Annotated in this window: 830 protein-coding genes, 21 tRNA genes, 6 rRNA genes, 11 pseudogenes, 11 riboswitches and 2 other annotated features (2 of these 881 running past the window's edge); of the genes and pseudogenes, 640 read left to right on the forward strand and 228 right to left on the reverse strand. The window is 44.6% G+C overall.

Annotated features, from left to right (window positions below):
• The 4 genes from NSS82_RS02605 to NSS82_RS02620 form a co-directional block, all read left to right on the forward strand.
• Window positions 1-1549, forward strand: partial view of a cache domain-containing sensor histidine kinase gene (locus NSS82_RS02605; RefSeq protein ID WP_081382612.1) — the 3' portion only. It extends 362 nt beyond the left edge of the window; the window shows 1549 of its 1911 coding nt (coding positions 363-1911); the start codon falls outside the window, past its left edge; it ends in the stop codon at window positions 1547-1549.
• Window positions 1546-3105 (forward strand): response regulator, encoded by a 1560-nt coding sequence (locus NSS82_RS02610; protein WP_076273096.1) that lies wholly within the window; start codon window positions 1546-1548, stop codon window positions 3103-3105. The genes NSS82_RS02605 and NSS82_RS02610 overlap by 4 nt, the downstream gene beginning before the upstream one ends.
• 73 nt (window positions 3106-3178) lie before the next feature.
• Window positions 3179-3982 carry an aminoglycoside N(3)-acetyltransferase gene (locus NSS82_RS02615; protein ID WP_076273095.1) on the forward strand — a complete coding sequence of 268 codons (804 nt, stop codon included), beginning with the start codon at window positions 3179-3181 and terminating at the stop codon, window positions 3980-3982.
• A gap of 37 nt (window positions 3983-4019) precedes the next feature.
• Entirely contained in the window at window positions 4020-4658 is a 639-nt protein-coding gene (locus tag NSS82_RS02620) for a histidine phosphatase family protein (protein ID WP_076273094.1), read from the forward strand.
• 104 nt (window positions 4659-4762) lie between these two features.
• Here NSS82_RS02620 and NSS82_RS02625 read toward each other — a convergent pair whose 3' ends face one another.
• Together NSS82_RS02625 and serS are read right to left on the reverse strand one after the other, a co-directional pair.
• Window positions 4763-11041: a 5'-nucleotidase C-terminal domain-containing protein gene (locus NSS82_RS02625; RefSeq protein ID WP_076273093.1), complete on the reverse strand. Its 6279-nt coding sequence runs from the start codon at window positions 11039-11041 to the stop codon at window positions 4763-4765.
• A 418-nt stretch (window positions 11042-11459) separates the two neighbouring features.
• A complete protein-coding gene (gene serS / locus NSS82_RS02630; protein ID WP_076101338.1) occupies window positions 11460-12746 on the reverse strand; it encodes a serine--tRNA ligase in 1287 nt (428 codons plus the stop codon).
• Between the two features lie 401 nt (window positions 12747-13147).
• On the opposite strand from serS, the gene ssuE reads away from it, so the two are divergent.
• Window positions 13148-13696, forward strand: coding sequence for an NADPH-dependent FMN reductase (gene ssuE, locus NSS82_RS02635; protein ID WP_036682586.1), 549 nt, complete (start codon window positions 13148-13150; stop codon window positions 13694-13696).
• A gap of 181 nt (window positions 13697-13877) precedes the next feature.
• Here ssuE and NSS82_RS02640 read toward each other — a convergent pair whose 3' ends face one another.
• The 4 genes from NSS82_RS02640 to NSS82_RS02655 all read right to left on the reverse strand — a co-directional run bounded on the left by NSS82_RS02640 (window position 13878) and on the right by NSS82_RS02655 (window position 20081).
• Window positions 13878-14909 carry a ribonucleotide-diphosphate reductase subunit beta gene (locus NSS82_RS02640; RefSeq protein ID WP_036682584.1) on the reverse strand — a complete coding sequence of 344 codons (1032 nt, stop codon included), beginning with the start codon at window positions 14907-14909 and terminating at the stop codon, window positions 13878-13880.
• A gap of 285 nt (window positions 14910-15194) precedes the next feature.
• Window positions 15195-17528, reverse strand: coding sequence for a ribonucleoside-diphosphate reductase subunit alpha (locus tag NSS82_RS02645; RefSeq protein WP_036682582.1), 2334 nt, complete (start codon window positions 17526-17528; stop codon window positions 15195-15197).
• Between the two features lie 55 nt (window positions 17529-17583).
• Window positions 17584-18099 (reverse strand): anaerobic ribonucleoside-triphosphate reductase activating protein, encoded by a 516-nt coding sequence (gene nrdG, locus NSS82_RS02650; RefSeq protein ID WP_036682580.1) that lies wholly within the window; start codon window positions 18097-18099, stop codon window positions 17584-17586.
• The gene (locus tag NSS82_RS02655; protein WP_036682578.1) at window positions 18096-20081 is read right to left on the reverse strand and encodes an anaerobic ribonucleoside triphosphate reductase; all 1986 of its coding nucleotides are present in this window, start codon (window positions 20079-20081) and stop codon (window positions 18096-18098) included. The genes nrdG and NSS82_RS02655 overlap by 4 nt, the downstream gene beginning before the upstream one ends.
• Window positions 20082-20323: 242 nt before the next feature.
• A riboswitch (cobalamin riboswitch) is annotated at window positions 20324-20558 on the reverse strand.
• Window positions 20559-20936: 378 nt separating this feature from the next.
• Here NSS82_RS02655 and NSS82_RS02660 point away from each other — a divergent pair.
• The 3 genes from NSS82_RS02660 to NSS82_RS02670 all read left to right on the forward strand — a co-directional run bounded on the left by NSS82_RS02660 (window position 20937) and on the right by NSS82_RS02670 (window position 22937).
• Complete coding sequence (locus NSS82_RS02660) at window positions 20937-21245, forward strand: MTH1187 family thiamine-binding protein (protein ID WP_036682575.1); 309 nt, start codon at window positions 20937-20939, stop codon at window positions 21243-21245.
• Window positions 21246-21339: 94 nt separating this feature from the next.
• Window positions 21340-21411: transfer RNA gene (locus NSS82_RS02665), tRNA-Thr, on the forward strand.
• Window positions 21412-22133: 722 nt separating this feature from the next.
• Window positions 22134-22937 (forward strand): undecaprenyl-diphosphate phosphatase, encoded by an 804-nt coding sequence (locus NSS82_RS02670; RefSeq protein WP_038568497.1) that lies wholly within the window; start codon window positions 22134-22136, stop codon window positions 22935-22937.
• A gap of 277 nt (window positions 22938-23214) precedes the next feature.
• Here the strand turns inward: NSS82_RS02670 and NSS82_RS02675 are convergent, their stop codons facing one another.
• The 4 genes from NSS82_RS02675 to NSS82_RS02690 form a co-directional block, all read right to left on the reverse strand.
• A complete protein-coding gene (locus tag NSS82_RS02675) occupies window positions 23215-23430 on the reverse strand; it encodes a hypothetical protein (RefSeq protein WP_036682571.1) in 216 nt (71 codons plus the stop codon).
• A 316-nt stretch (window positions 23431-23746) separates the two neighbouring features.
• The gene (locus tag NSS82_RS02680) at window positions 23747-24091 is read right to left on the reverse strand and encodes a DUF3221 domain-containing protein (protein WP_076147388.1); all 345 of its coding nucleotides are present in this window, start codon (window positions 24089-24091) and stop codon (window positions 23747-23749) included.
• A gap of 191 nt (window positions 24092-24282) precedes the next feature.
• On the reverse strand, window positions 24283-25104 hold the full coding sequence (locus tag NSS82_RS02685; protein ID WP_036682566.1) for an SDR family oxidoreductase: 822 nt from the start codon (window positions 25102-25104) through the stop codon (window positions 24283-24285).
• 13 nt (window positions 25105-25117) lie between these two features.
• Window positions 25118-25531, reverse strand: coding sequence for a MarR family winged helix-turn-helix transcriptional regulator (locus NSS82_RS02690; RefSeq protein ID WP_036682564.1), 414 nt, complete (start codon window positions 25529-25531; stop codon window positions 25118-25120).
• A 326-nt stretch (window positions 25532-25857) separates the two neighbouring features.
• Here NSS82_RS02690 and NSS82_RS02695 point away from each other — a divergent pair, with 326 nt between their 5' ends.
• Entirely contained in the window at window positions 25858-26271 is a 414-nt protein-coding gene (locus NSS82_RS02695) for an ASCH domain-containing protein (protein ID WP_076179467.1), read from the forward strand.
• A gap of 196 nt (window positions 26272-26467) precedes the next feature.
• On the opposite strand, the gene NSS82_RS02700 is transcribed toward NSS82_RS02695, so the two are convergent.
• On the reverse strand, window positions 26468-26860 hold the full coding sequence (locus NSS82_RS02700; RefSeq protein WP_081386753.1) for a hypothetical protein: 393 nt from the start codon (window positions 26858-26860) through the stop codon (window positions 26468-26470).
• 495 nt (window positions 26861-27355) lie between these two features.
• Window positions 27356-27446, forward strand: a riboswitch (cyclic di-GMP riboswitch).
• Window positions 27447-27545: 99 nt separating this feature from the next.
• Between NSS82_RS02700 and NSS82_RS32615 the strand changes: the two are divergent.
• The 11 genes and pseudogenes from NSS82_RS32615 to NSS82_RS02750 form a co-directional block, all read left to right on the forward strand.
• Window positions 27546-28397 (forward strand): annotated as a pseudogene (locus NSS82_RS32615) (choice-of-anchor A family protein); the annotation flags it as partial.
• A gap of 247 nt (window positions 28398-28644) precedes the next feature.
• Complete coding sequence (locus tag NSS82_RS02705) at window positions 28645-29853, forward strand: LPXTG cell wall anchor domain-containing protein (RefSeq protein WP_341109699.1); 1209 nt, start codon at window positions 28645-28647, stop codon at window positions 29851-29853.
• 148 nt (window positions 29854-30001) lie between these two features.
• Complete coding sequence (locus tag NSS82_RS02710) at window positions 30002-30937, forward strand: alpha/beta hydrolase (protein WP_305953821.1); 936 nt, start codon at window positions 30002-30004, stop codon at window positions 30935-30937.
• 819 nt (window positions 30938-31756) lie between these two features.
• Complete coding sequence (locus NSS82_RS02715) at window positions 31757-32146, forward strand: NusG domain II-containing protein (protein WP_036681022.1); 390 nt, start codon at window positions 31757-31759, stop codon at window positions 32144-32146.
• Entirely contained in the window at window positions 32130-32687 is a 558-nt protein-coding gene (locus NSS82_RS02720) for a Gx transporter family protein (RefSeq protein ID WP_076272720.1), read from the forward strand. Before NSS82_RS02715 ends, NSS82_RS02720 begins: the two co-directional genes overlap by 17 nt.
• Window positions 32688-32716: 29 nt before the next feature.
• Window positions 32717-33571 carry an ATP-binding cassette domain-containing protein gene (locus NSS82_RS02725; protein ID WP_051491165.1) on the forward strand — a complete coding sequence of 285 codons (855 nt, stop codon included), beginning with the start codon at window positions 32717-32719 and terminating at the stop codon, window positions 33569-33571.
• Window positions 33562-34464: an ATP-binding cassette domain-containing protein gene (locus NSS82_RS02730; protein WP_076215095.1), complete on the forward strand. Its 903-nt coding sequence runs from the start codon at window positions 33562-33564 to the stop codon at window positions 34462-34464. The genes NSS82_RS02725 and NSS82_RS02730 overlap by 10 nt, the downstream gene beginning before the upstream one ends.
• Window positions 34457-35248 (forward strand): energy-coupling factor transporter transmembrane component T family protein, encoded by a 792-nt coding sequence (locus NSS82_RS02735; RefSeq protein WP_036681014.1) that lies wholly within the window; start codon window positions 34457-34459, stop codon window positions 35246-35248. Before NSS82_RS02730 ends, NSS82_RS02735 begins: the two co-directional genes overlap by 8 nt.
• Window positions 35249-35291: 43 nt before the next feature.
• Complete coding sequence (locus NSS82_RS02740; protein ID WP_076272721.1) at window positions 35292-37217, forward strand: peptidase U32 family protein; 1926 nt, start codon at window positions 35292-35294, stop codon at window positions 37215-37217.
• Window positions 37218-37313: 96 nt separating this feature from the next.
• Window positions 37314-38600 (forward strand): aspartate aminotransferase family protein, encoded by a 1287-nt coding sequence (locus NSS82_RS02745; protein ID WP_076272722.1) that lies wholly within the window; start codon window positions 37314-37316, stop codon window positions 38598-38600.
• A 38-nt stretch (window positions 38601-38638) separates the two neighbouring features.
• On the forward strand, window positions 38639-39523 hold the full coding sequence (locus NSS82_RS02750) for a UbiA-like polyprenyltransferase (protein WP_036681005.1): 885 nt from the start codon (window positions 38639-38641) through the stop codon (window positions 39521-39523).
• A gap of 561 nt (window positions 39524-40084) precedes the next feature.
• Here NSS82_RS02750 and NSS82_RS02755 read toward each other — a convergent pair.
• The 4 genes from NSS82_RS02755 to NSS82_RS02770 form a co-directional block, all read right to left on the reverse strand.
• Complete coding sequence (locus NSS82_RS02755; protein WP_036682537.1) at window positions 40085-41065, reverse strand: polyprenyl synthetase family protein; 981 nt, start codon at window positions 41063-41065, stop codon at window positions 40085-40087.
• Between the two features lie 16 nt (window positions 41066-41081).
• Window positions 41082-41531: a hypothetical protein gene (locus NSS82_RS02760; RefSeq protein ID WP_036682535.1), complete on the reverse strand. Its 450-nt coding sequence runs from the start codon at window positions 41529-41531 to the stop codon at window positions 41082-41084.
• A gap of 245 nt (window positions 41532-41776) precedes the next feature.
• Window positions 41777-43657: an FAD-dependent oxidoreductase gene (locus NSS82_RS02765; protein ID WP_036682533.1), complete on the reverse strand. Its 1881-nt coding sequence runs from the start codon at window positions 43655-43657 to the stop codon at window positions 41777-41779.
• A 48-nt stretch (window positions 43658-43705) separates the two neighbouring features.
• Window positions 43706-44599, reverse strand: coding sequence for a hypothetical protein (locus NSS82_RS02770; protein ID WP_036682532.1), 894 nt, complete (start codon window positions 44597-44599; stop codon window positions 43706-43708).
• Between the two features lie 460 nt (window positions 44600-45059).
• Here NSS82_RS02770 and NSS82_RS02775 point away from each other — a divergent pair, with 460 nt between their 5' ends.
• The 5 genes from NSS82_RS02775 to NSS82_RS02795 all read left to right on the forward strand — a co-directional run bounded on the left by NSS82_RS02775 (window position 45060) and on the right by NSS82_RS02795 (window position 49372).
• Window positions 45060-45263 (forward strand): CsbD family protein, encoded by a 204-nt coding sequence (locus tag NSS82_RS02775; protein ID WP_036682530.1) that lies wholly within the window; start codon window positions 45060-45062, stop codon window positions 45261-45263.
• A gap of 167 nt (window positions 45264-45430) precedes the next feature.
• Entirely contained in the window at window positions 45431-46843 is a 1413-nt protein-coding gene (locus NSS82_RS02780; RefSeq protein WP_076223413.1) for an ATP-binding protein, read from the forward strand.
• Window positions 46844-46938: 95 nt separating this feature from the next.
• Window positions 46939-48213, forward strand: coding sequence for an MFS transporter (locus NSS82_RS02785; RefSeq protein ID WP_051491245.1), 1275 nt, complete (start codon window positions 46939-46941; stop codon window positions 48211-48213).
• A 19-nt stretch (window positions 48214-48232) separates the two neighbouring features.
• Window positions 48233-48898 (forward strand): oxidoreductase, encoded by a 666-nt coding sequence (locus NSS82_RS02790; RefSeq protein WP_076103876.1) that lies wholly within the window; start codon window positions 48233-48235, stop codon window positions 48896-48898.
• A 93-nt stretch (window positions 48899-48991) separates the two neighbouring features.
• Entirely contained in the window at window positions 48992-49372 is a 381-nt protein-coding gene (locus tag NSS82_RS02795) for a RidA family protein (protein WP_036682524.1), read from the forward strand.
• Window positions 49373-49465: 93 nt separating this feature from the next.
• Here NSS82_RS02795 and NSS82_RS02800 read toward each other — a convergent pair whose 3' ends face one another.
• On the reverse strand, window positions 49466-50230 hold the full coding sequence (locus NSS82_RS02800) for a TspO/MBR family protein (protein ID WP_076146867.1): 765 nt from the start codon (window positions 50228-50230) through the stop codon (window positions 49466-49468).
• Window positions 50231-50693: 463 nt separating this feature from the next.
• Between NSS82_RS02800 and NSS82_RS02805 the strand changes: the two genes are divergently transcribed.
• The 3 genes from NSS82_RS02805 (at window position 50694) to NSS82_RS02815 (ending at window position 55895) form a co-directional block, all read left to right on the forward strand.
• On the forward strand, window positions 50694-53780 hold the full coding sequence (locus NSS82_RS02805) for a DEAD/DEAH box helicase (protein WP_036682521.1): 3087 nt from the start codon (window positions 50694-50696) through the stop codon (window positions 53778-53780).
• Between the two features lie 33 nt (window positions 53781-53813).
• Window positions 53814-54605: a hypothetical protein gene (locus tag NSS82_RS02810; RefSeq protein ID WP_076223409.1), complete on the forward strand. Its 792-nt coding sequence runs from the start codon at window positions 53814-53816 to the stop codon at window positions 54603-54605.
• Between the two features lie 138 nt (window positions 54606-54743).
• Window positions 54744-55895: a WD40/YVTN/BNR-like repeat-containing protein gene (locus NSS82_RS02815; protein WP_076101351.1), complete on the forward strand. Its 1152-nt coding sequence runs from the start codon at window positions 54744-54746 to the stop codon at window positions 55893-55895.
• A 362-nt stretch (window positions 55896-56257) separates the two neighbouring features.
• Here the strand turns inward: NSS82_RS02815 and NSS82_RS02820 are convergent, their stop codons facing one another.
• Window positions 56258-56947, reverse strand: a complete 690-nt coding sequence (locus NSS82_RS02820; RefSeq protein ID WP_051491247.1) for a GTP pyrophosphokinase — start codon at window positions 56945-56947, stop codon at window positions 56258-56260.
• 243 nt (window positions 56948-57190) lie between these two features.
• Here NSS82_RS02820 and NSS82_RS02825 point away from each other — a divergent pair, with 243 nt between their 5' ends.
• Genes NSS82_RS02825 through NSS82_RS02840 form a run of 4 tightly spaced genes read left to right on the forward strand, consistent with a single transcriptional unit; the run spans window position 57191 to window position 59805 of the window.
• A complete protein-coding gene (locus NSS82_RS02825; RefSeq protein WP_036682517.1) occupies window positions 57191-57982 on the forward strand; it encodes a zinc ribbon domain-containing protein in 792 nt (263 codons plus the stop codon).
• Between the two features lie 40 nt (window positions 57983-58022).
• Window positions 58023-58841 carry a TrmB family transcriptional regulator gene (locus NSS82_RS02830; protein WP_036682516.1) on the forward strand — a complete coding sequence of 273 codons (819 nt, stop codon included), beginning with the start codon at window positions 58023-58025 and terminating at the stop codon, window positions 58839-58841.
• 25 nt (window positions 58842-58866) lie between these two features.
• Window positions 58867-59169, forward strand: a complete 303-nt coding sequence (locus NSS82_RS02835) for a hypothetical protein (RefSeq protein WP_038568522.1) — start codon at window positions 58867-58869, stop codon at window positions 59167-59169.
• A 42-nt stretch (window positions 59170-59211) separates the two neighbouring features.
• Entirely contained in the window at window positions 59212-59805 is a 594-nt protein-coding gene (locus NSS82_RS02840; RefSeq protein WP_036682513.1) for a xanthine phosphoribosyltransferase, read from the forward strand.
• A gap of 113 nt (window positions 59806-59918) precedes the next feature.
• On the opposite strand, the gene NSS82_RS02845 is transcribed toward NSS82_RS02840, so the two are convergent.
• The 3 genes from NSS82_RS02845 to NSS82_RS02855 form a co-directional block, all read right to left on the reverse strand.
• On the reverse strand, window positions 59919-60875 hold the full coding sequence (locus NSS82_RS02845; RefSeq protein WP_052096739.1) for a diacylglycerol/lipid kinase family protein: 957 nt from the start codon (window positions 60873-60875) through the stop codon (window positions 59919-59921).
• A gap of 111 nt (window positions 60876-60986) precedes the next feature.
• Entirely contained in the window at window positions 60987-61325 is a 339-nt protein-coding gene (locus NSS82_RS02850) for a DUF4870 domain-containing protein (RefSeq protein WP_076103881.1), read from the reverse strand.
• Between the two features lie 93 nt (window positions 61326-61418).
• Window positions 61419-62447 (reverse strand): serine hydrolase domain-containing protein, encoded by a 1029-nt coding sequence (locus NSS82_RS02855; protein ID WP_339815310.1) that lies wholly within the window; start codon window positions 62445-62447, stop codon window positions 61419-61421.
• Window positions 62448-62878: 431 nt separating this feature from the next.
• On the opposite strand from NSS82_RS02855, the gene NSS82_RS02860 reads away from it, so the two are divergent.
• The 7 genes from NSS82_RS02860 (at window position 62879) to NSS82_RS02890 (ending at window position 68942) form a co-directional block, all read left to right on the forward strand.
• Window positions 62879-63067 (forward strand): hypothetical protein, encoded by a 189-nt coding sequence (locus NSS82_RS02860; protein ID WP_019913840.1) that lies wholly within the window; start codon window positions 62879-62881, stop codon window positions 63065-63067.
• Window positions 63068-63469: 402 nt separating this feature from the next.
• Window positions 63470-64516: a cytochrome c oxidase subunit II gene (gene coxB / locus NSS82_RS02865; RefSeq protein WP_038568530.1), complete on the forward strand. Its 1047-nt coding sequence runs from the start codon at window positions 63470-63472 to the stop codon at window positions 64514-64516.
• A 126-nt stretch (window positions 64517-64642) separates the two neighbouring features.
• Window positions 64643-66490 (forward strand): cytochrome c oxidase subunit I, encoded by a 1848-nt coding sequence (ctaD, locus tag NSS82_RS02870; protein WP_051491246.1) that lies wholly within the window; start codon window positions 64643-64645, stop codon window positions 66488-66490.
• Window positions 66487-67113, forward strand: coding sequence for a cytochrome (ubi)quinol oxidase subunit III (locus NSS82_RS02875; protein ID WP_036682507.1), 627 nt, complete (start codon window positions 66487-66489; stop codon window positions 67111-67113). The genes ctaD and NSS82_RS02875 overlap by 4 nt, the downstream gene beginning before the upstream one ends.
• 5 nt (window positions 67114-67118) lie before the next feature.
• Window positions 67119-67445: a cytochrome C oxidase subunit IV family protein gene (locus NSS82_RS02880; RefSeq protein WP_036682505.1), complete on the forward strand. Its 327-nt coding sequence runs from the start codon at window positions 67119-67121 to the stop codon at window positions 67443-67445.
• Window positions 67446-67530: 85 nt separating this feature from the next.
• Window positions 67531-68451: a cytochrome c oxidase assembly factor CtaG gene (ctaG, locus tag NSS82_RS02885; RefSeq protein ID WP_076101359.1), complete on the forward strand. Its 921-nt coding sequence runs from the start codon at window positions 67531-67533 to the stop codon at window positions 68449-68451.
• A 26-nt stretch (window positions 68452-68477) separates the two neighbouring features.
• Window positions 68478-68942 carry a DUF420 domain-containing protein gene (locus NSS82_RS02890; protein ID WP_036682502.1) on the forward strand — a complete coding sequence of 155 codons (465 nt, stop codon included), beginning with the start codon at window positions 68478-68480 and terminating at the stop codon, window positions 68940-68942.
• 352 nt (window positions 68943-69294) lie between these two features.
• On the opposite strand, the gene NSS82_RS02895 is transcribed toward NSS82_RS02890, so the two are convergent.
• Window positions 69295-69471, reverse strand: coding sequence for a hypothetical protein (locus tag NSS82_RS02895; RefSeq protein WP_218641945.1), 177 nt, complete (start codon window positions 69469-69471; stop codon window positions 69295-69297).
• 443 nt (window positions 69472-69914) lie between these two features.
• Between NSS82_RS02895 and NSS82_RS02900 the strand changes: the two genes are divergently transcribed.
• The 6 genes from NSS82_RS02900 (at window position 69915) to NSS82_RS02925 (ending at window position 74455) form a co-directional block, all read left to right on the forward strand.
• Window positions 69915-70643, forward strand: coding sequence for a hypothetical protein (locus tag NSS82_RS02900; protein ID WP_051490929.1), 729 nt, complete (start codon window positions 69915-69917; stop codon window positions 70641-70643).
• 61 nt (window positions 70644-70704) lie between these two features.
• A complete protein-coding gene (locus tag NSS82_RS02905) occupies window positions 70705-71100 on the forward strand; it encodes a GntR family transcriptional regulator (protein WP_036676688.1) in 396 nt (131 codons plus the stop codon).
• 19 nt (window positions 71101-71119) lie between these two features.
• Window positions 71120-72049 carry an ATP-binding cassette domain-containing protein gene (locus NSS82_RS02910; RefSeq protein ID WP_036676691.1) on the forward strand — a complete coding sequence of 310 codons (930 nt, stop codon included), beginning with the start codon at window positions 71120-71122 and terminating at the stop codon, window positions 72047-72049.
• Between the two features lie 4 nt (window positions 72050-72053).
• Entirely contained in the window at window positions 72054-72956 is a 903-nt protein-coding gene (locus NSS82_RS02915; RefSeq protein WP_036676693.1) for an ABC transporter ATP-binding protein, read from the forward strand.
• Window positions 72949-74229 carry an ABC transporter permease gene (locus NSS82_RS02920; RefSeq protein ID WP_076141852.1) on the forward strand — a complete coding sequence of 427 codons (1281 nt, stop codon included), beginning with the start codon at window positions 72949-72951 and terminating at the stop codon, window positions 74227-74229. The genes NSS82_RS02915 and NSS82_RS02920 overlap by 8 nt, the downstream gene beginning before the upstream one ends.
• A gap of 31 nt (window positions 74230-74260) precedes the next feature.
• The gene (locus NSS82_RS02925) at window positions 74261-74455 is read left to right on the forward strand and encodes a hypothetical protein (protein WP_143761263.1); all 195 of its coding nucleotides are present in this window, start codon (window positions 74261-74263) and stop codon (window positions 74453-74455) included.
• A 461-nt stretch (window positions 74456-74916) separates the two neighbouring features.
• Here the strand turns inward: NSS82_RS02925 and NSS82_RS02930 are convergent, their stop codons facing one another.
• Genes NSS82_RS02930 through NSS82_RS02940 form a run of 3 tightly spaced genes read right to left on the reverse strand, consistent with a single transcriptional unit; the run spans window position 74917 to window position 76500 of the window.
• Window positions 74917-75369, reverse strand: coding sequence for a hypothetical protein (locus NSS82_RS02930; protein ID WP_076272723.1), 453 nt, complete (start codon window positions 75367-75369; stop codon window positions 74917-74919).
• Between the two features lie 40 nt (window positions 75370-75409).
• Window positions 75410-75931 (reverse strand): hypothetical protein, encoded by a 522-nt coding sequence (locus NSS82_RS02935; protein ID WP_051490930.1) that lies wholly within the window; start codon window positions 75929-75931, stop codon window positions 75410-75412.
• 14 nt (window positions 75932-75945) lie between these two features.
• Window positions 75946-76500, reverse strand: coding sequence for a hypothetical protein (locus NSS82_RS02940; protein ID WP_076272724.1), 555 nt, complete (start codon window positions 76498-76500; stop codon window positions 75946-75948).
• 68 nt (window positions 76501-76568) lie between these two features.
• Window positions 76569-76733, reverse strand: a riboswitch (cyclic di-AMP (ydaO/yuaA leader).
• Window positions 76734-77152: 419 nt separating this feature from the next.
• A riboswitch (cyclic di-AMP (ydaO/yuaA leader) is annotated at window positions 77153-77342 on the forward strand.
• 252 nt (window positions 77343-77594) lie between these two features.
• Here NSS82_RS02940 and NSS82_RS02945 point away from each other — a divergent pair.
• The 6 genes from NSS82_RS02945 (at window position 77595) to NSS82_RS02965 (ending at window position 85047) form a co-directional block, all read left to right on the forward strand.
• Complete coding sequence (locus NSS82_RS02945; protein WP_036676842.1) at window positions 77595-78011, forward strand: hypothetical protein; 417 nt, start codon at window positions 77595-77597, stop codon at window positions 78009-78011.
• A gap of 126 nt (window positions 78012-78137) precedes the next feature.
• Window positions 78138-78215 carry a K(+)-transporting ATPase subunit F gene (kdpF, locus tag NSS82_RS32620; protein ID WP_076101420.1) on the forward strand — a complete coding sequence of 26 codons (78 nt, stop codon included), beginning with the start codon at window positions 78138-78140 and terminating at the stop codon, window positions 78213-78215.
• 12 nt (window positions 78216-78227) lie between these two features.
• The gene (gene kdpA, locus NSS82_RS02950) at window positions 78228-79904 is read left to right on the forward strand and encodes a potassium-transporting ATPase subunit KdpA (protein ID WP_036676707.1); all 1677 of its coding nucleotides are present in this window, start codon (window positions 78228-78230) and stop codon (window positions 79902-79904) included.
• 16 nt (window positions 79905-79920) lie between these two features.
• The gene (gene kdpB, locus NSS82_RS02955; RefSeq protein ID WP_076138246.1) at window positions 79921-81954 is read left to right on the forward strand and encodes a potassium-transporting ATPase subunit KdpB; all 2034 of its coding nucleotides are present in this window, start codon (window positions 79921-79923) and stop codon (window positions 81952-81954) included.
• 55 nt (window positions 81955-82009) lie between these two features.
• Window positions 82010-82618 (forward strand): potassium-transporting ATPase subunit KdpC, encoded by a 609-nt coding sequence (gene kdpC / locus NSS82_RS02960; protein WP_076272731.1) that lies wholly within the window; start codon window positions 82010-82012, stop codon window positions 82616-82618.
• A 104-nt stretch (window positions 82619-82722) separates the two neighbouring features.
• Window positions 82723-85047 (forward strand): histidine kinase, encoded by a 2325-nt coding sequence (locus NSS82_RS02965; protein ID WP_036676712.1) that lies wholly within the window; start codon window positions 82723-82725, stop codon window positions 85045-85047.
• Window positions 85048-85147: 100 nt separating this feature from the next.
• On the opposite strand, the gene NSS82_RS02970 is transcribed toward NSS82_RS02965, so the two are convergent.
• Window positions 85148-85387, reverse strand: a complete 240-nt coding sequence (locus NSS82_RS02970; protein ID WP_036676715.1) for a glutaredoxin family protein — start codon at window positions 85385-85387, stop codon at window positions 85148-85150.
• Complete coding sequence (gene ytxJ, locus NSS82_RS02975; protein WP_038568551.1) at window positions 85384-85710, reverse strand: bacillithiol system redox-active protein YtxJ; 327 nt, start codon at window positions 85708-85710, stop codon at window positions 85384-85386. Before ytxJ ends, NSS82_RS02970 begins: the two co-directional genes overlap by 4 nt.
• Window positions 85711-85938: 228 nt before the next feature.
• On the opposite strand from ytxJ, the gene NSS82_RS02980 reads away from it, so the two are divergent.
• The 7 genes from NSS82_RS02980 (at window position 85939) to NSS82_RS03010 (ending at window position 92432) form a co-directional block, all read left to right on the forward strand.
• Window positions 85939-86661, forward strand: a complete 723-nt coding sequence (locus tag NSS82_RS02980; protein WP_076272725.1) for an SDR family NAD(P)-dependent oxidoreductase — start codon at window positions 85939-85941, stop codon at window positions 86659-86661.
• 49 nt (window positions 86662-86710) lie between these two features.
• Window positions 86711-87346 carry a ThuA domain-containing protein gene (locus tag NSS82_RS02985; RefSeq protein WP_076101367.1) on the forward strand — a complete coding sequence of 212 codons (636 nt, stop codon included), beginning with the start codon at window positions 86711-86713 and terminating at the stop codon, window positions 87344-87346.
• Between the two features lie 144 nt (window positions 87347-87490).
• Window positions 87491-87883 carry a MerR family transcriptional regulator gene (locus tag NSS82_RS02990; RefSeq protein ID WP_036676727.1) on the forward strand — a complete coding sequence of 131 codons (393 nt, stop codon included), beginning with the start codon at window positions 87491-87493 and terminating at the stop codon, window positions 87881-87883.
• A gap of 38 nt (window positions 87884-87921) precedes the next feature.
• On the forward strand, window positions 87922-88248 hold the full coding sequence (locus NSS82_RS02995) for a thioredoxin family protein (protein ID WP_036676728.1): 327 nt from the start codon (window positions 87922-87924) through the stop codon (window positions 88246-88248).
• A gap of 117 nt (window positions 88249-88365) precedes the next feature.
• Entirely contained in the window at window positions 88366-90105 is a 1740-nt protein-coding gene (locus tag NSS82_RS03000) for a spore germination protein (RefSeq protein ID WP_370510593.1), read from the forward strand.
• A 27-nt stretch (window positions 90106-90132) separates the two neighbouring features.
• Window positions 90133-91224, forward strand: coding sequence for a GerAB/ArcD/ProY family transporter (locus NSS82_RS03005; RefSeq protein WP_036676848.1), 1092 nt, complete (start codon window positions 90133-90135; stop codon window positions 91222-91224).
• A complete protein-coding gene (locus NSS82_RS03010) occupies window positions 91221-92432 on the forward strand; it encodes a Ger(x)C family spore germination protein (protein WP_036676729.1) in 1212 nt (403 codons plus the stop codon). Before NSS82_RS03005 ends, NSS82_RS03010 begins: the two co-directional genes overlap by 4 nt.
• Before the next feature lie 28 nt (window positions 92433-92460).
• On the opposite strand, the gene NSS82_RS03015 is transcribed toward NSS82_RS03010, so the two are convergent.
• Window positions 92461-93348, reverse strand: a complete 888-nt coding sequence (locus NSS82_RS03015; protein WP_036676731.1) for a CHAD domain-containing protein — start codon at window positions 93346-93348, stop codon at window positions 92461-92463.
• A 239-nt stretch (window positions 93349-93587) separates the two neighbouring features.
• Here NSS82_RS03015 and NSS82_RS03020 point away from each other — a divergent pair, with 239 nt between their 5' ends.
• Window positions 93588-94481, forward strand: coding sequence for a lipoate--protein ligase family protein (locus NSS82_RS03020; protein WP_081384020.1), 894 nt, complete (start codon window positions 93588-93590; stop codon window positions 94479-94481).
• Window positions 94482-94581: 100 nt separating this feature from the next.
• Here NSS82_RS03020 and NSS82_RS03025 read toward each other — a convergent pair whose 3' ends face one another.
• A complete protein-coding gene (locus NSS82_RS03025) occupies window positions 94582-95367 on the reverse strand; it encodes a carbon-nitrogen family hydrolase (protein WP_036676852.1) in 786 nt (261 codons plus the stop codon).
• A gap of 158 nt (window positions 95368-95525) precedes the next feature.
• Between NSS82_RS03025 and NSS82_RS03030 the strand changes: the two genes are divergently transcribed.
• The 8 genes from NSS82_RS03030 (at window position 95526) to NSS82_RS03065 (ending at window position 102278) form a co-directional block, all read left to right on the forward strand.
• Window positions 95526-95954: a MarR family winged helix-turn-helix transcriptional regulator gene (locus NSS82_RS03030; protein WP_036676732.1), complete on the forward strand. Its 429-nt coding sequence runs from the start codon at window positions 95526-95528 to the stop codon at window positions 95952-95954.
• A gap of 35 nt (window positions 95955-95989) precedes the next feature.
• Window positions 95990-96625, forward strand: a complete 636-nt coding sequence (locus tag NSS82_RS03035; protein ID WP_076101373.1) for a nitroreductase family protein — start codon at window positions 95990-95992, stop codon at window positions 96623-96625.
• A gap of 58 nt (window positions 96626-96683) precedes the next feature.
• Entirely contained in the window at window positions 96684-96977 is a 294-nt protein-coding gene (locus NSS82_RS03040) for a putative quinol monooxygenase (RefSeq protein WP_036676736.1), read from the forward strand.
• A 174-nt stretch (window positions 96978-97151) separates the two neighbouring features.
• Window positions 97152-98720: a phospholipase D-like domain-containing protein gene (locus tag NSS82_RS03045; RefSeq protein ID WP_076103900.1), complete on the forward strand. Its 1569-nt coding sequence runs from the start codon at window positions 97152-97154 to the stop codon at window positions 98718-98720.
• 62 nt (window positions 98721-98782) lie between these two features.
• On the forward strand, window positions 98783-99160 hold the full coding sequence (locus NSS82_RS03050; protein ID WP_076103903.1) for a hypothetical protein: 378 nt from the start codon (window positions 98783-98785) through the stop codon (window positions 99158-99160).
• Between the two features lie 74 nt (window positions 99161-99234).
• Window positions 99235-99561 carry an ArsR/SmtB family transcription factor gene (locus tag NSS82_RS03055; RefSeq protein WP_036676741.1) on the forward strand — a complete coding sequence of 109 codons (327 nt, stop codon included), beginning with the start codon at window positions 99235-99237 and terminating at the stop codon, window positions 99559-99561.
• Window positions 99562-99668: 107 nt separating this feature from the next.
• On the forward strand, window positions 99669-101432 hold the full coding sequence (locus tag NSS82_RS03060; RefSeq protein ID WP_076103906.1) for a SulP family inorganic anion transporter: 1764 nt from the start codon (window positions 99669-99671) through the stop codon (window positions 101430-101432).
• 150 nt (window positions 101433-101582) lie between these two features.
• A complete protein-coding gene (locus NSS82_RS03065; protein ID WP_076103907.1) occupies window positions 101583-102278 on the forward strand; it encodes a DUF1361 domain-containing protein in 696 nt (231 codons plus the stop codon).
• Here NSS82_RS03065 and NSS82_RS03070 read toward each other — a convergent pair.
• Window positions 102275-102592 carry an MGMT family protein gene (locus tag NSS82_RS03070; RefSeq protein ID WP_036676747.1) on the reverse strand — a complete coding sequence of 106 codons (318 nt, stop codon included), beginning with the start codon at window positions 102590-102592 and terminating at the stop codon, window positions 102275-102277. The two genes, NSS82_RS03065 and NSS82_RS03070, sit on opposite strands and share 4 nt — an antisense overlap.
• Window positions 102593-102806: 214 nt before the next feature.
• On the opposite strand from NSS82_RS03070, the gene NSS82_RS03075 reads away from it, so the two are divergent.
• The 18 genes from NSS82_RS03075 (at window position 102807) to galU (NSS82_RS03160) (ending at window position 129110) form a co-directional block, all read left to right on the forward strand.
• Window positions 102807-103859 carry a LacI family DNA-binding transcriptional regulator gene (locus NSS82_RS03075; RefSeq protein WP_036676749.1) on the forward strand — a complete coding sequence of 351 codons (1053 nt, stop codon included), beginning with the start codon at window positions 102807-102809 and terminating at the stop codon, window positions 103857-103859.
• 67 nt (window positions 103860-103926) lie between these two features.
• Window positions 103927-106338, forward strand: a complete 2412-nt coding sequence (locus NSS82_RS03080) for a hypothetical protein (protein WP_076103909.1) — start codon at window positions 103927-103929, stop codon at window positions 106336-106338.
• Window positions 106339-106430: 92 nt separating this feature from the next.
• Window positions 106431-107831 (forward strand): extracellular solute-binding protein, encoded by a 1401-nt coding sequence (locus NSS82_RS03085; RefSeq protein WP_076103911.1) that lies wholly within the window; start codon window positions 106431-106433, stop codon window positions 107829-107831.
• A 34-nt stretch (window positions 107832-107865) separates the two neighbouring features.
• Window positions 107866-108843: a carbohydrate ABC transporter permease gene (locus NSS82_RS03090; RefSeq protein WP_081384022.1), complete on the forward strand. Its 978-nt coding sequence runs from the start codon at window positions 107866-107868 to the stop codon at window positions 108841-108843.
• A complete protein-coding gene (locus NSS82_RS03095; RefSeq protein WP_081382617.1) occupies window positions 108843-109721 on the forward strand; it encodes a carbohydrate ABC transporter permease in 879 nt (292 codons plus the stop codon). Before NSS82_RS03090 ends, NSS82_RS03095 begins: the two co-directional genes overlap by 1 nt.
• A 19-nt stretch (window positions 109722-109740) precedes the next feature.
• Window positions 109741-116121, forward strand: coding sequence for an S-layer homology domain-containing protein (locus tag NSS82_RS03100; protein ID WP_076272726.1), 6381 nt, complete (start codon window positions 109741-109743; stop codon window positions 116119-116121).
• A gap of 1481 nt (window positions 116122-117602) precedes the next feature.
• A complete protein-coding gene (locus NSS82_RS03105; RefSeq protein ID WP_218641692.1) occupies window positions 117603-119153 on the forward strand; it encodes a spore germination protein in 1551 nt (516 codons plus the stop codon).
• Window positions 119150-120211, forward strand: coding sequence for a Ger(x)C family spore germination protein (locus NSS82_RS03110; RefSeq protein ID WP_081386618.1), 1062 nt, complete (start codon window positions 119150-119152; stop codon window positions 120209-120211). The genes NSS82_RS03105 and NSS82_RS03110 overlap by 4 nt, the downstream gene beginning before the upstream one ends.
• A 119-nt stretch (window positions 120212-120330) precedes the next feature.
• Window positions 120331-120519 (forward strand): hypothetical protein, encoded by a 189-nt coding sequence (locus NSS82_RS03115; protein WP_178944218.1) that lies wholly within the window; start codon window positions 120331-120333, stop codon window positions 120517-120519.
• A gap of 26 nt (window positions 120520-120545) precedes the next feature.
• On the forward strand, window positions 120546-121658 hold the full coding sequence (locus NSS82_RS03120; RefSeq protein ID WP_036676761.1) for a GerAB/ArcD/ProY family transporter: 1113 nt from the start codon (window positions 120546-120548) through the stop codon (window positions 121656-121658).
• A 225-nt stretch (window positions 121659-121883) separates the two neighbouring features.
• A complete protein-coding gene (locus tag NSS82_RS03125; protein ID WP_038568581.1) occupies window positions 121884-122402 on the forward strand; it encodes a DJ-1/PfpI family protein in 519 nt (172 codons plus the stop codon).
• Between the two features lie 23 nt (window positions 122403-122425).
• A complete protein-coding gene (locus tag NSS82_RS03130) occupies window positions 122426-123052 on the forward strand; it encodes a hypothetical protein (protein ID WP_076272727.1) in 627 nt (208 codons plus the stop codon).
• A gap of 18 nt (window positions 123053-123070) precedes the next feature.
• Window positions 123071-123367 carry an antibiotic biosynthesis monooxygenase family protein gene (locus NSS82_RS03135; protein WP_036676767.1) on the forward strand — a complete coding sequence of 99 codons (297 nt, stop codon included), beginning with the start codon at window positions 123071-123073 and terminating at the stop codon, window positions 123365-123367.
• 14 nt (window positions 123368-123381) lie between these two features.
• On the forward strand, window positions 123382-124200 hold the full coding sequence (locus NSS82_RS03140) for a phosphotransferase family protein (RefSeq protein ID WP_038568584.1): 819 nt from the start codon (window positions 123382-123384) through the stop codon (window positions 124198-124200).
• A 27-nt stretch (window positions 124201-124227) separates the two neighbouring features.
• On the forward strand, window positions 124228-124773 hold the full coding sequence (locus NSS82_RS03145) for a DUF1697 domain-containing protein (RefSeq protein WP_036676770.1): 546 nt from the start codon (window positions 124228-124230) through the stop codon (window positions 124771-124773).
• 206 nt (window positions 124774-124979) lie between these two features.
• Entirely contained in the window at window positions 124980-127106 is a 2127-nt protein-coding gene (locus NSS82_RS03150) for a glycosyltransferase family 39 protein (RefSeq protein WP_076272728.1), read from the forward strand.
• A 78-nt stretch (window positions 127107-127184) separates the two neighbouring features.
• Window positions 127185-128171 carry a glycosyltransferase family 2 protein gene (locus tag NSS82_RS03155; protein WP_036676773.1) on the forward strand — a complete coding sequence of 329 codons (987 nt, stop codon included), beginning with the start codon at window positions 127185-127187 and terminating at the stop codon, window positions 128169-128171.
• 18 nt (window positions 128172-128189) lie between these two features.
• On the forward strand, window positions 128190-129110 hold the full coding sequence (gene galU / locus NSS82_RS03160) for a UTP--glucose-1-phosphate uridylyltransferase GalU (RefSeq protein ID WP_218641946.1): 921 nt from the start codon (window positions 128190-128192) through the stop codon (window positions 129108-129110).
• Window positions 129111-129503: 393 nt separating this feature from the next.
• Here the strand turns inward: galU (NSS82_RS03160) and NSS82_RS03165 are convergent, their stop codons facing one another.
• The 3 genes from NSS82_RS03165 to NSS82_RS03175 all read right to left on the reverse strand — a co-directional run bounded on the left by NSS82_RS03165 (window position 129504) and on the right by NSS82_RS03175 (window position 132500).
• Window positions 129504-130070, reverse strand: a complete 567-nt coding sequence (locus NSS82_RS03165; protein WP_036676776.1) for an FAD-dependent oxidoreductase — start codon at window positions 130068-130070, stop codon at window positions 129504-129506.
• 166 nt (window positions 130071-130236) lie between these two features.
• Window positions 130237-131820, reverse strand: coding sequence for a sensor histidine kinase (locus tag NSS82_RS03170; protein WP_076105955.1), 1584 nt, complete (start codon window positions 131818-131820; stop codon window positions 130237-130239).
• Window positions 131817-132500: a response regulator transcription factor gene (locus NSS82_RS03175; protein WP_038568592.1), complete on the reverse strand. Its 684-nt coding sequence runs from the start codon at window positions 132498-132500 to the stop codon at window positions 131817-131819. Before NSS82_RS03175 ends, NSS82_RS03170 begins: the two co-directional genes overlap by 4 nt.
• Before the next feature lie 475 nt (window positions 132501-132975).
• Here NSS82_RS03175 and NSS82_RS03180 point away from each other — a divergent pair, with 475 nt between their 5' ends.
• From NSS82_RS03180 to NSS82_RS03190, 3 genes are all read left to right on the forward strand, one after another.
• The gene (locus NSS82_RS03180; protein WP_038568594.1) at window positions 132976-134139 is read left to right on the forward strand and encodes a glucose-1-phosphate adenylyltransferase; all 1164 of its coding nucleotides are present in this window, start codon (window positions 132976-132978) and stop codon (window positions 134137-134139) included.
• 122 nt (window positions 134140-134261) lie between these two features.
• Window positions 134262-135365 (forward strand): glucose-1-phosphate adenylyltransferase subunit GlgD, encoded by a 1104-nt coding sequence (gene glgD, locus NSS82_RS03185; protein ID WP_036676786.1) that lies wholly within the window; start codon window positions 134262-134264, stop codon window positions 135363-135365.
• Window positions 135366-135465: 100 nt separating this feature from the next.
• A complete protein-coding gene (locus tag NSS82_RS03190; protein WP_076105958.1) occupies window positions 135466-137898 on the forward strand; it encodes a glycogen/starch/alpha-glucan phosphorylase in 2433 nt (810 codons plus the stop codon).
• Window positions 137899-137984: 86 nt separating this feature from the next.
• On the opposite strand, the gene NSS82_RS03195 is transcribed toward NSS82_RS03190, so the two are convergent.
• Window positions 137985-138464, reverse strand: coding sequence for a GAF domain-containing protein (locus tag NSS82_RS03195; RefSeq protein WP_036676791.1), 480 nt, complete (start codon window positions 138462-138464; stop codon window positions 137985-137987).
• A gap of 228 nt (window positions 138465-138692) precedes the next feature.
• Between NSS82_RS03195 and NSS82_RS03200 the strand changes: the two genes are divergently transcribed.
• From NSS82_RS03200 to NSS82_RS03210, 3 genes are all read left to right on the forward strand, one after another.
• Complete coding sequence (locus NSS82_RS03200; protein ID WP_036676794.1) at window positions 138693-138974, forward strand: hypothetical protein; 282 nt, start codon at window positions 138693-138695, stop codon at window positions 138972-138974.
• Between the two features lie 184 nt (window positions 138975-139158).
• A complete protein-coding gene (locus tag NSS82_RS03205; protein WP_076105960.1) occupies window positions 139159-139713 on the forward strand; it encodes a GNAT family N-acetyltransferase in 555 nt (184 codons plus the stop codon).
• Window positions 139714-139743: 30 nt separating this feature from the next.
• Window positions 139744-141252: an MDR family MFS transporter gene (locus tag NSS82_RS03210; RefSeq protein WP_076101386.1), complete on the forward strand. Its 1509-nt coding sequence runs from the start codon at window positions 139744-139746 to the stop codon at window positions 141250-141252.
• Window positions 141253-142035: 783 nt separating this feature from the next.
• On the opposite strand, the gene NSS82_RS03215 is transcribed toward NSS82_RS03210, so the two are convergent.
• Window positions 142036-142503 carry a MarR family winged helix-turn-helix transcriptional regulator gene (locus tag NSS82_RS03215; RefSeq protein WP_036676802.1) on the reverse strand — a complete coding sequence of 156 codons (468 nt, stop codon included), beginning with the start codon at window positions 142501-142503 and terminating at the stop codon, window positions 142036-142038.
• Window positions 142504-142852: 349 nt separating this feature from the next.
• Here NSS82_RS03215 and NSS82_RS03220 point away from each other — a divergent pair, with 349 nt between their 5' ends.
• From NSS82_RS03220 to NSS82_RS03230, 3 genes are all read left to right on the forward strand, one after another.
• Window positions 142853-144196, forward strand: coding sequence for an MFS transporter (locus tag NSS82_RS03220; protein ID WP_076105963.1), 1344 nt, complete (start codon window positions 142853-142855; stop codon window positions 144194-144196).
• Window positions 144197-144355: 159 nt separating this feature from the next.
• The gene (locus NSS82_RS03225) at window positions 144356-145096 is read left to right on the forward strand and encodes an ABC transporter ATP-binding protein (RefSeq protein WP_036676805.1); all 741 of its coding nucleotides are present in this window, start codon (window positions 144356-144358) and stop codon (window positions 145094-145096) included.
• Window positions 145093-146352 (forward strand): ABC transporter permease, encoded by a 1260-nt coding sequence (locus NSS82_RS03230; RefSeq protein ID WP_076272729.1) that lies wholly within the window; start codon window positions 145093-145095, stop codon window positions 146350-146352. The genes NSS82_RS03225 and NSS82_RS03230 overlap by 4 nt, the downstream gene beginning before the upstream one ends.
• An 86-nt stretch (window positions 146353-146438) precedes the next feature.
• Here the strand turns inward: NSS82_RS03230 and NSS82_RS03235 are convergent.
• Together NSS82_RS03235 and NSS82_RS03240 are read right to left on the reverse strand one after the other, a co-directional pair.
• Window positions 146439-147997, reverse strand: a protein-coding gene (locus tag NSS82_RS03235; RefSeq protein ID WP_094903917.1) for an IS3 family transposase whose coding sequence is annotated in 2 segments (ribosomal slippage) — window positions 146439-147364 and window positions 147364-147997 — 1560 coding nt in all. Because the reading frame shifts where the segments join, the coding sequence is not laid out codon by codon here.
• A 474-nt stretch (window positions 147998-148471) separates the two neighbouring features.
• Entirely contained in the window at window positions 148472-149740 is a 1269-nt protein-coding gene (locus NSS82_RS03240) for a BaiN/RdsA family NAD(P)/FAD-dependent oxidoreductase (RefSeq protein ID WP_076105967.1), read from the reverse strand.
• A 280-nt stretch (window positions 149741-150020) separates the two neighbouring features.
• Between NSS82_RS03240 and NSS82_RS03245 the strand changes: the two genes are divergently transcribed.
• From NSS82_RS03245 to nadE, 3 genes are all read left to right on the forward strand, one after another.
• Window positions 150021-151637: a two-component system sensor histidine kinase NtrB gene (locus tag NSS82_RS03245; protein WP_081394564.1), complete on the forward strand. Its 1617-nt coding sequence runs from the start codon at window positions 150021-150023 to the stop codon at window positions 151635-151637.
• Window positions 151638-151757: 120 nt separating this feature from the next.
• Window positions 151758-152192 (forward strand): BrxA/BrxB family bacilliredoxin, encoded by a 435-nt coding sequence (locus NSS82_RS03250; RefSeq protein WP_036676813.1) that lies wholly within the window; start codon window positions 151758-151760, stop codon window positions 152190-152192.
• Between the two features lie 168 nt (window positions 152193-152360).
• Window positions 152361-153170 (forward strand): ammonia-dependent NAD(+) synthetase, encoded by an 810-nt coding sequence (gene nadE / locus NSS82_RS03255; RefSeq protein ID WP_036676815.1) that lies wholly within the window; start codon window positions 152361-152363, stop codon window positions 153168-153170.
• 95 nt (window positions 153171-153265) lie between these two features.
• Here nadE and NSS82_RS03260 read toward each other — a convergent pair whose 3' ends face one another.
• Complete coding sequence (locus tag NSS82_RS03260; RefSeq protein WP_036676817.1) at window positions 153266-154093, reverse strand: alpha/beta hydrolase; 828 nt, start codon at window positions 154091-154093, stop codon at window positions 153266-153268.
• A 209-nt stretch (window positions 154094-154302) separates the two neighbouring features.
• Between NSS82_RS03260 and acpS the strand changes: the two genes are divergently transcribed.
• Both acpS and mutY read left to right on the forward strand, forming a co-directional pair.
• On the forward strand, window positions 154303-154701 hold the full coding sequence (gene acpS, locus NSS82_RS03265) for a holo-ACP synthase (protein WP_076138411.1): 399 nt from the start codon (window positions 154303-154305) through the stop codon (window positions 154699-154701).
• 37 nt (window positions 154702-154738) lie between these two features.
• The gene (gene mutY, locus NSS82_RS03270) at window positions 154739-156022 is read left to right on the forward strand and encodes an A/G-specific adenine glycosylase (RefSeq protein WP_076273189.1); all 1284 of its coding nucleotides are present in this window, start codon (window positions 154739-154741) and stop codon (window positions 156020-156022) included.
• Between the two features lie 1144 nt (window positions 156023-157166).
• On the opposite strand, the gene NSS82_RS03275 is transcribed toward mutY, so the two are convergent.
• The gene (locus tag NSS82_RS03275; protein WP_036676820.1) at window positions 157167-157775 is read right to left on the reverse strand and encodes a superoxide dismutase; all 609 of its coding nucleotides are present in this window, start codon (window positions 157773-157775) and stop codon (window positions 157167-157169) included.
• 484 nt (window positions 157776-158259) lie between these two features.
• On the opposite strand from NSS82_RS03275, the gene NSS82_RS03280 reads away from it, so the two are divergent.
• The 5 genes and pseudogenes from NSS82_RS03280 to folE all read left to right on the forward strand — a co-directional run bounded on the left by NSS82_RS03280 (window position 158260) and on the right by folE (window position 161731).
• A complete protein-coding gene (locus NSS82_RS03280; RefSeq protein ID WP_036676822.1) occupies window positions 158260-158679 on the forward strand; it encodes a GNAT family N-acetyltransferase in 420 nt (139 codons plus the stop codon).
• 191 nt (window positions 158680-158870) lie between these two features.
• Window positions 158871-159479 carry a signal peptidase I gene (gene lepB / locus NSS82_RS03285; RefSeq protein ID WP_036676825.1) on the forward strand — a complete coding sequence of 203 codons (609 nt, stop codon included), beginning with the start codon at window positions 158871-158873 and terminating at the stop codon, window positions 159477-159479.
• A 35-nt stretch (window positions 159480-159514) separates the two neighbouring features.
• Window positions 159515-160711 (forward strand): annotated as a pseudogene (queG, locus tag NSS82_RS03290) (tRNA epoxyqueuosine(34) reductase QueG); the annotation flags it as partial.
• Window positions 160712-160840: 129 nt separating this feature from the next.
• A complete protein-coding gene (locus NSS82_RS03295) occupies window positions 160841-161092 on the forward strand; it encodes a YneF family protein (protein ID WP_036676828.1) in 252 nt (83 codons plus the stop codon).
• 45 nt (window positions 161093-161137) lie between these two features.
• The gene (gene folE / locus NSS82_RS03300; RefSeq protein WP_036676830.1) at window positions 161138-161731 is read left to right on the forward strand and encodes a GTP cyclohydrolase I FolE; all 594 of its coding nucleotides are present in this window, start codon (window positions 161138-161140) and stop codon (window positions 161729-161731) included.
• A gap of 118 nt (window positions 161732-161849) precedes the next feature.
• Here the strand turns inward: folE and NSS82_RS03305 are convergent, their stop codons facing one another.
• Complete coding sequence (locus NSS82_RS03305; protein WP_076105973.1) at window positions 161850-163028, reverse strand: Fe-Mn family superoxide dismutase; 1179 nt, start codon at window positions 163026-163028, stop codon at window positions 161850-161852.
• Window positions 163029-163283: 255 nt separating this feature from the next.
• Here NSS82_RS03305 and NSS82_RS03310 point away from each other — a divergent pair, with 255 nt between their 5' ends.
• Together NSS82_RS03310 and NSS82_RS03315 are read left to right on the forward strand one after the other, a co-directional pair.
• Window positions 163284-163451: a hypothetical protein gene (locus NSS82_RS03310; RefSeq protein ID WP_256715522.1), complete on the forward strand. Its 168-nt coding sequence runs from the start codon at window positions 163284-163286 to the stop codon at window positions 163449-163451.
• An 8-nt stretch (window positions 163452-163459) separates the two neighbouring features.
• Entirely contained in the window at window positions 163460-164551 is a 1092-nt protein-coding gene (locus NSS82_RS03315) for an MATE family efflux transporter (protein ID WP_256715524.1), read from the forward strand.
• Here the strand turns inward: NSS82_RS03315 and NSS82_RS03320 are convergent, their stop codons facing one another.
• Window positions 164552-165592: an alpha/beta hydrolase gene (locus NSS82_RS03320; protein ID WP_139329954.1), complete on the reverse strand. Its 1041-nt coding sequence runs from the start codon at window positions 165590-165592 to the stop codon at window positions 164552-164554.
• Window positions 165593-165888: 296 nt separating this feature from the next.
• On the opposite strand from NSS82_RS03320, the gene NSS82_RS03325 reads away from it, so the two are divergent.
• The gene (locus NSS82_RS03325; protein WP_036676839.1) at window positions 165889-166632 is read left to right on the forward strand and encodes an IclR family transcriptional regulator; all 744 of its coding nucleotides are present in this window, start codon (window positions 165889-165891) and stop codon (window positions 166630-166632) included.
• 592 nt (window positions 166633-167224) lie between these two features.
• Here NSS82_RS03325 and NSS82_RS03330 read toward each other — a convergent pair.
• Window positions 167225-167380: a hypothetical protein gene (locus NSS82_RS03330; protein ID WP_256718559.1), complete on the reverse strand. Its 156-nt coding sequence runs from the start codon at window positions 167378-167380 to the stop codon at window positions 167225-167227.
• A 1071-nt stretch (window positions 167381-168451) separates the two neighbouring features.
• A complete protein-coding gene (acnA, locus tag NSS82_RS03335; protein WP_076106042.1) occupies window positions 168452-171193 on the reverse strand; it encodes an aconitate hydratase AcnA in 2742 nt (913 codons plus the stop codon).
• A gap of 115 nt (window positions 171194-171308) precedes the next feature.
• Here acnA and NSS82_RS03340 point away from each other — a divergent pair, with 115 nt between their 5' ends.
• The 10 genes from NSS82_RS03340 (at window position 171309) to NSS82_RS03385 (ending at window position 179424) form a co-directional block, all read left to right on the forward strand.
• Window positions 171309-171485, forward strand: a complete 177-nt coding sequence (locus NSS82_RS03340) for a hypothetical protein (RefSeq protein WP_218918667.1) — start codon at window positions 171309-171311, stop codon at window positions 171483-171485.
• Between the two features lie 161 nt (window positions 171486-171646).
• Window positions 171647-172678 carry an amidase domain-containing protein gene (locus NSS82_RS03345; RefSeq protein WP_080742388.1) on the forward strand — a complete coding sequence of 344 codons (1032 nt, stop codon included), beginning with the start codon at window positions 171647-171649 and terminating at the stop codon, window positions 172676-172678.
• A 20-nt stretch (window positions 172679-172698) separates the two neighbouring features.
• On the forward strand, window positions 172699-173790 hold the full coding sequence (locus tag NSS82_RS03350; protein ID WP_036679852.1) for a D-alanine--D-alanine ligase: 1092 nt from the start codon (window positions 172699-172701) through the stop codon (window positions 173788-173790).
• 44 nt (window positions 173791-173834) lie between these two features.
• Window positions 173835-174152 (forward strand): hypothetical protein, encoded by a 318-nt coding sequence (locus tag NSS82_RS03355; protein ID WP_036679853.1) that lies wholly within the window; start codon window positions 173835-173837, stop codon window positions 174150-174152.
• Window positions 174149-175156, forward strand: coding sequence for a UV DNA damage repair endonuclease UvsE (gene uvsE, locus NSS82_RS03360; protein ID WP_076106044.1), 1008 nt, complete (start codon window positions 174149-174151; stop codon window positions 175154-175156). The genes NSS82_RS03355 and uvsE overlap by 4 nt, the downstream gene beginning before the upstream one ends.
• A 268-nt stretch (window positions 175157-175424) precedes the next feature.
• On the forward strand, window positions 175425-176309 hold the full coding sequence (locus tag NSS82_RS03365; RefSeq protein WP_036679857.1) for an inositol monophosphatase family protein: 885 nt from the start codon (window positions 175425-175427) through the stop codon (window positions 176307-176309).
• A 15-nt stretch (window positions 176310-176324) separates the two neighbouring features.
• Window positions 176325-176582 (forward strand): hypothetical protein, encoded by a 258-nt coding sequence (locus NSS82_RS03370; RefSeq protein WP_036679858.1) that lies wholly within the window; start codon window positions 176325-176327, stop codon window positions 176580-176582.
• Window positions 176583-176688: 106 nt separating this feature from the next.
• A complete protein-coding gene (locus NSS82_RS03375; protein ID WP_076106079.1) occupies window positions 176689-177981 on the forward strand; it encodes a stalk domain-containing protein in 1293 nt (430 codons plus the stop codon).
• 101 nt (window positions 177982-178082) lie between these two features.
• Window positions 178083-178634, forward strand: a complete 552-nt coding sequence (gene def, locus NSS82_RS03380; RefSeq protein ID WP_036679906.1) for a peptide deformylase — start codon at window positions 178083-178085, stop codon at window positions 178632-178634.
• A gap of 169 nt (window positions 178635-178803) precedes the next feature.
• Window positions 178804-179424: a hypothetical protein gene (locus NSS82_RS03385; protein WP_076106047.1), complete on the forward strand. Its 621-nt coding sequence runs from the start codon at window positions 178804-178806 to the stop codon at window positions 179422-179424.
• Between the two features lie 552 nt (window positions 179425-179976).
• On the opposite strand, the gene NSS82_RS03390 is transcribed toward NSS82_RS03385, so the two are convergent.
• Window positions 179977-181293, reverse strand: coding sequence for a glutamate-1-semialdehyde 2,1-aminomutase (locus NSS82_RS03390; RefSeq protein ID WP_038568626.1), 1317 nt, complete (start codon window positions 181291-181293; stop codon window positions 179977-179979).
• Window positions 181294-181417: 124 nt separating this feature from the next.
• Window positions 181418-182464, reverse strand: a complete 1047-nt coding sequence (locus tag NSS82_RS03395; RefSeq protein ID WP_076106049.1) for an LCP family protein — start codon at window positions 182462-182464, stop codon at window positions 181418-181420.
• A gap of 105 nt (window positions 182465-182569) precedes the next feature.
• Between NSS82_RS03395 and bcp the strand changes: the two genes are divergently transcribed.
• The 4 genes from bcp (at window position 182570) to NSS82_RS03415 (ending at window position 189620) form a co-directional block, all read left to right on the forward strand.
• Window positions 182570-183037, forward strand: a complete 468-nt coding sequence (bcp, locus tag NSS82_RS03400; protein WP_080742389.1) for a thioredoxin-dependent thiol peroxidase — start codon at window positions 182570-182572, stop codon at window positions 183035-183037.
• 123 nt (window positions 183038-183160) lie between these two features.
• Window positions 183161-187444 carry a 2-hydroxyacyl-CoA dehydratase gene (locus NSS82_RS03405; protein WP_081384003.1) on the forward strand — a complete coding sequence of 1428 codons (4284 nt, stop codon included), beginning with the start codon at window positions 183161-183163 and terminating at the stop codon, window positions 187442-187444.
• Between the two features lie 215 nt (window positions 187445-187659).
• The gene (locus tag NSS82_RS03410) at window positions 187660-188103 is read left to right on the forward strand and encodes a MarR family winged helix-turn-helix transcriptional regulator (RefSeq protein ID WP_036679864.1); all 444 of its coding nucleotides are present in this window, start codon (window positions 187660-187662) and stop codon (window positions 188101-188103) included.
• Window positions 188104-188108: 5 nt separating this feature from the next.
• Window positions 188109-189620 (forward strand): DHA2 family efflux MFS transporter permease subunit, encoded by a 1512-nt coding sequence (locus tag NSS82_RS03415; protein WP_076106051.1) that lies wholly within the window; start codon window positions 188109-188111, stop codon window positions 189618-189620.
• Window positions 189621-189705: 85 nt separating this feature from the next.
• On the opposite strand, the gene NSS82_RS03420 is transcribed toward NSS82_RS03415, so the two are convergent.
• Window positions 189706-190011, reverse strand: coding sequence for a zinc ribbon domain-containing protein (locus NSS82_RS03420; protein ID WP_051491091.1), 306 nt, complete (start codon window positions 190009-190011; stop codon window positions 189706-189708).
• Between the two features lie 95 nt (window positions 190012-190106).
• Window positions 190107-191048, reverse strand: a complete 942-nt coding sequence (locus NSS82_RS03425; RefSeq protein WP_076106054.1) for a helix-turn-helix transcriptional regulator — start codon at window positions 191046-191048, stop codon at window positions 190107-190109.
• A 150-nt stretch (window positions 191049-191198) separates the two neighbouring features.
• Here NSS82_RS03425 and NSS82_RS03430 point away from each other — a divergent pair, with 150 nt between their 5' ends.
• Entirely contained in the window at window positions 191199-192461 is a 1263-nt protein-coding gene (locus NSS82_RS03430) for an MFS transporter (RefSeq protein WP_076106056.1), read from the forward strand.
• Window positions 192462-192475: 14 nt separating this feature from the next.
• On the opposite strand, the gene NSS82_RS03435 is transcribed toward NSS82_RS03430, so the two are convergent.
• A complete protein-coding gene (locus tag NSS82_RS03435) occupies window positions 192476-193144 on the reverse strand; it encodes a DedA family protein (protein WP_076106058.1) in 669 nt (222 codons plus the stop codon).
• A gap of 107 nt (window positions 193145-193251) precedes the next feature.
• Here NSS82_RS03435 and NSS82_RS03440 point away from each other — a divergent pair, with 107 nt between their 5' ends.
• The 18 genes from NSS82_RS03440 to NSS82_RS03525 all read left to right on the forward strand — a co-directional run bounded on the left by NSS82_RS03440 (window position 193252) and on the right by NSS82_RS03525 (window position 218572).
• On the forward strand, window positions 193252-194625 hold the full coding sequence (locus tag NSS82_RS03440; RefSeq protein WP_076106061.1) for a polysaccharide deacetylase: 1374 nt from the start codon (window positions 193252-193254) through the stop codon (window positions 194623-194625).
• 128 nt (window positions 194626-194753) lie between these two features.
• Window positions 194754-196118, forward strand: a complete 1365-nt coding sequence (locus NSS82_RS03445) for a DUF58 domain-containing protein (RefSeq protein WP_076106064.1) — start codon at window positions 194754-194756, stop codon at window positions 196116-196118.
• On the forward strand, window positions 196087-198426 hold the full coding sequence (locus tag NSS82_RS03450; RefSeq protein ID WP_076273186.1) for a transglutaminase-like domain-containing protein: 2340 nt from the start codon (window positions 196087-196089) through the stop codon (window positions 198424-198426). Before NSS82_RS03445 ends, NSS82_RS03450 begins: the two co-directional genes overlap by 32 nt.
• Window positions 198427-198588: 162 nt before the next feature.
• On the forward strand, window positions 198589-200127 hold the full coding sequence (gene guaA / locus NSS82_RS03455; protein WP_036679874.1) for a glutamine-hydrolyzing GMP synthase: 1539 nt from the start codon (window positions 198589-198591) through the stop codon (window positions 200125-200127).
• Window positions 200128-200272: 145 nt separating this feature from the next.
• Window positions 200273-200737, forward strand: coding sequence for a hypothetical protein (locus tag NSS82_RS03460; RefSeq protein ID WP_076106071.1), 465 nt, complete (start codon window positions 200273-200275; stop codon window positions 200735-200737).
• A 202-nt stretch (window positions 200738-200939) separates the two neighbouring features.
• Window positions 200940-201039, forward strand: a riboswitch (purine riboswitch).
• A 122-nt stretch (window positions 201040-201161) separates the two neighbouring features.
• Complete coding sequence (locus NSS82_RS03465) at window positions 201162-202562, forward strand: NCS2 family permease (protein WP_036679893.1); 1401 nt, start codon at window positions 201162-201164, stop codon at window positions 202560-202562.
• 307 nt (window positions 202563-202869) lie between these two features.
• Entirely contained in the window at window positions 202870-205125 is a 2256-nt protein-coding gene (locus NSS82_RS03470; protein WP_076273185.1) for a glycosyltransferase 87 family protein, read from the forward strand.
• Window positions 205115-206893, forward strand: a complete 1779-nt coding sequence (locus tag NSS82_RS03475) for a phospholipid carrier-dependent glycosyltransferase (RefSeq protein WP_076273184.1) — start codon at window positions 205115-205117, stop codon at window positions 206891-206893. The genes NSS82_RS03470 and NSS82_RS03475 overlap by 11 nt, the downstream gene beginning before the upstream one ends.
• Window positions 206894-206990: 97 nt before the next feature.
• A complete protein-coding gene (locus tag NSS82_RS03480; RefSeq protein ID WP_038568643.1) occupies window positions 206991-207971 on the forward strand; it encodes a glycosyltransferase family 2 protein in 981 nt (326 codons plus the stop codon).
• Window positions 207958-208365, forward strand: coding sequence for a GtrA family protein (locus NSS82_RS03485; RefSeq protein ID WP_036679899.1), 408 nt, complete (start codon window positions 207958-207960; stop codon window positions 208363-208365). Before NSS82_RS03480 ends, NSS82_RS03485 begins: the two co-directional genes overlap by 14 nt.
• Window positions 208366-208467: 102 nt before the next feature.
• Window positions 208468-209127: a class D sortase gene (locus tag NSS82_RS03490; protein WP_254924609.1), complete on the forward strand. Its 660-nt coding sequence runs from the start codon at window positions 208468-208470 to the stop codon at window positions 209125-209127.
• Between the two features lie 119 nt (window positions 209128-209246).
• A riboswitch (cyclic di-GMP riboswitch) is annotated at window positions 209247-209329 on the forward strand.
• Between the two features lie 74 nt (window positions 209330-209403).
• Window positions 209404-209484, forward strand: a riboswitch (cyclic di-GMP riboswitch).
• A gap of 13 nt (window positions 209485-209497) precedes the next feature.
• On the forward strand, window positions 209498-210307 hold the full coding sequence (locus NSS82_RS03495) for a transglutaminase-like domain-containing protein (protein ID WP_038568647.1): 810 nt from the start codon (window positions 209498-209500) through the stop codon (window positions 210305-210307).
• Window positions 210308-210674: 367 nt separating this feature from the next.
• Window positions 210675-212232, forward strand: a 16S ribosomal RNA gene (locus NSS82_RS03500).
• A 232-nt stretch (window positions 212233-212464) separates the two neighbouring features.
• A 23S ribosomal RNA gene (locus NSS82_RS03505) occupies window positions 212465-215390 on the forward strand.
• 128 nt (window positions 215391-215518) lie between these two features.
• Window positions 215519-215635 (forward strand): 5S ribosomal RNA (gene rrf / locus NSS82_RS03510).
• The 16S, 23S and 5S rRNA genes sit together here, the layout of an rRNA operon.
• Before the next feature lie 238 nt (window positions 215636-215873).
• Window positions 215874-216638: an acyl-[acyl-carrier-protein] thioesterase gene (locus NSS82_RS03515; RefSeq protein ID WP_076273589.1), complete on the forward strand. Its 765-nt coding sequence runs from the start codon at window positions 215874-215876 to the stop codon at window positions 216636-216638.
• Window positions 216639-216822: 184 nt separating this feature from the next.
• Window positions 216823-217410, forward strand: a complete 588-nt coding sequence (locus NSS82_RS03520; RefSeq protein WP_340960766.1) for an RNA polymerase sigma factor — start codon at window positions 216823-216825, stop codon at window positions 217408-217410.
• Window positions 217385-218572: a DUF4179 domain-containing protein gene (locus tag NSS82_RS03525; RefSeq protein WP_076273587.1), complete on the forward strand. Its 1188-nt coding sequence runs from the start codon at window positions 217385-217387 to the stop codon at window positions 218570-218572. Before NSS82_RS03520 ends, NSS82_RS03525 begins: the two co-directional genes overlap by 26 nt.
• A gap of 107 nt (window positions 218573-218679) precedes the next feature.
• On the opposite strand, the gene NSS82_RS32625 is transcribed toward NSS82_RS03525, so the two are convergent.
• Together NSS82_RS32625 and tsaA are read right to left on the reverse strand one after the other, a co-directional pair.
• The gene (locus NSS82_RS32625; RefSeq protein WP_081386719.1) at window positions 218680-218973 is read right to left on the reverse strand and encodes a GyrI-like domain-containing protein; all 294 of its coding nucleotides are present in this window, start codon (window positions 218971-218973) and stop codon (window positions 218680-218682) included.
• Window positions 218933-219379 (reverse strand): tRNA (N6-threonylcarbamoyladenosine(37)-N6)-methyltransferase TrmO, encoded by a 447-nt coding sequence (gene tsaA / locus NSS82_RS03530; RefSeq protein ID WP_038568655.1) that lies wholly within the window; start codon window positions 219377-219379, stop codon window positions 218933-218935. Before tsaA ends, NSS82_RS32625 begins: the two co-directional genes overlap by 41 nt.
• Before the next feature lie 127 nt (window positions 219380-219506).
• Between tsaA and NSS82_RS03535 the strand changes: the two genes are divergently transcribed.
• The 18 genes from NSS82_RS03535 (at window position 219507) to ilvA (ending at window position 241848) form a co-directional block, all read left to right on the forward strand.
• Window positions 219507-221642, forward strand: coding sequence for a DNA topoisomerase III (locus NSS82_RS03535; RefSeq protein ID WP_076100599.1), 2136 nt, complete (start codon window positions 219507-219509; stop codon window positions 221640-221642).
• A gap of 161 nt (window positions 221643-221803) precedes the next feature.
• Complete coding sequence (locus NSS82_RS03540; RefSeq protein WP_081384473.1) at window positions 221804-223027, forward strand: MFS transporter; 1224 nt, start codon at window positions 221804-221806, stop codon at window positions 223025-223027.
• Between the two features lie 91 nt (window positions 223028-223118).
• On the forward strand, window positions 223119-223382 hold the full coding sequence (locus tag NSS82_RS03545) for a DUF1294 domain-containing protein (RefSeq protein ID WP_036680925.1): 264 nt from the start codon (window positions 223119-223121) through the stop codon (window positions 223380-223382).
• 40 nt (window positions 223383-223422) lie between these two features.
• Window positions 223423-223857, forward strand: a complete 435-nt coding sequence (locus NSS82_RS03550) for a universal stress protein (RefSeq protein WP_036680923.1) — start codon at window positions 223423-223425, stop codon at window positions 223855-223857.
• 233 nt (window positions 223858-224090) lie between these two features.
• Window positions 224091-224192, forward strand: a riboswitch (purine riboswitch).
• Window positions 224193-224497: 305 nt separating this feature from the next.
• The gene (gene purE / locus NSS82_RS03555) at window positions 224498-224983 is read left to right on the forward strand and encodes a 5-(carboxyamino)imidazole ribonucleotide mutase (protein WP_038568659.1); all 486 of its coding nucleotides are present in this window, start codon (window positions 224498-224500) and stop codon (window positions 224981-224983) included.
• Window positions 224980-226212 (forward strand): 5-(carboxyamino)imidazole ribonucleotide synthase, encoded by a 1233-nt coding sequence (purK, locus tag NSS82_RS03560; protein ID WP_051491162.1) that lies wholly within the window; start codon window positions 224980-224982, stop codon window positions 226210-226212. The genes purE and purK overlap by 4 nt, the downstream gene beginning before the upstream one ends.
• A gap of 5 nt (window positions 226213-226217) precedes the next feature.
• Window positions 226218-227513: an adenylosuccinate lyase gene (gene purB, locus NSS82_RS03565; RefSeq protein ID WP_036680917.1), complete on the forward strand. Its 1296-nt coding sequence runs from the start codon at window positions 226218-226220 to the stop codon at window positions 227511-227513.
• A 312-nt stretch (window positions 227514-227825) separates the two neighbouring features.
• On the forward strand, window positions 227826-228716 hold the full coding sequence (locus tag NSS82_RS03570; protein WP_036680914.1) for a phosphoribosylaminoimidazolesuccinocarboxamide synthase: 891 nt from the start codon (window positions 227826-227828) through the stop codon (window positions 228714-228716).
• A gap of 124 nt (window positions 228717-228840) precedes the next feature.
• Entirely contained in the window at window positions 228841-229086 is a 246-nt protein-coding gene (gene purS, locus NSS82_RS03575) for a phosphoribosylformylglycinamidine synthase subunit PurS (protein ID WP_036680912.1), read from the forward strand.
• Window positions 229087-229091: 5 nt separating this feature from the next.
• A complete protein-coding gene (gene purQ, locus NSS82_RS03580) occupies window positions 229092-229781 on the forward strand; it encodes a phosphoribosylformylglycinamidine synthase subunit PurQ (RefSeq protein WP_036680909.1) in 690 nt (229 codons plus the stop codon).
• Entirely contained in the window at window positions 229759-232005 is a 2247-nt protein-coding gene (gene purL / locus NSS82_RS03585) for a phosphoribosylformylglycinamidine synthase subunit PurL (protein WP_076273586.1), read from the forward strand. The genes purQ and purL overlap by 23 nt, the downstream gene beginning before the upstream one ends.
• Entirely contained in the window at window positions 231990-233486 is a 1497-nt protein-coding gene (gene purF / locus NSS82_RS03590; RefSeq protein ID WP_036680905.1) for an amidophosphoribosyltransferase, read from the forward strand. The genes purL and purF overlap by 16 nt, the downstream gene beginning before the upstream one ends.
• A 657-nt stretch (window positions 233487-234143) precedes the next feature.
• Window positions 234144-235184, forward strand: a complete 1041-nt coding sequence (gene purM, locus NSS82_RS03595) for a phosphoribosylformylglycinamidine cyclo-ligase (protein WP_076273585.1) — start codon at window positions 234144-234146, stop codon at window positions 235182-235184.
• On the forward strand, window positions 235184-235801 hold the full coding sequence (gene purN / locus NSS82_RS03600; RefSeq protein ID WP_076273584.1) for a phosphoribosylglycinamide formyltransferase: 618 nt from the start codon (window positions 235184-235186) through the stop codon (window positions 235799-235801). The genes purM and purN overlap by 1 nt, the downstream gene beginning before the upstream one ends.
• 206 nt (window positions 235802-236007) lie before the next feature.
• Window positions 236008-237555 (forward strand): bifunctional phosphoribosylaminoimidazolecarboxamide formyltransferase/IMP cyclohydrolase, encoded by a 1548-nt coding sequence (gene purH / locus NSS82_RS03605; protein WP_036680898.1) that lies wholly within the window; start codon window positions 236008-236010, stop codon window positions 237553-237555.
• Between the two features lie 23 nt (window positions 237556-237578).
• Window positions 237579-238844: a phosphoribosylamine--glycine ligase gene (purD, locus tag NSS82_RS03610; RefSeq protein ID WP_076273583.1), complete on the forward strand. Its 1266-nt coding sequence runs from the start codon at window positions 237579-237581 to the stop codon at window positions 238842-238844.
• Window positions 238845-239131: 287 nt separating this feature from the next.
• Window positions 239132-240427 carry an SEC-C metal-binding domain-containing protein gene (locus NSS82_RS03615; protein WP_076273582.1) on the forward strand — a complete coding sequence of 432 codons (1296 nt, stop codon included), beginning with the start codon at window positions 239132-239134 and terminating at the stop codon, window positions 240425-240427.
• 158 nt (window positions 240428-240585) lie between these two features.
• Window positions 240586-241848, forward strand: coding sequence for a threonine ammonia-lyase IlvA (ilvA, locus tag NSS82_RS03620; RefSeq protein WP_076104158.1), 1263 nt, complete (start codon window positions 240586-240588; stop codon window positions 241846-241848).
• An 85-nt stretch (window positions 241849-241933) separates the two neighbouring features.
• On the opposite strand, the gene NSS82_RS03625 is transcribed toward ilvA, so the two are convergent.
• Together NSS82_RS03625 and NSS82_RS03630 are read right to left on the reverse strand one after the other, a co-directional pair.
• Window positions 241934-242872 (reverse strand): hypothetical protein, encoded by a 939-nt coding sequence (locus tag NSS82_RS03625; RefSeq protein WP_081386717.1) that lies wholly within the window; start codon window positions 242870-242872, stop codon window positions 241934-241936.
• A 50-nt stretch (window positions 242873-242922) separates the two neighbouring features.
• Window positions 242923-243585 (reverse strand): DUF1129 family protein, encoded by a 663-nt coding sequence (locus tag NSS82_RS03630; RefSeq protein WP_036680887.1) that lies wholly within the window; start codon window positions 243583-243585, stop codon window positions 242923-242925.
• A 183-nt stretch (window positions 243586-243768) separates the two neighbouring features.
• On the opposite strand from NSS82_RS03630, the gene NSS82_RS03635 reads away from it, so the two are divergent.
• From NSS82_RS03635 to corA, 11 genes and pseudogenes are all read left to right on the forward strand, one after another.
• Window positions 243769-243969, forward strand: coding sequence for a hypothetical protein (locus tag NSS82_RS03635; protein ID WP_036680885.1), 201 nt, complete (start codon window positions 243769-243771; stop codon window positions 243967-243969).
• Between the two features lie 360 nt (window positions 243970-244329).
• On the forward strand, window positions 244330-244488 hold the full coding sequence (locus NSS82_RS03640) for a hypothetical protein (protein ID WP_178944331.1): 159 nt from the start codon (window positions 244330-244332) through the stop codon (window positions 244486-244488).
• A gap of 326 nt (window positions 244489-244814) precedes the next feature.
• Window positions 244815-244973: a hypothetical protein gene (locus NSS82_RS03645; RefSeq protein WP_218641967.1), complete on the forward strand. Its 159-nt coding sequence runs from the start codon at window positions 244815-244817 to the stop codon at window positions 244971-244973.
• A 251-nt stretch (window positions 244974-245224) separates the two neighbouring features.
• On the forward strand, window positions 245225-246055 hold the full coding sequence (locus tag NSS82_RS03650) for an alpha/beta hydrolase family protein (protein WP_341109700.1): 831 nt from the start codon (window positions 245225-245227) through the stop codon (window positions 246053-246055).
• 85 nt (window positions 246056-246140) lie between these two features.
• The gene (locus NSS82_RS03655; RefSeq protein ID WP_076273908.1) at window positions 246141-246917 is read left to right on the forward strand and encodes a DODA-type extradiol aromatic ring-opening family dioxygenase; all 777 of its coding nucleotides are present in this window, start codon (window positions 246141-246143) and stop codon (window positions 246915-246917) included.
• Between the two features lie 447 nt (window positions 246918-247364).
• Window positions 247365-247677, forward strand: a pseudogene (locus NSS82_RS03660) (DUF3048 N-terminal domain-containing protein); the annotation flags it as partial.
• A 75-nt stretch (window positions 247678-247752) separates the two neighbouring features.
• Window positions 247753-248217, forward strand: coding sequence for a DUF3048 C-terminal domain-containing protein (locus NSS82_RS03665; RefSeq protein ID WP_341109912.1), 465 nt, complete (start codon window positions 247753-247755; stop codon window positions 248215-248217).
• Window positions 248218-248419: 202 nt separating this feature from the next.
• Window positions 248420-249036, forward strand: a pseudogene (locus NSS82_RS03670) (DUF47 domain-containing protein).
• Between the two features lie 13 nt (window positions 249037-249049).
• Window positions 249050-250042, forward strand: a complete 993-nt coding sequence (locus tag NSS82_RS03675) for an inorganic phosphate transporter (RefSeq protein ID WP_036686873.1) — start codon at window positions 249050-249052, stop codon at window positions 250040-250042.
• A gap of 104 nt (window positions 250043-250146) precedes the next feature.
• Window positions 250147-250965, forward strand: a complete 819-nt coding sequence (locus NSS82_RS03680; protein WP_341109701.1) for a hypothetical protein — start codon at window positions 250147-250149, stop codon at window positions 250963-250965.
• 1194 nt (window positions 250966-252159) lie between these two features.
• Window positions 252160-253119 carry a magnesium/cobalt transporter CorA gene (gene corA, locus NSS82_RS03685; RefSeq protein WP_036680727.1) on the forward strand — a complete coding sequence of 320 codons (960 nt, stop codon included), beginning with the start codon at window positions 252160-252162 and terminating at the stop codon, window positions 253117-253119.
• Between the two features lie 83 nt (window positions 253120-253202).
• Here the strand turns inward: corA and NSS82_RS03690 are convergent, their stop codons facing one another.
• Window positions 253203-253763: a hypothetical protein gene (locus NSS82_RS03690; protein ID WP_038568686.1), complete on the reverse strand. Its 561-nt coding sequence runs from the start codon at window positions 253761-253763 to the stop codon at window positions 253203-253205.
• 429 nt (window positions 253764-254192) lie between these two features.
• On the opposite strand from NSS82_RS03690, the gene NSS82_RS03695 reads away from it, so the two are divergent.
• The 4 genes from NSS82_RS03695 to rlmD all read left to right on the forward strand — a co-directional run bounded on the left by NSS82_RS03695 (window position 254193) and on the right by rlmD (window position 257993).
• Complete coding sequence (locus NSS82_RS03695; protein WP_019913624.1) at window positions 254193-254483, forward strand: YerC/YecD family TrpR-related protein; 291 nt, start codon at window positions 254193-254195, stop codon at window positions 254481-254483.
• A gap of 3 nt (window positions 254484-254486) precedes the next feature.
• Window positions 254487-255257: a sirohydrochlorin chelatase gene (locus NSS82_RS03700; protein ID WP_076104152.1), complete on the forward strand. Its 771-nt coding sequence runs from the start codon at window positions 254487-254489 to the stop codon at window positions 255255-255257.
• 230 nt (window positions 255258-255487) lie between these two features.
• Window positions 255488-256378, forward strand: a complete 891-nt coding sequence (locus tag NSS82_RS03705) for a diacylglycerol kinase (RefSeq protein WP_036680719.1) — start codon at window positions 255488-255490, stop codon at window positions 256376-256378.
• Between the two features lie 64 nt (window positions 256379-256442).
• The gene (gene rlmD / locus NSS82_RS03710; protein ID WP_341109702.1) at window positions 256443-257993 is read left to right on the forward strand and encodes a 23S rRNA (uracil(1939)-C(5))-methyltransferase RlmD; all 1551 of its coding nucleotides are present in this window, start codon (window positions 256443-256445) and stop codon (window positions 257991-257993) included.
• 76 nt (window positions 257994-258069) lie between these two features.
• On the opposite strand, the gene NSS82_RS03715 is transcribed toward rlmD, so the two are convergent.
• The 7 genes from NSS82_RS03715 to NSS82_RS32635 form a co-directional block, all read right to left on the reverse strand.
• Window positions 258070-258771 (reverse strand): hypothetical protein, encoded by a 702-nt coding sequence (locus NSS82_RS03715; protein WP_341109703.1) that lies wholly within the window; start codon window positions 258769-258771, stop codon window positions 258070-258072.
• Window positions 258772-258790: 19 nt separating this feature from the next.
• Window positions 258791-259606, reverse strand: coding sequence for a hypothetical protein (locus tag NSS82_RS03720; RefSeq protein WP_341109705.1), 816 nt, complete (start codon window positions 259604-259606; stop codon window positions 258791-258793).
• Between the two features lie 1074 nt (window positions 259607-260680).
• Window positions 260681-261754 carry a hypothetical protein gene (locus tag NSS82_RS03725; RefSeq protein WP_341109706.1) on the reverse strand — a complete coding sequence of 358 codons (1074 nt, stop codon included), beginning with the start codon at window positions 261752-261754 and terminating at the stop codon, window positions 260681-260683.
• Entirely contained in the window at window positions 261754-261936 is a 183-nt protein-coding gene (locus tag NSS82_RS32630; protein ID WP_445668223.1) for a helix-turn-helix domain-containing protein, read from the reverse strand. The genes NSS82_RS03725 and NSS82_RS32630 overlap by 1 nt, the downstream gene beginning before the upstream one ends.
• A 193-nt stretch (window positions 261937-262129) precedes the next feature.
• Entirely contained in the window at window positions 262130-262372 is a 243-nt protein-coding gene (locus NSS82_RS03730) for a hypothetical protein (protein ID WP_341109707.1), read from the reverse strand.
• A gap of 2 nt (window positions 262373-262374) precedes the next feature.
• On the reverse strand, window positions 262375-262578 hold the full coding sequence (locus tag NSS82_RS03735) for a helix-turn-helix domain-containing protein (RefSeq protein WP_341109708.1): 204 nt from the start codon (window positions 262576-262578) through the stop codon (window positions 262375-262377).
• Window positions 262578-262757 carry a helix-turn-helix domain-containing protein gene (locus tag NSS82_RS32635; RefSeq protein ID WP_185134724.1) on the reverse strand — a complete coding sequence of 60 codons (180 nt, stop codon included), beginning with the start codon at window positions 262755-262757 and terminating at the stop codon, window positions 262578-262580. Before NSS82_RS32635 ends, NSS82_RS03735 begins: the two co-directional genes overlap by 1 nt.
• A 358-nt stretch (window positions 262758-263115) precedes the next feature.
• On the opposite strand from NSS82_RS32635, the gene NSS82_RS03740 reads away from it, so the two are divergent.
• Window positions 263116-263271, forward strand: a complete 156-nt coding sequence (locus tag NSS82_RS03740) for a hypothetical protein (protein WP_341109709.1) — start codon at window positions 263116-263118, stop codon at window positions 263269-263271.
• 2 nt (window positions 263272-263273) lie between these two features.
• On the forward strand, window positions 263274-264764 hold the full coding sequence (locus NSS82_RS03745) for a recombinase family protein (RefSeq protein WP_341109710.1): 1491 nt from the start codon (window positions 263274-263276) through the stop codon (window positions 264762-264764).
• Window positions 264765-264861: 97 nt separating this feature from the next.
• On the opposite strand, the gene NSS82_RS03750 is transcribed toward NSS82_RS03745, so the two are convergent.
• On the reverse strand, window positions 264862-265230 hold the full coding sequence (locus NSS82_RS03750; RefSeq protein WP_256718376.1) for a hypothetical protein: 369 nt from the start codon (window positions 265228-265230) through the stop codon (window positions 264862-264864).
• A 551-nt stretch (window positions 265231-265781) separates the two neighbouring features.
• Between NSS82_RS03750 and NSS82_RS03755 the strand changes: the two genes are divergently transcribed.
• The 8 genes and pseudogenes from NSS82_RS03755 to NSS82_RS03790 all read left to right on the forward strand — a co-directional run bounded on the left by NSS82_RS03755 (window position 265782) and on the right by NSS82_RS03790 (window position 274600).
• Window positions 265782-266732, forward strand: coding sequence for a phosphoribosyltransferase-like protein (locus NSS82_RS03755; protein WP_256718377.1), 951 nt, complete (start codon window positions 265782-265784; stop codon window positions 266730-266732).
• Entirely contained in the window at window positions 266722-267039 is a 318-nt protein-coding gene (locus tag NSS82_RS03760; protein WP_076272115.1) for a FaeA/PapI family transcriptional regulator, read from the forward strand. Before NSS82_RS03755 ends, NSS82_RS03760 begins: the two co-directional genes overlap by 11 nt.
• 258 nt (window positions 267040-267297) lie before the next feature.
• On the forward strand, window positions 267298-268293 hold the full coding sequence (locus NSS82_RS03765; RefSeq protein ID WP_178944172.1) for a retron St85 family RNA-directed DNA polymerase: 996 nt from the start codon (window positions 267298-267300) through the stop codon (window positions 268291-268293).
• A 446-nt stretch (window positions 268294-268739) separates the two neighbouring features.
• A complete protein-coding gene (locus tag NSS82_RS03770; protein WP_076272117.1) occupies window positions 268740-270767 on the forward strand; it encodes an NACHT domain-containing protein in 2028 nt (675 codons plus the stop codon).
• 342 nt (window positions 270768-271109) lie between these two features.
• Window positions 271110-271663, forward strand: a pseudogene (locus NSS82_RS03775) (SF0329 family protein); the annotation flags it as partial.
• Between the two features lie 528 nt (window positions 271664-272191).
• Complete coding sequence (scfA, locus tag NSS82_RS03780; protein ID WP_076098734.1) at window positions 272192-272341, forward strand: six-cysteine ranthipeptide SCIFF; 150 nt, start codon at window positions 272192-272194, stop codon at window positions 272339-272341.
• Between the two features lie 122 nt (window positions 272342-272463).
• Window positions 272464-273849 (forward strand): thioether cross-link-forming SCIFF peptide maturase, encoded by a 1386-nt coding sequence (scfB, locus tag NSS82_RS03785; protein WP_076272118.1) that lies wholly within the window; start codon window positions 272464-272466, stop codon window positions 273847-273849.
• 298 nt (window positions 273850-274147) lie between these two features.
• Window positions 274148-274600, forward strand: coding sequence for a hypothetical protein (locus NSS82_RS03790; protein WP_256718378.1), 453 nt, complete (start codon window positions 274148-274150; stop codon window positions 274598-274600).
• A 288-nt stretch (window positions 274601-274888) separates the two neighbouring features.
• On the opposite strand, the gene NSS82_RS03795 is transcribed toward NSS82_RS03790, so the two are convergent.
• The gene (locus tag NSS82_RS03795) at window positions 274889-276538 is read right to left on the reverse strand and encodes a DUF2075 domain-containing protein (protein WP_076272119.1); all 1650 of its coding nucleotides are present in this window, start codon (window positions 276536-276538) and stop codon (window positions 274889-274891) included.
• Between the two features lie 167 nt (window positions 276539-276705).
• The gene (locus NSS82_RS03800) at window positions 276706-277050 is read right to left on the reverse strand and encodes a helix-turn-helix domain-containing protein (protein ID WP_076128498.1); all 345 of its coding nucleotides are present in this window, start codon (window positions 277048-277050) and stop codon (window positions 276706-276708) included.
• A 178-nt stretch (window positions 277051-277228) separates the two neighbouring features.
• On the opposite strand from NSS82_RS03800, the gene NSS82_RS03805 reads away from it, so the two are divergent.
• From NSS82_RS03805 to NSS82_RS03860, 12 genes are all read left to right on the forward strand, one after another.
• Window positions 277229-277867: a hypothetical protein gene (locus tag NSS82_RS03805; RefSeq protein WP_076272120.1), complete on the forward strand. Its 639-nt coding sequence runs from the start codon at window positions 277229-277231 to the stop codon at window positions 277865-277867.
• Window positions 277868-278045: 178 nt separating this feature from the next.
• The gene (locus tag NSS82_RS03810) at window positions 278046-278378 is read left to right on the forward strand and encodes a nucleotide pyrophosphohydrolase (RefSeq protein ID WP_076128503.1); all 333 of its coding nucleotides are present in this window, start codon (window positions 278046-278048) and stop codon (window positions 278376-278378) included.
• A 219-nt stretch (window positions 278379-278597) separates the two neighbouring features.
• Complete coding sequence (locus NSS82_RS03815) at window positions 278598-279314, forward strand: restriction endonuclease (RefSeq protein WP_076272122.1); 717 nt, start codon at window positions 278598-278600, stop codon at window positions 279312-279314.
• Window positions 279315-279450: 136 nt separating this feature from the next.
• The gene (locus tag NSS82_RS03820) at window positions 279451-281688 is read left to right on the forward strand and encodes an MrcB family domain-containing protein (protein WP_076272123.1); all 2238 of its coding nucleotides are present in this window, start codon (window positions 279451-279453) and stop codon (window positions 281686-281688) included.
• On the forward strand, window positions 281660-284074 hold the full coding sequence (locus NSS82_RS03825) for a restriction endonuclease-like protein (RefSeq protein ID WP_076272124.1): 2415 nt from the start codon (window positions 281660-281662) through the stop codon (window positions 284072-284074). The genes NSS82_RS03820 and NSS82_RS03825 overlap by 29 nt, the downstream gene beginning before the upstream one ends.
• 859 nt (window positions 284075-284933) lie before the next feature.
• Window positions 284934-285512 (forward strand): sigma-70 family RNA polymerase sigma factor, encoded by a 579-nt coding sequence (locus NSS82_RS03830; RefSeq protein WP_081383426.1) that lies wholly within the window; start codon window positions 284934-284936, stop codon window positions 285510-285512.
• Window positions 285505-286356: a hypothetical protein gene (locus NSS82_RS03835; RefSeq protein WP_076272125.1), complete on the forward strand. Its 852-nt coding sequence runs from the start codon at window positions 285505-285507 to the stop codon at window positions 286354-286356. Before NSS82_RS03830 ends, NSS82_RS03835 begins: the two co-directional genes overlap by 8 nt.
• Before the next feature lie 214 nt (window positions 286357-286570).
• Window positions 286571-287683, forward strand: a complete 1113-nt coding sequence (locus tag NSS82_RS03840; RefSeq protein ID WP_076272126.1) for a helix-turn-helix domain-containing protein — start codon at window positions 286571-286573, stop codon at window positions 287681-287683.
• A gap of 112 nt (window positions 287684-287795) precedes the next feature.
• Entirely contained in the window at window positions 287796-288812 is a 1017-nt protein-coding gene (locus NSS82_RS03845) for an ABC transporter substrate-binding protein (RefSeq protein WP_076272127.1), read from the forward strand.
• Entirely contained in the window at window positions 288809-289630 is an 822-nt protein-coding gene (locus NSS82_RS03850) for an alpha/beta hydrolase (RefSeq protein WP_076272128.1), read from the forward strand. Before NSS82_RS03845 ends, NSS82_RS03850 begins: the two co-directional genes overlap by 4 nt.
• Before the next feature lie 146 nt (window positions 289631-289776).
• Entirely contained in the window at window positions 289777-290736 is a 960-nt protein-coding gene (locus NSS82_RS03855; RefSeq protein ID WP_081386545.1) for an iron chelate uptake ABC transporter family permease subunit, read from the forward strand.
• Window positions 290736-291722: a FecCD family ABC transporter permease gene (locus NSS82_RS03860; protein WP_170914305.1), complete on the forward strand. Its 987-nt coding sequence runs from the start codon at window positions 290736-290738 to the stop codon at window positions 291720-291722. Before NSS82_RS03855 ends, NSS82_RS03860 begins: the two co-directional genes overlap by 1 nt.
• Window positions 291723-291801: 79 nt before the next feature.
• Here the strand turns inward: NSS82_RS03860 and NSS82_RS03865 are convergent, their stop codons facing one another.
• Complete coding sequence (locus NSS82_RS03865; RefSeq protein WP_076272130.1) at window positions 291802-292341, reverse strand: PadR family transcriptional regulator; 540 nt, start codon at window positions 292339-292341, stop codon at window positions 291802-291804.
• Between the two features lie 46 nt (window positions 292342-292387).
• Window positions 292388-293575 carry a YhgE/Pip domain-containing protein gene (locus tag NSS82_RS03870; protein WP_076136862.1) on the reverse strand — a complete coding sequence of 396 codons (1188 nt, stop codon included), beginning with the start codon at window positions 293573-293575 and terminating at the stop codon, window positions 292388-292390.
• A 168-nt stretch (window positions 293576-293743) separates the two neighbouring features.
• Here NSS82_RS03870 and NSS82_RS03875 point away from each other — a divergent pair, with 168 nt between their 5' ends.
• Both NSS82_RS03875 and NSS82_RS03880 read left to right on the forward strand, forming a co-directional pair.
• Complete coding sequence (locus NSS82_RS03875) at window positions 293744-294865, forward strand: NAD(P)/FAD-dependent oxidoreductase (RefSeq protein ID WP_076136860.1); 1122 nt, start codon at window positions 293744-293746, stop codon at window positions 294863-294865.
• A 158-nt stretch (window positions 294866-295023) separates the two neighbouring features.
• Entirely contained in the window at window positions 295024-296190 is a 1167-nt protein-coding gene (locus tag NSS82_RS03880; protein ID WP_036684821.1) for a DUF4317 domain-containing protein, read from the forward strand.
• A gap of 73 nt (window positions 296191-296263) precedes the next feature.
• Here the strand turns inward: NSS82_RS03880 and NSS82_RS03885 are convergent, their stop codons facing one another.
• The gene (locus NSS82_RS03885) at window positions 296264-296797 is read right to left on the reverse strand and encodes an NAD(P)H-dependent oxidoreductase (RefSeq protein WP_076136859.1); all 534 of its coding nucleotides are present in this window, start codon (window positions 296795-296797) and stop codon (window positions 296264-296266) included.
• Between the two features lie 191 nt (window positions 296798-296988).
• Between NSS82_RS03885 and NSS82_RS03890 the strand changes: the two genes are divergently transcribed.
• From NSS82_RS03890 to NSS82_RS03905, 4 genes are all read left to right on the forward strand, one after another.
• Window positions 296989-297354, forward strand: a complete 366-nt coding sequence (locus tag NSS82_RS03890) for a winged helix-turn-helix transcriptional regulator (RefSeq protein WP_076128545.1) — start codon at window positions 296989-296991, stop codon at window positions 297352-297354.
• Window positions 297336-297905 (forward strand): SF0329 family protein, encoded by a 570-nt coding sequence (locus NSS82_RS03895; RefSeq protein ID WP_076136857.1) that lies wholly within the window; start codon window positions 297336-297338, stop codon window positions 297903-297905. Before NSS82_RS03890 ends, NSS82_RS03895 begins: the two co-directional genes overlap by 19 nt.
• A 113-nt stretch (window positions 297906-298018) precedes the next feature.
• Window positions 298019-298741 carry an MBL fold metallo-hydrolase gene (locus NSS82_RS03900; RefSeq protein ID WP_076272131.1) on the forward strand — a complete coding sequence of 241 codons (723 nt, stop codon included), beginning with the start codon at window positions 298019-298021 and terminating at the stop codon, window positions 298739-298741.
• A 253-nt stretch (window positions 298742-298994) separates the two neighbouring features.
• Window positions 298995-299753 carry a hypothetical protein gene (locus NSS82_RS03905; protein WP_076272132.1) on the forward strand — a complete coding sequence of 253 codons (759 nt, stop codon included), beginning with the start codon at window positions 298995-298997 and terminating at the stop codon, window positions 299751-299753.
• Between the two features lie 22 nt (window positions 299754-299775).
• Here NSS82_RS03905 and NSS82_RS03910 read toward each other — a convergent pair whose 3' ends face one another.
• Window positions 299776-300717 carry an AraC family transcriptional regulator gene (locus NSS82_RS03910; protein WP_076272133.1) on the reverse strand — a complete coding sequence of 314 codons (942 nt, stop codon included), beginning with the start codon at window positions 300715-300717 and terminating at the stop codon, window positions 299776-299778.
• Window positions 300718-301142: 425 nt separating this feature from the next.
• Between NSS82_RS03910 and NSS82_RS03915 the strand changes: the two genes are divergently transcribed.
• Together NSS82_RS03915 and gnpA are read left to right on the forward strand one after the other, a co-directional pair.
• Window positions 301143-302162, forward strand: coding sequence for a glycoside hydrolase family 88/105 protein (locus NSS82_RS03915; RefSeq protein WP_076136849.1), 1020 nt, complete (start codon window positions 301143-301145; stop codon window positions 302160-302162).
• Between the two features lie 12 nt (window positions 302163-302174).
• Window positions 302175-304337, forward strand: coding sequence for a 1,3-beta-galactosyl-N-acetylhexosamine phosphorylase (gene gnpA, locus NSS82_RS03920; protein ID WP_076272134.1), 2163 nt, complete (start codon window positions 302175-302177; stop codon window positions 304335-304337).
• 76 nt (window positions 304338-304413) lie between these two features.
• Here gnpA and NSS82_RS03925 read toward each other — a convergent pair whose 3' ends face one another.
• Window positions 304414-305937, reverse strand: a complete 1524-nt coding sequence (locus tag NSS82_RS03925; RefSeq protein WP_036684833.1) for a flavocytochrome c — start codon at window positions 305935-305937, stop codon at window positions 304414-304416.
• Between the two features lie 494 nt (window positions 305938-306431).
• On the opposite strand from NSS82_RS03925, the gene NSS82_RS03930 reads away from it, so the two are divergent.
• Window positions 306432-307319, forward strand: coding sequence for a spermine/spermidine synthase domain-containing protein (locus tag NSS82_RS03930; RefSeq protein WP_256718379.1), 888 nt, complete (start codon window positions 306432-306434; stop codon window positions 307317-307319).
• 51 nt (window positions 307320-307370) lie between these two features.
• Window positions 307371-308240: an aminoglycoside phosphotransferase family protein gene (locus NSS82_RS03935; RefSeq protein ID WP_076207624.1), complete on the forward strand. Its 870-nt coding sequence runs from the start codon at window positions 307371-307373 to the stop codon at window positions 308238-308240.
• Window positions 308241-308466: 226 nt separating this feature from the next.
• Here NSS82_RS03935 and NSS82_RS32640 read toward each other — a convergent pair whose 3' ends face one another.
• Window positions 308467-308547, reverse strand: coding sequence for a putative holin-like toxin (locus NSS82_RS32640; protein ID WP_367946913.1), 81 nt, complete (start codon window positions 308545-308547; stop codon window positions 308467-308469).
• 365 nt (window positions 308548-308912) lie between these two features.
• On the opposite strand from NSS82_RS32640, the gene NSS82_RS03940 reads away from it, so the two are divergent.
• The 4 genes from NSS82_RS03940 to NSS82_RS03955 all read left to right on the forward strand — a co-directional run bounded on the left by NSS82_RS03940 (window position 308913) and on the right by NSS82_RS03955 (window position 315138).
• Complete coding sequence (locus tag NSS82_RS03940) at window positions 308913-310469, forward strand: glycosyltransferase family 39 protein (RefSeq protein ID WP_076272136.1); 1557 nt, start codon at window positions 308913-308915, stop codon at window positions 310467-310469.
• 31 nt (window positions 310470-310500) lie between these two features.
• The gene (locus NSS82_RS03945) at window positions 310501-310749 is read left to right on the forward strand and encodes a hypothetical protein (protein ID WP_076272137.1); all 249 of its coding nucleotides are present in this window, start codon (window positions 310501-310503) and stop codon (window positions 310747-310749) included.
• 96 nt (window positions 310750-310845) lie between these two features.
• The gene (gene yaaA / locus NSS82_RS03950) at window positions 310846-311598 is read left to right on the forward strand and encodes a peroxide stress protein YaaA (protein ID WP_076272138.1); all 753 of its coding nucleotides are present in this window, start codon (window positions 310846-310848) and stop codon (window positions 311596-311598) included.
• Between the two features lie 174 nt (window positions 311599-311772).
• Entirely contained in the window at window positions 311773-315138 is a 3366-nt protein-coding gene (locus NSS82_RS03955) for a HEAT repeat domain-containing protein (protein WP_076098708.1), read from the forward strand.
• 81 nt (window positions 315139-315219) lie between these two features.
• Here NSS82_RS03955 and NSS82_RS03960 read toward each other — a convergent pair whose 3' ends face one another.
• Window positions 315220-316995 carry an ABC transporter ATP-binding protein gene (locus tag NSS82_RS03960; protein WP_076272139.1) on the reverse strand — a complete coding sequence of 592 codons (1776 nt, stop codon included), beginning with the start codon at window positions 316993-316995 and terminating at the stop codon, window positions 315220-315222.
• A complete protein-coding gene (locus NSS82_RS03965) occupies window positions 316982-318793 on the reverse strand; it encodes an ABC transporter ATP-binding protein (protein ID WP_256717556.1) in 1812 nt (603 codons plus the stop codon). Before NSS82_RS03965 ends, NSS82_RS03960 begins: the two co-directional genes overlap by 14 nt.
• 238 nt (window positions 318794-319031) lie before the next feature.
• On the opposite strand from NSS82_RS03965, the gene NSS82_RS03970 reads away from it, so the two are divergent.
• The 3 genes from NSS82_RS03970 (at window position 319032) to NSS82_RS03980 (ending at window position 323282) form a co-directional block, all read left to right on the forward strand.
• Window positions 319032-319733 carry an ABC transporter ATP-binding protein gene (locus NSS82_RS03970; RefSeq protein WP_036684849.1) on the forward strand — a complete coding sequence of 234 codons (702 nt, stop codon included), beginning with the start codon at window positions 319032-319034 and terminating at the stop codon, window positions 319731-319733.
• A gap of 13 nt (window positions 319734-319746) precedes the next feature.
• Window positions 319747-322392, forward strand: a complete 2646-nt coding sequence (locus NSS82_RS03975) for an FtsX-like permease family protein (protein ID WP_076272140.1) — start codon at window positions 319747-319749, stop codon at window positions 322390-322392.
• A 710-nt stretch (window positions 322393-323102) separates the two neighbouring features.
• Window positions 323103-323282, forward strand: a complete 180-nt coding sequence (locus NSS82_RS03980) for a hypothetical protein (protein WP_341109711.1) — start codon at window positions 323103-323105, stop codon at window positions 323280-323282.
• 209 nt (window positions 323283-323491) lie between these two features.
• On the opposite strand, the gene NSS82_RS03985 is transcribed toward NSS82_RS03980, so the two are convergent.
• A complete protein-coding gene (locus NSS82_RS03985) occupies window positions 323492-323938 on the reverse strand; it encodes a GNAT family N-acetyltransferase (protein WP_076272142.1) in 447 nt (148 codons plus the stop codon).
• A gap of 21 nt (window positions 323939-323959) precedes the next feature.
• Entirely contained in the window at window positions 323960-324949 is a 990-nt protein-coding gene (locus tag NSS82_RS03990) for a DUF4003 family protein (RefSeq protein ID WP_076272143.1), read from the reverse strand.
• A gap of 223 nt (window positions 324950-325172) precedes the next feature.
• On the opposite strand from NSS82_RS03990, the gene NSS82_RS03995 reads away from it, so the two are divergent.
• Entirely contained in the window at window positions 325173-326015 is an 843-nt protein-coding gene (locus NSS82_RS03995; protein WP_036684855.1) for an aldo/keto reductase, read from the forward strand.
• 96 nt (window positions 326016-326111) lie between these two features.
• Here the strand turns inward: NSS82_RS03995 and NSS82_RS04000 are convergent, their stop codons facing one another.
• Window positions 326112-326735: an NAD(P)H-dependent oxidoreductase gene (locus NSS82_RS04000; protein WP_076272144.1), complete on the reverse strand. Its 624-nt coding sequence runs from the start codon at window positions 326733-326735 to the stop codon at window positions 326112-326114.
• Window positions 326736-326903: 168 nt separating this feature from the next.
• On the opposite strand from NSS82_RS04000, the gene NSS82_RS04005 reads away from it, so the two are divergent.
• Window positions 326904-327575: a winged helix DNA-binding protein gene (locus NSS82_RS04005; protein ID WP_256718380.1), complete on the forward strand. Its 672-nt coding sequence runs from the start codon at window positions 326904-326906 to the stop codon at window positions 327573-327575.
• 6 nt (window positions 327576-327581) lie between these two features.
• On the opposite strand, the gene NSS82_RS04010 is transcribed toward NSS82_RS04005, so the two are convergent.
• Window positions 327582-328520, reverse strand: a complete 939-nt coding sequence (locus tag NSS82_RS04010) for a helix-turn-helix transcriptional regulator (protein ID WP_036684860.1) — start codon at window positions 328518-328520, stop codon at window positions 327582-327584.
• A gap of 96 nt (window positions 328521-328616) precedes the next feature.
• Here NSS82_RS04010 and NSS82_RS04015 point away from each other — a divergent pair, with 96 nt between their 5' ends.
• From NSS82_RS04015 to NSS82_RS04075, 13 genes are all read left to right on the forward strand, one after another.
• Window positions 328617-329066: a VOC family protein gene (locus tag NSS82_RS04015; RefSeq protein ID WP_076105333.1), complete on the forward strand. Its 450-nt coding sequence runs from the start codon at window positions 328617-328619 to the stop codon at window positions 329064-329066.
• A gap of 193 nt (window positions 329067-329259) precedes the next feature.
• Window positions 329260-329841: a TetR/AcrR family transcriptional regulator gene (locus NSS82_RS04020; protein WP_076272146.1), complete on the forward strand. Its 582-nt coding sequence runs from the start codon at window positions 329260-329262 to the stop codon at window positions 329839-329841.
• A gap of 37 nt (window positions 329842-329878) precedes the next feature.
• Window positions 329879-331189, forward strand: coding sequence for a cytosine permease (locus NSS82_RS04025; protein ID WP_042184919.1), 1311 nt, complete (start codon window positions 329879-329881; stop codon window positions 331187-331189).
• A 4-nt stretch (window positions 331190-331193) separates the two neighbouring features.
• Window positions 331194-332306, forward strand: coding sequence for a DUF917 domain-containing protein (locus tag NSS82_RS04030; RefSeq protein ID WP_076272147.1), 1113 nt, complete (start codon window positions 331194-331196; stop codon window positions 332304-332306).
• The gene (locus NSS82_RS04035; RefSeq protein ID WP_076272148.1) at window positions 332306-333886 is read left to right on the forward strand and encodes a hydantoinase/oxoprolinase N-terminal domain-containing protein; all 1581 of its coding nucleotides are present in this window, start codon (window positions 332306-332308) and stop codon (window positions 333884-333886) included. Before NSS82_RS04030 ends, NSS82_RS04035 begins: the two co-directional genes overlap by 1 nt.
• A 143-nt stretch (window positions 333887-334029) precedes the next feature.
• Window positions 334030-334881 carry a TolB family protein gene (locus NSS82_RS04040; protein ID WP_244886420.1) on the forward strand — a complete coding sequence of 284 codons (852 nt, stop codon included), beginning with the start codon at window positions 334030-334032 and terminating at the stop codon, window positions 334879-334881.
• Window positions 334882-334935: 54 nt separating this feature from the next.
• Window positions 334936-336633, forward strand: a complete 1698-nt coding sequence (locus tag NSS82_RS04045; RefSeq protein ID WP_076272149.1) for a hypothetical protein — start codon at window positions 334936-334938, stop codon at window positions 336631-336633.
• 112 nt (window positions 336634-336745) lie between these two features.
• Window positions 336746-338626: a PAS domain S-box protein gene (locus NSS82_RS04050; RefSeq protein WP_076098697.1), complete on the forward strand. Its 1881-nt coding sequence runs from the start codon at window positions 336746-336748 to the stop codon at window positions 338624-338626.
• Between the two features lie 233 nt (window positions 338627-338859).
• The gene (locus NSS82_RS04055; protein ID WP_036684865.1) at window positions 338860-339204 is read left to right on the forward strand and encodes a YojF family protein; all 345 of its coding nucleotides are present in this window, start codon (window positions 338860-338862) and stop codon (window positions 339202-339204) included.
• A gap of 23 nt (window positions 339205-339227) precedes the next feature.
• Entirely contained in the window at window positions 339228-339881 is a 654-nt protein-coding gene (gene bshB2, locus NSS82_RS04060; protein ID WP_038574105.1) for a bacillithiol biosynthesis deacetylase BshB2, read from the forward strand.
• Window positions 339882-340120: 239 nt separating this feature from the next.
• Window positions 340121-341992 (forward strand): flagellin N-terminal helical domain-containing protein, encoded by a 1872-nt coding sequence (locus NSS82_RS04065; protein ID WP_178944173.1) that lies wholly within the window; start codon window positions 340121-340123, stop codon window positions 341990-341992.
• A gap of 164 nt (window positions 341993-342156) precedes the next feature.
• Window positions 342157-343530 carry a hypothetical protein gene (locus tag NSS82_RS04070; protein ID WP_076272151.1) on the forward strand — a complete coding sequence of 458 codons (1374 nt, stop codon included), beginning with the start codon at window positions 342157-342159 and terminating at the stop codon, window positions 343528-343530.
• An 80-nt stretch (window positions 343531-343610) separates the two neighbouring features.
• Window positions 343611-344267, forward strand: a complete 657-nt coding sequence (locus tag NSS82_RS04075; RefSeq protein ID WP_038574107.1) for a M48 family metallopeptidase — start codon at window positions 343611-343613, stop codon at window positions 344265-344267.
• Between the two features lie 58 nt (window positions 344268-344325).
• On the opposite strand, the gene NSS82_RS04080 is transcribed toward NSS82_RS04075, so the two are convergent.
• Window positions 344326-346023, reverse strand: coding sequence for a PucR family transcriptional regulator (locus NSS82_RS04080; protein ID WP_076272152.1), 1698 nt, complete (start codon window positions 346021-346023; stop codon window positions 344326-344328).
• A gap of 541 nt (window positions 346024-346564) precedes the next feature.
• Between NSS82_RS04080 and NSS82_RS04085 the strand changes: the two genes are divergently transcribed.
• The 8 genes from NSS82_RS04085 (at window position 346565) to NSS82_RS04120 (ending at window position 355259) form a co-directional block, all read left to right on the forward strand.
• Window positions 346565-347275 carry a DUF2877 domain-containing protein gene (locus NSS82_RS04085; protein WP_081386538.1) on the forward strand — a complete coding sequence of 237 codons (711 nt, stop codon included), beginning with the start codon at window positions 346565-346567 and terminating at the stop codon, window positions 347273-347275.
• 3 nt (window positions 347276-347278) lie between these two features.
• Window positions 347279-348823 carry an acyl-CoA synthetase FdrA gene (gene fdrA, locus NSS82_RS04090; RefSeq protein WP_076272153.1) on the forward strand — a complete coding sequence of 515 codons (1545 nt, stop codon included), beginning with the start codon at window positions 347279-347281 and terminating at the stop codon, window positions 348821-348823.
• Window position 348824: 1 nt separating this feature from the next.
• Window positions 348825-350255 (forward strand): YlbE family protein, encoded by a 1431-nt coding sequence (locus NSS82_RS04095; RefSeq protein WP_076272154.1) that lies wholly within the window; start codon window positions 348825-348827, stop codon window positions 350253-350255.
• An 89-nt stretch (window positions 350256-350344) separates the two neighbouring features.
• Window positions 350345-351886 (forward strand): hypothetical protein, encoded by a 1542-nt coding sequence (locus tag NSS82_RS04100; protein ID WP_036684876.1) that lies wholly within the window; start codon window positions 350345-350347, stop codon window positions 351884-351886.
• 33 nt (window positions 351887-351919) lie between these two features.
• The gene (locus NSS82_RS04105; protein WP_076272155.1) at window positions 351920-353185 is read left to right on the forward strand and encodes a tetratricopeptide repeat protein; all 1266 of its coding nucleotides are present in this window, start codon (window positions 351920-351922) and stop codon (window positions 353183-353185) included.
• A 36-nt stretch (window positions 353186-353221) separates the two neighbouring features.
• Window positions 353222-354172: a carbamate kinase gene (arcC, locus tag NSS82_RS04110; protein WP_076105343.1), complete on the forward strand. Its 951-nt coding sequence runs from the start codon at window positions 353222-353224 to the stop codon at window positions 354170-354172.
• A gap of 192 nt (window positions 354173-354364) precedes the next feature.
• Window positions 354365-354946, forward strand: coding sequence for a hypothetical protein (locus NSS82_RS04115; RefSeq protein ID WP_038568773.1), 582 nt, complete (start codon window positions 354365-354367; stop codon window positions 354944-354946).
• A 19-nt stretch (window positions 354947-354965) separates the two neighbouring features.
• Complete coding sequence (locus NSS82_RS04120; RefSeq protein WP_038568774.1) at window positions 354966-355259, forward strand: hypothetical protein; 294 nt, start codon at window positions 354966-354968, stop codon at window positions 355257-355259.
• Window positions 355260-355329: 70 nt separating this feature from the next.
• Here NSS82_RS04120 and NSS82_RS04125 read toward each other — a convergent pair whose 3' ends face one another.
• Window positions 355330-357051: a cellulase family glycosylhydrolase gene (locus NSS82_RS04125; protein ID WP_076272156.1), complete on the reverse strand. Its 1722-nt coding sequence runs from the start codon at window positions 357049-357051 to the stop codon at window positions 355330-355332.
• A 342-nt stretch (window positions 357052-357393) separates the two neighbouring features.
• A riboswitch (cobalamin riboswitch) is annotated at window positions 357394-357594 on the forward strand.
• Window positions 357595-357758: 164 nt separating this feature from the next.
• Between NSS82_RS04125 and NSS82_RS04130 the strand changes: the two genes are divergently transcribed.
• From NSS82_RS04130 to NSS82_RS04155, 6 genes are all read left to right on the forward strand, one after another.
• Window positions 357759-362432: an S-layer homology domain-containing protein gene (locus NSS82_RS04130; RefSeq protein ID WP_076272157.1), complete on the forward strand. Its 4674-nt coding sequence runs from the start codon at window positions 357759-357761 to the stop codon at window positions 362430-362432.
• A 71-nt stretch (window positions 362433-362503) separates the two neighbouring features.
• Window positions 362504-363493 (forward strand): DUF4430 domain-containing protein, encoded by a 990-nt coding sequence (locus tag NSS82_RS04135; protein WP_036684886.1) that lies wholly within the window; start codon window positions 362504-362506, stop codon window positions 363491-363493.
• Window positions 363493-364383, forward strand: coding sequence for an energy-coupling factor transporter transmembrane component T (locus NSS82_RS04140; protein ID WP_076272158.1), 891 nt, complete (start codon window positions 363493-363495; stop codon window positions 364381-364383). Before NSS82_RS04135 ends, NSS82_RS04140 begins: the two co-directional genes overlap by 1 nt.
• Window positions 364356-366026 carry an ABC transporter ATP-binding protein gene (locus NSS82_RS04145; RefSeq protein ID WP_076272159.1) on the forward strand — a complete coding sequence of 557 codons (1671 nt, stop codon included), beginning with the start codon at window positions 364356-364358 and terminating at the stop codon, window positions 366024-366026. Before NSS82_RS04140 ends, NSS82_RS04145 begins: the two co-directional genes overlap by 28 nt.
• The gene (locus NSS82_RS04150; protein ID WP_076105347.1) at window positions 366008-366736 is read left to right on the forward strand and encodes an ECF transporter S component; all 729 of its coding nucleotides are present in this window, start codon (window positions 366008-366010) and stop codon (window positions 366734-366736) included. The genes NSS82_RS04145 and NSS82_RS04150 overlap by 19 nt, the downstream gene beginning before the upstream one ends.
• A 667-nt stretch (window positions 366737-367403) precedes the next feature.
• A complete protein-coding gene (locus tag NSS82_RS04155) occupies window positions 367404-368414 on the forward strand; it encodes an Abi family protein (RefSeq protein ID WP_076272160.1) in 1011 nt (336 codons plus the stop codon).
• A gap of 183 nt (window positions 368415-368597) precedes the next feature.
• On the opposite strand, the gene NSS82_RS04160 is transcribed toward NSS82_RS04155, so the two are convergent.
• The 3 genes from NSS82_RS04160 to NSS82_RS04170 form a co-directional block, all read right to left on the reverse strand.
• Window positions 368598-369872: an MFS transporter gene (locus NSS82_RS04160; RefSeq protein ID WP_076272161.1), complete on the reverse strand. Its 1275-nt coding sequence runs from the start codon at window positions 369870-369872 to the stop codon at window positions 368598-368600.
• A gap of 69 nt (window positions 369873-369941) precedes the next feature.
• A complete protein-coding gene (locus tag NSS82_RS04165) occupies window positions 369942-370853 on the reverse strand; it encodes an ArsR/SmtB family transcription factor (protein ID WP_076272162.1) in 912 nt (303 codons plus the stop codon).
• 260 nt (window positions 370854-371113) lie between these two features.
• The gene (locus NSS82_RS04170) at window positions 371114-371422 is read right to left on the reverse strand and encodes a hypothetical protein (protein WP_076272163.1); all 309 of its coding nucleotides are present in this window, start codon (window positions 371420-371422) and stop codon (window positions 371114-371116) included.
• 64 nt (window positions 371423-371486) lie between these two features.
• Between NSS82_RS04170 and NSS82_RS04175 the strand changes: the two genes are divergently transcribed.
• The 3 genes from NSS82_RS04175 to gshAB are packed head-to-tail and all read left to right on the forward strand — an operon-like array spanning window position 371487 to window position 375630.
• Window positions 371487-371858, forward strand: a complete 372-nt coding sequence (locus tag NSS82_RS04175) for a MerR family transcriptional regulator (protein WP_340960733.1) — start codon at window positions 371487-371489, stop codon at window positions 371856-371858.
• A 48-nt stretch (window positions 371859-371906) separates the two neighbouring features.
• Window positions 371907-373280 carry an MATE family efflux transporter gene (locus NSS82_RS04180; RefSeq protein WP_339204458.1) on the forward strand — a complete coding sequence of 458 codons (1374 nt, stop codon included), beginning with the start codon at window positions 371907-371909 and terminating at the stop codon, window positions 373278-373280.
• A gap of 19 nt (window positions 373281-373299) precedes the next feature.
• A complete protein-coding gene (gshAB, locus tag NSS82_RS04185; protein ID WP_076272165.1) occupies window positions 373300-375630 on the forward strand; it encodes a bifunctional glutamate--cysteine ligase GshA/glutathione synthetase GshB in 2331 nt (776 codons plus the stop codon).
• A 79-nt stretch (window positions 375631-375709) separates the two neighbouring features.
• On the opposite strand, the gene NSS82_RS04190 is transcribed toward gshAB, so the two are convergent.
• Window positions 375710-376153, reverse strand: a complete 444-nt coding sequence (locus NSS82_RS04190; protein WP_036684901.1) for a hypothetical protein — start codon at window positions 376151-376153, stop codon at window positions 375710-375712.
• 184 nt (window positions 376154-376337) lie between these two features.
• Between NSS82_RS04190 and NSS82_RS04195 the strand changes: the two genes are divergently transcribed.
• The 7 genes from NSS82_RS04195 (at window position 376338) to NSS82_RS04225 (ending at window position 383527) form a co-directional block, all read left to right on the forward strand.
• Window positions 376338-376892: a hypothetical protein gene (locus NSS82_RS04195; protein WP_076105351.1), complete on the forward strand. Its 555-nt coding sequence runs from the start codon at window positions 376338-376340 to the stop codon at window positions 376890-376892.
• A 240-nt stretch (window positions 376893-377132) separates the two neighbouring features.
• Window positions 377133-378506, forward strand: a complete 1374-nt coding sequence (locus NSS82_RS04200) for a Dyp-type peroxidase (protein ID WP_081386542.1) — start codon at window positions 377133-377135, stop codon at window positions 378504-378506.
• On the forward strand, window positions 378500-378994 hold the full coding sequence (locus NSS82_RS04205; protein WP_052096778.1) for a hypothetical protein: 495 nt from the start codon (window positions 378500-378502) through the stop codon (window positions 378992-378994). The genes NSS82_RS04200 and NSS82_RS04205 overlap by 7 nt, the downstream gene beginning before the upstream one ends.
• 64 nt (window positions 378995-379058) lie before the next feature.
• Window positions 379059-379994: a catalase family peroxidase gene (locus NSS82_RS04210; protein WP_038568789.1), complete on the forward strand. Its 936-nt coding sequence runs from the start codon at window positions 379059-379061 to the stop codon at window positions 379992-379994.
• 136 nt (window positions 379995-380130) lie between these two features.
• On the forward strand, window positions 380131-381402 hold the full coding sequence (locus NSS82_RS04215; protein ID WP_076272166.1) for a glycoside hydrolase family 5 protein: 1272 nt from the start codon (window positions 380131-380133) through the stop codon (window positions 381400-381402).
• A gap of 84 nt (window positions 381403-381486) precedes the next feature.
• On the forward strand, window positions 381487-382134 hold the full coding sequence (locus tag NSS82_RS04220; RefSeq protein ID WP_036684906.1) for a response regulator transcription factor: 648 nt from the start codon (window positions 381487-381489) through the stop codon (window positions 382132-382134).
• A complete protein-coding gene (locus tag NSS82_RS04225) occupies window positions 382118-383527 on the forward strand; it encodes a HAMP domain-containing sensor histidine kinase (RefSeq protein WP_081386543.1) in 1410 nt (469 codons plus the stop codon). Before NSS82_RS04220 ends, NSS82_RS04225 begins: the two co-directional genes overlap by 17 nt.
• Before the next feature lie 193 nt (window positions 383528-383720).
• On the opposite strand, the gene NSS82_RS04230 is transcribed toward NSS82_RS04225, so the two are convergent.
• From NSS82_RS04230 to NSS82_RS04240, 3 genes are read right to left on the reverse strand one after another with little or no spacing between them, the layout of a single operon-like run.
• Window positions 383721-384860, reverse strand: coding sequence for a DHHW family protein (locus NSS82_RS04230; protein ID WP_036684907.1), 1140 nt, complete (start codon window positions 384858-384860; stop codon window positions 383721-383723).
• Between the two features lie 20 nt (window positions 384861-384880).
• Window positions 384881-386266 carry an MBOAT family O-acyltransferase gene (locus tag NSS82_RS04235; RefSeq protein ID WP_036684909.1) on the reverse strand — a complete coding sequence of 462 codons (1386 nt, stop codon included), beginning with the start codon at window positions 386264-386266 and terminating at the stop codon, window positions 384881-384883.
• 6 nt (window positions 386267-386272) lie between these two features.
• Window positions 386273-386773, reverse strand: a complete 501-nt coding sequence (locus NSS82_RS04240; protein WP_036684911.1) for a DUF4358 domain-containing protein — start codon at window positions 386771-386773, stop codon at window positions 386273-386275.
• A 227-nt stretch (window positions 386774-387000) separates the two neighbouring features.
• Between NSS82_RS04240 and NSS82_RS04245 the strand changes: the two genes are divergently transcribed.
• Both NSS82_RS04245 and NSS82_RS04250 read left to right on the forward strand, forming a co-directional pair.
• Window positions 387001-387438, forward strand: a complete 438-nt coding sequence (locus NSS82_RS04245; RefSeq protein ID WP_036684913.1) for a HEAT repeat domain-containing protein — start codon at window positions 387001-387003, stop codon at window positions 387436-387438.
• A gap of 11 nt (window positions 387439-387449) precedes the next feature.
• A complete protein-coding gene (locus NSS82_RS04250) occupies window positions 387450-388028 on the forward strand; it encodes an SMI1/KNR4 family protein (RefSeq protein ID WP_038568794.1) in 579 nt (192 codons plus the stop codon).
• Between the two features lie 88 nt (window positions 388029-388116).
• Here the strand turns inward: NSS82_RS04250 and mbcS are convergent, their stop codons facing one another.
• Window positions 388117-389712, reverse strand: coding sequence for an acyl-CoA synthetase MbcS (gene mbcS, locus NSS82_RS04255; RefSeq protein ID WP_036684916.1), 1596 nt, complete (start codon window positions 389710-389712; stop codon window positions 388117-388119).
• 169 nt (window positions 389713-389881) lie between these two features.
• On the opposite strand from mbcS, the gene NSS82_RS04260 reads away from it, so the two are divergent.
• Window positions 389882-390403, forward strand: coding sequence for a GNAT family N-acetyltransferase (locus NSS82_RS04260; RefSeq protein ID WP_036684918.1), 522 nt, complete (start codon window positions 389882-389884; stop codon window positions 390401-390403).
• A gap of 186 nt (window positions 390404-390589) precedes the next feature.
• Window positions 390590-391294, forward strand: a complete 705-nt coding sequence (locus NSS82_RS04265; protein ID WP_038568796.1) for a hypothetical protein — start codon at window positions 390590-390592, stop codon at window positions 391292-391294.
• Between the two features lie 98 nt (window positions 391295-391392).
• Here NSS82_RS04265 and NSS82_RS04270 read toward each other — a convergent pair whose 3' ends face one another.
• Window positions 391393-391518 (reverse strand): DUF4023 domain-containing protein, encoded by a 126-nt coding sequence (locus NSS82_RS04270; protein ID WP_051491363.1) that lies wholly within the window; start codon window positions 391516-391518, stop codon window positions 391393-391395.
• 168 nt (window positions 391519-391686) lie between these two features.
• Here NSS82_RS04270 and NSS82_RS04275 point away from each other — a divergent pair, with 168 nt between their 5' ends.
• From NSS82_RS04275 to NSS82_RS04420, 30 genes are all read left to right on the forward strand, one after another.
• Window positions 391687-396033, forward strand: a complete 4347-nt coding sequence (locus tag NSS82_RS04275) for an S-layer homology domain-containing protein (RefSeq protein WP_076272167.1) — start codon at window positions 391687-391689, stop codon at window positions 396031-396033.
• A 560-nt stretch (window positions 396034-396593) separates the two neighbouring features.
• On the forward strand, window positions 396594-401648 hold the full coding sequence (locus NSS82_RS04280; RefSeq protein ID WP_081386544.1) for an endo-beta-N-acetylglucosaminidase: 5055 nt from the start codon (window positions 396594-396596) through the stop codon (window positions 401646-401648).
• 178 nt (window positions 401649-401826) lie between these two features.
• Window positions 401827-403650: a cache domain-containing sensor histidine kinase gene (locus tag NSS82_RS04285; protein WP_076272168.1), complete on the forward strand. Its 1824-nt coding sequence runs from the start codon at window positions 401827-401829 to the stop codon at window positions 403648-403650.
• Window positions 403643-405163 (forward strand): response regulator transcription factor, encoded by a 1521-nt coding sequence (locus NSS82_RS04290; RefSeq protein ID WP_076272169.1) that lies wholly within the window; start codon window positions 403643-403645, stop codon window positions 405161-405163. The genes NSS82_RS04285 and NSS82_RS04290 overlap by 8 nt, the downstream gene beginning before the upstream one ends.
• A 175-nt stretch (window positions 405164-405338) precedes the next feature.
• Window positions 405339-406841, forward strand: coding sequence for an ABC transporter substrate-binding protein (locus tag NSS82_RS04295; RefSeq protein WP_036684926.1), 1503 nt, complete (start codon window positions 405339-405341; stop codon window positions 406839-406841).
• A 124-nt stretch (window positions 406842-406965) separates the two neighbouring features.
• Window positions 406966-407871 (forward strand): ABC transporter permease, encoded by a 906-nt coding sequence (locus NSS82_RS04300; protein WP_282579979.1) that lies wholly within the window; start codon window positions 406966-406968, stop codon window positions 407869-407871.
• A 24-nt stretch (window positions 407872-407895) separates the two neighbouring features.
• A complete protein-coding gene (locus NSS82_RS04305) occupies window positions 407896-408819 on the forward strand; it encodes a carbohydrate ABC transporter permease (RefSeq protein ID WP_036684927.1) in 924 nt (307 codons plus the stop codon).
• Window positions 408816-411110 (forward strand): glycoside hydrolase family 3 N-terminal domain-containing protein, encoded by a 2295-nt coding sequence (locus NSS82_RS04310; protein ID WP_076272170.1) that lies wholly within the window; start codon window positions 408816-408818, stop codon window positions 411108-411110. Before NSS82_RS04305 ends, NSS82_RS04310 begins: the two co-directional genes overlap by 4 nt.
• Window positions 411111-411114: 4 nt before the next feature.
• Window positions 411115-414273 (forward strand): alpha-mannosidase, encoded by a 3159-nt coding sequence (locus NSS82_RS04315; protein WP_076272171.1) that lies wholly within the window; start codon window positions 411115-411117, stop codon window positions 414271-414273.
• 36 nt (window positions 414274-414309) lie between these two features.
• On the forward strand, window positions 414310-415629 hold the full coding sequence (locus tag NSS82_RS04320) for a glycoside hydrolase family 125 protein (protein ID WP_076098666.1): 1320 nt from the start codon (window positions 414310-414312) through the stop codon (window positions 415627-415629).
• Complete coding sequence (locus NSS82_RS04325) at window positions 415626-418787, forward strand: alpha-amylase family protein (RefSeq protein WP_370511298.1); 3162 nt, start codon at window positions 415626-415628, stop codon at window positions 418785-418787. The genes NSS82_RS04320 and NSS82_RS04325 overlap by 4 nt, the downstream gene beginning before the upstream one ends.
• A gap of 21 nt (window positions 418788-418808) precedes the next feature.
• Window positions 418809-421556 carry an alpha-mannosidase gene (locus tag NSS82_RS04330; RefSeq protein ID WP_076272173.1) on the forward strand — a complete coding sequence of 916 codons (2748 nt, stop codon included), beginning with the start codon at window positions 418809-418811 and terminating at the stop codon, window positions 421554-421556.
• Between the two features lie 807 nt (window positions 421557-422363).
• Window positions 422364-423921: ribosomal RNA gene (locus tag NSS82_RS04335) — 16S ribosomal RNA — on the forward strand.
• 262 nt (window positions 423922-424183) lie between these two features.
• Window positions 424184-427110, forward strand: a 23S ribosomal RNA gene (locus NSS82_RS04340).
• A gap of 74 nt (window positions 427111-427184) precedes the next feature.
• Window positions 427185-427301, forward strand: a 5S ribosomal RNA gene (gene rrf, locus NSS82_RS04345).
• Between the two features lie 57 nt (window positions 427302-427358).
• Window positions 427359-427435: transfer RNA gene (locus NSS82_RS04350), tRNA-Ile, on the forward strand.
• 3 nt (window positions 427436-427438) lie between these two features.
• A tRNA-Asn gene (locus tag NSS82_RS04355) sits at window positions 427439-427514 on the forward strand.
• 5 nt (window positions 427515-427519) lie between these two features.
• Window positions 427520-427612, forward strand: a tRNA-Ser gene (locus tag NSS82_RS04360).
• A 16-nt stretch (window positions 427613-427628) separates the two neighbouring features.
• Window positions 427629-427700, forward strand: a tRNA-Glu gene (locus NSS82_RS04365).
• Between the two features lie 6 nt (window positions 427701-427706).
• Window positions 427707-427782, forward strand: a tRNA-Val gene (locus NSS82_RS04370).
• A gap of 15 nt (window positions 427783-427797) precedes the next feature.
• A tRNA-Met gene (locus tag NSS82_RS04375) sits at window positions 427798-427874 on the forward strand.
• Window positions 427875-427945: 71 nt separating this feature from the next.
• Window positions 427946-428022, forward strand: a tRNA-Met gene (locus NSS82_RS04380).
• 25 nt (window positions 428023-428047) lie between these two features.
• Window positions 428048-428125, forward strand: a tRNA-Asp gene (locus NSS82_RS04385).
• Window positions 428126-428141: 16 nt separating this feature from the next.
• A tRNA-Gln gene (locus NSS82_RS04390) sits at window positions 428142-428216 on the forward strand.
• A 7-nt stretch (window positions 428217-428223) separates the two neighbouring features.
• Window positions 428224-428299: transfer RNA gene (locus NSS82_RS04395), tRNA-Lys, on the forward strand.
• 15 nt (window positions 428300-428314) lie between these two features.
• Window positions 428315-428399 (forward strand) — tRNA-Leu (locus tag NSS82_RS04400).
• 7 nt (window positions 428400-428406) lie between these two features.
• Window positions 428407-428481, forward strand: a tRNA-Gly gene (locus NSS82_RS04405).
• A gap of 10 nt (window positions 428482-428491) precedes the next feature.
• Window positions 428492-428568 (forward strand) — tRNA-Arg (locus NSS82_RS04410).
• 32 nt (window positions 428569-428600) lie between these two features.
• Window positions 428601-428674: transfer RNA gene (locus NSS82_RS04415), tRNA-Pro, on the forward strand.
• 12 nt (window positions 428675-428686) lie between these two features.
• A tRNA-Gly gene (locus NSS82_RS04420) sits at window positions 428687-428757 on the forward strand.
• A 139-nt stretch (window positions 428758-428896) separates the two neighbouring features.
• On the opposite strand, the gene NSS82_RS04425 is transcribed toward NSS82_RS04420, so the two are convergent.
• On the reverse strand, window positions 428897-429352 hold the full coding sequence (locus NSS82_RS04425; RefSeq protein WP_036686880.1) for a GreA/GreB family elongation factor: 456 nt from the start codon (window positions 429350-429352) through the stop codon (window positions 428897-428899).
• Window positions 429353-429748: 396 nt separating this feature from the next.
• Here NSS82_RS04425 and NSS82_RS04430 point away from each other — a divergent pair, with 396 nt between their 5' ends.
• Window positions 429749-429943 carry a sporulation protein Cse60 gene (locus tag NSS82_RS04430; protein ID WP_036686883.1) on the forward strand — a complete coding sequence of 65 codons (195 nt, stop codon included), beginning with the start codon at window positions 429749-429751 and terminating at the stop codon, window positions 429941-429943.
• A gap of 151 nt (window positions 429944-430094) precedes the next feature.
• On the opposite strand, the gene katA is transcribed toward NSS82_RS04430, so the two are convergent.
• Both katA and glgP read right to left on the reverse strand, forming a co-directional pair.
• A complete protein-coding gene (gene katA, locus NSS82_RS04435) occupies window positions 430095-431552 on the reverse strand; it encodes a catalase KatA (RefSeq protein WP_076105435.1) in 1458 nt (485 codons plus the stop codon).
• A 262-nt stretch (window positions 431553-431814) separates the two neighbouring features.
• The gene (glgP, locus tag NSS82_RS04440) at window positions 431815-433431 is read right to left on the reverse strand and encodes an alpha-glucan family phosphorylase (protein WP_076105434.1); all 1617 of its coding nucleotides are present in this window, start codon (window positions 433429-433431) and stop codon (window positions 431815-431817) included.
• Between the two features lie 255 nt (window positions 433432-433686).
• Here glgP and rbsK point away from each other — a divergent pair, with 255 nt between their 5' ends.
• Together rbsK and aroD are read left to right on the forward strand one after the other, a co-directional pair.
• On the forward strand, window positions 433687-434616 hold the full coding sequence (gene rbsK / locus NSS82_RS04445) for a ribokinase (protein ID WP_218641970.1): 930 nt from the start codon (window positions 433687-433689) through the stop codon (window positions 434614-434616).
• A gap of 61 nt (window positions 434617-434677) precedes the next feature.
• Complete coding sequence (gene aroD, locus NSS82_RS04450) at window positions 434678-435442, forward strand: type I 3-dehydroquinate dehydratase (RefSeq protein WP_076105432.1); 765 nt, start codon at window positions 434678-434680, stop codon at window positions 435440-435442.
• Window positions 435443-435525: 83 nt separating this feature from the next.
• Here aroD and NSS82_RS04455 read toward each other — a convergent pair whose 3' ends face one another.
• The 4 genes from NSS82_RS04455 to bglX all read right to left on the reverse strand — a co-directional run bounded on the left by NSS82_RS04455 (window position 435526) and on the right by bglX (window position 440638).
• On the reverse strand, window positions 435526-436278 hold the full coding sequence (locus tag NSS82_RS04455; RefSeq protein WP_235219544.1) for a MerR family transcriptional regulator: 753 nt from the start codon (window positions 436276-436278) through the stop codon (window positions 435526-435528).
• Window positions 436279-436454: 176 nt separating this feature from the next.
• The gene (locus NSS82_RS04460) at window positions 436455-437207 is read right to left on the reverse strand and encodes a 3'-5' exonuclease (RefSeq protein ID WP_036686897.1); all 753 of its coding nucleotides are present in this window, start codon (window positions 437205-437207) and stop codon (window positions 436455-436457) included.
• A gap of 186 nt (window positions 437208-437393) precedes the next feature.
• On the reverse strand, window positions 437394-438362 hold the full coding sequence (locus NSS82_RS04465; RefSeq protein WP_076105431.1) for a metallophosphoesterase family protein: 969 nt from the start codon (window positions 438360-438362) through the stop codon (window positions 437394-437396).
• A gap of 116 nt (window positions 438363-438478) precedes the next feature.
• The gene (gene bglX, locus NSS82_RS04470; protein ID WP_076105430.1) at window positions 438479-440638 is read right to left on the reverse strand and encodes a beta-glucosidase BglX; all 2160 of its coding nucleotides are present in this window, start codon (window positions 440636-440638) and stop codon (window positions 438479-438481) included.
• A 642-nt stretch (window positions 440639-441280) separates the two neighbouring features.
• On the opposite strand from bglX, the gene NSS82_RS04475 reads away from it, so the two are divergent.
• The 5 genes from NSS82_RS04475 (at window position 441281) to NSS82_RS04495 (ending at window position 446823) form a co-directional block, all read left to right on the forward strand.
• Window positions 441281-442225 carry an ABC transporter permease gene (locus NSS82_RS04475; protein ID WP_305953532.1) on the forward strand — a complete coding sequence of 315 codons (945 nt, stop codon included), beginning with the start codon at window positions 441281-441283 and terminating at the stop codon, window positions 442223-442225.
• A gap of 28 nt (window positions 442226-442253) precedes the next feature.
• Window positions 442254-443150: a carbohydrate ABC transporter permease gene (locus NSS82_RS04480; RefSeq protein WP_076105429.1), complete on the forward strand. Its 897-nt coding sequence runs from the start codon at window positions 442254-442256 to the stop codon at window positions 443148-443150.
• Window positions 443151-443230: 80 nt separating this feature from the next.
• Window positions 443231-444808 (forward strand): DUF3502 domain-containing protein, encoded by a 1578-nt coding sequence (locus NSS82_RS04485; RefSeq protein ID WP_076105428.1) that lies wholly within the window; start codon window positions 443231-443233, stop codon window positions 444806-444808.
• A gap of 68 nt (window positions 444809-444876) precedes the next feature.
• A complete protein-coding gene (locus tag NSS82_RS04490) occupies window positions 444877-445899 on the forward strand; it encodes a LacI family DNA-binding transcriptional regulator (RefSeq protein ID WP_076105427.1) in 1023 nt (340 codons plus the stop codon).
• 36 nt (window positions 445900-445935) lie between these two features.
• Entirely contained in the window at window positions 445936-446823 is an 888-nt protein-coding gene (locus tag NSS82_RS04495) for a sugar phosphate isomerase/epimerase family protein (protein ID WP_076105426.1), read from the forward strand.
• 87 nt (window positions 446824-446910) lie between these two features.
• Here NSS82_RS04495 and NSS82_RS04500 read toward each other — a convergent pair whose 3' ends face one another.
• The 6 genes from NSS82_RS04500 to NSS82_RS04525 form a co-directional block, all read right to left on the reverse strand.
• Window positions 446911-447690: a spermidine synthase gene (locus tag NSS82_RS04500; protein WP_081386788.1), complete on the reverse strand. Its 780-nt coding sequence runs from the start codon at window positions 447688-447690 to the stop codon at window positions 446911-446913.
• Window positions 447662-449161: a response regulator transcription factor gene (locus NSS82_RS04505; protein WP_076274012.1), complete on the reverse strand. Its 1500-nt coding sequence runs from the start codon at window positions 449159-449161 to the stop codon at window positions 447662-447664. Before NSS82_RS04505 ends, NSS82_RS04500 begins: the two co-directional genes overlap by 29 nt.
• A gap of 17 nt (window positions 449162-449178) precedes the next feature.
• Window positions 449179-451011: a cache domain-containing sensor histidine kinase gene (locus NSS82_RS04510; RefSeq protein WP_076105424.1), complete on the reverse strand. Its 1833-nt coding sequence runs from the start codon at window positions 451009-451011 to the stop codon at window positions 449179-449181.
• Between the two features lie 35 nt (window positions 451012-451046).
• Entirely contained in the window at window positions 451047-451880 is an 834-nt protein-coding gene (locus NSS82_RS04515) for a carbohydrate ABC transporter permease (RefSeq protein WP_076274013.1), read from the reverse strand.
• Window positions 451881-451882: 2 nt separating this feature from the next.
• Window positions 451883-452776, reverse strand: coding sequence for a carbohydrate ABC transporter permease (locus tag NSS82_RS04520; RefSeq protein WP_036686923.1), 894 nt, complete (start codon window positions 452774-452776; stop codon window positions 451883-451885).
• Between the two features lie 107 nt (window positions 452777-452883).
• Window positions 452884-454230: an ABC transporter substrate-binding protein gene (locus NSS82_RS04525; protein WP_038568815.1), complete on the reverse strand. Its 1347-nt coding sequence runs from the start codon at window positions 454228-454230 to the stop codon at window positions 452884-452886.
• 311 nt (window positions 454231-454541) lie between these two features.
• Here NSS82_RS04525 and NSS82_RS04530 point away from each other — a divergent pair, with 311 nt between their 5' ends.
• From NSS82_RS04530 to thrC, 6 genes are all read left to right on the forward strand, one after another.
• Window positions 454542-457094, forward strand: coding sequence for a beta-mannosidase (locus NSS82_RS04530; RefSeq protein WP_076274014.1), 2553 nt, complete (start codon window positions 454542-454544; stop codon window positions 457092-457094).
• 25 nt (window positions 457095-457119) lie between these two features.
• Window positions 457120-459273 carry an alpha-galactosidase gene (locus tag NSS82_RS04535; RefSeq protein WP_076274015.1) on the forward strand — a complete coding sequence of 718 codons (2154 nt, stop codon included), beginning with the start codon at window positions 457120-457122 and terminating at the stop codon, window positions 459271-459273.
• Window positions 459274-459465: 192 nt separating this feature from the next.
• Window positions 459466-459624, forward strand: coding sequence for a hypothetical protein (locus NSS82_RS04540; RefSeq protein ID WP_178944348.1), 159 nt, complete (start codon window positions 459466-459468; stop codon window positions 459622-459624).
• Window positions 459625-459845: 221 nt separating this feature from the next.
• The gene (locus NSS82_RS04545) at window positions 459846-460805 is read left to right on the forward strand and encodes an alpha/beta fold hydrolase (protein WP_370511246.1); all 960 of its coding nucleotides are present in this window, start codon (window positions 459846-459848) and stop codon (window positions 460803-460805) included.
• Window positions 460806-461991: 1186 nt separating this feature from the next.
• Window positions 461992-462495 (forward strand): CYTH domain-containing protein, encoded by a 504-nt coding sequence (locus NSS82_RS04550; RefSeq protein WP_036680734.1) that lies wholly within the window; start codon window positions 461992-461994, stop codon window positions 462493-462495.
• Window positions 462496-462743: 248 nt separating this feature from the next.
• Window positions 462744-464135: a threonine synthase gene (gene thrC, locus NSS82_RS04555; RefSeq protein ID WP_076274016.1), complete on the forward strand. Its 1392-nt coding sequence runs from the start codon at window positions 462744-462746 to the stop codon at window positions 464133-464135.
• 87 nt (window positions 464136-464222) lie between these two features.
• Here the strand turns inward: thrC and NSS82_RS04560 are convergent, their stop codons facing one another.
• The gene (locus NSS82_RS04560; RefSeq protein ID WP_076214923.1) at window positions 464223-465497 is read right to left on the reverse strand and encodes a PucR family transcriptional regulator; all 1275 of its coding nucleotides are present in this window, start codon (window positions 465495-465497) and stop codon (window positions 464223-464225) included.
• Window positions 465498-465618: 121 nt separating this feature from the next.
• Here NSS82_RS04560 and NSS82_RS04565 point away from each other — a divergent pair, with 121 nt between their 5' ends.
• From NSS82_RS04565 to NSS82_RS04590, 6 genes are all read left to right on the forward strand, one after another.
• Window positions 465619-467559: an NAD(P)/FAD-dependent oxidoreductase gene (locus NSS82_RS04565; RefSeq protein ID WP_076141751.1), complete on the forward strand. Its 1941-nt coding sequence runs from the start codon at window positions 465619-465621 to the stop codon at window positions 467557-467559.
• Between the two features lie 29 nt (window positions 467560-467588).
• On the forward strand, window positions 467589-468401 hold the full coding sequence (locus NSS82_RS04570) for an acetoacetate decarboxylase family protein (protein ID WP_081386789.1): 813 nt from the start codon (window positions 467589-467591) through the stop codon (window positions 468399-468401).
• 77 nt (window positions 468402-468478) lie between these two features.
• Complete coding sequence (locus tag NSS82_RS04575) at window positions 468479-469252, forward strand: SDR family NAD(P)-dependent oxidoreductase (RefSeq protein WP_036680744.1); 774 nt, start codon at window positions 468479-468481, stop codon at window positions 469250-469252.
• Window positions 469253-469503: 251 nt separating this feature from the next.
• On the forward strand, window positions 469504-470490 hold the full coding sequence (locus NSS82_RS04580; protein WP_036680747.1) for a Gfo/Idh/MocA family protein: 987 nt from the start codon (window positions 469504-469506) through the stop codon (window positions 470488-470490).
• A 22-nt stretch (window positions 470491-470512) separates the two neighbouring features.
• Window positions 470513-471388 carry a radical SAM/SPASM domain-containing protein gene (locus NSS82_RS04585; protein WP_036680750.1) on the forward strand — a complete coding sequence of 292 codons (876 nt, stop codon included), beginning with the start codon at window positions 470513-470515 and terminating at the stop codon, window positions 471386-471388.
• Window positions 471389-471517: 129 nt separating this feature from the next.
• Window positions 471518-473587: a class I SAM-dependent methyltransferase gene (locus NSS82_RS04590; protein ID WP_076274017.1), complete on the forward strand. Its 2070-nt coding sequence runs from the start codon at window positions 471518-471520 to the stop codon at window positions 473585-473587.
• A 98-nt stretch (window positions 473588-473685) separates the two neighbouring features.
• Here NSS82_RS04590 and NSS82_RS04595 read toward each other — a convergent pair whose 3' ends face one another.
• The 3 genes from NSS82_RS04595 to NSS82_RS04605 all read right to left on the reverse strand — a co-directional run bounded on the left by NSS82_RS04595 (window position 473686) and on the right by NSS82_RS04605 (window position 476552).
• Complete coding sequence (locus NSS82_RS04595; protein ID WP_076274018.1) at window positions 473686-474501, reverse strand: hypothetical protein; 816 nt, start codon at window positions 474499-474501, stop codon at window positions 473686-473688.
• Between the two features lie 199 nt (window positions 474502-474700).
• Window positions 474701-475588: a helix-turn-helix transcriptional regulator gene (locus NSS82_RS04600; RefSeq protein ID WP_076274019.1), complete on the reverse strand. Its 888-nt coding sequence runs from the start codon at window positions 475586-475588 to the stop codon at window positions 474701-474703.
• Between the two features lie 73 nt (window positions 475589-475661).
• Window positions 475662-476552 (reverse strand): AraC family transcriptional regulator, encoded by an 891-nt coding sequence (locus NSS82_RS04605; RefSeq protein ID WP_036680763.1) that lies wholly within the window; start codon window positions 476550-476552, stop codon window positions 475662-475664.
• Window positions 476553-476679: 127 nt separating this feature from the next.
• Between NSS82_RS04605 and yicI the strand changes: the two genes are divergently transcribed.
• Window positions 476680-479001 (forward strand): alpha-xylosidase, encoded by a 2322-nt coding sequence (yicI, locus tag NSS82_RS04610; RefSeq protein WP_076274020.1) that lies wholly within the window; start codon window positions 476680-476682, stop codon window positions 478999-479001.
• Between the two features lie 124 nt (window positions 479002-479125).
• Complete coding sequence (locus NSS82_RS04615) at window positions 479126-480295, forward strand: SGNH/GDSL hydrolase family protein (RefSeq protein WP_076274021.1); 1170 nt, start codon at window positions 479126-479128, stop codon at window positions 480293-480295.
• Here the strand turns inward: NSS82_RS04615 and NSS82_RS04620 are convergent, their stop codons facing one another.
• Both NSS82_RS04620 and NSS82_RS04625 read right to left on the reverse strand, forming a co-directional pair.
• Window positions 480296-481957: a response regulator transcription factor gene (locus NSS82_RS04620; protein WP_076274022.1), complete on the reverse strand. Its 1662-nt coding sequence runs from the start codon at window positions 481955-481957 to the stop codon at window positions 480296-480298.
• Window positions 481954-483774 (reverse strand): cache domain-containing sensor histidine kinase, encoded by a 1821-nt coding sequence (locus NSS82_RS04625; RefSeq protein ID WP_076274023.1) that lies wholly within the window; start codon window positions 483772-483774, stop codon window positions 481954-481956. Before NSS82_RS04625 ends, NSS82_RS04620 begins: the two co-directional genes overlap by 4 nt.
• Before the next feature lie 136 nt (window positions 483775-483910).
• Here NSS82_RS04625 and NSS82_RS04630 point away from each other — a divergent pair, with 136 nt between their 5' ends.
• The 4 genes from NSS82_RS04630 (at window position 483911) to NSS82_RS04645 (ending at window position 489118) form a co-directional block, all read left to right on the forward strand.
• Entirely contained in the window at window positions 483911-484792 is an 882-nt protein-coding gene (locus NSS82_RS04630; protein WP_036680772.1) for a carbohydrate ABC transporter permease, read from the forward strand.
• Complete coding sequence (locus tag NSS82_RS04635; protein ID WP_036680774.1) at window positions 484792-485625, forward strand: carbohydrate ABC transporter permease; 834 nt, start codon at window positions 484792-484794, stop codon at window positions 485623-485625. The genes NSS82_RS04630 and NSS82_RS04635 overlap by 1 nt, the downstream gene beginning before the upstream one ends.
• A gap of 61 nt (window positions 485626-485686) precedes the next feature.
• Complete coding sequence (locus NSS82_RS04640) at window positions 485687-486988, forward strand: ABC transporter substrate-binding protein (protein ID WP_094902687.1); 1302 nt, start codon at window positions 485687-485689, stop codon at window positions 486986-486988.
• Window positions 486989-487126: 138 nt separating this feature from the next.
• A complete protein-coding gene (locus tag NSS82_RS04645) occupies window positions 487127-489118 on the forward strand; it encodes a beta-galactosidase (RefSeq protein ID WP_076274024.1) in 1992 nt (663 codons plus the stop codon).
• A gap of 762 nt (window positions 489119-489880) precedes the next feature.
• Here NSS82_RS04645 and NSS82_RS04650 read toward each other — a convergent pair.
• Entirely contained in the window at window positions 489881-490714 is an 834-nt protein-coding gene (locus NSS82_RS04650; RefSeq protein ID WP_244886422.1) for an AraC family transcriptional regulator, read from the reverse strand.
• Window positions 490715-490833: 119 nt separating this feature from the next.
• Between NSS82_RS04650 and NSS82_RS04655 the strand changes: the two genes are divergently transcribed.
• Window positions 490834-492864 (forward strand): beta-galactosidase, encoded by a 2031-nt coding sequence (locus NSS82_RS04655; protein WP_076274025.1) that lies wholly within the window; start codon window positions 490834-490836, stop codon window positions 492862-492864.
• A 100-nt stretch (window positions 492865-492964) separates the two neighbouring features.
• Here the strand turns inward: NSS82_RS04655 and NSS82_RS04660 are convergent, their stop codons facing one another.
• Window positions 492965-493648, reverse strand: a complete 684-nt coding sequence (locus NSS82_RS04660; RefSeq protein ID WP_076274026.1) for a hypothetical protein — start codon at window positions 493646-493648, stop codon at window positions 492965-492967.
• A 199-nt stretch (window positions 493649-493847) separates the two neighbouring features.
• Here NSS82_RS04660 and NSS82_RS04665 point away from each other — a divergent pair, with 199 nt between their 5' ends.
• Window positions 493848-494405, forward strand: a complete 558-nt coding sequence (locus NSS82_RS04665) for a DUF1273 domain-containing protein (protein ID WP_038568847.1) — start codon at window positions 493848-493850, stop codon at window positions 494403-494405.
• Window positions 494406-494507: 102 nt separating this feature from the next.
• Window positions 494508-494831 (forward strand): YciI family protein, encoded by a 324-nt coding sequence (locus NSS82_RS04670; protein ID WP_052096790.1) that lies wholly within the window; start codon window positions 494508-494510, stop codon window positions 494829-494831.
• A gap of 6 nt (window positions 494832-494837) precedes the next feature.
• Here NSS82_RS04670 and NSS82_RS04675 read toward each other — a convergent pair whose 3' ends face one another.
• Window positions 494838-496295: an amidase family protein gene (locus tag NSS82_RS04675; RefSeq protein WP_076274027.1), complete on the reverse strand. Its 1458-nt coding sequence runs from the start codon at window positions 496293-496295 to the stop codon at window positions 494838-494840.
• A gap of 170 nt (window positions 496296-496465) precedes the next feature.
• On the opposite strand from NSS82_RS04675, the gene NSS82_RS04680 reads away from it, so the two are divergent.
• Window positions 496466-497593 carry a copper amine oxidase N-terminal domain-containing protein gene (locus NSS82_RS04680; RefSeq protein ID WP_076274028.1) on the forward strand — a complete coding sequence of 376 codons (1128 nt, stop codon included), beginning with the start codon at window positions 496466-496468 and terminating at the stop codon, window positions 497591-497593.
• A gap of 96 nt (window positions 497594-497689) precedes the next feature.
• Here NSS82_RS04680 and NSS82_RS04685 read toward each other — a convergent pair whose 3' ends face one another.
• The 3 genes from NSS82_RS04685 to NSS82_RS04695 form a co-directional block, all read right to left on the reverse strand.
• Window positions 497690-498184 carry a hypothetical protein gene (locus NSS82_RS04685; protein WP_076099543.1) on the reverse strand — a complete coding sequence of 165 codons (495 nt, stop codon included), beginning with the start codon at window positions 498182-498184 and terminating at the stop codon, window positions 497690-497692.
• Window positions 498185-498254: 70 nt separating this feature from the next.
• Window positions 498255-499670 carry a HAMP domain-containing sensor histidine kinase gene (locus tag NSS82_RS04690; protein ID WP_076274029.1) on the reverse strand — a complete coding sequence of 472 codons (1416 nt, stop codon included), beginning with the start codon at window positions 499668-499670 and terminating at the stop codon, window positions 498255-498257.
• Entirely contained in the window at window positions 499658-500341 is a 684-nt protein-coding gene (locus tag NSS82_RS04695; RefSeq protein ID WP_232061150.1) for a response regulator transcription factor, read from the reverse strand. The genes NSS82_RS04690 and NSS82_RS04695 overlap by 13 nt, the downstream gene beginning before the upstream one ends.
• A gap of 147 nt (window positions 500342-500488) precedes the next feature.
• Between NSS82_RS04695 and NSS82_RS04700 the strand changes: the two genes are divergently transcribed.
• The 5 genes from NSS82_RS04700 (at window position 500489) to NSS82_RS04720 (ending at window position 503563) form a co-directional block, all read left to right on the forward strand.
• On the forward strand, window positions 500489-501202 hold the full coding sequence (locus NSS82_RS04700) for a YceI family protein (RefSeq protein WP_038568856.1): 714 nt from the start codon (window positions 500489-500491) through the stop codon (window positions 501200-501202).
• A 167-nt stretch (window positions 501203-501369) separates the two neighbouring features.
• Window positions 501370-501765, forward strand: coding sequence for a (deoxy)nucleoside triphosphate pyrophosphohydrolase (locus NSS82_RS04705; RefSeq protein ID WP_036680800.1), 396 nt, complete (start codon window positions 501370-501372; stop codon window positions 501763-501765).
• Between the two features lie 40 nt (window positions 501766-501805).
• Window positions 501806-502132, forward strand: a complete 327-nt coding sequence (locus NSS82_RS04710) for a nucleoside triphosphate pyrophosphohydrolase (protein ID WP_076224966.1) — start codon at window positions 501806-501808, stop codon at window positions 502130-502132.
• Between the two features lie 37 nt (window positions 502133-502169).
• Complete coding sequence (locus NSS82_RS04715; RefSeq protein ID WP_081387265.1) at window positions 502170-502520, forward strand: DUF1648 domain-containing protein; 351 nt, start codon at window positions 502170-502172, stop codon at window positions 502518-502520.
• 44 nt (window positions 502521-502564) lie between these two features.
• Entirely contained in the window at window positions 502565-503563 is a 999-nt protein-coding gene (locus NSS82_RS04720; protein WP_081386790.1) for a Gfo/Idh/MocA family protein, read from the forward strand.
• 80 nt (window positions 503564-503643) lie between these two features.
• On the opposite strand, the gene wrbA is transcribed toward NSS82_RS04720, so the two are convergent.
• On the reverse strand, window positions 503644-504279 hold the full coding sequence (gene wrbA / locus NSS82_RS04725) for an NAD(P)H:quinone oxidoreductase type IV (RefSeq protein WP_036680804.1): 636 nt from the start codon (window positions 504277-504279) through the stop codon (window positions 503644-503646).
• A gap of 152 nt (window positions 504280-504431) precedes the next feature.
• Here wrbA and NSS82_RS04730 point away from each other — a divergent pair, with 152 nt between their 5' ends.
• The 3 genes from NSS82_RS04730 (at window position 504432) to NSS82_RS04740 (ending at window position 507273) form a co-directional block, all read left to right on the forward strand.
• Entirely contained in the window at window positions 504432-505142 is a 711-nt protein-coding gene (locus NSS82_RS04730; protein WP_339279586.1) for a GyrI-like domain-containing protein, read from the forward strand.
• 1347 nt (window positions 505143-506489) lie between these two features.
• A complete protein-coding gene (locus NSS82_RS04735; protein WP_256718633.1) occupies window positions 506490-506618 on the forward strand; it encodes a hypothetical protein in 129 nt (42 codons plus the stop codon).
• A gap of 76 nt (window positions 506619-506694) precedes the next feature.
• Complete coding sequence (locus NSS82_RS04740; protein ID WP_038568865.1) at window positions 506695-507273, forward strand: pyridoxamine 5'-phosphate oxidase family protein; 579 nt, start codon at window positions 506695-506697, stop codon at window positions 507271-507273.
• A gap of 608 nt (window positions 507274-507881) precedes the next feature.
• Here the strand turns inward: NSS82_RS04740 and NSS82_RS04745 are convergent.
• From NSS82_RS04745 to NSS82_RS04755, 3 genes are all read right to left on the reverse strand, one after another.
• Window positions 507882-509654, reverse strand: coding sequence for a hypothetical protein (locus tag NSS82_RS04745; protein WP_076274031.1), 1773 nt, complete (start codon window positions 509652-509654; stop codon window positions 507882-507884).
• Between the two features lie 150 nt (window positions 509655-509804).
• Window positions 509805-510731 carry a hypothetical protein gene (locus tag NSS82_RS04750; protein ID WP_076274032.1) on the reverse strand — a complete coding sequence of 309 codons (927 nt, stop codon included), beginning with the start codon at window positions 510729-510731 and terminating at the stop codon, window positions 509805-509807.
• The gene (locus NSS82_RS04755; RefSeq protein ID WP_155986556.1) at window positions 510724-510876 is read right to left on the reverse strand and encodes a hypothetical protein; all 153 of its coding nucleotides are present in this window, start codon (window positions 510874-510876) and stop codon (window positions 510724-510726) included. Before NSS82_RS04755 ends, NSS82_RS04750 begins: the two co-directional genes overlap by 8 nt.
• A gap of 205 nt (window positions 510877-511081) precedes the next feature.
• Here NSS82_RS04755 and NSS82_RS04760 point away from each other — a divergent pair, with 205 nt between their 5' ends.
• From NSS82_RS04760 to NSS82_RS04800, 9 genes are all read left to right on the forward strand, one after another.
• Complete coding sequence (locus NSS82_RS04760) at window positions 511082-512899, forward strand: vWA domain-containing protein (RefSeq protein ID WP_076274033.1); 1818 nt, start codon at window positions 511082-511084, stop codon at window positions 512897-512899.
• Between the two features lie 88 nt (window positions 512900-512987).
• Window positions 512988-516377 carry a tubulin-like doman-containing protein gene (locus NSS82_RS04765; protein ID WP_076274034.1) on the forward strand — a complete coding sequence of 1130 codons (3390 nt, stop codon included), beginning with the start codon at window positions 512988-512990 and terminating at the stop codon, window positions 516375-516377.
• A gap of 4 nt (window positions 516378-516381) precedes the next feature.
• Window positions 516382-518784 carry a transcription initiation factor TFIID gene (locus NSS82_RS04770; protein WP_081386791.1) on the forward strand — a complete coding sequence of 801 codons (2403 nt, stop codon included), beginning with the start codon at window positions 516382-516384 and terminating at the stop codon, window positions 518782-518784.
• 287 nt (window positions 518785-519071) lie between these two features.
• Window positions 519072-520346, forward strand: a complete 1275-nt coding sequence (locus NSS82_RS04775) for a vWA domain-containing protein (RefSeq protein WP_036680812.1) — start codon at window positions 519072-519074, stop codon at window positions 520344-520346.
• 24 nt (window positions 520347-520370) lie between these two features.
• Window positions 520371-521012: a beta-mannanase gene (locus NSS82_RS04780; RefSeq protein ID WP_076099551.1), complete on the forward strand. Its 642-nt coding sequence runs from the start codon at window positions 520371-520373 to the stop codon at window positions 521010-521012.
• An 82-nt stretch (window positions 521013-521094) separates the two neighbouring features.
• Window positions 521095-522357 (forward strand): hypothetical protein, encoded by a 1263-nt coding sequence (locus tag NSS82_RS04785; RefSeq protein ID WP_038568871.1) that lies wholly within the window; start codon window positions 521095-521097, stop codon window positions 522355-522357.
• Window positions 522354-525350, forward strand: coding sequence for a GAP1-N2 domain-containing protein (locus NSS82_RS04790; protein WP_076099552.1), 2997 nt, complete (start codon window positions 522354-522356; stop codon window positions 525348-525350). The genes NSS82_RS04785 and NSS82_RS04790 overlap by 4 nt, the downstream gene beginning before the upstream one ends.
• A 127-nt stretch (window positions 525351-525477) precedes the next feature.
• A riboswitch (cobalamin riboswitch) is annotated at window positions 525478-525680 on the forward strand.
• A 170-nt stretch (window positions 525681-525850) separates the two neighbouring features.
• Window positions 525851-528415, forward strand: a complete 2565-nt coding sequence (locus tag NSS82_RS04795; RefSeq protein WP_076274035.1) for a DUF4430 domain-containing protein — start codon at window positions 525851-525853, stop codon at window positions 528413-528415.
• A 200-nt stretch (window positions 528416-528615) separates the two neighbouring features.
• Entirely contained in the window at window positions 528616-530322 is a 1707-nt protein-coding gene (locus NSS82_RS04800; RefSeq protein WP_076099554.1) for a methyl-accepting chemotaxis protein, read from the forward strand.
• Window positions 530323-531363: 1041 nt separating this feature from the next.
• Here NSS82_RS04800 and NSS82_RS04805 read toward each other — a convergent pair.
• The gene (locus NSS82_RS04805) at window positions 531364-532500 is read right to left on the reverse strand and encodes a polysaccharide deacetylase (RefSeq protein ID WP_076104213.1); all 1137 of its coding nucleotides are present in this window, start codon (window positions 532498-532500) and stop codon (window positions 531364-531366) included.
• 486 nt (window positions 532501-532986) lie between these two features.
• On the opposite strand from NSS82_RS04805, the gene qoxA reads away from it, so the two are divergent.
• The 9 genes from qoxA (at window position 532987) to NSS82_RS04850 (ending at window position 542587) form a co-directional block, all read left to right on the forward strand.
• A complete protein-coding gene (gene qoxA, locus NSS82_RS04810; protein ID WP_036680822.1) occupies window positions 532987-534006 on the forward strand; it encodes a cytochrome aa3 quinol oxidase subunit II in 1020 nt (339 codons plus the stop codon).
• Between the two features lie 38 nt (window positions 534007-534044).
• Window positions 534045-535988: a cytochrome aa3 quinol oxidase subunit I gene (qoxB, locus tag NSS82_RS04815; RefSeq protein WP_036680823.1), complete on the forward strand. Its 1944-nt coding sequence runs from the start codon at window positions 534045-534047 to the stop codon at window positions 535986-535988.
• On the forward strand, window positions 535985-536581 hold the full coding sequence (gene qoxC / locus NSS82_RS04820) for a cytochrome aa3 quinol oxidase subunit III (RefSeq protein WP_036680826.1): 597 nt from the start codon (window positions 535985-535987) through the stop codon (window positions 536579-536581). The genes qoxB and qoxC overlap by 4 nt, the downstream gene beginning before the upstream one ends.
• 4 nt (window positions 536582-536585) lie before the next feature.
• On the forward strand, window positions 536586-536876 hold the full coding sequence (gene qoxD / locus NSS82_RS04825; RefSeq protein ID WP_036680878.1) for a cytochrome aa3 quinol oxidase subunit IV: 291 nt from the start codon (window positions 536586-536588) through the stop codon (window positions 536874-536876).
• 968 nt (window positions 536877-537844) lie between these two features.
• Entirely contained in the window at window positions 537845-538234 is a 390-nt protein-coding gene (locus NSS82_RS04830; RefSeq protein WP_036680827.1) for a GntR family transcriptional regulator, read from the forward strand.
• Window positions 538227-539129 (forward strand): ABC transporter ATP-binding protein, encoded by a 903-nt coding sequence (locus NSS82_RS04835; protein WP_076274036.1) that lies wholly within the window; start codon window positions 538227-538229, stop codon window positions 539127-539129. Before NSS82_RS04830 ends, NSS82_RS04835 begins: the two co-directional genes overlap by 8 nt.
• On the forward strand, window positions 539083-541125 hold the full coding sequence (locus NSS82_RS04840) for a hypothetical protein (RefSeq protein ID WP_143761419.1): 2043 nt from the start codon (window positions 539083-539085) through the stop codon (window positions 541123-541125). The genes NSS82_RS04835 and NSS82_RS04840 overlap by 47 nt, the downstream gene beginning before the upstream one ends.
• A gap of 346 nt (window positions 541126-541471) precedes the next feature.
• Window positions 541472-542026 (forward strand): RNA 2'-phosphotransferase, encoded by a 555-nt coding sequence (locus NSS82_RS04845; protein ID WP_076274038.1) that lies wholly within the window; start codon window positions 541472-541474, stop codon window positions 542024-542026.
• A 39-nt stretch (window positions 542027-542065) separates the two neighbouring features.
• Window positions 542066-542587 carry a mismatch-specific DNA-glycosylase gene (locus NSS82_RS04850; RefSeq protein WP_076179883.1) on the forward strand — a complete coding sequence of 174 codons (522 nt, stop codon included), beginning with the start codon at window positions 542066-542068 and terminating at the stop codon, window positions 542585-542587.
• A 435-nt stretch (window positions 542588-543022) separates the two neighbouring features.
• Here NSS82_RS04850 and NSS82_RS04855 read toward each other — a convergent pair whose 3' ends face one another.
• Window positions 543023-543958, reverse strand: a complete 936-nt coding sequence (locus tag NSS82_RS04855; RefSeq protein ID WP_038568881.1) for an MraY family glycosyltransferase — start codon at window positions 543956-543958, stop codon at window positions 543023-543025.
• 169 nt (window positions 543959-544127) lie between these two features.
• Here NSS82_RS04855 and NSS82_RS04860 point away from each other — a divergent pair, with 169 nt between their 5' ends.
• Entirely contained in the window at window positions 544128-544829 is a 702-nt protein-coding gene (locus tag NSS82_RS04860) for a YjjG family noncanonical pyrimidine nucleotidase (protein ID WP_036680840.1), read from the forward strand.
• A 60-nt stretch (window positions 544830-544889) separates the two neighbouring features.
• Here the strand turns inward: NSS82_RS04860 and NSS82_RS04865 are convergent, their stop codons facing one another.
• A complete protein-coding gene (locus NSS82_RS04865) occupies window positions 544890-545867 on the reverse strand; it encodes a ring-cleaving dioxygenase (protein WP_038568883.1) in 978 nt (325 codons plus the stop codon).
• A 168-nt stretch (window positions 545868-546035) separates the two neighbouring features.
• On the opposite strand from NSS82_RS04865, the gene NSS82_RS04870 reads away from it, so the two are divergent.
• From NSS82_RS04870 to NSS82_RS04880, 3 genes are all read left to right on the forward strand, one after another.
• A complete protein-coding gene (locus tag NSS82_RS04870; protein WP_051491157.1) occupies window positions 546036-546842 on the forward strand; it encodes an AAC(3) family N-acetyltransferase in 807 nt (268 codons plus the stop codon).
• A gap of 98 nt (window positions 546843-546940) precedes the next feature.
• A complete protein-coding gene (locus tag NSS82_RS04875; protein WP_076274039.1) occupies window positions 546941-547873 on the forward strand; it encodes a manganese-dependent inorganic pyrophosphatase in 933 nt (310 codons plus the stop codon).
• 210 nt (window positions 547874-548083) lie between these two features.
• Window positions 548084-549190 (forward strand): Glu/Leu/Phe/Val family dehydrogenase, encoded by a 1107-nt coding sequence (locus tag NSS82_RS04880; protein ID WP_038568887.1) that lies wholly within the window; start codon window positions 548084-548086, stop codon window positions 549188-549190.
• Between the two features lie 134 nt (window positions 549191-549324).
• Here the strand turns inward: NSS82_RS04880 and NSS82_RS04885 are convergent, their stop codons facing one another.
• Entirely contained in the window at window positions 549325-549984 is a 660-nt protein-coding gene (locus NSS82_RS04885; protein WP_051491160.1) for a peptidylprolyl isomerase, read from the reverse strand.
• 210 nt (window positions 549985-550194) lie between these two features.
• Here NSS82_RS04885 and NSS82_RS04890 point away from each other — a divergent pair, with 210 nt between their 5' ends.
• Window positions 550195-551421 (forward strand): MFS transporter, encoded by a 1227-nt coding sequence (locus NSS82_RS04890; protein WP_036680852.1) that lies wholly within the window; start codon window positions 550195-550197, stop codon window positions 551419-551421.
• An 86-nt stretch (window positions 551422-551507) separates the two neighbouring features.
• Here the strand turns inward: NSS82_RS04890 and NSS82_RS04895 are convergent, their stop codons facing one another.
• Window positions 551508-551912 carry a hypothetical protein gene (locus NSS82_RS04895; protein WP_051490926.1) on the reverse strand — a complete coding sequence of 135 codons (405 nt, stop codon included), beginning with the start codon at window positions 551910-551912 and terminating at the stop codon, window positions 551508-551510.
• A 257-nt stretch (window positions 551913-552169) separates the two neighbouring features.
• Here NSS82_RS04895 and NSS82_RS04900 point away from each other — a divergent pair, with 257 nt between their 5' ends.
• Window positions 552170-554068, forward strand: a complete 1899-nt coding sequence (locus tag NSS82_RS04900; protein WP_036676638.1) for a sensor histidine kinase — start codon at window positions 552170-552172, stop codon at window positions 554066-554068.
• 113 nt (window positions 554069-554181) lie between these two features.
• Complete coding sequence (locus NSS82_RS04905) at window positions 554182-556098, forward strand: ATP-binding protein (protein WP_340960805.1); 1917 nt, start codon at window positions 554182-554184, stop codon at window positions 556096-556098.
• 10 nt (window positions 556099-556108) lie between these two features.
• Here NSS82_RS04905 and NSS82_RS04910 read toward each other — a convergent pair whose 3' ends face one another.
• Together NSS82_RS04910 and NSS82_RS04915 are read right to left on the reverse strand one after the other, a co-directional pair.
• On the reverse strand, window positions 556109-556348 hold the full coding sequence (locus NSS82_RS04910) for an NHLP leader peptide family RiPP precursor (protein ID WP_170914256.1): 240 nt from the start codon (window positions 556346-556348) through the stop codon (window positions 556109-556111).
• A 94-nt stretch (window positions 556349-556442) separates the two neighbouring features.
• Window positions 556443-557378 carry a hypothetical protein gene (locus tag NSS82_RS04915; RefSeq protein ID WP_036676632.1) on the reverse strand — a complete coding sequence of 312 codons (936 nt, stop codon included), beginning with the start codon at window positions 557376-557378 and terminating at the stop codon, window positions 556443-556445.
• Window positions 557379-557479: 101 nt separating this feature from the next.
• Between NSS82_RS04915 and NSS82_RS04920 the strand changes: the two genes are divergently transcribed.
• Window positions 557480-557773 carry a hypothetical protein gene (locus tag NSS82_RS04920; protein WP_036676631.1) on the forward strand — a complete coding sequence of 98 codons (294 nt, stop codon included), beginning with the start codon at window positions 557480-557482 and terminating at the stop codon, window positions 557771-557773.
• A 53-nt stretch (window positions 557774-557826) separates the two neighbouring features.
• On the opposite strand, the gene NSS82_RS04925 is transcribed toward NSS82_RS04920, so the two are convergent.
• Complete coding sequence (locus tag NSS82_RS04925; RefSeq protein ID WP_076104219.1) at window positions 557827-559758, reverse strand: glycoside hydrolase family 20 zincin-like fold domain-containing protein; 1932 nt, start codon at window positions 559756-559758, stop codon at window positions 557827-557829.
• 84 nt (window positions 559759-559842) lie between these two features.
• Here NSS82_RS04925 and NSS82_RS04930 point away from each other — a divergent pair, with 84 nt between their 5' ends.
• The 21 genes from NSS82_RS04930 to NSS82_RS05030 all read left to right on the forward strand — a co-directional run bounded on the left by NSS82_RS04930 (window position 559843) and on the right by NSS82_RS05030 (window position 586612).
• Window positions 559843-560697: a helix-turn-helix transcriptional regulator gene (locus NSS82_RS04930; RefSeq protein WP_076104220.1), complete on the forward strand. Its 855-nt coding sequence runs from the start codon at window positions 559843-559845 to the stop codon at window positions 560695-560697.
• A gap of 317 nt (window positions 560698-561014) precedes the next feature.
• Window positions 561015-562661, forward strand: coding sequence for a sensor histidine kinase (locus NSS82_RS04935; protein WP_036676625.1), 1647 nt, complete (start codon window positions 561015-561017; stop codon window positions 562659-562661).
• Between the two features lie 23 nt (window positions 562662-562684).
• Window positions 562685-563320 carry a response regulator gene (locus NSS82_RS04940; RefSeq protein ID WP_036676623.1) on the forward strand — a complete coding sequence of 212 codons (636 nt, stop codon included), beginning with the start codon at window positions 562685-562687 and terminating at the stop codon, window positions 563318-563320.
• A gap of 265 nt (window positions 563321-563585) precedes the next feature.
• A complete protein-coding gene (locus NSS82_RS04945) occupies window positions 563586-564323 on the forward strand; it encodes a YveK family protein (RefSeq protein WP_036676620.1) in 738 nt (245 codons plus the stop codon).
• Complete coding sequence (locus NSS82_RS04950; RefSeq protein ID WP_036676617.1) at window positions 564307-564948, forward strand: CpsD/CapB family tyrosine-protein kinase; 642 nt, start codon at window positions 564307-564309, stop codon at window positions 564946-564948. The genes NSS82_RS04945 and NSS82_RS04950 overlap by 17 nt, the downstream gene beginning before the upstream one ends.
• 149 nt (window positions 564949-565097) lie before the next feature.
• Window positions 565098-565988, forward strand: coding sequence for a UTP--glucose-1-phosphate uridylyltransferase GalU (gene galU / locus NSS82_RS04955; RefSeq protein WP_036676615.1), 891 nt, complete (start codon window positions 565098-565100; stop codon window positions 565986-565988).
• A gap of 30 nt (window positions 565989-566018) precedes the next feature.
• On the forward strand, window positions 566019-566711 hold the full coding sequence (locus NSS82_RS04960) for a sugar transferase (RefSeq protein WP_036676612.1): 693 nt from the start codon (window positions 566019-566021) through the stop codon (window positions 566709-566711).
• 25 nt (window positions 566712-566736) lie between these two features.
• Window positions 566737-567672 (forward strand): glycosyltransferase, encoded by a 936-nt coding sequence (locus NSS82_RS04965; protein ID WP_036676610.1) that lies wholly within the window; start codon window positions 566737-566739, stop codon window positions 567670-567672.
• A gap of 9 nt (window positions 567673-567681) precedes the next feature.
• Window positions 567682-569028 carry an O-antigen ligase family protein gene (locus NSS82_RS04970; protein WP_036676609.1) on the forward strand — a complete coding sequence of 449 codons (1347 nt, stop codon included), beginning with the start codon at window positions 567682-567684 and terminating at the stop codon, window positions 569026-569028.
• Window positions 569025-569798, forward strand: a complete 774-nt coding sequence (locus NSS82_RS04975; RefSeq protein WP_036676606.1) for a WecB/TagA/CpsF family glycosyltransferase — start codon at window positions 569025-569027, stop codon at window positions 569796-569798. Before NSS82_RS04970 ends, NSS82_RS04975 begins: the two co-directional genes overlap by 4 nt.
• The gene (locus NSS82_RS04980) at window positions 569795-571273 is read left to right on the forward strand and encodes an O-antigen ligase family protein (RefSeq protein ID WP_036676604.1); all 1479 of its coding nucleotides are present in this window, start codon (window positions 569795-569797) and stop codon (window positions 571271-571273) included. The genes NSS82_RS04975 and NSS82_RS04980 overlap by 4 nt, the downstream gene beginning before the upstream one ends.
• Window positions 571239-572624 (forward strand): oligosaccharide flippase family protein, encoded by a 1386-nt coding sequence (locus NSS82_RS04985; protein WP_036676601.1) that lies wholly within the window; start codon window positions 571239-571241, stop codon window positions 572622-572624. The genes NSS82_RS04980 and NSS82_RS04985 overlap by 35 nt, the downstream gene beginning before the upstream one ends.
• A 26-nt stretch (window positions 572625-572650) precedes the next feature.
• Window positions 572651-573508 (forward strand): glycosyltransferase family 2 protein, encoded by an 858-nt coding sequence (locus tag NSS82_RS04990; protein ID WP_038568901.1) that lies wholly within the window; start codon window positions 572651-572653, stop codon window positions 573506-573508.
• On the forward strand, window positions 573495-574682 hold the full coding sequence (locus NSS82_RS04995; RefSeq protein ID WP_036676596.1) for a glycosyltransferase family 4 protein: 1188 nt from the start codon (window positions 573495-573497) through the stop codon (window positions 574680-574682). Before NSS82_RS04990 ends, NSS82_RS04995 begins: the two co-directional genes overlap by 14 nt.
• Window positions 574682-575821 carry a glycosyltransferase family 4 protein gene (locus NSS82_RS05000; RefSeq protein WP_076104221.1) on the forward strand — a complete coding sequence of 380 codons (1140 nt, stop codon included), beginning with the start codon at window positions 574682-574684 and terminating at the stop codon, window positions 575819-575821. Before NSS82_RS04995 ends, NSS82_RS05000 begins: the two co-directional genes overlap by 1 nt.
• A 61-nt stretch (window positions 575822-575882) precedes the next feature.
• Window positions 575883-576983, forward strand: coding sequence for a glycosyltransferase (locus NSS82_RS05005; RefSeq protein WP_036676592.1), 1101 nt, complete (start codon window positions 575883-575885; stop codon window positions 576981-576983).
• Window positions 576984-576987: 4 nt separating this feature from the next.
• The gene (locus NSS82_RS05010) at window positions 576988-578328 is read left to right on the forward strand and encodes a UDP-glucose dehydrogenase family protein (protein WP_076274041.1); all 1341 of its coding nucleotides are present in this window, start codon (window positions 576988-576990) and stop codon (window positions 578326-578328) included.
• A 700-nt stretch (window positions 578329-579028) separates the two neighbouring features.
• Window positions 579029-580402 (forward strand): sugar phosphate nucleotidyltransferase, encoded by a 1374-nt coding sequence (locus NSS82_RS05015; protein ID WP_036676586.1) that lies wholly within the window; start codon window positions 579029-579031, stop codon window positions 580400-580402.
• A 136-nt stretch (window positions 580403-580538) separates the two neighbouring features.
• Window positions 580539-580618, forward strand: a riboswitch (cyclic di-GMP riboswitch).
• 12 nt (window positions 580619-580630) lie between these two features.
• Window positions 580631-582181, forward strand: a complete 1551-nt coding sequence (locus tag NSS82_RS05020) for a glycosyl hydrolase (protein ID WP_051490925.1) — start codon at window positions 580631-580633, stop codon at window positions 582179-582181.
• A gap of 153 nt (window positions 582182-582334) precedes the next feature.
• A complete protein-coding gene (locus NSS82_RS05025; protein ID WP_036676584.1) occupies window positions 582335-583855 on the forward strand; it encodes a glycosyl hydrolase in 1521 nt (506 codons plus the stop codon).
• A gap of 51 nt (window positions 583856-583906) precedes the next feature.
• Complete coding sequence (locus NSS82_RS05030) at window positions 583907-586612, forward strand: discoidin domain-containing protein (protein WP_081386793.1); 2706 nt, start codon at window positions 583907-583909, stop codon at window positions 586610-586612.
• Window positions 586613-586699: 87 nt separating this feature from the next.
• Here NSS82_RS05030 and NSS82_RS05035 read toward each other — a convergent pair whose 3' ends face one another.
• On the reverse strand, window positions 586700-587764 hold the full coding sequence (locus NSS82_RS05035; protein ID WP_076274042.1) for a GNAT family N-acetyltransferase: 1065 nt from the start codon (window positions 587762-587764) through the stop codon (window positions 586700-586702).
• A gap of 194 nt (window positions 587765-587958) precedes the next feature.
• On the opposite strand from NSS82_RS05035, the gene NSS82_RS05040 reads away from it, so the two are divergent.
• Together NSS82_RS05040 and NSS82_RS05045 are read left to right on the forward strand one after the other, a co-directional pair.
• A complete protein-coding gene (locus tag NSS82_RS05040) occupies window positions 587959-589437 on the forward strand; it encodes a potassium/proton antiporter (protein ID WP_036676580.1) in 1479 nt (492 codons plus the stop codon).
• 187 nt (window positions 589438-589624) lie between these two features.
• On the forward strand, window positions 589625-590080 hold the full coding sequence (locus tag NSS82_RS05045; RefSeq protein ID WP_036676579.1) for a Dps family protein: 456 nt from the start codon (window positions 589625-589627) through the stop codon (window positions 590078-590080).
• A 94-nt stretch (window positions 590081-590174) separates the two neighbouring features.
• On the opposite strand, the gene NSS82_RS05050 is transcribed toward NSS82_RS05045, so the two are convergent.
• Entirely contained in the window at window positions 590175-590879 is a 705-nt protein-coding gene (locus NSS82_RS05050; protein ID WP_036676578.1) for an AIM24 family protein, read from the reverse strand.
• Between the two features lie 49 nt (window positions 590880-590928).
• Entirely contained in the window at window positions 590929-591396 is a 468-nt protein-coding gene (locus NSS82_RS05055) for a hypothetical protein (protein ID WP_036676577.1), read from the reverse strand.
• 225 nt (window positions 591397-591621) lie between these two features.
• Here NSS82_RS05055 and NSS82_RS05060 point away from each other — a divergent pair, with 225 nt between their 5' ends.
• The 7 genes and pseudogenes from NSS82_RS05060 to modB all read left to right on the forward strand — a co-directional run bounded on the left by NSS82_RS05060 (window position 591622) and on the right by modB (window position 596391).
• Window positions 591622-592308, forward strand: coding sequence for a M50 family metallopeptidase (locus NSS82_RS05060; RefSeq protein ID WP_036676576.1), 687 nt, complete (start codon window positions 591622-591624; stop codon window positions 592306-592308).
• 191 nt (window positions 592309-592499) lie between these two features.
• Window positions 592500-593186, forward strand: coding sequence for a hypothetical protein (locus NSS82_RS05065; protein WP_038568908.1), 687 nt, complete (start codon window positions 592500-592502; stop codon window positions 593184-593186).
• Between the two features lie 199 nt (window positions 593187-593385).
• A complete protein-coding gene (locus NSS82_RS05070; protein ID WP_341109712.1) occupies window positions 593386-594135 on the forward strand; it encodes a helix-turn-helix transcriptional regulator in 750 nt (249 codons plus the stop codon).
• Between the two features lie 3 nt (window positions 594136-594138).
• Window positions 594139-594351 (forward strand): hypothetical protein, encoded by a 213-nt coding sequence (locus tag NSS82_RS05075; protein ID WP_341109713.1) that lies wholly within the window; start codon window positions 594139-594141, stop codon window positions 594349-594351.
• Window positions 594352-594604: 253 nt separating this feature from the next.
• Window positions 594605-594691: pseudogene (locus tag NSS82_RS32645) on the forward strand (oligopeptide transporter permease oppC); the annotation flags it as partial.
• 208 nt (window positions 594692-594899) lie between these two features.
• Window positions 594900-595694, forward strand: a complete 795-nt coding sequence (modA, locus tag NSS82_RS05080) for a molybdate ABC transporter substrate-binding protein (protein WP_178944352.1) — start codon at window positions 594900-594902, stop codon at window positions 595692-595694.
• Window positions 595695-595734: 40 nt separating this feature from the next.
• The gene (gene modB, locus NSS82_RS05085; protein ID WP_172628881.1) at window positions 595735-596391 is read left to right on the forward strand and encodes a molybdate ABC transporter permease subunit; all 657 of its coding nucleotides are present in this window, start codon (window positions 595735-595737) and stop codon (window positions 596389-596391) included.
• A gap of 378 nt (window positions 596392-596769) precedes the next feature.
• Here the strand turns inward: modB and NSS82_RS05090 are convergent, their stop codons facing one another.
• Together NSS82_RS05090 and NSS82_RS05095 are read right to left on the reverse strand one after the other, a co-directional pair.
• Complete coding sequence (locus NSS82_RS05090; RefSeq protein ID WP_076274045.1) at window positions 596770-597765, reverse strand: substrate-binding domain-containing protein; 996 nt, start codon at window positions 597763-597765, stop codon at window positions 596770-596772.
• 66 nt (window positions 597766-597831) lie between these two features.
• Window positions 597832-598467: a polysaccharide deacetylase family protein gene (locus NSS82_RS05095; protein WP_305953520.1), complete on the reverse strand. Its 636-nt coding sequence runs from the start codon at window positions 598465-598467 to the stop codon at window positions 597832-597834.
• Window positions 598468-598861: 394 nt separating this feature from the next.
• On the opposite strand from NSS82_RS05095, the gene NSS82_RS05100 reads away from it, so the two are divergent.
• Complete coding sequence (locus NSS82_RS05100) at window positions 598862-600271, forward strand: deoxyguanosinetriphosphate triphosphohydrolase family protein (protein ID WP_036676565.1); 1410 nt, start codon at window positions 598862-598864, stop codon at window positions 600269-600271.
• Window positions 600272-600346: 75 nt separating this feature from the next.
• Here the strand turns inward: NSS82_RS05100 and NSS82_RS05105 are convergent, their stop codons facing one another.
• A complete protein-coding gene (locus tag NSS82_RS05105) occupies window positions 600347-600862 on the reverse strand; it encodes a GrpB family protein (protein WP_076274047.1) in 516 nt (171 codons plus the stop codon).
• A 78-nt stretch (window positions 600863-600940) separates the two neighbouring features.
• On the reverse strand, window positions 600941-601897 hold the full coding sequence (locus NSS82_RS05110) for a D-2-hydroxyacid dehydrogenase (protein WP_076274048.1): 957 nt from the start codon (window positions 601895-601897) through the stop codon (window positions 600941-600943).
• A gap of 89 nt (window positions 601898-601986) precedes the next feature.
• On the opposite strand from NSS82_RS05110, the gene thpR reads away from it, so the two are divergent.
• The 3 genes from thpR (at window position 601987) to NSS82_RS05125 (ending at window position 604350) form a co-directional block, all read left to right on the forward strand.
• Window positions 601987-602589, forward strand: coding sequence for an RNA 2',3'-cyclic phosphodiesterase (gene thpR / locus NSS82_RS05115; RefSeq protein ID WP_076274049.1), 603 nt, complete (start codon window positions 601987-601989; stop codon window positions 602587-602589).
• 77 nt (window positions 602590-602666) lie between these two features.
• Window positions 602667-603593, forward strand: a complete 927-nt coding sequence (locus NSS82_RS05120) for a cell wall hydrolase (protein WP_076141781.1) — start codon at window positions 602667-602669, stop codon at window positions 603591-603593.
• A gap of 73 nt (window positions 603594-603666) precedes the next feature.
• On the forward strand, window positions 603667-604350 hold the full coding sequence (locus NSS82_RS05125; protein ID WP_036676555.1) for a metal-dependent hydrolase: 684 nt from the start codon (window positions 603667-603669) through the stop codon (window positions 604348-604350).
• Between the two features lie 68 nt (window positions 604351-604418).
• Here NSS82_RS05125 and NSS82_RS05130 read toward each other — a convergent pair whose 3' ends face one another.
• The gene (locus NSS82_RS05130) at window positions 604419-605606 is read right to left on the reverse strand and encodes a UDP-N-acetylglucosamine--LPS N-acetylglucosamine transferase (protein ID WP_038568920.1); all 1188 of its coding nucleotides are present in this window, start codon (window positions 605604-605606) and stop codon (window positions 604419-604421) included.
• Between the two features lie 266 nt (window positions 605607-605872).
• Between NSS82_RS05130 and NSS82_RS05135 the strand changes: the two genes are divergently transcribed.
• The 5 genes from NSS82_RS05135 to NSS82_RS05155 all read left to right on the forward strand — a co-directional run bounded on the left by NSS82_RS05135 (window position 605873) and on the right by NSS82_RS05155 (window position 615866).
• Window positions 605873-606448 (forward strand): TetR/AcrR family transcriptional regulator, encoded by a 576-nt coding sequence (locus tag NSS82_RS05135; protein WP_036676550.1) that lies wholly within the window; start codon window positions 605873-605875, stop codon window positions 606446-606448.
• A gap of 213 nt (window positions 606449-606661) precedes the next feature.
• Complete coding sequence (locus tag NSS82_RS05140) at window positions 606662-609016, forward strand: YhgE/Pip domain-containing protein (protein WP_038568922.1); 2355 nt, start codon at window positions 606662-606664, stop codon at window positions 609014-609016.
• 376 nt (window positions 609017-609392) lie between these two features.
• On the forward strand, window positions 609393-613988 hold the full coding sequence (gltB, locus tag NSS82_RS05145) for a glutamate synthase large subunit (protein WP_076274050.1): 4596 nt from the start codon (window positions 609393-609395) through the stop codon (window positions 613986-613988).
• Between the two features lie 170 nt (window positions 613989-614158).
• Entirely contained in the window at window positions 614159-615085 is a 927-nt protein-coding gene (locus NSS82_RS05150) for an ABC transporter ATP-binding protein (protein ID WP_235219382.1), read from the forward strand.
• On the forward strand, window positions 615078-615866 hold the full coding sequence (locus NSS82_RS05155; RefSeq protein WP_038568926.1) for an ABC transporter permease: 789 nt from the start codon (window positions 615078-615080) through the stop codon (window positions 615864-615866). The genes NSS82_RS05150 and NSS82_RS05155 overlap by 8 nt, the downstream gene beginning before the upstream one ends.
• Before the next feature lie 8 nt (window positions 615867-615874).
• Here NSS82_RS05155 and NSS82_RS05160 read toward each other — a convergent pair whose 3' ends face one another.
• Window positions 615875-616324, reverse strand: a complete 450-nt coding sequence (locus NSS82_RS05160; RefSeq protein WP_038568928.1) for a bactofilin family protein — start codon at window positions 616322-616324, stop codon at window positions 615875-615877.
• A 37-nt stretch (window positions 616325-616361) separates the two neighbouring features.
• Complete coding sequence (locus tag NSS82_RS05165) at window positions 616362-617642, reverse strand: M23 family metallopeptidase (RefSeq protein WP_076274051.1); 1281 nt, start codon at window positions 617640-617642, stop codon at window positions 616362-616364.
• Window positions 617643-617803: 161 nt separating this feature from the next.
• Here NSS82_RS05165 and cls point away from each other — a divergent pair, with 161 nt between their 5' ends.
• Together cls and NSS82_RS05175 are read left to right on the forward strand one after the other, a co-directional pair.
• Window positions 617804-619234, forward strand: a complete 1431-nt coding sequence (gene cls / locus NSS82_RS05170) for a cardiolipin synthase (protein ID WP_076104236.1) — start codon at window positions 617804-617806, stop codon at window positions 619232-619234.
• Window positions 619235-619474: 240 nt separating this feature from the next.
• Window positions 619475-620314: a YitT family protein gene (locus NSS82_RS05175; RefSeq protein ID WP_235219386.1), complete on the forward strand. Its 840-nt coding sequence runs from the start codon at window positions 619475-619477 to the stop codon at window positions 620312-620314.
• 203 nt (window positions 620315-620517) lie between these two features.
• On the opposite strand, the gene ligD is transcribed toward NSS82_RS05175, so the two are convergent.
• Window positions 620518-621402 carry a non-homologous end-joining DNA ligase gene (gene ligD / locus NSS82_RS05180; RefSeq protein ID WP_036676536.1) on the reverse strand — a complete coding sequence of 295 codons (885 nt, stop codon included), beginning with the start codon at window positions 621400-621402 and terminating at the stop codon, window positions 620518-620520.
• A gap of 146 nt (window positions 621403-621548) precedes the next feature.
• Between ligD and NSS82_RS05185 the strand changes: the two genes are divergently transcribed.
• The 4 genes from NSS82_RS05185 to NSS82_RS05200 all read left to right on the forward strand — a co-directional run bounded on the left by NSS82_RS05185 (window position 621549) and on the right by NSS82_RS05200 (window position 625621).
• Window positions 621549-622127, forward strand: a complete 579-nt coding sequence (locus NSS82_RS05185) for an RNA polymerase sigma factor (RefSeq protein ID WP_052096798.1) — start codon at window positions 621549-621551, stop codon at window positions 622125-622127.
• Window positions 622091-623275, forward strand: coding sequence for a hypothetical protein (locus NSS82_RS05190; protein WP_076274052.1), 1185 nt, complete (start codon window positions 622091-622093; stop codon window positions 623273-623275). The genes NSS82_RS05185 and NSS82_RS05190 overlap by 37 nt, the downstream gene beginning before the upstream one ends.
• A gap of 698 nt (window positions 623276-623973) precedes the next feature.
• A complete protein-coding gene (locus NSS82_RS05195) occupies window positions 623974-624789 on the forward strand; it encodes a hypothetical protein (protein WP_076274053.1) in 816 nt (271 codons plus the stop codon).
• Window positions 624790-624814: 25 nt separating this feature from the next.
• Window positions 624815-625621 carry a hypothetical protein gene (locus NSS82_RS05200; RefSeq protein WP_341109714.1) on the forward strand — a complete coding sequence of 269 codons (807 nt, stop codon included), beginning with the start codon at window positions 624815-624817 and terminating at the stop codon, window positions 625619-625621.
• Between the two features lie 45 nt (window positions 625622-625666).
• Here NSS82_RS05200 and NSS82_RS05205 read toward each other — a convergent pair whose 3' ends face one another.
• Window positions 625667-626614: an ATP-dependent DNA ligase gene (locus tag NSS82_RS05205; RefSeq protein ID WP_038568937.1), complete on the reverse strand. Its 948-nt coding sequence runs from the start codon at window positions 626612-626614 to the stop codon at window positions 625667-625669.
• Between the two features lie 12 nt (window positions 626615-626626).
• Entirely contained in the window at window positions 626627-627598 is a 972-nt protein-coding gene (gene ku, locus NSS82_RS05210) for a non-homologous end joining protein Ku (protein WP_038568938.1), read from the reverse strand.
• A gap of 139 nt (window positions 627599-627737) precedes the next feature.
• Here ku and NSS82_RS05215 point away from each other — a divergent pair, with 139 nt between their 5' ends.
• The 8 genes and pseudogenes from NSS82_RS05215 (at window position 627738) to NSS82_RS05250 (ending at window position 633898) form a co-directional block, all read left to right on the forward strand.
• Complete coding sequence (locus tag NSS82_RS05215) at window positions 627738-627908, forward strand: hypothetical protein (protein ID WP_155288087.1); 171 nt, start codon at window positions 627738-627740, stop codon at window positions 627906-627908.
• A gap of 31 nt (window positions 627909-627939) precedes the next feature.
• Window positions 627940-628125, forward strand: a complete 186-nt coding sequence (locus NSS82_RS05220; RefSeq protein ID WP_036676525.1) for an H-type small acid-soluble spore protein — start codon at window positions 627940-627942, stop codon at window positions 628123-628125.
• A gap of 146 nt (window positions 628126-628271) precedes the next feature.
• Window positions 628272-628418: pseudogene (locus NSS82_RS05225) on the forward strand (multidrug resistance efflux transporter family protein); the annotation flags it as partial.
• A 154-nt stretch (window positions 628419-628572) separates the two neighbouring features.
• Entirely contained in the window at window positions 628573-629055 is a 483-nt protein-coding gene (tsaE, locus tag NSS82_RS05230; protein ID WP_076274055.1) for a tRNA (adenosine(37)-N6)-threonylcarbamoyltransferase complex ATPase subunit type 1 TsaE, read from the forward strand.
• Between the two features lie 5 nt (window positions 629056-629060).
• Window positions 629061-629891, forward strand: coding sequence for a tRNA (adenosine(37)-N6)-threonylcarbamoyltransferase complex dimerization subunit type 1 TsaB (gene tsaB / locus NSS82_RS05235; protein ID WP_036676654.1), 831 nt, complete (start codon window positions 629061-629063; stop codon window positions 629889-629891).
• Window positions 629888-630412 carry a ribosomal protein S18-alanine N-acetyltransferase gene (rimI, locus tag NSS82_RS05240; protein WP_036676521.1) on the forward strand — a complete coding sequence of 175 codons (525 nt, stop codon included), beginning with the start codon at window positions 629888-629890 and terminating at the stop codon, window positions 630410-630412. Before tsaB ends, rimI begins: the two co-directional genes overlap by 4 nt.
• Entirely contained in the window at window positions 630409-631458 is a 1050-nt protein-coding gene (gene tsaD, locus NSS82_RS05245; protein ID WP_076274056.1) for a tRNA (adenosine(37)-N6)-threonylcarbamoyltransferase complex transferase subunit TsaD, read from the forward strand. Before rimI ends, tsaD begins: the two co-directional genes overlap by 4 nt.
• Window positions 631459-631500: 42 nt before the next feature.
• Window positions 631501-631795: a binding site (T-box leader), on the forward strand.
• Window positions 631796-631847: 52 nt separating this feature from the next.
• Window positions 631848-632127, forward strand: a binding site (T-box leader).
• Between the two features lie 235 nt (window positions 632128-632362).
• Window positions 632363-633898, forward strand: coding sequence for a 2-isopropylmalate synthase (locus tag NSS82_RS05250; protein WP_036676518.1), 1536 nt, complete (start codon window positions 632363-632365; stop codon window positions 633896-633898).
• A gap of 407 nt (window positions 633899-634305) precedes the next feature.
• Here NSS82_RS05250 and NSS82_RS05255 read toward each other — a convergent pair whose 3' ends face one another.
• From NSS82_RS05255 to NSS82_RS05270, 4 genes are all read right to left on the reverse strand, one after another.
• On the reverse strand, window positions 634306-636246 hold the full coding sequence (locus tag NSS82_RS05255; RefSeq protein ID WP_036676516.1) for an ABC-F family ATP-binding cassette domain-containing protein: 1941 nt from the start codon (window positions 636244-636246) through the stop codon (window positions 634306-634308).
• A gap of 153 nt (window positions 636247-636399) precedes the next feature.
• Window positions 636400-637590, reverse strand: coding sequence for a site-specific integrase (locus NSS82_RS05260; RefSeq protein WP_076274057.1), 1191 nt, complete (start codon window positions 637588-637590; stop codon window positions 636400-636402).
• A gap of 65 nt (window positions 637591-637655) precedes the next feature.
• Window positions 637656-638711: an ImmA/IrrE family metallo-endopeptidase gene (locus tag NSS82_RS05265; protein ID WP_340960699.1), complete on the reverse strand. Its 1056-nt coding sequence runs from the start codon at window positions 638709-638711 to the stop codon at window positions 637656-637658.
• A 53-nt stretch (window positions 638712-638764) separates the two neighbouring features.
• A complete protein-coding gene (locus NSS82_RS05270; RefSeq protein ID WP_076274059.1) occupies window positions 638765-639142 on the reverse strand; it encodes a helix-turn-helix domain-containing protein in 378 nt (125 codons plus the stop codon).
• Window positions 639143-639315: 173 nt separating this feature from the next.
• Here NSS82_RS05270 and NSS82_RS05275 point away from each other — a divergent pair, with 173 nt between their 5' ends.
• From NSS82_RS05275 to NSS82_RS05365, 19 genes are all read left to right on the forward strand, one after another.
• Window positions 639316-639585 (forward strand): hypothetical protein, encoded by a 270-nt coding sequence (locus NSS82_RS05275; protein WP_081386795.1) that lies wholly within the window; start codon window positions 639316-639318, stop codon window positions 639583-639585.
• Complete coding sequence (locus tag NSS82_RS05280) at window positions 639582-639857, forward strand: helix-turn-helix domain-containing protein (RefSeq protein WP_256718636.1); 276 nt, start codon at window positions 639582-639584, stop codon at window positions 639855-639857. Before NSS82_RS05275 ends, NSS82_RS05280 begins: the two co-directional genes overlap by 4 nt.
• Window positions 639858-639876: 19 nt before the next feature.
• Window positions 639877-640077: a Rha family transcriptional regulator gene (locus tag NSS82_RS05285; protein ID WP_218641971.1), complete on the forward strand. Its 201-nt coding sequence runs from the start codon at window positions 639877-639879 to the stop codon at window positions 640075-640077.
• Window positions 640074-640514, forward strand: coding sequence for a Rha family transcriptional regulator (locus tag NSS82_RS05290; protein ID WP_256718637.1), 441 nt, complete (start codon window positions 640074-640076; stop codon window positions 640512-640514). The genes NSS82_RS05285 and NSS82_RS05290 overlap by 4 nt, the downstream gene beginning before the upstream one ends.
• Window positions 640515-640717: 203 nt before the next feature.
• A complete protein-coding gene (locus NSS82_RS05295) occupies window positions 640718-641392 on the forward strand; it encodes a Rha family transcriptional regulator (RefSeq protein WP_076274060.1) in 675 nt (224 codons plus the stop codon).
• Between the two features lie 118 nt (window positions 641393-641510).
• Window positions 641511-642200, forward strand: coding sequence for a hypothetical protein (locus tag NSS82_RS05300; protein ID WP_076274061.1), 690 nt, complete (start codon window positions 641511-641513; stop codon window positions 642198-642200).
• Entirely contained in the window at window positions 642193-642456 is a 264-nt protein-coding gene (locus NSS82_RS05305) for a hypothetical protein (protein ID WP_076274062.1), read from the forward strand. The genes NSS82_RS05300 and NSS82_RS05305 overlap by 8 nt, the downstream gene beginning before the upstream one ends.
• 99 nt (window positions 642457-642555) lie before the next feature.
• Window positions 642556-642855, forward strand: coding sequence for a hypothetical protein (locus NSS82_RS05310; protein ID WP_076274063.1), 300 nt, complete (start codon window positions 642556-642558; stop codon window positions 642853-642855).
• On the forward strand, window positions 642852-643247 hold the full coding sequence (locus tag NSS82_RS05315; RefSeq protein ID WP_076274064.1) for a hypothetical protein: 396 nt from the start codon (window positions 642852-642854) through the stop codon (window positions 643245-643247). The genes NSS82_RS05310 and NSS82_RS05315 overlap by 4 nt, the downstream gene beginning before the upstream one ends.
• A complete protein-coding gene (locus NSS82_RS05320) occupies window positions 643228-643521 on the forward strand; it encodes a hypothetical protein (protein WP_076274065.1) in 294 nt (97 codons plus the stop codon). The genes NSS82_RS05315 and NSS82_RS05320 overlap by 20 nt, the downstream gene beginning before the upstream one ends.
• Window positions 643522-643533: 12 nt before the next feature.
• A complete protein-coding gene (locus NSS82_RS05325) occupies window positions 643534-644466 on the forward strand; it encodes a DUF4373 domain-containing protein (RefSeq protein WP_340960694.1) in 933 nt (310 codons plus the stop codon).
• Window positions 644414-645169, forward strand: coding sequence for a DnaA ATPase domain-containing protein (locus tag NSS82_RS05330; protein WP_341109715.1), 756 nt, complete (start codon window positions 644414-644416; stop codon window positions 645167-645169). The genes NSS82_RS05325 and NSS82_RS05330 overlap by 53 nt, the downstream gene beginning before the upstream one ends.
• Window positions 645166-646314: a sigma-70 family RNA polymerase sigma factor gene (locus NSS82_RS05335; protein WP_076274068.1), complete on the forward strand. Its 1149-nt coding sequence runs from the start codon at window positions 645166-645168 to the stop codon at window positions 646312-646314. Before NSS82_RS05330 ends, NSS82_RS05335 begins: the two co-directional genes overlap by 4 nt.
• Window positions 646314-646781, forward strand: coding sequence for a hypothetical protein (locus NSS82_RS05340; protein ID WP_076274069.1), 468 nt, complete (start codon window positions 646314-646316; stop codon window positions 646779-646781). Before NSS82_RS05335 ends, NSS82_RS05340 begins: the two co-directional genes overlap by 1 nt.
• 444 nt (window positions 646782-647225) lie before the next feature.
• Window positions 647226-647504, forward strand: coding sequence for a hypothetical protein (locus tag NSS82_RS05345; RefSeq protein ID WP_076274070.1), 279 nt, complete (start codon window positions 647226-647228; stop codon window positions 647502-647504).
• Window positions 647505-647626: 122 nt separating this feature from the next.
• Complete coding sequence (locus tag NSS82_RS05350; protein WP_076274071.1) at window positions 647627-648121, forward strand: hypothetical protein; 495 nt, start codon at window positions 647627-647629, stop codon at window positions 648119-648121.
• A 360-nt stretch (window positions 648122-648481) separates the two neighbouring features.
• Window positions 648482-648652, forward strand: coding sequence for a DUF3797 domain-containing protein (locus tag NSS82_RS05355; protein ID WP_076274072.1), 171 nt, complete (start codon window positions 648482-648484; stop codon window positions 648650-648652).
• A 188-nt stretch (window positions 648653-648840) separates the two neighbouring features.
• Entirely contained in the window at window positions 648841-649053 is a 213-nt protein-coding gene (locus NSS82_RS05360; RefSeq protein ID WP_076274073.1) for a hypothetical protein, read from the forward strand.
• Between the two features lie 83 nt (window positions 649054-649136).
• Complete coding sequence (locus NSS82_RS05365; protein WP_218641973.1) at window positions 649137-649400, forward strand: PGDYG domain-containing protein; 264 nt, start codon at window positions 649137-649139, stop codon at window positions 649398-649400.
• Window positions 649401-649486: 86 nt separating this feature from the next.
• Here the strand turns inward: NSS82_RS05365 and NSS82_RS05370 are convergent, their stop codons facing one another.
• Window positions 649487-649756, reverse strand: coding sequence for a DUF3892 domain-containing protein (locus NSS82_RS05370; RefSeq protein WP_076274075.1), 270 nt, complete (start codon window positions 649754-649756; stop codon window positions 649487-649489).
• 86 nt (window positions 649757-649842) lie between these two features.
• Here NSS82_RS05370 and NSS82_RS05375 point away from each other — a divergent pair, with 86 nt between their 5' ends.
• From NSS82_RS05375 to NSS82_RS05485, 23 genes are all read left to right on the forward strand, one after another.
• On the forward strand, window positions 649843-650148 hold the full coding sequence (locus NSS82_RS05375) for a hypothetical protein (protein WP_076274076.1): 306 nt from the start codon (window positions 649843-649845) through the stop codon (window positions 650146-650148).
• Window positions 650149-650198: 50 nt separating this feature from the next.
• Window positions 650199-650798 carry a tyrosine-type recombinase/integrase gene (locus NSS82_RS05380; protein ID WP_076274077.1) on the forward strand — a complete coding sequence of 200 codons (600 nt, stop codon included), beginning with the start codon at window positions 650199-650201 and terminating at the stop codon, window positions 650796-650798.
• A gap of 510 nt (window positions 650799-651308) precedes the next feature.
• The gene (gene terS, locus NSS82_RS05385; protein ID WP_076274078.1) at window positions 651309-652088 is read left to right on the forward strand and encodes a phage terminase small subunit; all 780 of its coding nucleotides are present in this window, start codon (window positions 651309-651311) and stop codon (window positions 652086-652088) included.
• A complete protein-coding gene (locus tag NSS82_RS05390; RefSeq protein ID WP_341109716.1) occupies window positions 652075-653352 on the forward strand; it encodes a PBSX family phage terminase large subunit in 1278 nt (425 codons plus the stop codon). The genes terS and NSS82_RS05390 overlap by 14 nt, the downstream gene beginning before the upstream one ends.
• A 21-nt stretch (window positions 653353-653373) precedes the next feature.
• Window positions 653374-654831 (forward strand): phage portal protein, encoded by a 1458-nt coding sequence (locus NSS82_RS05395; protein ID WP_340960688.1) that lies wholly within the window; start codon window positions 653374-653376, stop codon window positions 654829-654831.
• On the forward strand, window positions 654828-656585 hold the full coding sequence (locus tag NSS82_RS05400; RefSeq protein WP_340960687.1) for a minor capsid protein: 1758 nt from the start codon (window positions 654828-654830) through the stop codon (window positions 656583-656585). The genes NSS82_RS05395 and NSS82_RS05400 overlap by 4 nt, the downstream gene beginning before the upstream one ends.
• Window positions 656582-656839 carry a hypothetical protein gene (locus NSS82_RS05405; RefSeq protein WP_340960685.1) on the forward strand — a complete coding sequence of 86 codons (258 nt, stop codon included), beginning with the start codon at window positions 656582-656584 and terminating at the stop codon, window positions 656837-656839. The genes NSS82_RS05400 and NSS82_RS05405 overlap by 4 nt, the downstream gene beginning before the upstream one ends.
• Window positions 656829-657599, forward strand: coding sequence for a phage scaffolding protein (locus NSS82_RS05410; protein ID WP_341109717.1), 771 nt, complete (start codon window positions 656829-656831; stop codon window positions 657597-657599). The genes NSS82_RS05405 and NSS82_RS05410 overlap by 11 nt, the downstream gene beginning before the upstream one ends.
• 3 nt (window positions 657600-657602) lie before the next feature.
• On the forward strand, window positions 657603-657941 hold the full coding sequence (locus NSS82_RS05415) for a hypothetical protein (protein ID WP_076273929.1): 339 nt from the start codon (window positions 657603-657605) through the stop codon (window positions 657939-657941).
• 4 nt (window positions 657942-657945) lie between these two features.
• Window positions 657946-658965, forward strand: a complete 1020-nt coding sequence (locus NSS82_RS05420) for a major capsid protein (protein WP_340960682.1) — start codon at window positions 657946-657948, stop codon at window positions 658963-658965.
• Between the two features lie 37 nt (window positions 658966-659002).
• On the forward strand, window positions 659003-659284 hold the full coding sequence (locus NSS82_RS05425) for a hypothetical protein (RefSeq protein ID WP_076273923.1): 282 nt from the start codon (window positions 659003-659005) through the stop codon (window positions 659282-659284).
• A complete protein-coding gene (locus NSS82_RS05430) occupies window positions 659268-659636 on the forward strand; it encodes a hypothetical protein (protein ID WP_076273922.1) in 369 nt (122 codons plus the stop codon). The genes NSS82_RS05425 and NSS82_RS05430 overlap by 17 nt, the downstream gene beginning before the upstream one ends.
• 2 nt (window positions 659637-659638) lie before the next feature.
• Window positions 659639-660010 carry an ABC transporter ATP-binding protein gene (locus tag NSS82_RS05435; protein ID WP_340960681.1) on the forward strand — a complete coding sequence of 124 codons (372 nt, stop codon included), beginning with the start codon at window positions 659639-659641 and terminating at the stop codon, window positions 660008-660010.
• Window positions 660007-660414 (forward strand): HK97 gp10 family phage protein, encoded by a 408-nt coding sequence (locus tag NSS82_RS05440; protein ID WP_340960680.1) that lies wholly within the window; start codon window positions 660007-660009, stop codon window positions 660412-660414. Before NSS82_RS05435 ends, NSS82_RS05440 begins: the two co-directional genes overlap by 4 nt.
• Window positions 660415-660416: 2 nt before the next feature.
• Window positions 660417-660839, forward strand: coding sequence for a phage tail terminator family protein (locus tag NSS82_RS05445; RefSeq protein WP_076104533.1), 423 nt, complete (start codon window positions 660417-660419; stop codon window positions 660837-660839).
• Complete coding sequence (locus NSS82_RS05450) at window positions 660836-661030, forward strand: hypothetical protein (RefSeq protein WP_076208588.1); 195 nt, start codon at window positions 660836-660838, stop codon at window positions 661028-661030. Before NSS82_RS05445 ends, NSS82_RS05450 begins: the two co-directional genes overlap by 4 nt.
• Before the next feature lie 3 nt (window positions 661031-661033).
• Window positions 661034-662350, forward strand: a complete 1317-nt coding sequence (locus NSS82_RS05455) for a phage tail sheath family protein (RefSeq protein ID WP_340960677.1) — start codon at window positions 661034-661036, stop codon at window positions 662348-662350.
• Between the two features lies 1 nt (window position 662351).
• Complete coding sequence (locus NSS82_RS05460; protein WP_076138680.1) at window positions 662352-662816, forward strand: phage tail tube protein; 465 nt, start codon at window positions 662352-662354, stop codon at window positions 662814-662816.
• Between the two features lie 21 nt (window positions 662817-662837).
• A complete protein-coding gene (locus NSS82_RS05465; RefSeq protein ID WP_076138681.1) occupies window positions 662838-663260 on the forward strand; it encodes a phage tail assembly chaperone in 423 nt (140 codons plus the stop codon).
• A gap of 213 nt (window positions 663261-663473) precedes the next feature.
• Window positions 663474-663869 (forward strand): hypothetical protein, encoded by a 396-nt coding sequence (locus tag NSS82_RS05470; protein WP_076273898.1) that lies wholly within the window; start codon window positions 663474-663476, stop codon window positions 663867-663869.
• A gap of 59 nt (window positions 663870-663928) precedes the next feature.
• On the forward strand, window positions 663929-666454 hold the full coding sequence (locus tag NSS82_RS05475; RefSeq protein ID WP_076273899.1) for a hypothetical protein: 2526 nt from the start codon (window positions 663929-663931) through the stop codon (window positions 666452-666454).
• Window positions 666455-666468: 14 nt separating this feature from the next.
• Window positions 666469-666831, forward strand: coding sequence for a hypothetical protein (locus tag NSS82_RS05480; protein WP_076273900.1), 363 nt, complete (start codon window positions 666469-666471; stop codon window positions 666829-666831).
• 14 nt (window positions 666832-666845) lie between these two features.
• On the forward strand, window positions 666846-667028 hold the full coding sequence (locus NSS82_RS05485; protein ID WP_076273901.1) for a hypothetical protein: 183 nt from the start codon (window positions 666846-666848) through the stop codon (window positions 667026-667028).
• On the opposite strand, the gene NSS82_RS05490 is transcribed toward NSS82_RS05485, so the two are convergent.
• The gene (locus NSS82_RS05490) at window positions 666990-667247 is read right to left on the reverse strand and encodes a hypothetical protein (RefSeq protein ID WP_076273902.1); all 258 of its coding nucleotides are present in this window, start codon (window positions 667245-667247) and stop codon (window positions 666990-666992) included. The genes NSS82_RS05485 and NSS82_RS05490 overlap by 39 nt on opposite strands.
• Window positions 667248-667344: 97 nt before the next feature.
• Here NSS82_RS05490 and NSS82_RS05495 point away from each other — a divergent pair, with 97 nt between their 5' ends.
• The 13 genes from NSS82_RS05495 to NSS82_RS05555 all read left to right on the forward strand — a co-directional run bounded on the left by NSS82_RS05495 (window position 667345) and on the right by NSS82_RS05555 (window position 677027).
• Entirely contained in the window at window positions 667345-668043 is a 699-nt protein-coding gene (locus NSS82_RS05495; protein WP_076273903.1) for a LysM peptidoglycan-binding domain-containing protein, read from the forward strand.
• A gap of 6 nt (window positions 668044-668049) precedes the next feature.
• Window positions 668050-669015 (forward strand): XkdQ/YqbQ family protein, encoded by a 966-nt coding sequence (locus NSS82_RS05500; RefSeq protein WP_341109718.1) that lies wholly within the window; start codon window positions 668050-668052, stop codon window positions 669013-669015.
• Window positions 669016-669017: 2 nt separating this feature from the next.
• The gene (locus tag NSS82_RS05505) at window positions 669018-669311 is read left to right on the forward strand and encodes a DUF2577 domain-containing protein (protein ID WP_076274088.1); all 294 of its coding nucleotides are present in this window, start codon (window positions 669018-669020) and stop codon (window positions 669309-669311) included.
• On the forward strand, window positions 669308-669721 hold the full coding sequence (locus NSS82_RS05510) for a DUF2634 domain-containing protein (RefSeq protein ID WP_036684205.1): 414 nt from the start codon (window positions 669308-669310) through the stop codon (window positions 669719-669721). The genes NSS82_RS05505 and NSS82_RS05510 overlap by 4 nt, the downstream gene beginning before the upstream one ends.
• On the forward strand, window positions 669708-670772 hold the full coding sequence (locus NSS82_RS05515; protein ID WP_341109719.1) for a baseplate J/gp47 family protein: 1065 nt from the start codon (window positions 669708-669710) through the stop codon (window positions 670770-670772). Before NSS82_RS05510 ends, NSS82_RS05515 begins: the two co-directional genes overlap by 14 nt.
• Window positions 670769-671326 carry a YmfQ family protein gene (locus NSS82_RS05520; RefSeq protein ID WP_076273413.1) on the forward strand — a complete coding sequence of 186 codons (558 nt, stop codon included), beginning with the start codon at window positions 670769-670771 and terminating at the stop codon, window positions 671324-671326. The genes NSS82_RS05515 and NSS82_RS05520 overlap by 4 nt, the downstream gene beginning before the upstream one ends.
• Window positions 671316-674231 carry a hypothetical protein gene (locus NSS82_RS05525; protein WP_076273414.1) on the forward strand — a complete coding sequence of 972 codons (2916 nt, stop codon included), beginning with the start codon at window positions 671316-671318 and terminating at the stop codon, window positions 674229-674231. Before NSS82_RS05520 ends, NSS82_RS05525 begins: the two co-directional genes overlap by 11 nt.
• Before the next feature lie 12 nt (window positions 674232-674243).
• Entirely contained in the window at window positions 674244-674822 is a 579-nt protein-coding gene (locus NSS82_RS05530) for a hypothetical protein (RefSeq protein WP_076273415.1), read from the forward strand.
• 47 nt (window positions 674823-674869) lie between these two features.
• On the forward strand, window positions 674870-675004 hold the full coding sequence (locus NSS82_RS05535) for a hypothetical protein (RefSeq protein ID WP_256718572.1): 135 nt from the start codon (window positions 674870-674872) through the stop codon (window positions 675002-675004).
• A gap of 78 nt (window positions 675005-675082) precedes the next feature.
• Window positions 675083-675361, forward strand: a complete 279-nt coding sequence (locus NSS82_RS05540; RefSeq protein ID WP_076138697.1) for a hypothetical protein — start codon at window positions 675083-675085, stop codon at window positions 675359-675361.
• 15 nt (window positions 675362-675376) lie between these two features.
• Window positions 675377-675643 carry a phage holin family protein gene (locus NSS82_RS05545; protein WP_076138698.1) on the forward strand — a complete coding sequence of 89 codons (267 nt, stop codon included), beginning with the start codon at window positions 675377-675379 and terminating at the stop codon, window positions 675641-675643.
• Window positions 675643-676314, forward strand: a complete 672-nt coding sequence (locus NSS82_RS05550; RefSeq protein ID WP_076138699.1) for an N-acetylmuramoyl-L-alanine amidase — start codon at window positions 675643-675645, stop codon at window positions 676312-676314. The genes NSS82_RS05545 and NSS82_RS05550 overlap by 1 nt, the downstream gene beginning before the upstream one ends.
• Before the next feature lie 101 nt (window positions 676315-676415).
• The gene (locus tag NSS82_RS05555; protein WP_143766797.1) at window positions 676416-677027 is read left to right on the forward strand and encodes a hypothetical protein; all 612 of its coding nucleotides are present in this window, start codon (window positions 676416-676418) and stop codon (window positions 677025-677027) included.
• Between the two features lie 511 nt (window positions 677028-677538).
• Here the strand turns inward: NSS82_RS05555 and NSS82_RS05560 are convergent.
• Window positions 677539-678426, reverse strand: a complete 888-nt coding sequence (locus tag NSS82_RS05560; RefSeq protein WP_076138702.1) for an alpha/beta hydrolase fold domain-containing protein — start codon at window positions 678424-678426, stop codon at window positions 677539-677541.
• Window positions 678427-678553: 127 nt separating this feature from the next.
• Here NSS82_RS05560 and NSS82_RS05565 point away from each other — a divergent pair, with 127 nt between their 5' ends.
• From NSS82_RS05565 to NSS82_RS05575, 3 genes are all read left to right on the forward strand, one after another.
• The gene (locus NSS82_RS05565; RefSeq protein WP_076273416.1) at window positions 678554-679480 is read left to right on the forward strand and encodes a LysR family transcriptional regulator; all 927 of its coding nucleotides are present in this window, start codon (window positions 678554-678556) and stop codon (window positions 679478-679480) included.
• A gap of 190 nt (window positions 679481-679670) precedes the next feature.
• A complete protein-coding gene (locus NSS82_RS05570) occupies window positions 679671-680300 on the forward strand; it encodes a restriction endonuclease (RefSeq protein ID WP_370511318.1) in 630 nt (209 codons plus the stop codon).
• Window positions 680301-680311: 11 nt separating this feature from the next.
• Window positions 680312-680527 (forward strand): hypothetical protein, encoded by a 216-nt coding sequence (locus NSS82_RS05575; protein ID WP_076208663.1) that lies wholly within the window; start codon window positions 680312-680314, stop codon window positions 680525-680527.
• 158 nt (window positions 680528-680685) lie between these two features.
• On the opposite strand, the gene NSS82_RS05580 is transcribed toward NSS82_RS05575, so the two are convergent.
• Window positions 680686-681177, reverse strand: a complete 492-nt coding sequence (locus NSS82_RS05580) for a hypothetical protein (protein WP_076139049.1) — start codon at window positions 681175-681177, stop codon at window positions 680686-680688.
• Between the two features lie 222 nt (window positions 681178-681399).
• On the opposite strand from NSS82_RS05580, the gene NSS82_RS05585 reads away from it, so the two are divergent.
• From NSS82_RS05585 to NSS82_RS05605, 5 genes are all read left to right on the forward strand, one after another.
• Window positions 681400-681726 (forward strand): hypothetical protein, encoded by a 327-nt coding sequence (locus NSS82_RS05585; protein WP_178944272.1) that lies wholly within the window; start codon window positions 681400-681402, stop codon window positions 681724-681726.
• A gap of 842 nt (window positions 681727-682568) precedes the next feature.
• A complete protein-coding gene (locus NSS82_RS05590; RefSeq protein WP_178944273.1) occupies window positions 682569-682739 on the forward strand; it encodes a hypothetical protein in 171 nt (56 codons plus the stop codon).
• 247 nt (window positions 682740-682986) lie between these two features.
• On the forward strand, window positions 682987-683184 hold the full coding sequence (locus tag NSS82_RS05595) for a hypothetical protein (protein ID WP_178944274.1): 198 nt from the start codon (window positions 682987-682989) through the stop codon (window positions 683182-683184).
• Window positions 683181-683426, forward strand: a complete 246-nt coding sequence (locus NSS82_RS05600) for a LexA family protein (protein ID WP_076273417.1) — start codon at window positions 683181-683183, stop codon at window positions 683424-683426. The genes NSS82_RS05595 and NSS82_RS05600 overlap by 4 nt, the downstream gene beginning before the upstream one ends.
• On the forward strand, window positions 683407-683751 hold the full coding sequence (locus NSS82_RS05605; RefSeq protein ID WP_076273418.1) for a YolD-like family protein: 345 nt from the start codon (window positions 683407-683409) through the stop codon (window positions 683749-683751). Before NSS82_RS05600 ends, NSS82_RS05605 begins: the two co-directional genes overlap by 20 nt.
• A gap of 62 nt (window positions 683752-683813) precedes the next feature.
• Here the strand turns inward: NSS82_RS05605 and NSS82_RS05610 are convergent, their stop codons facing one another.
• From NSS82_RS05610 to NSS82_RS05630, 5 genes are all read right to left on the reverse strand, one after another.
• Window positions 683814-684293: a hypothetical protein gene (locus tag NSS82_RS05610; protein WP_076273419.1), complete on the reverse strand. Its 480-nt coding sequence runs from the start codon at window positions 684291-684293 to the stop codon at window positions 683814-683816.
• Between the two features lie 121 nt (window positions 684294-684414).
• Window positions 684415-684816 carry a hypothetical protein gene (locus NSS82_RS05615; RefSeq protein WP_076273420.1) on the reverse strand — a complete coding sequence of 134 codons (402 nt, stop codon included), beginning with the start codon at window positions 684814-684816 and terminating at the stop codon, window positions 684415-684417.
• A 1-nt stretch (window position 684817) separates the two neighbouring features.
• Entirely contained in the window at window positions 684818-685378 is a 561-nt protein-coding gene (locus NSS82_RS05620) for a type II toxin-antitoxin system HicB family antitoxin (RefSeq protein ID WP_076273421.1), read from the reverse strand.
• Window position 685379: 1 nt separating this feature from the next.
• Entirely contained in the window at window positions 685380-685640 is a 261-nt protein-coding gene (locus NSS82_RS05625) for a hypothetical protein (RefSeq protein ID WP_076273422.1), read from the reverse strand.
• 136 nt (window positions 685641-685776) lie between these two features.
• On the reverse strand, window positions 685777-685983 hold the full coding sequence (locus NSS82_RS05630; RefSeq protein WP_076273423.1) for a hypothetical protein: 207 nt from the start codon (window positions 685981-685983) through the stop codon (window positions 685777-685779).
• A gap of 358 nt (window positions 685984-686341) precedes the next feature.
• Here NSS82_RS05630 and NSS82_RS05635 point away from each other — a divergent pair, with 358 nt between their 5' ends.
• The 7 genes from NSS82_RS05635 to groL all read left to right on the forward strand — a co-directional run bounded on the left by NSS82_RS05635 (window position 686342) and on the right by groL (window position 691820).
• Window positions 686342-686977, forward strand: coding sequence for a 5-formyltetrahydrofolate cyclo-ligase (locus tag NSS82_RS05635; RefSeq protein WP_076104243.1), 636 nt, complete (start codon window positions 686342-686344; stop codon window positions 686975-686977).
• Between the two features lie 3 nt (window positions 686978-686980).
• Window positions 686981-687451, forward strand: a complete 471-nt coding sequence (moaC, locus tag NSS82_RS05640) for a cyclic pyranopterin monophosphate synthase MoaC (protein ID WP_036676513.1) — start codon at window positions 686981-686983, stop codon at window positions 687449-687451.
• A gap of 85 nt (window positions 687452-687536) precedes the next feature.
• Window positions 687537-688022: a MogA/MoaB family molybdenum cofactor biosynthesis protein gene (locus NSS82_RS05645; protein WP_036676512.1), complete on the forward strand. Its 486-nt coding sequence runs from the start codon at window positions 687537-687539 to the stop codon at window positions 688020-688022.
• Window positions 688023-688161: 139 nt separating this feature from the next.
• Window positions 688162-688404: a twin-arginine translocase TatA/TatE family subunit gene (locus tag NSS82_RS05650; protein ID WP_036676510.1), complete on the forward strand. Its 243-nt coding sequence runs from the start codon at window positions 688162-688164 to the stop codon at window positions 688402-688404.
• 143 nt (window positions 688405-688547) lie between these two features.
• Window positions 688548-689315, forward strand: a complete 768-nt coding sequence (gene tatC, locus NSS82_RS05655; protein ID WP_036676508.1) for a twin-arginine translocase subunit TatC — start codon at window positions 688548-688550, stop codon at window positions 689313-689315.
• Between the two features lie 513 nt (window positions 689316-689828).
• The gene (gene groES / locus NSS82_RS05660; protein WP_036676506.1) at window positions 689829-690110 is read left to right on the forward strand and encodes a co-chaperone GroES; all 282 of its coding nucleotides are present in this window, start codon (window positions 689829-689831) and stop codon (window positions 690108-690110) included.
• A gap of 78 nt (window positions 690111-690188) precedes the next feature.
• A complete protein-coding gene (gene groL / locus NSS82_RS05665) occupies window positions 690189-691820 on the forward strand; it encodes a chaperonin GroEL (protein WP_036676504.1) in 1632 nt (543 codons plus the stop codon).
• Window positions 691821-691899: 79 nt separating this feature from the next.
• Here groL and NSS82_RS05670 read toward each other — a convergent pair whose 3' ends face one another.
• The 4 genes and pseudogenes from NSS82_RS05670 to NSS82_RS05685 form a co-directional block, all read right to left on the reverse strand.
• Window positions 691900-693117 (reverse strand): site-specific integrase, encoded by a 1218-nt coding sequence (locus tag NSS82_RS05670; protein WP_076273424.1) that lies wholly within the window; start codon window positions 693115-693117, stop codon window positions 691900-691902.
• A 78-nt stretch (window positions 693118-693195) separates the two neighbouring features.
• On the reverse strand, window positions 693196-693654 hold the full coding sequence (locus NSS82_RS05675; protein WP_076273425.1) for an ImmA/IrrE family metallo-endopeptidase: 459 nt from the start codon (window positions 693652-693654) through the stop codon (window positions 693196-693198).
• Between the two features lie 7 nt (window positions 693655-693661).
• A pseudogene (locus NSS82_RS05680) lies at window positions 693662-693778 on the reverse strand (helix-turn-helix domain-containing protein); the annotation flags it as partial.
• A gap of 315 nt (window positions 693779-694093) precedes the next feature.
• A pseudogene (locus NSS82_RS05685) lies at window positions 694094-694270 on the reverse strand (helix-turn-helix domain-containing protein); the annotation flags it as partial.
• A 231-nt stretch (window positions 694271-694501) separates the two neighbouring features.
• Here NSS82_RS05685 and NSS82_RS05690 point away from each other — a divergent pair.
• The 14 genes and pseudogenes from NSS82_RS05690 (at window position 694502) to NSS82_RS05755 (ending at window position 701944) form a co-directional block, all read left to right on the forward strand.
• Window positions 694502-694711, forward strand: coding sequence for a helix-turn-helix transcriptional regulator (locus NSS82_RS05690; protein ID WP_076273427.1), 210 nt, complete (start codon window positions 694502-694504; stop codon window positions 694709-694711).
• A complete protein-coding gene (locus tag NSS82_RS05695) occupies window positions 694708-694944 on the forward strand; it encodes a helix-turn-helix transcriptional regulator (protein WP_076273428.1) in 237 nt (78 codons plus the stop codon). The genes NSS82_RS05690 and NSS82_RS05695 overlap by 4 nt, the downstream gene beginning before the upstream one ends.
• A 3-nt stretch (window positions 694945-694947) precedes the next feature.
• Window positions 694948-695139, forward strand: a complete 192-nt coding sequence (locus NSS82_RS05700; RefSeq protein WP_076273429.1) for a hypothetical protein — start codon at window positions 694948-694950, stop codon at window positions 695137-695139.
• The gene (locus tag NSS82_RS05705) at window positions 695114-695272 is read left to right on the forward strand and encodes a hypothetical protein (protein ID WP_178944275.1); all 159 of its coding nucleotides are present in this window, start codon (window positions 695114-695116) and stop codon (window positions 695270-695272) included. Before NSS82_RS05700 ends, NSS82_RS05705 begins: the two co-directional genes overlap by 26 nt.
• Window positions 695269-695805 carry a spore protease YyaC gene (gene yyaC / locus NSS82_RS05710; RefSeq protein WP_076273430.1) on the forward strand — a complete coding sequence of 179 codons (537 nt, stop codon included), beginning with the start codon at window positions 695269-695271 and terminating at the stop codon, window positions 695803-695805. Before NSS82_RS05705 ends, yyaC begins: the two co-directional genes overlap by 4 nt.
• An 8-nt stretch (window positions 695806-695813) precedes the next feature.
• Complete coding sequence (locus NSS82_RS05715; protein WP_076273431.1) at window positions 695814-696101, forward strand: hypothetical protein; 288 nt, start codon at window positions 695814-695816, stop codon at window positions 696099-696101.
• 234 nt (window positions 696102-696335) lie between these two features.
• Window positions 696336-696590 carry an AbrB/MazE/SpoVT family DNA-binding domain-containing protein gene (locus NSS82_RS05720; RefSeq protein ID WP_076273432.1) on the forward strand — a complete coding sequence of 85 codons (255 nt, stop codon included), beginning with the start codon at window positions 696336-696338 and terminating at the stop codon, window positions 696588-696590.
• Complete coding sequence (locus NSS82_RS05725) at window positions 696590-696841, forward strand: DUF7667 family protein (RefSeq protein WP_076273433.1); 252 nt, start codon at window positions 696590-696592, stop codon at window positions 696839-696841. The genes NSS82_RS05720 and NSS82_RS05725 overlap by 1 nt, the downstream gene beginning before the upstream one ends.
• A gap of 150 nt (window positions 696842-696991) precedes the next feature.
• Window positions 696992-698302, forward strand: coding sequence for an AAA family ATPase (locus NSS82_RS05730; RefSeq protein WP_076273434.1), 1311 nt, complete (start codon window positions 696992-696994; stop codon window positions 698300-698302).
• Window positions 698302-699450, forward strand: a complete 1149-nt coding sequence (locus NSS82_RS05735) for an ATP-binding protein (RefSeq protein ID WP_076273435.1) — start codon at window positions 698302-698304, stop codon at window positions 699448-699450. Before NSS82_RS05730 ends, NSS82_RS05735 begins: the two co-directional genes overlap by 1 nt.
• 24 nt (window positions 699451-699474) lie before the next feature.
• Complete coding sequence (locus NSS82_RS05740; protein WP_076273436.1) at window positions 699475-700029, forward strand: hypothetical protein; 555 nt, start codon at window positions 699475-699477, stop codon at window positions 700027-700029.
• 12 nt (window positions 700030-700041) lie between these two features.
• Window positions 700042-701628: a DEAD/DEAH box helicase gene (locus NSS82_RS05745; protein ID WP_256718573.1), complete on the forward strand. Its 1587-nt coding sequence runs from the start codon at window positions 700042-700044 to the stop codon at window positions 701626-701628.
• Between the two features lie 51 nt (window positions 701629-701679).
• Window positions 701680-701781 (forward strand): annotated as a pseudogene (locus NSS82_RS05750) (DNA adenine methylase); the annotation flags it as partial.
• 19 nt (window positions 701782-701800) lie between these two features.
• On the forward strand, window positions 701801-701944 hold the full coding sequence (locus tag NSS82_RS05755; protein ID WP_178944276.1) for a hypothetical protein: 144 nt from the start codon (window positions 701801-701803) through the stop codon (window positions 701942-701944).
• A gap of 55 nt (window positions 701945-701999) precedes the next feature.
• Here NSS82_RS05755 and NSS82_RS05760 read toward each other — a convergent pair whose 3' ends face one another.
• Window positions 702000-702176 (reverse strand): hypothetical protein, encoded by a 177-nt coding sequence (locus NSS82_RS05760; RefSeq protein WP_178944277.1) that lies wholly within the window; start codon window positions 702174-702176, stop codon window positions 702000-702002.
• Between the two features lie 176 nt (window positions 702177-702352).
• Between NSS82_RS05760 and NSS82_RS05765 the strand changes: the two genes are divergently transcribed.
• From NSS82_RS05765 to NSS82_RS05805, 9 genes are all read left to right on the forward strand, one after another.
• Window positions 702353-704617, forward strand: coding sequence for an AAA family ATPase (locus tag NSS82_RS05765; protein ID WP_340960655.1), 2265 nt, complete (start codon window positions 702353-702355; stop codon window positions 704615-704617).
• 283 nt (window positions 704618-704900) lie between these two features.
• Complete coding sequence (locus tag NSS82_RS05770; protein ID WP_076273438.1) at window positions 704901-705296, forward strand: RusA family crossover junction endodeoxyribonuclease; 396 nt, start codon at window positions 704901-704903, stop codon at window positions 705294-705296.
• Window positions 705297-705299: 3 nt separating this feature from the next.
• On the forward strand, window positions 705300-705521 hold the full coding sequence (locus tag NSS82_RS05775) for a hypothetical protein (RefSeq protein WP_076273439.1): 222 nt from the start codon (window positions 705300-705302) through the stop codon (window positions 705519-705521).
• A complete protein-coding gene (locus NSS82_RS05780; RefSeq protein WP_076273440.1) occupies window positions 705518-706630 on the forward strand; it encodes a sigma-70 family RNA polymerase sigma factor in 1113 nt (370 codons plus the stop codon). The genes NSS82_RS05775 and NSS82_RS05780 overlap by 4 nt, the downstream gene beginning before the upstream one ends.
• A gap of 174 nt (window positions 706631-706804) precedes the next feature.
• Window positions 706805-707851: a hypothetical protein gene (locus tag NSS82_RS05785; RefSeq protein WP_076273441.1), complete on the forward strand. Its 1047-nt coding sequence runs from the start codon at window positions 706805-706807 to the stop codon at window positions 707849-707851.
• Between the two features lie 22 nt (window positions 707852-707873).
• Window positions 707874-708338, forward strand: a complete 465-nt coding sequence (locus NSS82_RS05790) for a sigma-70 family RNA polymerase sigma factor (protein WP_178944278.1) — start codon at window positions 707874-707876, stop codon at window positions 708336-708338.
• A 168-nt stretch (window positions 708339-708506) separates the two neighbouring features.
• Entirely contained in the window at window positions 708507-709685 is a 1179-nt protein-coding gene (locus NSS82_RS05795; RefSeq protein ID WP_076273443.1) for a hypothetical protein, read from the forward strand.
• Entirely contained in the window at window positions 709648-709950 is a 303-nt protein-coding gene (locus tag NSS82_RS05800) for a response regulator (RefSeq protein ID WP_256718574.1), read from the forward strand. Before NSS82_RS05795 ends, NSS82_RS05800 begins: the two co-directional genes overlap by 38 nt.
• Window positions 709943-710668 carry an acetylglutamate semialdehyde dehydrogenase gene (locus tag NSS82_RS05805; RefSeq protein ID WP_076273445.1) on the forward strand — a complete coding sequence of 242 codons (726 nt, stop codon included), beginning with the start codon at window positions 709943-709945 and terminating at the stop codon, window positions 710666-710668. Before NSS82_RS05800 ends, NSS82_RS05805 begins: the two co-directional genes overlap by 8 nt.
• A gap of 12 nt (window positions 710669-710680) precedes the next feature.
• On the opposite strand, the gene NSS82_RS05810 is transcribed toward NSS82_RS05805, so the two are convergent.
• Window positions 710681-710809, reverse strand: coding sequence for a hypothetical protein (locus NSS82_RS05810; protein WP_256718575.1), 129 nt, complete (start codon window positions 710807-710809; stop codon window positions 710681-710683).
• On the reverse strand, window positions 710802-711044 hold the full coding sequence (locus NSS82_RS05815; protein WP_076273446.1) for a hypothetical protein: 243 nt from the start codon (window positions 711042-711044) through the stop codon (window positions 710802-710804). Before NSS82_RS05815 ends, NSS82_RS05810 begins: the two co-directional genes overlap by 8 nt.
• Before the next feature lie 477 nt (window positions 711045-711521).
• Between NSS82_RS05815 and NSS82_RS05820 the strand changes: the two genes are divergently transcribed.
• The 34 genes from NSS82_RS05820 to NSS82_RS05985 all read left to right on the forward strand — a co-directional run bounded on the left by NSS82_RS05820 (window position 711522) and on the right by NSS82_RS05985 (window position 736207).
• On the forward strand, window positions 711522-711962 hold the full coding sequence (locus NSS82_RS05820; protein ID WP_076273447.1) for a terminase small subunit: 441 nt from the start codon (window positions 711522-711524) through the stop codon (window positions 711960-711962).
• Window positions 711949-713226 carry a PBSX family phage terminase large subunit gene (locus NSS82_RS05825; protein ID WP_340960804.1) on the forward strand — a complete coding sequence of 426 codons (1278 nt, stop codon included), beginning with the start codon at window positions 711949-711951 and terminating at the stop codon, window positions 713224-713226. Before NSS82_RS05820 ends, NSS82_RS05825 begins: the two co-directional genes overlap by 14 nt.
• Before the next feature lie 19 nt (window positions 713227-713245).
• Window positions 713246-714700: a phage portal protein gene (locus tag NSS82_RS05830; RefSeq protein ID WP_076274008.1), complete on the forward strand. Its 1455-nt coding sequence runs from the start codon at window positions 713246-713248 to the stop codon at window positions 714698-714700.
• Complete coding sequence (locus tag NSS82_RS05835; RefSeq protein ID WP_340960650.1) at window positions 714697-716454, forward strand: minor capsid protein; 1758 nt, start codon at window positions 714697-714699, stop codon at window positions 716452-716454. The genes NSS82_RS05830 and NSS82_RS05835 overlap by 4 nt, the downstream gene beginning before the upstream one ends.
• Complete coding sequence (locus NSS82_RS05840; RefSeq protein ID WP_340960648.1) at window positions 716451-716708, forward strand: hypothetical protein; 258 nt, start codon at window positions 716451-716453, stop codon at window positions 716706-716708. Before NSS82_RS05835 ends, NSS82_RS05840 begins: the two co-directional genes overlap by 4 nt.
• A complete protein-coding gene (locus NSS82_RS05845) occupies window positions 716698-717450 on the forward strand; it encodes a phage scaffolding protein (protein WP_341109720.1) in 753 nt (250 codons plus the stop codon). Before NSS82_RS05840 ends, NSS82_RS05845 begins: the two co-directional genes overlap by 11 nt.
• Window positions 717451-717470: 20 nt before the next feature.
• Window positions 717471-717809: a hypothetical protein gene (locus NSS82_RS05850; protein WP_076273929.1), complete on the forward strand. Its 339-nt coding sequence runs from the start codon at window positions 717471-717473 to the stop codon at window positions 717807-717809.
• Between the two features lie 4 nt (window positions 717810-717813).
• Window positions 717814-718833, forward strand: a complete 1020-nt coding sequence (locus NSS82_RS05855; protein ID WP_340960645.1) for a major capsid protein — start codon at window positions 717814-717816, stop codon at window positions 718831-718833.
• A gap of 37 nt (window positions 718834-718870) precedes the next feature.
• Complete coding sequence (locus NSS82_RS05860) at window positions 718871-719146, forward strand: DUF7210 family protein (RefSeq protein ID WP_076274084.1); 276 nt, start codon at window positions 718871-718873, stop codon at window positions 719144-719146.
• Window positions 719130-719498 carry a hypothetical protein gene (locus NSS82_RS05865; RefSeq protein ID WP_340960640.1) on the forward strand — a complete coding sequence of 123 codons (369 nt, stop codon included), beginning with the start codon at window positions 719130-719132 and terminating at the stop codon, window positions 719496-719498. The genes NSS82_RS05860 and NSS82_RS05865 overlap by 17 nt, the downstream gene beginning before the upstream one ends.
• 2 nt (window positions 719499-719500) lie before the next feature.
• Window positions 719501-719872, forward strand: a complete 372-nt coding sequence (locus NSS82_RS05870; RefSeq protein ID WP_076273921.1) for a hypothetical protein — start codon at window positions 719501-719503, stop codon at window positions 719870-719872.
• 2 nt (window positions 719873-719874) lie between these two features.
• Window positions 719875-720273 (forward strand): HK97 gp10 family phage protein, encoded by a 399-nt coding sequence (locus NSS82_RS05875; RefSeq protein WP_081386773.1) that lies wholly within the window; start codon window positions 719875-719877, stop codon window positions 720271-720273.
• 2 nt (window positions 720274-720275) lie between these two features.
• A complete protein-coding gene (locus NSS82_RS05880) occupies window positions 720276-720698 on the forward strand; it encodes a phage tail terminator family protein (protein ID WP_076273919.1) in 423 nt (140 codons plus the stop codon).
• Complete coding sequence (locus NSS82_RS05885) at window positions 720695-720889, forward strand: hypothetical protein (protein ID WP_256718621.1); 195 nt, start codon at window positions 720695-720697, stop codon at window positions 720887-720889. Before NSS82_RS05880 ends, NSS82_RS05885 begins: the two co-directional genes overlap by 4 nt.
• A 3-nt stretch (window positions 720890-720892) precedes the next feature.
• On the forward strand, window positions 720893-722209 hold the full coding sequence (locus tag NSS82_RS05890; protein WP_340960636.1) for a phage tail sheath family protein: 1317 nt from the start codon (window positions 720893-720895) through the stop codon (window positions 722207-722209).
• Window position 722210: 1 nt separating this feature from the next.
• Complete coding sequence (locus tag NSS82_RS05895; protein ID WP_076104535.1) at window positions 722211-722672, forward strand: phage tail tube protein; 462 nt, start codon at window positions 722211-722213, stop codon at window positions 722670-722672.
• Window positions 722673-722698: 26 nt separating this feature from the next.
• Entirely contained in the window at window positions 722699-723121 is a 423-nt protein-coding gene (locus NSS82_RS05900; protein ID WP_076273911.1) for a phage tail assembly chaperone, read from the forward strand.
• Window positions 723122-723366: 245 nt separating this feature from the next.
• Entirely contained in the window at window positions 723367-724011 is a 645-nt protein-coding gene (locus NSS82_RS05905) for a hypothetical protein (RefSeq protein WP_076273913.1), read from the forward strand.
• Between the two features lie 61 nt (window positions 724012-724072).
• On the forward strand, window positions 724073-726511 hold the full coding sequence (locus NSS82_RS05910; protein WP_178944332.1) for a tape measure protein: 2439 nt from the start codon (window positions 724073-724075) through the stop codon (window positions 726509-726511).
• The gene (locus NSS82_RS05915; RefSeq protein ID WP_340960633.1) at window positions 726511-727206 is read left to right on the forward strand and encodes a LysM peptidoglycan-binding domain-containing protein; all 696 of its coding nucleotides are present in this window, start codon (window positions 726511-726513) and stop codon (window positions 727204-727206) included. Before NSS82_RS05910 ends, NSS82_RS05915 begins: the two co-directional genes overlap by 1 nt.
• Window positions 727207-727212: 6 nt before the next feature.
• Window positions 727213-728178, forward strand: a complete 966-nt coding sequence (locus tag NSS82_RS05920; protein ID WP_076273904.1) for an XkdQ/YqbQ family protein — start codon at window positions 727213-727215, stop codon at window positions 728176-728178.
• A 2-nt stretch (window positions 728179-728180) separates the two neighbouring features.
• Window positions 728181-728474 carry a DUF2577 domain-containing protein gene (locus tag NSS82_RS05925; protein WP_076104542.1) on the forward strand — a complete coding sequence of 98 codons (294 nt, stop codon included), beginning with the start codon at window positions 728181-728183 and terminating at the stop codon, window positions 728472-728474.
• Window positions 728471-728884 (forward strand): DUF2634 domain-containing protein, encoded by a 414-nt coding sequence (locus tag NSS82_RS05930; RefSeq protein WP_076274087.1) that lies wholly within the window; start codon window positions 728471-728473, stop codon window positions 728882-728884. The genes NSS82_RS05925 and NSS82_RS05930 overlap by 4 nt, the downstream gene beginning before the upstream one ends.
• Window positions 728871-729935, forward strand: a complete 1065-nt coding sequence (locus NSS82_RS05935; RefSeq protein WP_340960629.1) for a baseplate J/gp47 family protein — start codon at window positions 728871-728873, stop codon at window positions 729933-729935. The genes NSS82_RS05930 and NSS82_RS05935 overlap by 14 nt, the downstream gene beginning before the upstream one ends.
• 1 nt (window position 729936) lies before the next feature.
• Window positions 729937-730350, forward strand: a complete 414-nt coding sequence (locus NSS82_RS05940) for a phosphoglucomutase (protein WP_076273753.1) — start codon at window positions 729937-729939, stop codon at window positions 730348-730350.
• A gap of 1 nt (window position 730351) precedes the next feature.
• Window positions 730352-731374, forward strand: coding sequence for a DUF2793 domain-containing protein (locus tag NSS82_RS05945; protein ID WP_076273754.1), 1023 nt, complete (start codon window positions 730352-730354; stop codon window positions 731372-731374).
• Window positions 731375-731385: 11 nt separating this feature from the next.
• Window positions 731386-731724, forward strand: coding sequence for a hyaluronate lyase N-terminal domain-containing protein (locus NSS82_RS05950; RefSeq protein ID WP_178944305.1), 339 nt, complete (start codon window positions 731386-731388; stop codon window positions 731722-731724).
• A 3-nt stretch (window positions 731725-731727) separates the two neighbouring features.
• Window positions 731728-732336, forward strand: coding sequence for a putative phage tail protein (locus NSS82_RS05955; protein WP_076273755.1), 609 nt, complete (start codon window positions 731728-731730; stop codon window positions 732334-732336).
• Between the two features lie 11 nt (window positions 732337-732347).
• Window positions 732348-733955 carry a hypothetical protein gene (locus NSS82_RS05960; protein WP_076273756.1) on the forward strand — a complete coding sequence of 536 codons (1608 nt, stop codon included), beginning with the start codon at window positions 732348-732350 and terminating at the stop codon, window positions 733953-733955.
• A gap of 12 nt (window positions 733956-733967) precedes the next feature.
• Window positions 733968-734453 carry an XkdW family protein gene (locus tag NSS82_RS05965; protein WP_076273757.1) on the forward strand — a complete coding sequence of 162 codons (486 nt, stop codon included), beginning with the start codon at window positions 733968-733970 and terminating at the stop codon, window positions 734451-734453.
• The gene (locus NSS82_RS05970) at window positions 734454-734585 is read left to right on the forward strand and encodes an XkdX family protein (RefSeq protein ID WP_076138696.1); all 132 of its coding nucleotides are present in this window, start codon (window positions 734454-734456) and stop codon (window positions 734583-734585) included.
• Between the two features lie 81 nt (window positions 734586-734666).
• Entirely contained in the window at window positions 734667-735068 is a 402-nt protein-coding gene (locus tag NSS82_RS05975) for a hypothetical protein (RefSeq protein WP_076273758.1), read from the forward strand.
• Window positions 735068-735925: a M15 family metallopeptidase gene (locus NSS82_RS05980; protein ID WP_076273759.1), complete on the forward strand. Its 858-nt coding sequence runs from the start codon at window positions 735068-735070 to the stop codon at window positions 735923-735925. Before NSS82_RS05975 ends, NSS82_RS05980 begins: the two co-directional genes overlap by 1 nt.
• 3 nt (window positions 735926-735928) lie before the next feature.
• On the forward strand, window positions 735929-736207 hold the full coding sequence (locus NSS82_RS05985) for a holin (RefSeq protein WP_076273760.1): 279 nt from the start codon (window positions 735929-735931) through the stop codon (window positions 736205-736207).
• 262 nt (window positions 736208-736469) lie between these two features.
• Here NSS82_RS05985 and NSS82_RS05990 read toward each other — a convergent pair whose 3' ends face one another.
• Complete coding sequence (locus NSS82_RS05990; protein WP_076273761.1) at window positions 736470-737447, reverse strand: NYN domain-containing protein; 978 nt, start codon at window positions 737445-737447, stop codon at window positions 736470-736472.
• A gap of 275 nt (window positions 737448-737722) precedes the next feature.
• Here NSS82_RS05990 and NSS82_RS05995 point away from each other — a divergent pair, with 275 nt between their 5' ends.
• The 4 genes from NSS82_RS05995 to NSS82_RS06010 all read left to right on the forward strand — a co-directional run bounded on the left by NSS82_RS05995 (window position 737723) and on the right by NSS82_RS06010 (window position 740136).
• Complete coding sequence (locus tag NSS82_RS05995; RefSeq protein WP_076273762.1) at window positions 737723-737938, forward strand: hypothetical protein; 216 nt, start codon at window positions 737723-737725, stop codon at window positions 737936-737938.
• Window positions 737939-738374: 436 nt separating this feature from the next.
• Complete coding sequence (locus tag NSS82_RS06000) at window positions 738375-738986, forward strand: hypothetical protein (RefSeq protein ID WP_076273764.1); 612 nt, start codon at window positions 738375-738377, stop codon at window positions 738984-738986.
• Window positions 738987-739440: 454 nt separating this feature from the next.
• Window positions 739441-739689, forward strand: a complete 249-nt coding sequence (locus NSS82_RS06005) for a LexA family protein (RefSeq protein WP_081386751.1) — start codon at window positions 739441-739443, stop codon at window positions 739687-739689.
• A gap of 111 nt (window positions 739690-739800) precedes the next feature.
• Window positions 739801-740136 (forward strand): YolD-like family protein, encoded by a 336-nt coding sequence (locus NSS82_RS06010; RefSeq protein ID WP_076273766.1) that lies wholly within the window; start codon window positions 739801-739803, stop codon window positions 740134-740136.
• Between the two features lie 49 nt (window positions 740137-740185).
• On the opposite strand, the gene NSS82_RS06015 is transcribed toward NSS82_RS06010, so the two are convergent.
• A complete protein-coding gene (locus NSS82_RS06015) occupies window positions 740186-740392 on the reverse strand; it encodes a hypothetical protein (RefSeq protein ID WP_076273767.1) in 207 nt (68 codons plus the stop codon).
• Between the two features lie 312 nt (window positions 740393-740704).
• On the reverse strand, window positions 740705-741682 hold the full coding sequence (locus NSS82_RS06020; RefSeq protein WP_036676503.1) for a tRNA dihydrouridine synthase: 978 nt from the start codon (window positions 741680-741682) through the stop codon (window positions 740705-740707).
• A 264-nt stretch (window positions 741683-741946) separates the two neighbouring features.
• On the opposite strand from NSS82_RS06020, the gene NSS82_RS06025 reads away from it, so the two are divergent.
• The 4 genes from NSS82_RS06025 (at window position 741947) to NSS82_RS06040 (ending at window position 748488) form a co-directional block, all read left to right on the forward strand.
• Window positions 741947-745237: an S-layer homology domain-containing protein gene (locus NSS82_RS06025; protein WP_340960620.1), complete on the forward strand. Its 3291-nt coding sequence runs from the start codon at window positions 741947-741949 to the stop codon at window positions 745235-745237.
• Between the two features lie 142 nt (window positions 745238-745379).
• Entirely contained in the window at window positions 745380-746588 is a 1209-nt protein-coding gene (locus NSS82_RS06030; RefSeq protein ID WP_076273489.1) for an MFS transporter, read from the forward strand.
• Window positions 746589-746887: 299 nt separating this feature from the next.
• The gene (locus NSS82_RS06035; RefSeq protein WP_076145545.1) at window positions 746888-747865 is read left to right on the forward strand and encodes a ring-cleaving dioxygenase; all 978 of its coding nucleotides are present in this window, start codon (window positions 746888-746890) and stop codon (window positions 747863-747865) included.
• Window positions 747866-747882: 17 nt separating this feature from the next.
• Window positions 747883-748488, forward strand: coding sequence for a flavin reductase family protein (locus tag NSS82_RS06040; protein WP_038568951.1), 606 nt, complete (start codon window positions 747883-747885; stop codon window positions 748486-748488).
• Between the two features lie 67 nt (window positions 748489-748555).
• Here the strand turns inward: NSS82_RS06040 and NSS82_RS06045 are convergent, their stop codons facing one another.
• Window positions 748556-749464 (reverse strand): EamA family transporter, encoded by a 909-nt coding sequence (locus NSS82_RS06045; protein WP_076145542.1) that lies wholly within the window; start codon window positions 749462-749464, stop codon window positions 748556-748558.
• Between the two features lie 188 nt (window positions 749465-749652).
• A complete protein-coding gene (locus NSS82_RS06050; protein WP_036676495.1) occupies window positions 749653-750192 on the reverse strand; it encodes an NADPH-dependent FMN reductase in 540 nt (179 codons plus the stop codon).
• A 281-nt stretch (window positions 750193-750473) separates the two neighbouring features.
• On the opposite strand from NSS82_RS06050, the gene NSS82_RS06055 reads away from it, so the two are divergent.
• The 3 genes from NSS82_RS06055 (at window position 750474) to NSS82_RS06065 (ending at window position 754143) form a co-directional block, all read left to right on the forward strand.
• The gene (locus NSS82_RS06055) at window positions 750474-750926 is read left to right on the forward strand and encodes a MarR family winged helix-turn-helix transcriptional regulator (protein ID WP_076145539.1); all 453 of its coding nucleotides are present in this window, start codon (window positions 750474-750476) and stop codon (window positions 750924-750926) included.
• 11 nt (window positions 750927-750937) lie between these two features.
• A complete protein-coding gene (locus NSS82_RS06060; RefSeq protein ID WP_076145537.1) occupies window positions 750938-752149 on the forward strand; it encodes an MFS transporter in 1212 nt (403 codons plus the stop codon).
• 224 nt (window positions 752150-752373) lie between these two features.
• Complete coding sequence (locus NSS82_RS06065; RefSeq protein WP_076273488.1) at window positions 752374-754143, forward strand: M3 family oligoendopeptidase; 1770 nt, start codon at window positions 752374-752376, stop codon at window positions 754141-754143.
• Here NSS82_RS06065 and NSS82_RS06070 read toward each other — a convergent pair.
• On the reverse strand, window positions 754140-755717 hold the full coding sequence (locus tag NSS82_RS06070) for a bifunctional metallophosphatase/5'-nucleotidase (RefSeq protein WP_076273487.1): 1578 nt from the start codon (window positions 755715-755717) through the stop codon (window positions 754140-754142). The two genes, NSS82_RS06065 and NSS82_RS06070, sit on opposite strands and share 4 nt — an antisense overlap.
• A 177-nt stretch (window positions 755718-755894) precedes the next feature.
• On the opposite strand from NSS82_RS06070, the gene NSS82_RS06075 reads away from it, so the two are divergent.
• The 4 genes from NSS82_RS06075 to phnE (NSS82_RS06090) all read left to right on the forward strand — a co-directional run bounded on the left by NSS82_RS06075 (window position 755895) and on the right by phnE (NSS82_RS06090) (window position 759377).
• A complete protein-coding gene (locus NSS82_RS06075; protein ID WP_038568963.1) occupies window positions 755895-756872 on the forward strand; it encodes a phosphate/phosphite/phosphonate ABC transporter substrate-binding protein in 978 nt (325 codons plus the stop codon).
• Window positions 756873-757001: 129 nt separating this feature from the next.
• A complete protein-coding gene (phnC, locus tag NSS82_RS06080) occupies window positions 757002-757784 on the forward strand; it encodes a phosphonate ABC transporter ATP-binding protein (RefSeq protein WP_038568965.1) in 783 nt (260 codons plus the stop codon).
• 1 nt (window position 757785) lies between these two features.
• Window positions 757786-758577: a phosphonate ABC transporter, permease protein PhnE gene (gene phnE / locus NSS82_RS06085; protein WP_036676482.1), complete on the forward strand. Its 792-nt coding sequence runs from the start codon at window positions 757786-757788 to the stop codon at window positions 758575-758577.
• Window positions 758574-759377 carry a phosphonate ABC transporter, permease protein PhnE gene (gene phnE / locus NSS82_RS06090; RefSeq protein ID WP_036676480.1) on the forward strand — a complete coding sequence of 268 codons (804 nt, stop codon included), beginning with the start codon at window positions 758574-758576 and terminating at the stop codon, window positions 759375-759377. Before phnE (NSS82_RS06085) ends, phnE (NSS82_RS06090) begins: the two co-directional genes overlap by 4 nt.
• Before the next feature lie 241 nt (window positions 759378-759618).
• On the opposite strand, the pseudogene NSS82_RS32650 reads toward phnE (NSS82_RS06090), so the two are convergent.
• The 3 genes and pseudogenes from NSS82_RS32650 to NSS82_RS06105 all read right to left on the reverse strand — a co-directional run.
• Window positions 759619-760149, reverse strand: a pseudogene (locus tag NSS82_RS32650) (IS30 family transposase); the annotation flags it as partial.
• A 249-nt stretch (window positions 760150-760398) separates the two neighbouring features.
• Window positions 760399-760776, reverse strand: coding sequence for a hypothetical protein (locus NSS82_RS06100; RefSeq protein ID WP_076145528.1), 378 nt, complete (start codon window positions 760774-760776; stop codon window positions 760399-760401).
• A gap of 16 nt (window positions 760777-760792) precedes the next feature.
• On the reverse strand, window positions 760793-761146 hold the full coding sequence (locus tag NSS82_RS06105) for a hypothetical protein (RefSeq protein WP_036676477.1): 354 nt from the start codon (window positions 761144-761146) through the stop codon (window positions 760793-760795).
• A 293-nt stretch (window positions 761147-761439) separates the two neighbouring features.
• Between NSS82_RS06105 and NSS82_RS06110 the strand changes: the two genes are divergently transcribed.
• The 4 genes from NSS82_RS06110 to NSS82_RS06125 all read left to right on the forward strand — a co-directional run bounded on the left by NSS82_RS06110 (window position 761440) and on the right by NSS82_RS06125 (window position 763476).
• Window positions 761440-761604: a hypothetical protein gene (locus NSS82_RS06110; RefSeq protein ID WP_178420344.1), complete on the forward strand. Its 165-nt coding sequence runs from the start codon at window positions 761440-761442 to the stop codon at window positions 761602-761604.
• Window positions 761580-761837, forward strand: a complete 258-nt coding sequence (locus NSS82_RS06115; RefSeq protein ID WP_235219389.1) for a hypothetical protein — start codon at window positions 761580-761582, stop codon at window positions 761835-761837. The genes NSS82_RS06110 and NSS82_RS06115 overlap by 25 nt, the downstream gene beginning before the upstream one ends.
• Window positions 761753-762589, forward strand: coding sequence for an IS3 family transposase (locus NSS82_RS06120; RefSeq protein ID WP_235219384.1), 837 nt, complete (start codon window positions 761753-761755; stop codon window positions 762587-762589). Before NSS82_RS06115 ends, NSS82_RS06120 begins: the two co-directional genes overlap by 85 nt.
• 155 nt (window positions 762590-762744) lie before the next feature.
• Window positions 762745-763476, forward strand: coding sequence for a ZIP family metal transporter (locus NSS82_RS06125; RefSeq protein WP_036676473.1), 732 nt, complete (start codon window positions 762745-762747; stop codon window positions 763474-763476).
• A 100-nt stretch (window positions 763477-763576) separates the two neighbouring features.
• Here NSS82_RS06125 and NSS82_RS06130 read toward each other — a convergent pair whose 3' ends face one another.
• Window positions 763577-764566: an aldo/keto reductase gene (locus NSS82_RS06130; protein WP_370510570.1), complete on the reverse strand. Its 990-nt coding sequence runs from the start codon at window positions 764564-764566 to the stop codon at window positions 763577-763579.
• 94 nt (window positions 764567-764660) lie between these two features.
• A complete protein-coding gene (locus tag NSS82_RS06135; protein ID WP_036676452.1) occupies window positions 764661-765509 on the reverse strand; it encodes an AraC family transcriptional regulator in 849 nt (282 codons plus the stop codon).
• 201 nt (window positions 765510-765710) lie between these two features.
• Between NSS82_RS06135 and NSS82_RS06140 the strand changes: the two genes are divergently transcribed.
• Window positions 765711-766262: a general stress protein gene (locus tag NSS82_RS06140; protein WP_036676448.1), complete on the forward strand. Its 552-nt coding sequence runs from the start codon at window positions 765711-765713 to the stop codon at window positions 766260-766262.
• A gap of 89 nt (window positions 766263-766351) precedes the next feature.
• Here the strand turns inward: NSS82_RS06140 and glpX are convergent, their stop codons facing one another.
• From glpX to NSS82_RS06160, 4 genes are all read right to left on the reverse strand, one after another.
• Window positions 766352-767347 carry a class II fructose-bisphosphatase gene (glpX, locus tag NSS82_RS06145; RefSeq protein WP_036676445.1) on the reverse strand — a complete coding sequence of 332 codons (996 nt, stop codon included), beginning with the start codon at window positions 767345-767347 and terminating at the stop codon, window positions 766352-766354.
• A 44-nt stretch (window positions 767348-767391) separates the two neighbouring features.
• A complete protein-coding gene (locus NSS82_RS06150; RefSeq protein WP_036676442.1) occupies window positions 767392-768198 on the reverse strand; it encodes a pyruvate, water dikinase regulatory protein in 807 nt (268 codons plus the stop codon).
• A gap of 12 nt (window positions 768199-768210) precedes the next feature.
• Window positions 768211-768855: a helix-turn-helix transcriptional regulator gene (locus NSS82_RS06155; RefSeq protein WP_081383827.1), complete on the reverse strand. Its 645-nt coding sequence runs from the start codon at window positions 768853-768855 to the stop codon at window positions 768211-768213.
• Window positions 768856-769009: 154 nt separating this feature from the next.
• Window positions 769010-769942, reverse strand: coding sequence for a DMT family transporter (locus NSS82_RS06160; protein ID WP_076138715.1), 933 nt, complete (start codon window positions 769940-769942; stop codon window positions 769010-769012).
• Between the two features lie 166 nt (window positions 769943-770108).
• On the opposite strand from NSS82_RS06160, the gene NSS82_RS06165 reads away from it, so the two are divergent.
• From NSS82_RS06165 to NSS82_RS06175, 3 genes are all read left to right on the forward strand, one after another.
• A complete protein-coding gene (locus NSS82_RS06165) occupies window positions 770109-771518 on the forward strand; it encodes an aminotransferase-like domain-containing protein (protein ID WP_076130628.1) in 1410 nt (469 codons plus the stop codon).
• Between the two features lie 201 nt (window positions 771519-771719).
• Window positions 771720-772430, forward strand: coding sequence for a hypothetical protein (locus NSS82_RS06170; protein ID WP_076224408.1), 711 nt, complete (start codon window positions 771720-771722; stop codon window positions 772428-772430).
• A 124-nt stretch (window positions 772431-772554) separates the two neighbouring features.
• A complete protein-coding gene (locus tag NSS82_RS06175) occupies window positions 772555-772701 on the forward strand; it encodes a hypothetical protein (RefSeq protein ID WP_341109721.1) in 147 nt (48 codons plus the stop codon).
• A 558-nt stretch (window positions 772702-773259) separates the two neighbouring features.
• Here the strand turns inward: NSS82_RS06175 and NSS82_RS06180 are convergent.
• The 10 genes from NSS82_RS06180 to NSS82_RS06225 form a co-directional block, all read right to left on the reverse strand.
• Window positions 773260-774669: a nucleoside recognition domain-containing protein gene (locus tag NSS82_RS06180; RefSeq protein ID WP_038568973.1), complete on the reverse strand. Its 1410-nt coding sequence runs from the start codon at window positions 774667-774669 to the stop codon at window positions 773260-773262.
• Window positions 774647-775378 (reverse strand): FeoB small GTPase domain-containing protein, encoded by a 732-nt coding sequence (locus tag NSS82_RS06185; RefSeq protein WP_038568974.1) that lies wholly within the window; start codon window positions 775376-775378, stop codon window positions 774647-774649. Before NSS82_RS06185 ends, NSS82_RS06180 begins: the two co-directional genes overlap by 23 nt.
• Entirely contained in the window at window positions 775375-775629 is a 255-nt protein-coding gene (locus NSS82_RS06190; RefSeq protein ID WP_036679839.1) for a FeoA family protein, read from the reverse strand. Before NSS82_RS06190 ends, NSS82_RS06185 begins: the two co-directional genes overlap by 4 nt.
• Window positions 775630-775855: 226 nt before the next feature.
• Window positions 775856-776314 (reverse strand): SRPBCC domain-containing protein, encoded by a 459-nt coding sequence (locus NSS82_RS06195; RefSeq protein ID WP_076208513.1) that lies wholly within the window; start codon window positions 776312-776314, stop codon window positions 775856-775858.
• A 105-nt stretch (window positions 776315-776419) separates the two neighbouring features.
• Window positions 776420-777376 (reverse strand): helix-turn-helix transcriptional regulator, encoded by a 957-nt coding sequence (locus NSS82_RS06200; protein WP_038568975.1) that lies wholly within the window; start codon window positions 777374-777376, stop codon window positions 776420-776422.
• Window positions 777377-777520: 144 nt separating this feature from the next.
• Window positions 777521-779467: an FtsX-like permease family protein gene (locus tag NSS82_RS06205; protein WP_076273485.1), complete on the reverse strand. Its 1947-nt coding sequence runs from the start codon at window positions 779465-779467 to the stop codon at window positions 777521-777523.
• Window positions 779442-780212, reverse strand: coding sequence for an ABC transporter ATP-binding protein (locus NSS82_RS06210; protein WP_036679832.1), 771 nt, complete (start codon window positions 780210-780212; stop codon window positions 779442-779444). The genes NSS82_RS06205 and NSS82_RS06210 overlap by 26 nt, the downstream gene beginning before the upstream one ends.
• 239 nt (window positions 780213-780451) lie before the next feature.
• Complete coding sequence (locus tag NSS82_RS06215; protein WP_036679831.1) at window positions 780452-781450, reverse strand: sensor histidine kinase; 999 nt, start codon at window positions 781448-781450, stop codon at window positions 780452-780454.
• Window positions 781447-782145, reverse strand: coding sequence for a response regulator transcription factor (locus tag NSS82_RS06220; protein WP_076100491.1), 699 nt, complete (start codon window positions 782143-782145; stop codon window positions 781447-781449). The genes NSS82_RS06215 and NSS82_RS06220 overlap by 4 nt, the downstream gene beginning before the upstream one ends.
• Before the next feature lie 299 nt (window positions 782146-782444).
• Entirely contained in the window at window positions 782445-782657 is a 213-nt protein-coding gene (locus NSS82_RS06225) for a hypothetical protein (protein WP_141118572.1), read from the reverse strand.
• A gap of 1423 nt (window positions 782658-784080) precedes the next feature.
• On the opposite strand from NSS82_RS06225, the gene NSS82_RS06230 reads away from it, so the two are divergent.
• Entirely contained in the window at window positions 784081-784986 is a 906-nt protein-coding gene (locus NSS82_RS06230; protein WP_076273319.1) for a GNAT family N-acetyltransferase, read from the forward strand.
• Window positions 784987-785238: 252 nt separating this feature from the next.
• Here NSS82_RS06230 and NSS82_RS06235 read toward each other — a convergent pair whose 3' ends face one another.
• Window positions 785239-786393: a phosphodiester glycosidase family protein gene (locus NSS82_RS06235; RefSeq protein ID WP_076273335.1), complete on the reverse strand. Its 1155-nt coding sequence runs from the start codon at window positions 786391-786393 to the stop codon at window positions 785239-785241.
• A 258-nt stretch (window positions 786394-786651) separates the two neighbouring features.
• Here NSS82_RS06235 and NSS82_RS06240 point away from each other — a divergent pair, with 258 nt between their 5' ends.
• Together NSS82_RS06240 and NSS82_RS06245 are read left to right on the forward strand one after the other, a co-directional pair.
• Window positions 786652-787239: a histidine phosphatase family protein gene (locus tag NSS82_RS06240; protein WP_076273320.1), complete on the forward strand. Its 588-nt coding sequence runs from the start codon at window positions 786652-786654 to the stop codon at window positions 787237-787239.
• A 77-nt stretch (window positions 787240-787316) separates the two neighbouring features.
• Complete coding sequence (locus tag NSS82_RS06245) at window positions 787317-788135, forward strand: GGDEF domain-containing protein (protein ID WP_081383651.1); 819 nt, start codon at window positions 787317-787319, stop codon at window positions 788133-788135.
• Between the two features lie 65 nt (window positions 788136-788200).
• Here NSS82_RS06245 and NSS82_RS06250 read toward each other — a convergent pair whose 3' ends face one another.
• The 7 genes from NSS82_RS06250 to NSS82_RS06280 form a co-directional block, all read right to left on the reverse strand.
• A complete protein-coding gene (locus NSS82_RS06250; protein ID WP_076273321.1) occupies window positions 788201-789433 on the reverse strand; it encodes an SLC45 family MFS transporter in 1233 nt (410 codons plus the stop codon).
• Between the two features lie 4 nt (window positions 789434-789437).
• Window positions 789438-790175 (reverse strand): glycerophosphodiester phosphodiesterase, encoded by a 738-nt coding sequence (locus tag NSS82_RS06255; protein WP_076104695.1) that lies wholly within the window; start codon window positions 790173-790175, stop codon window positions 789438-789440.
• A gap of 102 nt (window positions 790176-790277) precedes the next feature.
• Window positions 790278-791144: an STM4011 family radical SAM protein gene (locus tag NSS82_RS06260; RefSeq protein ID WP_076273322.1), complete on the reverse strand. Its 867-nt coding sequence runs from the start codon at window positions 791142-791144 to the stop codon at window positions 790278-790280.
• Window positions 791141-792490, reverse strand: coding sequence for an STM4012 family radical SAM protein (locus NSS82_RS06265; protein WP_076273323.1), 1350 nt, complete (start codon window positions 792488-792490; stop codon window positions 791141-791143). Before NSS82_RS06265 ends, NSS82_RS06260 begins: the two co-directional genes overlap by 4 nt.
• Before the next feature lie 32 nt (window positions 792491-792522).
• Entirely contained in the window at window positions 792523-793305 is a 783-nt protein-coding gene (locus NSS82_RS06270; RefSeq protein WP_076273324.1) for an STM4013/SEN3800 family hydrolase, read from the reverse strand.
• Window positions 793305-794642 carry an STM4014 family protein gene (locus tag NSS82_RS06275; protein ID WP_256718569.1) on the reverse strand — a complete coding sequence of 446 codons (1338 nt, stop codon included), beginning with the start codon at window positions 794640-794642 and terminating at the stop codon, window positions 793305-793307. The genes NSS82_RS06270 and NSS82_RS06275 overlap by 1 nt, the downstream gene beginning before the upstream one ends.
• Window positions 794602-795447 carry an STM4015 family protein gene (locus tag NSS82_RS06280; protein WP_038568990.1) on the reverse strand — a complete coding sequence of 282 codons (846 nt, stop codon included), beginning with the start codon at window positions 795445-795447 and terminating at the stop codon, window positions 794602-794604. Before NSS82_RS06280 ends, NSS82_RS06275 begins: the two co-directional genes overlap by 41 nt.
• 170 nt (window positions 795448-795617) lie before the next feature.
• On the opposite strand from NSS82_RS06280, the gene NSS82_RS06285 reads away from it, so the two are divergent.
• Both NSS82_RS06285 and NSS82_RS06290 read left to right on the forward strand, forming a co-directional pair.
• Window positions 795618-797093 carry an amidase family protein gene (locus NSS82_RS06285; RefSeq protein WP_076273326.1) on the forward strand — a complete coding sequence of 492 codons (1476 nt, stop codon included), beginning with the start codon at window positions 795618-795620 and terminating at the stop codon, window positions 797091-797093.
• Between the two features lie 36 nt (window positions 797094-797129).
• The gene (locus NSS82_RS06290; RefSeq protein ID WP_076104689.1) at window positions 797130-797660 is read left to right on the forward strand and encodes an NAD(+) diphosphatase; all 531 of its coding nucleotides are present in this window, start codon (window positions 797130-797132) and stop codon (window positions 797658-797660) included.
• 47 nt (window positions 797661-797707) lie between these two features.
• Here the strand turns inward: NSS82_RS06290 and NSS82_RS06295 are convergent, their stop codons facing one another.
• The 5 genes from NSS82_RS06295 to NSS82_RS06315 all read right to left on the reverse strand — a co-directional run bounded on the left by NSS82_RS06295 (window position 797708) and on the right by NSS82_RS06315 (window position 803618).
• Entirely contained in the window at window positions 797708-799396 is a 1689-nt protein-coding gene (locus NSS82_RS06295) for a glycoside hydrolase family 13 protein (RefSeq protein WP_076273327.1), read from the reverse strand.
• Window positions 799397-799430: 34 nt separating this feature from the next.
• On the reverse strand, window positions 799431-800252 hold the full coding sequence (locus NSS82_RS06300; RefSeq protein ID WP_178944256.1) for a carbohydrate ABC transporter permease: 822 nt from the start codon (window positions 800250-800252) through the stop codon (window positions 799431-799433).
• Entirely contained in the window at window positions 800249-801115 is an 867-nt protein-coding gene (locus NSS82_RS06305) for a carbohydrate ABC transporter permease (protein WP_076273328.1), read from the reverse strand. The genes NSS82_RS06300 and NSS82_RS06305 overlap by 4 nt, the downstream gene beginning before the upstream one ends.
• A 77-nt stretch (window positions 801116-801192) precedes the next feature.
• Window positions 801193-802458 (reverse strand): ABC transporter substrate-binding protein, encoded by a 1266-nt coding sequence (locus NSS82_RS06310; RefSeq protein WP_038569000.1) that lies wholly within the window; start codon window positions 802456-802458, stop codon window positions 801193-801195.
• Between the two features lie 155 nt (window positions 802459-802613).
• Window positions 802614-803618, reverse strand: coding sequence for a LacI family DNA-binding transcriptional regulator (locus NSS82_RS06315; protein ID WP_036680403.1), 1005 nt, complete (start codon window positions 803616-803618; stop codon window positions 802614-802616).
• 346 nt (window positions 803619-803964) lie between these two features.
• Here NSS82_RS06315 and NSS82_RS06320 point away from each other — a divergent pair, with 346 nt between their 5' ends.
• The 11 genes from NSS82_RS06320 (at window position 803965) to NSS82_RS06370 (ending at window position 814977) form a co-directional block, all read left to right on the forward strand.
• On the forward strand, window positions 803965-804918 hold the full coding sequence (locus tag NSS82_RS06320) for an AraC family transcriptional regulator (protein WP_052096809.1): 954 nt from the start codon (window positions 803965-803967) through the stop codon (window positions 804916-804918).
• Between the two features lie 6 nt (window positions 804919-804924).
• On the forward strand, window positions 804925-806004 hold the full coding sequence (locus NSS82_RS06325) for a Gfo/Idh/MocA family protein (RefSeq protein WP_036680405.1): 1080 nt from the start codon (window positions 804925-804927) through the stop codon (window positions 806002-806004).
• 47 nt (window positions 806005-806051) lie between these two features.
• Window positions 806052-806783, forward strand: coding sequence for a ThuA domain-containing protein (locus NSS82_RS06330; protein ID WP_036680406.1), 732 nt, complete (start codon window positions 806052-806054; stop codon window positions 806781-806783).
• Window positions 806784-807752, forward strand: a complete 969-nt coding sequence (locus NSS82_RS06335; RefSeq protein WP_076186757.1) for a sugar phosphate isomerase/epimerase family protein — start codon at window positions 806784-806786, stop codon at window positions 807750-807752.
• A 1219-nt stretch (window positions 807753-808971) separates the two neighbouring features.
• A complete protein-coding gene (locus NSS82_RS06340; protein WP_052096810.1) occupies window positions 808972-809883 on the forward strand; it encodes a L,D-transpeptidase family protein in 912 nt (303 codons plus the stop codon).
• Window positions 809884-810262: 379 nt separating this feature from the next.
• Entirely contained in the window at window positions 810263-812113 is a 1851-nt protein-coding gene (gene abc-f, locus NSS82_RS06345; protein ID WP_076104687.1) for a ribosomal protection-like ABC-F family protein, read from the forward strand.
• 146 nt (window positions 812114-812259) lie between these two features.
• Window positions 812260-812559 carry a hypothetical protein gene (locus tag NSS82_RS06350; protein ID WP_143759033.1) on the forward strand — a complete coding sequence of 100 codons (300 nt, stop codon included), beginning with the start codon at window positions 812260-812262 and terminating at the stop codon, window positions 812557-812559.
• Between the two features lie 4 nt (window positions 812560-812563).
• The gene (locus NSS82_RS06355) at window positions 812564-812887 is read left to right on the forward strand and encodes a hypothetical protein (RefSeq protein WP_076104685.1); all 324 of its coding nucleotides are present in this window, start codon (window positions 812564-812566) and stop codon (window positions 812885-812887) included.
• A gap of 142 nt (window positions 812888-813029) precedes the next feature.
• The gene (locus NSS82_RS06360; RefSeq protein WP_038569014.1) at window positions 813030-813569 is read left to right on the forward strand and encodes an RDD family protein; all 540 of its coding nucleotides are present in this window, start codon (window positions 813030-813032) and stop codon (window positions 813567-813569) included.
• Between the two features lie 117 nt (window positions 813570-813686).
• The gene (locus NSS82_RS06365; protein ID WP_036680418.1) at window positions 813687-814121 is read left to right on the forward strand and encodes a MarR family winged helix-turn-helix transcriptional regulator; all 435 of its coding nucleotides are present in this window, start codon (window positions 813687-813689) and stop codon (window positions 814119-814121) included.
• A gap of 46 nt (window positions 814122-814167) precedes the next feature.
• The gene (locus NSS82_RS06370; RefSeq protein WP_076104684.1) at window positions 814168-814977 is read left to right on the forward strand and encodes an SDR family NAD(P)-dependent oxidoreductase; all 810 of its coding nucleotides are present in this window, start codon (window positions 814168-814170) and stop codon (window positions 814975-814977) included.
• Between the two features lie 77 nt (window positions 814978-815054).
• Here the strand turns inward: NSS82_RS06370 and NSS82_RS06375 are convergent, their stop codons facing one another.
• Genes NSS82_RS06375 through NSS82_RS06385 form a run of 3 tightly spaced genes read right to left on the reverse strand, consistent with a single transcriptional unit; the run spans window position 815055 to window position 818378 of the window.
• Window positions 815055-817349 (reverse strand): carboxypeptidase-like regulatory domain-containing protein, encoded by a 2295-nt coding sequence (locus tag NSS82_RS06375; protein WP_076104683.1) that lies wholly within the window; start codon window positions 817347-817349, stop codon window positions 815055-815057.
• Window positions 817339-817677: a hypothetical protein gene (locus NSS82_RS06380; protein WP_076104682.1), complete on the reverse strand. Its 339-nt coding sequence runs from the start codon at window positions 817675-817677 to the stop codon at window positions 817339-817341. Before NSS82_RS06380 ends, NSS82_RS06375 begins: the two co-directional genes overlap by 11 nt.
• Entirely contained in the window at window positions 817674-818378 is a 705-nt protein-coding gene (locus NSS82_RS06385) for an RNA polymerase sigma factor (protein ID WP_305953530.1), read from the reverse strand. Before NSS82_RS06385 ends, NSS82_RS06380 begins: the two co-directional genes overlap by 4 nt.
• Window positions 818379-818723: 345 nt before the next feature.
• Here NSS82_RS06385 and NSS82_RS06390 point away from each other — a divergent pair, with 345 nt between their 5' ends.
• From NSS82_RS06390 to NSS82_RS06405, 4 genes are all read left to right on the forward strand, one after another.
• A complete protein-coding gene (locus NSS82_RS06390; RefSeq protein WP_076104681.1) occupies window positions 818724-819404 on the forward strand; it encodes a YjgB family protein in 681 nt (226 codons plus the stop codon).
• Window positions 819405-819552: 148 nt separating this feature from the next.
• On the forward strand, window positions 819553-820704 hold the full coding sequence (locus NSS82_RS06395; protein WP_081386678.1) for a winged helix-turn-helix domain-containing protein: 1152 nt from the start codon (window positions 819553-819555) through the stop codon (window positions 820702-820704).
• A 74-nt stretch (window positions 820705-820778) separates the two neighbouring features.
• Window positions 820779-822080 (forward strand): MFS transporter, encoded by a 1302-nt coding sequence (locus tag NSS82_RS06400; protein WP_036680431.1) that lies wholly within the window; start codon window positions 820779-820781, stop codon window positions 822078-822080.
• Window positions 822081-822987: 907 nt separating this feature from the next.
• A complete protein-coding gene (locus NSS82_RS06405) occupies window positions 822988-823554 on the forward strand; it encodes a histidine phosphatase family protein (RefSeq protein WP_076145553.1) in 567 nt (188 codons plus the stop codon).
• Between the two features lie 775 nt (window positions 823555-824329).
• Here NSS82_RS06405 and NSS82_RS06410 read toward each other — a convergent pair.
• The 5 genes from NSS82_RS06410 to NSS82_RS06430 all read right to left on the reverse strand — a co-directional run bounded on the left by NSS82_RS06410 (window position 824330) and on the right by NSS82_RS06430 (window position 827907).
• Complete coding sequence (locus NSS82_RS06410) at window positions 824330-825112, reverse strand: TatD family hydrolase (RefSeq protein ID WP_076273331.1); 783 nt, start codon at window positions 825110-825112, stop codon at window positions 824330-824332.
• Window positions 825109-826242, reverse strand: coding sequence for a copper amine oxidase N-terminal domain-containing protein (locus tag NSS82_RS06415; RefSeq protein WP_076273332.1), 1134 nt, complete (start codon window positions 826240-826242; stop codon window positions 825109-825111). The genes NSS82_RS06410 and NSS82_RS06415 overlap by 4 nt, the downstream gene beginning before the upstream one ends.
• Window positions 826243-826345: 103 nt before the next feature.
• On the reverse strand, window positions 826346-826657 hold the full coding sequence (locus NSS82_RS06420; RefSeq protein WP_036686758.1) for a hypothetical protein: 312 nt from the start codon (window positions 826655-826657) through the stop codon (window positions 826346-826348).
• Window positions 826658-826669: 12 nt separating this feature from the next.
• Window positions 826670-827317: a hypothetical protein gene (locus tag NSS82_RS06425; RefSeq protein ID WP_036686760.1), complete on the reverse strand. Its 648-nt coding sequence runs from the start codon at window positions 827315-827317 to the stop codon at window positions 826670-826672.
• Between the two features lie 170 nt (window positions 827318-827487).
• Window positions 827488-827907: a MarR family winged helix-turn-helix transcriptional regulator gene (locus tag NSS82_RS06430; protein ID WP_051491478.1), complete on the reverse strand. Its 420-nt coding sequence runs from the start codon at window positions 827905-827907 to the stop codon at window positions 827488-827490.
• Between the two features lie 218 nt (window positions 827908-828125).
• Here NSS82_RS06430 and NSS82_RS06435 point away from each other — a divergent pair, with 218 nt between their 5' ends.
• The 14 genes from NSS82_RS06435 (at window position 828126) to NSS82_RS06500 (ending at window position 842243) form a co-directional block, all read left to right on the forward strand.
• Entirely contained in the window at window positions 828126-828692 is a 567-nt protein-coding gene (locus tag NSS82_RS06435; RefSeq protein ID WP_076104676.1) for a sigma-70 family RNA polymerase sigma factor, read from the forward strand.
• Window positions 828689-829651, forward strand: a complete 963-nt coding sequence (locus NSS82_RS06440; RefSeq protein ID WP_076273334.1) for a DUF4367 domain-containing protein — start codon at window positions 828689-828691, stop codon at window positions 829649-829651. Before NSS82_RS06435 ends, NSS82_RS06440 begins: the two co-directional genes overlap by 4 nt.
• 723 nt (window positions 829652-830374) lie before the next feature.
• Window positions 830375-830962 carry a sigma-70 family RNA polymerase sigma factor gene (locus tag NSS82_RS06445; protein WP_036686766.1) on the forward strand — a complete coding sequence of 196 codons (588 nt, stop codon included), beginning with the start codon at window positions 830375-830377 and terminating at the stop codon, window positions 830960-830962.
• The gene (locus NSS82_RS06450; RefSeq protein ID WP_076145475.1) at window positions 830949-831707 is read left to right on the forward strand and encodes a DUF3600 domain-containing protein; all 759 of its coding nucleotides are present in this window, start codon (window positions 830949-830951) and stop codon (window positions 831705-831707) included. Before NSS82_RS06445 ends, NSS82_RS06450 begins: the two co-directional genes overlap by 14 nt.
• Window positions 831708-831963: 256 nt before the next feature.
• Window positions 831964-833349: a helix-turn-helix domain-containing protein gene (locus NSS82_RS06455; RefSeq protein WP_038569043.1), complete on the forward strand. Its 1386-nt coding sequence runs from the start codon at window positions 831964-831966 to the stop codon at window positions 833347-833349.
• 145 nt (window positions 833350-833494) lie between these two features.
• Window positions 833495-833668: an aspartyl-phosphate phosphatase Spo0E family protein gene (locus NSS82_RS06460; protein ID WP_094903681.1), complete on the forward strand. Its 174-nt coding sequence runs from the start codon at window positions 833495-833497 to the stop codon at window positions 833666-833668.
• A gap of 205 nt (window positions 833669-833873) precedes the next feature.
• Window positions 833874-834959 carry a LolA family protein gene (locus NSS82_RS06465; RefSeq protein WP_036686774.1) on the forward strand — a complete coding sequence of 362 codons (1086 nt, stop codon included), beginning with the start codon at window positions 833874-833876 and terminating at the stop codon, window positions 834957-834959.
• 188 nt (window positions 834960-835147) lie between these two features.
• The gene (gene alr / locus NSS82_RS06470; RefSeq protein WP_036686775.1) at window positions 835148-836329 is read left to right on the forward strand and encodes an alanine racemase; all 1182 of its coding nucleotides are present in this window, start codon (window positions 835148-835150) and stop codon (window positions 836327-836329) included.
• Between the two features lie 215 nt (window positions 836330-836544).
• Window positions 836545-836826, forward strand: a complete 282-nt coding sequence (locus tag NSS82_RS06475) for a CopG family ribbon-helix-helix protein (RefSeq protein WP_025698676.1) — start codon at window positions 836545-836547, stop codon at window positions 836824-836826.
• Between the two features lie 3 nt (window positions 836827-836829).
• The gene (locus tag NSS82_RS06480) at window positions 836830-837180 is read left to right on the forward strand and encodes a type II toxin-antitoxin system PemK/MazF family toxin (RefSeq protein WP_036686777.1); all 351 of its coding nucleotides are present in this window, start codon (window positions 836830-836832) and stop codon (window positions 837178-837180) included.
• 207 nt (window positions 837181-837387) lie between these two features.
• Window positions 837388-837945 (forward strand): TetR/AcrR family transcriptional regulator, encoded by a 558-nt coding sequence (locus tag NSS82_RS06485; RefSeq protein ID WP_051491479.1) that lies wholly within the window; start codon window positions 837388-837390, stop codon window positions 837943-837945.
• A 172-nt stretch (window positions 837946-838117) separates the two neighbouring features.
• A complete protein-coding gene (locus tag NSS82_RS06490; RefSeq protein WP_076100052.1) occupies window positions 838118-839317 on the forward strand; it encodes an MFS transporter in 1200 nt (399 codons plus the stop codon).
• 173 nt (window positions 839318-839490) lie between these two features.
• The gene (locus NSS82_RS06495) at window positions 839491-841719 is read left to right on the forward strand and encodes a Tex family protein (protein ID WP_076100050.1); all 2229 of its coding nucleotides are present in this window, start codon (window positions 839491-839493) and stop codon (window positions 841717-841719) included.
• 185 nt (window positions 841720-841904) lie between these two features.
• Window positions 841905-842243: a hypothetical protein gene (locus NSS82_RS06500; protein WP_076104672.1), complete on the forward strand. Its 339-nt coding sequence runs from the start codon at window positions 841905-841907 to the stop codon at window positions 842241-842243.
• Between the two features lie 45 nt (window positions 842244-842288).
• Here the strand turns inward: NSS82_RS06500 and NSS82_RS06505 are convergent, their stop codons facing one another.
• Window positions 842289-843344: a GIY-YIG nuclease family protein gene (locus tag NSS82_RS06505; protein WP_051491480.1), complete on the reverse strand. Its 1056-nt coding sequence runs from the start codon at window positions 843342-843344 to the stop codon at window positions 842289-842291.
• Window positions 843345-843513: 169 nt separating this feature from the next.
• Between NSS82_RS06505 and NSS82_RS06510 the strand changes: the two genes are divergently transcribed.
• From NSS82_RS06510 to NSS82_RS32655, 4 genes are all read left to right on the forward strand, one after another.
• The gene (locus tag NSS82_RS06510; RefSeq protein WP_036686786.1) at window positions 843514-844290 is read left to right on the forward strand and encodes a hypothetical protein; all 777 of its coding nucleotides are present in this window, start codon (window positions 843514-843516) and stop codon (window positions 844288-844290) included.
• A 250-nt stretch (window positions 844291-844540) separates the two neighbouring features.
• A complete protein-coding gene (locus tag NSS82_RS06515) occupies window positions 844541-844858 on the forward strand; it encodes a transposase (RefSeq protein WP_036683594.1) in 318 nt (105 codons plus the stop codon).
• A gap of 11 nt (window positions 844859-844869) precedes the next feature.
• Complete coding sequence (locus NSS82_RS06520) at window positions 844870-845733, forward strand: IS3 family transposase (RefSeq protein ID WP_235219498.1); 864 nt, start codon at window positions 844870-844872, stop codon at window positions 845731-845733.
• Window positions 845734-845880: 147 nt separating this feature from the next.
• Complete coding sequence (locus tag NSS82_RS32655) at window positions 845881-846156, forward strand: pentapeptide repeat-containing protein (protein ID WP_256717628.1); 276 nt, start codon at window positions 845881-845883, stop codon at window positions 846154-846156.
• 871 nt (window positions 846157-847027) lie between these two features.
• Here NSS82_RS32655 and NSS82_RS06530 read toward each other — a convergent pair.
• The 4 genes from NSS82_RS06530 to NSS82_RS06545 form a co-directional block, all read right to left on the reverse strand.
• Window positions 847028-848476: a DHA2 family efflux MFS transporter permease subunit gene (locus NSS82_RS06530; protein ID WP_081386716.1), complete on the reverse strand. Its 1449-nt coding sequence runs from the start codon at window positions 848474-848476 to the stop codon at window positions 847028-847030.
• The gene (gene trxA / locus NSS82_RS06535) at window positions 848445-848759 is read right to left on the reverse strand and encodes a thioredoxin (protein ID WP_038569055.1); all 315 of its coding nucleotides are present in this window, start codon (window positions 848757-848759) and stop codon (window positions 848445-848447) included. Before trxA ends, NSS82_RS06530 begins: the two co-directional genes overlap by 32 nt.
• Before the next feature lie 675 nt (window positions 848760-849434).
• A complete protein-coding gene (locus NSS82_RS06540; RefSeq protein ID WP_076104671.1) occupies window positions 849435-850409 on the reverse strand; it encodes an S-layer homology domain-containing protein in 975 nt (324 codons plus the stop codon).
• A gap of 85 nt (window positions 850410-850494) precedes the next feature.
• Window positions 850495-851286, reverse strand: coding sequence for an SDR family oxidoreductase (locus NSS82_RS06545; RefSeq protein WP_036686790.1), 792 nt, complete (start codon window positions 851284-851286; stop codon window positions 850495-850497).
• 175 nt (window positions 851287-851461) lie between these two features.
• Between NSS82_RS06545 and NSS82_RS06550 the strand changes: the two genes are divergently transcribed.
• The 3 genes from NSS82_RS06550 to NSS82_RS06560 all read left to right on the forward strand — a co-directional run bounded on the left by NSS82_RS06550 (window position 851462) and on the right by NSS82_RS06560 (window position 855071).
• The gene (locus tag NSS82_RS06550; RefSeq protein WP_076273581.1) at window positions 851462-853441 is read left to right on the forward strand and encodes a GTP-binding protein; all 1980 of its coding nucleotides are present in this window, start codon (window positions 851462-851464) and stop codon (window positions 853439-853441) included.
• A gap of 316 nt (window positions 853442-853757) precedes the next feature.
• On the forward strand, window positions 853758-854282 hold the full coding sequence (locus NSS82_RS06555; RefSeq protein WP_076273580.1) for a GNAT family N-acetyltransferase: 525 nt from the start codon (window positions 853758-853760) through the stop codon (window positions 854280-854282).
• A gap of 309 nt (window positions 854283-854591) precedes the next feature.
• Complete coding sequence (locus NSS82_RS06560; RefSeq protein ID WP_076273579.1) at window positions 854592-855071, forward strand: CDI toxin immunity protein; 480 nt, start codon at window positions 854592-854594, stop codon at window positions 855069-855071.
• Between the two features lie 141 nt (window positions 855072-855212).
• Here NSS82_RS06560 and NSS82_RS06565 read toward each other — a convergent pair whose 3' ends face one another.
• Window positions 855213-855776 (reverse strand): CGNR zinc finger domain-containing protein, encoded by a 564-nt coding sequence (locus tag NSS82_RS06565; RefSeq protein WP_038569066.1) that lies wholly within the window; start codon window positions 855774-855776, stop codon window positions 855213-855215.
• 220 nt (window positions 855777-855996) lie between these two features.
• Between NSS82_RS06565 and NSS82_RS06570 the strand changes: the two genes are divergently transcribed.
• From NSS82_RS06570 to NSS82_RS06600, 7 genes are all read left to right on the forward strand, one after another.
• Window positions 855997-856491, forward strand: a complete 495-nt coding sequence (locus NSS82_RS06570) for a DinB family protein (protein ID WP_036686798.1) — start codon at window positions 855997-855999, stop codon at window positions 856489-856491.
• 353 nt (window positions 856492-856844) lie between these two features.
• Window positions 856845-858551 carry a cache domain-containing sensor histidine kinase gene (locus NSS82_RS06575; RefSeq protein WP_370510724.1) on the forward strand — a complete coding sequence of 569 codons (1707 nt, stop codon included), beginning with the start codon at window positions 856845-856847 and terminating at the stop codon, window positions 858549-858551.
• The gene (locus tag NSS82_RS06580; RefSeq protein ID WP_036686801.1) at window positions 858548-859336 is read left to right on the forward strand and encodes a response regulator transcription factor; all 789 of its coding nucleotides are present in this window, start codon (window positions 858548-858550) and stop codon (window positions 859334-859336) included. The genes NSS82_RS06575 and NSS82_RS06580 overlap by 4 nt, the downstream gene beginning before the upstream one ends.
• Window positions 859337-859447: 111 nt before the next feature.
• The gene (locus NSS82_RS06585; protein ID WP_076100035.1) at window positions 859448-860770 is read left to right on the forward strand and encodes an extracellular solute-binding protein; all 1323 of its coding nucleotides are present in this window, start codon (window positions 859448-859450) and stop codon (window positions 860768-860770) included.
• Between the two features lie 101 nt (window positions 860771-860871).
• Complete coding sequence (locus NSS82_RS06590; protein ID WP_036686803.1) at window positions 860872-861753, forward strand: carbohydrate ABC transporter permease; 882 nt, start codon at window positions 860872-860874, stop codon at window positions 861751-861753.
• 13 nt (window positions 861754-861766) lie between these two features.
• A complete protein-coding gene (locus NSS82_RS06595; protein WP_036686804.1) occupies window positions 861767-862657 on the forward strand; it encodes a carbohydrate ABC transporter permease in 891 nt (296 codons plus the stop codon).
• 122 nt (window positions 862658-862779) lie between these two features.
• Window positions 862780-862974, forward strand: a complete 195-nt coding sequence (locus NSS82_RS06600) for a hypothetical protein (RefSeq protein WP_036686806.1) — start codon at window positions 862780-862782, stop codon at window positions 862972-862974.
• 26 nt (window positions 862975-863000) lie between these two features.
• Here NSS82_RS06600 and NSS82_RS06605 read toward each other — a convergent pair whose 3' ends face one another.
• The 3 genes from NSS82_RS06605 to NSS82_RS06615 form a co-directional block, all read right to left on the reverse strand.
• Window positions 863001-863486, reverse strand: a complete 486-nt coding sequence (locus NSS82_RS06605) for a hypothetical protein (protein WP_076273578.1) — start codon at window positions 863484-863486, stop codon at window positions 863001-863003.
• A gap of 96 nt (window positions 863487-863582) precedes the next feature.
• On the reverse strand, window positions 863583-863714 hold the full coding sequence (cmpA, locus tag NSS82_RS06610; protein ID WP_094903512.1) for a cortex morphogenetic protein CmpA: 132 nt from the start codon (window positions 863712-863714) through the stop codon (window positions 863583-863585).
• A gap of 64 nt (window positions 863715-863778) precedes the next feature.
• Window positions 863779-864141, reverse strand: a complete 363-nt coding sequence (locus NSS82_RS06615) for a hypothetical protein (RefSeq protein ID WP_036686808.1) — start codon at window positions 864139-864141, stop codon at window positions 863779-863781.
• Between the two features lie 120 nt (window positions 864142-864261).
• Here NSS82_RS06615 and NSS82_RS06620 point away from each other — a divergent pair, with 120 nt between their 5' ends.
• Entirely contained in the window at window positions 864262-864723 is a 462-nt protein-coding gene (locus NSS82_RS06620; protein WP_080742673.1) for a SprT family protein, read from the forward strand.
• Here the strand turns inward: NSS82_RS06620 and NSS82_RS06625 are convergent.
• Window positions 864713-865351, reverse strand: a complete 639-nt coding sequence (locus NSS82_RS06625) for a pentapeptide repeat-containing protein (protein WP_076145451.1) — start codon at window positions 865349-865351, stop codon at window positions 864713-864715. The two genes, NSS82_RS06620 and NSS82_RS06625, sit on opposite strands and share 11 nt — an antisense overlap.
• 203 nt (window positions 865352-865554) lie before the next feature.
• On the opposite strand from NSS82_RS06625, the gene NSS82_RS06630 reads away from it, so the two are divergent.
• On the forward strand, window positions 865555-872418 hold the full coding sequence (locus tag NSS82_RS06630) for an S-layer homology domain-containing protein (protein ID WP_076273577.1): 6864 nt from the start codon (window positions 865555-865557) through the stop codon (window positions 872416-872418).
• A gap of 422 nt (window positions 872419-872840) precedes the next feature.
• Here NSS82_RS06630 and NSS82_RS06635 read toward each other — a convergent pair whose 3' ends face one another.
• On the reverse strand, window positions 872841-873269 hold the full coding sequence (locus tag NSS82_RS06635) for an Lrp/AsnC family transcriptional regulator (protein ID WP_076273576.1): 429 nt from the start codon (window positions 873267-873269) through the stop codon (window positions 872841-872843).
• A 129-nt stretch (window positions 873270-873398) separates the two neighbouring features.
• On the opposite strand from NSS82_RS06635, the gene NSS82_RS06640 reads away from it, so the two are divergent.
• The 14 genes from NSS82_RS06640 (at window position 873399) to NSS82_RS06705 (ending at window position 882456) form a co-directional block, all read left to right on the forward strand.
• Entirely contained in the window at window positions 873399-874151 is a 753-nt protein-coding gene (locus tag NSS82_RS06640; protein ID WP_076273575.1) for an MBL fold metallo-hydrolase, read from the forward strand.
• A gap of 142 nt (window positions 874152-874293) precedes the next feature.
• Window positions 874294-874369: transfer RNA gene (locus NSS82_RS06645), tRNA-Asn, on the forward strand.
• 7 nt (window positions 874370-874376) lie between these two features.
• Window positions 874377-874465: transfer RNA gene (locus tag NSS82_RS06650), tRNA-Ser, on the forward strand.
• Window positions 874466-874640: 175 nt separating this feature from the next.
• Window positions 874641-875087, forward strand: coding sequence for an oxidoreductase (locus NSS82_RS06655; RefSeq protein WP_076106957.1), 447 nt, complete (start codon window positions 874641-874643; stop codon window positions 875085-875087).
• A gap of 102 nt (window positions 875088-875189) precedes the next feature.
• Window positions 875190-875795, forward strand: a complete 606-nt coding sequence (locus NSS82_RS06660; protein WP_036681653.1) for a class I SAM-dependent methyltransferase — start codon at window positions 875190-875192, stop codon at window positions 875793-875795.
• A 242-nt stretch (window positions 875796-876037) separates the two neighbouring features.
• Window positions 876038-876583, forward strand: a complete 546-nt coding sequence (locus NSS82_RS06665) for an O-acetyl-ADP-ribose deacetylase (protein ID WP_218641103.1) — start codon at window positions 876038-876040, stop codon at window positions 876581-876583.
• A gap of 34 nt (window positions 876584-876617) precedes the next feature.
• Window positions 876618-877079, forward strand: a complete 462-nt coding sequence (locus NSS82_RS06670) for a DinB family protein (RefSeq protein ID WP_076272109.1) — start codon at window positions 876618-876620, stop codon at window positions 877077-877079.
• 549 nt (window positions 877080-877628) lie between these two features.
• Window positions 877629-878456 (forward strand): branched-chain amino acid ABC transporter permease, encoded by an 828-nt coding sequence (locus NSS82_RS06675; RefSeq protein ID WP_370511630.1) that lies wholly within the window; start codon window positions 877629-877631, stop codon window positions 878454-878456.
• Between the two features lie 11 nt (window positions 878457-878467).
• Complete coding sequence (locus NSS82_RS06680) at window positions 878468-879436, forward strand: branched-chain amino acid ABC transporter permease (RefSeq protein WP_036681661.1); 969 nt, start codon at window positions 878468-878470, stop codon at window positions 879434-879436.
• Window positions 879405-880187, forward strand: coding sequence for an ABC transporter ATP-binding protein (locus NSS82_RS06685; protein ID WP_076106951.1), 783 nt, complete (start codon window positions 879405-879407; stop codon window positions 880185-880187). Before NSS82_RS06680 ends, NSS82_RS06685 begins: the two co-directional genes overlap by 32 nt.
• Before the next feature lie 6 nt (window positions 880188-880193).
• On the forward strand, window positions 880194-880895 hold the full coding sequence (locus NSS82_RS06690) for an ABC transporter ATP-binding protein (protein ID WP_076272108.1): 702 nt from the start codon (window positions 880194-880196) through the stop codon (window positions 880893-880895).
• Between the two features lie 71 nt (window positions 880896-880966).
• A complete protein-coding gene (locus tag NSS82_RS06695) occupies window positions 880967-882157 on the forward strand; it encodes an ABC transporter substrate-binding protein (RefSeq protein WP_076272107.1) in 1191 nt (396 codons plus the stop codon).
• Between the two features lie 138 nt (window positions 882158-882295).
• A tRNA-Glu gene (locus tag NSS82_RS06700) sits at window positions 882296-882367 on the forward strand.
• Window positions 882368-882373: 6 nt separating this feature from the next.
• Window positions 882374-882456: transfer RNA gene (locus NSS82_RS06705), tRNA-Leu, on the forward strand.
• Window positions 882457-882543: 87 nt separating this feature from the next.
• On the opposite strand, the gene NSS82_RS06710 is transcribed toward NSS82_RS06705, so the two are convergent.
• Complete coding sequence (locus NSS82_RS06710) at window positions 882544-883167, reverse strand: hypothetical protein (protein WP_051491199.1); 624 nt, start codon at window positions 883165-883167, stop codon at window positions 882544-882546.
• A 227-nt stretch (window positions 883168-883394) separates the two neighbouring features.
• Here NSS82_RS06710 and NSS82_RS06715 point away from each other — a divergent pair, with 227 nt between their 5' ends.
• On the forward strand, window positions 883395-883760 hold the full coding sequence (locus NSS82_RS06715; RefSeq protein WP_036681672.1) for a helix-turn-helix domain-containing protein: 366 nt from the start codon (window positions 883395-883397) through the stop codon (window positions 883758-883760).
• 88 nt (window positions 883761-883848) lie between these two features.
• Window positions 883849-883931 (forward strand) — tRNA-Leu (locus NSS82_RS06720).
• 68 nt (window positions 883932-883999) lie between these two features.
• On the opposite strand, the gene NSS82_RS06725 is transcribed toward NSS82_RS06720, so the two are convergent.
• Window positions 884000-884509 carry a GyrI-like domain-containing protein gene (locus tag NSS82_RS06725; RefSeq protein WP_076104853.1) on the reverse strand — a complete coding sequence of 170 codons (510 nt, stop codon included), beginning with the start codon at window positions 884507-884509 and terminating at the stop codon, window positions 884000-884002.
• Window positions 884510-884681: 172 nt separating this feature from the next.
• Window positions 884682-885161 (reverse strand): glutathione peroxidase, encoded by a 480-nt coding sequence (locus NSS82_RS06730; protein WP_036681674.1) that lies wholly within the window; start codon window positions 885159-885161, stop codon window positions 884682-884684.
• A gap of 180 nt (window positions 885162-885341) precedes the next feature.
• Here NSS82_RS06730 and NSS82_RS06735 point away from each other — a divergent pair, with 180 nt between their 5' ends.
• From NSS82_RS06735 to NSS82_RS06780, 10 genes are all read left to right on the forward strand, one after another.
• The gene (locus NSS82_RS06735; protein WP_036681676.1) at window positions 885342-885764 is read left to right on the forward strand and encodes an organic hydroperoxide resistance protein; all 423 of its coding nucleotides are present in this window, start codon (window positions 885342-885344) and stop codon (window positions 885762-885764) included.
• A 190-nt stretch (window positions 885765-885954) separates the two neighbouring features.
• On the forward strand, window positions 885955-886233 hold the full coding sequence (locus NSS82_RS06740) for a hypothetical protein (protein ID WP_036681678.1): 279 nt from the start codon (window positions 885955-885957) through the stop codon (window positions 886231-886233).
• Between the two features lie 94 nt (window positions 886234-886327).
• The gene (locus NSS82_RS06745; protein ID WP_038569098.1) at window positions 886328-886747 is read left to right on the forward strand and encodes a thiol-disulfide oxidoreductase DCC family protein; all 420 of its coding nucleotides are present in this window, start codon (window positions 886328-886330) and stop codon (window positions 886745-886747) included.
• A gap of 79 nt (window positions 886748-886826) precedes the next feature.
• Entirely contained in the window at window positions 886827-887738 is a 912-nt protein-coding gene (locus NSS82_RS06750) for a copper amine oxidase N-terminal domain-containing protein (RefSeq protein WP_076272106.1), read from the forward strand.
• Between the two features lie 31 nt (window positions 887739-887769).
• A complete protein-coding gene (locus NSS82_RS06755) occupies window positions 887770-888204 on the forward strand; it encodes a DUF6526 family protein (protein WP_036681683.1) in 435 nt (144 codons plus the stop codon).
• A gap of 185 nt (window positions 888205-888389) precedes the next feature.
• Complete coding sequence (locus NSS82_RS06760; protein WP_051491201.1) at window positions 888390-889553, forward strand: hypothetical protein; 1164 nt, start codon at window positions 888390-888392, stop codon at window positions 889551-889553.
• Window positions 889546-890778 (forward strand): CpaF family protein, encoded by a 1233-nt coding sequence (locus tag NSS82_RS06765; protein ID WP_076272105.1) that lies wholly within the window; start codon window positions 889546-889548, stop codon window positions 890776-890778. The genes NSS82_RS06760 and NSS82_RS06765 overlap by 8 nt, the downstream gene beginning before the upstream one ends.
• Before the next feature lie 29 nt (window positions 890779-890807).
• The gene (locus NSS82_RS06770) at window positions 890808-891611 is read left to right on the forward strand and encodes a type II secretion system F family protein (RefSeq protein ID WP_076224665.1); all 804 of its coding nucleotides are present in this window, start codon (window positions 890808-890810) and stop codon (window positions 891609-891611) included.
• Between the two features lie 13 nt (window positions 891612-891624).
• On the forward strand, window positions 891625-892149 hold the full coding sequence (locus tag NSS82_RS06775; protein ID WP_178944169.1) for a hypothetical protein: 525 nt from the start codon (window positions 891625-891627) through the stop codon (window positions 892147-892149).
• Window positions 892150-892475: 326 nt separating this feature from the next.
• Window positions 892476-892676 carry a hypothetical protein gene (locus tag NSS82_RS06780; protein ID WP_076272103.1) on the forward strand — a complete coding sequence of 67 codons (201 nt, stop codon included), beginning with the start codon at window positions 892476-892478 and terminating at the stop codon, window positions 892674-892676.
• Between the two features lie 255 nt (window positions 892677-892931).
• Here the strand turns inward: NSS82_RS06780 and NSS82_RS06785 are convergent, their stop codons facing one another.
• The 4 genes from NSS82_RS06785 to NSS82_RS06800 all read right to left on the reverse strand — a co-directional run bounded on the left by NSS82_RS06785 (window position 892932) and on the right by NSS82_RS06800 (window position 895700).
• Window positions 892932-893555 carry a hypothetical protein gene (locus tag NSS82_RS06785; protein ID WP_076272102.1) on the reverse strand — a complete coding sequence of 208 codons (624 nt, stop codon included), beginning with the start codon at window positions 893553-893555 and terminating at the stop codon, window positions 892932-892934.
• Window positions 893556-894035: 480 nt separating this feature from the next.
• A complete protein-coding gene (locus tag NSS82_RS06790) occupies window positions 894036-894245 on the reverse strand; it encodes a hypothetical protein (protein ID WP_076272101.1) in 210 nt (69 codons plus the stop codon).
• Between the two features lie 33 nt (window positions 894246-894278).
• Window positions 894279-894578: a hypothetical protein gene (locus NSS82_RS06795; protein ID WP_076272100.1), complete on the reverse strand. Its 300-nt coding sequence runs from the start codon at window positions 894576-894578 to the stop codon at window positions 894279-894281.
• 648 nt (window positions 894579-895226) lie between these two features.
• The gene (locus NSS82_RS06800) at window positions 895227-895700 is read right to left on the reverse strand and encodes a hypothetical protein (protein ID WP_036681919.1); all 474 of its coding nucleotides are present in this window, start codon (window positions 895698-895700) and stop codon (window positions 895227-895229) included.
• A gap of 530 nt (window positions 895701-896230) precedes the next feature.
• On the opposite strand from NSS82_RS06800, the gene NSS82_RS06805 reads away from it, so the two are divergent.
• Complete coding sequence (locus tag NSS82_RS06805) at window positions 896231-897187, forward strand: hypothetical protein (protein ID WP_076272099.1); 957 nt, start codon at window positions 896231-896233, stop codon at window positions 897185-897187.
• 777 nt (window positions 897188-897964) lie between these two features.
• On the opposite strand, the gene NSS82_RS06810 is transcribed toward NSS82_RS06805, so the two are convergent.
• From NSS82_RS06810 to NSS82_RS06825, 4 genes are all read right to left on the reverse strand, one after another.
• Window positions 897965-898561 carry a chloramphenicol phosphotransferase CPT family protein gene (locus tag NSS82_RS06810; protein WP_076272097.1) on the reverse strand — a complete coding sequence of 199 codons (597 nt, stop codon included), beginning with the start codon at window positions 898559-898561 and terminating at the stop codon, window positions 897965-897967.
• A 239-nt stretch (window positions 898562-898800) separates the two neighbouring features.
• Window positions 898801-900390 carry a protein kinase domain-containing protein gene (locus NSS82_RS06815; protein ID WP_076272096.1) on the reverse strand — a complete coding sequence of 530 codons (1590 nt, stop codon included), beginning with the start codon at window positions 900388-900390 and terminating at the stop codon, window positions 898801-898803.
• A gap of 649 nt (window positions 900391-901039) precedes the next feature.
• A complete protein-coding gene (locus NSS82_RS06820; RefSeq protein WP_340960593.1) occupies window positions 901040-901546 on the reverse strand; it encodes a hypothetical protein in 507 nt (168 codons plus the stop codon).
• Window positions 901547-901688: 142 nt separating this feature from the next.
• Window positions 901689-903011, reverse strand: a complete 1323-nt coding sequence (locus NSS82_RS06825) for a helix-turn-helix transcriptional regulator (RefSeq protein WP_143761224.1) — start codon at window positions 903009-903011, stop codon at window positions 901689-901691.
• 1251 nt (window positions 903012-904262) lie between these two features.
• Here NSS82_RS06825 and NSS82_RS06830 point away from each other — a divergent pair.
• Both NSS82_RS06830 and NSS82_RS06835 read left to right on the forward strand, forming a co-directional pair.
• Window positions 904263-905090 carry a hypothetical protein gene (locus NSS82_RS06830; RefSeq protein WP_340960590.1) on the forward strand — a complete coding sequence of 276 codons (828 nt, stop codon included), beginning with the start codon at window positions 904263-904265 and terminating at the stop codon, window positions 905088-905090.
• A gap of 1 nt (window position 905091) precedes the next feature.
• The gene (locus tag NSS82_RS06835; protein WP_076272092.1) at window positions 905092-905346 is read left to right on the forward strand and encodes a hypothetical protein; all 255 of its coding nucleotides are present in this window, start codon (window positions 905092-905094) and stop codon (window positions 905344-905346) included.
• Window positions 905347-905404: 58 nt separating this feature from the next.
• Here the strand turns inward: NSS82_RS06835 and NSS82_RS06840 are convergent, their stop codons facing one another.
• From NSS82_RS06840 to NSS82_RS06850, 3 genes are all read right to left on the reverse strand, one after another.
• Complete coding sequence (locus NSS82_RS06840; RefSeq protein ID WP_178944166.1) at window positions 905405-905590, reverse strand: hypothetical protein; 186 nt, start codon at window positions 905588-905590, stop codon at window positions 905405-905407.
• A 401-nt stretch (window positions 905591-905991) separates the two neighbouring features.
• Window positions 905992-907353, reverse strand: a complete 1362-nt coding sequence (locus NSS82_RS06845) for a PIN-like domain-containing protein (protein WP_076272091.1) — start codon at window positions 907351-907353, stop codon at window positions 905992-905994.
• Between the two features lie 159 nt (window positions 907354-907512).
• The gene (locus NSS82_RS06850; protein ID WP_076272090.1) at window positions 907513-907737 is read right to left on the reverse strand and encodes a hypothetical protein; all 225 of its coding nucleotides are present in this window, start codon (window positions 907735-907737) and stop codon (window positions 907513-907515) included.
• Window positions 907738-908384: 647 nt separating this feature from the next.
• Here NSS82_RS06850 and NSS82_RS06855 point away from each other — a divergent pair.
• Window positions 908385-908786, forward strand: coding sequence for a hypothetical protein (locus tag NSS82_RS06855; protein ID WP_076272089.1), 402 nt, complete (start codon window positions 908385-908387; stop codon window positions 908784-908786).
• Between the two features lie 67 nt (window positions 908787-908853).
• Window positions 908854-909384, forward strand: a complete 531-nt coding sequence (locus NSS82_RS06860; RefSeq protein ID WP_076272088.1) for a hypothetical protein — start codon at window positions 908854-908856, stop codon at window positions 909382-909384.
• 426 nt (window positions 909385-909810) lie between these two features.
• On the opposite strand, the gene NSS82_RS06865 is transcribed toward NSS82_RS06860, so the two are convergent.
• Complete coding sequence (locus tag NSS82_RS06865) at window positions 909811-910776, reverse strand: restriction endonuclease (protein WP_218641932.1); 966 nt, start codon at window positions 910774-910776, stop codon at window positions 909811-909813.
• Window positions 910777-911380: 604 nt separating this feature from the next.
• On the opposite strand from NSS82_RS06865, the gene NSS82_RS06870 reads away from it, so the two are divergent.
• The 5 genes from NSS82_RS06870 to NSS82_RS06890 all read left to right on the forward strand — a co-directional run bounded on the left by NSS82_RS06870 (window position 911381) and on the right by NSS82_RS06890 (window position 920803).
• Entirely contained in the window at window positions 911381-913396 is a 2016-nt protein-coding gene (locus NSS82_RS06870) for a hypothetical protein (RefSeq protein ID WP_076272087.1), read from the forward strand.
• A gap of 1600 nt (window positions 913397-914996) precedes the next feature.
• Window positions 914997-915806 carry a hypothetical protein gene (locus NSS82_RS06875; RefSeq protein WP_340960588.1) on the forward strand — a complete coding sequence of 270 codons (810 nt, stop codon included), beginning with the start codon at window positions 914997-914999 and terminating at the stop codon, window positions 915804-915806.
• Between the two features lie 16 nt (window positions 915807-915822).
• A complete protein-coding gene (locus tag NSS82_RS06880; protein WP_081386536.1) occupies window positions 915823-916455 on the forward strand; it encodes a hypothetical protein in 633 nt (210 codons plus the stop codon).
• Between the two features lie 201 nt (window positions 916456-916656).
• Window positions 916657-919596 (forward strand): UvrD-helicase domain-containing protein, encoded by a 2940-nt coding sequence (locus NSS82_RS06885; RefSeq protein ID WP_143761223.1) that lies wholly within the window; start codon window positions 916657-916659, stop codon window positions 919594-919596.
• A gap of 16 nt (window positions 919597-919612) precedes the next feature.
• Entirely contained in the window at window positions 919613-920803 is a 1191-nt protein-coding gene (locus NSS82_RS06890; RefSeq protein WP_076272084.1) for a DUF4062 domain-containing protein, read from the forward strand.
• Between the two features lie 371 nt (window positions 920804-921174).
• Here NSS82_RS06890 and NSS82_RS06895 read toward each other — a convergent pair whose 3' ends face one another.
• Window positions 921175-921402: a hypothetical protein gene (locus NSS82_RS06895; RefSeq protein WP_076272083.1), complete on the reverse strand. Its 228-nt coding sequence runs from the start codon at window positions 921400-921402 to the stop codon at window positions 921175-921177.
• 215 nt (window positions 921403-921617) lie between these two features.
• On the opposite strand from NSS82_RS06895, the gene NSS82_RS06900 reads away from it, so the two are divergent.
• Window positions 921618-922124 (forward strand): hypothetical protein, encoded by a 507-nt coding sequence (locus tag NSS82_RS06900; protein WP_178944165.1) that lies wholly within the window; start codon window positions 921618-921620, stop codon window positions 922122-922124.
• 14 nt (window positions 922125-922138) lie between these two features.
• Window positions 922139-922746 carry the 5' portion of an adenylate/guanylate cyclase domain-containing protein gene (locus tag NSS82_RS06905; RefSeq protein WP_076272081.1) on the forward strand. Its footprint extends 130 nt past the window's final position, so the window shows 608 of its 738 coding nt (coding positions 1-608); its start codon is at window positions 922139-922141; its stop codon lies off the right edge, out of view.

Consider the following 922746-nt stretch of genomic DNA (forward strand, 5'->3'; position numbering starts at 1 on the left):
TATGACTCGTATTCAATTTAATAATCCGAATATTGAGCATTTACGGCTGTATTCGAGAAGCAATAAGGTGCATGAAATTTGGCCGATTATCTTTCGCGAAGAGCGAGTTTCTTCCACCCCATGGTTTCAGAAAGCGCTTCAATTGAAGGGGCAGGAATACTGGTCTTTTCAGAAAAGTGATCCGGATTTGATGCAGAGATACTTGGGAGCACCGACGGAGAGTCTGCCAAAGGTTTCTTTGCTGCGTGAGAAGAGTCGGCCAGCAGACAATCATATCGGCATGGTGCAGGTGGATATGCTGCTGAGTCGGTTTACACCCAAGACGTATACAGATGTACGGGATAATCAGACCCAGATGTTCCTTGTGGATAGTGAGCTGCAGCTTTTCACCAGGCCGGACAATTCTTTTTTGCAGGATAATCTAGAGATGGCTGATATGATTGCAGAACGGTATAAGCAGTTCCGGGAAACTGGCGAATGGGACAGTAATTACTCGGAGAATGGTAAATCGTTTTTGTTAATTAACACTCCGCTAGAACGAATTGATGCTTATTTGTTAAATGTAGTGTCAATGGAGGGAGTGATGAAGGATATCTCCCGCACGCGCAACTTAATTATTGGAGCCAATGTTGGCTTTATTACTTTACTAACGCTGATCGCTTATGTGACAAATGCCTTTATTCTAAAAAATCTACGTAGATTGACCGAAACGATGAAAAAAGTGCGCAGAGGTGAAGCGTACACTGGAATAATGATTCGTGGTGGAGGGGAAGTCGGGGAGCTTGCCCATCATTTCTCCAAGCTGATGAACACCATCAATACGTTGGTGGCTCAGGCAGTGAGCAAGCAGGCGTTGTCTAAAGAGGCAGAGCTGCGTACGCTGCATAACCAGATTGACGCACATTTTTTATATAATACGCTGGAAAATATAAAAATGCTGGCTGAAATTGAGAACCAGCGAACGATCTCGGATGCACTGACTTCGCTGGGTGGGATGATGCGCTATAATTTTAAATGGTCCGGAGAGTATGTGAAGCTGCGGGATGAAGTCCGCCATATCGAAAATTACATTGAAGTGATGAATATTCGTTTTGAATATCCGGTTAAGTTAGTGCTTCATATTGAACCTCGATATTTGGAGCTGGAGGTGCTGAAAATGTCACTGCAGCCTATTGTAGAGAACAGTGTTAAGCATGCTTGGTGCGACGGGAAAGAGAATTTACAGGACCCGAACATTCATATTCATATTTCGGAAACGGAAGGTGATATTTGTATAGAGCTTCGTGATAATGGCATCGGCTTAAATCCAGAGCGTTTGGTTGCTTTGAACGAGGCGATTTATGCGAAAGATGAGCGCTGTGAGAGTGCCTCAGAACAGAGGGATGTTGACCGCCGAACAGGTGGTATTGGACTGAGGAATGTACATCAGCGACTGCAAATCTTTTATGGTGATGAATATGGGCTTGTAGTACAGAGTGAAGCAGGGAGTTGGACGATGGTACGTCTGACCTTGCCGAAAGTTCTTTTGACAGGAGAAAAACAACTATGAAGAAGCTACTGATCATTGATGATGAAAAGAATATCCGTTACGGTCTCAAGACTATGATAGAAAGAGAATTTCCGTCCGTGTATACCATCACAATGGCGAGTAATGGCGCAGAGGGTTTCGATATATTTAAGACCGAAGGTGCAGATATTATTATTACAGATATACGTATGCCAGTGATGGATGGAATTACGCTGTTGGAGCAGATATCTAAGGTAACAAGTGGTGAGAAAAGCCCGGCAGTGCTGATCTTAAGCGGGTATGATGATTTCGAATATGCCAAAAGCGCGATTCGTTATCGCGTAAAGGATTACTTGCTGAAGCCGATTCGCCGAGATGAGTTGTTCGAAATTTTGAAGAATATCGATAAGGAACAGGAAGAACAGGATCTCAGCGCAAGGCAGCTGGAACAGGAAACGGAACACTTCCGCAGGGAACTGCGGTCCAGTCGTTTACGGGGACTGCTAATGCAGCAGGAGGTTCCGCTGGAGCGTGAGCAGCAAGAGTGGCTAAGTGATCTGCAAGCACCTTTTACAGTTGGTGTGTTGAATTACTATTACAATGACGGAACAAGAATGAAGTCGGGGGATGTTCAGGGACTGGCGGAACGATTGATCGGACCGCTTGAAAAGTTTTTCTCGGAAATCACAACGGATTGGGATGGCAAATTAGTCTTGATCGGGAGTAGAAAACAGGATTTTATGGAGCTGTCCAGACAAGCTGAAGCTAAGGAAATAAAGGGATTATCGATTGGGATTAGCAGCGAAGGAGGAAGTCTTGAGGACCTCCGTTCCTGTTATAAGGAAGCATGCCGGGCACTGCAATATACTTTTTTATATCCGCAAGTGAGTTTATTGGATTATGGGGATGTTGGCCAGGGACGGTCTAACTTTCCGTTACCTAAGGAGGAGCTTCGCAAGCTGCTCAATATGCTGGGAACAGAACGCGAGAAGGAGATGAAGCATCTTCTATCTGTGATTTTTCAAACTGAGCATTTGAAGGAACTGGACCTAGCTTATCTGGAGTCCGTGGGACAGAATGTAAACGAGCTGGTGTTGGATGAAGTGTTTCGGGTGCATGGCGAAGCCTCGGTAGAGGTATTGAAGCTGTATCGTACGGTAGGCAATATGTACAACTATCGTCATTTCCACGAATATTATCGTGCGCTGGAGAACTTACTCTTGAGTGTGAATGAATACATTGTAGGTGTAAGGTCTGCGCATACCGAGCATGCGGATATGGAAGAGGCACTGAGCTATATTGAAGCCAACTACGCCCGTCCACTGAATATGGCTATGGTCAGCAATCATGTATCCTTGAATTATTCTTATTTTAGCGAAGCCTTTAAGGCATATACCGGTGAGAATTTTGTTATTTATTTAAAAAAGGTCCGTATCCGTCACGCTAAAGAGCTATTGGCAAAAGGCTGCAGTAAGCTCGCAACAGTCTCAGAAGAGGTAGGCTTCGAGAACAGTAAACAATTTGCCCGTGTTTTTAAAGAGCTGGAGGGGATTTCCCCAGGTGATTATAGAGCGAAAATAGTATCCGAAGAGTGTTGAGGCTATTGAAGATGCATTTAGAAGCGGCCCTCCTATATAATGGATTTGAGAAGATTCATTGGAGGAATGAAGGGTGGAAGAAATACAAGGCAATTTGATTACGGTTCAGACATTAGCAGCGGATTTTCGTCGACTGGGCGTTAAGGCGGGCATGACGATTTTATTGCATTCTTCTTTTAAATCGTTAGGCCAATGGGTAGCCGGGGGCCCGGTCGCTGTTATTTTGGCATTGGAGGAGGTCCTCGGAGAATCTGGCACGCTGGTAATGCCTACTCATTCAAGTGACCTGACTGATCCCGCAGGCTGGAGCAACCCACCGGTGCCGGAGGCGTGGTGGCAGAGTATCCGCGAGCAGATGCCGCCTTATGATCCAGACCTGACCCAGCTTAGAGGAATGGGGGTTATTCCGGACTGCTTCCGTAAACAAAACGGAGTAAAACGCAGTGACCATCCGATACATTCGTTTGCCGCTTGGGGCAAGCATAGAGATGAAGTTATGTATGGTCATGCGCTTGAAATGGGTCTGGGGGAAGATTCTCCGCTGGCTCGTATTTACGATCTGGGCGGACATGTACTGTTGCTGGGAGTAGGCAATCTTAATAATACTTCCCTGCATCTTGCCGAATGCCGCGCATCTTATGCTGGCAAGAAGGAAACCCTTGGCGGGGCGCCCATTATGGTGGATGGAGTTAGACAGTGGGTTGAATTTAAGGAGCTGGATTGGGATTCTGACGATTTCGTTCAGCTGGCAGATCAGTTTGGACAAGAGACGGGACTTATTACATATGGACAGGTTGCTTCGGCAACCGCTCAATTGATTCCGCAACGGGAAATCGTTGATTATGCAGTGAACTGGATGGAACAGAACAGGAAGTAAAACTCATTGGATAGGGGAAACGGAAGGAGAAGCTGGCATGAGTATAACAACGATATTTTTAACCCGGCATGGTCAAACGGAATGGAACGTGCAGCATCGGATGCAGGGACATATGGATTCTGAACTGACGGCTCTTGGTGTGCAACAGGCAGAATGGCTGAGCCGGGGAATGCGCACTGAACAGCTGGATGTCATCTATGCAAGCCCCAGCCCAAGGGCGCTGCGCACAGCTGAGATTATTCGTGGAGAGCGGAGTACTCCGCTTAAGACCTCTGAGGCGTTCAAAGAGATTGGTATGGGTGTGTGGGAAGGCCGTGATTCTAATGAGCTGGAGAGCGAGTATTCGGAGCAGCATCGCAATTTCTGGCAAGATCCTGAGCAGTTTAAAGTGGAGGGCAGTGAGACCTTCGCAGAGGTGCAGGCACGGGCGCTGGGCAAGCTTCAGGAAATTCTCGTTGACCATCAGGGTGAGACCATTCTTATCGTCACACATACAGTAGTGATTAAGCTGTTAATGGCCTATTTTGAGGGCAGAGCGCTGCCTAAGCTCTGGGATCTGCCTTACATTTATCCGACCTGCTTATGCAGGGTTGATTTTACGGATGGTGTGCCGGAAATCCTGCTGCACGGGGATACGAGCCATTACGAAGAGAGTGAAGCTGGGATGGAATCATAACACTTCCTACAGATCAGGTTGGTTTATTAAAAAAGGCGGTTCCTCGGGTGCGTTACGCACTCGGGAACCGCCTTTTTGTCTTCAGAGCTGGAGATCAGTTTTTGCTAGTTGATAAACTGGAGAGATTTCAATGTCTTCTCCAGCATCGTAACCGCTTCGGCACGAGTTGCCAGCTTCTGTGGAGCAAAGGAACCGTCCGTTGCTCCTTGGATAATGCCCTCAGCAGCGATTTCTGCTACTGCTGCTTGGGACCAAGCAGGAATGCTTGCTGCGTCACTGAATTTAGCCAGTGCTGCAGGATCGGCATTTAAGGTTTTACCTGTGTACTTGATGGCTTTTGCTAATACCGAGGCCATTTCCTGGCGAGTGATTGGGCTACCCGGCTTAAAGCTGCCATTGGTATAACCGGAAATCAAACCGGCTTCTGCTGCGGTGCGTATAGCATCAGCATACCAAGCACTTGGGTTTACATCTTTAAATGTGGTCTCACCATTAGCTGTCGCAAGTCCCAGAGAACGCGTAATTAATGCGGCGAACTCAGCACGTGTGATCGACTGTGAAGGAGAGAACGTATCGTTGCTTGTTCCGCTGACGATCAGCTTGGAAGCTAACAGATCAATGGATGATTTAGCCCAGTGTCCGTTAATATCTGCGAACGTTTTGGAAGACTTAACAACGGTGTAGTAGCTGTTGCTGTTCCGTTTAATCGTAACATCCGTTGTTCCATCTGCTTTAGGAACAAAGATAGCAGGTACGAAAGAGATCTTACCTGAAGCAGGATCAAAGACCACTGCCGTTGCATTATTTGAATTTAAGACGGCAGGTACATTGATCGTGCGCTTCACGTAAGTACTGCCGAAATTGTTCAGCGGCACACTCTTACTTCCGGCTTGCGCTGAAACGCTGAATTCGATTACTGGAGCAGCTAAAGTAGCATTACCTAGCTGTGATGCGATAGCTTGGTTTGTGCTGCTTAGTGTTCCCGAATTCGCTAGTAGAATAGATACCGTAATTGTAAAGTCGCTGGTGCCTAATTGAGCGGCAAGCGCTGCACTGTTTACAACACGGAGTGGCAAGGAATAAGAAGCGCCATCAGTAGTAAAGGTAAGAACTGTGTTAGGCTGTGCTGCTGCTTGTTTAACAAGCACACTGCCTGGAAGTACTACTTGAGCGCCGCCTGTAGTAGCTTTAACCGGAATAACCAGCTCTTGACTACCCGCTGGCAGTTCAGCAAGTTGTTTGGTTAGATCAGCAGCATCAATTGTTGTTACTTGTGCTGAAGCAATTGGTGCCGCAGTTGGAGCAACAGTTGGTGATGGTGTAGCTGTAGCGGTAGGTACTGTTGGAGCCGATGTTGGTACTGATGTAGGCACTGAAGTTGGATCTGGTGTTGGGTCTGGTGTCGGAGTTGGATTTGTCTCCGGCAGCGGTGCACCTTTCAGATCAACAATCCGGCCCTCAACGGCGGAAGTGTTCGCAGTGACCGTTCCAACCTTCTGCAGATACTTCGTAAATACATCAAAGTCCGGTAGGTACAGCAGATTCACGCGACCTTCTTTATAGGCCTTTTCAAGTGAAGTATAGAAATCTCCACCCTTAGCTGTGAAAGCATTCGTAGCTACTTCGTAGGATGCGTTCAGATCCAGAGGGACGTATTTATCCCCGTTTTTCACTTCAATACGCAGTACACGTTCGTTCACAGGTTTCGTAGAGTCGTAATAGAATTTCAACCCTGCAACGTGTGGGAAACGTCCGTCTGCTGCCGGCGTTTTGGAAACCCCGTTCTCCATGGCATCCTTAATTTCTTGTCCAGTCAAAGTGATCGTAACCAGATCGTTGTTGAATGGAAGTACGCCGAGTACTTCGCCTTGTGTGATCGGTCCTTCGTTGATGGATTCGCGAATACCGCCGCCGTTTTGCAGGGCGATTACGGCATTAGTGCCCGCTTTTTGAGCTGCATAAAGCATGCCATCGGCAATCAGGTTACCAAGATTAGTTTCCTTTGTGCGCACATTATCGCGAACGCCGTTTAGAACAACCTCTGAATTTCCTACTACCTCATTGGTTAGTTCTTGAATACCCGGCTTATACTCCGTATCCAGGATCTTTTTGGCTTCTGGGTCCTCGGCGATAACGTAGTTAGTGCCGTTTTTAGCATCGATGGAGATTAATTGATCTTTCCAATCGGTCAGTACGCCATCTTGGTTAAATTTAACTTCAAGTTGTCCAAGGAAAAGACCTTTTTCACCGGTCTGTACAATAAGCTTCGGTGCGTTAGGATCGCTGTTATCAACAACGGCTTGATTCAGTTGCGTGTGGCTGTGCCCCCCAACGATAATATCAATGCCGTTAACAGCTTTGGCTAACTTGAGATCTTCTTCGTAGCCAAGGTGTGAGAGAACAATGATCTTGTTAACATTCTCTTTTTCAAGCATAGCGACCGTTGCTTCCGCTTTAGCGAAGGCATTCTCAAAGGTCACTTTACCTGGTGAAGCAATGTTCGCCGTGTCTTCTGTCGTCAGACCCATGATGCCGACCTGTTGGCCGTCTACTTCTTTGATCAGCGCAGGGTAGATGGTTCCAGCATTACCTGACCGGGCGATTTCATTGGTGAACATTTTGCTAAGAATATCATCCGCTGAGAAGTTCACGTTGGAGGAGACGAATGGGAACTTAGCGTTGCCGATGAATTTGGATAATACATCAGAGTCTTTATCAAATTCATGATTACCGAAAGTCATAGCATCATATTTGACCAGATTCATAAAGGCCAGATCTGCTTGACCCAGATACTTATTGAAGTAAAGTGTTCCGGAGAACACATCACCTGCGTCTACAAGAATAGGATTCTCTGTAGTCGCCTTGGCATCTTGGATTGCTGTTACACGGCGCAAGATGTTGTTTGGCGAGCTGACAGTATCTAATCCTGCATGTGTATCATTGGTGTGCAGAATGGTTAGTGGGAAGTCTTCAGCAGTATTAAAATCAATCTGTGCCAAAACCGCATCATGATCGGATACCCGGCCATTCGATGGTGAGAAGTCGGCATTTAGATGAACGACATCTACTTTAGAAGAAGCCGTTAGATTTTTACTGACAAGAATATGATCTAGCACTTGAGAGTTTCCGTCATAGGTGTACGTATACTGCTCATTTAAAGGCAATGTATCGATCAAATTGTCTAGTTCTGTACCTTTTAAGAGGGTTGCAGTTTTAGTGAATTGGAAGTCATTCAAATCACCAAGAGCTACGATGTTGGCTTTAGGATTTGCAGTCAGAACCTCTTTGACAAATCCGTTTACGACCGCCGCGATTTTATGGCGCTGTGTTTCACTGGACAATACAGGGGGCTGAACGTTTCCGAAAGGACCGGTATCGCCGCCTTTTGAATTGAAATGGTTAGCGATCACAATTACTGTTTCGCCACCGAATACGAACTGTGCAGCAAGGGGTTTACGTGAACTTGCAAAGGCAGAGTTTGTTGGATCAATTCGGCCCGGATTGTAGGTCAATTGATCTGCCGCTGCATTATATCCAACGGGTTGTGTAGCTGTACCTTTTTGTCCGCTCACACTGTCTGCAAGCTGTACTCTTGCTGGATTGTACAGGAATCCTACGCGAATGTTTCCGCCTGGGGCACCGCCATCCATATTGTTCTCCGGAGCGATGTCTGTGTATTTATATACGGGACCGCCAGCGGTTTCAATGGCTTTAATCAGTTCGGCTGCACTTGCTTCAGTGATTCCATTATTGGTTTCACCATTGCTGTCCTGCATTTCGACAACACCGATAATGTCAGGTTTTTTCATATTGTTTGTGATGGAGTCGGCTAGTTTCTGGATTTTTGTTGCTCCGACACCGGGGTAGAAGTTTTCAATGTTATACGATGCAATCAACAACTTACTATCATTGACTTCAAGAGTAGTTGTTTCTTGCTTAAAGGTACTTGGAGTGATGGCTGGAAGCTTACCGTTTTCCGGAATTACTTTGAAGTTACCGTTGTTGTATCCGATGACACCAGTAACATCTCCAGCGAACTTATCTCCGGTGATGACTTCTTGCCCCGGATTTCCGTAAGCGATGATGAGGCGCTGAGGATTGTATTGGTTGTATTCTTTGAGAACTAATCCACCAGCTGGTGTGATGACATCAGGTGTATCATTTTCTACTCTTGTAGGGATGTTATAGAGCATAGAATTTCCGCTACCACTTGTCCAATAAGGACTGATAATCGTAGGGGTAGGGAGCTTGACTAGCATACCTTCTAACGATTCGTAGAAATCAATTGCATCTTCATTAGGCTCAAAATTAGCCATGCCGTCATTGTCAATTATGGTAGACGGAATTGCTCTCCCGCCTTTACCAAGTACAACAGGCACCGGCACAGTATAACTTGAAGAGGAGTCCACTTTTATTGAAGTCATAGTAATTTGAGTAGAGGTTAAATTACTTGCGTTACCTTCGTTGTATTCGGAAATAGCTCCACTAACTTGGACTAACTCTCCAATTTGAGGTTTAAGGGATGAATTAGTGCTGTATACAAAAATACCTTCCGAAGTGTTTACATTATCGTCTGGTTGAGGATCTTGCATAAAGAAACCTCTATAAGCGCCAGTTGCAAAGGTGTACCCGTATTGGGTAACGATGCCTTCTACATCAGAAACGTTCTGACCTGTATACTCAGAAGCATGAGATTCTCCTTGAATATCATGTATACGAGGGAGTTCAGACGCTTTATAAGCAAAGGTATAAACCTTACTTGTCTTGCCATCTGCTACGACAATTGCATTGACGGTAAGATCTTGATTAACTGTAATCGGATCTGAATAAAGTTTACTTGCTGTTGTTGGTTCAGTTCCGTTGGTCGTGTAGTAAATCTGTGCTCCAAGAGTAGGGCTGGAAAGGGTCACAGAACTTCCTTTGATGATGCGACCTGCGCCAGGGCTGGCCATAACGGAAAAAGTTTCTTCCACCAAAGCATTTTCGTTAAGTGGAATGAATTGATAAATCGTATTATATTGCTCGATAACCCCAGTGATATTGTCAAAGGTTTTACCCTTAACTAGTTTAGGCAGGGTTGAAAAAATTGTGAATTGTTGTCCACCTTGGCTAGCAGTCACCGTGCTGCCATTTACATTGTCTATGGTCACATTATTCATAGTTACCAGCTGAGCTTCGTGGCTTTCGCCGTTCGCGGCAGACAAGTCGGTTGCGGTGATCAATTTTGGTGCAGGCACCCCAACATTTTGTGCAGCTACATTGTATTGAAGTCCACTTTGGAATTTGATTTCTTGCAGATTGCTGTAGATATCCATTGTGCCGCTTACTTCAACACGATCTCCAACGTTTGCGAACTCTGGAAATCCATAAAGTACGATCCCGCCAGATTCATCCTGAATATACATTTTTGCTGCATTAATGTGAGTTACGATACCTTCTGTTAAAATATTCTGACCTTTACTAGCAAGGCGTGCTGTTGCAACATCTGTTTTGGCCAGAATCGTGTAATCAAAAGTCGATACAGGGCTGTCTGGCATATTTGGTTCTGAAGCATACGCTTTAATCGTAGTGTCCTCAGTTAAGGTAATAGGTCCTGTGTAAGGTTGAAAATTAGTTGAACCACCTGATCCATAAACAGCTGCGTAGACGGATGCTCCAACCGTTGGAGAATTTAAAGATATTTCTGTGCCTACCGGCCAGGCATTAGAGGCTGGTGAAGCTAATACGGAACTAGCAGTCTCCGGTAATTCAGGTAATGTACCGTAGCTGCTGTTTCGTGGACTTGGTGCTTGGACAACAAAATCCGTAGAGTTGTTATCCATATCTAGACCGCGGCTGTCTGCCGGTGCATTAGCCGCAGCTTTACGGATAGCGGCTGTCGTATTGGAGAGAGCAGCGGTCGCACTTCCCTCGACATTTGTGGCTGTTCCGTAGCCAACTAAATCAATCGTTGTACCTGATTTATCAACGAGGTCGACTTTGCCGTTTGTTCCACTCATAGCAAGGATTCCCTTGCTAACATCAGGAGCAGGCAAGTCGGTAGTTCCTCCAGCTCCAGCGGCCTCCTCAATAAGGAAGTATCCATTTGCCGGGATAGTTCCATTTAAGTCTGTTCCACTACTAAAGGTTCCGGCCGCTGAGGTATACCGAACTTTCCATCCAGTCAAATCTACTGGATGATTCGTAGGATTGTATAATTCAATAAAATCATTTTTAAACTCCGCTCCGCCGTTTCCACCACCACCATAGACCTGCGAGATAACAATGTTGCTATTATCCGGTGCTGCCTCGGCAGTCTGGACAGCTGGTAACACACTGCCGGCAACCATTAACATTGCCAGTCCAGTAGCGAACCATTTTCTTACTCTTGAAGAAATAATCATTTGGATAAGTCATTCTCCCCTCGAATCTTTTATTTACAACCTATTAAATCTTAGCATTCAAATGTAAAATGAAAGGTTGTCTTACATGAATATAAATTAAAGTTTGCATCAATTAAATCTAAAAATTGAAATGTTGTGATTTTAGTATAAAAACAGTGCATAAATACAATATTAATAATAAATCTAGTATTTTTATGGTTAATAGAGCACCAACATGTTAATTGCATGTTATGTATATTGTTGAATTCAGTATGGATTACGACAAATTTATTCTAGAGTTTTGTTAATTTTTACATAGGGAAAACAATAGAGATTAAAATTATATTGAATGTATCGGAACAAAAATAATGCCCCTCCAGCTTCTTATCGAGAAGTGGAAGGGCATTATTAATTTAAAATCTATTTGGACAACACAGTATTACTGGTGCGGAAGCTCAAGCCGTTCAATTCCATCCATATATTTACGCAGTGCCTGCGGAATGTAAATGGATCCATCCTCCAGTTGATGATTCTCCAGCAGCGGAATTAGGATCCTTGGTGTAGCCACTGCGGTGTTATTTAAGGTGTGGCAGTATTGCAGCTTACCGTCTGTATCCCGGTAACGAATGCCCGAGCGACGAGCCTGGAAATCGAGCAGGTTGGAAGCCGAGTGTGTCTCTCCGTATGCATCTCTGCTTGGCATCCAAGTCTCGATGTCATACTGCTTATGTGTCTTCAGGGACATATCTCCTGTGCAGACAGCCATGATCCGATAGGGGAGTTCCAAGAGCTGTAGAATATGCTCTGCATTCGCAAGAATCTCCTGCAGCATGCCCTCCGATACGCCCTCATCATTCCGACACACGATAACTTGTTCAATTTTTGAGAATTGATGAACACGGTACAGGCCACGCACGTCCCGTCCCGCCGATCCTACCTCACGGCGGAAGCAGGCCGACATTCCGGCGAGCCGCATTGGCGAATCCAGTTCGACAATCTCATCGCTATACAGCGAAACAAGCGACACCTCCGATGTGCCTACCAGCCAGCGATTGTCTCCGTTTAGCTCATAGGTCTGATCCATCCCGCCGGGGAAGAAGCCCGTACGTTCCAGCGCTTCCGGACGGACAATCACGGGAACATCCATCACCGTGAACCCGCGGGCCGTAAGTACATCAATGGCCAGCCGCTGTACAGCCAGATGTAACAACAAGCCTGCACCCTTCAGCACATAGCTGCGTGGACCGCCTGCTTTGACGCCACGGGGGATATCGATGATATTGTGGAGCTCGCCTAGCTCTACATGATCACGCGGTTTAAAGCCGAATTCCGGCAACGTTCCGGTTCGTCGCAGTTCTACATTATCTTTATCATCATGACCAATCGGTGTATCCTGCGATACAGGGTTTGGTGCGAGCAGCATGAGTTCTCCACAGCGCCGGTCTGCTTCAGTTAGATCTGCCTCATAGAGATTCAGGCGGTTGTTCAGTTCTCTTACTTGTTCTTTAACTGCTTCTCCTGCCACGCTGTCACCCTGTCGTAAAAGTCGTTCAACCTCTTTGGTCAGGCCGTTACGCTGGGCTCTCAACTGTTCCGTATCTTGGCGCAATTCGCGCCGTTTCTCATCCCATTCCAGCAGTTCATCCAGTGGGAAGTCGACTCTTTTCCAAGCCGTAATGTTTCTTACAAGTTCCTGATTGTCTTTGATCCAGTTCATATCCAGCATACCGTTTCGCTCCTTTTTGGTTAAAAAAACGCAAAAAACGCCCTCATCCATGGGACGAGGAGCGTCAGCTCGCGGTGCCACCCAGGTTGATCGAATCTCCTTAACTGCAGGAACAATCCGACCCTCTTTGGTCTTCGCGGTAACGGGCGAAACCCGGTGAACTTAGGGAGTTGTTGTAGACTCCGGTCGCAGACGCCTCACGGTTGGATGCCGATCATTGGCCTGATTGTTGGATTTAATATTGTTGCTTAGTATAACTTAAGAGCGGGAGGAGCGCAAGTGGTTATGGTTTGACAAAAATATCAATTCTACGTTAGGATTAGTATTAATTTAAAGTAATTTTGTCGGGATAATAAATAAAGCAGTGTGAGCTGCTTAAGTGGGATGGAAGAGGTGGAAAAGTGGCTAAAATTGTTGTGATTAACGGAACGCCTTCCCTGGTATCGCGTATCAATGCAGCTATAGAATATGCGGAGGCCAGCTTAACCAATCAGGGCTTCGAGGTTGAGCGTATTAACGTAGCAGAACTACCCGCGGAGGATTTGATTCACACTAAGTTTGAAAGTGAGTCTATCGTCAAAGCCAATGGCCTTGTAGCGGAAGCTGATGCGGTAATCGTGGTTAGCCCGGTTTATAAAGCTTCTTATACAGGTGTGCTGAAGACCTTTTTAGATCTGGTTCCACAAAAGGGATTGGCCGGAAAAGTTGTACTCCCGCTGTTCATGGGCGGCAGTCTTGCACATCTGCTCACAATTGATTACGCATTGAAACCTGTGTTGTCCGTACTGGGCGCACGTTACATTCTTGGCGGCGTTTATGCCGTGGATTCTCAAGTGGTTCGTAATGATCACGGAGTGGTAGAGCTTGCTGAGGAGCTGAAGCTGCGCCTGAACGATGCATTAGATGAGCTTGCTGAAGAAACTACACATCGTGTGGAACGCAAGGCATAAGACTAAGTAGCAAGCCTTCTGTGCTTAGTGCTAATAACAAATGTATAAGCGTCTCTTTCATCCCTGATACCAGGGGAGAGGGGCGCTTTTTGCATTATATAAGCTATAGCAAAAAGGCCATCTCACTGTGAAAGTAGAGAATGGCCTCTTTTTATATATAGGGCTCGTTATATATCCGGTCTTACAAATCGTCGAATCCGTTATCGTCGCCAACCTTACCGTAGTTGCGGGACTTGGCTTCGAAGAAGTCAGTTTTGGTAGCATTAAGCGCATCATCGGAGAAAGGTTTGATCCAAGGCATACAGTTAACGTCAACACCTTGGTAAGCTTTTTCCATACCCATCAAAGTCAGACGTTTGTTCGCTGTATATTTGATGTAGTCGCTAAGCTCGTTAAGATCAATGCCACGCACGTTAGTAAGTGTGTAGTAAGCCCAGTTGGTTTCGAGCTCTACCGCGCGGTCGATGGTACGGTATACGTAATCCATGTTTTCTTTGGTGTTCAGCTCAGGGAAGTCTACGAGCAGCTGCTTAAATACTTCTGCGAAGAAGTAGCAGTGCTGATTCTCGTCACGTTGAATATAAGAGATCATTTGGCTGGTCGCCATCATCTTCTGGTCACGGGCCAGATTGTAGAAGAAGGCGAAAGTGCTGTAGAAGAAAATCCCTTCCAAGATGAGATCTGCTACCAGCGCATGGAAAAAGGTCTGTCTCGTAGGGTTATCACGGAACTCTTGATAAATATCAGAGATAAACTGATTGCGTTCCAGCAGGACAGGGTCTTTTTTCCAATATTCAAAAATTTCCTTCTGCTCACTCTCCGACACGATAGAGGATAGAACATAGGAATAGGATTGGTTATGCACCACTTCTTGCTGCCCGATAATAGCGGAGATAGCTTCCAAAGAGGAATCGGTGAAATAACGCTTCACGTCGCTCACGAACATCGTCTGCATCGAATCCAGCACAGCGAGTAGGGAGATATTAATCTTAAATACGCGTTGTTCCTCGGCATCCAGCATCGGGAATTGTTGCGCATCCTTGGACATTGGAATTTCATCCGCGATCCAGTGATTAAGCAGCAGCACCTTATACAGCTTGTACATATGAGGCATGCGAATATCGTTCCAGTTCAGAATACCTGAGCATTCACCGTCGATAATGCGTGTGGATTGGTTAGGTGCTTCAGTATTAAAAATCTTTTGTAGTTGCATTTATTTTCCCTCCATTTTTTGCGCGGGTAATCTTTCTTTGGTGTCTTGTTCATAGAAAGACGGTGATGGAGTAACGGAGAGGAAGTTTGGAGCTGTAGGAGCGTCAGCGTTCGCCCGAAAGCTTTCCGTAGGAAAGCTCGCATCGAAAGCATATGCTGTCATCGGATGTCATCCGCTAATAGCGGTAAAGATCAAGACATCTGATGACAACAGCGGCCGGAAGCCCAAACATTCCTCGCAGTTACGAAATTCATCATCGTTTTTCTATTCAGGGCACTAAGATAATTAGCTAGCGCAAGATTCACACTCTTCTATAGTCAAAGCACGGCTACGCACATAATAAGTTGATTTCAAGCCGCCCTTCCAGGCATTCAGATGCAGTTCCAGGAACTCGGTAGCCTTGATGTCAGGACGAACATACAGGTTAAAGCTTTGGCCTTGATCGACGTGACGCTGGCGAGCAGAAGCCATGCGGATCGACCAGTTTTGGTCAATTGTAAATGCTGTCTTATAGTACCAGATCGTTTTGTCGGACAGATCCGGTGCTGGGTTAGCGATCTTATAAGTTGTTTTCTCTTCATAGGATAGCAGTTCATACAGCGGATCAATGCTGGCGGTGGAGCCGGCAATAATCGATGTAGATCCATTTGGCGCAATGGCGAACATCCAAGCGTTACGCACGCCGTCCTTAGCTACTTCTTCTTGCAGCTCGCGCCATTGCTCAGTCGTTACATATTTACCTTCTTGCTCACCGCTAACATACCCGCGGGAAGTGAAGTATGCGCCAGTCTCCCAATCGGAGCCAGCAAATTTCGGATAACGGCCTTTTTCACGGGCGAGCTCCATGCTCGAACGAACCAACAGGTAGTTGATATGTTCATATAAATGATTGTTATATTCTACGGCTTCATCGGATTCCCAACGAATGCCCTTGAGTGCCAATAGATGATGCAGGCCGAATGTGCCAAGACCTACTGCGCGGTACTGGCTGTTCGTGTATTGTGCCTGCAGAACTTCAATATTATTAATGTCGATTACGTTATCAAGCATACGGACTTGGATCGGAACAAGTCTTTCTAATACGCCAGCTGGAATCGCCCGTGCCAAGTGAATTGAATTCAGGTTGCAGACTACGAAGTCGCCAGGGATTTTGGAAATAACGATCCGGGTCTGGCCATCTTTAGTTACTAATTCTTCTTGTTCAATTACTGTTGCAGACTGATTCTGCATAATTTCTGTGCACAGGTTGGAGGAGAAAACCATACCTTGATGACGGTTTGGGTTGGTCCGGTTCACGGTATCACGGTAGAACATGTACGGTGTACCCGTCTCTAGCTGTGATTTCATAATCCGTTTCATGATGTCGATCGCAGGAACAGTGATCCGGGATAATTCCAGGTTCGCTGTAGCTTCAGCATATTTTTCACGGAAAGTACCTTTGCCAAGCTCTTCATCGTAGAAATCTTCCAATCCTAGTGGACGGCCATTTTTATCAGTCCAGCCCATGACCTTTTTCACTTCATGAGGGCAGAAGAGGTTCCAGTGGCTGCGCGATTCTACAGCTTCCATGAACAGGTCAGGCAGGGAGACCCCGTGGAACACGTCATGTGCACGCATACGCTCGTCACCGTTGTTCAGCTTAAGATCAAGGAAAGCGAGAATATCTTTATGGAATACATCAAGATAAACAGCTACAGCACCCTTACGTGTGCCCAGCTGGTCTACGCTGACTGCTGTATTGTTCAACTGGCGAATCCAAGGGATTACGCCGGAGCTTGTGTTCTTGTGGCCACGGATATCCGAACCACGTGCCCGTACTTTTCCAAGGTAAACGCCGATGCCGCCACCCATTTTGCTTAGACGTGCTACGTCTGTATTGGAGTCAAAGATACCCTCTAGGGAATCGTCTACAGTATCAATAAAGCAGCTGGATAGCTGTCCAGCGACCTTTTTGCCGGCATTAGACATTGTAGGTGTAGCAGCAGTCATGTAGATGTTGCTCATAGCCCAATAAGCTTCTTTTACAAGCTCAAGACGTTTCTCAGCTGGCTCACGGTGCATCAGGTACATGGCAATAATCATATAACGTTCTTGTGGAAGCTCCATCACACGGCCGTCAAAATCATGCGCCAAATAACGGTCGGATAGCGTAAGCAGACCGATATAGTCAAACAAAAGGTCGCGTGTATAATCGATACACCCACCTAGTTCGATAATTTGTTCTTTGGTGTAATGACTTAGAAGTTCTTCGCGATAGATTCCTTTTTTCACGAGATCCGTAATTAGTGGATACAATTCACCGTAAGGCTCTTCTGGATAAGCTTTGTAGCGGCGATGAACAGCAGCTTTTTTATAAAGGGTTGTCAGAAGGGCGCGGGCAGCTGCGAACTTCCAGGTAGGCTCTTCTTTTGTTACAAGCTCTAGAGCGCTCATGGTGAAGGCGTTGCTGATTTCTTCTCCGCTTACCGAGTCACGACGCAGTTTGGAATTCACTCCACGCAGCAAAGTTTCTTTATTTAGTTGATCGAGACCTTCCAGAATACGGTCAGCGTAGACGGAAAGACGGTTCTCATCAAAAGCCAGTTGGCGATTATCCGGTTTTACTACGAATTGCGGCATGGTTAGTTCATCCCTTCTTATTTCAAATTAATTTTCAATATCAAAAATTGATATATTATAGCGCAGCAGGCTGCCACAGAAAGACCTCCGAGCCGTTCATGCTGGCCGGAATGTCGATAATGCGTTGGTTGGAGCTTCCCCGGTAGAGAAGCGTAGTATCTTTCAGTTCTTCTACAAATCTTCCATCTATTAACACCTGACACTGCTTAAGTAGATCCCATTCCGGCGTACCGGGAAGGGCTGTAAGTTCTTCGTACGTATAACCACTGTAAATCCAGATTGAGAAGCCTGGCAGTACAGCGCGAAGCTCATGAATGAACCCCAGCAACTCTTCTGCTGAGAAAAAAGGATCGCCGCCTGCCAGTGTCAGACCATCCAGCAAAGGGTTAGCGGCGATTTCTGCAATAATTTCATGTTGTCGTTCTAAGGTGAAGACTTCTCCATATTTAAAGTTCCATGTCTCGGGATTAAAACATCCCGGGCAACGATGGCGGCAGCCGCTGAGAAAGAGGACGGCCCGCATGCCCTCTCCCTCGTTAATCGACTCCGGATAGTAACCGCAAATATTCATAGATGCTTAACGCGATCCCGTACTTCAGCTTGTTTGGCGGCATTAAAGCGGGTCTGATAGTCGCCGGTTAAATAACCTGTAACTCTGCGCAAACGGCGGATGTGCACGTCATTCTCATGTGCGTTGCAGGAAGGACAGTTTGTCCCAATTACGCCTTCGTATCCACAGCTGGAGCAGCGGTCAATCGGATGGTTAATGCTGAAATAGCTGACCTGTTGTTCGAGCGCATATTTAATGATTTTGATAAAAGCCGATGGGTTGTTGCGGGCATTGCCGTTTAATTCGACATAAGAAATAGCCCCGGCATTGCAATATTCATGGAAAGGAGCTTCCAAGCTGATCTTCTGAGCAGCACCCAGATCGAAGTATACAGGGATGTGAAAAGAGTTCGTATAATATTCACGGTCGGTTACGCCCGGAATGGAACCCAGTACCTTGCGGTCAACTTTTGTGAATTTACCGGACAAACCTTCTGCTGGAGTTGCGAACAGAGTGATGTTGAGATCCAGTTCCTCACTTTTCCGATCGCAATAGTCCCGCATATGACGCACAATAGCCAGCGCCTTGGCATGAACTTCCATATCCTCGCCATGGTGTTTGCCGTACATAGCTTTCATACATTCCGCCATACCGATGAAGCCAAGAGACAGACTGCCATGCTTTAGCAGATCGCCTACAGTGTCATCAGGTGCAAGATGCTCGCCGCCTTCCCAGACGCCTTCTCGCATCATGAAATCGGAAGCTTTAGCTTTTTGTGCGGTTTGAATGTGGAACCGATGAAGAAGTCCTTCCAGCGCAATATCCATATAATGATTTAGATCTTCATAGAAGCCAGCTTCGTCTGCGATGGTACGTCTGCCTGTTACTGTGCCGTGTGCCAGACCTAGCCGAACCAGATTCAGTGTATTAAAGGAAAGGTTGCCCTTTCCAGAGCAATGATTACGACCAAAACGGTCACCGAGCACTCGGGTTCGGCAGCCCATTGTAGCGAACTCCGTATCAGGATCACTTGGATCATAATACTGCAAGTTGAGCGGAGCGTCCAGATTAGCGAAGTTTGGATATAGTCTGCGCGCAGAACATTCAGCCGCTTTTAGGAACAGTTCATAGTTAGGATCGCCTTGTTGTTGATTGATTCCTTGCTTGCATTTGAAGATTTGAATCGGGAACACTGGTGTTTCTCCGCTGCCAAGTCCGTTCATAGTTGCTGTTAGCAGAGAACTGATCACAAGCTGACCTTCTGGTGAAGTACAAGTACCGTAGTTGATGCTGGTAAACGGTATTTGTCCACCGGATCGGCTGGACATGGTATTCAGATTATGTACCATACTTTCAGCCGCTTGCAGGGTTTCGATTTCGGTTTCCTTTAGTGCAAAACGGAACGCTCTTGGATATAACTCCGCCAGATCGGTCCGGCTCATCGTAATCTCGCCCAAAGATTCATCAGCTTGTCCTTCTTCAAAATAATCCAGACCCTTGCGGAACAGCTTGGCGAAGGATTTGGTTACATAAGGTGCCAGATCATAGTCGAGTTTATTGGCGGATACACCACCATATTGAGCATTTTGCTGGGATTGGAAAATAATCGCTACCAGAGACATAGCAGTCATTATTGAGTTCGGAGGACGAACGCTGCCGTTGCCGGTATTGAAACCTTCACGGAGAAGTTTATCAAACGGGATAAAAATACAGTTCGTCGTTCCAATCGCGTATTGATCCAGATCATGCACATAGACGACATTGTCATCAATAGCCTGCACTAGCTGCGGCGGCATCGTAAAATTGCGGGCGTACCATTTTGAATATTCACTGCCGAACTTGCTCATTTTACCGGAGAAACTCTCTCCATTCAAATTGGCATTCTCGCGCAATAGGTCCATATCCCGACTGTCGATAATATCCCGGCCTAAATCAATGAGCTCTTCTAAAAGAACTTCCCGTGCATTTTCTACTCCATTAAATTGTCTCTCCAACAACGTCATTGTACAGCTCTCCTCTCAGTATAAAAGAAAAACATCTATCATCAAATCCATATATCCATAGGAAGTTGGACTGCCATAAGCAGTCGTATATTTGTTCTGATTACATAAAAAAAGCATCCCCTACCCGAGGATGGCAGAAAATGCCCGATGCGTTATGTAAATATCCACACGGATATTTGCAGAGGTCTCTACGTAGATGACCGCATGCGGACACCATCCCTGTTCCTCGCAGGCATCAATAGTTGGTGTCGTCGAAACAGGTAGGTCTCCTGGCTTCCGTGGGATCTCTCGGCGCCTTCCCAAGGGTGTTCCTAACCCTCAGTGGCATCTGCCGGGAGATGTGGATTCTCAAGCTTCCCAGAAGCTTAAGAAGGCCATCCGGTTACAGTGGCGGGACCGCAGCGGATTCTCACCGCGCTTCCCTATTAAGCTCTAAATCCGGTTAAGGATCAAAGCGCCTGTCTCCACTATATTTTGTTGTCGTTAGATAAAAATAACCCAAGATGTTGTGTTTGTAAACAGTTTTTTAGAAAACCCGCGCGGGGAGCGGGTTCTTTAAAAGTACTCCACAAATGATCCACAGGCTGTCCATAAGTAATCCACAATTGATCCACAGGGAGATGCGAAATGATTCATAAATTGTCCGAAAAGATGCCACAAAGAGTCCATAAATATAGTGCAGATGACCCTAGAATTTGCGCATGAGAAAATACTCTTAGCCCAAAGTCATATTTTGGAGTAATCAGAAGAAATAGAAGAGATAAGGGAGGATAATCTTGCTTAGTTTGTGACAGAGCGGTGGAATTGTTACAATGGAAGAAGATAGGTACTATAAAATTTCGAGGAGGTATTCTCATGCCTATTGCTGAAGTTACAGTTATTCCAATTGGAACAGGCAGTACCAGTCTTAGCAGCTATGTTGCGGATATGCAGCGGGTGCTGAAGACAGTAGAAGGGATTACATATGAACTTACGTCCATGGGGACGATCATCGAAGGGCCTCTGCAACGCATTTTTGCCGCGGTAGAAGCTTTGCATGAGTCTCCTTTTGCCGCAGGTGCAGAACGTGTCTCTACCTCACTTAAAATAGACGACCGCCGCGATAAACCCTCCACTAGCCGTGGAAAGTTAGAGTCTGTGGAGCGTAAGCTACAGGTGGATTAGCAGTTTAGGAGGGCGGAAAACAGGGAGAAATAGGCTTGCGTTTCTGGCTGAAAGTTGTATAATATTTTTTGTTTGACAGAAAAATCAGCTTTAAGCTGGTGTAGCTCAGGGGTAGAGCAACGCACTCGTAATGCGTAGGCCGGGGGTTCAATTCCCTTCACCAGCATCCCAAAAAACCATATGTGGCGCGGATTTCCGAGGGTTCGGGACCGCGTCATTTTTCATTAAATCCCCTGGCTTCTAACATTCTTCTAAAAGATAAGACATGGCGAAATCGCTAATGAAAACGGTATGACTAGTGGTCACTGTCGAGCAGATGGAAGGCGTGTCGCAAGCTGACAGCAATCAGAATGAAGGATGGTGGAGGAGGAGCAGCATAAGCTGCTTTTTTCTTGCGGGGGCAGATTGGTTAGATGGTAATTACTATAAAAATAAAAAAGACACCACAAGGTGTCTTAGTACAGATACTTTTCGCTCGAATTTCACGAGCTCGTCAGTGAACTGAGTTCAAAAGCAAGACTGGCTACGGCTAACAGATGAAGAGATAAAGTAATATTAATGTTAAAATGTGCGGTAATATTAATTTTCATAGATAACCACGCTCCTAAAGTATAAATACACATAAAGAAAACTTTATAAAGCGCTTGGCCTGCCATCATCAGTGCCAGGTAGCCATCCTGTACAGACGCCTTAGCGTTTCGACAGTAACATTATACTTAATATTTTGTGTTTTGCAAACCAAAGCCCCCTTAAGACTGAAATAATGAGCAATGTGACAATTATGTCATTCTGAATTGAATATTGTTAGGTTAATCGATGGGGAAGTTTACGTGTCTCCCTTATACTGGAAATTAAATGATTTTATTTCCGAAAGGGGACAATCCACTGATGACTGACGTAATTAAAGCAATAATACTTGGCATAATAGAGGGCTTAACTGAATTTTTACCAGTATCATCTACTGGACACCTTATTTTAGCAGGCGATTTGCTTAGCTTTGAGGGAGATGCTGCAATAACTTTTAAAATTGTTATTCAGTTGGGTGCAGTGATGGCAGTTCTAATTCTTTATTGGAAAAGGTATTTGGAAATTGGGGTTAATATGATTAGAATGGATTTTTCCAAAAGCAAAGGATTAAATGTCATTCATATGATTTTGGCTATGTTACCAGCATTAATCCTATATCTTCTCTTCAAGGACACAATAAAAAGCCAATTATTTGGTCCAACCCCTGTTTTGATCGGTCTAGTTGTTGGTGGGGTGTTGATGATCATTGCAGCGCGGAATAGGCGGACTGAAACCGCTGATACTATCGATGGGATTAATTATAAACAGGCTTTCGGAATTGGTCTGTTCCAATGCTTGGCGTTATGGCCGGGATTTTCGAGATCAGGTTCGACAATTTCAGGTGGCCTGTTGCTTGGCACTAGCCAAAAAGCCGCCGCAGATTTTACATTCCTTATTTCCGTGCCAGTTATGTTTGGTGCAAGCTTGTTGGATTTGTACGATAGTCGTGATTTGCTGAGTTCTGACGATTTACTTCTAATGTTAATTGGCTTTGCGACATCCTTTCTTGTGGCAATGATTGCAGTAGTGACGTTCATCAAACTGATTAAGCGACTTCGATTGGAGTGGTTTGCTCTATACCGGTTTGTTTTAGCAGCTCTCTTCTATTTAATTGTCATACAGTAATTGGATTAGTCAATATGAACATCATGGGAAAGAAGCTTTTAAAAAGGGCTATACATCATATCCTGCACAGATTAAACTAGAGGTTCAAAACAAGGGGAAATCACCAAACAAGACAAAGCTCAAGTAGTCTATGAACTAAGGAATGAATTTTCGGTGAAAGCACTTCTACAGCTAGCCATTATCCCTCGTTTGTTTCTTCTACCATTAATATCACAAAGTGATTTTACAAGTGTTTGGGAATATGAAAAACCCCACCAGTTTAAGGTGGGGCTTTTGCTTACCAAGTATTATAGTTCGATTGATACTTAACTTGTTTATTCTCATAGCTCTCATTGGGGTAATCACGTCTGACAGACTGCAAGTAGCCTGAAATTGCAAATGCTGCAATAAGCCCTCCTATAATTCCTGTGATTAAGCTGAATGTTGAAAATCCGAATGTGGCAACTACTCCAATGGAAGACAATGCTACAAGCAATAGACTGAATATTTTCATCTTTATACACACCTCCATTTTGTATATGTAGTAATTTGAAAATTAAGATTGATACGTTACTATATTTGATCGGTTTCGATAAAAATAATAATATTTCAGCAAATCTTTAGACGGGCTTCATACTTATTTAAGCTAAGAGGATTATAGTAATCACATAACCCCCTTATAAAATAGATCTAGACCCTGCCGAAAGTGGTGGGGTCACTTTTTTGCACAGAGTGCATTTATAAATATGGATTTCTCCTTAAATCTACACAAAGAAGCGCCGCCCCTTTTGGAGACGCCGCTTCTTTATAGTAGATTCTATTCTTTTTGCTCAATTCTTGATTTTGGTGATTTTTTTGGCGGTAACTTGTGCAGGGAATGAATCATCACTTACTTCAAAAAATACTTTAATCTCATCGCTTTTTTTATATTTAGAAGGTGCAACTTTATTTACCCAAATGGCTTGAGAGTACTCATTAGATTCGAGAACCTCCTTGTATTCCTTGTTCAAGTCTTCTTCTTTTAATTCGGAAATTACTAAAATTCTTTTATTTTCTACATCTATTGTATGTACAATTCCTTTCAAAACTTCATCATTCTTACTACAGGCGGTGACTAATAACAAAAAAACAAAAATAAGAGTCCATTTAATAGTAGTACGTGGTTTTTGAATCATGGACCTTCCCCTCTAGTGGTTACGACATTAGTTTAAAATCGGTTGCACAGGCATAGCATTTTGTACATTACCAATATAAGAATAAACAGCAGCATATCCATTATGACGACCTTTATTGATTCCCCTCGCACGCGGCAGTAACAATGTATCCTGAAATGCTTCCTGATGGTTTAGCCAAAAAACCACCATGATTAAACTAATTCGTACTTATAGTCATGTGCAAATTCTTTGAATGTAATGGGTCTTTTACCAAGTAATATTTGTAAATCGGGCGTGATTTTTTTGGCTAATCCAATTTTTGCAGTGAAGTAAATTCCAATCATAACAGTCACAAATTCTTTTTGAATTCCTTTTGTTAACATTTTATCTCTAAACTGAAGAACTGATGGATTAACATATTTGATTGTTTCTCCTAGCTCTTCAGATAAAATTTCAGCTACTTCATAGTAATCTAGCGCTTCAGTTCCCGTTAACGAGTAACCTTTATTTTCATGACCATTCTCAGTTAGGATTCTAGCTGTTACAGTACCGATATCACGAACATCGATAAAGCTAGTCTTGCCTTTTCCTGCGGGTACATAGATCTCCTTTTCTTTACGAAGCTCTTCCCCATGTTGAGAAATTAAGTTTTGCATGAAGAAACTTGGGCGTAAAAAAGTATATGGAATTCCTGATTTTTTAATGATTTTTTCAATTTTATGGTGTGGAACAATTGGGTTTTTCTCTACGCCCAATAGAGATAGAAACACAATGTGTTCAACTCCGACTTCCTTTGCGATATCTATGAGGGGTTGGAAATATTTTTTTGCGTCAGCTATATGAGGAGGGCGCAGTAAAAATAATTTTTTCACTCCTGTTAACGCTGGACGAAAAGAATCAGCATTTTCAAAATCAAAATAAACATACTCACTGTCTTTTCGATGGGAGGCAATTTTAAAAGGTGTTTCACTTTTCCTTAGTTCGTTAACCACTTCACGTCCTACATTACCGGTTGCCCCTGTGATTAGAATCATAAGTCTCACTTCCCTAACTAATATTTAAATAGATCGTTTTAAGCACGTTCATAAACGTGGACATTTCTTGTTCAGAAATATTTTTAAGTGCGTTATCCATGATTTCGTCACTAAGAACTTCTATTTGACTCTTAATTATCATTCCCGAATCTGTAATGAATACAAGATTTGATCGTTTATCATTTGGATTATCTCTAATGTCCAGAAGTCCTTTTGCTTTAAGTCGCTCGAGTATACCCGTTATTGTAGGGCGATCCGAGTAAGTTCGCTCTGCAATCATAGCTGGAGTTGTTCCTTCTAAATGAATAGATATATCTTTTAATACTGCCCATTGAGGAGCTGTTACATTATAAAGTAAAAGTTTTTTTGTTAAGCTTTTTTTCATTTCAAGACTTACTCTTATTAATAACTGTCCTGGGTTGTCCATAAATTAATTCCCCTCTTTAAATAGTTTGCACACTAACTACTTGATTAGTATACAAACTATATTCTCCTTTATCAATTTTAATTGTTTTATTTGTTTAAATTGTGGGGAGTTACAGGTGAATGTCAATAATATTGATATTTAGAACTTTTGTTTGTATATAATAAAAATGAATGTTCTTAGTTTAGAGGCGATCATTGATGGAAATGAGTATCGACCAAACGGTTGGGATTATTTATCAGATCAAGGCGAGCAAGATTACACAACGCGAGATCGAGGCCCGTGGTATTCGTGACAAGCGTCCAACATAAACAAAGGGGATAGATATCATGCGGTGTATAACAATACGGCAGCCTTGGGCGACCTTAATTGCTCTTGGTGAAAAAGAGTTTGAAACTCGTTCATGGAGAACAGCCTACCGCGGCGAGTTAGGCATTCATGCCGGAATGAGGATTGACAAAAAGATTTGTGAACAGGAACCGTACAAATCAGTATTGGCGAAACATGGCTATACAGCAAATAATTTGCCGACAGGAGCTATTATTGCTACAGGTCAGCTCGCGGGATGTTATGTGGTTACTCCAGAGGTGGATTTAAGGGAATGGATCAATGGGAACGAATATGATTTTGGCGACTATAGCGAAGGACGGTTTGCTTGGAAGCTTGAAGGGGTTCATCCATTAAGCCATCCAATTCCAGCTAAAGGTCGGCTAAGCTTGTGGGAGCACTCTAATCACTTCTGAACGGCGAATGATATTTTTAATGTAATTTTTATGTGCCTATCAGCTTTTTTTCAGGTTCGAGGTATATATTGAAGACACCAAACACCCCCCAGTGTTTTGTGGTATATCTCTCTCAGGTCTTGCCAACTCCCATGGTAAGGCCTATTTTTTTGTTCACTAATTGATGGGGGGGGAGTAGAGCGGCTTCTATACAGCTTTATTTAATTTGAAACTGTTCTTCGTAACTCTTAAAAGAGGAAATATCCAGCCCTAGGTATCTGCGCATATGGATGGCAGCCTGAGCCGCAACAATGTCATTCAACAGCAGCATTCGTTCGTGATAGCCACGACATATATACTTGGCTTCAATTCCCGTATTAAGTCTGTTTTGCTCATACACCTTGATTCCCCGTCTTCTCATTTCTGCACGAACATCCCTTAGATCTGTTGTAGCTACTGCAGCAGCTGTTCCAAGCACCTCCAGATAAGGGGCGGGTGTTCGTAAGTGTGTAGATAAAATGGCGGAGTCCCGTTCGAAAGCTGATAAAATCATCGGAAGCAATAAATAAGATTTCACCAGCATGTTGTCCCTGCTTTCTGCTCTATGCATGAATCTCATCACCTCTAATAGGAACGTATATTCGTATTCTAACCCGATATTCCAAAAATAATCAATGGTATTTCTAAACAGCTTATCCAATGTGATTAAATTCACAACTAAATAACGAAGAATAAATTATATTAAAATTGTAATAATAAAAATTAATGTATAGGACGCACATAAGGGAGAATTATGATGGAAAAAGAGGGCAGCCTCCAGCGTGGATTGTTTTTTGGTTTAATTCTGAGTGTTCCCTTATGGATATCCATATTGGGCTATATACAGTTACTTTAAAATTTAATGAAAAACCTTATGCGAAGCGCCTTTAGGCGCTTTTTTTGTATGGTAATAATGAGGGGGATCATCGAAAGGAATTGATTGACAATTGTGGGTGTGGGGCGCTAAACTGTTATTAATTCAAAAAGTATTAAAAGTCATAGACGGTTATTGGAGAGAATGCTTCGGCTACCAGTTCTGGACTTGCAGTGTAATACATATATATAGTCATGATAATAGCAAACCGTCTGAAAGGGCGGGACGCAAAGTCCAGGAGTCTAAAGTGTCTTAAAGGCACAATGACCGTCCGACTGCCATGAGAAGGGAATTCCACTTCTTTTTGGCGGTCTTTTTTGTTGTTAGGTCCTTTAGAGTTTCTGGTAATTATTCTGATTAATATAAATCATAGTTTTAGGAGGTGTGCCATTTGAAAAGAAGAATAAGACCGTTACTCTCGCTTGTATTAGCTGGGATTTTGACGGTAGGTAGTGGGCTTTCCTCATTAGGAGCTGGAGTTGCTGGAGCTAGTAGTTCTTCTACATTGGGAATTGCAGGGGTCTACAACGTGTTTATTCTAGGGGATATAACAACGGTTTCGGATACGGAAGGAAGGTTTGCTGCTGGAGGTAACGTTAACTTAACCAACTATAGTGTTGGAGATAGGTTGACCGCTGCTGAGGTTTCCTTGACTGACACACTTGTTGTTGGAGGGAATCTTACTTTCAACGGAGGTACTGTTTATGGGAATATCGTGCACGGGGGAGATTTTTCAGGGAATGTAACGCTCCTCAAGGGAGGTACAAAAAGACAGGGGAGTACGATTGACTTTTCAGCCGTAGGTCAGTCTTTGAAGGACAAATCAGCAGAACTTGCAGCATTGCCGGCGAATGGAACAACAGTGTACCAATATGGCAGTCTTACCCTGACAGGTACAGATCCTGCGGTCAATGTTTTTAATGTTCCAGGAGATAACGTCTCTAATACCTATGGAATTACAATAAATGTTCCTTCAGGATCTACAGCAATTATTAATATTGATGGTTCTAACGTAAAAATGAAAAACTTCGGATTTCTACCTAATAACGTGTTGAACAGCAAGAAAATTTTGCTTAACTTTAGCCAAGCTGCGTATCTGGATATGGCAGGCATAGGTGTAATGGGAAGCATACTTGCCCCCTATGCTCATGTTGATTTTATTAATGGTCAGATTAACGGTACTTTAGTGGCGGCTTCACTCAAAGGGACTGGTGGTGGTGAATTTCACCACTATCCATACGATGGTGATGAACCTGGACCAACGCCGACACCAACGCCAACAGTGACACCAACGCCAACGCCAACAGTGACACCAACGCCAACGCCGACAGTGGCACCAACGCCAACGCCGACAGTGACGCCAACACCAACACCATGTCCGACACCAACGCCGACAGTGACGCCAACACCGACGCCAACGCCTACGTCAACACCAACAGTGACGCCGACACCGAACACCATGTCCGACACCAACGCCGACAGTGACGCCAACACCGACGCCAACGCCTACGTCAACACCAACAGTGACGCCGACACCGACGCCAACACCAACACCGACACCAACACCGACACCGACGCCGACAGTGACACCGACACCGACGCCGACACCAACACCGACGCCAATACCAACGCCGACGCCAACAGTGACACCGACGCCGACAGTGACACCAACACCGACGCCGACAGTGACACCAACGCCGACGCCAACACCAACACCAACGCCGACGCCAACAGTGACGCCGACGCCGACACCGACACCAACACCGACGCCAATACCAACGCCGACGCCAACAGTGACACCGACGCCGACAGTGACACCAACACCGACGCCGACAGTGACACCAACACCGACGCCGACAGTGACACCAACGCCGACGCCAACACCAACACCAACGCCGACGCCAACAGTGACGCCGACGCCGACACCGACACCAACACCGACGCCAATACCAACGCCGACGCCAACAGTGACACCGACGCCGACAGTGACACCAACACCGACGCCGACAGTGACACCAACGCCGACGTCAACAGTGACGACGACACCAACACCAACGCCGACGCCAACAGTGACGCCGACACCAACGCCAACGCCAGAAGCAACACCGACACCGACGGTAACACCAGAAGCAACACCGACACCGACGGTAACGCCTGAAGCAACACCGACACCGACGGTAACGCCAGAGGTAACACCGACACCGACGGTAACGCCTGAAGCAACACCGACACCGACAGTAACACCAGAAGCAACACCGACACCGACGGTAACGCCAGAGGTAACACCAACTCCAGAGGTAACACCAACGTCGACACCAGAGACTTCGGTGTTCCCGACACCAACGCCATCATCCGTAATTGGCACTATAGTTCTTGCAGAAGATCCTGTGCCGCTTGGGCCTGTAGCTTCGCCGACACCAGCGCCAGTACCAACACCGTCGAATAGCACAGAAGTACTTGTTGATGATGATGAGATCCCATTAGGTCCGGTACCGGCAGTGACACCAACGCCAACACCAACACCTGATGAAATCATCGTAGTGGACGATACGATCCCATTAGGTAAGCCGCCTGTGAAGGAATTGCCAAAAACGGGTGAATCAAGTCCTGCACCTTACTATGTAGCAGGTTTAGGTTTTGCACTTATCGGATTATTAATGAGAACCAAGTTCTCCAAAAAGAATAAATAATAAACGGTAGAGCACAACATAGAGTCGCTTTCGGGGGTGTCCTGATGGCGGCTCTATTTGTATGTCATGATTGCGATAGTTTGGTGCATTCTAAGTAGATGGTATACTCTTGTTGCAAAAGAAATGAAGAGGGGATGGCGAAGGCGAATTGATATGGTTCATTATTAGCGCTGTAATCATCATAGGGATTCTAATCTATGTGGGATTTTTCTTCTATGGTATTGCTATTAAACGAGCACCAAAGGTATTTCTAAGTAATAATCCTAATCTGAAGGCTGATCCTCCGGTTGCCGGAGCTTCTTGGGGGGAGGGGAAAGATTGGGTCTCTCGCCAGAGCTTCGAGAATATTGAGATCGTATCTGCAGATGGACTTAAACTAAGAGGTTTCTTACTCCAATCTAATCGTGCTGCGGGACGCACAGCCATTCTAGCCCACGGTTATTCAGGTAAAGCAAAGGATATGGGGGCGTACGCCAAAATCTACTACGAGAACTTAGGCTTTAACATCCTAATTCCCGATGCAAGGGGGCATGGAGATAGCGCAGGGGATTACATTGGTTTTGGTTGGCCGGAACGAAAAGATTATTTGCAATGGATTGAATACATGATTAAAAAGACTGGGTCTAGTGCTCAAATTGTGCTTCACGGTGTTTCTATGGGCGGTGCTACAGTGCTAATGACCTCAGGGGAAGATCTTCCACCGCAGGTAAAAGCTATTGTTGCGGACTGCGCTTATACCTCAGTAAAAGCACAATTATCTTACCAACTACGGCGCATGTATCGTTTGCCAAGTTTCCCTTTCGTTCAAAGTGCAAGTCTAATCACCCGCTTGAAGGCGGGGTATGGTTTTGGTGAAGCCTCTGCATTAAAACAAGTGCGGAAAGCGAAGGTTCCGATTCTTTTTATTCATGGGGATGCGGATAACTTTGTACCTTTTGCTATGATGAATGAATTGTATGAGGCATGCCAGAGTCCAAAAGAGAGGCTCATAGTGCCGCAAGCGGGGCATGGATTGTCTTATGATACGGATAAGGCGGGGTATATAGATGTAGTAACAGCTTTTGTAAGCCGATATGTAAAATAAGTCCTGAACGTAGACAGCGCCCGATATCCGCTAGGTAGCGGTTATCGGGCGCCTATATTTTTCCACACATGACGTAGTCCTTGAATAAGGATCGTACCGTCATGCTTTCTCGTTATATTCATCCCCCGCCGTTCGTGAGTAACGGGTGTCTTGATTCCTTGTTATTTCCAGCAGCCGTGTGGCGAGAATAATCCTTCCAATACGACAAAAGCCCTACCTCTCTTTTGCCCTTGCGGCTCCATTGACCGCGCCAGTGTGAATCGGAATGCTATATTTCGAATTTAATCTCATAAAAAGGAAGAGTACTGCAAGAAAACATAAAGCCTCTTTGTCCAAAATGCCGATGTGTATAATAGTCGGCCTGACATCTTCTTGGTGGGGATATTCAATATATCGAAAAACAAATACCATATAAATATAACACACTATTGTTTAAAAGGCAAATATAATAATGAATTCCAAGATAAGGTTTATTTGATTCTAGAGAGAAACAAACCTCGATAGGGAGCGCTTAGATTTCGAAAGTAACTTAAATTGGGTTAATTGTGAATTATTCCGGAAAAGCTAGTAAACCAGAGGAGATGGGCGATCTCGGTGCAAATGGGCTAAAATGTAAGTTGGATATTTTTGCAAACGCTACAAACTACAACTGAAAATGCCAGAGACGAAGGGCTTGTGTCTGCTGGGGTTATTTTGCGTGCCTATTTTGTGAACAGCTCTCTAAAACTGACAATAAACTCCAACATTGATTGAAGGATTGAGGGTAGACCGTTATAATTAATAAGTCTGGATTTTAATTAAAAAATAAGGGAGATTTTTATGAAACGCGCAGATGTGTGGCTGATTTCCATCGTATTGATTGCTGCGCTCGCTTTTCTCGTACCGAGATGGTTTTCGGACAATGATGACAAAGGTGGGGCCGGTAAAAATCTCATAGCCAATGTAACGGTGGACGGTGAGTTATTTAAAACGGTAAAGCTTACAAAAGAAGAACAAACCATTGAGGTCCGCACGGAACGCGGCTATAACATTTTGAAGGTGCATGATTACGGGATTGAAATGTACGATGCCGATTGCGCTGATAAAGTTTGCCTAGGTTTTGGTTTTATTACCCTGCCCAAACAGACGATTGTCTGTCTACCGCATAGAGTATTAGTCGAAATCACCAGTGCGTCGGGGGAGGATGATATAGATGCCTATGTCCAGTAGTGAATCTGCAACAGCTTTAAAAAGAACAGTGATTATTGCGATTTTCGCCGCAGTGGCAGTAGTGTTAAGTTTAATAGAGGCACAGATTCCGTTATCCGGGATGGGACTGGTGCCGGGTGCTAAGCTCGGACTGGCCAACATTATGATTTTGACTTGTATTTACTTTTTACGTGGACGGGATGCTTTCCTGCTTGTCATCCTCAAAACACTGCTTACTACATTTCTGCTAGGTACCTTCTCAAGCTTGCTGTTTAGTTTATTTGGTTCACTTTTTAGCTTTGTTGTTATGTTTGTGCTGATGCTGATTAGTGGCAAAGGTAAGAGTATAAGCTTGATCGGAATTAGTATAGCTGGTGGGATTGCACATAATATCGGTCAGCTGCTGGCAGCTTCTATGGTATTTGCATCACTTAGTATTTTTTATTATCTTCCCATGCTGCTGATCACTGGGGTAGTAACAGGAATTGCCGTGGGCTATGCAGTCCGTTATTTGGTGGCGTCATTGTCAAAAATATCGCTGTTTGAAGAATTTTTGGACTGATTAGTCACATCAGCGGAAGGATGACTAACATGAATGAATCATACGAAGGTCAAGACTTAGAGGGAGAAGGACAAGCAGTCATCTCTCTGGATGGGGTATCGTTTGGCTATGATCCCGAGCATCCGATTCTTCAAAATATAACGTTATCTATCTCACAAGGACAATGGGTCAGCTTGGTTGGTCCTAATGGCTGCGGGAAGTCTACGTTGGTCAAGCTGCTCAATGCTCTGCTGCCTAAGGGGGCTGGTGAGATTGAGGTTAGTGGCATGCTGCTTAGTGAGGAAACGATCGGAAGCATTCGGCAATGTATCGGAATGGTATTCCAAAATCCAGATAATCAGTTTATTGGAGCCACTGTAGAGGAAGATATCCTATTCGGCCTGGAAGGGCTTTGTTTGCCGTACGAAGAGATGGCTGAACGTTTGCACTCCTATACGACAAGACTAGGAATAAATCATCTGTTGTCCAAGCATCCGGGTGAGCTGTCGGGAGGCCAAAAGCAGCGTGTTGCTATCGCTTCCATTCTTGCTATGGAACCAGGCATCGTCATTTTTGACGAGGCCTCTTCTATGTTGGATGAAGGAAGCAGAAATGACCTTCTCGGCATTCTGCAGGATATGCGGGCAGAAGGGAAGTACACGATCCTCATGATTACGCATGATGCAGATGAGATTTTGGCATCGGATCGGGTGCTTGCGCTGCATGGAGGTAGTTTGGCTGCAGATGTTACACCGGCGGAGTTGTTCCGGAACGAGGAGCTTCTGGAAAAATGCCATCTGCGTGAACCTTATCCTTGGCGCCTTGCACGCGAGCTGCAGAACCAGGGTATTCATGTGGATGTTCCGATCAGTGAAAAGGAGCTTATAGACACGTTATGGCCATAGAATTACAGCAAGTAAGTTACACCTACGCTGACCGAAGCCTCTGGAAGCTGACGGCGCTCCGGGACATTAACCTCAGTGTACCCATTGGCTCGATGGTTGGTATTGCGGGGGCGACGGGCTCAGGTAAATCGACGCTGCTGCAAATGTTTAACGGGATACTGAAACCAACCGAGGGTACGGTAAAAGTGCTTGATGTAACCATTCAGGCTGGTGAGAAGTCACCTAAGCTAATGCCACTGCGCCGCCGAGTCGGATTGGTATTTCAATTTCCGGAGCAGCAGATGTTCGAAGATACGGTCGAAAAGGATCTCATTTTCGGTCCCCTTAATTTCGGTATGAGTCTCGATGAGGCAAAGTCACGTGCACGTCAGGCCATGTCAGATATGGGGCTGGATCTCGCGTTGCTGGAGCGGAATCCTTTCCAATTGAGCGGTGGACAAATGCGTAAGGCGGCTATCGCTTCCGTGCTAGCTATGGACCCGGAGGTCATCGTTCTGGATGAGCCCACGGCAACGCTTGATCCCATTAGCCGTGCAGAGCTAATCAGCTTGCTGGAGCGATTATGCCGTGAACAGGGCAGAACGATCATTATCGTTACGCATCGGATGGATGAGTTATTGCCTTATGCGGACAGCTGGGTTGTACTTAAAGAGGGCAGCACGGCGTTTCAGGGCAGTGTAAAGGCACTTGCAGATGATCCTTCGATTCTGGAACAGTGTGGTTTGACGGTTCCGCAGTCCCTTCGTTACTGGCGTGCAGTTGCTGATCATTTAGGTCTTGTGGATGAAGTCCCCCGCTTGACGGCTGAGAGTCTGGCAGAGCTTATAGCTTCGCTGCCAGCGGAATCAATAAGCACTGGTAAGCCCGATGGAAAGAGGGATGACCATGAATGAGAAACTGATCTTAGGTCGGAGTATTGAGACCGGTTCGTGGGTGCACAAGCTGGATGCTCGTGCCAAAATCACTGGCATGCTATTATACGTAGCTGTTATCCTGCTCTCACGTTCGTGGATGGCCATGGCTGTGTTGGCTATTTTTTCGATAGCCGTTATGGCTTCCACGCGGATTCCGCTTAAATACTTCCTGAAAGCAGCTAAGCCTTTACGTTATTTAATGTTATTTATCTTTATTGTGCAGGTGGTGTCTGTGAAGACAGGGGAGGTAGTGCTGACTCTTGGTTCCTGGTCTATCTATGAGGGAGGGCTAAGATTAGGGGCATTTTCGGTCATCCGCATGTTCTTTCTTATCACCTTTACAGCGCTTCTGACCTTCACAACAACGCCGGGGAAGCTGAATCAAGGGTTGGAGGGGATCTTGACACCCTTCAAAAAGCTTGGCTTATCCCCTGACCGTATCACGCTGATGATCAGCATTTCACTTCGTTTCATTCCTACGATTCTAGATGAATCGCAGATCATAATGAAAGCGCAGGCCTCAAGGGGAGCCGATCTAAAAGAGCTGCCTTTGAAGGAAAAGGGACGGATGTTAGTCTCCCTGCTGGTCCCGATTATCGCCAGTGCCTTTAGGCGTGCTCAGGATCTGGTGTATTCCATGGAAGCCCGCGGTTTTCGCATGGATGCTCCCCGCAGTCGGTATCACCGCCTTAGGTGGGGCAAATTCGATACTGTTTTTATTGGGATGTTTGTGGTCATGGGAATTGCAGTAGCTTTGTTATAATACTCATTCCCTATTAGTAGTATCAACTTGGGAGGGAACTTGAATGGCACGTTATTTTAACGGTAGAGAAGTTGAATTACTCGCACCCGCAGGAACGTTTGAGATTTTCAAGGAAGTGATCCAATCACGGTGTGATGCAGTTTATTTTGGTGGACCTGTATTGAATATGAGAATGATGCGTAAAGGTTATAATCTTACTCATGAAGAGATTGTAGAGGCACTTGATATCGCTCACCGTCTAGATAAAAAAGTGTATATCACTGTGAATAATCTTTTTAGTGAGGAAGATGTGGAAGAAGCTAGAGAATACCTGCGTTTTCTTGATAGTGCTCGGCCGGATGCCTTGATTGTTCAGGATATGGCAGTGTTGGAGCTTATTCGGGAGATGGAGCTTAACCTTCCTATTCACTCTTCAGTAATGATGAATGTTCACAACCTGGAGATGATCTATGCGCTGCGTGATCTGGGTGTAACTCGTGTAGTTACCTCGCGGGAAATGGACCTGCAGACAGCTAAGCTGCTTGGTCAGCGGAGTGGCATGGAGCTGGAATATTTTATTCATGGAGATATGTGCTCTGTGCATGGTGCAAATTGTTACTTTAGTTCCCATGTTTTTGGTATGAGCAGCAACCGGGGGAAATGTATGAAGCCTTGCCGCTGGGATTATCGGGTTAAAAAAGACGGATATGTATATCCTGCTGAATATCCACTGGCTGTCAAAGATATGTTTATGTATGAGCATCTTCCGGAATTGATTGAATCAGGCATTACTTCTTTTAAAATTGAGGGCCGTATGCGTGATAAGGAATTTATGGTGATGCTGGCGAATAGCTACGGCGAAGCCATTGACCGATATATCGATGATCCGATTGGTTTTGATCGTACGGTTGATACCAAAGAACTGTACAACAACCGCAAGCGCGACTTTTCGACAGCTTATGCTTTTGGTAAACCAGGGTTAGCTAATATCAACCGTCGTTATGAAGGTACGGGCAAATTCTATAGCACTGGAAAAGTATTTAGCACACCAACCGCAGAACGTGAGCTATCTGAAAAACGTGTAGAGGAATTGCGGGAACGTTTGGCGCAAGAAAAGAAGCCTAAGACAACAAAAGCGAAGCTGGCTGTACGTGTGAATAATATGGAACAGGCGCGCGTAGTATTGGAACTGGGTGTGGATAGTCTGTATTTGCCGGGCGATGTATTTGAACCGGACAGACCTTTTACAAAACGTGATATTAAGGAACTTGGTGAACTAAAAGGCGATAGCAAAATATATTTAGGGTTGCCACGCATGATGACCGAGCTGCATTTCGATCAATATGATCAATTGCTTGGTGGAGAACGCTTGCCGATCGACGGTATAATCGTTACTAATTTGGGAGCGATTCGCAGATACAGCTCTACAGGTTATCCGTTAATTGGAGATGGTAGTTTAAATGTCTACAATCATCTTTCAGCCCAATTATATGCAAAAATAGGTTTGACTCAGCTTTCGGTTTCACCGGAAATGACGCTGGAGCACTTTGCTACCTTTGCCTCACGTTGTGACACGCCTTTGGAAGTTGTTGTACATGGTACACCTGCACTAATGTATATGGAACATGACCTTTATGAGAATACTGAAGTAATGGAGCCTATCGCTGAAGAGGATAATCAATATGTGCACAATAATGTATTGGTTCTAAAAACAGACAAAGGTGAAAATCCGGTATATCGTGATCAGCACGGCCGTTGCCATCTTTTGTTCGCAAAAGAGCTCTGCTATTTACCGTTACTTGGTGAGATGATTGATCTAGGCATATCTAGCTTCCGTATTGAAGGAGCGACGTATAGTGCTCAGCAGTTGCGTGAAATTATAATTTCTTATCAACAAGCTATGAATCGTACTGAAGTGAAAGATGACATGCTAGGTGGTCTTGAGCCCATTTATGCGGGTTATACTCTAGGTTCGCTGCAATTTAACTAATTCTATTTTTCTGGACAAAATATCGTCTGCTAGTAAGAAGAATGCACAGTACTCTATCAATAAGTTACTATTTTCACAAGAAGAGAGGGAATAATCATGGAACAGCAAGAATTCATCGGAAGAGAAGCCGTAGCGGCGAAGCGTAAGCAATATTTCTATCCGTGTACACAGCATTTTTACCGCGATGCGCCTCAGCTTGTGCGAGGTTCGATGCAGTTTGTGTATGATGAAAATGGCAAACAATATACAGATTTCTTCGCAGGTGTATCTGTAGTCGCTTGTGGGCACTGCAATCCAGCCATAACTGGACGTACGATTGAGCAATTGCAGCAGCTGCAGCATACGTCTACGATCTATTTAACTCAGCCAAATGTGGATTTGGCTGAACGTCTGGAAGAGGTTATGCCAGGCAGTCTACGCCGAACCTTCTTCGTGAACAGCGGCTCAGAGGCTAATGAAGGGGCATTGCTGCTCGCCCGGATGTATACAGGACGTAAGGGGTTCATTGCATTGGAGAGTGGTCTACACGGCCGTACCAATCTAACTATGAGTGTGACAGGACTGCCGATGTGGCGTACCGATAAATACTTGGATCATGACGTTGAGTTTATTCCTCGCCCATATCATCCAGAGCTATCTCTGGAGGAAGCCGCTGCACTCTCCCTGGAATCTCTGGAGCGAGTGCTTGAGGAGAAGGGGAATACTATCGCCGCAATGATCGTAGAGCCAATCCAAGGCAATGGTGGTATGATTATGCCAACGCCAACCTATTTCAGTGAGGTCAAAATTTTGCTGGAGAGATACGGCGTACTTCTGATCGCTGATGAAATTCAAACTGGATTTGGTCGTACAGGCAAAATATTCGCTATGGAGCATTTTGACGTAGTGCCCGATATTATAAGTATGGCTAAGGCACTGGGGAATGGAATTCCGGTTGCGGCTTTTGCGACAACGGATGAGATTGCACTTGCGCTGAACCGTCCGTCGGCTTCAACCTTTGGAGGCAATCCGGTATCTGCTGCAACAGCACTGGCTGTGCTTGATTATATTCGCGATGAACGGCTTCCTGAACGCTCAGTGCTGCTCGGAGAACAATTGAAAGCAGGGATAAAGACCCTTCAAGAGCGTTATCCTTCGCTTATTGTGGATGTCCGGGGAATTGGGCTTATGTTGGGAGCGGAGCTTGCCGGTGAGAATGCTGAAGGCTCTGCGGCGCTTACAGATCAAGTACTGGAAGCGATGAAAGACAGAGGATACCTGATCGGCAAAAATGGCATAGGACGCAACGTACTAGCCTTTCAACCGCCGATGATTATTACGGAAGAGGATATCGACGGGCTGCTTAACAACCTGAATGAAGTCCTTGCGGAGCTTAATGTCTAATACAATGAATTTCAAGTAGCGAAGAAAGAGGAAAACGAATGGCTATTCTAAACATTTTTAAAACTGCAGGCCTAAAGCTGAAAATGTTCAGTGAACTGGTGATGTTCTCTCATACACTTTTTTCGCTGCCGTTTGCCATTATCTCTATGGTGTGGGCCGCTGGGGGCTGGCCATCAGGGCATGTAATGATCTGGGGTCTGATTGCATTGATCGGTGCCCGTAATGGCGCTAATGCATTCAATCGGCTGGCAGACCGTACGTTTGATGAACAGAATCCTCGTACGGCACATCGGCATTTGCCACAACGGTTACTGGCAGAAAAAGAAGTGGTTGTCTTTGTTATTGTCAATTATGCCATCTTTATTGTGGCTTCAGGCATGCTGAACTTGCTCTGCCTGCTCTTATCGCCGGTAGCAATCGTATTGATATCGACTTATTCTTATACAAAACGTTTCACCTTTCTCAGCCATTTATATTTAGGCTTTGTCATTGCTTCCGCGCCGATTGGTGCATGGTTTGCCGTAACTGGAAATATCGCATTTACACCGTTTGTGATCGGAACGGTAGTTATGCTCTGGATTGCCGGATTTGATATTATCTACGGCACTCAGGACATTGAATTTGACCGGCGGCATGGGTTATGGTCTATTCCGAGCTTCTTTGGATTAGAGAATGCGCTGCGTATCGCCAAAGGTCTACATTTCATTATGATTATGCTGCTATTATTCCTATACGTATGGCAGGATCTCGGCTGGATGTATCTGGTTGGGATTGGCATTGCTACATTGCTCCTGATGACCGAGCATAAGATAATAAAACCTTCGAATCGTAAGCTGATGAAGGTGGCTTCTTATAATCTAAATCAGGTAATCAGCATAGTGATATTATTGTGTACGCTGATTGATTTTTTCTATGTTAGTTAGAGAGCTGGCTTTGGTGAGCCGGCTGGCTGAGCATTGGCGCATTGCCCGCAAACTAACAACAAAAGACAATAGCCTACCCAAAAGGGGTAGGCAAAGGAATCGGAAAGCTGGCTACGCTAGCTTTCCTTTTTTGTGTTGACTCGCTCCCCGCTCTGTAAGGGGGAAGCTAAATGCAAAGATTAGGGAAAACCTCCCTAATCTTATTGCGTTTATTATCTTTAAACTCTGTTTTAGGGAATTTCTCCCTGAAATATAGCTGGTTACTCTTAAAAGCATGCTAAAGTGGACTTTATTAGGGAGGTTTTCCCTAATATCGTAGTTTTCGAGCGATTAGTAGCTAATTTTAGGGAGGTTTTCCCTAATTATATCCGATGGAGTAGAATGACTAAATTAGCTCATGTGCGCTACGCTGCGTTTGCGTGTTAGCTTGTCTTGTTGAAGCGGAAAAATATCGGTTTGAATTTGCGACAAGATCAATGAAATGATGTGTTTAAATCAAAAAAACGGATACCCCCAAGTGAATGGGAGGTATCCATTTTTATTTGTATTAGAACGTACGCTTTAGCGATCACGGTCCGCAAAATATTGCAGCAACGTTTCCAGATCAGCATGTGCCGGGTAGGAGGAGAGCTGCTGCACAATAGCTGCAGCTTTATCCAGATAGTTCTGGCTGACCCGTTCAGCGCGAGCGAGGGCATCGCTATTGTTAATTAGGGTGAGCACATGTGCTACTTCAGCGTCGGAAGAATCCGGGCCGATTGCACGGATCACAGGCGAGAGCTTAGGGTCCTGCAAGGCGTACAGCACTGGCAGGGTGACCTGACCATGTCGCAGGTCGCTACCGGCAGGTTTGCCTAGGACATCGGCGGACTGTGTGAAATCTAGCAAGTCATCTTGTATCTGAAAGGACATCCCTAAGGCTTCTCCAAAATTATAAAGGAGATTGGCAACTTCTTCGGTGCTTTCAGTGGACAAAGCACCAACCCGTAAGCAGGTTGCCATAAGAAGAGCGGTTTTGTTTAAGGATTTCTCCAAATACTGATCCATTGTAATTTCATAATCAAAAGCATGTTCCATTTGCTGATATTCACCCAGGCACAGCTGAGCGGTGGCTACAGAGGATAAGTCATGAACGTATCTGTTTTTATCTCCTGTATATTTGCTCAGCAGCTCGATGACCCGAGCGGACATGTAATTACCAACATGTACTGCTGACAATGTACCCGTCTTAATATGTAAGGCGGGTACGCCCCGCCGTAACTCTGAACGGTCAATGATATCATCATGAATTAATGAGGCGGCATGAATAAATTCAGCAGCAGCAGCTAATTGAAGCGCTCTGCGGCCGGTATCCTTACGGCCAAACCGACTGCCAACAATGACCATGAGGGGACGAAGGCGTTTACCACCGGAATTTATAAGCTCTAGAACACTTTGCGCGAGCTGAGATTTCTTAGGTACATCTTTATCACGCGCCACAAGGTTTACGATTTCGCGGTTGATTTCATTTATGTCTATATTTAAGGCCTCATGCAGCTTCATTTATGGATCCCACCTGTCAAATGGCTTTGCTTGTGCGATTACGCTGTCTGCACTCTTGGATCAAGAACTCTTCGATTCCAGTAGCTGGATCATGTTCCGCGAAGTCTCCATTTGACCGTCTAATCTGCATTTTTTTGATCGAAGGAGCTAGATAAGCAACTAAGTCGAGCTCACGGCATTTCACCGCAAACTGCAGGTAAAAGCTATACAAATAATCTCCATCCAAAATGTTGCGTGTAAGGTCGGGATGATGTGGGATACATTCCATATGGCGCTCTGCTGCCAAAGTGAGAATAGTGTAAATACCCAGCAAATTGACTTTGCGGCTGTATTCCAGATCATGGCGTTCCAGTACCGAGATTAACTGTTCACATGCAGCCGGAGAGGGCTGAAGCTCAATTCCGGCAATAGGTGACATTTCAGTATGCAACAACCGGAGGGTATCTTCTATGAGTTGTTTGTTCACAAGATTCTCTCCTTCTTGTCGGTTTTGCCGGAAGAAACCATACCCCGATCATCCCTACAAAACCATTCATTCAAGAAAAAACCACCATTTCCTAGGATTAGGAAGGTTATTTTCTTCTTGTAAATAAGGAGAGTAATGTGTCCTAGGGACACATTACTCTGAAGTATATCCATATTTAACCCTAATAAAATACAATTTGCACATATGTTCTATATGATAAATTACACTAATTCAGGGTTTTATTATCAGTCGGTGTATAGATACCATCGTCTGACGAGCGGAATTCTCTTCCACTGTTTCTTAAGCCAAGGAAGTACATAATAGTCTAGACCAAGTGTGCTTCCTGATCCGCCGATGCAGGCAATACCAGCAGCAACGTACCATAACATTTCTGTCGATGCCATTTTGGTTGACCAAATCATGACCGACATGGCGACAGTCGCTATAGAAGCGAGTGCAGTGAAGAGACCAACGATGAGCATAATACCGAAGACGATTTCTGCACATACCATACCGATTTGGAACCATTTCGCGAGGAAAGTGTAACTTCCGTCGTTGTTGTAGAACATCAAATCCATGAACCAGTTTGTAATGTTGTATACGAAGTTAGGTACAGGCAACGCTTCAACAGCTTCTTTTGCAGTGGATACTGCTGAAGCTGCAGATTGTGCATCTACGGTGTCTTTAACTGCATCTACTGCAACACTGGCTGCTGATGAAGCATCCGTTGCAAAAGGAGCAGCTGGAATCAAGAAAATCTTATCTGGATCTTTCCAAATTTTTTGGATCTTCTCAATACCTTCGTATAACCACATACCACCAAGTAGAACACGAAGTGGTACGAGCCAGAAATTAGGTGAACGTTTGGAGAAGTGACCACCCAAGAAGCTCTTGCGGTTCTCAACATGGAAGAACTCATGCATCATATATGTCCATACTTTATTGAATCCGACAACCTGAGACAGGTAGAACATATTAATAAAGTGTTTGGATAGCATTGCCATGAATCCAGTAAGCATAAAGAACTTACCTGGCAGACCAACGTTTGCTACACCGTAGCGGCTACCAATGGAGACCATTGTACCGTGGAAACCTGGTTTGTAAGCTTTTTTAGCAGTGTTCTGAATGTCAGCGGCAATGTTGCCAGCAACAATCGGAGCTGCTTGTTCAGCGTTCTCAACCATTTGTGGTACAGGACGAGTTTCACCTTCAGGAATGTAGAAAATGTTGTCCCCTACTACGTAAACGTTCTTATGATCTACACTTTCCAGGTTCTCATTCGTAACAATCCGTTTGCGGCCTTGTTGTTGTACTTCAAGTCCACCAACGATTTCGGAGCCTTCAACACCAGCAGTCCAAACAATTGTTTGGGAATCGACAACGTTTTTCTCACCAAGTGCAACACTACCATTGCCTACTTCGGTGATTTTAGCGCCAGTCACGATTTCTACGTTCAGCTTACGAAGGCGAGCTTCAGCTTTTTGAATCAGCTTATCTGGAAGGATTGGCAGAATCTTCGGAGCCATATCAGCCACAATCAGTCTTACTTCGGATGGGTCGATAAAGAACTCCTTGCATAATTCCTCGCGTTGTTCAGCCATTTCACCAACTAGCTCGACACCAGTAAAGCCGGCACCGATAATAACGAAGGTTAGCATAGCACGACGTACAGCTGGATTTTTCTCCATAGCCGCTTTGGTATACATATCGCGGATTTGACGTTTCAATGCTACCGCATCATCGTAAGACCAGAAGGAGAAGGTGTTTTCTTCTGCGCCTGGAATGCCGAAGAAGGTTGGTTTGCTACCTGTGCCGATTACAAGGTAATCGTAAGCGTAGGTAGCTTTATCCGATTTAAGTTTTCTGCTTTTGAAATCGATATTGCTGATCTCATCAAGAACAACATCTACTTTAAGGCCCGCAAAAATCTTCTTAAGATCGATCTTGATTGAATCCTCTGGAGCACGGTTCGCGGCAACCTCATGCAGCTCAGTCAATAGAGTGTGATATGGATTCCGGTCGATCAGTGTAATTTCAACATCTTTGTTTTTCTTAAATTTCTTTGCCAGTTTTTTAGCCGTGAGTACGCCGCCGTAGCCGCCGCCCAAAATGACTATTTTCTTCAAGAGAAATTCACCTCATTCGTCTGATTAGCTGCAGAAGGTCCTGCGAAATTATTTCGCGCCTTCGAGTGCTTTTTCTGCAAGTGTAAAATATTCACCAACATGAATACTCACGCCGGAAATTGCATCAGTTTTGCCTTCAGCATCAAGCGTTGGAGCAACACCTTTGTTTTCAAGGAAGTATTTTTCAGCCAAAGCGATTTCTTCATGCCATTCAGCAGAAGCGCCGCCAGCTTTCATACCATATTTACCATCAACGGAGAATTGCTTCTTGTCATCGCCAGCAGCATTCAAACCACTGAATTTAACAGCTACAACATTACCGTTAGCAACAGTCAGGTCAACAGTGGATTTCCAACCGGATTCAGCGTCCATTTCGCCTTCAGCATGGTAGCCTCCGTCTTTATATTGACCAGCTTCTACTGGACCAGCAGCAAGAGCAGCTTGAGCAGCTTTTACAAAGTCAGATACGTGTACGGATACACCAGAGATGGCATCAGTTTTCCCTTCAGCATCAAAAGTTATAGCTGCTGGATCTTGTTTTTCGATCAGGAATTCTTCAGCTTTAGCTGCTTGCTCGTGCCATTCAGAAGAAGCACCGCCAGCTTTCATGCCATATTTACCATCTTCGGAAACTTTTTTCTTCAGGTCGCCTGCAGTGTTAACGTTAAAGGCATCCCAGTCAGCTTTAGTGATCTTTCCACCTTCTACAGTTAAGAGTGCGAAATATTGCCAGCCAGTTTTAGCATCAACGTCAGCAGTACCGTAGTAAACTCCGTCTTTGTACTGTCCAGCTTCAGTTCCAGCGTTACCGGAATTTGTTGCAGGAGCAGTTGTTTCAGCTGGTGCGTTAGTAGGGGCTGCGGCGTTGTCTGTGTTGTTACCACAACCTGCGAGCAATCCAAGGATAAGTGCGCTCGACAAGATAACAGAAGCTTTTTTCATTTCAAATGACCTCCAAAAATATAGTTTAAAATATATATATTAAAATGTAAAACATTTTAATAGTCGAGCGAAGTGATAAAAATCACTTTATAAATGATATTTGTCACTTTAATCTCATACGTTATTACCCATTTGTAACAGTATCTTGACTTATATCGGCATACATTAGGAAAAAATTTAATGATGTTGTTTTATCTCCGATGGCATTCTAGCACATGGACTAGGAAAACCATTGTGAAATAAATCACTTAAAAAATTAAATATTTAATTTATATCTGGATTATATCAAATTTTAAAAGATTTGAATACATATATTTAAAAATATATGTGACAGAATACGACTTAATTTGCGAATGTCTTGAAATGTGGAAAGATTCATAGCGAATGGGGAAGGGTAAGTAAAGGTAACACGGGATAACAATCCTACCCTAATTAATTCAGCTAAGGAGATGAGCTTATAATGGACAACAATGTATTTAAAGGAAAATGGAAACAGCTCAAAGGCGAGGCCAAGAAGCAATGGGGCAAGCTTACAGATGATGATCTTGACGTAATTGACGGTGAAAAGGATAAATTAGTAGGTAAACTACAAGAACGTTATGGACATACGAAAGAAGACGCGGAGAAAGAGTACCAAACCTGGGGACGTTCCTACCGCGATTAATTCATTACTAATGACGTTAATATAAAATTCCAGAAGAAGAGCGCAAATCGCATCTGATTTGCGCTCTTCTTCTGCGTCCATGGGCGTTAGTTATCGAATGGGGCTTTAGTATGGTAGTATTATGAGATGAAAGTTGTAATTTATTTTGCCGAGGTGGGAGTGAATCTATGGGTTATCTTAAAATATTTTTTGGAAATACCGCAATGCTAATAGCTGTAGCCTATTTGGCTAATCTTATATATAAAAACACCATTTCAAATGCAAGTGTAGGAATAAAGAAGGTAAGCTGGGTATTACTGGCCATTTTTGCCGGGTGGATTAGTACTCTTTTTGGATATAGGCTGGGTGAGCATGTGATTTTTGATTTACGTTTTGTGCCACTTATTATATCAACGCTGGCTTATCCGCATCCTTTCATTCTTGTTTTGATCGGTATAGGAACAGGTCTTACACGGTTAACTTTTGGAGTAAATGAGGCGGCGATGGCCGGAACCATTAATCTGTCCATTCTAGGATTTGTTTGTGCTGCGCTTAGCTACTGGGTCAGACGATCTAACTTATGTATGGTGAACAAAGGTTTGATCGTGATTCTAGTCATAAATGTAATGAACGCAATCAACATTATGGTGTTTGGTGTGATCCCCGCCCCAGAGTACATAAAAGAGATTATGCCGATTACTTTCCCTGCCGGATTGATTCTAAGTGTTCTATTCTCCTTAATTATCCGTGACTTTCAATTGGGTCTCTTGCGGAATGGACAGATTGAGCGTGCTAATGAACAGCTGTCTGCTCAGACGGATGAGCTGCATAAGAATAAGATCGAGCTTGAAGAGCGTGCCGATCAGTTAATGATGGCTTCGCAATTTAAATCCGAATTTCTGGCAAATATGTCTCATGAGCTTAGAACGCCACTGAATAGCATTATTAATTTGTCGCAATTAATTGAAGACAATGATAATTCTCTTACGGAAGCAGAAATGAGGGAGTATGCAGCTATTATCCGCCGTTCTGGTGAAGAATTATTGATGATTATTGGCGATATATTAGATCTGTCCAAAGTGGAAGCAGGTCGATTAGATATTATTAATGAAGATTTAAGTGTTAGTGAGATTCCAGAGATTCTGGCTATGCAGTTCGCTGTGACAGCGAAACAAAAAGAACTGGAATTTAATATTGATATGGAAAAAAATGTTCCACAAATGATTCATTCCGACCCGCAGCGGATTCAGCAAATCCTGCGCAATTTGCTTTCTAATGCTTTTAAATTTACAAAGTCTGGCCATGTCGCACTCCGTATTCGTCAAGAGGAACGTGGGGAAAGAGCTATTGTGAAGCATTGGATTGTATTTGAGGTAGAAGATAGCGGTATTGGTATTGCACCAGAGAAGCATGCCATGATCTTTGAAGCCTTCCAACAGGCGGATCGAACAATTAGTCGAAAATATGGCGGAACAGGATTAGGGCTTTCTATTAGTAATGATTTGGCCAGACTGCTCGGAGGTTTCATTACTTTAGAAAGTGAGGAAGGTAAAGGGAGCCGTTTTTCGCTTTATTTACCCCTCGAAATCATAGAAGAGTAAGCTCCAATATTATTTGTTAATTTGGCGTATTGACAGTAGATTGATGCGGAGTAGAATGAAGCAAATGCCGCATCAAAGGAGTGTTACCCCTCTCTATGAACAACATGGAAACTAAGCACACAGTTACTAGTTCAAAGCGTGTCCGTAAAACCTCAGTGCATCGCAGAAATTTGCGCATTGCTACCTGGGAAGGTGTGCCATCGACCATTTTCCAGGTACTGCTGCAAGGGCAGTTTCTAACAGGATTCCTACTATATTTAGGAGCCACTTCAAGTCAAATTGGATTTGTGCTAGCGCTTACCACCTTGGTTAATGTGATGCAGATCGGGGTAGCTTTTTTGATTCAGAAGCTGCCAAGCCGCAAATGGGCTATGGTTACTTTTATCGGCCTGCATAGGATACTTTGGAGTTCTACGGGGCTAATTCCGTTTATTTTTCCTAAAGAGTATTGGGTCATGGCTTTTATAGCCTTATATACTACTGCATTTATTGCCAATACGGCGGGTGGTGTGCTGTGGAGCTCTGTGATCAGCGATCTTGTTCCAGCACGTGTACGCGGACGTTATTTTGGGATTCGTAATACGTTCCTGAATGCACTCGGTAGTCTGGTAATGTATGGTGGGGGTATCGTTTTGGATCGTTATCCCGGGAGCCATGGCTTTCTGATTCTTTATATTGTTGTGTGGATCTTCGCGATCTCTAACGTCGTTGTATTCTTTTTTTATCCCGACGTGCCTTTCGAGAAATCGGAAGAACATAAATTTTTGCCGATGTTTAAGAAACCGCTTAAAGATACTTTATTTATGAAGTCTACTTTGTTTCTGGCCGCCTGGTTGCTGCTGCAGAATCTAACTGTTCCGCTATACTCGTATGTCATGTTGCAGTTACTTCATATAAATTATGAAACGTTATCACTACTTAATGTGTCCCAGACTCTTTTTATGATGGCCAGTTTCTACGTTTGGGGCAATCTAAATGCAAAATATAGCAATAAACGTCTGTTGTTCTTTACGTTGCCGATTATTGCCTTGTCCTCTTTAATGTGGGGACTCTTGTCTGTGTTGCCGATGCTGTTGGTGTTGTTTGCCGCTCATATTGTTTTTGGTGTAGGTGTAGGCGGTTTCAACCAGCTGGCGTTTAATTTTATTATTGGAGACACGCCGAAAAAAGAACGGCCTATGTATATGGCGACCTATGCGGCGCTTACGGGTTTATCATCCTTTTTTGGTCCGCTTATCGGGGGACAGTTGTATGAAAAAATTGCGCACTGGCCGCAATGGACCCAAGTATACGGTATGCAGTTGGTAGTGGGAACGCTTATGATCGCTCTTGCATTCCTGCTGGGCCGTCGTATTCTAAAGGACGAATAGAAGTAAAGGGGACTATTCCATGTTAAGGATTGCGTTGGTATTAGGAGCTACTGGATTAGTAGGGAAAGCGGTTACGGAGGAATTGCTGAATCATGAAGGTTGGGGTGAGGTGAGAGTGCTTGTACGGACTCCATTAGCTTTAGAACATCCCAAGCTTAAGCAAATCGTTGTGGATTGGGAGAACCTGGCGGAGTATAGCGATTCGTTCGAAGGCGTTCATTCCATCTTCTGTTGCCTCGGGACTACGATCAAGAAGGCAGGCTCACAAGAGCAGTTCGAACGTGTCGATCTGGATTATCCGCTTGCAGCTGCTGCTATTGCGAGAGATCACGGTGTTAAACAGTTCTTGGTTGTTTCATCCATGGGGGCAGATGCCAAATCGCGCAATTTCTACAGTCGGACTAAGGGTAGAGCAGAGGAAGCGTTAAGCAATATCGGTTTTCAAGGGCTGCATTTGTTTCGGCCTTCCTTGCTGCTGGGTCATCGTGAGGAATTCAGACTGGGAGAACGCGTCGCGGCTAGATTGATGAAAGCACTGGAGTTTGTAATGGTTGGCAAAGCGGCTAAATATCGTGCCATACCTGGTGTAACTGTGGCGAGAGCTATGGTTAACATTGCCTCTGCTGACACGCATGGTTTGCATATCTACACGAATGAAGTAATACATGTGATTGGAAAACGATAAGTTTTTCGGGCTGCTAATAAATTTGCATTACGGTGAGAACAGGACTTACAATGGACAATAAATGATCAGCGTTTAATGGAGAGGGGTAACAAGATGAGTAAAAAACAAGTAGCTACTACAAAAGCACCTGGAGCCATTGGTCCTTATAGTCAAGCCATTACCACCGGTAGTTGGGTATACACTTCAGGACAGCTGGGCCTTAATCCAGAGACAGGGAATTTGGCTGAAGGCGTTCAGGAACAAGCTCGTCAAGCACTTAGCAATGTACAAGCTATTCTTGAGGAGGCTGGTGCATCACTGGATCATGTAGTGAAGACCACTGTATTCCTAAAGGATATGAATGATTTTGCAGCAGTTAATGAGGTTTACAGCACCTTCTTTAAAGAACCTTATCCTGCCCGCAGTGCCATTGAGGTTGCCCGTCTGCCAAAAGATGGCCTTGTTGAGATCGAAGCGGTAGCGCGTAAAAAATAAATATGATTTCGCACTTCTAAATTAATCTACAAAAAAGGCAGGCTCAGAAGGATCACCTTCTGAGCCTGCCTTTTAATAATATCAAAAGGACAATCAGTATCTGCTGTATCTTCTGCGGGGGGTGAGCAATAGCCAAATGCTGTAGAGCAGCAGAAGACCTGCCGTTATTGTGCCCGTCACAAAGACTGCATTAGCCTCTCTATGTTCCAGGGCAATCGCGATGAAAGCCCATACGAAGACCAGAGGATAGATGCTGTCTCGGTTAGGATAGCTGACTAACACCGCAAGCAGTGTCCCCACGCAGAGCATGATCACAGCCCAGGTTATCCCGCTAAGTCCAAATCCATCCCAATGATTTTTCTCTAGAACAACGCTAACATTCACGATAGTAGCCACAGAGATCCAGCCAAGGTATATACTAAAGGGTAGCTTGATCAACCATTTCTCACCTGAAGTAGGATTTGCGATCTGGCGCGATTTGCGATAGATAACAATGATTGAAATTAACATTAACACCATGGCAATCAATGAAAGCTCGATGTATAGATACTGCCAGAGGAAAAGCCAGCTCATATTAAAAACACAGCTCAGGATAAACCAGAACGAAATAACTCGTACAGAATCCCTAGAGCTTGTATAGGAGCGGAATTGATAAATAACGAAACCGGCTAACAATAAATAAATCAGCGACCAAATGGAGAAGGCATAGCCAGCAGGAGTCATGTAAGTCTTATATTTGTCAGAGATCTCTCCTGTACTGTTTCCGCCCAAAGGCAAGGTTACCGCCAGCACATTTACGATAATTACACCCACAAAGAATACGAGGTTCCACCATTTATAAGGATTATAACGTCTCAAATAATTCACTCCCTAGCTTTTTTAATAGGGTGTTGCTTATTTAGAATATACCCCTTTTTGGCACAATTAAGACTATAAAAAGAAAAGAAGTGACTAGTGAGTCATAACATTCTTGGATAGCAGGGCAGTAGTGCGGGGTATTTTAAATGAATCAAATTACTGGGTGTTTCTATATCCTTCAACTTTATTTCATAAAAATCTACAGAAAATATGCAGAAATGTTTTTAAATCAGCGCTTTTTCGTATAAGATGAAGAGATGAAGATTCAAGAAAATATAAGTTTTGTCCTAGTTCTTTATCCTTATATTTACCGCAGGAGCGCATCCCCTCTCTAAAAGAGGAAGAGGCGGCTTCTACTTGTATAGCTTCAAAATTTATTTCTCGCGGAAAAGGTTGCAGTTACCCTTCCTGATGGTGGGGGGCTGGTTCTTTTTTTGCTTGCTTAAAAGACAGGAGATCACCGATGACTAAGCATCTGTATGCAATATGGTTAGGGGACGTTTTATTTTGCTTCTCTGGCGAAACTTCGGAGCCGAAGGTTGACGCTTGGACTCGCGTAGTGAAGCGGATGGAGCTACAGGGAGGAGTGCGTCCTTTTGCAACTGCTGCTCTGCGTCTGGCAGAAGTGAAATATCCGGCTCCCCCTGTAGAGGGGAAGCCAGCCCGGCGCGGATTGCCCGGACGAACGTTCGAAGGGCTCGCCTTGGTTCCTAGCGATGCATTTCAACTGCTTCTGGCATGGGATGAGACGTTATGCCGAGATCAGGGAGTGGAGCCAGGCGGCGAACTGCGTTACTGGGCAGCAGCGGCACGTTTTGCGCTGGAGCTGATGGGTACAGGCGGGATTACGCCGGGAGCCTTGCCACCACGCCCCGTGGGCTCACGTCGCCGCGGCGGAGAACAGGCGGCGACAGTCTGCTGGTCGCCAGCTTTCCGAAAGCAGGAGGACAAAGAGATCTTTTTGCAGCTGGCAGCATCCATGCCTGTTCTTGCACTAGGAACGCATATCGCAGAGGCAGGGGATCTATCCTCTCGCGATGAGGCTGGAGCTTATGTGCTTTACTCCTTTATGCAGGCTGTAATGACTGCTGAGATAAAAAAGGTAATTGCGGGCATTGAAAGTGAGTTAACCCCTTATAAAGCAAATTATCGCCGGGGTTATTCTCCTTTAACTGAACTGTGGTGGAATAGCCTTCTCACTGGAAGCCGAGATATACCCGTGCAAGGAACTCCAGCAGAGGTGACGGACCTTTTGGTCACTGTGAACGAGACCGCTGGTAGCGATGTGCCACATTCAGAGCCAGAGGAAGCGCGGAGCGGGCAGCTGGGTCTTGGGCTACGGCTGGAGCCGCCAGAAGACAATAATGAAGTCTGGCGGTTAACCTTCTGGGCGGAGAATAAGGAAGAAGGGGAATTCTGGTTTCCCGCCAAATCGATCTGGAGCAGTAAGGAACGAGAGTTTACGTTATGGGGGAAACGCTATCGCAATATCCAGCAGCAGCTGCTTATAGCGCTGGGCCGGGCTGCGAAGATATCGCCGGATATCCAGCGCGCTCTTGCTAAGCCTGCGCCTACGGGGGCAGATTTGGAACCAGAACGTCTTTATTTCTTTTTGAAGGAGACGGTGCAGCAGCTGCGCGATCGGGGAATAACGGTGCAGATGCCTTCGCGCTGGAGCCGTGAAGGACGCCGCCGCATTGGCATGAAGATGAAAATGCAGCCAGGCGTGAACGGGGGCGATAGTCCTGCGCCCGCGGCTCTGGGTATGGAAGAGCTGATCTCGTTCCGTATTGAGGCCTCGCTTGGAGAAAGTGCGATTAGTGAGGAAGAACTAAACGCATTAGTAGAGGCTGGCGTACCTTTTGTACGTTTCCGCGGGGAATGGATCGAGATAGATCCTAAAGAAATCCGCCAGGTTCTTAGATATATGAAACGCCATGAAAACGGAGAAATGACTGCCGCGGATTGGATGCGCCTAGAAGCCGAGGATGGTGAAGATCGGCTCTGGAAAGGAATGTCCGTCACTGGGATGGAGACATCCGGGCTGTTGGCATCGCTTATGCGCGGAGATGTATTACGTAATCTTCCGGTGCGTCCCGTACCTGAAGGTCTGCATGGAACTTTAAGACCTTATCAAGAGCGGGGTTATCAGTGGCTGGCCGAGCTCAGTGGTCTGGGTTTTGGGGTATGTCTCGCCGATGATATGGGTCTAGGTAAAACGGTGCAGGTTATCACCTGCCTGCTGGACCGGGCGTTAAGTGCTCCCCCTGAAGAGAAGCAGGAGCCTGTGCTGATTCTCTGCCCAACTTCGCTTCTTGGCAACTGGCAGCGGGAGCTGCAGCGCTTTGCTCCTTCGCTTAATGTACACATACATCATGGTGGACGCCGTGTTCGGGGAGATAGCTTCTTAGAACTGGCAACCAGTCATGATATCGTACTGACGACCTATCACTTGGCAGGGCGTGACAGCGAGGATTTAGCTAATGTTCAGTGGTCAACAGTGGTGCTGGATGAAGCTCAATATATTAAAAATCACCGTACGAAGCAGGCGCAGAGTGTGATGAAGTTATCAGCGCCGCATCGCATAGCTATGACGGGTACTCCGGTAGAGAACAGACTTGGCGAGTTATGGTCTATTTTCCACTTTTTAAACCCGGGCTATTTAGGAACCTATCATTCCTTCCGGCAGCGTTATGTGTCTGGGGAGGGTGGGGAGCGTCTGCGGGAGCTGCATCGCTTGGTATCACCCTTCCTGTTGCGGCGTCTGAAGAGTGATCCGGATATTTCTAAGGATTTACCGGAGAAGCTGGAGTTGAAGTCTTATTGCCCGCTGACCGAGACCCAAGCTGCCCTGTATCAGGGTGTTGTGGATGAAATGCTCGGCGTGATCGGGGAGAGCAGTGGTATGGCTCGCCGTGGACTGGTGTTATCCTCTCTGACGAAGCTGAAGCAGATTTGCGATCATCCTCAGCTATTCCGGAAAGAAGAAGGTCGCAGTCCGCGTAATGAACATTCCGGTAAAATGGAGGTTATGTTCGAGGTGTTGGACAGTATTGCTGAAGTTGGCGAATCTGTGTTGATCTTTACGCAATACGTAGCGATGGGTGAGCTGCTGGTGAGCAAGCTTACTAAGCGTTATGGTACATCGCCATTGTTCCTTCACGGAGGGATTCCAAAACGAGAGCGTGACGAGATGGTGCATGATTTTCAAGAGGGCAAGGGTCCATCCTTCTTCGTGTTATCTCTTAAAGCGGGCGGAGTAGGTTTGAACTTAACCCGGGCCAATCATGTTATTCATTACGATCGCTGGTGGAATCCGGCAGTGGAGAATCAGGCGACAGACCGGGCTTTCCGAATTGGACAGGATAAGAATGTTCAAGTTCATAAGCTGATTTGCCAAGGAACGCTGGAGGAACGTATTGACGAATTAATTGAGCGGAAGAAAAGCCTTTCGGAGCAGGTTGTTGGTTCTGGTGAAACATGGTTGACCGAGATGTCTAATCATGAACTGAAGGAGCTTATTGAACTGCAGGATCAGGATTGGATGTAAGGAAAGATATGAGCAATACGGAGGGATCAAACAATGAGTGAACTGTTAGAGATGCGGCTGGAAGTTGTGCCTGGATTAGTAAAAGCAGCATGGACGACTTCGCCCGGGAAAGTGACGGGAGGGTCACGGGCAAAGGGTGAATGGAATGTCGGTACTTCTGCTGTTCCTCAGGGACAAAGACCGGAGCGACCTCTCTCTCTGAAGGTTCCAGTATGGCATGCTGCCCGTAGAAAAGAAATATTGCGGCGTCTGGCGCTAAGTCCGGATGAGGTATTTGCATTGTTGCAGGGGAGATTAACGGGTGGGCTGGCGGAACTGGATCTTCTGCCTACAGATACAGAGCTGGAGCAGGCCCTCTTTGAGGGTGAAGGGTTAGAGGATCAGGCGGAGACTCTGCAGCTTATAAAAGAACGACTTGCTGAAGAACCGCTGCTGGCGCTTTCTCTGAGAGGATTTACTAAGGGAGAACTCCTGGATGGAATATTTGCCCTTTGGGCTGAAAGTGATATAGCCGCCGATGATTCTGAGACAGAGGCAGCCCCCGTTAGTGAGCTTGCAACGGAATTAGCACGGCTAGAGCGCAAGGGCCCCGCAATTTCCTCTGGAGAATGGCTTGCAGAAGCGGCTGCTGAAGGTTCGCTTCACCAGCCGGGACCGCAGTTCCATGAGATTACGGCTAGGCCATTTCCTTCATCGCCGGTAGTAGCAGCGGTAACGGAAGACTGGGGAGCTTTGCTCCCTCAGACACCTAAGGCGCTAGAAGGCCTAACTTTGATTATGAATCGAGTAGCAGAAGCTGCTGCCCGTCGAGCAAGTAAGGCGTAATTAAACAGCAGTGGAGTGTAAAGAAGTCGCATCCTATCTGAGGAGGCGGCTTCTTTGTGTAAAGCTTCTGTAACCTTTTACTATTAAACTCTGTCTATGATTATAGAATAGAAGGAAATGGAAAAAGGAGGATTTCATTTGAGACTATATGCCGTTTTTGCCCCGATAATCATTGCCGGGTTATTTCTGCAATCCTGCATGGTAAACGATAAGCTTGGTTTAGATTCGAGTATGGGGACAAATACCGCTGAGCTGAAGACGGATATGAATTCTTTGCAGGGGTATCCTGCTAAATTTAGCATGAATGACATAAAGCATGGGTGGGGAATAGACGAGACTGGATTATGGACTACGAACGATGGAGGGAGTAGTTGGTACCATCCGGACAGCAATATCGTTCCTATTCCACAAGAAACAGGCATCTTTGCCGCAGCAAGCTTTTTCCTGAATGCCACAAATGGCTGGATTATAAGTAGTCATGGTATGGGTCAACCTGTCCTGATCTATCATACCTCTGATCAGGGCCAGACCTGGAAGGAGACAAAACTTCCCGTCACGGAGGATTGGGAGCAAGGATACAGTGGCGGATTTATTCATTTTATCGATGTGAATAACGGGTATGTGCTGCTGGATTCAGAACCTGGTCTCGGGATGATGGAGAAATCCTTGTATCGCACGACAGATGGCGGGAACAGCTGGAAGCGAATCGGAAATCTAACGGGGAGTATTAAAGCCTATCCAACAGGGATGACCTTTCAGGATTCCCGGAATGGCTGGATCACCTCCAGCAACCATGGGCAAGAATACATTTTAACGTTCAGAACTTCGGATGGCGGGAAGAGCTGGAAGCCGGAACAATTAAAGAAGCCGGCTGCTATGGCAGCATTTACTTACAGTAATAGTTATCCACCTAAATTCTCAGGCAAAGACAATATGAAAGGCATCCTGCCGCTGGAGATTGTTGACGATGGGATTCGAAGTATGGTGTTTTACACAAGTGATAACGGAGGTAGGACATGGAAGCCGGGCCCTCAATTGCTCGGTACTGAGGCGGTGAGAACAACATGGCTGAACGCTCGGGAAGGTTGGGCCTTGCAGGAGGGTGGTAAACTGGTGGCGACTGTCAACGGGGGTGTAAGCTGGAGGATAATTGCTACTTCGCAGCTATTCACAAAGGCAGAGAATATTCAGTTTGTTACGCCGAAAAACGGTTGGCTGGCGGGTCCTGAATTTCTACAGACCACTACAGATGGTGGCGTTACATGGAAGCCTTTGGTTGGCAAGCCTTGAGGCTGAATACAGCGGAATGCCGGATGTAATGATTAGCCGTTGAGGCTTAGGGACCCAGGGGGCGTTATTCACACATTTACCGCCTATCCAGCATGTTTTCGGACTCCAGTGCAGCTATTTCATATAAAAGGGCACAAATCTGGTGTTTTTTATGTCCATAGCGACTTTGGGGTCCGTTATTATGCAAAATGGAGGATTATTCTGTGAATAAGATCGGCTGTGTCCGATAACACCTTGCTTCGGCGGCGAAGGGTATCGATCAAACGGCCTAATCGATTAAAAAGAAGGGGGTGTCCCAGCAGCCATTGTCATGGCTTATGAGACATCCCCTTAATTTTTGAGAAATGTAGAAATATGAAAGCTTAAACCTGCCCGCCGGCAGGGGATTCCCCTTCTGCAAGTTCCAGAATCTCACGGCGCAGGCGCAACATTTTTTGATCCAGTTCATCGGCGGCGCGTGCGGCATCCTTCAATTCCTCAGCAACATGCGAAGGGAGCTGTTTATCGAATTTATAATACAGAATATGTTCCATACTTGCCCAGAAGTCCATGGCTAGGGTTCGCAGCTGTATTTCTGCTTTGACCCAGCGTGTTCCTTCCAGCAGGACGAGCGGAATGGCGACGATAAGATGCAGGCTTTGATACCCATTCGGCTTGGGATGGGCTATATAATCTTTGATCTCCAATACGCGAATGTCTTCGCGTGTGCTGAGGTGATCAACCAGACGGTAAATATCTTTAACAAAAGCACATACAATCCGCATACCTGCAATATCGTGAATGTGCTGCTCCATATTTTCCAAGTTGAACTCGAAACCTTTGCGCTCCATCTTTTGCAGGATGCTCTTGGGTTCTTTAATTCGGCATTTAACATGTTCGATGGGACTGAAGCCGTCACGGACCTGCCATTCCGTTTTGATCACATCGATTTTATTCTCAAGATCATTTAGTGCATGGCGATAGAGTGCTGGCAGAGACTTAAACTCATTGATAAGATTTGTGAAATCCTCGTTATCCTGCCAATGTTGCAGATCCTTAACGTGTACCTGCATCTGTTTTAGCGTAAGCTGTGTGCTGTCATGTTCTTCCACTGAAACTCTCCCAATTTCGTTATTTGTGATTAATTCTATTTTAACCGATGTAGAACCCCTGACGCAAAATAACGTCTGAAATCAGTGAAAATAAGAATTTATAGGAACATTCTCCGCTAAATCGCGTATTAAAGCACATTAATGAATCTGTTCGATACATTTGGTATGATAGAATCACGTATCGCTGGAGAGGGAGGAACTGTAATGAGTTTTATGAAACGAATCAAAGATAGTGCGAGCCGGGTTACTGAAAAAGCACAAAGCTCTGTTGAGATTGGCAAGCTGAACGGGCTTATTTCCGATATTGAACGTGAGATGGAAGTGGAATTCACGAAAATGGGCAGGCTTTTTTATGAAGGGTATCGCACTAAGGATATGTCGGTAGCTGAAGGCAAAATGGTAGAGCTGGCACGGACCTGTTCCAAACTTCAGGAAAAAATCGAAGTCCAACGCGCAAGGATTGCTGAACTGAAAAATGAACGGTTATGTTCTTGCGGCAATGTTGTGGCGCTCGATGCAAACTTTTGTCCAAAGTGTGGAAGTAAGCTGGAGGAGCTAACCACTTCAAGAAAGATTCCTTCACCGCCCGTATTCGTCAAAACTGTGGATGAGGACGAAGAGGATGAGGATCAATACTATGGTGCAGATGAGCTAACGGATGAAGAGAAGGAGATTGCAATGAAGCTCCATCCGCAAAGTATGGTGTATTCTGAGATCCTGCCTTCAGAGGATGATGAGCTGCCATTGGAGGAATATGCGGCGAACGAACATGACATTGAACGGGATCGCAGACATGCTGATCAGCTGGAACGGGAAAGACAAAGACAGCTTGAGCTGGATCGTCGCATCCGCGATTGGAATGCGAATGAACATCAGGAGGAGTCCGCAGTCACCCAGGACAGTGGTGTACGTGATATGATTAAGTGTCAAATCTGTCGGAATGAATTGCCAAAGGGCTCCTTATGGTGCCCGCGTTGTGGATCGGAGCAAATATAGTACAGATATCAGTCAGCTTAGGGCTTAGGGGGACAACAAGATGGAACAGCTGCTGCTGCATCTGCGCAATCTGGGCTTCACGGAGATGGAGTCCAAAATCATGGTCGAGCTTGCGACTAAAGGTCAGGCTTCTGGCTATGAGGTTGCCAAACAGCTCGGAGTTTCAAGATCAAATGTGTATGCGGCGCTTCAGCGCCTAACACAGCAGGGATATGTACGATGTGGTGAAGGAGAGCCTGCGCGGTATAGTGTTCTCAATCCAGAGGAGCTGGCGACGATGATCTCGGGAAGAGTTCAAGCTTCGCTGGCTTATATGGAAAGTGAGATGCCTCGCGGGGGGCCTGTTAGTCCTTCTTTTTATAATGTAGAGGGCGACCGCAATGTAATGGGGGCGCTGATTCGCCAGCTTAACATGGCAGAGCAGGAGATTGTAGTGGATATGTGGCGCGAGGAAGCGTCGCTTCTGCGGAGCGAACTTGAACAGGCCGAACTGCGTGGCGTTAGGCTTTTATGGGCTTTTGACGGTGGCAATGCTGCTGCTGCCTCTTACCCGGTATGGCCGTCATTCGGAAAAGATTCGCAGCGGGCGGATGGACGGAAGTTCTCATTTGTGATCGACCGGAGCTGGTGTATGCTGGGGATGCGTTATGATGATGGATCCGCACAAGCAGTGGTAACAGAGCACCCGGTGTTAGTGGAGCTGCTGTTGAATCATTTTACACAGGAAATGGTCTTATTCGAGCTGGAGCAGGATATGGGCGCAGAATTAGTAGAGCGTTATGGAGAACGTTACAGCAAAATTCATAGCAAATATGTTATGTATGATCAAGGCGATGATGGGGAAGAACAGGCGCAGTAGTTATTATCATAGGGAGGTGAGAAGCATGGAATGTATCGTTCATTTTGAAGTGGTGCACAATGATGGTCCTAAGAAATTGCGTGGACTATTGTTTCTGGATAAGGGAGCATCTCCTGGAGAAGCAGAACTGGTCGAAATGTTTAAGGATATGAATTTTAACGTGAGACTGGAAGACCGCGAGAAATTGATTTTTAAACCGGTAAATCCGGGAGATTTCTTGGAGATTCGAATTACGGGTTATGATAACGGTCAGGAAAAGAGCAAGGATGATCATAATTTAAAATCGATCGTTGGAAATTTATTGCCTCAGAAGCCGACAGGCCTGTAATGTGGGGAGAATGGATTTAATGATGGGAGAAGGAGGAGCACTATGGAGCTGTTGAGACAAAAGGTATTGAAAGAAGGTATTGTACTCGGGCAAGGAGTGCTCAAGGTGGATTCTTTTCTGAATCATCAGATGGACCCCTTCCTGATGCGCGAGGTTGGCCGTGAGTTTATCCGCCGGTTCGCTGGCGAAGAAATTACGAAGGTGCTGACTATAGAATCCTCGGGAATCGCTCCGGGGATTATGACAGCATTAGAGCTGGAGGTTCCATTGATTTTTGCCCGTAAGCAGAAATCGCTGACGCTGACAGAAGACATTTACGTGGAGAAGGTATACTCCTTCACGAAGAAAGAAACGAATGAAATTACCGTTTCGAAGAAATTCATTGCTCCCGGAGAACGGGTGCTGATTGTTGATGATTTCTTGGCGAATGGTGAAGCCGCCTTCGGACTTGCCCGTATTGTTGAGCAGGCGGGCGGAAGTGTGGTTGGAATTGGCATTGTGATCGAAAAAGCGTTCCAGCCAGGGAATCGGCTGCTGCAGGAAGCGGGATATCGCGTAGAATCACTCGTGCGTATCGCTTCGCTGGAGGACGGAAGAGTCACTTTCGTGGAAGACGAGGAAGAGCATCTTGTTTGAGTCTTTTGGAATGAATTCTCAGTCAAAAGCTATAGGATATACAAAACAGCAAGCGAACTGGTTACGAACCAGTCGCTTGCTGTTTTTTGTGTGTATGGTATGCACGGGTCAGGTTACCCGTTGCTGCCGCATGCCGCTGCAGTGTCGACGGGCAGCTGTACGCTGTCCGCCGCCAGCGGCGATAGCACCCGCAGCGCCCCCGGCTCGCAGCGAACGGCCAGCGGCCCTTTGCCCAGGCTCTCGCCGTCGCCGATCGCAGGCCGGGCCTCGGCAAAGCCTACGGCTACGCTACGTCCGCGCAGCATAGACACGAAGGGCAACGCCACATGCTTGCCCTTCAGTACCGTAGGGAACAGCCGCAGCAGCTGCCCGCGGCTGCACCCGTGCACGACGCAGACGTCGAGCTGGCCGTCATCGGCCTTTGCCTGCGGGCAGATCAAAAGCCCGCCGCCGTAGCTGGGCAGGTTGCAGATCGAGACCAGCCATGCCTTCTCGAAGGCATGCTCCGTGCCGTCGCAGACTACGCTTACCCGGCAGGGCTTGAACGTCATCAGCGTATGCAATATGCCGATGATATACGCCAGCTGGCCTGCTCCAATGGCATTGCACAGCCGTTTGTAACGGCTGGCATTCACATTCTCGGCCACCTGAGCATCAAAGCCGTTGGCAACGGCTGTTACGGTCAGTCCGTTTGCTCCTGAAAGCAGGTCTGCTTCGATATACCGCTCACTAAGGGCGGCCTCCAGCGCGGCTTCTATCGAAAGCGGGATGCCGAACCCCCGGGCGGTGTCGTTGCCGGAGCCGGCAGGAATTACGCCCATGGGGATATCTTTACCGCAAAGTGCACCCAAAATGCTATGGAGCGTGCCGTCACCACCGATTACAATCACAGCTTTCCAATCCTCGCGATGCTTTAGTGTATTTAAAACAAGGGCTTCTGCACCCTCTACGCTGTGCGTAAACAAGGACATGAAAGGCAGCGAACGCTCCTTCATGAGCGCCTCTACAGTATGCCAGGTCCGGCCGCCTGCTCCCCCGCCGGAACGCGGGTTTATGATAAATAGATACATATAATTTCCTCCAGCCTGTAGAATTCCATTGATGCCCTTTCTACATTGTAAGGAGTGGATGGGCAAAAGGGAATACTTTTCAGCGATCAGAAGGGGCTGCTTTTTGGGGGATTACAGATGGCGAATCTGACTTTCTGCGATATCACCTGCCCAAGGGAGTTTGTACCACCTGCCACTTAAGGCATGGTAGATCATTAATAGCCACAATCCAAAGCTGCAGAGAGAGACGAGGGCACTCATCAAGGGACCGAGGAAAGGGACCAATCCGGTTAGAACGTGGAGGATCATCAGCACTCCGAAGGTGATCAGTGATTGCAGTGAATGGAACAGCACAAAACGGCTGCGTTTCTCCAATGCGAGAAATACGACGCCGCCGAGAAAAGGGAAAAAGTAACACAACGCGCCCGCTATATTATCGGGCAATCCGGTAGATGATTTAAAAGGGGACAATAGGCTCACTCTCCTTCTGCTTGGAGAAGAAGGGGCTTGATTGTTCGAATCCTTCTTCCTTACAAGCCTATGACTTGTCAGGAAAAAGTATGTTTAGCTCATTGAAGGGAGAACATACTTTTCAAGCAGCTTGCGTGGGTTCTTCCAGTTGTTTGTCTTGCTCTCTGCTGTAAAGACCACGACAGTATCCAGATTGGGGAAGAGCAGAATCTGCTGCCCGCCATGCCCGTGGGCGAGTTTGTAGGGCTGCCCGCTCATCGTACCGATCCAAAACTGATATCCGTAATCACCAAACGCTGGATATCCCTTAGTTTGAGCGGTAAGTGCATCCTGCAACCAATGCTCTGGGATGATTTGCTGCTCTGCAAACACTCCATTATTCAGCAGGCAGATTCCGAATTTAGCCATATCCCGAGAGGTTAAGTGCAAGCCGATATGGCCCATGCTATGTCCTTCGGGACTAGGTAACCAAGCGGTATTAGCCATTCGGAGTGGAGTAAATAAATGCTGTGCTGCATAGGAAAATGCATCAAGACCTGTAGATTCACTAATCATCATCGAGATTAGATGTGAGTCGATGCTTCGATATTGGAACTGGCCGATATGTTCTGGAATAATGTTCAAGCTAAGGCCAAAGGAACCCCAGCGGCGGCTGCGATGGAGGTTCCGGACGAGAGGTTCACCGAGCTTCTTCCCTGTGATCCAGCTAAAGCCGGAAGTCATGGTAAGAAGATGACGGAGTGTGATTTTTGAGAGATGTGGGGAGTGAAGGTATGGAATATGCTTGTGAAGTACCTCAGATACAGAAATATGGAGATCAGGCATCTCGCCACGGTCGATAGCGATTCCCGTAAGGACACTGACAAAACTTTTGGTAGCAGAACGGAGATCATTTAATGCTCCAGCATGATGGTCGTTATAATAACGTTCGAAGATAAGGTTGCCATGGCGCACAATAAGTATGCTATGCATCTTGGGATATTCTTTTAGGATAGCTTGATGGGCTTGTTCAAGACCCTCCCGGCGTGTAGCTGTGTCCTCTGGCGTTGCGGTAGTCATTACGGGAATTACAGGCTGGGCCATAACGATCTCCTTCTCATTTGTTGATAAATGCAGTTTCACTTGCTGTATTGGTTATTGTATTTTAACCAGTTTGGAGACATATGACTTACGAAGAGAGTTGTAAAAAAATAATATTTTCCAAATAGTACATTTTACAAGGAAAGGTGGAAGTTAATCCGGAATATGATACAATATAACGATAAGGCCCGAAAGGAGTGATTCAGTAAGTGGCTCTTCGGGTAATAAAAGTGTCAAGGAGCTATCGTTCATCAGGCGTCCTTACTCTCAGCCCAAATCACGACGAACCTGCTTCACCGGCAAGGCGGTGTTTCAAAGGCTAGACATAGCTTTAGATTCCACGTTTTGACGGATAGTGCAAGCCACGTATGTGTAATGGATACTTCACTTGCATTCGAGGTTACGGCGTACTTTTCATCATGCATTCTCTACAACGGAGCATTCATTTTCAATGTTTTGGGAGGGAACTGATCATGGCAAGTAAAGGTCATAACGAAGTCAAGGAAAGTCTACGGGAAATGACACGCATTTTCCGGCCCAAAGATCCCAAGAAATTCGTAAAGGAGTACGTCCGAAAGTATCGGATTACAGGAGGCTATGAAGAGGAACTGACCATGGTCGTGGAACACGAGTTGGTACGGATGAATTCATCCGTCTCCTAGCTAACAGATACGTTTGTCACTTGCTTAACTTTAGACATCATTTTGAGTAATAACATCCACGAGGATTCTTATAAACCGTGCCCGAGCAACTTTTGTTGCTGGAATCGGTTTTTTTTGTATGCCCATTTACGAATAAGGAAAAGTCTTCCTCATAGAATAGTCAAATGAATTAATAGACACATTTTAAAGTGTATGCGCTTTCTTTATTATTTTTATTTGTTTGCGTTTTCATAAAATGCCATCAAATCCAGATGGGACAAGGGTTTATTGTGTCGAAAATTACAATGTGAACTAGTTGTGAACGATTGACAAAACTTTCCCTTAAACTTATATTAATAGTGATTGTTATAATTGACAGAAAAAAACAGGAATCTACGAAATCGGGAAAAGCGGGGTAGATCAATGATGAAAACGTGGCAGGCTGTAAAGCGACTCCTTCCCATGACCGCTATGTTTGGACTCTTTCTTGCCGGGTGCGGTCGTGAGGACTTGTCAGTACTCAGACCACAGGGACCTGCAGCAGACAGATCTTACGGATTAATGGAGCTGTCGATCAGCATTATGATCGTGGTGCTGCTGATTGTCTTTACGATTGCAGCTTATGTACTGATCCGCTTCCGCAGAAGACCGGGTCAGAATGAAATCCCTGAGCAGGTTGAGGGCAGCATTAAACTTGAGATTCTCTGGACAGTTATTCCGCTTATCCTTGTTGTAGTACTGGCCGTGCCAACGGTGAAAGCAGTGTTTGCCGCTGGAGATGATCATTCCAATGACAAGAATGCGATCAAGGTTAAAGTAACCGGCCACCAATACTGGTGGGAGTTTGAGTATACCGATTATAAGGTAACTACAGCACAGGATCTGATTATTCCGGTGGGCAAAGATATCGCCTTTGAACTGGAAACTAAAGATGTGCTGCACTCCTTCTGGGTCCCTTCTCTTTCCGGTAAAATCGATACCAACCCAGCTGGAACGATTAACCGCTTTAGCTTTAGTGCGCCTAATGAAGGCGTTTACCGTGGGAAATGTGCGGAGCTATGTGGGCCTTCTCATGGATTGATGGAATTTAAGGTGAAATCAGTTAGTGAACAGGAATTTCAGAAGTGGATTGATTCGATGAAAACGCCTGTCGCTGTGCTGCCGGAGGATCCTGCTTTAGCTGAGAAGTTCAAAGCGGCATGTCTGACTTGCCACGCTGTAGGCGATCAAGGGATTAATAATGCGCCGAACTTGACCGGAATTGGTTCTCGGGAGTCGATTGCTGGAATTCTGCTCAACGACGACACAAGGGAAGATGGTGCGCCGATTGAAGAGAATCTCAAAACCTGGCTGCACGACCCGCAATCCGTAAAACCAGGCAATCTGATGCCTAACCCCAAAGATCTGGGCCTGAGTGATGCTGAGATTGATGGCATTGCAGAGTATCTGGCCAACTATAAGCTGGACTAATGCCTTAGCCTAAAGGCGGGCGGAACTTTCGAAAAGGGGGGACGAACTTTGGCTCAAGCAGCGCATACCTTGAATTCATCCAAGCCTCTGGGGCACGGCCACAGTGTGAAGCGCCATACAGGACTTATGGATTGGCTAACAACCGTCGATCACAAAAAAATCGCGATTTTGTACCTATGGGCCGGAGGATTATTTTTTGGCATCGGGGGAATTGAAGCGCTTCTGATTCGCTGGCAGCTCATCAAGCCGATGAATAACTTTTTGGATGCACAAACGTTTAATGAACTCATAACCATGCATGGTACGACGATGATCTTCCTCGGCGTCATGCCAGTCATCTTCGCACTCATGAATGCCGTCATTCCGCTACAGATCGGTGCACGTGACGTAGCCTTTCCTTTTCTAAATGCACTTGGTTTCTGGACCTTCCTGTTCGGCGGGATTCTACTGAATCTTAGCTGGGTTATGGGTGGCGCTCCTGACGCCGGGTGGACCGCCTACACCCCACTATCTACGAGTACATACAGCACTACACACGGTGTAGACTTCTATACGATCGGCTTACAAATTGCCGGATTAGGGACCCTCATCGGGGGGATTAACTTTCTAGCCACGATCATTACGATGCGTGCACCGGGAATGACCTATATGCGGATGCCGATGTTCGCCTGGACCACATTTATCACTTCCGCCATTATTTTGTTTGCTTTTCCAGCAATAACAGTAGGTTTAGTACTGTTGACATTCGACCGGATTCTCGGAGCCAATTTCTTCGAAGTTGGAGCCGGAGGAAGTCCAGTGCTATGGCAGCATATCTTCTGGATATTTGGTCATCCGGAAGTTTACATTCTCATTCTGCCTGCCTTCGGGATTATTTCCGAGGTCATCCCAACCTTTTCGCGTAAAAGACTGTTCGGATATAGCTCCATGGTGTTTGCAACCATCTTGATCGCCTTTTTAGGCTTCATGGTCTGGGCTCACCACATGTTCACAACTGGACTTGGACCTGTAGCTAACGCGTTGTTCTCCGTATCAACGATGTTAATTGCGGTTCCTACCGGGATTAAAATTTTTAACTGGTTGTTCACGATGTGGGGCGGGCAAGTACGTTTCACAACCCCTAACCTGTTCGCTGTTGGATTTATTCCTACCTTCACTATGGGGGGAGTAACTGGAGTGATGCTGGCGTCCGCACCTGCTGACTTTCAGTTCCATGATACGTATTTTGTCGTAGCGCATTTCCACTATGTTATTGTTGGTGGCTTGGTGCTTGGCCTGTTCGCAGGTCTGCACTACTGGTGGCCGAAGATGTTCGGACGGATGCTGAGTGAGAAGCTGGGCAAGTGGACTTTCTGGACGTTTATCATCGGATTCCATCTGACCTTCTTTGTACAGCATTTCCTTGGGCTTATGGGGATGCAGCGCCGCGTATTTACTTATTTACCTAATCAGCAATTTGATTTCCTGAATCTAGTCAGTACCATCGGTGCAGGACTTATGGGTGTCGGTATGATTATTTTCTTGGTGAACATCTTCCTGACTTCCAGAAAACCAGCGGATGCAAGCAATGATCCGTGGGAGGATGGACGTACATTGGAATGGACCATTCCTTCACCGCCGCCAGAATATAACTTCAAGCAAACACCTCTTATTCGGGGGATTGATGCCTTCTGGAAAGAAAAAGTAGCAGGGAATAAAGGCATGACACCAGCAGAGCCGGTGGGCTCAATTCATATGCCGTCGGCAACGATTTTACCGTTTACGATGTCTATCGGAATTTTTATCGCTGGGCTTGGCTTTATGTTTAGCCGTGATGAATTCGGCAATGCTTTTATGAGCTTCCTGTTTAATAATTATATCGTTACAGCCATCGGTCTTATTATTACATTTGGATCCATGCTGATGCGTTCGCTGTATGATGATCACGGATGGCATATTGAACCTGAAGAGCTGGAAGGAAGTGAGCGGACATGACAACGGCACATGCAGAAGCTTCTAAGGATACCTTTCCGCACGAGCCGGAAAAAGCTACGCTCGAAGGACGCAACAAGGTTCTTGCCTTTTGGTTGTTTCTAGGCGGCGAAGCGGTATTGTTCGGCACGTTGTTCGCTACTTTCCTCGCACTGCGTAATCAGACGAATGAGGGGCCTTCGGCGAATGAGCTGTTTCACCTGCCGCTAGTAGCCGCTGCAACATTCATCCTGCTGGTTAGCAGTCTGACAAGTGTATTCGCTATTCAAGCGATGCACAGAAATCGGCCGGCTCTGCTACGAAATTGGCTTTTAGTGACTGTAGTCTTAGGTTTAGGTTTCCTGGTTTTGGAGATCTATGAGTTTACTCAATATGTAAGACACGAAGAATTCGGAATGACCACAAGTGCATTCAGCTCGGCATTCTACACACTGGTAGGATTTCATGGTGCGCACGTAGCCTTCGGGATCGCTTGGATCTCCATCTTGATCGGGCAGCTCGCCCGCAAGGGGTTAACGGTAATTACTGCACCAAAAGTGTATGTGTCAGCCATGTACTGGCATTTTATCGATGTGGTATGGGTCTTCATCTTTACGGTTGTATACCTACTCGGAAAGGTGGGCTAGGCACTATGACGACGGATCAGCATATGCCAGATAGCGGCGGGTATAAGCAACGTCATCGGCATGAAGGACCACAGAAACATATTGTTGTCTTTATTTTCTCCATTGTCTTAACATTGATTGCTTTCGCCGCTGTTGCGGCTGGGGGAGTAAATGCAACCTTTGCGATTATTTTGCTGCTGGTAATGGCTGTTCTTCAGGTGATTGTACAGATGGGCTTCTGGATGCACCTAAAAGATAAAGGGCATCTTCTGCCGATTCTCTTCATGCTGGGCGGCTTCTTTATCGCTGGGACCTGTATTGTTATGTCGCTGTATTGGGTTTGGTGGAACTAACGGACAATAATGAAAGAGGTGGGCTGCGATGCCCCCTCTTTTTGATGTTTAGATATAAGAATTCCTGCGCTAGGAGGTTGGGATTATGCTGGGATTAGAATACTTTAGCTTTGCTGAACTATGGAGTCCGCTTTTTCTAGCGGTAATGCTGCTGCTGACAGCAGGTTATTTTGTGTGGATTGGTCCGATTGCTGGGCGTTATGCCGATTCAGTTACGGTGCCATTTTGGCGTAGAGCGTTATTTGTCTGTGGGATGCTTGCCCTTTATCTGGCACAAGGAGGACCCATTAGCCTTTTAGGGCATATGATGTTTTCCTTCCACATGGTCAGTATGGCCTTGTCTTATCTGGTAGCGGTGCCGCTGATTATGCTTGGAATTCCAGATTTTATCTGGCGCAGGATACTAAAGGTGAATCCGCTTCGGCGGTTATCTTTTTTAGCTCATCCAGTGGTCGCTGCCCTATTGTTTAACGGACTTTTTTCCTTGTACCATATTCCTGTTATTCATGATTATGTGATGTTGCATTTTACTGTTCATCGTATTTATTACATTATTTTGTTCCTGACCTCTGCTTTAATGTGGTGGACGCTGATTAATCCGCTGCCGGAACATCGTATGGCTAGTGGGCTTGGGAAGATTGGGTTTATTTTTCTGAACATGGTATTGCTGACGCCAGCTTGCGGGCTGATTATATTTGCCGATCATCCGCTCTACGCCACTTACAGTGATCCAGAGACTTGGGCGCGTGCTATGGGCTATTGTATCTCGGGTGACCCCACTGTTTTACTTCAGAATTTTGGAGGTCCTGCATTCTTTGAAGTGATGTCGCCGAAGGTGGATCAACAGGTGGGAGGCATCGCGATGAAGTTCATTCAGGAATTTATTTTTGCCTCTATGCTTGCTTATGTGTTCTATCATTGGTATAAAAAAGAGAACGGACAAGACGACGATGAATTGTCGACGCCATCCTCAACACTTCAGGAGAGCAACTTGAACCGTGCATAACTGGTAGACTGCCGAGGGGGAGAATCATGGATATTTTCACAGTGTTCCCGACTATTAGTACGTCATTCATCGTGCTCAGCGCGGTGCTGGTGGCTATAGGTTGGTGGCTCATTATCAAGGGCAAACGCGAGGCGCATAAGAAAACGATGATTGCTGCCGCTATCGCTGCGCTGCTGTTTTTTATTGTTTACGTATCGAGAACGTTGTTTGTGGGGAATACCTCATGGGGCGGTCCGGATGAACTGAAGACGATTTATCAAGTGTTTCTGATCTTCCATATCGTCCTGGCAACCGTAGCTGCGGTATTCGGACTTACTACGTTAACTCTTGGTTTCAAGGCGAAGTATTCCAAGCACCGTAAGTGGGGCAGAGTGACATCGATAATTTGGTTTATCACAGCGATTACAGGCGTTATGGTGTACGTGCTGTTGTATGTTTTGTATCCAGGTGGACACACCAAGCCGGTGTGGGAAGTTATTTTGGGTGCGTAAAATAAGTGCTTGAATAGAGCACAGAGTTTAGTGCGTTGAGCGAATGAAGAGTATTAGAGAGTAGAACCGTAAATAGTTATGAAATAAGCCTATATATCTGTCTGTTCCTGAGTAGGGATTGCGGGTAATGGGCTTATTTTCATTTGTGGAGTTTCGGGGATCTGTCCTGAAATTGAACGAAGCTAGCTCGAAAAAGACGCAATCAGGGAAAACCTCCCTGAAAATGAACGAAATTAGCTAAAAAAGGCCATAATTAGGGAAATCCTCCCTAAAATTGAATGGAATTAACCCAATAACAGAGTAATAGCTGAATTTTTAGGGAGGAATTCCCTAAAAGCTCGTAATCTAAGCTCTATTTGGCTGATTTTAGGGAGTTTTTCCCTAATGTTTCTATTCCGTCCGGCAGTCGCCCATATCCCACACCTGAAACTGCACTAGCAGCCGAAACGGTATCCCGCACCCAAACCGCACCATCCGCCATACCCGCATCACACAATCGGAACTGCACCATTCGCCGCACACGCATCATACCCCCGAATCAGCACCACAGCCGCACTAGCACCCTAACCCGAACCAGTATCTGCTCCGCCACCCGCCTCTCTCAACGCACATCACACCAACACGTTGCATAGAAGCAGAGAGTGAGCTCTTACTAATTCATTCCACTGAATGAATTATCTAATAAACTCAATTATCCCAGTTACATTCGCCCCGTAGCATTCTGCCTCAATTCCCCCTCATTGTAGTTAATCTCAATAAATAAGCGGTACCTAACGTCTGAGAGTATCTCCATAAACTTGAAGTATGAGGTTGCCCAAACCTCCTATTTCTTTTGAATAATTTCCAGTTACAGGATTGACAATAAAAAACCAAGGTCATATACTGTGTATATAGATATATACAGTAAGCACAGGGATATGAACACCTGCTTCTGCTAGACGCTGAAGACATTGTAAAGCGAGGTTAGCATTAATGAGAACATTAAAAGATTCATGGTTTATGTTGCGCTCTGATTTTCGCGGAGACAAATTAAAAATATTAGGGACCCTCGTAATAACAGTTGTTTTTATGAGTTATCTTGGTGGACTGACTAGCCTGATAGCAAATGATGTACTAGGTGAGCAGGATCGGACGATGCTAGCGGATTTCTTATTTCTCTCCTTTATCCCCTTATTGGGATTAACATTCTCTCGCCGCTCCATGAAATATTGGAGTGAAGACTCTTACACAAAAATGTTGGTTTACTTACGGACTTTACCGATTCCAGCTGCAGTAATATTATCGCGGAGGAAACTTCAGGGTGTGGGCTCCTTTACACTAAATGGTACGTTATTCTTCGGTATTATTTACTTGTTAGGAGAGAATTTCCGGACAGAACTGGCGGTTCCTTCGTATATAGCTTTTGCGATTACTTGGCTCGGCTTCGGATTCATGGTCTCGGGTCTATATATTTTTATTGAATATCTTTTTAGCGGCAAAGCTTATCTATGGCTAACATTGCTTATCGTAGTTTTATCGTGGGCAACATCGTTCCTAGTTACACTGGGCGGAGGCAGTTTGTTCTTATACAGTATCTCCTATTCCAAGGAGTGGGGGTTGTTATCTCCGATCATGTGGGGGTCACTTCTGCTGGGGACAATATCTGTGCAATTATTCTCTAAATGGACTATACATCGGCTGAAAAGTCGCAATCTCGTATAAAAAATCGGAAATGGCAAGGACTGCGCTCTAGCACGCTAGAGTGGAAGGCGAGGTGTAAATAATGTGGATACCGGTACAAATCAACGAAAATAGTGCAGAGCCCCTCTATCATCAAATAGAGACTCAGCTTAGATCATTAATCATTAGCGGAGTCATTACAGAAGGTACGCTGCTGCCCTCAATTCGTGAGTTCGCAGGAGATCTGAAATGCAGTGTAATTACCGTGCGGCGGGTATATCAGGATCTGGAGAACGAAGGTTTGCTGCGAACGCGACAAGGAACAGGTACCTTTGTATCCCATGTAGGTGACGGAGCAATGGAAGAATATAAACGGGAAACGGTTGGCAAAGCACTTGAAAGTGCAGTGGATATCGGCCGATCGGTACATTGCAGCAAGGATGAACTTGAACAGATTTTTATGGAGATTGTAGAACGCAAGTATAGAGAAAAGGATTGAGAGGGGGGCGCTTACTCATATGGTACAGATGGCTATAGAATTGCGGAATGTACTTAAACGGCGGCGAAACAAGACGATAGGGCCGCTGACCCTGAATATGCCTAAAGGATATATTACAGCTTTGGTAGGTCAGAATGGTTCCGGCAAAAGCACACTGCTGAATCTGCTGATGCAGCTGACTAATCCAGAGGAAGGCGAGATATATTGGTTTGAGAACAGGTATGATAGCGGGTTGTCTCTGGAGCTTCGCCAGACCATTGCCTATGTTCCTGAAACGTCAATTACTGAGGAGAACCACTGGAATGCAGAGGAGGCAGCTCGATTTCGGAAGTATTGGTATCCAAATTGGGACGATCAATATTTTCAGGAGCTGATGGATCGCTTGGAGGTTCCGTATCATATGAGACTTTCGAAGATGTCTAAAGGGGAGCGTCGGAAATTCGAAATTGCTGCAGCACTTGCGGCGCGGCCAAGTCTGCTGCTATTGGATGAACCTTCATCAGGTCTTGATCCTTTTGCCTGGAAGATTATGATCGAGACACTTCGTAAATATATGGATGAGAACAACGCAACGATCATCATCTCCACACACATTGTGGATGAGGTGCGGCGGCTGGCGGATTATATCGTCCTTATGCATCGGGGAGAACTGCTGGGCATGGCTGAAAAAGACAGTCTGTTCGGTGCTTGGACCGAGGTTTGGGTGAATGCTGCGGATGAAGAGGAGCTTGCGGAGTTATCGGCTGAGTTGCCAGGAGGCTTGCACTTTACAATGGATACACCGGGTGTAGCTTCTTTTATCATAGAACAATTTTCTGAAAACGAGAAACGCATTCATAACTTGGGCGTAAAGGTTATCAAGAGCCGCAGTTTGGAACTGGACGAAATATTAAGTTTATGGACACAGGGTCATCGTCCTATTCTAATTGACCACAAGAGAGGGGACTAGAGAAATGGAAGCCTTAAAGCTGGAAAGTGTAGTTAAGCAATATGGAGAAAAAACCGCAGTAAACGGAATTAACCTAACTGTAGGTAAAGGGGAAATTTACGGATTACTGGGGGCGAACGGCGCGGGAAAAACAACCACGATGCGTATGGTACTCGGCCTAATCTACCCTGATGAGGGCAAAATTTTGTATAACGGGAAGCCTTTCAACAGTGAACTGCAGCAACTTATGGGTTATCTGCCCGAAGAACGCGGGCTATATCCTAAGGTGAAGATCAGCGATCAAATCGTTTACTTAGCCCGCCTGCGTGGGATGTCAGCTAGTGATGCAGATAAGAGCTTGCGCTATTGGCTGGATCGATTTGAGGTTCCGGATTATTACAATAAAAAGATAGAAGAGCTTTCCAAAGGAAATCAGCAAAAAATGGGCTTTATCGCCGCTGTCGTTCATAAACCGCAGATTCTGATTCTAGATGAAGCTTTCAGCGGGCTGGACCCAGTAAACGTGGAGCTGCTGAAAGATACGGTCAAAGAATTGCGTGATTCGGGAACAAGTATCCTTTTCTCTACGCACCGGATGGAGCATGTAGAAGAGCTGTGCCGTAACATTACGATTCTCGATCGTTCCAATACGGTCGTTCAAGGGGATATCCGCACGATTAAGAATGGCTACCCGCGGGAAGAAGTATTGCTGCGTACAGCTAATGAGGTAAAAGGTCTGGAGTCCATCGCAGGCGTTACAGCAGTGAAACGGCTGGAGCGTGGGTATCTGTTATCGATCAGTGAGATCGGTGCAGCACAGCGTATTTTACAGCAGGCGATAGCACAGGGTGAAGTGGAGCATTTTGAAATCAAGGAACCTACGTTAAACCAAATCTTTATCAGAGCGGTGGGTGAATCTAATGAATAAGATGGGGACAATTATCGGCTTTACCTTTAAAAATAAAGTTAGAACGAAATCATTTATGATTACTACTTTGATTCTAGTATTATTGCTCAGCATAGGGATGAATCTTCCCTATATCATCGATCAGTTTAAGGGTGATTCGGCCAAAAGTGAAGTTACTCAAATTGCTGTGATTGCTGAAGAGGGAAATCAGGTTGCAGAATTGTTGAAGGCTTATACTGCGCCAGAGGGCATGCCACAGGCTAAGATAGTACAATATGCTTCTGCGGATGATGCCGAGTTAAAGAAAGCATTAGATGAAGAGACAGTAGAAGGTTATGTTACTTTTGCAGAACCTACTGGTGAAGGGCTTCCACCCGTTACTTATCACAGTAATGATGGAGAACTAAACGGAGATGTTCAAGTTTATCTTCAAAATGCACTTCAGCAAGCAAACACACAATTCATCGTTGGCGACAAGCTGACCTCTGAACAGATTGCTGCAATGTCAACACCAGTGCAGATTACTACACAACAGCTTAAGGCAGGCGGTGGCAGTGAAAGCTCTCAGGAGGACACTCCGGCCATTAACTACATTATCGTATATGCCATGCTTATGTTGTTCTTTATGTCCATTATGATGACAGGCAACATGATTGCCGCTGAGATAACCTCTGAGAAAAGCTCGCGGATTATGGAGATTCTCATTACAAGTGCCTCACCTTTAGCGCAAATGTTCGGTAAAGTTATCGGTGTTTTCCTAGTAGGAATATTGCAAATTGGGATCTTTGTCGCAGCGATCGTCGTCAATTTGACGCTCCCGCATAATGCGACTGTATTGGCTGATTTTGATCTCGATTTAGGCCAGCTCAATATTAACTTGCTGCTCTATGGATTTGTCTTGTACGTATTAGGTTACTTCCTCTATGCCTTGATGTATGCGGCTGTAGGTTCGATTGTCAGCCGTACGGAGGATCTCGGTCAGGCGGTAATGCCAATCATGATGTTAGGCTTCGTAGCGTTCTATGTTCCACTGTTCAGTATCTCCAATGCAGATACTCTAGTGGTTAAGATAGCGAGTTATGTACCTTTCACTTCACCATTGACGATGCTGCTCCGAATTGGTGTCGGTGAGGTGGCGATCTGGCAAGTCATTGTATCGCTGCTGATCCTGCTTGTGACTACCTTCATCTTCGGATGGCTGGCAGCCAAGATCTATCGTACCGGCGTACTGATGTACGGCAAACGCCCAAGTATTAAAGAAATCAGAAAAGCAATGAAAGCATACAAGATCTAAGAAGGCCTCATATAACTTTTAGGGAGTGCTAATGATGTCTACAAGCGAACAATATACCATTATGCTTTTAATGAGTTCGGTATCACTGGCTTCGGTTAGTAGAATGCTTCCGGATGGCTCCACTTTTATGGATTTCGTTCAAGGCGTATTGACCGGTGTTGCTATAGTGGGGATGTTGGCAGGATTGTGGATGTACAGTAAGGCGCGTAAGAGTAAGGCACAATAGTAGGTACTGAATTTTCGGGGGGATCCTAACAGCCATTTATGGTTGCTGGGATATCCCCGTTTTTGAGTTGGCAATCTCTTTGTATACGAGCTGATATAGCTAACGGACCCAGCAACACTTAAATGCAACAATCATCGAGATTTGGCAAGATATCGGACACAATAGTCGCTATTGGCATGAAAAACAGTGAATTAGTAGCTCTTTTAACCAAATAGTTGCACTGGAGTCCGATACTATGCTCAAAAGGCGATAAACGTGCAAATAACGATATCTGGGTCCGTAAGCCTTGCCTTGGTGGAAGATGATTAGGGCCTGCTTGAAGACGATCCGAGACGCTCATCGCTCGGGATTTCTACTGGAGTCCGAACGCCGGCCAAATTTGAGGAAAAGCTTCAATTAAAGGCTCCTGAGTCCGTTAGATGCTTCATGCGCTTAAAGATCGTCTGAATTCTAGTCAGTGACTAAATTATAGAAAGATTTGCGCTCGTTAGTATATCCGCTTGGGCGGTCATCTGCTCCCGTACAGCTCTAAGCTGTGCTTTCAGTGCAGGAACACTTTTTTGCAGAATAACGCTTATTTGAGAAAGAGGCAGCTTTAAGCCGTACCACAATACCTTCACAAGCTGTTCCTCCCAAGGTATTCCCTTAGCCGATAGAAGAGAGCGCCGGGCAAAAGAATCAGCACACTGGCGAATACAAGTGCGGTAAGCGTGGATAGAGAATAACTGAGGGTCGAAGTTATCCTGACGATATATTTTATGAAGCTCTGTGAAGGTGCGGATAGTAACCTTGTCTGCCTCATTAGATTGTTCTAATAACATGGAACTGAGTACGTAGACTTCATTAGTATACTTTTGAACACACTCTGCAAATTTAGCACTGTAGGTGGACACGGGAGGTAAGGGGTCAGGCATGGTGAACACGATCCTTTCAGAATGAGAGATTTGCTTGAATCTATAATATAGAAAAGTAAGAGATGGATTTATTGATAAGATCGGCGGTGTCTGGTTCCGGGCAACTGTGTTTCTGCTGGGAGGCAGTGGATAAAGCTTTGGAAGGTTTGTAGTAGAGCCGTTCACTTCTGGAATTGCTCCCCCCAGCTGCAACACTGTACAGACGCCCTTGCTGAATATGCCCAGCCAAGGATTTACCCTGGAGCTTGGCCTTTAAATCCTGCAAAGCACCCTGAACTAGCTCAAGCTTAACCTGCTCCCAATCTGAACCTTCGCGGCGGACCTTATCCAGCGCTTCCTCAAGACGGCAATGACAGATAGCCCGTAAAAAAGAACTCCATTTAATGAGATCGAAATTTTTGGTGTTGGCAGAGATTAGACAAGCCCCCCAACTGCAACCTCCCTTACAGGTGAGCTTCAGAATACCATAACGGCAGCCTTCAGCCCCTTCCATTCCATAGTGAATAGGCTCGGGTTCATCCAATACAAATACTTCAATGCGGGATAGTCTGCGCTGGTCCATAGTAGGGTTCCTCCTTAGATTTCCAAAAGCTTTAAGTCTACATGATGAGTGACACTAGCCTTTTCTACACAAGCGAGCATTTCCATTTTATTCTCACAGACTGCGGTATGCTCTAGCCATAGTCGGAACTTCTCTTTCCGTATAACAGATAGATGTAAGGGAAAGGTGCTGCGGGATCTCAAGACATACCAACCGGCGCTTACATCTTTCCAAGGCTCCTTGAAGGCTGTAAACCACGGGAGTTTTTGATGCGATGACCAATCCTGCTGCTGTTGTTGTTCTCGAATTTTTTTATATATTTCATATACAATCTTAGAGTCTAAACAGTCTTTACAAGAAGAAGGTGTACTGAATTGGCGAAGGGCTTGGATCTGGTTCTGGCCAAATGCATAACCTACAATGTACTTGTGATTATTTTCTTCGAACCATAAGGCCCCGAAACAAACGTAATTTAGACTTATCGGCTCAAGCAGCCCTTGATGTATCCCTAAATAATAGTGCTTCAAAACATTCACCCCATCCAGCGTGCTATCACCTAATAGGCTCAGGTAACGCAAAAACCGCAGCAAGAGGAGGACCTCTGCTGCGGTTTTGGATTACAGGCAGATATACCTGGGCCAAAGCGTGGCGGATCAAGGGTCTCTCTCTTTACGCTTACGAGGTTAGCTGTCGGATTCGGACGGTGAGAGTCGCCCTACCTATTGAGACTTACGCAGTCTCCTTTGGATTCACCCCAAGTAGGCCAGGTGGCCTGATGGTTCCCCCGTTCCCTGCGAATGCAGGAACTCAGCGTTGATTGTTTTTCATGAATTAGATTCAACCCGAATCATACTCTTTTCAAGATTTTCTGTAAAAAACGGAAAATGTTCTTTTAGAGCGATTTTAACCATATCCTGCCGACTACGACTGAAAAACGAGGTAAATAGGTATTTATGGCGTGTTATCGCGCCTCTTTCTCGCTCAACCTCAGCTTCTTGCGTTTCTACCTATAAAGGGAATTTGCAGTATTTTCACCCTAAAAAGGTGAATAAAATCACATGGGTTATAGATAGCGATTAAACGCTCGAAACTCGAGTAAACAAGAGATATAGAGAGATTAGATATCAAGTAAGCGCTATCTAATGGGAAAATAGTTTTTAATTTGCATTATTTTGGCATCATTCAGGTTTTACAAGTCTTCGTGCATAAGAGTATGATTACTCCTGTTTCAACGACAATCGAATATTTGATCCGCTTAATTTCCGATAAGGAAAGCGGGGGAACCAACAATCGGCAGCCGATGTGAGAGTCGGAAGCTGATTATGGGGTGAATCCTGTAGAGGGTGCGAGTGAGCTCGCATCTATACAGGTAGGGCGACTCTCACCGCCCGAATCCGACAGCTAACCTCGTAAGCGTATGGAGAGAGGATGAGTGCAATGTGACCGCTAGCGAGCCACAGAGGAGATCCTTTGTGGCTTTTTGCTGTGCTCTTAGAAGCAAAGCATTTATGGAGGCCTCCCCCAAGAGGTCGCTAAATTCATCATTAGCGGTATTTGTAAGGCAGCGTCTAATGACGTGACACAACCGAGCTTTAGGTTGTGCCCGAAAATGACGATAGGTCAACATCCTTTCGGAGATTTTCGTTGCCTCCTTGTTGTAAATGAGCAGGAGGAGAAAAAAGAGATGACGGATCAGAATGAATATGTGCTTGTATGTGCGCCTACAAAGGCGGGAGAACATTTCATTAAACTTCTGAAGTTCAGGGGTATTAAGATGGCGGGATTAACCAACAATCTGGCTGAGAAAGCTTTACTAGAGGAGCTCGGAATCGAGCAGGTTATTCTAGTGGATACCCGCCATCAGAGCACTTGGTTTCGCCCATCGTTCCCGGTAGGCAGGGTATATCTGTTTGAGAGCAGCTTTCCGCTTTGCTGCCGCTATATTCAGATGTGCCGTACCTGGACGACACAGCCAATTTTTGTGATTACAAGTTCTATAAATCCTAGATTGGTCTATAAAAGACTTGGTGCGAGCTATGTAATCTATTCCCATAGTGGTGATGCTGATTTTCTAATCGATAGATCACCTCATCAAGGATAATGGAAGGAGTGCGGAAGATATGATGGATCTGTATATGGTGGCTTCGTTAGCTGTAATTTACGGGTTATTTTATGGCTTTATGCGCTGGTGCGCAGGTGTAGTTGAGGATACGGGGAGGGATAAGCTGTGATTCTAGTAATCGCTGTTACCCTACTGTTGTTTATATATCTGGTTTACGCGTTGATTCATCCTGAGAAATTTTAAGGAGGGGCATTCATGGGCATTTTGCAAATAGTCGTCGTAATTGTAATTCTCATCTTGTTGGTCAAGCCGATGGGGACGTATTTATATCATGTATTTTCTAACGAACCGAATCGTACGGATCGCTGGTTTGCAGGCACAGAGAAAGGTATTTATAAGCTGATCGGCCTGAAAAAACGGGACGGAATGTCCTGGAAGAAGTATGCACTCAGCTTTGTTTTAACTAATATCGTACTGGTTGCTTTCAGTTATATTTTTCTAAGATTACAGCGGGGATTGCCGCTGAACCCGAATGGAATTGCCGATATGGAACAGACGCTTTCATTTAATACGGTGATCAGCTTTATGACCAATACGAACCTGCAGCATTATAGCGGGGAGACGGGACTATCGTATTTTTCACAAATGGCAGTCATCACGATGATGATGTTCACGTCTGCAGCGAGCGGATTTTCTGTTGCGGTTGCTTTTGTCAGAGGGATTACAGGACAGAAATCAGTCGGGAATTTTTTTGAGGACTTCGTAAAAGCACATATTCGTGTATTCATTCCATTAGCTCTGCTAGTTTCATTGGTGCTGGTAGGATTGCATGTGCCACAAACGCTCAAGCCATCGCTTGAGGTCACTACACTCGAAGGGCAGACGCAACAAATCGCTATCGGTCCAGTCGCTTCTTTGGAGTCAATTAAACACTTAGGTACGAATGGTGGCGGCTTCTTCGGAGCCAATTCAGCGCATCCTTTTGAGAACCCTAATCCACTTACGAACGTTCTGGAGATTCTCTCTATGTGGATGTTGCCAGCCTCTTTGCCATATATGTACGGGTTGTTCGCTAAGAACAAACGTCAGGGCTGGGTGATTTTCACAGCAATGATGACCTTGTTCGTTCTGCTGCTGGGGCTGAATTATTATGCGGAAACTAAAGGGAATCCCGCTATTAATGCGCTGGGGATCGAGTCTTCGCAAGGCAGCATGGAAGGTAAAGAGGTACGTTTTGGGATCCCGCAATCTTCTCTGTTCACTTCGGTAACAACGGCAGCTACGACAGGTAGTGTTAACAATATGCATGATACGCTAACACCGCTGGGTGGCATTACCCCTCTGGCCCTAATGATGCTCAATAACGTCTTCGGGGGAAAAGGTGTAGGACTAATCAATATGCTGATGTATGCCATCATGGGCGTCTTCTTATGTGGACTAATGGTTGGCAGAACACCAGAGTTTCTCGGGCGAAAGATAGAAGCCAAGGAGATGAAGCTGATTGCGATTGCTATCCTTGTGCATCCGTTCATTATCCTTGTACCAACAGCAGGTGCGTTCTTAACGGGCTTGGGCAACGGTTCCATTACGAATCCCGGATTCCATGGACTTAGCCAAGTGTTATATGAATATGTCTCTTCTGCCGCGAACAATGGTTCAGGATTTGAAGGGCTTGCGGACAATACCACCTTTTGGAATGTTACAACCGGGATCGTAATGCTGCTTGGCCGTTATGTCTCTATAATCGCAATGCTGGCAGTTGCAGGTTCACTGATCCAGAAGAAGCCGGTTCCTGAGACGATTGGCACATTCCGCACAGACAATGGTCTGTTCACCGGAATTCTGATTGGTACGGTAGTGATTATCGGTGCGCTGACGTTTCTGCCGGTCATTGTGCTCGGCCCGATTGCAGAATATTTGACCTTACGGTAGGAAGAGGGAGAACAAGATGAGTACTGTAAAAAGAAAAAAGCTGCTGACGGGACCCATACTCCTAAGCGCTGTAAAGGATAGCTTTATTAAGCTTAACCCGGTGACGTTAATCAAAAATCCGGTCATGTTCGTAGTCGAAATCGGCACGATTATTGTATTGCTTATGGTACTGGCCCCCGGATATTTTAATGCAGAGAAATCGGTAGGCTTCAATATCACGGTGTTGTTCATTCTGTTATTCACAGTGCTGTTTGCCAACTTCGCTGAAGCGCTGGCTGAAGGCCGCGGGAAGGCACAGGCGGATTCGCTTAAGAAAACGAAACAGGATATCACAGCTAATAAGCTCGTTGGAGGGTCTGTGAAGACCGTTTCTTCCTCCGAGCTGCGGAAAGGAGATATCGTGATCGTCAGTCAGGGAGAACTTATCCCTGGCGATGGTGAAGTGATTGAAGGGCTGGCCTCCGTAGATGAATCGGCAATTACAGGTGAATCTGCACCTGTTATTAAGGAAGCCGGCGGAGATTTTGGCTCAGTCACAGGCGGCACCCGGGTAGTTAGTGATGAGATTAAAGTCAAAATTACCAGTGATCCCGGTGAGTCATTCTTGGATCGGATGATCTCCCTCGTTGAAGGGGCGAAACGTCAGAAGACACCCAATGAAATTGCACTAAATACACTCTTGATCAGTCTGACGTTGATTTTCCTGATTGTAGTAGTGACCTTGCGGCCAATTGCGACTTATCTGGGTGTTGATCTAGATATTCCTGTTATGATCGCCCTGTTGGTCTGTCTGATCCCGACCACAATCGGGGGACTGCTCTCCGCTATCGGGATAGCAGGGATGGACCGCGTCACACAGTTTAATGTCCTTGCTATGTCAGGGAAGGCCGTTGAAGCTGCCGGCGACATTAATACAATGATTCTAGATAAGACCGGTACGATTACTTTCGGAAACCGGATGGCGAGTGATTTTGTGCCAGTTGGAGATGAAACGGAAGCTGAGCTTACGGCTTGGGCAGCTATTAGTTCGCTAAAGGATGAGACTCCGGAAGGACGTTCTGTTATTGAGCTGGCTAAGAAGCTGGAACGCAGCTATGACAGCAAACTTGCTGAAGGCGGAGAGTTCGTGGAGTTTAAGGCTGAGACCCGGATGAGTGGTATAGATCTGCGGGATGGACGATCTGTTCGTAAAGGGGCAGTCGATTCCGTGAAGAAATGGGTACAGTCGAAGGGCGGAGTCATTCCCGCGAACCTCGACAGTAATTCCGATGCTATCGCCCGGATGGGGGGGACCCCGCTTGCTGTTGCGGTAGACAACCGGATTTATGGACTTATTTACTTAAAGGATACAGTTAAGCCAGGCATGAAAGAGCGGTTCGATGAGCTGCGAAAAATGGGAATCAAGACTATCATGTGTACAGGGGACAATCCGCTGACCGCAGCTACTATTGCCCGTGAAGCAGGGGTAGATGATTTTATTGCAGAGAGTACACCTGAGGATAAAATAGCGGTTATCCGCCGCGAGCAGAACGAAGGCAAGCTGGTGGCAATGACTGGTGATGGTACGAATGACGCACCTGCCCTCGCCCAAGCTGATGTGGGCTTAGCGATGAACAGCGGGACTACAGCCGCTAAGGAAGCAGCAAACATGGTTGATCTGGACTCCGATCCCTCGAAGATCATTGAGGTTGTAGCTATTGGTAAACAGCTACTGATGACGCGGGGCGCGTTGACAACGTTCAGTATTGCGAATGATATCGCTAAATACTTCGCGATTATTCCGGCAATGTTCATGCTAGCTATTCCTGAAATGGAAGCCCTGAATGTCATGGGATTGGGTTCACCTAGCTCGGCAATTATATCTGCATTAATATTTAATGCAATTATTATTCCGCTGCTGATCCCATTGGCGATGAAAGGTGTCTCATATAAAGCGATGAGTTCTACGAAGCTGCTGGGACGTAATATTTTTATCTATGGTTTAGGTGGGGTAGTCGTTCCTTTTGCGGGCATCAAACTTATTGATTTGCTCGTAAGTGTATGGATATAACAACGGATTAACTAATCATTGAAAGGGTGAGAGCATCGTGAATAACAGAAAATCGATTGCGGACGCTGAAGAACAGTTGTCACCATCGAAGGGTGCTAATTTCTTTATCATATTACGGCTATGTCTAGTGTTTGTTGTTCTCTGCGGAGTGATTTATCCTCTGACTACTACAGCGATTGCTCAAGTTCTGATGCCATCGCAAGCAAACGGCAGTCAGCTGAAGAATGACGCTGGAGTTGTTCTGGGTTCAGAACTCATCGGGCAGAGCTTTACGGACCCGGCGTTATTCCATGGCCGTGTATCCAGCATTGATTATAAAGCGGAAGCTTCAGGCTCCAATAACTACGGCCCATCCAACCCGGATATGCTGCAGCGGACGAAGGATTCCATCACACAGTGGCAGCTGGATAATCCGGATGTCCCTGTAAACAAGCTGCCGGTTGATTTAGTAACCAACTCGGGTTCAGGTCTTGATCCGCATATCACTCCTGCGTCGGCAATTGTGCAGATTCCCCGGATCAGTAATTTGACCGGGATTCCAGCCACGCAGCTGGAAGAGCTAGTGAGTAAGCAGACCGAAGGCCGCGATCTAGGGCTGTTTGGTGAAGAGCGGGTAAATGTTCTGAAGTTGAACATGGAGCTGCAGAAATTAACGAACAAATAAATATAGCTAATATCCCTGCCCGATTGTTCAAACTGGGTCAGGGATATCTTGCTTTCTGGCATAGAAGAGTGAATGGATGAACGGGTTATTAAGGAGTGGTCTTGATGGGAACATATCGGAGGAAGACGCCGGAGGAACTGCTGCTCTCTATTTATGAGCTGCATCGTGGACGCCTGAAGATCTATATTGGTCCGGTCAGCGGATCGGGCAAAACCTATCAGATGCTGCGTGAGGGTCAGGCGCTGAAAGCACAGGGCATCGATGTTGTAATCTGTGCGGTTTCAACCAACCAGAGTCCAGAAACAAGGGATCAGCTGGGTGACTTGGAACGGATTCCAAGTATTCATTGGTTTCAGAAGGAGATCGAGAAGAAGGATCTGGACGTGGAGGCTATTGTGGCACGTAATCCAGAGGTTGTACTGACCGATGGATTGGCTCATCATAATCGCGAGGGTGCGGAGAGATCAACTAGGCTGGAGGATATCAAATATTTATTGGGCTGTGGAATTAGTGTCATCACAACTGTAAACGTATACGAGCTGGAGGGCGCAGCAGATCTAGCGCGAAAGTGGACGGGGATTGAAGTGGAATATTCCTTGCCTGCGGAAGTGCTCACCCTTGCAGATGATATCGTTCTAATTGATGTGACTCCGGAAAAGATACTTCAACGTTTGTCCGAAGGACATTTGGGCAAGAAGCAGCGGACTTCGCTTTTTAACAAAGGGAATCTAAGCAAGCTGCGGGAGCTGGCGCTGAGAATGGTTGCGGAGGATGTTAATGGCTCGCTGGAGAAGCATCGGGAGGAGCAAGGATTGCTGGGGGCTTCGGGGATTGCCGAAAAAGTGTTGGTGTCCGCACAGTATTATTGGAATGGCTCGATTCATATCCGCCGTGGACAGCAAATCGCTAAACGGTTAAACGGAGATCTGGCGGTGGTATCCTTCTGGAAGCAGGGCCTGACGCCCTCTAAGGAAGCAGCAACCTTCAAGCGATCCCTATGGAAGCTGACTGAGAAGATTGGGGCCTCGATGGAGGAGATTTCTTTTCGCTCGAAGAGGGAGATTCCGGGACTTCTAGTGAAATACGCCATCCAGCATAATATTACCCGTATCGTTATGGGACACTCCAAGCAAACGGCGTGGCAGGAGCTGTGGAAGGGTTCGATTGCTAACTCATTGTTAAAACAAATCCGCGGAGTAGATGTGTTTTTCGTGGCTGATCGTGCTGAGCGTGAGGGAGAACGCGTTCTTCCTACCCGGCAGAGCCGAAATGAGCGGAAAGCCGATGCCTATCACAGATTAAGCAGTCAGGAAGTAAAGGATAAAATCGATGCCATTCGTGGGGGCACATTTAAAGTGTACATTGGTGCTGCTCCCGGAGTGGGCAAGACTTATAAGATGCTGCGAGAAGGAAATGATCTCCTAAAGAGAGGGATCGATGTTGTTATTGGACTACTAGAAACGCATGGACGTAAAGAAACCCTTGAACAGATCGGTGATCTGGAGATCCTTCCGCGACTGAGTATTGACTATCGGGGGACTGTCCTTGAGGAAATGGATACGGCAGCTATCATTAAGCGTAATCCGGAGGTCGTACTGGTAGATGAACTGGCACATACCAATATGCCGGGCAGCAAACATAAGAAGCGGTATATGGATGTTATGGAGCTATTGGATGCAGGGATCTCTGTAATCTCCACAGTGAATGTTCAGCACTTAGAAAGCTTGAATGATGCTGTAGAACAAATTACCGGAGTTAGAGTTAGAGAGACTTTCCCAGACAGCATTCTGCAACGGGCCGACGAGGTTGAACTTATCGATGTATCTCCTAAAACACTGCAAGAGCGGATGAAGGATGGGAAAATATATGCGATGACCAAAGTGGATCAGGCGCTGGGGGCTTTTTTCAAAATCGGCAATCTAATCGCCCTCCGTGAACTGGCGCTGCGGGAAATTGCTGATGATGTGGATGAACGTCTGGAGGCCTGGGAACGTGTCGGGTCGCTGCGGGGACCTTGGCGGCGGCAGGAAGTGATCTATGTGTGCATCACCTTAGGAGATCATGCGGAACGTCTGATTCGGCGAGGTTTTAGGATTGCCTATCGTCTAAAAGCTTGCTGGTATGTTACGTACGTACAGGAATATAAGCAGAGCGGGCCTTCTTACGATAAACGAATTAATGATTTGAAAGAATTGACGGAACGACTGGGTGGAACGTTTAAGATGATTCCTAACGTGCTCCCGGCACGAGTGTCTTCCTTGCTGCTTGAAAGGTCTCAAGCCTTACAGAGCACACAGATTATTATCGGCCAATCTCAACGCTCCTGGGTACGTAAATGGCTGCGTGGGGATGTCACTAAGCAGATTCTGCGTTCGGCCAGAAATGTAGATGTACTGGTCGTGGCAAATCTTATGCGTGAGGAACCTTAAGCTTTAGAACAATGAAAAAAGGGGATTCCTAGCCAAGTGGCTGTTGGAATACCCTTTTTTGGTATGCATATATCAAGTGCTAAATAATTAACCGGATGAATTACTGGGCCGCTTCGATGAGTGCTTTCAGCTCGGGAAGATTGAATCCTTTGGTGGCATGATCCCCTGCTACAGTAACAGGAACACCCATGAAACCAAGCTTTTCGACTTCCTCTTGATAGACTGTGCTAGTCATAACATCTCTTACTTCAAAAGGGATACCTTGCTCCGTAAGATATTGTTTGACCAGATTACAATCGCTGCAGCCTGCTGTTGAATAAACAATCACTTGCTGGCTCATTGGTTCACAGCCTCTTTGATAGCATCTCTTGTGATCTTCCAGTGGGAAGTGTTCCAGCGAACCTCATTATCCTCAAGCAGGAAGAGCTGTGGAGATTCATGCTTAATCCCGAAATCCTCGGCAATTTGATTGGAAACTGGACGATCCTCGATGACTAGAACTACTGCTGCTGCAGTATCCGCATCCTTTAGATAAGCCTGGAATTCTTCATTAGCTTTGGCGCTAATCGGGCAGGTAGTGCTGTGTTTGAACAGCAGTTTTTTGCCAGGTTTAGCCACATACTGCTTAAGATCTTCCAATGTATGAAGTTGTTGAATAGACATAGATATCACCCTCCTGGGATCGTTATTTTACTAACCATTGTGTTGTTAACAACCTGTAATCATGATTGTAACATATATTAAATTTAAAACAAAAAGGATTCTGGAGCCGCTAATCCAAGGATGACCAAACCCTCATTTTAGCGCGTTGAAAAAAAGGGGACGGCATGCTAAGGTGAAAGCAAGACAACTTGCTTCAATAATTCTTACTAGGTAGGAGTGTTGATAAGAATGAACAGAGTCGCATGTGTGACTGGAGCTGATCGGGGTCTTGGATTGTCTCTTGTACACTCTCTTTTAGAGAAACAGTTCTCAGTATTTGCTGGACAATACATGAGAGACGCAGATGAATTGAAAGCGCTTCAAGAAGAGTATCCGGAACAGCTGGAACTTATTCCACTCGATATTGGTAGTAAGGATAGTGTAAAGCAGGCAGCAAGGGCTATCGCCAGCAGAACTGGGCATGTTGATATTCTTATTAATAATGCCGGAATTATTCATTCCGCAGATGATGCTACGATGCTGGTGGATATGGATGATGAGGGCATGGCAGAGATTTATAATGTGAATACGCTAGGCGCGTTGAGAGTCAGCAATGCACTTATGGGCCTATTATTGCAAAGTAAGGATAAATTAATTGTTAATATTTCTTCGGAAGCGGGCAGCATTGGCAGAAATAAGCGTATTAATATGTACGGCTACTGCATGTCTAAAGCGGCACTGAATATGCAGTCCTCTCTGATGCACAATCATCTAAAGACGCTTGGGGGTCAAGTGATGGTGTTTCACCCCGGCTGGATGAAGACTTATATGCATGGCGAAAAAAATGAGCAAGCGGATATTTCACCTGATGTGTCCGCAGATCAGATTATAAGTCAGGTTATGGAGTATAAAAAATATCTAGGGGATGAGCCGGCCTATCTTGATGTGGATGGCTATACATGGCCTTGGTAGAGGGGTTTCCCGTAATCAAAAAAAGTACACGAAGAAAGGCGATGATAGGATGTCTATACTAAAAGCACTGGCACTCGGAAGTTATACGGAGGTTAAATATCATCCATTTGCGGGTGTAGACCGGGAGATTGAGCAGATACTGGCCAATGATCTACAGGTAATCTCCTCGGAAGATTACGGGCTGCTTAATAAAGAAACATTATCTGACTACAAGCTGGTAATCTCCTATACCGAATTCTCCGATGATAAAATACCGGCGGAACAAAGCAGCGCATTGCTCTCCTATGTGGCTAATGGTGGCGGATTACTAGTGGTACATAACGGAATCTCCTTACAGCGTAATCAGGAGCTAGGCGCCATGCTGGGAGCCCATTTCACTCATCATCCAGAATTCACTTCGCTCCAGATGTCCATACCGGCAGGGGAGCATCCCATTATGCAGGGAATCGAAGAATTTGTGATCGATGATGAGCCTTATTATTTTGAGCAGCATCCCTATTTCGAAACAACTGTGCTTATGGAATATCCTCATGATGGGGCAATGAGGCAGGCGGCTTGGTGCCATGAGTTTGGTCTAGGCCGGGTTGTTTATTTAATGCCTGGTCATCATTTGCCGTCATTTTCCGTAGAGCCTTTTCGCCAGATGATTCGTAGAGGTGGACTTTGGGCGGCGGGATTATTGTAGGATATAAGCGGATATACCTGTTGTAACATAAAACACGAGTCCAACTGCGGGTTAACTGCGGTTGGATTTTTTTGTTGACTCTAACATTGGTGTCAGGGTTTATACTGGTGTAGAACAATTCTCATGAACCCCGGGGAGAATGCTATGAAAATAGGTGAGCTTGCTAAACTGACGGGCGTAAGCGTCCGTTCACTTCGTTACTATGAGAGTCAGGGATTAATCTCGCCGATCCGTCAGGCCAACGGATATCGGGAGTACTCTTTACTTGCTGTAGAGACGGTAGAAACGATTAAACTATATTTGAACCTGGGTCTGTCGACAGAGCAGATCGCGGGCTTTCTACATTGTGTGTTGAAGAACAAAGAAGCCTTCTGCGCAGAAGTGATGCCACTATACCGCAGTAAACTGGAGGATATTGAACGTCAGCTTGTAGAGCTAAATCAGATCAAGAGGAATTTGGAAGAACGAATGGCATCTATCTTGCAGGAGCAGGATGAGAGCAAGTTGGGCGCGTGTACACTGGAGAACTTGGAATAGGTACTGCTGGTGCTGGAAAATATGAGGAGGAATGGCAAATGTCAATTATAAATGCCGATAGCGCGGATTGGGTGCGGGCAGAAATACGTGGTGGAGGAACCGTGCTGGTGGATTATGGTGCGCCATGGTGCCCCCCTTGTAAGGTGCTGTTGCCTCTTCTGGAAGATCTTCACCAGGAATATGGAGACGATGTTTCTATTGTAAAGGTGAATTGTGATGAACTTCCGGATCTTGCTGGGGAAGCTGGTGTTATGGGGATGCCTACTGTCATTGTATATAAAGAGGGACAGCCTATAGAAAAGCTGGTCGGTCTGCGTCCGAAAGCAGCCTACCAAGGCATACTGAACAAGGTTCTCCAAGCATAAGGCAATAAATATAAAGATGAAATTAGGGAGACTCCATATTGTGGGGTCTTCTTTTTGTGCATGAATTAACCATCTTCGGTAAAAAATACGAACACAGCTATAAAGGAGGTGATGAGGGTGTGGGGTAGTATTTTAGAGCTAATTCCTAAATGGAGCGTAATTTTCCAAGGTTTTATGATCTTTTTCGTTCCGTTTATTCTAATTCGTACGACGAGTTGGGCTAGGGCAAAGGAAGATACGATAAGTACTAGAGCAAAAAAAGCTGCCGGCAGCATAGGCGGGGGTGTTCCTTACGGAGAAACATCTATAGGTACTAGCGGCACGAAAAAGGTTGCTAAGCCAGATGGATCGGCTGATCTAAGTGAAGGTCCTACAGGAGCAAGCTATAGCGGTCAATTTCGGGAGGATTTGCAACGATTTAAAGAGATGAGCACAGATATGCATGATGTGAGTTTTCGGGAGTTGCGTATCGGAGGTATAAAGCTGCAAGCGGCCCTTATATTTGTAGATGGATTGACGGATAAAGATAAAATGGATCGCAATATTCTGAAGCCTTTAATGGATGCTTATCAGGTCTTTAAGGATCCCCATACGATACCGGAAGCAAAGGATCTAAAAGATATTCTCATTCATGAAATTGTGCTTATTTCGGAAGTTGAGTTTACGGATAATGTGAAGCTCTCGCTTCAAAAGGTGTTGTTCGGCTCTGTAGTGCTGCTAGTGGAAGGGATACCGGAGGCTATTGTGCTCAGCACCCCGAAGGGGAACACAAGAGGGATAGAGGAGCCTGAATCAGAGGCAGTCTTGCGGGGATCACGAAGCGGATTTAATGAGACGTTAAGTGACAACACAGCATTACTGCGCAGGCACGGGCAAAGCACAGAGCTAGCGATGATTTCGTTTACTGTAGGAAAGAGAATGAAGAAGGATTTGGTTCTAACTTATATCAAAGATATCGCGAATGATGAACTTGTCGAAGAAGTCAAACGAAGAATTAGGACGATTGATATAGATGATGTGCAAGAATCTGGTTATGTGGAGCAATTAATCGAAGATAATAGCTTCACGCCATTCCAGCAGATTCAGAATACGGAAAGACCTGACCGCGTAATGGCAGCGCTACTGGAAGGGAGAGTAGCTATTTTACTGGATGGCACTCCCTTTGCCCTGATTATGCCAGTTTCCTTCGGGATGCTGCTGCAATCACCTGAGGATTATTACGATCGGTGGATGGTGGGTTCGTTGGTGCGCTTACTGCGTTTTCTCGCGGCATTGATATCAATGTTTGCACCGGCACTATATATTTCCTTCCTCTCCTTTCAGCCAGGATTGATTCCGACAAAGTTGGCTATTTCAATCATCAGCTCCCGCCAAGGTGTACCTTTTTCGGTATTAATCGAAGCATTGATTATGGAGACCTCAATCGAAATATTACGGGAGGCTGGACTCCGGCTGCCTAAACCTATCGGTCCTGCAATGGGGATTGTTGGCGGTCTAATCATCGGTCAAGCCGCGGTAGAAGCCGGAATTGTGAGTCCAATTCTAGTCATCGTTGTTTCAGTTACAGCAATTTCTTCCTTCACCATCCCTATGTATAGTGCTGGAATGACACTTCGCACGCTCCGTTTTGTAGCTATGTTTTCTGCAGCAGTCTTTGGATTATATGGAGTTGTGTTATTTTTCCTTTTCCTGAGTGCCCATTTAATCAAGCTAAGAAGCTTTGGCATGCCCTATCTTGGCATGTTCATACCGTATAAGATTAAGGATTGGAAAGATTTTATATTCCGTATGCCACTGCAATTTCTAACAGGCCGCCCTACGCTGTTGAAGCCGAAGGACCCCCGACGCAAAGGGTGAGGGGTCTAGGTAAAGGAGGAAGAAATTATGAGTACCGAGGTTAAGGACCGAATTACTGCTGTTCAAGCAACGATCATATTAGCCAATTATACTATTGCGGCAGGGATACTTACACTTCCTCGGACGATTGTAGAGGCTAGTGAGACTCCAGACGTATGGATCTCCGTTTTTTTAGGGGGAGTGATTACCTTTTTTACAGGTTTAATTATAGTGAAGCTTAGTCAACGGTTTCCAGGTCAAACCATCTTTCAATTTAGCGGGAAAATCATTGGCAAGCCACTTGGAGTGATTCTCTCTATATTAGTGATTGTTTATTTTCTGTGCATAGCCAGTTTTGAAGCACGTTCCGTGCAGGAAGTGACCTCTTTTTTTCTGCTGGAGGGAACCCCTCCTTGGGCTATTGTTGCCGTGTTTATTTGGATAGCCTTCTATTTGTGCAGAGGAGGGCTTAATGCCATAACTAGCATGTGTAGGTTGATTGTTCCGATTGCATGGACAGTTTTTGTTGGGGTATGTTTGCTTAGTGTTGAAGTTTTTGATATCGATAATCTGCGGCCTTTTCTTGGAGATGGGTTAGGACCGGTATGGAAGGGCATCAGGCCAACCATTCTGACTTTTACTGCTGGTGAAGCGATGCTGTTCATTGTTGCTTTTATGGATAAGCCACAAAAAGCAGTAAAGGTAATTATTGCTGGATCATGTATATCAACGTTCTTTTATCTTTTAGCCGTTGTAATGACTATTGGTGCGTTTTCTATAGATGGAGTGGTCACAAGAACTTGGCCATTTCTTGATCTAGTGAGAAGCTTTGAGGTGAATTATCTTATTTTTGAGAGGTTTGAATCGCTGCTGCTGGTAATCTGGATTATGCAAATTTTCTGCACCTTCTGCATCACTATTTATGCTGCTGCTTTGGGAGTTTCTCAAATATTTCATAAACGATTTAATAGCTGCTTATTGGCTATACTTCCAGTAGCCTATGTAGTTTCCAGAACGCCTCCAAATGTGAATGCTCTGTTTGCATTAGGGACAGTTGTGGGGAATTGGATGATCGTTTTATTTGGATTAATTCCATTGCCGCTGTTAATCATCGCACATTTCCGGAGGGCGGCTTCATGAAAAAGTGGAGAGTGTCGATTACATTTCTTATATTATGTATTCTGTTGACCGGTTGCTGGAGCAGTACACCTGTTGAGGAGTTGAGTATGGAGATTGGTGTTGCCCTGGACAGTGCGGAGGAGACAGGGGATGAGGAGGCAACTCAGCAAGGAGGTGGGGGGAATCCCATGCCTGCCCAAATAATGAGTACCTATCAGTTTACGATTCCTCAAGGCTCAGGAGGGTCAGGTATGAAGTCTGGGGCTTCCCCATCCTCAACCAGAAATTACTATAACATGAGTGAAGTAAGTGATTCGATGTTTGAAGCATTACGGGCACTTTCACTGCGTACTAGACGTACTCCGATCGGACATCACCTTAAGGTCATTGTGATCGGTGAGAAGCTTGCACGCTCTACTAAGTTTTCTGAGTTAATTGATTTCTTTAGCAGGGATAACGATATTCGTCCCAGTGTTCTACTATATGTCAGCAAGGGAAAAGCCAGAGATGTATTGGAAAATGCGCTGCCGGGCCAAACCCCTTCATTTGTATTAGAGGGGATTTTTGTGAATAGAAGTCGGAGCACGAGGATATGGGAGCCAGTTTCAATAGCTAAAGTAGCGGGTCCTTTGCATGGTAAAAGAAGTTTCATGTTGCAGAATGTAATATCTTTAGAAAAAGAGAAGGAGACAAAGCTGGATGGAGCAGGCGTAATTAAAGGGAAAACGGGAAAACTCGTTGGTTTTTTTGATGCATCGGAGCTGGAAGGAATGGTCTGGCTGACTGGAAAGGGAGAGGGGGGTGCTCTCAAAGCATACGACCCGTCTAACAATAAGCTCATTACCTATGAAATCAAATCCCTGGGTAGCAAGTATAAGGCTATTGTGAAGGATGGGAAGATCTCCTTTCATGTGAAAATAGAATCTACGGGGAGATATGGTGAGGCTTTTGCTAAGAGTGCGAAGAAGTTACATGACGGCATTGTAAAGGAGGATAAAGCAGTGCTAGAGAAGCATGTCGTAGACATGCTTCAGGTCACTGTGAAAAAAATGCAGAAGGAGCTGCATACAGAGGTTGCAGGTTTCGGCAACGCTTTGCGTATTCAACATCCAGCCGTATGGCGGAGCGTAGAGGATAACTGGGATGAAACCTTTAGCGAGATTCCGATTACCTATGAAGTGAAACTGAATATTGAAGAGTATGGTGCATCAGATACATCGGCTGAATAGAAAGGGCTATTTGCAATGTTGTATGGAGCTACTTCGTTTGTGTCTGGATAGGAATGACATCATTCTGATGCAGTGCATCGAGCACTTCATCCTTTAATTGAGATGTGAAGGCATTCCATGTTTTTTTACCGATGTCCAGTTCTTCACGTCCAATAGCATTCAGTGTTTCTAGCCACAGACGTTTGTCGTTAATCAGCCCAAGTTGATCTTGAATCTCCTTATAGATCTCCTCATGCGCATGAAATTTCTGATTTAACGCAAAATCGGCTGCACTCGCGGTATAGCGCAGTTCCTTAGCGGCAATTCTTAGCTGGTGCAAAGCGTCGAAGGCTTCTTTAGATTCGGCATTGTCTTCATGAAAAATAGCTTTACAGGTTTTTTTCTTCTGCTCATAAGCGATCTCAAGCTCACGCATAACAACGTTAACATTCTTTTTTGCGACTAGGGCTTCAAGCTGCTCGCTTAGGAAGGTCTTCCACTTTTCCTCGAGGCCTTCATTGATTAGTTCAGGCAGCTCATTAGTGAGCTTCTTGCGGTAAGTTTTGCGCTTGTCCTTTTGGTAAGCAATCACTGCCTTTAACAGGTCTGCAGTTTTAGAATCTCCGTTCTCCTTCGCTTGCTTGCGCTTGTTCTTAAAAGATTCTATTAGAACATCTGCATCTCTCACTTTACCTAATCTCTTTTGCGCTTTTTTGAAAATAGGGTACAGGCCTGAAGTGTGCCGCGGATCAAGAATGGATAATAGACTTAGCAGCTTACGGCAGTTCACTCTTGCCTGGTGGATATCTTCATCAGCGAATTTATTTAATGCGTCATGGCTGTAATCCCAAAAGTTGATATAAAGGTGGTTAAGGGCTTGTTCCCATTGCTTTGTTTTGGTTAGCTGTCGTTCTTTGGTCAGCTTGTCTCCTGTCATGCAGCATCACTCCTTAACGTTTGGGATAGCATGAATTTAGGGCTTCCCCTATTATGCTCTGGGGCAAGTCCATTTACTATAAGAATAGCGTTATCATAACCTCATTTCAATTCTCTACTCACAGCATAGAGACAGATCGGTTACAATATTACTATCATTATTTATACGGATAGGCTTGGATCTTTAGCTGGTAGAGAATAGCAGGTCTCGTGGCTCATATTCGGGAAAGAGGGGCTTTGGTGGATACTCGTGAGTATGATTCAATAGTTAGTAAACTTCCTTCAGAAATGGGGCTCTTTCAACATCTGAGTGCAAAGGATGAGAGCAAAGATACAGAAGCAGGGAGCCTAGAAGATATGTTGGTTCCATTCGCTTTTGAGGAAACCTTATGCAGGGATGTTGGAGCGGGCATTATACCTCCTAGCTTACATCTGTGGAGTCATTCTGGTGGTGTGGCGCTTGGACTTCGGGACAGTAAGCTACCGTGTGCAGCTCAGGCGATGCTTATGCTTGAGGAGCAAGGGATTAGAACGGCGGTTAGGCATTCAGGCGGGGCTGCGGTGCCTCTGGATTCAGGGATCGTTAATGTTTCTCTAGTTCTGCCCAAAGGACGTGGAAAGCTGGACTTTCATGATGACTTTAAGCTCTTGGCTGCTTTGATCACGGAAGCGGTTGCTATAAGTCATCCACAGGCTGCGGCGCAAATTGAGGCTGGTGAGATTGTTGGTTCTTACTGCCCGGGTGATTTCGATCTGGCCATTAATGGTCGGAAGTTTTGTGGGATCGCTCAGCGTAGGCAGAATAATGCTTATTTTGTACATGCATTTGTTGTAGTTTCTGGCTCGGGACAAGAACGCGGTGAACAAATCCGCGATTTCTATGCGCAAGCCTCCGGAGGAGACTCCTCATTAGCTTATCCACGGGTTCGTCCAGAGACGATTGCTGGACTTGGTGAACTCGGTGGACCTGAAGTGGCGACAGTGTTTGTGGAGGGAATTATTCAGGCTTTAATTCACCGGGGAGTGTCTCTTAGACCATCCGGCATTTTGCAGCAAGAGACAGGATACAGCTTGGACTATGATGATCCACGTGTGCTCGATGCAACGCGGGTGCTTCGCGAGCGGTATTCCTGAGGGCTAAGCATGGGTTGGAGTCTGTTAAAAAAGGACGTAATGGAAAGCTGGCTAGAGCCAGCCTACGAAACGTCTTTTTTTAATATTCAATCACGCTCTTTTAATTATACAACTCAGGACGTCTGTCCGAAAAAATCGGAATTTGTTTCCTAATCTCACGCACCTGATGTAAATCGATATCTCCAGTTAGAATTTCTTCCTCTTCAGAAGCTTCACACACAATATCTCCCCAAGGATCAATAATCATAGAATGCCCAGCAAAGATATTGGCTGGATCGCTGCCTGCACGGTTGCAGGCTACAACATAACATTGATTCTCGATGGCCCGGCTGATCAACAGCGCCCGCCAGTGGGACAACCTGGGCAGTGGCCATTCAGCGCAGACGAACAGGATTTCCGCCCCTTGTGCGGTATGGGCGCGAACCCACTCCGGAAAACGGATATCGTAACAGATTAGCCCTGCACATAAGATGCCGTCCAATGTGAAGAGTCCTTTAGTTTCTCCCGGTTGGAGATACAAATGCTCCTCCATCAGCTGGAACAAATGCAGCTTGCTGTATTGTCCAACAAGCTCACCTGATCGATTAAATACATACATACGATTGGTGACCCCAGCATCATTACGGCTAGCCACTGAACCGGCGATGATATTGATGCTGTATTGTTTAGCCAAGCTGGAGATGAATTCCTTGGTAATTTCTCCTTCTAGATCGCCAATATCTTCTAAGCGAGTCAGATCATAGCCAGTGGTCCATAGCTCAGGGAGAATCAGACAATCAGGGGCTGCGGAAGCAGCTTCATTTATTTTCTGGGCAACAGCAGCATAATTCATAGCGGGATTGCCAAATGCTATATCCAGCTGAATCAGGGATATTCTCATAGGTATCCTCCTCTTTTGTTCAAGCGTATAGCACCGGATAAGGATAAGCAATGTTGATTTTTTAAAAATGATTTGATATATTAGTTGACGGGTCAATGATTATGCGTTAGTATAATTTTGTACAAAACAATTGCATGCAATTAAATTTAGAAAGGAGGCATATTTTGACGGAGCACTGTCCTGAGGAAGAGCATATATTTGAACTGCTGCAGGCTTTAAACAAAGGAATCTCTCCAAAATTCGAACGTTGTGCCGGGATTAGTCCCACACGGCTTCGCCTCCTGCACGAACTGTTTCGGGTAGACGAAGTCAGCCAAATCAGTCTGCAAAAGGAAATGGAGATTGATGGGGCAGCCGTCACACGTCATCTGAAGGGATTGGAAGAGAGTGGCATGATCGCCCGCCGCAATAACCCAGCCGATAACAGGGTCACATTGGTCTCATTAACCGATCAAGGTCGGGAAAGAATGGTTAAATATAGCGAAGAGAAAAGGCGGTTTATCGCTACTTTGCTAACAGGTTTTAACGATCAGGAGCGAGCAGTGCTCATTGATATGCTTAATCGTCTGCAATCTAATATCATTCTGTTGTAACTTACAAATCACACACTCAAAGGAGAATTACACATATGAACGCTACACAAACAAATGACTTTCAAGAAATTATTACAGGACGCCGCTCTATCCGCAAATATGATCCATCCGTTAAAATCAGCAAAGAAGAAATGACACAGATCCTTACCGAAGCTACACTTGCTCCATCTTCAGTGAACATGCAGCCTTGGCGTTTTCTGGTCATTGAAAGTGACGAAGCTAAAGCTACTTTAGCGCCTCTCGCTCGTTTTAATAACGTACAAGTAGAGACTTCTGCGGCTATGATTGCCATCTTTGGTGATCTGAACAACTTCGATTATGCTGAAGAAATTTACGGTACTGCTGTTGAACGTGGACTTATGCCTGCTGAAGTAAAAGAAAATCAATTAACCAGATTATCCGCTCATTTCGCTAACCTGCCACGGGAAATTAACAGAGACACCGTGCTTATCGATGGCGCACTTGTTGCTATGCAGCTGATGCTGGTTGCTCGTGCACATGGTTACGATACAAACCCAATTGGTGGATTTGAAAAAGACCAAATCGCTGAAGCGTTTGGTATGGAAAAAGATCGTTATGTTCCTGTAATGCTACTCTCCATTGGTAAAGCTGTTGATGCAGGTTACCCATCTGTTCGTCTGCCTATCGATAAAGTTGCTGAGTGGAAATAATTATAAAGTTAGTAAGCCAACGCGCTACCATAAACACTAATCTTAGGAGGAATATACAATGATCATTATTCATGCTGTACTTAAAGTTAATCCAGAGCGTCGTGAACAGTTTTTGACGGAGTCTAAAGCATTACTGGCTGCTACTCATGCTGAAGAGGGTAACCTTTCTTATGAGCTATATGAGAATGCTGGAGAAGCCAACTCATTTATCATGATTGAGCAATGGCGTGATGCTGAAGCAGTATCCAGCCACAATACGAGCGCTCATTTCACTGCTTTCTCAGCTAAAGCTGGCGAATTCTTGGCTGCTCCTCTAGATGTTAAAGTATTTAGCGCAGAACAGGTAAAATAAGCTGTCTCCATTCTTAGGAATTCTGTTTAAACCTAAACAGGGATGATCCATAGCCATAAAGGCTGTGGGGCATCCCTGTTTTGCATTACACCCCGTTTATAAAAAGGAGATCTAGGGTATCTATCCTTACCTTGATTCAAAGGCATGCAATATAAACGATGGGGGACTTTACATATGAAGACACAGAGAAATATGATTGATTTCTTGAATTATTATCTATCCGGTGGATCGCTTGCCCGTATTATGGGTGTAGCAGGAGAAGAGGTGGAGCGTAAGCTTGAGGGGATAGACCTAGAGGCTGCCAGAGCCTATCGTCAGACGCTTGGCGGAGTCATTACGACAAGTCAGCAGCTATTCCAGCTTCCTGGATTTAGCCCAAGCTTACTGGAACAACTTACTGAAGTATTGGGCAGACTAGACTCAGGCAAGCTAAAGGTTCTGGCTCCACAGACTACTTGGAATAATCAAGTAACACCTTACGTGAATGGTCCAGAGTGTCTAGGAATGATATTAGAGGAGATTAGAAAAACGCAGCATTATATCCACCTGTCTGTCATGCTTTTCTTTAATGATCGTTCGGGCAATCTGGTTGCAGATGAGCTATTTTATGCTCTTAAGCGTGGCGTTAAGGTAAGGGTTATGGTCAATTACACATTGACGGCATTGGGGTACGGTAATAATCTGGAGTACGGCCAGTTCTCCAAGATTGCTGATCGGCTTGAGAATGCAGGCGCCAAGCTGCTGAATACCTTCAATTCGTATTATACAGCCGTGGAATGGCGGGTGAAACGAAAGGCGCTGGAGCAAGAGGGAGTGCCGGAAAGTATTCTGTTTCTGCAGGATAAAGTGCAAGAGGATGTTGAGGTCACAGGACTAAATGTCATCGACCATCGGAAGTTTATGGTCATAGATGGGGTAACCTCGATTATAGGCAGTGTAAACATTGGTGACCAATATACGTATGAGACCCCAGTTCAGGCGTCCTCTGCAATGAGTATAGACGGACATCCACAGGGGATTCCTAGTAAAGAGGCTGAGTGGCATGATGGCTGCTTCCGGATTCGCGGCGCTGCAGCGCAGCCTTTGAATGCGATGTTCTATTCTCGCTGGCTGCTACTAGGCGGAGATCATTTTGACGTGAATGATGTCTTTTATTATCCTGATGTAGATTATCATTTTGGTGAGGAAGAATGTACGCTGTTAGCAAGCTTTCCAGGTAACCCGGTTAACCTGATTCAACAATATTATCTGGATTTAATTACTTACGCGGCTGAAGAGACTATCATCGTGAATCCTTATTTGATTGATCAGGATTTTTGGGATCGGCTCGGGCTGCTTGGTCCGGAATGCTCGTGTAATTTGAACATTTGCAACCCGCTGGAGGTCAATGATCATCCTACAAATCGCGCGGCGGTAAGAGGCAATATGTATATGCCGTTTATTAACGGTGTTTCCTTCTATGACTACAGTGCCACCGGTCGATTTTCCCATTGGAAAATTACCTATGATCATAGATCACAAGCCGTTTTTCATGGTTCATATAATATCAACGAAAGAAGTGCCTGCCACGATTTTGAGCTGGGAATGCTGGTAAAAGGGGAGGCCTTTGCAGAGCAGATAAAGTCTATGATCGATTATGACCTGAGTGTCTCGCGGAAGATTACCAGTAAAAGTGAGTTCTTTAAGCATCCTTGGCTACACCCTAGTACTTATCTGAATAAGGTAACCCAGAATTATACTTGATAAATTGGGCTAATTCTCATGATATAATGATCGTTATAAATCATTAGGGTGGAGTATTGGCTATGCAAATCAAAATTACAAAAAGTGGTTTGAAAAAGGACGAGGTATTCTTTCTCACAGAATTTGGGGAGGGCCGGGGAATCTGGTGTGGTGCTCCTGTGAATCCAGGGGCAGAAATGGATGTGGAATTCGAGCTTTCGGAGCTGCTTATGAGGTGGGTGGATATCCATCCTGTACCTGCAGGTGAGTTCAATATCAGGCTCGAGCAGGATAGGGTTATTTTTACGGGCGTGTTGGAGAATATTGAAGAAGATGGCACAGGATACTTACGAATAGGTGAAGGGTTAGTGATGTTCGAGTGTCTCGGTGAACCTATGGCACTGGGTGTGTTCGTAGAATTGCAGGTCCGTGATGTGCGAATCTATCCCTTCAGTATTTGACGCTTCTTAGGGACTAAGATAACATACAAAGATAACATTAGATTCAGAAAGTTAAGCAAGAGGAGTAGAAAGCTATGAACACCGAAATTCAGCAATTTAAGACCGAATTCTTCAAGGCGCTGGCTCATCCGATGCGTATTCGTATTCTGGAGCTGCTCAGCGAAGGTGAGAAGAATGTGAATGAACTGCAGGCTATTCTCGGCTCGGAAGGTTCTGCTGTATCCCAGCAGCTAGCTGTTTTACGCGCCAAAAATGTAGTAACCAGTGTGAAAGAAGGCACCACAGTCATTTATGCCTTACGTGATCCTCTGATCAAGGACCTTCTGGTAGTGGCCAAACAAATATTTGATAACCATCTCGTGAATACCATTTCATTGCTGGAAGGCATGCGCGGCGAGTGAAAATGGCATAGATTAACGTTATTTTGGCGTTGACAACAGTCGCGTCCTAGAGTAATGTTCTTCTTATATTCAAATAATCAGATATTTAAAGAAAAGAAGGTTTGAACATGACAGGGCGGGGTCGTTATAAAGGCTACAACATGAACGCTTTTCGCAAGGATTTGATATCGGGGACAATCGTCGGAGTTATTGCCATTCCTTTAGGGATGGCATTTGCTATTGCTTCTGGTGTAAAGCCGGAATATGGCATTTATACGACAATCGTTGCCGGCATATGTATTTCATTGTTCGGGGGATCGAAATTTCAGATTGGTGGACCGACAGGTGCATTTATTCCTATCTTGTTCGCCATTGGGATGCAGTATGGTTATGAGAACCTGCTGTTAGCAGGGATGATGGCGGGGGTTATTTTAGTCCTCATGGGATTGTTAAGGCTGGGTGTACTGATTAAATTTATTCCGAAGCCGGTCACGATTGGTTTCACAGCAGGAATAGCGGTTATTATCTTCACCGGACAGATTGCTAATTTCCTTGGGTTAAGGAATATTGAACGGCACGAGAGCTTTGTAGATAACATGAAAGAAATTGGACTTCATCTATCGACGATCAATGGATATAGTATCCTGACCGCCGCGATTTGTCTGGCCGTTGTTATCCTAGCGATTCGCTTCGCTCCGAAGGTGCCGGGCTCATTGGTTGGCCTTCTTTGTGCGACTGTCATAGCAGCGTTATTTTTTAGCGGTAAGGTGACTACGATTGGTTTGGCCTATGGGAATATCCCTAATACACTGCCAAGCTTCCGTTTTCCGACCATTACCTGGGAGCGGATTACAATGCTGATTCGTCCGGCCTTTATCATCGCGATGTTGGGTGCTATTGAATCCTTATTGTCAGCTGTCGTAGCTGATGGGATGACAGGCAGCCGCCATAACAGCAACCGTGAACTGATTGGTCAGGGAATCGCCAATATTGCAGCTCCATTGTTTGGAGGAATTCCAGCTACAGGTGCCATTGCCAGAACCGCCACAAATATCAAAAGCGGTGCAGTTTCTCCGATCTCAGGGATCGTTCATGGGGTAGTGGTATTCCTAATTCTTTTGTTGTTTGCACCCTATGCTTCTAGTATTCCGTTGGCAGCGATGGCTCCTATCTTGATGGTAGTAGCTTGGAATATGAGTGAACGCAAACAATTTCTTCATTTGCTTAAAATCAAAACAGGTGATTCTTTGGTATTATTCATCACCTTCTTGTTGACGATATTTGCAGATTTAACGCTGGCCGTAGAGGTGGGATTAATTCTTGCGGTGATTTTGTTTGTGAAACGGATGGGAGAGGTTCATCTGGTATCCAAAGTATTGCCTGATCCTAATTCCGTCAAGGTAGGGGCACATATGGTAACGGAGAGTCATGATTGTCCGCAGATTGGGATTTATACCGTGGAAGGGCCGCTGTTTTTTGGCGCTGCGTATAGATTTGATGACACCATGCCGGGTTATGGCTCCGATCAGCCGAAAATTATATTAATGCGGATGGGAAAAGTGCCATTCATGGATACTACGGGCGAATCCAATCTGGCGGAGCTGGTGCGGCATTTACATGCTGTTGGAGGGAAACTAATGATCTCTGGTGTTCAGCCACAGCCGCTTGAGCTACTTAAGAGAACCGGGCTATATGACAAAATAGGAGAAGCACAGTTTTATCATCATACCGGTGAAGCGATCAATGAAGCTCTTAGCAGTATTAATCACAACAAATGTATCGGATGCAGTCATGCGGCGTTTAGGGAGTGTACGGCATTATCCTGTCAGGAGGATGCAGGTGGACTACGGGGTCTGACAGGACGCAAGAAGCCAGCATTGCCTCTGAACTAATCAGCGGTACTTGAGCTTAATAAATAAAGTCGGCCTGGGCGCTATTCTTGCGTCTGGGCTTTTGTATTAAAATTGGACTTCGGAATTCTGAATTTGTACAATTGGGTATAAGTTTAATGTAATCAATATCGATAAGGAGAATATAAGCTCATGAAGGAATTGAATTATCCGAAGGTGTTTATGCTCTTGGCGGGATTGTCTGTCGCTACATTGGCGGTATATCGTGTAGTGTCACTTCAGACGGATTCGTTTTACGCTTTTTTAATTTGGAATTTGTTCTTAGCTTGGATTCCGTTTTTATTCTCCATGGCTGCTTATGAGCTAGACAAAAGGAAGATAGGCGGTTTATTACTTCTTCCTTTGGGTGTCGCGTGGCTGCTGTTCTTTCCAAACGCGCCTTATCTCATGACTGACCTGGTGCATTTAACGGTAAGAAAAAGTAGATATATCGTGGAGGGAGCCATTCAGAATCGCTACTGGTATGACTTGGTCACTCTTTTATTGTTCACCTGGAGTGGATGGTTGACCGGGTTCTTCTCATTGTATCAGTTCCAGACGGTCATTTATCGTAAAAGCAACCTGCTGTGGTCATGGGTATTTGTGCTTGCGGCATGTATGCTCGGGGGATATGGTGTACTGCTTGGCCGAGTCTACAGACTCAATAGCTGGGACGTCCTGACGGACAGGCATCAGTTGTATCAACTTGTTCTGGATAGCCTGAATCTCCAGTCCGTATTTTTCAGCTTGTTCATTGCCTTTGTCCTGCTGGTCATTTACGCGACGATGTATTGTCTACTCAATGCTCTTGGCACCGGAGAAAGACGAAGAGTTACCAGAGGGTACTAATCGGTACACTCCGGCTCAAACTGGAATTGCTTCAGATCTACCACACCTTTTTCATTAAAACTAACTCCCTCTCCCTGTAGATAGAGCCTCTGGAGGGAGTTAGACTCATCCTCAGTTAGTGCGATCATTCCCTTAGCATTAATGACCCGATGCCAGGGCAGCTTATATTTTTTGCTCATGGAGTGAAGGATGCGAACGACCTGCCTCGCTCCTCTTGGGCTACCTGCCGCGCGGGCAACTCCTCCGTAAGTCATCACTTTACCTTCTGGTATAGACTGTATGATATGAATAACTCTCTCAGTAAATGGTGTCATAGCAAGCTCAAGCTCCTATATCTTATTTTTATCCATTGCTCAACAGATAAATCAATTCTAAACGAAACGGGGGACGAACAGGAGGATTTTTTGAGGATAGCAAAAAAAGGGTTGCAAAGCAATAAATACGCGTGGTATATTCTAACTGTAAAAATAATCTAAACGTTTAACAATGTGATTGAAAGAGTTCCATAATAAGATAGGAGAAGGTGTAATGAGGAAAACCAGCATTAAAGACATAGCCGCAAAGGCTAATGTTTCGATTGCTACAGTCTCCTATGTGCTTAATGGTACCCGCAATGTACGTTCTGATACAAGGGAACGAGTTGTTGCCGCCATTGAGGAGTTGAATTATAAGCCGAATGCTATTGCGAAGAGTCTCAAACTCAACCGTACGAATACAATAGGTGTTATTGCAGAAGATGTGACGGTATTTAACACCCCCGATATTATCGATGGAATTAATGATTTTGGAGATCGAAACGATTTGCATATTTTACTGGTGAATCTTCGTTTAGACAAGCGTATCGGCCGTAACTTCTCGAATACGGAAGACTACCGAAAGTATGCCGCTAATGCGGTTGCCGAACTGCTCAGCAATCAAGTGGATGGGATTATTTATATCGGTGTTCATCCCCGTGATTTAACGGGTCTAATCGATACGGAGGGTAAGCCGATTGTGTATACCTACTCTTACACACAGGACGATATCTCTATCCAGTATAATGATGAGCAAGCTGCTTACCAAGCCATGTCCTACTTGGTTAACCAAGGACATAGCAGAATTGCTGTAATCAGTGGTTTGATGGATTCTATCCCTTCCAGATTAAGACTGAACGGTTATTACAAGGCAGTTACTGAATATCAATTACCGTTCGATCCACTGTTAATTAAGATGGGAGACTGGGAGAGGGAATCAGGGTATCGCCTTACCTCCGAGTTGCTCGCTTTGCCGGAGCCCCCAACCGCGATTCTTTCCATGAATGATGTAATGGTTGTAGGTATTTTGCAGGCGGCAGAGGAAAAAGGGGTTAAAATACCGGATGATCTGTCGGTTGTCGGTTTTGATAATCGTGAATTCAGTGATTACTTACGCCCGCGTATAACAACAATGGGACTTCCGCTACATGAGATGGGCTATCAAGCTATTGAGGTTTTGTTCAATTTAATCAAGGGGACGAAGATGGATTCACTGACCATGCCGGAGTGCCGGTTGATCGAACGTGATTCCGTGGCTACGTTAAAAAATGCTGTGAAACAAAAATAAGTTTCACAGCTCCTTTTTCCTCATAAATCTAAACGTTTAACTTAAAATATCGAAGAGGTGCTAGGCAATGACGATTCTAGGCAATGAAAACTTCACGATGGAGCTAAGCGACCGCGGAGCACTTCAGTCTCTGATATTACAGGGCGACCCTAGTGAAATGAATTGGGTAGTTGATCCGTCTTATTTGAAAGAGGCAGGTTATGCGGATACAGATAAGCTATTCGGAGAATGGACAATAGAGCTGGACGGGAATATCATAAAAAGCACTGATCTGTTGCCCAAAATTACGCCAGAAGGAAAACACCGTGTAATTGTGGATTTTGAAGGCGCACCGATTGCAATCAGACTTACATATTCTCTGGAAGATGAGCGACTAAGATGGACTATTGAAGCTACAAACCGCTCACCACAATCTGTAAGAATTAATGGACTTCATGTGTGGCTTTCGCTCGCGTATATCATGTACAGAGATGAAAATGTGCAGCGCAATATGAGCCAGTCCTGTGCAGTGTTCCCCCATCTTGGTGGGGATTTCGCTAAAATCGCTGCTATTCGACGGAGCAACAAAGCACCACATCTGGGTGTTTATGGGGTTCAGGGCAGAACAGTAAGCGTAGGTACTTATTGTAGTTATAAGAATCGTTTTCTTGAGCAGGTCTCCCCTTCTTTGGATGGTCTGCTGTATCATCGGCTATCGTTGGTGGAGGACGGATCATCTATGACCGAATCTGCAGCTGCCGACTGGATATATGGTGGCGCTTACAGTCCGCTGGATCTTGGCGCTGGGGAGACCTACAGCTGGGAATACATATTCCATCCCTGTCAGAATCGAGATGATTTCTATAGGCAGGGCATGGCCTATGGACATCCGCGCTGGAGCTATACGCCTGTATTAACCCGAGGAGGAAGGTTCGAAGCTGTTGTTGATCTGCCGCAGGGCCAGGTTCTACGTGAGCTGCGTTTGTATAGCACTTTACCGGGGACGGAGCTGATCCGCCAGGAGAATATTACGAACGAAGCTGTACGGTTGGAATCAGGCAGTAGCTATGCTATATCTTTACAGCGTTTGGAGCCGGGAGAACATAAGCTGGAGCTGGTGCTAGAAGATGGACGGAGCGATATCCTGGTCTGGAATGTACTGGAGTCGATTGACCGGATTCTGGAAAAGAGAGCCGAGTGGTTGGTAAATAATAACTTTGGAGGGACAGGGGAGGTCGAAAGGCCATATGCCTTCCGTCCGCTATCGAATCAGGGAGAATCGCTGGGTAAGGTTGCTTTTCTACTGATGAAGAATAGCATGGCCAAGGCTGTCCCAGAACAAGTAGCTAAGGCCGAGATTGCAGCAGTATTGGATGTGAAGGAGCATTGGTTTGAAGGCGGGGATTTTAATCATCCGCGTCCCTTGTACGGAGAATTCTACCGCATTTATGATCTGGATTATATTGGGCATGTCTTTTATCTATTGTCACGAATGGATGGTTCATTACTTAAAATTCATTCTCCTAGAGAATATCTACAATGGGCTGCCGAAATCATGTGTCTTCGCCTAGACCCTGATCGGCACAGTGGCCAGCGTGAGAAGGATGAGAGCCGTCTAAATGGGATATTTGTGCTCTATATTCTTGATTTATTAGAAGCACTGAAGCAGTGCGGTCTTTCAGAAGAGTATAAACGTCTACTTACCTTATGGGAGCGCTTTGGTAGAAATCTGGAGACAGGGATACAGCAGTATGAGGGAGCTATAACGGAGCATTTTTACGATAATGCAGGATTTGGCCCTACCTGTGAAACGTTGTGTCACCTTGGAAATAAAGAGGAGGCCCAGCGTTATGGACAACTAATTCTGGCAAATATCGGATTCAGCAATGATTACAGAGTGCAGAATCCGGATCGCTGGTGGGAAGCTTTGTCTTATATGATTCATTCCCTTTGGGGTGGATTGGTAGCAGGAGCATCCCGGGTTGCCTATGAATTCCTTGGAGACCCTGAATATTTGGAAGCCGCTTACCGTTCTACGATGGCAGTATTCAATTGTTACGATTGGAATGTACGCTCTACTCCACGCCGTTTGTTGCCTGGAGAGGCAGCTTCTACATATAGTGTGGCAGCTCCTAACCTGAATATGCCAGAATTGTCGCGAAACCGTTTTGGGCAATCCGTATTTGTGGGGGCAAGTGATTCCTTGTTTGCTTCGCTGTTCTCGGGTGTGACAGGAGATGATTGGGATATGGGGGAGGAGCTAGTGGCCTATCTAATGGGCTTCGGGACAACCACATATTTGTACAGGGATCCACGCGGAAAGATGCGCTGTATTAACGGTTATATTGAAGAAGACTCGGAGGGCTGGATCGTAACAAGTTACGCTGCATATCCGTCAAGATATGTGCTGCTTGAGGACAAGCTCGAATATCGCACAACTGAGGGGATGCTAGAGCCTCACGTAAGACTGGCAGGCGGAATGTTCAGCCCTTGTCTGTAATCGCTAAGAATGACAAACCATGATGATTTTAGGCTAAAGCTTTAAATGCTTGGCTTGAAATAAATAGATATGAAAAAAGGGAGGCAACAAACATGAAGTTTGGAAAACGTACTCTAGTTCTATCTTTAGCATCAATGATGGTTTTTTCCGCACTGGCAGGTTGTTCGGGCAATTCCAACAATGCGGCTCCAAAGGCATCTGAAGGGTCTGGAGCAGCCAACAAAGAAACTACGCCTGATAAAGATGTAACCTTGGAATTATTGTATTGGGGTGATGATGTACAGAAAAAGCTGGTAGAAGCGGCAGCAGAAAAATATACAGCCGACACCGGAGTAAAAATCAATGCACAAGTGCTTCCAGCGGATGGCTCCTTTGATACATTTATTCAGACCCGGCTCGAATCCGGCGAACTTCCAGATATCAGTTATATGGGCGAAGGCGATATCCAAAAGTACAATGAAATGGGAATTATCGAAGATATCAGCGATTTATTAGCGGACGGAAGTATTCCTGAAAAACTATCAGCGATAACAATCCATTCACCTGAGCAAAAAGTGATCGGAGTCGGTCTATCCAACCAGCTGGAGCTGCTTTACTATAGCAAGTCCAAATTTGATGCAGCAGGTCTTGAATATCCACCCTCCAAAGTTGAAAATGCGTGGGATTGGGATACATTCGTAACAAACGCGAAAAAGTTAACGACAGATACTAAAGGAAAAACAGCGGCAGATGAAGGCTTTGATGCTGCTCTGACCGAGAACTACGGGCTTGGTATGACAGCGGGACGGGAGTTCCACCATTTCTGGGCAGCTTATGCCAACGGTGGCGGGATTGTTTCCCCGGATGGAAAGGAGTTTCAATGGGATTCTCCCAAAACGGTTGATGCCATCCAGAAGCTAGCTGATCTCGTTAACAAAGATAAGGTTGCATCCGCTTTCAATTACACTTGGAATTCCGGAATTGGTTCTGCGGTAGACGCTTTGAGTGGTGGTTATGCCATGGCGATCAGCGGCTCTTGGGATCTAGCTAATATCAAAGGAAATGAAGATATCGGCGTTGGGGTTCTGCCTAAGATGGAAAAGGCAGTAACGGTGAACTGTGGTGCTCCGCTTGTTGTGTACAATACATCGAAGCACATTGAGGAAGCCAAGAAATTCTATGCCTACATGGTCAACCCTGAGAACAGTCTGGAGCTGCTGAAGAGTGGTGCGTGGTTGCCAAACCAGGCAGATTGGTATACCGATCCTACCTTGGTTGAAAAGTGGACCTCCGATCTTCCTGAAAGCGCAAAAGAAACTATCCTTAGTTATTCGACAACGAAAGATTCTATCGCACAATGGCCTGCATATTACGTTCCTGCCTACCTCAAGATGAATACTGAATATGAGAAATCTATTGATCAGGCATTGGCAGGTAAGAAAAGTGTTAAAGAAGTCTATGACGCGATCATGCCAGCGATCAAGCAGTTGTTCGAGAGCGGCAAGGTTTCCTAATTAGAGCTTATATTTGAAAAGAGGGCTATTGCTTATGAACCCAGAGAGCAAAACCGAAACGGCTGCGGTCTATGTTAAAAAGCATGCCAAAGGTGTCACCAAAGAGGCGGTGGCTGGATATATGTTTGCAGCACCGGCCATTATTGGATTTTTGGTATTGACGCTTTATCCGATGCTGGCCAGTTTGTTTTACAGCTTTCATAAAATAACGATTATGAGCGGAAGCCAAGTTATGGAATGGATTGGGCTGGATAATTTCCGGTACATATTCACCAATACCAGCTCCGAATTCAAGAAATCCATAACGGTGACCTTGATTTATGCCTTCATTAACGTGGCGCTTGTAATCACCTTTTGTCTGATTGTTGCACTCTTATTGAACCGTAAATTTATCGGCAGAAACTTGATGCGGGCTATATTCTTTCTGCCGTCTGTAGTTCCGATGCTGGCGACAACGATTGTGTGGCAGATGCTTCTACAGAACCAAGCCAAGGGTGGACTGCTTAACTGGATTTTATTGCAGATAGGAATAGCCCCTGTTGATTTCCTGACTGATCCCATCCGTATTTTTGAGACATTGTTTATCATGAGCTTGTGGACCTGTGGTGGGACGATTGTTGTGTTCATCGCTACGCTGCAGGATGTTCCGGGAGAATTGCTGGAAGCCATCGAGATGGACGGGGGAAATGCTTGGCACAAGTTCCTCAAAGTAACCTATCCGACGATCAAGCCTGTCCTCTTTTTCCAATTGATTATGTGCATGATGACCTCTATCCAGATTTATACGCAAAGTGTGGTGTTGTCCAGAAATGGTGCACCCGATCGGATGACTTATTTTATCAACGTTATGATCTATGACCATTCATTTGTTCAGGTAGGGATGCGCGGTTTGGCGTCTGCTGAGGCATGGGTCGTCTTCCTAATCACTATGGCCATTACTGGTGTGCTGTTCTACTTCCAGGGCGCATTTAAAAGGGACGATTCGATGGGCAAAAGAAAGAAGGTGAGATAATGGCGGCAACCGCAATTATGAATTATACAAGTATCCAGAAAAAAAAGAAAAGAGCTAAAGCCATCAATACCGGGCTGATTCTGTTCTCCTGTCTGCTCGCAGTGGTGTTTGCTTTTCCGCTCTATTGGCTGCTGCGAGGTGCCTTCGTGAGCCACACAGAAATACTGGCGCGGCCGCCTGTGTTTTTCCCCGAGTCACTAAATGTCGATAATTTTCGGCTTGGATTGGAACGTATTCAGTTCCTGCGGCAGCTCTGGAATTCAGTTTCGATTGTAGTTCCTTATGTGATTGGGACGGTGCTGACGACAAGCTTTGCCGGGTATGCCTTTGCTAAGCTGAACTTTCCGCTGCGCGGGATGTGGTTCGTGCTGGTCATCAGTACGATGATGCTGCCTAGTGCCGTAACCCTGCTGCCACAATATTCCCTGTACACTTCGCTGGGACTAGCTGGCAAACCTGCTCTTATTATTCCGGCCTTTTTCTGTGCAGGCGGCAACGCGTATTTTGTCTTTTTGCTCCGGCAATTTTTTATGACGATTCCGCTAGAACTCAGTGAAGCTGCCAAGATTGACGGCGCGGGTTACTTCCGTATCTACTCCCGCATCATGCTGCCGCTTATACGTCCCGCAATGATTGTTGTGGCGTTGTTCAGCTTTATTAACTGTTGGAATGAATTTTTCTATACCATGATTTATTTGAAGACTGAAGCAGATTATACGCTGCCTATGGGCTTGTATATTGTGAACGGGATGCGCATTCCGAACTATGAACAGGTCATGGCACTGGCGCTCGTCGTTACAGCTCCTTGTCTAGTATTTTTCTTGATCGGCAACAAATATTTTGTTGAGGGCATTACATTAACGGGAATCAAGGGATAAAAAGGAGGAATTCATCCAAATGACAAGTCATAAATGGCCCAGAAGAGCTTCTGTGGCGGCATTATGTGCGGCTGTTGTATTAAATGCAGGGATTGTTCCCGTATCGGCTAACTACACGACTGATTTCTATCATGAAGGCGTAGGCACCGATTACGGGCAGGCGAAGTGGAAGGATAATTCTATTGTTAAGGAAGGCGTTAATTTCAGCGATGTCACCGTCGGAGAAATGATGCAGGCGATTGAAGCTTTTGATTTTGAGGCTTTTGCAAAAGATAATTCCGATTTGCCTTGGCTTGATGCCTTGCTTGTTAACGAAGGTGTCATTCCGGATGATGTCAACGATGAAGTTAGCGCCAATACTCTGTTCAGCCGGGGAAGCGCTTTGTACATGAAGACTCAGGATAATACCAAGCTGGGTTTTGTGGGAACGGTGCATTACGCGGATACTTTGAACAAGGACACGATGTATAACATCACCCTTTCTACAGGAGACTTGGCGGAACAGAAAAATGTGCGGAAGAACTACCCGAGTCATGAGAATCAGACCTACACAAGCGGAGGCCTGGAGATTAACCAGCGGAAATTTATTTCCAGCTATAACAGTGCTGTAACGCTGCTTCAATTGAAGAATCCTACGGCCAGTGATATAACGTTGACGATGAAGGTTAAATCACCTTTCGTCTCAGCGGCTGAGGGTGATGAGCTGGTGGGTTACAGAGTGGCTGCTCCGCTAATGATAGGCAAAGCCGGGCAAAAGGTAGTTGAAGCGATGTCCTACGTGGATGTTCATCTGAGCGGAAACGGCATGAGTCCTTCCGGAAATGAACTGGTTAGAGAGATTACAGTGCCCGCCGGTGGCTCCGTTGACCAAAAGGTAGTCATGGGTTGGCTCGCGGATGAAATACCGGGCTCAAAGCTGCATTATGAGAGCTTTAAGGCTGCTGACAGCAATGACACGGCCTTCTCTGCACAGGTGCGGGAGTACAACGAGTGGTGGGCAGAGAACATTCCATATATCGATGTTCCCGATGAGAATGTGAAGAAGGTACTTTATTATCGTTGGTGGTGTAACCGCTTTAATTTGCTGGATGCCAACATTCCGGGCAATGACTGGCAGTTCCCAATGAACATGGAGGGCGTTCTCGGCTACAACAACGGGATTACGGTCAGTGTACCTTGGGCGATGCAGGATCTGAAATGGCTGCGTGATCCTTCCTACTTGTATGGAACCTGGCTGGCTCAAGGGGAATATTCCGAGAATAAGAATTATAAAAATAATCCCGGACGTCCTAACATCTGGACCTGGGATATGATGCAGAACACGTCGCAAGTAGGCTGGGACGCTTACAAGATTTACGGTGGTGGTCAGGAAATATTGAAGAAGTTCGCTGATTTTTCTGCGACTGATGTTACCGGCACACTTGAACATTTTAAAGGCACTAATCCAAATCTTGTTTATTATAACCATGGTCCGATTACAGGTAATGACGGAGATACCGTATCCATGCACTGGAATGGCAGTGGTAACTATGCCCGCCTGGATGGTTCTTCTACTACCTACGCCAATGCAGTGGCAACAGCGAAGATGTACGAGCAGCTTGGAGATACTGCGGGTGCAGCTAAAATGAACACTGTTGCGCAGAATATTAAGAATTCAATTCTGAATGAGATGTGGTACGACAAGGCTGACTTTGATGGTGACGGTGTGGCAGATACGAATGGTACAGGCAGCTTTTTGTATAAAAAAGTTGTGGGCGGTACCGATGTATTCAACCCTTGGCGGGATAATAACATGTTTGTCTTTAACTTTGGTGTAGTACCAACTGAAGGTGAAGAAGGATATGAGGCGAAATATTTATCTCAGTTGTCTGATTACGCAGATCCGAATTATTATCCGATCTTTCCTTTCTTTACAGCGGATCAGAACAGCATTATGAAGCGGGTAGAAGATTTCAAGAATGGCAAGACGGATGCCTTCGGTACAGACCAGTTCGCATGGTGTAACTTCGGCAACTATATTAATACCGTTCGTGCCTCTCTGCGCTATTATCCTATAGATAATATCAACAGTGACGTTTACAAAACACTGTTTGATTGGGGCGCTTGGTTGCATACAGTGGAACCGGGCAATACGGACCACCTGGACTCTAATGAATTTTTCTGGCTGGAGGATTACTTCTTCGGCACACCATGGACAAAAGACAATCCTCCTAACCCTAGTGGAGATATGGTACGGGCATGGATTCACCACGATACGCTTGGCATGATGAATTACACTGTGGTTGAAGATATGGCGGGTATTCAGCCACGGACAGATGACAAAATCGAGCTATGGCCGATTAATGTCGATTATGACTATTTTGCTGTAGATAACGTGCGTTACCATGATGCTAACTTATCTATCGTATGGCAGGATCCTGCTAAGTATAGTGACAATCCTCATTATCAAGGTATTCCAGCAGGTTATTCGCTCTTCATTAATGATGAACTCGTAATGACAACTAACGAAATGTCCCATCTGATTTATGATACAGCTACTGGCAAGGTGGAAAAACCTTCAGGGGATGTAACTGGGGCCGTTGGCGACAACTCGAAGACACAGGTGTTATATGAAAAAGGCAGTGCTACGACGCTTGCTGCGGCAGATCAAACATCCTTAGCCAGCAATGAGAAGACTGTCGACATGTTTAATAAAGCAGGCGTTGATATTGTTAATAACGGTACGAATCTGGCTGTTGCTTCAGGCACTACTGTTGAATCGACTTATATCAAGAGCGGTTCGAATATCCGCAACCTGGCGGACAATTCGACAATCGCATCAATTAATCATACGTCAAACACAGCTTTATTCGGCGGTTCGCCGAATTCTGTCGATACGGTTACGTTCAAATTTGATGGAGTCCAGGCTGTGGACAATGTAAAAGTCTATTTCTATAATGACCGGCTTCTGAACGGTTATGGTACACCACAGACATTTGGTGTCGAATATCAGGATGCTGATGGAAGCTGGAAACCAGTGGAGGGACAATTCCGCTATCCGGAATATATTGCTTCCAACTATAACAATGTGGAGTTCCAAAAGGTTAATACTGCAGCGATTCGCATTCATGTGACGCATCCGCTGGAACTTGCGACCGCCATCAAGGAGATTCAGATCTACAATAATAATCTGGAGGTTAAGGCGGCTGCCAATCAAGCACCAAAGGTTTATCTAGAAACACCATTGAAGGTTGAGCAAAATGTTCCTCTGACGATTATGCCGCAGATCGTTGATGATGGGTTGCCAAGTGGCAAGCTGACTTATACCTGGGAGAAGATTTCAGGTGAAGGAGAAGTAGAGGAGACAGGGCTTGATAAAGCCATGCTGCAAGCTACCTTTAAGACGACTGGTGAATACGAATACCGCCTGACTGTCAGCGATGGAGAACTGGAAACTGTCGTGAAGGTTCCAGTCACCGTATTTGTAGCTACTGCGGAACTGACAGAGATGATCGCGAAGTTTGCGGATCGGGATTCCGGCAGACTTGTCCGGAACAAGGATGATTTTACTGCGGCAACATGGCAAGAGCTGCAAGCTGCGCTGACTGCTGCCAAGGCATTGCTGGCTCAGGGAGAATATACGCTGGAAGAGATCAAGGTGGCAACGGATCAAATGCGGATGGCGGTGGATAACCTTAGATACAGAAATGCTGCCCTTTTGGCTGCCCCTAGTGCCTCATACACTTCGGCATGGGAGTCTGTGTATGGCATTAATGATGGTTATATCCCTTATACTTCAGCAAGTATTTACAATAGCGAAGCAGAAACTCAGTATGGGAACTGGGGCGGTCCCGGTGAAAGCCACTGGTTGCAACTGACCTGGAAAGAGCCCGTGACTTTGTCAGGCAGCTCCGTGTACTTCTATGATGATGAAGGCGGTGTGCAGGTACCGGGAGATTACAACTTCGAATATTGGGATAAGGATGCTGGAAAATATGTACCGGTAACGGGCTTGAGCGAGAAAGGCAAAGCAAGAAATGCATTTAACGAGGTAACCTTTGACGAGGTGAAGACGGATAAACTCCGTTTGATTCTTAATAAGCAGTCCACCAGTATTTGGACAGGCGTTAAGGAATGGCGGGCTATTTCGTCTAAGCCAGAAGGAGAAGTTCCTGCTCCCGGCGACCATGGTGCGATTGCGGGCATTGAACAGATTGCGGTGAGTACGACAGTTAACGTCGTGCCTACGCTTCCAGCTAAGGTTACGGTAACTTACGCCGATAAAACGACAGGCTTGGCAAGTGTGGTATGGGAGGGAATTCCCCTTAACAAACTCACCATTGCTACAGACTTCACTATATTTGGTAAAGTGGCGGGCACTGATATTGCTGCCAGCTGCCGCATCAGTGTGAGGTACGATAAATCTAAACTTAAAGCAGCCATTGATACAGCGGAAGATCCTTCGGTAAATGAAGAGAATTATACCGGAATGCCTGAGCAATGGGAGGCACTACGCATTGCACTAGAGGCTGCTAAAGCCACTTATGCAAATGACGGTGCTACCGATGGTGATATTAATGTGGCATATTCCAATTTAAAAAATGCCTTTGAAGCCTTACAGCCTGTCGAAGCTCATGATGCAACGATCAGCGGAATCACAATTCCGGGCGGATCTATTGATCAGGTAGCCAAAGAAATTATTTTACCGGATACGACTACGCTTGATGAGCTGAAGGAAGGACTTACTGTTCCGGTAGGGGTTACCTTCGCTGTGTACGAACCTGATAGCATTACTCTTGCGGGAGAAATCCAAACGGGTTACAAGGTCATTGTGACAGCACTGGATAAAACAACGACCAGAACGTATACCTTAACATTGGTTTCTGTAAATCCGCCTCTCATAACGGCACCTTTGGAAGAGAAGCTTAGAGCAATAGAAGCTTTGGATAAGAGCCTTTATGTAGAGGAGAGCTGGAATACTCTTGAGAAAGAAGTAGCACGAGCAGTGATATTGCTGGAGAGTGGGACTGCCACTCAGGCAGACATTGATGAGGCATTAAGTCAGCTTAATGCGGCGGTTGCGGGCCTGAAGTTGCTTTCAGAAGCTACGCCAACACCTACGCCAACATCAACACCTGTACCGACAGCGACACCAACGCCAACGTCAACACCAAAACCAACAGAGGCACCGGGTACTTATGTGCCGGTAGCCACGGCCAAACTGTCGCCTAGCGCGTCTGCGACAGCAACCCCTGCTGTAAGCAGTGGTAAAATCGTGGTCCAGACGGTCATCGGAGCAGATGGAAAAGCATTGGCTGAACTCACTGCCGCAGATGTTGAAAAGGCAGGAAAGGATGCAAAGGATGGTATTCTGTCCATTGTCGTGAATCCTGCCGGAAACGCGAAACAAATTGTAATTGAGCTGCCACTGCAGTCACTGGCAGCAGCGGGAAATGTTAAATCCCTCAAGATTGATACAGGAACAGCAAGCATAATGCTGCCGGAAAGTTTCTTGAAGACTTACACAGATGCTAAGAACGGCAAACTTAAGCTTATTGTGGGCACTGGAGATGTATCCGGATTGCCACTGTCGGTAAGCAGTCAGTTGAATGCTGGTACAATTAAAGACATCAGTCTTAGCGTAGACGGTGTGGTTATTCCGAGTGATGTTCTGAAGACATCGGGGGTCAAGCTGGCACTTCCTTATACGCTGAAGTCTGGTGAGAAAGCTCATAAAGTAGTGGTTTATTACTTGAACAGTAATCAGCAACTAGAGATCGTTAAGAACGGAAGATTTAATACAGGAACACAGATGCTTGAGTTAACTTTGCCGCAGCTTGGCAGTTATGTAGTGGTTCACTCGAATGTTTCATTCAAAGATATCGCTACAGCTAATTGGGCGTTAAACAGCATTGAAGCACTCGCAGCACGAGGTGCAATCGAAGGGATGGATGCTGAACACTTTAATCCAAGTGGAAATGTGACCCGTGCAGAATTCATCAAAATATTGATGAACGCTTTTGATTTACTAGATGAGACGGCTGTAAGCACATTTACAGACGTTAAGGATGGGGCATGGTATGCCAGTCCGATTGCGAGCGCTCAAAAGCTCGGCATTGTTAAAGGCAAAGCGGATGGCAACTTTGGTGCAAGCGAGGAGATTACTCGTCAGGAAATGGCAGTCATGATTTATCGTTTGGCTCAGACGATTAATATCCCATTGACTGCCGGAACAAATGCTTCTGGTGAAGCATTCTCTGATGTGAATCAGTTGTCTGCGGATGCAGCCAAAGCTGTAGAAGCGATGCGTATTAGTGGAATTATTAACGGTATGACATCCAACCAATTTGGACCAAACGGCAAGGCTACAAGAGCGCAAGCAGCGACAGTGATCTTCCGCCTGTTTGCGCAGCTTCAATAATCGTGCAGCAATACAAGATATAAAAAACACAGGTGTCCTAGTCATGCCAATGACTGGTGGGGTACCTGTGTTTTTTTGCTGCTGACCGTATGTCCCGAACGCCAGCTTTATTAGTTCAAAGCTGCTAGCTCAAAGGTGCCAGCCCCAAACGCCTAGAACAAGATGCCAACCCCAAACGCCTAGATCAAAGTTGCTAGCATAGAGATACCAGCCTCAAACGTCTAGATCGAAGTTGCTATCTCAGAGCTGACAACTCAAAAACACCTAATCACATGCTCGTATCCCCCATGCTCTTAAAACAAACTTTGCTTCATGGTATGTCATTTGAACGCAAGAGATCGCTAACGGACCCAGTAGCCCCTAAACACAGCATTTATCGACTTTTGGCTTGCTATCGGACTCCATAGTCACTATTGGCATGAAAACCGCCCAATATGAGCCTCTTTTGATAAAATAGCTGCACTGGAGTCCGAAAATGTGCCAAAAAGGAGATAAATGAGCAAATAACGCCTCCTGAGTCCGTAAGTGCCTGAGGATGCAAGTGGTGTTATCGCGGCTAAGTCCGTAAGTGTCTGAGGATGTGTTCGGTGTTATTGTGCTAGGTCCGTAAGCTCCCCGGGGAGAGGGTGTTTTGGCGCTAACGGACCCAGTAGCCCCTAAACGTAGCATTTATCGACTTTTGGCGTACTATCGGACCCCATAGTCACTATTGGCATGAAAAACGCCCGGTTTGAACCACTTTTGATGAGATAGCTGCACTGGAGTCCGAAACTGTTCGCAAAAGGCAATAATTGAGCAAATAACGCCTCCTGAGTCCGTAAGTGCCTGAGGATGCAAGTGGTGTTATCGCGGCTAAGTCCGTAAGTGTCTGATGATGTGTTGGGTGTTATTGTGCGAGGTCCGTAAACCCCAAGGGATGAGTGTGATTCGGCGGTAACGGACCCAGTAGCCCCTAAACGTTGCATTTATGGACTTTTGGCGTGCTATCGGTCCTCAGAGTCGCTATTGGCATGAAAACCGCCCAATATGAGCCACTTTTGATGAAATAGCTGCACTGGAGTCCAAAACTATGCCAAAAAGGCGATAAATGAGCAAATAACGCCTCCTGAGTCCGTAAGCGCCTTAGGATGTACTTGGTGTTATCTTCCCTAGGTTCATAAGCATTTGAGGATGTACTCGGTGTTGCGTGCCTGAGCCGAAAGCGTCTGAGGATGTACTCGGTGTTGCGTGCCTGAGCCGAAAGCGTCTGAGGATATATGCGGTGTTATCGTGCCTGAGCCGAAGCGTCTGAGGATGTTATGCGGTGAGTCACTATTGGCATGACCCCAAGGGCTGATTGGGTTACTTACCTGCCGAACCCGGCGTATGGAGTAGTCTCGTTTCTTTCTTGTTGATCCCTTTTCAGTATAATTTTGGCGGATAGGATTTGGAGAGACGGGGGATAATTTCTAGGAAACCTAATTCTGACAGGAGTGACTACTGTGGAGGAACGGCCAGCAGGTGGAAACAGCAATACGTCTCAAAAAAACACAAAATCTGAGCAGACTCTGAGTACGTCACTGGATGAAATGATGACTTTGTTTCGAAACATATTCAAGGACGATGAAACGCTTAGAATCAGAGTGTTTAGCAACATGTTTACTGATAGTCTTCGCTTTGGGTTAGTCTATGTTGACGGAATGGTTGACAAGCATTTGATCCAGGAAGGGATTATTAAGCCTGTTATGGCTTTTGATTTTACCAAAAAGAATTGTGACAATAAAGCCGAGCTGATGGAGAACATCCGGACGCAGGTCATTAGCATTAGTGATGTGGTCGCCTCTGAAGATTTTGATGAAATGATTTATTCGATTATAGCTGGCAAGACCTTACTGCTGATAGACGGCTTTGCGGGTGTTCTGAACATTGGGGCACAGGGTTGGGAGACGAAAGCTCTTGCGGAACCGGTGACCGAAAAAAGTGTCAAAGGTCCAAGGGAAGGATTTACGGAATCACTGTTAGTGAATCTCACTCTTATTCGTCGCAGGGTGCAAGACTCCGAGTTAAAGTTTGTTTTTAGTTCACTGGGAACACGTTCCAAAACACCGATATGTATCTGTTATATGGAGAGCTTGGCATCACCGGCTATTCTCAAAGAATTACAGAATCGAATTGAACAGATTGACATAGATCTTATTCTGGACACGGCATCTCTGGCGGAATTAATTAGAGACGAACCCTATTCGCCCTTTGAGATGACAGGAAGTACAGAGCGCCCGGATGCCGTAGTCAGTAACATGATGGAGGGCAGAGTTGCCGTGCTTATAGAAGGCAGCCCGTTTGCAATGACCGTTCCCTATCTATTTGTAGAGAATTTTCAAGCCAGCTCGGATTATTACATTAACTTTTATTTTGGTTCGTTCAATCGAATGTTAAGAGTTTTTGGAGCTTTTTTGTCGATCAGTATTCCTGCTCTTTATGTAGCTTTAGTTACCTATAGCCAGGAAATGATCCCCACCATGTTGTTGCTCAGTATTTCTACAGCAAGAGTAGCAGTCCCTTTTCCTACAATAGTAGAGGCGCTATTCATGTTAACTATTTTTGAAATATTAAGAGAGGCGGGCGAGCGGATACCTACCTATATAGGGCAGGCTATCAGTATCGTAGGCGCTCTCGTGTTAGGACAAGCGGCAGTGGAGGCCAGAATAGTGAGTGCTCCAATGATTATTGTAGTCGGTTTAACAGGGATCATGACGCTACTTAATCCTAGGTTGACCGGTCCTTTAATTATCGTAAGAACATTGCTGCTGGGTGCGAGTTTTTTCCTGGGGATATACGGATATTTTCTTGGAATGCTTGGTTTAGTAGTACATTTGATGAGTTTGCGCAGCTTTGGGGTTCCATACATGCTTGAAGTAGGCTCTATCCGTCCTCAGGACATTAAAGATACAGCGATCAGGGCGCCGTGGTGGCATATGTATCTGCGTCCGGCGTTGATTGGGGCACGAAATATGAGGAGAAAAGGTTCCAATAAAGTAAGGAGAAGACCATGAGCAAGCTGAAAAGGATACTTCTGATTGTTATATCCATGATGCTTCTGATCTGCAATACAGGCTGCTGGAACTACTTTGAAATTGACGATATGTCGATTGTTGCTGGGGTCGCAATTGATAAGGGGAAAAAAGACGGTCAGTTATTGGTAACGACAGAAATTGTAGATACGAAGGAAGGGTTGAAATCAAGTCAGGCTGGTTTCAAAATGATTACGCTCGCGGGCGAGACCATGTTTGATATTGTGCGGGGGATGATCTCGATTACTGGAAAAAAGTTATTTTGGAGCCATTCTAAGGCGATTATCCTCAGTGAGGAGATTGCAAGGGAGGGAGTCACCAAAGTAATTGATTGGTACAACAGGGATACGGAAACCCGATCAGATGTGTATATCTTTGTCGCTAAAGACAAACCGGCTCAAGAAATCATAAGCCTAAGTAGTTCAACTGAGAGCATTATGTCTTACGCACTTGCACAGCAGATGAGAACTGAGAAGAATGTCAGCACAGCGCCTGTTGTGGAAATCTGGGATTTCATTGACAAGCTTGAGGCTTCTGGAGAATATGCTATCGCTCCGTTAATTTATGTCCATGAACAAAATAAGATGAAGAATGCACGAGTTAGCGGAACAGCTATATTCAAAATGGATAAAATGATCGGTATGATCAGTGGCGAAGAAACGAAATACATGCTGTTTGCCAACAATCAAATCCAGGGAGGTGTGTTAATCGTAAAGGATGAAAGTGGAGAGCCTAACTTTTCGCTCGAAATTTTATCCAATCGCACAAAAATAAAACCTGTATGGGTAAATGGTAAGCTCCAAATAAAACTTAATACACTGACACATGCCGGATTGGACGAGGTCAAATCTTCGGGCGAATTCAATAGTCTGGACAGCAAGAAAACGATAGAAAGGTGGGCTGAAAAAGAACTAGAAGAGCAGATTTTCTCAGTTATTCATAAGGTTCAGAAGGATTACCATGCAGATATTTTTGGGTTTGGAGAGCTCCTTCATGAGAAAATGCCGCGGACCTGGGAGAAAATCAGAAAAACTGGGTGAAAGAATTTTCCAACGTCGAAGTAGTAGTGAATTCCAAGGTGATTATTGAGAACAGTGCACAAACGACAAGGTCTATCAAGATTCATCAAAAATAGGTGATAATATTGGTTGTGGTGGTCATGTTTATCTATGTAGTAATTGTTTTAATTGATCCTTATGGTCTGTGGAAGCAGGGGATGAAGAAGGATTTTTATGTTTCTTCTGCATTATGTCTAATTTCATTCTGTATTGCCTTTGCATTGGCAATGAGATGGTCGATTCCTAGTCCGTCACCATTCCTTGTGTATTGGATCAAGAAGCTATTCTAGGTATTAGCCTAAAGGGAGAATAGAGTATGAATAAAGAGATCATATCAACAGGGCATGCTATTAGTATTGCTGTCTTATTTATTATGGGGACTTCAATATTTATGGGCGTACCGGGACAATCCGGTAACAGTAACTGGATCGCCGTATTGTTAGCTATGGTGCTGGTTGCCCCACTTTTGCTGATATATGCCAGACTCCACGTCCTATTACCGGGTAAGGATCTATTTGATATGTTGATTACCGTGTTTGGCGGAATCCTGGGTCGAATCATCTCCACTCTCTATATATGGTATTCCTTTCATTTGGGGGCACTAATTATTAGAAACTTTGGAGAATTCAGTCGCACAATTACCTTAACGGATACCCCTATGTTAGCACCTATGATATGTCTGGGACTATTGTGTGTTTGGGTGGTTAAGGCGGGGATTGAAGTGATGGGGAGAAGCGCTAAGCTCCTGTTGCTGTTTGCTGTATTTGTTAATTTAGTACTGATAACACTCGCCTTTTCCAGACTGGAATATCATCATTTACTTCCTCTGTTGGACAAAGGCTGGCAGCCTTTATTAAGCGACACTCTGGGTACTTTTTCTTTTCCATTTGCGGAGATTGTAATATTTCTGGGAGCATTCAGTAATTTATCGGACAAGAGCTCAATACGGAAGATATTATTTGGTAGTCTAGTAATTTCAGGGGTGATTATCATTATGGCTACTTTGCGTAACCTGTTGATGCTGGGTCCTGAAGTTCTATCCAGTTTATATTTTCCCGCTTATGTGTCTGCTGGCCGTATTAATGTAGGTGATTTTCTGACCCGAATTGAAGGTTCATCGGCAGTTGCTTTTGTAATCACTACTTTTATCAAGACAAGTTTATGTCTGTATGTAGCGAGTAGTGGGATAGCAAAAGTACTCAAGCTCAAGAGTTACCGCTCTGTTGTGCTTCAGATGGGACTACTCATGATCTATTTTGCGGATTTTGTGTACAAGGATATTATGGAAATGTACTATTTTTCTTACCATATTTATAAAATATACGCCTTTCCTTTTCAGGTGATTATTCCACTGATGTTATGGATTTGCGCTGAAATTGTTGTGAGCCGGCGTAAAAATAAACAGCTAGCGCCGCAGTCGCAGCAATAGCTCTAATAGGAGGATACAGGTGTCTCGTAAGCCTTAAAGTGGCTGGTTGCCCGTGTCTTTTTTTATTTCGTTTTATTTGATCACATTTACGCTTTTAAAGCCGCGGGAAATGTGCAAATAGCGTCCTCTGAGTCCGTAAGTTTCAGGAGAAGGCGATGATGCTATAATGATAGATACATAGATAGAGTTTACTTTTTTATTGAGAACAGGGGAGCTGATCTATCATTGAATACATATATTCTTATATATGATAGCTTTGTGCAGTTTGAGGTTACATTGGCAGCTTATTTTATGAAAACAAAGGGCGAGGTCTATACCTTAAGCTTGGAAGATAAGGCGTTAATCTCCTGTGAGGGTTTTTCTGTGAATCCATCAGTATTGGTTGAAAATGTGGACGTTAGCACCATAGATTTATTGATTATCCCTGGTGGGGAAACAGATAATTTAATAGGGCAGGAGGCTCTATTAGATTTAATCAGAAGCCTAAATCGAGCAGGAAAAGTCATCGCGGGCATTTGCGGTGGGGTATCCATTCTTAAGGCTGCCGGAGTACTGGATGGTAAGGTTTATGTGGACAATGAATCTGGGGTATCTAACGTCTTTGTCGATGGAACAATCATTACCGCTAAACCGAATGGATATGTAGACTTTGCGCTTGAAATTGGGCGAATAATGAGTATCTATAAAGATGAGGCAGATTTGCAAGAAACGATAGATTTCTTTAAACATTTTAAATCCGTCTAAGGAGTAGAAGAGGGGAAACATGTATGAACGTTAGCAATATCATTATGTCCTCTTATTGGGGTAGAGAGGTTAAACATAAATATATCACCCAAGGGTCCAAAGCGCTGGCTGTTATTTTTCCGGGTAAAAATTATTCAGCTGATCGCTCTCTGCTAGATTATGCGGCTAAAGCTGCCCGGGAGCATAATTGTGATGTTCTGCTTTTAGAATATGGTTACCAGAGTGCAAGGGTGGATTTCAAACGTGAAGAAATGAGTATTATCATTGAGGAATGTAAAGCTGTGATCGCTTCTCTTCCGGATTATAAGAGATTTCTTTTTATAAGTAAAAGCATGGGCGCTGTTATTGCAGGTAGAATAGCTGAAGAGCTAGAAATACAGAAGAAGACGTCTCATCTATATATCACCCCGTTGCCTGAGGCGGTGCCGCTGATTCAGCGGAGTCGTGGTACTGTAATCTATGGCGGCAGTGACCCCGTATTTGGTCAAGAACATTCCGGTGAAATTAGTGGGCTGAATCATTTGAAGGTGTATAGAATCGATGATGCTAATCATTCGCTGGAGGTAGGCAGTGTCAATGAGTCACTAGCTATACTGTTGGTCATCATTAATTTCTATCATGAGTTTTTCCGTGATGCTTTAAATACATAACTTTAGGAGATGATGATTGTGATTTTGGAAGCTGCGATGCTGCAAGTAAAGCCTGGTTTGACTACTGAATTTGAGCAAAGCTTCAAGGAGGCGTCAAGTTTAATCTCCTCGATAGAGGGTTATATGGGCCATGAATTACAACATTGCTTGGAGGATGATCATAAGTATCTGTTGCTGGTGAAGTGGAGAACGCTTGAAGACCACACTGTTGGTTTTAGAGAATCCAGCCAATATCAGGAATGGAAAGCACTCCTTCACCATTACTACGACCCATTTCCGGTAGTTGAGCATTTTACCCGCATTAATCTGGACTAAATGGAGGATACCGAATGAAGGCGAAGCTTGTTGGGGAAGGCAGAACAGCGGAGATCTGGCAACATGACGATCAGAGGATTCTTAAATTGTACCGGGAGGATATAGCAGAGCAACACGTCAGCCGGGAATATAAAATCAGCCGGTTTGTACATGCGCGGGGTGTTCGGACCCCTCAGCCTTTTGAGCTTATTACTGAACAGAATCGACAAGGTATCGTTTTTCAACAAATTCAGGGTCCCTCTTTACTAAAGGTGATGGGTGAGAAGCCTTGGAAAGTTACCCAATATGCCAGGCTGATGGCGGGGCTTCATTGTGATTTGCATAAGCTTGAAACTACAGAGGAAATCGGCCAGCAAAAGGATATGCTGAAAAGTCAGATCATGGTTGCCCCTATGCTGAGCGAAGAGGAAAAATCCGTCATTTTGAAGTATCTGGAGAAGCTGCCGGAAGGCACTCGTTTATGTCATGGGGATTTTCATCCCGACAATGTGCTTATGGATGAACAGCTCTGGGTGATCGACTGGATGACGGGTGTAGTGGGAGAACCTGCTGGAGATGCTGCGCGTTCCGTAGTGATGTTCAGTTTGGGAGCTATGCCTCCGGGAGCTTCTGCCTTCTCCAAATTAATGTTAGGTTTTATAAGAAAAAGATTAACTAAGGGATACATTCAAGAGTATCTCAGATTATCAGGACACACTTATGAGGACGTAGACCGCTGGATTTTGCCGATCGCGGCCGCGCGTCTGGTGGAGGGGCTTTCGCCTCCAGAGAAGGAGCTGCTGGTAAAAGAAGTTCGTAAACGTCTACACACCTTAGCCGCAGAGGTAAGCTGATCATGGCACAAAACGGAGGCGTATTCTATGACTACCTATATAGCGCTGCTGCGTGGAATTAACGTCGGCGGGAACAAAATTATTAAAATGCTGGACCTGAAGGCGATGTTTCAAGCTCTTGGATTTGCAAATGTACGAACGTATATTCAGAGCGGAAATGTCGTATTTGAGAGTGATGAAGGTTCGGTGAGCCTGCTTAGCGGAGTCATTGAACGTCAGATTCATGAGGTTTTTGGATTCGAGGTCTCTGTTATTATCCGTACTTTAGCGGAGATGGAGAACGTGATCGCTAACGATCCCTTTCAGCTCTCCGAGCCAGAGGAATTCAAAAGATGGTATGTTACTTTTTTACCAGCCGAGCCTTCAGCGGAAGCATTGGATAAACTGCGCACTTATGAGAATGGACCGGATAAAGTACGTTTTGTCGGCAGAGAGATGTATATATTATATGAGGTCAGTGTGAGCCAATCGCCGCTTTTTAAAGTCCCTTTTGACAAAATACTCGGGATGCCCATTACCGCACGCAACTGGAACACGGTGAATAAGCTTGTTGCCATAGGCAAGATGGAATAACATAGTTTGGATTGAAAAGAGTACCGAAAGGCTCCACATTGTGGGGTCTTTTTTGCGTTCTGGCAGCCTCATTTATTCAGCAAACATTCAGCTTGCACTCATTGAGAGTTAAGGTATGGATGAAATAATACACCTACGGAAAGCTTGGGCCGGAGTTACAGAACTGCCGGCATATAGAATGATCAAGGGATAGGAGTGAAATGGAGATGAGTTTTGCTAGAAAAATAAGCTCGGATCTTATACTGTGGCTCATTTTAATACTCGCTGCTTTTTTGTACGGTTATGGAGTTTGGAATGACCACTATGTGAATACATACTACACCACTGCCGTGGGAAGTATGCTGCAAAACTTTCATAATTTCTTCTTCGCTTCACTCGACTCTGCAGGTTCAGTCACGGTGGATAAACCACCGGTCACCTTTTGGATTCAGACTCTTAGCGCACTCATTTTCGGGCTGCATGGCTGGAGTGTAATTTTACCTCAGGCGCTTGGGGGCGTGGGCTCCGTGTTGCTCGTATACCTTCTGGTTAAACCTACCTTTGGTAAAGCGGCAGCACGTTTAGCAGCGCTGGCCATGGCAACAACTCCAGTAGCGGCGGCTGTTAGCCGGACGAATAACATTGATGCTTTGTTAGTATTCACGTTACTGTTGGCGGTTTGGTTTTTATTTAAAGGAACGAAGAGTAATAAGCTGGGCAGTCTCCTTGCCGCATTCGCTTTAATCGGTGTTGGGTTTAATGAGAAGATGCTGCAGGCTTATATGGTTTTGCCGGCTTTTTATCTCTTTTATGTCTTGGCTGCGAAAGTGAACTGGAAGCGAAAAACTGGAGTATTAGCGGCCTCGACAGCTATATTACTCGTGGTCTCGTTATCCTGGGCAGTGATAGTGGATTCGATTCCCGCTAGTAAACGACCTTATATCGGTAGCAGCGGTACTAACTCCGTGCTCAATCTTGCCTTTGGTTATAATGGTGTCGCGCGGTTGACGGGTGATCGGGGGACAGGTGGCGGAGGTGGAATGCCTTCAATGAATGGTGGTGAGATGCCGAACATGAATGGCGAGATGCCAGCTATGAACGGTGAAAGACCCGCTATGAACGGGGCAGATGCTGAAAATGGTACGGATAGCGGACGTGGAGCATTTTCGGGTCGGCAAGGCATAAATTCAACCTCAGACGGTCAAAATGGCGCCGATGATGGAGGTTCACCAGGGCAACCACCCGGCGGTGGAACAGATAATCAAAACCGGCAATTTGGTGGTGAAGGTGGGGGCCAAGGACAACGCAGCGGCATGAATGGCGGCGGAGGTGGAATGTTCAATACTGGAACCGCAGGTCCACTGCGCCTGTTCCAATCAGAGCTGTCAGGTCAGGCAAGCTGGATGTTGCCTTTTGTATTGTTTGGTTGTATTGGATTATTCGCTAATCTGCGGAGAAGGAACTTTACGCAAGGGCATAAAGAAGCTCTATTCTGGTTAGCATGGCTGGTCCCGGTGATGGGATTCTTCAGTATTGCGGGATTCTTCCATCAATATTATCTGGTGATGATGGCTCCGCCGATAGCCGCGCTGGTCGGTGCAGGCTGGTCAAAGCTCTGGAGTCTGTATCGCGAGCACTCTGGTTGGCTGTCATGGCTATTGCCAGTTGCGACGCTGGTTACAGCAGTTTTTCAATGGTACATTATTCATCCTTATGACGATACGATTGGCAGGGGCTGGTCGATTGGCATTCTGGCTGCCGGTATAGTTGTTTCTCTGGTGCTGGTCGTACTTAAAGGCAAACAGAAGCCATTTGTTTACTCAGCAAGTACTGCTGCTGTACTAGTATTGTTAATTGGCCCGCTCTACTGGGCAGCTACCCCAATTACTTATGGCCTGAATAGCCAAACCCCTGAAGCAGGACCAGGGAGCAGTGAGGGCAGAGGAGGAATGGGCGGCAATTCTAGCAACTTTGGGCGTAATAGCGCCACAAGTGCGAATGAGAGTCTGTTGTCCTATCTGGAGGAAAATAATACTGGGGAGCCTTATCTGTTTGCCGTATTGGATTATGGCACAGCAGCTCCTTATATCGTCGATAAGGGGGCATCGGTTGTTATTCTGAACGGTTTTTCCAATTCGGACACAGTATATACCACAGATACCCTAAAGGCGTTAGTAGAGAGTGGCAAGGTGAAATACTTCCTGCTGAGCAGCGGCGGTATGGGTGGTGGACGTGGAGGGAATTCTACGCTATCTACCTGGATTACCGACAATGGCACAGAGGTTCCAGCAGCGGATTGGGCAGGAAACGACGCTGGCAACAGCGGAACGTTATACAAAGTTACAGTTAACTAGTTCAGTGTTTTAGGATACGAAGCGTGCTAATACATTTGCAGGCACGCTTCAGCATTCAAATTAAAGGAGGAGCTGCTCATGAGTATCAACGTGCGCTATTCCATTATTATACCGATGTTTAATGAAGAGGCAGTCATTCAGGAAACGTATCGTCGTATTAAAAAAGTGATGGCAATGACGGAGGAAGTATATGAGCTGATCTTCGTGAATGACGGCAGCACAGACAACTGTGCCCAGATGATCGAGGAATATAGCTATTGGGATGAGAGTGTGAAGCTGATCGATTTGTCACGTAACTTTGGACATCAGATCGCTATTACTGCCGGAATGGACTATGCCCTTGGGGATGCAGTTGTCATTATTGATGCTGATTTGCAAGACCCGCCTGAATTGATCTTGGACATGATTGCAGAATGGAAGAAGGGGTATGAAGTTGTATATGCTAAACGGGTGAAGCGAAACGGTGAATCCTTATTCAAAAAGTGGACGGCCAGCCTGTTTTATAGAATTCTGCGTTATTCAACCGATATTTCTATCCCTGTGGATACAGGTGATTTTCGGCTCATAGATCGTAGGGTTTGCGAAGAGCTCAAACGTCTACCGGAGAAAAACCGTTTCGTACGCGGACTGGTCAGCTGGGTTGGTTTCCGTCAGAAGGCGATTGAATATGAACGGGATGAACGTCTGGCGGGGGAAACAAAATATCCACTAAAACGTATGATCAAGCTCTCTTTGGACGGAATCACCTCCTTTTCTTATAAGCCGCTGAAGCTGGCAGGATATTTGGGCGCACTGCTGTCGGCTTCTGGTTTTCTGTACCTTATGTATGTATTGTACCTGGTAATTTTTACAGACTCAGTCGTTAAGGGCTGGGCTTCGATGATTGGAATTACGCTGACCTTTAATGGCTTCGTACTCATTATGCTAGGAATACTAGGTGAGTATATCGGCCGGATTTATGATGAAACTAAGGGACGTCCGCTTTATATTGTCCAAGAGTTCTATGAAGGTAAGGGGCAGCAAAAGAATGTTCGTGAGCACCCTGTGACCCATCTCCGTAAATAAACTGCAAGGGAGGGATTCCTGATGAAGATTAGAAAAGCTGTCATTCCCGCCGCGGGCTTAGGCACTCGTTTCCTGCCTGCAACTAAGGCTCAGCCAAAAGAAATGCTGCCCATTGTGGATAAACCAGCGATTCAATATATCGTAGAGGAAGCCGTTCGGTCTGGTATTGAAAGTATTATCATCGTGACCGGCCGTAATAAGAAGTCGATTGAAGATCATTTTGATAAATCGGTGGAGCTGGAGCAGACGCTTCTGGAAAAAGGGAAAGAGGATCTACTTCGTGAAGTCCAGCTAATTAGTGAGCTAGCGAGCATCCATTACATTAGGCAAAAGGAGCCGCTGGGACTAGGCCATGCCATCCTTTGTGCGGAACAATTTATCGGTGATGAACCTTTTGCTGTTCTGCTTGGTGACGATATCATGGTCTCGGAGGACCCGGCGCTGTTGCAGATGATGAGATTGTATGAGCAAGAGGAGCAGACCATCGTCGGTGTGCAGCATGTGCCACGGCAGGAGGTTAACAAATATGGGATTATCTCCTCCAGCGGCCCACTAAATGGAGTTCATGAAGTAAAAGGATTGGTAGAGAAGCCCTCGCCTGAAACAGCTCCTTCAGAGTATGCCATTATGGGGCGATATATTTTGGAGCCTTCGATATTCACAGTGCTGGCTAACCTCGAACGTGGAGCGGGCGGTGAATATCAACTGACGGATGCTTTGCACGAGGTATGCCGGCATGAAGGATTGCTGGCGCTCGATTTAATCGGCAAGCGTTATGATATTGGTGATAAATTCGGTTACATTAAGGCCACGCTGGAGGTAGGTTTGATGCGGGAGGATTTGCGCCCATTATTGGTTCCGTATTTGCAGGAGCTGGCTGCTAGTCTTAAGGGAAGAGAAGAAGAAGTGGACTCCTTGCATCGGAGTATACACAGTTGAGGGAGAGGAACTGTTTCAAATGATCATAACATCGGCTTCGGCGGTGGCATGAGGTTTTGAAGCAGTTTTTTTGCGTGTGGTGTTCAATGGGCAGGTGAGGGACGAGCAAATAGGTGTACTTTATACAATTAAAAGTATGGGGGGACAGCTGCAAATCGATTTAGTTGCACTTGATACATCTATATCTTCACATCTTAGCTATAATGCTCATTTAGCCTGTTTTTAGTTGCATAAAATACACTTAAAACAGCCGTGTGGGTGTTATTGTTTGAAATAGCTGCATCAAGTGCAGTTATTTTAAAATCTCGTAACTTGGTTCTCCTTGGTGACGAAAAAATCCGGAAGACCGATTCCTAAGAATCATCCTCCGGATTATGATTTGAGTACTGAAGATTAAGCTTTCAACACATCATGATCAACGTAACGCGCGCCATTTAACTCGCTAATTACATTAATAGCTACCTTCGCACCATCGCCTGCGGTAATAATGGCATGTACACTTACTCCAGCAACAGTACCAGCAGCCCAAATACCTGCGATATTCGTTTTGCCTTCAGCATCAACGGCTACTACAGTTTTGATTCTTGGCTCTGTACCATCCTTAGTCTCTACGCCAGCTTTGGCAGCTAGATCTGTAAGGGCGCCTGTGGCAAGAATAACATGTTTTGCTTCATAGATAATTCCATCTTCAGTTTCAATGACAAAACCGTTGCCGCTGGAGGTGAGGTTGATAGCCTGCTCGGAAACCAGCTCAGCGCCAAATTTAACGGCTTGCTTATGCCCAGTTTCGACCAGCTCAGGACCACCTACTTCGGAAATTCCATAAAAGTTCTCAAACCAACCTCTGCGGGTCATGCCCTTATCGTTGTCGATCAGCAGCGTTTTTTTGCCCGCCTTGGCGGCGAACAGGGCTGCGCTTGCACCGGCAGGACCGGCGCCAATTACGGCGATTTCGTACATGTATTTACCTCCTAAAAGTTTTGTGGAGCGATGCTCCTTAGAATGGACTACATAGCAAAACTGGCAACGAAAGCATACGCTTGGTTTTGTGGAGCAAAACTGGCAACGAAAGCATACGCTTGGTTTTGTGGAGCGATGCTCCAGTTCCTCTTAATTATAACGGTTGTTACTGTTCCTTGGCTAATCCTTCCTCACAAGGCAGGCTGACCGTAAATGTTGTCCCCTCGCCGACGGTGCTATTTACACTAATCTTGCCGTGATGCGCCTCGACAATAGATTTTGTGATAGAGAGGCCTAAACCTGATCCGCCATATTTACGTGTGCGAGAGGAGTCACTGCGGTAGAATCGATCAAAGATATGTGGGATATGCTCTGCGGGAATTCCGCAGCCATTATCCCGCACGCTTAAGAGAGTCTGATTTCCTGCGGCTTGTAAAGAGAGATGAATGCTGCCTGCCGCGGCATCGGTATGCTGAACTGCATTGTGGAACAGATTCAGAATCACCTGCTTGAGCTTATAGGGATCATATTTACCACGGATGCCATAGGAGATATCAAAAGTAACTTTACGTTGATCTGCGAGCAAAAGCAGATGCGGCTTCATTTCGTGAATTACCTCGCTGAGAATCAGGTCAGTCATCTGCAGCTGTGGAGCTCCATCCATTCGAGCGAGCAGTAGCAGATCCTCGACCAGCTTATTGATCCGTTTCGATTCACCATGCATGCTTCGCAACGAGTTATATAACTGTTCTTTATTATCGGCGGCGCCCCGCAGCAAGACCTCAAGAAAACCGTGTATTGAGGTAAGCGGAGTTCTAAGCTCGTGAGAAGCATCGGCAGCGAACCTGCGCATCTGCTCCTTGGCCTCCCGTTCATTATGAAAGGATATTTCGAGACGTTCGAGCATACCATTGAATGAATGAGCAAGCTTGTCGATCTCGGCCTGTCCTTGGTCAACTGGAAACCGAATGTCCAAATTACCGGCATTAATGATCTCAGCCGATTCTCCCATATTAGAAAGAGGAACTAACGTCTTTCGCAGGGCCGGCAAGTATAGGAATAATCCAGTCAATAAAGCAATCACTGACAAACCTGCGTAGATCAGCAGCTGCTGCATAATCACATCCGTTAATGGCCCCGTGCTCACACTCATTTGCAGCAGCAATCTAGTATTTCCAGGCCTATAAAGATTCATGAATATGGCTAGATGTTCAGTGCCGTCTTCAGCTTGGATGAGCTTGTAATTTCCTGTTGCCCTATCTGTGGTGTGAATCAGCAGCGCATCGTATTGCTCATTGGTCAGCCTGGGTGCTGCTATATCTGAGAGGGTTAATTGCTGTAAATCCCTGAAGGTGCCATCCGAGCTGTACATGGCGAGAGTTGTATGGGCATCAAGCAGAAGCGGGCGCCGGTTCTCGCCAGTTCGCAGCCCACTTGGCATTTTATTCATGTCTTCTCTTTCCAACGGGAAATTGCTGTTAAACTCATTGTTTGTGTCATTTATACCTGTGGTGTCCTCGTCATAGGAATTAAAAAAGTTAAAAAACATCTCACGGGGGACAGAACGTATTTGCGCTTCCATAGACTCCGCTCTATTGCTGTATATAAAATCTCGCATAAGGATATATTGTAAGACTCCAATTAGCAGCAGCAATCCTGATAGAATGAGCAGCGATGTGGCAAGCAGCTGTTTACGCAGGGAACGTGGTGCAGGTAGTCTGCGAAGCCATCTGAAGATGGGAGTGCTCATAGATCCACCCGGTAGCCTGCGCCCCGCAGGGTACGGATAATACGGTGCTCCTTATCTCCGAGCTTCTCACGAAGCGAACGGATATAGACCTCAACGATATTTTCCTCACCGCCAAAATCATAGCCCCACACTTTATCAAGAATCATAGGCTTGCTGAGTACAAGGCCGTGATTGATAACGAGATACTGCAATAACTCGTATTCCGTAGGGGAGAGCTCAAGTACTTCTTCCCTGAAGCGAATTTCCTTTCGCCGGCTGTCAATTCGGAAAGGACCGCAGCGGACCTCGCCTAGCAGCCCCGGAAACTGATTCCGCAGCCGCGCTTGGATCCGCGCTAGTAATTCATCAAAGCTGAAGGGCTTGACCATATAGTCGTCAGCACCAATAGATAGTCCTTTTACGCGATCATCCACTTCGTCTTTTGCAGTAAGCATGATGACAGCTACCTCTGTCTCTTCTGAGCGCAGATAGTGACATACCTCGAATCCATCCATACCCGGCATCATAACATCCAGGATAGCTACATGGGGCTTGAATTCAGCTGCAATCGAAATGGCGCTTAGCCCGTCCGACGCGGTTCGTACTTCAAAACCTTCGTTAAGGAGACCCAGCTCCAGGAACTGTAATATATGAGGCTCATCATCTACGAGCAGAAGTCGAACTCCTTGTACTGCTTTCATCATAGGTTCCTCCAAATCGGTGATAGATAGCTTCATTATGCCATATCCGGTTGAATGTTTGCTGAAGACCGGATGATTCTTTTTCTAGAATAAATGAGTGGATTTCTTTCACATGGCTTTAAATTGGTTAATCTAGTTATAAGGAATATTAACGTGTTTAATGACAAACAGGGTTAAAAATTCCGGATTTTCGGAATTGCGATAAAGGGTTTTGACGAAGAATATAGAACACTTTACAATAAGGATAATCTCCTGATTCAGGCTCCTGATTTTGGAGAATGCTCTCCCTATTTTAGGTTAGATCATCCGAACGTGTAAAATTTCCTTCCTCGTTTTTTCAACTTTGTCATCTTCCTATCAAGGCTCATTTCTTTCTGGTGTATTTCTTTTCTAATTCACTTCTTTCTGGAATTCTGTTCATTCATCCTAGGTTTGCTGAACTTTATATTACCCATAAGTCAAGGGAGGCTCTTCCATGAAGAAAAAAGAAATGGTAGCCATGCTATTGGCTGGAGGCCAAGGCAAAAGATTGAAAGGTTTAACCAAATCGCTTGCCAAGCCCGCTGTCTATTTTGGGGGCACTTATCGGATTATCGACTTTCCTTTAAGTAACTGCTCCAATTCGGGTATTGATACTGTCGGTGTATTGACACAGTATGAGCCACTTATACTACATTCTTACATCGGAGTAGGCAGTGATTGGGATTTGAACCGTAAGAATGGTGGAGTATTCGTATTGCCACCGCATGAACGTGAGAATGGAAGCAGCTGGTATCGGGGAACAGCCGATGCGATTTATCGAAATCTTAAATTTGTAGATCAGTTCGACCCCGAGCATGTCCTTATTCTATCCGGTGATCACATTTATAAAATGGATTATCATGCTATGCTGCAATACCACAAGGAGAGAAACGCAGATTGCACGATTTCTGTGATTGACGTTCCGCTGGAGGAAGCAAGTCGATTTGGAATCTTAAATACGGAGGACGATCTGAAAATTTACGAATTTGAGGAAAAGCCTGCACAGCCAAAAAGCACGCTAGCTTCTATGGGTGTGTACATCTTTAAATGGGAAATTCTCCGCAAGCATTTACTGGAGGACGGAGAGAATATAGGATCATCTCACGATTTTGGTAAAGATATCATTCCTTTGATGCTGGAAGACGGGAACTCTTTATTTGCGTACCCTTTTGAAGGGTATTGGAGAGACGTTGGTACGGTAGCAAGCCTGTGGGAAGCGAATATGGATTTACTGAGCGATAATCCACCGCTTAATCTAAATGATCCCAGCTGGCGCATATTTACACGCAATCCGAATCAACCCGCCCAATATGTCGCACCTGGGGCGAAAGTGTCAGGATGCATTATTAATGAAGGCTGCATTGTGCATGGTGAAGTGAAGCACTCGGTTCTTTTTTATGGCGTAGAAGTAGGTGAAGGCAGTGTGATTACGGACTCCGTAATTATGCCTAAGGTTAAGATTGGTAAGAACGTACGCATTCATAAAGCGATTATTAGTGAGAATACGGTAATCGACGATTATATGGAAATAGGCATCGAGCGGGAGAACGAGAACGAAATTCTGCTGATCGACAATAAAAGCAAGAAACGTAAATCAGCTGTGGCCAAAACCATATAATCAAGCTAAAACGCCTTCGGCGTCCTTCTAGGGACGGTAAGCGTTTATGCGAGATTTATAAGGATAAAGTATATAGTGAAACTTATACTTTCTTATAAATTATAAGAGGACGGTGGATTCCGATGAAGCAACTCATGGGTGTAATTAATCTGGATCATGAACTCGATAAACTAAATGAACTCACTTATTTCCGCTGTGGTGCAGCCGTACCTTTTGCCAGTCGTTATCGGTTGATAGATTTTGTGCTTTCCAATATGATGCGTGCGGATCTGGAGAGCGTGGGCCTGTTTGTTCGCCGTAAATATCGTTCTTTAATGGACCATTTGGGTGACGGGAAATCTTGGGATATGAATCGCAAGCATGGGGGACTATTTATTTTGCCTCCGGACTGGAATGATCCCACCGATACTTCTCTTGGCGACCTTCAGCATTATCATAATAATCTGGATCTTTTTAAACGGGGATCTGCTAAATATATTGTGTTTTCCGGTAGCCAGCATATTAATACTATCGATCTCCAGGACTTGTACAGCTATCATTTGGAGAAGGGTGCCGACGTTACAGTAGTATACAAAAAAATAGAGCAGTTGCAGCCAGAACATGAGTTATGCCAGCGTATTGAAGTGGACGAAGAGAATAATGTGACCAATATCCATCATGAGAAGGATCATCCCAATTTATATCTCGATATCTTCATTATGGAGAAAAAACTGTTCCTGGAGCAGGTGGAACATTGCATTGCACATGGTGAGAGTTATTTTTTCCGTGATGTGATTCAGAAAAACCGCCATAAATTCAAAATCGCTGCTTATGAATATCATGGCTATCATGCCGTAATTAATTCGTTGGAAAGCTATTATAAGAATAGTCTGGAGCTGCTTCAGCAGGAGAATTACTTTAGTCTGTTCAAAGAAAGTCCCGTGCAGACGAAGATTAAATATGAGGCTCCTACCCGATATTTAGAAAGCGCAAATGTCAGCAATTCACTGGTGGCTAACGGCTGCATTATAGCTGGAACGGTGGAGAACAGCGTGATCTTTCGTGGGGTTCAGGTACGTAAAGGAGCGAAGATCATCAATTCTGTAATTATGCAGAAGTGCATTATAGAGGAAGATGCTGTTATTGAGAATGTGATCATGGATAAGGACGTACATTTAAGTAAGAATCGAATTCTCGTCGGGGATAGTAAACGTCCATTTGTGATCGCCAAGAGCAGCAAAATATAAACCAACTGGATTAGATGAAACGAAACAGTATAACCTATCTGATCTACAGGCATAGTCTAATGCATCCCTAAAAAAAGCTTTTGTCAGGAGGAACCTGCTGTTGTTTAACGATAAAGAAACTTTCAAACAGGTGTTTCGCGAGACGCTCATCAGTAAATTGGGCAAACCTTTGGAGGAAGCCTCGAATGCTGATGTCTATAAAATATTAGGCAACATGATTCGCGAGAATGCCGGGAAAAATTGGGCGGATACCAATCAAAAGTACAAGACGGATAAGGATAAGCAGGTATACTATTTTTCTATGGAGTTTCTGATCGGAAGACTTCTGGGGAACAATCTGCTGAATATGGGCGTGCTGGAGGTCGTGCGTGAGGGATTGGCCGATCTTGGTTTCTCGCTGCAGGATATTGAGGAGGTAGAAGCCGACGCTGGGCTTGGCAATGGAGGACTTGGACGTCTAGCTGCTTGTTTCTTGGATTCACTGGCCTCCCTGCAATATGCGGGGCATGGTTGCGGTATACGTTATAAATACGGCTTGTTCGAGCAGAAAATCGTTGACGGGTATCAGGTGGAACTGCCCGATTACTGGCTGCAAAATGATAATGTATGGGAAGTGCGTCGTGAAGACAAGCAGGTAGAAGTAAGGTTCTGGGGCGTGATTGAGACTCGCGAGGAGAACGGGCGGCTTATCTTTGAGCATAGTCAATATGAGGCCGTTCGTGCAGTTCCGTATGATGTGCCTATCATTGGTGCAGATCGGCGGCATGTGAATACACTGCGCAACTGGAGTGCGGAGTCCATCACTCAGCCAGCGAGAACATTTGGCTCTTTTGCGGGTTCAGACTATCATAAATTCCTGGAATATAAGCGTTCCGTAGAATCCATCTCGGAGTTTCTGTATCCGGATGATTCACAATACGAAGGCAAGCTGTTGCGGTTGAAGCAGCAATACTTCCTCTGCAGTGCTGGCCTGCAAAGTATTCTGCGAACCTTTGGAAAGCTTGGACTCCCTATACAATCGTTGCCCGACAAGGTTGCACTTCATATCAATGATACACATCCGACGCTTGTAATCCCTGAATTGCTGCGGATTCTGATGGATGTACATGGATTAGGATGGGATGAGGCGTGGAGTATTACAACTCGTATGGTGTCCTATACTAATCATACGATCTTGAGCGAAGCGCTGGAGAAATGGCCTATTCAAATGGTCAGGGACTTGCTTCCACGTATTTTTCTTATTATTGAAGAGATCAATGCCCGCTTCTGCGGCGAGCTGATGAGCCGTTATCCCGGTGATCAGGACCGGATTTCACAGATGGCGATTATTCATGACGATCAGGTTCGCATGGCCCATCTGGCGATTGTGGCGAGCCATAGTGTCAATGGGGTAGCGGCGCTGCATACAGAAATATTGATGAAACGCGAAATGCGGCTTTTTAATGAAATGTACCCGCACCGCTTCAATAATAAGACGAATGGGATTACTCACCGGCGCTGGCTGATGCATGCCAATCCGGATCTGGCTAACCTTATCAATCAATCGATAGGAACCCGCTGGATGAGCCATCCGCAAGAAATGATTGGCTTGATTAAATATTGTGAGGATGCTTCCTTCCAAGAACAAGTGGCCAGCATTAAACGGCGGAATAAGCTCAAGTTGGCTGAATACATCTACAGCAAGCATTCAGTACATGTAGACCCCGACTCTATCTTTGATGTTCAGGTGAAGCGCCTGCATGCTTATAAGCGGCAGCTGCTTAATATTTTGCATATTCTGCATATGTACAACCAAATCAAAGATAATCCTTCGATGGATATGGTACCGCGCACGTTTATATTCGGAGCAAAGGCGGCACCAAGCTATCATTTGGCGAAGCGAATTATCAAGCTGATCAATACTGTGGCAGAGGCTGTCAACAACGATCCGGATGTTAGAGGCAAGATTCGTATCTTTTTCCTTGAGAATTATTCGGTATCTTTGGCCGAGAAAATCATTCCTGCTGCGGATATTAGTGAACAGATCTCTACAGCGAGTAAAGAGGCCTCCGGTACGGGGAATATGAAGTTTATGATGAACGGTGCATTGACCGTAGGTACGATGGACGGCGCTAACGTGGAAATGCATGAGATGGTAGGGGACAACAATATGTTCCTGTTCGGTCTTCGCGCTGAGCAGGTAATGGATTATTATCAGCATGGCGGCTATCACGCACGTGATATCTACAATGGGGATAGCCGTGTGAAGGAAGTATTGGATCAGTTGGTTAATCCGGGACCTATATGCTGTCATGGTGCGGAGTTTGAGACCATTTTCCATTCTCTTTTGGATAATAACGATGAATTCTTTGTGCTTAAGGATTTCGCAAGTTATGTCGAGACTCATGTCGAGATTGACCGGGCATACCGCAACCGTCAGGAATGGCTGAAGAAGTCTATTATAAATATTGGCCATTCCGGTAAATTCTCTAGCGATAATACGATTAGCCGCTACGCCGCGGAGATTTGGAATATCAGTCCGGTACGGCTATAGGCTCAACAAGATTAGGCTGTCTTATAAGTAGGAGATTCCTACAAATGAGACAGCCTATTTCTTATGCTTTATAAGGCAGAGCTGCTTTAGATAACTTCCGATACCAGGGCAGCGAACCGCTCTAGGAACCGGCGTTCCTCATCATCAAAACGATCTTTCAGCGGACTGTCGATATCGAGTACGCCAAGCAAACGATCATCCTTGATCAGCGGTACAACAATTTCGCTGTTTGAAGCGGCGTCACAGGCGATATGTCCCGGGAATGCATGGACATCTCCAACTACTAGCGTGCGTCGTTCCGCAGCAGCCGTTCCGCAGACTCCACGAGACAACGGGATGCGGATGCAGGCAGGAAGACCTTGGAAAGGTCCGAGCACAAGCTCCTTGCCATCAAATAAATAAAAACCGGCCCAATTCGTATCCGGCATAGCGTGTTTAAGCAGTGCCGAAGCATTGGCCAGGTTGGCCGTAGCACTTGGTTCGTCCTTTACTAATGCTTCTAGTTGGATTAGAACCGCTTCAAACTGCTCGTTGCGTGTTCCATCGTAAGGCATAGCTTGAAACATGAAGCATCACCTTCCTGTACTTTAAATTCAAATATGAACTCCTAACTGTAATTATCAACATAGTACAGCTAGACATGATACGTCAAGCGACAATACCAATCTGTAACAATATGGAATGTTCCTTGAAGTCCATGAAATGCGCAACAGCCACAATAATGTTTCCGAGGATCGGTCAGAGGGTAATGCTAGTATAAATACCGAAGGCTATATAGCCGGAAGAGGTGGAATATGCGCGCTGATGTACAGAACTTGTTCATAGGAATTCATATGCTTTATTGTGCACGGGATAAAGATGTGACGATCTCAGAGATGCTGCTCGGACTTGAAGATCTGGGGTATCGTGTAGGAGAACGCGAAGTGAAACAGGAATTGGAAAAGCTGACACTGGACAACTTTCTGACTGCCCATACCGAAGGGTACAGTATTACGGGGACTGGAATTGAAGAGTTCAAGGATATTCGAGCCAAACTTCAGGTGTTATGCAGTGAAGTTATTCATGAAGCGGAATGAAATCATTGTAGTTAAGTTTAATAAAAAGCGTCTGTATTAAGGGAGTGTATGCCCCCTGATGCAGACGTCTTTTTATGTTAACGCGTAGAATTTGTTCTTTTCAATGTTAAAGAATTTAGAACTTTTATCTTAAGGATATACTCTTGAATGATGTATAATTGATAAGTTGAAGGGGGGCAGAGATTTGTATATCTGCAATGGAGTGATACCCACACTGGTCGGCAGTAGATTGAAGCTGTGCGCTATGACTACTGAGCATGCTTCAGCATTATATCAGATCTGGTCTCATCCAGAGGTCACCCGCTGGCTGGGGGCTCCAGCATTATCCTCTATAGAAGAGACTAAGCAACTGATTGCTTTTTTATTACAGATGGCTCAGGAAGAGGAGAGCTTGCGCTGGAGTATTGTAGGACCCGAAGGTGAAGTTATAGGGAGCTGCGGTTATAACTATTGGCAGTTGCAGGGAGCTTACCGCGGGGAAATTGGCTGCGATCTGGCGCCTGCCTTTTGGGGACTTGGATATATGAAAGAAGCGCTTGGTTTAGTGCTCGACTTCGGCTTTAATAGGATGGGGCTGAATCGGATAGAAGCGCTGTGTCATCCTGATAATAATCGTGCGGAGAGGCTGGTTCAAACGCTCGGCTTTCAGAAGGAAGGTATACTGCGTCAATATCGCCAGACACCTTCCGGCTTTCAGGATGTGACCCTACATGCGCTTCTACGTGGGGAATGGGAATGATTTTATTACATAAAGAGAGGGTTTGGAACATTGAAGTCAACAGGGGATTTAGAACGTAAATTAATACTGATAGGGGTGCTGCTAGCTACCTTTCTAGCTGCGATTGAAGGAACGGTAACAGGACCAGCGGGTCCAGCTATCGTAGGTGAATTTCAGGGAATGCAGTGGCTTAGCTGGATATTCACTTCTTATTTGCTGGCAATGGCTATTACTACTCCTATTTTCGGCAAAATCAGTGATCTCTTTGGACGCAAGCCGGTGTTCATGTGGGGAGCAGCTGTTTTTTTATTAGGCTCGTTATTATGCGGTATTTCGCAAAGTATGGAGCAGCTGATCCTGTTCCGTGCAATACAGGGGATTGGCGCGGGTGCGCTCATTCCAATGACCTTTACCATCATCGGGGATATTTACAGTATCGAGGAGAGAGCGAAGACACAAGGATTACTTAGCTCTGTATGGGGGATTTCCTCTTTGGTAGGTCCTCTTCTTGGGGGATATGTAGTAGATTACCTAAGCTGGCGCTGGGTATTTGTTTTTAATCTGCCATTCGGTTTATTAGCAATGGTATTTATTGCCCGTTATCTGAAGGAAGAGAAGGTACGTCGGAAAGCACAAATTGATGTGGCAGGGGTGCTGCTGTTCGCTGCTGGTATGGGCGCATTGCTCTTCGGTCTCTCCACAGGAGGACAGAATCTGGAGTGGACATCCCCACTGCTAATCGCAACTCTAAGTGTGGCTGTTATCCTGCTAGTCTTATTTTTCTTTGTGGAGCGTCGTGCTCCTGAACCTATGTTGCCGCTGGGTCTATTCTCGAACCGCAACATAGCGGTATCTACTGGCGCTAACCTGCTGGTAAGCACATTAATTATTGGGCTTTCTACGTATGTGCCATTATGGGTGCAGGGTGTATCCGGAAAAAGCGCCGCCATCTCAGGTTTGCTATTGGCGCCGATGTCGGTAGGCTGGATGTTTGGTTCGATCGCCGGAGGGCGGATGATTCTAAAAGCAGGCTCGCGTCGAACCGCAATGCTTGGGTTGATTATGATCGCTGCCGGGGCTATTGGCCTGGCTTTCTTAACAGGTGAGTCTTCACAGCTGCTGCTTTTATGCTTGATGCTGGTCTGTGGAGTTGGCTTTGGGTATTCTTCTACAGTCTTTACGATTATTGCGCAGTCCTCTGTTGCGTATGAGCAACGGGGAGCATCTACAGCGCTTAATGCGTTCACGCGTTCTTTAGGACAGACTGTTGGGGTGGCTATTTTTGGTTCTTGGCTGAACTTGAATATTGATAAGCTGTTAAGAAAACAACCGGATTCGAACATCTCAGGAGATGATATTAATAAGCTGCTTGGATCGCATGCAGGAACTAACCTGTCTGGGGAAGTATCAAATAGTTTGCGTGATGCCCTTGAAGGTGGTCTTCATTCATTATTTATCGTAATGGCAGTTTTCGCTGTTTTGTCGCTGATAATATCCTGGGGTTTGCGCAAGGGTGTGCCTTCAGTAGAGGATGCTACATCGTCCTTGAAAAAGGCATAACTTATTAGGTAGATAGCGTGTTAAAGTGGTTGAACCATACGAATTGACTCTTGGAGTGGCGTACGGAGTGACACATAGAATGACGCATGGAGAGACACATGGACTAACGGACGGAGTAGCACATGGAATCACGCACGGAATAACGGACGGTGGCACGCCAGATTGATGTAACCTCTAGAGTAGAGAGTCGATGGAAGCAGTGGATAGACGCGTTTAGTTGTATTTCGTACAACTATAATCCTGCTGGTAACTTTTTCAATGGATATAGCTGTATTTAGTACACCTATTTTCTTGATTTACTCGCCTAGGGGTGGTTTGTCTGGTTTTTAATTGTACAGAATACACTTAAAGTTAGAATGAGCGGATTTGCATACGAAATAGCTGTATAGAATGCAGTTATTCCCTAAGTTACTGCTCAGGTTCATCAAGATCCGGCGCTGAAAATATAGCGGGTTACATCAAAAGTGAATTTTACCGAGAGCGATAGTAACGGTCAGCTGAAAGGGACGCCCAATCGGAAGCGTGCTCGCCAAGTCTAATCGGAATCGTGCTCGCAAGTCCCGCCTGCCGAATAAGGATGACTATGATCCGAGGGTTGCCAAAAGCGGACCTCAAAGTCCGTCTTCGGCATCGACTTACCGATCATCTGCTCAAGTAAGCCGGCGCAGAACAAAAAAACCAATAGGCGATTCTCAAATAAATCGGAGAATCGCCTATTGGTTTTCTTTTTACCATTAACAGAAATCAATAACAGCTTGTCTGTAACACATAAATAAGCGACTCTTACTTACGGGGAAGAGGGGACAGCTTCTCAGCTTGTAGACCCATCTTTTTGAGGAGAACAATCATTTGTTCCTTCTCATCATCATTCAGACCGCTGAAAGCAAGATGCAGGCGTTCTGAATATTTCGGATACATCTCATTCATGAGACGTTCACCTTCCGTAGTCAGCTCCGCAAAAATCACGCGGCGGTCGCTCGGACAAGGCTTACGCTGCAAATAGCCGCGTTCCTCAAGCTTATCGATTACGTAAGTAACGTTGCCGCTTTGCAGCAGCAGCTTGGCGCCAATTTGTTGAATGGGTTGTGGTCCCTTATAGTACAACACTTCCATAACGGCAAAGGCAGTCGGATTAAAACCTTCAATTTTGCTGCCGGTAACAGCATGTTCATTAATGCTCTTAAAAGACTTGGCAAATACCCGGTACAAATGTAGTGTTAATTGCGTATCACGTTCGTAAGATTGTATCATGCTTCTCCACCCTCTATCGTTAATCATGTGTGAACTCATCGCACAGTTTGCAATCAATAGTCATTAGTGCACGGGTTACCTGTGCAACGAACCTTGAGATAACCTTAGAATACGTGAAAGAGCGAATGAAGAACATGTGATTTGTCACAATGAGCACACTTTTAATTATTAAAAATCAAACAATTTTTTAAATACGATAAAAACGAAGGTTTTTTTGATTTCAGTCTTTGAAAGGATAAGAATTTCAGCCTTAGGTTCAAGCACTATTTACGCCTCCAGACGGATGATTGATGTTCTCCAATATTTTACTATTACTTCATCGAGAAATAGTAACGGGGAGTGAAGTAAGATGGAGGAACAGCTGGCTCATGATTCAAAAGAAGGAAAGCTGACGGCGAATAAGCCCTTTATGCTGCTTATTGCCGCACAGCTTGTATCGAATGTGGGAGACTGGTTGCATATACTAGCGCTACTGACAATGGTAGGTTTTAAATGGAATGCTACACCGTGGGAAATTACGGCTATATCTTTATGTATGGCTGTGCCGTTGCTCTTGGGAGGGCCGTTTGCAGGTTATTTAAGTGACCGGTTTAACCGCAAGGCGCTGATGATTGGTTCCGATCTTGCTCGTGCCGGAATCGTTGTTTGTTTGGTATTTGCAGGTTCTCTCTGGCAGGTATATGTCCTGTTGGTAGCTAAAGGGATCATGGATGTACTCTTTTCACCAGCCAAAAGCGGAAAGCTCAAGGAGCTTGTCCCTGCGGCCCAGATGGATAAAGCCATGGCGCTTAGCTCATCTATTGAACAAATAACTAAAATTGTAGGTCCTGCTCTCGGTGGACTGCTGGTTGCCGCATTTGGTATTGCTGCTTGTTATGTGATTGACTCGGCTACCTTCATTTTATCGGCGGTCATCTTAATAGGACTGCCGCGTACGGCTGCACTGAAGAAAGATGCAGCAGAGGATAGCACAGGGGAGAATGGTGCTCGGAAGTCTTTTCGCCAAGAAATGTCGGCGGGTCTGCAGGTGATCGTGGGAATGCCTGTAGTGCTTTGCGGGATTGCTATGCTGGTGCTAGTGCTGCTAATGCTGCAAATTGGTGATTCGCAGATTGTAACGTTATTCCGGGAAATTCCGGGTGTGAACGGAGATCTGCTGGGTTGGTGTGTGGCAGCCAGTGGTCTTGGCACCTTACTGTCAGCCCTGCTTGTAAGCCGTATAGGCAGTGGTAAACATACGCTCGTCTTCATGGGATTGGGAGCTGTAATTATGGGGGGTGTTTTCTCAAGTGCAGGAATTGTAACTGCCCACGGTCAGGCTGGACTCTGGATGAACATCGCTTTGTTTGGTTCTTTTATGTTTGCTGGTGTGGGGGCAGGCCTTGCGTTTATTCCCTTCAATTCTATGCTGCAACAGCGGACCCCTGCGGAATACACGGGCCGTGTATTTGGAACTATAGGCAGTCTAACAAGTGCGGCTGTTATCTTAGGACCTGTAGCCGGTGGGGCTTTAGTTACAGCGTCAGGACCTGTCCCGGCGTTCATTCTCTCTGGTACGCTTACAGCCCTGCTTGGAGTGTTGCTGTTAATGCTGCGTGGTAAAATCGAGCGGAGAGATGAAGCGGCAATTAAACGTGAGGAAGGAATTTCAGCAACAAATAACCTAGAGCTTCTCGGACAGACCTCTCTTTAATGGGAGGTTTCTTTTTAAATATAAGAGTAGTTCTCTTAGCTGTGAAAAAATCAGTATGCTTCCTTGGAGAAAGTATATATAGTACGATTAGAGAAGCTATCTTTCTGGATTGGAATTTCGATAATAATATTTATAAGAAATATTTAGGAGTTGGCGAATATGGAGAATGTAGAAATAACAGGGGATACCGAGAGCGACGAAGAGATTGTACTCGATGTTGAGATCGATGAAGCAGGCTATGAAGCAGGTGCCCCATGCATATTCGATATTTCATTTCAGGTGCGGCGTGGACAGCTGCTCGGACTGATCGGACCAAATGGTGCGGGAAAAAGTACTACAATCAAAACATTGCTCGGTTTGCTTAAGAATACCAAAGCTAAGGTCTCCTTTAATGGAGTTAATAAGTCCTATGCTTATGTACCGGAGCAGCCGGTGTTTTATGAGGATCTGACCTTATGGGAGCACTTAGATTTGGCTGCTGCTGCTTATGGACTAAAATATGAGCAGTTTCAAGAAACGGCGGAGAGATTACTGAAGCAGTTCGGTATGAATCATGTCCGTGATGATCTTCCAGCTGGCTTCTCTAAGGGTATGAAACAGAAAATGATGCTGATGCTGGGCTTTTTGGTACAGCCGGATGTTTATATTGTGGACGAGCCTTTTATCGGCTTGGATCCTCGGGCCACTAAAGATTTCCTGCGACTGCTGGAAGCGGAGCGGCAGCGCGGAGCTGGTGTATTAATGTCTACGCATGTATTGGATACTGCTGAGAAAATTTGCGATGATTTTGTGCTGATCTCGGGTGGCAGGGTTGCCGCTGCAGGAACGCTTGAAGATATACGTGATTATGCTGGGCTGCCGGAGGCGTCGTTGTTTGATTGCTTCGACGAACTGACATGAGTAAGCAGAAGCAGCGAGGGTTTGCTTTTCCTACCTCCAAAAAGCTATTCTGGCGGCGATTATTTTCTCATTGGCGTGAGCAATCTGCTATTATTCGTACGGCAGCCGATTGGACTGTGCTGTTATATATACTGATTCCCGGAGGATTTCTGGGAGGACGGTTATATTACGGGTTCTGGAATGAGGCACTGCCAGCTTGGAGTGCAGATTTGCCGTTTATGTTGATTCCTTCATTATTAGTGCTCCTGCTCTGTAGAGGTGGACTGGTGCTATTATTGCAGGAAGGGGATCTATTATTTCTAAGACAACGGCAGCGATGGATAAATACGATCATGTTTCGCGGGTTGCTGTACAGCCTGATCGTAACATCGTTGAAGTTCTGTGTAGCTTTTGTGCTGTTATTACCTTTCCTGGTTCGGGGATATGGAATGCTGTCATCCGAGGTATGGGCGCTGTTCGCTCTAACTCTGGCATGTAGCTGGTGCGTTAAATTACTTGGGCATATTGTAAAAGTACAAAAGCAAGGCTGGCGGCGCTGGCTGTGGCTGTTTCTGGCCATCTCCGTTCCCTGTGGGATTTATTTCCGTGCAGCTGCGTTTTGGAACAACCGTCCAGTTTTTATGCTGCTGATTGCAGCACTCTTTGCAGTCGTAGCGGTAATCGCTCTTCAGCGGCGTATAGTGATGCGTGGGACATTCATGAACGATGTGCGTGAAGATTATAAGCAGCGGATGAAAATAGCGGCCCTATTGCTCCGCGGCGTACTGGATAAGCCGCGTCCGACCCGCCATAAGCCGTGGATTTTCCGAAAATCACAGCCTTTGCTAAAATCAAAAACTGCCGAGAGCCGTTTCTCTGCGGCAGCGATTAAGGCACTTGTACGGAATCCGGCCCATTTAAAGCTCTACTTATCGTTTACTGCTGTGTCCCTTCTAGCGATATTTATCATTCCATCAGGGTTCAAATGGCTGGGCTTTATAGTTTTAGTTTCCCTCATGACCAATTGGCTGTTGTCGTTCTGGTCGTTATTCGTGGGAGATGATTACATCGGAATTCTGCCGTTTACGAAAGAACAAAAAGCCGAAGCGGGGCTGCGTGCGGTCCCTATCTTACTGTTTCCTTTTTCAATCATTTGTTCTGCGCTGATCTGTATTTCCTTATATGGATGGTTTGGGATTATCCTGTTCATCCCGCTAGGTTATATCGTTGCACTGTTTAGCTCTAGAATATTTGGAACATTTCGCTTAGCGAAATAAAGATATAAATAGAACGGAAGAGTGCCCCATAAGCCGTAAAATGAACTGCACCCCGTCAAGTAGACAGCACAAAAAATAAAAGTAGTTTAAGCGGCCTTAGTCCTAAATTCAATGGGACTGAGGCCGTTTAGTTTTGCCTGTAACCGTTCGTTATTATAAAAGTGAATGTAGGTATCAATATCTGTTTGGAGTTCTTCAAAGGTCTGGTAGGTATGTAAGTAGTACTTCTCACATTTCAATGTTCCCCAGAAGGATTCCATCGGCGAATTGTCAATGCAGCAGCCTACTCGGGACATGCTTTGCTTCAGTTCTGCATCGTCCAGCATCTTCTTAAAATGCAGAGAGGTATACTGGAAACCACGGTCGCTATGGAGTAAGGTTCGGCTCTCCGGTGCTGCCTGCAAAGCTAATTCCAGTGTGTTAAAAACTAGCGAATTATTATTGGAATGACCCAGAACGTAAGCAACAATGGACTTGTCATACAGATCTTTTATTGCACTTAAATACGCCTTCTTGCCGTTGCCGTATTTGAATTCCGTTACATCCGTTACCCATTTTTGGTTTGGAGCTTCAGCCTCAAAATTACGGTTCAGCACATTCTCTGCAACCTGCTGAGGCGTGGAGCCTACATACTTCTTTCTCTTTCTGCGGATGACTGACTGGATACCTTGGCATCTCATCAGCCGGTACACTCGCTTTGCGTTAATAGATTTATCCATTTGTCTGCGCAAATGCAGGGTCAATTGGCGATACCCAAAGGTTCGTTCCACCTTCTCATACAAGAGGAGCATGGCCTCTGTCAGTTTCTCGTTGTCAGCCTCTCGAAAACTGGGTTTGCGATTCAACCATTTGTAATAACTTGACCGTGAAATCCCTGCGATGTCACACAAAAGCCGAATGGAGCAAGACTGTTCCTGCTGAACAGCCTGAATGGCCAGGTAGATATTCACCTGGCGAATGGTTCTTAACGCCTCCTCTTTTCGAGTTCCTCTAACTTTTTTAGAAAAGCATTCTCCGCACGCAGGCGTGCATTCTCGTATTCCAGCTTTTGCATCGCGAGTTTGTGGCGATCTGCTTCCGTAAGTTCTTCAGGCGCTTTGGTGCGTCCTCTACCGTCTCGTAATGCCTCTTCACCACCTGCTTCGTACTTCTTTACCCAGCTATATACTTGTTGGTAAGACACGTGAAAATGGCTTGCCGCCTTCGCATAGTCTTCTCCGTTCGAAAGGCAGTACAGCACGATATTTATCCGTTCCTGCCAAGTGGTTACGCGTCCTTTGGTCATAGCTTTAGTTCCTCCTGAATGAGCTGTTAAGCTGTTGCTATGACCATTATACTTCCTAATCCAGTTGGCGAGTTGGGTTGCACTTGCAATCTTATACTTGCAGATGATTTGGTTTTGCGACAATCCTCCCTCGAGATAATCCTTAACGGCATAGAGTTTAAGTTCTGCAGAATACGTACGATTGTAGCTTCGGACTTCCAGCCCTTCGTATCCATACAATTGATAACGTTGCCGCCACTTCACTATAGAGTTTTTGGATATTCCATACTTCCGGGCCGCAGCTTTCAAACCAATGTCGCCCCGTTCAATTTCTTGGAGAATCGTTAACTTTTCCAGTGCTGTATACTTCTTTTGTTCCATAAAAATGCTCCCCATACAGCGACAGGTTTTTATTATTTCACCTGTCTACTATATGGGGAGCATATCAAAAAGGCTGCTGGGGCACTCTTCTTTTTTTGTCTTGATTCGATCTATTGCACGCACGTACGTATGAGGTACCTAGCTAGCCTATCGGACACAGCTGCCCCAAAACATACTATTTTTCCACTTTTGGGATGCTAACGGACTCCATAGTTGCTATTGCCATGAAAAACACCATATATGAGCCTCATTATAAGGAATAGCGTCGTTGGAGTCCGAAACCTTGCCAATAAGGTGAAAAATACGCAAATAACGTCATCTGGGTCCGAAGCCGCAGTAGCTGATTAGGCAGACGCTCCACATAGCTAACGAACCCAAAACAGAGGAGCGATTCTCCAATTAATGAGAGAATGGCGCGGTCCGCCATTTTCAAAGCAGTAAGCTGCTTGGAGGATATTCACGTTGCACTAGAGATTATCCCAGTCGAATGTCAGCGGCGTGTTTGCCTGCTGTATATCCTGTTGAGAAGGCCGCTGTTATATTGTAGCCTCCTGTATAGCCATGGATATCGAGTACCTCGCCGCAGAAGAATAACCCCGGCATAAGCTTCGATTCCATTCTTTTGGGATCGATCTCCTTCAGATTTACCCCACCGCCGGTAACAAAGGCCTCGGATAGGGAACGGGTGCCATGCACATAAACTGGCATGCGTTTCAAAATCCCAGCCAATAGAAGCAATCCATTCTTGGAGACGTGATGACCGGTTGTATCCCCATCTAATTCAGCTTTAGTCAGCAAGAGGGGGATGAGACGTTCTGGCAACAGTCCTTTCAGCGAATTGCGGATCGCTTTCTTTGGTTCCTGATCCAGCTTATCCTGCAACATAGATTCTACTTCCTGTGCGTTCAGATCAGGGAAGAGATCGATGGACATCTCCACCGTATCTGTGCCGGATTTACGTTGGACTTGTCTCAGAAATTGGCTGCACCGCAGTGCAATGGGTCCTGATAATCCAAAATGGGTGAATATCATATCCCCTCGATGAGAGATGACTTTCTTTCCTTTAGGATTCCACACAGTAAGGACCACATCACGTAACGACAGACCTTGCAGCTCGCCGGACTTAATCCATTCTTCCCGTGAAAGAATCGGCACCTCTGTCGGGAACAGCTCGGTGATCGTGTGCCCTGCGGCTTCTGCCCAAGGGTAACCATCTCCCGTGGAGCCGGTCTGTGGTACGGACTTGCCTCCGGTAGCGATGATAACAGCAGTGCAGGCGATCGTCTTGCCCGAGCTCAGCTGGACTCCCTTAACAGCCCCTTCGTTATAGATTATTCTTGAGACGGGACTGTCGGTCATAATCTGTACGCCTAGACTCCGTACTTTGCTAATTAAGGCAGAGACGACACTAGAGGCCTTATCGGAAACGGGAAACATCCGCCCGTTATCTTCTTCTTTTAATGCAATGCCTAAACCTTCAAAAAAGGCGATGATATCCTGGTTATTAAAATGGTCGAAGGCACTATACAAAAAACGCCCGTTTCCTGGAATATGGGCGATTAGCTCGTCTCTTTCCTTGATGTTGGTAACATTGCAGCGTCCGCCACCAGATATTCCGAGCTTTCGGCCTAGTTTTGCTCCCTTGTCGATTAGCAGAACGGATGCCCCGTGTTCTGCAGCGGCCACGCTTGCCATTAGACCCGAAGGGCCGCCCCCAATGACGATCACATCGTAATTGCTCATGAAATTTAACTCCTTTACATGTTAAGACACGGAAGCCTATTCCGCGGGTATTCCTAACGGAATCATACCATTCTGATTCACATGTAACCAGTCTTGTCCAATCATTAGGTGATTATCGTTGTCAGGAGAGTAATCCTGTGCTTTAATCTAAGCATGTAGGGTAATTTGTCCATTTTGGGGTGTGATTGTAATTATGGGTGCGGTTAAGGATATCTTATTGCAAATATCGGCAGCATGCTCCTTTCTTTTTCTTTTTCAATGGTGGGTGGACCGTAGATTTGTGACACGGAAAAAGGGGAAGCTTCCAAATGATCAGACCTTTTTGATTTTGGCGTGTACGTTTAGTCTTATCCTGTGCTCTCTTCTTTCGACAACTTTGTTTGGTGTAGCCTATTTAAATTTAGGATTAATCCCTGCGTATATTGGTATTTTATATGGAACTACTCGTTCGGGCATTTTGCTGTCCATTTTTTTGCTTATCTGCAATGTAATCATCGCGGAGCCTACAGGAATCAGTAATGTGATATTGAATTCAGGGATTTTATTATATCCGCTACTGTTTGGACTGGCCAAACCTTTTAAGAAAGGTACAGTAGTTGAGAAGATCGGTATGTTATGGATGATTCTTTGTCCAAGCATGCTATTTATTGCGTTAGTCCCTATTATAGGCGGGAAAAATATATATGAATCTAATTCCGTGCAAGCATTTCTGATTACGGTATATCTGTTTTTCACCATCGCTTTAGGTGGTATTTTTGTATATTATGTTGAGATGGTTAGAAGTAGATTGCAGGATAAAGTACAGATGGAGAATATCAGTGAAAGTTTCCAGTGGGAGTCCGAGAAGCTGCAGCAGATTACCAATGTAGTCCCTCTGAGTATTATGTCTCTGGATGAACACGGAGTTGTAACTGACCTTAACGATTGCATGTTAGGAATGATGCGGGCTCATTATCCCAATTTGCGAAAAGAGGATATTATTGACGAACCGGTAAAAAAGTTTTTTCACAGCTCAGTGGATACACAGGCATATATGCGGGTAAGTGATAATATCCGCTCTAAACGGCGTTCCAGTGAAAAAATGATTCATGAGTCGCGCATCTATCAGATTTATTCAGCGCCGTTAATGCATAAGAGCTCAGGGGTAACAAGTGGTGCTGTAATTATTGTGCAGGATATGACCAATGAGGAAAAACTACGTGTAGAGCTCGATCATGTGGAACGTTTGAGCTTGGTCGGGCAGATGGCTGCTGGAATTACCCATGAGATTCGTAATCCTATGGCGGTAGTTCGGGGTTTTTTGCAGCTGATGAGAGAAAAGAGTGCTCAAGAATTGGATTCTTATTATCAGATTGTGATGGAAGAGCTGGACCGCGCTAATAGTATTATTAATGATTTTTTATCCTTGGCACAGAGCCGGGTTTCTGATAAAGAGAAGGTGCTGCTGCACCATATTATAGAAGAAGTTAGTCCATTGCTGTGGGCTGATGCTAATCTTCGCGGTCAAAGTGTTGAACTGAAGCTGAGCCCATCACTGCATGAATTAGAGCTGAATGTCCGGGAAATCAAGCAGCTCATACTCAATTTAGGACGCAACGGCATGGAGGCTATGGGACCTAAGGGGGTGCTGACGCTGGAAACACGCAGTACTCATGATAAAGTGGAGTTGATTGTCACCGATAGCGGCGTTGGTATGTCAGAAAGTCAACGTGAGAAGCTGTTTCTTCCCTTTTTTACGACGAAAATCCAGGGAACAGGTCTAGGCTTATCCTTGTGCCTAAGTATTGTGGAGCGGCATAACGGTAAAATAAATGTAGAGTCTGTAGAAGGAGAGGGGACGGTATTTACGATCTCCTTCCCATTGGATAAGGAGGAACCCAGCGGGGTTCGCTCTTAGATTGAATCACCCTCTACAGCATCTCTTGCTTTCACAGAGTATGAATGTATAATAAAGTTAGTAAGTACTGCTGTAATATTATCTGACAAACAGTTGAAAAGTGAAGGAGAGTGCAGAGAAATGTCCATGTCTTTTAATCAATATATGAGAGATTCAATTCAGCCTATGCGTGATGACCTGACAAGTATCGGGTTTCAGGAGCTTATGACTCCAGAAGAGGTGGAAGCTACTCTTCCAACCGCAAAAGGAACATCGCTTGTAGTCGTAAATTCGGTCTGTGGTTGTGCTGCTGGACAATGTCGTCCAGGTGTAGCTCAGGCTTTGCAAAATGAAATCACTCCGGATCACTTGTTCACAGTGTTTGCAGGTCAAGAGAAAGAAGCTACTGCTAAAGCACGTGAATATTTTGCTCCTTATCCGCCATCCTCACCTTCCATCGCACTGATGAAGGATGGAGAACTCGTTCACTTTATTGAACGTCATGGCGTAGAAGATCGTTCGGCTGCTGAAATTGCTGCTGAATTGAAAGAGGTCTTCAATCGTTTGTGCCAGTAAAAACAGTTATTCCATATAATCTCGCATCAGCCGGCAAATCGGCTGCATGCGGGATTTTTCAAAATATAAGAGCAATAATGGGATAGAATATGCTTAGAAGCATGAGCTTCGTTTGGGTGGATATTTTGATGGATATGGAACCATTTCTGATGGAACGAGGTGTGTTTGGTGAGTTTACAGAAGGAAATTATTGCGGATCTTGGCGTGAAGCCAACGATTGATGTAGAGGTTGAGGCACGCAAACGGGTTGATTTCTTAAAGTCGTACGTGCTGAACGCAGGGGCTAAAGGATTATTGATCGCCATTAGTGGTGGAGTGGACAGTGCGGTAGCCGCGGGTCTTTGTAAACAGGCTACGGACGAGCTGTCGGCAGAAAAAGGCACAGAGTATATGACGCTTGGAGTATTCCAGCCTTATGGGGTTCAGGAAGATATCGAGCACAGCTATGATGTTGCCAAAGCTTTTAATCTGACTCATACTGTGGAGACCAACATTGAGGAAGCTGTAAATGAAATTGCCCTTGAAGTTGAGCATGGTCTGAAATCAATAGGCCAACACCGCCATATGACGCATCAAGGCAAAGGAAATGTTAAAGCCAGAACACGTATGGTTATGCAATATGCACTCGCTTTTGAGAACAATCTGATTGTAGTAGGAACGGATCATGCTTCTGAAGCAATTACCGGCTTCTACACGAAGTGGGGCGATGGCGCTGTAGATATTACACCACTATCCACACTTAATAAACGTCAGGTACGTCAGCTGGCTGCACATATTGGTGTGCCTGCGGATATTGTCACAAAAGCACCTACGGCGGGCTTATGGCCGGGTCAGACGGATGAAACCGAGCTGGGCATTACTTATGACGATAACAGCGACTATCTGGAAGGTAAACAGGTTAATCCTGAGGTAGCTGAGAAGCTTGAGAATTATTACCGGAGAACGGCACATAAGCGTAATGTTATTCCGGGGATTTAGAATAGGTTGAACTAGAAATCGCCACGGGTCTGCGTAGCAGCAGAGCTCGTGGCGGTTTTTGTGAGTTGGATAGCTGGATAGACTAAGAAGAATAATTATTCTGTAAGCGTAAGTGTCTGATCGATAAAATTAGTTGTCGCAGCAATCGCGAGCTCTAATTGCGGAGTCGTGCCAGCAAAAGGATGCACAGTGTTGAACGTATGATTACCCTCAGGAACCTGCACCCAGCTAATATCTGGCCGAAGTTTGATGAGATGCTCAGACCCTTGGCGGAGATGTACTCCATCTTGACTGCCTTGAATAAGAACAACTGGGAAGGACGCTTTCTGTATGCGTTCAAGGATGTTATAGCGTTCTTTGTTGTTCTCCATATCTTCTAAAATTACAGCATCCAGCGGCATTTGTTGGCCAGTACGTCCATTAAGGACATAGGTTCTTCCTGTTTCCTTCATCTGCTGCTTTTGTTCTTCCGTCAGCAAATCGAGTTTCGTAACCCCGTTCCAGGAGATTACTCCGCTGATCTCATTGGGATGATCAAGCGTGTAGACCAAACAAATTCCCCCTCCGAGACTGTGGCCGAGAAGGAATAAGGGCAGGCTGCCGAATTTCGGGTGTTGGCTAAGATAGGACAACAGGATTTCCATGTCCTTTAAGCTGCGGCGATAGGTGTTGCGGGCGAACTTCTCAAGCTCAGTGAAATGCAGCAGATCTTCCCCGATGCCAGCATGAGAGAAGTTAAAAGTAATTACTTCATGCTCTTGGCTGAGAGTTGTGGCTATGTAAGGAAACATTCCCCAATCTTTAAAACCTTTGTAGCCATGGGCTATAACTATAACGCTTTTGGCTTTGCCTTGGGCTGGGAAGTGTGAGCAGCGGAGAACAGCTCCGTCTCCGGCAGGTATTTCAAAATTACGATGATTCATAGGGTAATCCCCTCTCCATATATAAAAATGAAGTAAATCAGCTAGTCTATCGTGAAGTCGCTGGATAGTCTTATTAGACTTAAAGCGCATTTTCTTTTAAGATAGCAGAAAGAATCTTGCAGGACTATTACTTTTAATAATACTTCATATGATTGATCATACCATTATTGAAGCAAAATGGGATACACGTCCATAAGGAGCGTGAAGTGTTGATTTACGGAATCGGACATGATGTGTTAGAAATTGAACGAATCTCAGAGGTAATAAATAGAGGACTGGGTAAGAAATTTAACCAGCGGGTCTTAACAGAGCAAGAATATCAACTTGCTGAAGAGCGAAGCGGGAGGTTGGCTGAGTTCGTAGCCGGGCGTTTTGCTGCCAAGGAAGCAGTTGTGAAGGCTTTAGGCTGTGGCATCGGCAATGTAGTTGGGTTTCAGGATATTGAGATATTGCCTGATGTTAAAGGAAAACCAGAGGTAACTTTATCGTGTGAAGCCTGGAGCAGACTAGATCTGCCAGATGGACAGCGGTATACCATTCATCTTACGATAACACATGGCCGTGATTTGGCTTCGGCTTTTGCCGTCGTGGAAGGGCCAGGTTCATAAATTGAACCCTGATTATAGAAGGGCAAGGAGCGTTATAATGACACAACAAGATCTACAAGTTCAAGACGAACAGGAGCTGCAGGAGGCTAAGCAATATTTCAGCTATCATTTGCTGGAGTGGTATCAAGGGCAGAAACGGGATTTGCCTTGGCGTCGGCACCGCAATCCTTATTATATTTGGATTTCTGAAATAATGCTGCAGCAGACAAGGGTGGATACGGTAATCCCGTATTTCAATCGGTTTATCGAAAGGTTTCCTACCGTGGAGTCGCTCGCCGATGCACCAGAAGAGGACGTGCTTAAGTGCTGGGAAGGCTTAGGTTATTATTCTCGTGCTCGCAATATACAGCATGCGGCCAAACAGGTCAAAGAGCTGTATGGCGGGCAGGTGCCGAATGATCGCGAGGCTGTGTTCAGTTTAAAGGGAGTGGGACCTTATACGGCAGGGGCTATCCTTAGCATTGCGTTCAATCGGCCGGAGCCAGCGGTCGACGGCAATGTGATGCGGGTGTTGTCCCGATACTTCCTGATAGAGGATGATATCGCCAAGGGACCCACCCGCGTAAAAATGGAGCACTTGGCAGCTGAACTGATCCCGGAGGGGGAAGCGGCATCTTTTAATCAGGCCCTGATGGAGCTCGGGGCGCTCGTATGCACTCCTAAGTCACCGCGCTGTTTAACCTGCCCGGTGATGGAGCATTGCGCCGCGCGCCTGGCGGGCTGCGAGACCTCGCTGCCCGTCAAGACCAAGGCCAAGCCGCCGCGCCCTGAGGAGCGGCTGGCGGCCTTAATCGAGGGCCGCGGTGCCTACGCGGGCCAAGTGCTCATCCGGCAGCGGCCACAAAGCGGGCTGTTAGCCCGCATGTGGGAGCTGCCGCACTGGCCGGCGCCGCCTGTGGAAGGCGGCGCCAAAGGCGCGCGGCTGCCGGAAGCAGCGGCGCTGGACCGGCTGCGCCGGTCACTGCGGGAGGCCGGGATCTCTGCCCGGCCTGAAAAGCACTGGATGGCTGCTGAGCATATCTTCAGCCATATCGTGTGGACGCTGCAGGTGTACCGCTGCAGCGTAGAGGACGCCCTTCCGCTGCCGATAGCGGCAGAAGGACGGGCGGTGTACAACGCGGACGCGGACTTGTTCTCAGGGATCGACAGCAGCATGCCTATCGAGAGATTTGAGGACGGGAACGCTAGTCCAGAGGACGGCGGAGCAGTGCGCTGGATCAGCCGCGGAGACATGGCTAACTATGCGTTCCCTAACGTTTTTCTGAAGCTATTGAACCTTTATTTTGATGAGCAGGAAGAGCGGGCGAAGCTAGAGAAGTAGAAGATTCGCCGTGTTGTGTTGCTAAAGCACTAAATGTACAAAACCTCAGTTTGATGTATGCGCCTAAGTAGAATCGTATGCTCCTAAGTATGGTCGTATGCGCCTAAGCATGGTCGTATGCACCTAAGCATGGTCGTATGCACCTAAGCATGGTCGTATGCACCTAAGTAGGGTTGTATGCACCTAAGTATGGTCGTATGCACCAAAGTATGGTCGTATGCACCAAAGTATGGTCGTATGCACCAAAGTATGGTCGTATGCACCAAAGTATGGTCGTATGCACCTAAGCATGGTCGTATGCACCAAAGTATGGTCGTATGCACCTAAGTAGGGTCGTATGCACCTAAGTAGGATCGTATGCACCTAAGTAGGATCGTATGCACCAAAGTATGGTCGTATGCACCTAAGTAGGGTCGTATGCGCCTAAGTAGGGTCGTATGCACCTAAGTATGGTCGTATGCACCTAAGTATGGTCGTATGCTTCAGTCTCTTCGTAGCAAATCTTTGTTTATTTGGCTCAGACTAGTTCAGTCTTGTTCCAACTAAATTCTTCTGGTGTTCCTATGGCTACGAGAGTGAGTGAAATTTAATTAGGGAATTCTTCCCTAAAAAAAGGTCGATTTGGCTTGTAATTGATCACTTTAGGGAAAACCTCCCTAATAATTTGGCGAATATCGGTTTTATGCCCATAACGGATGATTTTTAGGGAGTATTTCCCTAATTACATGTGTTTATGGAGCCTATCGCAGATTTTCAGGGAGTTATTCCCTAATCTATTGCTCAGCGACTCCAAAAGCAGATTTTCGTAAGCCGAGTATAGATTTATTGCGATTTATTCCGATCCAGTGTATCCATTTAAGCGACGCAAGCGGCGTGAAATGCGGTGTCTGGGAGGATATCAAACAATCAATCAATCAATCAATCAATCAATCAATCTCTGTCTCTGTCTCTATCTCTATCTCTATCTGTATCTCTATCTGTATCTCTATCTGTATCTCTATCTCTATCTCTATCTCTATCTCTATCTGTATCTCTATCTGTATCTCTCTATATCTCCAACCTAAACAAAAAAGGTATCCCATAGCCAATTCGGCTCTGAGATACCTTCTTTTTTAGTTCAATGGCTTAAGCCAAATGTAATTTCTTATTTTGCGCTTTCGTAACGTTTGCCAACTTCTTCCCAGTTTACTACGTTCCAGAACGCTTTGATGTAATCAGGGCGTTTGTTTTGGTAGTTCAGGTAGTAAGCGTGCTCCCATACATCCAATCCGAGGATTGGAGTAGCGCCTTCGCTGATTGGGTTGTCTTGGTTAGGTGTGCTTGTTACTGCCAGTTTGCCATCTTTAACAACTAGCCAAGCCCAGCCGCTGCCGAAACGAGTAGTTGCTGCTGCTGCGAAATCTTCTTTGAATTTTTCGAATCCGCCCAGTTCCTTATCGATAGCTTCAGCCAATGCACCAGTTGGTGCGCCGCCGCCGTTTGGTCCGATAACTTCCCAGAACAGGGTGTGGTTAGCGTGTCCGCCACCATTGTTGCGAACAGCAGTACGGATAGCTTCAGGTACAGCGTTCAGATCTGTAAGAAGCTCTTCAATGCTTTTGCTTTGCAATTCAGGTGCTTTTTCCAAAGCTGCATTCAGATTAGTTACATATGTGTTATGGTGTCTGTCATGGTGAATTTCCATCGTCAATGCGTCGATGTGTGGTTCGAGTGCGTTGTTCGGATAAGGAAGTGCCGGTAATTGAAATGCCATGGAAAAATCCCTCCTGAGTTATATTAGAATTTTGTTATAGATAAAGAATTCTGGCGAACTAACGTCAAAATCCTTTATTGTAAATATGTACTATAGGGTATTCGCCCGATAGGATACCTTAATTAAACCGTATCTAGACCAATAATGCAACACTAAACAAACATAAATGTTTATAAAGTATAATTGGAGAGGGAAAGGGTTTTACAATTGTATTTGGAATGTTAAAATTAATAGTCCCCAATCCTATAGACATATATCCTTATAAATACCCTTTTAATGAAGAAATGAACCCCATCTAAAATGTAAACGCTTGATATTAAGCGCTTTCAAAAGAAAAATGATGATATCACGAGAAAAGTGTGCTTTAATAGATTTAAAAGCAGGTATTCCTCGGTATTTGATGCTTTTTTTTATTTTCTCTATGTTAAGGGAACCCCTTCTTTTTGTTAAATTCATAAGCCATAGACAAGGGAGATTTTAAAGAATGCACGTTCGTTCCTTTCAATTAAGCGACGTTAGCCCTGTGACTGATTTGCTGCAAACCGCATTATCGGAAGAGTGTTTCGAGAACACTATCGAGCCTTTCTCCAGGCAGCTTTCATGGGATTCAGATCTCATTGTAGTTGCGGAAGATGAAGAAGAAATTGTTGGAGCACTGATTGGTACGATTGAGAAAAACCACGGTTGTTATTTCCGGATTGCTGTACATCCTGATTATCGCCGCAGAGGAGTCGGCAGAAGTCTGGTATCGGCTATGGAATCCAGGTTTCAAGCTCGTAAAGTCAGTGGTATCTATGTAGCCGTCGATGAGCATAATTCTTTTGCTTTGCCATTGTATGAAGCTATGGGATATAGCGAGAATCAAATCTTCAAATCTGTCCGGAAGCTGAGCATTGTTGGGTAATTTTGATCACTCAGCTGCGAAAGCGGAAACATTTTCTAGAAAAAAGAACTATAGCTGACGATATAGTCTGTTTCATTCATACTCGAGCGTATTTCCCAGAAGTCCATTGCTAATGGCTGGGAGATATGCTTTTTTATTGTTATAATATCTGCAAGTATAATCTTCAATTATTGAGAACAAGAGGTGACATATTGAATCAGGAGCCCCAAGTAGATTACACGAGAAATAGGAAACAAAGACATAGATCCTCCAGATCCAAGACTACCCTGGGCGGTCGTTTGGTCTCGGAAATGAAGGATTGGCTGCTTACAGCTGTGATTGTTTTTGCTGTGATGTCTGTTCTTAATGTTTTTGTGTTCAATATATCAACAGTTAAAGGTCAGTCTATGCAGCCAACACTCTGGGAAGGAGAAAGGCTCTTCATTAATAAAATTTCATTGCTGTTCGTAAATCCAAAACATGGTGATGTTGTCATTCTTCATGATCCAAGTACCGGTCCTAGTCATAAGGAGTATTTAGTGAAGCGGGTGATTGGCATACCTGGAGATATCATAGAGGTACGGAATCATCAGTTATACGTAAATGGAAAAATAGTGAATGAGCCCTATATCGATACTGAGATTGAAGATCCGGATTTTGCAGCGTTAACCGTAGAAGGTGGCAATTATTTTGTAATGGGCGATAACCGTCATGCATCAGCCAGCAAGGACAGCCGTTACTTCGGCTCTATTTCACAGGATATGATTGTCGGCAGGGCTGATTATATATGGTGGCCTCTGTCAAAACTGAATAGATTATAAGAAAGTAAGCGAAGATATGAAAGGAGAAGGCGGAAATGACCAATACATTTCAGTCATCGTATGCTCCCCCGCCTTCCAAGTGGGCACAGCTTAAAGCAGAGATTCAGGAGGCTGCGACATCACTCGGTATTGATGATATCGGGTTTACAACAGCAGAACCTTTTTTATATTTAAAAAATATACTGCAAGACCATCGGGACAAAGGATATGAATCTGGCTTCGAGGAACCCGATCTGGATAAAAGGACAGTTCCAGCATTGTCTTCTGGAGACAAGCCGTTATCTATTATTTCGATTGCAGTAGCTTATCCATCTAAAATGGAGAAACCTCCTAAATCTGAGCCGGGTGCACGTAGGGGCATCCTCGCCCGGGCATCTTGGGGCAGGGATTATCACCATGTGCTGAGGGAAGCCTTAAGTAAGCTAGAGGAATTTATTCACGAGCGTGTACCGGAGGCTGTGCTGGAAAGCATGGTGGACACCGGTGTTCTAGTAGATAGAGCGGTAGCGGAAAGAGCGGGAATAGGCTTTAGCGGCAAAAATTGTTCTATCATCTCGCCCAAATGGGGATCATGGATTTATCTTGGGGAAATGGTTACGAACATTCCTTTTGCTCCGGATGAACCTGTTGAAGAAGGCTGCGGGGAGTGTACCAAGTGTATTGATGCTTGTCCGACCGGAGCGCTGGTGGGTCCGGGGCAGCTTAACGCACAGGCTTGTATTTCTTTTTTGACGCAGACTAAAGGGTTCCTTAGCGAGGAGTATATGACCAAGATCGGCAACCGTCTATACGGCTGTGATACTTGCCAGATTGTATGTCCCAAGAATAGAGGTAAGAACTGGAATCATCGCCCTCAGATGCAACCTGATCCTGAAATCGTGAAGCCGCTGCTGCTGCCGATTCTGGATCTTAGCAATCGTGAGTTCAAAGAGAGATTCGGCAATAGCTCAGCAGCCTGGAGAGGCAAAAAGCCGATGCAGCGAAATGCGATCATTGCCCTAGGCAATTTCAAGGAAGCCGGGGCTGTGCCAAAGCTATCAGAAATTGTTCTGAAAGAACCGCGGCCAGAGATGCGGGGCACTGCTGCTTGGGCGCTTGGACGTATTGGCGGTGATGAGGCTCTAGCGGCTGTAGAAGCGGGTTTAGAGCGCGAGGAGGATGGCACGGTGAGGGAAATGCTAAGCCGGGCGCAGGATGTGCTCCTTACTGGGAAGAAGGCACGGGAGGACAGCGATATTAATGGAGGAAAAAGTTCATAGACAGGTTGCATATTGCCAATTGCTGTCCAGTTCCTGAAATGCTATGATAGATTCGCGTGCCATATGGCGATGCAGACAATAGAGTGTAGAGGTGGGCTTTAGATGAGTATCGCATTACCTATTATTACATTGGTCGTAGGTCTCATCGGTGGTTTTTTCATCGGTGTATATTATCTGCGCAAACAAATGACAAACATGCAGAATGATCCTGAAATGCTGCAAAAGGTTGCAAAGCAAATGGGTTATAACCTGAACGGGAAGCAAATGCAGCGTGCCCAGCAAATGATGAAGACTCAGGGACAGCCAGGTGCGCGCCCTGGAGCAGCTAAAGGGAATAAACGTAGAAGTAAGTAACCGGGTCCGGATAACATGTATACGGGTGCGGAAGGGGGAGACATCATGGGGAACATCAAGGAATATGTGAACGGTAAAGTTGCAGAGAACCGTGAGCAAATCGAGTATCACGTTGAGAAAATATTAGAATTAATCGGTGAAGATACCGGCCGCGAGGGACTGCTGGAAACACCGGCACGTGTTACGCGGATGTACGAGGAGATATTCGGCGGTTATTCGATAGATCCCCGCGAAGCGCTCGGCGTTACTTTTGATGAGTCTCATGAAGAGCTAGTGATCGTTAAGGATATCGTCTATTACAGCCAATGTGAACACCACATGGCTCCTTTCTTTGGTAAAGTGCATATAGGATACATTCCGAGCGGACGTATTGCTGGGCTCAGCAAATTAGCTCGGCTTGTTGAAGCAGTAAGCCGGCGTCTACAGGTTCAAGAGCGCATTACGGCGCAAATTGCTGATATTATGACGGAGGTGTTAGGCCCCCACGGTGTTATGGTTGTTGTGGAGGGAGAGCATCTGTGTATGTGTGCACGCGGAGTGAAGAAGCCAGGCAGCAAAACGGTAACTATGGCTACTAGAGGGGTCTTCCGTGAGGATGCCGCCGCTCGTGCGGAGTTTCTAAGCTTGATTAAGGAATAAATATCGGGGTGCATACCTCGAAATTGGAAGGACCCATCGTTCACGTAATGTGAATGATGGGTCCTTTTTGGTCAGGCTGTGGGAATAAGAGTGATGTTCACTGTGAATTGAAATAATATCAAAAGGGCTTCCAGGCCAGTTTACTGGCAGCAGCATAACGTTCTGAGACGTAAGGCCAGTTAACGACCTTCCACCAATCCTCAATATAATCGGCCCGATTATTCTGATGTTTAAGGTAATAGGCATGCTCCCATACATCCAGAGCCAGTAACGGAACAACGTCCCATTGTGACAGGTTCTGATGTTTCTCCGCAGTCAAAATCTCCAGTCTATGACTGCGTGGACTCCAGACGAGAATAGCCCAGCCGCCACCTTCAACCTTATTCGCAGCTTCTGTGAACTGTTTCTTGAAGTTGTCATAGCTGCCGAAGCTTTGTTCAATGGCTTCCAGTAAGGCTCCAGTTGGACGCCCGCCACCTTGAGGTGACATTACGTTCCAGAAGATTGTATGGAGATAGTGGCCAGCCCCATTAAAGGCTAGCTCCCGTTCCCAATGCTTAACAAGATCGAAATCTCCTTTCTTGCGAGCCTCGGCTAGCTTGTTCTCCGCTTTGTTTAGTCCATCTACATAACTTTGATGGTGTTTATCATGATGAATCCGCATGGTTTTCTCATCGATGTATGGTTCCAGCGCATTATAAGCATAAGGCAATGGAGGCAGTGTATGCCCGCCAATTGGCACAGCACTCATTTCACGAATATCAAGGATAGTATCTGTAGAAGGAATAAGTCCCTCATTCCGCGTGACATTGTCCTCTTCTGTTCTTACGACATAGTCGGCTGCTGTATAATCTCTCATAATTTGCGTGAGCTGTCCGGGCGAGCTCAAAGTGTGTAGTACGGCAAGGAAATACTCTGATTCACGAATAATATGCAGGATCACAGTGGTAGCAAGGGGGACGGCTTTGACGGCTGCGCTGCTTTCCATGATGGCAAAAAGCTGCCGAACAAATTCTTGGGATTGGGTACAGGAGATGTGCAGCAGCTTTTCTGTTTCCGCAGTGAGTTCAGCCTGACTTGGTGGAGAAGCAGAGAGGGCAGAATTCAATAACTGTTGAGCGGCCATCTCTGTGGCACCGAAGACCACCGCCCATTCATCCAGCAGTTTAACATAGGGCTCCTCCAGGTTAGGTACGATTGCTTTGATAACCTCGGTATGCTCTTTCTCTTGTGTTTTCCAGAATACGATTTCTTCTAAAATACGTACTGGCAGCATCGGCCCGTATACATATAACATTCCAAGAAAACCTCCCGTGATATGTCTTCATCAGTCCATTATATGTGTGCTCATGATAGCTTATGAAGAGCATAAGAACGCGATAATAATATCGTTGACAACCGTTTGATATGGTGAAATAATACAGGAAAATAAAGGCAATGATACCGAAAGGTACAACCTCGCGAAAAGGAGGGTGTACCTTTTTTTGTCGTGTGGACCGATTAATGAAATCCTTTGGGGTAGCAGAAAAACTTTGAGAAATGAGATGAGGGTATGAACAAGCTTGAGAAGAAACAATTTTATAATCAGCTGTTAAAATTAGCGGTACCGATATCCCTCCAAAGTCTAGTCATGGCGGTGCTGTATTTAGTAGATCAATTGATGGTAGGGCAGCTTGGGGGAGTAAAGATCGAAAGAGCATCACACCACTACTGGGATTAAGTCTTGGAATTGGCCTGATATTGTCGGGTTCATTTACGATAGTTGTTTTTTTCAACCCTCGGCTATGCCTGTCTATTTTTACAACGGATAAAGAAGTGTTGGAGAAGGGGTACATTTTTCTAAAAATCGTTGCCCTCAGTTATATTCCAACGATGTTGACGATGCTCTATTCGGCGGTTCTACGAAGTTCAGGACATGTAAAGTATCCAATGGGTGTGAGCATAGCTGCTGTAGGACTGAATATTATTTTAAACTATGCGCTTATTTTTGGGCATTGGGGGTTTCCAGAGCTTGGACTTGCAGGTGCGGCATATGCAACGTTAATCTCACGTATAGTCGAAAGTACCTTGATCATCGGAGCTGTGTATCGCGGGAAACTGCCGGGTGCCGGAGGAATTAAGGAGCTGAGTTCGTTTTCGAAAGCGCTGTGTATACCTTTTTTAAGAACGATAGCGCCTATTGTTTTAACGGAATTGGTTTGGGTTTTAGGTGAAGCTTGTTATTCCGTAATATATAGCCGTATGGGCACAGCAGAGATGACCGCTATGACAGTGACCTTTCCGCTGCAGGGGTTGACGATTGGACTTCTGGCTGGGCTTTCTGGTGCAGCTGGGATTATGGTCGGACATAAGCTGGGAGAGAATAATAATGCAGGTGCTTTTCAGTATGCTCGTTTTTTTGTTCGAATAGGAGTAGGGATTTCATTGCTGCTTGGTGTTCTTATTGCTGTTCTAGCCCCGCTCTACGTCTCAGCCTTTAACTTAACAGTGGAAGAACGCCGAATGGCCACTTCTGTTATCTGCTTTTTTGCTCTTTTTTTATGGATAAAGGTGGGCAATATGATGATTGCGGGAGGGATTCTGCAGAGTGGTGGCGATAGTAAGTTCGTCTTTATTATGGAAGCCTCTACAACTTGGTTGCTTGGGGTGCCTCTAGGGCTACTGTTGTCATGGGGATGGAAACAGCCTCTTCCCTGGGTATACTTCTTTCTGTCCCTGGAAGAGGCTGTTCGATTGGTTATAGGTTACGTGCGTTTTCGCCGTGGTAAATGGTTGAAGCAACTGACCCATCAGGGGACAGAGGCGGATTGTAGTGCTTAACTAGTTACTTGCCATCGCCGGCTGATTGCCATTGTAGGTTTTGGCTAGTTGAACATTTCCTAAGAAAGCAGAGACTCGCCGCAAATACTCACGCGGGTGCTCACGGAACAGCAATTCATGATGGCTGCCCTCTACGACCCAGGAATCTGAGAACGGATTGCTTTGGTTCGCGGCCAGCTTTTCTGCAATAGGATAAGGAGCTTTATCATCTTCGGTTCCATGCATGAGTAGAATAGGGAAAGGATAATCTTCGGATTTGACCTTCGCATAAGGAATTTGATTCAGCCCCGTACCGTTCAGAACTGGGAACAGCATTTCCATAATCGCCAGGGAAGGCTGGCGGGGCAGATCAATATTTTGCTTAATATTATGATACAGCGTATCTGGCTCTAACAAAAAGGTACTGTCCAGAATCATCGCGTCAATGTCCTCTGATACTAATCCTGTTTGCAGTGCTGTGCCTGCTCCCATGGAGAAGCCCCATACAACTAACTCCTCAGCTCCACGTTCCTTAGCAAAATCAATAGCGCCTAGAAGCTGCTGGGATTCTTTTTTACCCCCGGTTGCAATATCCTTGTTGCCTTGGGCAGCAAAGCCGTAATCAAACATCACGACATTGAAATTCAGACTGTGTGCATAGTGAGCGAGATCGTACATAGGTACCCAAGATTCTTCACGGTTGGCGCCATAGCCATGGCTGAACACGATCGTTTTGGTAGCCCCTTCGGAGGGAATATACCAGCCGCTCATCATTCGACTGCCGTCTTTAGCTGGAAACGTCACATCCTCGTATGCGAGACCTTTGGCCTGCATGGGATTGGAATACAGAGGTGCGACCGTTGGATTAGATAATACCCAGGCGATATAGCCATGAAGTGAGACAAAGCAGAAGGCTAAAAAGAAAAAAATAGATAATAGCAGTGCAACGATAATATGCTTCACACGAATCATCCGCAGCGATAGCCGGGACGAACTGCCTTGTTTAGGTAGTTTAGGTCGACGGGAGACGGTTGTGCCGGTTTGGCGAGTTGCCAGATCCATATGGTCCCCTCCTAAGAATGATGTGAGTACTAGTGCCTAGAAGAATTTGTAAAAATGATTCTAAAGCATCAGTAGATAATTTAATATGTTAATCGTATGAAAAAGCCCTTACAAAGTCAATGAATTAGACGCTTTTGTAATGTAACTGTAAAGTGCGGCCCAACCTTTTCCGGCACATTTTTGGCACAACTCCGGAGGAGTGAATATACTGGACTTTCCATAGAGTTTTGCACTAAGATAGAGTTAGTTATAATGTAACCGAGTTTCATTTGATGAAACACGAGGGGGAGATTGTCATGGAGGACCGAAAGCTTACAGTGCGTGCGGTAGAACGTGCGCTTGATATATTGCTTTGTTTTACGCAGGACAGAGATTTAGGGTTGACGGAGATCGCTTCAAAGATTGATTTACATAAAAGTACCGTCCATCGGCTGCTGGCAACCTTGGAGGAAAAGGGCTTCCTCATTCGTAATCCGGCCACTGAGAAATACAGCCTGGGTATACGAATTTGGGAATTGTCTACGCATTTGCCTGCTTTTGATGAGTCGGCTGCGGTATTGTTGCCGTCAATGGAACGGCTGCGGGATCGGCTAGGGGAGACCGTTAGTTTATACTTACGCGACGGCATAGAACGTGTGCGGATTCAGGCGGTTCAGAGTCAGCAGGCCATACGGCGAGTGGCGCAGATCGGTGCGAGATTGCCTTTATCTGTGGGCGCATCAAGTAAAGTGCTGGCAGCCTATGCTCCTCCAGAGGTGCTGAAAGAATTGCTGGAGAGTTCGGGATGGCCGGACTACGTTGAGAAGGATGTCTATCAAGAGCAGCTTAATGACATTATCCGGCTCGGATATGCCACCAGTTTCGAGGAACGCGAGCCCGGCGCGGCCGCGGTGGCGGTGCCTGTTACGGGGCGCAGTGGAAATGTGATCGCGGCGTTATCACTGTCAGGTCCAGTAAGTCGCCTATCAAGGGATACGTTAGTGGAATATGCCGCGGTACTGAAGGAAGCGGCTAGTGAAATGGGCATGATGATTCCTTAATTCGCTGGCTGAGACATATAAGAAACTAAGCAGCGATCTCTCTGTTACTGGAGGATCGCTGTTTTGATGTTTTGGGGAGGGATGCTTAGTCGATTGTGGGTAAAGTGGCAGGAAACGATGGGTAACTGAGGGGGAATTGATGGCCTGATGAGTGACTGATCAGTAACTGATGGATAAATTGATGGCTGACTGATGGGTAACTGACGGTCTGACGGGTAACTTGGGATGATAGATGCGTAACTGACGGCTAATCAACAGCTAACTGATGACTAACTAACGGCTAACGGCTCCCCACCTTGCGTTTGTATGGTGAGCTTCAGTGAATATACGTACCTTTGGGAGCCTCAGTAACTCGTAATGCTGAGGCACGAGCGTTTGAACCCAGGGCCTAGATAGGCAGAGGGACGGAGGGGCGGGAGGGTAGAGAAACCACCACGAACCCACGAACCCACGAACCCACGAACCCACGGGCCAATGAACCCACGAGCCAATGAACCCACGAGCCAATGAACCTACGAGCCAACGAGCCAACGAGCCAACGAACTCACGAGCCAACGAACCTACGAGCCAACGAACCTACGAGCCAACGAACCTACGAGCCAACGAACCTACGAGCCAACGAACCTACGAGCCAACGAGCCAACGAACCCACGAACCCACGAACCCACGAACCCACGAACCCACGAACCCACGAACCCACGAACCCACGAGCCAATGAACCCACGAACCCACGAGTCAATGAACCCACGAACCAATGAACTCATGAACTCATGAACTCACGAACTCACGAGTCAACGAACCCACGAGCCAATGAACCAACGAACTCACGAACCCACGAACCCACGAACCCACGAACCCACGTATCTCATAACTCGTACACAAGTAATCTCGGGTTGTTATTTAGATCTTCCCTGAGGCTTCCGGACTCAGAAGACGCTATTTGCCCATTTAAAGCCTTTTGGGCATAGTTTCGGACCCCAGTGCAGCTATTCGACCCAAACGGGAACCTTTAGCGCGTTTTTCATGCCAATAGCGACTATGGAGTCCGATCGCACGCCAAAAGTCGGATAATCGAGCGTATAGGGTCATCTGGGTCCGATAGCGCTGAATCCTAAGCGTCCCTTGAGGCGTGCGGACTCAGGGGACGCTATTTGCGAATTTAAAGCCATTTTGGCAGAGTTTCGGACCCCATTGCAGCTATTGAACCCAAACGAGCACCTTTAGCGTGTTTTTTATGCCAATAGCGACTATGGAGTCCGATAGCACGCCAAAAATCGGATAATCGAGCGAATAGAGTCATCTGAGTCCGATCATGCGGAATCCTAGGCGTCCCTTGAGGCGTGCGGACTCTGGGGACGCTATTTGCGAATTTACAGCCAGTTTGGCATAGTTTCGGACCCCAGTGCAGCTATTCGACCCAAACGGGAACCTTTAGTGTGTTTTTCATACCAATAGCGACTATGGAGTCCGATTGCATTCCAAAAGCCGGATAATCCAGCGTATAAGGTCAGCTAGGTCCGATAGCGCCGAATCCTACTGATGCCCGAGGCTTACAGGTCCCGAAGTCGGATATAGCTACGTTTAAAGCCGGCTGATTCCGTAAGTTGTCCGTGAATTGCTTCGAGCTGCTCCTATGCGCGAATATCATCGAATCAAACGACGCTTGGAGTTTGGAACCAGCAACGCAGCAATGGTGAAGATCCAAAAGACAAGGGCACCCCACCCGCCACAAATTGGCTGCTGGAACCACCCCATAAAAAAGGGACTGCTCACAGCCACTCATGGCCGTGAAACAGTCCCTTTTTAAGTTACTTTAAACCTATTCTACCGACACCGCGGAAGAGTCTGTAGCATCTGCCAGCATCTGGCGAAGAACAGTCTGCAGGATACCGCCGTTGCGATAGTAATCAATATCGACTGTACTGTCGAGTCGTGCAATGACAGGGAAATCGAATTGTGTGCCGTCTTCACGGGTAGCCGTGACAGTTAGCTCTTGACTTGGTGCCACGTTGTTATCGAGACCAGTAATATTGAAGGTCTCGCGTCCGGTCAGTCCCAAGCTGCTCCAGCCGTGGCCTTCTTGGAATTGAAGTGGGAGTACACCCATACCGACCAGATTGCTGCGGTGAATCCGCTCAAAGCTTTCAGCGATAACTGCTTTAACGCCAAGCAGAAGCGTACCCTTAGCTGCCCAGTCACGTGAGCTTCCTGTACCGTACTCCTTACCAGCGATGACGATCAGATTTTGTCCAGCATCCTGATAGAGCATGGAAGCATCATAGATGGACATAACCTCGTCGCTTGGCAAGAAGGTAGTAACGCCGCCTTCTGTACCAGGAGCTACTGCGTTACGAATCCGAATGTTAGCGAACGTACCGCGCATCATGACTTCGTGGTTTCCGCGGCGGGAGCCGTAGGAGTTGAAGTCTGCACGTTCTACACCATGATCGCGCAAATATTCGCCAGCAGGACCAGAGGTAGAGATATTACCCGCTGGTGAGATATGGTCGGTTGTCACGGAATCAGCAAGCAGCGCTAGAACGCGTGCATCTTTGATATCCTTGATGTCTCCCAGACCGTCTGCCAGATGTTCGAAGAATGGCGGATTCTGGATGTACGTGGAATTATCATCCCACTCATACAGCTCGCCTTGCGGAACAGGAATCGAATTCCAACGTTCGTTAGCGGTGAATACATTTTCGTATTTGCTACGGAACATCTCCGGACTAAGGGAGAGACCAATGGCTTCACGAATTTCAGCAGTAGTTGGCCAGATATCTTTCAGGAATACTGGCTCACCTTGTGGATCAAATCCAAGTGGCTCAGTCTGCAAATCGATATTTACTGTACCAGCCAGTGCGTAAGCAACTACGAGCGGCGGTGAGGCCAAGTAGTTAGCTTTTACCTGAGCATGTACGCGGCCTTCAAAGTTCCGGTTACCGGAGATGACTGCGGCTACGGTCATGTCATTGTCAGTAATGGCTTGACTAACTTCTTCAGGCAATGGACCGGAGTTACCGATACAAGTGGCACAGCCATAACCAGCCAAGTAGAAGCCTAATGCTTCGAGTGGCTTCAGCAAGTCTGCTTTTTGCAGGTATTCAGTAACCACCAAGGATCCTGGAGTCAAGCTGCTCTTAACGTAATCTGGTTTGGTCAGACCACGTTCCACAGCTTTTTTCGCCAAAAGACCTGCTCCAAGCATAACGCTAGGGTTAGAAGTATTCGTACAGCTAGTAATAGCTGCGATTACGACTGCACCTGTGCTGAGCTTGCTAGTAGTATCGTTTTTGTGCTGTACTTCTACGACTTGAGCGATTTTCTCATCGCTGAGACCATAACCGCCTTTGTCTACAGGTGTACGGATAATGCCTTCGAAATTTTCTTTCATATGCGTAAGTTCGATCCGGTCTTGCGGACGTTTTGGTCCAGCCAAGCTAGGAACGACAGAAGCTAAGTCAAGCTCAATCACATCGCTGAACTCAGGGTCTGGCGTATCCGAGGTACGGAACATCCCTTGCGCTTTGTAATAAGATTCAACCAACGCCACCAGATCATCCGGACGACCCGTGCTGCGAAGATAAGCGAGTGTCTCGTCATCTACAGGGAAGAAACCAATAGTTGCTCCGTATTCTGGCGCCATGTTGGCAACAGTTGCCCGGTCAGCCAGACTGATGTTAGCAAGGCCGGGTCCGTAGAATTCGACGAATTTGCCGACTACGCCCTTTTTACGCAACATTTCAGTTACTGTCAGTGCCAAATCCGTTGCTGTAGCCCCTTCGATAAGGCTGCCTGTAAGCTTGAAGCCCACTACATCAGGTGTAACAAAATAGAGCGGTTGTCCAAGCATTCCTGCTTCAGCCTCAATGCCACCTACACCCCAGCCCACAACACCCAGACCATTGATCATCGTGGTATGGGAGTCCGTTCCTACAAGGGAATCTGGATAAACGACAGTTTCACCATCGATAGTTTTAGTAGTGGCAACGGAAGCTAAATACTCTAGATTTACCTGGTGCACGATACCTGTTGCCGGTGGAACTGCACGGAAGTTGTTAAAAGCTGTCTGTGCCCAACGAAGGAAACGGTAACGCTCCTCGTTGCGTTCGAACTCAACGTTCATATTGTATTCCAAGGCGTCTGCTGTACCGAAAGCATCAACCATGACAGAGTGGTCAATTACAAGGTCAACCGGGACAAGCGGATTGATCTGTTTAGGATCTCCTCCGGCTTTTTTTACAGTATCACGCATAGCTGCGAGATCCACGACTACCGGAACTCCGGTGAAATCCTGAAGCACGATACGAGCAGGGATAAATGGAATTTCTTTATTACGGTCAATGTCACCTGACCAATCGGCCAGTTGTTTCACATGTTCTTCAGTAATTGCCCGTCCGTCAAACTGACGAACAGCAGCCTCTAGTAGGACTTTGATCGAAAAAGGCAGGGAAGAAATAGAGCCCAATCCTTGTTCCTCAAGGGACTTCAGATCATAATAGCGATAAGATTTGCCGCCTGATTCCAGGGTCCGAGCCAATGAAAAATGATCCTTGCTTGGCATATATGCGCCTCCTTGTTTCGTCTAATGAAACCCAATTTCAAATTGCTTCTAGCTTAATTATAACGGTTACAAAGTGGGGAGTAAAGTTTTTTTTCCTACATCTAAAGCCCGAATTATGCCTGAGAAAATGCCAAGCTACCCTTCCATTGTTATATTGTATCGTTTCGGGATATTCTTTTTACCTCAAAAAGAGCCATTAAAAGGAGATAATACGAAGGAATTCACCGGAATCCTTGGTTTTACTTATTTATTAGGGGAAATGCAGGCAGAATTTCTCTTCCTCAGTTATTAGGTGATATGGTCCTCGTTGTCGATGTTTGATTGAGATGTCGTACTTGGGGTTAGAGTTTTTACTTGAAACATCCTTAACTATTCAACCGATCTGTATAGCGGCCTGTTTCCTTTCATATACATAGAACAGCAGTTAAAAGGGAAAGAAGGGGCGCGAGTATAATGGAACAACAGTGGAAGCAAAGTCTTTATGTATATGTTGATCAAGTGAATAAGGCCAGGGTGGAGCCTAAGTCATCATCGCATACCGTTTCCGTGTCCGTTAAGGATCCGCGTTTTCTGGTAGAACAAGGGGAGCGTTCAAGACGTCTTGCTGAGTGGTATAAAGAACGTGGGATAACTCCTTTGCGCGGAGAGACAGGGGTTAAGACTTTGCGGACCGTCCGGCAGACTCCGACCGAGGTAGTAGCAGAGGTTACACTGCATAGTGCGCTTTATTATGAAAAAGGCGGCGTTAACCACCGCGAGGATATTATCGAGCTGGAGCGGCTGACCTTTGTACGGGACGGTGGGGGCTGGGAGATTGCTGGAGTGGAACGAAGTGTCCCTGAAAGAAATACGGTTCATCGGGCAGAGGTAGAGCTATCGGGCAGACTATCCAAATGGGGAGAGGCTTTGCCGGCACCGCTGCCATCACAGCCCCTGCTTAACCGGAATGTTCTCGGAGAAATTGCCGGTTCAAGAGAGGTTCGTTATAACCGTGAAGAAGCTGTGGCGTATGCCGACCGCTGGTGGAAAGACGGCAATCCGGAGTTCGAAACCTTCGAGGTGGACTGCACAAATTATGTCTCCCAATGTCTCTTTGCAGGGGGAGCACCTATCAACTATACTGGTAAAAGAGAAACGGGCTGGTGGTACAAAGGTTACCAAGGCAAACAAGAATGGTGGAGCTATAGCTGGGCTGTATCAGACAGTCTGCAACGCTATTTGAGCGGAAGTCGGAGCAGTGGCTTGCGTGCGGAAGTCATGGAGCGGCCGGAGCAATTGATGCTGGGCGATATCATTCAATATGACTGGGATGGCAACGGGCAGTATCAGCACAGCACAATCGTCACAGCTTTTGATGCAGGAGGCATGCCGCTTGTGAATGCACGTACCGTTAGCAGCCGTCATCGCTATTGGGACTATCGTGATTCCTACGCATGGACTGATCAAACGAAATACCGTTTTTTTCATATTAACGACTACTTATAGTACAGAAAGAGGTTAAGGGAATGGGGAACGCAAAACTAACCGTAGGGCTGGTGTACGGGGGCAAATCAGGAGAACATGAGGTATCGCTACAGACGGCTTTTGCCGTGATGAACTCATTTGATTATGATAAATATGAGATTATACCTTTTTACATTTCAAAACAGGGATTGTGGAAGGTTGGAGAGAAGTTATCAGCGCCTTACAGCCAAGTGGAGCAGCTCAAGCTTGCAGAAGCGACCGAAGATATGGGCACAGCCCTGAACGTGGTATTTAGTGGGTTATCCGGTGCGGACAAAACAGTGGACGTAATGTTCCCGCTGCTGCACGGCACGTATGGTGAGGACGGAACGATTCAAGGGTTGTTCGAAATGGCGAATATTCCTTACATCGGTGCTGGTGTTCTTGCCTCTTCGGCAGGTATGGATAAGGTTGTCATGAAGAAGCTGTTCGCTGATGCCGGCCTGGATCAATGCGAGTATTGTTATTTCAACATCAGCGCTTGGAAAAGAAAACGTCATGAGTTGATTGTTGGTGTAGAGGATAAACTGGGATATCCGGTATTCGTGAAGCCTGCCAATCTAGGCTCAAGTGTAGGTATTTCTAAGGCTGCTGATAAGGATAGTCTTGTAAAAGCAATTGATTTTGCTTTCCGTTATGACACCAAAGTTATTATTGAGGAGTTTGTGGATGCGCGTGAGGTAGAGGTTGGCGTGCTTGGAAATGATGAACCAGAAGCCTCTGTTCCGGGTGAAATCGTTTCTTCTGGTGAATATTATGATTACGCAGCCAAATATACGGACGGCAAATCGCAAATGATGATTCCTGCACCAGTGGATTCTGAAGTGGCCGATCGTTTGCGGGAGTCCGCGATAGTTGCTTTTCGAGCGATTGAGGGCAGTGGAATTACCCGGGCAGACTTCTTCTTGCGAAAATCGGATGGTAAAATTCTAATTAACGAAGTGAACACGATGCCTGGTTTCACTCCTTACAGCATGTATCCGCTATTGTGGCGTGAGACGGGTGTATCTTATAGAGCTCTGTTAGACCGAATGATTGAGTTAGCCTTGGAGCGCTATAATTTTAAACAAGGTCTTAAGTACGACAATGAGTAATAGAAGCTATAGCGGGAATATCCCGACTGGAAGGAGAGAAGAACATGGGTTTTCAAACAGAATTCAACTCCGTCTGCAAATTCAAGAGTGAACAAGAGCTGTACGAGCTGCTGGAATATGGGCGCACCAAAATGGTGAAACAAGGCTTTCGTGTGTATCCAACAGGTCAGAAGGTTATTGCTTACACCCCTGAGAACGTAGCTGTAGCCATTGTCAAAATTTCAGCCTCGATTGCAGAGATTAATTTTCAAGGACATGAGGTTACCGCGGTAGAGATGGAGCTTGTGCGTAAGCTGAATGAAGAAGAGTCCAGAGTGCAGACGGCTTTGGCTGAGGAAATGTTTTTTGGAGCACAGGGATGATTGTCCGCTTCGGATATGTAGCGATGTCCACCGTTATCAAAGACTGCTCCCCATCTAAGACAATGACGATGGCCTCTTTTAAGAAGCTGGATGACCGTGAAGCGGCACTTCGGCGTTTGGAGAACATCGCTAGAATGAATCTGCATAATACGCTGCGGTTGATGAAGCATAATGTGGCTTCGGACATCATGGTGTACCGCCTCACTTCCAAAATCATTCCTCTGGCGACGCATCCGGATTTGCAGGACTGGAATCCGTTTGCGGCGCTCGCCGAGGAATTTGCGGAAGTGGGCCAATATGTGAAAAAGCACGGGCTGCGTGTTTCTTTTCATCCAGATCACTTTACAGTACTTAGTACACCCCGTCCGGAGGTGCTGATAAACTCCGTACGGGATTTGCAGTACCATGTGGACATGCTGGTTGCTATGGGGCTTCCTGCCATGGCGAAGAACAATATCCATATTGGCGGAGCTTATGGGGACAAGCCTGTAGCGGCGAAGCGATTCGAGGAGCATTTCCGCGCGCTGCCGTCAGCGCTGCAGGAGCGTATAACGCTGGAAAATGACGATAAGACATTTACAGCTCCGGAGACACTGGCAGTCAGTCAGAGCGTAGGATTACCGATGGTGCTGGATATTCACCACCAATGGGTGAATAATGAAGGAGAGCTCCCTTGGGAGCTGTGGCCTGACATTTTGAAGACATGGCGAAGCGAGCTAGCACAGAAGGATGTTCCTTCGGGAGAGCTTTTGCCGCCTAAGATTCATGTTTCCAGTCCGCGCAGCCCGTCTGATCCGCGCAGCCATGCGGATGGCGTGGAACCTGCGCCTTTGCTGGCTTTTCTGAAACGTATCGCCGCAGATACGCCTGCTGTCGATGTTATGATTGAGGCGAAACTAAAAGATGGCGCGTTATTTGGATTGATGGAGGCTATGAAGGAGCTGGCTGAGGCTGGTAACGGAATTTCCTTATTAAATGGGGCAAGCGTGAATATTGAACCTTAAACAATGAAAATAAGGAGATAGGTCCCGAATACGGGTCCTATCATGACTTGATATGTAACTTGAAATAGGGTACGTTGAATGAAACTTTAATCGCTTATCGTCTTTATATGGACCTAGGGCATTTATGCTCGCAGGTGAGAATTGGGTCCTCTTTTGGCGGAAGTTTGGGAACTTGGGGAACGTTTTGACGTATTGCACGGTATTGTGAATAGGATTGCTTTAGAATTAAAGCCATTGGCGATTATGTTCAAGAAAGTGGAGTGAAGATATGAGTCCTTTAAATCCAGAGGGTAAGAATGAACGTGAACCCTATGTAGTAACAAGCAAGGGACATACGGCGGTGGCCATTAATGCGGCTGCCAAAGCAGGAGAATGGATAAAGAGCAGACAGGGTCTCGTGAAGGAGCTGAATACAAAGACTTCAGCACAAGATCTGGTTACGGAAGTTGATAAAGGCGTTGAGCAAATGATTCGCAGGCTGATCCTGACACATTTTCCCGACCATGCCATTCTCGGGGAAGAAGGGGTTTCCCCGGGAGCAGCAGCGGCTACCGCTGCATTGGAAGAAGCTCGTGAGCATGAATATTTGTGGATTGTAGATCCTGTAGATGGTACGACTAATTTCGTACACGGATTTCCTTTTTACTGTGTCTCCATAGCATTGGTGATTCGCGGTGAACTAACAGTAGGCGTTATTTATGATCCGACTCGTGATGAAATGTTCGTCGCTGAAAAAGGAAAGGGAGCTTACATGCACGGTGTTCCTACCTCGGTTTCTACGGAGACTGATTTTGGGGACAGCCTGATCGCTATGGGCTTTCCGCCGGATCGTGAGTTTGCACAACCTGTGAATATGGCCGGACTGCAAAGTATTCTTCCGCAGATTCGTGGTATTCGTGCCGGAGGCGCGGCTGCTCTACATTTAGCTTATGTGGCGGCAGGCCGGGTAGATGGCTATTGGGAAGTGGGCTTAAGCCCTTGGGATTGTGCAGCAGGAGTACTGCTTGTACTTGAATCAGGAGGCAAGATTACGGATACCCTAGGACGTTCATATGATATTGGTACACGCCATGTAGTAGCAAGTAATGGCCACATTCACGAATATTTGGTTTCGTCACTGAAGAATGCTGAAGCAACAGGATATAAGCTTTAGGGAGGACGATACAGCATGAGTGAGAAGGATGATTTGGAACGCAAGCTGAGCGAAATGTTGGTAGATGGTGAGATGGAACAAGGCGATCGTACGGCTAAAGAAATCCGGGAAATCTCACCTAAATATGAAATTCGTATTCAGACTACGCTCGATCCTATTGTGGAAGAAACATTGCGTTATCGTAAGATTGGATATGAGCTGGATGACCGGTATGATAAATATCTGGAGCGTGCAGGGCAGAAGTTAGAGTCAGATGAAGATTCAGACAAATAATAGCCAGTGATTTGCGAGGGGCGGTTTCCTGAATATAGGAGGCCGCTCTTTTGCGTTGCTACCCTGGGATGGTAGAATGGAATTAGAACAATTTGGGAGGGATACGATGCTAGGCAATTGGAAAAAAATTTGGGCAGCTGGCATAAGCAGCCTGCTTTTGTTATCTGCGCTGATTAGCGTAGGAGCAGGCACGGCAAATGCGGCTGACACGACTGCAATACAAGACTCTGGGCAGGATGTCTTTCGCATCGTAGCTCTAGGTGATTCCATTACTGCTGGCTACGAGCCAGGAATGACGGACGTGAATACCAAGCCATACGGCTATGCGGAGAGATTGCTTGAGCAGGGCTGGTATCATGGCAGAAGTGCACTTACTAATTATGGTATCCTAGGCCTGACTACGGCCGGATTACGTAATTACACAGGAGCAATCAAGGATGGTTCAGTGATTACTGCTGAAGGAGTTCAGGCAGGTCTCCCAGATCCACGAATAGAGCAGTTCGTGAAGCTAACTCCGCAGATCGCAGCAGAGCTTAAGGAAGCTGATCTGATTACCATTACGATTGGTGGGAATGATGTAAGCAGTCTGTTCTTGCAGTTCAAGGAGCTGACGGATGCGGATTTCCAAACACAGCTGGACCAGCGGTTAGCGGATTATCAAACAAATGTGAAGGCAGTGCTGGAGAATATTCGTGCGGTAAGTCCGCAAGCGACGATTATACTGGCCGATCAATATCAACCTGCCCCTAAGGTCGCGCTTGGTCAAATGTACAACAGACTAATGACGGCAGCGGGCAAATTTACGGAAGCAGCGGATAGTGTAGCTGCAAGCGTAAATCAAGAGGGAGCGAAGGTGCTTGTAGCTCATGTTGCGGCAAAGTTTGCCGGGGTAGAAGGCTCGCTGACACATATTATTGGAGCAGGGCAAACTGATTTTCACCCAACGCAGCTTGGATATGAGACTATTGCTAAGGTTTTCGCGGAGTTACAATGGGGAGAGTATCGTGTTCCTACTGTAGCTACAATGGCTACTGCATCGGTACCGATGTCGATTGTAGTGAAGGGCGTGGAGTTGAATACACCCAATAAGCCTATCCTTAAAAATGGGCAGAATTTTTTGGCGCTGAAAGATATTCTAAATGCCGTGGGCGCAAGCGGGAAGTGGGATAACAAAACCTCCAGCGCTACCATCGTGTATGGCGGAAGAACCGTTGTGATCACCATTGGCTCGAAATTTATTAAGGTGAATGGAGAGAACGTGGCTATTGATACTCCAGCTTTTCTGCAAAAGGTAGGTAAGGAGGACAAAACCTACTTACCCCTTGCCGCTTTGGCGACAGGACTTGGATTCGATGTTAATTACAGCAGCAAACTGCGAACTGCTTTCATAAATCCATAAAGCTGCATACTATACATCATAAGAAATTAAATTAAGCCCGTAAGGAAAAGGTGGATGGAATATTGTCTAGTTCAAAATATAATGCTGAATATATCATCACCATGGATGATATAGTGCGGGAGGGTCATCCCGTACTTCGTACCGTAGCACAACCAGTGGAGCTTCCATTACAGGCGGAAGATCGTGAGGCTTTGCAATGTATGCTTCAATTTCTGAAGAACAGTCAGGACCCGGAGATTTCCGAAGAATATAAGCTGCGCTCTGGCGTAGGTCTGTCGGCGAATCAAATCGGACTGGAGAAGCGTATGTTCGCGATGTATCTTACAGACGAGAGAGGGCGGGCTGTAGAGCATGCTTGGGTTAACCCTAAGATCATAAGCCACTCCTTGTCTATGGTGTACTTACCAGAAAGCGAGGGCTGTCTGTCCGTTGATCGTCCCGTGCATGGCTTTGTACCTCGGTATGAAACCGTGAAGGTGAAGGGTTATGATCTGGAAGGCAAGGAGGTTGTCCTTAAATTTAAGGGCTACCAAGCTATCATCATCCAGCATGAAATAGACCATCTCGATGGGATTATGTTCTATGACCGAATTAACAAGGAGAATCCGTTTAAGCTGCCTCAGGGCGTGGAGATCCGGAACTTATATGAGTAGGAGAGTAACTCTGAATTAAAAAGCGGGCGACCTTACAGCGTAAAGCTGATGGTCGCTTGTTTTTTACCTATCGGCAAGATTATGATATTTCAAATATTTTACAAATCAATCGAAAGGATGTACCCTTACAATTAATGGATTTAAATTAGTAATAAGAGGAGGGCGTTAAATGAACTGGAGCAGAATGCCAATTAGAGGATTCGCCAACGAATATAATGATGAGGTTAAAAAGATTGATGAGCAGATTTTGAGTCTGATTCAGGAACGTAAAGCTATAACAGGCAAGAAACGATTATCCCCTGATAGTAAGCTACTTGAGGAATGGGCAACTAGATTCGAGATGAACACTACTCAGATTGTGCAGCATTTGCACCTTCTGAATGAAGCTGTACCCAGAAGACAATATTGGGAAGAGCCTGGTTTATTGCTGGGAGTGCTTCCGATTGTAAAGCGGACGGTCGTTGAAGAATGTGAATATATACTTACGCATGCTATGCAGTATGAAGCCTTCAGCATAGTTACTGTGGAAATCAAATATTTAAAAGAAGCTGTAGGACATATTCATCTTCGAACGGCTTTAACGCTTGAAGTGGCGGGTGAGAATGAATATGAAGTGCAGCCGCATGGTGGTCATGGAGGTGGAGCGCATACACAAATGCAATTCTTGGTCGCCCCAACGCTGCCGGAGCATCTGGAGGGTGTAGAGTTTTCGCTGGTACCCGGGAGCGAGCAAATGTTAAGACCATTAATGACTGAGATTACGTTGGACAAGCAGGTGGATTTTACATGAGAGCAGTAGAATATTTGGACTTCTAAACGCTGTTAGCGGATGAAATCCGTAGATAAAGTGTATTTGAGCTTTTTGCGGTGTGAGCTACAGAGTTATTAGGGAAAAACTCCCTGAAAATAACCTATATTCTCTGTAAATGAACAGAATTAGGGATTTTCTCCCTAAAAAACGGGGTAAGTTCTTTATTTTCCACTAAATTAGCTAAATTATAGGGAGGATTTCCCCAATTATTAGTTTAATGACCAGAAATCCCTGAATTTAAGGTAAATTTTCCTAAATATCTATCGAAGCTCCCTAACCCTTGTACTTAACACAGAGAAGGTCCGGCGATACCTGTTACGTAGCATAGAGAAATTGACGCTTGAGATCGGCTGGCTTAAGCTTGCCACAAGCTACAGATGCAGACCGTGGATGAGTAAAAATGCAGAGCAGCGATCCTCCAATACAGGAGAAACGCTGCTCTTTTAACATTTGCGGTTTATGGGACTGGGACAGCCCGTTAATCTATTCAGCTTTTTTTTAGTTTATAGAGCACTGCGTTTCAAAACAATCTTATTTCTCAGCCACCATAGCGCGGAAGGATTCTTCAGCTGCGATAAGTGTAGCATCGATATCTGCATCAGTATGTGCTGTGGTCAGGAACCAAGCTTCGTATTTCGAAGGGGCAAGGTTAATGCCACGATTCAGCATATGACGGAAGAAGCTGGCGAACAATTCGCCGTCTGTATCCTGAGCCTCGTCATAATTCGTAACCGGATGGTTACAGAAATGAGTGGAAAACGAACCACGGATGCGGTTGATTGTCAGTGGAATGCCATGACGGTCGGCAGATGCTTGAAGTCCATCGGCGAGGCGGATTGCAAGCCGATCCATTTCTTCGTATACACCCTCTGCACTCAGAACCTCTAAACAAGCAATCCCTGCAGAGATAGACGCAGGATTACCTGCCATTGTGCCAGCTTGATATGCCGGTCCAAGTGGAGCTACCTGTTCCATAACATGCTTGCGGCCGCCGTAAGCGCCGATAGGCAGGCCGCCACCGATGATTTTGCCAAGTGCAGTAAGGTCAGGAGTGATGTCCTCATGATTATCCAGCCCTGCATAGGTTTGTGTAGAACCATAATGGAAGCGGAAGGCAGTAATGACTTCGTCATAAATAACAAGGGAGCCATTATCGTGAGCCAGCTTGCAAAGTCCTTCGAGGAAACCAGGCTTAGGCATCACCATGCCGAAATTTCCTACAATCGGTTCAACCATAACAGCTGCGACATCTTCGCCCCATTTCTCCAGCGCCTCTTTCAGGCTGTCCAGATCATTAAAAGGAACGGTGATTACTTCCTGGGCGATACTGCTTGGAACACCGGCACTGTCTGGAATGCCAAGTGTAGAAGGTCCGGATCCTGCTGCTACGAGCACCAGATCGGAGTGGCCGTGGTAACAGCCGGCGAATTTTACGATTTTGCTGCGTTTTGTATAGGCACGGGCTACACGAATCGTTGTCATAACCGCTTCGGTTCCGGAATTGACGAAACGTACTTTATCCATAGATGGAATGGCTTCCTTTAGCATTTTAGCAAGTTTGATTTCGAGCTGGGTTGGGGTTCCGTAAAGAACACCATTTTCTGCTGCTGTAGTAATTGCTTTGGTAATATGAGGGTGGGCATGGCCGGTAATGATCGGTCCATAGGCTTGGAGATAATCGATATATTCATTGCCGTCTTCATCCCAGAAGTGAGATCCACTGGCGCGTTTCATAAATACGGGTGCTCCGCCGCCAACGGCTTTGAAGGAGCGGGAAGGGCTATTTACACCTCCAACGATATGCTGGAGGGCTTCGTGATAAAGTTGTTCAGATGTGGAACGATTCATAATGTGATCATCCTTTCGATTGTTGGTGCTCAAGGGAACGGGCGAACAACGGTGTTTTCCGTTGTCCGCCCGTATTATACCAAGTCACTGCTTTGTGTACATGTGAACTTTGCTTGTCAGGCCCTTAATTGGTCCCGCCAGAACTGCTATTGGAGGTGTTCTCCGATGCAGGGGTTGGTGTTGGCTCAGGACCATTTATGGTATCCTGTATAAATTCTTTTAGCTTCTTTTCGCTACGAATTCCAATAACCTGTGATCCGTCACTTGTAGTTTCCTCGGTGAGCAGATCCATTGGCGGAATTTGCTCGCTGCCACCCATACTGCTATTATACCCTACGCTTGCCAGCTTCCACATATCATTAACTGACATATTGGTTTCAATATAAGGCGTAACCTGCGACAGGATATTTGGCAGCTTGACGATGGAGGTGGTACTGATCAGCTTATCAGCCACAGCCTTGAGAAAACCGCGTTGGCGCTCGGTTCGAGTGAAATCGGAGGTAGCGTCATGCCGAAAGCGAACATATTGTAGCGCCATGTTGCCGTCAAGATGCTGGTATCCTTTTTTCAGATCAATATCATATTCCGGACCGTCTGCAACGGTTTTGTAGACCATATCTTTTTCGACTTCATAATCCACACCCCCAACGGCATCAACCAGCTTGATGAATCCTTGGAAGTCCGTGTAGACATAATATTGAATTGGGATACCGAGCAGATCGCTGACGGTCTGCATCGCAGTATTAGGTCCATAAATAATCGCTGTATTAATACGCTTCTCGCCATGATCCGGAATCGGAACGTACGTATCTCTCAGTATTGAAAATACACTGATTTTCTTCTTCACAGGGTCAAGAGAAGCGACGAGCATTGTATCTGAACGGGGGATTTCCCCTTTCTTCACACCTCGGGCATCCACACCCATTAATAGGATATTGACCGGCTCTGTACCTTCCCATTTAGGAGGCTCAGGGGTGTCAACATCAACGGTCTCTGCATTTTGGAAAGGTGAATCTTCAGTATTCGACATGCTACCAAGCTCATTGTAAATGGTTGTAATGTAGAAAATGGCCCCACCGATAATAAGGAGGAGTATAATGGCCAACGTCCAAAGCAGCGGTTTCTTTTTTGACTTACCAGTCTTTGCGTGCCTTTTCTTTCTAGGTGGCATTTCTCGTTCTTCCTTTCGCATTCACGTTGACTACATTATAATTTCTTTTGGGGATACGTGCAATTTAGGAATAATTCCCCAATCTTAAGAAGGAGTGGATCTATCTTGAACGAAGTAGCTATTGGACAAAAAGTACCCAATTTCACCCTTCCCTCTTCCAATGGGCATGAGGTTAGTTTGAGTGATTACTTGGGCCGAAAGGTCATCTTATATTTTTACCCTAAAAATATGACACCAGCCTGCACGCAGGAGGCCTGCGAATTCCGTGACGCTTTTGATCAAATCACGGCGGTGGGTGCGGTTGTTCTGGGCATTAGTCCGGACTCTTTGACATCGCACGCTAAATTTACAGAGAAGCATAGTCTGCCCTTTCCACTGCTGTCTGATGAGGATCATAAGGTAAGTGAAATGTTCGGCGTATGGCAGCTTAAGAAACTTTACGGCAAAGAGTTTATGGGGATTGTGCGATCTACTTTTCTGATTGATGAGCAGGGGATATTAGTGGAAGAATGGCGGAAGGTACGGGTAAAAGGGCATGTCGCAAACACGATAGCAGGAATAAGCGAATCATAAATTTTACTAATTACTTTTTATAGATGTCTATTACATTTTTAACAGCTTATATAAGGTGTTGTCATGATATAGTTTCCTCATAATTGCTTCAAATTTGGAGCAAGAAGAGGTGGTGGAGTGATAATGCTGCATATTGGGCTTGATATCGGATCAACTACTGCTAAATTAGTTGTCATAGAGCGGGACATCATTGTTTATCAAGACTATGTAAGACATTATAGCGATATTAAAAAAGCGGCCCTCTCTCTTCTGTCTGATGTACGCGACAGATTCCCAGAGAGGGGAGCTAGGCTTACTGTAAGCGGTTCCTCGGGTTTGTCTTTATCCAAATTAGGTGGAGTTCCCTTTATTCAGGAGGTGATAGCCTGCACGAAGGCGATCAGTGCGCTGATCCCGGAATGTGACACGGCGATTGAACTGGGTGGAGAGGACGCTAAGATAATATATCTTCGGGGCGGCATTGAGCAGCGTATGAATACAGCCTGCGCGGGCGGAACGGGAGCGTTCATCGATCAGATGGCAGCGCTGCTGCAGACCGATCCGGCAGGCTTAAATGTTTTGGCGGAGAAGCATGAGCGAATCTATCCCATAGCTTCACGCTGTGGTGTATTTGCCAAAAGCGATGTACAGCCGCTGCTTAATGAAGGAGCACGCCGGGAGGATGTGGCGGCTTCGATCTTCCAGAGTATCGTTAATCAGACGATTAGCGGTCTTGCTTGTGGACGTCCGATTCGAGGACGGGTGGCTTTTCTTGGCGGCCCGCTGACCTTCCTGCCTGCCTTGCGGCAGCGTTTTGCGGAAACGCTGGAGCTGGCGGAGGAGGATATCCTGTTCCCGGAACGCTCACAGTATTTCGTGGCGATTGGAGCTGCGCTCTCCGATGCTGATCCAGTCGTGTTGCCACTTTCAAGCTGGATCACGCGAATTGCGGCAGTTGATTTTACTGCGGATCGAGCTGCGGATGCTGAATTGCCGCCGCTTTTTGAGAATGCCGCCGAGCTTGCAGAATTTCGGCTTCGTCACGGCAAAGCCTCTGCAGCGAGATCAGATTTAGCCTTATATCGTGGACCCTGTTATCTAGGGATTGATGCCGGCTCAACTACAACTAAACTCGTGTTAACCGGTTCCGCTGACGAAATTCTCTATACCTTTTATGGCAGCAACAAAGGCAACCCGCTGCATTCGGTCAGCGATGCACTGAAGGAGATCTACCGGGTTCTGCCTGAAGGCTGCCACATTGCAGGCTCATATGTGACAGGGTACGGTGAGGGGTTAATCAAGGCCGCTCTGCGGACGGATGGCGGAGAAGTAGAGACTGTTGCACACTACAAGGCAGCTTCCAAGTTCATGCCAGAAGTAGATTTCATACTGGATATCGGTGGTCAGGACATGAAGTGCATTAAGATCCGTGGCGGTGCTATCGACAGCCTTATGCTCAATGAAGCCTGTTCAGCGGGGTGTGGCTCTTTTCTGGAGAGCTTTGCCTCTGCCCTGGGACTTGGCATCGAGGAATTTGCTAAGACTGCACTCGAAGCGACTCAGCCTGTTAATTTGGGCTCGCGCTGCACGGTATTTATGAACTCTAAGGTTAAGCAGGTTCAGAAGGAGGGCGCGTCATTAGCGGATTTATCGGCGGGTCTTGCCTACTCTGTGATCAAGAATGCTCTGCAAAAGGTAATTAAAATCCGCAATCCGGAGGACTTAGGGCGAAATATCATCGTTCAGGGCGGTACCTTCTATAATGAAGCTGTATTGCGCGCCTTTGAGTCCTTGACGGGGCGGACGGTGGTTAGACCGGATATAGCTGGCGTAATGGGGGCTTACGGCTGTGCACTGATTGCGCGTGAGCAAGCCGGGGTTAACGGATCCAGTACGCTGCTTGGACCAGAGGAGCTTGCCAGCTTTAAATATGAGGTTTCTTCAGGCCGCTGTGGCCGCTGTGGGAATAACTGTGCGCTGACGATCAGTCGTTTTCCGGATAAGAGCTTTTATGTGACCGGCAATCGCTGCGAACGTGGCGCAGGAGTCAAAAAAGAGAAAAATGTCCTGCCGAATCTGATGCAGTATAAATATGAACGGTTTTTTGAGTACGAGAGTTTACCGGAAACAGGGGCATGGCGGGGGACCGTCGGGATTCCGCGTACCATGAATATGTTTGAGAATTACCCGTTCTGGCACACCTTTTTCACCAAACTTGGCTATCGGGTGATTCTCTCCCCTAAATCCAGCAAGAAGCTTTTCGAAAGCGGAATGGATACAATTCCTTCAGAATCGATATGTTATCCTGCGAAGATGGCACATGGACATGTGCAAAGCCTGATCGGTAAAGGTGTCGATTTTATTTTTTATCCAGCGGTGGTGTATGAGAAAAAAGAAGATGAAGCCGCGGATAATCACTTCAATTGTCCAGTGGTCGCCTCGTACCCCGAAGTCATTCGCAACAATATGGATGGGTTAAAGGACAATGGAATCAAGCTTGTCAGTCCATTCCTGACCTTTGATGATATTTCTGCGCTGACCAAAGGGCTGGTGAAGACATTTACCAGCATTCCGCGAGATGAGATTACGTCCGCGGTGCAGGCGGGACTTACAGAGGCTGATAACGCCAAAAGTGATGTGCGTACTAAAGGTGAGGAGACCCTTGTGTATCTAGCTGATACTGGAACCAAAGGAATCCTGCTCTGCGGGCACCCTTATCATGCCGATCCTGAGATTAATCACGGGATAGCGGATATGATAACCGGGATGGGACTCGCCGTGCTGACAGAAGATTCTGTCTGCCACCTGGACCACAGCGAAGGAGATGTGGCTGTTGTGAATCAGTGGACCTACCATGCCCGGATGTACCGTGCAGCCCGCCTTGCTGCAGTCCGCTCGGATCTGGAGCTTGTTCAATTGACTTCCTTCGGCTGTGGGATCGATGCGATCACTTGTGATGCCGTACAGGATATTATGGAAAGACATAACAAGGTATATACATTGATCAAAATCGATGAGATCAGCAATCTTGGTGCAGCGCGCATTCGGCTTCGTTCATTGCTGGCGGCAATGCGTGAGCGTGAAAAAGGTAAGGTAGTGCCGCAAAAGCCGCCAAAAGTGCAGGCTAATGTGTTATTTACGAAGGAAATGAAAGAGACCTATACCATTCTTGCACCACAGATGTCGCCTATTCATTTTGAATTGTTTGAACAGGTGTTTCGCGATGCCGGATACCGTCTGAAGATACTTGAGACGACCGGACCCGAAGAGACAGAAGAAGGTCTGAGATACGTTAATAATGATGCGTGTTATCCGGCAATTGTGACGATTGGCCAGATTCTATCAGCGCTGAAGAGTGGGGAATATGATCCGGATCGTACTGCTGTGATTATGTCACAGACGGGTGGCGGCTGCCGGGCTACGAATTATATTTCTTTGCTGCGCAAAGCCTTAAAGGATTCAGACCTTGAACAAATTCCGGTGATTTCACTCAATGCTTCAGGGATGGAGAATCAGCCGGGTTTCCGCATCAGTCTTAAGCTGGCGAATCGGTTGATAGCTGCCGCTTGTTATGGTGATCTTATGATGCGGATGTTAAATCACTTTAGGCCGCATGAGGTTGTTCCAGGAAGTGCGGAAGTTCTATTCCGCAAAGGGATGGAGCGTTGCAAGGCAAGCTTATCCAACTTTTCATTCCGAGAATACAAACGCCTGATTCGTGAGATTGTTGCAGAGTTCTGCAAGCTGCCCGTTACGGGTATTGCTAAACCAAGAGTGGGCATTGTCGGTGAGATCCTGATCAAATTCCATCCGGATGCCAATAACCGCATTATAGAGATGATCGAGGCAGAGGGCGGGGAGGCGGTAATGCCGGACTTCCTGGATTTCATTTTCTATTGTGTATATAATCCGATCTACAAAGCTGAGCAATTCGGCAAAAGCAAACGGCTCGGCTATATCAATCCCATGCTGATCTCTTATCTGGAAATTTACCGTAAGCCGATTAAGGTTGCCCTTGAGGATGCGGGGTTAGCTAAAGGACGGGAGAATATTTATGGTCTTGCCGAGAAGGCCAGCCGACTGGTGTCCGTAGGAAATCAGATGGGTGAGGGCTGGTTTTTAACCGCAGAAATGATGGATTTGTTGGATAATGGAGTGAACAACATCGCCTGTATTCAACCGTTCGCGTGCCTGCCCAACCATATCACCGGGCGTGGGATGATTAAAGGTCTTAAGGAATTATATCCGGGTGCAAATATCGTGGCGATTGACTATGATGCTGGAGTCAGCGTAGTCAACCAAGCGAATCGGATCAAGCTGATGATGTCAATTGCCAGCAGCCAGGAAGAGACTAAGCCGTCTAATTTAAAACTGCCGGATAAGCCTCAGCAGCAGACTTTACCTGAAAGTTCATACAGCTTAACCTGAGCATTGTTCAGACGAAAAAGCGGACCAAGGATCTACCTTGGTTCGCTTTTTTATGCTTTGTGCACTTATGTATGATTTTCATGTTTTTCCTGCAATATAAAATTACCTTTCAGAAAGTTACAGCAAATTATTGACCGAAATTTAGTTAAGGTGTAAAATAGTACGCATGCGAACTATTAGATGATCTAACTAATTAATTCTTTGGAGGTGAAGATTTGGAAGATAAGGAGCAGCAATTAGATGATATTTTCTCCTCTTTTCGCCGGATTAGCCATGCATTCCAGCAGTTGCTGTGGAAGGATGCCGAAGAGCTGGACATCACACCAACACAGTTAATGGTTCTCCGCAAAATATCTGCAAATCCCGATATTGGCATTACAGATCTTGCCGAGCTATTACATTTGGGGAACAGTGCAGCGAGCGGCGTAGTGGACCGGATGGTGAAAGCCGATTTGATCACAAGACAGCGCTCTGAGGTAGATCGGCGTATATACAACTTGGCGATTACTGAAAAGGGCAGAGAGATCAGGGAAAGAAGTAAGCAATCGCTCAGAAGACACTTACTTCCACTATCCAATATACCTGCCAAGGATGCAGGTGAATTACTTAGGATTCATAACGAAATCATTCAGATCTTAGAGCAGGGGAGAGACAAATAGAATTTATGAGTACAATTACAGGTAACGCTGCAGCGGCAACTAAGGGAATACGTAGAGGACCGATTATTGCAGCGCTCTTAATAGGTGCGTTTGTCGCACTTTTGAACCAAACACTTCTTAATGTGGCATTGCCGAGCATAATGGACGATCTAAAAATCGCTACGAATACGGCACAGTGGCTAACAACGGGATTTATGCTCGTGAACGGTGTGCTGATACCGATTAGTGCATTTCTGGTGGAAAAGTTTACGACCCGCCAGCTATTCATCACCGCGATGTCACTTTTTTCGTTAGGCACACTTGTCTGTGGAATCGGAACAGGCTTTGAAATGATCATGGTCGGCAGAGTCATACAGGCGGTTGGCGCAGGGATTTTGATGCCGTTAATGAATATTGTGTTTCTTCGTATCTTCCCAATTGAAGAGCGGGGGAAAGCGATGGGGCTAATGGCGGTAGCCATGATTTTTGCTCCAGCTGTAGGTCCAACGTTGTCAGGCTGGGTAGTTCAGAACTATTCTTGGCGCGTATTGTTCTTTATCGTTCTTCCGCTGGCCATTCTTTCTACCTTGCTAGGTATGAAAACAATGCAAAATGTAGGGCAAACAACCTCTCCGAAACTGGATAAAACGGGTGTTATCCTGTCTACAATTGGTTTTGGGGGATTGTTGTACGGCTTCAGTGATGCTGGAACCGATGGTTGGGGAAGTGCAACAGTCATTACCTGCCTCATTGTGGGTGTGATTGCACTGGCTTTATTCGTATGGAGAGAGCTTAAGGCTGAGACACCACTGCTTGAGTTCCGGATTTTCAGATACAATATGTATTCACTCACGACATTAATCAATATCATCATTACGATGGCTTTATATTCGGGTATGATTTTGCTGCCGATTTATTTGCAGACGATCCGTGGTTTTACACCAATGGAGTCCGGTCTTATGCTGCTGCCGGGAGCCATTCTAATGGGAATTATGTCTCCAATCACGGGGATTATATTTGATAAAATCGGGGCAAGATGGCTGTCTGTGGTAGGCCTGATTATTACAGTAATTACGACTTGGCAATTCAGCCAGCTTACAGACAGTACGACGTATACGCATATGATTATTACTTACACGGTTCGGATGTTAGGCATGTCGATGTTATCGATGCCGATTGTAACGGCTGGACTTAACCAGCTTCCACAGCGTTTAAGCTCGCATGGTACAGCAATGTCGAATACGCTGCGGACGGTCGGGGGCGCGCTGGGAATGGCGTTGTTCGTCAGTCTAATGACCAATAAGACGAAGAGCACAATCACTGATACGCTTATGAGCGGAACGGTTTCGTTAAACGATAAAGCAGCCATGCTTAAGCTTACGCAAGAGGCTACAATTAGCGGGGTTACGCATGCCTTTAACATTGCTACCTGGATCACTGTAGTTGCTTTGGTATTGGCTTTCTTTATTAAAAAGACTTCACCGCAGCCAGACTTCCTGAAGACGGAAGAAGTGCAGCCACAGCAGGACAATCAATAAAAAGCTGGGCAAAAAAGAATGAAGAAAAAGAGCGTCCTACAAACCGTTATGGTTCCGTAGGGCGCTTCTTTTTGTTGTGCTGCTATTAGTTAGCTGGAGACACAGCTGCAGGATCGCTCCAACGTTTCAGATGTGGCAGCTGCTCCGCGAGAAGTTTACGGGCAACATTCTCGTCCATTCCTTCTTCGACCATATAGCCTGTACAAATGTCAGCCATTTCTTGCAACGTGATGTTAGGCTGTTTGAATGCACCATTCTCATAGCAGTACACGCAGTAATCTTCGATCTTGTTGCCATCCTGGTCCGTTCCAAGCAATTCTGCCGTAGGCATTGGCATCCCACAGCTTTGACAAATTTTAAGATCTCCTTGCTCTACATGTTCATGTCCCATATTTGACACTCCTTTAAAGGTATGCAAGCTCTCGAGCGCCCGCTTTAAGTTCAGTATAGAACAATAAACCTGACGGCATTCCGTCAGGTTTATTGTTAGGTTGTATATTTTGCTCCTATGCCTGCTGCAAGCTGCCCCAGCTTTTGCCGAATATGCGGTGGCTCTAAGACCTCTACATGCATCCCGAAGCTTAGCAGGAAACCATATAGCCATCCATCCTCAGGATAGTTGATGGTAACCTTGTAACCTCCATTACCGTCGGGCAGTAGCTCGGTAGAATCAAACCGCTCTTCCGCTAGATGTTTGCTTTCAGCCTTAAACTGCAAAACGATGGGTGTTGCTGTTGTTACGGTTGATCTCTGATACTCGTTGCTCCAAGGCAGCTCGCTTGCATCTACATCTTTTGCAATAAAAACTTGGGTATTCTTAACGAGCTCTTTCATGCGCAACAGCTTAAACAGACGGAAATCCTGACGATTCAGACAAAATCCATATAAGTACCAGGCTTGCCCCTTCAGCACTAAAGTATAGGGCTCTACCGAACGCTGGCTTGTCTGACCCGCAGCATCTACATAATCAAAGTTTACGGTCACGCTTTCCTCAAGTGCTTCTTTTAGAGTGGCAAGCTTCTCTTCCAAAATACGTTGAAGACCCCATGGGGAGAAGTCGATGATGAGCTGAGTCGTTTTGCTGCGGAAGGCGGCGGATTGGGAGGGCGGGATTACGCTGCTGATCTTTTCCATGAGCAGCGTATGTTCATTTCCTCCATAAGACGAGACGCTCTGCAGAGCCGTGAAAATATCCGCCAGCTCACGATCCGTCAAGACATTGCGGTCCAGCCGGTATCCTTCCATAAGCCCGATCCCACCGTTAGCTCCCTGATAGGTGACGATAGGAATTCCGGCTCCATTAATGCTTTCAATATCACGATAAATCGTGCGCACAGATACCTCGAACATATCGGCTAGCTCCTTCGCCTGAATTAGGCGGCGGTTCATTAGCAGGATAACGATAGAGAGCAATCGATCTATTTTCAAAAGACAATTCCTTCTTTCCCGGAGATTTCCGTGAAGTAATGCTGTATTTCATCTTAGCAAATCCTTGAAAATAAAGCATTGTCATAAATTAATGATTCGATTAACATCTAATTAGATGTATGTATAAATAGATGAAATGAGGTTTATTTTATGAATAATCACTCAGCTGTTGCGATGTTTAGGAGTCATAAGGGATATTCACGATTGTTCACAGCCGGCTTGATCAATGGAATTGGTGATCGTTTTACTAGCGTTGCAGTACTGGCGCTGGTTCTGCAGTTGACGGGATCAGGCATGGCGGTGGGGATTTCGTTAGGTGTGAGACTGCTTCCTTATTTATTTCTGGCCCCGCTTGGAGGCATACTTGGCAGTAAAATTCCACGCAAATATATCATGATAGCTACAGATATGCTGAGGGTCCCAGTAGCCTTAGCCTTTTTATGGGTGGATGGGGAGGAGAACCTGTGGTTGTTATATATGGCAAGTTTTTTGCTGGCAGCGGGCGAAGCCATTTACAGCCCTGTTCGTAAGTCCACTATCCCTTTGCTCGTCACCAAAGATTCTCTGCTGACCGTCAACGGACTAGAGCAGTTAATGAGCGGCTGCGTGCTGATCCTTGGGGCGTTCAGTGGAGGGGGGGTGTCGATGTGGTTTGGTCCGGAGGCAGCGTTCATTATGAATGCAGTGTCTTTTTTAATTGCGGCGATGTTAATTTACGGTATCGAGTTTCCACAACATACGGAAATGGCGACGGTGGCTAAGAAGGCTACATATTCACCTGAGGGGGACTTAGAAAAATCCAATAAAGAAGCACAATACGGTCAACTGCGTGCTCTGGGAATGGTAATTGGCGGAAGCCTAACGTTGCAGGTCATTTTCGGTTATGAGCTGTTGGTGCCGTTGCTAAATGGTCTGGATAATGTACTGATCAGTGTCTATGCGATACAGGTATTTCACGCGGGGGATATTGGAGTAGGGGCATTTTATGCGGCGCTTGGCGTCGGTCTTAGCCTTAGTTTTTTCACCTCACGTTATTTAAAAAAGGGGCTGCTGATTGTAGCCATCGGAGGGCTTTTACTTGAAGGTGTATTATTGATGGGCATCAGTGTCAGCAATCATTTTGCGGCAGCATTTATGTTATATATTCTGCTGTCATTTGCCGGGGGGACGGGGAATGCCTGTCTGGATACGCTTGTTATGCGGAAAGCGCCATCTGCTATACAGCCCTTTGTGTTTGGACTTCTGTCTGCAGTAGGAAATACGCTGCTGGGGTTATCTATGCTGTTCGCCGGGTGGCTATTAGAAGGGGTGGAGCCAAGAATGGTAGGGTTTGTTGGGGGAGCGGGATTTGCCGCAGTTGCGCTTTTGCTTGCAGGATATGCGGGGGTACGCAGCAAGAAAAAACGTACTTAAAAAGGGCGGTGGCTTCACCGTCCCTTGGAAGTTTTTTTAACCTGAGTCTGTAGCTTTATGGCAGCTTTGCGCGGGAACAGGCGGATGCTTATCTTTTTGCGGTAGCGATACAGGATTACAAGGGCAGCTATAGCTACACCGCCGGAGATAATCCATAGTGCATATAACTCGAATAAATGGAAAATACCCATCCACTGCGGACCAAATACCCGTCCTATGCCAAGAAACAGCACTACCCAGAATAATGCTCCACTATAAGCGTAGAGGGCGAATTTACGGAAGGGCAGCGCAACTATACCAGCAAAATAGCCGGTGAAGTGACGAACGCCTGGAATAAAATATCCGATGGAAATAAGGATGCTGCCGTATTTCTCGAACCATTTTTGCGTTTTATCCAGCTTGGCAGGGGAGAACAGCAACCACTTGCCGTATCGCTGGATGAAGGGCATTCCGGCTTTTAATCCGACAAAATAGGTGAGGGTCATCCCGGCGGTGGTCCCTGCAAACGCCACTAGAATCAGCGTTATGAAATCAAGTCTTCCCGTATAGGAAAGGAAACCTGCAAAAGCCATGGTAGTTTCTCCGGGAAACGGCAAGGCAACGAATTCGAGCAGCAATCCAAAAAACAATACGCTATATCCATATTTGCTGAATAATTCTTGTATAAAGTTCAGCATTTCCATAAGATTCTCACTCTCCAAGGGGCAGTTGCCTTATTCTATTTTGAAGCTTGTCTTCATACAATCTACCAAATGGCTTTTGAGCCAATAGAATGCTGGAGGTAGAGAAGATGAAAGGTAACAAAAACACTCACGGCCGCCGAAACTTGATAAGCGGATTGCTTGTTATGGTTGTAATCGTCATCGTAATGCTGGGATGGAACGCAGGGGAGAGTGTAGATTCTTGGATGAATCGTTCATTACAGTCCGCAAGCGCGGAGTCTGTCTCTGTTAAGAATAATCTCCCGTTAGTGGCGATGCAAGAATTGCCTCCTAAAGCAGAGTCCATTGTGACTGCTTCTCCAGAAGTTAAATTGAATTCCAGTACGGCACAAGTATCCAAGGTGTCAACAACATATTCGGCAATCACAGCCGCAAAGAAAGCTTCAAAAACAGTCTATATTACATTTGACGACGGACCGAGTGACAATACCTTCAACGTTCTTGAAATTTTACAGCAGCAAGGTGTGAAGGCGACCTTTTTTGTCCTTGGTAATCAAGCGAAAAGCCATCCAGAGCTAATTAATGCCATATGGGAACAAGGACATGCTATTGGCAATCATACCTATAATCATAATTACCATGATTTATATAGTGGATTCACTGAATTTTGGAGCCAGATTAAAAAGACCGAAGAAATTATTCGGGGCATTACAGGGGTTCGCCCACAACTTATCCGCGCCCCGGGCGGAACCTTTGATCACTTTGATAATACCTACTTCAATTTGTTGAAGCAAGCCGGTTATATCGTTACGGATTGGACGGTGGACAGCGGGGATTCCAAACGCAAAGGGGTACCGGCGTCAGAAATCTTAAAAGGGTCAACCGCGGATCTGAAATCCTCTCGGGTTATTCTGCTGCTGCATGATGGCGGCGGCCATCAGGAGAGTGTTAAAGCACTGCCTGATATTATTGCGCGTTATAAGGCTGCTGGATACAGCTTTGGCCTTTTAGATGAGACGGTGGAGCCTGTACAATTCAGAGTCTCCTCAAAAGCCAATAGCTTGGGCAGAGTGAAACCTTCGGAAGCTTGGATCACCTCGAATATCATACCGAACGCAGAGCTGTTTGCGCCCGGCAAACCTTTGGTGCTGGAGGTTGGAAAGCTGGAGACGAAGCTGGCGCCAGGTGAATATACTCTGCAAAAAGGAAAATATATGGTGCCACTTCGCGCTGTGATCGAACGGCTGGGAGGGCAGATTAGCTGGGATGCGGGCAGTCGCAGTGGAAGGATTGCCTGGAACGGCAAAGATATCATCGCGGATGTGGCGAACAAGGAACTCCTTTTAAATCTTCCTGATCATGTTCAAAAGATAAACGGTGCCAGTGTGGAGATGATTGGCGGTTCTATCTGGGTATCGCTGCGTGAGCTGCTGGAGACAGCCGATCACCCTCCTTTAAATATAAGCGTGACGGAAGGTGAGCGCCGGGTAATAGCCTTCTGAGATTTAGCGCTCGGGCAGTTTTTCTAAAAGAAAAAAACAATGTCTGGGCACCCTTTTTCATGGGAAGAATAGATAGTAATAAGTTCCTCAGCTGGGAACAAGTCTAGACCCAAAGGAAGGGTGTTCCATTGTCCTCTTCAAAAAAAGTAGAACACAAATTAAATAACAAGACTGAAAGAGTTAGAAGCTTCTCCTATCCGCGTAGCCGTAGTGCATTGGCTGAATGGTTGCGGGTGCTGACTGTGGCTGGAATTATAGGTGTTTTATATGCATGGCGCGGAGGCGCATCACTCTTATTTCTGCTGATCGCTGTAGGCGTTATCATGGTTGGCGGACTTATCGTTCAACTTTCAGGTCCACGGGCGATAAAGATTGAACGTACAATCACTCCTGTAAGACCGATAGCTGGAAATACACTGCTTGTGAAGGTGCGGGTGAATTTCTCTTCCCGGCTTCCACTGCCATGGCTGACTATCGCTGATTTTTGGGGGGACAGAGGACATCACAAGCTACTGTTTCCGGGATTCAGACGCTCTTTTGAATACACCTACATTCTTGAGAATATGCTACGCGGACATCATCATTTGCAGGGCTGTAGAGTAACCTGGGGAGATTTGCCCGGCTGGTTCACAGGCCGATCTGAGCCTGCTGAAGAGCATAGCATTAAAGTGCTGCCAGCCCCCCTATATTATGGCGGAGCAGTACCGGACAGCGGCTTTATTAGCGGTGATTCGCTCTATTCCAGAAGGGGAAGAAACAGCAATGATGAGACCATGGAATCGCGGGAATATGAGCCCGGTGATCCACTTAGCCGAATCCATTGGAAGAACAGTGCCCGGCTAGGGAATCTGCAGAGCAAAGTTCCAGAGCGTGAAAAGGCAAAAATGAGCTGTATCGTGTTGGCTAATGATCCAAAAAGCTATGAGATTCCAACCAATGCACTTACACCTCGTGGCAGTCGGGAAGAGCAGCCACCGGTATTTGAGAAGGCGGTGTCAACGGCGATGGGGCTGATGCTCTTTGCTGAGCAGTCAGGTGCTTATGTCCAGTTATTCAGCGGAGGCTGGCCGGAAGGAATGGCTAGGCATGAAGGACTGGGCAAAATCCCAGGGAGAGTGCTGGATATTCTAACTGATATTTCTCCGAATGGAACAAGAACCCTGTCCGAGCTGTTGGAGGATGCTTCTAGAGGCTGGATTCCGGGAATGACCGTTGCTATAGTGACCGGAAGATTAGAGGAACAATCCGCTAAGGTTATCGCTAAATTCTTAGTGCAAGGTGTAAAAGTTGAGCTCTATTATGCTTGGGATCAGCCAGCTCCGGTGCCTGCGGAGGTAACGCTGCAGGAGATCCGCCAGCCTGTGCGGGGAACGGTTGGGGATAGTCTGGGTCGTCTGGGAGCACGGATGTTTTGTCTGGATGATGCATTGCCAGCTTACAGGCTCAGGGAGGTAGAGTACCATGAATCATCCGGAAAACCAACGCTACGGTAAGCGGATACCGGGTGACACAAGCTTCTCTATGAATGGGCAAAGTGGGAAGGAACCAAAGCAGCTCCATTTGGAAAAACTAGAGAGCAGTCATGCCGGTAAACAGAGAAAGATACCTCTGTATTATCGCATGCTGTTCTCTTTGGCTATTTTGGGGCTGTTTTTAGAATGGCTGCTCCCTTTATATAGAACGACTTCATTGGAAGATACTGCTAGATTGCTGCAGATTCTGATGATTTCTGCTGCCGTGCTGTTGATGTGGGGAATCCTTCAGATTCCCGGATGGCTATTGCTAAGTATCCAATGTTTGATGATCGGCACGGCTTGGCTATATCTATGCAGTGAGAGCGTAGGGACAGGATGGTTGGGCATTTATGCAGTAGAAATTCCAAATGATCTGATTTTGCTCTTTTCAGGGCATGTTTCTCAGCTTAGCGAGATCAGCAGACTTTTGATTTTGATTGTTGGCTGGGGGCTGCTGGTATCTTCGGTGCAGCAGCTTGCACTTTTCAGAGGAAGCACGCTGCTGTTTACAGCGGTGACCCTCATTTATCTATTGGTTCTGGATATTGGCTTTGGCGTTAATACGACAACGGATGTTGTAATATCAGTGGGGCTTATTGTATGGATGCAAGCAATGAGTGGTTTGCTCCGTCTGCGGGAACGGGTGGGCAGCATTCACCTGCCGTATGCCCGATGGGGAGTTTTGGCATTAGCGGCTGCCATATTCGTAATGATGACAGCATGGTTCGGTGGGCAGGTATATGAAGTACGACCGCCTAACCAAACTACACTCCAGTCAACCTTTGAAAAGCTGCAGGAATGGGCTTCGGGCCATATGCCGGAAGATAATGAGGCTATACCTGCAGGAACAACAGGGTATAGTACAAATGATGGAGAACTGGGTGCTCCATTGTCACGCAATACCGAGCCAGTCTTCGCAGCATTGACCAGCCTGCGTACCTATTGGCGCGGGGAGAGCATTGCCTATTATGACGGACGCCGTTGGATCAGAGGGGGTGAGGAATTTACTCCGCTTAACTTGTCCAGCCTGCCTCAGATTCCGGCGACGGTAACTACTACTAATGGTGGACGGACTTTACAACAGCGGATACAATTTGCCAGCCCTTCTTCCGGAGGAATTCCTGTATTCAATGCGGGCACCATAACGGATGTTGAGACAGTTCAACTATCTAATGGCAGCCAGCTTGGTTATGTTCTGGCGAATAAGGACAGGGATACCTTTCGTCTGCCAGATTCGGCGGGTTCAACTCGGATCACTGAGTATATAGTTGATTCTATACTTCCCGAGAGTAATCCAGTACTGCTGCGCGGGTTGGGTGATGCTGATCCTCAAGAAATAAAGAACAAATATTTGCAGCTACCTGATTTATTACCTGAGCGAGTGAAAGCTCTGGCAGAGAAGCTCACAGCTTCCTCGGGTAACCGATATGACTCCGCAACCGCCATTCGGGATTATTTGCAAAACGGGTATTCTTACACGCTGGATACCATGGTTCCGCCAGCTGGCGCTGATTTTGTGGATCATTTCCTGTTTGAGACCAAGCAAGGTTATTGTGTGCATTTTGCAACAGCGATGACCGTATTGCTGCGAAGCACAGGCATTCCAGCGCGGTATGTTCAAGGGTACGGACCTGGAACCCAGCAGGAGGAAGCCATGCCGGCGAAGTATTTAGTCACCCAAGGGGATGCGCATGCTTGGGTAGAGGTTTATTTTGCCGGCGCAGGTTGGGTTCCTTTCGATCCGACGCCGGGTCCTGCGCTTGCGGCTGGCTTCCCCGCGCCGGCACGGCCTGCGGCAGCGGCGCTCGCGCCGCAAGCAACGCGCAGCGCGGAACTACCCGTCCTGCCGCTGGCGGGCGGACCCTTTTCAGCGCCGCTGACTGCCGCGGCGCTGCTTCCCGCCGCCGCTTGGCGCTGGCGGCGCAGTCTGGCTCTGCTGCTGGCCGCGTGTCGCGGCAGCAGCTTGAGCCGTGAGAGGCAGCTGCGCGCGGCCTCTCTGGCTTGGCACGGGCTGGCGGAGCGGTTTGGACCGCCGCCGCCCGGCGTTACTGGCAGGGAGTATGTGGACTCCCTGCGGATTTACGATGCCGGACTAGATGTAGCCGTCCGGCAGTTCGTCCGCCAGTGGGAGACCCTGGCGTACGCGCCAGCTTTGGCCTCCACAGCCGTGATCTCTGCCCGCGGCAATTCCGTAAACTCCGCTCCCGACCTTGGCGGCGAGCCTGCGGCTTCTGATGCGGCCGCGTTTATCCGCGAATGTCTGCTCATTACCTTCCGTTTAACATAAACGGCCAAGAACGCTTAGATCCGCTATCTAATTTATGCCATAGCAAGGAAGGTTCTGCATGAAGTTTTATCACTCTCTGATTATGAGAGGCGTGTCCTCCTTTCCTTGACGATGAGAATTAACCATGAGTATAATGAATCCAATAATCAAGGGAGGCACGTAATGAACAAGCCAAATGAAATTATCGTCGTTCTCGATTTTGGGGGACAATACAACCAACTTATCGCGCGCAGAATTCGGGATCTGGGAGTATACAGCGAACTTTTGCCGTACAATACGCCAGTTGACAAGATTAAAGCACTTTCGCCTAAAGGAATTGTCTTCTCTGGCGGACCTAGCAGTGTATACGCTGAAGATGCACCACACGTAGATCCGGCTATTTATGATCTAGGAGTGCCGATCTTCGGTATTTGTTATGGTATGCAGCTGATGGCTCATCAGCTTGATGGTAAAGTAGAACGTTCAGCTAAACGGGAATATGGTAAAGCTGATGTTGACTTTGCAGAAGGAACTGCTTTAGTTGCAGGATTGGAGAACCGCCAGACTGTATGGATGAGCCACGGTGACCATGTAGTTGAGCTTCCAACAGGCTTCAAGCTGGATGCAGGTACAGAAAGTGCTCCAATTGCAGCAATGAGCAATGCGGAGCGCAAATTGTTCGCTGTGCAATTCCACCCAGAAGTACGTCACTCCGTTCAAGGTAACGAGATGATCTCGAACTTCTTATACCAAGTTTGTGGTTGCGACGGCAAATGGACAATGGAATCGTTTATCGATGAAGCCGTTCAAGATATTCGCAATCAAGTCGGAGATAAAAAAGTACTCTGCGCTCTTAGTGGCGGAGTGGATTCTTCCGTTGTGGCTATGCTTATCCACCGTGCAATCGGAGATCAATTGACTTGTATGTTTATTGACCACGGCCTTCTGCGTAAAGGTGAAGCAGAAAGCGTTATGGAGACTTTCGTAGGCAAATTCGATATTCATGTAGTGAAAATCGATGCACGCGATCGCTTCATGAGCAAACTTGCAGGTGTTGAAGATCCTGAGCAAAAACGTAAAATCATTGGTAACGAGTTTATCTACTGCTTCGACGAAGAGTCGGCTAAGCTCGGAGATTTTTCATTCCTTGCACAAGGTACGCTTTATACGGATATCGTTGAGAGTGGAACAGCTACAGCGCAAACCATTAAATCCCATCACAATGTGGGCGGTCTGCCAGAAGATATGAAATTCAGCTTGATCGAGCCGCTAAACACCTTGTTCAAGGATGAAGTTCGTAAACTCGGTGAAGAGCTGGGCATGCCACGTGCGATCGTATGGCGTCAGCCTTTCCCAGGTCCAGGTCTTGCTATTCGTGTCTTGGGTGAAGTAACAGAGGACAAGCTTACTATCGTTCGTGATTCTGACTACATTCTGCAAGAGGAAATTGCTAAAGCGGGATTAGACCGTGAAATTTGGCAATACTTCACTGCCCTGCCTAACATGAAGAGTGTCGGAGTTATGGGTGATGCTCGTACGTATTCCTACACAGTAGGTGTTCGTGCAGTAACTTCCATCGACGGCATGACAGCTGACTGGGCACGTATCCCATGGGATGTTCTTGAAAAAATCTCTGTACGTATTGTCAACGAAGTTGAGAATGTAAACCGCGTAGTGTATGACATTACTTCGAAACCACCTGCAACGATTGAGTGGGAATAGCATATAGCAATAAGAAACCTGCAGCTCCTTATTTATTAAGGGACTGCAGGTTTTTTTATTAACCGTGAAGCTTGTGACGGACCCTATATAGCAACTTTAGAGAATGTGATAAACTGGAAAAAATAAACTTACAGGAGCCATTAGAATGGGATTCTCACTTATTGGAACACTAATAGCTATGGTTATTCTTGCCCCAAGTTTACTGATGATTAAGTTTCCGCCCGATCATGTTCCCAGCGGTTTAAAAGATGCCGGCATCGTCTACACCCTTTTGGAGAGAGTAGGGCAGTTGGGGTGTATAGCTATTCTTGCGATTTCAAAGGATAACTTCGAAAATGTAGAATTCGGGATCTGGGCTGCACTTATCTTTGTGTTTATCACGATTTATTACGGTTTATGGATTCGTTATATGGTTAAGGGACAGCAATTCAGATTATTATGGGCTCCATTATTGTTTCTTCCGATTCCCATGGCAGTTCTCCCTGTTTGTGCATTTGGATTTGCGGCTATATGGGGCAGATCTTTCTGGTTAGGTATTGCAGTGATTTGTTTAGCTATAGGGCATTTTGCTAATTCTTGGCATAGCTATCAGTATTCCAAAGGCCAATAAGCTAGGGCATGTTGAAACTGTTTTATAGGGAAAAATACCCATTTGATAAGGCTTTTGATAGTTAATAAGCTGCATGATTTAATGGATTTTGGGGTTGGAGTTAAAGATAAAAATGTATGAATTACGAACAATAGAAAAAATAAAGTCGAAAATGTTCGCTTTTTTCATTGACAACTTATGTGATGTCCCCCTAAAATGATAAAGCACAACAACATAATTCTTTCGTATATTTCCGGGAATAGGCCTGGAAGTTTCTACGAGGTCACCGTAATGACCTGGCTACGATTAAGAAGAGCTGAGCAACCCGTATTGTCCTGAATCTAGGGCTATAGTCTTTGGTGCTACTCTTTTTTTCGAGCCGGTGTCGATCAGATACCGGCTTTTTGTTGCTGTCAGCCACAACATACCTTAGGGGGAGAACAATTTGAATCGGTTTTTCAAGTTGAAAGAGAACGGCACTACAGTACGTACAGAGATAATGGCCGGCTTGACTACATTCATGGCTATGGCTTACATCCTGTCGGTTAATCCGAGCACATTAACAGCATTTGGCCGCATCGATATGGGCTGGTACTCTGTATTTCTAGCGACTGCGCTGGCAGCAGGTATTTTCACCATTGCAATGGGCGTGTTTATAAACTTTCCAGTAGCATTGGCACCAGGTATGGGACTTAATGCATACTTTGCTTCCGTAATTTTGTCTTCTGCAACCTCAGAACATCCATTCACTTGGCAAATGGGTCTGACCGCAGTATTTATTTCCGGTTTGATCTTCATCCTGCTCACGGTTACCCGAGTGCGGCAGATCTTACTGACAGCCATTCCTGACAGCTTAAAGCATGCCATTACCGTAGGTATCGGGATGTTCATTACAATCCTTGGGCTTAAGAATAGTGGTTTGATGACGATTGGTGTCGAAGCTGGTAAAGATATTTCGGCCAATACATTCACAGATGTCCTATCCTTTGAAACAATTATTCATATGGGTAGTCTAGAGAACACTGATGTACAATTGGTAATTATCGGATTGCTTCTTATTTCCATCCTGATGGTACTGCAAGTTAAAGGTGCGATTTTATTCGGTATCTTGGGTACAACCCTCGCGGGTATACTGATGGGTGTAGTTGATTTTGGCTCATTGTCCAGTCCGACAACCCCTTGGGTGCCTGACCTGACGCAATTGAACTTTTTCGAATTTGACTGGGATGGTATCCTGCACACCGGTATTGTTTCAGCAATCGCAACATTCACTTTTGTAGAATTGTTCGATACATTTGGTACACTTGTAGGTACTGCTCAACGCGCTGGTATTATGGACAACCCTGAAGAAGGTAACAAACGTGTAGGTAATGCAATGTTTGTCGATGCTATCGCTGTAGCTGGTGGTGCGGCATTGGGTACTTCCACTACTACTGCTTTTGTAGAAAGCGCGGCAGGTGTTGCTGAAGGTGGACGTACAGGTCTTACAGCTGTAACAACGGGTGTGTGCTTCTTGCTTGCGTTATTCCTTGCACCAATAGTGGCTCTGATCCCTGGATCTGCTACAGCCGCAGCATTGATTGTCGTAGGCGTGCTCATGGCACAATCGATTCGCGAAATTGATTTTCAAGATATGGTTGTTGCGATTCCAGCGTTCCTTACTCTAGTAATCATGCCTTTCACTTATAATATTGCTAATGGTATTTCCTTTGGTATCGTAACTTATGTAATCCTTGCTTGTGTAGCTAACCTTGCTGGCAAGAAAAAATACGATATTCACTGGATGATGTGGGTACTTGCTATTCTGATTATTCTCCGTTATGTATTTCTTGGTAGTGCGGGCTAACTCATATATAGCATACAGATGTGCATTCAAAGGCTCCTTCATAACTGAGGGGGCCCTTTTTTTATATTTTTGTTGGCACTTAACCGTTCAGGTTAGTCTATGTTTCTAGCTTTTCATCATCTATGATTTAGATTATATTGTTGAAGAGGTGATGTTCAGGACGAGGCAGCCTTGGTGTTAGAGTCCAATTTGTTCCCCACCTTGATCCTGATCTCTGTTTTTTTTGCTCCGGCATTTGCTTTAGCCACTGCGATTCTTCTATTCTATATAAGAGTCTATATAAGAGCCTTGAAGCTTAGGCGATCCTATGGAATGGAGTATTGTGGATGGAAGGGTTTGCGATCCAGATAAGGTAAACATGCCCTATATTTATATGCTCTTTTATGAGAAAATCAATCCAAATGATTTCTTAGCAACGGTGAAACACACTAATTCGGGAGCTGTTTTTCAGAAGGTATATGCTTTTGGCTGGACTAAGATGAATATAGGACGAGGTGAGGTTGGGACGATGATCAAGAGTACACGTGCGGCCGTAATGACTGTATTGATGCTGTTATTGTTTGTGCTTCCTGTAACAAGCATTTATGCAGAGGGGAATCTATTGCAGAACCCTGGCTTTGAGGAGGGGGGAGATGATGCGCCTTCTAACTGGACTAAGGATATGTGGATTTCAGGAGACAACTCAGGCCTACTTTCAATCCAATCGGAGGAAGTTCATTCCGGCAGCAAGGCGGCAGTCATTGAGAATATCGAACCCAATCATTTGAAATGGGTGCAGACGATTGAGGCTACGCCGAATAGTTATTATAGAATCTCTGGATGGATCAAAGTAGTAAGTACAGCAGGCGAGGGAATAGGCGCCAACATTCTTGCCGTTGGAGTAGGCGGGGGGTATCCCAGCGTAACTGATACGGCAGGTAAATGGCAGTATCTTGAATATATCGGCCAGACAGGACCGGAGCAGAAGTCATTTGGCATAGGCGCAAGTCTGGGCGGCTACTCTAGCTTAATTCAAGGTAAGGCTTATTTTGATGATTTTGCTGTAGAAAAATTAGACGCGGCTCCCGAAGGGGCTAACGTCATTTCGCTGGATAGTGCAGCGGTTAGTCCAGATGCAGGCGACAAAAAGGCAGACACTCCACATAAAGTATCTCCAACTAAGATGTTGCTGATCTCAGCGCTGTTTAGTGTGTTTTTTGCAGTGCTTTATACTAAAGCATTCCGTAGTGAGAAGCTTATGAAGCAGCCTGAGAATATTTATTCCAAATGGCTGAGTATTGCCATCGGAGTTGCTTTTATCCTGAGGGTGTGGATTGGTCTTACCGCGCAAGGATATCAGAATGATATGAATACCTTTATTTCTTGGGGACAGCGTATGGTGGATTTAGGTCCAGGCAAATTTTATGAAGAAGGTTATTTTGCCGATTATCCTCCAGGCTATTTGTACATATTGTACGTGCTTAGCGCCATACGTGGCGTTTTAGGATTCACTCAGGGCTCAGGTGGAGAGAATTTACTCTTCAAGCTCCCTGCGATTCTTTCTGATTTGGTGCTCGGCTACTTCATTTATCAAATGTCACGCAAAAAACTCGGCACAGGAATTGCTTTCGGCTTGATGTTGTTGTTTCTGTTTAATCCTGCGGTACTTATTAATTCAGCGGCTTGGGGACAAGCAGATTCGTTCTTTTTGATCTTCCTGCTGCTCAGTATCCACGGCGCTGCGAACAAAAAGTTTGTTCGCTCCGCAATTTTGTTTGCCTTAGCGACGCTAATTAAACCGCAAGCGTTGATATTCACGCCGGTATTGTTGTTTGCTTTTTATCATCACCGCGCTTGGAAGCAGCTTGGATTCGGAGCTTTGTATGGATTAGGGATCTTCGGATTGCTTGCGGCACCATTTTTCTGGAATAACGGAGGTCTGGTAGGGATTATTGATCTTTACAAGAGTACGTTATCTTCCTATCCGTATTCTTCAGTGAATGCATTTAATCTGTATGCACTGACTGATCCGATGTGGTCATCCCTTGATCTAACCTGGCTTGGCATTCCATACCGTGTATGGGGCTTCATATTTATTTTAGTGGCTGTAGCTGTTGCGGCATTTTATTCCTTTAAAAAGGATCGCTTGGACCTGACCAAATCCTATTTTATCGGCATGGTGCTTATAGTAGTGGTCTTTGTGCTTGGCACCAAAATGCATGAACGTTATATGTTCCCTGCTCTTATTCTTTGTTTGTTTACTTATATAGAAAGTCGGGACCGCCGCTTTTTATCGCTATTTCTCGGATTCAGCTTAACGCAATACATCAATGTGGCGTACACCTTATCCCACCTGAATGCAGATGTTAGCCCGGGTGCAGACGGAATCGTATTAGTGACTGCTATAGCTAATCTAGCATTACTGCTTTATATGCTGAATATCGGTTACGATGTGTATGTCCGCAAGGGTATAAAACCTCTTCCAGCACCAATTACACAGGAAGAACAATATGAAGAAGATTTGAGAGTTGTCGGGCAAATTAAACCGCATCAGAAGGGAGGGCGATCTAACGATGAAGTTTAAGCGTATAGATTGGATATGCCTAATAGCTATTACGGCCGTTTACGCAGCGCTTGCTTTATATAATCTTGGCTCTACTAAATCTCCAGAGACCTTATGGGAGCCTGCTGCCATTGGTGAAAGCTTCTATGTAGATTTGGGGCAGAGTAAACCATTGGAACGGGTCAATATCTTTGGTGGCGTAGGCACGGGGAAGTTCAAGCTGGAATTCAGCGACAATCCTGAGGTCTGGAGCAGTCCGATGGATGTCAGTGAGGATGTCGGGAATGTCTTCATCTGGAAAAGCCAACCCCTGAACGTTACTGCGAGATATGTGAAGTTTACAGTTACCTCTCCAGGGTTCACTTTGAACGAAATGGCCTTTTATGAGCAGGGGGGAGAAAGAATACCCCTTCCTATTGCTGGTGTGACACCGGATGCTAACGCAGTTCCTAAAAGAGGAGCAGCGGCCAATCTTTTTGACGAGCAGTCGCTCATTCCGGAATATTCTAACTTTATGAATAGCACTTATTTTGACGAGATCTATCATGCGCGAACAGCTTATGAATATACACACGGGATTGTGCCTTACGAGAATACGCATCCACCGCTTGGTAAGTTGTTAATTGCCATAGGGATGGAGCTGTTCGGGGTCAATCCATTCGGCTGGCGTATTATCGGAACCTTGTTCGGAGTTGCCATGTTACCTCTCATATATGTAATGGCGCTGCGTTTGTTTAAGAAAAGCAAATACGCCGCCCTCGCGGCAGGATTGTTTGCACTGGATTTCATGCATTTCACACAGACAAGAATCTCCACGATTGACGTATACGGAGTATTCTTCATTATGTTGATGTTCTATTTCATGCAGCGGTATTACACAATGAATTTCTACAAGCAGCCTTTGAGAAAAACATTAATTCCGTTATTCTGGTCTGGCTTATTCTTCGGAATCGGCGTAGCTTCGAAATGGATTGTGCTCTATGGAGGAGCAGGGCTGGCCATTATGCTGGCTATCTCCCTTTTTGAACGCTACAGAGAATACCAAGCCTCCGGACGCCTGCTGGCCGAGGGGAAGATTAAAGACAAGGAATTGCTGGGCACCTGTCGTGAAGCGGTAGATTCTTTTTGGAAAAAGACTATTATTACGTTGGCTAGTTGTATCGGGTTCTTTGTAATTATTCCAGTAATTATTTATAGCTTATCTTTTGTGCCAGGGTTATCTGCATCAGCAGAGGGCTTCACTATAAAAGGTTTGATTGATTCCCAAAAGAATATGTACAACTACCACAGTCAGCTTGTAGCTACACATCCCTTTGCTTCCTCATGGTGGCAATGGCCGTTTATGAAGAGACCGGTCTGGTTCTTTAGCGGCGGTGAAGGTTTGCCGGAAGGTCAGGTCAGCAGTATAGTGACTATGGGGAATCCTCTTATCTGGTGGACGGGTATTTTTGCGATGCTGGCAACGCTGTGGATTACGCTGAAACGTAAAGATAAGAACCTCTACATGATCTGGATCGCCTTCTTCTCGCAATATGTTCCGTGGATGCTTGTCCCAAGAGAAACATTTATTTACCATTATTTTGCTATGGTACCATTTATGATTCTTGGTATTGTATATATAATGAAGTTGCTGGATAGTAAATTCCCTGAGGCCCGTTACGTACAGTATGTCTATGTAGCCGTTGCTTTGCTGCTCTTTATCGCTTTCTACCCGGTACTGTCAGGGATGCAGGTCAGTGGAGATTACGTGAAAGATATGCTGCGTTGGTTCCCTACTTGGGTTTTCTAGGATTTAATAAAAATCTATAAAATAAGTTTATGCATGCAGCGTTATTATGAAGTGTAGATGGATGTAACGCTCCAAAAAGCTTGTAGGAGGAATAAAGGTGAAAGCCAGATATAGTGTGATTGTACCCATGTTCAATGAGGAGCAAGTAATTAGCCATACTTATGAACGTTTGAAAAAAGTAATGGACGAGTGCGGCGATACTTATGAGCTGGTCTTCGTCAATGACGGCAGTCGTGATCGTTCCGCCCAGATGATTCGGGAGATCTGTGAACGAGACGAGCATGTCAAGCTGATTGACTTCTCGCGTAATTTCGGACATCAGGTAGCGATTACAGCTGGCATGGACTATGCCGAAGGTCAAGCGGTTGTTGTTATTGACGCTGATCTTCAGGATCCTCCGGAGGTCATTTTGCAAATGATCGAGAAGTGGAAAGAGGGCTACGACGTTGTATATGCGAAACGCCTGAAGCGCCACGGAGAAACGATGTTCAAAAAGGTCACCGCGAAGCTTTTTTACCGCCTGCTCAGCAGTATGACAAGTGTGGATATTCCTACGGATACAGGCGATTTCCGTCTTATTGACCGTAAGGTATGTGATGTCCTGCGGGGACTTAAAGAAAAGAACCGCTATGTCCGAGGTTTGGTGAGCTGGGTTGGCTTCAAGCAGACTATGGTGGAATATGAACGGGAAGAACGTTTTGCCGGAGAAACCAAATATCCGCTGAAGAAAATGATTCGTTTTGCGTTAGATGGCATCACCTCTTTTTCACATAAGCCGCTTAAGATTGCTACGTATATTGGATTCTTCCTTTCATTCTCTAGCTTTCTCTATTTATTTTTCGTCTTGTTTCAAAAGATATTTTTCACCTCCTGGACGGTTCCGGGCTGGGCTTCCATTGTAGGCGTCAATCTGCTCTTTAACGGTATCGTTCTGATGCTGTTAGGTGTGATTGGGGAGTATATCGGACGGATTTATGACGAGTCTAAAGATAGACCGCTATACATTGTTAGTGAGACTAAAGGCTACCAGAACGAAGAACAACTGGACCGCCGGAAGGACCACAATGATGTCAGATAAGAACTTGCGTGCTGCATTCATACAGTTCCTTAAATTTAATGCCGTAGGTTTGCTCAATACGCTTATTGATTTTGTGATTTTCACATTGTTGAATTCACTAGGGATGGTATACGCATTGGCGCAGGTGATCTCCTATAGTGCAGGTACGGCGAATAGCTTTATTTTGAATAAAAAAGTAACCTTTCGTGATCGCAACCGGGGGAATAAAGAAGGCTTCGACCGCGTGCAGCTGGTCAAGTTTATCGTGCTGAATCTGGTAGTGCTCGGAATATCACTGCTGCTAATGCATCTGTTGACAGACAGACTAGGTATTCAAGTCTTGATCTCCAAGGTGCTGGTTACCTTTATCACGGTGATCATCAATTTCTTTGGAAGTCGTAAATGGGTATTTTAAACATTAATTTCAGGCAGAAGGAGTTGCTATGCTTAAAGGCAAGTAGCTGTTTCTGCTTGATTTGTATATAACCATAGAAACAATATACGGAGGTGAATAACATTGCGTAAATTCTCCTATCTACTCATACTGGCTGGGATACTTATCATGTTATATCCGACAGCTAACGAATGGTACAACGACAGGCAGCAGGAGAAGTTATTAGAAACGGCTGAACTAAGCACTGCCGATAGTACTCCCCAGCCAGATTTGAAGAGCAGGTATGCTGAAGTTACTCAGCTGTTAGCAGAGGAATCGGTTCTGGATGCTCAGGCACAGTCCCAACCCCAAGAGACAGAAAAGCCTGAACCGGAGATTGAGGTCGGTGGCAAAGTAATCGCACTAATTGAAATCGGTAAGATTGATTTGAAGCTGCCTGTATTAGAAGGGGCTACAAAAGCTAATATGAAACATGCTGCAGCCCATATGAAAGAAACGGCACCCCTTGGAGAGATCGGAAATGCTGCAATCGCGGCGCATCGGGCTAGAACTACGGGTCGTTTGTTTAACAGATTGAATGAGGTTGTTGTGGGGGATGTTATCACGGTAAAGACTAGTGATCAGGTGTTTAACTATGAGGTATACGATATTTCTGTTGTAGATCCGAGTGATGTCTCCGTTCTTGACGGGAATGACAAGGATAAGATTCTTACTCTGATTACATGTGATCCGCTAGTGAATCCAACGCATCGGCTGATTGTTCATGCTAAATTAACAAAATGAGAATAGTGAATGACAAGAAAACACAAATACCGGGAGATATTTATAAAATAATGGGTAATCTAGTAAATTAGGTCTTGTTCACAACTATAAATATGATAGTATTATACTATAAAAGCTAAACACGATAACGGCAAACCTTCCGAAAGGTAGGGACGCAAAGCTAAAGGGCCTTTTCCCGAAAGGATGGCAGCCAGCTACCGAATGAAGAGGCTTTTTTTGTTTGTTTCAAATGGATTCTATCAATTATATCTAGTAAAGCTAGAACAGATAGAGCTTATACGATAACGGCAAACCTATCGAAAGGTAGGGACGCAAAGCTAAAGGGCCTTCCCGAAAGGATGGCAGCCAGCTACCGAAAGGAGTTTTATCCGTGAAAAAGGTATATTTTATGCTGGTGGCGTTGTTCGTCCTAATGACTTCAGTTCCGGTAAGTACAGCTCAAGCTGCAAGTGCAGATGCCAGCTGGTTGATTACATCCAAAGTGGCTCAAGGTGTTATTGGTATTAACTATGATATTCCGAAAGATAAAAGAATCAAACTCATGATCACCAAAGATAACAGCAGCTATACTTATAACTTGTATGCTTCTGGACAAGCTGAGGACTTCCCTTTGCAACAAGGAAATGGGACTTATAAGGTTTCGGTTCTGGAGAACACAACCGGTAATAAATACAAAGCGTTATATTCCGAAGTAGTAGACGTAACCATGAGTGACTCGAATTCCGTATATTTGGGCTCCGTACAGAATGTGAAATGGAGTTCTTCTGATAAAGCGATTGTCAAAGCTAAACAATTAGTACAAGGCAAAACAACAGACGAAGAGAAAGTTAAAGCGATCTATAACTATGTAGTTGCGAATGTACAATATGACTACTCTCTTGCTAATAGTGTAACTACTGATTATATTCCAAGCATCGATAAGACATTGACTACTAAAAAAGGGATTTGCTATGATTACGCTTCTCTTTTTGCCGCAATGCTGCGGAGTGTAGATGTTCCTGCTAAGTTGGTAATGGGGAATACAAGCTACGTTACGCAATATCATGCCTGGAACGAAGTATTGCTTAATGGGAAGTGGGTTACCATTGATACTACAGTGGATGCAGGACTTGCAAAGAGTGATAAGAAAACCGATTTAATTAAAGCCTCAAGCAAATATACTGCGGCAAAATACTATTAAATTCGCCGCTAGAAACATAACTCTATTAAATAAACAACTAGCTTAATTATTAAGCTAGTTGTTTATTTTTATATTAGGGGTTGCTTTTCTATTAATAGTTGGGGTATTATAGGTAAGCGTTGTTAGACAGCGTACAGGCGATACAGACGAGGCTGATAAAAAGCTTCGAAAAATAAAGCTTGCATTTCTGAAAACAACATGATATATTATAAGAGTTGCTGCTGAGACATTAAACGGCGTCAACGAGAACTTGATCTTTGAAAACTGAACAACGAGTGAGTAGGAAATCACGTAAGTGATATCCAAAATTAGAGAATTAATTTTCTCGTCAGATGTTTCAAAATGAGCATATCGCTCTTTTCAATACTAATTGGAGAGTTTGATCCTGGCTCAGGACGAACGCTGGCGGCGTGCCTAATACATGCAAGTCGAGCGGAGTTATTTTGAAAGCTTGCTTTCAAAATAACTTAGCGGCGGACGGGTGAGTAACACGTAGGCAACCTGCCCTTCAGACTGGGATAACTACCGGAAACGGTAGCTAATACCGGATAATTTCTTTTTTCTCCTGAGAGAAGAATGAAAGACGGAGCAATCTGTCACTGAGGGATGGGCCTGCGGCGCATTAGCTAGTTGGTGGGGTAACGGCCCACCAAGGCGACGATGCGTAGCCGACCTGAGAGGGTGAACGGCCACACTGGGACTGAGACACGGCCCAGACTCCTACGGGAGGCAGCAGTAGGGAATCTTCCGCAATGGGCGAAAGCCTGACGGAGCAACGCCGCGTGAGTGATGAAGGTTTTCGGATCGTAAAGCTCTGTTGCCAGGGAAGAACGTCCGGTAGAGTAACTGTTACCGGAGTGACGGTACCTGAGAAGAAAGCCCCGGCTAACTACGTGCCAGCAGCCGCGGTAATACGTAGGGGGCAAGCGTTGTCCGGAATTATTGGGCGTAAAGCGCGCGCAGGCGGCTATTTAAGTCTGGTGTTTAAACCTTGGGCTCAACCTGAGGTCGCACTGGAAACTGGGTGGCTTGAGTACAGAAGAGGAAAGTGGAATTCCACGTGTAGCGGTGAAATGCGTAGATATGTGGAGGAACACCAGTGGCGAAGGCGACTTTCTGGGCTGTAACTGACGCTGAGGCGCGAAAGCGTGGGGAGCAAACAGGATTAGATACCCTGGTAGTCCACGCCGTAAACGATGAGTGCTAGGTGTTAGGGGTTTCGATACCCTTGGTGCCGAAGTTAACACAGTAAGCACTCCGCCTGGGGAGTACGGTCGCAAGACTGAAACTCAAAGGAATTGACGGGGACCCGCACAAGCAGTGGAGTATGTGGTTTAATTCGAAGCAACGCGAAGAACCTTACCAGGTCTTGACATCCCTCTGAATCTGCTAGAGATAGCAGCGGCCTTCGGGACAGAGGAGACAGGTGGTGCATGGTTGTCGTCAGCTCGTGTCGTGAGATGTTGGGTTAAGTCCCGCAACGAGCGCAACCCTTAACTTTAGTTGCCAGCAGGTAATGCTGGGCACTCTAGAGTGACTGCCGGTGACAAACCGGAGGAAGGTGGGGATGACGTCAAATCATCATGCCCCTTATGACCTGGGCTACACACGTACTACAATGGCCGGTACAACGGGAAGCGAAGCCGCGAGGTGGAGCCAATCCCATCAAAGCCGGTCTCAGTTCGGATTGCAGGCTGCAACTCGCCTGCATGAAGTCGGAATTGCTAGTAATCGCGGATCAGCATGCCGCGGTGAATACGTTCCCGGGTCTTGTACACACCGCCCGTCACACCACGAGAGTTTACAACACCCGAAGTCGGTGGGGTAACCCGCAAGGGAGCCAGCCGCCGAAGGTGGGGTAGATGATTGGGGTGAAGTCGTAACAAGGTAGCCGTATCGGAAGGTGCGGCTGGATCACCTCCTTTCTATGGAGAATCGTCTTCTGCAATGAAGACATTCAAATCGGAAGCTCAGCTTCCAAAACTCAGGTTTAGGCCTGTTACTCACTCGTTGCTCAGTTTTGAGAGTTTAAGCTCTCAAGTAAGACTTGATCCTTGAAAACTGGATACCGAAATGAATTTGCGTTTTAGAACATCTTTTAGCAACTTGTGCAAACAAGTAAATGTTATTAGTGAGATTTTTCTTCGGAAAAATCAAGGTTAAGCTAATAAGAGCACACGGAGGATGCCTAGGCGCCAGGAGCCGACGAAGGACGTGGCGAACAACGAAACTGCCTCGGGGAGCTGTAAGCAAGCTTTGATCCGGGGGTGTCCGAATGGGGAAACCCAGCTGTGGTAATTCGCAGTTACTCATACCTGAATACATAGGGTGTGTAGAGGCAGACCAGGGGAACTGAAACATCTAAGTACCCTGAGGAAGAGAAAACAATAGTGATTCCGTCAGTAGCGGCGAGCGAACGCGGAACAGCCTAAACCAAGGGGCTTGCCTCTTGGGGTTGTGGGACGTCTCACATGGAGTTACAAAGGAATATGGTAGGTGAAGAGGTCTGGAAAGGCCCGCGATAGAGGTAAAAGCCCTGTAACCTAAACTGTGTTCTCTCCGAGACGGATCCCGAGTAGTGCGGGGCACGTGAAACCCCGTATGAATCCAGCAGGACCATCTGCTAAGGCTAAATACTACCTGGCGACCGATAGTGAAACAGTACCGTGAGGGAAAGGTGAAAAGCACCCCGGAAGGGGAGTGAAATAGAACCTGAAACCGTGTGCTTACAAAAAGTCAGAGCCCGATCTATGGGTGATGGCGTGCCTTTTGTAGAATGAACCGGCGAGTTACGTTTAACATGCAAGGTTAAGCCGAGAAGGTGGAGCCGCAGCGAAAGCGAGTCTGAATAGGGCGACTTAGTATGTGGACGTAGACCCGAAACCGTGTGATCTACCCCTGTCCAGGGTGAAGGTGCGGTAACACGCACTGGAGGCCCGAACCCACGTACGTTGAAAAGTGCGGGGATGAGGTGGGGGTAGCGGAGAAATTCCAATCGAACTCGGAGATAGCTGGTTCTCCCCGAAATAGCTTTAGGGCTAGCCTCGGTATAAGAGTAGTGGAGGTAGAGCACTGATTGGGTGCGGGGTCCGCAAGGATTACCAAGCTCAGTCAAACTCCGAATGCCATATACTTATTGCCGGGAGTCAGACAGTGAGTGCTAAGATCCATTGTCAAAAGGGAAACAGCCCAGACCATCAGCTAAGGTCCCCAAGTGTGTGTTAAGTGGGAAAGGATGTGGAGTTGCACAGACAACCAGGATGTTGGCTTAGAAGCAGCCACCATTGAAAGAGTGCGTAATAGCTCACTGGTCGAGTGACTCTGCGCCGAAAATGTAACGGGGCTAAACACACCACCGAAGCTATGGCTAGATGCTTTGCATCTGGGGTAGGGGAGCGTTGTGTAGGGGTTGAAGGTGTACTGAAAAGAGCGCTGGACACTACACAAGTGAGAATGCCGGTATGAGTAACGAAAAGATCAGTGAGAATCTGATCCGCCGAAAGCCCAAGGTTTCCTGAGGAAGGCTCGTCCGCTCAGGGTAAGTCGGGACCTAAGGCGAGGCCGAAAGGCGTAGTCGAAGGACAACAGTTTGAAATTACTGTACCACCGTAATCCGCTATGAGCGATGGGGTGACGCAGGAGGGTAGTGACGCGGACTGATGGATGTCCGTCTAAGCAGTGAGGCTGATGTGTAGGCAAATCCGCACATCATTAAGGCTGGGCTGTGATGGGGAGCGAAAATTATAGTAGCGAAGGTCATGATCTCACACTGCCAAGAAAAGCCTCTAGCCAGGAGAAGGTGCCCGTACCGCAAACCGACACAGGTAGGCGAGAAGAGAATTCTAAGGCGCGCGGAAGAACTCTCGTTAAGGAACTCGGCAAAATGACCCCGTAACTTCGGGAGAAGGGGTGCCCCGGTAGTGTGAATAGCACGAGGGGGCCGCAGTGAAAAGGCCCAAGCGACTGTTTAGCAAAAACACAGGTCTGTGCGAAGCCGCAAGGCGAAGTATACGGGCTGACGCCTGCCCGGTGCTGGAAGGTTAAGGGGAGTGGTTAGGGGTAACCCGAAGCTATGAACCGAAGCCCCAGTAAACGGCGGCCGTAACTATAACGGTCCTAAGGTAGCGAAATTCCTTGTCAGGTAAATTCTGACCCGCACGAATGGCGTAACGACTTGGGCGCTGTCTCAACGAGAGATCCGGTGAAATTTTAATACCTGTGAAGATGCAGGTTACCCGCGACAAGACGGAAAGACCCCATGGAGCTTTACTGCAGCTTGATATTGAATTTGGGTACGATCTGTACAGGATAGGTGGGAGCCGTAGAAATCGGAGCGCAAGCTTCGGTGGAGGCGCCGTTGGGATACCACCCTGATCGTATCTAGGTTCTAACCTAGTACCCTTATCGGGTACGGGGACCGTGTCAGGCGGGCAGTTTGACTGGGGCGGTCGCCTCCTAAAGAGTAACGGAGGCGTTCCAAGGTTCCCTCAGAATGGTTGGAAATCATTCGCAGAGTGCAAAGGCATAAGGGAGCTTGACTGCGAGACCTACAAGTCGAGCAGGGACGAAAGTCGGACTTAGTGATCCGGTGGTACCGCATGGAAGGGCCATCGCTCAACGGATAAAAGCTACCCTGGGGATAACAGGCTTATCTCCCCCAAGAGTCCACATCGACGGGGAGGTTTGGCACCTCGATGTCGGCTCATCGCATCCTGGGGCTGAAGTAGGTCCCAAGGGTTGGGCTGTTCGCCCATTAAAGCGGTACGCGAGCTGGGTTCAGAACGTCGTGAGACAGTTCGGTCCCTATCTGTCGTGGGCGCAGGAAATTTGAGAGGAGCTGTCCTTAGTACGAGAGGACCGGGATGGACGTACCGCTGGTGCACCAGTTGTTCCGCCAGGAGCATGGCTGGGTAGCTACGTACGGACGGGATAAGCGCTGAAAGCATCTAAGCGTGAAGCCCCCCTCAAGATGAGATTTCCCAATTAGTAAGACCCCTTGAAGACGACGAGGTAGATAGGTTGGAGGTGGAAGTGCAGTAATGCATGGAGCTGACCAATACTAATCGGTCGAGGGCTTATCCTATACTTAGAATGCAAATTCGTTTCGGATTCAGTTTTCAGGCATCAAGCCTGAAATACGCTTAGAAATTCATTGTCACTTCTGGTGATGAACCGAATTTCACGCGGCAGCGTCTGTTTCACAGACGCATGTTTGGTGGCGATAGCGGAGGGGTTCCACGCGTACCCATCCCGAACACGACCGTTAAGCCCTCCAGCGCCGATGGTACTTGGACCGAAGGGTCCTGGGAGAGTAGGACGTTGCCAAGCACACGAAGCCATTGTTGATTTATCAACAATGGCTTTTTTGTTCCCTTTATCGCTTAATTTAAATAATGTGGATAAGTTATGGGGAATTAACGAAATTATAAAAGTTACTAACATGTGGATGAAATAATAAAATATATTCAAAAATGAAAGTAGTCCCCAATTTATGTGGATAGAGCAGTGGTATATGTGGATACTCCAAGTAAATGCAAGGATATTTTGCATGGCAGGAGGATAAACAATGGACAACAGTAGCAATCTTGTGTGGATAGAAGATTTTTCTGTACATGCGAGCGACACGGATTATCGTTCGCAGGGTAAGTTATCCTTTATTCTGGATATCATGCAATGTGCGGCAGACTTCGCAGTGGGTAATTTGGGGATAAGTGTGGAAGAGATTCTGAATGCAGGAATGGGCTGGATGATGATTACGTTAGATCTTGATTTTAAGCGTATTCCCCGCCCAAATGATGTGCTTAGCGTACATACCTGGAGTAAAGGCACTAAAGGGGCACTGTGGCAACGGGATTATCGTATTTTCGATGCAGATCATATAGAAATCGCCACAGCACGATCCATATGGGCTTTAGTAGATATTGAGAAGAGAAAGATACTTAGACCGAATGCCCTTCCAGTTCAGGTTAAGCACTATAATGGCGATTCAGTAGGCGATATGCCTGTTAAGGTAACAATCCCTTCTGATATTACTATGGAAGAAGCTTATCGGTATCAGGTAAGATATAGTGGGCTGGATAGCAACGGACATTTGAATAATGCCCGATACGGGGATTTATGTTGTGATGCGCTCACTTTAGCGGAATGGGATAATGCAGAGTTCACACGCTTCCGGATTACTTATCTACAAGAAGCTAAGTTTGGGGATGAACTGACTATTTTACGTTCAGCTGTAACGGATGATGGTATATATGTACGCGGTCAGAATAGTGATACTGTGTATTTTGAAGCATGTATAGCGTTAAAAGTGTCAAATAGTACAAATGAGTAATTAATTTATAAATATGGAATATTATTATAAAAGCGATTTCTCCGAACTTCAATCGGGGCAGTCGCTTTTTTTATTGAAAAACGGATAATGTTTCTAACATATTTGGAAAAATTTTTTGAGCCTGTCACAATTAAAGGGATCACATTCGTTATATAGTTGTAGTCAATAACAAGGAGGTGATTCTTTGGAACGTCGCAGCCCCGGGGTCCAAGTGAATCAAACAATAATTGAAGAGGCTATCGATCAGGTTCTTGCGGGTAACCGCGAAGTCTATAGAACTATAATACAAGCCTATGAAAGAAAGATTTATACGTATTGCTATTATATTTTGAGAAGTCATGAAGAAGCAGAGGATGCTGTGCAAGATATATTTGTAAAAGTGTATCAGGAACTCAGACGTTATGAGAAACGATTCTCTTTTAGTGCATGGCTGTATAAAGTGGCCTATCATCATTGTCTGGATCAGGTTCGCAAACGCAAGCGAAGAAAGCGTCTGTTGTCGCTATATAAAGAGCAGCAGCCCAAAGCCTATTATAATCCTAACGATGAGGAGCCATTGCAGAAGTTATTTATGGATGACCTGACAGCCGAAGAGAGCAATCTTTTGATTCTTAAGGTGGTTGAGCAATACAGTTTTGAAGAAATGGGTCAGATTATGGATTGTAATTCAGCTACTTTACGCAAAAAATTTGAACGTCTACGCAAAAAGTTAGTCCGGCAAAGAATGAATGAAGGAGGCAGCCCTCATGGAGAAATGGCAAGATCCAACTGAAAGTCAGAAGATGGAGCACATTCGTCAAACATTCCAAAATTATGAAATGCCGGTAGACAGTTTCAGCGATTCAATTATGAAGCGAATAGGAGACGAGGGAATGGAAAAACGAGCGACAAGAAAGAATGGAAATAAGATCCTGAAAAAATCATTGGTGGCTGCCTCGGCAGCAGCAGTGTTGGGTGCGGGCATAATCGGTAGCGGATTTGTATCCCCGGTCATGGCTGAAACGTTGAAGCAGATTCCTGTTGTAGGAAGTATTTTCAAGGGAATTGACGATAAAGGTCTAAATGCTGCTGAGGAAAAAGGATTATCTACTGCCCCTAACCAAAGCGTTACTCATGATGGAGTGACCTTAAAGGTTACCGATGCCTATTATGACGGCTCGCGGTTGGCATTTGCGATTGAACGGGAAGGCATTGATAATGATAAGATGATGGCTGAGATGATTATTGAACCGATTGAGTTCGATCCATCGCTAACAGAACAACATGCGAAAGTGACAATGAACCAGTCCGAAAAAGGGTTGTTGGGTTCAGCAGAAGTGAAATTGCCGAATGAGAAAAAACTGGAGAGCCAAATGTCATCTTTTGGTGATGTTGAGGGAAAAAAGAATGCTATTTTATACGATTACAGAAATCTAAATAATATAGAGGCTTTGGGGGATGAATTTGAATTAAGCATCAGTGTGCCGGTTACACAAATTGCAGAGCCTTTTGTAATCAAGGTGCCGGTGAAAAAAGTAACGGAAGGAATTATCAAGCTTGATCTGAACCAAACAAAAGAGGCAGAAGAATTCAGTTATACGATTACCAAGCTGGAATTAACTCCAGCCACAAGCAGATTACAGCTCAGCGAAGAAGGTAAAGCGCCAACTGTGAAAGAAAAGGATGGATACACAACCTCTGAAATGTTCTATGAAATTGTTGATGAACTAGGCAATGCGTTCTCATCGGGTGGGTCATTTAACTTGCCAGCTATAGTCTATCCTTTGGTAGACAAAGATTTCATTCCGTTCGCGCAAACACCAAAGACAATTACAGTTAAGCCGTTTACTTACTCCATTGATGAAAATCATAAAGCATTAAAGGATGAAGAAGGAAAACTAGTTAAACATTATTATCCGGAGCTTGAACAAACGATTCAGGTGGAGCAAAAGTAACTATTAATCCCATAAGCAAAAAGAAGCCCGTGTCTGCATAGCAGATACGGGCTTTTTGTTAAAAAATGAGAATTTATAAGCTACAAAACTATAGTATCTTTATATTTCTAAGAGAAACGGTTGTCATCTATAAAAGACGACAACGTAGTCTTTTCTTGTGAAAATTCTAACGGAATGTAAATTTCACTCACCGAGTTTTCGTTATCTGGTCCAAGGTACAATTCGCCATAATATTCCAATTCAAATGGAATGGACATCCTGTATTCTGTTTTCGGCAGCCAGATTCCGTAGATATATTTATAGGTAGAAGGGATATCACAAGACCGGCCTTTATGGATGAATTTCAGATAACGTATTACTTCAATTATTTGCTGTCCAGTCGCCCCAAGCAGCAGCCCAATCGGGAACGGTCACTTCCATTACGCGATCTGCACTAGGAAAATAGGCTTTGATGTCGAGAACCGGTGTACCCGGATAGGCATCAAGCCCGGCCACCTCTACTATTCCAGAGTCTACATCGACGGACAGGATTGCTGCTACACTAAGCCCAATTGGATTAGGGCGAATAGGGGAACGGGAAGCAAATACTCCAGTTAAGGCCGCATCATAAGGAGGCTGAATCTGTGTAGTCTGCCGGAAATGATCATCTGCAAACTCATGCAGCCACCAAAGTACTTGGCAATGACTAAACTGAGATAAACCTTTAAGCGCCGGCCTAAATTCTGGGTTGATTTCAAGCTGCAAATTTTGTGCTGTACCTCTAACCCATCCTATAGGTACTATATTATAGCTTTCTTGTTCATTCATTGACTATGACTCCTTTCGGGTATCAGATATGATCTAGTGTATAACAGAGGCATACGGTAAAGCCTGACGATATTTGCTAACATTCATTTAATGCTATAATGAAATTTGATGTGGAAAGGGGAGCATTATGAAGACACTAGTATTGGCGGAGAAGCCGTCTGTTGCACGCGAGATTGCACGGGTCATGGGATGTAATAATAAACAGAAGAGTTATATTGAAGGTCCAAAATATGTGGTTACCTGGGCGCTTGGTCATTTGGTCGGCCTGGCAGAGCCTGAGGATTATAATAAAAAGTTTGCAACTTGGGCCTTGGAGGATCTGCCGATTTTGCCGGAGAAGACCAAGCTGAAGGTGCTGCGGGAGACCAACCAGCAATACAAGGCTGTCCAGCATCTAATGAAACGTCAGGACATTGAGGAGCTTATTGTTGCTACAGATGCTGCCCGTGAAGGGGAGCTGCTGGCTCGCTGGATTATGAATATGGCAGGGTGGAAAAAGCCATTCCGGCGGTTATGGATATCCTCGCAGACTGATAAGGCAATTAAAGAGGGATTTGCAAAACTCCGTCCGGGTCGGGAATTTGATCGGTTGTATGAATCTGCACGTTGCCGCGCAGAGGCGGATTGGATGATTGGACTGAATGTCACGAGAGCTTTGACCTGTAAGTTCGGTTCGCCGCTCTCAGCGGGACGGGTACAAACGCCGACATTAGGGATGATCATGGATCGTGAACAGGAGATTACGGGTTTCCGTTCCGTCGATTTTGAGACGCTGACTGCTGATTTTGGGGATTTCCAAGCGGCATGGCGGGCCAGTAACGGTGATGGTCGGATATTCGAAAAGGATAAGACAGCCAGCTTAAAGGATAAGCTTACAGGACGCAGCGGCCGTATTATTAAGGTACAGAAGAGTGAGAAAAGTGAACCTCATCCACTGGCTTATGATCTGACTGAACTGCAGCGTGATGCGAACCGGAAGTTCGGCTTCTCCGCGAAGCAGACCTCCAGTGTGCTGCAGCGGTTATATGAGCAGCATAAACTTGTCACATACCCGCGTACGGACAGTCGTTACTTAACTTCAGATATGACGGGCACACTCAAGGAAAGACTGGATAGTGTTGCGGTCGGTCCATATGCAGCGTTAGCACGTCCATTGCTGCGCAAGCAGCTGCCGATTACGAAACGAATCGTGGATGATAGTAAAGTCAATGATCACCATGCTATTATTCCTACAGAACAGACCGTATTGTTAAATGGTCTGAGTACTGAGGAACGTAAGTTGTATGATCTGATTGTGCGGCGTTTTATAAGCTTGTTCTATCCGCCAGCTCGTTATGATGCGGTAGCTGTAACCGTCAATGTAGAAGGCGAAAATTTTCATGTCAAAGGGACGACGGTTAAAGATGCCGGTTGGCGCGAAGTATACGGCGGAGATATGAGTAGTGATGACGAGGAGGAATCTGCGGACGAGCCGGCAGCGGGCAGTGTAAAGCTGCCTGAGCTGCGCGAAGGGGCAGCTGTCACGATTAGCCGCTGTATGGTGCGTGCTGGCCGAACGCAGCCACCGAAGCGTTATAATGAAGCTTCGCTGTTGACGCAAATGGAGAAACACGGCCTCGGAACCCCGGCTACCCGCGCGGATATTATTGAGAAGCTGGTAAGCTCCGATACGATTGAGCGGCAAGGTAATCTCCTGCATCCGACAGGAAAAGGTAAGCAGTTAATCGAGCTGGTATCCACTCAGCTACGTACCCCGGATCTAACCGCACGTTGGGAAGCTGAGCTGGAGAAAATAGCGCGTGGTCAAGGCAAACCGGAGCTCTTTTTACAAGGTATCCGCAGTATGGCACAGGAATTGGTAACAGGTGTGAAAACTAGCGGAGCAGAATATAAGCCGCATAATGTCTCTAACAGCCATTGTCCGGAATGCGGTACAAGACTACTCGAGAAGAAGAGCAAACGAGGGAAGCTGCTGGTATGTCCTGCAGATAACTGTGGTTACACCCGTGCAGGTGAGAAAAGACTATCGAATCGCCGCTGCCCACAGTGCCATAAGAAAATGGAGCTTAAAGAGGGTAAAGCAGGCATGTTCGTACAATGTCTAGGCTGTGGAATCACAGAGACCTTAGATAAGGATCACAAGCATGTTAATAAACGTGAACAGCAAAAGCTGGTGCAGCAATACAGTAAGCAGGAAAGCATTGGTTCTAACCTTGGGGAACTGCTGAAAGCAGCGCTTGAAGGACAAAAGAAGGATAAGTAGTAGGAATCATCGGATGGTTAGCTTCAATTAAAACGAATGATTAGAATAATGAAGGCTGCTGAGTGTGCTCAGTAGTCTTTTTTCTATCCTAGTAAGTTTATGTGGTCTACGGATAGGCTTTGAATTAGAATGGTAAGCAAATGAGTGGAGCAGGTGATTAGGTGGCAGCTGAGCAGCAGGCGAATCCGTTGAAAGCGGCAGATCGCCCACAGGGGCAAGGAAGCAGCAGGTTTTTCTTTTTGGTTATTGTATTTATGTTTTGGTTCTCTTCTTATATTTATGTGCCGGTGCTTTCACCATATGTTGAGCATTTGGGATCATCGTATTTTATGGTGGGTATGGTGCTTGGGATATATGGGTTAATGCAGATCCTATTCCGTATACCCATTGGCATCGGTTCAGATTATTTAAATAGGCGGCGGCCGTTTATCTATCTGGGATTGATTGCGAGTGGAGTCAGCTGTTTTCTTTTTATGTGGGGAGCACAGCCGGGTTGGGCGTTGGCAGCACGTGCGGTATCCGGGATAGCAGCATCGGCATGGGTTGTGTACTCTGTGATGTTCGCAGGATATTTTCCAAAAGAGGAAGCTGGAAAAGCGATGGGCATGCTGCAATTTACTACAGTAATCGCCCAATTGACCAGCATGATGATCAGCGGCTATATGGTAGAGCATTGGGGCTGGAATGCCCCCTTCCTGATTGGTGGAATTGTAGCTATTGCGGCACTAATTCTTGCGCTTCGGTTACCGGAACAAAAGCAGGAAAAACGGCAAAATGCCATACAGATCAAGGAGCTGGCTGGTGTCGTAAAGGAACCTCTGCTGGTAAAAGTCTCGCTGTTGTCTGTGCTGGCGCACTGTGTGCTATTTATAACGATGTTCGGATATACTCCGAACCAGGCGCTGAATATCGGAGCAAGCAAAGAAAGTTTGGGCTGGCTAACACTCGCTTTTATGATTCCGCATGCCATCGCAACGCTCTACGGCTCACGTCTGTTTGGAGGGCTGCTGGGTGATAGAGGGAAGCTTGTGCTAGGCTTCGCGGGAAGCGCGTTGTTTACGCTGCTCATTCCTTCTATGCCGACATTAGCGGCGCTTTGTCTGACTCAGGTGGGGAATGGTTTTATGCAGGGACTTATTTTTCCGCTGCTGTTGAGTAAATCCGTATCAGAAATAGATCCCTTTAAACGGGCTACAGCTATGGGGTTCTATCAGGCCGTTTATGCGATAGGGATGTCAGCAGGGCCATTTGTAGCAGGTTGGATGAGCTCTGTATATGGCTTGACCGGAGGATTCTGGTTAGGTGGGATTGCGGCGGCGTTGGCTACAATTTTATCCTGGGTATGGATGAAGGATACGAAGCAGAAGCAGCTAAAAGAAACTTAACAGACTTGGCAGAATGTGTAAGGATGATTGGTTTTTTGTGCAAAAGGGGAATATAATAGAGATAGGAAGCAAGGAGGAGGAGCCCGGGAGAATGGTCAAGGTTGTAATGTTGTGGTTTGTGGTAATTAATATTATCGGGTATGTAGTGATGTCCGAGGACAAGAACAAAGCCCGCAAAAGGCGGGAACGTGTGCCTGAGAAAACACTTTTTCTGCTGGCAGCCATGGGCGGCGCACTAGGTGTGCTGATTGCCATGTACCGTAAGCGCCACAAGACGCGTCATACATCCTTCAGGATCGGAATTCCGCTTCTGCTGCTGCTGAATATCTTTTTGTACAGCTATTTTTTAAGATAATAGTCTTTAGGATTACAAACTAGAAAAAGAGGTGGCGTACATGTTATTCTCTAAAATTTTGCTAGCCTATGACGGTTCAAAGGCTTCTAATCAAGCATTGGAGCGCGCAATTGAACTCGCTAAAGTCACACCAGGTTCTATATTGCATGTCGTACACGCATTTGAATTCCCAAGATTTTTTATCGGAGAAGCTCTTGCACCTCTACCAGCTTCAGTAAATAAAGAATATTATGATTTGGCAGTGCAGACTACCGAAGAAGTGAAGGGACGCCTTGAGGCTGAAGGCCTGAATGCTGAGGTTGAGCTTTTACAAGGATCTCCTGCGGAAGTGATTTTGAAATATGCTAAGGAAAATGCTATAGACATCATAGTTATCGGCAGCCGTGGGCTTGGCGGTATACGTGAATTTGTTCTGGGCAGTGTCAGCCATAATGTAGTACAAAGCGCTCGTATTCCAGTGCTGGTTGTAAAATAATATAGAGTTCAAAGGGACGCTGATAGCGTTCCTTTTTTTCAATTTAAGGAAGTATAGGTCGTATTCTGGAGCTTAAACAACATAGAGTGTTAGAGCTAGGAGTGTACGGAAAGAAGTCTTTCTTGACAAAATAAAAGGTTGTTGAGAATTTAAATTCGTCCAAAAGCGAACATTTATTATGGTGTTTTTACCAATGTTCGTGTTTGAGTTGACATCATGTGTAGGGGATTGTTAAACTGATGTCATGAAGAGCTCGTATAAAACCGGGAATATGGCCCGGAAGTTTCTACCCGGGAACCGTAAATTACCGGACTACGAGGAAATAGGATGCTAGAATGCGATAGTTCAGTCCAGATAATGGAGTGATGCATTGTGCAGCTTTCCGCGCTTAATGCCAGTTTGGTGAGAGGCAAACGGGAGTGTTTTTTCCTAATTCCTTTACTAGTCCGATCCTCCCGCAGCAAAATGCGTCTGGACATCGGGCTTTTTTAATATAAGGAATAAGTTACACGTAATATATCAACCTTATATTATTAAGGAAAACGATAGTCATCCCTGAAGGACGAGAATGTAGTCTCTGCTTGTTCGGATTTACAAGATAAAGATATCTCATACTAGTGATTGGAAGGTAGGTCGAATCATGTCTGTGCAGGTAGCTGTCATCATGGGTAGTAAGTCGGATTGGGATACGATGGAGCACGCTTGTAGGGTGCTGGAAGAGCTGGGATTGTCTTATGAGAAGAAGGTAGTATCCGCGCACCGTACACCGGACTTGATGTTCCGCTATGCGGAGGAAGCCGCAGGCCGCGGCATTCGCGTGATTATTGCAGGAGCAGGCGGCGCCGCGCATTTGCCGGGTATGGTGGCTGCAAAGACAATCCTGCCAGTGATTGGAGTGCCAGTGCAGTCGAAAGCACTTAATGGGCTGGACTCGCTGCTCTCCATCGTGCAGATGCCTGGGGGCATACCGGTAGCAACGGTAGCTATTGGTAAAGCAGGCGCTGTAAATGCAGGCCTGCTGGCCGCACAGATCATCGGAGCGTTCGACCCTGAAGTGCAGCAGCGTGTGCAGCTGCGGCGGGATGCGATCCGCGATGAAGTATTGGAAAGCAGCGACAGCTTATGAGACCGGAGGAGCTGAAGCTGCAGGAGGCTGGCGGCGCAGCTTCGCCAGCCGCACAAGCGTCCGGTGCGGACACCGTCCGGACGCTGCTGCCCGGCTCGACCGTCGGCGTGCTCGGCGGCGGGCAGCTCGGGCGCATGATGGCGCTGGCCGGCAGCGCCATGGGGTACCGCTTCGTGGCGCTGGATCCTGCGCCGGATGCGCCTAGCGGTCAAGTTACGCCGCAGATCACGGCGGCGTATAACGACCGGGACGCGGCGCGGGAGCTGGCCCGCCGCGCGGACGTCATCACGTACGAGTTCGAGAACGTCGACGCGGGCGTAGCCGCGCTGCTGGCGGAGGAATCGTACGTGCCGCAGGGCAGCGCGCTGCTGTATACCACGCAGCATCGGCTGCGCGAAAAAGCCGCCATCGAGGCGGCGGGCGTTCCGGTCGCCCCGTACCGGAAGGTGGACAGCCTTGCGGAGCTAAAACAGGCGGCGGCTGAACTTGGACTACCTTGTGTGCTCAAGACAGCCACAGGCGGTTATGACGGCAAGGGTCAAGCTGTGATTCGTCAGGAAGAAGAGCTGGAAGAAGCTTTCCGGCAGGTTGCACCCGGTGAGGTGATTCCGGAGCTGGTGCTTGAGAAGTTTGTAGCTTTTCAATGCGAAATATCCGTTGTTGCTGCACGTAGTGCATCTGGGGAGGTCAAAAGCTTCCCGCCTTCTGAGAACATTCATGTAAATAATATTTTGCATCTGTCCATTGTACCTGCAAGAGTGTCAGCAGACATTCAGCGCAGAGCTTGCGAGCTGGCTGAGACTTTAATCGCAGGGCTGAATGCGGTTGGACTGCTTGCCGTGGAAATGTTCGTCACAGCGGACGGTGAATTGTTCGTCAATGAGCTGGCACCAAGGCCGCATAATTCCGGCCATTACACCATGGATGCTTGCGTGACCTCACAGTTCGAGCAGCATGTCCGGGCGATTTGTAATCTGCCGCTGGGCGATACAACGCTTTTGACACCTGTAGTTATGGTAAATGTATTAGGTCAGCATTTGGATGGTGCTATTAAAGCGACCTGTACACATGAGGAAAAAGATAATAAGCTGGGTATTGTACCTAAGCTTCATATATATGGCAAGACTGAGAGTAAGACTGGTCGTAAGATGGGTCATATCAATCTGCTGTGCAAGGATACCGGAGACGGCCTATCCTGGGTGGAGCAATCTAAACTTTGGAGGAACTAAAGAATATGATCGAACGTTACAGCAGACCCGAGATGCGGGCCATTTGGACTGAGGAGAATAAATTCAAAGCGTGGCTGGAAGTGGAAATATGCGCTTGTGAAGCATGGGCGGAGCTGGGAGTCATCCCACATGAAGACGCTGCTAAGCTGCGTAAGGATGCTAAATTCGACATCGCACGTATTGATGAAATCGAACAGGAAACACGTCATGACGTAATTGCCTTTACACGTGCGGTTTCCGAAAGCCTTGGCGCAGAACGCAAATGGGTACACTACGGCCTTACTTCCACAGATGTGGTGGATACAGCACTGGGTTACTTGCTGCGTCAAGCGAATGAGATTCTAGAGAAGGATATCATCAACTTTATTGAGATCCTTAAAGATAAAGCTATTGCTTATAAAGATACACCGATGATGGGCCGTACTCATGGGGTTCATGCTGAGCCAACTACTTTTGGTCTGAAAATGGCATTGTGGTACGAAGAAATGAAACGTAACCTGGAGCGTTTCCGCCATGCTGCGAACGGTGTGCAATTTGGCAAAATCTCCGGAGCCGTTGGTACGTATGCCAACATTGATCCATTCGTAGAAGAATTTGTCTGCCGTAAGCTGGGTACAAGCCCTGCACCGATCTCGACACAAACTCTACAGCGCGACCGTCACGCTGAGTATATGGCAGCTCTTGCTCTGGTAGCAACCTCGCTAGACAAATTCGCTACCGAAATCCGCGCTCTGCAAAAGAGTGAGATTCGCGAAGTAGAAGAAGCTTTTGCCAAAGGTCAAAAGGGTTCATCTGCTATGCCGCATAAACGGAATCCTATTGGCTGCGAGAATATTTCCGGTCTGTCCCGCGTGATTCGCGGACATATGGTTACAGCTTATGAGAACGTGCCGCTCTGGCATGAACGCGATATCTCGCACTCTTCAGTGGAGCGTATCATCCTTCCGGATGCAACGATGCTGCTGAACTACATGCTGAACCGTTTCGGAAACATCGTGAAGAACCTGACTGTATTCCCAGAGAATATGAAGCGTAACATGAACCGTACCTTCGGCGTTCCTTTCTCTGGCCGGATCTTAACCAAGCTGATTGATAAAGGCTTCAGCCGCGAGCAAGCGTACGATACCGTTCAACCACGTGCGATGCAAGCTTGGGAAGAGCAAAAGCAGTTCCGTGATATCGTGGAAGCTACACCTGAAATCACTAATGTCCTCACCCCAGAAGAGATTGAAGATGCATTTAACCCTTCTTGGCACCTTAAGCATGTGGATACCATCTTCCGCAAGCTAGAACTTATCTAAAAAAGATAAGTTAGTGGTGAACTAAGGAGCTAGGAATAGTACGAGCGGTTAATGTTGTGCAGAATTGAAATGCAACTGGTCGATAAGGAACGGAGAGAAATTTTGGAACTGTAGAAGCGTTAGCGTTCGCCTTTATCCTCGGATTTCTACCACGGGCAGTGGTTCAAATCAGGAAATCTGAGGATAACAGCGATCGGAAGTCCAAACATTTCTTGTAGTGGCCCGATTGACCCAACAGATATTTCCGATTTTGCAAGAGACGTTTTCGCTCAAGTAATAATTAATGATCATTAGTTCAAGGGAGGAAAGGTCATGACATCATCGGCCGTATCCACAGCCGTGGAACTCATCAATGCGCCGCTGCTCTACAAAGGGAAGGTTCGCGAGCTATACGATTTAGGGGAAAATGTACTGATCGTAGTTACGGATCGGATATCTGCTTTTGACTATGTGCTGGACCCGGCGGTCCCTGAAAAGGGTAATGTGCTTAACCGTCTGAGCGCGTTCTGGTTCGGACAGACTAAAGAGCTGATGGAGAATCATGTCGTTCATATCGATGTGGATCTGCTTGGCGACGTAGTTAAGGACAAAGAGGCCCTCAGAAACCGTGTCATGGTGGTACGCAAAGCGGAGCGCATTGATATCGAATGCGTAGTGCGTGGATGCATCACTGGCGGCGGCTGGAGACAGTATCAAGAAACCGGCAAGGTAAATGGTATTGAGCTTCCTGCTAACCTCCGCAAAAACGCGCTGCTGGCAGAGCCGATTTTTACCCCTGCGGCTAAAAATGATGTAGGTCACGATGAGGATATTCCGTTTGAGAAAATGCAGGAATTAATCGGAGCTGATCTGGCGCTTGAGCTGCAGGAAAAGAGCTTAAAGCTGTTCGCTTTTGCTAGAGAGTATTGTGCTGAGCGGGGGATCATTCTTGCGGACTGCAAATTCGAATTCGGCTTGTTGGACGGCAAGGTGATTCTGATCGATGAGATTTTTACACCGGATGCTTCCCGCTTCTGGGCTAAGGATAAATACGCGCTTGATATTGAAATTGATAGTATGGATAAAGAGCCTGTTCGTACGTATCTATCTGCATCTGCCTGGGATAAGAATAGTAAACCTGATCCGCTCCCAACTGAAGTAGTAGAAGAAACTACACGGCGTTATCTGGACATTTATCATCGTCTTACTGGCAAGTCTTTATAGTTCAACATAGTGTGTGCACTCATGGGAATAAATTCAGTATATATTTTTGAAGCTAAATGTACTCATTGTAGAATTTCAGTTTCAGAGGGTATGCTCATTAAAATTTAGGAGGAACTACAAGCATATGTTAAAAGCGACGGTATATGTCACCATAAAGAAAAGCGTTCTTGATCCACAAGGGGTAGCAGTACAAGGAGCACTTCATTCGGTAGGCTTCCAAGAAGTTGAAAGCTTGCGTATCGGGAAATATATGGAGCTGACTTTGGATACGGATAACCGTGCTGAAGCGGAAGTGCGTCTCAAGGAAATGTGCGAAAAGCTACTTGCCAACACGGTGATCGAGGATTACCGCTACGAATTGGAGGACTAAACGACATGAAATTTGCTGTACTTGTCTTCCCAGGCTCCAACTGTGATATTGATTGCTACAAGGCGGTAGAGGACAGTCTCGGCGAACCAGTCGACTATGTGTGGCATACAGCGACGGATTTGTCGGCGTATGATTGCATTTTGGTTCCAGGCGGATTCTCATATGGTGATTACCTGCGCTGTGGCGCGATTTCCAGATTTGCTCCTGTTATGGCGGAAGTTGCTAAAGCAGCAGAGCAAGGGAAATACGTGCTGGGCATTTGCAATGGGTTCCAAATTCTTACTGAGGCTGGTTTGCTGCCAGGTGCGCTTCGCCGCAACATGTCGATGAAGTTCCGCTGTCACGATACAGTGCTTAAGGTTGTTAATAATGAAACCCCATTTACTATTGACTATGCTAAAGATGAAGAAATCATCATCCCAATCGCACACGGTGAAGGAAACTACTATTGTGATGACGAGACTTTGGCAGAGCTGAAAGCTAACAATCAGATCGTGTTTACCTATAGCGATAATCCTAACGGCTCCGTAGCCGATATTGCGGGTGTTAGTAACGTACAAGGGAATGTGGTTGGCATGATGCCTCACCCTGAGCGCGCGGCTAATAGTTTACTTGGTTCAGAAGACGGCAAAAGAATGTTTACATCCATACTGAAGACTTGGAGGGATCGTCATGACGCAGCAAGTATCCGTTAAGGAACCGACCGCAGAACAGATTGCGGAGCAGAAAATTTACAGCCAGTTCGGTGTGTCGGACAGCGAATATGAGCTGATCAAGTCTTTTATGGGACGTTTGCCGAACTACACTGAAATCGGCGTATTCAGCGTAATGTGGTCCGAGCACTGTGCCTATAAGAACTCCAAACCACTCCTGAAACGTTTCCCAATTTCCGGACCACGTGTCCTGATGGGACCTGGCGAGGGCGCAGGGATTGTAGATATCGGTGACAACCAAGCGGTTGTTTTCAAAATCGAAAGTCATAACCATCCTTCAGCGGTAGAACCTTTCCAAGGTGCGGCAACGGGTGTCGGCGGGATTATCCGTGATATTTTCTCCATGGGCTCCAGACCTATCGCAATCCTCAATTCACTACGTTTCGGGAAGCTGGAAAGTGATCGAGTAAAATATTTGTTCGAACATGTTGTGTCTGGTATTGCTGGTTATGGTAACTGTATCGGGATTCCCACTGTTGGCGGCGAAATCATGTTTGATGATAGCTATGATGGCAATCCGCTAGTTAACGCAATGTGTGTGGGTCTGATTGATCATGACAAAATCCAACGTGGTGTAGCTAAGGGTGTTGGCAACCCAGTCTTCTATGTAGGTCCTCCTACAGGTCGTGATGGAATTCATGGTGCTACTTTTGCATCGGTAGAGCTTAGTGAGGAATCAGAAGCTAAACGTACCGCTGTACAAGTCGGCGATCCATTTATGGAAAAGCTCGTTATGGAATCTTGTCTAGAACTGATCGACAGCGGCATCGTTATCGGGATTCAGGATATGGGCGCAGCAGGTCTTACATGCTCTAGTGCGGAGATGGCAAGTAAAGCAGGCAATGGTCTGGAACTGTATCTTGATCAGGTGCCACAACGTGAAGAGGGCATGACGCCTTACGAAATGATGCTTTCAGAATCACAAGAACGGATGTTGTTCGTCGTTGAGCCGAAGGATGAGGCCCAGGCACAAGAGATTTTTGACCGCTGGGGTGTTATCTGCTGTAAAGTCGGTAAAGTTACGGATGATGGCCGCTTGAAATTGTATCATCACGGCGAGGTTGTTGGTGACATGCCAGTAACGGCGCTCGTGGATGAGTGTCCAGTATATAACAAACCTTCTGAGGTTCCTGCTTATTATATTGCGAATGAAAAGGTAGATACTCTTCGTTACGAGGAAGTTACGGATCTGGGCGGTGCATTGCGTACAGTACTTGGATCACCAACCGTAGCAAGTAAAGCATGGGTATACAATCAATACGATTACATGGTGCGGACGAGCACAGCTGTACGTCCTGGATCTGACGCGGCTGTAGTTACCATTCATGGTACTCGTAAAGCACTTGCAATGACTACAGACTGTAATGGCCGTTATGTTCATCTTGATCCTGAAGTGGGCGGACGTATTGCAGTCAGCGAAGCGGCACGCAACATCGTTTGTTCCGGTGCTGAACCGCTGGCTATTACGGATAATCTGAACTTCGGAAATCCTGAGAAGCCTGATGTGTTCTGGCAAATGGAGCGTGCGGTTGATGGTATGGCCGAAGCTTGTCGTGTGCTGGATACTCCGGTTATCGGTGGTAATGTCAGTCTTTATAACGAAAATACTACGGGCTCCATCTATCCAACGCCGGTTGTCGGCATGGTTGGTTTAGTAGCGGACACGGATCATATTACGACTCAGGGATTCAAGCAAGAAGGCGATTCCATCCTTCTGCTGGGAGTGACCAAGGCTGAGCTGGGCGGCAGTGAATTCCAATATGCTGTTCATGGTGTGACCGAAGGTCGTCCTCCGGCTTTGGATTTGGCTACTGAGAAAAAACTGCTGAACGCAGTCCTTACCTCAATTCGTGGCGGTCTGGTGCGTTCCGCGCATGACTTGTCCGAAGGTGGACTTGCCGTAGCGCTTGCAGAGAGCTGTATCAGCGGCGGAATCGGAGCAAACGTTGAGCTTTCAGCTAACGGTCTTAGATCTGATGTAGTATTGTTCAGCGAAAGCCAATCACGCATTGTACTGACAGCAGCTCCTGAACGTGCGGAAGAGCTGAAAGCAGCGATTGCAGCCAGCGGTGTTCCAGTGGAGATCATCGGAACTGTAGGTGGAGACAGACTGCGCGTAAATCTGGACGGCGTGTCCGCACTAGATGAAGCTGTAGCAGAATTGAAATTCGTTTGGGAGGATGCTATTCCATGTCTTATGAAATAAAGACCGGGAAAGAGCAGGAGACTCCTATCCTGTGGACTGGTGACTTTTACAATGAAGGAACGGGCTCGGGAGATATTTTTGACACATTAAAAGAAGAATGCGGCGTTTTCGGGGTCTTCGGACACCCGGAAGCGGCGTCCATGTCTTATTACGGCTTACACGCCTTACAACACCGTGGGGAAGAAAGTGCGGGAATCTGCGTAGCAGACGGTCGCGATTTCAACTATCACCGCGGGATGGGGTTAGTAAAAGAAGTATTCGACAAGGACAAAATTGCCTCATTGGTTGGAGACATGTCCATTGGGCATGTACGTTATTCCACCAGTGGGGACAGCCGCTTAACCAATGCGCAGCCACTGGTATTTAAATATCGTGACGGCGATTTGGCGATTGCTACGAACGGAAACATAGTAAATGAACCGTTGATTCGCAAACAGCTAGAGCAAAGCGGATCGATCTTTCAAACTACGAGTGATACAGAAGTGCTGGCGCATCTGATTGCCCGTTCGCCAAAGGATTTTGTTGAAGCGGCAAAAGATGCGCTGCAGCAGCTCGTTGGCGGGTTTGCTTTTCTGCTTATGACAAATGACAAGCTGATTGTCGCTTCAGATTCCCATGGCTTGCGTCCGCTAGTGATGGGACGGATTGGTGAAGCTTATATTTTTGCTTCCGAGTCCTGCGCATTAGAGGTCATTGGGGCACAGCTGGTTCGAGATATTGAGCCGGGCGAACTGCTAGTCCTCGACAAAAACGGCCTCTTAGAGGACCGTTTTACCGAACCCAAACGTAAAGCGCTGTGCGCGATGGAGTATATTTACTTCTCCCGCCCAGACAGTGATATGAACGGCTCTAACCTGCACTCCGCCCGTAAGCGGATGGGTAGCCGCATGGCACTGGAAGCTTTTGTCGATGCTGATCTCGTAACCGGTGTGCCGGATTCCAGTATTTCAGCAGCCATCGGGTATGCCGAGCAAACGGGAATTCCTTATGAGCTTGGGCTCATTAAGAATAAGTACACTGGACGGACCTTCATCCAGCCGAGTCAAGAACTGCGTGAACAAGGTGTGAAAATGAAGCTGAGCGCCGTGCGCAGCGTAGTTGATGGCAAACGTGTCGTTATGATCGATGATTCTATCGTTCGTGGCACGACCTCACGCCGAATCGTCAATCTGCTTCGGGAAGCGGGAGCTGTTGAAGTGCATGTGCGGATTACTTCGCCACCGTTCAAGAATCCTTGCTTCTACGGCATTGATACACCAGACCGCCGCGACCTCATCGCGTCCTACAAGACCATTGAGGAAATGTGCGAAGAGATCAACGCCGATTCCTTGGCATTTTTGTCGCCGGAAGGCTTAATCTCTTCCATTGGTGGACACAACAAAGATGACTATAAAGGCGGACTTTGTCTTTCTTGCTTTGATAATGATTACCCGACGCAGGTTGATTTTGGCGGGGCAGAGAAAGATGGCTGCTCGTGTTGACATCCCCCTAAGTCCCCCTTTCAAAGGGGGATTCCGAAGGGCTCTGCCCTCCGGCCACCCGAAAGCTCGGCGGTAGGAGTTGGGTTATAACTTGCTAAGAAGACTTGGGTACGAGTGCTCGCTTTGTCCCTGTGTGCTGCGCACGGACGGGACACGCTTTACGGCGCTTCGCCCCCCGGCTGCATCCGCCGCCGGGACTGGCTCGCCAAGCTTCCCTCTGTTTGCTTCGCAAATACGAGGGCCGCTTGTCTCGCTAAGGTGGCGCTCGGTTGCACCCTAAGCGCCAAGAGCAGCTCCCCAAGCTCGTCCCTGTTTGCTACGCAAATGCGCTACTCGCTTGTTTCGCTAGAAGAGGTTGCATGGCGCAGCTCATGCACCGAGGTCTTGAGGTCCGTATGCAAGGCGCGCACTGCGGCTTGCAGTAGGGACAAACCGGTGGTTGGAGGGAGTTATGGAGAGGAAGTTTGGAACTGTAGAAGCGTTAGCGTTCGCCTTTATGCTCGAATTTCTACCGCTCAGCGGTAAAAAATTCAAAGGAATTCGAGCATAACAGCGATCGGAAGTCCAAACATTCCTCGCAGTAACTCCCCTACAACCACCCAAAAGCCGAATGCGCCCAAACGCGCTCTAAACTATTAAAAGATGAGGTGTCCAATAGTGTCGGAAGCTTATAAAAACGCCGGAGTGGATATTGCGGCTGGTAATGAAGCGGTAGAACGCATGAAAAAGCACGTAAAACGTACTTACCGTCCAGAAGTAATGACGGATCTTGGTGGGTTCGGAGCACTGTTTGGCCTCAATAAAGATAAATATGAAGAGCCAGTGCTTGTATCGGGAACTGATGGTGTAGGCACAAAGCTCAAAATCGCATTCGCGGCGGATCGCCATGACACGATTGGCATCGACGCTGTAGCTATGTGCGTGAACGACATTGTAGTGCAAGGTGCAGAGCCACTCTTTTTCCTCGACTATCTGGCTTGCGACAAAGTGGTGCCGGAGAAAATCGAAGCTATCGTAGCTGGAATCGCTGAAGGCTGTCACCAAGCGGGTTGTGCACTGATTGGCGGCGAAACGGCTGAGATGCCGGGTATGTATTCAGCAGGTGAATATGATATCGCTGGATTCACAGTGGGCGTAGCTGACAAAGCGAAGCTGGTAACAGGCGCTAACATCGCTGCTGGAGACACAGTGATTGGTCTGGCTTCCAGTGGTGTGCACAGCAATGGTTTCTCGCTGGTGCGTAAGCTTTTGCTTGAGCAAGAGGGTTATGGTCTGAAAGACGTGCTTCCTGAGCTTGGCGCTCCGCTGGCGGATGTACTCCTTGCACCAACTAAGATTTATGTGAAGCCTTTGCTGGCACTGCTGGAGCAGCTTCCGGTAAAAGGTATGGCTCACATTACGGGTGGCGGATTCATCGAGAATATCCCACGCGTATTGCCTGATAATGTAGACGTGGAGATCAATTACGGATCATGGCCGATTCTGCCAATCTTCGGATTGATGCAGGACAAAGGAAACGTGAGCAACCGTGATATGTTCACTACTTTTAATATGGGAATTGGTCTTGTTCTGGTAGTTAGCGCTGCTGATGGAGAACGCGCTCTTGAACTGCTTAAAGCTAGCGGAGAAGAGGCGTATATCATTGGTAAAGTAACAGAAGGGGAACGCAAAGTAACCTTTACTGGAGCTGAAGTGTGATGCAATCAAGTCGAATCGCTGTTTTTGCTTCGGGGCAGGGCAGCAATTTTGCAGCACTGATCGAGGCACAGAGAGCAGGCTTGCTTGGAGACGGCAGGATTGAATTGCTTGTCTCTGACAAGCCGGAAGCGCCTGTAGCACAACGTGCGGAGGATGCGGGAATTCCCACCCTCCTGCTGCGGCCAAAAGACTTCGCCAGCCGTGAGCTCTACGAAGCAGAGATTGTCGCAGAGCTTCAGCGGCGGGAAATCGGGCTGGTTGTGCTGGCAGGGTATATGCGCCTCATTACACCAGTGCTTTTAACGCCGTATGCGGGTCGGATTATTAACATTCACCCATCGCTGCTGCCTGCTTTTGCTGGAAAGGATGCGATCGGACAAGCGCTGGATTATGGCGTGAAGCTGACGGGAGTCACTGTGCATTTTGTCGATGGAGGTATGGATACCGGGCCAGTTATTGCTCAGCGTAGCGTAGTTGTGTTGGATAACGACACGGCGGATTCATTGGCGGAACGGATTCATAAGGTTGAGTATGAGTTGTATCCTGAAGTGGTTGGCGCTTTCGCCAGCGGGAAAGTGGAACTGAGTGGAAGAAAGACGATTATCCGCGAAAAGTAAGCCACACTGTAGCCATTCGAAGTTTTGGATCGACATTTGGTGACAGGCGGAGAGATTTCAGGGTATTTCTCGGGAAATATTGCATAAGCGGCATTATGTGTCGTGTAGTAGGTAATAGAGTCAGATTCTTTCTTATAGTAATTTCCCAAGCTTTTAGATGTCATCACATTAAATCGCACGTACAACCCGAAGGAGGACTATTCAAAGTGAGTATCAAAAGAGCGCTAGTTAGCGTATCGGATAAACAAGGTATCGTGGATTTTTGCCGCGAGTTGTCTGCATTAGGCGTAGAGATTATTTCCACAGGTGGAACAAGCACGCTTTTGGCTAAGGAAGGTGTTCCAGTCATCGGTATTTCCGATGTTACAGGATTCCCGGAAATCATGGATGGACGTGTCAAAACCTTGCACCCGGCTGTACACAGCGGATTGCTAGCGGTTCGTGACAATGAGGAACACACGCGTCAAATGAAAGAGCTTGGTCTGGACTACATTGATCTGGTAGTAGTAAATCTGTATCCGTTCGCGGAAACCATTGCTAAACCGGATGTATCGTATGAAGAAGCCATCGAGAATATCGATATCGGCGGACCGACGATGCTGCGTTCTGCGGCGAAGAACCATGCTTTTGTAAGTGTAGTGGTAGATGCTAACGACTATGCTACAGTGCTTGAAGAGGTTCGCGCAGGTGGAGATACAACGCTGGAAACACGCAAACGTCTTGCGGCAAAAGTGTTCCGTCATACGGCGGCTTACGATGCCTTAATTTCCGATTATTTGGCTAATGTTACTGGCGAACCGCTTCCTGAGCGCTACACCGTGACTTATGAGAAAATTCAGGATCTGCGCTATGGCGAGAATCCACATCAAAAAGCGGCATTCTATCGCAAGCCTTTGGCTGCGGGGGATACTCTTACAGCAGCTGAGCAATTGCATGGCAAAGAATTATCCTACAACAATATCAACGATGCTAACGCAGCGCTGCAAATCGTGAAAGAATTTGAAGAACCTGCTGTCGTAGCCATTAAACATATGAATCCTTGTGGTGTAGGTGTCGGTGAAAGTGTATACGAAGCTTATCAAAAAGCTTACAACGCAGACCCAACCTCTATCTTTGGCGGAATAGTAGCCGCTAACCGGATTATCGACGCGGACACTGCTAATCTGCTGAAAGAGATTTTCCTCGAAATCGTATTGGCGCCAGGCTTTACGGAAGAAGCACTGGAAATCCTTACGAAGAAAAAGAACCTGCGTCTGCTCAAAATCGGCAATCTCAGCACGGCTAGCGCGCGTAAGAGCAGCTTCGTAGTTACCTCTATTGATGGAGGAATGGTTGTGCAGGAGAGCGATGTGCATTCTGTGAACCCGGATGATCTGCAAGTTGTTACGGACCGTAAGCCAACCGAAGAAGAATTGAAACAGCTGTTGTTCGGCTGGAAGGTAGTTAAGCATGTGAAGTCTAATGCGATTGTATTAGCTGCGGATGATATGACAGTTGGCGTAGGTGCAGGACAAATGAACCGCGTTGGCGCAGCTAAAATTGCAATTGAACAAGCTGGCGAGAAGTCCAAAGGATCAGTCCTTGCCTCTGACGCCTTCTTCCCAATGGGAGATACGCTTGAAATGGCAGCCAAAGCAGGCATTACCGCAGTTATTCAGCCAGGCGGCTCCATTAAAGACGAAGAATCGATCAAGGTCGCGAATGAGTATGGAATTGCTATGGTCTTCACAGGCGTCCGTCATTTCAAACACTAGAACGCTGGGAGGATTTTATTCTAATGGATATTTTAGTGGTTGGCGGCGGCGGCCGGGAGCATGCGATTATTTGGAGCCTGTCCCAAAGCCCCAAGGTTGGTAAAATCTATTGCGCACCCGGCAACGCCGGGATCGCGCAGCTAGCAGAATGTGTGCCTATCGGTGTGTTTGAGTTCGACCGTCTGACGGCTTTTGCAAAAGAGAAGGAAGTTGGCCTTGTCGTAATCGGACCGGATGATCCGTTAGCAGGGGGCATTGTGGATGCTTTTGAAGCACAGGCTATTCCTGTGTTTGGTCCGCGCAAGAATGCAGCTGAGATCGAAGGCAGCAAAACCTTTATGAAGGATCTTTTGCACAAATATAATATTCCGACAGCAGCCTATGAAAAATTTGATGACTATGAAGCTGCATTGGCTTACTTACGCGAGCAACCGCTGCCGATCGTAATCAAGGCAGATGGGCTTGCCGCAGGAAAAGGCGTGACCGTTGCCTATTCACGGGAAGAGGCCGAGCAGGCACTAGCTGATATTATGGTAACCAAAGTGTTTGGTGAAGCTGGCGCTCAGGTTGTCATTGAAGAGTTCCTGGCGGGTCAGGAAATGTCGATTTTGGCTTTTGTTGATGGAGAGACAGTGCGTCCGATGGCTGCCGCTCAAGATCATAAGCCCGCTTACGATGGAGATAAAGGTCCTAATACCGGTGGAATGGGCACCTATTCGCCTCTGCCGCATATCGACGAGGCGATTATCCAAGAAGCGATTGAGACCATCATTAAGCCAACAGCAAAGGCTATGGTAGCTGAAGGCCGTTCGTTTAGCGGCGTTTTGTTCGCAGGGCTGATGATTTCTCCAGAAGGTAAACCAAAGACCATCGAATTTAATGCCCGGTTTGGGGATCCGGAGACACAGGTCGTGCTGCCTAGATTGAAGAGCGACTTGTTAGAAATCTTTTTGGCAGTAACCGAGGGCAGACTTGCGGATATCGATATTGAGTGGAGCGACGAAGCAGCGGTGTGCGTGGTTCTCGCTTCTGGAGGATATCCAGGCTATTATCCTAAAGGAGTGCCGATTGAAGGGCTTGAGGACAGCCAAGGAGGGCTGATCTTTCATGCCGGTACAGCACGGGGGGCAGATGGCAGCTGGGTAACGAACGGCGGACGGGTCTTAGGCGTGGTAGGCCTGGGTGCTACGATTGCCGAAGCTCGTTCAGCGGCCTATGCTAGGGCTGAAGGAATCTCTTTTTCCGGGAAACAGAATCGCAGCGACATCGCTATGAAGGCTCTGGTATAAGGATAAAGCACTGTATCTAGCAATTTTTTGCGCTTTAAGTCCTAAAAAAGGACTGACAAGTGATAGAAGAAGTGCTATAATACTACACGTACGGGGGAAAATGTGCGGATATATACAGATAAGGGCCTTTCCGATCATGGGAAGGCCCTTTTAAATCGGAGTCCTTCAGACTTTGTGCAGTAACCTTATAAAGGATGCCTCGTGCCTGAAAATGTTGATACTTATAGTGCATACTAGCGATACGCTTATGGCGAATGGCTACTCACAGATTTAAGGGGGAATTCGTTTTGAGTAAGATTGGAAGAAATGATATGTGTCCTTGCGGAAGCGGGAAAAAATATAAGAAATGCTGCCTAGGGAAAGAAACTTCTGCTGTGGAATCCATCATGCGACTGGTAACAACGGAAGAATCCGCTGCTACTGTGGCTGTGGCCGACAAACCAGAAGCGGCAGCCATTTCTGAAGCTAAACTTACCCTAACTACGCTCAAAAAAAAGGTGTCACGTGATCTGAAATGGGAGCATCCAGCACATGAACAATTGGCTATGCACCTTATTGAGACCATGAGAGACAGCTATGACCGGGAGCTAATCTGGGAAGGTCTGGTTCTATGGAATGGTTATTCCCGTCACATCAAGCCTGCAGTGAAGAAAATGGGCTCCTTCTGCGCGGCTATCGAATTTATCTTGTCTGAGGAATATGGTTTCCTTCAAACTCAAGCTGATCTAGCGATCAAACATGAGGTTACTGCACCTACCATCTCCAGAAAAGTTAAAGAGATGCTTAATTATATCGAACAGTATGGCATGGGCGGGGCAGAGGAAGAATTACTTTTGCTCAACGTTTCAGGCACTCCGAAGGATCAGGAACAGGCTTTGCTGCAAAAAGCAATGGAAACTAAAGCATCCAATCGTCGGATCCAGCTAGCAGAAGCGGCATTGGAAGTTTATCCGGACAGTCCGGACGCCTATCTCATTTTGGCTGAGGAAGCCGAGAATGAAGCAGATGCCCGTGCTTATCTGAAAGCAGGGATGGAAGCGGGTGCGCGTGAGCTTGGAGAAGCTTTTTTCACTGAGAACAAAGGACATTTCTGGGGTCTTTACGAGACACGTTCGTACATTCGAATCTGCAAAAGCTACGCTGACTCCTGCTGGTTTAGCGGAAATGCAGAAGAAGCACAAAAGACGTTGGAGCACATTCTAGAATTGAACCCAGAAGATAACACAGGTGCGCGTTACCTTCTAACGGCAACGTACCTTTACACCAATAAGCTTAAGAAGACCGAGAAGGTACTGGAGAAGTTCGGCAAGGATGCAGCAGCAACAGTAGCATATGACCGTATGGTTTTAGAATATAAGAAGAACGGGATTACTTCCCAGCTCAAAATGCTCTACCGCGTGGCGAAGAATGTGAACAAGCATGTGCCGGATTATCTGTTAGGTATCAAAAGATTGCCGCATAACCTGCCTGATTTTGTAGGCGTGGGTGACGCTAACGAGGCTATCGAATATGTTATTGTACATTCACGTTTGTGGACAAGCTTACCAGACCTGGTGAAGTGGATGCTGAAGCAACAGGACTAGTAGGTTTCATAGCGTAGGGATAGCAAATATTAGTAAGAGACTATAGGGTTCCTTTAGTCTCTTTTTCTTTATCACTGATTAGGATGCTTGAAAAAATGTCCTCGGGAGAGTATGTTACAAGAAGTAGAATAACAGATAGATAGTGAGGCGAGAGGGTTATGAGAGAAGAGGAAGACCGAATCGTAGGAATGGAAGATATTGTGCGGGCTCATCACGTACTGCGTGAAGTCATAATCCGGACACCTCTACAACGTGATGCTGTGCTGTCAGCCAAGTATGATTGTGATGTGTATTTGAAGCGCGAGGATTTGCAGATTGTACGTTCTTTCAAAATCCGCGGAGCTTATAATATGATTCGTAGTTTGTCAGCAGAAGATAGAGCAAAAGGCATTGTCTGTGCAAGTGCGGGCAACCATGCACAAGGCGTAGCCTATTCCTGTAAGGCGCTTGGAATTAAAGGCAAGGTCTATATGCCAAGCACTACGCCTAACCAGAAGGTTAAGCAGGTACGGCGGTTCGGTGGTGAGTTTGTTGAGGTCATTCTGAAGGGCGATACCTTTGATGACGCTTATGATGAAGCACTGCAAGCTTGTATAGATCATGGGATGACGCTGATCCATCCCTTTGATGAGCCACGAATCATTGCGGGCAACGGCACCATTGCAATGGAAGTGATGGAGAGTCTGGACAACCCTGCAGACTTTATGTTCGTAACCATTGGTGGAGGCGGCCTGGCAGCGGGCATAGCCACCTATGTGAAGACAGTTAGTCCTTCTACCAAGTTGATTGGTGTGGAGCCACTCGGAGCCGCTTCTATGACGGAAGCGATCAAGCTTGGAGAAGTGGTTACTCTGAAGGAAATTAATAAGTTCGTGGACGGAGCGGCTGTAAAACGTGTTGGTGGCCTGACATATGATATTTGCTCCCGTCATCTGGATGACATCGTAATGGTGCCTGAAGGTAAAGCTTGTACCACGATTCTGGAACTATATAACGAGAATGCCATAGTGGTTGAGCCAGCAGGTTCGCTGCCTATCGCAGCGCTTGATCAATATCGTGATCAAATCCGCGGCAAAACAGTTGTCTGTATCATAAGCGGCGGCAACAACGATATTGACCGGATGCAGGAGATCAAAGAGCGTTCATTGATTTATGAAGGCTTAAAACACTATTTCATGGTGAACTTCCCGCAACGGGCAGGTGCGCTGCGTGAGTTCTTGGGAGAAATCCTTGGACCTCACGATGATATTACCCGTTTCGAGTATATCAAGAAGCATGATAAAGAAAATGGTCCCGCGCTTGTGGGCATTGAATTATTGTCAACGGATGCCTACGAACCTCTCATCGAACGGATGCAGCAGAAGGGCGTCGATTATGTAGAGATCAATAAGGATTCTAATCTCTTTAACATCCTTATTTAATTCGCATCCACTTCATAATCACGTTAATGAACATAAACAAGCCCGTCCCTATTCATTTCAGGGACGGGCTTTTGTGATTTCTTTATTAGAGAGGTAACGAAGTCTTACGATATTGCTCGACCTCATCGGTCAATTTGTAGCTATTGTCTTTCATTAATTTCATGAAGCTATCCAGCTTTTGTAGAAATGGGCTGCTGTCATTATTTTTGGTCAGAATACTGGAGTAAGCCTTTTGCGCCTCCAAATCCATTTCCAGATTGTCATAATGGAAGAGAGGAGTGTTATTCTGGCCGTAAAACGTATTATTCACATACATAGTGTACAAGGCTTTTACAGCAGAAATTCGGTTTGACTTTGGATGATTTTGAATGAATTGCTCTTGAGATAAAGCTCTGGCTGCAACCTCAGTCCAGGCGATAACTAGCCCGTTGTCCTTGGAAGAGGGCAGGTCCGATTCGGTGGCCATAATGGTAATATAAGCGCTGATATCATTGGTAACGTATAGCTTGTACTTGCGGTAAGCCCCATAATCGATCACCGGGAAAAAAGTACCCTCTGCTGTCTCCAGCTTATATCCGCTTTCGCTGGCACTTTTAAGCAGTGTACGCAGCTGGAGATCATCAGTAATAGCGGCAAGAGACGACATGCTGGCGCCTGCTTTATAAATGGCGGTGAGCTTCCGCTGGACAGTGCTGGTACTGAATTTACTTTCCCAGGCTTGCAGCGCAGCTTTATGCAGATTCTCAAGCTTCAGGGTCATCATTGTTGCACGATATGACCCTACCGCATACATATTGGAGTTCAAATATTTTATGGCTTCGGGTAACTTGTCAGAGGTAGATAACAGCGGTAATGCAGCTTTATAGACAGCCTCTGCATGATTATTGCTAGCTGCTTGAGGAATTGCCTTAGTGCCTTCCCCAGGAGGGCTGGTAGCACCTTCGGCGTGAATAGCACTGGGTACTATGCCTAGCCCTAAGGCTATAGCTAGAACGGAGTAGAGAATATAATGTTTCTTAATCATGGAAGTTTCCCCCTATCTATCGGATGGAATAAAGTTTTCAGCCTAGATATTTATTTTTTAAAAAATATAAACTTAAGTCCCAACCCCCCAATGATGCACAGAATTAAGCTTACCCACGGGGATATTGTAATGACCGGAAATAACCGATCGAGGAACATGCCGATAAATACAGCAGCTACTGCGATGCCAATATAGATTCCAAGGCTTTTTATATCAAAAGGCTTGGCACTTGGTGCATCGCTTTCCGACAAGGAAGACATCCATTTCATAATCAGTTCAATTAAGATAATGGAGCCTACTCCCACAGCGAGCAGGGTGAAAAGGCTGATCTGTCCGAACATTCCAGGTGAATCGTCAGTCCATTGGAAGAAGAGTCCACCGATTGCTAATATCCCAAAAAGACAGGTCAGAGCTGCGCAGGGAATCATCAAGTAATAGTTCCATTTACTGCGCACCGGGCGCCCGGGAACACTGTCTATGATTTCTTTAAAATAATCGTGCGGATTCTCGCCGAATACTTGCTTGGCATTTTTCCCTTTACGTTGTTCCTTCAACAGCAGCTTGGCCGCATCCAGCAAAAGTTCTTCTCCGCGCAGGGTGTCAATTCGACTGGCCCGCATTGCAAGGATCATATCTTCTAAATAGGAGCGATTGAAGGGCGTCAACTGCTCACGCAGGGCGTTATTTTCCTTAATCATATCTTTCACTTTCATAATTTGGATGTAAACCTCCAGTGTTGTTAATCGGTATAGTCTTTAACCTAGAGTATACGTTTGCATGACAGGTCTACGCAAGGACAACCATTTCTATGGCGATATGCATAATCCTTTTAGAAGAGTGAACACTGATAATGTTGTTGCTTGATCAATATAGCATTGGGAAAGGTTGGGAGCTTTATGGAACATGAGAACAAGAAAGAACAGGGAAGATCCATGGGCAACGGTTTCGAGCCTACGCCCAATAATTCAATGGGGGATTGGGGCGGCTCCGATGGATTCAGCATGTGGGATTCCGCAGAAGATGCTCCCGAGGGCTTGCTTAAGGATTGGGAAGGCAGCCATGAAACCCATGAGATGTTTAACGACAGCTACGATTGATTAACAACCCTGGCCATTCATCTCGAAAAAACAACAGAGCAGCTATCCTCCGATCTGGGGATCGCTGCTCTTTGTTTTTTGGTGGGGTTCAGACCCAAACCCAAACCCAAACCCAAACCCAAACCCAAACCCAAACCCAAACCCAAACCCAAACCCAAACCCAAACCCAAACCTCAAGCCCCCCAGACCCCCGGTTGTCGTAGCATCCACCATCTTTCGGACTCAGATGACGTTATTAGCCAAATTATCGCCTTTTCAGCACAGTTTCGGACTCCAGTGACGCTATTGCTCGAAAAGAAGCTCGTATTTGCTGTTTTACAGGGTGATAGCGACTATGGGGTCCGATAGAATTCAAAAAGTGTGCTAAATCTGCGAATAGGGTTTTCTGAGTCCTATAGAGCTGCTGAATCCGATGGATTCAGCAGCGGGATTTCCGCGGAAGATACCCCCGAGGGCTTGCTTAAGGATTGGGAAGGCAGCCATGAAACCCATGAGATGTTTAACGACAGCTACGATTGATTAACAACCCTGGTCATTCATCTCGAAAAAACAACAGAGCAGCTATCCTCCGATCTGGGGATCGCTGCTCTTTGTTTTTGGTGGGGTTCTCATACCCAAAGCCAAAGCCAAACCCAAGCACCCCCGGAACCCGGGAATCCCAGAGCTCCCAGAGCCCCCGATTGTCTTAGATTCATCATCTTTCGGACTCAGATGACGTTATTAGCCAAATTATCGCCTTTTCAGCACAGTTTCGGACCCCAGTGACGCTATTGCTCGAAAAGAAGCTCGTATTTGCTGTTTTTCAGGGTGATAGCGACTATGGGGTCCGATAGAATTCAAAAGGTGTGCTAAATCTGCGAATAGGGTCTTCTGAGTCCGAAGGAGCTGCTGAGTCCGAAGGAGCCGCTGAGTCCGATGAAGCTACTGAGTTCGATGGAGCCACTGAGTCCGAAGGAGCTACTGAATCGCGATTATTAACTAATCCAACAAAGGTTGGCGTTTAGAGGTTTAAGAGGTAGGTTCCAATCCACTCGACGTGTGCGCCCCAGAGTCATGTTCATATCTTGCAGAACACCCTGTTTGTCGTGCAGACTCTAATGCCCAATACTCCGTGCGTTTATTAAGAATTGTTCCCTTGCTGTTGACAATATGAACGAAATCTTTATAATTAGATTATAATTCATACTAAGTTAATCGGAATTCTAATAAATTAAAATAAATTAAATTATAAATATAATTATAGGAGGATGCGGCAATGGAACGGAATATTGTAATCCGGCATAACGGAGAAGAATTGACGGCGAGCATACATTACCCGAACAAAGAGAAGGGAACCTCTTCGCGTTGCAAGGATAGACTGCCATTAGCCGTGATCTGCCACGGATTTGTGGGGAATCGGATTGGTGTAGACCGGATTTTTGTGAAGGCGGCTCGTGAGCTGGCACAAGAGGGATATATGGTTATTCGTTTTGATTATGCGGGCTGCGGCGAGAGCAGCGGGAATTATGGCGGTGAAGACATGGAATCGATGATCGCTCAGACTAGAGCAGTGCTGGATTACGGAATTAGCTCTGCTGATGTGGACCCACAGCGGGTGACGCTGATTGGCCATAGCCTCGGTGGCGCGGTGGCGCTGCTGACAAGTATTCGCGATCGCCGCGTGAAGAATCTCGTGTTATGGGCCTCTGTGGGTTATCCTTTCAATGATATTGTGAAAATTGTAGGGCGGGAGGCTTATGATCGTGCTGTGAAGAATGGATCAGCCGATTATGTGGGCTACTCGTTTACGCCGGTATATTTTAATTCTTTGGCGGCTTTTCAGCCCTTCCAAGAAGCGAGCAAATTTAGCGGCGATGTACTCGTCATTCATGGCACCTCTGATGATGTCATTCCGGTGGATTACGCTTTTCTTTACCAGAAGCTGTTCTGGACACGTCCCGAAGGACGTTGCGATAAAGAGATCATTTTTCAAGGGGATCACACCTTTTCTTCTGGACCGGCGCAGCAGCAGCTGTTTAAGCGGACTATAGATTGGATGAATGAACAAGAGCATCTGCAGACAGAGTGGCAGAATTGGATGATTTAGGAGAAGGTTTTTATTCGCATTAACTTGCAATAAGCGGTAAAATAAAGATGCACACCATATACTGGGTTATGGAGGTTGGCATCCTATGAAATTACCGTCATTTTTTATTGCGCACGGTTCTCCGCTCCTCGCACTGGAGGATAACGAGTATACCCGTTTTCTGGAGCGGCTTGGTCAAGAACTTGAAGCGCCACGCGGTATAGTAGTTTTCTCAGCGCATTGGGATAGCCCTGAACAGCTACTTACCGTTGATGAACTGCACGAGACACAGCATGACTTCTACGGATTCCCTGAAGAAGTTTACACGCTGACCTATCCGGCCCCGGGCGATCCGGCCCTAACAAGACGGATTTCTGAGCTCTTCAAGGATAACAATCTATCACATCAGCCCGTTCTGGGGCGAGGACTCGATCATGGAGTCTGGGTGATACTGAAAAAAATGTTCCCCAACGCCGACATTCCGGTAGTTGCTTTATCCGTCGATTCCCTGCGCTCTCCCAAGGAGCAGTACAATATCGGGCGGATGTTAGCGCCGCTTCGTGACGAAGGCATACTGCTGATTGGAAGCGGTGGACTTGTTCACAATTTGCGGATGCTAAGTGAAAGTGAGCAGCCTGAGGATTGGGCACTTGAATTCGATGCCTGGATTGCCAAGGGACTAGAAGCCTGGGATTTGCCTTCACTTTTTGCGTATGAGAAAAAAGCTCCACATGTACGCGATGCGGTTCCTTCTTATGGAAGAGAGCATTTTGCACCTCTCTTTTACGTGATGGGAACAGCGGATGGCAGCAGGAAGGCAGAGCGGATATTTCAGGCGTATCAGTATGGGACATTAAGTCTGAATTGCTGGAAGCTAGACTAACTGAATGAATAAGAAACCCGTAGGGTGCAGCCGCGATTGGCTGTACCCTTTTTTTAATATAAGAATTTATCTATTCCATGCTATAAAATTTCCTTATGCTTGCTATGAAAAAGGGAGTAGGTGATCAAGACAAATGGGACTGACTGTGATTAAATGGAAGGAATCAGTGAGTTTCATAAAACGTTTAGGAGGAACTACAAGCTTATGAAAGTAAATTGCTCTTCTTCCCGTCTGTTATCTGCCATTGTATTGACCACCCTATTGCTCTCCGCTTGCGGAACACAGAGTGTAAATAATGAGATCACCCCGACACAGCAGCCTACCGCAGAGCCCACGCCTATCGAAACGATTCAACCCTCACCTACTATTGATTCCGCTGCTGAGCTCGTATCCGGATTAACAGGTCTTCCGGTTTCTGAAGACAGTCTCCCACGTCCCTTAGCCGTAATGATAAATAATGCTCCTGCCGCCCGGCCGCAATCGGGGGTTAGTGAAGCAGATATTTTGTATGAAATTCTTGCCGAAGGTGGCATTACGCGTTTGATTGGTATTTTTCAGAGCCATACAGGTGTGGTGAAAATCGGACCGATTCGCAGTATCCGCCCCTATCTGCTGGATATTGGCGAGAGCTACGGTGGTGTGACGGTATGCCGGAGGAAGTCCGGCGGCTTATGCCATTTTGCAAAAAGAGAAAAAAGAAGATATGGACGAGATCGGCCGTGCCGGAGCTTATTTTTGGCGGGATAAAGCGCGAAAAGCACCACATAACCTGTACAGCAACGCAGCCAAACTGCGGGAAGGTGCCGAGAAGCTTGGGTTTGCGCAAAGTGTGAAGGTGCCCGGGTATCTTTTTAATAATCCAGATTACATACCGGCGGACGGAGAGAAAGCCGCTGAATTTAGCATAAACTATCTGCTCAAAAGTTATAAAGTTGACTATAAATATGATACTAAACGTCAGACCTATCAGCGTTATGTGAATGACAAACCTCATTTGGATCTAAATAACGATAATCCGGTGGAAGCGGCCAATGTTATGGTTATAGGAGCGGATCATAAAGTGCTTGATGATGTCGGAAGACTTCAGATTGATGTGGAGCTTGGCGGGGAAGCGTTGCTTTTTCAGCGGGGACAGGTCACCCAAGGCAGATGGTCGCGTGAACCAGGGGATGTGATCCGCTTTGTGAGGGATGGAAAAGAAGAGCTGATGTATCCAGGAATTACCCATATTTTGGTGGTCCCTAATGCGCCTTCATTTAGCAGTCATGTGGTATATGGCGGGGCGGATGGTACAACATAAGAAAGTCGGAATATCCAGTGTTATACAGATTTGTGTTCGGAATAATGGGTATGTGTTAATAGAGTGTAAAAAAGTTCATTTCTATAGCTTCTATACCTTGTACGGATATGATAAGATAACAAGGGTTGTCATTCATTTTCATGCTTTTTACATATGAATGGCTCTGTATTCACGGTAATTTTATGTAAAGGGGTTTAAAACAATGAAGTTGAGAAAAAAGGACATATTCTTTGAGACGCTGGAAAATATGGCCGATACTATTGTCCAAGCTGCAGATTATTTTGCTCAGAATATCACTGATCTCCGGAATAATGTTGATAATTTCGCTGCAGAGATGAAAAATACGAATCCCAATGTGATACTTACACTCACACCGTTATCAAAGAATTGAACAAGACGTTTATTACGCCGCTTGAACGTGACGACATTATGGACTTGATCACAAGCATGGATGATGTCATCGATGGTCTGGAGGCATCCGCCTCACGTTTCTATATGTACAACCTTCTTGACCCGGATGAATACATTGTACAATTCGCCGAAATCCTTCGTCAGTGTGCTTATGAAATCCAAAAAGCGGTTCATTTGCTCTCCCAGAAGAAATTGTTGGCGATCCGTGAATATACAATCCGTCTGAATGACCTTGAGAATCAAGGGGACGAAGTGCTGCGTATTTGTACTAAGGTCCTGTTCGAAACTGTAAAAGACCCGATTGAGCTGATTAAACGCAAGGAACTGTATGAGCGGCTCGAGACCACTACAGACAAATGTGAAGATGTAGCCAACATGTTGGAATCGATCATCATGCGCAACTCATAAGGGGTACTAGAATATGGAAACATCTATATGGATTCTTGGAATTGTTATATTTCTCGCGCTTGCGTTTGACTTTATCAATGGATTCCATGATACGGCCAACGCAATTGCTACCTCTGTCTCAACACGTGCCTTAAAACCGCGAACAGCAATTATTATGGCAGCACTGATGAACTTTGTTGGGGCCTTGATGTTTACAGGTGTGGCCAAAAAAATCGGCGGAAGTATCACCGACCCGACCTTGCTTGAAAATGGGTTGGATATCATAATAGCGACGCTGATTGCTTCGATTATTTGGAATTTGATTACTTGGTGGCTCGGGATTCCATCCTCATCGTCTCATGCACTGATCGGCGCTTTAGCGGGTGCAGTATACGTGGGGGCAGGCTCAGCACACATCAATTGGGGCGGGTTTGTGGAAATTGTCGAAGGACTGATTTTCTCCCCAATCATTGCGTTTGTTATCGGTTATATAATCATGACCATCCTGAAGTGGATCTTTGCTAAGCGTAGTCCACATACGGTCAACAAGGGCTTCCGCTCTATGCAGGTCCTTACGGCAGCGTTACAGTCGTTCACACATGGTACGAATGATGCGCAAAAAGCGATGGGGATCATTACTTTTGCACTCGTTACCTCAGGACGTCAAGAAACTATGGATGTTATCCCTTTGTGGGTTAAGATAGCTGCAGCTACGGCTATGGCGCTCGGTACCTCCATTGGCGGTTGGAAGATTATCAAGACTATGGGTACGAAGATTTTCAAAATCGAACCTATTAACGGTTTCGCGGCTGATATTTCCGCGGCATCTGTTATTTTCTCAGCAACGCTGCTGCATTTGCCAGTAAGCTCAACGCATGCGATCACATCTGCGATCCTCGGGGTTGGCTCTGCCAAACGTTTCTCTGCAGTGAAATGGGGAGTAGCCGGACGTATTGTGGTCACTTGGTTCATCACGATTCCAATCAGTGCGGTATTAGCAGGTCTGATTTTCAAAATCATTTTTTAAACACCCTTTAATAAAGATGTCAGTTAGCCATTGGGCTGCGGACATCTTTTTTTGTTATGTGGACATGAGGAGAGTGAAGAATATACGGTATAAATCCCGTAGAAATGATGGAGTTTGGCGTTGGAGGGAGAATGTACGGTATAAATCCCGTAGAAATGATGGAGTTTGGCGATGGAGGGGGAATGTACGGTATAAATCCCGTAGAAGTGAAGAAGTTTGGCGTTGGATGGGGAATGTACGGTATAAATCCCGTAGAAATGGCGGAGTTTGGCGTTGGAGGGAGAATGTACGGTATAAATCCCGTAGAAATGACGAAGTTTGGCACTGGAGGGGGAATGTACGGTATAAATCCCGTAGAAATGACGGAGTCTGGCGTTGGAGGGGGAATGTACGGTATAAATCCCGCAGAAATGATGGAGTTTGGCGTCGGACGGGGAATGTACGGTATAAATCCCGTAGAAATGGCGGAGTTTGGCGTCGGACGGGGAATGTACGGTATAAATCCCGTAGAAATGGCGGAGTTTGGCGTTGGAGGGAGAATGTACGGTATAAATCCCGTAGAAATGGCGGAGTTTGGCGTTGGAGGGAGAATGTACGGTATAAATCCCGTAGAAATGATGGAGTTTGGCGATGGAGGGGGAATGTACGGTATAAATCCCGTAGAAATGATGGAGTTTGGCGTCGGACGGGGAATGTACGGTATAAATCCCGTAGAAATGATGGAGTTTGGCGATGGAGGGGGAATGTACGGTATAAATCCCGTAGAAATGATGGAGTTTGGCGATGGAGGGGGAATGTACGGTATAAATCCCGCTGAATTTACGAAATTCGAGGGTGGTGACAAAAAGAAGAGCATAACTGCCCTAGAATTGGAGACACTTCGTCGAAGAAGCAGAAAGAAAGGCATAAATGCCTTAGAATGACGGCACCTGACTTGTATGAAGGTGGACCAGCCTAACTAAACACATTTCAAGGGAACCCAACGCACCTTAATCCAGCCCATCGTAACGTAACCTTGCACAAACTAACTCAGCCCAGTCCAACTTACCTCATTTCAGCAGAATCCAGCGCACCGAAGTCCAGCCCTGCACAAAGTAACCTAGCCAAAGTTAACTCAGTATAGTCCCACGTAACACATTTCAAGGGAACTCAGCGCACCTTAATCCAGTCCATCGTAACGCAACCTAACACAAATCAACTCAACGCAGACCCAACTTACCATATTTCAACGAAATTCAGTGCACCTTAATCCAGTCCATCGCAAAGTAACCTAGTACAAACTAACTCAGCCCAGTCCCGCGTAACACATTTCAAGGGAACCCAGCGCACCGAAGTCCAGCCCTGCGCAAAGTAACCTAGCCCAGATTAACTCAGCTCAGTCCCGCGTAACACATTTCAACGGAACCCAGTGCACCTTAATCCAGTCCATCGTAAAGTAACCTAGATCCAACTAACTCAACGCAGCCCAACTTACCTCATTTCAGCATAGTCCCACGTAACACATTTCAAGGGAACCCAGCGCACCTTAATCCAGTCCATCGTAAAGTAACCTAGTACAAACTAACTCAGCCCGATCCATCGTAACGTAACCTGGCCAAATTAACCCAACCCAACCCAACCCAACCCTATTCTCTTTCTCCCTGCTTTTCTGCCGTCCATGAGCATCGCTATATTCACAGTATCCTGCCAAGGATTGCATCCCAATCCCACAAATCACTACCAGCCCAAAGTAAAACATATGTTACTTACGTTAAATGAACGCTAGGCGATGGACTCAACCTTTTGCGAATTCAAGTCCAGCTTGCTTACGATCGAAGGGTTGTTTACCATCCCAAAGGAGCACTTTTTCACCAACTAATTAGTAAAAATAGCGATAGTAATTCACAGCTGTGAATTCATCTCACTCATAAACCCGATACCGACAGCAGAGAATAAGGATAGCTCGCCCCCAGCCCCCACCCTTACACAAATGAATCCAGCATTAACGAACGACGAAGCACCAAATGTTTTTTAGTCTAGCTTAAGCGGTGCTGCTGGTTATGTTTTTTGCTTTTTGGAAGACTTGTCTTCTTGCTGTACAATAGAGGCGTGGAAGAAGATGAAGCGGAGGAACATTTATGATACGTACACTTGTTGTCACACATAAAGGTGAGGTGCTGACAGAGATCCCTCTGCAAAATATCCGGCTGGAGGATTATGCTTGGATATGGGCAGATTTTGCTACGCCTACGCCAGAAGAGACGCTTTTGCTGGATCAATATTTTCATTTTCACCCCTTGGCGATAGAGGACTGTATGCATGTGTTACAGCGGCCGAAGCTGGATCATTATGAGAATGTGCAGTTTTTTGTGCTGCATGCGCTGAATGAGCGGACGTTGGATGCTGAGGAGGTTGACTTATTTTTAAGCTCGAACTTTCTTGTCTCCTATCACCATCAGGAAAAAGCAGAGATGAATGAAGCGTGGGAACAAGTGAAGAGCGAAATACATAGTCGAAAAGGCTGGTCGGGTGGGCCGATGGCAGCTGCCTATACGGTGATGGACAAGCTGGTGGACAAGTATTTTCCATGTCTCTACAGTTTAGAGGACGAGCTTGCGGATCTGGAGAGTAGCGGCAGCAGTGAGTCGGTTGAGGAACTGATGAGCCAAGTGTTTGGCGTGCGCGGAAGGCTGCTCAAAATGCGGCGGACGATTGTGCCAATGCGCGATTTGATGTACCGGATCGTGAATTCACAGCATGTCCAGAGCAACGGCGAGGAACGGATTTATTTTGGCGACATTTATGATCATCTGCTAAAGCTCTCCGATATGATTGAGGCTGATCGGGAAATGACCGCGGATTTGCGTGACAGCTACATTTCACTCAATTCCAACCGGATGAATTCGATTATGAAAACACTAACGGTAATCACGACCGTATTCATGCCGCTGACGCTTATCGCCGGGATCTACGGGATGAACTTTGTGAAGATGCCTGAACTAGAGTGGAAGTATGGTTATTTTGGTGTGCTGCTGTTTATGCTGGTAGTTGGTTTTGGGATGTTCCGATGGTTCCGACGGAGTGGCTGGTTTAAGTAAGAATAGAGCAGAAAGCGCCAACAGCAAATCTCTTTCCCGCGAGAATTGCTGTTTTTCTGGTGCATAGCTAGAAAACGTCACCGCTATTTGCGGCGACGTTTTCCGGTGGAAGAAGTAGAGCGCCGGCGAGTAGTTGTAGTAGATTTGCGACGGGGTGAGGTGGAACGCTTTTTTTTGCGGCGATTAGGACTGTACAGGGCGGCATCCTCTTCGGCGGCTAGTGCGCCTGCTGCGCCTTTGTTTTTACCGAAGCTACCCATGAACAGCTTAACCATTGGAGCCATCTGCTGGAAGCCGGACATCACCTTTTGTACTTTACCCATAGAGTTTACGATCCCGTCAATGCCGCCCATACGATCGATGATACCTTTGATTTGCTCCATATTCCCACCAATTCCGCCACCGCCTCCTAAGCCGCTGAGCAGTCCGGCAAGCCCGCCGCTTGCCTTTGTTGCAGCTTCAGCTGCAGGGAGCGCCAGCGCAGTTTCGGTGGCAGCTTCTGCTCCTAAAGCAGGAAGGATTCCGGTCTCACCTGGGAGAGCTGAGGGCGCATATGAACTGAGGCCAGGGTAGGCAGAGGCATTATACGAATCGCTCAGTGAACGCTGATTCCGGCGGGAATGATTATAGTAATGATCAGGCATAATATCACATTCCTTTGTTAGTGGTCTGCTATACTGTATGTCATGGGCGAACATACGGTATAGACGAATGCCCGGGTAATAGGGATAGGAGCGGAAAAGGGCGTATGCCTATAAACAGGCTAAAGTAGTGAAGAAACCGTGTACGAGCTTGATTTTCGGCGCTTTTGTAGTACTATAGTGTAGGCGATAATTCTTATGTAGAGAAAAATACTTGTATTGGGGTACATAAATGGTGTGCGCGTGGGGTGGACGTTTGTCCATCATTTTCGTTCTTTACAGCGTGAAATCGTTAATGCTTGAAAAATGCGCTCCAGTGCAATATAGTAAAGGCAGGATAGTGACATTAGGTTGATGTTTCCGGAGCTAGTTTTGTACGGAGCTTAATCAGAGAAACTAATGCTGATAGAACTTTTAGGGGATGAAAAATTGATGCAACTTAAGAAGTTAAATGATAAAAGTATAGACCAATTATTTGAAGCCATTTTAACATTAAAGAATATGGAAGAATGTTATGTTTTCTTTGATGACTTGTGCACCGTGAACGAGATTCAATCGCTGTCGCAACGACTGGAAGTAGCGCGTATGCTCGGCAAAGGCTCGACCTACAATCAGATCGAAGCAGAGACAGGAGCAAGTACAGCTACTATTTCCCGTGTAAAACGTTGCTTGAACTACGGAAATGATGGTTATAAATTAACGCTGGAACGTTTGGGACGCTAATTTATGGTACCGGGCGTACTTATTATCAGTCACGGCTCCCGCGACGAGGTTTGGGTGTCGATCGTGGAAGAGGCCGTAAGCGAATTATCGCTAGATGAAGAGATGCCAGTGGTGGTCTCTTTTTTAGAGCTGGTAGAGGGCCGTCTGATTCAAGATGGAATAAATGAACTGGAACATGCAGGGGTCACAGATATAATTGTGATCCCATTGTTCGTTTCCTCGGGAAGCACACATGTCGATGAAATAGAATATGCACTTGGGGCTAAACCTGAACCTGAACGTGAGACCGATTTAGAGCCGTTCCACGTGAAGGCTAAGGTTCACTATGGTTATCCTGTCGACGATGACCCGGACATCGCTGTGATGATCTGGGACAAGCTTCGTAAGCTGTCTACGGAACCTGAACGTGAGACAATTCTGCTGGTGGGTCATGGCAGCATCTATGAGGGCTTCCGCCAGCGTTGGCAGCAGGGTATCTCTTCACTGGCAGGACGTGTACGTGAGGTGAGCGGCGTAGCGGCGGCCGATTACGGTCTGCTGAATCCGGACAGTGTAAGAAGCAAAGTGGAGTATTGGCAGGAGCAGGGTCACGAGGTGTTGGTGGCGCCGCTTTTTTTGAGTGAAGGTTATTTCACTAAACATGTGGTTCCGAACAGACTTAAAGGGTTAACCTATAAGTATTCTGGCCAGACGCTTTTGCCGCATCCGCTTCTTCCGCATTGGATTGAGAGACAGGTAGAGACACTCCTCGAACAGATTCGAAAAAAGAGTTAAAAAGCTTCCTTTTTAGTCCACTTAATCATGAAAAATAGTGCCCATTTCCGTGGATAATACGGGATTTGCTGCATAGACATATATATAGTTGTTTTTGCCTAATAAGGTGTCGTGAATTGTTGTATAATGGAATATTTACGATTAATGTCCTCTGACATTGATTGTAGTGGTCCGAATTAGGTATAATCAATTAGGTTATTCTATTATAAAAAACAGGTGGCGTTCCGGTAATGAAAACTGCGAGATTGATTTATAATCCCACTTCTGGACGGGAAGAAATGAAGAAGCGGCTCGCCGACATTTTGGACCGGCTGGATACGGGTGGCATTGAAGCCTCCTGCCATGCAACGACCGGAGAAGGCGATGCTATGTTAGCTGCTGCGGATGCAGTAGAGCGCGGTTATGATCTAATCATAGCAGCCGGTGGGGATGGCACTTTAAATGAGGTTATCAATGGTATGGCGGAGAAACCTAATCTCCCCCCGCTTGGCGTATTGCCACTTGGGACTACCAATGATTTTGCACGTGCGATGGGGATCCCGAAGAATTGGGAAGATTCCGTTGATTTGATCCTTCGTCAAGAGTCGCGTCCGATTGATATCGGTAAAGCCAATGATCGTTATTTCATTAATATAGCAGGCGGTGGCAGTCTAACCGAACTGACCTATGAAGTTCCCAGTAAGCTGAAGACCATGATAGGGCAGCTTGCGTACTATTTAAAAGGTATTGAAAAAATGGTCAGCCTATCTCCTCAGGAACTAATCATTCGTGCCAATGGGCAGGAGGTTATTCATGATGAGTTCATGCTGTTCCTGATTGCAAATACGAATTCTGTCGGCGGCTTTGAAAAGCTTGCTCCCGGCGCTCGAATCGATGACGGTCTGTTAGATGTTATTGCGGTTAAAAAATGCAACCTGGCAGAGTTTGTCCGTTTGGTTAGATTGGCCCTTCGTGGCGAGCATTTGCAGGATAAAAAGGTTGTGTATTTCCGTACGGATGCAATGGATGTAATCTCTCCAGGGCATGTCCAATTGAACTTGGATGGAGAACTTGGCGGAGAGCTTCCGGGTCGTTTTCGGATTTTGCCGCAGCATCTGCGGATTTTTGCTCAGAATAATTAGGTTATTTGAAAGTAAGAGTGTGGGATTATACAGCGATGATAATGAAAGAAGTGAACAATAAATAATGAGTAAACACCGCAGTGGACGCAGCACCAGCCGCCCAGCCGGCAAGGCGCCTGTCGCCGGACTGCCTGTGAATAAAAATGATGAGGTTATGCTCGATATTATCGGCATGACCCATGAAGGTGAAGGGGTAGGCCGCGTAGAAGGCTTTACCCTTTTTGTGCAGGGAGCCCTTCCCGGAGAGAAAGTCCGGGCAAGGGTGCTCAAGACCAAAAAGCAGTATGGCTACGCCAAACTGCTGAATATAGTAGAAGCGAGCAGCGCCCGTATCGCGGCGCCTTGCGAGATCTATGACCAATGCGGCGGCTGCCAGCTGCAGCATATGGACTACACTGCTCAGCTGGCGTGGAAACGGCAACTGGTCGTGGACAACCTGGAGCGGATTGGGAAGCTTCGGGTGGCTGGTGGCGGGAACAGCGGAAAGAGCAAAGAGAATGAAGCTGTTGAGAGTCAGATAGATAGTGCTAACGATGGTGGCATCGTGGATGGTACGACTGATGGCGCTGGAGTAACTCAGACAGATGGCATTCTTGTTCGCCCTACACTCGGCATGGACGAGCCTTGGCGTTACCGCAATAAGGCACAGGTGCCAATTGGGGTTACAGAAGGCGGTCTTGTGGGCGGCTTCTACGCACGCGGAAGTCACCGTATCATCGATATGGAAACCTGCTTGATTCAGCATGAAGATAATGATGACGTTGTGCGCAAGGTGAAAGATATCGGCAGAGAACTTGGCATCTCTGCTTATAGTGAAGAAACCGGCCGTGGCCTGCTGCGTCATGTCGTCGTGAAGAAAGCTTTCCGCACAGGTGAAATGATGGTCGTCCTCGTAACCAACGGCCGCGACATCCCGCATCTGGACGCCTGGATCGGCAGCATCCGCGAACAGCTGCCGGATGTAGTCAGCATCTGCCAGAACGTCAACACTCAGCGTACGAATGTCATCTTCGGTGGCGAAACCCGCGTCCTGTGGGGCAGAGACGTCATCTATGACTACATCGGCGATGTACAGTTCGCTATCTCAGCGCGTTCGTTCTATCAAGTGAACCCGGCACAGACCGAAGTGCTGTACGGTAAAACCGTTGAATATGCCGGACTGACTGGCAACGAAACGGTTATCGATGCCTATTGCGGCATCGGTACGATCTCCCTCTTCCTGGCGCAGCATGCAGCTAAGGTATATGGTGTGGAGATTGTACCGGAAGCTATTGAGGATGCCCGGGCGAATGCGAAGTTAAATGAGATGAAGAATGTAGTGTTCGAGGTTGGTGCCTCTGAAGATGTCATTCCGAATTGGAAAGAGCAAGGGATTACGGCGGATGTTATCGTGGTCGATCCACCTCGGAAGGGCTGCGACCCGCGGTTACTTGAAACGATCCTTGCAATGAAGCCGGAGCGTGTGGTGTATGTGTCGTGTAATCCATCGACACTGGCAAGAGACTTGCGGGTGCTCGAAGATGGCGGATACAAGACAGTGGAGGTAACTCCGGTGGACATGTTCCCGCATACGGTGCACGTGGAGTGTTGCTCACTGTTGGTCAGGAAAGACTAATAATTGAGGTGTATTGGCGGAAAACAAAAGAACCAACAGTAATCGATTATGTAATCAATTGCTGTTGGTTCTTTGTTTAAGGAAAAATAATTCTTAGAATTCTTTCGGTTATCTCAAGATACTTATCGTTGGACAGATTTTTTCTGCAGAATAGAAAACCTCGCTGACTGAGTGAAATTAGAATATAGCCATTTGGGAAAGCAGTATCATGGACTATCAGTTCTATATTGGATAAAGATGCCCCTTGCGTTTGCTTGAAACGTTGCCAGTCTGCGCCACGGTTAACATCATCACCTTGAAGCAATGCGTTATTTAAATTGGGTAGATTTAATCTGCTGAACCAACCGGAATTAATTAAGATTCCTGAATTGCTTAGAACAATTCGTTCAACAGCCTGAATTAAATCAATTTCGATGGGGTAACATTTAACTGCTGTTTGTCCGCTAAGTCTATTAAAAGCTGACCTAGCGATATTCCCTTTGGCATTACCTATTGTTAGAGCATAGTCTAAGCCTGTTTTCTTATAAACAGAAATATTAAATGTTCTAAGAATCTCTCGAAAATCTCTTCCAAAAACAGTGCCCTCAATAGCAAACTTTTGATTATGCCTTATAATGTATTTATTGAAGTTATCTACATCGTTATTTTCGGCAGGATGAATCCGTGTTTCCGCTACTGCTTGTGCTCCTTCAATTATTACTGTTTCCTGACCTACTGCTGTAGATTCGAAGTTATCAGGAAATTCTGTAATGCTACTTATGGTAATGACCTTCCCCACAATATTTTCCTCCAGACTACTAGCTGATTAGTATATTTTTTAATGCATCCATAGCATTAGAAAAATCACCTTTATTTGTTGAAGTTATTGAGAGTCCCGAAGTGCTATTGATGCTGATAGTAGTGTTTGGGCTTGAAGCAATTTCAACACTTGAGTACCTAATTTTATATTTCTTAGGGTCAATGAGAAGTCCTTTATCACTCAAATTGTATTCTGTATTTTCATTGGTTATTGTCAGATTAATTTTCTCAAGTTTAGTATGTTCTAGAGATAACTGTTCAAGAAAATTATTAACAAAGAACTTAATGTTTTTTTCCATCCTATGGAACACGTTACCGCCATTTATCTCTAATTTCCAAACATTATCTTCGATTTGTTCGTCAAAATCACGGTAAATAGAAGGGGCAGTTTTTTTAATAATAATGTTAGCCGCCATCCCTCTGTGATAGATACTGTAGGTTAAGTCCGTATTTTGATTAACATCAAAGTTATTATTTTTGAATAGATTACAATTCGTAAGAGAGGCGGATAATATTGTTTTTATATTTTCAATGTTTTTATCAGAAGAAATATTGACTATTGCTTCCGTTCTGTTATCTATCTGCGAGAAGTTAAACCTTAGCAACATCCATCCGAATAATTTCTTAATTATTGGAATCTTCATTGCCACCATAGTAATTAATGCGATAATCAATCCGAAGAATGTTAGACCATCTGTACCAAATAATGACAACCAAGTAAAATCATCATTTACAAAAACGTATGCGTATATTGAGCCAACAAGAAAAGAAATTGAAATGACATAGAGAATATTGTTTATAAGTCTTTGGTACACAAAGTCCCCTCCCACAGAAAAGTGACGTAGGTAAATTGTACCATATAATGAAGGTGAATGAACATACTCACTCAATAAGAAAGTGCGTACAACGCCCTTTCAGAAAAATTTAGTACGGGGTAGAGAAGGGTAAACTCTGTCTCAACATAAACAAATAATTCATTCGATACCCGGTAGGTTTAATTAGATGCCCGTACAAACCCTGTGGAGCACATTAAAGGTGGTTCTGCTTCTATCAGTCTTTATAAGCCTTCTACGGCTCTTAGACCGTTTCAATCGCATTTGTTCCTTCTTGTTTCCTTCGATTAAGTTCACTGTAAAGTGAACTCTTGCTTACGCCTGTCATTTCCTCAATTTATGCTACCGTTAATTTTTCGCTCCCATGGAGCTTGATAGCTTTGTTTAGCTTCTTAATTATCTGTCTTAGGGCGACCGCCTCCGACGGTAGCGGCATATATTCAAAGTCTTATGAATAAAGTAAATTCAACCATAGAAGCCGCTGATATTATCATTGAATCAGGCGACCTCAATCATAGGGATAATTGGGGGGAGTAGAAAGGAAGCGGAGGAGTATTGGAATATCTTTGCAAACTTTGACGAGTCAACCGCTCCGGAAGTTAAAGAGGGGCGAGAGCAGTACTTCTACGGGTACTGTTCCCAAGGGGGCGGAATCTGCACGATTGGAAGTGAAACCCAACTTCATCTGTCCTTTTACTGGTAAACGTTTTGGGTCAATGGAAGCTTTGATAATGGCGGCTGTGCCGCACTTGGTGGAATCAGAGAACAGGAGGCTTGAAAAGATAAAGGAGTCAACGTAAAAAGTAATCATTCCTATTCCGCCGCTTTACAATAACCTTGAACTCCTGATTAGTCCGTACTACGTTGTTTTCAGTTCTTTTCTCGTTATTTAATGTAAGTTCTTAGAGAAGCGAAATGCTCAGGTATCACCTATGTAAAACGGGCAGGGGGTGGAAAAATAATTCCTTGAAAATCCGATTGGAAGGAAAATAAATTCCATGTGCAGGGAAAAATTTTTCCTTGTGTATGAAATTTATTTTCCTTTCGACCTTCTCTCTAACCACTAAGTCTTCTCATTAGTTCTTCAAGCGACATCCCCTTGTTTTCCTGTTTTGCTTCTCTTGTTTGCTGTGCCTTCATTTCAGCTTGACTCATGCTCTTATTGTCCTTGAATGACCGTTCTTCATACGGGGTATGTTTGCTTCCGGTCTCTAGGTAGCGTTGGACATTATAAAGAGCATCACAGTCCGCCATGAGAAAAGCTGTCGGAGTAATTTTTTCAGATGGCGGATAGTTTACGAAGAACGCTTCAATGTGACTTTTCATCATCGGCTTACGCTCTGCCTTCTCATGGTCTCGATAATGGTGCTGTAAGTCCTTAATACAGTCCTCGACTGTTTTACCCGTCTTACGACTCTTGGTGGTGTGATTCTTCCCTGTAACTTTTCGGTACTCTCTGAGGAAGTGACTTTCAAACTCTGGATATGACCATAACTGCACATCATCGGGTAAGGCTGTCTCTGTCGGTAAAGGCTTGTCTTTCTTGGTCTTTATCTTAGTTTGATTGACACCTATGCAAATCTTTCCGTTAGCTTGAAGGGATTCCCTCAGATAATTGCCGTATGCTTTTAGAATCGTCTCACGTTCGTTCTCAGCGGCGTTCTTTAACTTTATGACATAATCATGCTCCACGACTTCAATAGCGGCTGTGAAGGCTTCTAGCAAGGCATCCGCTTCCTGTCCTGATTGCAATTCAGTGAGGTAAATCACTTCATTTTCAATACGGCTCAGAAGCACATGAGGATTGTTTTCAGGGCAGTCATTGATGGTACATATGAACTCTCCACCGTCCCCACCTCGAAGGGAATAAGACTCGATAAACCCAAGTTCCTTCAATCGTTTGGCGTAGTTCTTAACTGTCCTGTCAACGCTGTTCCCGAATACTCTCTTTAGCAGAAGTCTCGACATGGCAACAGTTTTCAGTTCTCTGCCCTGTTTTTCGGCGGTATTGACGCGATTGGCAATAAGCCCAAGCAACTTCAATGAATCACCTGTCAAGCGGCTACAACATGCAACTTCGTTCGGAAGGGAGTAGAATCCGTTATGGTAGAGTATGAATCTATCCTTCATTACTTCCGCCCCCTTCTCTGGATGTACTCTACAACGGCTGAGCGGCTTATCATGTAAGAACAGGTCTTACCCTCACCTATCTTCACAGCGTCAAGCTGACGCGATTGTATGGCTCTCAGAATAGTTCTAGTGCTAACTCCAACAGCTTTTGCGACTTCTTTGCGACTCAATATTTCTTTCATGTCCTGTTCCCCCTTGGAATGGTATAAGTTAGTGACAGCAGAGGGTAAAAAAACAACCCTCTCGTGCTAGTAATCGTTGCAACCTATTGTTCAGTTGCAGTAGGAATTTCCTATAATGAGGGTACACGTTCCTTCTTATTGCCCCTGCCATGACTCAGCAGGGGCTTTCTTGTGTTCATTACCATTCGGACGGCTAGTCATTGTCAGGAAAGAGCCTATCCACGTCATAGTTCATTTCCCGTAGAAATGCCTTTAGGTCAGATTCTTCAATCCAGAACGGATATTTACCTACGCCCCGGATATTGCCGGGGATTCGTTCAACATGTAGCTTACCTTGCTTAACCCATCCGTAGACTGCATCTTCGCTTACCATTCGGCTACGACTGTGAGCAGATAGCTTATATGCAATTTGTGAGACCGTGTAATACTTCTTCATGACTAGCGTCTCCCCTCATTGATTGATAGCTCTACGAAGGCTCTTAAATCGGCTTCACGCACACGCCATAAAGAGCCGCCCAATTTCATTGCCTTAATGCGTCCCTCTCCAAGCCACTTGTAGCAGGTATTCATATCAATGCTCAATAGCTTGGCTACCTCGTCTGCACTGTACAAGCGACCTAGATACGTTTTCATGTCTTCCATTATTGCTGACCTCCCGTAGTGTTATTGAGGATGAAGTTCCTGAGACTTTCCTGAGGAATCCTAATTGAGCCACCGACTTTGCAACTTGGGAGTTGTCCGTTATGACACATGCCATAAACCGTTGTATAAGATAGTTGCAGTATGTCCATGACTTCACGGATGGTGAATAAGCGTTCCATGATGACCGCCCCTTTCGGTTGTGAATTTGTTACATACACAATATAAGGAAGCGGATTGCAGGATTAACAAAAGCGCGTAGAAATATTGAAGAATCTTTAATCATCCGATAAACACGGGACATTTAGTTCAGGAAGGGGAGAGAGAACGAAGGTAACTAATTTCTAAGCTTTATTGCACTTTGTGGGAACTTCGCTAATCGTAAAATTCGTTGATTTTATCTGTAAATTGAGATATTTGCGACTTTCATTTAAAAAGCGGATTCGGGTTATGCCGATTGAAAAAAATATTCATCCAACCGCAATTTTTTCCCCTCCCGGTGCGATGGTTACTGCGAACACGCCCAAGGGGGAGCAGAAAATGAATGTAGAACGCACTTATGATGATGGAGCAGTATTCCTAGACTTGTTTATGCCGCTCGTGTACTCGGAAATTGACAGACTGCTAGAACAAGAAGCCAATTCCCAGTATAATGAAGGCAACGCCAATACATCTCATAGTGAAGGAGCGGCGTAACTATGAGATGTGCAGTTTATATTCGTGTTTCGACAGATAAAGAAGAGCAAAAAACGTCATTGCAGAATCAGAGAAGCTTATTCTATGAATACCTTGAGAAACAAGGATGGGATGTATCTGATTTCTATATTGACGTTGAGAGTGGAACGACTGGTAAAAGAGAAAACTTGCAACGTCTGATAAAGGATGCCAAAGAACGAAAATTTGATGTTATAGCGGCAAAAGAACTATCACGACTTGCTCGTAATGGTGGTCTTTCCTATCAAATTAGGGATATAGCGATGGAGAACCGTATTCATATTGTCACTTTAGACAACGCAATTAACACGCTAGAGGGTAAAGGTGAAATGTTCGGGCTATACGCTTGGATGTACGAGCAAGAATCACAGCGAACGTCCACTCGAATTAAAGCCGCCCTCAGTAGTAAAGCAAGAAAAGGCGAGTTCAAGGGTTCAGTTCCGCCTTACGGGTACAGGCTGAACAGCGGAAGGCTTGTTCTTGCGGAGGACGACACCCCCAACAATGTAAAGCGGATATTCCGAATGTACTTGGAGGGAAAAGGATTCGATGCAATCGCACGTACCTTAACTCGTGAAGGATTTCCAACACCCGCCCAAGTTGTCGGCAAGAAAAACGCAGGGCTATACTGGCAAGGTACTTCTATCAAGAAAATCTTGACTAATCCTCATTACGTTGGCGACTTAGTTCAAGGAAGGCAGACAACAGTTAGTGTCACGTCAAAAGTACGTGAAGAAATTCCAAAGGAAAAGCAAATCATTATTGAAAACGCCCACCAAGCTATAATTTCAAGAGAAGATTTTGAAGCCGTCCAACAGTATATGGAGAGGCGAAAGCGACAACAAGCAAAGCCCAAGGCTAAGAAGCATCTGTTTACAAACTATCTTTACTGCGCTGATTGTGGGAAGGCTCTATGGTACGTCCATTACCGTAAAGGTTATGTTTGCGGTAACTACTATAAGCACGGAAAGCATGTTTGTAGCCAGCATAGCGTGAAGGAACGGCAACTCATTGAGGTTGTCTTGAGCGACATTCGGAACAGTGCCAAGACTCTTAATGAGAACGAGATTATGGGGCGGCTTGAGGTAAAGAGCCAACAAGCAAGAAAGCAAACTGAAAAGCAAATACAATCGCTAGAAAGACGTATTGAAAAGTTGAAGGAACAAAAGACAGGATTAATCAGGTTGTTGGCGAGCGGTACGATTACTGAGATAGAGTATAAGGAAGCAACGGAGAGCGGAAATGCTGAACTGTACAGCCTACAGGAACAGTTAAACGGCTTCCAGTCTCAACATGGGAATAAAAGTACAGGGGAAAGTATTGCTCGATTGAAGAAAGAACTCAAGCAGTTTATGAAGCTTAAGGAACTTACTCCTGAAATGGTGCATCGTTTGGTTGATAGGATTGAAGTTCAAGCGGATGGTTCGGTAAACATTCATTACAAGTTTGCCGCCACCGCTCTTCTTACGGCTTAATTTACAGTGACCGACACTCATCCCATGTGGAGTGTACAGTGTTACTAAAATGGAATGGGCAGGATTAGTTCCTGCATCCCTTGTTGTTCTAAAGTCCTTACGGATTGAGGACGGGATATGTTGTAAAGTATGGTTTTGATTGAACCGTCTTCATTATAACTTCGATTTTTTGTATAAGTCTTTGAAGTACCTGCTTCAAGACTTGCTCATCGCCAATGTCAAGTTCGGTGAATCGAGATATTTGCTTTCTAAAGGCACGGAGTTGTTCTTCTGTGTCTTTTTCTGTTTCAAGTAGGCTTACAATCGCCTTCCTTTTGGAAATCCTACCTTGTTCCGTTTGGATATGTTTATTCTGTGCTTTGAACTGCACTATACCGATAATTTTTTTTGAGTAGAGTTCCAAGAGGTTTTGAAATTCATTGTTAAGCTTCTTCAGGCTCTTTGTGACGCTAGCAAGCTCTTTCAAGTGTTGCTGTGCATTAGCCTTTGTGTTTATGAAGAAGGTGGGGCTTTATCAAGCATATTTTTGATGGGGAATAGGTATACTGGCTCTCTCTATGTCAATCTAGAAATATCACTCTTCTTGTTCTCGCCCCCATTAACATTATGATAGAGGCTTCTTTGTGCGTACAAAAGGATTTAGTCAAATTTTTAGTTTAGGAGGAGGTTATGAGCCTTAACTTTAGCACAAAAGTATTAACTTTTTCACTAGGCACTCGGTGGGGGGATAATAAAAAAGTAGCTTGGTAATGGTTGGGGAATGATATAATTAATCTTATCGTGTTTCAAGTAAAATAATGAAAAATTCTGTACATATTAGTGGATGTTTGATGAGTTGCATATAGATTTTGAGGTTGTATTCATAGATTATTAAATGATACTTATGTCTATGCCTCTGAAAATCAGCTCTTTACAAGTAAAATGGCTGTATTTCTGGATTCAAATCGGGGACACGTAATTGAAGATTAAATCCAAAATGAAAGTTATTGGGAATACAACCATTTAAATAATGGTTCAGTGCAAAGAGTTATTTACAAACTTGTTATTCGAGGGGTCAAAATGAACATAAATGAGGTCGCCCAGGTTTTTATAGAGAAATATGGTCAAGAAGAGCGTTATACTAAGGATATAGAAAGTAAGTTGGTATCGTGGTTAGAAAACACTACTTTAGAGGAAATAAAGGAGATTTTGTTGCATCTGTTTTCAGAATTTATTTTCTTTACAAAAAGAGAAATTAAAGAAGTGATGAAAAGTCAATTAGTAGATGTTCTAGGTAGTTATGCTCTTGAAAGTATTTGTATTATTCCTATGATTTCTAAAGATGGTAGAGCAAACAGTTCCTTTGATTTGACAATGCTCCTAAAGGAAGTTATTAAAGAAAATGATATAGAGTTGTACAAAGATACAATAAAAGTTGGTTTAGATCAAATTGATGACGATATCTCTACATTAATTTTTTTTGATGACATATCTGGAACTGGAGGGACTATTGTTACTTTTCTTAAAGAAAACAAGAGCGATTTAATTGGACGAAAAATTATCATAAGACTTATTGTAATTACTGAAACAGCGGAGATAATGATCAATGAGTATTTAGATACTCAAAAAGAACTTGATGTAAAAGTAATTGCAGAATATAAGTACGATAAGATTTTCAAAGACCATAAATTCTTAAATGATTCGCATAGAATACTAATTAATAATTTTGAAGAAACAATTTGGGGAAAAGGACATCAGAATATTATGGGATTTCGGGATAGCCAATTATTGGTAGGGTTTTCTCATAACATACCTAATAATACTATCAGTTCTTTTTGGTATCATACAGATTTTTCTGGGAAGAAAGAAGAATGGAATTCCTTATTTAAAAGATACACACAATTAAATAGAAAAAATAAAAAACAGTCCAGATCAAACCAAAACTTATCAGTTAAAAGAGAGGGTGGGGGGAGCAAGGTTGGATTATAAATATCTACTGATATTGGTGTATTTTAATTCGGTTCAGGCTAGCTACTCGTATAGTGAAATTAGTGATAGTTTTGGTCTAAGTTTTTTTCAGGTAGAAAGTTTAATTAATAAGCTTCAAGAGGAAAACCTGCTAGCATTAGACGGGTACTATAAACTTACTTCAACCGCTTTAAAGCTATTAGAAGAGTATAATATGTTAAACATAGATTACTTTGAGTCGTTTGAAGTTAAAAGTATATTTACAAAAAAATCAATGAGTTTTGATGAAGTATATATTCCAATTGGATTTACAAAAAAAATCAGGTAAACTATTATGTAATAGTCAGTAGTCTTCTAGATATGGTAGAGAGTCTCTATCGTTATTAATGTTACTTAATTGATATGTGAAAAGCAGGAAATCGCTACTTTTCACAACTACAACAAAAATCGTTGTAGTTGCAAATAATTTATGAAAACCACATCAATAATTTGCAGATTTTCAAAACAAGTTAAAGGTATTTTAAAAAACTAGATCAGAGTAGAAGCTGCTGACTATTTAAATGAGGGTGTCATGGACTTAAACTTAATGGAAGCAATGTTAATAAAAAAAGGATATGGACAAAGGTATAAAGAAACTTGTATGCAGTATGCGCAAGAATTAGCTGATCATGGATTACCTGTTATATTTGACAACAAACATTTATCATTATTAATGGGAATCGAAAGTAATATACTAGGATATTATATTATTAGTTCAAATAAATTTTATAAGGAACACCAAATAGCTAAATCAAACGGGTCGCTTAGAACTATTTCAACACCTAGCTATAATATGAAAACAATACAGAGATGGATACTTGATAATATCTTATCTTCTTTTGCTATTCATTCTAATGCATATGGATTTGTGAAAGGAAGAAATATTAAAGATAATGCTATAATACATACGAAGAAAAAATTAGTTCTTAACATAGATATTAAAAATTTTTTTCCTAGTATAAAATTTGAGCGTGTATTTTATATGTTTTACCATAACGGTTATACAAAAGAAATATCATATTCTTTAGCTGCATTGACTACATTCAATGGTGCTCTACCTCAAGGTGCGCCTTCCAGCCCGTCCATTGCAAATATTATTTGCCAAAGAATGGATAAGAGATTGTTGGCTCTTGCAGTAAAGATGAATGCTGACTATTCACGTTATGCAGACGACATCACTATATCAGGTGATGAAAATATTAGGAAATATATAGAAACAATAAAATCTATTATAATCAATGAAGGATTTGATATTAATTACAGAAAATTAAGATTACAGACGAATAAAAACATGCAAGAGGTAACTGGATTAATTGTAAATGAAGATGTAAAAGTAAAAAGAAAATACAAAAAAAGACTTGAACAACATATTTATTACTGTAAAAAATTTGGTGTTTATAGTCATTTGAAAAAAAATGAATCTGAAAGCAAATCGTATTTTAAAGAATACTTATATGGCATGGCTAATTTCATAAAAATGATTGAACCAGATGAAGGTATGGAATTCTTGGAAAAACTAGATGAGATTAATTGGGGGAGCTGAGATTCCCTTTTTTTGTGCATTCTGTGCTTTAATTTGATGAATGACCCGATATATATTTTAGAGCAAACACTATTCCTTCAGACATAATCATGTTTTGTTTTCACTGTATACTGGACACATGTGGAATGTTTCTCACTGTTGGTTAGGAATGACTAATAGTGACTAATAGTTGAGATGTATTGGCGGAAATAGCAAAGAGGGGCGAACCCCTCTTTTTTGTTATTATAATGAAAAGTCGAATTTGCTCATTAAGTATACCAAGAATCTTATTGGGTAAATTAGGGGGCTTATGAATATCTACTAATGGGAGTCTGCTCTTTATAGATTTTCTTGATATAATTAAAACTTTCGCCCCAATATTCGACAACTATATATTCCAAATGGAGGGGATGAGCGTTTTCTAAGCGAATATATCTTAGGAAAACATTTGTTGAGGTGATTAAAATATGGATGAGTTGGTATCAAAAACAATTATTACTACTGCTTCTACTCTATTGGCTGAACCAATAAAACATGTTCTTAACACATGGTTAAAACCGAAGTTAGAGACTATAAAGAAAAAGGGAGAACTGAATGAAAAATTAGAATCGTTTGTTTTTGATGTTTTTCATAGCTATCTAGCTAATTCTTATGAAGAACATCAATCAGTTAATATTATCGCCCTAGGACAACAGCAAATTAAGCTAGAACAAATATATATTCCTGTGACAATTTATTCAGAAGAAAAGAGAGAACGAATTATAGTTGATGGCTACAACTCTACGTTTGTTGAAAAATATAGAAAAATAGTTGTTGAAGATTCAGCAGGTATGGGAAAGTCAACTTTGATGAAAAAGATGTTTATTTCATCAATAGAACAAAATGTAGGAATACCGATATTCATCGAATTGAAAGAATTACATGAAAATCCAGATGTTGTATCGCTTATTTTTAAAAAAATTAATCAGTTAAAGGATGAACATAACAAGGAGTTTATTGTTGAAATAATAAATAGAGGGGATTTTATTTTCTTTCTAGATGGATATGATGAAATACCTTTTCTTCATAAGCAATATGTGACTAAAAGTTTGAAGCAGTTTATTGGACATGCCTCAAATAATACATTTATTTTGACATCTAGACCAGATGATTCACTCACTAGTTTCGGGCAATTTCAAAAATTTGAAATTCTGGATTTAACCAAAGATGAGGCTTTTAAGTTATTTGAAAAATTCGATGCTATTACACAATTAGACCTTTCCAAGGATGTTTCTAAACATATTGAGGAGCATCTTGAGAATAACCAATTTGATGACTTGGAATCCTTTTTAGGAAATCCTTTACTAGCATCCTTTTTATATTTGACTTTTAAGCATCAGAAGGATTTGCCTACTGTAAAAATAGAATTTTATGAAAAGGTTTATGACGCATTATTTGAGTTACACGATTTGTCTAAAGATAGTTTAAAAAGAGATAAATATAGTGGTCTAACTAAAAGGAATATGGAAAAGGTTTTAATGAAACTTGGATTTATTTGTGTACAAGAAAATAACAACGACTATGATAAAAATAAAGTATTAAAACTTATAAGTGAAGCCAAATCAAGTCAATATTTTAAAGAAATTGATGAAGAGAATATATTAAAGGATTTGACAGAGACAGTTCCTCTATTTTCAAAAATAGGACTTAAGTACAAATGGGCACACAAATCATTCATGGATTACTTTGGTGCTATAGCAATATATAACCATGAAAAACGAGAGGAAATACTTACAAGTATTTTCTGTAGCACGAACCTACCTATCTATTTAAATATGTTAGACTTCTATTATGAAACTGACAGACAGTTGTTTGATAAAGTCTTTGTTTATCCGATTATTAAGCAATTTATTAATTATATTGATGCATCCGGTGTTAACCCACACGAGGATGTGACTTTATTAAGTTATCTTGAGATTATTTATAACCGTATGTTCATCTTTGATTGTAGTGAGGAGATTCTTAATCTGAAGGAGAATGAAAGAGCAAATAGGTTCGATTTTGAAAAAGCCGAAAAAATAATTAGAAAAAGATATTCCATAAAGTATCCTGAAATAGGTAAATACCATAAAAAAAGTTCCTCTAAGAACAGTCGCCAGTTTTCGATACTTCTGATAAAAGAGCAGAGAATAGAAAATTTACTCTCATTGTTACTAAACAAAAAGAGTATTTTAGTACGCGACTTAAATTTTACTCAAGAAGAGCAGTTAATGGATGATTTTAAGAAACCTATAAATTTAGCAATAAGTTTTGAAAACCAACAAGGTATATTCTTACAAGATGAAACGGAGTTAAAAAGAAATATTTTCAAGATAGAACAGACTTTCGGACGTGGTTTTAGCAAAAGGAGAAACAGTAAATTAGTAGCATTAAGTTACTTTAACGCATTAGAATACATGCAACTCATCGAGGCAGAGAATAAATCTAAAGCAGATGATATATTTATTAATTTCTAATCAGATAGCCGCTCAAGTGAATGACAGGGCACTTTACTATGATTGTGTATGAGTAGGATCCTGCTTAATCATTCTGTACTCCCTGCTACTCAGCACATGTTGAATCAGTATCTTTGTTGGTTTATGAGGGTATAACTCCATAAAAACCCGTGCTAGAAATTGAATATGACGTGAATAAATTAGAGGATCGGATGAATGGAGATTGGGACAAAAACCAAATCCATCAAGCTGTTCCTCTGTTTTTTATATCAAGATTTTATTTGGGTTTTATTGGAATTTTATTATGAATATTTAGAATGACCGCCTCAACAGGTATTAATAATATAGAACATAGGAGGACCCATGTCCTGGAGCAAATTGAAGCAACAACTAGAGAGTTTTCCCTGTCCTGCGTTATACGGTAGGGTTGAATATCGCGCAAACAGTTACCGTTATTTACCCGATAAATCAGGGAGTTGTTATATTTCGGTAGATAAAAAGAACGTACTCAATATGAATGATAGACTAGCTCAATTAGATGGTATGAGACGGAGCAGGAGATTAAGAATGATTCAGATCTCCAAATTCCTATCAACCATGAAGACATTGAAGCGGTTAGCAAAGATAGTACGGGACAATCCCGGAGGATCGTCTAATAGTCATTGCAAGAAGCAGAAAGATATCAGAAGTTGCAAAGGATATTTTGTCAGCTCAGACATTATTAAGTAAATCGAACTTTATTGTTATAGCTACTAAGTATTTATCTATTTCCATAGAGGAGAGCTTAGAAAGCGACGATATCTTATTGAATATTCTAGCCTTAGTGGACAGACGAGTTGGGAAAAAGCGGATTTAAACATGAGCGAGAAGATGAAGTTAGCATCCAATTGCAATATTTTTATGAACTAAGGCGTAGTAAAATGAAAATAAATAGCTTCATTGAATATTTAAGAAACACTCCATACAAAATCTCCTTATTCTAAGCGACTTGTTATCTTAACAAAAGCCAGACAATGGGAGGGATGTCCACATATGGTGCATATGGAATCGGAGATTGTCGGTCTACTGGTAAGCAAGGATATAGTGTGATGAATCCTTATATTTATTGGACTTTACTGTCACGTATGATACAAAATTGTTATTGATACTTATTTGACCGGAAAATCAATGGAAAAATACAAGTGTTTTATTGAAGAGATGGCATTATTGCCGTCTCTTTTTTTGTTTCACTTTTTTAGTATTGCCCTGACTCTGGTTCCTGCTACCGCATCCTACGATCACAAGCATGAAAGACTGCACGAAAATTAACGTTGATACTTATGTTTAAGCCCTCTCTACTCTGTTAGGTGACGGGCATCATAGACGTACTTGCGTGATGTTGCTACGATGTTCCATGGAAATTAAGTGAAAGTGATCACAAGAAATTACAGAAGGAGTTATTTAACGTGAAAAGAATCGTAACCTTAAGCACCCGCAAACTGATGGATACCGCAAAACACGGTGGATGCGGCGCATGCCAGACCTCTTGCCAGTCCGCTTGTAAAACTTCCTGCGGCGTTGCAAACCAGAAGTGTGAAAATGCAATGAACAGATAGGATTCGGAATTTTACCGCCCATTGCTCTGCTGATGGGCGGCTATTTTTAAGAAATGGATGCTACCTCTAAAGGAAGGCAAAGCCGTTTCTACTTGTGTGCAAAAGGAGCTTGATTAGTAAGTATGATTCATCAATATAAACTAAACGGATACAATATCGTGCTCGATACCTATAGTGGCTCGGTGCATGTTGTTGATGACCTAGCATATGAAATTATAGCGGATTATGAGAAAACTTCTGTCGATCAAATCGTGACAATGATGTTAGAGAAATATAAGCACGATTCCAGCATTTCTGAGAGTGAAATTCGAGAAACCATCGTGGATATCGAGGCGCTTATAAATGAGGGACAGCTCTTTACAAAAGATGAGTATGAGAACCTCTCGCTTGATTTAAAAAAACGAAAAACTTATGTTAAGGCACTCTGCCTCAATGTTGCGCATACCTGTAATTTGTCATGCGATTATTGCTTCGCTAGCCAAGGGAAATACAACGGAGATCGAGCAATCATGAGCTATGAGGTTGGACAAAAAGCTATCGATTACCTGCTTGAAAATTCGGGTCATCATCGCAACCTGGACATCGACTTTTTCGGCGGGGAGCCGCTTTTGGCCTGGAAAGTAGTTAAACAGATCGTAGCTTATGCAAGAAGCAAAGAACAAGAATACAAAAAGAAGTTCCGCTTCACCTTTACGACGAACGGGATGCTGCTGAACGATGAGGTCACTGAGTTTTTAAATCAGGAAATGTACAATGTCGTATTAAGCCTGGATGGAAGAAAAGAGGTTCATGACCGACTTCGCCAAACGGTTAACGGAAAAGGCAGCTACGATCATATTCTTCCGAAGTTCAAGGAATTCGTTCGTAAGCGCGGGGACCAAGAGTACTATGTACGGGGAACTTACACTCGTAACAATGTCGATTTCACCAATGATATATTTCATATCGCAGATCTTGGTTTTGACAAAATCTCGATGGAACCGGTCATCTGTGATCCAAGGGAACCCTATGCACTTACCGAGGAGGACCTCCCGGAGATATATAACCAGTACGAAATTCTCGCTAAGGAAATGATCGGACGCGGTGAACAAGGCAAGGGGTTTACCTTTTATCATTACATGCTTGACCTCTCGGAAGGACCTTGCATCCAGAAGAGAATCACTGGCTGTGGTTCAGGAACGGAATATCTTGCTGTCACCCCTTGGGGAGAGCTTTTTCCTTGCCACCAGTTCGTAGGGGATGAAGAGTATAGCATGGGGAACCTCTGGGATGGCATCACAAAGCCAGAGCTGCAATGTCAATTTAAAGAGAGCAACTGCTACTCGAAGCCGGAATGCAAAGACTGCTGGGCTAAACTCTACTGCAGCGGTGGTTGTCCTGCCAATGCACTGCACGCGACGGGTTCCTTAATTGGTACCTATGACTTCAGCTGTGACGTCTTCCGCAAGAGGGTCGAATGTTCCATGATGGTGAAGGTGGATGAATCTATTAGAGCGATGGAAGGGTAACCTAACTAATTAAATAACGAATAAATACACGATAACCGAGAAATAGACACTTTTAAAAGAAGTGCTTTTTCTCGGTTTTTGTATGAATTTAGAGAAGGAGGACCGTAAAACAAGCGAGACTACCGGTTTCTGCGTTTGAGAACGAGATAAAATGAACAGGTGTTTGGAGGGTGAATCATGAGGGTTAAAATATTTCTTTTCGTGACTATATTGTCTGCCTGTTTGGATGTAGTAATGTATCGGTATTAAAAATCAAGATGATGGAATTGCAAAGAATATCGCTACGGTTGAACCAATAATGGATGCCGGAAAAGAAGATAATCTTATTCCAAGTAATACATCTGAACCATTTGTAGGAAGTAAGGATTTGGATAGTGAAACTGAGAAGTTCTTCTATGGAACTTGGAAAGTTAAAAAAATTTTAGGATTTGCGAATTCTTATAATGATGCTTCAGAATATCCAACAGGGCAAAGCGTTATTGGTGATGAAATTATAATCAAAAAAGATTCCTTTTTATCAAAAGGGTTTGAACACTACTCTCCTGTTTATCAATATGAGCTAGAAGCTCCGCTTTATAACATTACAGAAGTACACTATAATAATGACTCTTTTTATAGAGTTTATAAAATGGATATGCCGAGTTTAAGCATGAATGATGAAGTAAAAGTATTAAGTATCTCCGACTCTTATACAGGACTTGCTATAACCGTAAGTTTTTTGGATGTGAATAATGACAGACTTATCTATTAGAGGCAACACAATTTGAACTGAAAAGAGTCATGAAGTAAAGGTTATACCAATTGGTTAACGGTGAGCGACCCTCGACAGAACCATTCAGCATTGTTTCACCTGAGGCGTTAATTCTAATAGGGAATGTTCTGAATGATAAGTTTTTAGTGAAAAAATTGAACCATGGTTTTCTGATAATTAGAAGGACAATGGCGTGTAATTTGAATGAGGTGGATTAATGATCGATGAAATAGGCAATAAAAGATGTAGTTAGAGAAGTGAAGTGAGAGAGAAGGTTATTGCAGACTCCTAAGAGCCTGCATCGGGACGACATGATAATAATCTTGCTCTTAGCTTTGGGTCGGTAGCATAAATATAGAGTCCATGGATGCCACGTTTCATTAAAACATTGAGCGAATTCAATATGATCTCTTCTTTAATCTGTTTTATTTTCTCATTGGAGAAATCAGTTCGTGAGGTAAAGGCACCTACGTCCTTGTACTTAGTGACGTCAATTAGAATTTGATCTGTTTTCTCATCGTATCCAATGGATGGGCCAAGGATTACACCCACATAATTCAAGTCAAAACCCTGGATCGTATAAATAGAACCTACTTCTTGAATAGTATGAACTTCTTCGGCCCAAGTAGTATTGTTTCTCGTTATATTCCACGGCATTTTCAGCCCATCAGCTTCTACGTAGTATATCTCCCCATCCTTTTTATGTTCATAATCAAAGGTAGACACCATTCTGGATAAACCAAATTCCTGATTCTTATCTTCAATCGCTTTCTTCAATTTATGTATGTCACTGAAGATTTGTAAATCATATGCATTATTGCTTACTGTAGGAATCTTGACAAGCTTCTTAGAAAGAAAACTGTCGATCCAATTTATGATTTCTGGACCTGCATCCATTCGAAATTGATCGGTTAACAGGAATTTTTTGGTGTGATATTTTTCTGTTATTTCATTTAGCATTTGTTTATTCCAATAACTTTTAATCTTGAGAACCTGCCTCGGATCAAAGATTACAATAGTTACAGCACTTCTTTTAATGATCTCCTCCAATTGATTCGCATACCGGAAGTTGTTATAAGAGTCTTCTTTAGTTAAGAGTAAGTGTGCTTCATCTACTAATACAATATTAGCTGGTTTGGTATTTGGATCAACTGTTTTGTTTATGAAAGATGTTGGTTTCAAAAAGTTTTTCTTTTTCAAATTAGGGAGACTCTTAGCTATACTTTGATAGGTTTTTAACATTTCGCTATGATTAACCAATAAGTAATTATTTGTACCATTCAAATTGGAGCTATCATCGTTAGCATAATCTTGAATAGTGTTAAATAGAGAACTTAATAATACACTTTTGCCTGTGCCTGCGTTGCCTTCAATTAATAGTACGTGAGGAGTAGTTTTTTTAGCGTGCTTTTTGCAAAACTCGATAACCGAATTTTTTACTTCTAGTTGCTGTTCCGAGAGCTCTCTATACGGAGAAAGCTTATACGTATCCTTATTTCTTAAGTTCTCAAGTGTCTGCTCTACAATATGTTCTTGCTTCAACCTTTCCCATATTTGCATGAATATTTCTTGGTTGTAATATTCCTTTTGGTAATAATTGTGCATCTGGGTTTTTACTGTTTGGCTTACATTTTGGAGTTTGAATTGATTTTCAGCAATGAAATAATTAATTAGATTGGTCTCGATGTTATAAGTAGCAGATTGATGAAACCTCTCGTCCCCAATAATTATTGTTTGATTATGCATTTTGCGTTGTGGATTTTTAAGGTGCTCATTTAGTCGTCTCTTCACGTGAACAGTTTGTCCAATATAAGCTTGGGACAACTTTTGATTATAAAGAATATAGATGACTGGATGGTTGATTAAATAATCTGCTTGGATGTGATCAGAATCCCATTTATTAAAGCCTATTTTCTCAAAAACAAGTTCTCTCGCCATTTTAGTCTCCTGCATGATTGGATTTTCATAGAGATTGAATACAAAGCTTCGATGTTCCAATATTTGCAATCAACTCCAAAATACTAAAGCCATTTTTAGACTTTTACAGAAAAAAACGTTTATGTATGAAGGGAAAATAACAAAGATAACCTAAAAGAGCTAGTGCACTATTTTAGGACCCCGCTTACCTCTTTTACAATCCTCATCATAGCCTCAATTTGCTTAATACTTAAGCCGCTCACAGCAACCATATACTCATCAACTGCCGCTTGTTGAGCAGCTTCAACCTCATTTTGTTTATCGTAATTCTGAAAAAACTCACTTGGCTGAACCTTTAAGGCTATCACAATTTTCTCAAGTGAATCTATGGAAAAGTTTCGTTCTCCTCGTTCTACTGACCCTATATAAGCATCATCCAGATTTGATAACTCCGCAAGTTTTTGTTGGGTTAAGCCCTTTGATTTCCGAATATCCCTTACTCTATCTCCAACCAAGTTGCGTAACTTTGTCATTATTATTCACCTCTCCTAAAGGGTAGGAGAGTAAAGGTATAAATAGCAGGGATTCATAGGCGGTAAAATTTATTGAAAAAACTTCTTATGAGTAGTATATTTTATTTATTCTACTACTTGCATATGAATCGAGAAAGAAGCTTTTTCTGGAAAAACCCTTTATAAGGAGGTTATACTTATGCACCTCTCAATTCTTAAGTCCTTCAACCCAGATTTTCTTGTCGAAATGCTGGAAACTGCGCACTACTTCGAACAGTGGAACAAGTTGCTATACACTGCAGATATTTTGCATAGCTATGCCCAGCGTATTTATGAAGAGCGGTTGTACTGTAAAGCGATGGGGACAACGATTCCCTTAGTTAAGATGCAACGCCCTCTTGTTTATTATTTTGGTTTCAGTCAACAGATGCGGGGAGTTGCATATCAGCATCTGGGGGATTACGAGCAGGCCAGGGATAGTATTTATAGATATGTAGAACTTGGGTGGTTAGAGGACTTAGGAACGGAGGGGCAAGAAATTGCTTGTAAATTTCGACATTTGGCAAAAGTGAATTTATATGCTGTAGAGATTTTATCTGGAAAAATAGAACTCTTGGATGAGTATGTTCGCTTTCTTCATACCTATCCAAAGGGATTGCTTGATGGGTTGGTTGTGATTATGAAAACTGCAATTTGTTATGGATTGAACGTGGATGAGCAGTTGAACAACTTAACTGATGATATAAGTGAAATCAAATCAGTACAGGATAATACTACGCAGTTGAAGTACAGAAGGTTTTGTTATCTAGTGAATCTATATAATATGCGGAAGGTTTAATAGAGTTGTCTACCTTATTTAGTTTGACTATTCCTGGTCTCCATAATATTCTTAATTAAGAAGCATATAACAAGGCCAAAGCGTGGCCATGAGTGACCATTCAGAGGCGAATCCTAGGTAAAGGGAGAACTGCCTCTTTTTGCGTTCTTTACTTATTTATCATGACAGGAGCACACAGATGAGAGAAGAGCTTTTAAAACAAATCTTGGCCTTTCGAGACAATAGGAACTGGGAACAGTTCCACAATCCGAAGGATTTGGCGATTTCGTTGAGTATTGAAGCGTCTGAATTGCTAGAAATCTTTCAGTGGAAGTCTTCCGAGGAAGCAGTTCAGTCCAAAAAGGAACAGATCGCCGATGAAATTGCAGATGTACTAGTGTACGCAGTGTACTTAGCACAGTCGTTAGAGCTAGACCTTGAAGATATAATACTCGCTAAGCTGAAGAAGAATGAAGCCAAGTATCCAATTGAAAAGGCATTTGGGAAGAAAGAAAAATATACTGATTTATAGGGGAGCATACATGATCATTTGCAGCAGCTGTGCACTAGCTTTCCAGGAGAAAGTTGATAGCAACCAGCCAACAGTGGAAATTGAGAATGCATTTATCAAATGGGGATGCGGCTCAGTGCCGGGAAAGAAAAGCCTAAAATTGAGAGTATCTGGAAGGCCGACTCAAGCGAGTAATGATATAGCTATCTAAATTTTTCTAATTAATCAGAGGAGTATTTTATGGCATCAATTATTGGATTTATAGCAGTTATCATCCTTTTATCTATCTTGTCCGGACTGATGCAAGGTAATAAGAAGAAAAAACGACGCAGTTCTGACAATCGGAAAACACCCGTTAAGAAAAACACTGCCACTACCTTTAAACGTTCCTCTACAGTGTGTAGGCCGGATGAAGTAATCTTAAAAGCGCCCCTAGATCAAATTAATGGTGCTGAGTTTGAAAGATTGCTGTCTTTATATTTTCGGGATCAAGGCTATATCGTCAAAGAAGTAGGAGTAGGTGGCAAAGATGGGGGCGTAGACTTGGTTATTATCGATAAGCGCGGAGAGAAAACCGCGGTGCAAGCCAAGTGTTATGCTGAACACAACAAAGTACAGGTTATGACGGTTCGTGAATTGGTAGGTGCTAAAAGAAACCATGACTGCATCTTGTCTCTGCTTATCACCACTTCTGATCTTACGGTGGATGCAAAACGGGAGGCGGAGCAATTTAAAGTCGATTACTGGCATGGAGCTCTAATCGAGAACAAGCTTCGAGCCTGGGGAAAATGGCAGCCTACAAAAGGCAAATTAAAGCCTAAAAAAGCTAGTAGTAGCAAAGTCAAAGCCGCAACCTGCGCATGCGGGGCACAAATGGTTCAGCGTAAAAGTAAGGAGGGCACAACTTTCTGGGGCTGTAGTAATTATCCAAGCTGTCGTAAGACAAAGGCTATGTAAACCCAGTGAATCATATCTCAAACAATTGTATAAGTGAGAGAAAGCTAATTATATATTGTTGTCCGACCAAAGATTCGCAAACTTCATGTAAAAAAATATGACTACTAGAAATCGTTAACTAGTCTTGGAGGTCAACATGCCATTACCGGAATCAGTCACGCAGATTTTCAAGCGTAAGCAAAAATCATACAAAATGGTCCTCATCCTATCCTTAATCGAAGAGCTGAGAGCCTTTCATCAGGAGCGCGTATCGTACGATCACGTGAAGCAGCGGTTTCTTAACTACTTTATAGCTGAACAGGATAGTGGAAACCGGGTAGATCTGCCACCAGGTCGAGAACTATGGAGTGATGCACCCAAAAGCCAGCTGAAAGATATTATTAACAGTCCAATTAATGCGCTCTCGCATATTTTGTTTGTGAACTCGGAGGATAACACCATAGGTTTTCATAGCCAGATTCAAAGACAGCTAGGGGAAGAGGAGCTATCGCAATTAGAGAGACTAGCTAATGACGAACTCCAGTCTTATAATGCCGCTTTGCAGCATTTCTCTTTGCAAGGTTATCTGGAGAAGATCATGGCGGAGTACACTTCTGCCAAAAAAGAAACCTTTGCAAGTCATGCACTAGGTACGTTATTTCGTCAGACACTTCCTTCTGAGCTCAAAGCGTTACCATTCTTAGATGATCAATATAAAATTCAAGGTTCTGTTGGTCAAGGGAATTGGGCAACAGTTCCTTGGCTTGCAATACTGGATAAGCGGATCACGGAAACGACTCAGCGTGGGGAGTATGTTGTGTATCTGTTTGCTGAGGATATGAGTGCTGTCTATCTTACTTTTAATCAAGGAGTGACGGCGCCTATTCAAGAGAAGGGGCGTAGAGAAGGTTATGCCTATCTGCGATCTCGAACACAAGACATACAAGGGCTCCTTTCACTGAACCATATGAATAAGGATGATAATATACACCTGGTAGATAGTGGTCTAGGTCAAGATTATCAGGTGTCTACTATCGCTTACATCAAGTATGAAAGAGGAGCCGTTCCGAATGACGAGCAACTAATCCAAGATCTCGAGAATGTGATGGAAGATTACCGTCTATATGTGGACACTGTGACTTCTACAGGTAATGTAGCTGATAATGAGGAAGTGGAAGTAGTGACGCAAGAAGCGGCGCCCTTACAGGATGAACAAGTAACAGGTATCCTCCACCAAATCCAATCCCACATCCGTCGCAAAGGCTTCTTCTTCCCTGAGCACCTTATTGAAAACTTTTACCTCTCGCTAAAGACTAAGCCTTTTGTCATTCTGGCAGGCATATCCGGAACAGGGAAGACTCGGTTGGTGAAGCTGTTTGCAGAAGCTCTTGGTGCAACGGGGACTAACGGACAGTTTATCTTGATCCCAGTGCGGCCGGATTGGAGTGATCCTGCGGATCTGCTGGGGTACAAGGATCTTTCGGGCAGGTTCAAACCAGGTCCGCTCACGGAAGTATTAGTAGAGGCGCGGAAGCCAGAGAATGGACATAAGCCATATTTTATCTGCATGGATGAGATGAATCTGGCGCGGGTAGAGCATTATTTCAGTGATCTGCTAAGTGTGCTGGAAACACAGGACTGGCAGGAGGGGAAGATCCAGACACAGGATCTCATATCTTCTATCATGCTGGATACGCCTGAGGATCAAGGGAAGTTTGGCAGCCTCGGTATCCCGGAGAATGTGTTCTTAATCGGGACTGTGAATATGGACGAAACGACACATCCTTTTAGCAAAAAGGTACTGGACCGAGCCAACACACTAGAATTCAATTACATTAATCTGCAACAGTACCCGGATTTGGGTGAGCAGGTTGAGACCAGTGATAGCCCTGAGGCCAGTAAACTAAATCATTTATTTCTTCGTTCAGATTATTTGCAGCTAGTGGATGCCTATGATACCAACAAAGAGCTGGTTGTACGGACGACAGAGAGATTGGTTAAGATCAATGCATTGCTTGAGGATATCCACGCTCATGTAGGTTTTCGGGTACGGGATGCGATTTGCTTCTATATGATCTATAACGAACGGTACAAGCTGATGAGTGAGGAAGAAGCCTTTGACTGGCAACTGCTGCAAAAGATACTGCCGCGCATTCAAGGGAGCCATTCTTCGGTTCGCCGGGTATTATTGAACTTGATGAGTGGGGCTCTTGGTACCGGATCTGGTGTAACGGTAGACTTCCCAGCTTTTATGGATGATGCTTCTCCACTCTACCTGAAATGGGCTGCTGGCCAAACTCCACCTACGGCTAAACATCCACAAAGTGCGCGTAAATTGGCTTTTATGCTTAGGAGGTTAGAGGAAGATGGATTTACCTCTTACTGGCTCTCTTAATCAGACGGTAGAATTGCTCCGTGTAGAAACGGAGCTTTTTACTCTTTTTCTTCAAGGACGGCCTTATCATCCTACGGTGGAGACCTTGCAGCTTCATCGTTCTTCTAGTCAGGAGTGGGTGAATGCGCAGCTTGGGCTTGTTTGCTCCGAACGTCTTGGTAATATTCAGATTAAAGTGTTTTCCCCTGAAGTCCACGGGATGGTGGACTGGCAGCCGGGGGAGTCTGTTTTTCCTTGTTTTTATGAGACACAGTCGTATGAGCTGGTGATCCAGAGGAAGACCGCTGCTAACCTCTCTTTTTATCATGAAAATGTGCTGCTTCGGCAGGCAATTAAGCCTCTAGGTGAGTCTATTCTTGCGGGTGTGCTGAACTTTGGGAATGAGGTCGGTTTGACGGAATGGGAGATCCGCAGTTCGGGACAGGCTTTGCTGCGGGTAGAGATGGAGATCTTCCCCTCTAAAATGGATTACAAGCTGGATTACCAGAATATTTTAAATGAAGTGAATGAGCAGATTTATAATTTGGCCTTTGATTTTTTGCGCAAAACCTACCAACTAACAGGCTTGCGGGAGACGCAGCATCAGAGCTTGACGGAGTTTTTCACCATACTACAGCATGTCTTTAGACAGCTCTTGGATGCCGTTGAGCGGATTAACAAGAATCCTAATTACGCTCTGCTCCAGGACCGCCGACTAGTGGATGCCAATCGGGTCAAAAAGGCAGGAAGAGAGAACATCCGCGAGCTCGCGAAGCATCCCGAACGATTAAGAGAAGACAAGGACCATGGATTCTTGACAATCGGCAGCCGAAATTATACAGCCACACATTTAATGGAGACACGAAGACGCCTCGCCTATGATACTAATGAGAATAGGTTCATCCGCTGGATGCTGGAACGTATTCATGGAAAGCTGAAAGAGCTCAAGGGTCGCTGGAAGATTAAAAACCGAACCCCAGATCCATTACTTATAAAAAGGTTAGACACCATGCTTACTCAACTAGAGCGGGTGCTCAAGATGGATTTTTTGCGTGAGGTTGGAGTACTGAGGCAGATGTCCGTTACACTGGTGCTGCAGATGGCCCCTGGATACCGCGAGGTCTATCGCTGTTATCTCATGCTGCTCAAAGGCTTGTCGATCCAAGGTGATCTGCTGCGCCTGTCTATGAAGGATGTCGCGCAGCTCTATGAATACTGGTGCTTCCTCAAGTTGAATCAGCTTCTGGGTCAGAAGTATAAGCTGGTGAAGCAGGATATTATTAAGGTGAATCGGAATGGTATTTTTGTTACACTTGACCGCTCACAGAGCGCTAAGATGGTGTACGAGAATCCAGTTAACGGAGAGCAGTTCATCCTGTATTATAATGCGATTCCTAGCTCGGATAGGACCCCGACGCTCAGCCAGCGTCCGGATAATGTGCTGACACTGAAGAAGAAGGATGCTGGCAAAATCAAAGAGTATAAGTATGTTTTTGATGCGAAATATCGCTTAAATCCGGCTTATGAAGGGACTTCCTATCACCGCACTTATAGGCAGCCTGGGCCTGAAGAGGATGACATCAACACCATGCACCGTTATCGGGATGCCATTGTGTATCAGGAGAAGGGATCGGGAGAATATGAGCGAAGCATGTTTGGCGCCTATGTGTTATTCCCCTACCCGGATGAGGAGCGGTATAAGACCCACCAATTCTACAAAAGCATCGAGCTATTGAATATTGGCGCTTTGCCATTCCTACCGAATTCTACAAGCCTGATGGAGCGATTCTTGGATGAGATTATTCAGGATAGTCCGGAAAAAGCTTATGAACGCTCGACTCGTCCGCGCGGCACGAAAGAATACTATGCCAACCAGCTTGCGGGCAAAAATGTGCTTGTTGGTTCTGTCCGGGGACCCGAACAAGTGGAAGTGGCGCTGCAGAAAGCTTTTTATCACATGCCGTTAAGGAATCTTGCAAATCAGAAGATCCTAACGCAAATTGAATACGTAGCGATGTGCCAATCCCGCAAAAAGTTCATTGATCCTGCAAAAACGGGGATTCACTGGGTAGGGAAAGTAGCGGATTGGAAGGTGCTGCGGCGTAATGAGATTAAAGAGGTTCCTTGTCGCCCGGGTACTGAAGAAGATCTGTATGTACGATTTACGGTTGAGGAATGGAAAGCAATTACGTCTCCTATCATGCTAGGTGGTCAAAGAATACAAACGGTGCTCTATACGAGTAAATATATTCTGGATCGTGCCTTGGAAATCGCGGAGCTTCGCTTAGAAACGGAGGGAGATCTTCGTGAATGGCGTGAGAAACGCCGAAGGGGCAGAGTGAAGGTGAAGTTGGATCATGAGCAGTATGTGGACTTAGGGAAGGTTGTTGAAGTTCGGAATATTTAAAGTTAGTGAAAATGAAGTAAGGTGAACGAAAACATCATCGAACTCAAGCTGAATCATACGTAAGTGGAATTGGCTATAGTGTAGCTAGCACGAATACTTTAAGTATTCGTGCTAGTTTAATTATCAGGGGGATTAAAGAAATCAATCACTACATATCTGAGTTCCCATTCAATAAAAGTAACCCTATCCTTTATCCTAATAATATCTCTGAATTTCTTGCTTTTGATGAACAGGAAGGTTTACCTGCTCCTTCGGTTAGACTAAATGTCCTCAAACGCTCTCTAAATACTATGGAAGTATTAGCTGGTTTTGAAGTGATGGTGTATAATTCGGAAAATGTGCTAAAAGAGGTATACTCCGGCGAATTATTGTTTTTTTGGTTCGTGAGAGATTAAATTGGAAGATTAGTACTGTGGAAATTATTAATGAAATGAAAGGAAATTTCACTTGAACAATTGAAGTACATAAATTATGAAATTAATTGTAACGCAGAGATTCTCCCCTTTTTCACCTCCCTATATCCACCCCGCAACTCTAGTATCAACGCTTTCGCGGATAACACGCTTTTACCGCCATTGTTTCGTCCGCTTGCCTATAAGCTCACTGAAACATCGGCTGACCTTGTTCATAATAGAATTTCCCTTATCCCACAAATTCGGCTCGAAGTTGCTGTATCTTCTATTGAATGAATGTTGAAAAAAGCCGCTGGCTTCCGCGTTTTTTCTCACTATCCACAATTATCAAAACATTTTGTTAATGCTCCGCCCTTTTCTCCGTATTAACATATGTAAGTTTCTTCACAACAAATTGCGCAATTTGTTTAGCTTTTCGATGAAGGTGAGATGGAAGGAGGGTGGAGATGGAGGTTATCCAGGGTAAAGTGGAGCGTTACATGAATACCGAAAGATCACGTGAAGCTATCATGTCCAAAGAGGAATTTACCCGGATGTATGATACGTACTACCAACGTGTTTACAAATATATCTGTTATCGAATTAATAACCACCATGCGGCAGAGGACATATGCAGTCAGGTGTTTGAGACTGTGATGTGTAAGTATTATAGTTTTTCACAAGAAAAATCCAATTTTGAGGTGTGGCTGTTTGCCATTGTAAGAAACGCTGTAACGGATTATTTTCGGGCGCAGAAGAAAAGAAGCTATACCTCACTGGATTCGTTGCTGGAACTTATATTTCCCAAGCCGTCTCCTGAGGAGCTGGCGATCCGTGAGGATAATAATCAGGCACTGTTCAAGGCGCTCTCCAAGCTGCGTGAGAAGGAGCGGAATATCATTGCAATGAAATATGGGGCTGGGCTGAAAAATTCCGAAATTGCACAGATCATGGGAGTTAGTGAGTCCAATATCGGTGTCGTAGTATATAGAAGCTTGAAAAAACTGCATATTTCCTTAAAGGCAGGAGGGTTCAAAAATGAATAAGAAAGATGATCTCACCAAATTCAGCAAGACCATAGAACGGCTTGAGAATGCCGAACAGGGCAGCACTACCGCCAAAGAAAGAATCTATAACCGCTTGATATACAAATTGGACCATGGGGCTCTTAGCCCCCAATCAGAGATAAAAAACGGGATAACGATGAAAAAAAGCAGCTGGAGAAATGCAATAGTGATTGGCAGTGCAGTAATCTGTCTGGGTGGGGCATTCTCTGCAACCTCCTATGCACAGGACATGTTCCAGTCGATCATGGCAAAGTTTGAAGTGGGAAATCTCGAAATCACACAATACGATAAGGAAATTCCATCGGCTGCACAGTCAATGACTCTATCTGAAGATGCCCAAGGCGGGGAGAATGCGGTCATTGAATTGCCGTTTGCAGCTAAGTTAAATCTGGATGAAGCCCGTGCAGCACTTGGCATGAACTTCCCGGCACCCGACTGGATGGGAGACTATGAGTTTGTGAATTGTGTTCTTCAGGGGACCAGCATGGTTGAAGTGCAGTATAACTCCGGGGATAAAGCTGTTAATTTCCTAATCTCCAAGGGCGGCGACAATGGGATCAGCACTACAGAAGAAGTGAAGACAGAAGTAATCAACGGGACTAAAGTTTATTTTGCAAATGGAATTGTGATTTGGGTAGAGGATGGCTATACAGTAGAGTTGTATTCCCAAGTAGATTTTGATCAAGCTACACTAGGGAAAATCATTGATAGCTTTAACATTGGTGCGCCTGTTCAGCCTTTAGAGCAAGGTCAAGTGAAGGAGAACTTGCAAAAGAATGGAGCAGCGGTTGCAGCTCCGGCTCCGGCTGTAGATTCAAAATAAAAGACTTACTTCGGGCAGCAGCAGCCTATAGTTACACACAGAAGACGCGAGGGGATTAGTCCCCTGAGCGTCTTCTTTTTTTGAGCACACTTTTATAGAACGTTCCCCAACCATTGCCACCCCCCAAAAACAAAAGTATAATTGATAATGATTATCAATTAATGAATGAATAAAGAGTTAAGTGCATTTATATAAGCAGTAAAGAGGTGACAGCATGCAAAAACAATCGCAAAAGACGGATTTAACTGAGGTTAGAAAATATATAGAAGAGAATTTCACGAAGCACCTGTCTTTAGCACATTTAGCTAATCTTTCTGGTCTTAGCTCCAGTTATTTTTCCTCGGCGTTTAAACAGGAATATATACAAAGTCCAATGGAGTTTGTTACTCAGCTGCGGATTCAGAAGGCTAAACAATTATTGCAGAAACAAGACGTTCGCTTGAAGTTTATAGCAGAGGCTGTTGGATATAGTGATGAGTTTTATTTTAGCCGGGTGTTCAAAAAGGTCGAAGGGATATCCCCAACGATGTATTCCAGCCAGCAAAAATCAAATATCGGTGTTGTAACTGGAAATATGATGGGGTATTTACATGCGGCAGGAATCATCCCATTTGCTGCACCCTTAAGTGCAAAGTGGACACCGTATTACTATAATTTGTGGGCGCAAGAAATCGAGCATAAGGTAACCTTGACCCAAAACAAAAATTATTGCAGCCCCAATGAGCTATTGCATTTGCCAATTGATCTTCTTATTTCTCCCAAAGATTTGTCGTCAGAGCTGGTAAAACGGATAGAGGATCATTTTCCAATCTATTGGCTGGATGATAAACAAGATTGCTTAATAGCGTTAACTGAACTTGCTGCCCGATTAAATAAACAAGAAGAAGCGAAACAATGGATCACGCAGTATAGGGCAAGATTGGAAGACGTTCGGTGCAGGTTAGACTGGCCCACTAAACCACCCAAAGTTCTAGTTATACGTATCTATCAGCAGCAAATCTTTGCTTATTGTAATACAGGCATTCAGCATCTTTTATTTCAGGATTTGGGAGCGGAATCTAGTTATGAGCAGCCCGGTCTATATAATGCAGAGATTACTTTTGAAGAGTTAAGTAGATTGAAGGTAGATAAGCTGTTTACGATTATTTGCCCCGATGATGAGTCACGAGCAACTTGGCATCATTTGCAGAGAGATGTTGGGTTTAGACAGTTAGAGGCTATCGAACAGGGACAAATCTATGTTATTCACTCCGATCCTTGGTTTGAATACTCTCCTGTGGCTTTAAAACGAATGCTAGAGGAAGTTGCAGTAATGATGATACCTTGAAAATGTACATGTCTAATCATAAGATGTTACATGGTCAATGCGTCCTATCTCTTATACACTCAATACTGAGAATGATTATTATTGAGAATATAGGAAAGAGGGAAGGTCTATCATGAAGGGGTTTAATACAAAAACAATAAGTTATGTTGTAATGGTTGGTTTATTATCCATTCTACTAACAGCTTGCGGGGGCAATAATACAGCGAATCAGCAAGCAACAGATACTCCAGTAACAACCAGTGAAGCGAGCGCAACTGCAACGGATGAACCAACTGTACAAGAAACGGAAGCAGCGGCTAGAGAAGCGTTTGTAGTAACTGATCAAGTAGGCAATACAGTAAACATTCCGGGGACTGTACAAAAGGTGTATGCCCCTGGTTTAGAGGATTACTTAGTTACGCTTGGTGTAACCCCAGTAGCCCAATGGTCCACGGGTGAAAGACCGCAGCAGTATCTACAGGATACGTTAAGTGGTGTAAAAGAAATCAGCTTTGCTAATGGTGTTCCCTCTCCAGAATCTGTAGTAGATTTGGAGCCGGAATTAATTATATTCCCCACTGCTTTTTATGCACAAAATGGTGTTTATGAAAACTACTCGCAAATTGCTCCAACTTACGTGTTTAAGAATGCACTCGGCAATGTAGTGGAAGCGACAGAAACGATTGCGAAATTGCTAGGTCTAGAGGATAAAGCAACAGAAGCTATTGCTGCTTATAATACAAAGCTAGAAGAGACTAAAGCACAATTATCTAGCGTTTCTGCCGGTAAAAAAGCGATATATATTAATGCGAATGCGCGTGCGATCTTTTTAGTGGGCAACTTCCATTACGGGGGTTATGTGCTGAGTGAGCTAGGCTTTGCTCAAAGTGCTCTTGTAGAAGGTGAAATGTCCGCTGATATTTCGCTGGAGATGCTGTCGGATTTAGACGCGGATTATATCTTTATTAACGATAATGATGGTCTCGGGGATGCCTTCCTAGCAGACATTAAAGCTAGTCCTTTATGGAAGGCGCTGCCGGCAGTTCAAGCAGGTAAAGTGTTCGAGGTAGATGGCGATCACTGGAGATCCAGCGGATTAATTGCTTATCAAAAAACGATGGACGATATTGTAGCGTTCCTGCTGCCATGATTATCAAACCGTACGTAAAACCAAACTATGAAACGATGCTGATCACGAGTAAAGCTAATCATAAGGACTATGAAATTTTTATTGCTAAGCCTTTGGATGAGCCTGCAAAAGATGGCTACGGTGTCATTTATGTACTAGACGGTAATGGGCTTTTTGAAACCGCTGCTGAAATCACCCGATTGCTGACGCGTAAGCCTAAAGGCTATCCACCCGCGATTGTTGTTGGCATTGGTTATCCTGGAGGTGAGGCGTTTGATACCGTGCGTCGAACCTATGATTTAACCATGCCCGCCGAGCTCGCGAATTTACCGAAACGTCCCAACGGCGAGCCTTGGCCAGCATTTGGCGGGGCAGATGAGCTGCTAGCCTTTTTTGAAAAAGAGTTAATGCCAGCCATTGCCCAGCGGTTCGTTATCAATAAGCAGAAGCAAGCATTGTTTGGTCATTCCTTTGGCGGATTATTTGTTCTGCATGCTTTGTTTACACAACCCACCTTGTTTTCGCATTATATTGCAAGTAGTGCGTCCATCTGGTGGAATGATTACGCACTTTTAAAGGAGTATGAGAGTTTTAAAGCTGATTTACACAGCAATACGTTAAGTCAGTTACCTAAAACACTTATGATTGTCGGTGGAGAAGAGCTGGATTATATGGTCAAGGATAGTTTGGATTTATGTAACAGTATGATGGCCTTACACCTTCCAAGCTTCGAAGTAAGCTGGGCATTGCTTGAGCAAGAGGAGCATGTGAGCGTAATCTCGGGTGCGATTAGTCGGGCCGTCAAATTTTTGCTTACCACATCCTCTGACTTAAGTTAGAAATCATATCGTTTGCATCTGAGCTGGCCCTTGGCTGGCTCTTTTTGTAAAGTGAAGGGAAAGGGTTGGAAACATTGGCCGCAAATGTTCAGAAATCATCACTAGCAGGAGAAAAAAAGTTCTCCTTTTTAATATTGCTAATCTTCATGCTCCTCCTATTAATAGGCGTATTAGTGCTTGCTATGGCCCTTGGCGCGAAAAAAATACCCTTCGCAGATGTATTCATGTCGATCATCGCTTTTGATGATAAGGCTTCTACTCATCAGGTGATCCAATCCATTCGTTTACCCCGGGTACTTGCCGCTATGGCAACGGGCGCTGGATTTGCAGTAAGTGGAGCGATTATTCAAGGGATTAGTCGCAATCCTTTAGCCGATTCGGGGATTCTTGGGTTAAATACTGGGGCAGGGGTCACATTAGTTATTGCTATGGTTTTCCTGCCGACGATAACATTTACAGGTACACTTTGGCTCTGTATTCTAGGTGCGGGATTGGGAGCGGGTTTAGTCTTTAGTGTTGGTTTATTAAGTAAACGAGGCATGACGCCTATTCGGCTTGTATTGGCGGGTGCTGCCATCTCTGCAATGCTAACTGCCCTAAGTGAAGGAATAAGTATCTTTTTTTCAGTGGCACAGCAGGTGGCTTTTTGGTATGGAGGAGGTTTAAGTGGCATTAGTATGGCTCATTTACAGCAAATGTTGCCTTGGATGCTTCTTGCGCTATTACTTGCCATCGTAATTTCAAAGTCGATTACTATACTTTCTGTAGGGGATGAGACAGCGGAAGGGTTAGGCGTTAATATAAAACTTATCAAAAATCTTTCGCTTTTAGCCGCATTTATGTTAGCTGGGATTTCATGTGCTTTAGCCGGATCTGTAAGCTTTGTGGGCTTAATTGCTCCGCATTTGGTACGTTACATTGTGGGTGTGGATTATCGTTATATTATTCCATTATCCGCAATTCTGGGAGCCACCCTTGTTGTGCTTGCTGATTTAGTGGCACGAATCGTAAATGCCCCTTATGAAATACCTGTAGGTGCTGTAATTGCGGTTATTGGTGTTCCGTTCTTTCTATATTTGGCTCGTAAAGAAAGGCGGGAGCTATAGTGAAGCTAAGATGGAAGTTTATAATTATAGCAATCATTTTACTGCTAGGCTTTATATATAGTGTATCTACTGGTCAAAGCAGCTTAAGCTTACAAGAGTTATGGCAAACCGTATTAGGAAAGGGAACACCGAGGCAGGAGCTTGTACTTTTTCAGTTCCGTATTCCACGTATGATCTTGGGTTTTCTAGTAGGTGGCGCGTTGGCAATAGCAGGAATGCTGCTACAAGCTATAAGCCGAAATGCTTTAGCAGACCCGGGCATACTGGGGATAAATGCTGGTGCTGGATTATCCATGATGTTATTTTTACTCTTACAAAATAGCTCAACCGGCTTACATACCTATGTTCAGCCACTGTATGCTTTATTGGGCGGATTTATCGTTGTCGCTCTATTATTTATGCTTTCTTATGATCGCAATCAAGGCATTATTCCCATTCGATTAATTTATACGGGTATTGCTGTTGCGGCTGCGATTAGTGCATTTATGATTGTGTTAACCTTCGTACTAGATCCTTCGCAATATCAGATGATTAAGGTGTGGCTGGCAGGGAACATAGGGAATAGTAATTGGAGTCACGTGTATGCTATGCTGCCTTGGTTACTTCTTATTGTGCCTTTATTAATTCGGAATCATCTTATATTGGATGTACTAAGGCTTAACGATCCTGTAGTCATTAGTTTAGGGGTATCTCTAAATAAATATCGTGTTTGGTTTTTAGTGTGTAGTGTCTTATTGGCGGCACCAGCGGTTGCTGTTAGTGGGAGTATTGGATTTGTAGGACTAGTAGTTCCACATTTAGTTAGACGACTCTTTCGTGGCCATAAAATAATGATTCCCGCATGTTTATTAATCGGTGGCGGATTAGTTGTTATTGCAGATGCGCTTGGTAAAATGGTGGTAGCCAATACTGAAATACCAGCAGGAGTGATCGTGGCTTTAATCGGTGCTCCATACTTTTTATATTTATTGATTAAAAGTGAATAACTGAAAAAAGCTATTGTGTGATGGTGCTGGAAATAAAAAAAGAATGCCTTGATTATGCTATAATCCAAGGCATTCTTTTTTATATAGTTTTCGTTTTCAGCTTTTCTAAAAGATCTTTCCACCAGTAAATAGATTGCTCTAGTTGAGAAGCGTAGTAGCTTTTCATGAAATCTACGACGTCACGGGTGGAGCTATCTACATCTATTTGCTGGTAAATTTGATTTAATTGATCTTTTTTTATAAGTGACTGTTCAATTTTCTTCTCGATAATCGGGATCACTTTATCAGTCTCTACAAAACGAAGATTCACAAGAGCAACAATCATATCTGAAATAGATTCTGCATCTTCTATTACCTTATAAATTTTGAGCGGGAGTTGCTTGCGCCCTTTATCGGTAATGGAAAACACCTGTTTGTCTGGGCGATGTTCTTCTTTGATAATCTCTACCTGTTCAACTAAGCCCTGTTTCGTAAGGGATTCAAAATGATAATATAGTTTGCTTTCAGACAGATTTAGCAATGTATCAAATGGAATAGGGGTGGATAGTTCTTTTTTTAATTTATAAGGATAATTATTTTCATCCATTAACTTACTTAAGATATAAATTTGAATTGACATCACAGAACCCACTCCTAATTGTTGGCTAAACTCTATCTTACCAAACCTAGGCGGTTATTTCAGCTGTATTTTTAACTTCAACGGGCAGTATAGTTTCTTTAGTCAGAGGTACAGATTTATGAACAAACCGGACGATAACAATGTTAATCATCATAGCCCCGGCAAATACGCCTGCTAATCCCCATAAGAAGGGTGCTGGACTAATAGAACCAAACATTTGTGCCAAATAAGCTTGCACAGAATAATACATCGGGGTGATGCGGCCGAACCAATCGTATGGTGTATACATCATATCACGAGGCATGGTAGCACCATTGGCGATGGTTTGCATGAGCAGGATCGGAATATTTAAGACCATACCGCCTTCGCCAACTAGGAAGACCATAATCGCACACACGTTAAATGCAGCCATATACATTAGAATTTGCTGAGCAGCAACTGGTAACAGTAAGGATAGGTCTACATCTGCAACAGAGAAGGCAATGGTTAAAGCAACGACTGTTGATAATACAGCGATTAATAAAGCTGTGAGTTGAACGAACATAAACAGTTTTGTCTTGCTTGCCTTCCCGCGGTTCGCTTTAAAAGAAGCAACTAATTGCATGGAGGCAATCATTGCCCCAACATAACCAGCCATAGTTAAGAACATAGGTAGCATGTTGTTGTGCATGCCGTCCGGAACATCATTGATGACAACATAATTCCCGACATAACTATTTTCAATTTGTGTAGCCATTGCGGTGGCTTGTTCTTCTGGTACGTTAAAGTTCATTAACACACCTTTTGCGGTTTGCTCTGAGAAGTTCGCGCTTAATTGTTTGTTAATTTCCCCTACAACGGAAGACATGGCTGAAGATACCATGGTGGCAGAAGCTTCGTTGACTGTGAAATCAATACTTGCGGATACCTTACCGCTTTGAACGTTGGCGGAAAATTCTTCTGGAATATGGACAACTAGAGCTAACTTATTATGTTCTAATTCATCCATCGCCTTTTTATTCGATACATCGGTTTTTATCGTTTTGAATGGTAAGCTCTCTGAGAACTGATTCGAAATCTGAGCCCCATATTGACCGGCATCATCATTGACGATAGCAATTTTTAAATCATCCATGTTCCCTGGAAGTGCTGTATACCCTGGTAAGAAAATACCAAGCATCGCAATGGCATAGAACACACCCATAAAAATAGAACCAATGGCCCCTTTGGACTTCAAAAACTGTGAAAACTTCAACGGTATACCTTCTTTCTTCTGAATAACACTTTTATTTTAGTACTCCAATTAAAGTACTTTTAACTGAGTGAGATTTATAGTACGATAATTCATTATAAATGTCAAATTTAAGATACAATGGGTAAGTAGTGAATGATTAAAAAATGAATAACTGAAGGGACTTCGAATATGAACAAGGTTATTGTAATTGGTGCAGGGATATTAGGGGCTTCAGCAGCTTATCAGCTAAGTAAGTTAGGTGCTGAGGTCATCATTATAGATCGTAAGGATGTTGGACAAGCAACGGATGCAGCAGCAGGGATTATTTGTCCATGGTTATCTCAACGCAGAAACAAAGCATGGTATCGTCTTGCTAAAGCGGGAGCAAGCTTTTATCCGGCACTTATTCAAGAGTTAGAAGAGGCTGGAGAAACCGAGACTGGATACGCAAAAGTTGGAGCGATATGTATCCATGAGGATTTGAAAAAGTTACTCGCGATGAAAGAAAGAGCGGAGCTGCGCAGAGAGGACGCCCCTGAAATAGGGGAACTTACGATGCTGACGGATCTTGAAGCACAAGAGAAGTTTCCCTTATTGTCGGAAGGTTACCATGCGCTTCATGTATCCGGTGCAGCAAGAGTGGACGGTCGTGAATTACGTGATGCTTTGCTAAGAGCGGCACAGCGTAACGGTGCGCAAATGATTGAGGGCGATGCTATTTTAGAGTATGCTGATCATGAAATTAAAGGGGTTCGAGTAGGAGAACAGACATTCACAGCCGATGAAGTGATTGTGTGCGCAGGGGCTTGGTCTAACGCTTTGCTTCATCCGCTTGGGATCATGCTCCAGGTGCGTTATCAAAAAGCTCAAATTATGCATTTGAAGCTTGCTCAACAAGCGAGTACAGAGCAATGGCCTGTGGTAATGCCGCCTACAGATCAATATATCCTTGCGTTTGCGGATCAAAATATCGTTGTAGGTGCTACTCACGAAAATGATGTCGTAGGTTATGATACTGCTGTAACCGCAGGGGGAATGCAAGAAATATTAAATAAAGGTCTGCAAACGGCTTCCGGCCTTGCGGATTGTAGCCTAAATGAGATAAGAGTAGGGTTCCGTCCTTTTACTGCAGATTTTCTTCCCGTGTTAGGCAGGGTCCAAGGATGGAATAAACTAATTGTTGCTAATGGACTAGGGTCATCCGGATTAACGATGGGACCCTTTCTTGGTGAGCAGCTAGCCAAGCTGGCCATGAATCAACAGGTAGATATTCAGCTTGAAGACTATGCATTAGAGCATGCAATAAATTGATGAGTACGAGCACGAATGGAGGGGAAGTCCAAACATTCACCGCAGTCACGCACTTACTTTAATAGAAAAATCTTAACTTCAACTAATATAGCGAAGGTTTTTTTTATCCTTTATACTGAAAAGACCAATTAATCTTCCTAGGAGTTGTCTAACGAATCATGATAAAGAAAGAAGTCGCGCATATACGCAAGCAATTTAAGCTGGATCACGATTTAATGAGTATTTACGATATTCTCAACGTGTATATTATGAAGGAAAGCAACGAGATCTATCATTGGGAGCGCCAGCCGTTTGGAATGGTGGACAGAGAGAAGCAGGAGCTGTATATGGGCAATTTCAAAAAACTCCTGACCGGTGAACTGGATCAGAAATTGTTCGAGTTGAAGTTTCAAGCGGAAGCGGAGGAGCCAGCGCAGGTGATGCTTCATCAAGCTTTGGTGACAGGGGATCCGGATGAATGGCAGGACCTGATGCTGCTGTTGGTGGACAGAATGATGGCGGATACTCATTATGAACGGGATACGGTGATCACTTTCGTTCGCGGACAGTATTTCCGCCCGACTAAAGATAGAAACGATGAAGCCGAGGAAAGTGAGAAAAACGAACTATTCGCGCATCCTTTTATCCTATGCAGCGTGAATTCCACGGAGAAACAACGGAAAGCTCTCTTGTTTGATTACGTGGAGCGGGAGTTCAAGTACAATGTCATTGTAGATCCGATTGTCAAGTTAAGTACGCCGGAGCAAGGTTTCTTTTACCCAAGCGTGACGGACAATTATTCCGATGTGAACCGCATTCTGTATTGTACGGGGAAATCGAACTTCCCGGATCCGCATTTTGTCGGAGAGGTCTTGAATGCCGAAAGATCCAATACGGCTCTGGAAGAGAGAGCTATATTCGAAGACATCGTGAAGGAAGTGGCGGGCGAACAGCTTGATGCAACCACTCTCGCACAGGTGTACGAGGAGATCCATCAGGTCATCGAAACCAACGACGATAAGGAAGAACCTCCAATGCTCGATTATAGAGATCTGGAACGTGTACTGACGGTAAGTGGCGTAGAGAACGTGACAATGGAAAAAGTGGAACGGGCGTTTGAAACGATCGTTGACGATAAGCATTATGAGATGAAGGCGAGCAGCGTAATGCCGAAATTCACTACCAAATCGATTAAGATCGATACAAAGGTAGCTACGATTTCGGTCAGCCCGCAGGATTTAAAATATGTGAAGCAAGTGAATTATCATGGGAGACGCTGCATTTTGATTGAGGTTGACGAAGATGCCGTGATCGAAGGATTCACACTTACTACAGAGAATCTTTAGACCGCTTCAACAATGTTATGGGCTATCCTTAAAGTCTTTGAACAAGACTAAGGATAGCCCAATTTTTTTTGTGTCAAATACGGTGATTAAAGATATATTCGATATATTCTTTTGCGCTAGTATTAATTTCTTCATCGCTGGCTTGGAATGAAGCTCCAAAAACAGCAAAGTACGGTAGGGCTTCTGCGCCTACATGTTTGGCACTGGCGTTAAAGGGTGCGATCACTTCGTCTACGGTAAAAGAAACAGAGCCCTCTGGCTGATAATTTTCTTTTTTATCACCAATGGACAGGGCCAGCCCTAACTTTTTCCCGTTAAGCTTATTCCCGTTTGATCCATAAGCCCACCCGTAAGCCAACACATCGTCAAACCATTTTTTTAATAGCGGCGGATAACTGTACCAATACAACGGGAATTGAAAGATCACATGGTCATATGCTTCCATTAGATTCTGCTCTCTAGGAACATTAATATTCCAGTCAGGGTACTCCTTATAAATCTCATGAAGGGTAATGTCGTTGGGATATAATAGCAGTTCTTCTTTCCAGCGCTGGTTGACCCTCGAATTCTCAAGGCCCGGATGCGCCAAAATCACTAGTGTTTTCATGATGAATCTCCATTCTCAGGCCTATACTATTTATGAATATTATTATTATCTTGCAGGTTGTAAAAAAAGAAAATACACACAATAAAGTAAGATGGTTACTTCGAGGTGTGTACTGGACTCCGAAAAAAATATATGCAACAATGAAGTTTTAAGTAAGCTTAATTTGATCAGCATGAACGAGGTGTTATTCTATGAAACAATATCATCTAGGGATAGAGGCAACACTAGAAATCATCGGCGGAAAGTGGAAAGCTTTGATCATTTGCTTTTTGATGTCCGGTGCCAAAAGAACAAGTGAATTACAGCGTAATATTCAGGGCATCTCACAAAAGGTTCTGATCCAGCAGCTTCGTGAACTTGAGAGGGATGGGCTTGTCAAAAGATTCGTGTACCAGCAGATGCCGCCAAAAGTTGAATACAGCCTCACGGAATATGGCGTTACAGCCAATAAGATCGTGGATGTTATGTGTTCTTGGGGAAAAGAAAATATAAAAATAAGACAAAGACGAGGAGAAGAGATCGTCTTGTTGGAGGATACATGTCCTGGAGCAAATTAAAGCAACAACTGGAGAGTTTTCTCTGTCCTGCGTTATCCGGCAAGGTTGAATATCGTGCAAGCAGTTACCGTTATTTACCTGATAAATCAGGGAGCTGTTATATTTCGGTAGATAAAAAGAACGTACTCAATATGAATGATAGAACTAGCTCAATCAGATGGTATCAGACGGAGCAGGAGATTAAGAATGATTCAGAACTCCAAATTCCAATCCATCCTGAAGACATCGAAGCGGTTAGAAAAGATAGTAAAGGGATCATCCCGGAGGATCGTCTAATAGTCATTGCAAGAAGCAGAAAGATATCAGAAGTTGCAAAGGAGCTTTTGTCAGCACAGACCTCATTAAGTAAATCGAATTTTATCGTTATAGCTAATAATTTTTTATCTACTTCTATAGAGGAAAGCATAGAGAGCGATGATATCTTATTGAATATTCTGGCTTTAGTGGACAGACGGGTTGGGAAAAAGCGGATTTTAAACATGAGCGAGAAGATGCAGTTAAAGCATCCGATTGTGCAATATTTTTATGAACTACGGCGTAGTACATTGTGAATATAACTAAACTCTCCCTTGCTCAATGGCATCTGCTTCATCCATTATAAATAGGTAATCATCTCCCCCATAGAGCGTATCTTTACCTGTATCCATAAAGGAGAGAAAATAGGATGGAACTCAAAAAAATAAATGACTCTATTTATTATTTGAAAAGTGTCCGAGAAACAGACAGACCTGTTTTGGGATATGTTTTAGGTGACAGCTTTTCAATTATGATTGATTGTGGCAATTCAAAATCGCATTTAGATGCCTTTATAAAGTGTTTGGATGATAACAATCTGCCACGTCCCAAATATGCTTTGATCACGCACTGGCATTGGGATCATACCTTTGGTATGCATGCTTTTGACGGGGGAACTATAGTCTCTTCAGCAACGAATGAGGCACTAAAGCGCCTGAAAGCATGGGAATGGGATGAAGAAGCTGTGGTAAAACGTTTAGAGACCAAAGAAGAAATAGCATTCGCCTATAACTGTATGAAAAAAGAATATGATACGTTTGATAAGATTAAGGTTAGCACAGGAAATATTATTTTCGAGGATGCTTTAACGCTGGATTTAGGGGGCACCACTTGCCAGATTATAAAGGTAGGAGGGCCACATGAAGACGATTCTTGTGTTGTATATATAAAAGAAGCGGGAGTTTTATTCGCAGGTGATGCACATAGCGGGGATTATTATCATGGAGAAGGTAAAATTGATCCGATAAAAATGAAAAAATATATTGAGTTTTTATCGACTCTTTCATTTACTACGTATATCCCGGGGCACGACGCCCCTATGAGCAAGGAAGAAATCATTCCCTTGTTAAATAGATTTTGTGAGGTCAAGTAAAGGCTAGCCTTATCACATAACAGCTTATTTTATTAGGCGACTTGTTAGGTATGAATTCGGTAGTGTACCGGACGCATGCCTTTTTGTTGTGCCTGATGGGGCAGTTCATAGGGGGTGGCTTATTTGCGTTTATTGGGAAGCAGCGTTACGATTAATCATAAGCAGCCTTGCTTCAAACCCCTCCTGAGCTATTAGAAATCTTAGACGAATTATACATCGATGGCTGGGGACATGTACAGAAAGGGAAACAGAAATGGATAAGAAAATAAGCGTAGAGAATCTAAAACTGACACCACAAAATGATACTTATTATATTGCTTGGAGTATCGGAGTCGATAAGAAGTATAAAAAGCATATGAAAAAAGAAATAAAGAGCCAACTCACAGACGTTCTAGGATCCATGACTCAAAATAATGCTGTGGAGGATATTTCAGTTTACAGTCATAACAAAACAGCCGAAAAACATGGAGAATTCATTATATGGGATTATCTTATCCTAATGCAGATCAAGGAAAAAGAAGATGCCAAAATCATTTTACCTAACTTAAAAAATGTGAATATACCTTTCGTGCTCGAAACAATCCGTATGGAGTTACTTGTAACTACACCAAACAGTACGTACCCTACACCAGGGGAAGGCGCGAGAAAACGGCATGTAAAGCCATTTTATGCAATTGAATATGTCGATGTTCAGCCTAATTATTTAGATGAATTCCGGGACATAATGATTAACAATAACGGACCGGCAATGAAGTACATAATGGAGGAAGCGAGATGGTGTCATAATTTTTATGCATTAGAAACGCTGACTGTCTTCTATCATAATTCAAGTTATCCTACTTGGAACCAGATTCATGTCATAGGTTTGTATTTGGAATCAATTTTTCTATATAAAAAAGATTTCTCAAAAGGGCTGGCACTGACCCACAGCATTTCATTTGAAGAAAACTTTGCGCAGTTAAAGAAGATAAGAACCATGTTATATAAAACGATCGGGAGAAAGATGATCTAGAATAGACGAATGGATAAATGGATCAAACCCACCCCGTAAACTCCAATATAGACGCTTTAGCGGATTGTGCTTCGGATTGTGCGCCTTTACGCCATTGTTTAGGTGACTCACCCATAAGCTTGGAGAAACATCGGTTGAAGCTGGATATGGACTGAAAACCTACTTGCTCAGAGATGGAGAGAATGGAATCATCCGTACTTTTTAACTGCTTGCAGGCCTCTTCAATACGGGTACTGTTTAGGAAGTCGAGAGGTGCGGACCCCATAATCTCATGGAATTTCCTGCGGAAATGAGTGGTACTTAGGTGGCACAGATCAGCTAAAAAATCGATGGTAATCGGCATCATGTAGTTTTTAGTGATGTATTCCAGAACGGGTGAGATGACAAAATCGCCCTTCAGGCTATGCTCTGTTTCTTGATCAACCAAGGGCTCATTCCGGGAATGAATTCTAAGGAGTTCTATATAAAGCGATAACAATAAGCCGTAGGCACTTTCTTGATAGTAAGGATTTTTTTGTTTCAATTCCTCTAAGACCGATGTCGCAAGGGTATAAACCTTGGGATGTTCCTCTTTGTTCAAAATACAGTTTGTTCCCTTAATTGCCCACAGATTCGGCTCAAAGTTGCTGTAAGCGCTCTTGAAGGATTGCTGAAAAAGATCCTCAGGCGAAAAAAAGATATAAGACCACAGACTGGCTTCATTCGGCGAACTATAAGTTGTATGAGGGAGATACCTAGGGATGAAGGTCACATCTCCGGCTTTAAAAGGCACAGATTCTCCTTTGATCTCCATGATGCCGCTATCCGAATGGCAAATGCCAATCTCCAAATGATTATGGAAATGCAGATGTTCACTTTTAATATCAGAAATCTTCCAACGTTCACCGCTTAACAGCAGGATAGGAAAGTTTATCGGTAAGCTGTAGTGGCGGTATTCAATGACGGGCTTCTTTTTTCTGGGCATATTCTCAATACTCCCATTCTTATTACGTAGGTTGAGTAGATTATAGGTTAACGTTATATCAAATTCAACTATATAAAGAGAACTTGATATTATACAATTTTGGAAAAAAGTGGCGGAGGAGAAGTTTGGAACTGTAGGAGCGTTAGCGTCCGCCTTTGTCAGCAGATTTCCACCGCGAAGAGCGGTATAAAATCAAGAAATTCTTACGACAACAGCGGCCGGAAGTCCAAACATTCTCTGTAGTCACGGCCAATCCCGAAATATAAGAACTACTAGTTAATGGTTGAAATTGCACAGTTTAGTTATGAATATGCTTAGAATCAGACCATTTTACTACTTACAATAGAGTTAGTAAAGCGTTTACAATGTGGACGGACAGCTCTCAAGCGCCTTTGGGGGCGTGTGCGAAAGAGAGGAGAAACAAGATGCTTCAATTAACTTATGACAGAGAAGAGATTTTAAGGGTCATCGATAAAGTGGTCAGAAAAACAATGGCGATGGATTTAACATGGGACTGGCCTTGTGGTGTGGCTTATTATGGGGTAACCAGAGCTTATGAAACTACAGGAAATAAAGAGTATTTGGATATGCTTGTCCAGTGGGCAGATGAATATATCGAGCTGGGTCTGCCGGATTGGACAGTTAACACCTGTGCTATGGGCCATATGCTGATCACCTTGTATGAAGAAACAGGTAACCAGAAGTATTGGGATATTGTGATGAGCAAAGTGGATTATCTGCAGAACAATGCGCTTAGATTCGGAGATCATGTGTTGCAGCATACCGTCTCTATTTCTAATGATTTTCCAGAACAGGCATGGGCGGATACCTTGTTTATGGCGGCATTTTTCCTGCTCCGTGTAGGAAGCAAATTAAAGGATCAGGAAATGATCCAAGATGCCTTGAATCAATATTATTGGCATATCAAATACCTGCAAGATCCTAGCAGCGGGTTTTGGTACCACGGCTACAATAATGTGAAGCAGGATCACATGTCTGGACTATTCTGGGGCAGAGCGAATGCTTGGGGCGCATACACTATGTCGCAAGTTAAAAAGCTTTTGAAAGAATGGTATTTGTATCCCCAGTGTATGGACGTAGAGTGTTCGCTGCGCGATCAACTGGCCGCACTCAAGCTGGTGCAAACGGAGCACGGCCTGTGGCGGACTGTACTAGATGATGAGGAGTCTTATGAAGAAGTATCCGCGTCTTGCGGCATTGCGGCTGCTATGATCAATAACGGCAACCCGCTGCATACCAAATATGTGCAAAAGGCCCTGAAAGGTATTTTGAACAATATCAGTGATGATGGACGGGTGCTGGGTGTTTCTGGCGGAACAGCGGTTATGAAGGATCGGGAAGGATACCGCAATATTCCAAAAGACTGGATTCAAGGCTGGGGTCAAGGCTTAGCGTTAGCTTTTCTATCCGATATGCTTAAATAGGAGGGATCCAAGTTGTCCAAAAAAACAACGGGGGCCTTTACACTGCCGGGAGAATCCGGTTATGAGGCATTGACCCTGAAATTAGCTGAACGTTGGGGTGCCGATGTCATCCGTGACAGTGACGGCACACAGTTGTCTGATGAGATTATCAACGCAGGATACGGCATTTATTCTACAATCTGCATCATCAGAGATCACAACGAATGGGCGTCACAGAATTCAGACAAACTGCAGCAGAGCTTTTTAATAACTAATCCGAAGGTAGCGGTACAAGATTATTTATCCATCTATCTGATGGAGGATTTTTTTGCTGAACAATTCCGAGTGAATGATTCCAAAGAGGCGTTTAAGTACTGGCAGGTTTTTGACCGAACGACGGGCGAAGAGGTTCCAAGAGAACTGTGGAATTATGAGCGGGAATCGGGAAATGTAGTCATTACCGGAATTGCACCTTGGCATAAATACACAGTCAGCTTCATGGTCTACCGGATTTGGGAAGAGATCTCCATGTACAATCACACCACGAATCACTGGGAAAAAGAGCATCTGATGCAGATCGATCCCATCTATGTAGAAACGCAAAAATATTTACTCCATTGGATAGAAGATTGGTGTCATAAGCATAAGGAAACAACAGTGGTTCGGTTTACCTCCCTCTTTTATAATTTCGCCTGGATCTGGGGCAGTGATGAGCGCAATCGCCATTTGTTCTCGGACTGGGGTTCATATGATTTTACGGTAAGCTCAAGAGCGCTTGATCTGTTTGCCAAAAAATATGGGTATTCGCTCACGGCCGAGGATTTTGTGAATGGTGGGAAATATCGGGTCAGTCATATCCCGGCGCAGCAGCGGAAGCTGGACTATATGGCATTTATCAATGATTTTGTCATCGAATTTGGTAAGCAATTAATTGATATTGTGCATAAGCACGATAAGCTGGCGTATGTCTTCTATGATGATAGTTGGGTTGGCATGGAGCCTTACAATGACCGTTTTGAGGAGTTTGGTTTTGACGGGATGATTAAATGTGTGTTCTCAGGGTTTGAGGCAAGGCTTTGTTCTGGTGTAAAAGTAGATACCCATGAGATTCGGCTGCATCCCTATTTATTTCCGGTTGGATTGGGAGGGCTCCCTACGTTTATGGAGGGAGGTAACCCTACGCTCGATGCCAAAAAGTATTGGATTAATATCCGGCGCGCCTTGCTCAGAGAGCCTATAGATCGGATTGGACTGGGCGGATATTTGCATCTTGTAGAGCCTTATCCGGATTTTTGTGATTATATCGAAAAGATCGCGGATGAATTCAGAGAAATTAAAGAGCTGCATCATAAAGGCAAACCGTATCACATTAAGACGAAGGTAGCCATTTTACACGCTTGGGGTAAATTGAGATCGTGGACTTTGTCCGGGCATTTCCATGAAACGTATATGCATGATCTGATTCATATCAATGAGGCTTTGTCCGGATTGCCGATTGAAGTCCAGTTCATTGATTTTGAAGATATCCGTAAGGGAGTATTACAAGAGTGTGATGTAGTGATTAATGCCGGCTCGGCAGGTTCAGCATGGAGTGGCGGAGAATACTGGAGTGACCATAAGTGCGTGGACTTACTGACAGCGTGGGTTTATGAGGGCGGTACTTTTATAGGTGTCAATCAGCCTTCGGCGCTTGAAGGTTATGACAGCTTTTTCAGAATGGCCCATGTGCTTGGTCTGGATGAGGATACAGGCTCCAAGGTAGCTCATGGAAGATGGACATTTGAGGCTAGAGATGAGCAAGATTTAGTGCCTGAAGGAGCCAGCATAACACCTAAAAATAACATTTATCTTACGGATGGCTCGGCAGCGGTATTGTGTGAAAAGAGTGGGATGATAACATTGTCTGCCCATGCCTTTGGTAAAGGAAAGGGGATCTACCTGCCTTCTTTCACCTTAAGCTTTGAAAATACAAGATTGCTGTTAAATGTGATTCGTTATGCCGGGAATGAGTTAAAGGAAACAAAGTATATTACGGATAATTTATATACAGAGTGTGCGTATTATCCAGAAAGTAAAATACTCGTCGTGATTAACAATAGCGACCAGCTTCAAAAAACTACGATTGATACAGAATATGGACAACAAACGTTGGAATTAGATCCGTTTGATACTATTATCCGAACTATTGGCGATTAATTACATTAAAAAAGCTCAAGCCAGCGGCTAACTTGCCGATGCTTGAGCTTTTTGCTGTGAGGCCTATAGTATCTACTTATTTTGCTTTTATGAATTCAGCAGATTTGATCCCAGCTTGACGGCCGAAAATAATGATTTCTGCAACAGAGTTGCCGCCAATCCGGTTTTGTCCGTGTAAGCCGCCTGTAACTTCACCTGCCGCAAACAGACCAGGAATAGCTTCACCATCTTTATTCAGAACTTCTGTGTTCGTATTGATCTTCACACCACCCATGGTGTAGTGAATCCCAGGAGCAATTTTAATAGCGTAGAAAGGACCAGTGGACAGGTCATTGTCCATTCCTGTAGTTCTGCCAAATTCGGCATCCTTTTTATTCTTAACCGCGCTGTTCCAAGTATCAAGCGTTGTTGCCAGCTTATCCTCTGGAACACCGATTTCTTTGGCCAAAGCTTCGATGGAATCCGCCTGAATCACGAAGCCCATTTTGTCATATTGTTCAATAGCCTTCACACGGGATTTAACACCGGAATCAAAGACCAGCGTAGCTGCTTTTTCAGGCAGTGTATTGATGGAAGCCGTTACTTTATCACGGGTATCCAATTCGTTGGTGAAGCGTGTGCCTTCACTGGAAACAAGGATAGCGCCTTCCCCACGAACAGCTTCGCCGATGAGGTAGGATTTTTCTTGCTGCACAGTCGGGTGAACTTGGATTTGATCCATATCGACGGTTGTGCCGCCGAGTTTCTCAATCATCTTGATGCCGTCTCCGGTACTGCCGATTTGGTTAGTAGTAACGTAGCCTTCCAAGTCAGGTCTTACTTCGGAGATCAAATCCATATTGGCACCGAACCCGCCAGTGGTTACAACGACAGCATCTGCCGTAATTGTTTTTTCCTCTGTTTGGTTAAAGAGGACTTTAACGCCATTAACCTTGCCGTCTTTTTCGGTAATTTCTTTGACATCAGCATTCACGAAAAGTGGAATTTCTTTCTCTTGTACGTTTTTCACTAAACCTTTGACAAGGTATTGACCCACAGCAGAGCCATCTTCAGGACGGTGTGTACGTTTTTCGTTCATGCCGCCTGTAATGGTGATATTGTTCAAGCGGATTCCTATGGAATCCAGCCAATCGATCGCACTCGCGGAATTATCAACGAAGAAACGAAGCATTTCTTTGTCGTTAGTGTCATGGCCACCTTTTAATGACTCTTCATAAAATAAATCATTGCTGTCTTCAATGTTTTGTTCTTTTTGAAATTTCGTTTCAGAAGCGTTCATTCCCGAAGAGGATTTGGTTGTGTTCCCGCCGGCAACCGGCATTTTTTCCAAAATAACAGGGTTCATGCCTTTCTCTTTGGCCTCAAGCGCTGCGGACATTCCCGCACCACCCGCACCGACAATGATGATATCATATTTATCTTTTAATTGATCGAATGGTGTGTAGCTTGCTTCAGATGCCCCGGAGACGGCTTCAACTTCTTTTTTCTCGTTGTTATTACTCTTGCTCTCGTTCACCTTGTCGTTTCCATTACCGCAACCTGCGGTAACGAGCATGACAGAGAGGACGAGACTCAGAGCACCAGCTGCTTTCTTTTTCATTGTTAACCCTCCACTTTTATATTTCTCTATTAAGATGTACTTAAGATGTACCAAAAGAACCCGACAAAAAAGAAAGGAAGTATCAGAGGGAGTTGGAAGTGGAGAAGCGCGCGCGTCGCTGTTATTCTCCTAACTTCAAATCTTCTACGGTTACGTCCACAGTTTCCATCGTTATTCTCTTTAGTTCATCTTCTTATTAAGTATACCATCAATCATGACTATTAGTGAAAGTTTTCACAAATTATACAAGTCGTCTATTCTAACATAGGGTAACGAAATATTGAGCAGATTAGGCGCGATATAGGCCATAAACCTTGTAATTAGAAGATTTTGGCGTAAGATTTTCTTACTGTAGGAGCGGAACTGTCACGGATTAGTAAAGTGGTTTTTGTTCTTCTGGATTTTTAAATGGTAAAATGAGAGTATTGCCTACTAGTCAATCCGGAAAGACTAACATGAGACATAGAAACAAATTCTAATTAATAGGTGAGAATATGGAATTTAATAATGTAATAAAAGAAAAGGTAAAAGAAGATAACTATAAAGTGTTTGCTTTACTAAGCCGCTATTTGAATAATACCCCCGACTTTATTAACAAAGAAGAAATTGAAGAAATCGTAAACTGTGGTGTATCTTATGAATACGCTTTTGGTTTAATGCTGGCTGCTGCTTTTGGGATGGATACGGTTGATAATGTTGATGATAAGGAATTGTTTAACCAATATTTTAGCAATATGCTTCATAAGCTTGATGCAAATGAATATTATGACAATCCATATTATAAAAATATCAAGATTCCTACTATAAAGATTAATAATAGTGAATTAAAATATGAAAAATATAAACCTTTTGAAGGTTTTGTTTGCAATGATATCATCCGGACAGAAGAGGGAAGACAAATTCCTCAGGTTGGTTTTTTTCAAAATGAATTCATGTTCCCGGCCGTCTTGGAGAATGATAGAATCTGGATGACCATCACGCCAAATGAAATAGAAACAATGAAAGAAGCTGTAGATAAAGCGTTTGGGAATGTTCTTACGTTTGGGCTTGGGCTTGGCTATTATGCTTATATGGTTTCTGAAAAAGATAATGTTGAAAGCATAACGGTTGTTGAAAAAAATCAAGATGTCATTGATCTATTTAATAAATATGTACTGCCACAATTCAGTAATGCTCACAAGATCAGGCTTATCCAAGCAGATGCTTTCGAATATGCAGAACAACATATGTCTAAGGAGAAATATGATTTTGCATTTACGGATTTATGGCATGATGTTTCTGATGGAATGGATATGTATTTAAAAATGAAAAAGTTTGAAAAGGAAAGCCCGGATACTGTATTTATGTACTGGATAGAACAATCTATTTTATGTTATTTGTAATTTTGGGTTGCGTAAATCTGTTGTAGCTGACTCCGAAAGGAAGACCCATTTTTGAAAACTCCTATATCTATCATAAATTGGCTAGAGCACAACGAAATCATAAACGACTTATTAAATCAGGAAGACAGCTTAACTGCGCATACAATGGATCAAGGATTTGAAGCTGAGGTCATAAGGATTAATTCTGATCAAGAGAGCTATGTACTGAAAACATGGAATAAGGAATCCAGACCGGATGTCCAGTTTCAATATCGTTTATTGGATGTTCTATCCGAACGAGGAGTAGCCGTCTCTAAACCAGTGGGCTGGGGAATCAATCCGGAGGGATATAAGGTGTTGTTAACAGGTTTTGACGGAACCCCTATTCATAAAATGAATACCAGGAAAATGAAGGAACTCGCAAGCCTATTAGCAAAAATACATAAAATTCGCGTTGAAGAGATTGGAAATATACAACTGCCAAAATACAATTTTATCGGCTACTTTTTCCCTGAAGCCAAAGAACAATCTGATATTTTTAATGTATTGACTACTCTTGTTGAGCAAACTCCAATGAAGCAGGACTGTATCATTCATGGGGATTTTCATATCGGAAATATAGTGGAGGATAAAGAGCGATATACCATAATTGATTGGACGAACGGCCAGTTGGGAGACTCTAGATATGATTTTGCCTGGTCACTTATTCTGCTGAAAATATATATCTCCGAGCGTTATGCTGATGTGTTCCGATCTGCTTATCTATTGGAAAATGATATAGATCAGGAAGAACTTGAAATCTTTGAAGCCTGGGCATGTCTACGGTGGATTTTGCTGAATAGAAGAGGTAGCACACCGAAAGGGCCTAATACAACGAAGAGAGTGAAAAGTTTAATCGCTGATAATCGGTTTTTAAAAAAGATGGATAGTAAATTCTTCTGATGTACGCAAGGATGGATGGATTTTCTGGGAGATTGGAAATGTAATGTAACACCGTACATTATTACGTTATTAAATTATTTGTGGTATATTAAAGGCAGAAAAGACGTAAAATGCAAAGAGAGCCGTGCTGTAACACGACTCCCAAGGCAATAGCCGCTTTTAAGGGCGGTAGGCTTCAGCAAATAGGACACGACAGATAGACCGCATGCCTTTGTGAGTGGGCGGTCTATTTGCGTTTATTGGACAGCAGCGCTACGATAAGCGAACCAAAGGTTAGCATAAGCATCATTGCTTCAAACACTGTCACAAGGCATCCCTCCCTTCGGTGAGAGGTAGCCGACCGACCCTTTAAGCCTATTCTATTTGCTCCACCAGTATAGCATAATCGTTTGAAAGAGAATTAAGACTCTTGTCATAATACTCCCTAGGATTGGAGTAGTTTTCCATTTTCTCTCTTTGTCTCCGCAACTCTCTCCATTTTGAAACTTCCGTATCACATTTGCGATTTTTTGATTCCCAATTGTAGGACGTACCCATCTTTCTAAATCTCTTCTTTGCGAATTCCCACATATCCGATTTTCATTGGATTTTCAGTTTGGGTGTTTATAATGCTTTTTATGAATCGGGGCAGCGGATTGTAAAGGGCTTTCGATTGCGTAAAGGAGGTTTTCCATGATAAGAGGAATTCAAAAAACATTGTATCTCATACTTGCATTCTTTATCGGTCTTTTTATCGCGTCCTCTTTTTTTATTAGGGCGAAATATAATTATTTCGTATATGGGGATACGCCAATTTTGGAGAGACAACAGCTGGGTCTTTTTATTCTAGTGATCGCAGTGGTGCTGGCATTAAGCGTTATTTTGTATAAAATGTGCCTGAAGCTTAATAAGTACAGTTGGAAAATAGTCATTCCAGCCACACTGCTATTTTCTTTTGCAATCCAGATGGTGATTATCTTTCTGTTTCCACGCTTGCCGACGGATGATTCGCAGACAGTGCTTTCATTGGCACTCGACATGCTGTACAGGAATGATTATTCGTCGTTTGACACGAACGGCTATCTGCATATGTTTCCGTTTAATTTTTCGATCGTTTTATATTTAAAGACGTTGTTGTTGATCTTTCCGGATAATTATCTGGTAATCAAAATATTTAATATTCTGTTTACACTCTTAACCTCGTTAATGATTTATATGCTGTATAAAGAGCTCAATTATAAGTCCAAGGATAAGGATTATGGCATCCTCGTGTTTGCCGCAACCTATATCCCTTCATTGTTTATGAGTAATTTTATCTATAACGATGTGATCGCTACCGCTTTTCTGACAAGTGCTTTATATTTTGCCATAAGATTTATCAAAAGAAGGTCCATTAAGGATATTCTCTTCGCAGCTCTCTTACTGGCAATAGGCAACTATTTCCGCAGTATCGGTGTTATTTTTCTGATTACCGTGGTGGCGGGTCTTTTATTTAACATACGTTCTATCGGGGTGAAAAAGGTTTTTAGCGCTTTGTTTATCACGGCCATATTGTTTAATGTTCCCGGCTGGACGCAAAATGCTGTGCTGCAGTCGACGAATGTTGCAGATGAACCGATGAACGAAAATTCCGCACCTGTCTACATGTGGCTGAATATGGGGATCAATCTGGAGACGTTTGGGTTCTGGGACAACCGGGAGAGCTACGCAATCTATCAGCAGGATGCAAATTATAATAAGGCAGAAAGTACGGAGTTATTTAAAGAAGAAATCCGTAATAAACTCTCCGAGGCGGGCCTAAGTGACTTAGTGAAGATGTATTATAAAAAAATCGTTTGGACCTGGACGGAAGGAACCTACCAGATGGAACGATATGGGCTCGGAAACGACGGATCATCCAGTAACGGGGGAAGAATGGGCTTTGTCATGGACCGTTATAGCTACACTAATGCTGCTACGGATTTGTTTAAGGCAGACTCCAATTATAGAAGCGGAATGTTGTGGCTGCTGTATGTCCTGAATTTTCTGATGTATGTATTTATACTCGTTCGCTTAATTGGTGGAATAAGAGCCAAAAGATTTGAAGAGACCTCTTTGATTCTTGTGGTGCTGGGCTTTATCGGATTCTATCTTTTATGGGAGATCAAGTCCCGGTATATTTACCCGGTGTATCCGCTGCTGATCGTATTATCCTACATGGGTTTTAAGGACGTATACGATTATATGTTAAAAAGATATTTTCCACGTTAACTATGTTCGCTCGGAAAGAGGGGATTCAAAGATGCGGATCAAGCGATATTTCGCTTTGCTCATAGCAGTGCTAAGTTGTTCCATGGTGCTCGTCTCCTGCGATGCTATTACTGCACAGAAGATAACGAGTACTGACTCCGGGTCAAGAGCGAACGGGGGACAGGGCTTCACCGGCGGGCGGGGGAAAGATGGGGGCGGATCTCCCGGCATGAATGGTGGGACAAGGAGAAACGGCAACCCAGGTACAGATGGCGGTGGCGCACAAGGTGGGTGGCAGTGAACAAATTTCATGAACTTGCCCCAAGCCTACGAAGATTAAGTGTGATAGGATAAGGTTACATTTAAATTCCCCGCGGGGGTAAGAAAAGGGAGCACCATGAGAATCATTATATCGCCTGCCAAGAAGATGAAGATGGATACGGATTTCTTGGATTGCCGCCAGATGCCGCAATTCATAAGCGAGTCGCAGACTCTTCTGGCCTTATTACAAAAGTTGAATTATGAAGAAGCCAAATCGTTATGGAAATGCAATGATGCCATCGCCACGCTGAATGTGGAACGGATTCGGGATATGGATGTAACACGGAATCTTACACCGGCTATTTTTTCTTATGAGGGTATCCAGTACCAGTACATGGCACCCGGGGTACTTCAAATGGAGGAGCTGGAATATCTTCAGCAGCATTTACGGATATTGTCCGGATTCTATGGAATCGTCCGGCCATTTGACGGCGTTGTTCCGTACAGGCTGGAGATGCAGGCTAAGCTTAGCGGACCTGGTTTCAAGTCTATCTACGAGTTCTGGAACAGGAAGCTGGCAGATCAGCTATTGTCGGAGACTGACATCATTCTGAATCTGGCCTCTAAGGAATACAGCAAGTGCATCTCCCCTTACATTGGCGGGAATGTTCGCATGGTTAGTTGTGTATTCGGGCAGGAGATCGGCGGTAAGGTAGTAGAGAGAGCGACCCTGGTCAAGATGGCCAGAGGTGAAATGGTACGCTTCATGGCTGAGCGGCAAATCAGCTGTGTGGAGGATATCAAAGGCTTCGACGGATTTGATTTCAGCTTTGCTGATGAGCTGTCGGATGAGAGTACGTATGTGTTTATTCAGAAAAAGAATGACTAGAGCAAGCAGTACATGAAGGTAATCCTGAAGGAGGTTGAATAACCGACTTCAGGGTTACCTTTATTTTTTGGTCAACGAAACCAGATGCTGAATTCTAGTTTTTTTAAAGGGGATAGATTAGGGTATAGAGAATAAAGTTCGGGTGGAATAAGAACAGGTTAACGAGGAGGACTTATGATTTTCAAAAGAGATCCATTGGATAAACAGAGTTTACTTAAAGAATTGGATTCGCTAGGCTATTCCGACAGAATCAAAAAAGTAGCAATCTTAGGCCGTGATCATCTCGGATCTGTCCAGTACTCCCAATTACTAGCCTCTTTGCTGGAGGATGGCGTTTATGAAGCGCGACTTGCCTTAATCGGCGCCATTGCAACACAAGATGCTGCTATTATTCTATCAGCACTGCGGCATCCCAAGGCAAGTATCAGAAATACGGCTGCGGGTCTTTTGGCAAGGGTGGCTTCGGATGCTGATATTGAACGTGAGCTCCCCCATTTATCCCATGATTGCCGCCGCAAGCTGCTGCACAGTATTTCACAGATTAACCGTCAGGAATTAGCGGAACGCTTATTGCCTGTAGTGTATGCCCGGTGGGGAGCAGAGGAAGCCGCGATTATATTGCAGGCCTGTTATTCGGCAACGGTAAGTAAATGGCTAGCTGATATCGGGTATGCCATAAAAGACTGGAAGAAATTATCCAGCCGGCATCTTGACGTAGTGGCGGAATACTTTGCAACAACACTGGAAAGCACACCACTCAGGGAAAAAGGCTATGTCTGGTGGAGATTCTCATCAGCTCTGGAGATCCTATGCAATCTGAAGGCAGATTTGGTGCTGGAGTGTGCGCTGAATCATGGACCCATGGACATCATACATCCTGCTTTAAAAGAACAGCTTGGCACGCTTGTACGCCAAAATCCTAATAAGGTATATCAGCTGTTAACACGAACGGAGTCGCGGAGCGATCTGATTTCTTATGGTGTTCCTGAAGCTGTTCTTAAAAGGAAAAAATATTTATCCATTGATCAATGGATTGAGATAGCGAAACTACTCGCAGATCACCCTATGCACATAGCAAAGCTGCTTCATAATATTGCACCCTCTAAGCGCAAGGTCATTTTCGATGCTGTGTATGAAGAAGATAAACGCAATGAACGCATTTTTCCGGAAAGATTACTGTATGTATTACCACATGCCTTGCGTGACAAGGAAGCCACCCGGATGCTTGGCCTTCGTGAAATCAATGATGACCGGGAGAGAACAATCAGATTTACAGCTTGCCGTTCTATTCTTCATTCAAGAGCGGGACTTGAACAAGCAACACAGGTATCCAGTGCAGACGAACGTGCCACGGCGCTTATGCAGCTGATCAGAAGTACCGTTCTGTCGAGACAGGGCATGAATGAAACTTTGGTGTACCTGGGCCGGATTAAAAATGATCAGGATCCTGTCCGGGGCGCTGTGTTTAAAGAGCTATCGGAAAGTCCTGCGTCTGTGTTCACGGATACCCATGTACAAGAGCTTACTTTGCTTGTTGATAGTGTTATAGAGGCCAGAGATACTTCATATGGTACAAAATTTTCCGTTCAACAACTGGCGGTTGCTATTCTCCGGCATAACGCATTACATCCTAATGGTGAGCTGTTTAAGTTTTCTTTAAAGACGATTCAGAAATTGGCCAAGCAGAATGGGCAGCTTTCCCTTCCATCATTGGAGAAGAATTTACCCAGGGGAGTAGAAGAGATTATCTTCGACGAAATTTATACATTAGCTGTACAGGCCAACAAAAGAGAAGACTACAATCTGGTGTTAGGCCTAGCTAGCTCATTCGGTAAAAGAGGTTACGGCATCATAAAACTTCAGAATCTGTTAAAGGAAGCAACGAGGGCAAAGGCAGATTCTACAGCCATACAAGCGGCCAGATACTGGCTTGCGCCTCATACAACGCGTGATGCCAGAGTTAAGGAATTATTAGCTTTAGATAAATCGTATATTACGATCCATGAAGTGTTCCAGCATCTGCATCTGAAGCGACAGGAATGGCTCGATCCTTTTATTTCAGGAGCTGTCATTAAGGGCAAGTTCCTATCAGGCAAAACTATCTATCTTGTGCCGGCCGCGGAGGGATTCCACAGATGGCTGCCACGTCAGCAACAAGCTTTAAGTGCCTTATTAGAAAAAATTGCATACGATGCCAAACGTAATCTTTGGGAGCGTGCAAGCGTTATTAAGATCATGGCAAGCATGCCTGATCTCGGTTCGGATAGGTTACTTGGGCTTATGCAGGATAAGGAAGTAACTGTAGTAGAAGCTGCACTTCATGCCTTTTCACTTATGGAAGAACCAGAGAAGGCACTTCCCGTTCTGCTGGAGAATCTGGATGGGGACCGGGCCCGTGTAGCCATGTACTCGATACCCAGATGCATCCGCAGGGTGAATCCGGTGTTACTGGTTACCATGCTGAAAGAGCTGCTGAATCGGGATAAGCTGAAGATCACTGTCAGAAAAGAAGCCGTTCGCTTACTGGGCGCTTATAGGAGCGATGACAGTCTTCCGCTATTGATGAACGAGTTCCAGAAACCCAATGCACACAAGGATGTAATCATAGCCATAGGGCATGCTGCGAAACAGCTTTTAGATGATGAACGCGCTTGGGATATGTTAAGTACAATGGCTTCTTCATCAGAAAGTGACATCGCAGGAAGTTTACTATCTCAACAGCCTAATGCTCTTCCGCTAGACTTTAGACCACGTTATCTAGGATTAATCCTTGAAATTGCAAGGCACCAGGATGCGTATATTGGCAGATATGCTTTCATTTCTATGATGCGGTGGACAAATGGAAATGAAGGGATTGTTGCAGCTGCCACCGCTCAGTCTATTACGGATTTGGAAGACAGAACTAGATGGGAAACTGCTATGAACACGCTGGTAGAAACCTGTCGCGATGGTAAGATCAATGAGGTTGTAGTTGGTGTATGTCAGAGACTGGTTAGTGCAGCGATAAGGGATGAATGGAACGCCACTGCCAAAAGAGATTTGCCTCATCGGCAACGTCTACTGAAATTAGTCAACCAGCTGATAGCTTTGCCAAAAATCACCCGGATGCACCTTATCCCTTTGTATACGGATCTGATTGACTGTCTGGCATCTGATGAGACCTTACAGCAAGCTGTGATGAAATTGTATATAGCAGCAATAGACTGGAATAACGTGGAGGAATCCGCCAATTATCTGAATCGGATCGTTACCACTATTTCAAATCAGCCCCAGCTATTAAGCGATGTTTATAAGCAGGTCGCGTATAATTTAGAAGAGAGCACGGGATACTGGAGTCCGGAAACTTTATTGGAAATTGTAGATGTTCTAGGGTCTGAGAGCCGTTACGAATCTCAGTATATTGGACTTTCGTTGCTTGAAGTTGCCGGAAGTGCTCTATTGTGGAGTCCAGAGCCTGCAGAGCGTCTGCGGTTGTACAGAAATCACACGAACCTTGCGGTTCGCTCACTTGCGCTAAATATTTGGACGGCGATAGATTAGTTTTTGATATTTTTTGAAAATATAAAACACCAAAAGAGCTCAGGCTGCAAATCGGCCTGAGCTCTTTTGGTATTTCTTCAATTAAGCTTCCATCTTCTGTGCTGTGTAGAGGCGGTAATAAAGGCCCCGCTGTGCGATAAGCTCATCATGTGAGCCGCTTTCCGCGATGCCTTTGTTAGATACGTACATAATACGATCGCAGTTTTTTACGGTGGAGAGGCGATGCGCGATAATGAACGAGGTGCGTCCCTTAAGCAGTTCATTCAGCCCTTTTTGCAATAAGCGCTCAGTCTTCGCATCAATGGAAGAAGTGGCTTCATCCAAGATGAGAATGCGCGGATCTGCTAAAAGTGTTCTTGCGAACGAAATGAGCTGCCGCTGTCCTTGAGACAGCTTGGAGCCACGTTCATTGACCTCTGTCAGGTAGCCTTGATCGAATTCACGGATGAATTCGTCGGCGCAAACGGCCTTTGCAGCGGCGATTACTTCTTCTTCGGTCGCATCCAGTCGGCCGTACCGAATATTGTCCAGAATAGTACCGGAGAAGATGAAGCTATCCTGTAACATAATCCCCATCTGGCTGCGAAGAGATTTTAACGTCACCTGCGAGATATCCTGGCCGTCGATCAGAATCTGACCACTGGAAATGTTATAAAAGCGTGAGATCAGATTGACGACGGTTGTTTTGCCCGCACCTGTGGGTCCTACCAGCGCGATGCTTTCTCCCGCTTTGACCTTGAAGGAGATATTCTCCAGAATATTAAGCCCCGGGTCATAGGCGAAAGTTACATCGTCGAAGGTGACATGGCCCTGTACAGATGGCAGTGTTTTTGCATCCGGAATATCACTGACGGTAACCGGTTCATCCAGCGTTTCGAAGATACGCTCAAGATAGGCAACGGCGTTGATGAAGTTATTGTACAGGTTCGAAAGACTCAGAATCGGCTGCCAGAAGCGGGCAGCGTAGCTGCTCATCGCCAGAATGACACCGAGGGTCATGTCTTGAGGACTCAGAGTTAGTAGGCCTACAAGGAAAATCAATGATGTAACAATCGTAGACAAGTTGTCTACAGAGAACGGAATAAGTAAGTTGTAACGTTGAGCCTTCATCCATTCTTTACGGAAATTACCTGCGAGACGTGTGAAGATTCCTTCGTTACGTTGTTCCCGGGAGAACATTTGCGTCACACCAATACCGCTGATGCTCTCTTGCAGATAGGCATTTAGGTTGGAGCTTTTGTTGGACACTGCTTGCCATGCCCGGCGTTGCCGGGTTTTGATCAGCAGCATGATGCCAAGGAAGACTGGCAGTCCGGCAAGGATGACAAATGAGAGTCGTACATCGACAGCGAACATGAAGGCTGCGATAAAGAGCAAATTCACGATTTCTAGAATAAAGTTGATAATCCCGTTGGACAGCACATCTGAAACGGCGTTGACGTAGTTTACGACCCGGATAAGGATCTTGCCCTGTGGGCGGTCGTCATAATATTTGAAAGGCAATTCTTGCAGATGCTTAAACAAATCCGTTCGGATGTCAAAAATAATATCCTGCCCAACACTCGTCATGATGCGCGAGCGTATCGTAGCCAGATAAACACTGACCACGATGGTCACAAGCATCAGTGCAGCCCAACCCAGCAGTGCAAGCTTCTCTTTTGCCGGAATGGTCACGTCGATGACATGTTGCATGATCAGCGGAGCCGACAGTGAAATGGCTGCTGAAAGTGCACTGAGCACGAACGCAACAATCATTGGCGTTTTCTTTCGTTTGATATATACCATCGCACGCCGGAAGTGTTTTATATTAAACGGCGATTCAAGATTTTCATCGACGTCAAATTTATTCCTTGCCACTTGCGGTCACCTGCCTTCCAATACCCTCGTTCTGCAGTTTAAACACTTCGTAATAGTAACCACGTTTCGCCAGCAGTTCAGTGTGAGTCCCTTCCTCAACTAGCTTCCCGCCATCCAGAATGAGAATACGGTCCGCTTGCGAGGTAGTAGATACACGCTGCGCAATAATAATTTTCGTACAAGGATAGTCCAGTTCACGTAGACTTTTTTGGATATGCTCCTCCGTCTCAAGGTCGACCGCAGAGGTCGTATCATCGAGAATCAGGATAGGACGGTGTACCGCCAAAGCACGCGCTAAGGCAATACGCTGCTTTTGCCCCCCCGATAGTCCGACTCCGCGTTCCCCGACAACGGTATCATAACCTTCAGGCATTTTGGTAATGAAGTCGTGTGCGGCTGCGAGCTCTGCATAACCCATTGCATCTTCTTCCGGAAGATCAGGATCGCCATAGGCGATGTTTCCATCAATGGTATCAGAGAACAAAAGTACATCTTGGGTCGCCATGCCGATATTTCCACGAAGTTCATCAAGCTCCAGCTGCCGAACATCAACACCGTCTACGAGTACGCGCCCTTCAGCTACATCGTAGAAGCGAGGGATGAGGTTGATGATTGTTGTTTTGCCTGATCCTGTCGCGCCCATGATTGCTACAGTTTCACCGGGTTCAACGGTAAAGCTAATATCGTCCAGTACGATAGCGCTATCATATTTGAAGCGGACATGATCGAATTCAATACGGCCTTCATAACGGCGTTTGTCAGTGACAGTATGCTCGTTAACAATATTTGGCCGGGCATAATAGATATCTACGATTTTGGACAAGCTCGCAAAAAAGCGCTGAATGTCGTTGATAATGATACCAATGTTGCGCATAGGGTTGGATATAGCCCAAATAAGCGAAGAGAAGGCCATAAATTCACCGAAGGTGATCCGGCCGTTCATAAGGAACAAACCACCAACCAACATAAGAATTACGTTGAAGCCCTGAGCGAAGGATTCCAGATAAGGAAAATAATCAAGCCATACAAGGGCGGCCTTTTTGTTCGCCGTAGAATAGTTGACATTCTTCTCTGTGAATTTTTCGACCTCGAATTCCTCGCGGGCAAAAGCCTTGACCACACGGTTGCCTGAGATATTCTCCTGTGTAGTCGTGTTAAGCTGGGACAGCCGTTCACGCAGGTCAATATACATAGGACGGACGCGTTTAGCGAATATGTAAGCCACGATAAAAATGGGCGGTGACAGGATAAGCATCCACAGCGTCAGTTCCGCATCTATGGTGAAAAAATAGATAACGGCGGCAAGGAAGATCGTTAGCGATTCAATGATCGTCTTAAAAATCCAGGCCATAGAGTGACGGACCATGTCCAGATCGCCTGTCATCTTGGTCATGAGATCGCCGGTACGATTATGATCGTAGTATTTTCTGTCCTGTCCCTGAATTTTGTTGTACAAATAAATGCGGACATTGTACATCATATTTTGCGAGGATATCTCGTACTGCATGGTCGTGAAATATGCGAGACCTGTGCGCAGTAGCGAAAATCCGATCATGCCCAGACAGAGCATAATCAATAATTGCCGTTCTTGTGTAAGATTCTGCAGGGCGTTGTCACCGGCTATAAACGTATCGACAATGCGCTGACTGATGTACGGATTCACGATTGTAAGACTTGAGCCCACCACCGAAAGGCAGAGTGCCAGAATGTATCGCGTCCGGTTTCCCTCTAGGTTCTGCCATAGCCATTTCAGTTCGAACATCTGATCACCTGTTTCTGATTGTTCTTGTTCTTTCACTCTTGCCTGAAAAGAGTAAATAAAACAAAGTGATTATAACATTATCAAATGACTAAGTATCGTTTACGGTAAAATTTCCTTGTTACATTATTGTTACAAAAAAATGAACTTATTAATGATGTGAATTTCACCTTGTGTAATGAGGGTTTGCCATTCGGGCTTGAGCGTTCTAATTATGATAAACTGAGACAATCTAGAGTAATTAGACTTAGTTCGGATAGGGACAGGAGGAAGAGAAATGAGTTTTGTTGCTGTAAAAGGGGAGTACAAGCGTTACAAGATGGGCGAGAATGTAATTGTCGCGAATGACGGGATTGATTTTGAGATAAAAAAAGGTGAATTTGCCGTGATCGTCGGCCCAAGTGGTGCGGGTAAATCTACAGTGCTTAATATTCTGGGTGGAATGGATTCCGCCGATGAAGGTCAGGTCATTGTGGATGGCATTGATATCGCCAAGTTTAGTGCCAAGGAGCTGACAGGCTACCGCCGAAATGACGTAGGTTTTGTATTTCAGTTCTATAATCTAGTGCCTAATCTGACCACACTGGAAAATGTTGAGCTTGCTTCGCAGATTTCCCCGCGTGCACTAGATGCACGTAAGGTGCTGGAGGATGTGGGTCTGGGCGCGCGGTTAGATAATTTCCCGGCTCAGCTGTCCGGTGGTGAGCAACAACGTGTCGCTATCGCCAGAGCGTTAGCTAAACAACCGAAGCTGCTGCTCTGCGACGAGCCGACAGGAGCGCTTGATTATAACACCGGCAAGCAGGTGCTGAAGCTGCTGCAGGATACTTGTCGTAACACCGGGACAACGGTTATCGTAATTACACATAATCTGGCGATCGCCCCGATGGCTGACAGGGTTATAGAGATTAACAACGCTAAGGTGCGGAAGATGGTGATCAATCCTTCGCCGGTATCCGTTGACGATATTGAATGGTAAGGAGAAGGCATCTATGAAAAAGCGAGCATTGTGGAAAGATATTTTTCGTGAAATTGGGCATACCAAAGCCCGGTTTATTTCGATTTTTGCAATTATTATGTTAGGCGTCAGCTTTTTTGCCGGAATCAAGGCTACAGGGCCAGATATGCTGAATACAGCTGGAACCTTTTACAAAGAGCAGCGCTTGATGGATCTGAAGGTGCAGACTAACTACGGCCTGACTGAAGACAACATCGGGTTACTCAGAAATGTACAGGGGATCGATGAGATTCAGCCGAGCTATAGTGCAGATGTATTCATGGGTGATAATGCCTTAATACTTAAAGTCAATTCTTACAACACGGATAAACCACTTAATCAATACCGTATTATTGAAGGCCATCTACCGGCGCATTCCGGTGAAATCGTGCTGGACGATAAGCTAGCGGAAGAATATGCGTTGGGTGACAAGGTATCTTTCAGTGGAAACGGTACGGATGCGGAGCTGTCGAATAGCTTCGAGACACTGGAGTATACCGTAGTTGGCTTTGTTAGAAGTCCACAGTTTATTGAGCAAAGTACCCGGGGCACCAGTGGGATCGGCAAAGGTACGGCGGATGCGTTCGCCGCGATCCCGGAGTCAGATTTCAAGCTTCCGGTGTATACAGAAGCTTATCTGTCCTTTAAGGATACAGCCGGGGTGAAGGCTTATTCGCCGGAGTATGAAGATCTGATCGAACAGCATACCCATGCTGTAGAGCAGGCGATGTCCGGCGTGCCGGAAGCACGGCTTGCTGAGCTGCGGGCGGAAGGCGAGAAAGAGCTTTCTGGTGGCCGCGCAAAGGTGGCCGCCGCCGAGCAGCAGCTTGCGGATTTGCAGCGCCAGCCGGAGGAAGTGCAGCAGAAACAGGCTGCAAGTATGAAGGCAATTGCTGCCGGACTTGCTTCGGCCAAGGAGGAATTGGCGGCAGGGGAGCAAAAGCTTGCAGAGCTGGAGCAGCTTAAGGTCTACGTTACTGACCGAAGCGCTAATCCGGGATATGCCGAATATAAAGATAACGCTGATCGGTTGTCGGCGATTGCGAGTGCGTTTCCTGTGTTCTTTTTCCTGATTGCTGCGCTGGTCAGCTTGACGACCATGACACGGATGGTTGAGGAGCATCGCCTGCAGATCGGGACCCTGAAAGCACTTGGTTATGCTAACCGCGACATCATGGCCAAATTCCTGGTCTATGGTACGCTTGCCAGTCTGGCGGCTTCAATTGCGGGTCTTGCGGTTGGTTTTACCCTGTTTCCGGGTATTATCTACGATGCGTATAGTGCAATCTATAACTTGCCGGATATCACGAAGAATTTCTATCTTTCGTATTCGATCATATCCGTTATCGTAGCGTTAATATGTACTACGTTGACGGCGTGGATTGCTTCACGGGTAGAATTACGCAGCAATGCTTCCGTATTGATGCGTCCGAAGGCACCAAAGAGTGGCCAGCGTATTTTACTGGAGCGGGTCACTTTTATATGGAAGAGATTGAGCTTTGTCCAAAAGGTTACCGCACGGAATCTATTCCGCTATAAGCAGCGGATGTTCATGACTGTATTCGGTGTGGCTGGCTGTACAGCGCTGATCCTGACGGGATTTGGTCTCAAGGATTCAATTGGCAGCATCGCCGGGTCGCAGTTCGGCACGATTATGAAATATGATGCACTTGTGGCACTGCATGAAGATGTGTCTGCCGATGTGCTAAAAGCCTACGACCAACTAATCACTGGTGAATCTGCAGTAACTGGGACGCTGAGTGTGGCGCAAGAACGGATGACCGCACATGCTAGTGGTGTAAATGATCAAGAGGTTCATCTGTTCGTTCCTACCTCCGTTGACTCTCTATCTGATTTCGTGGAGTTGCGGGATCGAAAAAGTGGAGAAGGGCGGATGCTTACGGATGATGGGGCTATTATCTCAGAGAAGCTGGCTAAGCTGTATGGGCTGGAGTCTGGTGATAAATTGACCGTGGTGGACAAAGATAATGAAACATTCGAGATTGAGGTCGCGGCGATTACAGAGAATTATGTAATGCACTATGTTTATATGACACCGGCGTATTATGCTTCTGTGTTCGGAGAAAAACCAGTATTCAACACAGAACTGCTGAACTACACCGCACATGATAAAACATGGGAAGACAAATTTGGTGAAAAGCTGACGGCTAATGAGGGCGTCGCTGCCATCAGCTTTTCCAGCAGTGTAGGCTCCGCCTTCGATGAGACTATGAAGAGTATGGACGTTGTAACCTTGGTGCTCATTGTTTCAGCGGCGGCATTGGCTTTTGTCGTCCTCTACAATTTGACCAATATCAATGTGTCCGAGCGGATCCGGGAGCTGTCAACCATTAAGGTACTGGGCTTCTACGACAAAGAAGTAACCATGTATATTTACCGCGAGAATATGCTGCTTTGCCTACTCGGTATTGTGGCTGGATCGGGTCTCGGCATAGTGCTGCATAGCTTCGTCCTGAAGACGGCTGAGCTGGATGCGACGATGTTCGCTCCGATCATCAAGTGGCCAAGTTATATTTATGCGGCGCTCCTAACACTGTTGTTCTCCGGTATTGTCATGGCGTTCATGCATATTAAGCTCAAACGAATCCATATGATAGAGGCTTTGAAGTCGGTGGAATAGCATCTAAAAACGCCATAGCTGCGGCTTTTTCTATGGATAGCTTCACTGGAGTCCGAAACTATGCCTCAAAGGCTATAAATGAGCAAATAGAGTCATCTGGCTCTGTAAGGAACAGGGGATGGTTAGGAATCGACGCTATCGTTCGCTATCGGATGCCATCCGACGATTTCTGACGATATAGTTTGCTATCTGAATCTATGCCCGACGCTATCGGACCTAGATGACCTTAAACGCCGGATTATCCGCCATTTGGGATGTTATCGGACTCCATAGCAGCTATTGGCATAAAAAACGCTAGATGTGAGGCTCTTTCTACGGAATAGCGTCACTGGAGTCCGAAACTATGCTTCAAAGGCGATAAATGAGCATATAGTGTCATCTGGGTCCGTAAGTAACTGGGGATGGTTAGGAACCGCCGCTATCGTTCGCTATCGATGCCATCCGATGATTTCTGACGATATTGTTTGCTATCTGAATCTATGCCCGACGCTATCGGACCCTATCGGACCCTATCGGACCCAGGTGACCTTAAACGCCGGATTATCCGTCATTTGGAATGATATCGGACTCCATAGCAGCTATTGGCATAAAAAACGCCAGAAATGATGCTCTTTCTATAGAATAGCGACACTGGAGTCCGAAACTGTGCTTCAAGGGCGATAAATGAGCAAATAGCGTCATCTGAGTCCGCAAGCAACAGAGAGCTTTGATTGGGTGATGTGCATGAGGGGATATGCGTAGATTTAGAAGTAGTTGCAGAAGTAGAAGCAGAAGTAGAAGTAGAAGTAGAAGTAGAAGTAGAAGTAGAAGTAGAAGTAGAAGTAGAAGTAGAAGTAGAAGTAGAAGTAGAAGTAGTTGCAGATGCAGATGCAGATATTAGTTATAGGTGAACCGAATACTCGAAGCCGCTTCGCCTAGCTCCTCTTATCTGCTTCTAGCTCCTCATATCTACTCCTAGCCGCTCCTAGCTTCGCTAACCTAAACTCTATTGAAGCAGACAACTAAAACACAGAGCAGCGATTCTCTCGTTTGAGAATCGCTGCTCTGTTGTCTTTTACGATACTAAAATGCATCGAACTGTCTCCTTCTTAGGAAAAAGCTACTTAAGCGACATGTGCAGGATAGGAAAAGGATTACCTTGTTCATCTAGTGCTGAACGCTCAAAAACCTGAAATCCCATATGCTCATAGAAACCTAAAGCTTGGGGATTTTGCTCATTCACATCCACGAGGTGTACGTCGAGTTCCTGCATGACATAAGCTAGGAGCGCTTTTCCAACCCCTTTTCCCATTGCAGCAGGTTCTACGAACAGCATTTCAATCTTATTATTCTGAACCCCTAAGAAGCCAATCACCTGCTCTTGATCATCAGTAAAAGCAAACAAATCGCTTATGCCCTCAAGCGCCTGCGTGACCAGTGGCCGCAAAGCATCAATATCCTGCTCGGATAGAAAAAGATGAGTATGCCGCACGGATGATTCCCAAATGTTCAGTAGACGGTTTAACAATTCTTCATTTCTAGTTGTGAAGCTTTTTATGGAGTCCATGTCTCTCCCTCACGATTCAATCTAATTCGAAGAAGAAGCTGCAGCCGCAGCTGACGCAGCCGCTGCCCCGGCAAGAGCCGCCTGCTGAGCAATCACAATATTGGTAATGTTGGTGGAGAGCATCGTAGTTAATACGCCGTTTTGTACATCCTCCACAGATCTGAAGGCTACCAGTGCAGAAGACAAGAGCAGTAATTCCTGCTTGCCAATAGACCAGTTACCGAAGCCCTTTTTTGTACGCAAAAATTCGTAAGTCTCTGAGACATCAGTAACGATGTCCTCCTTGTTGCAAGGGAGCAGGGATAACACGCCCAGCGAGGAGAGGGTATATTCCTTGTCTAGCCGGATACCCTGTGCACGAAATGCATCTCTTAATGCCAATACACGGTCCGCTGCTTGAGAGGCTTCTTCCCCAAGAACCAATACCTGGGTCAGGGCTTGCACACTGTTGCCTGACATAAATTCGGGCTTAAGTGTTACATAGAGCTGCTCCATGCGGTCCACGCCACTCTCAACATCGATATCGGAAAGACCAAGCATAGCGGAGAAGATATAATCGTCCTGTCCGGTAAGGAAACGATGTTTTGCTTTCATACTATCGTAAAATAGCTTTGCCCGTTCTACCGTACGCTGATATCGATCCGATGTTGCATTAGCAGCGATTTGATAGGCAGCAACGACGAGATAATCAGAGGCTTTGAATTTGGCTTCCTTCATTAAATCATACACGGCAAATGTGTTTGCAAGCAGAGTTTCCTTTTCGTCAGAAAGTGAAAGCAGGGCAGCAATGCTGATCACCGAAGCCCCTCTAAATTGAGAGAAAATCCCGGTACTCTCCTTAATTAGCTCGTAGCTAGCACGAATGGCTTCGTCATCTGCAACTTTGTCCTCTACAGCATACAATAGTGCCGCTAACCGATTAACCATTGCATTTTGCCATGGAAAAGCTTTTTTGATCCTCTGAGCGTTGTCTGCGAACAATTCAAGCCTAGCTGGATATTGCTCCTTCATTGGGTACACCTCTTATCTCTACTTTTAATTCATAACATTACGAAAATCCAGTGCTGTAGATTCATTTTACTATAAAAAATAAATCGGATGCCCACGAAAGCGGCTTACCAATAAGCTAGAGGTTGTTCAGGTAACCCAATGATTGAGTTTACTATGAAGATGTTATAATAATTATAAGATGGATCGGCAGGGGCTTAAATGACAACAAAGGAGAAGTGCGACGATGACTGAGAGAATACCTGAAATCATATTGAACGATGGAGTGAAGGTGCCTGCTATTGGTTTTGGTACTTACGCGTTAAATGGTACTGAGGGAGCACAAAACATCACTAAGGCGATTGATGTTGGCTATCGTCTGATCGACACTGCGTTTAATTATGAGAACGAAGGTGCTGTAGGCCAGGCTGTTCGGCAAACTTCTGTGCCTAGGGAAGAACTGCTCATTACTTCCAAGCTGCCAGGTCGCCATCACTCTTATAAAGAAGCATTAGCCACCATACAGGAGTCTTTATTCAGAGCCGGGTTGGATTATTATGATTTCTATCTCATCCACTGGCCTAACCCTAGAGTGAATTTATATGTTGAAGCCTGGCAGGCGATGATCGAGGCACGGAAACAAGGTTTGATCCGCTCCATCGGTGTATGTAACTTTTTGCCGGAGCATATCGAGCGTTTGATACAAGAAACTGGCGTAGCGCCGAGCATGAATCAGATTGAGCTGCATCCTCATTTTAATCAGGAAGAGCAACGTGCATGGAACAAAGAGCATGGGGTAGTGATTGAATCGTGGAGTCCATTGGGACGAGCTAGCAGCGTACTGGAAAATGAGAAAATAGCGGAAATAGGCAAGGTTCATAATAAATCGATATCGCAAGTTATCTTACGTTGGCATATACAGCTTGGGGCTATTCCCATTCCAAAGGCTTCTTCTCTAGAGCATCAGCGCGATAATCTGAATATTTTTGATTTTCAATTATCGGAAGCTGAGATGACCGTTATTTCCGCATTAACCTCGCCAACAGGTCGCATAGCTGATCAAGATCCCGCATCGTATGAAGAATTTTAATAAATTTAACTAAAACACGCCAGTTATTGGCGTGTTTTTTTATATTAGGCTAGCCTCAGAATCAGTCAGCGCTTGAGTAATTTAATCTAGTCTAGTTTAGTACAGTCGTGCAAACCGTTGTTCTGTTTTATCGAGATGCTTCACCCGCTCTTCTAAGCTGCGATCTGACATCCCGGCATAATTATACCAACGCAGGTTCTTTCGTATTCCCATTTTGCGGAAGGTGCCTCTGAACAGAATTTTGGTGATGGGGTTTCCAAAAATCCAGCGATAAAAGAAGTCGGGTGTGTTCATTACGGTCAGGAGGGACACTCCTTTGATATTCGGGAGCAAGCATTTGAAGGGCCGCCCAGGTTTAGTTTCTTCGTAGACAATGCCTTTTGCGAATACCTTATCAAGAAAACCTTTGGTAAGAGCGGGCATAGCTTCCCACCATATAGGGAAAATGAAGACGATATGATCCGCTGCTATAAGACGCTGCTGATAATTGGCGACTAGCGGGTCGGTGGTTCTCATATGCCGCCAAGCAGTGAGTTCTTCGTGCGACATGACTGGATCAAATCCATCGGCATGCAGATCGATAAGATCAATCGTATGATCTTTGGTGGTAAGACCTCGCATAACGGAGGCTAATAAGGCTGCGGAATAGCTTCGCTGATGGGGGATATTCTCGGACGCTGATGCGCCGTAGGGATGATCAAAAATAATTAAGACATTCATATAAACACCTTCTTTATGATTAATTGTTTCCTCGAAATTAAATATTAACTACGGAAACAATAATACGTTTTAAGTTTCCTTGTTGTCAATATTATTTCTAGGAAACTTTATTTATGAGCTGTGTCTTGTTAAAATGAGCATAAGATGAATTTACGAGGAGACTTAACAGTGACGCATTCTTTCGAGAACTTACCTAATAAGGATATTTTGATAAAAAAATTAATAGAGAAGATTCCCCAATTACAAAAGCGATTTCAATCGGAGGATGATGAAGAGAAGGAATGGTTGATTCAGAACTGCAGTAATCCCCATATCATTGATTTCCTCCAAGACTCCACAGTCATGATGCTGCATGTAATAGATGCGATTGGACAGCTTGAGCCGGTGAATGGTACTACCATTTCGAAGCAATTCGGAATTCCAAAAGGCAGCGTGTCCAAAATCACTAGAAAATTAGTACAACAGGAGATTATTCGCACGGAGTTTCTCCCCGATAATAAAAAAGAAGTGCTTTTTCTTACAACACCTCTAGGGAAAGAAATATTCGATTTGCATTTAGCCCTACATAAGCAGATGAATAAAGGGATAAACCGGTTTCTACAGAGATATAACACGGATGAATTGTTATTTATAATCCAAGCCTTCGAGGATACTTTGGAAGCGTCATGGGTTCATTCGGAATCTGTTGCTGAAAAAGAACTATTAACTACCGGAGCATCTCTTGAGCCAGTGGAAAACGATGAAATGAGTCAAATCGTAGACATGCTTAACCAACTGGATACGCGCAACCTCAAAAAGGCTAAGGCAGTTCTCCAAGCTATGTTTTTTACCCCTTTTTGATTAGCTTTATATTTTTTGATAGTGATTTACCAGTTGCTCTAACTTATCTTTGATTATTTGTTTTAAGGCTTCAGGTTTCACGGATGTAACAGCATGACCATATCGGATAAAATAATTAGCCAAGAAATCCTCTTCACCTGGATTATAGAATCCCTTAATGACTGTTTTCGGACCCACCTCTATTTCCATAGAAGGATAATGTTCTTTATAAAAAATATCCTTTGCTTGTTCCGCAATCTCAACTTCAAAGTCAATACTTTTCGCAGACTGATAGATTTCTAATGAACGACTAAGAAGTTCTTCTATAGAATAACGAGCCTTGCTTTCCTCTTCTTCAATGAAGGTTATTCGATCACATCTAAAAACTCTATATGTATTCGTCGCAAGCTCTATTCCAGTGGCATACCATTGACCAAACTTAGCGGAAATCCTAAAGAATTGAACAGGGTAGCTTTTTGTTTGGTTTTCTTTTGTATATTCAATGTTACAGGCACTCTCATTTAGAATACTTGCTAGGATTTTATCTAAAAAACGGCTGACATGCTTATGCTGATACATTTCGAATTGCAGGACCTTTTTCATTTTGTGAATCTGGTTGATTTGTGTACTCGATAGACAGTGCTCGAACTTTTCGTTTAGCTTGTTAACACTTAGATGAAAGGGTGTAGATTGATAAGATTCTAACGTCAGCATGGCAAAATACAGCGCATAGACTTCATCTATCGTGAAAATAATAGGGGATAACAATCTGTTTTTTAGAATACCATAACGTCCGTGTCTTCCATGTTCCGCGAAAATAGGCATACCCAATTGTTCTAATGAAGTAACATCACGTAGCGCTGTGCTTTTTGAAATATTGTATTTCTCCATAAGGTTACTTAGATTAAAAAACTCTCGCCCGTTTAAGTATCTCATCATGTCATTTAATCGTTCTGATTTCTTCATATAAAAAGCTCCTTATTAAGGTGTCATGTTTTGATACCTTTATATATGATAATAAGTTTAAGATCACATATCAAATATACGAAGGAGATTTACACTATGAGTACAACACTAGAAGTAGCTATTTTCTTATCGATGAAGGGAAGAGCCAAGGAAGCTATAGAATTTTACAAAAAGCATTTTGATGCAGAGGAATTGTTACGTGTTACCTATCAACAACTCGCAGAACGTGACAGCTCCATACAGCTTACGGATGAAAATAAGGATTATATTACTCACTCTGTCCTGTTAATCGGAAAAACAAAAATAATGATAGCAGAAGATACAATGAATACGAATGAGAAATATACAGTGGGCAATAACACTTCATTATGTATTCAAAGTGCTGATTTAGAGGGGATTGAAGGTTTTTATAAAAGCTTAATCACAGACGAGCGCGTGAAAATTATTTCTCCGTTATCCAGCAATGTGTTTAGTAAAGCCTACGGTATCATTGAGGATCCCTTTGGTATTCAAATTCAACTCATGTTTGATGAAAGATTACATTAACAACTTTGCTTCTAAAGTAAACCCAGCTCACCGTTCAGCTGATCATAATTCAGGGATTATCCTGATGTTGGTCGGCTTTTTTTGTATGTATTGAGGGCTATTTTTTTTATGAAAAACATTGAATTATTATGCATAAAGATGTATAGTGTTTTTTAATTAACGTTAATTAAGTAAGTAAGGGATGTGGAATGTCTTGACCAAAAACAAGTTGAAAGAAGTAGCGATGCGACTATTCGGAGAGAAGGGTTACGAGGGTACGGCTCTCTCTGAAATTGCGAAGGAAGTTGGCGTGAAGACTCCGGCGATCTATGCCTTTTTTGAGAATAAAGAAGATTTGTTTATGACGGTCTTTCGTGAGGCTATGCAGTCCTATAACACTTATATTCAAGAGCTATCGGAAGAGCAGAAAGTATTGAGTGCGCAGGAAAGTCTACGAGGCATATTGTCTAGACAGTATGAGTTCTATCAGAAGAGCCCTGAAGCAAGCAAAATTGTACTGAGGTATGTGGTATTCCCACCGGCATTCTTAAAGGAAACGATTGAGCAAGCATTTCTAGAGTCCGACGCGATGCTGACGAAGATCATTGAACAATTCATCTTGAAAGGAATGGAAGAGGGCATAATTCGCGATCAATCCGTGCAGCTTCTCGCAGATGCTTTTCTCAACTTGATGGATGGATTAAGCATGCAGTATTTCTATTACACTTCTAAGGGAATTTATGAGCGTAAGCTAAACCATGCGTTTGAAATGTATTGGAAAGGTGCGTCCTCATAGCGCTACAGAAGAAGATAACAACAAGGGGATGGGGAGAATGGCAGAAGTAAGTGAAGTAAAGGGGAACGAGCTTAGCTCGGGGGATTTTGAGAGAGAGCCGGTTCCAGCGCATTTGCGTAAAAAATGGCTATCTATGTCGCTCGTCTGGATCGCCATCGGAATTGACCTATCAGCGATGTTCTTGGGTGCTCAGCTTGGCAATGGAATGAATCTGACGGATTCACTCACAGCAACAATAATCGGTTCGTTAATCCTAGGGGTGATCGGAGCGTTATGTGCGTATGTAGGGGCTAAAACAGGGTTATCGACATCGATGATCTCTCGGTTTCTATTCGGAAATGTGGGTGCACGTGTCGTAGCAGTTATCCTCGGTATTTTCTCACTCGGTTGGTTTGGGGTGCAGGTCGGCTTCTTCGCTTCGAATATGCAGACTGCTTTTAGTCAATTATGGGATATTCATCTGTCCTTAGGGGTGCTTTCATTCATAGGTGGGCTTTTGATGATGTCGACAGCTATTTGGGGATATCAATCTATTGAACGACTAAGCACCTGGTCCGTACCATTGCTTATTTTGTTTATCGGAGTGGCTATTTATTCCGCGTTCCATACCAAAGGAGCTTCAGCCGTGTGGGAACCGATTAGCGGAGCAGCGATCCCGATGGGGACAGCGATCTCGCTTGTTATTGGTATCTTTATTGTCGGCACGGTGCTTTCACCGGATATCGCTCGTTGGGCGCGCACACCGAAGCACGCTATAACCGCGGCCTTTATCGGCTTTTTTGTGGGTAACAGCTTCATGACGATTGTAGCTATTTTCCTATCTCGAATTATGGACACAGATGATCTGACGAATATTTTCATTGCGCTAGGACTTGGGCTTCCAGCCATTATCGTCTTAACCCTTGCCCAATGGACGACAAACACGAACAATTTATATTCTGCTTCGCTAGGGTTCTCTGTCGTGTTCCAAAAGGTTCCGAAAAAGCTAATTACTATTGTGGCAGGTATCTTTGCTACGTTGCTTGCCGTATTTGGCATCTATGATAAGTTTTTATCTTTCCTAAATATTATTACGGTGTTTGTCTCTCCAATCGGGGGGATCTACACGTCCGAATTTTTGCTTGTAGATCGAAAGAAATTCACTTTTGAAGGTCTGGATCGCAATAAGAACTGGGTGATTCGCTCCTTAGCGGTGTGGGTTGCAGCTACGTTGTTCGCTTTTATGACAACCGCAGCGCCAGATGGATTTGGATGGTTCCAAATCACGAGCGTACCGGCATTAGATGCGTTTATGTTCGCCTTTATCGTGCAGTGGATTGTCGGCAAAATCATGACAAAGAAGGGATAACAACATGAGAAATCACAAACTAACAGAATTAAATGAACAAGCGGTGCAATACATTGCTGTTGGTGCAGCCGTTCTTGGAACAGGCGGGGGCGGTGACCCGCATATTGGTAAATTGATGGCGATGGAAGCCATTCGCAAATATGGTCCTGTTCGTTTAGTAAGTCCTGAGGATCTGGAGGACGATGCATTGGTTGTTCCTATATCCATGATTGGCGCACCTACGGTTATGAATGAGAAGATTCCTTCGATTCAGCAAATGATCAAGCCTTTGGATATGATTGAGAAAGAGCTGGGCCGTAAGGTGAGCGCCATTATGCCGATTGAGGTCGGTGGCGGTAACTCTCTGGTTCCCGTAATTACGGCTGCGGAACGCAATATTCCTATCGTAGATGCGGATGCCATGGGACGGGCTTTTCCAGAATCGCAAATGGTGACATTCTACTTGGACGGTATTGACTGCAGTCCGATTACGATGGCAGATGAACGCGGCAACGGTGTGCTTATGCATGCGATCGACGGTGTTTGGGAAGAGCGGATGGCGCGTGCGGTTACGATTCAAATGGGCGGATCAGCTTCGATTTGTGATTATCCGGTAACTGGAGCGCAGGTAAAGCAAAGTGCAATTCCACATACCTTGACGCTTGCGTATGAAATCGGAAAAACATTGTTTGAGTCCAAGGAATTGAAGCAGAATCCAATTGAAATGCTGCTGAAGCAGCTGAATGGATATGCGTTGTTCCAGGGTAAGACAGTAGACATTCGCCGTCGTACAGAAGGTGGATTTACACGCGGTGAAGCGATCTTCGAAGGTACAGATGCTAAAAAAGGACGTACGATGACTTTGTTCTTCCAGAATGAGTTCCTTCTTGCCACAGAAGATGGACATTCAATTGCTATTACTCCTGACCTGATCTCTGTGCTTGACCAGGATACCGGTATGCCAATCACGACTGAGAATTTGAAATACGGTGCTCGGGTTAGTGTGGTTGGTTTCCCTTGTGATCCGAAATGGCGTTCACCAAAGGGCCTCGAGACGGTAGGTCCACAATATTTTGGCTATGATGCACCTTATGTTCCAATTGAACAATTGGCAGCAGAGAAAGGGGGAGCAGAGTAATGTCTCATACGAATGTAGACAACATGGAAGAAATATACCGCATTGGGATTGATGTCGGCGGGACAAATACAGATGCAGCCTTGCTCGACTCCAAGCTAAACACCATTCATACGATAAAAGTGCATACCACAAGTGATGTGAATGAAGGCATTACTGAATCCATCCGTCGTTTGTTAGCAGAGAGTAGTGTGAATCCGGCGCAGATTCGTTATGCAATGCTCGGAACTACGCACTGTACGAATGCTATTGTAGAGCGCAAGCACTTGGGGAAAGTCGGCTTGATTCGAATCGGGGCACCGGCAACAACTGCGGTTCCTCCACTTGCGGATTGGGACGATACACTTAAGGCAACGGTTTGCCCACATGCTTATGTTGTTCAAGGTGGATATGAGTATGATGGCCGCACGATTGTTGAAATGGATGAAGAAGAGATTCTAGACTGCTTTTTGAAAATGAAGGGTGAAGTCGAAGCGGTTGCGATCTGTGGTGTGTTCTCCCCAGTGAATACCTCGCAGGAGAAACGTGTCGAAGAACTAGCGAAGCAAGTACTTGGCGCAGATATGCCTGTGACGTTGTCTCATGAGATTGGAAGTATTGGATTGCTCGAGCGTGAGAACGCGTCGTTGCTGAACGGCGCATTACTTAACGTCATTGCTGGAGTCGTAAAGGGCTTCGAAGAGGCGCTTCACACTTATGGAATTGACGCGAGCCTATACATCTGTCAGAACGATGGAACACTGATGTACAGTGAATATGCGCTTCGTTACCCGATTCTGACGATTGCTTGCGGTCCGACGAATTCCATTCGGGGCGCGGCACACTTGTCAGGTCTGAATGATGCACTTGTTGTTGATATCGGTGGCACCACGACAGATATCGGCGTCCTGATGCAAGGCTTCCCGCGTCAATCCTCCGCTGCGGTTGAGATTGGCGGGATTCGCACGAACTTCCGCATGCCGGATATCTTATCGATCGGGATCGGCGGCGGTACAATCGTTCGCTTGGATGAAACGCAGGATCAGGTAACAGTGGGTCCGGATAGCGTGGGGTACGAGCTATTGAAGCGCGGTCTCATCTTTGGTGGTGATACGCTCACAGCAACCGATGTGGCGGTGAAGCTTAATCGATACGAGTGGAAAGATGCGCAGACTGAGGCACTTGATGAATCGATCTGCAAGAGAGCAGATGAGATCATTACGCGGGATATCGAGGAAGCGATTGATCGGATGAAGACAAGCTCAGATCCTGTTGACGTCATTTTGGTCGGTGGCGGAAGTATTCTTGTGGCAGACAAGCTTGAAGGTGTATCACGGATTGTAAGACCGGATCACTATGATGCTGCAAATGCGATTGGCGCTGCGTTAGGTGAGGTGAGCGGGGAGACAGAGCGGATTTATTCCCTGGACGAAATGTCTTATGATGAAGCTAAGGAAGATGCCCGCAGCCATGCAATAGAGCAAGCTGTTCTAGCCGGTGCAGATCGCGATACCGTTCAGATCGTATTGTCTGAGGATATTCCGATTGCATACTTGCCGGGTAATGCCTTGCTGGTAAAAGTAAAAGCGGCTGGACGTTTATAAGATGATTATGGATCTGCCTTGAGGAGTGAACTCTTCGAGGCGGATCTTTTTGTCTTTATAATTGTATTACCAAGAAAGAAAGGGGATTTAGAATAGCTGTCGAAGTGGGTTATGTACATATTTTAACGATGGGAGAGAGGACAATGAAAGTGATTAGCACATTAGAAATCGTAGATGTACAGACTAGGGAGCGTACTGCCCTCCGCTCATTTGATTATTTAATCGAGGCACCCAATTGGACTAGCGATGGTAAGCGTCTTATTTATAATAGTCGAGGTTGTCTCTATTCGTTCGACATCGCAACCTGTGAGCTTGTTCAAATTGACTCGGGGTTTGCTGCGGAATGTAATAACGATCATGTTCTGTCTTTTGACAACACTAAGATCGCAATTAGTCACCATACGAAAGAAGATGGTAAATCTCGTATATATATTCTTCCCATGGAGGGTGGCGAACCGGTTCTAGTTACACCGAATGCTCCAAGTTATTTACATGGTTGGTCTCCAAACGGTGCTGAGTTAGCTTACTGTGCAGAGCGCAATGGTCAATATGATATTTATACCATTCCAGTAGACGGGGGAGTAGAGGTACAACTGACGGATTCGCCTGGGCTGGATGATGGGCCTGAATATTCACCAGATGGGGGAAATATATGGTTCAACTCGGTGCGTACAGGGCTGATGCAGATATGGCGAATGAATGCCGATGGCACTGAGCAAACACAGATGACTTTTGATGAGAGTAATAACTGGTTCCCGCATGTATCGCCAGATGGGCAGACGATTGCTTACTTGAGTTACCGCAAAGGAGATGTAGATCCTGGCGATCACCCTGCGAATAAGGATGTTGAGATTCGATTGATGGCAAGCACGGGAGGAGATTATCGCACACTAGTACAATTGATTGGAGGACAAGGTACGATTAACGTGAATTCGTGGTCTCCGGATAGTAAGCGCTTGGCGTTTGTAAGTTATGTGGTGGAGGAATACGAATAAAATACCGATAAAAATTATAGTATTGTTATTTATATATAAATGGGGGAAAGTTGGATGAAGAGGATTTTTAGTGTTTTGCTAATTGTATTACTGGTTATACCAGCGCTCGGCACTACAACCTTTGCGGGCAATACGGTGAAGGCTAAGGTAACAGAGAGCAGTACATATTTTGATGGAGAACAGCGGAACCTGAATGGGTTCAACATATCGAATAACAATTATTTCAGACTACGCGATTTGGCAGAGTATTTCTCGGGAACGAGCAGCCAGTTTGATATCACTTGGAATAAAGCGAACAATGCGATTGAGATCATAACTGGACAAGCTTATACGCCCGAAAAGAAAACTACGAGCAACTATTATAGCCGCAATAAAAATTATGCAGCTACGCTTTCCAACTCTAAGGTGCTGGTCAATGGACAGTTGCAGTCTATTACGGCGTACAATATTGATGATAACAATTATTTTCAGTTGAGAGATTTGGCGGGTAAAATCCCGTTCGATATTGAATTTGACGTTCAGTCTGATCGCATATCGTTATTCTCCAAAATCCCAGATCATGCTTACCGGGTAAAGACGGCGGCTGTAGTTGAGAGTAACGGGGAATCTTCTTATTTTCCTAGATGGAAAAGTACGGCCTCTTCTTATCTTGTGAATAATAAGGATGGGACTGTAAGTGTTATTGAGGCGAACAAAGAGTTTACGATTGAAACGTACAATGAGAAGTACGAACTAACAGGCAATAAGAGCATTCCTTTTGAGCTTCCGGTGTTTGGTGGCTTCTTTAGTGGGGAGAAGTATAACTATATTGCTTTTGGCCAAGAGAACCGCGAAGAGAATGATAGCAAAGAAGTCATTCGTATTGCCCGTTATGATAAAAGCTTCAATAGAGTAGACAGTGTCTCCATAAAGGGTGGGGAGAGCTATACCGTTAGCCCGTTTGATTCAGGCTCCGGTAGTATGGCTGAGGCTGGAGATACGCTTGTATTTCACACCTCACGTACAAGATACACGACAGAAGATAAATTAAATCATCAATCCCAGCTTACTATTATCGTAAATACTAAATCCATGACTGTGACCAATGATCTGGGAAGATTCCAGAAGAATCATGTCAGTCACTCTTTTGACCAATATGTATTGTTTGATGGTGCAGCGCATGTTCTAGTCGATCATGGTGATGCTTATCCTCGTTCGATTGTTCTGAATAAAGGAGACGGAGCCAGTTATAACGAAGTGGACTTATTTAATATTCCCGGCAAAATCGGAGCGAACGCGACGGGTGTTTCTATAGGCGGATTTGAGCTGTCCTCGGCGAACTATATAGTCGCTATGAATTCGGTAGATCATTCACTAGTCAAAGAGTATACATCTTATGAGATGGTGGGTTTAGAAACGGACCAAAGGGATGTCATGCTTAGTGTGTTGCCCAAGTCCAACCTGAGCAGTACTTCGGTGAATCACATCACCTTGGCTAAATATGTAGGCACGAACCTGATCGCGTCCATCCCTAAACTAGTAAAAATTACAGACGACAAAATGATGGTGCTGTGGCAGGAGTTTGATAAAGAGAATCATCCGGGTGACCTGAAATATGTTCTTATAGATGGAGCGGGAAAAGCTACTAGCGACATCCAAACGATCAAGTATTTTGCCTTATCAGAGTGCAGTCCTATTATTAGTGGGGACAAAATCATTTGGTATACGAACAATAAGGGGTCCAGAGTGTTCTATTCGATCCCGTTAAATTAACGGATTCAATTAACAACAAAGTGGGTAAATTAGACTATAAGCTATAAATAGGACCTTCTAATTAGAAGGTCTATTTTTTCACGCAAAAATCACATCATCCATGGAGGTCGCTATGCATCGCGTAAATCTAAACCAGGAACAGTTCAACCAACAGGTGATTAATCACGCCTCCTTTGGGATCGCCCTTTTAGCGCCAAATGGTTTGATTCTGACCGTAAACCCGGCCTTTGAACAGACTTTTGGTTATTCCACTGAAGAGTTTGAGGGTATGCGGTTAGAAGACCTTTCTCACCCCGAAGATTTCGGCAACCTTCATGATTTAAAGGCACTCTTGGGTGAGAAAACAAGATTGCAGATGGAAAAGCAGTTTATCACAAAAAATGGAGATTATATTTGGGGACAGCTTACTCTCCACTTATTCAGCGACGAGTCGAATCAGCCAGCATATTTCATTTGCCAAATCGTTAACATTACAAAGCAAAAGGAATCCGAGCAACGCCTTCAGGAGTCTGTTGAACGGTATACGTCGCTTAAAAAATACAACCATGACGCCGTCATTTCCTTTGACCTTGATGGTCGAATCATTAACACCAATAGTATGGCTGAAAAGATAACGGGCTACGCCATCGAGTCCGAGTTGATCGGGATGAAGCTTGCAAGTCTGATTGGAGAAGAGAATGTCCAGCGCATTCTGGAAAGAGCCCTTTACGATAATACGGTTGAGCAGTATATCAATAAGCTTGTCACTAAGGAAAGCGAAGTAGTTGAAGTGCTCACCAGTATTGCACCCATTTATGTGAACAATCATAATATCGGATTTTACCTTATATGCAAGGACATTTCCGAGCAAAGGCAATTGTCGCTAGCTAAGGAAGCCGCAGAGTCCACGAATAGAGCTAAAAGTGAGTTCCTGGCTATGATGAGTCATGAAATTCGCACTCCCATGAACGGGGTGATCGGCATGACTGATATTCTGCTTGAAACAGAGCTTAATGAAGAACAACGTGAATATGTAGAAATCATTCGCAAAAGCGGAGGAATCCTGCTCAATATAATCAATGATATCCTTGATCTTTCAAAAATTGAGGCAGGCCGTAGCGAGCTGCAAGAGGATACATTCGATCTGCGAACTTGCCTCAAGGACAGCTTTTCTGTTATCGCAATAAAAGCTGAACAAAAAAATCTGGAGCTCACCAGCATCATAAATCATGACGTTCCGGAATTTATTTACGGTGACGAGGAACGCTTGAAGCAGGTGTTCTTGAACCTGCTAGGCAATGCTGTGAAATTCACACCGGCGGGCAGCATATCGGTAAAAGTTAGGCTTGTAAAGGAAGATCCCTCCCTGCTTGCCTTTACGGTAACCGATACTGGCATTGGAATTGATCCTGATCGACTTACTGATATTTTTGAACCGTTTGAGCAGGTGGATAGCTTTATGATGCGGAGACATGAAGGTACGGGGCTTGGCCTTGCCATCAGCCGCAGAATTGTCGAAATGATGGGTGGTGAGATCTATGCGGAGAGTGACGGCAAGAGCGGTACGTCGGTTACCTTCACAATCAAGCCCAAGAAATCAGTGGTAATCCCTCGCCAAGAGGCTAACATTAACAAGCTTCATACCGCACGTGAGGCAAGAATTTTACTTGCTGAAGACAACACTATCAATGCGCTAGTACTGACCAAAATACTCGAAAAAATGGGTCACAGCGTTATCGCCGTAACAAACGGCATAGATGCGGTTGAAGCAGCACGGAAAGAACCCTTTGATCTTATTTTATTGGATCTTCACATGCCCATTATGAACGGCATAGAGGCTATGAAGATGTTAAGAGATGAGCATCAAGAGAAATGTCCGCCCATCATCGCGGTCACGGCTAATGCTTTGAAGGGTGACCGCGAAAATTGTCTAGCTGCCGGGATGGACGAGTATATCAGCAAGCCTGTAAAGCGTGAAGTCATCGTAAAGATGTTAGATCAGTTTGTGATCTAATATAAACTGCATAACCTCTTAGTGATATTATCCCCTTCAGGTGAACAGTAAAAAGCCAGTCCATTACTGTTACACTTGGAGGGGATCGCTCTATCCATTGAATTACATAGCATTGCACGTTATACTTTGAAAAGAAATACGGACCCGCTTATCATATAACAGATCCGTCCTTCTATAAGGTATGGATCTTATTTTTTGTATGTATATATTCAGTCAGAGACGGAGGCGCAACATTGCAGCTAATCAATCAATCGGAAGTACAAGATAGGATCGACCTGCTTAAAGATCAGGATCTATATATCCATCTTGAGATGACAACGGGAGCCTACGCTGCCCATTTAGATAGTTCGAAGCATCCAGCCGCTACTTTTATTACCAATGCTATTATTCGATATTCCCATGGTTCGATTTCCGGCAACGGTCCTTATCGGGTCGGCTTAAAAATGTCGCAGGGCTGGGTTTATTCGGAAGGGCTAACTCACTATGAAGAGAGTGAGACAGGCAGATTGATTATGGCTGGACATGATGCTCAAGGCAAACTGATCGTATCGTTACAATTAAGCCGAGAGCCGTTCTAATGGAAGAGGAGATGAAGAGTTCTGTGGAAAAACATATTCTTGTTATTTTGCCACATCCGGATGATGAGGCCTTCGGTATATCAGGAACCCTTGCCAAACATATACAAAATGGGACCCAAGTTACCTACGCATGCCTAACGCTTGGAGAAATGGGCCGAAATATGGGCATCCCGCCCTTTGCGAATCGGGTAACCCTCCCGGAAATACGTAAGAAGGAGCTGGAGGAATCCTGCGAGGCTATTGGCATACAGGATTTAAGAATGCTTGGTTTTCACGACAAGACGATAGAATTCGAAGATCAAGTCTTGCTCGATGGGCAGATTGATGCGCTCTTGAAAGAGCTTAAACCTTCGCTAATCATCACTTTCTATCCAGGGTACAGCGTTCATCCTGATCACGATGCTACTGGAGCTGCAGTGATCCGAACCGTTGCAAGATTGCCGAAGGAAGAAAGACCTCCTGTTCACTGTATAGCTTTTGCTAATAATATTGTAGAGATTGGGGAGCCAAAGGTTATCAATGATGTGAGAGATTTCCTCAAGCACAAGATGGCGTCCATTCAGGCGCATCGTTCCCAATTCCAAGCTGCTGAGCTGTTGGGCAGCAAACCTTTAAATGATAAAGAGATCCAAGCTCGGTTTGGAACAGAGCATTTCTGGATTTATCCGTTTGAATGATAATGATCTAGTCAGAATTTTAGCGGTGATCTGTTGTCGGTGCTTAACCGGTGATAGATCGCCGTTTTAGTATGTGAATATTCAACTTTTCAGCGGGGGACGGTAGGAATTTAAGGCGAGGCCTTAAGACACGGGTAATTTGACCTAAAAAATTACTAAGGACTATCCGATATAGAAGATACTAACAATTGAAAGGTGATTAAATGCGAATCGGTCACAACATCACGTCTTTAAATAGTTTGAACAGATTAAATAAAAATAATAAATCTATTACAAGTTCACAAGAGAGGTTATCTTCTGGACTTCGGATAAATATAGCGGCAGATGATGCTGCAGGATTGGCAATTTCTGAGAAAATGAGAGCACAGATTCGTGGATTGTCTCAGGCAGCAAGGAATACACAGGATGGTATTTCACTAATTCAGACTGCTGAGAGTGGACTTGGAACTATACAAGATCCTAATCTGCTAAGACTACGGGAGCTTGCAATACAGGCTTCAAGTGATACCTTAACAAATTTTGATCGAACATTGATTCAAAAAGAAGTTGAGCAGATAAAGCTTGGGATAAATGATATTGCTAATAACACTCAATTTAATGGAATTCATTTATTGAATAATGACCTCGAAGTAAACACGAATATTACGCCAGTACAGGGCAATATAAGTACGAACTGGACAGCTAACATACCTGCCAGAGATTTATCTAAGACTTCAGATGGAGGTTACGTCGGAATAAGAATTCCCGGTAATAATCCCTTCAAATTAGATAGTATGGGTAATCTGGTTTGGTCACAAGCAATTCCTAATATGGATGTGTATAGTATTAAGGAATCTAGTGATGGTGGTTATATTTTATTAGGAAATGATTTCTCAGCAGGGGCAATTTCCGATCAAAGGATAAATATAATTAAATGGGATGGGAATTTGAAGGAGCAGTGGAGTACAGGGGTATCTGGCGTCTACTCCATTATGGGGAATGAAGTAATTGAGACTAGTGACGGTTCCTTTATTGTGGCAGGGACGGGTTCCGGTATTCAAAATTGGGATGGCCTTATGGCTAAATTTAATAGTAGTGGTGTGCAACAATCCACCTCGATAGCGGGTTCTTCACAATCCAATCCTGTTGGCTATGGAAGCGAAGAATTTAATTCTATTATTGAAACTGCTGACGGCGGTTATTTGGCTATTGGTTCATCAAGTCTCAAACTAAACAGTTCTTATACCGATAAGTCAAGCTGGGTTGTGAAATATGATAGTAACTTAAATCCGTTATGGGACACACGAGTCGGTGCTGCTGGGGATGATGAAGGTTACCGCGCCATCGCAACCAGTGATGGAGGGGCCATAATTGTTGGTTCTTATAACGACTCTACTAAAACTAGTGGATTAATCTATAAACTAGACAGTAGTGGAAACGTATTATGGGAGAAGAATATCTCAAATGAAACTTCCAACTCCAGTCAACTTACTAGCATTACAGAAATGAAAGATGGGAATTACATCGTTGGAGGAATAGTAGATAATAATTATCGTCTTTCCATTTTTGATCCACAGGGAAATGAATTGGCTAATGTTAATCTAAATGGTGGGGGCTCTACGGATAGATTAAATAACATTATTAGTAATGATGACGGAAGTTACACTTTTTCAACTACAACTGGGATAACCAATTTCAATGTATCTTACGGATCAAACCCTGGTACCACATATGATTACAAAACAGTAAATCTTCAGGTGGGAGCAAACTCTGGGAATAACTTCGCTGTTAAATTAACAGATGCTAGAACTACTGCTCTGGGAATTGCGGATATAGATCTTTCAACTAGACAAGGTGCCGAATTAGCGATTTCGAAAATAGACAAAGCTATAAATACCGTTTCATCCAAGCGTTCAATGTACGGCGCGTATCAAAATGCATTAGAACATATCCATAATAACCTAACCAATTACGAAGTGAACTTAACAGCAGCTGAATCACGAATAAGAGATGCGGATATGGCAAAGGAAATGATGAAGTTTACCAAATACAATGTCTTATCTCAAGCATCACAAGCCATGTTGGCTCAAGCTAATCAACAGCCTCAAGGCGTGTTAGAGTTGTTAAAATAGTGCTATACATACAGTCTATGCATTTCAGTGCATAGGCTTTTTTAGAATCTATGATGATCTAAGAAATGATTTACAAAAAAATTTCCAGAGACTATTATATTTCTATGCGTAATATTTTCCTTTTTTAACTAGATTATTGTAAGAATTTATCTCTGGAGGTTCAAATGAAAAAGCACGACAAAATCCTTTCCTTCATCTTCATGTTCATTATGATGGTGACGGCTATTTTCTGGGTAAACTCGACCACTAGTTGGACTATGATGGGTACCCTTGCTTCCGTGGCCTGTTTCGTACTTTTTATATTATTGGGACTCCGTACTATACCTGTTTTGACAGATTTTGTTCTGACAAATCCAGCGCCTGAAGTAACTTTGGAGAATAAAACACGGGACAGAAAGCAGGCTTGGCTATATATTATCGGCTGGGTAGTGGCTAGTAGGGTCTTGCTTATGATTATCGGGTATATATTTTTGATCATACAGAATGGCTATTCCGGTGGTTTGTTTAACAAAATAGCTGAGACCTGGCATATATCGGGGATCGACGCTTCACATTATTTGGGCATCGCGGAGAATTGGTATGTGACGGAGGGAGATCCGAAATACCATATTGTTTTTTTTCCTTTTTTTCCAAATCTAATTAAAGTAGTTCAAGTATTCGTAGGGAATTATCTCGTAGCTGGATTCATCGTTTCTAATATTTGCTCGCTTGTTGCTGCCTTGGTCGCCTATGAGCTTGCCGCACTAGACATGCATCGAAAGAGTGCTATGCGAGTAGTGAAGTATATTTTTATATTTCCGGCTGCGTTCTTTTTCTTCATCCCAATGACCGAATCTCTATTTCTGGCCTTATCGCTGTTGTGTTTATATTTTGTGAGAAAAAAAGAATGGCTCATCGGATGTTTATGCGGTGCACTCGCAGCGTATACGCGTTCTCCAGGGGTGCTGTTGATTGTACCGGTTGCGATTGAATTTGCACGGGAACTTATAGGGAATTATAAATTACTAGATAAAAAAGCGTTTATACATAAGCTGACCACCGCCATTGGTTGTCTTGCTATCATTTCGATGGGTTTGCTGGCTTATCTTTACATCAACTACTATGTTACGGGAAATGCTTTTCAGTTCAGTATTTACCAGAGGGAGCATTGGTCACAGAAGTTCTATCTCTTTTTCGATACCGTAAGATATCAGATGGAATATGCGGTGGGCACCTTTAAAAGTGGAGATAGCCGTTCTTTTCTCGGCATGTGGCTGCCCAATTTAATCGCTATATTCTCAGCACTAATTATCATGTTTATGGGAGCAAGAAAACTACGGCCATCCTATACTGCTTATTTTATCGTGTATTTTGCTTTCGTAGTGGGAGCTACCTGGCTGCTGTCAGCCCCGCGTTATTTGCTTGTTGCCTTTCCGCTAGCTTTTGCAGCCGTTGCGCTTACTAATGAAAAGCCGAAGGATGTTGCACTTACTGTTATATCTGTTGTGGGTAGTATACTTTACTTGGCAATGTTTGTAGCGGGATATCCGGTGTATTGAGGAATCGTGTTAAAATAGGAGAACGCCTAGGTGCGTTCTTCTTTTTTATTGCGAATAATCTTATAGAAACGATGGTGGGTATGAAGATTGATTACGACAATCAGGTGATCGAGTTTAATGTTCAATATGGAAACGGGAAAAAAATCTCCATTCATATAGATTCGTCAGGGCGCATAACACTCAAGGTACCTAAGAAAACATCTGAAGAGACGATTAAAAGTGTGGTTGAGCGTAATGGCAAAATGATTGTGGAGAAGCTGCAAAGTCTCGAAGCGGCTCGTGAAACGCCAAAGATGATCAGAGCGTACGAAGATGAAGGAAAGTTCCTGTATCTAGGCAAATATTATTCTCTGCATGAGCTTATAGAGACAGCGGAGCTAAGTGAAGAACAACTTCAGTTAAAGCTGAAAAAGTTCTATTTCTCTAGCTGCAAGAAGCTTATAGGAGAGCGGATCACTAGGTACCAGACGCAGCTTAGAGTAAAACCTAAGAGTATCGAAATTGTAGAGTCCAGGACCAAATGGGGAAGCTGCAGTTCCGATAAAAAGCTAACCTTTAACTATCGTCTGGCCATGGCTCCCGTGGAGGTTATCGATTATGTGATCATCCATGAGTTATGTCATTTGCTGCATATGAACCATGATCGCTCCTTTTGGCGACGGGTTGGAAGCCTAATGCCGGATTATAAGGAGAAGGAAGAATATTTAGCAAGATATGGACGTGCTATGACGTTATGAAAAAAAGGGTATTCCAGTGCAACTAGAGTAATGGTTGCCGGGAATACCCTGCGTTATTTTAACCCCTTTGCAGCAATCGATAGAGGTTAAGTGCCAGTTGAATCTCGAATAACTCATCTGAGTTTTTCAGATCTATATTTAGCAAATCTTTGATTTTATCAATCCGGTAAATAAAGGTGTTGCGGTGAATAAACATCGCTTTGGCGGCTTCGGTTACATTCTGATTGTACATAAAATAATACTCCAAGGTAGACATGAATCTCGTGTTCATCGTCTGGTCATGTTCATGAATGCCTCCCAGAACTTTGTTAAAGAATGTCTCCATTTCCGTAGGCTTAATGTTGGAATCCAGAAAATGATAGACAGAATAATCCTCGAAGTGAGCAATGCTCCGGCTGTCTTTATTAAACCGCTGCATGAGCCGCATAGCTTCCTGGGCCTCGAAGAAGCTTCGATGGAGCGAAGCAAGTGTCTTATACTGACTGCCAATGCCGATGAGAAAATGATTTTTAGTCATTTCCTGAGCCAGCAACTGCAGCACCTCTTGAGCAAAGGCTTTCGTATCGCTTACGGAAATTGGCGGTTTATTTTCATTTTTGCCGATCAAGATGATGATTTGCTGATTGCGATAGTAACAGATTAGCTCTCCACCTGCATTACTGGACAAGCCATAGATCAAATTGACACATTTTTTGACCATATGCTCCATTTCATATTTTCTATAAACCATGTCCGTGTAGTTTTCCAGCTGTGTAGCTTCAATATGGATAACTGTACAGTAATACGCATAGTTAACTTTAAGCCCATGCATAGCAGATAGGGAATGCAGTGTTTCTGTTGAAGTAATATTGCCAGCTAATAAGTCGTCGAAGAAGTCCTGCCTAATTTTATGCTTTACCTCTTCGATTTCCTTGGCTTTGATCCGGTCCAGTGCAAGCATCGTGGATACATGCTCTAGTGCGGTGTAGTCAAATTCAACCAGCTTGCGTACCGTTTGCAGAACGACGATATACGCGTAAGCGTTACTGGATACAGAAACCGGCATAATGCAGCACTTGTACGGCTGACCCTGAGAATAGTAGGTGCGTTTGATGGATTTTTTGATTTCAGTAATATACTTTGGGAAAGCTACCGTGAACTCTGTTGGAAAAACAGGCCTGTTCTTCACCAGTGGCAGGAATTCCTGAAGTGGAGATGGGTTATCCTTATGATCTGTATAGCAGAGTAGGTTCCAGTCTCTATCTAATATAAGAACAGGGTTATGGATCGTGTCGGACAATTCCGCCGATATTTGCTCAATACCGCCGCCTTCGAGTGCGATTTTGAACAGCGCATTATGAAGGTCGAGCGAGCGTCGGTTCACTGCATCGTAATCCGCGTTGGTCTTTTCGTTAATGATCGCAATGACTCTGGACAAGGTGTATTCAAAAGGGAGCTCCAGTAGCGGAAGTCCATGCTTATCAGCAAGCTCGATCATGTTCTGCGGGATAGCATCGAAATATCGCTTCATTTTGATGCAGAGTCCTGCACAGTTATTCTCCACCAGCTCATGAATGAATTTGTTCTGCAGCTCTGTGCTGTCTTTGAAGATATATCCGGTGGATAAAAGCAGCTCGTTCGAGGTCAGCCAGTCAAATACGTCCGGATTCTCGATGATATTAACTACAGAGATTTGATTGTTTAGGCCAGAATGCCCCGCAACGATCTTTATGCCTTCGATGGATTTGATTTGTAAGATATCTTTTATCGTTAGCATCAATTCACACCTCTCATCATCACCCATTGTGCAATGTGCATAGTGATTACTTGTTGTTTTTAGTGTTCTTGTATGATGACCCCCAGTGTACGGAGGACTACAATAAGGGTGTCAGGTAACGTTTAACCGTTAAACTGTGATATATTTCACAAAAATATCCTTTTTCACACAGAAAGCAACTCAATCTTTATCATTCTTGGAATTTTATGAACTGAGTGTAACATCTTCTATCATTCATCATCAACCGTTACGGTTTTTTTATGAGAACGCTTTCTATATAGGATAACCTGACAATAAGTGACCAAACCATTATCTACTTCCTTCTCAAGGGGGCGATCAAACGGAGTATTCTCAGAGCAAGTGTACCTCTTATTTAAAAGCTGGGATATCCAGTGATAGCGCGTTCTTTCATCGGATTCGAGAATCAAGATTTTCCGGAAATATACACAGCATATTTGAGCGGACGATAAATGTAAGGTGCAAGGCAACTGATGAATTATATACCATTGCGAGCAGTAGGGTAGATAATGCGCCTAATACTTTGATTACAGAGGTTAGTAGTTTTTCGGTTCTTGGACTGGTTGTGGGAGAAGAAGTTTTTGCGGAGAATGATCAATTATATATTGGCACTAAGCTTTCAATATCGATCAAGGAACTGACAGTTTGGCAGAGCTCTTTATCTGTTTTTCCAATAGAAGTAAAGACGCTAAGAGATAATTTGGCTGCGGCAAAAGCTTATATCAATAGCTATGGAAAACCAGGCGGTATGAAGCAGTTTGCGGGTTCTAGCAGCTTTGAGAGAGAAACGATGCGGCTGCTGGAAGAGCGATCTTCAGGTCTTCTGAACGCCTTGGCGAATGACAGCATGGAAGATGCTGCTCATTATGCAATTCGACTAATGGGATTAGGCCCAGGGCTGACACCGTCGGGAGATGATTATTTAGTTGGATTGTTTGCTGTGATCCATCTGCCTCAGAGTCCTATTAGTAAATACCAGCCGTGGTGCAGGGAAGTCGTGAACGAAGCAGCTGAATTAACGAATGAAATAAGCTATATGGCTCTGAAAAAAGCGGCTTGGGGTCAGGTGAGAGAGTCAATGGGGCAGATGCTGCATTCGCTCATGTATGAGAGTAAGGAAAATATGCTTCTTGGCTTATCGGCAGTGCTGGATATAGGTTCTTCTTCCGGAACAGATATTGCCTTGGGGATCATTAGCGGTTTGGATCTTAATCTAGAACAACGTTGGAGGTAAGATATGTCGACTAAAATAGTAATTAAAAGAAACACATACTTTGATTCCGTCTCGCTCATGTCGTTGTCGACCAAAGCGAATCAAATAGAGGGTGTCGAACAAGCTTTTATCGCAATGGCTACTCAAATGAATAAAGAGGTATTAGCGAATGTAGGGCTGATAACCCCTGAGCTAGAGGAAGCTAAGAATAGTGACCTGATGATCGTAATCAAAGCAGCATCCCCTGAGCTGGCTGAAGTTGCCTTGGAAGCAATCGAAGAGCTGTTTATTAAAAAAGATAGTGCAGTTGGCGGTACAGAGCTTAAATATCCAACAATTGAGTCGGCAGTGAAGAATAGGACAGCAGCTAATCTTGCAGTGATTTCAGTCAACGGATCGTTTGCAGCCAGAGAAGCAAGAAAAGCGCTGGAGAATAATCTCCATGTCATGATGTTCAGTGACAACGTAAGCGTAGAAGACGAAATTGAATTAAAAAAAATAGCACATGAGCGTGGATTACTGATGATGGGGCCGGATTGCGGAACCGCGATCATTGGAAATATGGCATTATGTTTTGCCAATAAAGTTCGTAAAGGCAATATCGGCATCGTGGGTGCATCTGGCACAGGAAGTCAGGAAATCAGCGTGCGGATTCACGATTTTGGCGGAGGCATCTCACAGTTGATTGGCACAGGCGGCAGAGACCTAAGTGAACGTGTCGGCGGAGTAATGATGCTTGATGCGATGAAAGCGCTTAACGAAGACGAAGCCACAAAGGTCATTGTGTTGATTTCCAAACCACCAGCCAAAAGTGTGGAACAAAAAGTGCTGAATGAAATCAAAAATATGCATAAGCCTGTCGTGGTCTGCTTTATCGGAGGAACGGAGGAAGCTGTTCTGGAGGCAGGTGGACATTTTGCCAAAACAACCAAAGAGGCCGCGCTGAAGGCGGTAATTCTATCCGGCATCGATGAGAGTCAAATTGACAAGCATTCGCTAAACCTTCCGCTGATTGAGGAGATTAAGGTCAAGCTGAAGCCAGAACAGAAGTATATTCGTGGGTTATTCTGCGGCGGTACTTTATGTGATGAAGCAATGTATCTAGCGATGGAGAAATACGACGATGTCTATAGCAACATTCCAAAAGATCCGGAATATCAGCTGGGTGATATCCATATCAGCCAAGCACATACGTTTATTGACTTTGGGGATGATGGGTTCACTAACGGCAAACCACATCCGATGATTGATCCTTCTTTACGGATTGCCAGATTCAAGCAGGAAGCGAAGGACCCGGCGGTGGGCGTGATCATTATGGATTTTGTATTAGGCTATGGATCACATGAGGATCCAGTAGGTGTTATGGTGCCTGCAATTATTGAGGCTAAGCAAGCAGCGGAACAAGAAGGCAGACATTTGGAGATTGTCGGCTATGTCCTTGGAACCGATCTGGATACACCTTCGGTCCAAGAACAGCTTGATAAGCTGGTATCCGTGGGTGTTACCTATGCAAGCAGTAATACGAATGCAGGACTTCTTGCCAGAGGTTTTGTAGAGAAGGGAGTATAACATGAGCAGAATCAATGAGTTATTTAAGAGTGAACTTCACGTTATCAATGTCGGCCTAGAAATGTTCAAGGGTGATATCCTGAAGCAAAAAGGCAACGTAACCCATCTGGAATGGAAGCCACCTGGTGGAGGTAAGCCCGAATTAATTGCCGCACTGGATGCGTTAGAGCAAGAGGGGATTGCTGCAAAGATTGAGGCTGCCAACAAGCTGGCTGTAGAGCGAATCGTGAATTCACAACCGGTATTGGTTGGTTTTGACCAAGCGATCAACGTCGTACCAGGGATGACTAAGACTACGATATTACATGCAGGACCTCCGATTACTTGGGATAAGATGAGTGGTCCCATGAAAGGTGCAGTTACCGGCGCTTTGGTCTTTGAGGGCTTGGCGAAGGATCTCGATGAAGCTGCCGAACTAGCGGCATCAGGTGAGATTACGTTCTCCCCTTGTCACGAGCATAATTGTGTGGGTTCCATGGCAGGAGTAACCTCAGCCTCTATGTTTATGCACATTGTAGAGAATAAAACGTATGGCAACATCGCTTATACGAACCTTAGTGAGCAACTGTCGAAAATCTTGCGGATGGGTGCAAACGATGAAACGGTCGTTGCCCGTTTGATCTGGATGAGAGATGTGCTTGGACCGATGCTGCGTGAGGCGATGAAGTTCTCTGAGAACGGCATTGATCTGCGGCTCATGTTATCACAGGCGCTCCATATGGGAGATGAATGCCATAACCGCAACAACGCTGGAACGACTCTTTTGATTCAGGCATTAACGCCGCTTATCCTGAGAACGGATTATACCAATGAGCAGAAAATCAAAGTGTTCGACTTTGTGGCAATGAGTGATTATTTCTCCGGACCAACTTGGATGGCTCTTTGTAAATGTGCACTTGATGCTGCCCATGGCATCGAGCATAGCACCATCGTAACAACGATGGCCCGCAATGGCGTGGAATTTGGTATTCGTGTCAGTGGAATGCCAGGCAATACCTGGTTTACCGGTCCTGCGCAAAAGGTTGTCGGACCGATGTTTGCAGGGTATAAGCCGGAAGACTCGGGACTCGATATCGGAGACAGTGCGATTACCGAAACGTATGGTATAGGTGGCTTCGCCATGGCAACCGCGCCGGCGATTGTAGCATTAGTTGGGGGAACCGTAGATGATGCCATGAACTATTCTGTGAAAATGAAGGAAATCACTACGACGGAGAATCCAAATGTGACGATTCCTTTATTGAACTTCCGCGGAATTCCTACTGGAATCGATATTCGTAAAGTGGGTCAAACCAGCATTATGCCAGTGATCAACACGGCTATTGCCCATAAGGATCCGGGCATCGGAATGATTGGAGCCGGAATCACTCATCCTCCAATCGAGTGTTTCGAGCAAGCCATTCTCGCTTTTAGCCAGAGCATGCATTCATAGAACCACCCGCCCTTCAGGCCTATTCAAGGGTCTGAGGGCTTCATAAGCCATTGGTATGTAAGCGCTAACGATCTAGGGGGAGATTTATTATGGATCAAGTATTTATGAAGATGTTCTGGAAAAAGGGAGATTGGGCCGCGTTTTTCGGGCTGCTTGCTAACAATTTAACCAATCTGCTTACGATGATTTCATTGTTAATTTTTGTAGTAGGATTTCCGGAAGGTATGGTTTACGGCAGAGTCGTTCCTGCGTTTGGACTCGCGATTTTTATCGCAAGTATTGCTTATGGCTGGTTTGGATATCAGCTAGCCAAAAAAACAGGTCGAACGGATATAACCGCATTACCTTCAGGGCCTAGTGCTCCATCGATTTTTACAGTAACTTTTCTAGTGTTAATTCCCGTATTTAGAGAAACCAATGATGCATCATTTGCGCTGCAAATTGGTCTCGTATGGTGTTTGTTCGAAGCCTTGATCCTTATTGTCGGCTCATTTCTGGGAGATGTGCTGCGCAAGGTTATTCCAAGAACCGTACTTTTATCTTGTTTATCTGGACTTGGATTGTTATTGCTGGCCATGAACCCGATGCTACAATCCTTCGAAACACCAGTGGTTGCTTTTGTTGTACTTGTGATCATCTTTATTAACTGGTTTGGCAAATCGCCGATATTCAAAAAAATTCCTACAGGATTTCTGCTGCTGATTGCTGGAACCGCGCTGGCTTGGATATTCGGCTTGCAGAATCCAGAAGCGATCACAACGGCTCTTTCAACACTTGGGTTTAATCCACCTGAGGTGCATATTACCAGCTTAATTCAAGGGATTCCGCATGCCTTGCCATACCTGGCTTCTGCAATTCCATTGGGACTGGCGAATTATATTTTTGACCTTGAAAATATTGAGAGCGCACATGCTGCCGGAGACCCTTATAACACTCGTAACGTTATGCTAACGAATGGGGTTGCTTCAAGTATTGGTGCTTTCACAGGTAATCCGTTCCCGGTAACTGTGTATATTGGTCATGCAGGCTGGAAATCTATTGGGGCTGGACTTGGTTATACCATAGCTTCTGGTTTCTCCATGTTAATTATTTGTCTCTTTGGCATAGGAGCACTGCTGTTGTCTATCATACCTGTTGTGGCGATTGTTCCGATTCTGGTCTATGTCGGGGTCGTTACGGCGAATCAGGTGGTTCGAGAGACACCTAAAAATGAAGTGCCCGTTATCTTTATCACCTTGTTCCCATGGATCGCCAACTGGGCTTTAACGCTTGCGAACAACATTTTTAATGCGGCTGAAACTTCGGCTTCCAAGGTGGGGATTGATCTCTTATTAAGCAAAGGGGTTTATTACAACGGCCTGATGCATTTAGGAAATGGTGCACCGCTTAGCAGCTTGATTTGGGGCTCCATCACTATTTTCTCTATCCTGAATAAACCACTGCGGGCTGCTGTCTTTGCTGTAATCGCGTCTGGTCTATCTTTATTTGGAATCATTCACGCGCCGACTGTTGGATTTGCTCAAGCTTCACTTATGCCGTTCGTATACGCCTACTTGATGGTGGCAGGATTATTTGTTTATAAGCATTTTTCAGACCTTCGTGACCCAGCGAACAAGCTGCAATCCGAATAAATAATTGATAAAAAGAAATAGGAGAGCTAAGCCATGACTAATCAAACTCTGTCAGAAGATTTAATTCAAGCAGCGGATCGCGGGGATTTAGCTGCCGTAGAACAGCTTTTGGCTCGTGGTGCCGATGTTCATCATAAGGATGCCAGTGGTCGTACTGCGCTGATGGCGGCAACGCAAAAAAATCATATTCCTCTCGCTCAAAAGCTGATTGAAGCAGGCAGTGATGTGAATGCAAGAGATATCACTATGTTATCACCCTACCTGTGTGCCGGTGCCAATGGATTTCATGAGATTCTGTCTTTAACTCTTGCCGCAGGTGCGGATACAACCAGTGTAAATCGTTTTGGGGGAACTACACTGCTTCCCTCCAGCGAGAAGGGGTATCTAAGAACTGTTCAGAAATGCTTGGAAGCAGGTGTTGCAGTTAACCATATGAACAATCTGGGATGGTCTGCCTTGCTGGAGGCAGTAATTCTCGGGAATGGTGGCCGTTTATACTCCGATATTATTCAGTTGTTGGTGGATGCTGGAGCGGATGTTCATTTGCCGGATCGTGACGGAAAATCATCGTTGCAGCATGCAGAAGAGCTGGGTCAGGAGAGGGTCATCCGTATTCTCAATAAAGAAAAGCTAACGATTCATCCAAGTATTCAAAGCGCTCAAGAGCTAGCTCGGGCAGAGGATTTCCGGAAAGCAAGTTTGGTTATGGAACATGCAATGCAAGTGGACAGTAATAATTCAGATTTCTATTACTATAAAGGATACTTCTTAGGGGAACTCGGGAGATATGACGAAGCTCTGGCAGCCTATCAACAGGCACTTACTATTGATCCGGATGACCTTGATTTCTATTTCTATACCGCAAATGCCTACCGAATGATGAAGCGATCCGAGCAAGCATTAGCAGAGTATGACAAAGCGATAGAACGCGATCCTGGCGAAAGCTTCTTCCGCTATCATAAATCCAATTATTTAAGAGAGTTGGGCAGGCATGAGGAAGCGGTCAAAGTTATGGATCAGCTTCTGGAACAGCAGCCTGAACGGTATGATTTCTCGTTCCATAAGGCGAACAGCTTGAGATCACTTGGCCGGCATCAAGAGGCAGTTGAGGCGATTGAGAACGCAATTGCTAACGATCCGAGCAATCCTTTATATCATCATCATAAGGCACAGTCACTTGGTTTACTTGGTGATCATGAAATGGCCATTCAAGAAATAGATATTGCTATCAGCTATAATCCTGCCAATCCGGATTTTCACTCCGCGAAGGAACAATTTCAGCTGGCCCTTAAACGCTAATCAATGAGGATCAACTGATCCGTCAGGAGGAATGGAATGAGTAAATTTATAGTTGTAGCCATTGGCGGTAATTCATTGGTGAAAGACAATGGCCGCGATTCTATAGAGGATCAATCTGAGGCAGTACGTGAAATTGCTGTCAATATCGCTGATCTGGTGCAAGCAGGCAACGATGTGGTGGTTACTCACGGCAACGGTCCACAGGTTGGATTCGAGCTGAGACGAAGCGAGGTGGCTTCGGAAGTCACTGGAATGGATGTTACTCCGCTGGTCAATTGCGTGGCGGGCACGCAAGGGGGCATAGGCTATTTAATTCAGCAGGCCTTAACAAATGAATTCATTCATCGCAGATTAGACAAAAAGGTTGCCACAGTCATTACTCAGGTCGAGGTTAGCAAAAATGATCCGAATTTTCAGTCTCCCTCAAAACCAGTGGGATCCTTCTTCACGCTTGAGCAAGCAGAGGAGATGAAGCGTGCCAAGCCAGATTGGGTCATCATTGAGGATTCAGGTCGTGGTTACCGCCGTGTTGTTCCATCGCCTAAGCCGATTGATATCGTTGAAAAGGACGTCATTAAATCACTCATTGAGACGGGTTATGTGGTGATCGCTGTTGGCGGAGGCGGGATTCCTGTGATCAAAACCGAAAATAATACCTACGAAGGTATCGATGCGGTCATTGACAAAGACTTTGCTACAAGTCTGCTGGCCGAACAGATCGACGCAGAATCGCTGATCATTACAACAGGAGTTCCTCAGGTATGTGTGAATTTCGGTACGCCTGAGCAGAAGGCTCTTGAAGAAGTTACAGCGGCAGAAATGTTGGTATATGCGGAGCAGGGTCATTTTCCTGCTGGCAGTATGCAGCCTAAAATTGAAGCAAGTCTTAGCTTTTTGAAAAAAGAGGGACGTAGAGTTATCATTACTAATCCGGAAAATATGAAAGCTGCGATGAGCCAACAGGCTGGCACACATATTGTAAATTAATAAGATCTAATTTATCTCATCATTTCATGGAGACCGCCACTGATCTAAATCAGGGCGGTTTTTTGACATATTCATGAATTGTTATCTAACTGTTGCTTTCAGATGGCCATATTCTGGTGAATAAAAGGAAGATAAGAGGTAAAACTATGTCCACTATAGAGAAAAAAATACATTAAAATGCGGGGGTAAAAGATGAGATCGAATAAAGGAACAACACAACGTTTTACCAGGGCTACAATTCTTTGTTGTATTTGTGCATGTACGGTATTGTTAAGTGGATGCACTAAAGCAGCGGATGAGACTCAAGTGGCTACTCCAACGGCTCAAGTAGAAACCACAGCACCTTCTGCAGAAGCTACTACACCTGCGCCTACGAATAACGCAACAGAACAACCCATGACATCTGCGTCACCCGGTTCAAATACTGGGGAACTTCCAGAGGGAGTGAGCATTCAGAGAGTTATCAAGGATGTTTCGTTAAAAGATAGCTATCATAAAAAGGTTGAACTGTTAAGCGACGGTGGCAAGCGGGTTACCATTACAGATCAGAATCAAAAGATTGTTTTGCAGCAGATTGAATATGACGGAAGGATCACTGCGGTTAAGGATAAACAGATTACCGTTCAAGTGGAGGGCGGTAAAGAGCAAACCTTAACGATTCCTGATCATATAGTCATTGAAGATGAAGACAAGCTCGGATTAAATAATGGCGTTGAAATCGAGTGGACGGTAAATGCAGACGGACAAATCGAAAGCGTGGAACTGGACGATTAAAATTTACCGAGGTGACTGGATGAAATTTCTAATCGTACTTGGTAGTATTATTGTTCCCATTGTCATGCTGATGTTACAAGGTAAATCGATAAAGTGGCGTATGGTATTCAATGTTGCTTCGGTCTTAAGTGCGATTATCTTTGGAAATATTTCCGCTTTGGCGATTTACGAAATATTAAGGGATCATGCTGTATTTATGACCTCGATCCATGCGATATTTTTAAATCCAATGTTTCTTATTACCGGAGCCTATCTTGGCGTTTATTTAATTTATCGGTTGATGATAATTTCGTATGACGAGGTTAATATGTGATGGGTACAATACAAATAGGGGTGTTCCCGCGTAGGGACACCCCTATTTGTGTTGTTAACAGGACGGATGCTTAAGAGGACTTTCCTACAACGTTTGCTCCGCTCTTCGTGATCTTGTAGGTGATGATATCCCCATTCCAGAAGTGGAATTTTAGGATAACCTCGCCGTCTTTAACATCTTTAAAGAACGCGGGAAGCAGCTTGATTTCTTTAGTGTTATAAGAAGGTGAGAAGGTATTGCCGAATTCCTTAAATGGAGTCCAGTCCTGCGGACCTGCATTGCCACCAGCGGTATATACAGCTTCCATTGTGGCAAGCTGGTTACCATTAAAGGTGGTCGGAATGGCAAAGGATTCAGTCGTGCCTTTTGCATCGCTTAATTTAGCTGTGTCATACACAATCACCTTAAGTCTCCACGCAACACCCTTGTTGAATTTCAGAGTCAGCACGGCATTTTCACCGTATTTTTGGGAAGCTGTGAGCTTTTTGAGTTGGCTGGCTTTGAGGATGAGCTCCTCACCATTTAATGTGTAATCTTTACCTTTGGTCAGATATTTTCCGTTGGCACTAATGGTGGTTAGCTTATTGCCGTTCAGGTTTAGCTTAACCTTGGTATCTTTGATTTGTGCACCTTTTTTTAGGTAGACCAAATCGCTTTCGGTGCTGGAGGAACGCTCCTTCAGACCAGACATTAATACATTGTGGAGTTCAGGATCAGACCACTTATAAGTTTTACGGTTGAAATGCTGCCCGTTATCCCAGAGCATGGAAGTCATTTTCTTTTCTTTCAAATAATAAGTCAGATACTCGAAGAATTTAAGCTTCTCGCCCTGTTCAATCACACCTGTGTCTTTATCGAAACCTAATAAACCAAATTCGCCGACGATGACAGGGATGCCTTTAGCTACAAATGTATTGTAAACGTTATCAAAAGTTTGAGTGATATCGTTTTTTGTATCTTTTTCAAATGTGGTGTAGCCGGCAATGTTCACACTAAAAGGCCAGAAGCCATAGAAGTGAACGGTCGCAATAATATTCGGATCGTTTAGAGCCGTAATCGTCTTATAGAGATGATCCATTCTTGTTTGTGTAGGTGAAGACTCTAATGAAGGCAATACAAGTGGGCGGAGGTTGTTTTTCCCACCGGATTTCCGCACGATCTGATAGAAGGAGTTATTGAGTTCAGTAAGCATTTGCTCCATTTTTGCTTCGTCTGTGCTTCCACCATCGGTGAACCGAGGCTCATTTATGCTCTCGAACATCAGCTTATCTGATTTGTCCTTAAAGCGATCGGCAATTTGAGTCCAGGCTGCATTATAACGCGCCAGCGTTTCATCGTGTTTTTCTTCCATATGGCTTACCCATAGCCAGGAATCATGATGGACATTAATCATGACATAAAGCTTGGCGTCCAGTGCCCAGCCGACAACTTCTTCCACACGGTCGAGGTAGGCTTTTTCTAGGGTATAGTCTGGTGCCGCACCCATGTGAGTATCCCAGGTCACAGGAATCCGAATACTTTTATAGCCTTGAGCGGCGATCTTTTTAATAAGTTCTTGGGTCACACGAGGATTGCCCCAGGAGGTTTCGTCCTCACCTGTAGCATCTAAAGTATTACCGAGGTTCCATCCGGGCTGCATTTCGTCTACATAGGATTGGATCTTACTCTTTGGCGCTGCCTTAGCTTGTTGCTCATCCTTAGTTGCAGCTGCAGCCATGGATGAGAACAGAGAGAGCAGAAGAGCGGTGACAAGTGTCAATGATAAGAAGGATTTCTGGATTCGCGTAGTCATTGAATTCTCCTTTGTGAGATAAATTTAGGATGCTTGGACCTGGCTTTGACGCTGTACTTGGTGGTTAGATGAACACGAACACCTCCACTGTTATTTTTGTAAACGCTTTCTGAATATACCCTAACATAGAATTCACTCAGCGAGTACCTTACTAATTTGTGGCAAATTCATATAAGAATTAGTGATTTAAATTAATTTTCCCCACAGTTGGATAAAGAAATTATTTAAATATCCCTACTCGTAGAAATTGGTTATTCAATAGGATTATCTCTAGCTGCCCGTTATACAAAAAAGAAATATAACATGACAAAAGCATATATATTAGATATGATGAAGCATGAAAATTTAAAATTAGAAATAGGTGCCAACTATGAATGTTGCGGAAGTACAATCATAGATTGGTTAAATGGAAAGCGGGTGTGAATCCCGCGCGGTCCCGCCGCTGTGAAAGAGGAGTCCTTGCAAAATGCCACTGGGAAACTGGGAAGGCAGTAAGGGTGATGATACTTGAGCCAGAATATCTGCCTTTTTCTGTTACACCATCAAACTCTACGATCGATAGAGAGGTGCTTGAATAGTGTTTGCCAGCTAGTATTGTGGTTCACTATCTTAACCTCTTGACGTTTATGTTGAGTGGTTTTTTTGTGGTTATAAGAAAGTTTATTCTGTTTTTTTATCATAGGTATGAAGGGAAGGGTTATGGAAAAATGAAGAAAAATAAGTTTTTAGCGTGGTTACTCATTGTAGCTGTATTTATCACGACATTCTCTACAAGTGTTATCCCGGCTCAAGCAAATGGAGCAAGCTCTACTCTTAAAGGGTACGTAACTGTAGCCGTAGAGAAATTCACCGTAGGCCAAGGGTATATTAAGGAACCTATTAAAGTTCCGATTTATGAAGGCGATAATGGCGCATCTTTAATAACACGTGCGCTAGGAGATGGGAATTATAGATATTTAGGAAATATAGATAGTGGTTTTTATTTATCAGAAGTTAAAGATAGTGGCAGAAGCGAAGTCAATATTCCACAATATATTTTAGATATGATTTCAGCTGATGGGAATACAGTCGGCACTAAAGCAGACCCAGAGTGGTTAAGTCAGTTTGACTATACTTCCATGTCGGGTTGGATGTATGCAGTAAATAATGTGTTTCCTCCGTTTGGGATGACCGATTATAAGCCTCAAGACGGTGATATCATTCGAACTCAGTTCACCACTTATGGCTATGGTTCTGATCTTGGTGGCTGGGGAGAAATCCCAGTTCAACTTGCCAATAAGGATGCTTTAACTGCGGAAATCGCCGAGATTAACAGTGACCCTAATAAAGAAACTATTTTGGACAGACCAGTAGTACAATCGGCAGTTTATCAAGCCTATTCCGTGCTCGAAAATATGGCAAGCTCTCAAATAAGTGTAGATCATGCACTTGTAGGGCTTAACCATGCATTAGACATAGAACCCCCTGTTATTACAGTAAGTGGCATACAAGATAAACAGGAAGTATCCAATAAAGAAATAAGCTTCAAAGTAGCTGTCACAGACAATGTATATAGTGACATCATTCCAGAAGTGAAGCTGAATGGTGTTACTTTATCACCTGCGAATGGGGAGTACAAAGCTTCTCTGAATTCAGGCAGTAATGCAATTACTGTAACGGCTCTTGACGGAGCTGGAAACAAAACAAATGTAACTTATCAAGTTACTTACAAACTGGAAACTACAGTTGCCGTCAAACAACAGTTAGATAAAAGCCTTGCCTATATTCTAAACACTGTAAAGAATCCGTCGTTTGGTACAGGTAGTGGAGAATGGTCGATCCTTTCTCTGGCACGGGCGAACTATACAGTACCTAACGGTTATTACGATCTTTATTACAACAATGTAGCGACGAAAATAGCATCGATCATTAAAGAGGATGGAAAACTCGACGCCAATAAAAGCACAGAGAATTCCAGAGCGATTCTAGGGCTTACCTCTATCGGAAAAGATATCACAAATGTTGCGGGATATGATCTGAGAAAAGCACTCGCTGATTATCAATATATCCAAAAGCAAGGCAATAATGGTCCGATTTTTGCTCTGATTGCGCTAGATAGCCATAACTATGAGATCCCTGTAGTTGAAGGAATTACAGAACAGACCACAAGAGAAAAACTAGTTCAGTATATTTTAGATAAAGAGGTTAAAAAAGGTACAGCAGAAGCTGGTGGCTGGGCATTAGGCGTAACCAAAGCAGATGTCGATATGACTGCGATGGCGATGCAAGCTCTTGCACCTTATTATGCATCCCGTGATGATGTAAAAACTGCCGTGGATCGGGCCATCCAATGGCTGTCCGATAACCAAAACAATCAAGGCGGATTTACAAGCTGGGGAAGCACTAGCAGCGAGAGTATCTCGCAGGTAATTGTAGCCTTAACTGGTGTAGGTGTAGATCCGCACACGGACGCTAGATTTGTTAAAAGTGGAAATTCGCTTATTGATGCATTACTTAGCTTTGCTGCACCTGAGGGTGGATTTAAGCATATCCTCACAGGCAAAGTGGACAATATGGCAACGGACCAAGGTACGTATGCACTTGTGTCTTATGATCGTCTGATCAATCATAGCAACCGTCTCTTTGATATGAATGATGTGAAAGTGGAACAACCAGAAGAACCGGGGCCTGGGCAACCAGAGGGTCCGAAAGAACTTCCGTTACCTTCTGGGGAGAACCCGAAAGTTGAAATCCCAAATGACGCTAATGATTATATCGTTCCGATCAGCACTGGAGATAGCAACAAAGAAATCACAGTAGCTATTCCGGAGGGAAATCAATCGAAGGTTAGTGTCAATTTACCAAGTAACAGCGACCTTCCTCAGATAGAGGCCATAAAAGGTAACGTATCTGTAGTCATTCCTAAGGGTGCAAAAGTTACAAGTGGGGATGCCTCTGCAATTGAACTGATTTCAGCTTTAACCGGTGGAGAATCTGCACTAAAAGATAGTGTGAATCAGATTATTCCCGGGGACAAGAAGCTTGATAATATTCTTCAAACATTTTCCATGGGTGGTAGTGCAAGAGTAGAATTCAGTCAATTTATTACGTTAACCTTTAAGGACCTTAAAGGAAAAGATGCAGCTTATATTCAAAATGGCACTCCTCATGCCATTCAAAAATTTGCAAGTGATGACTTAGGTTTTGCAAGCGGTAAGTCTGAGTATGCCTATGATAGTGGAAATGATTTAATTGTAAAAACCAATCACTTCACTGACTACATTGCTTATGCTTCCAGTGCAGTACAAACACCTGGCGGCGACGGTGGTAACGGTAATGGCGAAGGTAATGGTAGCGGAAATGGTGAAGGAAATGGCGGCAACAATGGTGGCGGAACCACTCCATCGAAACCATATGTAATCCTGTCCGTGGATAAGCTTACGATTAATAAGGGATATGTTGTTCCATCTGTACAGGTAGAGCTACAATCTGGTGACACAGTGTGGTCTGTACTAAAAAGAGTGCTGGATAGCCGCGGTATCGACTATAGAGATTCCTGGAACAGTGACTTTGGAAGTGTATATGTTGAATCCATAGCTGGTGATGGGGAATTTGACCATGGCAGCGGCAGTGGATGGATGTATAATGTGAATGGGAAATATCCTAATTATGGTGCATCTTCATATGACCTAAGTGCCGGGGACAGAATTCAGTGGCGTTATACTACGAATTTGGGTGTGGATCTAAATGCACCGATACCAACGATGAGCCCAACCCCAACGCCTAAGCCTGGTGCTACTCCGGCTCCTGGTGGGGGAGCTAATCCGGAAGGCAGTGGTGATCCAAATGTGAGTCCATCTCCAACAGTGACTCCTAAGGATCCTACCCAGAATACGAATGATATTAAACAACTGTATACAGATGCTGATAAGATTTCTTCCTGGGCCTATTCAGCGATTGAAACAGCTACAGTAAAAGGATATATCCAAGGTAACAATGGTCAGGTGAATCCGAAGGCTTATATCACAAGAGCGGAGTTCACTAAGATTCTCGTTTCTGCATTAGAACTTGATATTAAGAGTGATAAAGGCATTACCTATAAGGATGTCGCTCTAGGCGATTGGTTCTATCCATATGTGAATGCTGCGCATAAGGCAGGTCTAATCACAGGCTTTAATAATGAATTTAAGCCAAATGACAAGATTACTCGTGAGCAGATGGCCGCAATTATCGTCAGAGCATTGGCCATCCCGGCGATGAAGCCTGGAACAGCGATTAAAGATATCAACACAGTATCGGCATGGGCCAAAGCAGATGTAGAGACCGTTGTTGCGACTGGTTTGATGTTAGGTGATGATAATCAATTTAAGCCTAAAGAGCTAGTAACCAGAGAAATGGCGGCTGTTGTAGCTACTAGAACCCATGATTATAAGAGTGGGAACAAAGTGGTTAGTCCAACTATTCAGAATTCAGCAGTTAGTTCTTATATTCAGAACACAGCTGCCTTTTTGCAAAAAACAGTAACAAACCCGGTCATCTCCTCGGTTGGCGGGGATTGGACAGTCTTCGGACTGGCACGTTCTGGTGTGAAGGTTCCAGATAGTTATTACACTAAGTACTATGCAAATGTAGAAGCGACTCTTAAAGAAAAATCAGGGAAGCTGCATAGCGTAAAATATACGGAATATGATAGAGTTATTTTGGCATTAACTTCAATCAACAAAAATATTGATAAAGTGGCGGGTTATAACCTACTGGAACCGCTCGCGGATTTTGATACTGTAATTAAGCAAGGTATTAATGGACCTGTGTTTGCTCTCATTGCACTGGACAGTAATCATTACGACATTCCAGTGGTTAAGGATGTAAAGACGCAGACGACTAGAGAGATGCTCATTGATTATATTTTGGGCAGAGAGATCAGCGGCGGTGGATGGGCACTAGGCAGTAATGCTACAGCGGCTGATCCAGATATCACGGGGATGGTCATTCAAGGCTTAACGCCTTATTACAAAACCAACGCCAAAGTAACAGCTGCTGTGGACCGGGGGATTGCTTGGTTATCCAAAACACAGACAGCAGACGGTGGTTTTGCAAGCTGGGAATCTACAAATTCCGAAAGCATCGCTCAGGTGATTGTAGCTTTAACTGGCCTTGGTATTGACCCGCATAAGGATTCCAGATTTATTAAAAATGGACATTCCGCAGTAGACGCATTGCTTAGTTTTGCTGCACCTGAAGGTGGCTTTTATCACGTGAAGCAGGGTGGAGTAGGCAATGGAGGCGCGCAACCAGGAGAAGTAGATCTTATGGCTACTGATCAGGCGATGTATGCACTGGTTTCCTATGATCGGCTCGTTAATGGCCAGACACGTCTTTATGATATGACAGACGTCAAATAGAATTTTATTTAGAGAGATAAGCAAGGGTAGCGTGTATACCCTTGCTTATTATTTAAGGTGGGACTAGAGAAATGAACAAGAAGAAATGGTTAACCGCGATACTAATCATAGGTGTATTGGCTATCGCCTTCTTTTGGGGCGGGGATTACCAGAAGAGCCCAAACAAGGTCGCTAATAGTAGCGTTGAGACACAGGTTATAGAGCCTGAGAACACTGCTTCCGCAACAAATGATGATGTTGAACCCACTGAGGCAATCGCTACTGAGACAACAGAGATAACACCGTCAGCTACGCCAAGTGAAACAGCTAAGCCCATTGAAACCCTAAAACCAAATGAATCGGCAACACCAACGGAAGCTGTAACACCAACAGGAACTGCAGCACCAACAGAAGTTGTAACACCGGTCGTAACAACAAAACCTGCTGCAACGAAGCAACCTACCGCAACGCCGAAAGCGGCTAAAACGCCCGTGCCGGAAACGAAAGCGACGGCAAAACCCGTAACAAAACCTGATTCAAAAGTAGCGACAACAGAAACCAAGCAGGAACCGAAAAGGGATAAATTTCTTACCGATCCAGTGCCGAGCGGGAAACCTAAACCAGTGGAATGGCAAGATGCAACAGTAGATAAGAAGAAGCAATTAACGGCTACCTTGTCCGTCTCAGCGGCAACAATTTTAGATAACATGGATATTTTTAATGAGGATAAGCTTGAAGTATTGCCGGCAGATGGTATCATTTATAAAGCGCAGAAGGTAACCTTTTATGAAGGTGAGTCTGTGTTTGATGTTTTACTAAGAGAAATGAAGAAGAATAAAATCCATATGGAATTTAGCATGACGCCGATCTATAACAGTAATTATATTGAAGGCATAAATAATCTGTATGAATTCGATGCTGGAGAGCTCAGTGGATGGATGTACAAAGTAAATGGCTGGTTCCCTAACTACGGCAGTAGCCGTTATGTTCTCAAAGATGGCGATGTCATTGATTGGGTATACACTTGTGATCTAGGTCGAGATGTAGGTGGGTATGTAGCCACAGGAGGAGCTCAGAAATAATGAAGGATAGCTTTTCTACCTTTCATCCGTTTGTGAATTTTCTATATTTTGTTGTTGTATTGCTGTTTAGCATGGTGTTTATGCATCCTATATTTCAGGTGATCGCCCTTAGTAGTGCTGTAGCCTACTCAATTATGTTAAAAGGAAAAAAGGGCATCCGATTTAATCTGCTTTACATGATTCCTTTTCTGCTATTTATGGCAGTGATGAATCCTGTTTTTAATCATCAAGGGGTAACGATCTTGTTCTATTTAAACAACGGGAACCCCATTACGAAGGAATCGATTCTTTATGGCGTGGCAGCGGCGTGTATGTTTGTGACGGTAATTATTTGGTTCTTCTGTTATAACGTCGTGATGACCTCGGATAAGTTTATTTATATATTCGGAAAAATACTGCCGGCACTGTCGTTGATTTTTTCGATGGTGCTTCGTTTTGTTCCTAGATATTTAGCGCAAATCAAGGTGATTTCTAATGCTCAAAAATGTATAGGCCGGGATGTCTCACAGGGAAATCTCCTCGCGCGTGCGCGGAATGGGATTACGATTCTCTCCATTATGACCACCTGGGCTTTGGAAAATGCGATTGAGACAGCGGATTCCATGAGATCGAGAGGGTATGGATTGCCGGGCCGTACAAGCTTTTCTATCTTTCGGTTAGATGCCCGAGACAAAGTAGTTCTCTTGATCATGACAGGCTTAATTGCGCTGGTAGCCGTAGGGGCAGTGATGGGTGAGAACACCATGAGATTCTATCCATCGATTAAAGCGAGCACAATTACACCTTTTAGTATTCTTATATATATCGCTTATTTTGCGTTATGTATGATCCCAGTGCTCATCAATATGGTGGAGGCAATGAAATGGAAATCTATCGAATCGAAGAACTAAGCTTTACTTTTCCTGAACAAGAGCAAGCGGCTCTTTCGAATATTAATCTAACGATTGAAAGTGGAGACTTCATTACCATTTGTGGAAAGTCAGGCTGTGGCAAAAGCACTCTGCTTAGACAACTGAAAACAATCCTAACCCCACATGGCAATCGCCAAGGGGCAATTTATTATAAGGGTCAACCTGTAGAGGAGATCGATCAACGCACACAGGCAGCGGAAATTGGTTATGTACTCCAAAGTCCGGACAATCAAATTGTGACAGATAAAGTATGGCATGAGCTTGCTTTTGGGCTTGAGAGCTTAGGGTACGATAATTCTACGATTCGCCTGCGTGTGGCGGAAATGGCTAGTTTTTTTGGGATCCAGACCTGGTTTCATAAAAGTGTGACCGAGCTATCAGGCGGCCAGAAGCAGCTGCTTAACTTAGCATCCATAATGGCTATGCATCCCTCGGTTCTAATCCTCGATGAGCCTACCTCCCAGCTAGATCCTATTGCGGCTTCCGATTTTCTGGAGACGGTCAAAAAAATAAATCGTGAGCTGGGAACAACCGTGATCATGACCGAGCATCGTCTAGAGGATGTTCTTCCGCTTACAGATCGGTTGATTGTGCTGAATGAGGGAGCTGTGATAGCTGATGATCCCCCGCAAAAGGTGGGCGAGGTTTTATGTAAGCTGAACCATCCGATGTTTCTGTCCATGCCCTCACCGATGCAGATTGTTGCAGGAGTAGATCATGACTTAGTGTGGCCTGTTACTGTAAAGGAAGGACGCCAATGGTTGGATGCTTTTCTAAAGGGTAAGACTCCTGCAACGATGGCAGAAACTCAGCCTAGCACGAAAGAGGCCGGCCCTGTAGTCATAAAGTTTAAGGACGTATGGTTTAAATATGATAAAAATGGGCCGGATGTCATTAAAGATTTGTCGTTTGAAGTGAAGCAAGGGCAATTTTATTGTATTGTTGGCGGGAATGGAACAGGGAAGACATCGACGCTGTCGCTGATGAGCGGGATCCTTCAGCCTTATAGAGGGAAAGTTCTTATCGGCGGGAGCAACCCTGCGAAGATGAATGCCAAAGCGTTGTTTACTAACAATCTGGGCTTCCTCCCGCAAAATCCGCAAACCTTATTTGTGAAAAAAACAGTCGAGCTAGATTTATATGAAATGTTATCCCAGCTCTCTTTGACGAAGGAAGAAAAAAACGCCAGAGTTGAAGCTGTGGTTAAGTTCGCAGAACTGGAACATCTCCTCTCCATGCATCCGTATGATCTCAGCGGGGGAGAACAACAGCGTGCAGCGTTGGCGAAGGTCCTTTTGTTAGAACCAAAGATTCTGCTGTTGGATGAACCGACCAAAGGACTGGATGGGCCCTTCAAAGAGAAGCTAGCCGTATTCCTGCAAAAGCTCAATGCCGAAGGCGTTACTATTGTAATGGTCTCGCATGACGTTGAATTTTGTGCCAAATACGCTGAGGTCTGCGCCATGTTTTTTGATGGAAGCATTATCACTACGAATGAAGCGCAGAAGTTTTTTGCGGGAAACAGCTTCTATACAACTGCTGCCAACCGTATGGCGCGTCATGTATGGAATGAGGGAGTAACGATAGAGGGTGTGATTGATTTATGTCAAAGAAGCAGATAACGGATCGTCGTTTGAGTCGTCGAACTTTATTAGCGGCACTACTAATCCTCATAGTCATTCCAGCTACGATTTTATTAGGCATCTTTGTGCTAAATGATCGGAAGTATTATTTTATCAGTCTATTAATTGTTATCTATACGATGGTTCCTTTTGCGATGGTGTTCGAGAACCGGAAGCCGCAGGCGAGGGAACTGATCGTTATAGCGGTGTTAGCAGCCATTGCCGTGGCGGGACGCGCAGCCTTTTTTATGTTGCCGCAGTTTAAGCCAGTGGTTGCTATTGTCATCATCGCAGGGGTAAGCTTGGGAGCGGAGGCAGGATTTTTGGTTGGCGCTGTTGCAGGCTTTGTCTCGAATTTCTTCTTTGGGCAGGGACCTTGGACGCCTTGGCAAATGTTTTGTTTTGGCATCATTGGCTTCCTGGCGGGCATTTTCTTCAAGAAGGGTCTGCTTAAAAAGAATAAGCTTTCGCTATGTATATTCGGAGGCTTAGCGACGTTTTTCGTATACGGAGGCATTATCAATATAGGCTCGTTGATGATGTTCACTTCAGAGTTCTCCTGGCCGGCTTTAATGACCACTTATATTTCAGGTTTTTGGTTTGATATGGTGCATGCGATCTCGACGGTGGTATTTTTGTTTTTTATTGCTAATCCTATGATTGAGAAGTTGGATCGGATAAAAACGAAATATGGGTTGATTGAGCCTTAGGGTTTGCTGGTGGGTGTTGGATGCTTTATGCTTTGCGCTGGCGGACGCTCCGAGAACGGACTATTGTTCCAATCGCTGTTGTGTCCAGATTTTTTTGAATTTTTAACCTCAACGGTAAAATCCGGACACAGCATATGCTTACGAAGTGAGCTTTCCTTCGGAAAGCTTTCGGGCGAACGCTCCGCTTTTCCACAATCAGTCCGTTCTCTCCGCTGCTATCAGCGCGAATTCCAAAACACCAACACACAAACACAAACACACAAATACACAAACACACAAATACACAAACACACAAATACACAAACACAAGGCTTAACGCCTCCCACTTCGGTTTTTAGCGGAAGGATGAGGGGAACTAGTGGCTACGAATCAAGCCACTGTGACAAGCCACTGAAAAGAGAATATACCTAGTAGCGATGCTCCTAGGTGAAAACTTATAAAAACAGGCGATGTTCCGGTATCGCCTGTTTTTGTCGATTCTGTGGAGTATCTCATTCATTATGCCAAACGTCCTAGAAGTTCATATCCCTATTTTTTTATTTAATGTATAATTCAGAGTGTTTTTTTACATTTGCTTACGAAAAATGGAAGTAAACTAGGTATCTCGCTCATTTAGAAAATTATAGAACCTTTAAATAAATAGATTAAAAATAATGGGGAGATTTATTTGAGCACACATGTTACCAAAACATTCAAATCTTTAGACCAACAAATTGATTTATTAAAAGAAAGAAAATTAATTATTAGGGATGAAGAAAAAGCTAAACGACACTTATTAGAAAAGAATTATTTTGACTTAATAAATGGATTTGAAACATTGTTATTAACTGATTCAAAAGCTACTAATAAAGAATACAATGGTCTTTTTTTTGAAGACTTTTTATTGTTGTATGATTTTGATAAAAAATTGAATTTAGAGATTTTGAAAATTTTAGATAAATTTGAAATTCGTTTGAAATCTTCCATGGCATATCGGTTTTGTGAAAAACATTATTTAAATGCTTCTGATTCTGCATGTTACATTGATATCAATAAGTATACCAATCCACGTTCAAATCATTTGAGTTTACCTAAAGATTTAGCTAAGAATATTACAGGACATAAAATATTTCAGACAAATATTTATTTCAATGGGGCTACGTATAGTAATTTCATTGAGCATTGCAGAGCTAAATATCCTTATATATCTACTTATGATCCGTTCTGGGTGACTATTAAAGTCCTTGAGTTTGGTTCTCTCTTTAGTTTATTATTAGGATTTGAAAGAGATATTTTTGAAAAGGTTATTGAAGATATGGGGATGAAGTACATTGATAAACAAAAGTTTATCAACTCAGTACGAATTTTTATTGAATTAAGAAATACTTGTGCACATTTTCAATTAGTTAATAGATTTCGGACATCGAATCGTTTAAGGATTGATTCGGGTTTGATAAATGATTTAGGTTTAAGAACTAAAATTAATACTGCAGGAATTTCAACTTATTATGAAATAAGACTATATGACACTTTATTAGTACTTTCCCAGTTTGAAAGTCTAAAAGATATAGAAAAGCTATTTAAAGATTTTTATTTTAGACGTTGTAATTCAAAACGTGAAAAAAGCTTAATGGTAAAGATGTTCGAAAGAATGGGGCGGGGAAAGCATTCAGATTGGTTTAAACTAGGAATGAAATGATTTTTTCTTTATTAATTTTAGAATATATGTTATTATTTATACATAAAATAATCGTGCGTGACGGCGAGTTATCCGAGACAAAGGTTAACTGTTTAGTCAAAAAAAGAGATGCTTATAAGCATCTCTTTTTTTTATTCATTTCATCATAAATAATTAAAATGAATTTTTTAAGCCTATTACCATCTATCGCTCAGTTACAACACTTTGCGATGAACCTTCCACCACGGGGCGCCGATGAGTGGCTTCAAGTGTGGAGAGGTCGCCGTCCAGTGTTTTGAGTCCGGGGAGCAGCAAGGCAGCGCTGGCACAGAGCAGTGGAAGCAATCCGGCGATGACAAAAAGCGCAGGCACGCCATAGAGTTCAGCAATCGCGGCGCCGGCAAAAGCACCAAAAGGCTGCAAGCCGCCACCGATTAAAAAACGGATGGAGTTGACTCTTCCTTGCAGATTACCCGGAACCAGACGTCCATGGAGTGAAGAGCTTAAGGAACCGAAGAAGGGAGCTATCGTTCCGGTGGCGAATACGGCGGCGAGAGCAAAAGAAAAACTAGGAAATAACCCCCATAATGTTGTTACTAAACCGATGGTCCCCAGACTGCCGAGCATGACAAACCGCCTCTTTTTAATTTCCCCTATCATGGAAATGATGCTTAGTCCGACTAAGGTTCCAAGTGCGAAAACTGTACTAAGTGTGCCCATCGTCGCCGCATCACGGTGGAGCACTTCGCGTACAAAAGGAACCATCATGGTCCAGACGGCAATGGAGCTTAGATTACTAATAGAGGCCATCATCATTATCGTAAGCATAGCGGGGAATTGTTTATAGAAGGTAAAACCCTCAGCTATTTCGCGAACATAGACGGTAATGGAGAAACGGCCTGGAGCTGGAGAGGGCTTGGGTAGCTTCTGCAGGCACAGCAAGGTAGTGATGGCCGCAACGTAACATAACATGTTGATGCTAAGGGCTGGCAGCGCTCCACTGGCAGCGGTCAAAGCCCCAGCCAGGGCGGGGCCCAGCAAGACTGCTGCACTTTTGCTGCCATCGATGATAGCAAAAGCCCGCACCAGCTTCCGGCTATCGGCAACGCCGGGAATAACAGCCATGGCTGTTGGCATGAACAGAGCGGCACAGGCCCCGCTGAGACCAGCGGCGACAAACAGATGCCACAGCTGCAGTTGGCCAGCCAGACCCATGCCTAGCGGCAGTGCTATAGCTAACAGGCGAATGGCTGCCAAGCAGGCCATAAAGCGTACCCGGTGGAGTCGGTCGGACAGCGGCGAGCCCAGCAAGCGCAGCAGCAGCTCAGGTATGCCGGAGCTGAGCGCGAGTGCTCCCATCGCTAGCTTGGAACCCGTCAATTCATAGACGAGCCATTCCATAGCCAACAAGCCAAAAGCATCCCCAAAAGCACTTAAAGTTATGGTTGAGAGTAAACCATAATAGCTGCGTTTTATCATAGCCTGTTCACTCCTTTCTTATATTTCTCGCATATACGCTTACCGTCCTTATATGGACGCTTAAGGCGTTTATGCTTGACTCTCTAGATACGACCCAATCTGCTGCGGTAGCCCATTTAAGGCTTCCAATCGCAGGCTGTACGATGTGCTTTTAACGTTGGTATGGACAATGACCAGCCCTGCTGCGCGCAACGCGATCAGATGGTAGTGGATTGTACTTTTAGAAAGTCCGACTTCCCGCACGATTTCCGTGAAATTCAACTGCTTGCCTGTAAGCAAACGAAGGATATACAGCCGCGTCTCATCCGAGAGTGCCCGGGTAAGTCGAAGCAGTGCTGGAGCAGGCCGGCCAGCTTCCGGAGGGAGAACATCACAAGAGTAGCTAGTGAACACGAATTCATCAAACATAGAGGTGGTGACCAGTGGGCGGGCATGATATTGCGGAATGATAATGACCTGCTTCAGACGTTCGGTTGGATAGAGGCGCATTCCGTCGGTTGCTGCTTCAAAGACTTCCATATCATTGTTCCCGTTCAGTGTCATTCGTCTTGACTCTGCTTCCTGTTCTAGCCCTTTGAGGATATTAGGGTCGATTCCATTGAAGTAACCCGCGTTCCATTCGCGCAGGATGTCAGAGGCAGTGTCTCTTAGCTCGGAAAGATTAGAGGGGACCGATTGGCCGAAACGTCCAGATATTTCATACAGTTCACCCGAAGTTAACCCATCAAACCAATCCAGAAAGCTGCTAACCGAACGTTCTACTGGACAGCACCAAATATAGGGAGCCAAACTGAAATCATCAAGTTTCTTAACGACCTCTTGCATTTTACGAAGCAACATCGGGGCAAATCTTGCTTGGACTTCACGTACCCAGAGCTTACCGGAATCCATAGCAGTATGGTTCTGCTTGCTTAGAAAAGCAGTCATACTGTTCACACATTCATACATGGGGGCAAAATCGACTTCTACTTTATATTCCATGAGCTTCTCCATTCTTTGAGTAAGTTACTGAAACAATTATTTGTTCTATAATTATAGAACTTATTATTGGTTTTATTGTAAACGAACTAAAATTCGTTTTCAATAGCCATTCGACTGAAAAACAAAAGAAATTTTAATTACGAAAAAAAGACAGTTCCGGTAGGCACATTTTGTGCATTAGGAACTGTCTTTTGATGTCTACACAATTTATATACTTTTTAGGAGTTCCACTTTCTGTCTTCAGGCTCATAATGAAGAGACTAGGTTAAGAAGTAGCCCACAGTAAAGATCAGCGCAACAATAAAGTAATGAAGCCAGTTATTCCAACCGAAGACAAACTTACCGTTGAGCCAGCGGGAGATAAGACAGGTGAGAAAACCGATAATAAACCAAATGAAGTTAAGCGGTTTACATAAGGCATAAAGGGTGATGACGACTAACGTAATATGAGATAGCAAAAACAAATAAATATAACCCACAGTAGATTTAGCGGAGCCCTTAATTAGAATCCCCACTGCCCCAAGCACACTAACCATTCCATATAAGATTATAAGGCTTGAACCTATCATTTGATGCACCCCCATTAATAAAATTAAACGTTACGGGGTTAACCCCGTGTCAATTTATATTTGTATGGAGGAGGTTGTACTTTTGCGAATCGGTGAATTTATAGCCCTAACAGGAACTACGAAAGACACCATCAGACATTATGAGGATCTGGACTTGATTATGTCCAAGGGACCAGATGGTAAACGGATATATACAGAGCAGCATCTGGCAGATTATTTTGCCATTCAAGAGTTGAAAAGTTATGGAGTGAAGCTAAGGGATATCCAGTCTATTTTTAAATTGAAAAGGAGTTATGGGTGTGGCCATGCAAAGTTGATTAAGGAAGTAGGTGAATCTCTGAATCTTCTGCTGGACGGATTGAGACAAGAAGAATTGGAACTCCGTAATCGGATACAGATGCTTGAAAGGCTGGTCCAACAGATTGCTGAAATATAATCAATTGATTATATAAGTGTTTGGTTATATAATAAATCTGAAAATCAGATGAAGAAGGTGTTATTAGATTTGAAGGAATTGCAGGGCATGAATGATTTGACTCAGGGTCCTATTATGCCTACCTTAATGAAATTAACGCTTCCCATTATTGCGACGAATTTCATCTCCACAACTTATGGCCTCGTCGATATGATTTGGGTTGGAAGATTAGGAAGTGGTCCTGTTGCCGCGATTGGCACGGCGAGTTTTTTCATTAATCTAGCGATTGCATTGTCGACTATGATTACGATCGGTACAGGGATTAAGGTTGCGTTTTGTATGGGATCTGGCCAGATAGAGAAGGCTAAATCTTATATGAAAAACGGGTTTATGATGTCTATTTTATTAGGACTTCTCTATATGAGTTTAGTTCTGTTGACCAACAATCGGTTGATTGGTTTTTTTGATCTTGGAAGTGATGAAGTTGAACGGATGGCACGGCAATTTTTAATGATTTCGATCTTCGGGACGGTATTTTCCATCGTAAATACTTTGTTTGCCACACTCTTAAACTCGATGGGAAATAGTAAACAACCGTTTCAGATCTTCTCCATTGGTCTTATGGTTAATATTGTCCTTGATCCATTTTTAATTTTTGGCTGGGGCAGTTTTGAAGGTTGGGGAGTAGCGGGGGCAGCCACGGCAACATTGACAGCGAACATCTTAGTTACGGCTCTTTTTATCATAAAGACAAGAAAGTCAGAAATCATTTCGAACACATCAGCATGGGACAGTCGTCAAATGAAAGAAGTAATCCGTATGGGACTTCCGATCACAATCCAACGGGTCACCTTTACGCTCATATCGATCGTCATTGCTAAGATCATTGTACGTTTTGGGGCGGATGCGATTGCGGTGCAAAAAGTAGGGATTCAAATTGAATCTATTTCTTATATGACAATTGGAGGACTACAGGGAGCTATTGCTGCCTTTTTTGGTCAAAATTATGGAGCACGCCGATTGGACCGTATTGGGCAGGGCTATCGTAAGGCTTTGATCTTAACCTCCATCTTTGGCGTGATCATATCGCTTATATTTATCGCGTTCCCGCAGCAGCTATTTTCCTTATTTTTATCAGATCAGACAAGCCTGGAATTAGGCACTAATTATATGCGCATCATTGGTTACTCACAATTATTCATGTGTATGGAATTGATGACAGTAGGTGCTTTTAACGGTATTGGCCAAACCCATATCCCGCCGATCTTTAGTATTACATTTACAGCACTGCGAATTCCACTAGCCTTGATCTTATCCGGACCTTTTGGCTTGAGTGGGGTGTGGATGTCGATTGCTCTAAGCAGTGTGTTTAAAGGAGTTATTCTTGTGTTCTGGTTTAGAAGATCTTTATTCAAAATGAACAAACAGCAGGTAAACTACTAAGCAAAGGATGATCGTTGAAATGGCTTTATTAAATCGTAAACTCATACAGCTTCTGAGGGATAACCATTTGAATAAGGAGCTTTTTCACGGCGAATTTGGACTGGAAAAAGAAAATGTCAGAGTGGATCCAGAGGGAAGACTTGCGCTGACACCACATCCTAAAGCTTTTGGCAACAAAATGGAGAACCCGTATATTCAAACCGACTTCTCAGAGAGTCAAATTGAAATGGTCACCCCTTCTTTTGATTCTATTGATGAAACTTATAACTTTCTGGAGGCGTTGCAGGATATTGTGTCGCTTGAGCTCAAGGAAGAATATCTGTGGCCAAGTAGTAATCCTCCGAGGCTACCGAATGATCAGGACATCCCCATTGCCAAGATGGGTAATCCGATTGAGGATGAATACAGACATCAGCTAGCAGACAAATACGGTCGCAAAAGACAATTGCTGAGCGGAATCCATTACAATTTCTCTTTTGATGAACAATTTCTGAGACAGCTTCATGACATAGCAGATCCGCAGGTGAGCTTTAAAGAATTCAAAGACGCTACCTACTTAAAAATAGCCCGCAACCTATTGCGGTACCGTTGGCTTCTTATCTATTTAACAGGCGCCAGCCCTGTTTTTGATAAGACTTATATGGAACAATGTGTAGCTCGCGGGGAATCAGATGACGACAAAAGCTTTTATTATCAGAATATGAATTCACTGCGAAATAGCGAATGTGGGTATCGAAATGAAAAACCTCTTTATGTATCTTTTGCTTCGTTAAAGGATTATGTTCATGATTTACAAGCTTTGATCGAATCGGAAGAATTATTAAGTGTAAAAGAGTTTTATAGTCCGGTTAGAGTGAAGACAGCAAGAGGCAAACATCCTTTAGAGGAACTGATGCAAGATGGGATAGCTTATTTGGAGCTTCGGTTTATTGATCTGAATCCACTCTACAAAATAGGAATCGGCAAAGAAACGATGATTTTCATTCATCTATTTATCTTGTATATGCTGCTGAAGGAGGACGAACCGTTCGGAGTAGAGGATCAGAAGATGGCGAATCTTAATCATGATCAATTGATCATGGAGGGGATAAAGGGATGTTTGCATGATTACGGGGATTCATGTACAACGATGGAGCAACAGGCATTAACTTGTATTCATGAGATGCAGGATCTGATCCAACTGTTGAACCCGGAGAATGAAGTGTTTTTGAACGTATTGCATGGAGCTAAGAATAAAATTGTAGAGCCAGACCGGAGTTTTGCAGCTATTGTGAAGTCGGAAGTTCAACAATCCTCTTTTGTACAATACCATCTGAATAAAGCTAAACAATATGCTAAGGAAAGTCTTGCGAATGGATACCGTTTTGTGGGATATGAGGATCTGGAGCTATCTACACAGCTTCTTTTGAAGGCAGCGGTTAAACGTGGCATTAAGTTTCAATTGATCGATCGGGAAGAGAACTTTGTAGTGCTTACGCAAGGTGATCATAAAGAATATATTAAGCAAGCTACGAAGACCTCCCTTGATTCTTATAGTACGGTATTAATCATGGAGAATAAGATCGTTACGAAAGAAGTTCTTAAACAGCAAGGCATTCGGGTTCCCGCAGGAGAAGCTTTTCGAAATCTGGAAGAGGCAATGAATGCGCATAGCACTTACCGTAACAAGGCTATTGTGATTAAGCCCAAATCAACCAATTTTGGACTCGGCATTACTATTTTTACAGACGACTTCTCTAAAGAAGATTATCAAAAAGCTTTCGAAATCGCCTTCGAATTTGATCGAACTGTGCTACTAGAGGAGTTCATGACGGGAAAAGAATATCGTTTTCTTGTCATGGGTGATGAAGTAGTCGGAGTATTGCACCGTGTTCCTGCGAATGTGATTGGAGATGGTGTACATACGATTGAACAACTGGTGCACGAGAAGAATAAGGATCCGTTAAGAGGCCGCGGGTACAAGACTCCACTTGAGAAAATTCAGATCGGTGAAGCAGAAGCGATGTTCTTGAACAACCACGCTCAGGCTTGGAGTGATATTCCTCCATTAAACGAAGTCATCTATCTTCGGGAGAACTCTAATATTAGCACGGGTGGTGACAGTCTGGATTTTACGGATGAGATCCCAGATAGTTATAAGACTCTGGCGATTCAAGCGGCTAAAGCTGCGGGCGCCACTTTTTGTGGAGTGGATATGATGATTGATGACATCAAGGAAGAAGCCAATGATACCAACTATAGCGTTATTGAGATTAACTTTAATCCAGCGATTCATATTCATTGTTACCCTTATAAAGGGAAGAACCGAAAGGCGGATGAACGGATTCTGGATCTATTATTTGGGGAATAAACAGAAGCTCAACCAGTACCTTTGGTTGAGCTTCTGTTTTTAAAGGGGAAATTCGCTTCCCACCCACTAGATGTTCATGTTAGGAGTTACCCGCAGCTGCAACACCACTAAAGTTTCTGGCTTGGACATTATTAAAGGGATCTGTTGCGGCTGCATTGGTGAAGATCTCTGCTGTGTACTGAATTTGACCTGTTGCGACAGCCGCTGGTGGTGGAATATCTACTGCTGTAAAACCGAAAGCTTCATTTTCTCTGCTGATCGCAACCCCAAATGTCGTGGTGAAAATGATCGTTCCGTTTCTGCGAACATTAACGGTATTGGTATTGAAAAGAGGATTGTTTTCTACTTTTAGAAATCCGGTCAAAAGTACGCGGACATTGCCTTGATTCTCAGCCGACACGCCTGCGGTCTGAATACCAATATCCCCAAAAACAAGGGGAGTCGCTGCTAGTGGAATAACTGCTGGTGTAGCATCCGAAGCAGCTTGGTTGGATAGTCTTAAATCTACAAACTGAATGGTCATATTATATTCACCTCCTAGAAATAGAATATGATAGAAGGAGAGTTAACTCTTGGATTTGCTATGTAATTCATCAGCTACCTACTTGCATGGCTTGATGATCAAGTGTTAAATGAAAGAAGGGTTAGAAGTTTAAGGAAAGGCGGGAGCTATTATCAAACAGAGGAATAAGTCTAAAAGGATATTATTGATTTCATTAATGCTGTTGGCAGTGGTTATCATTGGTGCGGTGGTGCTTGGGGAACGCGGAGGAATAATGAGTAAATCCGAGAGCTCTTTCAAAAGTCCTGCTGAACCGTCGCCCCTTATCATTACACATGAGAATAGTACAGATGCTATAGAGAACTATGTCATTCTAAAGACGAGCTGGAATGGAGCGGACTATGATCGGGCCTCCTTTTACTATACGGCTTGGCATAGTGAACCTACGCTTCTAACGGGTCTGCGTCGCTTGAAACCAGGGGAGAAAATGCAGGTCGACTTTGGAGATTACGCACCGAGTGAAGTCACAGTAAAGATGGCCTATCTAACTGAGAGCTTTGATGAATCGCAGCTTCCAATTGTAGAAGTTCCTGTAACACTCGTGGAAGGGAAATATGAATTTGTGAACCCTCCAGCATCCACCAGTGATATTCCTACTTCGGGTCGCGTCTTTAGTGTTATAGCTAGATGGGGTGAGAACATCTGCGAATATGTCTTCGCATCAGATGGCAAGTTTGATAACTATGAATATGATTTATGAGGTTAGTCGAAGATAAGAGATGTTCTAGAGCCGGTCCGGTTTTGGAATATCTCTTTTTTTGTCTCGATTTTAGACAAATCTAACGATGTGTCTATTTTTTAGACAATGCACCGTTATTGTCTAGTTGGGGAGGACTGTTAACCTGATTAACCATTTAGAGCTAAGTTTAATTAGATCGAGAGATGGATGAGAGAATACCCGTTTTTAATATTATGAAGACAACTTTAAGACGAGGGAGGAGTGAACGTCATAGGTACAGAAACGGAAGAACTGAATTATGATGACATTCAAGGAATCGTCTTACAAGAACGCCCTACCCCTTACGTTGGGACCTATATATTGCTGTCCATCGATCATCAACAGGACGGGAAAGTGATGCTGAAGCGGCTTCTCGACGAAGTGACGTCGGCCGGACAGTGGAGTAATCCTCACGAAGGTGCTTGGGTCAACGTTGGTTTTACTTATCAAGGACTCCAGAAGCTGGGGATTCCTCAGGAGTCGCTCAACAGCTTCGACCTGGAGTTCCGGGAGGGTATGGCTGCCCGGGCAGCTAAGCTAGGGGATGTAAACGAAAGCAGCCCGGAGCACTGGGAAGACCCGCTGGGTACTGACAAAGTCGATGTGGCGCTTGCTCTGTTCGCGCCCACCAAAGAAGCGCTGCTTCAAGCAGAAGAAGCAGCCCGTCGAATCCACTGTGAACTGAATGGTGTATCCGTCGTTTACCAGCTGGATGTCGGAATGAATCCTGACGGACGTACTCATCTGGGCTTCATGGATGGAATCAGCAATCCGAGAATCGAAGGAAACCATGTACTCAACGCGGTGGGGCAGGAAGCGGAGATTAAAGCCGGTGAATTCCTGTTCGGGCATTTAAATGAATCTGGCACCATAACACAGGGACCACAGCCGGCAGAACTTGGCCACAATGGAAGTTACCTCAGTTTCCGCAAATTGCATATGAGGGTCGCGGCTTTCCGTCGTTATTTGCGGGAGCATGCGGATAATCGGGAAGAGGAAGAACTTTTGGCCGCTAAAATGGTAGGAAGATGGCCGAGCGGAGCCCCTTTAAGTCTGGCTCCTGAAGCAGATGACCCGGCACTGGGCGAAGATGTCAGCCGACGGAACGCATTTACGTACGGGGATGATCATAAAGGGTTGAAATGTCCGGTAAGCTCGCATATCCGTCGTGCATTTCCCCGTGACAGCTTGCAGGGTTCGGTTGTTAATGTGAACATCCACCGGTTGCTCCGGCGGTCAACGATGTATGGCCCTATACTGCCAAAAGGTGTAATGGAGGATGATGGTCAGGATAGAGGCCTTATTTTTGCAGGTATATGCAGCTCATTGTCCCGCCAATTCGAGTTTATCAAGACCGATTGGTTAAATGGAGGCAATTTCGCGGGTATGTCAACCGAGAAAGACCCTATTACCGGTAAGAATGAGGGGGAAGGGATGTTTACCATTCCGGACAAACCTATTCGCCACCGGATGAAAGAAATTCCAAGTTTTTCAATCACCAAAGGCGGGGAGTATTTCTTTGTTCCCAGCATGACTGCATTACGGTGGATGGCAGAGTTGGATCAACATATATCTAAGGAGGAATTAACATGTTAGAAGGACAAGATCAGACTAATCCGATTACAAGCGCTGGACGTGCCGGCCTGCGGGAAGGTGAAATATCTGAGCTTACCATCATTGCGCCGCTTAAAGATGGTGGGGCGGATCGTCTCCGTGAGAAGCTGAAAAAAAGCGCATCGAGACAAGCCGAAACGATGGCGAAGATCGCGACCGTTCACGACATGCGCTTCGTAATCTTTGATAACGACACGCGGCTGTTGTTCGCGACGGCTTATGATGGCGACTGGGATAGTTATATTGATGATTTTGGAACTGAAATTCCAGAGTTGTTGAATAACATGTTTAATGAAGTGAAGGATTTTCCGGGAATTGAATCTTCGGAAGCGAAAGATTTCATCGCCAACCATCAGATCACTGCATCTGGCTGGTACAGTGCTTATCCCGATGCCACGGTCAGAGATATTTGGCGCGGACAGCGAATTACGAAGGCCTGGAACGACCTACTTGACGCATCACAAAGCTAAAAAACTAGAAAAGGGGGCCTTGTCCCCTTTTCCTTCCTGATAAATTACAAAGAGGTGAACGAAAATGAACAATAATAAATCAGTGTCGTCTGAACTCGCAGAAGAAGCAGTAAACTCCATTGAGGAGGTAGCAGGCAAATATCCGGGTTATCGACGCGCGCACGCCAAAGGTGTTGTCTACCAGGCGGTGTTCACCCCTAACGGCCAAGCGGGTCCTTTGACAACAGCGGCACATTTGCAAAATCATGAGGTGCAAGCTCTCGTACGCTTCTCCAATAGCTCGACTAATCCGTCCATCCCTGATGTTTTTTCGCCTGCAAAAGGAATGGCGGTTCAGTTTGTATTGCCTGATGGGGGCGTGACAAGTTTGGTGACAATTACATTACCGATCTTTTTTGCCAAAACACCGCAATCCTTTATTAATATCTTACGTACAATTAAAGAAAATTCGTTTGAGGGAGCGACCATTGCAGACAAATTCAAAGCGGTCATGGAGAAGTATTCGGAAAGCCGGGCTGGGCTTCAAGCCGTGAAAATGCTGCAATCGCCACTCAGTTTTGCAACCAATCGTTATCATTCCATTCATGCCTATTACTTCATCAATGCTGCTGGCGAGCGGCGGGCTATTAAATATGAGTGGGAACCGGAAGCGGGTCTGCACTTTCTGGTCAAGGAAGAGGTGGAGAATCGATCTCCCGATTATTTGGAGGATGAACTAATCGAGAGACTGTCCAAAGGTCCTGTGACGTTTCAATTGACAGTAATTCTCGGACAGGAGGGAGATCCTACGGATGACCCGACGTCTGCTTGGCCCGAAGACCGGGAACGGATTGTCGTCGGACATTTGTCGATCACCGGCGTGGCAGACGAGAAGGCTCAAGAGTACGTCTTTGATCCGACGGTTGTACCTGCCGGCATTGAATGCTCAGAAGATCCTATTCTGAACTTCCGTCATGATGCCTATGCGGAGTCACATTCCCGTCGAAGTACTAATCAGTAAGCATTTATTTTATATTCTATTAATATGATCGGGCTGTCCTAAAATGTCTGCCGACATCCTTAGGGCAGTCTTTTTAGGTATGCCTTGTGACACTCTTGTAACAGAGATTGGCTACGATAGGTTACGAGGTGAGAGAATGAAGAAGTTTAAAGGGTTTATCGTATTGATTTTGTTGGCAGTTGTAGGATGCAGTGCAGCAACACCACAAGCAAATCTTGAACCGGAGAAGGAGGTAAAGAAAGAGGTCAATGAGAAGATCGCTTTCTGGGATCAACAGCGAAAAGGAACAAATTTCATGAATTCCAAATCTATACCCAAAAATTATGATGCGGCGAAAGAAAATAATATAGAGTTCATTCGACTTGCGCCAGATAAATGGGCAAAAGATAGTGATTTCCTGTTTAACGATCAACCGGATGCTAATCCAGATAAAGACTTTTTAATAGGGAATGCAGATAAATACGAGGGGCTTGTTGAGGACGATTTCACAGCGTTAAAGGCAGACTTGGATGCAGCTGAGGCGCGGGGGTCAAAAGTAGTGCTGACAGTCCTTAGTTTGCCCGGCGATCGGTGGCGGCAGTTTAATAATTATACAAATGATGATCGAATCTGGAAGGATTTCAGTTATCATGAACAAGCGGCAACGTTTTGGAAGGATCTTGCGGAAAGATTAAAAGATCATCCTGCGGTGGTCGGCTATAATCTTATTAATGAGCCACATCCTGAACAAGCTACTGGATTTAATGATTTCTGGACAGAGGATTACAACGAATGGTATAGCTCAGTGGAGAATACTCCGGCGGATTTGAATCTTTTATATGAGACTATTGTGACAGCGATTCGAACCGTAGATACGGAAACCCCTATTATCGTCAATTCTGGTCTGTATGCTACACCATGGGCCTTTAAATATTTGAAACCCATCGATGATGCGAATGTATTATATGCTTTTCATATGTATGAACCTTACGAACTCACCAGCCAAAATAAGAAAAAAGGCTTAACCTATGAATATCCTGGAACGGTTAAAGTAGGTGAGGAGAAGACGGAAAAAGCATTTAATAAGAAAGCTTTAAAGGATTTTCTAGAACCTATCGCACAGTGGGCAGAAAAGAATAACATCCCTGCTAATCGTATTGTCGCTGAAGAATTTGGCACGAACCGGCTTGTAAAAGGTGCAGATCAATACTTGGCTGATTTAATCTCGATTTTTGATGATTACGGCTGGCACTGGGCGTTTTATGCGTTCCGGGAGGATACTTGGGATGGCATGGATTATGAACTTGGCATTGAGCCTCCAACCTGGGAGTATTGGGAAGCGATAGAGAAGGGTGAACAGCCTGATCGAAAGACAGTCGATAACCCGATATGGAACGTACTGACGAAGGGACTAGAGAAGTTGCAATAGCGTAGCATGAAAATATATGAAAAGGTGAAACCTGTAAAGGATTTCGCCTTTTTCTTCTGATAACTATAGGAAGGAGAATCTACTTTGAATATTTTAATTGCGGATGATGAGAAACATATGACCACTATATTGAAGACTTATTTTGAAAAAGAAGGCTATAACGTTTGGACAGCAGCGGATGGTGAGGAAGCGCTAGAGCTCTTTTTTTCCAATAGGATTGATCTTGTGGTGCTGGATTGGATGATGCCTAAGCGAAGCGGGCTTGAGGTTTGTAATGAAATCAAGAAGGTTAGTTTGGCTAAAGTTGTAATGCTGACCGCAAGGTCTTCCCATGATGATGAATTCAGTGCCTTGGATATAGGAGCAGATGAATATATAAGAAAACCATTCGACCCAAGGATTTTGATGCTTAGAATTAAAAAAATGCTAGGCACCGAAAAAGTGGCTGCGATTAGGGATTTAGAAATCGATTTTGAGCGGAAGAAAGTGTACAAGAATGGGGCCGAACTGGCGTTATATAAAAAAGAATTTGAATTGCTAACCTTCCTGTACGAGCATAAAGGACGTATTTTATCCAGAGATGCCTTATTGTCTGCGGTTTGGGGAATGGATTATCTGGGCGAAGAAAGAACGGTAGATACGCATATTAAGAGGCTGCGCGATAAGATTGGGGCCGACCATGTGATCACGCATAGGGGAATGGGGTACAGCTTCCATGATAAAAATTCATAAAATAAGTACGAAGTTATTGATCATGGTGAGCATTATTTTGCTGATTGTTTTTGGTACGTCTTATTTCCTGCACAACTATTTCTCAGCAGATTATTACCTATACAAAATGAAAACCAAGATCAACACCATTTATGACGAAGTAAAGGATCTCCGTTTGGATCAACTCATGGAAAATGAAAGCAGGATCGAGAACAATAATAACGTAACGATTGTCAGGGTTGAAAACAGTGGAAGTACAGCAGAAATTAACGAAAATATTCAATTTGCGTTGTTTAAAGATAAGGTGGCACTTAATAAATTCTGGATCACAGATGAGGTATTACAAAAAGTAAAACAAGGCAACACGGTTAATCTTTTATTTAATCAGGGCAAATTGAAATCGAGTCTGTTAACGAAAATATACGAGCAGGATAGCAGTCTAATCCTCATAGGAACTGTGGTTGTGCACAATACAGATGCCTTGACCCTCGTAAATCAATTCAGCTTTTACTCCATTCTACTGGGGATTATTATCAGTTTGCTGTTAGTGGCTTATTTTTCAAAAAAGATCATTACACCGTTAGAACAATTGCAGGATGTCGCAAAGGATATATCCAATCTCGATTTTAAACAAGTGACGATTCAAACGGGGGATGAAATCGAAGAGCTCTCGAAAAGCATCAATCAGATGAGTCAGCGTCTAAAGAGCACCCATGCCAAATTGGAGGAGAAAAATCAAAGTTTAAATACCCTTATCTCAAGCATTTCGCATGAAGTGAAAACACCATTATCCTTAATCCAAGCCTATACGATTGGCATTCAGGACGGTCTGGATGATGGCACGTATACGGATATCATTTTGGAGCAAGTGAAGTATACGTCGGATATGGTGGATTATTTAATTAAATTGTCCAAGATCCAAAAGTCAGAAGTGCATAAAGAGCCTTTTGATCTTAAAGAGCTTCTGCTAAAAGTGATCACACAATATAATATTACGTTAAAAAATAAAAACATAACCTTAATGACCGACTTTCATTCGCTTGAATCCTCTATCGTTGAAGAAGATATCAGCCAAATTGAGATAGTATTCAACAACTTAATTAGTAATGCCATTAAATATGGTGAAGAGGATTTTTTTGAAATAAAACTAGGGAGTGACACTACTCGTACATTAAAATTCACGATCTCCAATAAAACCACTCGCCTGAAAACGGAGCATTTAGCGTATATCTGGGACCCATTCTATGTAATTGAAGAGTCTCGAAATAAAGAAATCTCCGGTACTGGACTTGGCCTGTCCATCGTCGCGGAGATTCTTGGCAAAAATGATCTGAAATACGAGTCCAGATTAGAGGATTCATATATTAGTTTTAGTATTTGGTTTGAAGTTAAGAAGGGGATTTTGGAACTGTAGGAGCGTTAGCGTTCGCCTGAAAGCTTTCCGAAGGAAAGCTCGCATCGGAAGCATAAGCTGTCTCCGGATGTTATCCGCTGATAGCGGTAAAATCAAAAACATCTGGAGACAACAGCGACCGAAAGTCCAACATTCCCGCAGTTACGCACAACACCATATTAAAGGTCTTTTCACCGCATCCATCGCAATATCATTAATTAAGCTTCAAAAGCGCCGCATTATCAATAAAAGTAGCTGTATTAAAAAGCAGCAAGACATCCTTGATGTCATTTTGAGCCATATAGTCACTGATGTTTCCATTATAATAACGGATGTCGATCACATGGATTTCAGGCACATGCTGAGTCAGGAAAGGAATAACGCTATGTGCATAGGAGTCTTTGATGACAAGCAGCTTTTCCTGTTTGACTGTTGTTGGATCAAGCTGGCTGGTGATATTCATGAGCGCATGTACGCCCCCTAAGAAATAAGAGTACTTATCTTTTTTCGCCAGATAACTTGGGTCATACATACTTGTTAAAGTCTCACCGGTATCTTGAATGTACATTTGGGTGGATACCTCATGATTAGGTTTGTACATTTGAATGGAGTCAGGTGTGACCCCGATAAATTGCCCCCGGGTATGATAGCTTCCGAGAAATGAATTACTCACAGTCTGAATCTGGTATTCGCTCCGGGACAGAGGCTGCCAGCCCATGCTTTGAGCATAGGCTACATAAGCTAAGTAGGCACCGTAGGTTGTCCAGTGATGGTCGGTCCGATAGTAAATGGGTTCTGCGGCATGTGGGCTAAGAACATCAAATCCATTTATAAAAGTAAGGCTATCTCCTACATCCTTAGCTATTGTTTGATTCACCTCAGCTTGCGAGTAGACAGGAGCTAACCAGGGTAGACGTTCCTTGTACAAGCCAACCGATGTAGGTGCGAGTAAGAAAGTGGTGTTTGCATCAGGATTGTTATCGGCAAAGCGTTTCACAGCTGCTGCATATTGCTGAACTTTAGTGTAATCAGGTGCTGCAAATTTTTCGAAAAGATAGCCGTCTTTTCCTTTATAGATTCCGTTATTCTCTTGCTGCAGCCTCATCTGTTCCACCGCCGATTTCACCCATACCCATTTGGCCCGAAATGGAAAATGATCGGTTACAAAGCTTTCGGCCTCTTCCGCATAGGTGTGGGATAATAAATTGTCCCATGTCAGATGGGGTGCCTTTTGCAAATACCGGTTCTCAAGCTCAGAGAAACGCTGAACAGGCAGTAAGAAAAAAAGGATAGCGACCAGAAATAACGTTGCAGCAAATCCCCCAACCAGGATTCGATCCGTCTTCAGCTTCATAAACAATCACCCCCCAATGGTTAGAATCGGAAATATAAAAATGGATTAAAGGTTGCATCTACTAAGTAGGCTACAGATAGGAAAAATAACACGCCATACCAAACAAGAGCAGGAACCGATCTAGAATCCATCCGCTTGGAGAGCTTCACAGGTGTAGAGGCAAAGGTTAACACCACGAGTAGAATCGCGTTCGTGTAAGTGAAGTATAAAGTGGTATTATTCCATAACGGCTGTCCATTAAAGCCAAGCATCGCTTGTAAGTAGCCAATGACCAGAGGAAGTTCTTCAAAAGCGAATAAGACCCATCCGATGAGTATAAGTACTACAGCATATAAATGTCTTGTCCAACGGGGGAGGTGGCTTAATAGCTTTAATCCCCACCATTTTTCAAAGATAAGAATGACCCCGAAGTATAATCCCCAGAGCAGAAAATTCCAGCTTGCCCCGTGCCAGATACCCGTGAGCAGCCATACGATGAGGATGTTGCGCACTTGAACGCCTAACCCCCGGCGGTTGCCTCCAAGCGGGATGTAGACATAGTCACGAAACCAACTGCTAAGGGAAATATGCCATCTCCGCCAGAAGTCAGTAATACTCTGAGAGATATAAGGTTTGTTGAAGTTCTCGTTAAAGCGGAAGCCGAACATGAGACCGAGACCGATAGCCATATCCGAATACCCGCTGAAGTCAAAATAGATCTGAAAAGCAAACGCAATAATCCCAAGCCAAGCGGTTAAAGCAGGCAGGGAATCTAGGTTGGAGCTGGATATGGTGTGCCAGAGCAGACCGATGTTGTTGGCGAGCAGTACTTTTTTGGCTAATCCGATTATGAATCTCCGTACACCTTCTGCGAACATGGGGATATCGACCGAACGTTCACGTAGTTGCCCGGCAATGGTGTTATATTGAACAATCGGACCTGCTACTAACTGTGGAAACAGCGCTACGAATGTACCGAAATCAATCCAATTGCGTTGTGCTTTCGAAGTTCCTCTATAGACGTCAATAATATAGGACATGGATTGAAAAGTATAAAATGAAATCCCAATAGGTAAAGGTAAATCCGTTAAAGGAATATGTGTACCGAGGAGTCCATTTATATTTTGGATGAGAAAATCTGCGTATTTAAAATACGACAATAAGCCTAGATTAATAATGACGGAACTAACCACAATCCACTTGCGCTGCACCGCAGTCAGCTTTGGTCTGCTGAGCAGTAGACCAAAGCTGTAATCTGTAATGGTGGACAGCAACATGATTACAATGTAGACAGGTTCGCCCCAAGCATAAAAAACCAGGCTGCTTAAAAACAATATGAGGTTTTTGATTCGCCAGGGCGAAACATAATAGAGCGCTAGGACAGCCGGCAGGAATAGGAATAGGAAAAGTAGGCTGCTGAATACCATGGTTATTTATTTTTCTGTGAAGTAAGTATCGAAGTCTGCTACGAGTTTATCTTGATCCGCAGGATCAGCAATAACGAACAGGAAATAGTTACCCTTTTTAATAAGTTTATAGTTCTTGGCATTTTCGTATTGATCAGGCAGATAGGTTTCGAATTGTTTTTGAACATCTGTTGCACGCGCTTTAATGGCATCCTCAACAGTGGTCATATCTTTTACATCTTTAACTTTCAGAACGGCGATTTCGTTAGTTTTCACATTCATCATAGGCATTCTAATGCTATAATCTTCAAGCAATTCTGGGTTGAGATGATATAGCTGTTCGACAGTAGCCGCATCAAGCTCCATTAATGATGGCTGCTCAACTTTGCTCAGCATTTGATCGACCATTTCTTTTGCAGTTAGATTCGTTTCAATGGCAGCTCCATTGTTACTGTTGTTGCTGGAACAGGCGCCAAGCACCACACTTAGTACAATGGTTAACGCTAGCATGAAGGTATGCTTTTTCAACTTAGGTCACTCTCCTTGATGTATTGTCTGAATTTCTCTAGTTACTAACGTATATAGTCGATAGAATGTTGCGCTGGATACTTACTTCGGATACTTTACCCATATTTTTGCGGAAATATGATATTCACATGAATTCATGCAAAGATCTTCCTCTCTTAGCTTGCGCAATGGTTGGTTATACTGTTACTGTAAGATAGATAGTTTTTAATAGAAGGGGATTGAACGGAATGATCGAAGAACTGAACAATGAACTACCGGAGAATTATGAGGAATTAAAGAAAGCTGCCAACCGCTCTGCGGATTGGAGAGCACGTCTAGAAGCAGTTGAAGAGCTGGGACAGACCAACCACAAACAAATTATCGATATCCTGACGCGTTTAATGGAGAGCGATCCTGTATATACAGTTCAAGAAGCTGCTTACCTTAAGCTGAAGGCTTTTGGTGAAGACGTTAAGGTGCCATCGAAGAACAAGCCTGAACTAGTTAAAGGCGTATCCAAGATCCTGCTGAGAATTAAAAAGAGCCTGCCAAGAGATCATTCTTACGAGGACTTCAAAGAGAAGCTGAAGAAGATGAGAGTTGACGTGTACGACGCTTATGAAGGTGAAAAAGGCGCTGACTTCGATACGTGGCTGATGAAGATGTGGACTTCTGCGAATAAGTAAAGGATGACAATATGCACACCAATAAATTGACAGAACAATTTCAAGAATACCTTAAGCTGTCCGCAGAATTACGCCCTGATTATATTGCCAGCTTGGGCAAGGGCGGTAACGAAGCAAAGATTACGTCAGTTTTGCCGGAGACTCCTGAACTGCTGAAAGCTATTTATAGCACTGTCTCAGGGACAAGCAGTGAGGAAGAGGAACCAAGCCTTATCGAATTTATTCCAGGGTACCGCCTGATTCATATGGATGAATATGAAGAGGAGATGAAGGTATTAGCTGGGATATTGGAGGAAAAAGGTCAACATCCTGATGGAGTTATCTTGCCTATCTTAACGAACTATGGCAGTGATTTCATTTGTTATTATAAGTCTGCCGATGGTGTGGAACAGGTATGTGACCTGCTCCATGATTTCGGCGATTTAATCGTGATGTATGATTCGCCCGATAAATTCTTGGAGACCTTATGCGAGTTCTACAAGCAGGAGGTTTATTTCCTGGATGAAGAGGGCTACCTCGATTGCGATTTAGTATTAGAAGGCGAAGTTGGCGCGGCGCTGAACCCGGATGCGAAATATTGGTCCGAGTAACGACCTGATGCCAAATAAACAAGAGCAGCAGTCCATTTATGGACTAGCTGCTCTTTATTTTTTAATAAGGTGAATTCCATGGCTATGTTTATTCCTGCGCAGCTTGGTTCTCTTGCTCACGAAGCTCTACTCGCCGTATTTTACCGGAGGTCGTCTTCGGAAGATCCTGAATAAACTCGATTTTGCGCGGATATTTATAAGGGGCTGTCCACTCTTTAACATGGGATTGCAGCTCTTTTACAAGCTCTGGTGAACCAACAATCTCATCCTTGAGCACGATAAATGCTTTAACAATGTGCCCACGGATCTCGTCTGGACTGGCTACGACCGCACATTCCTTAACGGAGGCATGCTTCATCAATGCTTCTTCTACCTCGAAAGGACCGATAGTGTAACCTGAGCTAATGATAATGTCATCCCCACGGCCCTCGAACCAGAAATAACCATCTTCATCTTTTTTTGCCCGGTCGCCGGTTATGAAGAATTCGCCGTGTGTGGAGCTTTCTTTTCTACCGGGATCTTTGTAATAAGTGTGGAACAGGGCTGGCATACTCAAATGTACGGCAATATCACCAACCACTCCAGCAGGTAGTGGCTTGCCGTCTTCGTCCACAACCTCGACTAAGCCGGGTGCGATTGATTTACCCATAGAACCAATGCGTATTGGAGTATCTTTGAGTGTTCCGATAATTAGGGTGCTTTCCGTCTGGCCGTACCCATCACGGATTGTGATATCGAATTCACGCTGAAAGGTGTTAATGACCTCTTGATTTAATGGCTCTCCGGCAGATACTGCACAACGCAGGGTAGACAAGTCGTAACGACCTAAGTCTTCTGTTTTAGCCATTAGACGATATTCCGTTGGGGTGCAGCATAATACTTGAATTTTGTGATCCTGCAATAGCTGCAAATATTTTTTGGGATGAAAGGATCCACTATATACAAAACCTGTAGCTCCGTTGCCAAGAACGGTTAAGAAGGGACTCCAGATCCACTTTTGCCAGCCGGGAGCTGCTGTTGCCCAGACGGTGTCAGATCCTTGAATATCCAGCCATTGAGGTGAGGTGATCCGCAAGTGAGCATAACCCCAGCCATGACTATGAACGACAGCTTTAGGGTTGCCGGTAGTACCTGAAGTGTAGGCGAGAATAGCCATATCATCCCGGCGGCTTGCGACTGCTGTGAAGGTATCTGGTTGTCCAACCATCAGACTTTCTAGATCCAGCCAGCCTTCACCGAGTTCGTCTGAGCTGCCAGATACGGAAAGACGGTAATCGAGAGCAGGAAGATCCTCTGAGATTTTATTAACTTCCCCGGTTACTTCGGACCAAGCAATAACCGCTCTGGCTTCAGAATGGCGCAGGCGGTAGGATAAATCTTTGGCACGCAGCATTTCTGAGGATGGAATGATGGCAAGTCCTTGTTTCAGACAAGCTAAATAGATGACATAAGCGATGATGCGGCGTGGAACCATAACAAGAACACGATCCCCTTGTTGCAGCCCAAGCTTCGCAAGTCCTCCGGCCAGCCGGTTAGCTTGTTTGCGTAATTCACCGTAAGTAATTTCCTCATAATCTCCTTGCTCATTTAACCACTTAAGCGCAATCTTCTCAGGAGCATGGCTTTCCATTTCCGAAGTGAGATTGTAGAACTCAGGTGCGATCCATTGCTGATTATCCAATATGAACCTCTCCTATATCAAACAAGATGTGTATAACTGTTCTATTTAGTATATCACGTTATCCTAGTACCAGGTACTAGTACCTTGAGTTCTTAATGAATTTCGGGTTAAGATAATATGTGTAAGGTATACTTATAATAGACCACAAATCCAGAAAGTGAGAACTTATGTTATGAATCACACAACTTTTGATGAAATATTCGCTATTATGGAAGCTTCATTTCCTACTTCTGAGATCAGAACCTTTGAGGGACAACAGGAGTTATTGGACGTTCCAGATTATCGTCTCATTACCGAGATGAACTCTGAGGGTAAAATTGTTGCTTTTATGGCCTGCTGGGAGTTTCCCGGCTTTCGTTTTGTAGAACATATAGCAGTCGACCCAAGCATTAGAGGCGGAGGAATTGGTAAAAAGCTGATGACTGAATACATCAGTCTATCTAACAAGCCTGTCCTTTTGGAAGTTGAGCGGCCACTGGGTGAAATGGAGCAGCGGAGAATTGGCTTTTATGAGCGGCTGGGCTTTCATTTGAATCCTTACGATTATGTGCAGCCTCCTTTGCGTGAAGGAAATGAAGACTTACCACTCTTAATTATGACTTACCCTAACCCTGTTGATGAAGAAGAATTCCAACTTTATAGAGAAATTTTATATTCAGAAGTGTATAAGGTTACAACTCCGTATCAAGGTTAAAGCTCTCAGCAATCCGTTAAATCCTTATGGGATAAGCGGGTTGCTGTTTTTTTTATACAAACCAGAGCTCCAGATGAATAGTTTCTTTACAAATTGGGTACAAGTTAAATACAACTTAGAGACATATTCTTTTAAAACTTGAGCTAAAGTAAAAACCGAGATTGATCTTCTAAGGAGGCATAACATATGAAAAGTAAAAAGTTCATTATAGCAACGATGGTATTTGGGATGGCAATCACAGGTTCAGCTGGTGTGTACGCGGGAACTAAGCTGCAAAAAATCACCGCATATCTTAATCACAGCATTGGATTTAAAGTGAATGGTGCAGCTTATACGCCTGTTGATAATAAAGGTAACACATTAGCTCCGATTACTTATAACAATACAACCTATCTTCCTGTACGTGCCTTGGCTGATGTGTTGAAGGTGCCAGTGACTTTTGATGCGGCAGCGAATCAGGTCATTCTGGGTACTGGAACTGTGGTGCCGGATAAAGATACATTAACACCAGTACAGTACAGCAACGCTCAAAAAGAACAAATTTCTAAAGCTTTTGCAAATTTCGATGGGTTTAAAACGGTTTATGCACCAGCACAAATGGTGAGTGGAGACGCTTATCAAAAGGCAGCTAGCTCTGAAGATGGAGTGTACTTTTTGTTCAACCATATGAGGGTGAACGTTTCTCCACGTGACTACTCCTATGATTACAAAGGCGATACCGTAAAGCTCTCCAATGGTACAGAAGCTAAGTGGTACAGCCCTACCAGCGATTCATTGTTTTTGACCTATAAACTGGATGATCGTTTTGTGACGATTAGTTCTCCAGACAAGGCTTTGAGCAAGGCGCAATTAGAGAAGGTAGCCGTGAATGTGGTGAAATGGAGTAAATAACTCCTTTAAAAGCAAAGCTCAATTTACAAAAAGTAAAGCAGCAAGTCACTCCGATCCGGGAGGGCTTGCTGCTTTTTTTGTTTTCGTGTCCGCGTGTTCTATTTACTGTGCTGTTTATTAGGCAGCTTTTGGCTTGGTGTTCCTTTACCGTGATTCTGTTTGTTCTTTTCTGCTTTCTTCTGGGTGTCGTGTACTTTGTCTACAAAAGCTTGAGTATCATCCATGTTTGTCCTCCTTGATCATAACCTTGCCGTTACTGTAACCACTTATGCCTGATTAAATACACAAGCCGTTTTTACAAACTAGTGGATTAATCCGTACATTGTGAAAATATTTAGTAGTTACTATGAATGGATGCAAGCATTTCATAATAACAGTAAGGGAGACTGATTATGAACAGGTTATTTAAACAAGCAGTATCCATGACACTAGCCTTCATTATGGTACTGGGACTTACATTTACAGGAATGCCAGCTTTTGCAGAAGACAGCAATGAGGATGCTGGATTACTGCAATTACAAACGCTAGAGCCAATTACACTACTGGCGGGCAATTCTACATGGAAATATCTAGATAACGGAACGGATCAAGGTTCGGTATGGCGGTCTGTTTACGATGATTCTACATGGGCATCAGGCCAAGCGCCGCTTGGTTATAAAGATTCTGGGGCCGGAGTCAGCAGCAAGCAATTTGGTGCTCTGAATACAAATATAAGCTACGGCTCGGATAAAAAGAAGAAATATCGTACTTCCTATTTCCGTACAAATGTAACTGTGAATAAGGAAGAAATTACGGAATCGGATAAAGTATTAGGTAATTTTGCATTTGATGACGGAGTTGTGCTGTATCTGAATGGTGCAGAAATCTACCGCGAGGCTATGCCAGCTGGTGAAATCGACTATCAGACACTTAGTACAACTAATGGCAGTGATCCAAATGAGTATACAAAGGTTGACCTAACGGAAATCGTAAAAGCCAATCTGAAGGATGGAAGTAATGAGCTTTCAGCTGAAGTTCACCAGACGGGAGACACTAGCTCTGACCTTTATTGGGATATGAGCCTGATTGCTTATCCTGTAGTGGAGACAGTAGAACCTGGAGTTGGGAAGCCAGATTCTATCGCAATTACTTTTAATGGCAACCCGCAGACTAGTATGGGATTTAACTGGTATGCACCTGAAAGTGTGACTGGCACCAAACTGGAAGTGGTAGAAGCTTCTAAATTGGAGAATGGCCAGTTTCCAGCGGCAGGAGCTCAATTGTATGAAGGAACATCCGTTACAACTAGTGTGTATATGACAAAAGCGGATAAATCAGCTAAAAAACCACTTGTGCTAACCAGCCATAAGGTAATAGCGGATCATCTGCAGCCTGGAACGGAATATGCTTACCGTGCTGGAGATGGACAAGCTGATAATTGGAGCGACGTAGGAACTTTTAAGACAGAACGTTCCAGCAACCAAGCTTTTAAATTCCTATATACAACGGATTCCCAAGGAACAACTGAAGAAGATTTTGATATCTGGAATCATACCCTTCAAGAAGGATTAGCTAAATTCCCGGAAAGTGAGTTTATTCTGAATTCTGGTGATTTGGTGGATAACGGTGATATTGAGGAGCAATGGGGATGGTTTTTCAATAAGCCTAAGGATATTTTAGCGAATATTCCGTTGGTGCCTTTGGTAGGCAACCATGAAAGCAAAAATTATAGCAATTATAGCTCTCATTTTAATTTGCCGAATGTTTCGAATACAGGTGCGAAACCTGATGGTTCTGTATATTCTTTTGACTACGGTTCAGCGCACTTTATGGTAATTAATACAGAATATTATGGTGCAAGCTCGAATCTTGAGAATAACGAAATTTACAATAAACAAGTGGAATGGCTTCGTAGCGAAGCAGCAAAAAGCAATCAGAAATGGAAGGTTGTGCTTCTGCATAAATCTCCTTATTCCGTTGCCAATCACACCAATGATACAGATGTACTCTTTTACAGAGCGCAATTAACGAAGGTGTTTGATGAGCTTGGTATCGACATGGTAATTGGCGGGCATGACCACACCTTTGCTAGAAGCTATCAGATGTACAACAACAAACCATTGACGGATATTGTTCCGGACTCAAACGGAGTAGTAACTGATCCTAAGGGTACTTTATACCTGATTACAAATGCAGCGGGCAATAAAAAATACAACGTAGCTTCAGGAACATTCCCGTTTGCAGCTAAATACGGACAGCCTGGCAAGGAAATGTTCACGGGGATGACGGTAACGAATGATGAGCTATCTTACGAAGCCTACACCACAACAACTGGTGGTTCTACAGACTTGTATGATAACTACAGCATTCATAAATCGGAAGTAGCAGTTAAACCTGTGCAAAATGCAAAGGCTACTGCAGCAGATGGTGGTAAAATAACGTTGACTTGGGATGCGCCTGCTTCCGGTGCACCAGTGTCTGGATATCGTATTTATGAGCAAAATGATCTGGTATCCGCAAATTGGACGGCCAGTGTTCCTAATGAAGAAGGTAAAGCTTCTTATACTTACACTGTAGAAAATACTAATTCAAACCAAACCTATCAATTTGTTATCAAAGCTGTAAGTGAAAGAACAAATTCAGAAGCTGCTATCGCTTCAACGGATTCGATTAAAAAGGTTACAGTTACCTTTAATGGCGACCCAGTGAGTGCAAAAGGCTTCACTTGGTACACAGCGTTGAAGTCTACTGGAAACGATCTGCAGGTTGTAGAAAATACGGGCGTTACTCCAGACTTTGCTAAGGCTGCTGAGTTTACAGGACGTTCGGCGGTTTCCAGAAATTCAAAAGATGAATTAGTTCATAAAGCGGAAGCTTCTGGCCTGAAAGCTGATACAAAATACTACTTCCGTGTAGGTGATAAAGCACTAGGCCTGTGGAGTGCAGTGGGAACTTTTGAAACTGCCGCTAAGACAGGAGCATTTACTTTCATCGATTTGGCTGATACACAGGCTAAGACCGAAGATGAAGCGATTCTTTCCGGTGAAACGATGGCAAAAGCACTTACGACGTTCCCGAATGCTGAGTTTGTGGCGATTAACGGAGATATCGTAGATACCGGAACTAATGAATCACAATGGAATTGGTTGCTTGGTCATTCGCAGGATACCCTGCTTAACACGACCATCGTGCCTGTTGCGGGGAATCATGAGGATAAGGCAAATGCCTTCTATGAGCACTACAATATTAAGGAAGCACCGGGCTCTGCAACAGAAACTGGAGCATATTATTCCTATGACTACAGCAATGCTCACTTTGTAGTCCTGAATACAAATGAGAATTCCGATGAATTTGCTAACTTCAGCCAAGCACAGTTGGATTGGATGAAGGCTGACGTAAAAGCAGCGAAGGCTGCTGGTGCGAAGTGGATTATCGTAGCTATGCATAAAGGTCCATACACAACCTCTAACCATGCTACTGACAAAGACATTATGGGTACAAATGGAGAAAGAGCGAAGGTTGCTCCAATGATGGCTGAACTGGGCATTGACTTGGTTCTTCAAGGACACGACCATATTTATGCCCGGACCAAGCCAATTAAAGCTGATGGAACTGCGGCAGACACAGTGAAGATCAAGGAAAGCTTCAATGGTCAAACTGTAGAGTACACAGTAAATCCAGATGGAACGATTTATCTGATCCCAGCTACAGCGGGAGCGAAGGTTTACTACAAGAACATGAAACCAGAATTGGGAGATGCGTATTATAATCTCTTCGAAGTAGCAAATGAGAATACAGCAGCAAAATACGGACCGGACCCAAGTGATGCTACGCGTCCAAAACGCGGTCAAGTTCAGACCTTTGTAGGTATTACTGTAGATGCTGGCAAATTAACAGCTGTATCTTATGAGATCGATCAGAATATTAATGATGCTAAACCATACGTTCTGGAAGAGTTCGGTATTATTAAGGAAGCAGATCCTGAAGTAAGCCCAACACCAGAACCGACAACAACGCCGACAACGGAACCGACAACAGCGCCAACGACGGAACCGACAACAGCGCCAACGACGGAACCGACAACAGCGCCAACAACAGGATCATCAACAGGTCCAGTGGCAACAACAAAACCGACAGCAACACCAACGCCAACAGTAGCACCAACAGCTACACCAGCACCAACAACGGTGCCTACACCATCTGCAACGCCAGTAGTCAAACCATCATTGACGGATACTGGCAGCCATTGGGCAGCAGCGGCTATTGAGAAGGCAGTAGCAGGAGGCTTCGTTAGCGGTTATCCGGATAATACTTTCCGTCCTAATCAGAAAGTAAATCGGGTTGAATTTATCACTATGCTGGCTCGTGCCCTGCAATTGCCGGACAGTGGTAACACTTCAAGCTTTAAGGATTCAGCGAAGATTCCGGCATGGGCTAAGTCCTTTGTAGCTCAGGCAGTAGCTTTGCAAATTATCAGCGGCTATGACGATGGTACCTTCCGTCCTACGCAGGAGCTTACTCGCACTGAATTAGCAGTTATGGTTGTTAGGGCTCTGGGCATTACAGTAGATCCAAAAGCGACCTTAACCTTCAATGATGCTAAGGATGTACCCGCATGGGCAGTACCATATATTGCGGCAGCAGCAGACGCGGGCATTGTGAATGGCATAGGACAAAACCGTTTCGCACCTAACCAGGTAGCGTCCCGGGCCGAAGCAGTAACAATCATTCTGAACTTGCTTGAGAAGCAAGGAAAGTAACTAAATCGGATGGTTTGAAAAAAGATTGCCTCAAGGTCATCGTTGATGACGGAGAGACAATCTTTTTTTCGTAGCTGGGTAGTCTGAGGGAGGGCGGCGATACGGCGGAGTGGCGTGAAAGAGGGGCAAAAGTGCCTCTGATTTGAGCGAATACGGCGGAGTGGCGGAGATAAGAGGCAAAAGAGGCCACGCTTCTTTATCCTCTTTATATTTTCAACCAACATATGTTTAACGACCCACTCATTGCCAGGATATCGATCCCTGCTGGCGCGATAATCTTTAATTTATCCAGCATATCTTTAATTTTGCGGCTATTTGTAAGGAAAGATCTGGGTTAGATTAGGGTGGACTAATCAAAGTAAGACAGGAGGTTGCCGACAAATATGAATGCGCTTGCACATATGTGGTTGGATACAGAATGTGCAGGCAGAAGAGGGTAGGAGCGGCAGAGGGACGGGATAACAGAAGTAATCTACTTGCTGTTCGGCGACATAGACAGCACACATTACGCTTCATGGATGAGAGTAACCGAAACAACTACAGGACGAGGAGAGTGGAAAATGAACCTTCACACCGGTAAAAAGGCGCGTCGTAAGCTGACATCAGCTGTTCTGGCGGCAGCTTTGCTAGTTTCAGGACTTCCCCTAACGGCTTACGCCGGCGATACGTGGCCTTTTACAGGAGACAGTGCGCCGGGTGCCAATCAGCCTAATGTACATGGATATACGAGCAGCCATATTGCGAACTGGAGTCCGGCAACTGATCCGGATGCAGAGCTGTTGAGATCGCGGGTGCCGCTGCAGAAGCGGAATGCCCCATTTGCTGCAACCCAAGCTAACCCAGCGCTTAGCGCAGATACACAGATGATCAACGTTGCTGGCGACTACGGGAATGCTTTTATTGAGAACGCGCCGTATACGAACAAGTTTGCGCAGTATCATTTTAACTTTTGGCAATATATCGATTACTACTCCTATTGGCACGGTACAGCAACTGCGTACACCCCGCCGGATTATTATGATGAATTGGCCCAGAAGGACTGGCAGCAAAAATGGTTCGAATTCGGCATGTTGAACATCCCGAACCCTACCTACACCGATGCAGCGCATAAGAACGGCGTGCTGTCATTGGCGGGAATCTTTTTTTCCAATAATGACCGTGGACAGCAGACGTACAAACAAATGATAGTTAAAGACGAGAATGGTAATTTTCCGGTGGCGGATAAACTGATCGAGATGGCCGGGTATTTCGGGTTTGACGGTTATTTTGTAAATCAGGAAGAGATGAATCCGAATGTAGCGACCCAGGATATCCCCGATTACATCGCTTTTATGAAGGTGCTGCAAGAGGGCGGCCTGTATGTACAGTGGTACGACTCGCTGAACACCAATACCGGTGCTAATACGTTCGCCCGGACGATTAATGATACCAATATCTCCTTTTTAGTGGATAAAAGCACCAAGGAACCCGTCTCCAATTCGTTTTTCTTCGACTACGGGGCTGGCAATACACAGATTACCAATGCGGCTAATTACTTAAGCAATCTGAATACCAGTCTGGGAACAAGCTACAACTTATTTGAAGTTGGTTTTGCAGGGCTGGAAGCGGGCCGCGACCGGTTTAAGTCCGTTAACGGAACAGCGTTGATGAACAAGCTGGACAGCAATGGCTTGCCACGGCTCAGCTTGGCTACACTCGGTGCGGACTTTGTTCATGCCGGTCTGGATGAGGACATGAACCTGTCTTACCCGGTCTCGCACAGATCCGAAAATGACTACCAATGGATGACAAAACTGCGTGAGCAGCTATGGTGGTCAGGCCCGAACGTGGACCCTAAGAATACGGTCAAATCGGCAACCAATACCGTGTCCGATGTTTATGCCGACAACCGTTACTGGCCGGGAATCTCCTCCGTCATTGCGGAGCGTTCGGTAATTAAGGACAAGAACTTTTACACCAATTTTAACACTGGACAGGGCTTGTCCTATTCCGTGAACGGTGAAGTATCGAACCCGGATGAGTGGTCTAATATGAGCCTGCAGGATATCCCAGTGACTTGGCAGTGGTGGCAGGATACTGCTGGCAATAAGCTTACTGTAGATTTTGATTATGGACCGGAGTACAACCTTGCGGGTACAAACCGTTACAACTATGAGCACATCGGTGCGTATAACGGTGGCAGTTCACTGGTGGTGAACGGCAATCTGAATGCGAAGAACTTCTTGCGTCTGTACAAAACAGAGCTGGAGGTCAACGGCAACTCCAAGCTGTCGATCAGCTTCAACAAGCCATCTGCCACGGATGCTTCGGCGATGGAAGTGGGACTCATCCTGGCTGATGATCCGAATACCGTAGTAGAGGTCGCTATTCCAAACAGTGGTCAACACTCGGAAGGTTGGGTGACAAAGGAGCTGGACTTGAGTGCATACGCAGGTCATAATATTGCAGCTCTTGGACTGGTCTTTGATCCCGGGCAAGGAACAGCGTCCACCTACCAGATGAACGTCGGACAGCTGCGCGTTTATGACGGGTCTGCTGTAAAGCCCGCAGCTCCTGCGGAATTAGCAGTTGCGGAAGCTTTTACAGATACAGGTGAAATGGTTGTGAAGTGGAAGCTAGATCCCGATTACACTAAGATCAAGCAATATAATGTGTACGTGAATGATGTATTTATGGGCGGCAAATACGATGAGGTGTTCTATCTGAAGCATCTCCCGGTGAAATCCGGAACCCTTAAAGTGGTTGCAGTGGGTGCGGATGGAGTGGAGGGTGAAGCGGCAACGCTGGCTTTTGATCTGGATGCGGCGGTTTCCGGAGTGAAGGTGGATTCAAGTGCGGACGGAGAGTTGAATGTGAACTGGACGAACTCCGCTCAAGCTTCCGATGACATTACCGTTCGAGTGCAGTCCTTGAATTGGATTACGACATCCGAACCGGTGTCACAGCAAGTGGTTGTCCCGGCAGGTGCAAGCACTGCGCTGTTCACGGGGATGCCGGTAAACGGCGATGATTACATTGTCACCGTTACCGCGGGCAACACCGATCCAGTCTCGGTCAGCGGCCGGTTCATCGACACGGTCGCAGAACCTTACGCGGAAGAATGGTCCTGGACGGACGGCAAACTGAATCTGCCGATGCCGAATACCAGAGACTGGCGGTATATGTATGTGTATGAGGATGGGAATGCAAAATCTTTTGCCACAACGTATAGCTCTGGCAATAAGCCGATGATTATCCGTGGACGGACAACTAAGGCGAGCTTAAGCTTCACCTCGTCGGCAAAAGTTGTGCATGTGGTGATGGAGGATTATGCAGGCAACCGCTCCAAACCTGTCTATCTGAAAGGAAGCTATCCCGTTCTCTTTGATGCTAATGGGGGTGAACCAGCAAATACTGTGGCCGAGGCTGTGTATGGCACTTTGCTCTTGGAGCCTACGGGTATTGCCAGAGAGGGCTATGACCTGGAAGGCTGGTACGTTGGAGAAGGTGAAGGTGCGCGAAGATGGAATTTTGCCAAAGAACTAATAACCGGTGAACTGAACTTACAGGCGAAGTGGGCCTTGCAAGCTCCAAAGGTGAAGATCGTAGGGGAAGGCTCCTTTCGTGAAAATACGTCCGCGACACTAACGGCAGTTGCCACTGGCGCAGGGCAGCTGACTTATGCCTGGTATGCGGACACAGGCAGCGGTTATGGAGATGCGTTGGGAATGTCCGCCTCCTATACTATCCCTGCTTTGACTACAGTGATGGATGGCGATAAGTACAAGGTCATCGTCACCAATGAATCCGGTGGCAGCAGTGAAGCAGAGTACACAATTAATGTAACTCCGGCTGAAGCACCATGGGAAGCGCCTGATTTCATAACCGATCTTCCGTCTGCACTTGATGTCATTATGGGTGAAGAAGTGAAGCTGTTCGTACAGATCCGCGGGGATGTGGAATCAATTCGCTGGGAGACGAAGGCAGCAACCGCAGAGGAATGGACTGTGGTGGAGAGCGTGACTTCGGCGGTATACGCGTTTACAGCTTCTGAAGCAGACAGCGGTACGCAGTTCCGTGTGGTTCTGATTGGAAAAGAGGGAACGGAGCCTTCAACAAGAACCGGTAATGAACTTACGGTGACAGTACATCCGACACCCGATGCGCCAGTTATCACCTCTAATAGCGTAGATAAGAATCCGGCAGTTGTAGGTGATAAGGTGTCTTTTGCCGTAGTAGCTTCTGCAGTTTATGGCGAGTTAAGCTACCAATGGTTGAAAGACGGGCAGGCCATTGAAGGTGCTGTGGAGCGTGATTATACGATTGCTTCTGCAAAAGAAACGGACAGCGGCGAGTACACGGCCGTAGTCACCAACACCAAAATACTGAATGGCCACCCTTATACGGCTGTTCAAAAGAGCGGAACTATTGATTTCAAGGTCCACAATACTCCTGTATCTACACCGCAGCCGACATTGGCTCCAGGGACAGGTACGGGAACTGGTGGGACGACTCCGGCAGCGACAGCAACGCCGCTTCCAAGTCCTACTAGCACAACTTTGACAGTTCCAGCAAGTGCACTCAGTACATCTACTGAGAACGGCAAAGTGACGGTAAATGTGCCGGCAGGCGTTACAGCTATTGAGCTGCCTGTGAATGCAGGTGAATTGCTAGGGATCCATCAACTTGAATTGGCTGCCTCGGGAACCACACTTGGTATTGCGCCGGAATTGCTGGTGCAATTGAAGGCTCTGCTTAATGAAGCCCAAGCTTCAGGCGGCAAGATTCAGGCGAAGCTCAGCCCGGAGACTTTGAACATGAGCACACTGAAAGCAGAGCGTGGGGTGGTCTTGCGGGGTACGGGTATGACGTTTGATCTGAGCATCATCGCGGGAAATGGCACATCTAGCCGTCTTCCAAGCTTCAGCAAACCAGTAACCTTACAATGGAGTGCAACAAATACGGATTATAATACTAATTTGCTTGGTTTATATGCTATTGCTGAAGGGGGTTCGCTTACCTATCTCGGCGGAGTGTACGCGAATGGCTTCCTGCAAGGGGAGTTTAGCGGAACAGGCAGGCTGGCTGTGCTGGAGTACAATAAATCCTTCGCTGATGTTCCGTCTACTCACTGGGCTGCGGACACTATCCGCCAGCTGGCGGCTAAACATCTGGTACAAGGCACTTCCGAAAATGGATTTGAACCCGCCCGCAGTATTACAAGAGCAGAATTTGTGAAGCTGCTGGCTGGCGTGCTGGGACTGCAAGATCAGGCGGAATTGAAATTTAGTGATGTGCCTTCTGGTGTCTGGTATGAACAGGACCTGGCGCGCCTGGTCCGGGCAGGTATTGTAGGCGGACGCACTGCTGAGCACTTCGATCCGAGTGCGAACATCAGCCGCCAGGAGATTGTCACTATGCTAATGCGTGCCTATGTGCTGGAGCATGGAACGCTTCAGTCATCAGCTCCGGCAACATTTACCGATTCCAATGAGGTAGCAGCCTGGGCGGCAGACAGCGTGAATGCTGCGTCATCACTGGGTCTGTTGAATGGCCGCACGGACGGGAATTTTGTTCCCGGTGGCTTGGCCACCCGTGCCGAGGCTGCGCAGTTCATCTTGAATTACATCCGGTAGATGATATAGCCCCACCACGGTCTGCCCAAGGAGCCCTTTGCTCCATGGGCAGACTGTCTTTGCTTGGCGGAGGATTGCAAGCTTTTACCAGCCACAGGCAGGAAGCACCTCATGCTATACTTTATCCATAATGACAAGCAGCGAAGCTTAGTCTTCCCCCTGCTGTAGGAGGTTGCTGATGTTTCCGGGAAAATTGTACAGAAAGTATCTGAAGAATAATCTGTTTATGAAAATCATCCTGCTCTTCTCAGTCATTGCCGTGGTCACCATTATCACCTTCTCCTACCTGATGTTCTTGCTCATGTCTCAGGCTGTAGTGCAGCGGCAGATGGAGATTCAGAAACGTACCGTGGAGAGCATCAATAGCTATATTGAGCAGAAATATGACTCTGTACAGTCTATGATGCGTGACGTGTACCGGGACACGGAGCTGACTGCTAATACGTCGTATTTGCTGGAGCATCCGTATGAAGATTACGTGAGGTACCGGCTGGACCGCTATTTCAACGAAAGTAATGCTACGACGGATACCGTGCAGTTTTTTCGCAATCAAGTTGAAGATGATCCTGATATCCGCAGTTTAATGCTCTACAGTGCAGCTGAGCAGCAGCTGTATGTCTATAACGACCAAGGCAAATTTCAGATTATTTCCACTAATGCAGCCCACTCTTTTGTACCGGATGCGTTGTATCTGGAGGAGGAAGGCAGTGTCACCGCTCCAAACACTTGGGTCAGTCAGGCGATCTCATCTCCGGAGGGGCCGATGTTTACGGTTCGTACCCCGGTCAATAACAAGATATCACTGCGCAACATTGGTCAGCTTCTAGTCTATTTTGATGCCAGCGAGGTCTGGGGGAGTATGGGCAATTATAAGGATGACTTCAAGGGAAAGATTCTGGTGCTGGCAGCGGATGGGGATGTGTTATTTGATACCTCGGGCACCTATTATGGAAAGCGCTATCCTTATCCCGAGCAGATGAATTCTGCTTATACAGATGGTGAAGAAGTTGGCGGAATGATCATTACTAAGCAGACTCACACCCAAGGCGGATTTACTGTGTTGAGTGCTGTACCTAAGCAGGAATTAGCCGCCACCTATAGGGGATTGCGGAACATGATCTTCATCATCTGCTTGATCTGCCTGTTGTTTGCAATTATTACACCCACTTTATTTATCAATAATTTTGCCAGACGGACTCATAAAATTATCAAGTTCACCCGCAAAGTGAAAAACGGTGACCTGGATGCCCGGATTACCGATGTCAGAGAAGACGAGCTGGGGCAGATCTCCAAGAGCTTCAACGACATGCTGGATGAGCTGAATCTTCATATAGACCGTGTGTTTAAGGCTGAAATCAAGCAAAAACATACCGAAATCGCCGCGCTTGAAGCCAGGGTAAACCCACATTTTCTCTACAATACCTTGGAGGTGATCCGGATGAGGGCAATCTCTCAAGGGGCATCAGACGTCGGGGAGATGATCTACAGCTTGTCGGTGTTGTTCAAAAGCTATGTTCACCAGAAACCCAAGCATACGATGAAGGATGAACTAGAGGCCTGCCGTTTATATCTGGAGCTGTTCCGCATCCGTTATAAGGATAAATTCTCTTATACAATGGAATGCGGGAAAGAGCTTACCGGAAGAGTTGTACTCAAAATGTCGCTGCAGCCCATCATTGAAAACTACATTCTACATGGGATGCGCGTGGACAAGAATGATAATCACATCAGTGTGGCTGTGGCCAAGGATGGCAAATATTTGCGTGCGGTAGTTACAGATAATGGGCAGGGGATTGCCCCGGACAGATTGGTCCAGCTCAAAGAAGGTCTTTTGCAGCCAGATGAACAATCGGAATCATTCGGCCTGCGCAGTATTCATGAACGTTTGAAGCTGCTTTATGGCAGTGAGTATGGCATTGAATTACAAAGCGAAGCGGGTACCGGCACAACCGTGACTGTGTATTTTCCCGATCTGGGAGAGGATGATCCAAACCATGTATAAAATATTCATTGTGGACGACGAGCCTTTTATTATCGAAGGATTATATGACATTGTGGATTGGGCAGCACTGGGGATGGAGATTGTCGGCCACGCCGAGAACGGCCAAGAAGCGCTGGAGTCATTGCGGTTTGTTCCAGCAGATATACTGATTACGGATATTTCCATGCCGCTGATGAACGGGCTGGATTTGATCCGGGCTGTGCGGGAGATCCAGCCGGAGATCAAAGTTGTTATCCTCAGTGGTTATGATGAATTTGGATATCTTAAGGAAGGAATGGCGCTCGGCATTGAAAATTATCTGCTCAAGCCTATTAATTTGCAAGAGTTCCGGGCAACACTAGTGACTGCCGCCGAGAAGCTGGGTGTCTCCCGTCAAGAGAGTCAATTCAATGCGCATAGTATTTCCATTCTACGCGATAATGTGATGTACCGCTGGCTGCGGTGCCAGATTGGGCCGAAGGAATTCAGTGAGCGGACTGATTTTCTGGGACTTAGACTAGATAAGCCGCTGGTGCAGGTGGCCCTGCTTCGCTCTGAACAGGACGCTGCCGAGCTATTTCAGGCGGTGGAAGAGGTTGTAGGCGGTAACCCGTCTTTGATTGCATTCCGGGATATGGATGGAGATACCGTGCTGCTGCATCTGCTTAGTGAGTATCAGCAGGGTAAAGAAGCGGTGGAGAGGCTTCATGCGCAGCTGCTGTTATCCCTAACTGGCGGTCCGCCAATGCGTCTGTCCGTAGGAACGGTGGAGGAGATGGAGGAGGCGGCGGCTCAGAGTTATGCCCATGCAAAGATGACTCAGGAATATTTCATGCTGTTTCCAGAGCGGAATCTGCTGCATTATGAGGAAGTTCAGGACAGGCATGAGGTTGCTGTCCAAGGTATGCCGCTGAATTGGGAAGATGATCTCAAGCTGATTATGGCGAAGGATAAGGAAGCGCTGCTGGTGCGGATCCAGGATCATTTTGAGCAGCTGCGGCAGATGGAGGGAATTACACCTGTGCTGCTGCAAGGCATTGCCATGGAATGGTTGATCCGCTTCAAGATGCAGCTGCAGGAGATCCGCCATGTGGAAGAACCGGAGCTTTTCGCAGACGGTTTTGGCCTCATTCGCTCCACAGTTTCCATAAATGAACTGACCCAGATTATTCAGGAAGCCGCTACCATTACGGTAGACGCCTTAGTTCGGGACGTAAAGAGTCCAGTCGTGCAGCAGGTGCTGAATTATATCCATGAGTCCTACAATGAAGATGTGTCACTGAAGACCCTCGGTGCCCAATACCATATTCACCCGGTGTATTTGGGACAGCTGTTCCATAAAGAGGTGAATGAGTCATTCACCGAATATATCAATAAATACCGGATTGAGAAGGCGAAGGAGCTGCTGCGGAATACCTCACTTAAAGTTCATGAAATCGCTCTCAAAGTAGGCTATTGGGAGACCGGCTATTTTTACAAACAATTTAAGAAGCATGTCGGGATATCTCCTACGGAGTACAAAGGGCTTGTCTAGCGGACCCCCGCTGCAAGCTTTTTCTTTATTTTCTACATGATTTATTTAGTTTATCTTCTGTTTGAAAATGCTTTCATAAATTACAGTAAAGATAGTCCTTGAAGGAGAAAGCTGCTGGTTTAATTCCGGATTAGGCCAGCGATCTTGAGGTAAACAAAGGGGAGGTTATACAGGAATGGGCAACAACAAAAGAAAAAGGTTTTCCCTGTTACTGACATCACTTATGGCATTCTCGCTTGCGCTCAGCGCATGTGGCGGCGATTCAAACAACGCGGCAACTAACAGTTCAGGAGCGGGCGGCGACGGTGCATCATCCGAGAAACCAGTCGAACTGATCTGGTACACGATCGGCGGACCGCAGAAGGATCTGGACCGTGTCGTGGAAGAAGTCAATAAGTACACTAAAGAGAAGATAAATGTCACCCTGAAGATGAATATGATTGATTTTGGCGATTATACACAAAAAATGCAGGTCAAAGTAGCCGCTGGTGAACCCATGGACATTCTCTTTACGTGCTCCTGGGCGTTCGATTATGTGCAAAATGCCCGCAAAGGCGCTTTTATGGAATTGGACAGCCTGCTTAATGAATATGGAAAAGGCATCGTAGACACGATTGATCCGGCGTTCCTGGAAGGTTCCAAGGTAGATGGACATAATTATGCCGTTCCTGCCAACAAAGAGCTTCCGGCGCAAGAAGTTTGGCGCTTCAATAAAGAGCTGCTCGACAAATATAACCTCGACATTTCCGGGGTGAACACAATGGAAAGCATTGAACCACTGCTGAAGACGATCAAAGAGAATGAACCGGGCATCACGCCTTACGCTATGGTGAAGGATTTCATGCCAGTACTGCCGTTCGACTACATCATTGAAAAGATGCCAATGGCTGTTTATATGGACACGAAGGATTACAAGATCGTGAACATTCTGGAATCCCCAGAACTCAAAAGCACTCTTGAAACCGTTCGCAAATATTACAAGGCAGGTTATATCTCGCCGGAAGTAGCAACTACAACTTCGGTGGATGATCTATATAAATCTTCGAACTGGTTCATGGATCGCGCGGCTACCCAGCCGATGGCGGACAATCTGTGGTCGGCAAGCTACGGCTATCCTGTAGTTTCCACGCCAGCTGGCAAACCTTACATCTACAACTGGTCTGTTATGGGTTCGATGCAAGCCATCTCGGCTAACTCTGCATATCCGGAGAAAGCGATGGAGTTCCTGAACCTGCTCAACACCGATCCGGTGCTGCGCAACATGATTGACTCCGGAATCGAAGGCGTGCACTACGAGAAGACTGGTGAGAATTCCATGAAGAACCTGGATGAATCCAAGAACTATGACATGCCAACCTTCTCGCTGGGCAATATCATGATCAACTATTTGAACGAGGGTGACCCTGAGAACAAATGGGAAGAGTTCAAAAAGTTTAATGAATCCGGTGTAAATGCACCGCTGCTTGGTTTTAACTTCGACACTTCCAAGGTGACCACTGAAATCGCTGCGGTTCAGAACGTAAAAGAAGAATACTGGTCACCACTAATGACTGGAACCGTTGATCCTGACGAGTATCTACCGAAAGCTATTGAGAAATTCAAGGCAGCTGGTTTGGACAAAATTATCGCTGAAGCGCAATCGCAAATTGATGCCTGGAAAGCGTCCAACAACAAGTAAAACATCAACGTAAGAGAAGATCGGGGCAGGGGCGTGGCCTCTGGACCCGGTCTTTTTTTGAAATATAAGGACATACAGGAGGGATCTAAGTGTGAAGACAATCAGCGGATTTATAAAAAATATTATGAATAACAAGATTATGCTGCTCATGGTTTTACCAGGTGCGCTTTGGTTTCTCTTTTTCTCTTACCTGCCGATGATAGGGACAATTATTGCTTTCAAGGAATACCGCTTTAGCCGCGACGGCTTCTGGGCGAGTATTATCAACAGCAAATGGGTGGGGTTAGACAACTTCAAGTTTTTGTTCACCACCAATGACGCGTACATCATTACCCGCAACACCTTGCTCTACAATGGAGCGTTTATCCTGCTTGGCTTGATCTTGTCGGTTCTGATGGCGATTGTGCTGTCCGAGATTGTGAACAAGAAGCTGGCCAAAGTGTATCAGACCGGCATGTTCCTGCCCTACTTCCTGTCATGGGTCGTTGTCGGCTATTTTGCATTTAGTTTCCTGAGCTCCGAACGCGGGATGCTGAACCAGATCATGGGCTTTTTTGGCGCAGAGTCAATTCAGTGGTATTCGGAAAAAGCCTACTGGCCGTTCATCCTGATCTTAGTCTATCTGTGGAAAGCGGTTGGTTACAACAGCGTAGTTTATCTCGCAGCTATTATGGGGATCGACAAGTCGCTGTATGAAGCGGCGATGATCGACGGAGCTAGTAAGTTCCAACAGATTCGCAATATTACACTGCCGTTGCTGAGTCCGATTATTACGATCATGACCCTGCTGGCCATCGGTAAAATCTTCTACGCCGACTTCGGTCTCTTTTACCAGGTGCCTCGTAATTCCGGTACGCTCTACAGTGTCACGAATGTTATTGATACCTATGTCTATCAAGGCCTCAAAACAACGGGGGAGATTGGTATGAGCACTGCCGCAGGTCTGTATCAATCGGTTGTCGGCTTTACGCTAGTCATGACCTCCAACTATATTGTCCGCAAATACAACAAGGATAGCGCTTTGTTCTAGAACCTCATGAAAGGAGTGGGCCATATGTCTTCCATTACTAAGACTAAAAAAGAACGTGATTTCCACCATCTCTCAACGCCCTGGAATATCACTTTTAATCTGATAGCCGGCATCTTTGCGTTTCTGTGCGTGTTTCCGTTTCTGTTCGTCGTGATCATCTCCTTCACCGATGAGGTGGCGCTGGCGCGGGATGGCTATAAGCTGATTCCGGCAAAATGGAGTCTCGGCGCATACCGTTATGTGTTTGAATCCGGAGATATGCTGCTGCGTTCCTATGGTGTGACGATTTTTGTAACGGTGATCGGGACGATCATCAGCCTTTTGTTTATCGCTTTTTATGCGTATGCCATTTCCCGGAAAAGCTTCCGTTACCGCAATTTTTTCTCGTTCTTCGCGTTTTTTACCATGCTGTTCAACGGTGGACTTGTGCCGACTTATATTATCGTTACGCAGTTTCTAAGCCTGAAGGATACGATCTGGGCGCTGATTTTGCCGCTGGCGGTGAATGCTTTTTACATTATGATTCTGCGCACCTTCTACAGCACGAGTGTGCCTGATGCCATTATCGAATCCGGCAAAATCGACGGGGCGGGCGAGTTCCGTATCTTCCTGAAATTAGTGCTGCCTTTATCACTGCCCGGTCTGGCTACGATTGCCTTGTTCAGCACCCTCGGCTATTGGAATGACTGGTTCAATGCGCTGCTGTACATCGACAACCCGAATTTAGTCCCGCTGCAATCGATGCTGATGCGGATCGAGACCAGTATGCAGTTTATTTTACAGAACTCCCAGAACAGTTCGCTAAGTCTGGAAGCTCTTCGCTCCATGCCGCAGGATACATCGCGGATGGCGATGGTCGTGCTGGCGACAGGGCCGATTATTTTTGCTTATCCGTTCTTCCAGCGTTATTTCATTCAAGGTCTTACTGTAGGGGCTGTTAAAGAATGAGTTATACAAACCCGAATTTACCTGCTGAAGAACGGGCGGAGCATCTGCTCGGACTGATGACTTTGGAAGAGAAGGCCGGCCAGCTGATTCAGCCTTTTGGCTGGCAGGCCTATGAACATAGAGACGGTAAGATGACCTTGACAGAAAGCTTCAAGGAGAAGGTTGCGGGGGGCGGCGTGGGCTCGCTTTACGGGATGTTGCGCGCTGACCCGTGGACCGGTGTGACGCTGGCCACTGGCCTGTCTCCGCGTGAAGGTGCGGAAGCGGTGAATACGCTCCAGCGGTATGTGCTGGAGCATTCGCGGCTGGGCATTCCGGTATTGATCGGCGAGGAGTGCTCGCATGGCCACATGGCGATCGGGGCCACCGTATTCCCGGTGCCCCTGTCGCTCGGCAGCTCCTGGAATGTGGAGCTGTATCGTGAGGTCTGCCGCGCCGTAGCGCTGGAGACACGCAGTCAGGGCGGCGCGGTTACGTACTCGCCGGTGCTGGATGTGGTGCGCGATCCCCGCTGGGGCCGCACCGAGGAGTGCTTCGGCGAGGACGCTTACCTGATCAGCGAGATGGCGGTTGCGGCCGTTGAAGGTCTGCAGGGGGAAACCTTGCAGAGCGGCGGCAGCGTGGGGGCTACGCTGAAGCATTTTGTGGGATACGGCAGCTCAGAAGGCGGCCGGAATGCCGGACCTGTGCACATGGGCTGGCGTGAACTGCTGGAAGTGGATCTGCTGCCCTTCAAAAAAGCGGTCGAAGCGGGTGCAGTCTCCATTATGCCTGCTTATAACGAAATAGACGGCGTGCCTTGCACGACAAATACAGAGCTACTAGAGGATATACTCCGCGAAGCATGGGGGTTTGAGGGTCTAATCATTACCGACTGCGGAGCTATCGAGATGCTGGCCTCTGGGCATGATGTGGCTGAAGATGGCATGGATGCAGCTGTGCAGTCACTGGAAGCCGGCATCGACATGGAGATGTCCGGGGAAATGTACGGCAAATACCTGGTGGTCGCCGTTCGTGAAGGCAAGCTGGACCTGGTACTGCTAGATCGTGCGGTCCGCCGCGTGCTGACGCTCAAGTTCAGGCTGGGCCTGTTCGAGCAGCCATACGCTGATCCTGATGCGGCTGAACGCGTCATCGGCAGCAAAGCGCATCAAGATCTGGCCCGGCAAGTGGCGGGCGAGAGCATCATCCTGCTGAAAAATGAAGCAGGTGTGCTGCCATTGTCCAAGACCACCGGCACGATCGCCGTCATTGGCCCTAACGCCGATGCCGGGTATAACCAGCTCGGCGATTATACCTCACCGCAGCCTCCGGCTAAGGTAGCGACCGTGCTCAGCGGCATCCGCAGCAAGCTGGCTGCAGAGCCGGAGCGGGTGCTCTATGCACCGGGCTGCCGGATCAAAGGCGATTCCCGCGAAGGTTTTGAAGCCGCGCTCGCTTGTGCAGAGCAGGCCGATACCGTTGTTATGGTCGTCGGCGGCTCCAGTGCACGCGATTTCGGGGAAGGCAGTATTGATCTCAAGACAGGCGCGTCCAAGGTGACGGAGAATGCCTGGAATGATATGGACTGCGGCGAAGGCATTGACCGGGTGACATTGACCCTGTCGGGAGTGCAGCTGGAACTGATCCAGCGGGTTCATCAGCTCGGCAAACCTGTGATCGTCGTTTATATTAACGGCCGTCCGGTGAGTGAGCCATGGATTGACGAGCATGCACATGCCATTCTGGAAGCCTGGTATCCAGGCCAAGAAGGCGGGCACGCTGTTGCGGATATCCTGTTCGGCGATGTGAACCCGTCCGGGAAGCTGACTGTATCCGTGCCGAAGCATGTGGGCCAGCTCCCGGTCTATTACAACGGCAAACGTTCCCGTGGCAAAAGATATCTGGAGGCCGATTCCCAGCCTCAATATCCGTTCGGCTTCGGGCTTAGCTACACTGAATTTGCGTACTCCGGGTTGAAGGTGGAGCCGGAAGTAATTGCGGCTGGGGAGACGGCTACAGTTTCCGTGGACGTTCAGAATATAGGAGACCGTGAGGGCGCAGAGGTGGTGCAACTGTACATTTCCGATGTCGCCAGTAAGGTCACCCGTCCCGCGAGGGAATTGAAGGCTTTTGACAAAATTAAGTTGGCTCCGGGTGAGAAGCAAACCGTGTTGTTCACGGTAGGACCGGAGCAATTGCAATATATCGGACCGGACTTAAGACCTGTTGTAGAGCCAGGAGCGTTTAAAGTGCTGGTGGGTAAGCATGTAAATGATACACTGAGCACCGATTTGACGGTGAGGGGGTAAAGACATGGAACGCATTAAACGCTTCATCCGCGAGCTCTCCGAGCAGCAATGGCTAGAGGTGCAGGAATTGCGCGATTGGGAGATTCTGTCCTCGGTGTATCAATTGCCGGGACAGTATGACAAGCTGCAGCCTTACAAAGAAGGCGGCAATTATAATCTGTTCCCGAGTGTGCAAGGAACGACCTATTTCTTCCGCCGTACTTTAGAGATTCCGGTTAACTGGCTACCGGGCCACACAGGGCTGATTTTTGCTTCAGGTGGGGAAGGGCTGCTGCGGGTGAACGGTGAATCGCGGCAAGGACTCGACCGTAATCATACCTTCGTGACTCTGGCAGGTGATCCATCTGGCCGTCCGTTGGACCTGGAAATCGAACTCTTCGATCCGGTCCCCGAGCCGGTGGATCCATTAAATCAACAGGCGGTGATCCAGCCGCCGATTCGGCTGATCCACAGCCAGCTGGTGCTGGTGAACAGACCTGTGCAGAGTCTAATGTACACGGCAGTAGTGATTCGCGATTCGGCAATTCTGCTGCCTGAGCAGGACCAGCGCCGTAACCGGATGCTGGAAGCTTTGTATGTGGCAATGGATGAATTCGTTGGTCTTACCACGCAGGAGATCCGCGAGGGTGGTGAGATTACGCGAATCGAGCAGAAGCTGCGGGGCAGAGTCGGGGAGATCGGCGGTCATGCCGAAGGAACAATCCACATGGTGGGCCAGTCCCATATCGATATTGCCTGGCTGTGGCCTGCGCGCGAGACCGTGCGCAAGACGAGCCGGACGTTCTCGACGGTGAATGCCCTGATGGACGAATATCCTGATTATCAATATGCACAGAGCCAGCCGCTACTGTTCGAATATTTGAAAGACAATGACCCGGTACTCTATGAGAAGGTCAAGGCACGCATCCGTGAAGGACGCTGGGAACTGGTCGGTGGGATGTGGATCGAACCGGATCTGAACATTCCGAGCGGAGAATCACTAATGCGGCAAATGCTGTATGGCCAACGCTTTTATCTCGAAGAGTTCGGGCGGACCTCGCAGATTGAGTGGCTGCCGGATACCTTCGGCTACTGCGCTTCTCTGCCGCAGATTCTGCAGCATGGTGGAATCAAATATTTTATGACCACCAAGCTGGGCTGGAATGACACAAATGTCTTCCCTTACGATCTGTTCCATTGGGTCGGCATTGACGGCACGCCGATGTTGTCTTACCTGAATCATGGGGTCAATGAGAATACGCTGCCCAAAGATGTTCATGAACACTATCAGTCCTTCCGCGAAAAAGATAAACATAATGAGCAGATGCTGCTCTATGGGCATGGTGACGGCGGCGGCGGGGTCACCCGCGAGATGCTGGAATATATCCAGCGTGCCGAGCTAATGGTCGGCCAGCCGGAGAGTAAATACAGTAATGCCGCGGATTTCTTCGCAGGTATTACGCGCAGGCAGCCGCAGCTGCCGCAGTGGCGGGGCGATCTGTATCTGGAGCTGCACCGCGGCACCTACACTACGCACGGCCGCAACAAGCGGAACAACCGCAAGGCGGAAGTGTTGTACCGTGAAGCGGAGCTGTGGCAGACATTAGCTTCGCCGCAGCTGGATACGGAGCAATGTACCGTAGTTGCCGGGCAGCTGCATCAGGGCTGGAAGCTGATTTTGTTGAACCAGTTCCATGATATTATTCCGGGTTCGGCGATTACCGAAGCTTACGAGACCTCGGAGAAGGAATACGCAGAGGTGTTTGAGCTTGGCCGTGTTGCGCTTCAGCCGGGGCTTGCGGCATTGGCCGGGAACATTAACACGTCAGGCGAGGGCACACCCTACATTGTTTTTAATAGTTTGGGTTGGACGCGGGATGCCGTGGTCGAACTTGCCCTCAGCGAAGAAGTAGCCGCCAGCGGAAACTTTGCGGTGTATGGCGAGGATAACGTGCTGCTGGAAGCAGATGTCCTGACGGAGGAGGCAGCAGTTTCTGGTGTCTCGGTTCACGTTCCGGAGATTCCGGCCTTTGGCTACAAAACAATCTGGATTCGTGATCTGTCACAGAACACATCCGATGAAAGTAATGCAGAACCTGCCGCTGCTGAACATAATCAAACAGCTGCAGGAGCTGTTCCCTTCGGCGACCGTTGGGAGACGGACTATTATCGTATTATCTTTAATGAGCGGGGAGAAATCACCAGTCTTTTTGATAAAAAAGGAAACCGGGAGATCGTAAAATCCGGTGAGCCGGCGAACCGCTTCCACTTTTTCCATGACCGTCCGACGCTTTGGGATGCCTGGGACATTGACAACCGTTATGAAGCCCAACCCGCCGGGGAGGCTGAACTTATAGAAAAGGCAGTGATCCGCACTGGTGCGGTGCAGGATATTTTGCGCTTCCGCTGGAAGCTGGGCCAATCCGAGATTACTCAGGATATGATTCTACATCACCATAGTTCCCGGATTGATTTCCAGACGCATGTGAGCTGGAACGAAGCCCATAAGCTGCTTAAGGTAGGGTTTCCGATTGATGTTGTCGCGGATAAGGCGACTTACGAGATCCCATTTGGTGCGCTGGAACGTCCGACCCACCGCAACACCAGCTGGGAGCAGGCGCAGTATGAGGTTTGCGGGCACCGTTTTGCCGATGTATCCGAACGTGGATATGGCGTCAGTCTGCTGAATGATTGCAAATACGGCTATGACATCCAAGGCAGCACCATTCGTTTGTCGCTCCTGCGCGCGCCGAAATGGCCGGATGCTACTGCGGATCTCGGCGAGCACGACTTCACCTATTCGCTATATCCGCACCGTGGGGATTGGCGGGAGGCTCATACTGTTCACCGTGCAGCAGAGCTAAATCATGAGCTGTATACTTTTGCAGCTTCATCAACACAGGGGCAGCTGCCGCCAACAGGCTCATTTATCGGATTCTCCGGTGAGCATGTGGTGCTGGATACGATTAAGCCATCCGAGGACGGGCAGGGGACTGTTCTCCGTTTCTACGAATCCTCGGGAGGCCGCGAGCGGGTTCAGCTCAAATGGCAGCATCCGGTTCAAAGCGTCTACCTGTCCAATGCTCTGGAAGAGCAGCTGGAACTGATCGGACACACGGCTGGCGGTGAATTGGAACTTCACTTTGCCCCTTACGAGATCAAAACAATCTACATCAGAAATTAAATAATCACATCACAGATGCAAAGGAGCATAACTCACTTGGAACAATTCCGATTACCCAAAATAGCAATGCCCCAGCTGCCGCTGCCGCAGGCCGTACAAGAAGTGCTTGCCGAAGCGGAGGAGAAGCTGGCACATCGCCCGAAGCTGTTGCAGCTCTTCAAGAACTGCTTTCCGAATACGCTGGAGACGACTACTAAACTGCTGGATGACGGAACCACCTTTGTGATTACCGGCGATATTCCGGCCTCCTGGCTGCGTGATTCAGTGGAGCAGGTAATTCAATACGTGCCTCTGGCCAAAAACGATCCCGATCTCCAGCGCATCATCGGCGGTCTTATCAAACGCCATATTCAGTATATTCATATCGATCCTTACGCCAATGCATTTAATGAGTCGGCCAATGACTGGCACTGGAACACTACGGATGTGACCGAGATGTCACCATGGGTGTGGGAGCGTAAATTTGAGATTGATTCGTTATGTTTTGTTGTGCGCCTCGCTTATACCTACTGGAAAGAGACGGGCCTGACGGATTTCTTCGACGCGGGGTTCAAGTCGGCCATGCGCCAGATCTTCGATTTGTTCAAAAGAGAGCAGCGGCATTTCGAGCAGTCTCCGTACCGGTTCAGCCGCAATAACGGCATTCCGGAAGATTCTCTGCGCAACAGCGGTCTAGGCATGCCGGTGAACTATACCGGAATGATCTGGTCGGGGTTCCGGTCCAGCGATGATGCCTGTGATTTCCACTACAACATTCCTGGCAATATGTTCGCCGTTGTCGCGCTGCGCCAGATGCAGGAATTCGCGGAGTGGGTCTTCCGCGATCTAGACTTCCTGGCTGAACTTAAAGAGCTGGAATTTGAAGTGGATCATGGCATCAAGCTCTACGGCATTTATCGCCATCCGGAGTTTGGTCCGATTTATGCTTATGAGACCGACGGCTTCGGCAATTACTGCCTGATGGACGATGCGGGAACGCCCGGACTGATCTCCATTCCGTATCTGGGTTACGCTTCGGCGGATGATCCCATCTATCAGAACACCCGACGTTTCGCATTGAGCAAAGAAAATCCGTTCTATTATGAAGGCACAGCTGCTAAAGGGATCGGTAGCCCGCACACTCCGGAGAACTATATCTGGCATATGGCGTTGTCTATGCAGGGCATTACGGCTCAGACTGCCGAAGAGAAGCTGGAACTGATTGCCATGCTGGAAAGTACGGATGCCGGAACCGGATATATGCATGAAGGTTTCCATGTGGATGATCCTAGTGTATTTACCCGCAGCTGGTTTGCATGGTCGAACAGCTTGTTCTCGCAGCTTGTCTATCGGGCGATGAAGGAAGGTATTCTGTGAGCGGGGGCCGTATCATCCTGTTCGCGGACCCATCTTTTCCCGGGTATACCGCAGCGGGCGGACTGACAGCGGAACAGGCACAGTCTATAGGAATACATCATACTGACCCTCCTGTTTATGCAGAACAGCTGGCCGCAACGCTAGACAGCGCCAAGGCCGGGGACTGCTTCGTTAGCTTCCATGCTCCATACTTCCCGAAGGAGGCTTGGCCTTCCATCGTCGCCTATTTGAGCAGAGGCGGCAGCTTGATCAGCATTGGCGGTGCCCCGTTTAAGTATCCAGTCCGCCTAGTCGCTGAAGAGTGGCGGATCGAAGTTGAGCAGACTGCCTATCACCGCCAGCTGCATATCCATGAAGCGCTGCGTGTGAGCAGCGCAGATCGCATACAGCAGCATGTCGCGCTTAGAGACATTCCGCTCTTTGTAGGCGATGAGCAGCTGCTGGCCCTGTCGGATACCTGGAACCTGGTGCCGCATGTCACTAAAAGCAGTGACCTGCCGGAGCAGATGGGTTCCAGTGGCCCCATGGACACGCGGATCTATCCGCTGCTTAAGGGCATTACCGCCGCCGGGCGTGAAGTTTCTGCTCCAGCTGTGCTGTGGGAGCATATCGGCGGGCCTTTCGCCGGTGGCCGCTGGCTCTTCATCGGCCAACCGCTTACGCCTGATTTCTGGAATCAAGGCGGAACGGAAGCATTAACCCGCTGGGCAACCTTTGCCGCTCGGGGTGTAACAGAGCTGTGGCTGAAGCCCAACTATGCTTCTTATGAAGAAGGCGAGCGGCCGCTGCTGTTTTTGCAGGGCCAGCGGCTAAGCCGTAGCCAATCGTCACCGACATCAGCGCAGTGGACCCTGAACATCACTCTGAGCAAAGACGGGGAGTCTATCCCATGTTTCACTCACGAGTGCAAGCTTGAGGTTAGTCGCGAGCTGAACTTCCTACGTGTACCGCTTGCTGTAGAAATTCAACCTGGCCTGTATCATCTTTCTTGCCATGCTGTATCTGAAGAAGGCGAAGTGCGGATGTTGCGTCAAGGCTTTTGGGGATATGACGTGGGCCTGTTATCGCAGGGGGAACCGATTAAGGCTGGAAGAGATTATTTTATCAAAGACGGTCAGCCTTTACCTGTTGTCGGCATGACTTATATGACCTCTGACGTAGCGCGGAAGTTTCTATTCCTGCCAAATGCTGATGTCTGGGATCGGGATATGGCACAGATGCGGAAGGCAGGCATCAACTGGATTCGTACCGGCATCTGGACAGCCTACCGCAATATTATGCAGGTAGACGGTCATGCCTCGGAAGAAGTGCTGCGGGCGATTGATGCTTTTCTACTGACTGCGAAGCGGCATGAGCTGCAGGTTACCTTTACGTTCTTCTCCTTTACGCCGGAGACTTGGGAAGGGACGAATCCTTATCTTGATCCGCGCAGTGTAGAAGCGCAAAAACGGTTCATCCGCTCCATCGTCGCACGGCATCGCACGACAACCCATGTCGATTGGGATTTGATCAATGAACCGTCAATGTTCGATCCGCCGCGGATTTTCTCGGACGGACCGAGCTCGGCGCGAGATAAATATGAACGCGCTGCTTTCTCTGCTTGGCTGGAAGAACGCCATGGTGATATAACTTCGCTGCAAGAGCGCTGGAATATGACGCCGCTGGAATTGCCGGATTTTGCGGCTGCACAACCTCCTGAGCAAGAAGAGATTAACTTTAGTGTGCAGGATATTCATTCCGGGAAGCGCGGCACACGTTGGCTCGACTACTGCCTGTTCTCCATGGACATGCACAACGTATGGGCAAGGGAGCTAAGCGGCACTATCAAGGAACTCTGCCCAGATCATTTAGTGACCGTAGGGCAGGATGAGGCTTTGGGTGCCCAACGGCCATCGCCGTTCTTTTATGAGCGCGATGTCGATTACACCACTGTTCACAGCTGGTGGTTGAATGACAATCTGCTCTGGGATGGGATTTTTGCCAAAACCCATCACAAACCGAACCTCATTCAGGAGACCGGCATCATGTACGTAGAGACGCCAGACGGACGGGCTAAACGCAGTGAGGAAGAATTGCGGGCCATGCTGGAGCGCAAATATGCCTATGCGTTTGCTTCTGGAGGTGCCGGGGCTGTGCAATGGATCTGGAACACGAACTTTTATATGGATAATGCCAATGAATCACAGATCGGTGCGCTGCGGGCCGATGGGACTGAGAAGCCGGAAGCGGATGTGTCTTATGATTTTGGGCGGTTCATCGGCGAGGCCGGGGGATTATTTGACGGGCGGAAGCTGGAAGAGATTGCCGTGGTTTTCCCTTACTCTAATGACTTCTCTAACCGGAAGCTCGCCTATGATGCGACTACCCGCCTGACACGGATCTTATCTTATCAGCTTCATTTGCCTTTCCGCGCCGTATCGGAATACGATCTGGCTCCGCTGGAGGCAGAGCCTGCTAAGTTGATTCTCCTGCCGAGTGTGCACAATCTGGATAATGACGCCCTTCAGCAATTGCTGGACATAGTGGAGCGTACAGGTGCCGTTCTACTCATTACTGGAGCATTGGGGGTTGATGCGTATTGGCAGCCTTCGGATCGTATGGACGCAATAGTAGGAGCCCGTAAACTTGGCAACATGCGCCGTGAGGAGCAGCTTCTATTGAACGGACGCAAGTTTGCAGTGTCCTACGGACAGAAGCGAATCGCGGAGCTAGTCAAAGAAACGCCAGCAAATGCAGATGTTGATTCGTCTAGCTCAGGCGGTGTAGGTGATTACCTCATCGAACGCCAGCTTGGCACAGGTCGCCTGCTCTGGTGCCCGCTACCTTTAGAACTGAATGACCGAGACGAGCCGATCGCCGCGCTCTACCAATATGCTGCACAAGCCGCAGGTATCGTAACCGAGCTGGAGTGGATCAGCGGGGGAGACTTGCCAGGTGTGTACGGGCGGAAGCTTGCTTTTGCAGAAGGTTCATTGTATATCTTCGTATCTGAATACGCCTGGGATGCCGAACTTGAAATAAAAGATCCTGCAACTGGAGCTCACTACTCATTTTTACTGGAGAAAGAACGTTCGGTGTTGTTTGCAGCTGATTCAGCGGGCAAGCTGGTAGCTGTCTATAGACCTGAAGAGGTTAACATTACGCTTAATAAATGCTGAAGAACTGAGGTGTACACACAGATGACCCACGCAACAACCAAAACAGCCCATATCGTGTCCCATACTCACTGGGACCGTGAATGGTATTTGCCCTATGAGAAACACCACGTCCGTCTGGTTCAGCTGGTGGATGCACTGCTTGCGAAGCTGGACGGAGATTCCGCCTTCTGCAGTTTTTACCTCGATGGGCAAACCATTATTCTGGAGGATTATCTTCAGGTTCGGCCAGAGAACAAAGAGAAGCTGGAGAAGTATATCCGGGATGGGCGAATCTTGATTGGACCTTGGTACATTTTGCAGGATGCATTCCTGACGAGCGGCGAGGCAAATGTGCGGAATATGCAGATCGGCCATCAGGATGCCGAGAAATACGGCAAGCCTTCCAAAATCGGTTATTTTCCTGATACCTTTGGATTGGTTGGACAGACTCCGCAGCTGATGTTGCAGTCAGGGATTACGAATGCTTTTTTTGGACGCGGGGTGAAGCCTACGGGATTTAACAACACTGTATCGGATGCGGGTTATGAGTCCTCTTTCTCCGAGCTGATCTGGGAAGGACCGGATGGATCCAAAATTCTCGGTATCCTATTTGCCAACTGGTATTCTAACGGCAATGAAGTTCCTGTTGAGGAAGGTGCGGCTCGGCAATTCTGGGACCGTAAGCTTGCAGATGCAGAGAAGTATGCTTCAACGGGGGAGTTATTGTTCATGAACGGGTGCGACCACCAGCCTCTGCAATTGGATTTGCCGGAAGCTATTCGCACCGCCGAAAAGCTATACCCTGAGGTGAAGTTCGTGCATTCAAATTTCCCGGACTATCTGCAAGCCTTGGATCAGCAATTATCCTCGGGTCAGCGGGAGCTCTCCACCGTTACAGGGGAACTGCGCAGCCAGCGTACAGACGGATGGGGCACCTTAGTGAACACAGCCTCAGCCCGGGTTTATTTGAAGCAGATGAACCAGCTGGGCCAGACTCTTTTGGAAAAAGTAGCCGAGCCGCTGGCCTCCATCGCCCGCCTGTCCGGACAAGACTACCCGCACCATCTATTCACCTATGCCTGGAAGACGCTGATGCAGAACCATCCGCATGACAGTATCTGTGGTTGTAGTGTGGATGAAGTGCATCGTGAGATGGTAACTCGTTTTGATAAAAGCCGGCATGTTGCCGAAAGCATCATAGATGACAGTGCTAAGTTTATCGCAGATCAAGTGGAGACTTCGGGCTTTTCCGCCTACGGGGAAGATGCAGTTCCTTTTGTAGTGATGAATACCACAGGGTGGAAGCGTACGGGAACGGTGACTATAGAGCTGGATGCTGAACGGTTATATCTGCGCGAGGGTTATCCTTTGGATGAGACCGCCCGCAGAATGCTGGCTGTTGATTTGTCCGGCCGGATTCTCGTCGATCACACAGGGGAGGAATTAGCGTCTACAGTGGAAGACCTGGGTTTAAGCTTTGGTTACGATCTGCCTGATGACCAATTCCGCCAGCCGTATATGTGCCGCAAGGTGAGACTTACTTTTGAAGCACGCAATGTGCCTGCACTTGGGCTCTGTACTTACGCTTGGGTACAATCAACTACGGAATCCGCTCAGGGAAGCTCTTTAATAGAAGGAGATCGCAGCTTGGAGAATGCATCTCTCAAGGTAGTTGTTGCTGAGGATGGTTCATTTACGTTATTTGATAAGCATAGCGGTACCACTTATCGTGAGTTGGGGATTTACGAGAATACCGGAGACGTAGGCAATGAATACATGTACAAGCAGCCAGAAGGTGAACAAGCGCTGACGACCAAAGGCCAGCCTGCAGTCATTAAGGTGATTGAAGACTCTCCCTTCCGTGCGGCCATTGAGATCCGAATAGACTGGGAGATTCCGGCTTCGGCGGATGACACCTTGGAGGCGGAACAGCGTGCACTTGTGTATTATCCTGAGCGTAAAGCGCAGCGGAGTGTAAACACGGTGGTTTTGAAGCTTCGTACCGTCGTTTCGCTGGAGCGGGAAGGCAAAGGTGTGCATATTGAATCCACAATTAATAACCAAGCCAAGGATCACCGGGTGCGAATGCTGTTCCCGACCGATCTGTCTACCGATGTGCATCGTGTAGATTCTATGTTCGAAGTGGCTACGCGGGACAATAATCCGGCACCAGAATGGGCAAATCCGAGCAACACTCAACATCAGCAATCCTTTGTGGATGTCAGCAATGGCGATGTAGGACTTACGGTAGCCAACCAGGGATTGAACGAATATGAGGTTCTGCGGGATGGACGCAATACTATTGCCGTCACCTTGCTACGCAGCGTAGGGGAATTGGGGGATTGGGGCTGGTTCCCAACACCGGAAGCTCAGTGCCTGGGCGAATATACAGCACAACTGGAGCTGATTCCTCATTCTGGTGAGGGAAGTGAACAGCGGGCATTTACAGAGGCCTATCAATTCCAGATCCCTTGGACGGTATGTCAGACCGGCCTGCATAGCGGGAAGTTGAACTCTGGATATACCCCATTGGTTTGGGAGGGAGATAACATGGCCTTCTCATCCATGAAAATGAACGGAACTTCCGGCGACTTGTTTTTGCGTTGGTGCAATATGTCCGCTCAGCGGACACAATTGCAACTGAAAGTGAACAGTCCTCAAGAGTATTTATTTAAAAGCAATATCTTAGAGCAGTCTAACCCTGCTTTACAAGGAGCAACGTCTTCGGTTCACCATTTAGAGATCGGACCATCTGAGATTGTAACTGTAGGTGCGAAATTAAGCTTCTAAGTAAAAAGATGCCCCGGCGCTTCCCTGCCGGGGCATCTTTTGATTTACTTTCTTCTATAAGACTTATGCCAATCTTGAATGGCCTCTTGGCGGGAGGGGGATCTCATCTGGATCCAATTGTTTGTTTCCCATTCATGAATCGCCTGCTGTTTAGTTTGGTAAAAGCTGTAGTCGCAAATGTTCCAGCTGTTATACAGTTTCTGATACCATTTCCCTTTAGGGATGTCGCCAGGGTAGCGGCGGACGGCTTTATTGGCTTGTTCTTTTGCCCATGAGGAACCGTGTTTCTATTGATCGCTGCACACGGGTTGCTTTTTCACACTTCTGCTCATTGATTCTCCAACCTCCTTTTTGAGGGAAGCTAGAGATCATGCAAGGTCTTTATATGAATCACCTCTTTGCCAAAAAATAATGGAATTGATTAATGCCTATGTATGAAGGGGCTCTGATGTTAATAGATAGACGTGGAAAAGGGGAATACGGTTGCGATACAATTGCGGAGAAGTATGTGTTTAGTTTTTTAAAATAAAGCTTGCAATGTATCTCCATACATGATATATTCTAAGTCCGGCCAAGAAGTACACATGCCGAGCTCGAAAAAGAAGTTGAAAAAAGAGCTTGACATTAAATAGCCGAACATGATATAGTATAAGAGTTGCTGCTGAGACATTAAACGGCGCCAACGAGAACTTGATCTTTGAAAACTGAACAACGAGTGAGTAGGAAATCACGCAAGTGATATCCAAAATTAGAGAATTAATTTTCTCGTCAGATGTTTCAAAATGAGCATATCGCTCTTTTCAATACTAATTGGAGAGTTTGATCCTGGCTCAGGACGAACGCTGGCGGCGTGCCTAATACATGCAAGTCGAGCGGAGTCATTTTGAAAGCTTGCTTTCAAAATGACTTAGCGGCGGACGGGTGAGTAACACGTAGGCAACCTGCCCTTCAGACTGGGATAACTACCGGAAACGGTAGCTAATACCGGATAATTTCTTTTTTCTCCTGAGAGAAGAATGAAAGACGGAGCAATCTGTCACTGAGGGATGGGCCTGCGGCGCATTAGCTAGTTGGTGGGGTAACGGCCCACCAAGGCGACGATGCGTAGCCGACCTGAGAGGGTGAACGGCCACACTGGGACTGAGACACGGCCCAGACTCCTACGGGAGGCAGCAGTAGGGAATCTTCCGCAATGGGCGAAAGCCTGACGGAGCAACGCCGCGTGAGTGATGAAGGTTTTCGGATCGTAAAGCTCTGTTGCCAGGGAAGAACGTCCGGTAGAGTAACTGTTACCGGAGTGACGGTACCTGAGAAGAAAGCCCCGGCTAACTACGTGCCAGCAGCCGCGGTAATACGTAGGGGGCAAGCGTTGTCCGGAATTATTGGGCGTAAAGCGCGCGCAGGCGGCTATTTAAGTCTGGTGTTTAAACCTTGGGCTCAACCTGAGGTCGCACTGGAAACTGGGTGGCTTGAGTACAGAAGAGGAAAGTGGAATTCCACGTGTAGCGGTGAAATGCGTAGATATGTGGAGGAACACCAGTGGCGAAGGCGACTTTCTGGGCTGTAACTGACGCTGAGGCGCGAAAGCGTGGGGAGCAAACAGGATTAGATACCCTGGTAGTCCACGCCGTAAACGATGAGTGCTAGGTGTTAGGGGTTTCGATACCCTTGGTGCCGAAGTTAACACAGTAAGCACTCCGCCTGGGGAGTACGGTCGCAAGACTGAAACTCAAAGGAATTGACGGGGACCCGCACAAGCAGTGGAGTATGTGGTTTAATTCGAAGCAACGCGAAGAACCTTACCAGGTCTTGACATCCCTCTGAATCTGCTAGAGATAGCAGCGGCCTTCGGGACAGAGGAGACAGGTGGTGCATGGTTGTCGTCAGCTCGTGTCGTGAGATGTTGGGTTAAGTCCCGCAACGAGCGCAACCCTTAACTTTAGTTGCCAGCAGGTAATGCTGGGCACTCTAGAGTGACTGCCGGTGACAAACCGGAGGAAGGTGGGGATGACGTCAAATCATCATGCCCCTTATGACCTGGGCTACACACGTACTACAATGGCCGGTACAACGGGAAGCGAAGCCGCGAGGTGGAGCCAATCCCATCAAAGCCGGTCTCAGTTCGGATTGCAGGCTGCAACTCGCCTGCATGAAGTCGGAATTGCTAGTAATCGCGGATCAGCATGCCGCGGTGAATACGTTCCCGGGTCTTGTACACACCGCCCGTCACACCACGAGAGTTTACAACACCCGAAGTCGGTGGGGTAACCCGCAAGGGAGCCAGCCGCCGAAGGTGGGGTAGATGATTGGGGTGAAGTCGTAACAAGGTAGCCGTATCGGAAGGTGCGGCTGGATCACCTCCTTTCTATGGAGAATCGTTCTCTGCAATGAGAACATTCAAATCGGAAGTTTAACTTCCAAAACTCAGGTTTAGGCCTGTTACTCACTCGTTGCTCAGTTTTGAGAGTTTAAGCTCTCAAGTAAGACTTGATCCTTGAAAACTGGATACCGAAACGAATTTGCGTTTTAGAACATCTTTTAGCAACTTGTGCAAACAAGTAAATGTTATTAGTGAGATGATTCCAAAGAGAATGTCATCGTATGATATTTTCCTGCGGAAAAATCAAGGTTAAGCTAATAAGAGCACACGGAGGATGCCTAGGCGCCAGGAGCCGACGAAGGACGTGGCGAACAACGAAACTGCCTCGGGGAGCTGTAAGCAAGCTTTGATCCGGGGGTGTCCGAATGGGGAAACCCAGCTGTGGTAATTCGCAGTTACTCATACCTGAATACATAGGGTGTGTAGAGGCAGACCAGGGGAACTGAAACATCTAAGTACCCTGAGGAAGAGAAAACAATAGTGATTCCGTCAGTAGCGGCGAGCGAACGCGGAACAGCCTAAACCTAAGAGCTTGCTCTTAGGGGTTGTGGGACGTCTCACATGGAGTTACAAAGGAATATGGTAGGTGAAGAGGTCTGGAAAGGCCCGCGATAGAGGTAAAAGCCCTGTAACCTAAACTGTGTTCTCTCCGAGACGGATCCCGAGTAGTGCGGGGCACGTGAAACCCCGTATGAATCCAGCAGGACCATCTGCTAAGGCTAAATACTACCTGGCGACCGATAGTGAAACAGTACCGTGAGGGAAAGGTGAAAAGCACCCCGGAAGGGGAGTGAAATAGAACCTGAAACCGTGTGCTTACAAAAAGTCAGAGCCCGATCTATGGGTGATGGCGTGCCTTTTGTAGAATGAACCGGCGAGTTACGTTTAACATGCAAGGTTAAGCCGAGAAGGTGGAGCCGCAGCGAAAGCGAGTCTGAATAGGGCGACTTAGTATGTGGACGTAGACCCGAAACCGTGTGATCTACCCCTGTCCAGGGTGAAGGTGCGGTAACACGCACTGGAGGCCCGAACCCACGTACGTTGAAAAGTGCGGGGATGAGGTGGGGGTAGCGGAGAAATTCCAATCGAACTCGGAGATAGCTGGTTCTCCCCGAAATAGCTTTAGGGCTAGCCTCGGTATAAGAGTAGTGGAGGTAGAGCACTGATTGGGTGCGGGGTCCGCAAGGATTACCAAGCTCAGTCAAACTCCGAATGCCATATACTTATTGCCGGGAGTCAGACAGTGAGTGCTAAGATCCATTGTCAAAAGGGAAACAGCCCAGACCATCAGCTAAGGTCCCCAAGTGTGTGTTAAGTGGGAAAGGATGTGGAGTTGCACAGACAACCAGGATGTTGGCTTAGAAGCAGCCACCATTGAAAGAGTGCGTAATAGCTCACTGGTCGAGTGACTCTGCGCCGAAAATGTAACGGGGCTAAACACACCACCGAAGCTATGGCTAGATACGTATGTATCTGGGGTAGGGGAGCGTTGTGTAGGGGTTGAAGGTGTACTGAAAAGAGCGCTGGACACTACACAAGTGAGAATGCCGGTATGAGTAACGAAAAGATCAGTGAGAATCTGATCCGCCGAAAGCCCAAGGTTTCCTGAGGAAGGCTCGTCCGCTCAGGGTAAGTCGGGACCTAAGGCGAGGCCGAAAGGCGTAGTCGAAGGACAACAGTTTGAAATTACTGTACCACCGTAATCCGCTATGAGCGATGGGGTGACGCAGGAGGGTAGTGACGCGGACTGATGGATGTCCGTCTAAGCAGTGAGGCTGATGTGTAGGCAAATCCGCACATCATTAAGGCTAGGCTGTGATGGGGAGCGAAAATTATAGTAGCGAAGGTCATGATCTCACACTGCCAAGAAAAGCCTCTAGCCAGGAGAAGGTGCCCGTACCGCAAACCGACACAGGTAGGCGAGAAGAGAATTCTAAGGCGCGCGGAAGAACTCTCGTTAAGGAACTCGGCAAAATGACCCCGTAACTTCGGGAGAAGGGGTGCCCCGGTAGTGTGAATAGCACGAGGGGGCCGCAGTGAAAAGGCCCAAGCGACTGTTTAGCAAAAACACAGGTCTGTGCGAAGCCGCAAGGCGAAGTATACGGGCTGACGCCTGCCCGGTGCTGGAAGGTTAAGGGGAGTGGTTAGGGGTAACCCGAAGCTATGAACCGAAGCCCCAGTAAACGGCGGCCGTAACTATAACGGTCCTAAGGTAGCGAAATTCCTTGTCAGGTAAATTCTGACCCGCACGAATGGCGTAACGACTTGGGCGCTGTCTCAACGAGAGATCCGGTGAAATTTTAATACCTGTGAAGATGCAGGTTACCCGCGACAAGACGGAAAGACCCCATGGAGCTTTACTGCAGCTTGATATTGAATTTGGGTACGATCTGTACAGGATAGGTGGGAGCCGTAGAAATCGGAGCGCAAGCTTCGGTGGAGGCGCCGTTGGGATACCACCCTGATCGTATCTAGGTTCTAACCTAGTACCCTTATCGGGTACGGGGACCGTGTCAGGCGGGCAGTTTGACTGGGGCGGTCGCCTCCTAAAGAGTAACGGAGGCGTTCCAAGGTTCCCTCAGAATGGTTGGAAATCATTCGCAGAGTGCAAAGGCATAAGGGAGCTTGACTGCGAGACCTACAAGTCGAGCAGGGACGAAAGTCGGACTTAGTGATCCGGTGGTACCGCATGGAAGGGCCATCGCTCAACGGATAAAAGCTACCCTGGGGATAACAGGCTTATCTCCCCCAAGAGTCCACATCGACGGGGAGGTTTGGCACCTCGATGTCGGCTCATCGCATCCTGGGGCTGAAGTAGGTCCCAAGGGTTGGGCTGTTCGCCCATTAAAGCGGTACGCGAGCTGGGTTCAGAACGTCGTGAGACAGTTCGGTCCCTATCTGTCGTGGGCGCAGGAAATTTGAGAGGAGCTGTCCTTAGTACGAGAGGACCGGGATGGACGTACCGCTGGTGCACCAGTTGTTCCGCCAGGAGCATGGCTGGGTAGCTACGTACGGACGGGATAAGCGCTGAAAGCATCTAAGCGTGAAGCCCCCCTCAAGATGAGATTTCCCAATTAGTAAGACCCCTTGAAGACGACGAGGTAGATAGGTTGGAGGTGGAAGTGCAGCAATGCATGGAGCTGACCAATACTAATCGGTCGAGGGCTTATCCTATACTTAGAATGCAGATTCGTTTCGGATTCAGTTTTCAGGCGATTAAGCCTGAGCATTTACGCTGTAAATGCCCGTTTGGTGGCGATAGCGGAGGGGTTCCACACGTACCCATCCCGAACACGACCGTTAAGCCCTCCAGCGCCGATGGTACTTGGACCGAAGGGTCCTGGGAGAGTAGGACGCCGCCAAGCGGACAACCACATTACCCGTGGTATTTTTTTTGCCCTTAATATTAATATGTCTTAGAAGGGCCTTTAGCTCAGCTGGTTAGAGCGCACCCCTGATAAGGGTGAGGTCGGTGGTTCGAGTCCACTAAGGCCCACCATATTCCCTGATAGCTCAGTTGGTAGAGCACTCGACTGTTAATCGAGTTGTCACAGGTTCGAGTCCTGTTCGGGGAGCCATTTATGGAGAGGTGTCCGAGTTTGGCCGAAGGAGCACGATTGGAAATCGTGTAGGCGCCACAAGCGTCTCGAGGGTTCGAATCCCTCTCTCTCCGCCATAAAAATTATTAGCATGGCCCGTTGGTCAAGGGGTTAAGACACCTCCCTTTCACGGAGGTAACATGGGTTCGAATCCCATACGGGTCATATCATGGAGGCTTAGCTCAGCTGGGAGAGCATCTGCCTTACAAGCAGAGGGTCGGGGGTTCGATCCCCTCAGCCTCCACCATAATATTCTCACTGACGCGGGGTGGAGCAGCCCGGTAGCTCGTCGGGCTCATAACCCGAAGGTCGCAGGTTCAAGTCCTGCCCCCGCAACCAATTTACTCTTATACATTATGTTTAGGGATAAGCTGGTATGGTGAAAATGAATAGTATATACTTATTAATGACGCGGGGTGGAGCAGCCCGGTAGCTCGTCGGGCTCATAACCCGAAGGCCGCAGGTTCAAATCCTGCCCCCGCAACCAATTTACACTTATGCATTATGTCTATGGAACCGTGGTGTAGTTGGCCTAACATGCCTGCCTGTCACGCAGGAGATCGCGGGTTCGAATCCCGTCGGTTCCGCCATTTAGTTAATTATTATTGGGGATTAGCCAAGCGGTAAGGCAACGGACTTTGACTCCGTCATGCATAGGTTCAAATCCTATATCCCCAGCCATTTATGAGAGCCATTAGCTCAGTTGGTAGAGCACCTGACTTTTAATCAGGGTGTCGAAGGTTCGAGTCCTTCATGGCTCACCATTTTCTTTAAAGTGTGCGCGTGTGGCGGAATTGGCAGACGCACCAGACTTAGGATCTGGCGTTTCACGACGTGGGGGTTCGAGTCCCTTCACGCGCACCATGTTTTTGCGGACGTGGCTCAGCGGTAGAGCATCGCCTTGCCAAGGCGAGGGTCGCGGGTTCGATTCCCGTCGTCCGCTCCATATAGATTTTGCGCCCTTAGCTCAGCTGGATAGAGCGTTTGACTACGAATCAAAAGGCCGGGAGTTCGAATCTCTCAGGGCGCGCCATTTTTATTACTAAGCAGTTATAGTATTGTTAACGGGATGTAGCTCAGCTTGGTAGAGCACCTGGTTTGGGACCAGGGGGTCGCATGTTCAAATCGTGTCATCCCGATTTTATACCTTTGCGGGTGTAGTTCAATGGTAGAACTTCAGCCTTCCAAGCTGATAGCGTGGGTTCGATTCCCATCACCCGCTTATAATGAGAAACACCTGCCGGTATTAGGCGGGTGTTTTTTTGATTGGACATATCTTACGGAGACTTAAATAATAGAAACGCCCCCCTCCTTAATATAGGAAAGGGACGCTGCTGTAGTGGGTTTATAAGGGATCGTCCTTATATAAGAACGCCTACCTCACCATTATTCACGAACTTAATACTTTCGATCTTCACCTCTAGTTGACCTGAAGGAATCGCTAGCTGACAAGTACTGCCGAGCTCAGCCAGCAGCAACTGCATGCCTATAGGTGACAACATAGAAATCTTGTTATCATTAGGTTCTGCTTGGTTAGGAAATACGATGGTATAGATATCTGTAGTATTATCGTCCAAGTAACGAAGCTGCAACTGGCTTCCGATAAAGACCTGAGAATTTAAATCTTCACCATTAAACTCAGTTAGTAATTGTTCCAGCTCAGAGCAATAACGGGACAACAGCGTTTCAGCATTGCTTCTATCCTTGCTTCGTACCGGAAAGTATTGATTTAGAAATGCGATTTTTTCTTCATCAAAATAGATAAGCTGCTGAAGCAGCTGTGTCCGTGAGCCTTCATAGATAAGACTATGGTTCATAGTAGATTTCACCCCCTCTAAGTAGCACATTCCTTGTAAACTTGTTATGGTGTGTTGCCATCTTAAAATCCCTCCTATACAAATAGAGGTCCCCCAATGGAGACCTTCTGATCAGTATACCAGCTTCTATTTGTAAATCCAATCCATTTTAAAAGGGGAATTAAAACCTTCTAAATATTGTAATGAAAACCTTTGACTATTACATACTTGGGTGCTATGATAGGCTGATGCATAGGCATTTCGTAGAAAACTGCGAAATGCCTATACTGTATTTTGAAGATATTTTTACATTAATTGTTACCTGGGGAGTGATACGCCATGTACATTTCGTTGAGTTCACATATAGATTCCAGAACTATAAAATAACTACTTAATTTATTAAAGGAGGAGATCAGGATGATTCAAGTTAAAGAGTTTGTAGATGCTGATAATTCTTATGCAGAGAATAAAGCTAATGAGTTCCTGGCAGGACTACGGGAGGAACAGATTGTGAATATCTGTTACGGTTCGGTAGTTAAATCATCACGTGATGGGGCAGAGCACCAAAGAACCACTATACTGGTCGTGTATAAGACAAATGAAAGGCAATAACTGGAACACGTTTTTTTCATGTCTATCCATTGTCTCTACGCTGTGCGTTGTGATTGTCATCATTTATTATGTTTTCAGCTAATTAGTAAAAAGAGGACCTTTCCCATCTACGGGCAAAGGTCCTCTTTAGTTTATAAGTGCATTTACAGTCTTACATTCCGTCTGGTACGGATAGACCCAAACCGGATGCGATACGCTGTCCCAAGTCTGGATCAGCCTTAAAGAAATGTTCAATCTGGCGACGTTTGATATCGTTACTTTCAACAGGAGTCATAGCGCCAACGATGTTTTGAACTAGACGGGTACGTTCTTCTTCAGACATTAGACGGTACAAGTCACCTGGTTGTGTATAGTGATCGTCACTATTGTAGGCGACACTATCCGCATATCCGGAGACTTCGAACGGCGATGTCTTATGCTGCGGTGATTCTTTTGGTCCCCCTAAGCTGTTAGGCTCGTAATAGGCTCCGGAACCGCCATTGTTGCCCAAGGCCATGCCACCATCACGTTGATAGTTCTTCACTTCTACTTTTGGACGGTTGATAGGCAGGCTGTTGTGGTTAGGGCCAACCCGGTGGCGGTGTGCATCACCATACGCGAACAGACGGCCTTGTAGCAATTTATCCGGCGAAGCTTCAATACCAGGAACGAAAGAGCCGGGAGAGAATGTGACTTGTTCTACTTCAGCGAAGTAGTTCTCCGGATTGCGATCCAATACCATACGGCCAACCTCGATTAACGGATAATCTTTTTGTGACCAGACCTTTGTTACATCAAATGGATCAAAACGGTAAGTCTTCGCATCCTCGATCGGCATAATTTGCACGTAGAGCTTCCAAGCAGGGAAATCTCCTTTATCAATAGCATTGAACAAGTCTTCTGTATGATAATCCGGGTTTTCCCCAGCGATTTTGGAAGCAAGGTCTGCATCTAGATTCTTAATGCCTTGTTCTGTTTTGAAATGGTATTTCACCCAGACTGTATTACCCTCGGCATTTACCCACTTGAAGGTATGGCTACCAAACCCATGCATATGTCTCAGCGTAGCTGGAATTCCGCGATCCGACATCAAAATCGTTACCTGATGCAGAGATTCAGGCGATAAAGACCAGAAGTCCCATACAGCATTCGGGTTCTTCAGATGTGTCTGTGGATCACGTTTCTGTGTATGAATAAAGTCCGGGAATTTAATCGCATCACGAACGAAGAATACAGGCGTATTGTTACCTACGAGATCATAGTTTCCTTCTTCAGTATAGAACTTCACGGCAAAACCACGAGGGTCGCGTACGGTATCAGCAGAACCTAATTCACCAGCTACAGTAGAAAAACGAATGAACAACGGTGTACGTTTGCCTACTTCAGACAAAAAGTTAGCTTTTGTGTATTGGGTCAGATCTTTTGTAACTTCAAAATACCCGTGAGCGCCAGCACCTTTAGCATGAACGACACGTTCAGGAACACGTTCTCTGTTAAAGTGGGCTAATTTCTCAAGCAGATGGACATCTTGCAGCAAAGTGGGACCGCGGTCACCGGCTGTCATTGAATTCTGATTGTCGCCAACTGGAGCACCCCAGCTGGTTCTAAGATTATTATTATTGGAGCTCATTAATAGAATCACCTCATGAGATTTGATTTTAGATTTAGTATAAGTTCTATATTAATGTTTTTTAAAGAAATTGCAACACTTTTTAAATAATTGACACATTACAATATGTGGGAATCGTCATAACATCTTTGGCACATTCAGATATATATGATAGACAAAGTGATTAATTGCTTAGCAGAATTAAAAAAGAAACAGCGCATCCCTACCATCACTGGAGGGGTGCGCTGCATTTTTTGATATAGAAGATATTCGGTTCTTGTACTTAGGCTTTAATGTACATTCTGTTGTAATATTCATCTAGCATTCTTTTGGTGGCAAACTCCGTACGGGTGGTTTCGATACTCTTTTTCATCATTTGCACCCATTGTTTACGATTCTCGTAAAAGGTTGGGAGCACACGTTTCAATAAGGTGTCGTACAGTGCATCACTATCATGCTTATCCAGCACCTCAAAGTCTGTAGTTTCGAAGCCGTCTCCAATCTGCCAGCCATTCTCACCATCGATGCAGGCTTCCGGCCACCAGCCATCCAGAATAGAACAGTTCAATACACCGTTCATAGCTGCTTTCATCCCGGAGGTGCCGCTGGCTTCCAATGGTCTACGTGGATTGTTGAGCCAAATATCGGCACCGCGCGTCAGCTGGGCGCCAATCGTCATATCGTAATTCTCGAGGAACACCACACTCTTTGGATACTTTTTCATCATCGCTACTAGGTTGCTGACGATTTTTTTACCGTTATCATCGAGTGGGTGCGCTTTGCCGGAGAATACAATTTGTATCTTTCCAGACTCCAGATAAGGTTCGATAATTTCTGGCTGCGAGAAGATCAGGTCGCTTCGTTTATATGGAGCTGCTCTGCGTGAGAAGCCAATGAGTAGATTGTCAGCATTTAAGCTAATGCCGGAACGTTCTTTGATGAACTGGATCAGTTCTCCCTTGATTTCTTTATGCACTGCCCATAAGTCGCCATCTTGTTCGTAGGCTTGCGTCATTCTTTCATCTACCCAGGTAGGAGTATGGATGGCATTAGTAATGCCTATAATTTCTGATCTTCCGGCTACTTCCTTCCACATTTTATTAGCCGTATCGGCGTGTAGCTGGGCAACTGCGTTGGAGATACGTGACAGCCTTAGACCTGCAACCGTCATATTAAATGGCTCGCCGCCGATCCGCTCTATCTGGTCACGGGTTAAGCCGTTGAACGCACTCATATACTCAAGTCGGTCGAGAGGATGGGTTTCGTTGCCTTCTTTGATTGGTGTGTGGGTAGTGAATACTACTTCTTCGCGAGTCGCTTTCCAAGCTTCTTCGAAGGTATGGCCTCCGGACATTTTTTCACGGATTAGCTCGATAGCCGCTAGAGCCGCATGACCCTCATTGAAGTGATAGACATCAATAGGGATTTGCAGCGCACGCATAGCCTTGACTCCACCAATCCCAAGCACGATCTCTTGTGCGATCCGTTCTTCGCCGAACCAACCATACAATTGGCCTGTGATCCAGGCATCATTATTCTCGGGTATATCTGTATCCAGTAAATACAATGTGCTGTTGCCAAAATAATCAGTTTTCCATACTTTGCATACCACATCGGTTTTTCGGACTTTAACAGTTACCTTAACCCCTGTATCTTCAAGAAACTCATAAACATAATTGTGATAGGAGTCGTACGGATTGCCGTTTGCATCAATCTTTTGGTCCGTGTAACCTTGTTTCCACTTCAGCCCAATAGGGATGATAGGGGCGTTGATATCTTTTGCACCCTTAATGTAGTCTCCGGCAAGAATGCCCAGACCTCCGGCATACATTTTGAAATCGGAATGCAGCCCGTACTCCATACTAAAATAAGCGACTGACGGTAATTTTTGTTCGTTCACTTGATAAGCCTCCTAATCACGGATTAGATTGAATTGCAGTGAAGCTGCGGGCATTATCTCAGGTGCAAACGTTTGCTCAAAATAGTGCAGCAATCATTGTGGAAGCGATTGCACCACTATTCTAGCACACTCGATGAATAAAAGCATAACGTCAATTTGGTGAAAACCACCATTTTGAATCCAATTGAGCGGAATTGATTGATAAAGTGGACAGAAGCCCCTAAGATAAAGAGATTGAAGAAATAATTAATGGTGGTGTCTAAGTTGGATATAGTTGTGATTGGAAGCTTGAATATGGACATGGTAGTACGTACAAACCGGTCACCGGATGCTGGAGAAACCCTAATTGGACAAGCCTTTGCTCTATCTCCTGGCGGAAAAGGGGCAAATCAGGCCGTTGCCGCAGCACGTCTGGGTGCAGAGGTTAGTATGATCGGAAGAGTTGGAAAAGATACCTTTGGTAGCGAAATGCTGGAGATTATCAGGAATGAAGGCATTCATATAGAGCATATTTCTGTAAGTGAACATCAGGCAACAGGAGTCGCTTCGATCGTTATTGAAGAAGATGGAGAAAATCGGATTATCGTGGTACCTGGAGCGAATATTGAGCTTACGGTAGAGGATATTCAGGCATTGGAGGCTGTGATTAGCCAGGCTAAGATCATTGTGCTGCAGCTTGAAATGGATCTGGCGATGAGTGAGCAGGCGATTGCGATTGCCCATCGTAAGAGGATTCCGGTCATCCTTAATCCTGCACCAGCTAGAGTGCTAAAGGATGAGATGCTGGCTCAGGTATCTTACCTGACACCTAATGAGACAGAAGCCGGGATTTTGTCCGGAATGACTGTGGATAGCGCAGAGACTGCTGAGCAGGCAGCCCGTATTTTGCTGCAAAAAGGAGTACAGAACGTTATCGTAACCTTGGGTTCAAAAGGTGCCCTGATTGTGAATGCTGAAGGTGCCAAGGCTGTTCCAGGCTTCCCGGTAAAGGCGGTAGATACAGTTGCTGCCGGTGACTCATTTAATGGCGCATTAGCCCAGCAGCTGGTCTTAGGAAAGACTTTGGAGGAAGCTGTGAGCTTCGCTAATGCTGTAGGTGCATTGGCTGTAGGGAAAGAAGGGGCGATCCCTTCATTGCCGCAGTTGTCCGAGGTAGAGCAGTTTCTAAAACGTAATTCGCTGTAGAATAGACAGTACAGGATACTCAAGATCTATACTAGATAAGATAGGATAAGGAGCTTAAATAATGAGCAGAACAGTAACCGTTAAAAATGTGATCATCGGCGAAGGAATCCCTAAGATATGTGTTCCGCTAATTGGAGCGACCTTGTCTGAGCTGAAGCAGGAAGCGGAAGCGCTGAAAGTACTGCAACCTGATTTGGTGGAGTGGCGGACGGATTTTTTTGCTGAAGTGGAAGACGTTGCAGCTGTTAAGAACGCACTAAGCGAAATCTGTTCTGTGATTCCAGATTTACCGCTGATTTTCACTTTTCGGAGTGCAAAAGAAGGCGGAGAGAAGCAAGTCAGCACGGAATATTACACAGCACTGAATAAAGCTGCTGCCGAGAGCGGTCTAGTAGATATAATAGATGTTGAATTATTTAATGATGAGCAGGATGTAAAGCTATTGGTCGAAGCTGCTCATACTCATAATGTATCTGTCATTATTTCAAATCATGATTTTCATGGAACACCTCCTAAAGAGGAGATCATCTCGCGGTTATGCAAGGCGCAGGAGCTTGGCGGGGATTTGCCCAAAATTGCAGTTATGCCCCAAGATGCAGGCGATGTGCTAACTTTGCTGGAAGCTACACACATCATGAAGGAAAAATATGCAGACCGTCCGATTATAACGATGTCTATGGCGGGAGCCGGGGTGATCAGCCGTTTAGCTGGTGAAATTTTCGGTTCAGCGCTTACCTTCGGAGCTGCACATAAACCTTCTGCACCTGGACAGGTAGCTGTGGTTGAGCTTCGAAATACATTGTCGCTGTTGCACCGCAGTCTGTGATTTCTGCTGATTGATATTGCCGCAAAAAAAGGCGTCCGGATTATCCGGATGCCTTTTTCTATTTTAAAGTATTGTTCGTGCGCTTACGCATTTTTTCCCGTATATACATGTACGGCATCTCTTAGAAACGCAGCGAGTCCAGGGTGGCGCTTGTCATAGTATTCGGTAAAACGTTCATCATCAACATACAATTGTGCAACACCAGCATGAGCTTCTTTGGAATAGGAATTCCAGTAGAAGGAGAGCCACTCACGGTGTAGGTCAGCACTTTTTTGCGCCAATATACTGGCAGGATCTCCATGCTCCATCGCTTGCAAGAGCGTTTCGAACATCTCTTCCTCAAGCTGTTGTATAGCTGCATATTGTTCTTCTGTCATCCCTTTAAGCTTTTGGTTGGATTGATTAATGGTGTCATCTCCGTATTTCTCCCTTATTTCTTGGCCATATTTCTTTTCGTTATCATCTACCAGCTTTTGCTTAAAGCCTTCGAATTTTTCAGTATCACTCATGGTAATTCTCCCTTCTTTTTGAGCCAGCGTCTTTTCGACGTTAGCGATTAATAGATCTAATTGCTGTCTTTTTTCCAGTAGCTTGTCATGATGCTCCCGCAGCGCTTTGGCTCCGTCGAATGAGGGCTCTGTCATAATAGCCTTGATACGTTCCAGACTTAAGCCAAGCTCCCGATAAAACAAAATTTGCTGTAGTAGATCTACTTCGGTACGGCCATAGATACGATACCCTGAAGAGTTGATTCTCGCCGGCTTAAGAATGCCAAACTCATCGTAGTAGCGCAGGGTCCGTGTGCTGATTCCAGCTAACTCTGCGAGCTTCTGCACTGTGTATTCCGTAGTATCACCTCCTACAATTCAAATGTACACCTTTACGTAACGTGAAGGTCAAATGGTTTTTTTAGCATATCCAAAACAGCGGCAGCTACCCTCTGAATGATCATGGGGAAGTCTGCCGCTACTATGAATAAGTCTATAATGTTGAGCTTTGCTGCTGCCTGAATTTATTTATGGCCCATTTGTGCTGTGAAATAATTGTGCAATTCCTCCAGCTTGCGAGGGTCCGCAAGGGTTGCTTTGTCTGAGAAGTAGTGTTCCACGACAAGGTCCCAGGTAGGTACAATTTTTTGTGAGGTCATAGCCTTAATGGCTACCTTAACTGTTTTGCGTTCTTTGGCATTGGAGAAGGTATCTACGTAATGCTGTGAACGCTCAAAATCCAGATCCTTAAATACGGCGCGGAAGATCTCTGACGTCATCCGTGCATCATCCAGCGCCCGGTGTGCGGATCCAGTAGGCTCAAGCTCAAACAATGCCATCGCGCTTTCCACGCTGACATCATTGCTAAGGCCACGCGCACGCAGAACTCCTTTGAGCAAATCGAAATACGTGGCGGACATCCAGTAGGATTCGTCCATCTTGTGCATGCGCACATCCTGAATGATTCGCTTCATGTCTTCGCCACCCCAGGTAAGCAGCAGAACTCCGTCTGTACTTAGATCAAGCCACTCTCTAAAAGCAGTGATGACTTTGGGGAAGCGGGCGGCAATGTCAATTTCCTCTTGAGGGATACCCGTTTTTTTCTTAATAAAGGAATTCAGGGTGGAGAAATATATAGGTTTGATCAAGGAAGAAAATTCATCCTTATACTGCAATGAAGAGTCTAACCGGACGGCTCCAATCTCAATGACCTCCATAGGGTGCTCGCTGGCAAACTTACGGCCGTTGAATTCGATGTCCAGAATAATATAATCCACAGGTACTTGCCTCCGTTTCCATGACTGACGCTGTAGTGCTTAATACGTCGACTTCTCTATTTTAACAAAAAAAGTGATGTAATGGGGAATATGGAGACAAGCTAATATTTGCACAAAAAAATGAACCAGCACAACATTTGTGCACTGGTTCATTTAATCAGTATTTAAATTTAATCCTATAAAAGATTAATGTCCTGAATCGGCAGCAGGTTCAGGCATATGAATCGGCTGTTCATTTATAACAGATCCGTCATCAAGACGAAGCCAGGTATTGAAGTCTTGGGTGCCTTTGACCAGTTCTATGACGCGTGCTCCCCGCATAAAGCCTTCTTTTCCATAAGTATTGTAGCCGGTAGCACGGCCATAAGAAAGACGTATGCCATACAGGTTGCCGCTAAAATCGTTGATATGGTCATGTCCGCAGAAGGTGCCAAGCACATCACCCATTTCCAGCAAAGCCGAGAATAAGCCCGAGTTCACCTCAGGTGAGCATACACGCTCAAACTTATGCCCATGACAGACTTGTGTAGACCAGACATCCCGATATTCAGGAATTGGGATATGGAAGAAAGCCAAGGCAGGCAGCCTGTTCTCAGCACTCTTCGGATTCAACCGCGCAGATTCAGCCGTCAGCCAGTTGATCTGATTCCGCCCAATCCAATTGTAGCCCGGGATATCCTCATACTCGGAGTAGCCGCCAGAATCCAGAAAATACAAAATAGCGGCCGAGTGGTCTTCCTGATCTTTAATTTCAAGAGTGTAATTGCCCGAGCCTTCCAGCTCTTCTGGGCCGGCTTCGGTCAGGCAGTGGGGATGTTCCAGAGCAATTTGCATCAGTTCACTCTTTGAAATCAGAGTTTCTGTGTCATGGTTACCAAATACAAAGGTCCAAGGGATGCCGGATCTCTCCACGGCAGCGACAGCCTCACGAAAAGCTTGTGCGGGGTGCTCGCATGCTTTGTTTCCCGGCGATACAGGACCCGTGTAAATAAGATCTCCCGTGAAAACTACAAGATCAGGTTGTTCCGCATCCAGAATGCGTTCCATCAGTGCCTCGGTAAGCTGATCCTCAGCTCTTCCATCCATCCAGTGCAGATCGGTAAATTGTACGATTTTAAAAGTGCCATCTTGCTGAAATGATAAACTGTGTCTCATTAGAATAATCTCCCTTACTATCGAATATTGAATAGCAAGCTGTGGAGGCGCCAACCACTCATTGCGCTAAGAGGGCGTTGAGGGATGACGTCGTTAGAAGCATAGCTATACGCAGGTCAGCCGATCCAGATCCGCTGAGTGCAATGATCTCCAGAGTTTCTACCGATCATAATATCATATTCTCCAGGCTCGAAGACCAACTGATCGTCTTTCCCGTAGAACATTAACATTTCTCTGGTGATTTCGAAAGAAACCACCTGTTTCTCATGCGGTGCGAGTGTTATCTGCTGGAAACCTTTCAGTTCCTTGACCGGGCGCACGACACTTGCGCTGACGTCGTGGATGTAGAGCTGAACGGTTTCCTTGCCGGCGATGTCCGAAGTATTCTCTACTTCAATGGAGGCAACCACCCGATCCGCAGCTTCAACATTGAAGCTGTTGTAAGCAAACTTGGAATAGCTCAGGCCATAACCAAAACAGAACAGCGGGTCATTCGGGCAGTCCAGATAACGGGTCACGTAACGCACATTAGGATACTTAGAATCATAAGGTCGTCCCGTTTGATACGCATTGTAATAGACCGGAATTTGCCCAACCGAGTAGGGGAAGCTCATCGATAAACGTCCGGAAGGATTATAATCTCCGAACAGCACATCGGCCAGTGAATTTCCTGACTCTGTACCCAGAAACCAAGCCTGCAGCAGAGCGTCGCTGGCATCAAGAACGGGTTTCAGCTCCAGTGGTCTGCCGCTGAATACAATGGTGATGATCTTTTTTCCGGTATCCTTCAGACGCCAGATCAGCTTCTCCTGATTGGCCGATAGGCGGAGATTGGATTTGCTTCCGCCTTCCCCGGTATCCTGCTGATTCTCACCGACAGCGGCGAGAATTACATCACAATCCTTCAGCGCTTGGTAGGCATCCTCAATTTCATCCTCCACATCAAAAACACCCTCAAGCATGCTTCCCAGCTCACCAGTCATGGCCGTGAAAATATTTTCGGCAGATGTTTTTTGCGAAATGCCGGTGTAGAGTGATACAGCCGGATCTTTTTCTGTCCCGGCCCAACCGCCCAGTACATGAATGGAGGTGGCGAAAGGACCAGCCAGACCAATCTTCATGCCACGTTTAAGGGGCAAAGCATCATTGTCGTTTTTGAGCAGTACAACTGAGCTAGCTCCAAGCTCCCGTGCAGCCTGCAGATGCTCCGCGCTAGGTTTCGGAGCCTCATCCACCAGCGGATCTGCATCCTTAAATGGATTATCGAACAAGCCAAGCGCGTCCTTGAGCTCAAGCACCCGGATAACGGCTTCATCGATCAAGGCGATATCAAGCTTTCCTTCCTCGACCAGAGCAGCGCCGTGGTTTAGATAGTGAGTGGACATCATTTCAATATCCAGCCCAGCAGCCAGACTTTTCTCCGCTGCCTCACGGCCATCTATCGCGGCGCCATGGGGAATCAGCTCATTAACGGAATTGAAATCGGCGATGGTAACGCCGTTGAAGCCCCATTCTTCCCGTAAAATCCCGCGAAGAAGCTCGGAATTACCACTTGCCGGGATACGGTCAATGGTATTAAATGCGGCCATCACCATGGCCACACCAGCATCTACGGCAGCCTTATAGGCTGGCAGGTAGAACTCACGCAATACGCCAGAGGACATATCCACCGTGTTGTATTCCCGTCCGCCTTCGGGAGCACCGTAACCAGCGAAATGCTTCACACAGGCAGCGATGCGTCCTTTTTCTTTTAGGTCTTTGCCCTGATAACCCCGCACCATACTTTCGGTGACACGGGCATTCAGATAGGGATCCTCACCAGATGTCTCCATGACGCGTCCCCAGCGCGGGTCGCGTACGAGATCAGTCATGGGCGAGAAGGTGACGTGAATGCCGGCAGCCGCACTCTCCTTGGCGGCGATTTCAGCAAACCTTTCACAGGCTTCAAGGTCAAAGCTGCTGCCCATGGCCAGCGGAATCGGGAGGATGGTCCGGTAGCCGTGAATGACATCCGCCATGAAGAGCAGAGGAATCTTTTGTCTGCTGGTTTGCAAATGCCGGGTCTGCTGCTCGATTACATTCCGGGCTCCAATACCGTTAAGAACACTTCCGATACTCTCCATTACCTGCGGCTTAATGTTCAGTTCCTTAAATGGTCCGGTTAAATCCACGGTATCGTCCAAACCCCAATAGTGAGGACCTAGCTGGGTTAATTGGGCCAGCTTTTCGTCCAGGGTCATATCGTTCACAAGATCTTGGATAAACGTTTTAGTCATGGTTAACTCCTTCCTCGTGAGCGCATTGAAAGTTAGTTTGTTAAATAGATGTGTACTTCCCCGCCGGGCAGCGCAAGCTTGATTTTATTGGCAAAACTTACGTTATAAAGGCGATAAGGATGGGAGTGAACCGTTAACTCTCCTGGCACGCAGCTCCGAGATGCGGAATGGGCCTGAGCTATATTCAGGTTCATTTGTTGTGAAAATCATAGCAGTTCTCTCTTCGGATACAGGATGAGGCATGAATTAAATCAGAAGAGGATTGCATCATTAAGATGTTACATATGGAGACTGACATGTCTATGAAAGAAAAGTATAAAAACGTTTCCACAAACGATACACCTCGATATTAGTCTGAACACCAAAAAAAGTCAATCGCCTTTGGAAAAACAGCTAATTTATATTTTTTTACGTGAAATGTGTAACTTTAGTACTTGTAATTCGAAAATAAAATAAATTGACAGCGCATACATTTTGGGAGTATGCTTCTCACACAGAGAGTTTTACAGAAACACTGGAAACGTTTCTACAACACTCGATACACTTTTTTTTGAAGGTTGGGCAAACTGTTTTTATTCTGGCTGCTGGACAAGAAAGGAAGGTAATTTATGCATGTGACTGAATGCATCTTTCAAATTGGAGGTGGGCACTTTGGCGAGACTGAAGCTTGTGGGTGGAAACATTGTTCGGGAAGTCATTAAGAACAAAGTTCTTTTTCTAATGTTGCTGCCTGTAATCGTATATTTCGTTATCTTTCACTATGCTGTAATGCCTGGAGCTTACGTCGCATTTGTAGATTACAAGCTCAATAAGGGGATTTTTGGAAGTAACTTTATCGGACTTAAGAACTTTGAGTTTCTGGTTCAAAATGGGGATCTATGGAATATTACCAAGAATACGCTGCTCTATAATATCGTCTTTCTAGCATTAGGTAATATCATTCAAATAGTATTTGCCATTATGTTGTCTGAGATCTCAGGCAAGTGGTTCAAAAAAATATCACAATCCGTTATCCTGTTACCGAATTTCATCTCCATGGTTATCGTCGGTGTGTTTGCCTACAATATATTCAATTTCAATTCCGGGTTTATCAATACGATGTTAACTGGAATGGGGCTAGACCGTTACGAGTTCTATTCCGATCCGGGCATCTGGAAATATATTATTGTGGCTTTCAAGATCTGGGCGGGTACCGGATATGGAATGATTGTTTATCTGGCAACGATCACAGGGATTAATCATGATCTGTACGAGGCTGCTTATATGGATGGAGCGACTACCTGGCAGCGAATCCGTTATATGACCTTGCCGATTCTGAAGCCAACCTTTATTCTGCTTCTACTGTTCGGTATGGGTGGAATTCTCAAGGGATCCTTTGACCTTTTCTATAATCTGATCGGTACGAACTCTGTACTGTATCCGCAGACAGATATCATCGATACCTATGTCTTCCGTTCACTGGTGGGACAATTCAACTTCTCTATGGGTGCCGCAGTGGGCTTCTACCAATCCTTATTCGGTCTGATCCTGGTGCTTGTAGTTAACTTTATTGTACGCAAGGTAGAACCGGACAGCGCTTTGTTCTAAGACTAGACACGAAACAGGGGTGATAAATATGGAAAAGAGTACAATCAAACAGGATTCCGGAAGCATTCTCATAAAAGCAGTCAGTTATATCTGTATCGCTATCTTTGCGCTATTCTGTTTATTTCCCTTCGCGTTGATGATCTCCTCATCGTTCATGAACGAGCAGGAAATTGTTCGTGAAGGTTACAAGCTGCTGCCGAAGGCATTTTCCTTTAAGGCTTACGAGATGCTATTCAACAACTCTACTCAGCTGGTGAATGCTTATCAGGTAACTATCTTCATTACCGTAGTGGGTACGGTACTCGGACTGTTTATGATGTCGATGGCCGGATTCGTGCTCAACCGTAAGGATTTCAAGTACCGCAACTTCTTTTCCTTCTTGATTTACTTTACAACACTATTCAGTGGCGGCTTGATTCCGACATACATCCTGATGGTTAAGCACCTGCATATGAAGGACAGCTTATTCGCCATGATTCTTCCGGGTGTAGTTGGTGCATGGTCCATCTTCCTGATGCGTAATTTCATGAAGGCGATTCCGGATTCCTTATATGAATCCGCTACCATTGACGGTGCTGGCGACTTTCGCATCTATTGGCGGATATTTATTCCGCTGGCGGTTCCATCCTTGGCTACTATTGGGCTTTTCTCAGCACTAGGCTTTTGGAATGAGTGGTATAACGGGATGTTGTATATTGACAGTCCGACGAAATATCCGCTCCAATACTTTTTGCAGCGAATGGTCAATCAGACGAACTTAGGAGCGCTAATCAACTCGGGAGCGGTCATCAATACTGCTGATCTTCCGACGCAATCCATCAAGATGGCTACAGCTGTGCTGGCCACTGGACCGATTATTCTCCTGTATCCATTTGTACAGCGTTATTTCGTAACAGGCCTCACCATCGGGGCAGTAAAGGGTTAATGGACGCAATCTTCTTTTCGAAGAGCGTTTATTATAAATGAAAGTTTCATAAATAGAAGAGAAAAGGGAGGCTTACCTAAATGAAAGGTAAAAAGATCGCGTCTTCTTTAATTGCTGTCCTCATGCTTACTGGAGCACTGACAGCCTGCACATCCAAGAACAACAATGAGCCGAGTAATGATCCGGCAGCCACGAAAGCTCCAGAGGCTTCAGCCAATGCAGGCGGAGTGGATACTTCCAAGGAAGCTAAGCTGGTGTACTACCTGTGGGGCAGCGAAGGAGTTAAAAATAAAGAAATCCTCGCTGAGATTAACAAGAAGCTCAAGGCTGACCTAAACGCTACGATTGAAGTGAAGTATATTGACTGGCCGGATATCGCTACTAAGTACCCGCTGCTATTTGCTTCAGGCGAAGAATTTGATATGTCGCATGCATCTCCCGGAGCTCCGGTATCTTATTTCACATTGGCTAGTGAAGGCGCTCTAGTGGACCTTACAGATATGCTGGATAAAGTTGCTCCTAAGCTGAAAGCGGAAATCCCGGAAAGTGTGTGGGAAAATACAAAATACAAAGGCAAAATTTATGGTGTACCAAGTCTTTATAGCGAATACACACCTGCCGGTTATGCCTATCGTTCTGACTTGCTGAAAAAATATGGAATGGACAAAATCACTTCCATTGATGATATGGTTAAATACATGGATAATGTGGTTGCTAATGAGTCCTTCCCACCAATTAACGGCAAGGCAGAAGATGCAGCCAATATGTTCAGAATGCTCGTAGATACTACAGGGATGTGGCTTAACGCTCCTGGTATATCTTTGAATGAGCTGAATCTTGTGACTAAAAGTCCAGAGGACTACAAGACTGTCTTCCATCCAGCCTTCACTCAGGAATTTGAAGATTGGGCTGTGAAGATGCGTGAATGGGCGGATAAGGGCTACTGGAGTAAAGATGTGCTGTCTGCAACCCTAGGCAGCAAGGATAACTTCAGAGCAGCTAACTCCGCAGGTTATTTGACTCATGCTCAGGACTGGATCGGCCAATACGGTGCGGATTTGAAGGCACAACCGGAATCAGATCCTTACTTCTTTACTTTTGCGGAAGCCAATAAGAAGATCAAACGTAAAATGGGCGTTGACAACTCGACTGTAATCAGCACGAACTCAGCTAATCCAGAGCGCGCTCTGATGGTGATTGAGAAGTTCATGACCGATGAAAGCTACTACAACCTCATCCAAAACGGTATTGAAGGCAAACAATATGTGATGGAAAATGGTGTTAAAAAGCAGCCTGCAGGCTTCAACGATAAAACGGACGGCGGAGGTTTCGCTGCTTGGTCACTTCGTAATGACAAATTCGTAGTTCCTACGGATACAGAAAACCCAATCCGTAACTCCTTATTCGCAGAATGGGATAAAGTGGCTATCGATGATCCTTACAATGGCTTCAGCTTTGATCCAACCAATGTTACAACTGAAATTGCTTCGATTTCCAACGTGAATTCACAGCTCGGTATTCAATTGATGCTTGGTAAAACAAGCAAAGATCCAAAAGCAGCTGTTGCGGAGTACCGCGATCAGCTGAAAAAAGCAGGAGTTGACAAGGTCATTGCCGAAGTAGAGAAGCAATTGGCTGCGTTTGTTCCTGTCAACTAAAGAAAGTTAAGGGGTGTAAGGGAGCTATAATTCGATATAGCTCCTTTACCCATAAATGGGGGAGTAAAGTGGATGTAAATATCAAGGATATCGCGCGGATTTCCGGTGTGGGCATCTCGACAGTCTCCAGGGTAATCAACAACAAGGGACCGGTGAGCAAGTCTACACGTGAGAAAGTAATGAGTGTGGTTAAGGAATACAATTATATTCCTAATTCCAACGCGCGGAATTTGAAAACTACACAATCTAAGAACATTGCACTTATGGTCAAGGGGATTACCAATCCTTTTTTCTCTAATATGATCAGAGAAATTGAACGGCAGGTCAATCTGCGGGGCTACCCGTTTCTTATCCAGCAAGTAGAGGATGGGACCGATGAAATCAATGCTGCAATTCAACTGGTGAAGGAGAAAAATCTGTGCGGGATTATCTTCATGGGTGGAACCTATGATCATTCTGAAGAGAAGTTCAAACAGCTGACGGTTCCGTTTGTGCTGACAACGATCACCTCAACGCAGCAGGTGAACCCGCTTATTTTTTCCAGCGTTATTATTAATGAAACGAAGGAAGCCTATAAGGCTACCAATTATTTGATCTCATTAGGTCATACGAATATCGGCTTTTTAGCCAAGTCTCCTTTATTGGATGAAACCACGGGCAACCGGCGGTATTTAGGCTACAAAAAAGCACTCGAAGAGCAGGGTCTGCCCTATGATTCGGGGCTGGTCGAGGATTGTGAATACAGTCCCAGCTCGGGATTTAATGCTGCGCGAAGATTGCTCAACAAGAACAAGGGAATTACAGCTATATTTGCCGCTTCCGACACGATTGCCATCGGTGCTGCCAAAGCGGTGCTTACCGCGGGGTTATCTATCCCTGATGACATTTCGATCATTGGCTTTGACGGGATCGAGATGGCTGAATATTATCATCCTTCTCTTGATACAATCAGCCAGCCGGGTACGGAAATGGCCTTATCCAGTGTAGGTGTTCTGTTTGATCTCATTTCCGGACGGTCAAATCATCAGCATATTGTCTATGATGCGGTATTGCTCAAACGTGGTTCCTGCAAGATGATTAAACCTCGTTAAGATCACACTATAAACTTTTATTGGAGTGGAACCGAAATGCAAGATACACTGAGAATAGGTACGATTGTTCGTGGTGGAGAAGCCGTTAAGGTCATTCCACAAATCGTGGGGCATGGATTTGAATCATTTAATCTGAACTTTTGGCAGACCACCGGCGAAACTGATTTGATCGAAACGGCTGCACGACTGAGGGAGTTAGCTGCTGAACATGATTTTGTCATCTCCTCTGTGGGCATCTATGGAAATCCGCTGAATGGCAGCGGCGACAATGCCGACACATTGGCCAGCTGGGAGCGGCTGATTGATCATGCACATTTATTTGGCACAGATATTATAGGCGGGTTCACCGGCCGATTGCCAGGTTTGTCCATTGATGAGTCGATCCCGAAGTTTACAGAGGTGTTCGGAGAACTGGCGAAGAGAGCGGCAGATCGTGGCCTGCGGATTGCTTTTGAGAATTGCGCTATGGGCGGAAACTGGCAGAGCGGAGAGTGGAACATCGCTCACAATCCTTCGGCCTGGGAGAAGATGTTCAATGCTGTTCCGGCAGATAATCTGGGATTGGAATGGGAGCCTTGCCACCAGCTGATCGCATTGATTGATCCGCTTCCGCAGCTGCGCAAATGGATGGATAAAGTATTCCATGTGCATGGCAAGGATGCGACCATCGCTTGGGACATCGTCAAGGAATACGGTATTCATGGCCCCAAACCTTATGTATGGGATCGGACCCCTGGCTTCGGGGATACCAATTGGGTAGATGTAATCACCGTCCTGCGCCAAGCGGGTTATAAAGGTACGATTGATATCGAAGGCTGGCATGATCCAGTGTATCGTGATGAGCTGGAAATGACCGGCCAGGTGCATGCACTGAATTACTTGAAATATTGCCGTGGTGGCAGCTTTGTGCCTAATCCGGTTTAAATGGTGCCGTATGAAAACAACCCAAAAATGACCTCGAAATCCACAGTGAAGTGGAGGATGAGGTCATTTTTTATAGTTAATCCTGAATTAATCCTGAATCAGATATCCTTGTCCCAGCTGTATTTCTTTGAAGCCAGCCAAATGGCGGGCTTGAAAGCGGATAGGGGTGCTGCCGCCAACCATAATGATATTTTGGATATCGGCGGCCCCTTCTGAAGGCAGGGAAAAGGCTTTGATATAGGCGTACTCTTCGGCAAGTGTCGTATAAATCGCGTTGATAAGCGGGTCGTTTTCACCTTTTCCCATTAGATTCATGAGAATATATCCGCTTGTGTTCAGCTTCGAACGGGTAATACTGAAAAATTCACGGGAGATCAAATGCCTTGGTGTACCAGCGGCAGTAAAGGCATCCAAAATGATGTAATCATATATCAGCGGGTCTTCGTCTTCAAGGATCTGACGTCCATCTCCGATCACTACGTTATCTTGACTGTATCCGAAGCAGCGGCGGCTTAATTCGACTACTTCGCTGTCTAGCTCGGCCACTTTAAATCTTTTCTCCGGAAAATGCCCGGCAATTGTTCCAATCCCATGCCCAATAAGAAAAACATCCTCAAAAGAGGGGAGGTTGAACTCCATGAAGTGAATGATGGCCCGCGGATATTCAAAGAGAATTCGTTGCGGGTCATTAAGATCCATCGCACCTTGAGTGGCATGATTCGAGAACTGCATAACGCGGAAGGAGCCTTTTTCACCATATAGTTCTGTTGTGTCGTAGACGGTTATTTCATGATTTTTGCTATTTCTTTGAAGCTCTGAATGCAAGTGATCAATCTCCTTATACAATACTAATTCGTTTATATTCATTGGGTGTAACCCCGACAACACGTTTAAAAAGCTTGTTGAAGTAGGCAGGATCGCCATATCCAACCTCTGCCCCAATCTCGTGAACCTTCAGGTCCGGAGCATTCTTGAGCAGATGTTTGGCTTTGCGCAGCCGAATTTCCGTGATATAGTCCGTTAGTGTAAGTCCAGTCTCTTGCTTGAACAGCTTGCTTAAATAGCTTGGGGTCAAAAAAACCATATTTGCCAAAGTGTTCAGATCCGCATGCTGATTATAGTTAGAGGATATCCAGCGTTTTATGGTTTCTATGGCTGTGCCGGACATCTCCAGACGATGGGTTCTGATTTCGTTCAGAATGCTTGTGAAGTGGGCGGTAAACATCTCCTCAATGTCGCAAAAGCTCATGCTGGACGCGATTCTGTCATCCAACCTGAGGTCGGGAGCACTTTTATTGCGGGCCTCGAATTCTTGCAGTTCCTTTTGTGCAGTTTCTTCAACCCATCGACAGATTCGGAGAATTTGGTCAGGAGCGGCTTGTTGTGCTTTCAGGACTGAGAATAGGTCATGAACCCATTCTAAGACGCCTGTCACATTCAGAATCTGCAGGTTATGGATCAGCGGTTCTCTAATTGTATTAAAGTGATCCAGGAGGTTTATCTCCGGCTGTTGAATATTCTGAATATTCGCGTAATGCACAGGCTCCGGATTATATATGCCCATGTTGCAGGCTTGTTTAGCATCTAGGTATGCCAGTCTAAGCTTGGATACCTCATTATAACAACCGCTGGTACCTACATGTAGGATCTTTCCGTGTGCAGATATCCGCATAATGTCACCGATATCTTTTAAATCGTTGTCTGACAGCGGCTCAGCAGAATATACAATCCAGACGTAGAGTCCTTTTTGAATCTCCAAGTTGTCGAAGCTCAACGCCTTCTCTTGCCGCAGACTGTCTGCGCAGGAGCAGACGGTTTCTCTGGCGCTCCCTTTGAGGACAAAGACCGAGAAATAAGGCTGGGGCAAGGTAAGGCTGGATAAAAGCAGAGGGGAAGAGGGCTCTTCGATATGCAAGAATGTCAATAAAAGCCCGGAACGGTGGCGTTCTTCCTTGTCGCGCGCGAGCTGTCGTTCTTTGTCTAGCCGATAAAGCAGCTCGAACAGCTGCTCTTTATTAATTGGTTTTAATAAATAGTCTACAGCTGAGCTGCGGATGGCTTCTCGGGCATAATTAAATTCAACAAATCCACTCATTAGAATAGAGTAGATCTGCGGGTGGGTCGCTTTTAACTGTTTAATCAGCTCCAAGCCATTGATTTGCGGCATACGAATATCTGTAATCACAACATCAAGTTGAAGTGTGCTTAACTTATCTAATAGATGTTTTCCGTCGGAGTAGGTGCCGATGACCAGAAATTCGGCGCTTTCTTTACTGATCATTCGGGCCAGTCCTTCGCGGATTAAGATCTCATCATCAACAATCGCAATACGCAGCAATCTGAGCAGCCCCTCTCCTAAATAAATTCATCTTCACTGTATTTAGCGTTAATATCCGCAATGCGCAGGGTAACACGAGTGCCGATTCCAAGCTCACTCTCAACAAGCAGACCAAACGAGCTACCGTAATGCAGGCGAATTCTTTCATTTACATTTCGTAGTCCAATCCCGAACCTTTCATTGTCCGTTCCAGTCTGCAGACTATTGTTTAAGGAACGAAGTGTGGCTTCATCCATACCGATCCCGTCATCTTCTACACAGAATACGGCATCTCCATGCTCGCTCCATGCGGTGATGCTCAAGGTGCCCAGTCCTACCTTTTGATCCAAACCGTGAAAGACAGCATTTTCTACGATCGGTTGAAAGACAAGCTTAATAACAGGAAGATGAAGGAATTCGTCCGGCACTTCGATGTTAAGTCTGAACTTGTCTGGGAATCGGATTTCCAGCAGCTGATAATAATTTCTCACATGATCCAGCTCTTGTCTAATTGTAACAGCCTCTTCGTTTCGGACAATGCTGTAACGCATTTGAAGCCCAAGTAAATAGGTTAGCTTCGCCACACGTGGATCATCATTGCTCTCTGCAAGCATGCGAATGGATTCCAGCGTATTATAAATAAAATGGGGATTGATCTGGTTCTGAAGCGCCCGCATATCAGCCTTTTGCTTCCGTTTCTCCGTGATAGACACTTCTTGTAACAGATCCTTGACCCTTATGATCATCCGATTAAAATGACTGCCCAGCATCCCAATCTCATCATTATATTTGGAATGCTGCCAGACATCCAGATTACCATGCTGCACCCGTTTCATTAAGCGGACCAAGGATTTAAGGGGTTTAGTAAGGGCATGAGAAATTATAGTCGCAACAAAAAGTGCAAAAGCAATAATAATCAGTGTGGTCAAGATAAGCGTATTCCGATTCTTTTGTACAGGGGACAGGATACGTGTTAAAGGTATCGTAACCATAGTGGTCCACCCGGTCTGTTTTGAGACGGTGTACACTACAAGATAAGACTGGCCATTCAAGTCTATTTGAAAATGATCCTGCTGCTGATTTACTTGCTGCAGCAACAGCTTTGTATTCAGAGTTTGTGTTTCGGCAGCCAGATTCGGAACCGCGGAATCTTCACTGGCATAGATCAGATCTCCATTGTTATCTACAATGAACGTGTTTCCTTGCGTAACTGCATTTACGGGATCGATAATGCCCTTAAACAGATTGATGTCTACATCGAAAACGAGAATTCCTATATTCTGCAAAGTGCTTACAGAGTTAATTGTACGCAGAACACTAAAGACCTCTTTATGGACATTCGAGTTGGTGCGGATCGTATGTCTGCCCTGAATGACAGGCGCTGCTCCGGCATCTTCACTCATGGTTCTCCATTTGGCTAATCGTTCCTCTGGATACAGTTCATTTATTCCAGCGTCTTTATCATAAAAGACAGAGCCGTACTGATCCACCAAATACACGGCAATGATCTCTTCCTTAGTATGATTCAAATAGCTAAGGAACATCGCCATGCCCGTATTTTTTTCCCAGTCGGTATTTTGCTGTGTCAGGTAGACTTGCACATCGGTGTTATACAGCGGCAGGGCCGTATACCTTTTGAGGTCGGCAATATATCGGTCAATGGTATCTGAAGCATTCGATGTCATTTGACCCGCACCGTCAGTCGCATTCACAAGAACCGAGTTGAACATGGAGCGGGACGATAGATAACTTACATAAGTGATCGGCATAGAGATCAGAAAGACAAAGATAACGATCAGCTTGCGCTCCATCGGTAGATTGGCAAGGAACAACCACATTTTGCGTAAAGTTAACCGGATGTATGATAGCATTTGCGTTGTTCCTTTCCTGTAATAAGCTACCTACCTTATTTGACCGCTCCACTGGTTACGCCTTCAAAGATGTAACGCTGCAGGAAGAAATATAGAATTACTGTTGGCAGCAGGATAAGCAGAATAGCCGCACAGATTAAATTCCATTCCCCCGAATTGACCCCTTGAAAACGCATTAGGATCGTCGTAACTACACCAAGGCTTTGTTTCGGCATGTAGAGATAAGGGATGTACATGTCATTGTAAATACTAATGGTTTTCAAAATAATCAAAGTAGCCGTAGCTGGTGTAAGTAAAGGGAAAATAATCGACCGATAGATTCTGAAAAGAGAGGCACCTTCTACCATCGCACTTTCATCGAGATCCACGGGAATATTACGGATAAATTGCAGATATAAAATAATTTGAATTACATCCGCTCCAATATAAAGCACGATCGGGGCGCCGAGTGTATTGTAAAGCCCCATACTTTTGATGATACCAAAAGTCGCCACTTGTGTCGTGATACTAGGAATAATGGTGGCTACTAGATATGCACCGAAGACAACGGGTTTCAATTTGAAAGAGAAGCGTCCCAATACAAATGCTACCATAGTGCCGAACAGAATGTTCAGAATTAAAGTAATAGCTATAATGATTAACACATTACCAAATCCGTTAAGTAGACCCCCACGCTGGAAGACGGCAGTGAAATTATCGAAATTCAAAAAGCTTTTTGGCAGTGCCATGGAGCTGCTGCTGTTAAATTCGTCAGTGGATTTAAAGGCATTGACGATGACCACATACGGAGGGAAGAGCACGACGAATACGCCGATAATTAGCGAAAAGTATTTAATGATATCTGTAAAACGAAACTTAGAGTGTGTCATAGCTACTTATCTCCTCCCCGGCTAAGAACAAGTTGTTGTATGAGCAGTACGATGACGACAAAGAAGAGTAGGATTATACTCATTGCAGATGCAAGGCCGTAGTTGTTAAATGCAAATGCGGTATCGACAACCCGTTGTACATAAGTTTGGCTGGCCCCTGCAGGACCACCTTTGGTCAACACGAAGGGGAGATCGAATACTTCCAGTGCCCCTGTAACGGTAAGAAATAAATTAAGCTGAATAACAGCCTTCATATTGGGCAAAGTGATTCTCCACAGCGTTTGAAAGGAGCCGGCACCATCGATCTTAGAAGCTTCATAAATGTCACGTGGAATGGCCTGCAAGGATGCGATATAAATGACCATGTTGTAGCCCATGAAACGCCAAAATCCTGTGGATGCAAGGGAGTAGTTGACTAGTCCTTCTGTTCCAAGCCAACTGGTCTGTCCGAGGCCGGTCAGGCCAATGCTATTTAGGAGCATATTCAATGAACCGTTAGTAGTGTCAAAGACATAACCGAACATAAAGGCTACAGCGACTCCGTTCATGATATAGGGAAGGAAAAGTAAGATGCGGAATGCATTTTTCCCTTTTAGTCTACTATTCAGCACAACCGCAAAATAAATAGCAACGATATTCTGGAGAATTCCCATTGCAAAATAAGCAAAGTTATGTGTGAAAACCTTGAAGATATCAGGATTGGAGAAGACCTCGCGGTAGTTATCTAGGCCAACCCAAGGTTTTTCGGGACTATAGCCATCCCAATTTGTAAAGCTGTAATAGATCAGTTTAAGTGCCGGATAATACGTGAATGTTGCAAGCAGCAACAATGGAATCGTGAGGAAGGATACAATGATTATAGTCTTCTGTTTGTTATAGGAAAGTGTTCCGAACATCGCTAGCCCTTCTTTCATAAAAGCGTGGTATGGAAAGGCAAAATGGATTATCCGTAAAGGCAATAATCCATTTTGCGCCGTTCTGTACTTCTAATCACAAGCTCAAATTAATAGCCGAGGTCCTTCTTGGCTTTAGCCCAAGCTTTATTCCACTTGTCTAATACAGTTTGTGGATCCTTGGCAAGCACGAATTCCTGTACTACAGCAGGAAGATCCAGTTGTGCCTTGTTACCGATCTCTGTAACCTTCGCATCGTCAACAGTTCCTTCTACCAGTTCTACTCCGGTAGCTTGGAATTCTTTCAGCTGAGTCAGATTGGATTCCTTGCCTTTTAATGGAGAGATAAAGCCAGCGAAATCCTCATAGCCCGAATCCTCAATCATCCATTTTACGAAGGCTTTAGCTGCCTCTAAATTTTTGCTGTTTTTGGCAACGGCATAGAAGAAGTCGGGGCTTAGGGTAGCAGATGGTTTACCCGAATTGTCATAAGGGAATGGGAAGAAGCCGACATTGTCTGAAGCAGCGCCTGCTCCGATGACTTGGTTAATAACCCAGTTGCCAAGATAATACATGGCGAACTTGCCGGAAGCGATGTCCTTTTTCGATTGTTCCCAGTTGGTGGAGTTGATGTCTTTTTCCAGATAACCTTTTTCGTTGAGCTCACTAAGCAGGCTAAAGGCTTTACCGTAACCGTTGTCCATAGTGAATGGTGTTTCAGAGTTCAGCTTAGCATTAGGAAAGTCGGGATTGCCTTCAATTAGGCGTGGTGTATCATAAGCCCAAGTACCAAGTGGCCATTTGTCTTTGAAGTTGGAGGACAGTGGAATGACACCTTTTGCTTTCAGCTTCTCGCAGGCAGCCAGGAATTCATCCCAAGTCTTAGGCGTTTCGGTGATGCCGGCATCGGTGAATGCTTTTTTGTTATAAACAATTCCGGAAGTAGAGTTCCCTGTAGTAATTCCGTACAGCTTACCATCAAAGGATTTGAAGTCTTTAAAGGTGATTTGGTCATTCAAACCGAGATCATCCAGTGAAGCAAAGTATTTCGGCAAGTCAGAGTTAGGGATGGAAGGAATAAACATAACATCTGGAAGCTCGCCGCTGGCCATTCTGACTTTAGCCTGTTGGTTATAGTCGGTTTGGGAAGCTTCGAACTCGACTTTAATGTTCGGGTATTTTTCATTAAAGCGCTTTACATATTCGTCATATTCTTTACCGATCATGTCTGTTCTGTTAGTTAGGAAGGTGATTTTGCCGCTGATATCAGCTCCTGCTGCAGGTTCTGCAGTTGCATTCGTGTCACCGCCGGTATTCTCTGTGTTAGTTGCTGCGGGCTTATCAGTTGCGGCAGCACCGTTATTCGTGGTGTTGTCATTATTCGAACCACAGCCAGCAAGCGTTGAAGATAAGACCATAATCATAACAAAGGATAACGAAAATAACTTATTTCTCATAGCTTAATCCCCTTTTCGTTTTTATTGTTAGCGTTTACATGAACATTATAGCTTTATCGAAGCCGTTAATAAATGTATTGTATTATTATTTATTGTCTTTATTTGTTTTGTTTCTGCGTTTATAATTAGCATGTACCTAACAATAAGATAACAAAATACAAAGAATATCAAAAGGGTTCAATGAATTAATTTGAGTCTTATGCTATTTTTGAGAAGTCTATGCTTACCAAACTTAGGCATATGCTTCCGAAGCGAGTTTTGCGCGAAGTCATTCAGAGAAGTCTATGCTTACAAAACTTTTAGGAGGTATTATGAAACATTTGCATATGAATCTTGCGAAGTGGGATTTTAGAGGCTGTGGTGATGAGGAATGGCTTCCGGCGACTGTGCCAGGTACAGTTCATACGGATTTACTAAAGAACGGAAAAATTTCAGACCCCTTTTATGGAACAAATGAACATGATCTACAGTGGATCGATAAGAAGGACTGGGAATATCAAACCTCGCTGCAGTTGGGGGAAGAGTGGCAGGAGCTTGCTTGTACGGAGTTAGTTTTTGAGGGACTGGATACTTATGCAGATGTGTACGTGAATAATGTACATGTGCTCGCTGCTGATAATATGTTTCTGGCATGGAAAGTGGATGTCAAAGAGCAGCTGAAGACTGGAGAAAATAATATACGGGTGAAGTTCCGCTCTGTGGTTAAGGAAGATTTACCGAAATTAGCGAAGCTGGGTTATGCGCTGCCTGCCTCGAATGATCAATCCGAGCTTGGGGGATTAGATGAACAACGGATTAGTATTTTTGCGCGCAAAGCACCTTATCATTACGGCTGGGATTGGGGCCCGCGTTTTTTGACCAGTGGAATCTGGCGTGCAGCATCTCTGGTGGGACGTGACACCGTTCAAATTACTGACCTCTATATCCGTCAAAATGTGATTGCTAAGGAAGAAGCTCGCCTGACCGCAATGGTAGAAGTGGATGCTCCTGCTGCTTGGCGGGGAATGCTGCGAATAAGTGCCGATGGTTTGGAGTGGATGCAAGCGGTTACTTTAGAGGAAGGCAAGCAGCAATTAGAGATGAATATTGTTATACCTGAGCCAAAGCTCTGGTGGTGCAGGGGCCTTGGAGAGCCTCATTTATATACTTTCCAAGCGGAATTGCTGCAGGGAACGGAAGTAGAGGTTAGCAAAAGTGTAAAAAACGGACTCCGCAGTATTGAATTGATTCGGGAGCGTGATGCCAAAGGAGCTTCGTTTTCTTTTGCGCTGAATGGAGTTTCCGTCTTCGCCAAAGGTGCCAATCATATTCCAAATGACAGCTTCACCACAGAAGTAACCGAGGAACGGTATCGGCATGAAATTGCCACAGCAGTAGAATCGAACATGAACATGCTGCGCGTTTGGGGCGGCGGTATATATGAAGAAGATATTTTTTATCAGCTCTGTGATGAATACGGACTGCTGGTCTGGCAGGACTTTATGTTCGCTTGCAGTATGTATCCCGGGGACCAGGCGTTCCTTGAGAATGTGAAAAAAGAAGCCGAATACAACGTCAAAAGATTGCGCAATCATCCCTGCATCGCCTTATGGTGTGGCAATAACGAGATTGATTCGGCCTGGTCACAGTTCGAGGAAAATATGGGCTGGGGCTGGAAAGAAAAACTCGGCGCTGAGCAAAGAGCGACAATGTGGGCCGATTATATTAAAATCTTCCACCGTATTCTGCCGGAGGCTGTAGCCGCATTCCATCCAGGTGTGGACTATTGGCCGTCTTCGCCGCTGCGGGAGCTGACTGGCGATATAAATCAGCATGCGACGCGGATTGTGGGCGAAGGGGATGTGCATTACTGGGGTGTGTGGCACGGGATCGAGCCATTTGAGAACTATAATACAAAGGTTGGCCGCTTTATGAGTGAATACGGCTTCCAGTCGTTCCCGGAACTGAAAACCGTAATGAGCTATGCAGAAGAGCAGGATATGGAGCTTACCTCAGAGGTGATGCTGGCACATCAGAAGAATGGTCGCGGTAATCTGCTGATTAAAGAATATATGGATATGTATCTGCCGCAGCCGAAGGACTTCAAAGCCTTTTTATATATGAGTCAAATCCTGCAGGCCGAAGCGATCCGAATCGCGATTGAAAGCCACAGAAGAAATAAACCTTATTGTATGGGCACTTTATACTGGCAGATGAATGATTGCTGGCCGGTGGCTTCTTGGGCGGGGATGGATTATAACGGGCGCTGGAAAGCTCTGCAATATACCGTGCGTTCAAGCTTCCAAGATGTTTTGTTGTCTATCGACGGTACAGACCGTGAGAAGGTAGACGTTCATGTCGTATCTGATTTAAGAACAGCAGTGAGCGCTGAGTTGGTGCTTACTTTGTATCAGTTTAACGGTTCGGTGCTGCGAGAGTGGACACATCCCTTTGAGCTGGGAGCTGATTCTGCTGCTATCGTATTCTCTTCTCCTGTGGCAGACCTGCTAGAAGGTCAAGGGGTGGGTGATGTATTGCTTGGAATTTGCTTGCAGGCGGATGGCCGGGTGATAGATCACAAGCTGCATTATTTTATTCCGGAAAAAGAAATTGCGTTACAGCGCTCAGTAATTACCGTGCTGGAAACTCCAGAGAGTGGCGGATTAAGCTTCACCGTGACCAGTGATGTATTAGCTAGAGGCGTATACCTGACTTCAGAAGACGAAGGAATATTCTCTGACAATTATTTTGACCTTCTCCCAGGTCAGACCAAGACGATAGAGTTCTCACAACGCGGGAACGATGGAAAAGACTGGATTCCTGCCGCACCTAAAGGGCTAAAGGTTCAATCGATGGTTGATTTTGTGAGCGAAGATTTGCTGTAAATCCTAAGGAGAGAAGGACTGGCACATGGGGATTTTAGTTCAGGAAGATAAGGGATTATTCCATTTACAGAGTGCAGGGATGAGTTACATTCTTCAGCTTGTAAATGATTATCCGGCACATGCGTATTGGGGCAAGAAGCTGCGTAGTGACAGCAATTTGGAAGGGCTGTTGAATCTGGGAGGAAATACGGGTCTCGACCGGCTCCCGCAGGAATACCCACAATACGGGACGGGAGATTTCAGAACACCTGCTTATCAAGTTCGGCTCGAAGACGGCACTCGTATTACAGAGCTGAAATACAGCGGGTATCGGGTAGTTGAGGGTAAACCTTCACTGCCGGGTCTACCATCCGTATATGTTGAGTCTGAGCAAGAAGCACAGACGTTGGAGCTTACACTTAAAGATGATTACACCAAGCTGAATGTTATTTTGCGCTATACAGTTTTTGAACATACTAACGTAATCACCCGCTCTGTGGAGTTCACCAATGCGGGGAAAACGCAGCTGAAATTGCAGCGTGCACTGAGTGCTAGTGTCGATTTCTCGTCTGGCGATATGGATATGATCTATTTGGCAGGAGCTTGGTCAAGGGAAAGTAATCTGACTCGTAGACGTCTGGTGCAAGGTGGTACGACCATTGGGAGCCGCAGAGGGATGAGCAGCCACCAGTTAAATCCATTTGCTGCGCTGGTGAAACCTGAAACGGATGAAAATCATGGAGAGGCCTACGGCTTCAGTCTTGTATATAGTGGAGGCTTTGAAGCTGAGGCAGAGGTCGATTCCTTCGGGATGACCCGGTTTACGATGGGACTGAACTCTTTTGATTTCTCCTGGCTGCTGGAGCCGGGCGAACAATTCCAGACCCCTGAGGTAGTGATGGTGTATTCTTCTGAGGGGATCGGGGAAATGTCGAGAACCTATCATCGTTTGTACCGGACCCGTTTATGCAGAGGATTATATAGAGATAAGGAACGGCCCATTCTGGTCAACAATTGGGAAGCTACCTATTTCAACTTCGATGCGGATAAATTGGAGTCGATTGCGGCGGAAGGAGCCAAGCTCGGGATAGAGCTATTCGTGCTGGACGATGGCTGGTTTGGCAAAAGAGACGCTGACAACTCCTCTCTCGGAGACTGGGTGGAGGATCTGCGCAAGCTTCCGGGCGGACTGTCTGATGTGGCGCAGCGCGTGAACAATCTAGGCTTGCAGTTCGGCCTTTGGTTCGAGCCGGAGATGATCTCGCCGGACAGCGAGCTCTATCGTAAGCATCCCGACTGGTGTCTGCATGTGCCGGGACGCCGCCGCAGCGAAGCTCGCTGGCAATTGGTGCTGGACTATACTCGGGAGGATGTGCGCCAGTACATTTATGAGTCACTGTCCCGGATTTTCTCGACCGTGCCCATTAGTTATGTGAAATGGGATATGAACCGTTGTTTAACGGAGATTGGCTCTGCAGAGTTACCTTCTGAACGCCAAGGGGAAACCGCACATCGTTATGTGCTTGGTCTGTATGAGCTATTGGAGCAAATAACTTCAGAATTTCCACATATCCTGTTCGAGAGCTGCTGTAGTGGTGGTGGCCGCTTCGACCCAGGCATGCTGCATTACATGCCGCAGACCTGGACCAGTGATGATACCGATGCTGTGGAACGACTGAAGATTCAGTATGGAACAAGTCTGGTGTATCCGGTTAGTTCGATAGGCGCGCATGTGTCTGCCGTGCCGAATCATCAGGTAGGACGGATCACCCCGCTGTCCTTCCGTGGAGATGTAGCTATGTCCGGTAATTTCGGTTATGAGCTGGATCTTACGAAGTTTACAGACGAAGAGAAGGAACTTGTGAAGGAACAGGTTGCGAACTATAAGCAAATCCGCAGTCTTGTGCAGCAGGGGAATCTGTACCGTCTGCAAAGCCCGTTTGAGGGCAATGAGACAGCCTGGATGTTCGTGTCCGATGATCAGCGTGAGGCATTAGTTTATTACTTCCGGGTAATGGCTGTGCCACACCCGCCCCGCCGTAGCCTGAAGCTGAATGGTTTGAATCCGGAGCTGGATTATATTCTGGAGGTGAGTGGTGAGGTTTACGGTGGTGATCGGCTAATGCAGGCTGGACTGGCTCTGCCGGATATCCAGCAGGATTTTGTTAGCGGATGTTATAAATTGAAGGTGCAGGATTAGAATTCATTAGATAAACAGAAAGCAAACCCCGAGCAAACACGAGCAAGCCATGAGTAAGCTACGAGCAAGCCATGAGCAAACTACGAGCAAGCCATGAGCAAGCTACGAGCAAGCCACCAGCAAGCCATGAGCAAGCTACGAGTAAGACATGAGCAAGCTACGAGTAAGACATGAGCAAGCTACGAGCAAGCCATGAGCAAACACGAGCAAGCCATGAGTAAGCTGCGAGCAAGCCATGAGCAAACACGAGCAAGCCACCAGCAAGCCATGAGCCTAGCTCGTGGTTTGCTTTTTTTGTTGGCAATGACGAATTTGAACCAGCTGAAGCTGCGGATGGCAAGGCAGCCTTGACCGTCTCCGCCTATACACATATATTCCTTATGTTATGACATCCTGTGCAACTACCTTGCGTAAGACGCTGTAGCTTTTTTACCTGTTCATATTCCGTTCATATTAAGGTCATAGAGAGTACATCTTTATTGGTTAATCTTAGATTAGCAGTTAGTTATGGCAGTCCAATACACAGGTGATGACAGGAGAAGATACGATTGAAAATAAAAGAAGTAATGAAAATGAAGGCGGGCACGAGAACAAGTAAAATACTAAACATACTACTTAAAGTAATAGGAGCAATAATTATCGCAATCCTGCTTTTTCTCGCCATTGTTTATACAGTTAATCTGATCAGCAACAAATCGGAACAGAGTAAAATAGAGCCCTATGGTCAGTTAGTACCTGTTGATGGGAAAAATATGAATGTTTATATTCAAGGAAAAGGTGAAGAAACAGTCGTTCTACTTCCGGGTTATGGCACAACAGCGCCAGCTCTTGATTTTAAATCATTAATAGATGAGCTGTCACCGTTTTACAAAGTCGTCATGATTGAGCCTTTTGGGTATGGATTAAGTGATCTGACCAAAAAGGAGCGCAGCACAGAGAATATTGTAAGTGAAATTCATGAGGCTTTACAGGCTCTTAATATTGACCGTTATATTCTAATGGGCCACTCCATTTCAGGCATTTATGGACTAGATTATGTTAACGAGTATGAAAATGAAGTGAGTGCATTTGTCGGGCTTGATAGTAGTGTTCCATCGATAAGCGAGAGGAAAATCGAAGCTTCGGAATTAAAAACTATAAATCTGCTCAAAAAATCAGGTCTAATCAGATTGCAAATGAAATTCAGTGCTGACCCAATTGCTGAACTACCATTTGATGATAAAACAAAAGAACAAATGAGATTGATCAATCGCAAAAACATATTTAATCCCACCCAATTAAATGAAGCTGGAATGATGTATTCTAATTTTAAATCAGCTGAAAGTTTAACATTTCCTAAAAATCTTCCTCTTATTTTCTTTATACAAGCGAATCAACCAGCAACGGATAGATGGATACCAGAGCATGAAAAGCAAATCAAGGACTCTGTACATGGAAAAATAGTGAAGTTTGAAGAGGGACATTATTTATATCGCACTAAAGCAAAAGAAATCGTAGAAGACTTTCAGGCATTTATGAAAGAAATAAAATAAGTTTGCCGTCGAGCCGAGCGGATTTCAGGATTTCCTCTGATTTTCGTTCGGTTTTTTATTAGTCCGTAAGATATGGGGGAGTGCCACCAGTTAACGATGCTCCATCAATAGGGTTTGGTCTGGGATAAGAATGAGAAGGTGCTGACTGCATATAATGGAGAATTTCCTTGGTTGCTGCTAGGTTCCTAGGTACCCTGCTTCGAATCGGACTCAGGAGTCCTTATTTGCTAGAAAAGAGGTAATTGAGGCTACTTTCGGACCCCAGCGATGCTATTGGCTAATTATCGCAACCGCATGGGGTGTTTTGGAGTAAATAGCTGCACCTGAGTCCGATACCATCTCAAATGTGCGTTTTTTTCGCAAATAGCGTCTGTGCGGTCCGTAAGTAAATAGGGGGTAGGGGTGGTATGAGAGAGTATGAGAAAGTATGAAAAAGTATGAGCAAGTATGAGCAAGTATGAGAAAGTATGAGGGAGTATGAGGAGGCACCAACAGTTAACGATGCTCCAATCATTATGGTTTGGTCTGGGTTAAGAACGAGAAGGCGCCGATTACATTTAATGGAGAGTTCCCTTGGTTGCTGCTAGGTTCCTAGGTACCCTGCTTCGGATCGGACTGAGGAGTCCTTATTTGCTGAAAAAGAGGCAATTGAGGTTACTTTCGGACTCCAGCGACGCTATTGACTAATTATCGCAACCGCATGGGGTGTTTTGGAGTAAATAGCTGCACCTGAGTCCGATAGCTTCCCCAAAAAGCGTTTTTTTCGCAAATAGTGGCTATACGGTCCGTAAGTAAATAGGTGAGTATGACCAGTAGCGCGTGATCAACTAATCGAATGGGTGAGTACGACCAGTGGCGCGTGACCAACTAATCGAATGGGTGAGTACAACCAGTGCGCGCTGACCAACTAATCGAATAGGTGAGTACGACCAGTGGCACACTGACCAACTAATCAAATGATGCTTCCCAATGATCGCCGGCTGACTCGCTAATTATCCGTAGTTTCCAGTAATCTATGGTGAGCCCCAGCTTCCACAACCTCCATAAATCCCACAATGAGCACCACGGTAGCCTTTTTAAGCTAGAGCATGTCCTATTTCTCTATAATCCACATTGACTTGGGTTTGTCACACCCCTATGATGATTATTAATATAAAATATATGACACGAAGAGGAGCGAAACATCATGGCTTTGGAGATCGAACGCAAGTTTCTGCTGCCGGAATTTCCGGAGCAGCTGATTCAAAAGGGAGAATTGAAGATTGTTACCCGTCATAATATCGATCAGACATATCTGGCGATAGATGGTGGTCAAGAGCTTCGTGTGCGTAAAATTACGGATCTGGACTCAGGTGAGGTAACCTACACGCATACGTTTAAGGATGGCAAAGGGATCAAACGCGAAGAGATCGAATATTTTATCTCAGAGGGTTTATATAATCAGATGATCGAAGCGGTAAATGCGGTAGCTTTGGTCAAAGAGCGAATTACAGCGGTGTGGAATGGCACAACGGTTGAGATCGACGTATATTCCCAGCTGAAATTGTCCGTACTCGAGGTTGAATTTGAATCTCTGGAGGAAGCGGAAAGCTTTAAAGAGCCGGAATGGTTCGGTAAGGATGTTAGTACAGAACGGCAATACAGCAACAAAACAGTCTGGAGAGAGCTGCAAAATAAGACAAAGAATTAACGGACTTTAGCGCGTAAACGTGGTAGTATATAGGGAAAACAAGCAGAAATAGCTTTATCATCCCTAACTAGCTTAAGGATAACGTTTAGGGTGAAACTTATAGTTAATTATAAGAACTTATAAGTGGTGCAACTATAATAGCCTTATATTTCTGCGAGAAACAGTTGTCATCTCTATAGGACGACAACGTTGTTTCTTCTTATCATATATTCTTGTCATATATTAACGAGGGGTTCAGGAGGATGAGCATGAAGTTTATAAGCACAAGAGGTAATGTGGAACCTAAAGGTTTTATTGATACGGTGTTGATGGGACTTGCGGACGACGGTGGGCTGATGGTTCCATCCGAGATTCCAGTGGTTTCAGCAGCAACATTGGAAGAGTGGAGAAGTCTTAGCTATCAGGAGTTGTTCCTGAAGATTGTTGCCTATTACACCAATGATGAGATTCCTTACGAGGATTTACAGGAAATGGTCAACACCAGTTATGCCAATTTCCGCACACCTGAAGTAACGCCTATACACCAAGTAAATGATTCTTTATATGTACTTGAATTGTTCCATGGGCCTACTTTTGCTTTCAAGGATGTAGCGCTGCAGTTTATGGGTGAGCTGTATTCATATATTTCCAAAAAACAAAACAAAATCATCCACATCCTCGGTGCAACCTCTGGGGACACTGGAGCGGCGGCTATTCAAGGTGTACGCGGCAAAGAAGGCATCAAGATTTGTATTCTGCATCCACACGGCAAGGTAAGTAAAGTGCAGGAGCTGCAGATGACTACGGTGGACGACAGCAATGTACTGAATCTGTCTGTTCATGGTAACTTTGATGATTGCCAGAAGGTGATTAAGGATCTGTTCGCAGATCTGGACTTTAAAGGTCGGTATCATCTGCGTGCAATCAATTCCATTAACTTTGTGCGGATTCTGGCGCAGACTGTTTATTATTTCTATGCATATCTGCATGTTGATGGCAGCAACGAGAAAAAGATTAATATCAGCGTGCCTTCCGGCAACTTCGGTAATATTTTCTCGGGCTATTTGGCTAAGCAAATGGGACTTCCTATTAACAAGCTAATCATTGCTACGAATGAAAATAATATTTTGGAGCGTTTCGTGAATACTGGCGAATACAAACCAGGTAATTTCACAAGCACTTACAGCCCTTCGATGGATATCCAAGTGGCAAGTAATTTCGAACGGTATCTGTATTATCTGGTAGGCGAGGATTCTGAGAAGTTATCCGCGTATATGTCCAAGCTGCAAACCGAAGGCAAGATTACGGTTGAAGGCGAGGCGCTTCAGCAGGTGCAGAAGGATTTTGCAGCGCTGGGTGTGAAGAATGATCAATGCTTGAATACGATCGCTAAGTATCAAAAAGAATATGGCTACCTGCTTGATCCACATACAGCATGTGGAATCGCGGCTTACGAAGCCTTTAATGGCCCGGATGAGATTGGCATTACCTTTGCGACTGCACATCCAGCTAAGTTCGATGAGGCAATTACTTTGATCGATATTAAGCAGGAATTCCCGGCACAGATTAAAGCATTGTTCGAGATGCCACAACATCAAACCGTAGTGGATCATGACAAGGATGAAATCGTGCGTCAGCTGCAAGCTTTTTACGGATTGTAATATCATATACAGTTCTACTTCACAGCACAGCCCCCGTTCTTGGGATAAGAACGGGGGCTGTTTGTGCGTTTATAGTAGCTTCTAACATTAACGTTGCGGCGTACGGGTCTGCTCCCTAGCTTTTTCACAAAAAGCAGCGACCTTGTAAGAGACATAGTACGCCAGCATTTTTTCAGAATCGGTAAAGTCGGTGTCCAGCAGTCTGCTAATAAGATCGAGCTTATATCTGAGTGTATTCCGGTGAATGTACAGCTCGTCTGAGGTAATCTGCATGTTCCGGTTATTTTTGAGATAAACGTAAAAGGTATGATACAGATTGGACTGGTGCACAGTATCGTATTCTTGAAGCTTGAGCAGCTCTGGATGGTAGTAGTTATTATCCTCGTTAAACACAACATCAGCAGAGAGCATCTCATAGAGCTGGATATCTGAGTAGTAAGTCAGCTGCTGCTGCGGGCTGAGAATGGAACCGATCCGAATAGCGTTTCGGGAGTGAAGATAGTGTCTCCCACACTGCGTAAGATTAGTGAATATATTGCTGATGCCAAGCGAGATGCCGGTTTGAGTTAGAAATTCCTGCAGTTGCTTATTTACAAGCTCTTTGGAGAGATTTCCGTCATGGATCATTACAATCTGCCCATCATAATAGGTGGAAGGACTGCCCGGAAAAAGCTGTTGCAAACGTTCTCTTAAATAATCATCATAACGGCCTGAACCCTCATACCAGGTAAGATCGAACAGCAGCACAAGCAGCTGATTCCCGAACTTTAATCCTGCACTCCGCATTCTGTCCTGAATGATCCGGTTGTCCTGAAGCTGTTCCTCTAGCAGTGCGCAGATAAAATCTTCAACTTTTATATTTTTGGCGTTGCGATAGTAGCTGTTTTTGCCCATCTCTTCGGCAAGTATGGTAGCGGTGATGGACAGCAGCTCGTTATCTCTGGCGCGAAAAGGATTTTTGCATCCAAGAAGCAATACATTGCCGATTTGTTTGCCGGCTACTTTTATTTTGGAGATCAGTTTGGAGTTTGACGTTTCCTCGCAGGTTACTTCATAAGATTCATCGCTTTGTTTCCCACGCTGGACACTGTTCATTTTACTCACAGCCGCAATGAAGTCGTAAGAGCAATAACCTTTGCGGATATTATCACTCCATATGTAATCGTCGATATCGGATAGGTCAGAGTGAGCTACAATTTTGAAGCTGCAATCAAATACAATGACGGGATTCTGCAGTAGCTCGGCAGCTGTCTGTACGATAGCTGAAAGGCCTGCACCTGAAATGTATGCAGTAAACAAAGATGCGGTATAATGCTCCATTTCGATTTTACCTGATTTTTGCTCATTTAAGGAAACATCCATTCATATCGCCCCCTGTTTCAATAATAGTGCAATATGCACTATAAAGAAGTGATTTTTGGTGCTTGTAAATATATTCACAAAGTATTGGACGCCTTAAACTAAAGGTGGAGGTGCTAAGCAGATGAAATATGAAAAACTGTTTGCAGCAGGTAAAATTGGACGCCTTGAACTTAAGAATAGAATTGTATTGCCGGCTATGGGAACGTCACTGGCCGCGGCCAGTGGTGAAGCGTCGGATGAAATGATTGCTTTTTATGAGGAACGTGCCGCGGGTGGCTGTGGTCTAATCATTACGGAAATTACGCGTGTGGATAATGAGACCGGAGTAGGTACACCGAACCAGCTGAATGCAAGTGACTTGCTGTTTGTGCCGCGTCTGGAGAAACTGGCAAGAGCTGTGCATCGTCATGACAGCAAAATATTCCTTCAGCTCCAGCATCCGGGCCGGCAAAATCACGGACGGCTTATTGGAGGCAAACAAATTGTTGCTCCTAGCGCAGTGATGTCTTCAGCGATTGGGGAAATGCCCCGGGAGCTGTCTACTGAAGAGGTAGAAGAGTTAGTTCGTAAATTTGTGTTCGGAGCTTATATAGCTAAAACAGCAGGTATTGATGGCGTGGAGATTCATGGTGCCCACGGCTATCTCGTAGGACAGTTTCTAAGCCCGCTTACCAATCTGAGAACTGATAAATATGGCGGTTCACTGGAAGGTAGAATGTCATTCCTGAACGAAATTGTGCTTGGCATCAAAAAGACCTGTGGCGCAGGATTCCCTGTATCGGTGCGAATCGACGGCGATGAATTTGTCTCAGGCGGGATTACACTGGATGAGGCTATCCAGACTGCGAAACATCTGGAAAGCATCGGAGTGGATTGCATAAATGTTAGCTCTGGCACTTATGAATCATCCAATACGATCATTGAGCCGATATCCTACCCGCAAGGCTGGAAAAAACATCTCTCCGCAGCCATTAAGCAAGCAGTGCAAATTCCAGTGATTGCTTGTGATGTGATCCGTAAGCCTGAATTTGCTGAGAGTCTGCTACAGGAAGGAAACACGGATTTTGTAGCCCTTGGAAGAGCCCAACTAGCCGATCCAGAGTGGGGGAACAAAGCGGCAGCAGGCAAAGAAGCAGAGATCAGAACCTGTATCTCTTGCCTGTACTGTATTCAGGAAGTGATGGAGTGCAAGGTAATCAAGTGTGCTGTCAATGCCAGAGTGGGCCGGGAGCTTGAATTTGCAGAACCAGCAAAAGATGGCGATGGCAAAGTAGTAGCTGTGATCGGCGGAGGTCCAGCTGGTATGGAAGCAGCACGGATTCTGGCGCTCAGAGATTTTAAACCTGTATTGTTCGAAGCCAGAGATGTGCTAGGCGGCAGCGTGGAGCTGGGAAGCCGGCCACCATTGAAGGAGAAGCTGAACTGGTTTATTGATAATATGCAGCATCAGTTAGAGGAACTGGATGTTGATGTCCGTCTCTCTACGAAACCTACGCTGGAACAACTGAAGCAACTGAACCCTTATGCGGTATTTGTTGCCGCTGGGGCACAGCCTATAGTGCCTGTTATTCCGGGAGTGAAAAAGGCAGCGGTCTGCACGGTTGTTGACGTACTTAGTGGGTCAGTTGTGATTAAGAACAAGCAGGCTGTGGTCATCGGCTCCGGCATGACAGGGCTGGAAACGGCTGAATATTTAGCCGATATGGGAAATCAGGTCACGGTGGTGGAAATGCAGCCGCGTGTTGGCCCAGACGCCTATCTGCCAAATCTGATCGACATTGTGACTAGGCTGAAAAAGAACGGCGTGGAGCTCTTAGCATCAACCAAGCTGGTAGAAGTGCAGGACGGCGCGATTGTGCTTGAGAATACGTCCACTGGGGAAACTTCGCTGAAAAAGACGGATGCTGTTGTATTATCCATTGGTGTTACACCCGATCGCTCATTCGTTGATGAGCTGAAGCAGGTACTGCCCAATGTGAAGGTAATCGGCGATGCAGGCAAGCCAGGACGAATCGGACAGGCCATTCAATCTGGATTCGAAACGGCATTTGTGCTGAACTAAAGGGTTACTAATCTAAGGAGGGTTCATTCATGGTGAGTTTTGTGAAAAGTTTCGCAGATATGCAGAAATACGGAGGCAAGCCAACAACCTTTTATGATGCTGAGATGCTGACGGTGTATTGGGAGACCAAACCAGAGATTATCGAGCGTTTGTTGCCGAAGCCACTGAAGCCAACAAGCCGGCCGCTGGTAAATGCTTTTATCGCCAATTACCCAGCTACGAACTTTTGTCCACCTTATCGTGAAGCTGGATTGTTCGTTCTAGCAGACTATAACGGACAATTAGGCAACTACTGCCTGTCGATGCCTATTACAAGCGATATCGGGATGGCTATGGGCCGGGAAGTATGTGGGCTGCCTAAGAAAATGGCCGATGTGCGTATGCACACCTCAGAAGCTGGCATTGATGGGGCAATCGGCCGGCATGGCATTGACTTTTTCAACGTAAAAGCCACTATGGATGGACACTTCAATGACAATGGAGCCGAGAAGATTCTGGAGGAATATTACGGCAAAGATATCCCTTTGTATAACATCAAATATGCCAATGCAATTGACGGAAACGGCTTCGATCTGATGCCAACCTTGGTCACACAGCGTTTAGTAAGTGAGGTTAAAGTCTATAAAGCGGCAGAAGCCTCTATCACCTTCCAAGACTCCCCGCATGATCCTTGGAGTGAGCTTGAAGTTGTGAATATGCTGGGCGCGGTTTACACCGTCAGTACAAATGTGCTTGAAAAAGGTAAAATTCTGGAGCCTCTGAATCCAATGGAGTATCTTCCATACTGCTATCTCCGCTGGGACTGGTGGGAAAACAATTTGCAACCTGTTTCCTCAGTATAAGCCTATGTGTTTGAAGTGAGTTTGTGCGAAATGAAACCGAAGAAGGATCGGCTAACCAAACATTAGGAGGAATTAGAATGACTAACCTTTTTGATTTGACGGGTAAGACAGCTATTATCGCAGGAGCATCCAGTGGGATCGGGGTACAATTCGCAGAGATGCTTGCTGAGCAAGGAGCAGACATTGCTATTTTGGCCAGAAGATATGACAAGCTTGTAGCAGTAGCCGAGGATATCCGGGCTAAATACCCTGAACGCAGAATAATTCCTATTGAGTGTGATGTAAGAAAAGAGGACCAGATTATTGTGGCTGTTCAAAAGGTTATGGAAGCCTTTGGAAAAATTGATATTCTGCTGAACAATGCTGGTGTGGTGGATGCGGTTCCGATTGAAGCGCTGGAAGAAGAAGCTTGGGATCGGGTATTGGATACTGATTTAAAGGGCGTGTTCCTGATGTCGAAACATGTGATCCGGCATATGAAAGAACGGAATTACGGTAAAATCGTCAATACAGCTTCAATGCTAGGCCTTACAGCTTCTGCTTCGGTTCCTACGCATTCTTACAATGCTGCTAAAGGTGGAGTGATCCATCTGACAAGAGGGGTGGCGGCAACTTATGCTAAGCATGGGATTACTGTTAATGCGATTGGACCAAGCTTGTTCAAAACTGAAATGACTGAGAATACGTTATTTGCAGAAAAAGCGCTAAAAATGTACAACGCAGTGTGTCCGATGGGCCGCCCTGGTAATCCGGGAGAATTAAACGGTGCTGTACTCTACTTTGCTTCAGATGCTTCCAGCTACACTACAGGTCAGACTTTGTTTGTAGATGGCGGCTGGACGATTATATAGAGTTCATCTGGGTCCGTAAGTTGAGGCAATAGTTGTAACTCCAAAAAAAGGGTATCTCAAAAGCCATGAAAGGGTGGCTGGGATACGCCTTTTTTTGCATTGTACGATGAAAGATGCTCCGCCAGTAACAAGGGAATTGCTGAATTTATCAGAAATTGTCGTTAATTTGCCTTAAAAAGTAGACATGACTACCTATGAGTGAGAAAATAGCATGTAGAGTTAGTAATAACTAAAAAGGACGGGATAACATCATGACAATTCGTTTCGGGGTCATTGGAACAAACTTTATTACAGACCGCTTCGTGCAAGCCGGCTTGGAGAATGAGGAGTTTATCCTGACAGCCGTGTACTCTCGCACAATGGAGAAAGGTCAGGCCTTTGCTGCTAAATATGCGGGAGCTACAATTTATACGAATCTGGAAGATATGGTGAAAAGCAAAGATGTAGATGCTATATATATTGCCAGCCCAAATTCTATGCATGCAGAGCAAGCGATTATGTGCTTAAATCACGGCAAGCATGTGCTCTGCGAGAAACCGGCTGCATCCAACAGTATAGAGCTTAAAGCTATGATTGAAGCTGCGCGCACAAATGATGTGCTGCTGGTAGAGGCGATGAAATCGACCTTTATGCCGAACTTTGGAGTGATTCGGGATAATTTGTATAAACTCGGCCAAGTTCGCCGTTATTTTGCAAGTTATTGTAAGTACTCCTCTAGATATGATGCTTATCGGCAGGGGACTGTGCTAAATGCGTTTAATCCCGCTTTTTCCAATGGCTCGTTAATGGATCTTGGTGTGTACTGTTTGTATCCAATGGTGGTGCTCTTTGGCAAGCCTCAATCAGTACAGGCAGTGGGTGTCATGCTCTCCTCAGGTGTGGATGGTGAAGGAAGTCTCATTATGAAATATGACGATATGGATGCGGTAGTTATGCACTCCAAAATTTCCGACTCCTATCTGCCAGCTGAGATTCATGGAGAGAACGGTACGATGGTGATCGACAAGATCAATGAGCCTTATCAGGTGAAAATTTACTATCGTGATGGTACAGTTGAGGAGCTTACGTTGCCTCAGGTGTTTGAACCTATGTATTATGAGGTTGAGGAATTCATCAACTTGATTAAGAATGGTGAACGGGAGAGCAGAATTAATACTCATGAGAACTCCATGGCCGCAGCAGAGATTATGGAGGAAGCCAGAGCACAGATCGGTCTCCGCTATGCCTCAGATTTATAATAAATAGAATGGGGAGCAGGACTTGAAGACTTTTAAAAAGGTTTATATTGAGATAACAAGCGTCTGCAACCTCGCCTGTAGCTTTTGTCCACAAACCGCCCGGACGAAAAATTTCATGAAGCTGGATACGTTTAATACGATATTGGATGAAATTAAACCACACAGCAATCATATTTATCTTCACGTCAAAGGGGAGCCGTTGCTGCATCCCAAGATAGGTGAACTGCTGGATGCTGCTCATGCCAAAGGGTTCAAGGTTAATATTACAACTAATGGCACGTTAATTCATAAAGCCGGACCTAAAATTCTTGGTAAGCCCGCACTGCGTCAGATGAACTTTTCTCTGCACAGCTTTGATGGGCATGAAGGGTCAGAGAACCGTGAAGGCTATCTTTCAGAGATAATTTCTTTTGTACGGGAAGCCTCTGCGCAAGGGGTCATTATTTCTTTCCGCTTGTGGAATTTGACGGAGGATAATCTGACGAATCTGGAAAGAAACCGTAACCGTGAAACCCTCGCCCTGCTGGAGGAAGCCTTCAACTTGGATTTCAAGATCGAAGAAAAGGTTGTGCCTGGCAGTGGTGTCAAGATTGCCCCGCGCGTCTACCTTAATCAGGATCATGAGTTCCGTTGGCCAGCGCTAAATGAGCCGGAAGATGACGGAAAAGGGTTCTGTCATGCCCTGCGGAGCCAAGCGGCGATTCTTGTGGATGGCACTGTTGTGCCATGCTGTCTGGATGGTGAAGGAGTAATTAACCTAGGCAACATCCATGAGACTCCTTTCTCAGAGATTGTGGAGGGGGAGCGGGCGAACAATTTATTCTATGGCTTCTCACGTAGAGAAGCGGTGGAGGAGCTATGCCGCAAATGTGGGTATCGGCAGCGGTTCGGAACCTAATGACTGGAATGCAAACAGAACCGGGACATGGCTATTTCATGAATCCTGGTTCTGTTTTTTAATTAACGGGATTGTATATATATAATAATAGGTCTTTATAGTCTCCACTTTGGAGCGAAGGAGGAGCATATGCTGAAATCACTGGAAGCCATCGCCTTATACCGTGAAGGTGTGCAAGATCATTTGGAGGATAACCTCTGGCTGAAGCTTATTGTCCAAGCGGAGGAGCAGATAGTAAATTTGGAACGTGTGGAATCTCTGGAGGAGCTGGATCGCAGGAATCCCGTACTGGATTATGTGGAACGTAGCTTGCAGATTCTGGACCAACTCCCCCGTTCTATTTGGATAAAAGAGCTGGTGGAAGAAACGTTAATTTGGTCAGAAACGGCTAAGGGAGGTACAGCAAAGGAGCGGCTGGTTTGGCAGGAGGAAGGGATTAATTGTTTTGTACATAATTTAGGTTCCGCACAGTTATATGAGAGATATTTGGGGAGGGCTGTCTCCGAGAAAGGTGCGATGATTCAGCGGCTAATTGAGACTCATGGACTCATAGGACAGCAAATTCGCGGAGAAGTGCCGCCGGAAGTCAATAAGCCACTCCATGATATAGTGGAAGATCAGCTGCTGACCGCGGAGGAACTGGAACGCCTGCTGACCGTGCTCAATCATTGCATCATCGGAGCTGTGTCTCCCGAGTTATGGCAGAATGTGCAGCATGAAGTGAAGCAGCTTATTGAGCTGATTTCTTCAGGCAATCTTGCTAGTCCTATGCCGATGAAGGAACGACTGCGCAGAATGCGGCTGGGACCGATCTCTAGAGGAGAGGATTTCACTACGGAATGGGCTAAGCTGACGCAGGAAGGCTTCCATGCTGAACGATTGGAGTCATTAAGTAAGATTACCTTCTGGTATGTGGAATCTGCATTACAGACCTTTTCGCTGGAGCAATTTCTGAAGGTGATGGTGCTTGCTGCCCAGAGGGCGCAAAATGAATTCTTAAGCCATATCAGCTTCGAGCATGTCATGAACAGCATTTACTACGATTACAAGGGTGTTAAGAAGACCAACATTTATAAGAAGCGGATTATCGAAAAATATTTAGCGGAGCTTACATGGAAGGATATCGAGCAAGGGAGTTTGCCTGCTGAGAACCCTCACCTACTCTTGCGGCAATATTCTAAGGAACATCTGCCAGGCACGGTATTTTTTCAATTCCAATTCTCGGCAGCGGCTGAGAAGCTGATCGAATTCTGTATGGAAGCTGAAAAATCACCCTTGTATGAACGTGCTGTATTGCTGTTGTTCGACCTATTCGAGCTGCGCAGGGACGCTTTCGACCGTTTTCATAATGAAGATACCTACTTAAGCCAAATGAATAATACAGCAGATTATAAAGCCGTAATTCTGGAACATGTCACTGGTCAAAAAGTGCTGGATATCGGCCCGGGCGGCGGTGTGCTGCTGGATTTGCTGGAAGAGCGTATGCCTGAGGTTACTCCTATCGGCATTGATATCTCAAGCAATGTAGTGGAAGCCTTGCGGCAACGCAAGCAGCGGGAAGGTCGCCAGTGGGAGGTGCTGCAGGGAGATGCGTTGAACCTTAAAGATTTCGTGGAGGCTGGAACGGTGGACACGGTAATCTTCTCTTCGATTTTGCATGAGCTATATTCTTATGTGCCGCTAAATGGTAATAAGTTCAATCATGACACTGTCTCCGCAGCTCTGCGAAGTGCCTTTGATGTATTGTCAGCTGGCGGGGTTATCATTATCCGCGATGGGATCATGACCGAACCCGCATCATTGCTGCGGAGAATTCGCTTTCTGGAAGAGGACGGTCTGGTGTGGCTGGAGCGTTATGCGAAGGATTTTGCTGGACGTCAGATTCAGTTTCAAAGATTAGGGGAACAAGAAGTGCTCATGCCCGTTAATGATGCCATGGAATTTTTATATACGTATACTTGGGGGGAAGAGGCTTATATTCACGAAGTCCAAGAACAATTTGGTTATTTCACCCCTACGGAGTTTGCCTCATTTATTGAACAGAATTTAGGAGAGCAGGCGAAGATTGAGGTCTTCCGGCATTACCTGCAAGAAGGTTATACCGAAGCTCTGCGTGATAGAGTAAGGTTCATGGATGAGAGCGGACAGGAAGTGGCGCTGCCGGACAGCACCTGCTTTATTGTGATTCGGAAGGAATAGCCGAAAAATAACATCAGCTGCATCTAAAAAAGCAATCGGCAGACCCTCTGATGCGGAGGAGATCCGATTGCTTTTTTATATAGAGAATCTTGCTCTTGTTAGATTAGTATTTCTAGCTGTGACTTATCAGATTCTTCAGCTAAACGTTGAATTTCTTGATAGGTAGCTAATTGTTCTGTCCGCTCATTGGTATTTTCTTCAGAAGGTTTAATTTCTGTTGAACCTGCTTTATCGATCTGATCTTTAATTTTATCTCCCGTGTCTTTCATGGCATCGCCTAACGTTTCGTTCATTTCCGATAGTTTAGTTTCGATTTTGGATAACTGCTCCCGTTTGGCTGTTGCAGAATGAGTAGAACGAGTCTCATCCAGCTCTATTTCCTTGGTCAGAATTTTAGCCTCGCCACGCATCTTAGTGTGGGTAGAAGAAACTACCTCCATTTGGCTAACATCTTGGCTTACAGAAACAATCGTATTCAATCTTTCGTTTTGTATCTCTTGCTCGGTTTTAGGTTCATCCGTTGAATTAGCTTTTTGAGCATCTTCTAAGTTCTTTTGTTGCTCTTCGAAGCTGTATTTTGCAATTTGTTGGTCAATCGTTTGAAGCTGCTTGTCGAACTCCTTAAGTTGATCTTGAATAGATTCGAGATTATGTGAACTTTTGGTAGTTCTTTCAATCAGACTGTTCTTACTGTCGATGATATTTTGTTTTTGTTTAAGCAGGGAGTTAACCATTCCGTCCATTTTGGATTGACTTTGAAAAGCGGCCTTTGCAGATTTACTTATTGATAATTTGTCTCCATTACCATTACCACTAATATTGCTGTTTGATTTCATAGTTTTATCATTAGTTTGGTGACTAACAGATACATTAAACCTCGTTCCCATAGATGAGGTCATATTCGTTATATGCATGGTTCATTATCCTCCTACGACGATAAGATCTATCTATAATATATCGGCAAATCAGCAGTAATATTTAATAAAGAGAGCTGTTAGCCGCAGCGCTGTTTGATGGACGCGTAACAACTTCTTTATCCGAATTATATTTGGTAAGCATATCTGAACAAAGCCTGGAAGAGGAAGATATTTTCGATGCCAGGCTTTGTTATGTCTATTTGCCGGTGAATTTTTGTCGGAAGTTAGAGGGAGAGATGCCTTCTTTTTTGGAGAAGCAGGAAGAGTAGTAAGTAATATGATGGAAGCCAACCTCTTCAGCAATGCGGGCGATGGACCAGGAAGTCTGAATTAACAGCCGCTTGGATTGTTCTAGACGATAGGACAGGAGATAGGCCATAGGGGTCACACCATATATTTTCAGCATGTTTTTGGCGAGATAGTTGGGATGATAGTTAAGTTCTTTTTGAAGTAAGGAGTTAGTTACATCACGAGTATAATTTTGCCGAATGAACAATTCAATCTTCTCGGCGAGATGAATGGCGGTTGCATCTGATGCCTCGGCGAGATCGCGGTCCAAGAATTGCAGAAACTGTTGAAAGGAGGCTTGGCGCTTCCAGTTGCGCATCGATTGGGGTTCTTGTTCCAGATGGAAAAAGAACTCTAATACCTCCATTGCCTTCTCTGAAATTTTCATATACTTCGGAATAAAAATCGAGCATACATCGCAGTGATTTAAATAAGCTTTTTGTTTATGGCTCTCGATGAGCTCGCTCTGATTTTCCAGACATTCGTTCATATCCTGACACTCGATCCAGCTGCCGAAAGTCTGAAAATGAATCCAGATGATTTCTGTTTCGATAGGACAGGGGGCAAAGCCATAGTGATGGGCATCTGGTCGAAGGATGAGGAATTCTCCTTCCTTTAGCTCCCAGTGCACCTCGTTCTCGGCGATAGGCAACGTACCCTTTTTAACAATGATTAGATCAAATACGCCGATGCAATTACGACTGATATGATAGTCTCCAGCATTGTAGTGAGCACGGCCACAGTCTATGAAATAAGGAATAGGCGGTGTGATAAAGCTAAGAATCGGTGAGTTCATCGCGAGCCTCCAAAAGGTTGTAATTCCTAAAAATCAGGTTGGAATCCATCGTTTTTGCATGAAGTAGATGAGACTAGCCCGCACCTTTCCTAAACTCCGAAGGCGAGCATTTCATCGCTTTGCGGAAAACCTTTATAAAATAGCTTACATTATCAAATCCGACCTCGAATGCGATGTCGGATATTTTTCTTTCACTTTGCTGCAGCAGATCGGCAGCCTGGCGAATCCGGTAAGAGTTGATGTAATCGACTGGCGTTTTACGAGTCATCATTTTGAAGAAGCGGCAGAATTGCCCCTCGCTCATGGGAATAAGCTCTGATAGATCACGGGTACGGATCGGTTCCTGATAGTTATCTTGGATATAAAGGATCACCTTTTTAAGGCGGTTAATCTTGGTAGTATCTGCATCATCCGATTGGCTGCGGTTCTCAAATCGGCCCTCTGCGGTAATCTTGGAAAGCATGATTAGCAAAGTTCCTTTCATAAAGGTCTCAAATCCGGGCATTTTATTAGCGTATGCCTCCATCATTTGCTTCAGATGATGAAGCAGTTCCTGCTGCCAAGGGATAGCGGGTGTAATATGTCTCGGAAAGCTTTGGCGTTTCTCTTGCAGTGGCAAAATCGCGTTTTGCTGGATCGTATCGTACTGGGCGCTAGCCAAAAGATCAGGCAGAAATACAAGCGCACAGAATTTGCAGGGGGTGTCTTCGTTCAGCACATAGGCGGCGTGTATATCGCCAGATTCGATAAATACCGCTTCTCCAGCTCGGAGAGGAAAATATTCTGTGTCTACTTGGAACAGAATTTCTCCTTCTAGCAGCATAAAGAACTCCGCTTCTTCATGCCAATGTGTATCAAGTACATGCGTTCCGGATGGAAGCTCGATCCAATAAGCTGCGAGTGGAAACATACTATCTCCATGAACTCTGTTTTCTTTTAGCAAACTCTGAGTTGTACGGTCCATATAAACGCCTCTTTTCTTAAAAAACATCAAAATAGTGTTATAAATGAGCTATATAGTATTAGTTTTGTTCATTTTTTATCGGTATAATGCAACTATAAACACCAAATTGAAAGGTGGCAAGTACACAATGAAATTTACTGATGGTCTCTGGCTGGTTCGTGAAGGTATCACGATTAACGGCGCAGTTCAAAATTATGTTGTAGAAAAGACTCCCGAAGGATTAACAGCAATTACACAAACGACTCCAATCACAGGGCGCGCAGCAACGCTGAATTCAACCCTGCTTACTGTAAAATTCCATTCCCCGCTTCCAGGCGTGGTAGGCATTAAAATTATTCATCATGATGGTGTACAGGAACGTGGTCCGGTTTTCGAACTGACTAAAGGTACTGGCGATCATGTGAAGATTGAAGAAACGGATCTCGAAACCGTGCTGATCAGCGGCGGACTTCGTGTAGTGATTCGCAAAGGCGAACAATGGGCGGTGGATTTCTATCGCGGCGAAGAACGTATTACAGGCAGTGGCTTTAAATCCATGGCTTACATCACCGACCAAGACGGCAACACGTACATGCGTGATGAGCTGGATCTCGGCGTAGGCGAATTCGTATATGGTCTGGGCGAACGTTTTACAGCTTTCGTGAAAAATGGACAAACCGTAGATATCTGGAACAAAGACGGCGGTACTAGCTCCGAGCAAGCTTACAAAAACATTCCTTTCTATGTATCAAGCAAAGGTTATGGAGTATTCGTTAATCATCCGGAATTGGTTTCCTATGAAATCGCTTCAGAAAAAGTGAAAAAGGCCCAATTCAGCGTAGCTGGAGAAAGCTTGGAATACTTCGTGATCGATGGACCTACCATTAAAGACGTTATTAGCAACTATACTGCTCTTACAGGTAAACCAGCGCTTCCACCAGCATGGACTTTTGGATTGTGGCTGACAACTTCGTTTACTACCAACTATGATGAAGAAACTGTAAATTCCTTCGTAGAAGGTATGGCAGAACGTGATCTGCCGCTGCATGTATTCCACTTTGACTGCTTCTGGATGCGTGAGTATCAATGGACTGATTTTGAATGGGATAAACGTGTATTCCCAGATCCAGAGGGCATGCTGAAACGCCTGAAGGAAAAAGGCCTGAAGATCTGCGTATGGATCAACTCCTATATTGGCCAACGTTCACGCTTGTTTGAAGAAGGCAAGAAAAACGGATACTTGATCAAAAAGCCTAACGGCGACGTTTATCAATGTGACCTGTGGCAAGCGGGTATGGGACTGGTGGATTTCACTAACCCTGCGGCTTGTGAATGGTATGCCGGCTACCTGCGTGATTTGGTAGATATGGGCGTAGACAGCTTTAAGACAGACTTCGGTGAGCGGATTCCTACAGATGTAGTTTATTTCGACGGATCTGATCCGATGAAAATGCACAATTACTACACTCAACTGTACAACAAAGTTGTATTTGAAGTATTGGAAGAGAAGCTTGGCAAGAATGAGGCAGCATTGTTCGCACGTTCTGCAACTGCTGGCGGCCAACAGTTCCCAGTTCACTGGGGCGGAGATTGCTACGCAGATTATGAATCCATGGCAGAAAGCCTTCGTGGCGGTTTGTCCCTAGGTTTGTCCGGTTTCGGTTTCTGGAGTCACGATATCGGTGGTTTCGAGAACACTGCTCCGGCACATGTATTCAAACGCTGGTTAGCTTTTGGACTGTTGTCCAGCCACAGCCGTCTGCACGGCAGCACTTCGTATCGTGTACCTTGGGCGTACGATGATGAAGCTTGTGATGTTACCCGCTTCTTCACGAAGCTTAAATGCAGCTTGATGCCTTACCTCTATGATGTGGCTGGCCAGGCTGCAGAGCATGGCTGGGCTTCTATGCGGGCGATGGTTATGGAATTCCCGGAAGATCCAACATGCGAAGTGCTTGATCGCCAATACATGCTGGGTGATTCCTTGCTCGTAGCGCCTATTTTCCAAGAAAACGGCGAAGTGAAATACTATCTGCCAGCGGGTCGCTGGACACACCTGCTATCTGGTGAAACTGTACAAGGCGGATCATGGCGCAAAGAGAAATATGATTTCTTCAGCTTGCCACTGTTCGTTCGTCAGAACTCCTTGCTGGCAATCGGCAGCATCGACAACAAACCGGATTATGACTTTGCGGATGGCGTGAAATTTGGCCTGTATTCACTTGAAGAAGGTACTACTACTTCTGCAACCGTACGTGATCTTAAAGGTGCTCCTGAATTGACTGTGAAGGCTGCCCGCAAAGGCAACAGCGTAACAGTTACTGCAGAAGGCAGCGGTAAAGAATTCTCGCTTTCCCTTAAAGATCTGGGAGCTATCGCTTCCGTAGAAGGTGCAGAGCAAGTAGATGAGACTACAGTGAAAGTAAACGCAGGTGCAAAATCCGTATCGTTTACCATTAGACTGAAATAAGATGATTTCTTAAAGCATATTGATATAGCCATAACCTCTCTTGTAGACTGGGTGAACGATCTATTCCCTGGTCTATAGGAGAGGTTTTAGTGTTACAATCTTAACTAATAACGGGGGAAACGTTATGAATACTAATTTAATTAAGGGAAGTGGAGTTTTGAATCAGACGGACTATACCTCTGCTACGGTTCTTTCAACCGCCGCTAATTTTATTATGAATAGGCAAGAACCTTTTACACATACCTTCCGGACTTATATTCGGTTACGGGAAAACGGCCCGTTGCAGCTAAAATTTTGGCATAGCAATGCAGTGGATTCCACTTGGGACCACGGGCTTGAAGCTTCGGGTAGTGAACCTGGGGGCAGTTGGGTGATCGAATCGGCTTTTATCGCTGATGGAGGAACTGAGCCAAACGGAGCTATTATTGAGCATACACAACATGCTGTCACCTTTGAAGGCAATGTCTCCAAACCAGTAGCGGCCGGTGAATGCTTCTGGAGTGATGAGACAAGCATTAATCTACCCGATGGCCATTACTTAGCTTTTACATGGACGATTAAGACAACCGCTGCGGGCAAATCCATTCCTTTCAATGTAGAAGGCATGCTGGCAACCGCTTATGATGCGCCCGGAAATCTGGCTGCACAGGAATCAGCCGATGGATTTACAGAATCCGACAAGCTTCTGGTACTGCCAAGCTATATCGGGTATAAGAAAGCTGTGAATAAGAAGCTAGTATTTTTGGGAGATTCGATTACTCAAGGTGTGCGGACATTAAAGGACGGATACGAATATTGGGCAGCGAGAATTGCGGATGGTCTTGGTGCAGAGATTGGCGTATGGAATCTCGGCTCAGGCTGGGCTAGAGCGTATGATGTGGCTGCGGATGGCCCTTGGCTTCACAAAGCTAAACAGAGTGATGAACTGATGATTGTCCTCGGCGTAAATGATATTGATATTGGCTGCCGCTCTGCAGATGAGTTACTTGGTGATCTGACAACTATTATTGCTAAGATCAAAACAGCAAATGCTGATGCTAGTATTATTCTAAGTACGGTGCCGCCGTTTAATTTTCAGGAGGCAAGAGAAGAAACTTGGCGTAGAGTGAATCATGAAATCCTGACTAACCCACCCGCTGGAGTAGACCGTGTGTTTGATATAGCAAGCCTATTATCGTTGCCTGCACCAGACGATCACCGGATCAGACCGGAATATATGAGTGGACAAGACGACCCGCATCCGAACGGCATAGCCGGTAAGACGGTTGCGGACGCCTTTTTAAACTGGTATTGATCAACTCTTAAATGTGTCCCGGTAGTCCTTAGGTGAAGATCCGACCTGCTTCTTAAACACTTTGCTGAAATATTTAACATCATGAAAACCGACCATTTCGGAGATTTGGGTCAGCTTCAGACGAGGATTCTGCAATAGCAGCTTAGCTTTATCTATTCGGATATTAACAATAAAGTCGGAAAAGTTAATACCGTATTCCTGTTTGAATCGGCGGGAAATATATTCACGGCTAACAAAAAACTTTCCGGCCACTTCCTGTAAGGACAGGTCGGAAGCATAATTAAGCTCGATATATTTGACGATATCATGCATCGGATTACGTTCTTTAGCTTGTTTCAGGGCGATTACTTCGGCCAGCTCCTGCATTAGGGTATACGACCAGTCACGCCAAGCGAATAAGGAGAACGAGTAACCGTTCGTATAAGGAGCTGGGTGAAGCTGGTCGGCCTGTTCAAGCTCGGCCAGTGCACCTTCAGCTTCAGGGCCTAACATTTCCCGTACCAGCTGGGAACGAAATAGTAGAGCATCATTTTTCCATGAGTTTAGGATTTCTGGTGTAACAATCCCGCCTCGGCTAAGCTCATCTACCCAGTGCTGCGCAGCTGTTGATAATATTTCTGGACTTCCGCTGATGACTGCCATTTTCCAATCTTCCTTGACGTCAGCAAAGTTCGTTGCTGATATATTACCGCGAACCTCTGCTTTGGCGATCTCTTTACGATCTCTGAACTCTTCGGAGGAGGAGGAGAAATGGCAGTAATCCTCATGAATTAATAAGTTTCGGCGTTGTAATGCCTCTGCCACCTCTGCACGCTGATAAGGTAACTGCTTAGGTAAGTTGCCGATGCTGCTGATTCCAAAATGCATTCGGACCTGCAAGGTAGAGTAGATGCCATGATTGATTCTGCCTATTAGCTCGACCACAGAGGTCTGAATATCCCACAGAATAATTGCAATCTCCGGAGGACCTCCCCAATAACGAAAAGCAACACCCTTATGCGGACTGTGCAAAAATTCATTACAAATGTTGACGATAGCGTAGTTCATTAACTCGGTGTCTCCGCCAAAACGTTTAATCAACGGATTGTTACCCGCATCTGTCTGCACCAATATTAACCGAGCGGAATGGATGTTTTCCGGAATGATACCATCACTGCATAACCTCCGCAAAGATAAATCAGAATTGATCGGATCATCAATTAGTGCGGATAATAGCTTTTCCCCATAAATGGGCTTGAACTCATTAAGCTGAATACTCTGTTTCTGCCGCTCGCTTCGGTCATCTTCTTCTGAGCGCCAGGCTGCAACTGCCTTAGCTACCGCTACATTGATTGCCTCGGCTTCGATGGGCTTCAGGATATAATCAATCCCCCCATGCCGCACAGTCTGACGTACGAACTCAAAATCATTATGTCCGCTGACTACAATAAACTTAGTGTTGCCGGCGAATTCGTTCACCCAGGTCATTAACTCTATCCCATTACCTGATTCCATCATCATATCCATAATGACTAATGCTGGTTTAGCCTGCCGGATGATCTCGATGGCTTCATTTCCATTTCCGGCTTCCAGAACTTCATCTATTTGATGGGCGTCCCAGTCGACAAGCAGTCTGACTGCCTTTCTAACTCTTGCCTCGTCATCAACAATCAACGCCTTCATATCTTTTCACGCTCCGCTATAATTTCAATTTCCAATTTCACTACTACTCCACCCGCTCTAAGGTTATCAACAGTTAAAGTGGCACTATCTCCGCACACAAACTTGAGTCGAGCCAGAACGTTCGGCAGACCAATACCTGATCCTGTAGCTTCCTTGGTTTGCTCTGTATTTCTTAATAAATCTATATCTGTTCTAGTAGGATGCTGTAGCTTCTGCTTTAAAAGATCTAACTTCGCTGAAGGGATCGCATTTCCGTTATTTTGGATACAGATTTCCATCCGGTTGTCATCCACTTTTGCTGCGGTGATTTCAATGAATCCGTCACTGCGGGAAAGATTAAAGCCGTGTTTGAAATAATTTTCAACAATAGGCTGTAAAATCATTTTCGGCATAAACGTCTCTAAAAGTGATTCCTCCATATCGTAGCGGAAACTGAACTTATTTTCAAAACGTTCCTTTTGCAGTTCAATGTAGGCTTTGACATGATCCAGCTCATCCTTAACAGTTACGATCTTCTCCTCATTGTACATGCTGTAGCGCATCATTTTGGCTAGAGCTGAAAGAAGTGAGTAAATTTGGGGCACTTTAAGCTCTAAGGCCAGCGTGCCAATGATTTGCAACGTGTTATTCAGAAAATGCGGGTTGATTTGTGCTTGCAGTGCCCGCAGTTCATTGGTTTTATTGGACAATTCCAGCTTGTACTCCCTTAGGATCAGGTTGTTGATCGTGTCCATCATACTGCGGAATCGCTCGGTAACCACGCCAATCTCATCTTTGCCCATAGGTTGAATATCAACATCAAGATTACCGGTCTGCACCTGATTCATGTAACGAGTCAACTGCTTGATCGGGGCTGTGATTCGAAAAGAGATCAGAGTCGTTAAGGTGGCAATTGTAATTAATAGTAGAACAAGGAGGATTATATTGATCGCTGCCGCCTCGTTGGCTTCCCGGAAGAGATAGGACGTAGGAATCTGCTTCACGAGGGTCCAATTTAAACCTTGGGTTTCGATTCTCTGGTAAATAAACACAGCATCTTCCTCTTCAAAATACCCTTGGGAGCTTTGATTGGTAGCGATTTGCTTGTTGTACCAGGAGGCATGTAGACGCTTGCCGTATTCCTCACTGTTGCTTCCGTATACAATCTTGCCATCGCCATCCAGCAGCCAAATGTTTTCCTGTTTCTGATCATATAACTGACTGACGATGTCGGTAAGAGCCGTTAGCTTAACATCGATCGACAGGAAGCCGATTGGAGTGGTAGTTGGAATCCTTTCAATTCGTCTATGCAATGTGAACACAGGCTCCGGTATGAGTTGCGGGATAGGTGAAGTTAGGCCGTAGCTGTGACTTATATGTGTACTTTGTATAACCACAGGAGAACTGCTAGTGATATCTGAGTCGGCATAGGGAGGAATACCCTGCCAACGTTTGGGTGTATTCTGGGTGAGCAAAGTGGCTTTTCTATCCTTGGCACCGTACAGATACACCTGGGATATATCTGGCATGGATGAAGAAATGTAATTTAGAGAAGAATAAATTCGTGTATTTGCTGCCATATCCTCATATCCCGCTTCGAGCAGTCTGTAGAAATCTGAATCTGAATAAACGATAAGGGAGAGACGATTGATCTCCTGAATCAGACTTTCGATGTTTCTATTGCCTTGAAAGAGGAGGTTCGTATTCTCGTCTACTGCCCTTGTTCTTAGGGATTGAGTGCTATAGTGATAGCTAATAAACATGGTGGCCATAATACAAATTAACGTTGGCAGTAGGATAAAAACGATCAATTTTGTGCGAATCGTGTTCCATTTCATCGAAATTTGTCACATCCGATCAATATTTTACACCTGAAAGATCACTTTAGTAGGTGTGAGGTACCCTGAAAAAAACAGATAATATGTGTATAAAGCATAAACAAGTAAGTGAGCAAAAGAAAGGGGGGGGCAATAAATGCGCGGCACTAAGTTGTCCCAGTTAGGTCAACAGCTTTTTTTCGTTGGTCCGGCAGTTTTGTTTTTTACCTTAATAACGATTATTCCATTTTTGATGGGGATGTATTACTCTTTCACAGATTGGAACGGTGTATCCGGTAATGTAAGTTGGGTCGGATTTCAAAACTTTTCCACTATTTTCTCAAATGACCCTGACTTCTGGTCTTCCTTTTGGTTTACGGTAAGATTTACGGTGTTAGGTGTGATTTTGACTAACGTGGTAGGCTTCTTCTTGGCTTATCTGTTAACTAAACCTTTAAAGACACGTAACATGCTTCGGACCATTTTCTTTATGCCGAACGTTATCGGAGGGTTGTTGCTTGGTTTCATCTGGCAATTTATCTTCATCAAAGGGTTCGCCACTATGGGCGACCTGACGGGATGGTCCTTCTTTAATCTTCCTTGGCTCGGTGATGCCACAACAGGATTTTGGGCGATTGTAATGGTCTTTGTTTGGCAGTCTTCCGGTTATCTAATGGTTATCTACATTGCTTCGTTGAGTAACGTATCTAAAGAAGTACTAGAAGCGGCTGATATTGATGGGGCTTCCCGTTGGCAGGTGCTACGCAATATCGTAGTTCCACTAATTATGCCTGCTGTAACTATCGGATTATTCTTGGCCATTTCCTGGTCATTCAAAATGTTTGACCTTAACTTGTCCTTGACGAAGGGCGGACCGTTCAAATCGACAGAATCCGTTGCTATGAATATTTACAATGAAGCCTTCCTGAACAATCGTTACGGGCTGGGTACTGCAAAAGCGCTGCTGTTCTTTGTAATTGTAGCCATCATTACTCTGATTCAGGTCCGTATCACGAAGAGCAAGGAGGTTGAAGCGTAATGAAACCTACAGAAAAAAAGAGATGGAATATTGGCACGGAAGTGATAATGATCCTCCTGGCCCTGCTCTTTCTCTCTCCATTCTATTTCTTGCTCGCAAACTCGGTGAAATCCTTCGGTGAAATTCTGAGTGATGCGGCAAGCTGGCCAAAAGTATTTATGTGGTCGAACTATTCAACCGCTTGGAAATTAGCCCGTTTCGGTGAAGCATTCCGAAACTCGGTTATTATCACAGTTATCAGTGTTATTCTAATCTCTCTGTTCAGTGCGATGGCATCCTATCGTATGGTTCGGGCGAATACGAAATTCAATCAGTTCTTGCTGCTTATATTTGTAGCGGCAATGGTAGTTCCGTTTCAAACGATCATGATTCCAATTCTGAAGGTCGTAAATGTTATTGGAGTAAACAACTCTTTCCTTGGTTTGATTATCACGAATCTAGGGATCAGTGTTCCGATGGCGATCTTCCTGTTCCACGGCTTTATCAAGTCCGTTCCTCTTGAAATTGAAGAGGCGGCTACAGTAGATGGATGTAATCCTATTACCGTGTTCTTCCGTATTGTGCTTCCTTTGCTGAAGCCAATGGTGATGACAACAATCGTGCTAAACGCACTTGGAATATGGAATGACTATCTGTTGCCATCCTTGATTCTTCAGGCACCAGAGCTTCGGACCATTCCACTGGCGACTTTCTCCTTCTTTGGTCAATACACCAAACAATGGGATATGGCACTTCCGGCTCTCGTAATCGGGGTCGCACCAATTATCATTTTCTACCTGTTTATGCAACGTTACATTGTTGAGGGAATAGCGGCTGGCTCGGTGAAAGGTTAACACCGAGCCCTTCGTTCCAAATATTTTTTAAGCAGTCCACTATTTTAAGGGGGAATATATAATGAAGAAGAAACACTCCGCAGTTGCTCTATCAGCAGTAATGGCAATGAGTTTAGCTCTAACGGCATGTGGTGGTAATAATAACGCTTCTAGTAACTCACAAAATGGAAGCGCTGGCACAAATTCAGGTGAAGTGAAGACCGTAAAGATCTTCCAATTCAAAACTGAAATCGTAGAAGGCCTCAATGAGCTTAAGGTTGAATTCGAAAAAGAATACCCTAACATCAAGCTGGATATCCAAACAGTTGGTGGTGGTGCGGACTACGCAGCAGCATTGAAAACTAAATTCGCTTCCGGCGATGCGCCTGATATTTTCTCCAATGGTGGATATGCAGAAATGGAACTTTGGGGAGACAAGATGGAAGATCTGTCCGACCAACCTTGGGTAAAAGATCTGATTCCTATGGCTGCAGAGCCTATGACTAAAGATGGCAAAGTATACGGTATGGCAATGAACCTAGAGGGTATCGGTATTGTGTATAACAAGGACTTGTTCGCTAAAGCGGGAATCACTGAAACTCCAAAAACATTGTCACAGCTTGAAGAAGCAGCTAAAAAGCTGCAAGCTATCGACGTAACTCCTTTTGGTAATGCATATCAGGAATGGTGGCTGCTAGGTAACCAAGGGATCAGCGTAGCCTTTGCACAACAAGATAATGTAGATGAATTCATCAAAGGTTTGAATGAAGGAACTGGTACAATTGTAGGCAATAAAACGTTTGAAGAGTGGAGCAAGTATCTCAAACTGACTTTACAATACGGACAAAAGAATCCTTTGACCACAGATGCTAACACTCACCTGGCAATGTTCGCAAAAGGTGAAACTGCAATGATGCAAGAAGGTAACTGGGCACAAACTCTTGTTGATAACATCACTCCTGATATGAACATTGGTATGTTCCCTATGCCAATCAATGAAGATGCTGAGAAGAATGACAAAATGACTGTAGGTATCCCTGCGAACCTAGTAGTCAACAAAGAATCCGGTTCTAAAGAAGAAGCAAAAACTTTCTTGAACTGGTTGGTAACGTCCGATATGGGTAAAGAGTACATCGTTAAAAAATGGAAATTCATCCCTGCTTTGTCCACAATCGAAGCAACACCTGAAGACATCGGTATGCTTGGAGCAGACGTATGGAACTATGTAAAAGAAAACAAAGTTTATGGCCTGCAATCCTCCAAATTCCCTGATGGTGTAACGCAAGAATTTGCCAGCGTGATCCAACAGTTCATCGCTGACAAGGTTGACGTTAACGGCTGGATGACTGGTATGCAAGCTGCATGGGACAAGCTTAAAAAATAAGTAAAGCACATTTATAGAGAAGATTTAATGGATATTAGTGGTTAACAGAAGCGCTCTCCGTATACCTCATCAATTTGAGACGGGGAGCGCTTTTTTTGGGAAACAGGGCTGAATATCAAGGGATGGGGAGAAGCGCCAATGAAACGATATGATCATGTTCAGATGGGTGTGGACTATTACCCGGAGCATTGGGATGAATCCATGTGGGAACCAGATATCAAGTTGATGAAAGAAACAGGTGTTAAAGTAGTCCGGGTTGCTGAGTTCGCATGGAGTCGACTGGAGCCAACTGAGGGGAATTACCAGTTCGAGTGGCTGGACCGCGCGCTGAACCTTTTTCATCAATATGATCTGCAGGTTGTGATGGGTACGCCAACAGCTACACCGCCAAGATGGTTAACGACGAAATTTCCGGATGTGCTTCCGGTGTTTGCTAATGGAGAGACCTTTCACCCGGGGGTACGTGGACACCGCTGCTATAACAGCACATCACTGCGTGAGTATGGCAGCCGTATTATTCTGCGTCTTGCCGAGCGTTACAGTGAACACCCGGCTGTCATAGGCTGGCAGACTGATAATGAATTTGGCATGTTGGATTGTCATTGTGACGCTTGTAATACTGCTTTTCGAGCATGGGTACAAGCTAAATACGGAACACTGGATGAGGTCAATGCAGAATGGGGAACCGTAGTTTGGAGCGGGGAGTACAGCGATTGGAATGAGCTTACCGTGCCGCTGGGCGGATCACCTCATCAGAATCCATCTTTTCTGCTGGATTTTCAGCGGTTTCAGTGGGATTCGGTGGTAGCGTTTCAGACGGCGCAGATCAATATTTTGCGTATGATTTGTCCAGAGCATTTCATAACCCATAACTTTCACAGCTATCCGCAGCGTCTCGATATGTACGCAGTGGGTGCAGATCTGGATGTGGCTGCGTTTGATTATTATCCGAATACTTCGCCAACCAAACAAGAGACGACGCCTTATAGCGGAGCGCTTTCATTGGACGTAACCCGTGGCATTAAACGTCAAAACTTCTGGATTATGGAGCAGCTGAGTGGATCGCCGGGTTGTTGGATGCCGATGTGGCGAACCCCTTATCCAGGACTGATTCGTGCCTATGCATGGCAGGCGATTGCTAGAGGTGCGGATACGGTTGTTCATTTTCGCTGGAGAAGTGCAATTTCAGGAGCAGAACAATTCTGGCACGGGCTGATTGACCACAGCAATGTTCCGGGACGCAGATTAGCGGAGTTCACGCAGCTATGTCATGAGGTTAATAGGCTGAGCGACAAGCTCCAAGGAACGATGCTGAAAAACGAAGTGGCTATCCTCCATTCCCATGAAGAGAAGGCCGCACTGGATATTCAGCCGCAGGCAGAGGGCTTTGATTATTATGAGAACATTAAGCAGATTCACCGGGCGGTAACCAAGCTTGGCATCGGCTGCGATGTTATCGACCTCAGACAACCGCTTGATGGATACAAAGTAGTGATCGCTCCAAATTTATATTTGCTGGATGAGGAGATCGTACGTAATCTGGAGGATTTTGCCCTCGCTGGCGGGACCTTGCTGATCACCAACCGTAGTGGTGTCAAAAATATAAACAACATCGCAGTCATGCAACCGCTGCCTGGGCAGCTGAGCTACTGTACCGGCGTTGAAGTGCTGGAGTATGATCCGATTGGCGCTGAAACACATGCCATCATGGATGCGGAGGGTAACCAATACGAATGTACGCAGTGGTGCGACATTCTCCGGCCGGTAGTGGCCCAGCCGATTGCTTGGTATGGTGATGATTTCTATCGCGGCACACCCGCTGTAACTGTTAATTCCTTCGGTAAAGGTCAGGTTTATTACTTCGGAACTCATGCGGAAGAGAAGTACTGGTCAGTTCTATTAGAGAACCTGGCTAAGGAAAAAGGGTTGTTACGCTTTGAAGGATTGCCAAACGGAGTACAAGCCTCCGTACGGACTGGAAATCAGGGAAGCTTCTTATTCCTGCTTAACCTGAGCCGCGAGTCGGTGATCGTTCCGTTGCCACGAGAATACAGCAGCCTGCTGGATAATAAGATTCGATCGGGAGAGCTCCAGCTTGAGCCGTATGGCGTAGAGGTGCTGGAGATTTGAGTGGTTTTGAGTAAAGAGGTATTGGAGTGGGTTTGGGAGTGTGGCAGGAGAGAGGAAAGTGGAGTGAGGGATGTGTGGAGTAAGGTGAAGTGAGGTTGGTGAAGATGGAGTGAGGGATGTGTGGAGTAAGGGAAGAGCGGTGTAGGGGAATGTGTGGAGTAGGAATAGTGAAGTAAGTGGAAGTGTGGAGTAAAAAATGAGTGGAGTAGGGCATGCAGAAACTTTAACAGAAGCACAACAGAAAATAGTTGCACTTCGTACACTTATTTGAAGTGTTGGAGTGTTTAATTGGTTTTAGTTGCACTTTGTGCAGCTAAAAATCGGCTTATCCCGCTGCAAGGCCATTTTCCGAGAATATAGTTGCACAGAATACACTTATATGGATAATTTCTGCCGTGCAGGCTATTTTAAGTGTACAAAGTGCAATTATTTCGTCTGACTCACTCATACTGAACTGAAGAGAGCTGCACAATGGGCTCCAACATGATCAGATTTCCACATGAAGTCCATAACATGATCAGATTTCCGCATGGACTCCATCATGATCAGATTTCCACATAGACTCCCATCATGTACAGATCTACACGATCCAGCTCAGAGGTGCCGCACACTCGCAGCCAAATGCACCCAGCCAACGTACCGTACCGTACCGCACTTCACCGTACCGCCCGTTTCTACACAATAGTAGCGCATACCATACTCTTACTACGTTCTAGCCGCATATTCCCAGCGAGCAATTTTTCCACAGTGGGCGGGACATTTTTAATGCAGGCGTCTAAATTGCTCCGGCGTAGTCCCGGATTGCTTGCGAAATGTGGCTACATAGTGACTGACATCGCGGAAGCCGACTAGCTGGGAGATAGCTTTTACCGTAAGATCGGGTTGGCTTACGAGCATTTCTTTGCTTTTGCGGATGCGTAAACGTACGAAGTAGGCATAAGGCGAGAGTCCGAAAGTTTGGACGAATAGGTTGTTAAGATAGCGCCCAGATACCCCTAGTTCATCGGCTAGATCGTTCAGTCCGAGATCAGGATCGCCATAATGGCTGTCCATCCATTTTAGCAGTGGCTGCAGCTTATCTACATTGCGGGAAATCGCCGTATTGTTATGAAGCTGGCCATATTTACTCAAAGTAAGCAAAAAACGATAAGCATCTGTGGAGGCGCCGAGACCAAACATATCCTGGTAGGCATCATGACGATCCAGCATTTCCTTCAGCAGATTGGGGAGAGGCGCTTCATTTTCCCAACGGTAAAAAGAATTACTATTCATCCCAAGCGTCTCCAAAATTGATTGTGCCGAATCGCCACCGAACGTTAGATAATAGGTACCCCAGTTTTTAGTGGAGGCCTCATAACGATGGGGTGTATAGGGAAGTAGTAATACGCCGCTGCCTTCAGGCAAGGAAAAGGTTTTATTGTCAAAATGGATAATCCCTTCACCTTCTGAGGTTTGAAGCCAATGATACGTGTCATAGCCATCGGGGCGGGATACTTTTTCCTGATCATGATTGTGCCCCATACTGTCTAAAGTGATTGGCAAGTGCTGTCCACCTTCATGGACGAATACGATCCTGCGATGCATGATTTCGGACAATGCTATCCTCTCCTGTTAGTTCTATATTCTTATATGTATGAGACATTATTTTATATTTAAAGGGCAACCTTAACCATTTACAATAGATATATAATTATACTATAAAGGGTGTGCGAAGTGTGATTAACGATAAATTACCTAAAATTTGGTACGGTGGAGATTACAATCCGGAGCAATGGGATGCGCCTGTATGGGCTGAGGATGAACGGATGTTCAAGCTAGCGGGAATTGATGTTGCCACAATTAATGTGTTTTCCTGGGCTTTAATTCAACCTTCCGAAGATACTTATGATTTCTCCTCATTGGATGAATTAATGGATAGACTATATAAAAATGGAACTTATGTATGTCTAGCTACAGGAACAGGAGCGCATCCAGCTTGGATGGCTCACCGATATCCTGAAGTGACACGTGTCGATGTCCAGGGCAGAAAACGTAAGTTCGGTGGACGTCATAACTCCAATCCGAACAGTTCAGTTTACCGCAAGTATGCAGCGAAGCTGGCTGGTAAGCTGGCAGAACGCTACAAGGATCATCCGGCACTGGTAGCTTGGCATATTTCTAATGAATATGGTGGCTATGATTATTCCGAACAGTCCGCTGCTGCCTTCCGTGTCTGGTTGAAGGAGCGTTATGGTTCGCTGGATGCTTTGAACAAGGCTTGGAATACACGCTTTTGGGGACATACGTTTTATGATTGGGAAGAAATTGTGGTGCCAAATGAGCTGAGTGAAGAATGGAACGGTAACCGTACTAACTTCCAAGGGATCTCGTTGGACTATCGCCGTTTTATGTCTTATAGCTTGCTCGAATGTTACAAAATCGAATATGAAGCGATCAAAGAACACAGCACCAACGTACCAGTTACAACGAACCTGATGGGCTTTTATCCGGAGCTAGATTATTTTGAGTGGGCCAAGCATATGGATGTAATTTCTTGGGACAACTATCCTTCACTGGACACACCGGTCAGCTTTACAGCAATGACACATGATCTTATGCGTGGATTAAAAAATGGCCAACCGTTCATGCTGATGGAGCAAACACCGAGCCAGCAGAACTGGCAACCGTACAACTCTTTGAAACGTCCGGGCGTTATGCGCCTATGGAGTTACCAGGCTGTAGCGCGTGGTGCAGATACTGTGTTGTTCTTCCAGCTGCGTCGTTCGATAGGGGCTTGTGAAAAGTATCATGGAGCGGTAATTGAGCATGTGGGTCATGAACACACACGGGTATTCCGTGAATGTGCTGAGCTGGGCAAAGAGCTGGAGCAGCTTGGAGATCAACTACTGGATGCGCGCAGTGCGGCTAAAGTAGGGATCATCTACGATTGGGAAAATCGTTGGGCACTTGATCTATCAAGCGGTCCGTCGGTTGCCTTGGATTACGTGAATGAAGTTCACAAATATTATGATGCGCTGTATCAGCAAAATATCGAAGCCGACATGATCGGGGTTGAAGAGAACCTGTCCAAGTATGAAATTGTTATCGCACCTGTAATGTACATGGTCAAGCCAGGTTTTGCAGAGAAGGTTGAAGCCTTTGTAAAAGCGGGCGGCACATTCATTACGACTTATTTCAGCGGTATTGTTAATGAGAACGACCTTGTAACGGTTGGAGGTTATCCAGGCGAATTGCGTAAGGTGCTTGGAATTTGGGCAGAGGAAATCGATGCATTACTGCCAGGTATGAGCAATGAGCTCGTGCTGGATAAAACGTGGGGTAGCTTGAGTGGTTCTTATAAATGTGATCTGCTCTGCGATCTGATCCATGCCGAAGGGGCAGAAGTTTTGGCAGAGTACGGTTCTGATTTCTATAAAGGAATGCCTGCACTGACTGTGAATAAATTTGGCGAAGGTAAAGCTTATTATGTGGCGACTAGCCCAGAAGCTGGATTCCTGCAAGGTTTCCTAGCGAATCTGTGTGCCGAAAAGAACATTCAGCCGCTGGTAACTGCACCGGAAGGTATCGAATCTGTTCAACGTGTGAAGGATGGCGTATCTTTTCTGTTCTTGCTGAACCACACCGCTGGTGATTTAAGCGCCGATATTGGGGCGGCTGAGCGTACTGATCTACTGACAGGTAATGTAATTAGCGGTTCAGCTGTTGTGCCGGGTCGCGGAGTATTGATTTTGTCGGATAAAAAATAGTTGAGTCTCGTCTAACCTATATAAATTTGAAATCCCCACTACAAAACGCTTTTATGAAGCTGATCGTAGGTGGGGATTTTTTCTGTTATCTTTTGGTGTTTCAGTCGCTGCTCATTTTGCCTTCAGCCGTACCCATGGGGTTTCCGCTGCTTAAAGTAATGCTCTCCGCCAAAGTGGAATCGGATTTCAGCGTATATTGGATAATGTCCTCAGCTTTCAGGTCAGCTAAGCTGATCGTGTTCTCCTGACGCGTGCCATTGTCGGAGGTCACCGTTACAATTTTGGTATCAGCATCAATTGTAATATCTGTGGTTTGCTCGGAGAAGGTTTGCTGCATCCCACCGCCCTGTGGTCCACCACCTTGTCCACCGCCGTCAGGGCCACCTCCTTCCGGCATTCCCCCCTCTGGAGGTGTACCGTTTTCTGAGCCTTGATCACCTTCGGATCTTTCCGGTGGAGTACCGGCCTGACCATTTTGCATATCGGCTCCAGCCGTACCTCCAGTGCCTTGTGCAGGCGGGGAAGGCATTTCTGACGTATAGATTGTAATCGTGTTGTCGCTAATACTCTTAATCTTGCCGAAATTCATGGACATGTCGGGTCTGCCGTTTTGTTGATTGTCGTTTCCTTGAGATTGCTGTGCATCAGTGTTATCTGCGGGTGCCGTCTTCGCTTGGTTATTGGCAACTGCTGTTCCTTCGGCCTCCGAATTCGTGCTGCAGCCAGCCAATAGTAGAGAAGCGAGTAGACTTCCTGAGATCATAATCGGTATTAATTTCTTCATTTATTTTCTCTCCTTAATAGTTTTAGATTGATTAGGAGAAATATATCAGACGGTTCTGAAAGGTTGCTTAAGATCAGCTGAAAGTTTGCCTAAAGAAATAGATCAAGGAAATGCTATATAATAATCATATAAGTGGGATAAAACTCTACAAAGGTAAGTCATGGTAAGACATAACCAACGTTCAGGAAAGAGGCAGTACATGAAGAATTTACTCGTAACAGGCTACCGTGCGCATGAGCTCGGTATTTTTGACAATAAACATCCGGGAATTCCTTATATCAAAAAGGCGCTGTCTAACAGATTAAAGCCGCTAATTGAAGAAGGCGTCGAATGGATTATTACCCCTGGCCAGTATGGTGTCGATCTTTGGGCTTGTGAGGTGGTAAGTGAACTCAAGACTCAATATCCTGAATTGAAATTAGGGATCATTACGGCGCATACTGGACAGGAAGAGAAGTGGAAGGAAGAGAAGCAGGAGGAATACCGACGTATTATTGCGGGTGCGGACTTTTGCAGGGCGGTCAGTAATGCCCCTTATGACGGCAGCTGGCAGTTCCGGGCCAGAGATGACTTGTTGTTCCGCAAAAGTGACGGGATATTGCTCTTTTATGATGAGGATGCGGCGGAAGGCAGCCCGAAGTTTTTTAAAGAACGAGCGCTGAAGCTGCATGCAGAGGGGGACTACGAGCTGTTTCTTATTCATTCTGATGAGATTCAAAATATTGCCGATGAAGAAAATCAGCGAGATTATGAATAAAGCTACGAACGAAGACATCGCGAAATAAAAAAGCCCGAATCGGCATTGGGAAATCACCGTTACGGGCTTTAGTTTCTATTTGAACGAGAGGTGGAGAATAGGATGAGTGAGGTCAATCAAGCAGATATTTGTTATGTTATTTTGCTTAGCCCGACGAATCAAGACCGTAGAGACATGGAGATTATTCGTGGTCATGTTAAACATTTACAAGAGCTGGACCGCAAAGGACAATTAGTGCTGTGTGGTCCATTTAGTGATTGTCCTGGCGGCATGGTTATTGTAAAAGCGAACTCACGCGAAGAAGCCGTTCTCCTTGCCGAAAAAGATCCTTACGTGCTGTCTGGCATTCGTAGCTATGAAGTGCGTACATGGAGTCTGTCCCATGAGGGAAACAGGCATTTAGGTATTGTTCCACTCCAGGAATAGGTTTAATCAAATGAAGCTTTTTAGCGAAGGTGCTTTTCGCACCTTGTAATGCTGCTCATAAGCATAGGCTAGCTTGATAAGCGTGGGCTCATGATAAGCTTTTGCGGAGAAGGTTACACCAAAGGGAGCACCGGCCGACGTGTACCCAGAAGGAACGACGAGGGACGGATATCCTGCTCTGGAAGTAATTCTGGCGCCAAAATCGGCAGGGAACAGCAGGGCATCCAGATTGTATTCTTTCATAGTGGCATCGATGCCTTCTTCCTTGCACAGCTTCAGGTCAGTCGCACGATGGCGTAAATATTGAGCTTCGCTTTGTGTGCCGGAGGAGGTATATTCCGCATCTATTAACGTAGCTTGACCAAATCTCAAAGTCTCCACAGGGTGTGCATGATTAAAATCAATAATATCCTTCAAGGTTCGCATAGGTGCTCCGGGGCTCAAATGAGATAAATAAGCATTCAGTGCTGTTTTGAATTCGTTTAATACCACCGAAGAGTAACTAATTTCGCGGGCGGTTTTAATATCCGCGGGATCAATGATGGTTGCTCCAAGCTCTCTCATCCTGTTGACGGAAGCGTTGAACAAGGCAAGCTGCTCATCTGTTAGCTCCTCAAAATAATAATCACGTGGTATCCCAATTCTAGCTCCCTGCAAACCATTCGGATCAAGGAATACAGTATAATCCCCGTGGACTTTACCTGTATTTGTTCCCATCGCTGCATCGTGCTGATCATTGCCCAGCATGGCGTTTAGTAGCAACACGGCATCATGAACGGTTCTAGCCATAGGCCCTGCGGTGTCTTGTGTATTGGAGAGCGGCAGGATTCCTGAACGGCTGAGCAGCCCCACGGTTGGCTTAATGCCGATGATGGAGCCCAAATTACCGGGATTAAGAATCGATCCTGAAGTTTCTGTGCCAACAGAGACCGTACAGAAATTACAAGCGACAGCTACTGCTGAACCCGCACTAGAGCCGCCGGTTGGCGTAGAAATATTGTAGGGGTTAAGGACTTGCCCGCCGCGGGAGCTGTAACCGGAGGGCATGCCGTTCGTCATAAAATTGGCGAATTCGGTCATATTGGCTTTACCCATAATAATGGCTCCGGCTTCACGCAGCTTGGTAACTATAAACGCATCTTCCCCGGCAAAAGAATTCGCCAAAGCCAGCGAACCCGCACTTGTATGCATTTTGTCCCCAGTATTGATGTTATCTTTCAACAACACAGGTATCCCGTGCAGCGGGCCGCGAGGGCCATTAATTGCCCGTTCCACATCCAGAGATTCTGCGATAAACAACGCATCAGGATTAATCTCCAGTACAGAGTTAATCGTCAGGCCGTTTTTGTCGTGATCAGCAATACGTTCATAATACATGAGAACTAGTTGTTTTGACGTAATTTCTCCGGCTTCTAATGCAGCTTGGATGTCCGGTATGGTGGCCTCTACGATTTCAAAACTCATATGCGTTCACGCTTCTTTCCCTCTAGGATATGGCTTCTCCTTCATCTAACCATAATTTGGGTGTTGTTGGTAGTTTTCTTTTTAGACTTACATTTTGATTGGCCATTTGATATATTCAGGTGTGCATTGTAATTTTTTTATTTTTCTAGATTAGGAGCTAAATTAAGAACATGAAAAACCACAACTTTGCTTCAAAAATTATCACTTTTTTTGTGGTGATGATAAGTTTTGCTGTTTTATTTTCAAGTCAAGCCTTTGCGGACGACAGTGATCTCAAATGTTATTTGGACGGTAAGCAATTACATTTTAATGTAAGTCCTATCCTGAAAGATGGAGTTACATATGTACCCATGCGGTCGATATTTGAAGCTTTAGGCGCAACTATAAAATGGGATAATCATGCGAAGTCGGTCTCAGCGGTTAAAGGGGATATTAACATTTTTTATCTGGTCAAAGAAGGAAGAGTAATTGTAAACGCCAAAGAGAATGAGCATGTCTTAAAGGGTATCAATTTTCAAAATTATACACTCGTCCCTCTAAGATTTATTAGCGAAGTGTTGGGTAGTAGTGTCACTTGGGATGAAGGTGCAAAATCTATTTACATAACCTCACCAGTTGCCGAGGAGAAGCTTATTGCTCCGGTTAACAGAACAATTTCAGTAGGAAGTCAAGAGCAATCAAAATCGTTATCAGATGAGAGAAACAGGTTTGTTATAAACGTAAAGCACTACGGTATTAAAAATAATCAGTTGTATAGCTTGCTCGAATTTTCTAACATGGATAATAAAGACATCTCAATAAATTTTAAGCCCGGTGATCAAAAAATCATAAAGACGTTCTCAAAGGAAAAGGATCCCATGCCGACTCTGAAAATTGAAAATTGTACGGAAGTAACCCATAAAGTAGTTATCGATAATATTGGCGGGAATATATATAAAATCCCGGAATTTTCAGTTAATCAGGCGTGTGTCAGTTCCAACCAATCCCAACAAGATGCGCTTGATGTATGGCGGAACAACAATTCCGGCCTCTCGGAATTAGGCAGTAACCTCGTGTCTGTCCGTAAATATATTCAAGATCAGACGGGTGGGCTGCAAAACTTTGTGATCCCAGCCAATAAAGCTGAACAGCTGATCTTGGTCGCCCCAGTTGGAGGGAAGGATAGGTTGGTTGTGGAGGGCAGTTATTTTGTAGGAGGTCTATCAAATAAGACTATAGAATTCCAACTAGATTATGAAGTGGTTTCCGAGCTCGATTTGGGTATTTATAGTTACATATATACGGAACCTGTATATTAAGGATCGTTTTATTAGAAAAGAGGTGTCCGAACGGCCAAAATAAATGGCTGCTCAGACACCTCTTTTATTGTTAGTGTGTAGATTAAAGTCTGACAATTACTCCTGTGCTGCTGTAAACCCCTCTTCCGCTAAATATTCTTTAGCTTCCTCAAGCGTTTCAAACGCCATCTCCAGATTGAGGTCGGCATAGACATACCATAAATCATCCTCAAGCTTTAGGGTTAGGGTTTGGCCCTCATCATTAGTCCAGAGTGTATCGGCAGTTGCCGCAGCCTTTTTCTTTCTTTTGCTGGCTACAGGAGCATCAGGAATGTAAATAGACAGTGAGGTGATGGAGGCATCCAGCAAACTACGCAGCTCGGATTCCGAGTAGTCGCGAATATTCACGAAGCCCTTATCGTCTGTCTCGTAGCCCCGCAGTAAGCCTGCGAACACATAGCCATTACCATTTGGATGCAGGTGAAAAGCCACGGTTTTCTTATCATGCTGGCTTTCCTCGTAGTGATAGTTCACGCGCCCAAGGGATACGTTTTTGCGTTCCAGCTGGGGGTAAGAGTCGAGAATCGCTAATTTTTGTTCAAAAGTAAGCATATACAGCCTCCGGTTTTCGGTGTGATTGTGCACATGATTATACCATGTCGATGGATCGTAGACTATTTTTTTAGTCATCAAGCGGCAGAGACAGCACGAAGGTGCAGCCTTTGTCTGAGTGCTCCTCAAGCACGAGGCTTCCATTCATAGATTCGGCCAACAGACGGCTGAAGGTTAGGCCGAGTCCTAGACCACGCAGTGTGCTCTGCTTGTCGCTGCCCCGGAAGAAGGCTTCGAAGACATGCTCACTATGATTGGATGAGATGCCAAGCCCATTATCTTGAACACGGATTTCGGCAAAGCCATGACCTTGCTGCTCCAGCAGTTCTATCGTAAGCTGCACCCTTCGATCAGGAGCTTTGGCTTGTACGCTGTTATTAAGTAGATTGACGATAATCTGCTGGATACGAAGGGAGTCCCCACGCAAAAACAAGGGATTGATCGGCATATGGAGCACGGGTTCAGCAACTTCTTCCGCCTGTGTCAGCTTCCATTGATATACGATTTCGGATATCAGGGGTACGGCATCCAGTCGGTCGTGACGAACGGAAACTATTCCTGCAGTCAGGGCATTGTAATCCAGAAGGTCGGCTACCATTCGCTGCAACCTCCCAGCCTCCAGCAGGGCAATATCCAGAAATTCCACAGCTTCATCACCTTCAACGACCCCTTCGCGGACGGCATGCACCAGGCCTTTAATAGAAGTTACGGGTGTTTTCAACTCATGGGAGACTCCTGCCAGCATTACGGCTCGAGACTGCTCAAATTGCTGTAACTTGCCTGCCATCTCTTCAAAAGATTTCATCAGCTCATGAATTTCCCGCTCTTTAGCATCCTTATCTAGAACGATATCATAACGGCCATGGCTGATTTGAGCCGCTGCCTCGACTACCTTCTGAATGGGTTTTGCCAGTTTACGAGATAAAAGGTAAATGGTTAGCCAACTTAAGATGATTAGAAACAGCAGCAGTATGGAGAAAAATATGATCTCCTCCTGTGGAATATGCCGCAGTGATTTTTTGGATTGCAGGACAATAACCTGTCCCAGCGTTTCGTCATTCGAATTTATGGGAGCCACAGCAGCTTTAAACTCCGGACTGCGGGAGTCGTTCAGGCTATCATTAAGCTTATATCTCATTTCCTTGTCAGTTAGAGGTGGCAGGGAGAATAGCATTTGACCTTGTTGATCAGTAATGATCACGCACATCTCTATGGTTAACTTGAAAAACCGTTTCCGGTCTTCGATCAGCTTTTCGAGATTTTGGCTGATTTCAATGGAGCCTTCCATATTTAAGCTGCGATCTGCAATCTCCTGTGCCAAAAGCCCCGCAGTCTGCAGACGATTGCTCATAGCCTCCTGACGGATCCACCATAATGTAGCTAAAGCTGTGAGGAGCAGGCCTACACTAATAATGAGCAGATAACGTATCGTCCAGTAAGAAAGGATAGAGGTACGTTTGGCGTTGTTTCTCTTTAAGTTGTCCATAATTGATATCCCGTCCCCCTTAGGGTACGGATTTCCCCCTCACTAGTAGGCCAGTGCGACAACGCTTGGCGTAGTCTTTTGATCGACAAATCTACCGCCCGGTCGCTTCCTTCATAATCCATTTCCCATACAAATTCTATTAATTGCTCACGCGTACAAATCTGATTAGGCCTTTCAGCGAGAAATAACAGCACTGACATATCCCGAGGACTAAGACTCAGCTCAGCCCCATTCAAAAAGACAGCACGTGCTGTGAAGTCGATAAACAAACTGCCATAATGCCGTTTACGGCTGCCATCTGACCACTGCGAGGGACGGCGTAAGACAGCGTTCACACGTGCCACCACTTCCTCGGGAATAAAAGGTTTAGACATATAATCATCCGCACCACCGTCGAGGCCGGCTAGCCGGTCATTGATCCCATCTCTTGCCGTCAGCATGATCACAGGGCAGCTGCTTTTTTCACGGATGAGCTTAAGCAGTTCAAAGCCGTCCATGTTTGGCAGCATGATGTCTAGTAATACTAATGAAGGAGGAGATATAGCAAAAGACTCCAGCGCAGCGCGTCCATCAGCTACACGGGTGACTTGAAAGCCTGCTTTTTTCAGATAAGCACTGAGGACCCTAGAGATGGCTTCTTCATCTTCTACAACAAGAATGGATTTCGTCAAATTGGAGTACCTCCAGTCCATAAAATTTACGACAAGTTTAACACATCATAGCCCGCTCTGCTCTGACTTCTTCCTGACATATTGCTTTGTTAGAATGAGGGACGAGCTTGAAAGCATACAGAAATTATGAATATTGGAGGGAACAGGATGAAGAGAAAAAGAATAGCCTTGATCGCTGCAGGAGTTATTATCGTAGGAGTAGTCACAGGTTATACATTACTGGATAAATCGCTGGGCAATAATGTAGAGATCGAGTCCGTGATTCCAAATCAAGCAACAACAGCAGGTGCTGGAGAGACAACAAATAACACTGGAGCATCAGCAGGGGTGGCGGTCACAGCCGAACAATTAAACGGGGATTGGACCCTTGCGGAGACCTCTAAAGTCTATTGGTCAGTGACGACCTCTAAAGAAACAGTAAACTTCGTAGACAACAAAGTTCAGGGCACCTGGAAGGTAAATATAGAGGATTCTACTTCGATGGCCGGGGAAGGGACAGTGGATATGAGCGCTCTGGATTCTGGCAATAGCCAACGGGACGAGCATGTAAAAGGAGAGGATTTTCTATCCGTTACGGAATTTCCACAATCCACGTTTGTAGTGAAGTCATTTTCGGAGCTGCCGGCAGAATGGACTGAAGGAGCAACTGTGCCTGTTGAAATGCAGGGGACGCTTACCGTAAAAGGAGTAGAAAAGGACGTCACCTTTCAGTCGCAAGCGGCGTATAGCGGGGGACAGTTGATGTTGTCGGGAACGACAACAGTAGCCTTTTCTGACTTTGGTCTAAGCAATCCCCACACCGTTGTGCTGGATACAGAAAATAATCTTGAGGTTCGCTTGGAGCTTGTGCTGACAAAATAGTAGCTCTTCCGTAAGGATAACGCTGCTGTGAATTTTATAGAGAGACTGTACTGAAGAGATTTTCCCAGGCCGTGTTGGCGTTTGGGAGAGTCTCTTTGGTTTGGAATGAATTGTATGTTTTAATAGTAGTATCTGTCGAATAACTAGCAATAGTGGAGGTGTTCTTTATGATCAAGGTGGCGGCAGCAATTATACATAATGTAGAAGGGCAGATTCTTATTGCCCGGCGGCGGCAAGGTAAATCGCAGGCAGGTCTGTGGGAATTTCCTGGTGGCAAAATAGAGCAGGATGAGAGCATCGCAGAGTGTCTGCAAAGAGAGCTTCAGGAAGAGATGGGCATCACAATCCTTCCCTATGAGAGCTTTGGCATAAACGAGCATAACTATGGAGAGATAAAGATCCAATTGATTGCTTGGAAAGCGCGGTATCAGGGAGGTGTAATTGATCTGGTGGATCACGACGAACATAGGTGGGTGCTTCCGGCTGAGCTGGGTCAGTTCATGTTTGCTCCGGCAGATCTTCCTTTTGTAGAACGTCTACTGATGGAATCAAAGCCGGATTGAAGGGAGATAGAATATAATATAGAAGAAAGGAAGAGCTTAAATGCCTGTATATGAAAAGCTAGTGCGTGACGGCATCCCCGATTTGATAGCTTCTCAAGGGAAAGATTCTAACACAAGGATATTAGAGTCCAAAGAATACATAACTGAACTACGTAAAAAATTGCAAGAAGAGTCGGAGGAATATTTTCAGGCAGCAAGTGATGAAGAAGCTTTGGAGGAGCTTGCCGATATGCTGGAAGTGATTCAGGCTCTGGCGGAGACACATGGGAGCAATAGCATGGAGCTGGAGAAGCAACGTGCAGAGAAAGCTAAACGTCGCGGTGGATTTAAGAAGGGGATATATCTGATTGAAGTGGAAGGAGAATAACGGGGAGATTATTTTTCCGCACAAGGAGGGTAAAACGTTGTTCAAAACCAAACTGACGATGATCTTAAGCAGTGTGGTGGCCTTGATTCCTGTAGCTATTTATTTATTCCTTTATTCCAAAATGCCGGATACCGTCCCGATTCATTATGATGGGAACATGGCTGATCGATTTGTAAGTAAAGCTAGTCTGGAGGTTATTTTGCAAAGCGGGCTGGGTTGTTTGGGATTCATAATTATGAAGCTTTTACAGTTCCTTTTGCAAAAAGCGTTTATTCAAAGCTCTAACGAGCACTCAGCGGCTTTGAGCAAGATCTGGAATATTGCTATTTTGGTGGTGACGGTGGTGTTTGCTGGCATCAGTTCCTATACATTCATTAGAATGGTCTGATAGAATTAAAGAGACTTAGCAGAAGGATTAGGAGGAACATGCAAATGAAAATGGACAACGCTTACAAGGTGAGATGGGGAATTATTAGCACAGGCTGGATTGCTCATCAATTTGTTACTGATTTGGCGCATGCCAGTAATGGTGTGGCTTATGCCGTTGGGTCAAGATCTCAGGAAAGTGCCGATGAATTTGCTAAAAATCATGGGATTCCGCATGCCTATGCAACCTATGAGGAATTGCTGAATGACCCAAATGTAGACGCGGTATATATTGGAACGCCGCATCCTTTTCACAAAGAAAATGCTTTAATGGCGCTGCGTGCAGGCAAAGCTGTCCTGTGTGAGAAACCTTTTACCGTAAACAGCGGTGAATTGGAAGAAGTTGTGGCCTATGCTAGAGCGCATAAGTTATTCCTGATGGAGGCGATGTGGAGTCGCTACATCCCGGCGATTGTAAAGGTTAGAGAATGGATTGCTGAGGGCAAGATCGGTGATGTTCGTTTGGTGAAGGCAGACCTAGGGTTTCGTACCGACTGGAACCCGGAAGGCAGATTGCTGAATCCGAAGCTGGGCGGGGGTGCGCTGCTGGATGTGGGGATTTATCCGGTTTCTTTTGCCTCCATGGTGTTTGGACCTCATCCTGAGTCTATTTCCAGCACAGTGCACATAGGTGAGACTGGAGTGGACGAGCATTTCTCGATGCTGCTGTCATATGGTAACGGGAAAACCGCTTCGTTGAACGGTGGTATTCGTCTTAACATGTTGGAGGAAGCGCATGTGTTTGGCACAGAAGGCCGTATTACTGTAGAGGGTACATTAGTGAACCCGAAATCGGCTGCGCTTTATATAGGAGATGAGAAGGTAGAGAGCTTTGTGGATGACCGTGCTTCTATTGGATATTGTTTTGAAGCGGAGGAAGTAGGACGGTGTCTTCAGGCAGGGCTTACAGAGAGTCCGGTGATGACATTGGATGAATCGTTAGCGATTCTGAAACTGCTGGATCAAGTGCGTGCACAGTGGGGGCTTAAATACCCTGGAGAGTAATTAAAATATAAATTAAACACCCCTCGGTGCAGTGCTGCACAAGTAGCTCCGAGGGGTGTTGTTATATTAACTAAGCTGCGCTAGTTCTGATTATTGGCGTTTTTGCCTGCCTGAACCCAGCCGGCCACTTCAACGGTACGCTTCGCTTGATGAAAAACAGCGTCACGGATCCGATCCTGATCTTCGATCATTTTACCGTCTCCATCTACGCTGACACTTGTTCCGTAAGGGTTGCCTCCCGCACCGAATGTGACTGGATCAGTATAACCGGGTGCTGCAACAATTGCTCCCCAGTGATACATCGAGGTGTAGAGTGCCAAAATCGTAGCTTCTTGTCCACCATGCGGGTTCTGTGCTGAGCTCATGGCGCTGACGACTTTGTTTACTGTTAGTCCTTTGCCCCAAATGCCACCGGTTGTATCAATGAACTGCTTCATCTGGGAAGCAATGTTACCGTAACGGGTTGGGGAACTGAAAATAATCGCATCTGCTTCGACTATATCGTCGGGTGTGGCGACTGGGATATCTTTTGTTTCTTCAGCTAGGGCCTTCATGGCTGGATTTGCGGCGATTTTATCCTCGGGGACCAGTTCCTGCACCTTCAGCAGTTTTACCTCAGCTCCTGCTTTTTCTGCGCTTTCCGCGGCCCATTGTGCTAGCTGGTAGTTAGTTCCTGTGGCACTGTAGTAGATGACAGCTAATTTGATTTTTGACATGCTGTAGTCATTCCCTTCGAGTGTAGTTCCATACTATTAATTACCCTAATGGTGTCTTTATAACCCAGACTGAAATCAATCTATTCGAACTGGACAGACAGGTGTCCACTTTGCCTGTGTATACTAAGTTCAATCACAGGAAATGAGGGAGAATGATGAATACTTATTTTGTAGAGAAAGCGAAAATGACCTTGGCTGGGGTTAGCATACGCACAACTAATGAAGTGGAAATGGGACCTGATGGAGGTTTGCCGCAGCTGTGGGAAACTTATTTTCAGAGTAATATTGCGGGGCAGGTAGCTACGGTAAATTCTGAGTATATCTATGCGTTGTATACGGATTATGAGAGTGATGCGAGCGGAGCGTATACCGTTGTGATCGGGCATGAAGTAGCTGAGGAGAGACATTTAGAGGGAAACCAGCTAGAGGAAAACGGTCTAGAGGAAAGCGAGCTAGAGGAAAGCGAACTAGAGAAAAGCGAGCTAGAGGAAAACGAGCTAGAGAAAAGCGAGCTAGAGGAAAGCGAACTAGAGGAAAACGAGCTAGAGAAAAACGAGCTAGAGAAAAACGAGCTAGAGAAAAACCAACTAGAGGAAAGTCAACTAGTGGAAAACCAACTAGAGGAAAACCGACTGGAGGAAAGCCAGTTCACCTATGCGGTTGTACCGGAGAGCAAATACATGGTTTTTACGACGAAAAAAGGTCCGGTATTTGAAGTGGTAGCGCAAGCGTGGGGGGAGATTTGGGCGTACTTTAAGGAGTCTAGGGAGGCAAGAACTTACACGGGGGATTTTGAGATTTATGATTCGCGAAATTTTGATCCTGCTGACACGCAGGTTGAGATTTATATTGCGATTGAATAGATTAGGGGAAAGATGCTTTTGTGTGCTTAGTGGGTTAAGTGCTTGAAAAGTTTTATTTTATAGGAAATTGTTTAAAGGGAAGTATTTTAGAGGGAAAAAGGGGTTTAAGGGAGTTGCTTCTGATAGTAGTACCAAGCAACTTTCGAGAGAAAGGGGGCTGCCGAGAGGTAGTCCCTTTTTCCGTTGGCGTAGCGGATACCGCGATGAAGGGGTACTTGACGGTAGAAGAGAATATAAACAAATTAAAAGAATACATACATTTGAAAAGATTATATACATCTAAAAAAATATGTACATCAGTAAAAAATAATGAACAACGACTCTTATCTCATATGGGGATGTGTTGTTAATCCTTGCTGAGGCTTGCATTTAGGCAGACGGGGGGAGACATAAGAGAAGCCCTAGAGTATATATACTTAACTAATGTGTCTGCGGAAAATTGTACGGTAAAAATCCCGTAGATTTGCTGGATTGGCAGAAGTGGCGGGGATGTACGGTAGAAATCCCGCAGAATAGCTGGATTGAGACAAAGTGGCAGGAATGAACGGTATAAATCCCGTAGATTTGCTGGATTGGGCAGAAGTGGAGGGAATGAACGGGAAATATCCCGCAGAATAGCTGGATTGAGATAAAGTGGCAGGAATGAACGGTATAAATCCCGTAGATTTTCTGGATTGGGCAGAAGTGGAGGGAATGAACGGGAAATATCCCGTAGATTTGCTGGGTTGAGCCAAAGTGGCGGAAATGTACGGTATAAATCCCGCAGAATAGCTGGATTGAGATAAAGTGGCAGGAATGAACGGTATAAATCCCGTAGATTTGCTGGATTGGGCAGAAGTAGAGGGAATGAACGGGAAATATCCCGTAGATTTGCTGGGTTGAGCCAAAATGGCAGGAATGAACGGTAGAAATCCCGTAGAATCGCAGGGTTAGGCGTAGGTAGCAGAGATGTACGGTAAAAATGCTCTACATCAGCTGCATAGCGTCGAATTAGTTAGAAATAAGAGCAAAAATGCTCTACATTAGCCGCATCGAGCCAAAGTAGCAAGAAAGAGAGGCAAAAGTGCCTTACATTAGCCGCAAACGCCGCTCGGACCTAGTCAAAGTTAGTTTGGTAGGGGAGCTAGTGGTACTGGGGTATTGTTAATGGAGTTAATGCGCTTATGGAACTGATCTAGTTGGTGAAACTAACGAGTTGATAGAGCTTGTGTAACTTTGTAACAGCTGGAGTTGGTGAAGTTAGTTAAACTAATGTGGTTGATAGAGCTACTCTAGTGGTAGAAACTAACGAAGTTGTTAGAGCTGAAGTAAATGGTGTAGTTGGCAAAGCTAGTTAGTTAAGCTAATGTGGTTGATGGAGATGAAGTGATTGGTGAAGCTGATGTAGTGCATGTAGTGCATGTAGTGCATGTAGTGCATGTAGTGCATGTAGTGCATGTAGTGCATGTAGTGCATGTAGTGCATGTAGTTCGTTGAGTCGGCGGATCTGATGGAGTTGAGTAGAGATGCCCGATTAGCCAGCACACCAATATACAGAAATGGAGAATGCCAAATGGGAAAACAATTTACCGCTATACTACCAATACATGAAGAGTTTATTCTTCGGCAGCACCTTTTTTTCGTAGGGTCGGCGCCGCTTTCAGAAGATGGGCATGTTAACCTTTCGCCGAAGGGGCATGATTGTTTTCGGATTTTGTCTCCTAATCAGGTGGCCTATCTAGACATGACTGGCAGCGGTAATGAGACGAGCGCGCATCTGCTGGAAAACGGAAGAGTGACGGTTATGTTTTGTGCGTTTGAGGGGACGCCTAACATTTTAAGACTGTATGGAACAGGGGCTGTGATTTTGCCTGAATCAGCAGAATGGGAAGCACTGTCCCCTATGTTTACATCTCTGCCTGGAGCCAGACAGATCATTTTGATAGATGTTCATAAAGTGCAGACTTCCTGCGGATTTTCGGTTCCATTCATGAATTATGCGGGTGAGCGAGATACGTTGCAGCGTTGGTCTATCCAAAAGGGCGAGGCAGGTCTGAGAGAATATAGAGGAGAGAAGAACACTAAGAGTATAGACGGGCTACCCACACCTCTTGGACAAAAACTGACTAGACAGGATCTCCCATACTCATGACCAATAGAAGGAACATACAACCCATAGGATTATTCACCCAAGACGCTAGAAGCTTCCCGCGACTTTCAAGGTAGTTCACCCAAGTTGCTAAAGTTTCCCGCAACTCTCAGGGTCGTTCACCCAAGAAGCTAGAAGTTTATCGCGACTCTCAAGGACGTTCACCCAAGTTGCTAAAGTTTCCCGCAACTCTCAAGGTCGTTCACCCAAGTCACTAGAAGCTTCCCGCGACTCTCAAGGTAGTTTTCCGCAACTCTCAGGGTCGTTCATCCAAGTCGCTAGAAGTTTATCGCGACTCTCAAGGACGTTCACCCAAGTTGCTAAAGTTTCCCGCAACTCTCAAGGTCCTTCATCCAAGTCGCTAGAAGGTTCTCACTACTCCCAGGGTCGTTCACCTAAGTCGTCAGAAGGTGACACCCTACACTCAGAGTTGTTCACACAACCCGCTAAACTTATCTCACTACTAATCATGGTCGTTCACTTGTCGACATAGGTTATGCCACCGTCACTATATTGAATCTCACCCACCACACTACTAACTTCACATATTCATAATAAGTAATCCCGAAATCCCGAAATCCCGTAATCCCGTATCCTGCATTCCATAATCCCTACCGCCCAAAGCTCATGCTACCCACGGATTCCACTATAAACACAGGAACATATTGCTCGCCTATGTCTGTTCCAACAAGCTCATATCCATTCTGATATTGGCCACTAACTAACGCGTTACCTGTAACGGAACCCACTTCTCCTTGGAGAAAAATATAAATCCCATCCGAGTAAGCAAGACTATTACCGAAGTTATCTACGACGATTTCACCATGAAAAGAGACCTTTTCAAAAGGATGAGTGGTCAGATCCGCAGCTGAGATTACAGCATACTCCTGAACAATCTCCGCGAATTGATAGATGCCGTCTACTTTACGGTAAAGTGCCGTTTGCCCGTCAACACCGTCTCCAAGATCCGCATTAGGCACGAAAATAGAGTCATCGGACTGCAGTTCATAACCATCGCCAGCTATTGAAAATAACTGCGAAATACCATTCGATTTCATCTCATATGCTGTGAAAAGGGTGCGTCCACCTTCAACCTCAGATTGGGCTAAAATTACAGGTATACCTGAAGAGGTTGCCAACTGTCCATTAAAAGTAAGACTGCGCAGACTCTCAAAGCGTGGCAAGCTGTTTCCGGTTAATGTGACCACATTGTCGTCGTTATTCATCGCAGCATAATAGAGCACGCCACTGTTATCCGTCCCGGCGACGATCACTTTTGTGCCCGATAGTCCTTTGCGGGAGATGACGTTGTCGTATTTGTCTTGCTCTTCACCGCCAGGAAGGAGGCGAACAGGCTCAGCGATATTCCAGGCCAGCCTAGCAGCGGCAATGTTTGTCGAAGTATCCTCTAGCGGAGCAAGTTCTCCGTATAATTGTATCGCCTCAGCATATTGACCTTTAGTAGTCAGACGTTTGGCATTTTTTAGTAGCTTAGTCTTACTAGTATCGATCAAAGTCAGCACCTTGGATGAAGTGACACCTGCCGATCCTGCAAAATTACGATAAGCTACAGCATGCCCAGCAAAAGCTGTAATATTGTCACCTTCGAGATCTTTGTTCAGGATGATCTTTCCGCTGCTTTCTGCTTGTTGAAGTACCCAAGGAGCTTCGTAATTATGCTGGCTATAAGCACTCATCAGGGACAGGGTGCTTTCCAGCATACCGGTAAAGTTTCCTGCTCCAGCTAAGGATTTTAATATAGCTGTATCATGGCTTTTAAATTTTGAGGCTAGTAAATCCTCTTTGGAAGCTGCACTTCCATAATAAGCATCAGGAATCTGCAAAAGATTCCATTTGAAGTTCTCTTCATTACTCACCCCTCCGCTCTGGTTCTGGGCAAGCTCGGCAAGGAACTGCTCCTTAAACTGACGGAAATAAGAGGTGAACTGGTCTGAAATGCCTGAGGCCGACGATAACTGGCGATAATAGGATTCATAGGGGCCGTCTGGCTTCATATATGTAGCTTTTAAACTGAGCAGAGCTTGATAGCTCTTCATAAATCCGGCAAAATCCATAGTCGCTGCTTCCTCCTTAGTAGAGGCTACCAAAACATTCAGAACTTTGCGGATATCTGTGATTGGAGCTAATTCATCCAGACGCTTTGCGACTCTTTCTTCCAGGTAATGAATAGAATGGTTGGCCGCTGCTTGGCGGTACTGATTCTCTGCATTAATCAGATCCCCAGCAGCGTAGAGACGGTCGGCTTCTTTGGTGATTTGTATTTTATCTGCGATGAGAAAAATCTTCTGTCCAAGCAGCACAAGCATGCATATACACAAAATGATCATAAAGTTTCGCAGGGTTATTAATTGTTTGAACGTCATATAGAGTAGCCTCTTTTTTCAAAATATAAGAAAGCCTAAGAAAGTATAAGTTTTACAGTATACATCATCCTTATATTTCTGTGAGAAACGGTTGGTTATCATCAATAAGGGTGATGTTTGCTTTATATTGGCTCATCTTAGCTTTCAGGTCTATTGGACCTCCGGGTCCCAGCGATATTTGGCTTCACGAATGTCAGCTACCCTGAGGTCTAAGCCGTTCCAAGGTTCATGGGGATTCGCAGCAATGAGTTTGGACAACCGCATAAAACGGTCTTTGGGCAGATCTTGCACGTATCGGCCAATCATATTGGAGTAGAGCAGGGCATAACGCTTCATTCTTACCGCCGCTCCCGCAACGCTCGTAAGGATGGTTAAGCCGTTAGCCATCTGGCGAATCTCCACTTCATAGTTCTTCACGTAGCGTAGTGTGCGATCCTTAATGAGATCGGGACGGACTTTAGCGATCTCGCCGATATATTCGGCTAGCAGTGGTTCGAAGTCTTTTAGAAGAAGCTGCTCCAGTTCTAGATCCATATCCTTGCGGAGTAAAAATCCATGCAGCAAAGCCACTCGCTGCCGCGCGATCCGGTCGCCGCGAAGCAGGATGGAGAGCTCGCGCAGCTTCTCATAGGCAAGAACATCATCCTCACGGAGTACGGAGACAGCTTCCTGACGGTTGACCTCCAGCCCTTCCTTGATGATGCCGATCCCACGACCAAGCAGCTCATTGAGAGAACGAAGATTCTCGTTCTGCCTTACTTTTCGCTGCGTATAGTACAATAGTCCAGCAAGCACAAGACCCCCGGCACCACACAATATCATTTGTTGGATGCTATTTCCAAAATAGACAGAGGCTAGTGTGAGCAGTAAGATGAATAGTAGACGGGTATGCATCTTCCGTCTGGCTAGTGATGCTGCGTGCTGCTCTACAGCAATAAGTGAGGCTCTGCCACATTTGCTACAGCGGTCTTCGCCAAGAGCGGTATACCGCCCGCAGTGGCGACAGATGAGCAGCTTGTCATAAGCGTAACGCGGGGCCTTGAAAGGCCGGAAGGTAACGGGTCTTTTCTTATTCACGGCCTTTATCGCCTCCGTTCAAAGCGGCTAGCAGTCGATCGTTAATATCATCACGTGTCAGTGGTTTGCGCTGATGTGCGGCATAAATGGAAATCTGAATTACGGCAATTAGGAACGTAATCCCAAGAATGACGTATGAAATCATGGAACAATCCTTTCTCATGGACGCTCTGCAGTCCAGATGGCTTTTAGAATGATAATCTTCTATGCATCAATGCACTGGGTCCAGCGGTCCTAAAGTTGAAGTTTACAAGGTTTAATTATATCATAATGGCATGCTATTTACAGATTTTAGCGATAGTGCTGAACCTGTCATATGTGCCTAATATAACACAAGAGGAGCCCTATTTATGCTTCGTAAATATCAAAGTATTAGAACAACCAAGACTCTCTTTCTACGTATCTTTCCGGTATTGCTCCTGGCTCTTTGTCTAGCTGCCTCGCCTTTTGCAGCTGTTAAAGCCTATGCAGCAACGTCGGCGCAATCTCACATTGATGCTGTGCTTCTTATTGATGTCAGCAACTCCATGAAGACTAGTGACAAGAACAAAATCGCCAACGAAGCGATGAAAATGTTCATAGATATGTTATCCACCCAAGGTGATAAAGTAGGTATTGTTGCCTATACCGACAAGGTGCAACGGGAAAAGGCTCTGCTGCAAATTAGCTCGGAGAGCGATAAGCAGGATTTGAAGGATTTTATTGATGGTTTGGACCGAGGAGCTTACACCGATATCGCTATTGGCGTAGAGGAAGCTGTGAAGGTTCTGCAGAATGGAAGTGACCCTTCCCATGAGCCTATCATTGTAATGCTCGCTGACGGCAATAATGATTTCAACAAAGCGACAGGCCGGACGCAAAGTGAATCAGATAAAGAGCTGAAGGCGGCCGTAGAGGTTGCCAAAAAGAATGGCTATCCCATCTATACCATTGGACTTAATGCAGATGGCAAGCTGAATAAACAAAGCCTCGCCGACCTGTCCAATGAGACAGGTGGTAAAGCATTTTCGACGGACTCAGCAGATGATCTGCCGCAAATCCTGAGTGAGATTTTTGCCAGCCATTTGAAGTTGAAGTTAGTGCCTGTGCAGTCGATTACTGCAAATGGCGATTATCAGGATGTGACCGTCAACGTGCCTAACGGCAGTGTTTTGGAAGCCAATATCTCAATTATGTCTTCACAGCCTGTGACAGCGAAATTAACGGACCCGTCAGGGAAAGAAGTTGCGATCCCCTCAAACAATGTCCTGCTGTCCAAGTCTTCTACTTATAGCTTGATTAAGCTACTGTCACCGCAGGAAGGAGATTGGAAACTTCAGGTTAAAGGTGTGCCAAAGGATAAGATTGATATTAATCTAGTCTTTAACTATGACTTGGAGCTTAAGATCGATGCGCTGCCATCAGCAACCTATAAAAAGGGTGATAAAATCGACATCACCTCGCATCTGTTCAGCAACGGTACTCAGGTAACACTCAGTAATTTGTATCAAGATATGAAGGCGGTACTGCTTGCTACAGATATCGATACAGGTGATGTGCAAGAAATCGAACTGGATAACTCCGGAGCTGTCTTCACGGGTACATTTGAGGTAAAAGAAAGCCATAACTACGAGTTGAAGGTACGGGCAGAGGAAAGCAGCTTTTATCGGGAAAGTGCACCTGTCCAAATCAGCGCGAAGACAGGCGGAGCAGCAACAACAGCACCTTCTACAGGGACTGGCAAGGAAGAACCCCTGAAGGAAGCTTCATCCAAAACCCTGTATTACATTATAGGGGGCATTCTTTTAGTGCTGGCAGCTGGTGCAGCATGGTATGTGCTGAATAAGAAATCGGCACGTGGTTTTGTAGGACAGCTGGTAGTAGAGGTTAAAGACAGCAATACGGGTGAGAAGACCTACCCACAATATAAGAAGCTTGCAGGCTTCAAGGGCAAGTTCACCCTTCATCAGCTGCTGCAATTGGCGCCTGAACTGAAGGAGAGCGAAAGTGTTATTTTCACACCGGCTAAGAATGACCGATTGCTGTTACGCAGCGGAGAAGGTGTTACTGTGGAGAGATCCGGACGTGCTGCGGATGCTTCGCGTGGTCTTGAACTGAAGAGTGGGGACCGCGTTTCAGTATCTCTACAGACGGTAGATAAGACGATTTATCTGGAATATTTAGTATAGTAGGCAATGGCAATGTATGCCGCAGAAATAGTTTTGCTGCAAGATATCTGAAGTACAGCTTCCGCAAAACTTTTAGGAGGATAAGCATATGAAACCAGTAGTAAGAGAGCATATACAGCAGTTGGATGTATCACTAGGCGGCGGGATTGTCAGCGATAAAATCAGGGTGGATACGATTGATAATCCGATCCTGATCATTGGACTAGGCGGCACGGGCATTGATGCCCTGCTGCGTCTTAAATATCAGATTAACCGCCGCTTTAAGCTGCCGGAGGATCCGATATCCAAGAAGAAACGGGACAAGCCGGATAATGTGGAATTTCTAGCTTTTGAGACGAATGAACAGGATCGCGGAAAAAAATACAAAGGCATTGGGCTGGACCCGCAAAATGAATTTGTACTGTTGGCGAATGCTGAAATCGGCGGACTGCTACAGAACCGTAGTATTCTCGATTCTTATATTACAGATTGGCTGTCACCTGAGTTAAGTATTACAGATGGTATGAATGGTGCCGCTGGCGTGCGGCAGGCTGGACGTCTGCTTTTGTTCACCAAGATTAATCAGGTTGTAGGTGCGATTGATAAGAAGATCAAGACGTTATCCGTAGGCACTAACAAAAAGCTGATGGTCTTTCTGCTGACAGGTCTGTCGGGCGGTACAGGCAGTGGGGCTTTCTTGGATATTGCCTATATCGTACGCGGTATTATTGAACGTGACTACGGATCAGCCGGTATTGACCGTGTGAACACACTGGGTTATCTCTTTACACCTGACGTGAACCTGTCTAATAAAAGTCTAAGTGAGCACACGCGTGAATATATTCGCAAGAACGGTTATGCAGCGCTAAAAGAGCTGGATTACTGGATGAATGTGGACAGTCGTGGTGAGCGATTCCAGCAGCAATACGGTAATATTTTGACGGTAAATTCACCGCTGCCTCCATTTAATCTATGTCATTTGATCTCTGCAACGAATACCGAGGGTAAGCTGCTGGAGAATGCGTACGATTACTGTATGAACGTAACGGCGGAGAACATCACGAACTTTATGGCGAGTGAAGAAAAACAGTCTGGTGAAGAATTCGCCATCCATGACTATATCAGTAATATCCGCACCAACATTGCGCAGATGAACAAGACCTACCCAGCTAACTATGAATACAACATTATCGGTGCCTCGTCTGCTGTGCTTCCGATTGAGGAAATGACGACTTACCTGGCTTTCCGCTTGTTTGATAAAATGGAAAAAATGTTCCAGCAGGCCCCTGGTCAAGAGGATGTAGAGAAATTCGCACGTAAGCTGGGGATTGATCTCGACAGTATGATCAAGACGTTTGAATCCCGTGTGCCTGAGCCGTTGCCAGGCTACGAGAACAGCGAACGCTTGAGCCATGCCAATGTTGTTAAGAATCAAGTGGTAAGCATGGATACAGAGCTGGAGCAGAACTTCCTGGCTCGTGCCCGTGAAGAATATATCAAATCGAAAAAGCAGTTGCCTGGCGAAATTGTGGGACGTTTCAGTGAAGAGCTGGAGCGCATCTTCCTGCACCCAGAGCAAGGGCCATTCTACGTTTCCCGCCTGCTGTATACCGAGAAGGGCTTCTGTATTTTGAAGCTGATTCAGTCTTATATTGAGGCTTTACGTGAAAGCTTGTTGCGTTTGCCACGTGATATTGAGACGGCTCAGGACAGTGCGGATGAGAAGCTGAGCGATGCCCGCAGTGCTTTTGTCTCCAAAGAGAAGAAGAAAAATGCCTATATTGAGGCTAAAATCAATGAATATTGGCTGCACGCCGATGTAGAACGCACTGAGCAAATGATTCAATTTTACGAGGACTTATATGAGCTCTTAAACGATGAGAACAGCCGGATTTACGGTGTGTTTACAGAGATTCTTAGTGCGCTTAGCTCGATTTTTGCCAAAAACGGGGACATCCTTATCAATGGCGAAGAGCAGGCAGACTATAAAGGAAACAAAACTTATTATTGGAACATTGTGAACGTGCCGGATATTTCGGCGACCATCTCCAAGATCATGGATCAGAAGGACGGCGACGACCTGATTCGCGACTTCACCCGTGAAATGCTGAAGCATTCCGGACGTTGGGTCAAAGAGCAGGAGATTGATATCGTCCGCTCGATTTCGGAATTCCTTAGCGATAAGTTTGGGGATCTGATTACCCGTTCGATGGAGGATTTCCTTGTGATGAAATTCGGACATGAAGAGCCGCTGGATAAATTCGTTGAGCGGATTATTGCCGGTAAATTGGACGAAGAGGCTGTGCCTACCTTCCACCTTAGCAATAGCTCGGGCAGCTTACATTTCCCATCATGGGGTTTCGTTTCCGTGCCTGTTAAAGCGCCGGGTATCCTAAAAGGGATTCGTAATTATCAGAATAATGCGCTTGGCAAATCGCAATTTACGATCAAGGAAAGCCAAGTGAAAAACCGTATTTTCTGGCTTAACACACGTAACGGTGTGCCACTTTTCGTATACACGCCGCTGCGGGTGTTTGAAGAGAACTATGAGCGGACCATTCTCGACAAGGAAGGGATTGGCCGCCATCTAGTGATGACGGATAAGAACAACTGGACGTACCTGCCTTCTCCGATTCCGGAAAAATCATGGGGCGACACTTACGTCAATTCTCGTGTACGTGATTATAACGCTAGAGTGCGTGCAGACTTTGCAAAAGCGCTGGCAAGTGGAGTCATTATTGAAAAAGGTGTAGATGAGAACACAAGTAACAGATATTCTGTTGTGTTCACCAAACCTTTTGATCTGGACACCATTTTGAGTGGTTTCGATATGCAACTGCAATCCACACGCCCGAATCTCGGTGAAGTGAAGAAGGCGGTTGATGAGCTGAAGAGTCTGCGTGAGAAGGGCTTGGAGCGCGAAGGCATTAAAGATATCTTTGGCAGCATCAACAAGGACATGGCGCAGGAGAATCTCATTCGTTCACCGCAGCTGATTTCACGTGTTCGTGTGGAGTTGGCCAAATATGCTGAACTGACTGCCAAAGCCGCTGAGCTTGAAGGTGTGCTTCATCAATATCTGGACGAAGATAAGTGGATGGATCAGTTCATTGAAGCTTTGTATACGGACAGCATTATCAAAAAAGGCGCACTCTACGTTTATGACCGTGATGAAGAAGAGGACGCTTGGGAGCCGTTTGCTAATTTGATGAAAGAGCGCAGCTACGTAGAGTATGCCGTGTATCGGCACTTCCGGGAGCTGGATGAGAAGAGCCGCAGCGTACTGCTGCGTAAGGCAGCGCGTCGTGCAGGTGAAATGACTGCCGCTGAAGACGTTACCCCGCTGCTCTATAAGCTGGAAGGACTGTATGTATCATTCCTGGAAGCACGCGACAGCTTGGAGTACGAACGGGTTGAGTATGAGAGCGGCGATGAGATGTACGGATTCTACAAGAGCATGACTAGCAAGCTCGGCAGTATCCGCAGAAAGTTGAAATAGGCCTATGATCAAAACACAGGCATTATCTTATGGTGAACAATATGCGGTACAGGAAGAGGCACAGCGCAGCAAAGGGGATGGACGCAGCAGCATCCATTACCCTGCCCTGTTTCTGTTCGTAGGCGACAAGGTTGCTCCGGCCATCGGTCCGGTGCTGGATAGCTGCGAACGAAAATGGGATAACGCCGGCGGGGTTATGGCATTACATGCTGTGTCAGGTGCGGAAAAAGAGGGAACAGACGGAAGCAAAAGTAGATCTGATGCGGGAGGAAAAGACCGGGTGCTGGCCATGGCCTTGCCGGAAACGGCAGGGTCAGATCCACGCACTGTGCGTCATGAACTTTACCGCAAGTTTCATGAGGATACACGTTATCTTGCTGAAATGAATAAAGTTATCCGGCGGCTGAGCAACAGTATAGCGGATTATGGACGTCTATATTCATCTTTTGACGTCATCCATCTCTCTATCATTACGCGGGTTGATGATCCGCTTAATGTATTGCTGCCGGAAATTACACTGCTGGCTCGTGCTGTACTCGGCCAGTCCTTTAAGTCCGTACAGACAGATCTCTACGCTCTGATCAATGAGCGGGAGCAAGGGGATAATTTTGGATATTCCAGCTCAGTAGGGCTGGCTTTTCTGCGTGAATTGGACAGAATGCAGGCTACGGACTATAAGTTTAATGCGCCGTTACTTGTGACGGAAGACGGTCTGTCGATTCCAGTTGGCCATGGTCCTTCCGCATTATTTGACCTTGTGTATCTGCTCTCCGATAAAAATGAGCGCGGTATGATGTCTGCACACGGTATGGATGACAACTACGAGATTATTTCTCATATTAGTCTGCTCAAAAATCGGGTCCGCCCGGCTTCTGATCAGGCTACTGGTCATGGCGGATATAACAATATGACCTTCAAAAGCGGCATCAGAGGCAGCACTGGAAGACAAGGCTACGCCTCTGCTGGCTTTTCCGGGGTAAGAAGACCTAATGTTCAAATTGCTTTGGCAGTGCTGTATCATGCGTTCCGGCGGCTTGTCTCCGATATGAGTGAGGGCAGTTCGTGGACTATACGTGAACGGCAGGCGTTGTTAGGGCTGGACCCTGACAGCTTGCGGGAACACGCGGTACAGCTACTTCCGGAGAAAGACGGCCTGAATGAAATGACGGGTTTAATGAGTCACGGACGCCCTTCCTATAATGAACTGAAGCAGCTGTCACTTCGTGAAGCTGAACGGCAGTTGTTCGGTGAAGGGGGCGAAGCTTATTTCCGCAATAACTTTGTGGCAGAGTCAAACCGGAGAGTAGAGGGAATGAATCCATTACGCCAATGGCGCACTATGCTGGCGGCACAGGAAACATCTACGCCTGCGGTAAGCTTTTATCAGCTTGCGGAGTGGACGGCAGATCGTGATGAAGCCGGAAGTGTGCTCCATCTTTTACGTCAGCATATGGCAGGCTTGCGTTCCGCGATTCTTTCCATGCAGGAGGAGCTTGAGGATCTTTATGCAGAAAGCGTGGAGCGCCAGCCGTTCCAGCGTGTGCCGCTTTTTGACAAAAGAACAGTACGTAACTTCATTCATTACTTATTCTCAGCCGTATATGGCAAAAAATATGAACTATTGGGCCTAGAAAGTGAGCTTGCCCTATGCAGTCGTTTGGAATCTGCACTTGAGCAGCTTCATATGGAAAGTATGGCTCGTGTGAAAGCTATGGAGACTTTGGAGGAAGAATTGCGTATTACTGTTATGGACAGCATTGGGCGAACAAACGAAACAACAGGCCAGAACGTAATGGAATACTACCGCGTAGTCACAGAAGAAGTGATGAAGGATATCGAAACCCGGCGTGGACCTGGAATATTCTTCAGTGAGAAGTACATGGGCAGTATCTCCAAGCTCTTAGAACAAGGGAAAGAAGCTGTGATTGAGCGTTTGATTGATATTTGCCGCCGGGAGCTGCTGACAGCAGAACCTTTCAATTTATCTTTTGAGGAAGAGCTTCTGCGGCGTGCAAATGTTGCGGCAGCCTATGAGAATCGTCAGGTTCTATCGAGGGAAGAGCTGTTCAAGCGCTTGTATCATAATTTGGAAGAGGGCGCGGCCATTAATGTTCGGCTATTCGAATATACGCAAGAGCATCGTCATGAGGAGAAATATTTCTTCGGAGACAGTTCATCAGAATTCCTACGCTACGCATTTGGAGTGGATGAGACAACACGGATTTACCGGTTAGGATTCGTGCATGAGCAGCGGAGGAGCGGAGTGGAGAAGCTAAACCTGATGGGCGGCTTTCATTTAGAAGACCTGCTCTATTATCGCAACGGTAAGGTCTATTATGAGACTTATGCTCAGAATGGCTATCAGCTCCATGGGCTGAGTGAAGATCAGCTTCCTGAGATGCGCTGATGGCGTAATAGATGGGTACCCTCACTTTGAGTCCCTTTATTGCCTTTGTGCAATATTGATACAGTAGATTTAAGTAGATTTCTGGGATAGGGACATTTCTCCTTATTTCCAATGCACACTATGCAATAGAATAGAAATAGTTGTTCCTCCTACTCCATTCTATTGCACAAAGTGCAATCTGGGGGATGATAACACATCCGGGTAGCCTGTTTATCAGGCAGCATAACCCCCGGAATGTTTAAAGGATAATAGTACAATTCAGGTTTTCCCGGAAAGGAAGTATAACGATGCAGAGAAAAATCAATCTGCTGCTGCTCTTCTTCAGTCTGATCGGCGGCGGGGTCGCCTTTCTTTTTGGCGAATGGCTGCTAAGCTGGTATAACGATCTGCCTTCCATCCTGCTTGTGGGTATTTATTTTGCCATTGTGGCGCTGGGTGTCGGTGTAGGCTGCCTGCTTGCAGAGATGATCTCGCCACGACTGAACGGAGCTTCATGGAAACAACGCTACCTGGGGTTATCGTGGAAGCTGCTGCCTCTGATGATTGTTCTTGCACTTGGAGTTGGAGCCTTAACGGAGTTCGTTTATGAACTGAATTTTGGCGGTGCCAGACCGGTTAAGAATGTGGTGATGGCTATCGATGACTCAGGCAGTATGACACAGAGTGATCCTGATAATAGCCGGTATTCAGCAGCAAAAGCGTTAATTACAAAAATGGACACTGACAATAAGGTGGCCGTGGTGACCTTTAACAACGAAGCTGTAGTTGTCCAGCCTTTAACGCCACTTTCAAATTCGGAGAATCGTGAGAAGGTGCTGACTGCAATCGATAATCTGCAGCCAACCGAAGGCGGCACGAATATTAGCGGTGCGGTCTCGGAGGCACTCAAGGAAATTGATAGTGACGGCAAAAAAGACCAAGGAGCTATGGTCATCTTGTTGTCTGACGGAGTGAGTAATTTCGATACCACAAGAGAGTTGCAGGCTTATGTAGAGCGCGGTATTGCCGTGAATACCATTGGTCTGGGCCTGAATGATCCAGCAGGCAATCAGCTGTTGCAGGATATTGCGAGAGTGACAGGCGGACACTATTATGATGTCAAGGATTCAGCCCTTCTGGGCGATGTGTTCCAGCAGATCTATGACCGTCTGGGAGATCGGACGCTGCTAACTGAGCGCAGTGATTCAACGGCAGACAGTCCTTATTATGCTGCGGTTCGTATATTATCATTGATGTTGATGGGGGCTGCGCTTGGATTAGGTCTGGGAATTATGTTTGATAACCGTCATTTGGCTAAAAGCTTTGGGATTGGCGGCGTAATATCAGGCTTGTTCGCAGGACTGATTCTGGAATTTGGACTTAGCGGTGACTCCTTTACAGATAGTCTTATTCGTCTTCTGGCTGTTCTTATATTAGCTGCTATTATTGCATTATTTACAGGCGTCATTCCGGTAGGTGAAGGACGTATTTATCGAAATAGAAGAAACAATAACGCAGCGCCTGCACCAGCATCGGATAACTTTCCGGGTCGGCGCAGAAACCGGAACAGCAAAGGATTCTAGTGTAGCGGAAAGGGGTTTACAGTAATGAGGTACGCCGAGGTTAATGCTTCCGCTCCGGGAATAACGGATGTGACATCCCAAGTGGATGACCGATTCTGTACGCTGAGATGGCGCTGGCCGGACGGCGTGCAGGCGGTGTACATCCACAAAACCTCCGCAGAAGCGGCTGACATGGGAACCGGAGATGATCCGCCGATCGGTATGAAGCTCTACACTCGTGAGGAATACAAATCTAACAATGGTTATCGTGATCGATTGGATGAGATCGGATTGATATCCTATACGATATTTGCTCGTCTTGCTGAGAACGGTGAGACTGCCCTGGTGAGGCAAAATGATGGTGTGAACCGGGTGATGGTCAGTGCAGGTAAAGCCCGGATCTATTATTCCATTCAACAAAAAAAAGCCTTATTCGGAAAACAAAAGACCGTACATATGGCGATTACGGCAGAAGTGCCCGTGGCACGGGATGTCCTCTGTTATGTCAAGAAACGTGGAGGGCATCCGGCAGGGAAAGAGGATGGTATTCTCTTTCCCTTCGTCCAGGATTTCGCTCCTGGACGCAATGTACTTCCGCCGATTGAAATCGGTAAGGATGATTTTGTACGCATCTTTTTCACCGATGGCAAGAAATATGGGCTTTATTACGAATTGGTACCGGAGTGAGACTCGTTCTACGTGTACAAGCGGGTAATGAGCAGTGCGTTCATAGCAAGTACGTAGATACAACTTTTGGGAGGATGAGTAGATGTCTTTTTTTAGCCGTTTTATGAAAAAGAATCAGCCGGAGCCGCGGCCGCTTTTTTACGATATAGTGTGTCCGTATTGCTTCACCAAATTCTCTCCGGAGGATGTCGTCTTTCGGGCTATGCACAGCCGGGAGGACGATGAAAATTACGCATTGGGTGAGGATGACGCCTTGAACAAATACCGTGAGCGCTTCGGGCTCGATACGGTAGATGACATAGAAGCGATTATCAACCCGGCGGATATTCCGGAAGAATATCATCATTACACGGATCATGTGTTAACTGGGCTTACGGATCGTTACGGTGTGCTTACGCGCAGACGGCTTTGCCCGGCCTGCCATAATGAGCTGCCGGTGACTGCCGGGAAGGTGCCAAGTAACATCATCTCGATTATCGGGGCATCCCAAGTCGGGAAATCGGTGTATATGACCTCGCTGATCCACACGTTGCAGCATACTACAGCAGGTCATTTTGATGCCGCTTGTATGCCGCTTAATGCAGAGATTAGCCGTAAGTTCCGTACATTGTATGAAGAACCGCTTTTTGAGCGCGGGGATCTGCTGGCTTCTACACAGAAGGAAAAAATGCAGGAGCCTTTTATCTTTCAATTTGTCTTTAAGGATGAAAATAAACCGCCACTGACACTTGTATTCTTTGATGTAGCAGGTGAGGGGATGGTGGATCAGGATTATCTTGGACTTCATGGTCAGCATATCAAGAACTCTGCGGGTATTCTGTTTATGGTCGATCCGCTGCAAATCCGTTCTATCCGTGAAAAGATTCATATTAACATCGGTGACCGTCCCGGAGAATGGGTCTCACAATATGACGAGCCGCGCGATGTGGTGCTGACGATGTTTGGTGATTTTATTGCCTATCAGGAAAAGAGTAAGACAGACATTCCAACAGCGGTTGTGCTTGCAAAAAGTGATATGCTGCATTCGCTGAAGGATGAGGATGGCGATTATATCAAGTCCAACAGCAATGTGTTCAATAACTATGTTCATCGCAAAACATTAAACATGGACGAGTTCCATAACATCGACGGGGAAATTCGCAGATTTATTGGTAAGGTGGACAGACCCTTTAAAGATACGATGGATGTTTATTTCGCGAATACGGGTTATTTTGCAGTATCTGCGTTGGGCAGCAATCCTGTGAATCAAAAGATTGAGGGTGTAGTAAGCCCGATTCGTGTAGACGAGCCTTTTATTTGGCTGCTGCATAAGCTGAAGTATATTGAGGGGAGCGACGGCCCGTGAATGGTTTCTCAGGGTCAACAATCGCCCAACAGATGTATACCCGCGAACGTCGCGGAGTGTTTCGTTCCACAGAAGGCTTCGATACGGTAGCGAAATCAGATAGTCTAGACAATAATTTTGTGAAAAAAATCCTTCATCCCTTCTGCCTCTACGATGCTCCTGCGGAGTTGACCGCGCGTGGGGAGAAGGATGGGGCTGCATATCCTGGTGCGCTGCACCTATTTCATGCCGAGAACGGGGATACAGTTATTGGGCTTAGTCGTTATCAAGCGGCCGATTTCACAGGCCAACGAAGCGCCTTTTTTGCACATAACTATGTAGTTCCTGCTTCACGTTCCGAAGAAATTGTCCAGAGCTATGGGGACTGGCTGCATGCTGATTTTGCAGAGAGTTATACTGGAGAGCTTGGTGGAACTTTGCCGGAGCTGCCCTCTATTCCAGTTGTTCGCACAGACCGCAGCCCTGACCCAATCGCAGGCTTACGCTTGTTAGGGATTGATGAAGGGATATTCAAGGCGTTATTGCAAGCTGTGATGCTCTCTGTAGCAGGTAAGAAAAAAATCTACGTGGCTCTAAACGTACCTATCACGGAGTTGTCCGCGCGGGCGGTGGAGCTTACAGAAATTCTGTATAGCGTGCTGCCGTATGAATTCCGCCGTAGATTAGGCGTGATTACGTATGCGAATGAACCGCAAAGCCGTAAATATATACATCTTAGCTTTGTGGAAAAAGGTTCGCTGCGTCCCGGTGATCGCAGTATTGAGAAGGATTATACCTTCGATTTGGCTTCCGGACGGATGGGAAATGTCGATTTTGGTGAGTCCCGCCAGCCTTATGCTGATTTGGTGTGGAAGCTGTTACTGCTGAATCCAGGAGATATTAACGACTTTGTAAGCTTCGCCGATCAGATTCTGCGTGGAGAGAGTCCTGAGCATAAGCTATCCCTTGCTTTCTATAATGAGCTGGCTATATTTTATGAGATTGAGCAAGGGAACGAGCATTTATATACGGAGAATAAGAGTGCGGTGCTAAGTGGTTTGCTCTCTTACCTTAAACCAGACGGTGCAATTCATTCTAGAATCCGCTTGAACGATATTTTCTTAGAACGGTTCGACCGGGAATTTGATCTGATTCGGCAAAGGAATGTGCCAGATCCGGCGATTATGGAATGCTTTAAGGAGTATTTTGTACTTAAGGATCACAATTACAGGGTCAGAATCGTGGATTATTTCATCAATGGGATGCTTCATAGTGTGGAAGCGGACCGCAAGGATATCTTGAGTGCCGCTTACGGGATCATTGAGAGTAATGATGAGTTAAGTGGAGCCTACTTCCAGCGCGTGATGTCTGAAACATATTTCCGTAAGCAGCTACTTGAGCCTTATATGGAATCAAGACTAGCTGCGGCGTCCAGATCTGCGGATATACTGAGCTTTGTACTCCATTGGGGGCGGTTCCTGCCAGTGGCGTTAGAGCAGTCCTTTGCTCAAAATGCTGTGAAGGATTATTTGCTTGAAAAGCTCCAGCTGGAACATGATCCGGTGGCTTCTGTAGCGGAAATTCATGAAATTGTAGATAAGGCAGAAAAAGATCGCCGCAAAGGAACAGGAGTTGCTCCTAAGGCACTCTCCCTAATGCAGGATCTTGCTGCTTCAGCAGATAGATTCTTACTGAACCGCTTATCGCTTTCCGATATGACGCAGGAGGAGCTTCTGGAGGTAGTTTTTTTACGGTATGGTAATGTTGTCGATTGGCAGCCGCCACTGGATAGGATTAGCAAGCAGAAAGAGAATGCGCTGCGCGCCGCTTACCGCTGGTTTGGTGAAGAGAAGCCGAATGAGGAGATTTTTGCAGGATTGTCTCCGCAGGAACTAGACGATGTGCAGCTACTGGGTCGTCGTTTGCTAAAAGAGGCGCGTGTTCTGGAACCCTTTGAACGGCTTCCGCTAGCCTTCTACTATACAACTCAGCGTGAAGGTGGTCCGCTGGATTACGATGCGCTTCTGGAGCTGCTAAAGCGTAAAGCCGGTTCCGACAAAGAAATCATCTATCGGTTTTTTGCTTGGTCGCAAGGCAATCCTTTATTTACGGTTTCGAATAAAAAGCTGCAACCGGGTTACCGCAAAGCGATTCTGAAGTATTTCCTGAGCAGTGATCGTGAAGCGTTCAAGAATCGGGAATTCCGAAAGAACTATGTCGCGGCAGCTCGGCCTGCTCTGCAAAATGTGTACAATGAAGCCCGCTCCCAACTGGCTTCCCCGCTGGCGCGCTGGATCAGCCGCAGCCGATTTCGACTCTTAATCTCCGGCTCCATTACGGGTATTCTGGTGATTATTGCAATTATCGTATTCAGTATGCTACGCCCGGATGATACGAAGACTGCTCTGCCGGGGACAAGCCCTGAGCCGACCCCTGTTCAGAGTGCAGGTAATGAGCTGCCTCCGGCTTCAGTATACTTGAAGGATCAGAGCGACGAAGGAGATAAGGGGAGCAGCATATTGGTGTTCACCTTCGCAAGTGCAGATGACTGTGTGCAGTTTCAACCGACTGAGATTAGTTTAATGTCTTCGTCTACAGAGATAGATAAAAGCTTTAAGGTCGCTGCTACGAATGGCACTTGTCCAGTGCCGTCAACGGATGGGACGGATGAGGGAAACGCCGCTGACGATTCAGATGCCGCTGGCACTACTGGAGGAACAGCAGAAGGTGCAGATGCTCCTAACGCAGTAGCTGATGCTTCTCCGTCTCCTACGCCTTCCTCTGATACTGAGGACAGCACTGGGTTGCCTTCCGCAACAGCTGTGACTGAAGGTGAACAACCATCCTATCAGGTTGAGGTTACATTGGAGCCTGGAGCGACAATTCTAGAGAAAAGTATGATCAAGGCCGGAAGATTTACATTGATCGTAGATCCCGACCCTAATATTCCACCAGCTTCTGATTCAAGTGCTGAACCCTCCTCAACTGCAAGTCCGGAAGGAACAGCCGAATAACAAGCTTTCTGAACAGCAATACCTACCGGCAGGTGGTGTATTGCTGTTCATTTTTTTGCTGCCCATACTAAGCTTTTCTATAGACATGCTATGTATTAATAGATATGATTATGGATGTCAAAATAAGATACTACATACTGGAAAAGGTGCAGACTCTATCAATCTAGTCGTCTGCTTAAAAGGGAAGTCCGGTGCAAGAGTCCGGCGCGGTCCCGCCACTGTATGTGCGGAGTTTTTCTTCTATAAGCCACTGCCCCGAAGGTAGGGTGGGAAGGTGAAGAACAGCGATGAAGCATCAGCCAGGAGACCTGCCTTTTTCGTGAGCGTTTCTATTCTTCGTGGGGTAAGAATGTGGAACATATACAGATGGACTGTTGGCAGGAAGCAAGCGCCTCAGCCTCGATTTGTAATCTTCCCTGACCGCCCTCCAAAGGGGCGGTCTTTATGTTATGCGTCTTATTCCCAGCAGTACCCATTCTTATACAGAAAGAGGTTAAACAATGAAGAAAATCATGTCTTCCAAGTTTGTAGCACTTGGGCTGGCCTTATTCATGGTCATTTCAATTCTAGGAACATCTCTTGCTCCGGCAGGACAAATATTTGCAGAAGCGAGCGCTGGCTCCGGTCTGGAAGCAACTGCTGCGGAGCGGATTAATGTTGCGGATGCGACTTATGCGGCTGCAGAATATCTCTTGAAAGGTGGCGTGCAATCGGATTGGCAAGCTATTGGATTAGCGCAAGCAGGATATAAGCTGCCAGCCAGTTACCATTCAGAGCTTGAGAAAAAAGTAAAGGATGCAGCTGGCAATTTCGCCAATGTAACCGATTATGCTCGAATCGTGCTCGCAGTGAGAGCGATTGGTGCAGATCCTACTAGCTTTGCTGGTAACGGAACGACTCCTGGCTATAATCTGATTGAGAAAATTTATAATAACAGCAAGCTCAGTGAACAGACGCTAAATAATCCGGTATATGCTTTACTTGCGCTGGATTCTGGTAAATATAATATCCCAAGTGACGCGAAATGGACGGCGGATAAGCTCCTTACGGAGATTCTCTCCAAACAGAATCCGGATGGGGGCTTTGCATTAACTTCAGGCGCAAGTGAGCCTGATATGACAGCGATAACCTTGACGGCTCTGGCGGCACATAAAAATAATCCCGAAGCCTACTTAGCAGGGCTACAAGCCGTAGCTTGGTTATCTGCAGCTCAAGATAGCCATGGGGGTTACGGTGACAGTGCTGAAAGTAGCGCACAAGCAATCCTTGGACTCACATCCTTCGGAGTTGATCCTAGTGGATTAGAATACACCAAAAACAAAGTGGATCTAATGGAGAACCTGCTTAGCTATCGTCTAGCTGATGGTAGCTTCACCCATAGCCGTGGTGGAAGCAGTAATGTTCTGGCGACAGAGCAAGGACTTCAGGCGCTGGTTGCGTATAATTTGCTGTATAAAGGAAGCAACAGTAAGCTATACGATTTTTCCAAATCCTCCGTTCAGAGCTCACTCATCTACGCTCCTGTAACGATTGAGGGACCACGGGCCACGTTGGCACAAGGGTACGCCTATGCTGGCAACGCACTTGGAGCGTTAGAGAAGCTGGCGCTTCAAACGAACTTGCCGATCACGAATCCTTCGGGCAGTTATGTGACTGGCATCGGAAGTATTGCTGCTGGAAGCTTTGGTGGTTATGACGGATGGATGTATGTTGTATCACGTGACGGAAAATGGATTAATCCCGATGTAGGCATGAGTGATTTTGTACTTAAAGATTCAGATCAGGTACTGGTTTATTATGCCGGAGATGACACTAAACTTGTGGATTCCGTTACCCTTTCCAAACAAAATCTTAAAGAGGGCGATTCTTTTACTGTCACTGTAACTAGTAAGACGTGGAAATGGGACGCTGCTACGAATACTTCCTCTCCTGTAACGGCAAAAGCTGCGGGTGTTCAGGTCCAAATTGGAGCTCACACGGTAACGACGAATGCTAAAGGTGAGGCCGTATTCTCAGGAAATGTGCCCGCAGGTGACTATACACTGTCTGTAACTGGCTACCGCGAAGGTAAAGCGCCAACGGTTGCTAAATATACAAAAGCTATAAAGGTAACTTCTAAGAATGTAACAGCTTCTCTTACCGTTGAAGGCCCGGAAGGATTGATTAGTGAAGGGACTTTAAAAGCCTCCAATGCTCTTGAAGCGTTGCAGCAACTAGGGTCTACCGATGATTTTAAAGTAGATATCACCAAATCGTCTTATGGCAACTTTGTATCAGGTATCCATGGAGTTTCGCAAGGTACTTACGACGGATGGTGGAGCTTCGTAGTATCACGCGGCGGGGAGTGGATATATCCAAGTGTGGGTATGGATGCGTTCGAACTACAGGAATCCGATCGTGTGCTTGTCTATTATGCAGGAGAAAATACACAGGTTATAGATTCTGTGGCGCTTTCCCCAACGCAGCCAAAAGCTAATGAAGCTTTTACCGTAAAGGTTTCCCAGAAAAAGTGGGTGTGGAATCAGGACAGCTTCACTTCTGATCCGGTTACCTCACCAGCTGCAGGTGTGCAGGTTTCGATTGGTGATAAGAAGGTAATCACGAATGAACAAGGTGTAGCTGTTGTTGAGGGGGGTCTCCCGGCAAATAGCTATACAATGACTGTTACCGGTTATGTTAAAGACAGCGTACCGAGCGTAGCGCGTTATACTCAGTCTCTGACTGTTGGATCGTCTGTTATTGCTCCAGCTAAAGCTACCGCTACCCTTTCAGTAATTGGAGATAGCCGGAAGGGAACCATCCTAGCCAGTACAACAGTAGCTCTAAAAGAGGGCGAAACGGCTTATAGCTTACTAGTCAGTCAATTAGGCACTAAGGTAGTATCATCCGGCAACGCTGGAAGCATCTACGTGAAGTCTATTGACGGGTTGGCTGAATTTGACGGAGGCCCAAGCAGCGGATGGAAGTATAAAACGAACCGGGATGCTGATCCAAGCATAAGTGCAGACAGCTATATTTTGCAGAACGGTGATACTTTATATTGGTACTATACCTCTGGAGAATAAGGAAGAGGATTGATTAGGCGGGTACATGGATTCGGAGTAACTAACGGATCGGGTGCCCGCCCTTTTTATATTTGGAGGAAAGTCGTTTTATGACAATATATACTTTTATTCGACACAATATTCAAAAAATCATCAAACTCTTAGCCCTTCCGACCGATAAAAATAGATAGATCATAAGATAATGCGAAGGCGGAGTGTAGATGAAAAATTTGAAAGTGAAATACAAAATAGGGCTGCTTTTGGTATTCGCTGTAATCATGGTGAATGTTGTAGGGGGCATAGGCATCATCACGATGACCCGAATGGCCGAAAAGACAAATGAGACATATAATGAAAATTTATTGCCTGTTTCTTACGTGGGGCAGATGCGTACGAATAATCGGGCTATTGAATCCTATCTTTTGGAGCGTTTGATTAGCGTTGATGCCAGCAAAAACAAAGAACTTTCTGAGAGTATCCAAGTGAAGGTTCAGGATAATAATGAACTTATGAACAAGGTGAAAGCGATTCAGTATAATGATCCTGCTATTGTAAGTAAAATCAAAGAGTATGAGTCCTTTTTGCCAGATTATCGTGCACAGCGGGATAACATTATAAAGATTGCTGATAGTAATCATAATCAAGAGGCCTATAAAGTATTTTCAGGCGAATTTAACGAATCCCGTGAAAAAATGATCAACCTACTTAAAGGAATTAGTGATTCGTTGCTTAAAGATGCTGATGAACACAATTCAGATTCCATGGCAACCGCTAAAAGCATGCGGGTAAACAATACCATAATGATTACGTTCGCCTGGGTGATTTGTTTCGTAATTAGTATTGCAATTATTCGACTGATAACAAAACCCCTTAAAGAACTGCAAGGACTAATGAAGCGGGCAGAAGATGGAGATTTGACCGTGGTAGCAACGTACACCGCCAAGGATGAGATCGGCCAAATTAACAGTTCATTTAACAATATGCTGCAGGGCTTGCGGAAGATGATGCAAGGGATTGCAGAGAGTGCAGAACTGCTGTCAGCTTCATCGGAAGAGATGAGCGCTAGTGCTGAGCAGACCTCATTGGCTTCACAAATGATCGCTGTATCTTCTGGAGAGATTGCCGCGGGTTTTGATGAACAGACAGAGAGCATTAACAATACAACACGTTCCATAAAAGCAATGACCAATGATATTGCAGCCGTAGAGGGCAGCAGCTATGAAATGTCGGATCTAATGGGCGTAGTTTCCGGTTCATCGGATCGTGGAGTAGAGGCTGTAGACCAAATCATTGTGCAGATGAAGGAAATTGACCTCAGTGTAACTCAGAGTCAGGAGATTGTTTCTAATCTGGGGACATTGTCACAAGAGATTAATACAATTATTACAACGATTAACGGTATTGCTACACAGACGAATCTGCTTGCGCTCAACGCTTCTATAGAAGCAGCACGGGCCGGTGAGCATGGACGGGGATTTGCTGTAGTTGCTGGAGAAATTCGTAATCTGGCGGAAGCAACTAGAAATAGTTCTTTGCGGGTTACAGATATTATTACACATATCCAAAAGCAAACCGAAAGCGCAGTAGAATCCATGGCTTTGGGTACTGAGCTAGTCACCAATGGCGTAGTTCAAAGTCATCTGGTATCTCAAGCGTTTCATGAGATTCAGACTTCCATTAAAGAAGCTACCTTACAGACAGCCGAAATTAGAGAAGCGGTTGCTCATGTAGCCATGGAATCACAAGGTGTGGCAGCAGCTATGGAACAGGTCAACGTTATATCTAGTAAAGGCGCAGAAGGTGTTCAGGACACAAGTGCAGCGAGTCAGGAGCAACTATCCGCAATGGAGGAAATGTCGGCTTCAGCTCAGTATTTAGCGGTGCTGGCAGAAGATCTGCAAAAAACATTGTCCAGCTTCAAACTATAGGCTTCTTAATATTGTCAAAACCAGCAGAGCAGCGGTTCTCCAGTAACGGAGATCGCTGCTCTGCTGTTTGTGGTTTTAGCGCATTGGGAGCAAGTGCGAGCCAGCTGATCTCAGTTGGTCAAGGTGGGATAGATGTAAGTTGGTTTCAGTAGGTTGCGGGCAAACATATGCTATGTGACCTCCAGCGACACTATTGGCAGGCAAGACAGAGGGATGGAAACAATAAAAACTTCGGCGATGATCGGTATACTCGTACCCCGTACCCCGTAGCCTGTACCCTGTAGCCTGTACCCTGTACCCTGTACCCCGTACCCCGTACCCCGTACCCCGTACCCCGTACCCCGTACCCCGTACCTCTAGTTTCACCGGCTGATCTCTAGTTTTTTAAACACACTATCTACTTGATATTCCCTAGTCTAAGGTCATTTGTGTCCGATGTGTGGGCTTATACTCATCCGCACAGGCTATCGGACACAGCCGTCGCTATTTGCACATTTATCGCCATTGGGGCGAAGTTTCGGACTCCAGTGCAGCTATTGGTGTGGAAAACGCTGAAAACTGGTTTATTTCGCATCAATAGCGGCTATGAGGTCCGATAGCGTCCGAAATATAGCTAAATCCAGCAATTAAGGTCATCTGGGTCCGATAACGTGGGCTTATACTCACCCCCACAGGCTATAGGACACAGTAGCCGCTAATTGCCCATTTAGTGGCATTGGGGTGAGTTCCGGACTACTCAGTTGCCGCTATTTGCCCATTTATCGCCTTTGTAGCGAAGTTTCGGACACCAGCGCAGCTATTGGTGTGGAAAACGCTGAAAACTGGTGTTTTTTGCACCAATAGCGGCTATGGGGTCCGATAGCACCCGAAACAGTGGCAAATCCAGCAATTAAGGTCATCTGGGTCCGATAGAAAAACTCGGGAGCATGAATGTGGTTGGATTAAACAAAAATTAGTGTTTAGTTCAAGACTTGAAAAAAGAGGGCATCCCCACAGCTAGTTCACAGCTGTGGGGATGCCCTCTTGATTTTTAATAAAAACTCAGCGTGTATCCTTCCAGAAATTCAGAGGTTTCAGATCTGAGCTAATGACGTGGAATGTATATCCTTCTTTTTTCAATGACTCTAAAATACGAGGAAGCACTTTAAGTGTAGCCTTTTGATCATGCATCAGAATAACTGGATTGGTCTGCGATTTCTGCAGCTTATGAACCTGATTCATAACCGAATTATAGATCGTCGTACTAGCATCCTTGTATTTCCAATCCTCAGAGTCCACGTTCCAATCCCAGAGATGATAACCTTGAGCCAACACTTTATCTCTAAAGGTCTTTGTGAAATAAGGTTTGCTTCCATAAGGAGGACGAATTAGTGTGGTGCTTTGACCTGTAATCTTTTTCAAAATGGCGTTATCGTTATCCATCTCACCCAGTGCAGCGGCAGGTGAAGCATAAAACTTCTCTTTCCGGTGCGTCATTCCATGCAATGCGAGACCATGTCCTTCATTCGCAATCCGTTTCACTTGCGTAGTATGCTGGTTCATATTCGGTCCGATCATGAAAAAAGTTGCCTTCGCATCATATTTTGCCAAAATATCAAGCAATGTAGAAGTAGTGGCCGTTGGTCCATCATCAAAGGTGAGGTATACGGTCTTACCTTGCTTCCCAACAGTTGGCGTAGAAGTTCCAGGAGTTGCGGTTGGCTTCATTTCCTTTTTAAATTTACTCACAAATGTTGCATCATCTAATGTAGCTGAGCCATCTTTTACACGCAATAAATTTTGATCTGCTTTAAAGGAAATTCCGAAACCAAGATAAGAAGTCAATTTCAGTGGAACCATGGTTTTTCCGTTTTTCAAAAATGTATTCATGGATATGGTCTTTCCATCGCTTAGAGTAGCTGTTGCATGATCATTCAGCAGTTTGATTGATCTGTTCTGACCTGTAACTTTTATCCCATCACTCACTCCAGTTAGCGTTAACTTAAGTTCCTGTGACAGATCACGTAGAGGAACGTAATAGGTATCTTTTACCGAAACTGCTTCAATAGTTGTTAACTTATCGTTCACACCTAACCTAAGGGAGCCTGCACCTGCTGCATTCACTGAATCTATCGCTCGTATTGATCCAGAACCTATGAATAATACGATTAATAATAGCCATACTTTCTTTAAAGACATCGTCAAAAATCTCCTATCTATGTATATTTGTCTATTACCTTATCATACATTGATAGAATGAAATTTGAGAGATTGTAACCCCCAGCAGAATAATTTGTTACCTTTTAGTAGTTAACTGTGATTTCAACCACAATCATAAAAAGCACGTAACTCCGGCTAAATACTGACGCATCAACAAAAATGGTTAAAATAACCCCGTTTTGCGCAAAATAGATGTGTCCAAATTAGCAACTTTAGTAAACTATTGAACAAAGTTTGAACGGAATTTTTCAACCCATAAACAGCGCCGTTACAGTGATCTTTATCATACTATTAGAAACTTGTAACAAATTGATCACACATATTTAACTTGTTCGCCATTATTAAGGTCTTTTTTAGGCTAAATGGAAAAATAAGTCTTTTGCTTTCTTCCCCATAAATTCTTACTATATATAAAGGTTAATGTTGAGGGTTAATAAAAGAAGTATTGAAGGAAGGAGCTTAAGCATGAACAAAAAGGGACCGTTATACGCTTTATTTCTCAGCCTAATTTTACTCTTGCCAGGATGCAGTTCAATCGCTGTTCTGAATCCGAAGGGGCCGGCTGCAAGAACTTTATCTGACACGATCATTCTCTCCATTGTTATGATGCTCGGTGTTCTGGCAGTTGTCTACATCTTATATGTCTTCGTTCTTTTGAAATACCGTGCTAAAAAAAGCAACGAAGATTATATTCCTCCTCACGAGGAAGGAAACAAATGGCTGGAGGCTATCTGGATTACCATTCCGATTATTATCGTGGCATTCCTCTCCGTAGTCACCGTCAAAACAACAGTAGATGTAGAAAATGTTGCAGCGGATTATAAAGATCAGAAACCGCTTGTAATCTATGCTTCCTCCTCTAACTGGAAATGGCATTTCAGCTATCCAGAGGAAGGGATCGAAACAGTAAACTACGTTAATATTCCAGTTCACCGCGCTGTAGAGTTCAGATTGTATTCTTTCGGTACAATCTCAAGTCTTTGGATCCCACAATTGGGAGGACAAAAATACGCGATGAGCGACATGATCACAACCTTGCATCTTTCAGCTGATACTGTAGGTTCTTATGTCGGAAGAAATGCGAACTTTAATGGTAAGGGCTTTGCCCACATGGAGTTTGAAACACTTGCGATGACAGATAAGGATTATCAGGAATGGGTGAAAGACGTTAAAGAAACGGCGGGTCCACTGACGGAAGATGAATTTAAAGGTCTTTTGGAAATGGAACATGTCGGACGTAAAACGTATACGAATACTCACTTATCCTTTAGCCCGCCTCCGGGAAGCCATGGTGACCATATGAGTAATGGTGGCACTGAAATGGATACGGATAACGGAAGCATGGAGCATCAGGATAATAAAGAAATTCACCCGACTCCAGCACCATCCAGTGAGACGGAATTCAACACCGAGCCTAATCCAGAACTGGATGAGCCGACACCTAGTTCTCCATTAGAAGAGAGCACAACACATGACGGACACTAGTCAATGTTAATTGAACAACTTGAAAGGAGCGATTCCTAATGGATTGGGATAAATTTAAGGTCCACGGCGAACCCTTGATATACGGAGCTATGGCAAGTATTGTTCTGGCTACGATCGGGATTATTGTCGGCCTGACCTATTTTAAAAAATGGGGATATTTATGGCGCGAATGGTTGACTACTGTTGACCACAAACGTATTGGGATTATGTATATCCTCGCAGCATTGCTTATGCTTTTCCGCGGCGGCGTTGACGCTATTATGATGAAGCTGCAAACAGCAGCCCCGGACATGAAATTTCTTGACGCACAGCATTATAACGAGGTATTTACAACACACGGCTTGATTATGATCCTTTTTATGGCCATGCCGTTTATTATCGGTCTGATGAATGTTATCGTTCCGCTGCAAATCGGCGCTAGAGACGTTGCCTTCCCGCGTCTGAACGCTGTCAGCTTCTGGCTCTTCTTCTTTGGAGCTATGCTGCTTAACATTTCGTTTGTTATCGGGGGATCGCCAGATGCTGGTTGGTCCGCATATTTCCCGCTAGCAAGTCTAGAGTTCAGTCCAACGGTGGGTAATAACTATTACTCGCTCGCACTACAAATTTCAGGTATTGGTACGCTCATCACAGGCGTTAACTTTATTGTAACGATTCTGAAAATGCGTGCACCAGGCATGAAGTTGATGAAAATGCCGATGTTTACTTGGTCCGTATTGATCACCAACGTAATTATCGTATTCGCATTCCCTGTGCTTACGGTAGCACTTGCGTTGATGATGTTCGACCGGCTGTTCGGCTCTCAATTCTTTACGATGGCCAATGGCGGTATGGATATGTTATGGGCCAACCTTTTCTGGGTATGGGGTCACCCTGAAGTATATATCGTTGTCTTACCGGCATTCGGTATTTATAGTGAAATTATCGCCACCTTCTCTAAAAAGAACCTGTATGGATATACATCCATGGTATTCAGTATGTTGATCATTTCTCTCTTGTCCTTCTTAGTATGGGCTCACCATTTCTATACAATGGGTCAAGGTGCTATGGTTAACAGCTTCTTCTCGATTACAACCATGGCCATTGCCGTACCAACAGGTGTGAAAATATTTAACTGGCTATTCACCTTACGAAAAGGGCGAATAACCTTTACGACACCTATGCTATACACCCTGGCCTTTATTCCGATCTTTACGATTGGTGGGGTAACAGGTGTCATGCTGGCTATGGCCAGTGCCGATTACCAGTACCATAATACGATGTTCCTGGTTGCCCATTTCCACTACGTTCTTATTCCAGGTGCGGTCTTCGCCGTTATCGCAGGGTTCCATTACTGGTTCCCTAAAGTATTCGGTTTCCGTCTGAATGAACGTCTTGGCAAGCATGCCTTCTGGTGGATTATTATTTCCTTTAACGTATCGTTCTTCCCGCTGTTTATTCTCGGACTTAAGGGTATGACCCGTCGACAATACACATATTCTGCGGACACTGGATTTGGCCCGCTGAGTATGGTTTCATTTGTAGGTGCGATCGGTCTCGCGATTGGATTTGTAATCCTGGTTTATAACATTTACTGGAGTACTCGTTACGAACCAAGAGATACTGATGGCGACCCATGGGATGCACGTACTTTGGAGTGGGCAACGAAAAGCCCGATTCCAGCTTACAACTTCGCAGTGGTTCCAAATGTAAAAACACGCGATGCATACTGGTCTGCTAAACAAGATAAAGTACCACTTTTTGAAGATAAGATTACTAAGATTCATATGCCTAGCAACACAGGAAAACCATTTATTCTGGGTGTTATCTTCTTCATCGCAGGGTTCTCTCTGGTCTTCAGTCTTTGGATTCCAGCGATCCTCTCTGGAGTAGGTATCCTCATTGTTCTAGCTGCTATGTCCTTTGATCGGGATCACGGATTCTACATCCCAGCAGAAGAAGTTATTGCTACTGAAAAGAAATTGCGGGGTGAGACAGTATGAAAATAGATGCGTCTAAGCCGCTTGAATACTCAACAGAAGAGAATAGTAATAAAATCTTTGGCTTCTGGGTTTTTCTAGGAGCGGAGATTGCACTGTTCGCTACGTTGTTCACTGTTTACTTTGTAATGGTAGACCGTTTTGCCAGCGGCCCTAGCGGGCCGGAGCTTTTCGAAATTGGTCCGGTGATGATCGAAACATTGCTGCTGCTGACAAGTTCGTTTACGATTGGTCTTGCGGTTCATGCCATGCGGCATGGTTACCAAAAAGCCATGATGGTCTTTTTCGGACTAACCCTTCTAATGGGTCTCGGCTTCCTTGGTATCGAAATCATGGAGTTTGTCACTTATGTTCACGAAGGGGCTACACTTCAAACCAGTGGTTTCCTATCCAGTCTCTTTGTACTGCTGGGAACACACGGAGCTCACGTATCGTTCGGGTTCCTGTGGGGTGCGGCTATTCTAATCCAGTTGAAGCGTCAAGGTATTAATCCGGCTACGGCCAATAAATCCTTTATCTTCTCGCTGTACTGGCATTTCTTGGACGTTGTCTGGATCTTTATTTTCAGCTTCGTCTATCTGAAAGGACTGATGTAGCATGATGAAGCAATTGTTTCCAATTCGCCATGTGATGGGTTTCTTAGCCTCTCTTGTCCTTTCTGTGGCTGCACTTGCTGTAATCTACCTTGATCTATCCAACACTGCGAACATGGCAATCCTGCTTGTTACAGCCCTCATTCAGGCTTCCTTGCAGCTCTTCCTGTTCATGCATATTGGTGAATCAGCAGATACCAAGAAAGAACTTTACATCAATATCGCCTATGCCTTATTCGTTGGTTTAGTTACGATATTCGGTACGCTCTTCATCTTCGTATGGGGCTGGTATGCTTAATTACAGTAACTAATACTCAAAGGGACGTCTTCTATGCCTAAATGGCTTAGGGACGTCTCTTTTTTTTGGTTTACTTAGGAGGTTTGTTGTAGCGGATGCCCGGAAATGGGCATCTTCCCAGGCAATAGCTGCACAGGAGTCTGCAACTTTGCTCAATAGGCGGAAAATGTGCGAATAGGGTCATCTGGGTCCGAAATCCACGGGGGATGAGGGTGGCTTGGTGCTATCGGATTCAGATGACCTTAAAAGCAGGAATCAGCGGCTTTTGAGTCCGAGAGCCCCGTGAGACAAGGGTGGCTCGGCGCGATCGGACTCAGATGAGCTTAAAAGCAGGAATCAGCGGCTTTTGGAGTTGTAACAGACCCCAAAGCCGCTATTGGTGTGAAAAACGCGCAAAATGAGCGCCTTTTTAGGCAATAGCTGCACAGGAGTCCGAAACTTCGCTCAAAAGGCGGAAAATGTGCGAATAGCGTCATCTGGGTCCGAAAGCTAGCGGGGATAAGGAGGCTCGGCGCGATCGGACTCAGATGAGCTTAAAAGCAGGAATCAGCGGCTTTTGGAGTTGTAACAGACCCCAAAGCCGCTATTGGTGTGAAAAACGCGCAAAATGAGCGCCTTTCTAGGCAATAGCTGCACAGGAGTCCGAAACTTCGCTCAAAAGACGAAAAATGTGCGAATAGGGTCATCTGGGTCCGAAATCCATGGGGGATGAGGGGGACTTGGCGCAATCGGACTCAGATGACCTTAAGAGCAGGAATCAGCGTCATCAGGGTCCTAAAACTACTGTGGATGAGGATGGCTCGGCGCGATCGGACGTAATTTTTGATTAATAGCAAGGGATAGATAGATCCCCAAGGATAATCTTGGGGGTTTTTTGTTGACATATAAGCCGAACTGTATTAATAATAGTAGTACAGTTAATACACATCATAATGGATTTAATGCAAGATAGTGGAAGGAGGAAGGTTATGTTCGAACTGGACGTTCGTAGTCGGAAGCCGATTTATGAGCAGCTGACCGATAAGGTCAAGGAGATGATTCTGCATGGTATTTTGCAGACGGATGAACAGCTACCTTCTGTAAGGACTTTATCCCAGCAGCTAACCGTGAATCCCAATACGATTCAGAAGGCTTACCGTGAATTGGAACGTGAGGGGTATATCTATTCATTACAGGGGAAAGGAAGTTTTGTAGCCCCGATGAAAAAAGAACAAAATGCGATCAAAAAAGCGGAAGTCCGGAATGAGTTGCTGAGGCTGATGGCGGAGGCGGTATACCTTGGGTTTACCGCAGCTGAGATTAGTTCTTTGTACCAACAAGTGGAGAAGCAAAGAGAAGGAGGGAAGAGTGATGATTGAGATTCGAGGAGTCAGCAAGTTATTTCAAGGCGAGAAGGCAGTCGACGATATCTCTTTAACGGTACATAAAGGAACAATTTATGGGCTGCTCGGCTCTAATGGCGCGGGCAAAACTACGCTGCTCAAAACATTGGCGGGCATCTACTCTCCAGATAAGGGGACCGTGCGGGTGGATGGTGAAGCAGTATTCGAACACCCGACGACTAAGCAACGGGTTATTTTTATGCCGGATGCTCCTTATTTTTTCCCACAATCCACCATGCTGCAAATGGCGGCCTTCTATCGCTCGATTTATCCGGGCTGGAATCAGAAGCGTTTTGAAGATTTGGGAACCGTATTTCAGCTCGATAAAAAGCGCAAACTCAGTCGTTTCTCCAAAGGGATGCAGCGGCAAGCGTCATTCTGGTTGTGTTTAAGCTGTATGCCGGATGTGCTGATTATGGATGAACCGATTGACGGATTAGATCCGGTGATGCGGCGTCAGATCAAAAACCTGCTATTTCAGGAGGTTGCTGAACGCGAGCTGACGGTAATCATATCTTCGCATAACCTTCGTGAGATTGAAGATCTGTGCGATCATGTCGGGATTATGCATGGTGGGAAGATGTTGATTGAGAAGGATCTGGATGATCTTAAGGCGGATACACATAAGATTCAAGTGGCGTTTCGGGATGAACGGCATGAGATTCCGTTAGCTGCCAAGTTACAAGTTTTGCATCAAGAGCGCCGGGGAAGTGTGAACCTATATATTGTAAAAGGGGATCGTGAACGGATCAAAGCGGCTTTTCAGGTGTACGAGCCATACGTATTCGATTTGCTTCCATTAACGTTAGAAGAGATCTTTATTTATGAAATGGGGGATGTCGGATATGATGCGCAGCCATTACTACTTTAATAGCAGTGTTTTTCGCCAGAACTTCCGCCAGCATGGCTGGATAGGGATTATATATGCACTTGGCTTATTATTCGCACTTCCATTGCAGCTCTTCATGAGCAACAATCCGGATGCAAAACCGCAGGAAATTGATCATTTATTTCGCATAGCTGGTAGTGTGCAAGCCTTATTTATCATTACGATCCCAGTTGCCGCAGGACTATTCTTATTCCGATACCTTCAGGCAAAATCACCCGCAGATCTTTGGCATAGCCTGCCTTTACGCAGAGAGCATTTATTTACAGCTCATCTGACGAGTGGACTTACCTTGCTATTGCTGCCTGTTTGGTTAACTGCTGGGGTGGTTGCCGTTATTAAGCCATGGAGTGGGAATTTTTATATTTTTCAAGGCGCAGATATTTGGCAATGGTGTATCACAGTTAGTATTCTGACTTTGTTCCTCTTCTGCTTTAGTGTTTTTGTGGGAATATGTACGGGCCAATCTATTCTTCAGGGAATTATCATTTATATTTTGCTTATTCTTCCTGCTGTACTGATCTCATTAATCAATAGCCATTTCGTCATGTATCTTTATGGTTATGCAAATGAAAATGTAAACTTCCGTGATTCTAGTTTGCAGATGTGGTCTCCGTTTGTTCATATCGTGTATTATTTTACCGGCAAACCCTTCACTAATACAGAATTATGGATTTATGGGGTATTGGCACTTCTGTTTATTGGGTTGTCCTATCTGTTATACCGTAAACGTAATACGGAAAAAGCGGGTCAGGCTATTGCTTTTGGATATTTCAACCCACTGTTTAAAGCAGGGGTTATGTTATGTACTATGCTTATTTCCGGAAATTATTTTGCACAAATGAAGCAACAGCAAATGGGCTGGGTGATTAGTGGATATGCCATCGGAGCCATTATTGGTTATGTTGCCGCAGAAATGATTGTTCGGAAAACATGGCAGATTATGACGCGTAAAATGGTAGCTGAGTTTGCAGTTTATGCGGTAATGATAGGGTTACTTCTGTATATCCCAGTATCAAGTGTTACGGGGTATGAAGCCAGAGTGCCTTCCGGTGATAAGATTAGCGGTGTATATATGGGAGCTAACTACCGGTTGTATACCCCAACGGATGGTTTGCACACTACACCCTACATGGGGCAGAACCCTTTTTCCGATGATAAAGATTATATAGAAACTGTCCGTAAACTTCATCAAACGGTAGTTGCAGTACGTCCAGAACATACCTCACAACAATATGTTTATGAATATTTTACTCTGGCTTATCAATTGGAGAATGGTCACAAGTTGGTGAGGGAATACTGGATCCCTAATAAGGGGTTTGAATCAGAACTCAAGGCGGTTAAGGATACTGAAGCTTACAAGTATGAAAAGTATAATTTAGCTTTCTTAGACAGAGAAATGGATCTCATGTGGATTACTAATAGGAATAAAAGAGTTGCCATCTCTGATCCCGGGGAAATTTTAGAGCTAAAGGAGATTATCAAACGCGAAATTTTGAATATGTCCTACGAAGTACAGATAGATAAGGACGGAAAACCTGATGTGGCTAATATCGAAACAGAGGTAAAGGTAAAAGAGGACAGCAATCAAGTTTCTTCAAGTTATGGTTATTATTATCCGTGGAAGTCATCTTTTCATGAGTTAGAGAAATGGATGAACGAAAAAGGTTATGCCGATAAAATACGAATAACAGCTGAAGATATCCAATCGGCAGAGATTATAAAAGATGATTATATGGACGAGAAAACACCTAAGAACCCTACTAGTCCTGAACAAAGAGTAGCGCTTGCGCGTGAAAAGAATCGTACGGCTGTTACGAAGGATAAGGTTTTATTAACAGATGTTTTGGCCCATCATTTCAATTATGGTGTTGAGAATGGCAACTACATTGTGAAGTTGATGTACAAAGAGGGTTATAGCGATTTTGTAATGTTAAAAGAATCAGATATGACATCTGAATTGAAAGCATTGCTGAAATAAGCTAAGAATAAGGTAAGTAAAAGATTACAGAAGATAAAAGACTACTGGTTGACATAAACTGGATAGTTGGAATATGCTTTTGGAGATAGGTTAAGGATGAAATGGGACTTTCAGGTCAGCCTCAGAGCCAGTATATTCGTTCCGGTAAAATAACATCGCTGTATTAACTGGTAAGGAGTTCTGTATTTAGGTGAAGCCCGACCATGGACGAAAGAGTCCATGGTCTTTTTTTGCATATTAAGAGGTAATACATGGATGTGCGATTGCTGTAATGCCTCTGGAGTCTGCTTCGGCAGATCTTTTACTGTAGAATAATATAAATAGGGAACATTGAGGTGGAAATATAATGTTAAGCAATACAGCGGAAGTATCGTTAAGTAAATTTATGACTAAGCTGCTGCGGCATACCCCAGAGCAATATGGTCTTATTTTGGATCCAGAGGATGGTTCCTGTAGGTTGGATGATTTGCTGTCTGTTATTGTCAGCACTCCTAGATGGTCAGAGGTGACTGTGGGAGATATTCGGCAAGTGGTCGCAGGCTGCGACAAGCAACGATTGGAAATCGTTGATGACCGGATCAAAGCCCGGTACGGGCATAGCCATACAAAAATCACTTATGAGCCGGGGACTCCGCCTGCTGTACTTTTTCACGGAACTCATTCTGGTGTGCTTTCTGTGATTTTGGAGGAGGGACTCCAATCGATGGGACGGCAGTATGTTCATTTGTCTGAAGGGACTCATTTTGCCAGTTTAGCCGGAAGTCGCAGAGGGAAATTGATATTGTTAACCGTTGATACGATTAGAGCGGGTCAAATGGGTGCAACCTTTTATAATGCGGGTAATAAGGTTTGGTTGGCAGGTCATATACCGCCTTCCTGTCTTAATGGGTTTACCCCGTAAGTTGAACTAGATCGACGTTTAGTTAGGAGGCATAATAACATGGATGAAATTCCAGATCACTTAGATCACGGATTACAGATTGTATTTATTGGGTTCAATCCTAGTATCCGTTCTGGCGAGGTAGGACATCATTACGCGAATCCGCGGAATAATTTTTGGAGAATATTACATCAGTCTGGACTTACTCCCCGGTTGTATGATGCGTCTGAGGATGGGGACTTGCTTAAGCTGGGCTATGGGTTTACAAATATTGTTGCCCGTCCCACACGGGGAATCGACGATATTACTCGTGAAGAATACCAGGAGGGTCGGGAATTGCTTCGCTCCAAGCTGGAGAAATATCGGCCTCAAGTCGCCTGTTTTGTAGGTAAGGGTGTGTATACAGAGTTTAGTCGCAGAACAAAAGCTAACTGGGGATTTCAAGGGGGCGAGCCTCCAAAGGTAGATGGTGTCCGTGAATTTGTTGCACCCTCTTCCAGTGGATTAGTTAGAATGCCGATGGAAGAGATCGTTGGAATTTATCGCAGATTAGCCGAGTTTACGCAAGAGAACGATGGGTGATTGATGTATTTGGAGTTAGGGTGCTAAAGGACACAGGAGTCGCTAAAAGTAACAAATCACTCTAATTTGCGTGCTATCGGACTCCAATGCAGCTATTGGGTAGAAATAGACTGAATATGAGTCCATTTTGGGTAGATAGCGTCTCTGGAGTCCGAAAACACCACTAAATGGCCGAAAATCCACGAATAACGGCGCCTGAGTCCGTAAGGATAAAGGCTGGAGAGTTGGCCATGGATCTACGTAGATTCCGTAGATCCCGCAGATCACCGTAGATCTCGCAAGCTCTGGCAAACTATCGCATCTTAGCTATCTCTCGCTACTCTAGAATACCCTCAAACACAAAAGGAGCAAGATTCCATATCGGAATCTTGCTCCTTTTATAACTTCAAAGGGCAGTCTCAGTATATGAGACATGCCCTTAGTCCCTAAAATACATTAAGTCTCGATCAGCAGCAGAATGATAGAGGATAAGGATAGACAAACACTAATCAGGCATAGCACGGCAACGACCTGCTTCTGGTTCAGGCCTGCCCGAAGCAGGCGGTAATGAGCCTGGGTGGCATCGGCTTGATAAATGGACTTGCCTTGGATGAAACGTTTGACTACGACAAAAATGTTGTCGAAGATCGGTACGCCCAGCGCCAGAATAGGGATGAACAGCGACAGGACGGTGGCTTGCTTGAACGCGCCGTCGAGTGCGATTACCGCAAGGATGAAGCCGAGAAAGGTTGCCCCGGCGTCGCCCATAAAGATTTTGGCGGGCGGCTTATTGTAGCGCAGATAAGCAAGCGTAACGCCAATCAGCGAAATTGCCATAATGGCAGATGAGGATTGACCCTTCGCCAGTGCGACTACGAATAACGTAACCGCCGAAATGGCCGTCAAGGCACCAGCTAGACCGTCCATGCCATCCGAGAAATTAATAACAGTGGTTACGCCGAAGATCCAGATAATCGTCAGCAGAAACGATAGAATGACTGGCAAAATGATATAATCACCTGAAAATGGATTGTAAAATCCGGTAAAGGCGTTGCCAGAAGCATAAACCAGGATCGCTGCGCTAACTTGTACAATTAACTTGGGCAGAGCTGGGAAATCTTTGCCCTTCGTTTTGTACCAATCATCCACCGTGCCTATGGTCAGCAACAGTACTCCACCAACAAATAATGCGACAGTCTCCATGGAGAAATCACGCGCGAACACCAGATAAGTAACAAAAAATCCGAGAAATATTGCGTAGCTGGCCGTTAGCGGAATGGGCTCTCTATGAATTTTACGCTCAACGTCCTGCCGAGGCTTGTCCACAAAATCAAGCCGAAAAGCAAGCTTGCCGAGCGGCGGAATTAGAAAGTAGACGATAAGAAATGACATTAGAAATGATAAAACGTATAAAATGACGCTCACCACCGTTTTCTTTTTAAAATACCACAGATCGATTAAATCTACCTTAAAAAAGTAAAATTTTGTCGTGAGAGGTGTGAAGTTGACTTGCCAGCATCGCTGTAGTACCTTGTTGAGAAAAGCTCTTTGGGGGATATTTATGAAATACGATGTTATTTTATTTGATGCCGACGATACGTTGTTTGATTATGGAATGGCAGAAAGTCACGCGTTGTCTAATGCCTTTCTACACTTTGGGATGCCCACAGGTGCAGCAGATTATGCTGCCAGTTATCAAGAGATTAACCACGCATTGTGGAGGGATTTAGAACAAGGAAGGATTTCATCTGCGGCGCTGCGGGTAGAGCGGTTCAATCGGTTGTTTGCTGCACATGCGCTTGAGCTTGATCCTGAATCATTTAGTGAGGCGTATCTACGTTTCTTAGGCGAAGGAACCTTTCTGATGCAGGGAGCGATCGAGCTATGCGGAGAGCTTGCAGAGTGCCGCCTGGCGATTATCACGAATGGAATCAAGGATGTGCAAACTTCCAGAATCCAAGGCTCGCTGCTGAGTGATACATTTGAGCAGATCATTATCTCAGAGGAGGCAGGATGTCAGAAGCCAGAGACCGGGATTTTTGATTACGCTTTTGCCAAATTGGGGATTGAGGATAAAGAAAAAGTATTGATTGTGGGTGACTCCTTAACCTCTGATATTCAAGGCGGAATTAATTATGGGATTGATACCTGCTGGTTTAACCCGCTCGGTAAGATTAATGAGTCCGGCGTTCAGCCAAAATACGAAATTCGAAACCTCTCGGAGCTACTAGATATTGTAGGGAAAGCTACTAACCTTCAATAAAAAAATAAGGTGTGAGCGCATAAGCGTCTCACACCTTTTATTTAGTAACCTGAAAGAGGTTTATTGCCGAGTATCCAGCGGCTTCAGATACGCCTCGATTTGCTGGCGTTTCGATTCCAGAAATGGCGGCAGCGCAAGCGATTCACCTAAACTTTCCATAGGCTCATCTGTAGCAAAACCTGGTCCGTCTGTAGCTAGCTCGAAAAGGATGCCGTTAGGCTCACGGAAATAGAGGGAACGGAAGTAGAAGCGGTCGACGAAACCGGAATTAGGAAGCTGTGCCTGGCGGATGTGTTCGATCCATTGCTTCAATTCGTCTTCATTATCGACGCGGAAGGCGACGTGATGTACCCCGCCACGTCCCAAATGCTCTTGATCCAGATCATTGCGTTCCTCCAGATGTACCTCAGTGCCTGACCCGCCTTCACCGGTCTCGAATACGATCACATCTGGCTGACAGGCAACTGTTGAAGGGTAGGTTCCTATACGGCGGAAGCCAAGCAACTGCTCCAGCACCACCGCTGTATGTTCTGCACTTTCGACTGTGAGATGTGCGGGTCCTAAGCCTACAATGCCATATTGGGCAGGCACTGGGCTTTTAGCCCAAGGAGTACCGCCGGCAACACCGTTATCATTTTCGTCGGATACGAGAATGAAACGTTGGCTCTCGTGATCGCGGAAGGATAAAGTCTGGCGTCCACCAAGTACCTGTATCGTCCCATGCTCCACGTTAAGCTCGGTGAAGCGTTGCTCCCAGTAGGTAAGTGCGGCATCGCTTGGGACTCGAAGGGAGAGGGCGGAGATACTGTTATTGCCCTCGCGGTTGCGGCCCGCCATCGGAAGCTCAAAAAAGGTTAATTCAGTTCCGGGATTGCCCTTCTCATCTCCATAGAATAAATGGTACACTGAAATATCATCCTGATTTACTGTTTTTTTAATGAGACGAAGTCCGAGTACCTCTGTATAGAACTTAAAGTTCTCCTGTGCTTTGCCAGTAATAGCTGAGACATGGTGAAGTCCTTTTAACGTTAAGCTCATGGTAGTTACCTCCGTGTAAATGCTTAGGGTTTGTGGATTATTTTTAATATCGATAGAATTATTGGTGAATATTATTAAGTTACTATAATTTTAATAGTAATAACAAACTTTTGCAAGTGGATATTAATGTTTCATGAAATTTAATTCATACATAAGGAGAGAGTATAAGTGCACACAACAACAAGCTTGATGAAACAATTACAGGAGTTGGAGATTGATCCACGGGGGACCATTCTAGTTCATTCCTCGTTAAAAAGTGTTGGCGAAGTAGAAGGAGGTGCGAACACGGTGCTGGATGCACTCAGCGAATATATGAAGGACGGGCTGCTTGTTTTGCCAACGCATACATGGGCTTATATTAATGCGGATAATCCACGCTTCTCTGTTCAAGATTCCCCATCTTGTGTTGGGATATTACCGGAGCTGTTCAGAAAACGTCCGGGCGTTGTTCGCTCTTGGCATCCGACTCATTCTGTAGCGGCTTTGGGTGTTGATGCTGAGGCGTTTACTGCAGGGGATGAACGTTGGGATACGCCATGCGCCCGTGGTTCAGTGTGGGGCAAGCTGCTTGATCGTAAGGCGGAAATAGTACTGCTGGGCGTCGATCTGCGGCGGAATACGTTCATTCACGGTATTGAAGAGTGGGTGGATATTCCGGGCAGAATGACGGATAGTCATGAGGAATTATATACTGTGACGCCGGGTGGCGATGAAATCATGGTGCCTTCTCGCAGACATTGTGGTCTCTCTTGGTCGGAGCATTTTTGGAAAGTGGAACGTGAGCTTGAGGAAGGCGGTGCCATGCGTAAGGGGAAGTTCGGGGATGCGCTAGTTAGAGTGTGTGGAACAGTAGAAACGACGGATATTTTAAGCCTGATGCTAAAAGAGAATCCTGATCTTTTCTCCGATAATGAACCGCTGCATGGTGAGTCCAAACCAGATCCGCTTCCAAAGACCAGACGTGAACAACCGTAGGTGGGAGAGCTAAACCATTTTTTCAGCCCGCACAATCTGGAAGCCGCTATCAATGTATGGTATATTAATCTCACTAAAACATAGTAAGGAGATTGGAAATGGAAAAAACATTGGTCTTTGGACACAAAAATCCGGATACGGATACTATTTGTTCGGCAATTGCTTATGCAGCACTCAAAAAAGAATTAGGCTGGGATGCTGAGCCAGTTCGTCTGGGAGACGTTAGTGGTGAAACGCAATTTGCGCTTGATCATTTCGGAGTAGAGGCTCCTCGTCTGGTAGAGAACGTAGCTGGAGAAGCTAATCAGGTTATTCTTGTTGACCATAATGAACGCCAACAAAGTGCGAATGACATTGATCGAGTGCGTGTAGTTGAAGTTATCGACCATCACCGGATCGCTAATTTTGAGACCGCACATCCGTTATACTATCGTGCTGAGCCAGTAGGCTGTACTGCTACTATTCTTAACAAAATGTATAAAGAAAACGGTGTAGCTATCCCTAAAGACATCGCCGGATTGATGTTGTCTGCAATCATTTCTGATTCCTTGCTGTTTAAATCTCCAACCTGCACCGCTGAAGATGTAGCGGCAGCACGCGAATTGGCTGAAATCGCTGGTGTAAATGCAGAAAACTACGGTCTTGATATGCTGAAGGCTGGTGCTGATCTTAGCGACAAGAGTATCGCTCAACTGATCTCCTTGGATGCTAAGGAATTCAAAATGGGTGAATACAAAGTAGAAATCGCCCAGGTGAACGCGGTCGACGTTAATGATGTACTCTCCAAGCAGGCTGAACTGGAAACTGCACTGACTTCCATTATTGCTGAAAAAGAATTGGATCTGTTCCTGTTCGTAGTTACAGATATCCTTAACAACGATTCGGTGGGTCTGGCTCTGGGCCGTGTTGCAGGTGCAGTAGAACAGGCGTACAACGTGAAGCTTGATGACAATAAAGCCCTTCTTAAAGGTGTAGTATCCCGTAAATCACAAATCGTACCGGTACTTACAGAGACGATTGCTAAACTGTAAAGCATTTTGACAGTTGTCTATGAGAGTAGATTGGATAAAACGAGCTCATGCCCCATCAGTTGTTAAGATGGTGACATGAGTTCTTTTTGTTTTACGGCGTATTCTGCTACAATATTTTGGGAGGGGATCCAACTGATCCTCTTCTAATTGCATGAACTTTGAATCAGCATGAGGAATATGACAAAGGGATAGGGGATATTGGAAATGGAATTGGAATTGTTTGCAGCATTGGAACGGGACGACTACGAGGAATTATTATTTTGTCAGGATAAGGCATCGGGATTAAAGGCGATCATCGCGATTCATGACACGACACTGGGACCAGCACTGGGTGGAACACGGATGTGGACCTACGCTACGGAAGAGGAAGCTATTGTTGATGCGCTTCGATTAGCAAAAGGGATGACCTATAAAAATGCAGTATCCGGCCTGAATTTGGGTGGTGGGAAAACAGTAATCATTGGAGATCCCAAGAAGGATAAAAATGAAGCCATGTTCCGTGCTTTCGGAAGATACATACAAGGTTTAAATGGACGGTACATAACTGCTGAAGATGTAGGGACTACGGAAGAGGACATGAACATTATTTATCAAGAGACAGATTATGTTACTGGCACCTCACCTACGTACGGTTCTTCGGGCAATCCGTCACCAGCAACGGCTTACGGTGTTTACCAAGGAATGAAGGCAGCCGCTAAAGCCGCCTTTGGCAGTGATTCGCTCGAAGGGAAGACAGTAGCTGTTCAAGGTGTGGGGAACGTGGCCTTTACACTGTGCAAACATCTTCATGAAGAAGGAGCACAGCTTATCGTAACGGACATCCATAAACCAGCCGTTCAACGTGCAGTAGAGGCCTATGGCGCTAAGGCTGTAGATCCAGGCGATATCATCAGTGTAGATTGTGATATTTATGCTCCTTGCGCTCTTGGAGCGACAATTAACGACGAATCCTTACGGGTAATCAAGGCGAAAGTGATTGCAGGAGCTGCTAATAATCAGCTGAAGGATTCCTCGCATGGTGATGCACTTCATGAGATGGGGATTGTATATGCTCCAGATTACGTGATTAATGCAGGTGGCGTCATTAATATTGCGGACGAGCTGAACGGCTATAATAAGGAACGTGCCTTTAAGCAGGTGGCGAAGATTTACGATAATATTACCCGCGTAATGGAAATTTCCCGTTTGAACGGAATACCTACTTATGCCGCTGCGAACCAGCTTGCAGAGGACCGGATAGCGCTATTAAGAAATAGCCGCAGCACCTTCCTGCGTAATGGTCAACATGCACTTACCAGAAGATCGCTGCGGGGATAAGCTGTAAAAAAACTCGGCAAGCTCCATCCGATTACAACTTCGGAGGGACTGCCGAGTTTTTTATGTTCTTTTATTTCTACAAGAAACGTTTATCCTCTTTCGAGGACGGTAACGTCGCTTCTGCTTATTCCTAATTACTGAACCTTTTGGGGTTCTGGGTAAGTGACGCCGAAGGTGTCGACCGTCACCTTTTTCATTACTGGTGGCTCATCTGGACGATCAGAACCGTCACGAGGCAGGCTCACAATTCTTTTTACAGCTTCGATACCTTCGGTTACTTTACCAAAAGCGGCGTAGCTTCCATCTAGACTAGGGTAAGCTGCATCCATAATAAAGAACTGGGAACCGGCAGAGTCAGGAGCCTGTGATCTTGCCATGGATAGAACACCTTCTGTATGCAGAAGGTTATTGGTGAACCCGTTGCCAGAGAATTCTCCGGCGATACTGTAACCCGGGCCTCCCATACCTGTGCCATCAGGGTCGCCGCCTTGAATCATGAAGTCAGGAATTACTCTATGGAATATAGTGTTATCATAAAATCCTTTTTGAATAAGTGAGATGAAATTGTTTACGGTGTTAGGGGCAACCTCAGGGTATAGCTCAGCTTGGATGATATCCCCGTCTTCCATTTCAATGGTTACTAAGGGATGACTTGCCGTAGCTGAAGGAACGCCTTCAGTTGGGGCTGCACCTTCCCCAGGTGCTGATCCGCTGCTTCCATTATTACTGCTTGCATTGTTATTGTTTGGCTTGTTACCGCAACCTGCCGCAATAACCATGACCAGGCATAACATGATCAGAAGAATAGCGGATTTTGTTCGTGTAGACTTCACTAAATAATCTCTCCTTTTTATTGAATAATCTCGTAGGTACTTCCCATAATACCTCCTTTGTCCTATTACATGCAAAGGTCAGTTATGACTTCTGGGATTGGCACATCTTAAAAAGAAGTTTACAATGGTAGGATGTTTCCAAAGAGAACATCGAGAAAGGATGTGCATAGGATGCTCTTTTCGTGGAAGCGGAATTTGATCGTGCTTTGGATAGGGGTTTTCTTTTGTAGTACAGCTTATTCGATCTCGATTCCCTTCCTTTCCATTTTTTTGAGCGACGAACTTGGGGTTTCAAATCATTTGGAGATTTGGTCAGGGGTTAGTTTTGGAATAACCTTTCTTGCCAGCGCTTTAATCTCTCCCTATTGGGGTTCGCTAGCCGACAAGTATGGTCGGAAACCGATGCTTATTCGCTCGGGTTTTAGTCTGGCAGCTTTATACCTTATTAATTATTTTGTACATGATCCTTATGTTTTTTTGATTGTGCGTGTGCTGCAAGGACTGCTTGCCGGTTTTGTTCCAGCAGCTATTGCAATGGTAGCCACCAATACCCCTGAGCATAAGACGGGGTACGCTTTAAGTATTATGTCTACAGCCGGAGCTACAGGTAGTATTATTGGGCCATTAATCGGCGGTGTAGTGAGCTATTATACCAGCAACCGGATTGCTTTTTTATTCTCGGCGGGTATTGTACTTATCTCAGCGCTCATTGCTACTTTTTTTGCAAAAGAGGAGAACTTCGACCGTTCGGCTCCAAGGTCACATGTAAGTGATGATATCAGGGAAGCGAGAAGTAACCGAGCCTTTATTACTTTGCTCTCGCTGGCGGGAATCAGTACCTTCTCCGTTATGATTCTGGAACCGTTAATCCCAATTTATCTACTGGACATGGGGATCTCCAAAAATAGTGCCTCGCTAAGCTCGGGAATAGTGTTCTCTGCTGTGGGGATTGCTACGGTGCTGATGGCTCCGCAGTGGGGCAGAATCGGTAGCCGAAAGGGCTTTGGGATGATCTTATTTATTGGACTGATCGGGGGCGGCATCGGTAATATACTACAGTTTTTTGTTTCGGGCTATGTAGAGTTCGCTATCCTTCGCTTTGCTTACGGCTTGTTCTATGCAGGTGTGCTGCCGTCAGTGAATGCCATGATTGTACAAGTAATTGAGCCGGGATTCCGTGGACGGGCCTTTGGCCTGAATCAGGCGGCATCTCAGCTTGCGACGATGGCTGGACCGATTATCGGCGGCTTATTGGGCGCGGTTATTCCAATTCGCTGGGTGTTTGTAATCAATGGAGTGATGCTGCTGGTAGCAGCGATATTGGTTAAGACCCGCAAGCTGGAAGCGCAAATCGCCGCTGCTCGTCCCGCAGAACAGCCAACAACGATGCAGGGCTAACTGCTAACTCAATGAGCATGTCGTTATTTAGAAACAACATAAAGCCGCCGGGCTCATAGCCCGGCGGCTTTATTCATATTAAGCTGCTATTCTCCCTGCGAACCGTTCAAAACGTCTGTTCCCGGCATAACATCCACTGGCGGGGAGGCAGGGTCAATAATGGAATTTGGATATACATCGTCTGCATCTGGAACATCCTCTAGCGGCTGATCTTCTTCTTCCATCTCCAAGAGTTCCTCATCCTTAGTATAATCCGTATCATCTAGGGTTAATCCTGCGGTTTCAGCGGCTAGATATGCATCGGATTCCACCAACTCATCTCTTTCGATTACATCCTTAGGTGAGTTTAAACCAATATCTGCTGCCAAGTATTTATCGCCAACCAAGACAGGATCTGCGTCATCATCAACAATATCCTCTTCATCCATATCAGCTTGTATATAACGTTCATATTCAAAGTCAGCTTCAGTTTTATTTGGTGAACTATCCATAGCCGTTCACTCCTTTTTTATGATAAAATTTGAACTTCCTATGTTTATCTTTACCCGTTTGACCATGATCGAATCGCTGATCCAATAAATGGGTATGTCTATATTGGATTAGTAAAAAATGGGTGAAAGCAAAAGCCGATGAAAAACGTCCTTTTTCGAGAAAATTTACAAGAATAGGCAGGGATAGTGCGAAGCTTGTCGAAATTAAGAAGCATATATGAACGTTTAAACAACTAATGAATTACTGAGGTGCTACGATGAAGTTGCCAAAGCCCAATATAGCGGCTGCTTTTTTATTAATTCTACTGCTGACCGCTATGGTCCCTTTTGGTACGGCGATAGTGAGTGCTGAATCATCAGACTCTACGCTGCCCAATTGGGAGATTAAATTTGAACGTATAGAAGTAGATCATATTGAAGAAGCTGTGGCAGCTCTTGATGAAGAATGGACTCGTGTTATGCCTCATGGGAAAAGCCCAGAGACTCCAAGTGGGGCAACCTCAGCCTGGCTGCGGTTTACTTTACCACAAATTGGTGATAAATCTGCGTTATTCATAGATAAAGTATATGGAAATAATGTTAAGGCTTATTTAAATAACGAATTAATATATGATTCCGGAAAAGATTTTAATTTCAATGGCAGTAAGGTTTTCATTCCTCTGTCCAAAAGTGTTGGAGGACAACAGCTATATTTATGGACCCATGGTGGCAGCAAAGACTTAGGGATCCACGGCGAAATAAGAGTAGGCCAATACGATGAGCTGTTATCTGTTTATGTAAAGCAGGGCTTAATGGATCTGATCATTGGAACGACGCTTATTTTTATTGCGATTGTACTGCTGATTTGCTCGCTATTCATGAGAAAAGGTTATTTTTCCGGCGGATTTCTATTGGTGCTGATTATTTTATCCATTGGCGTGTTAGTGGTAACGTATTCATCGTTCCTGCCGACAATCCTAGGCGATTATGGAGAGATTGTACTTGTTTTCTTTGATGTAGCATTATATACGCTTCTGCCCTCCTTTACATTTTATTTTGAAAAAATATTTGGTCCAGGGAAAAAGAAAATCGTTACCCGATTCCGCAAGTTTCAAATTGTCTATTCTATATTCTGTTTTTCTCTAATGGTTGTTAATATCCTTTTGTCATATCAGTTGGATGACTTTTATAGATTGATGACTACGAGTGTGCTGGGTATCCTTATGATTGTGCAATTTATATTGTTGATCAGCTTAGCGTTTATTCATGCGAATCGTGGGAATGTAGATGCTGTTGTTTTTACTACAGGGTTCTCAATATTTGCTTTCATGTCTCTTAGCGAACTGGTCATGTTCTATGTATCGGGGCAATCCTATCAATTATATTGGTGGAAATGGGGAGTGGTGATTTTCGTAATTGCCTTAATCGTCATTCTGGGAAGAAGGTTTACTCGAAACCATGAACAGCTTATTGAATATTCCCATCAGCTTGAGAAGTTCAATAATGATTTGCAGCGCTCGGAGAAGATGGAGATTATTAGTGAGCTGGCAGCTTCGGTTGCGCATGAAGTACGGAATCCATTGCAGGTTACCCGAGGGTTTCTGCAGATTCTTGGGGAGCGTTCAGATCAAAAGGAGCGGGAATATCTGCAAATGGCGGTGACAGAACTGGATCGAGCTACGCTCATTATTACAGACTTCCTAACCTTCGCTAAACCAGGACTTGAAACCGTAGAGCAGCTTGATGTGTCCGAAGAGTTGAGGCATGTGACGGGTATTCTTTCTCCGTTAGCGAATCTGCAAGGGGGTGTCATTGAACTTAACCTGCAGCCAGGACTTTACGTTACTGGATCATCTGCCAAGTTCAAGCAAGCGTTTATCAACATTCTCAAAAATAGTATTGAAGCTTTAAAGGACAATGGGCTGATTAAAGTCACAGCCTGGAAGTCTGGAAAACATATAATAATCAGTGTTCATGATAATGGGGAAGGGATGAACCGGAATGAGCTGGCTCGGTTAGGGGAACCTTATTACTCCAATAAGACCAAAGGAACGGGGCTTGGACTGATGGTAACCTTTCGGATTATTGAGGCGATGGAGGGATGCACTGAGTTTCGCAGTGAGAAAGGGGAAGGGACTGAAATTATAGTAAAAATACCAGAACTTAGAAGAATTTAGAAGTAATTTATGATAATTCCGTTTTTTAGAAGGAAAGAGTGAGGGGCTGAGCGAAGTAGTACAGACAGAATATTGTTTCTGATACTTACTTCTGAGGTGCATATATGCGCTTGATGATTAAAGTCCTACATATAGCAATAGCCCTTACTCTCCTTCTGATAGGATATAGTTCAATTGTTGTATCAGCAGCGACCCCATATCCATCCCAAGAAATTACCAGTTGGCAGATGAGATGGGGCGATGGAACCGAAAACAGCGGCGTAGTGGTTCCTCAGAATAATGACCAGCAGTATTGGATAAATGTGAACGCTACGAAGGAAATCCCACATCTGCCATCAGGCGTATCCACTTCTTGGACTCGTATTTCCATACCTAACTTTAGTTATATCTCCCCTTCAATCTACATTGATACTTTATATGCTCTTCATGTGAAGGTGTATGTGAACGACCGTTTAATCTTCGAGGAAGATCGTAATTATATTAAGGATAACTATTCTTTGTTGTTGCCTTTGAGTCAAAGCGATAGTGGGAAAACATTATACATTTGGACTGAAACGCTGCAGGATAGAATCGGAATTAAAAATGAAGTAGTGATCGGTGAACACAACCTGTTAATCAATGATTATATTAAAAATGGACTCAGCGATGTGATTTTGGGCTGTGCTTTTTTTCTTGTGGCTATCGTTCTATTTATAAGTTCTCTCTACATTAATAGGGACTATTTTTCCAGTGTGGCTTCACTAGCCGTTGTAATAGGTTCAACCGGAATTCTCTCGATAACCTATTCTCCTTTTATTTATACCTTTTACAGCAATTTGGGCGCGATTAGTAATGTATTTCTTGATTTGGCTTTATTCTCACTTTTACCGGCGCTTACTCTTTTATTTGAAAAAATATTTGGCAGTGGAAAAGATGCGATCGTCCGTCGTTTTCGTCAATTTCAAGTCATTTACTCCTCATTTTGTTTGCTATGTCTTTTGATCAATTTTCTATCGAATAATAGCTATATTGAGTTTTATTATTTTGTATCCACCACTATTATCGGGTTCATCCTCATCCTTCAGTTCATCTTGCTTATCGTATGTGTGATTATATTTTCGCTTAAAGGGAATAGGGACGCTATCATTTTTGCCATTGGCTTTGGAACGGCTGCATTTACTGTAGTGTCAGAGTTACTGTGGTATTACATTCATAAGGGGAACTATGATTTATTCTTGTGGAAGTGGGGCATTGTTGCCTTCATAATCTCCTTGATCGTAATTCTGGAGCGAAGACTAGCCTATAGCCATCAACAGGTTGTTAACTATTCTAAAGAATTAGAGCGTTTTAACAACGAATTGCAGCGTTCAGAAAAAATGGAAATTATTAGCGAGCTTGCTGCATCTGTTGCTCATGAAGTGCGGAATCCACTCCAGGTAACTAGGGGTTTCCTTCAGCTGCTTAGCGAGAAATCCGTTGGTGAAGAGGAAATATTTATGTCGATGGCCCTTAGTGAGCTGGATCGTGCTTCCGGGATCATTACGGATTTCTTAACCTTCGCAAAACCGGAATTTGAGACGATTTCCAGTCTGAATTTGTATAATGAATTTAAGCATATTGAGAGTATTATGCAGCCGCTTTGTCATTTAAATGGAGGAAAAATGATTCTCGATGTATCGGGCGAATTATGGGTGAAGGGGAATTCCTCGAAGTTTAAGCAAGCCTTCATCAACATTATCAAAAATAGCATTGAATCTTTCCGTGACGAAGGATTTATCTATATGTCGGTGTATGCGGAAGAGGAGAACGTAATTATTCATATCAAAGACAACGGGGAAGGGATGGACGCGGATGTCCTGCACCGATTGGGAGAGCCTTATTTCACTAAAAAGAATAAAGGCACAGGTCTTGGATTAATGGTCACTTTCCGTATCATCGAAGCTATGCAAGGTAAAGTGAAATTCACAAGCAAAAAAGGAGTGGGAACCGAATCCATCACCATACTGCCATTGGCAGAAGCTCCGGATGATTCTCACTCCTTAGGGGGTTAATCTTGTTGTCTTACCACGAACCGCGTGGTGCTGCGGTTGCCTTCAATACATCGGATGTAGGACTTGGTGGAATTACAAGATAGAATTCGTTGGAGCCTTCTTCAACGGCTTTCAAGGTAACGCTGTCGGGAATGATTACGCCTAGTGCTTCTTGGAGAGCCGCTTTTGGGTCTGAGAGTAGTCTTTTCTTGAAACTTGGATCTTCCCATGCCTTTTGAATGACTTGATTTCTAAGAATTGCTTCTGACATAATAATCACCCTTCCCAAATTGTATATATTTACCTTTAATAATATAACATAGCAAAACTACTAATACTATTCTTTTTATTACAAAATAATAGAATTAATGGACATTTTTTGACAACCAATGATATAATCCTCCGTTTAGCAAGAGCTGCTTGTCCGCCTCGATGGAATCAGAGATCTGCTGTAAGTTACTTACTAGCATGGAATGGAACGCGATAAGATGAGGGGCATTAAGGTCGGAAGCTGTAACTTTGTTATGTGTGTCGTGTGCTAATTCCGTATAGGTATGTAGACCATTTGCAGTGAATAGATAAAATTCGACCTCTTGCGAAGTGAGTTTAGCTGCACTGCTGTTTGGCAGATGTTTGCGAGTTAGGGAGAGAAGACAATTATAGTTGCCCGCGGATAAATCTTCTTTCCAGTCCTCATAGTCATCCAGCATTTGCAGTGTAAGCAAAACCGAATGGATAAGTTCTTCAGCTTGCGGCACTAAATCACTCTTTCCAGACATCAGAAGGGCAGCGGTGCTGGATAGCTTGAGCGGACTGGCTTTATAGGAAATTTTGACCCGATCATTAAGAAAATAGTCACTGGTATTTTCGTTGCTAACACTATCTGCCCACTCCATGATATAACGATTAAATAAGATCCAGAAAGCGGATGGCTCCGGAAATAGTATCCGGTAGATATTTAAAAATTCCACATAAAGCAAATTCGCCAAGGGCAATTTTTCGTATGCGGAGGATTCTTGGCTGTCCATCAGGTCATCCTGTATGAAGAAATACAACATAAAAAAGACGTTGCCCATCGACATCTGGCGAGTAACCTCTGCAGAGATTCCGCATCCCTTTTGCAGCCAAAAGGGTAAAAGATAACATATGTAGTTTTTGTGGCTTTCAGCGTTAAATACGTTAAAATGCTCAAGATAGGACATGCCTTGTTGATTTAGAGGTTCTGGAAATTCAGAAATAATCCGTCTGCTTTCTTGGAATACCAAGCGCAGTTCATCTTCGTAGTCATTTAGCCAATCCATAACAACCCTCCTATAAAATTTTTACGAAAATGGTTCTTTTGCCCTGATTATAGCTTTCTCTTTATTCCATTACAACTAAAATTTAGGAGGTATTAGCAGATATGGAATGGTATACTTTCGGCCAGATGCTTATGGCTATTCGAATGGGTCAAAAGGCGGAAACACCGGATGGCCGCATGGTTATGCGTACTTCCACGGGACTTTTTTGGATAAACGGAATCTTGAAGGGAAAAGTGGTAGAAATCAAAGACTATCTGTTCTCTGACCTATGGCGAATCTATGAGGATGAGGAAAGCCAGCAGGAGGGAATTGGCAGGGAACAACACGAGCAACGTGAGCGGGAGATGCTTGAGAATCAATATGAAGAGCTGCGTTGGGCGAACCGAAAGCGTTAGTTCAACGTTCGATTACCCAACAGCAGCTATATAGTGAATATTAATAAGAGGGATTAGGAACTTACGGATGCGGAGAGTTCTGATTTCAATGCTTCATATTGACTACGCAGGCGTTGAAGTTTCGAGATACTTTGCTCCAAGCCGCCGAGCCGGTTGCGTTCCGTCCACAAGAGACGATATTGGTGAAGGAGTACATCAAGGTCATTGATTTGCTTCGTAATCAGCGCAGGGTCAAGCGAATCTGGTGCTGATGTCAACTGTAGCTTGATTCTGCCCAGCTGCACAGCATGCTTCACAAAATGGATGCCATTACTCAGTTCTTTCAGCACAAGAGCAGCATCTTCACATTGAAGATCTAACCCCGATAGCCGCGCCTCAATGGAGAGCAGATATTCTTCGAGATTATTGAAGTGTTCCTCAGTAAGCTTCTCTATGATTAGGAAATTGTCCAGATGGGTACGCAGCAGCAGGGACATTTCTGCATCATTTGAACGGTTGATACTGGATTCAAGCTGATAGTAATTGCCGAGATCCAGGAGCAGCTGGCCAATTCCCTCAGAACGATCTGCAAAAATAAATCTATTTAAATACTGTGCAGTATCTGCTTCCAGATTATGATCTACACTCCAGGATAGGGCTGCGCCGTAGGCGAAGCCGGCATAGCTGACCGGCAGATGCTGCCAGTGTCCAAAATCTCCCCAATCCGTAATGAGATAACCGATAGCGCCGTTGTTTTTGCCATGAATAGCTGCACTGCGCAGATTGGCTAACATATTGTCTGTGCGTCCTGTAATGGAGTTCCATGAGCTGGTGCCTGGGCAGACATAAAAAGGAATACCTGCTTCATGGAATTTGAGCGTATCGGACTCGAAGGGATGCTCCGCGCTATAACCCCATTCCATAGCAATAATATCCTTAGGAAGCTGAGGAATCAGTTCGGGATGCTGGATAATGATATCGCCCCAGAATTGCATCGTTTTGCCACGTTTTGTAACCAACTCATAAATCTTTTGCAGGAATGATAAATAGAGTTGACCTTTGCCTTGAGTTTCTGCCAGAGCTTTATTTTTACCAAGACCGAGTTCATAGGTCTCATCGCAGCCTACATTAAACTGATTGGAGCTAAAGTAAGGTAGCAGATCGTCAAACATTTTGTCTAGCAGAGGTAGTACAGCAGGATCTTCGGTATCAAAAGTACCAGGGTGCATAAATAAGCCTTCTGGATAAACGTCCTGCGCATACAAATTCTTCGGAAGCATAAAGCCTTCGGGAATTTCAGCTAAAGCGTTGAATTCTGGACGAGAGAGCCAGCCCTCCATATGCCCAAAGCTGTTCTGATTGGGAACAAGCTCTATATAACGTGCTTTGCAATAGGCATCCAGAAGCAGGATTTCCTCTCCGGTAATTGGGGTTTCAAGCTCCCAGACTTGAGGGAAGGATTCATAAGCGAACGGAGCACCTTCTATATATAGCTGAAGTTCATTCATCTTCAAATCAGCCATAAGGTCAATGATCCGGTACAAGGTTTCTTGCTTCGGGATTTTATTGCGGCTGATATCTATGAGCAGGCCTCTGGCTCCAAAATCAGGTTCATCGCGAATATGCAGCTGAGGTATAGATTTGCCACTTTGTTCTATGATTTGTTTCAGGGTTGCTGCTGCGTAGAAGGCGCCTACAGGAGAGCTATAGGAGACAACGATACCCTTCTGATCGACAACAATCTCATATGCCTGTGCAGACAATAATGGCACATAGTTAAAGTTACAGACAGATACAACGGTTGGACGTAAGCCAATGGATAAAGTCAGCTGCAGATTCAATGCTTGTGCAATCACTTCCTGTAGTTTTCGTGCAGCTGGCATGGCAGATTGTTCTTCCATATTAGGAAGCACGATGCTTCCGCTTGTTGGGAAATGGAAGGAGCCTTGTGACAATGTGATTTCACGCGGATTAGGGAAAAGCAGTAGTGTAGAATGATTAAGCATAGCGTGGACACCTCTTATTCATGTAGAATATGATCATCTTCACAATAACCTTATCACTACTAAACAAGGGGAGGAATGCCTATAATGTCCAAGCACATGGATTATATGATCAGTCCATATCCAATAAGAATTATTGATCCGAAGGTTGAATCCTCCAAGCTGAAGCTCAAGAATATAAGGGTGGGACAGGCAGGTCATCTGCCAGGAAGAACGTTATTCCGTTCAGGTGTAGTTTTTGAGCACTGGGCCATTGTTTACATAGTGTCAGGTAGTGGCTCCTACATGGAGATTGGGGGAAAAGAGCAGCAGGTGCGTGAAGGCAGCTTATACTTTTTTCGCCCAGGTTACAGTTATAACTTTGGTCCACCACCGGGAGGCAGCTGGGATGAGTATTATATTAACTTTAATGGCACGCGTGTATCCGAATGGCTGGAATCGGGCCTCATAGCCGGGGGAAATGTTTTTCAAGCCCAATCTATAGTAGGTCTTACTACCTTATTTGAAGAAGTGCTGGAACGGATGGAGAGCGGAGAACCTGTGGATGCGGATCGGGCAGCATTATTGCTCGAAAGAATGCTGCTGGAGTGTTCTTTTATAATAGAAGAAAAAAGTTGGAATTCTCAGGCTGATTATATGCGTCAGATTCGGGAAGACCTGAACTTATGCATGTATGGTGAAATGGACCTAGAACAAATAGCGGCAAAACATCATGTTTCGATGTCTACACTTCGTCGTCTTGTTCGACGCAGCAGTGGATACCCGCTTCATGAATATATTCACCGTCTAAAAATGGCGGAAGCCAAAAAGTTGCTTTTTAACACCTCATTACAAATTAAGGAAATTTCTAGTATGCTTCATTATAATGATCCGTTCTATTTTTCTCGTTTATTTAAAAAATATATGGGGATCGCACCCCAGCTTTGCCGGAATAACATTTAAATCGACATCCTCCTACTAGAGTCCCAACAGTAATTGTTATAATTTGTATAATTGTTGTCGTTTTATAAGATATGTTGAAAAATATGGATTAATATTACATAAATGCGTTAGTTCTTATTAACTATAGTGGATAAAATTCCAAATTTTAGTGATAAAACCTACTGAAAAAATAATAAATTTTTTGTAACTATTTTTCAAATGGAAGCGCAAACATGGGAAATGTCAACTTGTTATTGTGATTTTTCTCATGTATGATGCTTTTATCGAGCACAGTACAATCTCGCATTTTCCAAAAAACTGGAGAATAGGGTGGTGGGATGAAAATCAAACCAACTGCAGAAGACAAACTGATTGCGTATTACAGGTATTTTTCATTGTCCCTCACATCACTCATGTATCTTCTAGATAAGACGGGACCTTCCATAATTTATAAATCACTTATTATTGCTATACTTGTTGTGTTTGCACAAACGTTCTCATTTTGTTATCGAAGGCTACGCAGCAGGCCAAAGACTCTCGTCCTGGCTGTTAGTATAGAGATGGTGGGAATTATCGCATTGACCTTGTTTACGGGTGGGTACGAAAGCTCTTTTAGGCTCTATGTGCTTAATCCTGTATTGATTGCTGCAGGCTCATTGTCCATTTATTTTGGATGGTCGTTGCTCTTAAGCTATATCAGTATTTTTGCGGTGCTCTGTTATTTTTTTATCAATTCTGCGAACAGAAATTTTTTAGAAATTGTATTTATAAATGGGAATCTGTTTCTAACACTGGTACTTACGGTTATAATAATGCAGATCGTTAATCGGATGAAGCGGCAACGTGAAGAATCGAATGCTCGCACGAAAGAGACGATGGAGCATATCAAATCCCTGTACCATATCGTGGAAACCTCAAGCCAACATGATTTCATGAATATCGGTCAAGTGATCACCGATTATGTTGTTAAGCTAACGAAGCTAGATAAGGCTTTGTTTTGGTTCGCCAAGAAAAGCGGAGAACCAGCTCCGCAGAGCAGGCAGACCGGCTGGCAGCAGGAAGAGGAACAGTTCCTATTCTCAGAACTGGGAAAACATGAGCATGAATGGAGATTGCAGCGAGAGCCTATTTTTAGAAATCTGCCGGGATTAGGCGATTTCCTGCTGATGCCTGTACGGATGAGCACCCGTTTTGTAGGGATGATTGGACTCAAGCTGGAGTCTACAGAGGGGCTGGAAGGCCGCAGATGGTATATTCAACAATTGATATTCTTATCTGAGCTAAGTGCGAATATTCTTGAAAGACATGAGCTTGGTGTGATCGAGAACCGGTTGATCATCACGAACGAACAGAACCGGATTGCGGATGAAATGCACGACAGTGTATCGCAGAGCCTTTTTGGTATTGTGTATGCGACGCATTCGCTGAAGGAATCGTGGAAGAGAATGTCAGATCATGAGCTAGAAGAACAAATTGAGCTTATTCATGATTCTGCTACAAAGGTTGCTAAAGAACTGCGGATCACGATCTACAGTCTTAGCTCCAAGAAGAGTGGCGGTCCTACTTGGTTGGGCATGGTAAGATCACATTTGAAGAGCTTATCCAGGTTAAATGATGTTGATATTGATTTAAAAATAACGGGCGATGATTTCAGTCTCCCTTATCCTTACCACAAAGCGCTTTTTCGGATTATCTCCGAAGCCACGGGTAATGCCATCAGGCATGGTGCTGCCAGTCGAGTAGATGTAGAACTGTCTCTGAAGCCGACTTGGATTCGATTATTGATTTGTGATAATGGTGTTGGTTTTGATACTGATTTGTTATGGATTGAATCTGAAGATAGTGTAAGCGGACTTGGCATGAAGAATATGCAATATTTGACCCAGTCGCTCGGTGGCGACTTTCAGTTGTCCAGTAATGAGAGCACAGGAACAAGAATTATGATTTCGATTCCTGTCGGTGTAGCTGAATTAAAGAATGCATAAACTTTAGGCGGGAGGTCGTTTCTGTGAAAATCGTCATTGTTGATGATCATCCTTTAGTTAGAAGAGGACTGGCATCTGTCATTTCGATGCAACCGAATGTGCAGTTTGCGGGTGAGGCGACGAATGGCCAAGAAGCGCTTCTTGTGATTGAGGAGACGCAGCCTGATCTCGTATTGATTGATCTTAAGCTAGCAGATGAATCGGGATTGGATGTCATCAAGACAGCGCGTGCTCGTGGTATCGTTAGTAAGTTCATTCTGTTGACGTCATCTGCAAGCAGAGAGGATTTCCTGAAGGCTGAAGAAGTACTGGTAGATGGATATGTACTGAAAGAGGCGTTGCCCGAGGAGTTACTGTTTGCTATCCAATTGGTGCACAAGGGAAGAAAGTATTATGATCCTGGTCTGATGGAAGATAAAATGCGCATGAGTGGAAGCAGCCCAACGGATGAATTAACACCCAAAGAAAAGGAAGTCCTGATCGAGCTGGGACAGGGCGCCTGCAACAGAGAAATTGCTTCACGTCTTTTCATTAGTGAATTTACGGTGAAGAAGCATGTCAGTCAGATTTTAGCTAAATTACAGGTGGCTGATCGTACTCAGGCAGCGCTTTATGCAAATGCTGTCGGATTAACCAAATATGAAATGTCTTACGAGTGAAAATTGAAATAATTCGTAAGCATAGTACATGAACACGGACAGGTTGTCCGTGTTTTTTTGTGCGTTAAAACCTAAATTTGCCCTCGATATGGCACTAAAGTATACCTAATCCCCCTCTTAAGAGGTATAACGTCTTACTCCAAAGTGAAGAGGAAAGTGATGGTATGAGCCATGTGGCGAATGGTGTGGATTGATAGAATTAAAGCAACAACTGAAACTTTCATGAATGCTTTCAGAATGTAATTTTAGCGGAAGGAGGGTTACTGTGGAAAAGACGATTCTGGATTACATTAACCTGATTAAAAAAAGGTTTTGGCTCATCATGGTGTTCGTTTTGATCTCCTGTGCTACGACTTACTATGTTAGCAAAAACTTCGTTGAACCCGTCTATTCCGCTTCCGGACAGCTGCTTGTCAACAACATTGCCAAAGCTCCCGAGAGCAACAATCTTAACGATTTGAGCTTTAGCCTGAATTTAATTGAGAGTTACAAGGAAATTATGAAATCACCGACCATCATGAAAAGCGTAATAGAAAATCACCCGGAGTTTGGTCTCACGGCCGATGAACTAAGCCAGAAGCTTGAGATTAAAACTTCAGAGAAGAGTCAGGTGATCAACCTCAATGTTCAGGATGAAAGCTACACTAAAGCTGCCGGGATCGTAAATGCGGTATCGCAGACATTCATTCGTGAATTGCCATCGCTGATGAGGGTAGACAATGTTACCTTGCTGACACCGGCCGATCCGACTGATGTTCCAGGGCCCTCGAACGGCGGGTTTGCGATGAATCTCATCATCAGCTTTGTTGTATCACTTATGGCTGCCCTAGGAATTATTTTGCTGATGGAAACACTTAACGGCACATTAAGGTCTGAAAAGGAAGCGGAATATGACCTTGGTCTTCCGGTAATTGCTTCGATCGCAACCATTCGTAAACGTGATTTAGGTAAGGCGGCAGGCAACACCAGAGTGAAGGAGGGTGCTTATGTTGCGGCTAAATAAGAGTCTGGTTACAGACGTTAATCCATCCTCGCATATCTCCGAATCGTTCCGATCACTGCGCACATATATACGTCAGCTTGGACTAGCACAGGGCGGCGGAGGAAAAGTGCTGCTCTTTACGTCAGCAGAAGCTGGAGCAGGCAAGACGACAATATTGTCGAATCTCGCGGTCTCTTTCGTCCAGGATGGCAAGAAGGTAGCGGTGGTTGACTGCAATCTGAGACATCCCGGTCTTCATACCGTGTTTGAAGTAGAGGGGAGTGACGGGCTTGCGGCTTATTTAAGTGGGCAAGAGGAAGCAGATAACATCGCTGTCCTCGGAAACTTAGCCAATCTTTCAGTCATCCCGGCGGGAAAAACTCATGTTAGTCCGCCGGATTTGCTAGGCAACCCCAAAATGACCGCTTTGCTTGAGGAACTAAAAGAAAACTACGATCTGATCCTGCTGGATTCTCCTTCGGCAGTCGATTTCAGTGATGCTCGTATATTGGCACCTCAAGCGGACGGCGTGATTCTGGTGGCCAGATATGGAAAGTCCAAACGGGAATCGATTCGCAAAGCGAAGACGCTGCTTGAACAGACCGGCTCTAATCTAATCGGAATTGCCATGAACCAGGCGAAGTAAATGTTTATGCTTTCGAAGTGTTTTTTGCTCGAAGTGAAATCATTGAAGCTAATGCTCACAAAACTTAAGTTTATGCTTTCGAAGTGAGTTTTGTACGAAGTGAAATCTTTGAAGCTAATGCTCACAAAACTTTTAGGAGGTAAAGTGCGATGAAAAAGGTGAAAAAAGTAATCATACCCGCGGCAGGACTAGGTACGCGCTTTCTTCCTGCAACGAAAGCCATGCCTAAAGAAATGCTTCCGATTATCAATAAACCAACCATTCAATACATTGTTGAGGAAGCTATTGCTTCCGGTATTGAAGATATCATCATTGTTACTGGTAAAGGTAAAAGAGCCATTGAAGATCATTTTGACAATGCGTTTGAGCTGGAGTCTAGGCTTCTGGAAGATGGAAAGCTGGATCTGCTTAAAGAGGTTCAGCGTTCAGCCAAGGTAGAAATTCACTATATCCGCCAGAAGGAACCAAAGGGTCTAGGGCATGCGGTATGGTGTGCAAGACGGTTTATCGGAGACGAGCCATTCGGTGTCATGTTAGGCGATGATATCGTCACAGGAGCCGTACCTTGCCTTAAGCAGCTGATTGATCAATATGAAGAAACACAAAACTCGGTTATCGGAGTTCAAGAAATTCCTGATGAATTCACGAATCGCTACGGTATTATTGAACCGGATTTGCAGGACGGTAAATTGTATCGGGTTAACAATTTTGTAGAGAAGCCGCCACTAGGTACGGCACCTTCCAATCTGGCGATCATGGGTCGTTATGTGTTTACTCCGAAGATCTTTAAGTATCTCGATTTAATGGAAGAAGGCGCCGGCGGAGAGATCCAGTTGACAGATGCCATTCAGAAGCTGAATCAGAGTGAACGGGTATATGCCTATAATTTTGACGGAACAAGATATGATGTCGGCGAGCGGCTTGGATATATTTTGACAACACTTGAATTTGCACTGCAAAGCGAAGATTTGCGCTATCCGGTGATGGATGCAATGTCGGAATGGCTGAATAAAATGGGACAAACCAGCTTGAGTAGTTAAGTTGAGTTCGCAAAATTTTAGATGAGGAGGATGAGCATGCAAAAACTGCCGGAAGACTACGAGGCGGTCCTGCCGAAAATTTACATGCTGCATACCGATGAGAGAAGGAAAGAAGCAGAGTCCTATTTGATAATGAAACGGATGATCGATATCTTTTTTTCCGCTCTTGGTCTTCTCGTGTTAATGCCATTATTTGTTGTCGTGGCGATTCTGATCAAGCTGGAGGATCCGAAAGGAAAGGTGTTCTTTCGGCAAAACCGGGTTGGGAAGAATGAAAAGCAATTCCCGATGTATAAGTTCAGATCCATGGTTAGTAACGCTGAGGAGTTAAAAGAAAACCTGATGGCCTATAACGAAGTGAGCGGTGCCATGTTCAAGATTAAGAACGATCCGCGGATCACACAGATAGGGAGATTCCTGCGCAAGACGAGCATCGATGAGCTACCTCAGCTGTGGAATGTGCTGATAGGTCAAATGAGTTTGGTTGGTCCTCGTCCTCCGCTGCCAGAAGAGGTGGCTCAGTATACGGAATATGACAAACAGCGTTTGACGGTTACACCAGGCTGTACCGGATATTGGCAAGTGAATGCCCGAAACAGTGTCGGCTTCGACGAAATGGTACAGCTGGACTTAACCTACATCCATATTCGGAGCACCATGCTGGATCTAAAAATCATTGCTAAAACCGGACTGATGTTACTCGGTTCAAAAGATGCTTATTAATAATGTGGAAATTAGGTGAATGCCGATGCGTGAATACGGAGACGTTCCTAAGCTTTCCATTATCATCTGTACCTACAACAGAGCACCTTTATTGATCAAGACGCTTCAGTCACTTTTAAAGCTGGATCACTTAGAGCAGGCGGAGATCATTGTTGTGGATAACTGTTCCAAGGATGATACTGAAGCTTGCGTCAAAAAGTTTATAGGAAAGCATGGAGCTGATGTGGATATCCGCTACATGATGGAGCCGATGCAGGGGCTTTCAGCGGCTAGAAATACAGGAATTCTGGCTTCCAAATCGCCGCTGATTGCCTTTCTCGATGATGATGCGATACCTTGCCAGCGTTGGATAACAACGATTGTCAGTACTTTCGAGAGTAAACCGGAGGTCATGGCTATGGGAGGCAAAATCGCTCCGATATTTGAAAGTAAACGTCCGGACTGGTTGATTAAACCCTTTGAGCTTCCGTACACGATTGTTGATTTAGGTAGCCGGATTAAGGAATATCCCAAGCAACTTCATCCTTGTGGGGCCAATATGGCGATGCGGAAGCTCGTATTCGACATCAGTCTTTTTCCCCTGGATCTCGGAAGAAAGGGTGATTCTCTGCTCTCCGGTGAAGAGACCTGGTTATTCGGACAGATTCAAAAAGAAGGGCATTCCATCCTCTACCATCCGGAAATGGCGGTTGACCATTTCGTTCCGGCGGCCCGCTTGACGGAAGACTGGATTATGAGGCGCTATTATAGCCAAGGTATCTCTAACGCTATGAAAAGCGAAGGACTAAAAGGCAAGCTGCTTCTAGTGGGAAAGACAGCCGCTAAACTCGTGTATATCCTGGCTGATTCTATCCTCTCAAGAAGCAAAGGAAGAAGGCTTTTGAACAAATGCAGGCTGGAGAGTATTCGTGGAACGCTTCATATGATTCTCAATCGGGAGAGGCATTCCGCAGCGGGGTGAGGGATTAACATGACAAATTTTGAGTGGGGCTCCAAATTAAATGTTTTGCCATACGGGATGCTCTATCTCATGTCGGCCCTGTTCTTTGGAACGGCGGTCATCTACCAGCCGATGATTGCGATAGCTGCCGTGCTTCTGATTATTTTGCTGGGAATCTCGATTTCACGGCCTGAACTGATCAGTTATTTCGTTCTAATCACAACGGCAATATCGATTAACTTTTTATATGATGGCAGCATGTTCGGAATGGAGATACTGTCCCTTTATAAATTAGTTATCGTGATGCTGCTTGTTCCTTGTATTCTGGTCAATGGCTTGCGGTTTCGTCTGAGTCACCCCTTGTGGGCAATGGTGGCGCTGCTGGTGATTACCTTTGGATCTTCGATCTGGCTGCCGGAAATGACCTCATCCATTGCAGTTAAAGCTTTTATCGGTCTATCCATTCCATTCGTATTTTTATTAATTAACTGGAAAAAGAATGTAGCCGAGCTGCAAATCAAAATTATCTGTATGCTTCCTCTTGTTAGTGTAGTGGTTGGTTTGTTGCTGCAGCTTGCGCATGTTCATAATTTTCTCAACATCGAGTATACAGGCGCTGTACGGATTCAGGGGGCTAATATTCCTGCGCATCTAGCGATGCTGGCCTTTATGGGAGTAGCGATTCCATTTATTGAGGTGAAGCGGAATCCGCAGCAAGCACGCTTTTTCTATATCATGTTAGTTCTGAATTTCTTTATCTTGATTGGAACAGGAACAAGAGGGCCTATCTTGGCACTTGGACTTACCGTTCTCTACTACTTCTATGATATTCTTCGCCAATATTTGAAGGGCAGAACCTATCTGCTAATTCCGTTGATGGGTGCATTTTTCCTGATTATGGTCGCTGTTTTCTGGCAGCTTGATAATTTTGAGAAACGTTCCTTTGAGAGACAGACAGATACGGCTGTTGATTTATCAGGAAGGTCGGAGGCATGGGAGTATTTCTTAAATAAGGCTGCGGACTCTCCTTGGTCTGGTAGAGGGCTTGGAGCAGTGACGGTAGCAAATGATGGAACGTTGTATAAGGGTTTTGTAGTTCCGCACAACGAGTATATCCGCTTTTACTTCGATGGGGGATATATTGGCGCTATTCTGTTGATGTTCTCTTTATTGGCTGTATTTATTCTGGTGTACAGAGCATTGGCTCCGCCGATCAAACCTTATTATCTGTTATTTATTGCAGCGTTTTTAATCTACTCATTCTCCGATAACACGCTGTCGACGGTCCAATTTATTATTCCGTTCTGTTGGTACCTGAACTGCCTGTATCGATCTTCACAGCCAACCGATTCCCCACAAAAAGAAGTGATACGATGAGTCAAGTGAATATGTTCGATGTCAATTTTGATAACTATGATTTCATGGATTTGCTTGATTACATTGATAAAACCATTCAGGAGAGGAATCAGTCTTATATTCTCACTTGTAATGTAGATCATGTGATCAAGCTTCGTAAGGATAAAGAATTTCAAACGGTATATTCGAAGGCAGGCGCAGTTGTTGCTGACGGAATGCCACTGATCTGGGCATCCAAAATGCTAGGTAAGCCGCTTAAGCAGAAGGTATCCGGCGCGGATCTATTTAATCGATTGGGCAACGCCTTTGAGCAAAGGAAGTACCGGCTGTTCTTCTTAGGCTCAGCTGAAGGCGTGGCGGAACGGGCAGCAATGAATTTGAAAACAGCGCATCCCGGAATAAATGTGGTTGGCTGTTATTCTCCATCCTATGGATTCGAGCACAATGAGGAGGAGAATGAACGCATTATAGAAATGCTGACAGAGTGCCAGCCAGATATCGTGTTTGTTGGTGTAGGAGCGCCTAAGCAGGAAAAGTGGATTTATCGCCACTATACCTCTTATCAAGCTCCGATATCGATCGGAGTGGGAGCGACCTTTGATTTTCTGTCAGGCTCAGTGAAACGAGCACCTAGCTTCATGCAAAAAACAGGGTTCGAATGGTTCTGGCGGCTTAGCCAGGAGCCCGGCCGGCTCTGGAAAAGATATCTTGTGGACGATGCACAATTTCTACTTTTATTACTTAAGGAACTGCGTAAGCGGGATAAGGTGAAGGAAGGAGGCTTGGAATGAGTGTATTTACGCCCCCATCACTTAGGTTCATCAAGACAGCTGGATTAATAGGGGGGACTGCTGCTGTAGGTGTCTCTCTTCCGCTGATCATTGGCTTCTCCAGTGCGATGCTGAGTTCATCGAACAGTCTGCAGGGAGCCATTCTCTCAGCCATCCTATTCCCGGCTTTCTTGTTAGCCATACTTAGACCGAAAATGCTGGTTGCTTATACCTTGCTAATCTGGGCCGTAGCTCCAGAGCTGCGCCGCATTGCTGACTGGTCAGAAGGAGTTTATCACTCTGTATCCTTGCTGAGCTTAGCTCCCTTGTTAACCGGTGTGACCTTGATCATTCCGCTGCTGAAGGAGATTCATAATATTCAAAAAGCCTCCACGCGGATCATGTTAATGTTCGCAGTTGCGCTGGGTTATGGTGCTTTAATCGGTTTGGCTAAGAATGGCATGGGCTCAGTTTATGACTTAGCGAATTATATTGTGCCACTGCTGTTATTGCCGTACTTTGCCGTCACGAAGTTCAAGCCGAAGGATATCGATCGATTGCTTACTGCTTTTGCCAATATTGCAGTCCTAGTTGCCATTTACGGGATTGTTCAGTATTTGACAGTGCCACCTTGGGATGTGTTCTGGATGAAACATGCGGACATGATGTCCATCGGAAATCCATATCCATTGGAAATCCGAGTGTTCTCTACGCTGAATTCGCCCGGACCGGCAGCAACATTCTTAGCGTTTGCTTTAGTTCCGATGATACTGGAGAAAAAATGGCGGGGAACATTGCGCTGGATCGGCGTTCTGCTAGTTGTAATTTGCCTGCTGACTACTTTAGTACGTGCGGCATGGCTGATACTTCTGGTAATGCTGCTCATGTACATTGGAACCTCTCCTTCTAAGGGAAAGTGGAAAACCTTGATCCAATTAGTTTTTGTGGCTGCTGCGTTGTTCTGGGTTGTGCCGAAATTGCCTGGCGCCGAAGGACTGGTTGCTCGGGTAGAGACACTATCTTCTGTTCAGGAAGATCACTCTTATAATGAACGGCTAAGCTTATGGCAAAACATGCTGCCGATGGTCGCTGCCAATCCAGTAGGTCAGGGAATTGGTAGTGTAGGCCAAGGGACTAAGCTTGGTAATGACGGCGAGCTTGGAGAGTACGGAATTATGGATAACGGAGTTATCGCTTTACTGCTTACCTTTGGTGTTCTGGGTGCTGTGTTCTTCTTCGGAGCTTTAGGCGCAGTTGTCAAACAGATATTCGCTAGAGTAATCAGCAGGGACCAATTGCAGCCCTACGCCCGACTTGCGTTAGCTACTTGGACCGGTGCGATTGTCAGTTTGGTATCAGATAATGGATTTCCCGGACTCAAGGGATACTTAATCTGGATGCTGATCGGTCTTGGCCTCAGCGCAAGGGAGATTACTCAAAGTAGAAGGAAGGGAACACCGTATGCAGCAGTTGAATGCAAAATCTCTCCCCGCTAGAACAATCTGGTCATCTTTTAGACTGTTCGCCAAGAGCAAGGACAACAGCTCGGCAGCCGTAAAAACTATGTTTGTCAGTGTCATGATCCTATTGATTAACATGTTAACTGGTGTACTGACCGCCCGTTATCTTGGACCGACAGGTCGTGGGGAACAGACGGCGATGATTAACTGGTCACAGTTTCTGGCGTTTAGCATGAGCTTTGGCATTCCTTCAGCTCTCATCTATAACGCTAAGAAAAACCCGGAGGATGCCGGAGTGCTTTATCGTATGGCGTTGCTGCTTGGTACCATTTTTGGGGTCATAGCGATGATTATAGGTATCGTGGTCTTGCCTTATTGGCTGAAGTCATTCAGTCCGGAGGTCGTGACCTTTGCTCAGTGGTCTATGATTCTGTGTCCGATTATAGCGATCTCTCAAATTAACAATGCAGCTTTTCAATTCAGAGGAGAATACAAGAGATTTAATTGGATTCGCTATCTAGTGCCATTGCTTACACTGACGATGATCGGGATATTGATCGCGCTGGATCAGATGAATCCTTTTACAACTGCAGTTGCCTATCTCCTTCCGGGGGCGCCGCTGTTTATCGGAATGACGATTTCCTTGCTTCGCACCTATAAGGTGAAGATGAGAGGGGCCTATCAGAATTTAAAAAGATTGTTCACTTACGGGCTGGGTTCCTACGGCAATGACTTGCTTGGCAATTTCTCTACCTATATCGATCAGATCGTAATTGCCGGTTTGTTAAGACCTGCTGATTTGGGACTGTATGTAGTGGCTGTGAGTCTATCGCGGATGGTTAATTTTTTCTCAAGTTCGATTACGATCGTCTTGTTTCCTAAGGCTTCTGAGCTGTCAAAAGAACAGGCAGTTGAGTTAACATTCAAAGCCTTTCGAATAAGTACGACCTTCACCATGCTTGGCGGAGTAGTTCTGATGCTCTTAGCCCCTTTAGTAATTCCGTTGATGTACGGCAAAGACTTCAATGCGGCATTAACCGTGTTTCGTTTGTTGCTCCTTGAAGTGACTATTAGCGGGGGGACGATCATTCTGGCGCAGGCCTTTATGGCGCTAGGCAAGCCGAAAATTGTTTCGATGCTTCAAGGTTTTGGCTTACTCTTGGTTATCCCAATGTTGTTCCTGCTCATCCCTAAATTTGGCTTACTCGGAGCAGGGATAGCGATGTTGTCATCAGCAATCCTGCGATTTTTCTTCATTGTTCTCAATATAAAGTACACCTTAAAAGTTAAACTTCCGCGGCTGCTTATTACCCGCGAGGACATTCAGTGGATGAAGACGACGATGAATTCTTACATTCGCAAGAAACCTATGGATATGAATGGATAATGCGAAAGATAAAGGAGGAAACCTTCATGGATTCAGTAAAAAGCGTGGTAGGCGGCCAAGGCAATTATCCAATATCGGCTGTCATCATCGCTCAGGATGACGAAGTTCGAATATCTAAGGCCATACAATCCTGCAGGTTATTCGCCGACGAGGTGGTTGTGATTGACGGAGGCAGCAAAGACGGGACAGTACAGCTTTCTGAAAGCTTGAATTGTCGAGTATACGTCAACCCTTGGCCCGGATATGCGAAACAGAGGGAGTTCGGAGTAGAACGCGCGGTTCATGATTGGGTCTTCCTTATTGATACTGACGAAGTGGTCAGCGACGAGTTGGCCGCAAGTATTCTTGAACTGAAACCGGGGCTTATGGATCAATCGGTTGCCTATTCTATCTACCGGATCGGTGATTTTATGGGCAGATGGCTGGATCGTGGCGAATATCTAGTGCGCCTATACAACCGCAAAGCATATGGAATTCGAAATAGCTTGGTGCACGAGATGCCCGAGGTCTCAGAAGAGCGAACCATACGTTTGACAGGAACCCTCTGGCATTATGGTTACCGCAGTATTAACGATCATGTGGCACGTTTCAATAAGTATACTGACTTGGAAGCTGAAAGTGCGTATGCCAAGGGCAAACGATTTCGGGTCAGTCATCTGCTGTTAAGACCACCAGCCCGTTTCCTGCAAAAGTATTTCTTACATGGGTTGTTCAAGAAGGGAATGTCAGGCTTCGGTGTATCCGTATTCTGGGTCATGTATGAATTCATGGTCGGCTTCAAGCATTACGAATTAATTAGATCGGGAAAGCTGACTCAGCACAATGCGAAGACGAGTCAGACCGAGAAGGAGAATAAAGGAGAGAGAAGCTATGCCGTACAGTGACGGATTGAACATTATGACGACAGGCCTTAGCTGGCCGTCGCTACAGCCGGGTGGGCTTAACACGTATTTCAAATCCGTTTGCGAGCAACTCTCCTCACGTAATCGGGTGCATGCGCTGATTTGCAGTCAAGAGACGCCTGCTACCCCTGAGGAATTGATTATTCACAATGCCGGAGATCCAAAAGATGGGATCTGGAAACGTAAGGATGCTTTCCAGCGTAAGGCGGCCGATCTGATGGGAGAGGGCAGTGGCCGTATAGATATTTTATACACTCACTTTGCTCCTTATGGTATTGGTCCAGCCTTGGAAGCAAAGAAACGTGGGATTCCTGTAGTAATGACTTTTCATGGCCCATGGAATGAAGAAATGAAAATCGAAGGCCAAGGCATTAAGCACCGGGTCAAAACAACCATCGCCAAATCCATTGAACATAGAGCCTATAAGCTTGCGGATAAGTTCATCGTGCTTAGTGAGACGTTCCGCGATATTCTCCATAAGCTGCACGGAGTGCCACTACACAAAATTATTGTGATTCCAGGTGCAGCTAATGTGGAACGTTTTATCCCCGCTACGAATCGATTGGCGATTCGCCGGACCTTGAATTTACCTGAGGGAGCAACAACCGTGCTGACTGTCCGGCGTTTGGTCAATCGAATGGGACTACTCCAGCTGCTTGAAGCCTGGAAGCAAGTTGCGGAGCGTTTTCCGAATGCAATTCTGCTGATTGGTGGTAAAGGGCCGTTGCGGGGGGAACTGGAAGAAAAGATCGCCGACTATGGCTTAAGCAACAAGGTAAGACTGCTAGGCTACATTCCTGATCATGAACTAGCCTCTTATTATCAGGCAGCGGACATGTTCGTGGTTCCCTCACAGGCATTGGAGGGCTTTGGTTTGATTACCGTTGAAGCCTTATCTTCAGGATTGCCAGTGATGGCTACACCGATTGGCGGCAATAAGGAGATTTTGCAAGGCTTCCGGCCGGAATTGCTATTTAAGAGTTCAAGTAGCGACCACATGGCCGAAGGCATGATCCATATGCTTAGCAATCGAAAGCTGCTTCCGAGCCGTGATGAATGTAGAGAGCATGTACTAGAGAGATATACTTGGGAGCATGTTACGGATCAAGTAGAATCCGTGTTCCTGCAAGCTTTAGGAGAGGAGGTGACCACGTAATGCTTAGAGTGGCCTATATAGATCACACTGCTAAATGGAGTGGTGGAGAAGTTGCCCTGTTTAACATCCTTACCCATATTGGAGAACAGATCGATCCACTGGTAATCCTGGCTGAGGATGGTGCGCTGGCTGAACGGCTACGTGAAAAAGGGATGGATGTCCGTATTATTCCGCTGGATGAGAGCATCAGAAGTCGTGGTAGAAATGCAGTCAACTTGGGAGCACCTGCTGCAGCCTTCAAGCTGTTGGCTTATGGCCGCAAGCTTGCGCCGCTCTTAAAAGCGGAGAAGGTAGATTGCGTGCACACCAATTCCCTGAAATCTGCATTATACGGAGCCATCGCTGCAAAAATAGCAGGCGTTCCATTGATCTGGCATATCCGGGATCATATTGGAGCCCCTTATTTAAAGCCTATCGTTGCCAAAGGAATTCGTTTGCTGTCGCGACTGCTCCCAAATGGAGTCATCGCGAATTCACATTCTACGCTGAATGCTTTGGAGCTGCCGCGTTCCAAAAAAACGCTGGTCGTATACTCCGCTTTCGCTAAAGCGATTGGTAATGGGATCGGCATGCGGGACCAGAAGAATTTTAACGTACTGCTAGTTGGTCGATTGGCGCATTGGAAAGGTCAGCATATTGTGCTGGAAGCCGCAAAAAGCTTTAAGAACGAACCTCGTGTGAAGTTCTGGCTGGCCGGAGACGCTCTGTTTGGAGAAGAGGCTTATAAGCAGGAATTGCTGCAAAAGATAAAAAACGACGAGCTTACTAATGTAAGCATGCTAGGGCATGTGGATGATATTCAAGGCCTTATGAATACTGCTGATTTACTGATTCACACTTCGGTAACTCCTGAGCCTTTTGGCCAAGTTATCGTTGAAGGAATGGCAGCGGGATTACCGGTGATCGCCTCCAATGAAGGCGGGCCGGTAGAAATTGTAGTTCAAGGTGAGACAGGATTACTGATAGAGCCTGGTGACGCGGCGATACTGGCAGACTCCATTAAATGGATGCTGGATCACCCAGAGGAAAGACGGCGGATGGCGGACAATGGGATGAAACGAGTGAAAGAGCATTTTGTTATCGAGAATACGGTCAAGGACATCGTTGACTACTATAAAGGTTTGTTGGCGGGCACCTGACAGATGATATGACGCGGTAATTCTGAAGATGATGCTCCATAAAACTTTGAGGATGATTCACATGAAAATTGCGATAGCGCACGATTACTTAATCCAAATGGGCGGCGCGGAAAGAGTGGTGGAAGTCTTTCATCACATGTATCCCGAGGCTCCAATCTACACAACGGTTTTTAACGGAAGCCGCCTTACTGACAATCTCAAAGATGCGGATATCCGTGCCTCCTGGCTGCAAAAGATTCCGGGAGTAAAGACCAATTTTAAAGGGGTGCTGCCACTTTATCCAATGGCCATCCGTGATTTGGACTTTCGCGGTTTCGATATCGTCCTGAGTTCCAGCAGTGCTTTTATGAAAAGTATTCAGGTTCCTAAACATACGTTTCATCTTTGTTACTGCCATACGCCTATGCGCTTCGCATGGGACTATGACACCTATATGGAACGTCAGTCGAATTCCGGGCTGTTCAAGAAAATGCTTAAGGTATACATGCAGCAGCTTAAAACGTGGGACCAACGGACTTCCAAAAATGTGAATCAGTTCGTAGCCAATTCTTCAGTAGTGAAGACGAGGATTCAGAATTATTATCACCGGGATGCAGATGTCATATTTCCACCGATTAATACAGCCCGGTTTACAAGCTCTTCTACCATTGGCGACTATTATTTAATTGTCTCCCGGCTTGTTTCCTACAAGCGGATTGATCTGGCGGTAGAGGCTTTCAATCGTAACGGTCTTAAGCTTTATATCGTAGGGGATGGACCGGATCGCAAGCGCCTCGAAGGCATGGCTAAGGATAATGTATCGTTTCTGGGCCGGCTAGAAGATGAGCAAGTGACTGGAATGATGGCACAGTGTCGAGCATTTATTTTTCCAGGAGAAGAGGACTTTGGAATTACACCGCTGGAAGCGAACGCTGCAGGAAGACCGGTAATTGCTTATCAAGCAGGTGGCGCACTAGATACTATTATTCCTTATGTAAATGGTGTGTTCTTTCAGCATCAAGAAGTGGAGGATCTACTTAAGGCTATTTATGAGGTAGAGTCCTACGCTTGGGATATCGATCAAATTATGGAGCATGCACGTAAATTCGATGAGCAGGCGTTTATGGTTAAGTTCAAGCAGTATGTTGAGCAGGCGTACGTCAATTTTCTAAAAGGAGGATGATTATATGAAGCTGACAGTAATCGGTACTGGGTATGTGGGTCTTGTATCTGGCGTGTGCTTTGCACTGGGCGGACATCATGTCATCTGTGTGGATAAGGACGAGGAAAAGATTAAGAAGCTGAAACAGAAGGAATCGCCCATCTATGAGCCGGGAATCGAGGAACTGATTGAACTGAATCTTCGTGAGGAACGGTTATCTTTTTCTGCGGATCTTCAGGATTCGGTGCGCCGTTCAGATATTATCATCCTTGCTGTAGGTACGCCATCACTGCCTAATGGTGAAGCAGACTTAACCTATATTGAGGGTGCAGCCGCTGAAATCGCTAAAGCGATGGAAGGGCACAAAATTATAATGACTAAATCTACAGTTCCAGTAGGGACAAATGAGAAAATCTCCAAAATGATCTCTAGCCATACCCATCATCCTTTTGATATCGTGTCTGCACCTGAGTTTTTACGTGAAGGCTCAGCGATTCGCGATACCCTCCATCCCGACAGAATTGTCATTGGTCTTGATAATCCAGAGCTGGAACCAACTATGCGCGAGCTTCATAAGGGTTTCACAGAAAATGTATTTGTAACAGATATACGCAGTGCTGAAATGATCAAATATGCTTCGAATGCATTTTTGGCCACGAAGATTTCCTTTATTAATGAGATCGCCAATATTTGTGAAAAAGTGGGAGCTGATGTAACCGAGGTAGCACAAGGAATGGGTATGGACCAAAGAATCGGGTCATCCTTCCTGCAGGCTGGCATCGGTTATGGAGGCTCCTGTTTCCCGAAAGACACTAATGCGCTCATTCAAATTGCGGGCAACGTCGATTACGAATTCAAATTATTGAAATCTGTAGTCGAAGTGAATAAGGGACAACGCTTTATGATCATCTCCAAGCTGCATGAATCACTTGGCAGCCTGCGCGGTTCGACGATTGGGATATGGGGGCTTGCCTTTAAGCCTAATACTGATGATGTCCGCGAAGCTCCCGCCAGAGAGATTGTTGAGGCACTGGTGGCTGAAGGGGCAACAGTCAAACTATATGATCCAATCGCAGCTACAAATTTCAGGCAGCAATATGATCATCCGCAGCTTCGCTGGTGCAATCTGCCTGAGGAAGCGGCTGAGGGCAGCGATGCCGTATGCCTCTTGACCGATTGGAGCCTACTCAAGGATATTGATCTGCATCAGCTGGCGAAAAGCATGCGTAATGGGGTATTGATCGATGGACGCAACGTGTATTCCAAGGAGCAAATCGAGGGTACCGGCCTCGTTTATCATTCTGTCGGCCGCCCGCAGATGGGCGGATTGAGCGGTTATTCTGCTAGTGTGGCTGGAGCGGTTTAATCATTTGTGTTAAGTGTCAGTCGCAACTGCGGTGAATGTTTGGACTTCCAGCCGCTGTTGTCTGCAGATTTCCTGATTTTAACCGCTGATAGCGGTAGAAATCCGCAGACAAAGGCGGATGCTATCGCTCCTCCAGTTCCAAAATTGTCTTCCGCCACTTCGTTCCCTTATTTTAAGGTTCTAAGCAATTTATAAAGTTAGGTACTCTGATTATATACCGCAGTAGCAGTAGCAGTAGCATTTGTAGTTGTCATTGTCTCTGTCTCTGTGGTGGCAACTAGTCTTGCTCTTGTAGTTGCAGTTGTTCTTGCAGTTGTTCTTGCAGTTGTTCTTGCAGTTGCAGCTGCCTCCCCCGGAGCAGAAGCAAATCTTTAGAAAAACGTGCTCGCTTCCGGCTGGTACAGCCCGGTGCGCATGGATCATTGTTAAAAAGTAGTTGGTTAGGTTAAGAACGGAAAGGGAATTTGGAACTGTAGAAACGGAGTGTTCGCCTTTATCCTCGGATTTCTACCGCGAGAAGCGGTCCAATCAGGAAATCTGAGGATAACAGCGATCGGAAGTCCAAAATCCCTTGGAGTGGTTCATACCTAATAAATTTTTTAAAAAATGCATCCGCTCGAACTAAGGCTAAGCGGAAGCTATACGTTTTGATAACAATTCCATTATGCTCGATTTCCATAATTCAAGGAGGGTTCATTCTATGAAAATGGTACTTCTATCAGGCGGTTCAGGTAAACGGTTATGGCCGTTGTCTAACGACTCACGTTCAAAGCAATTTCTAAAGGTACTTGAAAGCCCTCAAGGTGAACCAGAATCCATGGTACAACGTGTCTGGAGACAGCTGGAGGAAGCAGGGATGGCAGAATCATCTTATCTAGCCACCGGCCGCGGCCAAGTAGAAATGATACAAAGCCAACTGGGAAGTCATGTGCCGATTATCGTTGAACCGGAGCGTCGGGATACTTTTCCGGCTATCGCCTTAACAGCTACCTATCTTTATTCAGTGGCAGGTGTTTCTCCAGCGGAGACGGTAGCAATATTGCCTGTTGACCCTTATGTAGAAGCATCCTTTTTCGATACCATAGCTATGCTTGAGGGGACCATGCTGGAAAGTGGAGCAAATCTGGCACTAATGGGTGTTGTTCCTGAACATGCCTCAGAGAAATACGGATATATTATTCCTACCACTGAAGAGGCGGGGGGGAATGGTTTTATGAAGGTGAGTCACTTTCAAGAGAAACCAGACCGCATACAAGCAGAACAGCTCATCGAGCAAAATGCATTGTGGAATTGCGGAGTGTTTGCCTTCCGTTTAGGGTACTTGTTAGATATTTTGCAGCGTAAAGGGTTGCCTTTAGGATATGAAGAATTGCAGAAGCAGTATAAGCTATTGTCTTCCATCAGCTTTGATTATGAAGTGGTGGAGAAAGAAGAACATATTGTGGTGCAGCCGTATGATGGATTCTGGAAGGATCTTGGAACGTGGAATACGCTGACAGAGGAAATGAGCAGCAAGCATGTAGGAAAAGGTTTTGTGACGGCGGATTCTGAGGGGACTTGCTTGATTAATGAGCTGGACATTCCGATTACGGTAATTGGTGCGAAGGATCTGATCATTGCGGCTAGCCCGGATGGAATTCTAGTTACCCATAAAGCTGAGAGCCCACGGATTAAAGAAGTGCTGAAGACCTTTGAACAGAGACCGATGTACGAGGAACGCCGCTGGGGCCATTACAAAGTTATTGATTATGTGAAATATGATGAAGGCAATGAAGTGCTGACCAAACGGATTTTTATATCCGAGGGGAATAATATCAGCTATCAATTACATCGCAAGCGTAGTGAAATTTGGACAATCGTCAGCGGCGAAGCAAGTATTGTGCTGAATGAGAAAAAACATAATGTGAAGGCTGGGGACGTGGTACGTATACCGGAAGGAACGAAACACGCGATCCTTGCTTTGACGGATGTTGAGTTTATAGAGGTACAGACGGGGTCTGAATTAGTAGAAGAAGATAACATTCGTATTACTTTAGACTGGAATGATATAGAACTACAACAATTCATTTCATAGGTCTAACCTATCTATTTAACCAATTCAAAATTTCTTGAAACAGGTAAATTGACTCAATTATCAAAAAAAGTCATAAAAACACTAAATATATCATTAATTGTCGTCGATACTTACGGTAAGAGAGATTATTTCTCTTAAATTGAAAAGGCAAACCTATCGAAAGGTAGGGACGCAAAGCTATAGGGCCTTCGAAAGAGTGGCAGCCTGGCTACCGAAAGGGAGAATATTTTGAAAGCTTACCGTACGTATCGATTGTTTGGTGCATTTCTGTCACTCGTCCTGTTTCTGACTGCACTTCCGCTTGCTGTTGGGATTTCGCCGTCTATTGTCATAGCTGCTTCAAATTCTGGAACGCCAGTTACCCCAGGTGCCTCACCTGAAGCCGTAAAGCTGCTTAACTATTTTTACTCGATCTCAGGAAAAGGCATTATTGCTGGTCAACATGACTATTTAGAAAGTCCAGATGAAATTAACAATATGCTGAAGGGAACCAGCGGACAATATGCGGCTCTTCACGGTTATGAAATGGGTGCGATCAGTGGTCAGTCCGAAGCAACGATGGCTTGGCAACGTCAAAATGTGGTGAACAGCGCCATCAACTGGAATAAAGCGGGCGGGATCGTAGCTATGACTTTTCATGCTAACCTGCCGGGCACCTCTTATGACTGGGATAATGTGAAAAAAACACTCAGCCAGAGTGAGTTCGATAGTTACGTTACACCGGGTACCAAGCAATATAATAATCTGATCGCTGAGCTTGATAAGGTGGCAGTCTCTTTAAAAAGCTTGCGCGATGCCAATGTTCCGGTGCTTTGGAGACCCTATCATGAAATGAACGGGAACTGGTTCTGGTGGGGGAAGAAAAATAACTTTTCTAAACTATGGAATATAATGTATGACCGTTTTGTTAACGTTCATAAATTAAATAATTTGTTATGGGTATGGAGTCCGAATGCTCCCAATGTTTGGTCAGATCCTTATGCGCTAACTTATCCAGGTGCTGATAAAGTAGATATTCTGGCAGCAGATATATACGAAAATGATTACCAGCAAAAATACTATGACAGCTTGTTGAGTCTAGCCGCAGGCAAACCGATTGCGATCGGGGAGAATGGTGAAATGCCTAATCTGGAGAAGCTTCAGCAATCGCAAAGTAAATGGACGTATATGATGAGCTGGGGAAAAATGCTTTACGAAAATAACAGTGCAGACACAATCAAAACATTTATGAATAGCAACTACACCCTGACCAGAGATAAATTAAATACTGGTCTGGCACCGACACCTAGCGCCGCACCAGCGCCGGCACCTTCCGAAGAAGAGGGGGAGGCAGCAATTCCTCTCGCGAAGGGGCTTGCAGGAGAGTATTACAACAACATGTTGTTGTCGGGAGCAGCAGCTCTTAATAGAACTGATGCAATAATCGATTTCAATTGGCGGCAAGGCTCGCCGGATGCCTCCCTCGGGATTGATCGTTTCTCCATACGTTGGAGCGGTAAAATTAAGCCGTTATATAATGAGCAATATACATTTTACACTACCTCAGATGATGGTATCCGTGTCTGGGTGAATGGGGAATCCGTGATTGATAGTTGGACTAAGCAAAGTGGTACTGAGCGTAAGGGCACTATAACGCTGAAGGCTGGTCGGCTATACGATATCAAGGTGGAGTATTACGAGAATGAAGGCGATGCGAGAGTCCGCTTGATGTGGGAAAGTGCTAGTCAAGCTAAAGAGACAGTTCCAGCAAGTGCACTTTTTCTTCCGGATGTCTCCTGATTGATGAAAATTAAAGGTCGATCCTTAGTGGCTCTGCGTTATTGCAGAGCTACTAAGCTATAGTCCTCATTAGGTCAGAAGACGATTGTCCGATAACAGGTATGTTTATTTAGCACCTGTAGAGGCAGTACAGCTACCGAAAGGAGGATTTATTTGCGTAAATATTATAAGAAAAACAGATTGTTGTTTACTATGTTACCGGTGTTTATTATTTTTTCCTTGCTGCCTTGGGGAGAGGTTAAGAGTCTTCCGAAGGCTATGAGTGTTTCTTCCTCTTTACCTCCGGTTATACCCAGTAATCCATCGGCTTCTGAAGAGGCTAAGCAACTGCTGAGTAATTTGGTGAATCTACGTGGCAAAGGGATTTTGTCCGGCCAGCATGATTATCTAGAAAGCCCAGATGAACTGGTTCATAAGCTGAAGAATACTTCGGGACAAAATGCCGTTCTACATGGTTATGAATTAGGGGCGATTAATAATCAATCCGAAGGGACGATCGCAGAACAGCGGCAAGCAGTGATAGACAGTGCAATTGAATGGCATCACGAGGGTGGCATTGTAGCCATGACATTCCATCAGAGTTTGCCGGGAACATCTCCAGAATGGTCCAATGTAAACAGAAGTCTCAGTCAAGAGAAATTTAATGCTTATGTTACACCTGGGACAGCTCAGTATAAGAGGCTAATCTCAGATCTAGACGAGGTTGCTGGATATTTGGGACAATTGCGTGATGCCGGAGTTCCAGTCTTATGGCGACCTTACCATGAAATGAATGGCGGTTGGTTTTGGTGGGGGAAAAAGGACAATTTTTCAGAGCTTTGGAGTATTGTCTATGATCGTTTTGTAAACACACACAAGCTAAATAATCTACTGTGGGTATGGAATCCGAATGCGCCGAATGAATGGTCAGATCCTTATGCTGCATATTATCCCGGTGGGGATAAACTCGATGTTCTGGCTGCGGATATCTACAATAACGATTATAAGCAGTCCTACTATGAGGATCTGCTCGCATTGGCCGAGGGTAAACCTATCGGAATCGGGGAGAGCGGACAGCTGCCGAACCCGGATGTATTAACTGAGAAACAAAATAAATGGGTCTATATGATGACCTGGGGAAAATTACTGACAGAAAATAATACGCTACAGTCAATTAAAAGCTTTATGAAAGACTCGTTTATAGTATCGAGAGAGGACTATGTTCTCACAACAGGAGGTCCTTCGATAGCACCCGTAACTCCGGTAACCCTAACGGGTTTAACTGGAGAATACTATAACAATACTGATTTAGAGGGAGAAGCGGTACTTATCCGCGATGACCGTAAGATTGATTTTAATTGGCATGGTGCGTCACCTGCCTCAGGGATAAATGAAGATCACTTTTCTGTACGCTGGAAAGGGAAGCTCAAACCCAAATTCAGTGAAAAATATACAATTTCAGCATCCTCTGATGATGGAGTCCGTGTCTGGATTGACGGAAAGCTGATCATCGACAATTGGAAAAATCAAAGTGCAACCCTTCATAAAGGAAGTATCCCGCTCACAGCTGGAACGCTTTATGATATCCAAATTGAATATTATGAGAATGAAGGAGATGCCAATCTTCGTTTGCTATGGGAGAGTTCCAGCCAGAAGCAGCAGGTAATTCCACAAGGGGCATTGTTCCTTCCTTAATCTAATGAAATGATAGGGTAAGACATTCCGGAAGAAAGAGAGGACCTATGGATGGGAATAACGAGGAGAATATCTAATAGAAAAAATAAGATATCTGCAAACAAACCATTACTGTTATTACTAAAATTCGCCGCATTAACCGTCTTGTTTCTGTTGTCTGTCTCTGTCTTCGGAACGAATAGGACAAACGATTATAAGGTAGGTGCCAATATACCGAGACTATCTGCAGGAACTGATGCTGCAGCAGAAATACCGGATGGTACTGTGATCTGGAATCTGGGACAACATGATGGCTCAGCAGCTGAATTCGCTACGAGTGGCACTTCTGGCAGCAAGAAGGACTTTAATGTTACTTCTTCGGTGCTCAAATCATCGGCTCTGCAGAGCTTGCCTGCAGGCTTGAATGGAAAGACCCAGCCGGAATTAACGATCACATATCAGCTAAATAAGATCCCGGAGAATGGGGTCTTATTTAGCGTAGGTATTCTGGATGCGTATAAATCCGTGCCGCAAATGAGTGTGTTCTCCAATCATCAATTGTCGGGGATCATTCAAATTGCAGGCGTTGCTGGCACAGAAAGTGAATATAGCTTTCAAAAGACCTATGAATTATATATTCCCAAGGAGCAATTGAAGATAGGAACGAACGAATTGAAGCTGCAAACGGTTCGCTGTTTATATTGCAGTGACAAAGAAGACGAATATTCCTGGTGGACTTGGGATAATCTCCGTTTAGAGTCTCTTAACGCTCCAATTTCTGAGCCTATCCATGGCAGCTACACATTGACCGGAACAGTAGTGAATAATAAGCAATTTTATTTCGATGAAGGTGCAGTTACGCACTTGCCTTATGTTATCAAATGGCTAGGTATGGCTTATAGCGGCAATGTGATGCGAACCAGCTGTGCCAGCGATGTTGGGCGGTCCTGCTCGGATATGATGGAATATTACAAGGTGTTGCAGGATTACAACATGCAGGCGGTTGCTCTGTATTTGCATACTGGTGATATTAAGCTTAAGGCAGACGGATCGTTGCCCGCCGATGCAGAGAAAAAGCTGACGGATTATTTTGAGCAATATAGCCCCTATTTTCAATATTATGAGGTAGATAATGAGCCAGGATTATTCAATCGTTCTAAGGCAGTTAACTTGGCGATTGCGGACTGGCTAAATAAAAAGGGCAAGCAAATCGCGCCCCATTTACAAACTGTTGCTCCGGGCTGGGCGTATTGGCCGAGTTACAGTGAGGATTCCTGCGGTAATCAGAAGGGAACTGGGAAGGAATGTGGAGATCCGGATGGCTGGGAACGTGATCCGGAGCAACGTATGGAGCTGGAGAAGGTTACGGATTTGACCAATGGACATTCCTACGGGGACTCTTATATTTTTAGTAATGGAGGAAGCTTTACTGAGAATTTGAAGACCTTCACTGGCGCAGACAATGGACTCGGCAAAAAAATGCTGACCACTGAATTTGGTACCTCGGACAGTCATGTGGATGCCTATCAATACGGGGCAACGGAGCGGACAGCGGCTGTATTCGACCGGATCATGCGTGCGCATATTGGTTATGCGGATATGTTTGTGCAGCATGCTGCTTTTTTTAAGGATTTCAGTTTATTCAAATACGGGTTTAATTTAGAAGAGCATGATCCGGCGACCACAGAGATTTATTATACAAAAGAAAATGAGGATTCACGTGTCAGCATCATGAGAAGGCTCAGTCTTGCCTATGCTACGCATGGAGCTCCATTAACTTATCAAGTTGCCAACAAAGATGTGTTAGCCGACAAGCTGGTATATGTTCGGGCCGTGGATACTTCTACATTGAAGCCTCTTGCGGGAAGCGGAGCGACCTCAAATAAGGTGCTGGTTAATTTCGTTAACTTTGAGTCTACTCCACAAACTGTGAGTGTAAATGTGAGTATGCCGAAAAACGGGGTGTATGAAGGGGAACGTTTTGGAAACGGGGATACGTATGAAAAAGCAAGAAGTTATGTAACAGGTAAAAAGGCTACTCCCACGTTAACTTTTACGGAGACACTTGCTCCAGGAGAGGCTGTGCAGTATATTTTGCAGCCTTCCTCTGAAGTAAAGCCGTCGGCCCCTAAAGGATTCAAAGCCGCAGCAACAAAAGGTTTAGCTGTAAAATTAAATTGGTTGGAGGCACCGGGAGCAAGCTACGAGCTGCTTCGTGCTGAAGGTAGCGGGGGGGAAATGAAGGTGGTAGCCACCGATGTGAAGCTTACAGAATACACGGATCATAATTTACGTGAAGGGACGTTATATACCTACGCGGTAAGGGTATCAGGTTCAAATCTACTTTCCGACAAAATTCAGATTACAGCCACCGGCCTGGTTCCTCTGGATCGGACAAAGTGGAAGGTAACCTCAAATGTGAATACGGTGGCATCAGCTCCAAGTCTGGCCATCGATGGGGATCGGCGCACGCGCTGGGATACGGGGAAACATCAGGTTTCTGGAGAGTATTTTCAGATTGATCTGGGTGAAGCACATGAAATTGAGAGAATAGATTTGGACAGCACGTTATCACCATTTGATTATCCAAGAGACTATGTAGTTTATATTTCTGACGATGCTCAAAACTGGAAAAAACTCACGTCTGGTAAAGGTACGAAAGAGCTTACTAAGATATCCGTTTCTAAAGTGAAGACGAGGTATGTAAAAATTGTACAGACCGGAGCCGGCGGGAATTATTGGTCTATTCAAGAGCTACAGGTGTACTCCAGAGAATAAGCAATCCTTTGAATTTATATAACTGTTAATAGAGCATACTAAATAACCTCAGCGGGATCATTCTCCCGCTGAGGTTATTTTTGTGCTTTAAATAAAATGGAGACCAGACATATAAGGTAATGGAATTGCCTCAGATCCCCCTGAGGAATCTGAGGTGCGAAGCGGGCTCGCTGGATCAAACAGCAGCGAGATCAGCTCCTTGTCGTCCACGGACGACAAGTCGAGGCTACGCTTGCGGCATACTTCCGTCTGCCGCAAAAGCGCTTCCCGGTCTGCGATGCAGACCGTCCCGCTGTTCGCGCCGGCGCTTAAGGAGGCGCCGGCGTCCCGCAGAAGCGCGAGCAGGCTGCGCTCCTGCCACGGCACAGGCACTTGCAGCGTGCCAACGCCGCTGCACAGAGCCGCCTTGGCCAGCAACGCCGCTACCGCTTGCGGCTGGCCGGCCCAATCCACCGCCGTCGCTGGGCTCGGCGCCGGTACATCCGCCGCGGGCACAGCCATCGCGGCGAACCCCTCGATGCTGCCGTCCCGCACGGCTACGAGTGTGCGCTGGGACAAGCCCAGCACACCCGCGTAAGCCTCGGCACCCAACAGCAGCGCTAGCTCACCCGGACTGTACATCTGTCCGGCTTCGCGTTCATTCAGCAGCCGGTTGACGGCGAAGAAGTCGCCCGGCTGCATTGGCCGCAGCGTCCATTCTTCCCCTGCTGCGGCAGCAAGTGCGTGAGCCGAGCTTGCGTTCAGCTCGGCAAATTGCGTACCGCCGAACGGTACGCATCCCGCTCGGGTATACAGCGAGCGGTCACCCGAGACAAAGATAAGTGATGCGCCAGCATTCGCAGCATGGGTCTGGCATAGCTGTAGAAGCTGACCGGCTAGTCCCTGGCCGCGATAAGCAGGATCTGTGCAAACTGCACCGATGGAGAATACGTTCAGGAGAGCTTCTCCAGTGCGGATCGTGGAGGGCACTAATCCCATAAAAGCAGCGATGTTACCGTCCTCGGCAACGGCTGCATAAGAGTGAGTGTAACCAGGGCTGAAAATCAGCGGAAACAGCTCTTTCATAGAAGTGTCGCCGGCTTTGCGAAAGATGGAATGGGCTAGAAGAGCGGCTTGATCCAGCTCCGCAGGTTTAATTAATCTCAATTGCATTTACAGTCAGCCTCCTTATATGTAAATACGAGCAGGGTAGGAAGGAATTATTTTAAGTATAAGCCCCAGCGGATGAAATCTTCAATCCTGCTTATATTATTCAATGTCTCAAAAGGATGTGGATAAGGGTAATAACGTACATAAATAAGGAAGCTTATATTTTAAGCTAGAAGAGAAAGGGAAGTGAATAAACGGTGACCCAACTTGCAGATAATATCATATTATTGCTGGCAGCTCTCTTACTTGTAGGTGTGTTTTCCACCAAATTCTCCACTAAATTTGGAATGCCAGCGCTAGTGCTTTTCCTTGCTGCGGGGATGGTACTGAGTCAATTTATCTTTTTTAACAATGCTTCCTTAACACAAATGGCCGGGATTTTTGCGCTGGTTGTTATCCTATTCGAAGGTGGGATGCAGACCAGTATTAAGGATATCAAGCCTATTATTCGGCCGGCATTATCCTTATCTACGGTAGGCGTATTGTTAACGACAGCTATCGTTGGGGTGTTCGCTAAGCTGATTCTTGAGGTGTCATGGGCGGAAAGTTTTCTGTTCGGAGCTATCGTGGGTTCGACTGATGCGGCTGCGGTCTTTTCGGTATTAGGCGGTAAGAATATTGACAAACGACTGACCTCGACACTCGAAGCGGAATCAGGTAGCAACGATCCTATGGCGGTGTTTTTGACAGTATCGCTGATCGAATGGATTCAGCATCCGGATATGGCGATATGGGGACTTGTGCTGTCCTTTATATGGGAGATGGCAGTTGGTTTGGTGATAGGGATTGTACTTGGCAAAATCGCAGTATATCTTATCAATCGAATTAACCTGGATTCCACGGGGCTTTACCCGGTATTGGCGATTGGATTTGCTGTCCTAACCTACGGGTTATCTGCACTCGTTCATAGCAGCGGCTTGCTGGCTGTCTATGTAATGGGTCTTACCCTTGGCAATTCTGAGCTAATGTATCATCGAACAATTATGAATTTTAGTCATGGCTTCGCTTGGATGATGCAAATATTTATGTTTATATTGCTGGGTCTACTGGTATTTCCACAGGAGCTGGCAGAGGTGGCTTGGCAAGGTATATTGCTGTCCGTCATTCTGATGGTTGTGGCAAGGCCCATTGGTGTGTTTATAAGCTTGCTCTTTTCCAAATTCTCTATTCGTGAAAAAACACTGATTTCCTGGGCAGGCCTGCGCGGAGCCGTTCCAATTGTACTGGCAACCTATCCGCTGCTAGCCAATCTTCCCCACGGACGACTGTTCTTCAATGTGGTGTTCTTCGTCGTGCTGACCTCAGCAGTGATTCAAGGAACAAGCATTTCACCGCTGGCTTCCCGGTTGAAGCTGGTGGGGCAAGAGGATTCAGCACAGCCATCACTGATGGAGCTGGTCGCCCTTGGCAAGACAGATTCCGAGTTCAACCACATAGGAATTGAACCTTACATGCCCATTGCCGGGCAGAAAATCTCCGATATTGGACTGCCAGATGATATCTTATTTACTGCTATTATCCGGAATAAAAGCATTGTCACCCCCCATGGCAGTACCGTCATTGAGCCAGGGGATACTGTATATGTCTTAAGTCCAAAGAGCAAACGCGATGAGATGAGGGCTTTTTTCCGGAGTCAGAAAGGGAAGACGGCGGAGGAAAATATATCTTTGATTTAAGTTTAGAAAGAGGCTGTTATCCAGAGTGTGACAGAGATAATAGGCGGTATAACAAAAGTTATGCTAGAATCGGCAACATGTAAATCTTCAAAGTGGTTGCAAAAAGCAAAAGGATGTGTTAAATTGTATATAGATTTAGAATGAGTCTAAATACAATATAATAAATTAACCATAGGAGGTTTTATTAATGAGTACACAACTAAAGAGCCAAACTGAACTGCACGCTGCTTTGAACCGCCAGACCGCGAACTGGTTCCTGCTTGGGGTAAAGCTTCATCATTATCACTGGTATGTTAGCGGATCCCAATTCTTCACGCTGCATGAGAAGTTTGAAGAACTCTACAATGAAGCTGCTGGTTATGCAGATGATTTGGCTGAGCGCCTGCTTGCTATTGGTGGACAGCCTGCCTCCTCTATGAAACAATATTTGGAGCTTTCCGATTTACAGGAAGCTCGTGGTGGCGAAGATGCCAAGGGTATGGTAATGGAGCTGGTTAGAGACTTTACGACTGTCTCTAAAGAACTGCAAGCTGCGATTGCTACTGCAGAAGAACTGGCTGATCAACCTACTGCGGATCTGCTGATTGGTATTAGAAGCAGCATTGAGAAACATGCATGGATGTTGAATGCTTTTATCGCCTAAGACAACAGTCTTATAAAGGATAGAACCACAAAGAGCGCCTGCGTATAGGATACGCATGGCGCTCTTTGTTTTGTTGTTTTACTGCTGCACACAACTATTTAATAAACACACCCCCGAAGGGGACTACCTCGCGTAGAAATCGTTTAACAATTCCATCATCGTTATTATCTCTTTCGAATCGGCGGTTCTGACGTCCTGCCTGAAACAGCACAGGCCCGTGACCTGTCATCTTCCAGTGATAGCTCATATGCTGGCTAGCCAAATGGTTGCCGTAAACGGTGAGCTCCAGCTTGGCATTCTCAGGGTAGGCAATAATGCTGCCTGCATCGACATAAAGGGGGTTGGTCGGATGCAGTACAGCTTCACAGACCGTACCCTCTGTCAGTATGCCAATCATGCCATTGCCCGAGAATTTCACCTTTACAATATCCCGTGTAACGAGCACATTTTTCATGCTTAGCACCCGGGTCTCCAGCGAAATACCTATACTGTAGAAGAAGAGATGCTTAAAGTCGTATAGCAGATCGCTTTTACCATCGAGCTGCAGGATTTTTATGCGATAGCCTGGCGGAAGGGCGGCAACGAAATGGCAAGGACCTGCCATATCGGAACGAATCAACTTTCGCTTGCGGTATATGCCCTTTACATCCATAAATCTGTCCGCTCGTCCTGAGGAAGGACCTTGATAAGCGATAATTTGTTGTGGATGGAGTACATGAACCTCTTCCTTCTCCTGAAGGGAGAAGGCTACGGCTTGTCCGCTTCCACTGTCGCTTTCATCTTGGATATCGATGTTCATAGTTCATCTCCCTCATGCTGTGACTGTGATCTTCAATGAATACGTAAGACTAACGCAGACGATCGCCTTTTCGAGAACGGTAAAGCATGCTGAAACGAATAAAACGGATCAGTATAAAATAACCTAGGATTAGTCCAATCCCTGTAAAAATAGTCACTTTGATTTTATGATAATATTCTTCGCGTGCCGTCCGGTCATTTTTTAATTCATCAACCATCTGCGTCAGTTGGCGATTCTGCTCTTGTAGGCTTTCGTTCTGTATCCGGTAAGCTTCCATCTCCTGCGTGGTATTCGCGAGCTTATCCTTTGCCTGCTGAAGCTCTTCAGCAGTTTGCTGAAAACCTTCCTTTAATTCATTCACTTCGTTTGGCAGCTCGGAGAAATTTTTAACTCCATTATAGATATCACTGAATATATTAGCTTTTGCTACAGGAGCTGGCAGGCATACAGTAAGCATCAGCAAGAACAGGAGCGAATATAACAGCTGTAGATATGCTCGGGATTTATGTTGCTTCATCTATATAATCACCACCCAATTTAGGCTTGTAGTTCTTTTATTTTAACACAGCTTGACAGCTTCTGACAGCGTACGCCATGGGACTGGCAATGCTTATAATGAAAGTAATTTTTACCTCCTTAAGGTTTTCGTTTACTCATTATTAAACACGATCAGTCCGTGATTATCTCGATTGAGAAGAGGTACTATTTATCGTATACTTTGGACGAAAGGGGCTGCTGTCGATTGAACAAATGGCTTAAAACAATATTGCTTCTGATCGGATCTGCTTTTTTGACTAGATTGATCCCATTTTCATCTTTGTTTCGGAATTTAGACACGATGATTCATGAATTTGGTCATGCTCTGATGACCTTACTACTGTCGGGTAGTGTGCTGAGGATTGAATTATACGCAGATCATAGCGGTGTAACCTATTCAGCCATTCAAGAAGGGGGCAAGGCAATATTAGTTTCCCTCTCGGGTTATTTGCTAGCCTCCTTATTTGCACTTCTGCTCTTCTATTTATATAGTAAGGGACGCCATGATTGGGGCCTTATCTTAGCTACGGGTGTGGCGTTGATTATGCTCCTGCTATACGTACGAGGAAGCTTTGGCATGATGTGGTTGGGCGGATTTATTGCGTTAAATATTCTAATGCTGGTGGTTTGGAAGAAGGCCAGCAAATATTATTATTTGTTATTGGCCTTTTTAACCTTGGAGGAGTCTGTAATGGGAAGTTTATTTCTGGTATACGCGGCTGCTGTATCACCGTCCCGTGCAGGAGATGCCAGCAATCTGGCAAGAATGACTCCCGTACCGGCTATATTTTGGGCCACACTGTTTTTTATATTTTCTCTGTTGTGTGCCAAATGGGCACTGGGACTATTTTTCAAGCGAGAGCGAGTGCAGACTAAATTAGGGAGTCGATGAGAAAAAAAACATAAAATTTTCGTCATAAAAAGACAAAAGGGGTTGTTTTTACAAGAGTCAGTCTACTAAGCATGTAGAATGACTCTTTTTTTGTCGATAATATAGAACCGAACATACATTCCATGACATGGAGTTGTCCGCCATTATTGGTACATTAATAGAAGACCCAAAAAAAGAAAGAGGTGGAAATAATGATAGAAAGTATTCATCCCGTATTCACATGGAGTCAAAATCGTATTTTTGCAGGCGGCAATCGTAATGTTATCTTGCTTGTCGAATGGAAAGGGAATATGCCTTCAGAGCACAGCCGACCCAGCAGTTATAAAGTGGTTGCACGTGAAATCGAACTGCGGGTTTGGCTTGAACCCCATGTAACTTTTAAGCGCTCGTATGGGTGTGAGTTTGAAGTCGGTGAAGGCAGTTCGCTACTTCTTAAGCTTGGCAAAATAAAAACGGGGCAACGAAAGTTTATTGCACTGGAATTCAATATCTCTACTACTATTGCAGGTAGATATGAAGCTCTTTCCTTACAGTGGAAATATAAAAAGCCAACCGTAGAGCGTGTTCAAGAGCTTCCAGTAAAGGTTCTTGAGCTAGAATACACTCATCATACTCAGGTTCTGAATGAAACCTGCTGCTTTCATGTAGAGAAACATCTGGAATTGTTAAAAACAGCTGAAACGATTGAGGAGGCAACCACGTTGCAAAATGAAGGACAACATAGTCAAGCTCATGAAATGCTCTGCCGTCACGCAGATAAATTACTATTACTAGCCGTACGTTCTGGAGATCCTTTACTACTTAAAGAGGCCGAAATGTTGTATAAACAGATTGGATTCGAGTATCAGAAGCGGGGTAAAACTGCTACTGGAAATTGATATAGGACATACAACTAGAAGATGCATATTGACGAAAAAAGACCTATACATAAATTTGTTTTGTCAGCGGGTTCGGCGGAAAATAATCAGAAGAATTGTAATATAAAATGTGGTAACATAGTAAAAAAGTTCTATCACACTATTACTTTTTTTCATAAAATAATGGGTCTATTTAACCATAAATCAAGGGGAACTGAATATGACAGACCGATTAATCCGACTGATGCGCATTATTACACTTGTTCAAGCCAAGCCAGGGATATTAGCCCGTGAATTGGCGGAACGCTGCGGCAACAGCGAGAGAACGATATACCGGGATATGGACGCGCTTAGCGCCATGCATATTCCTATAACCCACCTTGGACATGGAAAAGGCTATGCTTTTATTGGCAATTTTGCACTTTATCCTTTGGATTGGTCGGAAGAAGAGGCGGCTGCGTTTTCGCAATTACGCTATATTATGGAAGATATTAAACCCGTTCTGCCTATCGATTTTGAAGGCGCTTATGAAAAAGTAGTCGCAGCTGAATACAAGCGAAAGGCAGAGCGGGAAGAAACGATAGAACGTGCAAGAAGAGAAGCAGGTACAAGCTGGTTGGAAAGAAGCGGTGCACAGATGGAGCATCAATCTTTTTTAACACCTATTTTGGAGTCTTTATTAAAGCAGAGGAGTATTCAAGCGAATTATTGCGAGAATGCGGTGGAGGAGAAGGAAATAACCATCGATCCTTATTGTTTAGTCCCACTGGAAAATCGTTTTCATCTCATTGGATTTTGCCATCATCAGGGTGTTATTCGTACATATCATATCAACGATTTTTCAAACGTGAAGCCATTAAACCGCTGCTTCTCAAAGGAATCATTTGATTTGCAAGCTTTTATGAAGCAAAAATGGTCACTTGACCGCGATAGTTTGCAGGTAGAGTTTAAAGTGAAATTTTCGGAGTGAATCATGGAAGGGCTAAAGAAAGAGGATTTGCCCTATAAGCCGAATAAAGTAGACCGTCAAGCTCGGTGTTGTTATTTTAAAGTCGCATTGGAACAAGATATTGCATTTGTCCGCTGGATTAAGCGATTTGAAGAGGATGCGGAAATCATAGAGCCGTTTTATTATCGTGAAGTGCTCAGGCAGCAGTTGGAGAAATGGATATCGCAATATAAATAAGATGGATTCTCACCTTCAAATGAAATATTCGTTTACATATATTGTTACAAATCAAAAATTATAGAATATTTCTCTTGTTTGGTGAGTCTTTTTATAATACCACATACATTTAATAACATAATTGTAATTTAGAGGTTTATTTTTATCCTCGAATTTGACCTTTGTTCAATTTTATACAGAAGAGGGCTATTCTCTAGATCCATTTGATTCTTAAAAATGAATATATTAATCCGGGTGAGCTTCTTGGGGGAGTGGATTATCCATTATGTTGAATGTACTTGGCTTTAACCTGGTGGGTGACGGTCAACATGATGTGCTTGGCCCACAGATGAAGAATTAATATCATTCGTGAAATAGGTGTCTTTGCAGCCCTATTTAGGGGAGTCAGAGGCATCTTTTTTGTGTGCAAAAAACCAAAATCATCATTATATATTGTCTAATTATAACAATATATAACTAAACATATCTAAACATATCTGTAGTTATAGAAAAACGAAAAAGTGTATGCTAGAATAGCATCTAAATATATACATACGAAATTGGGAGGAATGGAAATGTTTAAGAAATGGACACTCTCCGTGATGGGGATATTGGCAATCGTTCTGGTTGTGAATTTATCTGCAGGTCCAGGGGGAGAGGTGCAAGCAGCCACCAAGAAGACTGAAATTATTGTTTCCGCTGCGGCTAGTTTGCAGGATAGCCTGGATAAGATTGCCCTCCTTTATGAAAAGAAACATCCCGATATTGATTTGGTTTTTAATTATGCAGCATCCGGTACTCTGCAAAAGCAGATTGAGCAAGGGGCTCCGGCGGACCTGTTCTTCTCTGCAGGTGATAAACAGATGAATGCACTGGTGGAAGGTGGACTTATCTCCGATCATAAGGTTCTGCTTAAGAATCAATTGGTTGTAGTCGTACCCTCAGATTCAAAGGTTAAATTAACAACGATTACTCAGCTTACGGATAAAGCTTTTAAGAAGGTGGCAGTGGGACAGCCTGAATCTGTACCAGCGGGTCAGTATGCTCAGCAATCATTGACAGCGAAAAAGGTCTGGGATCCGCTGCAAAGCAAACTCGTATTTGCCAAGGATGTGCGTCAGGTTCTCTCTTATGTAGAAACAGGAAATGCCGATGCCGGTTTTGTCTATAAGACAGATGCGCTTACTTCAAAGAAAACTAAAATCGCTTTGACGGTCGGTCCACATGTACACAAAGCTATTAATTATCCGGCAGGCATCGTGAAGAGCTCGAAGAATCAAAAGGCAGCTAAGGAGTTGTTTAGTTACCTTCAAAGCAAGGAAGCTAATGATATCTTTGTAAGTGATGGCTTCCTGCTTCCTTAAATAGAAATTACGAGTAGAAGCGGGTGGAATAAGGTTGGAAATAAATTGGACTGATTTCTTCGCCCCGGTATGGCTTTCCGTAAAAATATCTGTGATTACAAGCATTATTGTATTCATTTTGGCAACAGCTGCTGCGAAGGCTATGGCGGGCCGGAAGTTTCCCGGTCACAGCTTGGTAGAGACTATAATGCTGCTTCCGCTCGTATTGCCGCCGACGGTCGTAGGATTTGTGCTTTTAGTTATTTTAGGCCGACGAAGCTGGATCGGCAGATGGTATGAACAGATGACGGAGCAGACGATCCTGTTCACATGGGGGGCAGCTGTTATCGCCGCTGTAGTCGTAGCTTTTCCACTCGTATATCGCACAGTGAAGGCGGGTTTCGAAGGGATAGAAGCAGATCTTGAAGATGCGGCGCGGGCACAAGGGGCAAGTGAACTGCAGGTACTGCGTTATGTCACGCTGCCGCTTGCGGGCCGGTCGCTGGCAGCCGGTTATGTTCTTGGTTTTGCCCGCGGTCTTGGGGAGTTTGGCGCTACCATCATGGTAGCTGGCAATATTCCGGGCCGCACGCAAACCTTACCCACAGCGATCTATGTTGCGGTAGATGGAGGCAATATGACCCTCGCATGGATGTGGGTATGTTCAATTATTGTTATTTCAGCCGCTATGCTGATGTTTGTGAATCGGCGTTCTTAAAAAAACACCAGACAGCGATTCTCCGGTTATTGGAGAGTTGCTGCCTGGTGTTTTTGGTTTGAAGCGGGTGGTTTGAGCAGATGCTGGGCAAGTGAACCCGGCAACTTTGATGTCAGCTTCTAGCGCCGTCGGATTTTGATGGAGTCTGTGAGTTAACTGCATTCTATACAGTTATTCCGTCTGCATAAGGAATCGTTCTAACTTTAATTGTATTCTATACAACTAAAACTAGAAAAGTCGCCTATGGGGTAGTAAATCAAGAGAAATAGGTGTACCAAATACAGTTATATCTAATTTGCGAGTTATTCGAAGTAATATAGTTGTACGAAATACAGTTAAACGCTTCTGCATAATGCTCCCGTCTTCTGCTGTGACCCATTAAGTCTCATAAATTATCGTCCCTGTTTCCGTGAGATCATATCCGTGAATGGACCCAAGCTCACTCTGGAAGGCTGGTGAACGCAAAATATCAATCACGGCAGCAATCCATTGCTCATGATCCGGTTTTTTAATCATCACCAGATCGTAGCACTCCTGAATCATAGGAACGAAATCAACACCGTCGACAATCTTAGCGGCTTTCTCGGTGCCGATGGCTACATCTGCTTCTCCCCGGGCCACTTTACCGGCAACTGCCAAATGGCTGTTCTCCTCGTTCTCATAGCCTGATAGGCTGGCTGCTGGAATGCCATGCAATCGAAGCTGTTCATCCAATAATACGCGTGCACCTGAACCTCGTTCTCTATTGATCAGCGTGAGTCCGTTCTGCTCTAAGTGAGACCATTCATGAATACCCCTGGGATTCCCTTTTTGTACATAAAAACCTGCACTTCGGGTAAGTAGGCGAACTACAACATAAGAGCATCCTACGAGTATTTTTCGGATATAGGGTAGGTTGTATTCTCCAGTATCCCCGTCGAGCAGATGTGTGCTGACAATGTCCGACTCCCCTTTATACATGGCTATCAGGCTATCAAGACTCCCGGCATAAGAACGAAGAGGGCGTTCAGGCAGAGCCCGTTCCAAATAGGTAGCTAGAATATCCAGTGACATATCCTGACCTGTAATCACCAAGCTGTGTCCTACAGCTTTAAGGTGGGGAGATTGTGCTGGCATTTGAGCTGGAGTTGTACCGGAAAAGGCCAAGGGTATTGCTGGTGGAGTCTGGGCCATTATAGTAGTAGGATTAGCGGTGGACGCCCCACTCCGTGTATTTTGTTTGTAGGTTTCCAAATCGGATTGATCCACGCGCATTTGTTTTCCTACACGGTAGGAGGGGAGCTCCCCTTTTTTAATTAGATCATATACTTTTAATTTTGATATTTTTAATAAGCGGGCAATTTCCTCTGTCGTATAGGATGTATTATCGGACATGACAAAAGCCTCCAGAACTTCATATTAGGACAAGACTACCCTATTTTGAAGTCCTGTGCAATTAGCCTATTGTTGTTTACCCGCCTGCTGTGTACTGGATAATTTGATCAACTCAGAGACAGTGACAAATCGAAAGCCTTTCTTTTCTAATTCCGGCAAAATAATTTTAAGAGCTTCTCTAGTTTGTGACTGCCCGTGCACATGATCATGAAATAGAACGATGTCCCCATTACGTGCATTTCGAATGACCTTGTTCGAAATACTGTACACGCCTGGGCGATTCCAGTCACGAGTATCTTGATGCCAGGACCATAATATTGGCTTCAAGCCCATATTGTTAGACAGATCAACTAAGGTCTCGTCATACATGCCGCCTGGTGGTCTGAACAGTGAACTATGTTTACCGGAGACTTTTATAATCTCTTCTTCGGTCAATCTTAGCTCCTGCTCAAATTGGGCTTCATTAATAGGTTTTTTAAAATAAACGTGATTGTAGGTATGGTTAGCTAATTCATGCCCCTCAGCAATAACTCGTTTCGCTACCTCTGGATAGGCTGCAATTCTTTTTCCTATCGCAAAAAAGGTGCATTTCGCATGATATTGATTCAATACCTTTAAGATTTGATCGGTTTCAGAAGGGTCAGGACCGTCGTCGAACGTCAATGCAATCACTTTTTGGTTAGTATGTACTTCCCAAATCATGTCTCCTCTTTTTTCGTAGTAGTCGCGGTTTTTGCTTGGACTACCTAGAGCAGAGTTCGTGAAGCATAAAAAGAATGCAAGGGCGATCAACATAATTTTGCTGCAAGTTTTCATCATTTCACCTGTTTTTTTATTTTAGAGTGCTCCTTTTGGGGGTCGGTATATTCATAGTTTCAGTTTTGTATAGGCAACCAGTCTTTTTTCGTGCTCATTCTTCTTTCTACTATATCTTCATGTACAGGTTATGAGATTCATTTTGGCTTCTGACGATTACATAGTTATCCACGTGACCGTCTATAATTAAATTAGCCTTTGTATTTTGATGTGAAAATTGTTATGAAAATGCCTTATAATGAAGTACTATATACAGACATTTGGTTAGGGTGGTGGGAACATGACACTTATTGAAAAAAGAGAACACCGGCAGTATCCGGAGATTACCCGCCTAGAAACGTCGAGAGCTGCTTATGAGCGTGATTATTCACGCCTGATTCATTCGCCTACTTTTCGGAGGCTGCAAGGTAAATCACAAGTATTCGGGGCTGGGACGGGTGATTATTACCGCACGCGTCTGACTCATTCACTTGAAGTTGCACAGATTGCTCGTGAGGCGGCGAAAAGTCTGCTGCGATCGTATCCAGAAGTGGAAACCACCAAGGCGGAGAATCCGGGTCTTGTTATAGATCCAGAGGTAGTGGAATGCGCAGCTATCGCTCATGATTTTGGTCATCCTCCCTTTGGACATAAAGGGGAAGAAGTGCTGGATAATATTTTGGAACAGCTTATTGAAAAGAAAACTAACGAAGCTGCGCTGCAATCAGTTGCAACGGGTGTGGATCGCCTGCTGATCCATGAGCAGATGAAGCAACGTTATGAGCATTTCGAAGGCAATGCCCACAATTATAGGCTGATTATGTTTCTGGAGAAGCGTGAGAATATTGATGGGCTAAATCTGTCAGATGCTGTGCTGCTAGGCATAAATAAGTATCCTTTTCCCGGCACCTCGCTGAAGAAGGGGATGTACCTTCACGAATGGGGATATATTTCGGAGATCCGCAAAGAGTGGGGAATACCGGCAGGTAAGAAAACGTTAGAGGCTCAGCTTATGGACCTTTGTGACGATATCGCTTATTCTGCACATGATCTGGAGGATGGGATTAAAGCCGGAAAGATTGAAGTGCATGAACACTTTATGCATGATTCTTATATCCAGCGGTTAATCGTAGAGAAAATCACCACGCTCGAGGATTTCTTCTGGAAGGGCTGGGAAGAGGAAGGCATTCGCGCGAAGGTCGAGGAAGTGCTCAGTTCATTTCTTCGGGTTTGGAAGGAAAAAATGCCAACCTGCGAAAATGACTATTCCCGCACTCGACGTGAAGTTAAGGCTTATTGGGTAAGTACCTTTGTCGCCAGCTTGGGAGTGATCCAAGATGGAGACTGGAAGAAGGTCACCTTTATAAAGGAAGGAAAAGAAGACGAAGATATGCTGCGGACCGTAAGTGTGCTGAAAAGCTTCGCGTGGGTTACTATGATCCGTGATTTGCGTGTGCAGCGGCTGCAGAAACGTAGTGAGTGGATTTTGCGCCGTCTGTGGGGAGCATTTCTGGATCCACAAACCTCTAAAGCCATTATTCCATCGGATTGGCTGCAGCGATTTGAGAAAGATCAGAAGCAGGCAAAACCGATTTGGACTTGGGAGCATATGGTGATTGATTATATCGCAGGGATGACTGATGCTTTTGCAGAGAAAATATATAATGAGCTGTACGGACTGAAAGTCGGCTCGATTTATGATTTGGATTAGAGACGCTTAGACAAGTAGTCCCTGCTGTTCATTTAGGATAATCTAAATGAACAGCAGGGGCTATTTTTATAAGGATTATTGATTTAAATACCACTCATATGCAGTTCTTTCAAGATTAACCACAAATTCTTCTTTCCCGTCTATATAAGCTGCCATGTCCTCTGGGAATTGTTTGGCAAGAGTATCCTTCAAATCTCCGTACTGTTTAACCGTCTCCGGATGTGATCGAAGGTAGTCTCTTACAGCCAGATGACGGTCGATATCTATCTTATTATCCATCTGGAAGACATGAACATGATGGGTTCTGCTATTTCCGCCTTTTCTGAAATATCTTCTGCCACTGATACCGAACTCACCCATACATTCATAACCAAGTGCTGTCATTTGCTGGTTGAACTCATCTACAGCTTCGATATTTCGTACTACAGGCATTATATCTATGATTGGTTTAGCTTTTAGTCCGGAAACAGAAGTGCTGCCAATATGGTGAATATCAACGAGGGCATCAGCAAAGATGGCTTTAATCTTCTGAGCTTCTTCAATGAACGTTAGACTCCATTGCTCGTTAAATTCTGTGACCGTGACCTTCATTTCACTAACCCTCTCTTTATGGATAACTTTGGATTTTCTTATTATAGAACAGATGTTCCTGTTTTGTAAAGCATATTATTAATATTGCCGGTCGTAATCAACAAGATTTAGAGAAGGTGTGCCTGATGATAAGTAAGACTTCACATTTTCGGTAAAAATATTAACGATCCGGTCAGCGTATTGATCTGTAATTCCAGCGGAGTGTGGAGTGATGATTACTTGCTCCATAGACCAAAGTGGATGATCCTGCGGAAGGGGCTCGGTCTCAAAAACATCCAACCCAGCGCCACGGAGTTGTCCGCGATTCAATGCATCGATCAGAGCCTCAGTATCGGTAGTTGCGCCACGGCCAATGTTAATGTAATAGGAGCCTTCTTTAAACGCGGAGAAGCTGGTGGCATTAAATAAATGCTTGGTCTCATCGGTAATAGGAAGGGTATTGATGATGAAATCGCCTTGGCTTACAGCTTCGGATAAACGATCTGTTGTATAGATTTGATCAAAGTCTGCGACTGGCTTACCGGAACGGCTGACACCGATAGTCTTCATCCGGAAGGCTTTAGCAATTCTGGCGGTTTCACTGCCGATCGCTCCAGTTCCAGCTATAACGGCTGTTTTGCCGGACAGCTCGCTTTCACTGCCATCAGATTTCCAAATCCGGTTCTGCTGATTGCGTACAGCCGTATGCAAATTACGTGTGAAGAGAAGGATGAACCCGAAGATTACCGCAGAAATAGGCTCGGCATGAACTCCGCTCCCACTGGTGAGCATGACTCCTTGTTCCTTAAGACGATCGAGAGGAAGTTTCTCAATACCAGCAGACCAGGACTGAACCCAGCGAAGGGAGGACTCGGGCCGAAGGAGTGTATCCGAAATACCTTTAGCCCAGCCGATTACGATTTCTGCGTCTGCAAGCAGCTGCAAATCTGGATTTTTGGCGTCTCCTTGTGTGAATGTATAGCCTGGGGCAGCCGCTTTGATCCTTTCCTGCTGCTGAGATGTAAGTGGTTGTAGACATACTATAGACTTAGTCATGATGTGTTCCTCCTACTTTGTGGTTTAATGGATATGGATCATGTTATAGGTTAAGAATACCAAATCTATTGGAGAAGGTGAAATTGACCATGAATACTAAAGTATCAGAGAACGAATCAGAACGGCTTTTTCTAGCTGTGAAATTACCTTCTGAGCTGCAAGAAATAGTGGCGCAGGCATGTTCAAAGCTATCTGGAAACTTTGAATTTGCTAAATGGACAAATCCGCAAGATTATCATATTACCCTGCAATTTTTAGGAGATACCCCAAAGACCGTAATTCCAGATTTAGTAAAATCATTAAGGCAGATCGCGGGTCAAGGCAGCCCCTTCAATCTCTCTTTGGACAAATGGGACACATTTGGTCTTCCAGCTTCCCCAAGAGTCCTGTGGATAGGGGTTTCTGGCGAAATAGAGGCATTAAATCAATTAGCTGCGAGAGTGCATTCCGCGACGTTTCCATTAGGTTTTTCAGGCGAATCCAGGGCCTATAAACCGCATCTTACCGTGGCTCGAAAGTACCGGGGAAAAAATTCATATGATGATAAATTGCTGGAAAACTTACTGAAATTGGATGATGATTGGAACCTAAAAAACTATCAGAGAGACTGGACGATTGATAGTTTTGTGTTGTATGCTACCAGAATGTATGCCATTCCTATGTATGAAATTATTGAAAAGTTTACAGTTTAAAATCGATAATAAAGTTTTCAAAGCTTCCGTTTTCGGTTACATACAATAGGAATGTGCCGTGAAATAGGAGGAATATCATGTTAATTTTTAAACAAAACCGCTATATTGCGTTGCTCGTTGGCGTTATACTAGTGTGTTTCTCTGCCATAAGCTTATTGCAACCCGAACAAGTTGCGGAAGGGAAGATGGACAGGGTGCAGATGGATAAGTTGCAATCCACCAGCCGTGCATCCGTACTTTCTCTTTTGCAAGATGAATCGAAGTCTAGTATAACGAGTAGCATTACGAGGGGCATTACTGAAGTTACACAAGCCAATAAGCTTAATAACACATTCAGTCTTTTAAGTTCCGCTTGGAAACCGGCGAAGGGTGTGGAATGGCTTAGTGTAAAAAAAATAAAACAAAAAAACACAAAAAACACATCGAACGTTTCCATTATTCGGGTGAAGGCTGATGTAGTACAATCCAAGCCAGCTGCGCAAAAAGCGTCGCAATTGGCGGAAACAGCAACAAAGAGTAGTCAGGCGACAGCGAAGATAGCCTCGGCTTCTCAGAAACATCCCCTCACAACATTGTACTTCTCTCGGACAGAGCTATTAAGCCAGGAGCAGCAAAGTAAAGCAACCCGGCGCTACGCTGTATCCGAAGAAGAACTGCTTCTGCTACAAAAAATTGTAATGGCAGAGGCGGAAGGTGAACCGTACAAGGGCAAGGTGGCAGTTGCCAACGTTGTTCTGAATAGGCTGCGGTCAGCCAATTTCCCCGACACGATATATAAAGTTATTTATCAGAAGAGCCAGTTCAGCCCTGTAGCTAACGGGCGTCTTAACCGTGTGAAGCCTAACGATGATAGTATTAAAGCGGTGAATGCTGCACTCTCCGGAGTAAAGGAAGTTCCCGATAATACTTATTTTTTCTTGTCGCTAAAACTTGCACAGGATCTGACCGTACATCATTCACAGACTTATGTTAAAACTATTGGCAATCATACTTTTTATAAATAATTTGGTGGATCTGTGAACCTCAGCGCTATATAGGGTAAACTAAACTATATGAATCTGGAGGTGGAAGATAACCATGAAAATCACTTATTATGGACATTCAGCTCTGCTGGTAGAGACGGGGAACGTGAAGGTTATTATTGACCCTTTTTTGTCAGGTAATCCGAACTCCGGTATTTCACCTGCCGATATTTCCGTTGATGCCGTTCTGCTTACTCACGGCCACTCTGATCATTTAGGAGATGCTGTCGAAATTGCCAAGCAGAATGATTGTCCGATCTTTGCGGTGTTTGAGCTTGCCGAATATTGCCGGATGAAGGGTGCACAGGTTAAGCACATGAATATAGGTGGTAGTCATACCTATGCAGGGATGACTGTGAAATTTACGCAGGCGTTTCATTCCTCATCCATTCAGGAGGGCGATTCTTGGATTTATGCTGGACAACCCGCGGGGATTTTGTTGACGATTGAGGGTAAGACGATTTTCCATGCGGGGGATACCGCACTATTCAGCGATCTGCGCCTCATTGGAGAAAGGAATGCGATTGCCCTGGCAGCTCTTCCTATAGGCGATATGCTAACCATGGGACCGGATGACGCCTTGCTGGCCGCACGCTGGCTGCGGGCGGATAAAGTGATCCCGCTACATTACAATACATTTCCGGATATTGCTCAGGATGGTGCTGATTTCTGCGATCGCCTGCATCAAGAGGGAGTAGAAGGTTTTCCGCTTAAAGCTGGTGAGAGCGTAGAAATTTAACCAATCCGATTTATATTATAAAAAAAAGCAGGTAGCCGGGGGAAATTCCCTGACTGCCTGCTTATTCTTTAAGGTGTAATACATACAGGTTCCTCATTACGTGCTTGCGCTCTTGTGCCTCTGATTTCAGTTGCCTCGCTTACGGGGTTACCTAACATCTTCAGAACAGTAGTCGCACAGCTTTGCGGTTGATGTTTATCTGGAGCGAGACGTCGTCTGCGTTGCTCTTCCAGAACTGAATATTCACGAAGCATCATAGTGAACCATTTGTTCACTACTTCCGAGTCGAGCACCTCTGCCAGCCCAAGCTCTACGAAATATTGGCAGTTTTTCTCTTCCTGACCTGGAATAGCTTTATAGAAAAGCATTGGAATTCCTTTGGCCTGACCTTCCGTACAGGTCATGCCTCCAGGCTTCGTAATCAGCAGGTCTGAGGCATCCATCAATTTATTGATTTCACTGCTATATCCCAGAATTTTAACATTGGGATGATTGAGCAGTGGATTGGACTTCATTTTGGCGATTAGCTTCTCATTGCTGCCCATACAGAAGACGAGCTGAATATCATCCATTCTGGCGGTGAGGGAATGCATAATCTCTTTGCCGAACATCAGCCCCCATCCTCCGCCCATAATGAGTACGGTTGGAATATCAGCCAATCCCAGCTCCTTGCGTAGCAGCGTCTTGTTGGAGCGTTCCCAGAACTTTGGATGCACTGGGATGCCAGTGACGGTTACTAGCTCTGGAGCGATCCCACGGCCTGTCAGAATGGACTTGACGCGTGGGGTAGATACGAGATAACGATTGACCTCGGAATTTACCCAACTCCCATGTGCATCATAATCAGTAATTAATGTATACAGAGGCACATGTAGTCCACGACGTTTCAGTCTGGAAATGACCGCAGCCGGAATGGGATGAGTGCAGATAATTAAATCAGGCTTTAGCTGCTCAATGACCTGTGAAGCATGTGTATAAAAAATCCGGTGAAGCGCCATTTTAGTCAACGGGTTCAATGATTTATGATATTGTGTCTTATACATCATGCCGACCAGCTTAGGCTGGCTGCTAACTGTTTTGCGGTAAGCGGAAAGAATCCAAGGGGCGACCGTCGGGTTAAGAAATTTCCCCAGCTCGATGACTCGGCATTGGACATCCGGATTCAGCAGCTTTATTCCTTCGGCCAGAGCATAGGCTGCTCCTGTGTGGCCCGTACCGAAGCCTTCCGAAAACAGCAGTACTCTTTTCTTTCGCATAAGTTCACCTGCTACTTTCCTTTTCTATAGAAATGCGTTTCTTCTTCTAATTATACTAGGAAATCTATACTATACTCACATTATACAAGTAAGACGTAAATAGAAAGTTAAAACCCTGCAATAAATAAAAAAAATAAAAGGTTCGCCCAAAGTATTGCAAACTAGAAAACAACATGATAAAGTAGTGAATGACCAATTGACCGGATTAGTAAAATGGTCAGAAGTCAGCGGGGACGATATTTTCTGGAGAAAGGAAGTGTGCACAGGTGGCAGTGGTGGATCGAAGACAGCAGGTGCTTCAGGCCGCAGCAAAATCTTTTTCATTATTTGGCTATAAGGCAACTACAATGGATCAGGTTGCTAAGATTGCAAATGTCGGTAAGGGGACCATCTACACCTTTTTTACAAACAAAGAGCAATTGTTTGACGAGATCCTGCACGATATGATGATGGAAATGAAGACGATTGCTGAGCGGGAGATCAGGCGAGACAGACCCTTCTTTGACAACTTGCATCGTGTGCTGGATGCTCTGCTTGAGTTTCGAAGTGAGCAGGAGCTATTCATAAAACTTTCCCAGGAGAATCGCGAATTCGGTACGCCGCAGGCTGGAGAAGGACTCGAGAAGATCGAGAACGTAGTTTTAGAATATTTAGAACGGGAGGTGCAACAAGCGCTCCAACAGGGAGAAATCAAACCTTGCGATCCCAAAATCGTCTCGGTAGTCATGTTCAGATTATATATTGTATTGACTGCTGAACTGAATAAAACACATACTCCCTTGGACAAGGAACAGATCAAGATGTATTTTCATTTGTTTCTCGCCGAAGGATTGGCACAGTAAGGGTTGATTCAGGACAGGGATGGCGTTCTCAGCTTCACTCGATTCGCTTTCCCTTAACAATTCTCAAGATGGATTAGGCATTGAAAAAGAGCCGCGAGGCATTTTTTTATACCCTGAATTGACCGAATGGGGAAAACAGTCACTTAGTGTTACGTAATATTTCGCAAACAAAGCATTTTAAAGAGAGCATAAGCTCATAAGGAGAGAACCAGAATGAAATCATTATCCGTATTTACCAAGGATCTTGGCGCAGCCCTTAGAAATCCGAAGGTGCTAATTCCAATGATTGCTATCCTATTTATTCCGGTGATGTACAGCGGATTCTTCCTGAAGGCATTCTGGGATCCGTATGGCAAGATGAATGAGCTTCCGGTTGCTGTGGTCAACCAGGATGTCGGCGCTAATTATGAAGGCAAGCAACTACAAGCCGGTAATGATCTTATAGAAGAGTTGAAGGTAACCGACGGCTTCCAGTGGAACTTCGTTTCCCTTGAAGAAGCGGAAGCAGGAATGAAGGACAATACTTATTATATGTCGATCATTGTTCCGGAAGACTTTTCTGCTAAAGCTACTACTCTTATGGATGATGAACCACAGCCGGCAAAAATTATTTATGAGCCAAATGAAGGTTATAACTTCTTGGCTGGTCAAATCGGTGGTACGGCTGTAGCAGAAATTAAAAATAAAGTATCTGCTAAAGTAACTGAAGCTTATGTAGAGTCTGTATTCAATCAGATTACAGAAGTATCTGATGGATTGGGCGAAGCAGGAGATGGAGCCTCCAAGATCGCTGATGGCGCTGGTAAGCTAGATGACGGAGCCTTGAAGCTGAAAGATAATCTACTTGTACTGACAGATGGTACAGGTAAACTTCAAAATGGTGTAGAACCCCTTACACAAGGCGTGACTGATTTGAATGCAGGTGCTACGGCGCTTAAAACAGGATCAACCACGTTGGCAAGCGGATTGCAACAACTGTCTACTGCACATACGCAGCTTCAAGACGGTGTTGCACAGAGTGCTGCCGGCAGTAAACAACTTAGTGACGGCTTGAAACAAGCTGTAACAGGTGCAACACAGCTTCAGGCGGGAACGCAGTCTGCTGTGGATGGTACTTCTAAACTACAAGCAGGAACACAATCTTTAGTTGATGGCAGCGCGAAGCTGGAAGCAGGCTTAACTTCTTCCGTAGATGGCAGCGCGAAACTGGAAGCAGGTTTGCAAGCTTCCGCCGCAGGCAGCACGAAGGTAACTGAGGGTGCTAAAGCGGTAGCTCAAGGATTGGAGCAATTGGCACAGGCTAGTCCTGAGCTGGCACAAAATCCAGCGGTACAGAAGCTGCTGGCAGCCAGTGCAGCTGTGGCACAAGGCAGTGAGCAACTGCAACAAAGTCAAGAGCAGCTGGCACAGGGTGCTACTGCACTCCACAGTGGGCAAGAGCAGCTGGCACAAGGTGCAACTCAATTGCACTCAGGTTCACAGCAGTTAGCTGCTGGTGTAACTCAGTTGCATGATGGAGCACAGCAATTAAATGCTGGTAGCACACAGCTTTTGACAGGACAACAAAAACTGGCACAAGGCGCATCTGCACTTGTAACCGGTGGAGATAAGCTGAATGCAGGGATGCAACAATTTGGTGCGAAGCTTAAAGAAGCTGCAGCTGGAGGCAGCAAGCTGGCTGAAGGCGGTAAAGCGCTTGGCGATGGTACTACAAAACTGTTAAGCGGTGTAGGCGAACTAGGTTCCGGTATCAGTGCTGTAGCAGATGGTTCGAAAAAACTGGCTGATGGCGCAGGCGAGCTGAAAGATGGTATGGATGATCTGAAATCTGGATCAACAGAACTGGCAACTAAGCTTGGCGATGCTGCTGAAAAAACAGGCAGTGTGAACAAAACAGATGCAATGATGGAAATGTTCGCACAACCAGTGGTGGTTGAGGATCAAGTTGTGAATCATGTTCCGAACTATGGTACAGGTTTTGCTCCTTACTTCCTATCCCTTGGATTGTTTGTAGGTGCTTTGATTTCAACAATTGTTATTCCAATGCGTGATTCGGCTGTCCTTGGTGCTAGCCGTATGAACCGTTTCATTAGCCGTACGCTTACTTTCACAATCATGAGCTTTATCCAGTCTATGCTGGCTGCTGTGGTTGTATTGTATGGACTTGGATTGGAAGTACAAAGTAAACCGCTATTCTTCGTATTTACATTCTTAACAAGTTTAGTTTACACATGGGTAGTTCAAGCGATTGTTACTTGGATGGATCAACCGGGACGTTTCGTTGTTATCGTTATTCTTATTTTCCAATTAACAACTAGTGCCGGAACATTCCCACTTGAATTGATCCCTGACTGGATGAAATTCTTTAATCCACTGCTTCCAATGACTTACACAGTTAGTGGTCTTAAAGCAGTAATTTCTACAGGTGACTTCAGTGCAATGTGGGGAGATGTAGGTATCCTGGCAATCTTTGGTCTTGGATTCCTTGCTCTTACCTTCGCTTACTTCATGACTCGTAGCCGTGAGAATGAAGTTGGAGTGAAAAGTGAACAAGTTTTGACTGTATAAACTGATAGATTTTTTGAAAAAAAAGTATAAAAAAGCGTCTCCTCCGGGAGACGCTTTTTTTGATTTAAAATCATAAAAACCCTTTTTCTTGCAAACATATTAGAAGGGATGAAAAATCTTGTAACGCTTTCATTGCATATGCACTTATGCGTTATTTATGTATAATTATGCATCGTGAAGTTTTTTTAAACTTTTACTCGCTAAAGCTGTGATGCAAAAACAAATGTTAATCAGCATCATAAAAAAGTTTAAATTGCGCTGATGTTACCTCGGTGATAAAATAATAGCACTAATCTGGATTGAATAATTATTAAGATTTTCATGTGAAAAATTTTCCTAAGACATTGCATACTTTATAATAGAAAGGTTGCGTTCGATGAAACACACTGAACTGCCCGTAAAACAGGGCCTGTATGATCCCCAGTTCGAAAAAGATGCTTGCGGCATGGGATTTGTAGCTCATATTAAAGGCACACCGTCTCACAATATCGTAAGTAATGCTTTGACAATGCTCTTTAATATGGAGCATCGGGGAGGCCAAGGTAGCGAACCCAACTCTGGTGACGGAGCAGGTATCATGCTTCAAATTCCGCACCGTTTCTTTGCAAGTGAAGCTCAGAAGCTAGGCTTTACTTTGCCGGAACAAGGCCATTATGGCGTGGGCATGATCTTTTTATCTCATAACGAAGAAGTTCGGGCACAGCATGAAGCCCTCTTAAGCAATATTATTGCTGAAGAAGGTCAAATAGTACTCGGCTATCGTGATGTACCTACCTATGATGAAATGCTTGGCAAGACAGCGAAAGCTGCTAAGCCTTTTGTGCGTCAAGTGTTTATCGGCCGCTCGGCTTCGGTCACGAATGAATTGTCTTTTGAACGTAAGCTTTATGTTATCCGCAAACGTGCGGAGCTTGCCATTCGTTACGGTGGTGTAGAAGAGGCTGAATCCTTCTATATACCAAGCTTGTCGTGCCGTAAGATTGTATACAAGGGCATGCTGACTACAGAACAAGTCGGACAATTCTACCTGGATTTGCAGAACGAAGAGCTGGAATCAGCGATCGCGTTAGTTCACTCCCGTTTCAGCACGAACACCTTCCCAAGCTGGGAACGTGCGCATCCCTACCGTTTTATGATCCACAACGGTGAGATCAACACCTTGCGTGGTAATGTGAACTGGATGCATGCACGCCAGTCATTGTTCAAGAGCGAAGTGTTTGGTGAAGATCTGAACAAGATCAAGCCTGTTATTAACCCGGATGGATCGGACACTGCAATGTTCGATAACACCTTTGAGTTTCTCTATTTGAGCGGACGCTCCCTGCCACAGGTAGCCATGATGATGGTTCCTGAACCATGGAGCAATCATGATAGTATGGATGCTGATAAAAAAGCATTTTATGAATATCACAGTACTCTAATGGAGCCATGGGACGGGCCTGCTGCAATGGGCTTTACCGATGGGATACAAATCGGCGCTATTCTGGACCGTAACGGTCTGCGTCCTGCTCGTTATTATGTAACGAAAGACGATATGATTATTTTATCCTCAGAAGCCGGTGTACTGGACATTCCAGCAGAGGACATCTTATATAAAGACCGCCTGAAACCTGGACGCATGCTGCTTGTGGATACGAAGGAAGGCCGCATTATCTCGGATGAGGAAGTTAAATCGGCTATCGCCTCTGAGAAGCCTTATCGCCAGTGGCTGGATGAGCATTTGATCAGTCTTGATGAGCTTCCGGATGCGCCTGAACTGCCAAATCCTAAGCATGACAATGTACAACAGCTACAGCAGGCTTTTGGCTATACTTTTGAAGACTTGCGCAAGGTGCTTGAGCCAATGGCATCTACTGGTGCTGAAGCTGTCGGTTCCATGGGTTATGATGCTCCACTCGCTGTATTTTCGGACCGCCCGCAACGTCTCTATAACTATTTCAAACAAATGTTTGCTCAGGTAACGAATCCACCCATCGATGCCATTCGTGAAGAGCTGGTTACATCCACAACGACTACGATTGGACCAGAGCGTAATTTGCTTAAACCGGAACCGGAAAGCTGCCGCCAGATCTCGCTGCAAACGCCAATTCTTTCGAACGAAGATTTTGCTAAGATTCGCCATGTTCGCCGTGCAGGCTTCAAATCGATGTCTATTCCAATTCTTTTCCCGGCTGAGCTTGGGGCAGAAGGATTACGCATCGCGCTTGAGCGCATGAACGAGGCTGCTGACCGTGTTATGGCTAAAGGGCATAACATTCTGATTCTGACTGACCGCGGTGTGGACAGTGAGAATGCTGCGATTCCAGCTCTGCTTGCGGTATCGAGTCTGCATCATCATTTGATCCGCCAAGGAACACGGACGAAAGTAAGTATTTTGCTGGAATCCGGTGAACCACGTGAAGTCCATCATTATGCGCTGCTGCTCGGTTATGGGGTGAGCGCAGTAAATCCTTATCTGGCTTTTGAAAGCTTGGATGATATGATCGGCCAAGGCTTATTGCGGGGAATCTCGCATGAAAAAGCAGTGAAGAACTATATTAAAGCTGCGACTAAGAGCGTAGTTAAGATTCTTTCCAAAATGGGAATTTCGACGATTCAATCTTACCGCGGTGCGCAGATTTTTGAAGCTGTGGGTCTGAACTCTGAGTTCGTGGATCGCTACTTTACTTGGACACCTTCCCGGATTGGCGGTATTGGCCTGGAGGAAGTGGCAACTGAGGCACTTATCCATCATAACCGTGCTTTTACAGAAAAAGACGGAAATGATAAGGTGCTTGATTCCGGTGGCGATTATCAATGGCGTAATGATGGGGAAGAGCATCTTTTCAATCCACAGACCATTCATCTGCTTCAGCACTCTGTGCGTAGTGGGAATTATGATATGTACAAGAAATATGCTGCCCTTGTTCAAGGAGAAAGCGAGAAGCAATTGACGCTTCGTTCCTTGTTGCAATTCAAGTCAGCCTATGAACCGATTCCACTGGAAGAAGTAGAACCGGCATCGTCTATTATGAAACGGTTTAAGACGGGTGCAATGTCCTTTGGTTCCATTAGTAAGGAAGCACATGAGACACTGGCCATTGCGATGAACCGTATCGGTGGCAAGAGTAATACGGGGGAAGGCGGCGAAGATCCAGCTCGCTATATTCCGGATAGCAATGGTGATTCACGCCGCAGTGCGATTAAACAAGTAGCTTCCGGACGTTTTGGTGTTACCTCGAACTACCTAGTTAACGCTGATGAGATCCAGATTAAAATGGCTCAGGGCGCTAAACCAGGGGAAGGTGGACAGCTTCCAGGACGTAAAGTTTATCCTTGGGTCGCTGAAGTACGTGGCTCAACAGCAGGTGTCGGTCTGATCTCACCTCCACCGCATCATGATATTTACTCAATCGAGGATTTGGCAGAGCTGATCTATGATCTGAAGAATGCAAATCCACGTGCAAACATTAATGTTAAGCTCGTATCGGAAGTTGGAGTGGGTACGATTGCTGCTGGTGTAGCCAAAGGGCGCGCTGATATTATCTTGGTTAGTGGCTATGATGGAGGTACAGGGGCATCGCCGATGAACTCCATTCGTCATGCGGGTCTTCCGTGGGAGCTTGGCTTGGCTGAAACCCATCAGACATTGATGCTCAACAATCTGCGTGACCGTGTTGTTCTAGAAACAGATGGTAAAATGTTAAGCGGCCGCGATCTGGCTGTAGCTGTATTGCTTGGGGCCGAAGAGTATGGATTTGCTACTGCTCCGCTAGTATCTGTTGGCTGTATTATGATGCGTGTCTGCCAAATGGATACTTGTCCGGTTGGTGTAGCTACCCAGAATCCGGATCTTCGTAAGAACTTTACTGGGGATCCGCAGCATGTAGTTAACTTTATGACCTTCGTGGCACAGGATCTACGTGAAATTATGGCAAGTCTCGGCTTCCGTACAATTGAAGAGATGGTAGGCCGTACCGATTGCCTAGACGCAACTCAGGCGTCGAAGCATTGGAAGAAGAAAGGCATAGATTTGAGCAGCCTGCTGCATACACCGGAATTACCGGAAGGAAGCACACGCTTCCGCAGTAAATACCAGAATCATGGTCTGGAAGAGACACTGGATGTCTCGCAGCTGCTCGACCTGGCAGCACCTGCATTGGAATCGGGTACGGCTGTTGAGGCATCGCTGCCAATCACGAACGTTAATCGTGCCGTCGGAACTATCCTTGGCAGCGAGCTGACCCGCAAGTATGGGGCCGCAGGTTTGCCAGATGATACGATTCGGCTTCATTTCACCGGTTCTGCTGGTCAAAGCTTGGGTGCATTCGTGCCTAAGGGAATCACGCTTACGGTGGAAGGAGATTCCAATGACTATGTAGGTAAAGGATTGTCGGGTGGTAAGATTATTATCAAGCCATCTCCGAAAGCTACCTTTGCTGCTGAGGACAATATCATTATCGGAAATACTGCATTCTACGGTGCAACAGGTGGAGAAGCTTATATCAACGGTATCGCTGGTGAACGATTTGCCGTCCGTAATTCCGGAGCGAAGGTTGTTGTAGAAGGCGTGGGTGACCACGGCTGTGAATACATGACTGGAGGCCGAGTGGTTGTCCTTGGTGAAACTGGCCGTAACTTTGCGGCAGGGATGTCAGGCGGTATCGCTTATGTCTACGACCCGGATAGAACCTTCATCGGCCGCTGCAATCTCGAAATGGTACTGCTCGAGAGAGTGGAAGAGTCTGAGGAGATCGAAGAGCTGCGTGAGCTGATTATCCGCCATACCGAGCTTACAGGTAGTGCGGCTGGCGCACGGGTACTGGATCAGTGGGCAGATAGCTTGCCGAACTTCGTTCGTGTCATTCCGAAGGATTACAAACGGATGATGGAGCAAATTCGTAAGGTAGAACAAACCGGGTTGACCGGAGAAGCTGCGTTGATGGCTGCATTTGAAGCGAATATGCGCGAGCTTGCCCGTGTTGGCGGCTAAACTGCTGTACCTGAATGAAATAGGAACTAAATGAATAAGGGAACCTGACTCTTCCTAATGCCGGAGAAGTCAGGTTCCTTTTTTTAGATGGCAGACTCGTATCCTCTAGTGATTTTCGGAAAAAAGGGTATATGTGGTAAACTAGGTTATAGATGAAAGGAAGTGAGACTATGTCGAATACAGAAATATTGATGGAGCCTGTTGCCCGCCTGCAGGGAGTCACCAAAAAAATCGGCTCGAAAACGCTGGTGAGCGATTTAACGCTGGACATCCCGCCTGGACAAATCTTCGGTTTTTTGGGGCCCAACGGAGCAGGTAAGACTACTACAATACGGATGATGGTGGGGTTGATTTCCATTAGTCGTGGAGACATCTTGATCTGTGGCCGTAGTATTAAAAACCATTTTGAAGAGGCTATCGCAAATATAGGGGCCATTGTAGAAAATCCTGAGATGTACAAGTTCCTATCCGGTTATCAGAATCTGCGCCAATATGCACGGATGGTGCCAGGGGTAACGAAGCAACGGATAGACGAAGTCGTCGAGCTAGTTGGACTAGGTCAAAGAATTCATGACAAAGTTAAGACCTATTCACTGGGAATGCGTCAGAGGCTGGGAGTGGCTCAGGCACTGCTGCACAGACCCAAGCTGCTGATTCTAGATGAGCCAACCAACGGCCTGGATCCACAAGGGATACGCGAGCTTAGAGACTATTTACGCCGTTTATGTCAGGAAGAAGGAACAACTGTATTCGTCTCCAGTCATTTACTTTCCGAGATGGAGCTCATGTGTGACAGCGTGGCGATTATCCAAAATGGACGACTGGTGGATGTGAAGCAGCTGAAAGGGGTAGGCAATACTGCAATGCCTCTGGGAGAAACCTTGTTCGAGGTTGATAATGCTGAAGCTGCGCTAGCCCTCATTGGACGTGGAGTATTTAAGAGTGGGGGACTTGTGCTTGAGGCAGAGCGTGAGGAGATCGCAGAATTAAATGCCAAGCTAGTGGCAGGTGGGATTAAGGTGTATAGCATCAGAGCCCTTGCCCGTACGCTGGAGGATCAATTCTTAGAGGTTACAGGAGGTGAAGGAATTGGGTGAATTTACAGCTCTCATACATAATGAGAATATCAAAATATACAGCCGTGTCCGCACATGGATTATGCTGCTTATTCTTGCAGTGATGAGCGTGCTGCTTCCTGCGCTTATTTATTTCACAAGCGAAGGCGATTCATCGCTTATGGGGCTTTGGGACAACTTTCAGATGACGGTGAGTATTGCGTTCTTCTTGAATACAATATTTACCGTTGTAGTGGCTTCTGACTCCGTAGCGGGCGAATTTACCTGGGGAACCATCAAGCTGCTGCTGATTCGCCCGTGGAGTCGCTCCAAGATCCTGCTCTCGAAATATATTTCCATGGTGTTATTCAGTTTGCTTAGCACCGCAGTATTGATTGCTTTTGGCTTTGCTGCTTCGTTAATCTTCTCCTCATCTTCGGGAGATACGATGTCATCCATTACGGCTTGGAGCCCAGCGGAATATTCCTTCCTAGATCTCCTATGTCGTTACATTGAGCTTTTCCTGACCGCTGCTCTGGCTTTCATGGTATCTAGCGTATTCCGCGCAAGTGGACTGGCTATTGGATTATCCTTATTTATTATGTTTGCCAAGAGTATTTTTACGGTTATTTTTAGTCCAGAACGGTTTGAATGGGCCCAATACTTGATCTTCACACATATGGATCTAAGAGGCTACCTATTGTCGGATACGGGTCCGGGGGGCTCTACACTTGGCTTCTCCATAGCTGTACTAGCGGTGTACTATATCCTATTCCTGGCCATTTCCTGGATTGTCTTCCGTAAAAGGGACGTTGCCTCATAGAAATAAGTCTAGCCGGCTTCGAGTGTTCCTTGTGCTTTGGAGGAGCGCTTGGCTGCCTTGTCCTTTTTCATATTACTTTTGGGCTCACCTGCTTTTTCAGAGGTGGGCTGTTCTTGCATGGCAATGGAGCCATTCAGGAGGCTGCCTTCCATAATGCTAAGTGCTCCTGCTGAAATATTACCATGTAACTCCCCGGTTCCGGTCATAATGAGTCTGCGGTCTGCGGTAACATCCCCGTATACTTTGCCGGCAATCACGATTTCCTCCGCTTTAATACTGGAACGCACTGTTCCTTCTTCTCCTACAGTCACGACACCACTGCAAATAATCTCACCGCTAAAGGTACCCTCAATCCGCAGGTTTGTATCGCATTGCACCTTGCCCTCCAGTGTTCCTCCATGCCCTATTAGGGAATCGGTAGATTTAAAGGGGACACGCTGCTGCCGTTTGTTCCACATTTATAAATTCCTCCTATTATATAAATTGAATGAATCCTTAGGGTTTGACATACGCCAAAGGGTTGACAGTTTTATTCTGCTTCACAACCTGAAAATGAAGGTGAGGACCTGTGCTTCGGCCAGTGCTTCCAAGCAAGCCGATTTTTTGCCCCTTGCTAACCTTGTCTCCGGCAGATACGTTCATTCCGTTCAAATGCATGTACCAGGTTTCCAACCCGTTTGAATGCTTAAGCACGATGTATTTTCCGCGTGCGCCCATTTGTTCCGCAGTAATAACCTCGCCATCTAAGGCAGCATATACAGGATCACCGATGTTCCCGGCAATATCGACACCGGAATGGAAAGCAGACAAACCTTTGAATGGATCTGAGCGGTAGCCGAAGCTTGAAGAAATAACTTTGGACTCGGTAGGCCAAAGCGGTACTGCGTTAAGTCTAGCCTTTTCTGCACAGGCCTTTTGAGCTTGCAGATTTGCTTGTACGTTATTCTCATGCTCTGCCTGTGTGATTGTCTGTGTGATACTTTCCACCATTTCATCAAGCATTCCGTGAATCTCCTCAAAGTCATCCTTAGTTTCTTCCACCAAGCTTGTAGCGTCGTTCTGATACACCGCGATGTATTCTCCACCAACCTGTGGGGTGAGTGTTTTTGGAAGGGCTGCAGTAATGGCTCCAAAGCGGAAACTTATGGCGGATAGAGAAGTGGAAGATGAGTTCTCTTCAGTACTCTGCTTAAAGGAGGTCTCTTTAGGAACAGGAGAAGAAAGACGGCTCGATAAACCTAATGTTGAATTTGAAGTGGCCGATCCAGCTTTTGATTTTTCTGTTGCGGATTTCTCCGGTTGGGATTCATTCGTGTCTGTAGCGGCAGCAGCACCTTTGCTTTTGTTAATCAATGCTTGCAGCTCCTGTTCCAGTGCATTTACACTCTTCAGCTTGTCTTTAATGTTATCTGCCTCTTCCGAAAGTTCGCTGACCTGGCTACGAAGCTGGGTTAAATCTTTATCCTTGTCGGCGACCTTCATTTCCATGCGGAGATTGGTTAGCGATAGTGCGGCTGCCTCGGCTTCTAGCTGTGAGATGGACTGAGAGGCATGGAAATGCATAGAGGTGACCAGACTGGAGATAGAGAGGGCTGCTGCTGCCGGCAAAGCGAACGCTAGCGGTTTGGAGATGTGGAGCTGTTTGACTGGACGTCCGGCATCCCTTACGACAAGCAGCGTAATCCGTTTATGATCTGGCTGACTCTTCATGGCTTCTCCTTTCTGCGGCTTATGGCAGCCGCTTGCGATACCTGAGGCTAACGACTTTTCTTCCATTAGGCTCATCCGAATTGTCCTACTACTCTATGTATTCCATATCTTTCAGGAACATGACAACGGTTTGTTTGAATAAAGAAGGAGAGTTACGGCAAAACCTGTACTAGAGTCATCGCAGAGAGTCTATTGCATCTGTTTTTATTAATTGAGGGGGTAGAGAATTGAAGATTTTTGCGATAATTCTAATTCTTTTTATCATACAGATTGCATTGATTGTATTTCTGGAGTACCGCCGCCCGCAAAGGGCTATAGCATGGTTGTTTATTTCCTTCTGTTGTCCACCGCTTGGTCTGGCATTCTATTATTTTCTAGGTCGTGACTACAGACAGAATAGAAAATTGAACAAAAGATGTACTTCGCTCTTCCGGGAAATTCGTTCGTATGTCACTGGCAAGATTAAGGTAGTAAAACAAGCGTCGGATACTGGAAACGCTCAGTTTGAGAATAACGAAGGTTTATTGGTTTTGCTTGCAAAGCTCTCGGAAGGGCCTATTACAGGCCATAACAAAAGCAGAGTACTGTCAACTGCGAGAGAAGCGTACGACGCAATGCTGAAAGCCATGGAAGAGGCAAAAGAACATATCCACATGCAATTTTATATTTATCGTGATGATGAGATCGGAGAGCAATTTCAGGACGTTATGATTCGAAAGGCGCGGCAGGGAGTTAAGGTGCGTTTGCTTTGTGATGGACTGGGCAGTCATCGATTAAGCCGTAGGTTTATTCAAACCATGAGAAATGCCGGGGTGGAGTTCCACTTTTTTTTACCTCCGGTTAGTTCTTTACTGGATCGTCGTTTTAATTTCCGCAATCATCGGAAGATCCTAGTGGTGGATGGATTGATTGGTTTTACGGGTGGAATGAATATCGGGGATGATTATTTAGGAAAGGACGCCAAGATGGGTTACTGGCGCGATACTCATCTGCGTCTAGAAGGAGATTCTGTTTATTATATTCAGTATGTCTTCCTGAAGGATTGGAGACTGGCCTCTGGTGAAGGTATGAGTCATCCTCGTTTGTTCCCTGAGCATTTTTGTAAGGAGCAAGAAGCCGTGCAGATTGTAGGAAGTGGACCGGATGCTGCGATCGATGCTTCTCAGGAGATGTATTTTGCCGCTTTTTGCTCTGCTAGGGAACGGATCTGGATTACTTCACCGTATTTTATTCCGGACCCTGCGATTTGTCGTGCTTTGAAGAGTGCAGTCCTTCGTGGAGTGGATGTTAGAATCATCATTCCGGCGAAGCCTGATAATAAGCTCGTTTATCATGCTTCTTTGTCTTATCTGGAGAATTTACAAGATGCAGGCGTGAAGTTCTATCGCTACACCAAAGGATTTATGCATGCCAAAGTCATGATTGTGGATGATCTGCTGGGTACGGTGGGAAGTGCGAATCTGGATATGCGCAGCTTCTATTCTAATTTCGAAATGACAGCGGTTTTGCTGCATCCTGAGACGATAGCAGTGCTAGTCGCGGGGTTTGAAAAGGATCAAAAGCATAGTGAATTCATTGATCCTGTAAAATTTAAGGAGAGAGGGAGAATTGTCAAACTCGGTGAAGGGCTATGTCAGTTGTTATCACCGCTGTTATGACCGGAAAGAGGACTAAATCTGAATTTTTCGAAGGATAGTACGTGTTCCATTCATTATTAGAGCATATTTTGTGATATAATAATTGTATAAGAAGAAATGTAAGAAAGTATAGATTGTAATTATACTTCCGAATGTTTCAAAACTATATTGTTAAATTGTAGGGGGAGTTCTATGAATGTGAGTCCACAAATGTTTACCAAAGAGGAGCAGAACAAACTGCAGAAGACCGGTGCCCATAAAATGGCTAAGTTCGCGCAGCGTATGGTTATGTTATCCATTGGGGCCGCCATGATGGCTGTTGCACTTGAGATATTCCTAGTACCTAATCAAATGATTGATGGCGGGATTACCGGTATCTCCATTATTTTATCACATTTATTCGACATTCCTCTGGGTATTTTATTGACACTGCTCAATCTTCCGTTCCTGTTAATCGGTTATAAGCAAATCGGTAAGACATTTGCCTTATCTACCTTATATGCGATTTTACTTATGTCTATCGGCACTTCAATGCTGCATCATGTAGAGGCCTTTACAGTTGAACCGATGCTTGCTGCCGTGTTTGGCGGTATCATACTAGGTGTAGGTGTTGGGTTGGTTGTACGTTTCGGGGGATCTCTAGACGGTACAGAAATTGTTGCGATTTTAGTGGCTAAGAAGCTTCCCTTCTCTGTAGGTGAAGTAGTTATGTTCTTCAACCTGTTCATCTTGTCCGGAGCAGGATTTGTGTTCGGTTGGAATAACGCGATGTTCTCCCTGATTGCTTATTATATTGCATTTAAGGTTATTGACATTACCCTTGAGGGTCTGGATCAATCGAAATCAGTATGGATTATCAGCGATAAATTCCGCGATATTGGGGAAGCTCTGACAGAGCGTCTTGGACGTGGTGTTACTTATTTAGATGGAGAAGGCGGATTTTCCGGTGAGAACAAGAAAGTGATCTTTGTAGTTATCACCCGTCTGGAAGAAGCTAAGCTTAAAACCATTGTTGAAGATTGGGATTCTGATGCATTCATCGCAATAGGTAACATCCATGATGTTAAAGGTGGCCGCTTCAAGAAGAAATCCATCCACTAGCGTAGCTCTTAAGTATCATTAACTGAAAGAAGGTATTTTTACGGATAAAAAAGCAATAAATACGGTGAACAAAGCTCGGCATGCCGTATTCTTATATAGTATACCTTCTGTCCTTGAGTGGGACGCCAAATAAGCTCGTAGCATGTAGTTGATGCTGCGGGCTTATTGCTGTTTTTGGGGCTTTTTTCAATGGGATTGCTCCTTTATGGGAGCTTAGCAATGAGCTGTTCAACGGGCTGTGGTGGCACTTTCTCTAAAAGATCTCCCATACGCTGAAGGCGTTCCTCGATATTAAGCAGATGAAAATTAGAGGGAGATACATTTTGCTGAACCTCCTCCCAGAGCAAGGGGGTAGAAACTGTAGCAAGCGGTCTTGCACGCGGTGTGTAAGGTGCAGCTAATGTTTTGCCGCTATAATGCTGGAGGTAGTCAAAATAGATTTTATCTCCGCGATTCTTTTTTAGACGTTCCAGGGTGAACAGGTTGGGATGCTTTTCGGTGACATAACGACCCACAAAATGCCCGATTTTCCGCAATCCATCAAAAGTAACACCAGTCTCGATAGGGACGATGATCTGCACCCCGGTAGCACCAGAGGTTTTGGGTACAGAGGAGAGGCCAAGGGAGGTTAAAACCGCCCCAACGATCGCAGTTGCTTCCATGATACGAGGTTCGATTTCAAGTGAAGGATCAAGATCAATCATCCATTCACAGGGCAGTTCGCTGCCTACATAATGCAGGGAAGGGTGAAATTCCAAAGCAGCCAGATTCCCCAGCCAGATCAGCTCAGGTAAGCCTTGCAGCTTGATATAGTTAATATTCTCGTGTACAGCGGTTTGGACAAAGGCCGGAAGAGGATCAGGCGCATTTTTCTGATAAAAGGACATTCCAGAGATGCCGTGCGGATAACGAATGACGGTAAGCAGCCGGTCCCGGCAATAACGCAGCAGATAGGGAGAGAGTGCAGCGAGCTTTTGCAGATAAATCCGTTTTGTAATGCCACATTCAGGCCACAGCAGCTTCTCTGGATTAGTGATGATGATTTCTTCTCCGTCTATGGTAATTGTACCTTTGATCGCTGCCGGCATCGGGAAACTCCTTTCTGTGATAGGAATGAAGGTATTATGTGTCAGTCTGCTCCTTTTCATGAAAAAAATATTCCCAAAGCGTCCCTTTTGGATGATCATAAGACTTATAAAGATATACGATTATTAGAAAGGGGAGTTTGCTGATTTTGGACGGGATCGAGCACACCGTTGTTCGGGTACAGGCAGGCGAGGTTGAGTCTTATGCCTTGGTCGTCGAGGCTTTTCAAAAGCCGATTTACCGCTATTGCTGTCGGCTGCTTGGGAGCCGTACTGAAGCTGAGGATGCAGTACAGGATATTCTGGTAAAGGCATATCAGCATATAGGCACATACCGCCCTACCGCGAGCTTCTCTTCATGGCTATATAAAATTGCCTACCATCATTGCCTTAGTCTAATCCGCAAACGTCAAAGCCATATAAAGTTTATGGCGCTTTATCAACCAGATCCGCCTGCAGAAAGCCCGGAACAGTTGATGGACCGTTACATATTTAACGAACATCTGACTTTAGCCCTCGCGAAGCTGAAGACAGAGGAGCGAAACCTGTTAGTACTTAGAATCTTTGAGGAACAGAGCTTCCCGGAGATTGCGGAGATTCTGGATAAGAATACTGATGCTGTGAAGAAGAAATACAGGCGAACGATTACGAAGCTTGGCAAAATGCTGAATGCTCAGAAAGGGGGAACGGAATGGTGCGGCAACGAGGCTTTGTTGAAGAGAAAATGATCAAGAAAATGGATGCGGTAGGGAGCTGCGAAGAGCTGGATGTAAAAGCAGCTGTTATGAAGCGGGTAAGAGCAATTCATGAACAACAGAATAGGATTGACGGTGAAAGGACGAGCATGGTTAGCGAGCTGAAGCCGTTCCCAGAACCGGAAGATCCTATTATGCAGAAGCAAAAGGAGATGCCCCAACACCCGTCTAGGTTTAGAAAAAGAGTGCTCACTGGAGTCTCCGCGGCTGTATTGCTGGGGATTATCGGGTTGGGTGCTCTGCAGCTGTCTGAACATGGAAAGTTATCGGAACAAGGTAGCCAGTTTACAATTGATATCACAAAACCCCAAGGTGGTATTATTACACTAGTGAACAGCGGAGGGAAGGCTGTTGTGAAGACGGTGCATAATAATACGCCTGATCCGACAACCTCGCCTGCGATAGAGAAGTATCAGAGCTTATCTATGACTTATAAAGAGCAAGTGCTTGCTCGTTTAAACACTGGGGAAATGGCTGCTTATTATGTGAAGGATGCTGAATTAAATAAGCTGGAGTTAGGGTTAGGCTATGGAAATCAATTGCAGTTTGCTTTTATTTCGCCGGTGTATTCGAAATATCAAGACTTCGTAAAAGAATTAAAAAATGTTGGCGATTTCTGGCCAGGGTTGCCTTCCTCGTTAGCTGATGGTTATGAATTCGAGCAAGGAACTTTTAATGCAGCTCCCCTATACAGGTCGCTAGACACAGAATATGAAGAAATCCTTGAACAATTTCAAAAAAAGGCTACAACCGATAAAATTGGCCAAAAGTTGTTTATGGAGAAGATAGCTGTAAATTCCATAGATAATGCTGAAGTTACCTACCACAAGGGACATGAAAGAATAACACTATCCTTAAGGCAGAGTGCCTTTAGGGGTTATACCATGCAAGTGTCTATCTTGGAAGGCCAGACTGCTGAAAAATGGTCTGTGACAGGCACGAGGAAAGAGGCAGTTTTTATCGCGGCGGGTACTGGAAAAGGGAAGAAAGCTTGGTCTTCTCAGAATCGATTGTATTGGTATGATGAAGCCACCCAGATGGTTCTTTCTCTAAGCGACAAGCAGGAGAGTAAACTGACTCGTGAGCAATGGCAAAAGATTGCCACCAGTTTTATTCACTAGCTACTGTACTAACTGTACATTATGAGAAGCTGTCTCAAAAGTAGTGAATTCTACTTGGGAGGCAGCTTTTTTTATGGAATAGGAAAAGTAATGGATATTACTGTGCCATGTGACGATATGCCACGCGTAGTGTTCTATGCTACTGATTGGGGCGGTGGGCGATGTGCTATGTGTGATTTTCGTGCGGCTTGCAGTAGATGATTTTGTGAAATTAGTGGTATATGTGACGGTGGACTATGGGCGTTACGTTCTGTGTTTGTGCAATGTATAGAGTGCTTTAAACTAATTAGGGAAAAACTCCCTGAAAATAGCCGCTATTTGCTCTAAATGAACGAAATCAGGGAATTTCTCCCTAATAATCATGGGAATTTCTTTATTCGTTGCCGAATTGGCTGAATTTCAGGGAAGTTTTCCCTAATTATAAGTCCGATGAACAGAAATCTCTGAATTTTAGGGAGAAATTCCCCAATTATTCTATAAGTACTTCACTTATTGCATCATTAGGAGCGTCACTTGATGCATCACTTGTAATGTTAAGAACAAAAAAGAGGCTGTCCCAAGCAACTATTTCATAGCTTTTGGGACAGCCTCTTTTTTGTGTGCAAATGTCCCTTTTTCTAATGTTGGATTGTTATAGAAGTGTAGTTAAAAAAAGTGGTGAAAATACATTACCATTTTGAAGGAGAGGATGTTAGAAATTGAAGCTTCATTATGATTTCAAAAAAACACTGATCGCACTCTCTGCAGCAATCTTGCTGGGAACAGGAGTGGCCGGGGGTGTGGATGTACCTGGCTTGTCCCTTACAATTGCGGTGGCATCAGGACAGCAGGCTGCATCACAAACTGATCAGAAGACTCAAAAGGAATTGCAGGCACTCGTAGCTGGAGTGAAGGAAGGTTCGCTTTTGGCCTACTACGTACGGGATAAAGTCTCCAATCCACAGGATACGATCAGCTTCTCTGGTAAAGGGTTTGTTTTTAAAGACTATAAATCCTTTGCAGCTAAGTTTAAAGCGCTAAAGGGTCCGTCTTCTCCGCAGTCCGGAAATCTTCCCAAAGGCTTCACTCTGGCGACAGCCATCATCTATCCACCGGCTGTAGCTAATGATTCAGAGCTGTACTTGCAACTAGAGCAGGAATTGAAAGCAGCAGCAGCTGCTGGTAATTCTAATAAACAGTTGTTTAGTAAAATCATCAGCTGGAACCAGACGAATTTGTCTATGCAGCTGTATGCCAAAGGAAAAGCTAATTTTAGCATTGTAACTGGGTCGCCGCCCGCCAAACTTCCAGAAGGAGCGGTACCTTTTGTACGAGCTTCGGAAACTAAGAAAGAATTAACGGTCAACGGCAGGAAAGTAGTACTTACAACTGATTCCGCTAAAGACGCAAGCTTTAACACAAAGCTAGTGTGGCTGGATAACTCAGGCACGATACAATATACCCTTTCAGACAATCGGGCCAGTACGCTGACGACAAATGAAATGTTAGCGGTAGCTAAAACCATAATCAAATAACCAAGGGGTTAAGGAGGATATCATAATGATGATTAAGAAAAGCGCGGCGATTACAGCCTTAAGCTTATTAGTATTGATGAGTGCGGTGAGTGGAACAGCAGACGCAGTGCCTGCGGGGAGTAATAATAAAAGTAAAGCTACCGCACCCGTTGAGCCGAATACGCCCGTATCTTCAACGATTGAAGCTTTGATTGCCCAAGAAAATACGGTTCCCTTACAAGCAGGCGAACTTAAGGTTCTGTATGTAAATGATAAGAAATCTAATCCATATGAAACCTTGAGTATAAGCTATATGCCATATAGATTCAGTTCTGTAAACGAAGCGGCGCAGAAGTTTTTGTCCTTAAGCGGGAAGTCACTCCTGATACCCACTTCTCTACCAGAGGATTATAAGTTGCAGGATGTCGTTTTAAATCCAGTGATTCCAATGTTTTTTAGCTCAGAGTATAAGACTCTCAGGGATCAGTTGAAAGCTAAAGCCCAAGCTGCTGGCAAAAAGGTAATTTCGCAAAGCTTGAAGTGGAGCAATACAGAAACTTCTATCACCTATCTACGAAATGGAGAGAGGGTGAATTTAAGATCTGCACCTGCATACACGCTACCGGAAGGGGTGGCTTTGGCCCAACTGCCTGGCGACCAAGATGAGAATTTGAACATCAACGGAGTTGAGGCGGTTTACACAGTTTTTGGGCCTCATCACGGAGATCTTAAAGTCCAGCTGGTATGGTCCAGTGCTGATGGAAGTGTCGATTATACGCTTACGAGTACAAAAAATACTGCGCAGACAAAGGCAGAGCTGGAGGCCCATGTAACAAGACTTACAGTGCAATAAGAAACGTCCTCCCACTTCAGATTGGGAGGACGTTTCTTTATTAATTTATCCTTTTTGCTCCATTGTGCATGACTCCGGGGGAAGATCCACTTTAGCTTGAGTAACAGGCTGACGCAGAGTGCCTGAGGTGTTCCATTCCAGAAAATGAACTTTGAAGACGAGCTCCGGCTTTATCCAAAAAGCACCCTTGCCTCGCTGTGGAACATCAGCAAAGGGCATCCGATCCAGCTTAAGGCGGTGTGCCTCCGCAGTTAAGTCGCGTTTATCCTGTACAGTCAATTTGCCCGGACCGGCATGTCCGATATAATGCAAATTTCCTTTATCATCATAAAGACCAAGAAGTAGTGCGTTGACGATACCGTCACGGAACGTCACACCCCCGGCTACAGCTGTAATGTCAGAACTGATTTTGCGTTTCTGCCAACGTTTATCTTTTCCGCCCGGAGCATAAGTACTGTTGATGTCCTTGCAGACGATTCCTTCCAAACGCTGGTTCTGAGTGGCGGCGAACAGTTCTGTAGGATCGGTATAACTTGGCACAGCTTGAACATGGGGATGGGGCAGCAGAATATCACTTAACAGCTGCTGCCGCAAGAATAATGGTTGATCCATCGTCGATTGGCCATTATAAAACAGAATATCAAAAATCATATAAATGACAGGAACCTGATGCCTAACGACGGAAATCGTGGAACCATTTTTTAAACTGTCCCTCCGCATCACCTCGTGAAATGAGGGTTTGCCGTCCTTGAGTGCGATGATCTCACCATCAAGAATAACGGAGCCAGCCTTGCAGTAAGCAGATACATCAGTAAGCTCCGGGTATTGCATGGTACGGTAATTGCCACGTCTGTTAATAAGCTGAGTAGTGCTTCCATCGTAATAGGACAACATCCGCACACCGTCCCATTTAATTTGTGCGATCCACTGGTCACCTGCTGGAAGCTGCCCAGCCAGTATAGGTTCAAAAGGAATAATGGGCTGAAGCTTCATCCGCAGAGCCTCCTAAGATACGGTTGTTTTGCTTTTTGTGCTGCGGCGTTTCGGTTTCGGCGTAATAACAGGAGTCGGCCCGGAGACCTCGTTTTGCTGCTCCGCAGGTTCCGCGGCGGTTGTTTTGGTCTTGGTTGTTTTTCTTTTGGCAGCAGGAGCCGCTTTAGTTTTGGTTTTTGTGGTGCCTGTTAATGAAGGACCAGGGTCTGAAGGAATATGCTGCACAGCTTGAATACTGGCCTGCAAGGCAGCCATTAGATCAATCACATTGCTTTCCTGTTTAGCAGGAGCGATATGAAATTCCTCGCCTGCAATTTTATGTGAAATCAGATCAAGCATACGCTGGCGATAATCATCGGTATATTTTGCCGGATCAAAAGGAGTGGATAGCTGTGAGATCAGCAGCTTAGCCATTTCCAGCTCTTTATCGTTCACTGTCCCTGCTTCGGGCAGACCGGGCACTTGTGAGATCGGCCGCACCTCATCGGGATAAAAAATGGTCTCAATCGCAAGGCAATCCTCAAGCACACGGATCGCTGCCAGACTGCTTTTTGAGCGAATTGAAATTTTGGCGATGCCAATTTTACCTGTCTGCTTCATGGCCTCCATAAGAAGTCGATAAGCATTTGAGCCTGCCTGATCCGGGGATAAATAATAGGTTTTTTGAAAATAAATCGGATCGATTTCCGTCAGGTCAACAAAGTCGAGAATGGAGATGCTTTTACTGGTCTCGTCGGATAGTTGATCCAATTCCTCTTTGTCGAAGAGCACAAACTTCCCTTTTTCATACTCATATCCTTTACCGATCTCTTCCCAAGCTACTTCTTTGTCACATACCGGGCATTTGCGTACATACGACAGTGGGCTGCCACATTCCTTATGGATATAACGCAGAGAAATGTCCTTGTCTTCCGTAGCGGAGAACATTTTAACCGGAACATGCACAAGCCCGAAGCTGATGGCTCCTTTCCAAACGGTATGCATGAGAAACACCTCCTGATCTAAGTTGATTTGATTTGGGTTAGTATGAGGCAGGAAAGGCTTTTCTAGCCGGGTGCATTTTTTGAGAAGCTTGGGAAAAAATAAACTCGGACCTGTGAAGTTGAGGAGGAGAATCTAAGGTATGGAACCAAGAGATAACGAATGGAGCGATGCGCTGAGCGAGCAGGATATTCCGGCCACAGTTGTGGATTGGGAGAGCATTATTGCGCCCACGGAGGCCAGTCAGGTATCCGATTCGGAAAAGCTGGATGCAGAACGAACCCTCGAAGATACGTCACCCTTAGAATCGTAAACTTTAGGAAAGATAAAGGAGGAGAACAGTTGTGGACGTCAAACGGGCACAGGATATTTATGCTTCTAAAGAGACTGTAAGTGTACATTTGGATGGGGAGCCTGTCTGGATTGAACATGTGGATGAAGAGAACGGTATGGCTACGGTACAAGTTGGCTCTCGACCAACCAATACGCACACTGTGGGTGTTGAACGACTCGAAGAGCAAGAGCACTAACAAAGGTCTACTTAGAGCGTACGTTAAAGCTGAATTATAGTTTTAAAAAAAGAGACTTTTTATGCTTAAGTTTGCGTAAAGGTCTCTTTTTTGATTTGGAGCATAACTGACATCAAGGTTGACGGTGTAAGATTTAAACCAATATATTGGGTCAGGCAGGACAGTCCATTATTGTTGCGCTGAGTTCAGGAGTTATTGCGACAGTATTATTTTTTCAAGCTACGGATATGGTAAGGAGCAGTATGAGCGGATTAGCGGTAGTCGAAGCCACTCAATCTCGCAGCGTTCTGTATCGAAATCCAGCTTAACCATGCAAGTGAAAAAGAGGGCTGTACCTCCTTCGGCTTAAACAATGGGCAGGGACAGTTGTTGCGGTGGATGGACCATACCGATATAATTGAATGTAATGGTTTTCGACAGGGATATTTTAAAAGGTGGTAGTTGTAGTTGGACAAAACAGTCGAAACGGTGTTCACTTACCGTTCTTACAATCTGCAGGATACGGAGCAACTGGCAAGTGCAATAGCTGCTGCTTCAACGGCAGGCATGGTTATCGGTTTGGACGGTGATCTAGGCGCAGGAAAAACGGCCTTCTCGCAAGGTTACGCTCGCCATCTTGGAGTGAAAGGGATCGTAAACAGTCCTACTTTTACTATTATTAAAGAGTACAAAGGTCGTCTGCCGTTATATCACATGGATGTATATCGGATTTCACTTCAGGAAGCAGATGAGCTTGGATTGGATGAGTATTTCTATGGTCAGGGTGTTTGTTTGGTAGAATGGAGCAGTATTATTACGGAGTTAATGCCGCCGCGGCATATGCATATATACATGGAAACAGTTGGACCGGAGGAACGAATCATTACGGTGACCGGAATCGGGGCGCCTTATGGTGAGCTTTGCCGGGAGCTGATCCAGAAGTGGGGTTAATGAATATGACGAATGAGAATACAGAGCCGCGCAAGCGGCTTTTAGCGCTGGATACATCAACTGCTGTATTGGGGGTTGCAGTGACCGAAAATGGAGAATTATTGCATGAAATTAATGCTTCCGGTGAACGGAATCATTCGGTGCATTTGCTGCCGATTATAGAGCAGGCGCTGCAAGCTTCGGGAACAACCGTTGCTAATCTGGGCGGGATTGCAGTTGGTGTGGGTCCGGGATCTTATACGGGAACACGGATCGCGGTTACGGCTGCCAAAACGCTGGCTTGGGCATGGAATGTCCCAGTAGTTGGTGTTTCGAGCCTGCATGCTGTGGCATGGGGTGGGTATGAAACAGCCCTTAAGAATAAGACGACAGCAGAGTCAGGACAAGCCAGTGCGAACAGTGGCTACGGTCCAGACTGGATCATTCCACTGATGGATGCGCGCCGAGGACAGGTCTATACAGGGTTATTCGCAGCGGATGGGAATAGTGCTCTCAGCCGCCTTGAACCAGATGCCATCCGGTTGATGGCCGACTGGGTGGAGTACTTGGCAGAACGTTTACAACAGGCTTCAGCCGAAGGAACTAAACCAGCTATTCTATGGTTTGTTGGAGAAACCGCTGTACATGGCAGCGAAGAATCACTACATCCGCTGGCGGAACTCGGCACTTCTGTAGCTGTTCCTTATGAGCTGGAGGGGCGTTGGACAGGCTTCCTTGGTGAAGCCCGGCTGCAAGTAGAGAATGATGATATTCATAGCTTAATCCCTAACTATACTCAGATTTCAGAAGCGGAGGCCAATCTGCGGTTAAGTAGTAAAGGAGGCTTAAAACGATGACGGAAGTGGAATCATTGAGAGCACAAGAGGCTGATCTTGTTTTTCGCCTGATGAAGCTGGAGGATATACCGGACATCCTTATTATTGAGCGTGAAGCCTTTACCATGCCGTGGACAGAGGAAGCTTTCCGGAATGAGCTGACGCATAATCATTTTGCTAAATACATGGTCATGGAGCTGGCGGGTCATATAATTGGCTATGCTGGAATGTGGGCTATCGTGGATGAGGCGCATGTGACGAATATTGCCTTACTCGAAGCTTATCGTGGACGTAAATGGGGGGAGCGCCTGTTGGAAGAGTTAATGAATACTGCCTCTTACGTAGGCATGAAGTCCATTACACTTGAGGTGCGGGTATCCAACGAGGTAGCTCAGAATTTATATCGTAAAAAAGGCTTTCGTTCTGCCGGCACGCGCAAAGGATATTATTCCGATAATCGCGAGGATGCACTCATTATGTGGGCGGATCTACCGGAGTATAAGGAGCACGGCTATTTGGAAGGAAGCGTGGACTTGAAATGAAGACAGAAACAGGCACAGCTCAACCTGTACTAATACTTGCTATAGAGACGAGTTGTGATGAAACCTCGGTGGCCGTGGTCAAAAACGGATCAGAAGTGTTATCCAACATTATCTCGAGTCAAATAGAGACACATCGCGCTTTTGGGGGCGTGGTGCCAGAAGTGGCTTCCCGTAAACATGTGGAGGTAATTACGCTCGTAATCGAGGAAGCGCTCGCCAAGGCAGGCGTTACACCCGAACAATTGACTGCGGTAGCGGTGACTCAAGGCCCGGGGTTGGTGGGCGCTTTACTGGTCGGTGTAGTAGCAGCTAAAAGCCTTGCCCATGCATGGGGCAAGCCGTTAATTGGCACGCATCATATTGCAGGCCACATCTATGCTAACCGCCTGGTTGCAGAGTTGCAGTATCCATGTATGACACTAGTAGTGTCAGGTGGACATACTGAACTGGTTCATATGGAGCGTGAGGGTGAATTTCGAATTATCGGCCGCACGCGTGATGATGCTGTAGGTGAAGCATATGATAAAGTGGCTCGGGCGCTTGGGTTTCCTTATCCCGGTGGCCCCCATGTAGACCGCCTGGCACGCGAAGCGACGGAAGTTGTTGCATTGCCGCGGGTATGGCTGGAGCCGAACTCTTATGATTTCAGCTTCAGCGGTCTAAAATCGGCGGTGCTGAATGTGGTGAATCAGAGCAAAATGAAAGGTCTTGAACCCAATGTCGCAGGCATCGCCCGGGGGTTCCAAGAATCCGTAGTAGAAGTGCTGGTGGAAAAGGCGGTACGCGCCGTTAAAGCCACTAACTCCAAACAGTTATTGCTCTGTGGGGGTGTCGCTGCTAATGGTGGACTCCGCTCGGCATTAATCTCGCGCTGTGAAACGGAGGGCATTGAACTTATTATTCCTCCACCGGTGTATTGCACGGATAATGCGGCGATGATTGGAGCGGCTGCATACGTGAAGTGGCAGCATGATGGAGGAATACCGCTGGATATGGTTGCTGACCCTGGATTCTCACTGGAACAATGGTCTGTATCTGCCTATTGACATCATTTGGAGCTAACGAGTATAATCAGTTCAATTAAACAAGCAAACGCGATGAGCGGAAGTAGTAAGGATACTCTGGGATAAGAGAACTGCGGGTGGGTGCAACGCAGTCGAAGGAGTCCTGAACTCGTCTGGGAGCGGAGCGGTGGAAGCATTACTGGCAATTGTCGCCGGAACGTTTGTACACCGTTTACGGGTAACCTCCGTGATAGGGTGGTCTAGTACCTAACATACTGGACCGTAGAGTGGATGTTCAATTGGAATCGGCAGGAACTTAGCCGATACAGAGCATCAACAAGAGTGGTACCGCGAAGGTTAACAGCCTGTCGTCTCTTGAATGAGATGGCAGGCTTTTTTGTATGGATTTAGAGTGGTGAATAATTTATATAATACACGCTAAGAACGGGAGTAGTAGAGTTTGACGGTGAACAGAGAGCTGCGGGTTGGTGCGACGCAGTCACCGGATTTCTTGAAGCTCGCCCGGGAGCGGAGCGGCGGAACAAGAGTACGCTGCCTACGGCTGTCCTCGTTATCGGACCTTCCCGGTTTAAGCTGGCACTCCAGCTTAAACCGGGAAGAAGAGCTGGACGCAGCTTTAAGGCTTGTTATTAAGACAGCCGATGCGTCAAAAAGAGTGGTACCGCGGAGGGGTAACCCGCCGTCTCTTTATTAGAGACGGCGGGTTTTTGCGTTCTTGTAGAAGAAGTCCGAGTTATGGACTCATCGCTACATAAGACGCCAAAATTGAACGCTCTGCACATTGTGCAGAGATTCATTTGTATCAGCTGCCGGCAGCAGTGGGTGGGAAATGAGCAGAACCGCAAGTCGACGTGTGGTTCTGCGCTGAAGCATAGGATAGAGATAAAGCATCCAATTACATGAAAACAAACTAGGAGGAATTCAGATGATTATTCCAGTTAAGAAACGTATACAAATTTTCGATACGACTCTGCGCGATGGTGAGCAAGCCCCTGGGGCGAGTCTGACTCCTGAGCAAAAAATATTGCTGGCCTATAAGCTTGCTGATCTGGGTGTTGATGTAATGGAGCCGGGGTTCCCGGTATCGAGTCCTGGAGATTTTGCAGCGGTGCAGACGATTTCGCGCAAGGTGCGCAACGTGGAGATTTGTGGTTTCGCGCGGGCCGTAAAAGGAGACATCGATGCTGCAGTCCGGGCCACTCAAGACGCTGAACGTCGGCGGATTCACTTGTTTATTTCTTCTTCTGATATTCATTTGCAGCATCAACTGCGTATGAGCAGAGCTGAAGTCGTAGCTAAAGCGCGCGAGATGACGGCTTATGCGCGACAATTCTGTGATGTAGTTGAATTCACGGCCATGGACGCTGCACGGACAGGGATTGATGATCTGATTGAAATGGTTGAGGCAGTTATAGAGGAAGGGGCCTCCATTATTAACCTGCCGGATACAGTAGGATACGCATTGCCACATGAATATGGCGAGATGTTCCGGAGAGTGCGGCAGGGAGCAAGAGGTGGCGGCAAGGTCAGCTATAGTGCCCACTGTCATAATGACTTGGGGCTGGCTGTAGCTAACAGTCTGGCAGCGATTGATGGAGGGGCGACTCAGATAGAAGTCACCGTGAATGGTGTAGGCGAGCGCACAGGGAACTGCGCGCTGGAAGAGCTTGTTATGGCGCTCGAAACCCGCGGCGATGCAATCGGTGCAGAAACAGGTATCGTGCTTGATAAACTGTATGATACTTCCCGGCTGATTAGTGGAGCGATGCATTTCCCAATCGCCTATAACAAGCCGGTCGTCGGAAGAAATGCCTTCCAGCATGAATCCGGGATTCATCAGGATGGCCTGCTCAAGGATCGTAGTACCTATGAGATTATGGATCCCGAACGGCTGGGCATCCCCCGCAGCATGATCATTCTGGGCAAACATTCTGGCAGACATGCGCTGAAGGATCGGGCTGCGAAGTATGGAATAACGCTGGAGCCTGCGGAGCTGGATGCACTTTATGAGTCCTTTAAAGAGACCGCTGACCGTCAAAAGGTGGTCAGTGATGACCAACTGCTGCAAATGGTAAGCAGTACAACTGGACAACAAGCTCAGGTCTATGAGCTGGGTGAGGTTCAGGTATTGGCGGGCAGTGCCCAGCGCCGTGTAGCTGCAGTTACGGTACGCCATCTGCAGACTGGCCGGGAAACGTCACATACCAGCACTGGCGAAGGCCCGCTTGAAGCGATTATCGCCGCTATTGGGCAAGGGATTGCTGAGGAGATAGACTTTGCAGGACTCGAGCTTCATTCGCTTGGAAGCGGAGAGAATGCTCAAGCAGAAGCAGCGGTGATGGTGGAGTGGGAGGGCCTAAAATTCAGAGGCACGGCCACTCACCAAGATATAATTATGGCGGCTGGCATCGCTTATATCGCAGCCTGTAATGCTGCCCTGCTCTCTACACAGATTGTCTAAAATACGACGTGCCCGCTGTCAGTTTAGGAGATAGCGGGTTCTTTTTTTAGCATAAATTCGGTCTTGTAAAATGGGGTTACGTCTTTTGTCAAGTTGTGGACAACGTTATCCACATATTCTGCCTGAGTTGTGTAAAAAGTGCGTAAAATCAGCAATAACGGCTTTTTTCAAAATGCTCTAATAAACAATTTTGTTGGCAATGAAACACTGTGAGAATTGTGGATAATGTGGATAGATCCGTGGATAATAATTCCTTTTCCTTGAAAATACCGATTTAACGCATAAAAAAGACCCCGAAGGGTCTTTTAAAGTAGGGAGTTATACACGAAACCTGTGTATAGAGCTGTGGATAACTATTTATGAACAAATCTAGAACGATGAAAAAATATTTATAAGGAGGATTTACATTATTCGTCAGCAAGGATTTCCCATTCGCTAAAGAAATCTGCCAGCTGAGATTTTTTGTTCTTTAGGTCCTCTTCATAACCTTGAAGTGCTAAATAATCCTGATAAACTTCAGGTTTAGTCATTTCATGCTCTATAAATACGATCGATTCTTCGAGTGTGGCGATGTTCTCCTCAAGCTCTGCGATACGCCGTTTGCGGTTACGCTCTTCACGCTTAGCCTGCTTGTCTGCTTCAAAAGAGGTTACAGCGCTTTTTTCAGGTACAGCAGTGTCCTTATTGACGTTTTTAGTAGCTAGTTCAGCGGCATCTTTTGCAATCTCTTCTAATTCTCGTTTCTTCTCGACATAGTCATCGTAGTTGCCGAGGTATTGGTCGATCCCTTCGGGATGCAGCTCCAGTACGCGTTCAGCCATTTTGTTCAAAAAATAACGGTCATGGGAGATGAACAGCAGGGTGCCTTCGAAATCAATTAAAGCAGATTCCAGAACCTCACGGCTGACCAGATCCAAATGGTTGGTAGGTTCATCGAGAATTAGCATATTTGCACCGCGGAGCATTAGTTTAGATAACGAAACCCGAGCTTTTTCGCCGCCGCTGAGTGCGGAAATTTTCTTAAGAACATCCTCTCCGCTAAAAAGAAAATTGCCAAGGATCGTACGAATTCTGGCTTCCTCGATCATTGGATATTCACTCCACAGTTCTTCCATAACCGTATTTTGTGGATTAAGTCGGGTTTGTTCCTGATCATAATAAGCAATTTTTACTTTAGTGCCCCAATTCACCGTTCCGGCAGAAGGCTCACGGGTTCCGGTCATACACTGCAGCAGCGTGGATTTACCGATACCATTGGGACCAATCAGGGCAGCAGTCTCCCCGCGACGAAGCTCAAAAGAGGCGTCCTTGAATAAAGGTGAACCTTCATTAAAGGCAACCGCAACATTGCGCACTTGAAGCACCTCTTTTCCAGACATGAAGTCTGGCTCAAAGGAGAAGCTAGCTTTCTTCAGATCGCCCATTGGACGATCTAGACGATCCATCTTTTCAAGCGCTTTGCGTCTGCTCTGTGCACGTTTTGTGGTGGATGCCCGGACAATATTTTTCTGAACGAAATCCTCCATCCGCGAAATTTCATCCTGTTGCTTCTCATATTGCTTCATCCGTGCTTCATATTCGGCAGCCTTCAAATCTACATACCGACTGTAGTTACCTGTATAACGCCGGGACTGGTGCCGCTCGATCTCTACAATAGTAGTCACGAGCCGGTCTAGGAAATAACGGTCATGGGATACAACCAGAATCCCGCCAGCATAGCTGCGGAGGTAATCCTCCAGCCACGTTAACGTTTCGATATCCAGATGGTTAGTAGGCTCATCCAGCATCAGAAGATCCGGAGCCTGAAGCAAAATACGGGCCAGCGCGAGCCGGGTCTTTTGGCCTCCACTAAGGGTAGAAATGGGTGTATCCGGTGGAAAATCACTGAAGCCCATGCCGTGTAGGACACTGCGAATCCGTGTATTCATTTCGTAGCCGCCGTGGTCCTTGAACCAATCCGAGCGCCGCGCATACCGTTCAAGCAGTTCTTCGTACCGCTTGGGGTCTTCCGCGAGCTTGGGATCAGCAATACTCACTTCTAACTCTCTCAGCTCAGTTTCGGCTTCGATCAGCGGAGCGAAGACCGCCATCATTTCTTCATGAATGGTTTTGTCAGATTGAAGTCCGCTATTCTGAGCTAAATATCCGATTGTTGTTTCTTTTGATTTATGAATTTGACCGCTGTCATAAGACATCTCACCGGCCAGAATTTGTAGAAAAGTTGATTTGCCGGCACCATTCACACCCACTAGCCCGACACGTTCCTTTTCATTTACCTGTAGGCTTATGCCATCCAGTACGTTCTGTATACCATATGATTTAGTAATTCCTGTCGCTTGAAGAAGCATAACGATGAAACCTCCACCCTTGCATATTTCGCCTTGGTATTTATCCCTCAGCCGTATGAACAACTTATTCTATAGTTACTATATGATTAAAAAGCCTTATAAATCAAGGATTTGGGGTTATCTGTTTTTGGATTGGGGACGGATTGGGGACATTTATTTTGTTTGAAAGATGTCATCAAACATTTCTGCTGCTGCATGATCAGCCTTTTGGAATACATGACCGTAGGTATTCATGGTGATTTTGATGTCGGAATGACCTAAACGTTCTGATATAACTTTAGCATGTACACCTTTATTAATGAGTAGTGAAGCACTTGTGTGTCGTAGTTCGTGAAATTTAATTTCTCGCAACCCAGCTTTTTTACGGAAATTTATCCATCTTCCTGAAATGTAGGCTGGGCCATATGGTGCACCTGTAGAAGTGTTGAAGACAAACTGTCTATCGTTATCTTTCCACCCTTTCCACAATGAGCCCAATTTAGCTCTATCGATTGAGGATTGTTTGAAGACTTCCTTCAATAAGTCCACAACTAATTTTGGTATCGATACTTTCCTGTTTCCATCATCTGTTTTAGTATCGGTGATCTGAAGACCATTCTGTTTAGTGTAAATCATCTGCTGTTCAACTTGAATAACACCAGTTTTCAGATTGATATGTTTCCGTTCCAAGCCGCTTATTTCACCCTCGCGAAGACCAGTTGTAGTTGCTAGAATAACAATGGTTTTGAAAACAAGAGGCTCTCTTTCTAGTGATTGGAATAGAATTTTGGCTTCTTCCTCATTGTAACAATCCGCCTTTTTCTTTTTTAACTTAGGATATTTCAAGCCAGCCATAGGAGAAACCTTTATAACATTCCAAGTCACCGCTAAATCGAAAATTCCTTTTAATAACTTATGGAGTGATATTAAAGTCGTTTGTGAATATGGTTTCTTTTTCCCGGACTTCCTTTTCTCTAAATCTTGAATATCACTGAAATACTGGAGAATATGAAGCGTCTTGATATCACACAACTTTAAGTGACCAATGTAGGGAAGGATGAGGGTCAGTAAGTAATCGTGCAGACTCTCTGTCTTTGGAGCATATCTTCCTTTTGAATATTTGTTTTTCCACTCAACAACAAAAACGGAGAGTACCATTTTCTCTGGCGTGATGTAAGCTCCAGACTCAACCTCTGTCTTAAACTTATACCATTCTGCCTCCAACCATTCTTTTTGTTTCTTTGGTGTCAGTCCCTCCGGTACCTTAACCGTCTTCCGTTCCCGTCCTCTTTCCTGGTTGATCCCAGCTTCAGTTTCTACTGTGAGACGATAAGAGTTTTTTCCACGGTGTTCATAAGATGGCATGTTATACTCCTCCCTTCAAAATTATATAATCTCGTTTTGATCACCTCCTTTAAATAATTTCAAATTCAGAATGGCAAATCGTCGTCTGAGATTTCAACAACGTTAGAGTTAACCACTTTTGTCTCACGATTTGGTACAATTACCAATCTGGATGTACTTGTGTGATTGGGCAGCGAGTGACTTCCCTTTTCGTCCCAGGCAGGTAGAATCCCACTCTCATAATAAGTTGTTGAACAACCACAAATATGGCAGCATCTCGCATAGCCAGGGACAATTGTGCCGCATGGAACAGATTCATCTTCATAACTCGAGTCAATAAATTTATAACCTGTGCACCGATTGACTAGCATTAAACCACAAACGGGACAGTACTCACCTTTTGCATGTATATCTTCATTATTGCACCTCGGGCAGATTAATGCTTTTCCATTATTATCAAGAGAATATCCTTCGTATTTCATAATTCTGTACCCTCTTTTCAGGAGTTTTTTAGAACCGCATATTGGACAATACTTTGAGTTAGGTAATGAGAATTTACAATAACAGGAACCACAGATTTTCATGTTTAAAGTATCAAATATTATTGCTTTAAATTTTGTAATGAGTAAGTTTGATTGAAGGGATTTGTTTATCCAATCTTGCTGTAGTAGTTGAATACGTACTTTAGCGGCAATCGGCGTCAAGCCAAAAAAAGAGGAAACGTGGTTTTCTGAGATAGTGGGAAGCTGTTTTACCGCATACACTGGGGCTAATACATTTCTTGCGAAATGATTAGTTTCATTTTCTAAAATTTTATATTTATCAGCGGTAAGGCTATTTCTTGTTAATATAGTTTCATCGAAATCAATCAAATGATTTAATAATATGTGTCCAATTTCATGCATTAAAGTGAACCTGATTCTATTCCTGCTAAAAACAGTGTCGTTATATGCGATAGTATAGGTCTCGCTTTCCTCGTCAAAGGTAACATAAGCGTCATTGCTCTGGCACGCTTTTGCAACTGTTTGAATAGAGATGGAGTTTTCTCTAGCCAACTCTGAATAGGTAATAACTCCCCATTTATATTTATGTATTATTTCAAGTGGATCAATAGGGAACGATATTGTTTCAAGATGTTCCAATAGAGAATCAGCTATTTCAGAAGCATATTTGTAGCGCGGGTTCCTAGGGAAAATCATTGCTCTTTCGCCTCACGCCCTCTTTTTTTCATAGATTTAACAATTAAGGAAAGGGCATCTACAGACTCCGAGTCCAATTCTTGTATTTCTCTTGCTAAAGAACGCACCTTTTTATCCATCAAAGGAGGCTCATCAGACTTACCTTCAGCATCGGACGATAGGGAAGATGAATCGAGTAAAAAGTTCAGAGATACATTGAAAAAGTCTGAAATGACACGAACTGATTCCATCTTAGGGTCCGTGAGATTATTTTCCCAGCGAGAAACCATGCTCTTACTGAAAGAAGTGTTATATCTGTTGTTAATTTCCTTTACGAACTGGTCCAAACTCAATTTTCTGTCTGACCTTAGTTTTTTCAGTACATCTCCAAACATCACGTTCTCTCCCTTTTATATTACTTATATCTAATATTATAAATTATTCGTTCCTATAATGCAACAAGAGGATAATAAATTGTTCCTTAAACGGAATAAAATTTAGTTGACAGGAAAGAATAGGTAGTTTATTCTGAGTTTGTTCCTAATTTGGAACGAAAGGAGGTCCCAATATGGCTGGAATGTCACCCAACGCTAACAGAAGAAGGGAACCGTACACCAAGATTAAAATTTTCCTCTATGAGAACAGTATTCAACAAACCGAAATTGGAATTGCCATTGGAAAGACCGCTAGTGCAATTAATCAAAAGTTAAATGGTACTGGCGGTGATTTTTCATTAGGAGAAGCAAGGGTTTTGAGCCGGGAATTTGGAATACCTAGGGAGTTTTTTTTTGACTTGTCCGTTCCTAAAAAGGAACAAAATGAGGAGGAGGTACTTTGAGCGATCAACACAACGCTTTGGATGAGTTACGCCAGCAAGTTGCTGAAATCGTTGCCGTCACCGTTGACCAAAAGCGTTTAACCGTTTCAGAAGCAGCTCGTTATCTGGGCATGTCAGAGGACACAGTGCGGACATTAGCTCGCGAAAAAAAGATCCCACATTACCGCAGCGGCAAGGAAGGCTCCAAGAATGCCCGTATTCTCTTCCGCTTCCAGACATTGGACAAGTGGATTGAACAGCAAGAGAGAGCGAATTGCAAGGGTTGGGAGTAAAACTGAAGGGAGAGGAATCATGACGAAACTAATCCTAAATACAGAATGCAATCTGTATACAATGAGTGGCAAAGCTTATTGCAGTAGCAAACAAGTGGCAGAAGAATTCGAAAAAGAACACTACAACGTAATTCGTGATATTGAGAATCTGGATGAGCCCTCAACTTTGAGGGGTCCTTTTACAAGAGTGAACAAGGGAAAAAGATTCCGCAGGTTATGATGACTAAAGATGGGTTCACGTTCCTGGTCTTTGGATATCGAGGGAAAAAGGCTTCTCGCTTTAAAGAGGCTTACATTCATCGCTTTAATCAGATGGAGTTCTTCATCACCTCACTGCTTACTGCCAAGATGGAGCATCCGGCGTTCACGGCGGCAATCGTAGATGCCCATGAAGAGCCGAAGCACTACCACTTCTCGAACGAGGCTGACATGATCAATCGAATTGTGTTGGGCATGAGTGCCAAACAATTTCGTGAAGTAAATGGTATTGCTAAGGGAGAATCCGTGAGGCCGTATCTGTCGTCATATCAAATCAAGGCCGTGGAAGAGCTGCAGCGGATTGATATCGGACTACTGCTTGCCATACCAGAGTATGAGGACCGCAAACAGGCTCTCACAAAATACTATGAGCGCCAGAAACTCAAGAAAATCGCTTAAATCCATCATAACTACATCATAGGGTTTTATACCTAACAATGTACAAAAAAATGGGTACTGGTCGTATATATTAAATGCGGGTCAGAATGATGGGCGTGGAGCAGTTGCCTTTATTAGGCGTTTGCTTTAGACCTTCCGATCCAGAAGGTCCGAATTCTAACCTCTCGATTCAGAAGGTTAGAAGTAGAGAAAGGAGGAACGCAATGAATGAACTGGTAAAGGTCAAGGGAAGTGATGTCTTCACGGATACGCTCATAATTGCAGAAGGGATTCAACGTAAACACGACTCAGTAACCAAGTTAATCAAGCGCTACAAAAACGACTTCGAGGAATTAGGAAAGGTCGGACTGACAGTCCGGGCTTCAGGTAGTGGTCAGAAACAAAACGTGTATGAATTGAACGAGACTCAAGCGGTTTTCATATTGACCCTTATGGATAACTCCTTGATGGTCAGGAAGTTCAAAAAGGAGCTAAGTAGGCAGTTTGTTACATTGAGGCATTTGTTGCTTGAACGCCAGTCCAGCGAATGGCTCCAAACTCGCAAGCACGGGAAATTAGTCCGGAGACAAGAAACGGATGTAATCGCAGAACTGATTGTATATGCAAAGAAGCAGGGCAGCAAGAACGCCGACATGCTCTATATGAATTATTCCAAACTGGTAAACAGCCTGGTGGACATAAAAGCTGGGCAACGCGAACTGGCTACAGAGAAAGTCCTTTCAGTAATAGCACTTATTGAGGATTTGATTTTAAACACTGTTCAGGAAGAAATGTCTGCTGGAGTCTATTACAAGGAGATTTATCAACATTGCAAAGCGAAGGCAACCAGCATGATGCAATATGTGTATCTTCCTGCAGAACGAATACTGATTGCATAGAAAGGGATGGAACCGTTTTGACCCTTGAACATCTTGCACGTATCTGGTTCCACCAACCGGCACAGCACGCTATTATCGTCCGTAACTTTAAAAAACAATCAAAAGGAGCGAAATGAATATGCCTAAAGTTACTTACAAAAGCATTAGCCCTGCGGAAGCATTGTTTCTGTTCAGAATGATGGAAGAATCTAAGTCGTTTGCCATAATGGAGTTTCATATTACCGACCCTGGTGAGCCTCAGCCCTATGATTTTTCCGAATCACTTTTTTCCACCCCATACGGCGCTGTTCGTACAGAGGTTGTAGATGAAACAATCGTTGTTTATGTGGGGGAAATGGAGATCGGATTTGATATCTCAGAGGTTACATTTTCAAGACACATATCCGATTTCCGGATTGAAGTGTGGGCTTCTACTGAACTCTATACTGCGACTTTTGAAAGCGGGGATATGGAGGATGAATACCTTGATAAAGCCCGCGCCTACGAGATTACCGAAGACGTACCATATCCAGAATACTCCGGCATTCTTCTAGAAGTAGATGAGCATGAAGCTGCGTTGATTCGTTTCCTCAGAACACTTGATTTTGATGATCTCATGGATGCTACCGACGGAATTCGAAGAGAGGCAGATGCAACGCGAATGAAAGGAATCCGTGCTGAACGTAAACGTACAGGCAGTGCTCTTAACGTAAAAGGATTTATGGATCGCGCGGAAAGGCTTAAGAAATTAGAAGTAGTCCTAGGTTGGGCGAATAAAGATTATCGTTCCATGGTTGATCCAGACGGAGAGGATAAAGCCCATGAGTAATACCGTACAACCAGTAAGGTCAAATAATGCCCACATGTTAGATTTGTCGCTTCTTTCCCAAATTAAAGCGGACCTCATTTACGCGGTTTTTCAACTTGAGACAGAGAACTTTGCTACAGGTCAAGAAGTTATTGGAGATATAAAGAGTACTATTGCGAAGTGTATTGAACTTGAGGAATCAATGCAAGAAGGAATGTTTTCTGTTTGTGAAAAGCAAAATCGTCCTAACACGGATACTTTGGCGAGTACGCGTTAAGACGACTAAATTAAATTCATATAGGAGCTTCTTGGCGTCATTATACAGGTATCGTTCTGTTTGCGTCAAGTAGCTCCCATAAACTAGGAGCGTGTATTCATGATTAAATTCATTCGAAAACTGTTTTTTAGTCTGCCATCCACTGAAAAACGTCGCCAAGAACGCCGTGTAAAATCCTATGAATTCATTTTAGAACAACAAATACGGGTACTTCGTACCGATCTGGATATAGCAGAATCAAAACTCAGAGATCTTCAGAACAACAAAAATGATATGTTTGCCCACCTCTGTCATGTATCGTCCTTGCAGAGTCGATTCATCGAGGCTTGCAGCCTTGAATATCAGTATGCGGAATTCGCGACAGCTGAGCGTGCTACTAAGGATGGTGAAGGCGTATGAACACCACTTCTCATTTTCACAACCAGCCTATTACATCTGTAAATTGGCTTAAGTCTACCTTTCGTGACGTGCTCCGCTTTGGAGGTGTGAGTGCACTCCTGGCATCTCTACAAGAAGAAGTGAACCGCCGTGACCTAGAAAATCGGGAACGTGTCTGGAATCTCCTGTTGCCTGTAGCACGAGCAGTAATTTGGGAAGAGTATGTACGTTATGGAGAGACACTGGAAGTTGGCTACGATTTGATTCGAAGTGAGACAGGCGAACTTTCTCCTTACATTTGGACAACCGTGACAAGCCAGCCAGGAGCATCAGCTGAGTTCTATGTGAATCCACAGCAAAACGTTTATTTTGGCTGGGATCGGGAGGCACGCTATGTCGAAAACTCCAATTGATATTCGCCCAGTAATTCAAGACCTATGGGGAGGACGTCAACCAAATTCAAATTTTGAGGGGCTTTATCATCATTTGGAATTTGATTGGTCAATTTTTGACACTGACTTTGACTCCTTTATTGAAAAGCTTCGCGTACTTCATGAGTTCATTGCCCCAGCTGCTGTGACGAATGTATTTTCACAGTTAATCTATCGTGTTCTTGAAGGTAAAGAAGCACAAGCGGATTTTTTTGCGGGCTGTGTTTGGAGAAGTATCAAATCTATCAGAACCTAAGTAGGTGGAAGCATGGCACGACCAAAGAAGGAGGGCATGGAGTACTTCCCTCATGACACAGATGCAGTGAATGACGAGAAAATAGAGGCCATGCGCGCCTTATTTGGTAATGACGGCTACGCCTTCTATTTTATCCTTCTGGAACGTATTTATCGAAGCGGAAAAGGTGAACTAGATGTTTCCAGCTTTACGGTTCGAACTGCCCTAATTAAGAAACTCGGAATAGATCAGGACAAATTTAGTCCCATGCTCGATGCAGCATTTGAAATTGGTTTATTTGACCAAGTGATATACGAAACGCGCCAGTGCATAACAAGTTCAGGTGTGAAGAAACGACACAATGAAGTGGAAAGCATGCGAAGTAAGTGGCGAAAAAAGAAGTCTTCGAGTGATGAAAAAGAGGTTATCCAAGAAGAAAATAACCCAATTGGCGGTATTCTCTCAGGGGAAAACGACGAACAACAAGGGTTTTCCCCTGAGAAAGGTACACAAAGGAAAGTAAAGGAAAGTAAAGGAAATAAAATTAATAAAAACATATGTGGTGATCCGCCTACGGCAGAATCACACGGCGATGGATTTCACGCTGATTTTGAACGCTTTTGGGATGTGTTCCCCAAGGCAAGGCGTAGAGATAAAGCCAAAGCGTTTGAAACCTGGAAGAAGAAGGTTAGAGCCTCAGAACGTGAGGAACTGATTCGATGCACGAAGTTTTACGCGAAAGACACTAATGCGATTGGTAAGGACGGGTCATTTGCAAAAATGCCTACATCCTACTTGAACGCCGGAACATATAAAGATTATCAGCAGGGAGGAATCGACAATGGAGAGTCTGGGCGATATCATGGCGGCCAAGCTAGAGGAAATAAAGAAAAAGAGAGCGAATTTGCCTACCTTGACGACAACGAGTCATTTGACGGGTTCGAGTTTAATCCAGAAAACCTATGAATGCGAGATTTGTAAGGATGAAGAATGGATATTGATTCAGGAATTTGAGGAAGTGGACGGAAAAACAACCAAGACGAAGGATTACGCGCGGCAATGCGATTGTGTATTCAAAAAGCGGGTAAAGCGGCTCATGTCGTCTAGCAAGATTACCACTGAATTCCAGCAGAAGACTTTCGCGAATTTTGTTCAAAAGGGGCGGCCTGTAGTAGTCATGCAGGCATTCAAAAAAGCCTATGACTACGTAATGGCGTTCATAGAAATCAGAAAAACACGGCGTAACAGCATAGCTCTCTTGGGTCGTCCAGGCTGCGGTAAGACACACTTACTGATGGCTGTAGCGAATAGCCTTCTGGAAATGGGCACAGAGGTTGTTTACTTCCCATGGGTTGAGGGCTTTAACGAGATTAAAGACAACTTTGACAAAATGGAAGAGCGGATTAATAGACTGAAACGCTGCGAAGTCCTCTATATCGATGATATGTTCAAAGGCCGCGGTAAGCCGACTGAGTTCCAGCTCGAGCAGCTTTTTGGAATTATCAATTATCGTTACCTGGAGAATTTGCCTATCATGATCAGCTCTGAAAGAAGCGTTCAAGAGATCCTGGACATTGACGAAGGCACTGGCAGCCGGATCATTGAAATGTGTAAAGACTATAGGGTTACGCTAAATGGTGGTCCTGAGTTGAATTACCGGCTGCTATGAGTGGTCCCATAGAGTATAACCCCTACTTAGGGTACAAGGACGACGTAATCCTGAAGAACATGAAGCTGGTTCACTCCATAGCTAATCGGTATAGAAAACGGTGCACTCCGACGATTAGTTATGAGGATTTGGTGAGTGAGGGCGTTATAGGAATGATTAAGGCGTTCCACAAATATGACCCAACGGCATTCGATGGGAAAGTCACAAGGTTTTCTACCTTTGCCGTTCCTACAATTCAGGGGGAGATCCTACGTTTCCTTAGGGAAAGAGTGAGCATGGTTAAAACACCAAGGGCGTTGTTAGAAACTGCTTCGAAGATTAGGTGGAAGGGGTTGTATGACTGTTCACCTGAAGAAATTGCAGAAACACTGGAGATTTCGCCTGAATTGGTAGTTACAACACTGGATTACATGAGCAGCGCTAATGTTATCTATTTGGATCAACCATTGAACTCAGATGGAGAGTCTGAAATCACTGGTTTTGATCAGATGGGCGATACAGATGATTTGTCCGGTATTTCGATTCAAGAATTTATGTCGTTCCTAAAGCCAAGAGAACAAAAGGTTCTTTTACTTCGAAGTGAGGGGAAATTACAGAGTGAAATCGCTGAAATTATCGGCAAGTCGCAAGTGGAAGTAAGCCGAATACTGGAACGCATCAAACCACGGCTTTTAAAATATATGACCAATCCAGAAAGTGAGGAATTTATGATGAAAAGTGAAGCGAACACACGAAAGCTTAATGCTGATGAGGCGAAGAAATACAACGTACGTTCCGTACTGGACAAAATTGAATGGTTTACAACAGAAATATCTTTCGACCTTCCTAGCGTTAGCCTGAACTCGTTAGGGATGAATATCAACCGTCCAGGGGCGGAGATGATGAAACTTACCGTAGGCGATTATATCCAAGTAGGATACAATTCCGAACTGAAGCGGTTGGTGTTTCGGAAGGCTGAGCTGGGTATCAAGTTAAATAAGACCACCGGTAAAACTGGAGCTGTGGCCACCAACAATAAGCGTGTAGGAAAGTGGCTGGACAGTAAGAAGGCCTCACGGCAGCGCTACGCCCTTCAATTCGACGAAACGGCACAGGTACATTTTATCCAACTCGAAGCAGCCGGACATGCAGTAGGTACTGCCTGATGGGGATCACAGCAAAAGCAGCCAATCAACAAATTGCGGATACGATAGCCTCAGTATTCAGTGCTTTTGAGCAAGCAGAGGCAGAAGTCCAATACCGGGATGATGAATGCGACGACTTAAAACACCTCTTTGAGTTTTTGCCTGACGATCATCCCGAACGGTGCGGTCTAGTTGACAGATTCACAGAGAACCGCCGTAAACGACGTATTGCAAAGGAAGATGTAGAGCAACTAAAGCCCTTGGTGGATATGCTGCGCCATAATAAAAGCTTTAACAAAGATTTAAGTCAGGCTCTTCAAACGATCAATACAGCGCTAACCTTCCAAGCTAAACGTTATTACCGCCTGAAGGTGCTAACTGAGTTCGGAGAAGTGCTTGAGCATCGACCTACAAGCAAGAAAGTGTCCAATGTGACCCATACCACAATCTGGCGAGGTCGGCGGGTACGTAATGGTATTAATCTATGATCGGATCTATTGTAATGATTGTGGTAATGATGACCATCGCAATTGCGGCTGAGTGGGAAGATGGTGAAGGAGTATGACACAATTTGCTTTGGAGCATCCATATGTAACTGGATTTTTGATATTAGTATTTCTTTGCGTAACAGGCGATGTACTTATAGCTTTTGCCAATCGTAAGCCTGGTAACAAAGAGCAATGAACAGGAAAATCAACAGGAATTATTCTATATATTATTCTGGGGAGTAGGAGTATCCCTCCTCTCCCAAAGGATATGAGCGTAGTGGATAGCGAAGGAAGGTGTACGTTTCTCATGCGTAAAATCATCTGCAAATTGCTAGGACATAAGATCGTCAATAAGAGAGGTGTTTGGCACAGCTATTGTCTACGATGTGGTAAAGACAAAGTTTGGGGAATGGATTGACGTATATAGTCAGGAGGATAAACGAAATGAAAGATGCCACGGTAACGATCGATTATGAAAGTTTCCAAGTTATCAAGACTAAAGCAGATAGGTATGAAAAGCTAGCAAGCGCAAATGAAGAAGCTGAATCAAAGGAACGTTCGTTTATTGACCAATTATGTACCTGCATTGAAAAGGCGAACGAATGCCGGACAGCAGAGCAAAAGCAGTATTATGTCGCACTAGGAATACGAGCTATTTGCGAACACTATGAGTACGACCTAATGGCGGAGTATGGAGAATTGGATGCAGGGCAAGCGTATTGAACAGTACGAAAATTATGGACAATAGACATAACGAAACCCCTGCAATCCTTGGCGGGCACGCAGGGGTCTTCTATAAAGGATATTCCTCTCACTATATTACCATATAAAGGGGAATGAGGGGAATGGCAGTGGCAGAATGGGAAATGGTTGAATTGTTCCCGGTGGCGTCAGAGACGGAGATTGCGAGAACCAAAACCCTTTTGGAAGATTATCGTAAGATGCGGCTTCTGATGGATGATTTCGAGAATCACACAGAGGATATGCAGCAGGTGGCTATTGACGGCGAGGCGGCACGAAGAATAGATCAGGATGAATTGCATGCTGATAAGGTAGCTAACGCCGTTGTTTTGGCTGAAAAGCAGCTTTCGAACTATAATGCCTACCTATACCGACATAACGCTCTCCTACGAGCGCACAGCCTCATTATAGATGATGAAACAAAGCAGGTGATAAATTATCGCTACCTTCAAGGATATACGATGAAGGAAACATGTTTGTTCTTTAAAAGGGGAGTAGGTGACAGTACCATTAAGCGAAAGGCTAAAGAAGGTGTTATCTCCATAGCCAACAGTCTAAGGACGCTCTGCTTCTTCGATAATGACGTTACTAAATTTTGACCCTTTCATGACCCGAATGTGACCTTAATGTGACCCTAAGATGAACCCCACGTGACCTTTTTTCCGTGTTATATTGATAGCGTAGTAATTTAGCAAGAAGCCGTATCGCTCCCGGCTACAGGAGCCTATAACTGATGTGGTGGCGGAAGAGAGACGCAGACGTTAGAGCGAGTCGGGATTGCGTTGCAGAGAGCTTGCATTAAGACGCGGACGATGCAGACAGTAGCTGGCCCCGTGTAAGGGAGAGAGGCCCTTACCCACATCGAATCATTAAAGGGTATGCCGACAATGTCCTCCGGGCGTTAGAGCGGCATACCTTTTTCATATTTCCAAGCGTTTATGAATTTGGTGGTAAGATCTATGAACTTTACAGAGGCGATAAGGCTTTCAAAGAAGTATGCTGAGTGCCCAAAGTGTGGAAATGGAAATATTGGAGCAGGTGAAGGAACGGTCAACATTGATGAGAACTCATTTGAACGCACCTGCAAGTGTGGCTGGAGCAAAACGATAAAGGACAATCCGAATCCGTAGCACTTTACATTTTGCGTGTAAAGCAATTTGCCTAATTAGTGCGAATCTGTAAAGTGATCTTCCTGTATATGGAATATCGGTTGCGAAAATCTCGTAATTTTAGTGAGATAGTTGCAAAGACCATTCGTCAAGAAGGGAATGCTCCTGTGGTGTCGAATAAAGTCATATCACATCGAAGGAGGGAACTTATGATTGGAAGGGACCCTATACTAGATAAGAAGTTGAGCTGGCTTAAAAGGCAAAAGGAGATACCGATGATTCCCCTTTCAGGTGTAGGTGTTGTCACTGTACAAGGTAGGGATATTCTTTATTTACAGTATGAGGACAATGGTGCTTTGATGGCTGTGACCGAAGTAGAGGACTTTTACTTAATCCCAGCACATCAATATGAGAAAAAATAGGTTCAAGGAAAATTTGCCTTACCCAGGGTCGCTGAAAAGCGGCTCTTTTTGCGTTCAAATACAAGGTTGAGAGGATGATGAAATTGACTAAATATCGTAAAAAGCCCGTGGTTATTGATGCGTTTAAATGGACTGGCGGTCCTGATCAGACTGAAGATCCTCAGTGGATTATCGAACGTATCAAAATGGGACAGGTCAGTTTTGCAAATGGACTTATGTACATTAAAACGCTCGAAGGCATCATGGAAGCCAAACCAGGGGATTACATCATTCGTGGTGTGAAGGGTGAGATTTATCCGTGCAAGCCGGATATTTTTGAAGCAACGTATGAATCGGTCGCTAAATGAGGCTCTTTATTAAAATCTGGCTAAACAGCGGCATATTTATTCTAGGCAAAAAAAGCAGCCCGTGGATCAGACGGACTGCGGCGAGATTAGAATCTTGGAAGATTCAATAGGTTGTCACTAGTGGTTGAGTTGCCTTTAGTACGAATATAAGCTGCTCGTCCACTCGGATGAACGCTTTCAACGATTGCTTTGGAACCGCCAGAAGTTGTGTAATAATATTCAAATTTTGAATCGATATAACTCACAACTTGAGCGACAGTTTCAACGACTCCGCTGGAAAGCTTTACTTCTTTAATGTGTTCTGAAGAAGTAGGAGTAGCAACGGAAAGACGAATATGTGTAATTTGATAAGACATAGGGCTTTTCACCTCCTTCTAAACACCTATACGGTATATTTTGGAAATAGTTTCGGCGAAAATGACTATAGGGAGGTGACGGAATTATGAACACTGGAGAATGGGTTTGTGGAGTATATAAAGGGCAGAAGTACAAGGGATTTCTACTAGCAGATAACGGGGATCATAAACTGATACAATCAACTGTCCCAGCCCACTTTGGTATCATAAACGTGCCAGAAGCAGATGTATGGCCACATGAAGAAATCGTGATTTGGATGGATGATATCCCCACTTTGATTGAAGCATCCTTAGCTTGGCGGGATAAAGAATGGTTTATGAAGTGGACTGATGAGTTATCTCAGTGGCGTCCAGTTATTGAAATAGAAAAGTTAAATCTGAGCTGCCAATAGGTGGCTTTTTTATGTGAAAACAAATTAATTAATTCATGTGAGGTGGTGGTATGAATGAAGTACAACCGATCCGAGACATGGCCGTCATAATTCAGATTCAAAATTATCTGAAGGTGACCAGCTTCCGAAATTACATTTTCTTCTCAATGGGGATTCACAGTGGGCTGCGCGTCTCTGACCTCTTGCAGCTCAAGGCCGGAGCAGTCAGGGATCAGGCACACATTAATTATGTAGCTGAGAAGACCAAAAACCGTAAAAAGAAGAAACGTAAACGAAAAAAGTTCATTATTCATCCGGAGATTTACCGGGATCTAATGCTTTATGTCGATGAAATGGAGGACGAGGATTATTTGTTCCCCAGTAGACAGCGAAAGAAGACCACAGGCGCCACAAAACAGCCGATCCATAGGATAACCGCCTATAAAATGATCAGTGGAGTAGCAGCCCGATTTGGGCTTACAGACATCGGTGTCCATTCTCTACGAAAGACCTGGGGCTATCATTTGTACAAGGACAATCCCATGAATCTAGCGTTACTAATGGACATGTTTGGTCATGAGGATATAACTACTACTTTACGGTATATAGGCATCACTCAAGACTCTATGGACGAGGCAATTAGGCGTTTGAGTTATACACAATATGGCTAATGTTGCACTCAAAAAGGGAATAGAAGAAAAGATTGATAAATCAGTATTCCTTAATAATCATGAGTGCAACAGAATTAGAGTTATGTTTCTCTCTAGTTACAATTATTAGGAGAAAAAGGAACTAGAAATCGGTGATTTTTGGTGCTTGGAAAATGGAAAGAAATTAGATGTATGTCTAATTTAGAATCATTCTAAGAAAACCAACTCAATTATTTATGCAGAGTCGCTGAATACAATGCATAAACGATGAATAAACACTTTTACGAGGCAATAATTTTGGGAAATAATCGAAATCTGAAATTTCCTAAAAACCTTGTAGTAGCGCGGTTTTTCATGCTTTTGCATAAATGATGTATAGATGCATGTTGCAGTATAGAGGAAAAAACACTGTTATATCAGGGTTTTCTGCGTGGCTGTAGAAAAGTACATCTGCACAAAATGCCGGATTTTATACATATGTCCGTGCATAAACGCTGTATAAACTCTGTCGGGGGTGAGGGTGATGATTTAATGGCAAGAGAAAGAAGCCCGGATCGCAAGAAGGCGCTGACCTTGTGGTTTGAAAGTGGAAGAACAATGAAGCCGGGGGAAATAGCCGAGAAGCTGGGTGTCAGCGCTGGTATGGTCCGCAAATGGAAGAGTATAGACCGATGGGACGAGTTGTCAGAGCCGCGCCCAGGCGCTCCGAGAGGGAACCGCAATGCAGTGGGGAATAAAGGTGGTCCCGGCGGTCCTGTAGGCAATGACAAGGCTGTGACACATGGTTTATTCCGCAAGTTTCTGCCAGATGATGAGGAAACGCGGGAAATTTACGATTCGACAGCCGAGCTTTCTACGTTGGATATGCTATGGGTAGGTATTCGCATTCAGTTTACCAATATTATTCACTCTCTAAAGGTTCAGCATGTCACTGGCAAGGATGAAATGATCAAAGAACTGAAAAAACAGAAATTTGAGGTTCACAGCAAGGGTCGCGGCGAGAAGAAGGAACTGATCCCTGTTCTGGTTGAGGAGGAATTTGAATTCCAGTTTGCTTGGGACCGCTCCGCTACTGCTCTGAAATCCTGGGCGGTAGCATGGACATCTTTGACCCGCTCCATTAAGGAATATGAAGACACGTTGCGTTTAACTCCTCCAGAAGAGGTTAGTGAAGAACAACGGTTACGGATGGCTGAGTTGAAGGATAAGGTCGCTCTCTTGCAACAGCAAGTACTTGATAAGCAGAATGGCATAAAGGACACAGTGCAGATTGTGGATGATATTGGAGATGGCTCAAATGCAGCAGATTAAGTTATCAGAGATTGTCACGCCACAGTTTAAGTCCTTCTGGCAGGCGTCCAATTCCCACCGTTATCTAAGGCATGTCTTGAAGGGTGGTCGCGGATCTGCCAAGTCAACGCATATCGGGCTGAAGGTCGTCAAGGATGTGATGAAGTATCCGGTAACTGCGCTGGTCATCCGTAAAGTTGCCCGAACCCTGGAGGAATCGGTGTTTGAGCAACTCAAAGAGGCTATCGAGATCCTTGGCGTCTCAGCTTATTGGCGGGTCCTTAAATCGCCGCTCCAGCTAATCTACTTACCTCGAGGGAATAAGATCATCTTCCGGGGTGCGGACGATCCGCTGAAGCTCAAATCCATCAAGGTCAGTAAATTTCCAATTGCGATCATGTGGATTGAGGAGCTGGCAGAATTTAAAACTGAAGAAGAGGTTACGACCATCGAAAACTCCGTGTTACGCGCGGAGCTACCGGATGGTCTTTTTTACGCCTTTTATTATAGCTACAACCCGCCGAAGCGCAAGCAGAATTGGACCAACAAGAAATACGAGTCCCAATTCAGGCAGGCTAACACCTATGTTCACCATTCCACATACCTGGATAACCCGCATTTGTCCAAGGCTTTTCTGGAGGAGGCCGAAGAAGCCAAGTCCAAGGGGAAGATCGACAAAGACGGGCTGTCGTTGCGGTACAAGTGGGAATATCTTGGAGAAGCGATTGGGAGTGGTGTTGTGCCTTTCGATAATTTGGTGTTCAGGGAAATTACAGATGATGAGATCAAATCATTTGACAACATTCGGCAGGGCATTGACTGGGGCTACGGCGTGGATCCGGTGTCCTTTGGCCGCTGGCATTATGATAAGACGCGCCGCCGGCTGTACGCCCTGGATGAGCGCTTTGGGGTGAAGATCAGTAACCGGGAGCTGGCCGAGTGGATCAACGCACGGAATTATCACGATGTAGTGACAACGGCGGACAACGCCGAGCCAAAATCCATCGATGAAATGAAAACCTACGGGATTCGCATTCGGGGAGCCAAGAAGGGACCGGGTAGCGTGGAATACGGTGAGAAATGGCTGGATGATCTGAAAGAGATCGTGATTGATTCGAAGCGGACACCGCATACAGCCAAAGAGTTCGAAGATATTGATTATCAAACCGACGCTGATGGCAATCCACGCGCCAAGCTGGAGGAGAAGGACAATCACAGTATCGACCAATGCCGCTATGCCTTAGAAAGTGATATGGATCGCTCGGGTGTATCGTTCAAAAAATAACAGGGAAGGAGGTAAAAGGACATGGAAACCCTACAGCAGATTCTTGAGAATTTGGATGCTAATGCGCCCATGACGCTGGAGGAAATCATCCAAGCTGAGGTTAGTGCTTGGGAACGATCCGATGAGCGGAAACAGATGCTGATCGGCAAGCGATATTACAGGATTAAGAATGACATTCTGGAGCAACGCCGAAAAACGATAGATGCAGAAGGGCGGATGGTGGCTGCTGACAATCTGGCGGATAACCGTATTCCTCACGGATTTGTAAGGAAGCTGGTGGACCAGAAAATAGGCTATCTGTTATCCAAGCCATTTCTACCGAAGACGAAAAAGCTAGAATATCAATCAGAGCTGGATCTATTCTTCAACGATGACTTTAAAATGTTGTTTAAGAATACGGGCAAAGATGCTGTTAACTGTGGCAAGGCCTGGCTTCATCCGTATTACACGGACACGGGCGAACTTACCTTTATGAGAATGAACCCAGAGGAGTGCCTACCGATCTGGAAGGATGCTGCACATACTGAATTGGCTGCCTTCATCCGTGTATATGAGATTGAGGGATATGTGGCTAAGAAAAAGCAGACGGTCAAGCGAATCGAATGGTGGGATCTGGACGGCGTTCAGATATTTGAAGAGGAAGCGGGTAAGCTGAAGCAGCTGGAGAAGCGGAATCATCTTTCTGTGGTCGAGGGTACAGGAGAAAAGCCTCTGAACTGGGAGCGGGTACCCTTTATCTGCTTCAAATACAATTCTGAGGAGCAGCCGCTGATTGAGTTGATCAAGAAGCAGGTCGATGATTATGACAAGCAAAAATCCGCCAACAGTAACAACCTGGAGGACCTGCCGAACAGTATCTACGTGGTCAAGAACTACAGCGGCCAGGGTGGCGGCGAGTTCCGCGAGAACATTTCCCGCTTCCGCGTGGCATTCGTGGACGGCGATGGGGGTGTAGATACGATAAGCCTGGATCTGGATACTGAGGCGTACTCAAACCATATGGAGATGACCCGCAAAGACATATTTGAGTTTGGGCGCGGGGTAGACACCCAATCAGACAAGTTTTCCAGCGCTCCCTCTGGGGTAGCCCTTCGTTCTTTGTATCAGGACTTGGATCTGGATTGTAATGATATCGAGAACGAGTTTCAAGCGGGGCTTAAGCAACTGATTTGGTTCATCGACATCCACCTGGCAGCTGTAAAAGGTAACGATTACTCTGAGGAGATAGTGACATTTATCTTCAACCGAGATATGCCGATTAACGAGTCTGAGGCGATCACCGACGCGAGTAATAGTATGGGTGTTATCTCCAAGGAAACCATCGTGGCTAATCATCCATGGGTGACAAATACCAAGGAGGAACTGGCGCGGATCGAAGCCGAGGAGCAGGCTGAACTGAAAAAAATGGATGATTACGGTCTACCAGGAGATTCGGAAGGTACCAGCAAGGGTAAGCCGGAAGAGGATGATGACGAATGAAGTCAGCAGCCTACTGGTCAAAGCGAATGGAGCAGTTGAATGAATCTCTGCTTAATAAGGGAGTACCATTCACAAAGGCAATGAATAAGGAATATCGCAAGGCTCAAATATCTATCCAGACGGACGTTAACAATTTCTATCAGCGGTTCGCGGATAATAACGGGATCGTTAGCCTATCCGCTGCTAAGCAAGTTCTCAAAGCAGGCGAGCTGAAGGAATTCAGGTGGAGCGTCGAGGATTACATCGCCCGCGGCAAAGAGAACGCCATCGATCAGCGATGGATGAAGGAACTAGAGAATGCCAGCATAAGAGTACGTGTGACCCGCTTAGAATCCATTCAATTGCAGATGAAACAGCAAATAGAGCAATTGTCAGCGAAGCGTCTGTCAGGCACAACAGAGCTATTAGGTAACGTCTACAAGGATGGTTACTATCGAAGTATTTTTGAACTTGAAAGGGGTATCGGTATTGGAGCCTCATTCGCTAAGATCGATAAGCGGCAGCTTGAAGCCATTCTATCTGCACCTTGGGCTCCAGATGGCAGCAATTTCAGTTCTCGGATATGGACTGATCGTGTACGGCTGAATGGAGAACTACGGAACATCTTTACTCAAGGGCTTATCCGTGGGGATACATCAAAACAAATGGTTCAGCAGCTACAGGATCGGCTGGGAGTCTCCCGCAAGAACGCCGAGAGATTGATACTGACGGAATCGGCCTACTTCGCTGGTCAGGCCAGTCTTGCCGGGTTCAAGGAATTGGGGGTAGAACAATACCGCTATACTGCTACACTGGATAAGCGGACTTCGATTACCTGTCGGGACCTTGACGGCAAAGTATTTGATATCTCAGATGCTCAGCCAGGTGTTAACTTTCCACCTATGCATGTATACTGTCGGTCCACAACCATTCCGCACTATGACGATAACATAAAAGAGCGGGTGGCTCGGGATGATGAGGGCAAGACATACAAGGTGCCGGAAGATATCAATTACAACGACTGGGCTGAGAAATACGCCCCGGAAGCCGCTGAACCGGTTATCGTAGAGACTCCGGCTAAGAAGGCGCCGGAAACGCCATTACCTACTATTGAGATCCCGGGTGTGCCGACAAAGGATATTACAATTCCTGAGAAAAGCATCTATACCCTGGAACCAGAGAAATGGTATGATGAAACCGGAAAGACTGCACCACCGCTGATTAATCTCAGTAAGATGGATCTACCGAAGCTGCAGCCAGACATTCCGCGTAAACTAGGTAATATTGATCTGTCTAAACCTGATATCGTCCGCAACTATGTAAAGGATGCTGAGAAAGCTATTAGGAACGCACCAGAAGAACATGCTGTTATTCTCACAGAAAAAGGCGAAGCGCTCCACATTAAGGGAGATAAGGCAGCTGTCAATATTACAAAATTCAAGCCCGAACAGCTCAAGGATAGTATTGTCACCCATAATCACCCTTCAAACGGCGAGGATCCTGGCGGGTCGTTCAGTCGAGAAGATGTTCACATGTTCTTTTCAAAAGAACTGAAACAACTGCGGGCGGTTGATCAGGCGAATTTATTTATATTAAGTAAATCCCGAGATATCGAACTAAGCCAGAATGATATAAATCTACTGCTAGATAGAGCAGAGGATCTGTATCTCAGTAGACTTACGATTGAAGACGCGATGAATGGTTACGATGACAAGCATTTGACCATGGAGCAGCTGGTATTGCTGATCGAGGGTCTACAATATGGAAGGGAGTGACGATCTTGCGAACGGAAGAAGAGAATAGAGCGGCTATCGCTGAACTTTTTGCCCCGCAGTGTGATAAGCTGGGCGAACGATTTGACGCTTTGGTGGACGAGATCAGCGCTGTAAGATTTGAGTATCTTCAGAAGCGGGACAAGCTGCCGAAGTATCCTATAGGTGTTCTTGATGCTAATTCGGTTGAAGAGCGGCGATTGAGTCGCGAAGAAGGATTGAAATGGGTATTAATCAAACAAAAATATGGTATATGAAGCACTCTCCAATATGCGAGGGTGCTTTTATATTGCCGTCTTTTTGGTATTGCAGACGTTAAAGAACAAGACATCACCGGACGCGACCGGGATAACAAGCGAAGATGAAACGGAGGAATCGTTAATGAATAAAGAGCAATTTGTTTCACTGGGATTACCGGATGATCTGGCTGATAAGGCCGCCACCGCTTCTGCTGATGAATTGAAGGGGTTTGTACCAAAAGCCCGCTTTGATGAAGTCAACGACGCGAAGAAGCAGGCTGAACAAGATCGTGACAAAGCCTCAGGTCAACTTGAAGAGGTGAAGAAGGCTGCCGGTGATAACCAGGCGTTGAAGGATCAGATCACGAAGCTGCAAGACGAGAACAAGACAGCCAAGACGGATTATGAGGCCAAAGTGAAGGACCTGCAGCTGACCACGGCACTCAAGCTGGCGCTGGCTGGTGAGGCACATGATCCGGATATCGTTGCAGGACTTTTGGACAAAACAAAGATCGAGTTGGACGATAACGGCGCGGTAAAAGGCGGGCTGGACGACCAAGTGAAGGCCTTGCGCGAGAGCAAGGGCTTTTTGTTTGCCGAAAAACAGGAGAACAAGGGACCGACCTTTAAGGGCTTCAAGTCGCCTGATGGTAAGGATCAGTCCAAAGGCGGCGGTGAGACCAGTGTTGCCGCAGACTTTGCCAAGGCGGCCAATGATGCTGGTAAAGCGCCGGCTGCTGCAAATAACCCATGGGGGTTAAATCAGAGAGGAGATTAACAAATGCCATACGTAAAAGGTAAGACAACGGTCAGTGAAATTAATTTTTTGGCCAGCTCACATGTTATCGCTCACACCTATCAAATAAGCGATGTGGGCGTAACGGCTAATGCACAAGGACGTAAGGTTGTCCCCGCTGGCACAGTATATCCAGCTAACGATAACACGGCGATCGGTATCACCTATACTGACACCGACGTTACAGAAGGACCACAACCTGGTTCAGTTATTATCGAGGCTTGGATCCTGAAAGAGCGCTTGCCCGTAGCTCCAATCGCTGAAGCTGAAACAGCGCTGGCAGCAAATTCAAAAATTAAATTTAAGCAATCCATAGGAGGTTAAGACAATGCCGAGCGTATTTGAACTATTCACACAACCGGAAATTCTAAATTACTTGGAGAATCGGCAATATCCTGCTCTTCTTGGTGAGACTCTGTTCCCCGAGGTTAAACGCGAATCTCTCGAATTTGACATGATCAAGGGCGGAAGTCGTCTCCCTGTCGCTGCTAGTGTACACGGCTTTGACACGGAAGCTGAAATCGGCAGCCGTGAAGGTAGCAAAGAAGCTCTGGAGTTGGCGCTCATTAAGCGTAAGCTGCAGATGAAAGAAAAGGATATCATTGCGCTGGAGAATCCTCGAACAGCCCAAGAGCAGCAATATCTGATGAGCCGGGTTTACAACGATATTGACGTACTGGTCAATGGCGTCCGGGCAGAGGTAGAACGTTTCCGTATGTCAGCTCTGGCCAATGGTACGATCCCTATCAATGAAAATGGCTTAAGTCTAGTTATTGATTATCACGTTCCGAATGAACATAAAGAAATCCTGTCAGGAACATCTCTTTGGAGTGATCCGGATAGCGATCCGATTGGTGACTTGGAACGGTGGGCAGACGCACTTGACGAGAAGCCGGCTCGTGCGCTGACATCATCCACACTGCTTAGTGCGCTGCTTCGGCATAAGAATATCATCGGCGCCCTTTATGGCAACAATTCGCTGCGCGTACCGACTCGTGCCGATCTGAATGCCTTCCTGACACAACATGAGCTGCCAACCATTGCGGTGAATGATAACAAGTATCGTAGACAAAATGCCGACGGTACCTACACGACATATCGCTACTTCCCGCAGAACAAGATCGTTCTGTTTGGTGCCGATACGCTGGGTGAAACGATTTACGGACCGACCGCTGAGGAAATTCGCTTGGCGCGTGATCCGCAGATCGATATCACGAAAGTAGGGCAGGTTTTGGCCATGGTTTATGAGGAAGGCAAGGACCCTGTAGCAACCTGGACTAAGGCGGTCGCTACAGCGCTACCTAGCTTTCCGGAAGCCGATAATGTGTTCCAAGCGACTGTAATTTAATCACTGGGCGGTTCGCCGCCCTTAAGGAGGAATTAGCGTGAAAGTAGAAGTCAAGGAGATTCCGATTCGGCATAATGGCCAGCTCTACCAACAGGGAGAGTCCTTCAGTGTGGCCGAGAAGGAATTCCCCCGGTTGGAACAGTACGTCGCCTTCCTAGAAGATGAAGCGCCCGTAGTGGTATCGGTTGCTGAAATGAAGCTGCCAGAGCTGAAGGCTCATGCAAAAGAGCATGGTATTGACCTGGGCGAAGCATCTAAGCGTGAGGATGTGCTTGCCATGATCCTGAAAGCAGGTGAAGCCGATGGAGGAGCATCTTAAATATTTTTTTAAGCTCAAGCAGCTGTTAGGGATTCCGATAGAGACTACAACAAAGGATTTCCAACTGACCTTTGCGCTAGAATCCATCATTCAGGCCATTAAGACCTTTTGTAACATCGCATCGATTCCGCGGGAACTGGATACTGTGGTGTTACAAATCGCGGAGGACTATTACCGTGCAAAATATTCAACAGAGTTTGAACTGGCTGCGCCAGCGGTTACGAGTATCAAACGCGGTGATGTGACCACGGCATTTGGATCAGCCAAAGCCATTGTTACTGTAGGATCTGGAGCGGCATTTATCCGGAACTATGAAGCTCAGTTAATCGCTTTTCGTAGGATGAGGTGGTAATCATGGGATTTGGCTATGTAGAGCTGGAACGAGCAGCTATTGAGAGCACTTATGAAGGCCTAGCTACAGTCTATGAGATGCAGGATGTTAAAGATCCTGTAACCCGAAAGACGCAACAGCAGCTGGTTAAAGTACTGGAAGCTGAGCCGTGTGCACTCTCTCAATCTTCCTTGCCTACGGCAACTCAAACGGTGACAGCGGATCAGGTCAATTATGATGCTAAGCTGTTTATCTCTCCTGATGTAACTGTCAAGCCGGGGAGTCGAATTACAGTTCGACAAAACGGCATGGAGTTCAAAGGAGAGCAGGCCGGGCAGCCGTTCCGGTATGCGACCCATCAGGAGATCAAGCTGCGGGAAGTAAAGAACGCATGAGCGGTCTCGGTAAGTTCGATTTCAGCGATGTGAAGAAGCTGCAGAAGAACCTACAGCGGATGCAGAAGGAGTTTCCGGATTTCTTGGAGGATTGTATCCGGGAGCTGGCCGGGCGACTGTTGGCAAAGACCATAGCACGGACTCCGGTAAAATCCGGTGATCTGCGCCGTGGCTGGCAAATTGGTGATGTGGTTCTGCTCCCAGGAGGCGGTGTACACGTTGAGATTGTCAACAATGTGGAATATGCCCTATATGTGGAGTACGGTCATGTTACCAGACTGCGAACCGGTTGGGTTAACGGTAAATTCATGCTGACGCTATCCAAGCAGGAACTTAAGAGAGAGTTACCAGGGATCATGGAGCGGAAGCTGAAAAAATATATGGAGAAGCATATGGGGCGGTGAATATGCAGGATATTAAAAACGCACTCATAAAAAAACTATCGTTATTTACTCCGGAGTATCCGGTTTATGACGAAGCAGTGGAGCAGGGCATGCAGCAGCCGTGCTTTTTTGTGCTGTTATTGGAAAGTAGTCAGGTCCGAGGGGTTAACCGGCGCTATCAGCGTTTCAATCCCTTTGACGTTCATTACTTCCCGCAACAGGAATCAGCGGCTCCCCGAGAAGAATGCGAGCTAATATCTGAACAATTGTATTCCGAGTTGGAATATGTAACTGGGCATGATGGGCTTTACCGGGGAACAGGTATGAGGCATGAAATAGTGGATGGAGTATTGCATTTCTTCGTTGAGTACAATGTTCACCTGATCCGGGATAAAGCACCGGATATTAAAATGCAGACTATGAAGCAAGGAGGCGGTATTAAGTGAGTGAGAAAAGCATTAAGGCAGCTGAGACACCGATTGAGGGGTCATTTACCAAGGAGCAGTTCTTAGCCTCTGCTAAGTATTCATATCAAGACAAAGACGTCCTATCGGCGCTGTTGGAGCCAGAAAAACTGTATACAGCTTTTGAGGCGCAACAAGTGATCGATGATTTTAAGAACAAGGAGGTTGAATAGATTATGGCCGGTGGAACATGGACCACTCAAAATAAAGTAAGACCCGGTGTATATGTTAACGTGGAAACGTCTGGCGGGGCATTGGGTACGGTTGGCAGCAGGGGAATAACCTCTTTAGCGCTAACTCTCCCATGGGGAGCGGCTAAGGTCATCACACCGATTATAGCTGGTGAGGATACATTCAAAACGCTTGGCTATGACATTACAGCCCCAGAGCTGTTGTTGGTGCGTGAGGCGCTTAAGAGAGCTCGGACAGTGTTGCTGTACAAACTCAATGACGGAACAAAGTCAACGGTCACAGTTGGGACCTTGGTAGCTACAGCAAGATATGGTGGCATTCGAGGTAATGCGCTGAAGGTTGTCGTACAAACCAACATTGATGATAGTAGCAAGTTTGATGTAAAAACACTGCTGGATAACGCAGTAGTGGACACGCAGGTAGTCGCTAATATTGCGGGGCTTATCCCGAATGACTGGATTATATGGAGTGGGACCGGCACACTAACAGCAAATGCAGGAGCTCCTTTGATTGGCGGAGCAAATGGCACTGTGACTAATGCGGATCATACTGCATATCTAGCTGCACTAGAGCTGTACGATTTCCAGACAGTGGCACTGACATCCACGGACAATGCACTCAAAGCAGTCTATGCTGCCTTTGTACGGCGCTTGAGAGAGTCAGAGGGTAAAAAGGTACAGGCAGCACTTGAGAACTACCCTGTAGCCGATTTCGAAGGTGTAATTAGCGTCAAGAATGGCGTGGTTCTCTCAGATGGGACCATACTTACAGCAGCGCAGGCCACTGCTTGGGTAGGCGGTGCTTCGGCAGCAGCTGAGATGAACGAGTCTTTGACTTATTCGGCATATGACGATGCTGTAGATGTGGCACCAAGGTATACGAGCACACAAATTGAGGCAGCGTTAAATGCTGGGGAATTTGTTTTTACCCCTTCCGTTAATCGAGCTGTGATAGAACAGGATATTAATACTTTCCTCTCTTACACTCCAAAGAAAGGGAAACAACTTCAAAAAAACCGTGTGCTCCGTGTGCTGGATGGTATTGCGAATGATCTGAAGCGTATCTTTGAATCATTTTACATCGGTAAGGTATCAAATAATGTTGATGGCCGAGCTCTGTTTCGCAAAGAGGCTGTGATCTATCTGGATAACCTACAGAGTATTGATGCCATTGAAAACTTTGATGCCCAGACGGATATCACGGTACTTCCTGGTATTGACTCAGATGCCATCTACGTGGAAGCCAATATTCAACCAGTAGATAGTATCGAAAAAGTATATATGAAAGTGCAGGTGAAGTAAGATGGCATTCTTAAAGGCTAGTGATACAATCTCCGGACAGGAGGGCCGGGCTTACGCCACGATTAACGGCCAAGTCGAGGATATGTTTTATATCAAAACGTTGGAAGCTTCCGTGGAGAAGGAAAAGGCAGATGTGAAGACCCTCGGCCGCAGGGGCACCCAGCACAAAGCTATCGGGTGGAATGGTACGGGCAGTATGACGATCTACTATGTGACCAGCCGTTTCCGTCAGCTCATGCTGGACTACATGACTACAGGGAAAGATACAAACTTCGATATCACCATTACGAATGAGGATCCTAACTCTAGCATTGGTTTACAGACCATTACGCTACTCGGTGTCAATCTGGACAGCGTTGTTATGGCCTCACTGGATACAGAGTCGGATGCGCTTGAAGAAGATATTGATTTCACCTTTGAAGGCATTGATATGGGCCAGGCTTTTAACGCACCAACATCAAACTAAAATATAGGAGGCATATATACAATGAGTGAATTTTCAGCATTTTTCGCACAGGCAGCAGCGGTAGAGGCAACAGAGGACTTTATAGTTTCAAAGCGTTTCAAGGATAAGGATGGGAAGGCGATCCCGTGGAAACTGGCGAGCATCACAGAGGACGCTAACCTAGAGCTTAGGAAGGCGTCCACCAAGAAGGTAAAGGGTCGCAACGGTATGTATACGCCTGAGTTTGATTCTAATGACTATCTGGCCAAGATGGTAGGGGCATCGGTTGTGTATCCGAATCTCAAGGATGCGGAGCTTCAGAAATCTTATGGTGTGCGGGGAGCTGAGGCTCTGATCCGCAAGATGCTTCTTCCTGGTGAGTTTACCGTTCTAGTTGAGCGTGTACAGGCGCTTAATGGCTATGATCAGGATCTGAATGAATTGGTGGACGAAGTAAAAAACTAATTAACGAGGGCGATGGTGAGGCGAACTTTGCTTACTACGCCCTCCATGAACTGCATATCCTGCCGCATGTACTGATGAGCATGAGTCCCCGGGAACGGGCGGGGATTTACGCAATGATATCCGTTCGGATCGATAAGGAAAAAAACAAAAAATAATAGACCCATCAGTTCCCCTTTGGTATATTGTTAGTAAATATTACCTGTGGAGGTTGCAATGAAAAAAGTTTGGAGCGGGTTGTTTATCGTCTGTCTAGTGCTAGTCTTTGCGGGATGTTCGTCTTCTAAAGAGGATGATAATTTAACTATGGACAAGTTTATCGAAGCCTTTAATAACTCTGGGGAAGATATAAATCACGATGTCGATTCTGGAGTAGAAAAAGGAATTAAAAAAGAGAAAAAACCTAAGTATGAGATGATTGATGCAAAAGACGGAGTTATTTTTAATATAGCTAACAACACTGTTAAGATATATGAATATGAATCAAATTCCAAGGCCAAAAAGGCTGTAGAGAAGTACGCTTCGATAATGGGAGACTGGCCAGTTAAGGGTAACTTTATGTTAGAAACTAACAACCAAAAAGCCAAAGAAATATTCAACAGCGTAAAATAATACAGGCAAAGGGCATCCCGTATTGGGGTGCCTTTTTCATGCCTTGAAAGGAGGACAATATGTCAACCCTTGAAGCTAGCATTAAGCTGTACGAAGACTTCACCAAACGATTAGCCGGTGTAAATAACGCTATGAATACAACCATTGCCATTATGGAGCGGCTTCGCTCTCAAATGCAGATGGCAGTGGGTCTGCAAATAAATGTTGGCAATGCGGTAGCAGAACTTCAGCGGATCAAGGAGTTGCTGGCTGCGCTCGGTCCGGGCAATGCTATTCAGCTCTCGGTAAATTCAGAGCAAGTGCTTCAGCAGCTTCGGACTGTTCGGCAACAAATCGGTTCGGAATTTGGCTCTGCTGTGCTCGAAGTTCGATTGGCAACCTCTGACTTCGCGGCCCAGCTGGCGACCATTCAATCCTCCTTACCTGCCGTACAACTAGCTTTGTCCTTGAATACCGCTGAGGCTTTGCGTGCGGCTTCCTTGCTGGGTGCACAGCTCAGAAGCCGGATTGGGACAATTTCTGCAGAGGTTAAGATGGAGTTGCCCGAGGCTGCGGCTGTAAGGTCTCAGTTGCAATCTTTGATCCACGGTATGGGTGGGAGTACCGCCGCAATCCGAATTCGCGTCAACCTGGATACCGCCCATGCGTTGCATCAGGCGACATTACTTCGTTCGCAGATTGAGGCGCGAATTGGCACTCTTACAGCTCGACTTAATTTGAGACTTCCAGCTACACTGGATACACTGCTACGGACGTTGATTACCACGGTGGAACGGCTTCGCCAAGTAGTCAACCGCATGCGGGGTGGTCGAGGCGGAGGCGGTGGAGGCGGTGACCGTAGAGCATCTGGAAGCGGAGGCGGGGGAGGCGGACTCGGCATTGGCGGTTTGGTCGGTGGGTATCTGGGTGTATCTGGTATTAAAGCCCTTGGAGAAGCGACAATAGGCGGGGCCATGGAACAGCAAAAAATGATGGACATGTTCGTTGCGCGAACAGGAGATGCTGAGATCGGCACTGCGATGTTCGAGAAGTTTAAAGCAGATGCCTTGAAAACGGGACAGGATGTCAACAAGTCACTGCAAAGCACGCTTTCATTCTTCTCCGCAACCCAAAACACGGATCAGTTGTCCAAGCTAAATAATTTCGCTCAGCGGATGAATGCATTTGACTCCGCTGGAAACGGAATTGAGGGTGCAGCCTTTGCCCTAAAAGAGGCTATGAGCGGGGACATTGTGTCATTAGCTGAGCGTTTTAATATGTCGAAGTCAGATATCCGTGATCTGAAGATTGATGAGCTAGGGAAGGCCGGAGACATGGATGGCTTCATTAAGGCTTTCGATAAGCTGCTTGAGAAACAAAAAATGGGTCAAGCAGCCTTTGATCAGATGATGGCCAGTCCGGCGAAGCAAATGGAGACACTGGGCAATAATGTACGTTCCATGTTCGCTGATGCAGGCGGCGCAGCCATGCAATCCCTAACCCCATTGATTACTCAACTAAACGCTGCCTTTCAAGCGGGTAAATTTCAGCCCTTCTTTGATGCGCTGAGTTTGGGACTGGATAACGTGGTCCAAGGCGTCATGAAATTACTGGAATGGATTACTAGTGTTTATAATTTCTTTTCGGAGAATTGGTCATGGATCGAGCCTATCATTTCCGGGGTAGGTGCAGCTGTGATGGCCTTGTATGCGGCACTGAAACTGGTGGCTATCGGTCAGGCAATTGTCAACGCTGTGATGAACGCCAACCCATTTGTACTTGTCGCTACATTGATTATCGGCCTCATCGTGTACTTTTACCGGTTATGGCAAACAAATGATCAATTTGCCGCAGCGATGATGCGGGCCTGGAATGCGATTCTCGGCTTTTTTGACCAAATACCGTTATTCTTTATGCGTGTGGGGTACGGGATTGCTGATGCTTTCGGCTATGCAAAAGTAAAATCTCTTGAACTAATGGAGGATTTAGCGAATGGAGCTATTGACCGTATCAATAGCTTGATTAAAAAGCTTAAAGAAATACCCGGTGTTACTTTAGATTTAATTGAACACGTCGAATTTGCAGCAGGTGAAGCAGCCAAGCAAGAAGCAGCCCGTCAAGCTCGAGACGCTACCTTAGCTGCAAAAGAATCGGCTATCGCTGCCAAAGCGGCGGATCGTGAAGCTAACGTAGAGAAGTTTATGAAGGAGCGTGAAGACAAGCGAGCTGCCGCAGAGAAGAAGGCTAAGGAAGAAGAGAACGCCGCCAAAGCAGGTGCAGGTAAAGATTACAACTTCGACGACTGGAATAAACGTGCTGATGCTGCCCGGACGCCTTCCGCAGGTACTGACAAGAAAGGTAAAGTTGCAAAAGTCGATAAGGTTGGTAAAGTGGAAAAGCCAATCGACATATCCAAAGAGGACCTGAAGATTATGCGAGATGTGGCGGAGATGAAGAACATTCAAAACTTTGTGACGCTGACGCCTACAGTCCAGGTGAAGACGGGTCCAGTGACCAATTCAGCGAATTTGGATTCCATTGTTAGTAAAATTACGAAGAAGCTGAATGAGGAAATCGCATCGACGGCTAAGGGAGTCTATAACTAAGGGGAGGGATTGCTGTGTTGTTAAAAGATGGGGCAGACTTGAACAAAGCTTCAGACGAAATTGTCTATGTTTTGATCAGGCATGGCGTAATGTACTCTGAAGTTGAGCAAGTTCTCAGTGATGCGAAGGAGAAGACCTTTAACTCTATCATCCTTAAAGAATCGTTTGATGCCGCTTTCGAGGAAGGGGCCACATGGTCTCCGCAAGAAATTGACACATTAAGAGAAGTGGCTCAAATGAAAAATAATCAGTCCTTTATCACTTTGACGCCAACGATAAATATCAAGCCAGGAACCAACATGGATGAGATTGTTCGATCAATCACAGACAAACTGAATGAACAGCTTAAGCGTTCTTCTTCGTCAATCTACAAATGAAGGGAGGGATATTCATGCTAAAGGAAGGAGCTAACCTGAACACAGTCGAGGATGAAATCGTTCAACTGATGATCAGGCATGGCGTCATGTATTCAGAGGTGCAGCAAGTTCTTGATCATGCAAAAGAGAAAATATTTAATTCTGTCATCCTCAAAGAATCATTTGATGCTGCTTTCGAGGAAGGAAAGGCCTTCTAATGTAATTTTAGCATCTGGAGCAATTTTAAATTGCGTGCCAGACCTGCCAACCAATTTCAAAGGAAGGAGCCCTGTGACGAATCCGCGTTCATAAGCCTCAGAGAGGACCTGCTGGAAATCATCATCAGTAAGACTCGCTTTTTCCCGTGGGATGCCTTCTCTAAAATTAATGAGTACTCTTGTCAGAGCGTCGAGAAGATCGTCTGCCGATTTAAACATGAATTTACCTCCTTTTCCAAATATCTGGTATGTCCGAACAACTACCCATATTCGACAGATTGGAGGTTTTTCCCTTTTCAAGAAAGGAGGCGGTACCGTGGCCAATGGCTACAGCATCGAACTCAGTTTTAATAACCGCGCCATTTGGTTTGAGATACCCGTTCTTCCGGAAGAGATCGAAATCTCAGGTGAGGGAGACGGTGAGACATATTCCATCACAGACCTGGGACAAATCAATGTAATTAAGGCACCCGGACTTAAGACCATTCAATTTGAGAGCTTCTTTCCAGCCATCCAACCGGGTGGAACGGTACCCAGTTTTGTTTCCTCTGCGAATTGGGGGCAACCCGCTGACTATATCCAGCTCATAGAGGACTGGATGAACAAGAAGAAGCCCATACGGTTTATCTTTACCAGCCTAGGGCTCAAGATCAATCTGGCGATGAGCATTGAGGTTTTTAACTACAAAGAGGTTGCGGGTCGCCCAGGTGATTTCGAATATGAGTTAGAGTTGAAGGAGTATGTCTTTTACGCTGCTAAAAAGGTGACGTTGAAGACAAATACAACACCAGCTGGTACAACAACAACCACTACTAAGAAAGAGCCAGCGAAACGCGCAGATGAACGTACCAAGTCTAAAACAGTTACCATCAAATCCGGGGACACCTTGATGAAGATAGCAAAAAGAGAACTCGGTGACGGTAGCCGGTGGAAAGAGATTCAGAAGTTAAACGGCTTAACAGACGCGCAGCTGAAGACACTCAAAATCGGCTCTGTTCTGAAGCTACCGGGGTGATGATACATGGAATTATTGATCGATAATAAAAATGGCACTGTCTGGGATGTTTCCAGCATCGTTACTGATATATCTTGGAAGACGATCCGTATAGGTAAGGCGGCATCCTTAAAATTCACCCTTGTAGACCATGGCCCATGGCAAGATAAAAAATTCCAACTGAACAATGGTGATGTGGTTAGGTACACAGATGAGGGACATAAGGTTTTCTATGGATATATTTTCAGTGTTGAAACTGGTAAGACGGAAGAAATAAGCATCCTTGCTTATGATCAGATCCGGTATCTGATGAATAGCGGAACTTATGTATTTACGAAACAGACAGCAACTCAGGTAGTTCAAAAGATCGCTCAAGACATGCAGCTCAAGACCGGAACGCTGGAAGATACAAAATACATTATTCCTTCCCAGATCCGTGACGATAAAACGTTTATCGATATGATCTGCATGGCGTTAGATGAGACCCTGATTAACTACGGGACCAACTTCGTATTCTTTGACGATTTTGGGAGCTTGACGATACGTAATACTTCTAATATGCGCTTTCCTTTTGTGGTGGGTGATGATTCACTCATGACGGATTATTCTTACAGTCGCAACATTGACGATGAGACATACAATCAAATTGTATTGTACAGAGACAACAAGGAGACTGGTAAGCGGGAAACTTACGTTACCAAGGATAGCGCCAGCATTGCTAAGTGGGGATTGCTACAACTCTACGAGTCAGTAGATGAGAATCTGAATCAGGCTCAAATTACCGAGCAACTAACACAGCAACTGTTCATGAAGAATCGAGAGAAGCGGACGCTTAGTATAGAGGCCCTTGGAGATTACCGAATGCGTGCAGGATGCTACGTTAATTTATATATCAACGCAATGAACATAAATAAATTCTTCCTAGTCGATGAATGTACTCATAAGAAAGAAGGCGGAGTGCATACCATGGACTTAGAGCTAAGGTTGGTGTGATCATGATAGATGCGATAAAACGCGCTGCCACTGAAGCGGTGAATGCTGCTGGTCCAGTTCTGGTACAGCTAGGAATTGTAGAAAAAATTAATCCTCTTGTAGTGTTGGTCGATAATCGGCTTTCACTTATGGAGGATTTTTTAATTGTTCCGGAAACCTTATCTGAACAGAAAATAACAATAGGAATCCAAGAATACGTAATTCGTAAGCCGTTAGCTACCGGAGATAAACTTTTACTTATCCGCATGCAAGGTGGTCAACGCTACGTAATCATGGATAGGGTGGTGAGCGCTTGATACCACAGAGCGATAACGTGCTGCTGAATGAGGATATGGAGGATACACCCCAACCAAGTCTTACTTATAAATTAGACCTTGTAAATGGACGTATAGGATCCGTAGTAGTGGATGGATTGGATGCTGTAAAACAGGCAGTTATAAAAATACTCTCGACAATCCGATTTGAAAACTTGATTTACAGTGACAATTACGGTAGTGAGGCAGATGTTGGAGCGGTGCGGGGTCGGGCGGTGTTTGAAACCGAAGTGGAACGCTGGACTAGGGAAGCGTTACTTCAGGATGATCGTATCGTTTCCGTAACCAACTTTAGATTTAACTATGATGGCGATGCGGTGCTCGTCTTGTTTGACGTAGAGAGTGATTACGGAAACTATACAGACCGATTGGAGGTGAATGGCGGTGTATGAAGATCAAACGTTTGAAACGATCTTAGAACGGATGTTAGACCGGGTACCAGATGGGCTGGACAAGCGAGAAGGTAGCATTATTTATGATGCTATGGCTCCAGCAGCAATGGAATTAGCTCAGATGTATGTTGAGTTGGATATAAATACAAACCTGATCTTCGCAGACACAACGAGTGGTGATTACTTAGATCGGGCAGTAGCGTGGTCAGGTGTTACTCGAAAGGTGGCTACTAAAGCGCAATTAAGAGGGTTGTTTTACAATGCAGCCAATACTCTTTTAGATATTCCGGTAGGCAGTCGGTTTGCAATAGGCGATATCAACTACAAGGCAATAGAAAGGCTTTCTCTTGGTAACTACCGGATGGAATCAGAACCTGTGGGAGCTGCTGGAAATCAAACATTCGGGGCACTACTGCCAATTGATTTTATTAATAACCTAGCTCGGGCAGAACTGACAGAACTGCTTGTTGCCGGAGTTGACCGGGAAACGGATAAAGCGCTCTACGAGAGGTATCAGGAGCGGATAACCAAACCAGTCACCAGCGGTAACAGATACCAATATGAGCAATGGGCTCGGGAAATCAGCGGTGTTGGCCGGGCTAAGGCGTTTCCTCTATGGAATGGACCTGGTACCGTTAAGGTAGTGTTGCTAAACAATGATATGAGAAAACCATCGACAGCGATTGTAGAGGCTGTTCAGAATTTCATTGATCCGACAAAGGACGGGATGGGTGAAGGAGTAGCTCCGATCGGTGCAGTTGTTACGGTAGTTGGGGCTACTGAGTTTCCTATTAATATATCGGTGAGTGTAACTCTTGCAAGTGGAGCTACAACGGATCAAGTAAAAACGCAGTTGGAGACAGCGACTAGGAATTATCTGGCTACTCTTGCCTTTACTGACTCGTTAGTCCGTTATACCCGGATACAGAGTCTAATATTAGATATACCACCGGTGATTGATTATACAAATCTGAAAGTAAACAATCAAACAGTTAATATTCAGATACCAGATGATGCTGTAGCAGTGCTTGGGACGGTGACTGTAACATGAATGGGACTGACCGTTTAATAAATTATCTCCCGGCATATTATGCTGACATACTCGAAATGAACGAGCTGATGAACGGTGAAGGACCAGAGTTTGATCTCCTTGGCACACGGGTTGAAGAATTATTGAACCAAGCATTCCCGGAGTCGGCTACTTGGGCATTAGGGAGATACGAAGAGGAATTACAAATCGTAGTCGATACCAACAAACCTAGTGACCAACGGCGGTCTGTGATCATTTCAAAAATGCGCGGATTTGGTAAGGTATCCGGAGACATGATTAAGAATGTAGCACAGGCATATGACGGCGGCACAGTTGATGTGGCTGTATCTCCAGTTGAGTATAAGATCGTGATTACCTTTATTGATACATTGGGTGTGCCAATTAACATAGATGACCTTAAAAAAGCTTTAGAGGATATCAAACCGGCTCATATGATTTTGTCTTATGCCTACCGTTATTTGCTTATCAAAGAGGTGCATAAGATCATGACAATCAACCAATTGCAGCAGACGCTATTAAATAAATTTGCGGGAGGTGGGCCTGTTGTCCAGTAATACACCCAATTTGAATTTACTCAAAGTTAACCCAGTTACCGATGGTAATGATACTTTTAACATCGATACTATGCTCAATGATAACTGGGATAAAATAGACACAACAGTTGGTAATAAGGTAGATAAGGTATCCGGCAAGCAATTATCTACCAATGATTACACGACAGCGGAAAAGACAAAATTGTCTGGAGTAGCTACCGGAGCTAATAATTATACACATCCTACAGGAGATGGTAATCAACACGTACCAGCTACGGGTACTAGTAACAATGGCAAAGTACTTAAAGCTGGAACAACAGCCGGGAGCTTATCTTGGGGAAACGTTAACGGATCTGAAGTTGTAGAGGATGCTACACATCGTTTTGCAACGGATACTGAAAAGGTGACATGGAACGCCAAAGAAACAACAATAGGATCTCAAGCTAAAGCAGATGCAGCAGTGCTTCCGATTAATAACAGGCTAAATACTGAATCTCTCACCTCTATCAATTTAGCAGCGGGACAGCAAATTCTAAATGCCACCAAGAACGCTAGACTACAAGGATTAAAGGTACAGGGTAGGACGTTAATAGATTTACTTGGTGGGGCTGGGAGTGGAGAGAGTTTAACGAGTTTAAGCGTTGGTGGTACAGCGCCAACGTTATCTAATACCCAGAAGAGGGGAGGCGCAACATCCGTCAAGTTCGCCCCATCAGCTAACACTTCTTATTTAGTAAAGGACTTTACAGGATCTCTTGACGCAACGAAGTACTATGTACTTGCTGGATGGCTGTTTATAGAATCGTACACCACAGGCGCACCGAATCTTAGCCTTAGGGATGTAGGAACTGTAAACGGCAGGTATTCCGCGCCTGTTAACACCGCTCTCGTAGGGCAATGGCAATTTGTATACGCGAAGGTTCCGACAAATAACGAACTCGTGGGCTCGGGGTTCAGGGTACTGTTTGGAGCTACTGGTACAACTACTTGTGTTATCTATTGGGATGAAATTCGCCTATACGCGGTATCCACAGCAGATTACGCCGCCATAGGAACCACAATCACAGGCGAAGCTATTGACCGTCTCTTACCTTATGTACCTCCAGGTATTAATGGAGTAGATGGGTTATGGGTTAGACGGTATGGGAAGAATCTGCTGCCCGATCGGTCACAGTTTGTAATGAGAAACAACGTAACCGCACTAAATTGGGTTGGACCGGGAACGTTTGATCTAACTACAACAGCTGCCAACTCATTCACCACTGCGCTTATAGATGTATTACCAAACACAGTGTACACACTTAGTGTGGACGCTGACCCGAATATCAATATCGCAGTATATAACGCCAACGGAACGACTGCGCTTGCTACGTATGCCGCCACTGCCCGAACGTTTAATAGCGGAAGCAACACACAGGTTCAGATGTATTTTAGAAACACAGCGGCTGGTACTACTCGTTATAATAATGTCCAATTTGAAATCGGTAGCACAGCCACAACGTTTCAGCCCCGTGAAGATAGCCTTTTAGCCTTTAGCGGAGTAGAGTTACACGCTAACCCGAATGACGGCAGCGAACCGGATATACTGCGTGAGGTTAACGGACGGTATGAGGTAACGAGGTTATGGCGTGAGATGGTGCTGGATGGGTCGCTCCCTTGGACATTTCAAGATGGATTTACGGGATTCAAACGAGTATCAATTCTTAGAAGCTATTTCGGTAATATGATAGCAACTTCAGCGCTAATGGCAGGAGTAAAGCATAATGGGCAACCATTGACAAGCACTATAACCACCACGGGAGCACCCGATACTATTGGATCTGGTCCAAGTTATCTGAATCTATCTATTTCCTCCGCCGACTCTGGTTGGGGAGAATCCTATACACCAATTTCAGCAGAAATACAGGCATATTTTTACGGTTGGAAGATGTGTAATGCTGACACAGGTGCAGCGTATAACGGATCAGGGGCAAAAGGGTGGGGACGCATAACGGAACCTACCAATGTAGTTGGTCAAGGGGGATGGGCAGGATTAGTGACTACACTACCTACTGTGCCGGCAGGGGTAGACGGTGGAGGGCGCTTATACTCTCCTTATCAACTCCTATACCGTCTAGCATCTCCGATCACCGAAACAGTGCAAGAGGACGGTAGCCTATCACTAATTGAAGGAGATAACTTTATAGAGGTAGGTAGTGGGTATGTGTCACGAGAACGAGCTAATCCAGTTATGACAATAATAAGCAACTCTGCTTACTACCATTTTAACAATGCGGAACCTACCGTTTCTGCGAGCAAGTTTCGATATCCCGTGCAGAAAATACTCGGGATTTACGAAGCTAGTTCGCCAGCACGCGGTGTTGTCCTTAAAAACGAGTCTGCAGCATTTGGCCTGCAAGATGCCCATATTGAAGGGATCAATTATAATCTGAGCGCACCATATAGCGCCTCATATATCAAACTGGATAAATCCCCAGTGCCAGTAGTTACGGGCTTCTACGCAGCCACTGAGAAGGGACAGTTGCATGATTTAACAGATGCAGTGACGGAGATAGGTTCAGCTGTCAGCGTGTTGGCTGCTAAGAAAGCGGAAAAGGATGCAGGTCCATGGATTACTCCCTCCACACTCCTTAATGGATTTACGGGAAATCAACTGTCCTATCGTAAGAACGGTAATTATGTAGAATTTAAAGGTTTTGCTTTTTACAACGTTATCGATGCACCGGGTGGGACGATTATTATGAATTTACCTGCGGGCTTTCGACCATTAAGTTTTGTTAATCTTCCTACAACATCTTGGGGGGATACTGGGGCATTATCACCCTCAGCCATCGGGGTATATGTAGGTATAGACGGTATTGTACAGTTATCAGTACCGAGTAAACGCAACGTACTTTTTGATGGTTTGCGGTTTCCACTAGATTAAGGGAGGGATAACATGAGCAAAGCAGTACCTAAAGTAGACCTTAACGGTCTGTATATAGAGGACGTAATACAGGACGACTCCATTACTGGGGTTGTCCCTATTTATGCCCAGCCAGAGCCAGAAGAAGCGCCTGAGCTGCTGGAAGACGAAGAGATCAAAGATGAACTGGACGTACCAGAAGAACCAGAACAGCCAAGAGAGATCATCGGTTATCTCGTAAGCATTCCGTTGCCCACCGGGTTGTATCATCCGCGTTTCGATCTGTTAGCATGGGATGCATATCAGGACGTTGTACTAGAGGCCCAAAGCGATTATGCCGACGAGCTACACGATTGGCGGGAGCAATGGGCGGAGGGAGAGGGACAAGGTCCTGAGCCAGTTTACACACCTCCAATACAACCAGATAACCTATGGGTCGAGGGCTTAACACCAGAAGAGATTGCGGAGTTGACGAAGCCCGGAGAACTCTCTGAAATTGAGATGTTAAAAAAAGAAAATATGCTCTTAAAGGCCCAGAATAACGCAATAACTGAACGTGCGGATTTTATTGAGGATATCATTGCTGAGATGGCAATGCAGATATACCAATGATTGCTTTGCTGTATTGGATCATGTCAAAGAGGAAAGGGGGTGACATCATGATGGCTATGTTTTTCGCACAGCGTGTAATCTTAGGTAAGACCAAATATGTCGAGGTTCCATCTACTTTGAGACCGGGAGTTAAAGAAATTCTGGTTGATAGCGGACTTGAATTCCTTACAGAAGAAGAATAAATAAAGTCGGCGCCCATTGAGGCGTTTTTATTTTGCCCTCGGATCTCCGGGGGCTATTTATATAAGGGGGGGAAGGTAGTGGAGATTACAACGATCACAGCATTAGTAGCAGCAGTAAGCGGTGTTGTATTAGGGTGGGTAACCAGAACATCTGCTTTTAAAAAAGATGTGGCGCAAGAGGCTGGCAGCGGAGCAGTGTTACGTACAGATGTCGAGTACATCAAACGTGGTGTGGACGATATTCGAGCTGATGTCAGACAGCAGGGTCAACGGACGGATGCACTCTCTGAGCGAGTAACACGAGTTGAAGAATCTACCAAGCAAGCCCATAAGCGCTTGGACAAAATCGAAGAATAGAGAGGATGAATTAATATGGAATGGAATGCAGTTATGGAGTTTATTAATCCTGAATTAATGGTTGTTGTCGTAGTTTGTTGGATTATCGGTTATTGGTTAAAACAAACGCCAAAAGTACCGGACTGGAGCATTGTGTATATTGTTACGCTGGTCGCCATTGTATTTGCTGTACTGATGTTAGGGTTTGTAATTACAAGCTTTATACAAGGTATCCTATGTGGGGCTGTAGCTGTATACGGAAACCAGCTTATTAAGCAGGCTAAGAAAAGCGGTGATCAATAATGATTTATCGTAAGGATCATGTACCATTAAAAACAGCCTGTAATCGTCGTCCTTCGCTTACAATGGTAGCGACAACAATAACTATCCATAACACAGGTAATCCATCCAGTACAGCTGCTAATGAGCGCTCATGGCTAACTAATCCCTCTAACGATCGGCAAGCATCATTTCATATAGTGGTTGATAGTAAAGAAGCAGTGGAGTGTATCCCACTAACGGAAAACGCATGGCACTCGGGTGACGGTAGTGGAATTAAATCCGGTAATCGTACAAGCATAGGCATTGAGATCTGCGAGAGTGGCGATTATGCAAAGGCTTTAGATAATGCTGCTGAACTGGTTGCATCGATGCTCAAAGAGCGTGGGTGGGGCATAGATCGGCTTCGGCGGCACTTTGACTGGAGTGGTAAGATTTGTCCTCGTTTGATGTATGATGGTGGGAAGTGGACGGGGTGGACAGCGTTCAAGAATTTGGTTGATTACAAGCTTAAGTTAGGAGTTGCAGTTGTGAATAAAGATGTAAAGGTGACAGTTAACGTGAACGGAAAAAAGGTAGCTGACGGTGTGCTTGATAACGGCACTACCTATACACCAGCTCGGGCAGTAGCAGAGGCGCTAGGAGCTACAGTTGTATATGACGCAAAAACAAAGACTGTTGATATCACGAATTAAATGCTCAAACACTTGAGGTTATGCCCATTGGCTTCGGCTGGTGGGCTTTTTTTAATTGATATAGAGGAATTGACAATTATCTGTCGAAATTTCAATGAAATATGAGATATCATGAAATGGGGTTGAAAACTATTAATTACATATGGAGCGCCGTTATTTCTTCATTCACCGCTATAGCAGTTGTTTTTCTCACAACAAAAGCAAATGAGCGAATATCAAAAAAAAGACTAGAAGAAGAAAGAAAAGAAAGATATGTATTAAGGCTGCTTTCAGTTAGAGAGGAATCTTATAATAAAATCTACAGGTCCTTAATTGATTTACAAAACTATTTAGCTCCGTTTATTAATCCAGGCAATGAATTCTTAGAATATAAAGATATGGATGAATTTGCACCATTGAGTCAGTTCGAGCAGTTATCAGCTATAGCAAGAACGCAGGAAATTTGGCTGCACAAAGAGTCAAACATAAAAATTAATCAATTATTAACTTATCTTAATCAACTAAACCATGAAGCTCTAGAAATAGCTGTTACGAAAATGATTGAATCAGAAGGCGAAAAAATTGATAATGGCATAGATATACAAGAGTCTGCTAAGCTCTATATCGGTGAAGCTTTGAGTAATATCGAAGAATTAAAAGATCACATTAGAAAAGTATCTGGTGGCGAATCTTTAGATAAATATGTTGATGGAGTTACTTCATGGACAAAATAATAAGATGCTAAAGGTACCTGGTGTTTGTCCATTCTGAAATTATTATTCCAATTACTTATTACATAGCAACATGCCCTGTCAACTATGATAGGGGTATATAATACATAGGAGTGATCGTGTTGAGCAATATATACAAAGTCTTAAACACTGACTCTGAATTTCTAACGGCTGCTTTGTCACAGTCTCAAGTAGATATACTTGAACGTCGTGGTGATTTGGCTGGCTGTACAATTGATTGTTGTAGTCCAGTTCAAAAGTGGAGTCCTGTTAGTGTTAAGGTTGCTGATGCTTATTACCTGAGAAGTGAATTTGAATTTAGGATGGTTTTGGCATAAGCGCGAATATCAAATCCCTCGTTAATCTTAATTGATCTATGAGGGATTTGTTGGTGTTCGTGAAGTTCATCCAAAAAACGAGATAATGTTACAGTTAAGGTGTGATGTGTTATAAAATCAAAGGAAGAAAAAGTACTAGGTGTAGCAAAAAAATAAAAGCGATCAGTTAGTAGATCCTACGTATCCTTTATTATTATGTCTATCATTTGTTGCATAGCTGTCTTTGCTTCTGGAATAGGAAATACAGGGAACACGTGATTCATTTGGGGATACTCAAAATAGTTGATGCTTACTTTTTCTTTTTCGGCTAATCCCTTAAATTTTCGAGCATCGGGAAGGAATAATTCATGAGTACCTATAAATAAGGAGATTTTGCCTAAGCCTTGTATAGGTCCATTCATCGGACTTAATAAATAATTACTTTTTACTGCTTCCCCGGCATAAATTTTACCGACCTCGATCAAAAGTTTCGCATCAAGCATAGGTTCTTTGCTCTCCATTGTTGCTACATCCGGATGATTGAGTGTGATGTCTAGCCATGGGGAAAGGAGTATAATGTTGCCTGGTTGCGAAATATCATTTTCCAATAAGAATTGTGCTAGAGCAAGTGCAAAGCCACCACCTGCTGAATCACCCATCAGCACAATATTCTCTGGTTGAACCTTGGTTAATAAGTATTCATAGATAGGAAGAACCTGCTCAAAGGCTTCTTTGTAATTATGATTTGGGGCTTTAGGATACACAGGTACATATATTGTTCCATTCACCTTTTGGGATAATTTATATAAAAAACGCCAATGCCATGATAGTGGTTGTTCGATATATCCTCCGCCGTGTAGATACAAAATTACTCTTGTATGTGGTTCTGAGGTTGATTCCAAAATATATGTGTCTAATGAATAGGTATTATCTTTCAGTATATGATATTTTTGTTGAAGCTTAGCTGGTATTACATAAGGGGTTTGATTAGCTATTCTTTTTTGTTCTATATAATAGGCTGTGTTGATCTTCTTTTTATTTAGTAATAATAAACGTTCGACAAGGAAACTTTGCCAACTTCTCATCCTGATGACCTCCAATAACGATAACATGCATAAATGTTCTGCTATATATTCATAATACCAACTCATCATGATAAAATATATTTAAATATAATTAAGGTTCCTAAATATATATTTAAGGATGAGATTGATGAATATCACGCAATTACAGTATTTGATTTCAGCTGCTAATTATGGGACTTTTACTAAGGCTGCTAGTGTGCATCATTTGACAGTACCTACGATTAGTCAATCGGTACGGCAGCTAGAAGATGAATTGGATACAGTTATCTTTCATCGTACAAAGAAAGGAATCACCCCAACGAAAGAAGGACAGTTAATCCTCCAACATTCTGTATCCATTCTTAAAAGTGTGGAGATAATGAAGCGGGAGCTATCACTTCTTAAAGAAGAATCATCAGAAAATATTATCATTTCCACCATACCAGGAATGGTTCCACAGGTTGTTCAAACTACCATTGAGTTTGCTAAAAGATATCCTTTACTGAATGTTCAAATGTTAGAGGGTGATACAGAGACAGTACAAAGTCACGTGAATGAAGGATATGCAAGTATGGGTTTGGTTTCTTACAGTTCTGAGCAACAAAAGGATGCTTCTTTTGATTGGATGCCTTTAATACAAGGTAAGGCTGTACTGATCGTGAACAAGAATTCCTCATTACGGTTTTTGAACGCTGTAACTGCTGAGGATTTAAGAAATGAAGTGTTTGTCCTATATAGAGATGAATATATTGAATCAATTGCTCATAATTTGATATCTGCACATCCTACTAATCGAGTTGCGCTATCTACCAATAATATGGATGCCTTATATCAAATGGTTGTCAAAGGAGATACCATTACGATAGGACCTGATTTTATCATTCACTCTTTACCTTCAAGTTATCAAAAACAGATTGTAACTGTTCCGTTGAAACACTACAATTCCGAGCCAGTAGTTTTAGGGCGGATTACTAGAAAACAAGAACGCGATACGAGGATGGCTGAGGAGTTCACAGCCCGTTTAATAGAGTTATTTATGGGAGCTCAAAGTAGTCTTGAAGATGAGAACAAATAGAAACACGCTGTTGGCTTTGGTTGGTAGTCTTTTGCGTTCTGGAAAATCTCGTTACCTGTGATATAGAGTGCATATACATAATGTTCCAAATCATTTATATTAAGGTTATATGGTTTGGAAGTACTGGCATTGTAATTTGGAAGAATCTTGCCAATGTCGGCGAGGGTCTTAAATTGATGGGGGTTGCTGGTTGACAAAAATTATAATTTTCATGGTTATTATTGTTATCATTACTGCTGCTTTTGTATTCAAAGTTTTATCAACAAAGAAGAGTTACCCTCCCCAAAGTAGAGTAATTGATCCACTTAAGATTACGATCCAGGACATAGACCGAATGGAAGACGGAACTGACTTTGAAGAATATCTGTATCGTTTATTTTTAGCATTGGGGTACATTGATGCATATAAAACACAGGGGAGTCGTGATTTCGGTTCTGATTTAGTTTTTACTGATCGTGAAGGATATCGAAATGTTGTTCAGGCCAAAAGGTATTCGAATCCGGTAGGATTAGGAGCTGTTCAAGAGGTTTATGGTTCGATGAGATATTACCGAGCTAAGAAGTCCATGGTGATATCCTCAAATCAATATACATCAGCATGTGAAGAACTTGCTGGTTATAACGCAGTGAAATTACATAATCGCAGTGATCTCATTAATATCATGGACTTATTTAAGTCAGGAGAGATAAATAAAGCAAAAGATATCATTGAGTCGGAACCGAGAATTATACTAGATTCATGGGATAATTATATGAATAGTAATAAAGTTATTAAGAAGGATTTTAAGGCGGAAAAACGACTGGTCACGAAGAATACATAGGAGTGATCGTATTGAGTAATATATACAAAGTCCTAAAGACAGACTCTGAATTTCTTACGGCTGCTTTGTCACAGTCACACGTAGATATACTTGAACGCCGTGGTGATCTGGCAGGGTGTATAGTTGATTGTGGTGGCTCGATTCAGAAATGGAGTCCTGTTAGTGTTAAAGTCGCGGATGCTTATTATATGAGAAGTGAATTTGAATTTAGAATGATTTTGGCATAATCGCGTATGAAAAATACCCCATCTACATTAAGGTAGATGGGGTATTTTTCATACTGACATTTTAGAACGTAGGTCTGAACATTAGGTGGAGATTTTAACATTTATGTTCTTTTCGCTTCGAAGAAATGGGTGTTATCAGCAAATTCATGAGGCTGGGTTTAATACCATATATATTGGGCATAACCCTTTACAGTATACCCACCAGGCAGAATTCCATGTAATCTGATTCTATAATCTCCTGTTTCAAACCCGCCTGGGAAAAGAACAGTCCAGGCACCATCCGAAGGGGCAGCAGCAGTCAATAAACTTTTCCATGTACAAACAATTGATCCTGATTTATCACATTTTTCTAAAGAAACCTTAAATACACCATCATTAGAATCATAAGTGCTTGTACTTGTAAGATTAACTGTGATATTGGTATTGGGATTATAGACATGGAATGTAGGGGTATAAAAGTTACTAGAAAATTCATAACTGAAGGTATCCTGAGATAAAGGTGAAATGTCAGCTGGAGGAGAACTTGTATTTACAACTGCGGTAACATCATCAGTTACGGGTGCGATATCTTCAGCTGCGGATGAATGAGATGGTAATAAAATCACAAAAAATAATACTGTCATTAGTACTAAACTTAGTTTATTCTTCATTTTACACTCTCCCCAAAATGTTATTTTATTCTATTTTATTATAAAATATTACATTTATTTGTATATAGGTATAATTGATCATAAAATAATGTAAATTATTGTTGAATTTAGATTTTTTACGTCTTGATTATTTAGTATCACCTACAGAATAAAACTTGTGCATTAAATTTCTTGTTATTGCTAACTATAGATAAAGAAGAGGTGATCAAATTGAAATTCAAAATGAAATTACTTGTGATTCTGTCGACTTTGTTCCTAACTATGAGTGTAGGTCGAATTTGTTTAGCTACGCCAGGAGATCATATTGAAGATCCAGTAAAAGACATACGAACATACACATTATCTATCCTCTTTGAAGAAATCAATAGCTCTATATCAAAACAATTTGGTTCGGATTGGGGTTTCTTTCCTAAAAAAGTTTGTGAGATAAATGGTAAGAGTCTTACTGTTGAGGGGAATCTTTTCAAAGACAATCAAACCAAAAAAATTAGAGTTGATTTAGAAAAGGAAAATTCAAGGTATAAGGTTATTCGGGTTTCGGAAATTTAGTGGAATATGTTAATGATTACTCTGTAGTCAACATGCGAATAAGTTATAGGTGAATTTTAAAGGATTATAAAAATTTCCCACCAACCTTAAGTGGTCGGTGGGATGTTCGAAATCTTTAAATTACATTAACAGTAGATCGTTTGCAAACGGTTTCGAAAAGAATATAATATCTTAATAAGATTCGGAAGGACGCCCATCAAACTAGACGGGGCATTTTTGACTTAAGGAGCGATGAAATGAAAAATCAACTCCTATTTTTTGGAATTTGCTTTACAGTGGCCACGGTTGTTATAAATCTGTTCATATTATTAAAGTACAATGTTCCACATGTTCAGCAATGGTATTGCTGGTCAATTGTGTCATTATGCGGTACGCTCATATATAACGGGGGCTACTACTATTTAAAGAAGAGAAAAGGCGTTTGTGTGATTAACGTCGGAGTAATTATTCTAGGAGTATTAGTGTTTATATTTTTATTTTAGAAGTGATTGTTTGAGTACTACATACATAGAGAAGCACAACTTTCTAACGAAGAGCTGACTTTGGGCAATGGCATTTATCTAGAACTTTAAAACAAATATGATTGAAAAATTCTTGGGTTAGAGTCCATATTAGAAGGCTATACGTAAGAATCTATCGAGATAGCTACCGCTCGAGGCATCCAACTATGATTTTAGTTTAGAGTAAAGACAAGAATACTCCGTCAACCTTCGCATTGAGTGTCCAGTTTTATTCTATGGCTTGAATATATAGTTTTGATACAGAAAAAATTTGTATGCATAGAAAGAAGATAGGCTGGGAATATATATACAATAACGTTCGCTTGAAAGGAAGAGGTAATTATGAGTAATGAACTTCTCAAACTCAATGCCTTTCTTAGTTGGTCCATAATGATTTCATTTGGATTCTTATTTGCTTTAACAGGAAAACCAACATATTTGCTTGCTGTAGTATTCAATGCTATTGTGATCTTCTTGTTTTCTAACGAAGGGGATAAACAAAAAGATCCATGATCATCAAGAACCCAGTTGTTTTGTTTGCATAGGGTATAAGTAACCCCTTTTCAAGACTCCATCACCTTTAAACTCGCCTGAGTATAGGCGAGTTTTTTAATCTTTGTAAAAGATTTTTGTAATTAAATGATGGAGAATTATTTATTTTCTTTTTAATCCCAATAGATTAATATGTGTTCGCTTGATTTAAGAACATGTGTTTGGTTATAATACAAACAAATGTTCTTATATTTAGGAGGTTACCATCATGCAAATGCAGATTGGTCAAACCATTGAAATTATTTACTCAGATAAAGTTGGCAAGATAACTCAGCGTAAAATTGATATTAAAGGCATAAAGGACGGGGAGATTCGCGCAACATGCTTAAATACAGGAGCGCCGAGGGTGTTTCTAGCGATAAACATATTAGCTTGGCAGCCAAGTGATAAAGGAGCAATTGCATGAAGCCATTAACGAATAAAGAAAAAGAAATACTCAGATCATTAATTAAGATGATCGAAATCAATCACTATCCACCTACTTTGCGGGAACTTGCCAAGGAGGTAGGATTGTCATCTACAGCGGTAATACATGCGCATATGGAGCGTTTAGAGATTAAGGGGTACATACAGAGAGGTAAGAACATGCCACGAGCGTTGAGAGTTATTAAGGGAGTTGACGAAGACAATGAAATCACAACAGCGTAAGAAACTTGAAGGTAATGGTCTTTGGGAGGGAAGTCGGATGATAATGCCTGAGCATAAAAATAGGATTCTGGACGATTCGCTGAAAGAAGAGGTGCGATCAAAGCCTGATTTAGATCCCCAAGCATTAGCTGAAATCTCACAGGTATTAGCTCAATCTTTAGAAGATTGTAGTCCGATCACGATTACATTGTTTGGGGAATATGAGGAAAGATCCATCCATGGGATAATCATGAGAGTAGATCAGCAGCTTAAACAGATTAAATTCCGTCAAGATGATGATTGGGAATGGATAAAGGTAGCGGATATTATAGAAGTAAGCACGTAAGGAAAAGTTTCCTTCTCATAAATAAATGAAACCCCAACAGTGATTATACTGGTGGGGCTTGTTTAATATATCATCCCCATTTCACGGAGCCTATCTTTAATTTTCTTTAAACGAGCTTCCTTTTCATTTGCTTCTTGCATCTTCAATAAATCCACGGGGGGTTCTTTATATTTTTCAATGATTTTCTTTAAGGTTAATTCCCCGATATCTTTTTCAGTGTGCATTGTTATCGTTGGGGCGATTTTGTGATTTTCTATTATCTTGGGATCTGCAGAAATCCGTTCTAGTAAACTAATTAAAAGTGCTTGCTTTTTAAAACCTATTCTTCGCGCCTGACATATTTCTTTCCAAGTACAGTTTAACAAACGATCAAGATCTAAATGACCTTGAATGTATAGAGCGTTTATAAGCCCCGTTAAATTGTGTCCTCGTTCCTCTTCCTGAGCCACAACTTTTAAACAATCAATATCCATGCAATAAAGATGTGCTGGAAGTGGAAAGTAGTGTCTTAATGCTGTATTTTTATCGATGATGTTCCCCATGATGATTTACCTCCATCAAATTATATGGACACTATAACATGTTTACCGTTATGGTGAAAGATGTATTAATACTATAAAAAAAGCCCTACTAACCTATATGGTCGGTAGGGTCTTTTAGTATTTATTCCTGGTCTTTGACTTCTTCGTCTGGTTCGCCATCTTCAACACTTGGTGGAGAAATAAAAGGGTAACCTAAGTATTGTTCTGTTATGAATGCGCCTATATAAGAGGATTTAGAGAGAAGAGGATAAGAAATATTTTCTAGGTTTTCTTTTAATTCTTTTTCAGTTAAGTTATCACCTGTAAACTCGCCAATAACTTCAAATTCAAGATGAAAAGGTTCTATATTGTTCATATCAAAGATCCTTAGATTTTTAATTATAACTTTTTCGGCTGTATGCTCTACTATCTCTAACGTACTTTTAGTTACAAAGTTTGATTTTTCTCCTGTAGCCTCTGTTCTTTTAAAGTCTAAACTAAAAAGTTCCAGGTTTTTTAATGTTAAAGAAATATTTTTTGACACTTTACAATCCCCCTAAAATTCTTTCAAAATCTTCACGACCGTTTAACGATCCGGGATTACTAGGCCATTTGGCTTTAGGAATAAAGCTTGAAACATCAATTTCTTTATCTTTTTGTTCGTTATGGAGGACTATTTTAACTGGTCTTGTTTTTAGTAATTGATTTTTGACCTCATCATTAATTGATTTCTTTCCTAATTGATAGGATATCAAGGTGTTCACAAATTGGTTCAAACTTACTTCTTCTTTAATAGATTGTTCAACCAATTTTTTATGAATAGATTTAGGCACCCTTAGTGTAAACTTTCCACTATAGTCATCCGCAAGTGTGAAAGTTGAGGAAGGTTCGGGAATGTTTATTTTCCTTTCAAAGGCTTTTGAGATCCATGCCTTTTTTGCAACATTCAAGTTTATAATCGCTTCCTCTGGTGTATCTCCATCTGCGCCACATCCCCTTAACTCAGGGTATTCTGCGAACCACCCCCCACCGTCATCGGCAGAGAGTGGCTTAATTTCAATTCGATAATTTAGCGCTAAATAAAAATTTAAATTTTGCTGAGTCATATTACTCCTCCTCATCATCAATAACCTCACATAGCAAATTGATGATTCTTTTTACGTAAATAACCTTAACCCTATTATTATGGACAGGAACCGGGATCATCGTGTTGTCGATATCTTCTGGATGATAAACCATCCAGTGGCTACCGTCTTTGGGCAAGTCAGCTTTTAATCCATAGTGTTCAATTATGGTCACTAACTGATCCCATTTGACACCCACTGGATTGTTCATAAACTTTTCAAAACGTTTTTTAATCCTGGACATTTATTCAACCCCTAGTAGTATATCCATAATAACCACATATAGTACCACCTAATCTTAAAAATTAACTTGCACCACATACGATACCACTACTGGGTTAGTCAGTCAACTGATACGTGAAGTTAGAAATAAAGATTAATCATAACTCGATTTCTTCCCAGCCTGTTGCTAAGGGATCCTCAGGTGTAGGCTCTAGATGTTCTGGCAGCATACTAATAAGTAAAGGCTCGCCAATATCGAGCAAGACAGTTTTTGTTCCTTTAGCTAGAACAATACCGATCTTACTAATATGGAAACCGTATGTGATGCGGACTCGAATGCCAAGTGTTATCTCTTCAGCTTTCATAATTATCAGCCTCCAGGGAACTATCCCATGTTCTGTCCCCATGGGGACAAATTGGGGACGAAATGCACATTTACCTGCCCCAACTAGCCCCAAGTTAACCTAAATGTAAGATAACAAGACCCTTATATAGCAACGATTAGCCTAATTTACCTCAAGTCAGCGTATGCCTGAAAACAAATTATTCTATAGTTTACATGAAAAGCGTTTCCCAAGCGAGGGTTCGATCTAATGTAAGGAGGGAATAACGACCTAGTCCGATAACACAGTTCTATCCACCTTGGCGAACCGGGGAGAAGAGTGGTAAACTGGATTTACAAACAAGGATAAGCTAGGGATGAATAAGAGGGGGAGGCCGACAATGTCCAGCAAGGAGTCGGAGATCTCCAAAGTAAAGCAACAATTACGAGCGGAGAAGACCATCGCCCGAAACGAGCTGTCTTCGGACCAGAGAAGTAAACTATCATTTCAAGTCTGCCACTATGCATTGGAGTGGCTGGACACGAAGGATATAACTTCACTAATGGCCTATGTGTCTTTTCGTTCAGAGCTTGAAACCCGCCCACTTATCACACAGGCGTGGAAGGATCAGCGTAAGGTGCTGTTGCCGCGTGTAATTCCAGCAAGCGGTGAAATGAGTGTCCACGTGGTGAATGCATGGAGCGATTTAGAGCCGGGGAATTATGGTATCCATGAACCTATCGTCTCCAGCAGAGATTTATTAGAGGTTGAAGAGATTAAGCTACCTGCTGTTGTTTTCGTACCAGGGCTAGCATTTGATCTTCAAGGCGGCAGGCTTGGCTACGGTCGAGGATACTATGACCGGCTACGTGCGTCTTGGGAGAACGCCGGGTACGTTAGCGCACAGCCTCCGATATGGATCGGGTTAGCTTACAGCATGCAGTTGGTTCCAAGAGTGCCGATGGATGAGCATGACGCTTTAATGGACATGCTGATTACTGAAAATGGTATAGTGCACTGCCGAAAAGGAGAGTGAGCCATGGAATTGACCCATTTCAACGAGCAGGGAAGAGCTCGTATGGTGGATGTGAGTGAGAAGGAGATCACGAAGCGGACAGCTGTTGCGCGGAGTATGATCAAGATGGCTGCTGGAACGCTGAGCGCCATTAAGAGTGGCAAGATCAGCAAAGGTGATGTCCTTGCTGTTGCACAGATTGCCGGAATTATGGCGGCTAAGAAGACGTCAGACTGGATTCCGATGTGCCACCCGCTGCCACTTACCGGTATTGATATCAGCTTCTCCGATAACAGCGAAGATGAACTTTATATAGAAGCAACAGTCCATACTACAGGAAAAACCGGAGTAGAGATGGAGGCTTTAACCGCTGTTTCTGCCTCAGCACTAACGGTGTACGACATGTGTAAGGCTATTCAGAAGGATATGATTATCGGACCGACGCTACTGGTATCTAAGAGCGGGGGCAAGAACGGAGATTATACGCTCGAATAAGTATCAGTTGCTTATGTTCGAAGCGCTGATGCGAGCAGGCTGAACTGTACAGCCAACTATACATATAGAGAGGAAGGACAAACCTATGGCGTGGAAGACAGCAATCCTAACGGCCAGTGATAAAGGGGCCAGGGGCGAACGGGAAGACACGAGCGCCCAGGTTATTCGGGAGCTGGTGGAAGAGGAACTAGGTGGCGAGATCATTGAATATCGAATCGTTCCCGATGAACAAGATGAGATTATCGCAGCATTGATTGAACTGACGGACTATTTTCAGGCAGATTTGGTACTGACCACCGGAGGCACAGATCTGGCAATTCGTGATGTGACCCCGGACGCTACTCGGCGAGTGGTAGAACGGGAAGTGCCTGGGCTCTCAGAAGCTATGCGCAGCACAGTGATGCAAAAAAACCGTGCAGCTATGCTTTTCCGTGGGATATGCGGCATTCGTGGACGCACGTTGATTGTCAATTTACCTGGAACGCCGAAGGGTGTTCATGAGAATTTGGCAGCTATTATGGATCAATTGCCGGAAGCGCTGCTCATGGTAACTGGCCAATACCGCCAATAACCCTTTGTCATCTTCTTGTCACGTCACAACGATAATCTATTTATAGAAGAAAGTGGATGTAACTGTGACATAAGTTATGGTATTATTAAATTAAAGTAAACGATACCATGAACGGACAGGTGGACAAGGAGGAATAATAATGTTTAGTGGAATTGGAACTCCTGGTATTATTTTGTTGGTCATACTGGCACTTCTGCTCTTTGGCCCAAATAAACTGCCAGAGCTAGGCCGTGCAGTTGGACGAACCTTCCGTGAATTTAAGGAAGGCGCGCGTGAAATCATCGGGGATAATGAACCGGTGAAGAAGAGCGAAGCTCCTGTGCCGACGGCCCCGCAAACGGTCGCTGCAGATATTCCTCAGGACAAACGCCTGCCGGAATAATAGAAGATCTTTCAATGGGGCAATCTCAGGAGTCTACTAGACTTGAGGAGACGCCCCTTTTTCTTTGCTTTCCGCAGCAACGGACACTGCTTTGAAGAAAGTTAGTGTTATCTTTTTTACTCTTGTCATGGGATGGTGTCTGGATGTCTCTGAAATCGGAAGAAATGTCGGTGGTAGATCATCTCACCGAGCTGCGCAAACGGATTATTTATGTGTTAATCGTATTTGTCCTTGGATTAATAGGCGGTTTATTTTGTGCAAAGCCCATTTACGATTATTTGATTAGCACGGACCTGGCGCAAGGTTTTGTTCTGCATGCATTCTCATTCTGGGATGGCATTGGGATGTACATGAAGATCGCGATGGCCGTTTCGCTAGTGATTTCTGTCCCGTTTATTGCCTACCAATTGTGGGCATTTATCAGTCCAGGCCTTCGGCCGGAGGAGCGAAGTGCGACACTGCGTTATGTTCCTTATGTGTTTGTTCTTTTCCTTATCGGTCTTTCTTTTGCTTATTATATTGTTTTTCCAATGGCACTTTCGTTCACAATCTCAATTACCCGGAGTATGGGACTGGAAGAGACCTACGGGATTGCACAGTATTTTAACTTCATGTTCAGCCTAGTATTGCCGCTGGCATTGCTGTTTGAACTTCCATTGCTGGTGATGTTTCTGACCAAACTAAGAGTTCTCAACCCGCTACGCTTGCGTAAAATGCGTCGGTATGCCTATTTCACGCTTGTATTTATCGCCGTGGTTATCACACCCCCGGATTTTATCTCAGACTTCCTGGTGACGATTCCACTGCTCATCCTGTATGAGTTCAGTGTATTTTTATCTGCATTTGTCTATCGCAAGCAACTTGCTGCGGACGCGGCACGGGATGAACGGTATGTTCAGAAGAAGGAGTGAGGAAAAAAGGCTGCCGCTAAGTAGATTTTCTACGAATGTGGCAGCTTTTTTGCTATAAGTTGATTTCATTAGTTGGATTGAATACACTTAATAAGTAATTGTTATCGGCCGATCAGGATCATTAGATGCAAAGGTCTAACCATTCTAGCAACGTTCATATCGATAAGGGGTGAGAGGAAAGCGCTGGAATCCTACGCATATTTTCAAAACCCGTGGATACAATGTAATAGAGTGTGTGCTTGGACAAGCATTGAAACGTATTTTTTTGCGAAAACTAATACGAATTTGTGTAAAAAGACTTGAAATCCGGGCTCAAGTTGAGTATCATAAAAATTGTTGTTAGCACTGCACGCTGTTGAGTGCTAACGCTCTTGAAAAATAGGAGATGGGCTGGAGATTAGCAGGGTTCCATTGATATTTTTCAAGAACATCACAGAATTCAAAGTTTGGCCCGTAAGTTCTAAACTATGTTTTGAAGCAAAATAACATAATTTTAAAGGAGGCTATTTTTTCATGATCAAACCATTAGGTGAACGCGTATTGGTGCTACCGAGCGAGCAGGAGGAAACAACTTCATTCGGGATTGTGCTTCCGGACTCCTCGAAAGAAAAGCCACAAGAAGGAACGATTATCGCAGTAGGTAGCGGAGCTTTGAAAGATGGAGTACGTGTAGCGCTTGAAGTTAAAGAAGGCGACCGTGTTCTTTTCTCTAAATATGCAGGAACAGAAATCAAATATGAAGGTAAAGAATATTTGATTATGAAAGAAAGCGACATTCACGCGATTCTTGACTAAGCAAGAGTCGATCATAAGCTAAATCTAAACTACTTAAAGTAATAGGATATACAAAAAATTCTAGGAGGTAATTACACAATGGCTAAAGAAATTAAATTCAGTGAAGAAGCTCGCCGCTCTATGCTTCGTGGTGTAGATGCTCTGGCAAACGCGGTAAAAGTTACACTTGGACCAAAAGGCCGCAACGTGGTGCTTGAGAAGAAATTTGGTAGCCCACTCATCACTAACGATGGTGTAACGATCGCTAAAGAAATCGAACTTGAAGATGCATTCGAGAACATGGGTGCTCAACTGGTTAAAGAAGTTGCTACTAAGACTAATGATGTAGCCGGTGACGGTACTACAACTGCAACGGTTCTGGCTCAAGCTATGATCCGCGAAGGTCTGAAGAACGTAACTGCTGGTGCTAACCCAATGGTTATCCGCAAAGGTATCGACAAAGCGGTTCGTGCAGCTGTTGAAGAATTGCAAAAAATCGCTAAGCCTATCGAAGATTCCCAAGCTATCGCTCAAGTAGCTGCTATCTCTGCTGCTGACGATGAAGTGGGTCAATTGATCGCTGAAGCTATGGAAAAAGTAGGTAAAGACGGTGTTATCACTGTTGAAGAATCCCGTGGATTCGCTACTGAGCTTGAAGTAGTAGAAGGTATGCAATTCGACCGTGGTTACATTTCCCCGTACATGATTACTGATACAGACAAAATGGAAGCTGTTCTGGAGAACCCATACATCTTGATTACTGATAAAAAAATCAGCAGCACTCAAGAAATCCTTCCATTGCTTGAAAAAATCGTTCAACAAGCTAGACCGCTTGTTATTATCGCTGAAGATATCGAAGGCGAAGCACAAGCTATGCTGATCGTGAACAAACTGCGTGGAACATTCAACGCTGTTGCTGTTAAAGCTCCTGGCTTTGGCGACCGCCGCGAAGCTATGCTGCAAGATATCGCTGCCCTGACTGGCGGCCAAGTGATCACTGAGAAGCTCGGTCTTGATCTGAAGAGCACTTCCATTGAACAACTGGGTAACGCACGTCAAGTACGCGTAACTAAAGAAAACACAACAATCGTAGACGGAAGCGGCGACAAAGCGGACATCAATGCACGCGTAAGCCAAATCCGTGCTCAACTGGAAGAAACAACTTCCGAGTTCGACAAAGAGAAATTGCAAGAGCGTCTGGCTAAATTGGCTGGCGGCGTAGCCGTTGTCAAAGTTGGCGCTGCAACTGAAACTGAACTTAAAGAGCGCAAACTTCGCATCGAAGATGCCCTGAACGCAACTCGCGCAGCGGTTGAAGAAGGTATCGTATCCGGTGGGGGTACAGCTCTTGTGAACGTATATAACGCTGTTGCTGCTGTAGACGTAACTGGCGACGAGAAAACTGGCGTTAACATCGTGCTTCGCGCGTTGGAAGAGCCAATTCGCACCATCGCAGCTAACGCTGGTCAAGAAGGTTCCGTAATCGTGGACCGCTTGAAAAAAGAAGCAGTAGGTATCGGCTACAACGCTGCTACTGGTGAATGGGTGAACATGTTCGAAGCGGGTATCGTTGACCCTGCTAAAGTAACTCGTTCCGCGCTGCAAAATGCTGCATCCGTAGCTGCTATGTTCTTGACTACTGAAGCTGTTATCGCTGACAAGCCTGAGCCTGAAAAAGGCGGCGGCATGCCAGATATGGGCGGCATGGGTGGAATGGGCGGCATGATGTAATAAGGGTCATAAACCCTTATATATCAAGGGTAAATGGGGTTGCTATGAACGCTTGCCCATAATTTGCCCATAATATAATTTATGAGTCGAGGCTTTCCATGAGGTTACTAAACCTCTGGGATGCCTCTTTCTTTTTCGGCTTGGTAACATGGGTATATACATAGCGTGTGGTATCATCATCTCTGTGTCCCAGGCGATCCATAATCTCTTGAAGTTCAGCGCCGGCCTCTGTCAGAAGTGAAACATGGGTATGCCGTAAGCTGTGAGGGGTTAATGATTCGTTTAGACCTGCTATCTTTAGTAATCTGGCCATTCGGTTTTCGATAGTCTTAATGTATTCAGGATAGCCTGCGTTTTTCTTAGTTTTGGCAAACACAAATCCCTCATCGTAATAATCAGAGTTTTGTGACTTTTGAAACTCCTGTTGCTCATTATACTCCTGAAGTTCGGCAATTAGTTTCGGATCCAGCTCAATACGTCTTACTGCGCTTTTAGTTTTAGGTGGAAGTAAATGGTATCCAGTAGTAATGTTACTGGGATTGTAATATGTTTTTGTGATATTTATTGTAAAGTGTTCAAAATCAATATCACGCCATTTTAAAGCACATAATTCTCCAGCTCGTATCCCACTGTAGGCCAAGGTTTTAAATATGAGATAATCTCGATCCAGACCGTAGTCTTTTGCCGTTTGAATGAATTGCGCCAATTCTTCTTTTTCGAGATACTTAACAGCTATTTCTGAATTTTCCAACTCTTCCACGGTTTTTTGTGTTTTGGGGACGTGAGCATATTGTGTAGGATCAATTTTAATTACATCTAGCTCAACTGCTTTCTTAAATATCATCCGGCCTGTTCGATGGATGCCATCCAATGTATTATCAGCGAAAGATTCCTTCAGGTTAATTAATGCATCTTGGTAACGCTGTTTTGATATATCTCGCATTCTGAGCTTTGCGAAGTAGGGTGATAACCTGCCTACTTCATGTTTTCTGACCCGGACAGTACTGATCTTGACCTTCCCAGTGCTCTCATAAAGTTTCAGCCATTGCTGCGAGAACTCTTCAAAAGTTATGTTTGATTCTCTTACGTAGGTGCCTTCTTTTATTTGAGTATAGACTTTAGCCGCTGCTAACTCTGCCTCCTTTTTTGTTTTAAATCCGTGACCTTCTTCATAATCATATTTTCCAGTAACGGGATTTTTGCCGGCGCTAATCCGGAATGACCATGTCGCTCCACATGTACACTTTTTTCGTTCAGTGGGGCAGATGCACCCTCTTTGTCTAAATGATCCTGGCATACCAATCCCTCCTTTTATAGAACGTGTGTTCTATTTATGGGCATATGTAAACAGCCTTCCGACTGGAAATCACAAAGGTTAAAGGTTAACTTCAACTACACTTAGTGGGTCAAAATAAATGATATAATTATCGATCGTTGCAAGAATACCAAATCTCTCTTTGTATCGATCAACAGAAGATTGCAAAAAAATCTCAGTGACATTTAAAAATTCGGCAATCTCAAAACGTCCTCTGGCCCCGGATTCGTGAGCTTGTACAATAATAGATAGCGGAATGATCCTTTGATAGGCCCACTGCCTGGCTCTCAATTCCTGCTTGCGGTTTCGGATGTCCGATTGGTCAAGGATATCTCCTGTTGTCGTCTCATAGTGACCGATTTCCTCCGCAAGGATACAATGCTTCTCCACATCGGATAGGGACTTGTCCAGCCAAATAACCTGATCTTGATATAGACCCTTTAATTTCCCGCGTAAAGTTACTTCGTATACTTCAATGCCCCTTACATCCGCATCTCTAAGAAGAATTTGATAGGTCAATGCGGTATCACTCCTCAGTGCGAGGCCCTCTCTTCATTCTGACAAACTCTTTGAAACGTTCGATTTCCTCAAGTTCTTCTTCGGTCCATTCTTCCCCATCGTGGTGTGCAGCAATAGTTTCAATTTTTCTCGATTCGGAGACCTGATTTGAAGGTTTGAATGTTTCTCCAGGAGTTAAGGACGGACCGTCATATACAGGGGGCTCTTGGCGTGCATAAGCCGATGCCAAAATTTTCGTATCAATTTTTAATATTTTGGAGAGGCGATCGATTAGTTCTCCATTCTCATAATCCCAAGGTGCTGGCGGGAGATTGTCTAAACTTTCAATCATGCCTTGAGGAAATTCCATTTCTTTCTCTAGGTCTTCTACAGTCATATCTAGTTCCGAAAGTCTGTTTTCGATTATCGCACTTATAGATATACCAAGTAAATAATCAAAAGATACATGAAAATAATCGGCAATGGTTTCAAGCGCTTTAACTTGAGGATTTTTAGTTCTGCCGTTGATAATTTGCGTTAAGGTTGTGTAAGGAATGCCTGTATCATTCGAAAGTTTCAACCTTGTAATATCATTTCTCTTCATTAACTTTCTAATTTGCTTCGAAATTGCCGACATTTTTTAAACCTCCGCGTATATCTCATATAAGATATTCCTCTTTAGCGATATATTAACTCATAAAAGATAGTTAAGTCAAGCAATATGAAGATATTAGCAGTAAATGTAATTATTAATATGGTTTATTATCTTATATGAGATAATACGAAGGGATGATATCTTAAATGAGTTAATATCTCCTTTGAGTTAATATCTCATATGAGATATTATTGTTTTCAGGAGGTGAACAACATGGGAACGACAGTTAAAAATAATGTAGATAGACTTCTTGAAATCAAGGGATGGACTCGATACCGCTTGAGTAAAGAGAGTGGTGTTACGATGTCTTTGATTTACAGTTTGGGCAATAAAGAATCAGGACCTAATTCAGAAACATTGATCAAGCTTGCGGATGCATTAGAATGCACAGTTGATGAACTGGTTCGAGGTGAAACAAAATGATGACATCAAAAAATATGTATCTTCCGCCACATCTTACTGCTAAACAAATTGCCGAATTCACTAGCTTATCTAAACGCAAGGTATATGTCTTAATGAGTACAAATCCTGACTTTGGCGGTATTCCAAGCTTCAAGGTCGGGCCTAAATCAGTGTTGGCCGACAGAGAAGACTTCCTCCAGTGGTGGGAAAAAACCAAACGTGAGGGGAGACTTTTTCCGCCAGAAAGGAGTTAATACATGATCGTTAGCATTCAAGCGGAATTAGCTGCTGCTAAGCTTCACCTGGACCGCGCTATTGAAGCCTCTATCCAAGCAAGTGATGCCCGTCATCTTAGCAAGCTTGGTGCAGCGCGATATGAAATTGTCGAAACGCTGATCCGGATGAACAAGGAGGCTGATATCAATGCCGCAACAAGCTGTGTCAGCTGACAAAGTGTGGAGACGCATGGAGCTTCGCCGAAGACTGTGGCAAATCCAGAATGGACGTTTGCTAGTAGATGAGCCAGAGGCTGTGATCTGGTGGCTGGATCGAGAGATTGCGGAAATGGAGGAGCAACGTTGAAATCAAGGAAAGAGATTGACGCTTTAAGCCATCAACTAGAAGCTTTGCTTCCTTCAGATGTATCGAAAGTCGCATTCCTTTGTATTGGAACAGACCGTAGCACTGGAGATTCACTTGGTCCACTAGTTGGTCGCTACTTAAAGCGCCGCGGTGTTCCTAATGTAATTGGCACTCTTCACGATCCATGTCATGCGCAGAACCTTCAAGAGTGTGCAGATTTACTTAATGGAATGTTTGTAGTTGCGATTGATGCCTGTTTGGGGAAATCAACGAGCATAGGCGACATCAGACTAAAAAACGGACCATTAAAACCAGGAGCTGGAGTAGGTAAAGATCTTCCGCCAGTAGGAGACATTCATTTTAAAGGAATCGTCAACGTTGGTGGATTTATGGAGTATTTCGTTCTCCAGAATACTAGGCTCGCTTTGGTAGACGATATGGCCACTGCAATAGGTAGAGCGATCTGTGGAGCGATCAGACGAAAGAAATTATCAGCTCTGGCTGAGGTCGCCTGTGGACACGAAGGGGGGTAAACAACGAAATGGACTATCGTTCAGAAACATCCAAGTTTATAGCTTTAGTTAACTCAGGAGTGAAAACTGAGAATGACATTGCTGAGTTAATAGCATCGATTAGCACAGGATTAGGGGCTTTCATCTTCGTGAATTTGGATAAGAGCTGTCATGATGATCTGATTGCATTTATTGCCTCCGATATTAAACGTTCTTCAATCGAAGCTGCAAATGATCCTGGCATGGTACTTATGCAGACGATGAAAGGAGTTGAAAATGGATTTGAGCAAATCAAAGGAAAAAGACGAAGTCATTGATTACTGCAGCCAATGTGGAGCTGAGATCATAATAGGTCGCACTGTTATCCGATTTGGCCGCGAATTGCTATGTGATGTAAACTGTCTGAGCGATTGGGTCGGGGCTGTGGAAATAACTGTTCCAGAAGTGCCGAATCATTAAAATGACCCGACGGATTAGGGCCCGTCAGGTCATCGATTTAAAACTAACACATTATGAGGTCAGTGTAACACTGACCAAAAGGAGATGCAAGTATGAAAGCTACTGGAATTGTTCGTCAATTGGATGGATTGGGTCGCATTGTCATTCCTATGGAACTTCGTCGCACTATGAATATAAAAGATGGAGACGGTTTGGAGATCTTCGTTGAAGGTGAAAAGATTGTTCTCCGTAAGTATGCGCCGGGCTGCACGCTCTGTGGAAGCTTGGAAGGCATTGAATATTTCTCGGGTAAACCTATCTGCCATACTTGTATTTCTAAAATCACTAAACTTCAGGGTCTCTCATAATGTTGGCCATCCATCAGGTACATCGTAAACTGGCGCAAATCGTTCATATGAATCTTGACCAGAACGGAAACTTGATCGTTGGTAACCTTGAGCTGCAACTGATCCTGAAGCTTCTCCGGGAAAATCACAATCTGGTGTACAAATTGGACGGATTGAAAGAACTCGCCTTTATGGCTCACGAAATAGGCGACATGGAATGGCAGATGGATCTATGCGCCAAAATCGAAGAACTTGAAGCACGGATGGTTTAGCTATGGTGATTAAATTATCCAGCCATGTTCGTTGTGTAGTTTGTGGCCACGTTGTAAATATCCGTCTTATTCGGAACTGGAACGATCGGGAAGTCTGCACTCATTGTATAGCATCTATATTAAAAGTTAGCGACGAAGGAGAATTGTTGCATGATCAAAATAAATAAGCTTGAAATCGAAAATGTAAAACGGGTTAAGGCGGTTAAGATCGAACCGACACCGAACGGGCTTACCCTGGTGGGCGGCAAGAATAATCAAGGTAAAACTAGTGTGCTAGACGCAATCGCCTGGGCACTAGGCGGTAATAAGTATCGCCCTTCGCAGGCTTCACGTGATGGATCAGTAATTCCACCATATCTGCACATCACTTTGTCCAATGGTCTGATCGTGGAGCGCAAAGGTAAAAACTCAGATTTGAAAGTCCTTGATCCTAATGGTCAGAAAGGTGGCCAACAGCTGCTTGACAGTTTTGTCGAAGAGTTGGCCATCGATCTGCCCAAGTTCATGAACGCTTCCAATAAGGAGAAAGCCAACATCCTGCTTCGAATTATCGGAGTTGGCCAACAACTTCATGAATTTGAAGTCAAGGAGCAAGAGGTCTACAACCGACGTCACACTATCGGACAGATCGCTGATCAGAAGGCTAAGTTTGCCAAGGAACAGATCTACTTTCCGGATGCCCCAAAGGAACCTATTTCAGCTTCTGATCTCATTCAACAGCAACAAGGGATTCTGGCGAAGAACGGTGAGAATCAACGGAAACGGCAACGTCTGACACAGATTCAAGCTGCCTATGATCAACAACAACGTGAACTAGAACGTTTAGAAGCGTTGCTCAACGAGGCGCATATCAAACGCGCTCAATTTGCGGAAGATCTGGATATTGCTAAGAAGGATGCCTTAGACCTACTCGACGAATCGACAGAGGAGTTACAAGCCAACATCCGACAGATCGATGAGATTAACAGGAAGGTGCGGGCAAATCTCGATAAAGACAAGGCTGAGACGGATGCTAGCGATTATCGGGTGCAATATGACCAGTTGACCACTGAGATTAATGACATCCGCTCACAGAAGGCTGAGCTCCTGACGAACGCAAATTTACCGCTGCCAGGATTGTCCGTCGATGATGGGGAGCTGATCTATAACGGTCAGCGCTGGGATAACATGAGCGGATCCGATCAGTTAAAGGTGTCTACGGCCATTGTTCGTAAGTTAAAACCAGATTGTGGGTTTATTCTGCTCGATAAGTTGGAGCAGATGGATATGGAGAGCCTTCAGGAGTTTGGGCACTGGCTGGAATCTGAGGGACTACAGGCCATAGCGACCCGCGTCAGCACTGGCGAAGAGTGCTCAATCATCATCGAGGATGGGTATGTCGCTGGACAGGAAGGAATTCAATTACAACAACCTCCGGGAGAGATTGATCCGGGTCCAACATGGAAAGCAGGTGAATTCTGATGCAGATCATTAGTGGTCGGGTTCAGAAGGCCAAAAAGGTAGTCTTGTATGGACCGGAGGGGATAGGTAAGTCATCTTTTGCCGCAAACTTCCCTCGGCCTGTATTTATCGATACTGAAGGATCGACAACGGAAATGGATGTTTCGCGGCTGTCTAAACCAACAAGTTGGGAAATGCTCAAGCAGCAGGTGGCATGGGTGAAACAGCAGGCGGGTCAGATTGGTTCGCTCATCATTGATACCATCGATTGGGCAGAAATGCTTTGCGTAGAAAGTATTTGCGCGACACATCAGAAAAATGGTGTCGAAGATTTTGGCTATGGAAAGGGTTATATCTTTGTAGCTGAGGAGATTGGACGCTTTTTAAATCTCTTGAGTGATGTCATCGAAGCTGGTATCCATGTTGTGTTAACAGCTCACGCACAGATCGTCAAGTTCGAGCAGCCGGATGAGATGGGAGCCTACGACCGTTATCAGCTGAAGCTCGGTCAGAAGACTGGTAGCCGGACAGCGTCACTGGTCAAAGAGTGGGCAGATATGGTGCTGTTCATCAATTATAAAACCTTCTCCATTGCTACAGACAAGGAAGGAAAAAAGAACAAGGCACAGGGCGGGGCACGTACTGTCTATGCTACCCATCATCCTGCGTGGGATGCCAAGAATCGTCAGGGGCTGCCGGATGACTTTCCGTTGGACTTTAGCTATATTGCTCATATCTTTAACAGACCCATCCAAACAATCCATACACCAACAGCTGCACAACAAGTTGCACCAACCGTAAATCCAACAGAAATTATTCCAAATATTATTCCGAATCAGCAAACTGCCAATATTGTAGCTCCAGTAACGACTGCTTCACCAGCGCCTTCTACAGTGACAGCAGCACCAGTTTCAACAGCTAATACATCACAGCCAGATCCACAACAGCAGGCGCTGAATTCTAATATTCCAAGAGCGCTGTACGATCTGATGAATCAGCACCAGGTAACTGAGCCGGAAATTCAAATCGTAGTGAGTAATAAGGGCTACTACCCATACGATACACCGATAGCCAATTATGATCCTGGCTTTATCGATGGCGTGCTGGTGGGAGCTTGGCAACAGGTGTTTAGCTTGATCCAAGACAGAAGAAATGGCCTACCATTTTAAGAAACAACAGGAGGATTAACTTATATGAATCAAAATACGGAACGCGAACTTGGATGGGACGACACAATTGAGAAGGACGGCGGAGAGTTTACTCTCCTCCCTGCAGGTGACTATAACTTCACGGTTACAAAGTTTGAGCGCGGACGTTTCAACGGCTCCGACAAGATGCCTGCTTGCAACCAGGCAAAAATTGAACTGACGGTACATTCTCCAGAGCATGGTGATGTTGTCATATTCCATAATCTCTTCTTGCACACCAAAACGGAGGGCTTATTGTCTAACTTCTTCGCGGGGATCGGTCAGAAAAGAAAGGGCGAAAAGCTGAAAATGAACTGGCAGACAGTTATTGGATCTAGAGGTCGCCTGAAACTTGAGATCAATAATTTCAAGGGACGTGACGGTGTAGATAAGACTAACAATCAAGTTAAGACTTTTTATGCCGCTGACGAGCTGCCGCCAGGACAGCCAACTCAGCAATATCAACAACCGCAACAGTACCAGCAACCACAACATCAGCAAGCACCGTTTCCAGGATCACCTCCTCCACAAGGTGGTGGCTGGCAAAACGGGCAGTTTTAGGGGCTGGCTGCTATGGCTATGGAGCTCAGACAATATCAACAAGAATCCCGCCAATCGATTCAGGCGGAGTGGGAGAAGGGCGTCCAACGGACGCTCCTGGTTCTCCCAACTGGATGTGGCAAGACCATTGTTTTTAGTAAGGTAATTGAGGATCGGGTAAGGCTGGGCGAGCGCGTGCTCGTCCTGGCCCATCGCGGGGAGCTACTGGACCAAGCCGCCGATAAGCTGTCAAAGTCTACAGGATTGGGCTGTGCCACGGAGAAAGCCGAGCAAACTTCAATCGGAAGTTGGTTCCGGGTTGTTGTCGGCAGCGTTCAGACGCTTATGCGGGATAAGAGGTTACGACAATTCGCTGCAGATCATTTTGACACAATTATCATTGATGAAGCACACCATTGTTTGTCGGATAGTTACCAGCGTGTGCTGGCCTATTTCAAAGAAGCGAATGTTTTGGGTGTCACTGCAACACCAGACCGTGGAGATATGCGGAACCTAGGCAGCTACTTCGAGTCTCTGGCTTATGAGTATACGTTGCCGAAGGCGATCAAAGAAGGATTCTTAAGTCCAATCAAGGCTATGACCATTCCACTCAAGCTAGACTTGTCTACGGTAGGTCAACAGGCTGGGGATTTCAAGAGTAGCGACCTGGGAACGGCGCTCGATCCTTACTTGGAATCAATTGCTGCTGAAATGTGGCGAGTTGCGCAGGACCGGAAAATTGTCGTATTTCTTCCATTGGTTAAGACCAGTCAAAAATTCACTTCTATATTAAATGCAATCGGCTTTAAGGCTGCCGAGGTTAATGGTGAATCGAAAGATCGGGCAGAGATATTGGCTGATTATGATGTTGGAAAATACAACGTCCTATGCAATTCGATGCTCCTAACGGAAGGCTGGGATTGTCCTAGCGTGGATTGTATCGTAGTTCTACGGCCGACAAAGGTTCGTAGTTTATATAGCCAGATGGTTGGGCGAGGTACCCGATTGTTTCCAGGGAAAGAGGATCTGCTCTTGCTTGATTTCCTGTGGCATACAGAACGGCATGAGCTTTGTCATCCTGCACATTTGATCGCTGAAAATGAAGAAGTGGCTCAGGCTATGACCAAGCAGATTGAGGAGGCAGGCATTGCGCTTGATCTGGAGACGGTAGAGAAGCAGGCGACTGAAGATGTAATTGCTCAGCGTGAGGAAGCTTTGGCCAAAATGCTGAATGAAATGAAACGCCGGAAGGCTAAACTGGTCGATCCGCTACAATTTGAAATGAGTATCCAGGCTGAAGACTTATCAAGCTACGTGCCATCCTTTGGTTGGGAAATGTCGCCGCCAAGTGATGCACAGGTAAAAACGCTAGAAAAGATGGGTATTCTGCCTGAGGCCATTGATAATGCAGGCAAAGCAACAAAAATGCTTGAACGTCTGGATAAACGTCGTACTGAAGGACTTACAACACCAAGGCAAATTCGGTTCTTGGAGCAGCGTGGTTTTGAACATGTTGGCACATGGACGTTTGATAATGCCAAGAAAATGATAGATCGCATTGCAGGTAATGGCTGGCGCGTTCCGACTGGCGTTAATCCAAAAGAGTACCGTGGGGAATAGTTGCTGCTGAGCAGTAGACGCATACGGTTCACCAGGAAAGGAAGGGATCACATGGCAGTTCCAAGGATTTTGCATTATCCCGGCAGCAAGTGGAGCTTGGCCGAGTGGATCATAAACCACATGCCGCAGCACACAACATATTTAGAACCGTTCTAAGGAAGGGGAATGCTGCATGAAGACAGTCATCCGATTTCGTGATGATCAAGGCCGAATCATCGGTTCGGCCCGACATGAAAAGCAGCAAGATGCCATCGATGTACTTAGGGATTTCAGCTTGGCGCTCCTGCTGCTTGGATTAGTACTCTTGTGGATCTAAGCTATCAAGAAAAAGGCGGTCCCCTGATAGCTTTGACTTTAAATTTGCTCATGCTTTACCCCCATCCATTCACGCGCATTAAGTGAAATAATTTCTTTGCATATTTGTTCGCAAGTTTTGTATCAGATTCTTGTGAAGCATTCGTCCATGCCATAAATAGAGGCGTGTACTCGGGAAATTCGATGACGAATAACCCGTAAAATTTACTGCTTGTCTTGTGAAACTCATCCATTGGTGTAACCCCCTTTTGTGAAAATATCTTTTTGGTAAGAATTTGATTTTAGATTATAGGCTGAAATTCAGGATTCATAACTCGCAGGAGGTCTGAGCCGGTTTTAACTGCCTACGTGAATTAAATAGATCCACCAGAGCGGTTTATAACCCCTTTGGAAAATAAATCAGAGCGCTATGAAGGTTGTGAAGAGAATGGAGCATAAATTGGATTTGGTTGCCCTGCTTGGCCATGTGGATCCGTCCTACCTGAATTACCAGGAATGGGTCAATGTCGGCATGGCACTAAAATATGAAGGTTACACGGCCAGCGACTGGGACGAGTGGAGCCGGCGAGACGGTGGGCGCTACCATCCAGGTGAGTGCTTCAAGAAGTGGACGACGTTCGAAGGAACCGGTAATCCAGTCACAGGGGCGACTATTACGCAGTTGGCCAAGGATAACGGATGGCTGCCACGGTCTGCAAATGATCGGGAACTGGATTGGGACGATGAAATTGCCGGCGGCGATTATGTTGTTATCGATAAGAATTGGATAGAGGGTAAAGAGATCCACGAGCCGTCCGACTGGAATCCCGTACAGCAGCTAACAACGTATTTGAGCGCTCTATTTGAAGCCTCCGAGAATGTTGGCTACGTCACAGATACCTGGCAGAACGAGGATGGGAAGTATTTGCCTACCAAGGGGAATTGGGACCGAACGGCTGGCGAGCTGATCCAGGCGCTCAATCAATCTGGTGGCGACATTGGAGCAGCAATAGGTGACTACGATCCAGCAGCTGGTGCTTGGATCCGGTTTAATCCACTGGATGGTAAAGGCGTCAAGAATGAGAATGTGACTGAATTCCGGTATGCGCTGGTGGAATCCGACACGATGGACATTGAAAAGCAAAATGCAGTTATGCGTGAACTGGAGCTACCGATTGCCGTATTAGTGTACAGCGGAGGCAAAAGCCTACATGCCATCGTCAAGGTAGAGGCTGCCAACTACGACGAGTACCGGAAACGCGTGGATTACCTCTATACCGTCTGTAAGAAGAATGGCTTGTCAGTTGACAATCAGAACCGCAATCCTTCCCGGTTGTCGCGGATGCCTGGGATTGAGCGTAACGAGAAGAAGCAGTTCATCGTGGATACGAGCATCGGTAAAGCAAACTGGGCAGAATGGCATGAATGGATTGAAGGCATTAATGACGATCTGCCGGATCCGGAGAGCCTAGCGGACTATTGGGACAACATGCCACCTCTGGCACCGCCTTTAATAGAAGGAATGCTCCGACAGGGTCATAAGATGCTCATGGCGGGACCGTCAAAAGCTGGTAAGTCGTTTGCGTTGATTGAGCTCAGTATAGCCATAGCTGAGGGTATGAAGTGGCTGGCATGGCAATGCACGAAGGGCAAGGTACTGTATGTAAATTTGGAGCTCGATAGAGCTAGCGCCTTGGATCGTTTCAAAAATGTGTATAACGCGCTTGGGTTATCACCTAGAAATATCGGCAATATCGATATCTGGAACTTGCGTGGAAAGACAGTACCTATGGATAAACTTGCTCCGAAGCTGATCCGGCGTGCAGCTAAGAAAAACTATATCGCTGTTATCATTGACCCTATTTACAAGGTGTTAACCGGTGATGAAAACAGCGCTGATCAGATGGCCCATTTCACGAATCAGTTTGACAAGATAGCAACAGAACTGGGTGCTGGCGTAATTTACTGCCACCATCACTCTAAAGGTTCTCAAGGTGGAAAGAAGTCGATGGACAGAGCTTCAGGCAGTGGCGTATTTGCTCGTGATCCAGACGCGCTTATCGATTTAGTAGAGTTAGATCTGACAGAAGCGTTATTGATGCAAGAGGAGAATAAGGCTGTCTGTGCGATGTATCAGCAGCTCTTTGAGAAGTACAATCCAGACTACCTGCAGGAGCATGTGTCCCAGGACGATCTACTCAGCGCAAAGCAGATGGAGGATCACGCCAAGCGTGCCATTCCAGGGCAGATAGCAATAGCTCAAGAGGGTGTCAAACAGGCGGTCAAGAGCGTTCGTATCCGCTCAGCCTGGCGTGTGGAAGGGACTCTTCGGGAGTATCCGAAGTTCGAACCAGTCAACATGTGGTTCCAGTATCCGATCCATAAGGTAGACGATGTAGGCAGCCTGAAGGACATCGATCCAGATGGGGAGTCTTCAAAGCCACCTTGGCAGAAGGCAACAGGTAAGCGTCAGGATAAGGCGAAAGCGGAGCGTCGAAGCAAGGCTGATGAATTCGCAGATGCCGTAAGTAATTGTAATTTTGGTGAACCGCCTACTGTATTGGATATTATCGCGTGGTATTCATCTACAGGAAAAGAGGTTGCTGAACGTACCGTGAGAGACTGGATTAAGAAGTTTGGTTATGAAATCGATCGTTCAAACGGCTTCCGTATAGTCAAAAAAGAAGATGAGTAATCGCGGCGGCAATCACTGTTTTATGGTCACCGCAAAAACTTGCAATGATCATGATTTTATGATCGCCGCAAGTTGCGAAACATGATTGCCGCAATTCTGCAATAAGTTGCGGGGATTTTGATACGTGTATGGTCGCCGCAAGTTGTGGCGGCGACCACTATATAAATATATAAGGAATAAGGGAGGGGGTATAAAAATCCCCCTCCCCCTTCCCCTAAATTTATTTGAAACCCGCCGCGAAATGAAAAGTTGAAAAATGGTATCACAACAGGAGGCGACAACGATGACTGAATTCTTCATGCCAATGAAATCTCCGCCTACTGTCACGCACCAGCAGAAACAGGTCACAGTCGTGAATGGCAAACCAGTGTTCTACGAGCCTGACGAGTTGAAGGCAGCACGAGCAAAGCTGATGGCCCACTTGGGTCAGCATGTGCCGGCGCGGAAATATACAGGAGCTATCAGGTTGACGGTGAAGTGGTGCTTCCCGATTACTGGTAAACATCAAGACGGGGAGTACAAGTACACAAGACCCGATACGGACAACCTGCAGAAGTTACTCAAGGATTGCATGACCGACTGTTGCTACTGGAAGGACGACGCGCTGGTTGCTTCAGAAATCGTTGAAAAGTTCTGGGCTGCGCTTCCAGGTATCTATATCAAAATCGAGGAGTTGTAGCTGATGGACTACAAGGCGTTATTCTGGGATGTCTATCAGTGGACTCAGCAAGTCAACGCCGCAGCTACTCAGTATGGCATGCAGAGTCCTGAGTTTTGGCAATGGGTCGCTGATTCATCCGGGGCGATGTGTCAGAAATATCAGGACACCCCACTGGTGATTAAGCAAATGATTATGCTGACGGAGTGGTTGGAAGAAGTCTACGAGAAGCAGCAGAAAGGGTGAAGGCCTTGGGAGCTCAGGTTGAATATAACCCAAACTTGGGTTACAAGGACGAAATCATTCAACGAAATATCAGGCTGGTTCATTCCATTGCGAAGCAGTACAAACACCGTTGTAACGCGAGTATTGGCTATGACGATTTAATCAGCGAGGGTACGATTGGTCTGATTAAGGCATTCCACCGCTTTGATCCTGAGGGGTACGGTGGTGCACCAGTCAAATTTTCGACATATGCAGGGTCTTACATTCGGGGAATGATTCAGCAGTTGCTAGAGAGGCATTCATCCAGTGTGAGGACACCTAAGGCAATATATTATGCAGCCGCTAAGATCATGAGGTGCAAGCATAGTTCTCCGGAAGAAATCGCAAAAGAGTTGCAGATGGATCAGAAGCTTGTGAATCAGACCTTAGAATATCTACAAGGCGGCGGTATTCGTTCTTTAGACCAGGCTGTTAACGCTGAACTAGAGACAGATTTAACGCTGTTGGATGTTCTAGGTAAGGATGACGATCAGACCGAAATGCTGACAGAAGAGTTCGCCGCCTTTCTTGATACTAGGGAGTACGCGATCATGACACTTCTTCTGCGAGGTAAAGGTCAATTAGAGATCGCCGAAATGTTGAATGTCTCACAGTCATATACCAGCCGCCTATTAGCGCGGATCAAACACAAACTACGGAGTTATATCCAAAATCCAGAAAGCGAGGAATGGAATATGAGCAATGAAACGAGAAGAGGTCGCCCGCCAGTGGGTGCTGTTACTTTACTTGATGGTGTTGAATGGTATACACCAGAAACTTCCGTATCTGAACCCAGTGTAAGCATCAATTCGCTGGGATTACACATCAACAGAGGGGCAGCAGATTTACTAAAGCTTCAAGTAGCCGACTATATTCAAATCGGTGTTAATCCAAAATTATTACGGCTAATCATTCGTAAAGGTGATGAAGGGTTGAAGTTGTTGCCGACATCTGGCAAGAGTGGGGCGATGGCCACAAACAGTAAAGCCCTATTTCGATGGGTTGATCATAAGGGCGTTGCTAGAAAGAGGTATGCAGTTGGACACGATGAAGTGACGGGACTTTATTTTGTACAGTTAGAAAAAGCGTGATGGAAAACGTGTTCAAAGAAACAGACCCCTTCTTTCAGGAGATCCCTTGGGACATCATCACAGACGATAATGGGGTGGTGATAGGTGAGGTTTACACGATCCTCCCAGAAGCACCACCAAGGAAACGGCAGCGTAAGTGGGGTACGACTTCTGCAATGAAAAGGAGGGTTAAGGATGGCCAATACACCTATACCAAGTCGAGCGGTTGAATACAGTACGAGAGGCACCAGTAAGCCGAGAGAATACACGTTAACTCCTGAAGAGCTGGAGGAGATCCGGCAGAAGTACCCAGCAACAAAACGAGATGTGAACTTTAAAAAGCCGGTAGCACATAACCCACGAACAGATCAAAGACACCTAAATCATGAGGAGGACAAGGATATGGGAGGACAACGGACGAGCAAAGAGGGGCCTAGCTGTGGGCTAACTAAGAAATTATTCTTAGAGCAGATTGCAACTGGTGAGACGGTTTCAAGCATCGAGAAGGCATGGGGGATGAAGTACAACACGCTGTACAACTGGGTTAAGAACTGGGACTGTCGAGGAGTTACACCTGATAAAGCTAGAGAGATGCTTGCGCAGCTTGGCGAAGCTTCCGGCTATGCTACTGAACCTGACAAAACCCAACTGCTTCGTGAAAAGGAGACGTTGCCGCAGCAATCCGTATCACATGACAAGATTAAAGAATATAAATCACAATTGGATCAAGTAAAGTGCGCCTTGGATGAATCCATACTGGAGAACGAGCGACTTACAACTGAACTGGCTGAAGTAAAGCAAATGTTTGACGATGCCTATCAGCGGAATGTGAATGGGAATGCCAAGATCGGTCAACACCTGCAAGCTATTCAGGAACTGAAGGCTGAAGTAGAGCACTGGCAAGGCGAGGCAGAGAGAAGTGTGGCGATTACCGGCAAGGCTGATGAGCAGTTGAGGGCTGAGTTGCAGGTGCTTCAGGATGAGATGAACCGTATGATATCAGAACGCGATGAGCTGGTGGCTGAACGTGATGAATTATACCATGAAAAAACAGCCTGGATTGAGAATGAAAAAATGCTGAATCAACTTGTAGAAGACCTACGAGACGACATCCGTAGGTTGCGAGAAATTCAAAAACAAGCAGCAGAGCCATTCAGTGAAACGCAGCTGCTTGACCGAAGTATCGCCGAGCTGACTCGAGCACGCAAGATTATCAATCTATTATCCGCATCGGGAGAATAACACAGAAATGGGGTCAGACATCATGAAGACAACCACAAAGGCAACTTGGATAGAAACCCTAATCTGTCAGTACGCTACAGATGTCCATAGCCTAGAACGTTACCGAGACACCTTGGATCTCAAGGATCCGGCAGCGGCAGAAGAGGCTGAGACCGTATCAGGGATGCTGGCAGACATGAGGTATGCCTTAACCTGGATGCGTAGAGGACGCCGCCCAGGGAGCCGCAGAGGTGCTGAGATCACGGATGTGTACAGGCAGCGTGAGATTTATATCAAACTATCAGGACAACAAATGGGAGAGGCTGAGCGGTTAAAGCTGGTGGACGCGCTGTTATCGCTGAGTGACCGAGAGCGCACCTGCTTCCTGTTACACATGGCGCAGGGCTTGACGCTTCAGGAGATTTCGGATAAGCTTGAACTGTCAAAACGCACGGTGCAAAGCTATATTGACCGGGCAAAAGAAAAGATTCAATTGGAATTTTTGTGATTTTGCCGTACGCACTGCCGTACAACATGCCGTACAAGTGACCCACTATACGTATGTCTATAACAGGGCCCTCCGCAATGGAGGGCCTTTTGAACTATGTTTCAGATAGCCAAAATTAAGAATATAGTGTAAATTATAGGTAACGATAATTTAAGAAGGGTGAGTTTTATGACAGAAGAAGTTACCACGTCTGGTTCGCTTGGAGAAGAGAAGTATAGAGAGCTAATGATTGAAACAGTTTCAAGTACATACCCAAAGTATATTCAGAAAGACTTATTAGGTTCACTGGAACAGCAGGGAGTCGTAAAACTAAAAAAGAAAATGGTGATTAAAGAAGGGGCTCAAACAATTGACCTTTCAGATACTGTGGAAGATGAACGTTTAACAGAAGGTCTTGTTTTTCCACCAGTAATTAGAGCTTTAGAGAAACGGGAGTATTCGAAATCCTATCATAATTCTGCATTATTTAATGTCAATGGAAAGCAAGAGAATGCCTTGAGTGAGTTGGTACAAGAAGGCAAATTGCTTGACTTCAAATCTGCAGATTTTGTTCATGATAACGTATTGGATGTTAACCATCCAATAGAGGTTATTCCAACAATGTTTGCTATGGGAAACATAAAGATAATTAAATTTACTAAAATTCTAACTGGGTTCTTACCGACAGGATTAAGAAAGAGAATTAAATATACTGTTCTGGGAGTTTATCATGAGTATCTTGATGTGTTGGAGGTAAGGTTTGATAGAACTAAAAGTCTTTATCAATACGAAGATGACCTTTTTTATCACAATCAGATTCTTGGTGTGTTGGGATGGTTCCAAGAGGTAGCTGGTTTTGAATTGGAAAACATAAATATACCTCCTGTCATAAGTTACATCAACAAAAAAGATCAAGATGAAGTTGCTGTCCACTCTCAAGCAATGAGCATGAGTTCAGGAGCAAAGGCGGAGCTTTATGTTTCAGAAAACGGAGACCCCATATTGCCATTACTCGGGGAACTTAAAGAATTAATGAAAGTTAATGAAGAACTGTTTGAACAGTCTCCTGAAATTAAGAATTTGTTGGACAAGTTCATAGCAGACACAGAGGACACGTCTGATTTGCCATGGATCTCACTAAAGTGGAAGGCTGACGCAAAGAATGAAGGAATGCTTGTGAAGTTTAAGCATAATTATGAAAATAAGGGTTATACTTTGCTTAATTTCTTTGGACGTCAAACTAATATGGAGAAGATGAATAATGTCACCAAATACATTATCGAAAATAAAGCTGAGCTTGATGCACAAGAGTCTTCTGCCGCTTCACAAGGTGGAGAAATTACTGACTCTGCTAGAGAAGTATCCTAAGGGACGTCACATCTATCCAGGTGTGCTTATAAGAGAGCTCAACATCGATATGACTCTTGCATACAGAGTGTTGAATGAAGTAATGAATCTAGGGTATCTAGAAATTAATTATGAAATATATTGTCATAAATGTGGCAAATTCACCGGAGGAATATATGAGACGCTTGCTAAAATTCCTGAAGAAATAGAGTGTGATGAACACGGCCATGTTTTAGAACCATTAACCTCAAGTATTGTCGTTTTTAAGGTGATAAAGGATGAGTAAGCAAGGATTAAATCCCTCAGAATATTTTGCACTATTAAACCAAGTAGAAGAGATGTACAAAGAACTTAGCAGATTAAGTGATCCTGTTATGGAAGAATACAAGGTCCTGCTACAAAAGTTTATTGATGTTAATTCCAAAGCTCTAAGTAAAGATAAGGCTGAACTAAAGACATTTAACACAACGCATAAAGGGAAGGCTTTAGAGGAATTAGTCGTCTTTCTTCTTGAGAATACAGGGCTGTTTAAGGTTCATAAAAATATTAGAAATACAACTAATGAGATTGATCAGTTGTTAGAGCTAACTTTTATCGGTAATCATTTTAAGGAACATTTGCCTTTCAAAGGAAGTATATTTTTATCAGAGTGTAAAAATTACAATAAGGCTATTGATGTCACCTGGATAGGAAAGTTTCACTCGTTACTCGTTTCTAATCACTCAAGATACGGCTTCCTTTTCTCATACCACGGTTTTACTGGTAGCGGTTGGGGAAATGCTGTGGGATTAACAAAAAAGTTATTTTTGCATAAAGAGCGGATGGAAGATAAAATTCATATCATTGATTTCAACCACAGCGACTTTCAATTAGTAGCAGAAGGTCATAGTTTTTTGGAGATATTGGATTCTAAGATAAAAGAACTTCTAACCGCTGCGGACTATACAAAATATCTCGACGAAAAGCATCCTGCCCTTTTAGGGGATGCTTCTGACGAGGAATAAATACAAGCACCCTTAGGGGTGCTTTTTCTTTTGCAGCGAAACAAAAACAACACCGGAGATGGTGGAATGCAAGATGGCTGAAACATCAAAACTAGCTGAACATTCATAAGGAATCACAAAAAGAAAGTCCGGCTTACTCACCGGACTTGTCCTTCTTAGTGTGATACGCCTTTGCTGCTTCCTTACGCTCTATAAGATCAGAACGGAAGAAGAGACGTTCATTTTTGGTTTCTTTAACCGGTTTGAGCTTACCGTTTTTCACGAATCCGTGAATGTTCTGCCGGGTAGACTCCAGTATCTCCATAGCTTCCGAGACGCCGCAAATTTCGCGTGCGATCCACTCAGCTAGTTCTTCCTTGCTGTTGAATGTGTACATTACCATTTCACCAGCAATATAACGGTGTTGGCGATACTGATTACAAGCGCGGCATAAGTCATTAAATCTGTAACTTTTCCTTTGCGTGTCATGCTTCATCGCTCCTTGTGAGTGTGATATACTGAAGGAAAGACGGCCCTTGATTTTCATCCCCTACGTCTTAGCCCCTTTTGGGGCTAAGATTTCGGGATTTCCTACTTGGTGAGCAGGATGATGAGGGTGAGGATGGAGTTTATCAGGGTGACGACTGCAATCGTCAACTTGAGGTTTAACTCTCTATCCTCTTTCCGTCTTTCTCTTCGTTTCTTCATCATTATCACCTCCTCTTGATATATTAATTATAACATGATACTTTACAACTGTAAAGTATCTATATGTAATAAGTCCAATCTTTTTTAGGTTGGGCTTTTTTGTGTTTTTCAATCTCGTCTCAAAATAATTAAGACTAATCATAAGAAGGCAGGTGGGTGAGATGCCATGAAACTAACAGAGAAACAAAAACGTTTTGCAGATTATTTTATAGAAACTGGCAATGCGGCTGAATCAGCTTTACGAGCTGGGTACAGTAAAAGGACGGCAAAGGATATCGGGTATGAGAATCTACAAAAGCCCCATATACGTGAATACATCGAAGTGCGTATTGCTGAGAAGGACAGTAAGCGGATAGCCAAGCAAGATGAGGTTCTGGAGTTTCTAAGCAACGTTTTACGCGGTAAGGAACAGGAGCAGTTCCCGCTAGGTCTAGGCATGGGGGAACAAAAGCTGGTGAAAAAGGAACTGGATGGTTCGAACCGTATCAAGGCAGCTGAGTTGTTAGGAAAACGATACGGGATGTGGGTAGATCGGCAACAGATTGATGGAACAATGGGTGTACAGATTGTGGATGATATTGGAGATGGCTCAGATGCAGCAGATTAAGTTATCGGAGATTGTTACGCCACAGTTTAAGTCTTTCTGGCAGGCGTCCAATTCCCACCGTTATCTGAGGCATGTCTTAAAGGGTGGTCGCGGATCTGCCAAGTCAACGCATATCGGGCTGAAGGTCATCAAGGATGTGATGAAGTATCCAGTAACCGCACTGGTCATCCGTAAAGTTGCTCGAACCCTGGAAGAATCGGTGTTTGAGCAGCTGAAAGAGGCCATCGAGATCCTAGGTGTGTCAGCGTATTGGCGTGTCCTGAAATCGCCGCTCCAGCTGATCTATCTCCCTCGTGGTAATAGGATAATATTTCGAGGTGCGGACGATCCGCTGAAGCTCAAATCCATCAAGGTCAGTAAGTTTCCAATTGCGATCATGTGGATTGAGGAGCTGGCAGAATTTAAAACTGAAGAAGAGGTTACGACCATCGAAAACTCCGTGTTACGCGCGGAGCTACCGGATGGTCTTTTTTACGCCTTTTATTATAGCTACAACCCACCGAAGCGCAAGCAGAACTGGACCAACAAGAAATATGAGTCCCAGTTCAGGCAAGCTAACACCTATGTTCATCATTCCACATACCTGGATAACCCGCATCTGTCCAAGGCTTTTCTGGAAGAGGCAGCAGAAGCAAAGACCAAGGGGAAGATCGACAAAGACGGGCTGTCGTTGCGGTACAAGTGGGAATATCTTGGAGAAGCGATTGGGAGTGGTGTTGTGCCTTTCGATAATTTGGTGTTCAGGGAAATTACAGATGATGAGATCAAATCATTTGATAACATTCGGCAGGGCATTGACTGGGGCTACGGCGTGGACCCGGTATCCTTTGGCCGTTGGCATTATGATAAGACACGCCGCCGGCTGTACGCTCTGGATGAGCGGTATGGGGTGAAGATCAGTAACAGGGAGCTGGCCGAGTGGATCAATGCACGGAAGTATCACGATGTGATAACGACAGCGGACAACGCCGAGCCTAAATCCATCGATGAAATGAAAACCTACGGGATTCGCATTCGGGGAGCCAAGAAGGGACCGGGTAGCGTGGAATACGGTGAGAAATGGCTGGATGATCTGAAAGAGATCGTGATTGATTCGAAGCGGACACCGCATACAGCCAAAGAGTTTGAAGATATTGATTATCAAACCGACGCTGATGGCAATCCACGCGCCAAGCTGGAGGAGAAGGACAATCACAGTATCGACCAATGTCGCTATGCGCTGGAGGGTGATATGGACCGCTCCGGCGTATCGTTCAAGAAATAACAGGGAAGGAGAAAAGGACATGGAAACCCTACAGCAGATTCTTGAGAATTTGGATGCTAATGCGCCTATGACGCTGGAGGAAATCATCCAGGCTGAGGTTAGTGCTTGGGAACGATCTGATGAGCGGAAGCAGATGCTAATCGGCAAGAAGTATTATCGGATAAAGAATGACATCCTGGAGCAACGCCGAAAAACAATAGATGCAGAGGGGCGAATGGTGGCTGCTGACAATTTGGCGGATAACCGTATTCCTCACGGATTTGTAAGAAAGCTGGTGGATCAGAAGGTAGGTTATCTGCTATCCAAGCCATTTCTACCGAAGACGAAAAAGCCGGAATATCAATCAGAACTGGATCTATTCTTCAACGATGATTTTAAAATGTTGTTTAAGAATACGGGCAAGGATGCGGTTAACTGTGGCAAGGCCTGGCTACATCCGTATTACACGGACACGGGCGAGCTGGTCTTTATGAGGCTGAATCCGGAAGAGTGCCTGCCGATCTGGAAGGATGCCGCACATACAGAATTGGCTGCTTTTATACGAGCCTATGAGATTGAGGGATATGTGGCTAAGAAAAAGCAGACGGTCAAGCGAATCGAATGGTGGGATCTGGACGGCGTTCAGATATTTGAAGAGGAAGCGGGTAAGCTGAAGCAGCTGGAGAAGCGGAATCATCTTTCTGTGGTCGAGGGTACAGGAGAAAAGCCTCTGAACTGGGAGCGGGTACCCTTTATCTGCTTCAAATACAATTCTGAGGAGCAGCCGCTGATTGAGTTGATCAAGAAGCAGGTCGATGATTATGATAAGCAAAAATCCGCCAACAGTAACAACCTGGAGGACCTGCCGAACAGTATCTACGTGGTCAAGAACTACAGCGGCCAGGGTGGCGGCGAGTTCCGCGAGAACATTTCCCGCTTCCGCGTGGCTTTTGTGGACGGTGACGGTGGTGTGGATACGATTAGCCTGGATCTGGATACTGAGGCGTACTCAAACCATATGGAGATGACCCGCAAAGACATATTTGAGTTTGGGCGTGGGGTAGACACCCAATCAGACAAGTTTTCCAGCGCTCCTTCTGGTATAGCCCTTCGTTCTTTGTATCAGGACTTGGATCTGGATTGTAATGATATCGAGAACGAGTTTCAAGCGGGGCTTAAGCAGCTGATTTGGTTCATCGACGTCCACCTGGCAGCTGTAAAAGGCAACGATTACTCTGAGGAAACTGTGACGTTTATCTTCAATCGAGATATGCCGATTAACGAGTCTGAGGTGATCACCGACGCCAGCAACAGTATGGGGGTTATCTCCAAGGAAACCATCGTGGCTAATCATCCATGGGTTACGAACACCAAAGAGGAACTGAAGCGGATTGAGGCTGAAGAACAGGCAGAGCTGAAGAAGATGGATGATTACGGTCTGCCTCCAGATCCGGGCGGTGACAAAGCTAAGCCGGAAGAGGATGATGACGAATGAAGTCAGCAGCCTACTGGTCTAAGCGAATGGAGCAACTGAATGAATCGCTACTGAATAAGGGTGTACCATTTAACAAAGCAATGCAAAAGGAATACCGCAAGGCTCAAATATCCATCCAGATGGACGTTAACAATTTCTATCAGCGATTTGCAGATAATAATGGGATCGTTAGCTTATCCGCTGCTAAGCAAGTTCTTAAGGCAGGAGAGCTGAAAGAATTCAAGTGGTCCGTAGAGGATTACATTGCTCGGGGTAAAGAGAATGCTATAGATCAGCGATGGATGAAGGAACTAGAGAATGCCAGCATAAGAGTACGTGTTACCCGCTTAGAATCCATTCAATTGCAGATGAAGCAACATGTCGAGGAATTATCGGCTAAGCGTCTGGCAGGCACAACAGAGTTACTAGGCAACGTTTATAAGGATGGATACTATAAGAGTATCTTTGAACTGGAAAAGGGTATTGGTATAGGAGCGTCATTCTCTAAGATAGATAAGCGGCAGCTCGAAGCTATTCTATCTGCACCTTGGGCTCCAGATGGCAGCAATTTCAGTTCTCGGATATGGACTGATCGTGTACGGCTGAATGGAGAACTACGGAACATCTTTACTCAAGGGCTTATCCGTGGGGATACATCAAAACAAATGGTTCAGCAGCTACAGGATCGGCTGGGAGTCTCCCGCAAGAACGCCGAGAGATTGATACTGACGGAATCGGCCTACTTCGCTGGTCAGGCCAGTCTTGCCGGGTTCAAGGAACTGGGGGTAGAACAATACCGCTATACTGCTACACTGGATAAGCGGACTTCGATTACCTGTCGGGACCTTGACGGCAAAGTGTTTGATGTCTCAGATGCTCAGCCAGGTGTTAACTTTCCACCTATGCATGTATACTGTCGGTCCACAACTATTCCACATTATGACGATAACATAAAAGAGCGGGTGGCTCGGGATGATGACGGCAAGACGTACAAGGTGCCGGAAGATATCAATTACAACGACTGGGCTGAGAAATACGCCCCGGAAGCCGCTGAACCGGTTAACGTAGAGACTCCGGCCAAAAAGGTCCCGGAAACGCCATTACCTACTATTGAGATCCCGGGCGGGCCAACAAAGGATATTCCAATTCCTGAGAAAAGCATCTATACCCTGGAACCAGAGAAATGGTATGATGAAACCGGAAAGATTGCACCACCGCTGATTAACCTCAGTAAGATGGATCTACCGAAGCTGCAGCCAGACATTCCGCGTAAACTAGGTAATATTGATCTGTCTAAACCTGATATCGGCCGCAACTATGTAAAGGATGCTGAGAAAGCTATTAGGAACGCACCAGAAGAACATGCTGTTATTCTCACAGAAAAAGGCGAAGCGCTCCATATTAAGGGAGATAAGGCAGCTGTCGATATTACAAAATTCAAGCCCGAACAGCTCAAGGATAGTATTGTCACCCATAATCACCCTTCAAACGGCGAGGATCCTGGCGGGTCGTTCAGTCGAGAAGATGTTCACATGTTCTTTTCAAAAGAACTGAAACAACTGCGGGCGGTTGATCAGGCGAATTTATTTATATTAAGTAAATCCCGAGATATCGAACTAAGCCAGGATGATATAAATCTACTGCTAGATAAAGCAGAGGATCTGTATCTCAGTAGACTTACGATTGAAGACGCGATGAATGGTTACGATGACAAGCATTTGACCATGGAGCAGCTGGTATTGCTGATTGAGGGTCTACAATATGGAAGGGAGTGATGATCTTGCGAACGGAAGAAGAGAATAGAGCGGCTATCGCTGAACTTTTTGCCCCACAGTGTGATAAGCTGGGCGAACGATTTGACGCTTTGGTGGACGAGATCAGCGCTGTAAGATTTGAGTATCTTCAGAAGCGGGACAAGCTGCCGAAGTATCCTATAGGTGTTCTTGATGCTAATTCGGTTGAAGAGCGGCGATTGAGTCGCGAAGAAGGATTGAAATGGGTATTAATCAAACGAAAATATGGTATATGAAGCACTCTCCAATATGCGAGGGTGCTTTTATATTGCCGTCTTTTTGGTATTGCAGACGTTAAAGAACAAGACATCACCGGACGCGACCGGGATAACAAGCGAAGATGAAACGGAGGAATCGTTAATGAATAAAGAGCAATTTGTTTCACTGGGATTACCGGATGATCTGGCTGATAAGGCCGCCGCTGCTTCTGCTGATGAATTGAAGGGGTTTGTACCAAAAGCCCGCTTTGATGAAGTCAACGACGCGAAGAAGCAGGCTGAACAAGATCGTGACAAAGCCTCAGGTCAACTTGAAGAGGTGAAGAAGGCTGCCGGCGATAACCAGGCGTTGAAGGATCAGATCACGAAGCTGCAAGACGAGAACAAGACAGCCAAGACGGATTATGAGGCCAAAGTGAAGGACCTGCAGCTGACCACGGCACTCAAACTGGCGCTGGCTGGTGAGGCACATGATCCGGATATCGTTGCAGGACTTTTGGACAAAACAAAGATCGAGTTGGACGATAACGGCGCGGTAAAAGGCGGGCTGGACGACCAAGTGAAGGCCCTGCGCGAGAGCAAGGGCTTTTTGTTTGCCGAAAAACAGGAGAACAAGGGACCGACCTTTAAGGGCTTCAAGTCGCCTGATGGTAAGGATCAGTCCAAAGGCGGCGGTGATACCAGTGTTGCCGCAGACTTTGCCAAGGCGGCCAATGATGCTGGTAAAGCGCCGGCTGCTGCAAATAACCCATGGGGTTAAATCAGAGAGGAGATTAACAAATGCCATACGTAAAAGGTAAGACAACGGTCAGTGAAATTAATTTTTTGGCCAGCTCACATGTTATCGCTCACACCTATCAAATAAGCGATGTGGGCGTAACGGCTAATGCACAAGGACGTAAGGTTGTCCCCGCTGGCACAGTATATCCAGCTAACGATAACACGGCGATCGGTATCACCTATACTGACACCGACGTAACAGAAGGACCACAACCTGGTTCAGTTATTATCGAGGCTTGGATCCTGAAAGAGCGCTTGCCCGTAGCTCCAATCGCTGAAGCTGAAACAGCGCTGGCAGCAAATTCAAAAATTAAATTTAAGCAATCCATAGGAGGTTAAGACAATGCCGAGCGTATTTGAACTATTCACACAACCGGAAATTCTAAATTACTTGGAGAATCGGCAATATCCTGCTCTTCTTGGTGAGACTCTGTTCCCCGAGGTTAAACGCGAATCTCTCGAATTTGACATGATCAAGGGCGGAAGTCGTCTCCCTGTCGCTGCTAGTGTACACGGCTTTGACACGGAAGCTGAAATCGGCAGCCGTGAAGGTAGCAAAGAAGCTCTGGAGTTGGCGCTCATTAAGCGTAAGCTGCAGATGAAAGAAAAGGATATCATTGCGCTGGAGAATCCTCGAACAGCCCAAGAGCAGCAATATCTGATGAGCCGGGTTTACAACGATATTGACGTACTGGTCAATGGCGTCCGGGCAGAGGTGGAACGCTTCCGAATGTCTGCTCTGGCCATTGGTACGATTCCTATCAATGAAAATGGCTTAAGTCTAGTTATTGATTATCACGTTCCGAATGAACATAAAGAAATCCTGTCAGGAACATCTCTTTGGACAGATCCGGACAGCGATCCGATTGGTGACTTGGAACGGTGGGCAGATGCACTTGACGAGAAGCCGGCTCGTGCGCTGACATCATCCACACTGCTTAGTGCGCTGCTTCGGCATCCGAATATCATCGGCGCCCTTTACGGCAACAATTCGCTGCGCGTACCGACTCGTGCCGATCTGAATGCCTTCCTGACACAGCATGAGCTGCCAACCATTGCGGTGAACGATAACAAGTACCGTAGACAAAATGCAGATGGTACCTATACAACGCATCGTTATTTCCCGCAGAACAAGATCGTTCTGTTTGGTGCCGACACACTGGGTGAAACGATTTACGGCCCAACCGCTGAAGAGATTCGCTTGGCGCGCGACCCGCAGATCGATATTACGAAAGTGGGGCAGGTTTTGGCCATGGTTTATGAGGAAGGCAAGGACCCTGTAGCAACCTGGACGAAGGCGGTCGCTACAGCGTTACCAAGCTTTCCGGAAGCAGATAATGTTTTCCAAGCTACTGCACTTTAATCGATGGGCGGTTCGCCGCCCTTAAGGAGGAAATCGCGTGAAAGTGGAAGTCAAGGAAATCCCGATCCGGCACAATGGCCAGCTTTTCCAAAAAGGCGAGTCCTTCAGCGTGACGGAGAAGGACTATGAACGTCTGGAGAAACATGTCACCTTCATAGAGGATGAGGGGCCTCCGGCAGTGTCGGAAATGAAGCTAGCGGAGCTGAAGGCTCATGCTAAAGAACATGGCATTGACCTGGGTGAAGCATCTAAGCGTGAGGATGTGCTTGCCGTGGTCCTGAAAGCTGGTGTATCTGATGGAGGAGCATCTTAAATATTTTTTTAAGCTCAAGCAACTGTTAGGAATTCCGATTGAGACTACAACAAAGGATTTCCAACTGACCTTTGCGCTAGAATCCATCATTCAGGCCATTAAGACCTTTTGTAACATCACATCGATTCCGCGCGAGCTGGATACTGTGGTGTTACAAATCGCGGAGGACTATTACCGTGCAAAATATTCAACTGAGTTTGAACTGGCTGCGCCAGCGGTTACAAGTATCAAACGCGGTGATGTGACCACGGCATTTGGATCAGCCAAAGCCATTGTTACTGTGGGATCTGGAGCGGCGTTTATCCGGAACTATGAAGCTCAGTTAATCGCTTTTCGCAGGATGAGGTGGTAATCATGGGATTTGGCTGTGTAGAGCTGGAACGAGCAGCTATTGAGAGCACCTATGAAGGCCTATGTACTGTTTCGGAAATGAAGGATGTAAAAGATCCAGTGAGCGGTAAAACACGACAGCAGCCTGTCATTGTGTTTGCTGACGAGCCGTGTGGACTCTCTCAGTCATCCTTACCTGCTACCACACAAACGGTGACAGCGGATCAGGTCAATTATGATGCCAAGTTATTTATCTCCCCTGATATAACTATCAAGCCAGGGAGCCGAATCACGGTTCAGCAGAATGGCATGGAGTTCAAGGGAGAACAGGCGGGTAAGGCATTCAGGTATGCCACTCATCAGGAGATTAAGCTAAAAGAGGTCCTGAACGCATGAGTATGGGGAAGTTCGATTTTTCTAATGTGAAGAAGCTTCACAAAAGCATGGTTCAGATGCAGAAAGAGTTCCCAGCCTTCATGGAGGAATGCATCCGGGAATTGGCTGGACGGCTGTTGGCAAAGGCTATAGCACGTACTCCTGTGCTGACTGGAGACTTGCGGCGGGGATGGCAGATCGGTCAGGTGGTAAAGTTACCAGGCGGTGGGGTGCATGTTGAGATCACAAATAACGTGGAGTATGCGCTATATGTGGAATTCGGGCATGTCACCCGTCTCCGTACTGGTTGGGTTAACGGTAGGTTTATGTTAACGCTATCGGAGCAGGAGTTGGAGAGGGAAATGCCAGCTATCATAGAACGGAAGTTTCAGAAATTCCTTAATAAGCATATGGGGCGGTGAGTATGCAGGATATAAAAAACGCACTCATAAAAAAGCTATCGTTATTTACTCCGGAGTATCCGGTTTATGACGAAGCAGTGGAGCAGGGCATGCAGCAGCCTTGCTTTTTTGTGCTGCTGTTAGAAGGTAGCCAAGCTCGGGGTATAAATCGGCGGTATCAGCGTTTCAATCCATTTGACGTTCATTACTTCCCGAATCGAGATTCAAAAGCTCCTCGGGAAGAATGTGAACTTATGGCCGAAAGGCTATATTCAGAACTGGAATATGTAAGTGGACACAGTGGTATGTACCGTGGTACTAAGATGCGGCACGAAATTGTTGATGGGGTACTCCATTTCTTCATCCAATTCAACGTCCATCTGATCCGGGACATGGCCCCTGATCCAAAAATGAAAACAATGAAGCAAGGGGGCGGTATTAAGTGAGTGTGAAAAATGAAAAGTCAGGTGTTGAAGCTCCTGAGGCTTCGTATACAAAGGAGCAGTTCTTAAACTCTACCAAATACTCATACCAGGATAAAGATGTCCTGTCGGCGCTGCTGGAGCCGGAAAAGTTGTATACAGCGTTTGAGGCACAGCAGGTCATCGAAGATTTTAAGAACAAGGAGGTTGAATAGATTATGGCCGGTGGAACATGGACAACTCAAAATAAAGTAAGACCCGGTGTATATAATAACGTGGAAACGTCTGGCGGGTCATTGGGTACGGTTGGTAGTAGGGGAATAACCTCTTTAGCGCTAACTCTCCCATGGGGAGCGGCTAAGGTCATCACACCGATTATAGCTGGTGAGGATACATTCAAAACTCTTGGGTATGACATTACAGCCCCGGAACTATTGCTAGTGCGTGAGGCACTGAAACGAGCGCGTACAGTGTTGCTTTATAAGCTTAACGAAGGAGTTAAAGCGACTGTAGCAGTAGGCACTCTGGTGGCTACAGCCAGATACGGTGGTACGCGAGGTAATAGCCTGAAGGTTGTCGTTCAAACCAACATCGACGATAGTAGCAAGTTTGATGTAAAAACGTTGCTGGATAATGCAGTAGTGGACACGCAGGTAGTCGCTAATATTGCGGGGCTCATCCCAAATGACTGGATTGTATGGAGCGGGACCGGCACACTAACTGCAAATGCTGGAGCTCCTTTGATTGGTGGTGCAAATGGCACTGTTACTAATGCGGATCATACTGCATATCTAGCTGCACTAGAGCTGTACGATTTCCAGACAGTGGCACTGACATCCACGGACAATGCACTCAAAGCGGTGTATGCTGCCTTTGTACGGCGCTTGAGAGAGTCAGAGGGTAAAAAGGTACAGGCAGCACTTGAGAACTACCCTGTAGCCGATTTCGAAGGTGTAATCAGCGTCAAGAATGGCGTGGTACTTTCAGACGGGACCATACTTACAGCAGCGCAGGCCACTGCTTGGGTAGCTGGTGCTTCGGCAGCAGCTGAGATGAATGAGTCTCTTACTTATTCGGCATACGACGATGCTGTAGATGTAGCGCCGAGGTATACGAGCACTCAAATTGAGGCAGCGTTAAAAGCTGGGGAATTTGTTTTTACCCCTTCCGTTAATCGAGCTGTGATAGAACAGGATATTAATACTTTCCTCTCTTACACTCCAAAGAAGGGAAAACAACTTCAAAAAAACCGTGTGCTCCGTGTGTTGGATGGTATTGCGAATGATCTGAAGCGTATCTTTGAATCATTTTACATCGGTAAGGTATCAAATAATGTTGATGGTCGAGCTCTGTTTCGTAAAGAGGCAGTTATCTATTTGGATAGCTTGCAGGGGATTGATGCCATTCAAAATTTTGATGCTCAGACGGATATCACGGTACTTCCTGGTGTTGATTCAGATGCCATCTACGTGGAAGCCAATATTCAACCAGTAGATAGTATCGAAAAAGTATATATGAAAGTGCAGGTGAGATAAAGTGGGTTTCTTAAAGGCTAGCGAAACAATCAGTGGACAAGAGGGACGAGCCTACGCCACAATCAACGGTCAGGTGGAGGAAATGTTCTACATCAAGACTCTTGAAGCCTCTGTTGAAAAAGAAAAGGCTGAGGTGAAGACGTTGGGCCGCCGCGGTACGCAACATAAAACTACTGGATGGTCCGGTACCGGTAGTATGACGATCTACTATATGACTAGTCGGTTCCGTCAGTTGATGATCGATTATATCAAAACGGGTAGAGATACCAACTTTGATATTACGGTAACTAATGAAGATCCGGGATCTACCATTGGGTCTCAAACAATTACTCTACTAGGCGTGAACCTTGATAGTGTGGTTATGGTATCACTAGATACAGAGTCTGATGCACTAGAAGAGGATATTGATTTTACCTTTGAGGATATTGATATGGGTCAAGCATTTAACCCGCCAGCCAATTAAAATAAATTTCAGGAGGAATTAATAATATGAGAGATTTTACAGCATTCTACGCACAAAATGCAGCGGTGGAGACTACAGAGGATTTCGTGGTCTCTCCTAGATTTAAAGATAAAGATGGAAAGGCGATTCCTTGGAAGCTACGAAGTATCACTGAAGAAGAAAATAAAGAACTTCGTAAGGCTGCCACGAAGCGAACCAAAGGTAAATACGGACAATTTACATCTGAAATGGATGCTAATGAATACATGGCAAAAATGGTGGTGGCTTCTGTATCTTATCCGGATCTCAAAAACGCAGAAATTCAAAAATCCTATGGAGTGCTTGGTTCAGAAGTTCTGTTACGCAAAATGCTGCTTCCTGGCGAATTCTCGGCCCTCAGCGAACGTGTACAGACACTAAACGGTTTTGACCAAGATATCAATGAACAAATAGAAGAAGTAAAAAACTAATAGAGGAGGGTGATGGTGAGGCTAACTTAGCTTACTACGCCCTCCATGAGCTTCACATTTTACCGCATGACCTTATGGCGATGGGACAGAGGGAACGCGCTGCTATATATGCTATGATCTCTCTCCGGGTGGATAAGGAAAAGAAACAAGCGTCTAAGGCCAGTTCTAAAGGACGTAAAAAGTAATAGACCATTCATTCCCTATTTGGTATATTGTTAGTAAATATTACCTCCGGGAGTGGAAATATGAAAGCATTCCGCAACATTTTGTCGGGAATTATGTTTATTTTATCGGTATTATTTCTAATATTCACAATACTTACTTTCGCCGTTCCGGAAACGGATGGAAAAGGCGTTGCAATTGTAATGACTCTAATCTGTTTCTTTCTTGGGTTTGTAATTAAAACTCAATCAAAGCAGGCAGAAGAGATTAAACAAAAGAACGAAGAACTCGGAATCAAAGCTACCGCATTATTGCATCATGTCGAGGGACTTCCAATTAGCGAAAAGACACAATGCAAGGTAGCGGTTACTCGGGATGGCATCTCTATTATAGGAGGGGGCACTGAATTTAATATTACTAATTCTCAAATTCGTGCAGCCGAGGTTAAAACTGATACAGAAATAGCGAATATCGTTCACAGTAGTGCAGCTAAAGGGATTGCAGGTGGCTTGTTATTTGGTCCGATTGGCCTTGTTGTTGGATCGAGAGCTAAGAGTAAGGAAAAACGAACAAGCACCTATTATCTGATAATAAACTACACAAATACAGCTGGTGAAGTTGCCGCGCTAATGTTTGATGAAGGAACTACATCATTTGCTTCACAGAAGATAGTTAGTAAACTTAAACCTGTGATAGTTAACAATCCTATACATTCAGTTCAACTCTAATATTCCGAAGCACTCCATCTTGGAGTGCTTTTTTATGTTGTTTAGAAAGGAGGAAGCCATATTGCCAAGCATTGCAGCAAGTCTTGCATTAAATGATGTCTTTAGTCAGCGCTTGAATCAGGTTAACACTTCTTTAGCAGCGACTATTCAGTTAATGGCACGATTGCAATCTCAAATGCAGAATCCGATGATATTAAGAATCAGCACTTTTGATGTGATCAGTAATTTAGATATGATTAAACAGCAGATTGCAGCTCTAGGAATAGGTAGCCTAGTACGAATAAACATTAACTCAACAGAAGTATTACAACAATTAGCAGTAATCAGGCAGCGGTTAGGCGGTGAAGAATCGTTAATTAAAATAAGAATCGATGCCGCTGATATTTCCTCGCAAATTGCAATTATAAAAAGACAGATTGAAACTGAATTAAGTAGTGTCGTTGCGCAGATTCGAATTGAGCTACCTCGGTCTTTGGAGGCTATGTTTACAAATCTCCAACGCTTGGTGTCTCAACTCATTAGATCAACGCGACAATTAAGAACACGCAGTGCAGATGCGGGTGAATTGCAAAGAGCTCTAGAACGTATCGCTAGGTTAGAACGGCAAATTGCTGACCTACAGTCTAGGGTGAACGGACAAATTAATAATGCAACGAAAAACACTTCTAATTGGCTAAGTAGCCTCAAAAATGTAGTCGCAGCTTATCTATCTATTGCTGCAGCTAAAAAACTTTTGGAAACATCAGATGATGTGGCGTTGACTAACGCTAGATTAGCAATGGTTAATGATGGCCTTCGAACACAGCTAGAGTTACAACGCCAGGTAATGGACGCGGCGAATGATACTCGGGCAAACTACCAAGCAACGGCGGATATGGTCACTAAACTCGCTATGAGTACTCAGGGTATTTTTAAAACAGATGACGATATTATTAAATTCACGAAGAGCTTCAACAAAGCTTTGGTAATCTCAGGTGCAGGAGCCCAAGAAACGACTGCCTCTATATTGCAAATGGGTCAAGCGCTTGGGAGTGGGGTTTTACAAGGGGATGAATTAAGGTCCCTTAGTGAAAATGCTCCAGCAGTGATGAGCCTATTAGCGGAGGGGCTAGGCGTAGCACGCGGGGAACTTAAAGCAATGGGAGCTGATGGTAAACTAACATCTGCGATGATTGTTAAAGCTTTTGAAAAGCAAAGCGGAAAAATCGATAAGATGTTTAGTCAAATGCCTATGACTTTTGGTTCGGCAATGACAATTATGAAAAATAAAGTATCTGAATGGATTGGAACAATTAACGGGGCTGAAGGCCCTCTTAGTAGGATTACTAAGATGCTACAGGATCTAACTGCATGGTTAAGTACCAGTGACGGAGAACAATTTTTGAGTGGTTTAAGCGAAGGCATCACCACAACTGTCGATATTGTTGTTTCGTTAGGGGATGCTGCTGCACAGGTGTATAGCTATATTACTACGAATTGGACAACTATTGAGCCAATCGTTTGGGGGATTGCAGCGGCTTTAACGGCGTGGAAACTTGCATCTATGGCTGTTGGTTCTGCCTCTATTTTTGCTTCAATTGGAACAGGAATAATGACAGCGGCAGTGTTTCTTCAAACAGCTGCTACAGGTGGTTTGGCTCTCGCTTGGCGAGGACTAAACGCAGCTATGAAAGCCAATATATTTATTTTAGTGGCAACTCTTCTGGCAGGTTTGATTGTGTGGTTAATAAAACTGTGGAATACGAATGATGCGTTTGCAGCAGGATTTCTTAGGGTTTGGTATGGAATATTAAACTTTATTGATCAAGTTGCAATTAAATTCACAAGCGTAGGGTATGCAATAGCCGATGCGTTCGGATGGGCGAAAACCAAGTCATTAATTTTCATGGAGGATTTAGCAAATGGTGCAATAGATCGTATTAATGATTTGATTAATACATTGAACAAATTGCCATTTGTTGAACTTGAGACTATTAGTCACATAGAATTAGCTGCTGGAAAAGCAGCAGAAGAAGAAGCTGCGAAGCAACAGAGGGCGGCAAACATAACTGCAATGGAGAATAGTGCAGCAACAAAGGCTAAAGAACGTGAGGCTAAAGTCCAAAAAATGTTAGATGAACGTGCAACGAAACGTGAATCTGAAGCAGCTGCTGAGAACGCTAAAAATATAAAATCAGGAAAAGATGATAAGGTGGCTGGAATGGGGTTTTCTGCTGGTGGTGGTGCCGCAGCTGCTGCAGCTCCAAAAACTGATAAGTTAAAAAAAGTCGATAAGGTCGGCAAAGTAGAGAAGCCTATTGATATCTCTAAAGAAGACCTGAAGATTATGCGCGATGTTGCGGAAATGAAGAACATTCAAAACTTTGTGACATTGACACCGACTATTCAGGTCAAGACAGGACCAGTAACCAATGAGGCTAATGTCGATTCCATTGTTAAGAAGATCGGCAATATACTTACTGAAGAGGTGGCAAGTACAGCCAAGGGGGTATACTCCTAATGAACAACGGCTATAGCATTGAATTAAGCTTCAACAACCGTGCTATCTGGTTTGAAATCCCCGTCCTTCCAGAAGAAATAGAGATTGGCGGGGAAGGTGACGGAGAGACTTATGATATAACGGATCTTGGTGAAATTAATGTAATCAAGGCAGCTAAGCTGAAAGAGATTAGCTTTAGTAGTTTTTTTCCGGCGATCGCAGTCGGTGGTACTGTACCAAGCTATGTATCATCAAAAAACTGGGGGCAACCCGCGGACTACATCCAATTAATTGAAACCTGGATGAACAAGCGCAAGCCGATCCGGTTTATTTTTACGTCAACGGGTCTCAAAATAAATATTGCTGCCAGTATCGAAGAATTTAAATATAAAGAGGTTGCCGGGAGCCCGGGCGATTTTGAATATGAAATCAGCCTGAAGGAGTATGTCTTCTATGCTGCTAAAAAGGTGACGTTGAAGACAAATACAACACCAGCTGGTACAACCACCACCACTAAGAAAGAGCCAGCGAAACGCGCAGATGAACGTACCAAGTCTAAAACAGTTACCATCAAATCAGGGGACACCTTGATGAAGATAGCTAAAAGAGAACTCGGTGACGGTAGCCGGTGGAAAGAGATTCAGAAGTTAAACGGCTTAACAGACGCGCAGCTGAAGACACTCAAAATCGGCTCTGTTCTGAAGCTACCGGGGTGATGATACATGGAATTATTGATCGATAATAAAAATGGCACTGTCTGGGATGTTTCCAGCATCGTTACTGATATATCTTGGAAGACGATCCGTATAGGTAAGGCAGCATCCTTAGAATTCACCCTTGTAGACCATGGCCCGTGGCAAGATAAAAAATTCCAACTGAACAATGGTGATGTGGTTAGGTACACAGATGAGGGACATAAGGTTTTCTACGGATATATTTTCAGTGTTGAAACTGGTAAGACGGAAGAAATAAGCATCCTTGCTTATGATCAGATCCGGTATCTGATGAATAGCGGAACTTATGTATTTACGAAACAGACAGCAACTCAGGTAGTTCAAAAGATCGCTCAAGACATGCAGCTCAAGACCGGAACGCTGGAAGATACAAAATACATTATTCCTTCCCAGATCCGTGACGATAAAACGTTTATCGATATGATCTGCATGGCGTTAGATGAGACCCTGATTAACTACGGGACCAACTTCGTATTCTTTGACGATTTTGGGAGCTTGACGATACGTAATACTTCTAATATGCGCTTTCCTTTTGTGGTGGGTGATGATTCACTCATGACGGATTATTCTTACAGTCGCAACATTGACGATGAGACATACAATCAAATTGTATTGTACAGAGACAACAAGGAGACTGGTAAGCGGGAAACTTACGTTACCAAGGATAGCGCCAGCATTGCTAAGTGGGGATTGCTACAACTCTACGAGTCAGTAGATGAGAATCTGAATCAGGCTCAAATTACCGAGCAACTAACACAGCAACTGTTCATGAAGAATCGAGAGAAGCGGACGCTTAGTATAGAGGCCCTTGGAGATTACCGAATGCGTGCAGGATGCTACGTTAATTTATATATCAACGCAATGAACATAAATAAATTCTTCCTAGTCGATGAATGTACTCATAAGAAAGAAGGCGGAGTACATACCATGGACTTAGAGCTAAGGTTGGTGTGATCATGATAGATGCGATAAAACGCGCTGCCACTGAAGCGGTGAATGCTGCTGGTCCAGTTCTGGTACAGCTAGGAATTGTAGAAAAAATTAATCCTCTTGTAGTGTTGGTCGATAATCGGCTTTCACTTATGGAGGATTTTTTAATTGTTCCGGAAACCTTATCTGAACAGAAAATAACAATAGGAATCCAAGAATACGTAATTCGTAAGCCGTTAGCTACCGGAGATAAACTTTTACTTATCCGCATGCAAGGTGGTCAACGCTACGTAATCATGGATAGGGTGGTGAGCGTTTGATACCACAGAGCGATAACGTGCTGCTGAATGAGGATATGGAGGATACACCCCAACCAAGTCTTACTTATAAACTAGACCTTGTAAATGGGCGTATAGGATCCGTGGTAGTGGATGGATTGGATGCCGTAAAACAGGCAGTTATAAAAATACTCTCGACAATCCGATTTGAAAACCTGATTTACAGTGACAATTACGGTAGTGAGGCAGATGTTGGAGCGGTGCGGGGCCGGGCGGTATTTGAAACCGAAGTGGAACGCTGGACTAGGGAAGCGTTACTTCAGGATGATCGTATCGTTTCTGTAACCAACTTTAGATTTAACTATGATGGCGATGCGGTACTCGTCTTGTTTGACCTAGAGAGTGATTACGGAAACTATACAGACCGATTGGAGGTGAATGGCGGTGTATGAAAATCAAACGTTTGAAACGATCTTAGAACGGATGCTAGACCGGGTACCAGATGGGCTGGACAAGCGAGAAGGTAGCATTATTTATGATGCTATGGCTCCAGCAGCAATGGAATTAGCTCAGATGTATGTTGAGTTGGATATCAACGCAAATTTAATATTTGCTGATACAGCTAGTGGCGATTATCTGGATAGATCGATTGCGTGGTCTGGTGTTACCCGCAAGAAGGCAACAAAAGCCCAACTAAGAGGGCTTTTTTATAATGCTTCTAACACCTTAATGGATATCCCAGTTGGTAGTCGCTTTGCTATTGGTGCAATCAACTATAAAGCAATCTCTCGACTCTCATTAGGAGAGTATCGTCTTGAGGCAGAGGTTGAAGGAGTTACGGGTAATCAGCACTTCGGAGCCTTAATTCCTATCGATTTTATTAATAATCTAGCAAGGGCTGAATTGACGGAGTTACTTATCCCTGGGACTGATAGAGAGACAGATGATGCATTACGGCAGCGGTACCTTGATTCTGCCAGACGTCCAGCAACCAGCGGGAATAAATATCATTATATTGAATGGGCTCTTGAAGTTTCCGGAGTGGGTGGAGCTCGTGTATTCCCATTATGGTCAGGTCCGAAGACCGTAAAAGTTGTCATTGTAAATACAGAAGGTGCCCCAGCCTCAAGCGTTCTTGTGAATCAAGTACAAGACTATATTGATCCAGCTGCTGGGAAAGGTGAAGGACAAGCGCCTATTGGGGCAGTAGTCACAGTTACTTCAGCAATCGGTAAGACGATCAATATATCAGCCAAGGTAACTTTAGCGCCTGGTTATAGCTTGCAGAGTGTAAAAAATTCCTTTTTGGAGCGATTGGAGACTTGGCGTAAGTCAGCGTCTTTTGTATCTACTTATGTAAGTCAGGCCGTAATTGGATCAATCCTTTTAGGGACTGACGGTGTTATTGATTATCTTGGGTTGCTACTCAATGGAGCTGTTGGGAACATTGTTCTTACAGAAGAAGAGGTGCCATTGATCGGTATTGTGGAATTGGGGGTGTAACATGGCCTACCCGAGTAAAGTTGATGTATTTCAGGAGAAGTTGAATAAAAACCCAACGGGAAACAACTATGTTATCGAGGAACGGATAACACTTGTAGCAGGCGTTTATGAAGGGTTACTGAATCACGATAATATCAATAACGCTACTGTCCAAGTCTATAGTGGTAGTAAATTGACGGGTGATAAATTGACAAACTGGACGTTAACCATTCCGAGTGATGCACCATGGCGCAGGTTAATTAAGATATTTAGTGGAGCTGATGAAGTTTACGTATCCTATGAAACACCAGGGGACACGGTAGAGGCTGACGATATTAATGTGCTACAAAAGTCTGTAACAGCCACACAAACAGAGGTAGAGAGGTATAAATCGAGTGGACTTATAGATGGTGGTTCATTTACGAGAGGGGTATAAGATGGCACAGACGATACAAATAAAACGTGGTACCAAAGCTCAACTTAGCACTTATGGTGCATTGCTTGTTGGTGAATTGGGTTTTTGTATAGATACGAAAGAAATATATATCGGAGACGGTACAACAAACTCAATGGTTGGGCGAGCTTTGTCAGGTGCAGAGGCTTCGCGTCCGGTGGCTGCATCGGTTGGACGTTTGTTTTACGTAACGAGCGGGGCAAATAGTGGATATCTTTATTTTGATGATGGGGTAGCTTGGAGGCGAGTGAACGCCCAAGCACTCAGTGATTTAACAGGGACGCTAGATAATATAGCGGATGGCGCTACTTATGCAAAGATATTAAAGGCTGATGTTAGTGCAGGACATATCAATAAGGTGTCAGATGGCACGAATACTAAAACTGCAGCTGAGATTAAAAGCCATATTGATGATGCAGCTAAACACCGAGTCATTAATGATTCTGGTACAGCCATTACCGATATCTGGTCCGCACAAAAAATCAAAAATGAAATCGAATTAGCAAAACATAATATCGAACCACAAGCATCGGTAAAAGATCAACATTTATTAGCGCCACCAGCAAGTCCAGCAGAAGCGGACCGTTATATCATTCCAGCATCAGCGACAGGGGTATGGGCAGGTAAGACAAACCAAATAGCAGAGTATCAGTCTGGAGCTTGGGCTTACTATACCCCTGCTGTAGGTTGGACTGCATATGTGGATGATGAGCAAAAGATCTACAGCTGGAATGGAACGGCATGGGTTAGGACTGGTGGTGCCCTACAGACGATCACAGCGGGCAACGGTCTTACTGGTGGTGGTCAATCAGATACCGTTACATTGACGGTAGGAGCTGGAAACGGGATTGTTGTAGATTCTACTACGGTAGCTGCTAAGCCAGGTAAAGGCATTGTTGTTAACGCGACCGGGATCGAGGCTAATATTGATGCTTCCAGTATCGTCTATGACGCGACCAATGGGAATAAACTTACGGTCGCTACGATCGATGGGGGCACGTTCTAGGAGGCGAGGCAATGGCTAGAAAAGTAATGATCCAGATCCGACGAGGTTTGGAAAGTGCCATCGGAACACTAGCTATCGGTGAACTTGGCTATTGTACTGATACAAGCAAACTCTATATTGGTACAGCAAATGGCAATGTCTTGCTGGTGGCTGCTCAAAGCTCAGGAGATATGCTTAAAAGTATTTATGATACGAACAATGATGGCAAAGTGGACTATGCTGCCAACGCTGATGCTGTCCCTTGGTCCGGTGTAGCTGGGAAACCAGCAACATATCCACCTTCAACACATACGCACTCCGAATATATGAGTAAGGGTTCCGTAACATGGAACCAATTAAAGGGGGTGTGATGTTTGAGCTATGGAGAATCTTTATATAGCACTCTTCTTTTCACGGCTAATGAATTAGAGGATATAGACGATGTAAGTACGGTTGATCTTATGAAATACCTACCGACATATTACAAGGGTGTTCAAGAAATAGAAGAACTGCAGCAATCATTAGGAATTGAAATATATGGCTTAACTACGAGGGTTCAAGAGGTGCTAGATCAGGCATATGTTGAAACTGCAACATGGAGCCTTGCGCGTTGGGAGGCTGAACTTGGATTAAGCTCGGATCCATCAAAGTCTTATGTCAGTAGACGTGAAATGGTCAAAGCTAAAAGACGAGGCACAGGCACAACGACACCCGAAATGATTCAACGAACAGCATCGGCTTTTGCTGGTGGGGATGTATCGGTAGAAGAAGTTCCAGGGGAATATCGATTTATCGTCCGATTCATAGGCATTCTAGGCATTCCACCGAATATGGCTGGGCTAATTCAGATACTCGATGAAATCAAGCCGGCACACTTGGCCTATGAGTTTGCTTATACGTACACATATTGGGATTCGCTTAAAGCTATAACTTGGAATAATGCCAACGCTGGAACGTGGAACGACTTAAGAACTTTTGGATAGGAGAGTGACACATGCAAACCACAGGAAATTTGGGCTTAAAGAAGCCCGAAGGAACAGATATCGTTGATATTGCCGATTTGAACGGAAATATGGATATCTTAGACACGACTGTTAATAACAAGGTTGATAAGGTCTCAGGTAAACAGTTATCTACCAATGATTACACAGCAGCTGAGAAAACAAAGCTGGCGGGTATCGCAACAGGAGCAACGAACTATACTCACCCGGCAACTCACCCACCATCTATAATCGCGCAAGATGCAAGTAATCGATTTGTAACTGATGTTGAAAAGACAGCATGGAATGGAAAAGCACCGAATACTCTTGTTTCAGCAGCACCGCAAAGTGACGGGTTGATGCGGGCAACTGACAAAATAAAGCTCGATGGAATCGCCACAGGAGCAAATAACTATGTTCATCCAGCAAATCATCCAGCAACTATGATTACTGAGGATGCTACTCATAGATTTGCGACTGACACAGAAAAGTCTAACTGGAACGGTAAACCCAATTTAGATACTACACCGCAACAAACAACAGCAGACATTACCTACTACGTAAGTACAGTAGGTAATGATTCTGCCACAGGACTATCTCCAGGGACTGCATTTAAAACAATTGCTAAAGCTATTAGTATGATACCTACAGTTGTTAACCACACAGTCACTATCATGGTAACTGCGGGGACATACACTGGAGATATATATGTTGCTGGATTTTGTGGTCAGGGCACAGTAGCAATCTCAGGAGCAGCTTCTGCTGCAACAACCCACACAATAACTGGAAGTGCAATTGTAACTAGGTGCTCATGTCGCGTCACTGTGATAGGCATAAATAGTACAGTTACAACTAATAAAGCTTTTGTTGCCTATAACGCAAATGAAGTACTATTTCAGTATTGCAGGACGGATGTGTCCACTGCCCAAAGTGCTTTCTGGATTGACCATGCAAAGGCGTATGTAGTCAACTGCATAATAGTTGGTAAAACAGATACAGCTATAACTGCCTATGTTAATAGCGAGGTTCTTGTGCAGGACTGTACCGGATCAGCTAACAGGGTAGGACATAGAGCCGCATATGGCGGTAGGCTTCAGATAAGTGGTTCCTTTATCGGCTCGTCTATTAAAATGGAAACAAATGAAGGTGGGATTGTTTCTGACAGCATTGGCGTTATTAACCCATGGGGAGATAATACAATGTATGCTCGTAGTGTTATGAGGGCCTCTATGGGTAGTGCAGCAACTATTGCACCGAATGCTTTCTCAAAGTTGGCGTTTAATGTAATGCATCAAGATTTTTCAAATGAATTTAATACAACTTTAAATAGATTCACAGCGAAAAAAACCGGTTGGTATTTGGTTTCTGGCTCTGTTAGTCTTGGTCCAATCGCTCCGGGGAATGCTATAAGTCTGAGTGTTTTTGTTAATGGGAATAGGGAATCGGATATTGGATCATTTTCTCCTAGTGGTGTTGCCGGTCCAGGTACAGCTACTCAGGGCGCGACCTGCTTATACTTACCTGCCGGCGCCTTTGTAGAACTGTTCTGTTACCCCAGCGTAGCAGTAACAACTTATTTTGGCCCAGCACATACCCACTTCACAGTTACACAGATAGCATAAGGAGGCGACATAATGAATATTGCAGATGCTATTATTTTCATTTATCCAGAGGCGATACCTTTACGAGATTTTGTTATTCAAAACAACGGCCCAGAACCTGTATTACGTCCTGGGGCAGAAGAAAAGGGACGTGTTCTATACGAGATCAAGCCGCCAGAAAAAGGAGAGCAGCCCGTTGAGGGAATACACTACTGTTACGGCATCGACTATAATCTGCTTACCGAGGGCGAAGATTACGACCTAGTTGAGAGAGGTCCACATATTGCAGTGTGGAACCTGGACAAACCCCAACCCACTGAAGCTGAACTTCAAGCAGCCTGGACAGCCTACCAGGAAGCCGAAGCTAATAAGCCGCCAGAGCTGACGGAAACCGAGCAACTACGCGCTGATAACGCAGCTTTATTACTGGAGCTAGTGCAAACGCAGGCTAGGCAAGATCAAGCGGAACAAGATCAGGCAGCCTTACTCCTGAGCCTCGTGGAAGGAGGTGTGCTATAAATGAACTGGTACGCACTGGTTAAGCGATACTTTGACGCAGGGTTGTATACGGGAGAGCAGGTACAGGTATTTGTCACAGCAAAAAAAATCACTGCCGAACAAGCTACAGAGATTACAACCAACGCCGAATAGCAGGCGTTTTTATTTTGCCCTCGGATCTGATCCGGGGGCTGTTTTTTATATTGATCAATAGATAGAGAGGGGAGTTGTTTTATGTCAGTTGGGGGAGTCAATTCAGGAGGAGGGACCGGAGGTGTAGCCTTGGAGAATCGTATGGATGATGTTGAAAATCGTTTGTCCGGAATGTCCGACGAGTTGATGCGCTTCGGCGCAGAACATGCCACATTTAGCACTGAGCTGCGATTGCTTAAAGAGAAGCAGTCTAGACATGAGGAAGATGTAAAACAAATCAAAGAATCCACAATCGAAATGAAGATCCAATTCAACGAGATTATGCGGCGGTGGGATACATTGGATTCTCGTGTGTTTCAGTTATTACAACAATCGCAAACGGATAGTAAGAGCGAACGGAAAGTGTTTATCGATCTACTTAAATACGTTCTGGCCGGTACTATCTTCGCTATTATTGCTTTTTTATTTAAAGGAGGGGCGTAATGTTAACCTTAGATCAAGTGAAAAGTAAATCATCTACGAGATTGATAGGATTGCACCCGGTAGTAATGGCTGCTGCGACAGTTTTAATTGAACGCTGTTACGCTCGGGGAGTGCCTATTGTTATTACTCAAGGATTACGAACTATTGCGGAACAAGACGCTCTCTATGCACAAGGGCGTACAAAACCCGGATCTATCGTGACCAATGCTAAAGGCGGGTATAGTTATCACAATTTTGGTTTGGCTGTTGATTTCGCTTTGCTGCTGCCAAATGGATCCAGTGTCTCATGGGATATGAACCAAGACTACAACGGAAACAACATCAAAGACTGGATAGAAGTGGTGGAAGAGGCCAAGAAGCTCGGATTTGAGTGGGGAGGCGACTGGACAACATTTAAGGATTATCCTCATTTTCAAATGGTCTTTGGTTTAACACTTACTCAGCTGAGAGCTGGTATCAAGCCATCTGAAACAGCAATGGCAAAAGCAACGGCTATTATAGATCGACTAAAAGGGGAGGTAGAGGAAAATATGAGTAGAATTGCAGAACTTGAAGAACAAGTGAGGGAGCTATCAAAAGTCGTAACAGGCTTGACCAATAGCAAAGATGTACTTAAAGAACAGTCTCTTAAGCAGGCTGCGGAGATTAAGGAACTGGGCACAATACTGTTGGAATTGACGAATACCAACCCTCCTGCATGGTCCAAGGAGGCTTTACAGGCGTTTGCACATACGCCGTCAGCCCTCAATGGCAAGCCAGTTATTGATACACCGGGATCAGCAACATATTCGGAAGCACGGATAATTACAATTCTGTATCGGCTTGGGCTGGCAGCGCAGCAAAAGGGGGACAAGTAAAGTATGGACAATCAAAACTTAACGGATGTACTGGCGTTCGCTTCGGTGATCGCTGTTTTTGTGTTGGCAGGAGTGCAGTTCGTAAAGACTTCGTTTAACGTACCTAAAAATATATTGCCCTTGATAGGATTAGTTATCGGCCTGTTGATCGGCGCGGCTGCATATCCGTTTACAGAGTTAGGCTTAGTGCTTAGATTATGGTCGGGCGGCCTAGCGGGACTATCAGCAACGGGATTATTTGAGCTGGCGTTTAGTAATAGATCAGGGACAACAAAAGAGTAAAGCATTTGCCTACTGGCTTAAGAGAAGGGTGATTGTACAAGGGGCATAAGCAATCTGGAAGTGACAAAGACTATACGGTTATAGAATAGTATGGTGCTCACAGACTTTAATGGCGACAATGAAAAAGAGACGGGGATATCCTCGTCTCTTTTTCTAATGAATATTACATAACGGATAATAAATAGCGAATTCATTCAATAACGAATAATTAATAGTAAGGTAATATTACCCAAATTATAGTTGGTTGTCAACTAATAAACGACTATTTAATAATTGTTGGTAATACTTGGTTTGTTGATGCAACTTCTTTGGCAACTACATCTGCTGAATAAATAAGAAGTTGTCCTTTTTCAGTGATACAGATTGAAGATTTTTTATCGCCACTAGCTAACGCCTTAATACCGTCAGTAATCAGTTTTTCAACATAGAGCTGCTCAATAAGCTCACTTGCTGAATTTCGTGGAATAGAAAATTTATGCGCTATTTGGTCCCTTAAATAGGGCTTACCAAGGAATTTCTCTGTTTTGTCATATTGGGTATGCCATTGCTCAATAATCTTTATAGTGGGTACTGTATAATCTTTTAGCGAGAATTCTTTGACATCTACATTTAAGAATGTCAGGAGATCTTCGCTATAATTCGCAAAGCTAGTCATGTCTATATGACGAGGGGCAGAGTTTGACAAATAAAATAGCTCAACGTGTTTACCTTTATATGTCATTCTACTAATTACTGGAATCATATCACTATCTGCTGTTACAAATACATAGCAAGAGACGCTTGGATCCTTATATGTATTTTCAATAGCGTCAATGCATAATTCAATATCTGACGAATTTTTCTTGTTATCTCCATCTTTCCCATTTGAGTATACATGTCTAATTTGAACTCTCTTTTTTTGTAAGCTTGTTAGCTGGGTTTTAATCTTTTCGAAATCTGCATAAGATCGGAATGTCCTGACATGCTCTTGACCGTAACGACTCCAAAGGCGGTCAAATAAATTCTTTGTTGGGTTAGAATCGTTTGGATCATGAGAATAATTATTCATCAGTGTCCAGTACACATTATCGTAATCCACGAAGATAGCGACATTCTCCATCTTATTTTTCTTATTCATCGCAAGTAAGGCGGTCTCTGTAGATTTTCCCATCATATCAGAGAAAAAAGAATATGCCTCTATTCTATTTGCTTGCTCTTCATCGTCATTTAAAACTTCATTTCCTTCATTTGTATTATCCATCGTACACCCTTTTATAATCCTCATCGGTTGAGGGAGTTGCTATATGAATTATGTTGAGATAATTCTACTACAAAAGTAGTATATTGGCGATATATGGAATAAGCTGATGAGACCTAAGTAATAGGTGGTTTCATACCATAGATATAGAGTTCATATACATAATGTTCCAAATGGATTAATCTATACTTATGAATAATGAAAACTATCAATATAGAGATACATACTTTTACGTGGGAAAAATTAGGTCGGGTATTAAATACATATGAGTGATCATATTGAGTAATATATACAAAGTCCTAAAGACAGATGCAGAATTCCTAACGGCTGCTATGTCACAGTCACAGGTAGATATACTTGAATGCCGTGGTGATCTAGCTGGCTGTATAATTGATTGTGGTGGTCCAGTTCAGAAATGGAGTCCAGTTAGCGTTAAGGTTGCTGATGCTTATTACATGAGAAATGAATTTGAGTTTAGGATGGTTTTGGCATAAGCAATATATCAAATAACCAATCAGCTTTAACTGTTTGTTTTTTTTGTTTCGAAATCAGGTTTTCGGTTTCTTATTTTAAAATGTTGAAAATTTAAGTCTATCACACTCTTATAGGCATTAATGATTTATTGGATACTATGTCATACAATTGTTTGAATTTGGATATTTTTTTACTGGATTTATTGACAAAATCTAGTATATATTATATAACGATTACAACGGAGGAGAAAATATGAAAAAAATAATACCGAGTATAATTTTATCATTACTATCATTTCCGCTAGCAAATTTAATGCTATTCATTTATTTCAAAATTCTACCTCCATATGGTAGCAGTGAAATTGCATTATTGTCATGTGTTATTTCAATTAATTTTATTTCTTTTATTATTGCATTTTATGCAGTGATAGATAATAAAAATGGGAGGTAACATTTTATGAACAAAGGTCTAAAAAAAATTATCGTGAGTACAATGGCTATCTGTCTCAGCTTGTCAATTCCTATTGCGGCAAATGCCGCTACCGAGCCTGTCGATAGTGAAGCTCAAGCATTAAGCGAAAATGTTATTTTTACAGTGGAAGTTAATTCTGAAACAGAGTTAAACGAATTTTTATCCGAACTTGATACTCACAACAAAAAATCACAAGCACTGTGGGAAGACGCTTTGGTAAGATCTCAGAATGCTTCGGTTGAAAGGGAAGGAGTAGCTAGTATATCCCCTAGATCTGTAGAGATAAGCTCAGTATCAAAGTATGTCAAATTCTCTGGACATTCAGGAAATTTAGGAGCTTATGTTTCTTATAATAGGGAGACTAGAGGGTCTTCTTACATATTTGGAGATATCAATGGATTTTATATGTACGGTTCCAGCTCTACTACTACGGTTTCAAATCTAAACTATGATGGTGTAAAAATCGATGCTAGCAGAACATATGCTGTTACTTCTACTCTTTTGGTAGGTGTGAAAGATTATCATGACAATTTTAGTTATTATCCTTACCAAGCTTATATAGAATTTAACACTTCCGGTTCAGGTACTTGGTACTAATATTTAAATAATACACATTTTAATTTAAAATCGTTTGAAGAAGTCTAGTTAACACTGGGCTTCTTCTTTTTTAGTTATTTTAAATGGTTTGAGTTAGCTGCTTGGTATACGCAAGTTGGTGGATTTTTATTAAGAGTCAAGCGTAGGCTTCGTTGGAATAGACTTGAATTGTGAACTTATACATAAACCCCTGTTAATCATAATTTTCAATGGGGTATTTTTTTACATTGATTTTCGAACGTATGTTTGGTTATAATGCAAACATGCGTTCTTATTGGGGGCGATCACACGTGAAAATGAGAATTGGCCAAAGCATAGAAATTGTTTATATGGATAAAGTGGGTAAAATTACACAGCGTAAGATTGAGGTTCTCGGGATCCGTAACGGCTTAGTTCGAGCAATCGACTTGCAATCAGGCGCACCACGAGCGTTCCGAGAATCCAATATACTGGCATGGCAGCCAGTAAGGAAAGGTATGATAGCATGAATACATTAACTCCACGACAATATGCTGCGCTGCAAGCGATCATCAAACTTTCGGAAGCTCAAGGGTACCCTCCAACTGTACGGGAGATCATGGAGGAAATCGGGCTGGCATCTAGCTCAACAGCACAAGGATTGCTTGAAAAATTGACAGCAAAGGGATATATCCAACGCCATGGACGTACGCCTCGGTCATTACAGGTAATCCGTCATGCTTGAGGATACATTGCGTAAACGGCTGTTATAATAATTAATTATCATTGATAAGTTTGGTAGGCTCTAGGAATGCTGAACTGGTACCGAGCAAAGAGGGATTAGGAGGTAATCTGTATGAGAAAGAAATTAGAAGGTAATGGTCTATGGGAGAGTAGCCGTATGATGCTACCAGAACATGCGATTCGAATCATCCAGGATGAACACGAGCAACTACGGAAAGTGAAACCAGAGATTGATCCTCAGGAGTGGGAACTAATTGACCTGGCGTTGTATCATTCCATGGAGGATCATGCACCTGTAAATCTTGAACTGTTCGACCCCTTTAATGAAAGAATTGCGAAAGGGATTGTTATGCAGGTGGACCGGCAGCTGAAGCGAATCAAACTACGCTGGTCTGACGAGGAGTGGGATTGGATCGAAATGTCGGAGATTATAGCAGTAACTACATAGCACATTGTGAAGCCCTGCTCGCCATTACGGCAGCAGGGCTTTTGTGCGCTTATATCTCGAATTCTTCCCATCCTGGCTTAAGTGTATCTTCAGGTGCTGGTTCTAGATGTTCTGGCAGCACACTAATAAGTAATGGCTCTCCAATATCGAGCAAGACAGTTTTTGTTCCTTTCGCTAACACAATGCCGATCTTACCGATATGGAACCCGTCTATGATACGGACGCGAAGGCCAGGAGTAATGTTATCTATGTTCATGTGATCTCCTCTGCTTTAGAGCAACGCAATCCAATTGCCCATAATTTGCCCATAAAAGTATGTTTAGTAATGCGCGTATTACATATATAGCGCTACTCATTAAGTTGAAATTAGCCGTTATATCGCTGTATTCACGTAATGCGCAATTACTATGTTGATGGGTGGCATGATGTAAGGAAATCATTATCGAAGCAATTCGATGATGAGTTTCCTTGAGAGGAAACACCATTTGACCACATAGTACAAAAATGAGAGACCTTTCATAAGTTCATTGAACTTTTGAGAGGTCTCTCATTTTTTTGTGGGTATAATTTAATCTAATTCTTGCTCTAAAACAGTTTTTACTAACCGACGTACTTCATCAGTTGATCTTGTATCCATTAATTGGTTTCTTAGTTCACCTGCGCCTCTAAATCCACGAACATAGATTTTGAAAAAGCGAAGAAGTGGTTTAAATAAACGTGGCTCAAGTTCATTTGAATATTTATCGTGAAGATCCAACTGTAAAAGAAGTAAATTGAGAAAATCCTTCGCGCTGTGTTCTTTAGGTTCTTTTTCAAAGGCAAATGGATTGGTGAAAATACCGCGGCCAATCATGACTCCATCAACGCCGTATTGTTCTACTAATTTTAATCCTGTTGCGCGGTCAGGAATATCTCCATTAATAGTTAACAACGTATTTGGAGCAATTTCATCGCGCAATTTTTTTATTTCAGGGATTAGTTCCCAGTGTGCCTCTACTTTACTCATCTCTTTTTTTGTACGAAGGTGAATGGAAAGGTTCGCAATATCTTGTTTCAATATATGTCCTAGCCAATCGCGCCACTCGTCAACATCAGAGTAACCCAATCTTGTTTTAACACTAACCGGCAATCCACCTGCTTTTGCTGCTTGAATAATTTCTGCTGCTACTTCAGGATGTTTTATTAATCCAGCACCTTTTCCATTCGAAGCGACGTTTTGTGCCGGGCATCCCATGTTTAAATCGATACCACGAAAACCAAGTTTTTTCATATCAATGCTCATCTGTTCAAAAAATACGGGTTTATCACCCCAAATATGAGCGACAATCGGTTGCTCATCTTCTGTGAATGTTAATCGACCACGTACACTGTCTTTTCCTACAGGGTGACAATAGCTTTCTGTATTTGTGAATTCTGTGAAAAATACGTCGGGTTTTGCAGCTTCACTAACGACGTGACGAAATACAACATCTGTGACATCTTCCATGGGTGCTAATATAAAAAACGGCTTCGGTAAATCAAGCCAAAAGTTTTGTTCGTTACTCATATTATCTCCTCTTGTTGTAATATATAAAAACGATATAAGGATAGCAAAGTCCTATACCCATCATACATAGTATCATTTTTTTTCGTTTGATGCACAGAATCCATGATGTGTGAATGTTCGTCCATGGCTATTTGTTTATAATCTGTTTATTGATACTTGTTATAATCCTGTAGATGAAAAGTTTGTAATATAAAGTCGAATCGTGTTAACGAATCGATTATAGACAAACGACATAACGCATCCAAAGAACAGGGGGATAAGCAAGTGAACAAAAAGCAATGGATAAGCTCTATATTGGCTGCTGCTGTATTATCAAGCCCTATCATTATGCCGACCAAAGGATCGGCAGCTGCTTCCTTTATTGATATTGATGGCTCATATGCAAAGAAAGCGATTGTTGAGCTATTCGATCAGGGGATAGTGACCGGTGTTGGAGAGAGTAAGTTCTATCCTACGTCGAATATTACAAGGCAGGATTTTGCAATTATTTTAGCAAAGACATTAAAGCTGGATGTTTCGAACCCTCCTGCACTGCCAACCTTTCTGGACGTTCCCACAAGCAACTACGCATACAGCTATGTGGAGGCAGCTGTCAAAGCCGGATTGATTAAGGGTACAGGCAGTAATCTTTTCGGTACGGGGCAAAATTTATCACGTCAGGATATGGTCGTCATGTTCGTGAGAGCATTGGGATTCAATCCTACGGGTAAAGCTGGAACTTTGCAATTTGCTGATAGTAGCCAAATTGCTGATTATTCTAAGGATTTTATAGCTGCCGCTGTGGAATATGGATTGATTACAGGATATAATAATTTTTTTAATCCTGATACCAAAGTAGATCGTCAGGCCGTAGCTCTAGTAGCTTCTAAGTTTCTGAAGTTTAAGGAGAACGGAAACACTGAGCAGCCCGCTTCCACCCCAACTGCTCAACCGAGCAAAGAACCGGTAACAGTGCCTACTCCTGTTGTTAGAGGGTCTTCGTCTTCGCAAAGTGAGCATAGCAGTAATTCAGATACAAATGCACCTGTGGTTGAAAGTACCAAGTTCGAGGCGATCGACAACTACAACGGGACACAAGATCAGCTTCGCGGGTTAGCGGGAGCCATCGGGGAGCAAGGAGCAGCGGTACAAGCCTACCTGTGGACGGATGCGAATGAGAACGGTGAAGTAGATGCCGATGAATTAGGAACAGCCATCACATTAGGCACCAGTGCAGCAGACGGATCTGTGAGTGCGGCTAATATTGGTGATCTGAACGCAGGAACGTATCGTTTCGTGATTACCGCTAAGGATTCATCCAATAATGAATCAGCGAAGAAAGCTGCACATGCGGTTACGGTGACCTTGAGCAAAAACGAAGTTCCGGATACGAGTGCACCAGTAGTGGACGCAGCCAAGTTCGAGGCGATCGACAACTATAACGGGACACAAGATCAGCTTCGCGGGTTAGCGGGAGCTATTGGCGAGCAAGGAGCAGCAGTACAAGCCTACCTGTGGACGGATGCGAATGAGAATGGTGAAGTAGATGCCGATGAGTTAGGAACAGCCATCGCATTAGGAACTAGTGCATCAGACGGATCTGTAAGTGCGGCCAATATTGGTGATCTGAACGCAGGAACGTATCGTTTCGTGATTACCGCTAAGGATTCATCCAATAATGAATCGGCGAAGAAAGCTGTACATGCGGTTACGGTGACCTTAAGCAAAAACGAAGTTCCGGATACGACTGCACCAGTAGTGGACGCAGCCAAGTTCGAGGCGATCGACAACTACAACGGGACACAAGATCAGCTTCGCGGGTTAGCGGGAGCCATCGGGGAGCAAGGAGCAGAGGTACAAGCCTACCTGTGGACGGATGCGAATGAGAATGGTGAAGTAGATGCCGACGAATTAGGAACAGCCATCGCTTTAGGCACCAGTGAAGCAGACGGATCTGTGAGTGCGGCCAATATTGGAGATCTGAACGCAGGAACGTATACTTTCGTGATTACCGCTAAGGATTCATCCAATAATGAATCAGCGAAGAAAGCTGCACATGCGGTTACGGTGACCTTAAGCAAAAACGATGTTCCGGATACGACTGCACCGGTAGTGGACGCAACTAAGTTCGAGGCGATCGACAACTACAACGGGACACAAGATCAGCTTCGCGGGTTAGCGGGAGCCATTGGCGAGCAAGGAGCAGCAGTACAAGCCTACCTGTGGACGGATGCGAATGAGAACAATGAAGTAGATGCCGGCGAATTGGGAACAGCCATCGCATTAGGCACTAGTGCAGCAGATGGATCTGTGAGTGCAGCCAATATTGGGGATCTGAACGCAGGAACGTATACTTTCGTGATTACCGCTAAGGATTCATCCAATAATGAATCAGCGAAGGACGCTGCACATGTGGTTACGGTGACCTTAAGCAAAAACGAAGTTCCGGATACGACTGCACCGGTAGTGGACGCAGCCAAGTTCGAGGCGATCGACAACTACAACGGGACACAAGATCAGCTTCGCGGGTTAGCGGGAGCCATTGGCGAGCAAGGAGCAGCGCTACAAGCCTACTTGTGGACGGATGCGAATGAGAACGGTGAAGTAGATGCCGATGAATTAGGAACAGCCATCACATTAGGCACCAGTGCAGCAGATGGATCTGTGAGTGCGGCTAATATTGGGGATCTGAACGCAGGAACGTATACTTTCGTGATTACCGCTAAGGATTCATCCAATAATGAATCAGCGAAGAACGCTGCACATGCGGTTACGGTGACCTTGAGCAAAAACGAAGTTCCGGATACGAGTGCACCAGTAGTGGACGCAGCCAAGTTCGAGGCGATCGACAACTACAACGGGACACAAGATCAGCTTCGCGGGTTAGCGGGAGCCATCGGGGAGCAAGGAGCAGCGGTACAAGCCTACCTGTGGACGGATGCGAATGAGAACGGTGAAGTAGATGCCGACGAATTAGGAACAGCCATCGCATTAGGCACTAGTGCAGCAGATGGATCTGTGAGTGCGGCCAATATTGGGGATCTAACCGCAGGAACGTATACTTTCGTGATTACCGCTAAGGATTCATCCAATAATGAATCAGCGAAGGACGCTGCACATGTGGTTACGATTGAGCTTGTTAATGGCGTTCTGACCACACCTACGGTTACTAGCTCTATATATGGCTTTGACGGAGGCGGCGGTTCAAAAACAAAACAACTGATAACGGGTTCTACACAATCGCGCATTCGCTTCGACTTTTTCTCCGGAGAAAGCTTTACGAATGCTGAAATTCAGGTAACGTTGGAAGGCATGATCTTTACCACAAACGACTATTATACCATTAGTGGATGGACACATCCGACGAGTGATCAAATTAGCAATAATGGGCATACGTTAACTTTCACAGGAAGTAACATAGGTGTTTCGGATATCGCTTTTGAACTTCATAATAAAGTGATGCCGGCACCCGGGACCTATCTCATTAAGTTCAAAGCAGATGCGGATGGACCTGGAACAGCCAGATCTTATTCCGAGGAACAAGTCATTACCTTAATTATTTTGCCACCGGCTTAAACTAGAAGTTTCTCATGAGTTCTTTGAACTTGTGGGAAGCTTCTTTTTTTATGAAAAATAGGATTGCTCAATATAGTCTAAATGATTATTATGAGTAAGGTATGTTCATATAAAAATAGAGATAAACAGGATGGAGAGCACCATGAAAACAACACGTCAGAACGCATTGATTTTCTCGTTTACTTTTATGGCTTTTATTCTGGGTACGACGGAGTATATTATTGTTGGTTTACTCTCTGAAATATCCTCAAGCCTCGGAGTTACGCTTGCGACAGCCGGGGGCTTGGTATCTGGCTTCGCGATTTCTTATGCCATTGGCACACCAATTATGATGTCCTTGTGCAGCCGTGTTCCGAAACGGATTACGATTCTTGTATCACTTGTATTGATTCTGCTGCTGAATTTGTGGAGTGCTGTAACTGGAACTTACAGTATGCTGCTGGTGACTAGAATAGTTACTGCCATACTATGTGGCTTTGTTCTTTCTGTAGCCATTACGGTAGCGAATGAAGCGGTTGATCAGGAGAAGAGAGGCAAAGCGATTGCTACAATTTTGAGTGGTTTTGCTATTGCGAATGTTTTTGGTGTGCCGATCGGTACTTTTGTAGGGCAGTTTTTTAATTGGCCAGCAGCGTTTGTTCTGAATGGGATATTAGCTGGAGTTGCCATAGTTCTAAATTATATTTATATTCCACGCCAATTACCGAAACCTGTGCCTAGCTCACTCAAAGATCAGATTGGATTGCTCACAAACGGCCGCATTATTCTTGCATTTCTCATTCCGGTTACAGCAGTGGGAGCCGTATTTGTGATGTACACTTACATTACACCTATTCTGGAGCAAGTCATGAATGTTCCTAAAAGCTCGGTTAGCGGTGTGCTGTTTGTATACGGAATTGCCACGATTGTCAGCAACTGGATTGGTGGCAAGGTTGCGACCGGGAATGCGGTTAGTAAGCTGAGATTCGTGTTCCTTATCCAAGCTGTGGTCTATGTTATCTTTAGTATGACCGCATCTGTTTCCATTCTTGGAATGATTGTGCTAATGGCTCTAGCCATGATGTCGAGTATTGTGAGCGCCCCTGCACAGCTCTATTTGATTGACTTAGCTAAGCAGTTCTCACCAAAAACGAAGGATCTTGCTGCCTCATTGAATCCAGTAGCCTCAAACCTGGGAATTGCAGGCGGGTCCGCGATCGGTGGAGTGGTTGCCGGGCATGGAGGATTAATCTCTCTTCCTGTAGCTGCTGCCATCCTGGCGATATTGGCCTGTGTGATTACGTTGATATGTTATAAGATGGATCATCAAAGCCAAGTAGCGGTCATCACTCAGCATCATAACTTAACCTAATGAGATGATATAAAATATCCCGGCTTCATACGAGTTCATTGAACTTGTGTGGAGCTTTTTTTATATGATAAGCTTCAAAGCGTTGACTTCCTACAGATTCAGTGCTAAACTTATCTTAAGTTAAAGATATTTAAAGTGAAGATAAAAAATCTCGATACTATCCACCAAAGAGCTTGTACAGTAGAAAAAGATCTTTTTTTAAAGTGATATCTTAACATTAAGATAATTAAACTAAACCTTCTTGTTCTTGGGAATTATATTACGAGTCAAAATCAACTAAACATTAGGAGTGTATAACAATGAGAAACTTAAAAGGGATTCACCACGTTACAGCCATCACAAGCAGCGCAGAGAAAAATTACGAGTTTTTTACTTACGTGTTAGGTATGCGTCTAGTGAAGAAAACAGTTAATCAAGATGATATTCAGACGTATCATTTGTTTTTTGCAGATGATAAGGGCAGCGCCGGAACAGACATGACCTTCTTTGATTTTCCTAACATCCCTAAAGGGGTTCATGGAACTAACGAGATTGCGAAGACATCCTTCCGGGTACCAACAGATGCTGCATTAGACTACTGGGTTAAGCGTTTTGATCGGCTTGCAGTGAAGCATACCGGCATTAAAGAGCAATTCGGCAAAAAGACAATATCCTTCGTAGATTTCGATGATCAACAGTATCAACTTATTTCAGATGAATTGAATAAAGGTGTCGTATCAGGTACACCGTGGCAAAAAGGGCCTATCCCTTTGGAGTATGCAATAACGGGCTTGGGACCGATCTTTGTACGAATTGCTGACTTCAGCTACTTCAAAGAAGTATTGGAGAAAGTGATGTTGTTTAAAGAAATTGCTCAGGAAGAGACGTATCATTTATTTGAAGTTGGCGAAGGCGGAAACGGTGCACAAATTATTGTAGAGCATAACGAGTTCTTACCGAATTCACGCCAAGGTTTTGGGACTGTTCACCATGCTGCATTCCGTGTAGAGGATCGTGCGATGCTTGACGAGTGGACAGAGCGTTTTGAAGGCTTTGGATTCCAAACTTCAGGATATGTAGATCGTCACTTCTTCGAGTCGTTGTATACACGTGTAGCACCACAAATATTGTTTGAGCTTGCCACTGACGGGCCAGGATTTATGGGAGATGAGGAATATGAAACCGTTGGCGAGAAGCTTTCTTTGCCACCTTTCTTGGAACCTAAACGTGAGCAAATTGAGAAGTTAGTCCGTCCTATTAATACCATTAGAAGTACGATCGACTTTGTAAAAGAGTGAAGAAGGGGCTGAGGAAATTGATTTCAATTGATCCAAAGCACAACAGTGAGCGGGAAAATTACAAATTATTAATTGGCACTATTATTCCTAGACCTATAGCCTTTGTCACAACACAATCAGAAGAGGGTCTCTTAAATGGTGCACCTTTTAGCTATTTTAATATCGTTTCGTCCAATCCTCCAATGGTTTCATTGGCTATTCAAAGACCGGCAGGCCGTTTAAAAGATACAGCCCGTAATATTTACGATAATCAACAGTTTGTTGTGCATATTGTAGATGAGGAGAATGTTGCGAAGATCAATCAGACTGCAGCCACATTACCTGCTTCTGAAAGTGAAATTGAATTGGCGAATCTTACACCGATTCAAAGTACAAGTGTAGCTGTGCCTGGCGTTTTGGAAGCGAAGGTGCGGATGGAGTGCAAGCTTGTTCAAGCAATCCCTCTAGGGGGTGAAGAACCTGGGAGTGACTTGTTTATTGGCGAAATTGTTCAATTCCATATCGATGAATCGATCTATCAGGAGGGGCACATTGACCCGAGAGTTCTAAACGCTGTGAGCCGCTTGGCGGGAAATAATTACGCAACTCTTGGAGAGATTTTTACAATAGATAGGCCGGAATAAGCAACTATAGAATAGACCTGCTAGTAAGCAATGAAGCCTACTTAGCAGGTCTTTTTGTGTACCGAAGCTACAGCTCGTCCGCAACCCCCAACAAAGCAATCCCTAGAATCACAACGATAATAACGGCATATTGTGCCTTGCTTAGTTTTTCTTTGAGGAAGATGCGCGATAATATTACGGAAAAAATGCTGTATGAAGCAATAAGTGGTGCCGCGATAATGGCGTTGCTGGACATAGCAAATACGTAGAAGAATTGTCCGGTCGTTTCCAGAATGGCTGCGAAGCCCTTATCCCGTTCTTTAAATAGGTTGAACTTTACCTTTTTAAAAAATTTCAGGTATGTAAAAGACAAGATGGCACATATAAAGAAGGTGTATTCATACGCGAGCAGAGCTGCTTTTTCGCTAATCAGGCTGAGTTCATCCAAATAAATAGCATCGGCAAAGGTGCCAAGTCCATCGATTAGGCAGTATAGGATTGGAAAAATGATGGCGATCACACCCATCTGATATTTTTTATCAATCTGTGCGGCACTTTTTTGAAGCGCTTGGTGTTCTGCTTTCTTTTCCAAGATGGCGATCCCGATAATGCCTAAGGTGATAACGGCAACACCAACGATTTCAAGCGCCCCTAGCTCATGGGTGAAAAAGATAAATAATAATATCGTCGTTACAGCGCCTGATGAATTTTGTACGGGGGAGGCAATGGATAACTCAATATATCTAAGTCCAATATAACCGACTGCCATCGACAGGATATAGAGTGCAGACACAGGGAAATATCGGATTAAGTCTATAGGATCAAAGGTCAATCCTTGAATGAGCATATAAGCTGTCGCGTGAATACCCATGACTATGCCCACGAAAATGACAATCTTAATATGGCTATACCGATCCTGACTATCGGTCCCCTTTTTATAGAATAAGTCAGCCCCTCCCCAAGCGAAGGCTGTTAATAATGCAAACATAAACCACATGATCATTGCTCCTTGCTGTAGATTAAAATCCCCGCCGATTATACCAGATTAGATTCTACACAGGGTGGTCATTTCGTCACACATAAAAAATACACCCTCAAGAATCGACTGGACAAACCATAGGTTTATCGAATGTCTATTCTAAAGGGTGTACTTCATAACATAACAGAGGCGTAAGGCGTTCTATCTTAACGTAGAGTTTTCAATGCGCCACTCCAAGCCAAGACTTGATCCAGCATCCCATTAAGATTGGTAAGATGCAGATCCGCTGGTTTAAACACAGTTCCGTTCTCGAAATCAGTGAACAGTGACAACGCAGGGTGTACACGAACGTCTGCTACAGATAGTTCTCCCAAGATTCCGCGTAGATGTTCAGCTGCACGAGCGCCCCCTACGGAACCATAACTTACGATACCTGCTGCTTTATTATTCCAAGCTTCACGGGCATAATCGAGTGCATTTTTCAGTGATGCAGAAATACTGTGGTTATATTCTTGTACGATAAATACGAAACCGTCTAGTGTAGCAAGTTTAGTGTTCCAAGCTGTTGCTTGTTCAGTTGCATCAGCCTCACCCAATAGTGGAAGCTTGAAGTCTGCAATATCTATGATCTCATAATTAGCATCCCCGCGTGCATCCGCAATCTTTTTAACCCATTCTCCTACTTGCGGGCTTAAACGACCTTGACGAGTACTTCCGAGAATAATACCGATGTTTAATTTTGACATTGTTTGTTCCTCCTCAATTTTTGTTCTACCAAATAGTTTGTCTAGAAATCCCATGAAGTACACAACCTTTAAAAATTATTTATCTCAAGAGTAGTAAACTCTGGTTGTCTTTAAGTTAAGTATCTTTAAGATGAGATAATAATACCGCACATAGTGTGCTTTGTCAAGCAACTTTATAATAGTTAGTTCATAGCTTTGATTCACCTTTACAAAATTAGTTGTTAGGAATATAATTGTTTAAGCAACTATTAAAACAGTGTTAATTGAGAAGGGATACGATCATGACGACAAAGCATAACCAATCCGAGCTTACGTTAGGATTTATGATGGGTACGACCTACCGTAAATTAAGCATGTTATTTCAAAATGGGCTGAAAGAACATGATATAACACCGGAGCAATGGTCAGTCCTTTTTCATATTGACAGAACGGAAGGTCTGATTCAGAAGGATATCGCTAAACGTTCTGGTAAGGATAAGCCAACTACAACGCGAATTCTGGATCATTTGGAAGGAAAGGGACTGGTCTACAAAAGAACCGGCGAGAACGATCGGCGTTCTTTTAAAGTCTATATTACGGAAAAAGGAAGGTCTCTGGTGAAGGAAACCGTTCCTATTGAAGATAAGGTGACAGAAGAGATTATGAACTGTATTTCTAGTAAGGAATATGAGTTGCTCATGGAATTGCTGCTAAGAATAAACAATCATGTAGATCAAATAACAGATGGAGAGTAGGAAGGCAAGTTATGTTAGAACAACAAGAACTACGTACGAAATTATGGACCAAATCTTTTATTGCTTTAACGATTAGTGCTTTATTTTTATTTATGAATTTACAGATGTTGTTATCTTCATTTCCGTCTTACGTAAAAAGCGAATTTCAGGCCGGAGATATTATGGTCAGCCTCGTTACCAGCGTCTTTGCATTAACTGCGATCGCTTCACGTTTTATGACCGCTTTTCTGATGCGGAAGGTTAGCCGCAATGTATTATTATATATTGGCTTAGCAATTGCCGCCGCTATAACCGGCCTTTATGTTGTAGCAGATTCCATTGGCTCGCTGCTGCTGATGCGTGTGGGCTATGGGATTGGATTCGGGATTGCCAGCACGATTATTCCAACGATTGTTTCGCAGATTATTCCGAGCAAAAGAATGGGTGAAGGGATAGGTTATTTCGGTTTATCTACCAGCCTGGCGATGTCGATCGGTCCGATGATTGGCTTAAATGTGATGAAACAATCGGGTTTTGGAACACTGGCTATGATCGGTATGGTAACCTTACTTCTTGCCTTTCCAGTACTTTTATTTTCTCGTTCACTTCCTGCACAACCGAAAAAACAGCCAACCCCAACTCAAAGCGAATCCACCAAACCTCTCAAGGTTCCGTTTAATACAAAGTTAGTATTGCCTGCCATTCTAAATGTCATGTTGGCAATTACCTACGGGGGATTGCTAAGCTTTATCGCTTTATTCGGCGAATCAGTTCATCTGGAGCAAGTGGGTCTGTTCTTCTTATTTAATGCGGTTACGATCATCATTATAAGACCTATCTCCGGCAGATTATTTGATAAAAGAGGACCGGCGGCTGTCCTGATTCCCGCGGCAATTTGTGTTGTCGCAAGCTTAACTGTGCTTTCTTATACGACATCTATGCCAATGCTTATCGTTTCTGCACTGCTATATGGACTTGGCTTCGGTGCTATTCAGCCAACTCTCCAGGCTTGGATGCTTCGTACCTCAACACCTGCACAGTATGGTATGGCTAACAGTATGTTTTATAACTCAACGGATTTAGGCGTAGCCAGCGGAGCTATTATTCTTGGGGCAATCTCGGCAGCAACCGATTATGGGATAATGTATCGTTATTCGGCTGGGTTTATGGTGTTGTTCCTTATCGTGTATGTGGGAATTCAGATTAACAAGGCTAGAGTGAATCCTTCAACCTTAAGTCAATAGGGTTAGGAGATTAAGCCAATCTTTATCTACTATTCATATTATTTTAAGCTAAGAGGGTTATAGTAATCACATAACCCCCTTATAATATAGACTTTGACCCTGCCGGACGTTGGCAGGGTCCTTTTTTTGTGTATGAAGAGAAGAAGTACATTATGTCGATGCACTTTTCTGGCAGGATGGATTATGCTTAGAAGAATAGGAATCGAAGGGGGAGAGATTTGCGGATGAATATGACATGGAACTTAGATAGTTTATATCCTTCCTTTGAATCGGAGCAGTTAAAAAGGGATCGCAAGCTACTGGGCCAGCATGTACAAGATTTAAAGCGGTGGGCTAAGCACCATTTGAATGTAAAAGACGTTACAGCCATGCCTGTGGAGGGCTTTTTAAGAATTTATAATGATTATAAAAGCATATATGTATGCTTGTTAGCTTATGCAGAGTTAACACTCAGCGCAGATAGTGGCTGCGAGGAAGCTATGAACCTTGCTGATGATATTGAGGAGGCCAATTCAGAAATCATCGGGGTAGTTGTGGCTTTTAAGCGCTGGTTTAGCACTTGTGATCATATGGATGAGCTTATAGTTAGCTCACCTTATCTAATGGAGCATCAATTTTATTTGCGAGAACTCCTGTTACAATCCCGCTATGAGTTAAGCGAAGAACTTGAAATGGCCATAGCCAAAATGCAGAGTACAGGATCCAAAGCATGGAGCAGACTGTATATGGAGAGGACTTCGAGTACACTTGCAGATTTAGCGGTGGATGGGGAAACTAGACAAGTGACGCTTGCGGAGCTAAGAAGTATGGCTTATGAGAATAATGCCAGCTTAAGAAAAGCTGCTTATGAAGCAGAGGCAGAAGCCTGTAGTCTTATTGCTGAGGTCTGCGCAGCCAGCTTAAATGGCATTAGTGGTGAGGCGCTGACGATTTATGGCATGCGGGGTTATCAATCTTCGCTGGAAAAAGTGTTAATCGCTTCGAGAATGGACAGTGAGACTTTAGCCGCTATGCTCACTGCTCTTGGGGAGAGCCTGCCAGCCTTTCATACCTATTATCAAAAGAAAGCCGAGCTGCTGGGACATCCGGCAAAGCTGCCTTTTTACGATATTTTTGCACCAGTCGGTGTAGAAAACGGGAAAATTACATACGCTAACGCCAAAGATACAATCATCGCGAGCTTCGCAACCTTTAGTGAGGAACTGGCTGGTTTTGCTCAGAAGGCTTTTGATCAGCAATGGATTGATGCAGAACCTAGATCAGGCAAAGGAGGTTATGGACTCTGCATTGATATTTTTCCGATTGGCGAGAGCAGAATTATGACCCAGTTCACCGGAAATGCCATAGATATTAGTATCCTTGCCCATGAGCTCGGCCATGCCTATCATAGCTCCTGTCTGGCTAATGAAACGGTGCTGAATACGGATTACCCGATTCCGATTGCTGAAACGGCTTCGATTTTTTGTGAGACGATAGTGAACCATGCCATAATTACAAATTCAACGGAGAAGGAAGCTCTGCTTATTCTGGAGAGAAGTATTTCTGATGCCGGTTATTATCTTGTAGACTTTTATGCCCGTTATTTATTTGAGATCAAATTATATGAGAGAAGAGCATTAGGCCCGCTGTCTGTTCAAGCGCTAAATGAATTGATGATTGCCTGTATGGTGGAAGCCTATGGTGAGGGCATTGACCCGGGTACAATCCATCCGTACATGTGGATGAACAAAGCTGGATATTTTATGGCTAGTAATGAATTTTTGAATTTCCCGTATTCCTTTGGTTTGTTATTCTCTAAAGGACTGTACGCGGAATATTTAAAGAGGGGCGAAGAGTTCGCCCCTAAGTATCGCCAGTTCCTTAGGGATACCAGCAAACATAATATTGTTGATGTAGCACAAACAATGGATATAGATGTTCACTCCGTCGACTTCTGGAGAAGTGCATTGAAGCTAATAGAGAGCGACATTGGGGTGTTCATCGCTAAAGCCTAAACAACTCTCCAATTATGGTCACAGGTAGCTTCAATTTGGCCATGCTTTTCAATGTAGTCCGTGACAATTTCAGATATGTCGATCATAATTTCTTGAACAATCGGCTTACCCTTATACATCTCATAATCTCCGCCACCGCTAGCCCTATAATTGTTCATAACAACCTCATATTCCTTAGAGTCCTCTATAGGCTGTCCTCGGTACAGCAGATGGAGGACTCTTTCGCCTGCAGGTCTAGCGGTATCAAGCTCGTATTGTATTCCTTCCCACATATCATAATTGTAATGCTGCGGTTTAGGCTCGATGTAGGCGGGGTTAACGGCTATTATTCCGTTCTCGTCTTGTTGGAAATAGTTAGAGGTTTGTTCTAAGGCCTCTCTAATATCTTGTCCTGTCAGTCTTAGGACGGTTAAGGTGTTGGGATAAATGAAGTTCGATAAAATGTCTCTGCGTGTGATGGTTTCGCTGAAACCCTTGCAATCGTTACTGAGTAAGGCTGCTGTAGAAATGTCTACGCCAGCAGCCTCCATTTGTACCTTATTCATAAATTCTATAAAAGGATGGTCAGCCAAGCGGCATTCATCAGCACTGGAAATAGACAGGTCCCCGATAACCGTTCCTATTCTCTCATCCAGCCAGGTTTGTGTTTCTGATTCAAGAGTACTGCTCAGCTCTAGGATTATTTCATCTGCAGCTGTTGTCTCATTAACGGTAAGGAGCTCGGCATGTTTACGCTGAATCTTCCAGTGTGTATTTTCTTTTTGGAAGATAACTGAAATTTTACCGAGGGAAAGTCCATTACAACCAGGTTGTATGATTGTAACACCGTTCAACTCCCCAGCTATGGAGCGGTGCTGATGTCCGGTAATTAACACATCTAAGCCCTCTACCTCTGTACACATGGCGTAGGCTTGATTCTCCCCCGTTAGTCTCTCTACAGGTTCTCCACTGCTTAGATCGCGTTCGAATCCGCCGTGGTAAGCTACAACGAGCAGATCAGGCTGCTCTTCTGCCCGTATAATGGCACACCAATGCTTTACAGTCTCTAGCGAATCCTCAAATTGAAGCCCTTCAATATGGCTAGGGTTCTCCCAGTGGGGGATGTAATGCGTCGTAACCCCTAGAACGGCTACTTTGATTTTATCTACCCATTTGATGATATAGGGTTTACCAAAGGCGGGTTGATTTGTCGTGTTATCTATAATTCCAGCTGATAACCAAGGAAAGCGGGAATCCTGAACGGCTTTATTCAGCAGAGTTTTGCCAAAATTGAATTCATGGTTGCCAATAATTGCAGCGTCATATTTCAATTCATTTAGTGCAGCTATGCCCGGATTCAGCTCATTACTATAATGTTTAGCTGCATAATAAGTTAACGGTGTGCCTTGAATAAGATCGCCGTTATCTATAAGGATCAGCTCAGGAGTATGGGATCTTTCTTGTTTAATGAGGGTAGCAATTGTTGCTAAGCCTGCTGGTCGTTTCTCCCCCGTGCGGTAATCGACGGGCCCAAAATGTCCATGTAGATCACTTGTTACGAGGATTTCACAGGTTATTGAATTCTCTTTATTCATAGGTAGCCCCTCCTGATAATAAGTTCAGACCTCATTCTAGCAGATAAATTGCTAACTTTAAGAGATTGGAATAAATTTTACATATATTTGATGCTTGGTTGCTATTGATTTAATAAAACACATCTATAGTTTAGAAGTACTCAAAAATAAAAATAGAAAACAGTGGAGGTCTTTCGTTTGAGAAAAATCAGTAAATTCGTATTGCCGCTAATGATGTCTATTACATTGCTTAGTGGTTGTGGCGCTAACAACACTACAAATAATGCAAACCAAGGATCGACGGACGGGGCAAATGCACCGAAGGAAACGGCAGCTCCTGTAGCAGAGGGTTATGTTCCAGAGAAGCTTACTGTACAATTTGTTCCTTCTCAAAATGCAGATACGCTCGAAGCTAAAGCGAAACCTCTTGAAAAATTACTGGGTGACAAGCTCGGTATTCCTGTAGAAGTAAGTGTCTCTACTGATTACAACACCGTTATCGAAGCTATGGCCTCTAAAAAAGTGGATGTAGGTTTCCTTCCTCCAACTGCTTACGTGTTAGCTAAAGAAAAAGGAGCAGCTGAGGTTATTCTTCAGGCTCAACGTTTTGGTGTAAATGATGAAACCGGTGGTCCAACAGATGAATTAGCGGATTTCTATAAATCTATGATTATCGTCAAGAAAGATTCTGCGATCAAATCGGTTGCCGATTTGAAAGGTAAAAAAATTGCCTATCAAAACGTTACATCCTCTGCAGGATTTGTATGGCCGGCTGCAACGCTTATGGATGCGGGACTTGATCCGCTGAAGGATGTACAAGCCATTACGGTTAAAGGTCATGATCAAGGCGTGCTTGCTGTGCTGAATGGTGACGTAGATGCAGCAGCTATTTTCCAAGATGCCCGGAACACGGTCGTTAAGGATTATCCAAAAGTATTTGAAGATACTCAAGTTCTCGCCTTTACTGATAAAATTCCTAACGATACGATTTCGGTCCGTTCAGATATGAATAAAGAATGGATTGAAAAAATCCAGCAGGCATTCATTGATATCGCAGCTGACACAGAAGGCCATGAGATTATCAAAGACATTTACTCTCATGAAGGTTATGTGAAATCACAAGACAGCAACTTTGACATTGTTCGCGAATACAACAGTAAAGTAAAAACAGAGTAGAACAGGCCGTTCAAGGATACAACGATGTTGGTGTATAACAGGCATTAAGGATAGCCAGCTCCGGATTCCCCCCCGGATCTGGCTATCTCTTTTATACGAATATACGAAAACACATAAAGGGATGATTTCATGATAGAGCTTCGTAATGTATCCAAAACGTATCTAAACGGAACCAAAGGATTAAACAACATTAACCTGACCATTCCAGCCGGAGAATTTGTAGCTATTGTTGGTCTTTCGGGAGCAGGGAAGTCGACCTTGCTGCGTTCCATTAACCGGCTTCATGATATTTCCGAAGGTAATATTCTTATTAACGGACAGTCCATTACGAATGCAAAAGGAAGCCGGCTACGAATGATCCGTAGGAATATCGGAATGATCTTCCAAAGCTTCAACTTAGTGAAACGTACGACGGTGCTTCGTAATGTTTTGGCAGGACGGGTGGGCTATCATTCCACACTGCGGACGATACTTGGCAGATTCCCACAAAAGGATATCGATTTAGCCTTCGAATCCCTTGATCGGGTAAATATCGCGGAGAAGGCCTATACACGTGCAGATCAGCTATCTGGAGGTCAGCAGCAACGTGTAGCTATTGCCCGTGTTCTTGCGCAGGAGGCACAGATTATCCTCGCAGATGAACCTGTAGCTTCACTAGATCCGCTCACAACCAAGCAGGTTATGGATGATCTAAAGAAGATTAATATGGAACTCGGGATTACGACCATTGTGAATTTGCATTTTATTGATCTGGCTAGAGAATACGCTACCCGGATTATTGGGCTCCGGGCAGGAGAGGTTGTCTTCGATGGTCCTGTATCAGAGGCAACCGATGAGAGGTTTGCGGAGATTTACGGCAGACCGATTCATCAGGATGAGTTGTTGGGTGAGCCTGTACTCGGAGGCGTGTGAGATGAGTGTGAATGCAGAGAAGCTACATCCCAAACCGCCAAGAAAGATAAAACATTATTTTACAGCCATTATATTAGTAGTATTACTGTGGAGAAGTGCTGTCTTAACCGATTCATCCTTCGGAGAGCTGATTTCCGGTCTGCCGAATATGCTTGATTTGCTTAAGGAAATGTTTCCCCCGAACTGGGGGTATTTTGACAACATTATAGATGCGATGCTGGAGACGATCCGGATGGCGCTGGTTGGCACAACGTTTGGTGCCATTCTTGCGGTTCCGGTTGCGCTGTTGTGTGCAAGCAATATTACGCAAAGCCGTTGGCTTCATTATCCGGTCCGTATGCTGCTGAACCTGATCCGCACGATTCCCGATCTGCTGTTGGCTTCTATCTTTGTGGCCATTTTCGGCCTCGGTGCGCTTCCTGGGATATTTGCTTTGACGATATTTTCGTTGGGGCTGATCGCCAAGCTTACCTATGAAACGATGGAGACGATTGATCAAGGACCTTTGGAAGCAATGACTTCAGTAGGGGCTAATAAGATTCAACGCATTATGTTCGGAGTCATTCCACAGGTACAGGCTCATTTTATGTCTTATGTCCTATATGCCTTCGAGATTAATGTTCGTGCTGCGGCGGTTTTAGGTCTGGTAGGAGCGGGTGGGATCGGCCACTATTATGAAGTCACCCTAGGCTTTTTGGAATACGATAAGACTTGCACCATCATCTTGTTCACATTAGCAGTAGTACTGATTATTGATTATGTAAGCACTAAGCTACGGGAGAAATTAATATGAGTAAATCATGGAATACCCTTGTCCCTAAACCCCGTAAAAATCGTTTTCGTTGGCTGATTTATGTAGCCCTAGCTGCGTTATATATTTGGGCTTTTTCGGGAGTGCCGTTTAATGGATTCAAAGAAACCGCCGGGATCATTACTAAAGCAATTTTTGCCGGGATATTCTCACCTGACTGGGCCTTCGTTTATTTACCAGATGGGGAGGATCTCCTGCGGGGATTGCTCGAGACGTTAGCTATTTCAATCCTAGGCACTTTTATCTCGACCTTTTTATGTATTCCTTTTGCATTTTGGGCTGCAGTTAACATGAGCAAGGGAAAGGTAATTTCAGGTTCCGGCAAGCTGATGTTGAGCTTTATACGAACCTTCCCTGAGATTATTATGGCTTTGTTATTCATCAAGGCTGTTGGACCGGGTTCTTTTGCAGGTGTGCTGGCTCTGGGACTACATTCGGTGGGCATGCTCGGCAAATTGTTCGCGGATGAGATTGAGAATATCGACAACGGTCCACTCGAAGCTTTAATTTCTTCTGGCGCCAGCCGCATGCAGGTATTGTGGTTTGCAGTGTTACCGCAGGTGCTGCCGGGATTCTTATCCTATACCTTATATAGATTCGAAATTAACGTTCGTTCGGCTACGATTTTAGGTGTGATTGGAGCAGGGGGGATCGGCACACCGTTAATCTTCGCGCTCAGTTCACGGAATTGGGACCGCGTGGGGATTATACTGCTAGGTATCATTGCGATGATCACAATTATTGATTTGATTTCCGGCAAGATCCGGAAGAAGCTGGTGTAACCGAGTTGCATAATGATATGTGAGACAAAGACCTCCTTAGGGTATGAACCGAACCTGAAGTGCACCCCTTAGAATAGACATTGGATAAAACCCCTGGTTTGTCCGATGAAATTCTAGGGGTGTATTTTTATGGCGATTAAAGGACAGTAGTACTACGCTCGGGCATCTTTAATACCACATACTGGCGTGTCTTCCATTCGATAAAGGTTGCGACATGCGCCTTGCTTTTCCCCACGACTAGATACACAGCAAATTCTTTACCTCGGTTAGTCGTCGCTGTTTGAAATGTGTCGTTCGGGTACTGACTAGCCACAACCCCAAACGCAATCTCCATCGAGTGTGCCGTTTGAGACGGTATCGAGTCCCCAATGGCCAAAGGTTGTACGTTTGCGAACTTCTTTCGGTCGCTTACTGATGGGAGTCCCGATGAGGAAGCGACCACGTGTTTCGACAGGCTTCTGTCGCTTGCCTTTATGACGCAGCGTTTAAACGTTACCTTCGGCAAGACGTCCTTTGTAGAGCCAACGATAGATTGTTACGAAGCACACAAAGGTTTAGCCGTCTGATCGGCGCTTCTCTGCAATTTGTTCAGGGGACCACGTTTCCTTTAGTTTTTAGTCGATCTCTTTGCCAAGAGCTGCAGTGTATTTACCGACAGGAACGCTCAACTCTCTTCATTTGCAGTGCCGTTGCTGAGCGATTTGAGCGCACCGTCCTGCTCACAACCGCGACCTAGATCTCGAGCGATGGTTGAGGGATGTTGGCCTAGTTTGCTAAGCTAGGAATAGCTCATATTTGGTTCTCCTGTAATGGTTTAATATCCTAAGTTTCAACTTTATTCTGAAGGTAATTTAATAGGTCTATAGCTAATAAATTGCAGCGCACGTACCAGTCAGAAAATGTATAACATAATAATAAAAAGCCGCTTCACAGCGACTATTATTGTGTTTGAGTTATAATAATGGTAAGTGGTTGTGTGTAGATCCTGTTACGAATATTATTCCACCCTATTCTTCTTGTACTACAAACGGTACTGTTCAAGAGCGTAAGGTATATCGGTTACATGGTCCGCTTTTAAGAGATCATAATTTGACATAAGAACATCGTAATATTCGATGAGCCATTCATCTGGGCTATACCCTTGCAATATATAAATCTTGTCAAGCTTATCTCCATCTACAATACCTATCTGTTGGCCTTTTAATAATCCAACCCCTGAACCAAACAATGAATAAGTAATCGCACCTCGTTTAATTTTAGCAACAGATTGATCTGGATTAGTTATTCGGGAAAGACGTTCAAGAGGTTCCGAATGAGAGTCCGTTAAAAACAATGATTTAATTATAAAGAGTCCCATTACTATTCCAACAACTGAAAGAGCAATGATCATTTTTTTCATTTCATTTCCCCTTTATCTACAAGGTTTTGTTAGTATAGGGCTCTTCTAGCCCATTTACCATATCTTTAAAGGCAACTATCCGGTTATCCGGGCTAGTCAAATCCTGATGTGGATAGATACCACTGTCCAAAACTGCGACCGTAATAGGAGGATGTTTATTCTTTTGTTTTTCTTCTAAAATATTTTCAACTCCGATCATTTTCTTAACATCATCGAGTGTTGAAAAATCATTGTTATCCGAGGTGTATTTCGAATCAGCTTCTTTTTTAACCATTTCATTCCCTAACCTCAACGGAGTATGATTTCGGAAAAAAGATTTAATTTTAAAATGATTACAAAATTTAACAAATATGGCTTTTGGGATCATCATATTAGAATATTCTTAAATTAACAACCCACAATATTACATTTTTTATTTAGGTTTGCGAAGGGGGGGCGAGGAATTCATCGAAATCTGAATTATATTACCATCAAACTAAGGATAACCTAATTAGTATTATCGTATATTTCAATATTTTTCTAATCAAAAAATCGGTAACCTTAAGAAAATAACGGTCTATAGTTACAGAAAAAAACCTGCACTCATAATGAAGTGCACCCCTTAGAATAGACATTGGATAAAACCCCTGGTTTGTCCGATGAAATTCTAGGGGGTGTATTTTTATGGCGATTAAAGGACAGAAGTTTAAATCATACTCGGATGAAATCAAAAAGGAGGCTATTCGATTACATGTCGAGGAAAAATGGACTTATCGTAAGATTACGGAGCATTTTCAGTTTCAAGACCAAGGGCGAGTAAAGAAATGGATAAGAGATACCGAGAGCTAGGGGAATTTGGGCTACTAGATCAACGAGGGCGTCGTGAAGAATATATCGATCAAGATAGATATGTTCAAAAGCTCAAACGAGACAATGAAATGCTAAAAAAGTGTTTGGAAATCTGGATGCAGGAGGTGAAACGTGCAAATATAGAGTCATTGAGAGCGCAGCAAAAGAATATGCCGTTAGCGACTTATGTAAACTCTTTAGGGTCTCCAGAAGTGGATACTACGCTTTCTTGAAATGTAAAGGAGTAGAACGGGATCAGGCGGCGAAAGAACTCATTCAGAAGGTGTATGAACGGTATAACGGCATCTACGGTTATCGCCAAATTCAATTGTTCCTGCTACAAGACCACGGAGTTTGGATGAATCATAAGAAGGTACTCAGAATCATGCAGGATCTAGGCATCCGTTCGAGGATCCGCGGAAAGCATCGTTGTAATTATGCTTCTTCCGAAGGAGATCGTGTGGCGAAAAATATATTGAAACGGGATTTCAAAACGGATGCTCCCAACCAAAAATGGGTGACAGACATTACGCAATATCGCGTAGGCGAAAAGTGGCTCTATCTCTCTGCTATTATAGATTTATTCAACAACGAAATTATTGCTTATCAAATGAGCGCTAGGAACGACAATAAACTGGTTCTCCGAACCTTTCAGCAAGCGTGGTCTCAGCAAAAAGACGTGACTGGACTGATCGTTCACAGCGATCAGGGATTCCAATACACATCTCATGCATACCACGACATGCTGCCAAAGGTTGGCGCCCGAATCAGCATGTCTCGCCGAGGCAATTGTTATGACAACGCCTCTATGGAGAGCTTCTTCTCACATCTCAAAACGGAAGGACTCTATCCTTATGATATCCGAAATATGGATGAGGCACAAAGAAAAATTGAAGATTACATTCGATTTTATAACCAACATCGGCCACAACGAAGGTTAAATAAGCTGCCCCCGGTAGAATACCGGAAGCAGCTTATAGTCTAGGGTCTTTTTTCAGTGTCTATAAAATGGGGTCTTGATCAACCTAGGGGATATGATCCATACTATATTGGACCATTCGAAAATGTATGAAAAAGTAATAATTATTTTTTCTGAAACATATGTTGGTCTATCCGACTTGTACCAAAGGAGTTGAAGGTTTGGAATCTGCGCTTATTGGCAGCTTTGTATCGGCAATGGCTACCGTTCTTGGAGCATTTCCGATCCTGTTCGTGAAGAGGTTATCCGAGAAGTGGAAAGATATCCTCGTAGCCTTCACTGCGGGGATTATGGTGTCCGCCTCCACGTTTGGACTCATGCCGCAATCGATCAAAGAATCGGGGATTATCGCTTTAACCTTGGGCTTGATTACCGGAGTGCTGCTGCTTGATTTAATTGAAAATAACATCCCACATATCGATGTGGAGAATAAGCCCGGTTATACCAATATGGATTCAAAAGCGCTGCTTGTTATGATTGCGCTGTTCATCCACAACATACCAGAAGGCCTCAGTACAGGTTTCAGTTATGCCAGCGAACAGGCCAGTTTAGGTCCTACCGTGGCGATTGCCATTGGCGCACAGAATATGCCGGAAGGTTTGATTCTTGCAGTCTTTCTAATGAATTCGCGAACAAGCAAGCTAAAAGCCTTAGGAATCGTTACGCTTACCGGTTTGATGGAGATGGTATCTGCGGTGATCGGGTATTTTACTGCCAGTTACCTGCATAATGTTGTGGGTTATGGTCTCGCTTTTGCAGCCGGAGCTATGCTCTTTATCGTCTACAAGGAGCTGATTCCGGAGAGTCATGGCCATGGTTATGAGCGTCCTTCGACGTATTCGTTTATTTTTGGATTATTGATCATGGTGTACATCACGCAGATTTTTGGGTGAGCAAATAGAACTCTAATCTATAAAAAAGAAGACCAATGAAATGCCAGAGCAGCTTTAAGCTGCCTGACCTCATTGGTCTTTGTCTTGTTATAACTAAGCATTATCCCCGCAGAATTGCCTCAATTTGCTCTAGCTCTTCAGCGCTAAGCTCTGGGGCATTTAAGGAAGCGACGGCATCTTCAATCTGGCTTACCTTACTTGCGCCGATCAATGCAGAAGTTACTTTGCCTCCACGGAGTACCCAAGATAACGCTAGCTGAGACATTTTTTGTCCACGTGCAGCAGCAATCTCGTTCAGTTTGCGAACCTTGCCGATCGCCTCTTCGGTAATGGCATTCTCAGACAGGAATACACTTGGGCCAGCGGCACGGGAATCAGGAGCGATTCCGTTTAGATAGCGATCGGTCAGTATGCCACCTTGTAGCGGGGAGAACACAATGGAGCCGATGCCTTCTTCAGACAATACATCCTGCAAGCCATCTTCAATCCAGCGGGACATCATGGAATAGTTTGGCTGATGAATCAGGCATGGCGTGCCAAGTCGACGCAGAATTTGTGCCGCTTCACGTGTTTGTTCAGGTCCGTAATTCGAAATCCCGACATAAAGCGCTTTACCTTGGCGTACCACGAGGTCCAGCGCAGCCATGGTTTCTTCCAGTGGTGTATTTGGATCTGGGCGGTGGTGATAAAAAATATCAACATAATCCAGTCCCATACGTTTTAAGCTTTGATCTAGGCTGGAGACGAGATATTTTTTGGAGCCCCATTCACCATAAGGACCAGCCCACATATAATATCCAGCTTTAGTCGAGATAACCATCTCATCACGATAAGGGGTCAGATCCTTTTTAAGAATTTGGCCAAAGCTTTCTTCGGCGGAGCCTGCGGGTGGACCGTAATTATTGGCAAGGTCAAAATGAGTGATTCCAAGATCAAAAGCTCTTCTTACCATGGCGCGGCCATTCTCAAATAAGTCGTTGCCGCCAAAGTTATGCCATAGACCAAGCGAGATCGCTGGCAGGAGTAGACCGCTCTTTCCGGTGCGATTATATTTCATATTGTCATATCTGGTAGCGCTTGCGTTATACATGATTTATTCCTCCTATAAACACTTATTACTTAGTAAGTTACGTCCTTATTGTAGCGAAAGATCGCGGACAAACGTATGTCAGCAAGGAAGGAGTTTATAGTACAATGTCATTTTCGAGATGACGGCTACGGTATTCTTTTGGCGAACAACCTTTCACCTTCTTGAACATCCGCGAAAAGAGTAAGGGGTCCTGATAGCCTACAGAACGTGAGATTTCACCAATCGTGCATAGGGTCTCTGTCAGCAGCTCGCACGCCTTAGCGATGCGGAAATTTAATAGATACTGCTGTGGTGGCATACCTATTGTCCGTTTGAACAAGGAGGATAAATATTTGCGATCCAGCTTGAGCGAAGAGGACATCATCTCAACCGAAATATTTTCACAATAATGTGTATGCAAAAAGTGCAGGCATTGCTCGACGTAAATACTTTTTTGACGTGGTAAAGGAAGTACATCTGGAACTGCTGGCACCGCTCGAAGTAACAGAGAGAAGAACTCATACATAATTGCTTTTAAAGGTAGATCCAGGCTGTCCGAAGCTTCAGCTGCTTGTGTCAGGAGCTCGTATAGTTTCGGCATAAGCTGTTCATCCATTGGAAAGATCGGGTGCTCAGGTGACAAGGCGGTTTTGGCTAAAATATAATCAACCTGCTCCCCGGTAAAAGCTACCCAAGAATAGGTCCATGGATTTGCTATGTCTGCTGTGTAGGCAGTTACGATATGCGGATAGGTGAGAAAAGCTTGTCCTGGTTTAAGATAATGGGTCTGTTCACCCACAGTAACTTCACCTGTTCCTGCATGGATAAAATGTATCTTATATACGTCACGAACCCCAGGTCCAAAAAAATGCCCGGGAAGACACTGCTCCCGCCCCCAGTAATGGAGATGCAGGTCGGGATTGCCTCGGAAGGGACGCTCAGAATTATAGTTAAATATCGCCATGGATGATTCCTTCTCTTTCTTTTATAGAGTTGATCTAGGGTAGTTGTACCCGCTTACTTTTATTATACAGCATATTTTAGAAGGAATATGAACTCGGAATTGTTGCGAATTTAAATATCGTAGTTTATCCTTGTCCAGTTTGGTTAAGTAAGCTATGAAGCTGAACGTATGAGCTAACTACATCAATAGGAGGTAATGGAGATGAATAAGAGAATAGTGGGTGTCTTTGCTGCCGAATACGAAGCTTCGCGAGCTATTGAGGAGTTGAAGCGTCAGGGCTGTAGGACAGAGGATATTTCGATTATCGCGAGAAATAAAGCGGATGAGGATACTCTTAGAGACGAGTCGGGAACCGTGGCCCCGGAAGGTATGGCTACTGGTGCAGCTACTGGTGGTCTGCTGGGTGGAGTAACGGGGCTGCTGATGGGAATTGGCGCCTTGGCTATTCCTGGTATTGGACCTATTATAGCAGCCGGACCTCTTGCGGCAACGTTGGCCGGAGCGGCGATAGGCGCAGGTAGTGGCGGTTTAGTCGGCGGACTTATTGGCCTTGGTATCCCTGAAGAGGAAGCAGAAAGCTACGATAACTACGTGGATGAAGGTCATATTCTAGTAATGGTGGATGTGGAAGGCGAGCAGAAGGAGCAAGAAGTGAAACAAATCTTCACAAAGTATAACAGCCTGAACGCAGAACGCTTTGAGAAAGTTGCAAATATAGATCCATTAGCGAGTGAGCGTATTGGAAATAAATAAGAAGCAATTAGCATTCAGTGTAAAAAAACAAAACAGGCTATCTCACTAGCAAAGGATACTGCTAGTGAGATAGCCTGTTTTTTGTGGTTTTATAGAGAGACAGCATTTTGTCTAACAGTCTGCGCAGCCGGTATTTCTTTTCCTGGCAGGAAATGAATGCTGCGGATATAGCGGATTGTCCGGCTCTGTGCCCGCATGATTACCGAATGTGTCTCCGCGCGTTCTTTGCCGATAAAACGGACACCGTTCAGGAATTCACCTGACGTTACACCCGTGGCGGCAAAGAGGACGTCGCCCGTGCCAACCATGTCTTCCATGTATAGCACTCGCGTTGGATTGGCAATTCCCATGCGTACACAGCGCTGCAGCTCTATGGGTCCATCCGGGAGCAATCTGCCCTGCATTTCACCACCAAGGCATTTCAGTGCAGCGGCAGCAAGAACACCTTCCGGTGCTCCACCGGAACCCATATATAAATCGACATCGCTGTCTGGTAGTGCAGCCGCAATAGCGCCAGCGACATCTCCGTGACCAAGCAGCTTAATTCGTACCCCGGCTTCACGCAGGCTATTAATCAGCTGCTCATGCCGTTTGCGATCCAGCACCATTACGGTTAACTCGGAGAGGGATTTGCCAGTGTAATGGCAGGCTTTTTGCAGAGTGATCTCTACAGGGTCCTCGAGTCTAAGCTTACCGGCAAGCTCGGGTCCGCAGGCTAACTTCTCCATATAAATGTCCGGGGCATGCAGCAGGCTGCCTTTATCTGCTATAGCAATAACAGATTGCGCATTATGCAGGCCGCAGGCAACAACCTCAGTTCCTTCGAGTGGATCGACGGCTACATCGACAGAGGGACCTTTTTGGTTCCCGACTTTCTCACCAATATAGAGCATTGGAGCATCATCCATCTCTCCTTCACCAATCACAACAGTTCCGTCGATGGACACAGAATCGAACATGGAACGGATCGCAGTCGTGGCTGCATCATCTGCCGCATTTTTATCGCCCCGCCCAATCCAACGAGCCGAGGATAAAGCACCTAGTTCAGTTACCCGTACAATCTCAAGGGCCAGTTCGCGCTCCATTCTAATTCCCTCCAGTGCATTCTATATATTTTGTAAACTGAAATTTAGATATAACCCATAATAATACCAGCGGTTTCTTCTATAGCCTTGTCAGTAATATCAATTACAGGACAGCCCAGCTTGTTGAACAATGAAGTGGCGTATTCCATCTCTTCGGTGATCCGCTCCAGACTTGCATATTGGGAGCCTGTCGGTAATCCGAGAACCTTAAGCCGCTCAGAGCGGACCTTCAGCATGTACTCGGGTTTCATGGTTAATCCGATAAGCCGGTTCGGCGGCAAGCTTAATAGTTCTTGTGGAGGACCAATCTCCGGGATAATCGGATAGTTAACGACTTTTTTTCCTCTATGGGCTAAAAAGATGCTAAGCGGTGTCTTTGAAGTACGGGACATGCCCAGCAGAACGATATCGGCTTTGAGCATGGCACCCAGATCACGGCCGTCATCACAGGCGACGGTGAATTCTATAGCTTCTATGCGGCGGAAATAATTCTCGTCGAGCTGGTGGAGAAGACCCGGCCGCTGCTGAGGAGCATCGTCGAAGGTATCAATGAAGGCCTGCATCATTGGGCCCATGATATCAACGATCCGCAAATCAAGACGTACCGCTTCCTCGCGGATCATTTCTCTTAATTCTGGCTGCACTAATGTATAGGCGACAAAACCTTGATGCTGAGCTGCTTCTTCCATAAGCTTGCGTAGCTCGTCTTCATGCCTAATATTGCCGTATCTTTTAATGGTGACCTGCTGATTCTGAAATTGGTGAATAACGGCCTGCACGACAGCCTCTGCCGTATCTCCTATAGAATCCGAGCATATCGTTATTAAGTTGGAAGATTGCTCGATGCTCATGGGTTCCTCCTGTTATCCTTTGGCTTCAAGTTCGAGGAGAAGTTTGATGATGGAGGTTTTTGTTAAACGTCCTACCACATCCAGTTTTGTACCGCCGTCTTCAGCAGCGCTGGGAACAACCACCGGCAAACTGTCTACCTCGTGAAAAATCATCTTATGTGCAGCTTCAAGCACCGGCTCATCCGGTGAAGTTGTGACCACTTTGGGCTGGCGCGTCATAACCATGCTTACGGGCATGGAGACTGCACCGGGGTTGCCCAAGGTTACCTTTAGGAAATCCTTACGTGAAGCAACGCCCGTGAGTTTACCCTCTTCGTCACAGATAATAAGAGTGCCTACATCTTGTAGAAAAAGCGTAACTACGGCATCTTGAATAGTTGTGGTCTCACGGATAACTATAGGTACACTTTGAATTTCTTTGACCATCGTTTCCTGCAGCAGATAACCGCTTCCCTGACGACTGGATGATTTCAATCCTGGGAAGTACCCGACCTTCGGCTTGGCGTCGATATATTTGAGCATAACCAAAACAGACAGATCCGAGCGAATTGTAGGCCGGGTAAGATTCAAACTTTCGGCAATCTGTTCGCCGGTAATCGGAGCTCTTTTGTTAACGATATCGATAATCTCTATTTGACGTGATGTCAGTTCGATCACAATTCCCTCCACTTCCGATAAAAAGGCATTCCTCTTTAGAAAAGAAGCGCCGTTAAGCGAATCCTCCTTTCATATATGAGTCATATTTAGCTGTGTTTAATTTAACTTGTTTATATAATACGCAATAGTGGTCATAAATGCAATATATAGTACGTCATATATTTGATTTTTTTAACGCAATAGTGTTGATCTTCTTTTTTTGCAGTAATTGCTTTAAAGCATCAGCATTCACTAGGATTGTTCCGGCAATGATGGTGAACACTCCGAGAATTGTAATCCAAGATACGGACTCCTTGTAAAAGAAAAAGCCTACACCCACCGCAATCGGTGGAGAAATATAAAGCCAGGTAGAAGGAAACACTGGGTTGGTCTTAGCTACGAGCCAGTAGAACAAGGTATGGCCGACCATGGAGCCGATAACTGTGAGATAGAGCAGTGAACCTGCTGTCTCGAATGAGAAGAGAAATGCAGGATGTACTTTTTCCGTGGCAAAAGAAAGAATGAATAACAGCGCACCGCCATACATCATTTGAGCCGCATTTAGCGCAATCGGTGAGACCTCGGGCATACTGTTAATTACTTTTTTGGAGTAAATCGCACCTACAGCATAGCAACACTCTCCAATTAGGACTACGGCGCAACCGATGAGCCACAGTGGTGAAATATCAACGGCGAGATTGGGGAGAACCAGCAGCAGTACGCCAGTGAAGCCGATGATGCAGCCATATAGGGAGATGGCGGGTGCTTTTTGCCGAAGAATAGAGGTTTGGAGCAGCAGGATCATGATCGGTCCAGTGGCAGAGAGTACAGCTGCAAGCCCTGAAGAAACATATTGTTCAGCCCAGTAGAGACCCGCGAAGGTGCCGAAGGTTAAAGCAGACCCGGTGAACAACATTTCTTTGCGCAACAGCAAGGAGAAGCTGGCTTTTCGTTTCCAGACCATCCATAGGAATAGAACAGCGCCCGCGACAAAAAATCTTAAGCCCGCTGAAAAAAAAGGAGGCGCACCGGCATCTACACCGATTTTGATAGCTAGAAAGGTCGTGCCGAAGATCAGACATACAAGTGCATAAGCAAATAAGATCATTTTGAAAGTCCCCTTTTGTGTGCTTTATAAAATATAAGAATTTATAAGCTGGCATTTTGTTAATCATATAGGGGAGTGGACAGAACAGATTACCTTGAGTAGAACAGATTAATTCAGAAATCGTGTACAATATGATTACTAGGTTGTTCGGAGAGGAGTTGGTCAGATGAAAAAAGTTGTAGGAGCGGAGCATAATCATCCCTTGTTTCGACAGGTCTATGAATTTCTATTAAATCGCATGGAGCGAGGGGAGTGGGTCGCACATGATAAGCTTCCTTCTATACGGCTGCTGGCGGAGGAGCTTAAGGTACATCGACTGACCGTATTCAAAGCGTACAGACGGTTGACGGAGGATGGAAAGGTTTATGTAAAAGATAAATCAGGATATTACGTGGCACCCATAATCTCGCTTCCTGCTATTGAAGTAGGAGCCGCAGTATCGGCTTATGCGCTCACTAATCCGCTGTCTGATATTCAGAGAGTGCCAGTTAAGTATCAGTTCTCGCAGGCGCTGATTGATCCGGGGCTGCTGCCGAATCTTTTTCTATCTGACTATGTCAAAAAAGTGTTCGATCTATATCCCAAGGTAATGGGAACGTATGCCTCGGTCCAGGGGGATAACGAGCTGCGTGAGACGTTAAGCCACCATTTTCGGAAGCAACATCGGCTGCAGTTAACTTCGGAAGAACTGCTTATTACCTCGGGTGCGCAGCAGGCGATCAATCTGATTGCCCGGATTGTACTTGGTCCTCTGGATACAGTGCTTGTGGAGCGGCCTACTTATAGTGTTGCTATGGATATTTTTCGCCGGGAGGGGGCACGGTTGGTTCCGGTAGAGATCACTCCGGAGGGATATGATCTGGAGGAAGTAGAAGCTTTGATGAAAAAGCATAAGCCGCGTATGTTCTACATTAATCCAACGCATCACAATCCAACTGGATACACGGTACCTGTGCAACAACGCAAGCTGTTGGTAGAACTAGCCGAACGTTATCGCTGTTTACTGGTGGAGGATGACCCGTTCCGCGATATGTATTTTGATGAGGAGCCGCCGCCGCCCTTTTTTGCTTATGATACGGAGGGGTGGGTGATCTATATCAGCAGCTTCAGTAAATATGTAGCCCCTGGCTTACGAATCTGTGCGGTGGCTTGCCGATATCCATTTATGGAGCGTCTAATCACGGCCAAATCACTCGCAGACAATGGCACTCCGCTGCTGAATCAAAAAATATTTCTACATTACTACACCTCCCCACGCTTGCAACAGCATCTCGGTAAGCTGCGCATTGCGCTTCAAGTGCATAAGGAAATCGTGGAAGAGGAGCTGGCGGGAACTGGCTGGGAATGGACGACTCCGCAAGGCGGATTAAATCTATGGGTGAAACTACCGGAGCATCTTACGATGGATCGCCTGTTTGCTTCAAGTATGGCGCAGTCGATCGCTTTTGTTCCTGGGGAGTTATTTGATCCACTGGGGGAAATGAAGTCAAGGCTTCGCCTAAGTTATTCCTTTGCAAGCGAAGGGGTGCTGCGCGAAGGAATACAGCGTTTGATTGGGATCGCGCACAGTTTGTGAGTGGGTACAGCAGGTATGGGGGATTAATGAAGAGGATATGAGGAGTTTAAGAAGATTAGGGGAATTAAAGAAGAGGATTAGAGGAATTAAAAAGAGGATTAGGGGAATTGCTCCCGGATAAACTTGTATCACTTGTTTGGGAATTCCTGTAACACTTTCCACGTTTGCTCCGTCTGTAAGGTAAAGAAGGGGGTTATCAAAGTGCGAAAGATCAATTTTCGAAAGATCAATTTCCGAAATTTCAATTTCCGAAGTCCAATGATGATATTTCTAGGTGTCCTATTAATATTTACGGCTTTGCTGACGGTGCGGCCCTCAGTCACTTACGCTTGTTCCTGTGTTATGCCTGCGGAGCCACTGGAAGCTCTTGAGAAAAGTACAGCTGTCTTTGTCGGGAAAGTAGTGGACATGAAGGAGCCGTCTCAGGGGAACATAATTTCTTCTGCTGATCCAGTAAAGGTAATCTTTGAGGTGGATTCCAGCTGGAAAGGGGTCGAGGGAAACCAAGTTACATTGACTACGGCTTTATCTTCTGCAAGCTGCGGCTTTGAGTTTGTGGAAGGGGAAAGTTACATTGTCTATGCTTATGCTAGAGACGGTGGAGACTCTGGTAATCTGGAGGCTAGTTTATGCAGTCGAACTAAGCGGCTAACCGCTGACTCAGTGGATCTAAAAGAGCTGGGGCCGGGTATTTCGGCAACGACGCCTACCGCTTCTCCGGAGGTAACCCCGAATAATTCACCGGAGTCAGGAGCTGGGAGTAATGAGCCTGATCAAACGGGTAATTCTGCTGGGGACAGTGATTCCTTTTCTCTTGTTAATGTGGGGATTAGTGGAATAATTATCGTTCTAGTAGCTATAGCTGGGGCTGTTCTATACCGTCGTAGAAATGATGGAACGCGCAAAAAATGACTCTACCTGTAGAGTCACGTCATGTAATGGTGAGATCAAAGTAGGCAGTAAGAGTATATAAGGTGTTGTGCTGAAATAAGCGGTCGCTCGGGATAACATCCGAGCGACCGCTTATTTGTTTGAGATGACCTTGAGTAACTGGTGGGCTTGTTGGTGGCTGCTGGTGCTGGTGGTTGTGCTGATGCTGGTGCTGATGCTGATGCTGGTGCTGGTGCTGGTGCTGGTGCTAGTGCTCAATTGTAGCTCGGAACCATCTAGAATCAATAATTAGGGAAATCCTCCCTGATTTTATCGTGTTTTACTCAATATTAGCGATAATTGGGGAATTTCTCCCTAAAATTCTGCGGAAATTGCCCTTTTTGCCTATAATCGGCTAATTATTAGGGAGAAATTCCGCAAAAAGTTCAATGTGTTCTTATAAAGTTCGATTATTAGGGAGAAATTCCGCAATAAGATTAACGCGCGCCTATAAAGTTCGAATTTGAGGGAGAAATTCCCTAAATATGAGTTCAAGGAGGGCAGAATTCTGTGAAGCAAGATGAACTCTAGATATTGTAGGGTGTTGCAAAGTGAAGCAAGTTGAACTTTAGATGTTGTAAGGTAAAGTAAGGTGAATTCCGTGTAGCAAGGTTAATTTGGGTGATGTGATTAAGGTGAATTTAGTGAGTTAATGATAAATTTTGCGATGTAAGTTGAAATCAGTTGAAGTTAGTTGTGAAATCAGTTGAAGTTAGTTGTGAAGTTACTTGAAGCTAGTTGAAGTCAGATAAAGTTAGTTAAAGTTAGAAGATGTCAATTGAGTTTAGATCGCAAACCTACCTCACCCTCGTCACACCCACCCAAATAACCGGGCAAGCTGAGCGACAGCAAAGGTTACTCCGATGGCGATACCCAGCGGAATGACTGCTGAGAGAACGGCCCACTTCATGCTTTTTGTTTCCTTGTAAATGTTCACGAGTGTCGTACCACAAGGATAGTGAAGCAGGGAGAACAGCATCATGTTGAGTGCGGTCAGCCAGGTCCAGCCATGTGAGAGAAAGACATCTTTGATACTGCCTAAACTGTCGATATCAACCATAGCGCCTGAGGACATATAGCCCATAAGCAAGATAGGCAATACGATTTCATTCGCAGGAAGTCCAAGAATAAAGGCCATGATGATAAAGCCGTCCATGCCGAGCATATGTGCAAACGGATCAAAGAATGCAGCCATATGATTCAGTACAGAATCGCCGCCAATAAACAGATTGCCTAGAATCCAAGTGATAATTCCGGCAGGGGCAGCAACGACGATAGCCCGAGTAAGTACGTTAAGGGACTTATCTTTGGAGGAAATAAGTATGGTCTTCCAGATTTGTGGACGGCGGTAGGGAGGAAGCTCCAATGTGTAATGTGTGGGAACCCCACGCAGCGCAGTTTTGGACATGACCAAGGAAACAGTCAAGGTAACAATGATGCCGATTAGAACCATCCCCATTAGGACGGAGGCAGTGGTGAATGTACGAAGCGCACCTGTCGTAGCGGCTCCTGCCATAAATAAGGAAGACAATAAAATCAGCGTGGGCCAGCGGCCGTTGCAAGGGACAAAATTGTTGGTCAGTATAGCCAGCATTCGTTCACGCGGCGATTCGATGATTCGTGTGGAGAGGATAGCGGCCGCGTTACAGCCGAAGCCCATGGACATGGTTAAAGCTTGCTTGCCATGACCACCTGATTTTTTGAATAGTCGGTCCATGTTAAAAGCAACGCGTGGCAGATACCCGAAATTCTCAAGCAGAGCGAATACGGGGAAAAAGATCATCATTGGTGGCAGCATGACACTGATTACCCATGAGGTGCCTCGATACAAGCCAAGCACAAGCACGCCGTGCAGCCAAGCTGGGGCATGGAGAGCCTCAAATCCCGCTGTCAGATATCCTTCGATGAAGCCAAAGAAGGTAGCGAGCCAGCTAGAAGGGTAGTTAGCCCCGGCAATCGTAATCCAGAATACGACACCGAGAATGGCGAGCATGATGGGAAAACCCCAAATTTTGGAGGTCACGATATTATCCAGCTTATAAGTGCTGTTCAGTTTCTTCTTATCCCGATAAGTAACTGCATCCCCGCAGATGCCTGCGGATACGCCATATATACCACTGACAATCTCATCCCGAATGGCTCCGCCGTCAGCGAGCTTTTTTGCGGTAGACAATAGGGAATCTAGAGCGTCAGAACCCTTAGTGATAGGCAGTGACTCCATGGCCGATGACCTCCTTTGCTTCGGGTAAATCCTTGCTTTTCATATGTTCTTTGAGTGAAGTAAGCAGGCTGTCATCACCGTCCAATAAGCGCAGTGCAATCCAGCGAGCGGGATATTTGGTGCCGATGGTTTGCTCTACCAATGGTGTAAGCTCGGCAATTCCCCGTTCGATCTCTTCGTTGTAACTAATGCGCAACGGCTGCGCTGTGAATGCGCCTGTAGCCACTCGCTCCACTTGATCCAATAAGGCATCGATCCCGATTTTATTGCGTGCCGATATCGCAACGACGGGTACGCCGAGACGTTTGGAGATACTCTTCAGGTTGATGTCGATGCCCAGCTTACGTGCTTCATCAATGAGGTTGATGCAGACAACCGCCCGTCCGGTAATCTCCAGCACTTGCAAGGCAAGATTGAGATTACGTTCCAGCGAAGTAGCGTCAAGCACTACAAGTGTCACATCTGGCTGTTCAAAAATAATATAATCTCTAGCCGCTTCTTCATCCGCGGAATTTGAGTATAGGGAGTACGTTCCTGGTAAATCTACCGCGAGGTATGAATGGTTATTGTGTTTGAATTCCCCTTCGGCAGTAATGACGGTTTTACCTGCCCAGTTTCCAGTATGCTGTCGCATGCCGGTTAGCAGGTTGAATAGTGTGCTTTTTCCAGTGTTAGGATTGCCTGCAAAAGCGACGGTGAACTGACTCATGCTTCTACACCTCCAATTAATTCTCCGAATATTAAAGAACTTTCTTCTCTACGCAATGCAATGGTCGTATTGCTTACCCGAAAAGCTATAGGATCTCCTAATGGACTACGCCGCAACACCTCTACGATATTCCCGACTACGAACCCGAGGTCCAGTAATCTTCTTCTAAGCACACCTTGGACTTCAATGTCGCTGATGCGCAGCGTGCTACCCTTTGCAGCTTCTGATAAAGGAATAGTTGTTCCAGTCATGAGATCCCTTCTTTCATTTATATTTTTACCGCCTATGGTTTTTATTTTGTGTATTAGAACATTTCTTGTAGTCTGGCACAACATTAGTATATGGTAACAACTTTGTCCCTGCAACAAGAATGTTTCCCTTAGGCAAAATAAAATTAAGCAAAAAAAGCCCCTGACGAAAGAGGGCTTGTACGCTCTTTTCCGCAGGGTTGAGCTTAATTCCAAATTAGCAGTAAAATTACGACCAGCTGCCAAAATCAAGTGTAAGTCCGGTCTCGACCAAGGTTTTAATATTACTCAGAACCTGCCACCAGGCGTTGATACTGCCAGCATATGAAGGATCATCAGGATGCCATTCATCGTGGATAAGCGTAAGCTTAGTAGTTCCACCCACCGGTTCAAGCAGCCAAGATATACGCGATTCATATCTTTCTGTACCCTTATGATAGGAGGGGCCGACCTTATGCGTGAAACGAAACGCTTTTTGTGGAGTGAACTCCAGCAGAGTCCCATATACATGTATCGTTTCATCGCCATCTGCACCGGGACCAACGTATTCCAGCAATTCGCCTTCTTTAAAGGTGGATTGGATTACACTCCCGTAGTAAATCTGTTTAGTACCTTCGGGAGAGATCAAAGTCTCCCATACCTGCTCAGGTGTTCCGCCAATATAAAATTCATAGTGAAGTTCTTTCATTCCTTATTCCTCCTTGGTTTGTACAATCATTTATTCCCTTAGACTTATTTACACTATACAAAAGGATCACTGACAACTACGGTCAGTGATCCTAAAATAATCATTTTAAGTTTTATAATAAGCTGCCAGATCGGTAGCTATAGCGGACAGCTTTTGCTTCAGAGCTAAAGGCTCTAGGATTCGTAGTGTTGATCCATAAGGCAACAAGAAGTAAGGCGCATAAGTCAGTAAGGAGGTCTCATCGACTTGAAAGCGGGCTTGTCCGTCAATGCGCTGGACCAGCGTATGTCCAAACAGCCAATGACTACATAGATCGTTAAGGATTCCTTCATCAGCGGCGATGACTACTGCTATGAGTTTCTCTGGAGTATTTGGTGTTGGCAGCAAGCTTTTTAACAAAAAATCACGTGCAGAGAAGTCAGCAGGACGGGCAAACACAGCTTCTGTACGTTTCAGTTCAGTCATTCTATCGACTCGGAAAGACCGAATTCCTTGCCTCTGATGGCAATAAGCAACGGTGTACCACTGCCCTTTCCACAGTACAAGTCCATAAGGATCAATAGCGCGGGAAGAAATTGTCTCCCCGTTTCCCTTCCGATATTCCATCTGGAGGGTATGTCCGTTCGCCGTCGCTAATTCAAGCTCTTGCAGCAGGTGGGGAAGCGGCACAGCAGGGGAGTGGATGGTTTCTATCCCGCCCTCATGACGCTCCATCTGTTCTAATTGCTGCGCATTGCTGTATCGTTTCAGTTTGGCGATTGCTTGATCTAGAGCTTCTACATAAGGATATCCAGTTCCCCGCGCAAAGGAGGCGGCTTGCAGGAGGGAACGCTGTTCGTCGGAGTCAAAGAATAACGGGGCCTCGGAAAAATGTTCCGGAAGGCTATAGCCACCACCAGGTCCACTATCCGCGATAATGGGTACGCCACTGATGCATAACGCGTCGATGTAACGATAGACAGAGCGGACACTGATCTCTAGCGCTTCTGCTAGTTCCCCGGCGGTTCTTCCCCGTTGCTTGAGCATCCAGAGAATGGATAACATGTGATCAGCCTTGGACATAAATCAAGAACCTCCTTGCTTCATTAATTAATAGCTCACTAACTATAGCAAATTGCCTAATGATCAGCTAGAGAACCTTTTGGTGCTGACATAAGTTCCAAGCCGCGAAGTACATCCAGGGTTATGATTCTTTTCGACATGTCGTTACACCATTATTTTCTTGAGACTATGAATGTAACGTGATCTCGCAATAAGGAAATAGATAGTTTGCACAACCAGAAATACAGCTGATGTAGTAAGCACGGGCACAGTTACATTTGTGATATTAATCTGTTTCAGTATCGGACGAATCACGACAAGAGTCTGGATGGTGGCAATAATAATCGGAATATAGAAAAGTACCGAAATCTGTTTGGTAGCAGAAGCTGACATTTCTTTAGTGCTTAAACCGATTTTGGATAAAGCATTATACATTTGCTTATCTGTATTGAGCTCAGTATGAAGCTTAAAAAAGAGAAAGCTGGCCGATGAAAGCGAGAAGATCAGAGCGATAAAAATCCCTATAAAGCTAAGCATGGCAGCTCCCTGCTTGGTCGATAGATAGCTGTCTGCTCGCGATCCCAGTATAGCGCTGTATTGATGGTTAGCCTTGTTAGCGGCTTTATTCCATTGGATGAGGTCTCTGGTGACAACAGCTTCAGCTGAGCTGTCATTAGGTGTAGGACCGTCCCATGCAGGGATTTTGTATAGATATTTCACATAAGGTCTCGTGTACTTCTCTGTTGAAGTAGAAATCTTATGATATAAGTTGTCATCTACGATTAGAAGTGAGGTGGCCATTGGATCTACTGGATGCACCTTTGGTGTTCGTAATTCTTTTAGCATCAGCTCCTCATCTTTCTGAACCTTCAAATGAATCGCTCGATCAGCAGCAAAATTCTGTGAATTCATATGTGGGTTCAGCAGTAATACAGCTTCTTTTTCAGACAAGGGCCCAACCTCGGACACATCCATTTGTAAGCCCAGTTGATTGAACTGTGAGCGGGAGATCAGATCAATTCCAAGTATTTTTTCCTTATCGATTCCTTGAATGGAAGCAGAGATTAGTTCTACTTTATTCTCTGTGTACTCGACTTTAGCATTCTTTAATTTAGTGTGAATGGGCTCTAAATCTGGTGCTTCATCCTTCGGATCATAAATCGTATAACTCACAGCGAATGGGGATTTTTTATAGAGGTCTGAGTTCGCTTGATTAATCGATAAAAGAATCCCCGATGCCATGCAGGCAAGCGAGGTAACTACAGTTACAAGGAAGAGCATTCTTGCATTGTCTTTAATCTTATAACTCATCTCAGAAATCCACAGCAGATTGGTTCCGCGCCACAGCCGCTTGCGTCTTAGTTTTAGTAAGCGAATGCCCAATACAGATAACTGAGAGTAGAAAAAGTAGGTTCCAGCGATACCTGTGACAGCGGCGACTAACAGTGAGGTCGGGGACAATTGCTTCCGAATCGCGAGAGCGCCGACGGTCAACAGTAGAAGCCCAAAGAATGAGAACAATAAGGAGACACGGGGTTCTTTTTTAGGTTTAACATTTCCCTTAAGCAGTTCAAGAACTTGATGCTTACGAATGAACAATAATGTGAAGATCGAAATGACCAGAAATAATGAAATGAAAGAGATAGAGGTAATCATTAACGCCTTCATTGGCCAATAAAAGGGCAGTGGCTCCATGCCCATAATTGTCGTGCTTAGCAGCAAAAATAACTTGGATAAAAGCATGCCGAAAGACACACCTGTTACAATAGAGAGCAGTCCGATAAGCATATTTTCTATAAGAATCAGCTTGTTGATCTGGCCAGGGCGTGCGCCTAAAATCATCAGTATGCCGAACTCCAGATTACGCATTTTCAGAAATGCGCTAATCGAATATAGAACGAAAAAGAACGCAAAGATAAACACGATGTAAGAAGCAATTTGCATGCCGGAGGCTGAATTCGCACCCAGCTCGATGTTGGTAATACTAGGGTGGTAAATAAAGACTGAATAAGAGAAAAAGATCATGACCATAAAAGCACTGCTTAAGAAAAAAGCAAAATAAGCGCGTGAATTACGGCGTACATTATTAAACGCGAATTGAGGAAAGTTCATGACTATTCCCTCCCCAGAACGAAAGTGTGTCGATAATCTTTTGGAAGAAGGCCTGACGGTTATCGCCCCGATGAATTTCCGCTGCTAGTTTGCCGTCTTTTATAAAAACAATTCGGTTGCAGTAGCTCGCTGCCAGTGGATCATGTGTTACGAGCATTAGCGTGGTGCCTTCTTTGTGATTAATATCCTCCAGCGATTCCATCACCATCCGCGAAGAATTGGAGTCAAGCGCACCCGTAGGTTCATCGGCCAAAATAATCGAAGGAGAGGTGATGATCGCCCGGGCAATTGCGGTCCGCTGACGTTGTCCCCCTGAAATTTCATAGGTGCGTTTGCTCAGAATATCGGTAATGTTTAAGCGTTCTGCGACTCTTTGAAGCAAGATCTCCATCTGGGAGAGCTTACGGTTATCCAAAGTCAGGGGCAGCACAATATTCTCGGCGACGGTTAATGTCTCAAGCAGGTTGAAGTCCTGAAACACAAAGCCTAGTTGTTTTCGGCGAAAGTGGGCGAGCTCTTTTTTATTCAAAAGATAAGGGTTGCTGCCGTTGATATTCACTTCGCCAGAGGACGGCTGGTCGATTGTGGATACCATATTGAGCAGTGTTGTTTTACCGCTACCAGACGGTCCCATAATTCCGACAAATTCACCTTTTTCAATATTTAGATGAATATCAGTGAGGGCTTGGGTCACTATTTTGCCGGGGTATACCTTATGAAGTCCTTTGACTTCCAATACGTTCATATCATTCATTCCTTCCAATACAAAAATGATTTCATCCGCCTTATTCGGGGAACGGGTTATGTATATAATTTATAAGATCGAGAGATTAGCTGCTATGGATTTACCTTAAGGTTTCCTTACAGAGAAGTTAAGGTTATGTTCGCCTTTCTCCTTGTGAAGAATGGGTTGAGAGATAAGTAACCTATAAAGAAGAAGGAGGCTTCAAAGCCATGAATAATGACGACGAAGTCCCCTCAATATTATTTCTGTAGATGATCACTGTTGCTAAAAATAAGCCGCACGCGGGTTCCTTCCCCGAGCCGGGACTGAATATCCACCTTGTGTTCGAGCCTGTTGCAAATCTCCCGGACGAGATACAGCCCCATCCCTGTCGATTCATGATAATGTCGTCCGCGGTCACCCGTAAAGTAGGGATTAAAGACCCGCTTCAGATCCTCAGGAGAAATGCCGATCCCTTGATCGGTAATATCCAGAATAGTGTCGGTGCCCACACGCTGAGCTGAGAGGGTAACGGTTTTGCCAGAACCGGAGGTATAGTTTACGGCATTAGTTAAGATTTGGGCCAGCATAAACATTAACCATTTGGCATCGCTATATACCGCTAGATTGGCATCCACCTGTATATCTACTTTTATGCCCCGGCGTATGAATAGTCTGCGATTTTCGGCTACCGCCTCACTAACGGTTTTGCGCAGAAGTAACGGTTCAACTTGAAAATCATTTTCAAATCGGTCAAGTCTTGAAGTGTAGATAACCATCTCCAGCCCTCCGCGCAGACGTTCCAGTTCCTCCTGAATACTTGCGGCAGCCTCCTCTTCAAGATCCTTTAGCGTAAGCTGAATTACAGAGAGCGGGGTCTTCATTTGATGAACCCAGCGATTCATGAATACGATATGCTGATCCATCTGGCGCGCATGCGCATTCACTTGCTCTTGATACTGGCGGTCAATAAGCTGCAATAACTCATGGATAGCTTCTGAAAGAGGAGTGTCTCCTAAGGAAACAAGATGTTTTTGGAGCATGTCCATAGGTTCGCTTAATGCTGCATACAATCTCCGGTGCTGAACGTATCGGTAGCCTAGATATAGCAGTAGAACTACGGTACTCAAGGCGATTCCATAAAGCATGATAGAGATAGGTCTGTTCTCACCAGACAGCCAATACAGCAAAGGGATAAGCAGCATCTGAAGCAGATAGAATAGGATCAGTGAGATCTGGTCTCTCCAAAAAAGTCTCATGGCGTATCCTTAGAGACATTAAGCCGATAGCCAGCGCCTCTTACGGTTTCCACAATGTCACCAAGACCGAGATCCTTGAGCTTTTTGCGGACACGGGTTATGTAGACATTTAATGTATTGTCATCTATGAAATGCTGATCCTTCCACATGAGATCGAGCAGACGCTCCCGGTTAACCACTCGTCCTTCCTTAAGCAGTAAAGCTTCCAGTAGAACCGCTTCCTTCTGGGTTAGCTCACTCGTGTGCCCGTCGTATTGGATCACATATCGTTCAGGATAGAGGATTAAACCTCCAGACTGGAGTTTATGCTCTTCTTGAGTCTGTGAGTATGAACCGTATGCTCTACGTATGTGGCTGCGGATTTTGGCAAGTACAACCTCATAGTGAAAAGGCTTAGTGATATAATCGTCCCCGCCATTCTCAAGCGCCATCACCTGATCCATTCCACTATCCCGTGCAGAAATGAACAGAATCGGGCAGAGTGAGAGGGAACGGATCTGGCGGCACCAGTAGAACCCATCATATTTAGGCAGATTGACGTCCAGTAAGATAAGGTCAGCCGAGCTTTCATTAAAAGTCTCCAGCACCCTGTTGAAATCCTCTACAATAATTGTACGGAACCCATATTTCGATAGGTACGTGCTCAGCAAGCTTGCCAGCTTGGCATCGTCCTCTATGATTAGAATTGTCTCCATATTTTCACTCCTTTGTTCAGTAATACAGTAACATGGACAAGGAAAATTATGCAAAAAGAGTACTCTTATTCGTGGTCAACGTAAGAATCTAGCTAGATTTACCGAAGGGGAATTTTAGCTGATCTAAGTCTAGCTGACCTAGCCTAGCTGGCCTAGCTCTAGCTGATCTAGCTCTAGCTAACCTAGCCTAGCTGACCTAGCTGTAGCTGACCTAGCTCTAGCTGACCTAGCTGTAGCTGGCCTAGCTCTAGCTGACCTAGCCTAGCTGACCTAGCCTAGCTGACCTAGCTGTAGCTGACCTAGCCTAGCTGACCTAGCTGTAGCTGGCCTAGCTCTAGCTGACCTAGCTTTAGCTGACCTAGCTCTAGCTGAATAGCTCTAGCTGATCCAACTTTAACCGATCTACCGCTAATCGATCCAAAACTAACTGATCTAAAATCTAACTCAGCTAGATCTATGCAATCCAAATTTAGCTCAAGCGGCTTATCCAGACTTAATTGCACTTTGTACACTTATTTCTGCGTAGATAGTCCATAGAAGCCATTTAATTGCACTTCGTGCAACTAAAAAGGGTGAATTCGGTGCAATTAAAGGAAAACCGGAAATTTAACTGCACGAAATACAACTAAACTAACTTTTGAATGAGCATTCTGAGGAATAGTTGCACTAAATGCAGTTAACGGATGCGTGGAGCTCATATATCGCTTGAAAATGCTTGATCAGTGACTATTTCCTCCAGAAGAAGATCGCCCACTCAACAAACTTACTCTAATTGCACTTTGTACACTTATTTCTGAGTAGATAGTCCCTAGAAGCCATTTAATTGCACTCTGTGCAACTAAACAGGGTGAATTCGGTACATTTAAAGGAAAACCAGAAATTTAACTGCACGAAATACAACTAACTATCTTTTAAAGGAGCATTCTGAGGAAATAGTTGCACTAAATGCAGTTAACGGATGTGTGGAGCTCATAATTATCGCTTGAAAATACTTGATCAGTGACTATTTCCTCCGGAAGAAGATCGCGAACTCCAAAACTTTCTCTAATTGCACTTTGTACACTTATTTCTGCGTAGATACTCATTAGAAGCCATTTAATTGCACTTCGTGCAACTAAACAGGGTGAATTCGGTACATTTAAAGAAAAACCAGAAATTTAACTGCACGAAATACAACTAACTATCTTTTAAAGGACCATTCTGAGGAAATAGTTGCACTAAATGCAGTTAACGGATGTGTGGAGCTCATAATTATCGCTTGAAAATACTTGATCAGTGACTATTTCCTCCGGAAGAAGATCGCGAACTCCAAAACTTTCTCTAATTGCACTTTGTACACTTATTTCTGCGTTGTTGGTCATTAGAAGCCGTTTAGTTGCACTTAGTGCAGCTAAAAAGGGTGAATACAGTGCAATTAAAGGAAAACCAGAAATTTAACTGCACGAAATACAACTAAACTAACTTTTGAAGGAGCATTCTGAGGAATAGTTGCACTAAATGCAGTTAACGGATGTGTGGAGCTCATAATTATCGCTTGAAAATACTTGATCAGTGACTATTTCCTCCGGAAGAAGATCGCGAACTCCAAAACTTTCTCTAATTGCACTTTGTACACTTATTTCTGCGTAGATACTCATTAGAAGCCATTTAATTGCACTCTGTGCAACTAAACAGGGTGAATTCGGTACATTTAAAGAAAAACCAGAAATTTAACTGCACGAAATACAACTAACTATCTTTTAAAGGACCATTCTGAGGAATAGTTGCACTAAATGCAGTTAACGGATGTGTGGAGCTCATAATTTTCACTCAAGAAATGTTTGTTTTGTGAACGTACGGATCATATTCGGTAGTATAAAATAATAATAACTAATTATGATATATGCTTCATTTTGCATCCCCCTTAATATGAAATTAAAGAGAGGGGCGCGGAAAATGAACATTAATTTTAGAAGCTACCGTTCAGAAGATCTGCTAAAGGTACGTCATTTTCTTATACAAAGTTATAGTAAGCTAAAGACTCCAAATACCTGGCTTATAGACCGCTGGGAATTCGTTGTTTTTTTTCAGGAGACGAGAAGTGGAACGCTGGAGCAATGGGAACAAAAAGTAGGCTTATGGGAGTATGAGGATGGAGAGCTTGCAGCTGTAGTGTGCAGGGACGATGGGTTCTATTTTCAGTGTGCTGAGATGAATCCTCCGGAAAAATTACTTGAAGAAATGTTCGCTTTTGCTGAACAAAAAGCTGAGGAAGAGAACGGTGGTTACGTAGAGCTGTATGTGCCAATACCGGAGAATATGACTTTTGCGGCGGAGGTTGCTCGTAAGAGGGGGTACCATTTAACGGGTGGTAAGGAAAGCGTAAACTCCTTGCGATTGGATAAGGAATTTCCTGTGGAGCTCCCCTCTGGATTCAGAATTTGCAGCGGAGATGAGATCGAGGTTACTGCAAAAGCGCTCGGACATATTATGGCCTTCGACTATGCAGAAACGGTGGAGGCAGAACTCACGCTGCTGCATTATGGGAATATGAGTAACGCTCCAAGTTATAATCCGCAGCTCGATCTTAGCGTTGTGAATGACGCGGGCGAAGTGGTTTCCTTTTGTAATATTTTTTGGGACAGCAGCAATAGAATTGGTATTCTGGAGCCTGTAGGCACATCCATTAATTATCGAAAGCTGGGACTGGGACGGGCGGTCCTACACGAAGGATTTAACCGTTTAAAACAACTCGGAGCTAGTAAAGTTTACGTAGGTTCGATGCAGCCTTTCTACGAGAAATTGGGCTTTACTACTGAAGTTTGGTTGCAGGTGTGGGAATATTCAGGTCACACAGATTAAGTTGCACCGGCTGCCCCCAACACTGGATCTGTCAGCAGTACCTAAACTGGCAACGTACTATGAAAAATCCCCTTGATGGGTAAGTCGTCAAGGGGATTTTTGGGTTTGAGCTCGGCAATCATATGCTGCACAGTAGTTTCAAACGTCGTACAGCAATCATACCGCTATAGCAATTATGCGCTGCAAACTGCCTCTGATTACACTTTGTACAATAGAATCATATATTCTTAGTAGCCGTCTGGCCAAGAGATTTTATTGATATTTGACTACAATTGCATTGCTGATCTGACGCCCAGGGGACGTGAGATATTTGCCGTTGTAGTAGAGCCCGCTGGATGCACCACCATCCAGATTCATGGCTTGATACGCTCCAGCTTGCTTCATCATTTCTGCCAGCTGTGGGATGGTGGCTCCACCAGTGGTCAGCAGAATGAGCTTATGGTCGCGTGTTAATCCGAGCGCGCTGCGGGCTCCGCCGCCGGTCAAGATTTTCGGATCCTTGAAGCCTTCTGCCGCGACATTAAGGGATACCTTGCCGTTCACAAGAAGACGCGGACCGGCTTGAAGAGCTCCTTCCATGGAGCCGGAAGCGAAGCGGCTTGTGAAATCCAGCCCAGGAATCAGTGACGCTAGATGGTTGCTGTCATAGGTAAAAATCGTCCGGCGATCCCCGGAGCTATTTTTAAGCATTTTTCCACCGCTGACAATGTAACCGTATGGAGCTTTGTATGCTCCTTTTGTATAGGCATCAAAAAACGTTCCGTTAATCGCAACTACGGCATTATTACGTTTAGCCAGACTGCTTAGGTCCTCCACTTTTCCGACCGTATTTCCAGCCAGTACGACATCAAGTTTCACCTTAGGATGCAGCAGGGATACTGTAACCGTCTGGGCTTTGAAGGATCTGCCGCCAACCTTGAAGGTTTTACTAGCGCTGACAACTGGTGAAGAATCCGCTTTGATTAGTGCGCCGGACTGTACAGGAACAGTGGTTGCAATATCATTACTCTTAAGGGTTAATGAAGAGGCTTCCTTATCCCAAGTTAATTGAATGCCAAGTGTTGTGCTGATAAAAGACAACGGAATATATACCGTGCCGTTATCACTGAAAGCAAGATCAGTTAGTGTAACCGACTTTTCATTGACGAGCGCAGCGGTTTGACCTAATGTAAGCGTTATGGTTGTGTCTGCATTCGTAATGCTTATACGTTTTTCGTTAGGATTCCATACAGATTGTATACCAGTGAAGCTATTTAATAGACGCAGTGGTATGTATGAATGGTTATTCTTGTCCACATAGACGGTGTTTTTAGGAACCGGTGTTGCACCAACAGTGGAAGGGCAAGTGGCGACAAGTGGAATGAGCAGTAAGAAGGTAAGAAACAAAGTGGACCCTAGCTTTTTCATCATAAACAATTACTCCTTATCTTGTAGCTGTTGTAAAAAACGACAAGGTTTATTATACCTCATGTTCAAAAACTTGGATAACCTTTATTTTAAAATGTTCATAGGGTGAATCTGATAGAATATAGATTATATTATTTATATTAGCACTGAAGTAGCACTGAAATTAGCATTATAACTAGCACTATAACTAGCACTATAACTAGCACTACAACCAGTATCACAACTGCCACTAGACTCATTAGCTAAAAGGAGATTTTTATGACTACAATAGGTTTAATTCGCCATGGAAGTACCGCGTGGAATAAAGAAGGCAGAGTGCAAGGGCATACGGATAATTCATTGGATGCTGAAGGTCTGCAACAGGCACAACTACTGGCTGAACGTCTGAGCACAGAACAATGGGATTACATATATTCAAGCGATTTACTCAGAGCGCGGCAAACGGCAGAGGTTATTGCAGAAAGATTAGGCCTTGAGATCACGGGTTTAGCGCCGGGCATTCGAGAGATGTATGCGGGACTTATTGAAGGAACTACGCAGCAAGAGCGGATTGAACGCTGGGGAACCGATTGGAAGACGTTAGATTTGGGTTTGGAAACTCCAGAAGCCAGCGAGCTCAGAGGCAGCGAAGTGATTGAAGAAATTGCGGCGAGACATCCAGGCAGTCATATTCTGATCGTTAGCCATGGTGCGATTTTACGCAGTAGCCTTAGAAGACTACTTCCAGAACTGGACGGCACAGTATTATTGAACAATACGTCAATTACGCGAATAACAAAATCCGAATCGGATGGCTCCTGGGACTGCGAGTTATATAATTGTGCGCGGCATTTGGAGAAAGAGTAAGTGTTCAGATAATGTTCAGAGCTTTTTTATATATTGGTATCGCAGTACAGTAAGCTAATTATTTGTAGTTCAGAAGGATGTGCGAATTAAAGGTGGTAGAGGTTCAGATTTATTTACAAACGTTAATGTCCATTATCATCGCAGGGGTTGTAGGTTATTTAGTATTGAGATTTTACCGGGATGTTGCTAGTAAGGAACCAAAACAAAGAGCGGTTTATACGGGCCTTTCCATAATAACTATCGTCGTTGGATTGTGGGCAATGCATCAGCTAGGCAAAAAATCCTTAGAAGAAACTCTAGAGGTCAATGGGGGGATTTTCACTCCGTTATTGATATACGCGCTTACGATAGCTGTTTTAATGTTTTTGCTTACACGGCTGAACCTTGTTTTGGCGGAAAGAGAGCAGCTTAAGGAACTTGCCTATAAGGATGGCTTAACGGGGCTGTTAAACAAGAATGGAATGGATCACTTTTGGGATCGCTGCAAAGTAAATGAGCAACTAGCCGTATTGTTTATGGATTTGAACCGTTTCAAATCAATTAATGACAGCTTAGGACATCATGTGGGCGATTTACTGCTGCAAGAGGTGGGAGGAAGGTTAAGTCAATTCTCCAGCAAAAGAAAACGCCATATTTTCCGCATAGGCGGTGATGAATTTGTGATCGTAGCTAAAGGCTGCAATCAGAAGGAAGCGGAGCAGTTAGCGGTGCAGATTCTGGAGAAGACGACCAGACATTATCAGCTGGGAGAGCACAACCTCTTTGTATCTGCGAGCATAGGCATCAGCATTAGTCATGGCAAGGTGGATCATTTCAGGCTACTGCATGAGGCAGATACAGCGATGTACACCGCCAAACAGCTCGGGACAGGTCGTTATTCAGTTTTTAAAAATTAGTTTGTTAAATGTAAAATATAAGCGTCAGCCTTGGACATAAATAGATGTCTAAGGCTGACGCTTTTTTAGGCTCCCGGTGTGTGAAACTTGTGGGGTACTTGCTTGCGTCCCTTCATCAAGAAAAGGCAGAGCAGGGCAACCGCCATACTAATCGCTGCTACATAGAACAGGATGGAGTAATCAAAAATATCAATCATTAGCCCCAGCAAAGGAGGCGAGCTGATCGCTGCCAGTGAAGAGACCAAATAATACATCCCTGTTCGAGTACCAATACTTTCCTCAGTCCCCGTAGCAACAACATAAGGATAAGAGTTGATGTTGATACAAGCCCAGAAGATTCCTCCTGTCAGGAGCAACGCTCGAAGCACCAGCAGGTCCTGTGCAAACCCAACAAGCGCAAAGACCGTCATCAGGCCACATACGCCGACGATAATGATCTTCTTTTTCCCGAATCGCCCACCCAGCCAACCGCTCGGAATAGCGAACAGCACAAAGGCAAGGGAGAAAAAGGTAAGGGAGAAGGAGGCTGCTTGTTCACTGAGGCCCAGATGGTTTTTGCCATACAACGTGAATAAGGTTTCGACCCCTTGATAAGCTACAAACCAGAAGAAGATCGCTGCCAGTAGAAAGACTGTAGTACGATCAAGCTGGCCGCGAAAGGAGATTCTGGAAGGCCTAACTATTGTCGCAGAAGGGCTCCCCGCTGTATCGGATAGAAGCGTAGGGCTTTTATTCACACCATCCCGTTTTTCTTTGATGAAGCGCGATACGATAAACAGACATAACAGGGTAATCAGTCCAGCAACGAGAAACGGCAGCGCAGGATTTGATTTATAGAGGATCGAACCCACGCCGAAAGCCAGAATTGATCCGAATCCACCCATGAAATTAATTAATCCGTTAGCCTTTGTACGCTGCTCTTCAGGTGTTATGTCGGGCATGAGAGCGACGGTAGGGGAACGGTATAAACTCATGGCTAAATTCATCAGCATCATAAATAAAAGCAGTGTAAATAGTCCGGTATGAAACGGAATCAGCATAGTCAGCACGGCAGTGAAGGGCATACCAATCATAAGATAAGGCATTCTGCGTCCAAAACGCGAGGTCGTGCGGTCACTCCGATTGCCGATCCAAGGCTGCAAGAATAAGGCGAAGTAATTATCAATCGTCATCATGAAGCTGATTAGGGCTACACTATGTACATATTTTTCGAGGAAAAAAGGTACAAATGCGTTATACAGACTCCATGTAATGCTGATGCTGAAAAAGCCGAATCCGAGCAGCCAGACTTTTTTCACACCATCACACTCCCTTGTCAGCCAGAAGTCCAGCCAACAGGTCTGGATGATCGGTAATAATGCCTGATACACCAGCTTCAATTAAATATTTCATCCGCTCGGGATCGTTAACGGTCCAAGGATGGTAGGCGACGCCATGCTTTGCAGCTTCTTCGACGAATTCAGGCAGTACCGCAAAATGATACGCATGCAACGCGGTCGCTCCAAGCGTAGCTGCATAATCCCAAGGACGATACAGACCTTCCCCGTAGAGAATTCCTGTTCTGATCTCCGGTGCCAGCGACTGACAGTAAGCTAGTGAATAATGGTTGAAGCTCGAAAAAATGACGCGATCGCTCATCTTGAAATCCCGTACGGCCGCGATCACTTTTTCCTCCATGCCCGGATATAAAAAAGTGCCATTTTTAAGCTCGATATTTAGTATGGTATCTCTACCTTGCAACAGATCTAATAAATCTTCCAGCAATGGAAGGCGCTCATCTTTGAATTCAGGTCCGAACCATGAGCCTGCGTCCACTTCCAGCAGTTCTGCGAGTGTATGATCCTTCACATAGCCGGTTCCGCTTGTCGTGCGGTTTAAAGTTTCATCATGAATGAGGACTAGGCCGCCATCCTTGGTCATTTGTACATCAGTTTCTATTCCGGTTGCACCCAGCTCAAGACCTTTGCGGAATGCTGCCATAGTATTTTCTGGACACACTGCCGACGCTCCACGATGCGCAAAATTAATGATGTTGTTCATAAGTTATTGTCCCTCCAACTTTAGTGTTTGCTATGCCCCTATAGATGGGGGCTACTTGTCATATTCCACAGAGAGTAAAGAAACCCTGTCTGGAATTTTAATTCAGTTGTTCATAGCGCCATAAGGGATTCGTTCCAAAAGTCCAGCTTCATAGATGCTCCGCAGCTTCAGCTCGGGCATATGAATATAACCGATATAGCAATCGCATACCTTCATGCGGCAGCTTCTAACCGCAGAGAGACCTTCGAGCCCATCACGGTAAAGATTGCCTATGACACCTCTGTCCTTATAGCAGCGTTTCACAAGCCCAGCGCCCTGTACATAAAAAACATCTTTTCCTGCATTGCAGGCTTGGCCAAGGCTTTCATAATCCATAGCATTTACAGAAAAATGTGGATCAATCTCGCTAAGGAAGGCAAAATCCTCAGCTGTATAATAATCCGGTTTATCTTTGTAAGCATTGATCCATAGGTACACGTTTTCCGGTAATGCAGAGCGAAGTGAAGCTATAGCTGAAAAAGCGCTGCGTATTCCAACGCTTCCCACACTAAACGGAACGTCGTTCTCGTATAAAGTCATACATTGCGCCAGAAATTTATCCTCCCGCACTTGTCCGGGGTGGTAGGTGGCCCAAAAGGCCACTTTTTTATGATTCAGCTGGGAGATGAAATCCAGGTTGGCAGAAAGGTTGGTCTGAATCGCTACCTTCTCTACATGGTCCATATTGGAGAGCGCAATCATTGCTTCTTTGTACCAGCGATGAATCAGCCCTTCGCCATAGGGATTAAAAAATATAGAAAGCCGATGACCTGCCGCACCTTGCTCAGACGCCCATGCTACAAAGGCCTCCAACCCCTGGCGGTCCTTGGCGAGCGTAGCTGCGCTGTCTCTTGTTTTGCCAAAAGGACAATAGGGGCAATCATAGTTGCAGGACGTGAGGGAGCCGCGGTAGTAGAGGACCGCATTCATGGCAATACGAACCTTTCCATCTGCTCTCGGATCTCCCCAGAAATAAACCAATCCCCAATCGAATCAGAGTAACCCATCCCTTCGGTGGTAAGACGCAGGATGCCATCTTCCTCCTGCCCAAGACCGGAATGAAGCAGGTTGGACAGCTCAGGATAATCGTTCCAGAGCGATTGACCGAAACGCTGGCTGTAATCTTCAAGCTTCAGCCCTTCGCTATGTAGAATCGCCTTCAGAATAAAGCGGCGTTTCTGTTCTTCAAGACTCAGCACAATTCCGTAATCCGCAGTATCGTAACGATCCGTCGCAACGTAATCAGCAATAATGCTCTCGGTTGCTTTACGGCTTACCCCATAGCGGGAAGCGTAATGCACATGGCGGGTGTAGGATCTGGCTCCGCAGCCCAAGCCGACCATTCCTTCTTCTTGGCAGCTATAATCGAGAATGGGTTTAGCTGTTCCTGCGTCTTCCTTGGCGAAACGACGCATGGAGTATTGGCGATATCCTCTCGCTCTAAGCAGCTGCCCAGCGGCTTTGTAGCAATCTAGGCGAATATCGTCCTGACGCTGGATATCACCAGGCTTCACAATCGTATGCTCTCGGGTGTAGAGCGGATAGATGAAAATTTCCTCTGGCTCAAAGCTGATCGCTTGATTGAGCGAATATAGCCAAGAGTCGACCGTCTGCCCCGGAAGCCCGTAGATCAGATCTAAATTTAATATGGGAAAATCATATTTCCCCAGCAGCTCTAGTGCCCGATACACCTCATCCGGATTTTGTGGGCGATAGATGGCCGCCGATTCAGCAGCGACAAAACTTTGGATGCCCATGCTGACCCGATCCACCGTATATTCTTTTAGAATATTCAACTTCTCTTCGGTAATCGTCTCCGGTGAAGTTTCCACTGAGATGGAGGCTGTATTTGTATCCAGTCCCATCGTATCAACGGCAATGTGGAACAAGCGGCGGAGCTGATCTGCTGCCAGCAGGGTGGGAGTTCCGCCGCCGATCGCAAAGCGCGCATAAGGTTTATGTCTGGTGAATTCCGCCCATTGCTTTGCTTGGCGTTCCAGTGCATCCACGTATGTGGCATGAACATTAGCGCGTTTATCAGGCAGGGTAAATAGGTTGCAGAATCCGCAGCGTGCGCCACAAAATGGAATATGCATATATAGAAAGAAAGATTCCGCAGGCTCATCACGCCAGAGTGTTTCTAGCGGCATCGGAGGCTGCAAATCCCTGTAAGCCGTTTTGTGTGGATAGGAATACAGATAAGAACGGTAAGGGTGAGCAGTAATGCTGTCTTTCCACTTGTGAAGCTCTTCTAAAGAGAAGGACGATAACGTCATATCAGTTCTCCATCCTTTCCTTGGTATAAATATTATAAAATAAATTCCCGATAAGGGACGTTCCAGACCGTCTCGTGGGCAAGGCGATGCCCCTGATAGCCGTCTTCGCCATAAGCGGTTCCATGATCTGAAAAAGCCAGGCAGAAGACCGGATTGCCGCGTTCCCGGAACGCATCGAACAACCGGCCCAGTTCACCGTCCACATAACGAAGAGCGGCGCGCTGGCTGTCTACGGAGTCTTTTTTAGCACCAGGTACAAAAAAATGATTTGGTCCGTGAATGGCAGAGACGTTGAGGAACATAAACAATCTTTGCTCGCTAGGAGTATCTCTTAGCAGCTTCAAGGCATGGTTCACCTGATGCTCTGTGGAACGCGGATTGGTCACACCGAAGGTCATCCGCCAGTAGCTTTGCTGGAAATAGCTTGGCAACACACGAGCGAGTGGATTTTTTTTGGTGAAAAAAATAACGCCTCCAATACAAACCGTACGATAGCCCTCAGCAGCAAGTCCTGACACGATATCCGGCGTATCGAACAGCCATGTATGAGGATGCGTCTTCATTCCGGTATTTCGGGAATGGAACATGCGGATATGCTCGGTTTTATCCGTTGTAGCTGGAGTAGGCAAGAAGCCGCCGAAAAAAGCGTGATGGGCCGCATAAGTAAAGCTGCCGGGAGTATGTCTTTTCTCCCAGGATCCCGTTCCGCACAGGTTCGGGCAGTTCGCTTCCTCCATAGTAGCTGCATCGTATCGAAGGGTATCGAGTGTGATCATTAGAATGTCATGGGTGCCAACGATAGTGTTCATATCCATTAAGAGGATCCTTCCTTTATAAGCGGTGTTGAGGGATGAGTAATATAGTCTCTGGCGGTTAATACCTTCATTTCCCATTCGTAGGTGCTGCAGCCACGGTATTTCACATCGTACAGCAAATCGCCAAAAGGATTAACATCGGCGACAAAACACTGCTGCGATCCTCCAGATATCAGCACGTCTATCCCGGCAACTCCAGAACGGGGAAATGCCGCCAGCGCTTGCAACGCGGTATTTCGTACCTGCTCCTGTATGAATTCTGATAGACCGGCTTCCGAAGGAGACATCCGCTGGCTGCGTAAATGCAGATTCGTAATTGGGGTGGAACTTACACGAGCAATTGCATGACAGGCTTCGCGAAGAACCACGAGCTGGCGGATATCGAAGGATTTGCCGTTATGGCCGATCTTAGGAATCCATTGCTCGGCATAACCACCATGCCGATAAATCCAGTTAATAATGCCGGAGATCGTGGCGGCATCTGTGTACCGCCGCAGTTTACCGGAATTATAGTAAATGGGCGGTCGGGTGATGTAATTCTCGACCCCTACTGTAGTTAAGGCAACTTCGGCACCTGTAACGGGATGGAGCTGATAGGCGATCACCCCGGAAGCGGCAGAGCCGAAGGCTAGCTTGATGAATACCCGGTGCATTCGCCGGGATATCATCATCTCACGGAGAGAGGCATAGTCCGTAGGCTGCTGTTCCACGCCTAATGGACGAGGAATAGTGATGCCTGCCTCACTTAGAATCTGTTGTGTCCGACGTTTATCGGTCATGGCCGCAATGTCTGCGGGGTCATTTAACCATAGCGAACCTGGACAAACCTCTTTGGCTTCGCGCTGTAGTCTAGCCAGCATGCGGCAATAACCGCGGAACCATTGCGAAGGATGATGCAGGACACCCTGCATCTCCTTCAATTGATGAGCTACCTTCACACGGAGTGGGCGCGGATCAGGTCTTTCAGCGTAGGGATGCAGCGAATCGTCAACATCAACGGCATCAGGTGCGCCAAGAGCGATTAAGGCACGTTCTACCTCAAAGCTGCTTCCAGGCGATTCCAATCTCAGCAGCGGGGGAGCCGCACTGAGATCTATTCCGTTATAAACAGCCGGCTGGCTGGATAACTGCTGCTTCTGCACTTCCAGCAGATCACCTAACGATTGACCTTGCAGGAACTCAGCATACGATAAAATGATGGCGGGTGGCATTCCGAGATCGGAACGCGCTTGCTGAATGCCGCTAGTTCGTTTATCTCCGGGAATACCAATAACGATCATCGGCCGCATGAGGGGCTCATTCTGTGATGGAAGGATAACGCCAGTCTTCCTCATCATCGCTTTCCTGCTTGTCGCTGACATCGACAGGCAATCCACTCTTTTGCCAGCGGCTGATCATCTCGTCAGACATATAATGATGGCTTAGGTTCAATGCCTTTAGTCCCTTGATTCTCTCGCTGGCTAGAAGCAACTCAGCCCCCTCGTCGCTGAGGGTACCTAGAGACAGATCTAGCGTATCCAACTGATCCAGAATTGGAGCATTTGCTACTGCACCGGCGATTTCATCTTGTATTTCGCTATTTTTTAATCCCAGATAGGTAAGTTTAGGGAACTTTCCTACTTCTAAAAGAGGTAGAATATCTGCGAGGCTTCCGTCAAAGCCGTAGTTATCTACGCCAAGATATAGTTCCAGCTTACGCAAATTCGGCAATTGGCTGGCTGCAATATTTTCAAGCACGGTTTTACTCAAGCCACCAGTAATAATAATTAGCTTTTCTAACTTGTCATGTTTTAGCTCTGAGAGGCTTAGCTCATTTCCACCTTGAATGGTGAGTGATTGTAATTCTGGAAAGGCAGGCAACAGCGGTGATAGATCGCTTTGGGTAATCCAAGAAATCTCGCACTCCTCATAACCCATCTCACCAATAAAAAGCTTGCGTAAAGCAGGGAAGCTTGCACTATGCGTAACCAGCGCATCCACAACCTCATCGGAGCTATTCTCGTAGGCTTGCCCCCAATCACCAATAATTAGGCTGGTTAGTGACGCACTTTCAGCGCTGCTGCTTAACTTCTCAATTGCTTTGCCAATTCTTTGACCTTCTTCGAATTCGTCGTATCCGATGCTAAGCTTTACTTCCGTCATGGGTGTTCCCTCCCGGAAAAATTTAACTTCGAAAATACCCTATCATCTGTAGCCGAGGGAGTCAAATAGCTGAATATAACTATAGTTAAACTCTCCATATTATTGAGGTGAAATTTTGTGGTAGGTTTATACTAGAGGCAATTTTATTTTTTTTGGAAGGAGTTATTCGTATGAAGAATAAACTTCAGGAATGGATTATTGAGGCGGATATAATTAAAATGCAAGAGGCTCTGGAAGCAGGTTTAATTACCTCAGAGGATATAGTTCAAGTATATTTGGAGCGGATCCATAAATACGATACAGACATAAACTCTATTTTAGAAATAAATCCAGAGACTATACAAATCGCGCGAGCACTCGATAAAGAACGAGCAGAAAAAGGGAGCCGGGGGAGCCTGCACGGTATTCCTATTGTATTGAAGGATAATATAGACACCGCGGATAAGATGCATACAAGTGCCGGTTCTGTAGCTTTAGCTGGATCAATTGCGGCAAAAGATTCATTTGTAGCGGCCAAGCTTCGATTGGCGGGGGCTATTTTACTTGGGAAGGCGAATATGTCGGAATGGTCTAATTTTATGTCTAGTACAATGCCTGCGGGATATAGCTCGCGGGGAGGGCTTGTACTGAATCCGTATGGACCTGGGACGGTATTTGTCAGTGGTTCCAGCTCTGGGCCTGCGGCAGCCGTAGCAGCGAATCTGGCAGCAGCAGCGATCGGAACGGAAACCGCAGGATCTATTATCGGTCCAGCCAGCCAACATGCTCTTGTCGGAATCAAACCTACGGTGGGATTAGTCAGCCGTACTGGAGTCATTCCCATTTCAGTAAGTCAGGATACCCCTGGCCCTATAGCTAGAACGGTTACAGATGCGGCAATTATTTTAGGGGCATTAACCGGAGTGGACGCCAACGATTCAGCAACATTTTCAAGCAAAAAATACGCTTATACAGACTATACTTCAAGTTTAGATAAAAGCTTTATACGACAAGCAAGAATAGGTATTCCACGGCATTATTATAAGCATTTAGACACTGAGAGGCTTGCAATTATGGAAGCAGCTATCTTGACCTTGAAGAATGAAGGGGCTACCATTATAGATCCTGTCACAGTACATGTTGAACAACAGAATTGGAATAATGATGTGATTTGTTATGAATTTAAAAAAGGGCTCAACCAGTATTTAGCACAAGTAGATGAATCCGTTCCGATTCACTCTTTGCAGGAATTGATAGCCTATAATGAAAGACATGCTGAGATTGCCTTGCAATATGGACAAGACACTCTGACAAGATCAGAAGAAATAACATTAACTGAAGAGGTCTATGAAGAGAAGAGACAAGAATACAAGGAATTAGCGCTTGAGCAAGGAATAGATTATGTGTTGGAACAATATAGTTTAGACGCGTTATTGCTGCCTGGCGATGTAGATGGCATGTATATTGCCGCACGCTTAGGTTATCCATTAGTTACCGTTCCGGCGGGATATGTATCTCAAGGCATTATTGATGCGGATGGGGATTCGACCAGGGGGCCTTTTGGTGTTGTTTTTTCCGGAAAAGCTTATAGCGAGCCTACGCTCATAGCCTTAGCATACGGGTTTGAACAAGCTACGTATCACCGGATTCCTCCTCAATTGGAGTAGAATTAGGCTAACTTAGAATAGAAGGAAGCGATCAGTTTGAAGTATTGCCTGGAATGTGGGACTGCGTTAGTAATGAAAGAAGCCGATGGGGAAGGGCAGGTACCTTATTGTAATGCATGTGAAATGTTCCGATTCCCTATTTTCAGCACGGCGATTAGTACAGCAGTATTAAACAGGGAGAAAAACAAGATTTTATTAATTCAGCAATATAATCGGCCAGACTACATATTACTCGCAGGATACGTGAACAAAGGTGAAGATGCGGAAACGACTCTCGTACGTGAGGTAAAAGAAGAGGTAGGACTTGATATTGTCGCTTATGAATATATGCGCAGCTTGTACTTCGCACCATCCAATACGCTAATGCTGAATTTTATAGGTGTTGCAGATTCGGAGGACTTGAGCCAGGTGAGTACTGAGGTTGATCATGCTGAATGGTTTACCTTGGAAGAAGCCGCCAGAGCGATTAAAAAGAACAGCCTAGCCGAAACCTTCTTACTGGCGATTATTGAGAAATTGAACGCGGGACAGGTACAGGTCAATCCGGTAGCTGTTGGAGGAAAGTAAAAAGGAGCCATGAGGCTCCTTTTTGTTGTTTCCATGCAAGGGGGTAATTATTTAAGCTTATACACACGAGCTTCATAAGGGCGAAGCTGAATTGTATTTAGTTCTTCTTCTGGATTTACCTCGTAGTTGGCAATAAGCAGTTCCTTCGTTTGAAATTTCACAGTGGGAGGAAGCTCGAAGGTCGCAGGCTCTCCGAAGAAATTCAATACAACCAGTAGCTGTTCTTCTCCAAGAGTACGCAGATAAGCATAGATTTGTTCGTTCTCTTCAGCCAATATCGTATAGCTACCATATACGATAATTTCATGCTGCTTGCGCAGCTCAATAAGTCTCTTATAATAGTAAAAAATAGAATCAGGATCAGCCAGCGCCTGCTCCACATTAATTTCCTTGTAATTAGGATTTACGGCTAGCCAAGGAGAGCCCGTCGTGAAGCCTGCCTGCGGCTCGGCGTTCCATTGCATTGGCGTACGGCCATTGTCCCGGCCTTTAATGTAAATGGAGTTCATGATAGCTTCTTCCGAATGTCCGGCAGCCAAGTATTCTTTATACATATTCAAGATTTCAATATCTTTGTAATCGTTGATGGAATCAAACTGTACATTCGTCATGCCGATTTCTTCGCCTTGATAGATGTAAGGTGTGCCTTGGAGCGTGTGCAGCAGTGTTGCGAGCATCTTGGCAGACTCTTTCGGATATAACTTATCATCTCCGAAGCGGGATAACATACGCGGCTGATCGTGGTTGTTCATATACAGACTGTTCCAACCTTTACCGTCCAGCGCGACTTGCCATTTGGAAATGATGGACTTGATGTCCGCCAGCTTCCAAGGCTGCACATTCCATTTACCTCCAGGTCCGGAATCGACGTCCATGAGCTCGAAATGGAATACCATGTTAAGCTCATTGCGATCCTCGGAAACGTACAAGGAAGCCTCCTCGGGAGTGACATTAACGGCTTCGCCCACTGTCATAATATCGTACTTGGACAGGACCTCACGGTTCATTTCCTGCATATACTCATGTACGCGTGGTCCGTTAACGAAATAGTCTCCTCCGAAGTGGTACGTAGGCTGCTCTCCGTTATTTTCTGGGGCAACGCTAGGTAATTCCGGTACTTTGGAAATCAAGTTGATTACATCCATGCGGAATCCGTCAATGCCCTTGTCCAGCCACCAGGTCATCATATCGTAGACTTCCTGGCGCAGCTTAGGATTATCCCAATTCAGGTCGGGTTGCTTTCTCGAGAAGAGATGGAGGTAATATTCCTCCGACTTCTCATCGAATTCCCAAGCCGAACCGCTGAAGAAGGAGCCCCAGTCGTTAGGCGTCTGTCCGTCCTGGCCCGGCCGCCAGATATAATAATCACGATAAGGATTATCCTGCGATTTGCGGGACTCCACGAACCAAGCGTGCTCATCAGAGGAGTGGTTGACCACGAGATCCATAATCAGCTTCATGCCGCGGCTATGAAGTCCAGCTAGCAGTACCTCCCAATCAGAGAGTGTTCCGAAATCATCCATAATACTTTGATAGTTACTGATATCATAGCCGTTATCGTCGTTTGGCGACTCGTATACCGGGCATAACCAGACTACGTCGACGCCAAGCTGATTTAAATAATCGAGTTTCGAGATAATGCCCTGCAGATCACCGATGCCGTCCCCGTTACTGTCTTTGAAGCTGCGGGGGTAGATTTGATAAACTACGCTTTCTTTCCACCATTTCTTATCCATGTATAACTCTCCTATCTCTCTATATAAATCTTAGTTATTTAATGGACCCTGATGTTAGTCCACTTATAATCCATTTTTGCGCGAACAAATAGACCACGAGCATCGGGGATAAAGCGAGCAGATACGAAGCAAAGGCTAAGTTGAAATCTGTGCTGAATTGACCTTGGAAGACATACTGTACAAGCGGAAGTGTGTATGAATCCTGATCACCGAGCAGAATCAGCGGCAGCATAAAGTCGTTCCAAGTCGACAGACAAGAGAGAATACCAATTGTTGCACTGACCGGAGCAAGAAGTGGGAAGATAATCTTCCAGAACGTTCCGAATGTCGTTGCACCATCTACTGTGGCAGCTTCCTCTAGCTCATACGGAATAGAGCGGATATAGCCAGTGTATACAAACACGTTAAAAGCCAAGCCATAAACAATGTATAGAATAATAAGACCCAAAATGTTGTTCATATGCAGATCCGTTGTCACTTTGACCACAGGCAGCATAATAATCTGGAAAGGAATAAACATTGCGCTGATAAAGTAAAAGTAGAGCGCTTTGAAGAATTTTCGGTTCATATTGCGGGCAATCGCGTAGGCTACCATGGAGTTGGTAAGCAAGATGAACACTACTGATGTTATTGTGATCATGGCGCTATTTCCCAAGGCGTTGAAGAAATTAGTTGCCTTAATGGCATTGGCGAAATTCTCAAAATGCAGGCCAGTCGGCAGTGAAAAGATGGATTGAGCCATTTCCTCGGGATTCTTTAACGCGATAGCAATAGTCATGTACAGCGGAAAAAGGATCAGTAGTGAGCCTAGCGCGATAAGAATCGTTGCAGGCCAGTTGCTTGATTTTTTGATCATAAGTCCATCTCCCGTTTCTGCAGAAATTTAAGCTGAAGGGCGGAGATCACAACGATCACGATAAAATAAATCACGGCGTTCGCCGATTGATAGGCAAATTCTCCGCCTTGGAAGCCGCCTGTATAGATTAAGTGGGCAATGGATTGTGTTGAACGTCCGGGTCCCCCACCTGTCAAGGCTACGATTTGGTCGAATACCATTAAGCCGCCCTTCATCGCCAGCACCATGTTGATCGTGAAGAAGGAAGCAAGCATTGGAAAAGTAATGCTCCAGAATTCTCTCCAGCGGCTAGCGCCGTCCAGATTGGAGGCTTCGTAAAGATCTTGCGGAATCGTCTGTAGACCTGCCAGATAGAGAATCGTGTTATAAGCAATTCCCTGCCAGACGGCTACAATGACGATACCGATCCAGGCCCAATCGGAGTTGCCGAGAATGTTCTGCGAAAGGAATTCGCTGCCAAGCTTCTCGCCCCAGATAGGGAATACATTTGCGAACAAATAGTTGAAAATAAAGCCGACAATCAGCACGCTGAGGATATTAGGCAGGAAATATACACCGCGGAAAAAGTTTTTGGCTTTAATCTTGGTGTTAAGTCCAAGCGCAATCAACAAACTAATGATGTTGATGAGAATAGTTGTTAAGATGGCATATTTAAAAGTGAACACATATGAATTCAGCACATTTTCGTCTTGAAAAATGTTAATGAAGTTCTTGAATCCTACGTAATCAAAGCTGTCACTGAAGCCGTCCCAGTTAGTGAACGAATAATAAATACCCTGCAGTGCAGGAAAGGTGTGAAAGGCAAAGAAAAGAAGCAATGCCGGTATAGTCATTAGATAAAAGGCGACTCGGCGTTTGGCCATCATGTAATCCTCCTTGGAAAAGAGAAAGAGAAGGGGGAGTCCCGTTCTCTTTCTCGGCTCTTATTTGTCAGGTCTTGTTATTTCCGGTCAGCTACCTTATCCCATTCTTTATCAAGCTGTTTCAGGTACGCATCAACATCTTTCTTTTGCAGGAAGGCTTGATTGATGGTATCCACTTTCATGGCACTTGGGATGTAGTGGTCCGCAAAGTCGGCCAAGTTACCTGAGGTAAATGCTGCTTTGAAGCCGTCCATTGTCGGATCATCTTGTGTTACACCTTGCACAGCTGGGAATGCTTTTTGCTCGTTAATGTAGAGGCTGACATTCTCAGGCTGGAGCAGGAATTCAACGAATTTTTTAGCTTCTTCTTTATGTTTAGTGCTCTTAGAGATAGTCAACAATGTGTCTACGCCAGAAATGACCTTATTGTTAGCAGCATCATTTGTCGCTGGGAAAGGGAATACACCAAGCTCAATGGATGGATTAGCCTTCACGATTTCTGGGATCGCCCATACCCCTTGCAGATACATTGCAGATTCACCTTTTGCGAAAGCTGTGTTGCCGTCATTGTAGCCTTTTCCAAAAATATCTTTCTGACCGAACTCCGTCAGCTTAAGCAGCTTTTCAGCAATTTCGTTGAAGCTGTCTGCGAAAGTCACAGTACCTTCAGTACGCTGCTTGAAGAAATCATTGCCTTTTATGATTGTAGAGAGGGAGTTGAACGGCGTAAGGGTTGTCCAGGAATCCTTAAGGGTCAGGTAAAAAGCATTTTTACCGCTGTCCTTGAACTTTTGAGCGACGGCAATGAACTCGTCCCAAGTGGTTGGCACAGTAACGCCGGCTTCAGTGAACATCGCTTTATTGTAAATGACACCACTTGCGTTCGAAGAGAATGGAAGACCATTCAGCTCGCTAGAACCCGTCAGGTCTTTCAGCATTTGAACATAAGCAGGCTGGATACTTTCAGCAAGTGGATCACTAGAGAAGTCTTCAAACAGACCACTTCCGGATAATGTTTTGTAGGTGTCAGTGGCACCGATACCGACCACGTCAGGAATGTCTTTTTTAGCTGCACGAGTCTTCAGTACTGTTTCGGCATCCGGTGGGTTCACTTGAGTGACTACGATGTTCGGATTGGCTTCATTAAATTTCGCAACCAGCTTGTCGAAGGTGGCTTTGGCTTCGGTCTTATTTTGGAAAAACTCGATTTTCACCTTGTCACCGGAGGAGTTCCCGCCGCTAGATGTGTTGTCAGCCGCATTGTTACCACTATTGCTACCGCAGGCGCTAAGCACGGACATAGCCAGTAGACTAACCATTACGGGTTTAATTGTTTTTTTCATGATAAATCCTCCTAATAATGTGTTGGTATTATGGTGAATTTGGTAAGAGTAAACGTTTACGTTGATTGCAAATTTAAATGATATTCATGTTCTTCTAAGCGACGGGTATGCCATAAAAGAAACAGTAAACGTTTACGTAATATTGATAAAAAGACTTAGGTAAGCGATCTTACCGTTTGTCTTTCCACAATTGTGTGATCGACAATCTGGCTGTTCACAGACTCGCCTGTTTCAATCATCTGAATGAGCTTCTCCACGGCGATCTTTCCAATATCGTACAGCGGTTGGCGTACTGTTGTTAAAGGCGGAATAACCATTTTGGCTAATCCAAGATCGTCATATCCCATAATGGAGATATCCTCGGGCACGCTTAGACCATTTTTGATAACGGTGGAGAGGGCACCAATCGCCATTTCATCACTAGCAGCAAAAACGGCAGTCACATCAGGCGCTTGCTCCAAAAGAGTCTCCATAGCTATACTTCCGCTCTCATACAAAAAATCTCCGTAAGCAAGATAGCGGCTGTCAAAAGGAATGCCATTTGCTTCAAGCGCATGCTTGTAACCTTCTGCTCTTGGCGCACCAGCGATAAGATCGCTAGGGTTCCCACTAATCATGGCTATTTTGCGGTGACCTTTTGAAATTAAGTAGAGGATAGCGTCAAAAGCTGCTCGATAATCATCTACTTTCACATAAGGGACCTTGGCGAATTCTGTTTGGGAAGAGACCAGTACAACGGGGATCCTCATGGTTTCTAGCACATCGTAATATTCTTTCTTAAGGACTTCACTAGAAAAAATAATGCCATCAACCTGTTTCTCTCTCAGGAGCTGCAAATACTTCAACGTTCTTTTACCGTCCTGATCGGTATTGCATACCATCACACTGTAGTTCCGGTCATTGGCCAATTCTTCAATACCTTTGAGCAGATCGGAAGAGAAGGCACCAGAAACACTAGGGAACATAACACCAATGGTCTGTGTACGCTTATTGATTAGACCCCGGGCAATCGCATTGGGTTGATAACCAATTTCTTTGATCGCCTCATTTACCTTTTGTTTCGTTTTGTCCGAATACCCACTTAAATTGTTTAGCACGCGAGAGACTGTGGCAATAGAAACGTTCGCTTTCTGTGCAACATCTTTAATCGTTGGGTTCATTCCTATGAGCTCCTTAAACTACGGTTATCCTTGAATTAAACGCTTACGCTGATGAGAGTAAGTTATGAAGGAAGAGAACGTAAACGCTTACCCCGAATATAAATGCTGGTAGGCGCTTTTGTCAACTGTACTTAAAAAATAAAAAAATGATCAAAACTACGCAAGAGCAGTAATCTTTTAATAGGAATGATACCGATGTATATACCAAAAATTTACTTAGAAATATCGGAATTGACAAAAGAATATTGGAGGTCTAACATTTAGAGAGTAAACGCTTACGTAAAATTTTAAAATATGGCATGCAAGCCCTGGTTTTAATGATTTACTCGGATAAGGAGTTGCATTTATGAATATTTATCTCGAGATTCCGGATGTAGATAAGCACTTTCCTTACCGCAGTTTACTCTGCAATGGTGATACGTTGTGTTATCCGCATTGGCATAAAGAAATTGAAATTATCTATGTTACCAAAGGAAGCCTGAATCTGGGAATTAACGATACCCCTATTCACATGGAGCAGGGCGAGGTTCAGTTTATCAATGGTGGGGATGTGCATTATTTTCTCTCTTCACCTGAGAGTGAACGGGTAGTGATTCAATTTGACCTGAATTTGTTCCAAGAAGTAGCCGCTTTGAACGGTAATGACTACTCACTTCGTGAGGTCTTTACGCTTATGGAGTATTCCAGTTCAAGATGGCCCGTGGCAACTGCCGCGAAGGTCAAAGGGCTGATTGAGAGTATTTACGAGGAAGATGTACAGCGAAGAGAAGGGTATGTTTTTCTAATCAAGGCTAGATTGTTTGAACTGCTGACCGTTATTTTACGGGAGGTGCCGAAGAGTCCGATCAAGAAACAGCCTAAGTTCTCGGAAGATACACTGAATCAATCCAGAGAAACACTGGAGAGACTAGAGCGGATTTTTATTTATGTGGAGCAGCATTATCAGGAGGCTATTTCGCTGAATGAGGTAGCTAATTATATGGGTTTTAGTCCTTATTATTTCACCAAATTGTTCAAGAAAAACACGGGCATGACCTTTATCGCGTTCTTAAATGAATACCGGCTTAACAAAGCCAAATGGATCTTGATCAATGAAGATCTGCCGATGTCTGCCGTGGCGGAAGCAGCCGGGTTTGGCAGCGTGAAGACCTTCCATCATTTTTTCAAGGAAGCAACGGGGATATCCCCGCTGAAATACCACAAGACAATATTCGGGAATAATACAGCAAGATTGCAGGAAGAAAGCCCTTCCTCAGCTTTGTATGATAGAGATATCAAAACAGGAATAAGTGGAGGTTAGACCAGAATGACTTTAACAGTAGGAATTATCGGCTGCGGAGGTATTGCGAACGGCAAGCACATGCCCGCGTTAAAAAAAGTAGAAGGTGCGCGAATGGTTGCTTTTTGTGATATCGTCGCTGAACGTGCCGAGAAGGCAAAAGCGGAGTTTGGAGATGAGCAGTCCGTAGTTTACACAGATTATAAAGAGCTTCTTAACGATGCAAGTATAGATGTGATTCATGTATGTACGCCGAACATTTCCCATGCGGAGATTTCCATTGCGGCTATGGAAGCAGGCAAACACGTAATGTGTGAGAAGCCGATGGCTAAAACCACGGCAGAAGCACAAGCGATGATCGAGGCCTCAGAGCGAACTGGGAAAAAGCTGACCATCGGTTATCAGAACCGTTTCAGACCAGATTCAGCTTATCTGCATGCGGTATGTGAGAATAATGAGCTTGGTGAGATCTATTACGCCAGAGCTAAGGCTATCCGTCGTCGCGCTGTCCCAACTTGGGGTGTGTTTTTGGATGAAGAAGCGCAAGGCGGCGGTCCGTTGATTGATATCGGCACCCATGCGCTCGATTTGACCCTGTGGATGATGGATAATTACAAACCTAAATATGTCGTGGGCAACGCTTATCATAAGCTGTCCGGTCGTAAAAATGCTGCAAATGCTTGGGGCCCGTGGGATCCTGAGAAGTTTACAGTTGAGGATTCCGCCATTGGATTCATCACTATGGAGAATGGGGCTACCATCGTCTTAGAAGCAAGCTGGGCACTGAATACACTCGATGTCGGTGAGGCCAAAACGGTACTTTGTGGGACTGAAGGCGGAGCAGATATGGAGAACGGTCTGCGCATTAACGGAGAAGCCTACGGTAAAACCTTTGAAAAGCATATCGGTCTGGATGCCGGTGGCGTCGACTTTTATGATGGTGCGGGAGATGATCCTGCGATGATAGAGGCAGCTCAGTGGATTGACAGCATTGTAAATGACACCGAGCCTGTGGTGAAGCCGGAGCAGGCGTTGGTTGTGACTCGCATCTTGGAGGCTATTTATAAATCCTCTGAAACTGGAATGCCTGTGTTTTTGAATAATTAAGCAAATTCGATGGTCATAGATAAATATGAACTAGGAGTGTGTCCCAAGTGACAAGAGTAACCGTATGGAATGAATTCCGTCATGAACGGCAGGAAGAAAGAATTCTTAAGGTCTATCCGCAAGGTATTCATGGACAACTGGCCAGCTTCCTTCAAGAAGCAGGACTGGACACTAAGACAGCTACGCTGGATGAACCAGAGCATGGACTGACGCAAGAGGTATTGGATAACACGGATGTACTGATCTGGTGGGGACATATCGCCCATCATGAAGTAAGTGATGAGATTGTAAACCGTGTACATGCGCGAGTGCTGCAAGGTATGGGACTTGTAGTGCTTCATTCGGGCCATATGTCCAAAATCTTTATGAAATTAATGGGCACCAGCTGCGATCTGAAATGGCGTGAAGCTGAGGAGAAGGAGCGCCTGTGGGTCATGGACCCAAGTCACCCGATTGCTGAGGGCATTGGTGAATACATCGACTTGGAGCAAGAGGAAATGTACGGTGCGCATTTTGATGTGCCAGCACCAGAGAGTCTTGTATTTGTCGGCTGGTTCGAAGGCGGCAACGTCTTCCCAAGCGGATCGACCTACCGTAGAGGCAGCGGGAAGATCTTTTATTTCCAGCCTGGTCATGAATCTTACCCAACCTATTACAACAAGGATATTCAAAAAGTTATCATCAATGGCGTGAACTGGTGTGCCCCAACGAAACGTGACTATCCGGTTTACGGACATTCTGAAGCCTTAGAGCCTATCAAAGAAAAGGTGGTCGTATAAATGAAATTAGGCGTATTTGATCCTGTATTTGGAAGCTTGAGTCTTGACGAGATGTTAGATAAAATCGCCGCCGCAGGTTTGAATGCGGTAGAAATCGGCTCGGGTGGTAATCCCGGTAATGCTCACTGTCCGACAGATGAGCTGCTTGCCAGCGAGTCAGCACGTCAAGAATATTTGGAAAAGTTCACGAAACGTGGCATTATGATCAGTGCCTTCAGTTGCCATAATAACCCGATTTCACCAGATAAAGAAGAAGCCCGCGCTGGGGATGAAATTCTCCGTAAATCGATCAAGCTGGCTTCACTCATGGGTGTTAAGGTCGTGAACACCTTTTCGGGAACGGCTGGGGACAGCGATGAGGCAAAAGCACCGAACTGGCCAGTCACGCCTTGGCCTACCGTGTACAGCGACATCAAAACCTGGCAGTGGGAACATAAGCTGATCCCTTACTGGAAGGAAATCGGCAAGCTGGCCGAGGAGCATGACGTTAAGATCGGCATCGAGCTGCATGGTGGATTCCTGTGCCATACCCCTTATACGATTTTGAAGCTTAGAGAAGCAACCTGCGATGCTATCGGAGCCAATCTGGATCCGAGCCATCTGTGGTGGCAAGGTATTGATCCTGTAGGTGCTATTAAGATTCTCGGTAAAGCTGGCGCGATTCACCATTTCCATGCCAAGGATACTTACTTGGATCAGGACAACATCAATATGTATGGTTTGACCGATATGCAACCTTATGGCGATGTGCAGACCCGCGCATGGACCTTCCGCTCCGTTGGTTGCGGGCACAGCATATCTGAGTGGTCAGATATCATGAGCGCGCTGCGCACTTACGGTTATGATTACGTGGTGAGCATCGAGCATGAAGACCCTCTTATGACGGTTGACGAAGGCTTCCAACGTGCAGTAACCAATTTGCAATCCATTCTTATTCATGACCAACCTCAGGGTATGTGGTGGGTGTAAGGTCAATTTAGAAAGCCTTGATTCTCTATTAAGAGAATCAAGGCTTTTTCTGTGTGTAGTGGGGGTGGAGGGGAAAACGGAAGAGCGGAAGGGAGTAGAAATGAGCTGGCAAAGAGATAGGGAGGAGGTAGAGACGAGTAGGAGCTAATAAGAAACGAACTAGAAACTAACAAGAAATGAAACAAGAAGCGAACGAAAAGCTAACTAAACACGAACTAACTACCAATCAAAAATGAACTAGTTTGCTAAAGGACTCAGATGCAGCTATTCGCGTGTTTTAGGGTTTTTGGAGCGAGTTTTGGACCCGAGAGACCTTATTGGTCGTGAAAAGTAAGGAATTCGAGGTGATTTGAGCAAATAACTGCGCTGGAGTCCGATAGCATCTCAAAACAGCGGATTTGTTGCAAATAGGGTCTCTGGAGTCCGCAACTAATGTGCTTATGCGCTAGCTGATCTTCGATGGTAAAACCGTAGTTAGTTTGGGGGCTGGTGCTTTGAGCTTCGGTAGAATGGGATACGGGTAAATGTGCAGCGCAGTTAGTCTGGGACTGGAGCGGAGCGTGGTGGAGATGTGGTGGAAAAATGGTGGAGTTTTGGTGCAGATGTGGTAGGTAACTGTGCTAACGGTAACGGGCAAATGAGCGGACGCAGTAATGTATGAGACGTAGGGCGGAAATGTATGAGACATAGGGCAGAAGTGTATGAGATGTAGGGCAGTAATGTATGAGACGTAGGGCAGTAATGTATGAGACATAGGGCAGAAATGATAGAGACATAGGAAAGAACAAGGTAGAACTGTGCTAAAGGACTCAGATGCAGCTATTCGCGTGTTTTAGGGTTTTTTGAGCGAGTTTCGGACCCGAGAGACACTATTGGTCGTGAAAAGCAAGGGATTCGAGGTGATTTGAGCAAATAACTGCGCTGGAGTCCGATAGGATCTCAAAACAGCGAAATAGATGCAAATAGGGTCTCTGGAGTCCGATAGCATCCCAAAACAGCGAAAAAGTTGCAAATAGGGGCTCTAGGGTCCGCAACTTATGTGTGTATGCGTTAGCTGATCTTTGCGTATCCAAAGGTCGGCTTTTTGTCGTGCATTCACTGGTTACAGTATTGCAATCTCTGCGTCAAGCGGGAGGGGACGAGTTGAAAAGAATAGGTACAGGCTGGTACGCAACATATTTGAAATGATTTCGTCTTTATATAACGGAGGTGGAGCAAGATGAATTTATGCTTTTCGGGAGGCCGGTTTCAAACTTTTTTACAGCGGAACATTAAACTGATGCTTGTATTTGGGCTTTTGTTCGCTGCTTGCTTTACAGGAGTTGGAAGGGTGGAAGCTGCTGGCTCAGATCTGATCATCGTGAACAAAAAAACAAACAAACTCGCGTATTTCAGTGACGGCAAGCTGGTGAAGACTTTTCCGGTTGCCACAGGGAAGTCGAAGGAACTGACGCCAGAAGGTAGCTTCAAAATGGTGGTTAAAGTAAAAAACAGACCCTACTACAAAGAGAAAATTCCCGGTGGGGATCCGGCCAATCCGCTTGGCGACCGCTGGCTGGGGCTGGAAGTGAACGGGACCTATGGCACGACGTATGCGATTCACGGCAATAATAATGAGTCATCGATAGGGAAGTATGTTAGCGCTGGTTGTATTCGAATGCATAATGATGATATTCATTGGCTGTATCCAAAAGTAGCCAAGAATACTCGAGTTATCATTACAACGAGCACACTGGCTATGGAGAATATTGCAACTAAAAACGGGTATTCTGTAGGAAGCAATAAGTTTGCGGGGACTTTTGAGATTAATGGGACGACAACAAAGCTGAAGGATCCTTTTATATTGGAAAATTCCCGTGTGTTTGTTCCGCTGAGAGAATCCGTGGCCTTACTGGGTGGAACTTTGCAGAGTGAAGCGGGGACAGGTGCACTGCTAATTACGATCGGCAATCGTACGGTGACACATAAGCCATTATCCAATAAGGCTATTGTGAATGGAAAATCCATTACGATTTTACCGTCACGCAATGAAAATAACCGATTACTAATTCCGCTGAGTATCTTGCCTGATTTATTTGCTGTTCAGGTGCAGTGGAATGCGCAGACTCAGGTGGTAAAGATTAAGTTATAATTGTTCTTGACCTTTTATTTCTGATTTAAATTGTTATATACTGTACTTATTCTAAAAATACGGACAATTACGGAGGGCCACCGACTGATGAATAACTAACACGTTTCCTGAAACAGACCATAAAGTTTGTGAAGTGCATATGCACAAGTCACGGAGCACCCGCGCAGGGTGATAACGGTCAGGGATACGTTTGTCGGTCGGGGGCCTTACGATGCTTTTATATGGATAGTTCTATCTATTGTGTTGGTTTACTCTGCATCCAGCAGGTGATCACGGCCGTAGTCTATCCATGTCTGGGCACATTCCCCCTTCATACGCTATTCGACCGCAGACCGCTGGCTGCGGTTTTTTATTTGCAATGAAATCGGAGGAATGAAAGATGACTGTAATTAAAGCGAAGAATTTACGTAAGGAATGGAACGGGATCCCTTTATTTAAGGAGGTATCCTTTGAGATAGCAGAAGGAGAGCGCGTGCTTTTATTTGGACGAAATGGGATTGGCAAAACCACACTGCTTAAGGGGCTGATCGGTCGGCTTACTTTTGAAGAGGGAAGTATCTATCATGGCCTGTCATCTGAAGAATGGGGTGTGCTCGATCAACAGCTTGAGGTACCAGGGGAAGTAACCGCATTGGACTACGTTCTTTCAGGGTCAGCGCAGCTGCCTGAATTAAAACGCCAGCTCGAAGCCCTCAGTCAGAGATTGCAGGAGCAGAAAGCTGATAACGAAGCTGAGTTGGCTGAATATGCAGAGGTGTACGATCGTTACTTGCAGCTTGATGGATATGGCTGGGAGGTCAAAGCGGAAAAAAGTCTAAAGCAGCTCAAGCTTGAACATGCAGTCTGGGAATTGCCATACGCCTCACTTAGTGGAGGGCAAAAGACACGGGTGCAATTAGCAGCATTATTAGCCCGGCAGCCCAAGCTATTGATTCTGGATGAACCGACCAATCACATAGATGGAGAAACGATGGAGTGGTTGGAGCATTGGGTGTGCAACTACCCTGGAACCGTGTTTTATGTATCACATGATCGTACATTTATTGATCGAACTGCGACGTCTGTGCTGGAGCTTAGTCCGGAGGGATGCCGGCGTTATTCGGGTGGATATACACAGTACCGGGAGCAGAAGACTATAGAGTTGAGAACATTGGAGGGACAATATAAAAAGCAGGAGCAAGAAAAGGAGAAGCTGTTGGAGAGCATTAGGCGGTATGCAGAATGGTTCCAGCAAGCGCATCGTGCTGCCGGACAAAACGATTTCCTGCGTTCGAAATCCAAGAAAAATGTGTCTCGTTTTCATGCCAAGGAAGCTGCGCTGGAACGGTTAAATAAGAACCGTGTAGAATTGCCCCGCGAGACTGGCAAGCTGAAGATGAAGCTGGAAAGCGAAGAGTTTCTGGCAGATTCTTTACTGACACTCCGTGAGATAGAGTTTGCCTATAAGGGGAGTGCGCCTTTTCTTAGGAATTTCAGCTTGTCGCTAAATCGGGGAGACCGATTGTCTATTCTGGGTCCTAATGGTGTTGGAAAGTCTACGCTGTTGAAATTAATTGCAGGGATCAATAAGCCTATAAAAGGTGAAGTACGGCTGCATCCACGGACGACAATCGGTTATTTTGCACAAGAGCTAGATAACTTAGAGATGAACTCTACGATTCTGGATAGCTTGCTTGAACTGCCGGGAATGACCCAGACGGAGGCGCGGACAATTTTGGGTTGCTTTTTATTTACGCGGGACGATGTATTTAAACGGATTGGGGATTTGAGTCTGGGGGAGAAATGCCGTGTGGCTTTCCTCAAGTTGTATTTTGGAAAAGCGAATTTATTGGTCTTAGATGAACCCACTAATTATCTGGACATTGACACTAGGGAACGTGTAGAAGAGGCACTGATGGTGTATCCCGGTGGACTAGTGATGGTCTCTCATGACCGTTATCTTCACTCTAAAGTGGCTAATCGCTTGGTGATATTAGAGCCGTCTCAGGCACCAAAGTTTTTTCAAGGAACGTATGCTGAATACTTCGCAAAAGACAGAACCCGTCTGCTTACTGGTATAGAACAGGCTCGGGAGGATGACCTTGCCCTTCTGCAGCTGCGTCTGAATCAGTTGATTCAGAGTAGCAGTGTGGATTCTGAGGCGGAAAATGCAGCGCTAGTGGCGGAAATCGTTAATTTGCAGCGACAAATACAGGAACTAAGGGGCGAGGGGAAACCCGCATCCTCCTAAGCTGATAAAAAACACAACCTTGCTCAGGATGTATTTATCTTGAACAGGTTGTGTTTTTAGATAGGAGACGTAAGGTGTAAGGTGTATAATTTGGAGGAATGTGGATTTTTTGGCGATAAAGAAACCTTGAGAGGATGGTTGCAGAATTGCTGAAATTGGGCTCTTTTATATTGGAATTACTTCGATTATGTATATTGCTTGTGCTGACTTTATTAGTTTTGGGTTGGGCAGAAAGATTGATCTATCAATTGATATTTGGTCAGCCCGTGTATAACTGGAGTATGGGATTCGGGAATTTATTGTTATTTTTTATGCTGTACCGGAATCATTTTCAGTTTAAAGGCTGGTATAAATCAGAGAAGAACCAAAAGCTAACGCTCCTCACCACAAGAGTAATCACCGTAATTTCCATAGGACTAATAATCCTGCCGCTAGGGCTGGGCTGATCTTATGAAGATTAGAATCATTGGAGCTTGCGGCAGCGGCAAATCCTATATCGCCCGGGAGTTATCTAGAAAATATGGTGTAGAGTATTACGAGACAGACAACTTGGTATGGGACAGAAGTGCCGAGAATTTGCGTTTTTCAGTTGAAGCAAGGGATGCTCAGTTGGAAGAAATCCTTGATAAACCCTCATGGATTCTGGAAGGTGCACATTACAAATGGGGACAAGAGAGTTTTAAAGCTGCTGACTTAATCGTTATTTTGAACCCTAATAAAGTGATCAGGGATTTGAGAGTGGATATGATCAGGAGGCCGCACATAGGATTATAGAGTTAACGGATACTCTGTCTGATAAACGGGTAATTGTTAAAAATAACAAAGAGCTGGAGCCCATTATCCAAGAGCATCTGAGGAAGGGATTGTTAAATAGGGATTGAGCGACAAAGTAAACGATAGAGAGAGGAGTGCTTGCATGGATAACATTCTACCCGAGCATTTGGATCAGGAGAATTTCATAGGGTTTTGGAAAAGAGTGCTGGCTTCCATTCTTGATTTCTTGGTCATTGGAATACCTGGGGTTATCGTATACTGGATACTCAATTCATTAGCTGTTTCATTACACTCGGAGATACCTATTATCCTGGAGTACATTTTGTTTATCGCATTTGATATCTTTATGATCGTTAGATTTGGCGGAACCCCTGGGAAGCTGATTTTAAAAATAAAAATTGTCAATGAACACGGGAATTACCCAACAGTGAAGGAAGCTCTGATTCGAAATGTTTTCCGAATGATTAGTATGATTCTTTCAATGGTAATTGCGGTCAGCAGCTATGACTTTACCGTTATTTCCGCCAAATTATCCTTATGGTCGGATTTGGCTTTTGACCTCACTCAAATCCTGGGTCCAATCATGCTGGTGGATTACTTGTTGGTTGGATTCCATCCCCGTAAACGTGCGATTCACGATTTGCTGGCTGGCACTTATGTTGTTGATAAATCCGCAATTTGAAGAATGCTTTTCACCAAGCATTCTTTTTTTTAATATTAGGTATTTTACTATTAAATATTTTAGTGTTAAAATACTTTTATAAGCAGCCGATCATCATGAATGCCAAAGGAGAACCTCTTGGAAAATCCAGATATTTTTAAGCTAATACATGCAGTTGAATTATTTACGAATGAAGTTATTGTTCGATGGATGAACGCATTTGATCACAATATTGGGATATCTCCAGTTCTAGTCTTGGGTGAATTGAATAAAAAAGGCCCCTTGAAGCAGACTATTTTGGCTAAGAGACTAGGATATACGCCAGGAGCAATGACAAACATTGCTAATCGACTAATTAAGCAGGGGATGGCCGAGCGAAAATATAACGAAGATGATCGACGGAATGTACTTCTATCTATCACGGACAAAGGAAAAGACGTTCTGAAGGAAGCACAGCTTAAGGGACAGGAGCTAAGAGCTGAAATGTTCCAAAAGCTCAATGAGGAGGAACTGCAGCAATTCTTGAAAATCTATGAGAAGTTGTTAACGAGCTTTGATAGCTCTGAAACATAAACCAAGTCATCTTAGAAGCACAATAACATTATAAAGGGGTATGAACATGGGAAGAGTTCAAGGTAAAGTTGCATTAGTAACTGGAGGCGCTTCAGGTATTGGCTTATCAGCTGCCACTCTATTAGCTAGAGAAGGAGCAAAGGTTGTCATTGCCGATTTTAATGTGGAAGCAGCCAAAGAAGCAGCATCTAAGATTAAAAATGAAGGCGGAGAAGCTGAAGGTCTTTTCTTAGATGCCTCCCAAGCGGATTCGATCAAGGAAGCTGTTGATTTCACTGTTGCTCAGTATGGCACCATCACAGTATTGTTCAATAATGTAGGTCTAACTAATCTGCAAAAAGACCTTGATGTGGTCAATATAGATTTGGAAGAATGGGATCGCCTGATGAACGTGAATACTAAAAGTGTTCTGTTAGGCAGCCGTTTTGCTATTCCTCATATGATTAAAGCGGGCGGAGGCTCGATCATTAACACGGCTTCGATGTCAGCATTCGCTGGGGATTCATTGCGTACTGCTTATGGCTCCTCTAAGGCAGCGGTTGTGAACCTTACTCGTTACATCGCTACACAATATGGTAAAGACAAAATCCGTTGTAACGGCGTGGCACCAGGGCTGATCCTGACACCTGCGGCAGCAAGAAATATGCCGCCAGCTGTATTGGATATATTTCAAAAATTCAACGCCCTACCTTATCACGGAGAAGCCGATGATATCGGCAATACGGTTTTGTTCCTGGCATCGGATGAATCCAAATTCATCACAGGCCAAACGATTGAAGTAGAGGGTGGTCATTATATGTCTAACCCAAGTATCACTGATTTCCAGAATTACATGATGGAAGCTAAATCTAAATAAAAGATTATGTGTAATTAAAAATCCGGTCCATGCTCGAATTTATCGAGCGGGGCCGGATTTTGGTTTATTTTAATGAATTAGCGTACCTCTAAAACCTCCTGCATAAAGGTCTTCAGAGCGGAGGGTTTGGCACTTGCGATCCATTGCTTTAACTCATCAGTTTGACCATTCATATACCATCCAAGCTTCTCTTTTAACTCTTGGTCAAAGACTTTAGGTTGATTTTTTCGTTCCGCTAACAGTTGTTTAATCATTTGTGGCCAGCGATACCCACTATGACCAAAGCTGAGTTCAGGATAACGCTCAGCAAGTGTCATTACCGAAGAGAGTGATTCACCAGCGTATAATTCTGCCGCCAAAAAGCTGCCAATAAAACGATGGCTATCATCATACTTTAGGGCGATCGCGAATTGTTTACGAGCTTCTTCAAGCTTCCCTTGTTGCATGAGGGCTGTGGCGTTAATAGAAAGTACATAACCGTTAGTATTGGGTCGGTTTAGTTCGTTGTAGTAGGAATAATATTCGTTATACGACTTCCAGTCGGCATGGTCAAAATAGTACTGCGATAATGTGAAGGCATAATTAGTAGAAGGCTGTAGTTGTATTAGCTTTTCGAGTAAAGGAATCGCCTTATCTTCTAATGTTGTATCCTTTGTGAGGGACGATTTTGCCAGCATCATCTTTACTAGCATGTGCAGGGCATGAACATCCTGTGGGTCATCGGCAATATTTTGTTGGTACATTTCTAGTGCCTGATCCGTTTTCTTATCCAGTAGTAGTTGGTCAGCCGCAGTAAGCTCTCTTTCCTTGAGATAAAAGAACGGCAGATTGCCGACAGTGTCTTCGTTCAGCCTGTAGCCATTACTGCGGGTAATCAGGCGTCCATCTGCATCTAAGGCTTCAATATTCCAAGAAAAGCGCACTTCGGGATTCATAAATCCGAGAAGGGAGAGGGGGTCAATAGATTCCCAGCCATCTCCACTGCTGCCATAGGAAAAACCGCCGCCATCGTAAAGTTCTTCTACTGGAATGGAGATATGATTATCTACAATACGATCCCGAATTTGTACACCCAACACGGCCCCCTCCCCGCCACCGCTTAAACGATAGTAAGCTGCACCTTCAACAGCTTTCCAGCGGAAATCTATGGTCTTGCCCGTTAGGGTTTCCTGATTAATGGGAGACTGCAGCTCAAGCAGAGGTTGTAGAACTATGCTCTCATTCAACCTGCCATCCGGTTTAACTTCAATCCAATCGTCATATTGTACAGGCCAGGTCCAGCCGTCGATCTGATCATAGCCAAGTCCAAGCTGTAACTGATAAAAGCCCGGAATCACACCGTGAAATTCGAAACGTCCTTCAGTATCTGTGACGATTCGGTAGGGTTCAGCAGAAGTGATGCTATGGTTAACTTCGCTTTCAGCACGGAGAAAAATACCTGCCCGCGGAACTGGGGTGCCATCGCTTCGTGTAAGGGTACCGGAGACGACAGCAGTTGAAGTATTTCCCATATCTATAGCAGACTGAATTGCGGTTCGAAGCGATTCCAGCTGTCTTTCAGTATCTGAAGTCCCAGCTTCTGGTGCTGCTGCTGCTGATCCTGTATTGTCTGTGGAGCCTTCGTTCGAACTGCTGGTGGCAGCGTTCATTTGTTTATGAATATCCTGCCAGAATTTTTTGTAGCTCTCCAAGCCATCTTTTACTACGGCAAGTGCTTCCTGCGCTTCGCCTTTTGTAAAGAGTAAACGCCCGGTAAGCCATGCTTTTTGTGCGTTTAGCTCTTCCTGATACTCGGATGGAAAGGGGGTTTGTTCAAGAATTGTTTCAGCGGTTGTTATATCGCCACTATTTAGAGCTCGCTCCGCTCGAAGGAGCTCCAGTTGTTTAGCTATATCGGAGTTGCTGTTTGACTGTTTCGTTGCGGTGATTAGCGCTTGATCTCCATCTTCCTTTTGGCCAAGAGCATCATATTCATAAGCTAACTGCTTAGCCGCAAATATACGTGTATTATCCGAAGGCCCCTCAAGGATATATTCCTCAAGCAAAGGTACTATGTCCTCCGGTAACAGACCGGAACGCTGGGTTTCATCATTACTCCACTGGCTCATCGAAGGGCTGACATTAACGTCATATCTGTAGGGATCATAGCTGTGATCCTTATCAAGGATGTTTGTACGGATTAGCTCGATACGTTTACTCCCGGTTGTGGAAGCCAGCTTTTGCAGAAGATCAGTTCTAGCTATGTTAGATTGAATAGCTGTGCTCTGATCTATCTGCCTTTGTGAAGGTAAGAAGTTAAACAGAAGAATAAGCAGGGAGGCAGGGAGTAACACGAATAACACCAGATGTTTGATTTTTATCTTAATTCTCATGTTTTTTCACCGCCTGCTCGTAGATATCCTTCCAATACGTATTGCCTCCAGCTTCGATTAGTTCTCGGTTCGCACGCTGCGGGGTATTTTGTTGTGGCTGTTGTTTAACCTCTGGTTGATGTAGGGTAAGCGAAACTACTAAAATAATAGCACCGATCGCACCTATAGGTTTGACAGGGATCTCAATTTCTTTATTCCACAGCGCCAATAAACGGGCTCCAAAGGTTGGAGGATGAGTCTGCTTAATGACCCGGTCGTGTCCAGTGAACTGGAGGTTCTTTAATTCTTCATCCAGCTGCTTTTTGATCGCATCGCGTTCTGTATTCATAAGAAATGTCCCTCCTTCACCAAAATCTTTTTTAAGAGCGTCCGGCCTCTGGCGAGTCTGGATTTGATCGTATTTTCAGATGTATTTAATTGCTCGGAAATTTCCCGGATACTCATCTCATGAAAGTAATATAACGTCAGACATTCACGGTATAGATAATCGAGATTTCTCATGGACTCGGCGAGCCTCACGTTATGCCATTCCACCATAAAAAGCTCTTCCGCTCCGGCTGTGAAGTCAGCATCCTCGTTGGTTTGCAGCTCTGACCCTCCCGCCGGGAAAATATTACGCCAGCTCCAAGTCCGTTGCCTCATGCGGCAGCGATTGACCACTATCCGTATCAGCCATGCCTTCAGCCGATCCGGTTCCTGTAACTGACTCATTTTGGCATAAGCTTGAATAAAAGTATCTTGTACCGCTTCTTCGGCACTTTGTCTATCTTTGAGCAGTAAAGAAGCGGTTCGCAGCAGCATATCTCCATATTCGTCCATTAACAGGCGGAGAGCTGACTCATCTTTTGCCACAATTCTCTCTATAATATTCAGATGTAGCTCCCCTCCCTTTACTAATAAGATGCGGATTGGAGGATTAAGGTTGCGTTTGGATGGAAAATTATTCAACAAATGTCGCGATTGCAGTTCGCCGGATAAGAGGTTACTGTTGGAATCTATTGTACAGATTGCAATGGGTCGCTTTTTCAAGCAGGATTAGCTCCTTTCTATTGTACGTTCTGCAATGAAACCCTTCGAGGCTGGGAATGACGGGTAAGGTCATATAGTTCATAGGTTTACGAGTTTACGAGTTTATAGTTAGATGGAGTTATGTGGAGATTTTAAAAGAGAAACTTACTTGAGTTAGGTGTCGGAAAAAAGGGTTTTATGTAGAAAAATAGAGTGTGTATGAATTTATATTTGTAGATATGGGTAAAAGAGGGTTAGCCAGAAAAATTGCCGCTATCCTGCAACTATTTGATTTTCAGCTCGTCTGTATGTTCAGTTTCATTTTTGCAAGATGACTTTTAGGTAATCTACTAAGGAGATGACATCATGTCAGAAAAGATAAAATTAATAGCAGGCTCTATCCTACTCGCAGGAATGATTGGGCTTGCTGGATGCAGCTCGAACAATGAGGCGGGGAATTCAGAATCCCAGGCAACTTCGCCAACAGAAACGGCTGTAACAGCAACCTCTGAGCCGGAAGTTAGTCCATCAAGCACCCCAGCAGAAACTGCACCAGCAGCGACTTCCTCCCCTACGGAGACTGATAAAGATTCAACCGGCTCAAATTCACAAAATAGCGACAAACAGCTTAAAGAGTTGCTCGAGCTTGCTAAAAAGGGGAAGGTGCCTGGCGTAAAATATGCCGCTCATACCGGACTCATTGATGAGGTCGAAGCGGATTGGGGCAAGCCTGATCAACAAGAGTCAGCGGGAAAAGGAATTTATGCAACCTACACTGACAAACATGTCGTGTTTGGATTTAATAAAGGAAGTTTAATCTTCGATGTTCGTTCAAGTGATTCCACACTGCAAAAGCTGACGCTGAAGCAAATTGAGGCAACACTCGGCAAGCCTGACGCTACCAAAGTGAACGGAGACGATAAGATTTACACCTATCAAGCCAATGACCAATACCAGCTGAAATTTATTATTCCAAGCTCGACCGGTACAGTAGATCATATTTCCGTGTTTAGTGAACAGGATTCCTTTAACAATATGGCTGGGTAAGTGGCATGGGTTAGAAGAGGAGAGAGCAATCATGCAGAGGAATCTGTGGGTTGCTCTTTTTGTATGTTCTTTTTTGATGTGGAGTAGGCCTTGGACTGACTGTTATAATGTAACCAATGAGCGGGTTCGGGGAAAGTGAGGTTCTATCATGCAACTGGAATTAAACGAAAGTGAATATAAAGTGACCGCAGAAGGGATAACGATAGAATTATTCCCAAAAGAATTTACGCTTTTTCAGTTCTTGTATAAAAATAGAGGGCGTACATTCAGTCGAGAACAGCTGTTGGATAAGGTGTGGCCGCTTGAATATCCGGTAGAGCGAACAGTAGATGATCATATTTATCGGCTTCGTAAAAAGCTAGGCAAGTTTCAAGACTTAGATATTAAGACTGTTCGGGGATTTGGTTATAGTCTGACTATGCAGGAGCCCTCAGCTGCTATGGCCAATCCGACTACATATGACTTAGAGATGCAAAAGACGATGCGGGAGGTATTCAAGAAATATCACCTATATGGCCAAGGTCGCTCGATGTTAATCCTCGCACGCCAACAGGATGTTTTGGGGTATGCGATGGATCCGTTTTATTCGATCTATATTCATTTTGTACAGGGAGATTTGGATTGGCTGCTGAACACAACCGAGGTGGGGATAGGGGAACGGTTTTATTCCTTATTAATCTGTTATGTTCTATTGGGTGATCCTAAGAAAAAATTAGAGTTCTGTGAGTTGGTCCTTGAGAAAAAAATTCTTTTGCCGCCTCAGCATCGCGAAGTGGAGATTCTAAATATTCTGGATTTGTACACGCTGGCAGGGCAACCGGAAAAAGCACTGGAACGACTAAAGCTAACATATGAAGTGATTAAAGAGCCGGGGTATGAGAGTTTCATTCCTATAACGGCGACCTCAGAAATGCTTACACACTTGTGGATGGGAACAGAAGATCACGTAATAGAACGGATGGCAACAGACATTGAAGCACTTTTGCTGGAGAAACCTTATTTGCGTGAGATTGGTAGTTATAAAGTTACAAGGGGCTTGTGGTTTCTACGGCGCAAGTCTTGGCGTGAAGCCGAGCAACTGTTGGATGAGGCACTTCAGGTGCTTGAGATGTCAGGGTTCGTGCCGATACGGATATATGCATTGTACCGAATAGTTCATTTTTGTAAACAGTTTCCACCTAAGCCAGCTTTGTATCGCAAATATGTGGATATATTTGAACGGGAGAAGGAAGAGCGGGGATTCCATCGGTTAGAACAATCCTTGGATACCGTGCTTACGAACCTTGTGACTGCCCCCTGATAATTCTCTGACAATTCTCCATTACATTAAGGTCATGCTAATAAGTTCTTAATTGTAATTTGGAGGAATGTTTAATGAATGCTTCAACACAAGCAGGCACGAGCCTGCTTAAGAACAAGGTGTATATGCGTGTGTACAGCGCATATGCGACGGCTACCTTTGGGGATTGGTTCGATGCCTTAGCAATTCAGGTACTCGTAGGGTACCGCTGGCAGGCCAGCCCGCTAATGCTGGCTTTGATTCCGGTCTCCATAGCTTTGCCGGGGATTTTGCTGGGCTCGTTCGCAGGGGTAGTGGCTGACCGACTGAACAAGCTGAAGCTAATGCGGATGTGTGATCTGCTTACGGCATTGTTAACCGTATTCGTATTATTTGCTCCCAGTATGGTGTGGTTGCTCCCGTTATTGATGTTGCGTGCTGCCATTTCTACGTTAAACGTGCCTGCTCAGCAGTCGATGACCCGTAGTATGGTTAGAGAAGACCAACTGCTTCAAGCTACCTCGCTTAATGGGCTTGTAAATCAAGGCTCAAAAATCGCGGGACCTTTACTGGGCGGCTTCGCGTTGTCTGTTCTTACGCCACAGTGGTGTATATTGATCAATGCTTGCCTTAGAGGCTGTTCCTATTTGCTCCTACTTACAGTTAAGAAAAGTGAAGTAGAACAAGTTGGCACAGAAGGCAAGGGCGATCAAGAGGAACGTGTTGCTCTCCGCACGATGTGGAAAGAAGGCTGGAATTTTATGCTGCATAGTAGGTTGCTGCTAAATACCATGCTGTTTGGCATAGTCTGTTCAATGGCTATTCAGATGATTGATTTTCAATTCACCAGTCTATTTAGGGTACTTGCACCCTCTAATGAATCTTTATTGGGCTGGCTCGTGGCGGCATCCGGAGGCGGTGCTGTATTCATCATTATGGTCATGAACAAAATGAATCGCGGAACAGGTTATGGCTGGAAGCTTGGAACGGGTTATGTGCTGATGGGTTTATCGGTTGGGGGACTTGGACTGCTTCAGCCAGGAGCTTCCAGTATTTCTGTATTGCTATTAGGGTTCTTACTAGGTATTGGGAATGGAATTTTTATTATCACGTTCAATTATTGTCTGCAAAAAGAAACACCCCCGCACATGACAGGGCGTGTGTTCGGTATTCAGAGTACCATTCTTAGCGGAGTTATGATTGGCGCGCCACTTCTCGGCGGAATGATGGTTCAGATTGCTGGGCCTAGCCGTATCTTTTTGAATTTCGGCATCGTAATCGCTCTGATTGGTGTGCTGGGCATCGCATTTGGGCGTGTGCTGTGGCCTGCGCAGAAAGAGATGAACGATAGCTCTGCGGAGCAATCTAGGACAGTTGAGGTGATGGAGGGTAGCTAGCAGGGTAGCACGCTAGTCTAGCTAGCGGGACTTTCTAGCTGGACTAGATTAGCTAGACTGGGAAGGTTGAGTGGCAGAGAGAACCTAGCGTGGCAAACTAGTTAATACTTAGCTAGACTAGACAAGTTGAGTGGCAAAGACAATCTAGAGTGACTCCCTAGCCGATACTTAGCTAGACTAGACAGGTTGAGTGGCAAAGATAATCTAGCGTGACAAACTAGCCGTTTTCTAGCGTGACTAGAAAACTTGAGTGCCAAAGAGAACCTAGCCTGACAACCTAGCCGATACTTAGCTAGACTAGACAGGTTGAGTGGCAAAGAGAACCTAGCCTGACAAACTAGCCGTTCCCTAGCGGGACTAGAAAACTTGAGTGCCAAAGAGAACCTAGCCTGACAACCTAGCCGATACTTAGCTAGACTAGACATGTTGAGTAGCAAAGATAATCTAGCGTGACTTCCTAGCATTTAGTTGCAGAATGTGCAGTTAAATTCCCCTCCATCGATCAAACTGGGATTTAGTTGTATTTTGTGCAGTTATTATTTGATATTCTCCCTTTTAGTCTAGGAATGATGATTTTTAGTTGCACAAAGTACACTTATTTGCTCAGGATGTCTCTTTTTACGCTTAATAGTTGTATATAGTGCAATTAAGAGTCTCCTTAGTCATAGTCGCCTTAATATGTGACTTCTCAGTAAGTGACTTCTCAATAAATATCTCCTTAATAAGTGACCTCTCAATAAGTTATTACTTTGTGATCTAAAGCAACTGCTGCACGAAACGTTATAAGTTACAATATTACCTAGCCCGATAGGACAGTTTCTCGTCCGTAAGGGCTTTTTTAGTGTGTAGAGGAGATTGGCTAGAACATTAGAATTTGTAGAGGTAAAGGATGGAAAGGATGGAAAGGATGGCTACTTTTATTTATATGGTGAGGCACGGTGAGTCGCCCAAACTGCCCGGAGAAACTGAAAGGACTCGCGGACTAACCGCGAAGGGGGAGGCGGATGCCCGCAAGATAACGGAAAAACTACGTCTGGAAGGAATTCAAGTCTTCTATTCAAGTCCATACCTTCGGGCTATACATACGATTTCTGGATTGGCGCAGGAGTTAGGAGCAGAGATTCAGAGTGTTGAAGACCTCCGGGAAATCCATTTCTCGGACGGAAATAAGATTATGACTGATCAGGAGCTGTATCCATTACTGACAAAAATGTTTGAAGATCCGGATTTTGTCCCAGTTGGTGGGGAATCCATTCATGCGTGTCAGAAGCGTTCAGTTAGTGTACTGGCAGAAATACTGAGCAATCACAGCGGTCAAAAGGTTGCTATTGGAACTCACGGGGCAGTCATGACGCTTATGATGAACTATTTTGATGCCAAATATGATCTGAACTTTCTTCTTCAAACCACAAAGCCGGATATTTATAAAATGAAGTTCGCAGGCGGAACGTTAGTGGGTGTGGAGAGGTTATGATTATTGGGGACTGCTTACAAGCGTCCCCAATAATCATCAACCTGAGGCTTACGGACCCAGATGACATTATTCGCAGATTATTAGCCTTTGGAGCATGGTTTCGGACTCCAGCGTCGTTATTCCTTAAAAAGAGCACCTTATTGGGTGTTTTTTATGCCAATAGCGACTCTGGGGTCCTTTCTCATCCCAAAAGTGGGGAATTGCTGCATATAAGGTCAGCTGTGTCCGATAGCGGCTTCACACACGTAAATACGTACGAGTGAATACGCACGAGTAAATACGTACGCGTAATTACGTACAGGTAATACGTACACGTAATTAGATACACGTAAATGGGCACGCGTAAAATACATACGCATAAATAAGTACACATAAACACGTACGCATAAATGCGTACAGGTATAAGTACGCGTAAACTACGTCCACGTAAATACATACGCGTAAATTACGTACGCATAAATACGTACGAGTAAATACGTACGCATAAATACGCACGAGTAAATACGTACGCATAAATACGTACGCATAAATACGTCCACGTAAATACATACGCAAAAATATGTACGCGAAAATATTACCGAATCAAATGAAAATGTGTAAGGGGATCTGGATTAAGTAAGGTTGGCTTGTGAACAGTACTTCCACTATGAAAAATACGGATTCTCAAGCCAAGCTGTGTTTAATCATAACGTTAGTCTAGCGTTAGACTAGGCTAGCTAAGGTTCACCCTTTCATCTACTCTAAGAATAGAGCTATCTACAAGCTATAAAACTATCTACAAGCTATAAAATCGCTTAGCATTCGCAGTCACTAACTCTTCCGCTTCGCCGGGGGTGTAACCATGGAGCACTCCCCAAGCAGCGGCGACTTCGCGAATCATAGACGGATGGGTTATATTCCCAGCAAAAGGTCCTTCGAACGGCCAAGGCCCATCGGTTTCAGCCATGACTAGCTCTGGGGGATAACGGCGGGCAAGCGCCTGTATCTCCGGCTCATACAGGATATCCGGGGTGAAGGAGATATAGTAGCCGTTCTTAATCATGCGGGCAATGGCTTCTTCTGGACCTTTGAACCAGTGAAAGTGGGCATGCTGTATGTTATGTTTTTCCAGGAGATCACAAGCAATAAGCGCATCTTCATAGACAGCATGCAGCACCACAGGTTTATTGAGACGGGCAGCTAACCCAAGCAACTGATCTAGCAGCTCAATATAGGGGTCCATATCAAAGGTTTCGCCACGTTCTAAAGCTTCAGCACGCGTATAGTAAGGCAGCCCGATTTCCCCCACAGCAATATAATCCTCACTAGATTGACTCTCGATCCATTTCAGCAGAGCAGCCAGCTCAGCATCCTGCGGCAGGGGTTGCTCTGGATGAAAGCCATAAGCTGGACGGACCACGCCGGGATTTATGGCTGCAAGTCTTTGGGTGCGTATACAAGAGTCCAAATTCATAGAGACAGCGATAAGGGCTTTAATTCCCATGTCAGGTAGTTCACTCAGTATCTGTTCGGCAACTTCAGGTTCATATTGCTCTAAATGTATATGGGCATCAATCATAACTGTTTACCCTCCACGTAAGAAGCTAATTCCTCATGAACCTCAAAGCGAATAGAGTCGGGTTCCATTCCATCTTTTCCCGGTTTGTAGGCAAAGGTTAGTGTGCCAATACTCTCCAGAAATCCAATATAAACATTTGTTTCCGCCTTTAGCTTGCCCTCTTCCACTATGTAGTGAGTAACAGCACCAATGCCGGCTTGTTCGCCTAGATTGCCATCCTCAGCACGATCTGGATATCGCAAAGTCACCATGGATGGAGTTGAGCCTTTAACTTGAATTTGAATCAGGGCGTCCCCTTTTTCATTAGAAATTTTTGACGTAACCAATGCGGAGGCGGCTTTATCTGCAGAAGGGACAGTGACTTCTTCCCACGGGTTAGGCTTAATCACGTGAAGTTCCTGCATGGACATGCCCGTACCTGTTCCGAGCCACAGAATGACAACGACTTCTTCCTGTCCATCCTGATCGATGTCGGCATAATGAATCTCAGGAGGGTAACTTAGGAGTCTGGGTGTTTCCCAATCAAATGTATGCTTGTTACCGTTCACCTCTACAACAAATCCTTCGTAGGTACCGCCATCTTTAAGGGCAGTATACAGCTTCACTTGGTCATTTTCTGTAGCAATAGCGAGAGGTTCGCTGGGTGTTCTGACGGTAGTACTAACATCCCCTGATGTTATTAATACTTCAGTTCCAGCTGCATTCAGCTGCGCAGTGGCACCAGACAGAGAGTTTAAGGAATCGGCAGGAATATATAAAATACCATTTCGTAGAATAGCTGGTCCTTCAAGCGAGGTTTGATATCCATCAGCTTGCATATACTCATTGTCCGGCGTCAGAACATAACTACTGCTTCCATCAGAGATGGTCAAGGTCTTTAAGTTATTATCCCATTTTTGTTCTGAGGTGTAGTATTCCATTAGTACTTTTGCAGGTACATAGACCTTATCATCTAGGAAAAAAGGGGAGAGAGTAGGAAGAACGGCTTCGCCGTCCACGATTAGTTTCAGTGGTGCTGAAGTAGCTTGTGTTTGATTAATAGCCATTGTTGTATCCATATCTATGGATGCCGATGCTCCGCATCCGGCCAAAAAGAGCGTGATAGCTCCTATAGCGATGATTTTATTCATAATTACCTCCAGGATAAAGTCCAGTCCCCTTAAGTATAGAATAAAACAGCGCGTTGTAGGTCACTTTCTATTAACAAAGAGAATACAAGCTTGTTACAGTTCGCTAGTTTTTTATAAAATGCAGGCATCCACGCAATAAACGACGAGTGTAATAGAAAGAAATGAACAAAAGTAAGGAGAGGCACAGACCAATTGGAAGGCTGAGAATGTTCGGGAAATCATAATCTGGGAAGGCATTTAGTCCTATCCCTTTGATGCCAACAATACCTAGCACACCACCGATAGGTGCAATGATTGCACAGACAACACTCCCCACGGCCCAGACACTAAGGATCGGTACACAGAACAAGATGGTGGCACCTTTGGCGATATTTTTGAGTACAGTGGCTCCTGACAAATGAGTGATTTTTTCCATGTAGACTCTCCTTTATTGGTTTAAAAATACAGTTCGGTCAACTTGCGACTTAAGATCCACCGTTAGACTTTTGCTATAGCGGATTTCCCCAATGGTACAACCCGGTCCGACGATGATTTCTTCACCGCACACAAGGTCAGCTGTCGTCCGGTATAACGTTATGCTAGTTCCTTCAATCGTTGTGCAGGTAAGTTTTCGAAAAGGGTGCATCAGCGCATTAATCAACTTGGAGGAGGGTTTAACGATAATGTCACCGCCAGCTCTCATAACCTCGACTGTGCTTCTATTGCCTAAACGGATCTCAATCGATGAATCTGCATTTAGTCTCTTTATGTTCACAGCACCTTCAGCATAAAAAGTCCCGGCTGCAGCATTTTCTGCTACGGACATGTATCCAGAAGATCGGAGATTATCTGCTTGGATATTTTGAACGCGCAGACTCCCTAGATTGTTTACCTGATTGGCCTTACAATTCCCCCCAATTGTACAGTCGCCAGATACTTTGAGTTTTGATGTCGAGACACTACTTTTAGTACTTAAGTGGCCAAACACATCAACAGTAACCGCACGAATATTCTCTCGGACAAACAGCGAACCTCTTACCTTCAACGGTGGATCGATCATGTCAGTACGTTCATAAGTATTGTTATTATTGGACATTTACAGTACCGTCCTTCAAAATATATTTTAATGATTAAAATATATATTCATTATAATATATAGTCAATATAATAATTTGGGAGTTTAACATAAAAAACACTGCCGTCAGTTTCCTGACAGACAGTGTTTATAGAAAAGAGTATAGCTGATAAGGAGCAAAATGAAGGCTGTTAGTGCATCATTTGTTCCATCAATTTATTTATTTGTTCTAAAGTTCCGGAGATTTTATTCAGATCTGAGGTAGGAAATGCTTCAAATATTGTATGGATACGCTGATCGCCTTGTTCTGTAAGGACAATATTGACAACTCTGCGGTCTTCTTTAGTCCGCACCCGTTCAATAAGTCCGGCTTCCTCAAGTTTATCGCACATGGAAGAAGCGGCTCCGGGTGTGACCACGAAGCGTTCAGAGATGTCAGTAATGTTCAAGCTTCCGGTAAGCCGGAGTTGAAACAGCAGCATGATCTGATTGTGAGTCAGGGTTTCCTTTTTAGTGATCATATCAATGAAAAACTGGGATTTCTGCTGCACATTTGCCATAGATTCCATGACCTTATGGATAGCATTTTGTTTCTCTTCCTTTGTGCTCATAACATTGCCTCGCTCCAATTTACTTTAGTTACTAAAATATATAGAAGCTATAATAAGCTTGTCAAGTTGACGGGTTACTATAGCTTGGTTAGAAAGACTGAATTTAGCGCTGGAACCCTTCTTTTTTTATATCTTGTAATGAAATTGGAAATATATCGTATTAACTGATGATTTTACTTAGCTAAGTGAAAATTTGGTGGGAAAGGAGAGTTAGATTGATGCATGAGCGCGCATTGCTTCATCCTTTTGTTAAAGAGAATATACAGGAAAATACTGACATAGATGTTTTGTTCACAACGATTTTTGAAACCTACTATAAAAGAATATTCAACTACATCGCTTACCGGGTTAGTTCTCTCCATACGGCTGAGGATCTGACAAGCCTTGTTTTTGAGAAAATGTTGGCGAAACTATCGACCTATTCTCAGGAAAAAGCTCCTTTAGAGGTATGGTTATTCGCCATTGCCAGAAATGTGGTCAATGATCATTACCGGAGTTTTAAAAGGAAAAGTTTCTTTTCGCTGGATGCCGTCAAGGAACTGGTTTCTAGCAGAAAAGATCCGGAAAGCTTGATCCTCCAGGGAGAACGTAGTGGAAGGCTTAACGAAGCCTTGAATACATTGAGCTCAAAGGAGCGGAATATTGTGGCTCTAAAATATGGAGCTAATCTGAGAAATAGAGAGATTGCCCAGGTTACGGGAATTTCGGAGAGCAATATCGGTGTGATACTCTACCGGACTATGAAAAAGCTGAAGACTGAAATAGGGAGCGTGGAGCAGCTATGAACAGTAAAGACATACAGCAGAAGTTCTCAGCAGATTTAGATGAAAGTATATATGGAGCGGCAAATGATTTAAAGGGTGCTGGGGAGTACAAGGAGCTGCTGGAGCTAGGCAGGGTTCTGGCCCATAAAGATTTCAGCGAGGGCTCTGACAAAACAGCCATTCTGAATAAGGCTCGGAGAAAGTATGCCGGCCAAAAGGAGGAGAAAGGATTGCATACAAAACATAGATTAAGACGTCCTGCTGTTATGCTGGCAACTTTGCTAGTGGTTAGCGTATTAAGTGTAACTTTTGTGCAGCCGTCATTTGCACAGGAGCTGTTAATGAAAGTATTGCAAACGATAAACTTAGGCCATATTGTAGCCCATGAAGTAGAATTTTCTGCGGATTCCAACGTGATTCCGGATGACTTTAAGGGGAAGATTTTTGATAGCAAAGGAAATGCGCTTGTGACCCTCGACGCTGCTCAAAAGGCAGGTGATATCTACAATGCTGATGGGGAAAAAATCGTCGGAGTTGAAGACGGCAGACTGGTTACGCAATCTGAGAGGGATCAAGAGAAAGCGGAATTGCTGATCGAGAGGGATTCTAGCAAGCTAAATGAATATACGATTTTTAATGTGGGATTGCCGGAGTATTTGCCAGACGGTTATACCTTTGATCGTGCAGAGTTTTATAAGGATAGCAATGGTGAAGTAATCAACAGCAAATATATTAATTTATATTTTGTTAATGAAGCTACCGATGAGATCATCTCGATGCAGCAGCGGCACGCTGATTCCGAAACGGCTTATGAGATGTCGACGGATGGCACCATCGAAAAAGTGAAGATTAACGGAGTTGATGCTGTATTGGTTAATGGAAAAGGGTTGGACTGGGAAGCCAATGGAGTGTTATACGGTGTAACATCAGCTAGCTTGGACAAGAATGATTTGATCAAAGTTGCTGAGTCTATCCGCTGACTGATTTTTTAGAGAGATAGGCGGTTACTGTTCGAGTATATATAGGCAAGGGGATGATCCATATGGATCTCCCCTTTTTCGCTTTATTGAGGGCACATGCAAACAATGAGTGGGAGAATATAGCTGTACTTCGTACAACTATATTTCTGCGAAATAACGCTTGGATGGATATAATTGTATTTCGTACACTTATTTTCACGATTTATCCCACTATAGGAAGTTTCTCCGCTTTTTAATTGTATAGAATACACTTAAAATCAGAGTAAACCTTTTTGCATATGGAATAAGTGTACAGAATGCAGTTATCTCATAGATTTCTGCGGGATCCGGCCAAAGCTGGCGTGTAAAGCCGAACATCAGCTTCCACCTGCCCATAATCTGCTCAGGCAAAGCTGAAGATCAGCTTCCACCTGCCCATAATCTGTTCAAGCAAAGCTGAAGACTAGCTTCCACCTGCGCATAATCTGCTAGAGCAAAGCTGAAGATCAACTTCCACCGCCCATAATTTGCTCAAGCCAAGCTGAAGACTAGCTTCCACCTGTCTATAATCTGCTCAGGCAAAGCTGAAGATCAGCTTCCACCTGTCCATAATCTGTTCAGCTGGCAGTCGCCTCCGCTTACTTCATCTACTCCAATAAGCCGCTGCAGAGTAAAAAATAAATCGAACGATTTATTCTCTATTTACCAATACATAGTGTAAGACCGAAGGAGGGATTGAGAGGGATGAAACATCCAAATGAATATTCTCAGCTCATTGCGCTTACGCTAGCCGGCAGCCGTGAAGCGTACAGTGAACTATATGAAGCAACGATTCGGGATGTGTATCAGACCGTTCATTTTCTCGTTCGCGAAACCTCCGATGTGGATGATGTTGTTCAGGAGATTTATATTCAGGTGCACCGGTCGCTTGAGCAATTTGACGTCAATCGTCCTTTTAGGCCTTGGCTTATGGGGCTGGTTATGCGGCAAATTCATGCCTATCGAAGAAAGAGATGGACGCATCTCCGAATGGTTAAAAAAGTAGAGCAGACTGATTTAAGGATGGAACCTGATTTCACTAGTGATGTTGTGGACAGGTTAGCTAACCGCCGTCTACTAGCAAGTGTAGATCGTCTTCCATTTAAGCTGAAGCAGGTGATTATTCTGCACTATTTAAATGAATATTCACAGGAAGAAAGTGCCGCGATACTGGGTATCCCTCTGGGTACGGTGAAATCCCGTATTCATGCTGCACTGCACAAGCTTCGTCAGAAGCCGGAGAATCATACTCTTTTTAAGGGAAAGGTGGAGGACCTGCATGAATTTCAATGAAGAGTTACGGACAGTTCTGCAGGAAGAGGCGAGAAATCTAAGTGCCCCACCGGAACTGAAGAAGCAAATACTAAATCAGACCGAGACGAGATCAGGGGGAAGACGAATGAAAAAATGGCTTGTAGCAAGCATTTTGGCGGCTGCATTATTAATTCCTACTGGAGCTTATGCCGGATATAATTATTTGGCGGATACCCTGTATGGCTCACAAGCAACTGCTGCTACGATTGGAGTAACCCAGCAACAATATGACAGGCTTGAAGCCAAGCTGCAGAACGCGAAACAAAGCTTTAACGAAGAGGAATTTACAAGATTGATGTCTTTACTAGAGGAATTGGGAGCTTACAATCTGCAAATGGCCGATGCTGACGGAGTCTTTCACCTAGAACAGTTAAGTGCGAAAGATCAAAAGGCATATAATGATTTACAGGTTGAGCTTAAACCTTATTTCGAGAAAATGAATGAAAATGAAATCCCTCAGGCAAAGGCGGCTGTCGTTGATCGTGATACTTTCTGGAATGGCGTGCTGGAAAAAGCTGAACAGAGGTTTACTAAAGAAGAGTTTGAGGAGATCGAACAATTAATAAATGAGTTGCAAAGCTATGATGCCAAGGTATTTGATGCAGATGGAAGTGTTCATATGGATCGGCTTTCGAAAGAGGAGATACAAAACCAAGAGAAGTTAATTGAAGCGCTCGGTCCTTATATAAATAAGCTGGACATGATGATTAAAACTAGTTCTTAGTTGAATTTAAATGCATGTATTGAATAACTATGGATAGAAGTAGCATTAGAAAAGCCACCAGAAAAGGTCTAATACACCTTGTGTTCTGGTGGTTTTTTACATTCGGCTAATTTGTATTTTATACATCACTAATTGAATAAATGTATAATCAATTAAGCCAAAAAAAAGTATTTGACCACTGGAATAATTAGACATATTATTATTTAAATACTATTGATCTATATATGAATCATGATGGCGAAAGGTGGCTTTGATCATGAAGCAGATGACCATTCGTGCAGAACTGGCGGACTACCTCAAGAAGAATGGAATAACAATTAATCAATTCGCAGAGGTATCTAAAGTGAATTCGGGCACAATTAGCAACATTATCAATGGGAATCGGCCTATAGCCATGCAGCAATTAGACCGTATTACAAAAGGTATGGGATTAGAAGAAGGCGGCTTTTATGATATGTATGTGGAGGAGTGTTTCATACATTCCAATCCCAATTGGAGACGACTTCGACCTTTTCTATATCGCTGTGCTGAACTAGATAAGCTGGAATGTATAAGTCGGGTGATTGGAATCATGATGGACAGCCTATCTTATACACCCTCGTTGTTTGATACAGCAGAAGATTTTTTTGTACAAGGAAAATATGATGCTGCAGCGTTGTTATACCGGAGTGTCGCGGAGAGTGAGAAGTATCAGCATTCAGAGCGGCTGGCTTTTTGCCAATACAGACTGTTCACGATTGCTCTAGGGGGTGATCAGGATCTGAATTTGCGAGCAGCTGTGCAGTTTGAGGGTTTTGTAAATCGGCTTGATGAAGTCGATCAACTTGACGCGCTGAAGGCTCTGGCGAATACATATAGCGCATTGAGGTATTGGGATAAGGTAATGCTCATAGCTATTGAAATTGAAAAAAAAGCATCCATTCAATATAAGTATAATAATGAGCGAGCCAGAAAAAACGGGTTACAGAAGGAACCTGCAATGCCCTTATTTTCATATATTCTATTTTCTTATGTGTTACGTTCAGTAGTTTACAGAGAGCTGGGAGATTATGATAGAGCATTGCAGTATGTTAACCTTTACATGGATATGAGCTGGATCCGTGAGGATACGGAGGAAGCTTTGCAACTTATGAATCGATGTATGGGTTGGGCACAGGGCAATATATATTTACTGAGAATTTTAAAAGGTGATGTGACAGCGCTTCCGGAATATGTGACCTATATTGAAAAAAGAGAGGAAGACATTCTTCCAGGTCTGTTCAAAATCCTTCAGGCAGCCAATCACTATGATTTTAATGTGGATGATATTCTTCAGCGGTTTGAGCAAGAAATATCAGATTATAGAGATCAGCAGAGAAATCTTAAATGTTATAATCGACAAATTATCGAAGACAGATACACTTTTTTTATGGCTGAAATAGCATTGTATTATATAAGAAGAGGAAAATATGAGCTTAGTATAAAGTATATAATGGATAGTTTGGAGACTTCTGTAAGGATTAATAACGAATCCTGTATAATAAAGTGTGTCAGAATGTTTGAGCAGCTTCGGCATACTGCATCTTTAGAAACGCAGAAGCAATACCAAAATCTGATTAGAATCAATGAAAAGAAAAATGGTTTTGTTATTGGAAGTGCCTAGTATTGATAGTTTTATAGAAGAAACAAAAAAGAGTTTTCAGATTAAATCTGAGATCGCTATCTATTGAATTGTAGTAATGCACTTTAATGTAAAATATAGAATTTGACATATACCTCTAATATATTAAATTAGGGAGGTAGTGTTAATGAATGATCAGGAAATTATCCAAAAGAGAATAGAGGGTGCTAGAAAAAAACTTTATTTAATGGAGAGGCAACACGGAGGGCTTTTGCATCCGAATGTGATCAGACAGTCCATGAGATTAGATGAATTAATTAATCAGTACAATAAAGCAGTACATAGCGATAATGAGGATTGAAGAGAATGGTTAAACACCCTACATAATGATATTGCAACTTCTGATGAAGTATAGAGCCAGCGCTGTGCGCGGGCTTTTTGGCTTGTTGGATCTCATAAAATAAATCTATGCTGCACGCTTGTCATGCCCGTCTGCATATTGCGGCCAAGTCCCTCATAGACATGTACTAATCAATGCATTCAAAACAGGTTAAGGGGATGATGTCATGCGCCGGATAACATGGGTACTCGCGATCATTATGAGCGTGGCCCTGGTGATGACGGGGTGCGGGAAGAAGGATGCCGCTTCCGTAGTCAAGGATTTGAACAATGTGGCTGACAAGTTGGAAAGTAAGCAGGGAACGTACCAAGGTTCTGGCACAATGACCCTGTATACCGGGGAACAGCCGCAGGAGTATAAGGTAGAAGTATGGTACAAGAATCCTTCCTACTACCGGATCAGCTTGGCAAATGTTCAGAAGGATATTACGCAGATCGTACTTCGTAATGATGAGGGAGTGTTCGTACTCACACCAAGTATGAATAAGAGCTTCCGTTTCCAAAGCGATTGGCCGGATGATCAAGGTCAGGTCTATCTGTATCAGACGTTGGTTCGTGGCATAGTTTCGGATAATAACCGCCAATTTGTGGAAGATGGAGATAACTATGTGTTCGAGGTAGCCGCGAATTATCAAAGCAATGCCCTTGTGCGGCAAAAGATTTGGCTTGATAAAAAGACTTATGAGCCTAAACAGGTTCAAGTCTCTGATTCTGAGGCGAAGGTAGTTGTAAACGTGAAGTTTGACACCTTCAAATTCGATACGGATTTCACCAAGGATTCCTTTGATATGGAAAAGAACATGGCCTCGGGTAAGTCCGCAGAGAGCACAGTAGCTGAGGTTGATGAGAATGGTAATCCGGTTACAGCTCCTGAGGGCCAAGAACAGGCTGAACAACCAGTGGCAGCAGAGCTTGGAGACTTTGGGATCATTGAACCTGATTATATTCCAGCTGGTGTAGAGTTCAAGGACTCGCATAAATTGGAGGGCAACAAAGACCATGCTGTTCTCATCCGATATGATGGGATTTATCAGTACACTATTATGGAATCCCGTCCACTGGACCGTGCGGTAGCACTGGCGCCTGGAACCCTGAAAGACCTTGGTTTTACGTGGGGAGTTCTGAGTGGGGATGAGCAGCAGACATTGACTTGGATGTCTGAGGGTGTAGAGTACCGAATTACAAGTGCCAATCTTCCTGCTAATGAAATGATGCAAATTGCCGCTTCTATGGAGGCACAATCGGGTAAATAATAAAAAGTAGGCGGATACTGCGTTTTGTGGGATTCTTTCCTCTACAACGTAGTATCCGCTTTTCTTTATTTGCCGGGGCTCCAGCACACATTGACAGCCACCTTCTGTAGCATTACCATTGGTACTAAGACAATGATTAATGCAATGCAGCAATGACGTTTTACTACAACGTAAGAAGGTGACTTGAAGTGCAAGCAAGCTATCGACCGACAGTAGCCGAAATTAATCTGGATGATTTGCGTGCCAATTACGAAGCCTTTCGCCGCTACTTGCCGGCAGAGACAAAGTTTATGGGATGCGTCAAAGGAAATGCGTACGGCCATGGAGCAGTGGAAGTGACACGGGAGCTGGAAAGACTCGGAGCAGATTATGTTAGTGTGGCTTTTTTGGATGAAGCATTGGAGCTGCGTCAGGCGGGAATACTGATTCCTATACTGGTGCTTGGCTACACTTCCCCAGAAGGAATAGCCGTTGCCTGGGAGAACCATGTAACTGTAACACTGTTCACACCGGAGGTACTGGAGGCTATAAGACAGCTTCCTATAGATCCGGAACATCGGCTAAAGGTGCATATCAAGATTGATAGCGGGATGGGACGACTGGGTCTTTTACCAGCTGACGCACCTGCATTTATCTCTGAAGTGCAGTCTGTTGCGCAGGCGGAGCTGGAGGGTATGTTTACCCATTTTGCCAAGGCAGACGAACAAGACAAAAGCTATACACTGGAACAGCATCGACGGTTCATGAGCGTGGCGGAAACGCTGCGGGAGCAGAACATTCAGATCCCGATCATACATACGGGCAATAGCGCTACGGCCATTGATTCACCTTATTTATCCAGCAACATGGTGCGTGTAGGCATCAGCTTGTACGGATTTTATCCCTCCACAGAGGTGAACCGTCAACTGGTAGAACTACGTCCGGTATTGACGCTGAAGACGCAGGTTGTATATGTCAAAAGCCTGCCTGCCGATTGGGGCGTCAGTTACGGCACTAGGTACATCACAGAGAGCGAGGAGATTATTGCAACGCTACCTGTGGGGTACGCAGATGGATATTCCCGCATGCTAACTGGCAAAGCGGAGGTGCTAATACGTGGACGCCGCGTTCCTGTCGTCGGAACAATCTGCATGGATCAGTGTATGGTATCACTCAAATCTTTCGCTGCAGAAGCGGAACAAATTAAAGCAGGCGAAGAAGTTGTTCTCATCGGCCGTCAAGCTGACGTGATGATCACGGCAGACGAGTTGGCTCTCCAGCTTGGAACAATTCACTACGAGGTTATCTGCATGTTGGCTCATCGGGTGCCACGCGTTTATATAAGTGAAGGCACACTTCCTAAATTAGTAAATGCTCTACTCACAAACTGAAAGTTCTTGACAGTGATGTTATACAAGGGAGAAAATAGAAGGAATTGTATCGTATTAGGAGATGTGACTAAAAGCCTATACGAACCACCATTTCTAGTTTATAATGGGATGCAGCATACTTGATATACTGGCGGCATATATTCCTTGTATAAAATTCCTTGTATATTGTAACACTGGAACACAAGGGCAGAAGGTTTGTGGGGGTGGAAGAGAAGGTGGCTAATTTGCAGAACACCAAAAGAATCATGATCAGCTTGCCCGATCATCTCTTGCAGGAAGTGGACGGAATTGTTCAATTGGAGAATTCCAACCGGAGTGAATTGATTAGGCAGGCCATGAAGCTGTACTTGAGCGAACGGAGGAAACGTTCCATCCGGGAGTCCATGCAGCGCGGCTACATGGAAATGGCTAAGATCAACTTGACCATGGCATGCGAGGCTTTCCTCGCGGAGGAAGATGCAGACAGCACTCTTGGCCGCTTAGTAAGCGGGGTGTAGACATTGATCGTTAAACGTGGCGATGTTTTTTTTGCTGATCTTTCGCCGGTTGTAGGTTCTGAACAAGGCGGAGTAAGGCCAGTTCTGGTCATCCAGAACGATATTGGCAATCGCTTTAGCCCGACGGTAATTGTGGCTGCAATCACAGCCCAAATCCAGAAGGCTAAGTTACCTACACATGTGGAAATTGACGCAGCTGCTCATGGCTTTGACAGAGATTCTGTTATTTTGCTGGAACAGGTTAGGACGATTGACAAACAACGCTTAACTGACAAGATCACCCACCTTGATGATGAAACGATGAAAAAGGTGGATGAATCGCTGCAAATCAGCCTTGGTCTGATTGATTTTTAATCACCCTAGGTTATAGATAACTCATGAGATTGGCGCTCGGGTACGAATCCGGGCGTCTTTTAATGTGCGTTTTTGCGTATAGTAAATAAAGAATCGTTAGGTCTTCACTTTTTGAAAATGATCTGATATTATTAGACCGTACGGTCGGTTTAGGAGGTGCTTAGAATCAAAGGACGCTCAGACGGAGAAGAAACTAAAAAAAGAATTGTGCGCAAGGCCACGCAGCTGTTTGTACAGAAGGGTTATGCTGCCGTAACTATGAATGAAGTTTGTGTAGCCTCGAATGTCAGTAAGGGCAGTCTGTATCACCATTTTCCGAGCAAGGATGAGCTTTTTCTATTTGTAGTGGAAGTGGATACGTTAGAGTGGCTGCAAGCGTGGAATGATAAGAAACAGGAAATTGCAGGGATCGAAGAACGATTTTATGCGTTAGCCGAGCATTACGCAAATGATTTTCAGAATCCACTGATTCATGCGCTCGAGGAATTCTCCAGAAGCAGATGCCACCCGGAAGAGATTAGCAAGCGGCTTTCACTTCTTTATGAAGCAGCCTCACATGCTTGTCGTGATCTTTTGAAGGAAGGGATTGAAACAGGATATTTGGTAAAAGGCGACTTGGAGAACTATGTAATTATCGTGAGTGGCATGCTTGAAGGGATTGGAAGAGTTTCTGAATTCTCGATTCATGAGAAGACCCGGGAGGATATAAAAAAATATTACCGGGAAGCAGTAAATTTATTATTACAAGGGATTCGTACGGGGTAAGATAACGAGGGGCGTGAAAAGAAGCTTTACATTCAGGATCATGAAGGCTGAAGCTTCTCAAAGGCACCGGGATAGGAAGGGTTATTTTTTTACTATTATTTAGACCGGATGGTCGGTCTTAACATGCATAATATTCGAAGATTTGGCTTTAAACACACGGAGGGTTAATACAATGTCATTGTTACTTAGAAACAGAGGCGCTATGCTGCTTGTTATGCTTAATATTTTTCTAGCTTTCACTGGAATTGGGCTAGTAGTCCCAATAATGCCAACCTACATGAATGAGCTTGGGATCAGCGGAAGTACTGTCGGGCTCTTGGTCGCCTCCTTCTCGCTTGCCCAATTATTAATATCGCCATTTGCCGGCAGATTATCCGACAGAATCGGTAGAAAAAAGGTGATTGTAGCAGGTTTGATCGTGTTTGCGATATCTGAGCTGATTTTTGGTCTGGCCAATGTACCTTGGCTCTTGTTCGTTTCGAGATTGCTTGGTGGTGCAGGAGCTGCTCTAATTATGCCGGCAGTTATGGCTTATGTAGCGGACACGACTTCTTTTGAAGAGAGAGCTAAAGGAATGGGACTAATTAATGCAGCCATTACCACCGGCTTTATTATTGGTCCTGGGATTGGCGGTTATCTTGCTGAGCTTGGAATGCGGGTACCCTTTTTCTGTGCGGCTGGTGCAGCTGGAGTTGCAGCTCTAATTACAGTTTTAATCTTGCCTGAGTCTCTGTCTGAAGAGAAACGTAAGGAAGCGACGTTATCAAAAAATAATCAGGAAAGCTTCTTGACACAGCTGATGCGTTCTTATCGCGAGCCGTACTTTTTCGGCTTAATTATTGTATTTGTCATGGCTTTTGGACTGGCTAATTATGAAACGGTGTTCGGATTGTTCGTGGATCATAAATTTGGCTTTACGCCTAAGGATATCGCTTTTGTAATTACCTTTGGTTCTATTGCAGGTGCGGTGGTGCAGGTGTCCGCATTTGGCTGGATCTTGAATAAATTCGGGGAGAACAAGGTGATCTCCACTTGTCTTATAGTCTCATCATTGTTTATTCTGCTGACCTTGTTTGTAAGCGGCTTTTGGGCGATTATTACGGTTACCTTTATTGTGTTCTTTGCAATGGATATTCTGCGTCCAGCAGTAGGTACACAGCTTTCCAAAATGGCCGGAGAATCACAGCAAGGTTTCGTAGCGGGAATGAACTCAGCTTATACAAGTCTCGGAAATATTGCTGGGCCTATCGTCGCAGGGTATTTGTTTGATCTTAGTATTAACTTCCCATATGGGGCAGCCGCGCTCGTTCTGGCTTTGTGTTTTGTATTGTCACTGAGTTCCGGCAAACGGGGAATGGGGCAGCGGGCGTAATCGCTAAATCCGGGCTCTGACCCGTCCACGATGCCTCGCTATATGCGCACAGCGGTTCAGTACAACGCGCGCTATTCGGGCTGGTCTTTGGTGCAGAGCCGAATCTGTGATACTATTTTAATTATGAGATCAAGATATGTATAAGCAGATTGTGTACGGGAAGAGGGATACTAATGGCGGTAGATAACAGCAATACGGAAGTCATTACGGATGAGGCAAACGCACAGCGGGAGCAGGAATTGATAACCGTAGCGATTGCCAAGGAATTGAACATTAGTCTGAAACAGGTACGCACTACGGTAGGATTGCTGGATGAGGGAAATACCATTCCGTTCATCGCCAGATATCGGAAGGAAATGACAGGTGAGCTGGACGAGAATGCGCTTCGTGATATTGAAGAACGGCTGGGTTATCTTCGCAATCTAGGCGAACGTAAAAAAGACGTTATACGCAATATTGAAGAGCAGGGCAAGCTGACCAAGGAGCTTCATGAGCAAATTATCAATGCGGTCAAGCTTCAGGAAGTAGAGGACTTGTATCGTCCCTTCAAGCAAAAGCGTAAGACGCGGGCTAGTGTTGCGAAGGAAAAAGGACTTGAGCCGCTGGCTAACTGGATCTTGGAGCAGCAAAGACAAGGGGACCCGCAGACTGAAGCATCGAAATATATTGATGTGGAAAAGGGAGTAGAGAGCGCAGACCAAGCGCTGCAAGGCGCACTGGACATCATTGCCGAGAACATAGCAGATGATCCTGCGATCCGCTCTTGGGTTCGCCAGTATACAGCAAGTCAAGGTATTCTTGTGTCTGAAGCAAAGGATGCAGAACAAGAATCCGTATACGAAAATTATTATAGTTACCGTGAACCTGTACACAAAATGCCACCTCACCGCATCCTAGCAATTAACCGTGGTGAGCGTGAAAATATATTAAAGGTAGGCATTGAGGTCGTCACTGATAAAATTCATGCCTATATTGCACGGAAAATTATTAAAGGGCCATCCCCGGTGAAGGAACTGCTGGAAGCAGTGACTGAGGATGCCTACAAACGTTTGATTGCTCCTTCAGTAGAGCGCGAAGTTCGTGGAGAGATGACCGAACGTGGGGAGAACCAGGCGATTTCGATCTTCTCTGGCAATCTACGTAGCCTGCTGCTGCAACCGCCAGTCAAGGGGCGTTGTGTTCTGGGGGTTGACCCTGCATACCGTACTGGATGTAAGCTAGCCGTTGTAGACGATACTGGTAAGCTGCTAGAGGTAGCCGTGACCTATCCGACGCCGCCGAATAACAAGAAGCGCGAAGCTGCTGCTAAGTTCAAAGAGTTGATTGCTAAGTACGGCATTCAGCTCATCGTAATCGGCAATGGCACAGGCTCGCGTGAAACGGAGCAGTTTACGGCAGAAGTGATTGCCGAGATTGGCAATCCAGAGCTGGCGTACCTGATCGTTAATGAAGCGGGAGCGAGTGTCTATTCTGCTTCCAAGCTGGCGCAGGAGGAATTCCCGGATCTGGATGTAGCGGAGCGCAGCGCGGCTTCTATCGCCCGCCGTGTGCAAGACCCGCTGGCGGAGCTGGTGAAGATCGATCCGAAAGCTATAGGTGTGGGACAGTACCAGCATGACGTCTCCCAAAAGCATCTGGAGGAGAGTCTTAAAGCCGTCGTGGAATCGGCGGTTAACCATGTTGGCGTAGATGTCAATACGGCATCTCCTGCCTTGCTCTCTTATGTAGCAGGGGTTAATGGAACGATTGCTAAGAATATCGTTAAATTCCGGGAAGAGAACGGCAAGTTCACGACCCGGAAGCAGCTGCAAAAGGTTCCTCGTCTAGGTGCCAAGTCCTATGAGCAATGTATCGGCTTCTTGCGGATTCCGGGTGGAGACAACACCTTGGACCGCACGCCTATTCACCCCGAGTCCTATCCGGTGGTGGATCGTTTGTTCCGTGAGCTAAGCCTCGATGTGAATAAGCTTGGCAGCAAAGAAGTAGCCTCACAGCTTGAGGTACAAAATGCCGAGGAGCTGGCTGTGAAGCTGGATGTCGGCGTGCCTACGCTGCGCGACATCCTGGAGAGCTTGCAGCGTCCGGGCCGCGATCCGCGCGAGGAGCTGCCGCTGCCGATCTTCCGCACCGATGTGCTTAAGATCGAGGATCTGGTTCCTGGCATGGAAATGCAGGGAACCGTCCGCAACGTTATCGATTTCGGCGCATTCGTCGATATCGGCATCAAAAATGATGGGCTGGTGCATATTTCCCAGCTCAGCGGCAGCTTTGTGAAGCACCCGATGGACGTCGTCTCCGTAGGAGACAATGTCACCGTCTGGGTGATGGGTGTTGACCTGAAGAAGGGCCGGGTCAGCCTGACCATGCGTCCGCCGCGTGTTGAGGCGGGAAGCGTGAAGTAGACAGATAGCAGTGATCTTCAAAGAACGACAACAAGAAGCCAGTCTCCTATTATTGGGGACTGGCTTCTTGTTGATTATTTTCAGCTGCAACCCTTTTTGTCATTATAGGAGTGAAGGACGTGCACTCTTTGGGTAAGTTTAGAGTAACAGTTGAACTAATGGCTTATTACTAGGAGGAGATAGATGTGGGAAATCCATTGAAAGAATTAAAAAATAGTGTGAATGGCCTAAAGCAATCCCTTGATGGAGTTAAGCAATCGGTAGAGGGATTGAAAGAACCTATAGATGAGATGAAGGGAAATATTCAGGTCACGTTGGAGCAAGCGAAGGACAGATCTGAGGGATTTAAATCGGAGATCAATCGTATGAAGGAATGTGTGGAGGAAACTAAGCTGGTTGTTAATGAGGCGAAGGAAACGGTAATGGAGGCGGGCGAGGTGTTATACACTCAGAAACGCTATAAAAAATTGTTGAAGCGAAACCGAAAAATGCAGCCTGCAAAGGCAGGCCGCCGTTTACTATAATCCGCCGGAAGTCCAAACATTCACCGCAGTTACAACCCGTACCTTTTAATTATAGGAATGAGAGGGAAGCGCATTTAAAAAAATCTGCAACAGCTCATTTACCGAAGCATCCATATTGGAACGTTGCTCAGCTGCAAGCCAATCCTCTTGAATGATGATGTAGCTGCAGGAGCTGCTTTTTAAATAGCTGTATATTATTTGTGCTTCGTCAATCTCATGGCGCCCGATCGCTGCCGAGGTCTGATTGGTTTCACTCTGAAAGGTGTTCATAATCGCTGACTTTATTGCCGCTTGCAGGTGGGTGATATCCGGTTGATCATATTGTAGCTTGGTATGGGACAGGATACGGTTGCCCTTGAGCAGAATAAGTTTAAGCGTCTGTTCATTCATGGCCTCAAGAACTGCGATATTCTGATTCTCCTGTGCGAATTCGATGACCTTCTCTTTGTGAATCAGGAAGCTGACAGCTCCAATATAGTCCCTGTATTTGGCGGCGGTTTCGAAGTCATAGTGCTCCGCGGCCACTGCCATCCGTTGCTCCATTTCCTCAAGGATACTGGAATCTGAGCCGTTTAGTAAGCCAATGACTCGATCAATAATTTTATTATATTGAACAGCGGCATCTCCGCCTGCACACATCCCTATGCATAGGCCAAGCGAATGGTTTAGGCATAGGGAATTTTTAAAGCTAGGGTTACTGCAAAGGATTCTTGAACTTTCTTTAATGCCTTGCACGGCCCGTTCCACGGTGCTTCTGCTTGTATAGGGACCAAAAACCTGAGTGCCTTCTTTGACCGCAGGATCATAGGTAATCTCTAACGAACGTATTTTTTCATCCGCTCCTATTACGATATAGGTATAAGCCTGCGGATTTTTCATTTTTTTATTGTACATGGGTTTGATCTCTTTAATTAATTTGCATTCCAGCATAAAGGCTTCAAATTCGGTATCCGTAAGGATGATTTCCAGATCTTTAATATTTCTTACAAGCTGTTTAACCTTTGGGGAATGAGATTTTGAGTTTTGAAAATAGGATTGGACTCTCCGTTTTAACTGTTTTGCCTTGCCAACATATATAATATGACCGAGATTATCCTTCATGAGATAAACGCCGGGAGTTAGGGGAAGGCTTTTAAGTTTTTCTGTTAAATGAATAGTAACCCCGCCCTCTCATAAGAGTTGTATGATTGATAGTTTTAGTATAAGCTTGCAACCTTCATTTGTTCAAATCAGTCTAAAGAGTGAAGAATCAAAGCTAAGGAGGGATCTTATGTACTTCGCAAAAAAAATCGGTGGGCTGGCGCTTATAGCAGCTATGTTATGGCTTACAGCCTGCAGTGGAACGCCAGAAGCGGGAACGGAGCCGAAGCAGACGCCTGAGCAGTCACAAGAGCAGGCACCAGTGCAGACGCCAAAGCAGACACCAGAGCACACACAAACTGCACAGCCAGCGGCTACTACACAACCACCACAGGAGACGGAACTACCACAGGAGACGAAGACATCAAGTACGGGGCAGCCGCAGGATCTAGAGGGATTGCCGCCATTAGTTGAGGAAGCGGCGTCTACGGTAATGAACTCCATTAAGAATAAGGATATGAAGCAATTAGCGGCGTGGGTACATCGGGATAAAGGGCTACGCTTCTCTCCATATGCATACGTGGATACAAAAAATGATCTTGTATTCACCCAGGAGGAAGTAGAAGGATTAATGAATGACTCTACCAAAAGAGTCTGGCGAACATTTGCTGGCTCCGGTGATTTAATCGAGCTTACATTCGCAGATTACTACAAGCGGTTTGTCTACGATGCGGACTTCATTCAGAAGGCCGAAATTGCTGTGAACAAGGGGCTTGGACAAGGGACGACAATCAACAACTTAAACGAAGTGTATCCAAAGGAGCAATATGATTTCGTTGAATATCATATTGCTGGTATCGATCCTTCTGTCGAGGGAATGGATTGGCGCAGCCTGCGTCTAGTTTTTGAGAAGATCGGAGAAGACCATGCATTAGTCGGCATTATTCATGATCAATGGACGCCTTAGCTTACGGACTCAGATGACGCTAATATGGACGCCTTAGCTTACGGACTCAGATGGCGCTATTATGGACGCTGTTTGCCTGCTTCAACTGATTATTCACATCCGTTGGCATACGCTGATCCTTACGGACCTAGATGACGCTATTCGCGTTTTTTTAGCGATTAGAGTACAGTTTCGGACTCCATGAAGCTAGAATAAAAAGTGGACAGTAGTTAACAGACTGGCGATAATGAGTCCACGGAGGTGTGTTCACATGGGAGAACATCGACAACGGTATAACGAAGAATTTAAAAAACAGACAGTGCAGTTCATTCAAGAGCAAACAAAGACAGTGGGCGACTTGGCGGAAGAGCTCAACATCCCAAAAAGTACCCTGCATCAATGGATGAGCCAGTATCGAGAACTAAAGAATGAACCGGCAGCTAGCGTGGATCGAGTACGGGAACTCGAGGCACAGTTGAAAGAAATGAGCCGACAACTTCAAGAAAAAGATAACAAGATTGCTGATGTGGAAGAGGAATTAGCGATCGTAAAAAAAGCAGTGCACATCTTCAGCAAACCAAGGAACTGAGATTCCAGTTTATTGAAAAACATCGCTCCGAGTTTCTCTTGGAGAAGATGTGCATGACCCTACATGTGTCACGGAGCGGGTACTACAAGTGGCGGACAGAAAAAACCAGTACGCATATGCTTCGTAAGGCTGCGATAATGAAGCGAATTCAGTATCATTTTGCAGACCATCAAAAGCGGTATGGGAGTCCGAAGATCACCCGCCTGTTACATCAAGAAGGTTATACCGTTACCGAACGCACGGTGAGTGTGTACATGCGACATATGAAGCTTCGCTCCATTGTCTCCAAAACGTATCGCGTACAGACCACTGACTCCAATCATGACCATCCGATTGCCCCGAATACGCTGAACCAGCAATTTAAAATACTCAAACCCAATTCAGTATGGGTTACCGACATTACGTACATTCCTTGCCGGGGAGGGCGCTTGTACCTGGCTAGTGTAATGGACCTTTGCACGCGCGAAATCGTGGGGTGGCGCTTGGAGAACCATATGGAAACTAGCTTAATTTCGGGCGCCTTACAAGATGCTTACGAAGCTAAACAACCGGAAAAGGGTCTATTACATCACTCCGATAGAGGTTCTCAATATACTTCTCATGAATACAGGCAGCAGTTGAAAGCGTATGGCATGGAGTCCAGCATGAGCCGCAGAGGTAACTGTTATGATAACGCCTGTATCGAGTCGTGGCACAGCATTTTGAAAAAGGAGCTCATTTATTGTAATCCACGATTCAAAACTAAGGAGCAAGCCTACCAGACACTTTTTCAATATATTGAGTTTTATTATAACCGCAAGCGAATGCATGGCGCGCTGGGGTATCTTTCTCCAGTTCGTTTTGCTGAGCAATTGACTAGAATGTCTGTTGCGTAACTGTCCACTTTCTTGACAGAGGTCCACCAGTGCAGCTATTCATCAGAAAAAGGCATATCTATGGTGCTTTTTGAGCCAATAGCGACGATGGAGTCCTTTAGTAGTCCAAATGTGCGATTATGCAACGAATAAGGTCAACTGGGTCCGATAGTAGCTGCATTCCTATCCGCTGTAGACCCATCTGTTGCACACCTAACTGCTGCATACCTAACTGGTGCACACCTAACTGGTGCACACCTAACTGCTGCACACCTAACTGCTGCATACCTAACTGCTGCATACCTAACTGGTGCACACCTAACTGCTGTGCACCTAACTGGTGCACACCTAACTGCTGTGCACCTAACTGCTGTGCACCTAACTGCTGTGCACCTATCTACTACACACCTATCTTCTGCACACCCATCTGCTGCGTTCGCATAACGCAAACATTGGAGCATCGCTGACCTGTATTTTGTTTTTGGCTACCTGCTTCAGCGGATTTTCATATCCGTTGATACACGCTGATCCTTACGGACCCAGATGACGCTATTCGCGTGTTTTTAGCGATTAGAGCATAATTTCGGACTCCAGTGCAGCTATTCATTAGAAAAAGGCATATTTATGGTGCTTTTTGAGCCAATAGCGACTATGGAGTCCGATAGCATCGTAAAAGTGGCATATTTTTGCGTATAAGGTCATCTGAGTCCGATAGCTGCTGCGTCTGTGTAAATATGATCTAATCGCTCGAAGTTTGATGTTCATCACCATCAAATAGCCTCATGCACTCAAATATGATCTAATCGCTCGAAGTTTGATGTTCATTACCGTCTAATAGCTACATGCACACAAATATGATCTAATCGCTCGTAGTTTGATAATCCTCACTGCCAAGTAATCAGCATTTCTGAGCCTGAGTTAGCTGAGGACCCAGATGACGCTATTCATATGTTTTTAGCGATTGGAGCACAGTTCGGACCCCAGTGCAGCTATTCGTTAGAAATAGGTTCATATTGGGTGCTTTTTGAGACAATAGCGACGATGGAGTCCGATAGCTAACAACAAGTTGGATTATGAGACGATCTATGGGGAATTACCAAAGACGTCCCACCTCTGCTTAAATATGAGTCAGACCCTGGTGGGGCCTCCTCTGTAAAAGTGGGGGCAAAAATTATAATCAGTACAGCTTTTTTTCGGGAAATATGCTTTAAGCATGGAGTCTCAAGTGCGCTTCAGGAATTTCCCCCTGCACCGGAAGCCACACCAAAAAAACCGGCAGAGGATTCTGCCGGGTAATACAGGATAGATTAAGAAATTAAATATTAGCAGGTTTAAGCTTTCTCGCTTCTTGCAGATGAAAAGACAAGTATAATCCTAATCCGGCAAGAGCCGTCAACGTCCAGAATGCAATGTGGACCCCTTTGAGCATATCCAATGGAAAGGATAAGGAACTGGCACTCGCAGTAGAAGTCATTATCGTTACAAGCAAGGCGCCTCCTATTGAACCGCTGAGCGAGCGCAGCGTGATTGTCATTGGAGAAGCATGTGCAACCATGGTGTTGGGGATACTTGCCATGGCATAGGCCGTAATTGGAGCCATAACTGCCCCTACTCCAAACATAAGCAGGGCATACATTATAACCAGTAGATTAAAGGACGTCTCTGTTGATAACGTGAGGGCAAGAGCCACTGCCATGATCAGAATGAGCAGAAATCCTCCCTGGGTTACGCGGCTAACCCCAAACCGGTCATATAGTCTGCCTGAGATCAGACCGGAGACACCAATCAGCAGTGCACCTGGCAACAACATAAGCCCGGACTCCCTTGGTGTTAAGCCTCTTATCGTCTGTGCATACAGAGGAAGAAGGAGTTCAACTCCCACCATCACCGCAAATAAGATCACCCCCACAATAGAAGAACGGGTAAAGGAGCGGTGCCGAAACAGCTTGAAATCGAGCAAAGGTGCCGTGAGCTTGAGCTGTCTTTTAATAAACAGCGCCACGATCAGGAATCCGGCCAGAAGGATGATCCCTGCGACAACAGGATTTCCCTTTTCTTCCCCGACAATGCTAAAACCATATAATATACCAGCGAATCCGAGTGAAGAGTAGATAATGGACCTGGTGTCGAGCTTGGTCTGATGAGTCTCTCCCACGTTCCGCAGCGTGAAATGCGCTAAGAATAAATTGGCGGCTGCGAGCGGAGCCACAGCATAAAACAACAGTCTCCATGAATGATTCTGAACCACGAACCCAGACAGAGTAGGCCCAAGTGCAGGAGCCAACCCCAGAACCAAACCGACTACTCCCATCGCTGCACCGATTTTCTCCTTCGGGAAGACTCTGAGTATCGTCGTCTGAAACAGAGGGAACAGCAGACCCGCACCGATGCCTTGAACCAAACGCCCCGTCAGGACTAGGGGGAAACTCCAGGCGATCCCGGCAATCAGTGTTCCTGCTGTGAACGCTCCGACAGAGGCCATGAACAAGGCCCTCGTAGTAAACTTTCCGATCAAAAATCCAGCAACAGGAACAGTTATACCTATCATCAGGTAGTACACCGTAATCAGCCACTGCGCTTGATTCTCATGAATGGCAAGATCCTGCATGACACGCGGCAACGCCGTATTTAACATCGTTTGCATTAATTGGGCTAGAAAATTGGCAACCACCAGAGAGGCTACAATAATGCTGGGTTTATTAGTCAAGCTGTCTTCACCGCTTTCAGAGGTATTATTCGGATGCAGTGAGCTGCTGCAAGGCATGTATGGATAATATCCCCACCTCTTGTTGCCGTGGTTGTCCATCCTTGAATATGAGTGTGGCCGGTATACTCATCACGTGGTATTTTCCAGTCGTCTCCGGGTTGTCATCCACATTGACCTTCACTACAGTTATTGTAGCATCCGACTCCCGCTCAAACTCTTCCAGCACAGGTGCAAACATCCGGCACGGTCCGCACCAGGGCGCCCAGAAGTTGACTACAGTTATTCCTTTCGGTTGAATGAGTTGTGCAAAAGTAGCATCTTCCGCATGGAGAACTGCCATTATGAATCATCCCTTCAAGATTGATAAAATATATTATAGATCCATTATATCTATAATTAGGATAAATAATAGACTTAGTGTATCCACAATATATCTAAATCAGTATTTTGTCAAACCGATTTTCACTTACTCCTGTGCTTGTACATATAAAACAAAAAGATCCGTTAAGTGCGCTTGAAGCAGTTGATAGATCTATGATTGTAAATGATGCGGTCGAGAGGACTCGAACCTCCACGATATTGCTGCCACACGAACCTGAATCGGGCATGCAATTCGGTCACTAGCGGGTTGTAAAATCCTTGTATAATCAAGGGTTTTTGCGGTTTTTCTGTTTTTCTCAAGCACAACAAGGGGATGCCGGGTTCACCCAAAACGCAGTCAATTTTGTAAGTTTGAAAGAACTCAGAGAGAACTCAGAGAGAACTAGACAAGAAACAGCTGTGTTAAGGTCATCTGAGTCCGATAGCGGCGTTACTTAATCAATCAGAGTTCGGAGTTGGGATAAAGGGGGAAGGAACAACAAACAGCAAACAAGGGATGCTTCAGCAGCCATATGATGGCTTTTGAGGCATCCCTTCTCCGTATCTCAGCCGTCATAAACGGCAGCTGGAAGTCCAAATATACACCGCAGCTGCGTCGGACTCTTAACTCTAAAACCTTCAAGTTGAATTTATATTATTGTGCCGCGCTAGAAGACGAATAAGAAGCAGAGCCAGTTACAGGTTGAGCGACAGCTTTGTATCCATCTGGCAGATAAGTGGCAACAGATGCCTTTGTGATCACCTGCGCGTACATTTTCCCTGGTTCAGGAGCAGTCACGTTAAAGTAAATCACAGCCGTATTGTCTTTACCAAATTCGATTCGCTCAATCACCAGCCCATACCCGGGGTTAGGCAGATTATTAACGGTAAGTGTGGCTTTATTTACGCCTTCACCCGCTTTGGTCAACGTAACCTCTGTTTCGTAGGTGGGAGTAGTGGGACTGCCATTAGATACAATTACACGTTTAGCAAAAGTTGCTGCATCATAGATGAGAGCGGCTGCTTCAGAGCGGGTAATAGCATCATTTGGCCGGAAATTACCGTTCTTATCGAGTGTGGCAATATGTGTATTCAGCAGGATCTGGAGACTATTTATAACCTCCGTAGAGAGTTTATCGCCATCCTTAATGTCTACATACATCAGCGTAACAGGGAAGTTACCTTTACTTTGCAGCGCTTGCGTCAATAAGTGAGCGAACTGAGCACGGGTGATGGTTCCGTTAGGATCCACTGTCCGGTCGAGTGAAAGACCATTTTGCTTGGCAGTCAGGAAAGCCGAAGCATACCAGGCTTTGTCGTTTACTTTATCGAAATAATCACTGGCTTTGGAAGAATTACTACCTACCGCTGGTTGCGGAGTCAGATTCAGACCCCCAACGATGAATTGTATCCCTTGCGCAAAGCTTACCTTAGATTTAGGGGCAAACTTATCTTTGTCTACTCCGTTTATAATCCCCTCTTTATGCAAAGAGTTGATTTTTGCTTCCGCAGGATCACCTTTCAAATCTGAAAAAGCAAAAGCGGATGCCCCAAAAGACACACTCGCTGCCAAAATGCCGCAGGCTATAGTCATTTTTTTAGCGTTATTTATGAATAATGTTTTTTTCATTTGCGTCACCTCCATACTCTTAGATGGTAGATTAGACCAAAATGTTGCATAGATTTTAAAATATTATAACGATTCGAGTAAAAACTTATCCGCGCAGGAGTGACTCGGCACCATCTACATAAATCTCAGTTCCCGTAACATGAAAAGATTCATCCGATGCGAGAAATAATACCAGATTGGCAACCTGCTCAGGCTTACCCGGTGCATTTTCCAGCGGATGATTACCTTCCGGAAATTCCACAGGAATCTTCACTTTTTGAAGATCATCGCTTTTATACGTATTATCTCCAATTTGTGTATCGATTGATCCAGGACAGATTGCATTTACACGGATGCCGTATTGCGCCAGCTCTAGTGCAGCCATTTTCATAAAAGCAACTTGTCCTGCCTTGGAAGATGAGTAAGCGGAAGCGCCAATGTTCGAGAATACTCGGTTGCCGTTAATGGAGCTGGTGATAATGATGCTGCCGCCATTTTCTTTCATATGGGGGATGGCATATTTTACTGTGGCAAAGGTGCTGCGTAGGTTGGTATCCAGTGTCTGGTCCCAATCTTCGATTTCTAGTGTTTCGATTGGAGACCATGTACCATTAATGCCAGCATTGGCAAAAACAATATCAATCTTCTCGGCCGCCTCCCCAACCTTACGAATACTTTCTTCGACCAGACCTGGATTGGAGACATCGCATTCAATTACTGTTGCTGTACCGCCAATAGATTCAATCTCACGTTTAGTTTCATAGGAATCCTCGGGAGTGCGGTCAAGCATATATACCTTAGCTCCGTGTTGGGCAAACCTTATGGCTGTAGCTTTTCCAATACCGGAACCAGCACCTGTAACCACTGCAACTTTATCCTGCAAACGTTTATCTGTCATGATGAATTTCCTCCTCGGCGTTAGATTTCTTATTAGTAATTACATACCCGGCATAGCTGAATCTAACCAATTGAACTGGAGGGTGGAACAACGTGGGTGGATATATTACTATGGGATATAAGGATGTAAATAATATAAATTCAGATAAATCTAGCTCATGATAGGGGAACTATAGATGATTCAGCAGCAGGGAGCAGAACGGATTAATGTGGGGATATTTGCCCATGTGGACGCCGGGAAGACGACAACAACGGAGCATATTTTGTATGAAAGCGGTCGCATTCGCGCGCTTGGCAGCGTAGACACTGGGACGGCATTGACGGATTCAATGGATGTGGAGCGGCAGCGGGGGATATCCGTACGGGCGGCATTGGCTTCTTTTGCTTGGAAAGGTGTGCAGATTAATCTGGTCGATACCCCGGGGCACGTCGATTTTCTGTCCGAAGTTGAGCGGTCTTTGCGGGTGATGGATTGTGCGGTGCTTATTCTTTCAGCCGTGGAGGGTGTGCAGGCCCAAAGTGAGATGATCTGGAACGCGCTGCGGAAGCTGGGAATCCCCACGCTTATTTTTGTGAACAAAATGGATCGCGTAGGCGCTAACCCTGAAGCTGTGCTGGCAGAAGCGCGAAATTATTTGTCTAGTGATATTATTCCAGTTCAGCAACCCATCGGCAAAGAGAAGGGGTACATAGGAGCAAGAGATTTATGGGAGAACGAAGCTGATGCTAGCGCACGAACAGAATTATTAGAGGCGTTAGCGGAACGGGACGAAGAGCTGTTGGAGAAGTATATGTCAGGTAGCACTATTGATTTGGCTGAATGGAAAAAATATATGAAAACAGCCGCCTCATCAGGCCGCTTTTTTCCGATGGTTTATGGCGTCGCCGCCAAGGGGCTTGGGATTACTGCCTTGCTGGATGCGATGGTTGAGTATTTTCCGCGCGCTGGTGGGAATGTGGAGGGGGCGGTGTCAGGCATCGTATACAATATTCAGCGTGATAAAAGTATGGGACGGATGGCGTTTGTCCGCCTTTATGAAGGGACGATCCGTAACCGCGATACGCTGATGAATTATACGCAGGATATTCAGGGGAAAGTGACCCAGATCCGCAAGGTCGAAGGTGGTCGGACCGAGGATGTCGGAGCGCTTGAAGCCGGAGATATTGCTGTTATCTATGGCCTTTCAGGGGTGCGCATCGGAGATGTGCTCGGCCATCCGGGGGCCATTCCGGAGGAGGCGAAGCTGGCTGTGCCGCTGCTAACGGTGCGTGTATTCTGGGAACCAGATGTGGATGACCATAAGGTTATCGGAGCGCTGCAGGAACTGGCGGATGAAGATCCGCTTTTGGATGCGCAGTGGCTGCAGGATGAGCGGGAGCTGCATATCAAAGTAATGGGACCGATTCAGCTGGAGATTCTGAACAGTGTTCTGGAGGAGCGATATGCGCTGAAGGTTACTTTCGGTCAGCCTTCTGTCATATATAAAGAAACGCCAGCCCGTGCCGGGGAAGGTTTTATCGCTTACACGATGCCGAAACCGTGCTGGGCGATTCTGCGCTTTCAGATTGAGCCGGGATCTCCGGGCAGTGGTTTAGTCTACGATTCGGTAGTGCGGAGTTCCGACCTGCTGCCGCAATACCAGAGCGAAACCGCACGCCGAGTACCAGAAGCCTTACAACAGGGTTTGTATGGCTGGGAGGTTACCGATCTTAAAGTGACCTTGATCGAGGGACAACATCATGTGTGGCATACCCATCCGCTGGATTTTGCGGTGGCGACTCCGATGGGAATTATGGACGGACTCGCTCGGGTAGGCACTAAACTCCTAGAGCCGATTCTGCAGGTTCGCATCGTGGTTCCTGAGGAGAATGGCGGACGGGTGATGAACGACCTCGTTCAGATGCGCGGCACGTTCGAGCCTCCCGTGCTGCAAGGCGAGCGGATGATCATCGAAGGACGTCTGCCGCTGGCAACATCGCTCGATTATCCCGTCAGCTTAAGCTCCTACACGAAGGGGCGCAGCACGTTTACTTCTTTTTTTGCCGGCTATGAAGAATGTCCACCAGACGTATCTGCTGAGCGCACCCGCCGGGGCGTGAACCCACTTGATCAGGCAAAATATATATTAAGCGTGCGAAAGGCACTGCAAGGTTAAATTGAGCTAGAGTACTAAATGGGCTGACGGGGAATAAAAAACTAGAGAGTGTGCGAGGATGTTGGTACTAAGATATACTCAGAAAACTATTAGAAGATATGAAAGTAGCTCCAGTAGAAGTAGAAGTAGAAGTAGAAGTAGAAGACATCTCCTCCTTTTTAGTTGGCATGTGAATATTATGCAGCTCAGAAAAACATATCAATTCGGTAGCCAAAAGTGATTTCAATAGTTTGTTTGAGAGGAATAAGTGGTTGAACACTAGTCAATGTTGGACTAGCTGAAGCTTTTATCGGAAATCTAAGGGGGAATTAAATTGATGATTAGAGAAGCAACAGCTAGTGATATAGACGGGATCGCTTTTGTCCACGCTGCGAGTTGGAAAACCACATACAGAGGGCTAATATCAGATGAGTTTCTCGATAAAATTACAGTGGAAGCAAGAAGGAAGCTCTGGATTCGGAATTTTGAAAACCCCAATAAAGACGAGGTTATGTATGTGGCTGAAGATGGGGCTGGGAAGATTATTGGTTTTGCAAATGGTGGAGCGCGAAGAGGGCCAGATCTCTCAGATCTCTATGATGCGGAGCTATATGCACTCTATTTGCTTAAGGAACAGCAAGGAAAGGGTCTTGGAAGGCAACTCATAAGAAGCGTAGCACAGAATTTATTGGAGAAAAATTATAGCTCGTTCATGACTTGGGTGGTAACAGGAAAACCCGCGATTCATTTCTACCACAAAGTGGGTGGGCAATCTGTTGCGACAAAAGAAGTGAAGATTGGGAATGAGGTTGTCGAAGAGATCATGATCGGGTGGTGGGATATTGGTGTTGTTGGGGGTTAAGAGCCAAGGGGAGCGATGTGCAGAAGCTTTTAACTGTATTTTGTACAACTATAATCCTGCAAATAACCCGCCAAAGGATATAACTGTATTTCGTACACCTATTTTTGTGATTTATTACTCATTGGGCACATTTTCTAGGTTTTTAAGTGTACAGAATACAATTAAAGTCTTGATGATCCCATTTGGATATGGAATAAGTGTATGAAATGCAGCTATTTCATGAGTTCATAAAGCTCCGTGCACAAAACTATCTAGAGAAGGCCAGGTTTTTTTCACTAAAAAATAGGATGAGTTAAAGGTTGTGAGAAAGTGAGTGATAAACAAGCACGGCTATTTCGTATGGAGCAACTGAAAAAAAGAGTGGAAATAGAGAACCCATCAGGTTCTCTGTACAGTGAGTGTATCGAAGCTTTAGGTCCCAACACAAGAATATATAGTTTAGAAAAGTCGTCCGAGATTGTAGCTATGATGGAGAGTATAGTTAATTTCACACAGTGGGCGCGGATTGACTGGGAATCTATTGATCAAAAGAAATCCTTTAAGACACCGGAAGAACTGAAAGACATAGAGTCTATTTTATTGCGTGATAACTATTTTATTGTGTGGAATGAGTTCAATCTTCCGGTAGTGGAGACTAATTTAAAAAATATTATAAACAATTTCAATGATGTTATTGCTGTTGGATTTGATACATGGATTGTAAAATTGGATAAAGGAATTATTATTGAAAGTCATCACGAGGGGGATTTAACAGTGGGTTGGATCTCGCCTCCTCCATTACCAGCTTAACCGTAGGCTCTAATGGATGCATAGAGAGTAAAAAATGTACGTAATTCACACTGCGCTAATAACCTCAAGTTTATCCTTCATACACATAACAAGCTTATATTAAGTATAAGAGTTTTAATATGATCTATTAGCCTATAGACTTTATTCCCCCTCAGACTCAGCCTTCTTCCGCGCCCGGAAACGCCGCACCTTCATAAGGTTGCCACAGGCTTTGTCATCGCAGTACCGCTTGGAGCGGTTGCGTGTATCATCGTAATAGACCCAGAGGCAATCGGGATTCTCGCAGATACGGAATCTTGTGGGTTCTTTTTCAAGTAATGCCTCGGCAAAAGACGCTGCAATCTCCGCCATTACCTGCTCCCAGCCACTATGGAGTGGCAATAGCTTTATTTCCGCTTGCTCGTCGCTTTTCCACACAATTCGCCGTATAACAGGACCCTTGTCCATATAGACATTGAGCTGTTCCAGTATTTCTCCATACACCGAGTTTCCTTGCACAATGGCCTGTACCCAGTTCCATAGTAGTGAGCGAAGCTTTTTAAGCTGCGCCATTTCTATCGTGTTCGGCATCTGTGTTTCTAATAGAGCATACTCCTTCAGCCATTTAAAAACCCACTCTTCTTCATCGAGTCTGTCCCGGTCTTTATTCTTATCTCCTGTTCGCCAATCCCGCCAGTAACTGTTAATGAAATCCTCCCACAACACGGTCTGTTCATCCTTTCCGATTCAACGCTCATTACAAATCATTGTAACAGTTAAAAATAAGTTTAGCTAGTTACTTGAATACAATCTGGAAATATGCTACATTTCTTTTGTAACCACTATATTATGGTTTAAGTCGTTACATATTAGTTCGCTTTGAAGTAGTTCTTTTTGAAGCTACACCATGAAGTTTATGTTTACACAAATTTTTAGGAGGTTGAACATGCAAAATAAAATCAGTGAGGTCTTGCTCCAAAATTGGGATTATTGCATGGATATCGAGGATTGGGCTCCGCCGCTTAGCGATGCGCTGGAAGGTGTGGATAGCAAACAGGCTCTCTGGAAGCCAGAGGGGGGGGCGGCCAATTCTATCTGGGAAACGGTTAACCATCTAACTTATTATAAGGTGCGTTTGCTGCGAAAGCTAAAAGGGTTGCCCAAACAACCCGATGCTGAAAGCAACGATGATACCTTTACTGTAACAGCTGAAGGAGAAGAAGCATGGGCGAAAGCCGTTGCAGACCTGAAAGACGTGCATGCTGCTCTTAGAGAAATCATTGAAGCGCTGGAAGAAGGCGCGTATGATTGGGGCGGTTCGGGTCATGCGCCAGGGGAAGAGGTAATGAGCCTTATCCTACACGATTCTTACCATACTGGACAAATTATTATGCTGCGTAAATTGCAGGGTTCGTGGGTGTCCAACCGTAGTTTTAATTAGAACCTCCATATTTAAAAATATAAGCCGTACACTGCTATTCCGGTATACCCGGGTCAGCGGAGGTACGGTTTTTTTGTGCAACTCTGGTAGGCATGAGTATATATTCTATATTGCTTTTTTTGGTTGATTTGGATAAATTAAAACGCGATATGGATATGGGCTCAGAAACTAATCACTGATATCATATAATCCAAAGGCTGAATTAACAAATAACTAGAGCTGTAGATGATTCCTGAAGATTCAAGGGTCATCTTTTTTGATGAGGAATCAAGTCTATCTGGCGGAGGGGAGTGTAAAGATTGACGAGGTTTGGACAGTTAAACACATTGCGTAATCAAATTTTCCTGGGTTTTATGTTTGTCATGGTGATCGTACTCGCCACGGTTGGTTTTTTTATGTACGGGCAAGTTTCGGTTCTATTACGCAATAGTGCGGAGAAGCATATTGAACAGACTGCAGTTCAGGCAACGGGCAAATTGGATGTACTGATCCGGCAGATTAACACGTTGACGGCGCAAGTGGCAACCAACGCCTCCATTCAGCGATTACTCGCTCAAGAGGCCGAAGGAAAGCCGATCAGCTTCGCCGAACGTCAAACCATCCAGCAGGAAGTACGTAAATATGAGGCGTATGCGACAGGGATTCGTTCCATTGAGCTGTATGCAGGTGATTATCAGAAATTACTTTCTGTTGATGACGCCAGCCTGAACAATCGAGTATCAGAAGAATGGATCAGCCGGGTGGACGAGGGCAAAGGACGTCTCGTATGGTTTGGACTTGACCCGCGGAATTCGGATATCGTCATCGCGATTCGTAATATTAGACTGATTGATCATTCATTCACGAAAGCTGGCTATATTATGGTTCAAATTGAGAAAAGTTACTTCCAGCTTACGGATGAGGTGGACAGCTCACAGGCGGAAACGCGTGAATTAATGAGATTATTTGATGAAGCGGGACGGCAAATTTCTTCCGATTTTTCCGTAAATGTTAATGCAAATAAGATACTGGATCATGGAGGAGAAAAGGTTGAGGTTGGCGGTGAAGACTACATTGTGATTCAGAAGCAGTCCAAGGCAACAGGTTGGAGGCTAGTAATCCTCACTCCAGTTGACTATACGACAGAGGGGATATCTGTCCTTCGTACAGCGATCATCGTATCCGGTGTTGTTGGCAGTTTATTGTTTCTCATTTTTACTTTTATTTTATCCACGATGATTACACGTCCTATACTGAATTTGATAAAAGTGATGCGCGGTTCGCGATTTGGAACCTTGAAACCGATTTCAGTCACTTCTACCACCATGGAGATCAATGAGCTCAATAATACTTATAACCAGATGGTTCACTCTCTGAATGAACTAATTGAAGTCGTCTATCAGAAGGAGATCGTCCAGAGTCGCACAGAATTAAAGGCACTTCAGGCTCAAATCAATCCGCATTTCTTATTTAACACATTAGAAGCATTCTATTGGGCCCTCGATGAAAAGGGTGAGGAGGAATTAGCTCAAATTGTGGTTGATATGTCGGGGCTTTTTCGTTATGTCATCAATCGAACTGATGATGATGAATGGGTGACTATCGGCGATGAGCTCGACCATGCCGAAAGATATTTGAAGATTATGGAGATGCGTATGCTCGATAGGTTATCCTGGCGGATTGAGTCAGATGAAGCTTGCCGAAGTGTCCCGCTACCGAAGCTGTTAATCCAGCCTCTTGTCGAAAATGCGATTCTTCATGGCGTAGAGCAAAGGGTTGGACCGGGGACAGTCATGCTAATTGTCAGGCCCTCAAGTCGTCCGGGATATACATTGGTTACGGTAACTGACGATGGTCCAGGGATGGATGCAGCAAAGATATCGTCTATCTATCACACCATGGAGAAGGGGAGCATGAGGTCTTCCAAAGGGACTGGGATTGGTATTGCTAATATAGAGCGGAGACTGAAACTCAGTTACGTAGACAATACGGACGGGCTTGAAATACGAAGTGAAGAAGGTTATGGAACTAGCATTTCTTTTGAAATACCGAATGAACCTGGAGAGGGGAAAAACACGTGAAAACTATACTTATCGTAGATGATGAACCTAGAACAAGAGAAGGGGTTCGTAAAACATTAGAAGCCTGGTCATCCGGTCAATATCGCATCGAAACCGCAGCAAGCGGTGTTGAAGCACTGGCATGGCTGCAAAATAACGAAGTTAATCTGCTTATTACCGATGTGCGCATGCCTGAGATTGGAGGGCTAGAATTAGTTGAAAAGCTGAACGAAATGCCTCATCCTCCAGTGGTTATTGTGATCTCCGGCCATCCTGAATTTGACTATGCACAGAAAGCCTTGCAGTTTGGTGTGGTTGAATATTTACTGAAGCCACTCGACAAAACGAAGCTGGTCCGAGCAGTGGAACTGGCATTGAAACGCAAGGAGGATATATATCGAATCGAACGAATGGAGAAGCTGATCGATCCCAAGCTTATGGAAACGGTACAGCAGGAGAAAGTGTATAGCACTCAAGTGCGTGAGGCACTCCAATACTTAGACGAACATCTTCACGAATCGATATCCATGCGTGATATAGCGGATCAATTACACATGAATGCCAGCTATTTCAGCGTCCTTTTCAAAGAGCAGACGGGATTGACTTACAGTGAATATGTAACGAGAAGGAGAATACAACGAGCCAAAGAACTACTGGTGAGCACACGGCTGTCCATTGCTGAAATCGCGGAACAAGTAGGCTATCAAACGGCCAAATATTTTGTGAAGGTATTTCGTGCACTCGAAAATGTTAGTCCAGGGCAATACCGCCAGAACGTCATGACCACGGAGGAAAGAATCCAATAATAGTGGTATTAGTCCCAATCCTTATGACCTTACGACATCATGGGATCCAAGCTACAATTTAGTTAAGCGGTTACAAGGCCGCTAGACAACAATAGAAAAGGGGTTGTAAGCGTGCGCAATAAAAAATGGACAATATTGTTCTTAACGATGTGCCTCGTTCTTGTCACAGCTGGTTGTGGTCAAAAAGATAACAATGCAGGTGAATCTAAAGGTAGTGCAAATGGGGGAAGCGACAAAGTCACCGTTAACTTCATGCATTTATGGCCAGAAGGTGTTTCTGCCGGGCAAAATAAAATTGTTAATCAAATCATTAAAGAATATCAAACAGAGCATCCCAATGTTGTGATCAAGCAAGAGGTTCTGGACAACGAGCAATACAAAAATAAGCTGAAGGTATTGTCTGCTTCTAACGAATTGCCAGACGTTGGGGTAACTTGGGCCGCTGGCTTTTTGCAGCCTTACGTTGAAGGAAATCTCTTCGCTCCTGTAGATGACTTGTTGAATGGTGAATTAAAAGACAAGTTCGTCGCAGGAACTACAGAAGCTTATGCTATTAACGATAAAACGTATGCGCTTCCACTTGAGTTTAACATCGCACCTATCTACTACAATAAAGCTATTTTTGAAAAATATAATCTTGAGGTTCCACAAACCTACGATCAGTTTAAGCAAGTTGTAAAAACACTATCTGAAGGGGGCATTGCACCGATTGCTCTCGGTAATAAGGATCGCTGGACAGGATCGCTTTGGTATATGTATCTGGCTGATCGGATCGCAGGCCAACAGGCACTTGCAGGTGCGATCAGTGGTTCAGGATCATTTATGGATGAAGGATTAGTAAAGGCGGCTTCTGAGGTTCAATCACTTGTTGACAGCAATGCATTTGTTAAGGGTTTCAACGGTTTATCAAATGAAGAGGCAAAATCAGAGTTCGTAAATGGCAAGGCAGCAATGTACATGATGGGATCATGGGATCTGCCAAATTTCACAACTAATGAAGAAATTCCACTGGAATTCCGTAATAGTGTTGGTTTCTTCAAATTCCCGACAGTGGAAGGCGGGAAGGGAGACATTAACAGCTGGGTAGGTGGACCAGGCGTAGGATTATTTGTTGCTGAGAACTCTGAGGTAAAAGAAGAAGCAAAATTATTCGTCGAGTATTTCGTATCCAAATGGGGAGAGCAATCCGTAACTGGAGCAGGCGTTATTCCAGCTACGAAGGTGGACACCGCCACACTGGATCTACCACAGCTATACATCGATTTGTTTAACGAAATGAACAAGGCTAGCAGCATCACTTTATTCGCAGATGTTCAAATGCGTGCCAATGCAGCAGAAACGCATCTGAATATGATCCAGGCTCTTTTTGGCAAAGCGGTGACGCCGGAGAAGTATTCTGAGGAGCATGACGCAGCCATCTCCAAAGGCAACTAAAGCTTCGACAACTAGGTGAAGGGGACAATTAGCTTATCCGGCAGCGTGATGCCGGATAAGCCTTTCCTCAAACGGTTTATGAAGGAAAGGAGTCGGACACTTTGGATAAAGTGATGTCTAACAAAAAAATAATCGCGTTATACGTATTTCCCGCCTTGCTTCTCATTCTGGCTATTGTATATATTCCGATTGTTCTAACGGGTTATTACGGACTGAATAAATGGAATGGTATAGGCGCTCTGACTTTTATCGGATTTGATAACTATAAAGCTTTGCTAACAGACCAAACCTTCTGGAATAGTGCTTGGCACTCTCTGCAGTTAGCGTTGTTTTCTACCCTAAGTCTCATTATTTATTTGGCAATTGCTATGGTATTAGCCGCCCGGATCAAGGGAGCTAACTTGTTTCGCAAAATATATCTGATTCCGATGCTGTTATCGTCCGTTGCGATTGCGCAGCTTTGGCTAAGAATTTATCATCCGACGAACGGAATTGTGAACAGCTTATTAGTTTCCATTGGTTTTGCTAATCCTCCTGCATGGCTTGCAGAGCCTACATTAGTTTTGTTTGCTTTATTTATTCCCATTCTGTGGCAATATGCTGGTTTCTATATTCTGATCTATTACGCAGCACTCAAGAATATCCCGACCTCTCTGGAAGAGGCAGCAAAGATTGACGGAGCCTCTGCCTTACAAATCGCTTGGAAAATTAAGCTTCCACTCGCAATGGAAGTCATCAAAGTTACGATTGTTCTAGCCGTTGTAGGTTCTCTGAAGTATTTTGACTTAATCTTTGTTATGACGGATGGAGGTCCTAATGGCTCTAGTGAAGTGATGGCGTCTTATATGTATCATCAGGCTTTTCGGGCTTATGATTTTGGCTACGGGAGTGCAATTGGATTCTTCCTGCTCGTCATCTGTCTCGTCATTACTTGGGTCATTCGCAAATTAACTGCTACGAAAGATTCGATCCAATACTCATAAGGAGGGGCGCTTCATGATGTCTGGAACTGCAGGAAGGCTAGAAATCGGGCCAAAGACAGGCGGCGCAGGTGCGGAGATCACACGTAAATTCGGCTACTCATTGCTATATATCGTGTTGATTGCCGTTGCTGCTCTGCAATTGTTTCCGCTTGTATGGCTGCTGTTTTTCTCATTAAAAAATAATCAGGAAGTGTTCAACCTTCCTGCTCTATCGTTGCCGATGAATCCTCACTGGGAGAATTACGCGAAGGTCTGGAATGTAGGGAACATCAACGTGTATTTCTTCAACAGCGTATGGATTACCATCGTGGCTACGGTGTTAACGGTTATCTTCGGGAGCTTGGTTACGTATGCAGTTACCAGGATGAAATGGAAGGGAAGCTCGTTCGTACTGGGTTTGTTTATGGTAGCGATGATGATTCCTGTTCACTCCACGCTTATTCCGTTATTTAGTATATTCAATAAGATTGGCTTAACGGATCACCCTTTGTCACTTATTTTGTCTTATGTCGCTTTTAACATGCCGATAACGATTATGATTTTGCTGGGTTTCTATTACGCACTGCCACGCGAAGTGGAAGAGGCCGCGGTTATTGATGGTTGTTCCGTGAACAGAATGTTTTTTAGAATTATACTTCCTATGACAAGCTCGGTGATCGCGACTACAGCCATTATTAATATGATCTATAACTGGAACGAATTTATTTTTGTAAACACATTTATTAGTTCTGATTCTTACAAGACGCTGACCGTGGGGGTGCAAAACTTCATTGGTCAATATACAACGGATTGGGGTGCGATCGGGGCAACGCTTATGATCAGTATTTTGCCTATCCTGATTACATTCCTGTTCCTCAGTAACCGTATCGTTGAGGGAATTGCGGCGGGTTCGGTTAAAGGGTAAGTAGAAAGAAGACCTGAATTTCTCAGCTCGAAAAGCTGAAGAGAATTCCGGTCTTTTTTTTTAATCCAATCTAGAATTTTGATTCAATCCTGAAAGCCTCGGGTTAATGGAGGCTATCAAAGATGAACATTCGAAAGGAGAGATTGCTGATGGAACCGGGCTATAAGGATAGAAGTGTTGAAGTGGAGCATAGGGAGGTACAACGGAAATCGGATTCCAGCGTTGTCGCATCTACCTTTATTAAATATGCTGCTTACATTATAATATTTTTTGGTTTTCTGTTCTTTTTGGTTAAATATGTATTTCCTAAGTTTTAATAAGAATTGATTCTTAAGGCGGAGTTTTATTGTTTCTCTGCGATGATCTTTTTTATTACTGCTATAGTTTCTGGTGCAGCATTCTCCAGCATAAACTCAATTGCAGCGAACTGCCGCATAACGTACCTGTGCTCAAGCTTCTCTAAAGGGTTGAAAAAGCCTTTCGGATAATCGATAATCTCCAGATCCCGCTCCGTGACCTGTCCTATGTATTCAAAGGCGTATTCGAATGTACCTTCTGAAATATATAAATCGACGACTTCTTCAATTTGCTTGCGATCAATATGATCCACGACAGTTAGATAATTAGGTGCACTCCAGTAGGCCCCATTTAGACAAGCACCACTTTGGATGTAGTCTTGTCGGATCGCTTCGATGTTCTTGAAGGTGTAGAAATCCGATGCCCAGCGGGAGCGGTCAGGGAATGTGACTATGACATAGAGATTATAATTGTCTTCTTCCTCAGTCCCACTTTCCGGAGACAGCTGTATATGTCTTGTTCTACTGATCATGATTATAAGTCCCCTTTCTTAACAAAAACGGATACCGTCTTCTTAAAAGACGATATCCGCTGCTTTAAAGATGTCCTAGATCTTAATCATCCGAGGCTATAACTTCATCTCATTACTCGATTCCGCAGAATTACGATAAAAGAACCAGCACTCATTCAGCAGCTTGATCTGACGGCGGTCTTTTTTGTAATAGGCTTTCATTAGCTGATGGCAGAGCCACTGTGGCAAGCGAATCCCTCCTCTAACAACTTACGTAAGTTAGAATATGGAGAAATAAGCCTAAAGGTGCGGATTACAGTAGGCTTTCTGCTTCCTCTTCGTACCACTGCTCCAATTGAGCCTGTAGCGCTCGGATCTCAGTAAGCAGGGAGATCAGTGGGTAGTTCTTCTGCTCTTGAACAGAGGCGAAGGCCTGCTCCAATCTATTGATATAATCCAGACCGGACTCCAGGGAGTAATCCTCACGTAACAGATCCAGCGAGTCACATTCGGCGATGGCTAAGGGCAGATCCGGAACATTATCGGCTGTCAGCTTGTCGATTTCTTTGTTCAGGCGTAAATTGAGCGCACTTAGTTGGTACGCATATTCCTCAGGCATTTCCACGAATTGTAATTCTTGATTTTGCTGCAAAATTACATACCGCATTTTCGGCATTGTTCATTCTCCCTCCGTACTTGTCTTCCTTCTTGACAGTTTAGCCTATGCACAAGTTACAATTCAAGTAGAGATCTTATTTCCCGTGGAAAGGACTTGTGATAGAACGCTATGGAAACTATGAGCAACGAAGAGCTGCAGCTGTGGATTGAGCAGGTATCACGGGACAGCTTTGGCGTGCCGTTTAGACACAAGGCGAGCTTTAACAGCCGGTTGTCCTCAACGGGCGGCCGATATTTTACCAAAAGCCATAATATAGAGATTAATCCCCATCAGCTTGCCATGTTTGGCAGAGAAGAGACGGAGCGGATTATCAAGCATGAGCTCTGCCATTATCATTTGCATTTGGCTAAGCGAGGGTATATGCATCGTGACGCTGATTTCAAAAGCCTGCTGGCGCAAGTCGGCGGAAGCCGCTACTGTCAGACACTGCCGGGTGCAAAAGCTCGGAAGTCGCTGCCCTATCGATATAAGCTTGTATGCAGTGCCTGTGCCATGGAGTATCCGCGTAAGCGAAAAGTAGACCCTAAGCGTTATCGCTGCGGTAAATGTTCGGGCAAGTTGAAGTTATTTATTTTATAACCAAACCTAATAATCCGACAAAAGAAACAGCTTGCTGAGGCGAAATGATGCATCCTTCTAAATCTTTGATATCCACGATCAAGCCACTGAACTCGCAGTCACTAAGATCGATCCCATTAAGCTTTGATCCTGACAATGTGGCTTGATCCATATTACACTCGCTGAAGCTGATTTTTTGGAAACTTGACTGATAGTAGTCGGAACTCATTAATGAACTGCTCTCAAAAGCAACCTGCTTCAGATTAGCGAATCGAAACGTAGCAAAATCCCCGATACAATCTACTACACGAACATTTTGGAATCTGCCTCTTGTAAAGTCTGTGCCAATAAGCTTGCAGTTTCTAAATTCAGTTCGATGAATAATGCCATTCGTAAAATCCACATTAGATAGATCACAGCGATCAAAAATCACGTCCATAAGCTCGATCCCAGTTAGGGAGCACTCCGTAATCGTTACATTTTTAAAAATCACGCGATCAAAGCTGACCTTATTAGCCTCTTGATTATCAATAACCGTATCGCTGATGCTGCAACAGCTGAATTCGTCCTTGGTTTGCAGCGAATATATTTGCTCAGGAAGAAGAGAGTCTGGATCTGCTATTTTTGGCGAATCAATTTTGAAATTCATATGTACCTCCGTTTGTTTACTCTTTGCGGGTAGCTAAAACTAACTATCATCGCGTTAAACCGATTTGTCAATCTTCATGAAGGTTGTAGGGATTGGATATCCGTACAAATACACCTTTTTCTGGATAAAATCGCACATCGTTTTGTAAGCGTTCCCAAACTAATATGAAAAGGAAGTCCATATTAATTAGAGGGGGCACATGTATGAAACGAATCAGGTCCGCAATGGCGGGTCTGCTCGCGCTGCTGCTGATTTTTTCAAGCTTGCCTGTAATGGGAACCGGTAAAGGTTCCGTAGGAGCAGAAGGGGTTGGAGGAACAGGCGCTGAGCAAATTCCATCAGGTACGGTACTCATCAAGAATAAGTGGAAAAACAACTTTTTATATGAGACATCCGCAGGAATCGTGCGTTATGGCATGACCAATCCAGCCGATACTTCAGCGCATTGGACGGTTGAGACGGTGAATGGGCTGTCACGAATCAAGAATGTGAAGACAGGCCATTACATTACAATGGATGGTAACAACGGCAAAGAGGATTCACTTAAGGCGGCAGAACGCCAAGGTTCAGGAAGTGTTGCGGATCAGTGGCTGATCGATACTTCCAATCGCAATGGATACATGATCATCCGAAGTGCGACTGTGCCAGAGGGGAAGTTGGTTATCCACGAGGAGAATCAGCTTGGTTATGCGCAAGTAAGCTCGGATATCAATGTTACGTTTGAGAGTCCGCAGTGGGCTTTTATAGATCCAAATGCAGCACCTGTACGGCTAGAGAGCCGTCTCCGCCCCGGTCAGGTAATGTATGAAAGTGAAGGGAACGTTCTTTACGGTAAACAGCCTGTCAGCAATGAAGCAGCACAGTGGTATCTTGAATCAGGGACGGATGACGGAACAGTAATGATTCGCAACCGTGCGACAGGTCATTATATTAAGCAAAATGAAGTGACCTGGGCTGGGGTTTTTTCGCAGGAAGTCGATATGGATCACGTGAAGCTAAGTGAGTGGACCCAAGAGCATGCACCAGGCCCTGATGGAACGGGCTTCATTACCCTTCGTAACAGTGGTTTAACTGATGAGGGGAGTCCATTATGGCTAAATCCGCAATTCAGCGATGACAATAATGTGCGATCTAACAGCTGGCCGGGTTCAGCCTCTAATCCAAGTGCACAGTGGAGAATCGTGCCTATTTCCGAATTACAGCCTGTACGACTGGCAACTTATACGGATGCACAAGTGGCTACAGATTTTTTATATGAATCCGTAAACGGCGAGCTTAAGCATGGAATTATTGCGCCAGATGCCGCCAACACCTCTGACTATCTATGGTATATAGAGGATTATGACGGCAATAAGCGTATCCGTAATGCGGCAACCGATCATTATGTTTCTTATAGTGAAGGTACTGCCAAGGCCTTGCAGATTAGCGGAAGTCAGCCGTCGGATCAATGGATTTTTAATGATTCCGATGATTATGATGATTACCAGACGCTTCAGAATCTCGAAAGCACAGGCATTTATTTGTCTACATTGGGTGGAGAACAGGCTGGTGCGATTGGGGATGCGACTTCTTTGAGCGCTCAGTGGGAGCTTTTAGATCCTAACACACCGACTGACGGCACAATGCCATATTACCGGATTCAGAATGGCTGGAAGTCATTTTATTGGTATGAGAGTGTTGATGGTCTTTTAAAATATGGAAATATGCAAAAGGACGGCTCCGATCAATGGCTCGTGGAGAAATATAACGGCCGCAAGCTGTTCAAAAACAAGAAAACGGGCCATTACATGAACACGATGAACATGCCAAATGGCCACCTTCAGGTCACAGAGCTTCCAGACAGAAATCATGTGGAACGAGAATACATCTGGACAGGCAAAAATGTTGGGAACAACACCTACGTAATCAGTAGCGTTCTAGACAAGGAACCTAATAAAATCCCAGAGAAGTATATTTCACTTCAGAACCTCACTAAATATGCTGAGTACGGAGTGATCAATCCAGGTTGGGGCAGTCCGCAGTGGAGATTTGTACCGGTTACCGAGAAAAAACAAGACTTGTTCCGTTTTCAGCTAGATGCTGTAAATGGAGAGGATCAATATCTTAAGGACGGTCCTTTGCTGACTTCTCCAGCTGCACTAGAGGAATTGCCAGAATCCAAGACGGTTACTGAAGCTGTCTATGCTGACCAGGACTCTGCTCACTCTAACCAAAATCTTGCACCTCTAGCAGCTGCCAACGAGGATGTAACAGTAGGCCAGGCTACTTATGGTCCACTTGATTTGAATGACGATTCCTTTGTCTGGCAGTTGCAAGAAATAGCCGGCAGCAATGGATCGGTGAAGATAAAAAATAAAGGCACTGGACGTTATCTCTCCCTTGAGCATATAGGTGGGGGTGTAGATGAGATTGATCCTAATGTTAGCGTTCAAACTTTGCAAACAGTGTACGATGTATGGGCCAGCATTAAGTGGAAGGTTGATATGCAGGCGTCCGGTGTGACTACCATTATGAGCTCATGGGCTGGTCACTATATCTATGGTGCGTCGGATGATAACGGCAACCCAACTCTCCGAATCAGTAAAGCTGCAGATACAGCGGAAAAAAGCAGTGCGCATTTTACTGCTGAAGCGGTTGAAGCGATTGCTCCGCCACTGCCTGATTACCCTGTAAGATTCAAGAATGCAAGCAGTGGGGAGTATTTATACGAAAATGAGCATGGGGTTGTTCTGTACGGACAGCCGTCAGCAGACAATGGATTTTCGCACTGGAATGTAACTGTGCAGGAGGGTAAACAGACGATCACCAACCGGGCAACAGGTCATTTTTTAACGCTGAATGGTGATTATTCATATTTGGAGAGCAGTAGTACAGAACCTGCTGTAGACGGAGCCTCTGCCTGGGAAGTAAGCTTGGCTTCCGATTATACACATTACACCATTCGTAGTCTCTTTGGAGAATACGACGATGAATTAATAAACATTGCCAATAAGACAGGATATGCTGAACGTGCGCTTTTGCTAGAGAGTGAGGGTACGGCACTATGGACACTTGACGCGGCTCCACAGGAGTTTACTACTCCATCTGGAGAACTGCGCAATAACAATACAACAACTCCAGTTCAAAATGATACCAACATCATAACCATTGTACCGAAAGGCATGGCTGGTAAAGTATTGGCCGAAAAAGAGGGGGCTGTCCTATATGCAGATGCTTCCGATATGGCGGCTCAATCCCAATGGCTGGTTCAGGAGATAAACGGACGCAAACGGATTATGAATGTTCAGACACAACATTATCTTTCGCTCAATGAATCGGGCCAAGTGGTCTTGTTAGCTGCTGGAGATACAGAAAGATCCCAATGGAAGCTGGAAGAGAAGTTAGGTTATACTCTTCTGCTAAATGCGAATGGAACAGGTCTTCTTACTCACAGCGCATCGGCTGTTCAGCTTGGTTCTGCTGCAAATGGAACTGATAGTGAGCTCTGGAGCTTCTTACCTATCCCTACTGATGTAATTTATGCAGGAGGAGAAGCATTCAAAGGGGATCGTGTTATACGGTTTGCAGTCAACGCCCAGCAGGCCGGGGAATATGACGCTGTTATTCGATACAAAAATACCGCTGCTGCTGCAACGGATCTGGCGCTAGAGGTGAATGGTTTAAACGAAGGGGGCAAGGTTAGTCTTGGCAAGTCTGCCTCTTGGAAGAATGCACAGGTAATACTGCAGCTTCGTGCAGGCATCAACACGGTTTCTCTAAGTAGTGACAACGTGGATTGGAGTAAAGTAACCCTTGATAGCCTGACCGTAAAAAAAAGCGTTAACAAAACATACCGTGGAGCAACGGTTCCATATATCAGCTATGAAGCTGAGGATGCGGCAACAAACGGAACGCTGATTGGCTCGTCGCGGAAATATCTCAGCATGGCTTCCGAGGCTTCTGGACGACAAGCGGTGGCCTTGAAGAATACGGGAGATTATCTAGAGTTCAAGCTTGCGAAGTCGGCTAACTCCATTGTTCTTCGATATTCCATTCCTGATAGTCCAGATGGGGCTGGTGCGGAAGAAACCCTGACTCTATATGTGGATGGAGTTAAGAAGCAGCTTAAGCTGACATCCAAATATGCTTGGGAATATGGCAGCTACCCATGGTCAAATGATCCTCGCCAAGGCAGTGGACACCGCTTCTTTGACGAAATCCATGCTCTGATCGGCGATACTCCTGCCGGAGCAACTATTCGCTTAGAGAAGGGAACAGGAGATAAGGCAGCTTCTTACGTCATTGACCTGGTGGATATGGAGCAGGTTGCCCCTGAGTTGGCTCGCCCGGACGAATTTATTTCCGTAACGGATTTTGGAGCGGCAGCAAATGATGAGGGAGATGATACCGCAGCCTTCAAGGCAGCTCTTGCCGAAGCGAATGCGACAGGTAAAGGAGTGTGGTTCCCGGCGGGTACCTTTAATGTCGGTGAGGGTCTGCTGGATCTGGATACCGCTGAAATACGTGGTGCCGGCATGTGGTATACGGTTCTGAATGGAGCTAAGTTTTATGGTCACGGCGGTAAGGTTGGTGTTTACGATCTGATGATTGAAGGCGGCATTAACGAACGGGATGATGAAGCGATCACCAACGCTTTCCATGGTGCTTTTGGCCAAGGTTCGATTATACAGAACGTTTGGATAGAACATACCAAAGCAGGCTTGTGGTTAACTCAGCCGATGGGTGAAAAGGCGCGTACGAATGGTCTGTACATGGCAGGTCTGCGGATCCGCAATCTTATGGCAGACGGGATTAACTTTGCCGTAGGGACTGGCAACAGCATGATGGAACAAAGTGACATCCGCTATCCAGGGGATGATGGAATTGCAATGTGGTCGTTTACAGACGGCAAGTTGACGGATATGAATGGTACGGAACGTACACCGAGCTATAATAACACGGCACGTTTTAATACGGTATCCTTGCCTTGGTTAGCGGATAACATTGTAGTCTTTGGGGGGAAAGATAACAAAGTCCAGGACAACGTGGTAAAAGACACTGTGACTAATGGAGCCGGGATTGCAGTGTCTACCCGTTTCACCGCCGAGCCCTTCCAAGGAACAACGATTGTGGAGCGAAATACCTTGCTTAGAACTGGCAGTTATGATTCCGGTTACGGCGTGAATCTGGGTGCGTTATGGCTTTATGCTGGTGAGAGTGATCTGAAAGGAAGAGTACTCATTCGCAACAATACGGCACTGGACAGCACTTATTCGGGGTTGATTGCTCAAGGTGATCTAGAGGGAGATACTCTCACTTCCATTGATGGAGTTGTGCTGACGAATAATGTATTTGATGGCGCAGGTACAAGCGGTATAGAAGTTACGAAAAATCTGAAAGGGAGTCTGCTGGTCGACAACATGATTATTCGTGGCGAACGGATGAACCTTCTGACCAATGCCTCTCCTGACCTAAGCATTAAAGAACAAAATCAAGGAATAGCCACAGCCATTAAACCGTTCTCTATCAAACTAGCAGATGGACAGAGCGGGCCTGTGGTATTAGAGCAGGGTAAGTCAGCTACGCTTAAGGTACTAGATAAAGAAGGCAGAGATATTACCGCACAAGCTACTCTAAATATTATGAGCAGTGAGGTTGCTACATTTACCAACGACAGTCTTAATGGAATTAAAGCGGGAATCACAGACTTCACGGTAACTGTGGGCAACGAGAAGAGGGTATATACAATTGAGGTGCTATCACCTGGCGGGACAGATCCTGTAGACCCGATCGATCCTGTGGATCCAACAAGTACTCCTAGCCCGACGAGTACTCCTAGTCCAACGAATACTCCAGAACCAACAAGTACTCCTGGTCCAACAGACCCTACAGGGTCAGTGAACCCTGTTCAAACCGGCACACCGACCGCTACACCAGCACCTACACCAGCAGCTAATCATGATGCGCAGCTAAAAGCTAAGGCGACTGCAGGGCAGGCTGTTATCGAGATTTCAGCTAATGGAGACGGCACAGCCCGGTTTAGTGCAGATGCTTTACGTAAGGCGGCGGCACTTAGCCCCAAAGCTGTGCTTGTTATTGAAAGTGGAGGTATGAGCTACCGCTTCCCGTTAGAGCTTGTGGAGAGTGTGCTCAAATCCGCACAAATGCCGGCAGGCACACTGGAGTTTAATTTAAATTCGCTAAGCGGAAAAGGATTAGAACAACTGCTTGCCAAGGCTAAGCAGCAAGGCTTTACTGTGCAAGGAACACCGGCTATTGTCACTCTAAAGGTAACGGATGGCAAAACCTCTGTAGCAGCAAGTGGGTTCGGCACCACTTATGTAGATCGTACATTTATGCTTAAGGAGGCATGGGATGCGAAGACAGGTGTAGTCCTTATTTACGATGAACAGACGGGTTCCTTCCGTTATGTACCTGCATTGTTTGAGCTCGTTAATGGGATGACCAAGGTTACTGTTAAGAGCAGTATTGCGAGCGGTGTATTTTTCGCTGCGCTGCACCCTGTGACTTTTGGGGATATTGCTACACATTGGGCGAAAAATGAGATTGAGGGACTTGCTAGCCGACTGATCTTGACCGGACAATCCACAGATACCTTTGCACCTCAGAAATCTGTCAGTCGTGCCGAGTTCGCAGCTATGTTGATTCGATCGTTGGGTCTTGTAGCTGCGAACACGACGAAGACCTTCAGTGATGTGTCCGATTTGTCGTGGTATGCAGCGGATGCCAGAGCTGCTGCAGCCTTAGGATTGGTTCAAGGCTATGAGGATGGAACCTTCCGTCCGAACGCCCTTATTACACGGGAGCAAATGGCTGTTATGGCAGCCAGAGCAATGAAGCTGCTCAACCTAGAAGCTGAGGGATCTGGAGCAAACGTTGCTGCAGATGTTTTCACAGACGCTTCAACTATTTCCTCGTGGGCTAAAGAAGCAGTGTCTGACCTGGCTGCAAAAGGCATTATGAAAGGTCAATCATCAGGCAGCTTTGCACCTAGCAGTGATACTAGCCGTGCAGAAGCCGCTGTAATTCTTGTCCGGCTGCTTAGAGCAGCTAAATTATTGAATTAGCTACCGTGGTAGAAGCTACAATATGGCATAAGTAAAAAGACAGCAGAGCAGCGATCTCCTCCGGTTATTGGAGAATCGCTGCTCTGCGTTTTAACGTTGGCTGGCCTGCTATAAAAGCTTATGGGCAAGCAAAAGCTCATTGACTTTGAGTAACCCATTCACTTGCACCAACACCAACACCAACATCGCCGAGCTATCATTGGCTGAGGCTTACGGACCCCAATGACGCTATTGGCAAGTTTTTAGCCTTTTGGGCAGGGTTTCGGACTCAAGTGACGCTATTCGTTCGAAAGAGGCTCATATTTGGTGTTTTTCGTGCCAATAGAGGCAATGGGGTCCGATAGTATGCCAAATATGCGATTATGCTGAGTATAAGGTCAACTGGGTCCGATAGTAGCTTCATATCCGATTCCGATGCAGCCTTACTTCAGTTTTCCCATTGATAGATTGACTCTGTAATTTCCGAACTTCAGCAGTTCGTCGAGAAAGCTATTCAACTCCTCTTGGTTTCCGGTACGAACACGTATCCAGTAGCAGCCTTCTCCGCTGACCCTATGTATTTCTTTTACACTATCATGCTGCTTTGCGAATGTCTGAAAGGCTGGGTGGACGGTATTCGAACCCAAAAAAACAGTAATAAAGGCATGAATAGTCTCCCCAACCTTATCCGGATTCCAGCGGACCGTGTAGCCTTCAATCACTCCGGTGTCCTGCATTTTGCGAATACGTGCACCCACAGCCTGACCGGTCATATGCACTTGCTGCCCAATATCTCTGTGACTGATCGTGGAATCTTTAATTAGAAGCTGCAGGATGCGAAAATCCACATCATCTATAAAATAAGAGCTCATTATTATCTAAAATCCTTTCTGCGTGAAAGTAGAACGGACCAATCTCTTTCCAATCTCAATGTATTCTGTTTCAAGGTCTAACTATAATTAATTGTAGCAGAAGATATCTGAAAGAAAGAAGGGCTTCCGATGAAAATACAGCATATCCGCAACGCGACCCTATGGCTAAAGTATGGTGGCAGTACATTTTTAATTGATCCTATGTTGAGTGAACAGGGTGCTAATCCACCTATTTTTAATACTGAAAATGATCGCCGCAATCCGCTCGTTCCTTTGCCGGGAGCCGTAGAACAATGGCTGAGTCCTAATGCAATTCTTGTCACACATCTTCATCAGGATCATTGGGATGCCGCTGCCATTTCTTTGTTGCCGCATGATCTACCACTATTATGTCAGGAAGGAGATGGAGATAAATTAGCGAAGCAGGGGTTTGAGCATACCACGGAAATTAGCGATTCACTGACGTTTAATGGAATAACTATAACACGTACGGATGGACGGCATGGCACTGGAGTGACTGGTAAACTTATGGGTAAGGTATCCGGGTTTGTGTTTCAGGCGGAAGGCGAACCTGTTCTATATGTGGCTGGAGATACGATTTGGTGTGATAAGGTGAAAATGGCATTGGACGTTTTTAAACCTGAGGTGACAGTTGTGAATGCTGGTGGTGCGCAGTTTTTAAGCGGATGCCATATTACAATGAATGAGCACGATGTCGTAGACCTATGTGAATATGCTCCTTCTACTAAAGTGATTGCTGTGCACATGGACGCCATTAACCATTGTTTGGTTACCCGAGATAAGCTAAAAGCTCATTTAGAGAAGGAATCGTTGGGGGATCGGGTACAGCTTCCGCAGGATGGAGAATGGTGTAATCTATAGACGGAGAGGGATGGAAATCTCTTTGAAAAATCTAGAAGCGGCCGAATCATAGCATAAATTTGAAAACGATCACAAAAATTATTTTGCCCGCTTGACTAGACCTTGAAATCATGATAAATTAATTCATGTTCACTTGTAATGTTCCCTGATAGCTCAGTTGGTAGAGCACTCGACTGTTAATCGAGTTGTCACAGGTTCGAGTCCTGTTCGGGGAGCCATTTTCATGGAGAGATACCCAAGTGGCTATAAGGGGACCCTCTGCTAAGGGGTTAGACTGCGTAAGCGGTGCGTGGGTTCGAATCCCACTCTCTCCGTTCTGAATTACATAAGAAGAGCTTCCATTCTGGGAGCTCTTTTTTTGTTGTGTGAATTTATTTTTCGGTTGCTATATGCGATTCTGAGAAACGGTGAATTCAATATTTTGGAAGGGGAATGGTGTGGAGGGATCGAATGTTTATTTGATAAGTGTGAAGAGTTTAAAGGAGGAGCATGAAAACTATAAATCAAATACAAACAAAACCGTCAAGCCGATATGATAGTTTTGATCCGGATCAAGAGGGAAATAAAAATACTATTTTTGCCGACGTAATAATTGATGGTAGATCTCTTTACCAAATGTTAAAAAAATATGATAGGGTTCCTTCCCTCGGGTGGGGTAGTGAAGAGCATCAAAGGAAAATGATTAACTATTTTTTGTTAAACGAAATGCATGAATATTTGTACTGCAGGTACCCAATATTAGTCTGTCCCTGGTGTGGTGATGAAGAATGTGGCTTTATATCAGTGTTTATTGAGAGAGAAGGGGATCTTATTATATGGAGAGATTTCAAATTAGAATCCGGTAATAAGGCTATTGATATAGGCCCTTTTTGCTTTAAATGGGATGAATACGAAAAAGTTATTAGAGAGACATTTGGAACTGCGGGGATTCAATAAAGTAAACCTGAAAACCCACGGAAGAGATGTGCTCAAATAATTTATATGGGAAAGATCTATGAGTAAATCCAATTACTACATGATCAAAGGAGTGGAATCAACATGGAACTGTTTAAGCAAATCCCCTTGTACAGATTTTTGGCATTATGCAATGAAAGTGGTATGGAAAAAAACATATTAGACTGCGGAGCGGGAGGGGATTCACCTCCACTAAGTTTGTTTGCGAACTATGGATACAGTACAAACGGAATTGAGATGAATGACGAACAAATTAAAAGAGCTAATCAGTTCGCAACTGAAAGGGGACAGATTCTAAATATACAACAAGGCGACATGAGACAGTTGGCGCTAAGTGATGAGTCAATGAGTTTTGTGTATTCGTATAACTCTATTTTTCATATGAGAAAACAAGATGTAAAAAAAGCGATAAATGAAATGAAACGAGTTCTAAAACCTAATGGATTATTATTTGTAAATTTTTTAACCCTAAAGGATTTTAGAGTCGGCGATGGAGTTGATTTGGGGGATAATCAGTTTGAACAAATGGAAGATGATGAATTCGTAATACACTCTTATTATGATTATCATGAGGCGGATTCTATGTTTGATGATTTGCAGTTAATATACAAAGAAGATCGAGTACTGGAAAGAAAGTTTGAAGGTGAATGGATACGACAAGGATTTATCGATTACATATATAAAAAATAGCTGGATGCTGAAGAACATATTAGTAGCTCCGAAAAAGCTAGATATCTGCGAACAATACGTTCACGCTGTGGACCACGAGGTGTTGGTTCGATAGAAGGTAAAGGTTTGAAGAAGAGTTAGCCAGGTGGACAACCCCACGAGTCTAATGCTAACGACTGTTTCCTAGGGTGATTTAAGCCGCTTGAATGTCAATCAGCACTTGATACTTGTTCGCAACCAATATACTTCGGGGGGGATTTCAGATGGATGTAATTATAAATAACTCAATGATTCAGTTGATTCAAGGAGATATAACTAAATTAGATGTTGATGCTATCGTCAATGCAGCAAACACAAGCTTGATGGGTGGAGGCGGAGTAGATGGAGCTATCCATAGAGCTGGTGGAAAAGCGATATTAGAGGATTGCATGAAAATTCGTAACCAAAGGGGAGGTTGTGAGGTTGGAGAAGCGGTAATAACAACAGGAGGAAATCTGAAATGTAAATTTGTTATTCATACCGTTGGTCCTGTTTGGAATAGTGGAAAGAATAACGAAGAAGAGAAGTTAAGGAATTGCTATAAAAATTTATTAATATTAGCTGAATCTAATGAAGTAACAAGTATTGCGATACCTAATATAAGTACAGGAATATATAATTTTCCAAAAGATCTTGCTTGTAGCATAGCTATAGATGAAGTTTCAAAATATATTATAAATAATAAGTCGGAAATAAATAAGATTGTTTTTATATGTTTCGATGAAGCGAACTATGAACTATATAGGAATGAATTAAAGAGATTTTGTTAGAATTTTGGTGTTTATCAAAAAAGGAGATGTGCCAATGAATAACAGATCAGATTTGCTAAATCAGTTTAAGGAATGGAATGGATTTGTTCTAGAAATTATTGATTTAGATTGGAAAACACCCATCGCTGAAGGAAAATGGACCATTCATGATGTTGTTAGTCATATTTTATTATGGGATAAATACTTCTATGAATCGACGATAGAACCGATAGCATGTGATAAAGCGATAACACTTCAACTTATTGATTTCGATCAATTCAATAATGATGCTGTTACATATGGTCAAACAAAAACCAAAGACGAATTAATAGAATTGACTGTGAAGTATCGTAACTTAATATTAGATTGTATAAGTAGTCTTGAAGAGGGGAAATACTCAGACAAATATGTGGACGGAAGGTTTTCCTTTGAGTCCTATTTAAAGGATTTTATATCGCATGACCTACATCATATGATGCAGATTAAAGAATTAAAAAAGATAATGATGAGTAATTGACTCGGGACGGAAGTGCAAATAATGGAACTGACCACCATAATTAGCTTTCTCTCACTCGATTATTGTGTGGGACTGAGCTTTTTTTTGCGCAAAAATAGAGAAACAACTTGACCAGTAACTCATAATAAACTCGAAAAACACATATCCAAAGAGACAAATGTTATATTATTTATCATTAAATGCAATCTGTAGGTAAAATCAAAGACTCCCCCTCTGAAAATCAAACTTTAAAAATCTCCATAATTCTCCTGTTTTCTTCTCTTTACCCACTTCCTATCTTTATACATCCCAAAGGATTAACTCAAAATGTTATGTAATATAACATAAAATATTGAATATTATAGTAAAAACCACAAATATTACTGACGCATGTATAGTACTGTGTTAATATAAGTGACATAAAACAATGAAAATGAATGTAAGCTAAAGAAAGGTGTTTTTAAAAATAAATATGGGGATTGGGGGACGGCGATGGAGTATTTCATTCAACAGTTAATTAACGGGATTTCTGTAGGGAGCATCTATGCTCTGATCGCACTTGGGTACACCATGGTTTACGGGATTATTAAATTGATCAATTTCGCCCATGGGGATGTGTTTATGGTTGGGTCGTTTATTGGATTGTTCAGTGCCAGGTACTTGGCTTCAGCAGGGCTTCCTCCGATACTGGTCTTACTTATCTCATTGGTGATCTCTATGACAATCAGTGCGTTGCTGGGGATGTCAATCGAACGGCTAGCATACAAACCTCTACGAAAAGCTTCGCGAATCGCTGTGTTGATTACTGCAATTGGCGTTTCTTTTTTACTGGAATACAGCGGAGTGTTTGTGCTTGGTCCTCAGGCTAAAGGATTTCCGGAGATTCTTAATAAGCAGCAATACAACTTGTTTGGTTCCTCGATTCAGGTGGACTCCAATCAAATCATGATCTTGGGGACGACGGTTATTTTGATGATCATCCTTCAGTATATTGTGCACCGAACAAAGATTGGTAAAGCGATGCGGGCCGTTTCCTTTGATATGGAAGCAGCACGGTTGATGGGGATTAATGTAGATCGGACCATTTCAGCCACCTTCGCGATAGGATCTGCACTTGCGGCAGCAGCAGGCGTTATTTTCGGAATGACTTACAATTCAGTGGATCCGATGATGGGGGTACTTCCGGGGCTTAAAGCTTTTGTGGCTGCGGTTTTAGGTGGCATTGGCAGTATTCCTGGTGCTCTGGTAGGGGGACTTCTGCTGGGCACAGTCGAGACAGAGGTTTCTTCTCTGGGATACTCTTCGTGGCGTGATGGTGTGGCATTTGCTGTACTCATCCTAATCCTTATCTTTAAACCATCCGGGCTATTTGGTAAAAATGTCCGCGAGAAAGTGTAGGGTGATGCCGTATGAAGAAGATAAACAAGTCATTTTGGATAGGCATTGTCTTTTCTATCATGCTATATATCGTCATTCAAGTTCTTCTAACAACGGGAATATTTGATGATGTCATGGAGTCTACGCTAATTCTAATTTGTATAAATGTCATGCTGGCGGTGTCTTTGAATCTGATTAATGGGATAACGGGACAATTCTCAATCGGGCATGCTGGATTTATGTCCATTGGTGCTTATGTTTCTTCCATTTTAACTTTGAACTTTGATATGCCATTCGTGCTGGCGCTAGTGATCTCTGGACTGGTTGCTGCATTTTTCGGTGTGCTTATCGGGATTCCGACCTTGCGGCTGAATGGAGACTATCTGGCGATTGCTACGCTGGGATTTGGTGAGATTATCCGGATTGTCCTGCTCAATACAGAATATGTGGGCGGAGCTTCAGGCCTAAGCGGCATCCCTAATCAAACGACTTGGACGATTATGTTTCTATTCACATTGGTCACGATTGTTGTGATCAATAACTTTATACGTTCCACTCACGGCCGGGCTTGTATAGCGATTCGTGAGAATGAAATTGCTGCTGAAGCGATGGGGATTAATACAACTTTGTACAAAGTCATTGCTTTTTCACTTGGAGCATTATTTGCGGGGATAGCTGGTGGTCTCTCTGCTCATAAGTTCTACGTCATCAATCCTGGAAGCTTTAATTTTCTAAAATCATTCGAAATTCTAGTCATGGTTGTGTTAGGTGGACTAGGAAGTACAAGCGGGGCCATCGTGGGTGCGATTGTACTGACGGTGCTCTTCACGGTGCTTCAGGAATATCCGGAGCTGCGGATGATTATTTACTCGGCGATTCTAATTCTGATGATGATTTTTCGGCCTAAGGGGCTGCTTGGCAGCACGGGTTTTTCTTTCTTGAAATGGTCTAAAAAGGAGGTCAAACCAAGTGACAGCATCAACAGTGGAAGTGCTTCTTGATGTTCAACAAGCAAGTCGTGCATTTGGCGGGCTTAAGGCGCTTAACGAGGTATCCCTCCATATTAATAAAGGCGAGTTGATTGGGCTCATCGGACCTAATGGCGCAGGAAAAACAACCCTTTTTAACTTGCTGACAGGTGTATACCCGCCTTCCAGTGGCGATATTATCCTCAGTAATCAGGCAGTAGGCGGGATGAAGCCTTATCGGATTAACCGAAAAGGGGCAGCACGGACATTTCAGAATATCCGTCTATTTACTTCTATGACGGTGCTGGATAACGTTAAGATCGCATTTCACCAGCATGCCAGACATTCGATGTTCACTTCCATGCTCCGCCTGCCTAAGCATTTTGCAGAAGAAAACGAAATTACGCAAAAGGCTATGGATATTCTCAAAATATTTAATCTTGCCGATCAATGTGATGAATGTGCCGGGAATCTTAGCTACGGAAATCAAAGGCGTTTGGAAATTGCGCGCGCGCTTGCAGCAGGACCTAAGCTTTTGCTATTGGATGAACCAGCCGCAGGGATGAACCCGAATGAAACTCGGGATCTAATGAATCTTATTGCCTGGATCCGTGAAGAGTTTGAGCTGACGATCCTGCTTATCGAGCACGATATGTCCCTGGTTATGGGGGTGTGTGACCGGATTTATGTGCTGGATCGCGGAATGTTGATTGCTGAAGGTACGCCCGTTGAAATACGGAATCATCCCAAAGTCATAGAAGCCTATTTGGGACAGGAGGCGTAGTGGACCATGCTTAGCGTACAGGGGATCAATGTATATTATGGGGCTATTCATGCCTTGAAGGATTTAAGTATGGATGTAAAAGAAGGCGAGATTGTAACTCTAATCGGCGCAAATGGAGCAGGCAAGTCCACATTGCTTAAGACGCTTTCGGGACTGCTGAAACCCAAAACAGGCAGTATAGATTTCATGGATAAATCTATTACGAATCAGAGTGTTCAAGCCATCGTAAAACAGGGGCTTATTCATTGTCCGGAAGGCAGGCGTGTATTTGCTAATATGTCTGTGGAAGAAAATCTGGAGCTAGGAGCTTTTTTACAAGATTCGGGCAGCTTAGCTGCTGATTTTGCCAAGGTCTACTCCACCTTCCCGCGTCTTTTAGAAAGAAAAAAACAGCTTGCCGGCACATTATCCGGCGGGGAGCAGCAGATGCTTGCTATGGGGCGTGCGATGATGGGGCATCCCAAGCTTTTATTATTAGATGAACCCTCGATGGGGCTTGCTCCATTACTCGTTCAGGATATTTTTCGGATCATCCAGGAAGTAAATGCCTCTGGAACAACAGTGCTTCTTGTAGAACAAAATGCCCATCAGGCGCTTAAAATTGCTCATCGGGCTTACGTTCTTGAGACGGGCAGAGTGGTGCTTGAGGGAGATGCCAAGGAATTGGCAGATTCGGAAGAGATCAGAATGGCTTATCTGGGACATTAATTCATCGGCTAGTTCATAACAGCATCACAGAAAGAACCTATAAATTATTTATTTTGGGAGGCTGGAAGAGGATGAAGAAAATCGGGGCCATATTGCTGACTGCGTTACTGGCTGGTGGATTGCTGACAGGCTGTGGGAACAAGACAGACAACACTACTGCTGAAGGTGGGAATGCTGGTGGAGGGACCATCAAGATTGGAGCAGACCTTGAGCTTACAGGCGGCCAGGCTTCCTTCGGTGATTCTGCACTCAAAGGGGCAAAGCTGGCGGTAAAAGAAATTAATGACGCAGGTGGAATACTAGGCAAAAAACTTGAACTGATTGAAGCGGATAATGCCTCCAAGTCGGAAGAGGCGACACGCGCAGCGCAAAAGCTGATTACTACCCATAAAGTTGTAGCTATTATCGGTGCAACTACATCTACGAATACCCTCGGGATTGTTCCCGTTGCTCAAGAAAAAGGCATCCCGCTGGTTAGCTCCTCAGCCACCAATCCCAAAGTGACAGTTGATGAACGTACTGGAGATTTGAACGAATGGGTATTCCGGGCCTCTTTTATTGATCCTTTCCAAGGTGAAGTAATGGCTAACTTTGCTAAGGATACACTTAAAGCGAAGACGGCTGTTATTTATACGGATGCTTCAAGCGATTATTCCAAAGGGCTGCAGACCTTCTTTAAAGCAACGTTTACTAAGAACGGTGGCTCTATCTTAAGCGAAGAATCCTATCAACAAAAAGATTCTGATTTTAAAGCTGTATTAACACGTATTAAAGAAGCTAATCCCGATGTTATTTATCTTCCAGGCTATTATGAGGAGGTCGGCAAAATCGTAAAGCAAGCTCGCGAAATGGGGATCACCGTTCCGTTTATGGGCGGGGATGGCTGGGATTCACCTCAACTGGCTGAGATTGCCGGAGCGGATGCCCTAAACAATACGTTTATGTCCAATCACTATTCACCTGAAGATAGCTCGCCAGAAGTAAAATCGTTCGTAGATGCCTTCAAAGCTGCTAACGGTGATCTTGTTCCAGATGGGATGGCTGCGCTTGGATATGACGCCGTGAAACTAGTGGCAGACGCCATTACACGTGCGGATTCCACAGAACCTGAGAAGCTGAAGGATGCACTGGCGGGGACGAAGGATTTACAACTGGCCACGGGTAAAATCACTATGAATGAAACGCATGACCCGGTAAAAGCAGCTGTGGTGCTAAAGTTTGTAGATGGGGTACAAACCTTTGAGGCAAAAGTAAATCCATAAGCGTTGTGATTAGAGGCGCGTACCTTTATTGGTGCGCGGTTCTTTTAGTTTAAACTTTTTTTAAAAAAAGGCTTGTCAAAATTCTTATGGTTTGATATACTCATTTTTGTTGTGACAAGAAAATAACTTGTAAAGCATGGCCCGTTGGTCAAGGGGTTAAGACACCTCCCTTTCACGGAGGTAACATGGGTTCGAATCCCATACGGGTCATATTATGCGGTAGTGGTGGAATGGCAGACACGCTATCTTGAGGGGGTAGTGGGTGTATACCCGTGGAGGTTCGAGTCCTCTCTACCGCATACAAATAAAAAGTAAGAAACCCTTTGTTCGCAGAGGATTTCTTACTTTTTTTTATAAGATCAGAAGTGAAATTCAGTGGCCTCAGGTCATCTCTTAAAAGCCCCAGCATACTGGGGATAGAGCTGTCTTATGCAGTCTGGGCAGATATCATGGGTGAATTGCAAAGAAAGCTGATGCTTTAAGAAATGTTCAATGGTGATCCATTCATCCTTGGGATTACGAATACATTTACAGGAAGCACAGATTGGGATTAGCTCAAAAGATGATGGTAAGGTTGAACGGAGGTTTATGATCTCCGGATGAAGAGGTTCTTCTTTATAGGGGCCCACATCATATAGTGAAATTATAAAAGTGGCTTCTGGGTGCGGATCTGAGAGAAATGGATAGATCTCCAAACGGAAGATTCGTTTCCCTTTATTAGCGGTTTGTATGGAGAATTCGGAAGTATAAACCTGATGCTCTCTGCGGAGTATATATTTCACTGATTCATAAAGCTTGGCCCATTGATCGGGATCGATAATCACATCTTGCATGAGCTCTGAGTAATACGCACCAATCCATTTCTTATTAGTAGAAAGACCATATTCATGACTAAAGGCCTTCCACCTACTGTTGGTGAACTGGATAATCCCATGACTGTTGATCACCACCGCATTGTGCGGTAAAGCTTCAAGTGAATGGATAATGGAAGATGATAAGCATTTTGACAAAAGTCACCGCTCCCTCCTAGAGATCATTCAGGATGATAAGTTAACAAAGGGGGCCAGACGGTATTCTAACAGATACTTGTCACCTGAGTCGCCTCTTATCGTCACTCCAGCCATATGATATAATCGGATAATACATAACAATACTAATTATATACTTTTTTACGTTATTTTGCAATAGGAAATTACGTAAATAAGTAATTTATTTTTAGATGGAGGGCGATTCACCGATGCAGACCATATACGAACGTATAGAATACCTGATTAAGCAGAAAGGTTTGACCAAAAAATCATTCTGTGAGCAGTTAAATATCAGCACAGGTAATATGGGAGATTGGAAGCGGGGGAAGACTACTCCAGGAACACATAAGCTGATTGAGATCGGTGATTTTTTTCATGTTAGTCTGGACTGGCTTATTCTCGGCAAAGATACACCGGATACTGTACGAGAGAGCGGCGTAGACTATGATTTGAGTGATGTTCAGCTATCGGAAAGCCGAGTAGATGAATTACTTCCAGCAGAAAAGAATTTTATCAAGGAATATATAGCTTTTGCTGAATATCGTAAACAGAAAATGGTCGACGAAGAATCTTAAAATCTGCATCTTTACTTTTGAGAAAAGTACATTTATAATAATGAATGTTGACCTCAAACAAATTTATGTTCTATGTTTAACACACCGCGCGGTAGTGGTGGAATGGCAGACACGCTATCTTGAGGGGGTAGTGGGTGTATACCCGTGGAGGTTCGAGTCCTCTCTACCGCATACAGAATGAAGAAAGAGGCCTTGCGATGCAAGGCTTCTTTTTTTTGTACATTCCTCAATCACATAACCTACTTCTTTACAAGCGGCACGCATAGATTGGCTTCGAATCCTTCATCATCCGGACCGGACTTTTCCGTGTATTGGATGTAAAAGACTCCATCAGGGTTGAACTTATAACCGGAATCCGGCAGCCATTCATTATGTATATAATTCCAGGTGTGTTGAAAAGCCAACTGAGGGAAACCTTTTGCAGTAAATATAGCATAGGTAGACGCAGGAAGTTTCTTATGAACAAGGCCTTCAGGGATACAATCTAACTGCTCGACTTCAACACCAAGGAAAAAATCAGTATCCCATGCGGTATGCTCCCACAGTGTAGGCACGGATGTACGGTTCTGAAATAGACCGAGATAACAACCGCTGCTTTGAACTTTTGTGGGTATAGCATCAAATTTTGCATCAATATCCAGCTCGCCAAAAACATATTCCCAAAGATTCGCGTATGGCTCCCCGGATGAGTTTACATTTGCCCAGCCAATAACATTTAGTTCGGGTATATCAAGCAGTTGAACAGTCACCGATTATCCCTCCCAGAAAAAATATTCCAACAATATTATAAAATATTCCAAGAGATTAAAGGGTGCTGATATATAGCGATATTATGACGTTCTTTCAAGTTGAAAAGGATACTTTACCGCATAACAACAGGGGGGGGCTGTGTGATGTGGTGAGTATCCTTTTACTAAAGAATTATTTTAAAAGCTTGGAAATATCGGATTCGATCTGCTGTGGAGTGGTTTTAGGAGCAAACCGTTTTAGAACACGGCCATCTTGGTCAACTAGAAACTTCGTAAAGTTCCATTTCACGTTTTTTGAGCCTAAGACACCAGGGGCTTCCTTAGATAAGTATTTGAATAATGGATGTGCTTCATCACCTTTTACATCAATCTTCTCGAACATAGGAAAGGTTACCCCATAATTAATCTCGCAGTATTCCGCAATTTCATCACTTTCGCCAGGCTCTTGTCCAGCAAATTGATTGCTTGGAAATCCTAATACTTCGAACCCGCGGTCCTTAAACTTCTCGTACACTTCCTGAAGACCTTTATACTGGGGAGTAAATCCACATTTGCTGGCAGTATTCACAACCAGGAGTACTTTACCTTTGTACTTTGACAATGATTCCTCTTCACCCTTAAGAGTGTTGACCTCAAAATCATAAATACTCATGGATGACACCTCCATAGCTAATTTAAGTTTTTAACAATTTAATTGTACACTATTTATGGTCTGGAGCCAAATAAGAAAGTATTATGAATCATTCCTCATCTTCGTTTCAAATCATACCTGTTGTTTAAAGTATAAAGTATGAGCATGACCAATACAGCTTGATGAAGGAGAAGATGACTCATGAAAGCATTATACACAGCAACTACAACAGTCCATGGCGGTCGTGAAGGCTCCATTGAATCCTCGGATGGCGTGTTAAAGCATAATCTAAGCATGCCTAAAGAGCTTGGAGGACCGGGAGGTTCCGGTACCAATCCAGAGCAATTATTCTCGGCTGGTTATGGAGCGTGTTACGAGAGTGCACTAGCGAATATCGCGCGTAAAGAGGGCGTGAAACTCCATGACGTGGAGGTAACTTGTAATGTGTCCATTGGGAAGGATGACAGTGATGGAGGCTTTAGACTAGCTGTGAGAATGGATGTGAAGCTGCCAGGGATTGAGCATGACAAAGCAGAGGAACTGGCGAAGAAGGCTCACGAATTCTGTCCTTACTCCAAAGCAACCAGAGGTAATATCGAGGTTGAATTAAAGATTGTTGATTAAATGTATCTGTATATATTTTATGGAAATAATGGCTAAATAGAGACGTAAATCATAAAAGAGTAATAAATAGCTGCCGTGTTAGGCGTCTTTGGTTGACATCACCCTTAAAATTCTTTAATATGTCTAAGTATCTGAGAATGTGCCTGCGTGTGCAATTTACAACCAAAAATTTAAATAATGGGTGATGAAGATGTCTTACAGACCGAATATTACGAATGTGACCAAAGCCAGCAGCAACGATAAGGAAGGATTGTACGAGTTCATTATCAAGCTTGCTGATGGAACGGAGTGCCGCGCGTTTTATCATCGGTTTCCGGAATGGAAAATGACGAACATCAGCCGCCTGCTTAAAACTCCATGTCCAATTTGCCGCAAAGATTTCATCTGCAAATGCATGGAGGCATTCACTGCTGATTTCGAAGGGCAAATGATCGGGGATCAATGGATTGAGAAAGCAATCGCAGAATAATTAAAGAACGGCACTTGATGGCGCGGGAGGATATCCCGCGTTTTTGTTTACCCAAAAAAGCAGAAATTTACGCCTTTAAGACGGAGGGGGAGCCATGAACGAAGAACTGAACCTTATGAAAGATAAGTCCATTGTATTGATAGACGGAGTGTGTCATCTTTGCCAGGGGGTAGTTCGTTTCATTATCCCGCGTGACCCCGAGGCTAAATTTCTATTCGCACCTTTACAGAATGAAATTGCGGCAAATCTAATGAAAGAGTCCGGACTTCAGCCTGGACAATTAAACACGGTGATTTTACTGGAGAACGGAGTGTATTATACAGAGTCGGCCGCTGTGCTAAGAATTGCCCGTAAATTGAGATTTCCTTGGCCTGCCGCATACGTGTTCATCTTAGTACCACGCCCATTGCGCAATGCCCTTTATCGGTATGTAGCTAAGAACCGCTATCGTTGGTTCGGACGTGATGAGCAGTGTATGCTCCCTACCCCAGAGATCAAACGGAGATTTTTGTAAACCATAATCTGGGAGAATGTTATAATGAAACTATAAATTGGTATAGTTTTTTCATATTATCACTAGGGGTGAACGAATAGTGAAACGGAAAGGGCTTCTGCTTTTTATAGTCATGTTGTTATCTTTAAGTATGATCGGTACGGCCTCAGCTGCCCCCAAGCTTCGTATTATGGTGAACAATTCAAGTGTGGATGTTGGTGTGCAAATCGTGTCGGGGAAGACGCTGGTTCCGCTGAAAGCTTTTGAAAGATTCAAGAATACTTCTATTCAATGGGATGCCAATACCAAGCAAGCTACGATTGCTAGAGATTCTATGAAGATTAAGCTTACGGTTGGTTCACGGACGGCTTGGAAGAACTCGGAAGCTGTACAATTGGATGTATCGGCCAAAATAGTGGATGGAAGAGTAGCGGTACCCCTGCGATTTATTGCGGAGGCTCTTGGAGCGAGAGTAACAGTAGATGCTGCTACGAATACAGTCTGGGTTCAGGAACGGGCCAATGCTAAACTTGTGCAGAATTATAATAGTAATGACTTAGTTGTTTCCCGCATAGCTGCTTTGCAATTCCCGGTTGAAGAAAGAGAACCCTCCAAATTGACGGGTGGTAATGAAGCATTGTCCATGACGTATTATTTTCCTGAAGGCAGATCTGATGGTTATTTTATAATGTATGGACATTTCGTAAAGTATTATGAGATCAAGGATAATATTGTAAAAGTAGTTTGGGAAGCTGATCTGGATATGTCCAAAGAGGCTACAAATAAAGATTTTACCGCGATATTCGGTTACCCAGTTGCGAAGGAATATGGTAAAGCACCTGTTCTAGCTCCATCTTATGCCTCTTTTTATACGAGTGTTTGGGGAAGTCAGATTATTTATGGAATGGTTCATGCGGATGGAACTACTAAAGTTTCAGGACAGTCTCTGACTTGGGACGATACTAGAAAACCATTTGTCGTGGCTATACCTGGAGAGACCAAGCTTCAGTAATATATAAGTCAAATAAATATGGAGATGAATTATGAATAAGGGGAAACCTAAAGGTTTTATGCGTTTTGATTGGCCTTATCATTTTGTAACTATGCCGCTTGCGCTGATTATATTTGTATGGTCGGGAATTTATGTCGTTCAGGTGTTACGTGATGATGGTGCTTTAACAGTGCCCTTGCTATTATTTGGTTTATCTCTATGCCTGTTATTTGCGATTACTCGAATTCGAATTTATGCGACAAAAAATCAGGATCGAGTAGTGAGGGTGGAGGAGCAGTTCCGGTATTTCCGATTGACAGGTGAAGCATTAAATCCAGAGCTTGAATTAGCTCAGATTATTGCGCTTCGGTATGCAGGAGATGAAGAGTTTCCGGCACTATGTCAGCGGGCGGTGAAGGAAAAGCTTAGTCCTGCCGATATCCGGTCTGCCATCAAGAATTGGCGCGAAGATACGATGAGAGTCTAAAAACCACTTGATGTGCGAAAAAACTTATTGCTGCCTTCTTATATATATGCTACTATAGCTGTAAATTAAAGGGATAGTAACGGAAGCACCGTTCAATGTACCGTATCCACGGTTATTGTCGGTGCTTTTTTGCTGTCTTTTTTTTGATAATATTTATAAATTTCTTACGAAAGGAGAGAGGTTTTATGGCGGCAAGGATTGTACTCGCAGTGCGTGAAAGCCAATATATCGAACCATTGCTACACTATCTTCATCATAGTGAGTATGGAGAAATGCTGCGAATTACGGCTTTTAGCCGGCTGGATGCTTTTATCGAATTTATGAGGGGAGAGGATATGCCGGATGCTGTTGTAGGTGACGTTACTTTTATCGAGGCTTGGCTTGTGGAGGGAAGAAATAAGGTGCCTTGGGCAGTTTTGAGTGAGGAGGGTGCTTATCTTAGCAGGAGTTCTAAGAGCTTGGCTGGAGGCATTATGATTGCGAAGTATCAGGCGCTGCCTTCTCTGCTGGGAGCATTTCTTCAGCTATGTGAAGTGAAACGAGCTAGAGGTTCCTCTGTATTAGATGAAACGCTGCTGCTCGGTATCGTCTCCTCAAGCGGGAACACGGGCAAAACCACAGTAGCTATGAATATGGCTAAGCAGCTAGGTGAAATGGGGCTTTCGGTATTTTATTTGAATCTTGAAAGTGTGGACAGCAGTGGATTATTTTTGCGCCCCCCTGCAGGGGATACGCCTGGACTAGAGCGGCTCCTTTATGAAATCAAAGCTAGTCGAGATAAGGGCGGAGCCGATACGATTGATTTGGGACAATACGTCATCAGGTATGATCACCTTCGAAGCGCTGCATTTAGGCCAATTATTAATGTAAAAGAAATGCTGCAGATGACTACGCAGGATACGCTAGATTTATTGGGGCTGTTGGTTGCCGAAAGGAATTTTGACGTAGTGATTGTAGATACCGGCAGTATTGAAGAAGAACGTGCCAAAGCTGTGTTACATAAATGCGGAATTCTATTGTGGGTAGTTAGAAATGATGAGGTAAGCATTCATAAGACCATGAGATGGCTATCCCATTGTAATGCTCCTAATTCTGGTATGCCCTCCCAAGTGATGGATAAAAGTAGATTTGCAGTGAATTTTGCTGCAGATGGTTTGGAGGTGTGGGCACCTCCCGAAGGGATAACCGTTGAAGGTGTACTTCCATATATCCCATCTTGGACACTGCAGCATCGTGAGGAGCTTTTTCTGAACTCACCACAATTCCAAAGGGAGATCTTACAGCTGTGCAAGCAGATTATAGAACCGTCGCTTCCGCAAGTATTCACTGGTAAGGGTTTACATGAATGAGGAAATGTTTAAGGCACTTCGTAGTGACATCCGGGCAGGATTAGATGTTACTTCTGCAGTTGGAAATCGTGAACTCACCCAATATATTGAAAGGACAATTTTGGACAGCGAAAATCTGCGTTATTTAACAGCACAGGAGAAACATGAGCTCGTGAAGAGATTGTTCGATTCTTTTCGAGGGTTGGATGTGCTTCAGCCCTTAGTGGATAATCCGGCGATCACTGAGATTATGATTAACAGCCATACTGAGATTTTTGTAGAAGAGGAGGGTCAGATTCGTCGCCTTCATTTGGAATTTGAGTCCAGCAGCAGGTTAGAGGATATTATCCAGACGGTTGTATCCGGTGTGAACAGGGTTGTAAATGACTCTTCTCCTATCGTTGACGCTCGGCTAAAAGACGGATCGCGTGTAAATATCGTGCTTCCGCCAGTAGCTCTGAAGGGCCCGGCGATGACCATTCGTAAATTCCCTGAAACACCGATGACGATGCAGGATTTAGTCCGTCGTGAAGCCTTAAGCTTGGAAGCCGCAGAGCTGCTGCAAATCTTAGTGGCTGCTAAATACAATATTTTTATTAGTGGCGGGACCGGCTCTGGGAAGACCACATTTCTTAATGCGTTATCTCAGTATATCCCCCCACAGGAGAGGGTCATTACGATAGAGGATTCCGCTGAACTGCAGATTGTAACCGTGCCGAACCTTGTTTCACTGGAGACCAGGAATGCCAACACGGAAGGTAGAGGGGAGATTTCCATCCGGGATTTGATTCGTTCTTCCCTGCGAATGCGGCCCAACCGGATTGTTGTGGGGGAGGTACGGGGAGCGGAATGTCTCGATATGCTGCAGGCGATGAACACCGGACACGATGGAAGCTTGTCTTCGGGCCATAGTAACAGCGCACACGATATGGTCAGTCGACTGGAGACGATGGTGCTGAGTGCTGCGGAGCTTCCGGTAGCTGTTGTTCGCCAGCAAATTTCATCGGCAATTGATATCTTCGTACACTTATCCCGTCTCCGTGATCGTTCCAGGCGGGTGATGGAGATCAGTGAGGTTGCGGGGCTGAAAGACGGGGAAGTAATCTTGAATCCTTTATATGAATTTCAAGAAGCTGGTGAACGAGAGGGACGGGTGCAAGGGGGGCTGCTTCCCTGTGGTAATCCATTGTTGCATACAACGAAGCTTAGGATGGCTGGCGTAACCTCCTATCCATTGGCTCAATAGAGATTCAAAATTCCAGAAGGGGGGAGGTCATGCTTAAGTTTAAATTTGTTGCTGCAAAGCCTGTAGAAGCGGATCCTGATGGTCCTTCTTTGTTGCCAGATTATAAGGTATACGAATTGACCTTGCTGCAGAGGATTCTGACCCTTACTGCAGGTGGACTGCTGATGTATGGAATTGGATATCTTTTTTATCATCATTGGCTGCTGTCGTTGCTGCTTATGCCATGCGGAGCTTATGCCCCGCGTATGCTGCGTAACTATTTGCTGAAAAGACGTCGAAATGCACTGAATTTACAATTTAAGCAGACGTTATTTTCGCTTTCTTCCTCCCTTTCAGCTGGGCGTTCGGTGGAGAATGCATTCCGAGAGGCGGTTCAGGATTTACGTATGCTCGACCCGGAGGGAAGCAGTGATATGATCTCCGAGTTAAACATTATCTGTGCACGCATGGAATATGGACAGCCTGTGGAAGAAGCGCTGCGGAACTTTAGTGAAAGAGCGGGAATGGAGGACATCGAGCGATTCGCGGATGTGTTCTCGGTCTGTAAACGTACTGGTGGTGATCTTGTAGAAGTGGTGCGCCGTACATCAACGATTATCGGTGAGAAGCTGGATATTCAGCAGGATATTGCTGTAAGTATTGCTCAGAAGAAATTTGAGGCTAAGGCACTGCTGATATCTCCGCTGATCATGGTGATGTTTATGAGTTTGACGGCTGGAGAATATATGCAACCTATGTATACAGGAGCGGGTATAGCCATATCGACAATAGCGCTTGTTGCTTTATTCCTATGTTATCTCTGGACTACTAAAATAATGGACATTCCACTGTGAAGGGGGTGAAAACATGCGCTGGCTATGTGCGGTGGTTACTGTTATTTTGCTGATAGTCTGGGTTCTACTGCGAATTCAATGCGGCAACAGATATGTCGCGTTACGCAGTCTTCCTATGGAAGGATTACGGCTTCGGAAGTTAGGCGAACCGTTATTACTGCTTATTGAGAAGAGTGGTATCGCCAGTCGGTTTCCCTCACTGCTGTTCAGAATTCAGCGTTCTCTACAGCGCAGTTATGGGATGCGTTATAGCGCAGAGCGGACCCTGCTGTTCATGGGTGAGATGATAAGTTACAGCTGGCTGTTGCTTGTAGGTGGAAGCTTGATCACAGCATTTAGTGGCGAACAGGCAGGTATGATATTGGGTGCTTTTTTGGCAATTGCTCTACCAACCGCTATGGTCAGTGATCTGCACAAAAAGGTGAGGGTAAGGGAGCAGAATATTATGCTCGAATTGCCAGAGCTGCTGAACAGTATTGTGTTGTTGGTTGGCGCAGGAGAGACCGTGCAACGAGCTATTATTCGCTGTGTGGAATGATTCGATTAAATATAGTTGGCAATGATAAAAAATAGTTGGCAAAGCATAATTAAAGTTGGAAAAACGTATTTAAAGTTGGCAACGAAAAGCTCGAAAAGCGAATACAGAGCGTCCGAAACGATTAATTTAAAGTTGGCAATGAAAAATCGAAGGATTATGCCGCTGATTTTGAACATTAAGAATGGTCATGAGACGTTCGACATAAAAAGAAGCCTGCTTATTCGCTGCGTAGGCGCATTTTTATTCATACATAAGGGGCTTTATGAGGTTGGAACTTATGAGGGCTTATATGCGAAATAGAGCCCGTTAGAGATGGAGGAGACAGTATGACTAAACGAATTATCACAACCGACGCCGAACTAAAAAGTGTAATGATAATGGGCGCTCTTGTAGACGTATGGATGGGGAATCATCTATGTGAGAAAAATCTAATGATACATAGTTATAGTTCATCAGCGATTCAAAGTAAAAACAGTTATTATTTGCGTTTGAACGTACAAATTGTTCGGAAGGATGTTCTTCAGTAAGAGAAGCGAAGTTTTAATAAAGAAGAAGCGGGGACCAAGACTTAATAAATCTTGATCCCCGCTGTTTCCATCGATCAATGTTTTCTTGGTAAGGAATCTGATTGCATAATTTTGCCTGTAATTAAGGGGGATTATGATGTGTGATAGAAGCATATAGCGAAGTAACAAAGAGTTACGAATCCGATAATTGCGAAATAAATATGAAATATAGATTTGAAAAATGAGCATCTCTATCTAGGGAGATGCTCAATTTAACTATTTTCTTAAATGGTTAAGCAATTCTTTTGCAGCATCTAATCGAACCTGCTCATTTTCTGCATTATTTGCTAAGTTACGCAGAATTTCTAACATATCATCTATAACTTGCTGCTGATTTGAATTAATTTTATTTTCACTATTTTTTGTGGAGACATTAATAATTTGATCTAGTTCAGACTCCTCATAGCTTCCTGGATATTTACATGTAGTTCTTGGATTCTTTAACATCGTTTGAATTGAAGCGTTTAGAGAGTCATAAGATACAGCTACTAACCAAGATATACTTTTTGTATGTGGCATAAACAGATCTAGGTATTCTGGTTTCCATTCGTATGAACCATTGATTTTGCCAATATGAACATAGTCATTGTTGTCTTTTTCGCGGATTAAGATGAGATCGCCTTCCTTAGTGTTCAGAAACGTCTTAACGGTACCGAGATTCGTTCTTAGGGATTGCCCTTCGTATCCATATTCATCGTGTAAGATTTCTTTAACTTGATCCATTGTTTTTCCTGTCAAATCACCAGTGGCATGCCAACCAATTGCTACTAAGTTTTTTTCTAAGAAAAGTGGGAGTCGCTCGATATTATGTGGTTTAGAGCGAAGCATAAAAATATTCATTATCATCACCTCATCCTTACATAGTAACCTACTTAGCAGTTACTAATTAGTTTATAAATAACCTATAATAATTTCGGCGTTTTGTCAATGGTTTATTATTTGTTGAACAGTTCAAGCAAACGAATTATCACAACAGATGCTGAGCTAAAAAGCGCAATAAAAATGGGTGCACCTGTAGACATATGGATGGGGAATCATCTGTGTGAGAAAAATCAAAGGATAAGTAGCTACAGCTCATTAGCAATTCAGAGTAACAATAGTTATTATTTGCGTCCGAATGTACAAATTGTTCGTAAGGATATTCTTCAATAAGGTAAGAGGACCTAATTCATGAAAAAGGATAGGCAAAGGACATCTTGCAATCCCATGCAACCTACTTAATGAGAAGATAAATACCCATAACATAAAAGAAAAAGCTCAGATCTCTCTGAGCTTAGAGGGGCGGCTACAAGCACTGCCTGTATCTAAAATTCATTATAATTATTTTCTAGACCAAAAGAACTCTTTATGACCAGCTTCTCGTTTTCTATCCTCAATTTGTTTCTGAATAGCCCCGACAGATGAGCGTTGCATCTGGTTTGCAAGCAGTGGTGCAATTATTTCCATCTCTTGTACGTTTTCCACTTTGGAGGCCACCCAATCCAAAATCGCCTTTTCCGTGTCCGAGTAAGAAAGTCCGTCTCTCATCATTTTCGCGTCTCCTCTTTAATGTTTACTTTTCATTTATACAAATACTAAATCGGTTACATCCAAGACTGTTGCTGGATTAGCTGTTTTATAGATTATTTTTTTCCCCTTTAGCGGGCTTGAGATTTCCTCTAATTCAAAAGCAACTCGATCAGGTTCCATCTCATCTTTTTTGTAACTAATAACCCTGTAAACTTCAAGAATTTCACCTCGATACACAGCAGCAAGTTCTTCTTGATTGTACAAGCGATCAATATTCATTCTCCAGGCTCTGCGAACACGCGCCTTCAAGGATTCTTTTGAATTTGGTACTTCATTCACTTTAATAATGATCATTTAATCACTTCACTTTCTTTTTAGTTCTTTGTACTTACCATTAACATTCTTTACATTTTCTTTTTACTTTCTTAGTATATTCTTTTTGCTTTCTTTTTTCAAGCGTTAATTAGCTTGGTTATTGATTTTAGTATCAGAAAGGCCATACCAGTAAAGACTTGGGACTTAACGGTACGCCTACTTGTTTGCTCTGTAGGCGTCTGTTTGTTCATACATAAAGAAAAGCTTATTGGGATGGTAATAATGAGGGCTTACACGAGTACAGAGGCTCGATAGAAATAGAGTGTATGAAATGACTAAACGGGTCATCACAACCGATGCCGAATTGGTGCCCCTGTAGACATATGGATGGGAGGTTATCTGTGTTAGAAAAACCGAATGATAACCAGCTTCAGCCCATCATCGATTCAAAGTAATGACAGTTATTATTTGCGTTTGAACGTACAAATTGTTCGGAAGGATGTTCTTCAGTAAGAGAAGCGAGGACCAAAACTTAATAAATCTTGGTCCCCGCTGTTTCCATTGATCAATGTTTCCTTGGTAAGGAATCTGATTGCATATTTTAGCCTGTAATTTAAGGGGATTTATGATGTGTGGTAGATGCAAACTGTGAACTAATAGGGCACCGAAGTGCCCAACAAGTTTCTATTATTTTTCTGGTGTGAAAGTAAAGGTTTCTTTGTACTTTCTATGATGGGTTTCGTTGTTTGAAGGTTTTCCGTACCAGCTAATTTCGATTTGAAGTTCCTTTGAATCAACTGAAATAGGGAAGTTAGAAAAGTCGACTAACTCACCATGTTTAAAATTCTTATGATGATCGTCTGAAATGCTTAATCCATACTTTGTTTGGGTATTTGGTTCATCTCTATAGGAGTTAAATACGACATTTTCTAATCCAGCTCCGATATTGGTGATAATAATGTTGTACATTTCACTTTCATTTTCACGAGGTTTTGACATCTTGGAGGTATATTTCTCAACTTTTTTGATTTCAACTTTCCACTGATCAGATTGTTTTGATGTAGGTGTTTTGTAGAGATCATTTGATGCTACGGCAGCATATGGAGAAATTCCAACGGCTATAAAGCAAAAAACAAAGAGAATTATTAGTTTTTTCAGCATTGTTGCCTCCTGTGAAATAAACATTTTTTGATTAGTATCTCTTTAAGAAGAAAAAATATTCTATTGCACAGTACGAAGAAACGAATCATCACAACGGATGTCGAATTGGCACCGTGTAGACATATGGATGGGGAATCATCTATGTGAGAAAAATTTAATGATAAGCAGTTACAACTCATCGGTAATTCGAAGTCACGATAGTTATTATTTGCGTACGAACGTACAAATTTTTCGGGAGGATATTCTTCAATAAGAAAGAAAAAGCGGCGAGCAAGGCTTAATTAGCCAAGCTTTTGTCGCCGCTGTTGCCATTGAACTAATGTTCTTTGATAGCTTAACACCACCGATAGCTTATAACTATATTTCCAAGGTCTAAAAGTTTTTCTATCTATTTCTTTATTTTCATCGATCAACTGTAGGAAGAAAACGATTAGCACTAACAAACGCTACGCAAATGATCTTTTTTTACAATATGAGATTTCGGTTGTGTAATTATATGGTATCCTGTTAAAAAAGAGGGGGATACCGTGATGACTTGGGATATCAATTTTCAATCTGCTGATGAACTAGTGCAGACATTTAAAAAGCATAATAATCAGGCGTATGATCTATTTCAAAAGCATCCAGAATACGAGGAAGTCTTAATAAAGAGGGCTGAGGAAGCAGGTTATAATTACTTTGAAGTTATGAACGTTGGAAATGCAGAAGAGGTTATTATATTTCAGTTATGGGAAGATATCCTCTCCTTGTTTACTGAAGAAGAGGTGTCAGAATTAAAAAAGAGAGTAGCAATCGGACTTGTCAATAGCGGTGAGCACAGAGCGCGAGTGGAGAGAACTAAATATGATGTCATTCTTATCAACTATGGCATGATTACCTTTATAAATCAGTGCACAAAATATAAAATAGCATCCAATGAACTTGAATATATTGAATTCTGCGACAGAAAAGAACCAAAAACGGTCACGTTGGATGATATCAAAACATTTTACAACGAACTGATTGGCAATTATAGAACACACGGGGTTCCATTCGGTCCACTCATTCTCCTAGCTAAGGAGGCAGATTTTCTGCGGGGGGATATGCTCTATGTTAAGGAGCTGTTTATTGTATCGCATGAACTCGCTCACATTTTACTGGATCATAGAGAACAATCACATGAGGTAGAATATCATGCTGACCATCTTGCATATCGCATTACAAAAGATGTTCTTACCAAAAAGCGGATCTGGCTTAATGAAAAATTTATGTTGTTAGCTCTCAAGGATCTGTTTCAGGATATGCAGCATCTAAGAGGGGCGGTAGAAAGCCCCACTCATCCCCAGCCATATGGACGGCTGCTTCAGCTCACAACATCATATTATGGAGAAAAACTAGCAAATGCTTTAAAAAAAGCATTACTCTATGGTGATAACGGAGAATATGAGAAGCTATTGAGCGAAATTCCAGATTACCCACAAAACGTGCTACAGCAAGGGAGTGACTGAAATCAGATGCTGCACCGCTGGTGCAGCATTTTCACCACGCTAACCTGGTATAGCTTAATGAAGCAGTATCAGTCTTAATGCTTACTTTCTCAGTCTGTGTTGTCAAAAGAAAATCCGAAAAATAAGTGTTAGATTCGGGAAATAAAGTTCCAGTAGGTCGAGTTATCTTTAATATCCTTTCGCTTTTGATAAATCAGGTGATTCATTTGGATATGATAGTATATTGCGATGGGATTAATAAATATGTGCAACTTAAAGACTAAGGAAAATAAAACAAAAACATGGGAAATTCATAACAGTTTAATACTTAATGATGAAGGTTTTTTAATAGTTATTTACTTAAATTTCCTAAGTAAGAACGACTGGGAATTCGAGTATAGGATATGGAATGCTGAGAAAATCCCTAAAGTAACCTTGTTAGAGGGGAACCCCCGATAGTTGAAACTATGTTGGAAGAAAAACGAGATATTGAAATGCTATCTTTGTATTTATTCCCTGAGCATGGCTTTAAATTTGGTGTTCGCTGAAAATAGAGTATTAGACTGGAGTTATTGATTAAACGGGTTTTTGCATTGAAGAGTTATCAGTTTTAAAAACAAATTTTAACTGATTCATAAATAAAAGAAGCGGCAGTCTAAGACTTGATAATAAGTCCTAGACTGCCGCTGTTGTCGTTCAACTAGCGTTTCCTTTTAGCTTAATTCCTAAATCCGTCGGGCAGCCAGAGGGGGAGTAGCCCCAATGCTTGAATTTAGTGTTAACTGATGAATTTTTCTTCTATGAATCACGAATCTCTCTTTTACTTAATTTTTTAAATACCGAGTGTGACAGATCGTGATTAATAAACCTTAATATTTTATCGGCACATTCTGCTGGACTCAACTTTTCTGTATTGACTTCTAGGTCATATTCAGCAAAGGAATATACTTTGTCGTACTGGTAAAGTGCTAATCCAAGTGCTCGATCTCCTCTAATATGTTCTCTTCTTATGAGTCCGTCTCTTGAACACAATACACCTACAAACAATGTAGGAAGATCAATCAGCAGATCATGATATTCATTAAAGCGATTGTCATCATCAATTACGGTATCGACGATGACATTCAGCCCCATTTCCGAAAACAATTTAATGGTCGCATAGTACACTGAGATGATGGGATCAAAAAGGATTTCTGAGGCAACTTGATCATCCACTTCCCTTGTAGGTTTAATATTTGGAAATGTATTTTTAATAAAATCATTGTAGTTACCAAAAAAATCTTCTCTGGATAGATGATGAAACGGCATCACTTTCTGATTTTTTAGTTCGACAGAAATACTAGTCTTTCCTGAGCTTGAAGCTCCGTTCAATAACACAACAACCCCTTGGTTCAAACGAATCACCCTCACATATCAAGATTATCGCATTAGATAATGTTATATTGAAAAAATAAATAATTTTTCCAATTGATAAAATATTCGAGGAACGATTCAACTATCCTTCCCAATGCGCAAATAAGTCAGCAATCTATGTCGGCTAACTTCTTCTGAGTTTGGTTGTTGCCTCCTCTTAGTTGAACAATAAACTGTAATATGGGTTCTGATGTCCTTTTCGCCTATCGTTACAAGGTTAATCATGAGGTTACTGGATCTAAAACACTATGAATATCTTTGTCCGTCATGGCGAGAAGTTCCTGAATTTGTGTTAGATTGTTGTCAATTTTAGGATTTAAAGCTGCTAAACTAAAAAAATACTCTCCTAGAATCGGATGAATGTACAACGATTGTAGGCACTCCATGTACGTTCGGAACTCATCAGTAGTTAATTCACCGTGTCTGCCATCATAGGTTCTTTGGATGTGATTATAAACAGAATCCTTATATACCATGAGAAATACTCCATCATACCATCTAGTTACATACATTAAGTGTTTAAATTTCGGCTCATCAGGACGATATAATCCTCTAGGAGAAACGCGAAGAAATTCAGATGGTGGTTCGTTAATACCTAATTCCTGAAGCGTTTTAATAGCTTGGGGGAATTTAGGGTCAAGCATACCGAACTCCAACCGAAAATAACTAAAACGCGGATCGTCATTGGGCAATTCCCATACCAATCGCTTTAACTTAAACACATGCATGGAATCACCCCCGAATGAGAGTGCAATCATATTTGGTTCTTTTAGCCAGGTTGCGTGTTCGATACTAACTGAGTCCCTTCCTCCACGATCGTATAGAAATGTATGATTAAAATTCAAATGAGTAAGTTGTTTTAATATCTCTACCACATGTACAGCATCTCTCCATATTAATGTACTCGGCGACTTTTGCTTAAGAAGAGTTCGCTCGATGTATTGCCAAGAACTATTAGATGCCTTTTGCTCGTCTCTAGCAGTTTGCTCCCATACATTAAATCGCTCTAAAAAAGATTTTATCGTTGGTCGTTTTGCAGGATCTTCAAAAGTTGCGTCTGATAAGAGGTCATAGAGCTCAACAAAATGCTGTTTGTTGTAAATTAATTGAAGCTTATGGTTTTCGAATGGATTGAATTGGCCGTCGAAGGCGAACTCTTCATTTGTTAAAATCATCCAAGTTGTTTTGGCAAATGAGTACACATCCGCAGGTCGATGATCACTCTGAAAGTTGGCATTTATTCTTAGTTCTGGAGCCACCGTCTTTCGATTACCAATGAGCTCTTCATCGGGAGTGAAATGCTCCTTTTCGGGATATGCAAGTAAACCCAAATCACTTAAACAATAATAGCCATTATAGAATAAGATATTTTCAGGTTTGATGTCTCGATGGCTGTGCTCACGGGCATGCAATAATACGAGCACTTGAGCGAGTTCTCGTACAATGGAAGTAAGTTTATAAATATCAAGTTTCTTTTTTATTTTTTCGGATAAAGGCACGGCTAGTGGCATGACGAGAAAGTATTTTTGATCTGGATCACATTCAAAATCAATAATGGGAATGATGCCTTGCATCCCTTCTTGAAAGAGTTGTCGGCCTTTGCGTGCTTCAATCTCAAACCGTTTTAACCGTCGCTCGGTTGTCTTTTCGCTACTAGTCTCAATCTTTTTTGGCATTTTTTGTTTCGCGATTTTTATAGCAAATTGCTCCCCATCTTGCCTTGTTGCGCGGTATACATAACCGCTTCCCCCTATACCTAGCAGATCTTTTTTATCATCGTACAAATAACCTTTGAGATTCTTTTCACCCATAGCTGTCACCTTCGTCCTTTTTTCTAATTCTATATTAAACTGGATGTGTAGATTTAGCACGAATTATAGTTGTTTAGTCAGTTTCACTAACCTGAGTATAGGCTCGTTATCTGAAACGGTTTATTAAGTCCTTTATCCAAATTTCAATGGAATACACGTAGACAATCGGGACAACTGCTTTATCATAATCTTCCTCGTTAGCTTAATGATTTGAAATCAGTTGTTAAGAATAAACTATTCGAAAAATGCATTTTTTCCTAAACGATAATCAGCCATTTCTGTTCCATCGAAGTCCTTCTTTAATTCATCGTATTTTACCCTGTAACTATCGTTCGTCAATAATAAATCTCGGAATGTCCAAAAAAAAATCAAACTCAGAGTTAAAGGCGGTCTATTGAATTCCCAATGGGGGTGCGAATAGCTCGGGAAGAACACTATAGAGGGGGATGAATATGCTGAGATGTGTTTCCCTCTTTTATAGCATTAAATTGGATTTAGGATTTTGTAATGAGATGTAAAAGAAGAACGGTGGTTTTAATCTGGGAATAAAAAATATACTTAGATAATCAAATCAATTGATAAAATTATTCATGGAACTAATTATTCAAGAGAAAAGCGAGCAGAAAATAATTCCTCTGCTCGCTTTTCTCTATTTCAATCCTCTTTCAAGCTGATCCTCAAGAGCATCCTCTAATTCGTCTTCATTTTCCACATTAGGAAACATTGAGCTGCCTATAAGGTCGTCGTCATCATCGTCGTCATCGTCGTCGTCATCGTCATCGTCATCGTCATCGTCGTCGTCGTCGTCATCGTCATCGTCATCGTCGTCGTCGTCATCGTCATCGTCATCGTAATCATCATAATATCCTTCAGGATAAAAGTCAGTATTATCAGAAGTTTCTTTAAGGAGAGGTAACAATATTAAAATTTCTTGGTCAGAGAGGGCATTGAATTTGGTGAGAAAATCCGCTTCTTCTGTTTCATTAATCCCTGTCATATCTGTTGCATTAGAAAGGAACTCTTTTGGATTTTGATTAAAATCTTTTTTAAATTCTTCATCTTGTTGGGAGAGGGAGTACTGTCCGACAAGCATGTTAAACTGGTCATCGTTAAAATAATCTAACAGTTCCGCAGCGGTTCGTTCTTTTTTTACCATGGTTATAACCTCCAAATAATAAATAGTTGATGTGAAGCTATGAAAAACGGTGTGCAAGAATCCGCTAACTTAAATCTATTGAAAGGGGCGTTTAGATTCAATTGAAGGGAGCTAAGTTTAACATTAAGAATTTTACTTTCAGTTATTCAAACTCATACTCTGTATCAGGATCAAGTTGCAGATCCCTAAGGATCTCTGTTACAGATTGATATATGTTTCTTTGGTCAACCTTGTTAGTTAGATCGAAACAATTTTCATTATCATCATATCCATGAACGGAGAGTATTTGGAAACCAGAAGTTCCTGTTTGTTCAGGCGTTCTGTAATCAGGCTTAATAATAATGCGATAAATATCTAAATCTGAACTAGATCCATCCTCCAACTCATCATCTTCTTCATTTTGAATATCGTCAACATTGTTTAATAGAAATGCAAATTCATTATTTTCTAATGATTTTGTGAATGTTTCGAATTCTATCATTAATGCCCATTGACCAAATTGCTTCAGTATAATCTCGGTTGTCTCGGTTAAAATATCTTCAATAAATTCCAATAAGTTTGCTTTAAACTTTGCAGCATCCTGGGTTGATTTTTTGAAAAAACGTAGATTGAGATGTCCGTAGTTGTTTGCTAGAGCATAAAATTCTTTTATGTAATCCGTATGCCCTTTATTTTCATAATTATCATTAAGCGTGTGATGAGTATATAATCGAATTCTATTATTCATAGGTAAAAAATAACCCTGGCTATTCTCTGGATGATTCAGTGCGTCTTTAATGCTTGATTCATCAATGTTTATATAGTGTTTATTTCTTGTTATTTCCATGGAGTATAAATCATTCTCATTAGAGATGCCAAACTCGGTGGTTTCAAATTCGTATTTAGATTGGTTTCGACGATGGTAGGATCGAATATCTTCAGTAAGGAAGTGAATTTGCATAGCTCTTGTATAATCTTCGCCATAATATTGTAGGTTAGAGAAATTAATGTAATCTTCAATTAAAGGTTTGAGGTAATAGCGACTCACCGAAAGTAAGTCGTCTAAATTTGAAGAAATTACAGATGAGGTTTTAATTAATTGACTCCAGAGACTATAGGAGTATCTATAATGCTTCTTCTTGATTTTCTTTCTTTTAGTTTGAATAAATTCGGAGGCCTTTAGGGTGAACTCTGAATCTTTCATTCTTTGAACTTCTCGAATAAGCATGTCCACTTTATAGTGCATAGTAAACTCACTCCCACTTCTTTGGTGCTTTTCAAGTTGGGATAAAAACTCAATAAAAGGCCCAAGAGTATTATTTCCATTTAAAACTAATTCTTTGAAGAAAGTTATGCTTTTTTCGTACAAATTAGGTGTTAGTGATGTTCTTAATGTTTCAATATTATTAATAGTCTGCCTGCTTACACCTAATGCATCAGCTAGGTTTTGTTGATCGATTTCAGCGAAAATCCGAATTTTTTTCAACGATTTTTGGTAGTTAGTATACGTATGCTTATTTATGCTTCATCCCTCCTTAATAGGATACTAACATTCTCTATGATAAAAGTAAATCGTAAAATTTACTTTTGGTTATTTTTCGTGTTTTACATATGTAAAGTTTGATTTAGGATTAAGATAATGTAGAACATAACAAAGGGACTATGCTTTAGCATAACCCCTATACGCAGTCACTTTAGAAATCCCATGCTCATAAGGTAATAAAATTAACACTAGTTATTTCTTCATGACATGCGTATCCAAAAATTTGCATAAAGGAGATAATATAAATATTTTAGATAAAATATGATAAGTTAAATATGGGGGAAATAGTAAGCAATTATTCGAATATATTTTTGGGAATACGCAAGATCAAATTATAAAAGTGAAATTATCATTTGAAAAGAGAATTAATGTTAAAAAAAATAGTGATTTTATGCAGCAGGATGTAAAAATCATCGAAGATTTTTACGGGGTATGGTGGATATCTCCTTTCATTATTAAGGTATCAGTTGGATAGCGAAATCAATCATTTTGATTAAATGCACTTAGTATAAAACATTTTGTATATCACTATCATGAGCCAAATTCAAAAACACTGAAAAAGATTTGAGAATTATATTGAAGCGTTATTTGATTATAGTTACTTTGAAGAGTAAGAAGGGATCGTATTAGTATTCGAGTTCGATCAGTTAAGGCTCAGAAAAATGAAGTGTTCTCTTGTTTTCAGTTAGTGAAAGCTGAAGAGGATTTTAAATTGAATTATGAAATAACTTCAGCTCTGAGGTTTCTAAAGGGAGATTAACAGGTTGATCTTGTTTTTGCATCTATTTAACAAGCTCCTCAATGTTTTGATAACATCACTCTTCAATTACTAAATATGTAAGTGAATATATAGAAGTTATCTTTATCATTTTCTTCTGAAAGAGCAAAATCCTCCTTATTGACACTGAGAGTGGGAAATATATATTATATTAATATTATGGGATAATTTGGTGAGTTGAGCGATTTCGCTTCGACCAGTTCTCTACATAGGAGTTTAATTTGGGAACCAACTGTCTTCCGTAGGTAAACCACCTGCGCGATGGGATCAAAAGTGTTTAGGAGACCCTAAACTTGGTCTTTATAACCCCTCGACAAGTAGTAAAGGGAGATGGCATTACCTTTTAGAGCCTTCCTTGCTCAACCGAACATACTATGTAAAATTTTTTTGGTTTTAATTATCATTTTGGGAGGCGTATGATGAATTTTTGGGTAATTAATACAAGAGCGGATGATTTTTCAACTGGACTGAAAATGAAGCAAATAGTCAGGGGAATTGACAAAACAAAAAATAGAGTTACTATTCTTAATGAAATACTAGATGAATTGAAACTTGGTCATATATCGGTTTACATGAACACTCAATCTGCATTTGGAATTACTGAACTAATGTCTACAAATCCCTTTCAGGTTGCTTCTATATCTTTAGCAGATCCAGATTGTAGAAATGAAAAATATTTATTTAAAACATTATTTCATGAATTGTATCATGCATGTGTACATAATTTAAAACATGATACTGACATTATAGGATATGAAAACTGGCTGAAAATTGAAGAAGTTGCGGCCGAAACTTCGGCGCATTATATTTGCAAACTTATGGGATACAGTGGAGAAACAGCTTTCTCGTATAGTAAAGAGCTAGTGGAAATTTTACCGAAATTAAAAAGGATACCTGATTTCCAGAATTGTAATTCAATTGTTGACTTTGGGGGCAAATTTATAAAATATAGATTTAACGATAATAATAAAAGTGCTGAATGGGCGACTTTATATAATGTTTGCAGTGGCATTACTATTGACATGAAGAACTATTCTTTGGCATATAAAGCAGATGTTATGGATAATATAGATCTAATAGCTTTAAAAATTCTTGAAATGTACAATGAACAAGATTTAGATACTAAGAAAGGTCTGTGGTTTAATAAAATAAAACAAAGGATTTTAGATCAGTGGACAAAAACGGAGGGTGAGTATTTTTACTTAAGTTTAGCATTCATGATGAATAAGAATGGGGTGAATTAAAATGATTAAATATTTGCTTTTAATAAAAGACGATAATAATGATTCGCTTGTTGAAGAAATACTAGCACCAATATTACAGGCAGACTTTTTAAGCGAGGAAGTTGCTGAAAAACACTTAGAATCTTTAGAAAGGTTAAAATTAATCGATGAGCTTGATGTTTTTTATGCAGTATTAAATGACTTGTTAACAATTAATGTATATAAACAGAGGGCGGTTTCAAGTTTTTTGATTACAGAAAAAAAAGCATCGTATTAGGTAAAATGAGTTAATATAAAAACCGTGTATCTCAATCAGGGATTTAAAACTTTTACAATTAAATCATAATACCATACAAGAGCACTAATAATTCAAGAGAAAAGCTGGAAATAAACTCTCTGCTCGCTTTTCTCTGCTTTAAACTTCTTTCAAATTGGTCCTCAAGAGCATCTTCTACTTCTTCTTCATTTTCCCCAATAGCAAACATTGAAATACCTATAATATTCGTAAGATTGTTTTTCAATAAAATAGTGAGACTAATCCATAGAAAACAACGGCAAAGACCAAGACTTTATTACTGAAGTCTTGGTCTTTTATAGTTATTATTTGCGGCCAAATGTACAAATCGTTCAACAGGTTATTCTTCAATAAGAAGAGCGGACCTGATTGGTTAAAAAGAAGAGGCGAGCAAGATTTTATAACCCAAGTCTTACTCGTCTCTATTGCTATTGAACTAATATTTTCTAATTAGTGTAATCAACTGGTTCTGAGTGATAGTTTAAATGTAATTTGTTCGAGTTCAGGATAGAAAACCAGAAATATAATCTACATAAACTAGGCCGCCTTCAGGACAATCAGGAGCAAAGCTTGCTAGCAAGGGCGGTCAAAGTCCTTACCATTTAATATATACAAAATGACCCTCTTTTAAAATGGATAATCATCTTCCATTTCAGGTTCTTTATCGTCTTCATAATAATGTCGAGAAACTGCTAATGCCTCAAAACCGCCGATGCTTAAATCAATTGAGTCTCTTTGAATGGTGTAATTATGATCCTCAAACGTTACCGTACATTTAATATTTATCCAACCAGTTATAAGAATCTCCTGATCATGATAAATATCATAATCAGAGGAGGCACTTTCCGATATTTGAGCAATGATCTTTGTACTAAAATATCCTACGTTAGTAACTGTAGACTCTTCCTCATCTATATCGAAAGCTTCTATGTCAATGTCATAATCCAGGAATTCTAAAATTTCAGCATCGGATAACGGATTAGCCAGATAATCCTGTAAGTCACCACTATGAATGAGGTAACTGGTAAGAGTCATTCGTTTATCCAGAATTACATCCCAGCCACCACCAAGTTCAATGCATTGAAGTACAAATTCTTGCTGCTCCATTCGAAGTTTGATCCACCGTGGATCTGTATACCCATAAAGTTGATTTACATATTGAATAAACATTGATAAGTTCAGCATAATATATGATTTTTCACTGTATTCCCTAAACTCATCAAGTAATTCTTGGCGTGGTTCAACAGGCTTTTTGTTGCTATCGAGAAGCCACCAGTCTTCCTTTGCGTCGTTAGTAATAAAAATGACGGATTTTCCTGATGACTCCGAATGACGAAGAATTTGTTTCCAAATCAGCAAATCACCATATTTATCCAAACTCGTTTCGTCATTTTTTCGTTTACCGTTATCCTCATAACCAGGTGGAATCTTATGCTGATAACGAGTATTGCCTTCAGTGTATATATTAATTCTTTGTCGATACGTGAAAGGGGCGCCGACTCTCTCGGAAACTTCAATGTCCTCTAAAAATTCTGTTGTTTTGTCATTTTCTAGCATTAGTTTATTCCTTTGAATTTCAGCCTGAATTACCTTTTGATATTTAGCCGCTTCTTCGTCGATTTCGGATAATTTTGCTAGAATAATAGCGTCTAGTTCATTGATTTTAGGGTAGTTATTGCCTTTATATTGGATGAACTGTTTTTCCAGAGAGTTTCTGGCATTTACAGTAGCTTGCTTTATTTGTTTGGTAACCTCGCTATACTTCTCTTCCGCTGTTTTTTTCACGTGGCGATAATTTTTTTCATATTCTTCATTAACCTGAGCGGGAATCCATACAAATTTTTTGATACCTCTTAATACGGTCAAAATAGCTTCCTGATCTGAAGTTGACTTCCTATGTATTTCAAGCAAACAGTTCGTATCTAAAATTACATCTGGAGAGTCCGTCCATATGTCTGAAAAATGTTCAAATGATAGATCGATCAACAAATTTATTCCTCCTCTATATGTTAGATTATTCCTATAGTATGATAAAAATATTGCAGCGTACATTATTATGTGCGCTTCTATATTTATATATAAGATCATTAATAGGGGTGGATTAGATCAGTGGAACTTTTAAATTCGGAATACAAAAAGAGCCACTTTTCAGCGACTCCCCCATAATGAACTTCCAAAGTAAACAGTCCCGAAGAATCCAGAAACAATTAATATAATAGACAAAATACTCACTAAATTTCGGATTGATCCATTATCAATCCTACGAATAATGAGGAAACACATAAGGCCGATAGCTGCAACCGCAATTCCCCCTAAAATTAATGGTCCTATAGTCTCCCATAAATCTACGTTTTCAAATAAATTGATTTTCATTGAATCCCTCCTGGTGCCTATCTTCGACAAAAAGGTGATTTTATCCTGCTTTAAAGCTATAATGATTGGGTTTATGGGATAAAGAAATGTTTCCACAATTAAGATGTAGGTCAGACTTCACAATTATGAAAGTCTTTAATAGACAACAGCGGCAACCAAGTGTTGGTCACCGCTGTTGTCATTGAAAAAAGTGTCCCGCTAAATCAACCAATTTTTTAAAATCTTCCTACTTATCGAAAATAAAATAATAGTCATTTCACTTCATCAAGTGGAACGAAAAGAAAAAAAGGTTTTTTGAAAAATTGACGCTGTTATACAGCTCGAACGTGCTCTAAAGAGTGTGCCGAGCGGACAGGGAAACGTTACTCTCGGACATGAGTATGAAATGGCCGAAAATAAGACCATAACCACAAAAGAATTACCTGAGAGAAGTGTTCCTCTTGATTATGATCCAGAGGGAAGGAAGAGAGCGTATACTGAAGCGCAGGCGCATGCAATATGGCGGTGAATCGTATGATAAATATACTAATAAAAAATAATTTTTGAAGAAAAACTTGAAGAAAAACTTGAAGAAAAACTTGAAGAAAAACTTGAAGTTTTGGTTATTAGTGTTATCATGAAATTAACAAATATTAGGGGGCGATTGTTTGGCTGATCCATTGCAAAAAATAAACTTCATTCAACAATTTCTTCAAGATAAAAAAACGGAGAAAGAAGAATTAAAGAAAAAAAATGAATTAATAATGGTGCAAATGAAACAGGTTGATAATGCGATAGAAGCATTCGAGCTAGAGCTTGCGAAATTAGCAGGTAAAGAAATTCAAAATAAAGCACTTCCTCTTAAGGGGGCTGAGATTGGAATAGTGGCCGTGGATGCTCTTCGTAATTTAGGTGGAGAAGCGCATTATACTGAGGTCAAGGCTGAAATTGAGAAGACACATATGATAAATGGTGTAGATGAAAAAAGTAAAGGCGACTCGGTTTGGAACCAACTGAATAAAAATCCTTTGATCGAGAAAATAGGTCGTGGTAACTTTAAGTTCAAGTAAGCTATTCAGCAAGTCATAAGTAATTCTCGTAGTGAATTTAAAAAGACCAATCTGAGGAGATGTAATAATGGAATCGTTAAGGCTAACGTATTCAACAGCTCTTTTTATGAAATTGGGTTGTGAAAGTACGGGGCAATTATTAGGGGACGAGACACTAAAAACATATGAAGAGTTCTGTCTCGAAAAAAATGCTGTTTGGTTCTCAACAAATTCTCTTAGTCATGGGATGGAAAAGGCTAGGCTAACTCAATTGTTAGCAGCAATTAAGAATGGGCAAATTGTTGAAATGTTTTTCTGTGTGGGGAAAGCTGCTCATGGTAATAATCAGATTACCTATAAAGCAGAAGTTCAAGATATTAGGAGTAATTCAGACGGAATGATATCACCAAATCCTGAGTTGACTCCAAAACGCTGGCGAGAGTTGGAAAATAAAATCTGGATCTTGTGTACTGAATTTAGAAGTGCAGATCAGGAAGATCGTACGGAAAATTTTGTTGTGGAAACTAGTGGAACTATTCTGGCAGATTCTATAGCGAACTCCCAACATCATTTTGGCTATATTACTAAAAGGTCCACATCTACCATTGATCTGGTGTAGCAAGAGATGATGCGGCTAGAATTAAAATTATTTTAAATGAGAATGTAAACATAACTCATATTGAAGAGGCATTCGTGGGGATGACCTCTTCAATATGAGTATAAAAAACATTTCATGGTGAATAGATTATAAATTTCAAAATACAAACCTAGGATGTTTGCATTTTTATTTACTTTATTTTGGATAGCTGAGTCGATCTTTAAGTCACTATGGGAATGTATTTCGTGTTGGTATTTGGTCATTTGCAATTATTTTATCAAAGTGACCTCCTCATCAACGGTTTCCATTAGATGGTTCCTTCGTTTTGTGGAGGTGATCGAAGACGAAATTGGAAAGTTTGATGTAGGTCGAAAAGTGAGAAATGCGCATCAATAGAATGAACAGTAGCAGCAAGTCTGTAATGATAAACACTATTATGAATACCCTTTACGCAGAATTCAATTTTAATTTCAGCATATCCCTGTCCCATAAAGCAATATTAGAGACATCGGCCAATTTTTTTGCTGGAGCTGTGTAATAGTTATTTGTAATGACTATTCCTTTTCCAAGATCGTAATACCGAAGTCCAGCTATTATTTCTTGCACTGCTTTATTTGATACGTTTGAAGTATAACATTTTGTTTGGATACCAATACGATCTTTATTCTTCTCAACAATTAAATCAACGCCTTGATCCCCAGATGTCTTCGTCCTTGTAACCACATAACCCAACTTTTCAAATAAAATCCCTATAAACTCTTCGAATTCAATTCCAGTCATTACATCAATATCATCTATTGTTACTTTCACTCCGTACTCCGTTCGAGGAGTGGCAAGTGATTTACTATACGCTGTTATTTTATAGTGATTTTCATATGTAGAAAAAATGTCATAACACGACTCGAATGAGGTGATAATTTTATCACTACGAAAAAGTCGCTTTTCTACAAATTTTTCTTTATAGATAAGATAATAAATATATGGAATGAATTTCTTTTCATCATATGGATTGAAAGACGTCTGCGAAAAGAAGACTTTCATAGAGTACTCTAACGTACGTTCTTTGAATAAACTTCCGTAATCTTTCTCAAACAAAGAAGCAAAATAATTAATCGCATGTTTGTTTAAAATTCCCCAAAGATAGAGGAGATCCCCTCTATTGGAGTAAAAGGGAGTGCTTTTTTCAAGAGCCTCGGCAAAAAATATTAATTGATTATAGGCATCAAGTGTTGTTTTATTAAAAGGTTTTCCAGGTATATATATACTACTTGAAGGCAACCAAGTATATCTTTTTTTGCTAGCATCATTAATTCGTATTAGTAAACTAAACAAATTATTTCGTTTGTCTAAATTTAGAAGTATTCCCTTCATTGTATTTTCAATGAAATTAAAAAAAACTGTTTCTATGGTCATGGAAAGGAAACTCCTTTGTATGTGAATTGTAGTAACGAAAAACATTTATACCAAAGATATATCAAACCTGATTAGCGAATAAGAGTGATCACCTATTAATTACAGATCGAAAAAAATAAACTTCCATAATATGTGGGATACTTATTCGTCATTTTTCAGTTAATTCCTGCAAATTCTGAATTTCAAAAATATAAAGAAAGTTTCTTTATTTCGAACTTGTCAATAAAAATAATAAAGAGCATGATGAAAACCATCTAACGATATCTCGTTAAAAGCAAAAAAAAGCGAATTCTATATTCTTGTAAGCCGTCAACATTCTTACTGTTTGGCTATGGGATTATCATGTTTCAAATACCTTATATCCCTGCTATAACTTTTTTCTCCGAATGCCAAATCAAATTTATCGAGTTAGTAACCACTACTCATGTTTAATCGGCTATAGTGCTTTTCTATCGGAAGAATAACATGATGTTTTCTAAATATTTAATAGTTCTTTCAAGCGTACTTATTCAGAAATAGATTGAAACTCGCTAAAATTCGACAGGAGATTTGGAGCATATATGTTAGTATATAGCTAATTGTGGAAATTCAGGGAGGGTAAATAATGAGTACTGAAATAATAAAGGATTATCCAAACATTCAAAATTTAAGGGATAATATTTTAGAAGAGTTGGACAAAAATGAAGTTGATGAGTTTGATAAAGATTCTTATGAAATGATGCTTGAAAAACTGAGCGAATTGGAAAAGCTATTATCAGTCAAAGAATTTAATTTGGTCTTCATAGGACAAAAGGGTGTTGGTAAAACAACTGCTATAAGTAACCTCTTTAATCTCTTGATTGATAGAAATGTCACGGGTAAAGGACGATCTAGGAAAGTCATTGAGGAAATCTTAGAAACAGGCGCAGGAGGGACAACGGTTTGTGATGTTGAGATAAACCAGTCACCAACCGAAACATCTCAAATATTAATCGAGCCTTATTGTGATAACGATATATTAAACGAAATAGAGACTTTTTGTAATATTATTTGGAAGAAAAAAATGAATTCTATTGATAATTTTGAAGAAACTAGGACTTTTTACCTCGCTTCAGAAGTAGAGAGAGCCATTAGAAATATGACTGCACTTACAGTGGTCAAAGAAGTTGATATTGCTGTTGAAAGGGCAAAGGATTTTTTGGAATTTGAAGATTTCAAAAATGAAATTATCCATTTAGCAGAACTAGATAATAGAAATAAAATACAATTTGTTTATGAAAGTCACCCTGAAGCATTAGAAACTGAGTCAAACTGGATAAAATCTACGTTCAGGGATATTAATCTCGTTAAGTTTACTGATATTTTAATTCCTAAAAAAATTATAGTTTCTCTTTCGAGAAAGATACTAGATTTTGACGATCTCCCGCGAATTAAATCCATTATCGATACTAGGGGATTGGACTCCCAATCTAATTTTGATAGAAAAGACATTGAAAAGTACATAAGAGAGGATATCGAGAATCTTTGTATTGTCACAGATTCCTTTCCTCCAAGCCCTTCTGAACCAGTCTTTAATTTATTTAAGAGATTTTTATATGATGAATCACTAAGGGATCTATCCGCAAAAATGATTTTAATGGTTTTGCACAGAAAAGATGAAGCATCAGATATTGTATCTTATAATGGTAAAGTTGAAAATGCTGAGGAAGGAATAAAAGTTAGAAAAAGAGAAATTGAAAGTAAATTTATGTCTGAACAAATTCCAATGCTGTCCGATAATATTCTCTTCTTTGATGCTTTGTTTGGGATAGATGATAAGAAAATAAAAGTCACTGAAGATGACATAGATGAATATGGAATTGATGAGGCGAGGCATGTTAAGTATGAGGAAGTGAGGAAGTACCATAAGGAAATGGTAAGTGTAATTGAGCAGATTATTAATAAAAGAGAAAGAGAATGGTTGAATGAATTAAATAATATACTTGATGAATTTAAAAGTATTAAATATCATTTTGAAAATGATACTTACGCAGAAGAGCATCTAAGTAGAATTAAAAATGAAGTGGATTCTATTAAAGATACTCAGGCAGATTATAAAACTTTGTTTGCGGATTTGTATCAAAACAAAATGGGTTTTATTCACCCATCAACATTTGCTGCTATTAATAGATCTTATGGTATTTTCAGTTCAAATGACATATTTTATATCGGATCGGTAACAATCGAAGAAATATACAAGGAACATTTCAAAAAGGCTAAAGATCAAATTATTTCTAAAATTGATACTATAAGAAACTTCCATAATATAACGATAAAGACAAAAACATTTTTCAATAGATTATACGACAAGGTTAATAAGGAATTTGATATTTCGATGAGAGAATTAAACGATAAAATTTATATTCTTTTGAACAAAGAAGTGTTTAATAATAATGAAAGTAGTACAAGTGTATTTTGGGATAATGCAAGATCTAGATGGGGAGGAGGTAGTGGATATAGAGAAGATATCCAAGCAATGTATCGGAGACATCTGCAAAAAAATACTTATTATACTGAAATCAACTTGCTAGTTGAAACTCAATGGAATAAATTTCTACAAGTTATACTCTCAGCTGGTGGGAAAAGTAATCTGAATGGTTGAAATTTAATTTTAGTTAATATGTCAGATAATATAAAAAGACACTCTCTAATAGTGTCTTTTTATATTAGCATAAATTGTCTCGATTAAATAAAACTAACAATGAAAAAGATGATGGTTATATCGCCGATTTTGAGAATCATGAATGCTTATAGTGTTCCAGTAAAATAAAGATAATCAAAAATATAATCTGATTTAATTAACTGTAAATGTGAACTTAATAAGCGAAATATAAAAGTTTTAGGATCGAATGTGGCTTTAAAAGATGGTAAGACGGATTATGATGACATGACTCTTGCTATCAGAACCCTCGTGAATTTCATAACTAAATAACTTAAACTCAGTTGAAGAACAACATAATAATAAACTTATCTAGCGGTCCAAAAGGTAGCTTAATTCATCAAGCATTTTCAGAATTTTTAGATCCCAGTAGAAGTTCAATAGTTGAAGTTCAATAGTTGAAGTTGTAATAATAAAGTAAACATGAAATCATAATAAACGAAATGAACGATAACTAGCTATTTATGGATTTCAGTTTATTCCTGATGCCAAAGGAATGTAAGGTTGAAGAACGGAGCTCTCAGTTTCACAAGAAATTGCATCTGGAATAAAAGAAGGGCAACTCACAAGCAGTCGACTTGTTAATAACATTGTTCCGTTTAGCACCTCAAAAGATACATGAAACAATTCGTTTAGTTGTAAATCAAGAATTTATTTAACGGATGGAACATGCCTTGATGAAATAATTGTTTGATTGAAGCAGGAGAATCAGTTCTTAGTGGCCCAAGTGTTTCGCGTGCGAACTTACAAATTGTTTACTAGCTTGTTCTTCAGAAAAACAGTGAGAAAAACTCATATAAAACAACGACAGAGACCCAAGCTTTATTACTGAAGTCTAGGTCTTTTATTTTGGTGATTAATGTAATATAAAAAGCGGGTAGCAGAAGGAAAGTGTCCTTCTAGGTCTTACTTTTAAACACTAAAAATGGTGAAATTATAAAGCGGATGGTTTTTACCTGAAGTAGCCACTAACGGAAAGTGACTTTTTTTAACGGAGGTATAAAATATGAATCGTATTGATTTACTTCTTGTCGAAACTACAGCCCTTCAACTTTTAGTATTTGCCTCTATTTGGCTAATTAGGGTTTATTTCCTAATTAAACACAACATTTTGAAGAAAAAGGCAAAGAAACACACAAGGGATTTGAATTCACCTACTCAATATCCTCGATCGCCGCAATCACATGCACATTTGTATTGTGCATATATTTACTCAGCCTGCTGTAATCCGACAGCACCATCGTCTAACGGTGGTGTTTTTTCTTTGCTTAAAAAATACTTTCACCAAATAAAGAGGTTATCCTCTTTCTGCTTGTAGAAAATTCAATTCTTGTGCTATTTTGTGACTAAAGGACTAGTGATTTAGAAATTAAAGGCTATATTGCATCCAATAAAACATATTTTTGGAATCCCAGGTTGATATATACCATAGGAATAAAATGGATTATAATAGTGTTATTGAAGGTTTAAATGCGAAAATCAAGTGTGTTTTACTATGATGTAGATAATATTTCTAAAAATTAAGTTTTTAAAAGGAGTACATATGACACAACAGATTGATACTATATTAATTAGCCATTCGCATAAGGATGCAGCGTACGTACATGAATTAGTAGATATGATAAAGGTAACCGATGTGGAGAAAAAGGCTGTTAAAATCATTTGTTCTTCATATCCTGGTCATAATATTCCTCAGGATGTTAACATATATAATTACCTGAAAGAGGTGATTAAAGGAAATGTGTGGGTCATTTATGTTCTTTCGCATAATTACTATAATAGCTCCGCATGTTTGAATGAGATGGGAGCTACTTGGGTCCAAAATAAAGAATACTCTGCTTTTATCACACCTAACTTCTCATTTAAACAAGTGGACGGTGCCATAGATCCTTCACGCAATTTATATAGTTTAGGTGATAAAACTAGTCTCAATAATTTTAAAATGCATATTTTGAAAGAGTTTGGATTGGAGGTTAATGATAATCTTTGGGAGAGCATTCGTGATAGTTCTTTGGATAAAATAAAAGAAGTCGCTCGTATTGAACTTGAACAGAATTCTTTCGTGAAAGTTCAGTTCGAATCAGTTAGAAATGAAGCTGATCAAATAATTAGAATTGTTTTAAGGGCAATTAATGAATTATCTTATCCAATTGAAATAAATTTAATAAATTTATTATTGAAGGATGAAAATGGGGAAAGTTTTTTATATAAAAATGAGACGTTCAATTTATTACTGCATAGTGGTGAGAATAGAATAGTTACTTTTAGTACAACAAAAAACGATTCGGAGTATTCAGCAGTACAGCATGGAGATGTAACATTAACTTTTAAATATAGTAAATACTTTGGATAATAGGGGGATTAAAATAATGAAAGTAACTTTAAATTCAGCGCAGGAAGTATTGAAAAAAGAGATTATAGAAAATCTTGCGATAGTAAAAGAATGGCAGAGGCTAGATAGAGAAGAAATAAATATTGCGTTTGAAAAAATGAAGAAAGCCGCTCATGCCCTTCATATGCAACTTTCACCTCATCCTAAACATCATCAATACATGATTGAGAATCGAGGAATGCAACCCGATGATCCAGAGTTTTATAACCACATTCATCCCACTGAAGATTTACTGAAATATTTAGAAGATACGTCAGCAAACGATGATCCTATTGACTATACTTTAAATGGTCAATTTGAATTTAATGTATATTCGAGTCGTTGGGGACATCATGATAAATATAGTCTTACTCGTACTGCAAAGGGGTGGTTTGTTGACCATATGTCTTACAGAGGAGAAGACGGTTTATATGATAGTAAAGTTCTTTATGGTTCTATGATCCAAGACAGTATTTCTTTTCCTAGAAATGTAGATAGTTACTTAGCTTCAATATGGACTATTGCAAAAGATGAGGGTCTTAAACATGAACAAGTACAAGAAATGCTCAATAGAGTTGCTAATTGGATTTCTCAGACTGAAATGAATGCTCCTAGAGATATTTTAATATAATTAAGAAGGCTGACTGAAATTTAAGACGGTTAAGAATTAGTTTCCTCTATAATACTAATACTAAAGATAGCGCCTTTTGGCGCTTTTTCTTTATGTGAATGATTAATGATTTTGAAATACTATTTTGTAATTTGAAGGGTAATGTGATGCATTGTGATTTCATGGATAAAAACATATTTTGAAAATCGCAAATGGAAAAAGATGTTGGAACATCTTGAATTTCAACTGAAGCTTTATGCAGTTTCAGAGCGGGGGATTCAAAAATGGGTTGCAGAAGTTTCTTTGCAGAGATTCAATATTTCAGAAGAGCAAGTTACCAAATTGACGACAAAACAGATGCATCAGTTCTATACCCAAGAGCATCCGTATGTCGTTAATCCGATACTTGAGCGTTATTTTGAGAGTGTGCCATCTAAACAATGTAATCTTGATCCGCGATACTTGAAAATTGAATCTGTATTCCAAACTCAAAAAACGAAGTATTGGGATGTTTTCTCCAAATTACATACCACCGTTACTCAATTGAATGAAGATATCACAGCGAAAACTGAACACGCTGCGACTTTTCTTGTGGATGTAAAGAAAGCTCGTAAAGATTATTTTACGTATTCTATATCTGTGAAGCTGGCTTCTCAATTTAAAGAAACTTTTGATTACTTTGGTTCAGGCGATACCAGTGGGATCTCTGAATCGACATCTGAAAGCATTGACGCTTATAAAGCGTTGAACAAATATCGCTCAGATTGGAATAAGGAATACATCCAGAGAGAATTGATTGAAGCTGAGGAGTTACTCTCCAATATTGATGGGAAATCTCTAGATGCGCAGCAGCGAATCGCTGTGGTCACGGATGAAGATAGTAACTTGGTATTAGCTGGAGCAGGTAGCGGAAAAACATTAACGATTGCAGGAAAAGTAAAGTATTTAGTAGAGCGTAAACACGTGAAGCCTGAAGAAATACTGCTGATTTCTTTTACCAAGAAGTCTGCGCTAGAAATGAAGGAGCGAATCGAACACCGACTTCATATCCCTGTAGTCGCAAAGACTTTTCATGCTTTAGGTCTTGAAATTATTGCTAAGCATCATCAAGCGAAGCCAGACATTTTTAGCGATCTTATGGGAGTTATTCAGGCGTATATGAAGGATACGATATTTGAAGAAGGTCAACAGATTAAACATCTTATCGAATTCTTTGGTTATTACCTCAGTATTCCCAAAGATTATTCTGAGTTTGAGAATTTGGGGGAGTACCATGAATTCCACCGCAACCTGGACTTTGAGACTTTAAAGGGAAAAATGTCGAAATCGGATTATGTGGATCATGCGGCGAAAGCGCATAAGAGCCAATTGAAAACCTTGGCGGGCGAAACGGTAAAGAGTTTTGAAGAGACCTTGATTGCGAACTTCTTATTCCTAAATTCAATTGATTATGAGTATGAGCGGGACTATCCGCTCGATACACGAACGGAACAGTATCGTCAGTACAAACCTGATTTCTATCTCCCAGCGTATGATCTCTACATTGAGCATTTTGGAGTGGATGAAAAGGAACGTACGCCTTGGCTAAGCCCTATTGAGGAAGAGAAGTACTTGGAGGGCATGAAGTGGAAAAGACAGCAACATGCTTCACAGGGAACGGCAATAATCGAAACGTACTCATACTTCAATAAGCAGGGAGTGCTTCTAGAGAAGCTACAGGAGCAGTTACTGACCCACGAGGTGACATTTAAAGAAGCTGATTATCTATCTATTTTTGACAGTGTCTATAAAGAGAATCAGGATAAATACTTCAAGGAATTTGTGAAGCTGCTATCGACTTTTATCAACTTGTTTAAGTCTAGTGGATATGAAGCAGATCAATTCGAGGAGTTTGTTCAGCAAAACCAAACGAAACCCGACATTCCTTTTTTTAAAAGGCGGACGGAGCTATTCTTATCGTTGGTGCGGCCGATTTACAGCTACTACGAAAATCATTTGAAGAAGATACGCAGTATCGATTTTAATGATATGGTTAACCAGGCTACCAATATTGTTAGGGAAAATAATCCTTACTTTCCCTACTCTTATATCATCGTTGATGAATATCAGGATATTTCGAAAAGTCGCTTTGGTCTGATTCAGGCGATACGAGAGCAGACCAAAGCCAAAGTCATGTGTGTTGGAGACGATTGGCAGGGGATTTATCGTTTTGCGGGTTCTGACTTACAGCTCTTTACCAACTTTGGTCAGTATTTTGGAGCACATGAGTTGATGAAGATTGAGCAGACGTATCGGAACTCGCAGCAGCTTGTGGATGTAGCTGGCCGCTTTGTGATGCGGAATAAAAACCAGTTCCGAAAAGAACTGAAATCCATGCATCAAAATCCAGAACCCATTCAAATCTTAGGGTACCAAAAGGACAAAGCGATAGCGCTGTGTGTAGCCATTGAACGTATTGTAAAGGACTATGGAAAAAGGGCGAAGATTCTTTTGCTCGGGCGAAATGGTTTTGATATCAACTTTTTAGATGAGGAACCTGAATTTCTTCTGAATGCAGACAAGACCCAGATTACCTATTCGAAGTACCGCGAGCTTCAGATCTCGTTTTTGACCACCCATAAATCCAAGGGGCTGGAAGAAGATCATGTTATTTTGCTGAATGCGGAGAACAGTCTCGTAGGATTCCCGAATAAAATCGCAGATGATCCTGTGTTAGGCTGGGTACTGACCGATCAAGAGGCATTTGAATTTGCGGAGGAACGACGCCTGTTTTATGTGGCGCTAACACGTACTCGAAACTCTGTTTACATTCTAACCTCTGAGCAGAGGATGTCTGTTTTTGTGAAAGAACTAATCGAGAAGGATAAGATTCCGTATCAATTAGTGACGCGAGAAGACAGTGTAGCGGAGAACCCCAAGTGTCCAAAATGCCAAACAGGGCATTTAACGCGTAGAGTGGGCAATACGACCTTTTTGGGGTGTACGAATTACCCAGGATGTGATTATACCAATGGACATGTAGAGATATTGAAAAAGCCAAGATTATGTCCGAGGTGCGGTGGTTTTCTTGTCTATAAAAAGGGTTCCCGAGGGCCGTTTTATGGATGCACGAATTTTAAACATAATTGTCGATATAGTGAGGATTATAAATTCACGAAATAGTCGGAGGATTATAGTTATGAAAAAGAAATTACAAGTTTTTATTTCATCTACATATATTGATTTAATTGCAGAACGGCAGGCTGCGGTAGAAGCAATTCTCGATGCGGGACATATTCCTGCTGGTATGGAACTCTTTCAAGCAGGATCGCAATCTCAGAAAGAGACCATTGAACGTTGGATTGATGAATCTGATGTATATTTACTTATTTTGGGTAGTCGCTATGGAAGTATTGAGCCTGATTCAAAGATGAGTTATACCCACTGGGAATACGATTATGCAGGGAAAAAAGATAAACCACGCTTTTCAGTTGTCATTTCCGAAAAGGCACGAGAAGAGAAAGGTAAAATGAATTCAAACTTTATCGAACAAGAGCATTATCAGGAATATAAAAAGTTTAAACAGGAGGTTTTAGAACAAATAGCAAGAATGTTTGAGGATACTAAAGATATAAAGCTAGCAATACACGGTGCACTCAACGATATTTTGGAACGCAATCCAAATCTGCATGGATGGGTATCGGGCATAGAATTTGAAAAATTGAAACAAGAAAACATGAAATTAAAAAATAAAACTGTCATTCCACAACAGAAAGTGAAAAGAACAGTGTCATCTCAAACTCAGATTCAAACAACTTTATTTGGGTCTGAAGAAATATTGAATGAGATGTCAGTTCAAGGGGAATACCTGCAATATCTTGCTCATCTGTACAAAATGCTCAACGGAGATAAATATCAGGTAGCATCTAAATATGATTTAGCAAATTTAATAGGTTTAAACAAAAAAGAAAATGAGAACATCTCCAACTTTTTAGTAAAAGAGTCTCTAATCAGATATGAATCCAGCATTAACGATTTAAGCATGACTCACAAAGGATTTGTTCTTATTGAAGAATATCGTGAGATTATAGAGGATCTGTCAGATCTAGCTAAATACACTTTGAAACAACTAACAACTTCAGCAGGTAGGGGGTTGAAGCTGATTGATTTTAAAGGGAAATATCCGAATTTAAAGAGTTCTTCTGAACTAGTAACTTATTTATGGAACTTAGAACGGAAAGGATTAATATACATAAGTGATAAAGCTTTTATTACAGGGGGACCGAATGATATAGAGTATGAAAACAATGTGGTATCCATAGATTTTAAAGAGATTGATATCACGGATAAAGGGAGCTTTTTGCTCGATCTATTGAAAATTCTTAGTTGAAAAAATAAGCAATTTGCATGAGTTATCTAGACTACAGTCAAAAAAATTAGCGCTATTAAGCGCTTTTTTCTTTGTTTATATATAATCAATGAAATGGTTTTGGGTGTGATTCTCTTCATAATTTGGTGCAATGAGCTTTGCCGAAAAAGGCTAGTGAAGAAAGTGGATATCTATGAAAGTATTATATAAACAATTGACATACCGAGATTATCCTCTATAAGGGGATTAAAGCAGGCACTTTGAATTCCTTTGTTACAAAATGCTTTTCACAAATTGAACAATGAACTCGAACCAAAGCTTTAAGGACTGCCTTGCAACAAAAACACCGTTCAGCTATTTGCTAGCATGAGAACGGTGTTTTTAATGATCATTTATTCAAAACAAAAGATAATTGGATTATGTCCTGCAATTCCGCCGAAATTCAGTTCTCTAACATTCCCTTTTTCATCCAGATAATATTCATTGTCTGCTGCGCCTTGTTTGTTTAACTTTAATTCGTAGCTTCCCACATTCCAATAGTCGAATTCATCACTATCAGCGACAGGTTCTACAACCGTGGTATAATTTTTTTTGTCTCGCCGCTTCAAAAAATTCTGCAAGGTTCATTTTTAACCCTCCTGTTTTGAGTCAACTGATTCTATCATACTAATGATGTATTCTTCCAATGACGAATTTGTAACACTAATTCGATATATTCCCAAAATGTTCGTATGTTGGATTTGTCGATTATGGTAAAATATTCTGTAGAAAAACAAGAGAATTTTATCATATTGAAAACTCGGGGTGGTTCTTTTTGTCCAAGTATAGTTTCACGTTGGATTCATTTAAAAATATTCAAGATTTAATTCGCTTTATGGATCAGAAATCATCGGCAATTCTCGTTATTTTCGGGTTTATTTTAACCGCATTTGTGAACAACGCAAGTAAACTGCATTTTGTAAATCCCTTTCTCATGTCTCCTTGGAATGGATTCTTATCTTCACTTACGCTACTGGTCGGAGTCGCAACCCTTGCATTATTACTATATAAAATCCGAATTATAATTAATCAAATTCTAAAACCACGTGTAGCTAAGCACTATCTTCCTGAGCATCACTCTTTATTTTATTATGGGCACATCAAGCTCATGGAAAAAGAACGGTACTTAGAAGAAGTGGGAAATATGCCAGATCAACAAGCCGAACAAGAAATTGCGGCGCAGGTATATGAAGTTTCACAAATTTTATTTTCAAAAACCGAGTCGTTAAATAAAGTAATGAGTCGCATGTTCTATCTTATTGGACTTCTTCTTATGTTTATTTTCTTAACCCAACTTGTATAAAAGGATGTGTAGTTATGGGTCTGAAAGAGGATATTGTTAGCAAAGTAAAAGAGATCATGGATACCAATTTTGAAGTTACTGATGTTACATATGTACCTGATATCAATGATACCAAGCTCACCTTTGGCAATACGGGGCTACGTTTCTCCGCAACAGTATTATTTATTGATATGCGAGGATCAACAAAAATTTTAAATAAACACAATCGTAGAACGGTGGCCAAAATTCATATGGCTTATTTTCATACTGTCACTAAAATTGCCAAAAGTCTTGGAGGAGAAGTGCGGTCCTTTAATGGTGACAGTATGCTAGCCTTTTTTGAAGGCACTACAAAGCAAACCTTGAGCAATGCGGTGAAGGCTGCTATGCAAATGAAATATATGATTTCTAATTCAGACAGTGGTATTAATAACTACTTAGCCAAGTATTCAGCAATCGATTTTGGAGTTGGCATAGATTACGACAAAATTTTATGTACTAAAGTGGGGATTTCTGGTGAAAATAATCGAGACTTATTTTGGGTGAGTAATGCAGTAAATCGGTCAACACGGTTAAGTGATAAAGCTGAATCACCTAACCATATTAACATTTCTTCAGTAGTATATAATAACTTGCTTGACGG

Origin of the sequence: Paenibacillus sp. FSL H7-0735 (genome assembly GCF_038008505.1) — a bacterium.
Lineage (GTDB): Bacteria > Bacillota > Bacilli > Paenibacillales > Paenibacillaceae > Paenibacillus_AQ > Paenibacillus_AQ odorifer.

What these genes read in the sequence shown, in the direction of transcription:
- NSS82_RS02610 (WP_076273096.1), top strand. Translation starts at nt 1,546, where the DNA reads ATGAAGAAGCTACTGATCATTGATGATGAAAAGAATATCCGTTACGGT.
- NSS82_RS02620 (WP_076273094.1), top strand. Translation starts at nt 4,020, where the DNA reads ATGAGTATAACAACGATATTTTTAACCCGGCATGGTCAAACGGAATGG.
- NSS82_RS02625 (WP_076273093.1), bottom strand. Translation starts at nt 11,041, where the DNA reads ATGATTATTTCTTCAAGAGTAAGAAAATGGTTCGCTACTGGACTGGCA.
- serS (WP_076101338.1), bottom strand. Translation starts at nt 12,746, where the DNA reads ATGCTGGATATGAACTGGATCAAAGACAATCAGGAACTTGTAAGAAAC.
- NSS82_RS02640 (WP_036682584.1), bottom strand. Translation starts at nt 14,909, where the DNA reads ATGCAACTACAAAAGATTTTTAATACTGAAGCACCTAACCAATCCACA.
- NSS82_RS02645 (WP_036682582.1), bottom strand. Translation starts at nt 17,528, where the DNA reads ATGCCGCAATTCGTAGTAAAACCGGATAATCGCCAACTGGCTTTTGAT.
- nrdG (WP_036682580.1), bottom strand. Translation starts at nt 18,099, where the DNA reads ATGAATATTTGCGGTTACTATCCGGAGTCGATTAACGAGGGAGAGGGC.
- NSS82_RS02655 (WP_036682578.1), bottom strand. Translation starts at nt 20,081, where the DNA reads ATGACGTTGTTGGAGAGACAATTTAATGGAGTAGAAAATGCACGGGAA.
- NSS82_RS02660 (WP_036682575.1), top strand. Translation starts at nt 20,937, where the DNA reads ATGCCTATTGCTGAAGTTACAGTTATTCCAATTGGAACAGGCAGTACC.
- NSS82_RS02670 (WP_038568497.1), top strand. Translation starts at nt 22,134, where the DNA reads ATGACTGACGTAATTAAAGCAATAATACTTGGCATAATAGAGGGCTTA.
- NSS82_RS02675 (WP_036682571.1), bottom strand. Translation starts at nt 23,430, where the DNA reads ATGAAAATATTCAGTCTATTGCTTGTAGCATTGTCTTCCATTGGAGTA.
- NSS82_RS02680 (WP_076147388.1), bottom strand. Translation starts at nt 24,091, where the DNA reads ATGATTCAAAAACCACGTACTACTATTAAATGGACTCTTATTTTTGTT.
- NSS82_RS02685 (WP_036682566.1), bottom strand. Translation starts at nt 25,104, where the DNA reads ATGATTCTAATCACAGGGGCAACCGGTAATGTAGGACGTGAAGTGGTT.
- NSS82_RS02690 (WP_036682564.1), bottom strand. Translation starts at nt 25,531, where the DNA reads ATGGACAACCCAGGACAGTTATTAATAAGAGTAAGTCTTGAAATGAAA.
- NSS82_RS02695 (WP_076179467.1), top strand. Translation starts at nt 25,858, where the DNA reads ATGCGGTGTATAACAATACGGCAGCCTTGGGCGACCTTAATTGCTCTT.
- NSS82_RS02700 (WP_081386753.1), bottom strand. Translation starts at nt 26,860, where the DNA reads ATGCATAGAGCAGAAAGCAGGGACAACATGCTGGTGAAATCTTATTTA.
- NSS82_RS02715 (WP_036681022.1), top strand. Translation starts at nt 31,757, where the DNA reads ATGAAACGCGCAGATGTGTGGCTGATTTCCATCGTATTGATTGCTGCG.
- NSS82_RS02720 (WP_076272720.1), top strand. Translation starts at nt 32,130, where the DNA reads ATGCCTATGTCCAGTAGTGAATCTGCAACAGCTTTAAAAAGAACAGTG.
- NSS82_RS02725 (WP_051491165.1), top strand. Translation starts at nt 32,717, where the DNA reads ATGAATGAATCATACGAAGGTCAAGACTTAGAGGGAGAAGGACAAGCA.
- NSS82_RS02730 (WP_076215095.1), top strand. Translation starts at nt 33,562, where the DNA reads ATGGCCATAGAATTACAGCAAGTAAGTTACACCTACGCTGACCGAAGC.
- NSS82_RS02735 (WP_036681014.1), top strand. Translation starts at nt 34,457, where the DNA reads ATGAATGAGAAACTGATCTTAGGTCGGAGTATTGAGACCGGTTCGTGG.
- NSS82_RS02740 (WP_076272721.1), top strand. Translation starts at nt 35,292, where the DNA reads ATGGCACGTTATTTTAACGGTAGAGAAGTTGAATTACTCGCACCCGCA.
- NSS82_RS02745 (WP_076272722.1), top strand. Translation starts at nt 37,314, where the DNA reads ATGGAACAGCAAGAATTCATCGGAAGAGAAGCCGTAGCGGCGAAGCGT.
- NSS82_RS02750 (WP_036681005.1), top strand. Translation starts at nt 38,639, where the DNA reads ATGGCTATTCTAAACATTTTTAAAACTGCAGGCCTAAAGCTGAAAATG.
- NSS82_RS02755 (WP_036682537.1), bottom strand. Translation starts at nt 41,065, where the DNA reads ATGAAGCTGCATGAGGCCTTAAATATAGACATAAATGAAATCAACCGC.
- NSS82_RS02770 (WP_036682532.1), bottom strand. Translation starts at nt 44,599, where the DNA reads ATGAAAAAAGCTTCTGTTATCTTGTCGAGCGCACTTATCCTTGGATTG.
- NSS82_RS02775 (WP_036682530.1), top strand. Translation starts at nt 45,060, where the DNA reads ATGGACAACAATGTATTTAAAGGAAAATGGAAACAGCTCAAAGGCGAG.
- NSS82_RS02780 (WP_076223413.1), top strand. Translation starts at nt 45,431, where the DNA reads ATGGGTTATCTTAAAATATTTTTTGGAAATACCGCAATGCTAATAGCT.
- NSS82_RS02785 (WP_051491245.1), top strand. Translation starts at nt 46,939, where the DNA reads ATGAACAACATGGAAACTAAGCACACAGTTACTAGTTCAAAGCGTGTC.
- NSS82_RS02790 (WP_076103876.1), top strand. Translation starts at nt 48,233, where the DNA reads ATGTTAAGGATTGCGTTGGTATTAGGAGCTACTGGATTAGTAGGGAAA.
- NSS82_RS02795 (WP_036682524.1), top strand. Translation starts at nt 48,992, where the DNA reads ATGAGTAAAAAACAAGTAGCTACTACAAAAGCACCTGGAGCCATTGGT.
- NSS82_RS02805 (WP_036682521.1), top strand. Translation starts at nt 50,694, where the DNA reads ATGACTAAGCATCTGTATGCAATATGGTTAGGGGACGTTTTATTTTGC.
- NSS82_RS02810 (WP_076223409.1), top strand. Translation starts at nt 53,814, where the DNA reads ATGAGTGAACTGTTAGAGATGCGGCTGGAAGTTGTGCCTGGATTAGTA.
- NSS82_RS02820 (WP_051491247.1), bottom strand. Translation starts at nt 56,947, where the DNA reads ATGCAGGTACACGTTAAGGATCTGCAACATTGGCAGGATAACGAGGAT.
- NSS82_RS02825 (WP_036682517.1), top strand. Translation starts at nt 57,191, where the DNA reads ATGAGTTTTATGAAACGAATCAAAGATAGTGCGAGCCGGGTTACTGAA.
- NSS82_RS02830 (WP_036682516.1), top strand. Translation starts at nt 58,023, where the DNA reads ATGGAACAGCTGCTGCTGCATCTGCGCAATCTGGGCTTCACGGAGATG.
- NSS82_RS02835 (WP_038568522.1), top strand. Translation starts at nt 58,867, where the DNA reads ATGGAATGTATCGTTCATTTTGAAGTGGTGCACAATGATGGTCCTAAG.
- NSS82_RS02840 (WP_036682513.1), top strand. Translation starts at nt 59,212, where the DNA reads ATGGAGCTGTTGAGACAAAAGGTATTGAAAGAAGGTATTGTACTCGGG.
- NSS82_RS02845 (WP_052096739.1), bottom strand. Translation starts at nt 60,875, where the DNA reads ATGTATCTATTTATCATAAACCCGCGTTCCGGCGGGGGAGCAGGCGGC.
- NSS82_RS02860 (WP_019913840.1), top strand. Translation starts at nt 62,879, where the DNA reads ATGGCAAGTAAAGGTCATAACGAAGTCAAGGAAAGTCTACGGGAAATG.
- coxB (WP_038568530.1), top strand. Translation starts at nt 63,470, where the DNA reads ATGATGAAAACGTGGCAGGCTGTAAAGCGACTCCTTCCCATGACCGCT.
- ctaD (WP_051491246.1), top strand. Translation starts at nt 64,643, where the DNA reads ATGGATTGGCTAACAACCGTCGATCACAAAAAAATCGCGATTTTGTAC.
- NSS82_RS02875 (WP_036682507.1), top strand. Translation starts at nt 66,487, where the DNA reads ATGACAACGGCACATGCAGAAGCTTCTAAGGATACCTTTCCGCACGAG.
- NSS82_RS02880 (WP_036682505.1), top strand. Translation starts at nt 67,119, where the DNA reads ATGACGACGGATCAGCATATGCCAGATAGCGGCGGGTATAAGCAACGT.
- ctaG (WP_076101359.1), top strand. Translation starts at nt 67,531, where the DNA reads ATGCTGGGATTAGAATACTTTAGCTTTGCTGAACTATGGAGTCCGCTT.
- NSS82_RS02890 (WP_036682502.1), top strand. Translation starts at nt 68,478, where the DNA reads ATGGATATTTTCACAGTGTTCCCGACTATTAGTACGTCATTCATCGTG.
- NSS82_RS02895 (WP_218641945.1), bottom strand. Translation starts at nt 69,471, where the DNA reads ATGATGCGTGTGCGGCGAATGGTGCAGTTCCGATTGTGTGATGCGGGT.
- NSS82_RS02900 (WP_051490929.1), top strand. Translation starts at nt 69,915, where the DNA reads ATGAGAACATTAAAAGATTCATGGTTTATGTTGCGCTCTGATTTTCGC.
- NSS82_RS02905 (WP_036676688.1), top strand. Translation starts at nt 70,705, where the DNA reads ATGTGGATACCGGTACAAATCAACGAAAATAGTGCAGAGCCCCTCTAT.
- NSS82_RS02910 (WP_036676691.1), top strand. Translation starts at nt 71,120, where the DNA reads ATGGTACAGATGGCTATAGAATTGCGGAATGTACTTAAACGGCGGCGA.
- NSS82_RS02915 (WP_036676693.1), top strand. Translation starts at nt 72,054, where the DNA reads ATGGAAGCCTTAAAGCTGGAAAGTGTAGTTAAGCAATATGGAGAAAAA.
- NSS82_RS02920 (WP_076141852.1), top strand. Translation starts at nt 72,949, where the DNA reads ATGAATAAGATGGGGACAATTATCGGCTTTACCTTTAAAAATAAAGTT.
- NSS82_RS02925 (WP_143761263.1), top strand. Translation starts at nt 74,261, where the DNA reads ATGATGTCTACAAGCGAACAATATACCATTATGCTTTTAATGAGTTCG.
- NSS82_RS02930 (WP_076272723.1), bottom strand. Translation starts at nt 75,369, where the DNA reads ATGCCTGACCCCTTACCTCCCGTGTCCACCTACAGTGCTAAATTTGCA.
- NSS82_RS02935 (WP_051490930.1), bottom strand. Translation starts at nt 75,931, where the DNA reads ATGGACCAGCGCAGACTATCCCGCATTGAAGTATTTGTATTGGATGAA.
- NSS82_RS02945 (WP_036676842.1), top strand. Translation starts at nt 77,595, where the DNA reads ATGACGGATCAGAATGAATATGTGCTTGTATGTGCGCCTACAAAGGCG.
- kdpA (WP_036676707.1), top strand. Translation starts at nt 78,228, where the DNA reads ATGGGCATTTTGCAAATAGTCGTCGTAATTGTAATTCTCATCTTGTTG.
- kdpB (WP_076138246.1), top strand. Translation starts at nt 79,921, where the DNA reads ATGAGTACTGTAAAAAGAAAAAAGCTGCTGACGGGACCCATACTCCTA.
- NSS82_RS02965 (WP_036676712.1), top strand. Translation starts at nt 82,723, where the DNA reads ATGGGAACATATCGGAGGAAGACGCCGGAGGAACTGCTGCTCTCTATT.
- NSS82_RS02970 (WP_036676715.1), bottom strand. Translation starts at nt 85,387, where the DNA reads ATGAGCCAGCAAGTGATTGTTTATTCAACAGCAGGCTGCAGCGATTGT.
- ytxJ (WP_038568551.1), bottom strand. Translation starts at nt 85,710, where the DNA reads ATGTCTATTCAACAACTTCATACATTGGAAGATCTTAAGCAGTATGTG.
- NSS82_RS02980 (WP_076272725.1), top strand. Translation starts at nt 85,939, where the DNA reads ATGAACAGAGTCGCATGTGTGACTGGAGCTGATCGGGGTCTTGGATTG.
- NSS82_RS02985 (WP_076101367.1), top strand. Translation starts at nt 86,711, where the DNA reads ATGTCTATACTAAAAGCACTGGCACTCGGAAGTTATACGGAGGTTAAA.
- NSS82_RS02990 (WP_036676727.1), top strand. Translation starts at nt 87,491, where the DNA reads ATGAAAATAGGTGAGCTTGCTAAACTGACGGGCGTAAGCGTCCGTTCA.
- NSS82_RS02995 (WP_036676728.1), top strand. Translation starts at nt 87,922, where the DNA reads ATGTCAATTATAAATGCCGATAGCGCGGATTGGGTGCGGGCAGAAATA.
- NSS82_RS03005 (WP_036676848.1), top strand. Translation starts at nt 90,133, where the DNA reads ATGAGTACCGAGGTTAAGGACCGAATTACTGCTGTTCAAGCAACGATC.
- NSS82_RS03010 (WP_036676729.1), top strand. Translation starts at nt 91,221, where the DNA reads ATGAAAAAGTGGAGAGTGTCGATTACATTTCTTATATTATGTATTCTG.
- NSS82_RS03015 (WP_036676731.1), bottom strand. Translation starts at nt 93,348, where the DNA reads ATGACAGGAGACAAGCTGACCAAAGAACGACAGCTAACCAAAACAAAG.
- NSS82_RS03035 (WP_076101373.1), top strand. Translation starts at nt 95,990, where the DNA reads ATGAACGCTACACAAACAAATGACTTTCAAGAAATTATTACAGGACGC.
- NSS82_RS03040 (WP_036676736.1), top strand. Translation starts at nt 96,684, where the DNA reads ATGATCATTATTCATGCTGTACTTAAAGTTAATCCAGAGCGTCGTGAA.
- NSS82_RS03045 (WP_076103900.1), top strand. Translation starts at nt 97,152, where the DNA reads ATGAAGACACAGAGAAATATGATTGATTTCTTGAATTATTATCTATCC.
- NSS82_RS03050 (WP_076103903.1), top strand. Translation starts at nt 98,783, where the DNA reads ATGCAAATCAAAATTACAAAAAGTGGTTTGAAAAAGGACGAGGTATTC.
- NSS82_RS03055 (WP_036676741.1), top strand. Translation starts at nt 99,235, where the DNA reads ATGAACACCGAAATTCAGCAATTTAAGACCGAATTCTTCAAGGCGCTG.
- NSS82_RS03060 (WP_076103906.1), top strand. Translation starts at nt 99,669, where the DNA reads ATGACAGGGCGGGGTCGTTATAAAGGCTACAACATGAACGCTTTTCGC.
- NSS82_RS03065 (WP_076103907.1), top strand. Translation starts at nt 101,583, where the DNA reads ATGAAGGAATTGAATTATCCGAAGGTGTTTATGCTCTTGGCGGGATTG.
- NSS82_RS03070 (WP_036676747.1), bottom strand. Translation starts at nt 102,592, where the DNA reads ATGACACCATTTACTGAGAGAGTTATTCATATCATACAGTCTATACCA.
- NSS82_RS03075 (WP_036676749.1), top strand. Translation starts at nt 102,807, where the DNA reads ATGAGGAAAACCAGCATTAAAGACATAGCCGCAAAGGCTAATGTTTCG.
- NSS82_RS03080 (WP_076103909.1), top strand. Translation starts at nt 103,927, where the DNA reads ATGACGATTCTAGGCAATGAAAACTTCACGATGGAGCTAAGCGACCGC.
- NSS82_RS03085 (WP_076103911.1), top strand. Translation starts at nt 106,431, where the DNA reads ATGAAGTTTGGAAAACGTACTCTAGTTCTATCTTTAGCATCAATGATG.
- NSS82_RS03090 (WP_081384022.1), top strand. Translation starts at nt 107,866, where the DNA reads ATGAACCCAGAGAGCAAAACCGAAACGGCTGCGGTCTATGTTAAAAAG.
- NSS82_RS03095 (WP_081382617.1), top strand. Translation starts at nt 108,843, where the DNA reads ATGGCGGCAACCGCAATTATGAATTATACAAGTATCCAGAAAAAAAAG.
- NSS82_RS03100 (WP_076272726.1), top strand. Translation starts at nt 109,741, where the DNA reads ATGACAAGTCATAAATGGCCCAGAAGAGCTTCTGTGGCGGCATTATGT.
- NSS82_RS03110 (WP_081386618.1), top strand. Translation starts at nt 119,150, where the DNA reads ATGAGCAAGCTGAAAAGGATACTTCTGATTGTTATATCCATGATGCTT.
- NSS82_RS03115 (WP_178944218.1), top strand. Translation starts at nt 120,331, where the DNA reads ATGTTTATCTATGTAGTAATTGTTTTAATTGATCCTTATGGTCTGTGG.
- NSS82_RS03120 (WP_036676761.1), top strand. Translation starts at nt 120,546, where the DNA reads ATGAATAAAGAGATCATATCAACAGGGCATGCTATTAGTATTGCTGTC.
- NSS82_RS03130 (WP_076272727.1), top strand. Translation starts at nt 122,426, where the DNA reads ATGAACGTTAGCAATATCATTATGTCCTCTTATTGGGGTAGAGAGGTT.
- NSS82_RS03140 (WP_038568584.1), top strand. Translation starts at nt 123,382, where the DNA reads ATGAAGGCGAAGCTTGTTGGGGAAGGCAGAACAGCGGAGATCTGGCAA.
- NSS82_RS03145 (WP_036676770.1), top strand. Translation starts at nt 124,228, where the DNA reads ATGACTACCTATATAGCGCTGCTGCGTGGAATTAACGTCGGCGGGAAC.
- NSS82_RS03150 (WP_076272728.1), top strand. Translation starts at nt 124,980, where the DNA reads ATGAGTTTTGCTAGAAAAATAAGCTCGGATCTTATACTGTGGCTCATT.
- NSS82_RS03155 (WP_036676773.1), top strand. Translation starts at nt 127,185, where the DNA reads ATGAGTATCAACGTGCGCTATTCCATTATTATACCGATGTTTAATGAA.
- NSS82_RS03165 (WP_036676776.1), bottom strand. Translation starts at nt 130,070, where the DNA reads ATGTACGAAATCGCCGTAATTGGCGCCGGTCCTGCCGGTGCAAGCGCA.
- NSS82_RS03170 (WP_076105955.1), bottom strand. Translation starts at nt 131,820, where the DNA reads ATGAGCACTCCCATCTTCAGATGGCTTCGCAGACTACCTGCACCACGT.
- NSS82_RS03175 (WP_038568592.1), bottom strand. Translation starts at nt 132,500, where the DNA reads ATGAAAGCAGTACAAGGAGTTCGACTTCTGCTCGTAGATGATGAGCCT.
- NSS82_RS03180 (WP_038568594.1), top strand. Translation starts at nt 132,976, where the DNA reads ATGAAGAAAAAAGAAATGGTAGCCATGCTATTGGCTGGAGGCCAAGGC.
- glgD (WP_036676786.1), top strand. Translation starts at nt 134,262, where the DNA reads ATGAAGCAACTCATGGGTGTAATTAATCTGGATCATGAACTCGATAAA.
- NSS82_RS03195 (WP_036676791.1), bottom strand. Translation starts at nt 138,464, where the DNA reads ATGTTTCAAGCTATGCCTTACGATGGAACACGCAACGAGCAGTTTGAA.
- NSS82_RS03200 (WP_036676794.1), top strand. Translation starts at nt 138,693, where the DNA reads ATGCGCGCTGATGTACAGAACTTGTTCATAGGAATTCATATGCTTTAT.
- NSS82_RS03215 (WP_036676802.1), bottom strand. Translation starts at nt 142,503, where the DNA reads ATGATACAATCTTACGAACGTGATACGCAATTAACACTACATTTGTAC.
- NSS82_RS03220 (WP_076105963.1), top strand. Translation starts at nt 142,853, where the DNA reads ATGGAGGAACAGCTGGCTCATGATTCAAAAGAAGGAAAGCTGACGGCG.
- NSS82_RS03225 (WP_036676805.1), top strand. Translation starts at nt 144,356, where the DNA reads ATGGAGAATGTAGAAATAACAGGGGATACCGAGAGCGACGAAGAGATT.
- NSS82_RS03230 (WP_076272729.1), top strand. Translation starts at nt 145,093, where the DNA reads ATGAGTAAGCAGAAGCAGCGAGGGTTTGCTTTTCCTACCTCCAAAAAG.
- NSS82_RS03240 (WP_076105967.1), bottom strand. Translation starts at nt 149,740, where the DNA reads ATGAGCAATTACGATGTGATCGTCATTGGGGGCGGCCCTTCGGGTCTA.
- NSS82_RS03250 (WP_036676813.1), top strand. Translation starts at nt 151,758, where the DNA reads ATGTCCATGTCTTTTAATCAATATATGAGAGATTCAATTCAGCCTATG.
- NSS82_RS03260 (WP_036676817.1), bottom strand. Translation starts at nt 154,093, where the DNA reads ATGAATCATCGTAATTTTGAAATACCTGCCGGAGACGGAGCTGTTCTC.
- mutY (WP_076273189.1), top strand. Translation starts at nt 154,739, where the DNA reads ATGACACAACAAGATCTACAAGTTCAAGACGAACAGGAGCTGCAGGAG.
- NSS82_RS03275 (WP_036676820.1), bottom strand. Translation starts at nt 157,775, where the DNA reads ATGGCATTTCAATTACCGGCACTTCCTTATCCGAACAACGCACTCGAA.
- NSS82_RS03280 (WP_036676822.1), top strand. Translation starts at nt 158,260, where the DNA reads ATGCACGTTCGTTCCTTTCAATTAAGCGACGTTAGCCCTGTGACTGAT.
- NSS82_RS03295 (WP_036676828.1), top strand. Translation starts at nt 160,841, where the DNA reads ATGAGTATCGCATTACCTATTATTACATTGGTCGTAGGTCTCATCGGT.
- folE (WP_036676830.1), top strand. Translation starts at nt 161,138, where the DNA reads ATGGGGAACATCAAGGAATATGTGAACGGTAAAGTTGCAGAGAACCGT.
- NSS82_RS03305 (WP_076105973.1), bottom strand. Translation starts at nt 163,028, where the DNA reads ATGTTATATGTATACGGGCCGATGCTGCCAGTACGTATTTTAGAAGAA.
- NSS82_RS03310 (WP_256715522.1), top strand. Translation starts at nt 163,284, where the DNA reads ATGAACAAGCTTGAGAAGAAACAATTTTATAATCAGCTGTTAAAATTA.
- NSS82_RS03320 (WP_139329954.1), bottom strand. Translation starts at nt 165,592, where the DNA reads ATGGATCTGGCAACTCGCCAAACCGGCACAACCGTCTCCCGTCGACCT.
- NSS82_RS03325 (WP_036676839.1), top strand. Translation starts at nt 165,889, where the DNA reads ATGGAGGACCGAAAGCTTACAGTGCGTGCGGTAGAACGTGCGCTTGAT.
- acnA (WP_076106042.1), bottom strand. Translation starts at nt 171,193, where the DNA reads ATGCCAAGCAAGGATCATTTTTCATTGGCTCGGACCCTGGAATCAGGC.
- NSS82_RS03340 (WP_218918667.1), top strand. Translation starts at nt 171,309, where the DNA reads ATGCCTGAGAAAATGCCAAGCTACCCTTCCATTGTTATATTGTATCGT.
- NSS82_RS03345 (WP_080742388.1), top strand. Translation starts at nt 171,647, where the DNA reads ATGGAACAACAGTGGAAGCAAAGTCTTTATGTATATGTTGATCAAGTG.
- NSS82_RS03350 (WP_036679852.1), top strand. Translation starts at nt 172,699, where the DNA reads ATGGGGAACGCAAAACTAACCGTAGGGCTGGTGTACGGGGGCAAATCA.
- NSS82_RS03355 (WP_036679853.1), top strand. Translation starts at nt 173,835, where the DNA reads ATGGGTTTTCAAACAGAATTCAACTCCGTCTGCAAATTCAAGAGTGAA.
- uvsE (WP_076106044.1), top strand. Translation starts at nt 174,149, where the DNA reads ATGATTGTCCGCTTCGGATATGTAGCGATGTCCACCGTTATCAAAGAC.
- NSS82_RS03365 (WP_036679857.1), top strand. Translation starts at nt 175,425, where the DNA reads ATGAGTCCTTTAAATCCAGAGGGTAAGAATGAACGTGAACCCTATGTA.
- NSS82_RS03370 (WP_036679858.1), top strand. Translation starts at nt 176,325, where the DNA reads ATGAGTGAGAAGGATGATTTGGAACGCAAGCTGAGCGAAATGTTGGTA.
- NSS82_RS03375 (WP_076106079.1), top strand. Translation starts at nt 176,689, where the DNA reads ATGCTAGGCAATTGGAAAAAAATTTGGGCAGCTGGCATAAGCAGCCTG.
- def (WP_036679906.1), top strand. Translation starts at nt 178,083, where the DNA reads ATGGATGATATAGTGCGGGAGGGTCATCCCGTACTTCGTACCGTAGCA.
- NSS82_RS03385 (WP_076106047.1), top strand. Translation starts at nt 178,804, where the DNA reads ATGAACTGGAGCAGAATGCCAATTAGAGGATTCGCCAACGAATATAAT.
- NSS82_RS03390 (WP_038568626.1), bottom strand. Translation starts at nt 181,293, where the DNA reads ATGAATCGTTCCACATCTGAACAACTTTATCACGAAGCCCTCCAGCAT.
- NSS82_RS03395 (WP_076106049.1), bottom strand. Translation starts at nt 182,464, where the DNA reads ATGCCACCTAGAAAGAAAAGGCACGCAAAGACTGGTAAGTCAAAAAAG.
- NSS82_RS03405 (WP_081384003.1), top strand. Translation starts at nt 183,161, where the DNA reads ATGCTGCATATTGGGCTTGATATCGGATCAACTACTGCTAAATTAGTT.
- NSS82_RS03415 (WP_076106051.1), top strand. Translation starts at nt 188,109, where the DNA reads ATGAGTACAATTACAGGTAACGCTGCAGCGGCAACTAAGGGAATACGT.
- NSS82_RS03420 (WP_051491091.1), bottom strand. Translation starts at nt 190,011, where the DNA reads ATGGGACATGAACATGTAGAGCAAGGAGATCTTAAAATTTGTCAAAGC.
- NSS82_RS03430 (WP_076106056.1), top strand. Translation starts at nt 191,199, where the DNA reads ATGAATAATCACTCAGCTGTTGCGATGTTTAGGAGTCATAAGGGATAT.
- NSS82_RS03435 (WP_076106058.1), bottom strand. Translation starts at nt 193,144, where the DNA reads ATGGAAATGCTGAACTTTATACAAGAATTATTCAGCAAATATGGATAT.
- NSS82_RS03440 (WP_076106061.1), top strand. Translation starts at nt 193,252, where the DNA reads ATGAAAGGTAACAAAAACACTCACGGCCGCCGAAACTTGATAAGCGGA.
- NSS82_RS03450 (WP_076273186.1), top strand. Translation starts at nt 196,087, where the DNA reads ATGAATCATCCGGAAAACCAACGCTACGGTAAGCGGATACCGGGTGAC.
- guaA (WP_036679874.1), top strand. Translation starts at nt 198,589, where the DNA reads ATGAACAAGCCAAATGAAATTATCGTCGTTCTCGATTTTGGGGGACAA.
- NSS82_RS03460 (WP_076106071.1), top strand. Translation starts at nt 200,273, where the DNA reads ATGGGATTCTCACTTATTGGAACACTAATAGCTATGGTTATTCTTGCC.
- NSS82_RS03470 (WP_076273185.1), top strand. Translation starts at nt 202,870, where the DNA reads ATGGAATGGAGTATTGTGGATGGAAGGGTTTGCGATCCAGATAAGGTA.
- NSS82_RS03475 (WP_076273184.1), top strand. Translation starts at nt 205,115, where the DNA reads ATGAAGTTTAAGCGTATAGATTGGATATGCCTAATAGCTATTACGGCC.
- NSS82_RS03485 (WP_036679899.1), top strand. Translation starts at nt 207,958, where the DNA reads ATGATGTCAGATAAGAACTTGCGTGCTGCATTCATACAGTTCCTTAAA.
- NSS82_RS03515 (WP_076273589.1), top strand. Translation starts at nt 215,874, where the DNA reads ATGGACAACAGTAGCAATCTTGTGTGGATAGAAGATTTTTCTGTACAT.
- NSS82_RS03525 (WP_076273587.1), top strand. Translation starts at nt 217,385, where the DNA reads ATGGAGAAATGGCAAGATCCAACTGAAAGTCAGAAGATGGAGCACATT.
- tsaA (WP_038568655.1), bottom strand. Translation starts at nt 219,379, where the DNA reads ATGAATGAACAAGAAAGCTATAATATAGTACCTATAGGATGGGTTAGA.
- NSS82_RS03535 (WP_076100599.1), top strand. Translation starts at nt 219,507, where the DNA reads ATGAAGACACTAGTATTGGCGGAGAAGCCGTCTGTTGCACGCGAGATT.
- NSS82_RS03545 (WP_036680925.1), top strand. Translation starts at nt 223,119, where the DNA reads ATGGTCAAGGTTGTAATGTTGTGGTTTGTGGTAATTAATATTATCGGG.
- NSS82_RS03550 (WP_036680923.1), top strand. Translation starts at nt 223,423, where the DNA reads ATGTTATTCTCTAAAATTTTGCTAGCCTATGACGGTTCAAAGGCTTCT.
- purE (WP_038568659.1), top strand. Translation starts at nt 224,498, where the DNA reads ATGTCTGTGCAGGTAGCTGTCATCATGGGTAGTAAGTCGGATTGGGAT.
- purK (WP_051491162.1), top strand. Translation starts at nt 224,980, where the DNA reads ATGAGACCGGAGGAGCTGAAGCTGCAGGAGGCTGGCGGCGCAGCTTCG.
- purB (WP_036680917.1), top strand. Translation starts at nt 226,218, where the DNA reads ATGATCGAACGTTACAGCAGACCCGAGATGCGGGCCATTTGGACTGAG.
- NSS82_RS03570 (WP_036680914.1), top strand. Translation starts at nt 227,826, where the DNA reads ATGACATCATCGGCCGTATCCACAGCCGTGGAACTCATCAATGCGCCG.
- purS (WP_036680912.1), top strand. Translation starts at nt 228,841, where the DNA reads ATGTTAAAAGCGACGGTATATGTCACCATAAAGAAAAGCGTTCTTGAT.
- purQ (WP_036680909.1), top strand. Translation starts at nt 229,092, where the DNA reads ATGAAATTTGCTGTACTTGTCTTCCCAGGCTCCAACTGTGATATTGAT.
- purL (WP_076273586.1), top strand. Translation starts at nt 229,759, where the DNA reads ATGACGCAGCAAGTATCCGTTAAGGAACCGACCGCAGAACAGATTGCG.
- purF (WP_036680905.1), top strand. Translation starts at nt 231,990, where the DNA reads ATGTCTTATGAAATAAAGACCGGGAAAGAGCAGGAGACTCCTATCCTG.
- purN (WP_076273584.1), top strand. Translation starts at nt 235,184, where the DNA reads ATGCAATCAAGTCGAATCGCTGTTTTTGCTTCGGGGCAGGGCAGCAAT.
- purD (WP_076273583.1), top strand. Translation starts at nt 237,579, where the DNA reads ATGGATATTTTAGTGGTTGGCGGCGGCGGCCGGGAGCATGCGATTATT.
- ilvA (WP_076104158.1), top strand. Translation starts at nt 240,586, where the DNA reads ATGAGAGAAGAGGAAGACCGAATCGTAGGAATGGAAGATATTGTGCGG.
- NSS82_RS03625 (WP_081386717.1), bottom strand. Translation starts at nt 242,872, where the DNA reads ATGATTAAGAAACATTATATTCTCTACTCCGTTCTAGCTATAGCCTTA.
- NSS82_RS03630 (WP_036680887.1), bottom strand. Translation starts at nt 243,585, where the DNA reads ATGAAAGTGAAAGATATGATTAAGGAAAATAACGCCCTGCGTGAGCAG.
- NSS82_RS03635 (WP_036680885.1), top strand. Translation starts at nt 243,769, where the DNA reads ATGGAACATGAGAACAAGAAAGAACAGGGAAGATCCATGGGCAACGGT.
- NSS82_RS03650 (WP_341109700.1), top strand. Translation starts at nt 245,225, where the DNA reads ATGGAACGGAATATTGTAATCCGGCATAACGGAGAAGAATTGACGGCG.
- NSS82_RS03655 (WP_076273908.1), top strand. Translation starts at nt 246,141, where the DNA reads ATGAAATTACCGTCATTTTTTATTGCGCACGGTTCTCCGCTCCTCGCA.
- NSS82_RS03675 (WP_036686873.1), top strand. Translation starts at nt 249,050, where the DNA reads ATGGAAACATCTATATGGATTCTTGGAATTGTTATATTTCTCGCGCTT.
- NSS82_RS03680 (WP_341109701.1), top strand. Translation starts at nt 250,147, where the DNA reads ATGATGGAGTTTGGCGTTGGAGGGAGAATGTACGGTATAAATCCCGTA.
- corA (WP_036680727.1), top strand. Translation starts at nt 252,160, where the DNA reads ATGATACGTACACTTGTTGTCACACATAAAGGTGAGGTGCTGACAGAG.
- NSS82_RS03690 (WP_038568686.1), bottom strand. Translation starts at nt 253,763, where the DNA reads ATGCCTGATCATTACTATAATCATTCCCGCCGGAATCAGCGTTCACTG.
- NSS82_RS03695 (WP_019913624.1), top strand. Translation starts at nt 254,193, where the DNA reads ATGCAACTTAAGAAGTTAAATGATAAAAGTATAGACCAATTATTTGAA.
- NSS82_RS03700 (WP_076104152.1), top strand. Translation starts at nt 254,487, where the DNA reads ATGGTACCGGGCGTACTTATTATCAGTCACGGCTCCCGCGACGAGGTT.
- NSS82_RS03705 (WP_036680719.1), top strand. Translation starts at nt 255,488, where the DNA reads ATGAAAACTGCGAGATTGATTTATAATCCCACTTCTGGACGGGAAGAA.
- rlmD (WP_341109702.1), top strand. Translation starts at nt 256,443, where the DNA reads ATGAGTAAACACCGCAGTGGACGCAGCACCAGCCGCCCAGCCGGCAAG.
- NSS82_RS03725 (WP_341109706.1), bottom strand. Translation starts at nt 261,754, where the DNA reads ATGAAGGATAGATTCATACTCTACCATAACGGATTCTACTCCCTTCCG.
- NSS82_RS32630 (WP_445668223.1), bottom strand. Translation starts at nt 261,936, where the DNA reads ATGAAAGAAATATTGAGTCGCAAAGAAGTCGCAAAAGCTGTTGGAGTT.
- NSS82_RS03730 (WP_341109707.1), bottom strand. Translation starts at nt 262,372, where the DNA reads ATGAAGAAGTATTACACGGTCTCACAAATTGCATATAAGCTATCTGCT.
- NSS82_RS03735 (WP_341109708.1), bottom strand. Translation starts at nt 262,578, where the DNA reads ATGGAAGACATGAAAACGTATCTAGGTCGCTTGTACAGTGCAGACGAG.
- NSS82_RS32635 (WP_185134724.1), bottom strand. Translation starts at nt 262,757, where the DNA reads ATGGAACGCTTATTCACCATCCGTGAAGTCATGGACATACTGCAACTA.
- NSS82_RS03740 (WP_341109709.1), top strand. Translation starts at nt 263,116, where the DNA reads ATGAATGTAGAACGCACTTATGATGATGGAGCAGTATTCCTAGACTTG.
- NSS82_RS03745 (WP_341109710.1), top strand. Translation starts at nt 263,274, where the DNA reads ATGAGATGTGCAGTTTATATTCGTGTTTCGACAGATAAAGAAGAGCAA.
- NSS82_RS03765 (WP_178944172.1), top strand. Translation starts at nt 267,298, where the DNA reads ATGGAAGCAATGTTAATAAAAAAAGGATATGGACAAAGGTATAAAGAA.
- NSS82_RS03770 (WP_076272117.1), top strand. Translation starts at nt 268,740, where the DNA reads ATGGATGAGTTGGTATCAAAAACAATTATTACTACTGCTTCTACTCTA.
- scfB (WP_076272118.1), top strand. Translation starts at nt 272,464, where the DNA reads ATGATTCATCAATATAAACTAAACGGATACAATATCGTGCTCGATACC.
- NSS82_RS03790 (WP_256718378.1), top strand. Translation starts at nt 274,148, where the DNA reads ATGGATGCCGGAAAAGAAGATAATCTTATTCCAAGTAATACATCTGAA.
- NSS82_RS03795 (WP_076272119.1), bottom strand. Translation starts at nt 276,538, where the DNA reads ATGGCGAGAGAACTTGTTTTTGAGAAAATAGGCTTTAATAAATGGGAT.
- NSS82_RS03800 (WP_076128498.1), bottom strand. Translation starts at nt 277,050, where the DNA reads ATGACAAAGTTACGCAACTTGGTTGGAGATAGAGTAAGGGATATTCGG.
- NSS82_RS03805 (WP_076272120.1), top strand. Translation starts at nt 277,229, where the DNA reads ATGCACCTCTCAATTCTTAAGTCCTTCAACCCAGATTTTCTTGTCGAA.
- NSS82_RS03810 (WP_076128503.1), top strand. Translation starts at nt 278,046, where the DNA reads ATGAGAGAAGAGCTTTTAAAACAAATCTTGGCCTTTCGAGACAATAGG.
- NSS82_RS03815 (WP_076272122.1), top strand. Translation starts at nt 278,598, where the DNA reads ATGGCATCAATTATTGGATTTATAGCAGTTATCATCCTTTTATCTATC.
- NSS82_RS03820 (WP_076272123.1), top strand. Translation starts at nt 279,451, where the DNA reads ATGCCATTACCGGAATCAGTCACGCAGATTTTCAAGCGTAAGCAAAAA.
- NSS82_RS03825 (WP_076272124.1), top strand. Translation starts at nt 281,660, where the DNA reads ATGGATTTACCTCTTACTGGCTCTCTTAATCAGACGGTAGAATTGCTC.
- NSS82_RS03830 (WP_081383426.1), top strand. Translation starts at nt 284,934, where the DNA reads ATGGAGGTTATCCAGGGTAAAGTGGAGCGTTACATGAATACCGAAAGA.
- NSS82_RS03835 (WP_076272125.1), top strand. Translation starts at nt 285,505, where the DNA reads ATGAATAAGAAAGATGATCTCACCAAATTCAGCAAGACCATAGAACGG.
- NSS82_RS03840 (WP_076272126.1), top strand. Translation starts at nt 286,571, where the DNA reads ATGCAAAAACAATCGCAAAAGACGGATTTAACTGAGGTTAGAAAATAT.
- NSS82_RS03845 (WP_076272127.1), top strand. Translation starts at nt 287,796, where the DNA reads ATGAAGGGGTTTAATACAAAAACAATAAGTTATGTTGTAATGGTTGGT.
- NSS82_RS03850 (WP_076272128.1), top strand. Translation starts at nt 288,809, where the DNA reads ATGATTATCAAACCGTACGTAAAACCAAACTATGAAACGATGCTGATC.
- NSS82_RS03855 (WP_081386545.1), top strand. Translation starts at nt 289,777, where the DNA reads ATGCTCCTCCTATTAATAGGCGTATTAGTGCTTGCTATGGCCCTTGGC.
- NSS82_RS03865 (WP_076272130.1), bottom strand. Translation starts at nt 292,341, where the DNA reads ATGTCAATTCAAATTTATATCTTAAGTAAGTTAATGGATGAAAATAAT.
- NSS82_RS03875 (WP_076136860.1), top strand. Translation starts at nt 293,744, where the DNA reads ATGAACAAGGTTATTGTAATTGGTGCAGGGATATTAGGGGCTTCAGCA.
- NSS82_RS03880 (WP_036684821.1), top strand. Translation starts at nt 295,024, where the DNA reads ATGATAAAGAAAGAAGTCGCGCATATACGCAAGCAATTTAAGCTGGAT.
- NSS82_RS03885 (WP_076136859.1), bottom strand. Translation starts at nt 296,797, where the DNA reads ATGAAAACACTAGTGATTTTGGCGCATCCGGGCCTTGAGAATTCGAGG.
- NSS82_RS03890 (WP_076128545.1), top strand. Translation starts at nt 296,989, where the DNA reads ATGAAACAATATCATCTAGGGATAGAGGCAACACTAGAAATCATCGGC.
- NSS82_RS03895 (WP_076136857.1), top strand. Translation starts at nt 297,336, where the DNA reads ATGTCCTGGAGCAAATTAAAGCAACAACTGGAGAGTTTTCTCTGTCCT.
- NSS82_RS03900 (WP_076272131.1), top strand. Translation starts at nt 298,019, where the DNA reads ATGGAACTCAAAAAAATAAATGACTCTATTTATTATTTGAAAAGTGTC.
- NSS82_RS03905 (WP_076272132.1), top strand. Translation starts at nt 298,995, where the DNA reads ATGGATAAGAAAATAAGCGTAGAGAATCTAAAACTGACACCACAAAAT.
- NSS82_RS03910 (WP_076272133.1), bottom strand. Translation starts at nt 300,717, where the DNA reads ATGCCCAGAAAAAAGAAGCCCGTCATTGAATACCGCCACTACAGCTTA.
- NSS82_RS03915 (WP_076136849.1), top strand. Translation starts at nt 301,143, where the DNA reads ATGCTTCAATTAACTTATGACAGAGAAGAGATTTTAAGGGTCATCGAT.
- NSS82_RS03925 (WP_036684833.1), bottom strand. Translation starts at nt 305,937, where the DNA reads ATGAAAAAGAAAGCAGCTGGTGCTCTGAGTCTCGTCCTCTCTGTCATG.
- NSS82_RS03930 (WP_256718379.1), top strand. Translation starts at nt 306,432, where the DNA reads ATGGAATTTAATAATGTAATAAAAGAAAAGGTAAAAGAAGATAACTAT.
- NSS82_RS03940 (WP_076272136.1), top strand. Translation starts at nt 308,913, where the DNA reads ATGATAAGAGGAATTCAAAAAACATTGTATCTCATACTTGCATTCTTT.
- NSS82_RS03945 (WP_076272137.1), top strand. Translation starts at nt 310,501, where the DNA reads ATGCGGATCAAGCGATATTTCGCTTTGCTCATAGCAGTGCTAAGTTGT.
- yaaA (WP_076272138.1), top strand. Translation starts at nt 310,846, where the DNA reads ATGAGAATCATTATATCGCCTGCCAAGAAGATGAAGATGGATACGGAT.
- NSS82_RS03955 (WP_076098708.1), top strand. Translation starts at nt 311,773, where the DNA reads ATGATTTTCAAAAGAGATCCATTGGATAAACAGAGTTTACTTAAAGAA.
- NSS82_RS03970 (WP_036684849.1), top strand. Translation starts at nt 319,032, where the DNA reads ATGAGTTTTGTTGCTGTAAAAGGGGAGTACAAGCGTTACAAGATGGGC.
- NSS82_RS03975 (WP_076272140.1), top strand. Translation starts at nt 319,747, where the DNA reads ATGAAAAAGCGAGCATTGTGGAAAGATATTTTTCGTGAAATTGGGCAT.
- NSS82_RS03985 (WP_076272142.1), bottom strand. Translation starts at nt 323,938, where the DNA reads ATGGACTCCATAAAAAGCTTCACAACTAGAAATGAAGAATTGTTAAAC.
- NSS82_RS03990 (WP_076272143.1), bottom strand. Translation starts at nt 324,949, where the DNA reads ATGAAGGAGCAATATCCAGCTAGGCTTGAATTGTTCGCAGACAACGCT.
- NSS82_RS03995 (WP_036684855.1), top strand. Translation starts at nt 325,173, where the DNA reads ATGACTGAGAGAATACCTGAAATCATATTGAACGATGGAGTGAAGGTG.
- NSS82_RS04000 (WP_076272144.1), bottom strand. Translation starts at nt 326,735, where the DNA reads ATGAATGTCTTAATTATTTTTGATCATCCCTACGGCGCATCAGCGTCC.
- NSS82_RS04010 (WP_036684860.1), bottom strand. Translation starts at nt 328,520, where the DNA reads ATGAAGAAATCAGAACGATTAAATGACATGATGAGATACTTAAACGGG.
- NSS82_RS04015 (WP_076105333.1), top strand. Translation starts at nt 328,617, where the DNA reads ATGAGTACAACACTAGAAGTAGCTATTTTCTTATCGATGAAGGGAAGA.
- NSS82_RS04025 (WP_042184919.1), top strand. Translation starts at nt 329,879, where the DNA reads ATGGCAGAAGTAAGTGAAGTAAAGGGGAACGAGCTTAGCTCGGGGGAT.
- NSS82_RS04030 (WP_076272147.1), top strand. Translation starts at nt 331,194, where the DNA reads ATGAGAAATCACAAACTAACAGAATTAAATGAACAAGCGGTGCAATAC.
- NSS82_RS04035 (WP_076272148.1), top strand. Translation starts at nt 332,306, where the DNA reads ATGTCTCATACGAATGTAGACAACATGGAAGAAATATACCGCATTGGG.
- NSS82_RS04040 (WP_244886420.1), top strand. Translation starts at nt 334,030, where the DNA reads ATGAAAGTGATTAGCACATTAGAAATCGTAGATGTACAGACTAGGGAG.
- NSS82_RS04045 (WP_076272149.1), top strand. Translation starts at nt 334,936, where the DNA reads ATGAAGAGGATTTTTAGTGTTTTGCTAATTGTATTACTGGTTATACCA.
- NSS82_RS04050 (WP_076098697.1), top strand. Translation starts at nt 336,746, where the DNA reads ATGCATCGCGTAAATCTAAACCAGGAACAGTTCAACCAACAGGTGATT.
- NSS82_RS04070 (WP_076272151.1), top strand. Translation starts at nt 342,157, where the DNA reads ATGAAAAAGCACGACAAAATCCTTTCCTTCATCTTCATGTTCATTATG.
- NSS82_RS04075 (WP_038574107.1), top strand. Translation starts at nt 343,611, where the DNA reads ATGAAGATTGATTACGACAATCAGGTGATCGAGTTTAATGTTCAATAT.
- NSS82_RS04080 (WP_076272152.1), bottom strand. Translation starts at nt 346,023, where the DNA reads ATGCTAACGATAAAAGATATCTTACAAATCAAATCCATCGAAGGCATA.
- fdrA (WP_076272153.1), top strand. Translation starts at nt 347,279, where the DNA reads ATGTCGACTAAAATAGTAATTAAAAGAAACACATACTTTGATTCCGTC.
- NSS82_RS04095 (WP_076272154.1), top strand. Translation starts at nt 348,825, where the DNA reads ATGAGCAGAATCAATGAGTTATTTAAGAGTGAACTTCACGTTATCAAT.
- NSS82_RS04100 (WP_036684876.1), top strand. Translation starts at nt 350,345, where the DNA reads ATGGATCAAGTATTTATGAAGATGTTCTGGAAAAAGGGAGATTGGGCC.
- NSS82_RS04105 (WP_076272155.1), top strand. Translation starts at nt 351,920, where the DNA reads ATGACTAATCAAACTCTGTCAGAAGATTTAATTCAAGCAGCGGATCGC.
- arcC (WP_076105343.1), top strand. Translation starts at nt 353,222, where the DNA reads ATGAGTAAATTTATAGTTGTAGCCATTGGCGGTAATTCATTGGTGAAA.
- NSS82_RS04115 (WP_038568773.1), top strand. Translation starts at nt 354,365, where the DNA reads ATGAGATCGAATAAAGGAACAACACAACGTTTTACCAGGGCTACAATT.
- NSS82_RS04120 (WP_038568774.1), top strand. Translation starts at nt 354,966, where the DNA reads ATGAAATTTCTAATCGTACTTGGTAGTATTATTGTTCCCATTGTCATG.
- NSS82_RS04125 (WP_076272156.1), bottom strand. Translation starts at nt 357,051, where the DNA reads ATGACTACGCGAATCCAGAAATCCTTCTTATCATTGACACTTGTCACC.
- NSS82_RS04130 (WP_076272157.1), top strand. Translation starts at nt 357,759, where the DNA reads ATGAAGAAAAATAAGTTTTTAGCGTGGTTACTCATTGTAGCTGTATTT.
- NSS82_RS04135 (WP_036684886.1), top strand. Translation starts at nt 362,504, where the DNA reads ATGAACAAGAAGAAATGGTTAACCGCGATACTAATCATAGGTGTATTG.
- NSS82_RS04140 (WP_076272158.1), top strand. Translation starts at nt 363,493, where the DNA reads ATGAAGGATAGCTTTTCTACCTTTCATCCGTTTGTGAATTTTCTATAT.
- NSS82_RS04145 (WP_076272159.1), top strand. Translation starts at nt 364,356, where the DNA reads ATGGAAATCTATCGAATCGAAGAACTAAGCTTTACTTTTCCTGAACAA.
- NSS82_RS04150 (WP_076105347.1), top strand. Translation starts at nt 366,008, where the DNA reads ATGTCAAAGAAGCAGATAACGGATCGTCGTTTGAGTCGTCGAACTTTA.
- NSS82_RS04160 (WP_076272161.1), bottom strand. Translation starts at nt 369,872, where the DNA reads ATGATAAAACGCAGCTATTATGGTTTACTCTCAACCATAACTTTAAGT.
- NSS82_RS04165 (WP_076272162.1), bottom strand. Translation starts at nt 370,853, where the DNA reads ATGGAATATAAAGTAGAAGTCGATTTTGCCCCCATGTATGAATGTGTG.
- NSS82_RS04170 (WP_076272163.1), bottom strand. Translation starts at nt 371,422, where the DNA reads ATGATAGGTTCAAGCCTTATAATCTTATATGGAATGGTTAGTGTGCTT.
- NSS82_RS04175 (WP_340960733.1), top strand. Translation starts at nt 371,487, where the DNA reads ATGGAGGAGGTTGTACTTTTGCGAATCGGTGAATTTATAGCCCTAACA.
- NSS82_RS04180 (WP_339204458.1), top strand. Translation starts at nt 371,907, where the DNA reads ATGAAGAAGGTGTTATTAGATTTGAAGGAATTGCAGGGCATGAATGAT.
- gshAB (WP_076272165.1), top strand. Translation starts at nt 373,300, where the DNA reads ATGGCTTTATTAAATCGTAAACTCATACAGCTTCTGAGGGATAACCAT.
- NSS82_RS04190 (WP_036684901.1), bottom strand. Translation starts at nt 376,153, where the DNA reads ATGACCATTCAGTTTGTAGATTTAAGACTATCCAACCAAGCTGCTTCG.
- NSS82_RS04205 (WP_052096778.1), top strand. Translation starts at nt 378,500, where the DNA reads ATGTTAGAAGGACAAGATCAGACTAATCCGATTACAAGCGCTGGACGT.
- NSS82_RS04210 (WP_038568789.1), top strand. Translation starts at nt 379,059, where the DNA reads ATGAACAATAATAAATCAGTGTCGTCTGAACTCGCAGAAGAAGCAGTA.
- NSS82_RS04215 (WP_076272166.1), top strand. Translation starts at nt 380,131, where the DNA reads ATGAAGAAGTTTAAAGGGTTTATCGTATTGATTTTGTTGGCAGTTGTA.
- NSS82_RS04225 (WP_081386543.1), top strand. Translation starts at nt 382,118, where the DNA reads ATGATAAAAATTCATAAAATAAGTACGAAGTTATTGATCATGGTGAGC.
- NSS82_RS04230 (WP_036684907.1), bottom strand. Translation starts at nt 384,860, where the DNA reads ATGAAGCTGAAGACGGATCGAATCCTGGTTGGGGGATTTGCTGCAACG.
- NSS82_RS04235 (WP_036684909.1), bottom strand. Translation starts at nt 386,266, where the DNA reads ATGGTATTCAGCAGCCTACTTTTCCTATTCCTATTCCTGCCGGCTGTC.
- NSS82_RS04245 (WP_036684913.1), top strand. Translation starts at nt 387,001, where the DNA reads ATGATCGAAGAACTGAACAATGAACTACCGGAGAATTATGAGGAATTA.
- NSS82_RS04250 (WP_038568794.1), top strand. Translation starts at nt 387,450, where the DNA reads ATGCACACCAATAAATTGACAGAACAATTTCAAGAATACCTTAAGCTG.
- NSS82_RS04260 (WP_036684918.1), top strand. Translation starts at nt 389,882, where the DNA reads ATGAATCACACAACTTTTGATGAAATATTCGCTATTATGGAAGCTTCA.
- NSS82_RS04265 (WP_038568796.1), top strand. Translation starts at nt 390,590, where the DNA reads ATGAAAAGTAAAAAGTTCATTATAGCAACGATGGTATTTGGGATGGCA.
- NSS82_RS04270 (WP_051491363.1), bottom strand. Translation starts at nt 391,518, where the DNA reads ATGGATGATACTCAAGCTTTTGTAGACAAAGTACACGACACCCAGAAG.
- NSS82_RS04275 (WP_076272167.1), top strand. Translation starts at nt 391,687, where the DNA reads ATGAACAGGTTATTTAAACAAGCAGTATCCATGACACTAGCCTTCATT.
- NSS82_RS04280 (WP_081386544.1), top strand. Translation starts at nt 396,594, where the DNA reads ATGAACCTTCACACCGGTAAAAAGGCGCGTCGTAAGCTGACATCAGCT.
- NSS82_RS04285 (WP_076272168.1), top strand. Translation starts at nt 401,827, where the DNA reads ATGTTTCCGGGAAAATTGTACAGAAAGTATCTGAAGAATAATCTGTTT.
- NSS82_RS04290 (WP_076272169.1), top strand. Translation starts at nt 403,643, where the DNA reads ATGTATAAAATATTCATTGTGGACGACGAGCCTTTTATTATCGAAGGA.
- NSS82_RS04295 (WP_036684926.1), top strand. Translation starts at nt 405,339, where the DNA reads ATGGGCAACAACAAAAGAAAAAGGTTTTCCCTGTTACTGACATCACTT.
- NSS82_RS04300 (WP_282579979.1), top strand. Translation starts at nt 406,966, where the DNA reads ATGAATAACAAGATTATGCTGCTCATGGTTTTACCAGGTGCGCTTTGG.
- NSS82_RS04305 (WP_036684927.1), top strand. Translation starts at nt 407,896, where the DNA reads ATGTCTTCCATTACTAAGACTAAAAAAGAACGTGATTTCCACCATCTC.
- NSS82_RS04310 (WP_076272170.1), top strand. Translation starts at nt 408,816, where the DNA reads ATGAGTTATACAAACCCGAATTTACCTGCTGAAGAACGGGCGGAGCAT.
- NSS82_RS04315 (WP_076272171.1), top strand. Translation starts at nt 411,115, where the DNA reads ATGGAACGCATTAAACGCTTCATCCGCGAGCTCTCCGAGCAGCAATGG.
- NSS82_RS04330 (WP_076272173.1), top strand. Translation starts at nt 418,809, where the DNA reads ATGACCCACGCAACAACCAAAACAGCCCATATCGTGTCCCATACTCAC.
- NSS82_RS04425 (WP_036686880.1), bottom strand. Translation starts at nt 429,352, where the DNA reads ATGAACCATAGTCTTATCTATGAAGGCTCACGGACACAGCTGCTTCAG.
- NSS82_RS04430 (WP_036686883.1), top strand. Translation starts at nt 429,749, where the DNA reads ATGATTCAAGTTAAAGAGTTTGTAGATGCTGATAATTCTTATGCAGAG.
- katA (WP_076105435.1), bottom strand. Translation starts at nt 431,552, where the DNA reads ATGAGCTCCAATAATAATAATCTTAGAACCAGCTGGGGTGCTCCAGTT.
- aroD (WP_076105432.1), top strand. Translation starts at nt 434,678, where the DNA reads ATGAGCAGAACAGTAACCGTTAAAAATGTGATCATCGGCGAAGGAATC.
- NSS82_RS04465 (WP_076105431.1), bottom strand. Translation starts at nt 438,362, where the DNA reads ATGAGACACAGTTTATCATTTCAGCAAGATGGCACTTTTAAAATCGTA.
- bglX (WP_076105430.1), bottom strand. Translation starts at nt 440,638, where the DNA reads ATGACTAAAACGTTTATCCAAGATCTTGTGAACGATATGACCCTGGAC.
- NSS82_RS04480 (WP_076105429.1), top strand. Translation starts at nt 442,254, where the DNA reads ATGGAAAAGAGTACAATCAAACAGGATTCCGGAAGCATTCTCATAAAA.
- NSS82_RS04485 (WP_076105428.1), top strand. Translation starts at nt 443,231, where the DNA reads ATGAAAGGTAAAAAGATCGCGTCTTCTTTAATTGCTGTCCTCATGCTT.
- NSS82_RS04495 (WP_076105426.1), top strand. Translation starts at nt 445,936, where the DNA reads ATGCAAGATACACTGAGAATAGGTACGATTGTTCGTGGTGGAGAAGCC.
- NSS82_RS04500 (WP_081386788.1), bottom strand. Translation starts at nt 447,690, where the DNA reads ATGAATATAAACGAATTAGTATTGTATAAGGAGATTGATCACTTGCAT.
- NSS82_RS04510 (WP_076105424.1), bottom strand. Translation starts at nt 451,011, where the DNA reads ATGCTATCATACATCCGGTTAACTTTACGCAAAATGTGGTTGTTCCTT.
- NSS82_RS04515 (WP_076274013.1), bottom strand. Translation starts at nt 451,880, where the DNA reads ATGACACACTCTAAGTTTCGTTTTACAGATATCATTAAATACTTTTCG.
- NSS82_RS04520 (WP_036686923.1), bottom strand. Translation starts at nt 452,776, where the DNA reads ATGTTCGGAACACTTTCCTATAACAAACAGAAGACTATAATCATTGTA.
- NSS82_RS04525 (WP_038568815.1), bottom strand. Translation starts at nt 454,230, where the DNA reads ATGAGAAATAAGTTATTTTCGTTATCCTTTGTTATGATTATGGTCTTA.
- NSS82_RS04530 (WP_076274014.1), top strand. Translation starts at nt 454,542, where the DNA reads ATGAAACATTTGCATATGAATCTTGCGAAGTGGGATTTTAGAGGCTGT.
- NSS82_RS04535 (WP_076274015.1), top strand. Translation starts at nt 457,120, where the DNA reads ATGGGGATTTTAGTTCAGGAAGATAAGGGATTATTCCATTTACAGAGT.
- NSS82_RS04540 (WP_178944348.1), top strand. Translation starts at nt 459,466, where the DNA reads ATGAGCAAACACGAGCAAGCCATGAGTAAGCTGCGAGCAAGCCATGAG.
- NSS82_RS04545 (WP_370511246.1), top strand. Translation starts at nt 459,846, where the DNA reads ATGAAGGCGGGCACGAGAACAAGTAAAATACTAAACATACTACTTAAA.
- NSS82_RS04550 (WP_036680734.1), top strand. Translation starts at nt 461,992, where the DNA reads ATGGCTTTGGAGATCGAACGCAAGTTTCTGCTGCCGGAATTTCCGGAG.
- thrC (WP_076274016.1), top strand. Translation starts at nt 462,744, where the DNA reads ATGAAGTTTATAAGCACAAGAGGTAATGTGGAACCTAAAGGTTTTATT.
- NSS82_RS04560 (WP_076214923.1), bottom strand. Translation starts at nt 465,497, where the DNA reads ATGGATGTTTCCTTAAATGAGCAAAAATCAGGTAAAATCGAAATGGAG.
- NSS82_RS04565 (WP_076141751.1), top strand. Translation starts at nt 465,619, where the DNA reads ATGAAATATGAAAAACTGTTTGCAGCAGGTAAAATTGGACGCCTTGAA.
- NSS82_RS04570 (WP_081386789.1), top strand. Translation starts at nt 467,589, where the DNA reads ATGGTGAGTTTTGTGAAAAGTTTCGCAGATATGCAGAAATACGGAGGC.
- NSS82_RS04575 (WP_036680744.1), top strand. Translation starts at nt 468,479, where the DNA reads ATGACTAACCTTTTTGATTTGACGGGTAAGACAGCTATTATCGCAGGA.
- NSS82_RS04580 (WP_036680747.1), top strand. Translation starts at nt 469,504, where the DNA reads ATGACAATTCGTTTCGGGGTCATTGGAACAAACTTTATTACAGACCGC.
- NSS82_RS04590 (WP_076274017.1), top strand. Translation starts at nt 471,518, where the DNA reads ATGCTGAAATCACTGGAAGCCATCGCCTTATACCGTGAAGGTGTGCAA.
- NSS82_RS04595 (WP_076274018.1), bottom strand. Translation starts at nt 474,501, where the DNA reads ATGCATATAACGAATATGACCTCATCTATGGGAACGAGGTTTAATGTA.
- NSS82_RS04600 (WP_076274019.1), bottom strand. Translation starts at nt 475,588, where the DNA reads ATGAACTCACCGATTCTTAGCTTTATCACACCGCCTATTCCTTATTTC.
- NSS82_RS04605 (WP_036680763.1), bottom strand. Translation starts at nt 476,552, where the DNA reads ATGGACCGTACAACTCAGAGTTTGCTAAAAGAAAACAGAGTTCATGGA.
- yicI (WP_076274020.1), top strand. Translation starts at nt 476,680, where the DNA reads ATGAAATTTACTGATGGTCTCTGGCTGGTTCGTGAAGGTATCACGATT.
- NSS82_RS04615 (WP_076274021.1), top strand. Translation starts at nt 479,126, where the DNA reads ATGAATACTAATTTAATTAAGGGAAGTGGAGTTTTGAATCAGACGGAC.
- NSS82_RS04620 (WP_076274022.1), bottom strand. Translation starts at nt 481,957, where the DNA reads ATGAAGGCGTTGATTGTTGATGACGAGGCAAGAGTTAGAAAGGCAGTC.
- NSS82_RS04625 (WP_076274023.1), bottom strand. Translation starts at nt 483,774, where the DNA reads ATGAAATGGAACACGATTCGCACAAAATTGATCGTTTTTATCCTACTG.
- NSS82_RS04630 (WP_036680772.1), top strand. Translation starts at nt 483,911, where the DNA reads ATGCGCGGCACTAAGTTGTCCCAGTTAGGTCAACAGCTTTTTTTCGTT.
- NSS82_RS04635 (WP_036680774.1), top strand. Translation starts at nt 484,792, where the DNA reads ATGAAACCTACAGAAAAAAAGAGATGGAATATTGGCACGGAAGTGATA.
- NSS82_RS04640 (WP_094902687.1), top strand. Translation starts at nt 485,687, where the DNA reads ATGAAGAAGAAACACTCCGCAGTTGCTCTATCAGCAGTAATGGCAATG.
- NSS82_RS04645 (WP_076274024.1), top strand. Translation starts at nt 487,127, where the DNA reads ATGAAACGATATGATCATGTTCAGATGGGTGTGGACTATTACCCGGAG.
- NSS82_RS04660 (WP_076274026.1), bottom strand. Translation starts at nt 493,648, where the DNA reads ATGAAGAAATTAATACCGATTATGATCTCAGGAAGTCTACTCGCTTCT.
- NSS82_RS04665 (WP_038568847.1), top strand. Translation starts at nt 493,848, where the DNA reads ATGAAGAATTTACTCGTAACAGGCTACCGTGCGCATGAGCTCGGTATT.
- NSS82_RS04670 (WP_052096790.1), top strand. Translation starts at nt 494,508, where the DNA reads ATGAGTGAGGTCAATCAAGCAGATATTTGTTATGTTATTTTGCTTAGC.
- NSS82_RS04675 (WP_076274027.1), bottom strand. Translation starts at nt 496,295, where the DNA reads ATGAGTTTTGAAATCGTAGAGGCCACCATACCGGACATCCAAGCTGCA.
- NSS82_RS04680 (WP_076274028.1), top strand. Translation starts at nt 496,466, where the DNA reads ATGAAAAACCACAACTTTGCTTCAAAAATTATCACTTTTTTTGTGGTG.
- NSS82_RS04685 (WP_076099543.1), bottom strand. Translation starts at nt 498,184, where the DNA reads ATGCTTACTTTTGAACAAAAATTAGCGATTCTCGACTCTTACCCCCAG.
- NSS82_RS04690 (WP_076274029.1), bottom strand. Translation starts at nt 499,670, where the DNA reads ATGGACAACTTAAAGAGAAACAACGCCAAACGTACCTCTATCCTTTCT.
- NSS82_RS04700 (WP_038568856.1), top strand. Translation starts at nt 500,489, where the DNA reads ATGAAGAGAAAAAGAATAGCCTTGATCGCTGCAGGAGTTATTATCGTA.
- NSS82_RS04705 (WP_036680800.1), top strand. Translation starts at nt 501,370, where the DNA reads ATGATCAAGGTGGCGGCAGCAATTATACATAATGTAGAAGGGCAGATT.
- NSS82_RS04710 (WP_076224966.1), top strand. Translation starts at nt 501,806, where the DNA reads ATGCCTGTATATGAAAAGCTAGTGCGTGACGGCATCCCCGATTTGATA.
- NSS82_RS04720 (WP_081386790.1), top strand. Translation starts at nt 502,565, where the DNA reads ATGAAAATGGACAACGCTTACAAGGTGAGATGGGGAATTATTAGCACA.
- wrbA (WP_036680804.1), bottom strand. Translation starts at nt 504,279, where the DNA reads ATGTCAAAAATCAAATTAGCTGTCATCTACTACAGTGCCACAGGAACT.
- NSS82_RS04730 (WP_339279586.1), top strand. Translation starts at nt 504,432, where the DNA reads ATGATGAATACTTATTTTGTAGAGAAAGCGAAAATGACCTTGGCTGGG.
- NSS82_RS04740 (WP_038568865.1), top strand. Translation starts at nt 506,695, where the DNA reads ATGGGAAAACAATTTACCGCTATACTACCAATACATGAAGAGTTTATT.
- NSS82_RS04745 (WP_076274031.1), bottom strand. Translation starts at nt 509,654, where the DNA reads ATGACGTTCAAACAATTAATAACCCTGCGAAACTTTATGATCATTTTG.
- NSS82_RS04755 (WP_155986556.1), bottom strand. Translation starts at nt 510,876, where the DNA reads ATGATTTCATACGTCATTCTTGGGATTACGTTCCTAATTGCCGTAATT.
- NSS82_RS04760 (WP_076274033.1), top strand. Translation starts at nt 511,082, where the DNA reads ATGCTTCGTAAATATCAAAGTATTAGAACAACCAAGACTCTCTTTCTA.
- NSS82_RS04765 (WP_076274034.1), top strand. Translation starts at nt 512,988, where the DNA reads ATGAAACCAGTAGTAAGAGAGCATATACAGCAGTTGGATGTATCACTA.
- NSS82_RS04770 (WP_081386791.1), top strand. Translation starts at nt 516,382, where the DNA reads ATGATCAAAACACAGGCATTATCTTATGGTGAACAATATGCGGTACAG.
- NSS82_RS04775 (WP_036680812.1), top strand. Translation starts at nt 519,072, where the DNA reads ATGCAGAGAAAAATCAATCTGCTGCTGCTCTTCTTCAGTCTGATCGGC.
- NSS82_RS04780 (WP_076099551.1), top strand. Translation starts at nt 520,371, where the DNA reads ATGAGGTACGCCGAGGTTAATGCTTCCGCTCCGGGAATAACGGATGTG.
- NSS82_RS04785 (WP_038568871.1), top strand. Translation starts at nt 521,095, where the DNA reads ATGTCTTTTTTTAGCCGTTTTATGAAAAAGAATCAGCCGGAGCCGCGG.
- NSS82_RS04795 (WP_076274035.1), top strand. Translation starts at nt 525,851, where the DNA reads ATGAAGAAAATCATGTCTTCCAAGTTTGTAGCACTTGGGCTGGCCTTA.
- NSS82_RS04800 (WP_076099554.1), top strand. Translation starts at nt 528,616, where the DNA reads ATGAAAAATTTGAAAGTGAAATACAAAATAGGGCTGCTTTTGGTATTC.
- NSS82_RS04805 (WP_076104213.1), bottom strand. Translation starts at nt 532,500, where the DNA reads ATGTCTTTAAAGAAAGTATGGCTATTATTAATCGTATTATTCATAGGT.
- qoxA (WP_036680822.1), top strand. Translation starts at nt 532,987, where the DNA reads ATGAACAAAAAGGGACCGTTATACGCTTTATTTCTCAGCCTAATTTTA.
- qoxB (WP_036680823.1), top strand. Translation starts at nt 534,045, where the DNA reads ATGGATTGGGATAAATTTAAGGTCCACGGCGAACCCTTGATATACGGA.
- qoxC (WP_036680826.1), top strand. Translation starts at nt 535,985, where the DNA reads ATGAAAATAGATGCGTCTAAGCCGCTTGAATACTCAACAGAAGAGAAT.
- qoxD (WP_036680878.1), top strand. Translation starts at nt 536,586, where the DNA reads ATGAAGCAATTGTTTCCAATTCGCCATGTGATGGGTTTCTTAGCCTCT.
- NSS82_RS04830 (WP_036680827.1), top strand. Translation starts at nt 537,845, where the DNA reads ATGTTCGAACTGGACGTTCGTAGTCGGAAGCCGATTTATGAGCAGCTG.
- NSS82_RS04835 (WP_076274036.1), top strand. Translation starts at nt 538,227, where the DNA reads ATGATTGAGATTCGAGGAGTCAGCAAGTTATTTCAAGGCGAGAAGGCA.
- NSS82_RS04840 (WP_143761419.1), top strand. Translation starts at nt 539,083, where the DNA reads ATGAAATGGGGGATGTCGGATATGATGCGCAGCCATTACTACTTTAAT.
- NSS82_RS04845 (WP_076274038.1), top strand. Translation starts at nt 541,472, where the DNA reads ATGTTAAGCAATACAGCGGAAGTATCGTTAAGTAAATTTATGACTAAG.
- NSS82_RS04850 (WP_076179883.1), top strand. Translation starts at nt 542,066, where the DNA reads ATGGATGAAATTCCAGATCACTTAGATCACGGATTACAGATTGTATTT.
- NSS82_RS04855 (WP_038568881.1), bottom strand. Translation starts at nt 543,958, where the DNA reads ATGTCATTTCTTATCGTCTACTTTCTAATTCCGCCGCTCGGCAAGCTT.
- NSS82_RS04860 (WP_036680840.1), top strand. Translation starts at nt 544,128, where the DNA reads ATGAAATACGATGTTATTTTATTTGATGCCGACGATACGTTGTTTGAT.
- NSS82_RS04865 (WP_038568883.1), bottom strand. Translation starts at nt 545,867, where the DNA reads ATGAGCTTAACGTTAAAAGGACTTCACCATGTCTCAGCTATTACTGGC.
- NSS82_RS04875 (WP_076274039.1), top strand. Translation starts at nt 546,941, where the DNA reads ATGGAAAAAACATTGGTCTTTGGACACAAAAATCCGGATACGGATACT.
- NSS82_RS04885 (WP_051491160.1), bottom strand. Translation starts at nt 549,984, where the DNA reads ATGTTATGCCTGGTCATGGTTATTGCGGCAGGTTGCGGTAACAAGCCA.
- NSS82_RS04890 (WP_036680852.1), top strand. Translation starts at nt 550,195, where the DNA reads ATGCTCTTTTCGTGGAAGCGGAATTTGATCGTGCTTTGGATAGGGGTT.
- NSS82_RS04895 (WP_051490926.1), bottom strand. Translation starts at nt 551,912, where the DNA reads ATGGATAGTTCACCAAATAAAACTGAAGCTGACTTTGAATATGAACGT.
- NSS82_RS04900 (WP_036676638.1), top strand. Translation starts at nt 552,170, where the DNA reads ATGAAGTTGCCAAAGCCCAATATAGCGGCTGCTTTTTTATTAATTCTA.
- NSS82_RS04905 (WP_340960805.1), top strand. Translation starts at nt 554,182, where the DNA reads ATGATTAAAGTCCTACATATAGCAATAGCCCTTACTCTCCTTCTGATA.
- NSS82_RS04910 (WP_170914256.1), bottom strand. Translation starts at nt 556,348, where the DNA reads ATGTCAGAAGCAATTCTTAGAAATCAAGTCATTCAAAAGGCATGGGAA.
- NSS82_RS04915 (WP_036676632.1), bottom strand. Translation starts at nt 557,378, where the DNA reads ATGGATTGGCTAAATGACTACGAAGATGAACTGCGCTTGGTATTCCAA.
- NSS82_RS04920 (WP_036676631.1), top strand. Translation starts at nt 557,480, where the DNA reads ATGGAATGGTATACTTTCGGCCAGATGCTTATGGCTATTCGAATGGGT.
- NSS82_RS04925 (WP_076104219.1), bottom strand. Translation starts at nt 559,758, where the DNA reads ATGCTTAATCATTCTACACTACTGCTTTTCCCTAATCCGCGTGAAATC.
- NSS82_RS04930 (WP_076104220.1), top strand. Translation starts at nt 559,843, where the DNA reads ATGTCCAAGCACATGGATTATATGATCAGTCCATATCCAATAAGAATT.
- NSS82_RS04935 (WP_036676625.1), top strand. Translation starts at nt 561,015, where the DNA reads ATGAAAATCAAACCAACTGCAGAAGACAAACTGATTGCGTATTACAGG.
- NSS82_RS04950 (WP_036676617.1), top strand. Translation starts at nt 564,307, where the DNA reads ATGTTGCGGCTAAATAAGAGTCTGGTTACAGACGTTAATCCATCCTCG.
- galU (WP_036676615.1), top strand. Translation starts at nt 565,098, where the DNA reads ATGAAAAAGGTGAAAAAAGTAATCATACCCGCGGCAGGACTAGGTACG.
- NSS82_RS04960 (WP_036676612.1), top strand. Translation starts at nt 566,019, where the DNA reads ATGAGCATGCAAAAACTGCCGGAAGACTACGAGGCGGTCCTGCCGAAA.
- NSS82_RS04965 (WP_036676610.1), top strand. Translation starts at nt 566,737, where the DNA reads ATGCGTGAATACGGAGACGTTCCTAAGCTTTCCATTATCATCTGTACC.
- NSS82_RS04970 (WP_036676609.1), top strand. Translation starts at nt 567,682, where the DNA reads ATGACAAATTTTGAGTGGGGCTCCAAATTAAATGTTTTGCCATACGGG.
- NSS82_RS04975 (WP_036676606.1), top strand. Translation starts at nt 569,025, where the DNA reads ATGAGTCAAGTGAATATGTTCGATGTCAATTTTGATAACTATGATTTC.
- NSS82_RS04980 (WP_036676604.1), top strand. Translation starts at nt 569,795, where the DNA reads ATGAGTGTATTTACGCCCCCATCACTTAGGTTCATCAAGACAGCTGGA.
- NSS82_RS04985 (WP_036676601.1), top strand. Translation starts at nt 571,239, where the DNA reads ATGCAGCAGTTGAATGCAAAATCTCTCCCCGCTAGAACAATCTGGTCA.
- NSS82_RS04990 (WP_038568901.1), top strand. Translation starts at nt 572,651, where the DNA reads ATGGATTCAGTAAAAAGCGTGGTAGGCGGCCAAGGCAATTATCCAATA.
- NSS82_RS04995 (WP_036676596.1), top strand. Translation starts at nt 573,495, where the DNA reads ATGCCGTACAGTGACGGATTGAACATTATGACGACAGGCCTTAGCTGG.
- NSS82_RS05000 (WP_076104221.1), top strand. Translation starts at nt 574,682, where the DNA reads ATGCTTAGAGTGGCCTATATAGATCACACTGCTAAATGGAGTGGTGGA.
- NSS82_RS05005 (WP_036676592.1), top strand. Translation starts at nt 575,883, where the DNA reads ATGAAAATTGCGATAGCGCACGATTACTTAATCCAAATGGGCGGCGCG.
- NSS82_RS05010 (WP_076274041.1), top strand. Translation starts at nt 576,988, where the DNA reads ATGAAGCTGACAGTAATCGGTACTGGGTATGTGGGTCTTGTATCTGGC.
- NSS82_RS05015 (WP_036676586.1), top strand. Translation starts at nt 579,029, where the DNA reads ATGAAAATGGTACTTCTATCAGGCGGTTCAGGTAAACGGTTATGGCCG.
- NSS82_RS05030 (WP_081386793.1), top strand. Translation starts at nt 583,907, where the DNA reads ATGGGAATAACGAGGAGAATATCTAATAGAAAAAATAAGATATCTGCA.
- NSS82_RS05035 (WP_076274042.1), bottom strand. Translation starts at nt 587,764, where the DNA reads ATGCAATTGAGATTAATTAAACCTGCGGAGCTGGATCAAGCCGCTCTT.
- NSS82_RS05045 (WP_036676579.1), top strand. Translation starts at nt 589,625, where the DNA reads ATGAGTACACAACTAAAGAGCCAAACTGAACTGCACGCTGCTTTGAAC.
- NSS82_RS05050 (WP_036676578.1), bottom strand. Translation starts at nt 590,879, where the DNA reads ATGAACATCGATATCCAAGATGAAAGCGACAGTGGAAGCGGACAAGCC.
- NSS82_RS05055 (WP_036676577.1), bottom strand. Translation starts at nt 591,396, where the DNA reads ATGAAGCAACATAAATCCCGAGCATATCTACAGCTGTTATATTCGCTC.
- NSS82_RS05065 (WP_038568908.1), top strand. Translation starts at nt 592,500, where the DNA reads ATGATAGAAAGTATTCATCCCGTATTCACATGGAGTCAAAATCGTATT.
- NSS82_RS05070 (WP_341109712.1), top strand. Translation starts at nt 593,386, where the DNA reads ATGACAGACCGATTAATCCGACTGATGCGCATTATTACACTTGTTCAA.
- NSS82_RS05075 (WP_341109713.1), top strand. Translation starts at nt 594,139, where the DNA reads ATGGAAGGGCTAAAGAAAGAGGATTTGCCCTATAAGCCGAATAAAGTA.
- modA (WP_178944352.1), top strand. Translation starts at nt 594,900, where the DNA reads ATGGAAATGTTTAAGAAATGGACACTCTCCGTGATGGGGATATTGGCA.
- NSS82_RS05090 (WP_076274045.1), bottom strand. Translation starts at nt 597,765, where the DNA reads ATGTCCGATAATACATCCTATACGACAGAGGAAATTGCCCGCTTATTA.
- NSS82_RS05095 (WP_305953520.1), bottom strand. Translation starts at nt 598,467, where the DNA reads ATGATTTGGGAAGTACATACTAACCAAAAAGTGATTGCATTGACGTTC.
- NSS82_RS05100 (WP_036676565.1), top strand. Translation starts at nt 598,862, where the DNA reads ATGACACTTATTGAAAAAAGAGAACACCGGCAGTATCCGGAGATTACC.
- NSS82_RS05105 (WP_076274047.1), bottom strand. Translation starts at nt 600,862, where the DNA reads ATGAAGGTCACGGTCACAGAATTTAACGAGCAATGGAGTCTAACGTTC.
- NSS82_RS05110 (WP_076274048.1), bottom strand. Translation starts at nt 601,897, where the DNA reads ATGACTAAGTCTATAGTATGTCTACAACCACTTACATCTCAGCAGCAG.
- thpR (WP_076274049.1), top strand. Translation starts at nt 601,987, where the DNA reads ATGAATACTAAAGTATCAGAGAACGAATCAGAACGGCTTTTTCTAGCT.
- NSS82_RS05120 (WP_076141781.1), top strand. Translation starts at nt 602,667, where the DNA reads ATGTTAATTTTTAAACAAAACCGCTATATTGCGTTGCTCGTTGGCGTT.
- NSS82_RS05125 (WP_036676555.1), top strand. Translation starts at nt 603,667, where the DNA reads ATGAAAATCACTTATTATGGACATTCAGCTCTGCTGGTAGAGACGGGG.
- NSS82_RS05130 (WP_038568920.1), bottom strand. Translation starts at nt 605,606, where the DNA reads ATGCGAAAGAAAAGAGTACTGCTGTTTTCGGAAGGCTTCGGTACGGGC.
- NSS82_RS05140 (WP_038568922.1), top strand. Translation starts at nt 606,662, where the DNA reads ATGAAATCATTATCCGTATTTACCAAGGATCTTGGCGCAGCCCTTAGA.
- gltB (WP_076274050.1), top strand. Translation starts at nt 609,393, where the DNA reads ATGAAACACACTGAACTGCCCGTAAAACAGGGCCTGTATGATCCCCAG.
- NSS82_RS05150 (WP_235219382.1), top strand. Translation starts at nt 614,159, where the DNA reads ATGTCGAATACAGAAATATTGATGGAGCCTGTTGCCCGCCTGCAGGGA.
- NSS82_RS05160 (WP_038568928.1), bottom strand. Translation starts at nt 616,324, where the DNA reads ATGTGGAACAAACGGCAGCAGCGTGTCCCCTTTAAATCTACCGATTCC.
- NSS82_RS05165 (WP_076274051.1), bottom strand. Translation starts at nt 617,642, where the DNA reads ATGGAAGAAAAGTCGTTAGCCTCAGGTATCGCAAGCGGCTGCCATAAG.
- NSS82_RS05175 (WP_235219386.1), top strand. Translation starts at nt 619,475, where the DNA reads ATGGCTAAGTTCGCGCAGCGTATGGTTATGTTATCCATTGGGGCCGCC.
- ligD (WP_036676536.1), bottom strand. Translation starts at nt 621,402, where the DNA reads ATGCCGGCAGCGATCAAAGGTACAATTACCATAGACGGAGAAGAAATC.
- NSS82_RS05190 (WP_076274052.1), top strand. Translation starts at nt 622,091, where the DNA reads ATGGTGCGGCAACGAGGCTTTGTTGAAGAGAAAATGATCAAGAAAATG.
- NSS82_RS05200 (WP_341109714.1), top strand. Translation starts at nt 624,815, where the DNA reads ATGATGATTAAGAAAAGCGCGGCGATTACAGCCTTAAGCTTATTAGTA.
- NSS82_RS05205 (WP_038568937.1), bottom strand. Translation starts at nt 626,614, where the DNA reads ATGAAGCTTCAGCCCATTATTCCTTTTGAACCTATACTGGCTGGGCAG.
- ku (WP_038568938.1), bottom strand. Translation starts at nt 627,598, where the DNA reads ATGCATACCGTTTGGAAAGGAGCCATCAGCTTCGGGCTTGTGCATGTT.
- NSS82_RS05215 (WP_155288087.1), top strand. Translation starts at nt 627,738, where the DNA reads ATGGAACCAAGAGATAACGAATGGAGCGATGCGCTGAGCGAGCAGGAT.
- tsaB (WP_036676654.1), top strand. Translation starts at nt 629,061, where the DNA reads ATGACGAATGAGAATACAGAGCCGCGCAAGCGGCTTTTAGCGCTGGAT.
- rimI (WP_036676521.1), top strand. Translation starts at nt 629,888, where the DNA reads ATGACGGAAGTGGAATCATTGAGAGCACAAGAGGCTGATCTTGTTTTT.
- tsaD (WP_076274056.1), top strand. Translation starts at nt 630,409, where the DNA reads ATGAAGACAGAAACAGGCACAGCTCAACCTGTACTAATACTTGCTATA.
- NSS82_RS05250 (WP_036676518.1), top strand. Translation starts at nt 632,363, where the DNA reads ATGATTATTCCAGTTAAGAAACGTATACAAATTTTCGATACGACTCTG.
- NSS82_RS05255 (WP_036676516.1), bottom strand. Translation starts at nt 636,246, where the DNA reads ATGCTTCTTCAAGCGACAGGAATTACTAAATCATATGGTATACAGAAC.
- NSS82_RS05260 (WP_076274057.1), bottom strand. Translation starts at nt 637,590, where the DNA reads ATGCCATCTTATGAACACCGTGGAAAAAACTCTTATCGTCTCACAGTA.
- NSS82_RS05270 (WP_076274059.1), bottom strand. Translation starts at nt 639,142, where the DNA reads ATGTTTGGAGATGTACTGAAAAAACTAAGGTCAGACAGAAAATTGAGT.
- NSS82_RS05275 (WP_081386795.1), top strand. Translation starts at nt 639,316, where the DNA reads ATGGCTGGAATGTCACCCAACGCTAACAGAAGAAGGGAACCGTACACC.
- NSS82_RS05285 (WP_218641971.1), top strand. Translation starts at nt 639,877, where the DNA reads ATGACGAAACTAATCCTAAATACAGAATGCAATCTGTATACAATGAGT.
- NSS82_RS05290 (WP_256718637.1), top strand. Translation starts at nt 640,074, where the DNA reads ATGATGACTAAAGATGGGTTCACGTTCCTGGTCTTTGGATATCGAGGG.
- NSS82_RS05295 (WP_076274060.1), top strand. Translation starts at nt 640,718, where the DNA reads ATGAATGAACTGGTAAAGGTCAAGGGAAGTGATGTCTTCACGGATACG.
- NSS82_RS05300 (WP_076274061.1), top strand. Translation starts at nt 641,511, where the DNA reads ATGCCTAAAGTTACTTACAAAAGCATTAGCCCTGCGGAAGCATTGTTT.
- NSS82_RS05305 (WP_076274062.1), top strand. Translation starts at nt 642,193, where the DNA reads ATGAGTAATACCGTACAACCAGTAAGGTCAAATAATGCCCACATGTTA.
- NSS82_RS05310 (WP_076274063.1), top strand. Translation starts at nt 642,556, where the DNA reads ATGATTAAATTCATTCGAAAACTGTTTTTTAGTCTGCCATCCACTGAA.
- NSS82_RS05315 (WP_076274064.1), top strand. Translation starts at nt 642,852, where the DNA reads ATGAACACCACTTCTCATTTTCACAACCAGCCTATTACATCTGTAAAT.
- NSS82_RS05320 (WP_076274065.1), top strand. Translation starts at nt 643,228, where the DNA reads ATGTCGAAAACTCCAATTGATATTCGCCCAGTAATTCAAGACCTATGG.
- NSS82_RS05325 (WP_340960694.1), top strand. Translation starts at nt 643,534, where the DNA reads ATGGCACGACCAAAGAAGGAGGGCATGGAGTACTTCCCTCATGACACA.
- NSS82_RS05335 (WP_076274068.1), top strand. Translation starts at nt 645,166, where the DNA reads ATGAGTGGTCCCATAGAGTATAACCCCTACTTAGGGTACAAGGACGAC.
- NSS82_RS05340 (WP_076274069.1), top strand. Translation starts at nt 646,314, where the DNA reads ATGGGGATCACAGCAAAAGCAGCCAATCAACAAATTGCGGATACGATA.
- NSS82_RS05345 (WP_076274070.1), top strand. Translation starts at nt 647,226, where the DNA reads ATGAAAGATGCCACGGTAACGATCGATTATGAAAGTTTCCAAGTTATC.
- NSS82_RS05350 (WP_076274071.1), top strand. Translation starts at nt 647,627, where the DNA reads ATGGCAGTGGCAGAATGGGAAATGGTTGAATTGTTCCCGGTGGCGTCA.
- NSS82_RS05355 (WP_076274072.1), top strand. Translation starts at nt 648,482, where the DNA reads ATGAACTTTACAGAGGCGATAAGGCTTTCAAAGAAGTATGCTGAGTGC.
- NSS82_RS05360 (WP_076274073.1), top strand. Translation starts at nt 648,841, where the DNA reads ATGATTGGAAGGGACCCTATACTAGATAAGAAGTTGAGCTGGCTTAAA.
- NSS82_RS05370 (WP_076274075.1), bottom strand. Translation starts at nt 649,756, where the DNA reads ATGTCTTATCAAATTACACATATTCGTCTTTCCGTTGCTACTCCTACT.
- NSS82_RS05375 (WP_076274076.1), top strand. Translation starts at nt 649,843, where the DNA reads ATGAACACTGGAGAATGGGTTTGTGGAGTATATAAAGGGCAGAAGTAC.
- NSS82_RS05380 (WP_076274077.1), top strand. Translation starts at nt 650,199, where the DNA reads ATGAATGAAGTACAACCGATCCGAGACATGGCCGTCATAATTCAGATT.
- terS (WP_076274078.1), top strand. Translation starts at nt 651,309, where the DNA reads ATGGCAAGAGAAAGAAGCCCGGATCGCAAGAAGGCGCTGACCTTGTGG.
- NSS82_RS05390 (WP_341109716.1), top strand. Translation starts at nt 652,075, where the DNA reads ATGCAGCAGATTAAGTTATCAGAGATTGTCACGCCACAGTTTAAGTCC.
- NSS82_RS05395 (WP_340960688.1), top strand. Translation starts at nt 653,374, where the DNA reads ATGGAAACCCTACAGCAGATTCTTGAGAATTTGGATGCTAATGCGCCC.
- NSS82_RS05400 (WP_340960687.1), top strand. Translation starts at nt 654,828, where the DNA reads ATGAAGTCAGCAGCCTACTGGTCAAAGCGAATGGAGCAGTTGAATGAA.
- NSS82_RS05410 (WP_341109717.1), top strand. Translation starts at nt 656,829, where the DNA reads ATGGTATATGAAGCACTCTCCAATATGCGAGGGTGCTTTTATATTGCC.
- NSS82_RS05415 (WP_076273929.1), top strand. Translation starts at nt 657,603, where the DNA reads ATGCCATACGTAAAAGGTAAGACAACGGTCAGTGAAATTAATTTTTTG.
- NSS82_RS05420 (WP_340960682.1), top strand. Translation starts at nt 657,946, where the DNA reads ATGCCGAGCGTATTTGAACTATTCACACAACCGGAAATTCTAAATTAC.
- NSS82_RS05430 (WP_076273922.1), top strand. Translation starts at nt 659,268, where the DNA reads ATGGAGGAGCATCTTAAATATTTTTTTAAGCTCAAGCAGCTGTTAGGG.
- NSS82_RS05435 (WP_340960681.1), top strand. Translation starts at nt 659,639, where the DNA reads ATGGGATTTGGCTATGTAGAGCTGGAACGAGCAGCTATTGAGAGCACT.
- NSS82_RS05440 (WP_340960680.1), top strand. Translation starts at nt 660,007, where the DNA reads ATGAGCGGTCTCGGTAAGTTCGATTTCAGCGATGTGAAGAAGCTGCAG.
- NSS82_RS05445 (WP_076104533.1), top strand. Translation starts at nt 660,417, where the DNA reads ATGCAGGATATTAAAAACGCACTCATAAAAAAACTATCGTTATTTACT.
- NSS82_RS05455 (WP_340960677.1), top strand. Translation starts at nt 661,034, where the DNA reads ATGGCCGGTGGAACATGGACCACTCAAAATAAAGTAAGACCCGGTGTA.
- NSS82_RS05460 (WP_076138680.1), top strand. Translation starts at nt 662,352, where the DNA reads ATGGCATTCTTAAAGGCTAGTGATACAATCTCCGGACAGGAGGGCCGG.
- NSS82_RS05465 (WP_076138681.1), top strand. Translation starts at nt 662,838, where the DNA reads ATGAGTGAATTTTCAGCATTTTTCGCACAGGCAGCAGCGGTAGAGGCA.
- NSS82_RS05470 (WP_076273898.1), top strand. Translation starts at nt 663,474, where the DNA reads ATGAAAAAAGTTTGGAGCGGGTTGTTTATCGTCTGTCTAGTGCTAGTC.
- NSS82_RS05475 (WP_076273899.1), top strand. Translation starts at nt 663,929, where the DNA reads ATGTCAACCCTTGAAGCTAGCATTAAGCTGTACGAAGACTTCACCAAA.
- NSS82_RS05485 (WP_076273901.1), top strand. Translation starts at nt 666,846, where the DNA reads ATGCTAAAGGAAGGAGCTAACCTGAACACAGTCGAGGATGAAATCGTT.
- NSS82_RS05490 (WP_076273902.1), bottom strand. Translation starts at nt 667,247, where the DNA reads ATGTTTAAATCGGCAGACGATCTTCTCGACGCTCTGACAAGAGTACTC.
- NSS82_RS05500 (WP_341109718.1), top strand. Translation starts at nt 668,050, where the DNA reads ATGGAATTATTGATCGATAATAAAAATGGCACTGTCTGGGATGTTTCC.
- NSS82_RS05505 (WP_076274088.1), top strand. Translation starts at nt 669,018, where the DNA reads ATGATAGATGCGATAAAACGCGCTGCCACTGAAGCGGTGAATGCTGCT.
- NSS82_RS05515 (WP_341109719.1), top strand. Translation starts at nt 669,708, where the DNA reads ATGGCGGTGTATGAAGATCAAACGTTTGAAACGATCTTAGAACGGATG.
- NSS82_RS05520 (WP_076273413.1), top strand. Translation starts at nt 670,769, where the DNA reads ATGAATGGGACTGACCGTTTAATAAATTATCTCCCGGCATATTATGCT.
- NSS82_RS05530 (WP_076273415.1), top strand. Translation starts at nt 674,244, where the DNA reads ATGAGCAAAGCAGTACCTAAAGTAGACCTTAACGGTCTGTATATAGAG.
- NSS82_RS05535 (WP_256718572.1), top strand. Translation starts at nt 674,870, where the DNA reads ATGATGGCTATGTTTTTCGCACAGCGTGTAATCTTAGGTAAGACCAAA.
- NSS82_RS05545 (WP_076138698.1), top strand. Translation starts at nt 675,377, where the DNA reads ATGGAATGGAATGCAGTTATGGAGTTTATTAATCCTGAATTAATGGTT.
- NSS82_RS05550 (WP_076138699.1), top strand. Translation starts at nt 675,643, where the DNA reads ATGATTTATCGTAAGGATCATGTACCATTAAAAACAGCCTGTAATCGT.
- NSS82_RS05555 (WP_143766797.1), top strand. Translation starts at nt 676,416, where the DNA reads ATGAGATATCATGAAATGGGGTTGAAAACTATTAATTACATATGGAGC.
- NSS82_RS05560 (WP_076138702.1), bottom strand. Translation starts at nt 678,426, where the DNA reads ATGAGAAGTTGGCAAAGTTTCCTTGTCGAACGTTTATTATTACTAAAT.
- NSS82_RS05565 (WP_076273416.1), top strand. Translation starts at nt 678,554, where the DNA reads ATGAATATCACGCAATTACAGTATTTGATTTCAGCTGCTAATTATGGG.
- NSS82_RS05580 (WP_076139049.1), bottom strand. Translation starts at nt 681,177, where the DNA reads ATGAAGAATAAACTAAGTTTAGTACTAATGACAGTATTATTTTTTGTG.
- NSS82_RS05585 (WP_178944272.1), top strand. Translation starts at nt 681,400, where the DNA reads ATGAAATTACTTGTGATTCTGTCGACTTTGTTCCTAACTATGAGTGTA.
- NSS82_RS05590 (WP_178944273.1), top strand. Translation starts at nt 682,569, where the DNA reads ATGAGTAATGAACTTCTCAAACTCAATGCCTTTCTTAGTTGGTCCATA.
- NSS82_RS05595 (WP_178944274.1), top strand. Translation starts at nt 682,987, where the DNA reads ATGCAAATGCAGATTGGTCAAACCATTGAAATTATTTACTCAGATAAA.
- NSS82_RS05600 (WP_076273417.1), top strand. Translation starts at nt 683,181, where the DNA reads ATGAAGCCATTAACGAATAAAGAAAAAGAAATACTCAGATCATTAATT.
- NSS82_RS05605 (WP_076273418.1), top strand. Translation starts at nt 683,407, where the DNA reads ATGAAATCACAACAGCGTAAGAAACTTGAAGGTAATGGTCTTTGGGAG.
- NSS82_RS05610 (WP_076273419.1), bottom strand. Translation starts at nt 684,293, where the DNA reads ATGGGGAACATCATCGATAAAAATACAGCATTAAGACACTACTTTCCA.
- NSS82_RS05620 (WP_076273421.1), bottom strand. Translation starts at nt 685,378, where the DNA reads ATGACTCAGCAAAATTTAAATTTTTATTTAGCGCTAAATTATCGAATT.
- NSS82_RS05625 (WP_076273422.1), bottom strand. Translation starts at nt 685,640, where the DNA reads ATGTCCAGGATTAAAAAACGTTTTGAAAAGTTTATGAACAATCCAGTG.
- NSS82_RS05630 (WP_076273423.1), bottom strand. Translation starts at nt 685,983, where the DNA reads ATGAAAGCTGAAGAGATAACACTTGGCATTCGAGTCCGCATCACATAC.
- NSS82_RS05635 (WP_076104243.1), top strand. Translation starts at nt 686,342, where the DNA reads ATGTCCAGCAAGGAGTCGGAGATCTCCAAAGTAAAGCAACAATTACGA.
- moaC (WP_036676513.1), top strand. Translation starts at nt 686,981, where the DNA reads ATGGAATTGACCCATTTCAACGAGCAGGGAAGAGCTCGTATGGTGGAT.
- NSS82_RS05645 (WP_036676512.1), top strand. Translation starts at nt 687,537, where the DNA reads ATGGCGTGGAAGACAGCAATCCTAACGGCCAGTGATAAAGGGGCCAGG.
- NSS82_RS05650 (WP_036676510.1), top strand. Translation starts at nt 688,162, where the DNA reads ATGTTTAGTGGAATTGGAACTCCTGGTATTATTTTGTTGGTCATACTG.
- tatC (WP_036676508.1), top strand. Translation starts at nt 688,548, where the DNA reads ATGTCTCTGAAATCGGAAGAAATGTCGGTGGTAGATCATCTCACCGAG.
- groES (WP_036676506.1), top strand. Translation starts at nt 689,829, where the DNA reads ATGATCAAACCATTAGGTGAACGCGTATTGGTGCTACCGAGCGAGCAG.
- groL (WP_036676504.1), top strand. Translation starts at nt 690,189, where the DNA reads ATGGCTAAAGAAATTAAATTCAGTGAAGAAGCTCGCCGCTCTATGCTT.
- NSS82_RS05670 (WP_076273424.1), bottom strand. Translation starts at nt 693,117, where the DNA reads ATGCCAGGATCATTTAGACAAAGAGGGTGCATCTGCCCCACTGAACGA.
- NSS82_RS05690 (WP_076273427.1), top strand. Translation starts at nt 694,502, where the DNA reads ATGGGAACGACAGTTAAAAATAATGTAGATAGACTTCTTGAAATCAAG.
- NSS82_RS05695 (WP_076273428.1), top strand. Translation starts at nt 694,708, where the DNA reads ATGATGACATCAAAAAATATGTATCTTCCGCCACATCTTACTGCTAAA.
- NSS82_RS05700 (WP_076273429.1), top strand. Translation starts at nt 694,948, where the DNA reads ATGATCGTTAGCATTCAAGCGGAATTAGCTGCTGCTAAGCTTCACCTG.
- NSS82_RS05705 (WP_178944275.1), top strand. Translation starts at nt 695,114, where the DNA reads ATGCCGCAACAAGCTGTGTCAGCTGACAAAGTGTGGAGACGCATGGAG.
- NSS82_RS05715 (WP_076273431.1), top strand. Translation starts at nt 695,814, where the DNA reads ATGGACTATCGTTCAGAAACATCCAAGTTTATAGCTTTAGTTAACTCA.
- NSS82_RS05720 (WP_076273432.1), top strand. Translation starts at nt 696,336, where the DNA reads ATGAAAGCTACTGGAATTGTTCGTCAATTGGATGGATTGGGTCGCATT.
- NSS82_RS05725 (WP_076273433.1), top strand. Translation starts at nt 696,590, where the DNA reads ATGTTGGCCATCCATCAGGTACATCGTAAACTGGCGCAAATCGTTCAT.
- NSS82_RS05730 (WP_076273434.1), top strand. Translation starts at nt 696,992, where the DNA reads ATGATCAAAATAAATAAGCTTGAAATCGAAAATGTAAAACGGGTTAAG.
- NSS82_RS05735 (WP_076273435.1), top strand. Translation starts at nt 698,302, where the DNA reads ATGCAGATCATTAGTGGTCGGGTTCAGAAGGCCAAAAAGGTAGTCTTG.
- NSS82_RS05740 (WP_076273436.1), top strand. Translation starts at nt 699,475, where the DNA reads ATGAATCAAAATACGGAACGCGAACTTGGATGGGACGACACAATTGAG.
- NSS82_RS05745 (WP_256718573.1), top strand. Translation starts at nt 700,042, where the DNA reads ATGGCTATGGAGCTCAGACAATATCAACAAGAATCCCGCCAATCGATT.
- NSS82_RS05755 (WP_178944276.1), top strand. Translation starts at nt 701,801, where the DNA reads ATGAAGACAGTCATCCGATTTCGTGATGATCAAGGCCGAATCATCGGT.
- NSS82_RS05760 (WP_178944277.1), bottom strand. Translation starts at nt 702,176, where the DNA reads ATGGATGAGTTTCACAAGACAAGCAGTAAATTTTACGGGTTATTCGTC.
- NSS82_RS05765 (WP_340960655.1), top strand. Translation starts at nt 702,353, where the DNA reads ATGAAGGTTGTGAAGAGAATGGAGCATAAATTGGATTTGGTTGCCCTG.
- NSS82_RS05770 (WP_076273438.1), top strand. Translation starts at nt 704,901, where the DNA reads ATGACTGAATTCTTCATGCCAATGAAATCTCCGCCTACTGTCACGCAC.
- NSS82_RS05775 (WP_076273439.1), top strand. Translation starts at nt 705,300, where the DNA reads ATGGACTACAAGGCGTTATTCTGGGATGTCTATCAGTGGACTCAGCAA.
- NSS82_RS05785 (WP_076273441.1), top strand. Translation starts at nt 706,805, where the DNA reads ATGGCCAATACACCTATACCAAGTCGAGCGGTTGAATACAGTACGAGA.
- NSS82_RS05790 (WP_178944278.1), top strand. Translation starts at nt 707,874, where the DNA reads ATGAAGACAACCACAAAGGCAACTTGGATAGAAACCCTAATCTGTCAG.
- NSS82_RS05795 (WP_076273443.1), top strand. Translation starts at nt 708,507, where the DNA reads ATGACAGAAGAAGTTACCACGTCTGGTTCGCTTGGAGAAGAGAAGTAT.
- NSS82_RS05805 (WP_076273445.1), top strand. Translation starts at nt 709,943, where the DNA reads ATGAGTAAGCAAGGATTAAATCCCTCAGAATATTTTGCACTATTAAAC.
- NSS82_RS05815 (WP_076273446.1), bottom strand. Translation starts at nt 711,044, where the DNA reads ATGTACACATTCAACAGCAAGGAAGAACTAGCTGAGTGGATCGCACGC.
- NSS82_RS05820 (WP_076273447.1), top strand. Translation starts at nt 711,522, where the DNA reads ATGAAACTAACAGAGAAACAAAAACGTTTTGCAGATTATTTTATAGAA.
- NSS82_RS05825 (WP_340960804.1), top strand. Translation starts at nt 711,949, where the DNA reads ATGCAGCAGATTAAGTTATCGGAGATTGTTACGCCACAGTTTAAGTCT.
- NSS82_RS05830 (WP_076274008.1), top strand. Translation starts at nt 713,246, where the DNA reads ATGGAAACCCTACAGCAGATTCTTGAGAATTTGGATGCTAATGCGCCT.
- NSS82_RS05835 (WP_340960650.1), top strand. Translation starts at nt 714,697, where the DNA reads ATGAAGTCAGCAGCCTACTGGTCTAAGCGAATGGAGCAACTGAATGAA.
- NSS82_RS05845 (WP_341109720.1), top strand. Translation starts at nt 716,698, where the DNA reads ATGGTATATGAAGCACTCTCCAATATGCGAGGGTGCTTTTATATTGCC.
- NSS82_RS05850 (WP_076273929.1), top strand. Translation starts at nt 717,471, where the DNA reads ATGCCATACGTAAAAGGTAAGACAACGGTCAGTGAAATTAATTTTTTG.
- NSS82_RS05855 (WP_340960645.1), top strand. Translation starts at nt 717,814, where the DNA reads ATGCCGAGCGTATTTGAACTATTCACACAACCGGAAATTCTAAATTAC.
- NSS82_RS05865 (WP_340960640.1), top strand. Translation starts at nt 719,130, where the DNA reads ATGGAGGAGCATCTTAAATATTTTTTTAAGCTCAAGCAACTGTTAGGA.
- NSS82_RS05870 (WP_076273921.1), top strand. Translation starts at nt 719,501, where the DNA reads ATGGGATTTGGCTGTGTAGAGCTGGAACGAGCAGCTATTGAGAGCACC.
- NSS82_RS05875 (WP_081386773.1), top strand. Translation starts at nt 719,875, where the DNA reads ATGGGGAAGTTCGATTTTTCTAATGTGAAGAAGCTTCACAAAAGCATG.
- NSS82_RS05880 (WP_076273919.1), top strand. Translation starts at nt 720,276, where the DNA reads ATGCAGGATATAAAAAACGCACTCATAAAAAAGCTATCGTTATTTACT.
- NSS82_RS05890 (WP_340960636.1), top strand. Translation starts at nt 720,893, where the DNA reads ATGGCCGGTGGAACATGGACAACTCAAAATAAAGTAAGACCCGGTGTA.
- NSS82_RS05900 (WP_076273911.1), top strand. Translation starts at nt 722,699, where the DNA reads ATGAGAGATTTTACAGCATTCTACGCACAAAATGCAGCGGTGGAGACT.
- NSS82_RS05905 (WP_076273913.1), top strand. Translation starts at nt 723,367, where the DNA reads ATGAAAGCATTCCGCAACATTTTGTCGGGAATTATGTTTATTTTATCG.
- NSS82_RS05915 (WP_340960633.1), top strand. Translation starts at nt 726,511, where the DNA reads ATGAACAACGGCTATAGCATTGAATTAAGCTTCAACAACCGTGCTATC.
- NSS82_RS05920 (WP_076273904.1), top strand. Translation starts at nt 727,213, where the DNA reads ATGGAATTATTGATCGATAATAAAAATGGCACTGTCTGGGATGTTTCC.
- NSS82_RS05925 (WP_076104542.1), top strand. Translation starts at nt 728,181, where the DNA reads ATGATAGATGCGATAAAACGCGCTGCCACTGAAGCGGTGAATGCTGCT.
- NSS82_RS05935 (WP_340960629.1), top strand. Translation starts at nt 728,871, where the DNA reads ATGGCGGTGTATGAAAATCAAACGTTTGAAACGATCTTAGAACGGATG.
- NSS82_RS05940 (WP_076273753.1), top strand. Translation starts at nt 729,937, where the DNA reads ATGGCCTACCCGAGTAAAGTTGATGTATTTCAGGAGAAGTTGAATAAA.
- NSS82_RS05945 (WP_076273754.1), top strand. Translation starts at nt 730,352, where the DNA reads ATGGCACAGACGATACAAATAAAACGTGGTACCAAAGCTCAACTTAGC.
- NSS82_RS05950 (WP_178944305.1), top strand. Translation starts at nt 731,386, where the DNA reads ATGGCTAGAAAAGTAATGATCCAGATCCGACGAGGTTTGGAAAGTGCC.
- NSS82_RS05960 (WP_076273756.1), top strand. Translation starts at nt 732,348, where the DNA reads ATGCAAACCACAGGAAATTTGGGCTTAAAGAAGCCCGAAGGAACAGAT.
- NSS82_RS05965 (WP_076273757.1), top strand. Translation starts at nt 733,968, where the DNA reads ATGAATATTGCAGATGCTATTATTTTCATTTATCCAGAGGCGATACCT.
- NSS82_RS05970 (WP_076138696.1), top strand. Translation starts at nt 734,454, where the DNA reads ATGAACTGGTACGCACTGGTTAAGCGATACTTTGACGCAGGGTTGTAT.
- NSS82_RS05975 (WP_076273758.1), top strand. Translation starts at nt 734,667, where the DNA reads ATGTCAGTTGGGGGAGTCAATTCAGGAGGAGGGACCGGAGGTGTAGCC.
- NSS82_RS05980 (WP_076273759.1), top strand. Translation starts at nt 735,068, where the DNA reads ATGTTAACCTTAGATCAAGTGAAAAGTAAATCATCTACGAGATTGATA.
- NSS82_RS05985 (WP_076273760.1), top strand. Translation starts at nt 735,929, where the DNA reads ATGGACAATCAAAACTTAACGGATGTACTGGCGTTCGCTTCGGTGATC.
- NSS82_RS05990 (WP_076273761.1), bottom strand. Translation starts at nt 737,447, where the DNA reads ATGGATAATACAAATGAAGGAAATGAAGTTTTAAATGACGATGAAGAG.
- NSS82_RS06000 (WP_076273764.1), top strand. Translation starts at nt 738,375, where the DNA reads ATGAACAAAGGTCTAAAAAAAATTATCGTGAGTACAATGGCTATCTGT.
- NSS82_RS06005 (WP_081386751.1), top strand. Translation starts at nt 739,441, where the DNA reads ATGGCAGCCAGTAAGGAAAGGTATGATAGCATGAATACATTAACTCCA.
- NSS82_RS06010 (WP_076273766.1), top strand. Translation starts at nt 739,801, where the DNA reads ATGAGAAAGAAATTAGAAGGTAATGGTCTATGGGAGAGTAGCCGTATG.
- NSS82_RS06015 (WP_076273767.1), bottom strand. Translation starts at nt 740,392, where the DNA reads ATGAACATAGATAACATTACTCCTGGCCTTCGCGTCCGTATCATAGAC.
- NSS82_RS06020 (WP_036676503.1), bottom strand. Translation starts at nt 741,682, where the DNA reads ATGAGTAACGAACAAAACTTTTGGCTTGATTTACCGAAGCCGTTTTTT.
- NSS82_RS06030 (WP_076273489.1), top strand. Translation starts at nt 745,380, where the DNA reads ATGAAAACAACACGTCAGAACGCATTGATTTTCTCGTTTACTTTTATG.
- NSS82_RS06035 (WP_076145545.1), top strand. Translation starts at nt 746,888, where the DNA reads ATGAGAAACTTAAAAGGGATTCACCACGTTACAGCCATCACAAGCAGC.
- NSS82_RS06045 (WP_076145542.1), bottom strand. Translation starts at nt 749,464, where the DNA reads ATGTGGTTTATGTTTGCATTATTAACAGCCTTCGCTTGGGGAGGGGCT.
- NSS82_RS06050 (WP_036676495.1), bottom strand. Translation starts at nt 750,192, where the DNA reads ATGTCAAAATTAAACATCGGTATTATTCTCGGAAGTACTCGTCAAGGT.
- NSS82_RS06055 (WP_076145539.1), top strand. Translation starts at nt 750,474, where the DNA reads ATGACGACAAAGCATAACCAATCCGAGCTTACGTTAGGATTTATGATG.
- NSS82_RS06060 (WP_076145537.1), top strand. Translation starts at nt 750,938, where the DNA reads ATGTTAGAACAACAAGAACTACGTACGAAATTATGGACCAAATCTTTT.
- NSS82_RS06065 (WP_076273488.1), top strand. Translation starts at nt 752,374, where the DNA reads ATGAATATGACATGGAACTTAGATAGTTTATATCCTTCCTTTGAATCG.
- NSS82_RS06070 (WP_076273487.1), bottom strand. Translation starts at nt 755,717, where the DNA reads ATGAATAAAGAGAATTCAATAACCTGTGAAATCCTCGTAACAAGTGAT.
- phnC (WP_038568965.1), top strand. Translation starts at nt 757,002, where the DNA reads ATGATAGAGCTTCGTAATGTATCCAAAACGTATCTAAACGGAACCAAA.
- phnE (WP_036676482.1), top strand. Translation starts at nt 757,786, where the DNA reads ATGAGTGTGAATGCAGAGAAGCTACATCCCAAACCGCCAAGAAAGATA.
- phnE (WP_036676480.1), top strand. Translation starts at nt 758,574, where the DNA reads ATGAGTAAATCATGGAATACCCTTGTCCCTAAACCCCGTAAAAATCGT.
- NSS82_RS06100 (WP_076145528.1), bottom strand. Translation starts at nt 760,776, where the DNA reads ATGAAAAAAATGATCATTGCTCTTTCAGTTGTTGGAATAGTAATGGGA.
- NSS82_RS06105 (WP_036676477.1), bottom strand. Translation starts at nt 761,146, where the DNA reads ATGATGATCCCAAAAGCCATATTTGTTAAATTTTGTAATCATTTTAAA.
- NSS82_RS06110 (WP_178420344.1), top strand. Translation starts at nt 761,440, where the DNA reads ATGGCGATTAAAGGACAGAAGTTTAAATCATACTCGGATGAAATCAAA.
- NSS82_RS06115 (WP_235219389.1), top strand. Translation starts at nt 761,580, where the DNA reads ATGGATAAGAGATACCGAGAGCTAGGGGAATTTGGGCTACTAGATCAA.
- NSS82_RS06130 (WP_370510570.1), bottom strand. Translation starts at nt 764,566, where the DNA reads ATGTATAACGCAAGCGCTACCAGATATGACAATATGAAATATAATCGC.
- NSS82_RS06135 (WP_036676452.1), bottom strand. Translation starts at nt 765,509, where the DNA reads ATGGCGATATTTAACTATAATTCTGAGCGTCCCTTCCGAGGCAATCCC.
- NSS82_RS06140 (WP_036676448.1), top strand. Translation starts at nt 765,711, where the DNA reads ATGAATAAGAGAATAGTGGGTGTCTTTGCTGCCGAATACGAAGCTTCG.
- glpX (WP_036676445.1), bottom strand. Translation starts at nt 767,347, where the DNA reads ATGGAGCGCGAACTGGCCCTTGAGATTGTACGGGTAACTGAACTAGGT.
- NSS82_RS06150 (WP_036676442.1), bottom strand. Translation starts at nt 768,198, where the DNA reads ATGAGCATCGAGCAATCTTCCAACTTAATAACGATATGCTCGGATTCT.
- NSS82_RS06160 (WP_076138715.1), bottom strand. Translation starts at nt 769,942, where the DNA reads ATGATCTTATTTGCTTATGCACTTGTATGTCTGATCTTCGGCACGACC.
- NSS82_RS06165 (WP_076130628.1), top strand. Translation starts at nt 770,109, where the DNA reads ATGAAAAAAGTTGTAGGAGCGGAGCATAATCATCCCTTGTTTCGACAG.
- NSS82_RS06175 (WP_341109721.1), top strand. Translation starts at nt 772,555, where the DNA reads ATGACCTTGAGTAACTGGTGGGCTTGTTGGTGGCTGCTGGTGCTGGTG.
- NSS82_RS06180 (WP_038568973.1), bottom strand. Translation starts at nt 774,669, where the DNA reads ATGGAGTCACTGCCTATCACTAAGGGTTCTGACGCTCTAGATTCCCTA.
- NSS82_RS06185 (WP_038568974.1), bottom strand. Translation starts at nt 775,378, where the DNA reads ATGAGTCAGTTCACCGTCGCTTTTGCAGGCAATCCTAACACTGGAAAA.
- NSS82_RS06190 (WP_036679839.1), bottom strand. Translation starts at nt 775,629, where the DNA reads ATGACTGGAACAACTATTCCTTTATCAGAAGCTGCAAAGGGTAGCACG.
- NSS82_RS06195 (WP_076208513.1), bottom strand. Translation starts at nt 776,314, where the DNA reads ATGAAAGAACTTCACTATGAATTTTATATTGGCGGAACACCTGAGCAG.
- NSS82_RS06200 (WP_038568975.1), bottom strand. Translation starts at nt 777,376, where the DNA reads ATGTCCAAGGCTGATCACATGTTATCCATTCTCTGGATGCTCAAGCAA.
- NSS82_RS06205 (WP_076273485.1), bottom strand. Translation starts at nt 779,467, where the DNA reads ATGAACTTTCCTCAATTCGCGTTTAATAATGTACGCCGTAATTCACGC.
- NSS82_RS06210 (WP_036679832.1), bottom strand. Translation starts at nt 780,212, where the DNA reads ATGAACGTATTGGAAGTCAAAGGACTTCATAAGGTATACCCCGGCAAA.
- NSS82_RS06215 (WP_036679831.1), bottom strand. Translation starts at nt 781,450, where the DNA reads ATGAGACTTTTTTGGAGAGACCAGATCTCACTGATCCTATTCTATCTG.
- NSS82_RS06220 (WP_076100491.1), bottom strand. Translation starts at nt 782,145, where the DNA reads ATGGAGACAATTCTAATCATAGAGGACGATGCCAAGCTGGCAAGCTTG.
- NSS82_RS06230 (WP_076273319.1), top strand. Translation starts at nt 784,081, where the DNA reads ATGAACATTAATTTTAGAAGCTACCGTTCAGAAGATCTGCTAAAGGTA.
- NSS82_RS06235 (WP_076273335.1), bottom strand. Translation starts at nt 786,393, where the DNA reads ATGAAAAAGCTAGGGTCCACTTTGTTTCTTACCTTCTTACTGCTCATT.
- NSS82_RS06240 (WP_076273320.1), top strand. Translation starts at nt 786,652, where the DNA reads ATGACTACAATAGGTTTAATTCGCCATGGAAGTACCGCGTGGAATAAA.
- NSS82_RS06245 (WP_081383651.1), top strand. Translation starts at nt 787,317, where the DNA reads ATGTGCGAATTAAAGGTGGTAGAGGTTCAGATTTATTTACAAACGTTA.
- NSS82_RS06255 (WP_076104695.1), bottom strand. Translation starts at nt 790,175, where the DNA reads ATGAACAACATCATTAATTTTGCGCATCGTGGAGCGTCGGCAGTGTGT.
- NSS82_RS06260 (WP_076273322.1), bottom strand. Translation starts at nt 791,144, where the DNA reads ATGAATGCGGTCCTCTACTACCGCGGCTCCCTCACGTCCTGCAACTAT.
- NSS82_RS06265 (WP_076273323.1), bottom strand. Translation starts at nt 792,490, where the DNA reads ATGACGTTATCGTCCTTCTCTTTAGAAGAGCTTCACAAGTGGAAAGAC.
- NSS82_RS06270 (WP_076273324.1), bottom strand. Translation starts at nt 793,305, where the DNA reads ATGGATATGAACACTATCGTTGGCACCCATGACATTCTAATGATCACA.
- NSS82_RS06275 (WP_256718569.1), bottom strand. Translation starts at nt 794,642, where the DNA reads ATGATGAGGAAGACTGGCGTTATCCTTCCATCACAGAATGAGCCCCTC.
- NSS82_RS06280 (WP_038568990.1), bottom strand. Translation starts at nt 795,447, where the DNA reads ATGACGGAAGTAAAGCTTAGCATCGGATACGACGAATTCGAAGAAGGT.
- NSS82_RS06285 (WP_076273326.1), top strand. Translation starts at nt 795,618, where the DNA reads ATGAAGAATAAACTTCAGGAATGGATTATTGAGGCGGATATAATTAAA.
- NSS82_RS06295 (WP_076273327.1), bottom strand. Translation starts at nt 799,396, where the DNA reads ATGGATAAGAAATGGTGGAAAGAAAGCGTAGTTTATCAAATCTACCCC.
- NSS82_RS06300 (WP_178944256.1), bottom strand. Translation starts at nt 800,252, where the DNA reads ATGATCAAAAAATCAAGCAACTGGCCTGCAACGATTCTTATCGCGCTA.
- NSS82_RS06305 (WP_076273328.1), bottom strand. Translation starts at nt 801,115, where the DNA reads ATGGCCAAACGCCGAGTCGCCTTTTATCTAATGACTATACCGGCATTG.
- NSS82_RS06310 (WP_038569000.1), bottom strand. Translation starts at nt 802,458, where the DNA reads ATGAAAAAAACAATTAAACCCGTAATGGTTAGTCTACTGGCTATGTCC.
- NSS82_RS06315 (WP_036680403.1), bottom strand. Translation starts at nt 803,618, where the DNA reads ATGAACCCAACGATTAAAGATGTTGCACAGAAAGCGAACGTTTCTATT.
- NSS82_RS06320 (WP_052096809.1), top strand. Translation starts at nt 803,965, where the DNA reads ATGAATATTTATCTCGAGATTCCGGATGTAGATAAGCACTTTCCTTAC.
- NSS82_RS06325 (WP_036680405.1), top strand. Translation starts at nt 804,925, where the DNA reads ATGACTTTAACAGTAGGAATTATCGGCTGCGGAGGTATTGCGAACGGC.
- NSS82_RS06335 (WP_076186757.1), top strand. Translation starts at nt 806,784, where the DNA reads ATGAAATTAGGCGTATTTGATCCTGTATTTGGAAGCTTGAGTCTTGAC.
- NSS82_RS06340 (WP_052096810.1), top strand. Translation starts at nt 808,972, where the DNA reads ATGAATTTATGCTTTTCGGGAGGCCGGTTTCAAACTTTTTTACAGCGG.
- abc-f (WP_076104687.1), top strand. Translation starts at nt 810,263, where the DNA reads ATGACTGTAATTAAAGCGAAGAATTTACGTAAGGAATGGAACGGGATC.
- NSS82_RS06355 (WP_076104685.1), top strand. Translation starts at nt 812,564, where the DNA reads ATGAAGATTAGAATCATTGGAGCTTGCGGCAGCGGCAAATCCTATATC.
- NSS82_RS06360 (WP_038569014.1), top strand. Translation starts at nt 813,030, where the DNA reads ATGGATAACATTCTACCCGAGCATTTGGATCAGGAGAATTTCATAGGG.
- NSS82_RS06370 (WP_076104684.1), top strand. Translation starts at nt 814,168, where the DNA reads ATGGGAAGAGTTCAAGGTAAAGTTGCATTAGTAACTGGAGGCGCTTCA.
- NSS82_RS06375 (WP_076104683.1), bottom strand. Translation starts at nt 817,349, where the DNA reads ATGAGAATTAAGATAAAAATCAAACATCTGGTGTTATTCGTGTTACTC.
- NSS82_RS06380 (WP_076104682.1), bottom strand. Translation starts at nt 817,677, where the DNA reads ATGAATACAGAACGCGATGCGATCAAAAAGCAGCTGGATGAAGAATTA.
- NSS82_RS06390 (WP_076104681.1), top strand. Translation starts at nt 818,724, where the DNA reads ATGTCAGAAAAGATAAAATTAATAGCAGGCTCTATCCTACTCGCAGGA.
- NSS82_RS06395 (WP_081386678.1), top strand. Translation starts at nt 819,553, where the DNA reads ATGCAACTGGAATTAAACGAAAGTGAATATAAAGTGACCGCAGAAGGG.
- NSS82_RS06400 (WP_036680431.1), top strand. Translation starts at nt 820,779, where the DNA reads ATGAATGCTTCAACACAAGCAGGCACGAGCCTGCTTAAGAACAAGGTG.
- NSS82_RS06405 (WP_076145553.1), top strand. Translation starts at nt 822,988, where the DNA reads ATGGCTACTTTTATTTATATGGTGAGGCACGGTGAGTCGCCCAAACTG.
- NSS82_RS06410 (WP_076273331.1), bottom strand. Translation starts at nt 825,112, where the DNA reads ATGATTGATGCCCATATACATTTAGAGCAATATGAACCTGAAGTTGCC.
- NSS82_RS06415 (WP_076273332.1), bottom strand. Translation starts at nt 826,242, where the DNA reads ATGAATAAAATCATCGCTATAGGAGCTATCACGCTCTTTTTGGCCGGA.
- NSS82_RS06420 (WP_036686758.1), bottom strand. Translation starts at nt 826,657, where the DNA reads ATGGAAAAAATCACTCATTTGTCAGGAGCCACTGTACTCAAAAATATC.
- NSS82_RS06425 (WP_036686760.1), bottom strand. Translation starts at nt 827,317, where the DNA reads ATGTCCAATAATAACAATACTTATGAACGTACTGACATGATCGATCCA.
- NSS82_RS06430 (WP_051491478.1), bottom strand. Translation starts at nt 827,907, where the DNA reads ATGAGCACAAAGGAAGAGAAACAAAATGCTATCCATAAGGTCATGGAA.
- NSS82_RS06435 (WP_076104676.1), top strand. Translation starts at nt 828,126, where the DNA reads ATGCATGAGCGCGCATTGCTTCATCCTTTTGTTAAAGAGAATATACAG.
- NSS82_RS06440 (WP_076273334.1), top strand. Translation starts at nt 828,689, where the DNA reads ATGAACAGTAAAGACATACAGCAGAAGTTCTCAGCAGATTTAGATGAA.
- NSS82_RS06445 (WP_036686766.1), top strand. Translation starts at nt 830,375, where the DNA reads ATGAAACATCCAAATGAATATTCTCAGCTCATTGCGCTTACGCTAGCC.
- NSS82_RS06450 (WP_076145475.1), top strand. Translation starts at nt 830,949, where the DNA reads ATGAATTTCAATGAAGAGTTACGGACAGTTCTGCAGGAAGAGGCGAGA.
- NSS82_RS06455 (WP_038569043.1), top strand. Translation starts at nt 831,964, where the DNA reads ATGAAGCAGATGACCATTCGTGCAGAACTGGCGGACTACCTCAAGAAG.
- NSS82_RS06460 (WP_094903681.1), top strand. Translation starts at nt 833,495, where the DNA reads ATGAATGATCAGGAAATTATCCAAAAGAGAATAGAGGGTGCTAGAAAA.
- NSS82_RS06465 (WP_036686774.1), top strand. Translation starts at nt 833,874, where the DNA reads ATGCGCCGGATAACATGGGTACTCGCGATCATTATGAGCGTGGCCCTG.
- NSS82_RS06490 (WP_076100052.1), top strand. Translation starts at nt 838,118, where the DNA reads ATGTCATTGTTACTTAGAAACAGAGGCGCTATGCTGCTTGTTATGCTT.
- NSS82_RS06495 (WP_076100050.1), top strand. Translation starts at nt 839,491, where the DNA reads ATGGCGGTAGATAACAGCAATACGGAAGTCATTACGGATGAGGCAAAC.
- NSS82_RS06505 (WP_051491480.1), bottom strand. Translation starts at nt 843,344, where the DNA reads ATGAAGGATAATCTCGGTCATATTATATATGTTGGCAAGGCAAAACAG.
- NSS82_RS06510 (WP_036686786.1), top strand. Translation starts at nt 843,514, where the DNA reads ATGTACTTCGCAAAAAAAATCGGTGGGCTGGCGCTTATAGCAGCTATG.
- NSS82_RS06515 (WP_036683594.1), top strand. Translation starts at nt 844,541, where the DNA reads ATGGGAGAACATCGACAACGGTATAACGAAGAATTTAAAAAACAGACA.
- NSS82_RS06530 (WP_081386716.1), bottom strand. Translation starts at nt 848,476, where the DNA reads ATGCCTTGCAGCAGCTCACTGCATCCGAATAATACCTCTGAAAGCGGT.
- trxA (WP_038569055.1), bottom strand. Translation starts at nt 848,759, where the DNA reads ATGGCAGTTCTCCATGCGGAAGATGCTACTTTTGCACAACTCATTCAA.
- NSS82_RS06540 (WP_076104671.1), bottom strand. Translation starts at nt 850,409, where the DNA reads ATGAAAAAAACATTATTCATAAATAACGCTAAAAAAATGACTATAGCC.
- NSS82_RS06545 (WP_036686790.1), bottom strand. Translation starts at nt 851,286, where the DNA reads ATGACAGATAAACGTTTGCAGGATAAAGTTGCAGTGGTTACAGGTGCT.
- NSS82_RS06550 (WP_076273581.1), top strand. Translation starts at nt 851,462, where the DNA reads ATGATTCAGCAGCAGGGAGCAGAACGGATTAATGTGGGGATATTTGCC.
- NSS82_RS06555 (WP_076273580.1), top strand. Translation starts at nt 853,758, where the DNA reads ATGATTAGAGAAGCAACAGCTAGTGATATAGACGGGATCGCTTTTGTC.
- NSS82_RS06570 (WP_036686798.1), top strand. Translation starts at nt 855,997, where the DNA reads ATGCAAAATAAAATCAGTGAGGTCTTGCTCCAAAATTGGGATTATTGC.
- NSS82_RS06575 (WP_370510724.1), top strand. Translation starts at nt 856,845, where the DNA reads ATGTTTGTCATGGTGATCGTACTCGCCACGGTTGGTTTTTTTATGTAC.
- NSS82_RS06595 (WP_036686804.1), top strand. Translation starts at nt 861,767, where the DNA reads ATGATGTCTGGAACTGCAGGAAGGCTAGAAATCGGGCCAAAGACAGGC.
- NSS82_RS06600 (WP_036686806.1), top strand. Translation starts at nt 862,780, where the DNA reads ATGAACATTCGAAAGGAGAGATTGCTGATGGAACCGGGCTATAAGGAT.
- NSS82_RS06605 (WP_076273578.1), bottom strand. Translation starts at nt 863,486, where the DNA reads ATGATCAGTAGAACAAGACATATACAGCTGTCTCCGGAAAGTGGGACT.
- NSS82_RS06615 (WP_036686808.1), bottom strand. Translation starts at nt 864,141, where the DNA reads ATGCCGAAAATGCGGTATGTAATTTTGCAGCAAAATCAAGAATTACAA.
- NSS82_RS06620 (WP_080742673.1), top strand. Translation starts at nt 864,262, where the DNA reads ATGAGCAACGAAGAGCTGCAGCTGTGGATTGAGCAGGTATCACGGGAC.
- NSS82_RS06625 (WP_076145451.1), bottom strand. Translation starts at nt 865,351, where the DNA reads ATGAATTTCAAAATTGATTCGCCAAAAATAGCAGATCCAGACTCTCTT.
- NSS82_RS06630 (WP_076273577.1), top strand. Translation starts at nt 865,555, where the DNA reads ATGAAACGAATCAGGTCCGCAATGGCGGGTCTGCTCGCGCTGCTGCTG.
- NSS82_RS06635 (WP_076273576.1), bottom strand. Translation starts at nt 873,269, where the DNA reads ATGAGCTCTTATTTTATAGATGATGTGGATTTTCGCATCCTGCAGCTT.
- NSS82_RS06640 (WP_076273575.1), top strand. Translation starts at nt 873,399, where the DNA reads ATGAAAATACAGCATATCCGCAACGCGACCCTATGGCTAAAGTATGGT.
- NSS82_RS06655 (WP_076106957.1), top strand. Translation starts at nt 874,641, where the DNA reads ATGAAAACTATAAATCAAATACAAACAAAACCGTCAAGCCGATATGAT.
- NSS82_RS06660 (WP_036681653.1), top strand. Translation starts at nt 875,190, where the DNA reads ATGGAACTGTTTAAGCAAATCCCCTTGTACAGATTTTTGGCATTATGC.
- NSS82_RS06665 (WP_218641103.1), top strand. Translation starts at nt 876,038, where the DNA reads ATGGATGTAATTATAAATAACTCAATGATTCAGTTGATTCAAGGAGAT.
- NSS82_RS06670 (WP_076272109.1), top strand. Translation starts at nt 876,618, where the DNA reads ATGAATAACAGATCAGATTTGCTAAATCAGTTTAAGGAATGGAATGGA.
- NSS82_RS06675 (WP_370511630.1), top strand. Translation starts at nt 877,629, where the DNA reads ATGGTTTACGGGATTATTAAATTGATCAATTTCGCCCATGGGGATGTG.
- NSS82_RS06680 (WP_036681661.1), top strand. Translation starts at nt 878,468, where the DNA reads ATGAAGAAGATAAACAAGTCATTTTGGATAGGCATTGTCTTTTCTATC.
- NSS82_RS06690 (WP_076272108.1), top strand. Translation starts at nt 880,194, where the DNA reads ATGCTTAGCGTACAGGGGATCAATGTATATTATGGGGCTATTCATGCC.
- NSS82_RS06695 (WP_076272107.1), top strand. Translation starts at nt 880,967, where the DNA reads ATGAAGAAAATCGGGGCCATATTGCTGACTGCGTTACTGGCTGGTGGA.
- NSS82_RS06715 (WP_036681672.1), top strand. Translation starts at nt 883,395, where the DNA reads ATGCAGACCATATACGAACGTATAGAATACCTGATTAAGCAGAAAGGT.
- NSS82_RS06730 (WP_036681674.1), bottom strand. Translation starts at nt 885,161, where the DNA reads ATGAGTATTTATGATTTTGAGGTCAACACTCTTAAGGGTGAAGAGGAA.
- NSS82_RS06735 (WP_036681676.1), top strand. Translation starts at nt 885,342, where the DNA reads ATGAAAGCATTATACACAGCAACTACAACAGTCCATGGCGGTCGTGAA.
- NSS82_RS06740 (WP_036681678.1), top strand. Translation starts at nt 885,955, where the DNA reads ATGTCTTACAGACCGAATATTACGAATGTGACCAAAGCCAGCAGCAAC.
- NSS82_RS06745 (WP_038569098.1), top strand. Translation starts at nt 886,328, where the DNA reads ATGAACGAAGAACTGAACCTTATGAAAGATAAGTCCATTGTATTGATA.
- NSS82_RS06755 (WP_036681683.1), top strand. Translation starts at nt 887,770, where the DNA reads ATGAATAAGGGGAAACCTAAAGGTTTTATGCGTTTTGATTGGCCTTAT.
- NSS82_RS06760 (WP_051491201.1), top strand. Translation starts at nt 888,390, where the DNA reads ATGGCGGCAAGGATTGTACTCGCAGTGCGTGAAAGCCAATATATCGAA.
- NSS82_RS06765 (WP_076272105.1), top strand. Translation starts at nt 889,546, where the DNA reads ATGAATGAGGAAATGTTTAAGGCACTTCGTAGTGACATCCGGGCAGGA.
- NSS82_RS06770 (WP_076224665.1), top strand. Translation starts at nt 890,808, where the DNA reads ATGCTTAAGTTTAAATTTGTTGCTGCAAAGCCTGTAGAAGCGGATCCT.
- NSS82_RS06775 (WP_178944169.1), top strand. Translation starts at nt 891,625, where the DNA reads ATGCGCTGGCTATGTGCGGTGGTTACTGTTATTTTGCTGATAGTCTGG.
- NSS82_RS06780 (WP_076272103.1), top strand. Translation starts at nt 892,476, where the DNA reads ATGACTAAACGAATTATCACAACCGACGCCGAACTAAAAAGTGTAATG.
- NSS82_RS06785 (WP_076272102.1), bottom strand. Translation starts at nt 893,555, where the DNA reads ATGAATATTTTTATGCTTCGCTCTAAACCACATAATATCGAGCGACTC.
- NSS82_RS06790 (WP_076272101.1), bottom strand. Translation starts at nt 894,245, where the DNA reads ATGATGAGAGACGGACTTTCTTACTCGGACACGGAAAAGGCGATTTTG.
- NSS82_RS06795 (WP_076272100.1), bottom strand. Translation starts at nt 894,578, where the DNA reads ATGATCATTATTAAAGTGAATGAAGTACCAAATTCAAAAGAATCCTTG.
- NSS82_RS06800 (WP_036681919.1), bottom strand. Translation starts at nt 895,700, where the DNA reads ATGCTGAAAAAACTAATAATTCTCTTTGTTTTTTGCTTTATAGCCGTT.
- NSS82_RS06805 (WP_076272099.1), top strand. Translation starts at nt 896,231, where the DNA reads ATGACTTGGGATATCAATTTTCAATCTGCTGATGAACTAGTGCAGACA.
- NSS82_RS06815 (WP_076272096.1), bottom strand. Translation starts at nt 900,390, where the DNA reads ATGGGTGAAAAGAATCTCAAAGGTTATTTGTACGATGATAAAAAAGAT.
- NSS82_RS06820 (WP_340960593.1), bottom strand. Translation starts at nt 901,546, where the DNA reads ATGGTAAAAAAAGAACGAACCGCTGCGGAACTGTTAGATTATTTTAAC.
- NSS82_RS06830 (WP_340960590.1), top strand. Translation starts at nt 904,263, where the DNA reads ATGATGAATTTTTGGGTAATTAATACAAGAGCGGATGATTTTTCAACT.
- NSS82_RS06835 (WP_076272092.1), top strand. Translation starts at nt 905,092, where the DNA reads ATGATTAAATATTTGCTTTTAATAAAAGACGATAATAATGATTCGCTT.
- NSS82_RS06850 (WP_076272090.1), bottom strand. Translation starts at nt 907,737, where the DNA reads ATGAAAATCAATTTATTTGAAAACGTAGATTTATGGGAGACTATAGGA.
- NSS82_RS06860 (WP_076272088.1), top strand. Translation starts at nt 908,854, where the DNA reads ATGGAATCGTTAAGGCTAACGTATTCAACAGCTCTTTTTATGAAATTG.
- NSS82_RS06865 (WP_218641932.1), bottom strand. Translation starts at nt 910,776, where the DNA reads ATGACCATAGAAACAGTTTTTTTTAATTTCATTGAAAATACAATGAAG.
- NSS82_RS06870 (WP_076272087.1), top strand. Translation starts at nt 911,381, where the DNA reads ATGAGTACTGAAATAATAAAGGATTATCCAAACATTCAAAATTTAAGG.
- NSS82_RS06875 (WP_340960588.1), top strand. Translation starts at nt 914,997, where the DNA reads ATGACACAACAGATTGATACTATATTAATTAGCCATTCGCATAAGGAT.
- NSS82_RS06880 (WP_081386536.1), top strand. Translation starts at nt 915,823, where the DNA reads ATGAAAGTAACTTTAAATTCAGCGCAGGAAGTATTGAAAAAAGAGATT.
- NSS82_RS06885 (WP_143761223.1), top strand. Translation starts at nt 916,657, where the DNA reads ATGTTGGAACATCTTGAATTTCAACTGAAGCTTTATGCAGTTTCAGAG.
- NSS82_RS06890 (WP_076272084.1), top strand. Translation starts at nt 919,613, where the DNA reads ATGAAAAAGAAATTACAAGTTTTTATTTCATCTACATATATTGATTTA.